The sequence below is a fragment of the Streptomyces sp. TG1A-60 genome (assembly GCF_037201975.1).
GTDB lineage: Bacteria > Actinomycetota > Actinomycetes > Streptomycetales > Streptomycetaceae > Streptomyces.
Window position 1 is genome coordinate 3,506,626 of the sequence record NZ_CP147520.1, and the last position, 922,746, is coordinate 4,429,371.

Sequence of the window (922,746 nt, forward strand, 5' to 3'; positions counted from 1 at the left end):
GACCGCTTCGACGACATCTGTCTCGTGGTCTCGGAACTCGTCACCAACGCCCTGCGACACGGCCTGCCCGGCAGCGCCCTGTGCCCGGCCCAGGACCCGCCCGTACGACTGCACCTGATGCGCTGGACCGAGCGGCTGGTGTGCGCGGTGCGCGACCCCAGCCACGGCAGTCCGGTCGCGGGCGACTCGGACGACTTCTCGGCGGAGTCGGGGCGTGGGCTGTTCATGGTCGACTCGTTCGCGGACAGCTGGGGCTGGCATCCGCTGGGCGGCGCACTCAGTGGAAAGGTCGTGTGGGCACTGTTCCGGATGCCTCCGGAGCAGGGCGGCCCGCCCCCGTCCGCACCCCCGCCCCCGCCCTCGTACTGACGAACCGCGGCGCTTCTCGATGCCGCGGTTCTACGCGTGTCACGTCGGCGGGCTCCTCGACGGCCCGCCGACGAGCGGGCGTTATCCGACCAGATGGTCGAACTCGCCGTCCTTGACGCCCAGGAGCATCGCCTCGATCTCGGCGCGCGTGTAGACGAGCGCCGGGCCGTCGGGGAAGCGGGAGTTGCGCACCGCCACCGCACCGCCGGGCAGCCGGGCGAACTCCACGCAGTTGCCCTGCGAGTTGCTGTGCCGGCTCTTCTGCCAGGCCACCGCGTGGAGCTCGGCCAGCTCCGCCGCGGCCATGCCGTTGTACACGTCATCCACGCCGTACACGTCGTGGTCCACAGGTCGCTCCCGGGGTGGTGCAGTGGTGCGCTGATGCGCATTGGCACTGGAATGGCCAGTGATGCCAGTGATGCAGTGGTCAACTGCCCCGGATCATAGCTTTGTTCATGTGCTTATGCATGAGCGGATGCCCTTGTGGATGCACAAGCAGATGCACGTGCACGAGAAGTGGTCCTTCGGTTACAGCACCGGAGAGACGTATGACGGGGCATTCCTGTTCCATCCGCGCGCGTGCGCGTCGTCTCTCCGTACGGGGCTCGGGACCGCGGGGTTCACGGCGGCGGGGCGGCCGGGCGCGGGATGGCGGGAAACGAGTGGCCCCGGGGAGGTCGTGGATCCTCCCCGGGGCCGGGTGCGCGCGCTGGCCCGGTGGGCGCCGTCAGCGCGAGGAGTACGGCAGGAGTGCCATCTCGCGGGCGTTCTTGATGGCGCGGGCGAGCTGTCGCTGCTGCTGGGCGGTGACGCGGGTGACCCGGCGGCTGCGGATCTTGCCGCGGTCGGAGATGAACCGCCGCAGCAGGTCGGTGTCCTTGTAGTCGATGTACGTGATCTTGGCCTGGTCCAACGGGTTGGGGCGGGACTTGGCGGGCTTGCGCTCCGGCTTGCGGGCCATGGTGGTTCAGACCTCCAGGAAGGTGTCGAAGGGGCGCGGCAGCCGCTCCCAGGCGGCGCGTCCGGCGGCGTACTCGGCGTCGGTGAGCAGACAGGACTCCAGGAGCTGTTCGAGTCCGTCGCGGTCCAGGCCCGGCGAGGTGAAGACGAGGTGCTGGCAGCGGTCGCCGTGCTCCGGGTGCCAGTCCAGGGCGGCGGCGGCCCGGCGCACCGGCGGGACCATGTCCCAGGCGGCGTCCGGGAGCGAGGCGAGCCAGGGGCCGACCGACTCCACGCACAGGGCGCCGCCGGCCGCGTCCCAGTGCAACAGGGTGTCGGGGCGCTCGGCCAGCCAGAACCGGCCGCGGCTGCGGGCCGCCGCGCAGCAGAGGTCTTCGAGTGCGGCGTAGAGCCGTTCCGGGTGGAACGGGCGCGTCCGGTGCCAGACGAGGGTGGTGACGCCGTGCTCGTCGGCGTCGGTGGGCAGGAGGGCGGAGGCCGGGTGCTGGGCCGCGGCGGCTGCTTCCACGTCGAAGCCGGCGAACGCGGCGTCGACGAGGGCGGGCCGCAGGAGTCGCGGCGGGTTGTCGACCGCGGGCCGGGTATGGCCGGTCGCGCGGTTCCCCGCGCCCCCTTCAGGGGCGCGGACCTCGCTGCCGACGGGCACCCTTCGCGCCGTCGGGTGCAGTTGGGCCAGCAACGCCCGGTCCTCCTCGTCCGCCTCTTCCGAGTCGAGTACGGCCAGGACGGGCGCGTACTCCAGCTGGCGGGCGAACGTGTCGGCGACGGTGCGCTGGTCGGTGGTGGCGGCTGCGAGGCCCCGGTCGGCGAGGTCGTCGCCGTTGGCGAGGTAGGGCAGGAGGAGGGCGGGGTCGACGGCCGTCGTGACCGAGGTGAGGCGGAGACCGCTCGCCGCGACCACCTCGGCCATCGCCTTCGGCTCGACCGAGTCCCACAGCTCGACGACGGCGAGCCGGGTGAGGCCCGCGTCGGCGAGGCGTTCCAGCTCGGGGACAAGGTCCTCGCGCAGGGCGCAGCACGCGCAGTCGTTGACGAGCGGGGTCTCACCGGTGGAGATGAGGCCCGCCGCGTCCCGGACGGTCCGGACGACCCTGGCGTCGGGACCGTCCGTGGCGGTCGAGAGGTCGTGGTGCAGCGCGACGCTGCCCGGGACCGCGGCGAGCAGCTCCTCGACGGCGGCCCGCCGGGCGTCGGCGTGCAGCCCGCCGACGATCGCGACAGACAGCTGGGTCACGTCGGTCAGCCCCGCTTCTTCCCGAACCGCTTCTCGAACTTCTCCACGCGCCCCGCCGTGTCCAGCACGCGCGCGGTGCCCGTGTAGAAGGGATGGCTGACGTTCGAGATCTCGACGTCGACCACGGGGTAGGTGTTGCCGTCCTCCCACTCGATCGTCTTCTCGCTCGTCATCGTCGAGCGGGTGAGGAAGGTGTGGTTCGCGGCGCGGTCGCGGAAGACGACGGGCCCGTACGACGGGTGGATGTCCTTCTTCATCGTCGGTCAGCGCTCCTCTCGGAAGTCGACGTGGCGGCCGACCATCGGGTCGAACTTGCGCAGCGTCAGCCGGTCAGGGTCGTTCCGGCGGTTCTTGCGGGTGACGTAGGTGTAGCCGGTGCCGGCCGTGGACCGGAGTTTGACGACCGGCCGGAGTTCGTTGCGTGCCATGCTGGTACCTTACTGAAAATGAATTCCATTTACACAACTCCGCAGAGAGAGGTGCATCACCCTTGTCCGCCCACTGCATGCTGACCGGCGCCCAGCCCGGCTTCGGCAACCGCATCTCGCACTCCCACCGGCGCACGTCCCGCCGCTTCGACCCGAACATCCAGTCCAAGCGCTACTGGCTGCCCAGCGAGAACCGCCATGTGCGGCTCCGGCTGAGCACCAAGGGGATCAAGACCGTGGACGTCATCGGCGTCGAGGCCGCCGTCGCGCGGATCCGCGCGCGCGGCGTGAAGATCTGAGAGGGCGGGGCCGATGGCGAAGAAGAGCAAGATCGCGAAGAACGAGAAGCGGCAGGAGATCGTCGCCCGGTACGCCGCACGGCGGGCCGAGCTGAAGGAGATCATCCGCCGTCCGTCCTCGATGGAGACCGAACGCGCCGACGCCCAGCGGGAGTTGAACAGGCAGCCACGCGACGCCAGCGCCACCCGGGTACGCAACCGCGACCAGGTCGACGGGCGGCCCCGCGGCTACTTCCGGACGTTCGGACTGTCCCGGGTGAGCCTGAGGGAACAGGCACACGCCGGGTTCCTGCCGGGGGTGCGCAAGTCGTCCTGGTGAGGGGCGGGGGTGGCGTGGCGGAGCCGGTCCCCTGGCGGGGGGCGCACGTCGTCCTGTCGACAGCCGGGGGCGGTGGATGCCGGGTTCCGTGCCGGGGATGTACACGTCACCCCGGTAGTGGTCGGTCCCGAGCGTGGCCCGCCTCGCGGTCGTCGCCCTCGGAGTTCTCACAGTTTCCGGCCGTTTTCCGACAGGGCACTCCTGGTAGCTTGCCGCTGTCGCCGCGGCGACCGGAACCGGCCACACCTTTGGGAGATCTCCAGTGACTACGGCGATGACGGCAAGGCCTGTGACCAGGGCGACCTCCGCCCGTCGGCGCGTGCGCCTCGCGACCGCGGCGGCCGGGCTCGCGGCCGCACTCGTGCTGACCGGATGCAGCGGTGGCGACGGCGGCTCCGAGACCGAGCAGTCGGCCACCCCGACGGCCACGAAGAGCGCGGACGGCGGCGGCTCCGGGGACTCCTCCGGCGCCGAGACCGGGCTGCAGGGCAACTGGCTGGCCACGACCGGTGGCAAGGCGGTCGCCCTGTTCGTCAACGGCGACGAGGTCGGGCTCTTCGTGGACACCTCGGTGTGCGGCGGCAAGATCTCCGACGGGGCGGACACGCAGACGATCAGCCTCACGTGCCAGGACGGCGGCGACGACCGCACCGAGGGCACGGTCGACTCGGTCGGCGCCGAGTCCCTCACGATCACGTGGAAGGGCGGCGTCGGCGAGGAGACGTTCCAGAAGGCCGAGGGGTCACTGCCGTCGGGGCTGCCGTCGGGGCTGCCGACGGATCTGCCCACGGCGGGCCTCGGGTCGTAGATCATGTGGTGAACAGGCCGCGGAACCACCGGGTTTCGCGGCCCGTTCGCACGACACACCACCACCTGCTGTGACAGCCACGAACCTCACGGGAACCCCATGCGCACCGCTCCGACCACCCTCGCCGCCACCCTCCTCGCGGCCCTCGCGCTGACCGCGTGCAGCAGCAGTGAGGGCGGGGGTGAGGCGAGCGCGACGAACACCGCCGACAGCGCGAAGGGGACCGCCTGTACGGCCGCGCGGGCCGCCTTCGAGGTGGGCCCCAGCAGCGCCGCCCCGGCCACGGGCGACGAGGGCGCCGTGCCGGTCACCGTCACCAACGCCAGCGGCGCCGCCTGCACGCTGAAGGGCGTCGCCGCGGTCGACCTGTTCGCCGGCGACAGGTCCTGGGCCCTGGAGCCGCAGGAGGGCGCGTCCGAGGCGGCCGAACTGACGCTGGAGGACGGTCAGTCGGTGACGTTCACCATCTCGTACGTGCGCGGGGCCGCCGGTGACGCGGAGAAGGGCGCCGACGTGGACGAGCTGAAGGTCGCCCTGCCCGGAGACAGCGAGGTCAAGAGCTTCAAGTGGCCGGACCCCGAGGTCGCGGTCACGTCCGGGAACACGCTCGACGCGACCGTGGGCCCCTTCCTGCCCATCGGTGACTGAGAGCCCGTCGGGTGACCTCCGGTCGTCAGGCGAACGGGCCCTGGTGCGTGCGATCGCAAGGCACCGGAGCATCCTCAGAGCGGAGTCATGAGGGCGTTTCGGCAACGCGGCGAGCGTGCGTGCCAGGGTTCGGGCGCCAGACAGGAGAGGTCACCCGACGGGCTCTCCGTCACGACGGCAGCCGGGGCCGGGCCCTGACCTGCGCCCGGTCCGCCGCCTCGGACCCCTGCCGCCAGCCGGCGGCGTCGCTGACGCCCCGGACGCGGGTGGTGACGGTCTCCGGGAACATACGGGTGAACTGCTCGCGGACGGCGACGTCGCGGGCGGCGAGGACGGGCAGGAGGCCGGGCCCCGGGGCACCGGACCCGGGGCCACCCGCACCCGCGGCCTCCCCCTCCGCCTCGGCCTCCGCGACCTGCGCATCGGCGACCGCCGCGAGCCGGTCGCCGATGCGGTGGGCGTACGCGGCCAGGAAGGACTGCCGGAAGGTCTTCGTCCGCTTGCGTCCGCCCTTGCGCTGAGCCGCTTCCGCCCTGGCCATCGCGGTGGTGGCCTGGACGAGGAGCGAGGCGTGAAGCAGCTCGACCACCTCCAGGTCGGCCTCGAAACCGACGACCGTGGAGAAGCCGAGGGCCTCGTTCCAGACGGCCTCGCAGCGGTTGGCCCGGGCCACCGCGTCCAGAAGCACCGCCTTCGCCGTCTCGTACGGCGGCTCGACACCGATCCGGCAGGCACCGGGCGCGTCCTTGCTGTGGGCGCGGGCCGCGAGCAGCGCCTCGTCGATGCTGTGCCGTGCCATCAGCTCCTGCGCCTTGGCACTGAGCGCCTCCGCCTCCTCCGGGAACCCGGTGGCCTCCGCCTTGGCGAGGAGGGCTCGGACCCGGGCGAGCATGCGGGACTCGGGGTGGTGCGGCGTGCTCGCCGCCCGGGGGCGGTCCAGGGGTTCGAGAGTGGGCAGGCGCAGGAGCAGGCGGTACAGCTCCAGGGCGGCGGTGGCGTACGAGAAACGGTCCGTGCGGGCGGGCCGCGCGGCGAGGGCCCTGACGTCGTCGAGCTGGGCGGCCCAGCGGGGGCTCGGCGGCTGCGGCTTCGCGCTCGCCTGCCCCTCCTCGTGCTCCTCCACGACGAGCCGCGCGAGAAGGCGTACGTGCGCGTCCTCCAGCTCACGGCGCGTGAGCCGTACGACGTCCGCCGGCTGCCAGCCGCGACGCCAGGCACCGGCCACGAACTCCCGTCCGCGCCGCGCGACTTCCGCGTCCGCCGCCGGGTCGGCTGCGAGGAGGGAGGCGCCGGTGTCGAGGGCGGCTTCGGTGTCGGCGTAGAGGGCCGCCGCGAAGGCGCGGTCCACCGTGCTGGTCGTACTCACGTGTTCGATCGTGTCATGGCGCGGGGCGGTGGTAGGGCCGGCCATACCTCGGGGACACCCTCCAGAGGTCGTGTGCGGGCGGGCCACGGACACTTCGCTGGAGGCATGACCGCCGAGGCCGCCGGGAACGCCGAGGGCGTGCCCGCCCACCTCGTTCTCGGCCTCTTCGCCGAACCGGAGGGGCTCGGCGCAGGGCGATCGTCGCCCAGGGTGTCTCCCCCGAGACCGTACGCGACGCCACGACGGACCTCCCGCCCCCGGCCGGCCCCGAGGTAACCCTGACCAGGGAGGCCACGGAGGCGGACGTGGCAGAGGCGCCGCGGGCGATGGCGGAGGGGCAGGGAGAGAAGGAGGGGCAGGCCTAGCCAGACGGTCGAGTCCCTGTAGACAGTCGTGCGTACGCAGGAAGGCCAGGAGGACCAGTGCACGCCGGTGCGAGGGGTTGAGACTTCGTGCACTTCCCCCCGCCGGCACGGGAGCCTCGTGCGTCGTGCTCCCTCCCGCCGTCACCTGATCGGTTGGCCACGGTGAACGGGCTCAGTCGAGCACGAGGGCACGGTCGATGACGACACGGGTGCCGACGGAGCCGAAGCGCTCTCCGCTCTTGTCGCTCCACTCGGTGGGCTCGCCGAGCACGGTGACCTGCAGCAGGTAGTCACCTCGGGGAAGGACCGGGCTGACGTACCGGTACCCGTCGTCGGGGACCTTGCTGTAGAAGGTGACATAAATCGACGAGATCACCGTGCCGTCCGTGCTGGTCAGTTCCACCCGGGCGTAGGAGCCGTCGGGCCGGGACCGGCCGACGAGGACGATCCGGCTTCCCGTGAAGGGAATCCCGATGCCGTCGCCCGTGGTGCCGGACGAGAAGCGGACGTCGGCCTCCCTCCCGGTGAACTCGGCGGGCCGGCAGGTCAGCGGGTCCCAGGCGCCCCAGTACGTGTCGATCGCGAGAGTGTCGCCTCGGACGTGGAGCGGCAGCCACACGTAGGTGGCGGCGGACGCCTGGTGCGGGAAGGACCAGCGGTCGCCCATGTAGATCGGGACGTCACCGTCCGCCGTGGTGTGCGTGAAGGCGTAGGTGCACTGGGAGTTGCACGTCAGACTCCCCTCGGGCGCGAAGTACCCGCGGTGGGTCCACGGACCCTCGACCGCAGGAGCGGTCAGGTAGAAGTTGTCGTTGCTCTCCCAGCTGGTCTTCTGCGAGAACATCAGGAAGTAGGTGCCGTCGTGCTTGAGCATGGCCGGCGACTCGCCGCCACGGGCGATCCCGTCGGCGACGAGCTCCTGGGCGGTGAGGTAGTCCTGGCTCAGGCGGTAGACGTCACCCTCGTGAAGCAGCAGGTAGCCGGTCCCGTCGTCGTCCTGGAACGTGCCCACGTCCCACCTGCGGACGGGCTCGCCCCGGTGGGTCAGCTCGCCGAGGAAGGTGTACTCGCCGTCGATGGTGTCGCTGACGGCCACGCAGATGCGAGGGTCCGTGTAACCCGCGTTGTCGGAGTGCATGTACATCATGTAGCGGCCGGTGGAGGGGCACTTCATGACCTTGACGCGTTCCCCGACGCGGCCGGGGCCCATCAGTCCGTCGGGCTGCACGGGGAGGACGATCCTCTCGAACCGCCAGTTGACCAGGTCGGCGGAGGAGTAGCAGCTGAAGCCGGCGAACAGGTTGAGGTCGTCGGTCTTGTACTCGCCGAACAGGTAGGAGCGGCCATCCTGTCGCAGCAGGCAGGCACCGTGGGCGTTCACCGTCCGCCCCCGGTCGTCGAACCACGGGACCCCGCTCGTCACCGGCATGTCGCTCACAGCTTCCCCTTGCGTGTGGTGCGGAATGAGACCTCGCCCACTTGTCGAAAGTGAGCCGTCCTCCACCCGATTCTCCAAGCGCCTCGTGCTCTGCATCCCGCGTGGCCGGGAACAGCTCGACAACTGATGCGGGGCGGAACGACTACTCGGGCACAGCTGTGTCTTACCTGGCACCATCATCCCCCGATGTTCCAGTACCGCAACCGCATCTGGAGGGTGTGACCTCGGCGCTCGCAGGGGGACCGGCGGTCTCGGGCCTGGCTGCGCCGTCGGTGGCTCAGCGGGCGCTTCCACCGCGAAGCCCAACGCGGCGAGCGACGCCCTGCTGCCCGGCAGCTGTCGGGCTGAGCCGATGACCGATCGAGTCGGGGCGCCGTCCGGCAGGCCGAGATCCCCAGCACCCCCGACAGACCGCTGTGCGCGTGTCGTCGGGGTGCGCGGTCGCGTACACGAGGAACGGGTCGGCCACCGGCCCCGCCTGCCCAGCCACGACCACCGGAACCTGAGTATCGGCATCAATGTCAGACCCCCCTGCCACACTCCCACCCATGACCGACAGGTGGGCGCTCGCGGCGACCGAGGACGGTGGTGTGGAAGTCGCCCCCCTCGGCGTGGACGGGCTGCTCGCGGGGCCGGTGGTGTGGGAGGCCGACCTGGCGGAGGCCGTACGGCGGCGGCCGGAGGTGGGGCGGTGGGTGTGGCGGGCCACCGGGGAGGTGTATCCGCGGCTGCTCGCCGAGGGCATCCGTGTCGAGCGGTGTTATGACATCGAGGACGCCGAGACGCTGCTCCTCGGTCACGAGGGCCGCCTCGGCGAACCCCGCTCCGCTGCCGCCGCCCTCGCCCGGCTCCGCCGCGCCCCGGTCCCCGCCGACCCGCCCCTCCGGTCGGCCGACCCCGGCGCCCAGCCCTCCCTCTTCGAGCCCCGCCCCGTCCACGTCCCGCTCGCCGATCTCGTCGGGGTGTACGCGGACCAGCAGCGGCGGCACGACGCCACCACCCACCCGGAGCGGATGCGGCTGCTGACAGCCGCCGAGTCGGCCGGCATGCTCGTCGCCGCCGAGATGAACCGCGCCGGTCTGCCCTGGCGGGCCGATGTGCACCGGGAGGTGCTGCACGAGATGCTCGGCGAGCGGTACGCGGGCGGTGGTCAGCCGCGTCGGCTGGCCGAACTCGCCGAGGAGGTGTCCAGCGCCTTCGGGCGGCGTGTGCGGCCCGATCTGCCCGCCGATGTCGTGAAGGCCTTCGGCCAGGCCGGGGTGCGGATCCGCTCCACCCGTCGCTGGGAGATCGAGACCCTCGACCATCCGGCGGTGAAGCCGCTCCTCGCGTACAAGCGGCTGTATCGGATCTGGGTCGCCCACGGGTGGTCCTGGCTGCAGGACTGGGTGCGGGACGGGCGGTTCCGGCCGGAGTTCCTCGCGCACGGAACGGTCACCGGGCGGTGGGTCACCAACGGCGGGGGCGCGCTCCAGATCCCCAAGGTGATCCGCCGCGCCTGCGTCGCCGACCCGGGCTGGCGGCTCGTCGTCGCCGACGCCGACCAGATGGAACCCCGGGTGCTCGCGGCCGTCTCCCGCGACCCCGGGCTCATGGAGGTCGCGGGCCGCGCCACCGACCTCTACCAGTCCGTCTCCGACCGCGCCTTCTCCGGCGACCGCGCACAGGCCAAGCTCGCCGTGCTGGGCGCGGTGTACGGGCAGACCTCCGGGGACGGGCTGAAGAACCTCGCCGCGCTGCGCCGCCGGTTCCCCAGGGCCGTGCGGTACGTCGACGACGCCGCCCGCGCCGGCGAGGAGGGCCGGCTCGTGCGGACCTGGCTCGGGCGTACGTGTCCACCGGCGGCCGGTGCCTCCGACGCGGCCACCGAGGAGGCGGGCCTCCCCCAGGCCGACGACGCCCCCGGCCCCCGGGAACCGGGGCAGGGGCAGGGGCAGGAGTGGGTGCCCGGGTACGCCTCCACCAGCTCACGTGCCCGAGGCCGCTTCGCCCGTAACTTCGTCGTCCAGGGCAGTGCCGCCGACTGGACCCTGCTCCTCCTCGCCGCCCTGCGCCGCGCCCTCGTCGGCATGGCCGCCGAGCTGGTCTTCTTCCAGCACGACGAGGTGATCGTGCACTGCCCGGAAGAGGAGGCGGAGGCCGTCGTCGCGGCCATCCGCGAGGCGTCGGAGCTGTCCGGCCGGCTGACCTTCGGGGACACGCCGGTGCGGTTTCCGTTCACCACGGCGGTGGTGGAGTGCTATGCCGACGCGAAGTGATGACGGATGTTCGGCCGGTCCGACGGCCGGTCCGACAGCCGGCTCACTCCCGGGCCTTGAGCAGGTCCCGCAGTTCCCCCGCCACCGCCGAGTCCGTGCCGTCCAGGACCGCCAGCGCGCGCTCCCACTCCCGGTACGCCTCCTCGTCGCGGCCGCGTGCCCGCAGCAGCAGCCCCCGCTGGTGCCGGGCGAGGCCGACCGCGTACTGGTCGGCACGGCGTTCGGCGAGGTCGAGGAGGAGGGTGCACTCGTGGGAGGCGCGGTCCGCCTGCCCCAGCTCGCGCAGGGCCCGTACCAGGCCGAGCCGGGTCTTGGACTCGCCCTGCCAGTCCTCGTCGTCGCCGAGGATCCGCAGGCTCTGCTCGAAGTGGCGTACGGCGGCGGCCGGTTCGCCGAGTCTGAGGTGGGCGTAGCCGATGTTGCAGTGCGCGGTGTGCCGTACGACGAGGCTGTCGGCCTCCTCGCCGAGGGCCAGGCTCCGCTCGTGGTGGGCGATGGCGGCCCGTGCGTCGGTGTGCTTGTAGAGGTTGCCGAGGTGGCTGAAGGTCACCGCCTCGCCGTACTGGTCATCGAGCTGCCGGGACAGCTCCAGGCTCTGCCGCAGCGTCTCCTCGCTCTCCGCGTACCGGCCGAGGCTCTCCAGTACGAGCCCCCGGTTGTTCAGGCACCGCCGTACGCAGGACACGACCCCGAGCCGCCGCCACAGTGTCAGGCCCTCGTCGTTGAGCGTGAGCGCCTCCGTGGCCCGGCCGGACATGAAGTGCAGCCCCGCCCGGTCGGTCAGCGCGAACGCCTCGGCCGCGTCGTCCCCGAGCGACCGCGCCACGTCCAGGGCGGACCGCCCCAGCACGTCCAGCTCGGCGAGCCGGCCCCCTCGGTGCAGATACGGGAAGAGGTGGCGGACGAGGGCGGGCACGAGCGCTGCGGTTCCGTCGCCCGCGCCGTCTCCACCGCGGTCGCCGGTGCCGGGTTCCCGGGAGCAGCGTGCCACCAGGGCGACGATGTTGGGGAGTTCGCGGTCGCCCCAGGCGAAGGCCTCCTCGGCGGAGGCGAAGGGGGCTTCCACGGGCGGCGGCTCCACCGTGGTCGCCGTCGTACGGAGGCGTTCGTCGCGCTCGTAGCCCGGTGGGAGCAGCACGCGCAGGCTCTGCCGGGCGCGGCCGGCGTACCAGCGGAGGGCCTGCTCGACGGCGTGCGCGGCGTCGGCCGTGTCGGCGAGTTCGCGGGCGAAGTGGCGTACGAGGTCGTGGGGGACGTACCGGCCGTACGTCGTCTCCTCAAGGAGGGCCACGTCGACCAGGCGGTCGAGGGCGGCCTCGGCGCGGAACCCGTCGGTGCCGGTGAGCCGGGCGAGGAGGGGCGCGCCGTACGCGGGCAGGTCGAGGGCGCCGATGGCCCGGAGGGCGTGGGCGGCGTCGCGGTCGGCCGCGCGGTCGGAGGCGCGCAGGGCCTCGTGGGCGACGGCGAGGGAGCGGCGGACGCTCAGGTCGTCGTATTCGAGGTGGTGCAACCGCCCTTCTGTGGCGGTGAGTTGACCGGCGAGCGCGTCCGGGGTGAGCGCGCGGCGCGCGGCGAGGCGAGCCGCGACGACGCGGAGGGCGAGCGGGAGCCGGCCGGTGAGTGCGACGAGGGGGTGCGCGGCGTCCAGGCCGGCGGCACGGCCCGACGCGGCCCGCAGCAGGGCCGCGCTCTCGTCGTCCGACAGCGGGGTGAGCGGGAAGCGGTGGGCGCCGTCCAGCGCGGTGAGCGGTGAGCGGCTCGTCACGATGACCGCGCAGCCGGCGCCGGCCGGCAGCAGCGGGCGTACCTGGGCGGCGTGCGCGGCGTCGTCCAGCACCATCAGTGTGCGGGTCGGTGCGAGCGTCGAGCGGAGCAACGCGGCTGCGGCGTCCGGGTGTTCGGGGATACGGCGAGGGGCGGTGCCGAGGTCGCGCAGCAGCGAGGCCAGGGCCTGGGCAGGGGTGAGGGGGGTCATGCCCGGGGTCGCGCCGTGCAGGTTGACATAGAGCTGGCCGTCGGGGAAGTGCTCGGCCAGCTCGTGGGCCAGGTGGAGGGCGAGGGCGCTCTTGCCGACGCCGGCCATGCCGCTGAGGACGACGGTGGCCGTGCCCTTGGCGGGGGACGGGTGCCGATGGGCTCGGGGGGTGCTGTGGTGTGGCGGGTGCGGGTTCGGCGTGGCTTGTCGTGCCCACGCGGCGGCAGTCGCGGAGGCGGGGCCGCCCCGCGCCTCTGAAGGGGCGCCTGTGCCCGGGTCGAGTACCCGGCGCAGCTCTGCCAGGATCTCTCCCCTGCCCGTGAAATGCGCCGGTGCGGGCGGGAGTTGGGCCGGGCGTGGTGGCAGCTCGGTGGGTGGGGTGCCGGTCCGGGTCGCCGGGGGCTCGGGGTCCTGTTCCCGCAGGATCTCCAAGTGGGCGTCGCGTACGGCGGGGCCCGGTTCGACGCCGAGTTCGTCGAGGAGGCGGGCGCGCAGGTCCCGGTGGACGGCCAGCGCCTCGGCCTGGCGGCCGGTGCGGTGGAGGACGAACATGAGGAGCCGGTGGAAGGCCTCACGGAGGGGGTGTTCGGCGACGAGGGCGGCGAGTTCGGGGGCGAGTGCGCCGAGCGTGTGCGCTCCCGTGGCCGCCTCGTCCGGCGGGTCGGCCGCGAGGTGGAGTTCCGCGTCGTACCGTCGCTCCAGCAGCGAGAGCCGGGCCTCCTCCAGCCGCTGGACGAACGCCTGCGCGCGGAACTCCCCCACCGGCAGGCCGCCCAGCGGTGTGCCGCGCCACAGGGCGAGCGCGGCGGTGGACTCGCGGACGGTGCGGGTCCAGTCCCGTTCGGCGTGGGCGGTGCGGGCGGCGCGGGCGTGTGTCTCGAAGACGCGGACGTCCAGTTCGCCCTCGTCGACGCGCAGCAGATAGCCCGGCGGTACCGCGCGCAGCCGCTCGGGGTCGTCCAACAGCCTGCGCAGACGGGTCACATGGTTCTGCAGGGAGGCCTGCGCGGACGGCGGGGGCATCGCGTCCCACAGCACGTCCTTCAGGGTGTCGACCGAGACGATCCGCCCGGGTTCGAGCAGCAGCGCCACGAACAGGGCCCGCATCTTGCCGCCGCCGACGGACCGTACGCCACCGCTGAGGACACCACCGGAACCCACGGCTTCCGCGGCATCCCCGGTGTTCCCGGTGCCCCCGGCCTCGTAGAGAACCGGCGGACCAAGCAGTCCGAACCGCAGCCCGTCCCGCATAGAACCCGTCCGCTGCCTTCCCGCACCGTCGTTCCGGGCCCGCCCCCGCGGCGGCTCGGCGCCGCCTCCCGTACGGCTCCCGGTGGAACCGTTGGGCTCATGTTAGCGATCCGTTGGCGCGAGCTGATGTGATCACTTCATCGGATCCGGCGACGACGGCGCACGCGTGGTACGCGTAGCTCGGGGGAGTGCCGCCGCCGCTGCCGGATCCGTGAACCGCGCAAAGCGCTGTGCCCCGGTCGGTGGAGGTGAACGACCGGGGCACTCGTGTCGCGCCAGGTGGTCCCAACGGCCTGCTCGGCAGGGGTCGTTGGGCTACTACAGGACCGGTGGCCGTCCCAGGCGCGTGAGCCGCCACACCGTCCGCCATCGCATGGGCCGGCGCTCGCCGCCCGACTCGCGCCAGCCCTCGACGAAGCCGCTGAACCACGCCCGAAGACCGCCCACCGAGCGCATCCGCAGCAGGGTGATGAGGACCCACACGCCCAGGTGCACGGGGATGAGCGGGAGCGGGAGACGGCGGCGGGCGAGCCAGACACGGTTACGGGCGTTGACCCGGTGGTAGATGGCGTGCCGGGCGGGTGAGGTCTTCGGGTGCTGGAGGAGCAGTTCGGGGGCGTAGAGCACGGTCCAGCCGGCGTCGAGGGCCCGCCAGGCGAGGTCGGTCTCCTCGTGCGCGAAGAAGAACTCGGCGGCCCAGTCGCCCGTCTCGCCGAGCATGGCCATGGAGAGGGCGTGCCCGCCGCCGAGGAAGCCGGTGACCGGCCCACCGCGCATCGGGTCCTTGGCGCCGACTCTCGGCACGTGCCGCCGCTGGGTCTCGCCGTGCTCGTCGGCGATCCGGAACCCGACGATGCCGAGGCGGGGGTCCGCGGCGTACAACTCCTGGACGCGGCGCAGCACATCGGCGTCGACGAGCAGTCCGTCGTCGTCCAGTTCGACGACGACGTCGACGTCACCGGACTCCCGCAGCCGTTCCAGGGCCACGTTCCGGCCGCCGGGGCAGCCGAGGTTCTCGTCCACCTCGATGAGCGTGACCTCACCGGGCAGTCCGAGCCGATCGGCGAACTCGGGGAGGGGGCAGCCGTTCCCCACGACGACGATCCGCTCGGGCGCCACGTCCTGCTTGGCCACGGAGGCGAGCAACGCGTCCACCTCGGCGGGCCGATTGCCCATCGTCACCACGGCGACTGCGACCCGAGGCCCGGCCTCCACCACGACACCCACCCCATCCCGTCACGGACCACCGCGGACGACCGGCACAGCCGGCGACCGCCGGCCCGCTTCCCGTTCCCACCGACTGTTTACGGCCGGGATGCTAGCCGTTCACACCGCGGACTTCTCACGGGCTCCCCCCCGGTACGCCGGTTCTCCCCTCCCTCTCGCACGGCCTCTCGCACGTCGTCCGGCACGTCGTCTCGTACGACCTCTCGCACGCCCTTGCGTACGGACGCGTCGCTCGCCCACGCCGGTCGTTCCCGGGCTGCCCCGACCTCCGGGAGGCCGTGGGGCATGGATCCGGGCTCTGGTGGCGGTCAGACGCGCAGCGGGTTCGTTCGGGTCGCCGCCATCAGGTACCAGGCCGTCGCGCCCGTGTGCCGGTACGGGTAGTAGCCGAAGCCGAAGCCCGTGTCGAGGGGGCTGCTGGCCGAGACGACGCCGGAGCGGTGGGGGAGGGCGCGACCGCCGACGGTCTGGTCGGTGCCGAGGTGGTCCTGGGCGCGTTCGAGGGAGGCCAGGAGGCGGCGGGCGCGTGTCGCGTCACCCCGGGCGCCCCGGTCGCGCAGGGCGAGCGCGAGGTGGGCGGTGCCCTCGAACCAGACGCCGTTGCGGTTGGGCTCGGGCTGGAACTCGGCGATGGGCGCGTCCTCGTTCGCGAGGAGACTGGCGGAGCTGAAGGTGACGCCCTCGTACGACTGCCCGGCGGGCACCGTGCTGTTGCGCCGCCCGGCGTGGTCGAGGACGGCCAGTTCGGTGGCCGCCCAGTCGAGGGAGCGGGAGTGGCGGCGGGAGTCGAGGGCGAGGTGGGTCCAGGTCTGGGTGTCCTCGGGGATCGGCGACCTGTTGACGGTCACGCCGTCGTTGGTGCCGGTGTGGAAGAAGCCGCCGGAGGGCTCCCACATCCTCCGCACGAAGGCCTCGGCCCGTGCCCGCCGCTCCCACCACACCCGGTCGCCGGTGAGCCGGGCGAGCCGTCCGAACAGGCAGATCAGGTCGGTGTTGTGCTCGGTCGAGGTGAACGGCAGCTTCGCGTTCGCCCCGTCGACGCCGAACTTGTAGCCGCCGAGGGGCTCGTCGGTACGGCCGGTCCGCTCGATCCACTCACCGATCCGCACCGCCGCGGCGAGGAAGCGCCGCTTCCCGGTGCGCCGGGCCAGCGCGCTGAGGGCGATCCCGGCCCAGGCCATGTCCCCCACGGCCGTCCCCGTGAAGCCGAACTGGGTGCCGACGTTGGCCGTCCCGTCCGCGCGGACGAACCCGTCCGGCTGCGGCACCCCGTCGAAGAAGACGTAGGGCCCCACGTTGTACGCCTGGCGCAGCCGGCCGTCGTCGTACGCCGGGTCGTGCTCCTGCGCGTAGACCAGCGCGTCCCCGAGCGACGTCGCCCGGGCCCGCCCGTCCTCCGTGCGCACCGCGAGGTGGGCGAGGAGCGCGAGGGCGTTGTCGTACGTGAAGGCCGTACTGAACAGGCCCGCCTGGTCGGTGTAGCTCTGGGCCAGCCGGATGTCGCCGTGGTCGGGGTAGGCGTCCATGGCGGCGGCGAGGAAGGCCTGTCCGCGCCGCCGGGGCGAGGCCCCGCCCGCCCGGGGCCTCGCCCCGGCGGCGTGGGCCGGGCCGGAGCCGAGGACGGTGAGCGCCGTCGCGGCCCCGAGTCCGGCGCCGAGGAGCGCACGGCGACTCAACGCCGGGCCTTGTCTGCCGGTACGGCCGGTGTCGCCCGTGCTGCCGGTACGGCCAGTGCTGCCGGTCATGGGTCTCCCTTGGAAGTGCGGGGCCGGAGGGAGCGCCCGGAGTCCGAGGGCGCGCCCGGGGTCTGGAGCGCGCGGATTCTGAGAGCGCTCTCAGGCGCGTGCGCGCTCATTCTCGCCGTGCCTGTGGGGCGGGTCAACGCCCATGCCGGGCAAGTCGATCGACGGGGTCGGAGGGGCACGGCTGGGGCGGGAGCGCAAGCGTCCCGCACACCTCATGGGAGCGCGGGACGCCCTGCGGAATCCGGAACCCCCGGTACGCGGACCCCGGCCCCCGGAGATCCCCGAACCGCGAGGCCAGTCCTCCACGACGGTGGCTTCGCGGTCGTTCGGCGACCGCGGCGGCCGGTTGCTCTTCGGGAACAGCGATCCGGTCGAACAGCGCGGGGGCAGGGGAGGGACAGGGCAGAGCCGGCCAGGTAGGACCTCGTACGAATTTCGGTCCGCACCTCACCCACCTGGGGCGGGTCCGACTTGTCCGTTTCTGGCGCAGCGCGCAGGCTGAGGACTATGAGTGACACGTCCGGCGCGAATTGAGCGGGAATGGATACAGCCAGACCGGCTTCCGAGCAGGCATCCGGTCGCCACGCGGACGCGGCCGAACCCGCCACGGCCACCCTCAGCCCCCAGGGCCTCGTCACCGGCTGGAGCGAGGAGGCCCGACGCCTGCTGGGCCACCGTGCCGCGGATGTGGTGGGACGTGCGGCGGGCGACCTGCTGGACTCCTACGAGCCGTCCGGTGCCCCGTACGACACGTACCGGGCACCGGGCGGCCGGGCCGAGCTGGGCGGCCGGGCCGAGCTGGGCGGCAGCGGCTCGGCGGTACTCCGGCACCGGGACGGTCACCGGGTCCGGGTGACCCTGCGCTGGGCGCCCTCTCTGGGGGCCGATGGCACGACGCGGGGGTTCGTCGTCACGGCCACGACCGGTCCCGCCGCTGATACCGGTGCCGGTGCCGATACAGCCGCTGATGCCGATGCCGCCGGTGACGCTGACGTCGCTGGTGACAGCGGTGTCACCGGTCCCGCCGATGTCGCTGACGCGGCCTCGGCGGGTGGTGGCCGGCGGATGGTCGAGTGGTCGCACAGGCAGTCGCCGCTGGGCATGTCGACGTTCACCAAGGGGCCGGAGGGATGGCGGCTGGACGCGTCCCAGTCGGGAGATCCGCCGGGGGAGGCGGCCGAGGAGGGGTTCCTGCGGCTCGTCCAGCAGGTGGCGGACGAGGGGAGGCCCATGCGGTACGAGCGCACCGCACCGGGCCCTTTCTCCTCCCGTCAGCAGGCCTGGATCACCGAGATGTGGCCGGTCAGGGATCCGGCCACGGGCGAGGTACGCGCCGTCGGCACCGCGACGTTCGACAGCAGCGAGGAGCACTGGGCACGCCAGCGGCTGGCCCTCCTGAACGAGGCCGGCACCCGGATCGGCAGCACGCTGAACGTGACCCGCACGGCCCAGGAGCTGGCGGATCTGGCCGTCCCCCGGCTCGCGGACTTCGTCAGCGTGGACCTGCTCGACTCGGTGCTGCGCGGCCAGGAACCCGCTCCCGGGCCGCTCGACAGCACGGTCGCTCTGCGCCGGGCGGCGCACCAGTCGACCTACGAGGGCGTGCCCGAGGCCGCCGTCCCCCTCGGGGGTCTCGACTCCTACCCTCCGTTCTCCCCACCGGCCCGCGCGCTGGCCAGTGGGAAACCGCTGCTCAGCGGGGTCGGCGATCCGGACTACCTGCGATGGGTCTCCGAGGACGCGACACGGAAGGACCGGGTACGGAGGTTCGGGTTCCACTCGATCATGTCCACACCGCTGCGGGCGCGCGGGATCACGCTGGGGGTCGCGTTCTTCGCCCGCCGGAACGGTTCGAGACCCTTCGAGCCGGACGACCTGGTGCTCGCCGAGGAACTCGCGGGCCGGGCGGCGGTGGGCGTGGACAACGCGCGCCGGTACACCCGTGAACGCACCAACGCGCTCACCCTCCAGCGCAGCCTGCTCCCCCGCGATCTGCCCAGGCAGGCGGCGGTGGAGGTGGCGTACCGCTATCTGCCGGCCGGGTCGGGGGCGGGTGTCGGCGGCGACTGGTTCGACGTGGTGCCCCTGTCGGGCACCCGGGTCGCCCTGGTCGTCGGCGACGTCGTCGGTCACGGGCTGCACGCGTCCGCGACGATGGGCCGACTGCGCACGGCGGTCCGCACCCTCGCCGACGTGGACCTCCCGCCGGACGAACTCCTCACCCACCTCGACGACCTGGTCACCCACCTCACCTACGACGACGAGACGGTCCCCGAGGATCTGGAGATGCCGTCCGCCGCGGAGATCGGCGCGACCTGTCTGTACGCCGTCTACGACCCCGTCGCCCGCGTCTGCACCCTCGCCAGCGCCGGCCATCCACCGCCGGCGGTGCTCTACCCCGACGGCAAGGTCGGCGTGGTCCAGCTCTCGCCGGGACCGCTGCTGGGGGTCGGTGGTCTGCCCTTCGAGGCGACCGAGGTGGAACTGCCCGAGGGCAGCCTCCTCGCGTTCTTCACCGACGGTCTGATCGAGGCCCGCGACCGCGACATCGGCGCGGGCCTGGACCGGCTCTGCGAGGCCCTCGCCTCCCCCGTACCGTCCCTGGAGGTCACCTGCGACACCGTGCTCAAGGCGCTGCTCCCCGAGACCCCCGCGGACGACGTGGCCCTGCTGCTGGCCCGCACCCGGGCCCTGCACGCCGACCAGGTCGCCGCCTGGTCGGTGCCGTCCGATCCGGCGATCGTCGCGGACGCCCGCGCGCAGGCCTCGCGGCAGCTGGCGCTGTGGGGTCTGCAGGAGGCGGCGTTCGTCACGGAGCTGGTGGTGAGCGAACTGGTCACCAACGCCATCCGCTACGGCGCCGTCCCGATCGGCCTCCGCCTCATCCGCGACCGCACCCTCATCTGCGAGGTCTCCGACGCCAGCAGCACCGCCCCCCACCTCCGCCGCGCCCGCGCCTACGACGAGGGCGGCCGGGGCCTCCACATGGTCGCCCAGCTCACCCAGGGCTGGGGCACCCGCCAGACCGCCACCGGCAAGACCATCTGGGCCGAACAGCCCCTTCCCGTTCCCACCACCTGACGATGCGCCTCCACCCTCCGCCCGCGCCCCCCTCATCCGCCCGCGCGGCAGCCGCGGTGGAGGGGCCCGCCCAGGCCGCCGCCTCCACCGCGGCCCCCGCCCCCGCCCCCGCCCGCAGCACAACCGCGCCCCGCACCGGCACCCATACCCTCGGCCTCGTCTATCCCCCCGCCGGGCGGAACCGCGACTACACCGGCATGCAGTTGGCGTTCATCGGTGGGGTGGTCGAAGCGGCGACGGCGTACGACTACGACGTGCTGCTCTCGCCCGCCGACAGCGCGAGTGACCGTTCGTTCCGGCGGATGGTGGACGCGGGACGGGTCGACGGTGTGATCGTGATGGAGATCAAGCTGGAGGACGACCGGGTGGAGCACCTGGCGAGGACCGGCTTCCCGTTCGTCACGATCGGCCGGAACAGCAGGGCCGAGGAGACCGGCTGGGTCGACCTGGACTTCGCCGGTCTGGCCCGGGGCTGCGTCTACCACCTGGCCGACCTGGGCCACCGCAGGATCGCCTTCGTCAACCGTTCCGAACAGCTCTTCCGGAGCGGGTACGGCTTCGCCCACCTCGGCCTGGAGGGCTACACCAAGGCCATGGCGGAACAGGTGCTCACCCCGCACGCGTACCTCTGCGACGACGAGGTGACCGCCGGTGAGGCGACCCTGGAGCGCATCCTGCTCGACGACCCGGCGACGACCTCCCTCGTCACCATGAACGAGGCCGCCCTGGAAGGCCTCTACCGGGGTCTGCTCCGGCACGGCCGCAACGTCCCGCGTGACTTCTCGGTCGTCGGCGTGGCCGCCGGCCACTGGGCGGAGCAGGTGCACCCGCAGCTCACCGCCGCCGACATCCCCGCCAAGGAGATGAGCCGCGTGGCCGTCGACCTGATCGTGCGCCGCCTCACCGCCCCCGGCTCACCGCCCCGCCACGTCCTCCTCAAGCCGCTGATCTCCCTCCGGGACAGCACCGGCCCCTGCCGCCCCGTCCCGGGCTCGGAGCCCGAGGAGGAGTTCCCCGATCTCGACAAGTTCCCCGATCTCGACCGGTTCCCCGAGTTCCGGGACCCCGACCCCTGAGACCCACCTCTCCGGGACCCACCCCTTCCGACATCCACCGATTCCGGCAATCCACCCTTCCTCCGTCCCTCCACCCCCAGGGAGCAGAGCATGTCCTACCACCCCGTCGACCGCCGCGGTTTCCTGCGCGCCGCCGGTGCGGGAGCAGCCGCTCTCGGTCTCGGTTCCGCGGTGACCGCCTGCGGCTCGGACCAGCAGAGCGACACAGTCACGCTCACCTGGTGGGACTACTTCAGCCTGGCCGACTTCCAGCCCGCCTTCACCCGGCTGATCAAGGACATCGAGGCCCAGGTCCCCGGCGTACGCATCGAACGCCGCACCTTCCCCTTCGCCGACCTCGAACGGCAGATCACCCTGGGCGCCGTCTCCGGCGACCTCCCGGACATCGCCATCGTCGACAACGTCTCCATGAACTCCCTCGCCGGCAGCGGCCTGCTCGCCGATCTCACCGAGCGGGTCGAGGAGTGGGGCCAGGCCGACCAGTACTACAAAGGCCCCTGGGACGGCTGTCAGGTCGACGGCAAGAGCCTCGGCATCCCCAACAACAGCAACTGCCTCGCCCTCTACTACAACACCCGCGTGCTCGACTCCGCCGGGGTGGAGCCGCCGGCCACCTGGGACCAGCTCGCCGACACGGCCCAGCGGCTGACCAGCGGGGACCGGTTCGGGCTGGCGATGAGCGCGATCAGGACGGAGGAAGGCGTGTTCCAGTTCCTGCCGTTCCTGTGGCAGGCCGGCGGCGACCTGGACACCTTCGCGACATACGGCGCGACCGCGCTCGCCTTCCTCGACGACCTGGTCGCCAAGGGCTCGCTGTCCGAGCAGTGCGTGGGCTGGACACAGCAGGACGTCAACGCCCGGTTCGTCAGCGGGCGGGCCGCGATGCAGATCAACGGCCCGTGGCAGCTGCCGACCATCAAGGAGACCGACGTGGAGTACGGCGTCGTCGCGCTGCCCCGCGGCGAGGAGGCGGCGACCTGTCTGGGCGGAGAGAACTGGGTGGTGATGGCGAACAGTGATCACCAGGACAGGGCCTGGCAGGTCCTGGAGTACACCCAACGCCCCTCGGTCCTGGTGCCGTTCCTCGTGGCGCTCGGCAACCTCCCCGCCCGCAAGGACCTCGCGGACACCGGCACCTGGGCCTCCGACCCGGCACTCCGGCTCTTCCTCAGCCAGCTGCCCCTCGCCCGCCCACGCCAGTACGGTCCGGGCTACGCCGACGCCTCCCAGGCCATCGCCGAGGCCGAGCAGTCCGTCCTCACCGGCACGGCCTCCCCCGCCGCCGTCGCGAGAACCACCGCCACGAAGATCGACAACGCACTGGAGGAGCGGTGAGAGGAGGCCGCCCCGGCCCCCGCCGAGCGGCCCGACCCCGTCCCCGCCGTGAGGACCGCCCCGGTCCCCGCCGTACGACCTCCCTCGCCGCCGGTCGTACGACCTCCCGTACGGCCTCCCGTACGCCCTCCCGTATGCCTTCCCTCGCCACCCGCCGTCGGCGTGCCGGATACCTCTTCTCCCTCCCCGGCCTGGTCTTCCTGGCCCTCGTCCTGGCGTACCCGCTGCTCTACAACGTCTGGACCTCCGTACACGCCGTACGCCTGTCCGAACTCCTCAGCGGTTCCCGGCCCTTCGTGGGCCTCGACAACTACCGGACCACCGTCACCGACCCGGACTTCTGGCACGCCGTACGCCTCTCCCTGATCTTCACGGCCGGCTCGCTGCTGTTCCAGTTCACGATCGGCTTCGCCCTGGCCCTGCTCTTCGCGCGCCCGTTCCCCTTCAACGGTCTGCTCCGCTCGCTCCTGCTGGTGGCGTGGCTGCTGCCCCCGGTGGTCAGCGGCACCCTCTTCCGCTGGATGCTCGACCAGGAGGCCGGCGCCTACAACGAGTTGCTCCGCGCGGTCGGCCTGGACGCGTTCGCCCACGGCTGGCTCACCGATCCCGGCACCTCCCTGGCCGGCGTGATCTTCGCCAACGTCTGGGTGGGCGTGCCCTTCAACATGCTGCTGCTCCTGGTGGGCCTGCACACCATCGACCCGGAGCTCCACGAGGCCGCCGCCCTCGACGGCGCGAACGCCTGGCAGCGGTTCCGCCGGATCACCGTCCCGCTGATGCGGCCGGTCTCGGTGACCGTCCTCCTGCTCGGCCTCGTCTACACGTTCAAGGTCTTCGACCTCGTCTTCGTGATGACGGGCGGCGGCCCGGTCGACGCCACCAGTGTCCTGTCCGTCTACGTCTACGAGGTCTTCTTCGAGTTCTTCCGCTTCGGCGAGGGCGCGGCGGCGAGCCTGCTCCTGCTGCTCGTACCGCTGCTGGCGGGCGCGCTGTACGTACGGCGTCTGCGTGGGGAGGGGGAGGCCGCGTGAGCGCCGGCGGGCGGCTCCGTGGGCGGCGCGGGCCGTGGCTGCTCACCACGATCGCCGCGCTGATCACCGCCGTCTTCCTCCTCCCGGTGTACTGGATGGTCGACACCAGCCTCACCGCACCCGACCGCATCCTCGCCGAGACCCTCCGCTGGTTCCCCGCCCCGGCCACCACGCGGAACTACGCCACCGCCCTCTCCGACGACGCCCTCCCCCGCGCCCTGTTCAACAGCGTGGTCATCTCCTGCGGAGTGGTCGCCCTGACCCTCCTCCTGGGCGTCCCCCTCGCCTACGCCCTCGCCCGCGTCCCCATGCGCGGCTCCGGCACCATGGTGCTCGCCCTGCTGATCGCCCAGCTCCCGCCCAGCATCGTGCTGGCGGCCCCCTTGTTCATCCTGGAGCGCCGGGCCGGCCTCGACGACACGTACGCCGGTCTGATCGTCGCCGACACCACCCTCACACTCCCCCTCACGGTGATCGTGCTGCGGCCCGTACTGCGGAGTGTGCCGAGGGAGTTGGAGGAGGCGGCCCTCGTCGACGGCTGCGGCCCGGTGGGCGTACTGCTGCGGGTGGTCCTCCCGATCATGGCCCCGGGCCTGGTCGCCGTCTCCGCCCTGTCCTTCCTCATCGCCTGGGGCGAGTTCGTCTTCGGCCTCACCCTCGCCTCCGAACCCGACGTCCAGCCCGTCACCGTCCTCCTCAACGCCTTCGTCGGCACCCACGGCACCGAATGGGGCGCCCTCATGGCCACCGCCACCCTCATCAGCCTCCCGGTGGTCTGCGTCTTCGCCGTCCTCCAGCGCTTCGTCGTGGGCGGCCTGACGGCGGGGACGACCAAGGGCTGAGGCCGCCCGCCCTACCGCCCCAGCCCACTCAGCGGGTTCCCCCGCTCCGGCCGCACACCACCTTTGAGAGGTGCGCCCATCGGGCCGCCGAAGACATCGCCGACGCGCCGCGGACGTACCGGCCTTATTCGACGTCATCCCGCTGTCCGGGCTGCGGGGTCCGGGCACACCGCCGCCGACGCCGCGTTCGCGCACCCCGGCGATGCCGCGGGCCGCCGGCGGACCGAGGTCCACGCCCTGCTCGGTCTCGCGCCACCCGCCCACGGCGTCACCCCCCGGCTGCTGCCCCCACCCGCGCCCGCGCCCGCCGTGCGGGTCCCCACGGCGTTCGACGTCCATGTGGAGACCACCACGGCCGGCGTCCGGATCACCCGGCACCCTTGCCGGCACCGGACTGCCCGGCCACCACCTGGCCGTGGAGCACGGTGCCGTCGGCGAACAACTCTCCCGTTCCGCAGGCCTGTTGTACCCTCGTCCGCTCCCGGCGTCCGCCGCCCCCGATCGGACGTGGCCTGGACCGCCGACGGGTGTTCCCCGGCGGACAGGTCGAGCAGGCCACCGGACTCGCCGGGTCAGGTGCGGGTGAGGTCGGACAGGAGCGCGGGCAGGAGGCGTTCCTCCATGACCGCGCTGCCCGACTCCTCCATGGCACGGGCCAGTTCGGGGTCCCAGGGGCTGGCCGCGGACGGTCCCGCGAGCGGTGTGGACTCGCCCTTGCCCAGTGCCGCCGTGTAGTCGGCGGCGGTCATCCGCCAGGGGCGGGCACCGTGGCGGGTCACGGCGTCCGCGGTGATGCGCAGCCCGGCCCAGTCGAAGTCGGCGCGCCAGTGCAGCCGGGCTCCCGCGCGCACGGCGTCACCGAGCAGTTTGTGGCAGGCGGCGGACGGGACGCCCTCGGTGCAGACGAGGGCGGCGCCGGTGTCCTGGAGTTCGCCGGCCGCGGCGCGCAGTACGGCCGGGTTCTCGCAGACGAAGAGGGTGCGGGCGGCGGGGACGACGGGGTCGGTGGCGAGCTGGTGGAGGGTGAGCCGGAAGGGGATGCCGAAGTCGGCGGCGTCGCGCAGCCAGTCGCAGACCACGGTGTCGCCCTCGGCCCCGATGTTGAGGACGAGTACCTGGCTGGCGAGGTCGTCGGCGATGGCTCCGGCGCTCTCCCACAGGGCGCGCCGCCCGGCCCGCTCGCGCGGTACGACCGAACTGCCGCCGGTGCGCCGGGCGAGGGCGCGCAGGACGAGCTGTTCGAGCGGGGTGCCGGGAACGAGGGCCTTGGTGTCGCCGGTGGCCCACTCCGCGAGGACCGGAAGCGGCAGGACGCCGGTCGGGTGCGCGGGGAGCCGGTCCCGGTCACCGGGGAAGCGGTCCGGGGAGCCGGGGAAGCCGTCCCGGTCACCGGGGAGCCTTTCCAGGACGCGCACCGCCGCGTCGAGGAGGGGCGCGTCCCCTCGGCGTACGAGACGGGTGAGGGTGCCGTCGGCGGCGATCCGCTCCAGCCAGGCGGCGAACCATCCCTGTCCGGCGAGTCGGCTGGAGTGGGCGGATCTCAGGGCCTGTTCGCGGCGCGCTTCCTCGTCGGCCCGTTCGGCCGGCCGGTCACGCAGCGGGCCGTGGAGCCGGCCGAGGGTCTGGAGGAGACCGGTGCCGTAGCGGTCGTGGAGATATCCGTCCAGGTCGCGCAGGGGTACGGCGAGGCGCTTGGCGGTCTCGGGCCGGTAGCGGCCGGTGATGCCGATGACGGTGCGGCGTTCGGCCTCGCTGGGGTCGGCGAGGCCGATGTCACCGTCGAGCACGCCGCCGGTGCGCTCCAGCCTGCGGCGGGCGGCGGCGAGCAGCCGGGGCCATCCCTCACCCCCCAACTCGTCGTACTCACGGTGCTCACCCCGCTCAGCCGGCAACCGCGGCCTCCTCGGGTGTCGGGACCCGCCGGGTGCCGGGCGAGCCGAGGGCGGCGGTGAGATCGCCGGTGTCGTCGGCGAGGAGCCGGTCGCCGTCCCAGACGAGCAGCAGCGCGGAGACGGTGTGATCGACGGCGGTGTGCGCGAGGTCGTAGTGGGCGGCGGCGGACACGGAGGCGTGGGCGGCCCACAGGTCGTAGCCGGTCATGAACAGGTCGAGGTCGAACTGGGCGGCCAGCGACATGAGTTCGCCGCGCCCGGTGTCGTCCACGCCCGCGAAGGCCTCGTCGAGGGCGAGCAGGCGCGGGGCGTGCGGGTCGGCGGAGTTGAGCATGGCGTGCGCGGCGGCGAACAGCGGCAGGTGCAGCGAGACGGACTGCTCACCGCCCGACAGCCGGCTGTGCCGGGCGCGGGTGAGCCTCTCCTCGGTCTTGCCGGACTCGCCGGGCCGTACCAGCTGGAACGCGAACTGCCGCCAGCGCCGGTAGTCGAGGACCTCGGCGAGCAACTCCCGGTAGGGCTGGTCGCGGTGGCGGGCGCGGGCGGTCTTGATCTGCGCGGCGAAGTGGGTGCGCACCCGGGCGAGACCGTCGGGGCCGAGGCGGGCGGCGTCGGCGTCCAGGAGGGCGCAGACGGCGCGCTGCTCGTCGTCGAGATGGTCGGCGAGCAGCCAGCTCACACCGACCGTCGTCCCCGATGACATCGCGCGCCTGCGCATGTCGGTGTTCATCCGCCTGATCAGGTCACGGGCGTCGACGGTGCGGTCGTGGATCTGCTGGGCGAGCCGGGTGAGCAGGGCGTCCTCCAGGATGCGCTGCTCGGAATCGGAGAGCAGTTCGGCCTGGTCGTGGCGGTGTGCCGCGATCTTCTGAGCGAAGGCGGCGACGGGCAGCGGGCCCTCCTCGTCGGCCACGCGGACGAGGATGACCCCCTCTGAGCCGTCCCATTCGGGCCGGTAGTCCTGTCCGGCGGCGGCGAGCTGCGCCTGCAGGTCGTCCAGGGCCTTGGTGAGACGGGTGACGGACTGCTTGAGGCTGGATTCGGTGGGGGTGAGGTCGCGGGTCGCGGCGAGGATCGCCTCGTGTACGGCGACCACGGCCGGCGGGAGTGCCTCACCGGCCCAGTCGGCCTCCTGGGCGGGCCAGGCGAGGCCGGGCGGACAGCGCAGGAGGTCGAGGAGTTCGCGGGCCGCGTACGGGCGCAGGCCCCGGGCCGTGTCCTTCTCCTCCGTGGCGGCGACAGACCCGGCCTCGGCCGCGGCCGTACGGCGCGCCTCGGCGGCCGCGGTGGTCGCGATCGCGGTGTGCTGGGCCGTGCGGGCCGCCTCGGCCTCCCGGACCAGGGCGTCGGTCCCGTCCTCGGCCTCCTGCACCTGGCGCATCACCTCCTGCGCCTCGGAACCCACGGCCTCCTGGAGTGCCTGAAGTCCCGCGGCCTCCTCGGTGTGCCGACGGCGCGCCGCGCGCTCGATGTCGAGTGCCGCCTCCTCGTCCTCGGCGGCTGCGGTGAGCCGGTCGGCGCCCGCCTGGGCGGCCTCGGTCTGGCGGGCGTGTTCGCGGCGGCGGGCGGTGAGTTCGCGTACCGCCGTCTCGAAGGCCCGGGTGGCGGTCTCGACGGCGTCGACGCGTTCGACCTCGATGGCGTGCTCGGCCGCGGTGCGGCGCAGGGCGCGCTCGGCGACCGAACAGGCGGCCACCGACTCGTCGTACGAGGCCTGGGAGGCGTCGGCGGCGTCGCGGGTGGCGCGCAGCCTCGCCGCGGCCCTGTCGAGTTCGCGCAGGGCCTGCGCGATGCCGGTGGTGCGGGGCAGCGCGGCGCGGGCGGCGGCGTACGCGTCGAGGGTGGCGCCCGCACGGGCCTGTGCGCGCGCCGACTCGTCGAGTCGGTCGGAGAGTTCGGCCAGCAGCGTCTCGCAGGCGGCGATCCGGGCGGCGCGCCGGCGCGCGCGGGCGGTGGCGCCGACGTACTCGGCGTGCTCCTTGGTGTGGGCACCGACCAGGACACCGGCCGCGTACCGGCCGTCGGGGCTGATCTGCGGGATCCCGGTGTCGAGTTCGCCGGTGACGGCGACGGAGCGCAGTACGGCGGTGATCCGCGCGGCCGGGATCGCGGCGTTGGCCCCGGGGCCCCCGGGGTCGTCGGCGGCGCCGGGGTTGTCGGGCCTCAGGAGATCGGCGAGGCTCGGGCCGCTCACCGGGGCGCCGGCACGGAGGTAGCCCTCGCTGTGCCCGGCCGGCACGGGGGTGTCCTCGGCGGTGAGGAGGGCGTCGAGGAGGCCCGATGCCTCCAGGGCCGCTTCCAGGCCCGCCCGCTCACGATCCGTCAACTTGTCGTCGAAGTCGACGAGTTGCCACAGCGGCACGCCGCCGTCGGGTGCCCGGTCGGCGGTGCGGCCGCGCGCGGGGGGCGGGGCGTCGTCGTGTTCGGCGGCGATCCGGGCGCGTTCGGCTTCCGCCTCGGCGCGGCGGCGCTCGATGTCGGTGCGCCGGGCGCGCAGGGAGGCGAGGGTGTCGCGCAGTTCCTGCACGGCTGGAGCGGTGGCCTCGGTGAAGGCGTCGGCGAGCGTGACCGCCTCGGCCTCGCCGGTGAGTTCGAGGGCTTCGGCGAGCCGCTCGGCGCCCTCCCCCGGCCTTCCGCCGGGGGGACCCTCCTCCCGCTCCGTTTCGGCCAGGAGCGCGCCGTGGGCCTCCGTCCACCGGCCGAGCGCCGTACGGGCCTGTTCACGGGCGGACTCGAGGACTGACTCGGCATCCGTTTCGGCGGTTTCGGCCGCCGCGACGGCCTCCTGCGCGCGGTCGAGCGAGACCCGGGCGAGGTCACGGGTCTGCTCGGCACCGCGTGCCGCCTGCTGGGCGCCGCGCACGGCCCGTACGCCCTCGTGACGGGCGGCGGCCAGCGCGGTGGAGCGTTCGGCGAGGCGGGCGGGCTCGGCGTCCGCCGGTGTCCAGGGCAGGCCGGCGGTGTGGGCGTGGTCGGCGACGGTGGTGGCGTCCCGCGAGACGGCGGCGTCGAGTTCGGCGGCGAGCCGGGCGGCGTGTTCGGCCTCGGCGCGGGCGCGCCCGGTGGCGGCCGTGCGGCGTTCGCGTTCGGCGCTCGCCTGCCGGGCGGTCTGCTCGCAGGTGCGCACCAGGCGTTCCAGGTCGGCCAGTTGTTCGATGGCCTGGTAGGCGGCGGAGGAGCGCAGCTGGTCCAGGCGGGCACGCTGGGCGGCCAGCGAGGCGTCGGCCGACTCTGCGCGCGTCTCGGCGGCGGCCTGCTGTTCGCGGGCCGCCGCCAGGTCCGCGGCGGCGGTGCGCAGTGCGGCGGCGCGCTCGGCGGTTTCGGCGCGGCGGGCGGTGAGCCGGTCCGCGGCGGTGCGGGCGTGGACCCGCAGATAGGTGGAGTAGCTCGCGAGGAAGGCACGGGTGGCGTCGTCGGCGGCGGCCAGCCCCTCCAGGGTGCGCTGCACGGACTCCATGTCGTCGAAGGAGCGGGCCGCCTCGGCGATCAGGTCGTCGTCGAGCGGGCGCAGGCCCGCGGTGAGGGTGTCGGAGAGCTTGGCCGGGTCGAGGTTCTTGGCGAGCTGCGGGCGGCGCAGCGTGAGGATCAGGGTGAGCAGCTGCTCGTACCGCTCCCGGCCGAGGCCGAACAGGCGCTGGTCGACGGCGGCGCGGTAGTCGGCCGTGGAGGCGATCAGCTCGCGTCCGAGCTCGGCGGCGAGCTGCTTCTTCGTCATCGGCCGGTCGTCGTCGGTCAGCAGCGAGAAGTCCTCGCCGACACGGCCTTCGGCGACGAAGTGCCAACGAGCCGGCGTGTCGCGGTGCCGCTGGGCGTGCAGCCCGATGCCACAGGTGACGGCCTCGCCCGTCTCCCGGTGGGTGAACTCGATCCAGACGTAGCCGAGCGCGCTGTCCTGCCCGCGGAAGAGCAGGTTGGACTTCATCGTGCGGTCCTCGGCGGCGAACGGGTTGAGCCGCTTGGGGTCGATGCGGCCGTCGAGGACGAACGGGAAGAGGACTTCCAGGGCCTTGGTCTTGCCGGATCCGTTGGGGCCGCGCAGCACCAGCCAGCCGCCGGCGAAGGAGAACTCCTCGTCCCGGTAGTCCCACAGGTTGATGATCCCGGCACGGGTGGGGACATAGCGGGCGGCCGAGGCGGAGGCGGGAGCGGGGGCGGGAGCAGGCGTGCTCACGGAGTCGGTTCCTTGGCGGTCTCGTCGGCGAACAGGGCGGTCTGGGCGGCGAACAGGGCGGTCTGGGCGGGCGGTCGGGCCGCGGTACGGGTCTTCACCCGGGCGGTGACCCCGCGGTAGCGGGCGAGCAGGGGAAGGGCGAGGGCTCCGCCCTCGACCCGGGCGATCAGCGACATGGCGGCCAGCAGGTCGAGAGCCTGGTCGAGCAGCCGGTCCGGGTCGCCGCGCAGGTCGGCCGCGAAGCCCGCACCGTACTCGGCGGTGATCTCCTTGAGCCTGCCTCGGAGCCAGGAGTCCGTGACGAAGGGATACCGGGTCTCCGCTTGTCCCTCTCCCTCCTCGTCGCGCGTCTCATGCGGCTCGTACCCCTCGTACGCGGCTGCCCCGTCGGGTGCGGCGAACTCGGTGATGACCGAGCGTGTCGGGAGGGCGCCGTCGATACGCCGGGCGCGGGCCGTGAGGCGTTCGGCGGCGGTGGGCGCGGGCAGCAGTTCGAGGGCGTGCCGTCCGGTGCGCTGCACGGCGGCGCTGATCCGGGCGGCGAGGAGCAGCGCGGCCTGCGCGACCGTGCCGCCGCCGGGGAAGCGGATGTCGGACAGCCTGCCGGAGGTGTCGATGAGTGCCACGCCCTCGGCCCGCCGCTCCACCGCCAGCCCGGTCAGGCGCTCCAGGTCCTCGGCGAGGGCGGGTGCCCGCAGCTGTCCCAGAAGTCCGCTGTCGGCGTCGGCGTAGTACGCGACCGGGTTCTCCAGCACCAGGCGGCGGGCGCGGCGGGCCTGGTCACGGCGCTGGGCGGCGCGGCCGGCGGACATGCCCAGCGCGCCGGCGGAGTCGAGGAGCGCGGTGACGGAGGTCAGGTGCTGCAGCACGCGGGTCGGGTGGTGGACGGCGAGGAGGATCTCGCGGTCGATGTCGTACAGGGCCTCGGCGCGCTCGGGATCGCCGGCCCAGGCGGTGGCGGAGCCGTCGGCGAGGGTGAGCGCGCCGCGCTCGGTGAGCCAGGTGACGGCGTCGACGAAGGCGTCCCGGTCGGGCTTGCGCGCGGTGTCGAGCCCGAGCCCGTCGACGCGTACGGCGTCGGCGGCGACCGCGTCGGCCAGCTCGCCCAGCGCCACCTGCGCGCCGTGGCGGCCCAGGGCCGCGAGGGTGAGGACGAGGTAGGCGTAGCGGCGGCGGTCGAAGGGGCGTCCCGCGCGGGTGAGGGCCGGACGGGTGGCGTCGAGGCCGTCCTGGGCGCGCTGCAGCCGGGCGGTGTCGGCGGTGGTGACGAGCCGGTAGCCGAACACCTCCATCAGATCGGTGCGCAGCTGCGCGGCCCAGCGGCGCACGGTCGCCAGCGCCGTCCTGTCCGGGTACCCGGGCGTGACCAGCGGATGCCGCAGTACGAGCCGTACCGCCTTCTGGTAGTCGGCGAGTTCGAGCGGGGAGACGCCCTCCGCGACGCGGCTCATACGGTCCTGCCCTGCTCGTGGGGCGGCCCCAGGACGTCGGAGCGGGCGGGTAGGACCTTCATGCGGTTCATGTGGTTCATGTGGTTCGTCGGGTTCGTGGGGTTCATGCGGTGACCTCCAGGCGCAGACCGTCGAGGTGGAGGCGACCGCGTACGGTGTCGACGGTGGTGGAGCCCTCGGCGGGGGTGAGGGTGAGCCGTACCCCGTGGGCGGCTCCGGAGGAGGCGGTGACCAGGCGGCTGGCGGGGACACGGGCGGCGAGCGCCACGTCCAGCAGGGCGAGCAGGGCCCGCGTCTCGGGCTCGTCGAGCGTCCGGCCGTACACGCCGTCCGACGCCAGGGCGTTCGCGGCGCTGCGCCGCTCGGCCTGCTCCTTCACCTGCTCCGCGCGGAGCAGGGCCCGCCGGTCGTCGTTGCGTTCGATCCGGCCGGGGCCGTGCAGCGCGGGGGTGCGGCCGGACTGGACCAGGGTGCGGGCGAGTTCGACCGGCTCGGCCTCCCACCAGGACGTACGCCCGGGGATCTGCTCGGGATCGGCGTACGGGACGGCGATGTGGCGGGGCGCGCCGAGCCCGAAGACCGCCTGGAACAGGGCGTGCGCGTCCTCGTCGCTCTCGCAGGAGGTGAACCACTGTGCGAGGTGGCGCAGTTGGCTCTCCCGGCTCACCCCGCCCCGGCGCGCCTCGGTGACCCGGCGCAGCAGGGCGAGGACGGAGCGGATCGCGGTGACGGTGGCGTCCTGCAGCCGCTCGGTCTCGCTGTGCTCGCGCTCCGCGAACCAGTGGACGATGCCGTCCCACCGGTGCCGCCAGTCCGCCAGGCGCTCGGCGGGGCTGCGGAAGAGCCGCTCGTCGGCCTCGGCCGCGTACTCGATCATGCGGTCCACACCGGTGGCCGCCGCCTTCTCGACGGCCTCCGCGAGCAGCGGGGCGTAGCGCCCGAGTTCGGCGGTGAACTCCCGCATGTGGGCGAGCAGCGTGTCCTTGTGGGCGAGGAACACCTCGGGCCGGGTGTCGTTGGTGCGCGCCAGGTCGCCCAGCATGAGGTAGAAGCGGGCGGCGCGCTGCGCCATCTCGTTCAGCACGGAGTCGAGACGGCCGAGCTTGCGGTAGACCTCCTCGGCGTCCCCCGCGGCGTTGGCCTCGGCCAGCGCGTGCAGGTCGCCGAGGATGTCGGGGAAGACGAGACGGGAGAGCTGGGCGTCCTCCAGGCGCGCGCCGAGTACGTCCTCCACGGCCCGGTACGCCCGGTATCCGGCCTGCGTGAACTGGTACACGTAGTGGCGGTTGCGGTACTCGGCGAGGTTCGCGGCGCGCGTCCCGTCGTACGACCGGTCCAGGACCTGCCAGTCCGCGAGCGCGTCGAGCAGCGGCTGAACGCCGGCCACTCCGCCGACGGCGCCCGCGGCGGGATGGTCGGCGGTGAGCCGCTCGAGCAGTCCCACCGCGTCCGAAACGTGCAGCAGCACCTGGTAGTTGGCGCGTCCGCGGTCGAAGGCACGCAGCAGCCACAGGTATTCGTGGCGCTTCTCGGCGGCGGCGAAGTGGAACAGCCGCAGCCGGTCGTCGAGGGAGAACGCGTCGATACCGAACGCGCCCTCGTCGACGGGCTCCGGGACATCCGGCTCCGGGACATCCGGCTCCGGGGCGTCGGGCTCGTCACTCACGGGTCTGGCGGCTTCCTCACTGCGGCTGGTACACGGTGCGTACTGCGGCTGGCACACGTTCTCACCCCGGCCGGACAGCCGGGATTCCGCACCAGTCTGCCGCACTCGCACCAGTGCGGGTAACCCGCTCTCCAGCCCACACCCCCTGTGCTACCTTGCGCCCTCCTCACGCCCCGTAGGGCGCGGGAGACGGGTCTCCCGCGCCCTGGTGCCCCGGTTGCGGATCCTGGACGAGGGAGCGACTGGGACGGCTGACCGTTCCCACCGCGGGCTGCCCCGGCGCCGAGTGTGCGCGCCGGACATCAGGTGTCGAAGTGCGCGTGCGGAGAGAGGGTTCCACCGAGGGCGGCGACTGAACGTAACGTCGGGGCGCCGCCCCGACGCATGGTCCGCCTGTGTCGATCACCTGCGCCAACTCGGTCTGACCGGGGCCGACGAGAGACACGAAAGGGAGCGGACTGCCCTCACACCGGCATGACCCGAACGTCATGCTGAGGGGTCCACTTGTCCCGCGTCACCAGGGTCATCCCTTCGATCTGCGCCTGGGCGACCGGTATCCGGTCGAAGGGGTCCCGGTGATGCGCCGGAAGCCGGCCTGACCCACCCCATGCCCGGCGGTGACGGGCAGGCCGGTGAACGGGCTGTCGCGTACCCGCTAAGGCCAGGCCTTCCGGGCCTTCTTCCGTGCGGGCCGCCACACGGATGGGGAGGCCACGCGCCGTCCCCGTCCCGGGGTCGTCCGGGTCGACGGAGGCGCGGGCGAGGTGCGGACGACGAGCTCGACCGGTGGGTCGCTCGCCAGTAGGGCTTCTGCGTGCGGCTCCTCGACGGCGTGCACGAGGAGACCGAGCCCCGACCGCGCCACGGCGTCAAAGGGCTGACGCAACCGTGGCCAGCCCGAGGTGGACGGACCCCGCCGTCACAGGGGCACGTGGGCCGGGTTTGTGTAACCGTTTGGGGCGACTGTGACGTAAGTGTTGACGGGCAGGGGACGGGACCTTACTTTCTGGCCGAAGTTCCGAACCTGGTTCGATAACTCGAACAACGGAGACCTTCGGATCGACTGACGAAGGGACGACGACAGTGATCCGCACCCGCGCGGGAGTCCGCACACGCAGAGGGGGATGGACGGCGATGGTCATCGCCGCACTCACCCTGCTGCTGGGCGCCACCATCCAGCCCGCCTCCGCCGCCGACGGGCGGCCGTTCACCAACCCGGTCAAGTCGCAGAAGGGCGCCGATCCCTGGATCGAGTTCCACAACGGCAACTACTACTTGATCAGCACGTCCTGGTCCGACGTGCTGACCATGCGCAAGTCGCCCACCCTCGCCGGGCTCGCCACGGCGCCCAGCGTGCAGGTGTGGAAGGACACCGACACCTCTCGGGGCTGCAACTTCTGGGCTCCCGAGATGCACTTCTTCAACAACAAGTGGTACGTGTACTACGTCGGTGGCGCCTGCGTCAGCGACTACCTCGGCACCCAGCGCTCCCACGTGCTGGAAAGCGTGGGCTCCGACCCCATGGGGCCGTACATCTACAAGAACAAGATCAAGCCCACCGGCTCGGACCCCTGGCTCATCGACGCCAGCGTGCTGGAGGTCGGCAGCAACCTGTACATGGTGGGCAGCGCCAACACCACCAACGGCACCCAGAACCTCGTCATCGCCCCGATGAGCAACCCCTACACCGTCAGCGGCACGCTGCGCACCATCTCGCAGCCCACCCTGAGCTGGGAGCGCCAGGGCGGCACGGTGAACGAGGGCCCGGAGGCGCTGCAACGGAACGGCAAGACGTTCCTGGTCTACTCCGCCAGCGGCTGCTGGACCCCCGACTACAAGCTGGGCCAACTGGAACTGACCGGCAGTGACCCGCTGCAGGCCTCCTCCTGGACGAAGAAGCAGACCCCCGTATTCCAGCGGAACAGCGCGACCAACGTCCACGGCCCCGGCCACAACGGCTTCTTCACCTCGCCGGACGGCACGGAGAACTGGATCGTCTACCACGCCCGCAACGACACCTCGACGGACGGCTGCGACAACAACCGCACCACCCGCGCGCAGAAGTTCACCTGGAACGCGGACGGCACACCGAACTTCGGCACCCCGGTCGCCCTCGGCACGACACTGCCCGGCCCCTCCGGCGAGACGGCGGCCACCCCGACCGCGTACACCCTGGTCAACCGCAACAGCGGCAAGTGCCTGGACGTCGAGGGCGGCAACACCGCCAACGGCACCAACATCTTCCAGTGGACCTGTAACGGCAGCAGCGACAACCAGAAGTGGCGGATCGAGGACCTCGCCGACGACACCAGCCGACTGGTGAACGTCAGGACCGGCAAGGCCATGGACACCACCAACTGCGCGACCGACAACGGCACCGACATCCGCCAGTGGTCCTGGCTGGACAACGACTGCCAGCGGTTCCGCCTCGTCCACACCGCCACCGGTGACTACGTGCGGATCGTGAACGAGAACAGCGGCAAGGTCGCCGACGTGGCCGACTGCGGCACCGGCAACGGCACCGACGTACGCCTCTGGTCCTGGCTGAACAACGACTGCCAGCAGTGGCAGCTCAGGCCCGTCAGTTGACGGACCGGATGAGCGGACCACGGTCCCGGTACCCGCTGCGGGTCCCGGGACCGTGGTGTGTCGCGCGTACGGCGGGAGTGCCCGGACACTCCCATGGCGGCCGACCGGCCGTTCCACCGGGTCAGCCGGCCGTACGGTGACACTCAGCCGACCGCCGAAAGGCTCTTGGCCGCAGGGGCCCACCCGCCCCGTCCCCACCCACGCCGCCGTCCCCGTACCGTCCGGGGGTCCTGCGCGGACGCCCCGGGCCAACAGCCCCGGGCCACCATCTCGTGGGCGTCCGGGCTCTGGGGAGCGCGGGCTGCTGGACTACGAGATCACCTCGGCCGCCTTCGGGCTGGCCCGCGGCCGGCGAGGGGGCAAGCCGAAGATCGCGGAAAGGAGGCCCTGAAGGCGATCACCGACTACCAGACCCTCGCTCTCGACCCGCACCCCACGCTGGTCCTATGGCAGCGCGTACGCGAACTGTCGAACAACCTCTCCGTCTACGACGCGCATTACGTGGCCCTCGCCGAGAGCTTCGGCGTTCCGCTGATCACCAGCGACGCGAGGATCGAGCGCAGTGGAGCAGCACGCTGCACGATCGAGACCTTCGAGGCTCCAGCACCTGACCCCAGCACCAGGGCGGTTTCAGAGTCTTTGGGCCCGACACGGCGGTCGGCGGCGCCGGTTCCGGCCACTTCGTACGGCATCGTGGCCGGTCAGCGATGGTGCACCGGCTCGGCAGGAAGATCTCTGGGTATAGTGCAGGCGTTTCGGAGAACCGGCGGCGGCCCGGAGTGGTCGACCTTACGCGCAACCTCGCGCTCATCGACGCCCGCGACCCTGGCGGACCCCCGATGACCACATCACTGAGGAGGCCGGCATGGAACCCGTCACGCTGATCACCGGTGGCTCGACCGGAATCGGCGCCGCCACCGCCCGCGCCCTGCTCAAGCAGGGCCAGCGCGTGGCCGTCACCGGACGTGACGCGGACAAGCTGGCCTCCTTCGCCGCTTCGGCCGGAGCGGACGGACGGCTGCTGACGATCACCGGCGACACCAGCGACGAGCACGACGTCGCCTCCGCCGTGCGCCACGTGGTGGACGCGTGGGGCCGGCTGGACAACGTCATCGCCAACGCCGGTTTCTCGCTGCCCGGCAACCTGGAGAGCCACGCCCCCGAGGACATGCGCGCCATGGTCCTCACCAACGTCCTGGGCCCGGCCCTGCTCGTGCGGGAGGCCCTGCCGCACCTCAGGGAGTCCAAGGGCCGGATCGTGATCATCGGTTCGGTCGCCGGGGTTCGCAACACGCCCGGCAACCTGTACTCGGTCACCAAGTGGGCCGCGCACGCGCTGGCCGAGAACACCCGGCTGCTGGTCGGCAAGGACGGGGTCGGCGTGACCGTCGTCGCCCCCGGGGTGGTGGACACCCCGTTCTGGGACCAGCGCGGCGGCACCCCCGAGGCGACGCCGTCGATGACCGCCGAGCAGATCGCGGACACGATCGTCTTCGCCGTCAACCAGCCCGCGGGCGTGGACATCAACCACATCACCATGCGGCCGGCCGGGCAGCTCGGCTGACGCCGCGCTCCCGACAACCATACGAAAAGGCGCCCTCGGCCCCCGCCGCGTACCACGCGGTGCGGGCCGAGGGCGCCTTCGGGCGTCCGGGTGGACGCGCGGCGTCAGGCGGAGAGGTGGGCACACCCACACCCGGGAAGGACCACCCCGGACCGCTCGAAGCCGGCCACGGTTGGCGCCCCCATCAAGGCCATGACCTCCTCAAACTCGCCCATGAGCAGCCGCAGGACGTCCGCGACGCCCTCCGCGCCGGAGTGGGCGAGCCCCCACAGGGCCGGGCGTCCGACCATCACCGCGTCCGCGCCCAGGCACAGGGCCTTGGCGATGTCGGCGCCGTGCCGGACCCCGCCGTCGAGGACGACCGCGCACCGCCCGGCGACGGCGTCCACGATCTCGGCGAGGGCATCGGGGGCGCTGCGGGAGAAGTCCAGCTGGCGCCCGCCGTGGTTGGAGACGACCAGCCCAGAGACGCCGTGCTTGACGGCCAGTTCGGCGTCCTCACCGGTGAGCACGCCCTTCAGCACCACGGGCAGGGAGGTCACCTCGCGCAGCCAGGCGAGGTCCTCCCAGGTGATCGAGGCGTCGAACTGCTCCTTGGAGTGCCGGGCGATGGCCGACTCCCCGTCCCGGCCGCCGTGCGAGGCGGCCATCACGTCGTGCGCCACATTGACCGCCCGGATGCCCGGGGGCACCGCGAACCCGTTGGCGGCGTCCCGGGGACGGAACGCCACCCTGGGCGCGTCGATGGTGAGGACCAGCGCGCGGAAACCGGCGGCCCCGGCCCGGCGGATCAGGTCCACCAGGAGGTCGCGGCGCTTGAGCCAATACAGCTGCAGCCACAGCGGGCCGGTGGCCGCGGCGGCGATGTCCTCCAGCGTCCGGCTCGCGAACATGCTGACCGTGAACAGGGCGCCGGCCTCACCCGCCGCCCGCGCCGTCGCCACCTCACCCTCCGGGTGGGCGAGTTGGTGGTACGCCATGGGGGCGATGCCCAGGGGGGCGGCGAGGTCCGCCCCGAGCAGCTCGGTGCGGGGGTCGCAGTGGGAGACGTCGACGAGACAGCGAGGCCGCAGCCGGATCCGGTCCAGGGCCTCCCGTCCCGCCGCCAGCATCGACTCGGTGCCGCTGCCACCCGCGAAGAAGTCCCACACCGGTCGCGGCAGCCGCTCCTTGGCCGCTGCCTCGTACGCGCGCAGCGCCAGCACCACATTTTCTCCGTTCGCCGTACTCGACAAGGGGTTCGGGACACCGGCCGTCAGGCGGCGGTGCCGGTGCTCTGCGCGGTGATGAAGGCGGCCAGCCTGGCCATGCCCTCGGTGATGGCCTCCGGGCTCTGCGCGCTGCACGACAGGCGCAGTTGGTGGGTGCCGCCGCCGTCCAGGTGGAAGTCGCTCATCGGCGTCCACAGCACGCCGTAGGCGCGCGCGGACAGCTCCAGGGCCTTGTGGTCGGCGGCGAAGGGCACCGTGACGACGGCGAAGAAGCCGCCGTCCGGACGGTTCCAGGAGATGCCGAGCTCGGCCCGGCGCTCCGCGGGGAAGTGCCGCTCCAGCTCGTCGAGGAGCGTGTCCATGTTCGTGCGGTAGTACGCGATGGCTCCGGCGTTCGCCTCGCGCAGCCGGCAGTCGCTCTCGATGAGCAGTCCGCCGATGACGGCCTGGCTGACGGCCGAGGTGTTGACGGTCGTCATGCTCTTGATCTTGGACAGCTCGTCGGCGAGCAGCGAGCGCCGGCCGCCCGGGCCGATGACCTCCTGGTCGGCGATGACGTAGCCCACCCGGGCCCCGGGCAGCGCCGTCTTGGCGAAGGAGCCCAGGTGCACCACGCGGCGGCCCGTGTCGAGGGCCTTGAGCGTGGGGCGGGCGGAGCCGGTCCGTACGAAGAAGCCGTAGGGGTCGTCCTCCAGGACGAGCAGGTCCTCCTCCTCGGCCACCCGCAGCAAGCGCTCGCGGTCCGGGAGGCTCATGCTGGTGCCGGACGGGTTGCCGAAGTCCGGGACGACGTAGAAGGCCCGGACACGTTCGCCGGCTTCCCTGGCGGCCCGCACGGCCGCCGACACGGCCTCCGGGCCAGGACCGGCGGGGCCCTCGGGCACGGGCCGCAACCGGATGCCCAGGAGCCGGGCCACGCCGGTGATGCCCACGTAGCACGGCGAGCTGACCAGCAGCGTGTCCTCGGGAGCGGCGAAGAGCGCCCGCAGGATGAGGAGCATGGCCTCCTGGCAGCCGGTCGTCACCACGACGGCTTCCGGGGAAACCTCGATCCCCTCGTCGTTGGCGACCGTCCGGGCGATCAGCTCGTGGATGATCCCGTTGGTGCGGCCGTACTGGAACAGCTGGGTGCGCACCTGGTCGCGCGACCAGCCCAGGGTCTCTTCCAGGTGGCTGGTGTACGTGTGCAGGTGGCGCGCGAGGTCCTCGGGCTCGAAGTCGCCCTCGGTGGGCCGACCGGGCGCGAAGGAGATGGCCTGCGGGAACCGGCCGACGACCTCGTTGAGGAAGTTCATGGCGTCGAGGACCGGGTCGCTGAGCGACCCGTGCAGCTCGTCGAGCGCCAGGGCGTGCGGGGACGGCAGGGCGGCTTGTGTCACCGCTCAGACTCCTCTCGGCGCGGCCGCGTAGGCCGTGCTCAGGGTGGGGGCCGCGGTGGGTGCGGGGATCCGGGCCCGGCCCTGTACGCCGCGGACCAGGGCCGTGGTGAGCCGGTCCGTGTGGACACGCTGCTGCTCCGGCTCGTGGGCGGTGCCCAGGCCCCGCAGGGCGTCGACCACCTGGTACAGGTCCTGGGCGAAACCGGCGAGGACGTCGGCGACGGCCACGGCGTTGGAGCCGAGGATGTCGGTCCACAGGTCGGCGCTGCCCGCGGCGAGGCGGGTGATGTCCTGCAGTCCCTGTCCGGCGAGCCCCAGCTGGGACGGGTCGCCGTGCAGTAACTGCCCCGCGAGCAGGCTCGACACCAGGTGCGGGGCGTGCGAGGTGAGCGCCACCGCGCGGTCGTGCTCGGCATGGGCCATCACGACCGGCCGGGCGCGACACAACTCGGCCAGGCGCCTGGCGCGTTCGACGGTCTGCGCCCGGGTGTGCGCGGAGGGGGTGAGCACCCAGGGCCGACCGTGGAACAGGTCGTCCCGGGCGGCGAGCGGGCCGGACTGCTCCCGGCCGCCCATGGGGTGCCCGCCGACGAAGCGGGTCAGGTCGCAGCCGGCCTGGTCCGCTTCCCGCTGGGGCAGTTCCTTGATGCTCGCGGCGTCCGTGAAGTCGTGGGCGAGTCGCCGCAGTTGGTGTTCCTTCAGCGCCGCCGCGACGTGCCGCGGTGGTACCGCGATGACGGCCAGGTCGACCGGGCTACGAGGTGTTCCTGCGATTCCGGCGCCGAGGTCCGCGGCGGTGCGCGCCGCTTCCGGGTTCGCGTCGATCAGGTAGGTGGTCACGCCCCGGCCCCGAAGGGCCAGGGCGATCGAGGTACCGATCAGGCCGGTTCCGACCACTGCGGCACTTCGCATCAGTGGTGGCTCCACAGGAGCGGGAGATACTCGGGGTCGCTGTAGTCGGGGGTGCCCTCGGCGGTGCGCCGCACGAGCACGTCGTGGTTGTAGTTGACCTGGGTGCCGTCCGAGCGGAAGAAGTCGCGGTAGCGGTTCTCGCCGTCCTGCAGGTGGAAGGAGATGGCGCGGCGCGGGCGGTCGCTGACGTTGGCACCGCTGCCGTGGTAGGTGCGGCAGTGGTGGAAGTTGACGTGGCCCTTGGGGATGAAGACCGGGATCTTGTTGACCTCGACCCCGTTGAAGGCCGCGTTGTCCTCCAGCATTTGATCCAGCTCGGAGGAGTCGCGCTCGGCGAAGTGCAGGGAGGTGGCGTCGTTGTCGGCCGTCTCCTTCCACAGGTGGCTGCCGTCGACCATCGTGATGGTGCCCATCTCCTCACCGCAGTCGTGGAAGGGGATGAACGCGGTCAGCATCCGCTCGGAGGTGGAGGTGGACCAGTAGTGGCGGTCGAAGTGCCAGGGCACGATGTTCGACTGCTCCTGCGCCACCGGGGGCTTGTAGATGAGCGTCGACTGGAACACCCGGATCTGCTCGGCCTCGGCCAGGCGCGCGGCGACGGCGCCCAGCAGCGGCTTGCGCAGGATGCGGCCTATGGTGTCGTCCTCGTAGTGGATGTAGTCGTTGTGCCGCTGGACGTCGCCCTTCTCCGGCTCCCAGTAGGCCAGCTTGGGCGGGCGTACCGGCAGGGTGCGGTCGCGGTGGCCGGCGTAGAAGCGCTCGCTGGCGGCCTCCAGCTGCTCGACCTCGTCGTCGGTGAACAGCTTCTTCGACAGGTACCAGCCGTGCTCGGCGTAGAAGACGACGTCCTCGTCGGTCGGGAGCAGCGCGCGCTCCTCGTCGGTGAGGGTGAAGCTCTGGGCGTCCTGGATGGTCATGGTCTTCCTTACAGGTGCGTGGATCGGTGCAGGGACGGCGCGCGGAGCCGGGTCAGGAGACGGCCTTCTCGCGGGCGACCGCCTCGTAGAGCGCCTTGATGTTGCCGCTGCCGAAGGTGCGGGCGCCGTGCCGGTCGATGACCTCCCAGAAGTACGTCTTCCGTACGTGCTGGGACTGGGTGAAGATCTGGAACACCTGGCCCCAGTGGTCCTCGTCGATCAGGACGTTGGTCCGGCGCAGGTCCTCGACCTGGAGGTTCGGGCGCTCGAAGCGCTCCTGGAGCTGTTCGTAGTACGAGCCCGGTGTCTGCAGGAAGCTGACGCCCCGCTTCTCCAGGGTCTGCACGGTGCCCACGATGTCGTCGCAGAGCAGTGCCAGGTGCTGCACACCGGCGCCGCCGTGGCGGGCCAGGAAGGTGTCGATCTGGCCGGGCTCACGGTCGGTGACCGGCTCGATCAGAGTGAAGGTCACCTTGCCGGACGGGCTCTGGACGACCTTGGAGTCCATGGCCTGGGTGCCGACCTCGATGAACTCCTCGAAGATCTGCGAGAAGCCGAAGACCTTCTCGTAGAACGCGACCGTGGGGCGCAGCCGGCCGGCGGGCAGGCAGATCGCCGCGTGGTCCACGGTGCTGAGCAGCTCCTCGCCCGCCTCGGGATCGGCGGCGATGATGTCCATCACGCCGGGCAGGAAGTGCTCGCGGTCGCCGGTGCGCTGGACGAACCGGTGGGCGACGTCGCCGAAGCCCAGGACCGTGGCGGTGACCACCTCGGTGCCGTCCTTGCTGTGGACGGTGGGCTGCTCGACGGCGGTGGCGCCCCGCTCGACGGCCACCTCGAAGGCCTTGGCGGCGTCGCTGACCTCGAAGGCGATGTTGGCGACACCGTCACCGTGCTGCATCACGTAGGACGCGGCCGGGTGGGTGGGGTTGAGGGCGGAGGTGAGGACGACCTCGATGCCGCCCTGGCGCAGCAGCAGCGAGCGGTAGTCGGTCTGCCCGGTCTCGGGACCGGCCTGGCCGCAAATACGGAAGCCGAAAGCGGTGCAGAGGTAGAACGCGGACTGCTGGGCATCTCCGACGTAGAACTCGACGTGGTCTACGGCCCCGATATCCATGCAAAACCCTTCTGTTTTCATGTTCGAGCAGGAGAAAGTCGAGATGTTTTCAGGGAGTGGCGAGCGGGCGAATCGAGAGATTCGGCCCCGAACATCGCTCTAGAGAGTGGAGAACTCGTTCAGCGGCGACCAGACACCGTAGTCGCCCCGACGGTAGAGAAGTGGCTCACGCGGGAAGACTGCGGCGCCTTCCACCCGGCCTATGACAAGCCAATGATCGCTCGCCTCGATCGCATTTTCAACCCTGCATTCCGCAAAGCCGAGCGAGACTTCGATAAGCAGCGGCGCGCCTTCGGCAATATCCGAGGGGCGCCATTCGACATGTGCGAACTTATCCGTGGCCTTGCTCGCGAACACCTGAGAGGCGTCGCGCCCGGACGAGGAGAGGAAGTTCACCGCGAACGCCTGCGACGAAATGATCGCCGGCAGTGTGCGGGACTCCTTGCCGACGGAGACCAGCAGCGTCGACGTCGTCGCCGACACCGCGCAGACGGCGTTGCTGGTGAAACCGTACGGCTCACCCTTTCCGTCCGTTGCCGTCACGATGGCGATCGGGGTCGGGAACGAGCCAAAGAGTTCGCTGAAGCGTACAGAACCGACGTCCATCAAGTTCCTCCGCGGAACAGCTCGTGAATCTTTTTCGGGCAGGCCGAAGAAACCAACGGCCAGTGATGGTGTTTTTGTAACCGTCGCCGCCTCTTCGCGGCGGCGGTTATTCCGCGGTCGCGCCCGCGAGAGTCGCCTCACGTGCGGCGATCGCGCGGCCGAAAGCCCGGATCGTCAGCGGCAGCATGAACGCACTGAACGCGGTGAGCGCCACGGCCAGTATCAGGACGAGTTGTTGCGGTCCCAGATTGGATCCGGAGGCGGCCACCAGAAGTCCCGCGATGGGCATGGCCAACATATTGAGCAGGTAGAACGGCCCCATCACCTTTCCGAGGTGTTCTTGGGGAAGGACCTTGATGCGCTGCGTCCGGTTGAAGACGTTGAAGTACGTCACTCCGACCATGGCCGCCACGAACGCCGGGGCGTACAGCAGCATGGAGGAGGCGAAGCCGATGAGCAGCAGACAGGAGCAGAGCAGGGCGAGGCCGAAGATCCCGAGCATCCGCACGTTGACGTACCGGAGCAGGAACGGGATGACCAGGAGGTTGACGATCCCCAGCACGCCGATACAGATGTTCAGCAGGGCGAACGCCGACTCCGGGGCGCGGAACACACCCGTGACCAGTGCGACGTTGGCGGCGAGCACCACGGCGAAGACCAGGTTGATCGAGAAGTTGAGCGAGGCCAGCAGGACCAGCGGCCTGCTGCGGACCAGCAGGGACCAGCCCAGCCGGAGTTCGGCGACGATCTCCGCGGCTCCGCCGCCGCTGCTGGGGATGCGCAGCCCGCGCGGCAGGGGCAGCCAGCAGGCGGCGGCGACGGCGAAGACCGCCGCGGCGGCGCCGAGCAGCCAGACCTTGTCGATGAACGCCACGCCCAGCATCGCCAGGGCGGGACCGACGGCCATCGCCGAGACCTCCATGCTCTGCACCACGCCCTGGATCTTGGCCAGTTCGGTGCCCTTGGCCAGCTGGGGCACGACCTTCTCCACGGACATGCGCACCGGCGCCATCAGCAGCGAGAGCAGTGGCGCGGCTGTCATCAGGATGGGCGTCAGCAGTGAGGGCGCGGCCAGACAGCCGACGAGGGCGCCGCCGAGGACGACGGCCCGGCCGGCCGTGACGACGGAGAACAGCCGCGGCCCGCCGTCACGGTCGGCGAGGAGACCGGCGAAGGGGTACGCGAGGAGGGCCGGGAGCCACTCGATCGCGTAGGCGAGGCCGAGGGCCGACACATCCTTGGTGTCCTGGAAGATGAGCAGCGGGATGGCGAACATCACCATCTGCTCGGCAACGACCCCGAGAAGGACACCGCAGGCGAAGAGCCGTCGGTGCAGCACGGATCGCGTGGTCATAAGATCGATCGCTCCCTTGTGCTCGGCCGGGAGCGGCCCGGCCCGAGACTCCTCACTGCGACACCGGAACGGTTTCGATGTGGAAATCGGCGATGATCTTCCGGATGTCCTCCTCGACGGCCGGCTCGTCGCCGGTGAAGATGAACCGCCCGCTGTGCACCGCGTCATAGCTGCCGCCGGGCTCCATCACCTCGCCCGGGGCCGGCACCAACTCCCGCCAGATCGTGGCGAAGCGGTCCCGCATGGAGGTCGCCGAGACGACCTCGGCCGGCAGTCCGGCGGGCTTCGGGATGATCAGCCAGCCGCCGGACGGGTCGCCCGTCTGCGGCGGGACCGTCGCCCGACCCTCGCACAGGGCGTCCAGCCAGAGCTCGAAGAGGTTGACCCCGAAGAGCTTGTCCGTGAGGTACGGCACCTCGGCCCCGCCGATGCGGCCCGCGATCTCCAGGAACACCAGGTCCCCGTCGGGCGTGACGAAGAGTTCCAGGTGGAACGGCATGGAGGTCATGCCCAGACCCGACACGCAGCGCCGGGCGAACTCGTGCACACGGGCGCGCAGCGGGGAGTCCTGGACGACGACCGAGCCGAGCGGCTGCCCGCCGGCCTCGAAGGCCAGGCAGTCGTTGATGTAGCGGGACACCGCCATGAACGGGATCCCGGCGTCCTCGTCCGCGAACCCGTCGACGTGGTAGATCGCGCCTTCGACGAACTCCTCGAGCTCGTAGTCGCCGAGGTCGACCTCCGACAGCAGCGCGGTGAGCGCGGCCTCGTCCTCGACCCGGTGCACACCCATGCTCGCGGCCCCGGACACCGGCTTGAGGATCAGCGGGAACCCGGTTGCCCGGGCGAACTCCAGCGCGGACTCGGCGCTTCCGCAGGCGTCGAAGCGGGGCACTCGGACGCCCGCCTCGGCGACGAGCTCCTTCATCCGCAGCTTGTCGCGGTAGACCGCGACGTCCTCCGGGCGGGGCCCGGGGATGCCGAGCGCCACGCGGACCTCGGCCGCGATGCCGAGGGTGAACTCGGAGACGGCGATCAGCCGGTCGACCGGGCCGGCCTCGTCCGCGACCCGGCGGACCGCGTCGCGCAGCGCCTCGAAGTCGTTGACGTCCTCGATCTGGACGGTGCTCGCGATCCGCTCGGGATCGGCAAGGATCCCGGTGGCGCCGACCGCGTCGACGACGTAGCTGACGCGGTGCCGCTCATGGTCGATGAGCTCCTCGAAGCGGCCCATCGAGAAGTCCCAGCGCGGCCCTTTCGTGAACCGCGGCCAGCGGTTGACGACGACAATGTGCATGGCTCACTCCTCCGTCGCCACGGAAACCGTCTTGATCGACAGGGTTCGCCGGACGAACTCGATGGCTTCTTCCAGCTCCTCGCGCGAGTCCGCGACGAGCACCGCGTACCCGGTGCGCTGCAGGGAGGAGGAGGTCCGCTGGACGGTGTCGCCGGCCTTCACCTTGGCGGCGGCGTCCACGACGGCGGGGTGCGCGCGGACCTCGTCGAGGCCGTCGACGGCGATCACCTCGCCGGGGTCGGAGACCACGAAGAGACTGGCCGTGAACTTCACCGGCCCCTCGGGCGGCGGCGGCAGCTCGTCACCGACGACGAGCCGCAGCACCAGCTCGAACCAGTCCATCCCGTACGCCAGGGAGCACAGCTCCATGATGTAGTCGCCTGGCGTGCGGACCGCGACCTCCATCACCGAGGGGCCAGAGCTCGTCATCCGGAATTCCAGGTGCACGATGCCGGTGCGCATCCCGATGGCGGCGATGACGGACCGACCCAGTTCGGCGACCTGCTCGGCCTCGGCGGGCGGCAGGGACACCGCGGCCCGGTGCTCCAGTTCGACGAAGTTGGGCGCGCCCGTGGTGGTCTTGGCGGTCAGGCTCGCGAACCAGACCTCGCCGTCGCGGACCAGGGCCTCCCAGCTGTACTCGGGGCCCTCGACCGCGGTCTCCACCAGCAGCGGCCGCTCCGAGGCGCGTCGTGCCGCCGCGGCGTCGAAGGCGGCGGCGTCGGTGACGAGTTCGACGCCGTCGCTGCCGGCCGACGACAGCGGCTTGATCACCACGGGGAGGCGGGCCTTGGCCCACTCGGCCGCCCCGGCCAAGTCGTTGGTGAGGAGGTAGTCGGGCTGGCCGATCCCGTGGGCGCGGAACCGCCCGCGCTGCAGTGCCTTGTTCCGCGAGACCACGGCCGCCCTCAGGGACGGTCCGGGCAGCCCGTGGGTCTCCTGGGCCAGGGCGGCGCCCAGGACGTGGCACTCGGTGAACCCGAGGATCCCGGCCGGGCGGCTGCGCAGGGCGGCGTCGTGGGCGGTCTCCGCCCACAGCTCGTCCAGCGAGCCGTACTGGCCCTGGCTCGGCTCGACGGTGTCGACCAGGCCCTCGATGCCGACGGCCCAGTCCTGCGACTCGATACCGCGGACCCGCAGGCCGAGCCGGCGGGCGGCTGCCACGTACGGGCGGCCCATGATCCCGACGCCGACGAGCAGCACTTCGCGCTCTTCCCGCCCGCTCATGAGCCCTGCTCTTCGAGACGACGGATCAGGGGGGCGACGTGGGTGAAGAAGTTCCGCATCTCGTCGCGGGTCGGCCAGCCGGAGAAGATGAACTCGCTGATGCCCGCGGCCTTGTAGCTGTGGATGTAGCGGGCGACTTCCTCGTGGCTGCCGACGATGCACAGCGCCGGGCCGCCGCGGTAGGCCACGGCACCGGTCCAGATGTAGGGCGAGAGCCACTCGTCCTTGGCGCTTTCCGCCAGCTGGTACGAGGACTTGACCGCCTCGGAGTCGGTGGTGTTCACCCACTGGCGGATCCACGCCGTGTGGTCCTCGTCCGGGTTTCGCATGAGGTTGGCGAGCTCCGCCACCGCCTCCTCGCGCGTGTCGCGGGACAGCACGTGCATACGGGTGCCCACGCGGCGGCCGGCGTCCAGGAGCGGCTTGCTCGCCTTGGCCATGCCCTCGGGGGTGTCGCCGTAGCGCAGCCAGCAGTCGCCGGAGGCGATCGCCGTCTGCTGGGCGACGGCGGAGGCGCCGCTGATGTAGATCTCCGGGCGGCCTCCGTCCTTGTGGCCGAGGCCGAGTGAGGCGTCCTTGAGGGTGTAGTGCTGGCCGTCGTAGCTCATGGGCGACTCGCCCTCCCAGAGGCCGCGGATGACCTCAAGGAACTCGTTGCACCGGGCGTAGCGCTCGTCGTGGCTGAGGAAGTCGCCGTAACCGGCCTGCTCCGCCGGGGAGATGCCGGAGACGATGTTGAGGGACATGCGCCCGTCGGTCATCCAGGACAGGGTGTTGACGACCTGCGCGAACAGGGTCGGCGACATCAGGCCCGGGCGGTAGGCCAGCATGAACTTGACGCGGTCCGTCACCTGCGAGAGGGCGCCGAGCACCGGCAGCGGGTCGGGCAGATAGTTGGAGATACCGAACAGCAGGCTGTCGACGCCGAGCTCTTCGGCTTCCTGGACGAAGTCCCTGACCTCGCCCATGTCCAACTTGCCGATCTTGTACGTGTCCGTGGGCGTCGCCTGTCCCGTGTCGGGCGGCGAGCACCAGTGGAGACGGAGGGGTTCCATCGTGCTTCTTTCTTCCGTTGCGGGCACCGGGCACGCGTTGACGTTTTTTCAGGCGCCGAGCACGCGGACGCGGTCGCCGATCTCGGACCAGCGCTCGTGGGCCTCTTCGGGGGAGTCGGCGGTGAAGACGACGGCGGCGATCCGGCAGCTGTAGTCGGCCTCGTCCGTCTTGATCCCTGCGCCGGGCTCGACGAGGACGTGGCTCCCCACCACCCAGGGCTCGGCGGCGAGTTCGCCCCAGCCTTCGAGCCGCGCGTACGAACCCGTGCCGCCGGCCGTCAGGAAGCGGATTCCGGCCGCCTTGGCGACGGGCTCGCGGTACGCACCCGAGCGCTCCGGGTCGGCGCCGGTGATGCTCGCGAGGACCTTGCCCGGCAGCATGAGGCCGGTGGCCATTTCCATCAGCTCGGTGATCTTGTCGCCGGGCAGTCGCGCGGCCACCTCCATGAGGACCGGGCGGCCCTCGCTGAGGCGCAGTTCGCAGTGGAACGGGCCGGTCGTGATGCCCACGGCCTCGACGACACGCGTGGCGTACGACGCCAGTTCGTGGCGCGTGGCCTCATCCAGCGGGGCGGGCGTGAGGTGTCCGAGTTCCAGGAACCGGGGCTCGGGACCGAGCAGCTTCCGGGTCACCGCGACGACGACCACTTCTCCGTCGCGCACATATCCGTCGGCGCTGTACTCCGTACCGGGCACGTATTGTTCGAGGATCGCGTCGCGGGTGAGCGTGCGGTCGAATTCGAGCCCTTCCTCGGCGTGCATCGCGGCCAGTGCCGCGCGCGCCTCCTCGATACTGTCGACGCGCGAGACGTGCACGCTGCCGCCGGAATCGACGGGCTTGATGACCGCGGGGAGCCCGACGTGCGCACAGGCCTCTTCGAGGTCCGCCGGGTCGCTCACGACCATGAACTTCGGCACTTCCAGGCCGGCCTCGGCCACTGCTTGGCGCATTTTCCCCTTGTGCCGGACCTGGTCGACGGCGGTGGGGGTCAGGGCAGGCAGTCCGAGACGCGCTGACAATTGCGCGGAACCGGGTACGTAGTATTCACCTCCGGCCACCACGGCATGAATCGCGTTACGCTCATGGGATTCCACGACAGCGGCCTCAAGGGCAGCGCTGTCATTGGTGTCCACCGTGATTATCTCGGTGGTAAGCGAGCGTACCGCGTCGGCGATTACACGGCCCCCTTTCTCATAGGAGGCCACGACAACATCCCAGCCGATGGAACGGGCGTGCACGATATAGGCGTTCGCCGAGAACGCCGGCTGCACCACTAGGACACGATAAGACACAGAAGATCCTCGAAATCTCGCCCTGAGGTCGGCGATGGTTCATTTGGAGAGCACTCGGAATCGCGTCACGGCATGGCGAAGTCAGCCACCGGGCCAGGGCATGAGTGATGCCAAAAGCCGCGAAACGTCGTGGACGCCGCAGCGATCAGTAGGAGTTGACGGATGAACTTCCGCACGGGATCCGTGGGTCAGTCAGCCGTGGATATTCACCTCGAGCAGGGCCCACCAGGCGCAGCAAATCCCAAGGTAGAAAGAAGAACACAAGCAGTCGCCCCCCACATCACTGCCAGTCAAAACATTTCCCCGCGTAATGATCAAGATCCTAGGTGATAGCACGGTTCGAGGTCAACCATTCCTTGGGTCAAATTCATCTGCGGTGACTGGCACCCCTATGTCCGTTTTGGTGAAACATGGTCATGATTTACACGCCCGGCGCGATCCGCGCCATTCCCGCCTTTATCAGGAGGGGGTGAGCGGCACGTGCACCCGGCCGGTCCTCAGCCGGTCGGAAAGCGAAAATGGCGCACAGTGTGACGCACGTTACGAGGCGCCCACGCCCCTCCTCTATGCCCAAGGGCCGTCGGCGATCAGCCGGTTGACCATCGAGAACGTCGAGGCCGGCGCCCACGAAATACGTCTCCACCTCGGCGATACACCCGTCCAGTTGCCCGAGCCCGTCGCCGCCCTGGCCCGCGTGGTCGCCGCGAACCGCAAGGGCCACGCGACCATCGGGACCCTGGCCCCGTCGCCATGGCTCTTCCCCGGCGGCCAGCCCGGACGGCCGATCAGCACCACGCAGCTGACCCAGCGGCTGACCCACCTCGGGATCCGGCCCAACCAGGCCCGCAGCACCGGGCTCTTCCAGCTCGCCACCGAGGTCCCCGCCGCGATCCTCGCCCGCACCCTGGGCATTCACACTGACGTCGCCGTCGCCTGGCAACGTCTGTCCGGCGGCGACTGGGCCACCTACACCGCCGACGTCAGTGGCCGCAGTCGGCCGTGACGTCTCCTGCATCGAGCAACTTCCCATCCCGTCGGACGCCGGTCCGCCTGGTCAATCCAGGTGCACCAATTGATCGAGTTCGGGCACACTGCGCCGATGAAGCCAGACGCAGCCCGTTCACCGCAGGAACAGGCCCTACGTCACGTCGCGTCGCTGTCATCCGGGCCCCCCGTCGACCCCGCACTGCGAGTGACCCTGAACTTTCACCCGGACCGCATGGTGCGCGATCGGCCAATCCTGCTCGCGCTGGCAGAGGACGGCGTTTACCACTCGCAGTTCGTCACCGGAGCGAGCAACGGGGGTCTGACGGCCCACCCGGGCGGCGACCGATGGCGCTGGGAGAACCGGATCTTCAACGGTGCGTATGACCTCGCACCTACACACGAGCGACCTGTCTACGGCGCACTGAACTTCCGGCGCAAGCCCCTCGGGGCCGCACCACGATTCGGCTCCGCGCACTTTCGGCTGACTGCCGAAACTCTCCCACGAGCTACGTTCTGCTACCCGGACAGTTTCCTCCAGCCATCAGCTTTCGGGGTCGCCACCAGCATGTCTCTCATCGACCTGGCCGAGGCCGACGACCAAGACGCGCTTGACGACTACATCGAGGCACAAATCCACGGACCACTCGTGCTGGAGCACCATGCGGAAGCCCTGGTCCTGGATCCGTCTTACAGGGAAACGCCGGTGGAAGCGGCAGCCCGCCGCCTGCCATGTCCGATCGAATGGCATCCAGGACTCCAACTCACCGTCGAAGAACTGCGTCGCCACCCGGAGTTCCGCGGGCAGGAGTACGTCGACCTGGGAGCCGAGATCGCCGTTGACGGGGTCCTCAATCCCCGGGTCATCGGAGACGCTGCCCGCACCGGACACTACGACCAGCAGTCCCTCAAGAAGGTGTGGCACTGTCTGGCACGGTTCGGCACCGCCGGGATCAGCCGCCACACCGCCTGCCACACCCCGGCAAGGCTGAGGGACACGTGATCCACGGCGAGCAGCTGACACCTCGGGGTCCTACTGCGGGGACTCGACGACCCAGACCACACTCAACAGCCAGGCACTCGGACAGTTCACATACCCGACGTCACCGTTAGCGCCCGTCACCCACCTGCAGTTGGAGTCGATCCTGGCTGCCGCGGAGACCACCGACGACGGCAAGGACATCGAGAACCTGGACAATGTCTTCGCGCGGCTTGCGAAGCAATCCGAAGGCATCCAGGACATCGACTCGCTTCTGGAGACGACCGGATGAGCCGACGGGGACGACGGGCGGTCCTTCCGCCGCCCGATCACCACAGTGAGCCGCCCTTGGCGCGGGATGGGCTGGTGGTGACGGTGACCAACAAGGCCGGATATCCGAAGGGGGTTCGACTTTGGCTGGATTCACAACCAGCGCGGAACGCCCGGGAGTTCACCCGTGACAAGCAGCTCGTCGATGCCGCCCCGGCCGGTGAGCCAGGCGGCGAGGGCGTACGGCGGTCCGGTGACCGTGACACCGGTGGGGGGCGTGCCGAGCACGACGGTGCCGTGGCCCTCCGCCGTCAGCTCGGCGCCCGTGTCCGGTTCGACGCGGGCCGACATCCATCCGGCCACATCGCGGACGAGGGCCCACGCCAGGTCGGGCGGCAGGACGTCCATGCCGACACCGACGTCCAGGTCGACCAGGTGGATCCAGACCTCGCGGACCCGGAGCCAGGGCACTTCCGAGGCCGGGATCTCGCGCCCCTGACCGCTGACGACCGTGGCCGACCAGGCGTCGCCGGACAGGGCCTCAGCGGCTTTCCGGAACCGGGCGGCGGACTCCCGTACGTCCGCCCGCTGTTCGGCCGACGGCCGTCCGGCGCCCGCCTCGATGTCCGTGGCGCGCTGGTCCGGCGAGGCGTACATGGGCGTACGGATCCCCGTCCGGGCCCAGGTCAGCAGGTTGACCAGGGCGTCGGCGTTGCGGGCGAGGTGGGTGAGCAGGTGGCCGCGGGTCCAGCCGGGCAGGGCGGACGGCTCGGTCACCGCGTCGGCGGTCAGCGCGTCGACCGCCCGCTGCAGCGCGAGCTGCCCGTCCTCGACCCAGTCCAGCAGTGTGGCGACGGGGACCTTCACGGCTTGTCCTCGACGATCGTGTTCACGCACTCCCCGACGCCCTCGACCACGGTCCGTACGACCTGGCCGGGCTTCAGGAACACCTTGGGATCGCGGGCCGCGCCGACCCCGCCCGGGGTGCCGGTGAGGACGAGGTCGCCCGGCTCCAGGGTCGTGAACGTGCTGAGGTAAGCGGCGATGTGGGCAGGGGTGAAGAGCAGGTCGGACGTGCGCGAGCACTGCATGACCTCGCCGTCCACCTCAAGGCGGATCTCCAGGTCGGCCGCGTCGCCGACCTCGTCGCCGGTCACCAGCCAGGGCCCGGCCGGGGTACTGGCCTCCCACGCCTTGCCCTGGAGCCACTGCGGGGTACGCCACTGCCAGTCCCGCATGGAGATGTCGTTGACGACGGTGTAGCCCGCGATCGCGGCCGCCGCCTCGTCCTCGGTGGCCCGGCGGCGCAGCCGGGAGCCGATGACGAAGCCCAGTTCGGCCTCCCAGTCCAGCTCCTGCGTCTCGCCGGGATGGACGATGTCGTCGCGCGCGCCGAGCAGGACGTTGGCGAATTTGCCGAAGAGGGCGGGATACGACGGCATCTCGCGGCCCATCTCCGCGATGTGGGTGCGGTAGTTGTGGCCCACACAGAAGATCTTGGCCGGGGTCGTGACGACCGGGGCGAGGTCGAGTGTGGCCGTGTCGTGCGCCGGCCCGTCGGCGGCGGCAGCGTACGTACGCCAGTCGGGGCGGCGCAGCAGGGCGGCGACGTCGGGGGCTCCGGTCTCCACGGCCCGGTCGCCGTCGAGGCGGACGGCCGCCGTCCCGTCGGCAGTGCGGATGGTGGCGAGCTTCATGCGCGGGTGCTCCCGGTCGTCTCGGTGCGGGCGAGGTTGAGCGCCTCGTAGAGGGGCGCGTCGTTGAAGGTGAACAGGTCGAGCCGGGTGTGCGCGGCGATGGTCAGCGCGCACCAGGAGGGGACGGCGATCAGGTCGCCGGCGGACACCTCGATCACGCGATCGTCGAGGGTGACGGTCCCGCTTCCGCGGAAGACCTGCCAGACGGAGGAGCCGACGGTTCGGCGGGTGGCTGTCGTAGCGCCCGCGCGCAGGCGGTGCATCTCGGTGCGCAGGCTGGCCAGGGCGTCACGGCCGGTGCCGGGGTTGGTGAAGCGGATGCCCGCGTGGCCGGGCTCGATGACCCCCGCGTACCCCTCGTCCTCCAGCTCCAGCTGGGCGGTGAGGGCGTCGTCGGTGTCGGCCCGACGGTAGGCCATGAGCGGGGAGTCGGGGTTGTCCCCGGCCGCGATCGGGCGCAGCCCGGGGTGGCCCCACAGCCGCTCGTTGCGCGACCGGGTCGGGGTCGACCGGTCCGACACGCCGTCCTCGCCGAACTCGAAGAACCCGGCGTCGAGGCGGTGCACGAGCGGGATGTCGAGGCCGTCCAGCCACACCATCGGCGCGTCACCGACGTGGTGGTGGCCGTGCCAGTGCATCGACGGGGTGAGGAGCAGGTCGCCGGGGCGCATCTCGACCGCGTCGCCGTTGACGACCGTCCAGACGCCCTCGCCCTCCAGGATGAACCGGAAGGCGCCCTGCGAGTGGCGGTGCGCGGGGGCGACCTCGCGGGGGCCGAGGTACTGAACGGCCGCCCAGAGGTTGGGAGTCGCGTACGGCCGTCCGGGCAGGCCGGGGTTGGCGAGCGCGATCGCGCGGCGTTCACCGCCGCGTCCCACCGGGACCAGGTCGCCGGACCGGCGGGCGAGCGGCAGCAGGGTGTCCCACTGCCAGACGTGCGGGACGGCCTCGGGCTGCGGGGTGAGCGGCATGAGGTTGCCGATCTCGGTCCACAGGGGGATGAGTCCGGCCGCCTGGAATCCGTCGTACAGCTCGCGGAGTCCGGGGTCCGTCTCCTCCGGGGCTATGACGGTGTCACTGGTCATCGGGGGTTCCTTCGGCGTCGAGCCGGCGCGTGATGTCGGCGCGCAGCGCTTTCTTGTCGATCTTTCCGACCTTGGTGGCGGCGAGTTCGGGGACCGTCACCAGCCGGTCCGGGAACTTGAAACGCGCGATACCGGCGCGCTCCATGACGTGGTGGACGTCGTCGAGGGTCACCGTGCGGTCCGGTTCCGGTACGACGTAGAGGCAGACTCGTTCGCCGAGTTCGGCGTCGGGCATCGCCACGGCGGCGGCGCGGGCGACGCCGGGGGTCTGGTAGGCGAAGTTCTCGATCTCCTCGGCGGAGATGTTCTCCCCGCCCCGAATGATCATGTCCTTGTCGCGGCCCTCGACGACGAGGTTGCCGTCGGGCAGCAGCCGCACGATGTCACCGGTGCGGTACCAGCCGTCCTCGGTGAAGGCGCGGGCGTTCTGCTCCTCTGCGCGGTAGTAGCCGCGCGGGGTGTACGGGCCGCGGGTGAGCAGCACGCCGGGGGCCCCGTCGGGGACGGGGCCGCCCAGCTCGTCGACGACGAGGAGTTCGTCGTCCGGGCACATGGGGCGCCCCTGCGTCGTGCAGATGACGTCCTCGGGATCGTCGAGCCGCGTGTAGTTGAGCAGCCCCTCGGCCATCCCGAACACCTGCTGGAGCGTGCAGCCGAGTTCGGGGCGGACGCGGCGGGCGACGTGGTCGGCGAGCCGGGAGCCGCCGACCTGGAGCACGCGCAGCGAGCTCAGGTCGGCCTCCGCGTGGTCGCGGTGGTGGTCCAGCCAGCGCTGGGCGATGGCCGGGACCAGGGCCGAAGCGGTGGCGCCCTCCTGCTCGATCAGCGCGAACGCCTTCTGCGGGTTGGGGGAACCCAGCACCACCCGGCCGCCGTGCAGCAGCGTGCCGAGCAGTCCCGGGCAGGCGAGCGGGAAGTTGTGGCCGAGGGGCAGTGCGGCGAAGTACACCGTGTCCGCCCCGAATTCACAGACCTCGGCGCTGCGACGGGCGTTGTAGACGTAGTCGTCGTGCGTGCGGGCGATGAGTTTGGGCAGCCCGGTCGTCCCGCCGGAGAGCAGGAAGACGGCGATCGAGCGGCTGTCGGGACGGTACGCGTCCACGACGGCCCGGTCCGCCGACGTGCCGGGCGCGGCGCACAACTCGCGCAGGTCCACGGCGTCGTCGCCGGCCTTGTCGCCGAGCACCAGGACATGCCGGAGGGTTGACGACTCCTCGGCGATCTCGAACGCCATCGCCCGGTGGTCGTGGTCCTTGAGGGAGTCGGGGACGGCGACGGCGACCGCCTCGCTGTGCTCGACCAGGTAGCCGACCTCGTGCTTGCGGTGCCCCGGCAGCGCCATCACCGGGATGACCCCGAGGCGCAGACAGGCGTACGTGAGGATCACGAACTCGGCGGTGTTGGGCAGCTGCACCACGAGCCGGTCGTCGGGGCGGAGCCCGAGCGCTGCCAGGCGCAGTGCGGCGGCGTCCGCGCGCTCGGCGAGCCCGCGGTACGTCAGGCGGCGGTCGCCGTCCACGAGCGCGACCGCCTCGGGGGTCGCGTCGGCGGCGGCGTGCAGCCGGTCGCCGATGGCGTGGCCCTCCCAGTAACCCTTCGCGGTGTAGCGCTCGGCGTACTCCGCGGGCCAGGGGACAGCGCCGTTGCTGCTCGGCCTTGGCATGGTCGTTCTCCTCAGGTGCGGTCGGCCGTGCGTACGATCACGGCGTCCAGGGCGATCAGTCCGTCGGCAGTGAGCCGCAGCGGGTTGATCTCGATCTCGGCGGTGCCGGGGCTCGCGGCCAGGGCGGCGGCGAGGGCGGACGCGACCCGCCCGAACTCGGCACGGTCGAGCACCGGCCCGCCGCGCCAGCCGTCGAGCAGGGTGCGGGCGGCCAGGTCGTCGGGCATCGAGGCGGCCTCGGCCACCGGGAGCGGAGCGAGCCGGATCGCCACGTCGGCGAGCGCCTCGGCGGCCGTACCGCCCAGTCCCGCCAGCACGACCGGCCCGAACACGGGGTCCCGTCGCACGCCGAGCACGAGGTCGACACCGGCCGGGGCCATGGCCTCGACCAGACAGCGCCGGTCGCGTCCGATGGCGTCCAGCGCCGCGTCGAGTTCGTCGGGGGTGCGCACGCCCAGGTGGACCCCGCCGACCTCCGTCTTGTGCAGGATCGCGGCGTCGAGCACCTTGACCGCGACGGGCCCGCCCAGCAGGCGCAGGGCGTGGTGGGCGTCGGCGGGGGTGTCGCAGGCGACCCGGCGCGGGGTGCGGATGCCGAGGCCGGCGAGGAAGGTCTTGGCGGCGTCCTCGTCCAGGGGGCCGGGGGAACGGTGGCGATCGGCGGCGGCGAGGCCCCGTCCGTCGGGAGGGCCCGCTGTCGGGCATGGGTCACCAGCGCCCGTACGGCGTTGGCGGCGGACGCCGGTCCGGTCAGTGCCGGAATCCCCGCCTTGTGCAGCCGCGCCCGCTGCTCGGCCACGTCCTCGGGGAGGCCGCCGACGACCACCACGGCCGGGGAATCGGCACCGAGGCCGGCGTCCTGGGCGGCCGAGGCGAGGTCGACGCTGTCCGGCTCGGTCAGGGCGTAGACGGACAGCAGGTCCACCTCCGGGTCGGCGGCGGTGGTGTCGAGCACGCGGGCGAAGGTCTCGCCGGGCCGGCCGGTGTCGACCGGGTTGCGCTGGTAGGTGAGCGGGGGCAGCAGCCTGCCCAGCGTGCGCTGCGTGGCCTCGGACAGCTCCGGTGTCCGGATGCCGTCCGTGCCTGCCCGGTCCGCCAGCAGCAGCCCCGGCCCGGCCTGAGCGGTCACGATGCCGAGCCCCGGGTCCGGGTGCGGACGCAGCCGGATCCGGGAGAGCGCGGTGAGCGCGTCCACCAGCTCCCGCTCGTCGTCCACGACCACCGCCCCGGCCTGCCGCAGCGCGGCCCGTGTCGTACGCCAGCTCGTGGCGAGCGCCCCGGTGTGCGACCGGGCGAAGTCACCGACGTCGCTGCGGCCGACGACCAGCGCCACGACCGGCTTGACGGCGGCCACCAGCCGTACGGCGGCCACCAGCCGTGGCCCGTCCGGAACCGTCTCCAGGTGCAGGGCCACGGCCGTCGTGCGGCCGTCCCCGGCGAGGTGCTCCAGTACGTCCGCCGCCGTCACGTCGAGGCCCGCCCCGATGCCGACACCGAGGCTGATGCCGTTCCCGGCGGTCACCAGGTCGAAGGCGAGCGCGTGGTTGACGCCGCCGCTGGCCGCGACGACCGCGACGTCCCCGGCGGGAAGCTGCCCGGCGGCGGGCACGAAGCTGGCCGTCAGACCGAGATGAGGCGCGAAGAAGCCGGAGGTGTTGGGGCCGAGCAGCCGGATGCCGGTCTCGTCGGCGACGCGGCGCACCGCCTCCGCGTACTCCTCGCCCTCCGGGCCCGCCTCGCCGAAGCCGCCCGCGCAGATCAGCGCGGCACGGCAGCCCGCTGCGGCCGCCTCGGCGAGGGCGTCCGCGCAGCCGGCCGCCGGCACGCACAGCACCGCCAGGTCGAGCCGTCCGCCGACGTGCTCGGCCGCTTCGGCGACCGAGGCGTACACACCCTCACCGGGGTCCGGGCGGCGCGCGTTGACGAGGGCGCGGGCCCCGGGGAAGGCGGCCAGGGAACGGGCCATGGCGGCGCCGAGCTTGCCGCTCTGTCGCGAGGCGCCGATCACGACCACGCCCTCGGGGGCGAAGAGCGGCGTCAGGTTCGTGGTCATGGCTACGCCCGCCCCTCTTCCGTGGAACCGACCAGATCGGCTTCCGTGGAGCCGACCAGATCGGCGCGCCCGGACAGCAGCAGCGTCTCGGCGCGGTCGTCGTCCATCCCGTCCTCCACGATCAGCGCGGGCACCCCGTGCACCAGCCGGGCCTGCTCCGCGAGCAGTTGCCGGGTGAGGGCGGTCCCGGCGTGGACGGCGACCAGTTGCGGCGGGGTCGTACCGCTCACGGCACCGGCCAGCTCCTCGTACACCGCGGGCAGTCGCGCCTCGTCCTCCGGCGCGGTCAGCGACAGGCACGCCACCCCCGCGAGGTCGGCGCCGGTCACCCGCCGCCCCGCGAACTCCTGCCCGCCCACCCGCAACGGCGTCTCCAAGGGGTCCCGCCCCTCGTGCGCCGCCCGCCAGTCCCCCACGACCTGCTCGACGAACTCCGGGTCGCGGCGCGCGATCCGGTCCTTGCCGATGCTGCGGGAGAGGAAGTGGAAGACGAACCGGGTCGGCTCGAACGCGTCGTGGTAGCGCCCGAAGTGCTCCCACCAGGACAGGCTCGGCCGGGCGGAGGCCTGTATCTTCTCCACCGAGGGCCGCGCCGCCGCCTCGTACGCCTCCAGGGCGGCCGGCAGGTCGTCGCGGTGGGCGAGCAGGCTGCCGGCGAGGGCGATGGCGTCCTCCATGGCCATCTTGGTGCCGGAGCCGACGGAGAAGTGGGCGGTGTGCGCGGCGTCGCCGAGCAGGACGACGTCGCCGCTGTGCCAGCGGCGGGTGCGGCGGGTGCGGAAGTTGCCCCAGCGCGAGTTGTTGACCAGCAGTTCGTGCCCGTCGATCTGCTCGGCGAAGAGCTTCTCCAGGTACGCCTTGGTCTTCCCGTCGCTCGGGCCGGGCGGCTGCGAGGTGTCGAACTCGTCGAGCCCCGCCCTGCGCCAGGACTCCTCGTCCGTCTCCACGATGAAGGTGCCGACGCCGTCGCTGATCGGGTAGCCGTGCACGGCGAACGTGCCGTGCGGCCCGTGCTCGTGCACGAAGGTCAGGCCGTCGAAGGGATACGTCGTGCCGAACCAGATGAACTTGGCGGTCGCGACCTCCGCCTCCGGCACGAGCACGTCGGCGAGGCGGTCGCGGAAGCGCGAGTTCGCCCCGTCGGCGGCCACGATCAGGTCGTAGTCGGCCAGCTGCGCCGGATCGGCGGGGACCTCGTGGCTGAACCTCAGATCGACACCGACCTCCGCCGCCCGCCGGTGCAGCAACTGGAGCAGCGTCCTGCGGGTGATCGCCGCCATGCCGTTGCCGCCACAGCGGATCCGCTGCCCCTTGAGCCGTACCTCGATGTCGTCCCAGTGACGCCCGTGCTCCGCGAGAGCGGTGCGCAGGACGGGGTCGGCGGCGTGGATGCCGGCCAGGGTCGCGTCGGAGAAGACCACGCCGAAACCGAAGGTGTCGTCCTGGCGGTTCCGCTCGAAGACCGTCACCTCGACCGACGGATCGGCCTGCTTGAGGAGCGTTGCGAAGAACAGCCCGCCGGGGCCCCCTCCCACGCACGCGATCCGAGAAACCATGGCTTGTGCCTCCATGTCCAGTATCGGAGCGAGCCGCCCCGCACACCAACATTGTGTGTCACTCACTACACGGACGTCAATCATTTGTTACCCAAATAGAGGGCCGTGCCGCCTGACGTTGCAGCTGATGCGATGCACCTCCGCAACGGCCGTCCGTATGACATAGTCGGTTTCCGTGAAACCTCGATCGATCGTCTTCGACCTGTTCGGCGACTACGTCCGCTACCGCGGAGGCGCCGCCCGGCTGCGCACCCTCAGCACACTGATGGGCTGCTTCGGCGTCGGCGACAGCACGGTGCGCGTGGTGCTCGCACGCCTGCGCAAGGAGGGCTGGTTCGACGTCCGGCGCGAGGGCAGGGAGACGCTCTACACGCTCAACACGCGCAGTCTCCAGCTGCTCGACGAGGGCCGCTCACGCATCTTCGACCCGGCCCCGTCCGACTGGGACCGCCACTGGTACATGGTCATCTACTCGGTCCCCGAGACCGAGCGGGGCGTACGCGACCGCATCCGCAAGGAGCTGGCCTGGCTGGGCTTCGGCCCCCTGGCCCCCTCCACGTACGTCTCCCCGCACGACCGCATACGGCAGGTGAGGGAGAAGTTCGCCGACGAGCCCGCCGTACGCCTGGACACCCTGCGCTGCCAGTCGTCGGGCCTCCCCGTCGACCGCGAGATGGCCGCCCGGTGCTGGGACCTGGCCGCCCTCAACGAGGACTACCGGGAGCTGCTGCGCACCTACCGCGGCCGGATGCCGTCCTACCGGGCCGGGCATCTCAGCCCCGAGGAGGCGATGGTCGAGCGCATGCAACTGACGTACGACTACCGCAAGTTCCCCTTCCGCGACCCCGACCTGCCGACCGAACTCCTCCCGGCGGGCTGGGTGGGCCACGAGGCGCACGGGATGTTCCTGGAGGCCCACGAACTGCTGGGTCCGGCGGCCGAGTCCTTCTACGACGAGGTGGCCGGGTCCCGCCCGCTGCCACAGAAGTAGGGCCGGGCCCGTACGTTGTACGGGCCCGGCCTCTCGCCTTACGGCCTTACGGCCTTACGGAAGCAGGGACCCCAGCAGGGAGCCGACGGCGGTCGTCCCCCGCCGAACGTCCGCGAGCCGCAGCCCGCGAGCGTCACCTTGACCGGCACCTCGACCTGGCGCCGCTCCTTGTCGACGGTCACCGGGGCGCTGCCCAGCTCCCGCCCGTCGGCGGCGCCCACGACGTCGGCTGTCGTGCCGTGCACGGTCACGAAGACCTGGGCCGGCATCACGGTGTTCGCGCCGTGCGGGGCGGGCAGCGGCTGGTCCGAGTCGCCGAGGGCGATGGTGGTGGCCACCAGGCCCGGGTCGGTCATCGTGTCGTACGTGATGCGGAAGGCGGTCGCGTCGGCAAGGGGCCTGGCCCGCAGCTCGACAGGTCGGCGGCGTTGGAGCGGTAGGCCGGGTCGGTCGGGTAGGTGCAGGTCCTCAGCAGGGTGTTGACCGGCCACTCGTGGTCGGGACCGGCGCCGTGGTCGTCCCAGAGGCAGCCCTGGTAGAGGAACTCGCCCTCGCGGTACACGCTGGACAGGCAGACGCGGGTCGGATCGGCCTTCCAGACCCCGGTGTTCTCCAGCTGGGGCGCCTTCGCCTCGGGCTCGTTGAGAATCCGAGGGCCGGGCCAGGCCCGCGCCTGCGACGTGTCCTCCGCGGCCGTTGCGGCCGGTGCTCCGGCCATCCCGGCCATCGCCGTGGCGAGGGCCACGGCGGCGACGGTCAGCGACCTCGCGTGCTCACGCGGTACGGGCCTCCACCGGGGCCGCCTGTTCGGAGGCCTGCGTGGCCTTGCCCGGCAGCAGGAGTACGACGGCCGTGGCGAGCGCGGCGGGGATGGCGAAGGCGTAGAAGTTCCACTCGATGCCGACCCCGGAGTCCAGCAGCAGACCACCGAACAGCGGTCCCGTGATGGCACCGAAGCGCCCGATGCCGAGGGTCCAGCCGAGCGCGGTGGCCCGGACCTCCACCGGGAAGTGCTGAGCGACGTAGCCGAGGACCAGGATCTGGGCGCCGATGGTGCCGAAACCCGCGATGGCGACGAGGAGATACATCAGCGGCGCCGCGGTGGCGATGCTGAGCAGGGACATCGAGGCGGCGGCCGCCAGGAAGGACAGCAGGGTGATCGGCTTCATGCCGAACCGGTCACCCAGCGGCGAGAACAGCACCGAGCCGATGACCGCGCCGAGGTTCATCACCAGCAGGAACAGCAGGGAGCTGGACAGGGGATAGCCGGCGGACCGCATGATCTGCGGGAGCCAGGTGTTCAGGCCGTACACCAGCAGCAGGCCGAAGAAGCTCACCACCGCGAACAGCACGGCGGGCAGCGCGTGGCGCCGGGTGAACAGGGCGGCCGGGCCCCGCTTGGGCTGCGGCTCGGCCGTGGCGGGAGGGGCCTCCGGCACGGGAACGCCCAGGCGCGCCGCGGTCCGCTCGGCCTCCTCAAGACGCCCCTTCGCGACCAGGAACACCAGCGACTCCGGCACGTAGCGCACCAGCAGCGGCAGGATCAGCAGCGGAACGGCACCGAGCGCGAACAGGAAACGGAAGCCCCACACCGGCAGCAGCGCCATGGCCAGCACCGCGGCGAGGATGCCGCCCACGGAGTAGCCGGAGAACATCAGCGCGTTGTTGAAGCTGCGGCGGCTCGGGGCGGAGTACTCGGCCGTGAGCGCCACGGCGGTCGGCATCACGCCGCCGAGCCCGAGCCCGGCGAGCAGCCGGAAGATGCCGAACCAGGTCGCGTCGGGCGCGAGCGCACACCCCATCATCGCGGCCGAGAACCAGCCGACGCCGGTCAGCATGACCCGGCGGCGGCCGACCACATCGGTCAGGGCGCCGGCGAGCAGCGCGCCGACCAGCATGCCCACGAGGGCGTAGCTTCCGATGACACCGGCCATCGCCGGGGTCAGCCCCCAGGGCTCGTACTGCAGCAGCGCCGGCACGCTGGCGCCGTAGACGATCAGGTCGTATCCGTCGAACACGATCACCGCGAAGCACAGGCCGGTCACCAAGAGCTCCGGGCGCCGGGGGTTGCGGGTGGGTTGGGGTCTCATCGCTGGCTCCTTTACGTCCGCCATGAATCGGCTGAGACGCCGAGAAGTGTGTGTCATATTCGACACGGACGTCAATGAGTCGAAACATAAAGAATCGGATTCGGCGCGTACTCTGGACAACAAGCCGAGATCCCAAGATGCAATCTGGTGACGACCAAAGTCCAAGTGACCCTCATGTCGGCGGCGGGGTCGGTGACCGCGACAGCCGGAACACCTGAGAGCCCCGGCCGTCCGACCGGACTCCCGATGCAGGGCGGCCCACGCTGGGCCTCCGAGAAGGGACAGCGGCCGGTTCTCCGGCCCGGGTGAGAACCGGCCGGCCGCGAGTTGGCCGCACCACCGGTGGCACGGCGGGTACGGCGCGCCAGCCGTATGCCGACGAGGCCGGGAGCGGGGTCAGGCCGGACCAGCGGGACCGGGCACGGAGCCTGGTCGACGACGAAGCGGCCGGCCGAGCCCGGGGTCTTCGGACCAAGGCGGGGTGCGGTCGCCGTCGCGGTCCAGGATGAGCGACTCCGCACCCTGGGCCGCGGCGACGACCTCCCGTTCAACCGCGGTGTGTTCCCCCTCTGCCAAGTTCCTGCACCGTCGCTCGATTGACGCCTGCCTGGAGCCATGCCGCAGGAATGAAGACCTGGGCCCTTCAGCCATGTGCCTGCAAAAATGACGACGCCCGCAGAGCCCCGGCAGTTCGCCGACGGGGACGACAAACCAGTCCCCCGAGTTAAAGATCAGCAGTCACTCTCCGTGGTAGAGACGGTAGAGACGGGGCAGGTCGATCCTGCCCGCCCGCAGCGCCGAACCCTACTCCGCGGAAGACGCCTTGACCTGCTGGACCAGGAACGGGCATCTGCTGCTCGACTTCGTCTACTCAGCCGAGGACGGCGGCGAGTGGGACTTCGAGACCTCCTTCACCCTCGCCCCGTTCACCACACTGCGTACCGAACTCGCCGCGGGCGACCGGCGCCCCCTCTATCTGGCCTGGCTTTCCGCGCTCACCCGCTGGGAGTTGGAGGAGGACGTCGACGAGGACGAGTACACCTCCACCCTCGAGCCGCCCGTACCCGCCGGCCTTGCCCACCTCACCGGACCGCAGCAGGCGCTGGCGGACTTCCTGCGCATCGACCCGTACCTGCTCACCGCGGCTGCCCGCGCCAGCGGCGCCGCCCCTTCCCAGGCAATCGGCAAGGACGCACTCGCCGCCTGGATCCGCGCCCTGCCGCAACACGAGAAGGATGCCCTGCTGCTGGACGCCGCCCTGGGCGTCGCCCCACAGCCGGGCCCCGCACTCCTGGCTCGCCACCGCGCCGGGTCCCACAGCGCAGCCGAACCGTCCACCGCCACCCGGCGGCGCTCAGCCGCAGAGCTCCTCGACGCCGCCCACGAGGTGCGCACCGAGCACACCCGGCAGCAGGAACAGGCCCGCGCTCAGGCCCGCCGGGCCCAGCAGCTGGCCCGCGAGAGCCACCTGGACCGCCTGGCCGAGAACGCCGAGCAAGCCTGGCAGGACGTCGCCAACCTGATCGGGAAGAAGCAGCCCGGCCCCTATGACACCGCTGTCGCCCTCCTGAAGGATCTCCGCGAGATCCACGACCGAGCGGGCACCCCCGGTGAGTTCGCCCGGCGCCTCCATGACCTGCGCGAGCAGCACCGTGGCAAGTCCTCACTGATGCGCCGCCTCACCGACGCCGGCCTGACGTCCCGCTGAGATGATTGATTCCGAGGGGTCAGTGATCATAGGCGGCCAGTGAGCGCAGGACTGGCTGTCCGGTGTGGTCGTCGTGCCAGATCGCGACGGTCAGCGCGAGGATGCGCTGCATGACGCAGACGGGCAATAGCCCTCCTCCACCAGCCAGGCGCGGGCCCGGCCGCGCTGTCGCTCATCGCTGAGCCGGTGGTACCGGCGCCAGGCGCGCTCGTCCCGGGCGAGGACGTCCTTGAAGCGTCGGAAGGCGCCCCGCCCGGTGATGGCGATCCGCAGCCGGTCGGCGAGGGCGACGTCGCCGAGCCCGTCGATGAACAGCTCCATGTCCCGGTAGCCGGCCCGGGAACCCAGAGCCGGCACGTACAGCCATCGCTCGGGATCATCCGCCTCCTCGACCCCGGCCCCAGTCTCCAACTCGTCGGTCAACCTCGGCCAGCACTCCCCGGTGGACAGATCGATCCGGCCACCCGTCTCAGCCAGGTCGCCCTCCAGCAGCATGGCCAGCATCTCCAGATCGACCGCGAGCGGGCGGAGGAGGGGGATCGCCGCATCTCCCATGGCCGTTCGCAACTGGTGTGCCAGTTCCTCGTCGCCCCGGAAGCCGCGTTCTTGGAGTTCGCCGATAAACGAGGCCGCCATCTCCGCAGCCCCCGGCAGGCCCCGCGCCGCGGCCCCGGCCACACAATCGCCGGCCAGCTGCAGCACCTCACGTACGGTTCCACGCTGCAACGCGGCAAGCAGCGCCACCCAGTCCTGAATGTGGAGCGCGCCTCGCACGGCTCGCAGCCCGTCCTCGTCCCATCCCTCGGCCACGGCTCCGACCGTAGCGCGCGCCACCGGGGACGTACGACGCCGGTCCGGTTTCCCCCGCCCGACGCCGTGGCCGGTGCCGGTCTCACTTGGCGTCTTCATGAGCAGGCGGTCATGCCCTGGTCAGCGGTGCCGCTTGCGGCCACTCTTGCCGGCGGTGCGCCGACGCTTCCGGGCGCGGCCGACCCGGGCGGCGGGAGTACGCAGTGCCCGGGCCGCGAGCTGCCCGAGCTCTTCGAGTCCGGCCCGGTCCGGGTGGGCCGATTGGCCAGGATTCCAAGGTCAACGAATGCAAGAAACCCCAGGTCAAAGGCCTGACCTGGAGGCGTTGCCCAGACGCAGAACCGTGCACGGATACCGACCGCGCTTGACAAGGTCGTACCCCGTAGTCCGGCTGAGGGACAACGCGCGGTTCGCCGTCTCCAGGTCCACGGCCGCAGGCAGCGCGAGCAGTTCCTCCCGCGTCAGCCCACGGGACGCATCGTCACGCCTGGTGATCACGGGGGATCTGAACCCCGTGAGGCAATCCGTCACTGCCTCCAGACAAGCCGCAACGCCGCAGAATCACCCCACTCAATAACAAGAGTTTTGTTAAAATGGCTCCATGGCCACCACCCTCGACTCCGCTCCCGGCGAAGGTCCCGTCCGCCCGGTCTCCGTCTCCCTCCACGAAGGCACCATCGCGGCGCTCAAGGCACGCACCGGCAAGCGCGGCATGTCCGCCTACGTCGAAGCCCTCATCCAGCGCCAACTGGAGCGCGACCAGCTGCGCGAACTCATCGAGGACGCCGAAGCCGAGCACGGCCCGGTCGACCAGGCTGCGGTCGATGCCAAGCGAGCGCTCCTGCGCGGCGACGCGGCCGGCTCGGCGGACGCCGCGTGAGCGGCACCCTCGTCCTGGACTGCGAAGGCCTGTCCAAGCTCGTACGACGCACACCCGAACTCACCGAGTGGCTCGCCGCCGCAGAAGCCGAGGACATCCGCGTCATCACCAGCTCCGTCACCCTCGTCGAAGCCCGCGACCCCAAGACCGACCAGGCCCGCTTCGACTACGCCGTCTCCCGCGTGAACATCATCCCGCCAACCGAAGCCATCGCCCGCCACGCCAGCAAGCTCCTCGCCGCAGCTGGCCTGCACGGCCACAAATACGCCCTCGACGCCATCGTCGCCGCCACCGCACTCACCTCACCTGCCCCGGTAACCGTCCTGACGTCAGACCCCGAGGATCTCCTGATGCTGTGCGGCCCCAGCGCCCGCGTGGTGAAAATCTGAACTGAGGTTTGCCTCGTAGCGTGGAGCCGTGACAGCAGGGGAAGTTGAGTGTCATGGCGGAGAAGCGTCGGAAGTTCACGGCGGAGTTTCGTGAGGGGTCGGTACGCATCGTGACGGAGACCGGGAAGCCGGCCCCCGAGACCGCGAAGGACCTGGGGATCAACGAGACGACCCTGGCGAGCTGGGTCTCGCGGGCGAAACGGGCCGAGAGGGCCAGGCCGGAGGTGAAGCTTCCCCTTGATCGTGGACACCTGGAGACTGGGACCTGAGGTTCCAGAGGAAGTAGCACCAGGTGGGAAGCAAGTACACGAAGCGGTACACCGAGGAGTTCAAGCGGGACGCGATCGCGCTCGTCGACTCCTCGGGCAAGACGGTCACTGCGGTGGCCCGGGAACTCGGCATCAGCTCGGAGTCCCTGCGTGGCTGGTACCGCCGGGCCAAGGCGGACCGGGGCGAGGGCGAGCCCGGTGAGCTGACCAGCGCCGAGCGCGAGGAACTCAAGCGGCTGCGCAAGGAGGTCCGCGAACAGCAGCAGACGATCGAGATCCTGAAAAAAAGCGACCGCCTTCTTCGTGAAGGAGAACGACCGGTGAGCGAGCTGTACCGGTTCATCCACGCGGAGAAGGCGAACTACCCGGTCGTTCTGCTGTGCCGGGTGCTGAAGGTCGCCCGCTCGTCGTACTACGCGTGGTGTGATGGCGAGGCGGCCCGCCGCGCCCGGGAGGCCGCGGACGACGCGCTCGGGCATGAGATCACGGTGCTGCACATCGCCTCCCGCCATACCTACGGTGTCCCGCGCATTCACGCTGAACTGCGACGCCTGGGGCAGCGGGTGAACCGCAAGCGTGTCGCCCGCGTGATGCGCGAGCGCGACATACCCGGCGTCACACGGCGCAAGCGCCGCTCGCTGACCCGGCCGGATGCGAAGGCGAAGCCGGCCCCGGACCTGATCGGCCGTGACTTCCACGCCGAGCGTCCCGGGATCAAGCTGGTCGGCGACATCACCTACCTGCCCACCGCCGAGGGCTGGCTCTACCTCGCCTGCTGGCTGGACCTGGCCACCCGCGAGGTCGTCGGCTATGCCATGGCCGATCACCACCGAGCCGACCTCGTCGTCGACGCCCTGGACATGGCCCATGGCCGGGGGAACCTGGAGCCGGGATGTGTGATCCACAGCGATCGCGGCAGCGAGTACACCTCGTCCCAATTCCGTGACCGAATAGAGGAGTTGAGACTCCGGCAGAGTTGCGGGCGGACTGGGTCATGTTTCGACAATGCCGCCGCGGAGGGCTTCTGGGCCCTCCTGAAGGAGGAGATCGGCACCCGGACCTGGCCCGACCGGGCGACCGCCCGCGCCGAGGTCTTCACCTTCATCGAGACCTTCTACAACCGCCGCCGCCTGCGCAAGCACAAAATCTTCGGCTACCTCACCCCGGCCGAGACCAGGCAACGACACCAGCACGCCCTTGCGGCGTAACGATCACGTGTCCGAGATCACGGGGAAACTTCAATTCAGTAGTTCTCGCCGAACGCGGCCCGCTGCCGCTTCTCCAGCCAGCCCCGGAACAATGCCGCCACCGGCGGCGCGGGCACCCCGCCCCGCTCGTAGGGGCCAGCCACGGAGGACAGCCAGGCCGGCATGAACTTCAGGGTCCAGCTCGGGGCCGTCTTGCGCATGTGCGTCGCGAACCCCTTCCAGATCTGTTTGCCGAGCACCGGAGCCAGTCGTCCGGTCAGCTCACGCTCCTCGTCCCCGGCGTGTTTGGCGAGCTGTTCGCGTACCCCCTCCGTCAGCTTCGCCAGCTCGGCCTCCACGCCGGGGGCCGTGCCCAGCCTGCGGCTGACGTCGTGCCAGCTGTGCAGCACCTTCGACAGTTCGTCGTGCTCGGTAGTCATCAGGGTGAGCGCCTCCTCGTCGGCGCCCAGCTGCCGCAGCCGCGGCCAGAGGAACTCGTCCTCACCCTCGTGGTGGTGTTCGATCAGCTGGAACAGCTTGTCGACGTACTCCCTGAGCGCAATGGCCTGTTCGGGGTTCGGCGACTTCGCCAGCTGTTCGGCGGTGCGGGCGACCCGGTCCAGGTCGCGCACCATCGCGCGATGGGCAAGCAGCATCGTCTGATGGGCAGAGTGCAGGGTGGCGAAGGACTGGGCCATGGCGCTCCTCGGAGAGTGGGCTTCGCGTTCGGTGAGCGGAAGTGCTCACCAAGCGTCTTCGGGGACGGACATGAGGATGGTGTCCAGCCGGTCCGCGATGGAACGTTCGGCAGTCACCAGCGGAAGCACCTCCTGGGCGAAGAATCTGGCAGTGGCAATCTTGCCCAGACAGAAAGCCTGTCGCGCTCGGATTGCGCCATCGCCGTCGGAGGGCAGCTGCGCCAGGACCGCCTCGGCGACCAGCGCCTGCCGCAGCAGCAGCCAGCCGATCAGCACGTCACCGGTGGCCATCAGCAGCCGGGTGGTGTTGCGGCCCACCTGGTACACGGTGGCCGGGTCCGTGAAGGACTCCAGCAGGTGCCCGACCATCGATTCCGCCATGCCCCGCAGGTCCTCCAGAGCCCGGCCGAGCAGCGCGCGTGCTTCGACGAGCGGGCCGTTCGAGCCGCCCTGCGCGGTATTCTCCACTTCGCTGAGCAGCGCGGCGAACGCCTTCCCTCCGTCGCGGGCCAGCTTGCGGAAGAAGAAGTCGAGGCCCTGGATCGCGGTGGTGCCCTCGTACAGGGTGTCGATCTTGGTGTCCCGGATGTACTGCTCCAGAGGAAGGTCCCGGATGTATCCGGCGCCGCCGAAGATCTGCAGGGCGTGGTTGAGTTGCTCGCAGGCGCGCTCGGAGCCATACCCCTTGACGACTGGGAGAAGCAGGTCGTTGAGGGCCTTCGCCGCGTCGTCGGCGGTGCCGGCGGCCTCCGCGGCGGCGATGCGGTCCTGGATGGTGGCGGTGTAGAGCACCAGGGCGCGCAGCCCCTCCGCGTAAGCCTTCTGCAGCAGGAGGACGCGGCGCACGTCGGGGTGGCGGATGATCGGCACGCGGGGGGCCTCACGGTCCGCCGCCAGGGCCAGGTCCGCGCCTTGGACGCGCTCGCGGGCATAGGCGACGGCGCCGAGGTGCGCCGTCGACAGGGTGGCCGCGGACTTGACACCGATGATCATCCGGGCCTGCTCGATGACCTGGAACATCTGCCTGATGCCGTTGTGGACGTCGCCCAGCAGCAGGCCGACCGCCGGCTGTTCGGCGCCGAAGGTCAGCTCGCATGTCGCCGACGCTTTCAGTCCCATCTTGTCCTCGAGGGCGGTGGCGTGAACACCATTGCGGGCGCCGAGCCGGCCGGTCTCATAGTCCTCCACATGGAACTTGGGCACCAGGAACAGCGAGAGTCCCTTCGTGCCGGGGCCGTGGCCCTCGGGGCGGGCGAGCACGAAGTGGACGATGTTCTCGGACAGGTCGTGCTCACCGGAGGTGATGAACCGTTTGACGCCCTCGATGTGCCAGGTGCCGTCGGGCTGCGGGACGGCCCGGGTGCGGCAGGCCCCGACGTCGCTGCCGGCCTCCGGTTCGGTGAGGACCATCGTCCCGCCCCATTCCTTCTCCACCATGAGCCGGGCGAGCCGCCGCTGCTGGGGGGTGCCGAGTCGGTCGAGGATCTGTGCGAAGCCCGCCAGCCCCTGGTGGAGGTAGACGGCCGGATTAGCGCCGAGCGCCAGTTCGGCGACGGCCCAGCGCAGGGACGGCGGCACCGCGGCTCCGCCCAGTGAGGCGGACAGGTCGAGGAGGTGCCAACCGCCGTCCATCCAGGCGCGGTACGCCCGCTTCAGGGATGCGGGGAGGGTGACGACCTTGGCCACCGGGTCGTAGACGGGCGGGTTGCGGTCCGCGTCGGTGAACGCGTCGGCCAGTTCACCGACGGCGAGCCGGGCCACCTCAGCCAGTACGGTCCGCGCGGTGCTCACGTCGGTGTCGGCGAAGGCGCCCTGGCCGTAGGTTTCGGCGCAACCCAGCACCTCGAAGAGGGTGAACTCCAGGTCCACCGGATTCGGCTGGTAATGGCCCATGGTCGGTGATCTCGCTCCCTGTCTGTGTAGGCGGCGCCGACTCTCAGCCAGCGGTGGCCGCGGGGCCGTCAAGCATGGTTCGCAGGGCGGTGGCGAGGCGTTCCACGTCGGGCTCCGTGCCCACGGTGATGCGGAGCCGGCCGGGCATGTCGAGCGCGTCGAGCGCGCGGACGAAGATGCGGTGCTCGGCGGCGAGGCGTGCGGCGAAGGCGGTGCTGTCGCACGGCGGCGGTACCTCCACCATCACGAAGTTGCTCGCGGACGGCGCGTGCGTGAGCCCCAGCGCGTCCAGCGACTTGCAGAGCAACTCGCGCACCCTGGCGTTCTCGGCGCGCACGCGCTCGAGGTGCTCCGGCTGCTCCAGCGCCCGCAAGACGGCCCGCTGGGCCTGCCGGTTGACGTTGAACGGCAGCGCGCCGGCGGTGGCGGACACCCGGGCGACGAGGTCGGCGGGGCCGATGACGACGCCCATGCGTACGGAGGCGAGGCCCCACGCCTTGGAGAACGTCCGCATCACCAGCGCCCGTCGGCCCTCGCGCACCGCCTGGAGGGCGAACTCATGGGCGGGTCCGGCGAAGTCGATGTAGGCCTCGTCGAAGACGACGACGACGCCGGCGTGTTCGGCGCGGTCGATGAGGTGCCGGACGGACGCACGGTCGAGGAGCGCGCCGGTCGGGTTGAGAGGGTTACAGACGAAGGTGAGGTCGGCGCCCGCGCCGATCCGGTCACCGAGTTCCCCGACGGGGAGATCGGCGCCGTCCAACGGGACGGTTACAGGGGTGCGGCCCACGGACGCGGCGGACACCACGTATCCAGGGAAGGTGGTCGCGGTGGTCACGACGGACGTGCCAGGTTCGCGCAGGAAGGTCAGTGAGGTGAGCAGCACCAGTTCGTCGGTGCCGTTGCCGACGGCGACCATGTCGGGGGCGACCCCGAAGTGGGCGGCCAGTGCCTCGCGAAGCTTCAGGCAGTCGGCGTCCGGGTAGCGGTTGAGGTGGCATGCGGACTCGTCGTGCACCGCGTCGACGGTGCCGGGCGGCGGGCCGTAGGGGTTTTCGTTGAGATGGAGCCGGAGGTGGTCTCCGCCGTCGACGATCCCGGTGTCGGCGAAGAAGCCCGGTGGCAGGACCTGCCCCTGGGACATGGAAATCCTTCCTCTCACGGGCCGGCCGGGCGGTGTGCGGTCCGGCCGACCGTCCGGCTCAGTCGAGCCAGACGCGGGCGATGGTCTTCAGCCGGTTCTCGTCCCGGCCGAGCAGGTTCCGGCAGCGAAACCGCTGGATCTTGCCGCTGGGTGTCCGGGGCAGGTGTCCGCGCTCCACGAAGACGCACTCGGAGAGCGCGATGCCGGCCTTCTCCAGGGCGACCCTGGCGGCGCGGTCGGCGATCGAGTGGAAGTCGTCGCTGCGGCGCGCCGGTTCGAGGAGCAGGACGAGCCGGGAGACGGGTGTGCCGGGCACCTCGACCAGCGCCGAGCAGCCCTTGCGGACCGGGCCGGTGTCCTCGATCGCCGACTCGATCTCACCGGTGTAGATGTTGCGGCCGCCGACCGAGATGAGGTCGTCGGCGCGGCCCACGAAGAACACCTCGCCGTCGTGGACGAACCCCACGTCGCCGGTGCGCAGTTCGCCGTCGCGGAAGCGTTCGGCGGTGCGCTGCGGATCCCCGTGGTAGCCGGTGGCCAGGCTGGGCGTGGCGACCAGCAGTTCGGAGACCTGGCCGGGCCGGTCGGTGCGGACCAGGACGCCGGGCAGGGGCGGGCCGTTGGACACCAGCCGGGTGGCGCCCGGGGCGTCCTCGGGGACCTCCACGACCCTGCCGTCGAGCAGGGCCGCCTCGTCGAAGCCGCGTACCGACGGCCGCTCGCCCAGCGGTGTGCTGGCGATGGCGAGCGTCGCCTCGGCCATGCCGTAGGCGGGCATGAACGCCTCCGGGGTCAGCCCGGAGGACCGGAACGTCTCGGCGGCGGCGTTCAGGGTGCCCCAGTCGACCCGTTCGGCGCCCACCACGAACACCTTCAGCCTGAGCGGCTTGGGCAGGACGCCCCGGCCCTGGGCCCGGGTGGCCAGGTGGAGGGCGGTGTTGGTGCCGGCCGTCATGGTCGCGCCGAACTCGGACATGTCACGGAACCATGTGCGTGGCGCCATGCCGAACCGCTCGGGCGTCGACAGTACGAAGTCGTGGTCGAACGCCCAGGCATGCAGCATCGTGCCGAACACGCCCATGTCATGCGAGAGCGGTAGCCAGGAGGCGATCGTCTCCTGGCCCGGGCGGCCGTCCGACATCTGTCTCAGCATGTGCAGTTGGGTGCTGATGGCGCGGACGCTGAGCTCGCAGCCCTTGGGCAGACTGGTGCTGCCGGATGAGTACTGGATGAACGCGGTGTCTTCGGTGCCGGGCGGCTCCGGGTCGATGCGCCCGTCGCGGTACAAGGACGTCCAGGTGAGCACCGGAAGTTGCGCGGCCAGCCCCTCCGGGACGAGGGGGCGCAGCCGCTCGTCGACGAGCAGGGCGGCCGGGTCGAGCCGCTCGCTGAGCACGCTCAGCTGGTGCCCGTACTCCTCGGGGGCCTGCCCGCGGGCCGGCAGCGGGAAGGAGGCGACGGCGCCGCCCGCCAGCCAGATGGCGAGCAGCCCGCGGACGGTGTGCGCGGAGTTGGTGAGCACGGTCGCGACCCGGGTACCGGGCCGCACCCCGGCGGCGCGCAGGGCGAGCGCCATGCCGTGCGCGTCCGCGACCACCTCGCTCCACGGCAGGTGCCCGAAGCCGTTCTCCTCCCAGTGGTGGAGGGTGCCATGCGACTCCCTCCTGAGCAGCAGGTCCCAGAGTCCGTCGTTCCTGGCCGCCACGGTCACTCCACGTCCACGAGCGAGATGTCGGAGCCGTCGCGGGAGCGCTCCGCCATCGGGACGATCTTCTGCTGGCCGTCCAAGAGTTCCTGCTTGCTGAGCGTGCTGCCGCTGACCCGGCTGATGCCGGCCTCGCGCATGGTCATGCGCTCGGGGTCGATGCGGATGACCTTCCAGGCCAGCCGGGTCTTCTCCAGCGTCCAGATGAAGATCGCAGAGATGTCCACCTCGTACCACTTCATCCCGTGCCGGGCGGAGCGAGGGAACGCGTGGTGGTTGTTGTGCCAGGCCTCACCGAAGGACGGAATGGCCAACCAGGCGACGTTGCGGGACTCGTCCGTGGTGGTGAAGCGGCGCCGGCCGAAGTAGTGGCCGATCGAGTTGACCGCGTACGTCATGTGGTTGATCAGGAAGATCCTGACCAGTCCGCCCCACAGGACGCCGGTGAGCATGGCCTGTACGGAGCCGCCGGTCACCGCGAAGGCGATCAGGCCGGGCAGCAGGACACCGGCGGCGGCGACGAGCAGGAAGTTCTCGCTCAGCCAGCGCATGGACTTCTCCCGGACCAGGTCCGGGCAGTAGCGAATCGGGTCCGAGCTGAGCTTCACGTTGAACAGCCAGCCGAGGTGGGCGTGCCACATGCCGGCGAGCGCGCCCTTGAAACCGGGCTCGAAGCCCAGGTGCGGGCTGTGCGGGTCGCCCTCCTTGTCGGCGACCCGGTGGTGCTTGCGGTGGTGGGCCGCCCAGATGATCGGCGGGCCCTGGCCCGCCGTCACACCGGCCGCGGCGAGCGCCACCCGTATCGGCTTGTAGGTCTCGAACGCGCGGTGCGTCAGCAGCCGGTGGTAGCCGGTCGAGATGCCGATGCCCGAGATCACGTACATGATCGCCGTGACCAGGACGTCGGTCCAGCCGAAGATGTGGTTCCACGCGAGCACCATGGCGGCGCCGAGCGCGAGCAGCGGTACCACGGAGACCACGAGCATGTACCAGCGATGTTCCCTGCCGTCCATATCCCCCTCTATCCCTCATTCTCTTGGTCCTGTGTGGTGCACTCGGCGCCGCCGGGGTGGGTCAGGCGCCCGAGGTCGTCTCCGGGTCGAACTCGGTGCGCAGCGCGGGCAGCACCAGTGCCAGCGCGGCGGCGCAGGCGCTGAGCACCGTGCCGACGAGGAAGGCCGAGTGGAAGCTCGCCAGCAGGGCGTCGGGCATCGCCGTGCCCGAGGCCACCTCGTCGTCGAGGGTGCTGCTGGCGAGTGCCGCCAGCACCGCGAGGCCGGTGGCGCCGCCGATCTGCTGGCCGGTGTTGAGGACGCCGGAGGCCGCTCCGGAGTCCGCCTTCGCCACGCCGCTCACCGCGGCAACCACCAGGGGCACCATCGCCAGGCCGTATCCGGCGGCGCACAGCAGCAGCGTGGGCAGGACGTCGGACACGTACGAGGCCTTGACGGGGGCGCCTGTCAGCAGTCCGAGGCCGACGGTGGCGGTGCCGAGCCCGACCAGGCACAGGATGCGGCTGCCGAGCCTCGGCATCAGTTGGATGGCGATGCCGGAGAACACCGCCATGGTCACGCCGAACGGCGCCCAGGACAGGCCGGCGCGCAGGGGCGACCACTCCTGGAGCACCTGCATGTACTGGGTCAGGAAGAAGAAGATCCCGTACAGGCCGGAGGCCGCGAGCAGCATCATCACGTTCGCCGCGGCGATCTGCCGACTGGCGAAGATGCCGAGCCGGATCAGCGGCTGGGAGGCGCGCAGTTCCCTGATGACGAAGCCGGCCAGCAGCAGGCCGGCGCCGATGAGTCCGGCCACGGTGGCGGTGGAGCCCCACGGCCGGTGGCTGGTGCTGATCACGGTGTAGACGAGAAGCAGCAGCGCGGAGGTGATGAGCAGGGCGCCGGTGGTGTCCGTCGACGTGCCCTTGGCCGGCGGCTCACGGTCGGCGAGCGCGGGCCGCAGGGCGAGTGCGAACAGCAGGATGCCGACCGGGATGTTGACAAAGAACACCCAGCGCCAGTCGATGATGTCGGTGATGACACCTCCGAGGAGCACGCCGGAGACCCCGGATATACCGGTGAGTCCGCCCCACACCCCGAGGGCCTTGCGGCGCTCCTTCGCCTCGGTGAAGAACGTGATCAGGATGGACAGGGCGGCCGGGCTGAGCAGTGCCGCGCCGAAACCCTGGGCGCCGCGCGACACGATCAGCATCTCGGGCGTGGTGGCAAGACCGCAGGCGAGCGAGGCCGCGGTGAAGACACCGAGACCGGCGAGAAACACCTTGCGCCGGCCGAAGAGGTCCGCGCACCGGCCGCCGAGCACGAGGAAGCCGCCGAACAGCAGCATGTACGCGTCGATGACCCAGGCCAGCGAGGCCTGTTCGAAGTCCAGCGCGGTGCGAATCGTCGGCAGCGCCATCGCGACGACGGTGTCGTCGATGATGACCATGAACTGCGCACCGCAGGTCACCGCGAGGACGAGGCCTGCCGCCTTGCCCGCCGATCCGGCCGTCGCGTTGTCCTTGGCCGTGGACGGGGCCGTTCCCCTGCCCATGCTTTCTCCCATTCGACGATCTCCCAGTGGGTGGTGGTTGGTGCTTGTGGGGGGATGCCACGCGGCCCACCGGACCGCGTGGGTCAGGAGGGGGTCGTCCGTGCCACGACCCGGTTGAGCCGGTCCATGCGGGTGGCGAGGCTCATCCGGCCCTCCAGTCGGAAGGCGGGCAGCCGTCGGCCGTCGACGTCGGTGAAGCCGTACTCGCCAGCGAGGTCGCCGACGGCGAGAACCTGGCCCGACCGCTCCCCCACGGCGGGGTCGGCTGCCAGGTGGGCGATGGCGCGGCCCACGTACTCCGGGGAGTGCACGACCGCGGCCGGGCCGTCGCCCAGCGCCTCCCAGGCCGCCTCCACCCGCTCGGTGCGCACGAACCCGGGGTGCAGGGAGAGTGCGGTGACGCGCTTCTTGCGCAGGTCGGCGGCGAAGGCCCTGCCGAGCCGGTCGTTGGCGGCCTTGAACACGTCGTACGCCGCCTGCCCGAGGTAGGTGTCGCCGTCGGTGAAGCCGATGCCGACGATCAGGCCGTTCAGGCGTTCGAACATCAGCGGGGTCAGCAGCCGGGTGATGTCGTACTGGGCGCGGAGCGACCCCTCGCACAGTTCGTACCGCCACATGGGCTGGTCCCAGTACGGGGCGTCGAAGCGGACGTCGGCGGAGCGCTCGTAGCCCGCCCAGGCGTTGTTCACCAGCAGGTCGAGGCCGCCGTGTTCGGCGCGGACACGGTCGGCGAGGGCCTGGTTGTCGTCGGTCGAGCGGTGATCGCAGCGCACCGCGACGCCGGTGCCGCCGCGGGCGGTGATTTCCTCGGCGGTATCGTCCACCGTGCCCGGCAGACCCTCGGTGCGGCCCTCTCCGCGGGTGCTGCGCCCGGTGACGTACACCGTGGCTCCCGCGTCGCCGAGGGCCAGGGCGATGCCGCGCCCCACGCCGCGGCTGGCGCCCGTGACCACCGCGACGGCGCCGGCCAGCCTGGGCGGCTTCCAATCCTCGTTCACGTGTGCGTCCTCTCTGGCTGAGCGGCCGGCTAACTGAGGTGGGCGGAGGCGTACTCGAGCGTCCGCAGGTAGGCGTCGGTGTCCTGGACGTGCGGAATGCCGTACCGCTCGCGCAGTTCGCGCAGGGACGTCGGCAGGATGCCTCCGCTGCACCGGGTCACCTCGCTGACGTCCCGCAGCACCGACAGGTAGGAGCGGGCTGGCGGCGGCAGTCGGCGCAGTTCCTCGGGGTCGAGGCGGTCGGGGTCGGTGACCGGGATCGGGCCAAGGGTGCGGCCGAGGCCGGCCGCGTGTTTGGCGCACACCTCGATGGCACGTTCCATGGTCATGGCCTCGTCGCCGTAGGTGACCCAGAACGCTCCCTCGTCGTCACCCAGTTCGACCGCGCGCAGCACGGCCTTGGCGAGCAGGTCCTGCGGCACGATGTCGATCCGGTTGCCCTGGTGGACCGGGATGAACGGAGCCCGGCCGCGGCAGATCCAATCGGACATCAGCTGCACGATCTGGCCGCGCGACGTCCAGCCGGTGGCCGAGTCGCCGATCAGATTGGTGGGGCGGAACACGGTGTGCTGGATGCCGCTGTCGCGCAGCAGCTGTTCGGAGCGCAGCTTGGAACGAACGTAGTTGGTGGTGACGTTGGTGTCGCTGAGCCGGTGCGGGGCGTCTTTGAAGAGCGCGGCCACGAAGGCGGTGCTCATGAAGTGGACGGTGGCGCCTGCGCGTTCGGCGAATTCGATCACTCGGCGGGTGCCGTCGATGTTGACTGGTTTGTACCGCTCGTCGGCCAGTCCCCACTCGGTCAGCCCGGCCGAGTGGATGACGGTGTCGACGTCGCGGGCCAGAGCCCGATAACTGTCCTCGTCGAGTCCGAAGCGCTCCTGTGCCAGATCAGCGCCGAGGATCTCGTCGGTGCCGGGCGGCAGGGCCGCGCCGCCGGGCCGGGCCATGGAGATGACCCGCAGCGGGCGGCCTGGCACCTCGCGCAGAACGGCCTGGCCGACGACGCCTGAGGCGCCGGTCAGCAGCACGGTGCGGCGCTGTCCGGTCATGGCCGGGACTCCTTCCACTCCATCAGGCGTGTAGTAGCGCGAGCGCCGATGTAGAGGAGCGGCTCCGGCGGAAAGCTGCGCTGCTTGCGGTGCTGGTCGTCGACGTACAGCAGCCGTGAGTACTCCGAGTCCTTGCCGAGGACAAGGTCGCGGAGCACTTTTCCGCCAGTGTGGGTGGCGGCGATGCCGTTGCCGTTGAAGCCGTAGCCGTAGAAGACGTTGGTGCCGGGGAGCCGGCCGAAGTGCGGGGCGTAGTCCCGGGTGACGTCGATCGTGCCGCCGTAGGCGTAGGTGAACTCCACGTCGCCCCACATGGGGAAGAACCGCTGGAACTCCTCGTGCAGCGCCCGGTAGGCACGCTGGTCGTTCATCCGCCGCCGGCGCATGTCGCGGCCCATGAAGTACAGGGCGGGCCCCCCCGCGAACATCAGCCGGTTGTCGGCGGTGAAACGCGCGCAGGTCAGGAACGTCTTGGCCTCTACCATGCCCTCGCGGCCGGCCCACTCGACCCGCCCGAGCTGCGCGTCGGTGAGGGGTTCGCTCACCATCGCGTAGCTCCAGATCGGCACGGTCCTGTTGCGGAACGGCGCGAACGTGAACTGGTGCGCGTTGGCCGCGATGATCACCTTGTCGGCCGTGATGCGGCCGCCGGGTGCGACGACGGTGGGTCGCGCCCCGGGCAGCACCTGCAGGACGGGCGTGTTCTCGTAGACGGTGACGCCGCGTTCCTTGACGACCCGCGCCAGACCCCGGACCAGCTTGAAGGGGTTGACCAGCGCGCCGCCGGTCCGCATGGCGCCCAGCACGGCGGGCGAGCTGATGACGGACTGGGCCTGCGCAGCGGAGAGGATGTCGGGCTGTTCCCGGCCGGCGATCCGAGAGGCCAGCTCCCGGTCTTCGCGCAGCCGGCGCAGCTGTGCCGCGTCGGTGGCGACCATCAGGTAGTCGTTGGCCTCGTACTCGGCGTCGATCTTGTTGCGGCGCAGGAACCTGCCGATCTCGAGGATGGACCGGCCGACGGCCTGCGAGGCCTCCAGGGCGCGGCGGGTGCCGAACTCCTGGACCAGGGCCTGGATGTCCTTTCCGATGGTCGGTGTGACGAACCCGTCGGCGCGGCCGGACGCCCCGTACCCGGAGTACTGGGACTCGACGACCCGGATGTCGAGCGCGGGCGCGGCCTCCTTGAGGAAGTGGGCGGCCCACAGTCCGGTGTATCCGCCGCCGACGACGGCGACATCGCAGTCCACGTTGGAGCGCAGCGCCGGTTCGGGGGTGACACCCTCGGTGTCGTGCCAGTAGACGACGTGCTTGCGTGTACCCACTAGCGCCCCTTTTCGAGCATGATCCTCGACAAGCCCAGGTGCCGGTTCTCGAAGTGCCGCACGCTCGCACCCAGGTACTTCTCGTAGTTGAGGACGTTCTGCTCGCCCGCGACCCGCACGGCGGACTCGCGGTTCTCGCGCAGCCGGCGCAACCACTCGGCGCAGGTGCGCGCGTAGTGGTCCGGGTCGTTGCGCAGCGACACCACGTCGAAGAGCTTCTCGGACGACTCGACGACCTCGGAGAGCGCAGGGATCTCCGACTCGGGGAAGATCGTCTCGATGATGAACATCAGCTCACGCACGGTGGCCTTGTCCATCACGGTGTTGTTGCCCTTGACGTTGGTCTGCATGGCGATCCGGCCGCGCGGCGGGAGCCAGGCGTAGCAGCGCTCGAAGAACTCCCGGTACGCGGCGATCCGTTCGGAGCGGGACAGCCCCGGGGCGGCGAAGTGCTCGAAGGCGCCGATGGAGATGACGGCGTCGTACCCCTCGTCGGGCTGGTGGTCCCGCCAGTTCTCGACCCGGATCTCGGTACCCGGCAGCGCCGCCGCGCACACCAGCTCGGCCTGGCTGTCGCTGAGGGTGAGGCCGACGGCGCGTTCGACGCCGTAGATCCCGGTCAGTCGCTTCAGCAGGCTTCCCCAGCCGCATCCGACGTCCAGCACCCGTCGGGCACCGGCCGCCCTGGCCCCCTCGATGAGGTAGTCCAGCTTGCGGGCCTGGGCGCTCTCCAGGGTCTCCGGGACGCCGGGCAGGGCGGCCGCGGAGTCGTCCCACAGGGCGCAGGTGTAGGTGAGGGAGGCGTCCAGCCACAGGGCGTAGAAGTCGTTGGACACGTCGTAGTGGTGTCTGATCGCCTCGGCGGTGGCCCCTCGGTAGGAGGTGGCGGTCATGCTGGGGTACCGGCGGACTTGGTGGTCCCCACGAGCTTGACCAGGTCCCCGACGGTCTTGACGTTGGCCGCCTGGCTCGGGTCGAGCTCGATCTCCGCGTCGTCCTCGATGGTGTAGACGATGTCGGCGATCTGGAGGCTCGACAGGCCGACGGAGTCGAAGGCCGTGTTCTCGTCCAGGGTCAGGCCCGCGGCCTTGCTGCCGAGCTTCTTCTCGATGAGGGAGCAGACAGTGGCAACGGTGATCACGGCGTTTCCTTTCGTTCGTCCATATGCCGGGAACCTAAGGTCGCGACCCGGCCGAACACATGGCAGCCGGACATGACAGATCCCTGCCATGCCGGCCGTGGGGGCCCTGGCAGATCCACGTCACTTGTCCCGGGCGGGCGCTCCTTTTTGAATGACGGCACCACCGTCTGACGAAGGGCGGCCTCATGAGAAATTCACCGCGCCTAGTAGATTTCATCGTTGACTTTCTGCACCGGCAGGGAGTCAGCCATGTGTTCGGAGTCGGCGGCGCGAATATCGAGGACCTGTATGACGCGCTGCACCATGCGCAGGTCGGCCCGCTCGGTGTGGTGGCCAAACACGAGTACTCCGCCGCCACCATGGCGGACGGATATCACCGGGCCTCGCAGCGCGTACCGGTGATCGCCTCCACCTCGGGCGCCGGCGCGATGAATCTGGTGCCCGGGATCGCCGAACTCAGGGCGTCCTACGTACCGGCCCTCGTCCTGATCGGGCAGCCGCCGGCCAGGCTGGACGGCCACGGTTCGTTCCAGGAGACCAGCGGTCTGGCCGGATCGATCGACGCCACACGGATGTTCACCGAGCTGGCCGTGCACTGCGTACGCGTGCGGGAACCGGAGCGGATCGTCCACGAGTTGCCGAGGGCCCTCGCGGCGGCGACGGACCCGGCGGCACCCGGACCGGCAGTGCTCCTGCTGCCCAAGGACGTGCAGCAGGCCGTGCTCTCGTCCGGTGCGTCGCCGAGCGTGGCCCGGGAGCCGGTCGGGCTGCCGCTCTCCGAGACCGCCGACCGTGCCCGGGCGGCGGGGCTGCTGCGGGCGGCGCGCGGAAAGGGCGGTGTGGTGGTGATCGCCGGTGAGGCGGTCGCCCGGTCCGACGCCAGGCCCCAACTGGCCCGGCTGGTCCGGGCGCTGGACGCGCGGGTCGCCGTCGCCCCGGACGCCAAAGACGTCTTCGACCCGCGCGACCCGCGTCACCTGGGCGTGACCGGGGTGATGGGCATGGACGAGGTGGAGGAGGAGCTGGAGCGGGCGTCCGCCGTGCTGCTGGCGGGGACGCGGCTGCCCCAGATGGCCGGGGTCGGCCTGCACGAGCACCTCAAGGGCGTACCAGTGGTCTGCGTCGACCCCCGGGAGCCGTTCCTCGACACGCGGGAGGAGCTCGTCAGGCTCACCGGCCCCGTGGCCGCCGAACTGGACCTGCTGCGCCGCGCCCTGTCCGGTGCGGAACCCGGCCCCGGCCCCGGCCTGGGGCGGGCAGCAACCGCCGACCCCCTACCGTCGGCGTCCACCCCGCTGGACATGCGGACATCCGTCCTGACCGTCGCGGCGGCGCTCCCCGAGGGGGCGAACGTCGCGGCCGACGCGGGCAACGCGGGCGCCAGCGCCATCCACCACGTCGACGTGCCCGTCGACGGCCGGTTCATCGCCGCCCTCGGCATGGGCGGCATGGGGCACAGCTTCGGGGCGGGGATCGGCGCGGCGTTCGCGACCGGCCGGCGCACTTGTGTCATCGCCGGCGACGGGGCGTTCTTCATGCACGGCATGGAGCTGCACACCGCCGTCGAGCACGGGCTGCCCGTCACCTTCGTCGTGCTCAACAACAACGCGCACGCGATGTGCGCCACCCGGGAGCAGTTGTTCTTCTCCGGGGACTACACGTTCAACGTCTTCCGCCCGGCCCGGATCGGCGACGGTGTTGCCGCCATGTTCCCCGGCCTGGCCGCGACGACGGTCCGCACCGTCGGAGAGCTGACAGCGGCCCTGGACCGCGCCCACGCCACCACGTCGCCCGCGCTGATCTGCGTGGACCTCGACCCCACCGAAATGCCGCCGTTCCGGCCCTTCCACCAGCAGGCGCTGGCCACCGGCCGCGGACGGCCCGTCTCAGAAGGAGCAGTACCAGGATGACCACCTCCATCAGCCAGCCGACCCCCCTGCCCGGCTATGTCGCCCCCGACCCCATCCCGGCCGGCGTCAAAGACGTCCCCGGCCTGTTGCGCTGGGAGACCACGCCGCGCGAGGAGGCCATGGCCCTCGCCGGACAGCTGACGAGGGAGAGCTTCACTTACGACGAGGTGTACGGGCAGTTCGTCACCGTCCACCAGTACATCGACGCGCCGCCGCAGGCGGTCTACGAGTACCTCACCGACGTCCGCAACCTGAACGAGTACACGTACAGCACCCGGGACTTCGCGCCGACCGACGTTCCCGGCGTCTACCAGGGCCGGGACGTCCTCCTCGACGACCAGACCAAGATATTCATGCGGATCGACGGCGACCCGAACGCCCTGACCGTGGACATGCGGTGCGCCTGGGACCAGGGCCAGGAACTGTGGATGAACTACCTCCACCGGATCGTCCCGGCAGAGATCGTCCTCAACAAGCCCGGCTCGGTCGTCATCTGGACCAACTGCCGCCACCCCTACTACGACAAGAACCCGCACCCGGAGCTGGCGTCCACCCCCGAGCGCCCCTGGGTCGGCGACATGTGGCCGCTGTTCTACGCGGGCCACCAGGTGGAAATCGACAACCTGAAGAAGATCCTCGAGCACCGGCACGGAAGCCCCTCCGCATGAGGCCGGTCAGCCTGCTCGAACTCGCCTCCTACCTGCCGGGCGAGCCCGTCGGCACCGAGTACTTCCTGCGGTACCAGGAGCAGGACGCCGCGCTCACCGACCACACCATGTTCAAGGCGCCGAACTCCCGCCATCAGGTCTCCCGAGACGAGACGCCCACCGACATGATGGAGAAGGCGGCGCACACCCTGGCCGAGCGCATCGGCCAGGACGCGCTGCGCGGCGTGGACGTGGTGATCACCAACTCGCTGCTGCCGGAGGTGCCGTTCACCGGCGCCGGCGCCGAGGTCGCCCACCGGCTCGGCATCCGGGCCGACTGGGTTCTCGACGCGCACAACGGCGGCTGTGCCTCCTTCGTTCACCTGCTGCGGCTGGCACGGGTCCTCATCGGCACCGGCCAGGCAACGTCCGCCCTGCTGTTCAACGTGCAGAACTGCGCGGGCCCCGTGATGACCCAGCCCGACGTGCGCCGACTCCCCGAGGCGGTGATCCCCGGGGACGGCTGCGCAGCCGCGTTCGTGGCCGCGTCCGACGAGTCGCCGGTGCTGGGCGTGCAGGTCGCCAACCGCGGCGAGTACACCCGGGACTGCGGTCTCACCCTCAGCGACGGCCGCAAGTACTGGGAGGCGGGCACCAGCCAGATGCACGTCGGGTTCACCCCCGGCAAGGTCAAGGACATCGTCGAGCGCGGCAACCAGCTGGTGCCCGAGGTGGTCCTGGGCCTGTGCGAACAACTGGGCCTCAAGACCGACGACCTCGACGCGCTGATCACCAACCAGCCCAACCGGATGTTCCTGGAGCAGTGGCGGCAGCGCCTGTCCATCGGTCCCGACCGGCACCTGGACACCTTCGACCGCTTCGGGAACCTCTTCGGCGCGGCCGTCCCCATCACCCTGGACCACGGCATCCGCGAGGGCCGGATCAAGGACGGCAACCTGCTGATGCTGGCGGGCTTCGCCCACGCGGGCGACTTCGCGGGGGCGGCGGCGGTGCGCTGGCGGGCCGGGAGTGCCCGGGCGTGACGGCCCGCCCCGGCGGCCTGCCGCGGGCACCTGCGGACCACGGCGGCGGGACCGGGCCCCCGGCCGGTGCCGTCGTCGAAGCACGCAACTCACCTGCGAGAGAGGAGAGTTCATGCCCCACCCCCGAGCTGTCGTGATCGGTGCGGGAATCGGTGGTCTGACGGCCGCGCTGGGACTGCACAGACGCGGCTGGCACGTCACGGTCCTGGAGCGCGCCCCCGCCCTCGCCCCCGTCGGCGCCGCGCTCACCCTGGCACCCAACGCACAGCGCGCGCTGGCGGCGCTCGCGCTCGGCGAGGAGATCAGCCGGCTCTCCGCCTGGGAGGGCGACGGTCTGCTACGCGATCCCCAGGGCCGGCCACTGGCCAGGACGACCAGTGCGTCCGTCGTCGCCCGGTTCGGCGGACCGCTGGTCGTCCTGCGCCGCAGCGACCTGGTCGGCCTCATCGTCGGCCGCCTGCCCCACGGCAGCGTCCGTACCGGCGAGGCCGCGACCCTCACCGGCGCCGGAGGCAGCGGGCACCCGGCCACCGTGTCCACGGCGGAGCAGCAGTACGAGGCGGACCTTGTCGTCTGTGCCGACGGCGTCAACTCGGCGTGCCGTCGCTTCCTCTTCCCCAGCACCCGGGCCCGACGTACGGCGGCTGGACGGTATGGCGGTTCCTCGCCCCTACGCCGCCCCGCTTCGTCCCGCACGAGACCTGGGGCCCCGGCCAGGTGTGGGGCACCCTGATCCGCGACCCGGAGAGCGTCTTCATCTACGCCTGCGCCTTCACCGAGCGCGGCGGACGCTCACCGGACGGGGAGAAGAACGAGCTGCGGCGCCGGTTCGGCCAATGGCACCACCCCGTGCCCGCCGTGCTCGACTCGATCGAGGCGAAGGACGTCCTGCGCCACGACGTGTTCCATATGGCCCAGCCCCTGGAGCACTTCCAGCGCGGCCGGGCCGTCCTCCTCGGCGACGCGGCGCACGCCATGGTGCCGACCCTCGGCCAGGGCGCCAACATGGCGATCGAGGACAGCGTCGTCCTCGCCCACCACGCGGCGCCGAGCACCGACCCGACGGCCGCGCTCGCCCGCTACGACGAGCAGCGCCGCCCCCGTACGACGGCCCTCATCCGCCGTGCGGAGCGCGCCTCCCGGCTGATGGCCCTGCGTTCCCCGGCCGCGCTGGCCCTGCGTGACGGCGCGATCCAGGCCATGTCGAAGATCGTCCCCGCGCTGCTGCTGCGCGGCTTCGACGGCGTCGCGGACTGGCATCCCCCGGCCGTTCCCCAAGGCTCCCCGGCCGCGTGACACCCACGCCGCCGGGTGACACCGGGCGGCGCATCCGCCGCCCGGCTGTTCCCCCCACCGACCTTCGAGGGAAGAAACCTTTGTCCATGCGTCAGAACTTCACGACCATCGCCGCCACCGCCTGTCTCCTGCTGGGCGGCGTGGCGGCCGCCACGGCGCCGGCCGCCGCTGTGGAAGCGGCCGCCGCGCAGACGGTCACGGCCACCTACGACTGCGGAGCGTTCGGCGTCACCGACCTGACGATCGAGGCGGAAGCCGACAACGGTGTCGGCTCGGTCCGGATCTCCACCAGCGGCGGCCTCGCCCCTGTAGACCTCCCCGCCGACTCCATCACGGCCACGCTCAGCCTCGAGCGCGCGACCGGCGGCACCGTCGCCTTCAGCGGCACCGCCAACGAGGCCGCCGGGGCGGGCGAGCCGGTCGTCATCGGCCCGCTGACCGGTGCCGTGTCGGCGGGCGAAAGCTTCGACTCGTACATCCCGGCCGCCGGGTCGGGCGAGGTCTCCCTCAGTCTGAACGTGCTCGGCATGTCCAACACCTGCAACGCCGTGACGAAGCAGAACCCGGGCCCGATCGTCTTCTGACCCCGGACCGCTTGTCATCCACGGGCCCGGCCGCCGTGCCGGGCGGCCGGGCCCGTGGAGCCATGGACCGTGACCGGCAGGGCGCACGCGGCCGGCCGGGCCAGCGCCGCCAGGCACGCCGCACCCGCGGCGACGTCCGACACCTCCCAGGGCTCGGGCCCCCGCAGGGTACGGCGCACCACGACCGCGCGCTCCAGGCCGGGCCGAACCTCGACCTCCGCCAGGTCGGTGCCGAGCCCCACGCCCCAGCCCTTGACCACGGCCTCCTTGCGCACCCAGCAGCGCGTCAGCCTGTCGTCCCGCTCCCCGCCCTCCGGAGCGGCGGCCACCTCGGCGCGCTCCGCGGGGCTCAGACAGCGCCGCACCACCGCCGGCACCTCGTGCGGGCCGCGCACCTCGATGTCGACGCCCACCGGCACACCGGGCGAGAGCGCGAGCATCCACCACCGGCCCGACCGGGACACCCCGACCCGCCACTCGGTGGCGGGACGCCGCACGCGCGGCGGCCCGTGCCCGGCGTCACCGCAGCCCGGGCACGCCTCGTTGCCCCAGACGACGTCGCTCGGCACCACCTTCAGCCACGCCGCGACGGTCCGCCGGATCGCGGCCCGCGCGCCCGCGTAGCGTGCGCCCACGACCGGGTCCCGGAACGCCGCCAGGCGCCGCAGCTCCCCCTCGTCCAGCACGGCGAGGTCCGGGGCCGCCGCAATGTCCGGCACCTCGCCGGTCCAGACGTGGATGCCCCGCCGACGCCCGCTCACGGGGTGTTCCTCTGCACGGCGCGGACGACGTGCACCCGCGAGGCGCAGTCGAGCTTCTGCATCACGACACGCAGGTGGTTGGTCACTGTCCACTCCGAGATACCCAGACGCCGGGCGATCTGCCGGTTGGTGAGCCCCTCGGCCACCAGCAAGGCGATCTCGTACTGCCGCGGTGTCAACTCGTACGGCAGGGCCTGTGCACCCGTGCGGGCCGGTGGCTCCGCGGCGGGCGGCGGCGCGAGGAGGGCGGCTGCCAACGCGTCGCACAGCGAGATCTGCTCGGCGTCGCTGCGCAGCCGGCGTAGCAGGGCGGCATCTACGTTCCGCACGAGCCGCTCGGTGAGTACGTCCACGGTGGCCCTGTCGTCCGTGACGGTGCCGTACCGCAGCCGGATCGCCTCCGCGTAGGCCAGTAACCGCACCGCCGTGTAGCGCCGCTCCTCGTCGCCGCCCCCGCCGAGGGAGGTGACGGCCATGCTCTCCAGTGCCTCGGCCACCTGCTCCGGGTCCCCTGTTCCCATGAGCAGCCGCACCGCCTCCCGGGCGCTCTCGTACGCGTCCTGGTGCCGCCCGAGCACCCGCCGCACCCGGGCGAGCGCGGTGAGGAGGGAGGCCCGGAGGGCGGCGGGGGCCCCTCCGTTGGGGACATGCGCGTTGTCGGCCAGGTCCTGCAGGGCCTTCAACAGCGGCTGCTCGGCGTCCGGGTCGCCGTGGTCGGCCGCGAGGAGGGACTGGGCACGGCGGGCCACCGCGGCGGAATGACGGTCCACCCAGGTGCCGGGGCGCCGGACGGCCGAGTCGAGCAGGACGGCCGCGGCAGCCGACTCGCCGCGGCGGCGCAACAGTTCCCCGGTGAAGGCCGCTACCCGGACCTGCGCCGCGGAGGACTCTCCCGCGGCGGCGGCCGCCAGGTCGAGCACCCGCTCCGCCCGCCGGTGGTCCCCGTGCCCGAGCGCCCACCGCACCACTGCGACCAGTGCCTCGACGGCGACCGGACGCTGCGCCTCGACGGCGTCGGCGGCATCCGCCGCGGCCCCCGTTCCGGCGTCGTCGGCCGTCCAGGCGAGGGCGGTCCGCTCGATCGTGTCCGCGGCCTCCGGGGCGAGCCGGTGTCGCAGAAGGGGCCCCTCCAGCGCGGTCAGCAGCCGCAGTACGCCGATGTGGTCTTCGCGCGTGGACAGGTGGCGGGTGGCCTTGAGGATGTCGGGCAGGCGGGGCGCGACGAGTTGGAGCACCTGGTCGACGGGGCGGCCCGCGTGCAGGGCGGTCGCCATGGTGTCGGCGAACGCGGCCCAGTGGGCGGCGTGCCGGTCCAGGACACCGCCCAGCTCCCGGGTGTCCCGGGCCAGTTCCGCGCGGTAGTGGCAGCGAGCCATGTGCGTGAGCCGGAACTCGGGGCCGCCGACTCTGCCGGGCGTGCTCAGCAGCAGGCTCTTGTGCACCAGTGACTCGATCCCGGCGACCGCGTCGGCGTGGTCGCGGCCGGTCATCCCCCGCACCGCCGCCAGGTCGACGTACGTCTCGAACACGGACAGGTCCCGCAGGAGCGCCCGGTCGCTGTCGCTCAGCACGTCGGCGGCCCACGTCAGCGCGCTGGAGAGGCTCCGGTGCCGCTCGGGTGTGTCGCGCGGCCGGTTCCTTCCGGGCAACTCGCCGCGGGTCAGGCGCTCCAGCAGGGCGCGGGGGCCCTCCATGCCGACGGCCTCCGCGACCATCTCGATGGCGAGGGGAATCCCGTCCAGCATCCGGCAGATGTCCGCCACGGCGAGGCCCGTCAGCCGGTTCTCGGCCGGGGCACCGTAGTACGGGCGCACACTGTCGGCGTAGATCGCTTCGGCGGGTGAGCCCTCGCCGGTCGGCAGGGGGCCGACGGGCAGGATCCGCTCGGCCCGGATGTCCAGCGGGACACGGCTGGTCAGCAGTATCCGTAACAGCGGGCAGGCTCGGAGCAGCTCGGAGACGTCCAGGGCGATGTCCGTAACCGCCCGGTCGCCGTTGTCCAGGACCAGCAACAGCCGCGTCACCCCCACGCGTTCGGCGGCCTCGCGCGCGGTACGGACGCCGAGCTGGGCCCAGACCGCCCCGCCGTCCTCCGCGTCGGCGAGGTCCGCCCACACCAGGGCCAGGTCGTGGGTGCGGGCCCGAGTACTCACGGCGGCGTGCGCCAAGTGGCTCTTGCCCACGCCCGCTGGTCCGGTGAGGGTGAGTTCGCGGGCCTGCCCGTGGTCCAGCCACCTCTGAATCAGGACCAGTTCGCGCTCACGGCCGCGCAGCTCACCGAAGCCGAGGTCTTCGGGCTCGTGCGTACGGGGCAGGGCGGCGAGGGCCTGCCGTTCAGTGACAAGCATGCGGGTATGCCTCCCTGATCACGATCCGGCTTCTTCTCTGGCATTTTCGTGAGGCCGTGCCACCACTAGGACGGTACGGCGATGACGTACCGGGCCACGACCGCAGCCAACTGGCGCAGCAGCTCATCCGCGTGGGAGCGGATGAAGAAGTGCCCGCCGGGCATCGTCCGCAGCTCGCTGCCTCTGCCGCCGTGGGCCCGCCACGCGGCCATCTTGGGTAAGGGCACGAGATCGTCGTCCACACCGGTGAACAGGTGGAGCGGCACTCTCAGCGGCTCGACGTCCGCCGGGTCGGTCCAGCCCGAGCAGAGCCGGAGATCGTCACGTACGAGCGGCATGTAGGCCGCGCGGAACCGGGGCCGCCGGGCCAATTCCCAGGAGATGCCGCCCAGTTCGGCCAGACGGGTGGCGAGCGTCTCGTCGTCGGCGTCCGGGTCCATGATCCGGTTCGGCGGGACGTGCGGCGCGCGGTGCGAGCTCAGCACGAGCGCGCGCGGCAGCGGAGCGCCCCGCCGTTGCCGGGCCAGTGTGAGGGCGTGCGCGATGAACGCGCCCATGCTGTGCCCGTAGAGGACGTACGGCTGGCAGAACGCGTCGTCCAGTTGCTCGTCCAGGTCGGCGACGAGGGCGTCGAGGTCAGTGAACCTCGGTTCGTGGGCCCGCTCCTCACGGCCGGGCAACCGGATCGGCAGGACCCGCACCCCGGCGTCGAGGGTGTCGAGCCGCTCCTGCCAGGAGGCGTAGAGGGAGGCCCCGCCGCCGGCACAGGGCAGACAGAAGAGGTCCAGCCCTGCTCCCGCGCGGGGTTCCGGTGACGTGGGCAGCGATTCCGGCGGCTGCGTCCGGTGCGGCGTGCTCGGCAGATACAGCGTCATCACTGACGTGACCCGCGCGCCTCAGACCAACTGCCGGGCGGCGGCCGCGAGGTCGTAGTACAGCGTCGCGCCGACCAGCAACTCGCCGTCGAACTGCGAGAGCACCGCCACGGGCAGTTCCATCCGCTTGCCCTGGTTGGGGATGTCCTGCCAGTCGGCGGCCTGGGTACCGCTGAAGCGGCCCTCCACGATGACCGCGTCGGCCGTGTGGTGGATCGACCTCAGCTCGTGCGCCAGGTCAGGGAAGGCGGCGAGCATGCCGTCGAAGTGACGGCGGATCACGTCGTCGCCGACCAGGGGCTGTCCCTCGAAGGGGACGATGCGACTCACACTCGTGCCGGGCCCGCCCCCCGACACCATACCGACGGCGTACCTGATGACCACGTCCTCGCGCCGCTTCCGCAGGCCGACGCAGGTCCCCCGCTGATCGATTTTCATCCCCGTGTGTCTCCCCCGTCGAGGCTGGAATGGAACCCAGCCGTGCACGCAACAATCCAAACCGTCCTCAGGTAGGGGCGTCCCTCCAGGGGGACGGCCGAATGTGCTGCCCCAGCGCCATCTGAAGCTGTCCCCCGGGAGCGCCGTGGACCGGAGCCCACCGTCTCGCCGTTCTGCGCACGATTGAACGCGGGGGCCTCCATTCAAGCAACAGCATTCTTGACCTTGGCTTGAAATACTCAATGCCCGCGAGGCTCGAAATGTCTGCCGGACGGCCACGGCCGGGATTCCGGATGCCCTCACAGTACGTACCATTGGACCTTTGTCTGCGGACACAACGCGTCTCAGCATGCGTTCCGCTTGTATCGATCTACCAGCGGGCCCGTACACGACTACACCTCACCCCGCCGCCTTTTTGACCAGATCCGAACAGACATGAACAGTAAGGACCACCAGGGACTACACCCTCCGCCCAAAACGGTCGTGTCCCAGGACGTGGTGTATGGGATCAAGCACTACGCGTTCCGGTTCGAGGCCCGTGCCGAACTGTGCGGAGGGCGGCAGCCCACGAAGCGTGCCGGTAGGGCGCGTTGGACACCCGATCGGGCGGGGCTACCGTCCCTGGCCTGCGGATTCCGTGACTTGATCCCCTACACCACCTGGCGGGACGCCATCCCCAAAACCGACCGACCAGCTCACCGATCCCCGCTGCGACATGCGGCGGGAGATGGCGTCCTGCCAGGTGCGGTAGGTGAGGTTCCCCCGTCATGCGGGAGGTGCTGATCAGCTGGTCAGCAGGGGTTGATGGGTGTTCAGATTCGTTGGTTCGGCCGTCCTGCTGGGTGTGTCAGTTTTAACGGCTGATCTTGGTTGTTGAGTGGTCAGTTGTTGCTCGGGGTCAGTCGGCCCTCGAAGGCGATTGAATAGGCGTTCAGGGGTGCCTTCCAGCGCATGGTCCACCGCTTGCGGCCCTTCCCCGTCGGGTCCAGGCTCATCAGCGCCATGTAGACGCACTTGAGGGCGGCCCAAACCCGACCTACGCATTACGATGCACAGGCGGACAGTGCCCGATTTGCCGAGATTCCAAGGTCAACGAAAACAAGAAACCCCAGGTCAAAGGCTTGACCTGGAGGTTCACCATGGAGCCGCCTTCGGGATTCGAACCCGAGACCTACGCATTACCAGACCGTGAGCGTTCGTGTTGCGTGGTGCCTGGCCGTGCTGCTGAGTGACGTTCTACCTGATCAGAACATCTACGGCTGGCTGGCCTGTGTTGCCTCGTATGACGTCGTCCAAAGGCGTCCGGCCACCGGCTGGCCACCGAAGCAGGCGCCGCTGGCGACCAAGAACTGAACCACCGGGGTTGTTGGATTCCCACAGGTAGGAGCAGCGGGCGGCCTTTTCGAGGGCGTTGGTGGGCGGTTGCTGCGTGCTGCGGTCTTCACAGTGATCAGCGCGGTACTGGCGACGGTCGGCCACCACGGCGTCCGAGGACCCGGTGCCGTGGTTGCGGCTGGCCGCGAACGACGGCAGCCGTATTCCTGATCGCAGTCCCAGCGGCAGGGCGCGTGCGACGGCCGCCTTGCCGTGCTGATACAGCGCGCCGAGACAGTCTGCTTCTCACGAAGGCCCTCGCCAGACTGCCCGCGGTCGCGCCGGCGGAGCGACAAAGCTGATCACTGCCGCTCCCGCACCACCTCAGGCTGTCGTACGCCTGTGACAAAGTGGCTCGGCGCGAACCGCGGACGGCGTCGGCCCCGTGGCACCATGCGCCTCATGAAGGCAGCGTACATAGAGGGGTTCGGGCCGGCGGACGCCATTCGGTTCGGTGAACTCCCCCCGCCCTTAGAGGGCCCGACGGACGTGCTGGTCGACGTCATCGCCACAACGGTCAATCCGGTGGACACATTCGTCCGCTCCGGTGCATGGCGGACCCCGGTGACCTTCCCGTTCGTCATCGGCCGTGACGTGGTCGGCACGGTCTCCGCCACCGGCGCGGGCGTGGCCGGCTTCGCCGTGGGGGACGTCGTGTGGTGCAACAGCCTCGGCCACGGCGGACGGCAGGGGGCGGCGGCGGAGCGGGTGGTGGTGCCGGTCGACCGGCTCTACCACCTGCCGGGCCCGGTCTCCCCGACGGACGCTGCGGCCGTGCTGCACCCGGCGGCCACGGCGTATCTCGGACTGTTCACCCACGGCGCGCTGCGCACTGGGGAGACCGTCCTGGTCGTCGGGGCCGCCGGGAACGTGGGCAGTGCGGCGGTCGTGCTCGCCGCCGAAGCCGGCGCGCGGGTGATGGCCACCGCCCGCTCCCACGACGAGGAGCACTGCCGCGGCCTCGGGGCGGAAGGGTTCGCCGACTATCGCGAGCCCGAACTCATCGACCGCTGCCGGGAATTCGCCCCCCACGGGTTCGACCTCGTCGTCGACGCGGCTGGCTGGAACGACCTGGACACCGCGGTCGGCCTCCTCGCATTCCGCGGCCGTGTCATGGTACTCGCCGGCCTCCGGTCACGCCCCGTTCTTCCCGTGGGCCCGCTCTACCTCAAGGACGGATCCGTCACCGGTTTCGTCATCTCTCGCGCCACGACCTCCGAACTCGCGGAAGCCGCGCACGCCCTGAACCGGCTTCTGGCGCAGGGGCGTCTGCGGTCCCGTGCGGTCGAGGAAGCACCGCTGAGTGCCGCGGCCGAGGTCCACGCCCGTCTGGAGCGGGGTCAACTGCACGGAAAGCGTGTCCTCCTGCGCCCGGACTTCGACGCCTGAATCGATCGTCACGGCACGACAGGTGCTCAGCCCCGGCCAGCCCTGCCGCGCCCGAACCCACCCAGCCGCGCACCCACCGCAGCGGCGCTTCGACGCACCCGCGCACCGGCCGACGCGTCGACTCAACCCAGACGGCACCGACTTGACGGACCCGCAAGGCGTCCGTTGACCGCGTTACACGCCACTGGCGACGCTTCGGGCCATGACTGACAGCGAACTCAGGAACACCCCGCCGGAGAACACCCCGCTCGACACCCCCCTCTTCCAGGTCAGCGCCGAAGCGCACGTCACCGTATCGCCGGACGAGGTGTACGTCACGGTCAGCGACCTGCCACGCAGCGGCGAGTGGAGTGTGGAGTGCAGTGGCGGGCAGTGGATCTCCGGCACTCCCGCAACCGTGGGCGCGGTCTTCCGCGGCGAGAACCACCGACCCGAGGATGTGGTCGCCTGGGCGCCCGTCGTACGCGGTGAGTGGACCACCGAGTCCGAGGTCGTCGAGGCCGAGCCGGGCCGCATCTTCCGCTGGGCGATCCGTGACCGCGCCGGACGGCGGCAGGAGAGCGTCTGGTCGTTCGAGATGCGCGCCGCGGACCACGGCTGTGTCCTGGTGCACCACTTCTGGATGGGCAGGCCCACCGAAGGCATCCGCGGCATCACCGCCCACATGGACGCGGCGGAGAAGCGGACGTTCTTCAGCGACTGGTCGGCCAAGCTCACGGCGGACATGACGGCGACCGTCCAGCGGATCAAGCAGGTCATCGAGAAGAACTGACCTGCCCCCTGACCCGGTCCCCTCGTAGGCCCGTGCCTCCGCGCGTACCCGTACGCACTCCGAAACGAACTGCGAACCGAACCCTGACTCTCCGCAGCAACCGGCGGGAAGGCGGACAGATGCTGTTGCAGCGCATAGGAAACCGTGGAATCCGGCTGGGGACGCTATTCGAGCGCGCCGCGTCCCGGCATCCAGCGAACGTGCTGATCCTGGACCACGGCCTGGACCTGGCGCCGGACCTCGGCCGCCGGGCCACCGTGGCGGAGCTGGCGGAGCTGGTGGCCGAACAGGCCTCGCGGCTCTGGGCGGCGAAGGTCCGGCCCGGCGAACGGGTCGTGGTCCACAAGTCCAACAGCTTCGACATCACCCTGCTCGCCTGTGCGATCAGCCGCATCGGCGCGGTGCCCGTGCTGCTCTCGCCCCAGCTCGACGGCGACACAGTGGCCGAACTGATACGCCGCGCGGACCGGCCCCACCTCATCACCGACCAGGCCACACTGGACGAATCGCTGCCCGAGACGGTCTTCGACCTGGCCGAGGACGTTCTGCTCACCTCCGGCCACCATGGCCGTGCCGTGGAACTGGAGGACTTCGCCGGCGTCCGGCGGGTCGCTCCGGTGACCATGCCCGCCGACCAACCGACCCTGATCACCCACACGTCCGGCACCACCGGCATCCCCAAGCTGGCGGTGCACACGGGGCTGACCCTGCAGGCCCGTTACCGCCCGCAGCGGCTGGCGATCGAACCGGTCGTCCGGAGGCGGGAAACCATCGCGATGCACGTCTCGTTCGTCCACTCGCGGCTGTTCACCGCCTTGGCCATCTCGCTGCTGAAGGGCTTCCCGATCGTCGTGCTGTCCGACTCGGACCCGGTGCGGGTGGCCGACCTCTTCGCCCGGGTCCGCCCGGGAATCCTTGAGGCGCATCCCAACACCTTCATGCGCTGGGAGAGCCTGGCGGACGACCCGCGCGGGCCACTGGCGGGCGTCAAGCTGTTCAGCAGCACGTTCGACGCCATCCATCCGCGTACCGTGCACCGGCTGCTGCACGCCTCGCGCCGCAGGGCACCGCTGTTCGGGCAGCTCTACGGGCAGAGCGAGGTGGGTCCCACGGTGGTGCGCGCCTTCACCCGGCGGCGCGCTCCGGAGGCGGACGGACGCTGCGTGGGCAGGCCCTTCCCCGGCATGACCGACGTCCGGGTGGTCAGCCGCGACGGGCGGCCCCCCTCGGAATCCAACCCTGGCTACATCGAGGTGCGCAGCGACGGACGGATCAAGACCTATCTGGGCGAGCCGGAGCGCTACGCCCAGCAGCTCAGCGACGGGTGGTGGCGGATGGGGGACGTCGGCTACCGGAGCAAGTGGGGGTGTCTGCACCTGCTCGACCGCGAAGTCGACCTGATCCCCGGGTTCGGCAGCACGCTCGCCGTGGAGGACGCCCTGTTCGCGCGGCTGGACGAACTCGCCGAAGTGATCATCATCCCCGGCGCGGACGGCGCCGCCGTTCCCGTGGTGTGCACCAAGGACGACAAGCCCCTCGACCGGGACGCGTGGTCCAGGGCGGTCGCCGGGCTGCCCGCGATGGCGGAGCCGGTGCAGCGGCGCCTGACGGAGCTGCCGCAGACCGCCACCACGAAGATCAAACGACTCGAACTCGCGAAGCGGCTGACCGCCGCCGGTTCGGGCGAGTAGGGGGCGGCATGGCGAAGTTGGTCATTGTCGGTGGCGGTATCGGCGGCCTGGCGGCGGCCCTCGCCCTCGCCCGGCGCGGGCATCGCGCCGTGGTGCTGGAGCGAGCCGACGAGTTCTCGGAGATCGGCGCGGGCATCCAGCTGGCGCCGAACGGGCTCCACGCCCTCGACCGTCTCGGTCTCGGTGGCGCCGTATGCGTCCGCGCGGTGCACATCGACGAACTGAGGTTCATGGACGGCGTGACCGGTGCGCACGTGGCGAGCATGCCGCTCACCGGTGCCTACCGACGCCGGTTCGGCAATCCGTACGTCGTGGTCCACCGCGGCGAGCTGCACCGGCTGCTCCTGGAAGCCTGCCGCCACCGGTCGGAGGCGATCGACCTGCGCGCCGGCAGCCGGGCCACCGGCTACCGCCAGGACGGCTTTGGCGCGACCGTGCTCCTGGACGGCGGAGAGCGGGTCACGGGGGACGCGGTGATCGGCGCCGACGGCATCCACTCGGCGATCCGGCGGCAGCTCGTCGGTGACGGCGCACCGCGCGTCGCGGGCATCACCGTGTACCGCACGGTCATCCCGATGGAGCGCGTCCCCGAGGAGCTGCGGTGGAACGCCGTGACCTGGTGGGCCGGACCGGGCCGCCATTTCGTGCACTACGCCATCGCCGGTGGCCGGTACCTCAATCTCGCCCCGAGCGTCGAGAACGGAGTCACCGAGCCGTTCGCCGCGGTCCCCGTGGACCGGGAGCGGGTGCGCGACACGTTCGCCTCCCTGGCCCCGGTGGCACAGCGGCTCCTGGCCCTGGGCGAGGACTGGAAGTCCTGGGCGCTGGTCGACCGGGACCCGGTGGACCGCTGGACCGACGGGCGGGTGACGCTGCTCGGCGACGCGGCACACCCGATGCTGCACTACGCCGCCCAAGGGGCCTGCCAGGCCCTGGAGGACGCGGTCGTCCTCGGCGACCTGCTCGACGACGAGGCGGAGACGGTCCCTGACCGGTTGGAGAAGTACAACGCCGAACGGCGCGACCGCACCGCCCGGATCACCCACGCCGCCCGGGCGAGCACCCGGCTGTGGCATCCGGCCGGAGCAGAAGCGAAAGCGAGGAACGAGATGTTGTCGGCCCTGTCCGGCACGGACCTGCACGACCACGTGGCCTGGATGCACGGAACGCGTGCGTTCGGCGCCGCCGGAGCCCGGCGATGAGCGGCGGACACCTGGCCGTGTGCCTCGTGGGCGCCGGCCCGCGCGGGCTGTGCCTCCTGGAACGGCTGTGCGCGGTCGAGCGGAAGGCGCCGTCCCACGAGTCCGTCACCGTGCACGTCGTCGACCCGGCCCCGCCAGGCGCGGGTGCCGTCTGGCGCACCGACCAGTCCCGCCACCTGCTCACCAACACCGTGGCGTCCCAGATCACCGTGTTCACCGACGCGGACACACGGATCGAGGGACCGATCGAACCCGGTCCCAGCCTCCACGAGTGGGCGGCCCGGCTGGCCCGCACCGGGGATCCGGCAGGGTACGACGAGGCCGTACTCGACGAGGCCCGGGCCCTGGGACCGGACTCCTATCCCACGCGCGCCCTCTACGGCCACTATCTGCGGGACTGTTTCCGCCAGGTGGTCGCGCGGGCTCCGGCGCACCTCACCGTCACCGTGCACCGTTCACGCGCCGTCGCGATGGCGGACACCCACGGAGTCCCCGGCGGGCCACAGGGCGTCCGGCTGGCGGACGGGACCAGGATCCACGGCCTGGACGCCGTGGTCCTGGCCCAGGGCCACCTCCCCGCACAGCTGACGTCACGTCAGGAACGGACGGCCAGCCTGGCCCGCATCCACCACCTCACCTACGTCCCGCCCGCCAATCCCGCCGATGTGGACACGGGCCGCGTCGAGCCGGGCGAGCCGGTGCTGCTGCGCGGTCTGGGCCTGAACTTCTTCGACTACATGGCGCTGTTCACGGCCGGGCGGGGCGGCGTCTTCGACAGCATCGGGGACCGGCTGGTCTACCGGCCCTCCGGCCGCGAGCCGCGGCTCTACGCCAGCTCCCGTCGTGGCGTGCCCTACCACGCGCGCGGGGAGAACGAGAAGGGCGCCTTCGGCAGACACACCCCGCGCCTGCTCACCCCCGAGGTGATCGCCGCCCTGCGCGACCGGTCCCGGCACGGCGAGCGGGTGCGCTTCCAGGCCGATGTGTGGCCGCTGATCGCCGCGGAGGTGGAAGGCGTCTACTACGGCACACTGCTGGCCTCGCGTGGAGCCGAGTCCGAAGAGTTCGTACGCCGCTGTCTGTCCGCGTCGCCGGGTCAGCGGGCGGCACTCCTGGACGGCCACGGCATCGCCCCCGCCGACCGCTGGGACTGGGAGCGCCTGTCCCGGCCCTGCCACGGGCGCACCTTCACCGACCGGAAGGACTTCCGCGACTGGCTGCTCGCGTACCTGGCGCGCGACGTGCGGGAGGCGCGGGCGGGAAACGTCAGCGGCCCGCTCAAGGCGGCGCTGGACGTCCTGCGGGACCTGCGCAACGAGATCCGCCTCCTGGTCGAGCACGGTGGCCTCGATGGCGGCTCGCACCTCGACGAGTTGGAGGGCTGGTACACCCCGCTCAACGCGTTCCTCTCCATCGGCCCCCCGGTCTCCCGGACCGAGGAGATGATCGCGCTGATCGAGGCGGGGATCCTGGAACTCACGGGCCCCGGCACACAGATCCGCGTCGACACCGAGCGACCCGCCTTCGTCGCCTGGTCGGCCGTCGTGCCCGGCCCGCCCGTACGGTCCCGGTATCTGATCGAGGCCCGCCTGCCTCTGCCCGACATACGGCGCACCGCCGACCCGCTGCTGCGCCATCTGCTCCTCACCGAGCAGTGCCGCCCCTATCGCGTCGAGGGTGAGTGCGGCATCCGTCACGAGACGGGCGGTCTGGCCGTCACCGAGCGGCCGTGCCGGGTCGTCGACGGGCAGGGCCGGCCGCACCCGCGCCGGTTCGCCTACGGCGTGCCGACCGAGTCGGTGCACTGGGTCACCGCGGCCGGGGTCCGTCCGGGCGTGGACTCGGTGACGCTGGGCGACGCCGACGCGATCGCCCGTGCCGTCCTCGCCCTGGGCCCTGCCCGGCAGGCGTCCACGCTCCCGGCCATGACCGGGAGCGGCCGGTTCACGGGGGTGATCGTGTGAGCGGCATCCTTGTCGACGCGGGACTCCTCTCACCGGTGCGCGCGGGAACCCCCGTGGAGGCGGCCGTGTGCGACACGGCTTGGCTGCAGGCCATGCTGGACGCGGAGGCCGCGCTGGCCCGGGCGCAGGCCCGGCTCGGGGTGGTCCCGCCCCCCGCGGCCGAGGCGATCACCCGGGCGGCCCGTGCCGAGCGGCTCGACGTGCGGGCGCTCGCCCTCGCGGCGCGGGAGACCGCCAACCCCGTGGTGGGACTGGTGGCGGCACTCAAAGAGGCGGTGCGGTCCCTGGACCTGGAGGCCGCCGAGTACGTGCACCGGGGCTCCACCAGCCAGGACGTCTTCGACACGGGGGCCATGCTGGTCGCGCGACGCGCGCTGGGGCCGATCCGGGCGGATCTGCACACCACCGCCGACGCGCTGGCCCGCCTGGCGGCCGAGTACCGGGACACCCCGATGGCGGGCCGCACGCTGGCGCTGCACGCGACACCCACGACCTTCGGCCTGAAGGCGGCGGGCTGGCGCCTGCTCGTGCTGGACGCCGCCCAACGACTCGGCACGGTGGACGCGGCTCTGCCCGTGTCGCTCGGCGGAGCGGCGGGCACCCTGGCCGGCTATCTCGCCGCCGCCGCCCTCACCGGGACGGCGGCCGCCGCGTATCCGGACCGGCTGATCGCGGCCTTCGCCGAGGAGACCGGGCTGGCCCGGCCGGTACTGCCCTGGCATGCGCTGCGCTCCCCGGTGGCCGATCTCGCCTCGGCCCTGGCGTTCACCGCCGGGGCGCTGGGCAAGATGGCCGTCGATGTGCAGTCGCTGGTCCGCACCGAGGTCGGCGAGGTCGCCGAACCCACCGCGCCCGGCCGGGGCAGGTCCTCGGCCATGCCCCACAAGCGCAATCCGGTGCTGGCCACGCTGCTGCGCAGCGCGGCGATCCAGGTCCCGCCGATCGCCTCGATCCTGACGCAGTGTCTGGTGTCCGAGGACGAGCGGTCGGCGGGCGGCTGGCACGCGGAATGGCAGCCGCTCCGGGAGTGCCTGCGTCTGACCGGGGGCGCTGCCCACACCGCCGTACAGCTCGCGGAGGGGCTGCGGGTACGGCCCGAGCGGATGCGGGAGAACCTGGCGCTGACCGGGTCCCGGGTCAGCGCCGAGCGGATTGTCTCCGTGCTCGCGCCCCGCTGGGGCGGCGAGGCCGCCAGGAAGCTGCTCGACGATGCGTCGCAGGAGGCCGAGGAGACGGGGCGCTCACTGGCTGAGGTGTTGCGGGACGTACCCGACCTCGGCCTGGACACGGCCGAGCTGGCGGATCTCTGTGATCCGGCCGGCTACACCGGTGCCGCCGGCCCACTCGTCGACCGCGCGCTGCGCGCCCGCCCCTGACCCGCGGCCCCACGGCCGTACACACCGAGGCGGCTGTGCGGTGGGCCAAGAGCCCACGGCACAGCCGCCTCGACGCCGCTCGCCCCGGACGTCACCCGCTGACGAGGCCGGTCAGCAGTTCGGCGAGGATGCGCACGCCGTCCCGGGTGAGGACCGACTCGGCGTGGAACTGCATGGACGCGAAGTGCGGTCCGCGCAGGGCGTGCACCTCGCCGGTGTCCCGGTCCCTGCTCAGCTCCACGAGGCCCACGCCCTCGCATTCGACCTTGTCCTCGGACGACCGCGCGGCGAACGTGTTGTAGAAGCCGACCTTCTCGCGTGCCCCGAAGAAATCGATCTCCCGCTGGGTCCCCTGGTTGGGCACCTCCCGGCGCGCCAACTCGAACCCCAGCCGGGTGCAGAGCACCTGATGGCTGAGGCACACGGCGAGGAAGGGGCGGCACTCGGCCAGCAGCGTGTCGACGACCGCCGCCAGCCGCGCGATCTTCGGATGCCCGGTGTCCCGGGGATCCCCGGGCCCGGGACCGAGCACCACGAGGTCGTGGTCGCGCAGCGCGTGGTCCTCGTCGAACCGGCGCACCATCACCGACAGCCCCAGCGCTCGCAGTTGGTGGTCGAGCATCGCGGTGAAGGTGTCCTCGGCGTCGATGACCAGCACCCTGGTCCCGGTCAGCGCCGGCACCACGGGGGTACGCGTCCGACGCCCGCCGAGCCAGAAGTCGGCGACGGTGGCGTTGCGTTCGGCCAGCGCGGCGCGCACGTGCGGATGATCACCGAAGCGTGCCGTCCGCGTTCCTTCCAGGGCCGCGAGCAGCCCGGCCGCCTTCGCCCTCGTCTCCGCGGCCTCGGAGACCGGGTCGGAGTGGCGCACGAGGGTGGCACCGACCCCGATCTCGACGCGCCCGGCGCCGTCGATCTCCGCGGTGCGGATGAGGATGCAGGAATCCAGGGTGCGGGCGCCCTGCCCGTCCCTGCCGATCAGGGCGGCGACGCCGCTGTAGTAGCCGCGGCCCTCGGGCTCGTACCGCGCGATCACCCGGCAGGCGCTCTCCAGCGGGCTCCCCGTGACCGTGGGCGCGAGCAGCGTCTCCCGCAGGATCTCCCGCGGATCGCGCGTGCTGCGCCCCTCGATGAGGTACTCGGTGTGCGCGAGCTTGGCCATCTCCTTGAGGTACGGCCCGAGCACCCTGCCCCCGGCGTCGCAGATGCGGGCCATCATCTTCAGTTCCTCGTCGAGGACCATGTACAGCTCGTCGGTCTCCTTGGGATCGGCGAGGAATCCCAGCACCTGGGAGAGTTCGGGGCCGGAGGCCGGGTAGCGGTAGGTGCCGCTGACCGGGTTCATCACCGCCGTGCCGCCGGACAGGCTCACATGCCGCTCCGGTGAGGCGCCGACGAAGGTACGGCCGCCGGTGTGCACCACATGGGTCCAGTGGGCGCCGGACTCGGTCTCCAGCAGATTGCGGAAGAAGGACAGCGCGCTGCCCAGGGTGTAGTCGCCGATCCGCGCCCGGTACGAGCGCTTGATGACGAAGTTCGCGCCCTCGCCCATGCCGATCTCGTTCACGATCACCTTCCGCACCGTGGCGGCGTACGTGTCGTCGTCGGGTGTGAAGTGCCCGTCCACCAGCCGGGTCGGCGTACGGACGAGCCGTGGCAGGGCCTCGGCCAGGGGCACCGTCTCCTGGGCGGTCACGTGCAGGGCCAGCAGGGGCGCACCGTCGTCGACGCCGACGTAGCCGCGCTCGCCGATCTGCCGGTACGGCACCAGTGCCAGGACGTCGTGGTGAGCCCTGCCGTCGGCGGTCGGCGACTCCGGCAGCGGAATCGAGCCGAGCGTGGGCCAGCCGCGCACCTCGCCGACGAGCACCTCCAGCTGCCCACCGCCGTCCGCCGTGGGCCGGTGCAGCAGCGCGAAGGGCGGCGGGTGCGGTGCCAGCACCCTGCCGAGCAGATCGGATGTCACGCGACGACCTCCTTGGCCGTGGAGACGACGGCGCAGCGGCGCGCCGCGTAGTCGAGCGCCAGCCGGTGGTCGGCGGCGGAGAAATCGGCGACCGCGTCGGCCACCAGGAATGTCTCTATGTCGTGGGTGAACGCGTCGACCGCTGTCATCAGCACGCCCACATGCGCGTACACCCCACAGATGATCAGCTGGTCGCGGCCGTGCGCACGCATGCGCTCGAGCAGGCCGGAGCGGAAGAAGGCGCTGTAGCGCCATTTGGTGAGCAGCCAGTCGTCGCGCGTCGGCGCCAGTTCCGCCGTGATCTCGCGGTCTGCCGGGGAGCGCCGCATACCCGGCCCCCAGAAGTCCTTCAGCAGACCGCGCTCCGCGTCGTCCATGGCGCCGGGCTGCGCCGTGTAGGCGACGGGGATGCCGAGTTCGGCGCAGCGTGTGCGGAGCAGCGCGGCGTGGGACAGCAGCTGTTCCAACAGGGGCTTGGGCAAGGGCCGGAGGAAGTAGCGCTGCATGTCGTGCACCAGCAGCACCGCGCGTCTCGGATCGACCGTCCACGACGGGACGGGGGCGGGCAGCTCGCCCGCACGGGGCAGTTCGTAGGGTTCGATGGGAGGTATCCCGCTCATGTCGTCTCTCCGCTCGTCTCTCCGCCTCGTCCGATCGCGCGGTGCCTACACTCCGAGGGTGGCGCCGCCGTCCACCGTGAGGCTGTGCAGAGTGATGTGTCCGGCCTGGTCGGACAGCAGGAATGCCACGGCGTCGGCTATGTCCGACGGCATGGCCAGCTTGCCGAGCGGGATGCCGACGCGGTACTCGTCGGGCCGGCCTGCGATCGTGGTCCGGCGACCGCTCGCGTCGTGCCACATGGAGCTGAGCATCGGGGTGTCGGTGGAGCCGGGAGCCACCAGATTGCACCGGATGCCGTGCCGCGCCACTTCCAGGCCCAGGCACTTGGTGAACATGGCGGCGGCGGCCTTCGAGGCGGCGTACGCGGCCATCTGCGTGCGTGCGGTGCCGGCCGCGTTCGAGGCCACGGTGACGATGGCGCCGCGCCCGCGCGGCACCATCCGGTTGACGACCGCGCGCGACATCACGAACACCCCCGTGGCGTTCACCGCCAGGGTGGCGTCCCAGTCCTGGTCGGTCAGATACCGCGCCTCGGCCAGGTTCAGCACCCCTGCCGCGTTGACCAGGAAGTCCACCGGTCCCAGACGCTGTTCCACCGAGTCGACCAGGTCGCCGACCTCGGCACGGTCGGTGATGTCGGTCGGGAAACCCTCGGCGCTCACGCCGTCGGCGGTCAGCTTCTGCACGGTGCGCAGGAGCCCGTCCGCCTCGCGGTCCACGGCGGCCACCGTGGCGCCGCGCTCCCCGAGCGCGCGGGCCACCGCGGCGCCGATCCCCCTGCTGCCCCCGTGATCAGGGCGACCTTGCCCTCCATGTGCGGTCCTCCTTCGTACGAGTTCGAGCGGACGCTCCTGTCGGACACGGCCTAGGCCCCCCAGGCCGTAACCACGGACACGGCCTGGTCCGGGCGGAGCCGGGGGTCGCACAGGCTGGTGTAGTGGTCGCCGATGCGCTCGGTGGCGGAGGGGCTCGGGGCGCACTCGGTCACGTCGTCCGGAGTGGTCTCCAGATGCAGTCCGCCGGCGACCCCGCGGGCCGACAGCACGGCGGACCGGAAGCCACGTACCTCCCGCGCGATCCAGTCGAGGTAGCGGGTCTTGCGCCCGTCCGGTGTGGTGACCGTGTTGGCGTGCATCGGATCGGAGAGCCAGATGACCGGATGCCCCGCCTCCCGCACCGCCGTCACGAGCGGCGGCAGCCGGTGGGCGACGAGCTGCGCCCCCATGCGGGCGATCAGCGTGAGGCGACCCGGCTCGCGCGCCGGGTCGAGGCGTTCGCACAGGGCGATCAGCTCTTCCTCGGTCATGCCGGGACCCACCTTGCAGGCGACCGGATTGGTCACCGCGGAGAGCAGCGCGACATGAGCACCGTCCAACTGGCGGGTGCGATCGCCGATCCACGGCCAGTGCGTGCTGGTGAGGATCCGCGCACCGGTGGGATCCTCGCGCACCAGCGGGACCTCGTAGTCGAGTACGAGGGCCTCGTGGCTGGTCCACACCGGTGGATCGATGCCCGCCTCCCCCGGCCCGCGGTGCCAGCCCAGATGGCGCATCACCGTGCCGGCGGCGCGGTAGCAGGCCAGCATGCGCTGAGGATCCGGCCGCCTGCCCGCGGGATCGGGTTCGGGGCTGTTGACCATGTGGCCGCGGTAGACGGGGAGTTCGAGGTCGCCGACCCACTCCGTCGGCTTCGAGCGCGGCTTGCCGAACTGGCCCGCCATCCTCCCCACGCGGACCACCGGACGGTGGGTGATTCCCTTCAGCCGGCCCGCGAGAACGTCCAACAGCCCGGCCTTACGGGCGGTTTGGGACTCGGTGCACTCCGCGGGGTCCTCCGCGCAGTCGCCCGCCTGCACGACATGGGCGCCTCCGGCGGCGACGACGGCCAGCACCGAGCGCAACGTACGCACGTCTCCGGGGTCGACGAGCCCCGGAGAGGCCAGGAGCTGCCGCCGCACGCGCCGAACACTCTCCGCGTCGCCCCACCCCGGCTGCTGCCGGGCCGGTTTCGAACCGATGTCGAGCACAGGGTTGTCCACTGAAGTCTCTCCCCTTGCGGATGAATCGGTCCGCGGGTACGTCCCACGGTTGCCGTGCGGCACGGATCGCGCGCGATGCCGTGCGCGCCTGTACGGGAGCCGGACACCCACCTCACCGACGGGTCGGCGAACACGCCGCTCCCGGGCGATCAGCAGCCAGTCCGATCCTGTAACGGGAGGCCGACCGCGACAACACGCCACGGTTCACTTCGTCAGGTGCCGGGTGCCGCTCGGTCCGACCGCCCGTTCCACACCTGGCCGGGGCAGGCCAGCACGGCGATGGCGTGGGCGGCCGAGGCCAGGGTCATGTGGCGGTGCCATCCGTCGAACGAACGGCCCACGTAGTCCTCGATGCCCACGTTCTTGGCGACTTCGCCGTAGTCGCCGCGCACCCGCTCCAGGAGGGTGAACAGCGTGAGCAGCGACATCGGATGGCGTGACGTCAGGTTGGTGAGCCACAGCTGCGGCGCGTTCTGGTGTCCGGTCTCGGCCAGTCCGACCATGGCCAGTCGCTGGCCGCCTCCCGCCCGCGGTCTCCCTGTCCTCCCCTGGGGAAGTCGCACGGTCACGCTCCCGATCAGGCCCGACCGCACCCCGCCGCCCCTGCCGAACTCGCGCCACTGAGCCGGCTGTCTGGTGCCGCTGGCCGCGCGCATGACATCGCCGGCCGGCATGCCCGCCAAGCCTCGGTGGCCGGTCAGCGCCGGGTCCGAGACGAGCAGGGGAACCGACTGGTCCACCCGTGCCAGCAGGGGGATGCCCTTGCGGCCCAGACGGTCGAAGAGCATGGCGAGGTTCAGTGAACTGGCATCCAGGACCACCGGCCGCACCGGCATCCCCCACTCCGACACCATGCCGACGCAGAGCCTGACGGCCTGGTCCGACAGGGTTTCCGCCTCGATGCTGTCCGGAATCGTCGCCCGGTCGCCCGGCGACCGGGCGTCGATCCACGTCGGGGACAGATGGAGCCCCCAGTCGACAGGGCTGCTCCGGCAGCCGGAAGCCGCCCAGACCCCGATCGTCTGCTGTGCGTTCAGCACCCGTCCCTCGGCCGGGACGAACCTGCGGTCCACGCCGACCGAGTGCTGCCCCGCCTTACGGATCACCGTGTCCTGCACCACCCAGGCCTCGACCGGCAGGCGGGGTACCAGGTAACGGGCCAGAGCCTCGCGCACCGGCGCCCATTCCCATGTCGACTCGCTGATGAAGTGGTGCAGGCTCTGGTCGGCCGCCCGCCCTCCGATCAGGCTCGCGATATTCCTGATCGACTTTCGCCCGGGAACCTCCAGGAGTCCCCTGACGTACTCGACGCCCTTCTTGCGCTGATCAGCACGAGGCAACGACGCGAAGAGCGACGTCGATATCTCTCGTAGTAAATCATCCGGCGAAAGATTCTCACCGAATAATCGATCCGTGTTCTCTTTTTGTTTGCCAATCTTAGCCAGCGGAAACCCGGCTGCACTCAAGAGTGACCCCCGAATAGCTGTACCGCCAGGCTGGAAATCATGCCTGCGGACGTTGGAGAACGCTGAACACCCCGCGACTTACACGTGCACGGGGTAAGCACTCCGGACCAAACGGGGAATCACTTTACCGACAGTCGATCTTTGGACCACCACACCGGAGTCGAATCTGTCACCTACCCCCCTGATGAGCGGCAACACACCGATCGCCCCTCGCACGGACACCGCCGATCCACCCGGAAACGACAGAAGAGTGGACAGGCCATCAAAGGGGCGCTTTCCTGATCTTTACCCGGTCGTTTAGGATGGGCGATGAATTGATGGCACTCTCCCAGCACGGCACGTGGCCACATGGACGGCCTCTCCCACGTGGTCGCGGTGCGTGACCTCGCGGACGAGGGCGTGGGCGAGGTCGAGCCGGGAGGTGAGCGCGCACGGCGCCGGGTCCGCGGTGATCCGGTAGTCCGTCACATCGCTCCGGGTGACGAGGCGTCCCGGCCGGAACAGGGTCCAGTCGAGGCCGGTCTCACGGACGATGTTCTCCATGCGCCGTACGTCCTGCTGGACGGCGCGACCGCAGGCGAGGACCACCGGGCGGATCATCCGCTGGCAGAGGAGGCCGGCCGGGGACAGATCGGCCGCGTCGAGGCCGACGGAACCGACACAGAGCAAGCGCCGCACACCGTGGTTCATCATCGCCTTGACGACGTTGTAGGCGGCCTGGGAACAGACGGTGACGGGCTTCGGGGAGAGTGGCGCACCGATCGCCGAGAGGACCGCGTCGTGATCGCGCACGACCCAGTCCACCGCATCGGCGTCCATCACGTCCGCGTCGGCGACCTGCACTCGGCGGTCACTGATGGGGAATTCGGCAGGCCGCCGGGTGATCGCGGTGACCGTGTGCCCCGCGTTCATGGCCATGGCGGTGACCAGACGGCCGGTTGAGCTGTTGGCGCCGAACACGATCAGCCTCATGCGATCCTCCCTGGCAGATGGGCTGCGGGGCCGGGCTTGCGCGCGGCGGGGGACGCAAGAGTCGAACAATGGTCGGGTACCCGCACAACGATCGGGTACCCGATCAATGTACTACGCTGGACTCCCCCGCGTACGATGAGCACGAAAGGTTGGTGGGTGTCAGCGTGGGCAAGTCACGGGGGGACGGTCGTACGGGCTCGGGTTCCGGGCAGAGCGTCTGGCTTCGCCGACCGCCTGCGCCGCGCCACGAGCCGCCGCTGTCCAGGGAGCGCATCACCGAAGCGGCCATCGCCCTGCTCGACGAGGAGGGCATGGAGCGGCTGACCATGCGCCATCTCGCGGAGCGTCTGGGCGTCGGGGCCACGACGCTGTACTGGCACATCGACACCAAGGACGACGTCGTCGACCTGGCGACCGACGCCATCTTCGCCGAGGCCCCGCTCCCCGACGAGCAGGACGGAAACTGGCAGGAGAACGTCGTGGCCCTCCTCTCCGGATGTCGGGCCATGCTCCTGCGGCACCCATGGTCCGCGGCGCTGCCGCTGCGTCAGCGGCCGTCGATCGGGCCGAACTTCCTGGCGTGGCTGGAATTCCTCCAGGCAACACTGTCGCGCGCCGGATTCAAGGCACAGCAAACACAGGCCGTCTGCTGGCTACTGTACAACCACGTCCTGGGCTCCGCCGCGAGCCAGTCCAACCTCCAGTGGTCGAAGGCCGAACGCATGGCGGCCCAGGAGCAGTTGAGCCGGCAGCAGGACAAGTTCCCGACGCTCGTGGAGTACGAGTACATGCTCGACGAGGACTGGGAGGAGAACTTCCACCTGGGCGTGAAGTTCGTCCTCGACGGCCTGGAGGCCCAGCTCCCCGCCACCGACTGACCGCTGTTCCCGGCCCGGAAGGTGGCCGGAGTCGATCGACCGGCGGCAGCTCATCTGACAGATCCGCACAGGCCTGCTGGACCTGGGATCGAAAGCCAACTGTCCTGATCACATGCGGATTTGCCGTACCCGGCACGCTGACCCCCACACAGCGCCAGAGCCGCAGTGGGCCGAGCCGCGGTGAGCGGCGGCGGAACAGCACACGGACGGCGGGATCCGCCGGCCCCGTTCCCCGTCGCGCCGACGCGGGCGTGTGGCCGGTACCAGTCAGGACGACATTGGGAGCAGACCATGATCACATGCGGTGCCGCCCAGGACGCGCGGGGCGTGCTCGGAACGGGTTCCTACGTACCCAGTCGCGTGATGAGCAACAAGGACATGAGTGCCCTGGCCGGCGTTTCCGAAGTGGCCATCCTGCGCAAGACCGCGATCCGCGAGCGGCGCTGGGCGAAACCCGAGGAGGCGACCTCGGACCTCGCCGTCGCCGCCGCCCGGGCGGCCCTGGAGCAGGCCGGGGTCAGTGCCGCCGAGCTCGGTCTCATCGTCGTGGCGACCTCCACCCCGGACTCCCCGCAGCCGGCGACGGCCTGTGTCGTCGCCGACGAGCTGGGCGCCGGACAGGGCACCGCCGCCTTCGACGTCAACTCGGTGTGCAGCGGCTTCACGTTCGCCCTGTCGATCGCCGAGCGGATGCTCGCCGACGCGTCGACCGACTACGCCCTGGTCATCGGCGCCGATGTGTACTCACGCATCCTCTCGCCCGAGGATCGCCGCACGATCGTGCTGTTCGGGGACGGTGCCGGTGCCATCGTGCTGGGCCCGAGCGGCCGCCAGCGGCTGATCTCCACCAGGCTGGCCAGCTTCGCCTCCGCGCGTGAGCTGATCGGCGTACCCGGCGGCGGCAGCCGTCTGCCGACGACGGAGGAGACGCTCCGCGACGGGATGCAGTACTTCTCGATGAACGGCCGGGGCGTCACCGAGTTCGTCGAGGACCAAGTGGTCCCCGGCATCCAGGAGTTCCTCAAGGACAACGGGGTGAGCCAGGACGACATCGCGCACTTCGTGCCGCACCAGGCCAACGGACGGCTTCTGGAAAGCATGTCCGAACGGCTGGGCATTCCCTCCGACCGGATGGCCACCACGGTGACGCGGTACGGCAACACCGGCGCGGCCTCGGTCCCCATAACCCTGGACCACCTGGCCCGTTCGGGCGCCGTGGCCCCTGGTGACCTGACACTGCTGGCGGCGTTCGGCGGCGGCATGTCCATGGGGCTGACGCTGATGCGCGCCTCCTGATCCCTCGGTCGTCGGGGTACGTCCGGCTCCGGGCGCCCATGAGGAAGGCCCGGTCCCGTCGTTGCCTGCCGGGGCCGGGCCTTGCTCGTGCGGCTCGCTACTTGCCGATGTGCAGCGCCTCCTTCTTGAAGACCTCGAAGTAGCTGGGAACGCCCTGGGTGGTGATGACCTCGACGCGGGCGCCGACGTTGCGGTTGTCGACCGCCTCACGCACCAGCGCGTCCGCGAGGTCCCGTCGCGAGGTGAACCAGCCTGGGTGACGGGACGGGCTGACGATGTAGTCGGAGGTGGCCGTGGCGTCGAAGAGACCGGCGGGGCGGACGACCGTCCAGTCCAGGCCGCTGGCGCCCACGATGTCCTCCATACGGCTCGTGTCCTCGTAGAGCGGGCGGCCCATCTTGAGCAGGATCGGCACGATCACCTTGCGGAAGACGAACTTCTCGCCGGGTGCGTCCTCGTAGTTGGCCCCGATCGAGCTGACGCAGACCAGGCGCCGGATGCCGTGGGCGTGCATGGCCTTGATGACGTTCTCGGTGCCCTCCGAATAGACGGTCACCGGCTCCTTGGTGTACGGGATGCCGACGGTCGAGATGACCGCGTCATGGCCAGCCACCACGCGGTGCACCTGCTCGGCGTTCAGGATGTCCGCCTCGACCACGCTTAACCGGGCGCCGCTCAGCGGGAACGCGTCGGGCCTACGGGTCACGGCGGTGACCTCGTGGCCTTCGGCGAGTGCCTGTTCTGTGGCCAGCCGGCCCGTCGGGCCGTTCGCGCCGAAGATGACCAGTTTCACGAGTTCCTCCTGTGCGGGACGACATGGTGCTGCAGGCGTGTGCCCGCGCGAATGTCCACCGGGACACGGGAAGGTGTGCGGCGCGGTGGCTCGCGTCCGTGACACACGGGGCACCCGGCCGCGCATGGGCCGTCCCGGCACCCTCGGCGGGCGTCCCGCCGACCTCCCGGCCCCCGTCGGTCCCCGTCTGGCGTCTCGGAAGACGGCTCCGCGTCGGACATCGATCGAGCACTCGAACATTGATCTATAGCCAGATCAAGGTACCACGGCCGGATGGACGAACGAGCGGCGGGACCTGCTCGCTGACGTGCGGCGCACCCGCGGCTCCGAGGAGCCGCGGGTGCGCTGTGTTCCTGCTCGGCGACTCGCCGTCGGTCCACCGCCGTCAGTCCACGGACAGGCGGGGGAACTTCTTCATGAGGAAGTCGAAGTCGAGGAAATCGATGGCGGATTCCTGCTGCTGGAGCCCGGTCCGATAGGCGGTGGCGACCTCCACCAGCCGCAGGGCCTGGTACTCGATCGCCTTGCGGTTGTCCTCGTGCACGTTGTTCGGCGCGTGCCGCGAGATGCTGCACGTACCGTACGGGGATCCGTTGTGCTCGGACGCCAGGATCTCGACGCTGGAGCCGTTGGGGACGATGAGGCAGCCCCAGTGGCACAGCACGTTGTGGAGGGCGAGAATCGCCGTCTGCTGGCCGGCGTGCGCGGCGGACCCGGAGGCGAACACGGTCGCGACCTTGTTCGCCAGCTTCCCCGGAATGGCGACCGGACCCGAGCTGTCGACGAAGTTCAGGATCTGCGGGGCCGGCATGCCGAAGTGGACAGGCGTGCCGATCATGATCGCGTCCGCCGCCACCAGGTCGTTCATCGTGGCCACCGGGATGTCACGGGTGGCGGTCTCCAGTTCGGCGTAGGCCTCCTTGTCCAGCACCATCGGGTCCGGGAGCTCCGGGACCTTGAACAGCTGCGCCTCCGCACCCGCCTTCTCCGCCGCGGCGGCCGCCGCGGTCGCCAACTGATGGATGTTGCCGCTCCGGGAATGGAAGATGATGGCTACCTTGACCATGGAAAACTCCTCGCCATTCGTCGCTGCGGGGAATGCGGCATCCCCGGCTACGAGGCGTCATCCTCACGGCCGCGTGCGCACCCTGCCCAGGACTGCGCCGGATAGTTCGTCAGGTCCGCGCACAGCTCGTCCCGTCCCGGATATCGGTAGTACCGGACCTGACAAACTGGCCCGTGGCGGGTTGAGTGCCCTGCGGCCGTGCCCTGTGCTGTTTCCATGGCGAATTCCACAGACGTGCAGATCACCCTTCCCACCGAACCCGGTCAGCTTTCGGCGGCATTCGAGCAGGCTTTCAACGCGGGCAGTCTCGAGGCCATACAGCGGCTTTTCGATCCGAACGCCATGCGTGTTCTCGCTCCGGGCCAGTATCTGACGGGTGAGGAGATGTGGAAGTCGGCCGAACAGACGCTGCCCGACCGCCTCCCGGTCAAGCTGTCGGTGCGGCACATCTACACGGTCGGCGACACGGCGCTGATGATCTGCGACTACGTGCACGAGGGCACCGGGCCGGACGGGACGCACCAGCGCGTCGAGGGCACGGCCGCCGACATCCTCCGCCGCGGCGCCGACGGCGTCTGGAGGTGTCTGATCAGCAACCCGCCCGGCACCACCCGGGCCTGACCGGCGTCCCCACCCGACCCCACCCGACCCCACCCGAGGACGATCGATGCCGGACAGCACACACAAGCCCACCGGAAGGCCGTGGTCGCGGGCCATCGACGTGCATCACCACATCCTGCCGGACTTCTATCTCGACGAGCTGGCGCGGATGGGCGTCGCGACCATCCTTCCCGGAGTCGACAGGCCGACCTGGAGCGCACACGGCAGCCTCGCCATGATGGACCGGCATGGCATCCGTGCGGCCGTGGTGAGCGTCTGGCCGGGGGTGCCAGCGACCCTGGAACCGAAGCCGGCCGCACGGTTCGCGCGCCGGGTGAACGATTACCTCGCCGAGCTGGTCGCCGCGCACCCCGACCGTTTCGGCGCGTTCGCCACCCTTCCCTTCCCCCACATGGACCTTGTGCTGGAGGAGTTCGAGTACGCCGTCGACACACTCGGGCTGGACGGCGTGGGACTCGTCAGCAACTACGGCGGCCTGTACGTGGGCGACCGCTCGATGGACCCGCTGTTCGCGGCGGCGGCCCGCCGACGCACTCCGCTGTTCGTGCATCCGACGGTTCCCCCGTCGACCGGTCAGCCGGACTTCGGCCTGCCGGCCTCGCTGTACGAGTTCCCCTTCGAATCGGTACGGGTGGCCGCCCAACTCCTCTACAACCAGACCCTGGACAGGTTCCCGGACCTGCCGGTGATCCTGCCGCACGGCGGTGGCGGCGTCCCCTTCTACGCCGGACGCCTCGCCTGCGGCGGACTCATCAGCGCGCCCCTCGCGGAGCGGCTCCCCGAGGACCCCGTCGGTTCACTGCGGCGGCTCTACGTCGACATCGCCATGGCGGGTGACCCGCACGCCCTGGCTGCTCTGCGGTCCTTCGCCCCGGCGGACCGGATCCTGGTCGGCTCGGACTTCCCCCTGATGCCCGAGCACTACACGCTCGACACCGCCCACCGCGTCATCGACCACGGAGGGTTCCACGCCGAGGAGCGGACCCGGCTGGAACACGCCAACGCCGAGGCCCTCTTCCCGCGATTCGACGGAAAGGACGGATGAGACGCCGTGCTGGACAAGAAGACGGTCTCCGCCTACCTGGACCGCATCTCGGCCGACCGCCCGAAGCGCCTCGACGCCGACGCCCTGCGGCACCTGCACGAGCGGCATGTGCTGTCGGTGCCCTTCGACAACCTCGACTACCACCGCGGTGCCGACATCCAGATGGACGAACGAGCCGTCGACAAGATCGTCCACCAGCACCGCGGAGGCCTGTGCGGTGAGATCAACACCGCGTTCTACCTCCTGCTCAAGGCCATGGGATTCGACGTGACCCTGCACCAGGGCCGCGTCCACATCCCGGGAGGCGGAACCACAGCGCCGTACCACCACGTGGTGATGACGGTGGCCGTCGACGGCACCCGGTGGATCGCCGACATCGGATTCGGCAAGAGCAGCCGCCGCCCGCTCCGGCTGGACTGCGACGGACCCCAGACGGATCCGCACGGCGAGTTCACCACGCGGCGTCTGGACCGGCGGTCCGTCGAGGTGCTCCGCAACGGGACACCGCAGTACATCCTCTACGAGGAGCCGGTGGAACCGACCGAATTCGACCAGACGATGTGGTGGTACCGGACCAGCCCGGACTCCCCGTTCCTGCAGACCCTCGTCTGCTCGCTCCCCCTCGAGAACGGCTGGGTCATCCTGCGGGACGACCTGCTGACGGTCGTCTCCGGCGACCGGAAGCGGACCGAGAGACTCGCCGACGACGCCGCGGTGCTGGACGCGTACGAGAAGTGGTTCGGGATGAGGCTGGAGAAACGTCCCGTCCCGACCCCGTACACGAACGACTCGCTGCGTTTCTCATTCGACAGCAACTGACATCCCACACCCACAGGGGAACGGCATGCTGGATGAAGTGACGACGGCCGCCTATCTGAAACGCATCGCGGGCGAACCACCGGACCGGCCCGACCTCGCCGCGCTGCGCCACCTCCACGAGCGGCACGTGATGACGGTGCCCTTCGAAAGCCTCGATTACCACCTCGGCAAGGAGATCCACTACAAGGACGAACGGATCGTCGAGAAGATCGTGCACGCTCGCCGAGGCGGGGCCTGCGGCGAGCTCAACAGCGCCTTCCTCTTCCTGCTGCGGGCCCTGGGCTTCACCGTGCACCTCCGGCACGGGCGCGTCTGGATCGGCGGCCGGCTACGGGATCCGTACAACCACATGCTGCTCATGGTGGAGATCGAGGGGCGGCGCTGGCTCGTCGACGTCGGCTTCGGAAAGGGCAGCAGGTACCCGATCTCCCTGGACACGACGGAGGCGCAGGACGATCCGCACGGCGCCTTCTCCGTCCGGAAGGTCGACGAACGCGCCACCGACGTCCTCCGGGACGGAAAGCCTCAGTACCGCGTCTACGACGATCCGACGTCCCTGTCGGACTTCGACCAGGCGATCCACTGGTACCGGACCAGCCCGGACTCGATGCTCCTGCAGAACATGTTCTGCTCCCTTCCGCTGGAGGACGGCTGGGTGGTGCTCAAGGACGACGTGCTGGCCGTCACCCGTGGAAAGGAGACGACGACCGAGAAACTCGCCGACGACGCCGCGGTGCTGGACGCGTACGAGAAGTGGTTCGGCATCACGCTGGACAAGCGCCCCACGCCGAGCCCGTATCTGAGGGCCTCCGTACGCATGGCGTTCGAGGAGAAGTGAGCGCCGCACCCCGAACACGACCGATCCGGCACCAAGAAGGACTTCGTCATGCCCAAATGGGAACTCGCACCGGTCAGTCCACGCAGCGTCGCACTGGCGTTACCCGAGAGGATCGTCACGAACGCGGAGCTGTGCGAAACGCTGGACACCACGCCGGAGTGGATCGAGGAGAAGACCGGAATTCTGGAACGCCGGTTTCTCGAATCGCACGAGACCGTTCTCGACCTCGCGGTCGAGGCGGCCGAGAAGGCCATGGCGGCGGCCGACGTCGGGGCCCGCGGCATCGACGTCCTGGTCGTCGCGTGCACGAGCCCGGACTGGATCATGCCGTCCCTGGGAGTGAGCCTCGCCGAGCGCCTCGGCATCGAAACCCCGCGGATACTCGACCTGACCCAACACGCGTGCGCCTCGTCCGCGTACGGGATCCACACGGCCTCCTGCCTGCTGCAGGAACCGGGCCTGGACACCGCGCTGGTCGTCTGCGCCGAGCGGGGCTCCGGCATCACCGATCCGCAGGACCGCCTCACGCGGATCTTCTTCGGAGACGCCGCGGGGGCCGTGGTGCTCCGCAGGACGGACGGCGCGGACGGCCTGCTCAGTTACGACCTCGGCAACGTCTACTCGGACGGCGTCCGGATGGCGACAGCCTGGCGGGTGGACCAGGAGGTGCCGACGTCGACGACGGAGACCCCCCGGTCGCCGTACATCTTCATGGACGGCAACGTGGTGCTGCGGGAGGCGATGACCAGGGTGCCGAAGTCCCTGAGCGAGGCGCTCTCGCTGGCCGGCGTCACGGCGGACGAGGTGAGCGGCTTCGCGGTCCACCAGGCGAACGCCAAGCTGGTGCGGCACATCGGGCGCATCGCCGGCGCCGTACCCGAACGGGTCCCCGTCACCGCCGACATCCTCGGCAACACCGCCGCGGCCTCACCGCTGACGGCACTGTGGCGGCTGGCCAGTGAGGGCCGGGCCCGGCGCGGCGACGTCATCGTGCTCGGCGCGATCGGGGCAGGCTTCCTCTTCGGCTCGCTCGTCTTCCGGCTCCCGGAAGACCTCGTCGCGGCGGAGGTCCCCGGAATGGGCCGTTCCGGAGGGAACTGAGGTCCCGGCACGGTGCGACCGCCGGGACCGCCGGCCGGCGGCGGCCCCCTGTCCGGATCGGCTCGCCCGCCCCGGCCCGCCTCATACTCTGGCACCGGAGCGCGGAAGCGCGACGCCGCCGAGAAGGTTGTCCAGCTCGTCCCGCGCTCACGCCCCCACCTCAGCGCAGTCCCAGACGCGCAGGCCCCCGAGTCCTCCCGCACCCTGCCGAGGATGCAGCCCCCCAAGCGCCCTTCAGACAAGGAAGCGAAGGACACCGCCTGAGCCCCGATCCACCGGTCGGTGATCGCGGGTGGTTGGGGGCCGGAACGCAGAAGTGCCTTGTGACCTGCGACGATGGGAGTTCTTCAGGCTTCCAGCACGCACGATCAGCAAGGCACTTCCAAGATGCAATCTTCCCATGCCGCCGGGGCGGTCTCTGCACGATTCGATGATCCGAATCTGGTCGCGTACGGCGGGCTGGAACCGGTGGTCCGTCTCGCGGAGCGGTGCGGGCTGGGCGCTCTGGCGGCCGAGCTGGTGCGGTTGCCGAAGTCGAGCAACGGCACCGGCGCGTTCGTGGCGGCGAAACTGATGACGCTGGTCGCGGGGGGGATGGTGGCCGGGGCGGACAGCATCGATGACATGGACCGGCTGCGGCACGGGGCGATGGCCAGGCTGTACGGCGGGATACGCGCGCCCTCGACGCTGGGCAGCTTCCTGCGGTCCTTCACGCACGGCCATGTCAAGCAACTGCACGCGGTGGCCCGCCGGTTCCTGCCCCGCCTGGCCGCCCATACCCCGCTGCTGCCCGGCGCCGGGCAGCTGGCATACGTCGACCTGGACGACACCATCAAACCCGTCCACGGATACTGCAAACAAGGGGTGGGCTACGGATACAACAAGATCAAGGGGCTCAACGCGCTGATCGCCATCGTCTCCACCCCCCTGGCCGCCCCGGTCATCGCGGCGACCAGGCTGCGCAGGGGCGCGGTCAACTCGGTGCGCGGAGCCGCCTCGTTCGCCGCCGAAGCCATCCGCACCGCCCACGCGTGCGGAGCGGGCGGGCTGCTCGTTGTGCGTGGGGACTCGGCCTACTACGCGGCAGACGTGATCGCCGCCTGCCGGTCCCTGGGCGCCCGCTTCTCCATCACCGTGCGCATGAACGCCTCCGTCAAGCAGGCGATCGCGAGCATCGACGAGGATGCCTGGCAGGCGATCAAGTACCCCGGGCCGTGTTCGACGAGGAGGAGCAACGCTGGATCTCGGACGCCGAGATCACTGAGATCGAGTACACGGCCTTCACCTCGAAGCCGAAGAAGCAGCAGGTCACCGCCCGGTTGATCGTGCGGCGCGTCAGGCGCCTCAACCCGAAGGCCGCCCCGCAGGGCCAGGGCGAGCTGTTCACCTGCTACCGCTACCACGCCGCGTTCACCGACTCCACGCTCGCCCTCGTCGAAGCCGAAGCCGACCACCGCCGGCACGCCGTCGTGGAACAGGTGATCTCCGAATTGAAGAACGGGCCCTTCGCCCACGCCCCCTCCGGGAACTTCCAGGCCAACGCCGCCTGGCTGGCACTGGCCGCGTTCGCCTTCAACCTCACCCGCGCCGCCGGGACCCTGGCCGGCGCCTTGCACGCGAAGGCCACCTGCGCCACCATCCGCGACCGCCTCATCAACGTGCCCGCCCGGCTGGCCCCCGTTCAGCCCGGCGGCTCACCCTGCACCTGCCCGAACACTGGCCCTGGCAGGACGCCTTCGACAACCTCTTCGCCACCGTGCACGCCCCGCCGCAAGCAGCCTGACGCCCCATCCGACCCGCCCACGAGGGCCCGACACCTGTGGATTTGTGGAAAAGCTGGGCAGACCAGCGGGTACCCCATGCCACCCAGCCGGTCCACCGACCTCAACGATCCGAAACTCCCGAAACGATCACTCGGAATCGGGGCAGGGCGGCTTCAAGTTCCCGGTAGGAGCGGGCTGTCGGTGATGACCCAGATCCAGATGGCGTGTTCGGGTGCGTCCCGGATCGCTCGGGTGGTCTTGGCGATGTTGTCCGCTCCCAGCAGCCGCAGCCTGCCGATGGCCAGGTTCCGCAGAGCGGCCATCGCCCGCGGCGCGCTGCCGGTGTGGACGGTGGAGGCGTCCTCGGCGAACACCACATCTCTGACATGGTGGCTGGAATTTTCGATTCCCCAGTGGCCGCGCACGTATCCGCCCAGGTCAGCAGGGCTGGCCTGGTGGGTATCGAGGCTGGTGACGGCGTAGACCGTCTCCCGGGTCTGCCGCTTGCCGCTCTCCTGGCGGCGCCGGTGGATGCGCAGAGCCAGCCGTGCTTCCGGGAAGGCGATCCCGCCCAGGTTCGCCGCGATGGCCATGGTCTTGACCGAGCGGGACTCCCGCCGCCCGTGCCCGGTCCCCGAGACGGTGTGAGCTACGGGCACCTGCTCCCATGGCAGGGCCTTGAGCTGGGCAGACGCGGTCGGCTGGTTTCCCTTGATCACCGCGATGTAGTGGGCTTTCTTCTCCCGCACCAGCCAGCGCACCTGGTCCTTGACGCTGTGCAGGGCGTCGAAGGTGACCACGGTGCCGGTCAGGTCGAGTGGTTCCAGCAGCGGACGGAAGGCGGCCGTCTCGTTGGTCTTGGCACCCACTTCCCGCTGGGCCAGGGTGACGGTGGGGGCGTGAGTGACGGCGGACAGCAGGTGCCGGTGGCGCTGCTGCCGGTGCGCGGAGCCGGACAGTGCCTTGCCGTCCACCGCGATCGCCGGCCGTGGCGCAGAGCCGGTGCCGCGGCCGGCGTTCGCGGTTTGGTCGCGTTCGGCCAGGTAGGCGCCGATCGCGCTGTCCAGGGCATCGCCGTCGAGGGCGGCAAGGAGCCGGGTGAGGGTGGCATGGGACGGGGCACGGCGACGTCCGGGCAAGTGCCTGCGGATTCCGAGTCGTTCCAGCACCGTGGTGGTGGCACGCTGTCCCCACTCGGTGATCTCGGTGACGGTCCGGGCGCCGGAGACGACTGCGCAGGCGCAGATCAGCAGCAAGCCGACCAGGGGATACCACCGCCCGCGACGCGAACGCGGGTCGGGTACGCGCTGGAGGTGGGCACGCAGGCAGCCGGTGCCGTGCTGGTGCAGGGGGCCCAGTTTCGCCAGGGCGGCAGGGATCGGGGAGGATGGAGCGGCAGGCACGGGACCTCGATGTGATCAGCTGGCGTAGACACCCTGATGATCACCGGTCTCGTGCCTGTGCTGTTGCCACGTCAACTCCCACTGGCCGCGCACGATCTACGCGATCCCGGAACTTGCAACCGCCCTGCCCGGGACGTGGCCGGGACGTTCGAGCCGGCCATCGTCAAGAAGCGGCAGCGGCGCCTGTCCGGGGTGGACGAAATGGTGCTGTCGCTGTCCGCGAAGGGCCTGACGCACGGGGAAATCTCCGCACATCTGGCCGAGGTCTACGGCGCGAGCGTGTCCAAGGCGACCATCTCCACGATCACCGACAAGGTGATGGACGGGATGGCGGAATGGTCCAACCGCCCCCTGGACCGCGTCTATCCGGTGTTGTTCGTCGATGCGATCAACGTGAAGATCCGGGTTCTGTCGACGATCTTGTGATCCGGACGGTTGAACGGGTCGTGCCGACTGTTCGCGATCATGCATCGCGTGCTCTCGTGATGTGCTCTTGGAGCTGTTTCCGCACCTGTCCGCGCTGCTGATCGAGGAGGTCGAACGACGGCCGGAAAAGGTGGTGTTGAGGACGCGGGTGCGGGCCACGACTGGGGCCTGCCGGTGCGGCCAGAGGTCGTCTCGGGTGCACGGTCGGTACGTACGGAGGTTGCGCGATGTCGCCGTTGGCGGGCTCGGCGTGGTGATCGAGTTGTGCGTGCGCCGATTCCGCTGCGAGAACCCTGACTGCACAGCGGTGACGTTCGCCGAACAGATCGCGGGGCTGACCACCCCGCACAGTCGCTATGGCCCGCTGCTGCGTGGGGTGTTAACGCGGGTCGGGCTGGCGCTGGCCGGCAGGGCAGGAGTCCGACTCGCGGCCGCGGCCGGTATCACCGTGGGCAAGGACACGCTGCTGCGGCTGGTCAGAGCCCTGCCCGACCCGGAGATCGGCCAGGTGGAGGTACTCGGTGTCGACGACTTCGCCTTCCGTAAAGGCCGCCACTACGGCACTGTGCTCATCGACATGGCCACCCACCGTCCACTGCACCTCTACGACGGACGTGAGGGAGAGGACCTGGCTGCCTGGCTCCGCGGTCACCCTGAGGTGAAGGTCATCTGCCGTGACCGTTCCGGCGGATACGCGGAAGGTGCACGGGCCGGGGCACCGCAGGCCGAGCAGGTCGCTGATCGCTATCACCTGTGGGCCAACCTCGGACAGGCGGTCGAGAAGTCGGTGAACGCCCATCGTTCCCGCCTGACCGAACCAGTTCCCGCAACTGACGGTAACTCCGATGCCCTGGAGGCGGAGCCCGAGAAGGTCCAGCCATCGACGGAGCTGAAGATCGTGACTCGATTGCGTGAGCAGCATGCCGCCGCCCACGAACTGTGGGAGAAGGGCATGTCCAAGGCGGCGATCGGCCGGAAACTCGGGCTGCACCAAGCCACCGTCCGCAAGCTGGTCAACGCCCGCTCCGCGGACGAAGTCGTCGCCAAGAGCCTGCAACGGGCGCATATCGTCGATCCGTACGTCGGCCACCTGCACCGGCGCTGGAACGAAGGTGTCAGAAACGCCGCCCAGCTCTACCGCGAGATCCAACAACTGGGCTATCCAGGTGGCGAGTTGGCCGTCCAGCGTCATCTGCGGCGCTACCGAACCGGGCGCGGACATGCACCCGTCCCCGGCCCCAAGCCGCCATCGGTCCGCGAGGTCACCTCCTGGATCATGACCCACCCCGAGCACCTGCGGGACGAGGACGCCGACAAGCTCCACCGCCTACGCAAACGGGATCCCGAGCTCGACCGGCTCACCCTCCACGTCAGGAAGTTCGCCGCGATGATGACCGGACGCCACGGCGACCGCCTCGAAGACTGGATCACCAACGCTGAGCAAGACACGCTGACCCCGCTCGCGGGCTTCGCCCGCAACCTCCGCCGCGACTTCGACGCCGTCCGCAACGGACTGTCCCTGCCACACAGTTCCGGCACCGTCGAAGGCAACATCAACCGGCTGAAGATGCTGAAACGCCAGATGTTCGGCAGGGCCAGCCTCGATCTCCTACGCAAACGCGTCCTACTCGCACGGTGAGTCTGAACCGTCCGGATCACAAGATCGTCGACAGAACCAAGATCCGGGACGGGCAGGTGGCGAACCGTCCGATCTACGTCGTCATGGCCGTGACCGCCGAGGGCCACCGCGACATCCTGGGGATCTGGGCAGGCGACGGGGGCGAGGGCGCGAAGTACTGGCTGAGCGTGTTCACGGACCTGAAGAACAGGGGCGTCGACGATGTCCTGATGCTGGTCTGCGACGGACTGAAGGGCCTGCCCGAGGCGGTGGAGGCCGTCTGGCCTCGAACGATTGTGCAGACCTGCGTCGTTCACCTGCTGCGGAACTCCTTCCGGCACGCGGCCCGCCAGGACTGGGACAAGATCGCCAAGGCGTTGAAGCCCGTCTACACGGCACCGAACGAGAACGCCGCGACCGAGCGGTTCAGCGAGTTCCAGGAAGCCTGGGGCAAGAAGTACCCGGCGGTCATCCGGCTCTGGGAGAACGCCTGGGCCGAGTTCGTGCCCTTCCTCTCCTTCGACGTCGAGATCCGCAAGGTCATCTGCTCGACGAATGCGATCGAGTCCGTCAACGCCCGCATCCGCAAGGCCGTTCGCGCCCGCGGCCACTTTCCCAACGAGGCCGCGGCCATGAAGTGCGTCTACATGGCGCTGATGAGCCCGGACCCGACCGGCAAGGGCCGCAAGCGATGGACCATGCGCTGGAAGGCGCCCCTGAACGCCTTCCAGATCGCCTTCGAAGGCCGGCTCACCCCGGCCGCCAACTGAGTGCGTTGTGGCAAAGGGAGTCCCTGTTCGATGAGCAGGGGCTTCTTCGTGTGCGGGGCATGATCGCCTTGGGGTAGGGGCAGGCAGCGGACGGCTTGTTGTGGATCGAGGAGGGTGCGATGCCGTCGGTGCTGGGGTTGATGGAACAGCGTGAGGCGCGGGCGAGGCAGGATCTGGAGTCCTGGACGGAGGTCCTGGAGCAGGCTCAGGCGGAGGTGGATGCCGCGCGGGAGCGGGTCGAGCGGGCCCGGGTGGGGCGTGAGGAGCTTGTGTCGGTGCTGGCCGTGGAGAGCCCGGTAAATACGCCGGTTCTGGTGCCGTCCGGTGGTGAGATGGCTGTCGCCGTGGGATCGGGCGGCCCGGGCGCGGGGCATGGCGAGCGGCCGCCGGTGTGGCGGTCGGGCATGGGCGAGGAGGTGCTCGGCGGCTTGTATCGGGAGGTGTTCGCCGCGGTGGTGGCCGCTTCGGGGCCGGTGAACGGGGTGGAGCTGACGCGGGCGGTGGGCCGGGAAGCGGAGATCAAGAACGAGGTGGAGAAGATCCGGCACCGTGCCTATGTGCTGGAGAAGCGGGGCTGGCTGGTGCGGGCGAAGGACGGACGGTTCATGCCCGCGCCCGGAGCAGTCGGCCGGGACGCTTCTCCGGCCAGCGCGGAGCGTCTGCGGCCAGGCGCCGGGAAAGTCTGATCACGGCGGCCCACCACACCATCTGGGCATGGTGGTCGGGGCGGCGTTCGTGGTCGCGGTTGAGGCGGCGTGAGCGGGCCAGCCAGCTCAGCGTCCGCTCCACGACCCACCTGCGGGCCAGTACGACAAATCCGCGTTGTCCGTCGGAGCGGCGCACGACCTCGGTCCGGACTCCGTGACGGGCGAACGCCTTCGCCAGCGCCGGACCCTGGTAGGCGCTGTCGACCCACACCAGTTGCAGCAGCCGGCCCGGCTGCTGCATGAACGTCTCCAGCAGTGCGGGGGCGGCCTTGGAGTCGTGCACATCGGCCGTGGTCACGGTCACTTCCAGGAGCAGGCCCTCGGTGTCGGTCAGGATGTGACGCTTGCGGCCGTCACGTGACTTGCCGCCGTCGTATCCGCGGCTGTCCTCGCCGACGGTCTCGGAGGCGTCCACCGACTGACTGTCGATGATGCCCGCACTGGGCTCGGCGTTGCGGCCGGCGCGCTCCCTCGCCGAACATCGCAGGCGTTCGTACAGTTCACGCGCATAGTCGTAGGCCCGCCAGCGGCGGAAGAAGTCGTAGACCGCCCGCCAGTACGGGAAATCGACCGGCAGAGCCGTCCACTTCACGCCGTTGTCGACCAGGTAGCGCACCGCGTCGAGCATTGTCCGGTGGCAGTACGCCTCCGGACGCCCGCCCCGCTTCAGGAGCCAGGCCGGCACCGGCATCGCGGCGCGGACCTCGGCCCACTCCGCATCCGTCATGTCACTCGGATAGCAGCCTGCCCGCCGTCCCGGAGCGAGCGAACCGAACCGGTGCACGTAGCAGTCACACCCAGGGGTGACCGCGGTGGACGCATGCACAGAGATACTGCTCAACTGATCAGGCAACGGGCTTCCTTGGTCGTGCTGGTGTCGTAACCGCGTCACTACCAAGGGGCCCGTTCTCTCATGCCCGCGACCGCACCCGAACCTCCGTCCAGATCATCACCCGCTGCCGCTCGAACAAGATCCGGTTTGCCACAACGCACTGACCCCTACAAAAACTGGATCAGCCGTCTACTGGACACACCCGCCCTAGCCGCCGCCGGCGACGCGTGGGAGGAACACGGCGCCGTCTTCACCCGGCCCGACGGCCGACCGCTCGACCCCCGCGCCGACTGGGAAGAGTTCAAAGATCTCCTCACTGAAGCGGGGATCGACGACCGCCGCCTGTACGACGGAAGCCGTCACACCGCCGGCACGATCCTGAACGAGCTGGGCGTCGACATCGTGACCATCATGGAGATCCTCCGGCACACCCAGATCAGCCAGACCCGCCGATACGTCAAGGGCCGCTCACATCTCTCCAAGGACGCCATGCGCCGGATGGGAGACACCTTCATGCCAGGCCCGCCACCTGCGCCGGAACCCGCGTCTGAGACCACAACTGAGACCGCCGACAGCCGCGCGGCCCGCGCCCGGCGCCGCCGCCGCGTCCGCTAAAAGCAAAAGCCCCAGGTCACGGCGAGTGAGTCCTGAGGCTTCGGCAGAGCCGCCTTCGGGATTCGAACCCGAGACCTACGCATTACGAGACCGCGAGTGATCATGTCGCCTCGTACCGGCTGATATTGTTTGATGCTGTTCTGCCTGATCAGAGCGGGTGCAACATCCTGACCGGTAATGCCTCGTGCCGCACCGTCCAAAGGCGTCCGGCCACCGGGGGCGTCATTGAGCAACGAAGCGAGGTGTTGGGGCCGAGTTGTAGGTGCCCTCCAACAAGCGATTTACCGGCCTCCACCAACCCGCCCGTGCGTCCTGAGTCAGCGGCCCCACGGCCGCGCCGCTGTCAGTTCGAGCCGAGGACCTCGATGCCGCATTTCGCGGCACCGCTCCGTTCGATCCTGGCATCACTGGTGATCAGCGTTGCGGCGAGAGCCTCGGCCAGGGCGACGTACTGGGCATCGTAGGCGCTCAGGTTTCCGTGGAGAGCCTGAACGCGATCCCAGAGGAAGAGCGTCTCGTGTCGGACGAGTGGGAGCTGCCGGTAGGCATCGACAGCCTGGTCCACTTCACGGGCCGTGAGCTTGCCCCCTCTCCTCATACCGAGGAGTGCGGACTGGATCTCGTAGTCGATGAGCGTGGGCACGGCGACGACATCGGCGGCACCCACCCGGGTGCGGACCGCAAGGCCGAGCGGGTCGCGGTTGGTGAGGAAGTGCACAAGGGCGGAGCAGTCCATGACGACCGTCTCGCTCACCTCCCGGTCCTGGCCTCGTCGATCGCGGCCAGCACGTCCTCCGTGCTGACGCTGGCCGTAGTCTCCCGGTTCAAGCGCGCCACCATCTCCGCCATGGTGGGCTTGGACGCCTCGCGCGCGATGAGATCGAGGAAGTAAGCCTGGAGGGACTTGCCCGCCTGGGCAGCACGAACCTTCAAGGTCTGGATCTGGTCATCCGGGACGTCCCGAATCGTCAGAGCAGTCATGCTTGCAGTATAGCGTCAACGCATGCAAAATGCAGGGCAGGCGCTGCCATTGCGCACCCTGGCTACGGGAGGCCCTGCGGACGATCTGGAGCCGTGGGGCAAGGCGCTGCGCGACGTACGGATCGTGGGCTTGGGGGAATCCACCCACGGCACCCGGGAGCTGTTCCCGCTCAAGCGCCGACTGCTCGAATTCCTCGTCCGTGAGCGGGGCTTTCGCACCTCGCCATGGAGGCGCCGTCCGCGGCGACCCACCCGGTCAATTCCCATGTGCTGCACGGCGATGGGGACGCCCTCGGCGCGGTCGCCCGCCTGGGACTCCGGGCCTGGAAGACGGAGGAGGTGCTGGCGGTGATCGCGTGGATGCGGGCCTACAACGCGGACGCGCACGAGGACCGATGGGTGCGGTTCGCCGACATCGATCCCCAGCGGCCTGCAGCCGCCGTGGACCGCCCCGCCACCTGCGCCGAACCACACCCGAGCGGGTGGTTCCTCTGCACGGCCCAACCGGGCGGCCTGCCGGAGCACAGGACGCCACTCCACGGTGACGTGGGCAGCCCGCGAGGTCTTCGTCGACAAACTCGACGAGTGGGACCGCTCGGCCGAGGACCTCCAGGCGGCCCAGAAGTGGCTCCATGAGTGCGCGACCACGAGTCACATCAACTATGCGGCAGCGCACCAGGCCGTGCTGCGCGGCTGGGGCGCCGGCTGATGGGGACACCACCGCAGGGCCAGAACGGCACCATCGACGTCAAGCCGACCGACCTCCACCGCGTCTCCGGCGGTGTGGCGAGCCAGCAGACCGTGATGGACAGGGGCGCCAAGAGCCTGCTCGACGAGCTGCACAAGTACCCGGACGCCGGCGGTTACGGAACCTCGCCCCAGGCGTTCGCGACGTCGTACGTCAAGGTGGGCAATCGTTTCCTTGAGGTGTGGGCCAGGAGTGTGGTCAGCATCGGGGGTGCGGCCGTCGGCTTCACCGCGACCGCCAATGCCTATGCGAAGGCCGAGGCGGCCAACGACCCCAAGGGGAAGGCGAAGCCGGTCGTCCAGCCGTTGCCGAAGGTCATCGAGAAGCCGCCCGCCTATGGCTCCGTACCCAATCTGAAGTGGGGCGACGACGACGGCGGCGACGACTTCGTCCGCAGGCTCCTCGAATGGGTGCCCGAGCCGGTCCGGGACATACTGAGGCCGGTGGTAAAGCACGCCTACCGGATGGGAAAGGTCGCCGATGTCTACCCGTATCCGCAGCAGCACTACCTGAACTCGCTGTCCAAGGCGTGGATGACGACGACCACCTCGCTCTCCACGGCGGAGAGCGGACTGACCGGGAACGTCAGCAGTATCACGCAGCAGACCAACAGCGAGTGGTACGACGCGATGCGCCAGTTCTGCAGTTCACTCTGGGGTACGACGGCATGGGGAAAGAGCCGCGAGAACTACGAGTGGAAACACGACAGTTCCTCCTCACAGACCGCCACTCACCCCGTGATGACCGTGCTGTTCGATACGGCTCAGAAAGTCAGCGATCTCCTCTACCAATTCGCCGAGGCAGCGGTCTACCTCAATCAGGAGGTGTGGGAGGTCTATATCGAAGCCGTACACGACGCGATCCCCAAGGTCGAGGTCAACCTCAAGGACGGCATCGGCATGGACGACGTCACGGGCCTGGTCAAAGGCGTGGTCAAGGGGGTAGCCAAGGGCGCGAGCCAGTTGGGCCAGGGCATCGTCCTGAACATGGACACCGCCAAGTTGAACTCGATCGTCACCACATACAACCGACGGGTGGACGCGCTCGTACCGCAACTCGACGCACTCATGGCCCCTTTGGACGAAGCGCACCGGAGCGCTCCGACGTTCGAAGCCCAAGAGGCGCGTGCGCAGGGCTTCGGCATGCGGGCCCTGGAGGAGTTCAAGGGCTCGCAGGTCTGGCTGAAGATCGACTCGACCGGCAAGTACGACCTCAACCTTGCCGCCAACGAGTACATGGAGAACGGCCACAGCCTGGACAAGCACGTCGGAAAGACGGACGAGCAGCTCACGCAGCGCCTGCGTGACCAGCAGACGAACGGACCGACCCAGGCATGGCCGTACGGCAAGCCGTACCCGAGCAGTTCTTCGGCCTTTCCCAACTACCAGCGGGCGGAGGACCTGACCGAGTACAACCTCAACAAGAACCAGGCCGCCATCGAGGCGTGGATCAAGAGCCCGCCACCACCGGCGGACGGAGACGTCAAGGGCTTCCATGCGACCGCGCCGAACGGCGAGACCAGCGGCCGCAGCGTGAGCAAGCAGCCGGTGGACCCGAACGACCCGCTCTCCGGGTACAAGCAGGGCGGCATGGACGCCAAGGCGTACGACGTCACCGGCATCGACACGCGGATCCGGTACGACAGCGGCCGAACCCCGCCGTTCACCGTCATGACGTCGATGCCCTCCAAGTCCTAGCGCCCACCGAACGAAGGCCAGCACCACATGTCCGTCGACCAGACCACCTGGAAAGCCGCGGTACGCCACCTGTACAGGGACGCGTTCGCATACATCGCCACCGGCCCGCGCCGCCACGAGGACTGGACGCTCGATGTCCTCGCGCTGATGGCCCGGGCCGTGCCGGATCCCCGGGGTTGGGCCCGCGTCGACGACGCGGAGGAGGCCACCGAGCGCCTGGAGAACCCCCTGTGGCCCTTCGCCGTCCACTCCCCGGAGTACGTCGCGTCCCGCCTCAAGGAGATCGACCGGGACAGTGCCGAGGACCTCCTTCTGGCCCTCTCCGAGGGCGGCTGCACCCTGTCCAACCTCCAGTACTTCGACGAGTCCGAGGACGAGCTGAGGGCGTTGGCTCGCACCGTCCTGGCTCGTTTCGGGAACGAGGCCACAACCACCTGTCACACCAACGTCAGCAGGACCGGCAGCGCGCCCGGCACCCTCGACTTCACTCTGGAGAGCCTGGCGTACAGCCCGATGAGCGTCTTCACGGAGGATTGCGGCCTCGTCGTCGTCTCGGACACCGAGGTCGGCCTGTTCTGGAACTTCAACGACCTGTGACCCGGCTGTAGATCCTTGTCCCCTACGAGCACAACTCCTGAACTGGTCATTTGAGAGGATGCCCCCGTGCTGACCCGTTCCGCCTCCTATCCCGACCGGGAGACCGCCCAATGAGGCTCCGCCAAGCTCGTTTCCGCAGTTCAGTGGGGCTGGTGTGATGGGTCGGTGAGGTCCTCACGCTGGCAGGTGGGGTGATCGTTAGCACGAGATCGTCTGGCGCAGGTGTTCTCGTGGGTTCTGGAGTGAGGTTCGGGGGTCGCCGCGTAGGTTCTGCGCTGGGAGGGATGTTCATGACGGACGTGCTGGCGTGGACGATCGAGCGGCGGCTTGAGCTGGCGAAACGTGCCGAGCTGCTGCGCAAGGAGCTGGGTGAACTCGAAACGGAGGTCGCCCGGTTGGAGGCCGCCGAGGTGGTGTTCGGGCAGTGGGCCGAGGCCACTGATGGTGGACGGCGACCGCCGGGCATCGTGTCGCCGGAGCCGGAGCCGGAGCCGGAGCCGGAGCCGGAGCCGGAGCCGGAGCCGGAGCCGGAGCCGGAGCCGGCCGTTGTGACGGTGGGTCCGGGTGCGGGCGGGATGCGAGTGGTGCCGGACCGCGTCGAGGGGATGGGACTGGAGGTCCTGACCTCAGAATATCGACGGATCATGGAGATCGTGGCCGGGGCGGACGGTCCGGTGATGGCCAAGGACGTCGCCCTCGGGCTGGGCCGGGAGGCGAGTCCGGCGAAGATCGAGCCGGTCCGGGGCCAGCTGCGCAAACTTGCCGACCGGGGCTGGCTCTCACGTACCGCGTCCGGGCGTTACCTTCCCCGCTGACCAGTAACGCCGCTGGCCGGACGGGCCGATTCCTGCCATAACGCGAGTGCCCCCGGCGGGAGTTGGTAAGTGTGTGACCAAAAACCAGCCCGCCGAGGGCCCTCGGGATGTTGTCTACCAGGTCCGCCTCCCGCTGTCGAAGCGGACCATCGATCTCGTCGCCGACCTGATACGCCAACGCCGCAACCGGATGCGCTCTGTCTGGCGCAAGGCCGAACCCGGTAAGCAGGCCGTCATCGTGCTCGCCGTACTCCGTCACGACCAGCGCCTGGCCGACATGGCCGGCGGCAACCAGGTCGGCGAATCCACCGTCCGCCGCTGGGTGAAGGAAGTCGTCAAGCTGCTGGCCGCCCGCGCCCCGCGCCTGGACCGCGCATGCAAGAAGATCGCCCGCAGCGGCGGGGTCGTGGTCCTCCTCGACGGCACCCTGATCCGCACCCACCGCCGCACCGGGAGGGACGACCGGAAGAACTACTCCGGCAAACATAAGGCCCATGGCCTGCTGTTTCTCGCTGTCACCGACGAGAAGGGCAACCTGATCTGGATCTCCGCGGCCAAGCCCGGCCGGTCCAGCGAGATCACCACCGCCCGCCACAACAAGATCACCGGACACCTGAGGGAAGCCGGCCTCGGCGCCCTGGCCGACCTCGGCTTCGTCGGCCTCGACGACAAGCCCGAAGACGACCCGGTGATCATCACCGGCCGCAAGGCCACCCGCAACCACAAGCTGACCGTCGCCGAGAGGGAAGCGAACCGCCTGGTCAGCCGCGAACGCGCCGCCAACGAACATGGCTTCGCGAACCTCAAGTCATGGCGGATCCTGACCAAACTCCGCACGGACACCCGGCAGGCGACCACGCTCCTGCGGGCCCTGCTCGTTCTGGCGAACAGCGAAGTACAGCGCTGACGGAGCGGGCGGATGATCTCGCCCCGACGATCACGCCACCTGCCAGCGTGAGGACCTCACCAACGCATCACACCAGCCCCACTGAACTGCGGAAACGAGCTTGGCGGAGCCTCAATGGGCCACCCAACAGGTGGTGACCGTCAACGAGCAGGTCATCCACCGCTGGCTTGCCCAGGGCACCCGGGCCCGCCTCACCATCGAGGCCGCCTGGCCCTCCCGCGAGGAGCCCGTGGGCCGAGTCCAGCTGGAGGGCGACCTGTTGGCGGGGCAGGGACCCGTCGACGTCCGCGCGGCGCGCGTGGTGCTGCGCCGCGCACCGTCGAGTCCGCACGGCTTCGCCGTCCGCGCGACCTTCCCGTTCTACCTGTAGGGGCCGCACGCACATGTCCATGAAGCCCCTCGAACACGACCGCCGGTACGGCGAGCTGGACCAGGTGATGCGCGCGTACCTGGGACAACCGGCCGACGATACCCCGGAGCGGCGCAGCCGCGCGCTGAACGCATACCTCCGTCACACCTGGCAGACCCGCCCCTGGGCCATCGCGGAGGCGGAGCGCCAGCTGCGCGAGTACAGCCGTAACCCGCCAGGTCGCATCCGGCACAGGCTGGGCGAGTTCTACGCGATCCCCAGCACCGGGATGGCCGAGCCGGAGATCGGCGACTGGCTGATGATGCTGGCTGACCACCTCAAAAGGAGCGTCGAGGAAGGCGACGTCCCGGAACCGTCGTCCCCGCAGACTCACTGGGAGTGGCACGCGCGCTTCCCCGAAGCCGCGCAGCTGCTTGGCGGCTGGTTCTCGCAGGACATCGTCGACGAGTTCCCCGACCACGACGCCGCCGTCGCCGACTACGCAGCCACCACCGAGCCCCAACTGGTCGCACGCCTTGTGGGCGAACTCCACGAGTTGCTCGCCCTCTCCATGGACGAGGGGGACTACGCCTTGGCAGCCGCCGAACTCGGCATGGAGGTCGGCCCGCCCGAGCCGTTCTCCTACGGCGCCTGGTTTCGGTCTGTGGCGGCGACGCTGGCCGACGGCTGATCCGAGCTTCGGACCACCCCGGGCAGGAAACTCGTCTCCAGGTAGCCATTGGCCCTCTCGACCAGCCCTTTCGCTTCTGGATCACGCGGACGGCAGAGGTGGATCTTCGTGGCGAGCAGGCCCGCGAACGCCGCGAACTCCGCCATCAGCCTGCCGCGGCCGACCCCGGCCTCGTTGTCCCAGACGAGCATCTTGGGCACCGCACCCCAGGCGGACAGCAGCCGCCAGTGCCCGTCGATCAGGTCGCCGGTCGTGCGGGAGGCCGGATCGACGGGAACGTAGGAGGGCCGCAGTTCCCGCACCCGCTCCCTGAGGACCGTCATCCCGCGCTCTCATCCGATCCGCTCGGCGATCACCGTGGCCGGCATCGTCGGCGTCTACCGCAGCAGCTCGCGGATCTGCCCCTCGACGGCGTCGACCACCGAACCCTTGGCCGGACGCTCGCACTTCGGCGGCCGGTCGCTGGCCAGCGCCCGCTTGACCGTGTTCTTCGAGATACCCAGATGCCTCGCGATCGCCCGGATCGGCATCTGCTCGGCCCGGTGCAGCTTGCGATTCTCTGCCCAGTCCTCCACACGGATCACCCTCTCCTCCTGACCTCAGATCAAGATCAGGTTCAGGCGAGGATCACCAAATGGGTCACCCTTTCCCAGCCCACCAGGGCCGAAGACCAGGGTGTCCACGACCCGGGGGCAGGTCCCGGGAGCCCCATCGCGGGGCCACGAACGACAACGGGGGACCGTGACGGGTCAAACAACAACGATGTCGCACGGGTGGGGCCGAACCATCCTTGAGGCCCTCTCCACTGTGCAGACCGCACAAAGAAAGGGCCGCCTGGGACAGCACCTGCAGGACGGCGATCGGAGGCTCCCTGCACGCACGCTGCGCAAATGGCCACCGGGTGGCCACCGAGACTGCCCCAAAACGCGATACAGAAGCCTTCAGAACCATGAACTCGCAGCTCACAGCCGCGCACCGGAAATCTGACCCAGGCCGTGAACCGGCGACCTACGCATTGCGATGCACAGACCACGCATGCCCGATTAGCCCGAATCCCAAGGTCACTCAGAACAAGAAACCCCAGGTCAAAGGCTTGACCTGGGGTTCACCATGGAGCCGCCTTCGGGATTCGAACCCGAGACCTACGCATTACGAGACCGTGAGCGTTCGTGCCGGGTGGTGCCGCGCGGTGCTGCATAATGGCGTTTTCCCTGATCAGACCATGTGCGGCAGTCTGCCTCGCGTGGTCTCGTGTTGGCTCGTCCAAAGGCGTCTGTCCACCGGCTGTCCACCGGAGCGCCCCCATGCCGCTATCCGTGATCACCCACTCACACTCGCGGAACGACCGAGGCCGACTTCGTTGCCCTGTTCGGCGCGCTTGTCAGCGTCTCACAACCGCCGCACGCGCTGGCCACCTTCGGACGAGCGGGCCGGCGGGGCGGCATCCGCGAGCTGCCGACAGGTAAGTACCAATCGGTCTGGTGCCGCAGGAGGTCGTCGAGGCGCATCTGCGGGCCGTAGTGACCGGTACCGCCGGCGGCGACCGCTCAGCCCGGTGGGTCGCCGCCCACCTTTTGGAGCTCTTGGACGACCTGCGAGCCGGAAGCCTCAACCAGCTCCTGCCACCCGGCGCCCCGCCTGCCCTCGCCCAGGCCTTTACGCCGTCTGACCCGCCAGTCATGACGCTGTGGCCGCCCCAGCGCGAGCTACTCAAGAATGCCCGCGCTCTGGACCCGTCCACCTCCAGGCTGCTGATTAGCGTGCCCACAAGCGCCGGCAAGACCCTCATGGCGCAGCTGGTGATTCTGCGCGCACCTGGCAGCCGACACCAGACGTGGTCGGGTTCTGTACGTCTCCCCACGGCTCAGCTTGTGCCGCGAGATGCGCCAGGCTCTGCGGGCTCGGTTGCGGATTCCGGGCCGCAAGCTCGGCGAAGACCTACCGGAGTTCCCCGCCACCGGTGTCCCCGACGCAACGGCTGGCGCCGATGTCGAGGTGCTCAACCCTGAACGGCTGATGCACGCATTGCGGCAGGACGCGCACGCCGCCCTGGAGGACGTAGGCCTGATCGTCGTCGACGAGGCGCACCACATGGCTCATCGCGAGCGCGGCTTCGTCCTGGAGGGACTGCTGGCCTTCTGCCAGGCCCTGCCGGACCCGCCGCGGCTAATCCTGCTCTCGGCGGCCGTCGGCAACCACAGGGCGCTGGCGGCGTGGCTCGACCCCGACCAGCCTCCCGAAAGCGTGGTCTTCACCCGCCAATGGCGCGGCCCGCGCCGACTCCACGGCCTCCTCACTCCCCACGAACTGCCCGGCCTGGTCCGCACCCAGCGACCACCGCGCACGAACCAGGTCCGCAAGAGCGAAGCCGCCGTCCCCATGGCTCTGCAGATGTGGCTCCCCTGGCTCGGCGCCCTCAAGGCCGCGGGAGCCGCCGGGCTCCTCCTTGGGCTCCTCGGGGTGCCGGTCATCGGTATGGCCGCCGCGACGGGCCTCGTCCTGTTCTTCATAGGCGCCGTCGCGGCACACATCCGTACGCGCGTCTATCGCAATATCGCCTTCCCCGGCGGCTCTCTGGCGCTGGCCGGAGCGTCTCTCGCCCTGGCCGTCACCGTCGCGCCGTAGGACGACCTACTGTGGGGAACGCAGCGCTCGTCCACCATGCCGAACGAGGGTGAATGCCGCCGCGACGAGCGCCAGGATCCACAGCGACGCCAATGACCACGCCATCCCGTCCGTGCCCCACAGGTCCATGGCGGCGCCCGCGTAGGGCGGGCCGACTACACCGCCCACTCCCCACACGACCGCGAAGGCCGTATTGGCCAGGAGCAGGTTCTGGCCGCCGAGGTCGGCGCCGAGGATGCTCAGCACCAAGGGGTAGCCGGAGAAGGCGATGCCGCCCCAGATGGCCACCAACGGCCACATCCACCCCCCGGAATCCATGATGAGGGGAAGCAGCAGCGAACCCACCGTGCCCGCCGCGAGGGAGAGCAGGAGCGCGGAGCGGCCGCCGATCCGGTCCGCGAGCCAGCCCAGCGGGAACTGCAGGGCCATCTGGCCGACGAGTAGCACGGTTAGCGCCAACTCCCCCTGCCCGGTGGGCAGTCCGGACCGCTCTCCGTAGAGGGGGAGGAACTGCAACGTGACCGCGTCGAAGACGGACACCGCGAGCACGGCGGCCAGCAGGGCCGACATCTGCCGGACCAGCGCCGTGACGGGCGCCTTCCCGGAGCTCTCCATACGCGGCACCGCGGACCGCTCGGTGAACAGCGGCACCAGAGCGATGACGGGGCTGAGCACGGCGAAGGCCAGTGCCGTCCGGACCGAGTTGCCAGTAAGGCTGAGGACGGCGGGGCCGACGCAGAAGCCGAGGGCGAGCACCGAGGTGTACGCGGTCAGCAGTCGGCCGCGGTAGGCCTCACCGGCGTTCTCGCTGATCCAGGTCTCGCTGAGGATGAACATGGCGACGGCGCAGGCGCCCAGGACCGCCCGGAGGACGAACCAGACCGGAAGGCTGTCCGTAAGGCCGAACATCACCATGACCGCGGACGTGCCGGCGGACGCCCCAACCATCAGTCGCCACGCGCCCGTTCTCCGTACCAGCGCGGGGATCACGAATGCGGTGACGATCATGCCGAGCGGCGTCATCGCTCCGTTGAGCCCGATCACGGTGGAAGAGGCGCCGTTGCTCTCCAGCATGCGCGCGAGCAACGGGTAGGTCATCCCCAGGGTCATTCCGAAGACGCCGATGACGGCGATGGGTCCGATGGCGATACGGACCATGCCGGCCGGGGGCGGCTCACGACGTTCAGTAAGGGCGTCCGTCATGTCAGCGGCTCACGTGGTTCCACACCCGGCTGGGCAGGCCGAACAGGTCGATGAAGCCTTCGGCGCTGCTCTGGTCGAAGGTGCAGCCGTCCCCGTAGGTGACCAGTTCGTGCCGGTACATGGCGCGGGCCGAGGAGCGGGCCGCCACGGACATGCCTCCCTTGTACAGCTTGAGCGTGATCTCGCCGGTGACGTTCCGCTGCGTCGGGCGGACGAACCCGTCAAGGGCTTCACGCAGCGGGCCGTGCCACAGGCCGTCGTAGACGGTCTTGCTCCAGACCGCCTCCAACTGCCGCTTCTGGTGGAGCACATCGGCGGGCAGGGTGAGGTTCTCCAGCTCCTGGTGCGCGCGGATGAGGAGCAGCATCCCCGGCACCTCGTACAGTTCACGGGACTTGACGCCCACCACACGGTTCTCAAGCATGTCGACCCGGCCGACGCCGTGGCTCCCGGCAAGGGAGTTGAGGCGGCCGAGCAGGTCGAGCGGGGCGAGTTCCTCGCCGTCCACGCTGACGGGGACGCCGTGGGCGAAGCCGACGGTGACGTGGGCGGGTGTGTCGGGGGCGGCCTCGGGGGCGGTCGTCAGGCTCCACACCTCCTCGGTGGGTTCCCAGGTGAGGTCCTCGATGAGTCCCGCCTCGACGTTGCGGCCGAGAATGTTGAGGTCGATGGCCCAGGGCTTCTCCTGGGTGACGTGCGGGGCTATCCCGTGCTTCTCGGAGTAGGCGATCGTCTCGGCGCGGCTGAAGCCCCACTCGCGGGCGGGCGCCATGATCTCCAGGTCGGAGTTGAGCAGCCCGACGGTCAGGTCGAGGCGGACCTGGTCGTTGCCCTTGCCGGTGCAGCCGTGGGACACGGCGTTGCAGCCGTGCAACCGGGCGGTCTCGACGAGGAGTTCACCGATCAGGGGGCGGCCCAGGGCCGAGCTGAGCGGGTAGTGGCCGTCGTAGAGGGCATTGGCCTGGATGGCGGGGATGCCGAACTCGCGGACGAAGCGGTCCTTGACGTCCACCACCACCGCGTCGTCCGCTCCCGCCTCCAGGGCCTTGCGGCGCAGGGGCTCCAGCTCGTCGCCCTGTCCCAGGTCGGCGGCCATGGCGACGACGTGGTCGGCGCCCATTTCGTGCCTCAGGTAGGGGATGCAGGCCGTGGTGTCGACCCCACCCGAATAGGCCAGCACGACACGCTTGGTCATCGGTTCTCCTTGGTGAGAGCGGAGTTGAGGCGGCGCAGCTCGGCGGCCGCCTCCCGTACGCGGGCGGGCGAGGTGCCGCCGGGTGAGTCGCGGCGGGTGACGGCGTGCTCCACCGTCAGGACGTGCGGGGGGAGTTCGGCGAAGCGCGGGTCGAACTCGCCCAGCTCGACCGGCCGGGCGCCGTCGAGCTCCCGGCCCTGGACGGCGAGCCACTTGACGAGCCCGCCGACGACGCTGTGGGCCTCGCGGAAGGGCACTCCCCGGTCCGCGACCAGCCAGTCCGCGAGGTCGGTGGCCACCGTGTTGCCGAGCGCCGCGTCGGCCTTGGTCTTGTCGGTACGGAAGGTGATGCCGCGGAGCATCGCCGCGGCGGCGCGCACGCTGATCTCCAGGTGGTCAGCGGCGTCGAAGAGGGCTTCCTTGTCCTCCTGCATGTCGCGGCTGTAGGCGAGGGGAAGCCCCTTCATCACCGTCAGCAGGGACATCAGGTCGCCGAAGATCCGGCCGGACTTGGCCCGCATGAGTTCGGGAAGGTCGGGGTTGCGCTTCTGCGGCATGATCGACGAGCCGGCGCAGAGGTCCTCCGGCAGCGTGATGAACCCGAACTGAGGAGTGCTCCAGACGACGAGTTCCTCGCCGAGGCGGGAGATGTGGACCGCGAGGGTGGCGCCCGCCGACAGGTAGTCGAGCATGAAGTCCCGGTCGGACACGGCGTCGATGGAGTTACGGGTGATGCCCGTGAACCCGAGGCTGCGGGCGCTCTCCCGGGGGTCGATCGGGTAGCCGGTGCCGGCCAGGGCGGCCGCGCCGAGGGGGCTCTCGTCGAGGCGGCGCCGGGCGCACCGCAGGCGGTCCCGGTCGCGCAGGAACATCTCCCCGTAGGCGAGGAGGTGGTGCCCGATCGTCACGGGCTGCGCGCACTGGAGGTGGGTGAAGCCCGGCATGACGTCGGCGAGATGGGCCTCCGCCCGCTCCGAGACGACCTCGATGACCTCGGCGAGCAGGGCGTCGAGACGGTCGATGGCGTCCCTGACCCACATGCGGGCGTCGACGGCGACCTGGTCGTTGCGGGAGCGGGCCGTGTGCAGCCGGCCCGCCACCGGGCCGATGAGCTCGCGCAGCCGGGCCTCCACGTTCATGTGGACGTCCTCGAGCGCGGGGTCGAAGACGAACTCGCCCGCGTCGACCTCCCCGCGGATGCGTTCCAGCCCGTCCACGATCTCGGTGGCCTCCTCGGCGGAGAGCACCTTGCACGTGGCGAGCATGCGGGCATGGGCGATCGACCCGTCGATGTCCTGCTGCACGAGCCGGTGGTCGAAGCGGACGGAGGCGTTGATCTCCTCAAGGAGCGAACTGCCGCCGGTGAGCCAGCCCTTCCACATCCGGTCGTCGCCCGGCTGCTTCTTCTCGTTGCCCGGTTGGTTGTCCTCGTTGCCCGGTTGGTTGTCCGTGGTGCTCATCGGGTGCCCTCCCCCATCAGTACGGCCACCTGGAAGTCGAACGAAGCCTGGTAGGTGCGGCGCTTCCTGCGGATCTCGCGCAGCCGGTACAGGCTGGCGAGCCACTGCGCCTTGTACAGGACGCCGAGGAACAGGCCCCGGCTGAGGGAGCCGCGCGTGAGGTCGGCCTCGCTGTCGTGGAGGTCGAAGCCCGAGCCGGCGGCGATGTGTCCCATCCTGGCCGAGGAGAAGAAGAGCAGGAGCTTGCGGCCGGACGTCCGTATCGCGCCGACGGCGTCTTCGAGCAGCAGGCGCCCCAGGCCGTGGCCGCGGTGCTCCTCGAAGACGTACACCACGGCTATCTCGCTCCAGCCGCCCAGGAGATGGTGGACGAGGAGCGCCCCCGCGACCCGGCCCGAGGCCGTGTCGCGGAGCAGGAAGGTGTCCCTCTTTCCCGTCCACTCCCGGAGGCTGTAGCCGGTGATGTGCGGCGAGGTCCTGATGCGCTCCATCACCTCGGCGGCCTCGGCGGCGGTGAGCGGCCTCCTCACCACCTCGAATCGGTCCCGGCTGTCCGATTCCTGCTCGACGACGGATGGCGATACGTGGGTGCCCAAGGGCCCCGTTGGCTTCGTGAGGGAGACTGCAGTACTGCGCCCGATCTTTACCGTGCCGTGTGCGGCAGAACGCGGGGACCTCATAGTGCTGTACTCCAAACAAGAAAGGTACGTGCTTCGCCCTCTGCGGGCCGCGGTGTCATGTCCGGGTGCGGGTCAGTACACGCCCTCCACGCGCCGGCCCTCGGTGAACTCCGGGCTGAAGGGGTCGCCGATCCAAGCCCACGGGAAGAGTTCGGCGGCGGCGCCGTACGGCTGCACCCGGCGGGCCCGGTCGCGTTCGAGGAAGCCCGGCAGCAGCTGGTCGTGGGTGAGCCGCCAGACCCGCACCCGGCCCTCTTCGCCGAAGGCGACCGGGACGTTGTCCTCGCCCACAACGTCGATGCTCACCGAGGGCGAGCTGGGGATGTAGACGAGCTTGTGCTCGTCCTCCGGTTCGAACGGCTTCTGCCAGCTGATGCTGGTCGTCGACGAGCCGTACATGCCGAGGACCGGCACGCCCGGGAAGACGTCTTCGCGCAGCAGCTTGTGCGACTGCACGGGCAGCGTGGTTCCCGCGTGCACGACTCCCCGAACGTCCTTGAGGAGCCTGGCGTCCACGTACTCGGGCAGCATCTCAAGGAGCCTGGCGGTCCCGTAGATGACGCCGATGCGCTGCGACTGCAGGACGGCCGTCACCTGGTCCCAGATGTGCTGGACGTAGCGGTTGTACGCGTCGGTCATGCCCTCCTCGCCGAAGATCTTCACGATCCGCGGGTCGAGGTCGATCGAGAAGCACATGCCGCCCCGGCTCTCCGCCCAGTCGACCACGAGCCGACCGATCGTGTGCGGGCCCATCGGCGAGATGTACAGCCAGTTGCAGTCCCGGGGAATGCCATGGGTGTCCATGGCGTAGTGGGAGAACTCGCTTACGTGCTTCCAGTACGCGCCGCCCCAGGTGGCGTGCTTGGGCAGGCCGGTCGTGCCGCCGGTCTGGGCCGCCCAGAGGAAGTCGGCGTCGCGCACCACATCGGCCGGGATGAAGTCCTCGACGGGGCGACGGCGGCTCGCCTCCTCGTACGCCTCCTGGTCGGACTCGTCCCGGAACGCGAGGAGTTCCTGGGCGGACTCCCATCCGTCCACCCGAGCGTAGGCGTCCGTGCCGAGCCTGCGGTCCCGCTCCAGCCAGAACGGCGACCCCGTCTCGGGGTGCAGATGGCGCCGCACGACCGCGCGCGCATGTTCGTCGGACACCGCGTGCAGCGGCAATGAGTTCACCATGAACGTCTCCAGGTCAGTTGGGGAGTACGGGCTTCTTCTGGAAGAGGAAGTCGGCGAGGTAGCCCTCCTGCGGGTCGATCGGGTCGTAGCCCCGGTCGAACTGCTCGCCGTGGAACACCTTGGAAATGGACGGCTCGGCGACGAGCTGGTCGAGCAGTTCGTCGTCCTTGCCGGTGAGCGACACGATCAGTGACTGCCGGCAGGCGTGCGCCACCTCCTCGCGCGGCACCTCGGTCACCGTGACGAAGGGGAACGGGAGTTCCACCCGGACCAGCGGCGAGTCCGGCTGTACGCGCAGCACGGTGGGCCGCAGGAACCGGGTTCCGTCCAGTTCAACGCGCAGCGGCACGTCCGTGAGGCGGGCCGTGACGTCCTCGGCGCCCGCCGCGATCTCGCGTTCGACGAGCTTGGCGACGTAGGCCCAGTCGTCGGGGTCGGTGAACGCCGGGACGTTCGCGGCCGGGTCCGACAGCGGCAGCACCGGGAACTCCGCGAACTTCGCCGCGAGCCGCTCCGCCGCCTCCTGCGCCGACCACGGGACCGCGATGCTGCTGACGTTGGTGCACAGCCGGCCGCAGCCCTGGAACGCCAGACGCGCGAGCCGCGTCCACGCCTCGTCCCCGGGGTCCTCCGGCAGCACGGCCTTGCTGCGGCCGAAGTGGTACAGCTTCAGCCGGGTCGGGTCGAGGTCTGGCGGGTACTGCTCCCCCGGCCAGATGACCTGGTCGGCCAGGCGATGGAAGGTCTCGGCGCTGTCGTGGCAGACCGACACGGCGCCGTCGGGCAGTCCCGCCTCGTACAGCGCCTCCACGAAGATCGTCGCAACGAACGGGTCGTGCTTCGAGGTGCTGACCAGGGTCGGCCTGCGGCTGGAGAGGACCTGCAGCCACTCGATGGCGATGGTCGGGAAGTTGGCCGGCACCCTGACCATCGCGGTGCGCCCGGCGGGCAGCCACGACCACCCGCGTCCGGTCTCGCCCGTGCGGTAGGGGACGGTGGTGCCGTCCGGCGACTGCACGGCCATGATCTTGTCCAGGTACTGCATCTGGTCGACGACGGCCAGGATTCCGCGGGTGGCCCGGCGCACCGGCAGCGCGCAGGCCGAGGCGAGCGCGGCCAGGATGTCGGTGAGCGCCCCGCTCTCGATCCGCTGCCGGACGATGTCGGCGGCACGGCGGAAGAGCCCGAACCACTCGTCGTCGTCGATGGACTGCAAGGCCGGCACGGCTGCCTTGGCGCGGTTCACCATCCGTTGCTGCACCAGGCGGCTCGCGTGGTCCACGGTGGCGACCAACTCACTCCGGCAGCCGCGCAGTTCGACAGGACGGTCGGACCAGGTGGGCTCGGCGCCCACCCAGGAGGGCACGGCGGGTACCCGCTCCGCGGCGGCGGTTGACGGCTGTGACAAGACGATTCTCCCTATCGGTGGCTGCACACGGGCTAGCGATGGCTGCGCACGGGGCCGGCCATCCGGCGCCAGGTTCCGGCGCCCCGTGGATCTGCGGTGAAGTCGTAGGTGAGCCTGTCGTGGCCGACGCGGACGAGCGCGGCCGAGGTCGTGGCATAGGACCGGCCCGATTCGAGCCGGTCGACGAGCAGGGCCTCCTCGGCGGCCGGGAAGGGTTCGGGGCCTTCGAGCAGGGTCCGCCACACGTCGTCGGTCAGGCCAGGCAGTTGTGGCAGGAAGCGACGGACCCGCGCATGCCCCAGATCGTCGAGTCCGCCGTACGTCAGCATGTGGTCGCCCGGGTGCACGTCCTGCGCGCGCAGCCGGCGCCCGTCCCAACTGATCACCCGCGTCCGGCCGGGTTCGGCGTGCAGCAGATGGAAGCCCGGCAGATCGGTGACGTCGTGCCGGGTCGGCGCCCCGTCCGTGAGCATCCGCAGCGGCAGCACACCGCGGCTGCCGGGCTGCTCGGGCACCTCCCCCGGGCCGTTCACCAGGACCGCGACCGCCGGGCGGTCGGTCCGTACGGCGAGCCAGGTGCCGCCGGACACGAGGTCAAGGCCGCCGACGAGGTGCCGTTCGGGCCAGTGCCTGCCCGGCGCGGACCAAGGGCGATCCGTGAATTCGTCCCGAACGGCCGCCATCAGAACGCCCAACTCCGGGCGCGCGTGAACGCGAAGAAATACGGTGCACATCACTTCCCCCGTTGACCGGCACACCATCCCTCTGGGGCGCGAGCTTACATATTTATACAGTCCTTGCCCAGTGGCCCTAGGGCGGTCCGGCACACATCACACGACTGATGTGCCGTCAATTACCATGCCAATCTGGGATTTTTCTACCCTTTTCCGCGCCAGAGCTCCATCAGCAGACCAGGCAAAGTCTAGGTATCGTCATGTGGAGGCATGTATACTCTGTGAGTACGCAGGGTGCATACTCGGCGAGTACAAGGTGCTCGACGCGTCGACTGAAAGGGGTGATGACATGTCATCGCTGAGTCCACGTGGTTTCCGCAGCCGGACAGCGGCACTCGGGATCAAGGACGCTGCGGACGATTTCACCGTCGTCCTGTCGGAGGTTCCCGCCGCGGTGTCGGCGGTGTTCACGCGGTCCAGATTCGTCGGGCCCAGCGTGACGCTGAGCCGCGAGTCGACGGCGGCGGGCGAGGCCCGCGGCGTCGTGGTCATCGCCCGCAACGCCAACGTCGCCACCGGCGCCGAGGGCATGGCGAACGCCAAGGAGGTCCGGGCGACCGTCGCCGAGGCCGCCGGGCTCTCGCCGGAAGAGCTGCTGATCGCGTCCACGGGCGTCATCGGGCGCCAGTACCCGATGGACCGGGTCCGCAGCGGACTCTCCGAACTCCAGTGGCCCCTGCCGGAAGCGGACCTGCCGGCGGCCGCCAAGGCGATCATGACCACGGACACCGTCGCCAAGCACGTGGCGCTGCCGTGCGGTGACGCGACCATCGGCGCCATCGCCAAGGGCGTCGGCATGATCGAGCCAAACATGGCGACACTGCTGGTGTTCTTCTTCACCGACGCCCAGCTGGACCAGCCGGCCCTTGACCGCGTGTTCCGCCGGGTCGTCGACCGGACCTTCAACGCGCTGAGCATCGACACCGACACCTCCACGAGCGACAGCGCCGCGATCTTCGCCAACGGCCTGGCGGGCCCGGTCGACGAGGCCGAGTTCGAGTCCGTTCTGTACAAGGCCGCGCTGCAGCTCGTACGCAAGATCGCGTCCGACGGCGAGGGCGCCAGCAAGCTGATCGAGGTGCGGGTGGTCGGCGCCCGCGACGACGCGCAGGCCAAACAGGTCGGCAAGACCGTGGTCAACTCCCCGCTGGTGAAGACCGCCGTGCACGGCGCCGACCCCAACTGGGGCCGCGTCGCGATGGCGATCGGCAAGTGCGAGGACGACCTGGACATCGACCCGTCGCACGTGGTGATCCGCTTCGGGGAGACCGAGACCTACCCGGCGCCCGTGACCGACGAGGTCCTGGCCGCCGCCACCTCGCACCTGAAGGGCGACGAGGTCGTGATCACCATCGACCTCGGCATCGCGGCGGGCGAGTTCACCGTCTACGGCTGCGACCTCACCGACGGATACATCAGGATCAACGCCGACTACACGACCTGACGTTTCCCGACGGGAGAGGGACGCCAGGCGTCAGGGGGATCATGCAGAGCGGCGACAACGCGCTCCTGTCGTGGGAGCGCACCCCGGACATACCCGTGGACGACTGGGACCGCCTGGCGGGCCCGGACGATCTCTTCCTGTCCCACCGCTGGTTGAGGGTGGTGGAGGAGACCGCCCGGACCCCCATGCGGTACCTGAGCCTCAAGCGCGCAGGCGAGCCGGTCGCCGCGCTGGCCACGGCACTCGCGACGGCGGACGTGCCGTGGGTGGCCGGAAGGGTGGACCACCTTCTCGACCACTGCGTCACAGAGGGCTTCGACGGCGCGGCGGACTTCGCCCGCGGCCTGGACGGCGGTGCCGGCGCCCTGCTGCCCACCGTCCACTGCGGCGGCCGGCACGTCGGCCGCACCCGCCTGCTGCACACCGCCGGGCCGCGGCAGGCCCCGCGTGACGACGTGGAACTCCTCGTCGTGGAGGCGGAGAAGCTGGCCGCTGACACCGACTCCGCGTCGGTGTCCTTCCCGTACGTCGACGAGCGGGACACCACACTCACCGCGGTGCTGCGGGACCGGGGCTACTCCTCCTTCACCTCCGGCAACTACCACTGGCTGCCGGTCGACCCCGCCGGCTTTCCCGCCTACGCGGCGGCGCTGCCGCGCAAGCGCCGGCTCAGCGTGCTCAGCGAACGCGCCAAGGTCCGCGCGGCGGGCCTCGACATCACCCACGAGGCGGTCACACCGGAACTCAGCGGCAGGCTCGCCGAGTTGGAGGTGCAGCTCCTCGCCAAGTACGGCCTCGACTGGCCTGCCGAGCGGTCCGCCGCGGCCATCGCCACCGCCGCCGCCCGGTTCGAGGACGACGCCTCGGTGCTGCTCGGCCGGGCGGACGGCGACCTCCGCGGCTTCGCCCTGATGCTCCGCCGCGGCGACCAGTGGTACGCCCGCCAGTGCGGCTTCGACTACGGCTACCTCGGCAAGGTGCCGCTCTACTACGAACTCCTCTACTACTTCGCCGTGGAGCGCGCCGCCGAGCTGGGCGTCGCGACGATCCAGTACGGCATCGGCAGCGACACCGCGAAGCGCTCCCGCGGCTGCTCATCGACCCGGTTGAACTGCCACGTCCTGCCGTTGGGACAGCCCGGATGAGCCCGCAGGACACCTTCGTCGTGGTGGAGACCCAGCTCTCGCGCTTCGGACTGAGCCCCTTCGTCGCGGCGCGGGCCCTGGGCTTCCGTACCGTCTTCGTCGCCAGGGACCTTGGTCGCTACGCCGGGGCGACCGGGCCCGCCGACCTGGCCGACCACGTGGTTCAGGCCGACACCCATGACGCGGCGGCCCTCGTCGCCGCCGTCCGGTCCGCCGCGGGCACCGCCACCGTGCGCGGCATGTGCACCTTCACCGACTACAGCGTCCACGTGGTCGCCGAGGCAGCCAGAAAGCTCGGGCTGCCCGGCCTCTCACCGGAAGCGGCCCACCGGGCGCGCAACAAGCTGGAGACCCGCAGGGCGTGCACCAACGCCGGGGTGCCCGGGCCGCGCTTCGCCTGGACGGTCACCGAACAGGCCGCGGTCACCGCCGCCGACGACATCGGCTACCCCTGCGTGGTCAAGCCCGCCACCGAGGCGGGCAGCATCGGCGTACGGCTGTGCCGCAGCGCGGACGACGTACGAGCACACTTCCGCGCGCTGACGGCGCACGAGCGGGACTTCCGCGGCCAGGCCAAGCCCGTCGGAGCCCTGATCGAGGAGTACCTGATCGGCTACGAGCTGAGCGTGGAGTCCGTGCTCACGGGCGGGCGGCGCCGCACCATCGGCGTGGTCGACAAGGTCCTCGGGGGCCATCCGCACTTCGTCGAACTCGGGGAGAGCTTCCCGTCGATGCTCCCCGAAGCGGTGACCCGCGCGGCCTCCGAGACCGCGCACGCCGCGCTCGACGCCATCGGGCACGAATTCGGCGCGGCGCACGTCGAGCTGAAGGTGACCGCCACCGGCGTGAAGCTGGTGGAGATCAACGCACGTCCCGCCGGCGCGGAGATCACCCGGCTGATCCTCGAGGCCACCGGCACCGACCTGCCGCTCCAGGTCGTTAGGCTGCACGCGGGCCTGCCCGCCGACCTCGCCCCGCTGCGCAACAAGGCGGCGGCCTCGCGCTATGTCACGGCCGGCGCGACGGGCACCCTGCACGCCGTGCACGGCACCGAGCTGGCCCGCCGGGTCGCCGACCGTATCGACGTGGACCTAGAGGCCGAAGCAGGGGACGAAGTCCGCTCCCCCACCAGCAACATGGACGTCATCGGCCGGATCGTCGCGGTCGGCGACAGCGCCGCCGAGGCGGTGCGCCTGGCCGACGCCGCGCTCGGTCAGCTGCAGATCGAGGTGCGCCCGTGACCACGACGGACACCGCACCGCGCACGGGCCTGCGCGCGGTCCTTCCGCACGGCCGCGGGGTCGTCACGTTCGGACTGTCCAACCTGGTCAGCGCGTTGGGCACCGGCGTGTTCTACCCGTACACGCTGCTGTTCTTCCCCGCCCTGCTCGGCATCTCGCTCACGCAGGTCGGCACGGTCCTGAGCGTCACCGCCCTCGTCGCGCTGCCGGGGATGTTCTGGGTCGGGCGGCTCATCGACCGGCTCGGCCCGCGGACGGTGCTGATCGCGGCGGCGCTGCTGCGTGCCGCCGGGTTCATCGGCTACGTATCCATCCGCCACGTCGCGGCCTTCGCCCTGTTCAGCGTCCTCATCGCGCTGTGCAACCGGGCCGAGCAGGCAGCCTCGCCCGCCCTCGCCGTCGCCCTCGCGCCGGACGGCGAGCGCAACCGGTGGCTCGCGCTCACCCGCACCGCCTTCAACGCCGGTATCGGCGGCGGCGCCCTCCTGGGCAGCGCTCTGATCGTCGGCGGCGAGACGGCCCTGATGTGGCTCGGCCTTGCCAACGCGGCCGGCTTCCTCGTCGCCGGGCTCGTCCTGTGGCCGCTGCGGCCGCCGACGGTGCCGCCCGCCGATCGCGCGAAGCTCAGCCGCGGGCCGTGGCGCGACGGGGCGTTCCTCGTCGTCGTCGGGTTCAACTCCCTGCTGTGGCTGGTCGCGTTGGCGGTGGAGACCAGCATGTCCGCCTACCTGGTCGGCACGCTCGGCGCGCCCGCCTGGCTGGCGGGCACGCTGTTCGCCGTAAACACCGGCCTCCTCATGGTCTTCCAACTGCCGCTCGCCTCGCTCCTGGATCGCTGGGGGAACCTCACGGTGCTCCTCGCGGGGACGCTGCTCACCGCGGTCTTCCTCGTGGCCATGGCGCTGGGCGGCGCGCTCGGCGGCACCGCCCTCATCGTCCTGCTGCTCGTCGGCATGGTGATCTACACCGCGGGTGAACTGGCGGTCGCGCACGCGCGCTACGCCCTGCTCACCGATCTGCCGCCACCCTCCGAACTCGGCTCGTTCCTGGCGTTCAACCAGGTCGCCGTCGGGATCTCCGGTGCGCTGGTGCCGTTCGTCGTGGCCGCGTTGCTCGACTCGGCGCCCGCCGGGCTGTGGTGGCTCATGGCCGCACTCACCGTGGTGACCACGGTGGGGGTGCTGGCTGCGCGCCCGCTGCTGCTTGCGCGCGGCCAGAAACAATAAATGACCGTCCGAACCCGCGGCTCGTTCCCGCCTTTCGGCGCATAGATTCCAGAATTTCCGCTCACCCACAGGCGCTTTTGGTTCAGGCTGCCGTGATTCCGCCAGCAATCGAGCACACCCCTGGAGGCAGATTTCATGAGTGACCGCTACGACACCTTCGACTTCGGCGTCGCCGTGACGGACGGCGTCGCCCTGGTCGAGTTCGACGACACACATCGGCACAACCCGTGGTCGATGCCACGCATGGACGGGCTCACCCGGCTGCTCAAGGAGTTCTCCCAGGACGAACAGGTCCGCTCGGTCGTGCTGTTCAGCGGAGTCGGCCGGTCGTTCGGTGTCGGTGGCAGCTTCCACGAAACGGCGAAGTTCACCGGCGGCGAGGAGGTCGACGCATGGATAGACCAGGTCACCGACCTCTACGTCGCGGCCCTCCAGCTCGACCGGCCGCTGATCGCGGCGATCGACGGCTATGCCATCGGAATCGGCCTGCAGATAGCACTCTGCGCGGACTACCGGATCGGCAGCAGCCGCTGTGTCCTCAAGATGCCCGAATTCGAGCTCGGTATCGCGTGTACCTTCGGCGGTTTCATGCTGGAAACCGTCGCCAGCCGGGCCGTGGCACAGAAGATGCTGATGACGTGCGACGAATGGGACGCGCTGCAGTCGGAGCAGGACAACCTCCTGCACGAGGTCGTTCCGGCGGAGGCCCTGCGGGACGCGGCACTGCGCCGCGCCCGACAGGCCGCCGCGTTCACCCCGGCCGGCTTCCGTAAGACAAAGCCCTATCTCAACTCGAATTACATCGAAGGCCTTGAGCGGACCAGGGTGGCCGGAAAGCTGGCCCACCGGGCGGCGTTCGCCGCCGGCGAGGCGCAGCAGAAGATGAACCGCGTCATCGGCACGAACGCCCCGGCCGGAGCGGTCCGATGACCGGCGCGCCGTGGCTGGTCGTCTCGAACTGGCAGATACCCGGCTTCGACGAGGTCCTCTCCCCCACCGTCCTGGGCGAGGTGCGGGCGTACGCCTCAGGGCGCGCCCCCGTCACCGAGGGTTCCGGGATGACCTTCGCCGTCGAAGCGGCGGGCACGTCCCTGAACGTCGCGGCGGACCGGGTCCGGGTGACGACGTCGGCGTCCAACACCACCCCGGTGTACTTCGCGGAGGACGCAGCGACCGGACGGTTCATCGTCGGCACCGACCTGCCGACGACCGCCGCCGCCTACGCCTCGCTGACCGGGACGCCCGCGGCGCTGCGGGACGAGATCGGCGTACAGGAAGGGCCCCTGTCCGCCGTCGTCGGCGTCGAACGCCTGGAGCACCTCGTCGAACTGGAACTGCGCCGGGAGTCCGGGGCATGGCAGTGCACGCGCACCCGGCAGGCCGAACTCCCGGAACCCCCCGTCAAGTTCCGCGAGGCGCTCCTCGCCGGCCAGGCGCAGGTTCAGGCGCTGCGCGACGCCATCGCCGAGGCCCTGTCCACCGCGCCGGACGTCGGTGTCCTGGTGTCCGGCGGCGTCGACTCCGGGCTCGTGGCGGCACTGGTCGCGGAGACCGGCGCACCCACCACCGCCTACACCATCGGCACCGAGTGGGGCGACGAGTTCGACCACGCCGCCGAGGCGGCGCAGGCGGTGGGGCTCGACCTACGCGCGACCACGCTCGGGGCGGACGACGTCGTCGAGGCACTGCCGGCCACCGTGCGCGCGTTCGGCCACGGTGAGCCGCAGACGATCGCGATCGGCGTCGCCCTCGCTGCGTTCTGCCGGGGCGGGTACGCGGTGGAGCGGCTGCTGCTCACCGGCTACGGCTCGGACCTGCTGAACTCGGGGATGGCGACGACCGACGAGATCGGCGGGGACATCGGGGCCAAGGTCAGGGAGGCGGTGCACCGCACCCGCTACTCCTCGGAGTTCACCGCGGCGCTCGGCGACCAGGGCGGGCACCGGCTCACGCACCCGTACTGGCACGCCGGCGTCCTGGAGACCGCGCTTGCGACCGACCCGGCCGTGAAGACGTACCGCGGCAGGGAGAAGGGGCATCTGCGGTTCGCGGCCCGGGAGTTGCTGCCCGAGGACGTGGCCTGGCGCCCGAAGACGGCGATCCACCACGGCAACGGCCTCGGCGCCAATCTCGACCGGCTGGTCGACCAGCACACCGGCACGCCCGGCGGTACGGGCCTGGTCTACCGCGCCCTGCTCGCGTCGCAGATCGCCACCGCGTCTCAGAACCCCCTGGCCCTCATGACAGGCCGTGAGGCCTACGACCGCGCGGTCGCCCAGGTGGCCCGCGCTTCCTCCCAGCACATCACCCAGTGAAAAGTGAAAGGCGAAACACGATGACACAGTCCGGTTATGCGGCACTCACACCGTCCGGCTTCGGGGCCCTGTGGAACGAGGGCACCCAGGCCGACCCCGGGACCGTGCGGGAACTCGCGCTGGAGTCCGGCGTCGCGGTCGTCAAGGACCAGAAGTTCACCAAGGAGGAGTTCCGCGCGTTCGTCTCGGGCCTCGGCGACAAGGTGTCGTACGACGACGATGACGACAGCGTCGGCTACGGCTTCACGGACATCCTGCACCTGGACGGGACGCGCGAGGAAGGCAAGGTCATCACCGGCCGCGGCGGCCTCCCTCTGCACACCGACGGGGTGCTGCTCGGCACGCAGGTCGACCTGATCGTTCTGTACGCCGCCGAGGCGCGCGTGCAGCAGGACGGCGCGACCCTGGTGTGCGACCAGATCACGGCGTGGAAGGAACTCCCCGACCACCTGCGGGAGGTGCTCGACCGCGGCCACCTGGAGTACATGGCGACCGAGCGCGGCTACTTCACGAACGTCCCCGAGGGCTGGTACCGCATTCCCACGTTCCGTGACTACGGCCGGGTGACCTCGCTCAACCTCGCTCTGCCATTCCAGGCCGACGAGGCCCTTGCCAGCTGGAACGTCCGCGTGCCGGACGTGTCCGCGGAGGAGTCGGAGCGGTTCTTCGCCGACCTGCGCGCGCACCTCCTGTCGGACCGCTACCTGCACGAACACCGCTGGTCCGAGGGCGATCTCGTGGTCATCGACAACCAGCGCACCCTGCACGGCAGGCGCGGCCTCGCCGACTCCGCGAGCCGCAAGCTGCTGCGCGGCCAGGTGACGCTGGCCAAGGTGGAGGGCGCGCCCGGAGCCATCTCCAGCGGGAGCGCCGTACAGGAGACGCCGGCGCGGTAGGCCCGGGTGACGCCGGGCAGCTCACGTCGAGAGGCCGAACTCCCCGCTGGATTCGATGGCTATCAGTCACTTTCGCGACGATTGATGGTGACCTCGCGCCTCGCGGGACGACATTTCGCTCCGGAAACAGGGGCTGCCTCGTAGCGGTCCCGGACAACACCACACGCTCCTGTCCCGGCTGCCGCACGCGTACGGCAGCCGGGGTCGGCGCTGTCCACGAGTGGAGATCGAGGAGGAGCACGGCGGCTGGTTCATCCACCACGAGCCCGCCGACGACTACGGCACCCCCGACAAGATCCGTAAGTGAACCGCCCCGGGTTCGGTAGAGATCTCAGATCGTGGTGATGCCGAGTAGCCGAGGGGGATCTCACCCCTCGGCTACTCGGCAAAGGCCTGACCTGGGGTTCACCATAGAGCCGCCTTCGGGATTCGAACCCGAGACCTACGCATTACGAGTGCGTTGCTCTGGCCATCTGAGCTAAGGCGGCGGGCTGTCCGCACTATGGTGCGATCAGCAACGTCGGCAAGTCTACACAGTTTCCGGGGTGCTCCTGACCAAAGGGTCGGAGCGCCCCGGGGACAGGCCGGGGCGTCGGGCACCTCAGTCGGCAGTCAGGGGGCTGAGTAGCGCTGCTAGGAGGCTGAGCAGCGCTTTCCGTCGGTTGGGGGTGTACCGCGGAGGAGGTAGGTGTTGACCGTGGAGTCGACGCAGGTGCTGCCGCGGCCGTAGGCGGTGTGGCCGTCGCCGTCGTAGGTGAGGAGGTGGGCGGAGGCGAGCTGGGAGGCGAGTGCCCGGGCCCAGCGGTAGGGAGTGGCGGGGTCTCGGGTGGTGCCGACGACGACGATCGGGGCGGCGCCCTTCGCCTCGATGCGGTGCGGCACGCCCGTCGGCCTGACCGGCCAGTACGCGCAGTTCAGGGAGGCCCATGCGAGGGCCCGGCCGAAGACCGGGGAGGCCTTCTCGAACTCGGGAACGGCCCGTTCGACCTCTTCGGGGGTGCTGTAGGCGGCGGGGAGGTCGAGGCAGTTCACGGCGGCGTTGGCGTACATCAGGTTGGAGTAGGTGCCGTCGGGGTCGCGTTCGAAGTACCTGTCCGAGAGAGCGAGCAGGCCGGCGCCGTCATCCTCCTCGACCGCCTCGGTGAGGGCCTGGCGGAGTTGGGGCCAGGACCCCTCGTCGTACATCGCCGCGATCACGCCCGTCGTGGCCAGGGACTCGCCGAGCTGTCGGCCGTCGGCGTCACCGGTCGGGATGGGCCGCGCGTCGAGCCGCGCGAAGAGGGCGCTCAGGTTCTCGCCAACCTGCGCGGGCTTGCGCCCCAGCACGCAGTCCTTGCGGCGTACGCAGTCCTTCGCGAAGGACTGGAAGGCCGTCTCGAAGCCCGCCGTCTGCTCCTGGTTGAGCCGAGCGGCAGGCAACGACGGGTCCATCGCGCCGTCCAGGACCAGCCGCCCGACGCGCTCCGGGAACAGCCCGGCGTACGTCGCCCCGAGGAACGTTCCGTACGAGGCGCCGACGTACGTCAGTTTCTCGTCGCCCAGCACGGCCCGCAGGATGTCCATGTCGCGGGCCGCCTCGACCGTGGAGACGTGCCGCAGCAGCTTCGGCGACCGCGCCCCGCACCCCTCCGCGAACCGCTTGTACGCGGCGACCACCGCTGCCGTCTCCCCTGTGTCGTCCGGGGTGAGATCCGTCCGCGTGTACGCGTCCATCTGGCGGCCGGTGAGGCATTCGACCGGCTCGCTGCCGGCCACGCCACGGGGGTCGACGGCCACCATGTCGTACCGGGCGCGCACCTTGGCCGGGTAGCCGATGCCCGCGTATCTCTGCACATAGCCGACCGCCGACCCGCCCGGCCCGCCCGGGTTGACCAGGAGCGAGCCGAGCCGCTCGCCCGGGCCGGTCGCCTTCTTCCGTGAGACCGCCAGCTTGACGTGGCCCTCGCTCGGCTCGGCGTAGTCGAGGGGCGCCTTCAGCGTGGCGCACTGGAAGCCGGGGACCTCGCAGCTGCGCCAACTCAGCTTCTGCTCGTGGTACGGGGCCAGCGCCGACGGTGTCGAACGGGGAAGTGCGCCGAGGACGGGCCCCGCCTCCGCCGCCGTGTCCGCCGTGCGGGAACCGCCGGAGGAGCAGGCCGAGACGAGCAGCGCGGCGGCGGCGAGCAACGCGCCGCCGGTCCGCAGGGGCCGGTTCGGCCGGGGAGTACGCCAGGTGTGCATCTCGCGAGCGTAACCAGAAGCAACACTTCGGTCACGAACAGCGACGAAACCTCCTCGTACGAGTGACGCAGTCAACGCACGCACCACCGCTCCACGCCCAGCACCGCCCCGCCCCGCCCCGCCTCCGAGGACGGAACCTCCACTCCCGTCAGCCCGGGCCCGTCCCGCCCCACACGTCACCCGGCCCGCAACCCCATCGTCATCGCCTCCACGGCAAGCAAGGGCGCCACATTCCGGTCCAGCGCCTCCCGGCATGCCGCGATCGCGTCGATCCGCCGCAAGGTCGACTCCGGCGTACCACCCCGCGCCATCCGCTCCAAGGTGTCCTGGACCTCGACATTGGCGAGCGCGACCCGTGACCCCAACTGCAGGGCGAGCACATCCCGATAGAAACCGGTGAGCTCGCTCAGAGCGAGATCCAGACTGTCCCGCTGCGCCCTCGTCCGCCGTCGCTTCTGCTTGTCCTCCAGGTCCTTCATGACCCCCGCCGTACCGCGCGGCATCCGCCCGCCCTGCACCGCGCCCAGCGCCGCCTTCAGCTCTTCGGTCTCCTTGGTGTCGACCTCTTCGGCGAGCTGCTTCGACTCCTCCGAGGCCGCTTCCACCAGTTCCTGCGCGGCCTTGAGGCACCCACCGATCTCCTCGACCCGCAACGGCAGTCTCAGCACAGCCGCCCGCCGCGCCCGCGCCCGCGGATCGGTGGCCAGCCGCCGGGCCCGCTCGATGTGCCCCTGCGTGGCCCGCGCCGCCACGGCCGCGGCCTGCGGCTCGATCCCTTCCCGCCTTATGAGCATGTCCGCCACGGCGTCCACGGAGGGGGTGAGCAGCCCGACATGCCGGCACCGTGAGCGAATGGTCGGCAGCACGTCCTCCAGCGAGGGCGCGCACAGCAGCCACACCGTCCGCGGGGCGGGCTCTTCCACCGCCTTCAGCACCGCGTTGGCCGACTTCTCGTTCAACCGCTCGGCATCCTCGACGAGGATCACCTGCCAGCGCCCGTTCGCCGGCGACGTGAACGACTTGCGCACCGTGTCCCGCATGTCCTCGGCCAGGATCTGCGTGCCCACCGCGGCCACCGTCGTCACATCCGCGTGGGTCCCCACCAACGCCGTATGACACCCGTCACAGAATCCGCACCCCGGGCTCCCCCGAGCGCCCGGTCCGGGCTGACGCACTGCAACGCCGCCGCGAACGCCCGCGCCGCCGTCGTCCGCCCCGATCCCGGCGGGCCCGAGAACAGCCACGCGTGCGTCATCTTCGACGCCTCCGGAGGCGCGATGCGCTTCTCGGCCGCCGTGACGATCGCGTCCGCGTCCCGAGCAGCCGCGTCGAGCTGCGCGCTCAGCCGCTCCTGCCCCACCAGGTCGTCCCACACGGCCATGACCCACCACCCTCCCTCTCCCACGCCACCTCTCCGAGCCCCATTGTGCGCGAGCCCACCGACAATCCCGCCCGGCGTACGACCACCGCCCCGCTCCTGCGCTCTCGGCACGCGGCACGCGGCACGCGGCACCGGGGTTGCGCGGCGGCCGGGGGGACGAGGTGGGCGCAGGAGTGAAGTGAGCCGGGGCCGGGCGGGGGCGGGTTCCGCCCACCGGCACTCGCAGGGTTCCGCCGCGCCCACCCAGGACGTGGCCGTGCCGGTGCGTTGAGCCCGTCGCACCAGCGGCCCGGAGAACGGCTCGCTTCATCCCCCTAGCCAGCAGTAGGGCACGAGCGACGAGCGAGCGCACCGGCACGGCCCCGCCCCCTACCCACCGGGCCCCAGATGACCAGCCGCCGCCAGCGCACCGGCGAGTCAGCGGCGCCGCCGCCCCCAGCCGCGTCCCTCGTCCCGGTCGTCATCGGCATGCGGCCCCAACAGCTCGTCCGCCAGGGTCGGCAGATCGTCGAGCGGCGTCTCCTCGGCCCAGTCCGAGCGAGGTCGCCGCCGCGGGGTCCCGTCCTCGTCCACCTGCGGCAGCTCACGAGTCCGGTCCTCCGCTCCGTCGGGCCCAGGCCGCTCGTCCCGGAAGTATCCGGGCGGCATCCGGTCCCCCCGCACCGGCGGCAGCCCAGCCGTCTCGTCCGCCGCCCCCGGAGGCACCTGCGGCAAGATCGTGGTCTCATCCTCAGAGGCCGGAGCCGAAACCGCACCCGAGGCCCCCGAAGGCGGCACCGACGGTTTCGGCAACTTCGCCGTGGTCTCCGAATCCGCCCTACCAGCCGCACCAGCCGCACCGACCGCGCCAGCCCCACGAGCCGCGCCGGAGGCATCCGGCGCACCCGAACCCGGCCCGTCCCCCCGCACCGGCGGCAACACAGCCGTCTCGTCCACCGGTCCGCCCGACGCGTTCGTCGGCGTCACAACCGGCGTAAGCACAGTCGGTTCGTCATTCCCTCGCGAAGCCCCGCCGGAGCGCCCGCCCCCAGCAGCCCGCTCCGCCACAGCAGCCCGCTCTGCCTCAGCAACAGCCTCCGCCTCAACAGCCCGATCGGCCGCAGCCCGATCGGCCGCGGCTCGCTCCGCCGCAACCCGCTCCGCCTCGACCGCAGCCGCCCGCTCAGCAGCGACCCTCCGGGCCTCCTCGGCCCGAAGCAGCGCCTCCTCGGCCTTCCGCTGCTTCTCCAGGCGGCGCGCCTCCGCCTCCGCCCGGAGCCGCTGCTCCTCCGCGGCCTGCTGACGACGTCGTTCCTCCTCGGCTCGCCGCCGTTCCTCCTCCTCGACTCGGGCCTTCTCCTCCGCGAGGAGCCGCGCCTGCTCCTCCTCGGCGCGACGGCGCGCCTCCTCGGCCCGCTGCCGGGCCTCCGCGGCCTGCCGCTCCGCCTCGCGCCGCTGGGCCTCCGCCAGCTCGCGCCGCTTGCGCTCCTCCTCCTCGGCGCGCAGCCGGGCGAGCTCCTCCTGGCGCTCGCGCTCCAGCCGCTCCTCCTCGGCCTTGCGCGCGGCCTCCTCCTCGGCCTTGCGCCGCGCTTCCTCCTCGGCCTTGCGCCGCGCTTCCTCCTGCGCCTTCACCTCGGCCTCGGACAGCGGCAGCAGCACATCGAGCCGGTGCCGGACAACGGTCGTGACCGCCTCCGGGTCCTGCCCGGCGTCGACCACCAGGTACCGCCCGGCGTCTGCGGCGGCCAGCGTCAGGAACCCCGCCCGCACTCGCTCATGGAACTCGGCCGGCTCCGATTCCAGCCGGTCCGGCGCCTCGGTGAACCGCTCTCGCGCCGTCTCGGGCGACACGTCCAGCAGCACCGTCAGATGGGGCACGAGCCCATCCGTCGCCCACCGCGAGATCCGGGCGATCTCCGTCGGTGAGAGATCCCGCCCGGCCCCCTGATAGGCCACGGACGAATCGATGTACCGATCCGAGACGACCACCGCGCCCCTCTCCAACGCGGGCCGCACCACCGTGTCCACATGCTCCGCGCGATCCGCCGCGTACAGCAGCGCCTCGGCCCGGTGCGACAACCCGGCGCTCGACACGTCCAAGAGAATCGACCGCAGCCGCTTCCCCACCGGAGTCGCCCCCGGTTCCCGCGTCACCACGACCTCGTGCCCCTTGGCCCTGATCCACTCGGCGAGCGCCTCGACCTGGGTGGACTTCCCCGCACCGTCACCGCCCTCCAGGGCGATGAAGAACCCGGACGCGGCAGGCGCCTGTTCCGGATCGTCGCCCCCCAGCAACGCGTCCCGCAGATCCTGCCGAAGCGGTACCCCGGACCGGTCGTCGACCTTGGCGAGCAGCAGCGCGGCCACCGGCAGCAGCAGCGCCCCCACCAGCATCAACGTGAACGCCGCACCGCCGTGCGCGAACACGAACTTGCCGCTCTCCAGCCGGTGCGGCCCGATCACGGCGGCGACCAGCGGAGCGATCAGCACCGCCAGCGCCACGAGCACCCGTACGACGGCGTGCAGATGCTCGGTGGTCCGCGCGCGCCGGAAGTCCTCGGCCTCCTGGTCGAGCAGCGTGTGCCCGGTGTTCGCGGCGATTCCCGCGGCGACGCCCGCGAGGCCCAGGATCAGCACGACACTCGTGACATCCGGCGTCAGGCCCGCGGCGAGCAGCGCGACGCCCGTGAAGGCGATCGCGAGAGCGAGCAGCCGACGCCGGGACAGTGAGGGCAACACGGACGGCGCCCGCCGCACCCCGACGACCACACCACCCGTCAACGCGGCGACCAGCAGCCCGTACGACACCGGCCCGCCGCCCAGGTCCTTGGCGTGCAGCACGGCGACGGCGACAGCGGCGGCAACGGCACCGGCGACCGCCGCGCACGCGGGCACCAGGATCGGGACCGCGCCCGTACGGCCCTTGTCGACACCGCTGCCGGTCTTGGGCCGGCGCAGCCCCTCCAGCGGCGACCGCGCGCGAGGGGTGCGCGTCTTGGGGAGTTCGAGGAAGGTCACCACGGACAGCGACGCGGCGAAGAGCCCGGCGGCGACGTACGAGGCCAGCGCGGCCTGGTGCTCTCCGAACCAGTCGATGCCCGCACCCAGCAGGTTGTTGAGCAGCGCGGCGACGACGAGGACGGCGGCCGCGAGGGGCACCGCCACGAATGCCGTACGCAGTCCCAGGCGTCGTAGCGCGTCCATGTGGTCCGGCAGCGGGCGTACGGTCGCGCCCTCCGGCGGCGGCGCTGGCAGCAGCGCGGGCGCCGCGCTCTCCCGGCAGACCGTCCAGAACCGCTCGGCGACTCCGGCGACGAACGCGGTGACCAGCAGCACCGCCAGCGCGTTGTCCGGCATCCAGACGATCCACAGGGGCGCCACGATCAGCAGTAGGACCCGCAGCCCGTCCGCGCCGACCATGGTCCAGCGGCGTTCGAGCGGGCCGTCCTGGGAGGTCAGTGAGGTGAGCGGCCCGAGAAGTACGGCGCCGAAGAGCAGCGTCGCGAGGGCGCGGGTACCGAAGACGGCCGCGACCGTCAGGGCGACGCCTCGGTATCCGCCGCCGAAGGAAGCCTCGGCGATCGCCGCCTGGAAGGCGAGGAGGACCAGCACGAACAGCGCGAGGACATCACCCACGCCGCTCACGAGTTGGGCGCTCCACAGCCGTTTGAGCTGTGGCTGGCGCAGCAGTGCCCGCACGGCGCGCTCCCTGGAATCGACTGCCAGGGCGTCGTCGGGGGCCGGGTTGTGGGCCGTCGGCTGCTCGGCTCGCATCATGCTTTCAGCCTATCGGCCCCCACCGACACCCGAAGCGGCGCCCGAACGCGCACACACCGCGCCATCAAGTCGCGCAGAAGTCGCACATTCGTCGCAGAAAAGGCGCACATTCAGCGAAGCCAAGGTGAAGATTCAGCCACCGCCCAGCGCCCGCGCCCCTCAGGAGCGCGGGGCTCTGCCGATGTGCGGCTCCGCCGCGTGGGCGCGAACAGCCACACCCCACCCGCAGCCGCGAAAACCACCCGCGCCCCACGCCACCAGGCGACCAACGACGAGCGGCGAGCGGCGAGCGGCGAGCGGCGAGCGCCAGGCCAACAGCCCGTTCTCGTGCCTGTCCGCTTCCCGGACGCCTCAGCCCTCCGAAGGCGCCGCCTTCTTCGCGGCCCCCTTCTTCGCCGGCGCGGCCTTCTTCGCGGCAGCCGTCTTGGACGTCGTCGTCTTCTTGGCGGCAGCCTTCTTCGCCGGCGTCGCCTTCTTCGCGGCGGCCTTGGTGGCCGTCTTCTTCGCGGGCGCCTTCTTCGTCGTCTTCTTGGCCGGCGTCTTCGCCCGCTTCTCCGCGAGCAGTTCGAAGCCGCGCTCGGGCGTGATCGTCTCCACGCTGTCGCCGGACCGCAGAGTCGCATTGGTCTCGCCGTCGGTGACGTACGGGCCGAAGCGGCCGTCCTTCACCACGACGGGCTTCCCGCTGACCGGGTCATCGCCCAGTTCCTTCAGCGGCGGCTTGGCAGCGGCGCGCCCGCGCTGCTTGGGCTGGGAGTAGATCTGCAGCGCCTCTTCGAGAGTGATCGTGAAGAGCTGCTCCTCGGCCTGCAGCGAACGCGAGTCCGTGCCCTTCTTCAGATACGGCCCGTACCGCCCGTTCTGCGCGGTGATCTCCTGGCCGTCGGCGTCGGCGCCGACGACCCGCGGCAGCGACATCAGCTTCAGCGCGTCGTCCAGGGTGACGGTGTCCAGGGACATCGACTTGAACAGCGAGGCCGTACGCGGCTTGACCGCGTTCTTGCCCGTCTTCGGGGTGCCCTCGGGGAGGATCTCCGTGACGTACGGGCCGTAGCGGCCGTCCTTGGCGACGATCTGGTGGCCGGTCGCCGGGTCCGTGCCCAGCTCGAAGTCGCCGCTCGGCTTGGCGAGCAGTTCCTCCGCCAGTTCGATGGTCAGCTCGTCCGGCGCCAGGTCCTCGGGGATGTCGGCGCGCTGGTGGCCCTCGGAGTCCTTCTCGCCGCGCTCGACGTAGGGGCCGTAGCGCCCGACGCGCAGCACGATGCCGTCGCCGACGGGGAACGACGAGACCTCGCGCGCGTCGATCGCGCCCAGGTCTGTGACGAGTTCCTTCAGGCCGCCGAGGTGGTCCCCGTCGCCGTTGCCGGCCTCGGCCGCGGTGCCGTGAGCACCGCCCGCGGCGATGCCGCCGCCGGACACGGCCTCGCCGAAGTAGAACCTCTTCAGCCACGGCACCGCCTGGGCCTCGCCGCGCGCGATGCGGTCGAGGTCGTCCTCCATCTTGGCGGTGAAGCCGTAGTCGACGAGCCGCCCGAAGTGCTTCTCCAGGAGGTTGACCACGGCGAAGCTCAGGAACGACGGCACGAGAGCCGTGCCCTTCTTGAACACATATCCCCGGTCGAGGATGGTGCCGATGATCGACGCGTACGTCGACGGGCGGCCGATCTCCCGCTCTTCGAGTTCCTTGACCAGCGACGCCTCGGTGTAGCGGGCCGGAGGCTTGGTGGCGTGCCCGTCGACGGTGATCTCCTCGGCGGAGAGCGCGTCACCCTCGTCGACCTGCGGCAGTCGGCGCTCGCGGTCGTCCAGCTCGGCGTTCGGGTCGTCGGCGCCCTCGACGTAGGCCTTGAGGAAGCCGTGGAAGGTGATCGTCTTGCCCGAGGCGCTGAACTCGGCGTCGCGGCCGTCGGCGGCGGCGCCGCCGATCTTCACGGTGACACTGTCGCCCGTGGCGTCCCTCATCTGGGAGGCGACCGTCCGCTTCCAGATCAGCTCGTACAGCCTGAACTGGTCGCCGGTCAGACCGGTCTCGGCGGGTGTGCGGAAACGGTCACCCGAGGGGCGGATCGCCTCGTGGGCCTCCTGCGCGTTCTTGACCTTCCCGGCGTACGTACGCGGCTGCGCCGGCAGGTAGTCGGCGCCGTACAGCTGCGTGACCTGGGCGCGGGCGGCGGCCACGGCGGTGTCGCTCAGCGTCGTGGAGTCCGTACGCATGTAGGTGATGAAGCCGTTCTCGTACAGCTTCTGCGCGACCTGCATCGTCGCCTTGGCCCCGAAGCCCAGCTTCCGCGAGGCCTCCTGCTGGAGCGTCGTCGTACGGAACGGGGCGTACGGCGAGCGGCGGTACGGCTTGGACTCGACCGACCGGACCGAGAACCGGGTGTTCTCCAGTGCGGCGGCCAACGCGCGGGCGTTCGCCTCGTCCAGGTGCAGGACGTTGGCGCCCTTGAGCTGCCCGACCGAGCCGAAGTCACGGCCCTGGGCGACCCGCCGGCCGTCGACGGACTGCAGGCGGGCGACCAGCGAGGACGGGTCGGAGGCGTCGCCGGCGCGGCCGGTGGCGAAGGTGCCGGTGAGATCCCAGTACTCGGCCGAGCGGAAGGCGATGCGCTCCCGCTCCCGCTCCACCACGAGCCGGGTCGCGACGGACTGGACGCGGCCCGCCGACAGGCGCGGCATGACCTTCTTCCACAGAACCGGCGAGACCTCGTAGCCGTAGAGACGGTCGAGGATGCGGCGGGTCTCCTGGGCGTCGACCAACCGCTGGTTCAGCTCACGCGGGTTGGCTACGGCGGCCTGGATCGCGGCCTTGGTGATCTCGTGGAAGACCATCCGCTTGACCGGGACCTTGGGTTTGAGCACCTCCTGGAGGTGCCAGGCGATGGCCTCGCCCTCGCGGTCCTCATCGGTGGCGAGGAAGAGCTCGTCGGAGTCCTTCAGCAGGTCCTTGAGCTTCTTGACCTGCGCCTTCTTGTCCGCGTTGACCACATAGATGGGCGCGAAGTCGTGTTCGACGTCCACGCCGAGGCGGCGCACCTCGCCGGTGTACTTCTCCGGCACCTCCGCGGCGCCGTTGGGAAGGTCGCGGATGTGCCCCACGCTCGCCTCGACGATGTAGCCGGGGCCGAGATAGCCCTTGATCGTCTTCGCCTTGGCAGGCGACTCGACGATCACGAGTCGGCGGCCGCCCTTCGCGGTCTCGCTGGTCGGGGACAACTTCGCTCTTCTCTCCGGTCGACGCTGGGTCTCCCCAGGCTTGCGTCCCGGGGCGGGCACCCCCGAAGGCTTGGTGCCTCGCACGGGGCTCGGCGGTGGGCCCGGGGGTCGGGTCATGCTGACGCTGCGGAGTGTGACGGTACATCCCGCCCCCGTGTCAAACGGGAAAAGCCCGCAACGGCCACTCGAACGGTAACCCGACTACCGCCATTCCTGCCGCCCGGCGTGTTCATCGATCCATTCGGGTGGATGCGGAGCGTCACTTCTCGGTTACGCGCACGCTCCCCGGCCGCGGCTCCGGGAGCCCGCTCATATCCGTGTGAAGCACCACGCGCCAAGCACGAGGGCGGTCACCGCGACGACGCTCGCGACCGTCACCGACATCACCGGGGGCACCCCTTGGGCAACCGGTGCGCCCTGGCGCAGCCGGACCGTGGTCCACAGTGACAGTCCGCCCCCGAACAGGGCGAACACCACCCCCACGAAGATCGCCGGTCCGCTCTCCATGTCCCGTCCTCCCAGCCGTCGACGCTCCGGGACGGGAGGCTGGCACGTACGGGATGCGAGCGCGCGAACCCGAGGTGAACGCGAGGCGTCCGGGTCCTCAGACGGAGCCGGGCGTGGGTATCTTCCCGGTCGTCTTCGTCACGTCGGCGTTGCGCACCGTGCACACCACCTTGTTGAAGCCCTTCTTCCACTCGGTCTCGTCGGACACCCAGCGCGACACGATCAGGTCAGCGCCGGGCGCCCAAGTCGACTCGAACCTGTTGGTGCACAGCTTGCCGCCCTCGTCGAGGGCGCCCTGGAAGGTCATGCCGCCGGGCGCCTGGACCGATCCGACCACCTGATCGGTGTGCGCTTCGGCACAGTCGGTCAGCGGGGCGTCGTATCCCTCACTCTCTCGTGGTGTAGTCCCAGCAGTCGCCGACGGCCATCTGTGTGGGCCACAGGTTCACGCCCGCGTCCCGGAGCCGACCCACCTCGCCGCCGATCGGGACGTGCTTGCTCAGGACGAGACATGCCGTACCGCCCTTGGCCGCGGTGAAGCCTCCTTCGTCGGAACGAGCGCGTAGACCCCCGCGTCGGGCAGGGCCTCGGCCATCGGGTCGGCCTGGCCCGCGCAGCGCTGGGCGCCGTCGGCGCGGGCGGGTGAGCGCGTCGAGGACGGCGAGCCCGATCCGGGCGACCTGTTCGGGTGCGAGCGGCCATCGCTGCCGTACGACCGCCTGGAGGTCGATCGCGTCCGGCGCGTACTCCATGACGATCCATGGCAGGCCCTCGTGCGGCACCACGTCGTGGACCGTCGCCACATGCGGATGTCCGCGCAGGCGGGCGGCGTGCCGCGCCTCGCTCCGGGCGCGGGCGGTGCTCCCCCACTCTCGGCTTCGCTCGAGCGGGGGGAACCCCATCGCCGGCTCGGTCGCGTCTCCCGGGACGTCGGGCAGGGAGATCTCCTTCAGGAAGACCTCGCAGGCCAACACCTCGTCGTACGCGAGCCAGACCCGGCCCATGCCTCCCGCGCCGAGTGTGCGCAGCAGGCGGTACCGGTTGTTGATGATCCTTCCCTGGTCCTGGTCCTGATCCTGCGTGTCCCCCGCCATCGCGATCCCCCGATCCCCCGAAACAGCGCGCGCCCCCGAGGACACGTCGAATCCGTCTCTTGAAAATAGCTTCGCACGTACCACCGACAGGAGCCCTTTTATGGACCAATGCAGCTAAATGGGGACACATGTGCCTCAGGCGCGTGAACAGGACCCGTTCACCACGGGGACGAGGCCGGGCGGGGCACCGGTACCGTCCGCTCACGAAGCCGGTTCGAGGAACCCCTGTTCGACGAGGAACCGAATCTGGACCGGTGTGCGGTCGCGCAGCGCCACCGGATCCTCGCCGACCAGTTGGGCGATGGCGTCCAGAATCCGCCCGGCGCTGAGCGTGCCGTCGCACACACCGGCAAATCCCGCGCCGACCGTGTCCACCTTGGTGGCCCGGCGCATGCCCCGGTTCTGACGCAGCACCAGATGTTCGGGGTCCTCGGCTCCGGGCAGCCCGACCTGCTCCTGGACGACTTCGGCGGCGAGCCGGAAGTGTGCGGCGAGGAGCGCCGCGTCGTCGTTCCTCCTCAGGTAGTCGACGCGTGCGAAGTGCTCCCGCACGGTCTCGCCAAGCGGTTGCTCAACCGGATGCGGCCACTCCTCGACGGTGATCGAGGGCTCGGCGTCCGCGGCGGCCGACTTCCGCAAGGTGATCCAGCCGAAGCCGACGCCCTTCACCTTCCGCGCCTCGAACTCGTCGAGCCACGCGTCGTAGCGAGCCTGGTACTCAGCCACGTCACCGTGGTGGTCGCCCGCGTCCCGCAGCCACAACTCCGCGTACTGCGTGACGTCCTGGACCTCCCGCTGCACGATCCACGCGTCGCACCCACGCGGCACCCACGACCTGAGCCGTTCCTGCCAGTCCTCGCCCTCCACGTGCTGCCAGTTGGCGAGGATCTGCGCGAACCCGCCCTCGTTCAGCCGCTCCCCCGCCTGTTGAACAAGCGTTTGGCAGAGTTCGTCCCCGCCCATCCCGCCGTCGCGGTACGTGAGCCGGGCGCCGGGCGAGATCACGAACGGCGGATTCGACACGATGAGGTCATACGTCTCGTCTTCCCCGACCGGCTCGAAGAGCGAGCCCTGGCGAAGATCGGCCGCCGGCGCGCCGGAGAGCGCCAGCGTGAGGGCCGTGATGTGCAGCGCGCGCGGGTTGACATCGGTGGCCGTCACGCGCGTGGCGTGCTGGGCGGCGTGCAGCGCCTGGATTCCCGAGCCGACTCCCAGGTCGAGGGCGGCGCCCACGGGCGTCCGCACGGTGATCCCGGCGAGCGTCGTGGACGCCCCGCCCACCCCGAGCACGACCCCCTCGCCCCGGCGCCCGATCCCCCCGGCACCGCCGACCGCGCACCCCAGGTCCGACACGATGAACCAGTCCTCACCGCCGGGCCCGCCGTACGGCCGCACATCGACGGCGGCGGCGACCTCCTCGGCCTCGTCACCGAGGGGGACCAGCCACCCGCTCTCCACACACGCCTCGACCGGGAGCACGCCCTCCACCCGCGCCCGCGCCACCGGCTGCTGCAACAGGAACAGCCGTACCAGCGCCTCCAGCGCCGTCTCCCCCCGCGTGGCCCTGAGGGCCGGCACGACCTCACTCCGCGCCAACGCCGCGTACGCGGACGCGCCAAGCAGCTCAAGCAGCCCATCAGCGGTGAATTCGGCCCCCAGCAACGCCTCCCGAAGCCGCACAGCGACATCGGTCCGGTCAGCGGACGGCAGAGGGATCAACTCAGAGTCACTCACACCCTCAGCGTAGCCGCGGGCGACCTCCCGCACGGTCATGCGCGGCCCCGGACGATGACACCGCCGCACTCGTACGACGCCGCCGGCGGTCGTGCCGCCGGGGCGGCACGGGTGGGCGCAGCGGCACCTCGTGGCTCCGAGCTGCGGGCTCCGCGCCCCCGCCCGGCACCACCCGCCGGGCGCCCAGCAGCGGCCCCGGCCCAGTCGTCCTCGTCAGCCCTCGCTCAGCACCCGCTCAGCCTTCGCTCAGCTCTTCGTCGACACCGCCGACGCCGACCCGGAGGTGGTCGCGGACTTGCAGCTCGGCTGCTCGGCCATCGCCTGCCCGACCTCCCCCTTCTCCAACTCCTTCAGCGCGTCACTCCCGGTCTTGCTCAGCTTCTCCAGCTCCGTCGCGACCCCTTCGAGCCCGTCCGCGAACTTCGCCTGGTCCTTCGTGTTCAGCGCGTCCGACTTCTTCTTCAGGTCGGCATAGGCGGCCGACAACTGGTTCAGCTCCGCGACCGCCGCCTTCTGCTTCTTCGCGCCGTCCTCGACATCGGGCGCCCCGGCCTTCCGGATGGCCGTCGCCATCGCCTCGTAGGCGTCGGAGATGTCCTGGAAGCCCTGGGAGTCGGCCTTCTGCACGTCCTCCGGTGCGCTGTCGTCCGAGGTCTCCTTCTGGATCGAGGCGTTGGCCGCCGCGATCTTCTTGATCTGCGGCTGCACGGAGTCGCAGACCTCCTTGGCCCAGGAGTTCAGCTTGTCGTTCGTCTCGTCACCGCCGCAGCCGGACAGCGCCAGTACCAGTACCGCACCGCCGGACAGTGCGGCCGCGAGCTTCTTGTTCACCGGATTGGTCCCTTCCGTGGCTCTCGGCCCCGGAACATACACGCCAGATGGGCGACACCTGTGTGCCGAGCACCCCTCACGCACCTTTTGTAACCATTTGCACCAGGCGAGAGAAGGCTCACGGAGACCATCGGCATACGCGGAGGCGGGCGGCCGGAGCGCGTTGACGCGCTCCGGCCGCCCGCCCCTTGAGCTGGGCCCTCGTACGGCCTTCCGTATGGCCGCCTAGGAAACCACCGCTGGATCCGCCGACTTGGCCGCCCGCTCGGAGTTGTCTTCGTCACCCATGGCGATCCCGCGCCGCTTGGACACGTACACCGCAGCGACGATCACGGCGATCGCGGCCACGGCGATGGTGACGCGCAGTCCGACGCTCTTGTCCTCGCCGTAGCTGAACTGGACGATCGCGGGCGCGATGAGCAGCGCGACCAGGTTCATCACCTTCAGCAGCGGGTTGATGGCGGGTCCCGCGGTGTCCTTGAACGGGTCGCCCACCGTGTCGCCGATGACGGTCGCGGCATGGGCCTCGCTCCCCTTGCCTCCATGATGGCCGTCCTCGACGAGCTTCTTGGCGTTGTCCCAGGCACCGCCGGAGTTGGCGAGGAACACCGCCATCAGCAACCCGGTGCCGATCGCACCCGCGAGATACGCGCCCAGCGCGCCGACCCCGAGCGTGAACCCGATCGCGATCGGCGCCATGACAGCGAGCAGACCTGGCGTGGCCAGCTCCCGCAGGGCGTCCTTCGTGCAGATGTCGACGACCCGCCCGTACTCCGGCTGCTCGGTGTAGTCCATGATTCCGGGCCGCTCGCGGAACTGCCGCCGCACCTCGTAGACCACCGAACCGGCCGACCGTGAGACCGCGTTGATCGCCAGCCCCGAGAAGAGGAAGACGACCGCTGCGCCCGCGATGAGGCCGACGAGGTTGTTGGGCTGCGAGATGTCCATCATCAGGTTCATCGGCGCGCCTTCGCCGGAGACCCTCTCGCCGACGTCGTTCGCGGCCGTGAGGATCGCGTCGCGGTACGAGCCGAAGAGCGCGGCGGCGGCGAGGACGGCCGTGGCGATGGCGATGCCCTTGGTGATGGCCTTGGTGGTGTTGCCGACGGCGTCCAGGTCGGTGAGCACCTGCGCGCCCGCGCCCTCGACGTCGCCGGACATCTCGGCGATGCCCTGCGCGTTGTCCGAGACCGGTCCGAAGGTGTCCATGGCGACGATGACGCCGACCGTGGTGAGCAGGCCGGTGCCGGCCAGCGCCACCGCGAACAGCGCCAGCATGATCGACGTACCGCCGAGCAGGAACGCCCCGTACACGCCGAGGCCGATCAACAGGGCGGTGTAGACGGCCGATTCGAGACCGATGGAGATACCGGCCAGGACGACGGTGGCCGCGCCGGTCAGCGAACTCTTGCCGATGTCCTTCACCGGACGGCGGCTGGTCTCGGTGAAGTAGCCGGTCAGTTGCTGGATCAGTGCGGCCAGCAGGATGCCGATGGCCACCGCGACGACCGCGAGGACCCGGGGATCGCCGGCGTGGCCCGCGATCGCCGGGTCCGTGACCCCTTCGAGGTCGGCGTACGACGACGGCAGGTAGGCGTAGACGGCGATGGCGACCAGCACCAGTGAGATGCCCGCGGAGATGAAGAAGCCGCGGTTGATCGCGGACATACCGCTGCGGTCGCTGCGGCGTGGCGCTACCGCGAAGATGCCGATCATGGCGGTGATCACGCCGATCGCGGGCACGATCAGCGGGAACGCCAGTCCGGAGTCACCGAACGCCGCTCTGCCGAGGATCAACGCGGCGACGAGTGTCACGGCGTACGACTCGAAGAGATCGGCCGCCATCCCCGCGCAGTCGCCGACGTTGTCGCCCACGTTGTCGGCGATGGTCGCGGCATTGCGCGGGTCGTCCTCCGGAATGCCCTGCTCGACCTTGCCGACCAGGTCGGCGCCGACGTCGGCGGCCTTGGTGAAGATGCCGCCGCCGACCCGCATGAACATGGCGATGAGCGCGGCCCCGAGACCGAAGCCCTCCAGCACCTTCGGCGCGTCGGCCGCGTACACGAGGACCACGCAGGACGCGCCGAGGAGGCCGAGCCCCACCGTGAACATGCCGACGACGCCACCCGTGCGAAATGCGATCTTCATTGCCTTGTGCGAGACGGTGGTGAGATCTTTTTCCGGCTCGCCTTCCGCCGGTGTCGCTTCCCGGGCCGCCGCGGCGACGCGCACATTACTGCGCACGGCGAGCCACATACCGATATAACCGGTGGCCGCCGAGAACGCCGCGCCGATCAAGAAGAACACTGATCGCCCGGCGCGCTGATTCCAGTCGTCCGCGGGCAGCAGCATGAGCAGGAAGAACACGACGACGGCGAATACGCCGAGCGTGCGCATCTGCCGGGCCAGATAGGCGTTCGCGCCTTCCTGGATCGCCACTGCGATCTTCTTCATGCTGTCGGTGCCCTCGCCCGCCGCGAGCACCTGGCGGACCAGGACACCGGCGACGGCGAGCGCGGCCAGCGCCACGACTCCGATCACCATGACGATGATCCGGTTGTCGTCGGTCAGTACTGCGGCCGTGAAGTTCGTGGTGTGGTCAAACCTTTGAGGGGTAGAAAGCCCCGCCATTCGTCCTCCTTGACGCTTGGGCTGAGCTCAAGATGTGGACGGATTGTAGGGAGCGGAACCTGATCAAAACAGTGCGCCGCAAACGGAATTGACCCTCACATGCCCTTCAGCAAATGATCCGGGCTCCGCCACACTACTCGAAAGAGGTAACGCCTCAAAGGCATTGACGCTTGATCAAATTATCGCGCGATTGATCGTGAATTTCTTCACGAATTCCGGCGTTCCGATGAACGGAGGTCGGAAGAAATGCAAAGGGCCCTGCTCAGCAGGGCCCTCGCGGTACTACATGAAGCTTTGAGGATCAGGGCAGCGCCGCGACCGGTGGCGTCGTCGGCCAGGTCATGCGGATCTGCCCTCCGTGCTCCCCGGCCATGACCTCCACATCGTCGACGAGGCCGCTGATGACCGCGAGGCCCATGTCGTCCTCCTCGCTGTCCACGTCCGCGTCGCCGCCGGCGCCCGATGACCTGTCACCGGGGACGGCGTGCGGCGCTTCGTCGCCCACCTCGATGGAGAACTGTTTCTCCTCCTCGATCAGCACCACCCGCACCGGCGCGGAGATACCCCCGCTCTGATGCAGTCCGACGGCACGGCTGCACGCCTCGCCGACGGCCAACCTGACCTCGTCGAGGACGGCCTCGTCCACTCCGGCCCTGCGCGCCACCGCTGCCGCCACCAGTCGGGCGGTCCGGACGTGCTCGGGCAGCGCGCTGAAACGGAGTTCAACGGTGGCCATGCATCCCCCTCGGAACTACGGGCGTGCTGTCAGAGGGCCGGGCCCTCGGGCCCGGTCCCCCTCATGCGTCTCCGGCCGTTCCGGGCGCGGGGCCCGGGCGGGCGTGATCAGTCGGTGGCCGCCACCGCTTCGTCGACCGAGGTGTGAATCGGGAACACCTTGGTCAGACCGGTGATACGGAAGATCTTCAAAATCCGCTCCTGGTTGCACACCAGGCGCAGCGAGCCCTCATGGGCCCGTACTCGCTTCAGGCCGCCCACCAGTACGCCGAGCCCGGTGGAGTCGAGGAAGTCGACGCCCTCCATGTCGACGACGAGGTGGAAACTCCCGTCGTTGACCAGCTCGACCAGCTGCTCACGCAGCTTGGGCGCGGTATAAACGTCGATTTCGCCACCGACCTCGACGACCGTACGATCGCCGACGGTACGGGTCGACAGGGACAGGTCCACGGATCCTCCAGCACCTTGCTATCGAGCGTTCGCCCCTCGGGACACCTCGGCTTGAAAGCCCCCGGGACGGTTCGCCAGCCGCGATGGCATTCAATCACTTACCGGCAGGCGTGCACGACGCCTTGGCTCCATTGTCCGTCACGCCGGTGACACACTCGATGCCGATGGCCAAGAATCACCGATCCGATCGATCCTCGACGGACACCGCCCCCAGCCCCTCGCCGGGCACGGTCCTGGACCGGCTCGCCTCGGGTCCGAGCCGGGCTTCGCGCATCACTCATACGGAGCATGTGCCCCCGCGCGCGGGCCGCCATGCCGTCTGGCCGGACCGGATCCGCTCGGAAGTCGTCGCCGCCGTACAGGCCGCCGGAATCGAACACCCTTGGGCCCACCAGGCACACGTCGCCGGGCACGCCCTGGACGGCGACTCGGTCGTCGTCGCCACCGGAACCGCCTCGGGTAAATCCCTCGCCTATCTCGTACCGGTGCTCTCGCGCCTTCTGGACGGCTCCGAGGCCCCCAACGGCCGCGGGGCGACCACGCTCTACCTGGCCCCGACGAAGGCCCTCGCGGCGGATCAGTGCCGATCCGTGAAGGAATTTTCACAACCTCTGGGAAACGCCGTACGGCCGGCCGTGTACGACGGCGACACTCCCGTCGAGGAACGTGAGTGGGTGCGCCAGTACGCCAACTACGTCCTCACCAACCCCGACATGCTCCACCGGGGCATCCTTCCCTCGCACGCCCGCTGGTCCTCCTTCCTGCGCGCCCTCAAGTACGTCGTCATCGACGAGTGCCACACCTACCGCGGCGTCTTCGGCTCCCATGTCGCCCAGGTGCTCCGGCGCCTGCGCCGCCTGTGCGCCCGCTACGGCGCCGAACCCGTCTTCCTCCTCGCCTCCGCGACCGCCGCCGAGCCCTCGGTCGCCGCCGGCCGCCTCACCGGCGTCCCGGTCACCGAGGTCGCGGACGACGCCTCACCCCGTGGTGAACTGGTGTTCGCCCTCTGGGAGCCTCCGCTCACCGAGCTCCAGGGCGAGAAGGGGGCGCCGGTACGGCGTACGGCGACCGCAGAGACGGCCGATCTCCTGACCGACCTGGTCGTACAGGGCGTCCGCTCGGTCGCCTTCGTACGCTCCCGGCGCGGCGCCGAGCTGATCTCGGTGATCGCCCAGGAACGCCTCGCCACGGTGACCTCAGCGGCTGACGCCACGGGCGACCGCTCCCTGGCCAGCCGCGTGGCCGCCTACCGCGGCGGCTACCTCCCCGAGGAACGCCGCGCCCTCGAACGCGCCCTCCACTCCGGCGAACTCCTCGGCCTCGCCGCCACCACCGCCCTCGAACTGGGCGTCGACATCTCCGGCCTGGACGCCGTCCTCATCGCCGGCTACCCGGGGACCCGCGCCTCCCTGTGGCAGCAGGCCGGCCGCGCCGGACGCTCCGGCCAGGGCGCCCTCGCCGTCCTCGTGGCCCGCGACGACCCGCTGGACACCTTCCTGGTCCACCACCCCGAGGCACTGTTCGACCAGCCGGTGGAGTCGACCGTCCTCGACCCCGACAACCCGTACGTCCTCGCCCCGCACCTGTGCGCCGCCGCCGCGGAACTGCCCCTGACCGACGAGGACCTCGCCCTGTTCGGCCCCGCGTGCGAGGAGCTGCTGCCGCAGCTGGAGGCCGCGAAGCTGCTCCGCCGCCGGGCCAAGGCCTGGCACTGGACGCGCCGCGAGCGGGCCGCCGACCTGACCGACATCCGGGGCCAGGTCGGCCGCCCGGTCCAGGTCGTCGAGACCGGCACGGGCCGGCTCCTCGGCACGGTCGACGCGGGCGCCGCCCACACCACCGTCCACGAGGGCGCGGTCCATCTGCACCAGGGCCGTACGTACCTGGTGCGCGCACTGGACCTGGAGGACTCCGTCGCCCTCGTCGAACAGGCCGACCCGCCCTATGCGACGGTCGCCCGCGACACCACCTCCATCTCCGTCCTGGAGACCGACACCGAAGTCCCCTGGGGCGACGGCCGGTTGTGCTACGGCTCCGTCGAAGTCACCAACCAGGTCGTCTCCTTCCTCCGTCGACGCCTCATCACCGGCGAAGTGCTCGGTGAGACCAAACTCGACCTCCCTCCTCGTACGCTGCGCACCCGCGCCGTGTGGTGGACCGTCACCGAGGACCAGCTCGACGCGGCCCGCATCAGCCCCGAGATCCTCGGCGGCGCCCTGCACGCCGCAGAACACGCCTCGATCGGCATGCTGCCCCTCTTCGCGACCTGCGACCGCTGGGACATCGGCGGTGTCTCCGTCCCGCTCCACCCCGACACGCTCCTGCCGACCGTCTTCGTCTACGACGGCCACCCGGGCGGCGCGGGGTTCGCCGAGCGCGCCTTCCACACCGCCCGCGACTGGCTCACCGCCACCCGCCAGGCCATCGCCTCCTGCGAGTGCGACGCCGGCTGCCCGTCCTGCGTCCAGTCCCCCAAGTGCGGCAACGGCAACGATCCGTTGCACAAGCGAGGGGCCGTACGTCTGCTGACCGAGCTGCTGAAAGCCGCGCCCGGCGCGCAGCGAGATGACCGAGTGCCCTAGGACTCGGGGCACCTTGGAGCTGGGAGCTTCGGACGCCTTGCAGCTCGTGGACTACGGGTGCCTTGCAGCTTGGCGGGCTACGGGGCATTGGAGCTCGGGAGGTGGTGTGGTCCGGCGGGCTGCGGGTCGTGGGTGGTGAGTGGCAGGTGGTAGATGGTTGTGCGCACAGCTTCCCGCGCCCCCTCGGGGCGCTCAGCGGTGGCCTCCTCAGCGGGATGTCGGGGCTGGCGGAATCGGTGGGCCGGGTGGGCCCGCCCGTGCCCTGGCCTCGGCGGTGAGCGGGACCGTGCCGGATGCCGCCGTGACGTCCGAGATCTCTCCCTCGACCTCGCAGAGGACGACTCTCCCACCCTGGGCCCGTGCCACCCGTTGGGCCGTCGCGCAGGCGCCCTCACTGCCCTTCATCCAGTGATCGGCGGCGGCGAGGGCCGCGAGGTCGGCCGTCGCGGCTGCCTGGTGCCGGACCACAAGGGCCTGCCCCAGGGCGAGTACGACCCCGAAGACGGCGCACAGCACGGCGATCGCACCGACGGCCCAGACAGTCGCCGAGCCTCTCTCCGAGTGGGCCGAGCGGGCCAAGCAGGAGGGCCACGACGGCCGGCTGGAACCCTGAAGCCTGATCATCCGGCCCCCACCTCCGCCGTCGCGGCCGTCCCCACCGTGTCCTCCGCCAGCGCCACGGCCGTGTGGCTGAGGTCGAGGCCCAGTCCGTCCGGCCCCGGCGCCGGGGCCGAGACCACGACCTGTACGAAGTCGCCCTCCCTGCCCACGCTCACCACCGCCCCCTCCGGCGCGGTCTGCCGAGCCGCCGCCACGACCGCCGCCGACGGATCCTGCCGGGCTGCCGCCCGGGCCCCGGCCCGGGCGGCGTCCACGACCTGGATCTGCGCGCAGACGGCGAGCAGGGCCCACACGAGCGCCGTCACGAACAGCAGCAGCACAGGCAGGGCCATGGCCGCCTCCGCGGTCACGAACCCCCGGTCGCCGCCCAGGGCCATGCGACGCCGCCGTGACCCCCGTGGCTCACGCCCCGCCATTGAGAGCCCGCGCAACGATCTGCTGCAGTTCCGCCTGGACCTGCCCGCTGGTCACCACCTTGTAGAGCACCGCGGCGAAGGCCACCGCCGCGATGATCCCGACCGCGTACTCGGACGTCACCATTCCCGCGTCCCTCCGCGCCGCCCGCACCCGGCGCATCACGGCACGCACCACCCGAACCCGCACCGCTTCCCGCACTGCCTTGTACATATCAACTCCCGTGAGGCTCTGTTCCGTTAATTGCTGATGACCGGTCACCACTGCTGACTTGTCGACTACTGATGGTTGATCACTGCTGACGGCTGGTCGCTACTGATCACTGGCCGCCGCTGGTCATCCCCCACCCCCTTCCAACAGCCCGTCCGCCAACCCGATCACCACCGGCAGCACGCCCACCGCGATGAAGGCGGGCAGGAAGCACAGACCCACCGGTGCGGTGACCATCACGGCGGCTCGGCGGGCGCGTTCCGTCATCGAGCGGCCCCACTCGGCGCGGGCCTCGGCGGCGAGCCGGGCGACCGGGGCCGCGGCCGGTACGCCGGACTCGTCGGCACGTTCCAGGAGCCGTGCCAGGGGCCCGGCGCCGGGGAGGGCGCCCAACGCGTGCCACGCTGCGGCCGGTTCGCCCCCGAGCCGGGCCTCGGCCGCGCCCCTGGCGAGCCGCTCGCCCACAGGCCCGCCCAGGGCCTCGCCGACGGCCTGTGCGGCCGTCACGGGGCTCGCCCCGGCCGCGATGCAGGCGGCCAGCAGGTCGGCGGCGAGGGGTAGTTGGCGTGCGGCTCGTGCGGCGTCGTACTCCTCCGCCGGGTCGCCGCCCGCGCGCCGCGCTCTCCTCAGCCACCGCCAGGCCCCGCCGCCGGCAGCCAGCCCCAGCAGCAGCCCGAGGAGGCCGCCGACGAGCACCCACCCGGCGCAGACCACCCCGGCCACCGGCAGCCAGCGCCGCACGGCACCCGGTGGCACGAGGCTGCGCCGGGGAGGTTCGGCGGCGAGGGCGAGCACCGTGGCCAGCCGGGCGCGCAGCCTGCGTTGGCGTCGGGCGGTGCCGAGCGACCGGGCCGGCCACCACAGTCCCACGACCACGCAGACGACCACCCCCAGCCTGTGGACGACTTCTCCGCTCACGTCACCTCAGCTCCCCGCACGATGCGCAGCGCCCACCACAGGCCGGCGCCCTCCAGCACCGCGCCGACGAACAGACAGCCCAGCCCGGCCGCGCTGTGCAACACCACGTGCAGCGGGTCCGCGCCGAGTGCGGTGCCCAGGAGGAGGCCCAAAACCGGGAGCCCGGCGAGCATCACCGCCGTCGACCGGGCGCCTGCCAACTGGGCGTGCAGGTCAGCCCGTTGGTCCCGCTCGGCGCGCAGGGCGCCCTCCAGACGGTCGAGCCCGGCGGCGAGGCCCGCGCCCCGGTCCACGGCCACCCGCCAGCACGCGGCGAGCCCCAGCAGCCCGTCGGCGCCCGGCTGCCGTGCCGCGTCGGCGAGCGCACCCGGCACGTCCCCGCCGAACCGCGCCGCCGCCAGCACCACGGCCCGGGTCTCGCCGAGCCCGGCCGAGTTCCGCGCGGCCCGCGACAGCGCCTCACCCGGCTGCCGCCCGGCCCGTACCTCCCCGGCGAGCGCGGCACACAGCGCGACCACGGCATCGCCTCGCCGCTCCCGGGCCCGGCGATCCTCCGCCGCCCGCCGCACCCGCCTCAGCAACGGCACCCCGGCCGCTCCCGCGAGGACCGGCAGCACCGAAGCACCCAGCACCGCGATCACCAACCCGGCCACCGGTGCCCACCACTCGCTCCCCAGCCGCCGTACCCGGCCGACCACCCGCTCCCACGGCGGCGGTCCCACCGCCCCGACGCCCGTCAACAGCAACCGCGCCCGCCGCGCCCCGGCGCACCGCCCGTCAGCCACCATCCATGCCGCCGCCCCGGCACACACCACGGCCACCACCCCGACCGACATCACCGCAACTCCCGTCACTGGTTCTCACTCCCTTCCGTCCGACCCGGGCGGAACCCGCCCGTGGGCCCGTCCCCCCGGCCGTGCAGTCCGTCCCGAAGCAGCCCTCGCAGCCGCTCCCAGCCCCGCTCGTACACGAACGCCTCCGCACCCCAGCGCAGTGCCGGTACGGTCACCACGAGTCCCGACTCGGACCGCTCCAGCACATGCACCTCGGCGATCCGCCGCCGCCCGTCCCGGTCCCGTACGAGATGCAGGACCACTGACAGGGCTGCCGCCAACTGGCTGTGCAGCGCGGCCCGGTCGAGCCCGGCGGCCGTGCCGAGGGCCTCCAGCCGGGCCGGTACCTGCCCCGCGGCGTTGGCGTGGAGAGTGCCGCAGCCGCCCTCGTGTCCGGTGTTCAGAGCGGCGAGCAGGGACACGACCTCCGGGCCCCGCACCTCGCCGACCACCAAGCGGTCCGGGCGCATCCGGAGCGCCTGGCGCACCAGGTCCCGCAGTTCGACGAGGCCCACGCCTTCCTGGTTGGCCGCTCTGCCCTCCAGCCGGACCACGTGAGGATGGTCGGGTCGCAGCTCGGCCGAGTCCTCGGCGAGCACGATCCGCTCGCCGGGGTCGACCAGGCCGAGCAGCGCGCTCAGCAGCGTGGTCTTGCCGGTCCCGGTGCCGCCGCTGATCACGTACGACAACCGGGAGCGGATCAGCGCCCGCAGGATCCGGTCGCCGCCGGGTGGCACCGTGCCCGCCGCCGCCAACTCGGCGAGGGTGAAGGCCCGGGGCCGTACGACCCGCAGGGACAGGCAGGTGGAGCCGACGGCCACCGGGGGGAGCACCGCGTGCAGCCGGGTGCCGTCCGGAAGCCTGGCGTCCACCCACGGCCGGGCGTCGTCCAGCCGTCGTCCGGCGACCGCCGCCAGGCGCTGCGCGAGCCGTCGTACGGCCGCCGCGTCCGGGAAGGAGACACCGGTCAGCTCCAGGCCACCGCCCCGGTCCACCCACACCCGGTCGGGGGCCGACACGAGCACATCGGTGACCGACGGATCGGCGAGCAACGGCTCCAACGGCCCACTCCCCACCAGCTCCGACCGCAACCGCTCGGCCGCCCCGAGCACCTCGGCGTCCCCGAGCACCCGCCCTCGCTCCCGCAAGGCCTGCGCCACCCGAGCCGCCGTCGGCTCCGCGCCACTCTCGACAAGCCACCGCCGCACACCGTCCAGCAACCCGTCGTCAGCCGTCCCGTTCATCCGCCGTCCCCTCCGGCCGGCACCCGCTTGCGGGTGAGCAGCCCACGCGTCATGCCTCCCGCTTCCGGGCGGCCGTTCGACGATCCGCAGTCCGGCACCGCGCTCATCCGCCCTCACCCCCTACTGCCACCCGCTCCCAGAAGCCCTCGCAGAAGCGGGCCAGCGGGCCACGCGGGATGGCTCCCGGGGGTTTGCCGCCGTCCGGTCGGCCGGTCTCGTCGGGGACTTCGCCGACGAGGGGGAGGCCGAGCAGCCGGGACACTTCCTGGTCGTCGAGGCCGGGTGCGTACGGCCCCCGGACCGCCACGCGGAGGTCGCGGAGGACCATTCCGAACGCCGAGGCGACTCGGGAGGCGGCGGCGACGGCGCGCAGTTCGGCGGGGACGACCAGGAGGCCGAGGTCGATCTGTGCGAGGGCCTCCGCGATGCCTTCGTCGATACGGCGCGGCAGGTCGACGACGACCGCGCCGCCGCGCCGCCGGCCTGCGGCGAGGACCGCGCGGACGGCCTGGGGCGGGACTGCGACGGCGTCGCCGCGGTCCCAGCTGAGGACGCGCAGGGAGTGCAGCTCGGGCAGCGACTCCTCCAGGGCGCCGCCGCCGACCCGGCCGCGCGAGGCGGCGAAGGCCGGCCAGCGCAGTCCCTCGGCGCTCTCGCCGCCGAGGAGGACGTCGAGGCCGCCGCCCAGTGGATCGGCGTCCACGAGGAGTGTGCGCCGGCCCTGTCGTGCGGAGGTGACGGCGAGGGCGCAGGCCAGCGTGGACGCGCCGGCGCCACCACGGCCACCGATCACGCCGACGGTGAGCGCGGGCCTGCCGACTCCTTCGGCCACGTCGGCGATGCGGTCGACGAGCCACTGCTCGCCGTCCGGCAGCATCAGGACGTGGTCCGCGCCGATCTCCACGGCCCGCTGCCAGACCCCGGAGTCGTCCTGGTCCTTGCCGACGAGCACCACTCCTCGTCGGCGCGCGGCCCCGCGCAGCCGCCGCGCCGCGTCGTCCCCGACGAGCACGAGCGGCGCCGTCTCCCACCTGCCCCGGCGCTCCGGCACCCCGTGGTGGACCTCCGGTCTGGCGCCCGCAGCCGCGCACAGGCGCAGCAGGTCGTCCAGCAGTTCCACGTCCTCTGTGACGATCAGTGGCCTGCCCTGCCGCCCCTCGGCGGCGGACGGCCGGTCATGAGTGATGACTCCCGCCACGATCTCCAGCCCCCTTCGCTGCGTACCGCGCGGGAGACGGCGGACCGCCCTCCGGCGCTCCACGGCTCCCGCCCGTGCCGACCGCCCGTGTCCCGGACGTCGGCCTTCCGAGCACCCGGCCTCCCGGACGCCCGTCTCAAGGCGCCCGGCCTTTCGGGCACTTGTGTTCAAGTCCTGTGTGCGGACCGGCGCTCGGCCGCCATTTGGGCGGCCGACAGAAACCGGCCATACGCGCCCGAGAAACCGAACCGGCCATGAACTCGCCGCCGTCGGGACGCGCTGGAATCACGGTGCAGCCATCCCGGAAATCGTGTGGATCTTGGTCGATAACTGTGGACGACCCGATGGTTGTGGATATCGCCGTCACCCGGACAGGCGACTCCCGCGCGACTTCCACAGCGCAGCCCGACAACTACGGAACGTGATGGATCCTGTGCAGGGGCAGAGGAAAGCCCACTAGGGCACACAAGCGCCTCGCGGGCTGGGGACAGAAGGGGAAAACGCACCCGGACATGCGACGACCCCCACCGGGGGGAGAGTGGGGGTCGTCTCCACGGCCGACTCGGGGGGAGGAGCCGGACCGGGTTAGCACGGTCGCGAACGATCCGTGACTTCCATGGTGTACCCGAGAGGCTTCTCAGGCAAACCCACACGCCCCACACTAGCCCGAATGGCGGGCGCCTATGCTCGGCCTCGTGGAAAACCACTCCTTGCCCCGCACAGCAGCCTTCTTTGACCTGGACAAGACGGTCATTGCGAAGTCGAGCACGCTCACGTTCAGCAAGTCGTTCTACCAAGGCGGCCTGATCAACCGTAGGGCCGCCCTGCGGACGGCGTACACCCAGTTCGTGTTCCTCGCGGGCGGCGCCGACCACGATCAGATGGAACGGATGCGGAAGTACCTGTCCGCGCTGTGCCGAGGCTGGAACGTCCAACAGGTGAAGGACATCGTCGCCGAGACCCTTCACGATCTGATCGACCCGATCATCTACGACGAGGCCGCCTCCCTCATCGAGGAGCACCACATCGCCGGCCGGGACGTGGTCATCGTCTCCACCTCCGGCGCCGAGGTGGTGGAGCCGATCGGTGAGCTCCTCGGCGCGGACCGGGTGGTGGCGACGCGGATGGTCGTCGGCGACGACGGCTGCTTCACCGGCGAGGTGGAGTACTACGCCTACGGCCCGACCAAGGCCGAGGCGATCCGGGAGCTGGCCGAGTCCGAGGAGTACGACCTCGCGCACTGCTACGCGTACAGCGACTCGGCGACGGACCTTCCGATGCTGGAGGCCGTGGGGCACCCGCACGCGGTGAACCCCGACCGGACGCTGCGCAAGGAGGCCCTAGCGCGGGGGTGGCCCATTCTCGACTTCCACCGCCCCGTGCGCCTCAAGCAGCGACTGGCCGTACGACCGCGGCCCGCTCTTCTGGCTGCCGCCGCCATAGGAGCCGCGGCGGCCACCGCGGGGCTCGTCTGGTACGCGAACCGGCGCCGGGTGGCGACCGCCTGACCCCAGGGCCGACCCATCGGTGGCCGATTCGGCCTGTTTGAACCCAAAAGTAAAGAAGCGCATCGAGGGGTTCCGCTTGCCCCGATGCTGGAGTAGAAAGGACGTAAGGCCCGCGAGACCAAAGGGCATCCGAGAGGATCACCTTTAGAGCTCATTTTGGCCCCACGGACCTAGCATGAACACTGGGCACCCACGCGACGTCGACCCGTCGATTACGGGCCAGCCGCACCAGGTGACGGGCCATAGCTCCCGGCCTGATGGGCACTATATCGAGGACGCCTGGTAACCCGGTGGACATGCCAGCGGCGGTACGAATTCTCGTACCGCCGCAACCCTTTTCCGGGGGTTCCGCGCCGCCCGGCCTCCCAGGGCCCTACGCAGCCCCGCGCTGCAGCGCCTCACACACCGCCGTCGACTCGCGCGCGCCCAGTTCGATCGCCCTGCCGCAGTGCGCGATCCAGGCGGCCATGCCTTCCGGAGTGCCGGAGACATAGCCGTCGAGGGCGGCGAGGTAGGCGGCGCGGCCCAGTTCCGCGTGGCCGACCTCCGCCGGGCAGACGGACTTGGGGTCGAGGCCGCTACCGATCAGGACGATCCGTTCGGCCGCGCGCGCGACGAGGCCGTTGTGGAAGGCGAAGGGCCGCAGGGCGAGCAGTTCGCCGTGGACGACGGCCGCGGTCACCAGGGCGGGGGCCGAACCGCCCTTGATGATCAGCTCCGAGAGGCCGTCGAGGCGGCCGGCGACCTCGGCGGCACCCGGCACGGGCAGCTCGACGAGGGGCTCGTCGACCGGCTCGCCGTCCTGTCGGGGCCGCCCCACGCGCGCGTCGTCGCGACCGGCCGCGACCAGGTGCAGCCGGGCCAGGACCCGAAGAGGCGACTGCCGCCAGATGGACAACAGTTGGCCCGCCTCGGCGGTCAGCCGCAGCGCGGCGCCCATGGCGCGGGCCCCGTCGTCGCCGTCCTGGCCGCTGAAGTCGGTGCGCCGGCGCACCTCTTCGAGGGCCCAGTCGGCGCCGGACAGCGCAGCCGAGCCGCGCGCGCCGCGCAGGGCCGCCTCGGAGGTGACCGCGTTGCTGCGGCGCCGCATGACGCGGTGGCCGTAGACCCGGTCCACGGCCTTGCGCACGGACTCCACGGAATCGGCCACACCGGGAAGCTCTCCCAGGACCGCGAGCGGGTCGGCGGCCGCACCTGTCGCACTCATGAGTACGACCCTACGCGCACCGGGCGCCGACCCCCTCGAAGGAGTGGTGTTCCACCGCCACGCGAACACTGTTGGCGATCATCCCACTACCGTTGGTGAACATGAAAATTGCTTTCGTCGGGAAGGGCGGGAGTGGCAAGACCACGCTGTCGTCCCTCTTCATCCGCCATCTCGCCGCCTCCGGAGCGCCGGTCGTCGCCATCGACGCCGACATCAACCAGCACCTGGGCGCCGCCCTCGGCCTCGACGAGTCGGAGGCCGCCGAGCTGCCCGCGATGGGCGACCGGTTGTCACTGATCAAGAACCACCTGCGCGGATCCAACCCGCGGATCGCCTCCGCCGAGACGATGATCAAGACGACCCCGCCCGGTGACGGCTCGCGCCTGGTGCGGATCTGCGAGCCCAACGCGATCTATGACGCCTGCGCCCGCCCGGTGGAACTCGACGGCGGGGCCGTCCGTTTGATGGTCACCGGCCCCTTCACCGACGCCGACCTGGGGGTCGCCTGTTACCACTCCAAGACGGGAGCGGTGGAGCTGTTCCTGAACCACCTGGTGGACGGCCGCGACGAATACGTGGTGGTCGACATGACGGCTGGTTCGGACTCCTTCGCGTCCGGCATGTTCACCCGTTTCGACATGACGTTCCTCGTCGCCGAGCCGACCCGCAGGGGGGTTTCCGTCTACCGCCAGTACAAGGAGTACGCCAGTGACTACGGCGTCGCCCTGAAGGTCGTCGGCAACAAGGTGCGGAGCGACGACAACGACGACGACCTCGACTTCCTCCGCGCCGAGGTGGGGGACGACCTGCTGGTCACCATCGGGCACTCGGACTGGGCGCGCGCCCTGGAGAAGGGCCGCCCGCCCCGCTTCGAGCACCTGGAGGAGCCCAACCGCCGTTCCCTGCGCACCCTTCACGAGGCCGCCGACGCCACGTACGAGCTGCGCGACTGGGAGCGCTACACCCGTCAGATGGCGCACTTCCACCTGAAGAACGCGACCGGTTGGGGCAACGAACGGACGGGGGCCGACCTGGCCGCGCAGATCGACCCCGAGTTCGTGCTCGGTGAAGACGTCGCCGCCGCTGTGTGAGCGCGGCTACGGCTTGGCCGCCGGTGCCCCGGGCACTCCCTTCGGCGCCGGTGCCGGACCGGAGGAGAGGAATGTCTTCCAGCCCTTCCGGGGGACTCTCCGACCGCCAGGGTGCGCAGCTTGTCCAGGACCTCCGGGTCCTGGGCGTCGAGCCAGTCGGCGAGCTGCCGGAAGGAGACGCAGCGCACCTCGGCCTTGCCGCAGACCGCCTCGATGGTCTCCTCGACGGCCCGCATGTAGACGCCGCCGTTCCAGGATTCGAAGTGGTTTCCGATGATCAGGGGCGCACGGTTGCCCTCATAGGCGCGCTCGAAGCCCGCGAGCAGACCGTCGCGGAACTGATCACCCCAGTACTCCCGCTTGGCCGGATCGCCCGCTCGGGCCCCGGACTGGTTCATGTAGAAGTTGTAGTCCATGGTCAGCGTCTCGAAGTCCCGTCCCGGGACGGGGACGAGCTGCATCGACAGGTCCCACAACCCCTCCTTCCTCTCGGGCCAGACCTGATTCCTGACGCCGCTGGTGTCGTAGCGGAAGTCCAGCTCGCGGGCGGCCCGCATGAAGTTCTTCTGGCCCTCCAGGCAGGGCGTGCGGGCGCCGATCAACTCCTTGTCGTAGTCGAAGGGCAGGGGCTCGGCGTCCTCCGTGCCGGTGTTGGTCTTCCAGGACTTCACGAACGACTTGGCCTGGGCGATCTCGCTCTTCCACTCCTCGACCGACCACTCGCCGACCCCGCCGCCGCGACCGCAGAAGTGGCCGTTGAAGTGCGTACCGATCTCGTTGCCCTCCAGCCACGCGCCGCGTAGCTGGTCCACGGTGTCCTTGATTCCGCGAACGTCGTTGAAGCCGATGTCGGAGCGGCCCGGTGAGTGCTGGGGCGGGCGGTACAGGTCCCGCCTCTCCTTCGGCAGCATGTACACGCCGCTCAGGAAGTACGTCATCGTCGCGTCGTTGGCGCGGGCCACCTTGCGGAAGTGCGAGAAGAGCCGCTGACCGTCCTCCCCCGCGCCGTCCCAGGAGAAGACCACGAACTGCGGGGGCTTCTGACCGGGCTTCATCCGTTCGGGCCTGGGCAGGTGCGGCTGCACACCGGTGTACGCGGTGGAGCCGTCCCCGATCAGCCGGACCGCGGCCTTGGGCGGCGCCGGGGCGCCCTTCTTCGCGGCGGGTACGCCTTGTGGGTCCCCTTTCTCCTTTCTTCCAGCGTCAGGTGAGCCGGCGGTTCCTGTCGGCTCACCGATCCCGCAGCCGGCGAGCGCCGCGGCGCAGATCGCGGCGAGCGTGACACCGACGGCGATCCTCTGGGTGGCGGCCATCTTCCGCCCACCTTCTTCCTTCGCTCAGGGGCAGAGCGATCAAGGTCACACAGAGTTCCGATCACCATGAGTACGACAAGTAAATGAAATGCTCTATTCATCCTCACGAGGGATCCAATAACCCATTTGCCGTCAATATCCTTGCGTGGCCTTTACTCTGCATTACGATTCGTTTACTGAGCGTTGAGAAATCCCGCCGCTGAACGCCGTGACCCACGGCCGCGAACCGACGCGACCGCGCAGCCCCGGAGGAGACGGGAGAACATGTCCGCCTGCGTCCCCACTCATGCCGCCGACCCGGACCCGAACCGGACGGAGCGTGATCACCAATCGCACAGTCCCCTGCGGGGCCCGCGCCGCCGGTTCCGCGTCGCGGCGGCCGATCTGTCCGCCTCCATCGCGGTCTTCCTGATCGCCCTCCCCCTGTCCCTGGGCATCGCCCTCGCCACCGACGCCCCGCTCCAGGCCGGCCTCGTCGCCGCTGCGGTCGGCGGTCTCGTCGCCGGGCGTCTGGGCGGCTCCCCCCTCCAGGTCAGCGGCCCTGCGGCCGGCCTGACCGTGGTCACCGCCGACCTCATCCACCAGTACGGCTGGCGCACGACCTGCGCCATCACCGTCCTCGCCGGCCTCTCCCAACTGGGCCTGGCCCACCTGCGCGTGGCTCGCTCGGCGCTCGCCGTCAGCCCCGCGATCGTGCACGGCATGCTGGCCGGCATCGGCGTCACCATCGCCGTCGCCCAGCTGCACATCGTGCTCGGCGGCACCCCGCAGAGCTCCGTCAGCGCCAACGTCGCCGCCCTCCCCACCCAGTTGGCGCATCTGCACCCCGCCGCCGTCTCCGTGAGCGTGCTCACCCTCGTCCTGCTACTCGCCTGGCCCCGGCTCCCCGGCCGCCTCGGCCGGACACTGCGCACCGTCCCGGCCGCACTCGTCGCCGTCGCGGGCGCCACGGCGACGGCCGTGTTCGCCGTGCTGAGCCTGCCCAAGGTCGACCTGCCGTCATGGCGGAGCCACGCTCTGGCCGGCCTCCCCGAAGGGCCGGCGCTCGGCCTCGCCGCGGCCGTCCTCACCACCACCCTGGTGTGCAGCGTCCAGTCGCTCCTCGGGGCCGTCGCCATGGACAAACTGGCGGCGGGGCGCACCGACGTACCGCGCTCCGACCTCGACCGCGAGCTGCGCGGTCAGGGCGCGGCCAACGTCGTCTCCGGCGTCCTCGGCGGCCTCCCGATCGCCGGCGTCGCCGTGCGCAGCACGGCCAATGTCCGAGCCGGCGCCACCAGCCGGAACTCCACGATGCTGCACGGCGTTTGGGTGGTAGCGGCCGCGCTGCTCCTGGTTCCTTTCCTGGAGCTGATCCCCCTCGCCTCACTCGCCGCCCTGGTGATGGCCGTCGGGGTCCAGATGGTGTCCCTGCACCACATCCGCACGGTCACCCGCCACCGTGAGGTGCTGGTCTACGCCGGCACCACGCTCGGCGTCGTCCTCCTGGGCGTCCTGGAGGGCGTCACGCTCGGCATCGCCGTGGCCGTCGGCGTCGCCCTGCACCGCCTCTCCCGCACGCGCATCACCCACGAGGAGAAGGAAGGAGTCCATCACGTCCACGTGAAAGGACAGTTGACGTTCCTGGCCGTGCCCCGCCTCAGCCGGGCCCTGCACCAGGTCCCCCAAGGGGCCGCCGCCGTCGTGGAGCTGGACGGGTCGTTCATGGACTACGCGGCGTACGAGTCGCTGCAGGACTGGCAGCACGCGCACCGGGCGCACAGTGGCTCCGTGGAGATCACCGGCCGCGGCGGCACCCGCATCGCCGAACCCGCCGACGCGTCGGCGGCCGGCTGCCGCTGCCGCCCTTGGACACCGTGGCGCAACCACCAGTGCGAGGCCCCGGCCCCCGTGGCCACCGGCAGGCTCCCGCAGGAGACGGCCGACGGCCCGAGCTGTCATCAACTGGCCCGCGGCGTCAGCGCGTTCCAGCGCAACACCGCTCCCCTGGTCCGCGATGAGCTGGCCCGGCTCGCGCGCGAAGGACAGCAGCCCTCGCAACTCTTCCTGACCTGCGCCGACTCCCGGCTCGTCACGTCAATGATCACCTCCAGCGGCCCCGGTGACCTCTTCGTCGTACGCAATGTCGGCAATCTCGTTCCGCCGCCCGGCGAGGAGAGCGGCGACGACTCCGTGGCGGCGGCGATCGAGTACGCGGTGGACGTGCTGCGCGTACGGTCCATCACCGTCTGCGGGCACTCCGGCTGTGGAGCGATGCAGGCCCTGCTCAAGACAGACCCGCACGGCGCCCAGACCCCGCTCAAGCGCTGGCTGCGGCACGGCCGGCCCAGCCTGGAGCGCGCCACCGACGAGAACCGCCCCTGGGCCCGCCTCGCCGACCGCGAACCGGCCGACGCCGTCGAGCAGCTCTGTCTGACCAACGTCATCCAGCAACTCGATCACCTACGTGCCCACGACTCCGTCGCCCGTGCCCTGCGCGAGGGCGCGCTCGAACTGCAGGGGATGTACTTCCACGTGGGCGAGGCACAGGTGTACCTGCTCACGGAGGGGTCACCCGAGAGCGGAGTCTTCGACCAGGTCGCCGGAACGGCCGTGACCGCCGACCCCCTGGGGACGGTCCTGCACGACACGCGCGCGTGAACCGATTGCCTTCCCGGTCCGTGGGAACGGGTGGTGCCCTGGCCGTGGGGCCGCCCGTCCACAGGTCTAAACCAATCCGAAGACGGCCCTTGTCACCGAGGGTCCGGGTCTGATGAGCTGTGGCCTGGGACACAACGGACACCCTGGGAATGGGAGATGTCGTGAGCAACGAAAGCCTGGCCAACCTTTTGAAGGAGGAGCGACGCTTCGCGCCGCCCGCTGACCTGGCCACCAACGCCAACGTCACGGCCGAGGCGTACGAGCAGGCCAGAGCTGACAGGCTCGGCTTCTGGGCGGCTCAGGCCCGGCGGCTGACCTGGGCCAAGGAGCCGACGGAGACGCTGGACTGGTCGAACCCGCCGTTCGCCAAGTGGTTCAAGGACGGCGAGCTCAACGTCGCGTACAACTGCGTCGACCGCCATGTCGAGGCCGGCCACGGCGACCGGGTCGCCATCCACTTCGAGGGCGAGCCCGGCGACAACCGCGCCCTCACCTACGCCGAGTTGAAGGACGAGGTGAGCAGGGCCGCGAACGCCCTGCTGGAGCTGGGAGTCCAGGCGGGCGACCGGGTCGCGGTCTACATGCCGATGATCCCGGAGACGGCTGTCGCGATGCTCGCCTGCGCCCGGATCGGCGCCGCGCACTCCGTCGTCTTCGGCGGGTTCTCCGCGGACGCGCTCGCGACCCGTATCCAGGACGCCGACGCCAAGGTGGTCATCACCTCCGACGGCGGCTACCGGCGCGGGAAGCCGTCCGCGCTCAAGCCCGCCGTCGACGACGCCGTCGAGCGCGCCGGCAACGTCGAGCACGTCCTCGTCGTCCGCCGCACCGGCCAGGAGGTCGCCTGGCACGACAGCCGTGACGTGTGGTGGCACGAGATCGTCGACCGGCAGAGCGCCGAGCACACACCCGAGGCGTTCGGAGCCGAGCACCCGCTGTTCATCCTGTACACGTCCGGCACGACGGGTAAGCCCAAGGGCATCCTGCACACCTCCGGCGGCTACCTGACCCAGACCTCGTACACCCACCATGCCGTCTTCGACCTCAAGCCGGAGACGGACGTGTACTGGTGCACGGCCGACGTCGGCTGGGTCACCGGCCACTCGTACATCGTGTACGGGCCGCTGGCGAACGGCGCGACGCAGGTCATGTACGAGGGCACGCCCGACACCCCGCACCAGGGGCGGTTCTGGGAGATCGTGCAGAAGTACGGGGTGACGATCCTCTACACGGCGCCCACGGCGATCCGTACGTTCATGAAGTGGGGCGACGACATCCCCGCGAAGTTCGATCTCAGCAGTCTGCGCGTCCTGGGGTCCGTCGGTGAGCCGATCAACCCCGAGGCGTGGATCTGGTACCGCAAGAACATCGGGGGCGACACGACGCCGATCGTGGACACCTGGTGGCAGACCGAGACCGGCGCGATGATGATCTCCCCGCTGCCGGGTGTGACGGCGACCAAGCCGGGGTCCGCGCAGACTCCGCTGCCGGGCATCTCCGCGACCGTCGTCGACGACGAGGCGAACGAGGTGCCGAACGGCGGCGGTGGCTATCTGGTCCTCACCGAGCCGTGGCCGTCGATGCTGCGCACCATCTGGGGCGACGACCAACGGTTCCTCGACACGTACTGGTCGCGGTTCGAGGGCAAGTACTTCGCCGGTGACGGGGCGAAGAAGGACGACGACGGGGACATCTGGCTCCTCGGGCGTGTCGACGACGTGATGCTCGTGTCGGGCCACAACATCTCGACGACCGAGGTGGAGTCCGCCCTCGTCTCGCACCCGTCCGTGGCCGAGGCGGCCGTGGTCGGCGCGACCGACGAGACCACCGGCCAGGCGATCGTGGCGTTCGTGATCCTGCGCGGCACGGCGGCCGAGTCCGAGAGCCTCGTCGGCGAGCTGCGCAACCACGTCGGCGTCACCCTCGGCCCGATCGCCAAGCCGAAGCGGATCCTGCCGGTGCAGGAGCTGCCGAAGACCCGCTCAGGGAAGATCATGCGGCGACTGCTGCGTGACGTGGCGGAGAACCGGCAGCTCGGCGACGTCACCACGCTGACCGACTCCACGGTGATGGACCTGATCCAGGCCAAGCTGCCGGCGGCGCCGAGCGAGGACTGAGGACCCTCTGAGATCACACACGTCACCGGCTGACGATTGCGTACGGCCGTACAGGGCGCCCGGTGATCAACGTACCGGGTGCCCTGAGACATGCGCCTAGGTAGACTGACGTGCACTTTAGGTAGACTAACGAATAGGTGTGCCGGGAAGTCTGGTCGGCGACTGTTCCATGCTGCCCACCGACCGGAGGTCCACCCCGTGGCCGCGTCCCCTACCCCTCCTAACCGCAAGGTTCTCGGACGGCTCTCCCTGCCCGAACGGACCTTCGTGGCAGACGCGCTGCGCACCGAGACCGTCGGCGGTGTGCTGCTGCTCCTCGCCGCGGTCACCGCGCTGGTCTGGGTCAACGTCCCCGCGCTGCACGACAGCTACGAGAGCCTCAGCCACTTCCACTTCGGCCCCTCAGCCCTCGGCCTCGACCTGTCCGTGGCGCACTGGGCCGCCGACGGGCTTCTCGCGATCTTCTTCTTCGTCGCCGGCATAGAACTCAAGCGCGAGCTGGTCGCCGGTGACCTCCGGGATCCCCGGACGGCCGCGCTGCCCGTCGTCGCCGCCCTGTGCGGCATGGCCGTACCGGCGCTCGTGTACGTGCTCACCAGCCTCAGCGGCGGCGGCTCCCTGACCGGCTGGGCGGTGCCCACGGCGACGGACATCGCCTTCGCGCTGGCCGTGCTCGCCGTCATCGGCACCTCCCTGCCGAGCGCGCTGCGGGCCTTCCTGCTCACCCTCGCCGTCGTCGACGACCTGTTCGCGATCCTGATCATCGCGGTGTTCTTCACCGACAGCCTCGACTTCGCCGCGCTCGGCGGCGCCTTCGTCGGCCTCGCCGTCTTCTGGCTGCTGCTGAGGAAGGGCGTGCGCGGGTGGTACATATATGTTCCGCTCGCCCTCCTCATCTGGGGGCTGATGTACAACAGCGGCATCCACGCCACCATCGCCGGTGTCGCGATGGGGCTCATGCTGCGCTGCACCCGGCGCGAAGGTGAGGAGCACTCCCCCGGCGAGCACATCGAGCACCTGGTGCGCCCCGTGTCCGCCGGGCTGGCGGTGCCACTGTTCGCCCTGTTCAGCGCGGGTGTCGCGGTGTCGGGCAGTGCGCTCGGAGAGGTGTTCACCCAGCCGGAGACGCTCGGGGTGGTGCTCGGCCTCGTCGTCGGCAAGACGATCGGCATCTTCGGTGGGACCTGGCTGGCCGCCCGCTTCACCCGCGCTTCGCTCTCCGACGACCTCTCCTGGCCGGACGTCTTCGCGGTCTCCTCCCTCGCCGGGATCGGCTTCACCGTGTCGCTGCTCATCGGCGAACTGGCCTTCGAGGGCGACCCGGTGCTCTCCGACAGCGTCAAGGCGGCCGTCCTCACCGGTTCCCTCATCGCGGCGGTCCTGGCGACCGTCCTGTTGAAGATGCGCAATGCCAAGTACCAGGCCCTGTGGGCCGCCGAGGAGCGCGACGAGGACCTCGACGGCATCCCCGACATCTACGAACAGGACGACCCGGCGTACCACCTGCGCATGGCCGAGCTCTACGAAAGCAAGGCCGCCGAACATCGCAGGCTTGCCGAAGTAGCGGGCGGGGCAGGCGACGGCGACGACGGTCCGGCATGATCTGACAGGACCGTACACACGCATATGAGGGAGACCCCGATGAGCGCACCCGACGGCAGCCCGGTCGGAGCCGAACGCAGTGTCGGTCAGCTGTTCGCCTCGGCGACGGCCGAGATGTCCGCGCTGGTGCACGACGAGATCGCGCTCGCCAAGGCCCAGCTCAGGCAGGACGTCAAGCGAGGCGTGGTCGGCGGCGGTGCGTTCACGGCGGCCGGCGCGGTGCTGATCTTCTCGCTGCCGATGCTGAGCTTCGCCCTGGCGTACGGCATCCGCACCTGGAGCGACTGGAACCTCGCCCTCTGCTTCCTGCTGTCGTTCCTGGCGAACGTGGTGGTCGCGCTCGTCCTGGCGCTCATCGGCGTCGTCTTCTCCAAGAAGGCCAAGAAGGGACAGGGCCCGCAGAAGGTCGCCGCCTCCATGAAGCAGACGGCGGGCGTACTGCAGAACGCCAAGCCGCACCCCCGCCGGCCCGCCCCGGCCGACGACGCCGTCGAGGCTGTGGCACGCTCAACCCCATGACGGACCCCGCGGCCACCCCGGCCGCCTCCTGGAACCAGCACGCGTCTCCCGTACGGCTCGACGTGCCCGGCGCGAAGGAGCTGGTCCACCGGGACGTTGCCGCCAACGGCGCGCGCTTCCACATCGCCGAGGTGGGCGACGGGCCGCTGGTGCTGCTGCTGCACGGCTTCCCGCAGTTCTGGTGGACGTGGCGGCACCAACTGGTCGCCCTCGCCGACGCGGGCTTCCGTGCCGTGGCCATGGACCTGCGCGGCGTCGGCGGCAGCGACCGCACGCCCCGGGGGTATGACCCCGCGAACCTCGCCCTCGACATCACCGGCGTCGTACGGTCACTCGGCGAGCCCGACGCCGCGCTGGTCGGCCACGACCTGGGCGGCTATCTGGCGTGGACCGCGGCCGTGATGCGCCCCAAACTGGTGCGGCGGCTCGCGGTGGCCTCGATGCCGCACCCGCGCCGCTGGCGCTCGGCGATGCTCTCGGACGTCAAGCAGACGGCCGCGGGCTCCTACGTCTGGGGGTTTCAGCGGCCCTGGATCCCCGAGCGGCAGCTCACCGCCGACGACGGTGCCCTGGTCGGCCGGCTGATCCGGGACTGGTCGGGGCCTCGGCTGCCCGACGACGAGGCCGTGGAGGCGTACCGGCGGGCGATGTGCGTCCCGTCGACGGCGCACTGCTCGATCGAGCCCTACCGGTGGATGGTGCGGTCGCTGGCCCGCCCGGACGGCATCCAGTTCAACCGGCGGATGAAGCGCCCGGTGCGGGTGCCCACCCTCCACCTGCACGGTTCGCTGGATCCGGTGATGCGTACACGCAGCGCGGCCGGGTCCGGGGAGTACGTCGAAGCGCCGTACCGCTGGCGGCTGTTCGACGGGCTGGGGCACTTCCCGCACGAGGAGGACCCGGTGGCGTTCTCGGCCGAACTCATCAACTGGCTCAAGGATCCGGAACCCGACCGGTGAACGGCGGCCGAGCCGGCTCCGACGGGGCCCCCGGGCCCCGTCGGAGCCACTGATGTCACAGCCCCCGGGAAGGCACAGCCCGGCATGAACACATGTTCCCCGAACAGCCACTTGCCCGGCGCATAGGCCAATTGGGGGGTGTGGGGGCGGTTATCGACCTTGGGGCGGGGGCACACGTCGGGGTATGGGCTGGACGCACGACTACAGTGACGCAGCACGCAACCGCCGCTCGGCCGCGGGCCTGAGCTCCCACCAGAGGGGCGCCCCGCAACTGCCGGGCACGGATCCCCGGCTGGGCATTCCGCGCATCCTGCGCCGCCGGGCCCGCTGGGTCTCGGCCCGGCTGCGCCACTCCCGTCCCTGACGCTTACGGGGCGGCCTTCACCACGTCTCGTCACACGGCCCCACCCGGTCTCAGAGGGCGCAGCTGTCGCTGTCCACCTGCTGGTTGGCCGTACGGCCCTTGGCGATGTCCTCCTCGATCTCGTCCGCGGTGAGCGCGTAGCCCGTGTCCGGGTCGTCGAGGGACTTCGCGAAGACCACGCCGTACACCTCGCCCTCGGGCGTGAGCAGCGGGCCGCCGGAATTGCCCTGGCGGACGGTCGCGTAGAGGGAGTAGACGTCGCGGTGGACGGTGCCGCGCTTGTAGATGTCGGCGCCGTCAGCCGTGATGCGACCACGCACGCGCGCGGGGCGGACGTCGTACGCGCCGTTCTCCGGGAAGCCCGCCACGATCGCGTCGTCGCCGCTGACGGCGTCCTTGGCGGTGAACTCCAGCACGGGCGCCCGCAGGCCCGGCACGTCCAGTACGGCGATGTCGCGCCCCCAGTCATAGAGGACGACCTTGGCGTCGTACTTGCGGCCCTCGCCGCCGATCTGGACGGTGGGTTCGTCGACTCCGCCGACCACGTGCGCGTTGGTCATCACACGGCGCTCGTCGAAGACGAAGCCGGTGCCTTCGAGGACCTTGCCGCAACTCTGGGCCGTACCCATCACCTTGACGATGGACCGCTGGGCGCGCTGGGCGACCGGGCTGCTCGCGAGCGCCGGGTCGGGGGGCTGGACCTCGGTGATCGGCTCGTTCGAGAACGGGCTGAAGACCTGCGGCAAGCCGTTCTGGGTGAGCACCGAGGAGAAGTCCGCGAACCAGGTGTCCGCCTGGTTCGGCAGGGCCCGGGCCACGCCCTGGAGCACCTTGGAGTTGCGGACCTCCTTGCCGAGCGTCGGCAGCGTCGTCCCGGCGAGTGCGGAACCGATCAGCCAGGCGACCAGGAGCATCGCCACGACGTTGACGAGGGCGCCGCCGGTGGCGTCCAGGGCGCGGGCCGGGGACCACGTGATGTACCGGCGCAGCTTGTTGCCCAGGTGGGTGGTGAGGGCCTGGCCGACGGAGGCGCAGACGATCACGATGACCACCGCGACGACGGCGGCAGCCGTGCTGACCTCAGAGTTGTCGGTCATCCAGTCCCAGATGACGGGCAGGGCGTAGACCGCGACGAGACCGCCGCCGAGGAAGCCGATCACCGACAGGATGCCGACGACGAAGCCCTGTCGATAGCCCACGATCGCGAACCACACGGCGGCGACCAGCAACAGGATGTCCAGCACGTTCACCGCTTCAAGCCTCGCCTCGTCGCTTCGCGATCACTACAGACCGACCGGGGTCCGGTCCGCCGCACGGCGACAGGAGGACACAACAGGCCCCGAAAGACGCAGCACGGCAGACACCCTGTCATGAGCGCCAGTCGAGCGGGACCTGCTTGTCACGGTCCCAGGGGCGCTCCCAGCCCGCGTAGTGCAGCAGACGGTCGATCACTCCGGCCGTGAAACCCCACACCAGGGCGGATTCGACCAGAAATGCCGGACCCGCGTGGCCACGGGGGTGAATGGCGGTGGTTCTGTTCGCCGGGTCCGTGAGATCCGCCACGGGAACGGTGAAGACGCGTGCCGTCTCGTCCGGGTCGACGACCCGGACCGGGGTCGGCTCCCGCCACCAGCCGAGCACCGGGGTCACGACGAAGCCGCTGACCGGGATGTACAGCTTGGGCAGCACGCCGAAGAGCTGCACGCCGGCGGCATCGAGTCCGGTCTCCTCCTCGGCCTCACGCAGGGCGGCGCGCAGCGGGCCGTCGGTCTGCGGGTCGCCGTCCTCGGGGTCGAGGGCACCGCCGGGGAAGGACGGCTGGCCCGCGTGCGATCTCAGCGAGCCGGCACGCTCCATGAGCAGCAGCTCCGGCCCGCGCGGGCCCTCGCCGAACAGGATCAGGACCGCCGACTGCCGCCCCGAGCCGTTCGCCGGCGGCAGGAAGCGGCTCAGCTGCGGTGGCTCGATGGTCTCGACGGCGCGCACCACCGGGTCCAGCCAGGCGGGCAGGCCGGTGGTGTCCAGCTCCGCTCCGTCCGAACCCGGCCTGTGCCCGTCCGACCCGGGCAGGCCGGGCCGGGCGTCCCGCGTGTGGTGCCCGCTGTCGGTGTCCGTACCGCCGCCCGTCCAGCTCGCGCGTGTCATTGCCACCCCCGTCGTTCTTCCGGTCCCAACGGCCGGAGACCCGCTGATCGTTCCGCTCGGGCCTCGCATCCCTCGTGTGGGTGGCGGGGCGAGGGTGCGGCGGGGCGCGTGCCGGAGGGGGCGTACGCGCTGGTGTGCTGTGTGCGGAACGTCATCCGGTGGCCCCCTGAGGCGGGGCCGGGATGCCGCCCGCGTCCAGGTACGACTGCGGGGGCTTGAGGCGTTGACCGGGGAAGCCGCCCTTCTCGTACTTCAGGAGCTTCCTGGCCTTCTCCGGGTCCGTCTCGCCCTCGCCGTACGCCGGGCAGAGCGGGGCGATGGGGCAGGCGCCGCAGGCCGGTTTCCGGGCGTGGCAGATACGGCGGCCGTGGAAGATCACGTGGTGCGACAGCATCGTCCACTCGCTCTTCGGGAAGAGAGCGCCGATGGCCGCCTCGATCTTGTCGGGATCGGTCGCCTCGGTCCACCTCCAGCGCCGTACGAGCCGCTGGAAGTGCGTGTCCACGGTGATCCCGGGCCGCCCGAAGGCGTTCCCCAACACGACGAAGGCGGTCTTGCGGCCGACGCCGGGCAGCTTGACGAGGTCTTGGAGACGGCCGGGGACCTCGCCCCTGTGGTTCTCCACCAGCGCCTTCGACAGCCCTATCACCGATTTCGTCTTGGCCCGGAAGAACCCGCAGGGCCGCAAAATCTCCTCGACCTGCTCCGGGTCGGCCGCGGCCAGGTCCTCGGGGGTCGGATACCTCGCGAAGAGCGCCGGCGTCGTCTGGTTGACCCGCAGGTCGGTCGTCTGGGCCGACAGGACCGTCGCGACGATCAGCTGGAACGGGTTCTCGAAATCCAGCTCCGGGTGCGCGTACGGGTACACCTCGGCGAGTTCGCGGTTGATACGGCGGGCGCGGCGGACGAGGGCGGTCCGCGACTCGGGGCGGGAAGGCCGGGGCATCTTCGACGGCGCTTTCCCCGCTGCTGGTGACCTCCGCGCCACGGGCGCGGGCTGCGCTTCTGCCGTCGTCCGCGCCGCCGGCGTCTTCGGGGACGTCGTGGACCTTCTCGTCGGTGCGGCCTTCGTCGCCGGGGCCGTGGTCTTCCGGGCGGGGTTCTCCGCCGCTGATGGATCGGACACCTTCGTCGCCTTTGCCGTTTTGTTCGCTCCCATGGAGTCCTGTTCGCCGACAGCGGAATCGCGACGCACAACCACCTGCCCAGCCCCCTTGGCCTGTGCTCTCACCGGCGTTTTGGACACCCGGCCAGCCTAAAGCCAGGCACCGACATCCGTCCCGGGCCCAGAAGATCGGCCCCCAATTGGACCCCTGACGCTTACCCCAGGACATGTGTGCGGCATCCTTGTGACAGATCACACTGTTTAGACCGTCCGGCAAAACGGGGAACACGGTCCCCTGGTACTACGGGGAAACAAGATCCCCTGAGCAGGTCGACAAGGAGAGAACTCGTGGACGACGTTCTGCGGCGCGCCCCGCTCTTCGCGGCGCTCGATGACGAGCAGGCCGCGGAGCTCCGCGCCTCCATGAGTGAGGTGACCCTCGCGCGCGGTGACGCTCTGTTCCACGAGGGCGACCCCGGCGACCGCCTCTATGTGGTCACCGAAGGCAAGGTCAAGCTGCACCGCGCGTCGCCCGACGGCCGCGAGAACATGCTGGCCGTGCTCGGCCCCGGTGAGCTGATCGGTGAGCTGTCGCTGTTCGACCCGGGTCCGCGGACGGCCACGGCCAGCGCGCTGACCGAGGTCAAGCTGCTCGGCCTCGGCCACGGCGATCTGCAGCCGTGGCTGAACGTGCGGCCCGAGGTGGCCGCGGCGCTGCTGCGTGCCGTCGCGCGGCGCCTGCGCAGGACCAACGACCAGATGTCCGACCTCGTGTTCTCGGACGTTCCCGGTCGTGTCGCCCGTGCGCTCCTCGACCTCTCCCGGCGCTTCGGGGTGCAGTCGGAGGAGGGCATCCACGTGGTGCACGACCTCACGCAGGAGGAGCTGGCCCAGCTGGTCGGCGCGTCTCGGGAGACCGTCAACAAGGCGCTGGCGGACTTCGCCCAGCGGGGATGGCTGCGGCTGGAGGCCCGTGCGGTGATTCTGCTGGACGTGGAGCGGCTGGCCAAGCGGTCGCGCTGACCCGGGCGCAGGCCCGGTAGCGGCGCAGGCCCGGTTTCAGGCATAGGTCCGGTTTCAGGCATAGGTCCGGTAGCACGTCGATGGGGGTTCGTCTCGTTCGCGGGACGGGCCCCATCACTTTTCGCCCCGCCGCGTTTCGCCCGCGCCGCCCTTACCCATTCCGTCCCCAGGGGCTGCCGCCCCTTCGGCCCCGCTCCTTGGACCCGGCCCGCTCGCGCCGCCCTCACGGCGCTCCGCCCCGGACCCGCCAGGGGCGCCGCGCCCCCGCACCCCGTAAACGACCTGCCCCCGCCCGCCCCTCGGGGCACAGTGGTTGTATGGCCGAAACAGGGCGTCGAAGAGGGCTGGACAGCCGGGGGTACATCGAGCGGGAGGGGTCGCTCGGACGGGTGCCCGGAGCGTTCCGGGCGGTGGTGGCGGTGGCTCGGGACCAGGTTCTCAGCATGCTCGCGGCGCGACTGCACAGTGCGTACCTGTACGGGTCGATTCCTCGGGGGACGGCTCGTCCCGGGCGAAGTGACCTCGATCTGCTGGTGGCGTTGCGCGAGGAGCCCACGGAGGCGGACCGGGCGGAGACGCGCGTGCTGGACGAGACGCTGGACAAGGAGTTCCCGCAGATCGACGGGGCCAGGACGCTGCTGGTCAGCCGGGCGCGGGTGCTCAGCGACCTGGAGCGGTACGACCTGGGCTGGTTCGTGGCCTGTCTGTGCACTCCGCTGCTCGGCGAGGACCTGGCGGAGGATCTGCCGCGCTACCGGCCCGACTCCCTCCTCGCCCGCGAGACCAACGGCGACCTCGCGCTGCACCTGCCTCGCTGGCGTGAGCGGATAGCGGAGGCCTCCACCGACGAGGCCCGGCGGTCACTGGTCCGGGGTTACTCCCGTCGGCTCGTCCGCACCGGGTTCACCCTCGTCATGCCTCGCTGGAACGGCTGGACCAGCGATCTGCGGGAGATGGCGGAGGCGTTCGGCGAGTACTACCCCGAGCGCGCCGCACAGATGCGTACGGCGGCGGTCGCCGCGTACGAGCCGGGTGCCGTGTCGGGCGGGCCCGTCGCCCACGCCGCCGTCCTGCGGTCGTACGTGGACGACCTCGGGCCCTGGCTGGCCGAGGAGTACGCACGCGTGCACGGCGTCAAAACGCCGCGCCCCGGAGATCGGTGAGGTCCCGAACGGGCCGCTGAGCGCAGGCTCAGGATCAGATCAGGCCGTGCTCCGACAGGTACTCCAGCTGTGCCCGTACGGACAGCTCCGCCGCCGGCCACAGGGAGCGGTCGACGTCCGCGTAGACGTGGGCGACGACGTCACCGGGGGCGCGGTGACCGTTCTCGACCGCTGTCTCGACCTGGGCGAGGCGGTGGGCGCGGTGGGCGAGGTAGAACTCGACGGCGCCCTGGGCGTCCTCCAGGACGGGGCCGTGACCCGGGAGGACGGTGTGGACGCCGTCGTCGACCGTGAGGGACCTGAGACGTCGGAGGGAGTCGAGATAGTCCCCGAGGCAGCCGTCGGGGTGGGCCACGACCGTCGTACCGCGCCCCAGGACGGTGTCGCCCGTCAGGACGGCCTGATCGGCCGGGAGATGGAAGCACAGCGAGTCGGCGGTGTGGCCGGGGGTGGGTACGACGCGGAGCTCCAGGCCGCCCACCGAGATGACGTCGCCCGCGCCCAGCCCTTCGTCGCCCAGCCGCAGCGCCGGATCGAGGGCCCGTACGTGCGTCCTGGTCAGCTCGGCGAAGCGCGCGGCGCCCTCCGCGTGGTCCGGGTGTCCGTGCGTGAGCAGGGTCAGCGCGACCCGTTTGCCGGCCTGCTCCGCGGTGTCGACGACGTGGCGCAGATGACGGTCGTCCAGCGGACCGGGGTCGATCACGACCGCCGACTCGGAGTCCGGCTCGGCCACGATCCAGGTGTTGGTCCCGTCCAGCGTCATCACGGACGCGTTCGGCGCGAGGACGTTGACCGCGCGCGCGGTGGCGGGCCCGGAGAGAACCCCACCCCTCGGCTGGCCCGGAAGGGCTGCTGCGTCGGTCATACGGGGTCTCCGGCGGAGGGGATGCGCTTGGTGAACTCGTCGTGGCCGGGCCAGGTGAGGACGACGTCGTCGGTGTCGTCGTCCAGGCGGGCCTGTGCCAGGACGGGGGTCAGGTCGCGGGCGGGCGCGGCGGCGAGGGCGGCGGCGGCCGTGTCGTACACCGTGAGCTGGCGCAGGGTCGCGATGGTGGGGGGCATCATCAACAGCTCCCCCTTGCCGTAGCCGTCGGCCGCGTCCCGGGGGCGGATCCACACCGTGCGGTCGGCCTCCGTGGAGGCGTTGCGGGTGCGCTGGCCCTGCGGAAGGGCCGCGACGAAGAACCACGTGTCATAGCGGCGGGACTCGAACTCGGGCGTGATCCAGCGGGTCCAGGCGCCGAGGAGGTCGGAGCGCAGGACCAGCCCCCGACGGTCCAGGAACTCCGCGAAGGACAGGTCGCGGGCGGCCACCGCCGCGCGGTCCGCCTCCCAGTCGTCAGCCGTGGTGTCGCCCACCACCGTGTCGGGGGTGGGGCCGGCGAGCAGGACGCCCGCCTCCTCGTACGTCTCGCGGACGGCCGCGCAGACGATCGCCTGGGCGTCCGCCCCGTCGACGCCGAGCCGGGACGCCCACCACGCGCGCGTGGGGCCCGCCCAGCGGATCTGGTGGTCGTCGTCGCGCGGGTCCACGCCGCCGCCCGGATACGCGTACGCGCCTCCGGCGAAGGCCATGGAGGCGCGTCTGCGCAGCATGTGCACGACCGGCGTGTCGGCCGTGTCCTTGAGCAGCATGACGGTGGCGGCCCGCCTGGGGGTCACCGGTGTCAACGTGCCGGCCGCGAGAGCGCGGATACGGTCCGGCCACTCGGGTGGGTACCACTGCCCGTTCGCCATGGGCGGAGGCTAACCCGTTACAGGCGGATGTTCGAGTGAGTCTCCGCGATCTTGTCGGTACGGCCCGTGGCTACGCGCTCGTGAGCTCCACCTGGATCTCCACCTCGACCGGCGCGTCCAACGGCAGCACCGCCACGCCGACCGCACTGCGCGCGTGGACGCCCTTGTCGCCGAAAACGGCGCCCAGGAGCTCGCTCGCGCCGTTCAGCACAGCGGGCTGGCCCGTGAAGTCCGCCGCCGAGGCCACGAAGCCCACGACCTTCACCACGCGCGCGACCCGGTCCAGGTCACCCGCCACGGACTTGACGGCGGCGAGGGCGTTCAGCGCGCAGGTGCGGGCGAGCTCCTTGGCCTCCTCGGGGGTGACTTCGGCACCGACCTTGCCGGTGACGGGCAGCTTGCCGTCCACCATGGGCAGCTGCCCGGCGGTGTACACGTACACCCCGGTCCGTACGGCCGGCTGGTACGCGGCGAGCGGCGGGACCACCTCGGGCAGGCTCAGCCCGAGTTCCGCGAGCCTGGCCTCGACGGCGCTCACGGCTTCGGCCGCTTCAGGTAGGCCACCAGCTGCTCGGGGTTGTTCGGCCCGGGTACGACCTGGACGAGCTCCCAGCCGTCCTCGCCCCAGGTGTCCAGAATCTGCTTCGTGGCGTGGACGAGCAGCGGCACAGTTGCGTATTCCCACTTGGTCATGCGGCCGACCCTATCCGCTGCCCGGCCCCTGTCCGCCACGGGTTCCGCCGCTCCCCGGGGCGGGTGGGACGGCCGGGATGGCCCGCGGCCGGCAGTCCGAGAGGAGACAGGTTGTCCACAGCCCCCCGCGTATGCCGCGCGCGAACTGGTTAGGCTCGAATACGTGAGCAGGCTCCAGGTCGTCAGCGGCAAGGGCGGGACCGGAAAGACCACGGTCGCCGCCGCACTCGCGCTCGCCCTCGCGACCGAGGGGAAACGCACCCTCCTGGTCGAGGTCGAGGGCAGACAGGGCATCGCGCAACTCTTCGAGGCGGAGGCACTGCCGTACGAGGAGCGGAAGATCGCGGTGGGTCCCGGGGGCGGGGAGGTGTACGCGCTGGCCATCGACCCCGAACTGGCCCTGTTGGACTACCTCCAGATGTTCTACAAGCTCGGCGGTGCCGGGCGGGCCCTGAAGAAGCTCGGCGCCATCGACTTCGCCACCACCATCGCGCCCGGCCTCCGGGACGTGCTGCTGACCGGCAAGGCCTGCGAGGCGGTGCGCCGCAAGGAGAAGAGCGGACGGTTCACGTACGACCACGTGGTGATGGACGCCCCGCCCACCGGGCGCATCACCCGCTTCCTGAACGTGAACGACGAGGTGGCGGGGCTCGCCAAGATCGGCCCCATACACAATCAGGCTCAGGCCGTCATGCGGGTCCTGAAGTCTCCCGAGACGGCCGTGCACCTGGTGACGCTCCTTGAGGAGATGCCCGTCCAGGAGACGGCGGACGGCATCGCCGAGCTGCGTGCCGCGAAGCTGCCGGTGGGACGGATCATCGTCAACATGGTGCGGCCCGAGGTGCTGGACGCCGACGAGGTGGAGTTCGCGCGCGCGGTGCCGCGTACGGACGTCGCCAGGTCGCTGTCCACGGCCGGCCTGGGCGGCGCGCGGCGCGGCGGCAAGGCCGAGCGTCTGGTGGAGCCGCTGCTCGCGCAGGCCGAGGAGTACGCCGAGCGGTACACCCTGGAGCACGAACAGCGGGGCGTACTGGGCGAGCTGGGCCTGCCGCGCCATGAACTGCCGCTGCTCGCCGAGGGAATGGACCTGGCGGGCCTGTACGAACTGGCCACGGAACTGCGTCAGCAAGGGATCTCATGACTCCGGACCCGGCCGCCACGCCCGACTCGGCCCACGCGCACGACGCCCACCGTGCGATCAGCGCTCCCCGGCTCCTCGCGGTCGACCCGCTGCTCGACGACCCCGAGACCCGCATCGTCGTGTGCTGCGGCGCGGGCGGTGTGGGCAAGACGACCACGGCGGCGGCCCTCGGGCTGCGGGCCGCCGAGCGCGGGCGCAAGGTGGTCGTGCTCACCATCGACCCGGCCCGGCGGCTCGCCCAGTCCATGGGCATCGACTCGCTGGACAACACCCCGCGGCGCGTGAAGGGCGTCGACGGGGACGGCGAACTGCACGCCATGATGCTCGACATGAAGCGCACCTTCGACGAGATCGTCGAGGCGCACGCGGACCCCGACCGGGCCTCCGCGATCCTGAACAACCCCTTCTACCAGTCCCTCTCGGCGGGCTTCGCGGGCACGCAGGAGTACATGGCGATGGAGAAGCTGGGCCAGCTGCGGGCCCGGGACGAGTGGGACCTGATCGTCGTCGACACCCCTCCGTCCCGCTCGGCGCTGGACTTCCTGGACGCCCCCAAGCGGCTCGGCTCGTTCCTGGACGGCAAGCTGATCCGTGTTCTGCTGGCGCCCGCGAAGGTCGGCGGGCGGGCCGGCATGAAGTTCCTGAACGTCGGCATGTCGATGATGACGGGCGCACTGGGCAAGCTGCTCGGCGGTCAACTGCTGAAGGACGTACAGACGTTCGTGGCCGCCATGGACTCCATGTTCGGCGGCTTCCGTACGCGCGCGGACGCCACGTACAAGCTGCTCCAGGCGCCTGGCACGGCCTTTCTGGTGGTGGCCGCGCCGGAGCGGGACGCGCTGCGGGAGGCGGCGTACTTCGTGGAGCGGCTGGCGGCGGAGGGCATGCCGCTGGCCGGGCTGGTGCTCAACCGGGTCCACGACAGCGGCGCGGCCCACCTGTCCGCCGAGCGCGCGCTCGCCGCCGCGGAAAATCTTGACGAGCCCCGCATTGTGGATCATATGGACGGGAAAGCAGTTCGTAACTCTCCCGACGCGTACGACAGTTCAGAATCTCCTGCAACGACCGGCGCCCAGGACGGCTCCCCGGACCCGGGCCAAGCCCCGGACCAGACCGTGGAACAACTCACGTCAGGCCTGTTGAGGCTGCACGCCGAGCGGATGCGGCTGCTCTCCCGCGAGCAGCGCACACGCGACCGCTTCACCGCGCTTCATCCCGAGGTGGCCGTGGCCGAAGTGGCCGCGCTGCCCGGTGACGTCCACGACCTGGCGGGTCTGCGGGACATCGGGGACCGGCTCGCGACCCCGAGCCCGGAGCAGCTGCCCACCTCCGAGGAATGACCACTCCGAGAAATGACCGATGGCCGAGGACTCCGACTGGCGACGACTGACTGAGGATCGGTCGATCGATCCGTGGCCCGACGACCGATCCCACGCCCCGGGGCACCCGAAGAGCCGGCACACCTGCCCGACGCGCCGACACCTCAAGGGCGCCCTCGACGAACGTGGCCCGGTAGGGGCCTCGTCCTCAGCTCACCGCCGCGTAGTTCTCGTACATCTCGTCATCGTCGAGCGGCAGGATGCCCGCGCCACGCTCGTACTCCGTGCGCGCGGTCTCCAGCAGCCTGCGCCACGACGTGACGGTCGGACGCCTGCGCAGCAGCGCGCGGCGCTCACGCTCCGTCATTCCTCCCCACACGCCGAACTCAACACGGTTGTCCAACGCGTCCGCCAGGCACTCCGTGCGCACCGGGCACCCGGTGCACACCGCCTTAGCCCTGTTCTGCGCTGCTCCTTGAACGAACAGTTCATCCGGATCGGTAGTGCGACAGGCAGCCTGCGCACTCCAGTCGGTTACCCAGCCCATACCGGCGCCGTCCTCTCCCGAATCGAGGCTCCCCCACGGCGGCAGCGGCATATTCACCGCCGCCAGTTGAGGACGTTACGGAAGGTGGGCACAGCGCAACACCCCCTTCGGGCCCAATCTTGAATGGCCCGAACGGACTATGCGTAAGCGACAGATCACCCGTGGGAGTGACCTGAGGACATAGGTGACTATCCCGCCAGAACGGGACAGTTGACATGCGTCACAACGGACACCGAATGACACACGAGGCAGATTCGGACACGGATCCGGAAAAAAATCGAAAGAACGTCAGAACGTTTCGGGCTCGCCGGACGTACTTGATACAAGGGCCTATGGCTGTGACAGTTGAGAGCAGCTTAGGCCAAGGCCTGCGCGCGTGTCCGGCGATTGAGAACGTAGACAGTCGTTCACGTTCCTTCTTTCTCGCGCCCTCGTGCCGGTGTTCCCGCCCGCCTCCATGCGACGCGTCCGCCGAGGGCCGGGGCAGCACGAAGTCGGCGGCCGGCCCCATAGCGGCGCGGATGTCACGATCCGGCACCCAAACCCTTCAGACCCACCTGCTCCTTCGGAACGCCCAGCACTACGGATTAGGCTGCCTCCATGGCAAACAAGCGCTCGGGTGGTGGTCTGTCCCCCACACAGCAGGCCGCCAAGTTCCTCGGTGTCAGCGTGCTCGCGGGAGCCGTCATGGCGGGCATCGCGCTGCCCGCGATCGGCGCTCTGGGTCTGGCTGCCAAGGGTTCGGCCGAGGGATTCGACGAGCTCCCGGCCAACCTCAAGCAGCCGCCGCTGAGTCAGCGCACCACCATCCTGGACAGCAAGGGCGACTCGATCGCCACGGTGTACAGCCGCGACCGTACGGTGGTCGACCTCAAGGCCATCTCGCCGTACATGCAGAAGGCGATCATCGCCATCGAGGACGCCCGGTTCTACCAGCACGGCGCGGTCGACCTGAAGGGCGTGCTGCGCGCGCTCAACCGGAACGCCCAGGACGGCGGCGTCACCGAGGGCGCTTCCACACTGACGCAGCAGCTGGTGAAGAACGTCGCGGTGGAGGAGGCCGGTGACGACCCGACGCTGGTCGCCCAAGCCACCCAGCAGACCATCGGCCGCAAGATCCGCGAGCTGAAGTACGCGATCCAGCTCGAAGAGGAACTCAGCAAGAAGCAGATCCTTGAGAACTACCTGAACATCACGTTCTTCGGCCAGCAGGCCTACGGCGTCGAGGCCGCCTCCCAGCGGTACTTCTCCAAGTCCGCGAAGGACCTGGACGTCGAGGAGGCCGCACTCCTCGCCGGCATCGTGCAGTCGCCCAGCCGGTACGACCCGGTCAACGACCCGCAGGAGGCCACGGAGCGGCGCAACATCGTGCTGCAGCGCATGGCCGAGGTCGGCGACATCTCGCGGGCGGAGGCCGACAAGGCCAGGAAGAAGCCGCTCGGCCTGGACATCAGCAAGCCGAAGAACGGCTGCATCACGGCCGTGAAGGGCGCGGGCTTCTTCTGCGACTACGTGCGAGAGGTGTTCCTGAACGACCCGGTCTTCGGCAAGACCAAGGAGGACCGGGCCAAGATCTGGAACCAGGGCGGTCTGACGATCCGGACGACGATGGACCCGCAGGCCCAGAAGTCGGTCCAGACCTCCGTGAAGCGGCACGTCAACCAGACGGACGACGTGGCCACCGCCGCCACCATCGTGGAACCCGGCACGGGCGAGATCCTCGCCATGGGCCAGTCGAGGCCGTACGGGCTCGACACCAAGAAGAACGAGACGTCGATCAACCTCTCGGTCGACGAGTCCATGGGCGGGGGCGCGGGCTACCAGCCCGGTTCGACGTTCAAACCGTTCGTCGCCGCGGCCGCACTCGAGGACGGCATGTCCCCGACAAAGTCGTACTCCGCGCCGTACGAGATGGAGTACCCGAGCCCGATCTCGGTCTGCGGCGGCAAGAACTGGGTGAACACCGACGGTACGAAGCTCACCAACGAGAACGAGTCCGAGGTCGGCCCGTACTCGATGAAGAAGGCGACCGCGCTGTCGGTCAACACCTACTTCGTGCAGATGATCGCGGACATCGGCATCTGCCCCGTGACGAAGATGGCCGGGAAGATGGGCGTCGAGCGGGCCGACGGCGGCAAGATCGGCCAGAACCCGTCGATCGCGCTGGGCACCCAGGAGATGTCCCCGCTGACCATGGCGAACGCGTACGCGACCTTCGCCTCGCGCGGGATGTACTGCACGCCGGTCGCCATCGAGTCCATCACCCAGCGGGTCGGCGGGAAGTCGAAGTCGCTGGAAGTGCCGAAGTCGACGTGCTCGCGCGCGATGTCCGAGAACACCGCCGACACCATCAACACCCTGCTCAGGGGCGTGGTCGAGGACGGTACGGGTACGGAGGCCGGCCTCGGCAGCCGCGCCAGCGCCGGTAAGACGGGTACGACGGACTTCCGTTACGCGGCCTGGTTCGTCGGCTACACCCCGAACATGGCCGGCGCCGTCTGGGTCGGTGACCCCGCGCACAAGCGCCGCATGGTGAACATCACCATCGGCGGCGAGTGGCACAGCAAGGTCTTCGGCGGCCAGGTCCCGGGCCCGATCTGGCGCGACATGATGTCCGGCGCGCTGGAGGGCAAGCCCGGCCCCGACTTCAACTACGTCCGCATCCCCGACGACCGTCCGGCGGACCCCGGCCGTGGGAACGACGACAACGGCAACGGGGGGAACGAAGACGACAACGGCAACGGCGATGACGGGTTCTTCGGCGGCACCGTCGGCGGCACCTTCCCGACCCCGGAGTTCTCGATCCCGGAGGGCTGGATCCGCGGCCAGTCGAACGGCGGGAACAACGGGAACGGCAACGGTGGCGGCTTCGGGTGACACTCGCCGGAGGCACTGAAGTGCTGAAGTGCTGAGGTGCTACGGGTGCTGAGTTCCTGCTGAGGCACTGAGGGTGCTGAAGATGCTGACGTCTGCACGGATACGGCGGTGGCGGCGCTCCCCCGAAAGAGGGGCGCCGCCACCGCCGTATCGCTGGGAGGTGCCCGTACCGCCGTGGCCTGCCGGGGAGGGGCGATCAGCCCCCCGCGAGCTGCTGCTTGACGACGGCGGCGACGCGGCCCCCCTCGGCCAGACCGGCCACCTTCGGGTTGACGATCTTCATGACCTGGCCCATCGCTCGCGGACCCTCGGCGCCGGCTGCCCGCGCCTCCTCGACGGCCTGGACGACGATCTGCTTCAGCTCCTCGTCGGACAACTGCTTGGGCAGGTACTCGGCGAGGATCTCTCCCTCCGCCTTCTCCCGCTCCGCCGACTCGGGACGACCGCCCTGGGCGAAGGCGTCCGCGGCCTCGCGGCGCTTCTTCGCCTCCTTGGTGATCACCTTGAGCACCTCGTCGTCGGAGAGCTCGCGCTTCTCCTTGCCCGCGACCTCCTCCTTGGTGATCGCGGTGAGCGTCAGCCGGAGCGTCGAGGAGCGGAGCCCATCGCGCTCCTTGATCGCGGCGTTGAGGTCTTCCTGCAGCTTCGACTTGAGCGTGGTCATGACGTCGATTGTCGCAGGTGTGGCGCGGGAAGCGCGCCTTGATTTCGCCGGTGTGCGCGGAGCGGGGCGGGACTGAGGGGTGGAGCCGGAGTCGGTTGTCCACAGGGTGAGTTGACGTTCGCCGGTGGTGGCCGGTGGTTCTCCACAGGCCTTCGCCCGGGCTCGGCGTGGTCTGACACGATGGAGACATGCGAGCGCGATACGGAGTACCTCTGGGGATGGCGGCGGCCGGTGCCGCCGGTGTGTTGTACGCGGCGGGTTTCGAGGCCCGCTCCTTCCGGCTGCGGCGGTTGACGGTGCCGGTGCTGCCACCGGGCGTGCGCCCTCTGCGCATACTCCAGGTCTCCGACATCCACATGGTGAGCGGACAGCGCAAGAAGCAGCGCTGGCTGCGTTCTCTGGCCGGGCTGCGCCCCGACTTCGTGATCAACACCGGGGACAACCTCTCCGACCCCGAGGGTGTCCCGGAGGTGCTGGACGCACTGGGCCCGCTGATGGAGTTCCCGGGGGCGTACGTCTTCGGCTCGAACGACTACTACGGCCCGAGGCTGCGCAACCCCGCCCGGTATCTCCTGGAGAAGGCCCATGGCCGCCACGGTCTGAACGGCAACAGGCCGGTGGTCGGCGCCATCCACAACCCGTGGGAGGACCTGAGGGACGGCTTCGACGGGGCGGGCTGGCTCAACCTCACCAACACCCGCGGCACGCTGAAGATCGAGGGCATGTCGATCGAGCTCACCGGCGTCGACGACCCACACATCAAGCGCGACCGCTACGCCCACGTGGCCGGCGGCCCGTCCGACTCCGCCGACCTCTCCCTGGGCGTCGTCCACGCCCCCTACCTGCGCTCCCTCGACGCGTTCACCGCAGACGGCTACCCCCTCATCCTCGCCGGCCACACCCACGGCGGCCAGCTCTGTATCCCGTTCTACGGCGCCCTCGTCACCAACTGCGACCTCGACACGGACCGCGTGAAGGGCCTCTCCACGCATACGGCCGACGGCCACACGGCGTACCTGCACGTCTCAGCCGGCTGCGGGACGAACCGCTACACACCGGTGAGGTTCGCTTGCCCGCCGGAGGCTTCGCTGCTGACGTTGGTGGGGCGGGAGGGGTAGGGCTCTCGCCGGGGGCGGGGGACGTTCGTGCGGGGGCGGGGCGGGTGCGGGGCCGCCCTGCCAGGGGTGCTGAGGGGTGGAGCGGCCCGACGGGGGTGTGGGTCGCACCCGAGGAACTTCCTCTCGACACCCTCCGTGCGGATCATCCCGGATAGCCCGTTTCGGCGGGTCGTCTTAGCGTGAGCGCATGACCTCACCGATACCCAGGGACATCCCCGATCTGCCCGCGCTCTCGGGCATCCCCGCGCCGGTGACGTCCGCCGTGCCCACTGCGGCGGTGGTGGCACCGGCACGACGCCCATTGACAGCGGCATACCGCGCCCTGGTCGCGCTGGCGGCGGCAGCGGCCGTGGTGATCGAGATGGAGCTGGGCAGCCCCCTGCGCGCCTTCAGCCATTTCTCGGTCCAGAGCACGGCCCTGGTGGCACTGGTCTTCGCCGTCACCTCCCGCCGCGCATGGTCGGCTCGCCGCCCCCTGCCGCCCCTGGTGACGAGCGGCACGGTCCTGTACGCCATGATCACGGTCCTGGTGTACCACGTGCTTCTGACAAAGGACCCGGCAGCCTTCTCCATGACGCTGGCGCCGTCGGGTGCCGCAGCCGACCCCACCGGCTGGCAAGCGACAACGAACCTGGCCTTCCACACGGCGCTCCCCCTCGCGGTGGTCGCGGACTGGCTTCTCCTGACCCGCCCGTCCCCGCCACGCCTGGGCCACGCGGCGGCCTGGCTGCTGTACCCGATGGCGTTCCTGGCGTTCACGCTGGGCCGGGCCGCCCTGCTGGCCCCCGACTGGCCCACGCCGTACCTCTACCCGTTCCTGGACGTCGACCGTCACGGCTACAAGAGCGTCCTCGGCAACGCCCTCCTCCTGGGCCTCGCCTTCTACGCCCTCGCCCTCCTCCTCGTCGCCGTCGACCACCTGCGCCCCGACCCCGTACACCCTCGCCGGGGCCGCCTCGACCGCCTCGACCGCCTCGACCGCCGCCGGAAAACCGGATTTCGTCTCCAGCCACCCGTGGGCTAAAGTAAGCGACGTCGCCGCGACAGGCAGCGACAATCGGGGTGTAGCGCAGCTTGGCAGCGCGCTTCGTTCGGGACGAAGAGGTCGTGGGTTCAAATCCCGCCACCCCGACAGAGAAACATCAGGGCAAGGGCATGATCCTCGTTGAGGATCATGCCCTTCCTGCTTGCCTGGAGATCGTTTGGGAGAAAACCAGGAGAAGATCTTGGTCGGCTTCTCCCAGAGGGTCAGTGCCTGAGCCGACCGAGGCACGTCGGCTCAAGTGGCTCGGGCCTGCGCGTTCGCGAATCCGACCGGCCATAAGGACCGCCTGGGCCAGGTCGCGTCGCAGGTACACGTGTGCTGTTCTGGAAGCAGCCACAGGAGGCAACACCGATGCGTCGCAGCCGGACTTCCGCCTTCGTACCCACCCGGTCGCCCGCCCCCACCGGAGCGGGCGGGGGGTTGCTGCCCACGCGAGATCTTGCGGCCGCCTGGTTCCTCGTCGTCCTGATCGCGGTGCCCGCCTGGGCGCTGACGATCGGACAGGCCCAGGACATGGGGGTCGAGCCCGGCACCATGGGGATGGCGCTGCCCCTGTTCCTGCTGCTCTGGGTGACGATGATGGCGGCCATGATGCTGCCGTCCATGGCGCCGGTGGCCATCACCTGGGTGCGAGGCATCGGACGGCAGTCCTCGGGCTGGACCCGGGCCGCCCGCTCCATCGAGTTCGTGGGCGGATATCTGTTGGTGTGGACGGCCTTCGGACTGCTCGCCTACGCGGCCCTGGCCTTTACCGGCGGCTTGGTGGACGACCATCCGACCGCCGGACGCTGGATCGGCTCGATCGCCTTCCTGCTGGCTGGCCTCTACCAACTCGGTCCCCTCAAGCACGTCTGCCTACGGCACTGCCGCGACCCTCTGAGCCATCTGGTGCGCTATGCCGGCTTCCGGCGACCGGCCCGCGACCTGCGGGTGGGTGTCCACCACGGCGCCTACTGTGTCGGCTGCTGCGCCGGACTGATGGTCGTCCTCATCCCGCTCGGCGTGATGAACGTGGCGGCGATGGCCGGACTGGCCTTGGTGATCTTCATGGAGAAGCTGTGGTCCCGGGGCTTGCTTCTCACCAGCGTCGTGGGCGTCGCCTTCCTCGTCCTGGCCCTGCTCGCCCCGTTTCAGGACTGGCTGCTGCCGGGGCTGCAGGGCTCGATGCCGTCAATGGACGGCATGTGATCACCCCTATACGTGCCAGGTCAGTTCCCTGGCGCTCCCGCCGACTCGTCAGAGGTGGGTCCGCTCGATGAGCGGCTCGGCGCCGCTGCCCACCACAGAAGCGATTGCCGACGCGGACCGGTTTCCAGACCGGGACGTGAGGTGCAAGCTGGAGGGGAGGCCACTCTCCCGATCCCGGGAGCGGGCTCGGGATACGCGGTCTCGCCATTCCGAGTGAGCTCTTTCGGGCCCGGCAGGAGAGAAGCGAGATGACAGAACAGACCACCACCGTTACGCGCTGGCACCTGGCCGGCGACTGGTTCGACGTGTGCAAGTGCGCCATACCCTGCCCCTGCACGTTCGCGCAGCCCCCGACCTACGGTGACTGCGAAGGCGTACTGGTCTGGCACATCCGGGAAGGCAACTTCGGCGACGTACAGCTCGACGATCTCAACGTCCTGATGCTCGGCTCCTTCGAGGGCAACCCGTGGGCCGGCACGCATACCGATCCGTATGCCGCGGTCTTCCTCGACGAACGCGCCGACGACCAGCAGCGGGCTGCACTCGGGGCCGTCTTCGGCGGTGAGGCGGGCGGATGGCCAGCACAGTTCGGGGAGATGTTCCACCCCGAGATGCGTGGCATGGACATCGCCCCCATCCACGTGGAGATCGACGAGGACCTTGCCACCTGGCGAGCCGAGATCCCAGGCCGTGTCACGGCGACCGCCGAGGCTCTCACCGGCCCGACCACCCCGAACAGCGCACGCGTCCAGGTCCACAACGCCCCGGGCGCCGAAGTGGGGCCGGGCCAGATCGCCACGTGGGGCCGGGCCACCGTCGACCGCGCCGACGCATTCGGCTTCTCCTGGGAACGCTCCGGCAAATCGAGCAAGTACTTCCCATTCGACTGGAGCGGCCCTGGCTGAAGAGCCGGCTGCCCGGCCTGGTTGCGTACGACGGACAGCCTGTGACTCACTTGGCCCCTCTGGGCTGAGCTGCACCGCAGTCCGAGCCCATCGCAGGACGCCAGTACTGCCCCGCGCTGGGAGAGATCTGAGAGAAGATCTTGGTCGGGTTCTCCCACGGGGTGGGGGTGAGGTCGTCTGAAGTGCGGCGGCTGAGGGCACTCGGACCTGCGCGTTCGCGAATCCAGCCCTGTAGTCGGCCGGGAACACCATGCCCGCCCGCCTCAACCGCCCTTAGTGGTCGACGCTCGAAGTCCTTCGGGGGTTGATGACGCAGCGGAACGGGCGGAGGATTCTTCCTGCCGACGGATTGCGTGTCGGTCGAGCCGGACCAGCAGTTCGTCCAGGTCGGAGGTGGTGAACCTCCACTGGAACGGCTGTGCCGTGGCGTTGTAGCGGTCTTCGAATGCTCGGAGCCGATCCCGGACCTCGCTGAGGTCGGTGAAGTCATTGGGCGAGACGACCTTGCGTTGGACGATCGAGAAGAAGATCTCGATCTGGTTCGTCCAGGAGGCGTGCACGGGGGTGTGGACCATGGCAGCGTTCGGAAATGCCCTGGTGAGGCGGTCTATGGCCTTCTTCCCCGGTGGGAGGAGCCGTTGTCGACGATCCAGAAGACGCGTCTGGCACTGGCGTAGGGTTCGGTGGTCATGACCTGGCTGACCAGCTTCATGAACGGCACGATGCCGGTCTTGGGTTCGCAGCGGCCGAAGGCACGGGCGCGGTGGACGTCGTAGGCGGCCAGGTAGGCCAACGCGCCGCCGCGGTCGTATTCGTGGTTGACGCGCATCGCCCGGGCCTGCCCGGGTGCCAGGGTCGGGTGGCAGCGGCAGCGCGCCTGGATGGAAGTCTTCTCGTCCGCGGAGATCACGTACTCGTCCGCGCCCAGTGGGGTGCCGTCGAAGGTGCGGGCGTACAGGTCCAGCACGCGCGCCGCCTTGGGCCGGAAGGCGGGGTCGCGCACGAAGATCCAGGACTGGTACTGCCACGGCTTGAGCGCATCCTGCTTGAGCCAGCGCCGCACGGTGGAAGTGGAGATCGACCCGGCGATGGACCGGTCGACCACCTCCCGGGCCAGCTCCGGACACGACCAGCGCGACAGCGGGGTCCCGGTCTCGGCGGGTAACTGACAGGCCAGCGCCTTGACCTCCGCGACCTGTAACGCGGTGAACGAGGCCGGCCGACCGGACCGCTTGCGGTCGGCGAGGGCGGGCAGGCCACCGGTGGCGAACCTGCCCCGCCAGGTGCGCACCGTGTCCACATGCAGCCGCGTCTGCTCGGATATCCGCGCATTGGAACCCTCACGGGCAGCCAGCAGCACGATTGTTGCGCGCTGCCGGGCTTGATGCGGGGTCTTGTGACCGTAGGCCATCTTCTTGAGCCGTGGCGCTCGGAGGCGGTCAAGGTGAGCGACACGGCTCGGGCGGGTGTGTCCAGTAGACGGCTGATCCAGTTTTTGTAGGGGTCAGTTGGCGGCCGGGGTGAGCCGGCCTTCGAAGGCGATCTGGAAGGCGTTCAGGGGCGCCTTCCAGCGCATGGTCCATCGCTTGCGGCCCTTGCCGGTCGGGTCCAGGCTCATCAGCGCCATGTAGACGCACTTCATGGCCGCGGCCTCGTTGGGAAAGTGGCCGCGGGCGCGAACGGCCTTGCGGATGCGGGCGTTGACGGACTCGATCGCATTCGTCGAGCAGATGACCTTGCGGATCTCGACGTCGAAGGAGAGGAAGGGCACGAACTCGGCCCAGGCGTTCTCCCAGAGCCGGATGACCGCCGGGTACTTCTTGCCCCAGGCTTCCTGGAACTCGCTGAACCGCTCGGTCGCGGCGTTCTCGTTCGGTGCCGTGTAGACGGGCTTCAACGCCTTGGCGATCTTGTCCCAGTCCTGGCGGGCCGCGTGCCGGAAGGAGTTCCGCAGCAGGTGAACGACGCAGGTCTGCACAATCGTTCGAGGCCAGACGGCCTCCACCGCCTCGGGCAGGCCCTTCAGTCCGTCGCAGACCAGCATCAGGACATCGTCGACGCCCCTGTTCTTCAGGTCCGTGAACACGCTCAGCCAGTACTTCGCGCCCTCGCCCCCGTCGCCTGCCCAGATCCCCAGGATGTCGCGGTGGCCCTCGGCGGTCACGGCCATGACGACGTAGATCGGACGGTTCGCCACCTGCCCGTCCCGGATCTTGGTTCTGTCGACGATCTTGTGATCCGGACGGTTCAGACTCACCGTGCGAGTAGGACGCGTTTGCGTAGGAGATCGAGGCTGGCCCTGCCGAACATCTGGCGTTTCAGCATCTTCAGCCGGTTGATGTTGCCTTCGACGGTGCCGGAACTGTGTGGCAGGGACAGTCCGTTGCGGACGGCGTCGAAGTCGCGGCGGAGGTTGCGGGCGAAGCCCGCGAGCGGGGTCAGCGTGTCTTGCTCAGCGTTGGTGATCCAGTCTTCGAGGCGGTCGCCGTGGCGTCCGGTCATCATCGCGGCGAACTTCCTGACGTGGAGGGTGAGCCGGTCGAGCTCGGGATCCCGTTTGCGTAGGCGGTGGAGCTTGTCGGCGTCCTCGTCCCGCAGGTGCTCGGGGTGGGTCATGATCCAGGAGGTGACCTCGCGGACCGATGGCGGCTTGGGGCCGGGGACGGGTGCATGTCCGCGCCCGGTTCGGTAGCGCCGCAGATGACGCTGGACGGCCAACTCGCCACCTGGATAGCCCAGTTGTTGGATCTCGCGGTAGAGCTGGGCGGCGTTTCTGACACCTTCGTTCCAGCGCCGGTGCAGGTGGCCGACGTACGGATCGACGATATGCGCCCGTTGCAGGCTCTTGGCGACGACTTCGTCCGCGGAGCGGGCGTTGACCAGCTTGCGGACGGTGGCTTGGTGCAGCCCGAGTTTCCGGCCGATCGCCGCCTTGGACATGCCCTTCTCCCACAGTTCGTGGGCGGCGGCATGCTGCTCACGCAATCGAGTCACGATCTTCAGCTCCGTCGATGGCTGGACCTTCTCGGGCTCCGCCTCCAGGGCATCGGAGTTACCGTCAGTTGCGGGAACTGGTTCGGTCAGGCGGGAACGATGGGCGTTCACCGACTTCTCGACCGCCTGTCCGAGGTTGGCCCACAGGTGATAGCGATCAGCGACCTGCTCGGCCTGCGGTGCCCCGGCCCGTGCACCTTCCGCGTATCCGCCGGAACGGTCACGGCAGATGACCTTCACCTCAGGGTGACCGCGGAGCCAGGCAGCCAGGTCCTCTCCCTCACGTCCGTCGTAGAGGTGCAGTGGACGGTGGGTGGCCATGTCGATGAGCACAGTGCCGTAGTGGCGGCCTTTACGGAAGGCGAAGTCGTCGACACCGAGTACCTCCACCTGGCCGATCTCCGGGTCGGGCAGGGCTCTGACCAGCCGCAGCAGCGTGTCCTTGCCCACGGTGATACCGGCCGCGGCCGCGAGTCGGACTCCTGCCCTGCCGGCCAGCGCCAGCCCGACCCGCGTTAACACCCCACGCAGCAGCGGGCCATAGCGACTGTGCGGGGTGGTCAGCCCCGCGATCTGTTCGGCGAACGTCACCGCTGTGCAGTCAGGGTTCTCGCAGCGGAATCGGCGCACGCACAACTCGATCACCACGCCGAGCCCGCCAACGGCGACATCGCGCAACCTCCGTACGTACCGACCGTGCACCCGAGACGACCTCTGGCCGCACCGGCAGGCCCCAGTCGTGGCCCGCACCCGCGTCCTCAACACCACCTTTTCCGGCCGTCGTTCGACCTCCTCGATCAGCAGCGCGGACAGGTGCGGAAACAGCTCCAAGAGCACATCACGAGAGCACGCGATGCATGATCGCGAACAGTCGGCACGACCCGTTCAACCGTCCGGATCACAAGATCGTCGACAGAACCCGGATCTTCACGTTGATCGCATCGACGAACAACACCGGATAGACGCGGTCCAGGGGGCGGTTGGACCATTCCGCCATCCCGTCCATCACCTTGTCGGTGATCGTGGAGATGGTCGCCTTGGACACGCTCGCGCCGTAGACCTCGGCCAGATGTGCGGAGATTTCCCCGTGCGTCAGGCCCTTCGCGGACAGCGACAGCACCATTTCGTCCACCCCGGACAGGCGCCGCTGCCGCTTCTTGACGATGGCCGGCTCGAACGTCCCGGCCACGTCCCGGGGGACCTTGACCTCGACCGGGCCGACATCGGTCAGCACCGTCTTCGCCCGGGTCCCGTTGCGGCTGTTGCCGCTGCCCCGGCCCTCGGCGTCGTGCTTCTCGTATCCGAGGTGATCGGTGATCTCGCCCCCCCAGGGCGGACTCCAGCACCCGCTTGGTCAGCTGCTGGAGCAGCCCGCCCTCCCCCGTCAGCTGCAGGCCCTCCGACCGGGCCCGATCCACGAGCATCGCAACCAACTGCTCGTCACTCACCGCCGCGGGCTCGCCGCCCGGTATCTGCTCGATGGCCGTGTCGCTCATCTGGCGTCTCCTTGATCATCGGATCCGCCGATCATTGAACACTCCCGCCGTCGTCGACAGGGCAAACATTGCCTGATCCGGCACTAGAAGACCAAGCCCCGTCGAGGCCCGCTTAGACGGCCGGAGGGATCCCTGCTGGGGCTCTCAGTTCATCCGCTTCAGGTCCCGGGCGCTCATTCCGAACAGCACATTCGGCTGCGCGTACTTGAAGGTGTAGCCAGCGACGAGAGCGGCGGCAATGAACTCGCCATTGGTGACGTACCTGCCGGTTGCCCGCTCCATCACGTGTTTCACGCTGTAGCTGCTGGCGGCAGGGGTCTTGATCGGCGTGACGTTCTCGCGCAGCCACTCGGCCGTCTCCATCACCATGGCCACGCTTCCGCCCAACTCCTCGCGGCCGGCGGCGAGGTCGGTCCGGCGCTGCTCGGCCGTCTTGCGAAGGGGATCGAAAACGCCGATGCCGAAGGAGTTGAGCCGCGGATGCTGCTGCATCACCTCAGCCAAGGCAGCGATCTGTCGGCGGGCCACCAGATACGCCACTCCTGTGGCTGCCTGGTGGGCGTGAACCTCAGCCTTGCTGCGACGGTTCCTGGTCATCGTGTGCTCCATCGGACGGGACGCCCCACGTCCACCCCGCCGCAGATACTTGGATGACCTGGCGGAACGCTGCTGCGCGATTCGGGGAACCTTGTCTTCGCCGCCACGATGGACGTGGGCCACCATGACTCGGAGCGGGCAGGCGCGATCTGCCATGCACAGCATATGGCCCAGCCCAGCCCCGTCCCGGCAATTCGGGGAGATCCGCCGACGGAGCCATTCCGACGACCGGCTCAACCACCGGTTCATTCGGCCCGGAGTCCTCTGATACCGCCTGACAGCTGTCGACGACCGCTGTCAGCGTGCTGTCCGCGGACTGTCAGCCGGGCCCGGCACCGTCATGGTCATCGAGAACGACGAGGACCTGACAAGGAGTTGTTGAACATGGCGTACGCGATCCGGGCCGAGGGACTGGTCAAGAAGTACGGCGACTTCACCGCCCTGGACGGCGTCGACCTGGAGGTGCCGGCCGGCAAGGTCGTCGGAGTCCTGGGCCCCAACGGCGCCGGCAAGACCACCACCGTGCGCATCCTGGCCACGCTGATGCGCCCCGACGGCGGGCACGCCACCGTCGGCGGCCACGACATCGTCAAGGCCCCGGTCAGGGTCCGGCAGCTGATCGGGCTGACCGGTCAGTACGCCTCCGTGGACGAGACCCTGTCCGGCGCCGAGAACCTGGTGCTCATCGGGCGGCTGCTCGGCCTCTCCCGACGCGATGCGAAGGCGCGGGCAGCCGAGCTCCTGGAGAACTTCTCCCTCGCCGAGGCGGCCCGCAAGCCGATCGCCACCTTCTCCGGCGGTATGCGCCGGCGTCTGGACCTGGCCGCCTCCTTGGTCGGCCGGCCCCAGGTGCTCTTCCTGGACGAGCCCACCACCGGCCTGGACCCGCATGCCCGGCAGGAGGTCTGGGATGTTGTGCGGCAGCTGGTCGCCGACGGCTCCACGGTGCTGCTCACCACCCAGTATTTGGAGGAGGCCGACCAACTCGCCGACTCCATCACCGTCTTCGACAAGGGCCGCAAGGTCGCCGAAGGCCGACCCGGTGAGCTCAAGCGCCGCGTCGGCGGCCAGATCCTCCAGGTCCGGCCCACCGTGGCCGCCGACGTGCCGCAGGTCGCCGGGATGCTCACCGAGCTGACCGGACACGCCCCCGCCCAGGAGGACTCCGGCGTACTCACCGTGCCGGCCGATGACCCGCTGATCGTCGCCGCGGTCGCCCGCCGCCTGGACGGCGCCGGCATCACCGCCGACGAACTCGGCCTGCGGCTGCCGAGCCTGGACGAGGTCTTCCTCGCCCTGACCGGACACGCGCCCGCCGTCACCGACGACCTGCCCGTCGCCGTCTGAGCCCCCAGATCCCGTTCCACGCAGACTTTCCCGAGAGGACCTTGTCATGAGTATCCAGTCCCTCAGCGCCCACGCCGAACTCCCCAGCCGTATCGGCCTCGCGCAGACCGCCCAGCACAGCCTCGCCCTTGCCGGCCGCGGCGTCACCAAGTTCATGAAGTCGCCGATCCAGCTGGTCGACGTAATCCTCACCCCGATCATCAGCCTGCTGATGTTCGTCTACCTCTTCGGGGAGGCCATGTCCGGCGGCGACACCGACCGCTACCTGCAGCTCGTCACCCCCGGCGTCATGGTCATGGCCGTCTTCCAGGCCAGCGTCGGCATCGGCGCCTCGCTCTGCGCGGACGCAAGTACCGGAATCTTCGACCGGTTCCGCAGCATGCCGATCGCCCGCTCCAGCCCCCTGATAGGCGCCGTCCTTGCCGACATCGTCCGCTATGTCGTCTGTCTGGGCACCCTGGTCGTCCTCGCCCTGGTCATGGGCTACCGCGTCGAGACCGGCCCGGTCGCCTCGCTCGCCGCGCTCGCCCTGCTCGTCGGCTTCGCCCTCAGCTTCTCCTGGATCTCGGTGTACCTCGGCATGCTGATCAAGAACCCCGCCTCTGTTCAGGGCCTGATGACCATCCTTATCCTGCCACTCACCTTCGCCAGCAACGTCTTCGTCCCGAGGGACGACATGGCCGGCTGGCTCCAGGCCTGGTCCGACGTCAACCCCGTCTCCCTGGTGGCCGACGCGGTCCGCGGCCTGCTCAACGGCGGCCCGGTCGCCGGTTCCTTGGCCGGCACCTTCGCCTGGATGGCCGGCGTGATTGTGGTCTTCTTCCCGCTGGCCATGCGCGCCTACCGCAAGAACGCCGGATGATCCTCCGGTGACAAGTCCGGCCGGGCGGGGTCCGCACCCACAGTGCGGACCCCGCCCGGCTGTCCGCTGACCGCGCGCATTGTCAGATCCGCGGCACCGCCCGCAAGGTCTCTGCCTCCAGCCACCGCAGCGCGTCCTCACGGGAGTACGCAGCCCCCTCCTCGAACGCCTTCTTGAAGCCCTCCTCGCCCAGTGTCGCCACGATGCGGTCGACCAGCTCGCACCACTCTGGCTCACCCCAGTCGAAGGCACCGCGCATCACCTGGCTCATGCCGAGCGACCTGGCGCCCTCTTCGGGAGCGCCCTCCAATGTCCTCAGACCGCCGAGCAGTTCGGCCACCCAGGCGAGCGCGGCGCCCGCTCCCTGGCCGAACAGGGCGCCGGCCGCCTCGGGCAGCAGGGCCCTGGCCTGCACGGCATCCCCCTCGGCGAGACGATTCTCGATGCGGGTGCTGACGATCAGATCGCGGGCCAGCTCTCTGAGGGAGGGGCGCCGGGCGCTCAGCTCCTCAAGACGGTCGAGGGTCGCGTCGGACTGCGCCAGGTCACCGGCCCTGCGGTGCACATTGGCCAGGCCCACGAGGATGTTGGCCTCCAGGCGCAGCTGTCCGCGTTCGCGGGCCTGCCGGTGTGCGGCGTGCAGATCGCGGAAGGCGCCTGGCAGGTCGCCGCTGCGCCGGCGTTCGCGGGCGAGCCTGGCCTTGCTGAGGTAGAGGTAGTCCTCGGTGCCGAGTTCGGAGCTGAGTGCCACGGTCCGTTCGAAGGTGGCGATGGCCCGGGGGTACTCGCCGCGCAGGGAGTGGTCGCGGCCGATCGGGAGCAGGCTCATCACGAGCCCCCAGCGGTCGCCCACCTCCTCGAAGCCGCGCAGGGCCTCGATCCGGGACTCGGCGCCGGTCACCAGGTCGCCCTGTTCGGTGAGAGCGAAGTCCCGTGCGAGGTGGGCGCTGGCCCGCACCCAGGGGTCGGACGAGTCGAGGGGGTCCTGGTCCGAGGTTCCGCCCGATCCTGATGCGCGTGCGGATAAGGAGACTTCGGACATGCGCAGGAGCAGTACGGCCGGGTGGAACTCACGCGCCGTCGCCGACGCGGCCTCGGCGGCGGGACGTTCGCCGTCCCCTGCCCGTACGGATTCCCGTGCCTGTACGGAATGCCGCCCGCCGACCTCCGCGAGATATGTGTCGAGCTGGGTGCTCATCCCCCGATCCCCCAATACCAGAACATCGCCTTGGCGAAGCGTGCGGCCAGCTTCCCGTCCCGGGCGTCGACGGCCGAGCGCAGCGCGAGGACGAGGTTGTCGTGTTCGGCGTCGAAGACCTCGATCGCACGCAGCTGTTCGCTGGTACGGAGGCGGGGTTCGTATTCTTCCGCGAGGGCCAGGAAGTACGCGGCATAGCGCTTGGTGACGGCGTCCCCGGACTCGGCGTCGGCGAACTGCCTCGCCGCGTACGCGCGTACCGTCTCAAGCATCCGGTAGCGCGGCCGGCCCGCCCCTTCGTCGACGGGGTCGACCAGCGATTTCTCGACCAGGGCGTCCAGGAGGTACGGGATGTCGGCGGCCGGAAGCGATCGGTCCGCGCAGACCGCTTCAAGTGCGGAGACGGTCGCGCCGCCCGGGAACACCGACAGTCTGCGGGCGAGGATCCGCTCGGGTTCGTCGATCAGGTCCCAGCTCCACTCGACGAGCGCGAGCAGGGTGCGCTGGCGGGGCAGGGCGGTGCGGCTGCCCGAGGCGAGGAGGCGGAAGCGGTCGTCGAGGCGACGCGCGATCTGCTCGACGCTCATCGAGCGGAGCTTCGCCGCGGCCAGTTCGAGGGCGAGCGGCATCCCGTCGAGCCGTCGGCAGACCTCGACCACGGCATCGAGGTTCATGTCATCGAGCGTGAAGTCCGGCCGGACTCGGACGGCCCGGTCGACGAAGAGGCGGACGGCGGGCGACTGCGCGGCCTCGGCGGGCTCCGGTGATCCCATCGGTACGTCGAGGGGGCCGAGGTGACACAGGGACTCGCCGGTGATGGCGAGGGCCTCGCGGCTTGTGGCGAGGATCCGTAACTCCGGCAGCTGCTCGAGGAGTTCGGCGGCAAGGTCCGCGGCCTCCTCGACGAGGTGCTCGCAGTTGTCGAGCAGGAGCAGGGCATCCCCGCTGCCGAAGAGCCCGGCCATGCGCTCGACCGGGGTGGCCCGCTGCCCCTGGCCGGCGTCGTAGAGGCGGCCGTCGGTGGAGCCGAGGGCGCCGAGTACCGCGTCGGCCAGCTGGTCGGGGGCGCTCAAACCGGCGAGCGGCACGAACCAGACCCGGCCGCGCGCGTGCGCGCGGTCCCGGGTGGCCGCTTCGAAGGAGAGTCGGGTCTTGCCCGCGCCACCGGGGCCGACGATGGTGACGAGCCTGCTGTGAACCAACTGCCCCCCGAGCCTCCTCAGTTCATCGTCACGACCGACGAAGCTGGTCAGTCTGGCCGGGAGGCGGCTCGCGGCGGCCTCGGCCCGCTCGACTGGCGTCTCCAACTCACCTCGCAGCAGGGCCAGATGGATATCCTGCAGCTCGGCCGATGGAACGACGCCGAGTTCGTCGTCGAGCCGCTCCCGTATCGCCTCGTACACCGCGAGGGCGTCGGACTGCCGTCCGGCCGCGGACAGCGCCCGCATCCGCAGCCCGGCGACCCGCTCGCTCAACGGCCTCTCGGAACCGGCTGCTTCGAGGTCGGCCAGCACCTCTCCGTACCGTCCGAGCCGCAGCTCGGCATCGCAGCGGTCCTCGGCCGCCGCGGTCCGCAGATCGTCGAACCGGGTCGCGACGGGCCCGGCGAACGGGGCGTCGAGGACATCAGCGAGCGCCGCGCCGCGCCACAGCCCGAGCGCCGTTCCGAGCAGCGAGGCCGCCTCGCCGGCCCGCCCGGCTGCAAGTTCCCGCCTGCCCCGAGCGGTCAGATCCTCGAAGCGGTGAACGTCCACGTCTTCGGGCCGCACCGAGAGCCGGTAGCCGCCGGAGGCGGACTCCACCGCCGCGGACCCGCGCAGCGCCCTGCGCAGCCGAGACACCAGCGCCTGCAGCGCGTTGACCGCGTCGGCGGGCGGATCCTCTCCCCACAGGCCGTCGACGAGCGAGGCGACGGACACCGTCCGGCCCTCTTCGAGGGCCAGCCTGGCGAGGAGCATCCGCAGCCGGACGCCACCCACCTCGACCGGCGTCACATCGTCGGCGTACACCTGAATCGGTCCAAGCAGTTCTATGCGCACCACGGCGGCCTCCCCCTCCCAACCGACCGGCCCCTACCGTGTCGATCAACCCTCCGACGCCGGGTCAGCATCGCCCACCTGACGCCCCTCGGTAAAGGGCCTTCGGCACCGGACGGCACCTCGGTGTGCGGTGCGTATGCGTCGGCGTCCCGCTGCTGGAGATCGATCCGCAGCCTGGCACCGGAACCGTTCGCACGGCGGACGCGAGCACGACCGACATCCCATGCTCGGCCGAGTGCACCTCGCCCCTGCTGGCCGTGCAGAAGCTGTGCCCCGAGGTCACCACGACGCTCGTCCCCGGCAAGGTCACTGCGACCTCGACCGTTGCGCAGGCAGGCATCGGGCTGCCTGGTGTGCCGCTCATCGAGGTGTCCGGGCTCACCGCGACATCCAGCAGCGAGTGCGGCAAGGGCACGGGCAGCACCACACTGCCCCTGAAGATCGCGGGAGTTCCGGTTACCGTGTCGGGTGATCCGAACACGGAGGTCCCGCTCGTCGGAAGTGGCCGGCTCATCGTGAACGAAGAACTGCCCTCGGCCAGCGCCGACGCCGGCCTCAAGGTCAACGGCATCCACCTCGTCCTTCCCACCGACGGCGGTGAGGTCATCCTGGCCTCAGCGGACAGCTCGATACACAACCGCGGTGACTGACGACTCCGCCCGCCGGGCTGTCCAGGATCTTTGCGAACGACGCGGCAGCGAACTGGAGTCACTCACCTGCGAAGTCGTACCCGGCGCTACGGGCGACGTGGTCGCCGCCACGACCGTGGTGCTCTTCCGCGGTCGCCGCTGCGTCTTCCGCCGCGGGATCTGGCCGCCGAGCCACCCCGCCGCCACCCGAGCCGCCATCTACGCGTCCGTCCTGGAAGAGCGTCTGATGACACGCGTGGTCCCACAGCTCGGCGACGACGCGTCGCCTGTACGCGGTGGAGCCGGCGAGCTTGCCGTTCTCAGGACAGCGCCGGCTCCCGGCCCGCCTTGTCCATCCGCACCAGCGGTACGTCGGTGCCGCCGCCGGAGAACTCCAGTCCGACGGTGGTCACCTTCGGGGCGACGGTGCCCTCACGGGTCCGCGCGAGGTCGGTGTTGATGTGCTTCCACTCACCGCCGACCCGGACCCGGACGGGACGCAGATACTTCCGCGCCTCCAACTCCCCCGCCGGTGTCACGAAGACCTCGCGGCGCTCACCGCGCAGCGAGGTGATCTCCACTCCGCCCGGTCTTCTCGGCCCGCGCCCGCGCTTCCTCCCCGGCGAGCGAAACCCCCTCCGGGCCGGCTGAACCGGGCTGTGTCTTCGGTGCGTTCGGTGCGCCGTGGGATTCGGTCGTCCCCCGTCAGACGCTGCCGCGGTGCCGGGCGGCAGCCCGACCGCGAGCATGGAACTCAAAGCGATCGCGATGGTTCCCCCGACGCCGCGCATACGCGCACGCGCCCTCATCTCCACTCCCCCGCATCGTGAGAATATGATGAAATTTCCATAGTCGGGCGGGAACTTTACTCACCAGTACATGCTCGGTCCAGCACAATTCGAGGTCGGCGGGGCCGTCAGCGGCTCTGCGGGGGATCTTCACAAGCCACGGCGGAACGGCATCGATACGCCCCGGCGACAAGCACTGCTCACACGATGAGCGGCAGGGAGGTCAGGCCGCGCGTCAAACGGGTGTGGCGCCAGGGGAGTTGCTCGGGAGGGACGGCCAGACGGGCGTCGGGGAAGCGTAAGAGGACCGATCGGAGGGCGAGTTCGGCTTCGGCTCGGGCCAAGGGGGCTCCCAGGCAGCGGTGGATGCCGTGGCCGAAGGCCAGGTGGCCGGCGGCGGCGCGGTCGAGGTCGAGGCGGTCGGGGGCGGGGAAGCGGGCGGGGTCGCGGTTGGCGGCGCCGGGGGCGATGAGGACCGGGACGCCCTCGGGGATCACGGTGCCGCCGAGGGTGAACGCTTCGGTGCTGTAGCGGAACGTGGCGATTCCGACGGGCGGGTCGAAGCGCAGCAACTCGTCCAGCGCGCTCCCGAGGCACTGTGGCTCGGCCCTCAACCTTGCGAGCGCCTCCGGGTGCCGCAGGAGGGCCAGGGCTGCGTTGCCGATGAAGTTGGTGGTGGTCTCGTGGCCGGCCACGAGCAGGAGCACGGCGAGCGAGACGAGTTCGTCCTCGGTCAGCCGGTCCTGGCCGTCGCGTACGGCGATGAGGTCGTCGAGCAGACTCTCGCCGGGCGATGCGCGTCTGGCGGCGACGAGGTCGGTCAGGTAACCGGCGATGGCATGCGAGGCCGCGTCGATGCGCCGGGGGTCTCCGGCGGCGAACAGATCGCTCGACCACGTACGCACCAGCCGGCGGTCGGATTCCGGCACCCCCAGCATCTCGCAGATGACGGTGACCGGCAGCGGTACCGCGAGGCTCTCGACGAGGTCCACCGGTCCGTGGTCCGGCCAGGCGTCGAGCAGTTCGTCGACCAGGCCGGCGACGTAGGGGCGCATGCGCTCGACGGCCCCGGTGGTGAACGCCTTCGTCACCAGAGCCCGCAGCCGTGCGTGCTGCGGGGGGTCGGTGGCCAGCATGTTCCGGGAGACGGCCGGATGGAGGTCGCGCTGCGACGGGCGGCCGGCGAAGAACCGCCCGGTGTCCTTCGACAGCCGGGGGTCGGTGAACGCCTCCCTGGCCTCCGCGTAGCCCGTGACGAGGTAGCTGTGGCGCCCTCCCGAACCGGTGGGCACCTTCCGCACCGGCGCCGCGTCGCGCAGCCGGGCGTAGGTCGGGTAGGGGTCGGCGAAGAAACTCGGGTCCTGCAACGGGTCGGTCACGCTTGCGGGTCCGTTCCGGAGGGTGAGGGTGCCGGTTCGTCGGTGACGGGGTGCGCGTCCTCGCCCTGTGCGTAGGCGTGGGCGACGAGGAGCAGCCACTCGGTCTCGGCGCGGAGGTCGCCCGCCCGGGAGGCGGTCCCGGGGGCCGGTGGCGCGGCCTCCGCCTGCGGTGCGCTTCCGGCCTTCTTCGCGTTCACGGCGGCTCGCAGGATCGCGGCCTCCACGATCGCGTCTCCGTCCGGGGTGCCGGTCAGGCCACGAGCGGCGACGGCCCGCTCGGCGTTCTCCCGCACGCGCGGGGAACGGTGGGGGTGAAGGGCGAGCCCGCCGTCGTTGATCTCGATGACACGGCGGTGGAGGAAGAAGTCGGAGTCGTCCCCGTGCTGCTCCTCGTGGAACTCGGCCGAGGCCAGGACGACTTCGGGTGCCGCGTCGGCGATGTCCTTCCACAGGGGGGCCAGCGCGGCGAACGACCGCGCCTCCCATCGACGGCGCAGGAACTGGCTGAACGGCCACACGACCGCCGGGAGCGTGAGCCCGAGCGTGATGAGGAGTACGGCCAGGGCCGGCGCTGTCACGCTGAACACGCAGCGGACGGGACTGACGGGCGTCGAGCACCGGACGCCGTGCGGGAGGAGGTTCAGTTCGAGCCCGATGGACACCAGGCCGAAGACCTTGTACGCGGCATACAACAGTGCGAAGAGGCAGCCGACGGCGGTGACGCGCAGTCCGACACGCTGGCTCCTGCGCCGTGAGTGGTGGGACTGTCTCCAGGTCTGCTTGCAGAAGTCCTTCGCGGTGACACCCAGATACGTGATGTAGATCAGCACGTAGAGCGCGTACAGCTGGGGCGACTGGTCGTTCAGCTGTCCGGCGGCGAACAGGACCGTCATGCCGGCGACGGAGATACCGAGGAAGAGCACACGCAGACGGATGCTCCGGCGGGCCTCGTCGGGCTCCAGGTTGAGCTGGAGCATGAACGCCAGGACGGCGGTCGCGGCGGCCAGCGTGAACGAGTTGCTGAGCAGCCGACCGACATGGGGGACGACGCTTTCGACGGCACTCTCCACGTACGACACGTACGAACCGAAGGCGAGCGCGAACGACACCAGCAGCGCGGCCACGGCCCAGGTGCCGGTCGGCCGGTGACCGCCTCGCCCGCGAACCCAGTAGCCGGCGGCCAGGAGAAGCACGACGGCCACGCCGGAGAACAACAGGTCGATCATCGGTGCCGACGGCCCTTCCTCGTGGGTTCGGCGAACAGGGCCTCCCAGCGCTCGGCGCCCTTCTCCGGCTCGCTGGGGGGTAGTTCACGTCCGCGGTAGATGTGCTGCCGGATGACGGTGGCCATCGTCTCGGCCTCGCGTTCGTCGTCCGTGGAGTAGCTCGTGCGTCCGTTCATGCGCTGGACGAGGGTGGGGTTGAAGCCGATGGCGTGGAAGGCGTCGGCGTCCAGCTCCAGGGTGCCGGGGTGGTCGCAGATGATGTGGCTGACCTCGTGCGCGAGTATGTGGTTCTGGTGCAGAGGGGACGCGCCCTCCTCGTAGAAGAGGAGGTCGGCGTCGGGCGTCTCCAGGCGGATTCCGCACGGCGCGTCGATCGCGCCGAGTGTGTTCAGGGGCCTGAGGATGATCGGACGGCCGCGCTTCTCCGCCACGGCGTCACAGAGGTCCCGGGTGTTGAAGCGGTGGGGGAGACGAAGCGCGGCCACGCGCTTCTCGCACTCGCGGCGAAGCCGCTCAAGGTCCATGTCCGGTCCTGACGTTGTCGGGTCTGGCCCCCCAATGGCGTGACCCCGTCTGATGGCGTGGCCTCGTCCGAAGGCGTGACCCCGTACGGCCGGAGTGCGATCCGGAATCCCCGGTACCGAATCACTCGAAAGCTTAGGCGAACGGCCGGACCCCTCCAAGAAGATCTCTGCCCTCTGGCCTGTCCTCCGACTGAATGGCCGGATACCAACCGGATACCGACCGGGTTGCCAACCGGGATGCCGGCCGACGACAACCGGATGGAGAGTGCCGCTGACCGGATACCGAGTCCGCTAGTCGTCCAGTTTGAGGGTGTTCGGAGCGGTTTCGCCCGGGAGGCCTTCCAGGATCCGGGCCTGTTCGATCACCGCCGTCACCATCTGAAGGGTCTCCGTGCTCAGGCCGTTGGCACGCAGGGCGACGGTGCGGACGTTCCGGTCCCGCATGGCGGCGAGGACGGCGATCTCCGCTCGGGTGCGGTGGGCGGCCTCCTCGTCGACGAAGTAGCCGGCGGGTACGCCGAAGAAGTCGGCGAGAGCCTTGATGGTGTGCCTTGTGGGGTTCTTCTTGGCGCCGGTGCGCAGTTGCTGGATCGCGCTCGCGGTGAGCCCCTTGCCCTCGCCTCCCGAAGCCTCCCTGATGCCCTCGGCGACCTCGGCGTACGTGTATGGCCCGCGCCCCTCCGGGTGGACCTCTTTGAACAGGTAGTCCAGCAACTGAGCGAAGGTGCGCGGCTCGTCGTCTGTCACGTCCGGTACGTCCTTGTCATGATCGCCACTGCATCCACTCTGGTGTGTGGTGAGCGCGGAACCCGGTACTTGGAGCCCACTCTAGTTGACGATCGCCCGCAACCACGGTGTACGGTCTGAAGACACCTGCTCACACCAGAGTGTTCCTCTGCTCCGATCAGGTGTCTTCGACGCCCTGGGGCCATGTCGCATCCCCGGGCGGGTGGCCGGGTTCCACGGGGGTGGGCCCGGCCACCTTGTAGAGGCTGATGCCGTGAGTGCCGGGGGCGGTGGTCAACCGGCAGTCGTATGCGCGGTCGACGGCCTTCTGCTCGGTGGCGATGATCGCGCTTGGTGGTGTCGGGCTCACGTACGCCCCCTCCTGACAGCGCCGCTCCGGTGCCGCGGGCCAGTGCCCGCCTCCCCTGTCACAGAACTAGCAGAAAGCGCCCCGGCCGACCTGGCAGAAGGCACCGGCCGACCGCGATTGCCGTAGGCGGAGTCGGCTTCCGCCGCCACGGCCGTCTGCGCGGGTACGGCCACACCGGCGAAGAGTGCGGTCAGGGCGACCGGGAACACCGATCTTCGGATGAGTCCTGAGAGTCTGCTCTTTGCTCCCGATGGGGTATCACGGCCGCGGGCGGCTGGGCTACGGGCCGCCGGGACGGGTGAGAGGCCGGACGGGGGCGCGCCACCCGCCCGGCAGGCTCCGACGCGACCGGGCGCACGCGCGTCGTCCGCTGAAAGGGCGGGGCAGTCGTGCTCGGCGAGGATCGGCCCGAGCGCACTGGCCGGGGCGGCGGGGTCGTGTGTCGAGCGGGACCACCGGGACGTGTTCGGCGGGTGGGATGCCGACACCTTCCCCGCCAGGGGGCGGGTGGCGGCATCCCGTCCGGTCAGCTCGTCGCGCGGAAGGTGGCGTCAGCACGCCCCGTCGCGTTGGTGATCGGTTCGAGCTTCAACCGGTAGGCGTAGTGGCGGATGTAGCGGTCGGGGTAGTTGTACGACTGGAACGACGACCAGGACGAGTCGGCGAGCCCGGCGACCTGCCGGAACGTGGCGTCCGCGGCGAACCCGCCGGTGCCGTCGTTGTAGGCCAGCTGGAAGTCGAAGCCGGAGTGCCGCAGGAAGTAGCCGGGGAAGTTCACCGACTCGAAGGAGACGGTGCCGGAGCCGGCCAGGCCGGGCCGCTGGCGGAACTGGGCGTCGGGACCGGTGATGTTCTGGTCGATACGCACGTCGAAGTTGGTGTGCCGGACGTAGCGGTCCTGGAAGTTGAACGACTGCAGCCGCTTGGGGGCGGTGCTGGGCCAGCGCGCCTGCACGCGGGCTTCCTCGGTGGCCGTCAGGTTCAGGATCGAGCCGTGGCGCTTCTTGGTGCCGCCCAGGTTGTAGCTTCCCGACGCCGGAAGCCGGTAGGTGGAGGTGGCGGACGGGTTGGTCGTCAGGACGGGCATGTAACCGCGGCCGGAGGCGTACTGGTCGAGGTAGAGGGTCCACTCGTTGCGGTCCCTGAACTTCAGCCACATCGGGCCCTCGACCTGCGCACCGGTCAGGCCGATACCGGAGAGGTTGCCCAGGTTGGTCCAGGTGCCGAGGATGGAGTTGCTGCCCTCGATCGTGATCTGGCCGTCACCGGAGGACCGCACATAGCGGAAGTTCCCCACACCGGCAGGCACTTCGACGATCTGGGTGTCGATGATGCCCTGCGTGCCGGGGCGGTCGATGTAGAGCTGCGGGGTGGTGATGGTGCGGAAGTCGGTGGTGCGGGCGTAGTAGATGCGGTGCTTCAGCACGCCGTTGAGGGTCGCGTTCGTCGCCCAGTACAGGACGTAGTCGTTGGTCTCCGGGTTCCAGATCGCCTCCGGTGCCCACGCGTTGCGCCCGTCGGGGATCGCGCCCGCCACGTTCAGCAGCCGCGGTGCGGACCAGGTCACCAGGTCGGTCGACTCCCACACCACGAAGTTGCGGCTGCCGTTGGACTGGGAGTCCCCCCACGACTGCCCGCAGCCTATGCACAGGTCGGTGGCGATGATCCAGTACCGGCTGCCGTCGGGTGAGCGGACCAGTGCGGGGTCGCGCACCCCGCGCGTGCCCACGGTGGAACGCAGGGTCATCCCGCCGCCGTTGAGATCGGTCCAGTTCAGGCCGTCCGCGCTGTGCGAGAAGTAGATCTGCTGATTGGTCGACCCCTCCCCGATGAAGTGCGCCATCAGGTAACCCGGGTCGGCGGCGGCTGCCCGCTGAGGTGCGGCGAGCACTTGCGCCGTGAAGAGGAGGCAGGCGGCGACCAACATCGCCGCCAGCCGGGAGAGAACCGCGGGCATGTACATCTCCTGTCTTTCTGGGTGCCACGATCGGGTGAAAGTGGATTCGAGGGGGGGAGGCTCGCGGTGCCGGTGGGACAGGACCTGTCGGCGTGCGACGCCGAACGCCGCGTCGCACCGGTCAACGGCCGAGAAGCCGGAGCTTTCGCCGGACCGTGGCAGCGACCGGAGACCCCGCGGTGGCGGGCTGCGTGAGGAGCAGAGCGAGCAGCGTCGCAAGAACTGGCCCCAGCGTGAACCAGTCACGGGTTCGGTACACGGGCTGTCCCCTCTGGCGGCCACCGGCTTCCGAAATCTGGTTCGGAATTTCGAACATCGTGCGGCGCTTCGACCAGAAGATAGGTTTTCAGTCAGAGCACGTCAACGGAACCAGCCAGTATCGTGCCGAACAGTTTCCTTGCCGGAGCACAAGGCGCCCCGACGGCCGGCTCAGGGGCGCCACTCCTCGTAGAACTTCTCCAGCTCCCTCTACGTGGCAGCGGAGCACCCCATCGCCATCCAAGTGCTGCCCATTGGGCGCCGCCGCGAACGGCGCCCGGCGGCCCGTACGGCCCCGCTGCTGCTGTCACTGCGGCCGATCCGGCTGGCCCGGCTGGCCCGGCTGGCCCGGCTGGGCGAGGGCACACAGGTCACGCGCCGACGGGGGCCCGAGAGCCACCTGCTCGGGGTGCCCGGCGGCGCGGACACCGTACGGCTGTGGAATCTGGACGTGGACGACGCCGTACGGCACATCTGCGCGACGACACGCGGTGCGCTCACCCGGGAGACGTGGGACCAGTACCTGCCCCGGCCGCCGTATGAGCCGCCGCGCGAGGGCGCCTGACAAACGTTTGAGCAGGCCAGGAGCCACCTGACAAGCGTGGGCGACCGATGACATGCGCGTGATCCCGATCACAACTCGTCAAAGCAGTGGAGCAGTCGGCTCCCGTCCCACCGGCAGCCTTGTTAGCCTTGGCCATAGCCCGGTCGCTGGTGCATCCCCCGTCGCCAGCGACCGGGCGTTTTCATGCCTCCGACGAACGCGACCGGCGCTCACCCCCGGTGGCTGACACCTCGTCAGCTGCCCGGGGCTGTGCACCGCACACGGTGCGAGAAGGGCCCGCACTCCGTCCTCGGAGTGCGGGCCCTTCTCGCGGTGGATGCCGGGTACGGGCCTTACGCCTGGGCGCCGGCCTTCTTGCGGCGCACGACGAACATCGCCGCCGCACCGGCGGCGGCACCGCCGCCGCTCACCCGCTCCATGCCTCGTCGTACGGGTCCTGGGGTGCCTTGACCGGCTTGGTCGCGGCGACGCGGAGGTACGGGACGGCGGTGCCGTTGACCGGGTCCTCGGCCCGCTTCGGGGTGTAGGTGCCGGTGACCTCGATCCAGGTGTCGGGCTGGAGGACCGCCGGGAGTTCGCCGGTGAGGGCGATCTTGACGGGCTGGGCGTCGGCGGCGCAGCAGTTGAGGGCCATGCGGACGAGGTACGGGGTGCCGGACCCGTCGAGCGCGAGGAAACCGGCGACCTTGAGTTCGCGGCCGGCGAGGGCGCGGCCCTTGTCGAAGACCGCACGGCCCGCGTAGTCGGCGACGCTCAGGCGGAGGGGGCCGTCGGCGGGGAGGGTGGGGTAACCCCAGGGCTGCTGCTGGAGGGCGGTGCCGGTGCGCATGGCGGTGTAGGAGCCGGCGGCGGGCGGGGCGACCAGGACGAGGGCGAGGAGGGGGAGGACCAGGAGCCAGGAGACGCGGGGCTCGTGGTGGGCGTGTTCCTCGTCCCGGCGGGACTCGTGGCCGGTGTGCTCCTCGTCCCGCCGGCGCGCCCGGCGTCCGTACCAGAGGGTCGCCGCCGCGGCGGCTATGAGCACGAGCCCCGCGCCGACGAGGAGGGGGCGCAGACCGGCCTTGACGTAGCGGAGGTAGAGGTCGGTGAATCCGGCGTGCAGGAGGGCGCCGCCGGTGAGGAAGAGGACGACGGTCTGGGCCTGGCGGTTCACAGGAACACCGCCCCGACGAGGGCCGACACCAGGACCGCGAGGGCGAAGGTGGCGGGGGCGAAGCGGAGCGCGAAGGCGCGGCCGAAGGTGGCGGTCTGCATGGCGAAGAGTTTCAGGTCGATCATCGGGCCGACGACCAGGAAGGCCAGCCGGGAGGTCAGGGAGAACTGCGTCAGGGAGGCCGCGACGAAGGCGTCCGCCTCGGAGCAGATCGACAGCAGCACGGCCAGGACCGCGAGGGCGAGGATGGCGATGACGGGGTTGTCGGCGGCGGCGTTCAGCCAGCTCGCCGGGACGACCGCCTTGAGAGTGGCCGCCGCCATCGCGCCGACGACCAGGAACCCGCCCGCGTGCATCACGTCGTGCCGCACCGAGCCCCAGAACGCCGCGCCCTTGCTCTGGCCCTCGTAGGAGGGCCGCTCCGGCGGGCGCATCCACTCGCCCCGGCCCAGCCGCTGCCACAACCAGCCCATCGCGCACGCCACCACCAGACTCGCCACGAACCTGGCGAGCACCATCTCCGGGTTTCCCGGGAAGGCCACGGCGGTCGCCGTCAGCACGATCGGGTTGATCGCCGGCGCGGACAGGAGGAAGGCGAGCGCCGCCGCGGGCGTCACGCCCCGGCGTACGAGGGCGCCCGCCACCGGCACGGAAGCGCACTCGCACCCCGGCAGCACCACACCGGCCACGCCCGCCGCCGGTACCGCCAGCGCGGGCCGCTTCGGCAGGGCGCGGGCGAAGAACGACGCCGGCACGAACACCGCGATGGCCGCCGACAGCAGCACCCCGATGACCAGGAACGGCAGGGCCTGCACGACCACCGCCACGAACACCGTCATCCAGCTCTGCGTCACGGGCGCGGACAGCAGCCCGCGCAGCGGGCCCTGTGCCACCACCGCCAGGACGAGCAGCATGGTCAGGAGGAGGGGTGGGTCGAGGTGCCGACCGCGGTGGGGGGCTTCTGCCTTGGTTGTGGCCACGGGGGACGGTACCTCCGTAGGTAACGGCTGTGCTGTGCGGGCCGGGCGGGCCGGGCGGGCCGGTTCGGCCTCCCCTCTCATACGGCGTCCGGGGCGAGGTTGCTCACGGCCACCGGACCCCATTTCCAGTAATGGGATCCATTTTCATGTACAGTTCCGGTCCAGCATCTGTGGAGGAGGACCCCATGGCCGTACCCAAGCGGAAGATGTCCCGCAGCAACACCCGGCACCGTCGCGCCCAGTGGAAGGCGAGCACGCCCCAGCTGGTGCCGTTCACGGTCGACGGCGTCACACACCTCGTACCGCAGCGACTGCTGAAGGCGTACGAGCGCGGGCTGATCCATCCCCAGGGCTGAGACCACGGCCATGGCGTACGAACAGCTGCCCGTCACCGTCCTCTCCGGGTTCCTCGGCGCGGGCAAGACCACCCTGCTCAACCATGTCCTCGCCAACCGCGAGGGGCTGCGCGTGGCGGTCATCGTCAACGACATGAGTGAGATCAACATCGACGCCGCCCTCGTGCGCGGGGGCGAGGCGGCGCTGTCGCGTACGGAGGAGCGGCTGGTCGAGATGACCAACGGGTGCATCTGCTGCACCCTGCGCGACGACCTGCTGGAGGAGGTGGACCGGCTGGCACGGGAGGGGCGCTTCGACTATCTGCTGATCGAGAGCTCCGGCATCTCGGAGCCCATGCCCGTCGCCGCGACCTTCGCCTTCGCCCGCGACGACGGGGCCACCCTCGGCGACCTCGCCCGGCTCGACACCATGGTCACAATCGTCGACGCGGTGAACTTCCTGCCCGAGCTGGCCGCCGGTGACGAGCTCGCGGCGCGGGGGCTCGACCAGTACGAGGAGGACGAGCGCACCGTCAGCGACCTGCTGATGGACCAGGTCGAGTTCGCCGACGTGATCGTGCTGAACAAACTGGACCTCGTCGACGCGGCGACCGCCGAGCGACTCGCGGCTGCGCTGGCGCGACTCAACCCGGCCGCCCGGATCGTGCCGGTCAGCCATGGCCGGGTGCGGGTCGCGGAGGTGCTCGGCACCGGGGCGTTCGACCTCGAACGGGCCCAGCAGGCGCCGGGGTGGGTGCGGGAGCTCAACGGGGACCATGTGCCGGAGACCGAGGAGTACGGCATCTCCTCGACCGTCTTCCGCTCCGAGCTGCCCTTCCATCCGGGGCGGTTGTGGACCTTCGTGACCGAGGCGCTCGACAGCGGCACCTTCGGGCAGGTTCTGCGTTCCAAGGGGTTCTTCGCCCTGGCCAGCCGGCCGCACGTGGCCGGCCTGTGGTCCCAGGCCGGGTCCGTGGCCCGCTTCGAACCGTCCGCCGCGCGGGACGACGAGGCCCCGTACGCGCAGGAGTTGGTCTTCATCGGAACGGGGTTGCGGGCGGACGCGCTGCGCTCGGCGCTGGCGGGGTGCCTGATGGGTGCGGACGAGGTCCTGTCTCCGTCGGCCGCCGCCGACGATCCGTTCCCCGCGTGGGACACGTACGGGATCGACGACAGCTGCGAGCACGAGCACGAGCCTGCCGGGGTGGGGTGACCTCGACTTCCCCGGCCTCTGCGCCTCCCCGGCCTGCCCTGCCTCTCCGCCCCGGCCTCCCCGGCCTCCCCGGCCTCCCCGGCCTCCCCGGCCTCCAGGGCCGGCTCCCACGTGATCCGGATCACAGTCCACGGTGTGAGTGCGACGGCGGGTGGACATCCGTACTCAAGCGGGACGGCAGACGACCGGTGTCCGGGTGCGAGGAGGGGCGCCATGACCGCAGGGTGGGGTTCGCGCACGATACGCGCCGCGATGTTCGCGGCAGTCTGTGTGATGCTCGCCGCCCTGGGACACGTGATGATGTCCGGCAGCCGGGTGCCCTGGTGGACGATGGCCGCCGGGGCCGCCGCGACCGGCGCCGTCGGCTGGTGCCTCGCCGGACGTGAGCGTGGGCTTCCCCTGATCACCTCCGTCGTGGTCGCCGCCCAGACCGCCCTCCACTCGGCCTTCGAACTGGCGGAGCCGACGGGCCCGAGCACCGCCGTGGACGCCATACGTCCGCCGGACCCCGCGCACTCCACGCACCCCGTGGATCCCGTGCACCCCATGGACACGGGCTCCGCCCACATGGCTCACACGGGCCACACGGGTGCGGCCGGGCACACGGACCATGTGGACCACACCTGGTTCCTGCTGGACGGCTCGGCCCCGTTCTCCTCTTCGTTCGGCATGTTCGCCGCGCATCTGCTGGCCGCGCTGCTGTGCGGTCTGTGGCTGGCGTACGGCGAACGCGCGGTCTTCGGTCTGCTGCGGGCCGTGGCCGGCTGGCTGGCCGCACCGCTGCGGCTGTCCCTCGCGCTGCCCGTCGCGCCGTGGCCGCCGCGCCCCCGGGTGCGCCGGGGTCGTTCGAACCGTTCGCCACGACGGCTCGTTCTCGTCCATGCGATCACCTCCCGGGGTCCGCCGGCCGGGACCGCTGTCATCTGACGACAGCGGTGGCCCGAGGCGGCAGTGCGCCCCTATCCAGGCACGCACGCGCTTCGGGCTTCGGCCGTACGCCGCCCGTGCGCGGGCCGCACGGCCGGTTTCCCTTCCTCACCGGACCGCCGGACCGACAGGCCGCCGAACGCGCTTCCACGTGCCCGCACCCGCACAGGGCGAGCCGTGCGCGCACTCGCGTGCCCGCGTGCCCGCGTCGGTGGTCCGGATCCCGGATGACCCGAGAAGGACACCAGGTGATCACCCTTACTCCCCTGCCCCCCTCGATCCCGGAGGCCAGGTCCGCGACCGACGAGTCCATTACCGCCTGGGCCCTCGCCGCCCGTGGCGGTGACCCCGAGGCCGTCGAGCGGTTCGTCGGTGCGCTGCACCGCGACGTCCAGCGGTTCGTCGCCCACCTCTGCGCGGACCCCCAGGCCGTGGACGACCTGGCCCAGGACACGTTCCTGCGGGCCCTCGGCAGCCTGCACCGGTTCGAGGGGCACTGCTCGGCCCGCACGTGGCTGCTGTCCATCGCCCGGCGGGCGGTGAGCGACAGCTTCCGGTACGCGGCGGCCCGGCCCCGGCTGTCCGACGTACCGGACTGGCGGCTGGCCGTCGAGCGCGCCCAGCCGCGGGGGCTGCCCGGGTTCGACGACGGCGTCGCGCTCGTCGATCTGCTGGAGGCGTTGCCTCAGGAGCGGAAGGAGGCGTTCGTGCTCACACAGGTGCTGGGCTTGTCGTACGAGGACATGGCGGAGCTGGCCGCGTGTCCCGTCGGGACGGTGCGGTCCCGGGTGGCTCGGGCTCGGGCCACGCTGGTGCGGTCGCTGGCGGCGGAGGAGGAGCCGGTGGCCGCCTGAACCGAGGGTGAGTCGTTCGTCCGCGGGTGAGTGAGAGCTGGTCGCGTGGGTCCCCGCGCCCCTGGACCAGGAGGGGCGCGGGGGAACGTCAGGCGTCGGCCCCCAGGTGGCGGGCCGCGAAGTCCAGTTCCAGGCGGAGCTGTCTGATGCGTTCGTCCACCACCAGGGAACCGTGACCCGCGTCGTAGCGGTAGACCTCGTGGACGGCTCCCCGGCTGACCAGACGGGCGACGTAGTTGTCGACCTGGCGGATGGGGCAGCGGGGGTCGTTGACGCCGGCGGAGATGTAGACGGGGGACTTCACGGCGTCGACGTAGGTCAGGGGGAGGACGCCTCGAAACGCTCGGGCACCTCCTCCGGTGTACCGCCCAGCAGTGTGCGGTCCAGGGCTTTCAGGGCCTCCATCTCGTCGTGGTACGCGGTGACATAGTCCGCGACGGGAACGGCGGCGATGCCGAGGCTCCAGGCGTCCGGCTCGGTGCCGAGGCCGAGGAGGGTCAGGTACCCGCCCCAGGAGCCGCCCGTGAGGACGAGGCGGTCGGGGTCGGCGAAGCCGGAGGTCACCGCCCACTCCCGGACCGCCGCGATGTCCTCCAACTCGATCAGGCCGACCCGGTGCTTGAGGGCGTCGGTCCAGGCGCGGCCGTAGCCGGTGGAGCCTCGGTAGTTGATGCGGATCACGGCGTACCCGTGGTCCAGCCAGGCGGCCGGGCCGGCGGCGAAGGCGTCGCTGTCGTGCCAGGTCGGGCCGCCGTGGATGTCGAAGACCGTGGGGCAGGGGCCGTCGGACGCGCCCGCCGGGCGCTGGACGAGGGCGTGGACACGGCCGCCGGGTCCGTCCACCCAGACGTCCTCCACCGGCACCGAGCCGGGCGACTTCAGGCCCGGCGGATCCAGCACGACCTCACCGGTCGTGGAGCGGACGACCGGCGGTTCGGCGGCCGACGACCACAGGTACTCGACGCTGTCGTCGGGACGGGCCGTGGCGCCGGAGACGGTGCCTCTCGGGGTGTCCAGGCGGTCCAGGGCGCGCGACGTCAGGTCGTAGCGGAACAGCTCGCTGCGGGCCTCGAAGCTGTGGGCGACGAGCAGGGCGGAGCCGTCCGGGTACCACTCGGCGGTCAGGTCGCCCTCCAGCCGGTCGGCGAGCCCGAGGTCCGTCTCCTCACCGGAGGCCACGTCCCAGAGCAGCGGCTCCCAACGGCCGCCCCGCTGGTGGCCGATGAGCAGTCGGGTGTCACCGTCCACGGGGGCGAAGCCCAGCACTTCCAGGCCCAGCTCGATCGTGCCGCCCTTGGTGTCGTCGAGCTCGGCCACCGTCGTACCGTCGGGCCGGACCACACGCAGTGCCGAGTGCATCGCGTCGCCGTGCTCGGTGTGCTCGATCGCGATCAGCGAGCCGTCGCGCGAGAGGTCGCCGACCCCGGCCGACTCCCGGTGGCGGTAGATCTCGACGGGCGCCGCGCCCTGCCGGGACAGATGGATCGTGGAGCCGTCCTCGTCCGTGGAACGGCCGACGACCGCCGTACGGCCGTCGCGGCCGATGGCCAGGCCCGCCGGGTACGACGGGTCCAGGCCCGGCGCCGCCTCGTCGTCCGGGCCGCCGTGGAACGGCTGGCGGCGCCAGACGCCGAACTCGTCGCCGTCCTTGTCGTCGAACCACCAGATCCACTCGCCGTCCGGCGAGAGCACGCCGTCCGTCGTGCCGTTGGCCCGGTCCGTGACCTGGCGCTGCTCGCCGGTCGCGCGGTCCCAGGCGTAAAGCTCGTACGTGCCCGTGGCGTTGGAGACGAACAGCGCGCGGTGCGGCGCGTCCTCCGCCCAGTCCGGCAGGGACACTTTGGGCGCCCGGAACCTCTTCTCCCAGTCGGGCATCGACCCGCTCTGCTGCTGCGGGATGGACCCGTTGCTCTCAGTCATGGCCCCATATTGCCCCGCCGGCAGGCCACGGTGCCGCCGAGGCCCCCAGCCTGTGGACAACTTCGGCTCCCGGGGGTTGCGTCCGGACCGGTTGTCAGTGGCCGGGTGCAGACTCGCCCCATGACCTCAACGACCGATCTGCGCAAGACCGTCGAGAGTTTCTGGACCGCCGCCGAGGGCCGGGACTGGGCCGCGTTCGCCGGGACGCTGGCGGCGGACGTCGTGTACGAGCTGCCGCAGACGCGGGAGCGGATACGCGGCAGGGAGCGCTATGTGGAGTTCAACCGGGAGTATCCGGGCGACTGGCACGCCCGGATCGAGCGGATCGTCACCGAGCCGGGGCTGCCGGGCCGGCCGAGGGTGCCGGGACAGGCCGTCAGCCGGGTGCACGTCACGGTGGGGCTGGAGGAGATGTACGCGATCTCCTTCTTCACTGGGGACGAGGAGGGCCGGATCACCGGGATCACCGACTTCTGGCCCGAGCCGTACGAGCCACCTGCCGGCCGTGAGCACCTCGTCGAGCGGTACTGAGCGACGGGCCGACGGGGGCCGTGGGGGCTGCGGGGGCCGCCCCCGCAGCCCGGCTCCCGGCTCGGGCACCGTACGGTGGAGGGCGTGTACCGGTTTCTGCTGACGCCCCGATGGTGGGGGATCAACGTCTTCGTGCTGCTCGCCATCCCGTTCTGCGTGTTCATGGGGTCGTGGCAGCTGAGCCGGTTCGAGGACCGGATGCAGGACCATCGCGCGGCGACCGAGCGGATCGACCCGGCGGACCGGGCCGCGGCACGGCCGCTGGACGAGCTGCTGCCGGTGGACAAGGAGACCTCGGGCGAGGCGGCCACCGCGACCGGACGGTACGGCGAGCAACTCATCGTGCCGAACCGCGAGTTGGACGGCAGGAACGGGTTCTACGTACTGACGCTGCTGCACACCGACGGGGGCAGGTCCCTGCCCGTCGTGCGGGGCTGGCTGCCCGGCACCGCGGACCCGGACCGGGCCCCGGCCGCGCCCACCGGGGAGGTCACCGTCACCGGTTGGCTGCAGGCCTCCGAGACCCCTGGGTCGAACGGCGTGCCGGCCCAGGGCGGGCTCCCGGCCGACCAGACCTCGGCGATCAGTGCGGCGGCGCTGGTGAACCTGGTGCCGGACGACCTGTACGACGCCTGGGTCACCCTCGACAAGGGCGACTCGGGCATGAAGGCCGTCCCCGCGACCGCCCCGCAGGGCACCGGGCTCGACCTCAAGGCCTTCCAGAACCTCGGCTACACCGGCGAGTGGTTCGTCTTCGCCGGTTTCGTCGTCTTCATGTGGTTCCGTCTGCTCCGCCGCGAGGTCGAGTTCGTCCGCGACACGGAACTGGGCCTGCTCCCGGACGGGGACACCCCGGACGGCCTCACCCCGGACGAAGGCCGCCCGGACGGAAGCCGCTCCCGGGAGGCCGAGCCTGCCCAGTAGGACCCACGCTGCCCAGTAGGACCCACGGGTCCGTCCGGCAGTCCGTCCGGCGGGAATGCGGACGGACGGACCGCGAGGGCCGAGCAGGCGGTCCGACGGCCGGGAAGCCGCGCGGACCGATGGGCGGCGTGGGAGCCCCGGTCCTTGACAGGCGACGCGAGAACCCTGGTCGTCGGCGGACCGGCGCGCCGCGAGGGGGTGATACGAACCGGCGAGCCGGCGCGCGCCGGCTCGCCGGAGCCGGTGGTCCTCCCCCGGCCGACGGCTCCCGCTCAGGCTCCCGTCAGGAGGCCCGTTCGGTAGACCACACCCGCGCAGGCGTTGCCGACGGATGTGGTGAAGGCGGCGACGCCGCCCTCGGCGGTGTGGGAGATCAGGACGCTGCCGTCGGCGACGCCGCCGTCCTCGGTGAGGAGCTGGGTGGTCGCGGAGTTGCCGCCGTCGGTGGTGGTGCCGCCGGTCTCCTGCTCCGTGGGCGTCGGCTCCGGTGACGGGTCCGGGCCGCCGGTGCCGCCGCCGGGCGTACCCCCCGTGGTGGGGCAGGGCTCGGACGGCACCCAGGCGAAGCGCACCTCGTACGCGGCCCCCGGCTCCAGCACCAGCTGGGCGAGGGACAGCGACGGATCGGGGAGTCCGGCCGCCGCGTCGCCGGCGACATGGTTCGCCACCGTGATCTTCGACCCGTCCGCCGCGCCCTGCGGGGTGGTGCTCACACCGCCCGCGCCGGTGACCGTACAGCTGGTGCCGGAGATGTTGGAGACGCGGAACGTGCCGTAGACGGCGCCGCCGGAGTCCGGTACCCCCACGCTCCCGCCGCCGCCGAGCTGGGCCGCCGTGCACAAGGTCGCGACCGCCGGCGTGGGCGTCGCCTCGGCGCCGCCCGTGGAGCCGTTGCTCTGGCCCTTGCCCGTGGCGCCCTGGTCCTTGTTCTTGCCGGACTCCTTCGAACCGTCCGGCGAGCCGCCCGACGTGGTGTCCCCGCCGCTCTGCCCCTTGGACTGGCCCTCCGTCCCCTGCGTCTGGGAGCCTTTGCCCATGATGGAGGGGTTGACGGCGGAGCCGTCGGCGCTGGAGACGTGGACGAGGGCCGGGATCGCCGTGCCGATGAAGAGCGCCGCCGCCGCCATCCCGACGAGGGCCTGCCGCTTGCGCGCCCGCCGGGCCGGTACCGCCCGCCGCAGGTGCTCCAGCGTGCCGTCCCGGGGCTCGATCTCCGACACCGCCTGCTGCAGCAGATCGCGCAGCACCAGCCCGTCCGGCTCGAAGCCGCCGAGCCGCGCCGGATCCGAGCGGTCCGGCCCCGAGCCGACCGAACGCGGCCCGACCGAGCGCAGGGCGCCCGCACGCGAGCCGTCCGCTCCCAGGTCGTCCGCATTCACCTCGTCCGCACGCGAGTCATCCGAGCGCAGGTCGTCCGAAGGCCGGACGCCCGCACGCGAGTCATCCGCGCCCGGGTCGTCCGAACGCGGCTCGTCCCCACCCGGCCCGTCCTCACCCGGGTCGTCCGAACCCGAGTCGTCCGGAGCGCGGCCTTCGAGATCCTGGCCCTTTGGGTCGGAGCCTTGTTCTTCGGGGCCGTGATTCACAGTTGCGTTCCCAGCGTGCGAGTGCGTTTCTTCGTGCTCATCGTCCCGGCGCCCCCAGGAGGCACGCCTGCGGGCGCCGAGCCCGTCGTGCCCGTCGCGCCCCTCGTCCCTGCCGTGCGTGCTCATGCCGACGCCTCCATGGCGACGCGCAGGGCCGCGATGCCCCGGGAGCCGTACGCCTTGACGGAACCCAGCGATATGCCGAGGCTCTCGGCGACCTGGGCCTCGGTCATGTCGGCGAAGTAGCGCAGCACCAGAACCTCGCGTTGCCGACGCTGAAGCCCCTTCATCGCCTTGATGAGGGAGTCGCGCTCCAGCTGGTCGTACGCGCCCTCCTCCGCGCTCGCCATGTCGGGCATCGGCTTCGACAGCAGCTTCAGACCGAGGATGCGGCGGCGCAGGGCGGAGCGCGAGAGGTTCACGACCGTCTGGCGCAGATAGGCGAGCGTCTTCTCCGGGTCCCGGACGCGCTTGCGCGCCGAGTGCACGCGGATGAATGCCTCCTGGACGACGTCCTCACAGGAGGCGGTGTCGTCGAGGAGGAGCGCCGCGAGGCCGAGCAGCGAGCGGTAGTGGGCGCGATATGTCTCGGTGAGATGGTCGACCGTCGTACCGGAGGCCGACACCGTGGACGTGCCGTCCGCGCCGTCGCGCTGATTCGGTACGCGGGTCGGCCGCGCCGCGGGCATCGGCGCGATCACCGGCATGCCGCCGGCCGGACCGGGCAAGCGGGGACGGCGGGGTGGACGAAGGGCGGTGCCCCTCGTCTGTACCGCGGTGAAATCGAGTACCTCTGCCACGCCTGTTGGACCCGTATCCCCCCGTCGGGGTTGTACGCGACAGGCATCTGTTTTACGTCAGACCGCACACCCGTCCGTATGGCACGTCCATCCGTCGGTACGGCACTCGCCCCCGGCCGTACGGGGGACGTGCGCGCCGGCACGCCACGCACACCCGCTTGCACGACCCACCGAACAACGGACAGCGCGTCGAACACCCTCATGCGTACCAGCTCTTCCCCTGTGCCCCGAGTATGGGCGCCCAGCCCCGCCGAAGGGCGCCCGCTAAAGACGCTCCCCGCCCTCCGCGCGGTTGCAAAGGGCGGGGAGGAATCCCCGATCACCGGGAGGCCTGAATCAACCCGGAAACCTCACGGCTGTCCGGCCGGATATCATTCGTCCGCCGAACCGCCGACTCGAAGAACTTACACGCCACCACCGACAACGACCCAGGCCAGTGGACCGTGACCGACACGCGGTGCCCGCCGGTCCACTCACGGCCGCGGGCCGCGCGCGGCGGAATCGGCGGGCAGCCCACGCAAAGGCAAGGGGCAGCGCACCCAGGGTCAACGCACAGCGCGCCGAGAGGGCGGCGACACCAGAAGCCCCGGGGCGGGCGACCGACACCCAGAAACCCGGACCGGGCGGTCGGCCCCTACCTCGCCGCCCGCTCCCGCGCCACCAGCTCCGCGATCTGGGCCGTGTTGAGGGCGGAGCCCTTGCGGAGGTTGTCGCCGCAGACGAAGAGTTCGAGGGCGGTCGGGTCGTCGAGGGCCCGGCGTACGCGGCCCACCCAGGTCGGGTCGGTGCCCACGACGTCGGCCGGGGTGGGGAACTCCCCCGCGCCCGGGTCGTCGAAGAGCACGACCCCCGGGGCGGTGGCGAGGATCTCGCGCGCCTTGGCGACCGTGACCTCGTTCTCGAAGCGGGCGTGGACGGTGAGGGAGTGGGTGGTGACCACCGGGACCCGAACGCAGGTCACGGCGACCGGCAGCTTCGGCAGCCCGAGGATCTTGCGGGACTCGTCCCGCACCTTCATCTCCTCCGACGACCAGCCGTCCGCGCGGAGCGACCCCGCCCACGGCACCACGTTCAGCGCCACCGGCTCCGGGAACGGCCCGGTGTTGTCGCCCACGGCCCGCCGTACGTCACCCGGGGCGGTCCCCAGCTCCGTACCGGCGACGAGGGCGATCTGCTGCCGCAGGGTCCGCACGCCGGCCCGCCCCGCGCCGCTGACGGCCTGGTACGAGGAGGCCACCAGCTCGCGCAGCCCGAACTCGGCGTGCAGCGCGCCGAGCGCCACGATCATGGAGAGGGTGGTGCAGTTGGGGTTGGCGATGATCCCGCGCGGGCGGAACCGGGCGGCGTGCGGATTGACCTCGGGGACCACGAGAGGCACCTCCGGGTCCATCCGGAAGGCGCCCGAGTTGTCGACCACGACCGCGCCCTTGGCCGCGGCGATCGGCGCCCAGTGCTCCGCCACCTCGTCCGGTACGTCGAACATGGCGATGTCGACCCCGTCGAAGGCCTCCTCCGACAGGGCCGTCACCTCGACCTGCTCCCCGCGCACGGCCAGCTTGCGGCCGGCCGAGCGGGGGGAGGCGATCAGCCGGATCTCGCCCCAGATGTCCGCCCGGTGGGACAGGATCTGGAGCATGACCGTGCCGACGGCACCGGTGGCGCCCACGACCGCGAGCGTCGGCCTGCCGGTGCGCCCGGCGTCAACGGCCATCAGCGACCGGTACCCCCGTAGACCACGGCCTCGTCGCTGTCGGAGTCGAGCCCGAAGGCGGTGTGCACGGCGCGCACGGCCTCGGGGACGTCGTCGGCACGGGTGACGACCGAGATACGGATCTCGGAGGTCGAGATCAGCTCGATGTTCACGCCCGCGTCGCTCAGCGCCTCGAAGAAGGAGGCGGTGACGCCCGGGTTGGTCTTCATGCCCGCGCCGACCAGGGAGATCTTGCCGATCTGGTCGTCGTAGCGCAGGGAGTCGAAGCCGATGCCGGCCTTGTTCTTCTCCAGCGCGTCGATCGCCTTGCGGCCCTCGGTCTTGGGGAGGGTGAAGGAGATGTCCGTCAGGCCGGTCGTCACGGCGGAGACGTTCTGCACCACCATGTCGATGTTGACCTCGGAGTCGGCGATGGCGCGGAAGATCGCGGCGGCCTCGCCCGGCTTGTCCGGGACGCCGACGACCGTGACCTTGGCCTCGGAGACGTCGTGGGCGACTCCGGAGATGATGGCGTGCTCCACCTTGTGGTCCCCTTGCGACTCTGGCTTCTCGTTGCTGACCCAGGTGCCCGGCAGTCCGGAGAAGGACGAACGGACGTGGATCGGGATGTTGTAACGGCGGGCGTACTCGACACAACGGTGGAGCAGCACCTTCGAACCGGACGCCGCCAGTTCGAGCATGTCCTCGGAAGAGATCCAGTCGATCTTCTTCGCCTTCTTGACGACCCGCGGGTCGGCGGTGAAGACGCCGTCGACGTCGGTGTAGATCTCACAGACCTCGGCGTCCAGCGCGGCGGCCAGCGCGACGGCGGTCGTGTCCGACCCGCCGCGGCCGAGGGTGGTGATGTCCTTCTTGTCCTGGCTGACGCCCTGGAATCCGGCGACGATGGCGATGTTGCCCTCGTCCAGCGCCGTACGGATACGGCCGGGCGTGACGTCGATGATCCGGGCTTTGTTGTGGACCGAGTCGGTGATGACGCCTGCCTGGCTGCCGGTGAACGACTGGGCTTCGTGGCCCAGGTTTTTGATCGCCATGGCCAGCAGGGCCATGGAGATACGCTCCCCGGCGGTCAGCAGCATGTCGAACTCACGCCCGGCAGGCATCGGTGACACCTGCTCGGCGAGATCGATCAGCTCGTCCGTCGTGTCGCCCATCGCGGAAACGACGACGACCACCTGGTGGCCGTTCTTCTTCGCTTCCACGATCCGCTTGGCGACGCGCTTGATGCCCTCGGCATCGGCTACGGAGGAGCCTCCGTACTTCTGCACGACAAGGCCCACGTGCGCTCCTCGCTCGGTTCAGTCTCTTTTCCGCACATACACACGTACTGCGGTCGGCTCAGTTTAACGAGCGGCCGACATTCCCTTCCCCGGTACCGCATGGTGAGATGTCCCGCTCACCCCTTGATCATCCGGGCTTTCTCCGGACGTTCCCCCGGTTTCCTCCCGGCTTCCCGTCCAGACCTCCGACCGCTCCGGGAACGTCCCTGCCCAGGTCGGGCCCGAACAGTCGGCGAGGACGGGGAAAAGTGCCTGGAGTCACACCTGGGACCCCCGCGACGGAAAAAGCGCAACTTTCGCGCACTAAGGTCTCTGGCGTGCGCGTACTTCTGGTGGAAGACGACGAGCCGGTCGCCGAGTCGCTCCGGCGCGGGCTCCTGCGATACGGCTTCGAGGTGGAGTGGGTCACCACGGGCGGGGCGGCGTTGTCGTACGAAGGTCCGTACGACGTCGTCCTCCTCGACCTGGGTCTGCCCGACACCGACGGCCTCGACGTCTGCAAGGCCCTCCGGGACCGCAGCGATGTGCCGATCATCGTGATCAGCGCCCGCAGCGACGAGACGGACCGGGTGGTCGGCCTGGAGCTGGGCGCCGACGACTACGTCTCCAAGCCGTTCGGCGTGCGCGAGGTGATCGCCCGAATAAGGGCCGTCATGCGCCGTGTGCAGCCCCGCTCCGCCGACGCCCCCGCGGTCGGCCCCGACCGCTACGGCGCCCGCCTCACCATCGACCGCAAGGCCGCGCGCGTCCATCTCGACGGTACGGAGGTGGGGCTCGCGCCGAAGGAGTACGACCTGCTGGCCTTCCTCACCGAGGAGCCGGGCGCGCTGATGTCGCGTGAGCAGATCATGGAGGCGGTCTGGGACGCGAACTGGTTCGGCCCGACGAAGACGCTCGACGTCCATGTGGCGGCACTGCGGCGGAAGCTCGCCGGGGCGATCACGATCGAGGCGGTACGGGGAGTGGGGTTCCGGCTGATCGTGGCCGAGGAGACCCGGACGGACAAGGCCGGGACGGACAAGGCCGGGACGGACAAGGCCGGGACGGCGTCATGATCCGTCAGCTCGTCCGCAGCTACGTCCTCCTCGTGGCGGTGGCCATCGCCCTGTTCACCGTGCCGGTGGCCTACACGCTCACGGACCAGTTGCGGGACGACACCAGGGAGTCCGTGATGCGCGAGGCCGAAACCATGGCCCGGCTCCTGGGCACCGGTGACGTCGCCTCCTGCGAGGCGCTGACGCAGATGGCCAGGGCCTATCCGAAGCGGGAGAAGGTCGAGGTCACCGCCGTCAACGGGTGCGCGCTGGACGGTCTGCGGGAACCCGCCCGGGACGCGGCTCTGACCGAGGCTCTCGAAAACGGCGAGGCCACCGTCGACTGGGGCTCCGACTTCATCTGGGGCGAGAACCTGGTGATCACCGTCCCCGCCCATGAGCGCGCGGCGGACGTGACGACCGACCCGGACCAGGTGGTCGGCGCCGTGCGGATCAAGTTCTCGACCGATCACCTCACCTACCGCCTGTGGACCATCTGGGGCTTCCGGGCGGCGCTGGCCGTCCTCGTCCTGCTGGCAGCCGCGATCATCGGCGTCTTCGCCGCCCGGCGCCTGACCGCTCCCCTCCGCCAGCTCAACGAGATGGCGAGCAAGATGAGCGACGGCGACCTGACGGCCCGCTCCCCCGTCACGGGCCCTCAGGAGACGCAGACCCTGGCGCGCACGCTCAACCAGGCGGGCGAACGCCTGGACACGCTGATCGCCTCGCAGCGCATCTTCGTCGCCGACGCCTCGCACCAACTGCGTACCCCTCTCACGGCGTTGCGCCTGTCCCTGGACAACATCGCGGACGGGACGGACGACGAGTTCGTACGGGAGGACGTGGAGCAGGCGACCGCCGAGGTGGTCCGGATGAGCCGCCTGGTCAACGGCCTGCTGGTGCTGGCGCGGGCCGAGGCGAAGGTGACGGCGGCGGAACCGCTGCCCCTCAGGGAGGTCATCGGGGAACGTCTCGACGTGTGGAGGCCGGCCGCCGACGAGCGCGGAGTCACCATCACGCTCAGGGGGAGTACCGACGGCCGGCTGCTTGTGCTGGCCAGCCACGGTCATCTGGACCAGGTCCTGGACAACGTGCTGTCCAACGCCCTGGAGGTCTCACCGGACGGCGCGACGATCACCGTGCGGGTGGAGCCCCGGGGCGACGAGGTGGTGCTCTCGGTGCTGGACGAGGGGCCCGGTATGTCGGACGCCGAGAAGTCCCGCGCCTTCGACCGCTTCTGGCGCGGTCAGGGCCTCACCGGGAAGTCCGGTTCCGGCCTCGGCCTCGCCGTCGTCAAGCAACTCGTCACCGACGACGGCGGAACCGTGACCCTCAAGGACGCGCCCGGGGGCGGCCTGTGCGTCACGCTCACGTTGCGGGCGGCGCGGCACGGGGGTGGCTGAGCGGGGGGCCGCTCAGCCGGAGGGGCTGAGCCGGAGGGGGGTCGGCTCAGCCCTTGCTGCCGCCGCCGGTGGCTGGTGATCAGCCCTCGGGCATCGCCGACGAGTGGTGGTTCACGATCTTCCACACGCCGTTCCGCTTCTCGTACTCGTACGTGTAGCGGGCCTCGACGACGCTCTTCTTGCCGGTCTCCTTGTCCGTGAGCGTGAAGGCGTACGTACCGGCGTCGAGCGCGGAGTTGCTGTCGAGGACGTTGATGTGCGACTTGATCTTCTTGCCGACCGGCTTGTTCTCCAGGAAGTGGTCGAAGTAGTCCACGATCCCGGCGCGGTCGGTGCGGACCCTGTTGGAGACGGTCGGCAGGAGCACCGCGTCCTTCGCGTAGCGGTCCGCCACCTTCTTCGAGTCACCGGTCCGCAGCGACTTGTTCCAGCCGTCGAAGAGCGCCGCGATCTCCTTCTTGGAGGGCTTCTTCGGCGCGGCCTCGGCGCCGGCCATGCTGACACCGGCGGTGACGGTGCCGACGGTGACGACGGCGGTGGCGGTGACGATGGCGGCGCGTATGCGGTTCTTGCGGGTCATCGCGATCTCCCGTGCGAAGTTGGGGTGTTACTGCCTCCGCTTCAGTGCGGTGGAAGTGACTCAAGATTCGCGTGACGCCGGTTAGGGGCCGTGCAGTGGACGTACAGGCCCGGGGCAAGGTTCGTACAAGGTGTTCTGGAGGGGGTCGGGGCTGATCCAACGCAGATGGCCAGCATGTACGAGGCGCCCCGACGACGTACGCACGGCTTGCTGGCCGTAGCGGGGGTGTGCCGACGTCGGAAACGCCCTACGTGGACCCGGAGTCTCTGCTCTCCGCAGCAGCAGCGGCCCTTCCGAACCGGCCGACGGGCTAGAGCGTTCCCAGCGCCGGCGCGAACGCGATGAGGAGGGGAAGGAGGGCCAGCAGCGCGGCGGCCGTCGTCGTCGCCGCCCGGTGGGTCCGGTGCAGGCGGGGCGGGGGTTCCAGCAGGCGCTCCACCCGGTCACCCAGCAACCGGCGGGTGTTGGCGCAGCTCAACACGCCACGGTGCCGGTTGAGTTCGATGAGGGCGAGGGCGGTGGTGAGGTGGCCGCAGCGGCGGGAGGCGGTGTCGTCGGCGGCCAGTTCGACCAGGCGGTGGGTCTGGTCGGCGAAGTGGGCGAAGAGGGGGACGCGCGGGAAGCCCGTGGCGAGGGCGGTGGAGAGGTGGAGCAGCCAGTCGTGGCGGGCGCGGGCGTGGCCGAGTTCGTGGGCGAGCACGGCATCCAGCTGACGGTCGCTGAGCTTTCGCAACGCGCCGGTGGTGACGACCAGTTGGGGCGGGGCGCCCGGCATGAGCCAGGCGTCCGGGTACTCGTCCTCCAGGACCAGCAACGGCCCCTTCGACTGCGGCAGGCCCGCCGGGAGGTCGGGGGCGCGTTCGCGCAGGTGCGCGCGGCGGAGGTGACGGCGGCGCCGGGCCTCGACGAGTTCGCGGGCGATCATCGCGCCGCTCCACGCGGCCCCGCAGGCCAGCAGCAGGGTCAGTACGGCCGTCCAGGGCGGCGCGGCCGTGAGGTCGTACGCGGCGGTCACGGCCGGGGGCGCGGGGGCGAAGGCGTGGGTGCGGACGGTCTCGAACACCGCCGCCGCGCCCAGTACGAGCGCCGCGAGGCAGCTGAGCAGCGCCGCCGCCACCAGGCACTGCCACGCCCACAGCGCGACCACGGGTTCCCGCTCGGGCCACGCCGCCCTCAGCAGGGCACGGGGGCCCAGCACTGCGGCGGTGAGGGCCACGGCGGTGAGAAGGAGCAGGAGAACGGTCACGTCACTGGGTCCGGTTCCTGTCGGGGGCGCGCGAGGGGGGTACGGGGTGCGTACGACGAGGTGCCTACGCTACCGCCGGCACTCGCACTTCAGGAGCCCTTCCGCCGCCCGGCCCCGTCCGGCGGCGGACGGGGCCCGATCCTCTGAGCAGACGAAGCGGACTGTGCGGACGAAGCTGACGCCGAGCCGGCGGTGCTACTTCACCTTCCGCAGCCCCAGCGGCGCCGCGATCTCCTCCGCCATGACCTTGCCCGCCTCGAACTCCAGGGTCTCGTCGCCCATCAACTCCTGGTCGGTGTCGAGGCCGTCGAGCTCGGCGAGGGGTTGGTTCAGGCGTACGTGCGCGACCAGGGACTGGAGGGCGCGAAGGGTGGCGGAGGCGGTGGAGCCCCAGTTGGAGAAGTAGGAGAACTGCCACCACCAGAGGGCCTCGGTGGTGCGGCCCGCGCGGTAGTGGGCCATGCCGTGGCGGAGGTCGGCGATGACGTCGGCGAGGTCGTCGGAGATACGGGCCGCAACGGGCGCCTTGCGGGGCTCGTACGGGTCGAAGACCTCGGAGTACACGTCGACCGGGTCGAGCATGACGGCGAGGCGCTCGCGCAGCTCGTCGACGTCCGGCTCGGGGCCCGGGTCGGGCTCGTAGCGCTCGTCCGGCACGATGTCCTCGTGCGCGCCGAGGCGTCCGCCGGCCAGGAGGAGCTGGGAGACCTCCAGGAGGAGGAAGGGGACGGCCGAGTCCGGCTCGTCGCCCTTGGCCACCTCGGTGACGGCGACCAGGAAGCTCTCGACCTGGTCCGCGATCTGGACCGCGAAGTCGTCCGGGTTCAGGTCCTTCGCGTGCAGCGTGGCGTCAGACATCCAGCAATCGTCTCCCCTCGAAGGCGCGGCCGAGGGTCACCTCGTCCGCGTATTCCAGGTCGCCGCCCACCGGGAGGCCGCTGGCCAGGCGGGTGACCTTGAGGCCCATGGGCTTGATCATGCGGGCGAGGTACGTGGCCGTGGCCTCGCCTTCGAGATTCGGGTCCGTGGCCAGGATCAGTTCGGTGACCGTACCGTCCGCCAGGCGGGCCAGCAGCTCTCGTATGCGCAGGTCGTCGGGGCCGACGCCCTCGATCGGGCTGATCGCGCCGCCGAGGACGTGGTACCGGCCGCGGAACTCACGGGTCCGTTCGATCGCGACGACGTCCTTCGGCTCCTCCACGACACAGACGACCGAGGGGTCCCGGCGCGTGTCGCGGCAGATGTTGCACAGCTCCTCCTGCGCGACGTTGCCGCAGGTCGCGCAGAAGCGGACCTTCGCCTTCACTTCGAGGAGGGCCTGCGCGAGGCGCCGTACGTCCGTCGGCTCCGTCTGCAGGATGTGGAAGGCGATCCGCTGCGCGCTCTTGGGACCGACGCCGGGCAGCCGCCCCAGCTCGTCGATGAGGTCCTGGACCACGCCTTCGTACACGGACTGCCGTCCTTCCTGGTGTCATTCAGTACGTACCGTAGTCGGCCGCCGCCGGTCCGAGGAAGGCGGTACGGGGCACGGTTGGGGCTCGCGGGTGGGCGGGGAGCGCTCAGAAGGGCAGGCCGGGGATGCCCGCGCCTCCGCCGCCGAGGCCCTGGGCGAGGGGACCCAGCTTCTGCTGCTGGAGGGTCTGGGCGTTCTCGTTGGCCGCCTGGACGGCCGCGACGACCAGGTCGGCGAGGGTCTCGGTGTCCTCCGGGTCCACCGCCTTGGGGTCGATCTTCAAAGCGCGCAGTTCGCCGGAGCCGGTGACGGTGGCCCTCACCAGACCGCCGCCCGCCTGACCGTCGACCTCCGTCTGCGCGAGTTCCTCCTGCGCCCTCGCCAGGTCCTCCTGCATCTTCTGGGCCTGCTGGAGCAGCTGCTGCATGTTGGGCTGGCCACCACCGGGGATCACGTTCAGCTCCCTCGTACGAGTCTCGGGTCGTTCGTGCGGTTGTACTCGACCGTCGCCCTGGGGGCGTTCCTGCGGTCGTCACGAGCCTACGTGGTCGACACGGCCTCCGCTCCGCCACTCTTTCGAGTGAGTCGGCGCAGATTCGTATACCTGATCAAGGACTCCTTCAAGGTGGAAAAACGGTGAAAACGGGTCTATCGCCACCCATTGGGAGGTAGGAAGGGTCCGGCCGCGTCAGGGAGCAGGTAGGTGCCCGTACGTGTGTCTCGCACTGTCGTCAGCAGAAGCGCCAGTAGGGAGTGCCGGGTGAGCCAGCCGGAGATGCAGCCCGAGGGGGGACCCCAGGACGGGCGGGGTGAGGGTTCCGGGCTGTGGGCGCAGCCGTGGCCGTCGGCGGCCGGGCCGTGGGTGGGGGAGCCGGCCGGGCGGCCGTTCCCGCAGGGCGACTGGGGCGCTCCGGCGGAACGGCTGGAGGAGCTGTACCAGTGGGTCGAGCGGGCGGCTCTGGAGACCGCAGCGTGGTATCTCGCGGACCGGGTGTGGAAACGGCTGGCGGCGCGTGTGCTGCGGATCGGGGCGGCGACGGGGGCGCTCGCCGGGGCCGCGCTGCCGCTGCTCGACCTCGCCGGGGTGGTGGGCGGGGCGGCTCCGTGGGGGTATCTCGCGATCCTGGCGTGCGTGGCGTGTGTCGCGGTGGACCGGTTCTTCGGGGTCACCTCCGGGTGGATGAGGGACGTGGCCACGGCGCAGGCGGTGCAGCGGCGGCTCCAGGTGCTGCGGTTCGACTGGGCGTCCGAGAGCGCGCGGGAGGTGCTGGGGCCGGCGGAGGGGACGGCAGGGGAGGCCGCCGAGCGGTGTCTCGGGGTGCTGCGGCGGTTCTCCGAGGACATCACGGAGCTGGTGCGGGTGGAGACCGCCGACTGGATGGTCGCGTTCCGGACGGGGGCTGCGCCGCTGGAGATCCAGACGGGGGGATCCCCCTCGCGGCCGATGGGAGGTTCCACCGGGCGGGCGCCGATGCCGCCGGGGGCTCGGCCGAACATGCCCCGGCAGAGGCCGCCGGAGGCGCGGTGACCCCCGGGGCGCGTGACCTGCGGGGCGCCGGTTGCCTTTTCGCTCCCGCCGCCCCTGCCCGTGCCTTCGCCAGAGGGCTCCGCCCCTTCCACCCCGAGGGGACCTGGACAGGTTGATCGGCCGCAGGTGAGCGGGGGCTTGTCGCGCAGTTCCCCGCGCCCCTGAAAACCACCAAGGGCTCCGGGCCCCTCGTCCGGTCGGCGGCTCAGTCGGCCTTCGTGTACGTCAACGACTTCCCCGCCGTGTCGACGCGCCGCAGCTGTCCGTCGGGCAGGAGGGTGACCGTGGTGGCGGCGCCGGGGGAGCAGGAGGTGGCCGGTTCGCCGGCGGCGACGGTGGAGGGGCCCATCCGCAGGGGGCCGTCGCCGGCCGGTTCCTCCGTCAGCTCCGCCTCGAACACACAGTGGTACGTGCCGCCGCCTTCGAGCGGGCCGTCCGCCGTGAGGGAGAGCACGGTGTCGCCCACCTCTCCCTGCTGGATGACGAGTTCGCGGGTGTCCTGACCTCCGGAACCGCCGAGGGTGGCGTTCCAGGTGCCGAGGAACTCCTCCGGGACCGGGCCCGCGTCGGGTGACCCGGTCGTCGGGTTCGGGGAGGCCTCCGGGCCCGACGCCCCGGGTGTCGTGGGCCCGGGTGTCTCGGGCGCGGCCGTCGTCGTCCCGTTCTTGGCGTCGTCCGCCGTGCCGCCGTCGTCGCGCTTCTTCATCAGCACGTACACCGAGCCGCCGGCACCGAGCGCCACGACCAACGCGACGATGACGAGGAGGACCGAGGAACGACGGTTCCCGCGCGCGGGTTCGGGCTGACCGCCGCCTCCTGGCCCCGGGCCGTAGTGGAGGTTCGGTCCGTACGGCGAGGTCGAGCCGGGGCCCGGTCCGGCGGCGGCTCCGACGCCCTGGCCGCCGTACGGCCCCTGCGCGTACGAGCCGTACGGCGCCTGCGGCGCGCCCTGCGGATAGCCGCCGTATCCGGGGGCCATGCCGGGCTGCTGCCCGTACCCGCCGGCGGGCTGCCGGGTGTGCTGCTGCGGGTGGCCGTATCCGGCGGGCATGGCCCCGGGCCCGCACCCGGGCATGGACCCGGGTCCATGCCCGGACGGAGCGGTCGGCGGAGGCGGTTGCGAGCCCGCCCCCGCGGTCTGCGTCGGCAGCCGGTCCACGGAAGCGGCACCCGGCGCACCCGGCGGAGGCGGTACGGCACCGCCCTCGGGCGGGGTCGCGGGGGCGCCGGGAGGCGTCGCCGGACCGCCGCCGTACGGAAACACGGGAGAGCCGGGCGGGTACGCGGGCGAAGCCGAGGCCGGGCCCACGGGAGCGGGCACGGGAGCGGACGGGGTCGCGCCGGCGGACGCGGGAGGAGCCGAGGACTGACCCGCGGTGCCGGACGGCGGCACACCAGCCGACGCCGACGGAGCCGAGGAAGCCGCGGCGGGCGGCTGCCGGGCGAGGTCGGAGGCGCCTGAGCGACCGCCGTCCACCGGACCTCCCGGCGCGCCCCCGCCTCCCGCAGCCGCCGAACCGCCTGGAACCGCCGAACCTCCCGCAGCCGCCGGACCCCCCGGAGCCGCCAGGCCGCCCGCAGCCGCCGTACTGCCCGAAACCGCCCCAGCCCGCGACGCCCCTGGCGCCCCCGACGACCCCGCCGACTCCTCCGGATCCTCCGCCTCCAGCAACCGCACCGCGTGCCGCCCCAGTTGCGCCACCAGGGCGCTCGGCAGCCAGGGGTCCCTCGACCGGCCCGCGACGACCGTGTCCTCGGCCCGCGTGCGCTGGAGGATCTGGGGGAGGGTGGGGCGGGCGGCGGGGTCCTTTCTCAGACAGTCGCGGACGATGTCGCAGAGGCCTTCGGGCAGGCCCTCCAGATCGGGTTCCTCCTGGGCGATGCGGAACATGAGGGCGTGGACGCCGGAGTTGGCGGCACCGAAGGGGAGGTTGCCGGTGGCGGCGTAGGCGAGGACGGAGCCGAGGCAGAAGACGTCGCAGGCAGGGGTGATGCGGTCGCCGCGCACCTGCTCGGGAGCCATGAAGCCGGGCGAACCGACCAGCGCGCCGGTGCGCGTCAGCCCGCCGTCCGTGACGGTCTCCAACGCCCGCGCGATACCGAAGTCGATGACGCGCGGCCCGTCGATGGTCACCAGCACGTTGGACGGCTTGAGGTCCCGGTGGATGAGCCCGGCCGCGTGGATGTCCTGAAGCGCGTGCGCGAGCCCCGCCGCGAGGATCCGTACGGTCCGCTCGGGCAGCGCCCCGTGATCCCGTCCGACGACGGCCTGGAGGGACGGTCCGGCCACGTACCCGGTGGCGACCCACGGAATGCCGGCCTCGGTGTCCGCGTCCAGCACCGGCGCGGTCCAGTACCCGCCCACCTGCCGCGCGGCCCGCACCTCCTGCCGGAAGCGGGCCCGGAACTCCTCCTGCTCGGCCAGCTCCTGCCGCACGAGCTTGACGGCGACGGTACGGCCCCGGTCGGACCGGGCCAGGTACACGTTCCCCATCCCGCCCGCGCCCAGTCGCGCGAGCAGCCGGTACGCCCCGATCCTCTGCGGATCCCCCGGCCCGAGCTTCTCCATGGCCACCGCCCCCGTTTCCCCGTGCCGTCCCCGACGCATTCCGTACGCGTACGTACGGGTACGTCGTGAACGTCGTGCACGTGCGCAGCGGACCGATCGTAGTGCGGCCGTACGGGGAGGCGGACGGAGCGGTGTCTACGGTTCCGTAACAGCGGCCGGTGCCGCCTCGGCCTCCGTTCCGCCGCGAGGTGGTCCAAGGCACCCGACAGCCGTTCCAGCACGCGTACGGTCTCCGCGAAGCCCTCCCCCGGTGCCTCCGCGAGGCGGGCGGCGAGGGCCGCGTGGCCGGGGTCGATCCCGGCGGTCTCGGCGCGGCCCCCGAGGGTGGGAGTGGGGAGCTTGGCGCGGCGGTGGGCAGAAGGGGCCCCGAAAGGGCACCGCTCCTCACCGGGAGGCGACACACTGTCGTGATCGGGCTCCCGGCCGCAGACAGGTCGCCGATGTCCCCTCCCCCCAGCGGCCCCCTAACCTCGACTCCATGACTCCCCAGCCAAACCCTCAGGCCGGCGTCGCGGTGAAGGCGGCGGACCGTGCGCACGTCTTTCACTCCTGGTCCGCGCAGGAACTCATCGACCCGCTCGCCGTCGCCGGCGCCCAGGGGTCGTACTTCTGGGACTACGACGGCGAGCGGTACCTCGACTTCACCAGCGGCCTGGTCTACACGAACATCGGCTACCAGCACCCGAAGGTCGTCGCGGCGATCCAGGAGCAGGCGGCGACGATGACGACGTTCGCGCCGGCGTTCGCGGTCGAGGCGCGGTCGGAGGCGGCGCGGCTGATCGCCGGGCGGACGCCGGGCGACCTGGACAAGATCTTCTTCACCAACGGCGGCGCCGACGCGGTCGAGCACGCCGTGCGGATGGCCCGGCTGCACACCGGCCGCCCCAAGGTGCTCGCCGCGTACCGCTCGTACCACGGCGGCACCCAGCAGGCCGTGAACCTCACGGGCGACCCCCGCCGCTGGGCCTCCGACACCGGCGCGGCCGGCGTCGTGCGCTTCTGGGCTCCCTTCCTCTACCGGTCCCGCTTCCACGCGGAGACGGAGGAGCAGGAGTGCGCGCGGGCCCTGGAGCACCTGGAGACGACGATCACCTTCGAGGGGCCGTCGACCATCGCCGCGATCATCCTGGAGACCGTCCCGGGCACGGCCGGGATCATGGTCCCGCCGCCGGGTTATCTGGCCGGGGTCCGGGAGATCTGCGACAGGTACGGGATCGTCTTCGTCCTGGACGAGGTCATGGCGGGCTTCGGGCGGACGGGCACGTGGTTCGCGGCCGATCTCTTCGGCATCGTGCCCGACCTGATGACCTTCGCCAAGGGCGTGAACTCCGGTTACGTCCCCCTCGGCGGCGTCGCCATCTCGTCCGCCGTCGCCGAGACCTTCGCCCGGCGCCCGTACCCCGGCGGTCTGACGTACTCCGGGCACCCGCTGGCCTGTGCCGCCGCCGTCGCGACGATCAACGTCATGGCGGAGGAAGGCGTCGTCGAGAACGCGGCCTCCCTCGGCACGTCGGTCGTCGAACCGGCCCTGCGCGAGCTCGCCGCGCGGCACCCCTGCGTCGGCGAGGTGCGCGGCGTCGGCATGTTCTGGGCCCTGGAACTGGTGAAGAACAAGGAGACCCGCGAACCCCTCGTCCCCTACAACGCCACCGGCGAGGCCAGCGCCCCCATGCTCGCCTTCGGCGCCGCCGCGAAGGCGGCCGGCCTCTGGCCCTTCATCAACATGAACCGCACCCACGTCGTCCCCCCGTGCAACATCACGGAGGCCGAGGCCAAGGAGGGCCTCGCCGCCCTCGACGCGGCCCTGTCGGTGGCGGACGAGCACACGGTGTGAGGCCGTGGTCTCCCCTCGGTGCCCCGGAGTGTGCGGCCGGGGCACCGAGCCGGGTTCCCCGGCCCGACGCGTGCGATCCGCGAAAACTCCTCCCCGGAATCCGAACGCGTAAGGTGACCTGCTCGTAAGAGAACTCGGAGAGCACGCACGGAATGCGTACCCGTACGCGGATGGGGGAGCCAGACCACGATGCCCGGCACCGGCGGCGGCAATGGCGCCGTGACCCGCAGCACCCTGCGGCAGCAGCTCGCGGACGCGCTCCGTGACGAGGTGCTGGCCGGCAGACTCAAGCCGGGGCAGGAATTCACGGTGAAGGAGATCGCCGAGCAGTACGGGGTGTCGGCGACGCCCGTACGCGAGGCGTTGGTGGACCTGTCCGCGCAGGGGCTGCTGCACGCCGTGCAGCACCGGGGTTTCGAGGTCCGCGAGTACTCGGTGGACGACTACCGGAACATGGTCGAGGCCCGCGTCCTGGTCACCGACGGCATGTTCCGGCGGCTGGACGACCGACGGGTCGACCCCCGTACGGCCGCCGCCCTCGCCGGGGTCCGGCGGCGCGGCGAGGAGGCGCGGCGGGCCGCGACCGCCGGGGACCTGGACATCCTCATCGGCTACGACCTGCGGTTCTGGCGCGAGTTGAGCGCCCTGTTCGGCAACCCGTACCTCACCGACTTCCTGCACCGGCTGCGTGTGCAGTGCTGGGTGTGCGCGGTCCGGCGGCTGCGGCAGGCGGACGATCTCCGGGGCCGGCTGTGGGCCGACCACACCGAACTCGTCGACGCCCTCACCCGGCGCGAGGCGCAGACCGCCCAGGAGATCATCGCCGGGTACGACGCGTACTCCCTGACACTGGTGGAACGCCTGGCGGACGGATGAGCGAGCCCCGGAAGACCGGCGCCCGGCAGGTGAGCGTCGACCTCTCCGTCGTCGTCCCCGCGTACGACGAGGAGGACCGCCTCGCCCCCACCCTCGAAGCGATCATCACCCACCTCGCCGCGACCGAGGCCGCCGCCACCTGGGAGATCATCGTCGTCGACGACGGGTCGACGGACGGGACGGCCGACGTCGTGGCCGCCGTCACCGCGCGCGACGCACGGGTCCAGCTGGTCGCCGACGGGCCCCGCAACCGGGGCAAGGGCCACGCCTTACGCCTCGGCGTGCTCGCCTCGCACGGCCGCCGCGTCCTGCTCACCGACGCCGATCTCGCCGCGCCCATCGACGAGTTGGAGCGGCTGGACAAGGCGCTCTCCGACGGGCACACGGCCGCGATCGGCTCACGCGAGGCGCCCGGTGCGAACATCGAGCGCCATCAGCACCGGCTGCGCGCGGCACTCGGGCGGGCCGGGAACTTCCTGATACGCCAGGTCGCGGTGCCCGGTATCCGCGACACCCAGTGCGGTTTCAAGCTGTTCGACGGCGACCGCGCCCGTGAGGCCTTCGCCGCCTCCCGCCTCGACGGGTTCGGGATCGACGTGGAGATACTGCGGCACTTCCGCCGCAGCGGCTGGCCGGTCGCCGAGGTCCCCGTCCGCTGGTCCCACCAGCCCGGCTCGAAGATCCGGCCCCGCCACTACGCCCGCGTCCTCGGTGAACTCGCCACCCTGCGGGCCCGTTCGGTCCGCCCCGCCGACGCCCTCGCGGTCACCTGCTTCCTCCTGATGTCCGTGGCCCTCCACATCGGCCGCTGGCTCGGCCCGGACGACCGTTATCTGCCCGACTCCCTCCAGGACCAGAACCAGTGGGAGTGGTTCTTCGCGGTCACGGCCGACAACCTCGTCCACTTCCGCAATCCCCTCTTCACCACCTTCCAGGGCTTCCCCGACGGCGTGAACCTGATGGCCAACACGGTCATGCTGGGCCTGTCGGTCCCCTTCGCGCCCGTGACCCTCGCCCTGGGCCCGGCCGTCTCCCTCGCCCTGGTGATGACCCTCGGCCTCGCCGCCACGGCCGCCGCCTGGTACTGGCTGCTCGTCAAACGGGTCGTACGGCACCGGGGCGCGGCCTTCACCGGAGCGGCCCTCGCCGCCTTCGCGCCGCCGATGGTCAGCCACGCCAACGCGCACCCGAACTTCGTCGTCCTGTTCATGATGCCGCTGATCATCGACCGGTCGCTGCGGCTGTGCACGGGCGCCCGGACGGAACGGGACGGCGTGGTTCTCGGCCTGATGGCGGCCTACCAGATCTTCCTCGGCGAGGAACCCCTCCTCCTCGCCGCGATGGGCATGCTGCTGTTCGCCGCCACGTACGGGGCCGTCCGCCGGGACGTGGCACGGAAGTCCTGGCGCCCGCTCCTGAAGGGGCTCGGCATCGCGGTCCTCGTGGCGGTCCCGATCGCCGCCGTCCCGCTGTCCTGGCAGTTCTTCGGCCCGCAGAGCTACGGGAACATCGTGCACGGCGACAACTCCGGCAACAGCCCGCTCGCCCTGCTCTCCTTCGCCGAACGCTCGCTCCTCGCGGGCGACCGCGAACGGGCGGACGCGCTCTCCCTCAACATCACCGAGCAGAACGCCTTCTACGGCTGGCCGCTGGTCCTGCTGGCCCTCGGCATCGTCGTACGCCTGTGGGAGCGCCCCCTGGTCAAGGCGCTCGCCGTCACCGCGGTCGGCGCCGCCCTGCTCTCCCTCGGCCCGAGGATCCGCCTCCCGCAGACGGATCTCGTGCTGCCCGGCCCGTGGGCGCCGCTCGCCGAGAGGCCGCTGCTGGAGTCGGTCATCGAGAGCCGGGTGGCCATGATCTGCGCGCCCGTCCTCGGCATGCTGCTGGCCCTCGCCTGCGAACGCCTCGCGGCGACGCCGGGCCCCGGCACGCGCCGCGCCGGCTTCCTGGCCGTCACCCTCGCCCTGCTGCCGCTCGTCCCGACCCCGCTGAGGTCCGTGGAGCGCGCCGAGGTCCCGTCCTTCATCGCGGACGGCACCTGGAGGTCGTACGTCGACACCGGGGCCGGCGAGACCCTGGTGCCGGTGCCGCTGCCGGGTCCCGCCGACGCGGAGGCGCTGCGCTGGCAGATCACGGCGGACTTCGGCTTCCGTATGCCCGGCGGCTACTTCAACGGCCCCTTCGGCGAGGACCGCGTCGGCATCTACGGCGCCGTCCCCCGCCACACCTCGAACCTGCTGCGTGACGTCCGCTCCAGCGGCCGGGTGCCGGCGATCGGCGAGAGCCGGCAGGCGCAGGCCCGGCGGGACTTCGCGTACTGGCACGCGGGCGCACTGGTCCTGCCGCCGCAGCGGCACGACGAGCAGGTGCGGGAGACGGTGGAGCGGCTGGTCGGGCGACCCGGTACGTGGGTGGGCGGTGTGTGGGTATGGGACCTGCACGCGGGGGACTGAAGACGCGTTGAGCGACTACGCTTCCCTGACCACTGTGTGCCGTACGCGAACGTATCCGTACCGTGCGTGTGCGTGCCGGATGACCGAGGAGTTCTCTTTTGGCCTGTGACCTCTGGCTGGTCCCCCTCGTCGACGTGTTGTGCCACACGCCCGACAACCCCTTCGCCGAGGAACTCGCGCTCTACAACACGCTGCTGGGCGAGGCCGGGCTGCCGCCGGTGCCGGTGTTCCCGTACATGCCGGGGCTGACCGGGGAGGTCGCCCCGGTCGCGGGCTTCGACTACGACGCGCTGCACTTCCTGCGCCGGGCCTATCTGCTGCAGGTGTGCGGGCTCGCGGTGACGCCGGTGGACGCGCTGGGCGGTGACTACGAGCAGCTGCTGGAGATGTTCGAGACGACGGCCCAGCAGTCGCATCTGGTCTGGCACTACGACCACGCGGGCGCCTATGTCCCGGTCGACTTCCCGCATCCCCTGGCCAACGACGAACTGCTCGCCGGTGGAGGCCCGTTGGGCTCCTCCCAGGGCCTGCTGCGGGAACTGGAGTTCGTCGCCCCGGCCATCGGCATCGACCCGGCGAACCCGCCGGCGCCGCCCGAAGCGCCGCTCGCGCCCACGGAGTTGGAGGAGCCGGCCGTCCCCGCGCCGTACGATCCCAGCCCCTTCGCCCGCGAGCGGCACGTCTGGCTGGGCCTGCACGCGGCGGCGACGCGGAGCCTGGCGCAGGGGTCGATGATCGTGTTCAGCTGAGGGCGCCTCCGGCCGTCAGCGCAGCTTGGCCAGGCCCTTCTGCAGGTCGTCGAGGTTCATGACTTCGCTTACTCCTCGCTCGGTTGTAGTCCCACTTCCAGTCGGTCACAACCCTGCCTCGGCCTCGGCATCCGCGTGGATCTTCCTGATTCGGCGACGGCGGCCGTGGGGTCCGTCTCAGCCCCATCGGGTTCGAGGAGCGGCACTCCGCCGACCAGGCAACCGCCGACCGGTGAACCTGAAACCCCGCCAGCCCGCCCTGACCAGCTAGTGCCGTATCAAACGACGTTCGCCCTGTTGTTGTCCCGTGCCACCGAACCGCAGCGGGAAACGAGATCACTGCTGTGCGGCTGTTAGAGTCCTGGACCGATGAAGGGGGTCGCTCGTGGCCAAGGTCAACATCAGTCTCGATGCCGAACTGGTGGTGGAAGTGATGGTCCTGGCCGGGGTCGGCTCGCCCCAGGACGCCGTCGAAGCGGTCGTGCGTGACTACATCGCCCGGGGACACCGCACCGAGGCACGCACCGAGCTCAAAGACCAGAGCCTGCGCGAGGTCGAGGTCAAACCGCAGGAGCCTCAAGGCTGACCACCGTGGGGGCGACGAACGACGTTCCCGCTCGTCACGCAGCAACCTGACATTCGCCACCCGGAATCTCAGCGGCATCCCGTCTCCTTCATGGCGGTCAGACTGGTCAGACCGTCCGGCCGCCGTCGCGTGTACGCGACGGCGGCCGACCCCGTTACGGGTCGACCGCCTCGCCGGCAGTGCGACGGACTAGATGAACGAGTTGATCTCGATCGTCTCGTCGCGGCCCGGTCCCACGCCGATCGCGGAGATCGGGGCGCCGGACATGTCCTCCAGCGCCTTGACGTAGTTCTGGGCGTTCTTCGGGAGGTCGGAGAACGACTTCGCCTTGGTGATGTCCTCCGACCAGCCCGGCAGGGTCTCGTAGACCGGCTTCGCGTGGTGGAAGTCGGACTGCGAGTACGGGAGTTCCTCGACCCGCCTGCCGTCGATCTCGTACGCGACGCAGACCGGGATCTGCTCCCAGCCGGTGAGCACGTCGAGCTTGGTGAGGAAGAAGTCCGTCAGGCCGTTCACACGGGTCGCGTAGCGGGCGATGACCGCGTCGAACCAGCCGCAGCGGCGGTCGCGGCCCGTGGTCACACCCCGCTCGCCGCCGATGCGGCGCAGCGCCTCGCCGTCCTCGTCGAAGAGCTCGGTCGGGAACGGGCCCGCGCCCACCCGGGTCGTGTACGCCTTGAGGATGCCGATGACACGGCTGATCTTCGTCGGCCCGACGCCGGCACCCGTGCAGGCACCGCCCGCGGTCGGGTTCGAGGACGTCACGAAGGGATAGGTCCCGTGGTCGATGTCGAGGAGCGTGCCCTGCCCGCCCTCGAAGAGGACGACCTTGTCGTCGTCGAGCGCCTGGTTGAGGACCAGGACGGTGTCGGCGACGTACGGCGCGAGCTTGTCGGCGTAGACGAGCAGTTCCTCGACCACCTGGTCCGTGGAGATGGCCCGGCGGTTGAAGAGCTTGGTGAGGACCTGGTTCTTGACGTCGAGGGCCGCCTCGACCTTCTGCGTCAGGATCGACTCGTCGTACAGGTCCTGCACGCGGATGCCCACACGGTTGATCTTGTCCGCGTAGGTCGGGCCGATGCCCCGCCCCGTCGTGCCGATCTTGCGCTTGCCGAGGAAGCGCTCTGTGACCTTGTCGAGGGTCACGTTGTACGGCGTGATGATGTGAGCGTTGCCGCTGATCAGGAGCTTGGACGTGTCGACGCCACGCTCGTTCAGACCGCTCAGCTCGGAGAGCAGGACCGACGGGTCGACGACGACTCCGTTGCCGATGACCGGAGTGCACTCCGGAGTGAGGATCCCGGAAGGGAGGAGGTGAAGGGCGTACTTCTGGTCACCCACGACTACCGTGTGGCCGGCGTTGTTGCCGCCCTGGTAGCGCACCACATAGTCAACGGATCCGCCTAGCAGGTCCGTCGCCTTTCCCTTGCCTTCGTCACCCCACTGAGCACCGAGCAGCACAAGTGCGGGCACGCGCGTACACCCCTTCCGGGCGGGGCATGTCCAAGGTCAGGGGCGCACGCGGTGGCTCATATCCGCCGCGCGCGCCGGCGACCGCCGGCGACCGCCGTTGGTCGCAGACTGTCGGACCCGGGTGCCCCGGAATAGACGAAGCCCCTGGCGCAACAGCGCAAGGGGCTCTTGCACAAAGATGCTACCCGAGGAAGCGAGGCAGGACCGAGGTGGTGACTCCCGACCAGCTCCTCGTGGTCATCGACCCCCTCGCCCGTCACACGGACGGTGAGGCGGTACGGATCGCGAAAGACGTGCTCAGCGCCGGTGCGGCGAGTACGAAAGTATGCCTTCCCGAAGGGCCCGAGGAATTCGCGCGAGCGCTCTCGCGGCGCGGTTCGCGGCGGCCGGTGGTGGTCGGCGACGACCGCGCGCTGCTGCGGGCCGTGGCGCATCTGCATCGGCAGCGGGAGCTCACCGCGTGCCCCCTCGCCCTTGTCCCCGTGGGTCCGTCCCTGGGACTCGCCCGCTCCCTCGGGGTGCCGACCGGCCCGGTCGCCGCGGCCCGAGCGGCCCTCGACGGCGTCGAACGACGGCTGGATCTGCTCGTCGACGACAGTGACGGGGTGGTGCTCGGCACGCTCCGGATCCCGGCGCTGCCGGGATCCGCGCCGTGGGAGACGGAGGGCGAGGCGGGCACCGGGCCGGGTGCGGACGCGGATGCGTCCGACGCGTATACGGAACCGGGCGGGGAGACGGGTGCAGGAACGGGAGCGGGAGCCGCCGGGGACGACGGTTCCCCGGCCGGGGGCGGTCACCACCACTCCTGGCTGCGCGCCTGGCCGCAGTCCCTCGTCCGTACGTTGTCGACGCGTCCTTCGCTGCCCGCCCGGATGTCCCGCCCCCTGCGGCCGTCGCGCACACGGGTCGTGGCGGGCGGCGGGGGCGGGACCGGGCCCTGGCGGCTGCGGGTGGAGGTGGACGGAGTGACCCTGGTCGACCTCGACCAGCCCGTGGACGCCGTGTCCGTCACCCCCGGCACGGACGGCGGTGCCGACGTCGAGGTCCGGCCGGTCTCGGTGGGCGCCGAGGCGACCCCCCTGCACGCGGTCGGCCACCGGGTGACCGTGTCCGGCGCGGACTTCCGCTACCGCGCGGACTCCCTGGTGGCGGGACCGGTACGGACCCGGACGTGGACGGTACGGGAGCGGGCGTGGGGGCTGACGCTGCCGGGGCCGGGCCACTCGTCATCAGCGACTCGCTGACAACGTACGGGCTCGCGGGGCGCCGGGACGTCGGCATGAGCTTCCTGCCGACCCGGCCCGGACCCGCGACCGGCCGACTGGGTACGGCCGGCGCGCTGGCCTGGCGGCTCCAGCGCGGCAGCGTCCTGGGCTGGAGCATCGGCTTCTTCCTCGCCGGGCTCGTCTACGGCGGGCTGACCGAGGGCACGACCGACTTCATCGGCGACAACGAGCGCGCCCGCGAGATCATCGAACGCATGGGCGGCCAGTCCGGCCTGACGAACGCGTTCCTCGCCTCGATGATCGGCATGCTCGGCCTGATCGCCGCGCTGTACATCGTCAGCGCCGTGCTGCGCCTGCACGGCGAGGAGACGTCCGGGCGGGCGGAACCGCTGCTCGCGAACTCGCTGGGCCGGCTCCGGTGGGCGGCCGGGCACCTCTGCGTCGCCTTCGGCGGAGCTGTGTGGATCATGGTCCTCGCCGGTCTCGGCTTCGCTCTCGGCTACGGAGAGGAGGTCGGCCCCGTCCTGGGCGCGTGCCTCGTCCAGGTCCCCGGGGTGTGGGTCATCGGCGCAACCGCCGTCCTGCTCCACGGGCTCGCCCCCCAGCGGCGCCGGCGGCCTGGGGCCTCGCCGGACTCGTCCTCCTGATCGGCTGGATCGGCCCCGCGCTCGACGCTCCCCGGGCGCTCCTCGACCTCTCCCCCTTCGGCCACCTCCCGAAGCTGCCGGGCGGGCAGATGGAGTGGACTCCGGTGCTGGTGCTGACCGGGATCGCCGTGGTGCTGGTGGCGGGCGGGCTGGCCGCGCTGCGGCGGCGGGACCTGAGCGGCTGAGGGCGTGTTGCGGTCGCGCCCCGCCCCGAAGAACCACGGCACTAAGAAGGAGCGTCCCTTCCTGCATGGGTCGAACGAAGCAGCCGGAGGACGAGGGGACGGGTTTGGTGGGAGGGATGAAGGAGCCGGGCGGGGCGGGGCGGAAAGGGGACCGGCGTCCGGACCGGCAGAGCGCGTGGGGCTGCGCTGGCTGTGCGTTGTCGGCGGTGGGCGCGACACTCGCGACGCTCGTCTGGAGCACCTCGTCCCGCACCCGGCGCCACCTCGGCGGCGGCTTCGAGGGCGAGGACATGGACTACACCGTCCTCGCCACCGAACTCCCCTTCGTCGCCCTGGCCGGAGCCGCCCTCCCGGCCGTCGTCTGCCTGCTGATCGCCCTGTTGGTGGCCCGGCGACGGAAGACGCCAGGCCCAGGCCCAGGCCCTGCCCCGTAGTCGGACCCGGACTTGAACTCGTGCGCGGGTTCGGGCGCGGGCTCGCAGTCGGGCGCGGACTCGCTGTCGCAGTCGGGCTCGGGCGCGGGCTCGCAGTCGGGCTCGGGCTCGTAGTAGCGCTCGGGCTCGCGAAAGGGTTCGGGTCCAGGTGGCGTGGGGTCGTCAGACCTCGACGGGCAGGCCGTCCAGACCCCGGATCACGAAGTTCGGCTTCCGTGTCGGCTCGGCGGCGAGGGCGAGGGTCGGCGCCTTCTGCAGGAGGGCCGTCATGGAGGCGGCCAGCTCGATACGGGCGAGGGGGGCGCCGATGCAGTAGTGGATACCGGCGCTGAAGGAGATGTGCGGGTTCTCCTTGCGGCCCAGGTCCAGTGTCTCGGGGGCGGCGAACACGGACGGGTCGTGGTTCGCGGAGCCGAACAGCATCGCGATCTCCGCACCCCGGGGAACCGTCGTACCGTCGATCTCGATGTCGTCCAGCACCCAGCGCTCGAACAGCTGCAGCGGTGTGTCGTACCGCATCAGCTCCTCCACCGCCGACGGCACCAACGAGTGGTCCGCGCGCAGGGCCGCCAGCTGCTCCGGGTGCCGGAACAGCACCCACCAGCCGTTCACCGTGGCGTTCACCGTCGCCTCGTGGCCCGCGTTCAGCAGCAGCACGCAGGTCGAGATCATCTCCTGCTCGGTCAGCCGGTCGTCCTCGTCGTGCGCCGCGATCAGCCCCGAGATCAGGTCCTCGCCCGGCTCCGCCCGACGGTGCGCGATCAGGTCCCGCAGGTACTCCGAGAACTCCACCGACGCCCGCACCGCCCGCTTCGCCGTCTCCTGCGACGGGCTCAGCTCGTACATCCCGCAGATGTCCGCCGACCAGGGCCGCAGCTGCGCCCGGTCCGACTCCGGGACACCGAGCATCTCGGCGATCACCGCCACCGGAAGCGGCTCCGCGACATCCGTCAGCAGATCACCCCCGCCGGCCTCCACCAGCCCGGCCACCAGCTCACCGGCCAGCTCCTCCACATACGGCTTCAGCCGCTCCACCGTGCGCGGTGTGAACGCCTTCGACACCAGCCGCCGGATCCGCGTGTGGTCCGGAGGCTCCAGGTCGAGCATCCCGTGGTCGTTCAGCGTGTGGAAGGGCTCGTGCTCCGCCGGCGGGGCGCCGCGACCGAAGTCCTCGTGTGTGAACCTGTGCTGGTACGTCCGCCCGAGCCGCCGGTCCCGCAGCAACGCCGCGACGTCGGCGTGGTGCGGAACGAGCCACTGGTTCGTGGGCTCGAAGTACTCCACCCGGGCCCTGGCCCGCAGCTCCGCGTACGCCGGGTACGGGTCGGCCACGAAGTCGGGGTCCCACGGGTCGAACGCGAGATCGGAAGCAGCTGCCATGAACGGACGCTAACCCGCGAGCGGCCCGGATGACCAGGGGGAACCGGTGCGTGACCTCGACAAAGCCGCTTTTCCGGTGCCCTGTCAACCGGGTGAGACCAGCCGGGCCTCGTAGGCGAACACCGCCGCCTGGGTGCGGTCGCGGAGCCCCAGTTTGACCAGGACCCGGCTCACATGGGTCTTGATCGTGGACTCGGCGACCACCAGGCTCTCGGCTATCTCCGAGTTGGACAGGCCCCGGGCGATGAGGACCAGGACCTCCGTCTCCCGGTCGGTGAGCTCCCCGTACGCCAGCCGGGCGGCCGACGAGGGGCGGGAGGTCTGGGCCAGCTTGGAGAACTCCGTGATGAGGCGCCTGGTGACGGACGGCGCGAGGAGGGCCTCGCCGGCGGCCACCACCCGGACCCCGTCGGCCAGCTGGCGGGCCGAGGCGTCCTTGAGGAGGAAGCCGGAGGCTCCCGCGCGCAGCGCCTGGTACACGTACTCGTCGAGGTCGAACGTGGTCAGCACCAGCACCTTCGCCCCGCTGTTCGCCGCCATGATCTCCCGGGTGGCCTCGATGCCGTTCAGTTCGGGCATCCGGATGTCCATCAGGACGACGTCCGGCGACAGCTCCCGGACCCGGTCGACCGCCTCCCGGCCGTTGACCGCCTCCCCGGCCACCTCGATGTCCGGCATGGCGCCGAGCAGCACGGAGAATCCCTCGCGGACCATCATCTGGTCGTCGGCGATCAGCACGCGGATCGTCATGCGCCGGCCTCGCTCCCGGTGGACACGGGCAGGAACACCGTCACCTCGTACCCTCCGTCCTCCGTCTCGCCCGTCGCCATCTCGCCGTTCAGCATCGTGACGCGCTCGCGCATGCCGGTGAGGCCGTGGCCCGCTCCGTGGGTGGACTTCACCAGGGTCACCTCCGGGGACGGGCCGTTGACTACGCGCAGGCCGAGGCCGCCCAGGACGTAGCCGATCTCCACGCGGGCCGTCGCGCCGGGTGCGTGCCGCAGGGTGTTACTGAGAGCCTCCTGGACGATCCGGTACGCCGACAGCTCCACACCCTGCGGAAGCTCGCGGACCGCTCCGGTGACCGCCTTGGCGACCGGGAGACCGGCCTCCCGGACGTTGGTGAGCAGGCCGTCGAGGTCGGCGAGGGTGGGCTGGGGGGCGTCCGGGGCCTCGTAGTCCTCGGCGCGGACGACCCCGAGGACGCGGCGCAGCTCGGTGAGGGCGGCCACCGCGTTCTCCCGGATCGTGGCGAAGGCCTGCTCCAGCTCCGGCGGCGGGTTCTCCACGCGGTAGGGGGCGGCCTCGGCCTGGATGGCGACCACCGACATGTGGTGGGCGACCACGTCGTGCAGCTCGCGGGCGATCGTGGTGCGCTCCTCCAGGAGGGTGCGCTTGGAGCGCTCGTGCGCGGTCACCGTCTGCTGGGCGGTCACCTCCTGCCGGGCCGTGCGGCGTATGGTCAGGGCGGCGGCGGCCAGCAGGGTCATGGCGGAGACGATGAGCATCGGGCCCGTGTTCGACGCGTAGTGGCCCCCGCCGAGGGCGCCTCCGACGAACAGCCCGTACGCCGCGGTCAGGCCCCACATCCAGGCGGCCGTGCGCGGCCGGGTGCGCAGTGCCACGACCGTCATCACCACGAGGTGGGCCGCGAAGTTGCCCCTTGCCCACGGCCAGTCATCCCACATGTCGCTGAACATCACGGCCAGGGGGTTCGCGGCCATGGACGCCCAGAAGGCCGCCACGGGCCGGACCAGCGTCAGCAGGACCGGGCACAGGGCGAGGAAGGCAGCCACCGTCGCAGGGAACCCGCCACCGCCGCCGGCGGTAGCGGCGGTGGCCATCGAGAACAGGCCGGCCGCCACCACGGCCGCGTGCGGGACCCAGGCCGCGTACTCGCGGAGGCGGCCGGACAACCGGCCGGTGAACGGGCCGTCCGTCTTCATCGCGGGCAGCGGTCGGTAGGCGAACGCGTCGTGGAACAGGTCCTGCCGGAGCCTGCGCCACACGTCCACCGCCATGCGGAACTCCGGGCTTGTCGGCTTCCCCCCGCCGCGCGAGGGCATCGTCTGCGTCTGGGTCGTCTCGGTCACGTACAGAACGGTATGCGCACCCCGAGGTCGCGGTCGTCCCCAGCGAGAGGGTTCCCGGGCGTCCCTCTCAGGTACTACGGGGCCCCGGGGTCCGCCTCAATACCCCGACGGCCGCACCAGTCCCGACTCGTACGCGAACACCGCCGCCTGCGTCCGGTCCCTCAGGCCCAGCTCCACCAGGATCCGGCCCACATGGGTCTTCACCGTCTGCTCGGCGACGAACAGGTGCCTGGAGATCTCCGCGTTCGACAGGCCCTGCGCGATCAGAGCGAGCACCTCCGTCTCCCGCTCGGTCAGGTCACCCATCCGTTCCTTGAGCGGGGCGCGGGGCCGGTCGTCCAGCCGGGAGAACTCGGCGATCAGCTTGCGGGTGACGACCGGGGCGAGCAGCGCGTCGCCGGCCGCGATCACCCGGACCGCCTCGGCGAGGTAGGGCCGGGGGTCGCTCCTGCGGGTATGACCCGGGGATCTCTCCTACGGGCACCCAGGAAAGCCGCTCACCACGCCAGTTGCGCGATCTCCTCCACCACCACCGCGCACGCGTCCGCCGCCGGGTCGATGAGCGGGAAGTGCCCCACGTCCTCCAGCAGCGTCACCCCCACCATCTCCCCGGCCTTCGCCGCCGCGTCCGCGTACGACTCGGCCACCGCCTGCGGCACGTCGACGTCCGTGCGTCCCTGGACGAGGGTGGTGGCGATGCCGGTGGGCAGCAGCAGCGCCGGGTCCGCGTACGGCTGCCGTTCGGCGAAGTGCTCGTCTCCACCCAGGAGTTGCCGTACGGCGCCGCCGCACACACCCAGTTTGTCGGCGACCGCGAAGTCCGCGATCGGGGCGAGGGCGACCACACCGCGCAGGGCCGCCGGGCCGCCGGCGCGCCAGGGCGAGTCGGCGGGCAGGACGTGCCGGGCCGCGGCCCACAGGGCGAGGTGCCCGCCCGCCGAGTGGCCGGTGAGGACCGTACGGCGCGGGTCGGCCTGCGGCAGCAGTTCCCGGACGAGCGCCGGTAGGGCGTCCAGCGCGGCCGCGACGTCGTCGAAGGTGTCGGGCCAGCGGCCCGCGCCGGAGTCGTCGTCACCGCCGCGCCGGTACTCGGCACTGGCCACGGCGAACCCGCGCCGGGCGAGAAACTCCGCGAACGGGCTGATGTGGCGCCGGTCGTACGGCGCCAGCCAGGCACCGCCGTGCAGCACGAGGACGACCGGGGCGGGCCCGCCCGGGCCGGCCGCCCCGCGCGGGGCATAGAAGTCGATCACCTGGTCGGGGTGGTCGCCGTAGGCGGCGGTGGCGTCGGGGGCGACGGGCGCGTGGGAGAACGCCGACTTCTCCTCGGCAGCGGCCCGTGCCGCTGCGACGTCGTCCGTCATGCTCCAACCTCTCAGCGTTCAAACGTATGTGGCGGACCAGGTGGGGATTGGCCGTTGGCCGGGACGGTATCAGGCGCGTGACATGCGCGGACACGGGGATGTCACGCTCGGTGAAGCTCAAACTGTTCTGTCGTTTCCTTGCGGCGGTGGGGAGTTGGGGCTTCCGGCCGCCCGCCCGGTGCGAACGGCCCCCGCGGCGGCGGGGGCCGTTCACCGTTCGTCACCGGGAACTCACGCCAGCGTCTCCGCCAGAACCCGCGCCGCCCGCTCCACGTCGGCGAAGCCCACGTACAGCGGCGTGAAGCCGAAGCGCAGCACGTCCGGCGTCCGGAAGTCGCCGACCACACCCCGCTCGATGAGCCGTTTCATCACGTCACCGGCCCCGTCGCAGCGCAGGGCGATCTGGCTGCCCCGCTCCGCGTGCGGCACCGGCGTCAGGTACTCGACCCTGCCCTCGGGCACGTACTCGGCCACGCAGTCCAGGAAGAAGTCCGTCAGCGCGAGCGACTTGGCCCGCACCGCCTCGACCGGCACCCCGTCCCACACCTCCAGAGCCGCCTCCAGGGCGAGCATGGAGAGGATGTCCGGCGTGCCGACCCGGCCGCGCAGGGCGCCGGGGGCCGGCTCGTACCCGCTCCGCATCCCGAACGGCTCGGCATGGGAGTTCCAGCCGGGCAGCGGGGAGTCGAAGCGGTCCTGAAGCTCCCGGCGCACGTACAGGTACGCCGGTGAACCCGGCCCGCCGTTCAGGTACTTGTAGGTGCAGCCGACCGCCAGATCCACGCCGTGCTCGTCCAGCCCCACCGGCAGTGCGCCCGCGCTGTGGCACAGGTCCCAGACGACGTACGCGCCCGCCCCGTGCACGGCGGCCGTCAGCGCCGGCAGGTCGTGCAGCCGGCCGGTGCGGTAGTCGACGTGGTTGAGGAGGACGGCGGCGGTACGGTCGCCCAGCGCGCCCGGCACCTCCGCCGGTGCCACCGGCCGCAGCGTGCAGCCGGTCATCCGGGCGGCGGACTCCGCGATGTACCCGTCGGTGGGGAAGGTCGTGGCGTCGACGAGGATCTCGTCGCGGCCCTGCCCGGCGAGCCGCACCGCCCCCACAAGTGCCTTGAAGACATTGACACTTGTCGAGTCGCCCACCACGATCTGCCCGGGCGCCGCTCCGACCAGCGGCGCGATCCGGTCCCCGATCCGCTCGGGCGCGGTCCACCAGCCGCTCTCCTCCCAGGACCGGATGCGCAGCTCACCCCACTGGCGGCGTACGACGTCCTCGACCCGCGCGGGAACGACGGCCGGCAGCGCGCCGAGCGAGTTGCCGTCGAGATAGACCCCCGCGGCGTCAGCCGCATGATCAGACGCAGTGTCGAGGACGAAGGCGTCCCGCTTGCCGCGCAGGTCGTCGGCGGCGTCCAGCTTCTCCGCACGCATCGCGAGTTCAGACATGGGAGCGCGCCGTCCACAGCTCGGGGAACACGTGCTTCTGCGCCCGCTTCTCCAGCCAGGCCACTCCGGCGGAACCGCCCGTGCCGGTCTTGGCGCCCATCGCGCGGCGGGTGGCGACGAGGTGGTCGTTGCGCCAGCGCCACACCAGCTCGGCGACATCGCTCAACGCCTCGCCGAGCCGGGCGAGTTCGTCGCCCTCGTCGCCCGAGTAGACGGCCGTCCAGGCGGCCTCCACCTCCGGGGACGGCTCGTAGCGCAGCGACACGTCGCGCCCCAGCACGGCCTGAGGGATGTCGTACCCGCGCCGCGCGAGCAGTCGCACCACCTCGTCGTACAGGCTCGGCTCGTGCAGCGCCTTCTCCAGCTCGGCGTGCAGGCGGGGCGCGCCCCGGTGCGGGACCAGCATGGACGCGGACTTGTCGCCGAGCAGGAACTCCATGCGCCGGTACATCGCCGACTGGAAGCCGGAGCCCTCGCCGAGGGCGGACCGGTACGAGTTGAACTGGGCCGGCGTGAGCTGGCCGAGCGGCTTCCAGGAGGCGTTGAGCGCCTCCAGCTCGCGTACGGACCTCTTCAGCGCGGCGGTGGCGGTCGGTACGTCCTCACCCCGCAGCGCTCGCGCCGCCGTCTCCCACTCGTGGACGAGGACGGTGAACCACAGCTCCATCACCTGGGTCGTGACCAGGAAGACCATCTCTCCGGGGTCGTCGGAGAGGGGGTGCTGGAGGTGGGTGAGCACGTCCGCCCTGACGTAGTCCTCGTACGGGGTCGTGCCGTGGAAATCGAGATGCGGGGTCTCGGGCTCCGAAGCCTCGTGGGGCTGAGCCTGGTGGGACATCGCTGTCTCCTGCTGTGTACTCCGGGTAGCGGTCCGCCCCTGCCGATTCCGACACGGGGGCCCCGGTCCCCACCGGCATGGTCGGGGATCCGGCCACACGATCGCAAGGTCCGCCTGGTCACCCCGGGCGGACCTGCGACAAAGCCCCGGTCAGCTCAGGGTCTGCGCCGCCGTCGGGGAGGAGTCCTTCAGGAACTGCGAGCAGCGATCGTACTCCTCCTGCTCGCGTGAACGAACGAAGCCGGGCCCCAGTCGCAATGGGGCCCGGCTTCCGTCTGTCACCTGAGCACCGGCTCGATGTCCGCCGGGTCGAAGATCGGCCCGTTCGACGCGGGCTTGATGCCGACCGCGCGGAAGACCTTGAGGACGGCGGCGCGCTGCTGCTCGATCGTCAGTTTCTCCCACCGCGCCCGTATGTCGATGGGGCCGGCCGAAAAGGTCGCGACCTCCGCACGGTGCAGGGCTCGCTCCCGGTGCAGTTCCGCGATCGGCTTCTCCAGGTCCTCGGTGAGCGCGATGTAGCGGGCGGCCGACATGCGCTCTTCCTGCCACGCCTGCTTGAAGTCGGCCATGTTCCGTTCCAGAGAGGCAAGTTGCTCCTCCTTGGTCCATTCCGGCGCGTGCTCACGGACGCTCGCGAGCGCCTTGTCCGAGCTGAGGAACACCGCGTTCCTGACGAGGCGGTCGACCGGTTCACCGGCCCTGGCCACTCCCCCGCATCCCCCGTCGTTCTTACCGGGGCACGCGTACCTGAACTGCGATGACGTCTTCGACTTCCGGTACGACGGGAAGGCCCGCATCTTGGCACCGCACCTTCCGCACCGAGCGATGCCGGAGAGAAGGTACTTGGTGGCGTAGTCCCGTACGTCCCGCCCCTCCCCCTCTCGCCGAACCTTCTCCGTGAGCAGGTACCAGTCGTCGGGGGTGACGATCGGCTCCCAGTCGCCGACGACGGGCTCACCACTCTCGTCCAGGAACAACTCACCCTGGTGCATCCGGTATCCGCAGATCCGCGGGTTCATCAGCATCCGCTTGATCTTGGAGTCGTCGAAGAGACCGCCGCTGTGCGACCTCACCCCTAGCCCCGCCACTCACGCGCGATCGACGCCCAGCGGATGCCGCCCAGGAAGTCCTTCACCGCCTTGCGGAGGTTCTCGGCCTCTTCCGGCACCAGCGTCCTGCGGTCCTCGCGGTTCCATCCGTACGGCGCCCGGCCACCGGGGAGCTTGCCCTGCGCCGCCAGTTCCAGATGCTTGCGCTTCCTACGCCGCGAGGTGTCCGCCGAGGACTTGTTGGCGATGGTGACCCTGATGCGCATCCCGAAGGCCCATCCCCAAGTGGCAGACTGCTTCTATGACGACGCACAAGAACCTGCTCGGCGGCCCGGACCCGACCTACCTGCCGGAGAACGAAGAGGCGTACCGCCTGCTGGGCGAGGAGTCCCAACCGCCGGTCGAGGTCGCGGCGAAGCACCCTACGTTCTCGCTCGCCTGGGCCATGCTCGCCGACGACGCCTTCGAGGCGGGGCGAGTGGTCGAGTCGTACGCGTACGCCCGGACCGGCTATCACCGCGGCCTGGACTCCCTGCGCCGAGCCGGGTGGAAGGGGCATGGCCCCATCCCTTGGGACCACCGGGCCAATCGCGGATTCCTGCGTTGCCTCGCCGCCCTTGCCCGTGCCGCGGGCGAGATCAACGAGAAGGACGAGACGGAACGTTGCTGGCAGTTCCTCAAGGACAGCAGCGCCGAGGCGTACACGGAGCTGAAGCGGTAGTCGCCGCAGCTGAAACGTCTGTGCCGCCGTCACTCAGGCAGCGGCGGCGGCACGGGATGCGGAAACTGCACGATCACACCTCGCCCCCGCCGTGGGCTGCCGCCCCTGCCCCGCTACTTGTCCGTGGCCTCGTCCGGCTGCGGGCCCTCCAGGGGTGGTGACGTCACGCAGGCGTGGGTGTGGCATTCGGGGTGGTGGCAGTCCGGAGCGGGGCGGCGGACGGTGGTGTAGGCGAGGGCTGACGCGGTGACCAGGGTGGCCGCGCAGGCGATCATCGCCGTGGCGAAGGCGGTGTCGAACCGGGCGGGTGAGCGGTAGGCCTCGGGGCCCATGCCGGCGATCAGGGGGAGGGCGGCCACGGCGAGGAGGCCGGCGGCGCGGGCGGCGGCGTTGTTGATGCCGCTGGCGAGGCCGGCGTGGTCGGTGGTGACGGAGGCGAGGACGGTGGCGGTCAGCGGCGCGACAAGGGTGACCATGCCGAGGCCCATGACCAGCAGAGCGGGGAGGACGTCCGCCGCGTACGAGGCTTCGGGGCCCACCCGGAGCATCAGCAGGACGCCCGCCGCACACAGCAGAGGGCCGACGGTGAGGGGGATGCGCGGGCCGACGCGTTCGCCGAGGGCACCCGCGCGGGCGGAGAGGACGAGCATCAGGACGGTGATGGGGAGCAGGGCCGCACCGGCTCCGAGGGCCGAGTAGCCGGAGACCACCTGGAGCTGGAGGGCGGTGAGGAAGAAGAAGCCGCTGAAGGCCGCGTACACGAACAGGGTGACGATGTTGACCGCCGTGAACTGGCGGGACCCGAATATCTCCGGCGGCATCATCGGGTCGGCACGGTGGCGTTCCACGTGGACGAAGGCCACGGCAGCCGCCACGCCGGCGAGTGCGGTGGCCACGACCGTCACCGAGCCCGCTCGGGCCTCGATCAGCGAGTAGGTGAGGAACGCGAGGGACGCGGCACCGAGCGTGGCGCCCAGGACGTCGAAGCCTCCGGCGTGACCGCGGCCGTCCGCCGACTCCGGTACGTGGCGGGCGGCGACCGGGACGCAGAGGAGTGCCAGGGGGACGTTCAGCAGGAAGATCCAGCGCCAGCCGGGACCGTCCACCAGCCAGCCGCCGAGGAACGGACCGACGGCCGCGCCGATGCCGCCGAAGCCGGACCACAGGCCCACCGCCCTGGCCCTGTCGTCGGGGTGGAAGGAGGCTTGGATGAGGGCGAGGGAGCCGGGGGTGAGGAGTGCGCCGCCCACGCCCTGGAGGGCTCGGGCGGCGATCAGCACGCCGGCGTTCGGGGCGATGCCGCAGAGGAGTGAGGCCACGGCGAACCACACCACGCCCACGACGAAGATCTTGCGGCGGCCGAAACGGTCGCCCAACGCGCCGCCGAGGAGGATCAGGCCGGCGAGGGTGAGCATGTACGCGTTGACGGTCCACTGGAGGGCGGCGAGGTCGGCTTCCAGGTCCAGGCCGATGCGGGGGAGGGCGACGTTGACGACCGTCGAGTCCAGCATGGCCATGCTGGAGCCGAGCACCGTGGTCAGCAGAATCCACTTGCCCCGGGGGAGGCCAGGCGTACGTCGGCCATGGTCGGAATCATCTCCCTTACGGGGGCGATCGGGCCAGGTGTGCGGGTGCGCGAGGTGAGCGGGTGCGGGAGCTGAACGTGCCCGGAGCCGTGGGACGGGCGGTGAGGGTGCGGGCCGGGCGGGATCGCGCGGCCCGCACCCTCATGGGGTGCCGCCGCGCCCACCCTCCCCGCTCTCGACTTCGCTCGACCGGGAGGGACCCCCATCGCCCAAGCGACACGGCGGCCCGTCAGCCAGGGCGGTCGGGACAGCCGGGGCTGGCCCCCGACGCGGCTGCTGCCCGCGGTCGCTCGTGCGGCTGCGGGCAGGGATGGCGGCGAGGCCGCCATCCCTACGACTTACTTGATCTTCGTGCCCGCCGAGCGGAGGTTCCCGCAGGCCTCGACGACGCGCGCGGCCATGGACGCCTCGGCGAGCTTGCCCCAGGTGCGCGGGTCGTAGGTCTTCTTGGAGCCGACCTCGCCGTCGACCTTCAGGACGCCGTCGTAGTTCTTGAACATGTGGTCGGCGACGGGGCGGGTGAAGGCGTACTGGGTGTCGGTGTCGATGTTCATCTTGACGACGCCGTTCTCCAGGGCGGTGCGGATCTCCTCCTCCGTGGAGCCGGAGCCGCCGTGGAAGACGAAGTCGAAGGGGGACTCCTTGCCGAAGCGGGCGGCGACGCCCTCGTTCAGCTCCTTGAGGAGGTCGGGGCGCAGGACGACGTTGCCCGGCTTGTACACGCCGTGGACGTTGCCGAAGGACGCGGCCAGCAGGTAGCGGCCCTTCTCGCCCAGGCCCAGCGCCTCGGCCGTACGGATCACGTCGTCGACCGTCGTGTAGAGGGAGTCGTTGATCTCGTGGGAGACGCCGTCCTCCTCACCACCGGTCGGGGTGATCTCGACCTCAAGGATGATCTTCGCGGCGGCGGCGCGGGCGAGGAGTTCCTGGGCGATGGAGAGGTTGTCGGCGAGGGTCTCCGCCGAGCCGTCCCACATGTGGGACTGGAAGAGGGGGTTCTCGCCGCGCGCGACCCGCTCCTCCGAGACCGCCAGCAGCGGCCGTACGTAGCCGTCCAGCTTGTCCTTCGGGCAGTGGTCCGTGTGCAGGGCCACCGTCACGGGGTACTTCTCGGCCACGATGTGCGCGAACTCGGCCAAGGCGACCGAGCCGGTCACCATGTCCTTGCTGTACTGACCGCCCAGGAACTCGGCGCCGCCGGTCGAGATCTGGACGATGCCGTCGCTCTCCGCCTCCGCGAAGCCGCGCAGCGCGGCGTGCAGCGTCTGGGTCGAGGTCACGTTGATGGCCGGGTAGGCGAACTTGCCTGCCTTCGCCCGGTCGAGCATCTCGTTGTAGACCTCGGGGGTTGCGATGGGCATGGTCCGCTCCTTGTATGTGCGGGTGGCGTTGTGCTTACGAGCCCTGACCTAGGGTTGCGACATCATCGTCGGCCCCATCCTTCCAGACATGACCGGATGCTCCGGCCAGGGCGTCCCGAACTGCTCGGTGAACCCTGGCCTCGGCGCTCCCCCGGTCGGGGCGAGCTCAGTCGAGGCCCAGCTCGTCCTTCGAGAACGCGAAGCGGTACGGGACGCCCGCGCCCTGCTCGATCTTCTCGGCGGCGCCGGTCGCCCGGTCGACGATGGTGGCGACGGCGACGACCTCCGCGCCGGCCGCACGCACGGCCTCGACGGCGGTCAGCGGGGAGCCGCCGGTGGTGGACGTGTCCTCCACGACGAGGACCCGGCGGCCCGCGATGTCGGGCCCCTCGACCCGTCGCTGCATGCCGTGCGCCTTGGCCGCCTTGCGGACGACGAACGCGTCGAGCCTGCGGCCCCGCGCGGCAGCCGCGTGCAGCATCGCGCCGGCGACGGGGTCGGCGCCCATGGTGAGCCCGCCGACCGCGTCGAAGTCGAGGTCGGCGGTCAGGTCGAGCAGTACCTGCCCGACCAGCGGGGCGGCCTCGCCGTCGAGCGTGACGCGGCGCAGGTCGACGTAGTAGTCCGCCTCCAGGCCCGACGACAGGGTCACCTTGCCGCGCACCACGGCCTTGTCCTTGATCTGCTGCAGCAGCGATCCGCGTACGTCCACGTCAGTCATGGCAGCCAGCTTAAGGGGGCCCTTATGTCCCCTTACAGCCGCCGCCAGGTCCAGGTGGTCGTGGCTTCGAGGGGGTCGATGGGGGTGACCAGACGGGGGTGGGTGTTGAGGCCGTCGGGCGGGCCGGTCTGCGGCTCGACGCACACGGCCTCCGCCTGCTCGTCGTAGACGACGACCCACTCCTCCCGGGAGGCGACCTTCAGCTCCAGCCGGCCCGGCCAGGTGAGGGTGACGTCGACGCCGCCGGGCATGCCGAAGCAGTCGTCCCAGGGGCCGGGCTTCGGGTCGAGGCGGTTGCCGGTCGGGAGGTGGTCCGCGCCGCGCTCCTCCTGCCAGGCGGGTGTGAAGTCGATCCGTACGTCCTCCCCGCCGCCCGCCAGGTTCCGGTTGAACCAGGGGTGCCAGCCGATCTGGGCCGGGAAGGAGGAGTCGTACGTCTCCACGGAGATGGTGAGGGTGAGGGCGTCCGGGGTGAGGGCCGCCACCTGGGTGACGCGTCCGGGGTAGGGCCAGGGCTCGACGAGGTCGTAGGTGAGGACGGCCTGGGTGTCGCCGTGGCTCGCGACGCGCCACGCTCCGTCGCGCGCCGTGCCGTGGATGGCGTGGGGCGGGGCGTTCAGGGGCATCTGCCGCACGCTGCCGCCGCTGAGGAACCGGCCGTCCCGGATGCGCCCGCACCACGGCACCATCGGAAAGCACCCGAACCGCTCGCCCTGACGCAGCAGTTCGACCCCACCGACGCGCAGCCCCGCCACCCGGCCACCGTTCCCCGGCGCCAGCACGACCTCCGCGTCACCCGCGGCCAACGTGATCTCTTCGCTACTCACCCCTTCGACCCTACTGGGCCCGCCGGCCCAGCAAGTTCAGGGCGCTCGACAGGGTTCAACGGAGTGCGACGCGGTTAGGTGGGAGCCCGGTGGGGGCAGTCCCACGAGTTGAAGAGCACTCCGCCCAGCGTGCCGGTTCCGTGGTAGCGCGCCTGGCTCCACTGGGCCGCGGACATGGCCGAGGCGTCCACTCGGCGAAGGGGCGCGCCGAGCTGCTCGCGGCCGAGGACCACGAACCCCGCCGCGCCGAACGCGTCCGCCCACGACGGCGGTACGAGGAACTCGTCGTCGTAGGGTCCAGGCGCTCCCGGACGAACGCGATCCAGGGGTGGTGGATGTGGCAGAGAACGACGCTCTCGGCCGTTTCATGGATCACCGAGGCGGTGTGGAAGGTCCTGGGACAGCTCCGTTCCTCCATCTGTCCCACCCGCCCTCCGGTAGCGCGGGCGACCGTGTAGAGGGCGGTGCGGAACGCCCGTCCGTCCGTCTTCGGCGGCGGCCTCTCGTCGAGCCCGAAGAGGCCCGAGGCTCCCGGCGGCGTCGGCATCAGCGGCGTCTGCGGAGGGCGCGGCTCACGATGACGGCGGTGGCGACGGCCAGGGCAGCCGCCGGGGCCGCCCAGCGGAGAGCCGCGCTCGCGGAGACGGTCTCGGGCGCCGGGACCGGGGCGTACCGGCCTCGTGGCGGCGCGTGGTCCACCTCCTCCGCGCTGCGGCCGATCATCGTCCGGCGCGCGTGCGCGGCCTCGGCCGGCGGCTCGTTCCCGGCGACGAAGTCGCCCTCGGCGAAGGGGTCGAGGGGCGACGGGGGGACATCGCTCTCGAAGGCGGAGGCCGGGGGCTCGTCCTCGCCCGAGGCTCCGGTGTCACCTGTGGGTCCGGCGGCTTCGGTGTCAGCGGTTCCGGCGGCTTCGGCGTCCGTGGTGTCGGCGGACTCTGGGGCTTCGGCGGATTCGGCGGATTCGGCGTCAACGGTCGGGGCGTCCTCGCCCTCGTCCTCGCCCTCGCCCTCGTCCTCGGCTGGACCTCCAGCGGCCTCGGGAGCCTTGGTCTCGGGGGCAGGGGTTCCTTCTTCCTCCTGCTGCCCCTGCCTCGTCCCCTCTTCCTTCTCTCGCTCTTCGTCGGCCACGGCCCCCAGGTTCTCCGCGAACCTCCCCAGCAGCCGTGTCACCGCCGAGGACACCCCCTCGGGCGGGAGTTCGGTCACACGGCCGTCGGCGGTGGCCGTGCCGACGTAGGTGAGGGTGGTGCCGCCGAGGGCCGGGACGAGGCCGAGGGTGAGGGTGAGCTGGACGGAGCCGGTTCCGCGGGATTCGGTCGCGTCGCCCTCGACGGCGTAGGAGCCGTCGTCCTGGGGGGTGACACGGAGGGCGCCGCGGTAGGTGATGGTGTGGCCGGCGACGCGTACCCTCAGGCGGCCGGCCACGGGTGGGGTCCCCGCGTCCTGCTGGAGCCCGGGGACCGCTCGGGCCACCCGCTCGGGGTCGGACAGCGCCTCCCGGAGGCGGCCGACGGGAACCGGAACGAACACCTCATGCTCCATGGCAGTCGAGCCTACCCAGCAGGCGCCGCACCGCACCCGTACATACGCGTTATCGCTCGCGTTCCGCCCCGAGCGGCCCCACCCGGCCCACCCAACCCAACGGCCCACCCAACCCACCCGGCCCATGCGGTCGCACGAGGCTCAGCCGGCGTACCTCGGATGCACCAGCGTCGACGGCGGCAGCCCCTCCACGCGGTCGTCCGCGTCTAGTCGTACCGCCCCTGCGCCGAGGTCCGGCGGCGGGAGGCGGGCATCCGACGGCATCGGCGTCGGCGTCGCCAGGACGAAGCCCCAGTCGTGGGGCACGCGGGAGGTGTGGGCCGTGCGGTCGGGGCCGGTGACGAAGCCGGGGTCGGGTGCGGTGACACGGTAGGGGGTGGTGTGCAGCCCGGCGGCGCGGACGGTCGCGTCGACCGTCCAGAAGACGTGCCGACGGGACGACACCGGGCCCGCGTGCACCACGATCCGGCCGTCGTGGGCCAGGACCTGGCGGGCCAGGCCGTAGAACTCCTGCGAGTACAGCTTGGTGCTGGCGGTGATGCCGGGGTCGGGGAGGTCCGAGATCACGACGTCGTACGTCGCCGTCGAGCGGGCGTCCCGCAGCCAGGCGAAGGAGTCCTCCGTGAAGACGCGGACGCGGTCGTCGTCGTAGGCGTGGCCGTTCAGGGCGGCGAGCGCGGGGTCCGCGCGGGCCAGGCGCACCACGCCCGGGTCGAGTTCCACGACGTCGACCTGGCGTACGTCCTCGTGGCGGAGCACCTCGCGGGCGGCGAGCCCGTCACCGCCGCCGAGGACGAGGACGCGCGTGTGGGGGCCGGCGTTCATGGCGGGGTGGACGAGGGCCCGGTGGTAGCGGTGTTCGTCCCGGCCGCTGATGCGCGGTCGGCCGTCGAGGAAGAGGGAGAGCGGGCGGCCGTCCCGGCCGCCGGTGATGACGACCTCCTGGATGCCGGTCCGCAGCGCCACCCGTACGTCCGTTCCGTACACCGCGCGCCTGGCCGCGCGTTCGAAGTCGTCGACGTGTACGGCGGCGGTGGCGAGGAGGCCGAGGACGGCGAGGTTGGTGACCAGCAGCAGCCAGCGGGCGCGGCGGCTGAGGTCGTGGCGGAACAGGCCCAGGACGAGGGCGCCGCCGACGAGGGCGTTGACCGTGCCGGTGAGCAGGGCGCCGGTCAACTGGCCGAGCCAGGGCAGCAGGAGGAAGGGGAAGGCGAGGCCGCCGACCAGCGCGCCCACGTAGTCGGCCGCGAACAGGTCGGCGACGGCGCCGACCGCGTCCTGCCGGCGGATGCGCTGGATCAGCTCCATCAGCAGCGGGACCTCGGCGCCGATGAGCAGGCCGATGGCGAGGGAGAAGGCAACGAGGAGGTAGCGCGAGCCGCTCGCCCAGATGCCGCCCCAGTCACCCGTCCAGGCGAACGCCGCGTACAGCGCGAGGGCGCTGCAGCCGCCGACGAGGGCGAGGGCGGCCTCGATGACGCCGAAGCCGAGGGCCGCGCGGGGGCGGAGGGGTTTGGCGGCGAGGGAGCCGATGCCCATGGCGAAGACCATGACCGAGAGGACGACGGAGGCCTGGGTGACGGAGTCGCCGATCAAGTACGAGGCGAGGGCGACGAGTTCGAGCTCGTACACGAGTCCGCAGGCTGCGCAGACGAAGACGCCGGCGAGGACGAGGAAGCGGCCGAGTCCTGGGCGGACCGGTAGCCATGCCTGGGCGCCGGGGCCCCCGTGGCCGCGCCAGGGGGAGGGGCGCCGGGGGGTGCGGGGGCGTGCGGCTCGATCACTCCTGGCACGCTACCGTCACGCGTGCGCTGCACTGGGTCACCCACACGGGTGGTCTGCGACGCTTTGACGGGTGCCTGACGGCCCGTGGGTTCGGGTCGTTCGGCGGCTGCGGGTGAGTCGTGGCTGCTCGCGCCCACGCTGCGAAGCCGCGTAGGTGACACCACCCGCGCCCCGAGAAGCCGGGGCTGCGCCCCGTACTTCTCCTCAGAGCGCCGCAGGGATTTGCACCCCGACCCTGGTTCTCGTGGCGACCAGTTGGCCGTCCTGTGGATACGCGTGCCACGTACGCCAGTGCACTTGGCCCTCGTGGTGCTGGGCGAGCATCGCGGTGAAGGCGTGGGGGCTGCCGGGGAAGACTCCCGCGAGGCCGTGCGGGTGGTCGGAGACGAGGGCCAGCAACTCCTGGGCGCGGCCTGCGAAGGAGCCCGGGGAGAGGACCTCGACGCGGGCGGCGAACTCGTACTCCCAGTCGCCCATACGGGTGGCCACGCCGAGCGGGAGGGGCGTGCTGGAACCCGGGATGCAGGCGACCGTCTCCGAACAGTTGCCGCCCTGCTCCTCCTCAAGAAGTACCTGGTGGGACGCGCCGAGCAGCCGCAACTGCAGTTTGACGTTCGCGAGTTCGAGGTCGAGGGCGGCGAGCGCGGGCAGCGGCTCGCGGCCCAGGGCCCAGGCGAGGTCGGTCGCGCGCGTGTCGGTGTAGGCGGTGTTCAGGGTCGTGAGCATGGGTCGGCTCCGCAGCGACGCAAAGATGAAGAGGAGTGGGTCCGGCGCACCCCGGCCGGCACCGGGAGATACAACCCGGTCAGCCAGGTCAGGTGAGGACGACGTCCCAGTCGGTCCGGTCAGGCCTGCCGGGAGGGACATCCGGGGGCTGCGTCGGCGATTTATAGGGAATCATGAACTGTGGCGCCACCACAGCGTTTTTACCCAACTTGATGTGCTTTCCATCCCCTCGAGGGCTGCCCAGCTCAACTGTTCAACCGGGCGCACGCCCCACCCGCCGATGTGCTCCTCGCACGCCCACCGAGCAGGTGCGCGAACTCCGGGGAGCGCCCGCCGGACAACCCGGTTCACCCGGCGTACTCAGGCGTGCACCGGAGTCCCATCCGAGCGCCGCCCTCACCGGCCGGACGGGACCGGGCAGACGCACGCGAGCGCGGCTCCGACGTGCCCGTCCACGCGCCTGCCCCCCGACGAGCGCGTGTACACACACGAGCGCCTACCGGGAGACGAATCCCGGCAGGCGCTCGTGCCGTGGAGCCCAGCTGCCCCGTGTCAGCTGCCTCCACCGCATCCGCCACCGCCACCGCCACCGCCGCAGGAGGAGGACCCGCCACCGCAGGACGAACCGCTGCTGCCGGCGCACGACGAGGAGCTGCCGCAGGACGCTCCGCCTCCGGACGACGATCCCCTGTCGTCGTTCGAGGCGGCAGGGAACGACCCGGGGTCGCCGACGCCGGTGGCGCCGAGCACCCACCAGCTGTTGTCGCCGCCGCCGGAGTCGTTGCCGCTGCGGCTGCCCCGGTGGGCGTTGCCGCCCCGGCGGGCGGGCGGGCGGCGGCGTGCCGCGTCCGCCCTGCTCAGGCTGACGGCCACGCCGACCACCACCACGACACAGACCACCGCCAGGATGATGCCGAGCACCGCGATCGCGTTCATGGCGTCACCTTCCCCTCTTCCCGAGTCCCCCGAAGCCGCCCCCCGTGGGCGCCTCGCTCACCTGCGTGTCGCGGGGATGCCCCCGCGCCCCGTTGCTCGAAGCCGAGCCGAGCGAGTCCAGAGCTCCGCCGTACGGACCCGGCACCACACAATCGGCTCTCGGCGCCACGCGGTCAGTTGCCGCCGCCGCAGCCGCCTCCACCGCAGGAGGAGGACCCCCCGCCACAGGACGGGCCTCCCCCGCACGACACTCCGCCCCCCTGCTGCGACGAACCGCCGTCCGCCCACCAGCCGTGCGAGCGGCGTCGACCACGCCGGGAGCCACCGCCGAGCCGCAACAGCAGAGCGGTCACCGCGACCGCCGCGAAGACGATGTAGAAGACCTCCATCTCGGTCACCTGCCTTTCGTTCCCCCTCGCAGACCCCCCGTGGATCCTGCGTGACGTGGGGATGCCCTCGCGCCTCACCGGCCAAAGCAGAGTTGAGGAAGTCCAGAGGTTCGGCGCAGGATGACGGCCATGACCTCCAGCGCAAGCCCCCTGGATCCCCCGGGCACCTCGGACCCGGCCGATTCCGCCCCCCGTCCCGCGCTCAACCGGCGGCTCGCCGAGTTCGGGACGACGATCTTCGCCGAGATGTCGGCGCTCGCCCTGCGGACCGGGGCGATCAACCTGGGCCAGGGTTTCCCGGACACCGACGGCCCCGAGGAGATCCGCGAGGCCGCCGTACGGGCGCTGCGCGACGGGCGCGGCAACCAGTACCCGCCGGGGCCGGGCGTCCCCGAGCTGCGCACCGCGATCTCCGCGCACCAGCGGCGGCGGTACGGGCTGGAGTTCGACCCGGACACGGAGGTGCTGGTCACGGCCGGTGCCACGGAGGCCATCGCGGCGGCCATGCTCGGCCTGCTCGAACCCGGCGACGAGGTGATCGCCCTGGAGCCGTACTACGACTCGTACGCGGCCTGCATCGCGATGGCGGGCGGGACGCGCGTACCGGTGACGCTACGGCCGTCCGAGGGACGATTCCGGCTGGACCTCGACGAGCTGCGGGACGCCGTCACCGACCGGACGCGGCTGCTGCTGATCAACACCCCGCACAACCCGACCGGCACGGTCCTCACCCGTGAGGAGCTGACCGCGATCGCCGAGCTGGCCGTGGAGCGGGATCTGCTGGTGGTGACGGACGAGGTGTACGAGCACCTCGTCTTCGACGACGCCGAGCATCTGCCGCTGGCGACCTTCCCCGGTATGCGGGAGCGGACCGTCACCATCGGGTCCGCCGGCAAGACCTACTCCTTCACGGGGTGGAAGGTCGGCTGGGTGACGGCCGCGCCCGCGCTCGTCTCGGCCGTGCGCTCGGCGAAGCAGTACCTGACGTACGTGGCGTCCGGACCGTTCCAGTACGCCGTCGCCGAGGCCCTCGCGCTGCCCGACAGCTACTTCGAGGCGTTCCGCGCGGACATGCTGGCCAAACGCGACGTGCTGGCGGCGGGGCTCTCGGACGCCGGGTTCGAGGTGTTCCGGACGGCGGGCACGTACTTCATCACCACCGACATCCGGCCCCTCGGCGAGACCGACGGCTTCGCCTTCTGCCGCGCGCTGCCGGAGCGCTGCGGGGTGGTCGCGATCCCCAACGCGGTCTTCTACGACCACCGCGAGGCCGGCGCGCCCTTCGTACGGTTCGCGTTCTGCAAGCGAGCCGAGGTACTGACAGAGGCGGCGGAACGGCTCCGCAAGGCATTCGCGGGCTGACCGGCGTCCTGCGGGACTGGTCGACGCGTCCCCCGCCGCCTGCCACGCCTCGCCCGTCCGGCGCTTTCGCGCCGGAGGCCGTCATTTCGACGCTTGCCGCACCGACAGGGACGGACGTACAATTTTCTGTACGTGGAAGGAGGGTCGATTGTGAAGACCATGACGTATTCCGAGTCGCGCGCGCGGTACGCCGAGGTGCTCAACTCCGTCACCGACGACCGCGAAGAGGTCGTCATCACCCGGGCCGGCCATGAGCCGGTGGTCATCGTCTCCCTTGAGGACTACGAGTCCCTGAAGGAGACGGCGTACCTGCTGCGCAGTCCGGCCAACGCCCGGCGCCTGCTCGCCTCCATCGACGAGCTGGAAAACGGCGGCGGCACCGTGCGCGAGCTGGCGACCGACGAGTAAGGGCCGCGCGTTGAAGATCACCTTCTCCTCCCGCGCCTGGGAGGACTACCTGTGGTGGCAGCTTCAGGACCGGAAGATCCTGAAGCGCATCAACACACTCATCACGGACATCACCCGGAACGGCAACGAGGGCATCGGCAAACCGGAACCGCTCAAGCACGGCTTCCAGGGCTACTGGTCGCGCCGCATCAACGACGAGCACCGGTTGATCTACAAAGCCACCGAGGACGGCGTCCTGATCGCACAGTGCCGCTACCACTACGAAAGCTGACGGGACTCGAAGGTCGGGCACAGCACCCTTCTCGCAACCGACCCGCGCCGCACACGAATAGGTGTGCGAGCACGGAGTGGGCTGGGTGACGGCGGCCCCGGAGCCGGTGACGGCGGTGCGCTCGGCGAAGCAGTACCTGACGTACGTCTCGGCGGGCCCGTTCCAGTACGCGATCGCCGAGGCACTGGCGCTGCCCGAGTCGTACTTCACCGCCTTCCGCGCCGACATGCTCGCCAAGCGGAACCTGCTGTCGGCGGGCCTGGAGGAGGCCGGCTTCCGGGTCTTCCGCCCCTCGGGCACGTACTTCGTCACCACCGACGTCCGCCTCCTCGGCGAGACGGACGGCTTCGCCTTCTGCCGCGCCCTGCCGGAACGCGCCGGTGTCGTCGCCATCCCCAACGCGGTCTTCTACGACCACCGCGAGCAGGGCGCCCCGTTCGTACGGTTCGCGTTCTGCAAGCGGACGGGCGTGCTGGAGGAGGCCGTGAAGCGGCTCAGGGCGGCGCTCTAGACGCACCGGGCGGTGCGCCGGGGTTCTCCCGTGAGTTCGTCCCCTCCGTCAGCGGGCGTCCGCCTCGGGCTCCGGGCGCGGGAGTTCGTCGAGGTCGAGGGTGAAGGTGCGACCGTCGGCCAGGGGGATGGGGAGCTTGCCCGTGCCGTACTTGTGCGTGTGTGCCGCGATGTACCCCGTGCCGGTCGGCTGGGTGTGGAGGACGACTTCCTGGGCGTACGGGTCCACGACCAGGTAGATCGGGATTCCGTAGCGGCCGTACTTGGCGGTGCAGTCGTCGTAGTCCTTGCGCGCGGAGGAGGTCGAGACGACCTCGGAGATCAGCAGGACGTCCTCGAAGCTGTAGCGCTTGCCCTCCCGGCGGGCGTCCTCCCGAAAGATCGCCAGGTCGGGCGCGGAGTTCTCGTCAGCGGGGAAGTCGATGTAGACGTCAGAGGCGGTCTTCGCATGGCGTCCGAGGGACACGACCGTGTCGTACTGCATCGACTTGATCGTGCTGGAGTGCTCGAAGCTCTGCGGGGTCATGATCACCTTTCCGTCGGCCCCGAACAGGACCGTGTATCCCTTGGGGAACTCGGTGTGCACGATCGCGTCGACGCTCATGGACGGCTCCTTCCCGTGTGTGGTCAGGATACGGCGGACGGTGCCGCGTCACCGAGCCCGTCGGTACGGCCGCCAGACCGGTTCGGACAGGTCGTGCGGCCCGCTCACCGCCGGTGCCGGAGCTCCGCAGCGGTGTCTGTCGCACGACATAGGAATAGGAATAGGTAGGCCAGTGAGGTGTCGGCTGGGTTACCGGTACCGCGGAACTCGTGACCGCCGTCCGTTCCGCCAAGCAGTTCCTGACGTATGTGTCGTCCGGGCCGTTCCAGTACGCCGTCGCCGAGGCGCTCGCGCTGCCGGACAGCTACTTCGAGGCGTTCCGCGCGGACATGCTGGCCAAGCGGCACCTCCTGGCGACGGGGCTGGCGGACGCCGGTTTCGAGGTGTTCCGGACGGCCGGCACGTACTTCATCACCATCGACATCACCCCCCTCGGTGAGAAGGACGCCCACGCTTCCTGCCGCGCCCTCCCCGAACGCTGCGGTGTCGTCGCCATCCCCAACTCCGTCTTCTACGACCACCCCGACGCCGACCGCAGCCAGGTCCGCTTCACCTTCTGCAAGAAGGACGACGCCCTCGCCGAGGCCGCCAGCCGCCTGCAGCGCCTCGCGTCCTGAGTGAGGTCGGGCCGGCCACCTACCTGTTGGTATTGCCATGTGCGGTTGGTCTTGGGCGGTCTCTCGCGTGAATCTCGCCGCCGCCGCGAGGCCGTCCGAGGTCAGCTGGACGCTGCGCCGGGACGAGGCGGACGACCGGAGACTCTGGAGCAACCCCGCCTCCAGCGACCGCACCCACCGTCACGTACTTGACGTACTTGACGTACTTGACGGACGAGTGCACGCTGGAGAGGTCGGGACGAACAAGGAGGCAGGTCATGGCCGCGGTCCACTACGAGAGCTACACCCAGGCGCGCACACACCTGAAGGACCTCCTCGACGCGGCCGACGAGGGACGGGTGGCGACCGTACGCCGTGACTCCGGGCGCTCGGCAGTCGTGGACGTGGAGCGGCTGCGCCGGTATCTGTCGCTGGTGTGCCCCTCGAAGGCGGAGGTGGTCGCCGAGGCGGGCGGCTGGTCCGTCTTTCTGTCCGGCCTGCCGCTGGCCGCCGACGGGGCTACCTTCGACGAAGCCATAGGGGAGATGGTCCAGGTCCTTCGCGAGTATGCCGAGGACTGGCAGGACAGGCTACGGACCGCACCCAACCACGCGGACAACTGGGGCCTGGTGCAATTGATCGCTCTCAGCGACGACGGACAGCTGCGCGACTGGCTGGTGGGTGCTCCACGGTGACCTGGCCCCAGCCCGACCGTGAGAACCATGACCGCTTCTGCCGTGCCGAGAAGTGGGAACGCGTCCGGGACGCACGCGGGCGCACCGGTACCCATCACGTGACCTACGAACTCACCCTGCACGACGGCCGGATCCTGCGCACCGGAATCTCGCACCCGGTGGACCGCACCGCGTACGGCGCCGCGATGTGGCGACATATCCTGCGGGACCAACTGGACGTCAGCGAGGACGAGTTCTGGGCCTGCGTACAGCAGGGCGAGTTGCCTGACCGAGGTGCCCCCGAGCCGCCGAGCGAGGCCCTTCCCGCTGACCTGGTGCATCTGCTCATCCACCGTGTGGGCGTTGGCGAGGACACCGTGGCGGGGATGACCAAGGACGAGGCGGTCGCGAGACTCCAGAAGTACTGGACGGACGGGAGCTGAGACCCCACCCTCGGCGCGAAGGGCGGGCCTCAACACCTGGGACGCACAGGGAAGGGCGGGTTCCCTGGGGCGGCCGACGACTGCGCCGGCCCCAGGATCACGCGAACGCACTCCTCCACACCTCGCATCTCGTTCGGATGCAGCAGGCCGAGACGCCGCCAGAGCCTTGGTTTGTCCACGGTACGCAGGTCGGTGCAGTTCACGTATGACTCGTTGTACGTGGTCACCCCGCAGTCGGGGCCGACCGGGACATGGGTGGAGGCTGGCCCAGGTGTCCCGGTGATCACGGCAACAGTCACCGCCGGCAGTGGTTCGGCAATGCGATTGACAGACCGCTGAAGCGACGCCCCGGGACCAGCCGCAGAAACCGGCCGTGAGATGCCTTTGGACCGTGCATCACGGGACACGAACGGCAGCCGGCTCACCGACGGTGCTGGAGATGCCCCTGATGGGCTTGTTGCGCGACACGCGAATGAGTGTATGAACGAGGCGTCGGCTGGGTGACGACGTCTCCCGGGCTCGTCACGGCGGTGCGCTCGGCGAAGCAGTTCATGACGTACGTCGCCTCCGGGCCCTTCCAGTACGCGATCGCCGAGGCCCTAAGCCTCCCCGACACGTACTTCGACGAGTTCCGCGCCGACATGCGGGCCAAGCGGGACCTGCTCGCGAGCGGCCTGGAGCAGGCGGGCTTCAAGGTCTTCCGCCCGGCCGGCACGTACTTCATCACCACCGACATCCGCCCCCTCGGCGAGAGCGACGGCTTCGCCTTCTGCCGTGCGCTGCCGGAGCGCTGCGGGGTGGTGGCGATCCCCAACGCGGTCTTCTACGACCACAGTGAACAGGGCGCGCCCTTCGTACGGTTCGCCTTCTGCAAGCGGACCGATGTGATGGAAGAAGCAATCAGAAGGTTGTCTGAGCTGCGGAAATGAGCCCGCCCAGCACCCGGAGCGGGTTACGGCGGACGGGGCCCGTGCGGGACCAGAAGTGGCCCCTCCAGCTCCCCGGGAACCGGGCCGGGGTCAGCTCCGCCGCGTGGTCGGGGCAGGCGTGAAGAGTCGTTCCCAGGCCGCTCGTGCTCTGTATCCAGCGAACGGGCACGGGGGGCCTTCGTCACCGTGCGGCACTTCACGCACAGGGCGACGTTGCCGAAGGCGGGGCGGAAGGTGAGCCCTCGGGCTGGACACTGTCCCGGGCAACCCCGTCCTCGCCCATTTCCACCGTAATCAGAAGGGCGGTGTGGGCAATCGTGGTCACGAGCTTCCCGCCCGGCCGAAGAGCGCAGTTCCGCCGCCAGACGTGACAGCAGCCAGGGGAGCAGATCATCCGTACCCGGCTCGCCGGCTCCTCCCGCCCCGGCGCCTCCGAAGAGGGAACGAGGTTTGTTGTGCGAGCAAGGGCCGCAGAGTCGGTCAGTCAGCCCAATTCGACAGCCCGCAGGTCTCCCACCTGTGCGGTTGCCAGGTGGTTTGGGGACGAGCGCGGTGTCGGGTCGGCAGTGCGGGCACGCGTCGACGCCGCGGCGAGGGCCTGGAGGCGGGCTGCCGGAGCGGAACTCGCGTGGACAGGCCTCCGGGTGTGTGACCCGCTCGATCGCGCCGTGCGGTCGATGCGCTTTCCCGGCCGGCCGGACGGGCGGATCAGCGCAGTCCGGCGAAGAGATCGTTCTCGGGTACGGCCGCGCCGGTGGCGTCCTGGACACGTACGAAGGTCTCCATGCCCATCAACTCGCCGAACCTCTCCTTGCCCATCCTGAGGAAGAAGATGTTCTCACCCTGACTGGCGTGCGCGGCCAGCGCGTCGAACTTCTGACCGCTGAACGCGGTGGTGTCCACCCACGTGGTGATCTCATCGTCGGGGAGGCCGATCTCGGCCATCGCGGCGGCCTCGGCAGGATCCGGCTCCGGCATGTCCGGATGAAACTCCCGCATGATCTCGCCGAACCGCTGCATCATCGAGCGGGGCATCGTGGTCCAGTACACCTTCGGTGCCAGCGCGGTCATCTCCAGCGCCGCCATCGTGATGCGGTGGGCCTGGATGTGGTCGGGGTGGCCGTAGAAGCCGTTCTCGTCATAGGTGACGACCACATCAGGTCGGTAGTGCCGCATGAGTTCCGCGAGCCGGGCCGCGCCTTCCTGCACGCGGGTCTGCCAGAAGGATCCGGGGGCGTCGTTACTCGGCCAGCCCGTCATCCCGGAGTCGGCATAGTCCAGCATCTCCAGATCGCCGACCTTCAGGACGTCACAGCTCGCCTTGAGTTCCTGACGGCGCATCAAGGCGACCGCCGCCGGATCGTGCCCGGGATCGCCCGGCTTGACACCCCCCGGTCCGTCACCGCAACCGCCGTCGGTACACGTCACGAGAACCGTGCGGATGCCTTCCGCCGCGTACCGCGCGAGGACCCCTCCGGTTCCGGTGGCCTCGTCGTCGGGGTGGGCGTGTACTGCCATGAGCGTCAAGGGCCGGTCAGTCATGAAACAGTCCTCCTGCGGAAATGCGTCTTGGGCCGAGTGCGCGGCGGGCGTACCGCGATCCTGGGGCCCGGATCCTGGTGGGGCGGACGACCTTGTGGTCTCCGTGTTCCCCGCCCGTGCGGCGCCGGTCCCCCGGTCGATGCAACCGTGCAGACCGGGCCGGCTGTTCCCGGCCCGGCCGCTTGGCCTTCCAGGCGTCGGCGTTTCAACGCGAACGAGGTACAGGCGCGACCTGCATGTCTCAGCGCCGCGTCGGATCCGACTTCCATCCGGCACCAGCCGTGAGATTCCGACACGAGATTTGAGGCCCTACAACGTGCGGGATCCGCGACTTTGCCGCGCCCGTCGGGCGAGTCGACCGCAGACGTAGCCGACCACGACGATGAGTGCCAACGCGCCGAGCACGGGCCCGTCATCTACATGCATCCCACGCAGGTGATCCGTACTTCTCGGTCGGCGCCATGAGGGAGTGTCTAATCAACGGCTCTGGCCCGTAGTCGGTGGTGACGCCGGGTGTCCGTCAGGGCAGGAGGACGCGGTGGCGGAGGAGGTCGAATCCGGCGCGTCCGTGCATCTGCTTCATGATCCTCTTGGTGCGAGTGTTGACGCCTTCGGTGCGGCCGTTGTGGTAAGGCAGGGTGAGGCCGGCGTCCACGGCGGACCGGTCGATTTCGAGGCCGTTGGTGAAGCTGCGCAGGTGGGGCAGGTCGACGGCACGGGCGGCCGTGATCCACTCGGTGAGTTTCACGTCGTTGCCCTCGCCCGGTTTCAGCAGGGTGGCGAAGCCGCCTACGAGATCGGCGAGTGCGGTCATCTCCGGGCAGGCCGCGGCGATCTTCTCCAACAGGGCCGTTTCCTTCGGACGCAGGTTTTCGGGGTCGGTGAGCAGGAGGCGGCTGGCGTGACGTGGGGTGGTGACGGGGCGGTCGCCTTCGGCGCGGCCCTGGTTGAGGTAGCGGACCAGGAGGTTCGCGCTGCCGGTGTAGCCCAACTCCCGTATCTCTGCGAGGAGGTGGGTGACAGCAACTGCCGGTTCGGCCGTGCGGCGGGCGCGCAGATGGTCGCGGTAGGGGTCGACGAGGGTGGGTCGGTAGGCGGGGGCGATGCGCAGGGCTTGGGGTTCGGGCATGCGGGCGTAGCGTTTGACGGTGTTCAGGGACAGGCCCAGGCGGCGGGAGCAGTCAAGCAGGCCGACGCCCTGGCCGAGGAGGTCGTGGATCTTGTTCCAGCGTTCGCGGGTGGTCTGCTCGCGTACTCCACCGGGGCGGGGCGGGTTGATGGTGGCCCAGCAGCCGGTGTGCGCGCGGACCTCGAGCTGGGCTTTGTCGCAGAGGTTTCTCCACAGGTGAGGGTCGCCGAGCGGCTCGCTGGAGAGCGGACGCCCCCTGCCCGACCGGGTGCGGCAGGCCGAGATCCACGGCCTGCTCCCGACCAGGAACGACTACGTCCGACGACGGCGGTGCCGACGGCACGGCCGCACCAGGAGTCCTTCGTCAGCGGTCGTCCGCCTCGGGCTCCGGGCGCGGGAGTTCGTCGAGGTCGAGGGTGAAGGTGCGGCCGTCGGCCAGGGGGACTGGGAGCTTGCCCGTGCCGTTTCGGTGATCGGTTCGCCACGCTCACCCTTGCCGACAGGCACCTCAACCCGGAGTCGGCGGGTCGCGGCGTAGTTCGCGCTTCCTGCTGCCCGCCTTACCGCTGCTCCTGTCGGTGGCGGTGGCGCCGGCGCGGACGGCGAGAGCCCGGCCGTGGCACGCCGCCGTGGTGGTGGGCGCACCGGCCGGGCTCTCGTACGTCTACGGGGCGTTCCTGGTCGTCGTGAACCGGGCCCCCTGTAGCCACCGGGCCGGCCGATGGCTACGCGCCGCTTCCGGGCACCTACTCGCCGTCTTCGTCACCCTTGGGCTTGTCGGCCTCGTCGACGTCCTCGGCCAGGCCGAGCTGCTCGACGAGCCACTTGTCGAACTCGATGGCGGCCCGCACCCAGCTGACCGTCGACGAGACGAAGTGCTCCAGGCTGACGCCGGTGCCGATCAGCAGCTGGGCCTCGCCGATGAGGCGGACCGTGCCGTCGTCGTGGGTGTGGCTGTAGACCTTGGGCCACAGGGTGCGGCGGTTCCAGTCGTCGATGGTCTCCAGCAGCGCCGGCTTCGCGTCGATCTGGTGCGGGCGGTCGTAGAACGTACGCACCGAGAAGACCTGCTGGTCTCCCTCGCCGCGGAACATGAAGTACGTACGGAATTCCTCCCACGGCGCCGCGAGGTCACCCTCGTCGTCGACGACGTACTTCAGCTCCATCTGGTCCAGGAGCTGCTTCACGAGGTCCTGATCCGGGACGACGGGGCCCGCCGGCCCTTGGGGCTGCGGCTCGGGCTGGCCCCCGAAGTTCGGAATCGAGGACGGGTCGATGCTCACCGTGATTTTCCCTTCGTACGGATTCCGCCATCCTCTCCCATGCGGGGCGGGGGGTGGCAACCCCCGCCCCGCGTGGTTCGTCGCCCTTGGCCGGTTCCGGGAGGGGATTCAGCTCAGAGCGTGGCCGGGAACCATTCGGGTGGTCCGGTCGGCTGGCCGGACGGCGGTTTCCGCGTACCCCGATCAGAGCGTCTTGCCCGTCCCTTCCCGGGAAATCGGGCCCACGATCAGGCCCTCGCCCTCCCCGAACGTGTCCACCCGGACCGTGTCGCCGTCCTTGACCTCGCCGGCCAGGATCTCCCTGGCCAGCCGGTCGCCGATGGCGGTCTGCACGAGGCGGCGCAGCGGGCGGGCTCCGTAGGCCGGGTCGTTGCCCTCGTCGGCGAGCCAGGCCAGGGCCTCGGGGGTGATCTCCAGGGCCAGCCGGCGCTCGGCGAGACGCTTGGCGAGACGCTCGATCTGGAGCTTCGCGATCCGCTCCAGCTCCGCCTTGTCCAGCGCGGAGAAGACCACGAGGTCGTCGAGGCGGTTGAGGAACTCCGGCTTGAAGGAGGACCGGACCACCTCAAGGACCTGCTGCTTCTTCTCCGCCTCGCTGGTGACCGGGTCGACCAGGTACTGGCTGCCCAGGTTCGAGGTGAGGATCAGGATCGTGTTGCGGAAGTCCACCGTACGGCCCTGGCCGTCCGTCAGCCGGCCGTCGTCCAGCACCTGCAGAAGGATGTCGAAGACCTCGGGATGGGCCTTCTCCACCTCGTCGAGCAGCACGACGGAGTACGGGCGGCGGCGGACGGACTCGGTGAGCTGGCCGCCCTCCTCGTAGCCGACGTAGCCGGGCGGGGCGCCGACGAGGCGGGCCACGCTGTGCTTCTCGCCGTACTCCGACATGTCGATGCGGATCATGGCCCGCTCGTCGTCGAAGAGGAAGTCGGCGAGGGCCTTGGCCAGCTCCGTCTTGCCGACGCCGGTCGGGCCGAGGAAGAGGAAGGAGCCGGTGGGGCGGTCGGGGTCCGCGATGCCGGCGCGGGAGCGCCGCACGGCGTCGCTCACGGCCCGCACGGCCTCGGTCTGGCCGATGAGGCGGCGGCCCAGCTCGTCCTCCATGCGGAGCAGCTTCCGGGTCTCGCCCTCCAGCAGGCGGCCCGCCGGGATGCCGGTCCAGGCGGCGACGACGTCCGCGATGTCGTCGGCGCCGACCTCGTCCTTGACCATGGTGTTCTTGGACGCCGCAGCCTCCTCCTCGGCCTCGGAGGCCTCCTCCAGCACCCTCTCCAGCGTGGGGATCTCGCCGTAGAGCAGCTTGGAGGCGGTGTCGAAGTCGCCGTCGCGCTGGGCGCGTTCGGCCTGGCCGCGCAGCTCGTCGAGCTTCTCCTTCAGTTCACCGACACGGTTGAGGGACTGCTTCTCCTTCTCCCAGCGGGCGGTGAGGCCCCGCAGCTCCTCCTCCTTGTCTGCGAGGTCGCGGCGCAGCCGCTCCAGGCGCTCGCGGGAGGCGGCGTCGGTCTCCTTGTCGAGGGCCATCTCCTCCATGCGGAGCCGGTCCACGGACCGCTGGAGCTCGTCGATCTCGACGGGCGAGGAGTCGATCTCCATCCGGAGCCGGGAGGCCGACTCGTCGACGAGGTCGATGGCCTTGTCGGGCAGGAACCGGGAGGTGATGTACCGGTCGGAGAGGGTGGCTGCGGCGACCAGCGCCGCGTCCGCGATCTGCACCTTGTGGTGGGCCTCGTAGCGGCCCTTGAGCCCGCGCAGGATGGCGATGGTGTCCTCGACGGTCGGCTCGGCGACCAGCACCTGCTGGAAGCGGCGCTCCAGCGCCGGGTCCTTCTCGATGCGCTCGCGGTACTCGTCGAGGGTGGTGGCGCCGACCATGCGCAGCTCGCCGCGGGCGAGCATCGGCTTCAGCATGTTGCCGGCGTCCATGGCGGAGTCGCCGCCGGCGCCCGCGCCGACGACGGTGTGCAGTTCGTCGATGAAGGTGACGATCTGGCCGTCGGAGTCCTTGATCTCGGCGAGGACCGTCTTCAGCCGCTCCTCGAACTCGCCCCGGTACTTCGCCCCGGCGACCATGGCGCCGAGGTCGAGCGAGACCAGCCGCTTGTCCTTCAGCGACTCGGGCACGTCGCCCTTGACCATCCGCTGGGCGAGCCCTTCGACGACGGCGGTCTTGCCGACGCCCGGCTCACCGATGAGGACCGGGTTGTTCTTGGTGCGGCGGGACAGCACCTGCACGACGCGCCGGATCTCCTGGTCCCGGCCGATGACGGGATCGAGCTTGCCCTCCCGCGCGGCGGCGGTGAAGTCCGTCCCGAACTTCTCCAGGGCCTTGTACTGCCCCTCCGGATCGGCTGTGGTCACCCGGCGTCCTCCCTGGCCTTCCGGAACGCCTCCAGCAGTTTGCCGGCGGTCGCTCCCTGCCCGGAGAGTACGTCCCCGGTCTGGCCGCCCTTCGCGGCGATCCCGATCAGGAGGTGCTCGGTGGAGACGTACTCGTCCCCGAGTTCCCTGGCCTTGGCCTGGGCCTCGGCGACCACGCTCAGCAGTTCGCGGTTGGGCTGGGGCGGCGACACGGTGGAGCCGGTCACGCTGGGCAGCCCGGCCAGGATCTTCTCGGCGCCGGCGCGGACGGCGGCCTGGTCGGCCTCGACCGCGGCGAGCAGGTCGGTGATGTTCTCGTTCTCCTGGCCCTGGAGCAGAGCCAGGAGCAGGTGGGCGGGGGTGAAGTCGGGGTGCCCCTCGGACACGGCCCGGTTGCTGGCCGCGTTGATCGCGTCCCGGCTCCTGTTGGTCAGCTCGGCGTCCACGTTCGCGTTTCCCTCCTTGCGTCAGCCGTTGCGTCAGCCGTCGGTCCAGTGACTTGGGCAACGTACATAAAGTTGAGTCTATTCCACTCAAGGTGATGGATGGGGGCCCCTTGGACGGGTTCGAGGCTGGTGCCGCACTAGATTCCAGAACCGTGAGCATCTATCGAGTGGATCCCGGGGATCCGGACGCCGCGTACCTCGCCTTCTGGCGGGAGCGCCACGTCTCCACACTGACCACCCTCCGCGCCGACGGCAGCCCCCATGTGGTGCCGGTCGGGGTCACCTACGATCCCGGGGAGCGGCTCGCCCGGGTGATCACCAGCGGGACGAGCGCGAAGGCACGGCACGTCCGGGCGGCCGGGGCCGAGGGCGCCCGGGTCGCCGTGTGCCAGATGGAGGGCCGGCGCTGGGCCACACTGGAGGGGCGCGCCCGGATCCACGAGGACCCGGAGCGGGTCGCGGAGGCCGAGCGGCGGTACGCGGAGCGGTACGGTCGGCAGCCGCGGCCGAACCCGCGGCGCGTGGTGATGGAGATCGAGCTGACGGCGGCGCTGGGCCGTGGCTGACGGGCACCCGAACGGAGGCCTGGCGGAGGGTGACGGACGGCTTCCGGTTGGCCTTTTTTCGGACAGATGAGCGATCGAGCGAGCGGGCTCCGACGCCGGGACCGGTCCTGAAATGTCCCCGCAAACCTGCAGCGGCGTCACCGTGTTCAGGTCACGGTGACGCCGCTGCCGGGGGAAGTGCCTGAGCGACGTGGAACGACGGGGGATCGCTTCAGGCACTGCGGGGGGTGGCTGAGACGGCCCTGGAGGCCGGGGTCTCCGGTTCGGCGAGCCGCTGGTCACGCTGGTCGAGATTGACGAAGATCATCCCGTACCGGACGGCACACCGCACTGGCTGCGGCGCGCCGCGCGGTCGCCGCAGACACCGGTACGCCCGGATGTCCTCGTCCTCGTCCCTCGTCACCACCACCGGCTCGCCGAACACGGTCACCATCAACGAGTCACCGCTGTGGGGGATGGCGGTGGCCAGGTCGATGAAGTGCCAACCGGAGCGGTAGGCGGTGGCCATTTCTCGGCGGAAGGAGCGGTCGTCGGGTGGAGTGGTCACATCAGCTCCCCGCACCGTCGTCAACCGGAGACACCGGCCAACTGGTGTCCAAGGCCTGCGCCAGTGTCGTCGACTCCGCCACCGCCGGCCAACTGGTGTCCGCGCGGATATCGCCCTTCGCATCGGAGAGACCACCCAGCGCTCCGAAGACGATAACGGTGGAGAAGGCGGCGACAAGCACCGAGCGAAGCATTCTCTTGCGCATAGTCGGCTTCGTCCTCACTTGAAGGTCCCCTCTTCCCCGTCGAGTACGACGATGGCTCATTCGGGCACGTCATGGCCACATAATCAATGCATCATGTTCCTGCATGTTCAGGACCCTGGGGGGTGGAGATTTAATGGAAAATCGAGCCAAAGGCACACATCCCCACACGGTGGCTGATCTGTGTGACGACGGCGCACGTCTCTACGCACACGCACTGCGGACGGGACGCATCGCACGTGAGGACGTGGAGCCCGCCCCATGCCTCATGGAGTTCACCCTCCTCCATCCCGACCCCGATGACGCGAACTGGCTCCGTCCCGTTCCCCCTTCGGTCGCTCTGGCCCAGCGACTCAACCCGATAGAGCGCGAGATCACCGAGCAGCGGCGGCGGTCGATCGAGCTCGCCGACGCCTTCGAACCCTTCATGGCCCTCAGCGCCCAGGTGTCGGCCCCGGCGCACGCGATCAGGGTGCTGGAAGGCGGCGAGCGAATCCAGATGGCACTGAACCTGGCCACCGCCGAATGCCAGATCGAGGTGCTCACGGTCCAGCCGAGCAACCGCATATCGGAGCGGAACCTGCTCCAGGGCCTGGAGCGTGACAGACCATTGATCGAACGTGGTGTGCGGATCCGTACCCTGTATCAACACACGGCCCGGCACAACCCGGAGAAGCTGGCCTACGTGGCGCGGCTGTCCGACGGCAAGGTCGAGTACCGCACCATCGACGAGCTGGTCGAGCGTCTCATCATCTGCGACGAGACCGTCGCCTTCATCCCCACCCGCGACGACCAGCAGGTCGCCCTGGAACTCAGACATCCGGGCCTCGTGCGCTACCTGGTCAAGGTCTTCGAGTTCATGTGGGGCCGAGCGGTCCCACTGACCGCCGGCGCCCCCTACGAGACCGCCTCCGACGGAATCAGCGAGATCCAGCACTCCATAGCCAAGCTGCTCGTCGAGGGCTATGTCGACGAGGCCATAGCCCGCCGCCTCGGCATGAACGTCCGCACCTGCCGCGCCCACATCGCCAAACTGGCGACCGCGCTGGGCAGCGGCAGCAGAGCCCAACTCGGCTTCCTGATAGCGCAGTCGGGAATTCTGGCGCAGGAGAGCTGACTGACGTGGGAGACGGGCCACACATGATCGCCGAGAGGCACGAGCACGGGCCGGCGGAGTTGTGCGAGGCGGGGCTGAGCCTGTACGAGCGGGCGCTGCGCGAAGGCCGGATCCCGGCGGAGGACTCCGAGCACTTCCCCTGTCTGCTCGACTTCGGGCTCCTGCGCCCGGACGGCGAGGACCCACGATGGCTGCGCCCGCTGGCCCCCGCCCTGGCCCTGCCTCGGCTGCTGAGCGAGAGCGCCCGGGACATCGCCCTCCGGCGGCACCACGAGGCCCGGCTGACGGAGGCGTTCGAACCGCTGCTGGCTCTCGACGGGCTTTCCGAGTCGGTTGCGGAGGCCCCGGGCACCGGCCTGCTGGCCGGATTCGACCGGATCAACGAGGCCATCGGCCGGGCCATGGAGGAGGCCCGCGAGGAGCTGCTCACCATCGTGCCCGGGGGCAGACGCTCCGCCGTGCGTCTGCGTGATGTGGGCCTCGCCCGAGAACAGCGGATGCTGTCCCGGGGCTGCCGCATACGCACGCTCTACCAGGACACCACGCGTTACGACCTCGGAGTCGTCGCCCACTACGAGCGCTTGGCGGGTGACGTCCAGGTCCGCACCCTCGACGAGGTCACCAAGCGCCTCCTGATCGTGGACCGGTCGGTGGCCTTCCTCCCCGCCAGCGAGAACCGCTCGCTCGCCCTGGAGATCCGTCAGCCCGCCCTGGTCTCCTTCCTCGCCACGGTCTTCGACCGCCTCTGGAGACTGGCCACCCCCATGTACCCCGAAGCCGTCCGGGCCCCCTCGGCCGACGGCGTCACCCCGCGCCAGCGCACCATCGCCCAGCTACTCGTCGAGGGCCACACCGACACCACCATCGCCGACCGCCTCGGCATGAACGTCCGCACCGCCCGCGTCCACATCGCCAAACTCGCCTCGCATCTGGGCAGCGAGAGCAGGGCCCAACTCGGCTATCTCATCGGGCGGTCGGGGATTCTGGAGAGGGAAGCGGAGCTGCCGTAGGGGAAGGGACCGTGGGCAGGCCGTCCGGGACGGTGGAGCGGGGCGGGCCGCCGAGGCCGGCCTGGGCGATACGGACGCCGAGCTGCGTGCGGCTGGCGGCGCCGAGCCGCTCGGAGAGGCGGGCGATGTGGGCCCGGCAGGTGCGGACGCTGATACCGAGCCGCTCGGCGACCACCGCGTCCTGGTGGCCCTCCGCCAGCAGCTCGGCGATGGAACGCTCCCGGTGGGTGATGCCCGCGACACCGGTCGACGGCAGGGGCGCGGCCAGCGGGATGCCCAGCCGCCAGAGCCGTTCGAAGACGGTGACCAGGTACTCGACCAGCGCCGGGTGGCGGATCTCCAGGGCCACGGTCCGGTCGGTGTTGGCGGGGACGAAGGCCACGGTGCGGTCGAAGACGATGAGGCGTTCCACAACCTCGTCCAGGGTGCGGGCCTCCGCCGACTCCCCCATCATCTCCATGTAGTTGTGCAGGCCCTGCCCGTGCCGTGCCACATGCGTGTACAGGTCCCGCATGCGCACGCCCCGGCGGCACATCGCCAGCGCCCGGTGCAGCCCCTCACGCAGCTCGTCCTCACGCCGGATGCCGCCCGGCTGCACGGTGAGCACCTCGGTGGTGCAGCGGTCGGTCGCCTCGTCGATCGCCGCCCGGATCCGGGCCAGCCCGTCGAGTACCCGGATCGCCGTCTTCTCCGTCGGCCTCGGCGCCCGGGAGGCGCCGAGGCCCGCGTACCACTCCACGGCGTCGACCGCCGCCCCCATGCGTGCCTGACTGGCGCTCACCTCCGCGTGGACGCCGCGCAGCAGCCGGGTCATGACCTCCTGCGGGGAGGTGGGCACCAGCCAGCCCATGTCGTCCGGGTCGGGGTGCAGCAGGGCGAGTTCCACCAGACAGGGCACGGCGTCGGCGTCAGCGCGCGGCACACGGCCCCGCCGTACGGCCCGGGAGTACACGCGGTCCCCGGCCGCGCAGAGCCGGTCGGCCCCGTGCGGATGCTCCTCGGTCGCGTGCCCGGCCATCACCCAATCACCCCCGGTTCCAGCCCCTTCGCAGCGCAACTATGCGCGGCGAGCATCGGCTCCGCAACACGGCTCCACCATCCACCTGCCCGGCTACGACCGATTACGGCCGCTTTTCTCCACCCCTCAGGCAGTCCGCCCTGCAACAAGCTGAAGTCGGGGCCAGGAGGAGCGGCGAGGGAAAGGCTCCCCGAACAGACCGCGACCGTCCGCTCCCCCGCTCTGCCGTACCTCAAATCCTCCGTCTCCACAGGTCACAGCCATCCCCGCGAGCCGGTGGAAAGGTTGTGTCTCCGGCTGCCTCCACCCCGAAACGCGGGGGCGGGGTGAACGGGGCCGGGGTGAGCGGGGGCGGGGCCGCGGCGGATCCGACACACGGGGGCGCGTCGCTCTCGCGGTGCCGCCCCGAAAAGGTGCGCCCGGCAGGGGCACCGTCGGTGTCCCTGCCGGGCGGAGAGCCAAGGGGCGGCCGAACCGGTCCGGCTAGTCCAGGTCGATCGCCGCGCAGTCGGCCTTGAACTTGGCCGTGCAGATCTGCTTGACGGTGTAGATGCCGTCGGCGACGACCGTGTCCTCGATGTTGTCCTTGGTCAGCGCCACCGGGGGCACGAGCTGGGAGGGGACGTTCTCGGTCGTCGGGGAGTCGACGCTGTCCTTGGCGAGGGCGTCGAACTCGATGGAGCGGCCCTGCACCTTGGCGACGGCCATCTCGGCGGCGGCGTTCGCCTGCAGCGGGAACGACTTGTACACGGTCATGTACTGGTCGCCCGAGACGATCCGCTGCACCGCCTCCAGCTCGGCGTCCTGCCCGGTGACCGGCGGCACCTTGGAGACGCCGGCGGTCTTCAGCACGTCGATGACGGCACCGGCGATGCCGTCGTTCGCGGCGTAGACGGCGTCGATGTTGTCGATGCCGAGCTTGGCGACGGTCTTCTCCATGTTGACCTTGGCGACGGCCGGGTCCCAGCCCTTGGTGTCGTACGTCTCGGAGATCGTCACCTTGTCCTGGAGTTCGGACACGGCGCCCTGCTTGAACAGGGCGGCGTTCGGGTCGGTGGTCGACCCGTGCATCATGACGATCTTGTTGGCGGCGCTGTCACCCAGCTCCTCCAGCAGTGAGCGGCCCTGCACCTGCCCGACGAGTTCGTTGTCGAAGGAGACGTAGCCGTCGATCGGACCCTCGGCCAGGCGGTCGTAGGCGATGACGGGGATGCCCGCGTCGTCCGCCTTCTGCACGGCCGGCGCGACGGCCTTGGAGTCCACGGCGTCGACGATGAGGATGTCGACCTTCTCCTCAACCATCTGTTCGATCTGGCTGTTCTGGGTCTCCTGGTCCTTCTCCGCGTTGGCGTACTTGGTCACGCCCTTGTTGTCGGTCAGCTCGGCGATCTTCTGCTTGATGATCGGGTAGTCGAACTGCTCGTAACGCTTCGTGTCCTTGTCGGGGAACAGCACACCCACCGTGATGTCGTCCCCCTTGGTGGGGCTCGCCTCCGCGCTGCCGCCGACGTCCGAGACCCCACAGGAGGCGAGGGAGACGGCCGCGGCCGAGGCGGCGAGGGCGGTGGCGGTGCGGCGCAGTGCGGTGCGCCGGCGTATACGGGTGCCGGGGGTGGTGCTGGTGGTACGGGCGTTCACATCAAGGGCCTTCCGGGCGTGGGTGCAGCAATGCGACCCAGGTGGCTGAAAGCCAACGCGGTGATCACCTCAGCGTCAAGGAGTAACCACTTAACGAGATGACAACAGCCTTGTGTGGGCTCGGTGTGAAGAGGGTAAAGCAAGGAGCCCCGGCCTCGCCGCGTGACCTTCACCTGACCCGAGGCCCACGGCCGCCACCGGGTCCCCGCGAAGCCCAATGACCACCGCACGGCCGGGCGTTGGAAACGAAGGGGGTGTGCGCCGCCGGCGGGCGAGGGGTTCGGACAGGACGGCCGGTCAGCACGGTGCCGGGTCGCGGAGCGGGTGGGCCGGCGCCGGGCCGAGGGCGCCCGGCGCGATCACCGTCCCCGGGCGGCTCGGTGCCCCTCGCCGACCGGGGGACCGGGTGCCGGTGGGTGGTGGACCTCACTCCGCGCCGCCTCCGGCCATCGGCCATCCCCGGTCATCAGCCGTGCCCGCCGTCGCGCCCGTCAGCCCTCGGCCCACTTCCGCAGCAGGGCCTCGCGCTCCTCGCGGTGCGGGGTGCACTCGCCCGCGTGGGCGCGTCCCCACTCCGCGAGGGTGTCCACGTCGGCGGTACCGGCCACGAACCGCTCCAGCAGGGCGACGGAGAGGTCGTACTCGGACGGCACATAGCCCCCGAGGGCCGGTGCCGCCCACGTGGTCAGCTCGACGGTCCCCTCGGCGGTCCCCACGTGCACCTCGAACGCGGCCGGGGACTCGCCACCGCCCGTGACGGCACTGCCGACGAGGTCGACGGCCGCGCCGGCGAGCAGCCGGGCGGCGGACCGGATCCGCACGTCCCGCACAGCGACCGACCGGACCTCCGCCCAGCCCCAGCTGCCGCCCTGACCGGTGCCGAGCCCCACGACACCGTCCCGCGTCAGCCGCACCCCACGCCCGTACCCCTCCGGCTCCGCCCCGACGTACACGCCACCGTCCGCGGCGATCCAGAACAGTCCGACCATGGCCATGCGTGCCTCCCCGACAACGACCCCCGCGTTTCCCCTGCTGAGACGTCACCCCGCACCGGAAGGTTCAGCGGCCCACCGAGCAGGAAGAAGTGCCAGAGCAATTGCCGTTCGGCCGCCGGCGACCGGAGCCGGCGCTCGGCGTGGGCGCCTGGCTGGGGCCGCCCGCGATCGCCTCAGCCCCGCTTCGGTCCCCTGACCGCCTCTCCGACCACAAAGCCCTTGGCAGGCCCCTCGGGAAAGACGATGTCCGTGCCGTTAGGGAGCGCGGTGGATGTCGTCCCAGTCGGCCTTGTCGAGGCGAGGGCCGGTAAAGAGACAGAGCGTCGTTCGCCGTGCCGTCCCCCGTCGTGTCAGAACCGAGCTAACGGGGTTCCAGCTTGCCTATGAGGCTGAGCCAGGCCTCGGCCCTCACCCGGTGCAGCGGGGACTTGTCGGCGCGGAAGCCGCTCCAGGCGACCCCGCGTACCGGAACCGCCCCGACGCCGACTCCGTCACCGCGGAGGGGGCCGAGCACCTCGGCCTCGATCATCTCGCGATGAGAGCGCGTCTTGCGGCCCTGCAGCGGTGGGACGTGGATGTCGCGTTCCATGAAGACGCGCACCTCCGGAGCCAGCGTCTCCGCCTGCCGCCACACGGCCTCACTCCACGGCCCCGTCCCAACTGTCGCGTCCAGCACCCGACGCATCCACTGCCCGGATGCCGTGTTGATCGCGCCGGCGAAGGTGGCCCACTGCTCCTCTCTCCGGCGTGCCTGCCCGCGATGCGGGTTCTGACCGATGGCCACGGGGATCCGCACGGTCGGCGCCCCGGCGAGGCACACGTCGAACTGTCGCCTCTCTCCCTCACCGCCCAGCCAGACGAGCTCCGCGCCCAGCACGTGCGAGATCAAGTGCGTGGCTCGGGGCCGCCACGGCAGGCCGGGCGCGAGACGGCGGTGAACAGTGACGGTCCTGCCGTCGAAGCTCACCCGGGCACGGGACGTCGCTACGGTCGTGACCTGCCGGTCGATCGCTGCGGACATCTCTCCTCCTGCGCAGTGGTGGCACCTACGCCGACGTCGGCGTGGCTTGGCCCATTCTCTCGACAGGCAGCTGCTTCCGCTGAAGGCCGTAGCGTTGACTGAACGCGGCGGACGGTGGGCGTTCCGCTCCAGATCAGGCGGTTCCGCCAGATTCTCAAGCCAGACGGACTTGCGACAACATGTGCTCTACACCCTCCAGGGAGGCCCCGTGGCCGAGCTCGACTGGCAGAAGTCGAGCTTCAGCGCGGGCCCCGAGGGCGAGTGCCTCTACCTGGCCACCGCCCCCGACGGCACCCTCCGCCTCCGCGAGAGCGACGAACCCCACGTCATCCTCGCCACCGCCCCGGAGGGCCTCGCCGCCCTCGTGCTCCACATCAAAGGCGACGGCGCCTGATCACCGACGTCACCCGCACCACCCAGGCCGTCACTCACCCGCACACGGGCAGGGGCCCGGAAGCTCACCTGAACCCCCGGGCCCGGCCCGTACTTGACCGACCCTCAGTCGGACGGCTGCCGACCCTTGGGCCGCCACACCACCAACGCGCTGCTCTGCTGCATCTCCTGGTACGGCACCAGGTCGCGGCGGTAGGACGCGTGGACCGCGGCCTCGCGCTGCCTCATGGTCGCGGCGGCGCCGTCGAGCGCGGCCTCCGTCTCGGCCACCCTCGCCTGGAGGGCGGCGACCTGGTTCTCCAGCTCGATGATGCGCTTGATGCCGGCCAGGTTGATGCCCTCGTCCTGCGACAACTGCTGGACGGTGCGCAGCAGTTCGATGTCGCGGGCCGAGTAGCGGCGGCCTCGCCCGGCGGTGCGGTCGGGGGAGACCAGGCCGAGACGGTCGTACTGGCGCAAAGTCTGCGGGTGCAGGCCGGAGAGCTGGGCGGCCACCGAGATGACGTACACCGGTGTCTCTTCCGTCAGCTCATAAGCCCTGTTACCGAATGAGTTCTGCCGTCGGCGGCCGTCCATCACATTCATGCTCCCTTCGCGGCCTGGAACAGCTCCGCCCGCGGGTCCTCGCCCGCGGTCGCCTCGCGATACGCCTCCAGGGCGTCACGAGCCTTCCCCGACAGGTCCTTCGGGACACTCACCTCGACGGTGATCAGCAGGTCCCCCCGGGTGCCGTCCTTACGGAAGGCGCCCTTGCCGCGGGCCCGCATCGTACGGCCGTTGGGGGTGCCCGGAGGCAGTTTCAGGGTGACCGGCAGTCCGCCCAGGGTCGGGACCCTGACCTCCCCGCCGAGCGCCGCCTCCGGATACGTCACCGGCACGGTCACCGTGAGGTTGTCGTCCCTGCGGCCGAACACCGGGTGCGCGTCGACGTGCACGACCACGTACAGGTCGCCCGCCGGGCCGCCGCGCTCGCCGGGCGCGCCCTTGCCGCGCAGCCGGATCCGCTGGCCGTCGGAGACGCCCGCCGGGATGCGGACCTGCATGGTGCGGGACGACTTGGCGCGGCCCGAGCCCTTGCAGATGTCGCAGGGGTGCTCGGCGATCAGGCCCCGGCCCTTGCAGTCCGGGCAGGGGTCGGTCAGGGAGAAGCCGCCGCCGGAGCCCCGCGCGACCTGGCCGGTGCCGACGCACGTCGGGCACACGCGGGGTGTGCCGTTGGCGTCGCCGGTGCCCGAACACACCTTGCAGGGCGACTGCGAGGACATCCGCAGCGGTACGGTCGCGCCCTCGATCGCCTCGGTGAAGCTCAGCGTGACCTCGGACTCGATGTCCTGGCCGCGCCGGGGCTGCACCCGCGTGGTGCCGGAGCTGCCGCGGTTGAACAGGCCGCCGAAGACATCGCCGATGCCCCCGCCGAAGTTGCCCGCTCCCTGGCCGCCCTGGGTGCCGCCTCCGAAGAGGTCGCCCAGGTCGAAGTTGAACGAGCCGTTGCCGGCGGGCCCCGGACGGTACCCGCCGTTGCCGAAGAGGGCGCGGGCCTCGTCGTACTCCTTGCGCTTCTTGGGGTCACCGAGGATGTCGTTCGCCTCGGAGATCTCCTTGAAGCGCTCCTCGGCCCTGACGTTCCCCTTGTTGGCGTCCGGGTGGTACTCGCGGGCGAGCTTGCGGTACGCCTTCTTGATCTCGGCCTCGGTGGCGTCCTTGGGGATGCCGAGGACCTTGTAGTAGTCCTTCTCGATGAAGTCCTTGGTGCTCATCCTCGACGTCCCTCCTTCCACTCCGTGTGCACGCCGTCGGCGTCAGCCCTCGTCCGGGCCACCGCTCTCCTTGTCGTCGGCGGCGGGGTCGGCCTCCGCGGTCTCCGACGAGTCCGCCTTGACCGTCTGCGCCCCCGGCTGGGGTTCGGCCACGGCCACCCGCGCGGGGCGGATGGTGCGCTCGCCGATGCGATACCCCGGCTGGAGGATCGCCACGCACGTCGTCTCGGTGACGTCGGGCGCGTAACTGTGCATCAGGGCCTCGTGGATCGTCGGGTCGAAGGGCTCGCCCTCCTTGCCGAACTGCTGCAGGCCCATCTTCGCCGCGACGGTCTCCAGCGATTCCGCGACGGACTTGAAACCGCCGAGGAGTTCGCCGTGTTCCCGCGCGCGGCCGATGTCGTCGAGCACGGGCAGGAGCTCGGTCAGGAGGTTCGCGATGGCGATCTCCTTGACCGTGATCCGGTCGCGCTCTACCCGGCGTCGGTAGTTCTGGTACTCGGCCTGGAGCCGCTGGAGGTCCGCCGTGCGCTCACCGAGCGCCGTGCGCACCTGGTCCAGCTGTGCCGTCAGACCGGCCACCTGGGCCGCTGCTGCCGCGTCCCCGGCCGGGGCCGCCCCTTCCTCGGGGGCGGCCTTCGGCTCGGCGTCCTCGGAGCCGGAGGGGACGTCGGGCTGCTGCGGCTGAGCCGACTGCGGCTGCTGCTCGTCGAAGCCCGGGGTCTCCTCCGTCACGCGGCACCGTCCTTCCGGTCACGCGGCTCGTCGACGATCTCGGCGTCGACGACGTCGTCGTCGGCCTTGGCCTCACCGGTGCCGGCGCCGGCCTCGCCGCCGGCGGCCTGCGCGGCCTGGGCGTCCGCGTACAGGGCCTGGCCGAGCTTCTGCGAGACGGCCGCGACCTTCTCGGTGGCCGTGCGGATCTCGGCGGTGTCCTCGCCCTTGAGCGCTTCCTTCAGCTCGCCGACGGCGGCCTCGACCTCGGTCTTGATCTCGCCCGGGACCTTGTCCTCGTTGTCCTTGAGGAACTTCTCGGTCTGGTAGACGAGCTGCTCGCCCTGGTTGCGGCTCTCGGCGGCCTCGCGGCGGGCGTGGTCCTCCTCCGCGTACTTCTCGGCCTCCTGGCGCATCCGGTCGACCTCGTCCTTCGGCAGCGAGGAGCCGCCGGTGACGGTCATCTTCTGCTCCTTGCCCGTGCCGAGGTCCTTGGCGGTCACGTGCATGATGCCGTTGGCGTCGATGTCGAAGGCGACCTCGATCTGCGGGACGCCGCGCGGGGCCGGCGGCAGACCGGTCAGCTCGAACATCCCGAGCTTCTTGTTGTACGCCGCGATCTCGCGCTCGCCCTGGTAGACCTGGATCTGGACGGAGGGCTGGTTGTCCTCGGCGGTGGTGAAGATCTCGGACCGCTTGGTCGGGATCGTCGTGTTCCGCTCGATGAGCTTGGTCATGATGCCGCCCTTGGTCTCGATACCGAGGGACAGCGGGGTCACGTCGAGGAGCAGGACGTCCTTGACCTCGCCCTTGAGGACACCGGCCTGCAGGACGGCGCCGATGGCGACGACCTCGTCCGGGTTGACGCCCTTGTTGGCGTCCTTGCCGCCGGTCAGCTCCCTGACGAGCTCGGCGACGGCCGGCATACGGGTCGAGCCGCCGACGAGAACGACGTGGTCGATCTCGGAGAGGGCGATCCCGGCGTCCTTGATCACGTTGTGGAACGGCGTCTTGCAGCGCTCCAGCAGGTCCGCGGTCAGCTGCTGGAACTGGGCGCGGGTGAGCTTCTCGTCGAGGTGCAGGGGGCCCTCGGCGGAGGCTGTGATGTAGGGCAGGTTGATCGAGGTCTCGGTGGAGGAGGACAGCTCGATCTTGGCCTTCTCGGCGGCCTCGCGGAGCCGCTGCAGCGCCATCTTGTCCTTGGCGAGGTCCACGCCGTGCCCGGAGCGGAACTGCTGCACCAGGTAGTCGACGACGCGCTGGTCCCAGTCGTCACCGCCGAGGTGGTTGTCGCCGTTGGTGGCCTTCACCTCGACGACGCCGTCGCCGATCTCCAGGAGGGACACGTCGAAGGTGCCGCCACCGAGGTCGAAGACGAGGATCGTCTGGTCGTCCTTGTCGAGGCCGTAGGCGAGGGCGGCGGCGGTGGGCTCGTTGACGATGCGAAGGACGTTGAGACCGGCGATCTCACCGGCTTCCTTCGTGGCCTGCCGCTCGGAGTCGTTGAAGTAGGCCGGGACGGTGATGACCGCGTCCGTGACCTTCTCGCCCAGGTACGACTCGGCGTCCCGCTTCAGCTTCTGCAGGATGAACGCGGAGATCTGCTGCGGGTTGAACGGCTTCCCGTCCAGCTCGATCTTCCAGTCCGTACCCATGTGACGCTTCACGGACCTGATCGTCCGGTCCACGTTCGTGACCGCCTGGCGCTTCGCGACCTCGCCGACGAGCACCTCACCGTTCTTGGCGAAGGCGACGACGGACGGCGTGGTCCTGGCGCCCTCGGCGTTGGTGATGACGGTGGGCTCGCCGCCCTCCAGAACGCTGACGACGGAGTTAGTCGTGCCCAGGTCGATGCCGACCGCACGTGCCATTTCGATTCCTCCAGCTGACTTGAGTGGAACGGACTCAAGTGTGCACGACACCCACCTCCGGGTCAACAGAGCTGAGTCGAGGGGGCTCAGGTCTTATGTTTTCCTTATGCGCAAGGGCCCTCATGACCTGCGCATACGTGAGGGGAGGAAGGACGGCGAGCCCCTACGAGAAGGGTTCTCTTCCGACCGGCCCGACGGCCACGCCGACAGGTACCCGCGCAGTCACGCACTCATGTAGTCACGCACTCACGCACTCCTGGTGCCCGGGCCGGGCGACGTTCGACCGTCAGGGAGCGCCGTCCGATGCGCGCTCTCGGCGCTCCGGCCGGAGCTCCTCGTACTCCGCCGGCCCCAAGCCCGGTGACCCGCCCACCCTCTCCTGCCGCCCCGCCGCCCGCGGGCGGGGCCGTGGCGGGCGCGGAGGTGGGCCGGGAGCGCGCCGCCCGGGAATGGGGCGGGGACGGGCGGCGGCGCCGGGGGCGGGGACGGGGTGAACGCCGGTCGGGATGGAGTGAACTCCGGTCGGGACGGGGCGGACGCCGGTCGGAGCGGGGCGGGCCGCGCCGGCCGGCACGAAGAGCGACCCGAGGACGACCACGCCGGCGACCCCCGCCACCCACAGCGCGGTACGCGGCTCCGTCCACAGCATGTGGATGGCGAACCCGACACCGGACGCGCCGGCGGCGGCGACGCCCAGTACGACCACCACCCCAGGCGGCGTGAGCCCGACCCGCCGCAGCCGGTGCGCGAGATGGTCGGGCCCCCCGCGCCACAGCTCCCGCCCCGCCCGCTTCCGCGACACGAGGACGAGCACGGCGTCGGCGGTCGCCACGGCCGTGAGGGCGAAGGGCGCCCCGACACCGGCCTCGTAGCCGACGGCGTACACGTGGAGCACGCCGCCCGCGAGCAGGAACCCCACGAAGAGGGCCCCGCAGGTGCCGAGCACGACCCGCGCGGGCGGCCAGTTGTGCATCAGGAACCCGGTGAGCGCCGCCGCCAACACGCTGAACAGCGCCGCCAGACCGTCCATGACCTCGGCCGCCGCGCACCCGCCCAGCGCGAACGCGGTGACGGCGCCGACCACCCCGAGCACCCCGTCGGAACGCCCCATCCCCTTGAACCCGTGCACCACAAACGCGATCCAGGCAACCCCCAACAGCCCACCGGGCACACCCAGTTCGCCGTACGGCACGACCAGCGCGGCGGCGACCACGACCCCGGCCGTCCGTACCGTGAAGGGCAGCCGCCACACATCACCGACCAGGCCGAGCACCCCCAGCCCGGCTCCGACGACGACCAGCCGCCCGGCCTCACCGCCCAGCGGGGCGACCCCGCTCCACTCCCCCACCCACGCCACGCCGCCCACCCCGGCCATGACCGCGACGCCCCCGAGCAGCGGCACCCCGCGGCCCCGCCGCCGCTCCACGATCCCGAACCGCGCCGCGGGCACGCGTACGGCCGCCGAGAGCACGGCGGTCAGCAACAGGGCGGAGGCGGCGGCGAAGATTCCATACAGCACGGATCCAAGTTAGGCGTGAATGTCATAATTCCTCATGAATAACACGATCGTTTTGAAAGAGCATGATGTCCGGGGCTCGACGGGGCCACACTCAGGCAACCCTCAGCGACGCAGATCACCGCCCCCCTGGCTACAGTGCGGCAGAAGAACTGGGTAGTCTCAGACGGACTGCATAAGTTACCGCTTAGTAATGAGCTCCGAGGCGCCCGAGGCACCTCGGAGGAAACCCCTCGCAGGCCCGAGGAGCCCCGAAATGCAACTCGCCGCGATCATCGTGTCGCTGGTCCTGACCGTGGTCGGCGTGGCGCTCATCGCCCGAGCCGTGGCGCAGATCTACCGGTTCGTGAAGCTCGGTCAGCCAGTGCCGGCGGGCAGCCGTACCGATGCCCCGAAGGCGCGCACGATCACCCTGGTCAAGGAGTTCCTCGGCCACACCCGGATGAACCGGTGGGGGATCGTCGGCTTCGCGCACTGGTTCGTCGCGATCGGCTTCCTGACGCTGCCGCCGACCCTCGCGCAGGCGTACGGCCAGCTCTTCCAGGCCGACTGGACGCTGCCGGTGATCGGCGGCTTCCTGCCGTTCGAGATGTACATCGAGTTCATCGGTGTGATGACGGTCCTCGGCATCCTCGTCCTGATGGCCATCCGGCTGCTCAACCTGCCCTCCCGGGCCGGCCGCAAGTCGCGTTTCGCGGGTTCCAAGGCCTGGCAGGCGTACTTCGTCGAGTACGTCATCCTCACCATCGGTCTGGCCATCTACGTGCTGCGCGGCCTTGAGGGCGCCCTCCACCACGTGGACCACTACGAGGCCGCGTACTTCGCCTCGTACCCGCTGGTCCTCGCCTTCGAGGACCTCGGCCCGAGCACCCTCCAGAACCTGGTGTACCTCGTCGCGATGATCAAGATCGGCACCTCGCTGATCTGGATGATCACGGTCTCGCTGAACACCAACATGGGTGTCGCCTGGCACCGCTTCCTCGGCTTCCCCAACATCTGGTTCAAGCGGAACGCGACCGGTGAGACCGCGCTGGGTGCGCTGCAGCCGATGACGAGCGGCGGCGAGCCGATCGACTTCACCGACCCCGGTGACGACGACGTCTTCGGTGTCAGCCAGGTCGAGCAGTTCTCCTGGAAGGGCATCCTCGACTTCTCCACCTGCACCGAGTGCGGTCGCTGCCAGTCGCAGTGCCCGGCCTGGAACACGGGCAAGCCCCTCTCCCCCAAGCTCCTCATCATGTCGCTGCGCGACCACGCGCACGCCAAGGCCCCGTACCTGCTCGCCGGTGGCGGCAAGACCATGGAGGGCGAGGAGAAGGCGTCCGAGGAGCAGCTGGCCGGGGTGCCCGCGGCGGCGCTGGCCGAGGCCGAACGGCCACTGATCGGCACCGTCGAGGAGAACGGCGTCATCGACCCCGACGTCCTGTGGTCCTGCACCACCTGCGGTGCCTGCGTCGAACAGTGCCCCGTCGACATCGAGCACGTCGACCACATCGTCGACATGCGCCGCTACCAGGTGATGATCGAGTCCGCGTTCCCGTCCGAGGCGGGCACGATGCTCAAGAACCTGGAGAAGAAGGGCAACCCCTGGGGCCTGGCCAAGAAGCAGCGCCTGGAGTGGCTGAAGGAAGTCGACTTCGAGGTGCCGGTCGTCGGCAAGGACATCGAGGACCTGTCCGAGGTCGAGTACCTGTACTGGGTCGGCTGCGCGGGCGCGCTGGAAGACCGCGCGAAGAAGACGACGAAGGCCTTCGCCGAACTGCTGCACATGGCGGGCGTGAAGTTCGCGATCATGGGCGGCGACGAGAAGTGCACCGGTGACTCCGCCCGCCGCCTCGGCAACGAGCCCCTGTTCCAGGAGCTCGGCATGGAGAACGTCATGGCCCTGAACATGGCGTTCGGCGAGGAGACGGACGACGACGGCAAGGTGACCCCCGAGTCGCGGAAGCCCAAGTCGGCCAAGAAGATCGTCGCCACCTGCCCGCACTGCCTCAACACGCTCGGCAACGAGTACCCGCAGCTCGGCGGCGACTACGAGGTCATCCACCACACCCAGCTGCTCCAGCACCTCGTCGACGAGGGCAAGCTGGTCCCGGTGACTCCCGTCGAGGGCCTCATCACCTACCACGACCCCTGCTACCTGGGCCGTCACAACAAGATCTACACGCCCCCGCGCGAGATCATGACCGCCGTCCCGGGCCTGCGTCAGCAGGAGATGCACCGCCACAAGGAGCGCGGCTTCTGCTGCGGTGCCGGTGGCGCGCGGATGTGGATGGAGGAGCGGATCGGCAAGCGCATCAACAACGAGCGCGTCGACGAGGCCCTGTCCCTGAACCCGGACATCGTCTCCACCGCCTGCCCGTTCTGCCTCGTCATGCTGACCGACTCGGTCAACGGCAAGAAGGCTGCAGCCGAAAGCGGCTCCGCCGCGGGCGGCAAGGCCAAGGAGTCCATCCAGGTCGTCGACGTCGCCCAGCTCCTCCTGGAGTCCGTCAAGACCCCGGCCCCGGACGACGGCGAGCCCCCCGCGGGCACGGCGGAGACGGAGACCGAGCCGGAGCCCCAGCCGGTGAAGTGACCCCGGACCGGCAGGCCCGGCTGTACGACGGATGCCCCCGCGCTCGGGTCGAGCGCGGGGGCATCCCTCCTTCACCGGGGGCGCCGTATCGGGTGTCCCGGACGCCGTAACCGTTCATCGTCGTGTCCTCCCCGTCCACGCGGCCGACCACCGGCCACCCGCACTCCGGACTCACGACCACCGCCGGACGTTCGGTTCACCGGATGTGGCCGGGGCGTATGACACCTGGGCGGACAGGAGCGAGCAGGAGCCGTACGGGCAAGAGGGCACCGGCGCCCCGCCCGTTCCACAGGCCAAGGAAATTCTCCGAATTTCTCGAACTCCCGTACAACCCTCCCTCACCCCCATCGGTCTCTTGTTCGCCGACTTCCCCGTGAACCCTCGGCCAACTCCGGGCGAACACGGACAGGAAGGGCACCCCATTTGACTGCGGATGTCTGCCAGGCTCCGCATGCAGCAGGAGATTCCCGCATGCACAAGCATCTGCGACTCGCCCTCGCGACGGCCTCCGCGGCCGCGCTGACCGGCGGTCTGCTCACCTTCACGGCCGCGACGGCGACGGCGGCCGACTCGGTCCACCACCCCGTGGCGGACTTCAACAACGACGGGTACGGCGATGTCGCGTACGCGGCCGGCGCGGCCACCGTCGGAGGCAAGAGGGGCGCCGGTCAGATCGTCGCCCTGTACGGCTCGGCGAGCGGTGTGACCTCGTCGAAGCGCGCCACGATCAGCCAGAACACCACCGGAGTGCCCGGCACGGCCGAGACGGACGACGGGTTCGGCTGGGTGAGCGCGTACGGCGACTTCAACGGCGACGGCTTCGACGACCTCGCCGTCTCCGCGTTGCTGGAGGACGTCAGCGGCGACAAGGACGGCGGCACGGTCGCGATCCTCTGGGGCTCGTCGAAGGGCCTGTCCGGCGCCACGACGATCAAGGACCCGGCGCCCTCCTCCCACGACGAGTGGGGCAAGACCCTGGCCGCCGGTGACTTCGACGGCGACGGCACGGAGGACCTCGCGGTCGGGGCCACGTCGAGCACGATCCGCGTCTTCAAGGACGGCATCACCAAGTCCGGCACGGCGGGCGGCCTCTACACGATCAAGCCGCCCATCATGTCCGGCAGCGGCACGGGCCCGCTCAACCTCACCGCGGGCGACGTCAACGGCGACAAGCGGACCGACCTGATCGTCGACGGCTTCGAGACCGACAGCGAGTACGGCTGGAACGCCAACTACTACGTGCCCGGCACCGCCTCCGGCCTGAACGCCTCGTCCGCGCAGAAGCTGAAGCCCGGCGTCATCACCGGCATCGGCGACGTCGACGGCGACGGCTTCGGCGACATCGTGACCGGCGAGGAGTGGGACCCGTCCAAGGACGGCAGCGAGCCGTCCGTGCCCGAGTCCGCCACCGGCGGCAAGGTCCACATCATCCACGGCTCCGCCGACGGCCCGGCCGGCGCCACCTCCATCACCCAGAACACCGGCAACGTCCCGGGCGCCTCCGAGCGCGGTGACTGGTTCGGCAACGAGCTGTCGCTCGGCGACATCAACGGCGACGGCTTCCAGGACCTGGCGGTGGGCGCCGCCGGCGAGAACCTCGGCGGCGTCGTCAACACGGGCGCGGTGACGGTCCTCTACGGCTCGGCCTCCGGTCTGAACACCTCCTCCGGCACCCAGTTCCTCGCCCAGTCCACGGCCGGCGTCCCCGGCTCGGACGAGAGGGACGACTTCTTCGGCTCCGAGGTGAAGCTCACCGACGTCACGGGCGACGGCAAGGCGGACCTGACGGTCGGCGCGTACGGCGAGAACGGCGGCAACGGCATGGTCGTCTACCTGCCGTCCAACGGCACGAAGATCACCACGACCGGCTCGCGGTCCCTGTCGACGACCGCGGTCGGCGTCTCGACGGACGCGTCCCCGCTGTTCGGCGGCAACGCGGCCAACTGAGCGGCGACCGACGTACACCGCCTTCGAGTGGGGCCCGCATCCGGCAAGGGTGCGGGCCCCACTCGCGACAGGGGCGGACCACGGCCTCAGGGGTTCACGAGGGTGCCCCACGGGAGGCTGTCACACCACGCACGCGCTCACGTGCAGGACGTGATGACCCGGCTGGCGGCCACGCGGAGGTGCACCCCACCGCCCGCGCCCCCACACGCGAGCGCCATCCGCGCTCGCGCTCGCGAAGACCCGCGCCCGCGAAGATAATTGCCTGTAAAGGTCGAAAACATCACGAACACGAACAGTGGAAAGCCGGCGATCCCCATGGCTGAACACCCGAACGCAGCGCTCGTCCGCAAGGGCTACGAGGCCTTCACACGCGGCGACATGGACGCCCTCCGCGGCCTGATGGCGGCGGACTGCACCCACCACGTCCCCGGCAGTCACTTCCTCTCGGGCGACTACAAGGGCCAGGACTCGATCATCGACCTGTACCAGCGGCTCTTCGAGGAGACCGGCGGGACGTTCAACGTCGAGCTGAGCCATGTCCTCGTCGACGGACGGGGCCACGCGGTCTCCGTACACCGCTACACCGCCGAGCGGGGCGACAAGCGCCTCGAACAGAACGGCTGCCTCGTCTTCCGGATCGTCGGAGACAGGTTCACCGACATCGACGAGTGCCAGGAGGACCTGGACAAGGAGAGCGAATTCTGGGGCTGACGCGCCCAGCGACTTCGCACACCCCCCACACACCTTCTCGGACGACCACACGCACAACCCCGCACGGCCTCCAGGTGTCACACAGGTGAACCAGCCACCACCCCCGACATCCGGCCACCTACCTGGAGCCCCCGTGCACAGACGGACGTACGCCCTGGCGGTCGCCACCATGGCGACCGCCACCGCCGCAACGGCGACCCTCGCCCTCCCCCTCGCCCCGCACGCCACCGCCGTTCCGTCCGCCCGCCCCACCCCCGTGACCAGCGACTTCAACGCCGACGGCTACGCGGACCTCGCCGTCGGCGTCCCCGACGCGACCGTGAACGGCAAGGCGAAGGCCGGCTATGTGCACGTCGTATGGGGCGGCGCGAAAGGCCTCGGCAGGCACGGCGGCATCCGGATCAGCCAGGCCGCCTCCGAGGTCCCCGGCACCCCGGAGGCGGGCGACCGCTTCGGCACGGCCGTGGCGCTGGACGACCTGAGCGGCGACGGCGTCGCGGAACTGATCGTCGGCGCACCCGGCGAGGACGTCACCGGCCGTGGCGCGGACGCGGGCTCGGTCACCGTCGTCGGCGGCGCGAAGGGCGGGCCCGGACCGGGCTCCACCGCCCTCACCGGCCCGTCGGCGAAGTCGGCGTACGGCTGGTCGGTCGCGGCGGCGGACCTGACCGGCGACGGCGGCCGGGACCTCGTGATCGGCGGCCGGGACAGGGTCGTCCTCACCGCTGTCGTCGACGGCGGTGAGGACGTCGTCGTCACCACCGTCCTCGCCACCCCCATGGGCGGTCGCGCCCCGCTCCTCGCCACCGGCGACTTCACCGCCGACGGCACGGACGACCTGGCCGTCGCCTTCCACACCGTCAACGCCCCCCACACCCGGTCGCACGTACGGCTGTGGGCGTGGGACGCGGCCGAGCGGCGCATGGTCAACACCTGGAACGCCGACAACGGTGCCGCCTCCGCGCTCGCCGTCGGCGACTACGACGGCGACGGCCTGGACGACCTGGCCCTCGGCGAGTGCCGCGAGATCGCCGACGAGAACATCGACGACCCGTGCGGCCCGGAGTCGTACGCCAAGGGCGGCGGCATCCACATCCTCTACGGCGGCGAGAACTCCTTCGGCCACCGCTCCCAGACCCTCAACCAGGACACGGTCGGCGTCTACGGCGCCGCCGAGGACGGCGACGGCTTCGGCGCCTCCCTCGCCGTACTGGACTGGAACGGCGACGGCCGCGACGACCTGATCGCGGGCGCCCCCGGCGAGGCCATCGGCACCCGTGAGGCCGCCGGCGCGGCCACGCTGCTGCTCGGCCACGTCGGCGGCATCGTGGACCGGTTCGGCGAGGCGTCGTCCGTCCCGTACCACCAGGGTCGCCCCGGCGTCCCCGGCGCAGCCGAGGCCTCCGACGCCTTCGGCACAGCCGTGGCCACCGGCGACTACGACAAGGACGGCACCCCGGACGCGGCCGTCGGCACCCCGGGCGAGAACACGGCCTCCGGCGGCGTCTGGATCTTCCCGAAGACCTCCGTGACCAACTCCTACGCCCTCACCCCGAAGAAGCTGGGGCTCCCGTCCCCGACGTCTGCGTTGTCGTACGGCAGGTACCTGAGCAGCCACTGACGTCGTCGGTCGTACGGCCGGTGCCCGAGCAGCCACTGAGACGGGTGACCGGGCGGTTCCACGACGCGCCCCTGAAAACACCCCTGCTTGTGTCCCCGATCCCCTCCCCGATCCCCTCCCCGATCCCCTCCCCGATCCCCTCCCTGATCCCGTCCCTGAAAGCACCCCCGAAGGCATCCCCGACCGAACCCCTTTCCACGCCCTGACGATCCCTTAGGGGATGTCACAGCTCGGCAGCAAAGGGGGGCCCGTCGGTCCCGCCCGGCGCACCGCCGCCCGGGACCAGGTACGTTCGATGACGTGGCTGGATTCAGGATCGGACGCGGCCGGGACAACGGCGCTCCTCAAGCGCGACAGCAACACCCTCCGTACGGACAGCAGGCCCCGCAGGCCGGCGGCCCGTCGTACGGCTACCCCCAGACGCCCCCGCAACCGCCGTACGCCGGCGGCCGGGGCGGCGGTCAGGGCTGGCCCCAGACGCACGGCGGGCACCCCGGAAACCACGGCAACCATGGGCACCGCGGCGAACCGGAGTACTTCGGCGACGACGGCGCGCACCCTCAGGGCGGCGCGGACCCGTACGCGGCCAACAACCCGGGGCACACACAGATGTTCGCCGTCGGCGACCCGTACCACCAGAGCGACACCTACCGCGCGGGCCAGGCCCCACCGCCCCCGCTCGGCCCGCGGCTGTCCTGGAAGGCGCTCCTCAAAGGCATCATCACCAGCCCGAACCAGACCTTCCTGGTGATGCGGGACTACGCGGTGTGGGTGCCCGCCCTCATCGTGATGTTCCTGTACGGCATGCTGGCCGTCTTCGGCTTCGACACGGCCCGCGAGGACGCGATCAACGCCACGCTGTCGAACGCCGTACCGATCGTGCTCGTCACGGCCGTGACGATGGTGGTGAGCACGTTCGTCCTGGGCGTGGTCACCCACACCCTGGCCCGCCAGCTCGGCGGCGACGGCGCCTGGCAGCCCACGGTCGGCCTCTCCATGCTGATCATGGCCCTGACGGACGCGCCCCGTCTGCTCGTCGCGATGTTCGCGGGCGGCGACGCCTCGTTCGTCCAGATCCTCGGCTGGATCACCTGGGTCGCCGCCGGCGCCCTGCTGACCCTGATGGTCTCCAAGTCCCACGACCTGCCCTGGCCGAAGGCCCTCGGCGCCTCCGCGATCCAGCTGATCGCGATCCTGTCGCTGATCAAGCTGGGCACGTTCTAGGCCAGGGCTCGATGTGCGGTGACGAGTGAGGGGCTCCCGGCGACAAGCCGGGAGCCCCTCACTCGTGTGCCCCACTGCCCCACTGCCCCGCTGCCCCGCTGCCCCGCTGCCCCACTGGTCCGCTACCCCACTGGTCCGCTGTCCGTCTGATCCAGTGAGCCGGTGCTCAGGCGTCGAGAACCTGCCCGTCCCGCCTGACGACCGGCGGCTCGACGCTCCAGGGATCGTTGACCTTATGAGGGTCGTCACCCACGTGAAATACCGCAGGTCAGCCCGATGGCAGGTCGGCGCCTTCCTCTCGCGTCGCCGGGTGAACAGCGAGAAGGCCCGGCGCTGAGGCCGGGCCTTTGATTCGGACAGCACGGTGAGGATCAGCGCCACACGGGTTCGATCAAACTCGGATCGAACTTGCGCCTCCCCCGCCCGGCAGGATGGATCAAGACGGCCGACAGGCTGTGCAAGATCAACGTCTGCTGACGCTCGATGGGCAGGGACCGGAAGTCCTCCCCGATGTCGGCGCTCAGGGATTCGGCCTGATGCCGTGCCTTGTTGAACCGGCCGCGCTCCAGCTTCAGCTCATCGCGACGCCGCTCAAGATCCGGCAAGAGCAGAAGCAGAGTCGAAACGTGTCCACGGACAGCGGGCCGTCCGGGTGAGCGGACTTTTCAGGTCCTTGCAGGCGGACAGTCGATCTCCCTGTCCGGTATGACTATTGGTCCCTCGGATGAGGGTGTGTGAGGGTTGGGGATGGGCCGTTGCGCCGGCGATGTCAGTGGTGGCTGCGACGCTGCTGGCATGATTCCTTGGAACCTGCCCGATCTCGACAAAGCCTTGCGAGCCAGTTGGGCTGCCGACACCTGCTCACCAAGCGATTTGAGTGGCATTGCCTGGACGGCCGACAACCCTGCCTGGGGCCACTGTGACATCACCGCCTTGATCGTCCATGACATTTTCGGCGGTGATCTCGTGGTCGGCGAAGTGCATCTTGATCTGGACCAGCACGGCTTCCACTGGTGGAACCGGTTGCCCAGCGGTGTCGAACTCGACTTGACGCGCGAGCAGTTCCAGCGGGACGAGACCGTCACCGAGGCCCGTGTCGTCGAGCGCCCGCCGGGCCCCCTGCGTCGCTGGGACGAGTACCTTCTCCTGCGCAAGCGCGTCATCGAGCACCTCCGCCATCTGCCGGAGCCGGCCGTCTGAGCAGGCCAGGGTCAGCCCGGCTGGTTCAGTGGGACGACGCCCTGGCCGGTGGTGGCCTGGGTCAGCCGCAGGCTGGAGCCTTCGGTGAGAACGATGTGGGCATGGTGCAGGAGCCGGTCGACGGCGGCGGTGGCCAGCGTCTCGGGCATGATCGAGTCGAAGCCTGAGGGGTGCAGGTTCGAGGTGACGATCACGGACCGGCGTTCGTATGCGGCGTCGATGACGCGGTAGAACGCCTCGGCGGCGGCCTGTCCGGAGGGCAGCATGCCGATGTCGTCGATGACGATGAGGTCGCATCGGGTGATCTTCGCGACGGCCTTGGAGACGGTGTTGTCGACGGTCGCCCGCCCGAGGTGTGCGGTGAGTGATTCGAGGGTGAACCAGGAGCCCTTCATTCCTTCGTCGATCGCCTTGTTCGCCAAGGCCTCGGCGAGGTGGCTTTGTCCGGCGACGGCCAGATTCTCTGCGCGGCCGATCCATTCCAGCGTCATCAGGGCCTGCTGTGTCGGGGCCGGGATGGAGGAGTCGGCCTCGCGCCAGGAATCGAAGGTCTTCCCGGATGGGAGCTGGGCCTGCTGGCGATGGTTGCGGCGGGTCGCCTCGTCCCGTCCCTTGATCTCTTCTTCCACCAGGATGCGGACCACTTCGGCTGGGTCCCAGCGTTGCGATCGGGCCGTCGCGAGGACCTCGGGGGCCGCCCGGCGCAAGTACGGAAACGAGCTGCTGTGGTCCACGGGTGCGTGTCAGCCGGTCGCGCCCTCTTGCCATAGCTTCGTGAACGCACGGGTCCACAGGTCGTACGTCTCTCCCCGGCGGTACTTGTAGACGGTTGTGTTCCAGCCGTGCTGGTCCGCCCTGTAGCGCGTCACATACACCGCCCGCTCGGTCAGGACGACTCGGGCCAAGTGTGGGAAGTTGTAGCCCCGCACCTCGACTCCGCCAGTCGCCAGCGGCGCCAGGTAGTCGTAAGTGGTGGTGATCTGACGGCGCAACAGCCCAGTGCCAAAGGCGGTGTCGAAGGCCTGCAGCTCCTCTTCCCGGTCATTGATCCAGTCCCGCTCGCCAGTCGGCACGTCTAGACGTGGCAGGAGCACGCGGCACCGGCAACTGCCTGCCTGGCACCGCCTCCACAACTCCTGGAACGGGCCACGTTGCAAGTCCATGCCCCGGCTCGTCAGGATTGCCACCTCCCGAGCCTTGCTCAACTCCCTCGTGAGATCCGCGGCCGCGTCCGGGCCACCCGCAAAGACCTCTTCCACATCCAGACGCAGCAGATGGGCTGCCATGCCGCGCAGGACCCGGCGTGCGGTTTTCGACAACGTCCAGGCCAGGGCGACGAACATGGCGCTGGCCACCAGTGACACCAGAATGTCCTGCACGAATGCCATACTCGCCCGCCCCCACTTGGCAAGGACCCCGACACAACACGTCCGCCAGGTTTGTCCCCACACTCGCGACCATGCAGTCATCCCGCGCCAGGTGAGAACACTTGAACCGCTGCCGAGCCCTGGGAAGCCCACTGGCAGAACGCGGTTCGGGCCGTCCCTGGGCCGTCCGAGGTCGCTCGACAGTGGCCAAGGGCCACCAACGACGACCACCAGGCGCACAGGCCGACCACTCCTGAACAGGGAAAACGCAGGTCACCAAGATCCCCGGCAAGACCCAGGGCAAGAAGACGTAGCGCACCGAGCGGATAGAGCCTGTCGTTTGAATCAGGCCGTGTGACGGCGGCGAACCCAATGGACACCCTTCACGGCGTAGACGGCGGCCATGAGCGCGAAGCCAGCGAAGGTGAGCCAGAACCAGAATTCCGCCACTGCGAGACTCAGCAGCAGGCCGCCGAAGAGCAGCAGGGAGGCGACGACGTCCAGCAGGTCAAGGCGCGCCTCGAAACGCACCGACGAGTCGGATCCGCGCAGTCGGCGGATGATGGGAACCAGGCCGAGGGCCTGCAAGACGGCCAGACCGAGAGCGATCCAGACGAACCAGCCGGGTATGTCCACGGCGCGCACCCTATCGCGCCCCCGGAACCCTTGAGTGTCTAGCTGCGTGACAACGCCGACAAACAACAGCGAACGCCCGCGAACGTCGGCGGACCATCAGCGCAGCTCAGAGCCACACCAGACCAAGGCAGCGCCCCCGCCCAAGTTGCTTCGGGGGGAAGAGGTCTGCCAGTCAGCAGCCCTCGGCAGGCGAGTCTGGGCACGCAAATGGCCCCTCGGTGATCATTCGAGGGGCCATCGTCCTGCCTCGCAGGTCAGAACGCTTCCGTCGACGGAGTGATCGGCTCCCCAGACCTACGTACTGGAGGCAACACACTCCAGGGGAAGTTGATCCAGTCGTCCGTACGCTTCCACACATACTCGCACTTCACGAGGGAGTGGGACTTCTCATAGATCACGGCGGACCGTACCTCCGCCACGGCGTCGAGGCAGAAGTCGCGGACCAGCTTGAGCGTCTTGCCCGTGTCGGCCACGTCATCCGTGATCAGCACCTTCTTGTCGGAGAAGTCGATCGTGTTCGGGACGGGCGCGAGCATGACGGGCATGTCGAGCGTCGTGCCCACGCCGGTGTAGAACTCCACGTTCACCAGGTGGATGTTCTTGCAGTCGAGGGCGTAGGCGAGGCCGCCGGCCGCGAAAACCCCGCCCCGGGCGATGGACAGCACGATGTCGGGCTCGTACCCGTCGTCGGCGATGGCCTGCGCGAGTTCACGGACGGCGACGCCGAAGGCTTCGTAGGTCAGGTTCTCCCGGACGCCACTCACACCTGGGTCCGGTGGAAGTTGAGGAAGGACCGGGAGGCGGTCGGCCCCCGCTGCCCCTGGTAGCGCGACCCGTACCGCTCGCTGCCGTACGGGAACTCGGCCGGCGAACTGAGCCGGAACATGCACAGCTGCCCGATCTTCATGCCGGGCCAGAGCTTGATCGGCAGCGTCGCGAGATTCGACAGCTCCAGCGTCACGTGCCCGGAGAACCCGGGATCGATGAACCCGGCGGTGGAGTGGGTGACGAGCCCGAGCCGCCCCAGCGAACTCTTCCCTTCGAGCCTCGAGGCGAGATCATCGGGCAGCGTGACGACCTCATACGTACTGGCGAGCACGAACTCCCCCGGATGCAAAATGAACGGCTCATCCCCCTCCGGCTCCACGAGCCGCGTGAGATCCGCCTGCTCGACGGACGGGTCGATGTGCGGATAGCGGTGATTCTCGAACACCCGGAAGAAGCGGTCGAGACGCACGTCGACACTCGACGGCTGCACCATGGATTCGTCGTACGGTTCGATCCGCACCCGGCCGACGTCGATCTCGGCCCGGATGTCCTTGTCTGAGAGAAGCACGCCCCGAGGATACGCAAGACGCGCGGACCGCCCACAACCAGGACGGACCCGCGCGCCTGTACGACTACTTCCTGTCTACCGCCTTGCCGGTTCTACCGCTTCTGCCACGCCACCGGCACGACACTGCGCAGCCGGGCACAGCGTGGGCAGCGCATGAGCCGACCGGGGCCGAGGCGTTCGGCCTGCTGCATCGGGAACGAAGCGGTGCTGAACACGTGCCCATCGGCACAACGGACGACGGTGCGCTCCATCAAGTCCAAGAGTCCCTTCCCCAAGAGCCGCGTCTGGCTGTCGACCTGACGTCGACCTGACGACGAAAGCCACATTACGGGATGATTGGGACGGCCCTCCAGGCGGCACCCCGGCCCCGCCGAAGCCCGCTCAGACCCTCTTCCGCCCCTCCACCGTACGCCCCAACTCCCGTCCCCCGCAGCCCCGTCCCCACCCCCGAAACGCATCCGGGCCCCACGCCTTCAGCGCGTGGGGCCCGACATGAGGTAAAGTGACGACGCGTTCCGACACCGGCACCGACCGGCGTCTTACGCGGGTGTAGTTTAATGGTAGAACATCAGCTTCCCAAGCTGAGAGCGCGAGTTCGATTCTCGTCACCCGCTCCATGATGAAGCCCCAGGTCAGTGGCCTGGGGTTTAATTGTTGTCTAGTCCAATTTGAGGGCTTCGTGCCCTCCGCACGCCCTAAGTCGCGCCGATGTGTCACCAGGCGGGGCAGATGGCCCAGGCCGGGGAGCATCGTCGTGCCTCGGCGGTGGATCTCGTCACCGCCGCCACCGCGGCCCACCACGGCCTGGCTGTCCTCCACGACGACGCCGACTACCGGGCCATTGCCCGGCACGCTGTCGGCGTACGAGCTGAAGTGCATAGCCGCGTACGGATGAACGTGCAGAGGTCTCAGGCGACTTCGGTCTCGCGCTCGATGGCCTTGAGGCGGTTCTTCAGCCGGTAGCTGGGGCCGTTGATGGGCACGACTTCGCAGTGGTGGAGGAGGCGGTCGAGAATGGCGGTGGCGAGGACTTCGTCGCCGAAGACCTGGCCCCATTCGCTGAAGGTCTTGTTCGAGGTCAGGATGATCGAGCCCTTCTCGTAACGCTTGGAGATGACCTGGAAGACCAGGTTCGCTTCGGCGCGTTCGAGGGGCTGGTAGCCGACTTCGTCGACCACGAGGACGCTCGGCCGCAGGTAGGTGCCGAGTTTGTTGCTCAGTCGTCCGGCGGCCTCGGCGGTTTTGAGGTTGCGGACCATGTCGTCGAGGCTGGTGAAGTAGATCGAGTAGCCGGCCCGGCAGGCCGCGACGGCCAGGGCGATGGCGATGTGGGTCTTGCCGACTCCGGGCGGCCCGAGCAGCGCCACGTTCGCCTTGGCTTCCACGAAGGAGAGGGTGGCGAGGTCCTTGACCTTGCGCGGGTCGAGTTCGGGCTGGAACGAAAAGTCGTACTCGTCCAGCGTCTTGTGGTGCGGGAGCCTGGAGAGCCGCAGTCCCTGGCGGAAGCGGCGGTCATCACGCACGGCCAGTTCCTCGGACAGCACCAGGTCGAGGAAGTCGAGGTAGCCCATCTTTCCCTCGTCGGCCCGCCGGGTGTACTCGCTGATGGCTTCGGCCAGGTGGGGCAGGCCGAGCTTGCCGGCGGTGGTGCGGATGCGGGTGGAAACCAACTCGCTCAAGACGTTTCCCTCGTACTCGGGTGGGTGGTGAACGGGCGGGTGCCGGTCAGCTCGTCATAGACCGACAGCGGTCGGCGTCCGACCTCGATCCGGGTGGCCGCGGCCCGGTTCAGCAGGGCCTGCAACGGGCCGGCTTCCTCGCCCGGAGGACGCTCATGACGGGTCCGGGCCGGGACGTCACCGGTGGTGACCCGGCGTCCCTGGCCGGTGGGCAGGCCGTTGCAGTGCTTCTCCTCCACCACGCGGACGCCGCGACCGACCGCCCGCTGGTGCATGGCCAACAACGTCTCGCCGTCGGCTCCGGGGGCGGTGGAATGCAGCATGACCTGGGATTTCGTGGCCCTGATCTCCACCAGTTGGCGCGGGCGGACCTTGCGGGCCGGCACCGAGTAGAGGTTGCCGCCGAAGGCGACCAGGCAGTCCTTGCCGACCGGCCGCAGATGCCGTTCGGCCACCAGATACGGGGTCGGCGGCAGCGGTTTGAGGGCCGCGTGGTCGCGGGCGGCCCGATGCCCGATCACCTCGCGATGTGTCTTGTGGATCTGGGCCCGTCGCTGCGGCACCCAGGCGGCGAACGCCGCGTCCATCTCCTCGATGGAGGAGAAGGCCCGTCCGGACAGGACGTGGTCGCGGACGATCAGTACTTGCCGCTCGACCCGGCCCTTGCCCTGCGGCCGGTAGGCAGCCAGCACGTCGATGTCAAAGTCGTAGTGGCCGGCGAAGCCGACGGCTTCCGGATGCAGCGGGACCGCTTCGCCCGGAGCGACATGGCGGCGGACAACGGTCTTGGTCCGGTCGTAGACGATCGTCATCGGCACCCCGCCGAAGTGCGCGAATGCCCGCCGGTGGCAGTCGAAGAACGTCTGCAGATCCAGGCTGGTGGTGAAACAGCAGAAGGGGTCGCGCGAGTACGACAGCACCATGTGGAAGGAGTAGACCTTGGGAATGCCCAGGTGAGCGAGGGCCTTGCCCTCATCACCCCAGTCGACTTGGGCCTGAGCTCCGGGGATCACCTCGAACCGGCGGTGCATACCCGCCAGTTCCCTCGGCGTGATGCCCAGTTCCCCGGCGATCCTCGGGCGGGCTTCCTGAACGTAGAGCTTGACCCGCTGGTAGTTGCCGGTGAACCCGTACTCGTTGGCCAGGCGTTCATGGATCACTGCGGCCTTCATCAGGACCTCGGCCCGCAGCATCGCGTCGACCAGTGGCGCGACCTCGTCGACCACCCGCTTGCGCACCGGCCCGTTCGCCGTCCGGCGCGGCGGCGCCGACGATCCGTCGGCGGACAGGTACTTGCTGACCGTCCGCCAGTTCAGCCCGGTCTCCTTGGCGACCTCCGACAGACTCATCGCCCCGGACTCGACCAGACCGCGAAAACGCCGGAGTTCCAACCAGCGCTGCGGGTCCAAGACCATGGCCCACACCTTCTCTGCAACCTTGGGCAACAGGCAGCAGCGCGCCGGGGACCGGCTCTCAGCACAGGTATGCCGCCGGCCCAGCCCCGCGAGCACCGGCACCGAATGCAGCCGCCCCGACCGTGGCAGGGTGTCCGCCGGGCCGACAGCTTCGCACCGGCGCCCGCGCAGGGCGCGTCTTCCCTGATGTCGGAGGCGAGCCGGAAGTCCTCCTTCCCCACCTGATACGCCGCATTGTGTGCACGACGAACGGCATCGAGAGCGTCAACGCCCGCATCCGCAGGGCCGTCCGTTCTCGCGGGCACTTCCCCACGGAACAGGCCGCCCTCAAGTGCGTCTACATGGCCGTCATGAGCCTCGACCCGACAGGCGCCAGCCGCAAACGCTGGACCATGCGCTGGAAGGGCGCCATGAACGCCTTCGACCTGGCCTTCGACGACCGCCTCACCGCAGGCCAGCTCTAGCCACACCGAACTCAGTTACACCGCTCGCTCGCTTTACAGACCCGTCTCTCTGCTTCATGCGTCCGGCTGGTTCACGACCGGCGGTGACGGTGTCACGCCCACTCCATGCCCAGCCCCCGTAGTGCGTCGAGCCTGTTTCTGGGTGAGCCTGTCCCCTCTCGCGCAAGTTCGGTTTCCGTACGCCCAGCGTGTGCCCAGCCAAGTTGACAGCGTCGGTCAGACCCACCCAAGCAACGAGACGACACACGAGTTCAGTCTCGGTGACGCGGCGCCGGGCCGGCCGTGGTGCGCGTCTTGCACGTTTGCCCGGGGAGCGCGGTGGAAGAGTGGACTCCGGCGACCGGCCGGACGAGTCGCCGGCGGGGCGGCCGATTCTCCTCGACCGCCTGAACCGAACAGGAGCCCGCTGTTGCGCCTCTACGCCCAGACTCCCGCGCGCCGGAACCGCCAGGTGCTCGTGGACCTGACCGCCGTGGCCCTGATCGCCATCGCGGTGTGGGCGGCCTTCTTCGTCCGCGACACGATCATGCTGCTGGCCGAGCCGGGGCAAAAGGTTGAGAGCTCCGGAGACGGCCTCGCCGAGGAACTCGGTAAGGCCGGGGACGCGGCGTCGAACGTACCGTTCGTCGGCGATGTCCTGAAGAGACCGCTCCGGTCCGCGGCCGACGCCAGTACCGGCTTTGCGGATGCCGGCGCATCGCTTCAGGAGACCGTCACCCAGGTCGCCGATGTGACCACCACGGCTCTCATCGTCGTCCTTGTGCTTCTCATCTTGGTGCTGTGGCTTACCCCGCGCCTGCTCTGGGTTCGTCGCAGCATGATCGTCCGTCGTCTCGCCGACGCGCCGGGCGGTGCCGACCTGCTCGCCCTGCGTGCTCTCACCGGCCCGTCGGCCGCCCTCGTCAAGCTGCCGACCCCGCCCGGTGGTTTCGCCGACGCCTGGCGCCGGGGTGACCAGGAGGCCATCGCCGCCCTCAGCGCAGTCGCCCTCGCGCACACGGGCCTGCGTCCCTGACGGACGCCTCCGTGGAGGTCCTCGGTGGGCAGCCGCCGGCCGGTGCCGGCACGCCGAGACCGGTCGTCGGCGCCCCGGACAGACAGCCGTTCCCCGGGCGGGATGCCCGACGGGGCTGGACGGGGGGGGTGGGTGCCAGGTGTCGTCTCAGGCGCAGGTCCGCGGCCGAGAAGCGGGGGGTGAGCGCTCCGACGCCGCATGCCCCGCCCGGGCGGACAGCGTCCACCCGTTCACCCGGCCCAGCCCCGCCAACAGGCCATCAACCAGGTCCGCGAGCGCCTACCGCGGCTCGGGCCGCGCGAACAGATCACCCAACCCCTCCGTCAACGCCGCCAGTTCCTCGACCACACAGCGAAGTGCTCTTCCGCCACATCCACCAGCATGACCACTCAACGACAGCACCGATCAACCGTCACAAGATCCGCTGCTGTAGTACCGGGGTGGGTGCAAACTCCGCACCGCGACGATCAAGATCTGCCCACGGCCGCGACAACCCGAGTCCAAGTCGGCAAACCGGATTTATTCAACGAATCATTGCTCTCGCGGCCCCCAGGGCATTCTCCGCGAGCGTGACACTCGGGAATCTTCGACATCCGAAACAACCGCAAACAACGCAAATCGCACTCCCCCTGCGAATTTTTCAACAGGGAAATTCAACTCTGCTGAATTCCGGCCGCTGGAATACCCTTGAAGCAGCCCGAAGGAATACGCCAGAGCCTGGGGCCTGGATTCGGGAGATTCGGTGGATCAGGACAACCCCCTCTCACTCGAAGGACTTGCCTCCGGTGCCCCGCCGTCAGCGGACGCCACCTTCGCCGCGGTGTTCCAGAAAGCCGTCAAAAGACGTGGCCTGCCCCTGGAAGGAATGCGCGACCGACTCGCCGATCAGGGCATCCAGGTCAGCCTCGCCACCCTCAGCTACTGGCAGCGGGGACGGAGCGAGCCCGAACGAGCCGATTCCCTGAGGGCCGTGGACGCGCTGGAGACCATCCTCGATCTGCCGTCCGGCACGCTCCGTTCGCTGCTCGGCCCCTACCGGCCCCGGGGCCGTACCGCTCCGCAGGGTCACAACCTCCGCTCCTCCCATCGTCTCCTCGGCGAGAACTCCCTTGCGGAACAGATCCTCGGCGCCGACTTCGCACGCCTGAACGAGTCGATTAGCACCCCGAGTATCTGGGAAACCGTCACCATCGACGAGAATCGACGCATTAGCTCCATAGCCATCCAGCAGGTGCTGCGCGCCACGCGGGACGGCGCCGACCGCCTTACCGCCGTCCACACCTTCGACAGCGGAGCCCGCGCGGTCCGCACCACCGTTCGCTGCGGAATATCGGGAGATGCCCGCCTACTGTCCGATTTAGATATGTCCGTGATCGACATAGAATTCGGCAAGAAACTTGTAAAAAATGAGACTGCGGTCGTCGACTACACGGTTTCCGTCGATCCGGGGGACGGGACGGACCATCATTACGAGCGTTAAACTCGCGTCCAACTGCGCAATTATCTGCTGCACGTCTATTTCCATCCGGCGGCGCTGCCGACGGTGAGCCACCGCTATTACCGTGAGCGCTCCGGAGCGGACAAGAGCTATAACCACCGTCTTGTCCTGGACGCCTCGCACACGGTCCACGCGGCGCCGGGCCGGTGCCCGGCCGGCATCCAGGGCATCGCCTGGGAGTGGCCCTGAAACCCCAGGTCAGCGACCTGGGGTCCCCGGCCGCGGGGACACACCCCGCGGTCGGGCCGATGCCCGCCGTGGCCGACGCCTGGGAGGCGTCGGCCACGGCGGCGTTCGCCGCCTGCCCACCGCCCGCGCCCAACTCGCCACGGAACCGCCAGACCGCGCCTCCGCGCGGTGGCCCACCAGCGCGGAGGCGCCCGGGGTGAAGGCGCGGTACCACCGAGTCCGCCCCGCTCACCTGCCGATCGGCGGCCGCGCGATGTGATCGTCCGTCATGGCCGAAGCGCCGGGTGGGTCCACCGTCAGCACGGCGGGCCCACCCGGTAGGTGCCGTAGGAGCGTGGGTTCGTCAGTCCGCGGTCTGCGTCGGGTCGGCCGTCACCCTGCGCAGCAGCGGCTTGCTGCCGCCGATCGCGGCGAATACCGCCAGCACGCCGACGGCCAGGCAGACGGCGAGCTGGAGCGCGCCCGTGCTGTTGACGGTGGCGCCGGCCGCCTGGTTGAACTGGTAGGCGCCGAAGACGCCCATCGCGGTGGTGCCGCCGGCCAGGGCGAGAAGGGGCAGGACCGTTTCACGGACCCGGGCCGCGTCCAGCACCTTCAGCGGCGTACCGGACAGCCGCATCAGGTTGTAGACGCGGCGTCGGTCGAGGACGTTGGCGGAGGCGGTCAGGCCGGCGGAGGCGGTGGCGACGAGGAAGCTCAGGATCAGCGTGGTGGTGGCTGCTGCGGCGATGCGGTCGGTGACCGTGGCTTCCTCGGCGGAGACGTAGTCCTGGGAGATCGGGGACCGGCCCTGTCCGGCGGGCGTCAGGGCGGTGAGGGTGGCGTCGACCTGCTCGGGGCCGCCGGAGACGCGGGCGGTCACGCCGGTGCTGCCGAGCGTCACCGAGGAGGCCCAGTCGTCCATGCCTACGGTGCTGACGGATGCCCTGATGCCCGCTTGGTCGAGCAGAGTACGGACCTCGGTGGCCGTGTGCCGGGCGTCGGCGGCGTCGTCGGTGAGCACCGCGACCTGGTCGGGGTGCTCGGGCAGGCCACTGCCGAGCTGACTGACGGAGAAGAACCCGGCCACGAAGCCCGCCAGGACCAGACTGCTGACGGTGCGCCAGGCGCCGCGCGGGTCGTCGCTGAGCCTGCGGGCGGCCAGCAGGGTCGCCGGGCGCCGGGCGAAGCGGCCCGCGATCCGGCCCAGCCGGTCCACGACCCACGGGCCGACCAGCCAGAACGTGCCGTAGAAGAGGGCCAGCAGCCCCACCATCAGCCCGTTCGTCATGTCACCGTGCGCACTGAGGAAGATAAAGCCGAGAGCGGCCGCGAACAGCACGAGCCGGATCGTGCGGGTGCGCCGCGGATTGGCCTGCCGGGCCACGCCCAGCGGCGAGGTCGCCACCTGGCGCAGCATCGTCACCGCGCTGACGGTGATCAGGGCGGTGACCGCCGGCACCACCAGCGCGAGCCACGACAGACCGACCCACAGGTCGCCCGTGTACCAGGTGCCGACGCCGTAGGGGATCTCCGCGAGGGCGGGCAGCAGTGCCACGTAGGCGAGCGCGCCTGTGAGGGCGCCGGCGGCGCCCACGGCCGCCGCCTCCGCCGCCGTCATCGCGACGATCTGGCGCGGGGTGGCACCGGCCAGGCGCAGCGCGGCGAGCCGCTGTTCGCGCCGGGCCGCGCCCAGCCGTCCGGCCGCGGCGGCCAGCACGATCACGGGCATCACCAGCAGTACCGCGCTGAGCAGTGCCATCATCTCGTCGGCGCCCGCGAACATGCTCGCCTGAGTGCCGGAGAAATCGGCGATCGGGGCGCGGGTGGTCTGGCCGTAGTCGTAGTCGTTGCCGCCTTCGGCGGCCTTGGACACCGCCGGGTCGGTGGAGGTCCGGCCGATCACGGCGACCAGTTCGTCGGGGGAGGCGAGTCCGGCCGTGCCGATCGTGCCGTAGGACTGCGGCTTCGGGAAGCGGTCGGCCAGCTGGTTCGCGGGGAGGCGATGGATCAGCTCGGCCAGGGCAGGGGAGATGTACACCTCGCCCTTCTCGGGGAAGCCCCTCAGTCCGGGCGGCGCGGGTGTGGGCTCGCGGCCGGGGAGCTGGGCGAGGTTCACCACGGTGACGGGCTGGTGGCGGACGTACGTCGTGGTCATGGCCTGGACGGCGGTCGCCGCCTTGGTCGGCACGGCGTCGGGGGTGCGCCAGGTGGTGCGGTCGGCGCGGGTGCCGGAGCCGAGGGAGGCGGCGATCACGACCAGCAGCACGAAGGCGCTGACGGCGGCGGCTCCGGCGGCGAGCAGGTGGCTCTGCAGGCTGCGGCGGCCGGAGGACCGGGCGAGGTGCCAGGTCAGGGGCAGGACGGGGGAACGCATCGAGGTCTCCTGGAGCGTGCGGGTCGGGGTCAGGCGGCCGTGTACTGGTGGTGGCTGCTGATCCGGCCGTCGCGGACCTGGAGGATCCGGTCGCAGTGGGCGGCGACGTCGGCGTCGTGGGTGACCATGACCAGGGCCGCGCCCGAGGCCCGGGGGACGGAGGTCAGCAGCGCTATGACCTCCTCGCTGGTGCGCTGGTCGAGAGCGCCGGTGGGTTCGTCGGCGAAGACGACGTCGGGCTCGGTCACGAGGGCGCGGGCGATGGCGACGCGCTGGGCCTGACCGCCGGAGAGCTGGCCCGGGCGGCGGTGTTCCAGGCCGTCCAGGCCGAGCGGGGCGAACCAGCGGCGGGCGCGTTCGACGGCCTGCTTGCGGGGGACGCCCTCCAGCATCAGGGGCAGGGCGATGTTCTCCTCGGCGGGCAGCTCCGGCAGCAACTGGCCGAACTGGAAGACGAACCCGAACCGCTTGCGGCGCAGTGCGCTGAGCCGGTTCTCGCCGAACTTGTCGATGCGTTCGCCGCGCAGCAGGACCTCACCGTCGTCGGGGCGGTTGACCCCGGCCAGGGTGTGCAACAGGGTGGACTTGCCGGAGCCGGACGGCCCCATGATGGCCAGCGAGTCGCGCTCGCCGACCTCGACGTCCACGCCGGCCAGCGCGGGGGTGGAGCCGTACTTCTTGATCAGGCCGTAGCCGGCCAGGACGGTGCTCATGACCGAGGTGCTCCCGGGCGTGGTGTCAGCGCTCCGCGTGAGTGTCACGCCGGTGCTCGACGGGTGGAGGAAGTGGCTCCACTGTCGCCCGGAAGCACGGGCGTGCGCCTCGGCCATATGGCCAGAGCCCCTGGCCGACCACGCGGCGCGGATCGGCCGATCGGCCGATCCGCGCCGCGCACCGCCGTGCCCGCTGTCGTCTTCTTCCCCTGCACTACGTCGGCGCAGGCCACCGGATGGATCGCCGGAGCGCTCGCGCATCCGGGAGTCGGGTTGACACACCGTTTCGATGAATCCGCTGCCGAGGTCGGACCGGGCTCCGCCGCCACCTGGGTTCAGGGCACCGAGAGGGCCGCTCACCACGGCTTCGGCTTGGCTACGTCGATCGTCTGGAGACGAACAGGTTGTTGGTCAGCGTGGCCCGGCCGGAGACGCCTCCGGTCACCATGTTCGGCGCGTCGGCGCTGGAGAAGACGTTGTTGCACACGCACGCCACCGTGCCGGTCTGCTGCGACATGTGGAGGTTCCACCGCTCGTCGGCGGTCACGACGCTGCAGCGGATCACCGCACTGCCGAACCGGGCGGAGCCGCACCCGCGGAGCGGGATGCCGTCGCCGTTGTCGTGGAGGTGGTTGTACTGGAACAGCTGGTCGGTGGTGGCGATGTCGGGGTCGAGGCCGTTCGCGTCGGAACTGCCCTGGGCAGGGCGGGTGCCCGTGATCTCGTTGTGCTGGACGGTGCACTTCGGCTGGATGCCCGGCCTCGTCCAGCGCCGCTCCGCCGCTGCCGTCGGGGCGGTGGCAGCGGCGGGGCGCCTGGCGTCGTACCGTCGTCACGTGTCCGGCAGCCAGGGTGCGTGTGCGGTGTCGACCGCGCGGACGACCGTTCGTCGTCGAGTCGCGCGCCGAGCGTGAAACGCCGGAACGGCACGGGGGCCGAGAGGGCCGGGAGACACCGGTCCGGACCGCTGGTGGTCGACCAGGGTCGGGTTCGGTCATCAGCGTTACGCGCTGCGCCTCCGCCTCGGTCCGCTGCTCCGGCTGCCGCGTGGTCGCGCGGCGTTGCGGGGTGTCTGGTCGGGGTTCACGATTCGGTGGAGTCGGACGGCGGGCGCGGGCCGCCGAAGCCGTGTTCCGAGAGGTCGAACCAGTTGCCCTCCGGATCCATGGCCCGGTACTCGGCGAAGGGGCGGTTGGTGAAGCGTTCGGCCGGTTTCGGAGTGCCGGCCGCCACCAGGGCCTCGGTGGTGGCCGCCGTGTCCTCGATGTGGAATCCGAAGTGGTTGAAGCCGACCGGGGTCTCACCGTCGAGCTGATGCTTGATCAGGGCAAGGGAGAGATAACCGTCGGAGAGGAAGCAACTGCCGTCCGGATCACGGTGGAAGAGTTCCATAGCGAAGACCGACGAGTAGAACTCGGCCAGCTTCTCCGGGTCACGGGCCACGATGGCCAGGTGGCGGAGCTTGGGTCGGGCGGCGGTGGGTTCGTCCACGGTGGACTCCTTCGGGTCGGGGGCCTGCTGCACCGGGCGGGGCGCGGGGATCATGTTGTGGAACGCGCTGATCAACCAGTGGCGCTCCGCCGTCCGTTCCACGACGGCCAGGGCGTGCGTGGTGGTCAGCGGCTGCCCGTCCGGGGCGGTGACGGTCGACTCCGCCTCCACCGTGGCCAGGTCGGGACGGAGGAACCGCACGGCAACGACGCGTGCGTCGAGGACGGTTCCGGCGTACGGCCCGTGGAAGAGGGCGTCGTGACCGGCCGCGATGCCGGCCCGGCCGAGTGGCTTGTCGCCTCGCACGGTCGTGAAGTCGCAGTCCTCCGCGAAGCCCGCGGCGAAGAGCGCGGCGTCACCTGCCGCCCAGCCACGGGCCATCTCGGCCCACAGGGCTCGGATCGCCCGAGCGTCGTCTGGGGTGCCTTCCTCGGTGCCGTCCTGGGCGGGGGCGTTCGTTCCTTCGGGCTGCTGCATCGCTCTCACACCTTCATCAGTGAACTCGTACGGATACGCAGGTCGACCTCGGGGCACTCGGCGCCCTCGGAACCCTCGGAACCCTCGGCGGGATACTGGGCAGGCGGAGCCCAGGCGCCCAGGGCGTGGTAGAACTCGCCGTCCCGGCGCTCCAGGTAACAGATGATGTTGAGGGGCCACCCGGCCCGGCTGAAGAGATGACGGTCCATGGGAGTCGGGCGCTCGCTGAGCGTCTGGCCGCGTTCCGACGGCGGGCCCAGGCGGTGCCAGTCCGGGTGCATGTGGATGGAGCCGAGCAGGTCCATCCCCAGGGCCTCGGCCTCGCGGGACGCCCGGAGGAGGTCGCGGGAGTCCATCCACCAGCCGCGGTGCTCGTTTTCGTAGGCCGGCCCGAACGTCGGCACGATCGCCTCGCGGAACTCCCCCAGAGCCGCCGGATCACTGGTGCGGGCGTTGCGGCCGAAAGCGACACGCCGCACGTGGTACGTCGTCCCGTCCGCGCTGCCGAGTAACAGCGCGAAACAGGGCAACGGTGCTTCGGGCGTGATGAGTCGGTACGCGCCGGCAGCCACGTCGAGGAAGTCCGCGAGTGCCTGGTCGTCCATCAGGACGGTGGGAGGAGCGGCGGTGGTACCACCGGTCGCGGAACAGTCGACCGAGCTGCATCGGGCGTCCGGCGAACCGGACCCGGACACGTTCGTCACAGCGGACATGGGGAGTGGTCTCCGTCGAAGTGGGGGGTGTGGGGAGGCCGTTGCAGCGGAGCGTCCGGAGACGTTACTTGAGGGTTCACACTCGCAGGTCGACTGCCGTGAACTGTGGGGATTTCCCTACGGCTTGATAGGAACTTGCCGCCGGACGGTTTGCCACGTCGAGGGGGACGAGCCGCAAACGCGCGACGGGGTGCCGTGGGCAGCAGGCGATTCACCTCGGCCTCGCTCGCGTCGCCTCGGCACCGCCGGTCAGCCTGGCGTCGACAGACATGGGCGGCTCGGACGGGGGCGTCATGGCTAACTGGTCCCCGGAGGGTGCGCTTGCGCATGATCGGGCTCCACATCTGTGGGGGGCGCACAGAGAAAAGTATCTGCCGACGCAGACAATATCTCTGTAGCTACAGATATTGCAACAGCAGCTTCTTCCGTTGGCGACCTTCTGTCATCCTCGTGGGGTGGACGAGCAACTGCTGAACGACGACGACGTGACGCTCTACGGCCTGTTCGTGGACGCGTTCGCTCGCCTCAAGCCCGTCGTACCACGCGTCCTGGGAGTCCCGGACACCTGGTTCGAGGTGCTGCTGCGGCTGGGCCGCACGCCCGGGCACCGGCTGCGCATGACGGACCTGGCGGAGGCCGTGTCCTTCAGCTCGGGAGGCTTCACCCGGCTCGCCGACCGCATGGCGAAGGAGGGGCTGATCCGCCGCGACCCCGACCCCGCCGACCGGCGAGCCGCACTCGCCGCACGACCGTTGACCCGGTCGTCGGGCTGAACGCGATCGCCTCCGTCCTGAGCGCCGACGGGCACGCGCGAGCTCGTCACACGACTGACGGCGTCGTGTCGGAAGGTCCGGGCGACGAGGTGCGCGTCCGGTCCAGGGGCTTGGTCGTCGTGGCCGGCGGCACCGTCATCAGCGCCGCCGGCGCGGACGAACTGCGGCGTACCGACGACGGCTGACGCATTACCAAGCGCGCCATACGCGTCAAGTGATGCTTCAGGTCCCCGTGGCCGGCCTTCGCGACTTCCCGTCCACAACCTGCGGAGGAACTCTGCTCAGGCGATGTCGTGGACATCGTGTTCGAGCAGGTCGGATGCGTGCCGCGCAATGGCACGGTAGTCGGCATCGTCGTGAAGGACAGCCAGGCCGTGGTGGGCGGCGGTCGCGGCGATGACGAGGTCCACCGCCGAGGCGCTGCGATGCTCTCCAGCCTGGGCCATACGGTGTTGCACCGCGCTGATCCAACGCCCCGCGTTCTTCGGTACCGCCGCATCGGGATAGAGGTCGCTGAACATCTCCGCGATCTCGTCGTACTCGCGTCCGTTCCGGGCGCTGTACAGGAACTCGGTTCGCTGCACGTAGCAGGATGCGATCGCCCCGGCGTCGATCGCGTCGTACCAGGCCACTTGCAGTTCTGGATCCCGGAGCAGCCGGACCAGGCCGGACGTGTCGAGCAAGTAGATCACCGGCCGTGCTTCTCCGCCCGGTGCAGGCGCTCGGCGTCCTCGACCGCACCCCACTCACGCGCACGCTCGAAGTGACGGCTGATACGCGCCGCACGCTCCTGCTGCTCGGCGTAGAAGTGCAGAGCGAGATTGACCGCTTCCTTCTTGGTCCTGACCTTGGCCAGAGCCATGGCCCGTTCCAGGGCATCGTCATCGATGTCGATCTGCGTCACGGACATGTGGCACCTCCCTCACGATGTTGGTGATGTACATAGAAGAGTATGTCACCAACATCAACGTGCCACGGCGAGTGCCGGCCCTCGTCATTGACGAGTACGAAGTACGACGCCTCGTCGTTCTCGAACGGATTGGCCACGATGACACCTCACAAGTACGTCTCGAACTGGTCCGCACGATGCTCGGGCGCTGCTCCATACGTTTTCTGCGGCACGACGCGCCGTGTGCTGCGGCACGGACCACGGTCCGGGTCGCAGTCGCGCGCTACCGGCTCACGGTCGCGATGAGCCGACGCACGATGGCGTGTCTGCCGGCATCGTGGGTGCGCAGGAACGCCCGGAGCCGCTCGGCGTGCCGACACTGCTGCACTGCAGGGGATGGACGACCGCGAAGTGGTCCTCCTCCTGGACGAAGGACAGTTCGCGGAGCATGAGGGTGGCCGGGTCGGTGACGGACTTCTCCATGCCGGCCAGGGCCTCGTCGGTGGTCATACCCTTCGGCATGACCAGTTCACCGGAGGCGGCCTTCGCGCTGCAGAAGCGGAACAGCAGCCACACGGCCGCTGCGGCCAGCACGCCGAACTGCCAGCCGTGCCGCAGCACGAGGGCGCGTCGGCACGGCCGCGACGCCGAGCACGGAGCCGGTGGTCATCACGGCGCGTGGGCCGCGTTCGTCGAAGATGCGGCCGACGGGGATGCCGACGAGGGCGGAGACCAGGAGGGCTGCGGAGAAGGCGGTGGTCGTGGCGGTCGTGGACCAGCCGGTGGCGGCGGTGATCTGCGAGTTGAGGACGGGGAAGGCGTAGTAGACGATTCCCCAGCTGGTGACCTGGGTGGCGCACAGGGCGGGCAGCGCGGCGCGAGGCCGTGACCGGTCCCCCGCCCCGGTCACGGCCTCGCTGGTGTTGAGGTCGGTCATCGGCGGATCAGCAGCAGCCGCCCGCGGCGACCGGTTCCTTCGTGCCGGTGTCGGACTCTGCCGCACCGGTGCAGCAGGCGCTGCCCTGCTGCTTGGCCAGGGAGTCGGCGTCGGCCTTGACGACGTACACCTCCCAGGGTTCCTGGCCGGGGCCGTGGACCCAGACCTTGTTCTGGAGGGCGTAGCAACAGGTCGTGTCGTTCTCCACGTCGGTGGCCAGGCCTGCCTCGCCCAGGCGGGCGGTGGCGGCGTGGACGGCCTCGGTGCTGTCGACCTCGACGCCGAGGTGGTCCATGCGGGTCGCCTCGCCCGCAGCGCCCTCGATCAGGACGAGCTTGAGCGGGGGCTCGGCGATGGCGAAGTTGGCGTAACCGTCGCGGAGCTTGGCGGGCTCGGTACCGAAGAGCTTCGAGTAGAAGGCCACGGATGCTTCGAGGTCGGGGACGCGGAGGGCGAGCTGTACACGGGATGTCATGGCGAACCTCCTTGATGGGATGGGGAGTTCAGCAGCCGCCGGAGGCGGTGGCCGGGGCGCCGACGCCGATCTGGAGAGTGGAGGGTTCGGCGCAGCAACCGCCGCCGGACTGCTCGGCGTTCTCCGGCTCGTCGAAGAGGCCCGCTCCGCCGCACACACCCGTCTCCGGGAGGGTGAGTTCGACGCGCTCGGCGGCCTCCCGGTCGCCCGCGAGCGCGGCGGCGATGGAGCGGACCTGCTCGTAGCCGGTCATCGCGAGGAACGTGGGCGCGCGGCCGTAGGACTTCATGCCGGCCAGGTAGACGCCCTGCTCCGGGTGGGAGAGCTCGTTCACGCCGTGCGGGTAGACCGTGCCGCAGGAGTGGACGTTGGGGTCGATCAGCGGGGCGAGGGCGACCGGGGCCTGGAGGCGTTCGTCGAGGCCGAGGCGGAGTTCGGAGAGGAAGGACAGGTCGGGGCGGAAGCCGGTGAGGACGATGACCTCGTCGACCGGGTCGAGGCGGCGGCCGTCCTCGGCGACCAGGACGAGCCGGCCGCCGTCGCGTTCCACAGCCTGTGTACGGAAGCCCGTGGCGGCGCTTGCGTGGCCGGCTTCGACGGCGGCCCTGGCGCGCAGGCCCAGCGCGCCCCGGGCGGGAAGTTCGTCGGCCTCGCCGCCTCCGTACGTGGTCGCGCCGATGCCACGTCGCAGGATCCACACCGCATGGGTCCCGTCCTCCTCCCTGGCCAGTTCGGCGAGGTGGGCGAGGACGGTGAAGGCGGAGGCACCGGAGCCGATGACGGCGGTGCGCCTGCCCGCGTACCGGGCGCGTACGGCCGGGTCGCCCAGGTCGGGGACGCGGTGGGAGATGCGCTCGGCGGCGGTCTTCTCGCCGAGGGCGGGCAGGCCGTCGGCGCCCATCGGGCTGGGGGTCGACCAGGTGCCGGAGGCGTCGATGACCGCGCGGGCGGTGATCCGCTCCTCGCGGCCGTCGGCGGACTCGGTGTGCACGGTGAAGGGCTGCTCGTCGCGGCCGGAGTCGACGACCCGGTCCCGGCCGGCGCGGGCGACACCGGTCACCGTGGTGCCACAGCGGACCTTGTCGCCGAGGAGATCGGCGAGGGGCTGGAGGTAGCGCTCGGCCCAGTCGCCGCCGGTCGGGTAGGTGGTGGCGTCGGGGCGGACCCAGCCGGTCGGGGCGAGCAGCTTCTCGGCCGCCGGGTCGATGACCTCGCCCCAGGTCGAGAACAACCGGACGTGCGACCACTCGCGTACGGCGCTGCCCGCGGCCGGGCCGGCCTCCAGGACCAGGGGCTCCAGACCACGCTCGACGAGACGGGCGGCGGCGGCCAGACCGATGGGGCCGGCACCGATGACCACGACGGGCAGCTGGTCGGTGGTAGGCACGCTGTTGAGGGACGCAGCCACGAGATCTCCCCTTTACTTCGACATTCGTCGATCTCTTACGTGTCCAGCATGGCACCTGATTCGATAAACGTCAACATAGACATCCATCGAAACCAAGGAGTCCGAGTCTTATGGCGCACGCGGACGTCACAGTGGGCGGCGGCGGTCAGGCCGGACTGGCGGTGGCGCGCACCCTGCGCGAGCGGGGGCTTCAGCCCGTGCTCCTGGAGGCTTCCGAACGAGCGGCCGGCTCATGGCCGCGCTACTACGACAGCCTCACCCTCCTCTCCCGTGCCGGATACAGCTCGCTCCCGTCGAACTCCCTGCGCGGAGTCGGCCGGGACGCCGCTCGCGCGGCCCGGCATCTCGCCGCGCACCTACGCCGGCACTGATCACTGCCCTTCGAAGCTCTGGGCCATCAGTTCGACATGTGTCAACATAGATGCATGTCGAACATCAAGGCACTGCCGCTGCTGGAGCCCGACGCCCCGGAGTCCGTGGTGCCCTGCTGCCCGCCGCTGACCGAGCGTCCCTTCACCGCCGAGGAGGCCGAGCGGACCGCCCGGATGTTCAAGGCGCTCGGCGACCCGGTCCGCCTGCGCCTCTTCTCGCTGGTCGCCTCGCACGAGGGTGGCGAGGCGTGCGTCTGCGACATCTCCGACGTGGGCGTCTCCCAGCCGACGGTGAGCCATCACCTGAAGAAGCTGAAGGAGGCCGGGCTGCTGACCTCCGAGCGGCGCGGCACCTGGGTGTACTACAAGGTCGAACCCTCTGTGGTGGCCGGACTCGGCGGGATCCTCGGCAGCAAGGGCTGAGGATCCCGTACCACCGAGGCCGTCACCGGCAGTGCGGCGGCGCATCCACCGAAGTTCGCCCGGATGTCACCCGCCCCCCGAGGTATCGGCAAGCATCCATGTCTTGTCCGGGGCGGGCGAGGCGAAGGGACTGCGGTGCAGCAGCGACGACGCGGCAGGCGTACAGGCAGGACCGGCATGAGCCGTCCCGGAAGGGACGAGTACGCGGCCGGGGAGAACAGGCGCAGCGAGTCCCAGGCGTGCTGCCAGGCGCCGCCCGGCGTGGACTCGGCGTCCAGGTGGACGAAGTCCACGCCCAGGCGGCGCAGGTGGTAGCCGTTCGGCGAGCCCGGACTGGCCGCCGCCGATCACCACGACGTCCGTCTGCTCGCTCATCGCGCCCGAGCCACCGAGTCGGCCGCACACGTGAAGCAGCGCACGGTACGGGCCGGGGGCTCGTACGGGGCACTCAGCATCGATCCTCCCCGGAGACTGCGGACGTGACGCGGGCGTGGTTCTCGCAGACGCCGGCACCACACTCACGGCAGACACCCACGGCTTCGCTGCTCGCTTCCCGTGCACGGCGATCCAGGCAGTGCGTCAGCGAGCGGCTCCCTCGGTCACCAGCTCGGACGAGCCGAACTTCTTGCGCCAGGCCAGCGACACGTACACCAGCGCGACCAGGACCGGGACCTCGATCAGCGGGCCGACCACACCGGAGAGGGCCTGGCCGGAGGTGACGCCGAAGGTGGCGATGGCGACCGCGATGGCCAGTTCGAAGTTGTTGCCGGCGGCCGTGAAGGCGAGGGTCGCGGTGCGGTCGTAGGCGAGGCCGATGACCTTGCCGAGGGCGAAGGTGCCGAACCACATGACCGCGAAGTACACGAGCAGCGGCAGCGCGATGCGGGCCACGTCCAGCGGCTGCGAGGTGATCGTCTTGCCCTGCAGGGCGAAGAGGATGACGATCGTGAAGAGCAGGCCGTACAGGGCCCACGGGCCGACCTTGGGAAGGAAGTCGGACTCGTACGTCTCGCGCCCCAGCTTCCTCTCGCCGATGCGGCGGGTCAGGAAGCCCGCCAACAGCGGGACGCCGAGGAAGATGACGACGTTGAGGGCGATCTTCCACATGGAGATGTCGAGGTGTTCACCGTCGCCGAGGCCCAGCCAGCCGGGCAGCAGGTCGAGGTAGAGCCAGCCGAGCAGGCCGAACGCCAGTACCTGGAAGACCGAGTTGAGGGCCACCAGGACGGCTGCCGCCTCGCGGTCGCCGCAGGCCAGGTCGTTCCAGATGATGACCATGGCGATACAGCGAGCGAGACCGACGATGATCAGGCCGGTGCGGTACTCGGGCAGGTCCGGCAGGAAGATCCAGGCCAGCGCGAACATGATGGCCGGGCCGACGATCCAGTTGATGACCAGCGAGGAGATCATGAGCGGCTTGTCGCCGGTGACGGCGTCGAGCTTGTCGTAGCGGACCTTGGCCAGGACCGGATACATCATGATCAGCAGGCCGACGGCGATCGGCAGGGAGATGCCGCCGATCTCGACCTTGGCCAGGGCGTCGTTCAGGCCGGGGATGGCGCGGCCGAGGCCGAGGCCGAGGGCCATGGCGATCAGGATCCACACCGCGAGGAAGCGGTCCAGCGTGGAGAGCTTCGCGACGACCGAGGACTCCTCCACGGTCGCGGGTGTTTCGGTGCGGGTCACGGGCAGGCCCTCTTGTTCTCGTTCGCGGTACGGGCGGACTCGGCCAGGTCGGCGAACTGGCCGGCGAGCTGGGCGATGACGTCCGGGAGCAGCTTGTAGTACGTGTACCGGCCGCAGGGCTCGGTCTCGACGACCCCGGCCTCGCGCAGCACTCTCAGGTGGTTGGAGAGGTTGGTCTGCTTGGCACCGGTCTCCTCCACCAGGTGGCTGGTGCACAGCGTCTCGCGGGCGAGCAGGGTCACGATTCGAAGCCTGAGCGGGTCGGCCAGAACCCGGATCAGATCAGTGTCGACTGACGTCATCATGGACTGATACTCTCACATCAGTGGTAGCTGACACCACCGGGTACTGAAGTCATTCACACCTGATGCCGTCGCGAGACAAGAGAGACCCTCCTGATGTCCGACAAGCCCTCCGTGCTCTTCGTCTGCGTCCACAACGCCGGCCGTTCCCAGATGGCCGCCGCGTGGCTGACCCACCTGGCCGGGGACCGTGTCGAGGTCCGCTCCGCCGGCTCCAACCCCGGCGCAGGCGTCAACCCGGCCGCCGTCGAGGCCATGGCCGAGGTCGGCATCGACATCTCCGCCGAGGTCCCCAAGATGCTCACCGTCGACGCCGTAAAGGAGTCCGACGTCTGCGTCACCATGGGCTGCGGCGACACCTGCCCGGTCTTCCCCGGCAAGCGGTACCTGGACTGGCAGCTGGAGGACCCGGCGGGCCAGGGCGTCGAGGCCGTCCGCCCGATCCGCGACGAGATCAAGGTCCTGATCGAGGGTCTGATCAAGGAGATCGCGCCGGAGCCGCAGGCATGCACACAGCGCGCCAGCAAGGGCGGACAATCACGGTCGACAGCGGTGGGATCCGACCCGCACGACCACCCCGGGGGAAGTTGTCCGCCCAGGTCAGAGCGGTAGTGCCCACCCAAGCGCCGTCGCTTCCCAAGTCGAGAGCGCGAGTTCGATCCTCGTCACCCGCTCTTCTTGAAGCCCCAGGTCAGCGGCCTGGGGCTTCTGGTACTCGGCGGCCTTCGCGAACGACAGCCGGGCGTAATCGCGGGACGCCCTCTCGGAGACCGGCCGCAGGGACAGGCTCGCCCCCCGTGGCGGAGAGGAGGCAGCGCCGTCGCAGGATCACGGCGACGGAACCGCAACGGAATCACAGGGCCTGAAAACTGGCGTGATCAGGCCGTCACAGGACGTGCACCTGACGGCACGATAAGTGTCGCTGCGGCACACGGCCCTCATCAGGCCCTCCGGCAACGGAGAGAGCGGATGGGGCGGATGGGCTGGAGAGCCACAGCAGTTCACATGCGAGCCCTATGCCCTCGACCGGGAGGAAACCTTATGAACATTGCGAGACAGACGATTGTCGTGGCCATGCTAACTGGCGCCATGGCCTTCACCCTGCCGACGGCAGCGCACGCCGCGCCACCGGCGACATGCAACGACATGCCCGCCGACATCGTCGGCACGGACGGCGACGACCGGATCGTGCTCAGCTCCGACACCCGCCTGGTGGTCTCCACCGGAGCCGGTAACGACACCATCATCCTCAGTGGCGCCGGCAACCACGTCATCTGCGCCGGAGCCGGTGCGGACACAGTCATCGGGGGCAGCGGCGACGACTGGATCACCGGCGAGCAAGGCCGGGACCACATCGAAGGCCGCAATGGCGATGACACCCTCCTCGGCGGAGCCGCCGCCGACACCCTGCTCGGCGGCACGGGCAACGACCGCCTCACCGGGGACGCCGGCGCCGACACCCTGGACGGCGATGCCGGCGCCGACTGGATCGACGGCCTGGCAGGGGCCGACCGGATCTCCGGCGGCGCGGGCGGCGACACGCTCTACGGCCGTGCCGGAGCCGACCGGATCTCCGGCGACGCGGGCCCGGACACCGTCTACGGCGGGGCCGGCCCCGACACCCTGAACGGCGACGCCGGAGCAGACACCCTCCGTGGCCAGGCAGGCGCCGACGACCTCGACGGCGGCATGGGCAACGACCTGCTCTACGGCGGCGGCGGCAACGACCTGCTGGCCGATCCCGCCGGCGCAGACGACTCCGGCGACGGCGGCGCGGGCGCAGCGGACCAGTGCGACATCCGGATCGAGACGCGGGTGAACTGCGAGACGCTCTTCTGAGTCGCCTTCTCCTCTCCCGCCCCCTCTCATGCCGGCGGCGCGATGTCATCCGGCGTCTTCGGTTCGTCTTCGTCTTCGTCTTCGTCTTCGTCTTCGTCGCGCGCGTCGTCGCTGTCGCTCATCGCCTCGTAGAAGGCCTCATCAGGTCTCTGGCCGGCGAGGGCGTGTCGGTTCCATGCCGAGGATGCCGAGGATGTTGAGGAGATCGAGGAGATGGAGTCGCACGCCCCGGCCGATGGCGATGGTGGGCGGGCCGGTGGCACGAGCACGGTGTGTCCTCCGGCGAGTTGGTGGCGGGCGGTGCTGCGCCCCGACGTCGGGCGGCCCGTCGGGCGGCGCGTGCTTCGGCGACCTCCTCGCGGGCTGGCGGAAAAGGACGGACTCGATGCGCGTCCGTACGGCAACGGCCCCCGCCGCCCTCCTCGCGGCGGCGGCACCGTACGGCCTCCGAAGGGCTGATGGCGCAGGGGACGCTTCAACAGCAGTCGCGCAGGTCGTGTGACAGGGCGGCGAGCCCGGTACCGGTTTCGACCAGGTGCCGGCCTCGTCGTTCTCGGCTTCGTGGCCGACGGCGACTCCCGCGCCGACCGGGCCTTCCCACAATTCCCTCGCCAACTTGTTCGATGAACTGGCAGATTCGTCCCACACTTCGTCACCCATCCGAACCAGGAGACACACACGCATGGCGTTTCCCCTACGCGCCTCCCTGGCCACGGCGACGGCGGCAGCCCTGACCGGCGGCCTGCTGACCCTGACCACCGCCGGTACGGCGAGCGCGGCTGCGGCCGAGTACGCGGACGACTTCAACGGCGACGGCTACCGTGACCTCGTGACGGCCGCGCCCATGGCCACCGTGGGCGACGTCACGTACGCCGGTGCCGTGGTCGTGAACTACGGCTCGGCGTCCGGCATCAGCGCCGCCCGGCGCACCGTCATCACGCAGAGAACCAGCGGGATACCCGGTACGCCCGAGGAGCGGGACGAGTTCGGCTCGGCCCTCGCGTCGGGCGACCTCGACAACGACGGGTACGCCGACCTCGTGGTCGGATCCGAGCAGGAAGGCGTCGGCTCCGACGCCGACAGCGGAACGGTCGTGGTCATCTGGGGAAGCGCGAGCGGCCTCTTGGGCGGTCTGACCGTCGCCGACCCCGCCGCCTCCGCCGGCGCCGAGTGGGGAAAGTCCCTCGCTGTCGGTGACTTCAGCGGCGACGGCAAGGCCGACCTCGCCGTCGGCGGCACGGGCAAGGACATCTGGATCCACCAGGGCGGCTTCACCAAGGCGTCCGGCGCCGCGTCCAGGTACGAACTCGCCACGGACCTCTACGCCCCCGGCAGCAGCAACCACGGCGCCCAGAACCTCGCCGCCGGCGACATCGACGGCGACGGCGCCGACGACCTGGTCGTCAGCGGCCAGTACCACCCCGAGACGTCCGGGACGTGGGACGACGGCACGCTGGTCTACCTGGGCTCCGCGTCCGGGCTCGCCTTCCAGACCTTCCTCAAGAGCGACGCCTGGGAGCGGGCGGCCGTCGGCGACCTCAACGCCGACGGTTACGCCGACGTGGTCACGAGCGCCGCCCCGGGCTCGGCACGGGCGGGCGACGGCGGCTCCGTCAGCGCCTACCTCGGCAGCACGTCCGGCGTCCGCACCCAGCGACAGACCGTCGACCAGGACACCCCCGGGGTCCCGGGAGTGTCCGAGGACGAGGACTGGTTCGGGCACGCGTTCTCCGTCGGCGACGTCGACGGCGACGGGTACGCGGACGTGGCCGTCGGCGCGATCTACGAAAAGGTCGGGGACGCCCACCAGACCGGCAGCGTCACGGTACTGCGCGGCGCGGCCACCGGTCTGACCGGCACGGGCGCCCAGGCGATCCACCAGGCCACCGCGGGCGTCCCCGGAGCCGCCGAGGCCAACGACTTCTTCGGTTCCGCGGTACGTCTGGCCGACCTCGACGGCGACGGCAGGGCGGACCTCTCCGTCGGCGCCGCCGGGGAGAACGACGCGAACGGCGCACTGTGGAGCCTGCGTGGCTCCTCCTCGGGAGTAACCACGACGGGCGCCCTCAGCTTCGGCCCGTCGGCGGTGGGCGTCTCAACGTCCGGATATCCGAGGCTGGGCTTCAACATGCTGCGCTAGCTGTTCTGTCCCGGGAGGTTGTGGACGGGTGAGGCAGGTCTCGGCTGCCCCGCCGTGCTCGCGCGCCTGCCGGTCGCGTGGCCCTTTCCCCTCCGCACCTCACAGCCGTGCGGCACGGAGCACGCGCCGCCATCGCACAGCAGACAGCGGACCATGAGCCCTGATGCCCTCTGCCCCAGGCGGCGCCGCTGACGAGAGGGCTCTTCGTGGTCGTCTCCGCCGGTCTGTCGTCAGGGACTGCCGGCGCTGCGGATAGGGGTCCCGACGCGGTGCAGTTCGCGCAGTGCCTCGCGGTACGAGCGCAGCAGCCCCGTCTCGTGGTAGTCGATCCCCAGCTGCGCGCAGTTCGCGCGATGCACGAGGAGCCGGGCCTGAGAGAACGCAAGAAGCAGCGCACTCGACTACGGCGCAGCATCGACCGGGGCACCCGTATGGCGATCGACGGGCTGAGGGCACTCGACCCCTGATCGCCGCCGAGGAGCAGCAGGCCGAACGAGTCAGGCCGCCGTAGCGGGGCCGGCGCTGAGTGACGAGGTCACCTCTGCCCCGGCCACCCCGGTCGAGGTCGGCTGACCTCCGCCCGGACGATGGCGGGATGATGGCCGCTATGCGCATCCGCATCGAAGCAGTCGACCTGCCCGGCCTCACCTCCCCCACCCCTGTCGACAGTGAGGTCCCCGCATACGCCAACATCCACGTCGCCGTGCAACGCCGCGACCGTCCGGCCGAACTCCTCGATCCGCAGCCCGGCGACGCACCGTCCGCGACATGGACCCTGGAGTGCACCACGAGCGCCTCGCCGACCGGCACCGAGGTCAAAGGCCCCTACGTGCAGGACCGTTTGGGCCGACGGTTCATCTACCTGTCGTGGGGCACGGTCGACGAGTCGGGTACCTTCACGATGTTCCGCCGCGCCAAGCTCATGCTCGACGTCATCCCCGCCGACGTACTCGCCGCCGCCGCACGTGACGGGCTGCTGGTCGGACGCCTCGGTCTGACCGACGCGCAGGGCGGGCCCCTGTGCGCACGAGTCCAGCCCCCGCACATCACCTGGACCGCCGCACGCGCCGGTTAGGAGAGGTTGCCTACCGTCCTCGCCCGCATCGTTTGCGCACCACACCCGTGCCCCTCATGGCCCAGGCCTCGGACGTGAGTGCTGAGCACCTCTCAGGGTGCGGGAGTCCGCCGACATCACGTAAAGCGCAGGAGATGTTGCGATCAGTGATAACCGGGGCGAACCTGAGCGAGATGCACCGGATCCCAGCGAGCGCGGACGGAACCGCGCAGGTCGCGGTGCGCGAGGAGAACGCGCGATGCGGATGATGATGAAGGCCCGCATGGACACCCAGCTGTCGAATCAGGCGACGAAGGGCGGAACGATGCCCAAGTCTCTGAAGTCAGCCATCGAGCGGCTGAAGCCCGAAGCCGCGTACTTCACTCCTGAGGGCGGACGCACCATGTTTCTCGTGTTCGACATGAAGGACAGCTCGCAGCTGCCCTCCATCACCGATCCGCTCTTCCAGGAGATGGGAGCGGAGGTCACCTTTGAGCCGGTCATGAATCTCGACGATCTGCAGAAGGGCCTTGCAACCCTGCAGTAGCGGAGTTGCTTCGGCGACCGCGCGCTGATCAGCCTGAGGGACCTCGGCCACGGACACCGCCGACAGCTCAGCTGCAGGCCGGCGAAACCTTTCCCTCAGGCGCGCGAACGCCCCCGGCCGACAACCAGAGCCCGTTCCACGTGTCCGCGTCGGAGCCAGGTGGGACTGACGCGCTGTTGCCCCTGGGCCCCGCCTCTGCATCACCCCGGTGCACAAGCCCTGCTCCGGGGGCACCCGGAGGGTCCACCAGACCGGTTCCACCACGACACATCGGACGCCGTGTTCGCGTACCCGATCCCACCCGCACTCGGGTCGTGGTCCGGGCAACGAGCGACGTCCCAGCGCGCCGGCGATGCCGCTCACCGCGTCCTCGTCCGTGGCGCGGGTGAACCGCTCCCCGATGCCGACGGTCGAGGCCACCTGGACGGTCGCGTCTCGTCGGCGGTCGCGCCGGCCGGGGCGACGACGTTTCCAGGGTGCTTCGCCGCCCGGCTCACCGTGTGGGAGAGACGGGATGCCGACTCCGCTGATCACGGCGGGCCGGTGACAGCGACGGGGCGCCTGGCGTCGTACCGTCGTCACACGTCCGGCATACGGGGGAGCCCGGGGATCCGGGAGGCACCGGAATCGTCAACCAGGGTCGGGGCGATCACCGGCGGCACGCGCTGCGCTCCGCCTCGGTGAACGGTGGGGATTTCCCTACGGCTTGACAGGAACTTGCGGCCGGACGGTTTTCCACGTCGAGGGGGACGAGCCGCAAACGCGCGACGGGGTGCCGTGTGCGCAGGCGGCTCACAACGGCCGTGCTCGCGTCACCTTGGCACTGCCGGTCAGCCTGGGCGTCGAGCCTGTCCGGCGTGGGTCGGGCAGGCGCTGTCGTGTCTGATCGGCGATTCCGACACCGGCAGGGCCTCGGGCCCTCGCAGAATCCCCCGAGTGGGACATCCGAACCAGCCGGCCAGGCGCAGAGCCCGTTCACACGCGCTTCTGCCCACCGTGCTGCGAAGCCGTGCCCACAGCGTGCCCGGGGGAGCGGACAACCACGGTCAACAGCGGTGCGAACAGGCCCTCGCGCCGATACCGACGCCGGGAATCCATGCAGGTCGGCAATCGCCCGGAAGTCGCGGGCCTTCACGTCCACGGGCCGGCTTTCCGACGAGCGGGGTCACGCTCCCGCGTGTTCACTGCGGGTGAGCTCTCTGCTCCAGTGGGCCAGAGCACGTTCCGCTCCGGGGATGGCCCGGTGGCTGGACGACTTCACACGGAGGGCGTCGACCAGGTCGGACAGCAGGACCGCGGCCTGCTCGGGGGATCCGGCGGCACCGGTCATGACGGCGTGGTTGCGGCGGACGTCGATGCTGAAGTCGTCGAGCGGGCCCAGGAGCTCGGTCGCGTCCCGGGCCAAGTCGGTCAGCACGTGCACCAGTTGCGCCAACCTCGCCGGGTCGGGCACGGGGATGGCGGGTGACGGCTCGGTGAGTTTCTTGAGCCGCTGGGCGAAGGCGCCTCGGGCACGCAGTCCCGCCGGTGTCCGCTGGGTGTCGTAAGCCGGGTTGGCTGCCAGCGCGATGTGGCCCGAGCCGTCGACAGTCTGCTGGTGGGGCGCGGGGTACCCGGTGGGGATGATTCCTGCCCGCGGTGCCGGGGTGGTCGGCAGGACCACCGACAGCCGGTCGTAGAGGGCGGAGAGGCCGAGATGGCGGGGCTCGTCGGGTATGCCCTCGTCGAGGATCCTGAGCAGTTCCCCGGTGAAGCCGGTCAGGGTTCCCTCGGGCGGGAACAGGGCCTTCAGGGTGGGGCCGCACGCGGTGAGCAGGTGGATGCCGTGGCCGTCCGGGCCGAGGGCGCGGCCGGAGAAGCAGCAGTCGAGAATCGTGACCTTGTGTCTCGCCGACGACTCCCTCATCAGGCTGGCGACTTCGGTGAACGGCAGGGCCGGGCTCGGGTCGCCCCCGCCGCCGTCCTGGCTGGAGGGGGTGAGGGCCAGGCAGAGACGGTCGTTCCGGCCGAGCAGTCCGTGGCCGCAGTAGGAGAAGAGCAGCAGGTCGACGTCCGGTTCCCGGACCATACGGCGCAGGGGGTCCAGCACCTGACGTGCGTCGGCAGGATCCAGGACCACCGTGGTTCGGCGCGCGTCGAACACCCCCTGGTCGCCGCTGAGGGCGGCCCCGAGGGCTCGGGCCGCGGTCACGGCCTGGGGTATGCAGGACAGGGAGCTGGGGCGGACGTGCCGACCGGTGCCGACGAACAGCGCGCACGCGGCGGCGGAGGCGGGGCGCCACACGGCCCAGGTCATCCATCCGCTCCGGGCGGGGCGACGGCGAAGGCGGACAGTTGGGCCATGACCGCGGGCAGTTGGTCCTCGTGGTCGACCGCGCCACTGACCCGGGTGCCGTCGGGCCGCACCACCTCGAACTCGATCCGCCGGTGGGTCGGCCGCCGTTGCTGCAGCCAGAGGAAGAAGGCGTTGGTGACCGCGGCGATCACCGCCGCGGAGGCGTTGATGATGTCCACGGCGACGGCGACGTCGCCCTGCTCGCCGGGGGCGGGCGGCTGGGTGCGCAGGCTCGCCCTGCCGCCCAGCTGGTCCGTGGCGTTGATCCACTCCGCCAGGTCCCGGTTCAGGGCGTCGACTTGGGCCTGCGTTCCGGGGAAGGCGAAGGTCAGTGCGTTCCCCGGCGGCTGGGACGCGGGTGCTTCGGTCATGTCCAGTGGCTCCTGTTCGTCGGTCGGATCGTTGCGGGACCGGGGTTCGGCGGTCAGACGCCGGAGCCGAAGTCGGTCCAGCCGGCTTCGGTGTTGCCGGCGGGTGCTCCGTGGCTGGGCATGTGCGTCATGCCTGGCCGCAGCGCGAAGAGTTCGGGCTCGCCGGGCTCCTCGTGGGGCAGGCGGAAGACGGTGGCCGCCTCGTCGGCGTCCACGAGGTCGGCGAGGGCCGTCACCGTTCCCGGATCGCTCAGCCACAGTTGCCCCACGGACGAAGTCCGCAGGAACGGGGGGACCTCCTGCCAGTAGGCCTCCGGCTGCCAGTCCCGGTTGACGCCCAGCAGGTTGCCGCAGGCCACTCGGTGTTCCTCCCAGCCCTGCGGGCGGACGACGACCGCCCCGGAGCTCGTCGGCGCGACGGTGTGGCTGATGAGACCGGTCAGGACGTCGGACACCGGGGCCTCGCCCTCGACGGCGACCGAGACCCGCGCCCGGTGCAGCCGCCCGGTGTAACGTCGCGAGGCCGCGTCGTACAGACCGTGTGCCTCCCGGGCGAAGGGGTCGCCCGGCACGGGACTCCCGTACAAGGGGTCGGGTGGTCCCGGCGCCGCGAGGGTCCCGAACACCTGCGCTCTCATCGTCAGGCCCTCGGTGAGTCCGGGCGGAGCGGAGCACGGTTCGAGGCACACGCTGACCACCGTCCGCCGCGGCTCCGCGGCCAGCTGGGTCCATATCCGGTTCCAGGAAGGCTCACGGGCGTCGAATCGGGAGATCGCGGTCGCGACGCGTTCCGCTCCCCAGAGGCGGGTCAATGTCCGGCAGGTGATGCGTTTGCGGATCTCGGCGATCGCGCCCCACCCCGGTACGAACGGGGCGAGCAGACGCGCGATCTCCGCGGTGTCGTCGATCCGGGTTCCCGTCACGTGCGCCGGGAACCGCGCCAGGGTGGGAAGCGCGTCCCGCGCGGCCCGCACCGCGGCTGCCGGGTCGGCGCCGTACACCTGGGCGATGACGACGGTTTCGATCCGTCCGCTCACCGGATCGCTGATGAACCGCAGATCCCAGCGGGCCGTGGTGCGATCCGTCCAGAGAGCCGCGAGCCAGGTCCGCTCGGCGGCGACCCGGTCGGCTCTGCGCCGGGCTTCGGAGAACTCCGGGTAGAGGCCCCCGGGCAGCGGGACGGGACTCAGCGAGAAGGCGACGTAGGCCCAGCTCTCCCCGCTGGGGGCACCGCGCAGCAGAATGCCCTGCGCGTCCTCCGGAGCGGCTTCGGCCATCTGCTCTTCCCTTCCCGGTCCCACCAGGCCCGTCGGCCCTCCCGGGCCCTCCCGTTCCCTCCATGACCGGCCGCCGGCTCGCACCGCGTGTGGCGGTGCGAGCCGGCGAACCGGGGCGCATCACGTCCCGGGGTGCACACCGCCCGCCTGGGGGCCGCCCGTCGGCGGACCCGCCGACGGGATGCCCGTGGGCGGACCCCAGGCGGGCGGCGTGGGGTTGAGGCCCGGCGTCGGCGCGGACCTCGCGTGGTCGGCCCGCACCGGCGGCAGTCCTTGTGGGAAGCCGTAGGTGACGGGCACCACGACCTGGTCCACCGCCGTGGCCAGTCCCTCCCGGCACGCCGCGTGCACCGCCTCCCGCATGGCCCTCACGCCCTCGGTCCGCATCATGATCCGCTCGGGGCTCAGGCGGCCCATGACTGACGCGATCAGGTCGGACACGAACCCGCCGATCAGGGCGTACCCGCGGCGCGAGCGCCACATCTGCCACCCCAGGTAGAGGCTCGTACCGTACGAGAAGACCGAGACGTAGACCTGGCACCGGCCCTCCGAGAGCACCAGGCGACTGCGGACCTGATCCCGGCCCAGTCCGGTGGCGATGACCCGTTCAGCGCGGTCGACGGGGATATGGCGACGCGCGAGCGTACCCCTGATGGAGACGTACGCCGAGTCGAGAGATCCGCTCCGGTCCGCCAGCAGGACCCGCCATTCGGCGATCGGTTCGACCAGGCGCATCCCGAGCAGAGTCACCCAGAAGGCGATGCCCGAGGCGATGTACGCCAGCCCGGCCATGACGGCGAATCCCTCGGCACTGCCTCCGGCAAGGAGGATGAGCCCGAAGAAGAAGAGCGGCAGGAACGCCAGGAACGAGGCGAGGAGGGCGTAGACGAACAGCTGGAGCAGCTGCCGCCAGCTGACCGAGTCGTCGAGATGGGTCTCCACCGGCATGTGCAGCAGATTCTTGTCGAGGTACGCGGCGTTGGCGTCACCTCCTCTCCATCCCGGCAGGCTCGTGTATCCGTTGTCGTTCACATGTCCCCCTGGGCGGTCCCGGATCCGAGGTAACAAGAGTTACCCACCGTAGAGGGATGGTCACACGCCTCCAAAGGTCTCGAACCCGCGACAACCCAACTCCACGGAACGAGTGCGGTCTTGGGCGGGAAGCGTCTAAAGTGGCTTGCTGACGGCCCGGCTCAGCAGGCCCGCGGCCCGCCACCAGCGGGCGGTCCCGTATCGAGCAGTGGGTAGCGAGTTGCCGGCTGTGCCGCGCGAGACGCACGGGCGCCGCTCAGGCCTTCTTCGCCGGTGCAACGCGGTCTCGCGTACGGCCCACGGCCCTGCATCCCATACGTCTCTCGACCGGCACGACGGTGCCACCAGTATCGCGGACCCGAAGACGGACATGGCCGAGCTCACACGGCTGCCGGCCTGAGACAGCCACGAAGGCCAGTCCCCCCGGATCCTCCACCTGGGCGCCCGCCCGGACGGCGCGGCCGGCGCGTGCCTGTCGTCCCTGTCGGGCAGCTTCAACCCCTCGACTTGAGCCCCTCGACGACGCGGCTGGGTCCTCGCATTCCGGACGCGGATCAGCCGAATCGCCGAGCTGCGCACCCACGACAGCAGCGGCTTGAGCCCGGCCTCAAGTCGGCCGTCAACGGCGACCGGGCGCCCGTCCAGTGGTCAGTTCTCCAGTCGCACAGGCATCAGCATCGAAAAGGTGTCCTCGGTGTCGGGCCGGCGGATCGCCAGGGGCGCCGTAGGGGTGCCGAACTCCAGGATCAGCTGGTCCCGGGCTCCGGCGGCGAGGGCATGCAACAGGAACTCGCGGTTGACGGCCACGTGGTCCTGGTCGTCGTCACCGTCTTCGCAGACGGTCACCACGCCGTCGGCCGCCACCTTGAGCACGCTGAGGTCACAGGAAACGCCATCCTGCTCGCGCACCTCGCCTGCACGGACGGGGCCGGTTTCCACCGCCTCCCGGAATGCCGTGACATCGATGAGGGCGCGGTGCCCTGCCGGCAGGCGGACGAGGCGACGGTAATCGGGGAAGTCGTGATCGAGGCACTGGCCCGCCGCCTGACGGTCCCCCGTCTCCAAGGCCACGCGGTCACCGTCCACAGTGAGCTGGACGGATGCGTCGTCGCTCAACAGCGCCCGCATCGCGTCGGCGAGCGGGGACGGAACGATGACCTGCACACGGGGTCCGCCGTGCCCGGTGGTACCGGCTTGTGCGACAGCCATCCGGTACCGGTCGGTGGCCACGACATGGAGCGCCTCACCCTCGATGTCGAACAGGACACCGCCGAGCATCGGCAGCGCCGGGTCGGCACTGGCGGCGAAGCGGACCGCGTCCAACGCGGCGGCCAGCTCAGGCGCGGAGACAGCCAGCCGGACGGTGGCGGTGCGGAGCATGGTCATGGGATTCTCCCTGCGTTCGAGTAGCGCTCGGAGCGTGGAGAACTCACCGCGGGCATCGGACAGCCCCAGTTCAAGACGGCGCAGATGTGCCTGAAGCAGCTTCCGCACCAGGTCGGTGTCCGCACTGGACCAGCCGGCCAGTACCAGCCGGATGTCCGCCAACGGCATACCCGCCCGGCGCAGCCGGGCCAACAACCGGGACTCTTCAAGCTGCTCGGGGCCGTACCAGCGATAGCCACTCACCGGATCCACCCAGGCCGGGACCAGCACGCCGGCACGGTCGTAGAACCGCAGGGCGCTCACGCTCAGGCCACTGTCCCCGGCCATCTCACCAATACTGCGCATCTCGCTCTCCACATCCGGAACTCTGAGCCCTCCACCAAGTCGAGGGTCAACAGCCGACCGACTCGAACGCCGAACACCGTGCGGGCGCAGAAGCAAGACCGGCCGACGGAGGTCGAACGGGACAAACGGTTCGTGCCGAGCACGGCACCCGGTTCGTGCGCGCCCCGCTGCTTCAGAAGGAGGCCACCAGACCCATCACGCCAGGAGCATGCGCCAGCGGTCGGCCGACTCCATCATGTCCTCGATGACTCGCTCCAGGAACGTCCCCACCCTGGCCGGCCGCTGCCCCACGGGTGTGTCCAGCCCGAGCGTCTCGGCCGCCGCCATCGCGGCCTGCGCCGACTCGGGCGTCTGCCGCGAGCTGATCACTGAAGTTCGCTGAAGCGTTCGGTTGCCCGGGTGCGTCCGGCGACGATGATGGTGTCGTCCGCTTCCACGACGGTTTCGGCGGTGGCGTAGGTGAAGCCTTCGCCGGGGCGTTTGATGGCGACGACGGTGATGCCGTGGCGGGAGCGGACGGCGCTGCTGGACAGGGGGAGGCCGATGATGTCGGCGGGCGGGTTGGTTTTGACCATGGCGAAGTCGTCCTCGAATTCGATGTAGTCGAGCATGCGGCCCCGTACGAGGTGGGCGACGCGCTGGCCCATGTCGTGCTCGGGGTAGACGACGTGGGGGACGCCCAGCTGGGTGAGGATGCGGCCGTGGGCTTCGCTGATGGCCTTGGCCCAGACGTTCTCGATGCCGAAGGAGATCAGCAGCGAGGCGGTGAGGATGCTGGCTTCGAGGTCGGTCCCGATGGCGACGACGGCGCGGTCGAACTCGTGGACACCCAGCTGGCGCAGGGCGTCCTCCTTGGTGGAGTCGGCCCGCACGGCGTGGGTGAGGGAGCCGGAGAGGGCCTGGACGACTTCGGCGTTCTCGTCGATGCCGAGCACTTCGGTGTCCTCGTCGACGAGTTCCAGGGCCAGGGCGCGGCCGAAGCGGCCCAGGCCGATGACGACGACGGAGCCCTGCGGGGCCGTGCGCCGTTTCCTGGGGGTGGTCTTCCTAGCCAATGACGGGTCGCTCCTCGGGAAGGTCGTACAGGCGGACGCGGGCGCGCAGGGCGAGCGCGGAGGCGACGGTGATGGGGCCGAGCCGGCCGATGAACATCAACGCGATCAGCAGCAGCTGCAGACCGGGGTGCAGGTCGGCGGTGATGCCGGTGGACAGGCCGACGGTGGCGAAGGCGGACGTGACCTCGAACAGCGACTGGTCCAGGCTGTGGTCGGAGAAGACCATGAAGGCCACGGTGGTGATGGCGACGGCGGCCACGGACAGCAGCACCACGGTCAGGGCCTGACGCTGGAGGTCGCCGTGCAGACGGCGGTGGAAGATGTTGACCGCGCCCTCACCGCGGATCTCGGCGTATATGACGAAGAACAGCACGGCGAAGGTGGTGACCTTGATACCGCCGGCGGTGCCGGCGCTGGCCCCGCCGACGAACATCAGCACGTCCGTGCCCAGCCAGCTCGCGGGGTTCATCTGGGATGTGTCGATGCTGTTGAACCCGGCGGTGCGCGGCATGACGCCCTGGAAGAACCCGGCCAGCAGTTTCCCCGGTGTGTCCAGGGGGCCCAGGGTGGCGGGGTTGGACCATTCGATCGCGGTGATGAAGGCGCTGCCTCCGAGAAGGAAGATCCCGGTGGCCCACAGCACGATCTTGGTGTGCAGGGACCAGCCGCGCGGCTTGCGGAACCGGCGGCGCAGCTCGAACAGCACGGGGAAGCCCAGTCCGCCCGCGATGACCGCCAGCGCGACGGGCAGGCAGATCCACGGATCGGTGACGAAGCCCATCAGGCTGTCCGAGTAGAGGGCGAATCCGGCGTTGTTGAACGCGGAGATGGCGTGGAAGACGCCCAGCCACAGCGCGCGCGGCCAGGACTCGTCGTAGGCGGTGGCGAACCGCACGGCCAGCACCAGCGCGGTGACCGCCTCCAGCAGCAGGCTGACCTTGACCACACCGGTCACGACCGCGCGGACATCGCCCAGCCCCAGGGTCTTGGTCTCCGCGGCGGCCGTCATGCGCGCCTTCAGGCCGATGCGGTGGGAGACCAGCAGGACCAGCAGGGAGGCGAAGGTCATGATGCCGAAGCCGCCGACCTGGATGAGCGCCAGGATCACCGCCTGCCCGAAGCCGCTCCAGTAGCCGGGGGTGTCCACCACGACCAGACCGGTCACACACACCGCGGAGGTGGAAGTGAACAGCGCCTCCAGCACGCCGGCACCGCCCGGTCCCGTCTTGGCCACCGGCAGCATCAGCAGACCGGTCCCGATCGCGATCGCCGTGGCGAAACCCGCCACGACCACCTGCGCCGGATGCCGAAGACGCGGCCACCGCCGCGTCACCACAACAAGCCCTCCGCCCAGCGGACAGGCACCACGATTGTTCGCACCCGGAGACGATAGACGCCTTTCACACCGTTCTCGGCGTCAGGCCCTGCCCCCCATGCGCGCGCAGCTCCAGAGCTGCGGCAAACGCCGTCGACACCATGGCACCCAGGCGAGTTCGGGGCTCATCCGGACCGGGCTTCCGCAGAGTTGGACTGTGCGGCTCCGTCATGCGGGCCACCGCCTCGGGCGGCGCGGGGAGTGCTGCGCACGGGCGGCCGTCGGCCATCGTGCCGCACGTCCGAGTACCGCGCAGTGCCTCGGATACGGGCGCGTACCGTACTCGGAACGTCCACATCCTGAGATCGACAGCTCCGAACCACCCACATCGGGCTACGCGAGGACTAAACTGCCTACAGACGTCCCAGACCCCGGCGGCACGCTGTTGCTGAACGCAGATGGCTGCGGGGTGCGGACGCTTCGTCTGCCACCCGGCGCCTCCCTGGAGGGAACCGGGTGGGTCCTCTGTCCTGCTGCGCAGGCTGTCGGACCGGCCGTGGCTCTGCCTCCGCCGAACATACGCCCCTGCCGGGAGCGCGCCCCGGGGAGCCGGGACTCCGACACCACGGCGCCCGCTGCCGGAAGGTCTTCCGAACCGAGGCATCATGCCCCTGCCACAGCTCACCGTCTACCGCCACGACCGCGGGACACGGGCTCTGATCACCCTGGCCGGTGAGATCGACGTCGAATCCGCGCCGTTGGTGCGCGTGTCCCTGGCGCGGTGCCTGCGGGACGGTATCCGCGCCATCGACGTCGACCTCACCCCCGTCGCCTTCTGCGACTGCAGCGGACTCAACGCGTTCCTCCACGCCGCACAACAGACCATCGAGATCGGCGGGACCCTGCGCCTGCACCACCCGCCGGCGACGCTGGCTCGGATTCTCGACATCGCCGGCTGCGGGTTCCTCCTCCTCGGCCTTCCGTACGACCTGCCACCTCCTGTCGAAGACACCCCGGCCACACCCGCTCCAGCCCCGCCGCACGGGTCGGTCCAGTGGGTGCCCGTTCTCTCGGGTGATGTGCGATGACGGCCGAAGCCGGACGGGGACAGTCACGGAAGCCGGGGGACGGCGCGCCCTCCGCCATGGCTCCGGTGCGGTTGCGTCGGCTGAACCGCTGGCTGGTGGAGGGCATGCGTGAGGACCTGGCGGATCTGTATGTGGAGTCCCGCGTAACGGCGCCGGGTGACGGGTACCGCCGTCCCGACCGCCGGCACTTCCTGGACCGTCTCACCACGGACATGCGCCGGCCGGGATTCGGCGTGGTGATCGCCGAGAGGGACGGACTGGTGGGATGCGCCTTCGGATTCCCGGTACGCGGCGACGGTTCCTGGTGGTTCGGCTTCGACGGAGCGTTGCCGCGCGGCGTCGGGCAACTCACGGTGTCCGGCGGCGTCTTCGCGTTCGGTGACATCCTGATCCGGCCGCACCCGCAGGACCGGGGCCTCGCCCGTCGTCTGCAGAAGCGGCTGCTGACCGACCACCAGGCATCACTCGGCGCCACGTTGGTGGACCGGGCCGATCGTGCGACCTCCGCCGAGCTCCGCTCCTGGGGGTGGCTGGACATCGGAGCTCTTCGCAGGTTACTGGGCACCACCACGTTCCGCGCGCTGGTTCTTCCCGTCGGGGAACGCACCACGGCGAGACTGGAGGGCATTAACGCGATGCCTGGAGGCGGTGGCCCGGGTGGGCCCTGACAGCCGGTCGACCCGCATTCGGATGCTGGTGGCCGAGCAGGCGGCCCGACGAGGTGCCCGGGTCGGTGTGGTGGACGTGTGCACCGCGGCCGTGGCCGCGCTGCCGGTCTGCGGGGCCGGGCTGTCGGCCATGTCCAAGGGCGCGCCGAGCCACCCGCTGTGCAGCACCGACGACGTCAGCGAGCAGTTGGAAGAGCTCCAGCTCACGCTGGGCGAGGGGCCCTGTGTGGACGCCTTCCTGCATGGCTCGGCCGTCCTGGTACCCGATCTGCTCGCCCGTGACGAGCAGGACCGTTGGATGGTGTTCGCCGAGGCGGCCCTGGAAGCCGGGGCGCGCGCGGTGTTCGCGCTCCCTCTGCAGATGGGGGCGATCAGCGCGGGAGTTCTGGACCTGTACGCCCACGTTCCGGTCCGGTTGAACGCGGCTGAACTGGCAGACGCGTTGGCGTTCGCCGATCTCGCGACTCTGGTGCTGCTCGACGCGCGCATCGACGAGACGGGCGGGCCGCGCGGTGAGCCCGTCGAGGACCTGGGCGCGTACCGGGCGGAGATCGACCAGGCCGGCGGCATCCTGACCGTCCAGCTCGGCGTCGGCATCGAAGAAGCCACCGTCCGGCTTCGTGCCTACGCCTATGCGCAGGGACGCCGACTCGCCGACGTGGCCGCGGACGTGGTGGCCCGTCGGCTCCGTTTCCCAACGGACGCGGAGACGGACCAGCCCGATGAGGAAACCTGACCGATCGGTGCCGACCGCGCAGCGTCCCGTACTTCCCGCCCCTTCGGGCAGGGACTAGTCTCAATCGAGGGTGCCCACGATGGATCAACAGCTTCTGGCCAAGACCTTCGTCGAGCTGGCCGACAACCTGGTCGCCGACTTCGACCTCATCGACTTCCTGCGCCTGCTGACCGACCGCTGCGTCGGCATGCTCGACGCGAGCGCCGCCGGGGTGCTGCTCGCCGACCGGGACGGCAGACTCCGCGTCATGGCCGCCTCCGACGAACAGGTGCGCCTGCTGGAGCTCTTCCAGCTCCAGAACGACGAAGGCCCCTGCCTCGACTGCTTCCGCACCGGCGCACCGGTGATCATCCACGACCTGACCCGGGAGGTCGATCGCTGGCCACGCTTCGTCACCGCGGCACACCGCAGCGGATTCGGGGCCGTCCAGGCCCTGCCCATGCGCCTGCGGGACGAGACCGTGGGCGCCCTGAACCTCTTCCGCGCCGCGCCCGGCCCCTTCGACCCGCCCGCCACGCTCATCGCTCAGGCGCTGGCCGACGTCGCCACCATCAGCCTGCTGCAACAACGCACCGCCCACCGCGGCACGGTGCTCAACGAACAGCTGCAGACGGCGCTGAACAGCCGGGTGCTGATCGAACAGGCCAAGGGGAAGCTCGCCGAGCGCCAGGGCATCGACATGGAGCAGGCGTTCAGCGCGCTGCGCGGCTACGCCCGCGCCCACAACCGGCGCCTGGCCGACGTGGCCCGCGCCTTCATCGACGACTCCGAACCCCTCGCCGGCCTGGGGTCTTGACCCACGCCCCGACTCTGCTGCGCAATTCTGAGGCGGCTCCGATGCGCGGACCGCGACCTGCGACTACGCGGTGGCCGTCGCGGCTCTTCCTGCCGGTCCCTGCCGCCCGGCCGAATTACGCAGCAGAGTCCGCCTGGGCGAAAGACCGCTACCGCTCTGCGCCGTCCTCGATCAGACGGCGGTCGCAAGGCCGCCTGCCCGATTCCGGCCGATCATGACGAACGTAGAGACAACGTGGAGGCGAAGATCGCCTCCAGGGACACGACGTGCGTCAACGTGGGCCAGGAGCCGGCCTCGACGAACAGTGTCCGGAGCACGACGCCCGACCCGGCCGGCTCCCGGACCGTCCCGCTCGGCGTCGCGGTGCCGCGACACCGCCACCCGCGCGGGCGCAGCGGTGGCCGCCGCGGGTGCAGCCGCGGCGGCAGGTGATCCACTCCACGTCGCCCGGCCTTCACCGGCTCGCCGGTACAGCCTGTGGCGGCACGAGAGCCGGTTCCCCCTGAGGTGGCGCCTCAGCCTCCCTGGCGTGTGTCCAACGTCCGGTGCGCCGCCACAGCTGCCCCAGCGACCGGTAGAAGCGGTCCGGCACGAACACGGCGTCCGCGATGATCATCGCACCGGAGAAGAGGGGCAGCCCCATGAGGACGGCGATGCCCAGGTGCATGCCCAGCAGCATGGTCAGGACCGGGTACTTGAGCCGTCCGAACAGGACGAACGGGAAGGCGACCTGCAGGAGCACGGTCAGGTAGCAGGCGATGGCGGTCAGTACCTCGTGCTCGGCCGCCGCGAGGGAGAGTGCGGGCCAGGGCCGGAACAGGTCGAGGTTCAGGACGTAGTGCAGGGCGGTGCCGTTGCCCCAGGTGGCGCCCTGCACCTTGTAGAGGCCCGCGGCCCCGTAGAGGAAGCAGACCTGGGCCGCGATGACGAACATGCCGCAGTTGTGGAGTACGGCCGTCAAGGTCCGGCGAGAGGTGCCTGGTTGACGCCGGAGCTCGCCTGCTACCGAGCCTGCCCAGGTACTTTCCCCCTTTTCCACGGAGGCTTGGCGACGGGCTCTGCGCGCATCCAGGGACCAGCGCCGGCCGCACGCGGTGAGGACGAGGTAGACGGCCATCAGGAGGATGAGGTTGTCCCCTCCGTCGGTCATGAAGATCGCCCTGGCGTGGAACGACGCCACCACGACCGCGAACAGGACGGACACCACTCGGGTCCGCCAGCCCAGCATGAACAACGCGGACGTGACGAGAGCTGCCGCGTAACAGACCTCGAAGTACACCCGGCTGTCGGACAGGGTGAGGATGCTGACCCAGCCCGTCTGGCCGAACAGCTGCCTCGCCAGCTCGGGCGTCCACGGTGAACCAGGACCCCAGATCTCGTCGCGGTGCGGAAACTCGCGCAGCAGGAAGACGAGATAGAGCAGCCCGTACCCGATCCGCAGGACGGCCGCGGCGTACAGCGAGACCGGCCGCTCGGTCAGGACGGTGAGCAGCGCGCCGATCTGCTCCGTCACACGGCGCGACGTGCCTGCGTCCGCCGGCTCGGGAGCACCCCGGTACCGTGTCCGTGCCTGCTCAGTTTCCATGGGAGGCCACCTTCCACCAGGGCAGATACCGCGTTTGGGCAGCCTTCCGCACCGCGGCGGACGCGTCGGGGCCACTCGCCGCGGCAGGGCGGGCGATGGGCACGGTGATCACCCGCAGCTGGACGGACTCGAAGGTGCCGCCGCGGTGGTCGGCGATGCGATCCGCCGCGATGTTGGTCAGGTACCGCTGCGCCATCAGCGCCCGCTCCGAGTGAGGCTGGTCGTCGCCGCCATGGGTTTCGAGGTAGGAGCTCCATGCCCGCCGCAGCATGTTCTGCGCCGTATGGCTCGGGAAGGCGTTGTGCTTCACCGCCGAGTCGTCGACGGCCGTCAGATCGAACCAGCCGCTCACCTGCTCGGTGCCGTCCGGGGCGGTGTGCAGGGTCCTCGCCGAGATCTGCCGGTTGACCGACTCCGGATCCGGTGCGAAGAGTCTCCAGTTCTGCTCGAACAAGGGGAAGATCCACGCACTGACCTGCCGGCTGTACTGCTGGGAGAGAGGGTTGGGGGGCGCCACGTGCAGGAACACGAGGAGGACGTGGACCAGGGCCGTCGCCAGACACAGGACCACGGCGGCGCTCGTCCCCGCCCTCAGGATCAGGAGGACGGGCCGAGGCTGCGAAGGGTCTTGGAGCGCGGGGGTCTCCCCTCCCGGGTCCCTCTCCCTTGTCGGCTCGGGCCCAACGAGCCCTTCCCTCCTGGCTTGTCTCACTGCTTCTCCTGTGATGTCGACGGTGGCGCGCGACGGAGTTGCCCCGATCCGGCGCGCGCCACTGGTCCCGGTTGCTCACGTGGAGCTAGTACTTCTCGTGGTGATCCTCGTGACCGCTGCCGTAGCCCTCGGGCTTCCCACCGTGGCCGTGACCACCGGGCTTCCCACCGTGGCCGTGACCACCGGGCTTCCCACCGTGGCCGTGACCACCGGGCTTCCCACCGTGATCGTGGCCGTTTCCACCGATCGCGCCACCGGTCACGCCACCGGTCGTGCCACCGGTCGTGCCACCGGTCGTGCCGCCTGTGGTTCCACCGGTCGTCAGGACGCCACCGAGAAGGCCGCCCAGGAGACCACCGGTACCACCACCCGTCGGCACGCCGCCGATGACGCCGACCGTGGTGCCCCCTGTGGTCTCACCGGTCGTAGCACCGGCGACCACACCGCCCGTGACCAGACCACCGGTCGTGCCATTGGTCGTGCCACCCGTGGTGTCGGCGGCACACGTACCCCGGTTGATCGTGTTGGTGTCAAGCGTCACGGCGCCGGTGCGGGCCAGCGCGCGGCCGTCGATGGTCGCTTCCGTGGTGACACTGATCGAGGTCATGGCCATGATGGTGCCCACGAAGGTGGAGTCGGTACCGAGCGTGGCCGAACTGCCGACCTGCCAGTACACGTTGCACGGCGAGGCACCGTTGATGAGGCTCACCTCGCTGCCGGTCGCCGTCGTCAGACCCGAACCGACCTGGAACACCCAGACGGCGTTGGGGTCGCCCTGGGCGTCCAGGGTGAGGGTGCCGGTGAGACCGAGAGTGGAGGACGCGGTGTAGACGCCCGGTACCAGCGTCAGGCCACCGGCGTCCGGGGGAAGCGCGGCATCGGTGGCCTGCCCGGCCGCGTTGTCGTACGCCGCGGCCAAATCGGTCTTGGCCTGCTCCGCGACCGAGTCCGCGGAGTGCTGGGTGCCGAGCACCAGGCCCGGCGGGAAGCCGGAGATGGCCGTCCCCGGGTGCACTCCGAGATCCCCGGTGATCACCGAGGGACCGGTGTTGGTGACCGCGGAACCGGCCAGTACCGCGAAGCTGGCCGCCGTGCCCAGGGGCACGGGTGTGGCAATGGCGTTTGCCCGTGTCGGCGTCATCGCGAGGACGACAGCGGCGATCACGACGGCGGTTACCGCCGAGATCCAGACCGACATGGTTCGTCGTAGAGGTGCGTCAGGGATATTCAGCGTCATAGAGGGGCCAACTCCTTGGTACGGGTGGTCTTGGCGGTTCCCGGTCGTGCAGAATCATCTGTTTCTGGCGTTGGCATATTACTGAGGAGTGTGCCGGTCGACGTTTTCCGCGCACCGCTTCCCTGGAATCGACGAATGGACCGCGAAATACATAGGGATAATTAATAGGCCAGGTGGTCCTGAAATCAGAAGTATCGCCGGAGACGACATTCCGACACGGTCGGCGGAACGGAGGACCACCGCCGGAAGATCGCACGCTCCCATGGAGGGCGGCCACTCCTCCCAGTGACACCCGAGGCGGGGTGACTTCATGATCTTGATATTCGCGACGAGGATCCGGCCCACCGCCTGGGCTTATCCGATGGGCGAGGACCTGATCACCGCTATCCGGCCACGGGCGACACACCCAGCACGGGCCAACCGGCACACCATGGCATCCGGTGCGTGGCAGGCCGCGGGAAGAGCGTTTTCGAGGCGTCGCCCGGGACATGTCCGAGATACGCCGTCCGCAGTACCATTGACCGTGGGTTGGTTCACTCTCACGTGCAACCGCCCGAAAGGGCGACTCCGGCGTGTTTGCGCCGGAGTCGTTGTCGCCGCCGTCGGCGATACAGGGAAATGATCGCCTGCCTCCTGTTCACCTGGCCTCCTCGCGCCGCACCACAAACGCACCTCATCGAGGCGGGAACAGCGGGAATCACGGGTGAAAGCAGCCGCGCCGGACGAGGGCTCCGGCCCAGCCGTTCGCCCGGGCATGCGCCAGGGCCGGCCCCACATGACCGCGGCTTCCTGAGCTGAGAGCGCGAGTTCGATTCTCGTCACCCGCTCCAGTGGAGAGAGCCCCGGACCGTGGTCCGGGGCTCCTTTGTCGTCAGCGAGTCTGCGCCCACAGCGCCAGGAGACCCACTACGGCCGTGCCCGCTCCGTAGCACGCGCCCCGGAGGAACTGGTCGGCCGCGATGCGCCGGCGCCGTGAGATCCACCGCGCGACATCGCGCGTCGCCCGGCCGCAGCGCACCCCCGTGGCGGACAGCCGTCGTCCGATGGCCCCCCATCGGCCCGGGGGTGTCGCTTTCTCCGTGGAGCACCCTGACCGGGCGCACCGTACTTTCATGGCGGTTGCACCTGCCTTCCTCGGCGTTGTGGTTTTCTCCGGACAGCCGGGTGTGCTCGCTCGGGCCGCGCCGGCCCGAGTGGCTGCGATCGGCGTTCCACGGGGCCGCGCGGGAGAGCGCGGATCACCGTCCGGCAAGGGCCGGGAGCGGGTGGACAGCCTGCGCGGGGCGGAGCAGACGGAAGGTGACCCGGCCGTCGGCGTCGACGCGGGCGCCGTGCACGGCGGGTTCGGGCAGGCTGTTGTAGTGGAAGGGCGTGGAGAAGTAGTAGGCGCCGGTGTCCGGGACGACGACGAGGTCGCCGGCGTCGAGGAGGGGCAGCGCACGGTCGCGTGCCAGCAGGTCACCGGCGAAACAGCACGGGCCCGCGATGTCCTGCGGCACGGGTCGGCCGTGCTTGGCCCGGCCGCGGGGGTCGTGTGCCTCGATCCGCAGGGGCCATGTGTCGGGGGCGAACACGGTCCGCGTGGCGACCTGCGCGCCGGCGTGGGTGATCGCGATGGGACGCCCGCCGACGGTCTTGGTGTACTCGACGTACGCGGCGGTGAACCCGTTCTTGGCCAGCACGGAGCGGCCGAACTCGGTGACGATCTCGTACTCGCCCGAGAACAGGGCCGGCGTGTGCTCGCGCAGGTGGTCCACGTAGGCGTCGAAGCCGGGCGTCGGCTACCACTCATCGTGCACCCTCCCTGAGCCGGGGTCTCGCCGCCCACGGCTGCCGTGGGGCGGGCCATCAGACTCCCGCCGGAGCGCTGCGGGTGTCTTCGTCGGGCGTCCCGGTGTTCGGCCGCGCGGTTCTCACCCTGGAGCGAAACCGCGGACGGGACACGGCCGCCCTTGTGCCCGGGCACGAAGGAGCCGCCCCTTCTTCGTGGCGCCGCCCGAGGGCTCACGTCTCCCGGCCGCCGTCGAGAAGGCGCAGTTGCAGCTGGGCGAGGAGCCGGGCGTCCGTACTGCCGAGGTCGAGCCCGGACACCTCGGTGAGTCGGCTGATCCGGTGCCGCAGGCTGTTCGCGTGCACACCCAGCGCGCGTGCGGTGTCCGGCACGTGGCCGAAGTGGTCGAGGTACGCCCGCAGGGTCTGCACCATGGTGCCCCCGCCCTGCCGGGCGTCGAACGCCACCAGGCGTGCCACCGGTGTCTCCGGTGCCAGGGCCGACCCCGTCAGCGTGTCCAGCATCTGGTTCAGGGCGATCGTCTCGGCCACCTCGCTCGCGAAGGCGACGGTGCGGTGTTCTCCCGTCGAGAGCAGGGCCCTCAGTGCCAGGTCCGCCGACCGGCGGGACCCGGGCAGGTCCGCCAGGGTCTCGACCACCGTGCCCAGACCGATTCTCGCTTCCGGCCCGAACACGTCGGCCACCTGCCGGACCAGTGACTTCCCCAGACGTGCGACCGGCGCGCCGCGTCACGCTGAGTGTACGAGGAGTAACGGAAATGCCGCGAGAGCGAGCACGGAGGTCGGTCTGCCGCCCCCTGCGCCGAGGCCGTCGACATCGCGTCCTCCCGTCCCCGGAGGGGCTTCGCCGGGCAGCCGCCCACGGGACCGTGCGTCGGTGTGGCGCGACGGCCCGATCGACGACGCACACGCCTCTCCACCGAGCAAGCGGTGCACAACCCTGTACGACGGTGCGATACAGCGCGTCGGCCCGGCGCCGGACGCGGTCGCCTCAGACCTGGAGACGACAGAGAAGGCGCCGTTGAACGCAGTGTGGGAACCGGGCGCCGAGAGAGGTCGGCCGAGCCGTGGTGGGCCGCTGTGGCGGCGATGACGGATGAACGGCTAACCCGCCGCAGCGGGTCGCACTCCCCTCCGGCCCCGGCGCCACCCGACCGGCCGTTCCGCCGGGCACCTCGCCCCACACGAGGACCAACTACACGGTCACGCCTTCCGCGGCATCCGAGCGGGCCGCTCCCCCGACCCCCGGACGATGAGGCGGGTGGGGACCGTGATGGTGCGGGCGCGCGAGCGGTCCCCGTCCAGGCGGGCCAGAGCGGTGTTCGCCGCGGTTGTGCCGATCTCCTCGGGGTTCTGGGCGACGACGGTCAGGGCGGGTTCGAGGGCTTCCGCGAGGGCCACGTCGTCGAAGGCGACGACCGCCACGTCCTTGCGGCCGGTGCGGGCGAGTTCGGTGACGATGCCCAGCGCGACGATGTTGTTGCCGGCGAACAGGGCGGTGGGGGGATCGGCCAGGCCCAGGAGTTGGGAGGTGGCGGTGGAGGCACCGTGCTGGTCGTGGGCGTTGGTGATCAGGGAGCGGTCGGCGGGGAGGCCTGCTTCCTGGAGGGCGGAGCGGTAGCCGGCCAGGCGCTCGCGGCGAGTGTAGAGCTTGGTGGGGAGGTCGCCGATGAAGCCGATGCGCCGGTGGCCGTGGGCGATCAGATGGGCCACTCCGTCGTGGGCGCCCGTGCGGTTGGTGCTGACGACGTTGTCCGTGGCCAAACCCGATCCCGGGCGGTCGAGGAAGACGACGGGCAGGCCGGCGGCGCGGGGGGACTTGAGGTGGGAGTGGTCGGCGCCGACGGACGGCACGACCATCAGGACGCTGATGCGGCGGGCGAGGAACTTGTCCGTCAGTGCGCGTTCGCGGTCGGGGTCATCGGCGGAGGAGCCCATGAGCAGGGTCAGGCCGCGGTCGCGGACGGTGTCCTCGATGCTGCTGGCCACGGCTCCGAAGAAGGGGTTGCCGAGGTCGGGGATGACCAGTCCGACGGTGGTGTCGGGTCCGCCGACGCGGATGTTGCGGGCCATGAGGTTCGGCTGGAAGCCGAGCTTGGCCACGGCGGCCAGGACCTGTTGCCGGGTCCGGGCCGAGGCGGGTCCGTCCTCGTTGAGGACGCGGGAGACGGTTTTGGCGCTGACGCCCACTTCTCGGGCGACGTCGGCCAGGGTGGGGCGGCGGTTCGCTGCCATGGGGGAAACGGTCTCCTGTGCTCGTCACTCACGGGTTCCGGCCACGGCCTGGGCCGGAACCCGTGAGTGCTTCAGTCGTACGTCAGTTGGCCTGAACTCCCGCGGCCTTCGCTGCCTCGGAATCCGCCACGACGGTACCTCCGGCCTCGTCCACGGTGAGCGCACCGGTCATGATGGCGACGACCTCCGCCATGGAGTGGTCGGCGGGCTTGATCACGGCGGCGCGCCTGCCCAGCCGGTGGACGTGGATCCGGTCGGCGATCTCGAAGACGTGCGGCATGTTGTGGCTGATCAGGACGACCGGCATGCCCTTGTCCCGGACGCGGCGGATGAGGTCGAGGACCTGACCGGACTCCTTGACGCCGAGGGCGGCGGTGGGCTCGTCCATGACGACGACGCTGCGCGCCCAGGCGACGGAACGGGCGACGGCGACGGCCTGCCGCTGACCGCCGGAGAGGGTCTCGACCGCCTGGGTCAGCGAGCGCAGGCCGATCTTCAGGTCGGCCATGTGCTCGGCGGCCTCCTCGCGCATGCGCTTCTTGTCGAGCATGCGGAAGACACTGCCGAGGACTCCGGGGCGGCGCAGCTCGCGTCCGAGGAACATGTTCGAGGCGATGTCCATGGAGGCGGCCACGGCGAGGTCCTGATAGACCGTCTCGATGCCGTGGGCGCGGGCGCTCTGCGGCCCGGAGAAGGTGATGGGCTCGCCGTTGAGGCGTATCTCGCCCGCGTCGGGGGTCACCGCGCCGGTGAGGGCCTTGATCAGGCTGGTCTTGCCGGCGCCGTTGTCGCCGATGACGGCGAGGACCTCGCCGGGCAGCAGGTCGAAGTCGGCGCCGTCGATGGCGGTGACATGGCCGTAGCGCTTGACCAGACCGCGGGCCTGCAGCACGGGGGTGGGGGAGGTGGCGGTCATCGGGCCTTCTTCCGGGAGAGCTGGTCGACGGTCACCGCGAGGATCACCAGGACGCCGGTGATCAGGGTCTGGTAGATGGAGGCGACGCCCATCAGCTGCAAGCCGTTGCGGAAGACGCCGACGATGAGAACGCCGATGAAGGTGCCCAGGACCGAACCGCGTCCGCCGAAGAGGCTGGTGCCGCCGAGGACCACGGCCGTGATGCTGTCGAGGTTGTCGGTCTGGCCCGCCTGGGGGTCGCCGACTCCGGTGCGGGAGATGAGCAGCAGCGCGGCGATGCCGTAGATGACGCCGGCCACGGTGTAGACGCCGATGGTCAGGCGGGAGGTGCGGATGCCGTTCAGCCGGGCCGCTTCCGGGCTGTTGCCCAGTGCGTAGACGTGCCGGCCCCAGCCGGTGTTGCTCAGCGCGTAGGCGAGGAGGAGGAACAGGGCGATGGTGACCAGGGAACCGTAGGTGATGTCGGTGCCGCCGAGCGGGAAGGTCTGCCCGAGGGCCGTCAGCGGGCCCGGCAGGTTGGTGACCGTCTGCTCCTCGGAGTAGATGTGGGTCAGCGCGAACGCCACGTTGAGCATGCCGAGGGTGACGATGAACGGCGGCAGCGGGATCTTCTGCACCAGCAGCCCGTTGAGCAGCGCGAAGCCGCCGCAGACGACCAGCCCCAGGGCGATGGCGGCAAGCGGGGGCAGGGTGCCCTCGGCGGCCATCTTGGCGATCACGATGCTGCCGAACGCCATCACGGCACCGCACGACAGGTCGATGCCCGCCGTGAGGATGATCAGGGTCTGCCCGATGGCGAGGGTGCCGACGACCATCACCTGCTGCACGATCAGCGAGAAGTTGCCGCCCGTGAGGAACTGGTCGGTCGAGAGGGAGAAGAAGGCACAGGCCAGGAGGAGTGCGACCAGCGGGCCGGTGGTCGGTGCCGTGAGCAGTCGGCGGGCCGTGGTCGGTGCCTTGAGTTCGGCGTACGGCGAGGACGTGCCCGGGGGCGTGGTCGTGGCTGTCATCGGGGCCTTCCTTCGTGGATACCCCGGCCTTCAGGCCGGGGAGGAAGCGAAGCTCCTGAGGAGCAGGGCAGGAAGAGCCGGTTCGCCGTCAGGGCGGACCGGCGTCCACCGGCAAGCGTCGTTGCCCGCCCCGGTCGTGGGCCGTGGGCGGACAACAGGACAGGCGGGCGGCCGTCCCCCGGTCAGGGAGGAAGGGACGGCCGCCCCGCTGAAGGGGGAGGCGAAGCCGTATGAGGGGAGAGGCGGAGTCGTACGGGCCTCGGGGGCGGCCGAGGGCGGCCCCTTCGGACCTGGCCGGGGTCGCGGGGTCCGGCCCTCACTCCCCCACCGCCTTGACGGCGCCCCGAAGCCGTGGGGCTCCAGCGGAGCTGTCGTCGGTCGCCGGCACTTCGCGTCGACTCCCCTCCCCCGCCCTGCGGCTGCACGCTCCCGCACTCCCGGCTTCGCCGGAGCGGGGCCCTCATCGCCCCGCTCGGTCAGGCGGCAGGGCGCCGTCGATCGGTCCCGCCCGGTCCGAAGGGCAGGCCCTAGCCCCAGCAGTTCTCCAGGCCGTAGACGGTGTCCTTGGAGGTGATGCCGTCCTGGGCCTTGTCGGTGATCAGGGTGACGCCGGTGTCGGTGTAACCGGACGCCTTCTCGCCGTCCTTGGCGTACGTCACCACGGCCTTGACGCCCTCGGCGGCCATCTTCAGCGGGTACTGCTGCGAGGTGGCGGCGATCTTGCCGTCCTTGACCGCCTCGGTCCCGGTGCAGCCGCCGTCGACGGAGACGATCAGCACGTCCTTCTCCCGGCCCTTGGCCTTGAGCGCGGTGTACGCGCCCAGCGCGGCCGGCTCGTTGATGGTGTAGACGACGTTGATGTCCGGCTCCTTCTGGAGGCAGTTCTCCATCGCCGTCTGGCCCTTGGCCTGGTCGCCGCCGGTGTCCTGGGAGCAGACGACGGAGGGGTCGCCCTCCTCGATGCCGAAGCCCTTGAGGAAGCCGTTGTGCCGCTGGACGCCGACGGACACTCCCGGCGCGAGGTCGAGGGTGGCTATCTTGGCGGCCTTGCCGCCCATGGCGGCCTTGGCGTACTCGCCGATCAGTTCGCCGGCCTTGAGGTTGTCGGTGGCGAAGAGGGCGTCGACCGCGCTCTCCGGGTCGGTCGGGGTGTCCAGGGCGATGACCAGGACGCCCTTGGCCTTGGCCTTCTCGATCGCGGGCACGATGGCCTTGGAGTCGCTCGGGGTGATCAGGATGCCCTTCGCGCCGGAGGCGACCATGTTCTCGATGGCCGTGACCTGACCGGCGTTGTCGCCGTCGAACTTGCCGGCCGCCGTCATCAGTTTGACGCCCTCGGCCTCCGCGGCCTTCTCGGCGCCCTCCTTCATCTTCACGAAGAACGGGTTGGTGTCGGTCTTGGTGATCAGACCGACCTTGACCTCGCCCGAATCGGAGCCGGCGGAAGTCGATCCGGAGCCGGATCCGCAGGCCGTCAGGGTGAGGCCCGCGACGCCCGCGACAGCGGCGGCTCTGAGGAGGGAAGAGGACAGGCGAGTGGTACGAGACATGATCGACTCCTGTGGGTAGGCGGGCGGCACGGGGGCGGGTTCAGAGCATGCCGCCCGGGGTGTCATCGTTGACTTATGTCATCGTTGACACCGCCTGGCGAGGATGATGGACTCCGTCTCCCGGAAACGTCAATGCCCTGTACTTGTCACAAATCGGCAACGTCGGCGGTCCTCGGCCACTCGCAGCCGTCCGGCAGCTGTGCCGCGACGCGTCCGGTTCGCCCGTACCGTTCGCGAGAGAAGAGCAGCCCATGAGCCCGCGTCAGATCACCGTCCTGGGGGAGTGCGTCGCGGACGCCTTCGCCGAACCCGCCGGCACCTCGACCGAACTCGCCCTGCGTGTCCTGCCGGGCGGCGGACCCGCGAACACGGCTGTGGCCCTGGCCAGGCTCGGCACCCCCGCCCGCTTCCTCGCGCGGTTGTCCGGTGACGTGTTCGGCCGCCTCTTCCGCGCCCACCTGGAGGCGTCCGGGGTGGATCTGTCGAGTGCCGTCCAGGCCGCTGAGCCCAGCACACTGGCCGTGGCGGAACTGGACGACCGGGGGCAGGCCGCGTTCTCCTTCCACGCGCAGAACACGGCCGACTGGCAGTGGACGGCCGAGGAACTGGCGCGGGTGGACCTGTCCGGCACCGCCTGCGTCCACACCGGATCCCTGGCCCTCGTGCGGGAACCCGGCGCGGCGGTGGTGGAGGACTTCCTGGCGAGGGCCGCCCCTGACACGACCCTCAGCATCGACCCCAATGTCCGGCCACTGCTGGTGCACCCCGACGTCTACCGCGCCCGGCTGACGCACTGGTGCGCCCTCGCCGATGTCCTCCGGCTGAGCGAGGACGACCTGGAACTCCTGCTGCCGGGCACCCCGCCCGAGCAGGCGTGCGACATCTGGCATGCGGCCGGGGCGCGGCTCGTCGTGATCACGCGCGGTGCCGACGGCGTACTGGCCTCGCTCGACGGGGAACGGATCCAGGTTCCCGCCGTGCCGACTCGGGTCGCCGACACGGTCGGGGCGGGCGACTCCTTCACCGCCGGGCTGCTGCACCACCTCGGCGGCCGTGGTCTCCTCGGCGGCCGGCTCACCGGACTCCGCCTGGACGACGTGGCGGAGGCCTGCCGGTTCGCGGTCCGGGTGGCATCCCTGACCTGCTCGGTCGCCGGTCCCAATCCGCCGTGGCAGAGCCGGCTGGCGCAGCTCGCCGCAGCCGACCACGTGTGACGGGCGAGCGAGCGGCCCGAGCGTGCGTCGCGGCCGAGCTGTTGACGCGTCGGCCGGATTGCCCCCATCATCGGGCCACTCGATTCATCGCGCCACTCGATGTCATCGATGACACAAGTCAACGATGACACCCTTTGGCAGGCGCCGTGGACGTCGGTGCCGACAAGACGTCACTTTCGGCCGGTCCGCGCGGCGCAGGCCCCGCCGCGCGGACGGCGACAGCACAGGAGACCTCATGAGCTCTGGACGTGTATCCCGGCATGCCCGCACACGGATGATGGCGGCGGTGGCGACCGTCTGCGCCCTGTCCGCAGCGCCGCTGGCTCCTTCAGCCGTCGCTGCCGACACCCCGCCGTACACCGAGACCTACAGACCCCAGTTCCACTTCACGCCGGAGAAGAACTGGATGAACGACCCCAACGGGCTCGTGTACTACAAGGGCGAGTACCACCTCTTCTACCAGTACAACCCGAACGGCAACTCCTGGGGCGACATGTCCTGGGGGCACGCGGTGAGCAAGGACCTCGTGCACTGGAGGGAGCTGCCGCTCGCCCTGTCGCACGACGACGAGGAGATGGTGTTCTCCGGCAGCGCGGTCGTCGACTGGAACAACACCACCGGTTTCGGCACGAAGAAGAACCCGCCCATGGTGGCGGTCTACACCAGTGCCTACAAGAACGGCGGCAAGCAGGCCCAGTCGCTCGCCTACAGCACCGACCGGGGCCGGACCTGGACCAAGTACCAGGGCAATCCCGTCATCGACATCGGCTCCAAGGAGTTCCGCGACCCCAAGGTCCAGTGGTACGCGCCGACCGGGAGCTGGCTGATGACGGTGTCGCTGTCCGCCGAGCACAAGGTGAGGTTCTACTCGTCGAAGAACCTCAAGGACTGGGAACTGCAGAGCGAGTTCGGGCCGGCCGGCGCGACGGGCGGCGTGTGGGAGTGCCCGGACCTGTTCCCCCTCGCGGTCGACGGGGACAGGAAGAACATCAAGTGGGTCCTGGTCGTCAACATCAACCCCGGTGGCATCGCCGGTGGTTCGGCCGCCCAGTACTTCATCGGCGACTTCGACGGCAAGAAGTTCACCGCCGACGACAAGGGCACCTACACCCCGCCCACCGGCACGGTGGTGCAGGACTTCGAGGGCACCGACTTCGGTACGTGGACGACCACCGGCACCGCCTTCGGCGAGGGACCGGCGGCCGGGGCCGTGGACGGGCAGGGCACCGTCGACGGCTTCGACGGCAAGGGCCTCGCCAACAGCTTCCACGGCGGTGACGGCGCCACCGGCACACTCACCTCACCCGAATTCACCGTGGACAGCCCCTACCTGAACTTCAAGGTCGGTGGCGGGCGGCATCCGCACGAGGCCGGAACCGGCATGGACAGAACTCCGCCCGAGGGCACGGTCCTCGCCGACTTCGAAGGCGGCACCTACGGCGACTGGACGACCACCGGAGACGCCTTCGGCACCGCGCCTGCCCCCGGCACCCTCCCCAACCAGCAGGAGGTCTCCGGATTCCTGGGAGACGGCCTGGTCAACACCTTCCTGAACGGCGACACCACCACCGGCACCCTCACCTCGCCGGAGTTCACCCTCGACAAGAACCACATCAACTTCCTCATCGGCGGCGGCAACCACCCCGCCGGCTCCGCCGACCCCACCGCCCTCGAACTCCTCGTCGACGGCGAAGTGGTGCGCAGCGCCACCGGAAAGGACGGCGAGGCGCTCAACTGGGCCTCCTGGGACGTCGGCGAACTCGCCGGCAAGAAGGCGCGGATCAGGATCGTCGACGACAACACCGGCGGCTGGGGCCACATCAACGTCGACCACATCATGCTGTCCGACACCAAGGCCCAGCCCGTCTCCCAGGAGACGTCCGTCAACCTGCTCGTCGACGGGCAGGTCGTCCGCAGCGCCACCGGCGCCGACAGCGAGACGCTGGACTGGGCCTCGTTCGACCTGCGTCCCTACACGGGCAAGAAGGCGAAGATCCAGATCGTCGACATGAACAACGCCGGCTGGGGCCACGTCCTGGCCGACCGGTTCACCGAAGCCGACACCGCCGCCAAGTCCGTCGTGCAGCGCGCCGACTGGGCCGACTACGGCAAGGACTACTACGCGGCCGTGTCCTGGGAGAACGCCCCGGGCGGCAAGCGGTACATGGTCGGCTGGATGAGCAACTGGGACTACAGCGGCGCCGTCCCCACCTCCCCCTGGCGCGGCGCGCAGAGCGTTCCCCGGGAGATGGCCCTGCGCACGATCAACGGCCAGACCCGGCTGACCAGCGAGCCGGTGGGCAGCCTGGAGTCCCTCCGGAAGCAGCGCCCGGCGACGGCGTCAGGCGTCACCGTCAAGAGCACGTCCAAGCCGCTGATCAGCCGCGGGGCCAAGGGCAAGGCACTCGACATCGAGGCCACCTTCTCCCTCAAGGACGCCGACCGCTTCGGACTGAAGGTGCGCACCGGCGCCGGCGGCGAGGAGACCGTCATCGGCTACGACGCCACGACCGAGGAGCTGTACGTCGACCGCACCCGCTCCGGCGCCGTGGACTTCCACAGCACCTTCCCCGGCGTCCAGACAGCGCCGCTGAAGGCCGAGAACGGCAAGGTCAAGCTGCGGATCCTCGTCGACTGGTCGTCCGTCGAGGTCTTCGGCGGCAGCGGCGAAGCCGTGATCACCGACCAGATCTTCCCCGACCCCGCCAGCCAGGGAGTGGAGGTCTTCGCCGAGAACGGCTCGGTGAAGCTGGACAAGGCGGTCGTCTGGCACCTCGACTCCGCCCACGGCTGATCCCGGCCCCGACCACGGAGGACACCACACCGTGAACAAGACCCTGCTCGCCGAGTTCACCGCCCGCGAGGGCTCACGGGACGAGGTCGCCCGCCTGATCCTGGAGTACGCCGAGAAGGTGCGCGAGGAGGACGGCAACCTCGCCTTCGACGTCTACACCAAGGCGTCCCGCCCCCGCGCCTTCTGGATCTTCGAGGTGTACCGGGACGAGGACGCCTTCCAGGCCCACCTGAAGGCCCCGTACGGCGGCCCGTTCAACGCCGCCCTCGCCCCACTGATCGAGGAGGACGCGTCGGTGCTGACCTTCCTCGATCGGGTGACCTGACGGTCCCCTGATCCGGTCACCTGACGTCGGCCGGGCCCGCCTCGCGGGCCCGGCGCCTCCTACACACGTGAACACGCTCATGGACAAGGTCAACGTGGTGCTCGCCGGGCTCCTCCTCTGCCCGACGCACTGCGAACGAATCCCGGTAGCGCGGCGAATGCGTGCGGGTCAGAGGCTTTCGACACGGGCGCGGACTCGCCGTCATGGACGGTCAACGGCATTGGTACGTGAGGTGGGCGGCGGCCGTGCGGGCGGTGGGAGAGAGGATGCGCAGTTCGACCCGGGCCGGGTAACGGCCCGTGCCCTGGAAGGTCCACAGCAGGTGCAGGCGTGCCTGTGTCTGGCCCTGTACCACCACTTCGCGCAGGACGCCCGAGGCGGTGCCGTCGCTTCGGATCCAGCGGTAGGAGAGCGTTCCCGGTCGGCCGTTCGTGGTGACGAGGCCGACGACGTCCGCTGTGTCACCGCATCCCAGGACCGTCGGCCGGGCCGTGACCTCCGCCGTGTTCACCGCGACGGACGGCCCGAGGCGCTGCCAGGCGAGGAGGGCCATGACGCAGATCAGCACCGCCGCGGGCAGCGCGTGCCGGCGCAGACGCCGGCGTGGGGGGACGGCGGGCGGCGGCACCGCGGGCAGCGTCCTGTGGGTGCGCTGCGCGACGGCGGCTGTGACCCCCGGGCCGAAGCGCAGCACGGTGCCCTCGGCACGTTCCGACGGCGTCGGCAGGATCTCCGCGGCGAACGGCCCGACGAGGGTGGCGTCCGGCTCGGGTCTCTGGATCCAGTGGCTGGCCAGCACGGTGGCGCTGTACTCGGGGTCGGCGTCGGCGACGCCGGGTTCGGCGCCCGGGGTGTGTGCGTCGGCGAGGTCGAGCACCTGCGTGGGTTCCTCGTCCTCGGCGGACGCTGACGCGGACGCGGACGTGCGGTCGTCCTGCGCGGTCATCGGAGGTCACACCGTCTGGTCAGCAGCTGCTGAGAAGCGCCGCCGTCGGCGGAGTCCGGAGTGGTCGTGGCCCGCACCGCCCAGTAGCAGCCGTTGCTCCGGAAGGTCTGGTCGACGGTGAGCGTGTACCGGGTGGCGCCGCTGCGCTCCCACGTCTGGACCGCACCGTCCGGGGTGCCGAGCTGTCCGCCGATGGGGCCCGTGAACCACGAGACGGTGAGGGAGAGCGGCCCGGTGCCGTCCGTGGTGATGTCGATCGTCGCCGTGGCGGTCGTGGGACCCGTCTGCGAGAAGCCCGACACCGCGACGTCCTTGACGGCGGGAGCGGCCGGCGAGCCGGGGGAACGGTCGTCGGCGTCGCCTGGGGGGTCGTCCCGCCGGGCGTCGTGGTCTCCGGGGCCGGAGGCGTGGTGACGGAGGCCGGGGGCGCGCCGGTGCCGGCGGTCCCCGGGTCCGAGGCCGACGGGCCGGACGACCCGGTGGGCGTCGGGGGCGGCGGGGAGGATTCGGTCGTCGGGGTCGCAGCGGTGGGCCCTGGAGGCGCCCCACCGGGCTGGGCAGCGGTGGTGGCCAGGGCTTGCGCCGCCTGCTGCGGAGCCGCTCCGGGCGTGTGCTGGAGACCGTGGGTCAGCAGGACGCCCAGGAGCACGGCCGCACCGGACACCAGCATCCCCGGCCGGCCGGGCCGCCACGACCGCGCCCAGCCGTGGCCCGGTTCCCGGCTCAGCACGGTGCGTGCGGTGTCCGTGGTGGTGTGCGGGGCGCTGCGGGCGGAGGGCAGCAGCAGCGGCAGCAGGGCGACCAGCGCGGCGAGCCGGCCGCGGCCTCGTTCCTCCCAGTCGGGCCCGTAGGCGGCGCCGGCCGCCGTCTCCAGTTCCGTGACGAACGCCTCGGCGTGTGCGGGCCGTTCCCGCGGGTCCTTGGCCAGACCGCGCCGCACCAGCTCCCGCACCGCCTCGGGGGCCTGCTCCGCGGGGACGGGCGCGTCGAGGTGCCGCAGCGCGAGCTCGGCGAGATTGTCACCCGCGTACGGCTTGTGGCCCGTCAGGCACTCGAAGAACGTGGCCGTGGCCGCGTACACGTCGGCGGCGGGGGAGGCGGGCGCGCCGGTCCACTGCTCCGGAGCCATGTAGGAGGGGGTTCCCGCCGCTCCGGCGCTGGTGCCGACGTCCGCCGCGATCCCGAAGTCGACGAGCTTGGAGGCTCCGTCCGGTGCGACCAGGACGTTCTCCGGCTTGTAGTCGCGGTGGACGACGCCGACGCGGTGCGCGTCGGCCAGCCCGAGCAACGAGCCCTTGAGGACCACGAGGGCGGCCTCGGGAACGAGCGGTCCCTGGCTGGTCAGCAGGGCCCGCAGCGAGACACCGTCCACCAGCTCCATCACGATGGCGGCGCCGTCCGGGCTCTCGACGTACTCGTACAACCCGGCGACGTACGGGCTCTCCAGGCCGCCGAGCAGCCGCGCCTCCGCCCTGAAGTCGCGTACGAAGCCGGGGCGGGTGCGCAGCGACTCGCTGAGGTACTTCATCGCGACCGGAACGCCGGTCTCCTGGTGCACGGCAAGGACCACCCGCCCGCTCGCCCCTGAGCCGAGCTCCAGTGACTCGGTGTATCCGGGCACCGCCCATGTGTTCATTCCAGCCCCCAAGGCTGCAGTGCTGCCGGAACCTCAGTCGTCCCGGAGCTTCGGACCACGCACCCAGAGACACATTTTCAGCCACTGCGGTTGCGGTACGACACCCGCCGAACCGCGCTGCGGGCACCGCTGCCGGGATGTGCGGAGGGAGCGCACACCGATGGTGCTGCGGAACCTGCTTCCCGCCCGGCCGGCACCGGGCGGGAAAGGAGGCCCCCCGTCAGCGGGCGGCGACGGCGGCGATGAGGCGCTGTTCGGCGTCCTCGCCCGCCGCCACCTTGGGCAGGCGCCACATGAAGAACGCGCCGGCCAGCCACCACGCGCCGACGATCAGCCACTCCGAGGGCCAGACGAGGGCCGCGGGCATGCCGGGCAGGTAGAGGACGCCGAGCCCCAGGCTGAGCACCAGCGCGGCGACCCCGACAGCCGGTCCGGCCGGAGTGCGGAAGGGGCGCTCCATGCCCGGCTCCCGGCGGCGCAGCACCAGGAAGGACAGCACGACGACGACGTAGGCGACGACGATGTTGATGCCGCCCGCGTCGACCAGCCAGACCAGCATCGGCCGTCCGAAGAACGGAGCCAGTACCGAGAGGCCGCCGATGAAGAGCACGGCGTTGGCCGGGGTGCGGTACTTCGGGTGCATCGTGCCGAACCAGGCGGGGATCATGCGGGACTCGGCCATGGCGTACAGCAGTCGGCTGCCGCCGATGAGGAAGGCGTTCCAGCTCGTCAGGATGCCCGCGATGCCACCGATGACGAGGACGTTGCCCATGACCTGGCTGTTCCACAGGGCGGTCATGGCGTCGGCGGCGGCGAGGTTGGACTCGGCGAGGGCGGAGGCGCTGAGACCGGAGCCCACGGTCAGCATGATCATCACGTACCACGCGGTCGCACAGAGCACGGAGATCACCAGGAGCCTGCCCACCTGGCGGTACGGGAGCTTGATCTCACCGGCGGACTGCGGGATCACGTCGAAGCCCACGAAGAGGAAGGGCACGGCGACCAGCACCGTGAAGATCCCGTCCATGCCCCCGCTGACCATCGGCTCCATGTTGTCGGCGGACCCGCCCTTGAGGGCTCCGAGAAGCAGCGCGGCGCCCGCGCAGAGCAGGAACAGCACCGCGATGGTCTGGAAAACCGCCGCCGGACGTATGCCGATGTAGTTCACGGCCGTGATGGCGATCGCGGCGATCACCCCGACGGCGACCCAGCTCGCGTAGACGTCGTAGTCGGCGATCGTCCACATGTGGCCCACGAGCATGTCGGGGAAGAGGTTGACCATGCTGTGGGGCAGCGCGACGGCCTCGAACGCGGCGACCGACACATAGCCGAGGACCATGGCCCAGGAGGCCAGGAAGGCGCCCCGGCCGCCGAGCGCCCGCAGCGCGTAGTGGTGCTCGCCGCCCGCGTGCGGCATGGCGGAGACCAGCTCCGCGTACGTGAGCCCGACGAGCGTGACGATCACGCCGCCGGCGGTGATGGCGATCGCCGCGCCCACCGGGCCGGCGTCGCTGATGAAACCGGAGGTGAGAACGATCCACCCGAAACCGATCATGGCCCCGAAGGCCAGTGCCAGAACGTCTCCTCTGCCGAGCACTCTGAGGAATCCGCCGTTGTTGTCCGTCATTCGCCGAGCCTGCCTCTCTTGGGGGGTTTCGCGCGTCGCGAGAGACAGCAGTGGAACGGATGACAGGACAAGAGAGCCAGCCCCAGGATGTATAACTTTTGTCGTATACCTATCCACAATGGTGAAATCCCTGGTCGGCCGCGTGCGATCGGCCGATGAGACACATCCCGGCGGCCCCGGGGACCCGCTTCTTCACACGTGCGGCACACCTTCCGCGCGGACGCCCGCACCGCGTCTCCCCGACGGGCCGCACCGGCGGCTGCTCGGTGAACCCGGCCGACGGCCGACCGGGACCGGGCCGGAGGCGAGTGCGCCGGTGAGGGACGGGTGGCCGACCCGCGAGCCGTGCGGGGGCGCGCTGCCCCGCTTCGAGGGCCCAGAACTGCCTCGTCCACCTCATGCCCGAGTGCCCGGGTGGCGACAGGCGACAGGCGACAGGCGACAGGCGACAGGCGACAGGCGACGGGTACGAGCCTCCGACGGCGGCCGAGCAGGACGAGCTGCGCCTGCTCGTGCGTGAGTACGTGGCCGAGTTCGCGAAGGACCCGGTACGGCGCGGGAACTGCGGCGCGAGGTGGCGCCGAGCCGTCAGCCCATCCCGGATCCTGCGTCGGCATACCTGTCGATCGCTCATGTGTACGCCGGGGAACCGGAGTTGTACGCTGCAAAGGTGGAGGCGGACACATATCGCTTCGGGGAGTACGAGCTGGACACGGCTCGGCGCCAGCTCCACCGGACCGGCGAACCGGTCCACGTCGAGCCCCGGGCCCTGGACCTGTTGTGCCTCCTCGTCGAGCACCGGGACCGGGTGGTGCCGAAGAGCGAGCTGCTCGACGAGGTGTGGGGTGACCGCTTCGTCAGCGAGGCCGCCCTCACCACAGCGCTCCGGACCGCGCGCCTGGCCGTGGGTGACACCGGCAGCCGGCAGCACCTGATCCGCACCGCGCACCGCCGGGGCTACCAGTTCGTGGCCCCGACGACCACCGTCGGGGACTCCCCTTCCCCCGGGCCCGAGTCGGCAGCAGCCCACGGACCGATCGGCCCCGACCGGCAGACCATCCGGTTCTGCCGGGCCGGCGACGGCACCCGTATCGCCTACGCCACCGTCGGCTCGGGCCCGCCCCTGCTCAAGGCCGCCAACTGGATGAGCCACCTGGACCTTGAATGGACGACCCCGGTGTGGTCGCACTGGCTGAGCGGCCTCGCCCGCAACCGCCACCTGATCCGCTACGACGAGCGGGGGTGCGGCCTCTCGGACTGGGCGGTGCCCGGCTTCACGTTCGACGACTGGGTCGACGACCTCGACAGCGTGGTCGACGCCGCCGGCCTCGACCGCTTCCCCCTGCTCGGAGTGTCGCAGGGCGGCGCCGTGGCGGTGGCCTACGCCGTACGCCGCCCCGAGCGGGTCAGCCGACTGATACTCGCCGGGGCATACGCCCGAGGACGGCAGGTCCGGGCCCGGAGCGAGGCCGAGCTCGACGAGGCGTCCCTCGACCTGGATCTGGCGCGGGTGGGGTGGATCCACCAGGACCCCAAGTTCCTGAGGGTCTTCGCCTCCCAGTTCCTGCCCGAGGGAACGCCGGAGGACTGGGCCGAGTTCACCACGTTCCAGCGGCAGACGACCTCGCCGGCCAACGGGGTCCGTTTCCTGGAGGAGTTCGCCCGCATCGACGTGTCCGGCATCGCCCATCTGGTGGAGTGCCCGACGCTGATCCTCCACTCGCGCGACGACGAGCGGGTGCCGGTCGCGCAGGCCGGTGAGTTCGCCGCCCTCATTCCGGACAGCCGACTGGTCCTGCTCAAGAGCCGCAATCACCTGCTCACCGCGTTCGAACCGGCCTGGGACGAGTTCCTGGCCCACATCGACGCCTTCCTGGCGGAGGGATCCGCACGCCGGCGTCACCGGGGAACGGGCCCACGGCGACTGACCGGCTGACCGGCCTCCACCGGCACCGTCGTGTGCCCGCGGTGGCCGCGGGCCGCCGGCTCACCGCCTTCGTACTCGCCTTCGTACTCGTCTCCGTGCACGGCCGGAGGGGGCTCGTTCCGCACGAGCCTCGCGGGCCTGGGGGCGGCGCCCTCAGGCCCTCCTCAGGAAAGCCTCAGACCTCCGTCAAGCCTTGGCCCGGTGGCGGACCCGATGCTGGAGCGGTGCCGGGCCGAGGAGCGGTCGAGCGGGCCCCCTCCGACCCGGCGCTCACCCCGAACGCGAGACACGACAGAGAAGGACAGAGCATGCGACTCGACAACACCAGGACGTCCGGCCGGATCCGGACTCGGCGGGGGCTGGCGCTGCTGATCGCCTCGGGGGCCGGGGTGGGCTCCCTGCTGCTGGGAGCGGTTCCCGCGCAGGCCAACGACACCACCAAGCAGGTCGCCGCGGACGGCCGTTCGGTCACGTTCGCCACGGGCGACAGCAGCCGTGGCGTCAGAGGAAACGTCACGTTCGTGGTGAAGGCGGACGGCAACTGGTCGGTCGAGGGAAACGGGCGCAACTCGAACCTCCTCGTCCGCAAGTTCCACTGGACCTGTGACCTGACGTGGGACGCCGCGTCCGTCTCGCACCGGACGGGGAAGAAGGCCGTGCCCGGCAAGAAGACCCGCAGCGTCAGCTCGGCGGCGTACGACCCCAGCATCCAGGCGGACTTCGCCGACATCGCCGCCCGCGGCAGGGCCGACTGCGACATCGTCATCGGCTAGTGCCGTAGCAGGGAACGTTTGCCCTGTTGTGATGTGACGCGTCGTCCGGGTGCTGTGTCGGGCGGCGCGTGTCCGTCACTCTGTCCGGGTGGCAGAACGAGTACGCGTGCGTGAGATCGATGACGACGAGGGCAGACGGCTGCTGCGGATCATCCGCAGGGGGACTGGGTCGGTGGTGACCTGGCGGCGGGCCCAGATGGTGCTGCTGTCCGCGCAGGGCATGCCGGTGGCGAAGATTGCCGAGGTGTCGTTCACCAGCGACGACCGGGTCCGCGATGTGATCCACAACTTCAACACCGACGGCTTCGAGTCGCTGTATCCGAAGTACAAGGGCGGCCGGCCCAAGACGTTCACATTGCCCGAGCGTCGCGAGATCAAGAAGATCGCCAAGTCCAAGCCCGCCGAGCACGACCTGCCGTTCTCGACCTGGAGTCTGACCAAGCTGGCGGACTTCCTGGTCGCCGAGGGGGTGGTCGACGACATCAGCCACGAGGGCCTTCGCATCCTGCTCCGCGAGGAAGGCGTCTCCTTTCAACGCCTGAAGACCTGGAAGACCTCCCGCGACCCGGACTACGCGGCCAAGAAGGCACGCGTCGAGCACCTGTATGCCATCGCCGACGGCGAGGTCATACCCGAGGAGGGCGAGCCCGAAGTCGTCTTCTGTCTGGACGAGTTCGGGCCGCTCAACCTGATGCCCCACCCTGGCCGGCAGTGGGCCGAACGCGGCGGCAAGTACAAGGACCCCGACCGTGAACCACGTCGTCGTCGGCGGGCGACCTACAACCGCTACGGCGGGGTGCGGCACCTGTTCGCCGCTCTGGACCTGGCCAAGGACAAGCTCTACGGCCACATCAAGCCCATCAAGCGACGCACTCAGTTCCTGGAGTTCTGCCGCTACCTGCGCACCCTCTACCCGGCCGGTGTCCGCATCGCGATCGTCTGCGACAACTTTTCCCCGCATCTGACCACGAAGAAGTGCCAGCGGGTCGGCACCTGGGCGGCGGCGAACAACGTCGAGATCGCCTACACCCCGACGAACTCCTCGTGGCTCAACCGCGTCGAGGCCCAGTTCACCGCTTTGCGCTACTTCACCCTCGACGGCACCGACCATGCCGACCACAAGGAACAGGGCAGCATGATCCGCCGCTACATCATCTGGCGAAACCGCCATGCCGACGACCGACGCCTACGCGCCGTCGTCGACAGGGCAAACATTGCCTGATCCGGCACTAGTGTGCTGCGCCAGAAATTCTGAGGGTTGGTTCTCCTCTGTTTTCTGGTTGCCGGTTCCGATCTTGGTGAGGTAGTCGGCGAGGGAGTTGAGGATCTCGTCGGCGGTCTTGGTCCAGGTGAAGGGCCGCGGGTTCTCGTTCCAGGTGTCGATCCACGCCGCGATGTCGTCCTCCAGGGCCTTCACGGAGATGTGGACGCCCCGGCGAATGAGTTTGTCGGTCCTTTGCCCGTGAAGGAGCGGCGTCCGGTACGTGCTATCGGTGTGCCGGCCGGAAGGCGTCATCCGCCCGAAGGGCCTGGACGTACTCGGGCTTTCGGCCGGTGCGGCGAGAGGGCGTGCCTGGCGCCGCGACGGGGCGAACGTCGCCTGCCGCGGCACTAGCGGGGACGGGTTCCGGCACCGGCCCGGAACCGCGTCCACGCTCTTGCCGGAGGGCCGTCCGGCCGCAGGCCGGGCGGCCTTTCGCGCATTCCGTGGGGCCGGGCCGGCGCGGGTGACTCTGCTGCGCGATTCTGAGGCGGCTCCGATGCGCGGACCGCGACCTGCGACAACGCGGTAGCCGTCGCGGCTTCTCCTGCCGGTGTCTGCCGCCCGGCCGAATTGCGCAGCAGAGTCGCGGGGGGTCTCAAAGCCCACCGGTCCGGGCGCGTGCGCGGCGTCCCGTCCTCGGACGTGCCCGCCCGGGCTACTCGGCGAGGAAGTTGTCGAGGTGGGAGAGGAAGGTGGGCCAGGCGGGGTCGGCGGCGGTGAACAGGTGGTTACGGCTTTCGAGCAGGATGAGTCGGCTGTCGGGGATGAGAGTGGCCAGTTCCAGCGCCTGTGCGACGGGGACGCGCGCGTCGTCGCGGGAGTGGATGATCAGCGTGGGACAGGTCACCCGGTGGGCGATGTGGGAGACGTCGATGCGGGCGAACTCCTCCAGGAAGCGGAGACCGTTGGCGGGCGAGGTCGTCTGCCGTGAGTAGGCGGCGAACGCGTCCCATTCCGCGGGTGTGGCGTCGGCGAGGAACTGGGAGGCGAAGAAGCGCAGGAAGCTGGTGTCCTGGGAGCGCCATCCGGCGCGGGCGATGTTCAGGTCGACCTGAGCGGCATAGCGCTCCGCGTCGTTGCCGGCCCGGATCTGCTGTCCCCGGGCGTAGGCCGCGGTGAGGACCAGCCTGCTGACCCGCTCGGGGTGGCGCGCGGCATAGGCGACCGCCACCGCGCCGCCCTGTGACACCCCCAGCAGGGGAAAGCGGTCGAGGCCGACGGCATCGACCACGGAGTCGAGGTCGTCGACCAGGTCGTCGAGGGTGAAGCTGGGCACCGTCCGTGCGGAGAGGCCGCAGCCCCGTTCGTCGTAGCGGACGAGCTGCCGGTCGCGGGTGAGGCCGTCGAACCAGTGTGCCCACATCGGGGTGGTCCGATCGAGATCGAGGTGGGACAGCCAGTTGGCGGTCTTCACCAGGGGTGGACCGTCGCCGGTGGTGGCGTAGGCGATGCGGGTGCCGTCGACGGACCGGCAGAACCTGATGACCTCGTGGTCCGCCTGCCCCGCCGCCGCGACGGCGGGGACGGTGGGCGTGGCGGGCGGAGCGGGCGCATCGGCGGAGGTCACGGTCGCGCGCGCGACGAAGTGACAGCCGTGCCCGCGCACGGTGCGGATGAACTGCTGTCGTGTGCCGCTGTCACCGATCGCGAGGCGGGCCGTGCGCAACCAGGTGGCGAGTGCGGCCTCGGTGACCGTGTGTCCGTGCCCCAGCGTGGCGAGAAGTTCCTCTTTCGGTACGACGCGATCGCGGTGCTCGACGAGGTGGCAGAGCAGATCCAGAGCCTGAGGTTCGACGTGGACACGCTGTCCGTCGCGGCTGAGCCGACGGCGTTCCGTGTCCAACTCGTACTGCCCGAAGTGGTATACCGCGCCGCCCACAGCCGTGACTGTACAGCCTTGTCCGGCCCCGGGCGCCCGGGTTGCCGACGTCAGGCGTCGGCGGTCCGGCCGGCACCGACGCCGGCCGCGTACACCGCTCCGGGGCGCCAGGTACAACCAGCCCAGGGTCGGGGTGAGCGCGAAAACGGAGGGCAGTCCCTCGGGGATCGCGGCGACGGCCAGGGCCACCGCCCGCAGCGCGAGATCGGCTGGGTACTCGCGGCGCGGGAGGGCCACGAGCGTGCAGGCGGCCACGGCGATTCCGCTCACAGGGCCAGGCGACGGCTCGGGCCGTCCCTTCGTGGGCGCCCCGGGCGGCGGTCCGCGCCCGGGCGTCCGCCGTGGTCAGGCCCGTGGCCGGGGCCACGCCGAGCAGGTCCGCACCTCGGCGGCATCGCTCCGGTGGGTGTCGGCCGCGCGGGCGGTGCCGACACGGTGTGGTTTCCGGGCCGTGGTTCCGCCGGGACACGGTCACTCAGCCGTGGTCCGCCGGGACACGGTCACTCCTTGCCACGCACGACGGCGACGGGGCAGTCGGCGTGGTGCAGCAGGGCCTGGCTGACCGAGCCGAGCAGCAGACCGGAGAAGCCGCCGCGTCCCCGGGCACCGACCACCATCAGCTGGGCGTCGCGACTGGCCTCGATCAGGGCCGGGCGGATCCGGGAACGCACCAGGCGCCGCTCCACCTCGACCTGGGGATACAGCGTCCGCCAGGAGGCCACCGTCTCGTCCAGCAGGCGCTGCTCGGCCTCGTGGAGACGGTCGGCGCCCACCACCACGGCGGTCAGGGGGTCTCCGGGACCTTCGTAGGCGCGCTCGCTCCACGTGTTCCACACGTGTACGGCCACCAGCGGCGCCTCGCGCAGTGCCGCCTCGGCGAACGCGAACCCCACCGCCGCCGCACCGGCCTCGGAGCCGTCCACGGCCAGGACCACCGGGCCGGCCGGATCGGGGCGGCCCCGCACCACCATCAGCGGGCAGGCGCCGTGGGCGGCCAGATGCACCGCCGTCGAGCCCAGCAACAGCCCGGCGAAGCCGCTCAGGCCCCGGGACCCGACCACCGCCAGCGAGGCCGACCGCGACTCGATCTCCAGCACTTCGAGCGCCTCCCCGGCCACCACCGACCGGGTGATCCGGATGTCCGGAGCGACCTCGTGCGCCCGTTCCTCGGCGCGGGCCAGTGCCCCCCGCGCCATCGCCTCCAGGCCGTGGTCGGCGGGGTGCCACGGTGGCGCGCCGACCGACAGGTGTCCGGACGCACGGCCGAAGGCGTGCACGATCCGCAGTCCCGCCCCGCGCAGGTGCGCCTCACGGGCCGCGGCCTCGACGGCGTCGATGCCGGAGGCGGAGCCGTCCACACCCACGATCACCGGATCACTCATTGGATACTCCCGTCCCGGACCGTCGCCGACGCGCGGCCCTTCGGCTTCAAGCCTCGGTGCGGTCGCCCCGTTGCGCCCAGGGGCCGTCGGGCCGTCCCCGGGGGCCATTCGGCCCTGTCGGGTACCCCCGGGTACTCAGAACTGGCCCCGTCCTCACCCGTTTCGCGCCCACCCGGACGACGGCCCCCGCCCGACCGCACGGCGGGACAAGGGCGGCGGGCCTCGTAGCGGACGCGGTCAGTGACGCTCGGCCGTTTGCCACACCACCGCCGACCGGGCAGTGGGCGTAGCGCGGCAAAACCCGACTGACCGACCCGAGCATCACCTGGCCGATGTGACCTTCATCGCGATGGGGGGATCTCGGCGGGTTCGCCGCTGTCCCGTCCGTCGACGCCGACGGCGGCGGCGCGTGGCTCATCGACGGAGGTCATGGCGCTGTGGCCGGAAGCAGCCGACGGGAACACCGTGTCCGCGCTGATCAATATCTGTGTCCGCGAGGTGAGAAATAGGTGCGGCACACGGCGAGTATTCCTCGGCCGCCGAGCGGAGCGGAATTATCCACCGCGCAGGGCCGATCACACCGTGCTAATGTCGATCTCAGTTGCAGGTGTGGTTGCCAGAAGGTTCATTTTCCGACGGGTTAATCAGCACGGCGACGCGGAATCCGCACAGGGCGAATTCCAGACTTCGTCTCCGAAGGAGAAATGACATGGCTACTGGCACCGTGAAGTGGTTCAACGCGGAAAAGGGCTTCGGCTTCATCGAGCAGGACGGCGGCGGCGCCGACGTCTTCGCCCACTACTCGAACATCGCCGCCCAGGGCTTCCGCGAGCTGCTGGAGGGTCAGAAGGTGTCCTTCGACATCGCGCAGGGCCAGAAGGGCCCGACGGCCGAGAACATCGTTCCCGCCTGACACCTGCAGTAACGCATACTTCGCAGCTGGGGCCCGCACCTTGGGGTGCGGGCCCCAGCTCGCTGCATTTCAGGGCGCGTGACGGGAAGACCCACCGCATCACCGGATGGTGACGCATTCCCCGTCGATCCGACTCGGCGCCCATCATCTCAGGCCCGTTCTCGCGATTCTCTGCGCCGTTCATCTTGCTGCGGAAATTCCTTGCTACGTGCCTACGTACTCACATCGAGGAAGGTTCCGCTTGAACCGCGCACGCACCGCCCGCTCGACCCGCTCGACCCGCACCTACGACCGCTCCGGGGGCTCCGCCGCCCAGCGTTCGGGGGCTCCGCGGCGCTCCAAGGGCTACGAACGCCGACCGGCCGCACCCCAGGGCGAGTTCGCGCTGCCGGTGACGGTCACGCCCGCGCTGCCCGCCGTCGAGTCGTTCGCCGACCTCGCCCTGCCGGCGCCGTTGCTGGCCGCGCTCGGGCACGAGGGCGTGACCGTACCGTTCCCCATCCAGGGGGCTACCCTGCCGAACTCCCTCGCCGGACGTGACGTGCTCGGCCGCGGCCGTACCGGGTCGGGCAAGACCCTCGCCTTCGGCCTCGCGTTGCTGGCCCGTACAGCGGGCCGACGCGCCGAGCCGCGGCAGCCGCTCGCCCTGGTCCTCGTCCCCACCCGCGAGCTGGCCCAGCAGGTCACCGACGCGCTCACCCCGTACGCCCGCGCCGTGCGGCTGCGGCTGGCCACCGTGGTCGGCGGCATGTCGATCGGCAGGCAGGCGGGTGCGCTGCGGGCCGGGGCGGAGGTCGTCGTCGCGACGCCGGGGCGGCTCAAGGACCTGATCGACCGTGGCGACTGCCGACTGGACGGCGTCACCATCACCGTCCTGGACGAGGCCGACCAGATGGCCGACATGGGCTTCATGCCCCAGGTCACCGCCCTGCTCGACCAGGTGCGCCCCGAAGGGCAGCGGATGCTCTTCTCCGCCACTCTGGACCGCAACGTCGACCTGCTCGTCCGCCGCTACCTGACCGACCCGGTGGTTCACTCCGTCGACCCGTCGGCGGGTGCCGTCACCACGATGGAGCACCACGTGCTCCACGTGCGCGAGGCGGACAAGTACCAGACGACCACCGAGATCGCGGCGCGAGACGGCCGGGTGATCATGTTCCTGGACACCAAGCACGCCGTGGACCGGCTGACCAAGCACCTGCTGAACAGCGGCGTCCGCGCCGCGGCTCTGCACGGCGGCAAGTCCCAGCCCCAGCGCACCCGGACCCTCGCCCAGTTCAAGACCGGTCATGTGACGGTCCTGGTGGCGACGAACGTCGCGGCCCGCGGCATCCACGTCGACAACCTCGACCTGGTCGTCAACGTGGATCCGCCGGGCGACCACAAGGACTACCTGCACCGCGGCGGCCGTACCGCCCGCGCCGGCGAGTCCGGCAGCGTCGTCACCCTCGTGACACCGGACCAGCGCCGCGGCATGAGCCGGCTGATGGCCTCGGCCGCGATCACCCCCCGGATCACCTCGGTGCGTTCGGGTGAGGCGGAACTGAGCCGCATCACAGGCGCCCAGGCCCCTTCCGGTGTCCCCGTCGTCATCGCCGCACCGGCCCCGGCATCCCCCCGCCGCGCCACGTCCTCCGCGGCTCCCTCGTCCCGGGGCCGCCGCGACCGCCCCGCCCAGGGGCGCGCCACCGGACGTCCGGGGCGGCGCAGGGCGCAGCAGCCCGCCTTCGGCTCGGCGGCCTAGTGCCGCGGTACTAGAAACACCGACCACAAGCCCACCAACTCCGCGGAGGCAGCTTTGACACCGGTTCGGACACAGCGACGCCAGGCGGGTCCCTCCCCCATGACCGTGGTCGACGACGACGCGCCCGGCCCCCGGGTAGGGGACGACATGACCGTCGAGGTCGCGCTGTCCGTCATGGCCGGTGCCCGTGTCGAGTACCTCCTCCTGTGCGACGCGGACGACCGGTGCACGGGTTCGGTCACCCGGGCACAACTCGCCGTTCACCGAGGCAGTTCCACGTACACGGACCGGATCCGTCTCCGGGACGTCCTCCACGGACCCCTCACCTCGCCCGCCCCTCGGCACGTCGCCGTGGGGGAGCACGGCCGGGCCCCGGGCGTCCTCGCCCTCTCCCTCTGATCCGCTCCCGCCGATCAGCCCGTTCTCCTTCTCCCTGTGGGGCATCATGCGCTGTGTCATCGCCCGGTACCCGTTCGACCTGACCAAGAGCGGAGTGCTCGCCTCGATGAAGGGCGTCACTCCCGAGCTCGTCACGGGTGAGTCCGTGACCATCGGCCGCCGCCGCTACCCCGTCAAGCAGGTGGGCCAGGTCATCACCCGACAGGACCGCCGCGACTTCACCAGCGGCGAGGTCGTCCGGGCCCTGGACCGACTCGGCTTCACCTGCCACGACCACCTCAGGGCCACGCCCGCGCGTGTTCCCACTCCGCTCCAGACCGCGTCGGCACTGCTCGGCGCATCCTCCCTGGAGGTATGAGGACGGGCGGGAAACCGCCATCAGGATCCCGGTGAGGGCCCTGCCGACGCGCGTCGGCAGGGCCCTCACCGCTGCCGTCTCACCGCTGCCGTCTCACCGCTGCCGTCTCACCGCTGTCTCGCCGTCCGCTCGCCTCCGGCACGGCGTCGCTGCGGCCCACAGGCTATCTGCGCCCCCAGAGACTCGAAATCTACTTTCGACAGAGTAGACATTGAGCTTGGTCGCGGTTAGTCTTTTTCTCGTTGACACGGTCAAGCGAGACCCGGCAGACACGAACTGGCGGGTTGCAGTACATCAAGTTCGCAGGTCAGTGCGGCTCTGGAGTCCCGAAGCCAAGGTGTTGTCAGTACGGCGACGGGGCTGAGAGCCGCACTGGGTGGCCCGCAGGTCGAGGGGCCGCCGGCAGCACCACACAGCAGTACCGCAGTAGCAGTTCACCAACAGTTGGTTCAGAGGAAGAACGGAGGAGCAGACGCCATCAGGATCGCCCGGCCCGGGAACACTCGGCCGGGTACCGCAAGACCCCGGATTGGAAGGTGGTCCCCGGTCACGCAGCCGCGATCCCCGCACCCCCCTTTCTGCAGGGCTGGTAGCGGAAACAGAAGGTCGGCACAGCATTAGGGCCGACAGATGGTGTTGAATTTCCTTCGGGGCCCTGGTGCCGTACGGCACCAGGGCCCCTCGACGCGTTGCACGACGAGGTGACATGACAGCAGATACCCCCCTCAGTGGTCGTCTGGATGACGACGACTACCCCGCATACACGATGGGGCGGGCCGCCGAGATGCTCGGCACCACCCCGGCCTTCCTCCGAGCCATCGGTGAGGCCCGGCTGATCACTCCGCTGCGCTCGGAGGGCGGACACCGCCGGTACTCCCGCTACCAACTGCGGATCGCCGCGCGTGCCCGCGAGCTCGTCGACAGGGGCACCCCGATCGACGCCGCTTGCCGCATCGTCATCCTTGAGGACCAGCTTGAGGAAGCCCAGCGCATCAACGCCGAGTACCGCCGTCGTGCCGGGCACGAGGTATCCGGCAGTTCCGCTCCCGGTTCCGGCTGACTGCCCGCGCCGCTCCCCGGAGACCGGCCCAGGGCGTGGTCAGTCGCGGGGGATGCGGCCCTTGCTGCGCATGGCGGTGCGGACCCGGTGTTCGGCCAGGGCGCGGCCGGCGGCGTGGGGGGTGACGTCTCGGCGGTGGGCCTCGTCGAGGACGGTGACCGTGTTGGCGCGCAGCCTGGTCGAGATCGTCTCGAAGATGGCGGGGGTGTCGGGGCGGAAGCCGGAGTGGCGGGCGTCCATCGCGAAGGCGGCGGCGACGACGCCTCCGGCGTTGGCGATGAAGTCGGGGAGCACCGTGATGCCGCGCTCGGCGAGGATGCCCTGGGCCTCGGCGGAAGTGGGCAGGTTGGCGCCTTCGACGACGAGCTTGGCCTTGATCTCCTGCGCGGTGGTGCGGTCGATGACGTCCTGCAGGGCGGCGGGCACCAGGATGTCGCAGTCCACGGTGAGTTCCGCGCCGGAGGCGAGCGCGGTGCCCTGGGCGGGGAGGGTGACGAAGTGGTCGCCGTGCTCCTCGCGGGCCGTCAGGAGGTCGTCGACATCGAGTCCGCCGGGGTCGTGCAGCGCCCCGTGGGCGGTGGAGACCGCCACGACGGTGGCGCCCAGCTCGGCGCATCGCCTGGCAACCGCGCTGCCGACGGCGCCGAAACCCTGGATCGCGACGCGGGCTCCGGCCAGGGGCAGGCCCAGGTGGCGGGCCGCGGCGTCCGTGGCCTCGGCGACTCCGTATCCGGTGACGCCGAGCTTGTCGTACGCGACACCGCCGAGGTGTTCGGGGGTACCGACGGCGGCCCCCCGGTCGCCGAGTTCGTCCTGGATGATGGCGGCGTCACTCTCGGTCAGCCCCATGTCGAGCCCCATCACGTACTCGCGGGGCACCTCGTTGGACAGGGCGCGGGCGAACGCGCGCAGGACGGCCTCCTTGTCGCGGGCGGCCGGGTCGGCGGCTATGCCGGCCTTGGCGCCGCCGTAGAAGAGGTCGACACCGGCCCACTTCCACGTCATGACCCGGGCGAGGCGGGCCACCTCGCCGACCGTCACCCGCGGGCTCATGCGGGTTCCGCCCTTGCCCATGCCCCGGGCCGTGTTGTCGATGACCAGGACGCCCTTCATGCCGGTGCGCCGGTGCGAGACGACGACGATCTTCTCGGGGCCCCAGTCGTCGACGAGGGAGAGTGCGTCAGTCACGGGTGGGTTCCTTGTCGGTATCGGTGGCGGGCAGCGCGCGGGCGATGAGCTGTGCGAGGTGGGTGCCGGTCCGGTCGGTCCGCTGGGCGATCTGGGTACGGCAGCTGAATCCGTCGGCGAGGATGTGCGTGTCCGGGGCGGCGGAGCGTACGGCGGGGAGCAGGACCTGTTCGCCCGCCGCCACGGAGAGGTCGTAGTGGCCGCGTTCGAAGCCGAAGTTGCCGGCCAGGCCGCAGCACCCGGAGGCGAGCGTGGTGTTGTCGACGCCCATCCGGTGCAGCAGGGCGCTGTCGGCGCCGAAGCCGGAGGTCGCGTGCTGGTGGCAGTGTGTCTGGCTGATCGAGTGGGCGTCGACGCGCGGGGGCTGCCAGTCGGGGGCTCGCTGGACGAGGAGTTCGGCCAGGGTGACGGTGGCGTCGGCGAGGGCGCGGGCACGGGCGCGCACCTGGTCGAGGTCGTCACCGTCGCCGTCGAGGAGTTCGGGGAGGTCGGTCCTGAGCGTCGCCGTGCAGCTGGGTTCCAGGCCGACGACCGGCAGGCCGGCCTCGATCGCGGGGGTCAGGGCGGTGAGGGTGCGCCGCGCGACGCGGCGGGCGACGCCGAGTTGACCGGTGGTGACCCAGGTCAGTCCGCAGCACTGGGTACCGTCCGGGACCCGGACGCGGAAGCCGGCGTTCTCCAGCACGGCGACCCCGGCCCGGAGGACCTCGGGCGTGAGGTGGTTGTTGAAGGAGTCGACCCAGAGCATCACCGGGCCGCGTCCGCCGTCTCCCCGGGGAGTGCGCCGGCGGAACCAGCTCAGGAAGGTCTCGTCCGCGAAGCGCGGGATCTCACGCCGGCCGTCGATGCCGCCGAGCCGCTTGACGGCGGGCGCCAGCCGGGAGCCGGTGAGGGAGTTGACCAGTCGCGGCATCCTCGCGGCCAGGCGGGACAGCAGCGGCAGCCAGCCCATCGTGTAGTGGGAGGCGGGCCGGACGCGGCCCTTGTAGTGGTGGTGCAGGAACTCCGACTTGTACGTGGCCATGTCCACCCCGACCGGGCAGTCCACGCTGCACCCCTTGCAGGACAGGCACAGGTCGAGGACGTCGCGGACCTCGGTCGACCGCCAGCCGTCGGTGATCACCTCGCCCTGGGTCATCTCGTACAGCAGGCGGGCGCGGCCCCGGGTGGAGTCCTTCTCGTCGAGGGTGACCCGGTAGCTGGGGCACATGACGTCACCGCCAGGGGCGGCCGTACGGCACTTGCCGACGCCGACGCAGCGGCGGGTGGCCTTGGCGAAGTCGCCGTCGTCGGCGTGGAAGGCGAAGCCCTTCCTCACCGAGGTCAGGGGCAGCGGGGTCCGGTGCGGGCTGACCCGCAGGTTGCCGTCCAGGGGCAGCGGTCGCACGATCATGCCGGGGTTGAGGCCGTTGTCGGGGTCCCAGACGTTCTTGAACTCCTCGAACAGGGCGATGACCTCCGGCCCGTACATGAGCGGCAGCAGTTCGGAGCGGGCCTGGCCGTCGCCGTGTTCGCCGGAGAGCGAGCCGCCGTGTGCGGCGATCAGCTTCGCGGCGTCGGTGACGAAGGCGCGGAACACGGCGGTGCCCCGTCCGGTGGTGAAGTCGAAGTCGATACGGACGTGCAGACAGCCCTCGCCGAAGTGCCCGTAGACCGCGCCCCGGAGGTCGTACCGCTGGAGCAGTTGGGTGAACTGGCGCAGGTAGGGGCCCAGTCGGCCGGGAGGGACGGCCGCGTCCTCCCAGCCGGGCCAGGCTTCGGCGCCGTCGGGCGTGCGCGTGGCCAGGCCCGCTCCGTCCTCACGGATCCGCCACAGCCGTCGGGCACGGTCGGGATCGGTGACGACCTCGCTGCCGGTGAAGCCCGTGGACTGCCGGGCGGTCTCGGCGAGTTCGGTGGCACGGAGGGGCAACTCGTCTGCCGTACCGCCGAGTTCGGCGAAGAGCCAGGCCCGTGCGGCGGGCAGGGTGTCGATCGTGGCCCGGGTCTCGGGGCGGGTGACGATGTCGGTCAGTGCCTGGTCGAGTCCTTCCAGCGCGAGCGGCCGGTGCTCCAGCAGGGCGGGTACGGCGTCGGCCGCGGCGCCGGCGTCCTGGAAGCCGAGGACCACCAGAGCACGGGCGGGGGGCGGGGAGATCAGGCGGACGGTCGCCGAGAGGACGACGGCGAGCGTGCCCTCGCTGCCGACCAGGGCCCGGGCGAGGTTGAAGCGGCGCTCGGGCAGCAGGTGTTCCAGCGCGTAGCCCGACACCTGTCGGGGGAACCGCCCCAGTTTCGTACGCAGCGCGGCCAGGTTGTCCTGGGCGAGCCGGTGCAGGGACGCGATCAGTCGCCCCCGGTCGTCGCCGACGGCGATCGCCTCGTCGATCTCCCGCCGGGTCATCTCGCCGAGCCGCACCACCGTGCCCCGGTAGGTGACCACGTCGAGTTCCAGGACGTTGTCGGCGGTGCGTCCCCAGGCCAGGGAGTGCGATCCGCAGGCGTTGTTGCCGATCATGCCGCCGAGCGTGCAGCGGCTGTGGGTGGAGGGGTCGGCGCCGAAGAGGAGGCCGTGGCCGGAGGCCGCCCGCTGCAGATCGTCCAGGACGATGCCCGGCTCCACCGTGGCCGTCCGTGCTCCCGGGTCCAGCGCGAGCAGCCGGTTGAAGCAGCGGGAGAAATCGAGGATCACGCCCGGCCCCACCGCCTGGCCGGAGGTACTGGTGCCGGCTCCGCGCGAGGTGACCGGCACCCCCAGACGGCGGCACACGGCGAGGGTGTTGAGCACGTGCCGCCGGTGCCGGGGGAACACCACCGCCAGCGGGACCTGACGGTAGTTGGAGGCGTCGGCCGAGTACTGCGCCCGGCGGCCGGCGTCACCGGCGACCTCGCCACAGTCCCCGCGGGCGAGGGCCGCGGCCACAGCCGCCGCGTCGACGCCGCCGCGCTCCCGCGCTGTCATGGTCACCGGGCTCGCTCCTTCGCGCTCACAGGCCCTCGGCCCTCCCTGCTCGGCCGGCCCTGGTTCTCCCCACGGGTGGGTCCGTCCTCCCCACGATGTAGGTCCGGCAGGTCGCCCACAAGAGCCAGAGGAGCGACAGAATCGACGCTCCAGGGCAAAGAACGCTTACGCTCGCTCCCCGGCCCCGCCCGCCCCGCCCGCTCTCTGCCAGGAGTCCGCGTTGCTGAAACCCCTGCACCTGCTCACGCTGAGGGCGGTGCTCCGCGGCGGCTCGTTCGCGATCGCCGCCCGCGATCTCGGCTACACCGCGTCGGCGGTCTCCCAGCAGATCTCCGCCCTGGAGAGGGAGACCGGGCTCGTGCTGTTCGAGCGGGAGGCGCACGGGGTCCGTCCGACGGCCGCGGCGCACCGCCTCGTCGACCTCAGCGATCACGCACTGGCCGCCCTCGACGACCTGGACCGGCACGTGCGGGAGCTGGCCACCGGTGTCACCGGCCGGCTGCGGCTGGGCAGCTTTCCCACGGCCGGCGTCAGGCTCGTACCGTCCGCCCTGTCGGCGTTCACCGAAAGCCGCCCCCGCGCCCAGATCCAGCTGGAGGAGGGCGAGCCCGAGGAACTGGTCGCCGCACTCGGCAGCGGTGACCTGGACATCGCCCTGGTGTACGAGTACGGACTCAGCCCCCGCCGGTGGCCCGGCTCTCTGGTCCGCCACCGGCTGCTGCGGGAAGACCTCGCCCTGCTCCGCGCCCGCGACAGCGGCCTGAGCGCACAACTTCCCCGCCTCTCCCGGGCCCGCTGGATCACCAGCCGCGAGGACACCGCGGGCGCGGAGTCACTCGTCCGGCTGTGCGCGGCGGCCGGGTTCGAGGCCACGATCGCCTTCCGCAGCAACAACTACGACGTCGTACGGGAGCTGGTGTCCGCCGGACTGGGAGTGGCGGTGGTACCGGCGCTCGGACACGCCCCGAGCGACACCGTCGAGGCCACCCGGCTCACCCAGCGCTCCGCGCACCGCACCGTGCTGGCCCTGCACCGCCGCGAGAACAGCAATCCGCTGCTGGCCACCATGCTGGACTCGCTGCGGCGGGCCATACCCGTGGACGAGCCGTTTCTGCACCCGGCCGAACCGACGTGACGGATCCGCGCGACCCTGCCTGCGGAGTCCTCGGGCGCGGCTGTGCCCGCAGGGTCCTCCGGCGCGCCCCTCCCCCCGGCGCGCCCCCCGGCGCGCCCCCTGTCTCCGGCGCGCCCCTGTCGGCGCAGCCTCCTCGGTACCCGGCTCCGCGTCCGCCTCGCGGCATCGCGCCCTCGCGGCCTCACGCCGAGGTGTCGCGCCGGGCTCCGGCCACCGTGCGCAGGACGTCGACCAGTGCCGCCACCGTGGGCCGGCGCCGGGCGGAGGAACGGAACACCACGACGATGTGCCGCTCGACCGTCTCGCGCAGCCGCACCACGTCGACGTGCGAGGCGCGCAGTCTGAGCATCAGATCCGTCACCGTGCTCACCCCGATACCCGCCTCGACCAGCGCCAGGGTGGCCGCGGTGTCCGTCACCTGGTGCCGTACATCCGGCTCGACGCCCGCCCGGCGGCACGCGGTGCGCACGGCGCGGCCGTAGTAGCTGTCAACCGACGGCAGGATCCACCTCAGGTCCCGGGTGTCGGCCAGGGCGATCTCCTCCCGGCCGTCCATCGCCCCGGCGGGCACCGCGAGGGAGAACCGCTCCCGGTACAGCCGCGTCACCCGCAGGGCCGGATCGCGCGGGATGGGCACGTCCGGGTAGTCCAGACCGAGCGCCAGATCCACACCGCCGGAGGCGACGGCGTCGTACACCTCGTCCACGTCCATGTCGCGGCTGCGCACCTCCAGCCCGGGATGCGCCTCGTGCACCTGGCGCAGGGCCAGCGGCAGGATCTCGGCGGCGGCCGTGGTGAACAGGCCGACCCGCAGCATCCCGGAGACCTCGCCCCGGCTGCGCTCCAGCGCCTCCACGGCCTCGGCCTCCGTGGACAGGATCCGCTCGGCGTGCCGGGCCAGCGTCAGCCCCGCGTCGGTCAGCTCCACCCGCCGCCCCACCCGCCGCAGCAGCTCCATACCGGTGGCCTTCTCCAGCGCCGCGATCTGCTGGGAGACCCCACCGGGGGTGTATCCGAGTGCCTGGGCCACCGCGGTGATGGTTCCGCGCCGGGTCAGCTCCACCAGGGAGCGCAGCTGGGAGCTCGTCCAGTCCATATGGAGAAGCTAATAGATCAGCGGCACCAACTGTTCATGGACGTCAACGGTCGGACTGCGTCACGATGACGGACAGCTAGCTGATCAGCGTCCCCCCTCCCCCGACAGACTCCCTGACGGACTCACGCACGGACTCACTGACGGCCCAGCCGCGTCCCCGAACGATGTCCCTTCGGCTCAGGCGTCGGCCTCTGGAAGGACACTCTCTTGTCCCTCTCCTCCACCTTCCGCACCGTTCCGCCCGCCGCCGACGTCGTGATCATCGGCGGCGGGGTGATGGGCACCAGCATCGCGTTCCACCTCGCCGAGGCGGGGGTGACCGACATCGTCGTGGTCGAGCGCGGCGAGCTGTGCGGCGGCAGCTCGGGCAAACCGATCGGCGGCGTGCGCGCCCAGTTCTCCGACCCGCTCAACATCGAACTGGGCAGCCGGAGCCTGCGCGCCTTCCAGGACTTCCCGCACCGCCCCGGCGCCGACATCCGCCTCGACAGCGTCGGCTACCTCTTCCTGCTCACCACCGACCGGCAGGCCGCGGACTTCGAGACGTGCGTCGAGGTCCAGAACGGTCTGGACGTGCCCAGCCGCGTGATCACCCCCGGTGAGGCCCTCCGGCTGTGCCCGTACATCAGTACCGAGGGACTCGTCGCCGCGGTCTACTCACCCACCGACGGCCACGCCCGCCCCGCCCTGGTCGTCCAGGGGTACGCGGACGCGGCGGCCCGCGCCGGCGTCACCTTCGCCACCCACACGAGCGTGACCGGCATCGACACCGCCGGCGACCGCGTCACCACCGTGCACACCGACCACGGCCCCGTCTCCTGCTCCACGGTGATCTGCGCGGCGGGCGCCTGGTCGGGACGGATCGGCGCCATGGCCGGGATCGACCTGCCCGTGCGGCCGGTACGCCGCCAGCTCGCCTTCACCGAGCCGCTCACGCCCCCGGCACCCCGTATCCCCTTCACCATCGACTTCGCGTCGTCGGCCTACTTCCACAACAGCGACGACGGGCTGCTGTTCGGCCTCGCCGACCCCGGCCAGCCGGACGGCTTCGACACCACCTGGACCCCGGAGTGGCTGGAGCTCTTCCGGAACGTCGCACGGCACCGCGCCCCCGCGTTGGCCGACATGGCGACGACCGGCGGCTGGGCCGGGCTGTACGAGATCACCCCCGACCACAACGCGCTGATCGGACGCTCCGCCGAGCTGCCCGACTTCCTGTACGCCACCGGGTTCTCGGGCCACGGCTTCCTGCAGGCCCCGGCCGTCGGCGAGATCCTGCGCGACCTGCACCTGGACCGTACGCCCTTCGTCGACATCTCCCCCCTCAGCGCGGACCGCTTCCGGACCGGGGCCGAGATCCGTCCCGAGGCCCACGTGGTGTGAGCCCGTCCCCGTTCGAAAGGCAGACCCTTCCATGATCAGCCAGTGGCGGCTGCGCGCCGCCTTCGCCGCCCGGCTCTCGGACATGTACGGGCGGGAGGTCCCCGCCTACACCACGCTCGTGGACGTCTCGCGCGAGGTCAACGAGGAGGTGCTGCGCGCGCGAGGCGCCGACGCCGAACGCCTCGGCTCCATCAGCCGGGTGACCGCCGAACGGCACGGCGCCATCCGCGTGGGCACCCCGGCCGAACTACGGCAGGTCGCCCGTGTCTTCGGCGCCCTCGGCATGCACCCGGTCGGCTTCTACGACCTGCGCGAAGCCGCCTCCAGCGCGGTACCCGTCGTATCGACCGCGTTCCGTCCCGTCGACGGCGACGAGCTGGCCCGCAATCCCTTCCGCGTCTTCACCTCCATGCTCACCCCCGCCGACCCCCGCTTCTTCGACACCGATCTGCGGGACCGCCTGGAGACGTTCCTCGCCGCCCGCGAGCTGTTCCCGCCGACGCTGCTCGACCTGGCGGACCGGGCGGAGGCGGAGGGCGGACTGTCCGAGCAGGACGCCGAACCATTCCTCCGACTAGCCGTCGCCGCCTTCGAGTTGTCACCCGAACCCATCGACAGGGCCTGGTACGAGACGCTGGAGAAGGTCTCGGCCGTCGCCGCGGACATCGGCGGCGTACGCAGCACCCACATCAACCACCTCACCCCGCGCGTCCTCGACATCGACGAGCTCTACCGGCGCATGACCGAGCGCGGCATCGAGATGATCGACACGATCCAGGGTCCCCCCGCGTGTCAGGGCCCCGACCTGCTGCTGCGCCAGACGTCCTTCCGGGCCCTGGCCGAGCCCCGCGCCCTGCGCGCCCCGGACGGCGGCGTGACCAGCGGTGCCCTGCGCGTGCGGTTCGGCGAGGTCGAAGCCCGCGGCATCGCCGTCACCCGCGAGGGCCGGGCCCTCTACGACCGCCTGCTCACCCTCGTCGACGAGCAGGCGGCCCAGCACCCCGGCGCGGAGCGGACCGAACTCGCGCGCGCCCTGTGGACCGAGCACGTCCCCGGCACCGAACGCGACCTGGCCGCCCAGGGGTTGGGATACTTCACCTACCGCGTCACCCCTGGCCGGCCGGGGGACGGCAGCCGCCCGCCCCAGGCCCTCGGCGACCTGCTGGACCAGGGCTGGGTACGCGCCGAGCCCATCGTCTACGAGGACTTCCTGCCCCGCTCGGCGGCCGGCATCTTCCAGTCCAACCTCAGCGGTGAGGGCTCCAGGGACAACGAGCGGCAGGGCGCCGCCTACGACAGCGCGTGGCTCTCCGGCGCCCTCGACCGTGAAGTCCTCGACCCCTACGCCCTGTACGAGCGGCAGCGAGACCACTCCCTCGCCCAGGTCGCCCGGGAGCTGGAACTCGACGGCCCGCCCGGCTGACCCCGCCTGCCGGACCTCCTCACCCCCTCACCACTCTCAAGGGAGCACCATGACCACCAGCACCACCCTGCCCACCACCGAGGACCTGCGCGCCCGCGCCCGCGGGAGCCTGGAGCGCGTCGGCGCGACCGTCCCCGAGGGCACCGACTTCCCCGCCCGCACACCCATCACCGGCGAGGACCTCTTCGGCCTTGCCGCCACGAGCGACGCGGACGCCGAGGAGGCCGTCGGCGCCGCCCACGAGGCGTTCCTCACCTGGCGTGCCACGCCGGCTCCCCGGCGCGGCGAACTCGTCCGCCGTCTGGGCGAGTTGCTGCGCGACCACAAGAGCGACCTGGCCGACCTCATCACCGTCGAAGCGGGCAAGATCCGCTCGGAGGCGCTCGGCGAGGTCCAGGAGATGATCGACATCTGTGACTTCGCGGTCGGTCTGTCCCGGCAGCTCTACGGCCGCACCATCGCCTCCGAGCGCCCCGGCCACCGCCTCGCCGAGACCTGGCACCCGCTCGGCGTGGTCGGCGTCATCTCCGCCTTCAACTTCCCCGCCGCCGTGTGGTCGTGGAACACCGCAGTGGCCCTGGCCTGCGGTGACACGGTGGTCTGGAAGCCCTCCGAACTCACCCCGCTGATCTCACTGGCCTGCGACCGGCTGCTCGACCGGGCGGCCGAGGAGGTCGGCGCCCCCCGCGACGTGCACCGTCTGCTGCTCGGCGACCGCGCCGTCGGCGAGCGGCTCGTGGACGAACCGCGCGTCGCGCTCGTCAGCGCCACCGGCTCCACCCGCATGGGGCGCGAGGTCGGCCCCCGGGTCGCGGCCCGGTTCGGGCGCAGCCTGCTGGAACTCGGCGGCAACAACGCCGCCGTCGTCGCCCCCTCCGCCGACCTCGACCTCGCCGTCCAGGGCATCGTCTTCGCCGCCGCCGGCACGGCGGGACAGCGCTGCACCACCCTGCGCCGCCTCATCGTCCACCGCGACATCGCGGACACGCTCGTCGCCCGCCTGACGTCGGCATACGCCAAGCTCCCCATCGGCGACCCGTTCGACGAGAACACCCTCGTCGGGCCGCTCATCACCACCGGCGCCCTCGACGGCATGCGGGACGCCGTCGCCCGCGCGCAGGCGCGGGGCGGCAAGGTCCTCGCGGGCGGCGGCCGTCGTCTGGCCGGCATCGCGCCCCGGGCGGCCTACGCCGAGCCGGTCATCATCCGCGTCGACGAACAGACCGACGTCGTACGGGAGGAGACGTTCGCCCCCATCCTCTACGTCCTCACCTACGACACGTTCGAGGAAGCCGTCGCGCTGCACAACGACGTCCCGCAGGGCCTGTCCTCCAGCATCTTCACCCGCGACCAGCAGGAGGCCGAGCGCTTCCTCTCCTGCGAGGGCTCCGACTGCGGCATCGCCAACGTCAACATCGGCACCTCCGGAGCGGAGATCGGTGGTGCCTTCGGCGGGGAGAAGGAGACGGGCGGCGGCCGGGAGTCCGGCTCCGACGCCTGGCGCGCGTACATGCGCCCGGCGACCAACACCATCAACTACTCCAGCCGCCTCGCCCTCGCACAGAACGTCAGCTTCCTGTAGTTCCCCTTTTCCCGTGGCTCGTTGCCGGTTGCCGGTTCCCCGCTCCCGGTTCTGCCCCGCCCCCGCCCCGTCCGGGTGTGCGGCTACTTGAGCTCGGCTTCGGTGTAGTAGCCGCTGGCGACCAGGAGGTACTCGTAGTTGGTCTTGTCGACGCTCATGGGCTGGAGCAGGTAGGCGGGTACAGCCTTGACGCCGTTGTTGTAGGACCTTCTGTTGTTCAGCTCCGGCGTCTTGTCGTTGAGTATGTCGTCGGCCATGTCCGCGGCGACCCCGGCGAGCTGGCGGAGGTCCTTGTAGACGGTCTGGGACTGCTCGCCCGCGATGATCGACTTCACCGAGGCCAGTTCGGCGTCCTGGCCGGTGATGACCGGGAGGGGTTCGCCGGCGGTGCCGTAGCCGTGCGACTTGAGCGCGGACAGGATGCCGATGGAGATGCCGTCGTACGGCGACAGGACCGCGTCGACCGTCTCGGTCCGGTACGTCTCGTCGAGGAGGCCGTTCATCCGCTTCTGCGCGGTGGGCCCGTCCCAGCGCAGGGTGGTGATCTCGTCGAGCTCGGTCTGGCCGGACCGGACGACCAACTGCTCGCTGTCCAGGTAGGGCTGCAGGAGGTGCATCGCGCCGTCGAAGAAGTACTTGGTGTTGTTGTCGTCGGGGGAGCCGGCGAACAACTCGATGTTGAACGGGCCCTTGCCGTCCTCCAGGCCGAGCTCGTCGATGATGTGGAGGGCCTGGAGCCGGCCGACCTGCTCGTTGTCGAAGGAGACGTAGTAGTCGACGTTCTTGGTGCCGAGGATGAGCCGGTCGTAGGAGATCACCGGGATGCCGGCTTCGGCCGCCTGTCGGAGCGCGCCGTTCAGCGACTTGTTGTCGATGGCCGCGATGATCAGTGCGTCGACGCCCTGCTTGATCAGTTTCTCGACCTGTGAGACCTGGGCTTTCGGGTCGTCGTCGCCATAGACCAGCTCGGTCTTGTACCCCTTGTCCCGCAGGTCCTCGACGACGCTCTTGCCGTCGGTGAGCCAGCGCTCCGAGGCCCGGGTCGGCAGGGCGACTCCGATGGTGCCGCCCTCGGAGCCGGCCTCGCTGGTCTCGCCGCCGCAGGCGGACACGGTGAGGGCGAGGGAGGCGGCTCCGGCGATGGCGGCGAGGACGGCTCTTCGGTTGCGCATGGGTGAATGTTCCCTGTTCTTCTCGTCGTTGAGAGGATGACGGCGTACCAGATGCCGGTGGGGGTGGAGCGGGCCGGGCAGGACCAGAACACATCGGACGCGGCCCACCCGCTCACGGGCGCTCCGGGATCGGGTCCCGCAGGGGGGCGCCGTACGGCTGGATCCCGGGCGCCCCGGACGGACCGGACGTCAGGCAGAGCGGTGTGCGCCACGGAGGGTCCGCTCGGCGGCCCCGTGGATCGCGCCGGGCCCCCCGAGGTCGTCGGGGGGCACGGTGCACAGGTCTCAACATAATGAACCGCCGTCGGGTCCCGCTGAAGTCATCGCGAATCAGAGCACCCGGGGCTCGCCGACTCTCGCGATCCCTTCGCCGGTGCGCACCGGTGCGCGGGTCTGGCTGCGCCACGGCGTTCCGGGCACGTGTGTGCTGATTCCGGTGCTACGCAGGGCACTTGCCTCTCAATCGTTCGAAATCTCGTCTCATGGTCGGAATGCTGGCGTGACATTAGGAGAGGGCGTGTGGAGTGTCAACGGGACGAACACGGACAGCTCCCGGAAAGATGCCGAAGATCGCCATCGGTCCTCGGAGCCACGTCCGCCCCGAGGCTCATCGGCCAGGTCCAGGCGTCGGCGGGCCTCAGCGTCGGCCTGGTGAACCGCGAGAACCCGTCTTGTTTGTGCGGAGCCCGCGGCCGGGGCCCGGGCCGCGGGCTGTGCTGTCGGTTCGACTGGTTCGGCGCCGTCGGTAACGGGCCCGGAGAGCCTGCCGGAACGGGGACGCTCACCGGGCTCCTTCACGGGTGCGGCGCCGGGGTCGGAGCCAGGGGCGGAGCCGCCGGCGTCCGCCGTGGCGATGGTCGCGACGGGCGGTGCCGCTCGTCCCCGCCCCGTCGCGGGCCTTCGGCGGAGCCGACGGCGCCGGTCCCGCGACAGGCAGCCCGGAGCGGCCGTAGTGGAAGTCGGCGATGCGTTCGTCGTGCTGCGAGTTGAGCCGGTGGATGAGGAGCACCCCGAGAGCGATGACTCCCAGGATCACCGCCACGGTCACGAACGTCTCCACGGTCCTCACCTTCCCCTCGGCCGCTGGCGCATCGTGGCCGTCGCGGCCGGGCTCCCAGGACGTGCGACCGGGTCGCGGGCCCCGTGTCCTCCTTCGGAGTCCCAGACCCCTTCGACGGCCCGGTCGGCCTCGTCGACCGTCCGCAGGCGCGCCGCCTCCTCCGTCAACCGGCTCGCGGTCGACGTGCCGCGTGGATCACTCGCGGCGGCCATCAGCCAGGCGGCCGACACGGGAGTCGTCTCCGGGGGGACCACCAGGAGGTTCCAGCGGCCCGTGCGGTACGAGAGCAACAGCAGTTCGTGCGGGTCCTGCTCCGGCAGGAACCAGCCCACCTTCATCACATGCCCGGTGACCGGCACCTTGCGCGGAACGACCCGCCAGCGGGTGGGATTCACCGAGACCCGGGTGATCCGCCCCCACAGCGGATCCAACACGGCTGCCAGTGAGGGGAGTTCCGCCCCGAGATCGCGGGAGCGAGGCCACCAGGCGCCGTCCAGCAAAGGCGGTGCGGGACCGACGGGAGCCAGTGCCAGACGCAGAGAAGAGGACGAGGAGAACCGGTGATCGGCTTCGACTGTCGGCTTGCGGGAAATGGTCGCAGTCATGACGCGGACCCTGCCCCGGGCCGACCGCGACCGGCCCGGCATATTCCATCGCCGAGGACGACACGAGCCTGGAAGCCGGTGCGCGAAATGTCCTCGGTGATTTCAGCGTACTCCTCGGACAGCTCCAACGACTTCGGCACCAAGGCCGCCCCGACCACGGCCATCCCGATCACGGCCATCCCGGCGCCGACGACGGTCCGGCCCGACGACCGCCGCGGCTGGCCGAGACGTTTCCGGGCTATCCGCCGCCGGCCTGCGGGCCTTGGCCGGCGCTCGGGTCCGCCCGCCCGGTGCCGGTGTCGATGAGGATCTGTTCGGCCTGCGTCACGCTGCCGGTACGGACGGCCTCAGCCATGGCGGCCCGCGCGGCGTCGGGCGCCGCGTGCGGCGGGACCACGAGGAGGGAGAAGAGATCCTGCTCGCCACGGGTGATCAGGACGGTGTCGTCGCCGACCGGGAAGGATTCGATGTGGACGACACGGTCGTCGATGGTCATCCGCGTCGGCAACTCCTCCCAGGCGCCGGTGTCCAGGCCGACACGCGTGATGGGCCCCAGGTGCTCCGTCAGTGCGGTGATCAGGCTGGGGAGTTCGGCGGCGATGTCGCGGGAACGAGGCCACCACGCCCCGTCGAGCACGCCCTGCCGGTAACGGTTCGTCTCCAGCCGTACGACAGCCGTCCCGGGCCGCACGGCCTCGTGAACGGCGTCGGGGAGGAGCCTGGTCACACGCGGGGAGTCGGAGTCGGCCATCGCTCTCGCCTGCCTGCCTGCCTGGAATGAGGACACCGAGGGGCTTCCTCGTTTCACGGTACTCCCCGGCCGACGGCGGCCCGGGAAGCCCGCCGGTCACCCCCGGGGCCACCGGGCACACCGGAGTAAGGTGAGAGATCCGGCCCGTCTCCTACCGGGACACAGCACGTCGAGGTCGCCATGCAGTCCACGGGAACACCCTCGGACGAGCACGCCGAGGTCCGCATCGTCGCCGCGTCGCCCGAGGTCGCCCGCCGGGTCGCGGAGGTGCTCCGCCGTTGCTTCGCCGCCACCGAGCAGCGCAGCTACCCGGCGGGCGCCGACGGAGGAACACGCCTCGACCTCACCGTGGACACCACACGCGCGGCGGAACCGGCACAGTCGTGGCTGGAGAGCAGCCGCTCCGCGGAGGACGGCGGCTGACGGGTGTGAGCCGCCGCCCGGGAAGCGTCCGCCCGGCCCCTTCGGGGAGTAGCGTGAACTCAACGGGAGCACTTCGTACACCGGCTCCGATGCCGGTGTCGTTCCCGGTGAACGAAGACACCGGGCGGTCGCGCGAGCGCAGCGGTCCGGAGACGGGTTTGCGCGATGTCCCCGACCACCTCCCATCCCCCGCTACGGTCCGTTCCCTTCAGGACCCCGACCGCGCGCCTCGCGCTGAGATCCAGGAGCCCGTCCGCGGGGAGCGCCGAGCTGGACGGCGCCTGGTGGCCTCGTTCACGTGACCTGGCGGGCGAACTCTCCGACTTGGCGGACGTGCTGGATCCGCTGTGGGGGCGGATCACCCGTATCGCGGTCAACCCCCGCTACTGGCCGATCCTTCCGCCGAGGGTCTTCGTCAACGGCCATGTGGTGAAGGTCGGTTGGTTCACCTCGGAGCTGGACCCGCACAAGATCCTTCTACTGTCCTACACCGCGGGCCGCTGGGATCTCCTGGTGATCCCCCCGGAGACCGGCGCCCCCTCCGCCGCCCGGCTGATGGTCGCCGCGAGCGCGGACACCGGCCCGCCGATGACCGCGACCGCGCTCATGACGGCGGAACGGACCCGCCACAGGAGCCCGGAAGCCTGGAAGGACGTGAGCGGCGGCGCCCTGTCGTCACCCGGCCCGGATCAGCTGCGCGCCGTGGGGATGTGACCGCCGCCCTGGTCACCGCCACGGCCGTCAGCGGCTGCCGACCCGCCCGTGCGGTTCCTTGTCGGCAGTCGTCCCTCGATGAGGGAACGGACCTCGACCCGCAGGACGTGGGGGGACGCGGGTTGGGGCGCCGCGGTGGCCTCCGCGGCGGCGTCGGCGGCCCTCCCGCGGCCCACGCTCCAGGCCCTCGATAACAGCAGGTAATAAATCTTCTGAATTTCATCACCTATGCACTGCGATCCGATACTCAAGATAATCCCCGCCGTTTGCCCTTCCCTCGAATGCCCGATACCTGAGCCGCGCGAGGCTCGTTGGGTGAACGTGACACAGATCTCCTCCCCAGCTGACCAGACCGCCCCCAGAAGGCGGCATCGCTTCGTTCGAGTCGGTCGAAAGAAGAATGGGCCTCACGTGCTACTCGGACCTTCTTGCAGATTTCCTTGAAATCATAACAAGCTGGAAAGAGAATACCGGCGCGCTGCGAGCAGGAGCGTGCAGGAGTCGACGAGGGGCAGGATTCGGGATGAGAACCGACTATGACGCGGTGGGCCAGGACCCTGATGACACTCAGCCGTTCGCCACGCAGAGCCTCTACTACATTCCCGACCCGAGAAGCCCGTCGGAGGGCTGGGATCCGGACGAAGAGCTGGCTCAGATCCTGTATACGACGCAGAGCGCGGACCTCGCGCCTCCCTCACACGACAGTCCCAGGCGCCCACGCCGCCCGGCCAGCCGACGACGGCCTCGTCCAGGCGCGCACATCGTCTCCGGGAACTCGCGCGTCATCACCATCGCATTCCTGATCGCCATAATCGTCCTGTGCGCCTTGGCGATGCTGTGCTGGTCGCTCTCCTATTCGTATCGTCAACTGCACGACATCGCGCTTCTGGTCGTGTCGGACAAGTTGGCGCAATGGTGGCCGTTGACGGTGTACGGGCCATGGCTGGTGGCTGGTCTATCCATTCTGCGGGCGTCGGTTCAGCACCGGACCGCTCGGCGCTCGTGGACGGTGATGCTGATTTCCTCCGGAACCGCGGCGGCTCTCTGCGTCGGTCAGGCGCCGAGTTCCCTGCTCGCGATGGTGATCGTCGGGATTCCGCCGATCACCGCCCTGGTCTGTTTCCGAGAACTCGTCGGTCAGTTCTCGTCTCGGTCCGGCGCCCGGCATGCCGCCGACACCGTGAGAAGACCGGTGAAAGAAAGACCGTAGTGATTTCGTCGGTTTTTCGGATAAGAGAAGACTTCGGCCGAACGCGGAGTTCCGCGTACATGAGGCCGCGCGGGTGACCGGGTGACCGGAGCTCAACGTCGTCGGCCCGCCGGGCGGCCGATCGCCGTGCCGGAGACGGCGAGCACCGAGAGGAGAACGAGGGCGAGGGCGGGGCCGAGGACGGTCCAGGGGGCCAGTTCGACGTAGGGCTGGTTCTCGGAGAGCAGGCGGCCCCACTCCGGGGTGGGGGGCTGTTCGCCCAGGCCGAGGAAGCCGAGGGAGGCCAGGACGAGGACTGTCGTGGGCAGCCGTAGCAGGGCGTTGCGCACCAGTGCGGGCAGGACCGCCGGCAGCAGGTGGTGGCGCAGGAGGTAGGAGCGGCCCGCGCCGAAGGAGATCGACGCGAGCATGTGGCCGCTGGCCCGTTCCTGTTCGAGGAGGGCGGCGGTCTGTGCGGCGTAGGGGGTCCAGGCCACCAGGCACACCGCGCACGCGGCGCCCCAGACCGACGGCCCGGTCACCGCGGTCGTGAGCAGTCCGGCGAGGACGGCCGGCAGGGTGGAGACCACCTCGGTCAGGCCCGCGCCGACCTGTGTCGCCGTGCCGATGAGAAGGCCGGCGAGGGCGCTGACCACGGTCACCGTGAGGGCCACCCCGGCCGTGCGGAGGGCTCCGTGGCCGAGCCGGGCCAGCAGGTCGCGGCCGAGTGAGTCGGTGCCGAGCGGGTGCGCGGCGGACGGTGGGAGCAGCCGCGCCGTGGTGTCCACGAGCAGGGGGTCACGCAGGAGGCCGGCGACGACCAGGGTGAGCAGGGCGAGGGCGCAGAAGCCGACGATCCAGGGCAGTGAACGGGGCCGGGGGAGTGTGGGCGGGTGCAGGGCGGGCAGGGCACCGTCCCGCAGGGCGGGGCCGAGCAGAGCACGGCGTACGGCCTGGATGACGAGGCCGGCGCAGACTCCGAGCAGGACCAGGGCCAGGGTCGCGGTCTGCAGCGGCGGGAGGTCCTGGGCGATGGCGGCCTCCAGCGCGAGGCGGCCGAGGCCCGGGATGTTGAAGATCTTCTCCACCGCGACCGCGCCGCCGACGAGGGCGACGACGGTCGGCAGGAGCTGCGGAAGCACCCCGGACAGCGCGCGGCGCAGCGCGGTGCGCGCGATACGGCCGGACGGGAGGCCGTTCGCACGCCAGGTCCGTGCCCAGGGCTCGTGGAAGGCGGCGGGCAGGGACTGGTCGAGCAGTCCGCCGATCATCGCCCCGGAGGGCACCCCGAGGGCGAGCGCGGGTAGGACCATCGACCGCGGTCCCGCCCAGCCCTGGGAGGGGAACCAGCCCAGCCACACCCCGCACACCGTCGCGAGCAGCGAGGCGAGCAGGAACTTGGGCAGCGCGGCGAGGACGGCCGCCCCGGTGCCCGCCCGCCCCTGCCGCAGCCGCCGCCGGGACCCGAGATGGAGGGTGCGGGCACAGACCAGCGCGGCGACCGCGACGGTCACCGTCAGCGCCCCGAGCATCAGCGTGACGGAGACCGCGAAGGCATTCGTCACCTCCGGCAGGACCGGTTCGCCCGACACCCAGGAGGTGCCCGCGTCGCCGTGCGCCAGCCCGTCCAGCCACGCCGCGAGGTGCGCCAACGGCCCCTCGTCCAGGCCCAGTCGCTCGCGTAGGGCGGACAACTGCGCCGGGGTCGGGTCCTGTTCGGCGGAGCGGGCGCGCAGGACGGTCAGCGCGGGGTCGGTGCCGGACAGCCAGGGCAGGAACGCGACGGCCGTCAGCAGCGTGCCCCCGGCGACGACCCGGCCGACCCCGGCGCGCCACCGGGTCGGCCGGCCGTGGGCGGCGGCCGGTGCGACGCTCATCGGCGGTTACTTCAGGTGGGTGTCGACGTCGACCAGGGACCGCTCGCGTGGGTCGAGGAGTACGCCCTCGACGTCGTCGGCGATGCCCTGTACGACCTTCTCGTGGACCAGCGGCACGACGGCGTCGGTGCGCAGGATCTCGGCCTCGGCCCGCATGATCTTCTGCTGCCGCTTCGCCGTGTCGCCTTCCTCGGCGGCGGACTTGATGGCCTGGTCGACCTTCGTGTCCTTCAGGCCCGCGATGTTGTAGACGCCGTCGCTGGTGTAGTCGCTGGCGAGGTAGGCGACCGCGTCGCCGGTGTCGAGGAGTGTGACGCGGGAGAAGATGAGCGCGTCGTACCTGCCCGCGAGGAGGTCGGCCTCCATCTGCGTGTACTCGCGTACGTCCTGCTTCACGGTGAACCCGGCCTTCTCCAGTTGCTGCTGGAGGACGCTCGCGGCCTCGGGGAGTTCGGCGCGGTTGGTGTAGGTGGCCAGGCGCAGGGTCTTGCCCTTCGTCTCCGTCCCCACCTGGGCGGCGGTCGCGGCCTTCGCCCGGCCGGTCACCTCCACGCGCTGGTCGGCGGCCCAGGGGACGGCCGGCCCGAACAGGCCCTGCGCGGGGTCGGCGTAGCCACCGAAGACGGAGTCGACGAGGACGCCGCCGTCTACGGCCTCGCGGGCGGCGGCCCGCAGCGCGGCGTCGGTGAGGAGACCACTGCCGGTGTTGAGGACCAGGCTGTCGGTGCGCACGGAGGGCACCTCGTGGCGGGTCTTCTCGTCGAGGAGCTTCGCCTGCGCGGTGGGGATCCACTCGGCGATGTCGACGTCGCCGCCGCGCAGGGCGTTGGCGCGGGCGGTGCCGTCGGCTATCCAGCTGACGTCGATGCCGGGCGCCTTGGCCTTGCCGCCCCAGTAGCCGTCGAAGCGGTCGAGCCTGGCCTTGCTCTTGCCGGTGAGCTTGGTGATCTCGAAGGGCCCGGTGCCGGTGCCGACGGGGCTGACGGTGCCGTCCTCCGCGTACGCCTTCGGGGAGAGGATGCCGAGGGCGGGGCTGGCGAGCCGCAGCGGGAGCACCGGGTCGGCGTTCTTGGTGGTGATCGTGACCGTGTCTGCGTCGTCGGCCTTGGCGGTGAGCGTCACGTCGCTGAGGACGCGGGGCTTGGTCTCGGCCTCGTTCGCGTGGTCGAGTGCGCTCACGACCGACTCGGCGGTGACGTCGCCGCCGTCCTGGAACGTGGCCTTGCGCAGCTCGAAGACCCAGGTCGTGGCGTTCTTCCGCGTCCAGGACTTCGCCAGCGCGGGGGCGGCGGCCCCCTCCTCGTCCAGCGCGGTGAGGCCCTCCGCCACGGAGAGCTTGCTGAGCACGGTGGCGTCGTTGCTGTACGGCGACAGCGCCTGCACCGGCGGCACGGCGAGCGCGACCCGCAGCCGGCCGCCCGTCTCGGCGCCCCCCGCAGGGTCCGAGCCGTCCTCACCGGACACGAAACAGCCGGCCAGCAACGGGCCGAGAGCGAGCGCCGCGAGGACGCTGCGGGAGGTGGTGCGCATGGTGGGTCCTGTCGTGCGAGGAGACGGTCACGCCCCCGTGCGCGACATGCGACTGCGGGGGCGACGGGCAGCATATAAGGCAAGCCTTACCAAAATTGCTCCCCGGGTGGGTGAATTCCCAACCAATGAGATAGCTCACCCTCCGCGCCCCGCCCGGCAACGGGCCGGGCGGGGCCGGGAACGGACCGGCGGGGCCGACGAGCGCGCCCACCAGGCTGCCCCGCCGACCGGACGACAGCGCGCCCCCGGTTGCTAACGATCTGTCGCTCCACACGTTCCATTCCCTTGCCAGGCCCGCGAGTTGGGGCCAGCATGAGGCAGCTCGTTTGAGCCCGAAACAAATTCCTTCTCTTCCGCCCGACAGGTGAGGCATGGGCACAACTGCGTCCAGAATGCGGCACGCGGCCGGCGACGGTTACACGTCCACCGGCTCCCTCAGACAGAACGCGCTCGGCGTCCTGGGCATTCTCTTCCTCGTTCTCTCCGCGCAGGCGCCGCTCACCGGTGTGGCGGGGGCGGCGCTGGTCGCGATAGCCATCGGCAACGGCCCGGGTGTCCCCGCGATGTACGTGGTGGCCGGGGTCGTCGTCCTGCTCTTCTCCGTCGGCTACGTCGCGATGGGCCGCCATGTGGTCGACGCGGGCGCCTTCTACTCGTACGTCGGCAAGGGCCTCGGCGGTACGGCCGCCGCGGGCAGCGCGGGCGTGGCGCTGCTGGCGTACCACGCCATCCAGGCGGCGGTGTACGGGCTGTTCGGGGCCGTCATGAACAGACTGGCGCTGCAGTACCTGGAGCGGGACGTGCCCTGGTGGCTGTTCGCGCTCGGCACCATGGTGATCGTTCAGGTGCTCGGCGCGACCGGCGTCGACGTGTGCCGCCAGGCTTTTGCCTGGCCGTTCATGGCGCGTGCGGGAGCGGGCGGGGACGGGCGTCCGGCCGAGGGGCACCCGCGCGTACGCCTCGGCCGCCCCTGCGAAAGCTTGCCCCCACGGACCCTTCCGCGCTCGCGAGGCAAGGGGAGCGCGAACCCATCGAACCCAACGAACAGGTCGAACAGGTCGAACAGGCCGAACAGGCCGAACAGGTCGCGAGAACGTATTCACGCTTCCGGTCGGCCGCGCGCACGCCGGAGCCTTCGGCATCGAGCGACGTCGGCGGGCGGCGGGCGGCGGCAACACACCGCCTGAGCAGCAATAACCCGTACGACCACCCCAGGCAGCCAAGGCTGTGCTATCTTTGCATGAAGTGGCAGTTTTGGTTACCAGAGGCTTTTGAGTGCTCTTCGACCTTCCGTCGACGAGCACTCTTTTTGTTTCCGGGGCTTTCCGGGACGTTGATCTTCTGATCTTCCCGTCGGGTCAAATCGATGCTGCGACACCGGGTCCGTAAAGTGCGGACTCCGGGCACTTGCATCAAGGGAGTTTCAGCATGGCATCCGGCACCGTGAAGTGGTTCAACGCGGAAAAGGGCTTCGGCTTCATCGAGCAGGAGGGTGGCGGCCCGGACGTGTTCGCCCACTACTCGAACATCGCCACCTCCGGCTTCCGTGAGCTTCAGGAGGGCCAGAAGGTGACCTTCGACGTCACGCAGGGCCAGAAGGGCCCCCAGGCCGAGAACATCGTTCCCGCCTGACGCTGACGCGTACGCATGAGCCGGGGTCCGCGCCCGAAGGGCGCGGGCCCCGGCTCGTGTGCGAACAGGTGCCGCATCCAGGAAGGTCCCCATGAACCGCCCGGCTCGTACGAACGACAAGTCCTCCCGCACCCGCGCGGGCGAGGGCTCCGCCCGCTCCGTCCGGAGCGATCGCACCAACTCGGGCACGGGTACGGGCGGCGGGAGCCAGAGCGCCCCCGCCGGTCCGGCGAAGGGCGGTACGGCTGGGGGGCGTTCGGCTGGGGGACGCTCGGCTCAGGACCGTTCGGCCGCTTCCGGTACGGCGGGCAGGGCCGGTTCGGGCCAGTCCCGTACGGCCAGGGGCGACCGCCGGGGAGCGGCGGCCGGTCCGGACAAGTCCGGTGCGGCCAAGTCCGGTTCCGCTGAGGCGCGTGCGCCCAAGGGCGGTCGCCGGGGTGCCGCCGGCTCGGACAGGACCGGTGCGGCCACTGCCGGTCCTGCCGCCAGGTCCGGTGCGGGAAAGGCCGGTTCGTCGGCCAAGAGCGGTGCCGCCAAGGGCGGCCGGAACCGTCGTGCGGGACGGCCCGCCGCGGTCGGCGGTGAGTTCGCGGTGCCGGTCACGGTCACACCCGCGTTGCCGCCGGTCGACGTGTTCGATGAACTTGATCTGCCGGAGCGGCTGCTGACGACCCTCCGCGCGGAAGGGGTGACCGCCCCGTTCCCCATCCAGGCCGCGACGCTGCCGAACTCGCTGGCCGGCCGGGACGTCCTGGGCCGGGGCCGCACCGGGTCGGGCAAGACGCTCGCCTTCGGCCTCGCGCTGCTGGCGCGTACGGCGGAGCAGCGGGCCGAGCCCCGGCAGCCGCTGGCCCTCGTTCTCGTCCCCACCCGCGAACTGGCCCAGCAGGTCACCGACGCCCTCACCCCGTACGCCCGCGCACTGCGTCTGCGGCTCGCCACCGTGGTCGGCGGCCTGTCCATCGGTCGGCAGGTGAGCGCGCTGCGCGGCGGCGCCGAGGTGGTCGTGGCGACGCCCGGCCGGCTCAAGGACCTCATAGACCGGGACGACTGCCGTCTGGACCGGGTCGCGATCACCGTCCTGGACGAGGCCGACCAGATGGCCGACATGGGCTTCATGCCCCAGGTCACCGCCCTGCTCGACCAGGTCCACCCCGAAGGGCAGCGCATGCTGTTCTCGGCCACCCTGGACCGCAACGTCGACCGCCTGGTCCGCGACTACCTCCACGACCCCGTCGTCCACTCCGTCGACCCGTCGGCGGGCGCCGTCACGACGATGGAGCACCACGTGCTGCACGTGGAGGACGACGACAAGCACGCCACGACGACCGAGATCGCCGCCCGCGACGGACGGGTGATCATGTTCCTGGACAGCAAGCACGCGGCGGACCGGCTGGCGAAGAAGCTGCTGGCCGTCGGGGTGCGCGCCGCCGCCCTGCACGGCGGCAAGTCGCAGTCCCAGCGCAACCGTGCCCTGACGCAGTTCAAGGACGGGGCGGTCACGGCCCTGGTCGCGACCAACGTCGCCGCGCGCGGTATCCACGTCGACGACCTCGACCTCGTCGTCAACGTCGACCCGCCCGGCGACCACAAGGACTATCTGCACCGGGGCGGCCGTACCGCCCGCGCGGGCGAGTCCGGCACCGTCGTCACCCTGGTCCTGCCGCACCAGCGCCGGGACATGACGCAGCTGATGGCCGTCGCCGGCATCAGCCCGACGACCACGAGGGTCCGCTCGGGCGGCACCGAACTGAACCGCATCACCGGCGCCCAGGCCCCCTCGGGGGTGCCCGTCGTCCTCACACCACCGCCGGTCACGCAGGAACGCCCCGCCCGTGCGGCGTCCGCCTCACGCTCCCGCCGAGGCGGCTCGGCAGGGGGCCGCCGCCGCACCCCGGGGAGGGGCAACGGCCGCTGACGGCGGCCGGGGCGCGCTGGAGTCGGACGAGCCCACGAACCACCTCGACCTGCCGGCCATCGAGCAGTTGGAGGCACACTGCTCCCGGTCACCCACGACCGGCGGATACCCGACGCGGTCCACGTCACCCGCCGCCCGGAGGTCGCCGGCGACAAGGTGACCGAACGTCAGGGAGAGGCCCGCGTCAGCGCTTGTGGCGCAGCAGCGCGCAGACGAAGTCCTCCTGTACGGCGCGCAGTTTCCGCAGCAGGGCGGGCTTCAGGGCCTGGTTGATCTGGGTGGTGGCGGAGAAGGTCAGCGACCGGCGTCCGTCCGGTGTGGCGGCGATCAGCTGCGTGTAGCCGAGGGTGTTGCCGGTGTGCCCCAGCACCACGCCGCACCGGGTCGTGTACCGGAAGACGGCGAGCCCGGCATCGTTGCGTCCCGGCCCGGCGGGCTCGGAGGCCGCCCCGGGGATCCAGCGCCGCTGCTCCCGCACCACGTGGTGCCCGTACAGCCGGCCTCCGGCATAGCCGCGGATGAACCGTGTCATGTCGGCGGGTGTGGAGACGATGCCGCCCGAAGCCCACACCCCGGACATGCCGACGACCTCGCTGACGTCCTCCGGCGGCTCGGGCGGGCTCACGTCGTAGCCGTGCAGATAGGGCCTCGGCATCCGGTAGCCCTGCGGCAGGCTGGTGTCGCGCAGGCCCAGCGGCCGGTACACCAGCTCGCGCAGCAGACGCTCGTACCGGGTGCCGGTCGCGGCCTCCGCCATCAGCGCGACGGCGATGTTGTCGGAGTTGGAGTACTGGTACCGGGAGCCGGGCCGGAACAGCAGAGGCCGGTCGGCGACGTAGTCGAGCAGCCGGCGGGAGTCGAAGCGGTGCCGGGGGTCGGCCTGAAGGGTCCGTACGAAAGCCGGGGCCTGCGAGAAGTCGGGCAGCCCACTGGTGTGGTTCAGCAGCTGGCGCAGCGTCACGGAACCCCAGGCCCGCGGCAGCCGCGGCAGCCGCTCGCGCAAGGTGTCGTCGAGGCGCAGTTCGCGGCGGTGGACGAGGGAGAGCGCCACCGCGCCGCTGAACGCCTTGGCCGCGCTGGCGATGCGCATGTGGTCGTCGGCCTCGGGTCCGCGGCCCGTGGTCAGGTCCGCGACGCCGGCCCGGACGACCCGGGTGTCCCTGCCGTCGCGCAGGACGGCGATGACGCCGGGCGGGCCGCCCGGGGAGCGGACCAGCTCCTCCAGCTGGTGCCGGAGCGGATCGTGGGGGCGCGGGCCGGGCGGCGTGGCGGCGCCGGCGGCCGGCGACAGCAGGGTCAGACAGGCGGCGACGAGGGCCGCCGTTCCCAGACGGGGCCCGAGCGGGGAACGGCGGCGGGGTGACGTGGGCATCGGCCCTCCTGAGCGGTGGCGGACACACGAGCGGCGCGTCCAGCTTCGCCCGCCCCCGTGCGGGCGGCCCGCTCGTGCTGCTCCACATGGCCGAGCGGGCCATACCAGTCCCAAGCCCAGCGTCTCGCCGTCCGCGTCGGCGCGGCGCCGGCCACGGCCGCCGCGGCCCTCGGCTGCGTCGCCTTCACGTTCACCGGCGGCGCCAGCGGCACGCAGGCCGCCGAGCCGTGGGCGTGCGACCGCGACGGCAGTGTCCGTCACGACTACTGACCTGCCCTTTTTGACGATCACTTTGCCGGCCGTGGAACTTCGTGGGGCCCGGCGGGCGTTCACAGGAAGACGCGGGGCACCCGCAGTCGACCGGAACGACACGGGCTGAAGCCGAGGGGCACGCATGGCGATGTGGGATCGGATCAAGGACCAGGCCAAGGGTCTGCAGCAGCAGGCGCAGGGCGCACGGGGCGCCGGCGGACACGGACGGCCGGGCACACCGGGGACGGGTCCCATGGGATCCACCGGGTCCACGGGGTCCGGGCGGTCCGCCGGCGGCTCCAAGGCCCAGCTGGTGAGCGCGCTCAAGTCCCAGCTCACCTCCCTCAAGACGGAGCTGAAGAGCGGGGCGTACCGGGACGCCAGCATGGCCATGTGCGCCCTGGTCGCCGCCGCCGACGGCAGTGTCGACCCCGCCGAGCGCCAGCACGTGGAGTCGCTGATCCTGAACAACGACGTCCTGCAGAACTTCCCGGCCGACCAGCTGCGCCAGCGCTTCGGCAAGCACGTCGACCAGTTGTCGTTCAACTTCCAGCAGGGCAAGGCCGAGGCCATGCGGGAGATCGCCAAGGCGGCGAAGAAGCCGACGGAGGCCCGAGCGGTCGTCCAGACCGGCTTCGTCGTGGCGGGCGCCGACGGTTTCATCGCCCCGGCCGAGGAGCAGGTCCTGCGCGAGGCCTGCTCGGCACTCGGGCTGTCCCCCAGGAGTTCGGCCTCTGACGCGGACGGCTCGGGCACCGCTGAGGCCGTCGACCGGATCCCGTCTCGCGGCGGCAGTCTCTCGACCCACCCCGCCCCACCCCGCCCGGGACGGCGAACACCGACACGGGCGGGGCGCAGGTCTCTCAGTCGCTCGATCTCATCCGAAGGTGACGTCGATGACATGGATGACGTCGAGGCCGCCGTCGCCGCCGAAGGACCAGCCCAGGGCGCCGGAGTACGGGGAGCAGCGGGCCCCGATGGCCCCGGTGTCCGTCTTGGTGTACAGGTCCCATCGGCATCCGGCATCGAACGCGAGGCGTCCGGCGTCCGGCATCCGGCAAAAGCAAAGGCAAGGAGGTAACTCACTCCTTGCCACTTTCAACTTATAGCGCACCGGGGGGCTTGCGGCAAGGCCCCCGTCGTACCGCAGAATCTCCGGCCTAGGCGATATTCCACGCGCCAAGCCAGCCGAAGCCATGCGAAGCCAGTCGGAGCCATGCGAAGCCATCCGGAGCCATTGACGTGAACCCCCTCCCCGCCCCCACCAGCGCGTTCGCACTCCCCGACCGTCTCTCCGCCAAAGCCGACCCCGCCCTGATCACCGCCGACGAGCAGCACTTCGCCGCCCTCGCCGAGTGCCTGGCGCAGTCGATCGCCGAGGTGTCCGCCCAGCTCGACGCCGAACGCAGGGCACCCGGCGGCCTGGGCCGGCAGGCGATGGACCGGGACACCGAGATCCACCGCCTGACCGCCCGCCTGCGCACCCTGCGCCGCTTCGGCCTGGACCTGTGCCTCGGCCACATGGTGAGCGCGGACGACCCCGAGCCCGTCTACGTCGGCCGGCTCGGCCTCACGGACAGCACAACGGGCCGCCGCCTGCTGATCGACTGGCGCTCCCCCGCCGCCGAACCGTTCTTCGGCGCCACCCACGCCAACCCGATGGGCCTGACGAGCCGCCGCAGGTACCGCTGGACCAACGGCCGGATCAGCGACTACTGGGACGAGGTGTTCACCCCGGACGGCTTCGCCGACCACGCCGCGCTCGACGACCAGTCCGCCTTCATCGCCAGCCTGGGCAGCAACAGGTCGGAGCGGATGCGGGACGTGCTCGGCACCATCCAGGCCGACCAGGACGCCATCATCCGCGCGAGTTCCCGAGGCGCCCTGGTCGTCGACGGCGGCCCCGGCACCGGCAAGACCGTCGTCGCCCTGCACCGCTCCGCCTACCTCCTCCACGCCGACCCCCGCCTGGGCCACCGCCGGGGCGGCGTCCTCTTCGTCGGCCCCCACCGCCCCTACCTGTCCTACGTCGCCGACGTACTCCCCAGCCTCGGCGAGGAGGGCGTACAGACCTGCATCCTGCGGGACCTGGTCACGGAGGGGGCGGCTGCCGGTGTCGAGCCCGACCCGGAGGTGGCGCGCCTCAAGTCGTCGGCGGCCCTGGTGGAGTCGATCGAGAAGGCCGTCAGGTTCTACGAGGAACCGCCCACGAAGGGCATGACGGTCACGACCCACTGGTCCGACATCCGGCTGAGCCCCGACGACTGGACCGCGGCCTTCGAGGCGGCGGAACCCGGCACGCCGCACAACGAGGCCCGCCACCAGGTCTGGGAGGAACTCCTCACGATCCTGGCCGACAAGCACGACACCGACGACGACACCGACGTCCCCCCCGAGCTGCTCCGCAAGTCCCTGCTGACGAACAGGGAGTTGCGCACGACCTTCGACCGCGCCTGGCCCCTCATCGAAGCGGCCGACCTGGTCGGAGACCTGTGGACCGTACCGGCCTACCTCCGCATGTGCGCACCCTGGCTCAGCCGCGACGAGGTACGGCGACTGCAGCGCGCGGAGGCGCAGGCCTGGACGGTCTCCGACCTCCCCCTCCTGGACGCGGCCCGCCAACGCCTCGGCGACCCGGAGACGGCCCGGCGCCAGCGCCGGCACGCGGCCGTCATCGCCGCCCAGCGCGAGCGCATGACACAGGTCGTGGACAACCTGATCGAGGCCGTGGCCAACTCCGGAGCCGACGGTGACGACGGCGAGGGCCTGGTGACGATGTTGCGCGGCGAGGACGCCCAGGTCAGCCTGGTCGACGACTCCGAACTCCCCATCGCCGACCCGGACCTGCTCGCCGGCCCGTTCGCCCACATCGTCGTCGACGAGGCGCAGGAACTGGCCGACGCGGAATGGCAGATGCTGTTGCTGCGCTGCCCGTCCCGCAGCTTCACCATCGTCGGCGACCGCGCCCAGGCCAGACACGGCTTCACGGAGTCCTGGCAGGAACGCCTGGAGCGGATCGGCCTCGACCGCACCACCCTGACCTCCCTGAGCATCAACTACCGCACGCCGGAAGAGATCATGACGGAGGCCGAGCCGGTCATCCGCGCCGCACTCCCGGACGCCAACGTCCCCACCTCCATCCGCAGCGGCGGCGTCCCCGTCGTCCACGGCCCGGTCTCCGACCTGGCCCCGACCCTCGACACCTGGCTCGCCACCCACCCCGACGGAACCGCCTGCGTCATCGCCGCCCCCGGTTCCCGTACGACGTCCACGACGCCCCTCCCCACGACCCCCCGCGTCCGCTGCCTCACCCCGGAACTCTCGAAGGGCCTCGAATTCGACCTGGTCGTCCTCATCGACCCGGAGAACTTCGGCGAGGGCGTCGAAGGAGCGGTGGACCACTACGTCGCGATGACCCGAGCCACGCGGCAACTGGTCATCCTGACGACCAACTGAGACCGGTCGTACTTCCAGACGCTTGCTCACACGACGCACCGGATACATGCCACCGACTCTGCGGTGACCGGCGAGCATGGCCGGGCCGCCTGTTCCGTCCCACCGCGTACCCCAGCCTCGTGAGCGGCCCGGCCGCACCTGCACGCCGCGCTGTGCCGCGCACTCGACGGCGAGCCGACACCGCCGACCGCGCCGGACTGCCGCCAGTCCTTCCAGGCCTCGCCCGGTACCGCGCGCATCGTGGGTCACGCATAGCGCCTACGCGCGAAGCCGAGAGGATTCGGCCCTGTACAGATCGGCCGGAGCTGCGTGCGGTAGCCCCAGAGGTAGGTGGACCAGCGCGACCGGGAGTCGGTCGGTGAACACGAGGCGCTGTCTGGGGCCCGCTCCGACGGCTCGCCGCCGGTGGCCGCAGGGGCGCTTGTGGAATGCCGACTCCACGGGCCGCTTCCCCTTCGGGGCGAGTTCTTCGGGCAACTCACCGAAGTGTGCGCGAGAGATGCCGGCAGGATGGGAACAGGCCGCGCGGACCCCAGGCTTGCGTCACAACTTGCCCAATTCGTGCGGCTCTTCTCGTGTCATGGCCCGGGACGGGGCACGATACTCGACCGGTGGACTCGATCTATCGCAGTACGACGGGCAAGGAGCTCATCCGACGCTGGTGCCTCGACCAGCTTGCCGCCTGGCCGGTGCCGCACGCACGGAGGACGGTGACCGCCAAGGGCGCACCAACCCACGTGGTCCTCGCCGGCTCCGGCGCGACGACCGTCGTGTTCGTCCCGGGCACCAACTTCAACGCCGCCGCGTCCCTGCCGCTGGCCACGGCCCTGGTCGCCACAGGCCACCGGATCCTGCTGGTAGACGTCCCGGGCCAGCCCGGTCTCAGTTCTGGCCGACGTGGTCTCTCCGGCGGCCGGCTGTCCTGGTACGGAGCGTGGCTGAGCGAAGTGATCGAGAAGATGTCGTCCGAACCGGTAGCCGTTATCGGCCACTCCTTCGGCGCCGCCGTTGCCCTGTCCAGCGGCTCCCCCCGGATCGGCCGGCTCATCCTGGTTTCCCCTGGCGGACTGACCAGGCTGAGGTTGACCCCCACGGTGCTGGCCGCCTCGGCCGCCTGGTTCCTGCGGCCCACACCGACGCACAGCACCCGGCTCCTGCGCGCCATGCTCGCGCCTGGCCATCCACCCCGCACGGAATTGGTGGACTGGATGACACTGGTCGCCCGGCATGTGCGTTCCAGCGGGGCGCCCGGCGCCGCCACCCTGCCCACGCGGTCGATTCCCCGCCTGGTCGTCACGGGGGAGCACGACGTCTTCCTCCCTCCGAGGCGGCTCGGCCCAGCAGTGCGCGCCGCACTCGGCACTGAGCTGGGTGTGATCTCCGAGGCCGGACACCTCGTGGTCGAGGAGCACCCCGAGTACCTGTCCACCTTGCTGGAGATTCCGGGACAGCCCACCTCCGACGCCTCGGTGGGGTAGCAACCTCCGAATGCCGTGTCTACCGACCGCTCAGGACGGGGCCCAAACACAGCGGGCACTCCTATCCCTCCCCAAATCGTTACTCCCGGATCCCCGAGGAGGTTTTCTATCGCACTGGTTTGGGAAGCTGATCCATGCTGAGCACCTAACACAAAGTGAGTACGACATCTGAGGTTCATGGTGGATCTCCAGACTTCAAGATCCATAAAGGCCGACCCTGCCGTTGTCTCATTCGAGGGATCAAAACTGCCCCGAAGCCCTGCGGCGATGGGAACACCCGATTCTCGCGCTCCCCCCGCCATTGGATGCCCATCACATGTTCGGAGCTCAGTTAAATCGTTCACCCGAGACAGGGCAAGTGAATTTCGAGGGGGAGACGGATGGCGGAGCCAGACTCTGAAAATTCTTCGAATCGAGCAGCTAGAATCGCCGTGGTCGCTGCGCTAATTACGGCTGCGGGAGCGGTCTCAGCGGCAGCCGTAACCGGAGCGTTCGGCCTGTTGGACAGCGGCGATTCTACCGATGGAAAGAATAGGCCGCCAAGTGTCTCGGAAATTCCGAGTGGCACTCAGCCGGCTGTCCAGTCAGCACCCCCGAGCGCCCCTGACGCAGTTGGCGAGTTCGTGATGGCGGGAACCTGGGAAGGCACCTACCGATGCGGCGACCTAAAGGGAGTGCGGCTGGTCATCGTGAGCGACCCCGAGGTGGGTGAGGGTGGATTGCGAGCGACCGTGATCTTCTATCCCAAGGACGGAAACGCGGGCAGCCCTCTAGGGAAATACGCCTCAAAAGGCAGCTTCACCAGCAACACCTTCGTACTCAACGGGGACTACTGGATCGATGACCCCGGTGGCTACGTCATGACGGATCTTACGGCAAGCGCCCCCGAGGGAGATCCGCTCGTCCTGAAAGGCAACGTAGACGGAGCGGGTTGTAAACAGTTCGAGGTGACGAAGGTCTCCAAGGAGGCGACTCCACCTCCACTGTGATAACAGAGGGGGAGCACCTCACCTAGCTGTAATTCATCACCCTCTCGCCCGTCAGTATCAAGGAACCGGTCGCGGTGAATTCCGATCCAGCGCGAGCGACAGTAATCCGGGACCATGTACGGGGTGGTTTGAGTGCAGTACACCGTGAAGGGAATTCCTCGCCAGCGAAGTTCAGCGACCCGGACAAGGCCTATCGAAAGTTCCCCAAATTCCGAAATCTGGAGTGGAAGAACCGACATACGCCGCGCTGCGGCAGACGATAGTGCCAAGCCGACTCACGGAACCTGTCCAGCCTGCGGTGGAACCCGTCACCGATGGGACTCAGCCTGCGAATGTCGGACCACAACGCCGCACCAGATCGAGTGGAGAACAGCGGGGAACCACGGTGGAAGGGGCCGACCCGACAGACCACGGCCCAGCCGTTCGCTCAGGTCAGCGCCCCACCCGACTCCGCTGATCGAATTGGCCGTCAGCGGCCGGGGCTCTACGAATGCGGGGGCCAACGGCACCGGACCCGGACCGGCACCGGCCAGTCCGACCGCGCCCGCCTGTTCGCCAGCCAGTTTCCCACCCCCGCCCCGAGGTCGCTCCACGACCAGGCCCCCCAGCCCGGGGCGAGGGCACAGCCCCGCCCCGGATCCTCCCTCTCAGCCCCCGGTCCTCGGCAGCAGGGAGACCATCTCGCTGCCGTTCCTGGCGATCAGTACGTCCTCGTAGAGGAGGAGTTGGGGGGTGTCGCCCTGGCCGGGGCCCCACTTGCCGCCCACGGCTATCCCTCCGCGGGCGGAATTCCGTGTGCACGCCGGGTCCCGTGTCGCGTACGCGACGCGACCGGGTTCCCCGGCGAACGAGAAAGCCCCAGGTCGGTGACCTGGGGCTGCTCGTGGGCCATGGGCCCTGACTCTTCTGTCGTGCAGGGCTGACAGCCCTGCACGACCGCTCACCCTACGAATCTTCAAAAACTTCAGGACCATGACGAACCTTCAGCGACGTCATGAACCTTCAGGACCTCACGAACCTCCGGCGACCCTCCCGGTCGCCGCCGGTGTCACGTCCGTCAGCTTCCACCGCTGGTTCGAACCGGAGTTGGGCGTCCAGACGCCGATCCCGGCGCCGTCGTTCGTGGACTGGCCGTGCACGTCCGGGAGTTGGCCGGTGGCCGCGTTCACCAGGGTCCACGTGCCGTCGCCGGTCGTCGACAGGATCCACCGGGCGGCGTCGTCGCGGCGGCCCGAGTCGGCCTCCGCCACCAGCGAGCCGTCGCGGATCGCCAGGCGCTTGTCCGAGGCGGCCTCCGTCAGGGCGTACCGCGTGAGGTTGTCCGCCGTGCCCCGGCCGATGCGGTCCAGGTTCCACCGCTGGCCGGCCGGGTCGGTGGCGTTCGGGGTCCTGATGACCAGGCTCCTGCCGTCAGCGGCGACGGAGAGGTTCTTGCCGCTCTGGACGCCCGTCAGGGTGTACGTGTGCTCGTCCTGGAGTTCGGCCTGCGACTTCGCCACGCCCGAGACGCCCTTGACCAGGAACGACGTCACCGACTGGGCCGGGACGGCGATCGTGGCCCGCTTGTCCGTCACCCGGACCGCCTTGTGGCGGATCAGCTTGCCCGCGGCGTCCGTCACGACGGGGGTGACGGTCGCGCCCTTCCTGACCTTGCCGAACTTCGACAGGTCGATCGTCACGGCACGGGACTCCGTCGTGCTGTTGACGTGGACGACCGTCGCCTTGCCGCCCCTCTTGGCGACCGCCGCCGTGCTCGACGTGTCGTTGGTCTTGATCAGGCGGTCGCCCGGCTTGATGTAGTGGGTGAAGTTACGGGCGGTGTCGAACTTGGTGTTGGTGTAGATGGGGCACGACTTGAGGGTGTCCCTGGACGTGCAGGCGAAGGAGAGCTGGATGGAACCCCAGTTGCCGCCCTTGGCGGACTCGCCGCCCGGCTTCATGTTGTCGTAGTCCTCGACCGGCTGCCAGAACACCCAGGCCTGGGGCTCCAGTTCGCGGAGGTCGTCGACCATGCGCTGGGCGAGCCCGAGGCCGGGGCGCATGTCGGTGAAGCTCTGGCCGTCCCCCAGTCGCCCTCGACCTCGCTCATCCACAGGGGCTTGTCGGCGGCCTTGGCGAGGTCGCGGACGGTGGTGCGCTGGCCGGTGCCGTAGGTGTGGACGTTCATCTGCCCCACGAGGTCGCGCACGTCCTGGGGGTAGGAGTTCCAGTTGGTGGCGAAGGTGCCGGGGTTGGTCTCGTCCATCGCGGAGATCTCCGCGTCCGTACGGGACTTCCTCAGGGTCGGGGCGAGCGCCTTGATGACCTTCTGCTGGAGCTCGGGGCCCATGTGGGCGCCCTCCTGACGGCCGCCGGTGGGTTCGCCGTCCGCGCCGAGTCTGGTGCCCCAGTAGTTGGTGTTGGGCTCGTTGAACGGGTCGAGGGTGTCGACCTCGATGCCGTGCGCCCTCTCCAGGCGCTCGGTGGCGCCGACCAGGTACTTGGCGAAGTCGTCGACCGACTCCTCCTTGAGCTGGTCCTTGGAGGCGTCGAAGCCGCCGGAGACGTAGCCGCTCTCCGTCATGAACCACGGCGGGGAGTTGCTGAAGGTCTCCCAGTGGTCGATGTCGTTCTTGATGCGGTCGACCCACCAGCGCTGGGTGGCGTCGGCGTTCTTGTTCCAGTCCTTCCTGTCGTCGGCGCTCCACCAGTCGACGTCCTCGCGGGTGGTGCCCGCCGGGGCCTTCCACCAGCCCTCGACCGCGCCGCCGGCCCGGAGGTAGTCCTTGACGTCCGGGGCGTTGCCGCCGCCGATGTTGTAGCGGGCGATGTTGAGGTTCAGGCCGTCCTTGCCGAAGAGGAGGTCGGCGAGTTCCTCGCGTATCTCCCTGGGGTAGTCGCCGGTGGCGTTGGCGAACCAGACCAGGCTGGTGCCCCAGCCCTGGAAGCTCTGCCCCTTGTAGGAGGGGTCGGGCCGGACCGTCACCGGAGCGGCGGCTGCCGCAGTGTCGGCGTACGCCGCCGGCAGGGACGTGGCCGCCATGACCGTCCCGGTCGCGAGGGCCGTGATGCCGATGGCCCCGAGAAGCCGTCTCGTACGGGTGCGGTGTGCCATTCGAGTACTCCAACTCTTCGGTGTGCCGCGTCCCGGCGAGACACAGAGATCGGGGCCCGCGTGGTGCGGTTTCGGTGCGGTGCCGTCTGTTGCGGTGCCGTCTACTGCGGTGCTTCTGTTGCTGTTTGACGCACTCTCATATGGTTTGTCTCGGCGAATGTTTACGTAAACATCCACTGAGCCGGATGTCTACACTGTGCGAATCTCGGCGGTCAAGGAGTCGTCAAGAGTCGTTTCGGAGAGTCGGGGAAACAACGTGGACACAACCGACGGTCGTACGACGAGACGTGCCGTCCGGCCCCGGCAGGGGCCCTCCATGGGAGATGTCGCCCGGCTCGCCGGGGTCTCCTCCCAGACGGTCTCCCGGGTCTCGAACGGGTTCCCGGGGGTCACCGAGGACACCCGGCGGCAGGTGCTGGACGCGATGCGGGAGCTGGGGTACCGGCCCAACAGCGCCGCTCGGGCGCTCAGGCGCGGGGAGTTCCGGACGCTCGGCGTGATCACCTTCTCCCTCTCCACACTGGGGAACATCCGCACGCTCGACGCGATCGCCACGTCCGCCGCGCGGGAGGGGTACGCCGTCACGCTGCTGCCCGTCGCCGTGCCGACGCAGGACGAGGTGAACGGGGCGTTCTCGCGGCTGGGGGAACTCGCCGTGGACGCCGTGATCGTGATCATGGAGGTCCATCTGCTGGACGCGGCGACCGTGTCGCTGCCGCCGGGCGTGCAGGTCGTGGTGGCCGACTCCGACGCCGGCGACCGCTACACCGTCGTCGACACCGACCAGGCGGGCGGCGCGCGGGACGCCGTACGGCATCTGCTGGAGCTCGGGCACGGGACGGTGTGGCACCTGGCCGGGCCCGAGGACTCCTTCGCGGCGCAGCGGCGGGCGAACGCGTGGCGCGCCACGCTCGACGAGGCGGGGCGGGAGGCGCCGCCGCTGGTGCGCGGCGACTGGTCGGCGGAGTCCGGCTACCGGGCCGGGCTCCGGGTCGCCGACCAGCCCGGGTGCACGGCCGTGTTCGTCGCCAACGACCAGATGGCCCTCGGGCTGCTGCGCGCCCTGGACGAACGCGGACGGAGGGTCCCCGAGGACGTGAGTGTCGTCGGCTTCGACGACATCCCCGAGGCCGCGTCCTTCCTCCCGCCCCTCACCACCGTCCACCAGGACTTCGCCGAGGTGGGCCGCCTGTGTGTGGAGGGGGTGCTCGGCAAGATGCGGGAGGGCGGGGATGAGCACGGCACGACACTCGTCCCCACGCGGCTCGTACGGCGGCGGAGTACGGCACCGCCGCCGACGCCGTCTGCACGGCCGTCGCCTCCACCATGAACAAGGTGGCCGTGAACATCATGGTGGCGACGTACGGCCTGCCGGGGTGGCCGACGGTTCGCGGCTGGGCTGCCAGTTCGCCGCGCTGGGCCAATCGCCCTACCTGGTCAGCCAGTTGAGGGCGGGAGATCCACTGCGGCCGTTAGCATCAGCCGCATGCGAATTCGTCGGCGCCATGCCAAGACCCGCCTGGTGGAGCCGCCCCCGTGATCCGCGCGCCGACGAGTATCCGATGCCGACCGTGCCCTACGGGTGGTACGCGGTGCTGCGGAGCGGGGAGTTGCGGCAGGGGAAGGTCGTCGGCCTGCACTGCTTCGGGCGGGCGCTGATCGCGTTCCGGGGGACGGACGGGCGGGCGACCGTGCGGGACGCGCACTGCCCGCACTACGGCGCACATCTGGGTGTCGGCGGGAGGGTCGTGGACGGGACGGTGGAGTGCCCGTTCCACGGGTGGCGGTTCGGGGCGGACGGGCGGCCGGTTCAGCCGGTTCAGCTGACCGACCCGGTCAGTCGGCCACCTCTGTGAGCCGGCCGACCTGACACGAACGCCGGGCGCCGCCCCTCCACGGCCGGAGCCCGGGGTTCCGTATGCCCGTGCCCCGCCCGGCCCCGGTACCGGCGCTACCGGTCGTCCTCCCCGCCCAGGTCGATGTCCAGGTCGCCGAAGGAGAGCGTGTCCAGGTCGCCGTCGAAGTCCGCCGGGGTCAGGACCATCAGTTCCGGCGGGCCCGCCGGAGGATCGCGGCGGGGGTCCGGGCCGGTGAGGGGCTGTTCGGTCCAGATGCATTTGCCGGTGGTGGTGTAGCGGGTGCCCCAGCGCTGGGAGAGCGCGGTGACGAGCTTCAGGCCCCGGCCACCCTCGTCGGTGTCGGTGGCGCGACGGATGCGGGGCATGGTGAGGCTGCCGTCGAAGACCTCGCAGACCAGCGCGGGGCCGTGCAGCAGGCGCAGGCGGACGGGGCCCTTGGCATGGCGTACGACGTTGCCGACGAGTTCGCTGGCGAGGAGTTCGGTGGTGGGGGCGAGGTCGTCCAGGCCCCAGGCTGCGAGCTGGTCGCGGACATGGCGGCGGGCCTGGCCGGCGGCCCTCGGGGAGTCGAGGAGGGACCAGGAGGCCATCCGGTCCCCGGTCAGGGCGTGCAGCCGGGCGACGAGGAACGCGGCGTCGTCCGCCGCCGGCTGCTCGGCGGGCAGCAGGCCGTGGGTGAGGGTGTCGCAGAGGCGCTCCAGGTCCGCGCCGGTGCCGTCGTCGTGGGCGGTACGCAGCAGCCGGGCCAGGTCGGCCAGGCCCTCGTCGATGCCCCGCTTCGCCGACTCGACCAGCCCGTCGGTGTAGAGCACCAGCAGGCTGCCGTCGGGCACTGTCAGCTCCACCGTCTCGAACGGCGGCTCGGCAGCGCCGAGCGGCGGGTCGGCGGTCAGGTCGGGGAAGTGCACGGTCCCGTCGGGATGGACCAGGGCCGGGGGCGGGTGTCCGGCGCGGGCCAGCGAGCAGACCCGGGTGGTGGAGTCGTAGAGGGCGTACAGGCAGGTGGCGTAGAACTCCTCGCCCATGTTGCCGACGATGTCGTTGAGGCGGCTCATGATCTCGTCGGGCGGCAGTTCGAGGTCGGCGAGGGTGTGGACGGCCGTGCGGAGCCGGCCCATGGTGGCGGCCTGCGGCAGGCCGTGGCCCATGACGTCGCCGACGACGAGGGCGACCTGTCCGCTGGAGAGCGGGATGACGTCGTACCAGTCGCCGCCGACGTCCATGCCCTGGCCCGCGGGGAGGTAGCGGGCGGCGGCCTCGCAGGCGGCGAGCTCGGGCAGGCCCTGCGGGAGCAGGGCGCGCTGGAGTTCGCGGGACCGGGTGTGTTCGAGGTCGTAGAGCCGGGCGCGTTCCAGGGCCTGGGCGAGGAGCGCGCTGATCGCGGTGAGGAGGGTGCGTTCCTCGTCGGTGAGGCGGCGCGGCCGGTCGAAGGAGACGACGCACACCCCGAAGGTGTGGCCGGACGCCGTCAGCGGCAGGAACGCCCAGGCCTGTTTGCCGGCGCGGGCGGGCAGGCCGGCGTGCCGGGGCGCGTAGGCGGAGTACTCCTGCGGTGAGGAGATGAAGACCGGGGTGCCGGAGTTGATCGCGTCCCAGGCGGGGCCGTGCGGCGTCCGGGGCAGGTGGTTGACGAGCTCGATGAACTCGGGCGGGTAGCCGACGGCGCCGACGTTGTGGAGCCGGCCGCCCTCGACGGCCTGGACGAGCAGGCCGGTGGCGGCGAACGGCGGCAGCACCCGGCGGGCGACCGCGTCGACGACGTCCCGGGAGGTGGTCGCCTTGGCGAGCGCGGCGGTCAACTCGGCGATGCGGTGGGACCGTTCGGAGGCCGCGCGCTCGGTGTCGCGGCGCTCCTCCTCGTGCCGCCGCTTGTCGGTGACGTCGGTGAGGTAGAGGGTGCGGCCGTCGGCCCCGGGGACCAGCCGCAGGTGGTAGAGGCGGTCGCGGTCCGGCACACGGACGTCGAACCCGGCGGGCTTCTCCTCGGCGGCGGCCTCCCGGCAGCGGCTCTCCAGACCGGGGACCCCGCGCACGGCGGGCAGGTCCCACAGCGGGCGCCCGAGCAGTTCCGCCTCGGACAGACCGAGGGTGCGTTCCGCCTCCAGGTTGGCGAAGGTGATCCGCCAGTCGTCGTCGACGGCGAGAAAGCCGTCGCTCATGTGCCGCAGGGCCCGGCCGAGCGCGTCGCGGGCCGACCGCGACTCGGCGCTCTCCCACCCCACGCCGATCATCCGCAGGGGTTCGCCCCGCTCGTCGTAGGTCGCCCGGCCGCGGGCCCGGGTCCAGCCCCAGCCGCCGTCCAGCCGTCGTACGCGGTACTCCGCCTCGTATACGGTGTGGTCGCGGATCGCCCGCTGGGCCGCCGCCAGGGTGGGCGCGAGGTCGTCGGGGTGGACGATCCGCATCCAGTCCTCGACCCTGCCGGTGAACTCACCCGGCCTCGTGCCGTACAGCGCCGGCGCGGCCTCGTCCCAGATCAGCCGGCCGGTGCGGATGTCCCAGTCCCAGGAGCCGACGCTGGCCTCGCGCAGCGCCCGCCGCAGCCGCTCGCCGTGCGACTCGCTCCGCGCGGGCCCGGCCGGTGGCACCGCCCGCGCCATGCGGTCCTCGGTCCAGTCGACGACGGCCCGCAGGAACTCCCATTCCTTCCGGGTGGGTTCGCCCCGGTCGCCGGTGAGGACGGTGAGCGCGCCGACCGTGCGGCCCCCGCCGGACACGGGTAACGCGGCGAGACCGGTGCCGGGCCAGGCGATGGCCAGGGGCCCCAGCGGCGACCACCGGCCGCTGCCCTGGTGCAGGACGCGGGCCGGGGCAGCTGGCCCTCCTGGTCGATGATCTCCCAGGGGCGGGTGAGGGCGGGCGGAAGACCGGTGACGGACACCAGCCGCAGCGCGGACAGGGGGCCCCGAAGATGGATCATCCCCCGAGTGCGCCCAACTCCCCCACCGCGTGCTGGAGTGCCAGCCGGAAGACCTCGCTCTCCGCGACACCCGGATCCACCGTGCCGAGCAGGGCCAGCCGTGCGTTCATACGGCTGACCCTAATGTTCTACCCACCCGTAAGGCAGTCCGCCACAGGAACTCCACACCGGCTCCCCAGTGTCGTCTTCCCGTCGGACCCACCCCTCAACGGCGCATGTTCCAGGCGGCCTTGACGCACCGAGCGAGCCCCGTGACCAAGATCTGCCGACCGCCACCACCTGGAGCGAAGCGGCTCGCCGGTGCGGTGACCCCGCCCATGCCCCCGCCCGGTCCCGGGCACAGGAACGGGGACGGAGACGGGGAGGGGGAGGGAGACCGGGACGGGGACGGGCTGCGTCGCGAGCACGCCCGCCACCGCGCCGAGGAGTCACCGCACAGGGATCCGGATCATTCCCGGGACATTCCGCGGCCCCCGGCGGTACAACCATCCGCCATACCCGGTCGTCTCACCCGATACCAGCGCTACGGCAGCGCTACGTCACCAAGGGGGACGACATGAGACGAATCGGAGCCGCGTTGGCGGCACTCGCACTCGCGGGGACCGCGATCGGGACGGCGGCGGCCACCGCGAGCGCCGCGCCGGGAGGCGCCGCGCGGGCCGCCGCGGCCTGCCCGACGGGCTGGGGCAGCCTCGCCAAGGGCAGCCCCGACGTCGGCGCCGTACCGCTGGCGGACGTCAGGACCGGCCGGCACGACTGCTTCGACCGCATCGTGTTCGACGTCCCCGGCGGCGGCGACCACATCGGCCACTACGTCCGGTACGTCGACCGGCTCCACCAGGTCGGCTCGGGCGACCACATCCCCGTCGGCGGGGGCGCCATCCTCGAGGTCCGGGTCGCCGCGCCGAGCTACGACCCGGAGACCGGCGGCGTCGCCTACCCGGCGGTCGTGGCCGAGCCCCTGCCCGGCGTGAACCTCACCGGCTACCGCACCTTCCGGGACACCCGCTTCGCCGGCAGCTTCGAGGGCCAGACCCAGACAGGCGTCGGCGTCCGCGCCCGCCTCCCCTTCCGCGTCCTCCAGCTCCCCGACCGCCTCGTGGTCGACGTGGCGCACAGCTGGACCTGACGCACGGTGACGCGACCGGGGCCCGGCCGGGAGGCCGGGCCCCTCGCAGGGGGGCCGAAAAAATCCCCGTGCGGGGATGTCGAGAACCCGTGGCCGGCTCCGTCCCCGCTGTGCACGCGGCCACGGCGCAACCGCGCGGTGGCCGTCGGCGAGGCCGACGGGCCGCGCGCCGGCCTGGCGGCGCTCGCGGCACTGGACGACTCGCTGCCCCGCCACACGGCGGTGGCGGCGTACCTCCACGAGCGCGACGGAGCCCCGACGACGGCGGCACGGCTGTACGCCGAGGCGGCCCGAAAGGCCGCCGACCTCGCCGAACGGGACCACCTGACCCGCCAGGCCGCCCGGCTCAACGCCCGCCGGTCCCACTGAGCGGGTCGCGCTCCGACGGGCCCCCAGGTCCATGACCCGGGGGCCTTACGCCGTGCCGGGGCCCGCGCCCGGTCCGTTACGGCGCGTCGATCAGCTCGTGCGGCGGTACCTGGACCGTGCGGGCACCCGGCTCGCCGCCCAGGATCACCTTGCGGAGGGCCACGTTGTTCTTGTGGTTGGTCTCCTGCAGACGGTTCTCGGGGTTGGCGATGACCTGGATGTGGTACGTGCCGTTCGGCAGGTCGGTGATGTCGAAGGACTGGCCGGGACGGTACTGGGTGTACGTGTCGCCGGAGCCGACGTCGAGGACCTCACGTACGGAGATGGAGCTCTCCTCGCCGCAGGCGGTGGACAGGTCGGTGTTCTCCGGGTGCCAGTTGGCGTTCTTCACCGTGTAGTCGATGGCGTCGGTGTTGGCCAGGCAGAACGCCTCCTTGCCGGAGCGCACCTCCTTGGTCTGGTCCTCGCTGAGCAGGCGGTAGCTGGCGAAGTCCGTGAAGTGCCAGTGCTCGTGGCCGATGCGCGGGTCCCACTCCATGGTGCCGGTGGGCGCGTAGCCGACCTGCTTGCCGCGTGCGTCGTAGAAGTACTGGTACGCGTCCATCAGGTCCGCGCCGGGCTTGCGGAAGCCGTCGACGACGAGGGGCGCGGGGCCCGCGTTCCAGACGTTCGCGCTGAAGGCGAGGTAGTCCTTGCCGGGGACGTCGCCGTCCTCGCCGTCGGTGATGGAGATGTCCCAGGCGGGCAGCGACCGCAGGTCCGGCTTGGGCACGCCCGCGGGGGCGCCAGCCTTGCCGGTGGGCCGCTTGGCGGCGGGCTTCAGCGCGGGCGCGATACGGGAGCCGTCGGTGTGGCCGGGGCCGTCGCCCAGGTGGTCGGCGAGGCCCCGGTCCGCGAGGGCGTGGGAGAGGGCGGGCGGTGTCGGGGCGTCGGCGCCGCGCGGGCCGTAGTGGTGCCCGTCGTGCGCCGCCCGGCCGGACGCCGGATCCGGCTGCGCGGTGTGGCCGCCGTGGCCGCCGCCGTGGTGCGCGGAGGACGACGACCTGGAGGCGGTCAGGCCCTCGCCGCCGCCCTCCTCCACGGGCTCGTCCCGCACGGTCACCTTGATGGTGGGCCGGTCGTCGGGCATGCCGAACAGGTCGCGGTACTTCTTCGCCACGCCCACCCGGGCGGTGTACTCGCCGACCGGCAGGTCCACCGACCTGTCGTAGTCCCACGAGGTGGTGTTGGTCGCCCAGCCCTTCGGAATGCCCCACACCGAGCCCAGCGTCCACGGGTTGGTGGAGCAGCTCTGCGGATAGTGGTTGGTCGCCGGGGCGTCCGGGCGGATCCGGCCCGAGGCGTTGTTCGGGCAGAAGGTCCCCTCGCTCGTGGCCACCTCGTCGCCGGCCGTGTTCCTGACCGAGACCTCCAGAAAGCCGGGCAGCCCGGAGAAGTCGTCGACCAGCCCCTTGGGCAGCGTCCTCGTCTTCGTGGTCCTGCCGTCGCGGAGGATCTGCTTGGCGACGATCGGGTCCTTGTACGACTTCCGCTTCACCTGGAACTCCAGGGGCGCGTTGTCGACCGAGATGTACGTCCCGAGGTCCAGTTGGACGCCCTCGGACCACTCGTAGCGGGTGAGCGTCACGGAGTTCGTGGCCGCGATCAACTTGAGCTGCGGCTTCCCGGGCGTCGCGGCGGGCGCGGCACCGGCGCCGGGTGCGGCACCGGCCATGGCGGCCACGACGGTGAGCGACGCCAGGGCGGCGAGGCCGGGGCGCTTCAGACGTCTGCGCAGGCCCTGACCGGTCGCCCGGTCGGTCGTCCCGTCGGCCGTCCCGTCGGCCGTCCTCCCCGCCGTCCCCTCGGTCCCCGGATCGTTGCTCGGGCTGGTCGTGTTGCTGGTCATCGGTTCCTCGTCTGCGAGTGCCATGGTCAGTGGCAGCGGACTGGACAGCCCACGGACGACGACCGAACGGCCGACCGAACAGGCGCACCCCACACGCCTCGGGCCGGGCCGGACTCTCTCCGCCCTCCCTGTGAGCAACCTATGAGACTGGTAATCGTTTGGCCGGGTTGCCTCCTGACGGGGAATTCGACCCAACGGGCTACGAGCACGGCCCAAACACATGCCCGCACATCCCTGCGGAACCGGCCCCAAGTCCCCGGGGAATCCGCGCAGGAGCGTCACACAGCCTGCACGCGGCCCTGAGAATGGCTCGTTAGCGTTGCTGAGCGCTCGATCCGCTCGATCCCACGTGCGAACGTGACGAGACCGGGCCGCGGCCCGGCGGGTCGACGGCATGCCGACACAGGAAAGACCTCGATGGACTACTGCTCCTCATGTCGCCGACATCTCAACGGCGCCCTCGTGTGCCCCGGCTGCGGCGCCTACGCCCCCGACATAGCCCCGGCCACGGTCGACGGCCACGCCGTCGCGGCCACCGGGTCGGCGATGTTCCCGATGCCGTCGGCACCCTCGGAGACACCGACGCTGCCGGTCGTGCCGACGGTGCCTGCGGCGACGTGGGAGTACGGTGCCGCCGTCACGGGCGGTGGTTGGTACGACGGCTCACTGGCGGGTGGCTCACCGGCCGGTGGATCGATGGCCGGTCGGCCACTGTTCGACGGGCGGGGTTTCGACGGACCGGACCTTGACGGACCGGGCTTCGACGAGTTCGCGGTCGACGGGCCCACGGCCGGGTTCGACGGGGACGAGATCGCGCGGACCGAGCGGCTGCTAGTCGACGGGCCGCACGCCACGGCGATGGAGGCCGCCGGGCCGGGGGACCAGGGCCTGCGGGCCCGCACCGGGGAGGCGCCCGGCGTCGAGGACATGGACGCGGACGTGGGCCTGGACGTGGAGGGCTCTCCGGCGCTGTCGCAGGGGCGGGCCGCTCGGCGCCGTCAGCTGGCGCGGTGGAAGAAGAACCAGCGCCGGGCCGTGGTCGCGACCGCCGTCGCGCTGGTCGGCGGCGGCCTGACCGTCATGGGGATGGACCGGCAGTCCACCGACCGGACCCAGGCGGCCATGGCGCCGGACGCCGAGACCCTGGGCGCCGTCAAGGAACAGGGCTCGCAGCGCGGCCGTGCCTCGGCGACGGAGACCGACGACGCCCGCAGCACGTCGAACACGCCCGGCACGCGGTCACCGGCCGGCAACACCTCGCGCGACCGCTCCGCCGCCGATCTCCCGAACTACCGCGCGGACAACCCCGGCTCCGCTGGTACCGACTCCTCGACGCCGTCCGCCCAGCGGGCGCAGACCGGCTCCTCGGGCGCCGGCAAGTCGCTCACCGACACCGTCGCCGGCATACCGGCGGACGAGACGACCACACCTCCGGCCACCGGCAACGCGGGCTCCTCGACGGACCCGAGCACGGGCTCGGACGCTGCGGGGACGGACACGGGGACGGACACGAGCACCGGCTCCGATTCCGGCTCGGGATCGGGATCGGGATCGGGCAGCGGCACGGGCTCCGGATCGGACACGGGCACGGGCACGGGCACGGGCACGGGCACGTCGGACGGTTCGAGCTCCGACACGGCGACGACCTCACCGTCGGGCCTGTGCCTCCTCGGCGTCGTGTGCGTGAGCTGACGACCGAACGCCCGCACGCGCACCGACCGCCGACCGGTCAACCGACGGACCTGATCAACGTCGCTGGAGGAGCACCGCTCTGCCGAACCGGCGCGGTCAGTGCTGCCGCACATTGCCCGGGATTCCCCGGTCGTACGCCGCGGCCACTGCGGTCGCGCGGTCGTTGACACCCAACTTGGCGTACTGGTGCGTGAGGTGGGTCTTGACCGTGGCCTCGCTGATGAACAGGGTGCGGGCGAGCTCACGGTTCACGGCGCCCTTGGCGACCCAGGAAGTCGGCCGACTCTGCGATGCGGCGCAGCTCTCTCAGGTGGGCCGCCAGTGCCTCGCGGCCTGCATGTGTCAGTGCGAGCCAGGTCCTGACACGGGAGCCGAGGGTCTCCTTGCGCAGCGTCAGATAGCCGGCTTTCTGAAGGGCCTTCAGCTGCTTGCTCAGTACAGAGTCGCTGACTCCGGGCGCGTCGCGCACCTCGGAGAAGCCGAGTGATTCGACGGAGCTGAGCATCGCGCAGATCCGGAGGCGGTTGTACGGGTGGATCACCGCATCAGAGGCTGCCTCGGTCATCCTCGCTGCCAGGTCCAGTCCAACTCCCGTGCTGCCACGTTCGATCGCTCCCAGCGGCCAGGCCGGGTGTGCCTTCGGTGTGCCGGGGCGCGGCATGCCGACGGGAGCCGTTGAGGGGCCGGGCCGGACGTGAAGGGGCCGGCCCGACACCCACCGTGTCGAGCCGGCCCCTTCTGCTCCTGGCCGGCGGTCAGTCCGTGCCGAACTCCATCGCCGCGCGGTCGAGGAGCTTGTCGGCGTCGGAGCCGGTGGTCTCGCCGCGGGAGGCGATGGCCTCTGCGCCGCCCTCGGGGAGGCTGCCGATGAGGCCGGTCGCGGCGGCCTGGGCGGCGCCGATCGCGGGGCTGCCGGTGCCGATGAGGCCGAGGACGGCATACTGCTCCAGCTTGGCGCGGGAGTCGGCGATGTCGAGGTTGCGCATGGTCAGCTGGCCGATGCGGTCGACGGGGCCGAAGGCGGCGTCCTCGGTGCGCTCCATGGACAGCTTGTCGGGGTGGTAGCTGAAGGCGGGGCCGGTGGTGTCGAGGATCGAGTAGTCCTCGCCGCGCCGCAGCCGCAGGGCGACCTCGCCGGTGACGGCGGAGCCGACCCAGCGCTGCAGGGACTCGCGGATCATCAGGGCCTGCGGGTCGAGCCAGCGGCCCTCGTACATCAGCCGGCCGAGGCGACGGCCCTCGGAGTGGTACTGGGCGAGGGTGTCCTCGTTGTGGACGGCGTTGACGAGACGCTCGTACGCGATGTGCAGGAGGGCCATGCCGGGGGCCTCGTAGATGCCGCGGCTCTTGGCCTCGATGATGCGGTTCTCGATCTGGTCGGACATGCCGAGGCCGTGCCGGCCGCCGATGGCGTTGGTCTCCATCACCAGGTCGACGGGGCTGGCGAACTCCTTGCCGTTGACCGTCACCGGCCGGCCCTGGTCGAAGCCGATGGTGACGTCCTCGGTGGCGATGTCCACCTCGGGGTCCCAGAAGCGGACGCCCATGATCGGCTCGACGGTCTCGACGCCGGTGTCCAGGTGCTCCAGGGTCTTGGCCTCATGGGTGGCGCCCCAGATGTTGGCGTCCGTGGAGTACGCCTTCTCCGTGCTGTCCCGGTAGGGCAGCCGGTGGGCGACCAGCCACTCCGACATCTCCTTGCGCCCGCCGAGCTCGGTGACGAAGTCGGCGTCCAGCCAGGGCTTGTAGATCCTCAGGTGCGGGTTGGCGAGCAGGCCGTAGCGGTAGAACCGCTCGATGTCGTTGCCCTTGAAGGTCGAGCCGTCGCCCCAGATCTGGACGTCGTCCTCCAGCATCGCCCGGACCAGCAGCGTGCCGGTGACCGCACGGCCGAGGGGGGTGGTGTTGAAGTACGCCCGCCCGCCCGAGCGGATGTGGAACGCGCCGCACGTCAGTGCGGCCAGGCCCTCCTCGACCAGCGCGGCGCGGCAGTCGACCAGGCGGGCCACCTCGGCACCGTAGGTCTTCGCGCGGCCGGGCACCGAGGCGATGTCGGGCTCGTCGTACTGGCCGATGTCGGCGGTGTAGGTGCACGGAACGGCACCCTTGTCGCGCATCCACGCGACCGCGACCGAGGTGTCGAGCCCGCCCGAGAAGGCGATGCCGACGCGCTCGCCGGCCGGAAGAGAGGTGAGGACCTTGGACATAGGAAGAGTATGCATGCTAATGCATGATCATGCAAAAGTGACGTGCGTCCCACGGGGTCCTGCGGGCTGTAGGGTCGTCGGCCATGGCGGCTGGGGAGTGGCGGGCCGATCGGGTCGGGAGCGCGCTGCGGGGCGGGAATCCGACCGTGCTGCGGAGACTGACGGCCGGGTTCGCGGTGATCGGGGACACGCAGTTCCTGCCGGGGTACTCGGTGCTGCTCGTGGACGACCCTGCGGTGGGGCGGCTGTCGGAGCTGCCGACGGACAGGCGGACGGCGTTCCTCGCGGACATGGACCGGCTGGCAGAGGCCGTCGAGCGGGCCTGCGGGCGGCTGGATCCGGCGTTCCGGCGGGTCAATCTGGAGATCCTGGGGAACACCGACCCGTTTCTGCACGCGCATGTGTGGCCCCGGTACGCGTGGGAGCCGCCGGAACGGGTCGGCCGGCCGGTGTGGCTGTATCCGCCTACGCGGTGGCGCGACGAGCGGTACGCGCTCGGGCCGCGCCACGACGGGCTGCGCGAGGCGATCGGCCGGGAGCTGGACCGCCTCGCGCCGTGACCACCGCCGTCCCCGGCTTCCGCCGGACGACGGACTGCACAAGCCCCTCGGGGGGGATGCCCCCGTCCCTCCTTCTCTATCCACCGGCCGGCGGTGGGTCAGCGCGGGACCGTCGTCCCCGTCGGGAGTCCTCGGCCGTCAGCGCGGGGCCACCGCGTGGGGCCCGGTGGACAGGTCCGCGCCCGCCAGGCCGCCGGGGAGGATCCGCCCGGCGTCGGCCTCGGCGATCCGGGACTTCAGCCCCGCCCCCGAACCCGTACCCGGCACCGAGCCCGCACCCGACGCCAAGCCCGCCTCCGTCCCCGGGTCCGGGCAGAGCGCCTCGACGATGTGGACGTTGATCGCCGCGTCGATCGGGCTCGGTTCCAGGGCCGTGCCGTCCGCGTTGGGGCGCTGGTACTTCATCAGGTTCCAGCCCATGGAGAGCTGCCGGTCGCCGTCCGCGCCGGTGAGGCTGATGGTGCCGGCGCCGAAGACCGCTCCGTCGTGGCCCCAGAAACGCCCGCAGCCGGGGAGGTCGAGGGTGTAGATCCCGAGGCCGTAGTCGATGAAGGCGCCCGGCGCCACCTGCACCGGAACCGTGCGCTGCATCTCGGCGAGGGAGTCCCGGCCGACGAGGTCACCGGCGAGCAGCTTGCGGTAGAAGCGGTTCAGGTCGTCGGTGGTGGAGACGATCGCGCCCGCCGTGTAGCCCCAGGACATGTCGTAGACGCTGTAGTCGCGCGGCGGGTCGATGAGACCGTGGAAGGACTCGTACATCCTGGGGTGCGGGCCCTTGATGTAGGGGGTGCGCGGGAACGAGGTGTGACGCAGGCCGGCGCGGTTGATGACGTGGCGCGTGAGGTACGTCGACGCCTTCTGGCCCGTGACCTTCTCCAGGATGAGGCCGGCTATGACGTAGTTGGTGTTGGCGTACGTGCCGTGCGGCCCGCCGGGGGCGCCGGTGGGCGTGGCCGCCAGGCCCAGCCGCACCAGTTCCTCGGGTGCTATGGACCGGAAGCGCTCCTCGTCGAGGCTGGCGGTGGAGTTCTGGGTGAGGGAGGGGAAGGCGCCGAGGATGTAGTCGCCGATGCCGCTGGTGTGGTTGAGGAGCATGCGCACGGTGATCGCGTCGCCGCGCTCCCGCTCGGTGTCGGACGTGTCGAACAGCTCGGGGACGTAGTCCGTGACCGGGGCGTCGAGGCGGACGCGGCCCCGCTCCACCTGTTGCAGGATCGCCACCGCCGTGAACGTCTTGCTGATGCTGCCGACGCGGTGCCGCATGTTCGGGGTGACCTCGCGGCCCGTGTCCACGTCGGCCAGACCCGACGCACCGGTCCAGCGCTCCCTGCCCTCCCGGACCGACGAGTACGTGCCGTACATGCCGGCCTCGTGGATCGCGTCGAGCGTGCCGCGCAGCGCTGCCCGGTCCAGGGCGGCGGGGGCCGGGGTCGTGCCCGCGGCTCTCGGCGCGGCCGACACCGCCGGCGCCGCCGTGACGAGCAGCAGGGTGGTGCCCAGGGCAGTTCCGACGACACGCTTGATACGCAAGGCGAGTTACCTTCCCGATGGTCCTGACGTTCCGGATGGTTTTGACTTTCCCGGTGTTCTGACGGCCCGCGGGTCAACTCCCGGGCCTCGTCAGGTAATTGTCACGAGCATCGGTGCGCCATACATCGTTCCCGCGGACGATCAGGTTCACAGTGGCGCCATGACATCTGTCATGGACATCGGTCGTGTACGTCAGTCGTGTACGTCAGTCGTGTACGTCAGTCGTGTACGTCAGTCGTGTACGTCAGCCATGGCGAAGCCGCGGCCGACCTGCTGTGTGGTCAGCCGCGGCCGTCAGCCGGGGAGGGTCGTCAGAGGCCGTACCGGTACTTCAGGTGACGCCAGAAGTCGCGGAACATCCACTTGTCGAACTCGGTGATCCGGGCCGCGCTGCCCGCCTTCATCAGGAGGCAGCACTGGCCGGTCGGGGACCAGTCGTAGAAGTCGTCGAGGCCGAAGGTGTGGCCGACCTCGTGGAGATAGATGTGGATGTTCTCCTGGTTGAGGGCGCCGGTGAAGTAGGCGCGGCCCATGCGCTGGCCCAGTCGCCGCCGACGCCGCCGCCGAAGTTCTCATCCCGGGCCTGGACCGCTCGTTCGGTGGCCGGCTGCGCCAGCGACGGACTCGTCAGGCCGGGCGCCAGGAGCACGGCGACGACGGCGACAAGCACCGTGAGCAGTCTCGCGATACGGGTGCGCATGGTGAACTCCCTTGGTGGGGGCGGGATTTCACGTGTCTTCATGTCACCGTGCAGTTGCCGCCGACCCCTGCGGAGGTTGCCGCCGGATCCGGGTGTACATGCGCCCGCGTGGACATATCCGAATGGCACCCCCTTCCCCCACTCAGGACTGCACAAACTCCGACAGATTCATTGCTCACCTCTGTTCGAAGTCCTAGGGTAGGCGCGGCTTTTCAACAACATCGGACATCATCCGACGCTCCTCCGTACGTGCACCCGATTGTCGTCGAGGAAGGCCCGGTCATGCCCCACCCGCACCCGCAGCCGCAGTCCCCCGCAGGCACCCCCGCCCGCCCCTTCGTGAGCCGCCGCCGTCTCCTGGAGGGCGGCGCCGCCCTCCTCGGTGCCATGGCCGTCCCCTCCGGTTCCGCGTTCGCCGCCGCCCGCACCGAGGCGACAGCGGCCTCGGCGGCCGACGGCACCCCCGAGTGGTCCGGCGACATCGCGCTCTACCAGGTCGGCGCGGAACCGCCCCACACCACCCTCATGCCGTACGCGAACGTCAGACAGGCGCTCGCGGGCGACCGCACCCGCTCCCCGTACCGGCTGAGCCTCGACGGCAAGTGGAGGTTCGCCTACGTCGACCGGCCGGACGACCGCGACGAGGACTTCTACCGGACGGACGTCGACGACAGCTCCTGGGACACCATCCCGGTGCCGTCCAACTGGCAGCTGCACGGCTACGACTTCCCCGTCTACGTCAACATCACCTACCCGTGGTGGGGCCCGAACGGGCTCGGCGAGGAGGCCCAGCCGCCGGCCGCGCCCACGCGCTACAACCCGGTCGGCCAGTACCGGCGTACCTTCCGCCTCCCCAAGGACTGGACGGCCGGCGACCGCCGCACCTTCCTGCACTTCGAGGGCGTCAAGTCCGCCCACTACGTGTGGATCAACGGCGAACTCGTCGGCTATCACGAGAGCTCGTTCGACCCGGCCGAGTACGACATCACCCAGCACCTCAAGCCGGGGACGAACCAGATCGCGGTCGAGGTGTACCGGTACTCCGACGGCGACTGGCTGGAGGACCAGGACATGATCCGGCTGAGCGGCATCTTCCGCTCGGTATACCTCTACTCCACGCCGGCCGTGCACCTGCGCGACTTCAAGCTGGACACCCCGCTCAGCGACGGCTACACGGCCGCGAAGCTGTCCGTCACCGCGAGCGTCCGCGCGTACGCGGCCGGACACGAGGGCTCGTACTCCGTCGAGACGCAGCTCTACGACGACCGGGGGCACGCCGTCTGGTCGCGCCCCCTCGTCCGGTCCGTCGACGTCGGCGCGTCGGCCACCGGCGAGGACGTGACCGTACAGGCCGCCAAGTCCGTCCCCTCACCCGAGCTCTGGTCCGCCGAGCACCCGACCCTCTACACGGCCGTACTCCGCCTGCGCGACCCGCGCGGCAGGGTCGTCGAGACGCTCTCCCACCGCGTCGGCCTGCGCGAGTTCGCCATCAAGGACGGGCTGATGCGCATCAACGGGCAGCCGGTCTCCTTCCGGGGCACCAACCGGCACGAGATGCACCCGGACCGGGGCATGGCGCTCACCCGCGCCGACATGGTCGAGGACATCGGGATCATCAAGCGGCTCAACATGAACTCCGTCCGCACCTCCCACTACCCCAACAACCCGCTCTGGTACGAGCTGGCGGACGAGTACGGGCTCTATCTGGTCGACGAGACGAACCTCGAAACGCACGGCATCCGCGACAGGTACCCCGGCGACCACGCCGACTGGACGACGGCGTGCGTGGCCCGCGCGCGGAGCATGGTGCACCGCGACAAGAACCACGCCTCCGTCGTCATGTGGTCGCTCGGCAACGAGGCGGGCGGCGGCTCCACCTTCGTCGCCATGCGCGACTGGATCGAGTCGTACGACCCGACACGTGTCGTCCAGTACGAGGGCGACGACCGGCCGGCGATCAGCCAGATCCGCTCGGAGATGTACGACAGTCCGCAGCGGGTCGAGCAGCGGGCCAGGGACACCTCGGACACGCGGCCGTACGTGATGATCGAGTACTCGCACGCGATGGGCAACTCCAACGGCAACTTCAAGAAGTACTGGGACGTCATCCGGCGTTATCCCGTCCTGCAGGGCGGCTGGATCTGGGACTTCGCCGACCAGTCGCTGACCACGCCGGTCCCGAGGCTGAAGGTGTTCACCGACGCCGGCCCGAGCGGGCTGCGCGGCCGACTCCTCACCGGGGCGGGGACGTTCAGCCGCGACAAGGGCCTGACCGGCGCCACCGGCTTCACCCGCGACGCGGCCCTCGACATCACCGGCTCCCTGACGCTGGAGGCATGGGTCACCCCGCACGTCACCGGCGGCCACCAACCGATCATCGCCAAGGGCGACACGCAGTACGCGCTGAAGCAGTCGAACCGGAGCATCGAGTTCTTCATCCACGGCGGCGGCCAGTGGGTCAGCGTGAGCTGGGCACTGCCGGCCGACGGCTGGACCGGCCGCGAGCACCACGTCGCCGGTGTCTTCGACGCCGAGGCCGGGACCGTCACCCTCCACGTCGACGGTGAGGCGAAGGCGACCCGCACCACCACCCGGCGCCCCGGCGTCAACACCGCGCCGCTCGCCCTCGGCACCGACACGGACAACCCGACGCGGGAGTTCAGCGGCACGATCCGGCGGGCCCGGGTGTACGCGCGGGCGCTGACCGCCTCGGAACTGGCGTCCGGCAGCCGTGGACCCGGCGACGACGGGGTGCGGTTCTGGTTCGACGCGGCGACGGTGAAGGTGAGCGAGCGCCGAGCGAAGGAGCGTTGGTTCTTCGCGTACGGCGGTGACTGGGGCGACAACCCCAACGACGGGGTCTTCGTCGCGGACGGCATCGTCAAGGCGGACCGGGGCCACACCGGCAAGGCGGCCGAGGTCAAGCGGATCTACCAGGCCATCCTCGCGGCACCGGCCGACACCGACGCCGACGCGAACGCGGACGCGGACGGCGCCACCCTGACGTCGCGGTCGGTCACCCTCACCAACGAGTACCTCTTCAGCAACCTCCGTGCCTTCAACGCCCGTTGGTCCCTGATCGCCGACGGCGAGGTGATCCAGCGCGGTCGCCTCTCCTCCGCCCAGCTGAACGTCCCGCCCCTCTCCGCCAAGGACGTCACCGTCCCCTTCCGCCTCCCGTCCCGCCCGGCACCCGGCACCGAGTACTTCCTCCAGCTCTCCTTCACCACCAAGGAGCGCACCCCGTGGGCCAGGGCCGGCTTCGAGGTGGCCAGGCGGCAACTGGCCGTCGACGCGGGCAGCCCGGCGGTGGCCCCCGTACCACTGGCGAGGGTCCCGAAGCTGAGGTACGAGGACGGGCCGGACGAGATCACGGTCACCGGCCGGGGTCGCGACGGCTTCTCGGTCACCGTCGACAAGAAGACCGGCACGATCACGTCCTACCGGGCGGCCGGCACCCGGCTGATCAGCTCGGGCCCCGTGCCGAACTTCTGGCGGGCGCCCACCGACAACGACCACGGCAACGGCCAGCACATCCGCAACCAGACCTGGCGCGACGCGGGCACGAACCGCGAGGTGACGGACGTGACCGCGCGCGCCCTGGGCGACCGGGCGGTCGAGATCACCGTCAAGGGCACCCTCCCGACGACCGTCGAGTCGACGTACACCACCACCTACACGGTCTTCGGCAACGCCGAGATCAAGGTCGACAACACCCTGCACCCGGGCGCCGCGTCACTCCCGTACATCCCCGAGGTGGGCAGCCTGCTCCACCTCCCCCGCCGCCTCGACCGCCTGCACTACTACGGCCGTGGCCCCGAGGAGAACCACTGGGACCGCAACAACGGCACCGACGTGGGCCTCCACTCCGGCACCGTCGCCGACCAGTGGTCCGGCTACATCCGCCCCCAGGAGAACGGCAACAAGACCGACATCCGCTGGGCCGCCCTGACCGACCGCGACGGTGTGGGCCTGCTGGTCTCCGGTGAGCCGTTGATCGAGGTCAACGCCTCCTTCTTCACCCCGGAGGACCTGTCGACCGGCCTGCGCCACGACTACCACCTCACCCCCCGCGACACCGTCGTCCTGCGCGTCAACCACCGCCAGATGGGCGTCGGCGGCGACAACAGCTGGGGAGCCCACACCCACGACGAGTACAAGCTCTTCGCCGACCGCGACCACACGTACACGTACCGGCTGCGCCCGCTGAGGGACGTGGACGAGGCGATGACGAAGTCGAGGAGGCCGACCGCGACGGAGTAGCCGGCATGACAGAGCCGGCGTGACGGCATACGACCACGACAGACGCTCGGCCGGGGTCTCCCGGTCGAGCGACTTGCCGGCCCTCCCCCTATCACCGGTACAACGTCAACTCCGCTTCTCACCAAGTGCTGTGCGCAGCCAGTCCAGAGAACCGGTCGCCAGTACCGCCTCGGCGAGTTCGTTGGCCGACTTCGTGGTGAGCCGCCCGCGGCTGTTGTCGATCCAGCGCTGGGCGTTCTCTTGAGACACGCTGCCAAGAATCCCCTGTGCCACCAGCGTTGACTTCCACCCCTCCCGGCTCTACTTTCGCCCAGCCGATACGTTCGGTGAGCCGATCTTTGTTCGACATATCGGACCCGGATTCCTGCAACGGTCAGAACAACCAGAAGTGGAGCCGGACATGAACGACTCGCAAAGACAGGGCCCCTCCCGTCGCCTCTTCCTCGGCATGGCGGCCACCGTCCCCCTGGCGGCCACCGGAGCGCTGACCCTCGGCGCCGGCACCGCCCACGCCGCCGACTCGGCGTACGCGATGGTCTACTTCACCGAGTCCAACACGATGCTGGAGGCCGACTACGGCCTCCACCTGGCCGTCAGCCGGGACGGCCTGAACTGGACGCCGCTGAACCAGAACGCCCCCGTGGTCACCCCGACCCTCGGCGCCGGCGGCATGCGCGACCCCTTCGTGATGCGCAAGCAGGACGGCACCTTCGTCGTCCTGGCGACGGACCTGAAGGGCACCGACTGGAACCGCGACAGCGTGCACATCCACGTCTGGGACTCGACCGACCTGCGCACCTTCACCGGCTACCGGCTGCTCAAGCTCCACGACATGACCACCACCCACAGCTGGGCCCCGGAGGCCTACTGGGACGCCTCGCGCGGCCAGTACGGCGTCCTCTACTCGTCGGTGAACAGCAGCGGCCACAACGTGATCATGGTCAGCTACACGACCGACTTCCGCACCACCCTCAGCACCCAGGTCTTCTTCGACCCCGGCTACGACGTCATCGACGGCAACCTCACCGTCGGCGTGAACGGTGTCAACTACCTCTACTACAAGAGAAACCAGCAGCTCGTGGGGGCGCGGTCGACGTCCCTCGCCCCGGGCGGCTTCACCCCGTTCAGCACCCCGGTCGCACACGGCGGCACGGAGGCACCGACGGTGGTGAAGTCCCTGACGTCCAACGCCTGGCACCTCTGGGGCGACACCTACGCCCCCAACGGCGTCTTCTACGTCTGGCAGTCCAACGACCTGGCCTCCGGCACCTGGACGGCCCTCGACCAGAAGCTCTACACCCAGCCGCTCAACTCCAAGCACTGCGGCATCCACCCGATCACCTCGACCGAGTACGACAACCTGCTCGCCAAGTGGGGCGCCCCGGCCTGGAACCGGCTCAAGTCGTACAACTACCCGGCCCGTTACGTCCGCCACAGCGACTTCGTGGGCCGCATCGAGGAATACCCCTTCGATCCGTTCCCGGACTCCCAGTGGAAGCTGGTACCGGGTCTCGCCGACTCCTCCGCCGTCTCCTTCCAGTCGGTCAACTACCCCGACCGCTACCTCCGCCACTACAACTACGCCCTGCGGCTCGACCAGAACGACGGCACCTCGACGTTCGCCGCCGACGCCACGTTCGTCCGCACGGCCGGCCTCGCGGACTCCTCCTGGTCGTCCTTCCGCTCGTACAACTTCCCGTCCCGCTACCTCCGCCACAGCGACTACCTGCTCCGCGTCGACCCCGTCTCGACGGCGACGGAACGGGCGGACGCGACGTTCCGCGTGGGCTACTGAGGCGCTGCCCCGGTGACCTGCCGAGGCCGCACGCTGCCCCACCCGCCGGGGCGTGGGCAGCGTGCCGGGCGCGAGGCGGGCCGGGATGCCGTGCCGCCGGAGACCGGCTATAGTTGATCACGAGCCGCTCACCGGAACTCCGGGAAGCACTCGCTGCGTTGGTGGTCCAAGGAAAGACGCCCCGCTTCCTGCGGGGAAATGCAGGTGCAAGGCCTGCCCAGCGCTCCATCCCATGAGCCCCGCTTCGCTCCGTGCGAAGCGGGGCTCATGCGTTGTACACGAAGGCGTACGCCGGCGGCGGCTACGAAGCGCCCCTCTGACCCAGGTCCCTGATCGTGCCGCCGACCTTGGCCTTCAGCGGATCCAGCACGGCGGGCTTGGCGGAGATCGCCCAGCGGGGGCCGACCAGGTACTTGCCGCCGTAGATGGTGGCGGACTCCAGCCAGACCTCCTTCAACTCCTCCTTGGGAAAGGTGGTGATGACGAAGTCACCGTCGGCCGTGTGGCAGACGCCCTCGCGGAGTTCCTCGGCCTCGGTCCGGATCTTCACCTCGCAACCCGTGAGCTGGGCGATCACCTCCACCTTGGCCGGCGCCACGACCGCGGCCACGGGGCTGGACCCGTCCGCCGCCCTGCCCGCCGCCTTGTCCTCGTCACCACCGCCGCACGCCGCCACCAGCGGCAGGACGGCCAGGCTCGCAGCCAGCGCGGCACCCCGCGTCAGCTTCCTCACCACGTCCTGTTCTCCGTTCGCCTTCTCCGTACCGGGGTCTTCGTACTGAGTGCACTCGGCCAGGGGTACGTATCGCGCCCGTCGGATGCTCAGTCGTTGAGTGCTTTATCAGCCGCGTCGACCACGTTCTGTGCTCAGCCACGCTTCCGTGCACCGTTCGGTAATGTGTTCGTCCGGGGAGGGCCCGAACGGCTGCTGCCAGCGGCAACGGCAGCCACAGCCGTAGAACGTCTCCTGACCACGGACGTCGGCGCGGCCTTCGGCTCCTGACCCCGGAGAACGGACCACCGAACGGACGGGGGAACACCGATGACGACCGCTCACGCCCTGCCCGGGGTGGGGGCAGCCCACCACCGGAGAGCGACACGGTCATCGACGTACGGGATCTGCGGATGCGTTACCGCAGCCAGGACGTACTGAAGGGGGTCGGTTTCACGGCCCGGCGAGGCGAAGTCGTCGTGCTGCTCGGCCCGAACGGCGCGGGCAAGACGACCACGATCGAGGTCCTGGAAGGCTTCCGGATGCGCTCGGCCGGTGACGTGACCGTCCTCGGCACCGATCCGGCTCGCGGGGACGAGCGGTGGCGTGCGCGCCTGGGCATCGTGTTGCAGTCCTGGCGCGACCACGGCAAGTGGCGGGTGCGGGAACTCCTGGCCCATCTCGGCTCGTACTACGCGCCGTACTCCACCGCCCTCGTACGGCGGCCGTGGGACGTCGACGAGCTCATCGCCGCGGTGGGGCTGACCGAACAGGCGGACAAACGGGTCGGAACCCTGTCGGGCGGGCAGCGCAGGCGCTTCGACGTGGCCGTCGGCATCGTGGGCAGACCCGAGCTGCTGTTCCTGGACGAGCCGACGGCAGGTCTGGACCCGGAGGCCAGGAACGAGTTCCACGGTCTGGTACGCGGGCTCGCCGACGAGAACACCACCGTTCTGCTGACCACGCACGACCTCGCCGAGGCGGAGAAGCTCGCCGACCGGATCCTCATTCTGGCCGGTGGCCGGATCGTGGCCGACGGCGCGGCCGAGGAACTGTCCCGGCAGGCATCGGCCGAGGCCACCGTGCGCTGGACGCGGGACGGGCGGCCCTTCGAGGAGGCGACGGCCGAGCCCACCGGGTTCGTCCGTCGGCTGTTCGAGGAGCACGGCGAGGCGATCGGCGGGCTGGAGGTGCGCCGGGCGAGCCTGGAGGACACCTACCTGACGATGGTGCGGGAGCTGGAGGCGGGGAGCGTTCCCGATGAGCGGGCGGCACACGCCTTCGAGGAGGGAACGCGATGAGTCCGGTGTGGTACGCGGCGGGAATAGGGGTGCGGCGCGGCTGGACGGAACTCCGGCAGACCTTCACCACCGGCCAGGACGTGTTCGGTTACGCGCTCTGGACGGTTCTGCTCATGTTGCCGCTGTTCCTGGTCGGGGACGAGCCGCTGAAGGGCGCCGACATCTCGCTCGGCGCCTTCATGCTGCCGAGCATGGTGGGGATGACGCTCGCGTTCACCGGATTGATGACCACGGCGCAGTTGCTCGCGACCGAGCGCGAGGACGGCACCCTGCTGCGGGCCAAGGCCGTGCCTCACGGCATGGTCGGCCACCTGGTCGGCAAGATCGTCATGGTGTCGGGGACGGCTCTCGTCTCCATGGCACTCCCCTTCGCCGCGGGCCTGTTCCTGGTGGACGGGGTTGCCCGGCAGGGCGGCGGAGCGTTGCTGACGCTGGTGTGGGTGGTACCACTGGGTCTCCTGGCGACCCTGCCGATGGGCGCCGTCATCGGCTCACTCGTCACCAGTCCCCGCACCATCGGTTTGCTGATGCTTCCGGTGATGGGACTCGTCGTGATCTCCGGGATCTACTTTCCCCTGTCGAAGCTGCCCGAGTGGCTGCAGACCATCGGGCAGATCTTCCCCGTGTACTGGCTCGGCCTCGGTCTCCGGGCCGCGTTGCTGCCGGCCGAAGCGGTCGCCGCCGAGATCGGCGCGTCCTGGCGGCACCTGGAGACAGCGGGCGTGCTGGGTGCCTGGACGGTCGCCGGGCTGCTCCTCGCACCGTCCGTCCTGCGCAGGATGGCCCGCCGCGAGTCCGGGGCCGCGATGGCGGAACGGCACCGGAAGGCGATGCAGCGCGTCGGTTAGCGATGTGCCGGGGATGTCGGCCCGGCCCGTGAGTACGGCACGGGGCCTCGCGGGCCGATGCGGTCGGCCCGTGGGAACGTCGCCCGCGGTGGTGGGGTTCTCGGCGACGAAGGAGCCCACGCCGAGGCGGGTACAGGCCCATTCGCACGAAGGCGGGGCCCCTGGAGTGTGCGTACTCCAGAGGCCCCGCCGCGCGTACGAAGAGGGTCAGGCGCTCGTGCCGCCCGCGCTCCGGCGTCGGGTCACCACGAAGATCGCGCCACCTGCGGCGACGAGGGCCGCCGCACCGATGGCGACCGGGATGGCGTTGCCGCCGCCCGTTTCGGCCAGGTCGCCGCCGCCGTTGGGGGAGGGGGCGACGGGGGTGGACTCGGAAGGCGAGGGCGACTCGCTCTCCGGAGTGTCGTCGGCCGGGGGGTTCTCCTCGGCCGGCGGCTGCTCCTCGGCGGGAGGCTGCTCCTCGGCCGGCGGGTTCTCCTCGGCGGGAGGCTGCTCCTCGGCCGGCGGGTTCTCCTCGGCCGGGGGCTGCTCCTCCGCCGGCGGCTGCTCCTGTGTCGTGCAGTCCTTCGTGCCGCCGTTCCAGGCCGCGATGAGCTTGTCCTTGATGACGGGGCGGTCGGGGCCCTTGGGGACGTCGCCGTGTTCGAAGCCGTCCTTCGCGTCGAGCTTGCCGTCGAACTTCACGGCACCCCGGTAGAGGTCGATCTGGGCGTAGCAGCCCTCGTCCGGGACCGCGATGTCCAGGGAGTCCGTCGCGCCGCGCTTCACCTTGACGGTGTCGAAGTCGATGAAGATCTGCTCGCCGGAGGTGGCGAAGGTCGGGCCGTGGGCCAGGTACGACGCCAGGGAGACCGTACAGGTCGTGGCGTCGGGGGCGGTGCGGACCTTGATGTGGACCTTGCCGTCCTCGGTGGGCTTGAGGCTCTGCTCGTCGAGCTTGACCCAGTCGGCGAACTTCACGCCGTCCAGGGAGAACTCGCAGCGGTCGGTCTCGGTGGGTGTGCCCGCACCCTGGCCGGGGGCGTAGGTCTTCTTGCCCCAACCGTCGCCGCCGGGCGTTCCGGTGGCCCAGGCGGAGCCTGAGGCGGCTGCGGACAGGGCCAGTGCGGCCACACCCGTCCCCAGCAGGCGGCTCACGATGACACGTCTCGCTATGGACAAAGCAGATCCCATTCTCGAACTCGGAACGTACGAGGCCCGGGGCGCGGCGGCGGGGCAGCACGAAGCCGCCGGGGCCGCGCCGGGGTGTGAGCAGTCGTAGAAAAGCGGGCTCAGGGGTCACTTGAGCCACAGGGGGACCATCGTTTCCCAAGGGGTTTGGGCTGTCAACCTCGGGGGAAAGCCCGTCGGCACCCGACTCCGCGGCCACGCCGACACATGAGCACCACACCTGGCACACACACCTGCCACATACGACCCACAAAAGGAATCTTCTGGTCCGGAGGCCTTATGGGCGCGCCACCTGAATCCCGACACCGGGTGGCCGATCGGTAAAAGGTGCCCGACTCCTGTCTGACCCCAAGGAAGTTGCTTCGGGGCCGATTTGACAAGCCGTCCGGCACTCCCGAAGTCTAAGCTCATGACATCCATTTTCATTATCGGCGTCAAGGGTGCCGCCGGCATCGAACGGGGTGACGGCCCATGCGCGTGGCCTTCGTAGGCAAGGGCGGCAGTGGCAAAACGACGCTCTCCGCGCTCTTCGCCCGGCATCTCGCCCGGTCGGGCGCACCGCTGGTGGCGATCGACGGCGACATCAACCAGCACCTCGCGCACGCGCTCGGCCTCGACGAGGACGACGACTTCGGGGCGCCGCCGCTGAGTTCGCGCACCGGCGAGATCAAGGACCATCTGCGGGGCACGAACCCGCGCGTCGTCTCCCGCGAGACCATGGTCAAGACGACCCCGCCGGGCCGGGGTTCACGGCTGCTGCGGCTGCTCGGCGACGACGACATCCACGGCCGGCACGTCGAGCGCGTCGCCGGTGTGCCGCTCATGGTCACCGGCGCCTTCGACGAGAGCGACCTCGGGGTCGCCTGCTACCACTCCAAGCTCGGCGCGGTGGAGCTGTACCTCAACCATCTCGTCGACGGGCCCGGCGAGTACGTCGTCGTCGACATGACCGCCGGTGCGGACGCCTTCGCGTCCGGGCTCTTCACCCGGTTCGACATGACCTTCCTGGTGGTCGAGCCGACACGGAAGAGCGTGTCCGTGTACCGGCAGTACCGGGAACACGCCGCCGAGTTCGGCATCCCGATCGCCGTCGTCGGCAACAAGGTCACCGGCGAGGACGACCTGCTCTTCCTCAAGGAACACGTCGGTGACGACCTGCTGACCCACTGCGTGCAGTCGTCGTACGTCCGCGCGCAGGAACAGGGTCGCGAACAGGGCGAGCTGGAGGCGCACAACCTGCATGCGCTGACCCGGCTGAAGGCTGCCGTCGACGCCCGTACGAAGGACTGGGCCACCTTCCAGCGCCACGCCGTCGAATTCCACCTCCGTAACGCCGCCGCCTGGGCCAACGACGCCACCGGGCACGATCTCGCCGCCCAGGTCGACCCCGAGTTCCGTCACGGGCCGGAGGCGTTCGCGGCCACCGAGTACGCCGCCGAGTCGGCCGCCGCCGAGTCCGCTTCCCCCTCCGCACTCTCCTTCTGATCAGAACAGGAACATCCATGTCGCTCGACGTCTCCCCGCAGTTGCTCGCCGATGCCGAGAACGGCGAGGTGCGGGAGGAGGAGTTCGTGCAAACGGTCCGTACGTCGCTGCCGTACGCGTACGACCTGATCTCCTCCCTCGTCGGTGAACTGCGCGCGGGCACCGCCGAGTTCGCGGACAACCAGACCCCGCCGCCGTCCGAGAAGGAGCGCGGGCAGCTGCTGCGGGCACTGTCCAGCGACGCGATCCGGGGGAGCCTGGAGCGGCACTTCGGGGTGGCGCTCGCCTTCCAGAACTGCCACCGGGTGGCGGTCTTCCCGACGGAGGCGCGCGGCGGTGACACGTATACCCGGTTCACGTCGCCGCGGTCGCAGATCCTCAACCAGTCGCCGGAGTTCCGCGACTGCTGACAGCCGAGCAGCCGAGCACCCGACCGCCCCTCCGCACCCCCTCCCGCGGAGGGGCGGTCGCGTCGACACGCCGAGCGCGGGGGCGTACGGGGGCGTCTTACCGGCGTACGACGGCGTGGGCGGGCCAGGGGAGGCCCGGGGCGGGGGCGGTCGTGTGCGCGACTTCGCGCCGGTTCGTGCGGTCCGCTTCGTCCCGATCCCGCCCGATCCCGGCCGTTCGCGATCCCGTACGTGTGCCGGCTCCGTGTCCGACGTGTGTCTGTTCCGTGCCCGATGCGTGCCGGTTCGGTGTGCGAGTGGGCCGGTGCGCGCGCTGCGGCGTGCGGTCGTGTGATGCACGCCGTCACGAGTGGGGCTGTTTGCGGTCACACAAGGTGAATAATGTGGCCAGAGGGCGTCTCAGCGACAGAGAGGGTCGCCGTGGGGACCGACAGGGACAGGGCCGTCACCCGTCAACGCTTCGACGTGGCCGACACCGCGCCGCTGCTGATCGACGCGGACGGGTGCGTGACGAGTTGGACCCGGGACGCCGAGCGGCTCTTCGGGTACCCGGCGGCCGAGATCCTGGGCCGCAGCGTCCGTACGCTCCTGGTCGACGAGGACGACGAGCGCATCGGCCGGCTGGCCGAGTCCCACCGCGCCTTCGGCGGCTGGTCCGGCATCCTCACCGCCCGCCACCGCGACGGCCACACCATCAAGGTGATGGTCCGGGTCGTCCCGACCCGCGAGACCACCCCGGCGGCCCCCGAGGCCCCGCCGGCCCCCACGACCACCGCCCCCCGCCCCGCCCACTGGCCCACCCCGCACCCCGGCTACCCGGACCCGTCCCGGCCGACGGCTCCACCCTGGGCAGGGAGCAGAGCGGGGACCGGGGAAGAGGCGGAGGCGGAGGCAAGCGCAGGGGGCTCGCCCGAGGCCGGGCGCTCAGCGGCCCGCGAGGTCGGCACCTGGCCGGCCACCGGAAACACCGGCGGCCCAGCGCCCCGGCACAGCCCTCCCGCGCCGGCACCGGCACCGGCACCGGCACCGGCACCGGCACCACAGGACATCGCACCAGACCAGCCGCCCGCCCCCGCCCCCACCCACTGGGTGGCTCTCGTCTCCGATGCCACCGAAGCGGCCGGGTGGGACATGAGTCGTGCGGTGCTGGAGCGGATGACGGCGCGGTCGCCCGTGGGGATCGCGATGGTCGACACGGAGCTGCGGTTCGTGTGGTCGAACGCGGCGTTGGAACGGTTCGGGGGCGGGCGGGCGCACGAGCGGGTGGGGCTCAGACTCGCGGAGGTGCAGCCTGGGCTCGACGCGGAGCGCATCGAGGCGCAGATGCGGAAGGTGCTGGAGACCGGTGTGCCGGTGCTCGACTACGAGCACGTGGGGCGGGTGCGGTCGTCGCCGTACCGCGAGACCGCGCACGCGATGTCGTTCACGCGGCTGGAGGACGATCACGGCCGGCCCATCGGCGTGTACTACACGGTGGTGGACGTGTCGGAGCGGCACCGCGCCCGCACCCGGCTGGCCCTGCTGGACCGGGCCGGCGAGCACATCGGCCGGACCCTCGACGTACGGCGGACCGCGCAGGAGCTCGCGGACGTGGTGGTGCCGGCGCTCGCCGACTTCGTGACCGTGGACCTGCTGGACTCGGTGCTGCGCGGCGCCGAGCCGGGGCCCCTCGGCGACGGTTCCGTGCCACTGCGGCGGACCGCCCAGCAGTCCGTGCACGCCGGGGTGCCGGAGGCCGTCGTGGAGGTCGGCGCGATCGCCTCGTACGCGGTCGGCTCGCCCCCGGTGCGGGCGCTGGTCGGCGGGCGGTCGTGGGCGGAGCCGCACCTGGACCCGATGTCGGCGGAGTGGGCCAGGGCGTTTTCGGGCGGCCGGGCGGTTCCCGTCGAGGCGCTCCGGCTGCACAGCGTGATGATCGTGCCGGTGCGGGCGCGCGGCATCACGCTCGGCATCACCACGTTCTTCCGGCGCGACCGGCAGGACCCCTTCGACGCGGAGGACCTGGGCCTCGCCGAGGAGCTGGTCGGCCGGGCCGCCGTCTGCGTCGACAACGCCCGCCGGTACACGCGCGAGCGCGACGCCGCCCTCGTCCTCCAGCGCAGCCTCCTGCCGCGCCGGCTGCCCGATCAGGACGCGGCCGAGGTCGCCGTCCGCTACCGGCCCGCCGACGAACTGACCGGCCTCGGCGGCGACTGGTACGACGTCATCCCGCTCTCCGGCGCCCGCGTCGCCCTCGTCGTCGGCGAGGTCGCGGGCCACGGCATCGACGGCGCCGCCGCCATGGGCCGCCTCCGTACGGCCGTACGGACCCTCGCGGACCTCGATCTGCCACCGGACGAGGTGCTCGCCCACCTCGACGACATGGTCGCCAAGTCGGCGCGTCAGGAGGGCCCCGAGCCGGGCGGCGGCAGCGTCCAGACGGTCGGGGCACGCTGTCTGTACGCCGTCCACGACCCGGTGTCCGGGACGTGCGCCATGGCCACCGCCGGGCCGTTCGCCCCGGCCCTGGTCGCCCCCGACGGTACGGTCACCTTCCCCGCGCTGCCCGAGGGGCCGTCCCTCGGTGTCGACGGGCAGCCCTTCGAGGCGCTGGAGGTGGAACTGCCCGAGGGCACGGTGATCGCCCTGCACACCGACGGGCTGCTCGCCGATGCCTCCCGGGAGGCGCTGTGCCGCGCCCTCGCCCGGCCCGAGCCCTCCCTGGAACGGCACGCCCAGCGCGTCCTCGACTCCCTCGCATCGGACCGCCCCACCGACGACGTCGCCCTCCTCCTGGCCCGCACCCGGCGCCTGCCCGCGCGCCGGGTCGCCTCCTGGGAGCTGCCCGCCGACCCGGCGCTGGTCTCCGAGGCCCGTAAGACGACCGCCCGGCAGCTCGGCCTCTGGGGGCTGGACGAGCTGGCGTTCACCACCGAGCTGGTCGTCAGCGAGCTGGTCACCAACGCGATCCGGCACGCCGCCGGGCCCATCCGGCTCCGGCTCATCCTGGAACGCACCCTGATCTGCGAGGTCTTCGACGGCGGCGCCACCGCGCCCCACCTGCGCCACCCGCGCACGACGGACGAGGGCGGCCGGGGCCTCTTCCTCATCTCCCAGTTCACCCAGCGCTGGGGCACCCGCTTCCTGCCCGACGGCAAGGTGATCTGGGCGGAACAGTCACTGACGGATCCACCCGCCTGAGCGCTGGTCCGCATTCCGGCTGAGGACCGGTCCGCACAGTGACCTGAACCGCCGTCAGTTCCCGTCCCCCGACCGGCTCGGGCGGGCGCCCGGCGGGACGTACACCACCACCGCAGCGGCCGGGGCCGAGGCGGTCGCCGGGAAGGCGGGGAGCACCCCGAGAGGGGTGGATGTGGGCGCGGCGGCGGTCGCCGGGGTGCTCGTGGCCCGGGAGGTGTCCTCCCCGCTCTCGGCGTCCGGCCGGCCGCGCGGGCCGGGGACCCGGCGTGCACCCGGATCGCCGACCGCTACCCCGTGCGGATCGTCGGCGAGTCGCGCGACCCGCGCCGACGCCGCCCGGCAGAACGCCCTCGCCTTCCAGCAGGACCTCGGCCTCTCCTACCCGAGCCTGCACGACCCCGGCGGACGGGAGTTCCACAAGCTGCCGGACGGGCTGGTGAATTCGCAGATCCTGCCCTTCACGCTGTTCGTCGACCGCGAGGGCCGCATCGCCGGGGCCGTGCAGAGCAGGGTGTCGGAGGGGGATGTGCGGAGCGTCGTCACACGGTTGTCGGAGGAGAGGCAGAGGTGCTGGCAGGCTGCCACCGGGCCGCGGAGGAGTCGCCGTCGACCTCGCCGTCACCGGAGGAGTCCCCTTCGTCCGAGGAATCCTCCTCCTCTGAGGCCTCGCCTTCGTCGGCGGACGGCCCCTCTGCGGTCTCCTCCCCGGAGGGCACCCGCAGCTCCCGCTCCCCCTCCCGCTCCTTCGGCTCCTCCTTCAGGAGGCTCTGGAGGCGTCGGGTGCCCGCCTGGGCCGCGTCTCGCGTGGCGGCCTCGTCGATGCCGTGGAGGCCACCGTGGGTGAGGAGGACGGCGGTGTCGCCGACGCGTACGGCGGCGAGGTCGAGGGTGAGGGCGGCGCCGTCACCGCCGACGGCGAGCCGCAGCCCCTGCCGGGCGTCGCCGATGGTGCCGGGGAGGTCGACGGGGGTCACCTCGGCGCCGTACTCCCGCCCCCGGGGACCGGTGATGGTGAACTCCCGGCACTTGCCGATGAGTCGGCGGACGCGGTCGAGGCGGGCGTCGACGTCGGCCATGTCGTACGCGCCGACGCGGTAGTGCAACTGGGCGCCGTACTCGTCGTCGAAGCCCGTGACGGCCGTGCCGCCCCGGGGCTCACCGAGCAGGTCCTCGGCGTACACCGCGTCGAGGAGTTCCTGGCACTCGGGGAGGTCGGTGCGGCCCTTGAGGAGGCCGTCCCGCCAGGTCGCCGCGCCCTCGGTGCCGGACCACGCGCCGCCGAGGTCCCCCTGGCGCAGTAGTGCGCTCCGGGCGCGGGCGTCGGTGAGGGCCGGTTCGGTCGGGGCGGTGGGGGTGGCGGGGGCCGTCTCGACGACGGCGGCCTCGGGGAAGCCGCGCGGGTGCCCCGGCTTGTCCACCGCGCAGGCCGCCGCCGCTCCCGCGAGCAACCCGACGCCCACGACGCGGGTGAGAACACGGTACGGACGACGCATGGCGGAGCCTCCCGAGAGCCTGACGTTTCCGCTTCTACGCCAGCACCACCGGGGCCCGCCCACCAGTGCACAGAGGCGTACGGGTGACCGGCTCCCTCGTACGGCGCCGCCTGCGTCACGCGGACGCGCGCCCACTGGAAGCCCGGCACGGAGGTCACCGTCCGGGTCGGCGCGGGCCGCACCCGGCACTTCACGATCGCCGCTCGCTGATCGCCGCGGTCGACGTGCGCCGCCGCACCATGACCGTGGAGAAGGACGGCTCCACCCAGCGCGTCCCGGTCACTGCCGGGCGCGCCCGGCACGGAGACCTGGAACGGCACGATGGTCGTCTCCGACAAGCGGCCCCGGGTGTTCATGGACTCCCGCACGGTCGGCCACGGAGACCGGAACCCGAGCCGGGAACGCTGGACGGCGGGCAGTGCCCTGAGGCGACCGCCGGAAAAAACCGGCCGCGGGTGTCATCCGTCCCGTACGTACGCCGCGTTTTCAGAGGTGTCAGACCAAGGCACCCGACCAACAGACCTAGGGGGGTCGTCCGTTCATGCCCATGGCACGGATGCACAAGTACGTCGCCGTCGCAGCACTGACCACGCTGCTGGCGGGGGCACCGACGATGTCGTACGCCGTCTCACAGGGGGAGGCGGCGCACGGCACCGACGACAGGACGGTGGCGGCGGCCTCCGAGGCGGCCAGGAAGGCGCCGACCCCGCGCATCGTCCAGCCCGGTGAGCACGTCGTCGCCGCGCCCGGCTTCGAGCTGTGGATGACGGCGGAGGGCAAGCACTGGCTGGAGCCGTCCCTGCCCGACTACCCGCAGTTCCGCAGCGTCGTCGACGGCAACATCGACCTCACCCAGCCGGGGGTGTCGATCCAGGCGGGCGGCCACGAGGGGCGCTACTACCTCTCCGGCCTCTACTACGGCGGCAAGGGCACCGCCTCCCGCGTCGTGGTCGACACCAGCACGGGCAAGGTCCACGGCAAGCTGATCGAACTGCCCGGGAAGCCCGGCTGGGGCGTCTGGTACGCCATCGCGGACCTGCCCGCGGGGGACACCGGGGAGGACTTCCTCCGCAGTGTCACCGTCTACGACACCAAGGGCTGCGTCTACTCCGAGCTGCGGCTGATCTGACCCGGCCGGACCGCCCCGGCACAACGTGCCGAAGTGACCGTGCGGGAGCGGGAGTCGACCACCCCGCTCCCGCACGGCACGCTCCTCCCTCATACCCGTACCCGATCCCGAGGACCGTCGTCCGTGCCGCACGAGAAACCCGGATCACCCGAGGGTGCCGACTTCGCCGCGTACGCCGCCACGGCCTGGCCCCGCCTGGTGCGGACCGCGCACATGCTGACCGGCGACTTCCACGAGGCCGAGGATCTCGTCCAGACCACCCTGGTGAAGGTGTACGCCCGCTGGTGGCGCATACCCCGTGACGACGTCGACTTCTACGTACGGCGCTCGCTCGTCAACAACAACATCAGCCGCGTGCGGAAGAGACGTGTGGCCCATCTGCTGACGCCGTTCCTGCCGGAGCGGGTGCACGAGCGGCAGGCCGGACACGCCGATTCCGTCGCCCAGCGGGCCGCCGTGAGGCAGGCGTTGGCCGCGCTGTCAGCCCGCCAGCGGTCCGTGCTGGTGCTGCGCTTCTGGGAGGACCTGACCGAGAACGAGATCGCCCAACTGCTCGGCTGCTCGCCCGGCACGGTCAAGACCCATGTACGACGCGGCCTCCAGACCCTGCGCGGCCACCCCGTGTTCGCCCCCGTCCCGCACACCGACGACGCCCACGGCGCCACCGCCTCCCCCTCCCGCCGTTTCGCCCCGGCGCCCCCCTCGCCCGTCCCCGGAGCCCGCACATGAACCACCCGACCTCCGGGACCGACCCGACCGGCACCGGCGCGGACTCAGGAACAGGAACAGGAACAGGAACAGGAACGAACGCGGGGATGGCCGCGGGAACGGACGCATTCGTCGGCTCCGGCTTCGGCCCCGGCTTCGGCCCCGGCCCCGGCTTCTGCCTCAGTTCAAGCGGCCAATACGCCCCCGACACCGCGCAGTTGCTGCGGGCGGCCTTCGCCGAGGCCGCCTCCGACGTCACGCCGCCGCCCGTCCCGCTGGAAGCGATCGAACGGGACGGCCGCAGGCGCCGGCGGCGGCGCCGGGCCACCGCACTGAGCGCGGGCTGCGGGCTGCTGCTGATCCCGCTCGCCGCGCTGGCCCTGCGCCCCGACGGCCCCTCCACCGGCGTCCGGCCCATGGCCCCGACGGCCCCGGGCGCCAGCGCGTCGCCCTCGCCCACGCGGCCCCCGGCGCCGATCGCCGGGAAGGCGCGGGTCGTCGCACCGGGTGAGCGGGTGCACGTCGGTGACGGCACCCGGATCTGGCTGACGGAGGAGGGCAAGCACTGGGACGAGCCCAAGGTCTCCGACATACCCGAGTTCCGCAGCGTGGTCGACGGGAACCTCGACACCAGCCGGCCGGGCGCCTCCGTGCAGGAGACGTCATGGGGCTCCGACTACGCGTTCCTCTCCGGCGTCTACTACGGCGGCCGGACCGTGGCGGCGGGCGCCGAGATCGAGCTCCACGACGGCAGGAAGCTTCACGGCACGGTCCTGCGGCTGGCCGGGAACGAGGAGTGGGGCGCCTGGTACGTGCGGACGGACATCGGGGAAGGCGTCTCGCACGCCGACCACATGCGGGGCCTGACCCGCAAGGTCACGGTGTACGACGTGAAGGGCGCCGTGGTCGCGTCGAGTCGGTTCGGCGACTGACGGGCCCGCGACGCACGCCGGTCACCGCTTCTCGTACGGGTTTCCCGTGTTGCTCCGCGGTCTCCACGTGCGGAGGCGAGCGAGCGGCGCTGCGCACGGCACCGGAATCGTCAAAGAGGCGGCTGTGCCGGCGCCGGGCCGAGAGTGGTGGTACCGGGGGCGGTGCGGTGGCCGAGGCCGGTGGGCGTCGAGGGCGGCCTCCACCCGGCCGCCCCGGCGGTACAGGTCCCCCAGCAGCCGGCACAGGTCGGCCAGGTCACCGGCGGCGCCCGCCCGTTCCAGCAGGCTCGGCGCGCGCACGTAGTGCTCCTCGGCGGCGTCCGCGTCACGGGTGTCCTCGGCGATGATGCCGAGGAGGCGGTGGGCGGCGGCGGAGTGCAGGGCGCCGCGTTCGGAGCGATGTACGCCGGGGTGTACGCCGGTTCCGCCAACTGCCGCTGCGTGAGGCCCAGTTCCGTCCGCAGCTGCTGCACTCTGCGCCCGATGATCTCGGGGGCGTCCCGGAGGGTGGCACCCCGAATGGTGGGGAAAGGACTCTCCCTTACCTGCCGGTACGTGTGACGATACGGCTCCGACGGAACTTGAGACCTCAACCTGAGGTCACGGTCGCAAAGGAACAGGAATGACCACCCCTGTGCCCTCCGCTCCCTCAGCCGCATCGGCCGGGTCCACCGCGTCCGCCGGGCGGCTGCTCGTCGTGGACGACGAGGAAGGCATCCGCTCCATGCTCACCATGGCGCTGGAGTTCCTCGGCTACCGGGTGACCGCCGCGGCCACCGGCCGCCAGGCGCTGCAGGCCGTCACCCGGTACGACCCCGATCTGATCCTCCTCGACGTCAACCTCCCCGACGTGGGCGGCTTCGAGGTCTGCCGGACCCTGCGCGAGCGCGGCAACGACGTCCCCGTGCTCTTCCTCACCGGCCTCAGCGGCGTCGACGACCGGGTGCGCGGCCTCGACATGGGCGGTGACGACTTCGTCACCAAGCCCTTCGAGTTGAAAGAGGTCGCCGCCCGTGTCCGCGCCCTGCTGCGCCGGGCCGGCAGCCGCCAACCCACCCCCGACCGCAACCGCCTGCGCGCCGGCCAGATCCAACTCGACGCCGACGCCCACCAGGTCTGGGCCGCCGACCGCCCCGTCGACCTCACCACCACCGAGTTCGCCCTCCTGCGCTACCTCATGGAGAACCCCGGCCGCGTCCTGTCCCGGGGCCAGATCCAGGAACGCGTCTGGAACCACCGCGACGAGGGGTCCGGCGTCGTCGACACGTACATCTACTATCTGCGCCGCAAACTCGGCGTGCCGGGCCAGTCGCTCATACGGACGGTCAGGGGAGTGGGCTACCAACTGTGCGCGAACTGACCGAGTGGCACGGCGGGCCGGCGGCCGGTGGGTGGCCGGTGCGTCGCCCCCGGGTACGTCTCCTCGCCCCCGGCGCGGACGGGCCCGGCGGACGAGCGGGTTCACCGGGCGCCGGGGGTGCGTGGTTCAGGGTACGGACCCCGGCCCCGTCGTAGCCCATGGCTGGCGACAGAAGGTAGTTTTTACCTACCGCTGACGAGATTCTGATCATTCTCCGATCGAACCCGGAGCCGTTCCGGAACCACGACCACTTAAGTGATCAACGTGCGGTGTCCACTCCATGCATGACGGTGTGGCTCCGTACGACTCCCCCTCCGAGGTCGGCCCGGCGCTCGCCCTGATCGACGGCTCATCGATCTACGACGAACGGAACGACGGCTCATCGACCGGCTCGGCTAACCGGGCACGTGCTGGGCCGACCTCGACTCCCCGAACCGCTGCCGCAGTTCGGCCAGCCGCTGCCGCACATGCTCCGCCGCTCCGGCCCGCCGCCCCGGCACCCGCCCCCGCAACTCCGCCAGCTCCAGGCCCAGTTCACAGGCCCGCTCGGCGTCCGCCACCAGCCCCCACTGATGGTGCGCCCGGTCGACCGCCGCCTCGACCACCGGGTCCCGCGCGGGCAGCCCCGCCGCGAGCCGGGCCCGCGCCACCCCCATCCAGGCCGCGCAGCTCCCCGCCGCGTCCCCCGCGAACATCGCCAGATCCGCCCGCACCTCCCGCCAGTGCAGCACCTCCTCCGCTCCCTCCCCGAACTCCCGCAACGCCCCCTCCTCGCACCGCACGGCGATCCCCGCCGCCTCACCGTGACGTCCGGACTCGACGGCCGCGGTGATGGCGGTATGGGGATCGGTGACGGCCGCCTCCCGGTCGTCCTCGGTGTCCTCGGCCCGCCCGGCGTTCGAGGACGGGCCCGTGGGGCGATGGCGGGGGGCCGGCGGCACAGCCTCCGGGGGGCGGGGGTGGGCGGGCGCGGCGGGGGCGAGGCCTCGGAGGGGGCCGGCCGGGGCGGGGGCGGTGGCGTCCCAGGCCAGGACCAGGTCGTCGTAGCCGCCCGTCCGCGCGAGCACCTGCTCGTGGAGGGCCGCCGGCTCGGGCCGCTGCCCACTGCGCAGTATCGTCGCCAGGGTCTTCATGTAACCCGGCACGGCCGCCCCCGCCGGCCCCCCGCCGCCGGCGGCGCGATCCGCCCGTACACACTCACCCCCGGCCCGGCCCCCAGCGGCCGGCCGGCCAACTGCCGCCACACCTCCGCGTCGGCGTGCAGATCGAGGAACAACGTCGTGGACCCCGGCGTACGCAGCCGCAGTTCCTCCACGAGCCACTGCCAGGGAAACGCCGTGTAGCGCACGGTCGCCGGCGTCGTACGCGCCAGCGCCAGATGTACCAGCCGCTGCTTGCGGTCGAGTTGGAGCTGCCCCGTGAGGAACACGGTCAGCGGCCCCGGCGCCGTGGCGGCGGCGCGCAGCCGGGTGAGGACGGCCTGCGGCTCCAGCGGATCGGCCAGCTCGACCACGTTCGCCGTCCCCGTGCCGGACAGCACCTCGGGCGTGACGGCCGCCAGTACGGGAAGCACGGAGGCCGCGTCCACCAGGCACCCCTTGCCCATGGGCGAGGCCGCGAGCAGCAGCACTGTTCCGGGCATCGTTCCCTCCCCATCGATCACGTACGCCAGCCAGCACGGTAACCGCTGCGCGTGCGAACGGGGTAAGGACCACTCACTTCGGGTTCCTCGCCCGGCGTACCGCGAAGATCGTCGTGTCGTCGTCGAGATGCCCGCCGGTGTGGTCCAGGACGCCGTCGCGGACGAGGCGGACGAGGGTCGCGGGATCGGTGACGGACGGCCCGGCGGCGAGGGCGCGGACGAGGTACTCGCGCAGCGGGAAGAAGACCCCACCGCCGTCACGCGCCTCCGTCACCCCGTCGGTGACCAGGAGCAGCGTCTCGTCGGCAGCGAGTCGGACCGCGGTCGTCCGGGACACGTGCGGCGCCAACTCGCTGAGCCCCAGCGGCAGTCCGTCCCACAGCGGCAGGGGCCGCACGCCGTCGGGGGAGACCAGGAACGGGGGTTCGTGACCGAAGTTGACGACGCCCACGGTGACCTCGTCGAGCCCGGTGGTGTCCGGCCCCCGGTCGGTCCGTGCGCTGCGCAGCTGCGGGAAGTCGAGCAGCACGGCGGTCGCGAAGCGCTCGGCGTCGTCGCGGCCGACGTGCGCGCAGTACCGCACGTGCCGCACCATCCGCGTCTCCAGCCGCTCGGCCACGGTGCCCGGATCGGGCTCGTGGTACGCGGCCTCACGGAACGTGCCGAGCAGCACGGACGCCGCCTCCACCGCCGCGAGCCCCTTGCCCTGGACGTCGCCGATGAGGACGCGGGTGCCGTGCGGACTCGGCTGGATGTCGTAGAAGTCGCCGCCCACGCGGGCCTCGCTGTCGGCGGCGAGGTAGATCTCCGCGTGGTCGAGACCGCCGACGTCCGGCGGCAACTGGCGCAGCAGGATGCGGCGGGTGGTGTCGACGACGGCCCGCATGTGCAGCATCCGCTCCTGCCCGCGCAGCCGTACCGCGCACGCCAGCACCGACAGCACCCCGCCCACTGCGACGAGCACGAAGTCCGGCAGCCCGGTGCGGTCCTGGTTCCCCCAGGAGTGGTCGCCGACGACGTACAGGAGCATGGCGAGCAGCGCGAACAGCGCCGTCGTCCACACCCGGCAGACCGCGGCGGCCGTGCCCGGCACGAGCACCAGCCACGACAGGACCCGGAAGTCACCGTCGGTGCTCCAGTCGACCACCGGTACGGCGAGCAGCACCACCAGCGGGGGAAGCCAGGCGATGCCGTGCCCGCGGATCCGCAGCGGCTGCTGCCGCTCGACGGGGTCCGGCTCCCGGCGCACACGCGGCCTCGGCATCCGCATGACCCACAGCGAAACACGACCGCCACCACCCCGCATCCCGACTTGCCCGCGGCCCGTGTCGGGTGTGCCCTGGTAGTCGGGACGCAGAGGTGCGGGGGAGGGAAGAGAGGAGTGCTCCCATGGCTCAAGCGGCACCCACTCCGGGCGGGCGGTCGACGCCGGGCGGACCGGCGCCCACGGGCGGACCCACGACTCCGGGCACACGTCCCGACCCGGCCACCCGTGACGCCACACCCGGCACCACACCCGATGTCTTCAGCGAGCGCGCGCACACGCTCACGAACCGGATCCTGCCCGTGGTCCTCGGCCTCGTCTACGGCTACTGGGCGGCGGCCGTCAGCCGCGACGCCGGCCCCATCACCGGCTGGAACCTCCTCTTCGGCTTCACGGCCGCGTTCGTGTTCGCGGCACTCCACCTCGCCGTGCAGGCCGTCGCGCCCCGCCTGCGCCGCGAACCGCACGCCCTCCTCTGGGCCGCCTTCGCCGGCTGCGCCTTCGGTTTCCTCTACAGCCAGGCCCCCCAGCACAGCGTGCTGCGCTCCGCGGCCATCTCCCTCGCTGTCGCCGCGGCGGTGTTCGCGGTGGCGTTCTACCGCTACTACACGCACGAGGACGCGGAGGGCCACCGGCTGAAGTGAGGCAGGGACGGACCCGCGGGCGGCCCGCCCTCCCCGTTCGGCTTGTCCTGTGGGGCCATTCGCAGGCACGGGTGGCGGGAGCGTTCGCGTACGGGCGGGCGGCGGGCTTGCCTGGAGGGGTGTCCCACCGCGCTCGCGGCGCCCTGTCGGCCGCGCTGACCGTGTTCGCCTGCCTGCTCACGCCGGTGGGCGCACTGGCCACGTGGGCGACGTACGAGATCGCGGACCGGACGCGGTACGAGGCGATCACGGCACCCCTGGCCGCCGACCCCGACGTACGGGACACCCTCGCGGACGCGGTCGCCGCCGGGATCCTGCGCGAGGTCCGGGTGGGGCCGCCGCTGCGGGAGCCGGTAGGCGACTTCACGCACGAGGCGGCGCGCTCCTTCACCCGGACGGAGGCGTTCCGCACGGCGTGGCGCATGACGAACCGGGCGGCGCACGACGCGGTCCTGAAGGCGGTACGGGAGGAGGGCACGGACGGCGGGGGACGGACGGCGGGCGCGCTGCGGGCGGGCGGGGCGGGGCCGGGCGGGGCGAGGGGCGGCCGGTGACGCTCGACCTCGCGCCCATCGGCGAACGCGTCAAGCGGCAACTCGTGCGCGACCACGTGCCGTTCGCCCATCGCATCCCGGTCGCGCACACCGAGGTCGAGATCCTGTCGGCCGCGGAACTGGTACAGCTCAGGAAGGGGTATCGCGTGCTCGAAGTCGCCGCGTTCTGGCTCCCGGTCGGCGCTCTCGCACTGGCCGCCGGTGGCATCCTCGTCGCCACGCAGCGCCGCCGGGCCGTCTGCGCGACGGGCCTCGGCACGGCTCTGGGCGGCGCCCTCCTCGGCGTCGCCGTCGCGCTGGGCCGCCACCTCACCCTCGCCGACCTGCCCCCGGGCGTCCCCCCGAGGCCGCCGGCGCCGTCTACGACGCCCTCACCGCCACCCTCCGCACCGTGACCTGGGGCCTGCTGGGCCTGGGCACCACCATCGCCTGCGCCGCCTGGCTCACCGGCCACCTCGTACAACGTCGCCGAGCACCCGCAACGCCCCCGCCAGCTCCGACAGACCGACCGAACCGAGCCCGAGCCTGACGCAACGCCCCGCGGGAGCCGCCCCCGAGGACCCGCCGACCACGGACCCGCCCGACTCCCGCGGCCCCTCCCCCGGCCCGAGGAGGCACCGGGCCCGGGGGACCCCGCCCGCGACCGGTCGTCCCGCCGGGCCGCCGCCGCGCCCCACCCGGACCGCTCCGGCTCCGTCGGCCGTCCCGGCGTCTCGGGCTCCGTCGTCGGCGCCGACGACGCGTACACCCCCGTCAGCGACGCCGAGGCCCTGCACGCCGCCCTCCCCGACGCCACCCTGCACGTCGTCGACGGCGCCGCCCACCTGCCGAACCTGGAGCGGCCGGCGGAGTTCGACAAGGCGCTGGAGGACTTCCTGACCCGGCTGGACTGAGCCCGGCCCGCCGGTCACGCCCGAGGGCCGCCTCACCCGTTCGGCCTCCACCGGGTGCGGCGCTCCCGCTACGGCGCGAGCATGCGGATGAGCTGTCCATCCGTCGGAGGAGGCCCTCATGGCCCAGCACAGCACCACCCCGCGCCCGGACCCCGCCTCGCGGGAGACGCCGACGTCCGGGAAGGAGCCCGGCTCGTCGTGGGCCCTCGGCGGAATGGTCTTCGCCGGTGTCCTCATGATGGTCATCGGCGTCATGGGCATCCTCAACGGCATCGCGGGGATCGCCACGGACGACGTGTACACGAACATCGGCGACTACGTGTTCGAGTTCAGCCTCACCGCCTGGGGCTGGATCCACCTGGTCATCGGGCTCGCCGTCCTGACCGTCGGCTGGGGCGTCCTGCAGGGCCGCGACTGGGCCCGCGCGATGGGCATCGCTCTGGCGTCCCTCTTCGCCATCGCGTACTTCATGTTCCTCCCCTACGCCCCCGTCTGGTCCACGATCTGCATCGCCATCGCGGTCTTCGTGATGTGGTCCCTGGCGACGGCCCCGGACCCGGCGCGGTAGCGAGCGACGCGGACGAACGCGGAAGAGCCCGGAGGTACCCGTGCGAGGGCGAGTGCGGACCGTGCGCGTCCCGCTCCCCTCGCAACCTTCGCCCCGCCCACTCCGTCCTAGAGGAAGAACCCGGCGGCGAAGGGAAGGCATCGGCCCGTGGAGAGCACGACCATCGAGCGGCCGGAGCCGGCGCCGTCACCGGAACCACCGGCACGGCGCCCCCGGCACCGAGGCAGGGCACGGCTCGCCGCCCTGCTCCTCCTCGGCGTCACCGCCGTCGTCGCCTGCCGGGCGCTCGACACCGACGCCTTCACCCCGGTCACCCAGCTCCTCGCGTTCCTGCCCTGGCTCCTCGCGCCCACCGGCCTCGCCCTCCTCCTCGCCCTCCTCGCCCGCTGGTGGACCGGGCTGCTCTGGGGCGTCGTCGTGCTCGGCGCGCTCGCGTGGTTCATCGAGCCGTACGGCAGGGCGAGCGAGCCCGGCGGGACCGTGCTGGCCGAGGTGCGGGTGATGACGTCCAACGTGCAGCTCGGCCGGGGCACGGACGCCCTCATCGACGCCGTACGCCGTGACCGCCCCGACATCGTCTTCGTCGAGGAGTGCGAGTACACCTGCTCGGCCGCCCTCCGCGACGCCTTCGGTTACCTCGACGACAACCGGGGCGGCGGCCCGGAGGACGCTCCCGACTACCCCCACCGCCAGGCCGTCGAGGGCTACGGCTCCACCGGCTCCGTCATCCTCAGCCGCTACCCGCTCAAGGCCGCCGACCCGATCCCCGGCACCATGGGCATGCCCGGTGCCGTGGCGGACATCGAGGGCCACCCCGTACGGCTGCGGCTGGCGCACCCCATGCCGCCGCTGCCGGGCCAGTTGGACACCTGGCGGCGGGAGCTGGGCGCGCTGCGGGCGTACGCGGCGGCGGACACCCGGACCCCGACCATCATGGCCGGGGACTTCAACGCCTCCCAGGACCACGCCGCCTTCCGCGGCATCCTCGACACGGGTCTGAGCGACACCGCCCGCCTGGTCGGCGAGGACCGGAGGCCGACCTGGCCCGCCCGGACGACCCCGAGGATCGGCGCCCAGATCGATCACGTCCTCGTCTCGGCGAAGGACTTCTCCGCACGCGGGGTCCGCTTCCGGGAACTGCCCGGCACCGACCACAACGCCGTCACCGCCGACCTCACCCTCCACCGACGCGGATGAACCAGGGCGCCGCCCTCCACCGACACGCCAGCGGAACCGGTGCGGGCCGTCCTGCCCGACAGGAGGACGGCCCGCGTTCGCGTGTGCGCGATCAGACGCCGATGTCGCAGCCGTCCGCGCGCCACACCGCGACGACCGCGGGGCGGACGTACTCGCCGGGGCCGTCGGGCCAGGTGCTCTTGGGGTTCTCGACGGAGGCACCGTCGACCTCGCCCGGGTGCTGGACCGCGACCAGGACACGGCGGTCCTCGATGATCGGGCCACAGGTCTCGGCGCCGCTCGGCACGGTCAGGAACTGCTTCAGCTCACCGCGCCGCCCACCGCGCGTGGCGACACCGAAGAGCCCGTCGTGCGAGCCGAGCCGGGCGCCGTCGGTGGAGATCCACAGGTTGCCGTACGGGTCGAAGGCGACGTTGTCCGGGCAGGAGATCGGGCTGACGTCGTCCTTCGGGAAACCCGCGAAGTAGGTCGCCGGGTCCTCGGGGTCGCCCGCGACGAGGAACAGCAGCCAGCCGAACCTCGTGCTCTCGGGCCGGTTGCGGTGCTCGGTGAGTTCGAGGACCTGGCCGTGCTTGTTGGCGTTGCGCGGGTTGGCCTCGTCCGCCCCGGGGTGGGAGCCGACACCCCGGTTGGTGTTGTTGGTGAGGGCGACGTAGACCTTGCCGGTGACCGGGTTGGGCTCGATGTCCTCCGGCCGGTCCATCTTGGTCGCGCCGACCTTGTCGCCCGCGATCCGGGTGAAGACGAAGACCTCGTCGGCCGTCATCCCGTCCACGTGCGAGACGGCACCCCGGGCGGTCGCGGTGGCCAGCGGGATCCACTCACCGGCGCCGTCGAACTCGCCGTCGTCCGGCAGCCTGCCCGTGCCGTCGACCTCGATCGCCGGGGAGTCACCGGTGAGCTTGGCGACGTAGAGCGTGCCCTCGTCGAGCAGCGAGAGGTTGTGCTCGCGCACGGCCCGCGAGCCGCCCCGCTTCATCCGCTTGCTGCTGACGAACTTGTAGAAGTAGTCGAAGCGCTCGTCGTCACCCGAGTAGACGACCGGCCGCCCGTCCGAGGTCAGCCGGATGGTCGCGGCCTCGTGCTTGAAACGCCCGAGCGCGGTGTGCTTGCGCGGCGTGGAGGACGGGTCGTACGGGTCGAGCTCGACGACGTACCCGAAGCGGTGCGGCTCGTTCGGCTCCCGGGCGACGTCGAACCGCTCGTCGAACCGCTCCCACTTGCGCTCCGAGGCGCCGGTGCCGAGGCCGTACCGCTTGTCCGTCGCACGGCTGCCGTTGGCGAAGTACTGGTTGAAGTTCTCCTCGCCGTGGAGGGTCGTGCCCCAGGGGGTCGTACCACCCGAGCAGTTGTTGAGCGTGCCGAGCACCTTCCTGCCGGTCGGGTCGGCGGAGGTCCTGAGGAGGTCGGACCCGGCGGCGGGCCCGGTCAGCCGGAACTCGGTGGTGGCGGTGACGCGCCGGTTGAGGTGGTGCCGGGGCACGGCGGTGAGCCTGCCGGTGCGCCGGTCCTCCTCCACGACCACGGCGGACAGCCCGTGCGCCGCCCAGGCGACCTCGACCTGGTCACGGGTCGGGTTGGCGGCGTCGTACCCCCGGAACATGAGCATCTCGTCGGTGTACTCGTGGCTGGCGACCAGGAGCTTTCGGCCGCGCTCGCCGGGGAGCGGGAGCAGCGCCAGGAAGTCGTTGTTGTAGCCGAACTGGCCGGCCTGGGCCGCGCCCGTCTGGTTCTCCGGGTCGAAGGCGGGCGCACCGCGCAGGATGGGCTCCCCCCACCGGATGACGACGTTCTGCCGGTACCCCTCGGGGATGGTCACCGTGTCGGCGGTGTTGGGCTCGACGGCGGTGAACCGGAGCCCCCGGGCGGCCCTGCCTCTGCCCTTGCTGACGGCGGCTGCCGCGGGGGCCGCGGTGGCGGGCGGGGCGGTGCCGAGGGTGGTCGCCGTCCCGGCCGCGCCGGCCACGGTGACGACGGCGGCGGCCCTCATCACCGAGCGGCGGCTCAGCGCGGTCGCGATGACGTCGCCCACGTACTCGTTGGTGCTGGTGTTCGGCACCTCGTGGAAGCAGGCGTCACCACAGCGGAAACGACAGGTCAGGGCGGAACGGCCGCCGGGGTGCGAGCCGATCATGGGCAGCAGCTTGCGCACAGCGCGCTCCTTGTTCCTCTTATGTGCCTTTTTGTTGTGAGCGCGACACTAGGGGTGCGCGCGTTCGAGAACGCGGACGGAAGGTGAACAGAGGGTGAAACTGCGGCAGTCGAGGCGGTGTTGACAGCGCCGGGTGACGGAGATAATGAAAGTCCCCGCCCCAGCCGAAGATCACCAAACCCGGCCGCTAACCTTACGTGTCCGTCCTGGCCAGGGATTGACGGGCTACAACTCACGCGAAGGGTTGCGCACATGGGCATTCTCTCTCTCCTGCGGAACGCGTTCGGCCGCTCACGCAAGGGGCGCGACTCGGTTCCTTCGCAGGAGGCGGAGCGGGTTTCCTTGAAGGAGACCGAACCGGTTTCCTCGCCGAAGGCCGAACCGAAGGCCGAACCGAAGGTTCCGGCCCCCTCGGCCGAGCCCGAGGCGACGGCCACCACCGCCGACCCCACCCCGGCCCCCTCCGTCGTCGATCTCGTCTCCGCGGCCTTCGACAACGTGACGGTGCCGAAGCCGCGAGTCGATGAACCTGCCGGGAGCAGGGCGGAGACGGAGGTAGAGCCGAAGGCCAAGGCTGAGGCTGAGGCTGAGCTGCCGGCAAAGGCGGAGGCGGAGACGCCGGTCGTCGAGCCTGAGCCCAAGGCGTCCGCCGAGTCCGAGGAGTCCGCTGCCGAGGTCAAGCCCGCGGCGCCGGCGGTCGAGGCTGAGCCGGAGCCTGCGGTCGAGGCGAAGGCCGAGGTAGAACCCGCGTCGTCGAAGACCGAGGTGGAGGCTGAGCCGGAGCCTGCGGACGAGTCTGTGGCACCGGTGGCCGAAGCGGAGCCGGAAGCGGAAGCGGACGCTGCGGCCGTAGCACCGGCCACCGAGCCGGAGCCGGTCGTGACGGCCGAGCCGGAGCCCGAGGCGGCTGCGAAAGCTGAGCCTGAGCCGGTGGCCGCGAAGGAGGCCGAGGCGGAGCCCGCGCCCGAGGTCGAGCCTGTGGCAGGGGCGGAGCCGGAGCCCGAGGCCGAGGCGGTTCCTGCCTCCCAGCCCGAGGCCGTCGTCAAGCCGGAGCCCGCGCCCGAGCCGGAAGCCGCGAAGGAACCGGAAGCCGCCCCGGAGCCCGAGCCGGTGGCCGCCTCCGAGCCCGAGGACGCCCCTGAGCCGGTGGCCGTTCCCGGACCCGTGGCGGCGGCCGTGGAAGCCACCCCCGAGCCCGCGGTCGCCGACGGCGACGGCACCCCGCGGGAGTCACCCGCACCCGACGACGAAAGCGGCACGGGTGGTGCGGTCGGACAAACGGACGTGACCGAAGGCGGAGCCGAGGTCGCGGTGCCCGCGAGCCTGCGTTCCGCGTACGGCGCCGCACGGGCCGTACTCGACAAGCGGGACCTCGCAGCCGCCCGCGCCAAGGTGTACCTCGTGCTGGACAGGTCCGCGTCGATGCGGGCGTACTACAAGGACGGCTCGGCCCAGGCGCTCGGAGAGCAGACGCTGGCGCTCGCCGCCCACCTCGACCCCGAGGCCACCAGCGTCCCCGTCGTCTTCTTCTCGACCGAACTCGACGGCACCGGCGAGCTCACCCTCGACGCGTACGAGAACAAGGTGGACGACCTGCACGCCGGACTCGGGCGCATGGGGCGTACCAGCTACCACGTCGCCGTCGAGGAGGTGCTCGCCCAGCACCGCAAGGCGGCGAAAGCCGGCACCCCCGCACTGGTCGTCTTCCAGACCGACGGCGCCCCCGACGCCAAGACCCCGGCGAACCAGGCGCTCGCGGACGCCGCGAAGAACCACCCGGACGTCCACTTCGCGTTCGTGGCGTTCGGTGACCCGGAGAACAGGGCCTTCGACTACCTCCGCAAGCTGAGGACGGACAACACGTCCCACTTCCTCGCCGGCGAGACCCCGCGGGAGCTGACGGACGCCGAGGTCTACGAGGGCCTGTTGGCGAACTGGCGCCCGTAGCCCGCTCGGAGAGCACGGAGAACCTTCCGCACATCGACCGACAGGGCCCGGCACTACCCCGGGCCCTGTCCACGTAATCCTCCCGCCCGCAATCGGCGTGAGGGCGTTCCCCCGGGCCAGTAGGATTTCGCCCATGGCGGCCACTGGATCCGAGAAGCAGGGCAGGAAGGCGTACTACGTCTCCACCCCCATTTATTACGTCAACGACGCTCCTCACCTGGGCCACGCCTATACGACCGTCGCAGGCGACGTGCTCACCCGCTGGCACCGTCAGCGCGGCGAGCGGGTGTGGTATCTCACCGGCACGGACGAGCACGGTCAGAAGATCATGCGCACCGCGGAGGCGAACGGCGTCAGCCCGCAGGAGTGGGCGGACAAGCTCGTCGACGAAGCCTGGAAGCCCCTCTGGGAACACCTGGAGATCGCGAACGACGACTTCATCCGTACGACGGAGAAGCGTCACACGGACCGCGTCCAGGAGTTCGTCCAGGACCTCCACGACAAGGGCGAGATCTACAAGGGCGGCTACGAGGGCCCGTACTGCGTGGGCTGTGAGGAGTACAAGCTTCCCGGCGACCTCATCGAGGCCGAGGACGGCACGAGGCTGTGTGCCATCCACAGGAAGCCGGTGGAGATCCTCAAGGAGGAGAACTACTTCTTCAAGCTCAGTGAGTACGGCGAGAAGCTGCTCGCCCACTACGAGGCGAACCCGGACTTCATCCAGCCCGAGTCGGCGCGCAACGAGGTCGTGAACTTCGTCCGCCAGGGCCTCCAGGACCTCTCCATCTCCCGTTCCACCTTCGACTGGGGTGTCCCGGTCCCGTGGGACGACAAGCACGTGATCTACGTGTGGATCGACGCGCTGCTGAACTACGCGACGGCGGTCGGCTACAACGAGAACCCGGAGAAGTTCGAGAACACCTTCCCCGCCGACGTGCACCTGGTCGGCAAGGACATCCTCCGCTTCCACGCGATCATCTGGCCCGCGATGCTGATGGCGCAGAACCTCCCGCTACCGGGCAAGGTCGCGGCCAACGGCTGGCTGATGGTCGGCGGTGAGAAGATGTCGAAGTCGAATCTGACGGGCATCAAGCCGCAGGACCTGACGTCGCACTTCGGTGTGGACGCGTACCGCTGGTACTTCCTGCGCGCCATCGCGTTCGGCCAGGACGGCTCGTTCTCCTGGGAGGACTTCTCCGCCCGTTACACGAGCGAGCTGGCGAACGACTACGGCAACCTCGCGTCGCGCGTGGCCGCGATGGTCGGCAAGTACTTCGGCGGCACACTGCCGGAGGCGACGGCCGCAGGCGAGGCCGAGAAGGCGATCCAGGGCGGCCTGGCCGAGGCGGTGGCCGAGGCCGACCGCCGTATCGGCGACGACCTGGACTTCCAGGGCGGCATCCTGGCGATCTTCGACTTCGTGAAGCAGGTCAACGGCTACATCACGGAACAGGAGCCGTGGAAGGTGGCCAAGGACGATTCACCGGAGGGCCGGGCCCGCCTGGCGACGATCCTCTACACGGCCGCGGAGTCGCTCCGCGCGGTGGCGGTCCTGCTCAACCCGGTCATGCCGGACACCTCGCAGAAGCTCTGGGACTCCCTCGGCGCGGACGCCGTTCTCGGCGCGCTCTCCGACCAGAGGGTCGCAGACGCCGCCGCCTGGGGCCGGCTCCCGGCGGGCGCGACGGTCACCAAGGGCGCGGTGCTCTTCCCGCGTCTGGAGGAGAAGCCGAGCGCGTAGTCACGAACGTGAGCGTGAGGGAGGTGACCGGGGCTCGGTCCCCCTCGCGTTCTCACAGCGCGGTGTTGACGGTGTCCTTCTTGGTCTTCGTGCCGAGCAGTTCCTGGGCTTCCGCCAGAGCCTCGTCGTCGACCTCGATGAGCAGCTTCGACATACAGACCTCCCCGATACAGACGTGCAGCACTCACGGTATATACCAGTGCGCGAGCGTCCACTCGCGACCCCGGACGGACGATCATTCCCGCCCGCCCCCGTCGACTACGATTCCAAGGTTCGTACGACGGCCCCGGCGGCACGGCACAGCCGAAATCGACACCCGTCACCCCACGCAACGACCTGGGAGCAGCCCGCGATGGCTCGACACCTCATCACCAGCGCCCTTCCGTACATCAACGGGATCAAGCACCTGGGCAACATGGTGGGGTCCATGCTCCCGGCGGACGTGTACGCCCGGTACCTCCGCCAGCGCGGCCACGACGTCCTGTACATCTGCGCGACGGACGAGCACGGCACGCCGGCCGAGCTGGCCGCGAAGGAGCGGGGGCTCCCCGTCGCCGAGTTCTGCGCGCAGGCGCACGACGCGCAGAAGGCCGTCTACGACGGTTTCGCGCTCGCGTTCGACTACTTCGGCCGCAGCTCCAGCCCGCAGAACGTCGAGATCACCCAGCACTTCGCGCGCCGCCTGAAGGAGAACGGGTTCATCGAGGAGCGGGCCATCCGCCAGGTGTACTCGCCCGCCGACGGCCGCTTCCTCCCGGACCGCTACGTCGAGGGCACCTGCCCGCACTGCGGCTACGACAAGGCCCGCGGCGACCAGTGCGAGAACTGCACCCGCGTCCTCGACCCCACCGACCTCGTCGACCCGCGCTCGGCGATCTCCGGCTCCACCGACCTGGAGGTCCGCGAGACCAAGCACCTCTTCCTCCTCCAGTCCAAGCTCCAGCACGAGGTGGAGGCCTGGGTCGCCGCGCACGAGGAGGAGTGGCCACAGCTGTCGTCCTCCATCGCCCGCAAGTGGCTGAACGAGGGCCTGCACGACCGCGCCATCACCCGTGACCTGGACTGGGGCGTACCGGTCCCGGCCGACACCTGGCCGGAACTGGCGGCCGAGGGCAAGGTCTTCTACGTCTGGTTCGACGCCCCGATCGAGTACATCGGCGCGACGAAGGAGTGGTCGGACGCCGCCCCGGACGACGAGACCCGGGGCTGGAAGTCCTGGTGGTACGAGGCGGACTCCGGCGACAACCCCGTCCGCTACACGCAGTTCATGGCGAAGGACAACGTCCCCTTCCACACGGTGATGTTCCCGGCCACCGAGCTGGGCATCCGTGAGCCGTGGAAGAAGGTCGACTACGTCAAGGCCTTCAACTGGCTGACGTACTACGGCGGGAAGTTCTCCACCTCGCAGAAGCGGGGCGTCTTCACCGACCAGGCCCTGGAGATCCTTCCGGCGGACTACTGGCGCTACTTCCTGATCGCCAACGCGCCCGAGTCGGACGACTCGTCCTTCACCTGGGAGCACTTCACCGCCACGGTCAACAAGGACCTCGCCGACACCCTCGGCAACTTCGTCAACCGCGTCCTGTCCTTCTCCCGCAAGCGCTTCGGCGACGAGGTGCCGGCCGGCGCGGCGCCCGGCGAGCCGGAGGCGCGGCTCGGCGAGGAGATCACCCGCCTTCTCACCGAGTACGAGTCGCAGATGGAGGCCCTCCAGTTCCGCAAGGCCGCCACGGCCCTGCGCGCCCTGTGGTCGGCGGGCAACTCCTACCTGGAGGAGAAGGCCCCCTGGCTGCAGATCAAGACCGACCAGGACGGCGCGGCCCTCACCCTCCGCACCGCCATGAACCTCATCCACCTCTACGCGGTGGTCTCCGCGCCGTTCATCCCGGTCTCCTCGGCCGCCATGCGCACCGCCTTCGCCCTCAGGGACGACACGGCCACCTGGGTCACGCCGGAGGAGGCCAGGGCCCTCGACTCCGTCCCGGCCGGCACCCCCTTCACCGTCCCCCCGGTCCTCTTCGCCAAGCTGACGGAGGACGACCTGGAGGCGTACAAGGACCGCTTCGGCGGCGAGCCCGCCGCGTAAGGCCCCGGCATCAGAAAAGAGGCCCGGTGACGTCGTACGACGTCACCGGGCCCCTGGTTGTCTGCTTTTCGGATGCGTGCTCGCGGCGCTCGCGGCGGCGGTCGCCTTCCGTCGTCTGCAGGAGATCAGTCACTTCGCGGTGCACGGCGTGCTGGCGCGCGCCAACCGGCTCAACACCCTGCTCGCCGAGGTGGCCGTGCACATCGGCGCACGCTGCCGCGACTGCCGCGAGCGCCAGCCACCCGCCGTCACGACCTTCTGACAGAACACCGCAGGCTCACCCCTGCGGGTGAATATCGCCAACTGAGCTCATTCCAGGCCGCGTTGCCGCCCTAAGCTTTCGCAAGCATCTGCCATAGGCATGTGCCAAAGGCAGCATCACCCACGCTTTCCCGTACCTCCTCCCACAGGAAACCCTCATGGTCAGCTCGCCCCACGAGGCGATGCACCGCATCTTCCAGGAGTACCCGGACCTCTTCTCCCGGCTCTCCGAGGTGCTCGGCGTCGACTTCGCCCCACCCACGTCGGTCGCCATCCTGCCGACCGACGTGACTGAGACCCGCCCGCTCGAACGCCGGCTCGACACGCTGCTGCGGCTGGAGACGGAGGACGACGAGCCTCTTCTCCTCGCCGTGGAGGCCCAGGGCAAGAAGGACCCGGCCAAGCCCGCGAGCTGGGCGTACTACGCCTCGTACCTGCTCACGAAGTACCGGCTGCAGCCGATACTGCTGGTCGTCTGCCAGGACCGCGCGACCGCCGAATGGGCGGCACGAGAGGTCCGCTTCGGCCCTCGCCAGTGGCCTCTGCTCACCCTGCGCCCGCTCGTCGCGGGTCCACACAACATGCCGGTGATCACCGACCCCGCCGAAGTCCGCAAGGACCTCGCCGTCGCCACACTGTCCACGATCACCCACGGCAAGAACCCGGACATCGGGGCCATACTAAAAGCAATGACGACCGTTCTGCAGGACACTCCTGACTCGGTCAAGAACCCCATCATCGAATTCATCTCACAGGGCCTGGGCAAGCTGCCCGCCGCAGCACTATGGAGGAAACTGGTGGCCGTGGACCTCTCTTTCTACAAGTCGCCCCTCTTCGAAGAAGTCCGCGACGAAGCCCAGGCCAAGGGCCGCGCCAAGGGCCGCGCCGAGGGCCGCGCCGAGGGCCGCGCCGAGGACATCCTGTTCATCTTGGAGCGGCGCGGCCTCGACATCCCCGACGAGGCACGGGAACGCATCGCCGCCTGCGACGACCTCGACGTTCTGCGCCAATGGCTCGACCGGGCCCTCACCGCCTCCTCCGCCGACGCGGTCTTCGCGGATGAGTAGTCCCGGCACACCGAGGCACAGGCCCGGTGAAGAGGCGCTTCTTCGCCCGGCGCCGACGCACCGACAAGAGTGCTGCGTGATCCTCACACGGTGGAGCCCCTCGCAGACCATTTCCGCTGGCTCCTGGCTCCTGGCTCCTGGCTCCTGGCTCCTGGCTCCTGGCTCCTGGCTCCTGGCTCCTGGCTCCTGGCTCCTGAGAACGACGTCATGCGCCTCGCGTGATGCGTGATGCGGGTGGTCTGGTCGGCGTGGGCGTCGACGGCGGCCCGCAGAAGGCGCTGGGCCGTCACGCTGCTCCCGTACCCGTTGGTGGCCAGGACCATTGCCACAGTGACGCCGCCCGGCCACCGGAGAAGGGGTGGCCGGGCGGCGTCACGTCCTCGGTGGACCGGGTCGGCTACGAGAGGGTGCCCGCGCCCGTCGTGCTCGTCAGGTCGGTCAGCAGGTTCCTGACCGAGGCCTGGAGGCCGGACGTGAGGGTCGGCTTCCAGTTGGCGGTGGTCTTCAGCTTCTTCGAGGAGTTCGCGGCGTTGTACGCGGCGACGATGTCGGTGGCCTTGCCGTTGACGAGGTTGCCCGTGCCGGCGACCGAGCCCGTGCCGTCGCCGCTCAGCAGCCTGGCGGCCTTCGCGCCGGCGGGGATCTTCCAGACGTTGCGCTCGGCGACGACCTGGGCCTTCGCCCGGCTGTCGATGCTGTACCTGGAGGCGTAGCCGTTGACCGTGGTGGTGTCGTAGACGTTGTTGTAGAGGTGGATCCGGCCGATGCGGGCCAGCGGGGCGCGCTGGCCGATGCCCTTCCACACGTTGTGGTGGATGGTGACGCGCAGCTTGCCCTTGGAGTCGGTGTCGCTGGAGCCGATCAGCATCGTCTTGTCGTGGTTGAGGAACCGGTTGCGCTCGACGGTCACCAGGTCGGAGCCGTTGGTGATGTCGAGGGCGCCGTCGTGGACCTGGTACTTGCGGCCGAAGTGCGTCGCCTGGGTCTTGTCGAAGGTCGGCGCGTCGGTGAACGTGTTGTGGTCGGCCCAGACGTTGGTCGCGCCGCGCAACGAGACGGAGTCGTAGTTGGAGTTCCACTCGCCGGACGAGCCGTCGGTCGGGTCCCACTGCGGGAAGCAGTCCCGGGTGTCGGCGAAGGTGAGGTTGCGCATGATGACGTTCTTGACGTTCTGGACCAGGACACTGCCGCCGAGGATGCCGGCCTTGGTGCCGGGGACGCCGACGATGGTGGTGTTGGACGGCACCCTGAAGACGATGTTCTTCTTCTGCTTGACCGCGGCGGCCTTGCGTGCGGTCTCCTGGGGGCCCTTCGGCGCCTTCTTGCCGTAGGTCGCCGGATGGAACGCCTTGAGGTAGGCGGAGAGCGAGTAGCCGGTGCCGGAGGCGTAGTCCGCGCAGGTCAGCTTCTTGCCGGAGGCGTTGCTGTTGGCGTTGATCATGCCCTTGATCTTGATGATCCGGGGGGCGGTGTCCGTGGCGGAGCCCAGCGCCTTCACCAGCTGCGCCCGGGTGGACACCGTGAAGGTGTGCGCGGCGTCGGCCTTCGTACCGCCGGTCGTGCCGGAGCCGGCCGCCGCCCAGCCGTCCTTCGCGGGCAGCACCTGGTGGTAGAGGTCCACGGGCCCGGCGTTGGCGTTCACCACGAGGACGCCAACGCCGACAGCGGCGGCCACGGCGGCGGCGGAGACCACGAGGGTACGGCGCCTGCGGAGGGACCGGCGGTGGGACGGGCGCGAGTAGGCAGAGGCCACGGATGAGTCCTTACGTAACGTACGTGGTTCGGGAGAACACGTGGTTCGTGCGGAGCCCCCGCGAAGGGGGCTCCGACTCATGTGTGGTCGCCGTGCCGGGAAAGGTTGCCTCCGGCTTCCCTGCCCGTCGGGGAATCTGAGCCGCGGTCAGCCGAGGTTCGACTTCACGTGGCTGATGACCTGCTCGAAGTCCTTCTTGGGCGAGAAGTCCACGTACTCACAGTCCTCAAGCGCTTCCGGTGCGTGACCCGGCGCCCAGTAGAAGGCCTCGCCCTCCTCGTAGGCCCTGTCGCCCTCCTTGGTGTGCATCACGAGCCGGCCCTTGAACATGTAGCCCCAGTGGGGGACCTGGCACAGGCCGTCGGGCTCGTCCTTGAGGGCCGGCCGCATGTCCGTTCCCTTGGGGAACCGGACGAAGGCGACCTCCGTGTCGCCGCCGATGTCCCGCATGCGCAGTTCGACGCCGCTGCCCTCGATCTCGACGGGTGCATCCGTCCGCGTGACTGCCGTCATGATTCCTCCACGACCGATCCGCCGCGGGGCCTCGGGAACCTCCCTGCCGGGGTCCGCTCTCTCGGGGACCCCGCGCTTTCCAGTCTGCGCCTGTCCTGCGCACACCTCGAATCTGGGTGACATGCGTCACGACCGAAATGCGCCCGATGGAATCGATCGACCCGCTTTTCCGTGGCGACAAATGACTTCTTTCAAATCCCAATGGGGGCACTTGCCGCCACAGATGGCGAATTCAACTGATCATCTGGATCGGCAATGCCCTTGCCCTCCGTCCCGGCAGGGCGGCCTTGTGCCTGGTCCCGGCTGCGCGGGAGGGGCCCGAGCGGGTGCACCGACAGCTGGGGGCGTACGTCCTCCCGCCCCGCGGAACGCCACCGGCACCGCCCCGGCAGTAGCACGGACGTTCGTTGCCCGGTGCGCTCGGCGGTCCCCATAATGACCTGGCTCGCCAGGGCAGCGGCCAACGAGGGGGGCATTCAGGGGCGAAGTCGAACCGAAGCCGGACCACTCAGTGAGGCCACTTATGTCACGTATGAACAGTCATCGCCGGAAGACAAAACGCTCGGAGAAGCAACGCTCGGGGACGAGGCGTCCGAAAACGAAGCGCCGGAAGATAGCCGTCGCCACCGCCATCGTGGTGGCCGTCGGTGCCGTGGGCCTCCCCGCGGCCGCGTGGGCCGGCGGCATCGGGCTGGGAGGCTGGAGCAGTGTGGCGTCCTCCTGGTGGGGAGGGCACAAGCCGGATCCGGCTCCCCCGACACCATCGCGAACGCCCTCCGCGTCCGCGGCAGCCCCCTCCGCGAACACCTCTGCCACTCCGGCCCGCACGCAGCGCCCCTCCCGCTCCACCAGCCCGAGCGCGTCTCCCTCGAAGTCCGCCAGCCCGACCGCCAAGCCCACCCCCGACACCCCCGACAAGACCACTTCGCCTCCGAGCGCCCCCAAGGCCACGAAGGCCACGAAGGCCACGAGAGCCGACAACACTCCCGGCACCTCTGCCGGCAACGCGGATTCCGGCCCCACGGATCGTGTACTGGTTCTGGTCAACGCCGAACGCGACAAGGCGGGTTGCTCGCCGGTGACCGAGAACGCCAAGCTCACCAAGGCCGCTCAGGACCACAGCCAGGACATGGCCGATCACAAGAACATGTCCCACACCGGTTCCGACGGCTCGTCCATGAGCGACCGGCTCGCCCGTGTCGGGTACAGGTTGAGTACGGCGGGCGAGAACGTCGCGGCCGGGTACGGCACCCCCGAGAGCGTCATGGACGGCTGGATGAACAGCCCCGGACACAAGGCCAACATCCTCAACTGCGCCTTCAAGGAGGTCGGCATCGGCCTGGCCGGGCCGGGCAACTACTGGACGCAGAACTTCGGGTCGCCCGCGTAGCCGTCGGCGCGCTCGCCCGCACGGAGATGGCAGCCAGATCGGCGACCACGAGAAGGGGCTGATCCATGTCAAAAGACGATCGGGGGTGAACCTTTGAGCGCGCTTTGCCTTCCCTTAACTGAACTTGAGAAGTTCCGCGGGCCAACGCCGGGTGCACCCGATCCGCTTCGGTCGCTTCTTGTGAAACGACTGTGGAGACCTGCCAATATTTGAGCTTTCAAGATTGTTACTGACGAGTCGCCTGCGACATTGGGGTCCTCGGGGGATCGAGATCTTTCACATCGATCGACATGGACCACAGTTGACGAACCATCACATAAGCCCGAGGGCGGCCGTCACCCTGCTGGCGCCGCTGCTCGGCGGAGCCCTGACCGTCACGGCGGTCATCGCTCCCACCTTCGCCGCCGACGCCGACTCCACGGGGAGCGACGGAAGTCACGGCGCCGACACCTACATCGTCAAGCTGGCCGACGCGCCCGTCGCCGCGTACGAGGGCGGGCTGCCCCGCCTGAAGCGGACGGCGCCCGCGACGGGCAGGCGGCTCGACGCCGACTCCGCCAAGGTCGAGAAGTACGTGGCACACCTGGACGACCGCCGGGAGCGCGTCCTCGACGCCGTGCCCGGGGTCGAGACGCTCCACGACTACTCCTACACGTTCAACGGATTCGCCGCCGAGCTGACCGGCCGACAGGCCGCGAAGCTGACCACGACGCCGGGGGTCGTCTCGGTGACCCGCAACACGGTCGCCCAGCTGACGTCGGCGGGGCCGGACCACGGGCCGGGGGCGGATGCCGCCGGCCGGGCCGGAGTGGACGTCCGGGCCGAGGCCGACACCCCGGCCCCCGAGGCCCAGCAGCCGCCCTCCGACGGCAAGGCCACCGGCAACGGCAGGACCGGCGGCAGGAAGGCCGCGTCTGAGGGCTCGGCCCGGTTCCCCGACACCCCCCGTCTCCTCGGCCTCTCCGGCAAGAAGGGCCTCTGGGCGAAGGCCGGCGGCCCCGACCACGCCGGAGAAGGCGTCATCGTCGGGATCGTGGACACCGGGGTCGACCCGTCGAACCCGATGCTCGCCGCCCTGCCGGAGCCGCGCCCGGACGCCGAGGCCATCGCGAAGAAGTGGCACGGCGACTGCGTCCCGGGCGACGACCCCGCGCACAAGGTGACCTGCAACAACAAGGTGATCGGCGCGCAGTGGTTCGGCGCGGACAGGCCCGACCCTGACGGCGAGGACATCCCCTCGGCGATGGACACCGACAGCCACGGCACGCACACCGGCACCACGGCCGCCGGGAACCACGGCGTCGCCGCGTCGGTCCCCGGCAGCAACGCCGAGGGCACCCTCAGCGGTGTCGCCCCGGCCGCCCGCCTCGCCTACTACAAGGCGTGCTGGAGCGCCGGCTGCCCGGTCGTGGACACCACGGCCGCGATCGACAAGGCGGTGGCGGACGGCGTCGACGTCCTCAACTACTCCATCGGCGGTGCGCTCCCCGACCCGGTCTCCATGGAGGCCATGTTCAACGCGGCCAAGGCGGGCGTCTTCATCGCCGCGTCGGCCAACAACGGCGGCCCGGACACGGTGGAGCACACCGGCCCGTGGGTCACGACGGTCGCCGCGGCGACGCACGACACCGAGTACACCGCCTCCCTGGTCCTCGGCGACGGCCGCCGCTACACCAACCCCAGCCTGAACCCGGGCGTCGCCTCGGCCCCGCTGGTCGAGGCCACCGCCGTACGGAAGGACGGCGCGGACGCCGGCCCGGCCGCGCTGTGCACGCCGGGCACGCTCGATCCGGAGCGGGCGAAGGGGAAGATCATCGTCTGCGACCGCGGCGGTGAGGGCCTCTTCGTCGTGGACAAGGCGGAGGAGGTCAGGGCGGCGGGTGGCAAGGCAATCGTCCTCGCCAACTCCCCGACCAGTGCCCAGGACTACTTCGCCTACGTCTTCAGCGTGCCCGTCGTCCAGGTGAGCGCGGAGGACGCGCCGGCGGTCCACGCGTACGCCTCCGGTGCCGGCGCGACCGCCGAGTTCACCCCCACGAAGAGCGCCCACCGGGCCACCCGGGAGATCACCTCCTTCTCCTCCAGCGGCCCGGACCACTACAGCGACGGCGACCTGCTCAAGCCCGACATCGCCTCCTTCGGCGCGAGCGTCCCGGCGGGCGTGGTGCCCGGCGGCGGGTACACCGGTCAGTTCGGCTTCGCCGACGGCACGTCGATGTCGTCCCCGCACGTCGCCGGCCTCGCCGCCCTGCTGCGGCAACTGCGTCCCGACTGGTCGCCGATGGAGATCAAGTCGGCGCTGATGACGACGGCCACGACCACCGACGAGAACGGCGACCCCATCGGCCGCGCCCAGGCCGACTCCGCCTCGCCGCTCGACTACGGCGCGGGCCTGCCCCGGGTCACCCGGGCGGCCGACCCCGGTCTGGTCTACGACTCCACCTCCGCCGACTGGACCGCTTACCTCTGCGCGATCGGCCAGAAGCCGGTCACGGAGAGCGGCGGCGACGCCTGCCCCACGGCCGCGAAGACCGACCCCAGCGACCTCAATCACCCGTCCATCTCGGTCGGCGACCTGCTGGGCGTCCAGACGGTGACCCGCACGGTCACCAACGTCTCGGCGGAGACCGCCACGTACAAGGCGAAGCTCCGGACCCCGCAGGGCTTCCGTGCCGAGGTCACCCCGAAGCGGCTGACGGTCGCGCCGGGCGGGTCGGCGTCGTACAAGGTGACCGTCGAGCACACGAGCGCCGCCTACGACAACTGGTCCTTCGGCTCCCTGACACTCAGCGACGCGCACAGCCGCCACGAGGTCACCAGCCCGATCGCCCTGCGCGCCGTGCTGTTCGCGGCCCCGAACGAGGTCACGGTCACCGGCGGTGACACGGCGACGCTGACGCCGGGCGTCGGCTGGGACGGCGAACTGACCGCGAAGGCGTCCCTCTACACCGGCGAGAAGACCACCGGCACCCTCACCGGCACCGACCAGTCCGCCTTCTGGGAGAGCCAGCACACCAACGACGCCGTCGTGAAGCACCGCGTCCACGTCCCCGAGGGCGCCCTCTTCACCCGGTTCGCCATCTCCTCCGCCGACTACCTCCCCGGCAGCGACATCGACCTGTACGCCTTCGACACCGACGGCAACCACGTCGGCGATTGGGCCGACGTCGGCTCCGACGAACACGTGGACCTGCCGCCCGGCGACTACGACGTCTACGTCCTCCAGTACGAGCTGCCGGCCGGCACCACCAGCCAGCAGTACACCCTGTGGAGCTGGAAGGTCGGCCAGGGCACCCCTGCGGTGACCCCCACGGCCACCCCGGCCGAGCAGAGCGTCTCGGCGGGCGACCACCCGGACGTCAAGGTGTCCTGGCCGGAGGCCACACGCGGCGAACGGTACGTCGGCGTCGTCGAGTTCGGCGACGGCTCGGCGGTCGTGGGACACACGCCGCTGACGGTGAGGCCGTAGACGGCACCTAATCGTCCCTGAGACCGAGCCGCCCGCGCACTCCCCGAGTGCGCGGGCGGCTCGCGCCGGCCCGGAACCTGGAACTGCTCCGACGCACGCGCAGCCTTACCGGATGACTGTCCGGGGTTCAGGGTGGAGGTTCGCGTGCCTCCACCCTGAACCGCAGATGCGTTCTTGAGGATCGATGACTGACTCCCCTCGCCTTCCGGCCGAAGGATGCGCCGCGGCGGCGGAGGTCCCTGCCTCCGAGCGGCTCATGCTCGAAGTGCAGAGGCTTCGTGTGGAAGTGTCGGGGCGATTACTGCTCGACGACGCGGAACTGACAGTGCGCAGCGGAGGGTCCCACCGCCACGGCGTCGCCGTCACGTCACCGTCGTGATCACCACCACCGTCGTCGCCATCGTCGCCGCCGTGAGGGCCGCCGCGGCGGCAGCCGCCGTCTCGGCCATGCGGCGGAGCGCCGGGTCGGCCCAGTGGCGTTCGGCGATCTCGGTCATGCGCCGTTTGACCGGGGACTCGTCGGAGTCGGCGTCCGGGAAGGCGAGGGTGTGGAGGTCGCCGTGGTGGAGGAGGCTGATCAGGGCGGCGGTGCGGGGGTCCGGTTCGGCGCCCGTCAGCACCACCTCCGCCAGACGCCCGCGCAGCGCGGACTCCACCGTGGCGTCGGCCTCCGGGTAGCGGGTGGTACGGAAGACGAGGAGGACCCGGCGTTGCTCCTTCCGGATCAACCCCTTGTCCAGCACTCCCCGCAGGGCTTTCTCGTACTCCTTCGTGCTGTTCCCGTAGATCCACTTCGCGGCGTCGTCCGGCAGCACCGCGTCGTCCGTCTCCCCGGACAGGGACCGCTCCAGCAGCGCCGCCGCCGCGATCGCGTGAGGCGTCCGCAGGGGAAGCCGCGCCTCACCCGTGGTGTCGTCGAGGGAGAGGAGGAGAATCTCCTCGCCGAGGGTCGCGGGGATCGGCGTGGGGGTGGAAGCGGCGGTCGACGTGGTCATGATCAGTAGGACGCGGCCGGGAAGCCGGCGGTTGCGAAGCCGTCCCGCGCGCGGAAGCGCCACCTCCCGCTCCCGGGCCGCACTTCCCGCTCCCGGCCCGGACCATCACGAGGCCGCGGTGACCGACCTGCTCCCGGTTCTGGAGGGCTCGGACCTCCGTACGACCCGGACGGCGTGGTCGAGCGGCCCACTGACCGCCGTACGGTCCGTCGCCTGAGCGCCCGGGTCCACGCCCAGCGCCGTACGAGCCGCGTGCACATGGCGCAGCCCCTCCACCGCCGTCCGCGTGACCTGGGTGTACTGGTCGGAGGTGCGGGCCTCGGCCAGCTGGGCCCGAGCGGTGCGGAGGTGTTCGGCGGCCTCGGTCAGGGACTGGGCCGCGCTGCCGCCCGCTCCGGCCTGCGCCCGTACGTCGGTGCCGGCCAGACTGCCGCCCAGCCGTACCACCCAGCGGTTGGCGTCGGCCTCCGCGTCCAGGCCGGACGCCGGGCCGGGCCTGTCGACGGACCGCCGCCGGGCGACGACCGCGACCACCGCTCCCGCGATCAGCAACACTGCCACCAACACGGCCAGCTTCATGGCCTCCTCCAGCATTCCGACGTTTCGTCCCGCACGAGAGGTGCGTCCCGTACGGGTTCCTCACCCCGTACGCCCATCACACCCTTTGCCGCTGTGCGCCTCCGTCGAGAAGCCCGTGCGCCTGATGATGGTTTCCCCAGCGGCCTTCCCCGCAGAGAGAACTCCGGTACGAGGAAGAGGGCACGGCAAAGGCCCGGAACCCAGGGGAAGGGATGCTGTTGCATCCCAGGGGAAGGGTTCCGGGCCTCGCGCCGAGCGGCCTCGAAATCGATGTCCGTTTCGGGAAGGGTCCTGAAATCGACGGTCGACTTCAGGACCCTTTCCCGTTCAAGCCCCGATAAGGCTTGCCTTACTGAATCCCCTACTTCGGCTGCGACTTCCGCACCGACAGGTGCAGCTCCCTCAGCCGCGCCTCCTCCAGCTCCGTCGGCGCGCCCATCATCAGGTCCTGGGCGTTGCCGTTGAGCGGGAAGGCGATGGTCTCGCGGATGTTGGGCTCGTCCGCGAGGAGCATGACGATGCGGTCGACGCCCGGCGCGATACCGCCGTGCGGCGGGGCGCCGAAGCGGAACGCGCGCAGCATGCCCGCGAACTGCTCCTCGACGGTGTCACGGTCGTAGCCCGCGATCTCGAAGGCCTTGAGCATGATGTCGGGCTCGTGGTTCCGGATGGCGCCGGAGGACAGCTCGACACCGTTGCAGACGATGTCGTACTGCCAGCCGAGGATGTCCAGCGGGTCCTGGGTCTCCAGGGCCTCAAGGCCGCCCTGCGGCATGGAGAACGGGTTGTGCGAGAAGTCGGTCTTGCCGGTCTCCTCGTCCTTCTCGTACATCGGGAAGTCGACGATCCAGCAGAACCGGAAGACGCCCTCCTCGAAGTGGCCGGCCCGCTTGGCGGCTTCCACCCGCACCGCGCCCATGATCTTCGAGACCTCGTCGAACCCGCCCGCGCCGAAGAACACCGCGTGGCCCGCGGCCAGCGACAGACGCTTGGTCAGCTCGGCGACGTTCTCCTCGGTGAGGAACTTGGCGATCGGGCCGGACAGCGAACCGTCCTCGGCGACCCGCACCCAGGCCAGGCCCTTCGCCCCCTGCTCGATGGCGTACTCACCGAGCTGGTCGAAGAACTTGCGCGGCTGGGACGAGACGTCCGGCACGGCGAGCGCGCGCACGTGCTTGCCGGCGAACGCCTTGAACTCCGAGCCCTCGAAGACATCGGTGATGTCCACCAGCTCCAGTTGGGCGCGCAGGTCCGGCTTGTCGGAGCCGTACTTGAGCATCGCCTCGCGGAACGGGATGCGCGGGAAGGGGGAGGTGACGTGACGGCCGCCCCCGAACTCCTCGAACAGCTCGGTCATGAGCTTCTCGATGGGCTGGAACACGTCCTCCTGCTCGACGAAGGACATCTCCACGTCGAGCTGGTAGAACTCGCCCGGCGAACGGTCCGCGCGCGCGTCCTCGTCACGGAAGCAGGGCGCGATCTGGAAGTACCGGTCGAAGCCGGAGATCATCAGCAGCTGCTTGAACTGCTGCGGGGCCTGGGGGAGGGCGTAGAACCTGCCCGGGTTCAGGCGCGACGGGACGACGAAGTCCCGGGCGCCCTCGGGGGAGGTCGCCGACAGGATCGGGGTCGCCATCTCGTTGAAGCCCAGCGCCGTCATCTTGTGACGGATCGCGGAGATCACGGCCGTACGCAGCATGATGTTGCGGTGCATGCGCTCGCGGCGCAGGTCCAGGAAGCGGTACTCCAGGCGCCGCTCCTCGTTGACCCCGTCCTCGGTGTTGATCGTGAAGGGGAGCGGGGCGGCAGCACCGAGCAGCTCCACCTCGCCGACCTCGACCTCGATCTCACCGGTCGGCAGGTCCGGGTTGACGTTCTCGGTGCCTCGCGAGACGACCTTGCCGTCGACGCGGACGGTCGACTCCTTGGAGGTCTTGTCCAGCGCCTCGTACGCCGGGGTGCCCGGCCGGGCGACGAGCTGCGTGATGCCGTAGTGGTCGCGCAGATCGATGAAGAGGATGCCGCCCAGGTCGCGCCGATTGTGCAGCCAGCCGCTCAGCCGGACGTCGGTGCCGACGTCAGAGGCGCGGAGCTCGCCGCAGGTGTGGGACCTGTACCGATGCATCGTCGTTCATCCAGCCTTCGCTGATCGGGGATCTGAGCGGGTGTCCCACGGTGTCCGGTCCGCGGTCATGGCCCATGGTCGGGGCCCGTAGGCAGGGCCCGTGGTCAGGGTCGGCGGTCACGGCCGGTGTTTCACGTGAAACAACCCCCAGGGTACCGGCCACCCCGAGATCGCCTCCCCACCTTTTGCCGTCGGCCCGCTGGCCCCGATACACGACTGCCGCCGCGCTGTCCGGATACACACCGTCATGGCCATGGGCAGGACCGCAAGCGGTTACTGTCGCTAGCGTCGATAGCCGTCACCTCCGTCGCCGCCGGTCGTGGTTACTTGTCATGGCTTCCGGGACCGCTCGGTGCCCGGCGCAGCTTCGGTGGCACGGTCCGATCAGCTGTTCATAGAGTGGGTCAATGCGCACTGGTGAGCCCCCGCCCACCGTGGGGGACGTCCTGTCCGCCCTCGCGACGGGACTGTGGACCTGGGACAGCGCTGCCGGAACCGTCACGATGGACGCCGAAGCAGCCCGGCTCATGGGGCTGCCCGCGGAGCCGACGACACTCACCCAGGCCGGGGCGCGGGCACGCCTGCACCCCGTCGACTGGAACGAGATCGTCTCGGTCGTGCAGCTCGCCGTCGCCGAGGACACCCTCGCCGAGGTCCGGATCCGGGTCATGGACGACCGGAGCCGGGTGATCCGTACGGTCCGCAGCCGCTCCAAACCGGCCTTCGACCCGGTGCGGAAGTCCTTCGAGCTGATGGGGACCCTCCAGGAGGTCACCGAGCCCTCACCGGAGACCGCCGCCCGCGCCCCGGCCGTCACCGGCGACTGGCGGCGCTCACGCGAGGCGTTCCTGCTGGACGCGGGACGGGCGCTGGCCGAGGCGCGGTCCACCGAGGAAGTGCTGCGGGTCGCGGCGGGCCTGGCCATGCCCGGCTTCTCACCGGACGGGCTCGCCGTGTTCGGGGTGGAGGCCGACCGCCTCACCGTCATCGGGCACCACGGGCACAGCCAGGGCGACGAGGGCCCCTTCACCCATATGCCGCTGGCGACGGACTACCCGGCCGCCGAGGTGGTCCGCACCGGCCGCGCCGTCTATCTCTCCTCCCCCGAGGACTACAAGGCCCGCTACCCCACGGCCTGGCCGCTCGCCGAACAGTTCGGCCGCCAGTCCTGGGCGTTCCTGCCGCTGACCGTCGCCGGCAGCACCATGGGCGCGTGGATGGCCGGCTTCGCCTACCCGGTCACCTTCACCCCCGACGAACGCTCGGTCCTGACCACCGTCGCCCGCATGCTCGCCCAGGCCCTCTCCCGCGCCGGCGCCGCCGAGACCGAACGCGAACTGACCGACGGCCTCCAGCGCACGATGCTCCCCACGCTCGGCCCCGAGATACCCGGCATGAGTGTCGCCGCACGCTATGTCCCCACCGGTGGCGGCCTCCAGGTCGGCGGCGACTGGTACGACATGATCGCCCTGCCGAGCGGCCGTTTCGCCCTCGTCATCGGCGACGTCCAGGGCCACGACGTCCGCGCGGCGGGCCTCATGGGCCAGCTCCGCATAGCCCTGCGCGCCTACGCCTCCGAGGGCCACCGCCCCGACGCCGTCCTCTCCCGCGCCTCCCGCTTCCTGCACGGGATCACCCACGCCTCCGCCGACGCCTTCTCCGACCTGCGCTTCGCGACCTGCCTCTACGTCGAGGTCGACCCGGTGACCGGCGTCCTCGACATCGCCCGCGCCGGGCACCCCGACCCGGCGATCCGGATGGCCGACGGCACGGTCCTGGTCCGGCCGACCTCGGGCGGTCTCCCCCTCGGCATCGACCCCGACGCCGACTACCCGACCACCCGCCTCGTCCTGGAGCCCGGCGAGACCATGCTCCTGTGCACCGACGGCCTGATCGAGACGGGCGGCCACGACCTCGACACGGGCTGGCGCCGCATCCGCACGATCCTGGAGTCCTTCGACGCGAGACCTCATGAGGGCGGAGGGGCGGGTGGGGCGGATGCCGAGGGGCTGGGCCCCGACGAGGTGGGTGCGGACGTGCCGCACGCCCCGGAGGTGGACGGCGGCCGTGCGGCGGGCGGCCGTGACGGACTCGGCCCCGAAACCGGCCGCGTCCAAACGACCCGCCCGCAACCGAACGGCCTCGCGCCGGGCCGGCTGGAGGCACTGGCCGACGCGCTGGTCCAGGGTGTGCACGGACCGTCGTCGCACCACACCCCCGGCCCGCTCGCCGACCGGCGCGAGGACGACATCGCGATGCTGCTGCTGTGCCGGGAGAGCGAGGACTGCGGCTGCGGGGAGACCACGGCCGAACGACCGCACGTGCGCCGCACCGCGTTGACCGTCGCCCAGGCGGAGCCGGAGCGCATCGCCGGAGCCCGCCAGCAGGTGCGCGAACTGCTCCACGACTGGAGCTGCGGCGACCAGGTCGACTCCGCCGTCCTCCTCGTCTCCGAGACGCTCACCAACGTCCTCGTCCACACGGACGCCGACGCGCTCCTCGTCGCCGAGATGACCGGCGACGGCGGCAAGCGCCGGATGCGCGTCGAGGTCACCGACGCCAGCGACGACCTCCCCCACAAGCGCCACCCCGGCGAACTCGCCTCCTCCGGCCGCGGCCTTGTCCTCATGGACATGCTCGCGGACGCCTGGGGCGTCGACCCGCGAGGCGACGGCAAGAGCATCTGGTTCGAACTCTACGAACCGGCACCACCGGACGGGCAGGACGGGGGGCCGGCAGGTCCCCCATAAGCGGCCACCGGTACGGGAAAGCCCCGCCCACCGGAACTCACGTACCGGCGGCGGGGCTTTCCCGTGACCGAAGGAACCGCGCAGACCCTACAGCCCGTCGGCGGACATGCCGTGCACGGCCGGGATCGTCCCCAGCCGGCCCTTCTGGAAGTCCTCGAATGCCTGCTGCAGCTCCTCGCGGGTGTTCATGACGAACGGACCGTAGTGGGCCATGGGCTCACGGATCGGCCGGCCGCCGAGGAGGACGATCTCCAGGTCCGGCGCGTTCGCGTCCTGCTGCTCGTCCGCGCGGAAGGTGATCGAGGAGCCGGCGCCGAAGACGGCGGTCTGGCCGAGGCGGATCGGGCGCCGGTCCACCCCGACGCCGCCACGCCCGGCGAGGACGTACGCGAGCGCGTTGAAGTCCTCGCGCCACGGCAGGGTGATCTCCGCGCCCGGCGCGACGGTCGCGTGGAGCAGGGTGATCGGGGTGTGGGTGATGCCCGGACCCTCGTGGCCGTCCAGGTCACCGGCGATGACGCGGAGCAGCGCGCCGCCGTCGGGAGTGGTGAGGAGCTGGACCTGGCCGCCGCGGATGTCCTGGTACTTGGGGGCCATCATCTTGTCCTTGGCCGGGAGGTTCACCCACAGCTGTATGCCGTGGAAGAGACCGCCGGACATGACGAGGGCCTCCGGCGGCGCCTCGATGTGGAGAAGGCCCGAGCCGGCCGTCATCCACTGGGTGTCACCGTTGGTGATGGTGCCGCCACCGCCGTGGCTGTCCTGGTGGTCGAAGATCCCGTCGATGATGTAGGTGACGGTCTCGAAGCCGCGGTGCGGGTGCCAAGGCGTTCCCTTCGGCTCACCGGGCTTGTAGTCCACCTCGCCCATCTGGTCCATCATGATGAACGGATCCAGATGCCTGTAATCGATCCCGGCGAACGCGCGGCGGACCGGGAAGCCCTCCCCCTCGAAGCCACTGGGCGCGGTCGTCACGGCGAGCACCGGACGGGCCACCGCGTCGGCGGGCGCGACGACACGGGGCAGGGTCAGCGGGTTCTCGACAGTCACTGCGGGCATGTCGGTACCTCCTTGTGCGCTCAGTTTAGTTGATCGTTGAACTTCCTGCCAGTCCTCAACCACGAACGCCCGGAGAGCATTCCCTCCGGGCGTTCGGTGCGCCCCGCCAGGCGAGCGCGCCACGAAGACGCGCCCCGCCAAGGGGCGCGAGGAACGGCACGAGGAACCACATGCGACCCGCGGGCCGCGACGGCCGCACCCGGCCACCCCGGCACACGGCGCGAAGCCCGCCGGCCGCGGAGCCGTCCGCGCTATCCGTACATACGCCGCATCGCGAACTCCACCATCTGCTCCACGGCCTTCGCGTCGAACACCATCCGGTGCTCCCCCTCCATGTCGAGGACGAAGCCGTAGCCGGTCGGCAGCAGATCGATGACCTCCGCGCCGGTGATGACGAAGTACTTGGACTCCTTGCCGGCGTACCGGCGCAACTCCTTGAGCGAGGTGAACATCGGGATCACCGGCTGCTGGGTGTTGTGCAGCGCCAGGAACCCGGGATTGTCGCCGCGCGGGCAGTACACCTTGGACGTCGCGAAGGCCTGCTGGAAGTCCTCGGCGGCCATCTGTCCGGTGGTGAAGGCGCGCACCGCGTCCGCGAGCGAGGGCGGGGACGGCTCGGGGTACAGCGGAGGCTGCTGGCCGTAGCCGCCGCCCATCGGGCCGCCGGGCATCTGCCCCGACATCGGCTGCTGCGGCGGGGCGTACTGCTGCTGAGTGCCAGCGCTGTGGTCGTAGCCGTACATGCGGCACAGCGTAACGAGTCACAGATGACCCGATCGGGGTTGCTTCTTATTACCGACGGGTAGCATCATCGGATAGAAGCTACTTGCTGGTATGTGAACTAGTGCGAGGATCCAGCGCCTCGCCGACCTCTTCTCTCTACGGAGCCGTCGCCATGGGGCACTACAAGTCGAATCTCCGCGACATCGAGTTCAACCTCTTCGAGGTCCTCGGGCGCGACAAGCTGTACGGCACCGGCCCGTTCGCGGAGATGGACACGGACACCGCCAAGAGCATCCTGGAGGAGCTGGCCCGTCTCGCCGAGAACGAGCTGGCGGAGTCCTTCACGGACGCCGACCGCAACCCGCCGGTCTTCGACCCGGAGACGAACACCGCTCCCGTACCGGCCTCCTTCAAGAAGAGCTACAAGGCCTTCATGGACTCCGAGTACTGGCGCCTCGGCCTGCCCGAGGAGATCGGCGGCACCACCTCCCCGCGCTCCCTGATCTGGGCGTACGCGGAGCTGCTGCTCGGCTCGAACCCGGCCGTGTGGATGTACGCCTCCGGCCCGGCGTTCGCCGGCGTCCTCCACGACGAGGGCAACGACGTACAGAAGAAGATCGCCCGGATCGCGGTCGAGAGGACCTGGGGCTCCACCATGGTGCTCACCGAGCCGGACGCCGGCTCGGACGTCGGCGCCGGACGCACCAGGGCGATCCAGCAGGAGGACGGTTCCTGGCACATCGAGGGCGTCAAGCGCTTCATCACGTCCGGTGAGCACGACATGGAGGAGAACATCCTCCACTACGTCCTCGCCCGCCCCGAGGGCCACGGCCCCGGCACCAAGGGCCTGTCCCTCTTCCTCGTCCCGAAGTACCTCTTCGACTTCGAGACCGGCGAGCTGGGCGAGCGCAACGGCGTCTACGCCACGAACGTCGAGCACAAGATGGGCCTCAAGGCCTCCAACACCTGCGAGATGACCTTCGGCGACCGCCACCCGGCCAAGGGCTGGCTGATCGGCGACAGGCACGACGGCATCCGCCAGATGTTCCGCATCATCGAGTTCGCCCGCATGATGGTCGGCACCAAGGCGATCTCCACGCTCTCGACGGGCTACCTGAACGCCCTGGAGTACGCCAAGGAGCGCGTCCAGGGCCCGGACCTCGCGAACTTCATGGACAAGACCGCGCCCAAGGTCACCATCACGCACCACCCCGACGTCCGCCGCTCGCTGATGACGCAGAAGGCGTACGCGGAGGGCATGCGCGCGCTGGTCCTGTACACGGCCTCTCTCCAGGACGAGATCCAGGTCAAGGAGGCGGCCGGCGAGGACGCCTCCGCCCTGGAGGCCCTGAACGACCTGCTCCTGCCCATCGTCAAGGGCTACGGCTCCGAGAAGGGCTACGAGCAGCTTGCCCAGTCGCTGCAGACCTTCGGCGGCTCCGGCTTCCTGCAGGAGTACCCGATCGAGCAGTACATCCGCGACGCCAAGATCGACACCCTGTACGAGGGCACCACCGCGATCCAGGGCCAGGACTTCTTCTTCCGGAAGATCGTCCGCAACCAGGGCGCCGCGCTGAACACCCTCGCCGAGGAGATCAAGAAGTTCCTGGCGGTCGGCGAGGGCGGCGAGCGGCTGGCCGGTGCCCGCGAGCACCTCGCCAAGGCCGCCGTCGAACTGGAGGCCATGGTCGGTCTGCTGCTCACCGACCTCGCGGCCACCGAGCAGGACGTCAAGAACATCTACAAGGTGGGCCTCAACACCACCCGCCTGCTGATGGCCTCCGGCGACGTGGTCGTCGGTTACCTCCTCCTCAGGGGCGCCGCCGTCGCCGCCGAGAAGCTGGCGACCGCCCCCGCCAAGGCTGTGTCCTCCAAGGACGTGGCCTTCTACACCGGCAAGATCGCGGCGGCGAGCTTCTTCGCGGCCGAGGTCCTGCCGGGCGTCACCCTCGCCCGCAAGGTCTCCGAGGGCGTCGACCTGGACCTGATGGAGCTGGACGAGGCGGCGTTCTAGAAGGGCGCTGGAAGGGCGCCCCTCGGCCGCACCCCGGCCGTGGCGCCGGACGGACCCTGCCCGACCGTCCGGCGCCCCTTCCTCGACACCGCTCACCACGAGGCCCGCTCCCAACCCCAGGGAGCGGGCCCTCGTACGTCGTTAAGGTGAACCCCATGCGCACACCCCCACGCTTCGATCGCGGCCACACCGACGACCTCATGACCTTCCTGTCGAGCAGCCCGTCCCCGTACCACGCGGTGGCGAGCGCCGCGGAGCGGCTGGAGAAGGCCGGCTTCCGACAGGTCGCGGAGACGGACGCGTGGGACGGCACGCTGGGCGGCAGGTACGTACTGCGCGGCGGCGCGATCATCGCCTGGTACGTGCCTGAGGGGGCCACACCGCACACCCCCTTCCGCATCGTCGGCGCGCACACCGACTCCCCCAACCTGCGCGTGAAGCCGCGCCCCGACAGCGGTGCGCACGGCTGGCGCCAGGTCGCCGTCGAGGTCTACGGCGGCCCGCTGCTCAACTCCTGGCTCGACCGCGACCTCGGCCTCTCCGGCCGCCTGTCCCTGCGCGACGGCACCAGCCGCCTCGTCAACGTCGACAGACCCCTCCTCCGTGTCCCCCAACTCGCCATCCACCTCGACCGCTCGGTCGCCTCCGACGGCCTCAAGCTCGACAAGCAGCGTCATCTCCAGCCCGTCTGGGGCCTGGGCGACGACGTCCGCGACGGCGACCTGATCGCCTTCCTGGAGGAGGAGTCGGGCCTCCCCTCGGGCGAGGTCACCGGCTGGGACCTGATGACCCACTCCGTCGAGGCCCCCGCGTACCTGGGCCGCGACAAGGAACTGCTCGCCGGTCCCCGCATGGACAACCTCCTCTCCGTGCACGCCGGTACGGCGGCACTCGCCGCGGTCGCCACCACCGGTGACGGCCTCCCCCGCATTCCCGTCCTCGCGGCCTTCGACCACGAGGAGAACGGCTCCCAGTCGGACACCGGCGCGGACGGCCCGCTGCTCGGCTCCGTGCTGGAGCGCTCGGTCTTCGCCCGCGGCGGCTCGTACGAGGACCGGGCCCGCGCCTTCGCCGGCACGGTCTGCCTCTCCTCCGACACCGGTCACGCCGTCCACCCCAACTACGCCGAGCGGCACGACCCCACGCACCACCCGCGCGCGGACGCCGGCCCGATCCTGAAGGTGAACGTCAACAACCGCTACGCCACGGACGGTTCGGGCCGCGCCGTCTTCACCGCCGCCTGTGAGAAGGCCGGTGTGCCCTTCCAGACGTTCGTCTCCAACAACTCCATGCCCTGCGGCACCACCATCGGCCCGATCACCGCCGCCCGCCACGGCATCCGCACCGTCGACATCGGCGTCGCCATCCTCTCCATGCACAGCGCCCGCGAACTGTGCGGCGCGAAGGACCCCTACCTCCTGGCGAACGCTCTGACGGCGTTCCTGGAGGGCTGACCCCGGCCCCCGCCCGCGAGGGCCGGTGCCGCGGCAGGCGAGGTTCGCCCGACGGGGCGAACGCTGCCTGTCGCGGCACCAGTTGACGGGGCGAACGCTGCCTGTCGCGGCACTGGTTACTGACAGGCCTGTTCGGGTACCCGATCCCGACCGGTAGGACCGAACGACCGGAACGACCGGCCGACCCAACCGGACACAGGGAGGAACACTCATGGGCCTGGGCGGGTGCATCATTCTGATCGCCGTGGGGGCCATCCTCACGTTCGCCACCGACTGGGACATGCAAGGGGTCAACCTCGACCTGGTCGGCATCATCTTCATGATCGTCGGTCTGATCGGCGTCGCCACCTTCAGCAGCATCGCCAAGCGGAGGCGGGTCCTGGTGCCGCCCTCGACTCCGGTCGTCGACGACCGGCACCACCGCGACGGGTACGGCGGCATGTGACCACACCGTCCCGGCGGGCAGCGAGGAGGGCGGTCTCGGACGAGTCCGTCAGCGCCCGGGGACGACCCCGCCGGCCTGGCTGACCGGAGAGCGGGTGACCCTGGCGTGCCGCTGATCGAGCGGGGCGAGGAACGGCTGGACGTGGTCGCCGCGCGGAGCGGCCCGGGGACCGCCGCCAACCTCCGGAACCGGCTGCGCCGCGAGACCGGCCTGAGCCCTTCGGCCTACAAGCGACGTTTCGGACCGGGTCCCGGGGAACGCCTGAAGGCATGAGATTCCTCGTACGCGACCGGCTCCTCGGCATCGGTGACGACTACTGGATCGAGGACGAGCACGGCCGGAAGGCCTTCCTCGTCGACGGCAAGGCCATGCGGCTGCGGGACACCTTCGAGCTGAAGGACACCCAGGGGCGCGTCCTGATCGACATCAGGCAGAAGATGTTCGCGCTGCGCGACACCATGGTGGTCGAACGGGACGGCGAGCCCCTGGCCACCGTCCGTCGTAAGCACCTGTCCCTGCTCCGCAACCACTACCGGGTGTCGCTGGTGGACGGCACCGAGCTCGACGTGAGCGGCAAGATCCTCGACCGTGAGTTCGTCGTCGAGCACGACGGAGAACTCCTCGCGCACATCTCCCGCCGTTGGCTGCGGGTCCGCGAGACCTACGGCCTCGACGTCGTACGCGACGACGCGGACCCGGCCCTGCTGATCGCCGTGGCGGTGTGCGTGATCCACCTGGCGGAGAAGGAGAGGGACGACGACTGACGGAAGCGACGAACGGGGACGGCCGGCAGGGATCAGCGGCGCGGCGGCTCCAGCCCCAGCAGTCGGTCCTTGAGCGCGGGGAACAGCTCCCGGGTCGTGGCCACCTTCGCCGGGTCGAGGTCGACCGTGAGGACCTCCTCGTCGGAGCCCGCCTCCGCGAGCACCTCGCCCCAGGGATCGACCACGATCGAGTGACCGGCCTGGGGAACCCCCGCGTGTGTACCGGCCGTTCCGCAGGCGAGGACGTACGCCTGGTTCTCGATCGCCCGGGCCTGCGACAGCAGTGTCCAGTGCGACCGCCGCCGCTCCGGCCATCCCGCCGACAGCACGAACATCTCGGCGCCCGTGTCGACGAGCCCCCGGAACAGCTCGGGGAAGCGGAGGTCGTAGCAGGTGGCGATGCCGATGGTCGTCTCGGGAAGACGGAGCGTCACCAGTTCCGAGCCGGCGCCCATCAGCACCGCCTCACCCTTGTCGAAGCCGAAGCGGTGGATCTTGCGGTAGGCGGCGGCGAGGTCACCGGAAGGTGAGAAGACGAGGGAGGTGTTGTAAAGGGGGCCGTCCGGGTCACGCTCCGGGATCGAGCCCGCGTGCAGCCAGACGCCCGCGTCGCTCGCCGCCTTGGCCATCGCCTCGTAGGTCGGACCTTCCAGCGGCTCGGCCTCGGCCGTGAAGGACTCGAACGCGAACGCGCCGGTGGTCCACAGCTCCGGGAGGACCACGAGATCGGCACCGGCCTGCTCCCGCACCAGCGAGGCCACACGCCGACGGCGCGAATCAACCGATTCGTCCTCTTCTATACCGATCTGAATGAGCGAGGCGCGCACACTACCACCGTCCTGGCATTCGAGCCGTCGACACGGGCACCTACGATCGTCACACCAAAGCACTGCCGGGGTGCCCCTCAGCAGCGTAACTTAACGTTCCACAGCGCCCACTGACAGCCGCCGACGCCCGCTCACCGCCGTCAACGCCGACACCCCCACTGAAGACCACCCGCCACGTAGCCGACACGTACCGACCGTACTGACACGTACCGACCGCCCGAGGGGTCCCGTTCCGTGAGTCTGCATCCCACACTTCAGCCCTACGCCGACGCCTGGACCCACTCCGTGGACGCGATATCCGAGCTGGTGACGCCGCTCGTGGAGGGCGAGTGGAACCGGCGGACGCCATGCCCCGGCTGGTCGGTTCGCGATGTGGTCTCCCATGTCATCGGCCTGGACTGCGAGATGCTCGGCGACCCGCGTCCGATCCACACCCTCCCGCGCGACCTGTACCACGTACGGACCGAGCACCAGCGGTACATGGAGATGCAGGTCGACGCCCGCCGGCACCACACCGCGCCGGAGATGACCTCCGAGCTGGAGTACACGATCATCCGGCGCAACCGCCAGCTGCGGAACGAGTCACGGCAGCCGGACCACAAGGTGCGTGGCCCGCTCGGCACGGAGCTGACCCTCGAACAAGCCATGCGCAACCGCGCGTTCGACGTGTGGGTCCACGAGCAGGATCTGCGCGCCGCGCTGGGGCAGCCGGGCAACCTGGACTCGCCGGGCGCGTACGTCGTCCGCGACGAGCTGCTCTCCGTCCTGCCGAAGGTCATCGCCGAGGACGCGCAGGCACCGCGCAGTTCGGCCGTCGTCCTCGACGTGCACGGCCCCGTGGAGTTCATCCGCACCGTCCGCGTCGACATCCAGGGCCGCGGCACCCTGGAGACCTCCCCCGCCCTCGGCCCCGCCGCCACCCTCACCCTCGACTGGGAGACCTACGTCCGCCTCGCCTGCGGCCGTGTGACCGCCGACCTGGTCGCCGACCGCATCAAGGGCGAGGGCGACCCACAGCTGATCGCGGCGATCCTGCACGTGTTCGCGGTCACCGTGTGACCGGCCCGCCTCGAAGGCCCGCCCCTACACCGGTGGGCCCACGGAAGCCCGCCCCTACACCGGTACGTGCACGGTCTCCACCCGGCTCGCCACCAGCCGTTCCAGCTCGCGGCGGGCCGCGCGGCCCCGTAGGCGGAGGATCTGGCTGAGGCCCAGCGCCTGAAGGACGAAGACGGCGGAGAAGGCGATGCGGTAGTCGTCGCCGGTCATGTCCAGGAGGACGCCGACCGCGAGCAGAGTCGTCATGGAGGCGACGAAACCACCCATGTTGGTGATTCCGGAGGCGGTGCCCTGACGCTCCGGCGGGTTCGCCGGGCGGGCGAAGTCGAAGCCGAGCATCGAGGCCGGGCCGCAGGCGCCGAGGACCGCGCACAGGACGACCAGGAGCCACATCGGCGCGTGGTCGCCGGGGTACAGGAGCGTGGCCGCCCAGACCGTCGCCGTCCCCAGGACCGTGCCGAGCGCCAGCGGAAGCCGCGCCGCGTGGTGCCGGGCGACGATCTGGCCGTACACCAGTCCGAAGACCATGTTGGAGAGGACGACGAGGGTGAGCAGTTCACCCGCGGTGCCCCGGCTCAGCCCCTGCGCCTGGACCAGGAACGGCAGCCCCCACAGCAGCAGGAACACCATCGCCGGGAACTGGGTGGTGAAGTGCACCCACAGCCCGAGCCGGGTGCCGGGCTCCCGCCAGGACGCCGCGATCTGGCGCCGGACGTACGCGGCCCCCCGGTGCGGGAACGGCTGCGGCTCGTGCCCCTCGGGGTGGTCCTTCAGGAACAGCAGGGTGAGGACCAGGACGACGAGCCCGGCGACCGAGCTGCCCGCGAACGCCGCCGTCCAGCCCACGCCGTGCAGCAGCCGGGCCAGCAGCAGCGTCGAGACCAGGTTGCCCGCCATGCCGGCGAGCCCCGCGAACTGCGCGATCATCGGCCCGCGCCGGGCCGGGAACCAGCGGCTCCCCAGCCGCAGCACACTGATGAACGTCATCGCGTCACCGCAGCCCAGCAGCGCCCGCGAGGCCAGCGCCGTGCCGTACGACGGCGACAGCGCGAACCCGATCTGGCCGGCCGTGAACAGCAGGATGCCCAGGGTCAGCACCTTCTTGGTGCCGAGCCGGTCGACCAGCAGACCGACGGGTATCTGCATGCCCGCGTAGACCAGCAGCTGGAGTATCGAGAAGGTCGACAGGGCGGAGGCACCCACGTGGAAGCGGTCGGCGGCGTCGAGACCGGCCACGCCCAGCGACGTACGGAAGATGACGGCGACGAAGTAGACGCAGACGCCCACACCCCAGACGGCGAGGGCGCGGCGGCCACCGGGCGGGTCACCGGGCAGACCGGCGGACGAGGACGGGGCGGGGCGGCTCACCGGACCTCCCCCCGCGCCAGGTTGGAGAACCAGCTGACGTGCCGGTGCACCAGGTTCACCGCCGCCTCCGCATCGCCCGCGCGCAGCGCCCGGAGGATCTCCTCGTGCTCGGTGAGCGTCTTGGTGATGCGGTCGGGGTGGGCGTGCATCACGGCCACGCCCATGCGCAGCTGGCGGTCGCGGAGCTGGTCGTAGAGGCGGGAGAGGATGTCGTTGCCACCGCTGCGGACGATCTCGGCGTGGAAGCAGCGGTCGGTCACGGCTGCTGCGGCCAGGTCCCCGGCGGCGGCCTGCGCCTTCTGCTGTTCGAGCAGTTCCTCCAGCCGGGCGATGAGCCGCGGCGAGGCCGGGACCGTCTTACGGACCGCGTGCTCCTCGACCAGTTGCCGGGTCTCGACGACGTCCGCGATCTCCTGCGCGGAGACGGGCAGGACCAGGGCGCCCTTCTTCGGATAGAGCTTGATCAGCCCCTCGACCTCAAGGCGCAGCAGCGCCTCGCGCACCGGCGTCCGGGACACCCCGACCGCCTCGGCCAGCTCCCCCTCGGTAAGCAGCGTGCCGCCCTCGTAACGGCGCTCCAGGACGCCCTGTTTGACGTGGGCGTAGACACGGTCGGCGGCGGGTGGCCGCTTCACGGCCAGGGCTGGGTCGGAGGACATGGCCACAGCTTAGATACAACACGCACGCATGGCGCCCCTCGTCCACGATCCGGGATGAACCGCGCCCGAATCACCATGGAACCTTCAAGAGAGTGTGAGATGGACTTGAATCGACCCCCGCCTCGCCCGCCGCACAACCTTTTGTGCTACTCACTTGTCGTACGAGAAGCGGCCCCGGGTTGCGCCTGTCCCTCCGGTGTCGAACTGGCCGCACTCCTCAGACATTTGACGCAATCGGGGTACTGAACTTGATTACCGCCATAAAGGGTGTGCGAGTACGCAGAGCCGCCGCTGTCGTCGTGACCTCCGGTGCGATGATCGCGACCGGAGTCGTCGGCTCCGCTCCCGCGCACGCCGCCGTCGCGAAGCCCACGATCAATGCCAAGGGCGCGTTCGTGATGAACAGCGCCAACGGCAAGGCCCTCTTCACCAAGGCCGCTGACACCAAGAGACTCACCGCCTCCACCACGAAGATCATGACTGCCAGGGTCGTGCTCTCGCAGTCGAATCTGAACCTGAACTCCAAGGTGACGATCCAGAAGGCGTACAGCGACTACATCGTCGACAACAACTGGGCCTCCAACGCGGGCCTGATCGTGGGCGACAAGGTCACCGTGCGGCAGCTGCTGTACGGGCTGATGCTGCCGTCCGGCTGCGACGCCGCCTACGCGCTGGCCGACAAGTTCGGCACCGGCTCCACCCGCACGGCCCGCGTGAAGTCGTTCATCGGCAAGATGAACAAGATGGCCAAGAGCCTCGGCATGAAGAACACGAAATTCGACTCGTTCGACGGCATCAGCAAGGGCGCGAACCGCTCGACACCCCGGGACCTCACGATCCTCGCCCGCAGCGCGATGAAGAGCTCCACGTTCAAGACGGTCGTGAAGACCACCAAGTACACGGCGAAGACCACCACGAAGAGCGGCGGCACGCGCACCATGACGCCGTGGAAGAACACCAACACCCTTCTCGGCTGGAAGGGCACCATCGGCGTGAAGACCGGCTCCGGCACCCAGGCCAAGTACTGCCTCGTCTTCTCCGCCACCCGCAACGGCAAGACCATCGTGGGCACCGTCCTCACGTCGTCCTCCGCGGCCAACCGCACGGCGGACGTGAAGAAGCTCATGAACTACGGCTTCGCCACGCTGTAGCCTCCAGCGTCTTCGTACAGACGAGAAGGGCCGGCCGCACACCAGCGGCCGGCCCTTCCAGCGCTGGAACGGGATCCACGACAGGGAGCCGGCGCGGACACCGCGGCGCCTGGAAGCGGCTCCACCGCAGCGCGCAGCCCTCGGACGTAGGGCAGCTTCTGGTGGACTTGCACAACGCGGAGGAGAGTTGGACCGCACGGACGGCGGCCCGTGAGCGGTGACAGAGTTCCTCTGCGACGACGAGAGCGTGCTGCCCGGTCATCTGGTGGGGCGCCGCGGTATCGAGGATGTCGAGGTCCGCAGGCTCACAGCACCCGGGGTTCGATGAAGGCTGTCCGGCGACTGGGGTCAGGTGCGCTGTCGGCCCGGCCGTTGCTGAACAACACCCCGCGCCAAGGCACTCCGACCGGATGCAAGCCGAACAGCCGGTCTTCCCTCGCAATGGTGAACATCGTTGCGCTGGCTGGCATATTCGCCTTTCTCCGACCTAGGTTCCGGGGCGGAGGTGGTTCAAGTGATCGAACCCAGCAAGCACCGGCCCCATCCTCGCACCCAGCGCGATGCTCTCGACGTCGGCGACTTCGTCTACGCCGCTACCGGAGCCAGGGTCCGCCGACTGACCATGCCGGACGGGACGCACTGGTTTCCGGCGGTGGATGTCTGCAAGCGATTGGGCTACACAACGCCTCGCAAAGCTCTCATCGACCATGTCCCGGAGAAGCATCGAGACATTCTTGAGACACTGACTGGAGGTCACGGTCTCAGCATTCCCGCAGGTAGAGAGTGGCGTCGAGACCTGAATCTCATCGATCTCCAGGGGCTGATCCTTCTCGTCGGCGCCTGCACCAAACCCGAATGCGCACCCTTCAAACAGTGGGTCGCCGAGGTCGTCGAGACGATTCAGAGGGAGGGTTCCTACACCCTCGTGGAGGCCGAGGTACAACCCGCCGGACCCGGTGGGCCCATCGCGTACGCCATGCCCGAGCAGGTCGCCGAGGCCCTCGTCCGGCTCGAAGAGCGCAACCTTCGGGCGGACGAGCAGCTCGCGGTCGCACAGCACAAATCGCTCGCTCTGCAACAGGAGTTGCTGGAGACACAGCAGGCCATGGTGAAAACGCAGCAGACCATGCTGGAGACGCAGCACGAAACGCTCACCGCCGGCAAGCCACGGCTCAGGCCATGGAGCGCATCGCGAACCGGCTCGACGTCCTGGCCGTCGACCGGCCGGCACCCACCGCCACCGCGTTCTCAGCGCATCCGACCACCGAGGCCGTGCTGGCCGACTGGCGGGGGCGGCTGTCCGTGACCGCGGACGTATGGACCGTGGCCGTGGTGATCGCCCCGGTACTTGTCGAGGACGGTGAGCTGCGTCAGCCGTTGGAGGCGATCGCCGCCCGTACCGGGCTGTCGGTGCACCGCGTCAACGAATGTCTCCGGCTGCTGCGCAAGCACGCCTGCATCCGTCCTCAGGGGGCGACGGAGGACGGGGCGCCGGTGTATGTGCTCAGCCCACGCTGACGCATCTGAGGGACAGAGGCGGAAGGGGCCGACCGCAAGTCGAAGTTGCGGCCGACCCCTTCGCGCCGAGCCTATCCAGTCACGCCCTTACGCCCAAGTGATCAGCCGCTTCGGCTGTTCCAGGATCGCCGCCACGTCGGCCAGGACCTTGGAGCCCAACTCCCCGTCCACCAGCCGGTGGTCGAAGCTCAGGGCCAGTGTCGTGACCTGTCGGGGCTTCACCTTGCCCTTGTGGACCCACGGCTGGAGCCTGATCGCGCCGACGGCGAGGATGGCGGACTCTCCGGGGTTGAGGATGGGCGTGCCGGTGTCGATGCCGAAGACGCCGACGTTGGTGATGGTGACCGTGCCGCCCTGCATCGCGGCGGGGGAGGTCCTGCCTTCCTTCGCCGTCGAGACCAGCTCGCCCAGGGACTCGGCCAGCTGGGGCAGCGTCTTGGCGTGGGCGTCCTTGATGTTCGGGACGATCAGGCCGCGCGGGGTGGCGGCGGCGATGCCCAGGTTCACGTAGTGCTTGACCACGATCTCCTGGGCGGCCTCGTCCCAGGAGGCGTTGATGTCCGGGTTGCGCTTGATGGCGACCAGCAGGGCCTTGGCGATCAGGAGCAGCGGGTTCACCCGCGCCCCCCGCATCTCCTTGTCCTGCTTCAGCTCCTCGACCAGCTTCATCGTGCGCGTCACGTCGACGGTCACGAACTCCGTGACGTGCGGCGCGGTGAACGCCGAGCCGACCATCGCCGCCGCCGTCGCCTTCCGGACACCCTTGACCGGGACACGGGTCTCGCGCGCGTCGTCGTACGACGCCACCGGCGCCGGGGCGACGGCAGGGGCCGCGGGTGCGGCGGGGGCCTCCACAACGGGCTCCGGGGCCGTCGGCGGGGCCGCGGCGGCGTGGACGTCCTCGCGGGTGATGACGCCGTCCGGGCCGGACGGGGTGATCGTCGCCAGGTCCACGCCGAGGTCCTTGGCCAGCTTGCGCACCGGCGGCTTCGCCAGCGGACGCGGTGCGGGGGCCCCGTGCTGTCCGTGGCCGTTCAGCTCGCCCTGGATGCTCTGGAGGGCGGCGGCGCCGTACAAGGTGTCCTCGGCGGGAACCGCGGCGGGCGGGACGCCCTTGCGGGGACGGCGCTTCGTGGAGGACTCGGCGACCCCGTAGCCGACGAGGACCGGCTTGCGGCCCTCGGGCTTCCTGGCCGCCGGCGCCGCGGGCTCGGGCTTCGCCGCCGGCTCGGCGGGCGCGGCCTCCTCGGCGGGGGCCGAGGCCGGTGCCGGGGCCGCGCCGCCCGCCACGGCCACCGCGATGATCGACGTGCCCACGTCGACCGTGGTGCCCTCGGGGAAGTGCAGCTCGCGCACGACACCGTCGTAGGGGATGGGCAGTTCGACGGCGGCCTTGGCCGTCTCGACCTCGCAGACGACCTGGCCGTCGGTGACGGTGTCGCCGGGCTGGACGTACCACTTGAGGATCTCGGCCTCGGTGAGTCCCTCGCCCACGTCGGGCATCTTGAACTCGCGCAGAGACGTGTCTGTCATCGTCGTCACGGACCTCTCCCTCAGTACGCCAGCGAGCGGTCGACGGCGTCGAGCACCCGGTCCAGGCCCGGCAGGTACTCCTCCTCCAGGCGGGCCGGCGGATACGGGGCGTGGTACCCACCGACGCGGAGGACGGGGGCCTCCAGGTGGTAGAAGCACCGCTCGGTGACACGGGCGGCGATCTCGGCGCCCGAGCCGAAGAAGACCGGGGCCTCATGGACCACCACGAGGCGGCGCGTCTTCTCCACGGACGCCTGGATCGAGTCGAAGTCCAGGGGAGACACCGAGCGGAGGTCCAGGACCTCCAGGGCACGGCCCTCCTCGGCGGCGGCGTCGGCGACCTCCTGGCAGAGCTTCACCATCGGGCCGTACGCGACGAGCGTGAGGTCGGTGCCCTCGCGGACCACGCGGGCCTTGTGCAGGGGGCCGGGGATGGCCTCGGGGTTGACCTCCGCCTTGTCCCAGTAGCGCCGCTTGGGCTCGAAGAAGATCACCGGGTCGTCGCTCTGGATGGCCTGCTGCATCATCCAGTAGGCGTCCGAGGCGTTCGACGGCGAGACCACCTTCAGGCCCGCCACGTGGGCGAACAGCGCCTCCGGAGACTCGGAGTGGTGCTCGACGGCGCCGATGCCGCCGCCGTACGGGATACGGACGACGACCGGGAGCTTGACCTTGCCCAGCGAGCGCGCGTGCATCTTGGCGAGCTGGGTGACGATCTGGTCGTACGCGGGGAAGACGAACCCGTCGAACTGGATCTCGACCACCGGGCGGTATCCCCGCAGGGCGAGGCCGATGGCGGTACCGACGATGCCGGACTCGGCGAGCGGGGTGTCGATCACCCGGTCCTCGCCGAAGTCCTTCTGGAGGCCGTCGGTCACCCGGAACACACCGCCGAGCTTGCCGACGTCCTCGCCCATGACGAGGACCTTGGGGTCGGCTTCGAGGGCCTTGCGCAGCGATTCGTTGATCGCCTTGGCGAGCGCCAGGTTCTTCGACACCGGGGCCGACGCCGAAGCGGATGTCGCGGTCTGCGTGGTCATCGCTACTTGCCCTCCTCTACGTCCACGTCGGCGAACGACGACTGGTACGCGGCGAACTGGGCGCGCTCCTCGTCCACGAGGGCGTGCCCGTCCGCGTACACGTTCTCGAAGACGGCGAGGTGGTCCGGGTCCGGCATGGCACGCACCACTTCGCGCACTCGCTTTCCCAACGCCTCGCTCTCCGCTTCGAGTTCCGCGAAGAATCCCTCGTTCGTGTCCGTGTCGGACTCCAGGTAGCCGCGCAGCCGCGCGATCGGGTCCTTCGCCTCCCAGGCCGCCCGCTCGTCGTCATGGCGGTAGCGGGTCGGGTCGTCGGAGGTGGTGTGGGCGCCCATGCGGTACGTGAACGCCTCCACCAGGGTGGGGCCCTCGCCCCGGCGGGCGCGCTCCAGCGCCCACTTGGTGACCGCGAGGCAGGCCAGGACGTCGTTGCCGTCGACGCGGACGCCGGGGAAGCCGAAGCCCTGGGCGCGCTGGTAGAGCGGCACGCGGGTCTGCTTCTCCGTGGGCTCCGAGATGGCCCACTGGTTGTTCTGGCAGAAGAACACGACCGGCGCGTTGTAGACCGCGGAGAAGGTGAACGCCTCGGCGACGTCGCCCTGGCTGGACGCGCCGTCGCCGAAGTAGGCGATGACCGCCGAGTCGGCGCCGTCCTTGGCGATGCCCATGGCGTAGCCCGTGGCGTGCAGCGCCTGGGAGCCGATGACGATCGTGTAGAGGTGGAAGTTGTTGCTGTTCGGGTCCCAGCCGCCGTTGTTCACACCCCGGAACATGCCGAGCAGATTGGTCGGGTCGACGCCCCGGCACCAGGCGACACCGTGCTCGCGGTAGGTCGGGAAGACGTAGTCGTCCTCGCGGGTGGCCCGCCCGGAGCCGATCTGGGCGGCCTCCTGGCCGAGCAGCGAGGCCCACAGGCCCAGCTCGCCCTGGCGCTGCAGGGAGGTGGCCTCGGCGTCGAAGCGGCGGGTCAGCACCATGTCGCGGTACAGGCCACGCAGTTCGTCGGGGGTGATGTCGGCGACGAACGGGTCGTACTCGGCGTTCTTGACCCGTTCGCCCTCGGGCGTCAGCAACTGGACGAGTTCGGGCCCGGCGCCGGCCTGCTTCTTCGCAGTGGCGCGCCTGGTACCGGTGGCGCCGGCCGCCTTGCCGCCGGTGGTACCGGTCTTGCCTGCGGCGCTGCGTCGCGGCTTGCGCGCGGCAGTGCTCTCCACGGTCACGTGTGCTCCTCCGTCGGTCCGGCCCCCGGGATTGCCGGATGGCTGGGGATCCCCCCAGCTCCTTGAGAGCTTGGGGGAGCGGCTCGCCTGATCCCGGAACCCGTGCACGGGGTGGGTGCCCTCGGCCGGGAACAGACGTGACAGGTGCCCCGGCGAGCGCCCTGCACAAGGCACGTTACCCAGTGCTCCACATTCCTGTGAAACCCCTACTGACCTGCGATTTTCCTTGGATTTCCAAGTAATTCGATACTAGGGGGTCCAAGTAGTTCGGGTCCGTCGGGAACAACTGCTGGTCACAGCACTGGCCACAAGCCCGGCAGGGGGCCGGAACACCGGCACGTTATCCCGGCCACCCCGACCACGGGAAGAGTTCGCCGTACGCGGGCCCCGAGATCGCCGGTGAGAGTTGCTCTCTTCGGAGGACGGCATCGAAGCGAACGGCGGACCCGTAGGTAGGCGCGTCAAGCCGCAGTCCGGTTCCGCGCCCTCTGTGACCGGAAATGACTGTCTGCGACAAGCGCGAGGTCAGCAGCTCGGCGCGCGCCCCAACATCTGGCGCGTGCCGCGCTCGCCTGTACCACCCCTCGTGCTCCACGCGCCCCCTCTGAGCCCCCTGCTGGAGCAGCGGCCGACTCGCCGCCGGGCGTACACCCCGTGTGGTGGGAACGGCTCACCGACTTCTGGATGCTGCGCCGGCACTACGAGCGCGGCGACACCCGCGCCGATCCGCGGTTCCCCGCGGCCCCGGCGCCGGTGGTGTGCTGGACGCGGCAGTACGACGCGGTGCGCGAGGTGTCCGTGGAGTGACCCCGAGCGGCCCCGGGTGCTCCCGAGTGCCCTCGGGAGAGCCGCTCCCCGGGTCACTCCTCGCTGCCGCCGCCGTCGCCGCCGCCGACCGTCAGACCCGCGGCGTCACCGCCACCGCCACCGCCGTCGTCGGGCGGCGGGCTCTCCGCAGTCCCCGACGCCTCCCCCGAGGGCGTCGGATCCGGCGTCGTCGGATCCTCCGTCGGCTGGCTCTGCGTCGGCTGGCTCTGCGTCGGCGACTGGCTGTAGCTCGGCGACTGCGAGTACGACGGCGTGTAGTTGGAGCCGCCGCCCGAGCTGGTGTTCTGGTCCGTGCTCTCCTCGGTCGCCTCGTCGCTCGGCGTCTCGCTGGTGTCCTTGTCCTTGCTGGACGTCGAGGCCGTCGGCGAGTTCGTGACCTCGGTGCCGCCGCCGCTGGTGCCGTTGTTCTTCAGCGCCAGTGCGACGCCCGCCGCGATGGCGATCACCGCGAGCACCGCGAGGATCCACAGCTTGCCGCGGCCACTGCCCCGGTTGCCGCCCCCCTCGAAGCCGCCGTCGTCCCGGCCACCGCCGTACCCCGGCAGGATCGGCTGCGGGATCTGCGACGTCCCCTGTTCCCCGGGGTGCGGCATGACCGCCGTCCCGGCCATGCCGCCGGGCGGCGTGTGCCTGCCCTCGTGCATGGCGACGGGCCCGGTGTTCCAGGTACCGGTGTGGCCGCCCTGGTCGTACAGCATCTGCAGGCCGTACTGGACGAGGCCGCGCATCTCCTCTGCCGTCTGGAAGCGGTCGTCCGGGTCCTTGGCGAGGGAGCGCATGGCGAGGCCGTCGAGCTCCGGCGGCGCCGTCCCCTCCGACACCTCGGAGGGCGGCACCGGGATGTCCTGCACATGCTGGTAGACCACCGACAGCGGCGTCTCGCCGACGAACGGCGGCCTGAGCGCGAGGAGTTCGTAGAGCAGACAGCCGGTGGCGTACAGGTCGGAGCGGTGGTCGACGGCCTTGCCGAGCGCCTGCTCCGGGGAGAGGTACTGCGGCGTGCCCATGACCATGCCGGTCTGCGTCATCGTCGTGGACGCCCCGTGCAGCGCGCGGGCGATGCCGAAGTCCATCACCTTCACCGCGCCGTTGGTGGTGATGATGACGTTCGCCGGCTTGATGTCGCGGTGCACGATGCCGTGCTGATGCGAGTACGCCAGCGCTTCGAGGACACCGGAGACGATGATCAGCGCCTGCTCGGGGCCGGGCGCCTCCGCGTTGATCAGCAGGTCGCGGATGGTGCGGCCCTCGACCAACTCCATGATGATGTACGGAACGGGGGTGCCGTTCACGACGTCTTCACCGGAGTCGTAGACCGCCACGATCGAGTGGTGGTTGAGGCCCGCCACGGACTGGGCCTCGCGCGTGAAACGGGCCTTGGACACGGGGTCCTCGGCGAGATCGGAGCGCAGCAGCTTGACCGCGACCGTACGACCGAGACGCACGTCCTCGGCGGCGAACACCTCGGCCATGCCGCCCCGGCCCAGTCTGTGGGTCAACCGGTAACGACCGTCCCCGACAAGCCCGCCGTTGCCCCACAACTCCGGCGCGTCAGACATGCCGCCGCCAGTCGCCTCGGGGTCGGACGGGCCCTGAGAGCGCTGCTGCTGTGCCATCAGTCCTCGCCGTCGTTTCTGCCCGCGGTCCGCGCGGTTCTTGTCACGGTCTCCGTCGGCCCACGCTACAGCCTTCACGCAAGGGCTCGGTCCGGGCGGGATGCGGGACCGGTCGCCAGGGGCCCGCGACGGATTCAAGACGGGTTCAAAGGTTGACCGGCCATGAAACCCACAGCGCGCACACTCGTGCAAGTTGTGTGTACCGGGCGTACGCCCCCGGTAACGCTTCCGCGACTCTTCTTTCGCGTACGGTCACGGAACGGGCACCACGCTTGACGTGTCAGTGCCCTGGGGCAGACTTGGCCGGGAATAGCACAAAGGATCACCAGGATCACCGATCGCGGGAGCCATTTCACCAGCTTTCGCGCGCGCCGATGGGGGACGCAGGAAGATGAGCCAGGACGCCGCAGAGGGCCGGTACGCGGGGCGGTCGCTGGCCGGTGGCCGCTATCAGCTGCGTGACCTGCTCGGCGAGGGCGGCATGGCCTCCGTCCACCTCGCGTACGACTCGGTGCTCGACCGACAGGTCGCGATCAAGACACTCCATACGGAGCTGGGACGCGAACAGGCCTTCCGTGAACGCTTCCGCCGCGAGGCCCAGGCCGTGGCGAAGCTCACGCACACGAACATCGTCTCGGTCTTCGACACCGGCGAGGACGACCTCGACGGCATGACGACGCCGTACATCGTCATGGAGTACATCGAGGGCAAGCCGCTCGGCTCGGTGCTCGACGCGGACGTCGCCCAGCTCGGCGCGATGCCCGCCGACAAGGCGCTGAAGATCACAGCGGACGTGCTGGCGGCCCTGGAGATCAGCCATGAGATGGGCCTGGTGCACCGGGACATCAAGCCGGGCAACGTGATGATGACCAAGCGCAACGTCGTGAAGGTCATGGACTTCGGCATCGCCCGCGCCATGCAGTCCGGCGTCACCTCGATGACGCAGACCGGCATGGTCGTCGGCACTCCGCAGTACCTCTCGCCCGAGCAGGCCCTCGGCCGTGGCGTGGACGCGCGCTCCGATCTGTACTCGGTCGGCATCATGCTGTTCCAACTGACCACGGGACGGCTGCCGTTCGAGGCGGACTCGCCGCTGGCCGTGGCGTATGCGCACGTCCAGGAGGAGCCGGTCGCCCCCTCCTCGATCAATCGTTCCCTGCCGCCGGCCGTGGACGCCGTCATCGCCCGCGCGCTGAAGAAGAACCCGAACGAGCGGTTCCCCAGCGCCGAGACGATGCGCGACGAGTGCCTGCGGGTCGCGGCGTCCCTCCAGCCCGCCGCGCCGAGCATCGTGCCGGGCGCGCAGACGTCCAGCGGTGCCGGCGTCTCCTCCGCGGTCTTCCCGCCGATCGACCACACGGGCGTACCGCAGTCGGGCAGCGTCCAGACGCCGTACCAGCCGCCGGCGCAGACGGGAGGCGGATACGGCCCGCCGACGCCCGCGCCCGGCCCGACACCCGCCCCGTCCTACGGCTACCCGCAGCAGGGCGGCTACCGGCCCCCGCCGCAGACGGCCGCGTACTCGCCCCGGCCGGGGCCCTCCACTCCGCCGCCGTACACCATGTCGCCCCAGCAGTCGTCGCTCTCGGCGGGGCATTCCGGGGGCGGCAAGAGCAACAAGGGCGTCATCGTCGGCTCGGTCGTCGTCGCGGTCGTCGCGATCGGCGGGCTGATCACGGCGCTCGCCCTGGGCAACGGCAGCGATGCCGAGGCCGGCGACGGCAACGCGACCGCGTCGGCGTCGCCGACCGTGGTCGAGGGACACAAGGGCCCGGACACGTCGAAGGTCCTGGAGTCCACCGAGTGCACGGAACCCACGGAGTCGTACAACGACCCCGACAAGATCATGCTGCCGGACTTCACCTTCAAGAACATCGACTCGGTGAAGAAGTGCCTCCAGGCGGCGGGCTGGGAGTACGACACCCGGGACGTCGACGAGAACACGTACGGCCAGGACACGGTCATGGAGCAGTACCCCACGGGCGACGAGGACGTCGACCCCAAGGACATGCCCACGATCATCCTCAAGGTGTCGACGGGCAACCCGGCCTGAGCCCTGCGGGGCGGCGCTCCGTCGCCGCCCTTGTCGCCGGCGAGTCACGCCTGCAGGTCGTCCGTCATCCCGGCAGATCATGAGTAAGAACGGCCCGGCACTTCGAGTGCCGGGCCGTTTGCGTGCGTACGGTTTCGCGTGCGTACGGTGGAGGCGGTCGGCCGGAGGCTAGAGGTACGGCCCGCCCGAGCGGGGGACCGTGCGCGGGTCGTCGTCGCCGTCCTGGCCGCCGACGCCGGGCGGCAGGGCGCGGCGCATCTGCTCCAGCTGGGCCCGGGCGGCCATCTGCTGGGCGAACAGCGTGGTCTGGATCCCGTGGAAGAGGCCTTCGAGCCAGCCGACCAACTGGGCCTGCGCGATCCGCAACTCCGCGTCGCTCGGGATCGCCTCGTCCGTGAAGGGCAGGGAGAGCCGCTCCAACTCCTCGACCAGCTCCGGAGCCAGACCGTCCTCCAGTTCCTTGACGGAGCTGGCGTGGATCTCCTTCAGCCGGGCCCTGCTGGCCTCGTCGAGAGGGGCGACCCGCACCTCTTCGAGCAGCTGCTTGATCATGCTGCCGATGCGCATCACCTTGGCCGGCTGTTCCACCATCTCCGTCACCGGGACCTCGCGGGAGTCCTCGTCTCCTCCGCCGCCCACTGCCATGCCGTCCTGACCCACGACCAGGATCTGGGGCTGTTCCGGCGACCGTTCGTTCCTCGGCATCTCCATGCCGCCATTCTCTCGCACCCGCACACCTCCCCATCTCGGTGCCCCCGCCACAGCGTGATCCACCGCTTACGGACAAGCTGTTCGCGCCCCTGGCGGCCGGGCGGCTGCCGGGGGTGGGGTGGGTGGGATGGTCGGTGGGCCAGGGGGCGGCTGCGGAGGTCGGCACGGGGCTGCGGAGGGCTCGGGACCAGCCGGGCCCCCGGGGTGGGATTCTGCCGGCTCCGGGCGGGCATCGGCGGGCTTGGTCGTGTCATCGGCGACCGGCTGCGGTGGCTGCCCGAACGTTCACGGCGGACCCGGGGGCGGGCGCGGCGGATGAGCCCCGGCCGGGTTGCGGCGGGCCGGCGACTCGGGGCGGGGCGTGAGCGGTCGGTGGTGGGCCGTGGGCTTGTGGCCGGGCGCCGGGCTCCGGGCGCCGGGCGGGCTTTCGGTGGGCGGGTTCCGAGATGCCGGGGCGGCGGTGGCGTGTGAGGCTGAGCGCGTGACTCCTTGGATTCGCTCGGTGCGGGTGACGGGACTGGTTCTCGTCGCCGGGCTTTTTGTGGTCCTGGGGGTGGGGGCCGTACCGACGCACGCCGCCGAGCCCGACCCCGCCACCTCCTGGGCCGGCAGTCGGGCGGGCGAGGGGCGGGAGCGGCCGGGGCGCCAGGACGCCGGTCCCGTGGAACCGGAGGACGACGCGAACGCGCCCCCGGAAGAGCCCGCCCCGGAGCCGGACGGCCCGGACGCCGACGTCGCCCCCTTGCCGTCGCAGAACGCCGCCCCGCCCGTACCGGCCGCCCCGCCCGGAACCGGCACCGCCGAGGAGCCCGTCCTGCAGGTTCTCCCCCTCGGCACCGGACTCATGCTGATGGGCCTTGGCCTCGGGCTGGCCTTCGTGGGGCTGCGGATACGGCGGGACTGAGCAGGGCCGAGCCCGTGCCGTGGCAGGCGACGTCTGCGCGACGGGGCCGAACGCCGTCGGCCGCGCCACCAGGCGTGCACGAGGTGGCGCAGCCGCTGTGCACCCAGGCCGCCGCCTCCGCCGGAAACACGGCCCCGTGGGTGTCGACCAGGTTGCCTCCCCTGCGGCACCCCCACACTGCTGCTCCGGCCTTCCGGCGGCGCTCCCGCGGCCTTCCCGCGGGAAGGCCGGGCAGCCTACGGCGCGACCAGGAGCACCTTGCCGACGTGGCTGCTCTCCTCCAGGACCCGATGGGCCGTGGCCGCGTCGTTCATGGGGATCTCGCGGTCGACGACCGGGCGTACGTGGCCGTCGACGATGAGCGGCCACACGTGTTCACGCACGGCGGCCACGATGGCGGTCTTCTCCTCCAGGGGCCGGGCGCGCAACGAGGTCGCGCTGATGGCGGCGCGCTTGGCGAGGAGGGCGCCGATGTTCAGCTCGCCCTTGATGCCGCCCTGCATACCGATGATCGCGAGGCGGCCGTTGACGGCGAGGACACGGACGTTGCGGTCGAGATACTTGGCGCCCATGTTGTCGAGGATGACGTCCGCGCCCTTGCGGTCCGTGGCCTTCCGGACCTCCTCGACGAAGTCCTGTTCGCGGTAGTTGATCAGGATGTCCGCGCCCAGGGCGGCGCACTGTTCGAGCTTCTCCTTGGTACCCGCGGTGACGGCGACCTTCGCGCCGACGGCCTTGGCGAGCTGGATGGCCATCGTGCCGATGCCGCTGGAGCCGCCGTGCACGAGGAGGGTCTCGCCGGGGCGCAGGTGGGCGATCATGAAGACGTTCGACCAGACGGTGCAGGTCACCTCGGGCAGCGCGGCGGCCCGGTTGAGATCGAGGCCCGTCGGCACGGGCAGCAGTTGGCCGGCCGGGGCGACGGCCTTCTCGGCGTAGCCACCGCCCGAGAGCAGCGCGCACACCTCGTCGCCGACGCTCCACCCGGCCACGCCGGGCCCGATCTCCGCGATGCGCCCGGAGCACTCCAGGCCGGGGGAGGGGGAGGCGCCGGGCGGTGGGTCGTAGAACCCCTGCCGCTGGAGCAGGTCGGCGCGGTTCACAGCGCTCGCCGCCACCTCGACGAGCACTTCGCCCTCGCCGGGCACCGGATCGGGGACCTCGTCCCAGACCAGCGCCTCGGGTCCACCGGGTTCGGGAATCGTGATCGCATACATGAGGGGGACGCTACCCCCGCCCTCCACGCTCAGACCCCAGCCCCGCCCCAGCACTTCCGCCCAGCCCCAGCCCCGGCCGACCTGCGCCCTCGGCCCTCGTAGGCCCGTGTCGCCGACTCCCACCAGCCGCGCCCCCGGCTCCTGTGACCCGCGCCCCGGCACCCACCGGCCTGCGTCCCCGGTCCGATCCTCCTGCCCTCTTGGCCTGATCACGCCCTTGGTCCCGACTAATTGAGGTGCGATCAGTCATCATCGGCGAGACCGTGGAGACCCTACGGCCGCTCGGGTACTCGCGGACGCTCTTCGCCCCGACGCGGAAGCAGGCGAGGCAGTCGTGATTGCCCGCGCGGCCACCGATGAGTTTCGGCGGTCCCGGTGGTCTCCCCTCACGTAGCCCCGGACACGGGCCCCGTACGTGGAAGGACCTCAACATGAGCGCACAGACGTCCGGCCTCGCGATCGAGACCGCGGGTCTGGTGAAGACGTTCGGCGAGACCCGGGCCGTCGACGGAGTCGACCTGGCCGTGCCGGCCGGCACGGTCTACGGCGTCCTCGGCCCGAACGGCGCCGGCAAGACCACCACGGTGAAGATGCTCGCCACCCTGCTGCGACCCGACGGCGGCGAGGCGCACGTCTTCGGTCACGACGTCGTCCGGGAGGCCGACGAGGTGCGCGGCCGGGTGAGCCTGACCGGGCAGTACGCCTCCGTGGACGAGGACCTCACGGGCGCCGAGAACCTGGTGCTGCTCGCCCGGCTCCTCGGCCACGGCAAGCGCTCGGCGCGGCTCCGCGCCGAGCAACTGCTGGAGGCCTTCGGGCTGAGCGAGGCGGCCGGCAAACAGGTCAAGCACTACTCGGGCGGCATGCGGCGCCGTATCGACATCGCCGCGTCCATCCTGAACACGCCCGACCTGCTCTTCCTGGACGAGCCGACGACCGGCCTCGACCCGCGCAGCCGCAACCAGGTGTGGGACATCGTGCGTGCGGTGGTCGCCCAGGGCACGACGGTGCTGCTGACCACGCAGTATCTGGACGAGGCCGACCAGCTGGCGTCCCGGATCGCCGTCATCGACCAGGGCAAGGTGATCGCGGAAGGCACGAAGGGGGAGCTGAAAGCGTCCGTCGGCGCCGGTTCCGTCCATCTGCGGCTGCGCGACGCGGCCCAGCGGCCGCAGGCCGAGGAGGTACTGCGGCTCGCTCTCGACGCCGATGTGCAGCGCGAACCGGACCCGGTGGCGCTGACTGCCCGCGTCGGCACGGGGTCCGCCACCGGGCAGGGCGCGGCCGAGGCAGCCGCCCGCGCACTCGCCGAGCTGGCCCGCACGGGCATCACCGTCGACAACTTCTCGCTGGGACAGCCCAGCCTGGACGAGGTGTTCCTCGCCCTCACCGGACACGACACCAAGGCATCGGCCGCGCCGGTCGACGACACCCACGAGACGAAGGACGAGGCGGCGGCATGAGCACCGCGACCACCACCGAGAGCAGGGAACTCGCCCCCGTCAGCGCCGAGTCGCTCGCCGCGCTGCTCGTCACCAAGGAGCGACCGCCGAGGCCCAGCGCCCTGTCGGCGTCGCTGACCTTCGGCTGGCGGGCCATGCTCAAGATCAAGCATGTGCCGGAACAGCTCTTCGACGTCACCGCCTTCCCGATCATGATGGTGCTGATGTACACGTACCTCTTCGGCGGTGCCCTGGCCGGCTCCCCGGAGGAGTACATCCAGTTCCTGCTGCCGGGCATCCTGGTGATGTCGGTCGTGATGATCACGATGTACACGGGCATCTCGGTCAACACGGATATCGAGAAGGGCGTCTTCGACCGGTTCCGCTCCCTGCCGATCTGGCGGCCATCGGTGATGGTCGGCTATCTGCTGGGCGATGCCCTGCGCTACGCCATCGCGTCCGTGGTGATGCTCACCGTCGGCATGATCCTCGGCTACCGCCCGGACGGCGGGGTGCCGGGCGTGGCCGCCGGAGTCGCGCTGCTCATCGTCTTCTCGTTCGCGTTCTCGTGGATCTGGACGATGTTCGGCCTCATGCTGCGCACCGAGAAGTCCGTGATGGGCGTCAGCATGATGGTGATCTTCCCGCTGACCTTCCTGTCCAACGTCTTCGTCGACCCGGGCACCATGCCGGGCTGGCTCCAGGCGTTCGTCAACAACAGCCCTGTCACCCACCTCGCCTCGGCGGTCCGCGAGCTGATGGCGGGCGAGTGGCCCACCGCGGAGATCGCCTGGACGCTGGGCTGGTCCGCCCTGTTCGTGCTGGTCTTCGGACCGATCACGATGCGCCTGTACAACCGCAAGTAAGGCCCGTCCGAACCAGGCGCACCCCATACCGTGAGGGCGCCCCAGGGAGTGCATCCCCGGGGCGCCCTCTTGTTTCGAGGCGGTCGCCGTCGGCGGCACCGCGTCGGACCGTCCCGCTCCCCGCTCCCGCTTCCGCTGGTCCGCTACGGCAGGTGCTTCGTGTGGGGGGTGACCTTGGTGCTCGGGGTCGCGCGCACGATGGTGATGAGGCGGTCCGTCAACTGGAGTTCCCCGACGGCCGGGTCGTCGTAGCCGAGCACACGATGGCCGCGCAGGACGCTGACCACCAGGTCCGCCGTCTCCCGGGCGCTGCGCCCCACCTCGGCCTTTATGACCGGCCGCTCGATGATGTCGAGCCCGCTGCCCTGCTGGATGAGGTCCTCCATGACCATGCCGGCGGTGGGGCTGAGCACGGAGAGTCCGAGGAGCCGCCCGGCCGCGCTGGCGCTGGTGATGACGACATCGGCTCCGGACTGCTTCAGCAGCGGAGCGTTCTCCTCCTCCCGGACGGCGGCCACGATCTTCGCCCCTCGGTTGAGCTGACGGGCGGTCAGCGCGACCAGTACGGCGGTGTCGTCCCGCGCGGTCGAGATGATGATCTGCCGCGCCTTCTGCGTCTCGGCCCGCAACAGCACATCGCTGCGGGTCGCGTCCCCGACGACTCCCGTATACCCCTCGGCCGTCGCCGCCTCGATGACCTTGGAGCTGGGGTCCACGACGACGACCTGCTCCTTCTTCAGCCCCGACGCACAGACGGTCTGGATCGCCGACCGTCCCTTGGTGCCCCAGCCGACGACAACGGTGTGCTCCCTCAAGGTCGCCCTCCAGCGGTTCAGTCGCCATTCCTCGCGCGTACGCTCCGTGAGGACCTCCAGTGTGGTCCCGACCAGGATGATCAGGAACAGCACGCGCAGTGGCGTGATCACGAAGATGTTGGTGAGCCGGGCCGCGTCGCTGACCGGAGCGACGTCTCCGTACCCGGTGGTGGAGAGGGTGACGGTGGCGTAGTAGAACGCGTCGAGCAGGTCTACGGTGCCGTCGGAACTGTCGGTGTAGCCGTCACGGTCGGCATAGACGATGAACGCGGTCGCGATCAGCACGAACAGCGCCATCGCCAGCCGCCTGCCGACCTGCCGGATCGGGCGCTCGACCTCTCTTCTCGGCAGCCTCACCTGGTGGGTCACGAGACGCTCGTCCGCGTGGCGGGCGATCACGTCATGGCCCGGCAGTTTCACGTGAAACACTCCCCGTTTCGCCGTATGTCCCCTGGCTGTACTTCGTCCCCACCCGCCCTGTGTTTCACGTGAACACCTGGATCCCCGCTGTCGCCCAGGGCAGGTCGAGCAGTTCCAGCTCCTGCCCGGGGCGGGCGCCGCCGGGCGGCACGACGGCAAGGGCGTCGGCGGTGGCGATGCCGCGGAGCATAGCCGGACCGCTGTAGTGCAGCGGTACGGCGTCGTCGCCGCGCAGAGCGACAGGAATGAGCCGGGTGTCATACGGGTGCCCGTGCACCGCCTCCCGCAGGGGCATCGCGTACGGCTCCGGGGCGGCGCGTCCGGCAAGGGTCCGCAGCAGGGGCTCGCCGAGCGTGAACAGCCCGGAAACAGCGGCCAGCGGGTTACCGGGCAGGCCCACGAGGTGCCGGCCCTGCTGGACGCGGGCCAGCAGCATGGGGTGCCCCGGGCGCACCTCCACGCCGTTGACCAGGAGTTCCGCGCCGAAGCGGCGGAGGGTGGGATGGACATGGTCGACGGGCCCGGCGGCCGTGCCGCCCGTGGTGACGATGAGGTCGGCGGAGGAGTCCTTCACCGCCCGGTAAAGGGCGTCCGCGTCGTCGCCGAGGCGGCGTACGGCGGTGACCTCGGCGCCGAGCGCCCGGAGCCAGGACGGCAGCATCGGACCGAGGGCGTCCCGGATCAGGCCCCCACGGGGCAGCCCTTCGGTGAGCAGTTCGTCGCCCAGGACGAGCAGTTCGACGCGTGGACGGGGGAGCACCGTCAGCGTGTCGTACCCGGCCGCCGCCGCGAGCCCGAGCGCGGCCGGGGTGAGCTGTGTGCCGGGTGGCAGCAGTTGGTCGCCGTCGCGGCACTCCTGGCCGCGTGGGCGGATGTCCTGCCCGTGAGCCAGGTCACGACTCGCGTACAGCCTTCCCTTGCCGTCGGTGCGGCCGTGCTCGCTGCGCAGGACGGCGGTCGTGTCGGGCGGGATGCGCGCGCCGGTGGCGATACGCACCGCCTCCCCGTCCGTGAGCCGCCCGGGTTCGGCGTGCCCTGCCAGCACACCGTCCTCCCGTACGTCCCAAGGGCCGGGGCCCGCGACCGCCCAGCCGTCCATCGCGGAGGTGTCGAAGGAGGGGAGATCGGTGAGGGCGGTGAGGGGGGCGGCGAGGACGAGGCCGAGGGCGTCGTCGACGGTGACGGACACGGGGGCACGGCCCCCGGCGGAGCGGGCGGCGCGTTCGGCGACGGCGCGGGCCTCGGGCCAGGCGGTGGCCCGGTGGTGGGAGTCGTCCTCGGCCCGGTGGGCGCCGGCCCGACCGGCCGTGGGCGTTTTCCGGGAGGAGCGGGGCTCGCCGGGCCCCCGGGCGCCCCTGTCGTTGGCCACGGCCAGCGCCTCCTCCACGTCGAGTTCCTCGGCGTCCTGGGCGGTCATCCGGCGTCCGGGGCGGTGTCCGGGCTGGTCTCGGGGCCCGGGGCGGTGTCCGGGCTGGTCTCAGGGCCCGGGGCGGTGTGCGGGCCGGACCCGCCGTCCGGCTTGACGTCGGGGGCGTCTTCGTCGGCCCAGCTGAGGGCCAGGGCGGCGGCCTTGCGGGCGGCCTCGGTCACCGCCTCGGGTCCTCCCCCGGCCTTGGCGGCGGCGTAGCCGACGAGGAACGTGGTCAGCGGGGCGGCGGGCCGGGCCACGTTGTGGGCGGCATCACGGGCGAGGTCGAGCAACTCGGTGATGTCGACGTCGAGGTCGATCCCCAACTCGTCCTTGACTGCGGAAATCCATTCATCCAACACGTGGCCATGCTCCCTGATCCGTGCGCGGGCGGCGGCGATGTCGTCCCAGGTGTCGCAGTCGAAGGACGCGACCGGGTCGGTGATACGGGTGAGGTGCAGCGCGGCGGTCAGCCGCCGCAGGGGAAGTCCGGTCAGGCCGTCGTGGCGGGCGGCGAGCCGCGCGAGCTCGCGGCGCAGGGCGTCGGCCCGGTAGGCGGCCACGAGGGGCTGATCACGGCCGTCGGGGTCAGTGACCAGGACTCCGTCGACGGGGCCCGCGCTGCTCCGGAGGGCGTCGAGCAGCCTTCGTACCGTCTCCTCGTCGAGGAACGGCAGGTCGGCGGAGAGGACGACGAGCTGCGGCGCGCCGGTGTGCCGGAGTCCGGCGTCCAGCGCGGCGAGGGGGCCGCCGCCGAGGGGTTCCTCGCGGGCCCACCGCACGGGCCGCGCGGTGGGGCGGGGGCCGGCGACGACGACGGTCGTCCCGGCCCCGGCGCAGGCGGCCAGCACCCGGTCGAGCAGGGCCCGTCCGCCCACGCGTACGGCGGGCTTGTCGGCGCCGCCGAGCCGCCGGGCGGCGCCTCCGGCGAGCACGACGGCGTCGAACGCCTCGGTACCGGGGCCGCCCGGGGGCTCGTACGCGGTCATTCCCCGAGTATGCGTGCCGCCCCGAGCACAGGGAACGCGGGGAAGGTCACGCCGTCACGGCAGACCCTGCCCCGAGGGCGGAGAGCCGGCGGGCCCTGGGCGGCGCAGCCGGTGGTCACAGCGTGCGCAGCAGCACCGCCGGCTGTTCGACGCAGTCCGCCACGTACCGCAGGAAGCCGCCCGCCGTGCCGCCGTCGCACACCCGGTGGTCGAAGGTGAGCGAGAGCTGTACGACCTGCCGCACCGCCAGCCCGCCCTCGTGCACCCAGGGCTTGGGGACGATGCGGCCGACGCCGAGCATGGCGGCCTCGGGGTGGTTGATGATCGGTGTGGAACCGTCGACGCCGAAGACGCCGTAGTTGTTCAGCGTGAAGGTCCCGCCGGTCAGCTGGCCGGGCGTCAGTCTCCCGGTCCGCGCCGCCTCGGTCAGCCGGGCGAACTCGGCGCTCAGCGACTCCGCGTTCCTGCTGTGCGCGTCCCGTACGACGGGCACGACCAGCCCCCGGTCCGTCTGCGCGGCGAACCCGAGGTCCACCCGGTCCAGCCGTACGACCTCGCGGGCGTCCGTGTCGACCGTCGAGTTGAGCTCCGGGAAGCGGGCCAGCGCGGCGGTGCAGATCCGGGCGAGCAGTGCGAGGAGGGAGATCTTCGGGCCGCCGGACGCATTCATCGCCCTGCGGGCTTCCATGAGTTCCGTGGCGTCGGCGTCCACCCAGCAGGTCGCGTCCGGGATCTCGCGCCGGCTGCGGGAGAGCTTGTCGGCGACGGCGCCACGGACCCCGCGCAGGGGGATGCGGGTGCCGAGGCCATCGGCCGGCGGGGAGGCGACGGGGGCGGGCAGAGCCGCCTGGGGCGCCGTGACCGAGGAGGCGTGCGGCGCCGGGACGCCGACGGCCGGGGCCGTCCCCTGCGGAGCCTCCCGCAGCGCGCGCTCGACGTCCGCCCGGAGGATCAGGCCCTCGGGGCCCGAGCCGTGCAGCGTCCGCAGATCCAGGCCGTTGTCGCGGGCGAGGCGGCGGACGAGCGGGGAGATGACCGGCACGGGGCCGTCCGGCCGCTCGGGGGCGGCAAGAGCGGGTGCTGTCCGGGCAGCGGCGGGCCGCGCCGTGCCCGCCGTGGCTCCGGCGGGTTCCGCCGCCCGGACGGGCGCCTCCGGCCGCACCCGCCTGCGCCGTGCCGCAGGCGCACCGGTGCCGTATCCCACCAGGACGTTGCCGGAGCCCTCCTCGGCGGTGTCGCCGGAGGCAGAAGCCCCGACCGCCACCGTCAACAGCGGTGCTCCCACGGGCAGTTCCGTGCCCTCCTCACCGAAGCGGGCGGTGACGACGCCGCCATAGGGGCAGGGGACCTCGACCATGGCCTTGGCGGTCTCGACCTCGACGACGGGCTGGTCGACGGCGACGACGTCGCCGACCTGCACCAGCCAGCGCACGATCTCGGCCTCGGTGAGCCCCTCACCGAGGTCGGGCAGCTTGAACTCCAGCACCTGGGCCATCAGCTCTCCGCCTCCCACTGCAGGCGCCCCACGGCATCGAGGATCCTGTCGACGCCGGGCAGATGGTGGCGCTCCAGCATCGGCGGCGGATAGGGGATGTCGAACCCGGCGACGCGCAGCACGGGCGCCTCCAGGTGGTGGAAGCAGCGCTCGGTGACGCGGGCCGCGATCTCGCCGCCCGGACCGCCGTACCCACCGGACTCGTGGACGACGACGGCGCGTCCGGTCCGCCGCACCGACGCGGCGACCGTCTCGTCGTCGAAGGGCACGAGCGAGCGCAGGTCGACGACTTCGAGGTCCCAGCCCTCGCCCGTGGCCGCCTCGGCGGCCTCCAGGCAGACGGGCACGGACGGGCCGTAGGTGATGAGGGTGGCGCTGCGACCGGTGCGGCGCACGGCCGCGCGGCCGATCGGCTCGACGGCCTGCGGTTCCTCGGGGTTCCAGGAGTCCTTCGACCAGTACAGGCGCTTGGGCTCCAGGAACACGACCGGGTCGTCGGAGGCGATGGCGGCGCGCAGCAGCCCGTAGGCGTCGGCGACTGTGGCGGGTGTGACGACATGGAGCCCCGGAGTCGCCATGTAGTACGCCTCGGAGGAGTCGCTGTGGTGTTCGACGCCGCCGATGCCACCGCCGTAGGGAACGCGGATGGTGACGGGCAGCGGCATCGCCCCGCGCGTGCGGTTGCGCATGCGGGCGACATGGCTGATCAGCTGCTCGAACGCCGGGTAGGCGAACGCGTCGAACTGCATCTCCACGACCGGCCGGAGCCCGTACATGGCCATGCCGACGGCCGTGCCGAGGATGCCCGCCTCGGCGAGCGGGGTGTCGGTGACCCGGTCCTCGCCGAACTCCTCGGCGAGGCCGTCGGTGACCCGGAAGACTCCGCCGAGGGTGCCGACGTCCTCGCCCATGACGTGCACGGTCGGGTCGGCGGTCATGGCGTCGCGGAGGGCGCGGGTGAGCGCCTGCGCCATGGTGGCGGGCTTGAGAGCGACGGTGGTCATCGGTGCGCCCCTTCTTCCTCCGCCGCCAGCTCGGCCCGCAACAGCGCCTCCTGGTCCCGCAGATGCGGGGTGGGCTCGGCGTACACGTGGGCGAAGAGGTCCATGGGGTCGAGCACCGGGTCCTGGTTCATGCGCTCGCGCAGATCGGCGGCCATCGTCTCGGCGGCGTCCCGCGCGGCCCGGATGCCCGCCTCGTCGAGGAGTTCGCGCTCGGTCAGCTCGTGTTCCAGGAGCGCGATCGGGTCGTGGGCGCGCCAGGTGTCGACCTCGGCGTCACCGCGGTAGCGGGTCGCGTCGTCGGCGTTGGTGTGGGCGTCGATGCGGTACGTCACCGCCTCGACCAGCGTGGGGCCACCACCCGCGCGCGCGTGGGCCACGGCTTCGGCGAGCACCTGGTGCACGGCCGCCGCGTCGTTGCCGTCGACCAGGCGGCCCGGCATCCCGTAGCCGACGGCCTTGTGTGCCAGTGACGGGGCGGCGGTCTGCTTGGCGAGCGGGACGGAGATCGCGAAGCCGTTGTTCTGGACAAGGAAGACGACCGGGGCCTGCCAGACTGCGGCGAAGTTCAGCGCCTCGTGGAAGTCGCCCTCGCTGGTGCCGCCGTCACCCACCAGGGCGAGCGCGACCACGTCGTCGCCCCGGAGGCGTGCGGCGTGCGCGAGGCCCACGGCGTGCGGAAGCTGGGTGGCGAGGGGCGTGCACAGGGGCGCGACCCGGTGCTCGTGCGGGTCGTAGCCGGTGTGCCAGTCGCCGCGCAGCAGCGTGAGCGCCTGCACGGGGTCGAGGCCGCGGGCGACGGCGGCGAGCGTGTCGCGGTAGCTCGGGAAGAGCCAGTCGCGCTCTTCGAGGACGAGCGCGGCGGCGACCTCGCAGGCCTCCTGGCCCGTGCTGGAGGGGTAGACGGCGAGCCTGCCCTGCTTGGTCAGGGCCGTGGCCTGCGTGTTGTAGCGACGGCCGCGCACCAGCTCCGCGTAGAGCCGGCGCAGCAGCGCGGGGTCCGCGTCGGCCACCGCTTCGGTGCCGAGCACGCGGTACGGCCGCGCGTCGGGCAGCAGCGGCGCCGGATCCGTGCGGGGCTGCCAGGCGGGCGGTGGTGTCGGGCGGTACGCGCCCCGCTGCTCCATGACCGTCATACGGCACCTCCTCGTGGGAGTGGCTCGGGGACACGGCACGGCTGTGACGCGTCTCACCTACCGATTGTTCGGTCGTTGGCGCATTTTGGCTACAGGCACCCTCAGGCTGTGGACAAACGGTTCTGCGCAGCCTGGAATGAACGCAGTACGTCCACGGCAGGGAGGCGGGGGCACATGGCGTCTGAACAAATGGCCGAACCGCCGGAGCACGGCCCGGCCCTGCCGCCCCCTCGACCGCTGGACGCCATAGATCAGGACATCCTGCGCATGCTGCAGGCCGACGGCCGCGCCTCGATACGGTCCGTCGCCGAACGCGTCCACGTCTCCCGCGCCAACGCCTACGCCCGCATCAACCGCCTCATCGAGGACGGCGTGATCCGCGGCTTCGGGGCGCGCGTGAACCACGAGCGCGCCGGAAAGGGCACCTCCGCCTACATCACCCTCAAGATCGTGCAGAACTCCTGGCGCACGGTCCGTGAACAACTTCGCCAGCTGTCCGGCGCCGCCCACATCGCGCTGGTGGGCGGCGACTACGACGTCCTGCTCCTGGTGCACACCTCGGACAACCGGGCCCTGCGCGAGGTCGTCCTCACCAAGCTCCAGGCCATCCCGGAGGTGCTCAGCACCCGGACCCTGCTGGTCTTCGAGGAGGAGGACGTGGAACCGGAGGAGTGACCGGCGAGGAGACCACAGCCCCCGATAATCGATCAGTCCTGGGCGCGCAGACCCGCGAAGACCAGCTGCGCCACCGCGTCGGACACTTCGCGCTCGCCCATGCCCCGTCCGTCCGGCCGGTACCACTCCACGATCGAGTTGATCATCCCGAAGACCAGCCGGGTCGCGAGCCGCACCTCCACGTCCCCCCGTACGTCCCCGTCGGCCGCCGCGGCCTTCAGCAGCTCGGCGACCTGATGGTCGAAGTCCCGGCGCCGCTCCAGGGCCCAGCGCTCTGTGCCGGTGTTGCCCCGCACCCGCAGCAGCAGCGTCACATACGGCAGTTCGGCGATGAGGACCTCCACCATGCGCCGGACGACGTGCTCCAGCCGCTCCACCGCACGTCCCGCGCGCGCGGGTTCCTCGTCGAGGATCCCGAAGAGCCCGTCCAGCGCCCGGCTGACGGCCCGCCGCAGCAGCTCCTCCTTGCCCGTGACGTGGTGGTATATCGACGACTTCGAGATACCGGCCGCCTTGGAGAGGTGCTCCATGGACGTGCCGTCGTAGCCGCGCTCGTTGAAGACCCGGACGGCGACGGAGAGCAGTGTCTGCGGGGTGTACGTGTCCCGTTTGGCGGTGGTCATGAGGAGGTGCCCTCCCGCTTGTCGGAGGCGTAGGCGTGGCGGTACAGCGCGAGGGACGGCGCGTAGCGCCCGGAGGGGTCGCGTAGGTGCAGGTCGTCCAGGAGGGCGTACGCCCAGTTGCGGCCGAGCCTGCGGCTCCATTCGAAGGGCCCGAGCGGGTAGTTGACCCCCAGGCGCATCGCCGTGTCGATGTCCTCCTCGGTGGCCACGCCCTTGGCGACGGCGTCGTGCGCGAGGTCGACGATCCGGGCCACCGTACGGGCGACGATCATTCCGGGGGCGTCCCCGATGACGCTGACGTCCTTGCCGAGCGCCTGGAACAGCCCGGTGGCCTCGGCGAGGGTCTGCGGGGAGGTGTCCTGGGAGGCGGACAGGGCCACGCGGGTGGCCTGGCGGTAGTCGAACGCCAGGTCGAAGTAGACGACGTCCCGGAACTCCACGGAGGTCTGCCCGTCGGCGAGGGCCAGCTGCCCGCCGCTCGGCAGGACGAGCCGGGTGCCGTGGTCCTCGTCGTCCTCGCGGACCGGGATGCCCGCCTCGCGGATCAGGGTGAGCAGTTCGGAGGCGGGGCCCAGGTCGCCCTCGGTGACGACGTACGCGGGCGCCTGGGCCCGTTCGGCGGTGTGCGGTTCGGGACGCTCGGCGTCGTCGCCGTAGCCGTACCAGCCCCGCCCCGCCTTGCGACCGAGCCGGCCGGACTCGACGAGCCGCCGCTGGGCCAGCGAGGGCGTGAACCGCACGTCCTGGAAGAAGGCCTGCCACACGGAGTGGGTGACGGACTCGTTGACGTCCTGCCCGATGAGGTCGGTCAGCTCGAACGCGCCCATCCTGAAGCCACCGCACTCCCGCAGGATCGCGTCGAGGGTGGCCGGGTCGGCGGCCTGCGCCTCGTGCACCGCGAAGGCCTCGGCGTAGAACGGCCGTGCGATGCGGTTGACGATGAAGCCGGGGGTGTCGGCGCACGCGACCGGTGTCTTGCCCCAGGCGCGGGCCGTCTCGTACGCGCGTGTGGCCGACGTGACGTCGGTGGCGAACCCGGAGACGACCTCGACGAGGGGCAGCAGCGGCGCGGGGTTGAAGAAGTGCAGGCCCACGAAGCGGCCCGGGTGGCGCAGGGCGCCCCCGATGGCCGTGACCGACAGGGAGGAGGTGTTGGTCGCGAGCAGGCAGTGCTCGCCGACGACGTCCTCCAGCGCGCGGAACAGCTCCTGTTTGACGTCCAGCCGCTCCAGGACCGCCTCGACGACGAGGGCGCAGTCCGCGAGGTCGGACAGGCTCTCCGCGGCGTGCAGCCGGGCGCGCGCGGCGTCCCGGTCGGCGCCGGCCAGACGGTCCTTCGCAACGAGCCGGTCGAGCCGGGCCCCGATCGCCTCCGCCGCTTCCCGGGCGCGGCCCGGGGCGACGTCGAACAACCGTACGGGGTGGCCCGCGACCAGCGCGACCTGGGCGATGCCCTGGCCCATGGTGCCGGTGCCGACGACGGCCACGGGGCTGCTGAGGTCGAGTGCTGTCATGTGCGCGATCCTCCCGCACGGGGTTGTCCACAGATGCGGCGGACCCCCTTGTCCCGACCGATCGTTCGGTTACTCTAACTCTGTCCGGCCACCCGTCGCCCACCACCGCCCTGAACGAGGCGCTTCGCGCCACACCCCCTGATTCTGTCCTGCCCAGGTCAGGGCCCACAAACGAGTCCTGACGTGAGGAGTTGGTCACGCATGGCCGCCGAACTGTCCGCGCACACCCTGCTCGCCAAGCACCGGTCCACTCTCGACCAGGCGCTGGAAGCGATCCGCACGCGCGCGTACTGGTCGCCCCACCCCGAGCACCCCAAGGCGTACGGCGAGAACGGCAGCCTGGGCATGGCCGAGGGCAAGGCCGCCTTCGACGCCCTCCTCTGCACCCGCCTCGACCTCGGCCAGCCCGGCACCGACGACTGGGTGGGCGGCGAGATCTCGCCGTACGGCCTCGAACTGGGCATCACCTACCCGCACGCCGACATCGACACGCTGCTGCCCGCCATGAGAGCCGGGCAGCGCGCGTGGCGCGACGCGGGCGCTCAGGCGCGCGCGGCGGTGTGCCTGGAGATCCTCAGGCGGATCAGTGACCGCACCCACGAGTTCGCCCACGCGGTCATGCACACCTCCGGCCAGGCCTTCATGATGGCCTTCCAGGCCGGCGGCCCGCACGCCCAGGACCGAGGCCTGGAGGCGGTCGCGTACGCGTACGCCGAGCAGATCCGCACCCCCGACAACGCCGAATGGACCAAGCCCCAGGGCAAGCGCGACCCACTCGCCCTCACGAAGCGGTTCAAGCCGGTCCCGCGCGGCATCGCCCTCGTCATCGGCTGCAACACCTTCCCGACATGGAACGGCTACCCGGGCCTGTTCGCCTCCCTCGCCACCGGCAACGCGGTCCTCGTCAAGCCCCACCCGCGCGCGGTGCTGCCCCTCGCCCTCACCGTCCAGGTCGCCCGCGAGGTCCTCACCGAGACCGGCTTCGACCCCGACCTGGTCGCGCTGGCCGCCGAACGCCCCGGCGAGGGCATCGCCAAGGACCTGGCCACCCGCCCCGAGATCCGCATCATCGACTACACCGGGTCGACGTCCTTCGGCGACTGGCTGGAGGCCAACGCCCGCCAGGCGGCGGTCTACACGGAGAAGGCCGGCGTCAACACGGTCCTCGTCGACTCCACCGACGACTACAAGGGCATGCTCGCCAACCTGGCCTTCTCCCTGTCCCTGTACAGCGGCCAGATGTGCACCACCCCGCAGAACCTCCTCATCCCCCGCGGCGGCATCACCACCGACGAGGGCCCCAAATCCTACGACGAGGTCGTCGCCGACCTCGCCAAGTCGGTCGACGGCCTGCTGGGCGACGACGTGCGCGCGAACGCCCTGCTCGGTGCGATCGTGAACCCCGACGTCAAGGCCCGCCTCGAAACCGCCGCGTCACTCGGCGAGGTCGCCCTCCCCTCAAGGGAGGTCAGCAACCCCGAGTTCCCGGACGCGGTCGTCCGTACGCCGGTGATCGTGAAGCTCGACGGCGCGCGGAAGCACTGGGAGCGCGGCGACGAGGAGGCCGCGTACATGAGCGAGTGCTTCGGACCGGTGTCGTTCGCCGTCGCCGTCGACTCGACCACGGACGCGGTGGAGTTGCTGCGCCGGACCATCCGCGACAAGGGAGCGATGACCGTCGGCGCGTACACGACCGCCGGCGAGGTGGCGGACGCGGTCGAGGAGGCCTGCCTGGAGGAGTGCGCGCAGTTGTCGCTGAACCTCACGGGTGGGGTGTATGTGAACCAGACCGCGGCGTTCTCGGACTTCCACGGGTCCGGTGGGAATCCGGCGGCGAACGCGGCTCTGTGCGACGGGGCGTTCGTGGCCAACCGGTTCCGGGTGGTGGAGGTTCGGCACGAAGCGCACCGCTAGAAGACCAGGCGACCGCTGCGGTCGGCGGCTGCGGCGGCTGCGGGCCTTCCCTGGCTGGTCGCCGGTGCCCCGCGCCCTCACGAGGGGCGCTCCGGCCAGGCCGTCTCAGAAGGAGCCGACGCTCCAGTGGTACAGCGTCATCGCCACGCTTGTCGCCAGGTTGTAGCTGGACACCTGGGGGCGCATCGGCAGGGACAGCAAGTGGTCGGCGCGGGAGCGCAGTTCGGCGGAGAGGCCGCTGCGTTCCGAGCCGAAGGCTAGGACGGCGTCGTCCGGCAGCCTCAGTCCCCGGATGTCGTCGCCCTCGGGGTCGAGCGCGAAGAGCGGGCCCGGCGGCAGCTCCGCCACCTCCAGGCGCTCCACGGCGGTCGCGAAGTGCAGGCCCGCCCCGCCGCGTACGACGGTGGGGTGCCAGGGGTCCAGGGTGCCGGTGGTGACCACCCCGGTAGCGCCGAAACCGGCGGCCAGCCGGATCACGGCCCCCGCGTTGCCCAGATTGCGCGGGTTGTCGAGGACCACGACGGGCGCGGTGCGCGGGGTGCGGGCGAGGGCCGCCAGATTGGCCGTGCGCGAGGGGCGTACGGCCAGGGCGGCCACGGCGGTGGGGTGCGGGCGCGGCACGAGGGCGCGGTACGTCTCCTCCGGGACCTCCTGGAGGAGACGCCCGAGCCGGTCGCGTACGTCCGGGGCCAGGTCGTCGGCGAGGACGAGCGCCGCCGGGCGATCCGCGGTGACGGCCACCGGGACCTCGGCGCCGAAGCGCACGGCGTGCTTGAGGGCGTGGAAACCGTCGAGCAGGACGGAGGCGTCGGCGAGGCGACGCCAGGTCCGGAGGGGATCGTCCACCGGGCGGTCGTCCGGTCCGATCGGCGGGCGGTCCGGTCCGGTCAGCCGGAGGCCCGCCGGTCCATCCACTGGTGCGGTCACCGGATCGTTCATGCAGTGAAGCCTACGTGCGCCTGCTCGCTCGCCTCCGGCTCCTTCGGCAGCGGTGGCCGCCGCTGTTCACGCGGCCCCGGCAGCGTACGGCCACGCCCCGGCGGTACGCGCCGCACAACACGGTCACGCGCGCGTGCCACGAGGCCGCCCAGATGCTTCAGGAAGGTCGTCGGAAGGAAGACGGCGTCGGCGGCGATCATCGCGAGCGAGAAGAACGGCAGGCCCAGCACGACGGCGATCACGGCGTGCTCGGTCATCATGACCGCCAGCAGAACGTTCTTGACGCGCCGGTTGAAGAGCGTGAACGGGAAGGCGACCTGCACGATCACCGTCCCGTACGTCATCAGCATCACCATCGTGCCGCTCGACGACATGAGATCGGAGAGTGCGGCCCAGGGCGAGAAGTAGTCCAGGTGGAGCGGGTAGTACGCGGCGGTGCCGTCCTGCCAGCGCGACCCCTGGATCTTGTACCAGCCGGCGGCGGCGTAGATCAGACACGCCTCGGCCATGATCACGACCAGTGCGGCGTTGTGCGCGAGATTGCCGACGATGTCGAGCAGCACGCGGGGCTTGACGTTCGACTCGATGCGGCCCGCGGCCCACCACAGGGCGTGCACCACCCACAGGCCCCAGAAAAAGGTCAGCCAGCCGCCCGGAACCAGCTCACCGCCCGGAATCAGACCGCCGAAGGTCGCCACCAGCAGCGCGAACCCGAGCACGCACCACAGCAGGGGACCGCTCCGGTCCTCCGGTGCGCTGCCGTCCCGCGCACGGCGCTCGCGCGTGCGCCCTGCGCGCCGCGCGTCCAGCGACCAGACCTGGGCGCAGCGGACGAACACGAGATAGATCGCCATGAGGTGGATGACGTTGTCGCCGCCGTCGCCCATGAAGACGCTGCGGTTCTGCAGGGAGAGGACGCCCACCATGAAGAGCACGCTCATGGCGCGGGTGCGCCAGCCGATGAGCAGCAGCAGGCTCGACAGCACGGCGACGGCATAGACGATCTCGAACCACACCACGCTGTCGGACCACATCAGCACCGTGAAGGCGTCGTTGGCGGCGATCAGCTGCTGGGCCAACTCCCAGCTCCAGGGCCCGTCGGGACCGTACAACTCACGCCGGTGCGGGAACTCGCGCAACAGGAACAACAGCCAGGTCGCGGAGAAACCGATACGGATGACCGCACTCTGGTACGGGCCCAGCGCGCGATCGGTGACACGGGTGATCCCGCTGCCTATCGCGGCGGCGAGACGCGCCATCGGCGTGACCGGCTTGACCGGGCCGACCGGGTGGTTGGCCGGGCCAACAGGGTTGCTCGGGCTCATGGCGCTCATTCGGCGCTCGCCTCCGTCCGACCGGTGGCGGTCCGGCCGGCGCCACCCGCGTTGACGGCGGCGTCCGTCCGGTCCTTGTCGGTCACCGACCACCAGGCCAGCTCACGGACGACAGGCTTGTCGGACACCTTTTCCTCGCTCCAGTCGGGCGGCGGCACGTTGGTGGTACGGGACCGCAGCTGGATCCGCTTGATCACACCGCCGGAACCAGCGGCCCGCTCGCGGTCGAGCCGCATCACCACGATGCGGCGCACGTAGCGCTCGGCCAGGTCACCGCGCGAGGTCGTGGCGCGGCTCTCGTCGTCATGCGTGGCGAGATAGAAGTCCCAGGCCCGGCGCAGCTCGTTCTGCTGGGCGTGGCTCGGCACCGGATTGCGGTCGATCGCGGCGCCGTCCAGCGCCGACAGGTCGTACCAGCCGGTCTCGCGCACCTCACCGCCCGCCGTGCGGACCTCGGCGCGCGCCTGTACGGAGATGTTCTGCTGCAAGGGGTTCGGGGCGAACAGCTTCCAGTTCTGTTCGAACTCCGGGTACACCCACTCGTCCACCGCCCGGCCATGCTGTTTCGTCAGCGTGTTCGAGGGCGCGATATGCAGAAACACCAGCCCGAGATGCGTACAGGCCGCCACCGCCACGAACGCGAGCACCAACGCCACGGCGATCTGGTAGGGGAGGGTGAGCGCGGCGATACCCGAGGCAGGCCCCCGCTCACCGGGGGCCTGGCTGACGGAACCCGCGTCGGCGGGAGTCCGGCCGACAGCAGCCTGGCTTCTGGAAGCCTCGCCGACACGGCCTGCGGAGGCGGAGTCCTCGGGTCCGTCCGGTCCACGCCGGGCGTTCGAGACCTCGTCGTTCGCGTCCATTCCGCCCCGCTCCCCGATTCCCACTGTCCGGTCGCAATCCCCACCGGAACTTAGTCAGCCGCGTCCCTCCGGCACAGCCCCGGCGGCCCGCAGCAGTCACATCGTCACACCGCACACACGGCACCCACGAGGTTATCCACAGCGGGGGACACCTTACGGCGCCGTGGTCCACCATTGAGTCGGGCCGATCGACCACACCGATCGATCGGTCCACCGATGGGCGCGGCCAGGGCACGGGCGAAGGGCTGGGGCTGGAAGTGGGGGGCTCGGGGCCGGGGGGGTGGGGGCTGGGGGGTGGGGGGGCGGGCCCAGTCAGCGCCATTCCCTTCTTCTAGAACCTGTTCTATCTTGACGCCCCGTCACCGGCGACACAGAAGGGCAGGCACCGTGGACTTCACCTTCACCGAAGAGCAGCAGGCGGCGGCCGAGGCGGCGAGGGCGGTGTTCGCCGGGGTCGTGCCGGACGGGGTGCCGAGCCCGTCGCTCGTGCCGGGGGCCGTGGCCGACGACTTCGACCGCGTGCTGTGGGCGAAGCTCGCCGACGCGGACCTGCTCAGCCTGCCGCTGGACCCCGTGTACGGCGGTTCGGGGCTCGATGCGATCGCCCTGTGCCTGGTCCTGCGCGAGTCGGCGAGGGTGCTGGCCAGGGTGCCGTTGCTGGAGAGCAGTGCGGCGGCGGTGACCGTACAGGCGCACGGGAGCGAGGAGGTGAAGGCGGACCTGCTCGCTCGGGTCGGCCGGGGCGAGGTCGTCCTGACCGTCGCCGCGCACGGCCGCACCGGGCACGATCCGGCCGAACTCGCCGTGACCGCACGGCGGGAGGCTGACGGCGGCTGGGTACTGGACGGTGTGCAGACGGCGGTGCCGTGGGCCTACAACGCGGACTTCGTCGTCGTCCCCGCGACGGTCGCACCGGAGTCGGTCGCCCCCGGTGGGTCCGCCGGCGGATCCGAGCACGGCGCGGCCCCGGTCGCCGAGGGCCGGGTCGTGCTCGCGCTCGTTGCCCGCGTGCATGAGGCAGTGGCGCTCGCCGAGCAGATCTCCACCGCCGGTGAACGGCTGGCCGAACTGCGGCTGGAGTCGGCGCGGATCGCCGGGCGGGACGTCATCGACGCGGAGGGGGCGTGGGAGCGGCTGAGGGAGTTGCTGGCCACCGGGACGTGCGCGCTGGCGCTCGGGCTGGGGGAGCGTGTACTCGGCATGACCGGCGAGTACGCCGGCAAGCGGGAACAGTTCGGGTTTCCGATCGCCTCCTTCCAGGCCGTCGCCGTGCAGGCCGCCGACCGCTTTATCGACCTGCGCGCGATGGAGGCGACGCTGTGGCAGGCAGCCTGGCGGATCACCTCGGGGGCGGGGGGCGCGCTGCCCGCGGCCGGGGATGTCGCCGTGGCCAAGATCTGGGCGTCGGAGGGTGTGCGACGGGTCGTGCAGACGGCGCAGCATCTGCACGGGGGCTTCGGCGCCGACGTCGACTACCCCCTGCACCGCTATCACGCCTGGGCCAAGCACCTCGAACTGTCACTCGGCCCCGCAGCGGCGCATGAGGAGGCGCTGGGCGACCTGTTGGCGGCCCACCCCCTGGGCTGAGCGCCGCGCACGCCGACAACAGGGGCGCGCCAGGCCCACCTACGCGCCCCGCTCCGCTGCCCTGCCCGTACCCGTCGGGCCGTTCTAGAGAACGACCCCCGTCCCGCCCTTGTCGTCGACCACCGGGCGGCCGGAGGCTGCCCAGACCTGCATGCCGCCGTGCACGTTCACGGCGTCGATGCCCTGCTGGACGAGATACATGGCGACCTGCGCCGAACGTCCGCCCGAGCGGCAGATCACATGGACCCTGCCGTCCTGCGGGGCCGCCTCGGTGAACTCGCCGTAGCGCGCGACGAACTCACTGATGGGGATGTGCAGCGCCCCTTCGGCGTGACCCGCCCGCCACTCGTCGTCCTCGCGGACGTCCAGCAGGAAGTCGTCGTCCTTGAGGCCTGTGACCTCGACCGTGGGCACACCAGCTCCGAAATGCATGCGTACGACGCTACCGGACCGGTCGGCCGACGGGCCGAGCCCAGCGCCCGGCGGGCGAGGGCAGGCCAGGGCTACCCGTCCTGGCCGAGAAGCCCGGCCAGCTCCGCCTCCCGCTGGGAGACCTCCGCCAGCAGCTGATCGGCGATCTCGTCAAGAAGACGGTCGGGGTCGTCCGGGGCGAGACGGAGCATGGAGCCGATGGCACCCTCCTCCAGTTCACGGGCGACGAGGGCGAGGAGTTCCTTGCGCTGAGCGAGCCATTCGAGGCGGGCGTACAACTCCTCGGCGCGGCTCGGCCTGCGCTCCTCCGGTACGGGCCCCGCGGCCCACTCCTCGGACAGCTCGCGCAGCAGCACCTCGTCACCGCGGCCGTACGCGGAGTTCACCCGCGAGATGAACTCGTCCCGCCGCTCCCGCTCCTTGTCGTCACGCGCCAGGTCGGGGTGGGCCTTGCGGACCAGCTCGCGGTACAGCCTGCGGGCCTCGTCGCTCGGACGCACCCGCTCCGGGGGCCGTACGGGTTGGTCGGTGAGCATGGCGGCGGCCTCGGGGAACAGGCCTTCCGAGTCCATCCAGCCGTGGAACAGCTCCTCCACCCCCGGCATGGGCATGACCCGGGCCCGCGCCTCCTGGGCCTTGCGCACATCCTCGGGGTCGCCGGTGCGCGCGGCCTTCGCCTCGGCGATCTGGGCGTCCAGCTCGTCGAGCCGCGCGTACATGGGGCCGAGCTTCTGGTGGTGCAGCCGGGAGAAGTTCTCCACCTCGACCCGGAAGGTCTCCACGGCGATCTCGTACTCGATCAGCGCCTGCTCGGCCGCCCCCACGGCCCGCTCCAGCCGCTCCTCGGGCCGCCCCGGGCCCGTGCCTTCAGCGGACGCCTCGTTCCCGGCAGCCGCCTGCCCCTCAGCATCTGCTTCACGCTTGGCGGACGCCATGCCTTCGGCGGGCTCCGCGCCCCCACGGGGCGCTGCGGGCTCCACGGGCTCGGCGGGGCGCTCGGACGGTGTCTGCTCGGCTTCCGGGGTCGTCACCCGGCCCAGCCTAGGCCACGGCTCCGAGCCCTACCGAAGACCACCGGGGACCTGGGACGTGGGGATCACCGCGTCCCGTCCGGCCGCACCGTCGACGCATCCGAACCCACCTCGTCCGTATCCGGGGCCCCTGGTCCCTCCAGACCCCACCGACCTGGGCACCCCCGTCGGTCCCGCCCTCGAACCGCGATCCCGCTCCCTGAGAGCGCCGCTCTCCTCGGCGCCCGATCTCCGCCGGCCTCAGCATTCCTCACCGCTCCTCAAACCCCCATCTCCGCCACGATCCGCCCCGCTCGTAGAGCCGTCACCAGATCCGCGTGGTCCGCTTCCGTGCGGTCCGCGTAGGTCGCGGCGAACGTGGCTATCGCCTCGTCGAGTTCGTCGTTCTTGCCGCAGTAGCCGGAGATGAGACGGGGGTCGGCGCTGTGGGCGTGGGCGCGGGCGAGCAGGGCGCCGGTCATGCGGCCGTAGTCGTCGATCTGGTCGGCGGCCAGGGCCGCCGGGTCGACGCTGCCCTTGCGGTTGCGGAACTGCCGTACCTGGAAGGGGAATCCGTCGACCGTGGTCCACCCCAGCAAGATGTCGCTGACGACCTGCATGCGCTTTTGCCCGAGGACCACGCGGCGGCCCTCGTGTTCCACCTCCGGCACCTCGAAACCGGCGGTCGCGAGATGCGGTACGAGCGCCGAGGGACGGGCCTCCTTCACCTGGAGGACGAGCGGTTCGCCGCGGTGGTCCAGGAGCAGGACGACGTACGAGCGGGTGCCCACGCTGCCGGTGCCGACCACGCGGAACGCCACGTCGTGCACGGCGTACCGGGCGAGCAGCGGGTGGCGGTCCTCGGAGAGCGTCGTGAGGTACTGCGCGAGGGAGGTGGCCACCGCCGCGGCCTCCTCGTCGTCCACCCGGCGCAGCACGGGCGGAGCGTCCACGAAACGACGGCCGCCGCCCTCCACCGGCTCGGTCGCCTTGGCCGCGAAACGGCCGCTCGTGTTGGCGCGTGCCTTCTCCGCGACCCGTTCCAGCGTGCCGAGCAGGTCGTGGGCGTCGGTGTGGGAGACCAGTTCCTCGTCCGCGATGGCGTTCCACGCGTCGTTTGCCGGGAGCTTGGCGAGAAGCCGCATCGTGCGGCGGTAGGCGCCCGTCGCGTCGTAGGCCGCCTTGCGGCAGGTGTCCTCGTCCGCGCCCGCCTCGCGGCCGGCGAGGATCAGTGAGGCGGCGAGGCGCTTGAGGTCCCACTCCCAGGGGCCGTGGACGGTCTCGTCGAAGTCGTTGAGGTCGATGACGAGGCCGCCGCGCGCGTCCCCGTACAGGCCGAAGTTGGCCGCGTGGGCGTCGCCGCAGATCTGGGTGCCGATACCGGTCATGGGTGTGCGCGCGAGGTCGTGGGCCATCAGGCCGGCCGACCCCCGCAGGAACGCGAAGGGAGTGGCCGCCATCCTGCCGACCCGTATCGGCGTGAGTCCGGGGATCCGGCCGCGGTTGGACTCCTGCACCGCCGACACCGCGTCCGGCCGGTCGGTGGTGAGCACCAGGTCCGCGTGCGCGCCGCGGGGCACTCGCGCGCGCAGTGCCTTGCCCTCGTCCTTGGGCGACCCCTGCGAGGGCCACCGGGCGAAGCCCCGCACCCCCGGCATGCGCGCGCCGGCGGGCCGTTGCCCCGGCGACCGCGCCCCGGCCTCCCGGGATTCAACCGACTCCGCTTCGGCCAGCGGCTCCGTCGTCGTACCGGCCTCGGTCACTGCGACCGCCTCCCCCGTACCCGTCCTCGCACGAACATCAACTCGTGACGACGGTACAGCCGGTGGCCGAAACGCGTCAGACCCTGTGGAAAACTCGGCGCCGACCCGGTCCACGCCTGTGGATAACGGCCCGCACGCGGCCGAGCCGCCCCCTCGGCCGGGCTACTCGGGTGCCGTGCCCCCACAGGGCCGGCTCCGCGGCGGCAGATGGACCTCGGCCCAGTCCTTGAGTCCGTCGGAAACGCGCAGCCGCGTAGTCCCTCCAGAACGCGCGGGGCGGCTGCCCCCACCGAGGGAGCAGCCGCCCGTGACGTGGCGACCGTCAGGCCGCGTACGTCGCGTTCTGCGCGGTGGTCACCACCTTCTGCCCGTCGGCCTGGCTCAGCAGCCCGGCCGAGACCCAGGAGCCGACGGTCGACTGCACGCGCGTCACCAGCGCGCCCTTGTCGGCGAACGGCGCCCCGGCCCAGATCTCGTCGAGCAGGGTCGTGCCGTCGGACTTCGCCGGATTGGCGACGCCCGAGTCGGTGCCGCCGAAGACGACCTTCGGTTCGGAGCGCCTGACGTAGGCGTGGGTCGGGTCCTCGCTCCCTTCGTAGAAGGGAGCGAATTCGGTGCCGTTCAGCGTGTAGTGCAGCGGCTTCCCGCTCACCGGGGTGAGGGAGGGCAGCAGGTCGCCGGAGAGCCCGGCGTTGCGGTACAGCCCCACCGACAGGTAGCTGGTACTGCTGTTCCTGCCGACCAGGTTGACCGGCCCGTAGAACAGGGTCTGGAGCGAGGGGTCGTCGAGAGCCTTCTCCACCCGCATCCGGAACGGGATCGTCACGCGGACGACGTCCCCGCTGCGCCAGGTGCGGGAGGGGATCGTGAAGTAGCTCCCCGCGGCCGGAGTACCGCTCACCGCACTGCCGTTGACGGTCACCCGGAAGCCCGAGGTCGCCCAGGACGGCACCCGCAGCCGCAGCTCGAAGGCCGCGCTGCCGCCCCCGACGGTGATCGTGGAACCCTGTTCACGGGGGTAGTCGGTGCGCTGGGTGACCGTCACCCCCTTCGCGGACCAGTTCAGCGTGGCGGCGCTGTACAGGTTCACGTACAGCGCGCTGCCGTCCGCCTTGGTGAAGTACACCGAGTCCTGGTACTTGGTGGCGCTCTCCATGCCGGTGCCTTCGCAGCAGGTGGTGCCCTGCTTGGGGGTGTAGTCACGCACGTGACCGGGCTTCAGCCCGATGAAGTATGTGACTAGTGGCTTCTCCGCGTCGGCCTTGTCCTGCTTGGAGCCGAGGACCTGGTTGAGCAGGGCCCGCTCGTAGTACTCCATGTACTTGGGGTCCTGGTCGTGGAAGAACAGCATGCGGCTCAGCTTGAGCATGTTGTACGCGCAGCAGGTCTCGGCGTTGGTGTCGCTGATGGTGCCCGCGATGACGCCACGGGCCCTCCAGAACTCGACCGTGCTCGTGCCGCCGATGCCGTACATGCGGTTCGGTACGACCATGCCCCAGAAGTTCTTCGCGGCGGTGAGGTAGCGGGTCTCGCCGGTCGCGTCGTACAGCCTGACGTAGCCGGTCATGATCGGGATGTGCTGGTTGGCGTGGAGGCCGTCCAGGATGTCGGTGTTGGCGGCGCAGGCGTCGATGAGCCGGTCGAGGTCGAACAGCTTCGCCAGCGCGAGGTGGTCGGCCTTACGGGTGATTGAGTGCAGGTCGACGATCGTCTCCACGATGCCGCCGAACTCGCCGCTGGAGAAGATGCCCCACATCCGCTGCAGCGTGGAGTCGGGCAGCTTGGACAGCCGGGAGTACATCCAGTCGCACATGCCGGACGCGAGGTCGAGCGCCCGGGCGTCGTCGGTGGCGAGATACGCGTCCAGCAGGCCCTTGAGGATCTTGTGCGCGGTGTAGTAGGGCGCCCAGACCTTGGTGTAGTCGGCGCTGGTTCTCGACTCCAGGTCGATGAACTGCGTCTCCGGGTACGCCGCCAGGAAGCCGGGGTGGCTGGGCCCGCCCCAGGTGCGGCGCAGGGTGGCGGTCAGGCCGCGCCCGGAGGCGTCGGCGAACGTGCCGCCGGTGGTGGCGAAGAAGTAGTACGACGCGAGGTCGCCGAGCCCCGCGGCGGACCTCTTGGCCTCGTTGGTCTGCAGCGAGGTGATCTCGGCCGCGGTCAGGGCCCGCGACCAGACGTTGAACTCGTCGAAGGCGCCCGCGAACACCGGGTCGCCGGAGAAGTTCGAGCGGCCCAGCCAGTTGTTCGTCAGGGTGCCCAGAACGGACGGGTTGAGCGTCATCGAGGTGTTCCGGGCGACGGCGGTGCCGTTGACGTAGAGGGTGCCGGTGGTGCCGCTGATCGTGACCGCCAGGTGGCTCCACTGGTTCAGCGGCAGCGCGGCGGTGCCGTTGAGGCCCTGCTCCCCGCCCGGACCGCCGGTGGTGATGGCGAAGCGCGGTACGCCGCTCCCGTTGCGGGAGGCCAGGTACATGTACCGGCTGGTGTTGTTGCCGAAGTCGAAGACCCGCTGCCAGTTGGCGTTGTGGGTGGGCTTCACCCAGACCGACAGAGTGATCGCCGGGGCACCGCCGAGCACGGCGGCCGGCAGGTCGATGTACTGGTACGAGCCCCGGACGTTCTCGTGCGCGCCGCCCCACTTCCCGGTGACGGCGAGCATACGCGGATCGTCGCGCAGCGCCTCACGCACCTCAAAGAGCGCATCCACCATGGTCCGGATCTTGTCTGCGTACACCTGGTCCCCGGTGCTCGCGTACGCCTGCGACAGCATGGTCAGGAAGTGGCCGGTGTAGTGGCCGCGCAGGTTGCCGTTGGCCTCGCCGTCCAGCCCCTCCCAGCCGCCGGGCGCGACGGCGCCGCGGGTGGAGAGCCCGGCGTTGGCGCGGAAGACCTGGAGCAGCCGGTTCACGTCGTAGCCGCGGCCGTGGTCGAGCATCAGTTGCCGTTTGTCGGCGAAGAGACCCTGGCCGAGGGTCACGTCCTTGAGCTCGAACGGCCGCACGGGCCAGGTGGACGGCGTCGGAACGGTGGCGGCGGCCGCACGGCCGCCGCCGACCGCGAAGGAGACTCCAGGTACGGCCGCGGCGAGTATCGCGGACTGGAGAATGAAGCGTCGGGAGAGGGGCGGTGCCATGGGGCGCCTCGTCTCTGGCAGGTGAGAGGGGACGGAAGGTCACAGAGCAAGAGCTTCGTTCGAAATTGCGAACGTTGTGCGAATTCCCGACCAGAAGATAAATACGAGGCAGGCGAGCGTCAACGGTACTGACAGGTTTCATGAGGCCAACGGTGAGACGGGCCACCGCATCACTCCACGAAAACCCCACCACCGGGCATGATCAACTACACCACCGTTTCACGTGAAACATCGCATATACCCGCATCTGCCATATGTCGCGCCCGGAGCGTGCACCACACTGACGCCGCCCCACCCCACAGACCGCGCACACGGGACGGAGCGCGCCCCCACGCCACCGGAAGCCTTGCTGAATCTCCTGAGAGACTCCTCACACTCCGCTTCCCGGCAGTCGGCCCGCCACCCCGTCGGCTGAGCCACCAACCCCCGCCAGCTGGACACACCAATCCCCTAGGCGGCCCAACGTGCAACAAAAAGAAGCGGTCTCATCGTGATCACGATGAGACCGCTTCGCTGTGTGCTTGTGCGCGAGGGGGGAGTTGAACCCCCACGCCCTTGCGGGCACTGGAACCTGAATCCAGCGCGTCTGCCTATTCCGCCACCCGCGCATTGGGTGCGCCCTCGGCCCTCGCTCCTAGCAGTGCTGGGGCCTTCCGACATCGAGAAGATTAGCACGCTGGAGAGGGTGTCTTCACATCCCTTATCGGTGGCCGACCCCACTCCGTGTCACCGCGCCGATCCGGCAGGCACGGACCGATCACACCCCCTCCCCCGACCACGTATCAGTGAGTGCTGGTTCACGTATCAACCTCGTACCGGTCCCGGCCATCTCTCCTGGAGAGGGCCAGGACGCACAGTCGGGTGCGGGACACTGGTCTCGCGCCGCCTCTACCATCCTTGGCAGGAGTTCGGACGGGATAGTTCGAAGAGCACCTCCGGCGGGAATCCGGGAGGGGACTTCAGCGGGCGTCGATACCGGGTGACACCGGTCGACCTGGCCGACGAGGGGAACCAGCCGATTTCCCGGCGCGTGGATACGATCAGTAAGCAGTACCGACGCGGTACGCAGAGCGGTGACGACGGAGGAGGTGCCCCATGGGAGTCCTGAAGAAGTTCGAGCAGCGTCTCGAAGGTCTGGTCAACGGCACCTTCGCCAAGGTGTTCAAGTCCGAGGTCCAGCCCGTGGAGATCGCGGGAGCGCTCCAGCGCGAGTGTGACAACAACGCGACCATCTGGAACCGCGACCGGACGGTAGTCCCCAACGACTTCATCGTGGAGCTGAGCACGCCCGACTTCGAGCGCCTCAGCCCCTACTCCGGCCAGCTCGGCGACGAGCTCGCCGGCATGGTGCGCGACTACGCCAAGCAGCAGCGCTACACCTTCATGGGCGCCATCAAGGTCCATCTGGAGAAGGCCGACGACCTCGACACCGGCCTCTACCGGGTGCGCAGCCGTACGCTCGCCTCCTCCACCGACCAGCAAGCCTCCGCCGGCGCCCCCGCGAGCCCCGCCGCGGGCCGTCCCGGTGGCTACGGCTACCCGCCCACCGCCGCACCCGCGGGCGCCCCGCCCATGCCGGCCACACCGCCGCCCGGTGGGGGCCGCCCCGGCGCCGCCCCGCTCGGCCAGCGCCCGCCCGGCGCTCCGGCGGCCGGCGGACGCACGCGCTACTGGATCGAGATCAACGGCACCCGCCATCAGATCTCCCGCCCCACGCTGGTGCTGGGCCGCAGCACCGAAGCCGACGTGCGGATCGACGACCCCGGCGTCTCCCGCCGGCACTGCGAGATCCGGACCGGAACGCCCTCGACGATCCAGGATCTCGGGTCCACCAACGGCATCGTGGTGGACGGGCAGCACACCACCCGCGCTACGCTCCGCGACGGCTCGCGGATCGTCGTGGGCAGCAGCACCATCATTTACCGGCAAGCCGAAGGGTGAAGCGGGGGCAATGTCAGAGCTGACCCTCACGGTCATGCGGCTGGGTTTCCTGGCCGTACTGTGGCTGTTCGTGATCGTGGCCGTGCAGGTCATCCGCAGCGACCTGTTCGGTACGCGCGTCACCCAGCGGGGGTCGCGCCGGGAGAGCGCGCGGCCTCAGCAACAGGCCGCCCGGCAGGCCGCGCCCCCGCAGCAGCGCGGCCAACAGCCCGCCGCCGGCGGTGGCGGTCGCCGCGGGCGCAACGCCCCGACCAAGCTCGTCGTCAGCGAGGGCACGCTGACGGGTACGACCGTGACGCTGCAGGGGCAGACCATCACGCTGGGCCGCGCGCACGACTCCACGATCGTGCTGGACGACGACTACGCCTCCAGCCGGCACGCCCGGATCTACCCGGACCGCGACGGCCAGTGGATCGTCGAGGACCTGGGGTCCACCAACGGCACGTATCTCGACCGGAACCGACTGACGACTCCCACGCCGATTCCGCTGGGCGCGCCGATCCGCATCGGCAAGACCGTCATCGAGCTGCGGAAGTAGTGCTACATCATGAATGAGCGCGAGCGGAGCGAGCACGCAGCGGCGGCCCCCAGCAAGGGCCCCGGCGCGCTCCCGACCGGAGGGTGGGCACCGTGCGGATGTACCCGGAGCCGACGGGCGAGGTGCGCATGAGTCTGTCACTGCGCTTCGCCGCCGGATCGCACAAAGGAATGATCCGCGAGGGAAACGAGGACTCGGGCTACGCCGGTCCGCGGCTCCTCGCGATCGCCGACGGCATGGGCGGTCAGGCGGCCGGCGAGGTCGCCTCCTCCGAGGTGATCTCCACCCTCGTCACGCTCGACGACGATGTCCCCGGCTCCGACATCCTCACCTCCCTCGGCACCGCCGTGCAGCGCGCCAACGACCAGCTGCGCGCGATGGTCGAGGAGGACCCCCAGCTGGAGGGCATGGGTACCACGCTCACCGCCCTGCTGTGGACCGGCCAGCGGCTCGGCCTCGTGCACGTCGGCGACTCCCGCGCGTACCTCCTCAGGGACGGCGTCCTCACCCAGATCACCCAGGACCACACCTGGGTGCAACGTCTGGTCGACGAGGGCCGCATCACCGAGGAGGAGGCCACCACCCACCCGCAGCGCTCCCTGCTGATGCGCGCGCTGGGCAGCGGCGACCATGTCGAGCCCGACCTCTCCATCCGCGAGGTCCGCGTCGGCGACCGGTACCTGATCTGCTCCGACGGCCTGTCCGGCGTCGTCTCCCACCAGACGATGGAGGAGACCCTCGCCAGCTACCAGGGCCCGCAGGAGACCGTGCAGGAGCTGATCCGGCTCGCGCTGCGCGGCGGGGGGCCGGACAACATCACGGTCATCGTCGCCGACGTCCTCGACCTCGACACCGGAGACACTCTCGCCGGGCAGCTCTCCGACACCCCGGTCGTGGTCGGCGCGGTCGCCGAGAACCAGCTCCACCTGCAGGACAACGGCATCATGCAGACCCCGGCCGGCCGCGCCTCCGGTCTCGGCCGGCGCGGGCAGGGCGGCGGCGAGTTCGGCCCGCCCGGCTCCGGCGAAACCACCGGGTACATGCCGGCGGGCAGCTTCGGTGACTACTCCGACGGCGACTTCGTCAAGCCGCGCAAGAAGCACAGGTGGCTGAAGAGATCCTTCTTCGGCATCCTCGCCCTCGCCGTGATCGGCGGGGGCCTGTACGGCGGTCACCGCTGGACGCAGACGCAGTACTACGTCGGTGCCAACGACGACCACGTGGCGCTGTACCGGGGGATCAGCCAGGACCTGGCCTGGATCTCGCTCTCGAAGGTGGAGAAGGACCACCCCGAGATCGAACTCAAGTACCTGCCCCCGTACCAGCAGAAGCTGGTCGAGGCCACGATCGCCGAAGGCGGTCTGAACGACGCCCGGAAGAAGATCCAGGAGCTGTCCACCCAGGCGTCGGCGTGCAAGAAGAACGCCGAGCGCCGTCAGGCGGAGAGCGACAACTCCCAGACCGGCGCGGGCGAGGCCGGGGGCGTCACGGGAACCACGAGGACCTCCCTCACGTCCAAGGCCACACCGACCCCGACGTCGACACCGTCGACGTCCCCGACCCCGAACCAGACCGCACCCACACCGTCGGCCGGCCCCAGCCTCTCGGAGGAGGAGCAGGAGCTCGTCTCACGGTGCGGTGAGCAGTAGGCAAGCCGCGAGGGGCCCACTCACACGATGAGCAGTACAACCAACACGTCGACGCAGCACACGTCCACGATCGGCGCGATCGGAGCACCGAGCCGTCGCAACACCGAGCTGGGACTGCTGCTTTTCGCCGTCGCGATCCCGGTGTTCGCCTACGTCAACGTGGGACTGGCCATCAGCGACCAGGTACCGGCCGGGCTGCTGAGCTACGGCCTCGGTCTCGGTCTCGTCGCCACCATCGGCCACCTCGTCGTGCGCAAGTTCGCCCCGTACGCGGACCCGCTGATGCTGCCGTTGGCCACCCTGCTGAACGGGCTGGGGCTGGTGGCCATCTGGCGGCTCGACCAGTCGGAGCGGCTTCAGCTGCGTGACGAGTTCTTCCTGGCATCCCCCCGGCAGCTGCTGTACTCGGCGCTGGGCATGGCGCTGTTCGTCGCCGTGCTCGTCTTCCTGAAGGACCACCGCGTCCTGCAGCGCTACACGTACATCTCCATGGCGGCGGCCCTGGTCCTCCTGCTGCTGCCGCTCGTTCCCGGCCTCGGCCTCAATGTCTTCGGCGCGCGGATCTGGATCTCCATCGCCGGGTTCACCATCCAGCCCGGTGAGTTCGCGAAAATCGTGCTCGCCATCTTCTTCGCCGGCTATCTGATGGTGAAGAGAGACGCCCTTGCCCTCGCCAGCCGCCGCTTCATGGGCCTCTACCTGCCGCGTGGCCGCGATCTCGGGCCCATCCTGGTCGTCTGGGTGCTGTCCATCCTCATCCTCGTCTTCGAGACCGACCTCGGTACGTCGCTGCTGTTCTTCGGCATGTTCGTGATCATGCTGTACGTCGCCACCGAGCGGACCAGCTGGATCGTCTTCGGTCTGCTGATGTCCGCCGCCGGCGCCGTCGGAGTGGCCTCGTTCGAGATCCACGTCCAGCAACGCGTCCAGGCCTGGCTCGACCCGATGCGCGAGTACGAGTTGAGCCAGCAGGGCATCGCCGGCCACTCCCAACAGTCCATGGAGGCCCTGTGGGCCTTCGGCTCCGGCGGCACCCTCGGCACCGGCCTCGGTCAGGGCAACTCCGACCTCATCGGCTTCGCCGCCAACTCCGACTTCATCCTCGCCACCTTCGGCGAGGAGCTCGGCCTGGCCGGCGTCATGGCGATCCTGCTGCTCTACGGGCTGATCGTGGAGCGCGGCATCCGCACCGCCCTCGCCGCCCGCGACCCGTTCGGCAAACTGCTGGCGGTCGGCCTGTCCGGCGCCTTCGGCCTCCAGGTCTTCGTCGTCGCCGGCGGCGTCATGGGCCTGATCCCGTTGACCGGTATGACTCTGCCGTTCATGGCATACGGCGGTTCCTCCGTCATCGCCAACTGGGCGCTGATCGGCATCCTCTTGCGCATCAGCGACACCGCACGCCGCCCGGCACCGTCCCCCGCCCCGAACCCCGACGCCGAGATGACTCAGGTGGTCCGACCGTGAACAAGCCCCTGCGCCGGATCGCGATCTTCTGCGGGCTCCTCGTCCTCGCCCTGCTCATCCGCGACAACTGGATCCAGTACGTCCAGGCCGACTCCCTGAAGAGTGACACCAAGAACCGTCGCGTCTCTATCGAGCGCTACGCCACTCCGCGCGGCGACATCATCGTCGACGGCAAGGCCATCACCGGGTCGGTCGCCACGAAGGGCACGGACTACAAGTACAAGCGCACGTGGAAGAACGGCGAGATGTGGGCGCCGGTCACCGGCTACTCCTCCCAGATCGTCGGCGCCTCCCAGCTGGAGAACCTTGAGGACGGCATCCTCACCGGCAACGACGACCGGCTGTTCTTCCGGAACACGCTGGACATGATCACCGGGAAGAAGAAGGAGGGCGGCAACGTCGTCACCACCCTCAACGCCGCCGCGCAGAAGGCGGCCTTCGAGGGTCTCGGCGACAAGAAGGGCGCCGTCGCCGCGATCGACCCGAAGACCGGCGCGATCCTGGCGCTGGCCTCCACACCGTCGTACGACCCATCCACTTTCGCAGGTATCAGCAGCAAGGACAGCGAGACCTTCCAGAAGCTGGACAAGGACTCCGACAAGCCGATGCTGAACCGCGCGCTGCGCGAGACCTACCCCCCGGGCTCCACGTTCAAGGTGGTCACGGCCGCCGCGGCGCTGGAGAACGACGCCGTCACGGACATCGACGCCAAGACGGACAGCCCGGACCCGTACCAGCTGCCCGAGTCGACCACCGACCTCACCAACGAGCACGGCGTGTGCAAGAACGCCACGCTCCGCTATGCGCTCGAACAGTCCTGCAACACGGTCTTCGCCAAGCTCTCCGACACCGTCGGCAACGACAAGATGCGTGAGCAGTCCGCGAAGTTCGGCTTCAACGAGGACGAGCTGGACACCCCGGTCCGCGCCGCGGAGAGCGTCTACCCCGAGGACAACCGTCCGCAGAACGCCATGGGCGGCATCGGTCAGGCCTCCAACCGCGCCACCCCCCTGCAGATGGCCATGGTCGCCTCGGCCGTCGCCAACGACGGCGAGCTGATGAAGCCGTACATGGTCGACCAGCTGCGCGCCTCCAGCCTCGACGTCATCGAGACGCACGACCCCGAGCCGCTGTCCCAGGCGGTCTCTCCGGAGAACGCACAGAAGCTGCAGGACATGATGGAGACCGTCGTCAAGACGGGCACCGGCACCAGGGCGCAGATCGACGGCGTCGCCGTCGGCGGCAAGACGGGTACCGCCCAGCACGGCGTGGACAACAGTGAGAAGCCGTACGCCTGGTTCATCTCGTACGCCAAGCTCAGCGACGGCAGCTCGCCGGTTGCCGTGGCCGTGGTCGTCGAGGACGGTGCGGCCGAGCGCGGTGACATCTCCGGTGGTGGTCTCGCCGCCCCGATCGCGAAGAGCGTGATGCAGGCAGTGATCGACAGCAAGAAGTGACACCGCTCACGTCACCTCCACATCGGTGCACGTTGCGATACCGGTCCTGTATCGGGTGACGCGGTTGGCCAGGTCACAGAAGGCGAGCCGGGTACCGTATGCCCGGAGCACAGCCGCCGGACCACACATGGGTGCGGTCGGGACCGACGGAGAGGGCTGGTAGGAAGCTATGGAAGAGCCGCGTCGCCTCGGCGGCCGGTACGAGCTGGGCCAGGTGCTCGGCCGTGGTGGCATGGCGGAGGTCTACCTCGCGATGGACACCCGCCTCGGCCGCACCGTGGCGGTGAAGACGCTGCGAGCGGACCTCGCGCGCGACCCCACCTTCCAGGCCCGGTTCCGCCGGGAGGCCCAGTCTGCCGCCTCGCTCAACCACCCCGCGATCGTTGCGGTCTACGACACGGGCGAGGACTACATCGACGGGGTCTCGATCCCGTACATCGTCATGGAGTACGTCGAGGGCTCGACCCTCCGTGAGCTTCTTCACAGCGGCCGCAAGCTGCTGCCGGAGCGGGCCATGGAGATGACCATCGGCATCCTCCAGGGCCTGGAGTACGCCCACCGGAACCAGATCGTCCACCGCGACATCAAGCCGGCCAACGTCATGCTGACGCGCAACGGCCAGGTCAAGGTGATGGACTTCGGCATCGCCCGCGCCATGGGCGACTCCGGGATGACCATGACGCAGACGTCCGCGGTCATCGGCACCGCCCAGTACCTCTCACCGGAACAGGCCAAGGGCGAGCAGGTGGACGCCCGTTCCGACCTGTACTCGACGGGCTGTCTGCTCTACGAGCTGCTGACGGTCCGCCCGCCGTTCATCGGCGACTCCCCCGTGGCGGTCGCCTACCAGCACGTGCGGGAGGAACCGCAGTCGCCGAGTGTCTTCGACCCGGAGATCACGCCGGAGATGGACGCCATCGTCCTGCGTGCCCTGGTCAAGGACCCGGACTACCGCTATCAGTCCGCCGACGAGATGCGCGCGGACATCGAGGCCTGCCTCGACGGCCAGCCCGTCGCGGCCACGGCGGCCATGGGCTCGGTCGGCTACGGCGGCTACCCCGACGACCAGCCCACCACCGCCCTGCACTCCTCGGACGCCCAGGCCACCACCATGCTGCCCCCGATGAACGGGGACGACGGGTACGGCTACGACGACCGCCAGGGCCGCCGCCGCCAGCCGAAGAAGAACAACACCTCGACTATCCTGCTGGTCGTCGCGGGTGTGCTCGTGCTGATCGGCGCGATCCTCATCGGGCGGTGGATGTTCCCGGGCACGGACGTCAGCAACGACACCCTCAAGACACCGAACTTCGTCGGCCAGACCGAGGAGGACGCCAAGCAAGCGGCTTCCAACGTCGATCTCAGGGTGACAACCACCAAGGACGAGTGCGAGGACCAGAAGACCGGCAACGTCTGCCAGCAGACCCCGGACGCCGACACCGACATCAAGAAGGGCGAGACCGTCGCCCTGGTGATCTCGACGGGTGCTCCCAAGATCACGGTCCCCGATGTCCAGGGCATTCAGTTCGACGAGGCCCAGTCCCAGCTCGAGGACAAGGGCTTCCAGGTCGAGAAGAAGACCGAGGAGTCCGATCGGACACCGGGCATCGTGACTGATCAGGATCCTGTCGGCACCAAGGTCGAAAAGGGCTCCACGGTCACGCTGACGGTCGCCAAGGCGCCGGAGAAGGCAACCGTCCCGGACGTCTCTCGGCAGAGCTGTGACGATGCCAAGGCCCAGATGGAGGCCAACAACCTCGTCGGCACCTGCACCGAGGTCGAGACCGACGACGGCAACCTCGTCGGCAAGGTCGTCGCGACCAGCCCCGAGGCGGGCTCCGAACTCAACAAGGGCGACACGGTCACCATCCAGATCGGCAAGAAGGCCGAGGAGGAGGAGCAGGAGGCCGAGGTCCCGAACGTCGTGGGACGGACCGTGGGTCAGGCGAAGCAGATCCTGCAGGCCTCCGGCTTCACCAACATCCAGTTCGCCCAGGGCAGCGACCAGAGCGACACCGCGCTGGTCACCGATCAGGACCCGGACGGCGGCAACGACGCCGACCCGGCCCAGACGACGATCACCCTCGCTTCGGTGAACTTCGGCAACGGCAACAACGGCGGCAACAACGGCGGAGGCTTCTTCGGATAGCGCCCCCGGTTTCCGCGACGAGGACTGATCCACCACCTCGTCCCGTACGGCGAAGGAGCCCGGTCCCCCCTCAGGGGGACCGGGGCTCCTTCGTTCTCCTGAACGTTTCACGTTGAAACCGACTGTTTCACGTGAAACACCTACATGAACCGAGCAACGACTCTGTTCCCGCTACCGCAGTTCCCTCGGCAGCGTGCGCTCCGCGTTCACCCGCTCCACCCGCTCCAGCTCGCCCCACACGATGTACCGGTACCGGGAGGTGTAGACGGGCGTGCAGGTGGTGAGGGTGATGTACTTGCCGGCCTTCTTCTTGCCGGACTCCTTGGGGACGTTCGAAAGGACCTTGACGTTGTACTTCGAGGTCTCAGCGAGGGTGTCGTAGACCTTGTAGACGTACCAGTTGTCGCGGGTCTCGAAAACGATCGAGTCACCCTTCTCGAGCTTGTCGATGTTGTGGAACTTCGCGCCGTGGCCGTCGCGGTGGGCGGCGAGGGTGAAGTTGCCGTCCTTGTCGGAGGTGGGGAGGGTCGCCTTGACCGGGTTGGTGTAGTAGCCGGCGACACCACTGTTGAGGATCTTGGTGGAGGTGCCCTTCTTCACCAGGACCTCGCCGTTCCTCATGGCGGGGACGTGCAGGAAGCCGATGCCGTCCTTGGTGTCCAGGGCGCCCGGGTTGTCATCGGCAGACGCCCAGTTGTCGCGGACCTTGCTGCCTTCCTTGTCCGCCTCGCGGTCGGCCAGGACGTTCGTCCACCACAGGGAGTAGACGACGAACAGGCCGAGCACCAGGCCCGCGGTGATGAGGAGTTCACCCAAGACACTGACCGCCATGGCGATCCGGCCCATGCCGCGGCGTCGCGGCACGGGCTCGGGCGTGCCTGTCTTCTCTTCGGTGTCGTCGGTGGTCACTGCCACAGTTCTTCCGCCCTTGGTCGAGCCCCTACTGGACGAGCGCGTCGGGCTTCCCCTCGCTGCGCGGCCGTTCCTCCACCATCTTGCCCCACACGATCATGCGGTACTTGCTCGTGAACTCCGGCGTGCACGTGGTCAGCGTGATGTAGCGGCCCGGCTCGGTGAACCCCGACCCCGGTGGCACCGGATCGAGCACGCTGACGTTCGACGGCGGTGTCACCGGAAGGATCGAGGCCATGTCGTAGACGTAGTAGTTGTCCTGCGTCTCCACGACGATCGGGTCGCCGGGCTTGAGCCGGTTGATGTAGCGGAACGGTTCGCCATGGGTGTTGCGGTGACCCGCGATGCCGAAGTTGCCGGTCTTGTCCTCGGGCATCGCCGTCTTGATGCTGTTCTCGTCGTAGTGCCCGACCATGCCACGGTCCAGGACCTTCGACTTGTTGATGCCCTCGGCGATCGGCACGACGACGTCCAGCTTCGGAATGTGCAGGATGGCGAAGCCCTGCCCCGGCTCGAAGGCGCCCGGCGCGCGCTTGCCGCTCTTCCACTCCTCCTGGAGACTCGTCGCCTCCCTGCCCGCCTGCTGGTGGGCCCGGATGTTCGACCACCAGAGCTGATACGTGACGAACAGCAGCATCACCACACCCGTGGTGATGAACACCTCGCCGATGACCCGGCTCGCGATCACTGCCACGCTGGGCTTCTGCGCCCGCGCCGCCCGCCGCGCCTCGATCCGGGAGCAAGGCGCGGCCTGTCCGGCCGCACTTAAGGCCTCCTCAGGCCCCTGAGGGGCTCCAGAGCCCCCGCGGGCACCCGGGGAGCCTCCATGCCTACCGTGCCGTCTCGCGGCCTTACGGCGGGCCGCACGGCCTCCGGGAGCGGGGGGAGTGAGTATCGGATCGGCAGCCGCCGCCGCGCGCCGCGCCTCCTCCACCCGGAGCGCCACGGTCTCCTCATCGATCTGCGGGTGCTCCCGTGCGGTGTCGGCCGAGGCGTGATCTTGGACGCTCGTCGATTCGTACACCTCGAGCTGACCGTCATAGGGGGCTCGACCGGTGTACGTGGCCTGGGGAGAGGGCTCATAGCCGGCGTACGCCTCGTAGGAGGACCCCTCATACGGTTGTTGCTGCCCGAACCAGTCAGCCTGGACGTACTGCGAGGCCTGCTGGGCGGCCCATTGCCGGGGCTCGGCCGTGTCGGTGAACGGCGCCCCGGGCGGGAAAGCCTCCGCCTCGAACGACTCGGCGACCCCGTACGCGGCCTCGCCGGCGTAGGGGGCACTCTCGCGCTCGGGGCGCAGTGCTGTCACGCCGTGGCCCTGCCCACCACGGGGGCGAGCCCCGTCGACCTCGCCACGGCCCCTGGGTCACCGCATTCCACCAGCCAGTTGGCGAGCATGCGGTGCCCGTGCTCGGTGAGCACCGACTCAGGGTGGAACTGCACACCCTCGACAGGCAGTTCACGATGCCTGAGGCCCATGATGATCCCGTCGTGGGTGCGCGCCGTGACTTCCAGCTCGGCGGGCACGGTCGCCGGCTCCGCGGCCAGGGAGTGGTAGCGGGTCGCGGTGAAGGGGGTGGGCAGGCCCGCGAAGACGCCCTTGCCCTCGTGCTCGACCAGCGACGTCTTGCCGTGCAGCAGCTCGGGCGCGCGGTCCACGACACCGCCGTACGCGACCTGCATCGACTGCAAGCCGAGGCAGACACCGAAGACGGGGACGCCGGTCGCGGCGCAGTGGCGGACCATGTCGACGCAGACTCCGGCCTCCTCCGGGGTGCCGGGGCCGGGGGACAGGAGCACGCCGTCGAAGCCGTCCTGGGCGTGCGCGGTCTCCACCTCGTCGTTGCGCAGCACCTCGCACTCGGCGCCCAGCTGGTACAGGTACTGGACCAGGTTGAAGACGAAGCTGTCGTAGTTGTCGACGACGAGGACCCGGGCGGGTCGGGCGGCACTCACTGGTCGTTCACCGTCACATCGTTGAAGGGCAGCAGGGGCTCCGCCCAGGGAAAGACGTACTGGAAGAGGGCATAGACGACGGCCAGAGTCAGCACGATGGACATCAGCGCCTTCACCCATACGTTGCCCGGCAGATGTCGCCAGATCCAGCCGTACATGCCGTCCCTTTCTTCACACCACGGCACCGGACTCACGCCGTACCGCCAACAGACTAACGGCGTAGTGCCTCCGGTTTCCCTTCCTCCACAGGCTGTGTGGAATCCAGATGACCCCAGACGATGAGCCGATGGCTGTGTCCCCACTCCGGGTCACATGTCGTCAGCGTCAGATAACGCCCCGCGCTCGTGTACCCCGACTTCCTCGGCACGGGGTCGATGACCTGGACGTCCGTGGGCAATGTCCGATAGGGCCCCTTGTCGATGACGTACGTGAACCAGTTCGCGCCGTCGGTCAGGACCACCGCGTCGCCGGGGCGCAGCTCGGGAAAATCTTTGAAGGGATCTCCGTACGTGCGGCGATGGCCGGCGACCGAGAAGTTCCCTTTCTGTCCCAGCTGCGCGGTGTTCGCGTAGTGCCCGAGCCCTTTCTTGAGAGTGTCCGTCTTCGTGCCCTCCAGGACGGGCTTGTTCCACGTGAAACCAAGACGCGGGATGTACATGAGAGCGAAGGGCTTGGCGTCCGTGTACGGACCCGGCGGCTCTGGGGCCGCCGAGGAGCCCGGACCGGACGTCGGTTTCACCGGCTGCCTCGCCCACTGGTCCTGGAGCAGGTCGACCTGATGGTCCATCTCGGTGTGGGCCTTCACGCCGGTCCAGAACAGCACGTAGACGACGAAGAGGACGATCAGGGTGCCGACGGTGATGCAGAGTTCGCTGACGGTCCTGACGATCACGCGCACCGACACGGGCCCCCCGGCTGCCGTTACTCCACGGGCTTCGCGTACTTCAGATCCACTGTGCCCGAGTAGCCGGGAAGAGTCACCGGCCCGTCCTCGGTGACTTTCCAGCCCAGGCCGTAGACGTTGACGTACACCATGTAGTTCTGGATCGCCTCGCCCGCGGAGAGCGCCTTCCGCAGCTTCTCCGGGTCACCGACCGCCTGGATCTTGTACGGCGGTGAGTAGACGCGACCCTGGAGGATCAGGGTGTTGCCGACGCAGCGCACGGCGCTGGTGGAGATCAGCCGCTGGTCCATGACCTTGATGCCCTGGGCGCCGCCCAGCCACAGGGCGTTCACCACGGCCTGCAGGTCCTGCTGGTGGATGACCAGGTAGTCGGGCTGCGGCTCGGGGTAGCCAGGGAGCTTGGCGGTGGCGTCCGGCGGGGCGTCGTTGAGGGTGACGGTGATGGCCTCGCCCGTGAGTTTCTGCGTGCCGGCGTTTTTCTCCAGCGCCTTGAGCCGGGCGTCCTCGGCCTTGGTACTGCCGTCGTCCCGCTCGGCGAGGGCCTCGACGTCCTCCCTGAGCACCGCGTTGGACTCGTCGAGCTGCCCGTTCTTGTGACTGCGCTCCTGGATCAGATCGGAAAGCTTCAGCAGCGAGGCGTCCGTACGGATGTTGGTGCCCTTGGCCGTGTCGAAGCTCGTGAAGAAGATCAGCCCGGCGAGGGCGAAGACACCGACGGTGAGCACGCGGACGGGCCGCAAGCCTCCCGGGAGGAAGGGTCGCCGTTCCGGACGGCGGCCTCGGGACCCGCCCCGGAGGAGTCGCCGGAACCGGGCTCCGGGGAGGCGCCGGAACCGGGCTCGGGGGAGTCGGCTGAATTGCTCAACGTACCCTTATCTCCTTAGGCGCCGCGGAAGCACTACGCTAACGGATGCCCGGGGGAGCATTCAGTGTCCCCTTGTACGCTGCCCCGGAGCCCGCCACAGTTCCCTGCGCGGCCACGCAGCGCATCGACAGGAGAGACCCTCGTGCCGAAGTCACGTATCCGCAAGAAGGCCGACTACACACCGCCGCCGTCCAAGCAGGCCACGAATATCAAGCTGACCAACCGCAGCTGGGTGGCGCCCGTCATGCTGGCGATGTTCCTCATCGGCCTGGCCTGGATCGTCGTCTTCTATGTGACGGACGGCTCGCTGCCGATCGACTCGCTCGGCAACTGGAACATCGTGGTCGGCTTCGGCTTCATCGCCGCGGGATTCGGCGTCTCGACCCAGTGGAAGTAGTGGTCTCTGCGCGGTGGAAGTAGCTCTCCCCAGAGCTATCCACCGAGTTATCCACAGGCGTTTTCCACAGTGGGGAAAAGAACGACGATCTGTGGATAACTCACTGGGTGTTGACACCGATATGACTGCCCTACCGGCATCCGCAAGCACGTTCGCCCTCACCTTGACCTGCGGAAACGCGGTCGAGCGACAGAGGGTACACCTGTTCCCGCACCCTATGCACAAGATCCGCCACGGTCTGTGGACAACAGTGCTGTATCGGTGCCGCCCGCGTGCCGGACCGGTAACGGCCCGGCATCGCCTCAGGTCAGCTGCGCGGTCCTGACCAGCGCCATGACCACCGCGGCCACCAGTACCAGGACACATACGCCGTACTGGATCAGCGCCCGCCGCTCACGCGGCGCGTGCACCATCGCGTAGCCGATCAGGACACCACCGACGAGACCGCCGACGTGGGCCTGCCAGGAGATGTTGAACATCGGGCTGAAGGTGAAGATCAGGTTGATCACCAGCAGGATGATCAGCGGGCGCATGTCGTAGTTGAGGCGGCGCATGAGGACACCGGTCGCACCGAAAAGGCCGAAGATGGCGCCGGAAGCACCGAGCGACGGCTGGGTGGGCGCGGCGAGCAGGTAGGTGAGGGCGCTGCCTGCGAGGCCGGAGACGAAATACAGCGCCAGGTAGCGGGCTCGGCCGAGGGCCGCCTCCAGAGGGCCTCCGATCCACCACAGGCCGAGCATGTTGAACAGGATGTGCGTGACGCCGCCGTGCAGGAACATCGACGTCACGAGCCGGTACCACTGGCCTTCGGCGACGCCCTGGAGTTCATTGCCCAGTTCCGGGACCCATGCCCGCCCGACGAGGAAGAGCCGGTCGGTGAAGCCGTCGCCCACGGCCATCTGTACCAGGAAGACCAGCAGATTCACGACGAGCAGGATCTTGGTGAGCAGCCGGGGGTCGGCGGTCACCGTGCCGCCCGCGAGGGTGCGTGGGGCGGAGGCGGAGGGCGCGTGGCCCGTGCCGGAGCCGCTGCGGACACATTCTGGGCACTGGAAGCCGACGGAGGCGCTCACCATGCACTCGGGGCAGATGGGGCGCTCGCAGCGGGTGCATCGGATGCCCGTCTCACGGTCCGGGTGCCGGTAGCAGGTGGGCAGGCTCTGCGCGTCCTGCGAGCTGCTCGGCACCTGGTCCATTGGTCCCCTCCTCCGCCTCGTGTGTGGAACGCGTCGCCCCGCTCATCCTTACGGATGAGCGGGGCGATTGGTTCCCTTCGGGACCTTGTGAACCTTTCGGATCCGGTCCTGACGGTGAACCCGGCATGCTCGGCCCTGACAGTGAACCCGGGTGGGGTCAGCCCTGGCGGGTCTCGACGACGACCGACTCGATGACGACGTCGTTGACCGGGCGGTCGGTGCGCGGGTTGGTCTGGGCGCCGGCGATGGCGTCCACGATCTTCTGGCTGGCCGCGTCGACGACCTCACCGAAGATGGTGTGCTTGCGGTTCAGCCATGCCGTCGGCGAGACGGTGATGAAGAACTGCGAGCCGTTGGTGCCCGGGCCGGCGTTGGCCATGGCCAACAGGTAGGGCTTGTCGAAGGCGAGGTCCGGGTGGAACTCGTCCTCGAACTGGTAGCCGGGGCCACCGGTGCCGTTGCCCAGCGGGTCACCGCCCTGGATCATGAATCCGCTGATGACCCGGTGGAAGACCGTGCCGTCGTAGAGCTTGTCCGTGGACTTCTGGCCGGTGGCCGGGTGGGTCCACTCACGCTCGCCCTGGGCGAGCTCGACGAAGTTACGGACCGTCTTGGGCGCGTGGTTCGGCAGCAGCCTCACCTCGATGTCGCCGTGGTTGGTCTTCAGGGTGGCGTACAGCTGCTCTGCCACGATCTGCCTTCCGTTGTCCTCTGTGACTCTCCCGATCCTCGCACGGACCACGCCGTCCGTCCCCCGACGCCCTCGCTCTTGCACGGCGGGTGCGCGGAAAACCGGACGAGTACCCCTGGTACCGACGCGCTTCGCGGCGATCCGTGGCATTGTCGGCACTGTCATGGACAAGTTCCCGTTGTCCCTTATTCATCCTCTATTGCACAGGACCGGTCCGTGAGCGGCTCCTGCTCGATGTCCACCGGAGCCGGTGCCATGACCCGGATGCCCGCCCGCACATGCCCCGGAGCGCTCCGGGAGGCATGATCCCCAAAAGGGTGGAAAGTCGAATTACCGTACGCCACCGAGGAGGAGGATCCCGTGACCCGCATCGACAGCGTGCGCGCCGCGACCGGCTCGGCAAAGGACAGCGTGCTGCACGCCGCGGAAGTGGTGGCGCCCTACGCCGACACGGCCAAGGACAAGGCCTCACACTACGCGCAAGAGGCACGCGTACGACTCGCGCCGAAGGTGTCGCAGGCCGCGGAACAGGCACGCGTCCAGTACGGCGCCCATGTCGTCCCGCGTCTGGAGCAGGCCCGCACGCATGTGCCGCCGAAGGTCGACCACGCGGCCCACGAAGCCGCAGTCCGCACCCGTAAGGCGGCCCGCCAGGCCGCCGACTACTCCCGTCCGCGCCTCGAACAGGCCGTGTCCGCCGCCGGCCCCGTCCGCGGGGAGGCCACCGCCCGCAGCATCGCGGCGCTGGCCGCACTGCGCGGGCAGGTCTCGCCCCAGCAGATCCAGAAGCTGGTCCGCAGGCAGCAGCGCCGTGCGAGGCTCGGCCGCGCCTTCAAGGGCATGGCCGTACTGGGTGTCCTGGCAGGCGGCGCCTTCGCCGCCTGGAAGTGGTGGGACGCGCAGGCCAACCCTGACTGGCTGGTCGAACCCCCCGCCGCCACCGAGGTCTCCGACCCTGGTCGCCTGTCGTCCGTCGACGGCAGCGACCAGGCCGCCCTGGACCCCGAGGTCCAGGCCAAGCAGGCCGAGGAGGAGGCCGCCGACCGCGACAACCAACGCTGACAGTCGGCAGCTACGTACCTTCCGTGATCAGCCTTGACTTGAGGGGTGTTCCTGCCGAGGCGCGCCTGCCCGAGGGTGGGTTCGCCGGGACAGCTTTTAACAGCCCTGTGGGGCAGAAGACTTGAAGGTCTTCGGCCCCACAGGGCTGTTTCACGTGAAACGTCCGCCTTCCAGAGCTACGAAAAAAGCGCATCCGGAATGCGTTGGCCCGATTACGGAGGGCGATACCCACAACCCGTCACGTACCCCTGTGACCCAGACCACTGATTTCGCATATGCGCACGTCGACACGTGCCACCGCCCGCCCTCCCGTTCCAGCACCCCTCTCCTCCGGGAGTGCACAGATAGCGATCGCGATGAGCCGCATCCGAAACACCACCGAACACCCGGGCGCCGACACGCAAGAAAGAGACCGGGCCGGATGTCCTACGACATCCGGCCCGGTCAATCCGCTGTGGAGCCTAGGGGAGTCGAACCCCTGACATCTGCCATGCAAAGACAGCGCTCTACCAACTGAGCTAAGGCCCCGGAAGGGAAGCATCCACCCGGACAACCGACCACCGGAGGGCTTCGCAGACCAGAGTACCGGGTCACCGCCCGGATCTCGCAAGAAGATGGGGGGTCCCCGTGAACGACCACTCTCCGTAGGATGCTCGTCGTGGTTCGCTACAGCGAACCACGGTATTTGGGGAAGCGATGGGGAGACGCAATGGACGCCGCACAGCAGGAAGCGACCGCAAGAGCCCGGGAGCTGCAGCGGAACTGGTACGGAGAGCCACTGGGGGCGCTCTTCCGTAGGCTCATCGAGGACCTGGGTCTCAACCAGGCCCGCTTGGCGGGAGTGCTGGGCCTGTCCGCACCGATGCTGTCGCAGCTGATGAGCGGTCAGCGTGCCAAGATCGGCAATCCGGCGGTGGTACAGCGAGTGCAGTTGCTGCAGGATCTGGCGGGTCAGGTCGCGGACGGCAGCGTGAGCGCCGCCGAGGCGACCGAGCGCATGGACGAGATCAAGAAGTCACAGGGGGATCGGTGCTCAGCAACACCTCACAGTCGACGACGAGTTCGGGGGCGCCCACAGTCAAGCGGGTCGTCCGTGAGATCCAGTCGCTGCTGCGCTCGGTGTCGGCTGCGGGCGACATCATCGAGGCGGCGGACACCCTCGCCCCGACCCACCCGGAACTGGCAGAGTTTCTCCGGGTGTACGGCGCGGGCCGCACCTCGGACGCGGTGGCGCACTACCAGTCCCACCAGAACTGAGCTCAAGGCCCGGTCCCCGGAAGGGGGTTCGGCGACCGGGCTGAGGCGGACACGGGGGACGAGGGGCTCGTGAGCCCCTCGTGAGTCACGGAGACGTGGACGTAGGCTCCAGAAGAGCCGAGAAGAACAGCGGAACAGAGGCAGGGAGACAAGAGCGAAAGCAAGTTCCGAGGGGAGCCGGGCAAGTGCAGGCCGGCTCCGGGGAGGGCGGCGCGAGCACCGTGCCCTCCGCCGACGGGCAGCCAGGGGGGAGCCGAAGGGGGAACGACGCACAGCCATGGGTGAGGTCTTCGCCGGCCGGTACGAACTGGTCGACCCGATCGGGCGCGGGGGAGTCGGCGCGGTCTGGCGCACCTGGGACCACCGCCGCCGCCGCTATGTGGCCGCCAAGGTCCTGCAACAGCGTGACGCGCACGCCCTGCTGCGCTTCGTCCGCGAGCAGGCCGTGCGGATCGACCATCCCCATGTGCTCGCACCCGCCAGCTGGGCCGCCGACGACGACAAGGTCCTGTTCACCATGGACCTGGTCGCCGGAGGCTCCCTGGTCAATCTCGTCAACGACTACGGTCCTCTCCCGCCCGCCTACGTCTGCGGTCTGCTCGACCAATTGCTGTCCGGCCTCGCCGCCGTGCACGCGGAAGGCGTCATCCACCGTGACATCAAGCCGGCCAACGTACTGCTGGAGGCCACCGGCACGGCCCCGCCCCGCCTGCGTCTGTCCGACTTCGGTATCGCCATGCGCCTGGGCGAACCCCGGCTGACCGAGACCAACTACGTGGTGGGAACCCCGGGTTACTTCGCACCCGAGCAGATGCTGGGCGCCGACCCCGACTTCCCGGCCGACCTCTTCGCGGTGGGCCTCGTCGCCCTGTACCTGTTGGAGGGCGCCAAACCCGACGCCAAGGCCCTCATCGAGCACTTCGCCGCCCATGGCACACCGAAGGCCCCGCAAGGCATCCCCGATCCTGTGTGGCAGGTCATCGCCACGCTGCTCCAGCCGGACCCCGACTCCCGCTTCCGCACCGCCACAGGCGCCCGCAAGGCCCTCGCCGCGGCCACCGAACTCCTTCCCGAGCCAGGACCCGACGACGAGTTGGTGGAGGTCTTCGACCAACTCGGCCCGCTTCCCATGGGGTTCGGCTCCGAAGGTCCGCTGCACAGGGCGTCCGGGCTGGACAAGACCGGCACGAGCACAGGCGGCACGTCCTCGCCGACACCCGGCACGGGTACGGACACTCCTTCCAGCTCGCCCGGTGGGCCCACTCCTTTGCCCCCTTCGGTTCCGGCCGCTCCGGCGGCTCCCGCTTCATCGCCCTCCGCCGCCTCACCGCCCGCTTCATTCTGGCCCTCGTCCTCTTCCTCGCCTTCGGTCTCGCGGCCGGTCGTGGGAGGCGCCCCATCGTCCGGCACGGACGTGACACCACCGCCGCCCCACCATCCGCCGTCATACAGCCCGCCGCCCCTGGGCCCGGCGTCGCAGCACGGCGCAGGTACAGCGCTGCCCACACCGCCCACGGGCTCCGTGGCTCCGCCCCCGTACACGGGCTCCATATCGCCACCGCCCATGCCCACCAACGCACCGCCACAGACCGGCTCTTCCGTCTCTGGACCGGGCGGCGACCCAGCCACCGGTGCCGGCACCCGGCAGTGGCCCCAAGAACCCGGCTCCCTGTCTTCGACGTCCTCGGCGCCCAGCGTCCACGTAGCGCCCGAGCCTCCCCCGGCCGCCGTACCACCACGGCCGGAAGGCACCCCCGTAGAGCCGCGGCCGTCCACGATGTCGGACACCGGCAGCTTTCATCTGCCGCCACCCCACGTACCCGCCGCCCACGCACCGTCGCGGCAGGCCGAGCAGCCGCACACCGCCGGTCTCGGCCACCCACCGCGTCAGCCCGAGCAGCAGGCCGCTCATCCCGCCACGCCACCTGTCCAAGCCGCACCAGCTCCACGTCCCGAGCCCGCGCATGTGCCCTCCTCCCAGCAACACCCGCCGCTGGGCCTCTCTCAGGCCGCGGCGATGCAGCAGCACGCGTACGCCTCTACTGGTTCATACACCGCTCGGCCCTCGCAGGTTCCACGTCGATCGAGGGCGCTTCCACGGCGCCGTCCCGGCCCGCCTGCCAAGGTGGTCGTTCCGGTCCTGCTGCTCGCGCTGGTCTGCTTCGCGGTGGGGTTCTGGGCGCTGGGTCAGCTCTGACCCGTCTCGACACCCGACTGCCGGCTCCGCCCTGCCGCCGAGTCCTGCCGCCGGTTCGCCCTCGGCCACCCACGCGGCCCGCGTCCAGCAAGAACACATCTCACCGGCTCAGCCGCTGCCTGCCCCGACCTCGGCGTCTCCTTACCACCCCCGGACAGCCCCTACCGCCCCCGGGGAGCCCCGTGCCGCCCTCGTGGAGCGGTGCCCACCCGCAGTTGCTCCGGCTCGCCGCCTGCGTAGGCACGCCTGCGCGCCACGAGCGTCCACAGCACGAGGCCAAGGACCAGCAGGCTCCCCGTACCGATCCCGCCCGCCGCGACGACCGTCATGGCCAGACGCTGGTCGCCGGAGCCCGAGGAGCCCTCGCCACCGCCGGAAGCGTCCGCTCCCCCTCCACCGCCGCGGCTGTCCCCCGCACCGTCCAGCGTGTCCCCCGTCGCCCCGCTCTCCGCAACCTCCTGGTCGTCCTCGGTGACCTCGAGGACCCCGCGTGGCTCGGCGATGCCGAGATACCCTGGGCCTGCCTCGGCCTCCCCCTCCACCCGCAGCCGCAAAGTCAGCCCCAGAGATTGGTCACCGAACCGGTCGGCGACCGAGGTCCCGAGGTGCACCGCCAGGTAGTACCAGCCGGCGAACCTCATCCCGCTCACTTCGTCGTCGAGGGAGAAACGGTTCTCGTACGCGACCGGCGGGAGCGGGTCCAGGACGGCGGAGCGCTGTTCGCCGCCGTAGTTGGCGGTCTTGTCGTCCACGAAGCCGCGCACGGGGTTGTAGAGCGACACGACGAACGCGTTCCCCACATACCCGGCATCGCCACCGGTCGTGCTCCCCAGCTCGGCGGTGGCGTGGAGCTGTTGCCCCCAGCCGACGGGCACCTTGTAGAAGAGTGTCTCCCCGGCCCTGATCCCGGACTCGTCCTGCCAAACCCCCTGCGCCACGGGGCTCGCCGTGGCGAAGCCGCTCCCGCCACGACGACGCTCGGGGGCGCCCGACATGGCTTCGGGCGACGCGGAGTTCCAGCTCTCGGGGGCATGCGTCGAGCCCCCCTTCTTCACGGCGGGCTCCGACACGAAGCCGAGCTCCACCCCCCACTGCTGCGACGAGCCTTCCGAGGCTGAGCCCGACACCGAACCAGAAGCCGCCCCCGTACCGCCACCGGCCCCGGAACCCACGCGTTCGACGACGACGTAGTACACCCCGGCCCCCTGGCACATGTACTCGTCACTGCCGATCTCACGCGAGGCCCAAGCGGCGACGGGGTGCGCGCTGCGGGTCGGGCCGAAACGTGCGGTCTCGCGGGAGCAGCGGTGCGCGTCGGCGTCCTGCAGGGACACCCTGACGCCGTCCGCGGAGCCGACCGTCGATCCGGCCGCGGGCACGGCCGTGGCCGAGACGTACGCGTTGGAGACGGCGTCGAGATCGAGGCGGTAGTAGAGCTTGCCGCCCGGGCCGATGGAGCTCCGGTAGGTCTTGCCGGCCGCCAGCCGCGCGGCCCCCGTGCTACTCGTCGCGCCATCGACCGTCTGCGCGTCCTCGGCGTAGGAGAACGGCGTAGGAGCGTCGGTCGCCGCAGCGGGTCCGGGCAGCGCCGTCGTCACACACACAGCCGCTCCCACGAGTGCCGCAGCTCGCCACCGGACCGTGCGCCGCCCCATCACGCGCCACCCCTCGTCATAGCCCCGAAGCCGCGGCTCCCGCCACTCCGTACGGCCCCATCCTGCCGGGCTGTACGCGCCGATGCCCGTCTTCCTGGGGACGAGCGGCCGAAAACAGCCGCTACGTAGACCAACCTTCCGTTGTCGCACGCGCGTCGTTCGCCAAGGCGAAGGCAAGACCTACGGAAAGGGCCCGAATGTTTGGGGCGGGGTGCCCGAGCGACACAAAACCCCGGCCACGAGTGCGGCCGGGGTCTGCTCTGAGACTGATGTCGATGTTCACGAACCCGTGGGCACGGAGTCAGTCGCCTCCGTCCACAGATCCTGCTCGGCGCGATCCGCCTGGATCTGGCGGTACACGAGGAGCCCGCCGATGGCGGCCAGTGCGACCAGGAGAAGCTTCTTCACCGCGCGACCTCGTCTTTCCTTGACGTAGGGGACCTCTGGCGCCCGACTATACACACCGACCGATACCGATCGGTGACCTGCGTCGGCCCCTCAACTGCCGCCGGGAAGGCAGCAGTAGAACCGGACGCCACTGTTCCGATCGCAGGTTCATCACACAGGTCCGCCACATCTCGCACACCTCGACGGATCTGGCGGCCCCGGCGGCTCCGACCCACTCGCCTCCTCCTTTCCTGCTAGGTCCCGGGACTTTCCGCGCCCCTCGCACCCATCCGAGTGGTGTTCATCCGAAGATCGACGCGCCATGGGCGTCGGTCCACGACTTCGGAGCCCACATACACATCATGAGGAAAGTACGCAAATCGCCCAACCTGAAAGTGAGGGGCCATGGCCCAGAACAAGGTCATGAAGCTGTGGACCGCCATCGTCGCCGCCTTCCTCGCGCTGTGCACGGCGCTCGGAGTCGTCACGACCACGGCCTCCGCCGCGGTACCGCGGACCGAGACCACCCGCAACTGCGCGGCCCCCGCCACGACGCCGGCCCTGCCCCTCCCGGCCCGCTCCCAGGACCGGGCCCTGCCTCCCACGATGAAGCAGCGCATCCGCGCCGAGGCCCACGGCTCCTCACCCTCCTGCCGCCACCTCGCGGCCTTGGCCACGAACGTCACCGGCCCGGCCGTCGTCCCGGACGCCCCTCCCCGACGAGCCGATCAGCCGGCCGTACCCCTCCAGCGCTGATCCCGGCCAGAAGGACTCCCGGACAGGCGATCTTGCGTACGCCGCCCCGTAGAGCAGCGAGAAACCCCCGGCCGACCCGGCCGGGGGTTTCTCGCACCCGCACGCATCAACCGAACATCCACAGTGAACGACGAAGACCCCCAACCGATACCGGCCGAGGGTCTTCACGCAAGCGGGGCTAACAGGATCTGAACCTGTGGCCTCATCCTTATCAGGTCGGTCATCCTGTACCGCTGGTCCAGGTGACCCAACCGTTCCGGCTGGCTGGCATGCTCAGGCGCAACCGCTCTCGTTCGCCCATGTCGGTGTCAGCTGTGGATGTCAGATCGCTAGAGCTGATCTCGCCACCACGAGGTATCGGGGGAGTCTGCGCGGACAACCTTCGCTCGGGACAGAATCTTGTTGTCAAGAGCCCGCACGAGCGCGCGGAGCTCCCGGCCCGACTTCTTCGGCAGCGCGTGCAGCACCTCTTCGAGGTGATCCCGGAAGAACCCCGGATCGCACCCGCACTCAGGGATGCCACACCGGGTCGCGGTGTATGGGTCCGCGATACGCCTCGACGGACCGTGCGCCAAGCCGGCCCAGTGCCAGAACGCTTCGGCTGTTGCGCCTGGCCAGTAGCGGGTGCGCTCAAGCCTGCGGATGTGGGCCTCGCACCCTCCCGGCAGACGGCCGATACCCGGGTAGTACTGACGACGGCTACTGATTCGTACGGGAATATCGCCCCGCACTGCGGACGGGCGCCTACGCGGCATTGCCCTTTCGGTTGTGGGTCATGGGGACACCGTACCGCCAGCTAACATTGCCGATCTACTGCCCGCACTTCCCCACGCGGTCGTGGAGCGGCTTTGGGCGGGAGCTGCCATGGGGCGGAGATCATGGCCCCGTAAGCTGATGGCGCGTCGGGCAGTCCGTGGCCCTGCCCGTAAGCCTCAAGCACGTCATCCGGTACAGGCTGACTGATCATGAACCCGTGCTCCGGGTAGATCAGCAGCCGCTGAAGCGCACCCACGAACATGTCGATGACCAAGCGAGCGAGCGTCCTGGATGGAATCCACGTAACAGGAACGCAACGGTGTCCTGGTGCCGTCCCGCTCCTGGTCGCTCGGCGAGCGGCTGGTCTCTGGCTGGAGCACATCGTCGAGCCGGAGCGCGAGCACAACACGGACGTCAAGTACGAGTCCAAGGTCAGGTTGTACCTGCTGCCGCACCTCGGTAAGAAGCCGCTGGTCAAGCTCACGCCGGCTCAGATCCGCACATTCATGGCCACGCTGAAGCGCGAGAAGGTCGGCGCGGCTGCTCGGTTCAAGGTGCTCCGTGTCCTCCGGAACGCGCTCAACCGGCCGATCCGCGAAGAGATCCTGACGCGCAACGTCGCGCTCCTGGTCGACATGCCCGAGGTCAGCAAGGACAAAGAAAGGCAGGGCGTTGAACGCACCTGAGGCGATCACGTTCCTCCGCGCGGCCCGCTCCCACCGTCTCTACGCGGCCTGCGTCCTCGTCCTCGTGCTCGTGCTCGGCCTCCGTCGCAGTGAACTTCCTGGGCCTGCGCTGGCAGGACGTCGACTTCGAGGCGCGGCACTTCACCCCGGTCAAGCAAGTGCAGCGCGGCAAGGGCAAGGGCCTGGTTCTCAAGATCTCAAGACCGAGTCGTCACAGGCGGTGCTCCCACTGCCGGAGTTCTGCGCCCGCGCCCTGGAGGAGCGCCGGGAGCTTCAAGAGCTGGAGCGGAAGATCGCCGGTGACCACTGCTCGTAGGAGCCTGACCATGACCTGGTCCTCTCCTCGGAGCATGGCGGCATGATCGACCCGGTGGGCTTCTCGTGGACGTTCGATCGTCTCGTGAAGCGGGCCGGCGTGCGTCGCATCACAGTCCGCCTCGCCCGGCACACCTGCGGCACCCCGCTCGCCTTCCTGAAGGTGCATCCCAAGGCCGCACAGGCGATCTCCGGCACAGTCAGATCAGCATGACCATGGATGTCTACACGCACGTGGTCGGCGACAGCCAGCGGGAAGCGGTCACGTTGCCCGCCGAGCTACTGGAAGATCCACTCATCGGCTGATGTCAGCCATGGATGTCAAAGACCCCCAACCATGACTGGTTGGGGGTCTTCTCGCTGGTGGGGCTAACAGGATTTGAACCTGTGGCCTCATCCTTATCAGGGATGCGCTCTAACCAACTGAGCTATAGCCCCGCCGCGCTCTGCGGTGTGTCCCGCGCGCTGACTCCTGAAGATTAGCGCACGACGTGGGCAGTCCCAAAATCGATACCCGGAGGGGAACCGTGACGCTGCGGGACACCCGTAGGGGGCAGCGATTCACGCCGTCCCCGTAGGTCATCACGCAAATCGTCCGCCTGCTCACTCGTCCTCGGCGAGCGTCAGTTCGACGCCGCCCACGAAGCCCGCGGAGAGGTTGTAGATAAAGGCGCCCAGGGTGGCGAGGGCGGTGGCGAGGACGACGTCGATGACCGCGATGACCGTGGTGAAGATCAGCACGTTGGGCAGCGACAGGAACGACTGCAGGTCGAATCCGTTGGACTCGTTCGAGCCGGTGGCCTCGGAGATGGTGGTGCCGACCGTGGAGAAGACACCCATCGCGTTCATGACCATCCACAGCACCGCGGCCGCGACGATCGTGCAGATGCCGAGGGCGATGGAGAGCAGGAAGCTGACCTTCATCACGGACCACGGGTCGGCCTTGGCCACCCGCAGCCGCGCCTTGCGCGTGCGAGGCGTCGTACGCGCCCCTGTACGCGGCTTGCGGGACGAGCCGTCCGGAGCCGCGGGGTAGGCCTGCGGCGGGTGGTACGGGCCCGTCGGCTGCGGCGACTGCCGCTCGCCGGGTAGTGCGGAGCCGGCGGGCCGCGCCTGCGCCGGAGCGGGTCCGGACCCGCCCGGACCCGCGGCCGGGCCACCGGGCGCGGGCTGCTGGGTCTGCGGACCTCGGGTGTCCGTCACGGTTCCCCCCTGGGATCCACGCTTCTCGGGCGAGGGTGCGGCCGAATCGGTCGTGTTCGACTTGATCGCTTTCAGTTGGGTCGTGTGCGTGTCCGTCGCACGCGCGGCGGAGCCACGGCCGCCGCCGTCCGCCTCCGATCCGGTAGAAGTGCCGGCCGAAGTACCGGACGATCCGGCGCCCGTGGCTCCGCTCACGCTGACTCACTCCTCGTGCTACTCGGACGAGGGCGCCTCACCCTCGTCCGTGCCGGTCGTCGCGGCCCCCTCGGCGGTCTCGTCCACGGCATCGTCGCCGTCGACCTCCTCCGCCTCCCGCCCCGCCTCGGCGTTACGGGCGATGCCGACCACGGCATCGCGTTTGCCCAGGTTGATCAGTTGGACGCCCATGGTGTCACGGCCGGTTTCCCTGATCTCGTTGACTCGCGTACGAATCACACCGCCCGACAGCGAGATGGCGAGGATCTCATCGGTCTCCTCGACCACCAGCGCGCCGACGAGCGAACCGCGGTCCTCAACGATCTTGGCGGCCTTGATACCGAGGCCACCGCGACCCTGAACGCGATACTCGTCGACGGCGGTCCGCTTCGCGTACCCGCCGTCTGTGGCAGTGAACACGAACGTACCGGGTCGAACAACATTCATCGAGAGCAGCTCATCCCCCTCACGGAAGCTCATGCCCTTGACACCCGAGGTGGCACGGCCCATGGGCCGCAGCGCCTCGTCCGTCGCCGTGAAGCGGATCGACTGTGCTTTCTTGCTGATCAGAAGGATGTCATCCTCTGCCGATACGAGTTCGGCTCCGATCAGTTCGTCGTCGGAACCGTCCTCCTTCTCACGGAGGTTGATCGCGATGACGCCGCCGGAACGGGGCGAATCGTAATCCTTCAGAGGCGTCTTCTTCACAAGACCACCCTTGGTGGCGAGCACCAGATAGGGCGTGGCCTCGTAGTCGCGGATCGCGAGGATCTCGGCGATCGCCTCGTCCGGCTGGAACGCCAGCAGGTTGGCGACGTGCTGTCCACGCGCGTCACGTCCGGCGTCCGGCAGCTCGTAGGCCTTGGCCCGGTAGACGCGGCCCTTGTTGGTGAAGAACAGCAGCCAGTGGTGGGTCGTGGACACGAAGAAGTGGTCGACGATGTCGTCTTCCTTGAGCTTCGTGCCGCGCACGCCCTTGCCGCCGCGCTTCTGCGCCCGGTAGTCGACCGTCTTGGTGCGCTTGACGTAGCCGCCGCGCGAGACGGTGACGACGATGTCCTCCTCGGCGATGAGGTCCTCGATGGACATATCGCCGTCGTAGGGCACCAGCATCGTCTTGCGGTCGTCGCCGTACTTCTCGACGATCGCGGCGAGTTCCGCGCTGACGATCCCGCGCTGGCGGACGGGAGAGGCGAGGATCTCGTTGTACTCGCGGATCTTGGCCTGGAGTTCGTCGTGCTCCTGGATGATCTTCTGGCGCTCCAGGGCGGCCAGGCGGCGCAGCTGCATCTCGAGGATGGCGTTGGCCTGGATCTCGTCGATCTCCAGGAGGCCCATCAGGCCCGTGCGCGCGATGTCGACGGTGTCGCTGCGCCGGATCAGCGCGATGACCTCGTCGATGGCGTCCAGGGCCTTCAGCAGGCCGCGCAGGATGTGCGCCCTCTCCTCCGCCTTGCGCAGCCGGAAGCGCGTACGGCGGACGACGACCTCGATCTGGTGCGTCACCCAGTGGCGGATGAACGCGTCCAGGGAGAGGGTGCGGGGCACGCCGTCGACCAGCGCCAGCATGTTGGCGCCGAAGTTCGTCTGCAGGTCGGTGTGCTTGTACAGGTTGTTCAGCACGACCTTGGCGACCGCGTCGCGCTTCAGGACGATGACCAGGCGCTGGCCCGTACGGGAACTGGTCTCGTCGCGGACGTCCGCGATGCCGCCGATCTTGCCGTCCTTCACGAGGTCGGCGATCTTCTGCGCGAGGTTGTCCGGGTTGACCTGGTACGGCAGTTCCGTGACCACAAGGCACTGGCGGTTCTGGATCTCCTCGACCTCGACGACCGCGCGCATCGTGATGGAGCCGCGCCCCGTGCGGTACGCCTCCTCGATGCCCTTGCGGCCGACCACCAGGGCGCCGGTCGGGAAGTCGGGGCCCTTGATGCGCTCGATCAGCGCATCCAGGAGGTCCTCGTGGGAGGCCTCGGGGTTCTCCAGGTACCACTGGGCGCCGGCCGCGACCTCGCGGAGGTTGTGCGGCGGAATGTTGGTGGCCATGCCGACCGCGATACCGGCCGAGCCGTTGATCAGCAGGTTCGGGAAGCGGGCCGGCAGGACGGTCGGTTCCTGGGAGCGGCCGTCGTAGTTGTCCGTGAAGTCGACGGTCTCCTCGTCGATGTCACGGACCATCTCCATCGACAGCGGCGCCATCTTGCACTCGGTGTAGCGCATGGCCGCCGCCGGGTCGTTGCCCGGCGAGCCGAAGTTGCCGTTGGAGTCCACCAGCGGCATCCGCATCGACCACGGCTGCGCGAGGCGGACCAGCGCGTCGTAGATCGAGGAGTCGCCGTGCGGGTGGTAGTTGCCCATGACGTCGCCGACGACGCGGGCGCACTTGTAGAAGCCCTTCTCGGGCCGGTATCCGCCGTCGTACATGGCGTACAGGACACGGCGGTGGACGGGCTTGAGGCCGTCGCGTACGTCGGGCAGCGCTCGGGACACGATGACGGACATCGCGTAGTCCAGGTACGAACGCTGCATCTCCGTCTCGAGCCCGACGGGCTCGACACGCATGACGATCTCGCCGCCGTCTTCGGGCGACACTGGAGTGTTCTGGTCGGCCATTGCTGGTGAAAATCCTTCCTGATGCGGTCAGCTGAGACCGACTCAGATGTCGAGGAAGCGGACGTCCTTGGCGTTGCGCTGGATGAACGCGCGGCGGGCCTCGACGTCCTCGCCCATCAGGACCGAGAAGAGGTCGTCGGCCTGGGCGGCGTCGTCGAGCGTGACCTGGCCGAGGACGCGGTGCTCCTGGTCCATCGTCGTGATGCGCAGTTCCTCGGCGTTCATCTCGCCGAGACCCTTGAAGCGCTGGATCGAGTCCTCCCGGATGCGCTTGCCGCGCTGGCGGCCCATCTCGATCAGCGCGTCGCGCTCGCGGTCGGAGTACGCGTACTCGACGTCCTCCCGACCCCACTTGATCTTGTAGAGCGGCGGGCGGGACAGGAACACGTGCCCTGCCTCGACCAGCGGCCGCATGAAGCGGAACAGGAAGGTCAGGAGCAGGGTGTTGATGTGCTGGCCGTCGACGTCGGCGTCCGCCATCAGGATGATCTTGTGATAACGCAGCTTCTCGATGTCGAAGTCCTCGTGGACTCCGGTACCGAAGGCCGAGATCAGCGCCTGGATCTCCTGGTTCTGCAGGATCTTGTCGATCCTGGCCTTCTCCACGTTGAGGATCTTGCCGCGGATCGGGAGGATCGCCTGGTACTCGGGGTTCCGGCCGGACTTGGCCGAGCCACCGGCGGAGTCACCCTCGACGATGAAGATCTCGCACTTGATGGGGTCGTTCGACTGGCAGTCGGAGAGCTTGCCCGGCAGTGACGCCGTCTCGAGGAGGCCCTTGCGCCGAGTGAGGTCACGGGCCTTGCGGGCCGCCACGCGCGCGGTGGCCGCCTGGATGCCCTTGCGGACGATGTCCGCCGCCTCGACCGGGTTGCGGTCCAGCCAGTCGTTCAGGTGCTCGTAGACGACCTTCTGGACGAAGGTCTTCACCTCGGTGTTGCCCAGCTTGGTCTTGGTCTGGCCCTCGAACTGCGGCTCGCTCAGCTTCACCGAGATGATCGCCGTCAGACCTTCGCGGATGTCGTCGCCCGTGAGGTTGTCGTCCTTCTCACGCAGTAGCTTCTTCTCGCGCGCGTACTTGTTGACCAGGTTCGTCAGCGCCGCGCGGAAGCCCTCTTCGTGCGTACCGCCCTCGTGCGTGTGGATGATGTTCGCGAAGGAGTAGACGCCCTCGGTGTAACCGCCGTTCCACTGCATCGCGAGTTCGAGGGACAGGCTCTTGTCCTTGTCCTCGGCCTCGAGGTCGATCACTGTGGGGTGCACCACATCTCCCTTGCGGGAGTTGAGGTACTTCACGAAATCGACGATGCCGCCTTCGTAGTGGTACGAGACGCTCTTGACCTCGTGCTTCTCGTCCTCGCCCGCCTCGTCCGCCCCGGCCGTGGCCTTCGCCGACTCGCGCTCGTCGGCGAGGTTGATCCTCAGACCCTTGTTGAGGAACGCCATCTCCTGGAAGCGCCGCGAGAGCGTCTCGAAGGAGTACTCGGTGGTCTCGAAGATGTCTGGGTCGGCCCAGAAGGTGACCGTGGTGCCGTGCTCGTCCGTGGCCTCGTGCTTGGCAAGCGGGGCCGTCGGGACGCCCAACTTGTAGTCCTGCGTCCAGCGGTGGCCATCGGTCTTGATCTCGACGGACACCTTGGTCGACAGGGCGTTCACGACGGAGACACCCACGCCGTGCAGACCGCCGGAGACCGCGTAGCCGCCGCCGCCGAACTTGCCGCCCGCGTGCAGGACCGTCAGCACGACCTCGACGGCCGGCTTGCCCTCGGACGGGACGATGCCCACCGGGATGCCACGGCCGTTGTCGACGACCCGCACGCCGCCGTCGGCGAGGACCGTCACGTCGATGGTGTCCGCGTGGCCCGCCAGGGCCTCGTCGACCGAGTTGTCGACGACCTCTTGCACAAGGTGGTGAAGTCCGCGCTCACCGGTCGAGCCGATGTACATACCGGGTCGCTTGCGGACCGCGTCCAGGCCCTCGAGGACGGTGATGGCACTGGCGTCGTACGCCGAGGGTGAGGCCTCGGCCTTTCCGGCCAGGGCCTCGATGGACGGGATGTTCTCGTTGGGGTTGCCGGAATCGGCCACGAAGCGCCCTTTCTGGCACAGCACAAGCCAGGCTCCCGGCGGGTTTGCCGGAGCGGCTGCGGCATGTTGCGGTGGAAGCCTTTGTCAGCGTTGCACAGTGTTTCCGAAGCGGTCCCCACGAATGGGGCGGGATTAGCTTCCAGTCTACCGGTAGCGCCGACAGCGATGGGGGTTTGCCGGTACCTGAGTCCGCATGTGCCGCCCTGAACCGGTCTCTCCCGACTCCCCATATGCGGAGCGGGGCTCCAAGAGGCTCACAGCGGCACTCAGCGCTTCCGGATGTCAACCCTTTGCTACTCCCGGGTCACGTGGACGTTCGCAACCGCATGCGAACGTGCGCGCGGCTTCACGGGGCCGTGCCGCCGGGCGACCGGAGGCTCCCGGTCGAGCCGTCGATTGTGACTACGGTCACTCGTAGAAGCCGCTGGACCTGGTACTTCCGGGGGCCCGCAGCGGGCCGTAGCGGCGGGGCGCACCACCGGGCGTCTGCACCTTGATCTGCCGCACCGTGCCATGCCCCAGCTCTTCGTTCAGGCGGGCCACCAGGTTGGGTGCGAGCCGACGCACCTCCGTCGCCCAGACCGGCGACTCGCACTGCACGGTCAGGACGCGCTCGTCCTCGTCGTACTTCTGGGGAACGCAGTGAGCGGCAAGCTTCTCGCCGACGATCTGCGGCCAACGCCCCATCACACCGCCCACCGCCGCCGGCGTCTCCCAGCCGCGCTCGGTGATCAGGCGGTTGATGGCGGGGCCGAGGGGCATCGGATCGCGGCCGTCGGCGCGCGCGCCGGAGCGGAGCCCGCCACCGCGCCGCGCCTGCTTCCGCTGCTGCGCGGCGTCCCCCCGCGCGCGCGCGGCCTCCTTCGCGGCGCGCAGCGCCACGCGCGCGAGGTCCACACCGGACGGCTCGGGAGGCTTCGGGGCCTGCTCGGATCCGCTGCTCATACGCGCTCCACCGTCCCGCCGGACACGGCGTACCGAGCCCCCGCCAGTACGTCCGGTACGTCGTCGTCGACCGCGGCGGTCACCAGGACCTGCTCGCCGGGCGCGACCAGCTCGGCCAGGCGTTCCCTCCGGCGGGCGTCCAACTCGGCGAAGACGTCGTCGAGGATCAGCACCGGTTCGTTGCCCTCGGCCCGCAGCAGGTCGTAGGAGGCGAGCCGCAGCGCCAGGGCGTACGACCAGCACTCGCCGTGGGAGGCGTACCCCTTGGCGGGCAGCTGACCGAGTTTGAGAACCAAATCATCTCGATGAGGGCCTACGAGGGTGACCCCTCGCTCGATCTCCTGCTTGCGGGTCTCGGTGAGAGCGGTCGTCAACTGCTCGTACAACTCCTCGCGCGCGTGGCCGACGATGCCGGGCGAAGATGGTTTGTACTCCAGACTGACAGGGCCGCCGCCGGGCGCCAGCTGCTCGTACGCCTTGTCGGCCAGCGGCTGGACCGCGGCGACCAGGTCCAGGCGCTGGGACAGCAGTTCGGCGCCCACGCGCGCGAGGTGCTGGTCCCACACGTCGAGCGTGGACAGGTCCATGCTGCGACCGCCGTGCCGGCGGGCCAGCGCGGCCGTCTTGAGGAGCGTGTTGCGCTGCTTGAGGACCCGCTCGTAGTCCGAGCGCACGCCCGCCATGCGCGGGGCCCGCGCGGTGATCAGCTCGTCGAGGAAGCGCCGCCGCTCCCCGGGGTCGCCCTTGACCAGGGCCAGGTCCTCCGGCGCGAACAGCACCGTCCGCACGATGCCGAGCACGTCACGCGGCCTGACCTGCGGCGACCTGTTGATCCGGGCGCGGTTGGCCTTGCCGGGGTTCAGCTCCAGCTCGACGAGCTGCTGCCGCTCGCCCCGGCGCACCTGTGCCCGGATCACCGCGCGGTCGGCGCCCATGCGGACCAGGGGCGCGTCCGAGGACACCCGATGGCTGCCGAGGGTGGCGAGATAGCCGACCGCCTCGACCAGATTCGTCTTGCCCTGTCCGTTGGGGCCCACGAACGCGGTGACACCCGGGTCGAGCGGGACCTCGACCTGGGCGTACGAGCGGAAGTCGGCCAGCGACAGGTGCGTGACGTGCATGGTCGGGTGCCGACCTCCCCAGGGTTGTGGACCGCCGTGCGGCCCTGTGGATGACTTCTCGTCGACCGTTCTTGCGTTCGCTTGCGTGTGCTGAGCCGTGGGCTACTTCTTCTCCACCGCGTGGCCGCCGAACTGGTTCCGCAGCGCCGCGACCATCTTCATCTGCGGAGAGTCCTCCTGGCGCGACGCGAACCGCGCGAAGAGGGAGGCCGTGATCGCGGGCAGCGGCACGGCGTGGTCGATGGCGGCCTCCACCGTCCACCGGCCCTCGCCGGAGTCCTGTGCGAACCCCTTGAGGCGGTCGAGATGCTCGTCCTCGTCAAGGGCGTTCACGGCGAGGTCGAGCAGCCAGGAGCGGATGACCGTGCCCTCCTGCCAGGAGCGGAAGACCTCACGGACATCCGTCACCGAGTCGACCTTCTCCAGGAGCTCCCAGCCCTCGGCGTAGGCCTGCATCATCGCGTACTCGATGCCGTTGTGGACCATCTTCGCGAAGTGCCCTGCGCCGACCTTCCCAGCATGCACCGCGCCGAGGTTGCCCTCGGGCTTGAGCGCGTCGAAGACCGGCTGCACCTTGGCAACGTTCTCCGCGTCACCGCCGTACATCAGCGCGTAGCCGTTCTCCAGGCCCCAGACGCCGCCGGAGACACCGCAGTCGACGAAGCCGATGCCCTTGGCGGCCAGCTCCTCGGCGTGCTTCTCGTCGTCCGTCCAGCGGGAGTTACCGCCGTCCACGACAACGTCACCAGGCTGGAGCAGCTCGGCCAACTCGTCGACGGTCGACTGGGTGGCGGCGCCGGCCGGCACCATCACCCACACGACCCGCGGGCCCTTGAGCCTGCCCACAAGCTCTTCGAGGCTGTGGACATCCGCGCGATCAGGGTTCCGGTCGTATCCGAAGACGGTGTGGCCCGCGCGGCGTATCCGCTCGCGCATGTTGCCGCCCATCTTGCCGAGGCCGACGAGACCGAGCTCCATCAGTTGTTCCTTAGGTTGTGACGTGGCATGAGGCACCTGCGTACCCACGCACGAGCCTAGACCCGGAACGCTCACGCACACCTGTGGGCATACCCGCTCATACGTACACCCCGACCTGCGGCTTGGCGCGGAGCCCGGTGTGATCCACCAGGCCCCACAGCGCTGTGGACCACCGCGGCTGACCGGCCGCGGCGGAGTCCGGCCGGTCAGCCGCTGAGCCGCACCGGCATGATCAGGTATTTGTAGGCCTCGTCCGCCTCGGCGTCCACAGCGGGCTTGCCACTGAGCAGCGCGGGCTTCGTGGACGTCGTGAACGACAGCTGGGCGACCGGGGAGTCGATGGCACTCAGGCCGTCCAGCAGGAACGTCGGGTTGAAGGCGATCGAGATGTCGTCGCCCTCCAGCTGGGCGTCGACCCTTTCCACAGCCTGTGCGTCGTCGCTGGAGCCGGCCTCCAGGATCAGTACGCCCTGCTCGAAGCTCAGCCGCACCGGGGTGTTCCGCTCGGCGACCAGGGCCACGCGCTTGACGGCCTCGACGAAGGGCGCGGTCTCGATGACGGCCACGCTGTTGAACTCCGTCGGAAACAGCGTGCGGTACTTCGGGAGGTCACCCTCCAGTAGCCGGGTGGTCGTACGACGGCCCGCGCCCTCGAAACCGATCAGCCCTTCGCCGGAGCCCGAGCCGGAGAGCGCCAGGATGACGCTGTCGCCGCTCGTGAGGGCCTTGGCGGTGTCCAGGAGCGTCTTGGCTGGCACCAGGGCGACGGCGGACGCCTCGGGGTTCTCCGGCTTCCACAGGAACTCCCGGACCGCGAAGCGGTAGCGGTCGGTGGAGGCCAGGGTGACCGTGTCGCCCTCGATCTCGATGCGCACACCGGTGAGGACGGGCAGCGTGTCGTCGCGCCCGGCGGCGATGGCCACCTGGGCGGCGGCGGAGGCGAAGACCTCACCGGGGACGGTGCCCGTGGCATTAGGCATCTGCGGCAGGGACGGGTACTCCTCCACCGGCAGCGTGTGGAGGGTGAACCGGGAGGAGCCGCAGACCACGGTCGCCCGTACACCGTCTGTGGAAATCTCCACCGGGCGGTTGGGGAGGGCGCGGCAGATGTCCGCGAGGAGCCGGCCGGAGACGAGCACTGTGCCCTCCTCGTCGACCTCCGCCTCCAGGGAGACCCGCGCCGAGACCTCGTAGTCGAAGCTGGACAGGCTCAGCTGGCCTTCCTCGGCCTTCAGAAGGAGGCCGGCGAGGACAGGCGCCGGCGGACGGGCCGGGAGGCTGCGCGCCGCCCAGGCCACTGCCTCCGCGAGTACGTCGCGTTCCACCCGGATCTTCACCGTTGCCGCCTCCTGCTGTTGCCGGCGCTTCTCGCCCTGCCTGGCTTCGTCGTCTGTCTCGGTGTCGCTGATTCCTGTGAGGGGAAGGACACCGGGGACCAGTCTGACGCACACCACTGACACTCGGAGCCTCTCGGGGTCAAGTCGTGTCGAGGCGCGGTCAGGCAGCCCGGAGCGAGTTGTGCACAGGCCCCACTTCGATACGGATTCCCAGCTCTCTCTAGTTGGGAGTAGTAGTAGGGGCTGTGGAAACCGTGGATAACCCTGTTTTCGCAGCTCAGCCGCCAGATTTTGTCCACGGGCCCTGTGGGTGGGGGCGGTGGACAACTCGGGGTGTCTGTGGAGAACAGAAAGTTCTGCACACCCCGTGCACAGCCCGGGGGCACTTCTCCCCAACGGCGTCCCCAGGTTTGCCCACCTTTCCCACAGCCCAACCAGGCAACTTCATGTGACGCCTTTCACTCGGCGCGGTGAGAAGGCGCGTTGGCTTGCCGAACAGTGGACAGACATGTGGAGAAGCCGACCATCAGTGGGGACAAGGGGCCACAGCCTGTGGGTTGTCGGTGGACAACTCCGTCCACAGTCTGTGGATCCCGCCTTCGTCCACAGCCTGTGGAGATCTTTTGTCCACGGATCCACAGGTAGCTGACCTGGACCGATGATCTCTCAGCAGCGCGCCCTGTGGACACGATCTGCATAACTTCCCGGTCCCCAGGGTGTGGACGGCAGAAAGTCCCCGAATCTGTGGAGGAAGGCCGTAACTCGGCAGGTATTCGAACACCTGATGACAGCCCGGCGACGGAGAAAGCTGCCACGGAACGCCGAAGGCGCCCTCGGGAACTCGTCCCGGGGCGCCCTCAGCGCGACGTACGACGGCCTTCTGTCAGCCGTTCTTGATGCGGTTCGTCAGCTCCGTCACCTGGTTGTAGATGGAGCGCCGCTCGGCCATCAGCGCACGGATCTTGCGGTCGGCGTGCATGACGGTGGTGTGGTCGCGGTTGCCGAACTGCGCGCCGATCTTGGGCAGCGACAGGTCGGTCAGCTCACGGCAGAGATACATGGCGATCTGGCGGGCGGTCACCAGGGCACGGCCCCGAGACGTGCCGCACAGATCCTCGACCGTGAGCCCGAAGTAGTCCGCCGTGGCGGCCATGATCGCGGTCGCGGTGATCTCGGGGGACGCGTTCTCGCCGCCCGGGATCAGGTCCTTCAGGACGATCTCGGTGAGCCCCAGGTCCACCGGCTGCCTGTTGAGCGATGCGAACGCCGTCACGCGGATCAGCGCACCCTCCAGCTCGCGGATGTTGCGCGAGATCCGGGACGCGATGAACTCCAGCACCTCCGGCGGAGCGTTGAGCTGTTCCTGCACCGCCTTCTTGCGGAGGATGGCGATACGCGTCTCCAGCTCGGGCGGCTGGACGTCGGTGATCAGACCCCACTCGAAACGGTTCCGCAGCCGGTCCTCCAAGGTCACCAGCTGTTTCGGCGGCCGGTCGCTGGAGAGCACGATCTGCTTGTTCGCGTTGTGGAGCGTGTTGAAGGTGTGGAAGAACTCCTCCTGCGTCGACTCCTTGTCCGCCAGGAACTGGATGTCGTCGACGAGCAGGATGTCCATCTCCCGGTACCGCTTGCGGAAGCTGTCCCCCTTGCCGTCGCGGATGGAGTTGATGAACTCGTTGGTGAACTCCTCCGAGCTCACGTACCGCACCCGCGTGCCCGGGTAGAGGCTCCGCGCGTAGTGCCCGATCGCGTGCAGCAGGTGCGTCTTGCCGAGCCCCGACTCCCCATAGATGAAGAGGGGGTTGTACGCCTTCGCCGGTGCCTCGGCGACGGCCACCGCGGCCGCGTGTGCGAAGCGGTTCGAGGCGCCGATGACGAAGGTGTCGAAAAGGTACTTCGGGTTCAGGCGGGCCGTCGGTTCACCCGGGCCGGGCGCCGGCGCGGGCTGCGCCGCCAGCGGGCCTGGCGCGCTGCTCGCCGGGCCGCCCCGGTGCACATGCCCGGAACCCGGCGGCGGGTCGGGGAGCTCGCGTCGGCGGTCGGCCCGCGCGTAGTCGGAATCGGTACCCGGCCGGTCGTAGTCGCCGCGGGGCTGGTCGTAGTCGGCCCGCCCGGAGTCGTACTCGGCGCGCTGCTGCTCGTACGGCGGGCGCTCCATCGACTGCGGACGGTAGTCCTGCGACGGCGAGGCGTACGGATCGCGCTCGGGGAAGCCGAGTCGCTGCTGCTGCCAGCCGTAGTCGTCCTGCGACGACCGCGGCCAGGCGCCCGGTCCGGGCCGCTGGTAGTCGGACGGATACGCGGGGCGCCCTGTCGGCAACTGGTCGGCACGGCCGGTGGGCGCCGGGTCCGTGCGCGGATGCGGCAGCTGGTCGCCGGCCCCGCCGGTCAGTTGCTCGCCGCGCCCGGGTCCTCGGTCGTCGGCCCGGTGGCGGCCGTACCCGTCATAGGAGGCGCGGTCCTGGCCGTCGTACGGGTTCTGACTCTCGTACGCGTTCTGGTTGTCGTAGGCACCACGCGCGTCACGTCCCTGGCCGTCGTACGCGTCCCTGTCGTAGGCATCGTGGTTCTGTCTCGGGACGGTGGGGAGCTCGGGCTCTTCGAAGCGGGGCTGGACCGGCGGGGACTCGCCCACCGACCTGTCGACGGTGATGGCGATACGGATCGGCCGACCGCACTCCCGGCTCAGGGTCTCGCTGACGATCGGTGCGAGCCGCCCTTCGAGTACGCCCTTGGCGAACTCGTTCGGGACCGCGAGAAGGGCGGTGTCCGCGACCAGCGCGAGCGGCTGGCAGCGCTTGATCCAGCGCTCGTCCTTCACCTCGACGCCCTGCCCGCGGCCCTCACCGAGGAGCTTTTCCAGTACTCGTGGCCACACTGCGGCAAGATCGGCAGGTACGTCAGCCACAGGGCACGCTCTCTCACAGGTCCCACGAACGTGTGGTTCTGGGACGGGTCGGGTTGAACTCGGGTGGGGCGCTCGGAACGAGGTGCTGGTGGCCGGGTCGAGGGCCCAGCAGCCAAGAAAAGGGAGTGAATCGGAGTTCGGTCACGGTAGTCACGGCGGCCGGTGCGGTTCAAGTTGTTGTCCCCAGCCTGTGGATAGTGTCTCCCTGGGGCCGCTGGTTTGACCGGATGGCGTAGCCGCGCGTACCGTAACCAGGTCGAGTTGTCGATGGCTGCTGCCGCCTGCCTCCGATGGGCACAGATCACGTCAGGTGATCGAAAAGCGGTGCACTCGGGCGTGAATACGAGCTACTCGTGGGCGCACGGTGACAGCCAGGACGGCACCCGCAAACACCGATTTCTTTCTGGAGCCCCCGAGTGAGCAAGCGCACCTTCCAGCCGAACAACCGTCGCCGCGCGAAGACCCACGGCTTCCGCCTGCGGATGCGCACCCGTGCCGGCCGCGCGATTCTCGCGAACCGCCGCACCAAGGGTCGCGCCAGCCTGTCCGCCTGATCCTGATCAGGTCATGACGTCGTGCTGCCTTCCGAGCATCGGCTGAGGCGGCGCGAGGACTTCGCGACCGCGGTACGACGAGGACGCCGGGCCGCCCGCCCGCTCCTTGTCGTTCACCTACGTAGCGGTGCCATGGACCCGCACGCGCCTGGGGAGAGCGCTCCCTCGACGCGTGCGGGTTTCGTCGTGAGCAAGGCCGTCGGTGGCGCGGTCGTACGCAACAAGGTGAAGCGCAGGCTTCGCCATCTGATGCGCGATCGAGTCGCCCTGGTGCCCCCCGGTAGCCTGGTAGTCGTACGAGCGCTGCCCGGAGCGGGTGACGCCGACCACGTACAACTGGCCCAAGACCTGGATGCCGCCCTGGGGCGGCTGCTGGGAGGGGGCGCACGATGAAGTATCCGCTGCTGGCGCTGATCAAGCTGTACCAGTGGACGATCAGTCCGCTGCTCGGGCCGGTGTGCAAGTACTACCCGTCGTGCTCCCACTACGGATACACGGCCATCGACCGGCACGGTGCGATCAAAGGAACGGCACTCACCGCCTGGCGCATCCTGCGATGCAATCCGTGGTCGCTCGGTGGTGTGGACCACGTCCCGCCGCGCAAGCGGCCACGGTGGCACGAGATGTTGCGTGGCGCCTGGCGTGTACGCAAGGGCGGGACCTCCGCCGCCGAACCGGCCACCGAGGGGCATGTTTCCTCCAGCCCGGCCGCTGAGACCCAGTCCCATGCCCAAGGAGCATGATTAGTGGACACGATTGCCAGCCTCTTCAGCTTCATCACGACACCTGTCTCCTGGGTCATCGTCCAGTTCCACAAGGTGTACGGCGCCCTCTTCGGCGATGACACCGGGTGGGCCTGGGGCCTGTCCATCGTGTCCTTGGTGATCCTGATCCGTATCTGCCTGATCCCGCTCTTCGTGAAGCAGATCAAGGCGACCCGGGCCATGCAGACGCTGCAGCCCGAGATGAAGAAGATCCAGGAGCGCTACAAGAACGACAAGCAGCGTCAGTCCGAAGAGATGATGAAGCTGTACAAGGAGACGGGTACCAACCCGCTCTCCTCGTGCCTTCCCATCCTGGCGCAGTCGCCGTTCTTCTTCGCCCTGTACCACGTGCTCAACAGCATCGCGAACAACGACACCGTCGGCGTCATCAACGAGAGCCTGCTGCAGAGCGCGCAGAAGGCGCACATCTTCGGTGCTCCGCTGGCCGCGAAGTTCACCGACAGCTCTGGGGACGTCGCGGCGCTCGATGCCTCGCTGACCACGGTCCGCGTCGTCACCGCGGTCATGATCATCCTGATGTCCGCGTCGCAGTTCTACACGCAGCGTCAGCTGATGACGAAGAACGTCGACACCACGGTGAAGACGCCGTTCATGCAGCAGCAGAAGATGCTGATGTACATCTTCCCGATCATGTTCGCCGTCTTCGGCATCAACTTCCCGGTCGGTGTCCTCGTCTACTGGCTGACCACCAACGTGTGGACCATGGGCCAGCAGATGTACGTCATCCACAACAACCCGACCCCGGGTTCCAAGGCCCAGGCCGCTTACCTGGACCGCCTCTTCAAGCACGTGACGCGGCACGGCAAGACCCGCAACCGTCGTGAGCGCGCCATCGTCAAGGCGATCGTCGTGAAGGGCCGGGACCGCAACGAGTACGAGCGGAAGTTCATCACCGGCCTGAACAAGGAGGGCCTCGCGGCCCAGACCGACGGCACCGTGGTCCAGAGCGAGGCCTCGGCCATCGCCACAGCCGAGGACGGTACGCCGACGACCGTTGCTCCCAAGCGCCAGCAGCCCAAGCGCCAGACCAAGGCCCAGCGGCAGTCCGGCGGCGCGAAGACCGCCGACGAAGCCGAGCCGAACACTGAGCCCACCTCGCTGAGTAAGACCGACGAGCCGGAGGACGCCAAGCCGGCGGCCGCCGCAGAGAAAGCCGGGCCCAAGTCCGGCGCCGGCGGTCGCAGCAAGGCCCAGTCCGGTCAGCGCAAGGGCCAGCAGCGCCCCAAGTCCCCGTCCAAGAAGTAAGAAGGAGCCCATCCCGTGACGGAAGGCACCACCCCCGCCTCCTCCTCCGAGGGTGGCGACACCCTCACCCGCCTGGAGCAGGAGGGTGAGATCGCGGCGGACTACCTGGAAGGTCTGCTGGACATCGCCGATCTCGACGGCGACATCGACATGGACGTCGAGGCCGACCGTGCCGCTGTCTCGATCATCAGCGATTCCGGCAGCCGCGACCTGAGCAAGCTCGTGGGCCGGGAGGGCGAGGTGCTTGAAGCGCTCCAGGAGCTCACGCGCCTGGCCGTGCACCGCGAGACCGGCGACCGCAGCCGTCTGATGCTGGACATCGCGGGCTACCGTGCCAAGAAGCGCGCCGAGCTCTCGGAGCTCGGCGCCAAGGCCGCGGCCGAGGCCAAGAGCACCGGCGAGCCCGTGAAACTGAAGCCGATGACGCCCTTCGAGCGCAAGGTCGTGCACGACGCGGTCAAGACCGCGGGCCTGCGCAGTGAGTCCGAGGGCGAGGAACCGCAGCGCTTCGTCGTCGTGCTTCCCGCCTGATTCGGTACGTACGTTTCTCCGGCCCCGTCTGTCCGCAGGCGGGGCCGAACTTTGTCAGCCTGTTGTTCTGGTGTCAGCGCCCAGTGCGCTTTTGCGGTACGGAAGGACGGTCCCCGTGACGGAGGCAGCGGAGCTCCCCCTGCGCCCGAGCAGGCGCGCGATGTATTCGGTGATCGCTATGGGGATGCGGTTCGGTACGCCCAGCTCCTGGCTGAGGCGGGAGTGCAGCGAGGGCTCATCGGCCCGCGGGAGGTACCTCGCCTGTGGGAGAGGCACCTGCTGAACTGTGCGGTGCTCTCCGAGGTCGTGCCCGAGGGGGTGACGGTGTGCGATGTCGGTTCCGGTGCCGGACTGCCCGGCATTCCACTGGCCCTTGTCCGGGACGACCTGAAGATCACGCTGCTGGAGCCACTGCTGCGGCGTACGAACTTCCTCACCGAGGTCGTCGAACTCCTGGGCCTCGACCATGTGACCGTCGTCCGTGGCCGAGCCGAAGAGGTCCTCGGGACGCTGCAACCGGTCCATGTGGTGACGGCCCGGGCCGTGGCTCCGCTGGACCGACTGGCCACCTGGGGCATTCCGCTGCTGAGGCCGTACGGAGAGATGCTGGCTCTCAAGGGCGACACCGCCGAGGAGGAGTTGAAGAGTGCCGCAGCGGCCCTGAGTAAGCTCGGTGCGGTGGAGACCTCCATCCACCATGTCGGCGAGGGTGTGGTCGACCCTCTGTCCACGGTCGTGCGGGTGGAGGTCGGGGAGAGCCCGGGTGGCGTGCGCTTCGCGGCAAAGCGGGCGAAGGCGGCCCGGACCGGCCGAGCACGTCGGCGTCGTTGATCTGGGCGTTCGCTGACCCGCCCTGACGGCGAGTCGTACTCCACACAAGCTGCCAAACGTACGCATCTCGGAGTGTCGCGCGGGCGTGGCTCGTGCGGCTGGGCATCGTGTTTCACGTGAAACGTCGCTCACTGCTGCACGGCATCATCAGCCGTGGCCGCGCCGCGGCCGAACCGCGTGACCGGAAGCCTCTCGGGTCACTCGGAGAGGTATCGGAGTTTTCCACAGAGGTGGAATTCTCCACAGAAGCCCAGGCCTCACTGGTTCACGACCCCGAAGACATGGGAGGCTCTGTTCATTGCGAGCCTGAAGTCGAGGAGAGTGAATCCTTGCGGTCCGACGCCAACATCGCGGGACCGATGACCGATCCGGTCCCCGGTCCCCGTACCGAATCGATGGGGGAGGATGTTTCACGTGAAACACCGCCCCCGATGGACGACACTCCCATCGGTCGTGCTGCCCAACTGGCGGTAGAGGCTCTGGGCCGCGCTGGCGAGGGCTTGCCCCGGCCCGAGCAGACCAGAGTCATGGTCGTCGCCAACCAGAAGGGCGGCGTCGGCAAGACCACGACAACGGTCAACCTTGCCGCTTCGCTGGCTCTGCACGGCGCCCGTGTCCTCGTGGTCGACCTCGACCCTCAGGGCAACGCGTCCACCGCGCTGGGTATCGATCACCACGCCGAGGTGCCCTCCATCTACGACGTGCTGATCGAGAGCAAGCCCCTGGCGGAAGTCGTCCAGCCCGTTCCTGATGTCGAGGGGCTCTTCTGTGCCCCCGCCACGATCGATCTCGCCGGTGCGGAGATCGAGCTGGTATCCCTGGTGGCACGAGAGAGCCGGCTGCAGCGAGCGATTCAGGCGTACGAGCAGCCTTTGGACTACATCCTCATCGATTGCCCGCCCTCGCTCGGCTTGCTGACGGTCAACGCGCTGGTCGCCGGCCAGGAAGTCCTCATCCCGATCCAGTGTGAGTACTACGCGTTGGAGGGCCTCGGACAGCTGCTTCGCAATGTCGACCTGGTACGAGGGCACCTCAACCCCGTCCTGCATGTGTCGACCATCCTGCTCACCATGTACGACGGCCGGACGCGCCTGGCGTCCCAGGTTGCAGACGAGGTGCGCACCCACTTCGGTGGCGAGGTGCTGCGGACGAGCATTCCCCGCTCGGTCCGTATCTCCGAGGCGCCGAGCTATGGGCAGACGGTGCTGACCTACGATCCTGGATCGAGTGGTGCCCTCTCCTACCTTGAGGCGGCACGAGAAATCGCGCTGAAGGGCGTGGGCGTGGGGTACGACCCGACGCACGCCCATATCGGTACTCAGAATAATCCGAGCGTGGCGGAGGGGATCCAGTGAGCGATCGACGGAGGGGGTTGGGCCGTGGTCTCGCCGCACTGATCCCAGCGGCCTCGACAGGAGAGAAGGAATCGGCAGCGGGAGCACCCGCATCCACAGCGCCGGCGGCAACATCCGTCTTCATGCCCGAGCGTGGGGTGGCGGCGTCGACGATGGCTACTCTCCCGCCTGTTTCACGTGAAACAGAGGAGCCGTCGTCCAACGGTTCAGAGCTGCCGACAGCACCGATCGGTGCGTACTTCGCCGAGCTGCCCCTCGACTCCATCACCCCGAACCCGCGCCAACCGCGTGAGGTGTTCGACGAGGACCTTCTGCAGGAACTCGTCACCTCCATCAAGGAGGTCGGTCTCCTCCAGCCCGTCGTCGTACGGCAGCTGGGCCCGGCTCGCTACGAGCTCATCATGGGCGAGCGGCGCTGGCGCGCTTGCCGTGAGGCCGGCCTGGAGGCGATCCCGGCGATCGTGCGGGCCACGGACGACGAGAAGCTTCTCCTGGACGCGCTCCTTGAGAACCTGCACCGGGCCCAGCTGAACCCACTGGAAGAGGCGTTCGCCTACGACCAGTTGCTCAAGGACTTCAACTGCACGCACGATCGGCTGGCGGACCGTATCGGTCGGTCCCGCCCGCAGGTCTCCAACACCCTGCGTCTGCTGAAGCTCTCGGCCGCGGTCCAGCGCCGGGTGGCTGCCGGTGTCCTCTCCGCGGGGCACGCCCGGGCGCTGCTCTCCGTCGAGGACTCGGAGGAGCAGGACAAGCTGGCTCATCGGATCGTGGCCGAGGGACTCTCGGTCCGAGCCGTGGAAGAGATCGTCACCCTCATGGGGTCGCGGCCGAAGACCGCTGCGCGGTCCAAGGGACCACGAGCCGGCTCCGTGCCTTCTCCGGCGCTGGGTGAACTCGCGACCCGGCTCTCGGATCGCTTCGAAACGCGGGTGAAGATCGATCTGGGCCAGAAGAAGGGCAAGATCACCGTTGAGTTCGCCTCCACCGAGGACCTGGAACGGATCCTGAGCACCCTCGCTCCGGGCGAAAAGCTGGCTCTCCAGAAGAGTCTCCTGGACGATGACTCGGAGGAGACGGAGGCCTGAGCCTTCGCCTGCAGGACGGCTTTCGGCTGGTCGACTGCACGAGCGGGCTGCGTCCGATGTATACCGGACACAGCCCGCTCTTTGCTTGCAGGCGGTACCTAGGCAATCACATCGTGGATACGATGCGTTCGAGTATGGCGCATCGACCTGGCGGATCTTCATTGGAGAGGCGGGGCCATGCGAACCGTGAGCCGTTCCGGACTGTTGACCGCAAGTCTGGGACTGGGGGCGGTCGGCGGGTTCGTCGGCAGTCTGCTCCGGGAGCGGAATGCTCTGACAGCTGCCCGTGACGCTGCGGGCGAAGGAAGCGAGGAGCAGCCTTCATGGGGCGTCGACTTGTACCGCTCACGCTGGACAACCTTCAGGACCTGCCCAAGCGCTGTCGCTCGTGTGTCTTCTGGGAATTGGACCCAGTCAGCGGCGAGGCCGCGGTAAAGGCGGGCGCTCCGGCCCTGGAGAAGGAGGCGTGGATCTCCGCTGTCCTGCTGGACTGGGGGTCCTGTGGTCGTGTCGTCTACGTGGACGACATCCCGGTGGGCTTCGTGCTCTATGCGCCTCCGGCCTACGTGCCTCGCTCCACGGCGTTCCCCACGAGCCCGGTGTCTCCTGACGCGGTTCAGTTGCTGACTGCCTTCATCATGGAGGGCTACCAGGGTCAGGGGCTTGGCCGTGTGATGGTTCAGACGGTTGCCAAGGATCTGCTGCGGCGGGGCTTCAAAGCGATCGAAGCCTTCGGCGACGCACGCTGGAAGGAGCCGGCCTGTGTACTTCCAGCCGACCATCTGACGGCCGTGGGCTTCAAGACGGTCCGCCCTCACCCGGCGTATCCTCGGTTGCGGTTGGAACTGCGGACGACGCTCTCCTGGAAGGAGGACGTCGAGTTGGCACTGGATCGGCTTCTGGGAGCCGTTCAGAAGGAGCCGGCGCTGCGCCCCCTCTAAAGCGAACGGGCCGACCTCAGCGGGTCGACCCATTCTTGTTTCACGTGAAACATCACTCGGCGATGAAGTCCTCAAGGTCACGCACGATCGCGGCCTTCGGCTTGGCGCCGACAATGGTCTTGGCGACCTCGCCCCGCTGGTAGACGTTCAGGGTGGGGATGGACATCACACCGTACTTGGCAGCCGTGGCCGGGTTCTCGTCGATGTTCAGCTTGACGATCTCGATCTTGTCGCCGTACTCCTGAGCGATGGCTTCGAGGGACGGCGCGATCTGGCGGCACGGACCGCACCAGGCGGCCCAGAAGTCCACCAGGACGGGCTTGTCGCTCTTGAGGACGTCCTGCTCGAAGGAGTCGTCGGTCACGTTCTTCAGAGTGCCGGCCACAGAGGGCTCCTAACTGGTTCGGTGCGGTGAGGCGGACGGGATCAGACGGTGGTCTTCTCGGGCTCGGCGGTCTGGTCGCCGTCGGCGAGTGCGGCGAGGTAGCGCTCGGCATCGAGGGCGGCGGAGCAGCCGGTGCCGGCTGCGGTGATCGCCTGGCGGTACGTGTGGTCGACGACGTCACCCGCGCCGAAGACACCCGTCAGGTTCGTCCGGGTCGACGGGGTAGCGACCTTCAGGTACCCCTCGTCGTCCAGGTCGAGCTGACTCTTGAAGAGTTCCGTGCGCGGGTCGTGGCCGATCGCGATGAACAGACCCGTTACCGGCAGCTCGGAGGTCTCGCCTGTCTTGAGGTTGCGCAGCTTCAGCCCGGCGAGCTTCTGGTCGCCCTGGATCTCGGCGACCTCGCTGTCCCACACGAACGAGATCTTCGGGTCGGCGAACGCACGCTCCTGCATCGCCTTGGAGGCGCGCAGCGTGTCCCGGCGGTGGACGACCGTCACGGACTTGGCGAACCGGGAGAGGAAGGTGGCCTCCTCCATGGCGGTGTCACCGCCGCCGATCACGGCGATGTCCTGCTCCTTGAAGAAGAACCCGTCACAGGTGGCGCACCAGGAGACGCCGCGACCGGAAAGCGCGTCCTCATTGGGCAGCCCGAGCTTGCGGTGCTGCGATCCCGTGGTGACGATGACGGCTTTGGCGCGGTGGACGGTGCCTGCGGTGTCCGTGACGGTCTTGATCTCGCCGCCCAGGTCGACGGTGACGATGTCGTCCGGGACGAGCTCGGCACCGAAGCGCTCGGCTTGGGCGCGCATGTTGTCCATGAGGTCGGGGCCCATGATGCCGTCCCGGAAGCCGGGGAAGTTCTCCACATCGGTGGTGTTCATCAGCGCGCCGCCTGCGGTGACGGCGCCCTCGAACACCAGCGGCTTCAGCGACGCGCGCGCGGTGTAGAGCGCCGCCGTGTAGCCGGCGGGCCCGGAGCCGATGATGATCACATTACGGACGTCGCTCACGGCTTGATTCCTCGTCTCTGGAGACTGCTGCGTACTGCCGGTGGGAGCTGCTCTCGAAACTCTCACCCCACCCAACGGATCCTAAGGGGCGTGCATTCCCGGTGTGTCCGGGTACACGGAGACCGGGCACTGTACAGGGATGCCAGATGCGGCGCAGCGCGAGCGCGACCGTGCTCAGGGACGAGGGTAGGTCTGCTTCAGCAGGACCTCACCGGTGGGCTCCGGAGTCTTCTCCATGCAGGAGGCGTCGACCACGTAGGCCGTGACGCGTGCGGTGTCGGCGCTGTCGGGCAGCACGACGAGATACGCGTCCGCTCCCTCATAGGTACCCTGCTTGGAAGCGATGGCCCCCGAAGCGTCGCCGATGCCCTTCGCGATACAGACGGGCACGTCCGTCTTGAAGACCGTGGTCGTGTTCTTCGTGGGGGATTCCGGTGCGCTGGGTTCGGTTTCGATACCGAGTGAATCCCTGTCGGGCGAACTCGGGCTCTGGGCACCGTCCAGGAGATCCGTCACCTGCTTCTCCAGCTTGACGCCGGAAAAAGTGGCCGAGGCCTCGCTCTGAGGGGGGGTGCCTCCCGAGCCGGTGTCGCTCATCGACTGGACCAGCAGGGTACCGAGACCCAGAGCTGCGACTGTGAAGACGCCGGCGAGAACCGTCGTCCGGCGAGTTCGGCGCTTGGCACTCTGGCGGCCCGGCCGGGTGGATCCTCGGGAGTGGCCTGCGGGGCGATCCACCGCGGGCGGTGTTTCACGTGAAACACGCACGGCGTCGTGGTCGTCCGAGACGGTGCCGCGGCTGCCGGGCGGAACCTCTGCCGAGTCGAGATCGTGAGCTGTGGCATCAAGGAGGGCCTCGGCGGCCAGGGCCGCGTCGATGCGCCCCGCCACGTCGTCGGGCATGCGCGGCGGCCTCGGCAGAGTGCCGAGCATGCCGCGGATCTCCTCCAGGGAGGCGCGCACGTCGGCACAGAGCGGGCACTCGTCCAGGTGTTGGCGGACATCCGCGGTACGGGACGGCGGCAGCAGCCCCTCGGTGAGGTCGGAGATCTCCGCGACCTCCGGGTGCCCGGCCGTGTCGGTCGTGGAAGTCACGCTCGCCCACCTCCGCCCTTCACAGCAGCTGAATCGCTTGGCCCTGCATCCTGTGGTACCGCTGCGGGTGGGACGGATGCCCCCTGCGCCCGGTTCCGTCCGTGCCCCCCCTTTTCTCCGCCGTCACCCTCACCATCTCTGCGGAGATGGGTCAGGAGCGGCAGAAGTCTGGCTCTGCCACGGGCACAGCGGCTCTTCACGGTGCCGGTCGGCACGTCGAGGATCCGCGCGGCCTCCGACACCGGGTAGCCCTGCATGTCCACCAGGACGAGCGCTGCCCGCTGGTCCTGCGGCAGGGTGCCCAGGGCTTCCATCAGCTGGCGGTGCAGATCGTTGCGCTCGGCCGGGGCGGACGCCGACTCGTGCGGCTCCAGGAGTTGCTCCAGGCGCTCGGCGTCGTCGACGGGGGACGTCTTGCGGGAGGCCGCCTTGCGGGCACGGTCCAGGCAGGCGTTCACGGTGATGCGGTGCAGCCAGGTCGTGACGGCCGACTGACCACGGAAGGTGTGGGCCGCCCGATAGGCGGACACCAACGCGTCCTGAACCGCGTCCGCGGCCTCTTCACGGTCCCCCAGAGTCCGCAGCGCCACAGCCCACAACCGATCGCGGTGACGGCGTACGAGCTCACCGAAGGCGTCGGGTTCGCCCTCCACGTGGCGGGCGAGAAGGTGCTTGTCGCTTGCTTCGCCGTACTCGGCGCGGTCTGGCATCCGCCCCTCCCTCGGAGCTACCTTACGGCCCTCTCTCCAAGAGCGCGACAGGCGGGCCGGAGATAGGGGCGAGAAGGTTGCGTTGCAGGCGAGCGCGCAACGTGAAGAACATGTGATGCAAGTCATGCGCCCCAAAGAAGGGAACGATCAATGATGACCCATTTATTCTGTTGATCAACTGGGCTTCCAGGAATTAAGTCGAATTCTTCCTTTGTGACCGCTTAAGGGAGAATGGTGAAGCTCTTCAAGAGGGCCGTGGCCGTCGGCGCCGCGACTGCTCTGGTCTCGCTCGCTGCCATTTCGCAGGCAGCAGCAACGACTTACACGGGGAAAGACTGTAGCGGGCCTACCCGTGTTTCGTGTTCTACTATAACTCGAATTTCAAGGGATCTGCCGCCAACTTCGTGGGTTACGGAGGAATCAGTAATCTCGCGGGGTACACGTTCGCGACGAACGGTAACGGTAACGGTAACGGATTGTCCGTCAAGAGTAATTCAACCTCGGCGTTCTTCATCGCAAAGGCCCTTAACGAGAGTGCCACGGTCTACTTCAACAGAAACTCCGGCGGAGCCTGCGACTGGCTCTGGGCCCAGGGCTCCAAGCAGTCACAGGCTAACCAGCTGAATCGCACGTACAACAACAACGCATCTCTGAAGGTAGTCGACGGGGAGATGGCTGAGGGCTGGAACTGCTACCAGTTCTAAGAAGATTCCAGGCGATTGGGTGCCGGACGCATTCAGGACGCGTCCGGCACTCATTCTCTTTGAACTCCAGAGGTGATCGAATGGCAGGTTACGGCAGAAGGGGAGTACAGGCTGTCGAAGTCGCGTGCGCCGCCCTCATATGTGCTTCCGGCTGCGGTGGCAGGGGGACGAGGTTCAGCAGTCGCCTCCTTCCTCCGTCGGCCCTGGGGTGAGCGCTGTGGAAAGGTCCGCTCTGGAGGGTTATCTGGAACTTCCCATAGGCGCATACGCGCTCACTCCGAAGCAGCTCTTCGAGATCTCCAAGGCGGAGGAGGAGCTCGCGGATTCCTGTATGCAGAAGTACGGCCTCAGGTACCGGGCGCAGAGAAGGGAGTCACCCGCCGAGTACGCTCCGGGCACAAACCATGGTCACGGTGCATGAAGGAGAAGGGATTCGACTACAGCACTCCACTGCAGGCGCTCGGAACCCCGGAGAACTCAGGTGAAGAGATCACAAAGCCGGAAATTCGAGCCGCGAAATCCGACGTCGACTGCAAGACGCGGACTGACCTGGTGAAGATCTGGAACGGTCAGGAGGCCGAGATTCAGGAGTCCATGATCAAGAAGAACCGAAAGGACCTCGCCCTCCTGTCCGATGCCCACCGAAAGCTTCTGGCAGCGGCACGCTCGGTAGCCCCTTGAGGGATCGAATAGGTCAGCTGGTCACCTTGATGTCCATGACCCGGCCGCGGTAGTTGCCTGCGTTCGTCAGCGGCAGTTCGGTCAACCAGACCAGCAGGTACCGGGCCTTGAGGGTTTCGCCGGGCTTGAGCGTCACCGTCGTGCCCGAACCCTCGGTGACCTTGGCGTAGCTGTCGAAGGACGCCGGTTCCGTACGGCTGTCACCGGACGCGGCGCGGAGCTCGACCGACGTGTCTCCCACGAAGGAGACGGTCACCTTCCCGACCTCCTGGACCTTGCCGAGATCGAGGACGACCCCCACGCCCGGCTTCAGTCGACCGAAGTCGGTGCTCGCGTAGTGGTCCGTCTGCCAGTACGTGCGCGGCGTGCTGTCGTGGACCTTGTACACGTCGGCGGGCTTTTCGGAGCGATCGGGGCCGAACGGGTCGAAGTCCTTGGCTCCTTGGATGGCGATCGGCTTGCTTGGCTTCTTCGTCGGGGCCTTGTCGTTGTCGTTTTCATCCGGCGTCTGCGTCTGGTCGGTGTCGCCGGACTTGCCGCCCTGTTCCAAGAGGGTGTCGGCCAGCTGCCAGCTGCCCAGGCCCAGGGCAGCGATCAGCAGGGCCGAGACGGCCCACTTCAGTGCCTTGCCGGCGCGACTCTGCAACGGAGGTGGTGGTGTCGGCAGATGCTGGGGGGTCCCGGGGCGCTGGGCCTGGCGGCCGTACGTGCCCTGCTGGTACGTCGTGCGCTGGTAGTCGGGCGGGGCGGTGAAAACCGGCTCCGGCGGGCGGATGCGGGGCATCTCGCCGATTGCCCTCACGAGCTCCTCCGGCGTCGTGCACGGAGACTCGTGCCGTGAGGCGGTGGCGCCGTCGTTGGCGAGCGCACGCATGGCGAGCTCCGACAGACCCCGGTGGACGCCCGCCCGGACCTGGTCGGGTGCGATGAGCCCGACGCCCTTGGGAAGCCCGGAGAGGCCGTGCGCGTCGTTCTCGTAGGGCCAGCGCTGGGTGAGCGCCGAGTACAGCAGCGCGCCGATTGCCTCTGTGTCCTTGCGCTGCGGGGTGTCCGAGCTGATGCCGCGCAATGCGGCGTTCACCGCGAGTCCGCGGATGCGCCACTGCCCGGCGGCGGACCGCAGCACAGCGCTCGGGTTGAGCCTCAGATGGGAGAGGCCCTCGCGGTGCGCGGCGGCCATGGCGTGGGAAACCTGATTGACCATCTGGTACGCGTCGTGCGGTTCCAGCGGGCCGGAAGCCAGCAGTGCCGTCAGTTCCGTGGCGTCGGGAAGCCACTCGTGCACCACGTACACGAGGTCGTTCTCCTCGACCGCGTCCAACACCTGGACGAAGCGGGGATCACCCAGCAGCGCCGAGGAGCGGGCCGCCGCCAGCACGGAGCGGGCGCGCGCGTGGTCGGCGGGCAGCACGTGTACCCCGACCGCGCGACGCAGTTTCTCGTCCACGGCACGCCAACTGCTGAAACCGTCCAGACGGGTGACGCATTCTTCGAGGCGGTAGCGTCTGGCGAGCTTGTGGCCGCTGTGCAGTTCGGGCGGTTTCGCCTTCGAGGAGCTTTCGGTACCGCCGTTCCCCTGTGCCTCTTCGCTCGCCGAGCTTTCCGTGTCCCGCTCCCGGTTCTGGGCCTCCCCGTCGGCCGTGGACTGATCCGCTTGTGCGGTCAGCGGCTCGTCGCCGCTGTTGTCTGCCACGTCGACGGCAGCCGTGCTCCGTTCCGCCACCGCCGTTCCTGCCTCCCCATCCGTTGAGCGCTCTGCGACGCCAAAGTCAATTGTGCCCACAGTCCGCCGCTATGAGCGACACGCGGCGGCGGACGATGGTTGTGCGCGTGCCCCGGACTCAGCGCCCCAGCCGCCCGCGGACCATGCCGACCATCGAGTTGAGCTCTTCGATGCGCATGCGCCGCGCGGCGACGTAGAAGACACCGAGCAGAACGATTCCTCCTCCGACGAGTGCGAGCATCGAGCCGCCGACGCCCTGCCCCAGGGCCCGGCTGACGCCGTAGCAGGCCGCGCCGCTGAGCAGTGCCGCGGGCAGCGAGGCGATGGACAGCCGCGCGTACGTCCGCATGACCCTGGCTCCGTCCAGGTCCCCGCCCAGCCGCTTGCGCAGCCGTCGCCAGGCGACACCGACGCCGATCATGTACGCCAGACCGTACGCGGCGGCCATGCCCACCACGGCCCACCGGGCCGGGATCACGAAGAAACAGATCGCGGAGGCACTCGCGTTGACGGCGGCCACGAGGACCGTGTTGTAGAACGGGGTCCGGGTGTCCTCGTACGCGTAGAACGCGCGGAGGACGACGTACTGCACGGAGTAGGGGATGAGGCCGAGCCCGAAGGCCATCAGCATGAAGCCCATGTTCGTGGCCGCGCCGATGCCGGACGAGCCGAAGATCAGTGTGCACATCGGGATGCCGAGCGCGAGGAAACCGAAGGCGATCGGCACGATGGCGACCGCCGTGGTGCGTAGCCCCTGGGAGATGTCGTCGCGCACGGCGCCGGCGTCGTGCTCGGCGGCCGAGCGCGAGATGCGCGGCAGAAGCGCGGCCATCAGCGAGACGGTGATGATGGCCTGTGGCAGGCCCCAGATGAGCTGGGCGTTGGCGTACGAGGCGAAACCAACGCCCTCGACGTCGGAGTCGATGGCAGCGGCGGTGGCCAACTGGGTGACCACGAGCGCGCCCGCCTGGTTGGCGAGGACGAAGAGGATCGTCCATTTGGCGAGCATGGCGGCCTTGCCGAGACCGTGGCCCTTCCAGTCGAAGCGGGGCCGTAGCCGGAATCCGGTCTCCCGCAGGTACGGGATCATCGCGAGGGCCTGGACCACGAGGCCGAGGAGGATACCGAGGCCGAGCAGCCGCACGCCCTCCGGCGGGATGTTCTCGACCGTCATGTGGGAGTCGGCTGCGGTGCCATAGACCCAGAGGAACGCGCCGAGGGTGACGATGATGACGATGTTGTTCAGGACCGGGGTCCACATCATGGCGCCGAACCGACCGCGGGCGTTGAGGATCTGGCCCATCACCACGTGGACGCCCATGAAGAAGATGGAGGGCAGGAAATAGCGGGTGAAGGTGACGGCGGTCTCATTGGCGGCGGGGTTGTCGGCGATTCCCACCGACAGCGCGCGGACCAGGAGGGGGGCGGCGAACATCGCGAGGGCGGTGAGAAGGCCGAGAACCACCATGACGAGGGTCAGCAGGCGGTTGGCGTAGGCCTCGCCGCCATCGTCGTCGTCCTTCATGGCGCGAACGAGCTGCGGCACGAACACCGAGTTGAGGCCGCCACCGACGGTCAGAATGTAGATCATCGTCGGCAGTTGGTAGGCCACCTGGAAGGAGTCGCCCAGCAGGTAGAGGCCCAGCGCCGAGACGATCATCGCCGAGCGGATGAAACCGGTGAGGCGCGAGACCATGGTGCCCGCCGCCATCACGGCACTCGACTTCAGCAGTCCCGAGGCCCGCCCGCCCTTCTTCGCCGGAGGAGCGGGCGCGGGAGCGGGTGCGAGCTCCTCGTACGCCGGGCGCCCCGGACCGGGTACCGGAGCGGGCGCCGGTCCGGGAACGGACGGCTGGGCCGTGGGCGCGTGGCCACTTTGTTGCTGGTCGCGGAAGAGATGAGCGAACGCGTCGGGCTCGTGGTGCTTTTCCCCTGCCTGCGTCACCAGGTCGTCCACGCCGACGAACTGGGTCGTACGGGCGTCGTCGCCGTACGGCAGATGCCGCGCCGGACCTTCCGGCTCGGGCGCCGGCGTCTGCGCCCACACACGCGGGTCGGGGCGTACGGCGGTGCCGACGGCTGCGCGTAGAGCGGGTGCTGCGGCTGGTGGGTTTCCGGTGCCTGCGGCGGGTGGGCGGCACGGTCGTAGAGCGCCTCGGCCACCGGGTCCTGGGCTGCCAGATCCCGCGCGCGGTAAGGGTCCTGGTCGTAGGCGTCCTGGAGGTACATGTCCGCGGGAGGCTGCGGCGGCACCTGTCCCGGCCCGGGCGCCGGGCCGTCGGGATACCCCGAATCGGCCGCGCCCTGGCCGCGGTCACCGTCGTACGGCGCGTTCATGGTTATGCCACCTCATCGTCCCCGGGCCAACCGGCCACGACAATCGCTCAACGGTCCACTCTCTCACCCGTGCCGGAGGGGTCGGCGCTTTCCGGTGCGGTGTCCGGTGCCGGGTCACTCGCGTGCTCCGGCGGGTCCGCCCCGGGCTTCACCGGGGACTCCTTCTCGGGAGTGTGTACGAGCGAGGCCGCCTCGGTGTTCGGGTCTTCGTCCGGTGATACGCCTTCCGCGGAGTTGTCGGCCGGCGCGGTGCCCTCGGACTCCAGCAGGGCGGCGGCGCGCTTGCGCTGCGTGTACATCCGGAATCCGGCGAGGACGAGGAGCAGGACACCACCGGCGATGACCAGCATCACCGTGGGTGTGATCTCGGTTACGTTCACCGTGAAGGTGACCGGGGCACCGTACTTCTCGCCGTCCGCCGTGTAGAGCTGGGCGACGACGTTGACCCGTCCGTTGACCGCGGCGTTGGTGGTGAACTTCACCGACTCGCTGTGCCCGCCGGAGATGTCGACGGGCTGCTCGGCGAATGCCTTGTCACCGATCTCCAGACGCTTCGGGGCGTCGGACGTCAGACGCAGCCTCAGGTCCTCGACGCCCTGCACGAGGTTGTTCTGCACGGTCACAGGGATCGTCGCGCTACGGCCCGAGAGTTTCGTCTCGGACTTCTCGATCAGCCGGACCTGGCCGGTGAGCGTGTCGAGGTACGACTTCACGTTGTTGCGGTAAACCGCCGCCTCCACGGAGCGGCCTCGCCAGGAGGTGGACATCTCCCGGTCCATGGTCCGGCCGAAGGGCGTGACCACGCGGGACCGGTCGGAGAGAATCACCTTGAAGCGGTCGAGGCCGACCTGCGTGGACTGGATCTCCTCGAACGCCGACTTCGGCTGTGCCTGCTTGCGCAGCGACGAGGGGTATGCCGAGGCGGACGGGATCCTGGTGTTCGCTGCCGGGTCGGGCTTCGCGGCGGCGGCGGCCGACAGTTCCTGGGACTGCGACCAGGCCCCCTCCTGCAGTGCCGTCAGAGCCTGCGCCATCGTCTGTGCCTGGCTCGCCGACGGCATGCGCTGCGGGGCGATCACGACGCTGCGCTGCTTGTTGGTCTGGTGGTTCGTCATCAGACTCTGGGCGAGGAACTTCTGCACCGCCAGTGTGGAGTTCTCGGCCTTCGTCAGGTCGCCCCGGAAGGCCGTCGACAGCCGGGCGTCCGCGACCACGGCCGTGGTGCCGCCGCCGACGGGCCGGGCCGCGTTGGGGGTGTAGGACAGGCTGCGGCTCTCCTGCAGGCTGTCGCTGCGGGCGATCACCTTGTCGGCGCCCGCGGAAATGGCGACCTTGACGATCGACGGGTCGACGGCGCCGTTCACCGGCCAGGCGAAGTCGCCGTCCGGCTCCACCCGGAGGATGTTCTCGACGGTGTCCGAGGCCACATCGGTGGCGTCCTTGAGACGGCTGAGCGAGCCGGTGACGGTCTTGCCGTTGTGCGCCAGCGACGCCAGATCGGGGTCGGCGAAAGGGAGAGCGATCACCTCCTCCCCTTGGACCGCCGTCTCCAGCTCCGCCAGCCACTCCTTGGCGACGGCCTGGTTCCGGCCCGCGACGGTCGTGTCCGCGCTCCGGACCCGGTAGCTGTCCGTCATCGCGATCACGGACGCCAGCAGGTCCGGATCGATCACCCAGGTGATGTCGAGATCTTTGCCCAGCGTCAGCATCTGCTCCAGGCGCCCGCCCGCGGAGATCTCCTTGGCCAGGTCGTCGTCGAGGAAGACGGGCGTCTGCCGTTCGCCGGGTCCGGTCTCGGCCGTCAGATGGGTGGTGGAGATCAGCGGCCAGAGATAGGTCGTCTTCGTCTTCGTTCCCGCCTCGTCGGGCTGCCACGGCAGGAACGTGCGCTGGATACCGAGAACATGCTTGTACGGAGTGGCGGTGGTCTGGCCCGAGAGCGAGACGCCCAGCTGATACACACCGTCCGAGCCGAGGTCCAGCTCCTTGACGGGCACCGAGATGGTGAAGGGCTGGGCCACACCGGGGGTGAGCTTGGAGAATTGCTCCACGTACTTCCCGCCGACCTCCGTGCCGTCGGCGAACTGGTCGAAGCCTGTGCGCTTGACTGCGTCGTCGATGGCCGAGCGGCTCGTCAGGGCCGCCGACGCCACGCGCAGGCCCACATGGGCGTTCGTGACCGTCTGCTTGCCCTTGTTCGTGACCGTACCGGAGACGGTGACCGTGTCGCCGTCGGTGGGCACGCTGGGGCTGAGCGAATCCAGGGAGACCTCGACGGTGCTCGATCCCGTGGCGTCCGCCCGGGCGGCCGTCGGAGCAGCCTCCGCGTGCGGGGCCGCGGGCAACTGCAGCAGACCGGCCAGCAGGGGCGCCCCGGCGAAGAGCGCTCCGGTGCGCAGCAGCCACCGGCGGGCAGGTGAGGGACTCATCCCCTGGAAGTCTGCCGCCTCGGCCACGCGCTCGCCCGTCCCTCGTCGTCGTCAGTGGTCGTCGGAATGTGCGTCCACGCATGGTAACGATGCGCGCTGAGGGGAAGTGCCGCGGTCCGCTCCACAAGACCGGGGATGTGGCCGGGCTGTCCCTGTATGTGCACGTATCAAAGGGACCGGTGAATGGGGTCACCTGCGCGAAGCCCTCGTGCACGTTCAATGGAGGCGACCGCTGCCACCGGCGCCACGTACCCTTTTCTGTTGTGCCGAACGCCAACGAAGACATCAGCGCCCTCAGTCAGGTACAGCGCCGCGCGGTGAGTGAACTGCTGCGAGTGTCCCCTGTCGCCGACGACCTCGCCCGCCGATTCCAGGAGGCCGGGTTCTCCCTCGCCCTGGTCGGCGGTTCGGTCAGGGACGCGCTGCTGGGCCGACTCGGCAACGACCTGGACTTCACCACGGACGCACGTCCCGAGGACGTGCTGAAGATCGTCCGACCCTGGGCGGACGCCGTCTGGGAGGTCGGGATCGCTTTCGGCACGGTGGGGGCACAGAAGGACGGCTACCAGATCGAGGTCACGACCTACCGCTCCGAGGCATACGACAGGACCTCGCGCAAGCCCGAGGTGTCGTACGGCGACTCGATCGAGGAAGACCTCGTACGTCGTGACTTCACCGTGAACGCGATGGCGGTGGCGCTCCCCGAGAAGGAGTTCATCGACCCGCACGGCGGGCTCGAGGATCTCTCTGCGCGTGCGCTGCGCACCCCCGGCACTCCTGAGGAGTCATTCTCCGACGACCCGCTGCGCATGATGCGGGCCGCGCGTTTCGCCGCGCAGCTGGACTTCGAGGTGGCCCCCGAGGTCGTCTCCGCGATGACCGACATGGCCGGCCGCCTCGAGATCGTCTCGGCGGAGCGGGTGCGGGACGAGCTCAACAAGCTGATCCTCTCCGCCCACCCACGCAAGGGCCTGACCCTGCTCGTCGACGCCGGCCTCGCCGCGTATGTCCTGCCCGAGCTGCCGGCTCTGCGGCTGGAGCGTGACGAGCACCACCGGCACAAGGACGTCTACGACCACACGCTGATCGTCCTGGAGCAGGCGATCGCGTGGGAGGGGAGCGGACCGGACCTCACGCTCCGGCTCGCCGCGCTGCTGCATGACATCGGCAAGCCCCGCACGCGCCGCTTCGAGAAGGACGGCCGGGTCTCCTTCCACCACCACGAGGTGGTGGGCGCCAAGATGACCAAGAAACGCATGGCCGCCCTCAAGTACTCCAACGAGCTCATCAAGGATGTCTCGCGTCTGGTCGAACTCCACCTGCGCTTCCACGGGTACGGCACCGGCGAGTGGACGGACTCCGCCGTCCGCCGCTACGTGCGCGACGCGGGCCCTCTCCTCGACCGGCTCCACAAGCTCACCCGCTCCGACTGCACCACGCGGAACAAGCGCAAGGCGAATGCCCTGTCCCGCGCGTACGACGGTCTGGAGGAGCGCATCGCTCAGCTCCAGCAGCAGGAGGAACTGGATGCCATCCGCCCGGACCTCGACGGCAACCAGATCATGGAGATTCTGGGCGTCGGACCCGGCCCGGTGATCGGGCAGGCGTACAAGTTCCTGTTGGAGCTACGGCTGGAGAACGGGCCGATGGAGCACGACGAAGCGGTGGCGGCACTCAAGGAGTGGTGGAGCCAGGCGGCGCAGGTCTGACGGCAGGTCCTCCGCCGCCTTCGGAGGGCAGTAGCACGGCGCGGTGTTTCACGTGAAACACCGCGCCGCGCTGTCCTGCCGCCGAGCAGCGAGGGAGGCGCAGGCCCTGAGGGGCGCTGTTTCACGTGAAACACCGCCCGCTCACGGTCACTGCCGTTTCGGCACTCCGAAGCGGGCCATGGTCACGGCGATCACTGCATAGATCACGGCCACGGTGATCACCAGAGCGGCGGAGCGGCCGTCGGCAGGGAGCATCAGGGCGGCCACGCCGGCGGCGCCGACGAAGGCCACGTTGAACAGAACGTCGTAGAGGGAGAAGATCCGGCCCCGATAGCCGTCGTCGACCGAGGACTGGACGATGGTGTCCGTGGCGATCTTCGCTCCTTGTGTGACGAGGCCCAGGACGAACGCCGCGGTCAGCATGGGCGCTTCCGTGAAGGGCAGGCCGAGTGCCGGCTCCAGCACGGCGGCGGCCGCTGCGCAGGTGACGATCCAGAGACCCGGACCCAACCGCCCGGCCGTCCAGGGTGTCACGACCGCCGCGGTGAAGAACCCCGCCCCGGAGACTCCCACGGCGAGGCCGAGAAGAGCCAGCCCCTCTTCCGAGTCGGACGCGCCGGGACTGTCGGACGACCAGGCGTACCGGCAGAGCATGAGCACCATGACCGTCAGGGCGCCGTAGCAGAACCGCATCAGTGTCATCGAGGCCAGTGCCCAGGCCGCCACCCTCCGCCGTGGCTCGATGAGATGCCGCAGGCCCCCGACCAGACCCCGAGCGGTACCGACCAGGGCCGCGCCCAGCCGAGGCTGTACCAACTCGCGGTTCGGCCCGAGTAGTTCCCGGGTGATACGCAGTGAGGCGAGGGCCGCGCACAGGTACAGGGCGGAGCCGAGGAGGACCACCGCGGCGTCGGAGTCCGAGGCGGCCAACCGTACGACGAAGGCGAGTCCGCCGCCCGCGGTCGCGGCGAGCGTTCCGGCCGTCGGGGAGAGCGAGTTGGCGATCACCAGGCGGTCGGGGTCCACAACGCGGGGCAGCGCGGCGGAGAGTCCCGCCAGGACGAACCGGTTGACCGCCGTGACGCACAGCGCGGAGACGTAGAACAACCAGTCGGGTGCATGGCTCAGGATCAGGACGGCTGTCACGGATGCCAGCAGGGTGCGCAGCAGGTTTCCGTACAACAGCATCTGGCGCCGCCGCCAGCGGTCCAGAAGGACGCCTGCGAAGGGGCCGACGAGAGAGTACGGAAGGAGCAGGACCGCCATCGCGGAGGCGATCGCGGCTGCCGAGGTCTGCTTCTCGGGCGAGAAGACCACGTACGTGGCGAGCGCGACCTGATAGACGCCGTCGGCTCCCTGGGAGAGCAGGCGCACGGCGAGCAGACGCCGGAAGTCCTGGAAGCGGAGCAGGACCCGCAGGTCACGCGCGACGGACATGGGGCACAGCCTCACATACGGGGAGGGTCCCCGGTCGCACGACCCGGGGACCCATCAACAGCCCAGAAGGCGAGCCTGTCTAGCGCTCGACCTCGCCCCTGATGAACTTCTCGACGCTCTCGCGGGCCTCGTCGTCGAAGTACTGCACCGGCGGGGACTTCATGAAGTACGAGGACGCCGACAGGATCGGGCCGCCGACGCCGCGGTCCTTGGCGATCTTCGCGGCGCGCAGTGCGTCGATGATGACACCGGCGGAGTTCGGGGAGTCCCAGACCTCGAGCTTGTACTCGAGGTTCAGCGGGACGTCACCGAAGGCACGGCCCTCGAGGCGGACGTACGCCCACTTGCGGTCGTCGAGCCAGGCGACGTAGTCGGACGGGCCGATGTGGACGTTCTTCTCACCGAGCTCCCGGTCGGGGATCTGCGAGGTGACGGCCTGAGTCTTGGAGATCTTCTTGGACTCCAGGCGGTCGCGCTCCAGCATGTTCTTGAAGTCCATGTTGCCGCCGACGTTCAGCTGCATCGTGCGGTCCAGGACCACGCCCCGGTCCTCGAACAGCTTCGCCATGACGCGGTGCGTGATGGTGGCACCGACCTGCGACTTGATGTCGTCCCCGACGATCGGGACGCCCGCCTCGGTGAACTTGTCAGCCCACTCCTTGGTGCCGGCGATGAAGACCGGAAGGGCGTTGACAAAGGCGACCTTGGCGTCGATGGCGCACTGGGCGTAGAACTTCGCCGCGTCCTCGGAACCGACGGGCAGGTAGCAGACGAGGACGTCGACCTGCCTGTCCTTGAGGACCTGGACCACGTCGACCGGGGTCTCGGCGGACTCCTCGATGGTCTCGCGGTAGTACTTGCCGAGGCCGTCGAGGGTGTGGCCGCGCTGCACAGTCACACCGGTGCCCGGCACGTCACAGATCTTGATGGTGTTGTTCTCGGAGGCGCCGATGGCGTCCGCGAGGTCGAGCCCGACTTTCTTGGCGTCGACATCGAAGGCGGCGACGAACTCCACGTCACGGACGTGGTAGTCACCGAACTGCACGTGCATGAGGCCGGGGACCCTGGACGCCGGGTCGGCGTCCTTGTAGTACTCGACTCCCTGCACCAGCGACGCAGCGCAGTTGCCCACGCCGACGACGGCTACGCGAACCGAACCCATTCCGGTTGCTCCCTGTGTGTACGAGTGAGGTCCTGGCAGGGACCTCACATGGTGGTGTCGCCGGGCGCATCCGGCCCGGGGGTGTCCCCGGGCCGGGGCAGGGCGCCCGGCGCTCCCTCTGTGGTGTCGTGAGCGGGTTCTCCATGGCCGGGACCTTTCAGGTCCCGGCCCGCCCGCTCGCTCTCGATGAGCTCGTTAAGCCAGCGCACTTCGCGCTCCACGGACTCCATCCCGTGGCGCTGGAGCTCAAGCGTGTAGTCGTCGAGGCGCTCGCGGGTGCGCGCCAGGGAGGCGCGCATCTTCTCCAGCCGCTCCTCCAAGCGGCTGCGACGGCCCTCCAGGACGCGCATGCGCACATCACGGGAGGTCTGCCCGAAGAACGCGAAGCGAGCGGCGAAGTGCTCGTCCTCGTAGGCGTCGGGACCCGTCTGCGAGAGCAGCTCCTCGAAGTGCTCCTTACCTTCTGCCGTCAACCGGTAGACGATCTTGGCGCGGCGGCCTGTGAGCGCGGCGGCTGGAGCATCGTCCGGGGTGCTCCCCGGTTCCTCGATCAACCAGCCGTTGGCGACCAGCGTCTTGAGGCAGGGGTAGAGCGTCCCGTAACTGAACGCACGGAACACGCCCAGCGACGTGTTGAGTCGTTTGCGCAGCTCATAGCCGTGCATCGGGGCTTCGCGGAGCAGGCCGAGGACGGCGAACTCGAGCATCCCGGAGCGTCGGCTCATCGTCGCCTCCCCTCTCCCCCTGGCCCTGTCGACACGCTTTATGCCGAGCTGATGTATCGACTCGATACATCCAGACGATAGAACGCCCCTACGGATGCGACAAGTGGGGGCGTGGTGAACGGGATCACATCACCGATCAGTAGGATGCAAGTTGCCTGATTTGGGGTGAAGTTCGGTGCTCGGTGGGTTTTGGCGGTGCGTAGTCTGTGCGGCATGCACACCACTGGGAACCGAGTGACGTTTGAGCACGTCGTCGTCCTGGATGCGGTACGGATGAATGCCTGCACGACCGCATCCGTACTTCGGGGGGACCGGAAGCCAGCCGCCGTTTCCAGGCGCGCACGGGTGCGCCTGCCCGAGGAGTAATCGTTCGATGAGCGAGCACCGTCGCAAACCGCCGCAGCCGCAGGGAGGCGGACGTGCCGCGGCCCGACGCGGCCAGTCGGCGTCCTCCGGCCGCCGCGCGGCACCGCGGGGCGCCACCGGGTCACTTTCCGACACCTACGGCTCGGGGGGTGAGGAGACCCAGTACGAGGGTCGTGCTGCGGCTCGACGGGCGGCGCAGAGAAGTACCGGCGCCGGTACCGGTGGTGGCCGTCGCGGAACGGCCGAACCTGCCGGGCGCGGCCCGGGCCGTGGCCGTGGACACCCCGCCCCGCCCGGTAAGAAGCGTTTTATCGACTATCCGCGCGTAGGGAAGTACGGGGCGATGCGCTGGGTCCCCTCATGGCGCCAGGTGACGGGGCTGTTCATCGGGTTCTTCGGATGCCTGGTGGCGGCGGCCGGCATCGGATACGCGGTCGTGGCCGTACCCGACCCGGCCCAGGCCGCGACGGCCCAGAACAACGTCTACTACTGGTCGGACGGCTCCCAGATGGTCGCGACCGGTGGTGAGGTCAACCGCCAGATCATCGCGTACGAGAAGATCCCCAAAGAGATGCGGTACGCCGTCATGTCGGCGGAGAACAAGACGTTCGAGACCGACAGCGGCGTCGACCCCATGGGTATCGCCCGTGCCGTCGTCAACATGGCCAAGGGTGGTCAGACGCAGGGTGGTTCGACCATCACTCAGCAGTATGTGAAGAACGCCATGCTCGACGACCAGTCGCAGACCCTGTCGCGGAAGGTCAAGGAACTCTTCATCTCGGTCAAGGTGGGCACCTCGGTCGAGAAAGAAGAGATCATGCGAGGCTACCTGAACACCGCGTACTACGGACGTGGTGCCTATGGGATCCAGGCGGCCGCCCGCACGTACTTCGGCAAGGACGCGGACGAACTCAACGCGAGCCAGTGCTCCTTCCTCGCCGCGGTCCTCAAGGGGGCCACCTACTTCGACCCGGCCGGCGCGACGTCGATCGACCCGGCGGCCTCGGCGCAGGCCAACCTCAAGCGGGCCAGGGAGCGCTGGAGCTGGATCCTCGACGAGATGGTCAAGGACAAGCACCTGCCGGCGACCGAGCGGGCGAAGTACACCGAGTTCCCCAAGATCCAGAGTCCTCGGTCCAACGCCCAGCTGGGCGGCCAGATCGGCTACCTCGTCGACACGGCCAAGGGATACATTCTCAACAACACCGATATCACGCAGAAGAAGCTCGAGCAGGGCGGCTACGAGATCCACACGACCTTCGACAAGAACAAGGTCAAGGAACTCGAGAAGGCCGTGGCGAAGGTCCGCAAGGAGAACATCAAGCCCGACCTGCGCCCGGACACCGATACCCATGTGCAGTTCGGTGGCGCGTCGGTGAACCCGGAGTCGGGCGCCATCGAGGCGATCTACGGCGGTGTGGATGCCACCAAGCACTTCACCAACAACGCCGACGTCACCGGCGCACAGGTCGGTTCGACATTCAAGCCCTTCGTCCTGGCGGCAGCCATGACGTGGGGCAAGCGCGACCCCGATCTCGGGGAGACGCAGGCGCAGGACGAGCGCACCATCGTCTCACCGAGGAGCCTCTACAGCGGCAAGAACAACCTCAAGATCAAGGACTACAAGGGCGACATCTGGACCAACGAGGAGAACAAGGAGTGGCTGCAGGCCAACGACGACGACGCGTCGTACGGCAGCCCGCCGAAGTACCAGATCGACCTGCGTGAGGCGATGCGGGTCTCGGCGAACTCCGCCTTCGTGCAGCTGGGAATGGACGTCGGTCTGGACCGGGTGAAGGAAGCAGCCCTGGAAGCTGGTCTCAAGGAAGGCAGCCTCACCGGCACCAGCTACCCGTCCTTCTCGATCGGTATCTCCGATCCCAGTGCGATCCGTATGGCGGGCTCGTACGCGACCTTCGCCGCCAGCGGAAAGCAGAACGAGCCGTTCTCCGTCAAGACGGTCGAGTACGAGGGTCTGACCATGTTCGACCACGACGACATCGCCGATCCCAAGCGGGCCTTCACCACGGAGGTCGCTGACAACGTCACCGACGTCCTCAAGACCGTCGTCGACGAGGGGACCGGCTCCTCGGCCCAGCTGCCCGGCCGTGAGGTGGCGGGCAAGACCGGTACCACCGACGGCAACAAGTCGGCCTGGTTCGTCGGGTACACCCCGCAGTTGTCGACCGCGATCAGCATGTACCGCATGGACGACGACGAGGCCAACAAGAACCGGACGTTCTTGGAGATGTACGGCACCGGTGGCCAGGCGACGATCCACGGTGCCTCGTTCCCGGCCGAGATCTGGCACGACTACATGGAGGACGCGCTCAAGGGCGTGCCGCCGAAGGCCTTCCCGGAGCCTGAGCCGATCGGTGAGATCGTCAACGAAGAGCCGGACCCGACGCCAAACCCGACGGTGACCGAGTCCGAGAAGGAGAGCCCCGAGCCGAGCCCGTCGCCGACCGAGAGTGAGATCCTGCCCTCACCGTCGCCCAGCGAGACCTGCACCAACCCGTTCGATCCCACCTGTCAGGCAACCGGTGGTACGGACCCGGGCGGGACGGCCACTGGTGGCGTCGATGGTGGAGTGACACCGGCACCGACGGAGTCGGAGGAGGATACGAGGGGCAACCAGAACGGGGGTTTCCTCGGAGGCCCCAGTGGGTGACTCCTTGCCCGGCAGAACGTGTTTCACGTGAAACAGCGGCCATCGCACCGATCAGGTGCGGTGGCCGCTGCCATGTCCGGAGAGAGACATGGACGGAACGAATGTCGGCATGTTTCACGTGAAACATGAGAGGCGCACTCGACGGGGTGCAGTGGTGGTCGGCGTATTCCCAGGCGCGTACGGCAGGATGTGCGGCATGCCCAGTGCAGAGACGACGCGAGTGAGCGTGGACGAGCCGGAGCCGGTGCGGCCGACCAAAGAGGACGAGGTCGCTTCGACCGGCAGTGAGCTGATCGGCGGCCCGATCGGGCGGCGTGCGCTGCTCGGTGCGTCCTGGTGGACGCCCGTACGGGTCGTCGCACTCGTGGCAATCGGCATGTTCGCGCTGGGCATGGTGCAGAAGCTGCCGTGCTACGACGGAGCCTGGTTCTTCGGAGCCAGCTCCCAGTACACGCACGCGTGCTACTCGGACATCCCGCACCTCTATCAGGGGCGAGGGTTCGCCGACGGGCTCGTGCCGTACTTCGACAAGATCCCTGGCGACATGGAGTACCTCGAGTACCCCGTGCTGACCGGCGTGTTCATGGAGGTCGCCGCCTGGCTCACCCCGGGCCGCGGGTCCATCCAGGAACAAGAACAGTGGTACTGGATGGTCAACGCCGGGATGCTGATGGCGTGTGCGGCGGTCATCGCCGTCTGCTCCGCGCGCATCCATCGCCGGCGCCCCTGGGACGGCCTTCTGGTGGCCCTGGCGCCCGCTTTCGCGCTGACCGCCACCATCAACTGGGACCTCCTCGCTGTGGCCCTGCTGGCCGCCGCGATGCTGATGTGGTCGCGCGGCCGTCCCCTCGCCTTCGGTGTGCTCATCGGTCTTGCCACGGCCGCCAAGTTCTATCCGTTCCTGGTGCTCGGACCGCTTTTCGTACTGTGCTGGCGAGCGGGCAAGTGGCGGGCGTACGGGACCGCGCTGCTCGGTGCCGTCGGGGCCTGGCTCGCGGTGAATCTCCCGGTGATGCTTCTGGCCCCCGACGGATGGGCGAAGTTCTACCGCTTCAGCCAGGAGCGCGGCGTCGACTTCGGTTCCCTCTTCCTCGTGATCTCCCAGCGGACGAACATCCAGATCACCCCCGAGACGGCGAACGCGTACGCGATGGTCTCGATGGTGCTCGTCTGCGCGGGCATCGCCGCGCTCACACTGACCGCCCCGCGCCGCCCGCGCTTCGCGCAGCTCGCTTTCCTGATCGTCGCGGCCTTCATCCTCACCAACAAGGTCTACTCGCCGCAGTACGTGCTCTGGCTGGTGCCCCTCGCCGCGCTGGCTCGGCCCCGCTGGCGGGACTTCCTGATCTGGCAGGCCTGCGAGGTCGCGTACTTCCTGGGGATCTGGATGTACCTCGCGTACACGACCAGCGGCGAAGCCCACAAGGGCCTGCCCGCCGAGGGCTACCAACTTGCCATCTTGGCACACCTGTTGGGGACGCTTTATCTGTGTGTCGTGGTCGTCCGGGACATCTTCATGCCGGAACGGGACGTGGTACGCCGAGCCGGTGACGACGATCCGTCCGGCGGGGTGCTCGACGGTGCGGAGGATGTGCACGTGTACGGCGCGGCGGCTCCTCCCTCGCGGCACGCGACGCGCTTCGACGGACCACAGGTGGAATGGGGCAGCCGTGACCCGGGAGGCGGTTCGCTCTGAGCGAACAGAACTCGGTCATGCGAAGCAGAGGGCCGTACACGGGTTTCCGTGTACGGCCCTCTGCTTCGCACGGCGGTCGCTCCCGCCCGACGGCCAGCTCGGCCGCTCCCTGGAGAAGCAGAGTTCAGCGGTCGACGATCCGGTCGAACTGCGTGGTGGTGTGCCGCAGGTGGGCCACCAGTTCCTCCCCGACCTTGGGCTCCGGCGCGTCCGACGGCACGAAGAGGATCGACACCTGCATGTGCGGCGGCTCGGCGAACCAGCGCTGCTTGCCGCCCCAGACGAACGGAGAAAGGTTCCGGTTGACCGTCGCGAGGCCTGCCCGGGCGACGCCCTTGGCGCGCGGCATGACGCCGTGCAGCGCCTTCGGGGCCTCCAGACCCACCCCGTGCGACGTGCCGCCGGCCACGACCACCAGGAAGCCGTCGGAGGCCGCCTTCTGCTGCCGGTAACCGAAGCGGTCGCCCTTGGCGACGCGGGTGACGTCCAGCACGGCCCCGCGGTACCCGGTGGCCTCATGGTCGCCCAGCCACAGCCGGGTGCCGATACGGGCGCGGAAGCGGGTCTGCGGGAACTGCTGCTGGAGACGGCTGAGATCCTCGGCCTTGAGGTGGCTGACGAACATGGTGTGCAGCGGGAGGCGGGCCGCGCGCAGACGGTCCATCCAGCCGATGACCTCCTCGACGGCGTCCGAGCCGTCGGTACGGTCCAGCGGCAGGTGGATGGCGAAGCCCTCCAGGCGCACGTTCTCTATGGCCGCGTGGAGCTGGGGCAGTTCCTGCTCGCTCACGCCGTGCCGCTTCATCGAGGACATGACCTCGATGACGACGCGGGCGCCCACGAGGCCGTACACGCCGTCGACCGACGACACGGAACGGATGACGCGGTCGGGCAGGGGTACGGGCTCCTCAGCCCGCCGGTAGGGCGTCAGCACCAGCAGGTCGCCACTGAACCAGTCCTTGATCCGGGCCGCCTCGTACGTGGTGCCGACGGCGAGGACATCCGACCCGAGGCGCGTGGCCTCTTCCGCCAGCTTCTCGTGCCCGAAGCCGTAGCCGTTGCCCTTGCAGACGGGGACGAGTCCCGGGAACTGCTCCTGAACGTGCTTGTGGTGTGCCCGCCAGCGCGCGGTGTCGACGTAGAGCGTGAGCGCCATGGCCGGTCCCGGAACCTTTCTCGTGGCTGCGGTGTATCAGAGGTATGGAAGCAAAAACGGGGGCGTCAGCGACGCGACATGTAGATGTCGAGCGCCTTGTGGAGCAGCTTGTTCAGCGGGAAGTCCCACTCACCGAGGTATTCGGCAGCCTGCCCGCCGGTGCCCACCTTGAACTGGATCAGGCCGAAGAGATGGTCCGTCTCGTCCAGCGAGTCGGAGATACCGCGCAGATCGTAGACGGTCGCGCCGAGTGCGTAGGCGTCGCGCAGCATGCGCCACTGCATCGCGTTCGAGGGCCGGACCTCACGGCCGATGTTGTCCGAGGCGCCGTAGGAGTACCAGACGTGTCCACCGACGACCAGCATCGTCGCGGCAGACAGGTTCACGCCGTTGTGCTGGGCGAAATAGAGGCGCATGCGGTTGGGGTCCTCGGTGTTGAGGGCCGTCCACATGCGCTGGAAGTACGACAGCGGGCGGGGCCGGAATCGGTCGCGCACAGCAGTGATCTCGTACAGCCGCTGCCACTCCTCAAGGTCGTGGTAACCGCCCTGGACGACCTCGACGCCCGCCTTCTCGGCCTTCTTGATGTTGCGGCGCCACAGCTGGTTGAAGTTCTTGTGGACCTCTTCCAGGGAGCGGTTAGCCAGCGGAACCTGGTAGACGTAGCGGGGCTGTACGTCACCGAAGCCGGCCCCGCCGTCCTCGCCCTGCTGCCAGCCCATGCGGCGCAGCTTGTCAGCGACCTCGAAGGCACGCGGTTCGATGAAGTCCGCCTCGATGTCGCGCAGCCGCTTCACATCCGGGTCCTGGATGCCCTTCTTGATGGACGTGGCCTCCCACCGCCGGATGATCACCGGCGGGCCCATCTTCACCGAGAAGGCGCCCTGGTGCTTCAGATGCGCGAGCATCGGCTCCAGCCAGTCGGTGAGGTTCGGCGCGAACCAGTTGATGACCGGGCCCTCGGGCAGATAGGCGAGATAACGCTTGATCTTGGGCAGCTGGCGGTACAGCACCAGGCCGACGCCGACCATCTCGCCGTTCTTCTCGTCGAACCACCCGAGGCTTTCGGAGCGCCACTCGGCCTTGACGTCGGCCCAGGCCGGGACCTGCATGTGGCTAGCCGAGGGCAGGCTCTGGATGTACGCCAGATGCTGCTCTCGGCTGATCGTCCTCAGGGTCAGGCTCATTCGCGGCGCTCCTCGGGCTGGTGTGTCCCCATGGGTACAGGGGCTCCGGCTCTCGCGCCGAAGCCTACTGCGCCCTGCGGGCACCCCGAATGGCTGTATGGGACCTGGGGCCCGGTCGGCACGCGGCCAGGATGTCAGGTGATGTCATCGGCCGCTTGGTCCGATGTGGGGTGGCGAACAGCGAGGGGCACACCCCGCCGAGCGCGCGGCCGTTGATGTGGCGTCAGCCGAAGACCCCGCCGAAAAGGCCTCCCTGGGCCATGCCGAGGAAGAAGCCGACGGCCGAGGCACCGAGACCCACAACCAGCCCAAAGCGCTCACGGGTCGTCTCCGAGATGAACTGCCCGTACGCGCCGGTGAGGATTCCCACCAGCCCCGTCCAGGAACTGAGCAGGTGCAGATGGGGGAACATCGCAGTGATGAAGGAGACCGCTCCGAGCACGAGCGTCACGGCGAGCAGGGTGTCCTGGACGGGGTGGGGCTTGTCGTCGGTGGCGAGCAGGGAACCGGCGATGTTGGGTCGCGTTGTCTGTGCCATGGGGCACCTCCTGCGGAAGACGGCGCATCGTAGCGCCATACACACCCGATGTGTACAGATTGACGGTCACCGCCACCTGATTTCAACCGGAAGCGGGTGTGCGGGTAGTCTGTAGCGTCTGCACCGGTGTCTGCCCAGGCCATGACAGGGATCCCTAGCGGGAGCCCTGATTGTCAGTGGCTGCCGATACCGTTGCGTACGCATCACGACCCTCCTGCCACGGAACGACCGTGGCCGCTGAGTCCAAAGGAGGTGGGTTCCACATGCGTCACTACGAGGTGATGGTCATCCTCGACCCCGATCTGGAGGAGCGCGCTGTCTCCCCCCTGATCGAGAACTTCCTCTCCGTCGTCCGTGAGGGCAACGGAAAGGTCGAGAAGGTCGACACCTGGGGCCGTCGTCGTCTCTCGTACGAGATCAAGAAGAAGCCTGAGGGCATCTACTCGGTCATCGACCTGCAGGCCGAGCCTGCGGTCGTCAAGGAGCTCGATCGCCAGATGAACCTGAACGAGTCGGTCCTCCGGACCAAGGTCCTCCGTCCCGAGACTCACTGAGCTCTTCCGCTCAGCTGATCCCGGGATCCGAGTAGCAGCACCAAGCAGCCAGCAGCAAACCCGCCGAGAGGTTCCCCCATGGCAGGCGAGACCGTCATCACGGTCGTCGGCAATCTTGTCGACGACCCCGAGCTGCGCTTCACCCCTTCCGGTGCGGCGGTCGCGAAGTTCCGTGTCGCGTCCACCCCCCGCACCTTCGACCGTCAGACCAATGAGTGGAAGGACGGCGAGAGCCTGTTCCTGACCTGCTCGGTCTGGCGTCAGGCGGCGGAGAACGTCGCCGAGTCGCTCCAGCGAGGCATGCGCGTCATCGTGCAGGGCCGGCTGAAGCAGCGGTCCTACGAGGACCGTGAGGGCGTCAAGCGCACGGTCTACGAGTTGGACGTCGATGAAGTCGGCGCCAGCCTGCGCAGTGCCACGGCCAAGGTCACCAAGACCGCCGGGCGTAGTGGCCAGGGCGGTTACGGCGGCGGTGGCGGTGGCGGCCAGGGTGGCGGCGGCTGGGGCGGAGGCCCCGGCGGTGGCGGCCAGCAGGGCGGCGGCACTCCCGCCGACGACCCGTGGGCCAGCGGCGCTCCCGCCGGTGGCAACCAGGGCGGTGGCGGCGGCTGGGGCGGAAGCTCCGGCGGCGGTGGCGGCTACTCGGACGAGCCCCCCTTCTAAGACCCCTGGGAAGCCGGATCACCGGTCTCCGAGGTCGAGGACGGGGCTCGTACCCCACACTTCTTGATCACACAGGAGAAACACCATGGCGAAGCCGCCTGTGCGCAAGCCTAAGAAGAAGGTCTGCGCTTTCTGCAAGGACAAGGTCACGTACGTGGACTACAAGGACACGAACATGCTGCGGAAGTTCATTTCCGACCGTGGCAAGATCCGTGCCCGCCGCGTGACCGGCAATTGCACGCAGCACCAGCGTGACGTCGCCACGGCCGTCAAGAACAGCCGTGAGATGGCGCTGCTGCCCTACACGTCCACCGCGCGCTAAGGGAAGGGTGACCGACCAATGAAGATCATCCTTACCCACGAGGTCTCCGGTCTCGGCGCTGCCGGTGACGTCGTCGACGTCAAGGACGGCTACGCTCGCAACTACCTGATCCCGCGGAAGTTCGCGATCCGTTGGACCAAGGGCGGCGAGAAGGACGTCGAGCAGATCCGTCGCGCTCGTAAGATCCACGAAATCCAGACCATCGAGCAGGCCAACCAGGTCAAGGGCCAGCTCGAGGCCGTCAAGGTCCGTCTGGCTGTCCGCTCCGGTGACGCCGGTCGTCTCTTCGGTTCCGTCACTCCGGCCGACATCGCTTCCGCGATCAAGGCTTCCGGTGGCCCCGAGGTCGACAAGCGCCGCATCGAGCTGTCTGCTCCGATCAAGACGCTGGGCGCCCATGAGACGTCCGTGCGTCTGCACCCCGAGGTTGCCGCCAAGGTCAGCATCGAGGTCATCGCGGCCTAAGCGCTGTGCTCGCTGAGGCGGTGTGTGGGGCCGCACCCTGTGAGGGTGCGGCCCCACACGCATATCGGTGCTCCGGTGATCGGCGGGGGCACATCTGCGAAGTGACTGTTTCACGTGAAACGGAGTCAGGTTTCGGCGACGCGTTTCAGCGCGCTGCGCCGGTGACGATCCAGAGGCCGGAGCGGGAGCGCAGCCACAGGGTCAGCATGCGCGTTGCCATCATCAGAGTCATCGCCCCCCAGAGGGCAGTAAGACCTCCGCTGAAGGAGGGGACGAGCAGAGCGGCTGGGGTGAAGACTGCCAGGGTCAGCACCATGGCCCGGGCAAGGTAGGGGCCGTCTCCCGCACCCATCAATACGCCGTCGAGCACGAAGACGATCCCGCAGATCGGCTGAGCGAGCGCCACCACCACCAGCGCGGGCAGCGCGGCTGCCTCGACTGCCGGGTCGCCCGTGAAGAGCGGGATGAACAAGGGGCGGGCAGCGATTACCAGGAGCCCGAGCACAGCACCCGTGGCGATCCCCCACTGCACCATCCGCCGGCAGGCCTCCCGGGCTCCTTGGGCGTCTCCCGCGCCGAGATAGCGGCCGATGATGGCCTGCCCGGCGACGGCGATTGCATCCAGGGCGAAGGCGAGCAGGCTCCAGAGCGAAAGGACGATCTGGTGCGCGGCGATGTCCTGGTCCCCCAGGCGGGCGGCCACCGCGGTGGCGATCAGCAAGATCCCACGCAGTGAGAGGGTACGGACCAGCAGGGGCACTCCGGCCCGAGCCGAGGCACCTATGCCGGCGGTGTCGGGGCGCAGAGAGGCGCCGTGCCTACGAGCTCCCCGGATCACGACCCAGAGGTAGGCGGCTGCCATGCCGATCTGGGCGATGACCGTGCCCCAGGCGGATCCGGCGATGCCCAGGCCGGCGCCGTAGACAAGGACCGCGTTCAAGGCGCCGTTGGCAACGAAGCCCGCGCCGGCGACGTAGAGCGGTGTCTTTGTGTTTTGGAGGCCGCGCAGGACACCGGTGGCGGCGAGCACGACGAGCATGGCAGGGATACCGAGTGCCGAGATCCGTAGATAGGTGGTGGCATAAGGTGCCGCGGTGTCCGAAGAGCCGAAGAGGGCTACGAGATCGGGTGCGGTGGGAAGGACGACGGTGACGACGGCGGCACCGAGCAGTAGGGCGAGCCAGATGCCGTCCATGCCCTGGCGGATGGCGGCCCGCAGATCGCCGGCCCCGACTCGTCGAGCGACGGCGGCCGTCGTGGCGTAGGCGAGGAAGACGAAGACACTCACGGCTGTGACGAGGAGTGCCGAGGCGACGCCGAGACCGGCCAGTTGTGCGGTGCCGAGGTGGCCGACGATCGCAGTGTCGACCATCAGAAAGAGCGGCTCGGCGACGAGTGCGCCGAAGGCCGGAACGGCCAGCGTGACGATGTCACGATCGTGCTGACGCCGGGTGGCCCTGGAGGTCGCGGAAGCCTGTGTCATGACCACCAATCTAATCTTCCACAGGTAAGAGATGTAATGCGGTAGCGGCTATTACATCACGCCTGGTCGGGTGCGCCGTCACATGCCGACCTGGATGATCTCGATCCAGTCGGGGAAGTTTTTCTTCTGCACAGCCGGTGGACGGTGAAATCGCAGGTCAGAGTCGGTTATCCGGAAGAGGCGAGGTCTTGTTCACAGGGCTGTCCACTGAGTCGTGCACAGGTTTTGCGGAGTTCTCCACAGCATCTGGGGCGTCGTCCACATGGCCTGTGGATAACCAGATTGGCTGACGGTGCCGACGGGCCTACGGTAGTGCGGCGCCCACTCCTTGGCAGATCACGGAAACCTCGCAAAACCGACACGCCAGAACCGGAGTTGGGCCTCTTATTTGTCAGTGTCGTGCCGTAGAAAAGAAGCACGGCGAGGTCCGCTCGGCGGACGGGAGGAGGCTGCTCGGTGAGCATTTCCGAGCCCTTGGACGACCCGTGGGCCGACAGCGGGCCCAGTGATCGTCTGCCTTCTTCCCGCCGGAGTCACAACGGCGGTCGGAACAGGGACGAGCAGCACGACCGAGGCCGGGACAACGGGGAGTGGGACGGCGGGGGTTCTGCTTTCGAACGCGTACCGCCGCAGGACCTCGACGCCGAGCAGTCCGTTCTCGGCGGCATGCTGCTGTCCAAGGACGCCATCGCCGACGTGGTCGAGATCCTCAAGGGCCCCGATTTCTACAAGCCGGCGCATGAGACCATCTACCAGGCGATCCTCGACGTCTATGCCAAGGGCGAGCCGGCCGATCCCATCACGATCGCCGCCGAGCTCACCAAGCGCGGCGAGATCACCAAGGTCGGTGGCGCCTCGTATCTGCACACCCTCGTCCAGACGGTGCCGACGGCCGCGAACGCGGAGTACTACGCGGAGATCGTCCACGAGCGTGCCGTCCTGCGCCGCCTGGTGGAGGCGGGCACCCGCATCACTCAGATGGGATACGCGGCCGACGACGACGTGGACGAGATCGTCAACAGAGCCCAGGCCGAGATCTTCGCGGTCACCGAGCAGCGCACCACCGAGGACTATCTCCCCCTCGGCGACATCATGGAGGGAGCGCTCGACGAGATCGAGGCGATCGGTTCGCGGTCGGGGGAGATGACCGGTGTGCCGACCGGATTCACCGACCTCGACCAGCTCACCAACGGGCTGCATCCGGGACAGATGATCATCATCGCGGCCCGTCCCGCCATGGGTAAGTCCACGTTGGCCCTCGACTTCGCGCGCGCCTGCTCGATCAAGCACAACATGCCGAGCGTGATCTTCTCGCTCGAGATGGGCCGCAACGAGATCGCGATGCGTCTGCTGTCGGCCGAGGCGCGCGTGGCCCTGCACCACATGCGGTCCGGCACGATGACCGACGAGGACTGGACGCGGCTCGCCCGCCGGATGCCGGACGTCTCCGCCGCCCCGCTCTACATCGACGACTCCCCAAACCTGTCGATGATGGAGATCCGCGCCAAGTGCCGCCGCCTGAAGCAGCGCAACGACCTGAAGCTCGTCATCATCGACTATCTGCAGCTGATGCAGTCCGGCGGCAAGCGGTCCGAGAGCCGCCAGCAGGAAGTCTCGGACATGTCGCGAAACCTGAAGCTGCTGGCCAAGGAGCTGGAGCTGCCGGTGATCGCGCTGTCGCAGCTCAACCGTGGTCCCGAGCAACGTACGGACAAGAAGCCCATGGTCTCCGACCTGCGTGAGTCGGGATCGATCGAGCAGGACGCGGACATGGTGATCCTGCTGCACCGCGAGGACGCATACGAGAAGGAGTCGCCGCGCGCGGGCGAAGCGGACATCATCGTGGGCAAGCACCGTAACGGTCCGACGGCCACGATCACAGTCGCCTTCCAGGGCCACTACTCGCGGTTCGTGGACATGGCGCAGACCTGATCTGGATGAAATGCGCTCGACTCGTGGTCCCGAGCCCGATGGACTTGGCGCATGACAACACCTCAGGAAGAGCTGTCTCCCGCCACACGCCGGGCTCTGCTGCATCGCATCGCCGTCGCTCAGGCCGAGGGGCGGGCACCGTCGCTGGTCGCGGCGGTGGTCCGGGACGGGGAGGCGGTGTGGAACGGGTCGCGGACCTCGGTGCAGGGGCACGCTCCGGACGAGAACGTGCAGTATCGGATCGGCTCGATCACCAAGACGTTCACCGCCGTTCTGGTGCTGCGATTGCGTGACGAGGGTGTGCTGGACCTCGGCGATCCGCTGGAGAAGCATCTGCCGGGCACCGGCGCGGGGGACGCTACTGTCGCCGAACTGCTCGCGCACACAGGCGGCCTGGCGGCCGAGTCGCCGTCGCCCTGGTGGGAGCGCACACCTGGCTCTCTGCGTCCGGAACTCGCCGATGTGCTCGGCGAACAGCCCCATCGACATCCCGTCGGCCGACGCTTCCACTATTCCAACCCCGGCTTCACCCTTCTCGGCGCACTCGTCGAACAACTGCGGGGCGCTCCCTGGGAGGACGTCCTACGACGCGAGGTGCTCGAACCGCTGGGCCTGCGCCGCACGACGTGGCACCCGGAGGCACCACACGCCGGCGGCTGGGCCGTGCACCCGTGGGCGGACGCGATGCTCCAGGAGCAGGTCGAGGACCTGGGCCGCATGGGCCCCGCAGGCCAACTCTGGTCCACAACAGCGGACTTGGCGCGCTTCGCGGTGTTCCTGACTAAAGGGGACGACCGGGTGCTGAGCGTGGACTCCGTCCTGGAGATGCGGGCGCCGGCCGCGCCAGGGGAGGCCGGCGACGTGTCTGCCGGTTCGTCGTATGGGCTCGGGATGCAGCTTCAGTACCGTGACGGCCGGTTCCTCGTCGGCCACAGCGGTTCGGTACCCGGTTTCCTCGCGAACCTCACGATCAGTGTCGAGGACGATGTGGCGGCCGTGGTGTTGGCCAACTGCACCTCCGGGCCAGTGGTGTCGGACGTGGCCGCCGACCTCGTACGCATCGTGGCGGAGGCCGAGCCACGGATTCCCGAGCCGTGGCAGCCGCTGGCCGCAGTGGACCGCGCCGTCCTGGAGTTGACCGGCCCTTGGTACTGGGGGACGCACAGCTTCGTATTGCGACTTGGTGCTGACGGGGGCGTCTCGCTGGATCCACTGTCCGCCACCCTGCGCGGTGCCCGGTTCCGGCGCAACGACGATGGGAGCTGGACCGGACTCAACGGCTACTTCGCCGGAGAGCTCCTACAGGCCGTACGAAGGCCTGACGGAACGGTGGGCCACCTGGACCTCGGGTCGTTCGTGTTCACGCGTCAGCCGTACGACGAGGGTGCTCCGGTGCCGGGCGGAGTGGACCCTGAGGGATGGCGCGGGATCCCGTAGGCGCCGTCCTGGCCGTGGTGGGGTTCTGGCGCGCGTTGTTTCACGTGAAACTGAGCTCCACAGGCGTCACCGGGCCACTCCTCGGAGCGGCAGCTTGAAGCCCAGGTGGGTGGCCTCGAAGCCGAGCCGCTCGTAGAAGCGGTGCGCGTCGGTGCGTGTGACGTCGGATGTCAGCTGCACCAACTGGCAGCCCTGGTGCCGTGATGTGTCGATCGCCCACTGGATGAGCTGCGTACCAAGACCGCTGCCGCGTTCATCGGCGTGGACGCGTACCCCTTCGACAATCGAGCGGGTGGAGCCACGCCTGGAGAGCCCGGGAATGATCGTCAGCTGGAGCGTGCCGACGACACGGCCCTCGCGGACGGCGACCACCAGGTGCTGGTTCGGATCGTCGCTGAGGCGCTCCAGCGCGGTGAAGTAGGGAACCAGGTCGTCCGGCGACTCGCGCTTTGCCCCTAAGGGGTCGTCGGCCAGCATCGCGACGATCTCAGGGACGTCGTCCTTGGTCGCGGGGCGAATTGCAAGATCTCCCATGCCCGCACCCTACGCGCGGACACACTCAGGGACTCCACGACGCGGACCAGGGGGCCAGTTCGATGTTCTTCGCCCTTCGTCGAGGGCGAACGTAGTCGGCGTCCCGCTGGGCACCCTGCTCGGGCAGTCCGTGGGCCGGCGGGTATCGTTCGCCGGCGTCGCGGCGCTGGGCGTCGTCGGACTGCTGGGCATCGCCCGGCTGGTCCCGGAGATGCCCAAGCCCCAAGGCGTGCGCCTGCGCCATGAACTGGCCGGCTTCAAGAATCCCCACGTCCTGCTCGCCATGGCGATGACCGTGCTGGGCTTCGGCGGCGTCTTCGTGGCCAGCACCTACATCGCGCCGATGATGACGCACGTCGCCGGCTTCGCCGACTCCTCCGCCCCCTGCCTCGGCGGCCTCGTCGTCGACGCGGGCCGCGGTTGCACGGCACCCAACTGGGTCGGAGCCGCCCTAGCGACGAGCGCTCTCGCGCTGGCACTCGTCTCGGCGAGGCTGGACCGCAAGGGCAGCGTCGCCAGTACGGTCGTTGCGGGAGCGGGAGCGGCTGAACAGCGAACAGCCATCCCTTACTGATGCACCGTAGATGCCCCGCACTCCTGAGCCCGTGCCTCAGCCCGCCGCCACGGTCAGCGGGGCGTACCGCCGGGTCCAGTCACCCGGCAGCTGGGCAATCCCGTATGTCATCACCGAGTTGAAGGCGATCGAGGCCAGGCCGCGTTCCTTCACCCACGCCAGCAGTTCCTCATGGCGTACGTCGATGTCGGTGCGCAGTGGTCGGTCGGTGCGGGCGGCCAGGGAGTTGATGAGGGCCTTCGCCGTCTGTGTGTCGCGGGCGATCAGCGGGCCGACGACATGGTCGTCCATGTTGGGCCAGGCAGCCGCGTAGCCGATGATCCGGCCGCTCTCCTCGGCGACGCGCAGTTGATCGGCGAAAGCGGGGAGCCGGGTGAGGATGTGGGTGCGGTCCGTGCCGAAGATCTCCTCGTCGAGGCGGACGATCGTGGTGAGGTCTTCGGCCGTGGCCCGGCGTGTCGAGACCGCGAGGCCGGGGCCGTCCGGCGTGAAGTGCCCGCGGACCATCTCGGCCCGTCCGGTGGCCTTGAAGCCCAGCTCCTCATAGAGCGGCCGTCCGTACGGAGTCGCATGCAGGGTCAGCGGGGTCGTGCCCATTTCCGAGACGACATGGCGGATCAGACGGCGGCCGATGCCCTGGCGCGCGTGCCGCTCGGCGACCAGCATCATGCCGATGGCCCCCAGATCCGGGCGGCCCGCCGGGCCGTACTCGGTCACCACGCAGGCGGTGACGAGACCGCCATCAGGGTCATCGATGCCGTACCCGGCCCCGGCCGTGAGAAGCAGCCCCCACTTGTGTTCCTCGCGGGGCCAGCCCCGGTCCTCGGACAGATCGGCACAGGCGGTGAGATCACGAGGCGTCAGACGGCGGATGGGCAGAGCGGCGGGGGAAGGTGTCGGCACGCAGGTCAGGCTGGCCGATACGAGCACGTGGCGTCCAGCGGTTTGCCGTCAGGCATACGCCATTTTGGCCATCTCGTGCACAACCGCGCAACGTGCGGACAGATGTTTCACGTGAAACGGCCCCATCCAGGCACACGCGTGCAGTCATCGTTAGCCTCGGCTCCGTGATTCGACTGCACCTGTTCGACCTGGACGGGGCCCTGCCGCACCGCACAGCGGCCCCGGTGGAGACCTTCGAGAGGACGCGGTGGCTGCGACGCGTCCGGGACACCTGAGCCGAGACCGTACGGTGACTCTCTCCGACACGGAACTCTTCGGCACTCTTCGAGACGGTGCCGATCTCGGTCGCTGTGAATACCGACCGGCATCTGATGAAGCGCGTCGGTCGCTCGTACGCGGGGGCCGGATCTGTGGGATGCACATGAATGGGTGCGACGCGCCAGGTAATTGAAGGAATTACTGATTCGCCCCGTTGAATTCCCAGGTGGGCGAGGGGGGACTTGTGTGTGGCGCGCCTGCCGGTAGGGTCGAGTCCGGTTCGTGTCCGAAGTGAGATGCAGTCGTCTCATGGCGGGGGTGCGAACGCAGCCCAATGCGGCCCAACCGGACGAGGGGATCGTGGATCTGCGTTTACCGTTACGAGACGGAAGTGTTCGTGCGGTGTGGAACGCTGCGCTGAGGGCTGCGGCTCACGTCACACTCTCACCTACTGGTCCGTACGGAACGGCAGCCCGGGTTGAATGTGGCCGCATTGTCCGATGGGGAACGAACGGGTAAGAGCAAGGCCGTCCGCGGGGGAAAGCAGCGACGTCCGACTGGGGAAGTCGCAGATCGACCGAAAGATGCTCGAGGCGAGGCAGACCATGGACGCTCCGACCACCACGTCGGCCGGCAACGGCACTTCGGGGGACAGTGACGGAGGCGGCTGGTTCACACCGCGCACGTCTCCGCCGCCCCCCGGCGGAGACCAGGAGCCCGAAGGCAACCGCCTTGCCGCCCTGCGGCCCGTGCGCCGTTCCCAGGAGTCGTCGACCGGCCCGCAGCAGGACCGGGACGACGCCGGGCGAGAGCGGCTAGAGGCCTCCGTGAACCTTCCTCCCGATGCCCCGGACATCCAGGTCGAGGGCAGTAGCGCGCCTCCTCCTCAGCCCGGCCCGGCCGCCGTGGAGTACGGCTCCGAGCGCTCCGTCATCGATGGCCGGGTGCCCGTACAGCGCGCCACCGGTATCGACGCTGCCTCTCCCGACGCCGTTCTCATCCAACGGACCATGGCCGAGATCGAGCCCGTCGCCGACAAGGTCACCTCGTACTTCTACGCTCTGCTCTTCGTCCAGCACCCGGAGCTGCGCTCGCTGTTTCCCCCGGCGATGGACGCCCAGCGCGACCGCCTGCTCAAGGCGCTGCTGACCGCGGCCGAGCACATCGACAACACCCCGGTCCTCGTGGACTATCTGCAGAACCTCGGGCGTGGCCACCGCAAGTACGGCACTCAGCCCGACCACTACCCGGCCGTCGGCGAGTGCCTCATCGGCGCGCTGAGCCGGTACGCCAAGGAGAGCTGGAACGATGCGACGGAGGCGGCCTGGGTCCGGGCGTACACGACGATCTCCCAGGTGATGATCGACGCCGCGGCGGCCGACGAGCTGCGTTCCCCGCCCTGGTGGCTCGCCGAGGTCGTCTCGCACGAGCTGAGAACCGCGGACACAGCGGTCCTCACCGTCCGTCCGAACCAGCCGTACCCCTTTCTCGCCGGGCAGTACACGAGCCTGGAGACCCCCTGGTGGCCGCGGATCTGGCGGCACTACTCGTTCGCCTCGGCGCCCCGCTCGGACGGACTGCTGTCGTTCCATGTGAAGGCGATCGCCGCGGGCTGGGTGTCCAACGCGCTCGTGCACCGTGCCCGGCCCGGTGACGTCCTGAGACTGGGCCCGCCGGCCGGCGCGATGACCGTCGACCACACCACTCACAGCGGACTGCTCTGTTTGGGCGGCGGCACCGGAATCGCACCCATCAAGGCGATCGTCGAGGACGTCGCCGAACACGGGCGGCCCCGCCCGGTCGAGGTCTTCTACGGAGCCCGCACCGGCCAGGATCTCTACGACCTCGACACACTGCTACGGCTGCAGCAGACCAACTCGTGGCTGGAGGTCCGCCCGGTCGTGGACCGACACGGGCTGCTCCAGCTGCCTGACGCCATACGTGACCACGGGCCGTGGAACGAGTACGACGCGTACCTCGCGGGCCCGCCCGGCATGATCCGCAGCGGTGTGGACGCGTTGAAGGCAGTCGGCATTCCGTGGGAGCGCATACGTCATGACTCGGTGGAGGAACTGGTGGCCGCCGGAGACTGACCGCTGAAATCCTCACGGCCGTCCCGTGCAGGGTCAGCCCAGGTCGGGCGCGTGCATCGCCCGAACGCCCTCGATGTTCCCGTCCAGGTAGTGCCGCAGGGACAGCGGGACGAGGTGCACGGAGGCGATGCCGACCCGGGTGAAGGGGATGCGCACGATCTCGTACTCGCCCCGTGGCTCGTCGACCTCGGGCCCGTGCCGCTTGGCGGGATCCATGGATTCCAGACGGCAGACGAAGAAGTGCTGGACCTTCACACCGGTGGCACCGCCGTCTTCGCCGATGTGCTCGACGGTGTCCACGAAACAAGGCACCACGTCGGTGATCTTGGCGCCGAGTTCCTCGTGCACTTCGCGGTGGAGCGCGTCGACGACAGTCATGTCCCCCGGCTCGACCCCGCCGCCCGGCGTGAGCCAGTAGGGATCGACGCCGGGCTTGGTCCGCTTGATCAGGATCAGGTCGTCTCCGTCGAGCAGGACGGCACGGGCGGTGCGCTTGACCACGGGTCGTACGGTCATGGGAGAAATGTGGCCCTGCATGTTCCACGTGAAACATCGCCGGAGCGAGGAAGAGGAGCGCCCCGGCGTTTACGAGTGGCTCGCCGTCAGTACCGTCCTCCGCCCAGGGGCTCCTGGGGCGTCTCAGGACCAGTCCACCGCGGCCCGCAGCAGCCATTCGTGCCCGCTCGATGTGCGGCATGGCCAGGGTGCCGGTACGGGCCACCAGGAAGTATGTCCGCAGCGGGGGGACCGCCGGGTCGAGGAGGGCGACGACGTCACCGCGTTCCAGGGCGGATGCGCACAGGTACCGGGGCAGCACGGCCAGCCCGGTGCCCGAGACCGCACAGGCGAGGACCGCGCGCAGGTCCGGGACGACGACGGTGCCGGAGACGGCGGGCTGGGAGTCGAAGACCGAGGCCCAGTAGCGTGCGATGAACGGCAGTGACTCGTGTACCTCCACGACGGGGAGGCCCTCCAGAGGGTGCGCCCCCTTACGGCGCAGCGTGCCGGGACTGATCTCGTTCGCCCAGCGCGGGGCGGCCACCAGGACGTGCTCCTCGTCGCAGAGGGGAGCCGCGGTGAGCAGAGCGCCACGCGGCCGGGCGGTGGTGATGGCCAGGTCGTGGTGCCCGGCGGCGAGTCCCTCCATCGTCTCGTCGGCGTTCCCGAAGGAGACCCGCAGCGCAAAGCCCTGGCCGTCGTCTCCGGTCAGCTCGGTGAGGGCGGGCAGGGCCCGCTCGGCGGTGAACTCCGGCGGACCGGCGAAGTGGAGGGTACGTAAGGAGAAGTCGTCGTCGAGGCCGGCCTCGGCGATCTCCACCAGCGCGTCGAGATGCGGCGCCGCCTTGTGGGCGAGCTCGTCGCCGATGGCCGTCGGTGTCACTCCCCGGGCCTGGCGGAGGAAGAGGGGGCGTCCCAGCTGGCGTTCGAGGGTGCGCATCTGTGAGGTGACGGCCGGTTGCGAGAGGCCGAGCAGGGCGGCGGCGCGGGTGAAGGAACCGGCTCTGTGCACGGTCACGAACGTTCGCAGCAAGGCCAGATCCATGGTTGTCCCTCCTTTCGCCGCTCTCGGAGCGCCTAACTATAAATAAGTCGATAGGCCGGTGTCGCTGCTGTGATTGGACACTGACATAGAGTCAATTAGCCTTGTTCGCGCGGTTCTTCGCGCGCGGAACCGAGGACGGTCCGAGCCACGAGGGGGAGGCTCGGACCGTCCGCTGTGTGAGCGGAGTACTAGTCGTCGGCCACAGCGAGCGCCCGCAGCACATCCGCCACCAGGTCGTCGGTGTCCTCCGCGCCGGCCGAGAAGCGGATGAAGCCTTCCGGGACCGCGTCGCCCCCCACCGGCCGCGCCGCTCGGCGGTGGAGCGCACTCCGCCGAAGCTCGTGGCGTCGTCCACGAGGTGGAGCGCGCCGAGGAAGCTGTCGGCACGCGCGCGGGTGGGCAACGTGAACGACACCACGCACCCATAGCGGCGCATCTGCTGCGAGGCGACCTTGTGCGAGGAGTCGTCGGGCAGCCCCGGGTAGCGCAGGCCGGACACTTCGGGCCGTTCCTTGAGGGCCTCGGCCACGGCCAGGGCGTTGGCGTTCTGCCGGTCGGCTCGCAGCTGGAGCGTGGCCAGGGAGCGGTGTGCGAGCCAGGCCTCCATCGGACCCGGGATCGCCCCGACGATCTTGCGCCAGCGGCGCACACCGGCCATCAATGAGGCGTCGCGCCCGACGACGTAACCGAGCAGGACGTCCCCATGTCCGGTCAGCTGCTTGGTGCCGCTGGCCACGGTGAAGTCGGCGCCTAGGTCCAGTGGCCGCTGCCCGAGCGGGGTCGCCAGGGTGTTGTCGACCGCGACGAGACAGCCACGCGCGCGCGCCGCCTCACTGAGCCTCCGCACGTCACACACGTCCAGCCCCGGGTTCGACGGCGTCTCCAGCCACAACAGCTTGGCGCCGTCGAGAGCGTCGAGCTGGGCGTCGCCGCCTGTCGGGGCGCTGCGCACCTCGATGCCGTACGACCGCAGCTGCTCGCCCGCCAGGGGCAGCACGTTGTAACCGTCGCTCGGCAGAACGAGGACATCGCCGGCGCGCAGCTGTGAGAAGAGGACGGCCGAGATGGCGGCCATGCCGGAGGCGAAGGCGACCGTTTCGGCGTCGTCCTGCCCGGGCGCCTCCAGCTCGCCGATGGCGCGTTCCAGGAGGGTCCAGCTGGGGTTCTGGTCCCGCCCGTAGGCGTACGGGCCGGTGGGCTCGCCCGGCAGGTGGTAGTGGGCGGCGAAGACCGGCCCCGGGAGGGTCGGCTCGTGCTTGACGGGCTCGGGCAGCCCGGCCCTTACCGCGCGGGTGCCGTCACCGAGGCCCGAAGCGGGGTTCTCCGCGCTCATGCGGCCCGTTCCTCCACCTTCTCGCGTACGGCGGCCAGCAGCCCCGGACTTGCCGCCTCCACGAGGTTCAGGCACTCCTCGAAGCCTTCCCTGCCCCCGTAGTAGGGGTCGGGAACGTCGAGGTCGTCGCCCGCGGCGGGGTCGTAGGAGCGCAGGAGTCGGATCTTGGCCGCGTCCGCCGAGGTGGGTGCGAGGCGGCGCAGCGCCTTGAGGTGGCCTTCGTCGAGGGCGATGACCAGATCCAGGCGGGAGAACCAGGAGGCCTGGAACTGGCGGGCCGCGTGGACGGTGGCGTAGCCGTTCGCCTCCAGGACGGAGACGGTGCGCGGATCGGCGGCGTCACCCTCGTGCCATCCGCCGGTGCCCGCGCTGTCGACCTCGACCAGGCCGTCGAGCCCGGCCTCCGCGACGCGCGCGCGGAAAACCGACTCGGCCATCGGGGAGCGGCAGATGTTGCCGGTGCAGACGAAGCAGACTCGGTAGGTCATGCCGGGCCTCAGTCCGCGTCGGGCAGGACGAGGTGGAGTGCCCAGGAGACGATCGAGATGATCAGGCCGCCGAGGACGGCGGTCCAGAAGCCCTCCACATGGAAGCTCAGGTCGACCTTGTCGGCGAGCCAGGAGGTCAGCAGCAGCATCAGGGCGTTAACGACCAGCGTGAACAGGCCGAGCGTCAGGATGAACAGTGGGAGGGTGAGCAGCTTCACCAGCGGCTTGACCACCGCGTTCACCAGGCCGAAGACGAGCGCGACCAGCAGCAGTGTGCCAACCTTCTTGCCCGTGCTGTCCCCGGTGAGCGTGATCTTGTCGAGCAGCCATACGGCGACCGCCAGGGCGCCCGCGTTGGCGATCGTCTTGACTAGGAAATTCATCATGTGTCTGATCGTGGCAGAAGCGATCGTTACGAGCACCGGGCAGGGGCGACTAAGTCGATGAAGGCATTCCGGCTGGACGAACTGGAGGCGGAGCGCGCTGCCAATGACGGTGCCTACCTGCAGTTCCTGCGTGAGCGGAACATGTCGGTCGGCCTGTACGCGCTGGACGCCGGTGATCTCGACCCGCAGAACCCGCACGGCCAGGACGAGGTGTACCTCGTCGTGAGCGGCCGTGCCTCGATCACGGTCGGCCTGGAGACCACGCAGGTGGCGCGTGGCAGTGTCGTGTACGTGCCCGCCGGTGTCGCCCACAAGTTCCACCACATCACCGAGGACCTGAGGGTCGTGGTGGTGTTCTCTCCGCCGGAGGGCTGACGTCCGCCTGCGCGTTCCCTAGGGGGACGATCAGGGACGGACAAGGGCTGTGAAGCCCCCGAACGACCCCTTCGCGGCCCTAGCATCGATGGCAGGACAGCAGGAGGCCCGGAAGCAGTGCCCCGGTGGAGGGGCGACGGGTGGAGACACAAGGAGCAAGGGCGATGCGGGAGATCTTCGCGGGGTTGCCGTGGTGGGTGAAGTGGATCGCGGTGCCGGTCATCGCCCTGCTGGTGTTCGGAGGGCTGATAGTCAGCGTCGTCCAGGTCGTGGTCGGCCTGCTCTTCAAGGCGCTGGTCTTCGTGGCGCTGGTCGGCGGACTGATCTACGTCGTCAAGAAGTTCACGGCGGGTTCCTCGTCGCGCGGCGACTGGTGAGGCGTCAGCGCCGCGCGACAGCTGTGGCGTGAGTGGGTGAGGACCGGTCAGGGTGCGCCGGTAACAGGAACGTGAGGTTCCCTCGCCAGAGGGAAGTTTCCCGTTGGGGCCGTCTGCGGGCGGCGACGGGCAGCTAGAGTCCGGGGACTCGTCGCGGGCTCGACCCCGCGGGCGGCGCATCCCCCTCCCGTGTCCCCCGCACGGGCGGCCCTCCTCGCGCTTCGGGAGTGACCCTTGGCCACGGCTGACACCGCACCCGCAGAACCGCTCTCCCCACCCGCCCGGCCGCGTTCCCGGTCGACACAGAGCGCCGTTCCTCCCACGCAGCCGAGCCTGAGACCGACACCGGCAGCCGCCTCCGAGCAGCCGCGTGTCCGGGCCGCGGAGAAGCACGCACCGCCGCCCCCGCCGCGTACGACGATCTCGAAGGCGCCGTCTCCCCCCGTGCAGCCACGCACCTCGCCGGGCGAGGAGAACGTGCGCCGCAGCGAGCCGCCCGCGAGACAGGCGCGGGCGCATGGGTTGGCGCGCGGGGCGCGCATCCCGTCCTCGGCGGCTGCGCCGGCCGGGGCGGAGGCGAGCTCCGGGACCCTGATCGGCTCCGTGCAGCGGGCGATGCGGCTACTGGAGGCCGTCGCCGAGCGGGAGCACGGGGCCCCCGCCAAGCAGTTGGCGCGGGATGCGGGAGTCGCGCTGCCGACGGCGTACCACTTGCTGCGCACACTGGTCCATGAGGGCTATCTGTGCCGGGAGAAGGGGCTGTTCTTCCTCGGTGAGGCGGCCGAGCGGCTGAGCAGCAGTGGAGCGCGGCAGAAACGTCGCAGCACGGTGGGCGAGGCCCTGGCGCACTGGCGGGACACTCTCGGCGCAGCCGTCTACTTCGCGATCTACCGGGACGGCGAGATCGAGGTCCTGTGCGTCGCCGACAGCCCGAGCAACCCGGCGGTCGAGGAATGGGCCGATTTCCGCGAGACCGGCCACGCCCACGCCATCGGGCAGTGCCTGCTGTCCCAGCTGAGCGACGAGGCCCGCCGTGACCATCTGGACCGCCATCCGGTGCAGTCGATCACCCCGTACACGGTCCGTGACAAAGAGACGCTTCTACGGCGCTTGGACCGGATCGGGCGGATGCAGCCGGTCGTCGAGCGGCAGGAGTACGCGCTCGGGACGGTGTGCGCCGCGATCCCCATCACCGCGGGGACGACCGCCGGGGCCCTCGCCATCTCGCTGCCCTCGCACCAGGCTGACCGGTTGCTGCCCGCAGCTCATCGATTGCAGGCCGAGATCGGAAAGCTGCTAGGGACACTCGCTATCTCTATCAGTATCTGAAAAATCACTCCTTGTGATCTCTTGTGTACTTTCAGCAAACTTCCAGGGGTGTCAGGCGGATGATTCCTGGCCAGTCGACGAACACGGCGGTAGGCGATGCGCGAGTCGGTACAGGCAGAGGTCATGATGAGCTTCCTCGTCTCTGAGGAGCTCTCCTTCCGCATCCCGGTGGAGCTGCGCTACGAGACCTGTGATCCCTACGCCGTGCGGCTGACCTTCCACCTGCCTGGTGATGCTCCCGTGACCTGGGCCTTCGGGCGGGAGCTGCTCATCGACGGCGTGGGGCGGCCGTGCGGGGACGGGGACGTCCACATCGCGCCCGCCGATCCGGAGACGTTCGGCGAAGTGCTGATCCGGCTACAAGTGGGCACCGACCAGGCGGTGTTCCGGGTCGGCACGGCGCCGCTCGTGGCCTTCCTGGACCGTACGGACAAGCTCGTGCCGCTGGGGCAGGAGCGTTCCCTCGCGGACTTCGACACACTGCTCGACGAGGCCCTGGACCGCATCTTGGCGGAGGAACAGAGCGCGGGCTGAACGGCTGCGGCATCGGGGTGCCGTAACGCTTCAGCGCTTGCGGCGGCGGCCCTTTCCACCGCGTGCCGGAGCGGGCACCGCCGTCGCTTCCGGGGTCCCGGGGCGGTCGGCCGAGACGACCAGGGCGGCCAGCGCGGTGGTCACCGGAACCGACGCCACCAGGCCGATCGAGCCGACGAGCGTACGCACGATCTCCTCGGCGACCAGCTCGCTGTTGGCGACCGTGCCGACACTGCTCTGCGCGATCGAGAAGAGCAGCAGCAGCGGCAGCGCGGCACCGGCGTAGGCGAGGACGAGGGTGTTGACCACCGAGGCGATGTGGTCCCGGCCGATCCGGATGCCCGCGCGGTACAGTCCGCGCCAGCCCATCGACGGATTGGCCTCGTGCAGCTCCCAGACCGCCGACGTCTGGGTGACCGTCACGTCGTCGAGCACACCGAGTGAACCGATGATGACGCCCGCGAGCAACAGACCGCTCATGTCGATCGTCGGGTACAGCCCGTGGATCAGACCGGTGTTGTCGTCCGTGTTGCCGGTCAGATGGGCCCAGCCGATGAACATCGAGCCCAGCACACCGATCAGCACCAGGGAGATCAACGTGCCGAGCACCGCCACCGATGTGCGGGCCGAGAGGCCATGGCACAGGTAGAGCGCGATCAGCATGATGGCGCTCGCCCCGACCACCGCGACGACCAGTGGATTCGAGCCCTGCAGGATGGCCGGCAGGATGAAGAGGGTCAGCAGCAGGAAGCTGGCGGCCAACGAGACGAGGGCCATGACACCGCGCAGCCGGCCCACCGCCACGACGGCGAGCGCGAAGATGCCGGCGAGCAGCGCCAGCGGAACCTTCCGGTTCACGTCGGTGACCGAGTACTGCAGGTCCCTGGGCGCGGCGGGTTCGTACGCGACCACGACCTCCTGGCCCTGCTCCAACTGCCGTGACTGGTCCGGCTGAACGATCTCCGTGAACGTACGGCCCTTGTCCTGGCCGGTGTCGACCCGGACCGTGGCCTTCTTACAGGTGCCGCTCGCCTGCTGCTGGGCGGACGAGCCCTCGGCCGTGGAGGTGTCACCGGTCGGGGTGCCGCCCGAGGCGTTCACCGACGAGCAGTCGACCTCGTCGACCTTGGTGACGGTGGCCTGCTGCGTTTGCCGGTCGAAGCCAACCCCGGTGCGCTCGTGCGCCGGGGCGCCGCTGGGCCAGAGCGCGACGAGGCCCACGACGACCGCTGTCGCGAAGGGGATCAGCACCGCCGCGATCACCTTGCGCAGGTGCTGCGAGACGGGCGCGGCGGGACCGTGGCTGTGGGAATGGCCGTGCCCGCCGCCGGGGACCGGGCCTTGGCCATGTCCGTCACCGTGGCCATGCCCGCCTCCGGAGCCGTGGCCACCACCCCCGGAACCGTGTCCATGGCCGCCGTCGGAACCATGCCCATGGCCGTTTCCGGGACCATGGCCATGGGGCGGCTCGGGGGGCGGAGGCGGGGGCTGCTGCGTCGTGGTCACCGACCGATCATCGCAAGAACGAGCGATGCCCACTGTTCACCGCGCCACATCTGCCGCTAGCGTTGAGGCACCTTTGCACACGCGGGAGCTCGGAGCACCGGGCTGAGAGGGCGCTGACCTCCGCAGACGCGATGTTTCACGTGGAACATCGCGTGGCGGAAATCGCTGCGTCGACCGCTGAACCTGTTACCGGGTAATGCCGGCGTAGGGAGTAGGTCCCATATGACCATCGAGGACACAAGCACGTCTGCCTCCAGCCAGACGGACGGGGCATCTGCCTCGCCCGAGGGCGAAAAGAACCAGGGCGGACAGGCTCTGGAGGCCGGGAAGTCCATCGGCTGGCACAAGGCGTACATCGAGGGCTCACGCCCCGATCTACGGGTGCCGGTCCGCCAGGTGCACCTCACCAACGGGCAGTCCGTCACCCTGTACGACACCTCCGGCCCGTACACCGATCCGACAGCGGAGACCGATGTCCGGAGGGGACTCCTCCCTCTCCGCGAGAGCTGGATCATCGCCCGTGGCGACACCGCGGAGTACGCGGGCCGCCCCGTCCGCCCCGAGGACGATGGGATCAAGCACACGTCGCCGCGCGGTGGACTGCGCAATCTCGACGCGGTGTTCCCGGGGCGACCGCGCCAGCCGCGCCGGAGCCGTGACGGCCAGGCGGTGACCCAGTTGGCCTATGCGCGACGCGGGGAGATCACCCCCGAGATGGAGTTCGTCGCCGTACGGGAGAACGTCTCACCGGAGGTCGTCCGCGAGGAGATCGCCGCAGGCAGGGCCGTACTGCCCGCGAATGTGAACCATCCGGAGATCGAGCCGATGATCATCGGTAAGCGGTTCCTGGTGAAGGTGAACGCCAACATCGGAAACTCCGCGGTCACCTCCTCCATCGAGGAGGAGGTCGAGAAAATGACCTGGGCGACCCGCTGGGGCGCCGACACGGTCATGGACCTGTCCACTGGGCGGAACATCCACACCACTCGTGAATGGGTGCTGCGCAACTCCCCCGTCCCTATCGGAACAGTGCCGCTCTACCAGGCACTGGAGAAGGTCGACGGCAAGGCCGAGGAACTGACCTGGGAGATCTACAAGGACACGGTCATCGAGCAGGCCGAACAGGGCGTGGACTACATAACGGTCCACGCGGGCGTGCGCCTGGCGTACGTCCCCCTGACCGCGAACCGCAAGACCGGCATAGTCTCGCGCGGCGGCTCGATCATGGCGGCCTGGTGCCTGGCCCACCACAAGGAGTCGTTCCTCTACGAGAACTTCGAGGAACTGTGCGAGATCCTCGCCGCCTACGACGTCACGTACTCGCTGGGTGACGGCCTGCGGCCGGGCTCTATCGCGGACGCCAACGACGAGGCGCAGTTCGCGGAGTTGCGCACACTCGGGGAGCTCAACCGGATCGCGAAGCGTTTCCACGTACAGACCATGATCGAGGGCCCGGGCCATGTCCCGATGCACAAGATCAAGGAGAACATCGACCTGCAGCAGGAGATCTGCGATGAGGCTCCGTTCTATACGCTCGGCCCGCTGACCACGGACGTCGCGCCGGCGTACGACCACATCACCTCAGGCATAGGTGCCGCGATGATCGCGTGGTGGGGCACTGCGATGCTCTGCTACGTCACGCCCAAGGAACACCTGGGACTGCCCGATCGTGACGACGTGAAGACCGGCGTCATCACCTACAAGATCGCGGCCCACGCGGCGGACATCGCCAAGGGTCACCCGGGTGCACAGGAGTGGGACGACGCGTTGTCGGATGCCCGCTTCGAGTTCCGCTGGGAGGACCAGTTCAACCTGGCCCTCGACCCTGACACGGCTCGTGAGTTCCACGACGAGACGCTCCCGGCCGAGCCGGCCAAGACGGCCCACTTCTGCTCCATGTGCGGCCCGAAGTTCTGTTCGATGAAGATCTCCCATGACATCCGCCGTGAACACGGCGGTTCCCGGGCCGAGATCGAAGCGGGCATGGCCCAGAAGTCCAAGGAGTTCGCGGAGGCGGGGAACCGCGTCTATCTGCCGATGGCGGACTAAGCCCGCCGGACAGGCCCTTGGCGCGCCGACGCGTAGGACCGGGTCCCTGAGCGCGCCGACGCGCAGGGTGGCGCGTGGCCGCCGTGCTCGATCTCGGCAGCCGAGTGCCCGTACGACGAGCGGCGCTCTTCCGGCCGGTTGCCGGGAGAGCCTGCCGTCGCGGGTCGGCGGCGCCATGAGTCCGGGCCTGCCGCCGGCCGACGGCGCACCGGGTGGCCGCCGAAGTCCGGTGGTCGCAGGGCCGCGGCCGGAGCCCGGGGCGTCACTCGGGCTGGTGCTCCGGGCTGCCGAAGTCGGGGCTCGTGAAATCCGGGCTGGAGAAGCTGGGGCGGGAGCCGGAGCTGCCGCTTTCCGGGCTGCTGCTGAAGTTCGGGCGGTCGTAGCCGAGGTGCGGCATGCGGCTGGGCGGGGACTGCCGGCCCGGTTCGTCGAGCACCGACGGGCCCGGGTTCGCGAGGGCATCACGGAGGAACGGCAGGATGCCGCGCTCCAGGAGGGCCTCGCGCCAGGCTTCCCGGGCGCGGGCCACCTCGTCGCTCAACTCGCTGCGCGCTCCGTGGTCCAGGAGGGCCGTGGCGTTGTTGCGCAGGGCGGTGAGCAGGAGGGCGACCGCGGCCACCAGGATCGCCGCCGCCGTGATCGCGCCGAAGACCCACCCGGTGGTGAGGAGGGTGTCGGCGATAGCTTGCTGGGGGTCGAGCACCTTCATGACGCACCCCACGAGCAGGAAGAGCACCGCGGCCGTTCCGGCGAGGACGGGCGCGAGCACCGCGGCGATGGCACCGGCGCCCGCGCCGGCGGCCTCGGTGACCTCACCCATGGTTGCCGCGAGTCCCACCGCGGTGCCGTCCGGCTCGGTCGAGCCGGACGCCGTCCCCTCACGGGCGGGCGTGGTGCCTGTCGACGGGCTGCGGAACTCGTAGCGGACCTTGACGTAGTACTGGTATTCGGTCGCCGCGGCGGCCGTGATGAGCGCCGTGGCGTTGAGGGCCATGGTGCGCAGCTGCTCGGGGTTGAGCCGCCGGAGACCGGCGGCGAGTTCCGGGCGGTGTGGTGCGGAGCGCAGCACCTCGCCGAGGATCCGCTCGTACTCCTGGCGGTCCTCACTGAGCAGGTGCTGCGGAACGCTGTTCATGTGCATCCCCCGATGCTCCGTAGGGCTTGTGGCTCGGCATGCTGACGAGCCGTCGGGCAGAAACGGAGGGGAGCCTGCTACGGATAAGCCGATGGTAGAGCGGTGATGGCGGGCGGTGACAGGGGGTTTGAAGAAATTGGCCCCTGGCCAGCGAACTCTTCCGACGGAGGACGCCTGCCCGTGAAGGCTCAGCTGCTCAACGGAAGTTGCTGGACCAGCAGCTTTCCGGCCATGGTCACGCCGCCGTCCATGGCGACGGCCAGGCCGTCCGCATAGATGTACGGACCTTCGACCGAAGGGCCCGTGTCGTCCTCGCCGTCCTCAGAGCCGACCTCGCCCAGGAGGTACGGAATGGGGCTGTGACCATGCACGATGCGCGTGCCGCCGTAGGTGTCCAGCAGGGAGCGCACGGCGTCGGCGCCGCCCTCGTCGCGGAAGGAGAAGCGCCGGGTGAACTTGCGGAAGAGGTCCCAGACCTCGTCCGGGTCGTTGCGCGTGATCGTCTCGCGGATGGTGTCGTTGACCGCCTCGATGGAGTCGCCGTAGTCGCGGTAGGTGGTGGTGTCGGAGTGCACCAGAAGGTGGCCGTCGACCTCCTCCATGGCGTCGAGGCGGGCCATCCACTGGAGGTGGTGGTCCTGGAGGCGGTCCATGTCGGTCTTCTGGCCGCCGTTGAGGAGCCAGGCGGCCTGGAAGGTGGCGGTGCCCGCGCCGGAGTTGACGGGGGTGTCGCCGAATCGCTTGGCGCCGAGCAGCAGCAGCTCGTGGTTGCCCATGAGGGCCTTGCAGTAGCCGCCGGCCGCCGCGGCCTCGGCGGACAGGCGCATCACGAGGTCGATGACGCCGATGCCGTCGGGGCCGCGGTCGGTGAAGTCGCCGAGGAACCAGAGCCGGGCGGTTCCCGCTGACCAGTTGCCCGCGGCGTCGACGAGGCCCTTCTCGCGGAGCGCGGCGAGAAGTTCGTCGAGGTAGCCGTGGACGTCCCCGACGACGAAGAGCGGACTCGGCGGGGTGGCGGGCTGTTCGGCCGCCGCGGCCTCCGGGTCGATCACGACCTGAAGTGTGTCACCCCGGTTGATCACCGGTAGGTCTCGCTGGGTCGGGGTGTACCCCTCGGGGTAGCCCTCCGGCTCCTCGGAAGGCATGGAGGTCTCGCCGGCCTGCGCGGTGTGTCCGTACGGACCGGCCTCGTGGACGTACGCGGGCACGCGGAAATCGCGCACCGTCGGCGTCCGCACCTCGGGTCCTTGACCGGCCCCCTGAGTCATCGACCCCTCCACCACCATCGCCCGCGTCTGCACCGCATCGGACTGCCTGGTCGCAGCGGCCCGCGGTGTCGTGCGCCCATCATAGGAATGCGGATCGCGCCATGTGATGACCCAGGGGTGGTGAAATGGCGCAGGACCACAGTTCACCGCGGTTTTCTCCCGAATTGGGCGGGGCTTTCCCCGCCCGATTCCCGTCCGGATCCTCAGCTCGGGCATCAACCCGCTTCAGGTGATCGTGGCGGGCTGACCGTCGTACGGGGTGGACGCCGCTCGGACGAGGTCCGCACGATCAGCTCCGTCGGTATCACCTGCTCGACCGGCTGGTCAGAATCGCCCCCCTCGATGGCGTCGATGAGGAGCTGTACCACCGCCGTGCCGATCCGACGCGGCTTCAGCGAGAGCGTGGTGATCGGCGGCTCGGTGGTGGCGTACACGGCGGACTCGCTGCAGCAGACGAGCAGCAGGTCGTCGGGGACGCGCAGGCCGTACCGCCGGGCCGCGGCCAGCAGATCGGTGCCGTTCGGGTCGAAGAGGCCGTAGACCGCGTCCGGGCGGTCCGGCCGGGCCAGCAGCCGATCGGCTGCGACGGCTCCCGCGCACGGATCGTGCGCCGGATAGGCCTCATACACCGGATCCTGGCCCACGCGCTCGCACCAGCGCAGGTATGCGGTGGTGGAGAGATGAGTGTACGTGTCCGTCGTCGTGCCCGTGAGGAGTCCGATCCGGCGGGCGCCCGCGTCGGCCAGGTGGTCGAGGATGCCGAGGACGGCGGCATCGTGGTCGTTGTCGACCCACGCGGTGACCGGGAGCGAGCCGGCCGGCCGGCCGTCGGAGACCACCGGTAATCCCTGGCGGACCAGCTCGCTGACGACCGGGTCATGGTCGGAGGGGTCGATGACCACGGTGCCGTCCAGGGCGACGTTCGACCACACGTCGTGCCGCGAGGTCGCGGGGAGGATGACCAGGGCGTAGCCCCGGGCGAGCGCGGCCGAGGTGGCGGCCCGCGCCATTTCCGCGAAGTACGCGAACTCGGTGAAGGTGAAAGGTTCATTCCCGTACGTGGTCACGGTCAGGCCGATGAGCCCGGACTTGCCGGTTCTGAGGGTTCGGGCCGCCGCCGAGGGGCGGTAGCCAAGTCGGTCGGCGACCTCGCGTACATGGCGTCGGGTGGCGTCCGGGAGCCGGCCCTTGCCGTTGAGGGCGTCGGAAACGGTCGTGATGGAGACTCCGGCGGCGGCGGCCACGTCTCGGATGCCCGCCCGGCCCGACCGGCTGCCTCGGCGGGGAGTTTCCGCGCGGCTCACCTGGTGCTTCCCTGCTGCTGTCATGGCGAGCCGATAGTAGGGCTCATGCGGTGGGGTAGTGCGGACGCATATGCACTCGTTGACAGGCACGTTTCTGCAAGGTCAATGAGGGAAACTTCCTTACAATGCAAGGGAGTTGGGCGATCCAATGTCAGTACGTGACTTGTCGACGCGTATGGGCCTGCCAAGTCGCTCATGTTTCGAAGAGGTCTCAACTCACCTGTACGGGTGATGCGCGCCACGGCGCGAGCCACCGGCGCGTGCACTCGTGAGTGGCGCGCTCCCTGATTCATGCACCTTCGTGCACTGATGCCGGTGGGCGGGTGTGGCGCAGAGTGGGTACGCGGGGTGTATGTGGTTGTCCACAGGCCGTTCGCAGGGGCGCCGAATCCTCATAAGGTGAGAAGCATTACGTCGACGAGGAGGACTGCGGTGAGCGAGACGAGCCCCAAGCTGCGAGCCGAGCTGGCGGGTATCCCCACCTACAAGCCCGGCAAGCCGGCCGCGGCGGGCGGTCCGGTGGCGTACAAGCTGTCCTCCAACGAGAACCCCTACCCGCCATTGCCCGGAGTGCTGGAGAGCGTGACCGGGTCGGCCGCGTCCTTCAACCGGTACCCGGACATGGCGTGCACGGGGCTGATGAACGAGCTGTCGGACCGCTTCGCGGTGCCGCTCACGGATCTGGCCACGGGCACCGGCTCGGTCGGTGTCGCCCAGCAACTGCTGCAGGCGACCTCGGGGCCCGGCGACGAGGTGATCTACGCCTGGCGGTCGTTCGAGGCGTACCCGATCATCACGCAGATCAGTGGAGCCACGTCCGTGCAGGTGCCGTTGACGCCGGGCGATGTACACGACCTGGACGCGATGGCGGACGCGATCACCGACCGGACCCGGATGATTTTCGTTTGCAACCCGAATAACCCGACGGGGACGGTGGTCCGCCGGGCCGAGCTGGAGAGGTTCCTCGACCGGGTGCCGGGCGATGTGCTGGTGGTGCTGGACGAGGCGTATCGGGAGTTCGTGCGGGACACGGAGGTGCCGGACGGTGTCGAGTACTACCGCGAGCGGTCGAACGTCTGTGTGCTGCGTACCTTCTCCAAGGCGTACGGTCTGGCGGGGCTCCGGGTGGGATTCGCGATCGCTCACGAACCGGTGGCTGCCGCCCTGCGTAAGACCGCAGTGCCGTTCGGTGTGAGCCAGCTTGCCCAGGACGCCGCTGTCGCCTCGTTGCGAGCCGAGGACGAGCTTCTGGGCCGGGTCGGCTCGCTGGTCTGCGAGCGGGACCGGGTCGTCGAGGCGCTGCGCGGCCAGGGCTGGACGGTACCGGAGACACAGGCGAACTTCGTGTGGCTGCGGCTGGGGGAGCGCACGGTGGACTTCGCCGGTGTGTGCGAGCGGGCCGGCGTCGTCGTGCGGCCGTTCCCCGGGGAGGGCGTCCGCGCGACGATCGGCGAGACCGAGGCGAACGACCTTTTCCTGAAGGTGACCGAAGGGTTCCGTAAGGAGCTCTAGGTGCCGCGGCACTGGGTTTCGGCGGCTAGGGGCCCGGGGTTTTCCGGGCCCCTTCTTCATGCCGAGACAGCGTTGACGTGCCTGTTTGAGCCATGGGTCCATCGGCCCCGACTTAAGGACCCCCCGCCTTTCGAGGCTCGAACGACTATGCGCCATAATTGCTTGTGAATGTGAACGCGTTCACAAGCGCGTCCCGGTTGCCCTGTGATGTACGTGACAAACGGGGCAAATCGCCGCAGTGCCACGGCATGTAAAAAGGAGAAGACGTGGACCTCGCTCTGGCGCCGGAGACTCTGGCCCGATGGCAGTTCGGCATCACCACCGTCTACCACTTCCTCTTCGTCCCCCTCACGATCTCGCTCGCCGCGCTCACCGCCGGCCTGCAGACCGCCTGGGTGCGCACGGGGAAGGAGAAGTACCTCAAGGCCACCAAGTTCTGGGGCAAGCTCTTCCTGATCAACATCGCGATGGGCGTCGTCACCGGCATCGTGCAGGAGTTCCAGTTCGGCATGAACTGGTCCGACTACTCGCGCTTCGTCGGCGATGTCTTCGGAGCTCCGCTCGCCTTCGAGGCGCTGATCGCCTTCTTCTTCGAGTCCACCTTCATCGGCCTGTGGATCTTCGGCTGGGACAAGCTGCCGCAGAAGATCCACCTTGCCTGCATCTGGATGGTCTCCATCGGCACGATCCTGTCGGCGTACTTCATCCTCGCGGCCAACTCCTGGATGCAACACCCCGTCGGCTACCGGATCAACGAGGCGAAGGGCCGTGCCGAGCTCACGGACTTCTGGCTCGTCCTGACGCAGAACACCGCGCTCACCCAGGTCTTCCACACCCTCGCGGCGGCCTTCCTCACCGGTGGCGCCTTCATGGTCGGCATAGCCGCCTTCCATCTGGCCCGCAAGAGGCACATCCCGGTGATGAAGACCTCACTGCGGCTCGGTCTGGTCACCGTGGTGATCGGTGGCATGCTCACCGCCATCAGTGGTGACCTGCTCGGCAAGGTCATGTACGAGCAGCAGCCGATGAAGATGGCAGCCGCCGAGGCGTTGTGGGACGGCGAGGCCCCCGCACCCTTCTCGGTCTTCGCCGTCGGTGACGTCGACGAGGGCCACAACAAGGTCGCCATCGAGATCCCGGGCTTGCTGTCCTTCCTCGCCAAGGACGACTTCAGCTCGTACGTCCCCGGCATCAACGACGTCAACAAGGCCGAGCAGGAGAAATACGGGCCCGGGGACTACCGCCCCAACATCCCCGTCGCCTACTGGGGTTTCCGCTGGATGATCGGCTTCGGTATGACGTCCTTCGCCCTCGGCCTTGCCGGACTCTGGCTCACCCGCAAGAAGTTCCTGCTGCCGCAGCACCTGAGAGTCGGAGACAATGAGGTGCCGCCTCTCGTGCTGCTGCCGACGAAGGCCCTCGGCCCGACCCTCACCAAGTGGTACTGGCGCATCGCGGTCCTGACCCTGGGGTTCCCGCTGATCGCCAGTTCCTGGGGCTGGATCTTCACCGAGATGGGTCGTCAGCCATGGGTCGTCTACGGCGTGCTGCGTACCGAGGCCGCGGTCTCTCCCGGTGTCTCCCAGGGCGAGATCCTCACCTCGATGATCGTCTTCACCACTCTGTACGCCATCCTCGCCGTCGTCGAGGTGAAGCTGCTCACGAAGTACGTCAAGGCGGGACCGCCCGAGCTGACGGAGGCTGACCTCAACCCGCCCACGAAGATCGGTGGCGACTCCCGTGACGCCGACAAGCCGATGGCCTTCTCGTACTAGGCCGCACCAGGCCAAGGGAGCACAGTCATGGAACTTCACGACGTCTGGTTCGTTCTCATCGCCGTCCTGTGGATCGGCTACTTCTTCCTGGAGGGCTTCGACTTCGGGGTCGGTGTCCTCACCAAGCTGCTGGCCCGGAACCGTTCCGAGAAGCGGGTTCTCATCAACACCATCGGACCCGTCTGGGACGGCAACGAGGTGTGGCTCCTCACGGCGGGCGGCGCGACCTTCGCCGCCTTCCCCGAGTGGTACGCCACCCTCTTCTCCGGCTTCTACCTGCCGCTGCTGCTCATCCTGGTCTGCCTGATCGTCCGGGGTGTGGCCTTCGAGTACCGGGTGAAGCGGCCCGAGGAGAACTGGCAGCGCAACTGGGAGACGGCGATCTTCTGGACCTCGCTGCTCCCCGCGTTCCTGTGGGGGGTGGCCTTCGCCAACATCGTGCGCGGTGTGAAGATCGACCGCGACTTCGAGTACGTGGGCGGTCTCACGGATCTGCTCAACCCGTACGCCCTCCTGGGCGGCCTGGTCACGCTGACGCTGTTCACCTTCCACGGGACGGTGTTCGTCGGCCTCAAGACCGTCGGAAACATCCGCGAGCGGGCGCGGAGGCTGGCGCTGAGCGTCGGTGCCGTGACGGCCGGACTGGTGCTTCTCTTCCTGCTCTGGACGCAGATCGAGAAGGGCGACGGCGTCTCTCTGGTCGCGGCGGTCGCGGCGGTGGCCGCGCTCCTGACGGCACTGACGGCGGTTCGAGCGGGTCGTGAGGGCTGGGCGTTCGCGCTGTCCGGGGTCACCATCGTGGCTGCCGTCGCGATGCTCTTCCTGACGCTCTTCCCGAACGTCATGCCGTCCTCGCTGAACGAGGACTGGAGCCTCACTGTCACCAACGCCTCGTCCAGTCCGTACACCCTGAAGATCATGACTTGGTGCGCAGCGATCGCCACGCCGGTCGTGATGGTCTACCAGGGGTGGACGTACTGGGTGTTCCGCAAGCGGATCGGCACGCAGCACATCGCCGAGTCGGCGCACTGAGTCTCGACGGGGAGGCGTGTTTGACGATGTTTCACGTGAAACACGCCTCCCCGGACCGAAGAGGCATGTTTCACGTGAAACATGCTTGCCGAGAAAAGGGTGTTTCACGTGAAACCGATCGACCCGCGACTGCTGAGGTACGCCCGCGTCACCCGGCTCTTCCTGATGGCGGTCGTCGGCCTGGGTGTCCTCGGGGCCGGGCTCGTCATCGCGCAGGCGATGCTCATCGCCGAAGTGGTGGTCGGCGCCTTTCAGCACCGAATACCGGCCTCGGAACTCCGTACTCCCCTGCTGCTGTTGGCGGCCGTCGCGCTGGGCCGTGCCCTTGTCTCCTGGCTCACCGAGCTGGCCGCTCACCGGGCGAGTGCGGCGGTGAAGTCGGAGTTGCGGCGACGGTTGCTGGAGCGGGCCGCCGCGCTGGGGCCCGGCTGGTTGAGCGGGCAGCGCACGGGCTCGCTCATCGCCCTCGCCACTCGTGGGGTCGACGCGCTCGACGACTACTTCTCGCGCTATCTCCCGCAACTGGGCCTTGCCGTCGTCGTACCCGCCGCGGTGCTTGCGCGGATCGTCACCGAGGACTGGGTCTCGGCGGCGATCATTGTCGGGACGCTGCCGCTGATCCCGGTCTTCATGGTCCTCATCGGCTGGGCCACGCGTTCGCAGATGGACCGTCAGTGGCGGTCGCTGTCCCGGTTGTCGGGGCACTTCCTGGATGTCGTCGCCGGGCTGCCGACGCTCAAGGTGTTCGGCCGGGCCAAGGCGCAGGCCGAGTCGATCAAACGGATCACCGGGGAATACCGGCAGGCGACGATGCGGACGTTGCGGATCGCGTTCCTGTCGTCCTTCGCGCTGGAACTGCTCGCGACGATCTCGGTCGCGCTGGTCGCGGTCACCATCGGCATGCGGCTCGTGCACGGTGAGATGGACCTGTACATCGGGCTGGTCATCCTCGTCCTGGCCCCGGAGGCGTACCTGCCGGTCCGGCAGGTGGGTGCCCAGTTCCACGCCGCCGCCGAGGGGCTCGCGGCGGCCGAGGAGATCTTCGACGTCCTGGAGACGCCGGTGCCGGTGTCCGGAACCGGGGCCGTGCCGGCTGTCTGCGGCATCCGTTTCGAGGGGGTGACCGTCCGGCACCCCGGGCGGTCCTACGACGCTGTCTCGGACGTGTCCTTCGAGGTCGCCCCCGGGGAGACGGCGGCCCTCGTCGGGCCGAGCGGGGTGGGCAAGTCGACACTGCTGAACGTTTTGTTGGGGTTCACGGAGGCCACGGCAGGCGCGGTGCGGGTCGGGGGAGCCGATCTCGCCTCGCTCGACCTGGCCGAGTGGCGTTCGCATGTCGCCTGGGTGCCGCAGCGACCGCACCTGTACGCCGGATCGATCGCCGGGAACGTACGGCTGGCCCGTCCGGACGCGGACGACGCGGCGGTACGGCGGGCGCTGGCCGACGCGGGGGCGCTTGAGTTCGTTGACGCGCTGCCCGCCGGAACCGAGACCGTCCTCGGTGAGGACGGCGCCGGTCTCTCCGCCGGACAACGGCAACGGCTCGCCCTCGCCCGTGCGTTCCTCGCCGACCGGCCCGTGCTGCTCCTCGACGAGCCGACGGCCTCGCTGGACGGGGAGACCGAGGCGGAGGTCGTGCAGGCGGTACGACGTCTGGCGGTGGGCCGGACCGTACTGCTGGTGGTGCACCGGCCGGCGTTGCTGGAGGTCGCGGACCGGGTGGTGAGGCTGGGGGGGCGTACCGCCGAAGGTCTGCCCGTCCACGCGCCCCTTGCCAGTGAAACCACCGCTTCGCTCAGCCCCTCCCAGGGCCAGGAAGGGGAAGCGCGGGGAGAGTCCGGCATGCGGGGCGCGGCGGTCGGGCGGGCCGTCGGTGCGGAGGCCGCGAAGAGGGTCGCCGGTCGAGCGGGCGCGGCTGAGGAGACCGCCGGTGGCGCTCACTCCGACGCGTCGCCCCTCACTCTGCGGTGCGGTGTACTCAGTCGTGTCCGACGCATGGCGGGACCCCGCCGGGGTCGGTTCGCGCTCGCCCTGGTGCTCGGCAGCCTCGCGCTCGGCAGTGCCGTCGGACTGATGGCGACCTCCGGATGGCTGATCTCGCGGGCCTCGCAGCAGCCTCCGGTGCTGTATCTGATGGTCGCGGTGACGGCGACGCGGGCGTTCGGGATCGGGCGGGCGGTGTTCCGGTACGCGGAGCGGCTGGTGTCGCACGACACCGTGCTGCGGATGCTGGCCGACACGAGGGTGGCCGTCTACCGGCGGCTGGAACGGCTGGCGCCCGCCGGCCTGCGGACGACCCGTCGGGGCGATCTGCTCTCGCGGCTGGTCGCCGACGTGGACACTCTGCAGGACTACTGGGTGCGGTGGCTGCTGCCCGCCGGGGCCGCGATGGCCGTGTCCGCCGCCTCCGTCGGGTTCACAGCCTGGCTGCTGCCCGAGGCCGGCGCCGCCCTCGCCGTCGGGCTGCTCGCCGCCGGGGCCGGAGTGCCCCTCGTGTCCGGGGCCGTGGCCCGCAGGGCCGAGCACCGGCTCGCACCGGCTCGCGGGGTGCTCGCCACCCGGGTGGCCGATCTGCTCACCGGCACCGCCGAGTTGACGGTCGCGGGCGCCCTGCCGGCGCGTACCGCCGAGGCGAGGCAGGCCGACCGGGTGCTCACCCGCCTAGCCTCCCGCGCCGCGACCGCCACCGCGCTCGGCGGCGGACTCACCGCGCTCGTCTCCGGGCTCACCGTGACGGCCACCACGCTCCTCGGTGCACAGGCGGTCGTCGACGGGCGGCTGAGCGGGGTGGCCATGGCCGTCGTCGTGCTCACCCCGCTGGCCGCGTTCGAGGCGGTGCTGGGCATGCCGCTCGCCGTCCAGTTCCGCCAGCGGGTGAGCAGGAGCGCGGAGCGCGTGTACGAGGTGCTGGACGCCCCCGACCCAGTACGGGAGCCGGAGGAGCCGGCCGAGGCGCCGGTGTCGCCGTTCCCGCTGCGGCTCGACCGGCTCGGCGCGCGGTACGACGGGCAGGACCGGGACGCGCTCGCCGGGCTGGACCTGACCTTGGAACAGGGGCGCAGAATCGCCGTGGTGGGGGTCTCGGGGGCGGGCAAGACGACGCTCGCGCAGGTGCTGCTGCGGTTCCTGGACGCGCGTGAGGGGACATACACGCTGGGTGGTGTGGACGCGTACGCGCTCGACGGTGACGCCGTACGGCGGCTGGTGGGGCTGTGTGCCCAGGACGCGCACCTCTTCGACAGCTCGGTGCGGGAGAACCTGCTGCTCGCCCGGAAGGATGCCGACGAGACGGAGTTGCGGGACGCCCTGGCGCGGGCGCGGCTGCTCGACTGGGCCGACGAACTTCCCGACGGGCTGGACACCCTGATCGGCGAGCACGGGGCACGTCTGTCGGGCGGACAGCGCCAACGGCTCGCCCTGGCTCGTGCCTTGCTGGCCGACTTCCCGGTGCTCGTCCTCGACGAGCCCGCGGAACATCTGGACCTGCCGACCGCCGACGCGCTCACGGCGGACCTGCTGGCCGCGACCGAGGGCCGTACGACCCTGCTCATCACCCATCGGCTGGCCGGGCTGGAAGCCGTGGACGAGGTGGTCGTGCTGGCGGACGGACACGTCGCGCAGCGCGGGACCTACGCGGAACTGGCCGTGAAGGACGGGCCCTTGCGGGCGATGGTGGAGCGGGAGGCCGCTGGAGAGGTGCTCGCGGGGGTCTGAGCGGGGGCATCCAGGGAGTCGACGAGGAGACGGCTCGGCGGATCGGCTAGCGGTGGCTCCGGCCCGCAAGCGTCCCTACCGAACGTCCTGCGGTCGGGCCCCTGTTCGGCCCAGCCCCTTGGCCCGTCCGGGGCATCCCTGTCCCCCGGCCGTACGACCGGACAGGACCGTGGCGCCGATGCGCGCCACGATCGCTGATATGCGCTTCTTCCGCCGACACCCGCTGTTCGTCGTCGTCCTGCTGTGTGCCGCGGCGGTTCTCGTGGCGCGGCCCACGGCGGCCGGAAGCGACGGCGGTGGGGTGCCGGGGGCGCCCGGTGTCGCCGGGGCCAGCGCCCAGGTGGCGCGGCTGTTCGAGGAAGCGGCGGTGGCGACGCAGCAGTACGAGGCGGGGCGGCGGGCCGCGGAGACGCAGAAGGCCGAGGCGGAGCGGCTGGAGACGCTGCTCGCGCGGGAACGGAAGCAGATCGCGGTGCTGAACGCCGACCTCGGCCGGATCGCCCGCGCCCAGTACCGCGAGGGCGGCGGGGTGCCGTACACCGCGCAGATGCTCCTCGCGGAGGACCCCGGGGAGCTGATGCGGGGCCGGCGGGCTGCCTGGCAGGCCGATCTGGCGGTCAACAACGCCGTGACCAAGAGCCGCCGAGCGGAGGCGAGGCTCGCTGCGGACGAGGCGAAGGCCGCGACGGCGTGGCAGGCGCTGGAACAGCGGAACACCGAACTCTCCGGGATCAAGCAGGCGATCCAGAAGAAGCTCGAAGAGGCGCAGTGGACGCTCCAGGGGCAGGCCGACGCGGCGGTCGCGGCCGGTGCCTGCCGGGGAGCTGTCCGGCTGGACCAGCCGGACAGCCGCTCCACGAGCGCGTGGGTGGCACCGGTGGAGACGTACGAGCTCTCCGCGGGCTACGGCAGCGGCGGTGAGCGCTGGGCGCGCCGCCACACCGGGCAGGACTTCGCGGTGCCGATCGGCACGCCGGTGCGGGCGGTCGGGGAGGGCCGTGTGGTGAAGGTGTCGTGCGGGGGCGCGTTCGGCATGGAGATCGTCGTCCACCACGCGGACGGCTACTACACGCAGTACGCGCACCTCGCCGCCGTCACCGTCGACCAGGGCGAACGGGTGGCCCCGGGCCAGTGGATCGGCCAGTCGGGCACGACCGGCAACTCCACCGGGCCGCACCTGCACTTCGAGGTGCGCGTCACACCGGAGATGGGGTCGGGCGTGGACCCCGTGCCGTGGCTGCTGCAGCACGGGGTGGAGTTGTAGCGCGGGACCCAGGCGCAGGGTGGGGTCGCGGTCTCGGTCGTACGGCGGTCGCGGCTGGTGCCGCGACGGGGCGAACGTCGCCTGTGGCGGCACTAGAGCCGTTCCGTCAGCAGTCGCTCGATCACGATCGCCACCCCGTCCTCGTTGTTGGCGACGGTCCGGCCGGAGGCCGCCGCGAGGACGTCCGGGTGCGCGTTGCCCATGGCGTACGACTGGCCCGCCCAGGTCAGCATCTCGACGTCGTTCGGCATGTCGCCGAAGGCGACGACCTCCTCGTGGGAGATGCCGCGCTCGGCGCAGCACAGGGCGAGGGTGCTGGCCTTGGAGACGCCCGGGCCGCTCATCTCCAGCAGGGCGCTGGGGCTGGAGCGGGTGATGGTGGCGCGGTCGCCGACGGCGATGCGGGCGGTGGCGAGAAAGGCGTCGGGGTCGATCGTCGGGTGGTACGCGAGGATCTTCAGCACCGGCTCGTCGTCGGCGACACCGCCCGGAGCCAGCAGTTTCTCGGCGGGCGCGAGGGTGTCGGGGATCTCCATGTGCAGCTTGGGGTACTCGGGCTCCTGGTTGAAGCCGAAGGTCTGCTCGACCGCGTACACCGTGCCGGGGGCGGCCTCGCGCAGCAGCTGTACGGCGTCCAGCGCGTTCTCCCGCGCCAGCTCGCGGATCTTGACGAAGCGGTGGGTTCCCGGACGGCCGTGCAGGTCGACCACGGCGGCGCCGTTTCCACAGATCGCGAGGCCGTGGCCGTGGACGTGTTCGCTGACGACGTCCATCCAGCGGGCCGGGCGGCCGGTCACGAAGAAGACCTCGATGCCGGCCTCTTCGGCCGCCGCGAGGGCTGCGACGGTACGGGGGGAGACCGATTTGTCGTCGCGCAGCAGGGTGCCGTCGAGATCCGTGGCTATCAGCCGGGGCGGGGCGGTCGGGGCCGGGGTCTCGGGCTGTCGCGTCGCTGAGGTCACGGATCCCATTGTCGCGCATATGCGCGCACGGTCGTGCGGGTACCTGCGCAGGTGAGTGATTACCGACCCTGCCCGTCCTCGCCTGCGACATCGCCGCCCGTGTTCCGGGGCGCTCTCACTCCAGCTGCGTCGGCGCCTCCATGGCGATCCGCTCGAAGACCTTCTGGTCCGCGGCGAAGTCCGAGTCAGGGATCGGCCAGTGGATCACGATGTCGGTGAAGCCCAGCTCGGCGTGGCGGCCCGCGAAGTCCACGAACGCGTCCAGCGACTCCAGCGGCCGGCCGCGGTCCGGGGTGAATCCGGTGAGCAGCATCTTGTCCATCCGGGCCGCGTCCCGGCCGAGCGCGGCGGCCGTGTCGGCCAGCCTCTCGACCTGCCCGCGAATGGCTTGAACCGACTGCTCGGGTGTGCCCGTCTCGGACAGTTTGGGGTCCCCGGTGGTCACCCACGCCTGCCCGTACCGTGCGGCGAGCCGCATCCCGCGCGGCCCGGTGGCGGCCACCGCGAAGGGCAGCCGAGGCCGCTGTAGGCAGCCGGGGATGTTGCGCGCCTCGTGGGCCGAGTAGTGGTCGCCCGTGTACGAGACGGAGTCCTCGGTGAGCAGCCGGTCGAGCAGGGCGACGAACTCGGCGAACCGGTCGGCGCGCTCGCGCGGGGTCCACGGCTCCTGGCCCAGCGCGGTGGCGTCGAAGCCGGTGCCACCCCCGCCGATGCCGAGGGTGATCCGGCCGCCGGAGATGTCGTCGAGGGAGATCAGCTCCTTGGCGAGGGTCACCGGGTGCCGGAAGTTCGGCGAGGTCACGAGAGTACCCAGTCGCAGACTCCGCGTAGCTGTCGCTGCTGCGGTCAACGTGGGTACCGCCCCGAACCACGGCCCGTCCCGGAAGGTGCGCCAGGAGAGGTGGTCGTAGGTGTAGGCGGTGTGAAATCCGAGGTCTTCGGCGCGCTGCCAGACCTTCTGTCCCTCGCCCCACCTGTGGATGGGAAGGATCACGGTGCTCAGTCGCATGCCTACGACCCTATGCTCCGGTGACTGCGAGCAACGACAGCGCCGGACGTCCCCGGCTCGGGCTGCCTTCAGCCCTCGCGGTAGCGCGCGAAGACGCGGGCGCGCTCCTGCGGCCAGGTCCAGTCCGCGGCCGTTCGGTGAAAGGGGCCCCGTTCGTCGGCTCGAAGAACTGGCCTGCGGGCCGGCCGGTCGCCTTGAGGACCACGATGGCGGAGAGCATGGGCTCGGTCCCCTCGCTGTCACGGCGGCAGGCGTCACCGAGCAGGTGGCTGATGATCGGGCCGCGGTAGTGGACGTTGTGCCCCTTCGCCCTCAGCTCTTCGCCGAGGGACTTGTACCAGCCGTCGGTGCGGCCTTCCCGCGCCCGACGCCGAAGGATCTCCATCGTCTCGTCCAGTGCTGCCGCATACTCGGCGGCGCCCTGTCGCATCCGAACCTCCCCCGCTCGATGGCTCCTCACCGTATCCGGTGACGGCCGGCGCCAAGTTCACAGCGCTGTCGTCACGTCCCGCTCCGCTGCCAGACCGTCGTGAGCGCGGCGACCGGGTCGGTGTCGGCCGGTGCGGCGGGCCGCCATGCGCCGTCGTCCTCCTGGAGGCAGGGGTACCAGCGGGTGTCGGGGCCCAGGCGGAGCTGGATGTCGTGGTCGGTGAGGGTGGGACGGTTGCGCCAGGCCCGGAGGGGGCAGGGGCGGTGGTCATCTCGGCGAGCGCTGTGGTCAGGGCGGTGCGGGCGGCCTTCATCGTCGCCGGGCCGGGGTGTGGGGGTGCTCGGCGACGGCGAGGCCGGTGGGGCCGCCGTGGCGCCAGGCGCGGGTGAGGCGGGCGAATGCGGTGGGTTCGGCGCCGGTGTTCTCGATGAGGCGGTGGAAGCAGCACTCCGGTCCGGGGCCGCTCGCGGCGATCCTTACCGCGTTCTGGTGCCGGGTCAGGCGCAGGCCGGTGGTGTCGCCTGCGAGGATCCGCGCAGCGCGCGTGGCGGCGTTGGTCGTGAGGCGCTCCAGGCCCGTGGTGGCCGGGCGGCTGCCGGGAGGCGGGGTGACGGGGAGCGACGCGGTGTGGGCGGCTGGTTCAGGGGTTTCGGGCAGCTTGTGCATGTGCTCCGCCCAGCGGGCGTACGTGGCGGCGGCCGGGGCGCCGGTCGGGGCCGGTGGGCTCGCGGTCTCCCGCGCTGCCGTGCGGCGGGCCCGCAGACCACGTGGTCGAGCTTCGCCCTGGTGAAGGGGAAGCCATGGGCGGTGGCCGCCTCGATGAACGTGTCGATCCCGGCCAAGCCGCGCTCGTCGAGTGTGAGCCCGATCCGCTCCGGCTGGTGTCGCAGGTGTTTCGAGAGGTACTTCGACACCCTCACGGCGTCGTTCGTCCATCCCGCACCAGCGTTCCCGGCGAGACCCGGGTCACGGACTTGATCGTGATCCGGATGTTTGATCCACAGCCAAGTGCACTTATCCACAGGAGAAGAGGGGATTCTGTGGATAACCATCCAGCCCGTTTGGGGCGATTGCTCCATTATGGTGCTTTCATGCCATTTGCGGTCATCGCGTCCAGGGTGCGTGACTGTACCTCCCGTTCGGCCGCCGCCGTGATGAACGCCGAGGCCTGCTCCGGGCCGACCAACTGCTCCACGGCTCGCATGGTGGAGGCGGCTATCCGTACGGAACACACCTCGTCCGCAGGCTCGGCGGCAGCGTCCGAGTCGAGGTGCCGACGCAGCTGTCCGGTGGCGAACAGACGCATCGCGCGGGCGAGTTCGGCATCGACGGTCTGCTGGGCGAGCGGCCTCAGCCGTCGTGCGAGCGACGCCGCCTCGACCGCGTCGGACTCGGTCGGTGGCTGGTGCTGTCCGAGATAGTGAGCGAACACATGCTCGGTGGCGAAGTCCAGGAAACGGGTGGCGATGTGCTCGACCTGCCCCCTCAACTCCCTCAGATGGCCCGCGGTCGCCGACAGCGGGACCCCCGCCTCGTGCAACTCGGCCGCCACCGCCAGCTCCTGGGGGCTCGGCACGAGGAAGCGGTTCTCCTCGCCGGGCACCGGCTCCAGTACGCCCAGCTCGACCGCGTCGGCCACCGCCGCATCGTCCGGGGCGCCTCCGAACCGCTCGATCAGCTCGGCCCGCGAGATCCGTACGGCCTTCTCGGCGGTCCACGGCCCGTCGACCTCCGCGACCAGGCCGAGCACCCCGCCGAGGCCCCGGCCCGTGTCCCAGGCCTCCAGGAGTTCCTTGATGGAGGCCAGGGTGTAGCCCCGGTCGAGGAGCTCGGCGATCTGGCGCAGGCGGGTCAGATGCGCGTCCGCGTACACGTTGGCCCGGCCGCGCCGCTCGGGGCGGGGCAGCAGGCCGCGGTCCTGGTAGGCGCGGATCGTCCGGACCGTGGTACCGCTGCGGTGCGCCAGATCCTCGATGCGGTACGCGGCCCCGGCCGTTTCGTCGTTCACGGTTCCTCGTGTCTCCTTCTGCCGCCCGGTGCCGTCCGTCGGCGGCTACGCCGACGCCGCCCGCCCGCCCGCCCGCGCGCTCGCGCCCGCCACCGAGTGGGCCGCTGACGACTTCGCCGGATACTCGACCGCCCTGCGCGGGGAAGCCTCCCTCGACGGGTGGTAGGAACGGCGCAGATAACGGGGGACGGCCGCACCGAGCTCCTTCCACGTGGGCAACAGGCCCTTGGTTACGGTCCTGTTGTGCGCGGCGAGTGAGTAACGCGGGCGTCCGGCGAGATTGGGGTCGTGGCGTACGAGGTAAGTGGCGCCCCACGCCCACATGGAAAGCTTCACCGCGCCGTGACCGCCATGCCCACGACCCGGCGGGCGTAGCGGGGCCGGTGCCGGCCGCCGCAGTGCCGGAACATGTCGAAGGAGACCCGGCGCGGGGCGATCGTGTGCCCACTGTCGACCTGCTCGTCCTGGGGGCTCACAACGGCGGCTCCAGTCGGGCGAGCGCACGCAGCGCTCTCGGGGCGATCCGGGAGATGAGGCGACCGCCGTGGGCCTCCGGGGTGACGGGAACGACGGCCTGGTTACGGACGACCGCACGCAGGACCGCGTCGGCCACCTTCTCCGGCGGGTAGTTGCGCAGCCCGTAGAGCCGCGCGGTCTTCCGCTGCAGGCGCCTCTCCTCCTCGGCGTCGACGCCGGCGAAGCGCGCGGTCGAGGTGATGCCCGTGTTCACGATGCCGGGGCAGATCGCCGACACTCCGATGCCCTGCCCGGCCAGCTCGGCGCGCAGGCACTCGCTGAGCATCAGGACGGCCGCCTTGGAGGTGCTGTACGCGGGCAGCGACCTGGACGGCAGAAAGGCCGCCAGCGAAGCCGTGTTGACGATGTGGCCGCCCTGCCCGCGCTCCGCCATCTGCCTCCCGAAGAGCCGGCAGCCGTGGATCACGCCCCACAGATTGACGTCGAGGACCTTCCGCCATTCCTCGGGGGTGGTGTCGAGGAAGGACCCCGAGAGTCCGATCCCGGCGTTGTTCACCAGCACGTCGACCACGCCGTACTCGGTGGCGACCTTCTCGGCGAGCTTCTCCATGGCCTGCTCGTCCGAGACGTCAACCACTTCGGCCCAGGCCTCGGGTGAGCCGATCAGGCGGGACAACTCCGCGGTGCGGGCCGCTCCTTCGGCGTCCCGGTCCACGGCGATCACGTGCGCGCCGGCCTCCGCGAACGCGAAGGCGGTGGCGCGGCCGATGCCGCCGGCCGCGCCGGTGACCAGCACCAACTGCCCGCCGAACCGGTCCGTGTGCTTGCCGGTGGCAACCGGTGCGGGCCGTCCGCCCTCGGTGGCCGTGACGAACTCGGTGATCCAGCCCGCCAGTCGGTCGGGCCGCGTGCGCGGGATCCAGTGCCTGGCGGGCAGGGTGCGGCGGGTCAGCTGCGGAGCCCACGACTCCAGGTCGTCATGGAGCTGCTCGGAGAGGAACTGGTCTGCCAGGGGCGTGATGAGCTGCACGGGCGCGTGCGCGTACGCGTCGTCCCGGGGGCGGGCCAGTCGGGCTCGCATGTTGTCCCGGTACAGCCAGGCGCCGTGGGCGGCGTCCGTGGGCAGCGTCGGGCCGGGGTAGTCGCCCCGGGGCAGCTTCTCGGCGCGCCGGACGATGCCGGGCCACCGCTTGCCGAGAGGGCCGCGCCAGGCGAGCTCGGGCAGCAGGGGTGTGTGCAGCAGGTAGACGTACCAGGCCTTGGCGCCCTGGCCGAGGAGCTGGCCGATCCGGCGCGGGGTCGGGCGCTTCACCCGCCGCTTGATCCAGTGCCCCATGTGGTCGAGGGAGGGTCCGGACATCGAGGTGAACGACGCGATGCGCCCCTCGGTGCGTTCGACCGTCACGAACTCCCAGCCCTGCACCGAACCCCAGTCGTGCCCCACCAGATGCACAGGCCGGTCGGGGCTGACCGCGTCCACGACGGCCAGGAAGTCGTCCGTCAGCTTCTCCAGCGTGAATCCGCCGCGCAACGGCTTCGGCGCCGTCGACCCGCCGTGGCCGCGCACGTCGTACAGCACCACGTGGAAGCGCTCCGCGAGCCGTACGGCGACCTCGGACCAGACCTCCTTGGAATCGGGATAGCCGTGCACGAGCAACACGGTCGGCTGCGCGGGGTCACCCAGCTCGGCGACGCACAACTCGACCCCGTCCGCCCGCACCCGGCGCTCCCGCGCGTCTTCGAGCGCCACCGCACCCGTCATGTCTCCCCCTTGGCTCATCGGCACGTGTCCTCCGCCCACCGCCGGACGTGCGGCAGGTCGTCGTCCAGCCAGAACGCGCTCTCCTCGGGGTCCTTGGAATCGGTGACAACCAGGATTTCCTCGAACTTCGCGCCCGTGCCCCGGAAACCGAGGTGGGGCTCCACCGCCCACAGCCCCGGCTGCGGCGGGTGGTCGGAGAACCGGTACGGCGACCACAGCGGTGACCAGCCGTCGCGGTGCCCGCGCAGCGCGTCGGCCGCCAGGCCCTTCAGCGACTGGGTGCCGAACCCGAACACATGCGGTGACCACCGGCGCTCCTTCACCCGGCCCACCTTGTGCGCGATGACACCGAAGGGATATGCGCGATGTCGGTTGGCGTACCCCTGGCGGACCATGAGCCGGTCCACGTCCTCGTAGATCTCGCGCAGCGAGCGGCGTTCGCGTACCTCGCGCAGGATCAGCTCGCGGTGCGCCCGGAGGTCCGCCATCAGCTTCTCGTGCAGAGGGCTCGGCCCGAGACAGCCCGAGTAGCCGATGTCCGCCGTGCAGCCCTTGTACAGGGGGGCCATGTCGAGGATGAACGGCATGCCCGCTTCGAGGCGGCGGTCGGTGGGGAAGAACTGCAGCGGTATGCGGAAGTTCACGAACGCCGTGCGGTCGCCGAACCAGGCGAAGGGCAGGTGGAACCAGTCCCGCACGCCGCGCTCGCGCAGCCAGTGGCGCTGCATCCGCGCCGCCTCGCGCTCGGTCACGCCAGGCTTCAGCTGGGCCGCGACCGCTTCCGCGCACTCGTACGCGAGGGCCTGCACCTGCCTGAAACCCCGCAGGTCCGCGGTGAGGCCGCCTGTCAGTGCCGAGGTCATGTCACTGCCCCACCTGTCTTCATCGACTACGGTCCGTGTTCATGATGTGACATTGGTGAATGTGACAGTGATGGGCGGCTGCGTCAAGAGTGGTGTACGCGGGCTGTGGAAAACCGGCGGACACGGAGACGGGCACGAAACTGCGGCGCAGGCCGTTCTCTCTCACGGCGGCCGTTGACGTGCGGCTCGGGCCCGTCGGCTGTTCGACCTCAGGGCGACCCCCTAGGGGGACCAGCGGCTGACGCCCCCTACGGGCCCGTACGACTCGAGAGTGAGACGGAGACAGCTCTGCGGGGTGACGACCACGGCGGCCCGCGCCCCTAATGTCTAAGTCGTGACTGTGATCGCGACCGAAAGCCTGAGCAAGCGGTTCCCGAGGGTGACCGCTCTTGACCGGCTCTCCATGGACATCGGACCCGGTGTGACGGGACTCGTCGGTGCCAATGGCGCCGGCAAGTCCACCCTGATCAAGATCCTGCTGGGTCTGTCCCCCGCATCGGAGGGCCGTGCCGCGGTGCTCGGCCTCGACGTCGCCACCGAGGGCGGCGCCATCCGCGAGCGCGTGGGGTACATGCCGGAGCACGACTGCCTGCCGCCCGACGTCTCGGCCACCGAGTTCGTCGTGCACATGGCCCGCATGTCCGGCCTCCCGCCGACCGCCGCGCGCGAACGCACCGCGGACACCCTGCGCCACGTTGGCCTGTACGAGGAGCGGTACCGCCCCATCGGCGGCTACTCCACGGGCATGAAGCAACGGGTGAAGCTCGCCCAGGCCCTGGTGCACGACCCGCAGCTGGTCTTCCTGGACGAGCCGACCAACGGCCTGGACCCGGTCGGGCGGGACGAGATGCTCGGCCTGATCCGCCGCATCCACACCGACTTCGGTATCTCGGTCCTGGTCACCTCCCACCTGCTCGGCGAGTTGGAGCGCACCTGCGACCATGTCGTCGTGGTCGACGGCGGCAAGCTCCTGCGGTCCAGCTCGACCGGCGACTTCACCCAGAGCACGGCGATCCTCGCGATCGAGGTCACCGACACCGACGAACACCCCGACGGCACCGGCGCGCTGCGCGAGGCGCTCCACGCGCACGGGGTGACCGTCTCCGACGGCAGCGGTCTCCCGGGCGCAGGGCACATCCTGCTGCTCACCGCCCAGGGCGAGGAGACCTACGACCTGGTCCGCGACGTGGTCGCCGACCTCGGTCTCGGCCTGGTCCGCATGGAGCAGCGCAGGCACCACATCGCCGAGGTCTTCAAGGACAACGACGAGCAGACGGACACCCGGAGCCCCCAGGACGCAGGGAAGGAGGCGGTCGGCCATGGCGGTTGAGCAGCCCGGTGCGCAGGCATCGGCCCTCGCCGGTGGGCAGCCCGCGCGCGCGGGCGAACAGAGTCGCATCCACAACATCGGATACCGCTCCTACGACGGCCCCCGCCTGGGCCGCGCCTACGCCCGCCGCGCGCTGTACTCGCAGTCCCTGCGCGGCGCGTACGGACTGGGCCGCTCGGCCAAGTCCAAGGTACTGCCCATGCTGCTCTTCGCGGTGATGTGCGTACCGGCGGCCATCATGGTGGCGGTCTCGGTCGCCACCCAGGCCAACGACCTGCCCATCAAGTACACCGACTACGCGGTCATCATGCAGGCCGTCATCGGTCTGTACGTCGCCTCCCAGGCACCGCAGTCCGTCTCGCGCGACCTGCGCTTCAAGACCGTTCCGCTGTACTTCTCGCGCCCGATCGAGACCGCCGACTACGTCCGCGCGAAGTTCGCGGCGCTGACCTCGGCGCTCTTCATCCTCACCGCGGTGCCCCTGCTCGTGCTCTATGCGGGCGCGCTGTTGGCCGAGCTCGACTTCACGGACCAGACCGAGGGACTCGCGCAGGGACTGGTGTCCGTGGCACTGCTGTCGCTCCTCTTCGCCGGCATCGGCCTGGTGATCTCTGCGGTCACCCCGCGCCGCGGCTTCGGTATCGCGGCCGTCATCGCCGTCCTGACGATCTCCTACGGAGCCGTGTCCGTCGTCCAGGCCATCGCCGACGTGCAGTCCAGCTCCGGCGCGGTGCCCTGGCTCGGCCTCTTCTCGCCCATCACGCTGATAGACGGTGTGCAGACCGCCTTCCTGGGCGCCACCTCCGCCTTCCCCGGCGGGCACGGGCCCTCCAGCGGGCAGGGAGTCGTCTACCTCCTCGTCGTCCTGGGTCTCATCGCCGGCTGCTACGGCCTGCTGATGCGCCGCTACCGAAAGGTCGGGCTGTGACCACCCTCAACATCGACCACGTCTCGCGTTGGTTCGGCAACGTGGTGGCGGTCAACGACGTCACGATGACGATCGGCCCCGGTGTCACCGGCCTGCTCGGCCCGAACGGCGCCGGCAAGTCCACCCTCATCAACATGATGGGCGGCTTCCTCGCTCCCTCCACCGGCTCCGTCACCCTCGACGGCAAACCGGTGTGGCGCAACGAACAGATCTACAAGCACATCGGCATCGTCCCCGAACGCGAGGCGATGTACGACTTCCTCACGGGCCGCGAATTCGTCGTCGCCAACGCCGAGTTGCACGGCCTCGGGGCGAAGGCCGCCCAGCGGGCGCTCGCCACGGTGGAGATGGAGTACGCGCAGGACCGCCAGATCTCGACGTACTCCAAGGGCATGCGCCAGCGCGTGAAGATGGCGTCCGCGCTGGTCCACGAACCGTCCCTGCTCCTGCTGGACGAACCGTTCAACGGCATGGACCCGCGCCAGCGCATGCAGCTCATGGACCTGCTGCGGCGCATGGGCGACGAGGGCCGCACGGTGCTGTTCTCCTCCCACATCCTCGAAGAGGTCGAGCAGTTGGCCGCCCACATCGAGGTGATCGTCGCCGGACGGCATGCGGCGAGCGGTGACTTCCGGCGCATCCGCCGCCTGATGACCGACCGCCCGCACCGCTACCTGGTGCGCTCCAGCGACGACCGGGCCCTGGCCGCCGCGCTGATCGCCGACCCGTCGACCGCCGGGATCGAAGTGGATCTGGCCGAGGGCGCGTTGCGCGTCCAGGCCGTCGACTTCGGCCGCTTCACGGCCCTGTTGCCGAGGGTGGCCCGGGACCACGGCGTCCGTCTGCTCACGGTCTCGCCGTCGGACGAGTCCCTCGAGTCCGTCTTCTCGTATCTCGTCGCGGCGTAGGAGGCCGAAGATGTATGACCCCACAGTCGCCCGGCTCACCTACCGGGCCCTGCTCGGCCGCCGCAGGGCCCTCATCCTCAGCGCGCTGCCCGCTCTGCTGATCGTGCTCTCCGTGGCCGTGCGCGTCCTGAGCGGCGCCGACGACCAGGTGGCCGCGGACCTTCTCGGCGGGTTCGCGCTCGCCACGATGGTGCCGATCATCGGCGTCATCGCGGGAACGGGCGCGATCGGGCCGGAGATCGACGACGGCTCGGTGGTGTATCTGCTGGCCAAGCCGATCAAGCGACCGACGATCATCTGCACGAAGCTGATCGTGGCGATCGCGGTCACGATGGCGTTCTCCGCCATACCGACACTGATCGCGGGCCTGATCCTGAACGGCAACGGACAGCAGATCGCGGTCGCCTACACGGTGGCGGCGCTGGTCGCCTCGATCGCGTACGCGGCGATGTTCCTGCTCCTCGGGACGGTCACCCGGCACGCGGTCGTCTTCGGGCTCGTGTACGCGCTTGTCTGGGAGACGCTCTTCGGGTCCCTGGTGGAGGGCGCGCGCACGCTCAGCGTCCAGCAGTGGGCACTCGCCGTGGCCCAGAAGGTCACGGACGGGGGCCTTGTGACCTCCGACGTGGGGTTGCCCACCGCGGTGGTTCTGCTGACGGCTGTCACGGCGGGCACGACGTGGTACGCGGGGCAGAAGCTGCGGACGCTGAAGCTGGCCGGCGAGGAGTGACGGAACCCTCCGGGGCGCTCGGCCCCGGAGGACCACCGCCCTCTTGACCTTGACAGGGGCTTCACGGGGGTCCGGGCACACTGGGCGAGGCGAAACGACGGGGCGAACGGAATGTACGCGGCCAGGAGGGGCGGCCAGGAGGCAGGAGGGACGGGAATGGCAGCGAACGTGTCGCCCGACGGCGGCGAGACGCAGGGTGCGGTGACCGACGGCACGGCAGGGGCCGGAACGGGGCCCGGGGCGGGTGCCGGGGCCGGAGCCGGACCGGGCGCCGGAGGTGGGCCGAGCGCCACGGGCGGCTCCGGATCCTTTCCGGGGCCGGGAGCCGGGCCCGAGACCGGTGTCGGGAGCGGGGCTGAGGATGTCTGGGACGAGGTCGTCCTGGACGAGGACTTCATACGGTCCGCCGAGACGGCCGAGCCGTCGGCGCGGGCCCGGATGCTCACGGCGCGCTGGCGGCGGAAGGCACCCGACCCCCAGCCCTGGCGGTCGGACGAGCCGCCCGCCGGATGGTTCTTCAGCAAGGCGCGACGACGCAGGTGGCGCCGCCGGTGACCGACCCGTGCGGCGGTGGCCGGTGCGGTGGATATTCGGTGGCGGGCGGCTCGGCCTCCGGGCACAGTGGTTGATGTCCAGGTCGCCGGGTCGCGCCGGTGTCGTGTTCTGGGAGAGGAGCCCGACGATGCTGTCCTTCAGGCGCAGTACGTCGAGTTCCCGGCAGGGCAGCCGACGACGGACTCCGGAGTAGTCACCCCTCCGTCGAGTCCGTCCCCCGCAGCGGGGAGTTGCCCGGGGCGGCCGCTTCGAGCACGCGAATCGCTTCGCGTGGGCCGCCCACCCGGAGGATTGGCCGAGTGGTAAGGCACCGGCTTGCTGAGCCGTGGTCGGGTTGTGCCCGCGCACGTTCGAATCGTGCATCCTCTGCCGTTTCGCTGTCGCTGTGACTTGGCCGGATTCTGGGCCCGAGGGTGCGTGCGGGGAGGTACTGGGGCTGTGCATGAGCCCCGACGCATCCTGGTTGCTCGGCGGCTGATGCCGGGAGGGGTGGGTTTCGCTCACCGGCGCTCGCAGGGTGCCGCCCGCGCTCACCCGGGCCGCCCCAGCGGCACGACTGCCCGCAGTTGGGGCCAGCGGTGCAGGTGGTTGGGGCCGGCGGGAAGCGGCAGGGGCTAGCCGGGCAGTGGTCGTGTGTGTGGGCGGGGGGCCGGCTGGGGCAGGTCGGGCGGTGCCAGGGCCGAGCAGTGCGGTGGCTGTGGCGAGCGGAGCAGTGACTGGGCCGACCCGATGGCGTCCCGCCGGGTGGCGTAGCCGATCAGGGCGCCGGAAACCGCAGGTCAGGGACGGTGGCTCCGTCGGACCAGGGGTTCAACTCGCCTCAGCAGGACGCCTCGTGGGCTGCCGCCTCTGCGGAGATCGTCAGAGGCCTCGTACCGGAACGTATAACGCTTGATCCCCTACACCACGACGCGGGACGCGACCGCCGGCCCGGCAGTGACTGCGGCGGCCGGGGCCGTGGAGGGGGTCAGCCCGGCGGTGAGTGGGGCGAGTGGAGGGGGCCGTGGTGTTGCCGTACTGCGTGGCTCACTGGTTCGCGGGTCGGCTCAGCAATCGCTCCAGCACCCTCGCGATGCCGTCGTCGTCGTTGGAGGAGGTCACTTCGTCGGCGATCGCCTTGAGGTCTGCATGGGCGTTGGCCATGGCTACGCCATGGGTGGACCAGGTGAACATGGGGATGTCGTTGGGCATGTCGCCGAAGGCGATGGTGTCGGTGCGCTTCGCACCGAGGCGGCGGGCGGCGAGGGAGAGACCGGTGGCCTTGGTGAGACCGAGAGGGAGGAGTTCGACGATGCCCTCGCCGGCCATGGCGACCGTGACGAAACCGCCGGCGGCCTGACGGGAGGCTTCGGCGAGTTCGTCGGAGGTCAGGGTGGGGTGCTGTACGTACAGCTTGTTCAGCGGGGCGGCCCACAGGTCGGACACGTCCGTGAACGGGGTGGTCGGCAGGGGGCCGTTCAGGGCGTAGCCGGGGCCGACCAGTACCTCGCCGTCCAGGCCGGCGCGGCTGGCGGCCAGGTACAGCGCACCGACCTCCGCCTCGATTTTGGCGAGGGCCACGGCTGCGAGCTGCCGGTCCAGGGTGACGGCCGTGAGCAGGCGGTGCTCTCCGGCGTCGTAGACCTGGGCGCCCTGGCCGCAGACGGCCAGTCCCCGGTAGCCGAGGTCGTCGAGGACGTGGCGGGTCCAGGGGACGGCCCGGCCGGTGACGACGATGTGGGCGGCGCCCGCCGCGGTGGCCGCGGCGAGCGCCTCACGGGTGCGTCGGGAGACCGAGTGGTCGGAGCGCAGGAGCGTTCCGTCGAGGTCGGTCGCGATCAGCTTGTACGGGAAGCCCGAGAGTTCCGCGGGCCCCGAGGACTCCTTGGACCGCATGGGCCCCGCGGACCGCACGGGTTCCGTGGACTGCGAGGACTCCTTGGATCCCATTGGTTTCCTGGGGCCCTCGGCGGCAGCCGCTTCACTCACTTGGCTACCGGCTCCAGGACCTCACGGCCGCCCAGGTACGGGCGGAGGATCTCGGGGACGCGGACGGAGCCGTCGGCCTGCTGGTGGTTCTCCAGGATCGCGACGATCGTGCGCGGGACGGCGCACAGTGTGCCGTTGAGCGTGGCGAGGGGCTTGACCTGCTTGCCGTCACGGACGCGGATCTGCAGGCGGCGCGACTGGAACTCCGTGCAGTCGGAGGTCGAGGTCAGCTCGCGGTACTTGCCCTGGGTCGGGATCCACGCCTCGCAGTCGAACTTGCGCGAGGCCGAGGAGCCGAGGTCGGCGGAGGCGACGTCGATGACCCTGAACGGCAGTTCGAGCGACGTCAGCCACTGCTTTTCCCAGTCCAGCAGGCGTTGGTGCTCGGCCTGCGAGTCCTCCGGCGCGACGTACGAGAACATCTCGACCTTGTCGAACTGGTGGACGCGGAAGATACCCCGGGTGTCCTTGCCGTGCGAACCGGCTTCGCGGCGGAAACAGGGGGAGAAGCCCGCGTACCGCAGGGGCAGGCGGTCGGCGTCGATGATCTCGTCCATGTGGTACGCCGCCAGGGCCACCTCGGAGGTGCCGACCAGGTACAGGTCGTCCTTGTCGAGGTGGTAGACGTCCTGGGAGGCCTGGCCGAGGAAGCCGGTGCCGGCCATCGACTGCGGGCGGACCAGCGCCGGGGTCAGCATCGGGGTGAAGCCGGCCGCGGTGGCCTGGGCCATCGCCGCGTTGACCAGGGCGAGTTCGAGGAGGGCGCCGACACCCGTCAGGAAGTAGAAACGCGAGCCGGAGACCTTGGCGCCGCGCTCGGTGTCGATGGCGCCGAGGATCGTGCCGAGCTCCAGATGGTCCTTCGGCTCGAAGCCCTCCGCCGTGAAGTCACGGATCTCGCCGTGCGTCTCCAGCGTGACGAAGTCCTCCTCGCCGCCGACGGGAACGTCCGGGTGCACGAGGTTGCCGAGCTGGAGGAGGAGCTCCTGGGTCTCGGTGTCGGCCGCGTCGCGCTCGGCGTCGGCGGCCTTGACGTCGGCCTTGAGCTGTTCCGCGCGCTTGAGCAGTTCGGCCTTCTCGGCGGGGGAGGACTTGGGGATCAGCTTGCCGAGCGACTTCTGCTCGGCGCGGAGTTCGTCGAAGCGGACGCCGGAGGACCTGCGCCGCTCGTCGGCGGACAGGAGGGCGTCGACGAGCGTGACGTTCTCTCCACGGGCGCGCTGGGAGGCGCGCGCACGGTCGGGGTCCTCACGGAGCAGGCGAAGGTCAATCACCCCACAAGGCTACCGGTGCGTGGTTCCGGCCCACGACATGAATTCGCGCTGCGCCGCTTCTGTGACGTCTTGCCCTGAATGTTGATCACGGTGACGGGCGATGGTGGGCGGGAACGAGCGTCGGTGAAAGTCAATGAATGGGGACCCGTCCCCCTGAAAGGGGGCATGGATGTGGCACCTGGTTGACTCGACTCCCTTGTGTCGTACGGGACTTGGAGATCAACAGTCCACAGAGGTCCACGGCGCCGCAAAGTTATCCACAGGCTGTGCGAAAGATCTGTGGACTTCGGGGAAGATCGCTGGGGAAGACGGGCGCAGAGTTGAGGATTCCCGACTCGAACCACCTTCACGCCCGCTTCAGGTGGATTCGTGTTGAAATGGTCCGCTCCAAAGGGTTACCCAGAGGGAACGCGTGGACGAAGGGTGACCTACGGGGTTGTGGACATGGCGGGGCCTTCGAAGGAGATTTGTCGACCGAGTGGCGTTGTGTTGTCGACTTGTCCCCAGGTCGAGAAGCCCACCTGTGGATAACTTCTGTGGATAAAGAAAATAGGCAGGTAGGACCGGTGGCGATGCCGCCGAGCAGCCTGGAAGCGGCTGAGAGTGACCTGGAACTGGGCTGGGAGTGAGCTGGAAGGGGCCTGACAACGGCCTGGGGACGGCTTAGAAGCGGCCGTCCTGGCAGCGTGCCACCCAGTCCGCCGCGGCCACGAACTCGGTGTCGGACGTTCCCGGCAGAGTGGGCCGGACCTTCGCGGTGGCGGCGTCGGCACGCGGATAGGAACCGAGGAAGCGCACCTGGAGGCAGATCCGCTTCAGACCCATCAGGGCCTCGGCCACGCGGCGGTCGGAGATGTGGCCCTCGGCGTCGATGGCGAAGCAGTAGTTGCCGATGCCCTCGCCGGTCGGGCGGGACTGCAGCAGCATGAGGTTGACGCCGCGGACGGCGAACTCGCCGAGCAGGTCGCGCAGTCCGCCGGGGTGGTCGTCGCGCTGCCAGATGACGACGGAGGTCTTGTCGGCGCCGGTCGGGGCGGCGGGGCGGGCGGGGCGGCCGACCAGGACGAACCGGGTCTGGGCGTTCTCCGCGTCGTGGATCTCGGTCTCCAGTGCCTCCAGGCCGTACCGCGAGGCCGCGAACTCGCCGGCGAAGGCGGCGTCGTAGCGACCCTCCTGGACGAGGCGGGCGCCGTCGGCGTTCGAGGCGGCGGATTCCCAGACGACGTCGGGCGGGAGGTTGGCCTTCATCCAATTGCGGACCTGCGGCTGGGCGGCCGGGTGCGCGGTGACCGTCTTGATCTCGGAGAGCTTGGTGCCGGGGCGGACCAGCAGCGCGAAGGTGATCGAGAGGAGCACCTCGCGGTAGATCATCAGTGGGGCGCCGACGACCAGCTCGTCGAGCGTGGTGGTGATGCCGCCCTCCACGGAGTTCTCGATCGGGACGAACGCGGCCTCGGCCTCACCGTTGCGGACGGCGTCGAGGGCGGCGGGCACGGAGACCATCGGGACGAGCTCGCGGGTCGCGGACTCCGGCAGCGTGCGTAGGGCGACCTCGGTGAAGGTGCCCTCGGGGCCGAGGTACACGTAGCTGGCTGGCATGGGCTCACCCTAATGGGCCGCGCGCGCGTGCGGCGCACGTGTTTCGCCGCACCACCCGTGAGAGCGACGTGCCTCCGTGGGGGCGCCTCACGCCTTCCTCGGCACCCGGCGGCTGGGCGGGCGGGTGGGCTTGGCCCACCGGCGCTCGCCGGGTGCGCCCACCCGTGCCGCCCCCCAGCGGCACGGGTGCCCAAAGCAAGGGCGGCGGGCAGCGGGGGTGGGCAAGCCCGGCGAGGCCGCGACGCGGCGGGGGCAGCGGGGCGGGTAGGACGGAGAAGCAGTGAAGACGGCGGATGGCGGCGAGGAGCGACTGCTGTGGCAAGGGCACCGAAGCGCGGCGAGTACGGCGGTGGCCGTCGGGGCGGTGAGGCCCGCGACGGTGGTGGGAACGGCGTCGGGGCGGTGGAAGGGGGCGAGGGCCGGGGAGGGGGCGGCCGTAGCCGGGGCGGGGGTTGTTGGTTCGCCGGTTTGCCCAGGGTCAGCCCTCCAGCAACGCCTCCCCCACGTACCCGCCCTCCGTCGCGCCCCCCGGCACCGCGAAGAGGGCGCTCGACTCGTGGCGGATGTACTGGGAGAGGGCGTCGCCTCGGTCGAGTTTGCGCTGGACGGTGACGAAGCCGCGGAGGGGGTCGGCCTGCCAGCAGACGAAGAGGAGGCCCGCGTCGGGGACGCCCTTCGCGTCGATGCCGTCGTGGAAGGAGAAGGGGCGGCGGAGCATGGCCGCGCCGCCGTTCTGATCGGGCCGGGTGATACGGGCGTGCGCGTTGATCGGGACGAGGAGATTGCCCTGGGCGTCGGTCTTCTCCAGGTCCATCGCGGTCGTCTCGGTCGCCTTCGTCCCCCCGCTCAGCGGCGCCCCGTCGGACTTCCGGCGCCCGATGACGTCCTGCTGCTCCTTGACCGAGAGCCGCTCCCAGTCGTCGAGGAGCATGCGGATGCGGCGTACGACGGCATAGGAGCCGTTCGCCATCCACGCGGGGTCGCCGGAGGTGTCGGGTGAGGCGGACGCGGGCACGAAGATCCGCTCGTCGAAGTCGGGCTCGGCCGGTTTGGGGTTGCGCGTGCCGTCGATCTGCCCCATCAGGTTCCGTGCCGTCATGGGGTGGGCGGTGGCGCCCGGCGAACGGTTGAACCCGTTCATCTGCCAGCGCACCCGGGCCGCGCTGCCCGCGTCCTTCTGGATCGCGCGCAGGGCGTGGAAGGCGACGAGCGCGTCGTCGGCCCCGATCTGCACCCACAGGTCGCCGTTGCTGCGCGCCCTGTCGAGCTGGTCGGAGGAGAAGTCGGGCAGCGGGTCCAGGGAGTCCGGGCGCTGCTTCTCCAGTTGGGTACGGGTGAAGAAGCTGTGCCCGAAGCCGAAGGTGACCGTCAGGGACGACGGTCCCGCGTCCCGGGCGATATCCGTGTCGTCCTGGGCCGCGGCCTCGCCCGCCATCAGCCGCCGGGCCGTCTCCGACCAGCGGCGCAGCAGGGCCGTCGCCTCCTTGCGCCCCGCCCCGGCCGCCAGGTCGAACGCGAGAAGGTGGCCGCGGGCCTGGAGGGGGGTGGTGATCCCCGGTTGATGTTTCCCGTGAAACATCACCTCCCCCGCGCCGAGGGAGGACAGCGGCGCGGCCCGCCCCGCCGAGGAGGACGGGGAAGAGGACGCCGCCGCGTATCCGGCGGCGCCGCCTGCCGCGCCCAGCGCGAGGCCGGTCGCGCCGGCGGTGCCGAGCAGACGGCGCCGGGAGATCGTTCCGTTCGCCAGGTTCCCGGGTGAGGGGTCGCTCTCCCGCCCTGGCTCCGCACTGCCGGACGGCGGCGACGAGTCGTTCGTGGTCGCTCGCGCGGTTCCCCGTGCCCCACGGAGGGTGGAGCCTGTGTCGACAGCACTGTCCCCCGTGGTGTCGTTCCCGTCGGAAGGGACAGTCGTGGACTGGTCAGCCATGGTGTGTTTCAGCCGATCTTCGCGTTCTTGCTGACGGTCACCTGATCGATGTCGGATGTCCGTACGGTGATCTCGGTCTTCCAGTCGCCCGCCATGGGGATCTGCACGCCGTCCGCCGTCCAGTGGCCGGCGGTGATGCGGTCGGGGATCACGGGCAGGGGGCCGATCTTCTTGGCCTCCAGGGTGAAGGCGACCTTCACCTCGGGGATGTCGAAGGGCTTGCCGTCGGGCCGCTGGACGTAGAGGTGCAACTCGTTGCCGCCCACACGCGCGGGGTCGATCTCCAACCGGGCCACCCCCTTGCCGTCCTCGCCTCCCGTGTCGAACGAGATGTCGAGCGCCAGCGCCCCGCTCTGCTCGGCCTCCTGCGCCAGGGCCGCGTTGGCCGCCTTGGCCTCCTCCACCGTGCGCCCCGGTTCGGTGGCCGTCAGCGCCGTCGTGACGGCGAGGAGTACGACGGCGACGCCCGCCTCCGCCAGCACCGACCGACGCAGACCCGTACGTCCCGGATCGGCGTTCCGCATCCGCTTCTCACGCGCGTTCGCCATCGCCGCCCGCTGCCGCGCGAGCTGGGCGACCCGCTCGGCACCACCAACGGACTCCCGGTCCGCCGTGCGTTCGGAACCGCTGCCGGACTCCCCACCGGCTGTGCCTTCGGCACCACCACCGGACTCCCCGTCCGCCGTGCGTTCGGAACCACCGCCACCGGCGCGCACGGCCGCCGGCTCCTTCTCCGGCACGGCTTCCGTCTTCACCGCGGCTTCCGTCTTCACCGCGGCTTCCGTCTTCACCGCGGCTTCCGTCTTCACCGCGGCTTCCGTCTTCACCGCGGCTTCCGCCTCCGCCGCCGTCGGCGCCTCCGCCAGCCGCGCGGTCCACCGGCGCGAGATCCACGCGATCCCGACGAGTACGGCGATCAGGCCGATCTTCACGAGCAGCAGTTGCCCGTACGACGTGCCGGTCAGCGCCGACCAGGTGCCGACCTGACGCCACGACTGGTAGATCCCGGTCCCGGTCAGCACGAGGACGCTGCCGAAGGCGACCCGCGAGAACCGACGTACGGCCTCGGTCTCGATCTGCGCCTCGACGGGCGCCCGGAACAGGGCCACGAGCAGGGTCGCCAGGCCCCCCAGCCAGGCGGCGACCGCCAGCAGGTGCAGGACGTCCAGGGGCATCGAGATGCCTGTCTGGATGCCGGTCGAGGCGTGCTCGGCCATTGCCCAGCTCGCGGCGAGACCGGCGGAGACCACGCTCCCGCCGACGGCGAGCCCGAAGGTGAGGTCCCGCCGGAGGGACTCGTCGTCGGCGGCGTCCTCAGACCCCTCGGCGTCCTCAGGCCCCTCATCATCCGCCGAGGCCGCCGAGGCCGCCGAATCCTCAGCGCACCCCGGCCCCTCGGCGATGCCGGTGCCGGCACCGGTCTTGCCGGCCTCGCTCGACACGCCGGTCTTGGCGAGCGGCCCGTCGGCCTCCCGGGCCTCCTCGCCCTCGATCTCCTCGTCCCGCCGGGCGAACGCCCCGAACAGCACCGCGATGAACAGGGCCGCCGCGGCGAGCAGCAGGAGCCGGGAGACCAGGGCCGCGCCCGTCTTCGTCTGGAGGACCTGGCTGAGGAGGTCCAGGTCGAAGACGTCGCCGAGCTCGCCGGAGCCGGCGTAGGAGCCCCGTATGAGCAGCATCGAGAGGGTGGCGGTGGTCAGCGTGAGCCAGCCGGAGACCACGAGCCGCTGCACGGGCCGTACCCCGGCACCGCGCTGCCAGCAGGCCAGCACGAAGGCCGCGCCGCCGACCAGCAGGATGAAACCGGCGTACGAGAGATAGCGTGCGAACCCGTAGAGGCCGCCGACGATCCCGCCACCGGCCTCCTGCTCGGGTACGACCGTCGTCTTGGAGGGCGCCCCCACGGAGAAGGTGAAGGCGCCGGAGACGGGGTGGCTGTCGGCCGAGACGACCTGGTAGGTGACGGTGAACGTGCCGTCGGGCAGGCCCGAGTGCAGCTCCACCCCGTAGCTGTTGCCGCCCAGATCGGTGACGTCGCCGGTGTCCGCCTGCTTGCCCTTGGGGTCGTACACCCGCACCGAGTGGTCGGACAGCGCGACCTTCTCGGAGAAGGTGAGCGACACCTGGGCCGGTGCCTCCTGGACCACCGACCCCTGCTGCGGGTCGCTGCCCGTCAGCGCGGCGTGCGCGGAGACGGGCACGGCACCGGCGAGCAGCGCTCCGACGGTGGCGAACAACAGCAACAGCAAGGGCCTCAACCGGCTCAACGGAGCTACCTCCCTCAGTGCCCGCTGGTCGGCTGGTACGTCGCCGACCTCACGGGCATCTCGACCGTGATGGCCCCGGACTTGGTGAAGTTCAACCGCAGGGACACCGTCTCGCCTTCCTTCGGCTTGCGCTTCAGGTTCTCGAACATCAGGTGGTCTCCGCCGCTCTTGAGCACGAGTTCGCCGCCGGCCGGGATCTTCAGGGCCGCGACCTCCTGCATGGACTGCCCGGTCGTCTCGTGGACGGTGACGTCCTGGGCGATGTCGCTGGTGACGGAGGTCAGTTCGTCCGCCGTAGTGCCGTCGTTGGCGAGGACGAGGAAACCGGCGGCCATGGAGTCCGAGACGGGCTGCGGCATATAGGCGGCCCTCACGGACAGCTTGGCGTCGGAGGCGGAAGAGGAACCAGAGGAGTCAGAGGAACCCGACGAACCGCACCCGGTGACGACGAGGGCGGTGGCGGTGGCGGTGACCAGGGCAGGTCCGGCGAGTCGGCGCCTCACGGCTTCTCGCCCTTGAGCAGCTTCGGCAGGTCCTTCTCGTAGTCCTGCACGGTCGCGCCCTCGCCGTACAGCACATAGCCCCCGTCGGTCTTCGGTGAGAACGCGATGACCTGGGTGCCGTGCTCGGAGACGGTCTTGCCGTTCTTGTCCTTGGTCGGCGGGCTGATGGAGATGCCGAGGGTACGGGCGCCGGACTGGATCTCGTCGAAGTCGCCGGTCAGGCCGACGATCTCGGAGTCGATGCCCTTGAGCCACTTGCCGAGCTCCGCCGGGGTGTCCCGCTCCGGGTCGGTGGTGACGAAGACCAGGCGCAGGTTCGCCATCTCCGCCTTCGGCAGCTTCTTCGACACCTCCTTCTTCGCGACCGCGAGGTTGTTCATGGTCAGCGGGCAGACGTCGGGGCAGTTGGTGTAGCCGAAGTAGATCAATGTCGGCTTGCCGTCGGTCTCCTTGCGGAGGTCGTACGACGTGCCGTTCGTGTCGGTGAGGACCAGGTCCGGTTTGGTGAACGGCCGGTCGAGGACCGTGGCGGCCTTCCGCGGACCGGTGTCGGAGACCTCGGCGACCGACGTCGTGGAGCCGTCGCCCGTGCCGCAGGCGGAGAGGGTGAGAGCGGCGGCGGCGAGGAGGGCGCCGGCCGCGAACGTCTTCTTCTTCGTGTTCGTGCGCATAGAGAAATGTCCCAGATGTTCGGACCCCGGCGCGCACGGGGCGTACGCCGTCGCAGACAGCGGTGTACGTACGGGGACTGCCGTCCGTACGGCCCGTGCGCGCCGAGAGGAGGGAGGCGGGAAGCCGGAGGCCGGGGCCTCAGGCGTTCGTGCGCTGACGGCCTGCGAGGACGCCGTACGCCACGCCCGCGACGCCGATGACGATGCCGGCGACGCCGAGCACGCGGGCGGTGGTGTCACTGGAGTCGGCGGGGGCGGCGGTCTCGTTCGACGCGGCCTCGGCGTCCTCGGCGTCCGCCGGTTCCTCGGCGGAGGCCGTGTCGGACGACGAGCCGTGGTGGTCGTCGGACGCGGCGGACAGCGCGAGCACGGGCGCCGGGTGGTCGGGGTCCTCCTCGCCCTCCTTCGGGACCTCGATCCAGCGGACGACCTCCTTGTTGGAGTACGTCTGGAGGGCCTTGAAGACCAGTTCGTCGGTGTTCTCGGGGAGCTGGCCGATGGAGACCGGGAACTTCTGGAAGAAGCCCGTCGCGACGCCGTCGCCGGTGGCGGTCCAGGTGATCTTGGAGACGGCCTCGTCGATCTGCTCGCCGTGCAGGTCGACCGGCTTGTCGAGCTTGGACCTGGTCACCTGGATCTTCCAACCGGGCACGGCCTCCGGCTGCGCCGAGGCGAGCGGGTGGTCGGTCGGGAAGTTCACTTCGAGCTTGGTGGTCGTGGCGTCGTCGCGCTCGTTGGGCACCTTGAAGTTGACGGTCGCGTACCCGCCCTTGGCCGCCGTACCCTCGGCCGCCACGCTGACGTGCGCGAAAGCGGGGCCGGACAGGATGAAGACGGCCGAACCGGCGAGGGCGCCGACGGCGGCGACACGAGAAACCTTCATGACTGGTGACACTCCACGGTGAGTGAGGTGGATGACAGGAGGAGGGACGGCGCCTTACGACGGCGTCCCTCCTCCGGATGTGCGTGGAGTGGGTGCGCGCGTCGTGTCAGGCGGCGAGGGCGAAGGCGGGCGTGGCGGGCGGGGGGCCGCGCCGGATGAGCGTGTGCTGGAGCGCGGCCGTCCGCAGGGTCGCGGGCGCCGCGTACACGGCGCGCACGGCGCCCGGCACGGGCTGCGGCGCACTCGGGAGGCCGGACCGCAGGACCCGCGCCAGCGCGAGCGCCCCGCGCAGGGAGCGTACGACCGGTTCCTGGGCGGACAGCCGGACGAGGCGCAGCAGCGCCAGGTCGCCGTGGCGGAGTGCCCACCCGGTGGCGACGGCCGCGAGTACGTGGCCGAGCAGCATGGGCAGCGACGGCAGGAGTGCGGCGGAGGAGTCCGCCGCGGTCGTCATGGCGTCCGCCGGGTGGTGCGTGGTGGGCAGGCCGACCCCGGAGTCCATGAGGATCCGCCGGGCCTGCGCGGGGCTCAGGGCCGCCGCGCTCGTACCGCACACGAACCGGGCGGCCTGTGCGACGAGGGTCGCGTCCAGGGCCTCGGTGGTGCGTGACGCGGCCGTCGTCCCGTGCTGGCCCAGCCCGAAGAGGGTGTGCAGCACGGTCTGGCCCACCGCCAGCGTGGCCGCGATGCCCGGCAGCGAGTGCTCCCGTCCGGCCAGGGCGACCGCGACGGCGAAGACACCGGCGAACCCGGCGCCCAGGCTCCACAGCGGGATGGTCGCGCACGAGGCGACCGCGTGCCCGGCCCCGGCCAGCACGACGCAGACCGCGGCGAACACCGCGGCCCGCAGAACCCGGAGATCAGCTCCGGCGCGCGACCGGCGCGGGTGGGGGGCTTTCATGGCGGGCTCATCATCCCACCGGGGCGCTCCGCTGGGTTGGGCGGGTTCATGTCGGGAGGTACGGCGGGACGAGGGCCGGTGTTCAGATGGGGGTTGGGCGCGAAGGGGGTGGGGGGTGAGATGCGTGGGGCGGGTGCGGGTCGTGGGGGCTTGTCGCGCACTTCCCCGCGCCCCTCAAAGACGCGGCTTCCCGCGCCCCCCGGGGGGCGCAGCCCCCGTGCCCCGAAGAACGCAGCCCCTCGCACCCCGGAAGGTCGCCGTTCCCCGGGTCCGCAAAAGATGTGGACCGGAGATGGTGGAGTTGTGGGTGATTCTAGAGGGTTTGGTTCGCATACACGGATTGCGGGGTGGGCGCATCCGCCGTATGGGCGGAGAGACGGCTTCCGGGCGATTGCGTACGGCACTCGGCGGCAATACGTAACGGTATGTCGAGCCGCGGCCTGGAGGCTGGAGCATGAGCATCTGGTGGTCACTCCATCTGCGGCGCGAGGCTGCGAGCGTGCCGCTCGCCCGGCGACTGCTGATGGGCACGATGGAGACGGCGGGTGTCGACCCGGACATCTCCTACGATCTCTCGGTCGCTCTCAGCGAGGCCTGTGCCAACGCGGTCGAGCACGGAGGCGCCGTCTCGGCGGGCGGCTCCTCGGAGGCGTACCGGGTCACCGCCTACCTCGACGGCGAGAAGTGCCGCATCGAGGTCGCCGACTCCGGCCCCGGCTTCCCGCACCGCCAGCCGGTCCGCCCGGCGCACTCCGACTCCGAGGACGGCCGCGGCCTCTGCCTCATCCGTGAACTCGCCGACCACGTCCACATCGGCAACAATCCGGGCCGCGGCGGCGCGATCGTCAGCTTCGACAAGATCCTCAAGTGGCGCGAGGGCGCGCCGCTGGTGGCGGTGTAGCCGCCCCGCTTCCTCGGATTCCGCACGGGATCCCCTGGGTCCGGATCCCTCAGGTCCGGATCCCTCAGGGCCTCCGGTCTGGCGCCCGAACCCTGGCACGCACGCTCGCCGCGTTGCCGGAGCAGGACGCCTGGCGGGACTGCCACGGCCATCCGGCGCACCCCCGGCTCACCGAGGGCGAGGCCGACGCGTGGCAGGCCTCGCTGACCGCCGCGTGGGCCTGGATCCGCCGCGACCGGAGGTCACCCGACAGGCTCTGAGCTGAGAACTCGGAGGTCGGGGTGTGTGTCGGCGGGTGCGCGTTCGTTGCGGTTGATCGCGCGGTTCCCCGCGCGGCCGGCCACGGACTTCCCGCGGCCGAACGACTTCCTCAGGCCCGCGGCCCCCTGAGGGACGCCATCCACAGCTCGACCTCGTCGGACCGGCGCGGCAGCCCGGCGCTGAGGTTCCGGTTGCCGTCCTCCGTCACCAGGATGTCGTCCTCGATACGGATGCCGATGCCCCGGTACTCCTCGGGCACGGTGAGGTCGTCCGACTGGAAGTAGAGGCCGGGCTCGACCGTCAGAACCATCCCCGGCTCCAGCGTCCCGGCCACATACGACTCCACGCGTGCCGCAGCGCAGTCGTGGACGTCCATGCCGAGCATGTGCCCGGTGCCGTGCAGCGTCCACCGGCGCTGAAGGCCCAACTCCAGGACCCGCTCCACCGGCCCCTCCACCAGCCCCCACTCCACCAGCCGCTCGGCCAGCACGCGCTGCGCGGCGTCGTGGAAGTCCCGGTACTTGCCGCCCGGCCGCACGGCGTCGATACCGGCCTCCTGGGCGTCGTACACGGCGTCGTAGATCTTCCTCTGGATCTCGCTGTACGTGCCGCTGACCGGCAACGTGCGCGTGACGTCGGCGGTGTAGTACGTGTGCGTCTCGACGCCCGCGTCCAGCAGGAGGAGGTCACCGGCGCGGACCGGGCCGTCGTTGCGGACCCAGTGCAGGGTGCAGGCGTGCGGGCCGGCGGCGCAGATGGAGCCGTAGCCGACATCGTTGCCCTCCACGCGCGCGCGGAGGAAGAACGTGCCCTCGATGTAGCGCTCGGAGGTCGCCTCGGCCTTGTCCAGCACGCGGACGACGTCCTCGAAGCCGCGCACGGTCGAGTCGACCGCCTTCTGCAGTTCGCCGATCTCGAACCCGTCCTTGACCAGCCGCGCCTCGGAGAGGAAGACCCGCAGCTCCTCGTCGCGCTCGGCGGTGACCTTGTCGGTGAGCGCCGCCTCGATGCCGGCGTCGTACCCGCGGACGACCCGGACCGGGCCGGTGGCCTCGCGCAGGAAGTCGGCGAGTTCGCGCACGTCGGCGGCGGGGATCCCGTACAGCTGCGCCGACTCCGTCAGCGAGTGCCGGCGCCCGACCCACAGCTCGCCGTGGCCGGACAGCCAGAACTCGCCGTTCTCCCGGTCGGAGCGCGGCAGGAGGTAGATCGTCGCCTCGTGCCCCTCACCGCCCGTGGGCTCCAGGACCAGTACGCCGTCCTCGGTCTGGTTGCCGGTGAGGTACGCGTACTCGACCGACGCCCGGAAGGGGTACTCGGTGTCGTTCGAGCGGGTTTTCAGGTTGCCCGAGGGGATGACCAGGCGCTCGCCCGGGAAGCGTGCGGAGAGCGCGGCGCGGCGGGTGGCGGTCTCGGCGGCCTGGGCGATCGGCTCCAGGCCGTGCAGCTCGGTGTCGGCCCAGCCCGACTTCATGTTCTCGGCCAGCTCGTCGGACACGTCCGGATACAGCCCGTTCTTCCGCTGCTTGATCGGTTCCTCGGCTTCGGTGGTCTCGGTCTCCGGGGTCGCCGGTTCGAGCTCGTCCGCCACGGTCATCCTCCTAGGTACGGCACTGGACCCCCTCCATCGTACGGTCGCACCGCGGAGCGCCCAGGGCACGAACGGCTCCTCACCACCGGTCACCACACCCTCACGGCAAGCAAGCCGCGAAGCAGCTGAGAAGCAGTTATGGAGCAGCCGTAGAGCAACCAGGAAGCAGCCGTGGAGAACTCCCTGCGAGCACGCGGGAGCCGTGCGGGCCGGGACGGGAGCAGGCCGGCCGCGTCCGCCGTGGGCGGCCTACTCGAACCGCGCCGCCAGCAGCACCACGTCCTCGGTGCCACCGGCCTCGTCAAGCCCGTCGGGCAGGACGGTGCGCAGGACGTGGTCGGCGATGGCGCCGGGGTCGGTACGCAGGGCCCGGGGGACGCCGGCCGCTGCCGCGTGGAGGCGGGCGAAGGAGCGGTCGACGCTCTCGCCGGTGCGCTGGAGGAGGCCGTCGGTGTACAGCAAAACGGTTTCTCCTGGCAGGGCGGCCAGCTCCACGCCGGGCGCCTCCCAGCAGGCGAGCATGCCGAGCGGCGCCGACAGGGACGTCTCCACGTACTCGATGCGCCGATCGCCGATCACCAGAGGCGGGCTGTGCCCGGCCCCGGCCAGCGTGATCCTGCGCAGCGCGGGTTCCACGTAGGCGAAGAGAGCGGTGGCGGAGCGGGCGGGTTCGGTGAGGCGCATCAGCAGTTCCAGGTCGGAGAGGACGGCGACGGGGTCCTCGCCCTCCATCACGGCGTACGCGCGCAGCGAGGCCCGCAGCCGGCCCATCGCGGCGATCGCGCTGGGCCCGGACCCGGTCACCGACCCGACCGCGAGGCCGAGCGCGGCGTCCGGCAGCGGCAGCGCGTCGTACCAGTCGCCGCCGCCTCGCGGTCCGGTGCGGTGCCGGGCGGCGAGCTGGACGCCGGCGACCCGGGGCAGCCGGGAGGGGAGCAGTTCCTCGGCGATCGTCGCCATGCACGTGCGCGTGCGCTCGACCTCGACGAGTCGCGCGAGGTGCTCGGCGGCGTACCGCGTGTACAGCCCGACGAGATGCCGCTGCCGCTCGACCGGTTCCGCGGGTTCGTCGTACAGCCATACGGCGGCGCCGAGCCGGCCGGCGGCCTCCGTGGACAGCGGGAGCGCGTAACTCGCCGCGTAGCCCAGCCGGGCGGCCACCTCGCGGTGGCGGGGGTCGAGTCCGTCCTCGGCGAACAGGTCGGGCTGGGCGAGCTCGCCGTCACCGCCCGGCAGCCCGTCGAGGATGCGGCCGTACGGCAGGGAACTGCGCGGCACCGTCTCGATGTGCCCCAGGTCGGCGCGGCCGAGGCCGAGGCCGACGGTGGTTTCCGGGCCGAGGCCGTCGCCCGGTTCCAGGACGACGAGTCCGCGGCGGGCGCCGACGAGGGCGGCTCCGGCGTGCACGGCTTCCTTCAGGGCGCTGTCGAGCGAGCCCGTGCGGGCCAGACGTTCGGTGAGTTCGTGCAGCGTCGTGAGGTCCGAGACCCAGCCCGCGAGTCTGTCCTGCAGAACGGCCCCGGGGGCGGTGCGCGGTTCTGTGACGGGCGTGGCGGAAGTGGCCGATGGGGTGCCGGAGGTGGCAGGCGCGGGCGCGACAGTGTGTGCGGGGGAGGGAACCGTGGAATCGATTCCGGCCACTTTCGGAGGGTGAGGGGCGTTCATGGTGTCCGGCTTTCCGACCGGTGCGTATTGCTCAAAAGCATCGCAAACCCCCATGTCATTCTGCGCCGCTAGCAGTGTCTCCACATGTACACGCACTCGTGAGGAGATGTCCAGCATTGTCCTGCCGGGATATCTGGTGTCCGTGAGGTGCCGGTGGGCGTTCGTGGTCTTCTTGTCCACTCCTCGGGAAAAGGTAAAATTGGCTTAAAAATGTTGTGGTGAACGGTGTATTGAGGTCGACTGGCCTTGTTCAACAGAGCGTCACAGCGGTCGTGATGGGTACGTACCCGGTGAAGACCAGGGGCGGCGGGAGCCGCCCGGAACCTGGCGACCGAACCGGGCGTCCTATCCACCGACGACCGAGCCCCATCCTCCCGTGGCGGAGGCGGCGAGCACATGCGAGACGGCAAAACGCCAGGCGCCGCCACCCTTACGCCATGCCCATGCTTTTGGCAGACGCAAGTCGACGCAAGCGATGGACGCGGACGTAACCGAGCTCTGCCCACCGGGGTTCCCCTTGTCCGCGACAGGGGTGTGATGCGCCATCAGGTACGCACAGTGAAGTGAACGACACATGTTGTGATGTGACCCACGGTGTTGCCATGCGTGCAACGGAAAGGACGAGCGCTCATGCGCGAGATTCCCGGAAGGCGACGCAGGCTCCTGTCCAAGCGCAACGGCGGGAGGCCGGAGCTGCTCGACCAGGCCCTGACGTTCGCGACGCAATGGCAGTGGCCCGTACTCCCGGGCGTGGCGCCGGACCCGCAGGGGTGTGCCCGCTGCGGCTGCCCGGACCCGGAGTGCGTGGTGCCCGGCGCTCACCCCTTCGACCCCGGTCTGCTCGCCGCCACCACGGACGAGCGCATGGTCCGCTGGTGGTGGACCAACCGGCCGACCGCGCCGATCGTGCTGGCCACCGGAGGCGGCGCCCCCTGCGCGGTGAGCCTGCCGGCCCTGGCGGCCTCCCGGGCCCTCGCCGCGCTCGACCGCACCGGCATGCGCCTCGGCCCCGTCGTGGCCGCCCCGCACCGCTGGGCGATCCTCGTCGCGCCGTACTCCATGGAGCAGTTGGGCGAGCTGCTCTACGCCAAGGATTTCGTGCCCGGCTCCCTGCGCTTCCACGGCGAGGGCGGCTATCTGGCACTGCCCCCCTCCGAGACCGGACACGGCGCGATCCGCTGGGAGCGGGCGCCGCTTCCCGGTTCGGCCGCGCCCTGGGTGCCCGGCGTCGAGGCGGTCGTGGACGCGGTCGTCGACGCCCTCACTCGTACGGGTGTGAGCGCGCCCGAGTTCTGAGCCCGCCCGGCGCGCGTGGGGCCGGGCGGGCCCGGTCGGTCGTTACCTTTCGGACATGCGTCTTCCCGGGGACGGCACACCGTCGCCGGGTGGCCGCCACAGCGCTCCCCCGTCCCGGAGCCATCGAGCACCCGGGCCGGAGCGCGGCGGGCCGGATCAGCGTCGGCTCCGGCTGGCGGGACTGGCGCAGCGGTGGCCGTCGCGCCGGGCCTGCCGCTCGCCGCCTCCACCGACCCGCTCGGCGACGTCCGTCCGTCCGAACGCGCCCTCACCTCCGAACGCGACCGTGCCGCCGGGCGGCGCCGGTGAGGTCGCCGGGCTCGGCGGCGGGCAGGTCGGGCGCGCGGGCAGGGCCGACGAGGCCGGCGAGGACGCCGAGAAGGCTTCCGGGCGCGTCGACCCGAAGGCGGGCGGGGCGGACGCGCAGACAGCGGACGGTGCCGACGCGGCGGACGACGCCGCGCGTTCGTCGCGCCCCGGGCCCGGCCTCGGACCCGCCACCGCCACCCGCTGCGGCCCCGAGCTCGCCTCCCCCGACGGCATCGAGGCGCAGACGTGTGTCCTCACGCAGGGTGAGGAGACCTGGGCGCGCACGTACTACCGCAACACCGCCGGGCGGGAGCTCGGTTCGGTCCTCGGCATGATGGCGCCCGGCGGACGCACCGTACGCACGCACTGCGCCTCGGGCCCGCGGGGCGAGCCGGGGTGTGCGAGACGCCCAGGGGGCGTACGCGGGGCGGGACGGGGGCGTACACGGCGGTGGCGGAGTTCGCGGCGCCTGACGGCACCGGGCCGCTGCTTCTGCGCTCGTGGAGCAACTCCGCCCGGCCGTAAGGGCGTTGACGGAGAGGAGGGTTCCGTCCAGCGAAGGGGACCGGAACCCGGGCATGAGAAGACCCGGTTGCTGGCGACGGGGGATGCACCAGCAACCGGGCTGATGGAACCGTAACAAGAGATCGGCGCTTCGCAAATTCGATCTCGGCTATTCGGACACGAATTCGCCTGTCACGTAGGGGAGTTGTGACAGGAGTCACCATACGTCGAACGCACTCGATCAGCTGGCCGCCCGGTCAGCCCGCGACCGCGGGTCAGCTCAGCGTGACCTGCCGGTTGGTGAGTCCGCCGCGTGCCCGGCGCTCGTCCGCGGTGAGCGGGGACTCGTCGGCCAGGGCGGCGGCGAGCCGCTCGGCGAACTCGGTCGCCGGCTTCTCGACATCGTCCGCGCCGACCCCGCCGGGGAGATCCCAGACCGGCACCGCGAGGCCGTGAGCACGGAAGGAGCCCACCAGCCGGGTGCCCTCGCCGAGGCTGGAGCGCCCCGCCGCGTGCAGCCGCGCGAGAGCGTCCAGAAGCCGCTCCTCGGCGTGCGGCATGACCCAGCGCAGGTGGTTCTTCTCCGGGGTCTCGCACCAGTACGCCGCGTCGACGCCCGCGAGCTTCACCGTCGGGATGGCCGCGGAGTTGGCCCGCTCCAGGGAGGCGGTCACCTCCGGAGTCACGTTCTCCGTGTCCGGGACCCAGAACTCGAAGCCCGAGTGCACAACTGGCTCGAACTCACCTTCGGGGTCGAGCAGATCCTGCAGCCGGGGGACGTCGGCCGGGGCGCGCCGGCCCTGAACCGGAGTGCCCGGGTCGGCGACGAGGGCGCGCTGGAGGGTGTCGGCGAGGTCGCGGCTGATGTCGCCCGACGCCGTGTCGTTCTGCAGGCCGATCAGCACTGAGCCGTCGTCGCGGCGCAGTGCGGGCCAGGCCATCGGCAGGACGGTGGCGAGCGTGACCGACGGGACGCCCTCGGGGAGCGCGTCCTTCAGCTTGAGCTCGACGGTTGCGGCGGGGACCAGCTCGCGCAGCGCGATCCAGTCGCACTCGCCCGGCAGTCCCTCGAAGGGGCGCTGCACCAGCTCGGTCACCGCCTGGGCGGCGGCCCGGCCGTGACAGGCCTTGTAGCGGCGCCCGCTGCCGCAGGGGCATTGCTCGCGCGCGCCGACAACCGGAACCTGCCCATCAGCGCCTGCGGCGCCGCCTCCGCCGGTGCCCTGCGGGCGCTTGGCCTTCGTGTGGGGTCGCTTCTTGGCCATCGTGGGTGTCTCCCGATCACGGCTCGTCTCGTACTGGCGCGAGCCTAGCCGCTCGTACGACGCCCGACGGGACCCTGTGGACAACGCACCGAGTCGTCCCGGAACCGGTGGTTCAGGCCAGGTTGTTCACGCCTGGCCGCCTGGCCGCCTGGCCGCCTGGCCGCCTGGCCGCCTGGCCGCTGGGCTGCCGGTCGGTGAGCCATGGTGCCGGTGTGCCGGTGAGCCCTTGTGCCGCCGGGCTCGGGTGCCGACCGGTCAGTCCATGTCCTCGAAGGCGTCCGTGAAGTCCAGATCGGGGAGGGTGGGGACCGACGGGGCGACGACGCGGGTCGCGAAGTCGTCCCGTCGGTGGGCACGGTAGACGTCGTCCTGGACGACGACCCACACCGTGACCTCGCCGCGGGCGTCGTCGCGCACGCCCCAGTCGTCGGCCAGTGCCGTGACGATGCTCAGCCCGCGGCCACCGTGTGCGGTGACCGAGGGCGTGGACGGCGCAGGGCGGGTCGGACCACCGCCGTCCGTCACCTCGACCGTGAGCCGCCCCGAGAGGTCCACGCGCCAGGCACAGCGCACATCACCGTCACCGGCCAGCGCGTCGCCAAGCGGCCTGCCGTGTTTGCAGGCATTGCTGAGCAGTTCGGAAAGGATCAGTAGGGCGTCGTCGATGACCGATTCCGACACACCACCGTCGCGCAACTGATCGCGCATCCGGTGCCTCGCTTCCCCCACGCCCGCAGGGCCATGGGGTACGGCCATGCTCGACGACGTGGGCACCTCCTGTGCCACCACCAACGCCACCCCCGAGACCTCCTTCGCCCCACGCCACGGTGTGAATGCCCCTTTGGGCTGGACTGGAAACCGGCCCACACATGTGCTCTGGCGCACTCCCTGCGATCGAACACGTACCGAACGCGCCGGTGCACTAACCGTGATCGATCGGCTGAATTTCGCCCTTGATATATTGATTTGCCCTCAGGCGTAGATCGGCCGACTTGGCGGAATTCTTACCTCGTCAAGGGCCGCTCCGGGTGCGGCGACCGGGCGTGGCGGTGTGGTCGCAGGTGTGAACAGCGGCGTGTTCGGAGCTGCCGCGGCACAGTCGTGTGCGGAGTTGTCGGGGTCGGTGTGTTCGAAGTTGTCGAAGCCGGTGCGATCGCTGTCGCGATCGCCGTCGCCGTCGGCTCGCTCTCGGTCTCGGTGTGTCCCTTTGGTGCGGTCAGGGGCCGAGGGGTGTCCGGTGGTGCCGTCAGCGGCCGAGTTGGTGGAGAACCGCGCGGGGGCGGTTGGTGATGATGGCGTCGACGCCCAGGCCGACGCAGAGGTCGACGTCCTGCGGCTCGTTCACGGTCCACACGTGCACCTGGTGCCCGGCCTTCTTCAGGCGCTCGACGTACGCCGGGTGGTTGCGCACGATCCGGATCGAGGGGCCCGCGATCCGGACGCCGGTCGGCAGCCGTCCGTCGCGCAGCCGGGGCGAGACGAACTGCATCAGATAGACGGATGGCAGGGTCGGGGACGCGGCCCGGACGCGGTGCAGTGAGCGCGCCGAGAAGCTCATGATCCGTACCGGCGACTCGGTGGCCGACTCCGGCGCGTCCAGGCCGAACCGCTTCAGCAGAGCCAGCAGCCGTTCCTCGACCTGCCCGGCCCAGCGCGTGGGGTGCTTGGTCTCGATGGCCAGCTCCACCCGGCGCTCCGCATCGGCGACGAGTTCGAGCAGGCGTTCGAGGGTGAGGACGGAGGTGTCCGCCCGGTCCTCAGGGGTGACCTCCCAGTCCGGGGCCTCGTCGCCGTGCTTCCAGGAACCGAAGTCCAGGGCGGCCAGATCGGCGAGCTCCAGGGCGGAGACCGCGCCCCGGCCGTTCGACGTACGGTTGACGCGCCGGTCGTGGACACAGACGAGGTGGCCGTCCGCGGTCAGCCGGACATCGCATTCGAGGGCGTCCGCACCGTCCTCGATCGCCTTCTTGTATGCGGCCAGGGTGTGCTCGGGGGCTTCGTCGGAGGCCCCGCGGTGGGCGACCACCTGAATCGGGAGCTGTCGTGCGTGGGTCACCGCGTCATGGTGCCACCCTGGCGGGGTACGCGTGGGGGTGGTGACCGTGGACGCCTGGCTTTACACGGACAGTACGCGCCAATAGCCCGATAATTGCCATATAAAGAATCAAGCCGGACCCACAGTCACCGCTTATGGTGCCCTGACGGCTCGTGGGAAAAGCTGACCGCATACAAACTCACGCACAGCCTGATGTGCGACAAAGAACAGCCGACCGCCGACAAGGTGAAGCCGTGGATCGAGGAGAAAAGCTGTGAGCACCGAGAACGAGGGCACCGTACCCCCGGCCCCGTCCGCACCTCCCGTGCCGGTGGAAACTCCCGCTGCCTCCGCGCCGGCCCCGGCGCACGAGCCGAGCGCGGCACCGGCGGAGAGCCCCGCCCCGGCGGCCCCGACCGCGCCCCCCGCTCAGGCGGCCCCGGCCGGAACCACCGCGGAGAACGCGCAGACGGCCCAGCTTCCACCGGTCCCGCCGACGGCACCGCGGTCTGCCGAGACCGCGACCCCGGCACAGTCGCAGCCGTCGCAGCCACTGCATTCGCCGGATTCACCGTATTCACAGCAGGCGGAGCAGCCGACGGCACAGCAGCCGCATCCGGAGCTGGTGTCGACGGGTGCGCCTGGTTACGCGGCGGCGGGCCAGGGGCATGGGCAGGTCCCGGGGGTCGGCGGTGACCATGGACAGGCACCAGGCGGGGGCGGTGGGGTCGGTGGATCCTCCGCGCCCGACGCCGCCTGGCCTCCCCCGGCGCCGTCGGCCGTCCCGTCGTACGCGGACAACGGCAACGCGGGCGGGTACGCGGACGGCACTGGCGCCTACGGACCGGCCGGGGGAACCGGCGCGGCCGGAGGCGCCGCCGGCACCGGTGGCCCCGGCGGTCCTGGCGGTCCTGGCGACGGAGGCTGGGGCTCCTCGTGGCAGCAGACCCAGCAGCCGGCCCCCAAGCCGACGGGCAACAAGCGCGGCGGCCTCATCGCGGCGGTCCTCGTGGCCGCGCTGGCCGCGGGCGGAGTCGGCGGCGGCATCGGCTACACCCTGGCCGACCGCAACGACACCTCCACCGGCTCCACGACCATCTCGGCCAACCAGAACGGCGGCGACGTCAAGCGCGCGGCCGGTACGGTCGCCGCGGTGGCCTCCGCGGCGCTGCCGAGCACGGTCACCATCGAGGCGTCGGGCAGCGGCGGCGAGGGAGGCACGGGCACCGGCTTCGTGTTCGACAGGGAAGGCCACATCGTCACCAACAACCACGTGGTGGCGGAAGCCGTCGACGGCGGCAAGGTGACGGCCACCTTCCCGAACGGCAAGAAGTACGACGCCGAGGTCGTCGGCCACGCGCAGGGCTACGACGTCGCGGTCATCAAGCTGAAGAACGCCCCGTCGGACCTCAAGCCGCTGACTCTGGGCGACTCGGACAAGGTGGCCGTGGGCGACTCGACGATCGCGATCGGCGCGCCCTTCGGCCTCTCCAACACGGTCACCACGGGCATCATCAGTGCCAAGAACCGCCCGGTGGCCTCCAGCGACGGCTCCTCCGGCAGCAAGGCCTCCTACATGAGCGCGTTGCAGACGGACGCGTCGATCAACCCGGGCAACTCCGGCGGCCCCCTCCTCGACGCCCGGGGCAACGTCATCGGCATCAACTCGGCCATCCAGTCCGCCAGCAACGGCAGCTTCGGCTCCGGCCAGGCGGGCTCCATCGGCCTCGGCTTCGCCATCCCGATCAACCAGGCCAAGAACGTGGCCCAGCAGCTGATCAAGACAGGCGAGCCGGTGTACCCGGTGATCGGCGCCTCCGTCTCCCTCGAAGAGGGCACAGGCGGCGCCAAGATCACGGAGTCGGGCGAGGGTGGCGCGAACTCCGTCACTCCCAACGGCCCCGCCGACAGGGCCGGCCTCAAGCCCGGCGACGTCATCACCAAGCTCGACGACCACGTCATCGACAGCGGCCCCGCCCTCATCGGCCAGATCTGGACCCACCTCCCCGGCGACAAGGTCACCCTCACCTACATCCGCGACGGCAAGACCCACACGGCGGAAGTAAGCCTGGGCGAACGCGAGGGCGACAGCTGACAGGGGACGCCGACAGCGTCTCTTGCCCCTGTGCCGGAGCACCCCTGAACCGCAGGTGCTCCGGCACAGGGCTGCAGGCAGTAGGACGTCTCGACAGCCGCCGCAGTGGAACACTGAGTGGGGCCAGGCCTGGACCAGGGGCCGGTGAGACAGGAACCGCGTACTGCCGGTCAGCGGCTCTCCGTGGCCCGGAGCGTGGCTGAGTGTCCTACGCCGAGAGTTCGTTGGGGAGAACCAAGCGACGCACTCCTACAGCATGCGAAAGCATGAAGCATGTGACCGGACGACTGGCACCTCACCGAAGACATCGACGACTTCCTCACCCGGGCCGGAGATTTCCTGCGCTCGCGCCCCGCCCTGCACACCACGCCGCTGTCAGTGACCGAGAAACTACGCACACTCGGGACGGCCGCACACGACGGTCAGTTCCCCGTCTTCGGCCGACTGGAGCGAGCGGGCGAGGTCCACGCCGTCTTCTACCGCTTCCCGTCCCGCGGGCTGACCGTCACCTCTCTCACTCCCGAGCAGGCCGACACGCTCGCCGCCCACCTGGTTGCCCTCGGTTACTCCCTTCCCTACTTCACCGCGGACGACAGCACCGCCGCTGCTTTCGCCGAGGCATGGCAGCGGCCCACAGGCGCAACGGCGACACTCCGCGTTCGGCTCTGCCTGTACCGCCTCGGCACGCTCTCCCCGCCGGAGTCGGCCCCAGCGGGCCGGGGCCGACTCGTGGGCGATCGGGATCATGAGCACCTCATGCGCTGGTGCCGTGAGTTCGCCGCGGACGTCGGGGAAGTCGTCTCCATCGACGCCGGCTCCTGGGCGGGCACACGCTTCGTCGAGAAGCGCTATACCTACTGGGAGACCCTGGACGACACGTCCGTCTCCATGGCGGGCGTCAACCCGATGGTCGCCGGCCAGGTCCGGGTGGACCCCGTCTACACCCCGGCCCACCTGCGCGGTCGCGGCTACGCGGGCGCCGTGACGGTCGAGGTCACCCGCACCGCACTCGCCGCAGGCGCCAAGGAGGTCGTGCTGTACACGAACGCGGCCAACCCCACCAGCAACGCCCTCTACCAGCGCATCGGGTACACCCCGCTCACCGACTTCGCCGTGTACGACTTCGCGTATGCCGCACCGCAAGCCAGTTAGGAACCCTGCAGTCGCCTCGGTCTCCGTCAGCACGGGGAGTCGGGAGCCTTCCCCGCCTGCTCATGTTCCTTGGCCAGGATGTGGCCGCCCCGGGCCGCACGAAACAGTTCGACCGTCCTCGGCCGTTGCCGCACACTGGCCGGAGCGGCGATCTGACGCAGCGGACCGGAGCCAGTGGACCCGTGTGGACCGTGTACCCAGCGCGAATCAGGGGCCGGTACGCTGTACCCGCTCCGCCCCAGGTGGGATGGGGCCAAGGTGGGTTGCCCGAGCGGCCTAAGGGAACGGTCTTGAAAACCGTCGTGGCGCGAGTCACCGTGGGTTCAAATCCCACACCCACCGCCAGGTGAAACGGCCTCTGACCAGGCATCTAGGTCAGGGGCCGTGCTGTTGTTCGGTCCCCGCCAACGACCGCCGTTCCCGTGGTTTACCGCTCGATCGGGCACGGATGGGGCACGGCCGACTGACCCGTAGCGTGGGCAGAACGGCCCGCAGCGGAAGACCAGCCGGCTGGACCGACTCCATACCAGGATGAGGGCATGCAGCCCGTAGACGTGCACAGCAATCTGCGCTTCCTACTTAACGAGTGGGATCCGATCGGCGTCGCTGATGACGTCCAGGATGAGTACGACTGTCTCATCGCTCCCCTCCTCACCCGTCTGCACGCTGGAGCCGGGCGGGCAGCGATTGGCGAGTTCCTGGGGTCTGAGCTGGAAGATCACTTTGGCCTCGACCCTCAGCCCCAAGAAGTTGACCAGCTGGCGGACAAGCTTGTGGCCTGGTGGTCCACCGTCGGCACTGCTTGAAGTCAGGTCGGCCAGTCTCAATGGCGAGGCAAGACATGTCTTCTTGCCCTGGGTCTTGTCGGGGCATCTTGGTGAGCTGGGTTTTTGCTGGTCAGGGGTGGTGGGACCGTGCTCCTGGTGGTCGTCCTTGGTCGTCGTTGGCCACTGGTGAGCGGCCTCGGACGGCCCAGGCACGGCCCGGCTTTGCCCGGTGGGGGGCGTTCGGTTCGTGAGCGTGCTGCTGGTGGCCTGCTCCGCGGTCATGTGCCGGGGCCCGGTCCTTCGCAGCGATCGGACAGTGGGTGCAACCGTCGACGGCCTGGACTTCCCGCACGCCGCCCAGGTCGCCCGGGTCGTACGCCATCGCACCTGTCTGACGACCGGCAGGCGCAGCCGCGAGACGGTCTATGTCATCACCGGCCTGAACAGCCAGGAAGGCTCCCCGCAGCGACTGGCGAAGATCATTAGCCTCGGGCTTTCACGTGGTGGGCTGTCCGAAGCGTGATCGAAAATGCGAGAAGTGCTTCTGACCTGCAACGATAGGACTTGTCGAGGGTCCAGATCGTGCCGTGGAAGGAAGCACTTCTCAGGTGAAGAAGCGTATCGGGTCGTACCCGCGTGTCCGCATCGAGGGCGGTGGCCGGGCGGTGGTCTCCCAGGCAGGGGGCGTGCTGCTGGTCGAGACCGTCCGCAAGTCCGGCTTGGGCTCCGCGATATCAGCGGCACTGGCGCCGTGGCGGAAGGCTCGGGCGGTGCACGATCCGGGCGAGACAGTGCTGGATGTGGCCCTCGCGGGCCGTCCCGGCGCAGCCGGCCCGCCGGGTACCGGCCAGGGCGAAGCATCCGGCAGGGGGTGCGCCGCCATCGGCGTCGGCCCGGAAGCTGGCCGGGAGGCTGGCGGCGAAGCAGCGGCGGACGTACGCGCCCCGCCGAAGCGGACGGCCCCCCGGAAGCCGGCCCCGCGTTGGACTGCCCCGCAGCGCAAGGCAGTTGAGGGCCCGCGGTACTCGGTCCCGGCGAAGCAGCAGATTGACCCGGGGTTCATGTGCGACCTGGCGAGGGGGTCCGTGGACAAGAAGTTGCAAGCGGCCTGTGACAAGAGTTGGAAGTGATTTTGCGCCGCCCGTGACGCCCTGGCGAGGAGCGGCGAAGCGCTGCCGCTCCTCGCCCTGTTCGCCCCAGTTACGCATGTAAAGTTCGGACTGGCAGCAGCAATTTTCGCGTCCCACGTCGGCGAACCGGCTGTCGAGCTTTCCGACTATGCCTGATCGGTTGGGATGCACCGCGACTGTCTCGGTCGAATCGAACAAGGCGGGTCAGGATCCGGCGTAGTGGCTGCCGCCGTCGGCGCAGGCGCTCTGCCGATACGGCGCGGAGGGGACCGTCAGGAAGCTCCGGCGGGTCGGTCTGGCGGAGAGCTGGAACGAGATCGGATGGGGAGCCGAGGTCGAACGGTCCTCCCGCACGGCCGCTCCTGCCAGGGTTTTCCGTCCGCGCGGCCATCCGCCGGGCGTTCCGGGCCGACATGGAGGACGAGCTGCCGTTTTGTGCTCCGGCGCACGACACCAGGCCGGTACGCGCCAATTGTGGGTGGTATGCGCCTTCGCTGACTTGGTCGGCCTGGGCGACTCTGGAACGTCTTGTCGCTGCGACGGGTGGGGACGCCGTGCTGGGAAGAGTGGGGCAGCCGCGCTCAGCCCGGGTTCCACCAGCTTCCAGTCGCCGGCTCCAGTGCGCTGAACGGAGAGTTATTGTGCATGCCGAATCCGCCCCTCCCCGTGCTGTCGCTCCGCTGCCGCGTTCCCGCCGGGCGGGTTCGGGTGTGGGAATGGAGGCCGCCCGGGTCTGCCGGGACCTGGTGAGCCGGCTCGCGGCGCAGGTGACGCCGGACGGCTGTGCGCCGGGGCCGTGCGCGAGCCGGGTTCTGGAGTCGGCGCTGCTGCTGGCGCTGCTGCGCCGGGAGGGACAGCACCCTGGTGTGCAGAAGGGGCTCGAGGGCTTCTTGTCACGGGATACCGGTGGTGGCGGGAGTCGCTTCGACTCGGCACTGAGCGACGCGGTACTCACGGGCCGGCAGGCCGACGCGGACTGGGTGCATGCGGAGCTTCTCGCCGGCTTCGACCACTTCACCTTCGCCCGCAAGCGGTTGTTCTTCGATGTGTGTCTCGCGGCCGTCGGAGCGATCGACTTCCACCCGGGGATGCGGCCGGAGCGCATCGACAGCGGGAACCGGGCACCCTGGGTTCAGATGATCATGCTGGCGCTCAAGGTGACGATCGCCCACGGACTGCGGCGGCCTGAGGCTGTCACCGCCGTCGAGCACGAACGGCTGGTGACGCTCCTGCGTGAAGGCCAGCGCCGCGGCGTGTGGGAGAACCACGTCACAGCGCACCTGCTGGCGCTCCTGGCCGTCAGCGCGGTCGCACCCCGCAGTGCCGACGTCGCCAAGGGCCTGCGTCTGCTGGTGGAGTGCGTGAACCCCGACGGCGGCCTACCCAGTATCGCGAACCTGTCCGTGTTCTGCACCGGCGTCGCGGGTCTTGCCCTGGCCAGGGCGGGAGCTGATCGCCAGGTGACCGAGCGCATGGGCGACTACCTTGCGGCCAGGCAGGGCCCGGACGGCGGCTGGCCGTTCGGCGAGCACATGATGCAAAGCGACGTGGACACCACCTCCTACGCCCTCGCCTTCCTCGCCTTCCTCGATACCGGGCGCTACGCCAAACCCCTCCAGCGGGCCGGGATCTACCTGTCTGCGATCGCGGGCCAGGACGGGGGCTTTCCCACCTACGTCGCGGGGGACCCGTCCGAGGTGGGAATGACCGGCGGGGCCGCCAGCGCCTTGGGCTGGGCCGGGGAGACACATGCCGGTCTGCTGGAGAACGCCGCGCGCTACCTGCTCGGGGCGCAGAAGCCTGATGGCACGTTCGAGCGCAGCTGGACGTTGAGCGAGGCGAACACCATCTGGCGGGCCATGTGGGCCCTGCACTCGCTGCCCCCTTCCCGCCTGCCGCAGCTACGTGCCGCTCGCGAACAGGCGGTGGCTCGCTCACACCGTTTCCTCGACCTGGCGCAGAACGGCGACGGAGGCTGGGGATACCGCCTCGGGGATGCGAGCGACACCACCAGTACCGCCTACTCGCTGCTTGCCCTGTCCGCGATGGGGCGGCCCGCCGGCACAGACGTCACCGCACGCCGCGGCGTCCTCCACCTCCTGGCCCGCCAGGAGGCCGATGGAGGATTCACCGCCCTACCCGACCAGGTCGCCCCCCGGCCGCTGCTCTTTGACGCCCCCGTCTTCGCCGACATCTGGGCACTGCTCGCGCTCGGCGCCTGTGACGAGAGCCGGCGCTGGTGACCAAGGCCGGCGACTGCCACACCGGGCACCGTAGGCATGCCACGCATCGGACGACCAGCCGTGGGGCACCGCAGGGTGCTCTTCCCTTCCCGCCGCCGGGACGGCCACCAGCCACGCCTAGGGTCGGGCAGGAGATGAGCCGCTGTGAGGCTCGCATGGGCTGCTCCCCGACCCGCCGAGTGTGCGCGGCCGGTCAGGATGCGCCTGGAAACCCGCGCGGGATACGTCCACCCGCTCGGTACCGCAAGCCTGCGCCGAATCAGACCGGCTCCCGACCCCGGGCGCAGGGCTTGGCCCACGCGATGCTCCACAGCCCCCTGCGCCACTCCCACGCCGCCGCACGCCTGAGCCCGCCAGCGTCAGCGGCGCCCCGCACCTCGCCGTCAGCGAAAGGGAACCGATGACCGAGCCGACCGGGGCCCCAGGACTGCTCACGTACGACTTCGGCATCCTTGTTCCCCACCGGATCCACCCGCGAGCCGAACACGTCGGCAACCGCCTGGCCGCGTGGGCGATGCGGATGGGCCTGACGGCCAGCACCGCTGAGGACACACGCCTGCGCCGTTCCGCATTCCACCTGGTGGCCGCCCGCTTCCTGCCCGACGAAGCCGAGACGGACGTCGAACTCTTCGCCCAATGGGTCGCCTGGCTCTTCCACCTCGACGACGAGCAGGACGAAGGCGCGATGGGCCGCTCACCCCAGAGAGTGCACGCCACCTACACAGCTGTCACTGCCGTCATCCAAGGCCGCCCCACACCCGCCGCAGGTCCGCCCGCGGTCAGGGCACTGGCCGACCTGTGGCCCCGCACCGCCGCGCGGATGTCCCCGGCGTGGCACGAGCGGATCCTGGGCCACGTCCACCGCCACCGCGACGCCTTCCTCACCCAGGCCACCCACCGGCAGGCCGGCACCTTCCCCACCCCGCAGGAGTATCCGAGCCTGCGCCGGGACGCCAACGGCATGTTCATGTACGACCTCGTCGAAGTCGCCTGCCGCACCGAAATCCCCCCGCACCTGGCCGCCAGCGCGGACTGGAACGAACTGTGCGCGGCTTCCAGCGACATCACCGCCTGGTGCAACGACGTCGTCTCCCTGCCCCGCGAACGGGCCAACAACGAACCCACCAACTACGTCACCGTCCTGCGCCACGCCCAAGGCTGCACCGAGCAGGAAGCCGTCGAGCAGGTCCGCGCACACATCACCCGACGGCTGCAGGACCTCCGCGAAACCGAGCGCGCTGTCCTCACCGCGGCATACCAGGAAGAGCACGCCTCAGACCGGTTCCATCGCGTCGTGCGCATCATCGGTGACATGCCAGGCACCCACCTCGGCTGGATGCTCGCTTCCGGTCGCTACCTCTAGCTGCCGACTCCCCCCCCGTGTGGCGGCAGTCGGGAAACCGGCTGTCGCCACCGCACAAACCAGGTGAGCGGACCGGAGGACGGCACAGATGAAAGATGAGACCCGCACCGCACCGATCACGGCACTGCCCAGCAGACGCCGCTGCCCCATGGACCCACCGGACGAATACGCCCGCCTGCGGACCGAACACCCCGTGGCACGCCTGGCCTTCCCCGACGGCCCCCCAGGCTGGTTGGTCACCCGCTACGACGACGTCCGCGCCGGCCTGGCCGACCTGCGGCTCAGCTCCCGCCGACCCCACCTCAACTCCCAGGTCAGACCCAGTCTCATCACCGAAGCGGAGATGGCGCAGTTCCGGACATCGGACCTGCTGACCACCGACCCGCCCGAACACACACGGCTGCGGCATCCGCTCATCGGACAGTTCTCCATGCGCCGCATCCGCACGCTGCGCCCGCGCATCGAGCAGTACGTGGACGAACGCCTGAACGCCATCGCGGCAACGCCCGCCCGGCCGGTCGACCTTGTTGCCGCCCTCGCCCTGCCCGTGCCCTCCCTGGTGATCTGCGAACTGCTGGGCATCCCCTACGCCGACCACGACCACTTCCAGCGCCTCACCGGAGAGCTACTGGATCTGAACCGGACCCGACAGCAACTGCTGGCCAGCAAGAAGGCCATGCACACCTACCTGCGCAGCCTGGTGGAGGCCAAGCGGCAAGACCCGGCCGACGACCTCCTCAGCGTGCTGACCCAGCACCGTCCGCCCAGCGGCCCGCCACTGGCCATCGACGAGATCGTCTCCCTCGGCCAACTGATGCTCATCGCCGGTCACGAGACCTCGGCGAACATGATCTCCCTCGGCATCTTGACCCTGCTGCGCTCACCCGCCCTCTGGCAGGGCCTGCGAGCAGACCCGTCGCTCATCGAGAACGCCATCGAGGAACTGCTGCGCTACCACACCATCCTGCAGTTCGGACTGCTCAGGGTCGCCCGTGCAGCACTCGTTATCGGGGGACAGCGGATCGAACCCGGAGAACGCGTTGTCCTCCACATGCCTGCCGCGAACCGTGATCCGCTGAAGTTCCCCGATCCCGACCGCCTCGACCTCCACCGCCCCAACAGCCGCCAGCACCTCAGCTTCGGCCACGGACCCCACCAGTGCATCGGCCAGCAACTAGGACGCCTCGAGATCGAAATCATCCTGACCAAGCTGCTGCACCGCTTCCCCACCCTCCAACTGCACGATGCAAGCACCCCACCTGCCACCCACGACCATGCGGTCGTCTACGGACTCCGAGCCCTGCCGGTCACCTGGTGATCGACCAAGGAGCGGGGAGGAAGTGTCGGCCGACTCCCGGTGGGTGCTCACGCGTGACGGTGAGGGTGATTACAGCGAAAGCGGCAGGAACGGCACTGGCCACGGCGCAACCAGCGTCAGCGGGAGGGATCGGCGACTTTCTGTCACCGGACTTCGGCGTGGCTGCTGTGACCATCACAGCCCCGCCCGCGCCATGATCGGCCAGACGATGATCAACGCGAAGGTCGGCGCGTTCCTGATGGTGCTGTGCATCGTGGCCCCGTCTCCGACATCCCCATGGCCGCCCTCGTCGCCGTCATGATCATGGTGTCCTTTGCGACCTTCGACTGGCACTCCATCGCACCCAAGACACTCAAGCGGATGCCCACCGGGGAGATCGCCGTCATGGTGATCACCGTCGCCTGGGTGGTCGCCAGCCACAACCTCGCCATCGGCGTCATCCTCGGCTCGGTCACCGCCATGGTCATCTTCGCCAGGCGCGTCGCCCACCTTGCCGAGGTCACCGCAGTGGTCGACCCCGACGGCAAGACAGTGGTCTACCGGGTGAACGGCGAGCTGTTCTTTGCCTCATCCAACGATCTCGTCGGCCAGTTCAACTACGCCACCGACCCGAAGAAGGTCGTCATCGACCTCTCCGTCGCCCACGTCTGGGACGCTTCCTCCGTCGCCGCCCTCGACGCCATCGAGACGAAGTACGCCCAGCGATGCAAGACCGCCGAGATCACCGGCCTGAACGACCCCAGTGCCGACCTCCACGGCAAACTCACCGGCGAACTCGTCGGCAGCCACTGTCACGGCACCCGAACTGCGAGAGGACCCCGGCCAGGCGCCGGGGTCCTCTCGCAGTGCTCCGGTGCAGGTCAGCAGTTCTGCCCCGGCGGCGAGCCGTTGGGTCGCGTTCGGCGACATGCCGGGCGACCGCGTCGAGGCCGGGGCGGGCGTACCGCTCCAGGGAGCGGACGGAGGAGTGTGGATCGAGTCCGCGAAGGCGCGCATTACCCACAATGGGCGCGTAACGCGACGGGCGTAGTGCGCCGGAGCTGCCGCAACCCTGCTGCTGCACCCCGGTCGCGCAGGCCGCAAAGTGCCCCGGACCTGCCGCGCCGCTGCGCATGGGGGCAACCGTCGCATGTCATCATTAACTCCGTCACTACATGTCACGATTACATCGCGGAGAGTGAAATGGGCAACGGGTTTCCGACCGAGAAATTCTTCCGCATCATCAACGAGGACACGGGGCTGTGTCTGGCTGCCGCAGACGGGGGACGTCCTACGGCATGCAGGAGGCGCATGACCGCTGGACTGGCGAGAAGGGCTTCATCCCCTACAGCCACACCAAAGACCAGGTCCTGGTCGTGAGCCGTCCCAGGAACGCGAGGCGCGAGATCTGGTTCTTCGACGACAGGGCGAACACCTACGGCGACGAATTCTGGCACCTGGTCAACATCAACAAGGACATCCGCAGTGCGTACGCCCTCCATGTCGGGGTGGTCGGCTTCGGAGGCCCGGTTGAGGTGGGCCTGTTTGGCTGGGGCAGGCAGGACCAGACCCAGTGGAAGGCCGACGGCGGAATGTTCTGGCCGGGGTCACATGAGGACAAGGTCGTCACCGTCCTCTCGGACGGCGACGGTAACCACCGGGCCGTCGTGGCGGATCGCGGTGCCCCGAACCAGCAGTGGCGCTTCGAAGAAGTAGAGGTACCAGGCGAATCCGTCCCCACCCGCAGGAACGACACGTGAGCGGCGGACCGTCACGGAGGGCACAAGCGCCGACTTACACCCAGATACTCCTCAACCTCCGCTAACTGGGTAGCCGGGGTGGGCGGTGGCGCGGTTCACTCCGCGCCGCCCCCGCAGGTGGCCAGCGTCAAACTCGCGCTTTCATGAGACGGGCTGTCCGACGGGTGGTCAGGGAAGCGAAAAGTGCCTCTGACCAGCAAGAATGAGGATTGTCGAGGTCCTTGTTCCTGCCACCGTCGGAGGCACTTCCCAGGTGAAGAAGCGTATCGGGTCCTATCCCCGGGTCCGTATTGAGGGCGGTGGCCATGCGGTGGTGTCCCAGGCTGGGGCCGTGCTGCTGGTCGAGACCGCCCGCAAGGCCGGGCTGGACCGGGCGGTATCGACGGCGCTGACGCCGTGGCGACGCCCGAGGGCGGTGCACGATCCGGGCAAGATCCTGCTGGACGTGGCCCTCGCGGTCGCGCTGGGCGGGGACTGCCTCGCGGATGTCGAGATGCTGCGGGCCGAACCGGCCGTGTTCGGGCCGGTGGCCTCCGACCCGACGGTCTCCCGCCTCATCGACACACTCGCCGCCGCTGGGCCGAAGGCCCTCCACGCGATACGGGCCGCGCGGGCCGAAGCGCGCGAGCGCGTCTGGAACGTGGCCAAGAACGCGGCCCCGAACGCCGCAGGGCAGGTGATCGTGGACCTGGACGGGGTGCTCGTGCTGGCCCACTCCGAGAAGCAGGACGCCACCGCGACCTGGAAGAAGACCTTCGGACACCATCCTCTGATGGGGTTCGTCGATCACGGAAGCGGTGGCAGCGGGGAGCCGGTGGCCGGCCTGCTCAGGCCCGGCAACGCTGGCAGCAACACCGCCGCCGACCACATCGCCACGGCCCAACTCGCCCTGGCCCAGCTGCCGAAGAAGTACCGGCGTGGACGCCAGACGCTGATCCGTACCGACTCCGGAGGCGGAACACATGAGTTCGTCGCCTGGCTGGCCCAGCGGGGAAGGTGGCTGTCGTACTCGGTCGGCATGACCATCACCGACGCCATCCACGAGGCCGTCCTCAAGGTCCCGCCCGCCGCGTGGACGGTGGCCGTCGAGCCGGGCGGCGAGATCCGCCACGGTGCCTGGGTCGCCGAACTCGACGGCGATGTACTCAAGGGCTGGCCGAAGGGGATGCGGCTGATCGTCCGCAAGGAACGGCCGCATCCGGGCGCGCAGTTGCGCTTCACCGATGCCGAAGGGCTGCGGCTCACCGGGTTCGCGACCAACACCACCGGCGTCCCGATCGCCGCACTCGAACTGCGGCACCGCCAGCGGGCACGCGCCGAGGACCGCATCCGAAACGCCCGCGCCACCGGCCTGCGCAACCTGCCCCTGCACGACACCGCGCAGAACCAGATCTGGCTGGAGATCGTCCAGATCGCCCTCGACCTGCTGGCCTGGATGCCCATGCTCGCCCTGACCGGCAAATCCCGCAGATGGGAGCCCCGCCGTCTCCGGCTCCGCCTCTTCTCCGCCGCCGCCCAGATCGTCACGACCGCCCGCCGCCGGCACCTGAGATTCGCGCGCCACTGGCCATGGACCGACGTCATCACCGACGCCCTGGCACAGCTCGAAGCTCTCCCGAACCCCGGCTGACCAGCACGTTCCCGTCCCTACGAGCAGCATCGCCCCGACCGGAGCTGTGGAACCCGGCGCCCACCCGACGCGACAGCCGGGCTATCAGCCTGGCCACCACCAGCCCGAACAACCGAAACGGCCCGCCGAAGAAACCGACGGACCGTCACGAAAGATCGAGGTTAGTTCGCAGTGGTTGATCGAAAGCAGACTCCACTTTGTCCGTGACACCGCCTTTCGCGAGGACGCATCCAAGGTCCGCACCCAGCACTGCCCGGAAAACATGGCCACCTTGCGCAGCTTCGCGATCAACCGCCTCCGCGCCGCCGGCCACCACAACATCGCCGCCGGACTCCGCGACCTGTCCTACAAGCCGTTCACTCGTCCTCTGGCTCTCCTCGGACTCCGCTGACCAGCACGAACGCATGAACAGTCAGACTTTGGAACCGCCCTGGCGCCCCAAGCCACATGAGGCCGAGGTTAGTTGACCGGCGAACGAGCGGGACCAGATGTGGGGCGAACGACCGGCACACCCCGTGACCGGGCCGGGCTAATGTGCCCGTCGAGAACCACACTCAAAGACGGGGAAACGGGGAACTTTCATGCAGAGAATTCAGAGGCGGTTCACGCTGCTTCTCGCCGCAGCGCTGGCGGCTGTCCTCACCCTTTTCACAGTCGCACCGGCCAGCGCAGTGGGCAAGCCGCCCCGGTCGAACGGGAGCAGCAACCGGGTCATCTTCGTTCACGGGTACTCCCCATTCGCCAAGCATGACTGCACCAAATACTTCGACGCCGCCCGCAAGCATTTCGCAAGCAATGAATGGAAGGGAAACCTGCTCACCTTCGGCTACTACTCGAAGAACAAGAACTGCTCGTACAGTGCCGGCGGCAACCGTGACACGTCCATCAAGGATGTGGCCAAGAAATTCGCGAACTATGTCTCCAAGCACTACACGAAGAATAACAAGAAGGTCGACGTCGTAGCCCACTCCATGGGCGGTCTCGTCGTCCGCGCCGCTCTGCACTACACCCATAAGGGCGCCGCGGGCTTCCCGAAGAAGCTCTACATCGAGGACGTCGTCACGCTCGGCACCCCGCACGCCGGAATCACAAAGAGCAGGGTGACCCTCTGCGGAAAGGCCCAGCAGTGCAAGGACATGACGCCGGGTAGCAGCTTCCTCAGGAATCTCCCGAGCAAGATGCCGAGTACCACCAAAAACGGCAACATGAGCACCGACTGGACCACCGTCTCCTCGTTTGACGACGGAACCGTATCCGAATCATCCGGCATCGCCGGCACTGCGAACCACGAAGTCCAGTACAACGCCGGAATCAACCACGGCGAACTCAATACCACCAGCTCCGGAAAGCACAACGGCAGGATCAAGTACTCCACGACGTGGACCAATTGGCACAAGCGCATCTCGCCTGTGGGACAGGCGCGCCTGGCGGTGTACTGGCACTCCACGACCTGATCTCCGCTGAGACGCAGAGTAACGGAAGATGCCAGGGCGGTTTCAAAGTCCCGATGATCACGTGACTGTGCAGGTCGCGACGGTATGACGATGCGTGGTCAGCCCGGTCCGTACGCAACGAAGCTCCGGTTGATGCCGGTGACCGATCAAGTCGCCTGCACCGCCCGGAGCTTCGATGTGCCGTCACCGCCGGAGCCGCGGATGTCGATGCCGGGGGCGAGGCGGCTCGCGGAGTTGGGGACGGCGACGTCGGGCGGGCCGGTGAGCCAGAGGTGACGCCCGCCGCTCGGGGTCAGGACGACGACCGTTTCGGGGACCGTGAACAGGTGGCGCAGGGCCAGTTCGCGCAGGGCCGCCGAGGAGTCCGTACCGGACCTCGTGTCGAGGTCGACGCCGATGAGGTGGTGGGGGCGGAGGCCGCAGGCGATGCCGTAGCCGGTGGCCCAGGGGGCGGCTGCGAAGAGTTCGCGGATGCGGCAGGGGTCGGTGGAGGCGTCGTAGACGCCGTGGCCGACCCGGCCGCACTCGCCATGGCAAGGAGGAGGTGAGGGGGCGTTCCGGTGAGGGGAGCGCAGGGCCGGAGGTTTGGAGCGGGACAGGGGGGATTACCGCCAGGCCGCGTTCGGCGGCGGAGAGGGCGTGCGCCAGGGCCAGGGTGCTGGCCTGCCGGTCCGTGGTGGCCATGCTTCTATATCCGTACGGGCGTTCGATAAGGGGAAGGGGGGGCGGAGTGCCCCTTCGGTCGTCGGGGGCCTGTTCGCAGGCTGGCCGGACATGTGTCGAAACGGTTCGCGCGGCTTCATGGGTGTTCGGGTGATCTCATCCGCGCCTCGGCGGCTTCACGGGTCTTCGCGTGGGCGTCCCGTCGACGACCTTGACAGGTGGCGCGACAGTTCCTTCAATCTGACGGACAGTCAGAAGGCTTTCGCAGGGGGGACGGTGGCGGTGACCGAGGACCTGTCGGTACGGCTCAAGGCCTACGAGGGGCGCACGGCCGTCCTCGGTGGCCGTGGCAAGGATCCCGTCAACTCGCCCATGATCCGGCACTGGTGCGAGGCCATGGGGGACACCAACCGCGCGTACACCGGCCCGGACGCCATCGCCCCGCCCACCATGCTCCAGGTCTGGACGATGGGCGGGCTGAGCGGCCACGAGACCCGTTCACCGGCGTACGACGAACTGCTCACGCTGCTCGACGACGCCGGGTACACCTCCGTCGTCGCCACCGACTGCGAGCAGGAGTATCCGCGGGCGCTGAGGCCGGGCGACGAGGTCATGTTCGGCTCGGTCATCGAGGCGGTGTCGGAGAGGAAGACCACGAGGCTCGGCACCGGGTACTTCGTGACGACCCGCATGGATGTGCGAGTCGGCGACGAGCTCGTCGGCACCCACCGCTTCCGGATCCTCAAGTACGCGCCGGCCGCCGCACCACCGGAGAACCCCCGGCCGCAGCCGAAGGAACAACGGCCCCGGCGCCCCCGCCCCGTCGTCAACCGCGACAACGCCGGGTTCTGGGAAGGCGTCGCACGGCACCGCCTCCTCATCCAGCGCTGCGCCGGCTGCGCCACGCTCCGCCTCCCCTGGCTGCCGGGCTGCAACGCCTGCGGCTCGCCCGAGTGGGACACGGTCGAGGCGAGCGGCGAGGGGGTCGTGTACTCGTACGTCGTCATGCATCACCCGCCCTTCCCCGCCTTCGATCCGCCGTACGCCGTCGGGCTGATCGAGCTGGCTGAGGGTGTCCGGATGGTCAGCGGCGTCGTCGGGGTGCCGTACGACAAGGTGCGGATCGGGATGCCCGTACGGCTCGGGTTCGCGCGGTACGACGAGGAGTTGGAGCTGCCGGTGTTCCGCGCGGAGGAAGGGGTGCGGGCATGAGGGCGGGGGACGCGCTGCCGTCGCTGGAGATCGAGATCACCCGTACGCTCGTCGTCGCGGGGGCGATAGCCTCGCGCGACTACCAGGACGTGCACCACGACCCGGAGCTGGCGCGGCGACGCGGGTCGCCGGACGTCTTCATGAACATCCTGACGACGAACGGGCTGGTGGGGCGGTACGTCACCGACCACTTCGGGCCGGACGCCGTCCTCCGCAAGGTGGCCGTCCGGCTCGGCGCGCCCAACTACCCGGGCGACACGATGGTGTTGACCGGCACGGTCGAAGCGGTCGACGGGCGGACGGCCACGGTCAAGGTCATCGGCGACAACGGCGTCGGCAGACACGTCACCGGCACGGTCACGGTCACGCTTCCTGCGGAGGGCGTCGCATGAGCGCACGGACCAAGGACCGGCTCGGCGGCCGGGCGGCGATCGTCGGGATCGGGGCGACAGACTTCTCCAAGGACTCGGGGCGCAGCGAGCTGCGGCTGGCCGTGGAGGCGGTGCGGGCGGCACTCGACGACGCGGGGCTGGGGCCCGGGGACGTGGACGGGATGGTGACGTTCACGATGGACACGAGCCCGGAGATCACGGTCGCGCAGGCGGCCGGCATCGGTGAGCTGTCCTTCTTCTCCCGTGTCCACTACGGCGGCGGCGCCGCGTGCGCGACCGTGCAGCAGGCGGCGCTCGCCGTGGCGACGGGCGTGGCGGAGGTCGTGGTCTGCTACCGGGCGTTCAACGAGCGGTCGGGGCGGCGGTTCGGGGCGGGCGTACGGCATCGGGAGCCGTCGGCGGAAGGTGTGGCGCTCGGCTGGACGCTGCCGTTCGGGCTGCTCACACCCGCGTCGTGGGTGGCGATGGCGGCTCAGCGGTACCTGTACGCGTACGGGCTGACCCCCGAGGCGTTCGGGCACGTGGCCGTGGTCGACCGCAAGCACGCGGCGACGAACCCGGCGGCGTACTTCCACGGCCGTCCCCTCACCCTCGCCGAGCACGCGGCCTCGCGCTGGATCGTCGAGCCGCTGCGGCTGCTGGACTGCTGCCAGGAGACGGACGGCGGGCAGGCGCTCGTGGTGACGTCCGTGGAGCGGGCGCGGGATCTGCCCCGGGCGCCCGCCGTGGTCGTGGCGGCGGCCCAGGGCGCGGGCCGGGCGCAGCAGCAGATGACCGGCTTCTACGACGGCGATCTCACCGGGCTGCCGGAGATGGGCGTCGTCGCCCGGCAGCTCCGGCGGACCTCGGGGCTCGGCCCGGACGACATCGACGTGGGGATCCTGTACGACCACTTCACGCCGTTCGTGCTGATGCAGCTGGAGGAGTTCGGGTTCTGCGGGCCGGGGGAGGGGGCCGACTTCGTCGCGGAGGGGCGGTTGCCGCTCAACACCCATGGCGGGCAGCTCGGGGAGGCGTACCTGCACGGGATGAACGGCATCGCGGAGGCGGTACGGCAGCTGCGCGGCACCGCGGTGAACCAGGTCCCCGGGGCGGAGCGGGTGCTGGTCACGGCGGGGACGGGGGTGCCGACCTCGGGGTTGGTGCTGGGGACGGAGGGGTGAGTGTGCCGGGCGGGCGGTTCCTGTGTGGCTGCCGGGGCCGCCCTTCAGGCATCCTGGGCAACCCTCGGCCTCGGGGCCGTACCACCACGGCAGGTGTTTCTCAGGGGCACACCCTCAGTACCCGGGGGCTGTTCATCCACCTCCAGTAGGTGGGGTCTGCCCCACGCCTACAACCTGAGGGGGATTCGTCTTCGGGACCTGCGGCCGATCCGCCGGGCGGGGCCCGCTCCTAGCGTGGAGTCATGACCACACCCGTCTGCACCAGCGCTTCGAAGGTCGCTGCCCCAGGGACGCGGACCCTGCCGACCTCGACCCTGTCGACCTTGTCGAGTCTGACGAACCTTCCGTACCCGTCGTTCTCGGCGTACGTGAAGGCCCGCCAGCCGGTGCTGCTGCGGACCGCCCGGTCCCTGACCGCGAACCCGTGCGACGCCGAGGACCTGCTGCAGACCGCGCTCGCCAAGACGTACGTGGCCTGGGAGCGCATCGAGGACCACCGGGCGCTCGACGGCTATGTGCGCCGGGCGCTGCTGAACACACGGACGTCCCAGTGGCGCAAGCGCAAGGTGGACGAGTTCGCCTGCGACGAGCTGCCGGAGCCGCAGGGGGGCCAGGCCACCGACCCGGCCGAGCAGCAGGCGCTGCACGACGCGATGTGGCGGGCGATCATGAAACTGCCGGCCCGGCAGCGTGCGATGGTCGTCCTCAGGTACTACGAGGATCTGAGCGAGGTCCAGACGGCCGAGATCCTCGGAGTCTCGGTCGGCACGGTGAAGTCGGCGGTGTCCCGCGCGCTGGGCAAGTTGCGCGAGGATCCGGAGCTGGAACCCGTGCGGTAGCTTCCTTCGTTCGTTGCCCTGCGTGAGGGTCTTCTCCCTGTCCTAAGGATCTTCGCCCTGCCGTGGGGCTCTTGGCCTTGCCCTGAGGCTCCTCGGACCCGGTTCGCCGGACGGTTCTCTGATCGATCATTTCGGGATCCAGTGACATACCAATGGGTATGTGAGCAGAATCAGCACAACCGTTACCACCGCGCAGGCAGAGCCGCCCCGGGAGGACGCCGTGCTGAGCACCATGCAGGACGTACCGCTGTTGATCTCCAGAATCCTGACCCACGGGCAGGTCATCCACGGGACGTCGCAGGTGATCACCTGGACCGGCGAGAGCGAGCCCCACCGCCGCTCCTACGCCGAGATCGGCGCCCGCGCCGCGCAGCTGGCACACGCCCTGCGCGAGGACCTCGGGGTCGACGGCGACGAACGGGTCGCCACGCTCATGTGGAACAACTCGGAACATGTGGAGGCGTACTTCGCGATCCCCTCCATGGGCGCCGTCCTCCACACCCTCAACCTGCGCCTGCCTCCCGAGCAGCTCGCCTGGATCGTCAACCACGCCGCCGACCGGGTGATCATCGCCAACGGTTCGCTGCTCCCCCTCCTCGCGCCGCTCCTCCCGCACCTCAAGCCGGTGGAACACGTCGTCGTCTCCGGGCCCGGCGACCGGTCGCTGCTCGCCGGAGCGAGCGTCCAGGTGCACGAGTACGAGGACCTGATCGCCGGCAAGCCGACCACGTACGACTGGCCCGAGCTGGACGAGCGCGCCGCCGCGGCCATGTGCTACACCTCCGGCACCACCGGTGACCCCAAGGGCGTCGTCTACTCCCACCGCTCGGTCTACCTGCACTCCATGCAGGTCAACATGGCCCAGTCCATGGGGTTGACGGACTCCGACCTGTCGCTCGTCGTCGTCCCGCAGTTCCACGTCAACGCCTGGGGCCTGCCGCACGCGACCTTCATGACCGGCGTCAACATGCTGATGCCGGACCGGTTCCTGCAGCCCGGCCCGCTCGCCGAGATGATCGAGACGCAGAAGCCGTCGCACGCCGCCGCCGTCCCCACCATCTGGCAGGGCCTGCTCGCGGAGCTGTCCGCCCGCCCGCGCGAGGTCGGCTCGCTCACCCAGGTCACCATCGGCGGCTCGGCCTGCCCGCCCGCCCTGATGGAGGCCTTCGACAAGCTCGGCATGCGCGTCTGCCACGCCTGGGGCATGACGGAGACCTCCCCGCTCGGCACGATCGCCAGGCCGCCGGCCCATGTCGAGGCCGACACGGAGGAGGAGCTCGCCTACCGGCTCACCCAGGGCCGCTTTCCCGCCTCCGTCGAGGCCCGCCTCACCGGCCCCGGTGGCGAACGCCTCCCCTGGGACGGCGAGTCCGCCGGTGAGCTGGAGGTCCGCGGCCCCTGGATCGCGGGCGCGTACTTCGGCGGTCAGGGCGCCGAACCCATCCGCCCCGACGACAAGTTCAGCGAGGACGGCTGGCTGAAGACGGGCGACGTCGGCACGATCAGCCCGGACGGCTTCCTCACGCTCACCGACCGCGCCAAGGACGTCATCAAGTCGGGAGGCGAGTGGATCTCCTCCGTCGAGCTGGAGAACGCCCTCATGGCCCACCCGGACGTCGCCGAGGCCGCCGTCGTCGCCGTACCGGACGAGAAGTGGGGTGAACGCCCCCTCGCCACCGTCGTGCTGAAGGAAGGCGCGACCACCGACTTCGCCGCCCTCCGCTCCTTCCTCGCCGACGAGGGCCACATCGCCAGGTGGCAGCTGCCCGAGCGCTGGACGATCATCGAGGCGGTGCCGAAGACGAGCGTGGGCAAGTTCGACAAGAAGGTGCTGCGGAGGCAGTACGCGGAGGGCGCGTTGGACGTCACGCAGATCTAGACCTCGTACGCATGGCAGTGGGGCGGTGTTTCACGTGAAACACCGCCCCACTGCCATGGTCGGCGGGTTCAGTTCGTGCCGATGCGTGCCAACAGGTCCACGATCCGGGTCTGGACGTCGGGGCTCGTCGAGCGTTCCGCGAGGAAGAGGACCGTCTCCCCCGAGGCCAGGCGCGGGAGTTCGGACGGGTCGACGGCGGCGGTGTAGACCACGAGCGGGGTCCGGTTCAACTGGCCGTTCGTCCGCAGCCAGTCGATGATGCCGGCCTGGCGGCGGTGTACCTGGAGCAGATCCATCACCACGAGGTTCGGCCGCATCTGCGCGGCCAGTGTGACGGCGTCGGTGTCGGACGCGGCCCGCGCGACCTGCATGCCACGCCGCTCCAGCGTCGCGGTCAGCGCGAGCGCGATCTCCGCGTGCTCCTCGACGAGCAGGACGCGCGGCGGGTGCTGCTCGGAATCGCGCGGTGCCAGCGCCTTCAGCAGGATCGCAGGGTCGGCGCCGTACGCCGCCTCCCGTGTCGCCTGCCCGAGCCCCGCCGTCACGAGAACGGGGACCTCGGCGGCCACAGCGGCCTGGCGCAGTGACTGGAGTGCCGTGCGGGTGATGGGACCGGTCAGCGGGTCGACGAACAGCGCGGCCGGGTAGGCGGCGATCTGGGCGTCCACGTCCTCGCGGGAGTTCACGATGACGGGCCGGTAGCCCCGGTCGCTCAGCGCCTGGTGGGTCGTCATGTCCGGCGCGGGCCACACCAGCAGCCGGCGCGGGTTGTCCAGCGGTTCCGGCGGCAACTCGTCGTCCATCGGCTGCGGATGCGGCCGGTCGGGCACCTCCACCGCGCCACCGGGCCCGTCAAGCGGCTCGGGACCTTCGTCCGCGTTCTTGTCGGGCGCCCCTATGGCGTACGACCGCCCGGCCCCCTCCGTACGGCCCGCCAGCCGGGACTGCCCGGCGAGGGACGGCTGTGGGGGGAGCGGAACCTGTCCCGCGAGGGAGGGCTGTGGCGGCAGCGGGACCTGTCCGGCGAGGGAGGGCGACACCTGGGTGGGCGCCTGCGCGGTCTGCTGGGCCTGGACCGCCTGGGCCGGGGGCGTCGTCTGGGCGGGGCCGACGCCGGTGCCGTTGCTCGGAGTGCCGTTGTGCGGGGTGCCGTTGCTCGGGGTGGACTGCGGGTGTGGGCGCGCGGCCGTGTCGGAGCGGCCGGCGGCCGGCTGGGGTGGCGTCCCCAGCTTGCGGCGCCTACCGGAGCCACCGGGCTGGTTCGGTGCGGGAGTGGATCCTGTCTGGGGCTGCGCCTGCGGCTGCTGTTGCGTTTGGGCCTGGGCCCGGGACTGGACCTGAGGTCCGCCCTGGCGGGCGAAGGGGACGCCCTGGCCGAGCGTCCGCACGCTGATCGCCCGTCCCTGGGTCGAGTTGGGGTCGACGGGGGCGGAGGGAGCAGTGGGCGCGGCCGGGGCCGCGGCTTCGGCGGGCAACGGCTGCGCGGCGCGCGGCTGCTGTACGGCGACCTCCGGCGGCAGGGGGGTGCCCGAGGAAGGGGTGGACTGTGGTGGCAGCGCAGCCTGCGGCACCGGGGCGGCTGCGGGGATGCCGGAGCCGGAGGCCTCCTGGCGGGGGTCCGGCCAGGACTGGGGTTGCTGAGGGGCCGTGCCGGGGGCAGCGACCGCGCCCTGAGCGGGGGCGGGCTGCGGGGCACCGGGCACACCCTGGGCGGGCACGGGCTGGGCGGCACCTTGGACCGCCTGCCCGGCCTGCCCGGCCTGCACACTCTGCCCGCCCTGAACTCCCGGTACGGCGACGGGCTGGGCGGGGGTCACGGCTTGCGCGGGCACGGGCTGGGGGCCACCGGGGGCTGCCTGGGGCGGTACGGCGCCATGCGCGGTGACCTGCGGTGCGGTCACATGTGGTGCGGCGGAGCCCGGCGCGGCGGAGGCTTGACCGGCGGCAGCTTGCGCGCCGGTCCCCGGAGCACCCTGCGGAGCGACGGGTTGCGCGGCAGCGACCGTAACGGAGGCGGGCCGACCGGGATTCGTTGCGGCAGCGGCCTGCGCGGGCCCCGACTGCGGGTCACCCGCAACGCCCTGCGCGGGCACCGACTGAGCGGCGGCCATCGGTGCGCCCTGCGCGGGCACCGGCTGCCCCGGCCCTACCTGTGGAGGGATCTGCTGAACGGGAGCGCCCTGGGCCCCCTGGGCGGGAGCCACCGTGACGGCGCCGCCCCCCTGTTGCGGACCGGGCTGTCGTACGGCCCGGCGGCCCGTCGGCGTGGGCACCGGGTGGGGCAGCGGCGGTGTGTGGTCGTCGGACGGGTTGTGCCGCGCGGCGTCATGGCGACCGTCGTCCACGCCGACGGCGGGCGCATCCGGCGCACCCGGCGCCTGGCCCGCAGCGGCCACTTGCCCCGCACCAGGGGCTTGACCCGCGCCCGCTGCCGGGGCCGCACCGTTGACCGGATCCGCGCCGACCACGTGCCCCGGCTGCCCGGCCCCTCCGGCGGGCACCGGCCCTCCGGCGGGCACGGCTCCCTCGGGAGCGGGAGGAGGCATGGGCGACCCGGCGGCGGGAGCCGTCCCCGGCCGCGGCGGCATCCCGGCCGCCCTCACTCTCGTACCCCGCCTCGCCCTGCGTGGGCGCGGTGGGAACGGCGGGTACCGGCATGGGCATGGGCAGGGGTGCGCCCGGCGTCCCCGGCCCCGCGGGCACCGGTACCGGCCCGAGCCCGGCCGCCTGCGCGTACTCGGGCCCCCGGTCGGCCTCGGCCGGCGGCAGTGCGAAGACGGCTCTCGCTCCCGGTTCGGGCCCGGGCCGCTCCTCCGCGCCGGCGAGCGCGCGCCGACGGCGTCCGGTGGGCTGCTGGGCGTCGGCCGCCTCGCCGGAAGCGGCGTCGGCGGCGGTCGCCTCGGTGCCCGGGCTGGGCCCCGCGGGCAGCGCCGGCGGCAACGCGTTCTGTGCGGGCTCCCGGCGCGCGCGCCGACCGCTGGGCGCGGGCACGCCCTGCGGTGGTACCGTCCCGCCCAGCCCGTTGGCGGCGGCAGCGGCACCCGCCGCGTACTCGGCCGCCGTGACGACCGCGCCCTCGGCGGCCACGAACTCCCCGGCGCCCTCGGCCGAGGCCGCCCGACCACGCCGCCGTCCGGTGCCTCCGGAGCCCTCGGGGTCAGCGACTTCCCCGGCACCGGGCGAAGCCCCAGCCGCCGGGCCCGCGACACCCGCCGCGTCCTCCGCCCGCCGCCTGCGCCGCCCGGTGGGGGCGACGGCGACCTCGGCCGCACGGCGCTCGGGGGCGTCCTCGCTCTCCAGGAACGCGTCCACCGACGCCCGCCGCGCCCGCCGCCGCCCGCCACCACCGGCGGCGGCCTGTTCGGGCAGGGCGATCTCGGCACCGGTGGCCACGGCCTCCGGCCCTGACCCGGACTCGGCGTCGACAGCCACGGCCACAACCGCCTCCGCGGGCAGCGCCTCGGCGGGCACCGCCCCGGCGCCGCCCCCCAGCGGCACCTCCAGCACATACGCGCTACCGCTCATCCCCGGCACCTCGTGCGTCTGGAGCACACCGCCGTGCGCCCGCACGATGCCCTGGACGATCGGCTGGTGCACCGGGTCCCCCCGGCGTACGGCCCGCGCACCTCGATCCGTACGACCTCGCCGCGCTGCGCGGCGGCCACGACGACGGTGTTGTCCATGTAGCCGCCGACGGACATGGGGCTGTTGCCCGTCGCGTCGACACCGGCCACGTCCGCGACGAGGTGCGCGAGCGCGGTCGCGAGCCGCGTCTGGTCCACCTCGGCCTCGATGGGCGGCGCGTGCACGGCGAACTGCACCCGCCCCGGCCCGACCAGCTCCACCGCCCCGTCGACACCGGCGGCGACGACCGCGTCGAGCATGACGGCCGTCCGGACGAGATCGTCCTCGCCGGAGTCGATCCGCTGGTAACCCAGCACGTTGTCGATGAGCGTCGTGATCCGCGAATACCCGGCCGTGAGGTGATGCAGCACCTGGTTCGCCTCGGGCCACAGCTGCCCGGCGTCGTCGGCGGCGAGCGTGCCCAGCTCACCGCGGAGTTGGTCGAGCGGGCCGCGCAGCGAGGTGCCCAGCACGGCGAGCAACTGCTCGTGCCGCCCGGACAGCGCCTCGTACCGGTCCTTCTCCCGCTCCCCGAGCGCCGCGTACCGCTCGTCCCCGGCGGCGAGTTCCTCGGCGTGCTTCTCGCTCAGCTCGGCCAGCGCGGCGGCGTGCTCCTCATGGACCTTCGCCAGCTGCTCCGCGTGCTCCTCGGCGAGCCGCGCCAGCTCCTCCGCGTGCGCCTCGGCCCCGGCGTCCTTCTCCTCGGCGAGCTTGTCGTACGGCCGCCGGTCGGTGAAGGTCATCACGGCCCCGACGAGCTGCTCCCCGTCGCGCACCGGCGCGGTCGTCAGGTCGACCGACACCTTTTCGCCGTTCTTCGACCAGAGCACCTGCCCGCGCACCCGGTGCTTGCGCCCGGACCGCAGTGTGTCCGCGAGCGGAGACTCGGTGTACGGGAAGGGGGAGCCGTCCTCGCGGGAGTGCAGCACGAGCGTGTGCAGCTCGCGTCCACCGAGGTCACTGGCCCGGTACCCCAGTATCTGGGCGGCGGCCGGATTGACGAGGACGATCCGCCCGTCCGTGTCGGTCCCGACCACACCCTCGGACGCGGCCCGCAGGATCATCTCGGTCTGCCGTTGCGAACGCGCGAGTTCGGCCTCGGTGTCGACGGTCCCCGACAGGTCCCGGACGACCAGCATGAGCAGCTCGTCATTGGCGTAGCCGTAACCGTCGTACGCCTGCTGTCCGTTCTCCAGATTCGCGCTTGTGACCTCGACCGGGAACTCGCTGCCGTCGGTCCTGCGGGCGGTCATACGGGTCGGCTTGGTCCGCCCGGTCGGGTCCATGGTGTCGGGCCGCCGCATGGATCCCGGGATGAGCCGCGAGTCGAACTCGGGCAGCAGATCGAGCAGTCCACGCCCGACCAGAGCGGTCCCCGGCGTCTCGAAGGCCTCCAGCGCGATCGTGTTGGCGTTGACGACGGTCCCATTGGCGTTGACCAGCACCAACGCGTCGGGCAGCGCGTCCAGTATGGCTGCGAGGCGAGCAGCGCCTCGGGATGGCCTGCTGCTCACGAGACGCTTCCTCCCTGTCACCGCACCTTGCCGACCGCGGGGGCCATCTTGCCAACCGGTCCGCCACGTGTCACGCGAGGGAGTCTACGGGCAGAGGTTGCGCTCGCGACGCCGGATGAGAGGGAGGTCGCACACCGAACACACGGAGATGCCGTGACCGCGCGGACGGTGATGCCGTGACCGTGTGTTTTGCCGAACGGCACGGTCGGCGGCACATATGTACGGGCTGCGCACGGGCGCCGCGAGCCTCTGCCGCGCCACTCGTCGTATGGCTCGTTTCCCTTGTACGTATCGCCCGTTTCTGTTCACGTGCCGTCGCCTCACCGATACCTCACCGGCGTGCGCCGAGCGCGACTACAACCGGGCAGGTCGTGACGGTCGAGGACGGCGCGGCGTCTGGGCGTACCGGGACACCCGGGCCCGGCGAGCCGCCCGTTCGGTGCCCTTGTCGCGCTCGACCATGACGCCCACAGGCCCGGCACGGTGCGGTGCGTGCCGGGGGCGCCGCCGGTGATGGAGACGGCGGGCCGGGAGGTGCGGGAGGACGAGCAGGCCGAGCACCGACGCGGCCCCCCTACTCCTGCCCGTCTGCTTCCACCCTCCGCTAAGCGCGGAGGTCGGGCAGTACGGGCACCAGCGCGTCCCAGCGGGCGATCTCGCAGCCGTTCCCGCGGTCGTAGCGGGCGTCGACGGGGCGCCCCGCCCAGGTCCCGGTGACATGCGCGGTGGCCTGCCCGCCGTACTGCATCGTGCACACGGTGCCGGGCCGGACCGGAGCGAACGGGTCCGTGCCCCAGGTGGTCCGCCGGTCGAGCCGCCCACACGCGTCGCGCACGTCCGGGTGACTGCCGCCCTGAGGATGGCAACGCAGCTCGAACGTCCCGTCCGCCCCGCCGCCCGCCTCCCGCACCGTGACGGTGAGCCGGTCGCCGGGGCCGGAGGCGGGCACGGGCAGCGCGGCAGGAGGCAGGGCCTCGGCGGCGTACGCGCCGGGCGCGAGCGGCGTGATCATGCCGGCGGTGGCCGCGGCGAGCGAGGCGGCGGCGCCGAGGAGCAGCCGGCTCGGGGCGCCCGGGCCGGAGGGCTTCTGCGCGAGGACGGGAGGGCTCTGCAACATGGCCTGACTAACGCCACGTCCGCCTCGCGGTTGCGCCACGGAAGAGGAGCGCCCGAACCGCCTCCGACCCGCCCCGACGTGCCATACGGCTTTGCCCTGCGGCCTCTCCGCCTAGTAGCGTGGGAGGCGATTGGTGACAGCCCACCCGGCTGTGTCATCATCTGCACGCACCACTCGCGCTCGCGCGGGCGGTTGTGCTGGAGGCGTCGCCTAGTCCGGTCTATGGCGCCGCACTGCTAATGCGGTTTGGGTCTTAAAGCCCATCGAGGGTTCAAATCCCTCCGCCTCCGCCATCTGACCAGGGAGCTCGGCCGAAACAGGCTGGGCTCCCTGAGGCGCTTTCAGGGGTGCTTTCATTGCCCGAAGGCGGCCTCTGTGCCGAGGTCGAGGAGCCTTGGCAGGTGGCGCGCGGCACTTCGCGCATGACGCCGCCTGGCCGTCGGGGATGAGGCCGAACCGCTGCGCGTCCTGGTGGGCGGTGAAGCGTCCGGGCCTGATGGTGAGTGACTCCATGGGGCCATGGTGAGGCTGGGGCGAATCCGCTTCTGGCGGTCGGGGTGACAGGCCCGGAGATCACAATTCCGTTTGAGTGACTTGTCCGTGTTTGGGCACTTCGTTGGAGTACGACTATAGAACGGAGCGCAAGCATGATCATCAAGAGACTGCACGACATGGGCCTCCGCAGCGAACACGCCTACACCGCCGCCATAGCGTCCGTCGGCCTGTCCGTCGCGACCTGGGCCACGAGCCTCAAAGTCGAGCCCGGCATCGGCCTCGACCGCGCCGACCGGTGGGGCATCTTCGTCGGCGAATGGGCGCCCACCCTCTTCGGCCTCGGTGTCGCTCTCTCCCACTACGAACAGCAAGAAGGCACCCTGACCGCCAGCGTCCACGAACTCCGGGAGCAGAAGCAGCAGGCAGGGTGACCCACCCGGAGCGCCCGTCTCGGGCGTCGAGCTCCGGTTGAACGTGGGCATCTTCGTGCCCGGGGGGTCATCTTGAGGACCTCGCGGGTCACGCAGGAAAGGGGAGCCCGGAAGCCCGTATGCCGGCCTCCGGACTCCCCTGACGGCGCGCGCTCCCCGGTCCACTCTCGACTGGTCCGCAGTCGTCGAGGATGTCGGCGAGGTGGTCGACCGGCTCGAAGGCGGGCCCCGGAGGGGCGCGGTGCCCCTCGTGCAACGTCACCGCCCGCTCGACGACGCCCCTGTCCTTGGGGTCTTGCCGTTCCCCCTTGCCGACAGGGGGCCACAGGTCGTTTCCCCAGGTCGCAAGGGGTGTGGCAAACGGATTTCACATGGCGACGGCAGTCATGTAATGTTCTTCCTGTCGCCGCGAGCGGGCCAAAATGCCCGGGACCGGCCCAAAACAAAACAAGCACTCGTAGCTTAACGGATAGAGCATCTGACTACGGATCAGAAGGTTGCAGGTTCGAATCCTGCCGAGTGCACAGCCCGTCAGAGGCCCTATGGAGTGATCCACAGGGCCTCTGCTTTATGCCTTGACGGCAGTGTTTGACGGCAACCGGATTCGGGGGCCGATCAGACGGCTACCGGGACACCGGCCGCGCCGTCATCGTCGTCCGGATCGTTGCCGTCACCCCTCAGCGCGTCGCCGACGCGGTCGAAAGCGGAGCGCTGGGAGTCGAGCCGTACGAAGGTGTGGCACAGGATGGCTCGGTAGCCCGATCAGGCGAAGCGCGGGCCACGTTGGTGGCCACCAACGTGAGATCGATCAAGGAATCGCACAACGGGCGAGGGTGTCGCCGCGTGCCCGTCAGGCGTCGAAACGGCCGCGTGCACTCTCGATGTGACCGAGGTGCTGGTGGGTCCAGCCGCATATGGCGTCGACCGCGGTGCGCAGGGCCCGGCCCGGCTCGGTGAGGGTGTACTCGACCCGCGGCGGCACGGTGGGATGCACCTTCCGGTCGACCAGGCCATTGCGCTCCAGCATGCGCAGGTTCTGGGTGAGCATCTTGTGGCTGACGCCCTCGACCTCGTTTCGCAGCTCGCTGAAGCGTAGGGTGCGCTCGCCGAGCGCCTCGATGATCAGGAGCGCCCACTTGTTGGCGACGTCCGAGAAGATCTCCCGCGCCAGGGAGTCTGCGCGCCGCAGGTCAGCGTCCTCGGGCAGGCCCTTGAGCAGTTGCTTGGTCACCATCAGGTTCCTCAGTCACCGAAAAGTGCGTTCTTCCAGGTCAACCGTCACTCTCCTATAGTTTCCGAGTAACTACAAGAGAGCAGACCGGAAGGGTGAGCACCGTGGACACCATTGATGTCTTCAATTACAACGTGCCGGCCGAGAGCGACTTCGGCTACTCACAGGCGATCAGGTCCGGCGAGCTGATCCACGTCTCTGGACAGCTCTCGTTCGATGAGGCAGGCGAGTTCCTCTACGCGGGCGACTTCGCCGCCCAGCTCAAGCAGACCTACGCCAACATGGACAAGGTCCTGGACCACTACGGCGCCACCCGGAACCAGGTCGTCTCGCAGACCCTGTACGTGGTGAACCTGCGGCAGAATGCCGCGGCGACGGCGGAGGGCAACCTGAGGTACTTCGGCGACCACCGCCCGGCCAGCACGGTCTTGGGCATCACTGAACTGACCTTGCCCGGCCAGGTCATCGAAATCAGCTTCGTCATCGACACGAAACTGCCCGCTTGATGTCCCGTCTCATTTGATCTTGCCCACGGCCGACGCTGTGACCAGGGGTGATACAAAGAGGGGTGAGACGGATCTTTGGCGGAGTCTCAGCCCGGATCCACCGGCTGACGTCTGTGGACAACTTCTCCGGGAACAAGGAAGAGCCTTGTGACCTGCGATGATGGGAGTTCTTGAGGCTTCCAGCACGCACGATGACAAGGCTCTTCCGAGATGCAATCTTCCCATGCCGCCGTCCATGTCTGCGCACTCTTCGACGAGCCGAATCTGATCGCGGATGCGGGACTGCTTCCGCTGGTCGCGCTCGCCGAGCGGGTCGGCCTGCCCGGTCTGGCCGCCCAGGTCCGCATCGAGGCTGCCGACAACAGCGGCGGTGCGTATCCGGCGGCCAAGGTGATGTCGCTGCTGGGCGCGATGTGCTCGGGGGCCGACTCCATCGATGATGCCGACCGGCTGCGGCACGGCGCGATGGACCGGGTCTTCGCCGGGATACGCGCCCCGTCCACGCTGGGCACCTTCCTGCGCTCCTTCACCCACGGCCACAACCGGCAACTCCACCGGGTGCACCGGGAGTTCCTGGCCCGCCTCGCGACCCACACCCCGCTGCTTCCCGGCGCCGGGCAGCTGATGTTCATCGATATCGACCCCACCCACCGCCGGGTCTACGGCCGGGCCAAGCAAGGCGCCGAGCACGGGCGCCTGAAGGGGCAGCGCACCCTGCACCCGATCGTGGCCACCCTGTCCACCCCGCTCGCCCGGCCGGTGATCGGTGCGGTCCGCCTGCGCCGCGGCAAGGCGGCCGATGTCCGCGGCGCGAAAAGCTTCGTCGCCCAGGCCCTGGCCATCGCGAAGGACGCGGGCGGAACCGGAATCCGGATGGTGCGGGCGGACAGCAAGTTCTACACCGCCGATGTGGCCGCCGCCTGCCACAGGGCCGGTGCCCACTTCTCCCTGACCACGGGCATGAACCCCTCCGTCGCCGCCGCGATCGGCCGCATCGCCGAGGACGCCTGGGTCCCGATCCGCTACCCCGAGGCGTTCGTGGATCCCGACACCGGCGAGATGGTCTCCGACGCCGAGGTCACCGAGACCGAGTACACCGCGTTCACCGGACGCAAGAAGGCCGAGCAGGTCACCGCCCGTCTGATCGTGCGCCGGGTGCGACGCCTGAACCCGCAAGCAGCCACCGGGCAGGGCGAGCTGTTCGACTCCTGGCGCTACCACCCCGTCTTCACCAATAGCCCCTTCGGCATGCTTCAGGCCGAACTGCACCACCGGCAACACGCCGTCGTGGAACAGGCGATCGCGGACGGGAAGTCCTCCGCGCTCGCCCACCTGCCCTCGGGAAACTTCCAGGCGAACGCCGCCTGGCTGACCCTGTGGGCCATGTCGCACAACCTGCTGCGGGCCGCCGGCGCCCTGGCCTCGGCCTTCCACGCCAAGGCCACCACCTCCACCCTGCGCGCCCACCTGATCCACGTCCCCGCCCGACTCGCCCGCACCGCGAGGACCAAGCTGACCGCCCACCTGCCCGCCAACTGGCCCTGGCAGGGCGCCTACCAGGACTTGTTCGAAGCCGTCCACCACTCGCCATCGACACCCTGACGGCCTCCATCGACACCGCACACTGACGGCCGCACCGGCCACCGGCGACACCACCACCGCCCCAGCCCCGACTCGAAAGACACCTCGGACAGGCCGCGACCCGAGCGCGGCGGGCGCTGCACGCCCTCGAACCCGTGCCCCACACCACCATCAGCCCTCGGCGAGAAATCGGACCTCGGAAACATCAGCCGGTGGATCCGGGCTCAGCTGGTGTTGTCTCCCAGTAGCACTTCCACAGGGTTGTCTCACTTGACGTTGTCGGTCATTCGTCTTCGATCGCCGTGCGTCGGCGGAAGGCGGCCTGGCGGCAGCGCCCGAGCAGTAGCGAGCGTCATGACGTCGATCCGTGCCGGTCGTCCAGGTGACCCCGCAGACTGGGCACTCCCTCTTCTCCATGCGGGAGGCCGCGTCACGCAGCGTGCGTTGGTGCTGCTGTCGCCTCCAGCCGCGTGATCTGCATGCGGTTGAGCAGAACCGCATCCTCGGGTTGGCATCCTTCAATCGGGTGCCGCAGCTGGCGCAATGACCCAGCTCGTCGGATTCGGGAGCGAGGATGGCGTTGAGTCTGCGGGTGAGATCTTCCACGGTGTCCGGGTTGTGTGTCCGGGGCTCGTTCGGCATCGGGAATGGGTGGTTGGGGAGGGTGCGGTAGTAGCGCTCTTCCTCGATCCAGCGGACGAGCGGATCGGTGACGCCGGCGCCTTCGTATCGGTAGCCGGGGGCGGCACGTCCGCGGACCTCGCTGATGAACAGGCGGAAGTCCTGGTCCCGGCCGGTGAAGGGCAGGTTCCGGAGCTTGGGCGAGGCCAGGAGGCCGGTGAGGGCGATGACGTCGGGGTAGCTGCTGGCGATGAGCCGGGGGTCCTCGCGATAAGTGCCGCCCCCGGGAGGAATGAGGAGTTTCAGTCTGCGGTCCCGTTGCTGACGGAACCTCCGGCTGTCCCACCAGCGCCAGCACCATCCGGCGGCCTGGCGCATGGCGAGCTCGACGGTCTGCCAGCCGTGCTCCCGGACGAGGTGGTGGTGGTCGCGTTGTGCCTGGATGATCTCGGGCAGCAGGCGGACGTCGAACTGCGCGTGGTAGGTATCAGTCCAGCGGCCGTGTCGGAGACAGAGCCGGGTGCTTTTGGGGACCCAGTGGCGGGCCTGGGAAAAGACGCCTTTGGCGGCCAGACAGAGCGTGCAGACGGCTTGGACGTGCCAGCCGTCATCCAGCAACTGGCAGGCGGCGGGAAGCCCTCGGGCGAGATCGGAAGTCCGTAGGTCGGGCAGGGCTTTGAGGAGCCGGTCGCGCGGGTGGCCGGACAGGTGGCTGATGGCATCGAGCAATGGCAGCGGAGCGGGGTGGATCCGATGCCGGTCGTTGATGTACTCGTGGAGTTCGAGGTGGGAGATCCGATTCGCCGTCGCGAGCCGGCTGACGTAGGAGTCCCAACTTTCACGGTGGAGCGGGACGAGCGTGTGCGGGAGCTGTCGCAGCCGGGGCAGCGGCAGATGGCGGATCATGCTGCGTCTCCGACCTCGCCGTCCTCAGCGTCGGCCGTGCCGGAGCTGCCGGACTGGGTGTTGTGATCGACAGGGATGGACCCGAGTAGCGGGCGGGTGACGCGTTCGCTTCCATCGGCGATGGCGCTGATCGCCGCCGCGCGGACGAGGTGCGACAGACTGCTGATGCTGCCGCCGGTGCGGGTGTGCAGATACTTCGCCAGCCGGACCAGCGTGCCGGGCTCATGGTGGTGCAGCCGTAGGGAATCCTCCATCAGCGCGATCATCGAGCGCCATTCGGCCTGGTAGGGGAAGTTCCCGGTGTACTTCATCACGCAGCGGGCGGCGATCTGCTTGCCTCGGACCCCGGTGAACAGGCCCTCGCGCTGGACGTTGATGCCGGCGTAGACGAACGTGGCGGGGATGTGCTCTGCGAAATACTTCAGGTGGTCGGACAGGTCTTTGCCGGTGGATGTGGCCATGTTGATGTTGTGGATCTCGTCGACCAACACCAGGTCGCAACGGGCGTCAGTGAGGATTTCGCAGGCCGCGTCGGCGATGTCCATCTCGTTGTGCCGGGCTTTCATGGGCAGGCCCAGGAAGTGCGCGAAGCGGGTGGCGAGCTTGCGGGGGGAGCCGTTGGGAGGGGCGGATACGTAGACGATCGGAATGCGGTCGTGGTCTGGGAAGCGCTGACGCACTCGCAGTTCGTGGGCCCGCCCGAGCTGCTTGAGGGCGGTGGACTTGCCCGTTGCCCAGGGCCCGGAGACGATCAGGCCGCGGCGGGCGCTGATCTCCCGCCGATTGACCAGAGTCAGCAGCCGACCCTGGTGGAGGACGTCGCGAACCGTCGGAGTTTCCACGATGATCAGCTCGGAGTGGTAGTTGACCCGGCCCTCGTCGTACTCGTCCCGGGCCTTGGGATTGAGGTCCTTCCACTCGTCCTCGGTCAGAAGGTCGAAGGCAATCGGGTCTTCGTCGACGAACCGGCGCCAGCCCTCCAGCGTGGTTGTGGGCATCCGCCGGTCCTCGGGCAGACCGAACTCGGGCGTGTTCACCACCATTTCCGTGCCTCCTTGCGTGCGTCGAAGACTTTCAGCGGGACGACCTCGGCGACCGCGTCTTCGTCCTCGGCCTCCCCGCCGTCCTCGGCCCGGGAGGCCGGCGCAGGCGGCGGGGGTTCGGGCCGGGGCCATGCGGGCTGGCTGGTGGCCCGGGTGCGGGCGGCGACCTTCGGGCCGCGGCCCCGACTGCCCCGGCTGCGGGCGGGTTTGGCCGGGGCCGCCTCTTCCTCGGGGCCACTGGCGGCCCGGTCGAGCAGGTCACCGACTGCCTCGGCGATGGCGTCCTCGGTGACCTGCTCGCCCTGTTCACGCAAGTCTCGGGCGGTGTGGCCCCAGGCCAGCTCACCGAAGGGGGTGGCGGTGGTGGAGAGCAGCCGCCAGGGGACAGTGATCCACTTCCCGCAGTCCCGGTGGTTGCGCAGCCAGACGAGCCGGATGTCGTAGGGGTCGTGGCGGACCTCCCAGCGGTTCTTCCGCTGGGTGATCCCGGACTTCTCCCGCCGCAGGTCGTTGAGTTCGTCGCAGTTGTAGATTCGATGATTGATCTTGATGCCGTAGGAGTTGACGGCCTGCCAGCGGGTCGGCAGCAGTTCCAGGTAGTCCTCCGCGGATAGCGCAAGCGGTAGGAATCCAGCCATCTCCACGAGCGCGGCGTACTTCTCGTTCGGGGAGAACGTCCGCCCCGGGGCGAGCGGGTCACGTAGTGAGTCGTGGGCCCTGTTTTGCCACCTGGCACTGATCCATTGCTCCAGCAGTTCCTGGAGCTGGTGCAGGGAGAACAGCGGCTCGTCCTCGACCTTGCGGCCGCGGTATTCCGTCGACCGTCCGGTGTAGCCGGGGAGGAACTGGGCGAAGAGTGAGGCTGCTGAGCCGAGTGTTCTTTCGATGTGGGGCTTGTGCGTCGGGGTGCGGGGTGGGGCGTGGATCACCTCGGTGCCGAACGCATTGCAGGCGGCATGGAAGTTCTTCGACAAGAAGGCCTTGCCGCCGTCGACCACAACCGTTTCCGGGATGATCAGCGGGACCGCAGCAGCGTGCCGTAGCCTCTCGTCCACCGAAAGCAGCCGCTCGTAGGGCAGTACCGAGTGTTCCATCCGCAGGGCCTCCGGCCAGCCCGGCCGCATCGGTGCCGGGGTCACCGACCGGGCCAGCAGCAAAGCGGCGTCCACCGACTTCGTGGTAGGCCGCAGCACGGCGGCAGTGATGGATCGCGTGGCGACGTCGACCATGCCGACCAGTTCGACGCGGTCGACGACGCCGTTCTCCAGTCTCACCAGCACATCGAACGGAGTGGAGTCGATCTCCATCAGCTCGCCCGGTCGGCAGACGGTGACCTGGTCGAAGACTCCTTCGGGCTGGTTGGCCAGTGAGCGGCGGGTGCGGGCTGAGCCGGTCGTGTGACGCCCGGCCTCCAGCCGGTTGAACAGGCGGTAGAAGGTTGCCCGCGAGGGCATCTCGACGGTTGGTTCCTCCAGCTTCTTCACCGCTTGGCCGACGCGTTCGAAGTAGTAGCTGACGGTGCGTGTCGAGCCGTCAGCGGCTTGGTCCATGAGCCGCCGCAGAACTTCCACGACCTGCGGGTCGACTTGGCCGAGGGCCGGGCGGCGCGGGGCCTGGCGTCCGTCGACCATGCCCATCACCCCGCGCTTTTGGTAGCGACGGCGGCGCCAGCGGATAGTGTGCGGGCTGACCGGATGCCCGGTCTCGTGCGCGAGCTCGGCGGCCTTGGCCGCCTCCCGCTCGGCCAGGCTCCTGGTCGACGGGTCGTATTCGGGTCGCGGCGTTGCCCCCGCCGAGGCGTCCGGTGGCAGGCCGGTGAGTACTTCGCTCATATGCCGGTGCCACCACAGAGCCCGTTCTGCTTCGCCTGTCGGCAGCCCGTCCAGCAAGCCGGAAGGGAGCCGGCGGGCTCCGTGCGAGCCGATCACCTCGAAGCCCGGCGAGGTCATCAGCGTCGGCAGATGCATCGCGCTGGACTGTCCGTGTTCGTCAGCCAGTCGCACCAGGACGCCGGAGAGGCCGACCACGGTGTGCACCGTGTTGTCGAACCTCACCCGGTCACCGGGCCTGACCACCAGGGAAGCCCTCACCAGGTCGTCCCCGCCCGGCGGACCATGCTTCGCGCCCCCAACAGGCCGGATTCCAGGTCAACTTCCAGAATCCGGCGCCAGAGCAAATGGTAGAGGACCGGCAGCACGGCCAGGCGGTCACCGACCCGCTCGGCCACGGCCAGCAGGGCCCCCGGCTCGGCAAAGCCTGCCGTCAGCTCCGAGGCGACGGGTTCCCGGTGGTTGCGCGGGTGCCGGTAGCCCGCCAGCCACTTGACGTTCGCCAGCAGCACCGGATTGATCGCCCCCACCCGTCGAAAGGCCCATCCGGCGAGTTCGCAGGCCCGCGCGGTGGCTGCGAACGCCTCCGCGTCGTCCAGCTCGATCCGATCGTCCGGACGGACGTCCACCACCAGGCCGCCGCCGTCATGGAGCCGGGCAAAGAAGTCCGGAACGTGCCCGCGACGGCCTCGTCGGCCGGGCCAGAACAGCCGGAACGGCTGGCCAACCAGAGCCGTGACCTTCGGATCGAAGTCCAGCAGCATCGCGTGGTGCCGTTCCAGGTGCGACTCGCAGGACAGCTGCCCGGCCGTCGTGGCCGCCCAGTAGTCACGGGTCACGGACTTCTGCCCCTGGTAGGACCTGACCGTACGCACCGGCGATAGCCGTTCGAACCTCAGCGTCCAGCAGGCCGACAGCGGCTCGCGGCTGCGTACGCAGTCCTCATCGACGTACCCCACCTCGAACGCAGCCTGCCCCAGCCTCCCCACATCCACCGCCGAGCTACCTGCAAGATTCCGGACCAATCGCATAGATCCGAGCAAAGTCCCAGGCAGGCACAGCCACCAGCGATACGGCTTCAAACCACCCCAGAGGGGGAAGCTCATGTGATGCGGGCAGAGGGGGCGACTCAGCCAGCGCGCCGGTCGTCGACCTCGACGGATAGGTGTCGCCAAGACGTGGCGCACCGTAGAAGCTCACCCCTCGTTAGCGCGCTCGCCGCATGCACAGGCTCGGCCGGGCGGAAATGGACGATCGTCCCAGTCGTGCCGTCGTCAGTGATCGGTGCCAGATCAGTCACGGGAACGCCGTATTCGTACCGCTGAGTCCATGCTCCGCTTCGTCGGCGGTTGGTATGGACGAGCCACTCGCTGAGCGCCGCGACAACGGACATGCCCCGGCGTGGATGATCATCGGGAAGCAACTGTGCGTCGGGATGGTCGAAGAACCGGAGGTCCTTCGACGCCATGATCGGTTTCTTCACGACCTGGCCATGCTCGTCGAGGCGGGTGTCAGTGCCCCGCCCGTCATCAGCTACGGACACTGAACCATCGGGGTGGAGTGTGACAGTACAGCGTCCGCCGTCGTTGGACTCCGCCTCGTCGGCCGCATAGGCGACGACTTCAAGGATGAGGTGCCGAACACCACCAGGAGCGAATGCCGCCGGGTACTGACGGATACTCGCGAGGTGGTTGAAGTCCACCTCGCCCGCCCAGTCGTGCGTCGTGTTGCGCCAGGAGGCCCTTGATGTGTCCATCGGCCAAGTATGCCAACCAGCTTGTGGGCGAGTTCCGCGACGGGACATCGCTCTCATGAGCAAACTCAGCGACAACACAACCTGAGACATACCCATACGACAGACAACATCGCATGAGACCGATGGCGTACCCCGCGGTGGTATTGACAACGTCACCCGAGACCAGCCGGGAATCCAGCAAGGTCACGTGAGACAGCGAGAACATAGCGCGAGACGGGACACTTGAGGTCTCCTCCTCGCACGTCCCACAGCCCTCTGGGAGCCCCGTTCGTGGAACAGTCACAGTGACCGTTCCACGAACGCTGCCGTAACCCTCGTCGGCGCCATGTTCCTCGATCAGCCGGTGGAAGATCCGGGTGACCGTGTGCCGCTGCTTGCACGGCGCGTCCAGGCCCGCCCGCAGGATCCCGTCGATCACCGCCTTGTACGGATCCAGCGCCGACGGCAGCGACGGCAGCGGCTTGCGTGGCTCCGGCCAGGCCGAGTCCAGGGCCTTTCACCGGGAACACCCCGATGCTGTTCTGGCAAGCCCCCCACTGCCTTCAAATGCCGTGACCTGGCTCCCACAGGACTACTGCGCGCATCCATCAACCTCGGCAACCCGGTCCTTGCACAGGGAACCCCAGACACGCCGTCCGGGATAACCGTCGAGCTGGCCCGCGAAGTCGCCGCACGCCTGAACCTGCCGGTCGAGTTCCTCTGCTTGATGCGGCCCGTAAGTCCTACGCCGCGATGACCGGGGGCCGGGCCGACCTGTGCTTCCTTGCTGTAGATCCGGTGCGTGAGGAAGAGGTCGCGTTCAGTAAGCCGTACGTGCACATCGAGGGGGTCTATGCAGCGCCACTGAACTCGGCGTTCAACTCCTCCGAGGACGTCGACCGGGACGGGGTTCGCATTGGCGTCAAGAAGGGCTCTGCGTACGACCGCGCACGTCGCGCAGCAGCCCGAACTGCATCTTCTCGAACCTGCGTTCATGACTATCAGGCAGGCCATAGGCACAGCGAACGACCGACGTCCGGAGACCACACGGTTCCTCAGCGAGACCGTGACCGAGCTCGTCACGTCCGGATTCGTCGCTGAGGCCCTACGCCGCTCCGGCCAGGACCCGGCCCTGGCTGCCCCGGTCACGACCTGATGCCCGGCCGACCCTTGCGGGACGCGCCCTGACGGCAACATACGACGGCACGACGGCGAACGGAGATCGGTGATCACGAGCCTCAGCGATCAGTCCGGGGCCCTCGGCGGTGGCCGCGGGGGGCGGTCCGTGGCGGGCGGAGCGGTCACGGAGTGATACCAGGCTGGGAGCGCGGGGAACCGGTGGATGCGGGTAGGCGCATACTGGACGCAATGACAAAGCCAAGTGCACCGAAGCGCTATTTGCCCACCAGCCCCTTCAAGGTCCCGGTCGCTCCGCCCCCCAAGCAGTTCGCCGTGGGCGACCAGGTCACGCACGACATGTACGGCCTCGGCCGGGTGATCGGCATCGAGGACGGGATCGCCGCGCTCGTCGATTTCGGTTCGGCGCGGGAGCGGATCCTGAGCCCGTACGCGAAGATGAGCAAGCTGTAGGACCGCTGTGCCCGGTCATGGCACGCCAGGTGCCATGACGGCCCTGTACCCGAATGGGAGACCTCTCATCGAACTGACTTCGCTGTTCTCCGCTCCGGAAGGAGCGCCCCGCCATGCCGTCGCGGCGCCGCCGCCTCCGGCGATGCAGCCCTTCCAGGCCCCGGACTTCGGGGAGGACGAGACCTTCCTGAGCGAGGATGCGCAGGCATCCGACTCGGGCAGGGGAGCGGCATAACGCAGGGTGAGCCGGCCCTGACCAGTGGCAGTCCAGCCGCCTGATCACGGAGACGAACGGATCCACCCGGAGAGGGTGCCGCGTTTGCGCTGGTCAATGGCGTTGTCAGTGGTGCCCGCTAGTGTCGTGATCGATGGCACGCGTGTGGAGATGTTCGGGGCTGTGGTGGAGTGACGATGGACCGCTGTTGGGTTGGGAGGGTGGGCACAGCAGTGCTTTGCCTCGGGGGCGGGTGGTCGCCTTCGGGGTGGTGAGCGAGGGGCGGCGGACCTGCGTCGGGGCGCGGGGGAACGCGTGCCCGGTGCGGGTCGGGGTGTCGGGGCGGAGTACCGGGGCCCGGTGTGAGGAGTGCGCGCGACTTGATCGGGCGCATTCCGTGGCCGCCGATACGATCGCCGATGATCCGCGGCCGTATCACGTGTACCTGGCTTGGTTCGGGCCCGGGATGGTCAAGGTGGGGATCACGGCCGTCGAGCGGGGGACGGCTCGGTTGCTGGAGCAGGGGGCCGTCTGTTTCGCCTGGCTCGGGCGGGGGCCGCTGATGGCTGCGCGGCGGGCCGAGGAGGTCTTGCGAGCCGCGCTCAAGGTGCCGGACCGGATTCCCTATGCCGAGAAGAGGGTGGTCCGGGCCGATCTGCCCGAGCTTGAGGTGCGGGCCGGGGAGTTGGCGGGGCTGCACGCGCGGGCTCACAGGCTCCACGGGTGGCCCGAGTCGTTGGAGCCTGTGGCGTTTCAGGCCGTCGATCACTTCGGGGTGTTCGGGCTGGAGGGGTTGCCGGCCGTCGACGGTGTGGTGAGTGAGCTGGTCGCGGGTGGGGTCGTGGGAGGCGAGGTGCTTGCCGTCGCCGGGCCCGATCTGCATATGGCCACCACGCGGGGAGTCGTCGTTCTTGATGCGCGGCTCATGACCGGGTGGGAGTTGACCGCTCCGGTCGGCGGGGGCGCGGGTGGCGTACTCACCGTTCCTGTACGGGAGTTGAGGGGCAGAGGCACGGGTGGGGGCGGGGGTGTGCAGGACGGGTTGTTCTGATGGGCTTTCAGGTGGGCGTGCAGGTGACGAGTCGTGTGGTGGACGGTGGCCGAGGCCCGGTCCGACGGTGGTGCCATGAGTGATCAGTGGACAGAGCCTGTCGTCGCGCCCGTCCCCGCGCATGAACCTCCCTACTACGTCGTCGTCTTCACCTCCACGCGGACCGGGGACCAGAGCGGGTACGGGGAGACCGCCGAGCGGATGGAGGAGCTGGTGAAGGGGGTGCCGGGGTTCCTCGGGATGGATCACGCCCGTACACCCGGTGGCCTGGCCATCACCGTCGGGTACTTCCGGGACGCCGACGCCATCGAGGAGTGGCGGGCCGACGTCGAGCACCGGGCGGCGCAGGAGCGGGGGCGGAGTGAGTGGTACGAGAGGTACTCCGTGCGCATCGCCAAGGTCGAGCGGAGTCACAGCTTCGCGGGAGGGGGCCACGAAGCATGACGGCGCTTGCGTAAAAGGTGGGTCAGGGGTAGGGGCCGCCGTGCGACCGGCCGGAAAGGTGCTGGTCGGCGGGGGTGCTGTCCCGGACGTCGAGGGCTTCCCAGCGGTTGCCTGAGAGGCACCTGTGCGGTTCTCAGGAAAATCACAGTTTCCGGAAAGGGCGTTCTCAGGGGGCCCCGACAGGGTGTCCGGCATGACCACGATCTCGCCCCAGGGGCGCAACGAACTGCTGAGGCCGGACGGGAGCCCCGTCCGCGTGCTGGTGGTGGACGACGAGCTGTCGATCACCGAGTTGCTGTCCATGGCCCTGCGCTATGAGGGATGGCAGATCCGGAGCGCGGGGGACGGCACCGGTGCCGTCCAGACCGCGCGGGACTTCCGGCCCGACGCCGTCGTGCTCGACATGATGCTGCCCGACATGGACGGGCTGACCGTCCTAGGGCGGCTGCGGCGCGAGCTGCCCGACGTGCCCGTCCTCTTCCTGACCGCGAAGGACGCCGTCGAGGACCGGATCGCCGGGCTCACCGCCGGCGGCGACGACTACGTCACCAAGCCGTTCAGCCTCGAAGAGGTCGTTGCCCGGCTGCGCGGGCTCATCCGGCGGACCGGTGCCGCCGACCGCCGTTCCGAGTCGGTGCTCGTCGTCGGTGACCTCATGCTGGACGAGGACAGCCACGAGGTGTCGCGCGGCGGGGAGAACATCCACCTCACCGCCACCGAGTTCGAGCTGCTGCGGTTCCTCATGCGCAACCCGCGGCGCGTGCTCAGCAAGGCGCAGATACTCGACCGGGTGTGGTCGTACGACTTCGGCGGTCAGGCCAACGTGGTCGAGCTCTACATCTCGTATCTGCGGCGGAAGATCGACGCCGGGCGTGAGCCGATGATCCACACTCGGCGTGGCGCCGGTTACCTGCTCAAGCCCGCCGTGTCATGAGGGGGCGGCGACGGACGCGTACGCAGAGGCAGCCGAAGCCGGGGCGAGGACGACGGCCGCGCACGCTGCGTACACGGCTCGTCGTCTCCGCGACGGCGTTGATCGCGGTGGTGTGCGCGGTCATCGGAACGGTCACCACGGTTGCGCTGCGCTCGCATCTGTACGAGGAGCTCGACAAGTCGGTCAGCGAAGTGCTGGGGCGGGCCGCGGGCAAGGGGCCCGAAGGCGCGCCTCCCGACGCCACACAGCCCCGACCCCAGGGGCAGCAGGGTGCGGGCGATCCCAACAGGGGGCTGAGCGGGCCGCCGGATCTTGAGGAGTTCGTCACCAAGGGCCCGCAGCAGATGATCGGCACCATCGCGGCGAAGGTCGAGGGCGGGGTCGCCGTCGAGGGCATGTACAGCAAGCCCTCGACGTCCGACAACGGCGTCACGGATGCCACGGCTGATTCGCTGAGCGAGACACAGCTCGACGAGCTGAGCGACGTCCCCAAGGACAATGAGGCGCACACCGTGACCATCACGGGGCTCGGCGACTACCGCGTGGAGTACCGAAGCGGTGACAACGGCGACTACTACGTCGCCCTGCCGACCACCGAGGTCACCGACACCCTCAACACCCTCATCGTCGTCGAACTCAGCGTCACCGGCGCCGGTCTCGTGGCCGCGTGTGTCGCCGGCTCCGTACTCGTCGGTGTGGCCCTGCGCCCCCTGCGCAAGGTGGCCGCCACCGCGACCCGGGTCTCCGAACTGCCGCTGCACACCGGTGAGGTCACCCTCAACGAGCGTGTCCCGGCCTCCGAGACCGACCACCGCACCGAAGTCGGCCAGGTCGGCGCCGCGCTCAACAGAATGCTCGACCACATCCACAGCGCCCTGCACTCGCGGCAGGAGAGCGAGACGCGCGTACGGCAGTTCGTCGCGGACGCCGGTCATGAGCTGCGGACACCGCTCGCGTCGATCCGTGGCTACGCCGAGCTGACCCGGCGGGGCAGAGAGGAGATCGGGCCCGACACCCGGCACGCGCTGGGGCGGATCGAGTCCGAGTCCGGGCGTATGACCGTGCTCGTCGAGGATCTGCTGCTGCTCGCGCGGCTCGACGCCGGGCGGCCTCTGCAGTTCGAGCAGACCGACCTCGTTCCCCTCGTCGTGGACACCGTCAGCGACGCGCGGGTCGCCGGGCGGAGTCACCGCTGGCGGCTCGACCTGCCGGATGCCCCCGCGCCCGTGTCGGCCGACGCGGCGCGGCTCCAGCAGGTGCTCGTCAATCTGCTGGCGAACGCTCGGACGCACACCCCGCCGGGTACGACCGTCACCGCGCGCGTGCAGCGGCGTGGGCCGTGGATGTGCGTCGACGTCGAGGACGACGGGCAGGGCATTGCCGAGGACCTGTTGCCGCATGTGTTCGAGCGGTTCGCGCGAGGGGACTCCTCACGCTCCCGGGCGTCCGGGTCGACCGGGCTCGGGCTCGCCATCGTGCAGGCCGTGGCGGACGGTCACGGCGGTGCCGTGACCGTCGACAGCGTGCCCGGCAGGACCGTGTTCACGGTGCATCTGCCGGTCCTCGGGCGGGACGTGCCGCCGCTGGACGACGCGGCGAACCGGCAGCCCGACGACGTGCGGTACGACGGCGAGTCCGAGGTCACCGACGCGACAGACCGGCAACCGGACTCACAGGCACACCACAGTGTGAGCACACGGGCGTGACAGAGCGGCTCGCGAATGTGGTTGCCATGCGAACCGACTCTTCTCCCGGCACTCTGCCGGCGCGGGAGCACCTCCCGGCCGGAGACGCCGGTACGCCTGTCCTGGACGTAGTGATCCCCGTCTACAACGAGGAGAAGGACCTCCGGCCGTGCGTCCTACGACCTGACGCAGCCGGCGAGCGACAGCTGACGGTCGGCCGGCGAGTGACGGCTGACGGTCGGCCGAGGAGCGGGGCGGTGGCCCGGGGTGAGGTTGAACTCCGGGCCACCGCCCTTGCCGTACGCCACCGCATGTCGTTGTACGCCGTACAGGAACTGTTCTACGGTGTACAGCGTGTCGACCTCCGCTGCCCCCACTGCCCCCGCCACCTCCGCCGACCTCACCGCCCAGGGCCACCCCCGACGCTGGCTGATCCTCGGCGTCATCTGTCTCGCGCAGCTCACCGTGCTGCTGGACAACACCGTGCTGAACGTGGCGATCCCCTCCCTCACCGAGGAGTTGGGGGCGGCCACCTCGGACATCCAGTGGATGATCAACGCGTACTCGCTGGTGCAGTCGGGTCTGCTGCTCACCGCCGGCAGCGCGGCCGACCGCTACGGTCGCAAGAAGATGCTGATCGCGGGCCTGGTGCTGTTCGGCATCGGCTCGCTGGCGGCCGGACTCGCCCAGTCCACCGGCCAGTTGATCGCCGCGCGGGCGGGGATGGGTGTCGGGGGCGCGCTGCTGCTCACCACGACCCTCGCGGTCGCCATGCAGATCTTCCCGCCCGCGGAGCGGCCGAGGGCGATCGGCATCTGGAGCGCGGTCAACGCCCTCGGCTTCGCGGCCGGCCCTCTCATCGGCGGCTTCATGCTGGGCCACTTCTGGTGGGGCGCGATCTTCCTGATCAACCTGCCGGTCGCCGCGCTGGGGCTGGTGGCCGTGATCGCCCTGGTCCCCGAGTCGAAGAACCCGCGGGGAGACCGGCCCGACCTGCCGGGCGCGCTCCTGTCGACCACCGGCATGACCGCCCTCGTCTACGCGATCATCTCCGGCCCCGAGCACGGATGGACCTCCGGCCGGGTGACGGGCACGGCCGCCGTCGCCGTCGTCGTTCTCGCGGCGTTCGCGTACTGGGAGAGCCGTATCCCGAACCCGATGCTCGACCTGTACTTCTTCCGCGACCGGCGGTTCACCGGTGCCGTCGCGGGCGCGGTCCTCATCACCTTCGGCATGGGTGGCGCGCTGTTCCTGCTCACCCAGCATCTGCAGTTCGTGCTCGGATACGACGCGCTGGAGGCGGGGCTGCGGATCGCGCCCCTCGCCCTGGTCGTCGTCGTGCTCAACTTCTCCGGACTGTCGGCGAAGTGGACGGCCAAGCTCGGGATGCCGGTGTCGATCGCGCTGGGCATGCTGCTGATGTCCGGCGGCCTGGTCTCGATCGCGACGATGGCCTCCGGCGGTTACACCGGCACCCTGCTCGGGCTGGTGCTCATCGGCGTGGGCTGCGCGATCGCCAACCCGGCGATGGCACACGCGATCATGAGCGCGATTCCGCCGGCCAAGGCGGGGGTCGGGGCCGGGATCAACGGAACGCTCGCGGAGTTCGGGACCGGGCTGGGGGTGGCGGTGCTGGGCGCGGTGCTCACCTCCCGGTTCGCCGCGCTGATTCCGGTGGCCGCCGCGTCGTTGCCCGCGGCGCTGGCGGTGGCGGACACGGGGGCGGAGAAGGCGGAGGTGATGGCGGCGTTCTCCTCCGGGTTGGAGACGAGTCTGCTGGTGGGGGCCCTGGCCGTGTTGCTCGGGGGGTTGGTGGCGGCGGGGCTGCTGCACAGGGCGGAGAAGGGTGGTGGGGAGTTGGTGGTCGCCTCATAGCGCGCGGGGTTCCGGTGTCGGGCGGATGAGTGGTGTTCGTGCCTGGTCGCGCGGTTCCCCGTGCCCCTGAAAGCGCGCCGTGCGCGCCCGAAGACGGCGTGCGCGGCGCGCCTTCCGCGCTCCGGCACACCTAGCATCGTCACCGGTGGAGAACGCGGAAGCCACGTCAACGTAGAAGCCACGTCTCGGAAGGTGCTTCATGGTGAGGGCTGTCGGTCGAGCCGAAGGTCCCGCTCGGGCCAGTGTCTGGCTGGAAGGGAAAGGGCGGGCACGGCGGGGAGGGCAGCCGTCCGGGCTGGACCGGGAGCGGATCACAGCGGCGGCCGTACGGCTGCTGGACGCGGAGGGGCTGGCCAGGTTCTCGATGCGCCGGCTGGCGGCCGAGCTGGACGTGACGGCGATGTCGGTCTACTGGTACGTGGACACCAAGGACGACCTGCTGGAACTGGCGCTCGACCAGGCGTTCGACGAGGTGCGGCTGCCCCCGGCGGACAGTGACGAGGACTGGCGGGCCCAACTGCGCACGCTGGCCGGGGAGTACCGGGCGGTGCTGGTCCGCCACCCCTGGGTGTCGCCCCTCGCCGGCACCTTCCTCAACATCGGCCCGCACTCGCTGGACTTCTCCCTCGCAGTGCAGCGCGTGATCCGTCGCACCGGACTGCCCGCGCACGGCCAGGCCGGCGCCATCTCGGCGGTCCTCCAGTTCGTGTACGGCTTCGGCACCATCGAGGGCCACTTCGTCCAGCGCTGCGCCGCCGCCGGGATGACACAGGAGGACTACTTCCGCCACGCCATGAGCGCGGTGTCCGACACCCTCGAACCCCACGAGGTCATCCGGCAGTCCGCGGACCTCATGGAGGCCCGCGGCGGCGACACCGTCGAGGAGATGCGCGAACGCGACTTCGCCTACGCCCTGGAGACCCTGATCGCCGGCATCGAGGTGATGGCGGAACGGGGCCGATGACGACCCCACTGGCTCCCGCTCCTCCTCGCGCACCAGCCGCGCGGGTTCCCCGCGCGGTGACCACCGGGCCCCACTTCACCGGTGTACCCGGAGGATGGGCTTGTCGGTGGGTCAGTCGTTCTGTGCCAGGTGTGGGGGGAAGCCACCGGTGGCGACCGGGCCCCACTTCACCGGTGTGATCCGGATGATGGTCTTGCCCTGCCTGAGCATCGCCGCCCGGTACTCGTCCCAGTCCGGGTGCTCGCCGGAGATGTTGCGGAAGTACTCCACCAGCGGTTCGACCGACTCCGGCGAGTCGATGACCTGCGCCGTTCCGTCGATCTGCACCCAGGGACCGTCCCAGTCGTCGCTCAGCACGACGACGCTCACCCGCTCGTCACGCCTGGCGTTCCGTGTCTTGGCCCGTTCGGGATACGTGGAGACGACGATCCGCCCGGAGTCGTCGACCCCGCAGGTCAGCGGTGACGCCTGGGGGCCGCCGTCGGCCCGCCGGGTGAGCAGCAGCGCCCGGTGCCGGGGTCGGACGAAGTCGAGCAGCTCTTCGAGGGAGACCGTGGTGTTGGTCGCGATGTTCCGTGCCATGCGCCGAGCCTAGGTGTGATCCGACTCGCGAGCCTGACCCTGTCGTGCGTACCCACGCCGCTACGCCTGGGGCAGCGTCCCGCCCTCGACGGCCTGGATGTCCAGCTTGCCCCCAGCGTCGTACCGATCGCCGCGATGCCCGCCTGCGGCACCTGGTTGTCGTGCATCGCGAAGTCATCGCGGCGGAGTTCGGCGGTGGCCCGGAGAACGGCTCGCGTGCCGCCCCACGGGTCCGCGCCGGTGCCGGGGTACGCCAGGTCGAGGTCGACCGGCCGCAGGGCCCCGTGCGTGCCCAGCTCACCGTGGATCGTCCAGCGGTCGGGGCCGGCGGGCGTGAGGCCCGTAGAGACGTACGTGATCTCCGGGTGCCGCTCGACGTCCAGGACGTCCGGGGACCACAGATGCTGGTCGCGTGTCGCGTTCCCCATGTCGATCGAGGCGGCCCGGATCACCGCCGCCACACGGGACCTGGTCCCCTCGTCCGGGACCGGCGTCGCCTCGGCCACGCCCTGAGTCGTAGCCGCGCCGGAGCCTCGGTCACGGTGGCCGGAGCCGGCACGTCCGCCTCCCCGTCGGTCAGCGGCGCCTCGGCTTCCGCCGCCTGGGCGAGCGCCCCGGTGGTCCGGAGCGGAACTTCCCTGATGAAGACGGAGCAGACGAGCGCGAGGACGGCGAAGGGGGCGGCGTAGAGGAAGACGTCTGCGATGCCGTGGCCGTAGGCGCTCTCGATGACCGTGCGGACCGGCGCGGGCAGCGCGTCCAGGTCGGGGATCTCGCCGTGGCCCGTGGCGGAGCCGGACACGCCGAGCCCCGCGAGGCCCGCCTCCGCGTAGTGCGTGATCCGGTGGCTCAGGACCGCGCCCAGCGCGGAGACGCCGATCGCGCCGCCGAGGGAGCGGAAGAAGGTGACGACCGAGCTGGCTGCGCCCAGGTCGCCGGGGGCCACCTGGTTCTGCGTGCACAGCACCAGGTTCTGCATCATCATGCCGACGCCGAGGCCGAGCAGCGCCATGAAGACGGCCACGTGCCAGTACTCGGTGTCGTACCGGATCGTGCCCAGCAGACCGAGGCCCGCCGTCACCAGCACCGCGCCGGCGAGCAGCCATGCCTTCCAACGGCCGGTACGGGTGATGACCTGTCCGGAGACGGTCGACGAGACGAACAGGCCGGCGATCATCGGAATGGTCAGGACACCGGACATGGTCGGCGACTTGTCGCGGGCCAGCTGGAAGTACTGGCTGAAGAAGATCGTGCCCGCGAACATCGCGACACCGACGAAGAGCGAGGCCAGCGAGGCCAGCGCGATCGTCCGGTTGCGGAACAGCCGCAGCGGGATGATCGGCTCGCTTGCCCGCGTCTCGACCAGCAGGAAGACCGCGAGCAGCGCGAGCGTGCCGCCGACCATCGTGTACGTCTGCCAGGACACCCAGTCGTACTTGTCACCGGCGAAGGTCACCCAGACCAGCAGCAGACAGACCGCGGCGGTGACGAGGAACGCACCCGCCCAGTCGACCTTGGCCTTGCGCCGGACGACCGGCAGGTGCAGGGTCCGCTGGAGCACGATGAGGGCGATGACCGCGAAGGGCACGCCGACGTAGAAGCACCAGCGCCAGCCGAGCCAGTCGGTGTCGGTGATGACACCGCCGACCAGCGGGCCGCCGACCATGGCGGTGGCGAAGGTGGCGCCGAGGTAGCCGTTGTACCGGCCGCGTTCGCGCGGGGAGATCATCGCCGCGAGGATGATCTGGGCCAGCGAGGAGAGCCCTCCCATGCCGATGCCCTGGACCGCGCGGAACGCGATGAGCGTCCCGGCGTTCTGGGACAGGCCGGCCGCGGCCGACCCGAGCACGAAGATCACGAGTGCCAGCTGGATCAGCAGCTTCTTGGAGAACAGGTCGGCGAGCTTGCCCCACAGCGGGGTGGACGCGGTCATCGCGAGCAGCGACGCGGTCACCACCCAGGTGTACGCGCTCTGGCCGCCGCCCAGGTCCTTGATGATGTCGGGCAGTGCGTTCGACACGATCGTCGACGACAGGATCGCCACGAACATCCCGAGCAGCAGCCCGGTCAGCGCTTTCATGATCTGCCGGTGCGGCATCGGGGCGTGGGCGCCACCGCTGTGGGCGGCACCTTCGGCGGTGCCTCCTCCGTGCTTGGCGTGAGCCCGCACACCGGCTGGTGTGGTCGTTGCCATGGGCTTCCTTTTCCTGTGTGGTCTTCGCGGTGTACGGGTTGTGGTGGCCTCTACGCGGGCGTACGGGTCGGCGCGGCGGAGCCGAAGCTCTCGCGCAGCCGGCCCAGGAGCCGGGTGAGCTGTCCGACCTCGTCGTCGGACCAGTCGCTCAGCCGGTCGGACATCAACCGGCTGCTGCGCCGGTCCAGCTCGGCGACCACGGCCCGGCCCTGGTGGGTCAGGCGCAGGATGCGCGAGCGTTTGTCCGCCGGGTCGGGGAGGCGTTCGATCCAGCCCCGCTCGGCGACATGGGCGACATGACGGCTGGTCACCGAGATGTCCACCGAGAGCAGTTCGGCGAGCCGGCTCATCCGCATCTCACCGTGCCGGCCGAGCAGCGCCAGGACACCCGCCGATCCGCCGGGGCAGTCGTACGGCAGCATCCGGGCCATCTCCCTCTTGACGACCCCGATGGCGCTGAGCTGACGGGCCAGCTCCTCGTAGTGCGCTTGCCCGGCCATGAAGCTCTCCCGCTTTCGTTGCTTGGGGCAACCATAGAATTTGATGGTTGCTGCAGGCAAATGAAATAGGGGTCAGCGCGGACCAAGTCTTGGCAAAGGAGGACGGTCGCGCCGGGCGCGGGCCCAGTGCCCGGCTTGGGTGCCCGATCCCTTATTCGCTAAGGTCTCGGGCCATGGCTGACAACCAGGGCCCTCAGGGCACCCACGACCCCGCGGGCAACACCCAGATGTTCCGCGCCTTCGTCGACGAGACCCCTCCGGGGGGCCGACAGGCCGCGGCGGCGCCTTCGGGACCGCGTGTCGGTGTGATCGTCGGTGTGGTCGCCGCGCTGGCCGTGGTGGCGGCTGTCGTGTGGCTCGCGCTGGTGTGAGTACCCGCTTCTGATCCCCGGTCTTGAGTAGCCGTGGGTTCTACGTCGGCGTGATGTCCGGGAGCGCCGGGCGGGCCGGGGAGGGGAACTGTCGGGGCTTGTGGTGAACGGCTGGGGCCCCGGGGCACGGCCTGACGCCTGTTCTGTTCCTCAGCGTGTCGTGCCAGGCGGTGGCGTACGGACCGGCGGTCGCGCAAGCGCCTGGCGGCCGTTCAGGGCGAGGTCGGCGAAGCCGAGTGTCCCGTCACGGTGGCCCCTGAGCGGACGGTGCGGACTGACCCGGCCCTGTGTGAATTCCTCACCTGCGAGCACCGAGCGCGCTTCGCCCGGCTGCGCGTGTGGTCGTGGCTGGTCCGCGGTTCCCCGCAGGTCTGAAGGCAATGGGGCACCCTGTGCTCGCAGGGGCGCGGGGAACCGCGCGAGCACCCCGTACAACCCGCGCTCGTCCACCCCCTGTACGTACGTCCACGCACGACTTCCGCCGGGCTGCCCGCAAGAGGGCACCCCGGCGGAAGTCATGTCAACGCGTCTGGCGGGGCTCAGTCGGAGATGAGACCCTCGCGCAGCTGGGCCAGCGTGCGGGTGAGGAGGCGGGAGACGTGCATCTGGGAGATGCCGACCTCCTCGCCGATCTGGGACTGCGTCATGTTCGCGAAGAAGCGGAGCATGATGATCCGGCGCTCGCGGGGCGGCAGCTTGGCCAGCAGCGGCTTGAGGGACTCGCGGTACTCCACGCCCTCCAGCGCCGTGTCCTCGTAGCCGAGGCGGTCCGCGAGGGAGCCCTCGCCGCCGTCGTCCTCGGGGGCCGGGGAGTCCAGTGACGACGCCGTGTACGCGTTGCCGACGGCCAGGCCGTCGACGACGTCCTCCTCGGACACGCCCAGTACGGCGGCGAGTTCGGTGACCGTCGGGGAGCGGTCGAGCTTCTGGGAGAGCTCGTCGCTGGCCTTGGTGAGGGCCAGGCGCAGCTCCTGGAGGCGGCGCGGGACCCGGACCGACCACGAGGTGTCGCGGAAGAACCGCTTGATCTCGCCCACGACCGTCGGCATCGCGAACGTCGGGAACTCCACGCCCCGTTCACAGTCGAAGCGGTCGATCGCCTTGATCAGGCCGATCGTTCCGACCTGGACGATGTCCTCCATCGGTTCGTTGCGCGACCGGAAGCGGGCGGCGGCGTACCGCACCAGCGGGAGGTTGAGCTCGATCAGGGTGTCCCGGACGTAGGCGCGCTCGGGGCTGTTCTCGTCGAGTGCGGCCAGCCGCAGGAACAGGGAGCGGGACAGGGTGCGGGTGTCGATGTTCGCCGAGGCCGACAAGGCCGGGAAGTCAGTCGCCGGCGGAACCTGGGGACCGGGAAGGTCCTCAAGTGCCTGAAGGTCCTGAGGGGCCTGGATAGCGTCGGGCGCGGTCTCGCTCTTCGCGAGTGTGAGCACCTTCGAGCTGCCCTGGTCTGCGGACATGCCACCCCCTTTGGGTCGCGGACGGTCGCGGCGGACGCTCCGTCGTAGGGAACGCAGCCTCCACCTGAATACCGGCGGCGAGGCCACGGCAAACGCGCTGGGGGAAGAATGTCACACGTCGGCAACACGATGTAGTGACATGTCGACATGGAGAGGGTGAATAAATCCTGGAAGCAGACGTTCTGACTCGGTTTCATATTGAATCTGTCGGTAAGGGCACTGATAGTCGATTCGCTCTCGCCGGTGATATCTCGACAGCGCATTCGGTTACGCCCATGGCCTGGGCGCGTGTCCTGCTGGCCGATTCTGTGCGCCCCGTCTGCCTTCGTGCGCCCCGTGTGCCCCACGGTCCATCCGCGATGGCACGGCGGCTTCCGGTTACCGGCGGTCACGCCTCTCGGGCGGCGATCGGGGATCTCCTGGCGGCGGGGCGGACGGCCAGGACCGGATCGGAGTGGTGGGCGGGACAGGCCCTACGGCTCGATCCGGTTCGCCGAGCGCAGGCGGGCGAAGCTGCGGGCGAGGAGCCGGGAGACATGCATCTGGGAGACGCCGAGTTCGGCGCTGATCTGCGACTGGGTGAGATTGCTGTAGTAGCGCAGGAGCAGGATCCGCTGTTCGCGTTCGGGGAGCTGGACGAGGAGATGCCGTACGAGGTCGCGGTGTTCGACACCGTCGAGCTCGGGGTCCTCGTAGCCGAGCCGGTCGAGGAGCCCCGGCAGCCCGTCGCCCTCCTGGGCGGCCTCCAGTGAGGTCGCGTGGTACGACCGTCCCGCCTCGATGCAGGACAGGACCTCCTCCTCGGTGATGCGCAGCCGCTCGGCGATCTCGGCGGTGGAGGGGGTGCGCCCGAAGGCGGTGGTGAGGTCCTCGGTCGCGCTGTTCACCTGGACCCACAGTTCGTGCAGCCGGCGCGGGACGTGGACCGTGCGGACGTTGTCGCGGAAGTAGCGCTTGATCTCGCCGACGACGGTCGGCATGGCGAAGGTCGGGAACTGCACGCCCCGGTCCGGATCGAACCGGTCGATGGCGTTGATCAGCCCGATGGTCCCGACCTGGACCACGTCTTCCATGGGCTCGTTGCGGGAGCGGAAGCGGGCGGCTGCGTAGCGCACGAGCGGGAGGTTCGCCTCGATGAGCGCCCCGCGCACGCGGTTGTGTTCCGGGGTGCCCGGCACCAGGTGCTTCAGCTCACCGAAGAGCACCTGAGTGAGGGCCCGGGTGTCGGCGCCGCGGCGCTTCTCCGGGACGGGGGCGGTGACCTGGGCCGTGACCTGGGTCGACGTGAGGTCGGGAGCCGGGGCTTCTTCCTGGGGAGGCGCAGTACTGGCCGACACGGTCAACGCCACCTCTTCATCCATCAACTCAACCGTCAAAAGCGGTCATAGCATCACAAGACATGTGCACTGTGATCAAGCACCGCATAGCGCCGTGTTGAGCGAGAGTTGACGGTGCGAGGGGCAATCGGGTGTAGATCGGGTGTAAAAGGCACGCACTGTTCGCGTGCGGGGCGGGAGGCGCGACATATTCGAGTGCGGGGCGGGGGTGCGACGTAGGAGGCGGCCCGGGGCCGCGCTGGATGTGGTCGACCTGGAAACTCGTGGTCGTCCTTCGAATGCGGAGTCGTCCTCCGAAACGGGGGTCGTCCTCCGAACCGGGAGTCGTCCTCCGAACCGGGAGTCGGCTTCAGAACTCGTAGTCGGCGATCACCCACGTGGCGAACTCGCGCCACAGGGCGACGCCCGCCTGGTGCTCGGGGTGCTCGACGTACGCCCGCAGCGCGTCCGCGTCGTCGAAGGCGGAGTTGATCGCGAAGTCGTACGCGACGGGGCGGTCGCTGAGGTTCCAGCCCAGCTCCCAGGAGCGGATCTCCTCGATCTTGCCGTCGAGCGCGCGGAAGGCCTCCACGCCCCGCACGACGCGCGGGTCGTCGCGCTCGACGCCCTCGCTGAGCTTGAAGAGGACCAGGTGGCGGATCATGGGCGCTCCGGGGAGGTCGTACGGTGTGGTGGTGCTCGGCGCTGCCGCTACTCGCCGCCGTTGGCCATCCAGGTCATGAAGTCGCCGACGGACCGGGCGGCGTTCGAGACGCCCTCGAACCCTATCTGGACGTAGTCGGCGGCCTTCTCGGGGTCGGTGATGATCACGTACAGCACGAAGACCACGAGCACGTACACCGCGATCTTCTTCCCCTGCACCGCCATCGCAGCCTCCCCCGCCTCTTGTGCCCCGTGGGCCCCATGGGTCCTCTTTGTCGGCGGCGAGTGTAACCCGATCATCCGTTCGCAGGAGAGACCACGATCACGCACAGGAGAGGCCGCGAAGGCACACGGACGAGACCTCGAAGGCGCACGGCAGGGACTGGCAACGCGCGAAAAGGGCGGCCCCGTCTGACGACGGGGCCCTTCTTCGGCGGTAGCGGAGGGATTTGAACCCGCTTACGTCACCTGTCTCACCTGCGGTTTCCCGGGAGTGGGACATACCACCGTGTTTCTGTCGAGGGCGACTCTGACGAGGCGTGCAGCAGCAGATCGCGCAGTGCCGAGGCGGCGTCCGACGGCTCGGTGGGGGTGAGGACGACCTGGTCGGCACTGGTCGGAAGGGCCGGTGAGGGGGATGATGCGCAGGCCGGGTGGCTGGGGGGTGAGTGCGGATTCGGCAGTGAGGCCGATGCCCGTTCCCGCGGCGACATGAGCGGCGATGGCGTGCACGCTGTCGGCGGGGTTCTGATGATGCGCCGGTCGGCTCCGCCGATACGGAAGGCGGACAGGAGGCGGTCGCAGAGACCGCTGTTGATCTGGTGGGGCCAGGTGAACAGCGGTGGTGGACAGTTCGGACGCCCTCAGCTCGACGTGCCCGGCAGGGGGTGGGTCGCGGGTACGAGCGCCATGAACCTCTCGGTGGACAGCACCCTCGCGCGTACGCCGGTGACGTCGCCGGTCGCCCAGCCGATGCCCAGCCCGATCGTCTCCGCCCTCAGGGCGTGAGCCGGGCTGTGGTCGGCATGGCCTCCGGCACGATCATCACGTCCGGTGCGGCGGACTTCGGCGATGCTGACCGTGGAGATCGCGGCGGCGTACCCCTCGGCTTCGGCGACCTTGAGCATCAAGGTCATTCTGCGGTCCTGGTCGGCCAGGAGAGACAGTGGCTGTGCATCAAGGACGAGGAGGGCGCGGGGGAAGCCGGGGCTACTCGCCGTGCCATGTCCGGCGGGCCCCCTCGATCTCCTCGGGAGTGAAGGAGCCGTGCTCGTCCTCGAACACCTCGACGATCTCCCTGGTTTCGGTCAGGGCGAGGGCGTGTTCGACGGCGTCGGAGACGAAGCGCGAGAAACCCCGGGCGCCTCTGCGGCTTCGACCTCGTGGGCAAGCGATCTGGGGATGGTGACGGACTTCTTGACGGTGGTCTCGTCCGGAGGCGCGTGCTCCATAGCCAACCCGCATTATCCCACCACCAAGAGTGGGACTTCTGTCCAGTCGGGTTCCTCGTGGGTGGCGCAGTCGCGTCTGAGCGGGCTCATCGTGATGGCGGACTTGATCGCCGGCGACGAGGCCGACTGTGGGGCATCCCCTCGGAGGGACCGTAGGGGCAGATCCCTCCGAGGGGAGGTGCAACGCGGCTGGCGCGCGGGCCAGTTGTGCTCCTGCCGTCTTCCGGTGCAGCACGGTCGTGCAGTACGGGCCGCACGCAAAACACCCTCCTGGTCGCGTTTCCGCTGGTCAGGAGGGTGTGAGAGCGGTAGCGGAGGGATTTGAACCCTCGGTGACTTGCGCCACACTCGCTTTCGAGGCGAGCTCCTTCGGCCGCTCGGACACGCTACCGAGGGAGACTTTACAGCAAGGAGAGGCCTGCTTTGAAATCGGTATCGGCGGGCCCGGGGGACGGCGCCGACGAGCCGCCGACAAGCTGCCGACGGGGTGTCAGCGCAACGGTGGAGCGGTGTGCCGGGCGTCAGCGGGAGCGGAAGAAGTCGGTGAGGAGACGGGCGCATTCGTCGGCGAGTACGCCCTCGATCACCTCGGGGCGGTGGTTGAGCCGACGGTCGCGTACGACGTCCCAGAGGGAGCCGGTGGCGCCGGCCTTCTCGTCGCGGGCGCCGTAGACGACCCGGTCGACTCTGGACTGCACGAGGGCGCCCGCGCACATCGTGCACGGTTCGAGGGTGACGAGCAGGGTGCAGCCGGTCAGCCGCCATGCGCCGAGTGCGGCGGCGGCCCGGCGGACGGCCAGCACCTCCGCGTGGGCGGTCGGGTCGCCGGTCGCCTCGCGTTCGTTGTGTCCGGTGGCCAGTACGGTCGTGCCGTCCGGGGACAGGACGACCGCACCGACCGGGACGTCACCGCCCTCGGCGGCCCGCCCGGCCTCGGCCAGGGCGAGCCGCATCGCGGCCTGCCAGCGGTCGCGTACCGGATCGGGACCCGGTGCCTCTGCGTCGGTTGCTTCGGTCACCCGGGGAACGTAGCGGATGGAAGTGGCGGCTGGTGCGGACGGACGGGTTCCGGTTGCAGGCGGGGCCCGTCGGCGGATGGGTTCCGTCGGCGGATGGTTCCCGTGAGCGGGCGGGCCCTTGCGTCAGGCGGGTTCCGTCGTCGGACGGGTTCCGACGGGCGGGTCCCGTGGTCGGGTGGGTTCTATCGGACCGTTTCCAGGACCTCCGACGCTCCGAGGGCATCGGCGATCGAGTTGAGCGCGTCGTCGGCGTCGAGGGCGCGCAACTCCTTCTCGCTCACACCCAGGTCGTCGAGGATCTCCCTGTCGCCGACCGGGCTGTGCGGCACGGCCTCGGCGGACGTGTCGTCATCGTCGTCGGAGTCGGACTCACCGTCCTCGGTGCCGTCGAGGTCGAGGGAGTCCAGGTCGGCTTCGTCCTCGCCGGGTTCCCTTCCGAGGAGTTCGTCGGTGAGTAGGATCTCGCCGTAGCTGCTGCGGGCAGCGGCGGCGGCGTCCGACACGTAGATACGAGGGTCTTCCTCGCCATCGATGCGGACGACGCCGAACCATGCGTCCTCCTGCTCGATGAGCACCAGCACCGTGTCGTCGTCGGGCGAGGCCTCACGGGCCAGGTCGGCCAGATCCGACAGGGTTTCCACATCGTCGAGCTCTGTGTCGCTCGCTTCCCACCCGTCTTCGGTGCGCGCGAGCAGTGCGGCGAAGTACACCGTGACTCTCCCACTGTCATAGGTGTGCCGGTTGGGGGTCCCCCCGGCGGAGGCTGCGGGTGGAGAGGCTTGCGGTCCGCACCCACCCACTCGGAATCGTGGCAGAAACAGAGCGCCCAGGGGATGTCTTCGGCTCCCTGTGTCCGGCTGTTCTGATCGCCGGCAGGTCCACCCTTCACCTGCGCACCCGTTGCCGCCACCAGCGGATCGTACGCGGACTTCCTCTCCGCAGACGCGCGACCACCCCGTGGAGCCCCCGCTTGCCTCGCGAGCACGGCACAAGCCTCTTGAAGGCAGGGGGCGAGAAGGGCTGGGGAGGGGCTGGGTGGGCCGAGAGGACGGCGGGGGCCGGCTCGTCCGGGGTCACCAGCGGAAGGTGCGCATGCGCATGGCGTGGCGGAGTCGCACGGCCTTGGCGCGGCGCGGCTGGACCCGGTCGCGCAACTCCCGCGCCTCCGTCAGCTCCCGCAGAAACTGCGCCCGCCGCCGACGACGCGCCGCGTCGTTCTCCCGCCGGGCGCTCGCCGCCCCGTCGGCCGTCTGCGTCTCCCCACCGGCCGTCCGCGTCTCCCCGCTGGTGGCCTGCGCCCCGGCCACCGCCCCTGTCTCCCCGTCGGCCGCCTGTGTCTGCTCACCGGCGGTCCGCGCCGTCCGGCCCGCTGTTCGCGGTGTGCCACCGGTGGTCTGCGCCGTTTCGCGAGGGGACCACCTGGTCTCCCGGGTCGGCTGTGTTGTCCCGCGAGGCGTCCGGGGTCCTTCGTCTTCGGCTGTCATGGGGGCACCACCGTCCGGCGTCGGCTCACCGCTTCGGCTATGTGTCTCCCGCTTTCCCTCTGGCGGGGGGTTGATGCCATCGGAAGGGTGGACGGGGACGCGGCGCCGCGGTTGTGGGCCCGGTTACTGTTGTGGACATGCGTCTCCATGTCGTCGACCACCCCCTGGTCGCTCACAAGCTCACCACGCTGCGCGACCGGCGCACCGACTCCCCGACCTTCCGCCGTCTCGCCGACGAGCTGGTCACCCTGCTCGCCTACGAGGCCACCCGGGACGTGCGTACCGAGCAGGTCGACATCACGACGCCGGTCGCCTCGACCACGGGCGTCAAGCTCTCCCACCCGCGCCCCCTCGTCGTGCCGATCCTGCGGGCGGGCCTCGGCATGCTCGACGGCATGGTCCGGCTGCTGCCGACCGCCGAGGTGGGCTTCCTGGGCATGATCCGCAACGAGGAGACGCTCCAGGCGTCCACGTACGCCACCCGCATGCCCGAGGATCTGTCCGGGCGCCAGGTGTACGTCCTCGACCCCATGCTCGCCACCGGCGGCACCCTTGTCGCCGCGATCCGTGAGCTGATCGCCCGCGGTGCCGACGATGTGACCGCCGTGGTGCTCCTCGCCGCTCCCGAAGGCGTCGAGATCATGGAGCGCGAGCTGGCGGGCGCCCCGGTGACGGTCGTGACCGCCGCCGTCGACGAGCGGCTCAATGAACTCGGCTACATCGTGCCGGGGCTGGGAGACGCGGGGGACCGGCTGTACGGGGCTGCCGAGTAGCCCGTACGAGGGTACGAGGGCAGGTCCCTTACGGGGCTCGGTTCAGCAGGTCTTCCCGGTTGTGGGCGTCGGCTGGGGCCTGGCCAGTTCGGCCAGGGCCCGGTCGGCGTCCTTCTGTTTGCTGAGGGACTTGAAGCCGGTGCCGATGACGAGGTCGACCTCGGTGGCCTTCTCGCGGCCGTCGGTCTTCAGCTGCGCGCCGGTGAGCTGGGTGCCGAGGACGGGCAGGGCCGTGTCCTGGGCGGCCTTCGCGCCGAGCAGTATCGCGGCGGTTTTGACCTTCTTGTCGTACTCCTTGGTCGCGTTGCCCACGTTCCCGATACGGAAGCCGCGCTTCTTCAGCTCGTCCGCGGTCTCCTTGGCGAGACCGGCGCGGGGCGTGGCGTTGAGCACGTTCACGGTGATCTTGCCGGGGGAGGGAAGCCCTTCCCGGAAGTCCCGGAACCTTCGGGCGTTCCGGACTTCCCGGCCCGGCCGCCCGCCGTTGGGGAGGGGCTCACGCGGGTCGCGCAGTCCGCCTTGGGACCTGCTGCGGCTGCCTGGTTCTCGTCGCCGGTGAAGACGTCGATGAGCTGCAGCGTTCCCCAGCCGACGAGGCCCAGCGCGGTCACCGCCGCGATGGCCGCGAGCGCCAGCCTGCGGCGCCTCTTGGGCCGGCGCAGTCTCGGGTACTTGTCCCCCGTGATCCGGTACTGGCCGCCCATGCCAGGAGGAGTCAGCATGCTCATGGGCGCAGCGTAGTGCCGTCGGGCGGTGATGCCTACTAGATGATCATTCACCGCGCTGCAGTCCGACCCGAAAGGGCCAACCAGGGCGGCCTGGTGTCAGTCCAGTTCGAGGACGCGGGCGTGCAGGACCTGGCGTTGCTGGAGGGCGGCTCGTACGGCGCGGTGGAGGCCGTCCTCCAGATACAGATCGCCCTGCCACTTCACCACGTGCGCGAAGAGGTCGCCGTAGAACGTGGAGTCCTCGGCGAGGAGGGTCTCCAGGTCCAGCTGCCCCTTGGTCGTCACGAGCTGATCGAGGCGGACCGGGCGCGGCGCGACGTCCGCCCACTGCCGGGTGCTTTCCCGGCCGTGGTCGGGGTACGGCCGGCCGTTTCCGATGCGCTTGAAGATCACACGGAAAGCCTACCGGTCGAGACGTTCCGGGCGCAGCCATGGCGACGGAGTGCGACTACGGAAAGGTGCCGCCAAGTAGGGCGAAACGGGTAGTTTCTGCGGGGGCGATGGCGGTCGTGCGAGCTTGATGGGGGCGGTGGGCTCGCGTCGGGTGTGGGGCATCTCGTGGAGTGGGAGATCCGCTCGCTCGGCGTAGGCGTAGGCGTGTGGGTGTGGGTGTGGGGGCGTTGTGGCTGGTCGCGCAGTAACCCGCCCCGCCCCTGAGAGGGTCGGGGCGGGTTACTTGCCGGAGGGCTTCGTGGCCTGGGCGGCCTTGGCGGCTGCCTTCATTTCCTGCTTGTGGGCGCGGACCTTGGCCAGGGAGCCGGGGCCCTTGATGTCGGCCACGGAGCGGAAGGAGTCGGGGTCGCCGTAGGAGCCGGCGGCTTCGCGCCAGCCGGTGGGGTGGACGCCGAGCTGTTTGCCCAGGAGGGCCAGGAAGATCTGGGCCTTCTGGCGGCCGAAGCCGGGGAGGGATTCGAGGCGGGAGAGGAGTTCCTGGCCGGTCGTCGCGTCCTGCCAGACCGCGCTCGCGTCGCCGTCGTAGTGGTCGACGAGGTACTGGCACAGCTGCTGGATCCGCTTCGCCATGGAGCCGGGGTAGCGGTGTACCGCCGGTTTGGTGGACAGCAGCGCGGCGAAGGCATCCGGGGCCATCGTGGCGATCTCGTGGGCGTCCAGGTCGTCCGCGTCGAGCCGTTGGGCGATGGTCCAGGGGCCCTTGAACGCCCACTCCATCGGCACTTGCTGGTCCAGCAGCATGCCGACCAGCGCGGCGAGCGGACTGCGCCCGAGCAGCGCGTCCGCCTCGGGGTCCTGGGCGAGGTGAAGGGTGACGTCCATGCCCTGATGATCGCGCGCCCCACCGCCCACCGCAGCCCGGCTCGGGCTGGCGGACGGGTGGGCGGTCGGGTTCCGGGCCTCCCTTGCCGGGTTGCCCCTGCCCAGCTGCGCCGTGGCTCGGGATCGGAACGCTTCCGGTGGCCGCGCGGTCACCAGCTCCGATGTCGGCCGCGGGGCGAGCTGCTGGCGGGCTCCGGTGCAGCCCGCAGCGACACGCCGTGCCGCCGGCTGTGCCGCATGGTCCGGGCACCGGCGTGTCTTCGGCCACGCCGCATGATGCGGGCACCGGCCGGTCTTCGGCCCCCGGCCCGGCGGTTCCCCGTTCCCCTTTCTTGCCGCCCCGGTGGTGCTACGGGCGCCAGTAGCCCAGCGCGTGCATCCGCTGCTTCGGTACGCCCAGTTCCTTACGGAAGTAGGCCGTGAGGGAGCGGGTTGTGGCGGTGTCGCAGGCGATCCAGATGTACGGGGCGGAGGTGTCGTTCAGGAGGACGGGGGCGTCGGTCTTCACTTGGGTGAGGAGGCGGGCACCGGCGTCCTGGCGGGGGACCGGGCGGAAGTCGTGGCGAGTGGGATCGAGGCGGAGGGGGAGACCTCCCGTCCCCTCGGCTTGGCGCTGAGCGGGGGTCTGAGCTGAGGCCTGGGGTCCGCCCTCGCCCTCGGCCTCCGCCGTAGCTTGGGGTTCCGCCCCCGCTGCCGCCTCGGTCTCCGCCCCCGCTGTCTCCTCCGACGGCGTCTCGAACCAGATGGTTGCCGGTGCTGAGGGGAGTGCGCTCAGGAGGGAGTTGAGGGCGGGCAGGGAGGCGGGGTCGCCGACGGCGAGGATGCGGGTGGGGGCCGGGTCCGGGTCGGTGAAGGCGGTGCCGTGGACCGTGGCCTCGATGGTGTCACCGGGTTTGGCGGAGCGGGCCCAGTCGCTGGCGTGGCCTTCGTGGAGGGCGAACTCCAGACTGAACGTACCGGCCGCCGGATCGGGGTCGACGAGCGTGTACGCCCGCTGGTGCGGCTTGCCCGCGGCCTCGAACCAGAGGCGTACCCACATCGTCGGGTGGACGCCGGTCACCGCGAGCATGCCGCCGTCGGTGAGGTGGAGCCGACGGTAGTTCTCGGTGACTTGTTCCGCACCGGTCACAGTGAAGACGAAGTCCTTCGCGCGGAGCAGTTTGAGGACCGCTCCCTCCCAACCGTGTCCCTGCCCCATGGCCTCTGCACCCTTCACGTACGCTTTGATCACAGATTACTTAGGCGAGGCTAACCTAAATCACAGGTGGGGTGCGGGAATGCGGGAAAGCGGCAGCGCGCGGGGGCGCGCGCAGGGGAACATTTCGCTCCACGGGACATATCGTGACGCCTGGGGTATTCCCCACCTCCGCGCCGCCGATGCCCGCGCCCTCGCCCGCGCCCAGGGCCGGGTCACCGCCCTCGACCGCGCCTGGCAGCTCGAAGTCGAACGCCACCGCCTCCAGGGCACCTCGGCCGCCTTCCTCGGCGTCGACGCCCTCGCCTGGGACCGGTTCGCGAGACGGACCCGCCTCGACGACACGGCCCGAAGATGCTTCGCCCGGCTGGAGAGAACGGACCCGGAGACCGCCGACTGGGTCCGCGCCTACGTCAAGGGTGTCAATGACGGGCTTGCCGAAGGGGCGCGGCGCGCGCCCGAGTTCGCGCGGGTCGGGCTCGTCCCCGGGCGTTGGGAGGCCTGGCATCCGCTCGGTGTCTGGCTCGCCACGCACATCCTGTTCGCCGGGTTCCCCGCGAAGCTCTGGCGCGAGGAGGTCGTACGGCATCTCGGTGCCGACGCGGTCGGGCTCTTCGCCACCGACGGGCCCGCCACCTCCGGCAGCAACGGGTGGCTGGTGGACGGTGCCCGTACGGCGACCGGGCACGCCGTCATCGCCGGTGATCCGCACCGGTTCATCGAGGAACCGGGCGTCTATCAGCAGATCCGCCTCTCCTGCCCCGAGTTCGACGTCGTCGGCCTCGCCGTACCGGGCATGCCCGGCATCGCCCACTTCGGTCACACGGGCGACGCCGCCTGGGCGATCACCAACGCCATGGCCGACTACCAGGATCTGTATAGGGAGCGCCTCCGTCGCCGCCGGACAGGTGACGGGCAGGGAGAAGAGCACGGGGACGGGAACGAGGAAGGGAACGAGGAAGGGAACGGGGAAGGGAACGGGGAAGGGGACGGGGAAGGGGACGGGGAAGGGGACGGGAACGGCGGCGTTGTCGAGGCGCTCGATCCGGACGGGGAGTGGCGGGTCGTGCATCGGCACGTGGAGGTCATCGAGGTCGCGGGCGGGAATCCGGTCGAGGTGGAGGTGATCGAGACCCCGCGCGGGCCCGTCGTCATCGGCGGCTTGGCTCCCCACGCCGGTTCCGGCTCCGATTCCGGGCCCGACGCCCACGCCCATGCCCATGCCCACGACGATGCCGATGCCGATGCCTATGCCGAATCAGGCTCCGGCATAGGCTCCGATTCCGGCTCCGTCGGTTCCATCAGTCTTCGTTTTCCGCCCCGCGTCACCGAGGACCTTGGGCTCAGTGCGCTTCTCCCCCTCCTCCGCGCCCGCGAAGTCGCCGATGTGGACCGGGCGTTCGATCGGTGGGCCGAGCCCGTGAACGTCGTGCAGGCCGCGGACACGCGGGGCGGAGCGCTGCATCGGGTGGCGGGGCGGGTTCCGGTACGGAGTCGGGACAACCGGACGCGGATCGTCGCCGCCTGGGAGCCGGGGCACGAGTGGGAGGGGTGGCACCAGACGCCGTACGGCACGTTCGAGGACGGCGTCGCCGTGATGGCCAACCAGTGTGGCCCGGCCGCCCCGTTGGGCGTGGAGTTCGCCCCGCCGCACCGGGCCGAGCGTATCCGCGAACTGCTGAACGAGAAGCAGGTGTGGTCCGCCTCGGACATGCCCGCCATCCACATGGACACCCATCTCGCCTCCGCCGCGCCCTTGTTGGACCACCTGGCCGCCCTCACCGAGGCCCACGACGCCGACACCGACGCCGCCGAAGAACCGGTGCCCCTCAGCCCCGCCGCAGCCGGGCTCTGCCGGCGGCTGCTGCGCTGGGACCGGCGGATGGCGGCCGACAGCGTGGACGCGGCGGCGTACGCGGCGCTGCGCGGAGCGGTCGTACGTCGGCTCGCGGCGCAGCCCGCCTTCGCGGCGCTGGCCGTACCGCCGACGTATCCCGAGGTCTTCCGGCCGTGGCTCTCGGTGACCGTTCGGATCGGGTTCGCGCTCGAACATCTGCTGAGAGCGGAGGAGTTGTACGGGATCGACCGGGCGGCGCTCGTGCGGGAGGCGCTGGAGGAGGTCGCCGGCGCCGAGTTCCGGCGCTGGGGCGACAGCCACCGGCTCGCGCCGTGGCGGGCCCTTCCGGACGAAGGCCAGCACGCCCCCGACGAGCCGGGGCTGGCCGGTGATCACGACTGTGTGCTCTGCACCTCCGCCGTCCCCGGTGTGACCGACCTCAGCGCTCGCGGGCCCGCCGCCCGGTACGTCTGGGACCTGGCCCGGCGTGAGGACAGCCTCTGGGCGGTGCCGTTCGGGGCGTCAGGCGTGGCTGGGTCGGCCCACCACCGCGACCAACTCCCCCTGTGGCTCAGGGGAGACCTCGTACCGGTCGTCACAGACTGGGACCAGCTCACCAGGGACATCGAGCCCGTCCAGGACATTGAGACCGCCCAGGACATCCAGTGCGTCGAGGACGCGGAGGACAATGAGGAGGACTGCCATGACCGTTGAGTCGTACGGCGGCCGGGTGGCCGTCCACGAGCAGGTGGTCGGCGGGTTCGGGACCGTGCGGATCCTGCCGTTGGACGCGAGGGCCGACGCCGGTGTGGTCCATGGCTGGGTGAGCGAACCGCGCGCCGAGTTCTGGGGCATGAACGGGCTCACGCCGGACCAGGTGCGGGACATATACGAGCACCTGGACACCCTCGACACCCACGACGCCTACCTCGCGGTGCACGACGGCCGACCGGTCGGGCTGCTGCAGACGTACGAGCCGGAGGCCGACCGGGTCGGCGAGTGCTACGAGGCCGAACCCGGCGACATCGGGGTCCATGTCCTGCTGGCCCCCGCCGGGGAGGGCGGAGAGCGGCCGGGGTGGTCGTCCTCGCTGCTGGAGGCCTTCTCGTCGTACGTCATGGTCGGACTGGACCGGCGGCGGGTCGTCGTCGACCCGGACGAGCGGAACGAGAAGGCGATAGCGCGGTTCCTCCGGCAGGGGTTCGAGCGCGGACCGGTCGTCGTTCTGCCGGAGATCGATCTGCCGGATGTGTATCTGCCCGAGAAGCGGGCGCAACTGGCGTTTCTGCGGAGGGAGACGGTCTTCGGGCATCGGTCGGCGGGCCGGCGGGCCGGTGGGCCGGAGGCCGGTAGGCCGGCAGACGGGTAGGCCGGTGGGCTGGGGAGTCGGCCGGTGTTCGAGTGGCGGCGTAGCCTCGGGAGCGTGACTCCCGACGATCTCATCGCCCACTACGCGCTGGAGCCCATCCCACGGGAGGGCGGTCGCTTCCGTCAGACGTGGGCCGGGGCCGATCGGGGTGACGGGCGCCCCGAGGGAACCGCGATCGTCGCGCTGCTCACCGCCGAGCCGGGGGACTACTCCGCGCTGCACCGGCTGCCCGCCGACGAGGTCTGGCACTTCTACCTCGGTGACCCGCTCCAGATGCTGCTCCTCGCCCCGGGCGGGCCCTCGCGGCTGGTCGCCCTCGGGCCGGATGTGCTCGGCGGGCAGTACGTGCAGTACGTCGTGCCCGCCGGGACCTGGATGGGGGCGCGGGTCCTGGGGGGTGGCGGTGACGGCGAGGGCTGGACGTTGTTCGGGTGCACGATGGCACCGGGGTTCACGTACGAGGGGTACGAGCACGGGGACACCGGGGAGTTGGCGCGGCTGTATCCGGACCGGGCCGACCTGATCGCGGGGCTGGGGCGGGCGTAGGCCCGGGGGCGGACCGGAGCGCCGGTCGAGGCGGTCGAGGTGGTTGAGGTGGGGGAGGTGGTTGAGGTGGGTGAGGCCGGTCGGGGCTGTCCAGGTCCCGCCCAGATCAGGTCCATCCAGGTCTCGCCCAGGTCGGGACAGGGCGGGTTGAACGCGGCGTTCGCGACGTGCGTACGTATGCGAGGAGTCCGAGGGCCGGCGACAGTGGATCCGGAGCAAGACGTGGGCCGAGGCAGGGAAAGGGACCTGGTCAGGAGCAGGGCCGAGGCCGGAGGCAGGGCCGAGGACCGGGACAGGGGCGAGAGGCGACATGACGGCGGCGCTGGTGTGACCAGTGTGACTACTGCCACCGGCGGGCCGGGCGGGACCGGCGGAGCCCTCGGCAGGTGCCGGCACCGCGCCGGCGGCCGGGTACGAGGGGTTCAGCGCCTGGCGCTGCTGGGCACCGTGCTGGTCCTGTTCCTCCTCGGCGGGGCGGGTACCGCGTCCGCGCACGCCGCGCTCAAAGGGAGTGACCCCGTCGACGGAAGCGTCGTCGAGTCCGCTCCCCGGGACGTCACCCTCCGCTTCACCGAGTCGGTAAGCCTCCTGGAGGACTCGATCCGGGTCGTCGACCCGCAGAACCGGGCGGTCGACACCGGCAAGCCGGGGCGCGCGGGCGGCCGTTCCGACACGGCGCGCGTCACCCTCCCCGCAGACCTCGACGACGGCACGTACACGATCGCCTGGCGGGTGGTCTCGGCCGACAGCCACCCCATCGCGGGTGCCCTGCTCTTCTCGGTCGGCGAACGCTCCGCGACCTCCGCCCCCCTCCCCGCCGACCTCGCCGAGGACCCGCTCACCTCCTCCTTCTACGACATCACCCGCTACTTCGCGTACGGCGCCCTCGCCCTGCTCATCGGCGTGACCTTCTTCCTGGCGGTCGTGCTCGGGGGTGCGAGCGAGGTCCTGCGCCGGCTGCTCCTGGCGGGCTGGCTGGTACTGCTGGTCGCCTCGCTGGTCCTGCTGCTGCTGCGCGGACCGTACGAGCGGGGCAGTGGCATCGGCGCCGCCTTCGACCCGTCCGTTCTGCGCGACACGATGGTGAGCCGGCCGGGACTCGCGCTGCTGGCACGGCTGGCGCTGCTCGCGGTGGCCGCCCTCTTCCTCGTACGCGTCGGTCGTCAGGAGAAGTGGGGGCGGGGCGCGCTCGTCGGCGGGGCCCTGCTCTCCGTCGGCCTCGCCGGGACCTGGGCCGCCGCGGAGCACGCCTCCGCAGGTATCCAGGTGCCGGTGGCGATGACCTCCGCCGTGCTGCACCTGCTCGCCATGGCCGTCTGGCTGGGCGGGCTGACCGCACTGCTCACCGTGCTGCTCCGGGCACCGAGGACCCTGTCCCCCGCCGTGGTCAACCGTTTCTCCCGCCTCGCCTTCGCCTCGGTGATCGTCCTCGTCGTCACCGGCGTCTACCAGTCCTGGCGAGGCCTCGGTTCCTGGTCCGCCTTCACTTCCACGGCGTACGGGGAGATCCTCGTCGCCAAGCTGGTCGCGGTGCTGCTCCTGCTGGTGGCGGCGGGGGTTTCGCGGCGGTGGACGGGGTGGTTGGGGGCGGTTTCGGCGAAGGCCGCCGAGCGGACCGACGTCGCTGAGCCGGACGGGATCGCTGAGCCCGATGCGGCCACTGAGCGGACGGCCACGGCTGCTGCGACTGCGACTGCGGCTGTCGCGGCGGCGCGGGTGCCTGAGCGGGTGGGCGCCGCAGGACGAGTCGGCGACGCCGACGACGTACGCGCCGGTGACAGGGGCGGTGAGCGAGACGGCGGACAGGCTGGCGGCCGGAGCGCGGACACGGCCGTGGCCAAGGGCGAGGCCAAGGGCGGCGACAGGGGCGGTGATCAGCTGCACGACGCCGACTCGCCCGCCGACCGGCAGCGTCATGGCCTTCGGCGTTCCGTCCTCGCGGAGTTCAGCGTCGCGGTCGTGGTGCTGGTGATCACCACCGTGCTGACGGGGACCCTGCCGGGCCGGGCGGCGGCGGAGATCGCGAAGGAGGGCGGGGGCGGGGCGGCCGGGGAGAACACGGCCTCCTCGACGTCGATCCCCTTCGACGTCGGCACCCCGAACGGTCACGGCAAGGTCCAGATCGACCTCGGACCGGGACGTGTGGGCGAGAACTCCGTGCAGGCCGTGGTCTTCGGCCCCGACGGCGGCATCGCGACCGTCCCCGAACTGCGGCTCACCTTCACCCTGCGGGCCCAGAAGATCGGCCCGATCGACGCGAAGCTCACCGACCGCGGCGGCTACTGGGCCACCGACACCCTCCAACTCCCCCTGCCCGGCAAGTGGACGATGAAGCTCACGGTCCGTACGTCGGAGATCGACCAGGTCACGGTGGAGAAGCCGGTACGGGTGAGTTAGCCGGACAGCAGGGCACCAGAGTCAGGACGCCACCAGAGTCAGGGCGGCACCAGAGTCAGGACGCCGGAGGCAGGCGGCTGGGGCCAGGACGCCGGAGCCAGGCGCCCGCCGCGCGGATACCAGCCGCTGGCCAGCAGCGCGCGGTCGGTCCAGGAGCAGGCTCCGACGAGTGCGTCACCCATGCGGTGCCGGCTACCCGGAATCGGCGGCCTGTCCACGCGCTCCCCGGAACCCGGCTACGCGCTCCGGAGAGCCCGGTCAAGCGCTCCGGGCGGCCCGGCTACGCGCTGCGGTCGTGCAGAGGCGCCCCGGCGAGGGCCTTCGACGGGGTGCCGTCCACGCCCACGGGCGGGTCCCCGGCGACCATGACACGGTGCATGATGCGCGGGAAGTCCAGGTGGGCGGTGTCGTTGGGGGCGAGGTGGATGGTGGCGCGGTTGTCCCAGAGGGCCACGGAACCCGGCTCCCAGCGGAAGCGGACCGTGTACTCGGGCCGGGTGATCTGCTCGACGAACATCTCCATCAGGAGCCGGCTCTCGGCCCGGGTGACGTCGACGATGTTCTCGACGTAGTACGGGTTGACGTACAGGACGCGTTCGCCGGTCTCGGGGTGGACGCGGACGACCGGGTGGACGGACGCGACCTGGTGGTCCTGGAGATGGCGGAGGTAGGGGTCGGCGCCGGAGCGGGCGAGGTAGCCGACGCCGAGCCGGTGCTCGGCGCGCAGCCCGTCGGCGAACCGGCGGACCGGCTCGGACAGGCCCGCGTAGGCGGTGGCGAGGTTGGCCCAGGTGGTGTCGCCGCCGTACGGGGGCACGCGTTCGGCGCGGAGCAGGGTCAGGGCGGGCGGGTCGATACGGGCGGTGTGGTCGGCGTGCCAGCCGCGGAGGGTGGAGTGGCGGCGGCGTTCCAGCCATTCGGCCTGGTCCATGCCGTGTTTGCGGCCCAGCTCCTGGCGGTCGGCCGTGGTCTCGATCTCGGGGTGCTCGGCAGGCGAGACCGAGCCCCTCGAACGCAGCCGGACCGGCTCCCCGAAGCGGCGCGCGAACGCGGTCTGCCCGGCGTGGTCCAGCCGCTGCCCCCGGAAGAAAACGACCTTCCAGCGGAGCAGCGCCGCGCGGATACCGGCGACGGCCTCGTCGTCCAGCGGGCCCGCGAGGTCGACGCCGTCGACGTCGGCGCCGATGTGCCCGGAGGCCGGGCGCACGTCGAGGCCGCCGGAGGGTTCCCCCGCGTCGATGGTCGTCATCGCTCACCCTTCACCGTGTCGGTCGCGCCTGTCATGCGTGTCGCACTGGTTGCTTCGCCCCTCGCCGTCCTTCCCCTTCCCCTCCCACTTCTTCCCATCCCCACGGGCCGCGCCCCCGCAACCCCGCCTGTGCCGTGTGGATCGGCGCGGACGGCGGTTCGGTCAAGGTCAGCGACATCGAGAGGTTCGGGAGGGTGTCCCTGGCCCTGGAGGACGGCCGGCTCCCCGTCGTGGCGGAGGGGGCGGCGGAGGCCCGCCGCGGTCCGTTCCCGCCGGACGGTCACGGAGGCATTCGCCACGAAGTACGGGTCGTCACCGCTCCGCACCGGCCGGGCGGAACGCGCGTACTGCTCGAAGTCCCCGTGCGACGCGGGCTGTTGGCCGGCACGGCTCAGTGACCGTCGCGGACGGCGACAGGGGCCGGACCGCTCCCGGCCTGGCCCGGCCGCTCCACCCGTCCGCGCTCGATCAGCCGCGTCCCGCGTGATCAGCCGCGTCCCGCGTGTCCAACGCCTCATGTGCCCCGGCCGAAGCCGTGGTCGGCCGGTCACGTTCGTCCCGTTCGAGTGTGACCGGCCGCCACAGTCGCGCCGTCACCCACGTCCCCACCGGCTCGGTCCAGCGCGCGGTCAGCGGGCCAACGATCACCAGGATCAGTACGTACGCCGTGGCCAGCGGCCCGAGGGACGGCTCGATACCGGCGGTGACGGCGAGGCCGGCGATGACGATGGAGAACTCGCCGCGGGCGACGAGCGCGCCGCCCGCGCGCCAGCGGCCCTTGGCCGAGATGCCGGCCCGGCGCGCCGCCCAGTACCCGGTGGCGATCTTCGTCAGGGCGGTGACGAGGGCCAGGACGAGGGCGGGCAGGAGGACCGGGGGGATGCTGGCGGGGTCGGTGTGGAGGCCGAAGAAGACGAAGAAGACGGCGGCGAACAGGTCGCGCAGTGGGGCGAGCAGACCGTGCGCGCCCTCGGCGACCTCACCGGACAGTGCTATGCCGACGAGGAAGGCCCCGACCGCCGCCGACACCTGGAGTTGCTGGGCGATCCCGGCGACGAGCAGGGTCAGTCCGAGGACGGCGAGGAGCAGTTTCTCGGGGTCGTCGCTGGAGACGAACCGGGAGATGTGCCGCCCGTACCGCAACGCCAGCAGCAGCACGAGGGCGGCCGTACCGAGGGCGATGGCCAGCGTCGCGCTGCCCGCCGCCAGACCGACGCCGGCCAGCAGGGCGGTGATGATCGGCAGGTAGACGGCCATGGAAAGGTCTTCGAGGACGAGGATACTGAGGACGACGGGCGTCTCGCGGTTGCCGAGGCGGCCGAGGTCGCCGAGGACCTTGGCGATGACGCCGGAGGAGGAGATCCAGGTGACGCCGGCGAGGACGACGGCGGCGACGGGCCCCCAGCCGAGGAGCAGGGCCATGGCGGCGCCGGGCAGGGCGTTGAGGGTGGCGTCGACGAGCCCGGCGGGGTACTGGGTCTTGAGGTTGGTGACGAGATCGCTGGCGGTGTACTCCAGGCCGAGCATGAGCAGCAGCAGGATCACGCCGATCTCGGCGCCGATCGCCACGAACTCCTCACTCGCGCCCAGCGGCAGCAGCCCTCCCTCTCCGAAGGCGAGCCCGGCCAGGAGGTACAGCGGTATCGGCGACAGCCGGAACCGTCCGGCGAACCGTCCCAGCAGGCCGAGGCCGAGGATGATCGCCCCGAACTCGATCAGGAAGACGGCGGAGGAGTGCCCGGAGGACTGAGCGAGGAACTGGCCGGAGAACTGCGCGGAGGGGTACATGATCCGTTCACTTCCGCCCGAGTATCGAGGCGGCCGTATCGACACCCTCCCGGGTGCCGATCACGATGAGCGTGTCACCGCCGGCCAGCCGGAAGTCGGGCCCCGGCGACGGAATCGCCTCGGCCCGGCGAAGTACGGCCACGATGGACACCCCCGTCTCGGTCCGCATCCGTGTGTCGCCCAGCACGCGCCCGTTCCAGTGCGACGTCGACGCCAGCTCGATTCGCTCCGCCACCAGTCCCAGCTCCGTGGTGGACAGCAGGTTCGGGCTGTGGTGGTCCGGCGCCAACGCGTCGATGAGGGCGGTCGCCTCCCCGGTCGTCAGTCGTACCGACAGCGCACACTCGTCCGGATCGTCCCGCCGGTACGCGCTCACCGTCCGTGAACCGTCCCGAGCAGCGACCACCGAGAGCCGCCGCTGCTCCTTGGTCGTGAGGTCGTAACGAACCCCGATCCCCGGCAACGGCGTACTACTGAGGCGCGGAGTTCCCACGGCTGGCCCCCTGTCTGATTCGGATATGTCGTCGGACAACCGACAACCGACAACCGCCGGTGCCACTTTAACGAGACCTCGAGGACCGGCCCCGGAGAGGAGGCCGGCCCCCCGAAGGAACAATCCACCATCTGCATCCAGACCACCACCACCTGGCCTCAAGGGCCAACCGAAAGGAACCGCGCCCGACATGATCCCAACGGGCGCCCTCACAACGTGCGAAACGGGAGCCTCGACGTGGTGTGGTGGGGACGCCGTCGCGTCTTGTGTGTGGGGGGCGCGGTCCGTGGCACGGCGTCCCTGAGCAGTGTGGGGCGGGTGCCGTCGCGGTCCGTCACAGGATTCGAACTCGTGAGGGGTTGCCCCCGCCACGCTTTGGCCCGCTTCTTCACGCGGCCTCTCCGGCGCCGTGGTTTCCGGTGGTGCGGCGCCGTTCGTGCGAACCGCTGTGAGACGAGGATGTGGTGGCCGTGTCGGTACCGAGGACGCCCCTGGCGCACTGGTGCGTGCGCTGCTCAGCGCGAACGGGCACCTGCCGGTCGGCGTCCCGCAGCAACTGATCGATGGTTTCCCGGGATGTGACCGTTAAGAACAAAACGGGGACAGATCCTGCGGTACGTGTCAGATTCCCGAGCGCCCCGGTACAGCGAAGTGGCGGAAATGTTCGGAGGGACACTCATGGAAGTTGACACTCAGCGCGTCGAGGGCCAAGCGCGGGCTTCGGCCGGTCCGCGGCCAGGGGCGGACGAGTCGCACCTGTCGCAGAAGCGGGTCTGGTTCGGCCGAATCCTGGGACCCGTGCTCGCGTTCGCGACGTACTTTCTGCTTCCCCAGGACGATGCCCTGTCCACCCCGGCACGGACCACGGCCGCGGTGGTCGTGATGACCGCCGTGTGGTGGATGACCGAGGCGCTGCCGCTGGCGGTGACCTCGCTGGTGCCCATCGTCGCGTTCCCGCTGCTGGGCGTGTTGGAGATAGCCGAGGCGACCGCGCCGTACGCGCACCCCACGGTCTTCCTCTTCCTGGGCGGCTTCGTGATCGCGCTGGCCATGCAGAAGTGGAATCTGCACAAGCGGATCGCACTGCTGACCATGCGGGCCATCGGTACCAAGCCACGGCAGTTGATACTCGGCGTCATGGTCGCCACGGCGTTCCTCAGCATGTGGGTGTCCAACACCGCCACCACCCTGATGATGCTGCCGATCGGTACCAGTGTGCTGGCGCTGGTCATCGCCAAGCGGACCGGCACCGCCCCGGCCGACGCGAAGGAGACCAGCGGTCCTGTCTCCGAACTGGCCGAGGACAAGGACACCAAGAACTTCGCCACCGGGCTGATGCTGGCCATCGCCTACGCCGCCACCATCGGCGGTCTGGCCACCCTCATCGGCAGCCCGCCGAACCTGATCCTGTCCGGGTTCGTCGAGCAGAACTACGGCATCACCATCGCCTTCGCGGACTGGATGAAGGTGGGCGTCCCGCTCTCCGCCGTCTTCCTCGTTGTCGCCTGGCTCTTCCTCACCCGCGTCGCCTACCCCACCAAGCTCACCGATGTGGTCGGCGGCAAGGAGGTCATCCAGGAGGAAATCGACAAGCTGGGCAAGATGTCACGGGGCGAGTGGAACGTCTTCGGGGTCTTCGCCGGTGCCGCCCTGCTGTGGGTGTTCAAGGACCCGATCACCGACTGGTCCGCGCTGACCTCCGTGCTGCCGTTCATGGCGAACCTGACCGACGAGGCGGTCGCGATCGCCGCCGTGCTGCTCCTCTTCCTGCTTCCCGTCGCTCTGAAGAAGGGGCAGCAGACCATGGACTGGCGTACTGTCCAGTCCGGTATCCCCTGGGGAGTACTGCTGCTCTTCGGCGGCGGTCTGAGCCTGGCCAAAGCCGTTCAGGAGACCAAGCTCAGTGACTGGATCGGCACCCGGATGAGCGGGCTCGGCACCCTGCCCACCGTGCTGCTGGTCGCCGTGGTCTGCCTGATCATCCTGATGCTGACCGAGTTGACCAGCAACACCGCCACCGCCTCCACCTTCCTTCCGGTGCTTGGCGGAGTGGCCGTCGGCATCGGACTCGACCCGCTGCTGCTGCTGGCTCCGGCGGCGCTTGCGGCCACCTGCAGCTTCATGCTCCCGGTCGGTACCCCGCCGAACGCCATCGTCTTCGGCTCCGGCCATGTGACGATCCCCCAGATGGTCCGGGCGGGCCTGTGGCTGAACCTGTTCGGAGTGGTGCTGATCACCGGCATGGTGATGCTGCTCGGCGGCTGGGCGCTTGGTATCAGTTTCTGATTCCTGCCCCGCCGGCGGGGCTGCGGCTCCTCGACCCCGGATCCGACCTCTGGCTGGGCGTTTGATGTTGACGCGCCGACTGTTTCACCACGGTTTGCCGCATTCATCGCTCATGCACACGGCCGGAAACGCCTGGAAGCGCCTCGCCCTGGCATGCCAGAGCGTCGGACCGCGAGCTGCGGTCTGACGCTCTGTTTTGCCTGATCAGGCGCCTGCGGAAGATATACGTGGTGCGGCTGCCCGCAGGAGGCGTGCGGCGCGGCTGAAGGCGCTGGCGGTCGGCGGTGGTGTGGTGCTGGTCCTGCTGGTGGTGTTCTGGTCGGCCGTGTGGCCGTACATCACGGGTGCATTGGTCCTCGGTGGCGTCGGTGCGGTGGGCTGGTGGCTGTGGCGTACGGACCGGCTCGTGCGCGGCCGGGACCGTCTCTGGCGGCAGGAAGAGGTGGTGAAGGCAGGGCACCGGACTCTCGCCGAGGTGGACGCGATGACCGGCACTGAGTTCGAGGATCTGGTCGCAAGCCTGTGCCGACGGGACGGCTGCACGCAGGTGCGGCGGGTGGGCGGTGCGAACGGCAACGGCGCCGACGTCGTTGGCTGCCTCCCGGACGGGCGGACCATGGTGATCCAGTGCAAGCGCTATGCGCCGAGCAGACACGATCGCGAGCCGGGAGTTGCGCGATCTGCTGGGTGCCAAGGTGCACTTCGGGGCCGACCTGGCCTGTTCGTCACGACCACGCGGTTCAGCCGCCCCTCCGAGAAGTTCGCTCTGCAGCACGGCATCCTCGCCGTGCACCGGGATCACCTCGGGCTGTGGAACAACGGGGCTTCCCTGCTGTCACACGTGGTGGAAAGCCAGGCCAGCACGTCGGCGACGGTGCGGCCCTCGACCTGCCCGAGCAGTCCGCCGGATCCGAGGGCGTCGACGAACCCGGTGTGCCAGCGGTCCCTGGTCATCTTCCACTTCCCGGTGTCCGGGTCTTGCTCCCAGCGGGGCTTGCCGCGCCGGGTCTCATCGATGCCCAGCACCTCGACCTCGGGCAGCGGATCCTGGACGACCTCGCGGGCGGCGGCGCGGAAGGCGTTCATCACGGTCGGCCAGGACAGGTGCAGATCACGGGCTGCCTGGATGACCGTGGAGCCGGCATCCCTCACGCGCCGCCCGGATGCGGCCCGCAGCCGCCCGGTGATCCGGGCCCCGGCCGGTATCTGCCCGATCTGCTCGGTGAACGACCGCCGTGGACAGGCGGTTTCGCGGCACCACCAGCGGCGCTTGTGCCAGACGAACTCCAGCCCGCGCTCCCCGTAGGGCAGATCACGTGGCCGGGCGGTCGCCCAGCCCTTCACCCGGGAGGCGAAGACCCGACAGACCGGGCAGGCCCGGGCCGAGGCATCCGCCGTGGCCAGATGGACCCGGCGCCCACCGCACTGAAGCCGCTCGACCCGCATGACGGACACTCCGTCGAGGTCCAGCAGCAACGTCGTATCGTTGACCAAGCCCGTGGCTCCCAGACGATCATTCCTGGCCCCGCCGACGACACCCGACCCCCGACCGTGAACGAGATCCGCCGCCTGTACGACCGGATCGTCCTCGCTCCCGTCCGCACCGCCCGGACCTGGCTGGCGATGCACTGGCACCGCTGGCACACCCGCCACCAAGTCCGGGCCCGTATCAGCCACTACCGCGCCCGAGCCGCACGTGCTCACTCACCGTGAAACAACCGGCTGTAGTACTAGGCGCATGAATTCCTTGAGTATCGCCAGGGGGAGTCTAGGACGAGTGTTTCCTCTTGGGAGGCGACGACCTCGAAGCTACAGCCCGGAACTTCCTGGGGCTTACTCCGGGATCGGTTGTGGCCTCCTGAGGTGCGTGGTGCCAGCCCTCACCGACACTTCGGCTGTTTCCGCTGGTCGATGCTCCAGTCGGCACTGCGACTCGCGAGGGCCCTGAGTGTGTCCGCCCAGGTCCGCGCCGATCCGATGATGGCAACTGAGACCAAAACTGAGACCACAGCACGACGAGGGCCCCGACCAGAATCTGTTCGAGGCCCTCGTTTCCGCTGGTCAGTGGCTGCGGAGGATACGAGATTCGAACTCGTGAGGGGTTGCCCCCCCAACACGCTTTCCAAATGTTCGTCTGGGGGTTCTGGGGCGTACGGCAACGTCCTGACCTGTGGTGCATCTGGTCCGGGCGGGGGTTCTGAACGGTGCTGTACGCCGGTGAATGCAACCAGAACTGCAACCACGGAGGTGGGAGCAGCGCGAGTGTGTCCAGCTTCTGCTGGTGGTTCCTGGTCAGCGGGGAATCGTCTCCTTACTCCCCGTTCTGCGACCAGGCCGCGGTGAGCGCGGTGACCGGGTCAGTGTCGGCTGGTGCCGCGGGCCACCATTCGCCGTCGTCGTCCTGGAGGTAGGGGTACCAGCGGGCGTCGGGGCCCAGACGCAGCTGGATGCCGTGGTGGGTGAGGGTGAGGCGGTTGCGCCAGGTTCTGAGGTGTGTGGGGGAGTCGGTCATCTCGGCGAGGGCCGCGTCCAGGGCGGTGCGGGTGGCCTTCATCACCGTCGGGTCGGGGGCGTAGGGCTGTTCGGCGACGGTGATGCCCGTGGGGCCGCCGTGGCGCCAGGCGCGGGTGAGGCGTGCGAAGGCAGTGGGTTTGGTGCCGGTGTTCTGGATCAGGTGGTGGAACCACTCGGGCCCGGGGTTGCTTGCGGCGATGCGGACGGCGTCCTGCTGCTGGGTCAGGTGCAGGTCGGCGGTGTCGCCCGCGAGGAGCCGGGCGGCGCGCGCGGTGGCGTCGGCCATGAGACGTTCCAGGTCCGCGGCGGCCAGGCCGGTGCCGGACGGCGGGGCGACGGGCAGTGCTGTGGTGTGGGCGGCGGGTTCCGGGAGTTCGGGCAGTTCGGGGGCTCTTCGGCCCAGTGGGCGTACGCGGCGGCGGCCGGGATGCCGGCCGGTGCCGGTGGGGCGGCGGTCTCCTGTGCTGCCGTACGGAGTGCGCGCAGCTGGGCGAAGACCTCCTCGCGACCGCGGCCGCGCAGCGCGAAGAGCACGAATGGGTCGGTGTCGATGGTGGCGGCGATGGCGTAGCAGAGCGCGGCGGCGTGCTTGCAGGGGTATCCCCAGTCGGGGCAGGAGCACTCCGGATCGAGCTCGGTGGGCAGTGGGAGCAGTGGGACGCCTGCGTGCCGGGCGTCGTCTACGAGTTCGGCGGGCATCTCGTCGTCGAGAAGTGCTGCGAGATGTCCGGCGCGGGCCGCGATCGTGTCGAGCAGGGTGTCCCACTGAGGGTCGGTGAGGACGGGCAGGTGGACTGAGGAGCGGTACGGGCGCGGGCGGCTGCCCTGGACAGCGGCATTGACCTTGCCCGGAGCGACGGTGACCGGGCCGACCATGCCTTTGCGGGCGTAGGTGCGTCCGCGCGAGAGCCGTCCGGCGTCCAGGGTGGAGTCCTCCAGGGCGGCCACCCATGCCTGGCCCCACCAGGTCGCGGCGAAGGCTCGCTTGCCGCGGGCGGGCGCACGGCGCGGGCCGGGGACAGCGGGATTCATGAATGCCTTCCCAGGGCGACGAGTTCGGCGAGGTCGGCGTCGGACAGTTCGGTCAGGGCTGCCTCGCCGGAGCCGACGACGGCGTCGGCGAGGGCGCGCTTGGCTTCGAGCAGCTTCGCTACCTTGTCCTCGACGGTTCCCTCCGCGAGGAGCTTGTGTACCTGGACGGGTTTGTCCTGGCCGATGCGGTAGGCGCGGTCGGTGGCCTGGTCCTCGACGGCCGGGTTCCACCAGCGGTCGTAGTGCACGACGTGAGTGGCGCGGGTGAGATTGAGTCCGGTGCCCGCCGCCTTCAACGACAGGAGGAACACCGGCACTTCACCGCGCTCGAAGCGGTCCACCATCTCCTCGCGCCGCGCGACGGGGGTGGCACCGTGCAGGAAGAGAGCGGGGACGCCGCGCTCGGCGAGATGCTTCTCCAGCAGAGCCGCCATCTGTTTGTACTGCGTGAAGACCAGCACGGATTCGCCTTCGGCGGTGATGGTGTCGAGAAGTTCGTCGAGCAGGTCGAGCTTGCCGGAGCGGCCCCGCAGGGGAGTGGACTGGCGCAGGCTGTGCTCTTTCAAATACTGGGCGGGGTGGTTGCAGATCTGCTTCAGCGCGGTGAGCAGCTTGAGTACCAGACCGCGTCGGGCGATGCCCTCCGACTCCGCGATCTTCGCCATGGTCTCGCGGACCTGTGCCTCGTACAGGCCGGTCTGCTCGGCCGTCAGCGGGACGACGTGGTCGGTCTCGGTCTTGGGCGGCAGTTCGGGCGCGATGCCGGGGTCGGACTTCTTGCGGCGCAACAGGAAGGGACGTACGAGACGGGACAGGCGCTCGGCTGCCTCGGGATCCTCGCCCGCCTCGATGGCGCGGGCATGCCGGTCACGGAAGGCGGTGAGTGAGCCGAGGAGCCCGGGGGTGGTCCAGTCGAGCAGTGCCCACAGCTCGGAGAGGTTGTTCTCCACGGGGGTGCCGGTGAGAGCGACGCGGGCGCGGGCGGGCAGGGCACGCAGTTCGCGGGCGGTGACGGCGTAGGGGTTCTTGACGTGCTGGGCCTCGTCGGCGGCCACCAGCGACCAGGCTGTCTCGGCAAGCACTTCGCGGTCGCGGCGCAGCACCCCGTAGGTCACCAGGACGATCTCGTCGCCGGCCAGGTCCTTGAGGTGGCGGTCGCCGCCGTGGTAACGGCGTACGGGGGTGAGCGGTGCGAATCTGGCGGCCTCGCGCTGCCAGTTGCCGAGCAGGGAGGCCGGGCAGACGACAAGGGTGGGGCCCGCGGTGGTGGGGTCGCTCTGGCGGTGCAGGTGCAGAGCGAGCAAGGTGATGGTCTTGCCCAGGCCCATGTCGTCGGCGAGACAGCCGCCGAGGCCGAGTGCGCACATCTCGGCCAGCCAGGCCAGGCCCCGCTTCTGATACTCGCGCAACGTGGCCTTGAGGGCGGCGGGCTGGGGCACGGGGGTGCGGGACTCGGGGTCGCGGATACGAGCGACCAAGTCGCCGAGCGCACCGACCGCCGCACAGGGGACCCGGTCACCGTCCCGCTCGGCCTCGCCGGTCAGCGCGACGCTCAACGCCTCCATGGGGGTGAGCGGTTCCATCCGGCGGCGCTTGGCGCGGGCCACCAGCTTCGGGTCGGCGACCACCCACTGGTCGCGAAGCCGGACGAGGGGACGGCGTGACTCTGCGAGAGCATCCATCTCGGCCTCGGTGAGCGGCTCGCCGCCAAGGGAGACCTGCCAGCGGAAGTCGAGGAGAGCCCCGGTGTCCAGCAGGCCGCCCGCGGTGGAACCGGGGGCGGTGCGCTGCCCGATCTCCGCGGTCGCGGTGAGCGCCTTGACCATCTCGCGCGGCCAGTGCACGTCGACACCGGCCGCGCGCAGCGCGTTCGTGGCGTCCCCAAGGAGATCGAAGGCTTCGTCGTCGGTCAACCGGAGCTGATCGGGAGCGGCGTCGTTGAGCAGCCTCCGCAGCGGGGGCCAGGCGCGGGCGCCGCGGCGCAGGGCGAGAAGGGTCTCGGTCTCGGCGCGTGGGCCGAGCAGCCGCTCCACTTCGGTCGGCTCGCTCCAGAGTCGTGCGGCCTCGATGACGAGCGCCGGGTCCGCCGCGGTGTGCAGTTGCAGGACGGCCCGGAACTGCCGTCGGCGTCCTGCGGGTACGTCGACGCGCAGGGAGACACCGACCTCGGCGGTGAGCGCCGCCTGGGTTTCCTCGGCCCATTCACGCAAGGTGGGTACGGCGCGGGCCTCGCGCCAGGCGTACGGCAGCGCTCCCATGGCGAGCGGCGCGGCTGGCGTACGGACCAGATCATCGGCGACCGCGTCGCAGAACTGGCGTACCAGCGCAGCCGGTTCGGCGATCCGTACCGGAGCAGGGCCAGGCTCGGGCAGGCAGTGGGCGTGTGGCGGGAAGGCGGCGGCCAGGGCGTCCAGCGTCTGGCGCTGGGCGGCGGTGCAAGGACCCACCTGCCAGGTGTCGTAGCCGGCGGGGGTGAGGGCCGGGTGGAGGCGGCCGTCGGCGAGCAGCCGCAGTGCGAAGCGAGTGGCGGCCTGCCAGGCGGCGCCGGAGGGATGCGTCGGCTCCGCATGGGCCAGGGCGGAGACAGCGACAGCGACAGGCAGCGCGTAACCCTCGACCCTGCGCCGCCTGACCGAGCGGCCGTGCGGCAGGACCAGCTCCACCGCCTCGGTCTCAAGGCCGGTGGGCGCCATACTGTCCCCGGTTGCTGCCCCGGCCGGCTTCCACAGCAGCAGCCGCCCGAGGCGGGCGGGCTCACCGGGCAGGAACACCGCCGCCCAGCCGGCGCCGAGCAGCTCCCTCACGAAGGCGGATGCTTCCTGCCGGGCCAGCGGCGGTGCGCTCCTCGCGCCCGTACTCGGCTCTCGTACGACGACTCGTGCCATTCTCTTCCGCCCTGTCGGCTTGCCGGGCCCTCCCCCGGGCCGCTCACTACCGAACCCCACCAGGCAACGTCACACGCCGGCAACCGCGAGCCTTGGCTTGACTGCCGGCGACGGCGCACGACGGATACGCCGCTGCTGAACACACCGGTCCTGAACCGTACGGTGCAGCACTACGGTGACGCCATGAGCACCTGGGCCCCAGCCGCGCTGGAGGCGTTGATCGAAGAGGCCAACGTCGACGCCTACGGCGAGGATGAGCCCAGCTCACCGGATTCTGGGCCTGCCGCTGCCGGAACCCGCCCCCGAGGGCTCGCAATGGATCGAGGCATACCGCTACTGGGCCCGTTGAACTGGGGCGTCGTACAACCGCCCAGCTGAGCCCCTGCTCGACCGGACAGTCGCCCCGACTGCCGCTGACCGGACCGACTGCGGGGAACAGACAGCACGTAGCGTGCATACCGCAGTATGCTTGAGGCTATGGCTGACACCACACGCATCACGGTGACACTCCCCACCGAGCAGGTGGCGGAGCTGAAGAAGATCACGGACAACATCTCCGGCTACGTGGCCGAAGCGGTCGCCAGGCAGATCCGGCACCAGCTCCTGGGGGCCGACCTGCGCAGCCACACAGACGAGCACGGAGCCTTCAGTGAGGAAGAGCTGGCCGAGGCGCGGGCGCGGATCTTCGGTACGACGTCGGCCGTCGGCGGCGCGAGCGCCGCGTGAGCGGGCACATTGAGACCGTCGTCCTGGACAGCGAGGGGCTGTCGGCCTGGGTGGCGCAGGACCGGAAGGTTCTGGCGATGTTCCAGGTGTTCCATGACATGGGAGCGGACCTTGTCGTCAGCGCCAACACCATCGTGGAGGTGAGCCACGCCAGGGTGAACCTGCCCCGACTGCAATGGGCGCTCTCCCGGGTCAAGGTGGAGCCGGTCACGGAGGCAGCGGCCAGGGCGGCGGCCCAACTGCTCAAGGGCGCCGGTCTGCACGGACACAAGTACGCGATCGACGCCATCGTTGCTGAAGCGGCCTTGCGTCAGCCTGGCCCGGTCGTCATCCTCACGTCGGATGTCGATGACATGACCCGGCTGTGCGGCAGCAAGGCCCGGATGATCGGGCTATGACCGCCACATCATCCCGGGACCATGGACAGCTCCGCGTGGATGCGCCGAGACCAGAGCCGCCGCAGGCCAACCCGTGATGGGTGAATGTCGCCGCAGGCGCCGCGCCTGGTATGGGCCGAGGTCTCCGGCGCCGATGAGTCCTCGCCCGAGGAGGTCCTTCTCGGAGCCTGGGAAGCCGTACGTGTCGGACAGGACAGGTCCGTTGCCGATGCGGGAGGCGAGGACCACGGGGATGAGCGGCGCGATCTTGGTGAGTCCTTCGACGAGGCGCTCCGAGGCGTGGCCGACGCCGAAGGCCGCGACCACGATCCAACGCCGTGACCGTCGTCAGCGCCGCCGCCGCGTGGTGGGTGGGCTTCTTCGCGGTCATCCGCCACCGCGGGGTGCGACGAGTTCCCGCTCCTCGGCGACGTGGTCCGTCTGGACGCCCGTCGGCCCCGGTCCGAGGTGCTGCTCGCCGCCTGGGACGTACTGCGCGAACGGCAGCTGGTGCCGTCGCTCGCCGCCCACGCGGAAGGAAAAGAGACCCATGGCTGACGGCACGAAGGCGACACGTCTGAGCGAGGCCCTCGACGACGGCCAGCGGAAGCACCCGCTCCTGGCGATCGGTGCGGTGAACGCGCTCGCCGCCCACGTCGCGGTGGAGGCGGGCTTCGACGCCCTGTGGGTGAGCGGTTTGGAGGTGTAGGCCGCTTCCGGGCTGCCTGACGCCAACCTCCTCGCCTCGCCGGTCGGCGGGCCGCTGAGTCCGAACACCGACTTTCACGTCTGGAAGCGGCTTCTCCGGGATGCTGGCGTACGGAACGGCCGTCTCCATGAGGCTCGCCACATCGCCGCGACCGTCCTCCTGATTTTTGGCGTCCCTGATGTTGTGATCGACTCGATCATGGGTTGGGAGCCCGGGGGAGCGGCCCGGATGCGCGCCCGGTACATGAATGTGACGGGGACCATGCTCCGCAAGGTCGCGCAGCAGATTGGCGACGCTCTCTGGGAGCTGCCGGGAGGCGGCGGGACTTCCGAACCCGACGGGAAGCCGGACGGAAAACCCAACTGAGACGGAGCACGACGAAGGGCCCCACCGCGAACGGTGGGGCCTTCGACATCGTGCCCGGTGAGGCACTGGCGGAGGATACGAGATTCGAACTCGTGAGGGGTTGCCCCCAACACGCTTTCCAAATGTTCGTCTGGGGGTTCGGGGATGCTCGGGGACGTCCTGACCTGCGGCGAGGCGTGGGGCTGGATGGTGTGCGGACGGCCCTGGACGGAGGTGAATGCAACCAGAACTGCAACCAGCGGACAGCGGGTTCCCGCTGGTCAGAGGGCTTGTGGCGTCGTCAGCACGATCGCGATCCGGGAGCCACGCGACCTGCTGGGCGCCGAGGTGCGCTTCGGCGCCGACCTGGCCGTGTTCGTCACGACCACGCGCTTCAGCGGCCGCTCAGCTTGAGATTTAACCCATCGGATTCGAACGCCTCTGACCGGCGCTTTCGGATGCGATCAACGCGCCTGCGGCAGCCCTGAATCGGGCGAAAACGCCCAGCTCGTACGGCGGAGGGTCGTGTTCGAACGGCGAGGATAAATCTCAAGCTCAGAGAGGTTGCGCCGCAGAACGGAATCCTCACCGGGCACCGGGATCACCTCGGACTGTGGAACAACGGGGCCGCCCTGCCGTCCCTCAGAGAGGTGAACGGCCGTGGACAAAGCGACTTCCGTCATCGAGCAGGCTGGAAGCGGGCACATGGGAAGACCGATGGCTCGTTGCGTCCGGCCCGTACGATTGGCGGTACCTCGTGATGGGCGTGGAGGCGCGATGAGCACGATGTATCCGGAGTACGCGCAGTGGTTGAGCCAGGTGCGGCGTTCGATGAAGTTGCCCAAGGCGGTCAAGCTGCTGTTTGATCAGGGGCGCCTGTACATGTCGCCGGTGACGGAGGCGCACAGTGAGGCGGACGATTCGATCCGCTCCCAGCTGGCGGAGCAGCTGGGCGGGGAGTCCGGTCTGCACGTCACGCGTGACAAGGGAGTACTGCCAGAGCTGGACGGGTACACGCCCGAGCCCGATGTGCTCGTGGTGGACGCGGGCGTGCTCGGCCCGGCAGACGCGTTCGTTGAGCAGAAGCATGTGCATTTCGTCGCGGAGAGCGTGTCCCGTTCGACGGTCGGGCAGGACTACGGGCGCAAGCTCAACCAGTACGCGGCTCGCGGGATTTCGACGTATCTGATCGTGGACGTGCTGACTGGGGAGTGCGTGCTCTACCAAGTGCCGAAGGGCGACGAATACACCTCGGCCGTGCCTTACCGCTTCGGTGAGGAGATCGGGTTCAGCCTGGCCGGGGTCGAGGTCACGGTGCGCACTGACTTCAAGAAGATCCGCTGAGGCTGCTCCCCCGGCCATGGCGGCACGGCTCCGTGGCCCTGCCCGTGGTTTCGTATGCCCACGGGACTGGCTACATCGGGGCGCACACCCATAAGTACGGCACGGGCAGGCACCCGATCGCGCCGGCCGACGGGCGCACCTTCACCTCTGACCTGGATGAGCTTCCTCGGCCTGAACCCGGGGAGCACCGACTGTGCCGGTCCGTGTTCGGTGCCCAAGAGGGCGGATGTCAGCCGACGGGGTAGCCCTGGGCGAGGGCGGCTTTGCGGGCGTAGGTGACTCCGTTGCCCAATTCCGAGCGGTCGCCGGTCAGGCTGTGAGCATGTAGGCAAGGCGTTCGAGTCTGCTGGTCCGGGGTCTGCTGAGCGGGGTGGTGCTCCAGTAGGCGTCGAGGCGGATGACGTTCAGGGCGGTGGCGGAGAAGAGGTGCTGGAGGCGGACCTTGGCCAGTCCTCGGTAGCGGGCGCGGCGGATTCCGGTCATGTCCAGGGCCTGGTTGACCGTGCCCTCGACCCCGGCGCGCAGTTTGTACTTGTCCCGCCAGGTCTGGGTCTTCTGCTCGGCGCGGGAGGCAGTCTGGATCTCGTGCAGCTCTTTCGGCCGCAGGGTGAGTATCCGACTGACCTTCCGGGAGGAGGTGCACTGCGTCCTTGACGGGCAGGCCCGGCAGTCGGTGGAGGCGAACTGGGCGACGGTGGCGGGCCTGCCGTGCTGGGTGACCGGATACCACCCGGCGCTGGTGCGGCCGGCCGGGCAGGTGGCCTGACGGGCCTTCCAGTCGACGCGGAAAGCACTCTTGTCGAACCCCGCGGCGGCCTTGGACTGCGGCGAGTTGTCGGCCGGCAGCGGGGTGACCATCGCGGTCCCGTCCCTGCCGGCGGCGGCCAGCAGGTCCACACTCGGGTAGCCGGAGTCCAGATAGTGCTCGCCCGGGCGCAGGCCGCGTTCATCCAGGCGCTGCTGGATGCCGGCGGTGGCCTTCACGTCCGGCACCGTCGCTTTCGTGGTGTGCACGTCGGTGATCAGGTTCGGCGGCGCCGCGACGCGCTTCCCGTTCCCGTTCCCGTTCCCGGCTTCGGCTTCGGCTTCGGCTTCGGCGGGAGTGTTGCAGGTTTCGGTCAGATGAATCTTGTAGCCCAGCCAGAACAGCTCCTCGCCCTTGGCCGCCCACCGCGCATCCGCGGATATGACCGGGCGGGACGCCGTCTGTCTCGGCCTCCCGCTTCCTGATCACCTCCCGTCCCCGCGCGCCGGTCTCGATGCAGTAGGTCTGCACCAGCACCTGCCGCAGAAGCTCCACCGCGGGAAGCTCCGCCAGCCACGGTGGGGTGCCGGGCACGCGCACCGCCCGGCACAGCATCAGCGCGTCCTGCCCGAACACCACCGCGAGCCGGTCCCGCTCGGTCTTCGAGGCCGGTAGCTTCCACCCGTCCACGCGCGGGCCGTAGCGGTGCGCCAGTTCGGCGACATCCACCGCGCCGGCCAGCCACTCGGGCGCGGCTGCGGCCAGCACCTCCAGCGCGGCGCGCACGCTCTCGCCCGCCAACTCCAGCCGGTTCAAGTCACGCACCGCGCTGATGACATGGGTGGAGTCGCTGCGCTGCTTGCCACCGGCCGCAACGAGTCCCTCGGCGCGGCAGTGCTCCAGGAGCCGGTCGAAGACCAGGCGTTCCATGCCGTGCTCGATCAGGCGGGCGCGGAACTTGGCCAGCACGCTGAAGTCGAAGCCGGGATCGGTCAGCTCGGCGCCGATCGCGTACTTCCAGTCGATCGCGCGTACCGCCATCGCAGCGGCCTGCCGATCGGTCAGGTCCTCGGTGAACTGCAGGACAGTGACCAGCGAGAGCACCGCCGGGGAAAGCCCCGGGGCGCCGCGCACCCCGAACGCGTCGGTGTACGGCTCATCGTCGAAGACCGCTTCCAGCCGGTCACGCAGGCGTATCGGCAGGCTCCCGGCCGGGAAAGCGGCTCCGGCCACCCTCGCTGTCTCCTCCGGAACCACAGGCAGCCCCTCCGGCCGCATCGACATCCGCACCATCCCAGGGCTCGCACCACTCATGACGACACGGCAGATCATCTCCCACTGGGCATCGCAGCCACGGCGAATTGGGCAACGGAGTCGGCTACGGCTTCGACGTTCGGCAGTGGTCCGGGTACACCGTGCTCCGGAGCGTCCGCGAACTGCTGATGGTCACCTGGCTCACGCAGAACGCCGGCGCGAATCCGCGCGCCGCTGAAGAAGTCGAGAAGCGTGTCGAGACGCTGCGGTCGGGTGGCTCACGGCGGGATTGGGCGCCGTTCTAAGAGGCCGCGCAGATAGGGGGCGTGGGAAGTCCCTGGCGACAAGGCGGGCACAGATCCTGGTGATCACGGAGTTGCAACGCTCTGTGATCACTGGGCAGACCTGCGCATGCGTTGCAGTCATGCTCAGGTCTGAGCCGGGTGGTGGGGGTCGATGTCAGCTGAGTGTTTCGCCGCCATCGATGGTGATGATCTGGCCGGTGACGTAGCTGTTGGCCATCAGGAAGAGGGCCGAGGCGGCGGCTTCCTCGGCGGTGCCGAAGCGGCCGAGGGGAGCGGTCGATCCGGGGCGGCGATCGCGCGACCTCTCAGCAGAGCCGCACGCGCGAGGTCGCCGAGGTCAGTGGTGTGATCGGCGTAGCCCTGCGACGAGGAGTTCGGCCATGCGGCGTGCGTCGTAGCGGGGATCGCTCTCCGCGCCGATGCAGAGGTTACCGACGCCGCGCATGAGCTGGTACGCGTCGATGTCGGGGCGGATCTCGCCGGCGACGGCTGCGGCTTCGAGCAGTTCGGTGCAGACGGGTAGGAGGCGGTCGAGGAAGTAGGCATGCAGCGCCTCGAAGTCGGCGTTGTCGGCCTGCAGCACGGCGGCGAGTCCGTGTTTGGTCACCAGGAAATCGACGAAGAGGTTGATCCACTGCCCTAGGGCTGTGCGCGGAGAGCTAGTCGCCAGCAGGGCCGGACCGGCATCGGCGCAGGCGTCGACCTGGTGCCGGTAGACGCCGATGATGAGGTCTGCTCGCGTCGGGAAGTGGCGGTAGATCGTGCCCAGCCCGACGCCGGCCTTGGCCGCGATGTCGCGTACCGGCGCGTCCACGCCTGACGTGACGAAGACCGTGGCGGCCGCATCGAGCAGGGTTTCCTTGTTACGTCGGGCGTCCTTCCGCCCGGATGGGGCCACCTGTCTTGCGCCCTCGTCGCTGTCGCTCACCGCACGCTCCTTCCACTCGCCGCTTGCAAAAGCGGAACGATGTTCCATATCGTTCCGGAACAGGGTTCCGTTTTGCTCATGATGTCAGAGCAGGGCCCGGTAACCAAGCCATGTAATGCACCGCGCTTCACCCCTCATGAGGAGACACGGTCATGCAGTACCGCATCTTGGGCCGCACCGGTGTGCAGGTCAGTACCCTCGCGCTCGGCGCGATGAACTTCGGAAAGATCGGGCGCACCACCCAGGACGAGGTCACAGCCATCGTCGACGCCGCGCTGGAAGCGGGGATCAACCTGATCGACACTGCCGACGTGTACAGCGGCGGCGAGTCGGAGGAGATGGTCGGCAAGGCCATCGCCGGGCGCCGCGACGACATCGTGCTGGCCACGAAGGCGACCATGCCGATGGGCGACGAGCGCAATCGCCAGGGCAGTTCGCGCCGCTGGCTGGTCACCGCGCTGGAGGACAGCCTGCGTCGGCTCGGCGTCGACCACGTCGACCTCTACCAGATCCACCGGTGGGACTCGAACACCAGCGACGAGGAGACCCTGTCGGCGTTGACCGACCTGCAGCGCGCGGGAGAGATCCGCTACTTCGGCTCCTCGACCTTTCCGGCCTACCGCATCGTGCAAGCCCAGTGGGCCGCCCGCGAACATCGCTTGAGCCGTTACGTCACCGAACAGCCCAGCTACTCGATCCTGCAGCGCGGCATCGAGACCCACGTCCTGCCCGTGACCGAGCAGTACGGGCTCGGAGTGATGGTGTGGAGCCCGTTGGCCTCGGGCTGGCTGTCGGGCGCGATCCGCGAGGGCAGTGAGATCACCACCAGCCGCTCAACCTTCATGCCGCAGCGCTTCGACACCACCATCCCCTCCAACCGGGCCAGGCTCGACGCCGTCGAGCAACTGGCCAAGGTCGCCGACGAGGCCGGCCTGACGATGATCCAGCTCGCACTCGGCTTCGTGACCGCGCACCCCGGCGTGACCAGCGCCCTCGTCGGCCCTCGCACGCTGGACCACCTGTACTCGCAGCTCGCCGCCGCAGACATCACGCTCTCCGCCGACGTACTCGACGCGATCGACGGCATCGTCGCCCCCGGCACCGATCTCGCCGCACACGAGAAGAACGACACTCCGCCCGCGCTGCTCGACTCGTCACTGCGGCGACGCTGATCGTCCCAGCGACAGCCTCCACATCCTCGTGTGCGACATCCCGAAGCTGCAGCAGTGGATGGCGGTAGCAAATTCCGCTTCATGGTCGGCTTATGGGACTTCCATCACCTGGCAGCCCATCAGTAATCCGCCGCACTCGCGCAGATAGGCGGCGTGGGAAGTCCCCGGCGACAAGTCGGGCCCAGGTCCCGGTGATCATGGAGTTGCGACGCTCTGTGATCACTGGGGGGACCTGTGCCCGTGCTTCCATCATGGCTGACTGACCCGCTCTGGGACCAATTCGCGGCGTTCTTGCCCGAGCGCCCTACGGTCGATCCGTCCCACCCGCTGGGGTGCCACCGCCGCCGTATCAGCGACCGGATCGTGTTCGACAAGCTGTTGCAGCTTCTGCGGTTCGGCTGCTCCTACCAGGCGATCTCCGACACGACCTGCTCGGCGACCACCATCCGCAATCGCCACGATGAGTGGATCCGGCTCGGCGTCTTCGCCCGGCTCAAGCAGATCGTGCTGGAGTCCTACGACCGGATCGTCGGGCTCGTGCTCGACCAGATCGCCGTCGACGGCTCCATCACCAGGGCTCCCGGCGGCGGGGAGGTCGCCGGGCCCTCACCGGTCGATCGCGGCAAGCAGGGCTTGAAACGCTCGGGCATGACGGATGGTTACGGGATCCCGCTCTGCCGGGTCCTGGCCGGGGCGAACCGCCACGACTCACCGCTTCTCGCGCCGACGCTGGACCTGCTGGACGACCTCGGGCCGCTGCCCGACGACATCACAGTCCATCTGGACGCCGGCTACGACTCGGACAAGACCCGCACCGAACTCGCCGCCCGCGATTTGCACGGCCGCATCGCGCACAAGGGGGAGAAGGCGCCGATCCAGGCGAGCCAGCGGTGGCATGTCGAGCGCACGCACGCCTGGCAGAACGCCTTTCATCGCCTTGCCCGCTGCTACGAGCGCCGTGCGACCGTCGTCAACGCCTTCTTCCCTCTCTGTCAGCCTTGGGTGAGACGTCCCGCTCTGCGGGGTTAGCCTGAGAGGGCACGACAGGAGAACCGCCCCATATGCCCAGCACTGAGTCCGTCGGGTCCGACCCGGCACCGAGGCCGAAGCGCCGTACCTTCACCTCCGAGTACAAACTGCGGATCGTCGCCGAGTACGACGCCGCGCCCAGGAATGAAAAGGGTGCGGTCCTGCGCCGGGAACGGCTCTACCACTCGCACGTCAAGGAGTGGCGGGCCGCCCGGGATGCCGGGGCCCTGAAAAGCCTGGTCGACCGCCGGACCAGCCCGGCCCGTGCGAAGAAGTCCGCCGCGGAGGTGGAGAACGAGAAGCTGCGCCAGCAGGTGGAGCGCCTGCAGAAGGACTTGGCCCGGAACAAGGCCGCACTCGAGGTGATGGGAAAAGCTTCCGCGCTCTTGGAAATGATCTCCGAGAGCGCGGACTGAAGCACGCGGCCGATCCCGTCGTGGACACCGCGTTCACCGGCGTCGAAGGGATGTAGCGGCTACGGCGCTACGCGGGCGAGGCGCCGGGAGCGGGTGAGCCAGGCGAAGGTCCGCTCGACGATCCACCGTTTGGGCAGCACGACGAAGTGAGCTGCCCCGAGTTTCGTAGAGTCCGGTGATCTTGTTTCAGGCGGACTGCGGGGTGGCTTCCTGTTGTCGCCACCAGTCGTGTTCGTACTCGGCGGGCGGTAGGTAGTCGAGGGCGGAGTGGAGCCGTTCCTCGTTGTACCACGTGACCCACTGGAAGATCGCCCGTTCGACCTGGTCGACATCCTTCCAGGGGCCCTGCATCTCGATCAGCTCGGCCTTGAAAGTGCCGTTCAGAGCCTCGGCCATCGCATTGTCATAGCTGTCCGCGACGGACCCGACCGACGCCGAGGCGCCGATCTCGGCAAGCCGGTCGGTATACCGAATGGATACGTATTGCGACCCGCGGTCGCTGTGATGAATGAGGCCGGAGTCCTTCTTGATCCTCCGTCTCCACAGCGCCATCTCCAGGGCTTCCAGGGGCAGTTCGGTCCGCATATGGTTCGCGATCTGCCAGCCGACGATCATCCGCGAGTACACGTCGAGGACGAACGCCACGTATGCCCAGCCCGACCAGGTGCGGACATACGTCATGTCCGCCACCCACAGCTGATCGGGCCGTGAGGCGGTGAAGTCGCGGTCGACCAGGTCCGGCGGGCGCGGCGCCGACGGCTCCGCCACGGTGGTCCGCCGGCGTTGACCACGGATCACGCCTCCAGACCCAGCTCGGCCATCAGCCGCTCGATGGTGCAACGGGCCACGTCGACCCCCTTGCGGCGCAGGGCCCGGGTGATCCGGCGGGCACCATAGGTGCCGCCCGACTCGCCATGGACCTGCTCGATCAGCGGCATGAGCTGTTCGTCGCGGAGCCGGCGGGCCGACTTCGGCCGCTTCTTGCGGGCGAAGTACGTCGACGGCGACAGCTCAAGAACCCGGCAGACGGGATCGACCCCGAGGCCCTTGTCACGCAGGTGGTCGATCACCTGCTCGGCCTCGTCCGGGGACGGTCGATCTCCTGGGCAAAAAAAACACGCTGGCGGCTTTCAGGATCTCGTTGGCCCGCTTCAACTCGGCGTTCTCCCTGCGGAGTTGCTTGAGTTCCTCGCGCTCGGCGGTGGTGAGCCGGTCGTCACGCTCGCCGCCATCGGCCTCGGCCTGGCGGACCCAGCCGCGCAGGGCCTCCTTGTGGATGCCGAGGTCTTTCGCGACGTGGGCAATCGGTCGGCCGGTGCTGCGGACCTCACGGACCGCGCGCTCGCGGAGCTCGTCCGGGTACTTACGGGGTGCTGCCATGGTGCTCGTGGTTCTCCTTCGCCAGGACCGTAACCCTGGCATCAGGGACTCCACAAATCTCAGTACAGCTCACCTCCGTGGGCTTCGGGGGTAGGTGCTCTGGCAGGGCGTTGTACGTTGACATGGTCTGCGGGCGGGCACCAGTCCTTTCCGGGGCTTTCCTGTCTGCCCCGAGCGAACTGGAAAGAAGCGGACACATTTACCCTCGTACGCGGGGGTGGATCACCCCCGCTCTGCCTGTTGCACAGGAGGGTCAGACGGCATGACGACGAGCGAACAAACCGCGTTCGACTCCGCAGCGGCAGAGAGCATTCTGCGTAGAGCTTGCGTCCTGGCGGGGCTAGACCCCGACGGCGTAGAAATGCTGCGACTCGGTGACCATGCGGTGTTCCGCATCGATGGCGGACGGGTCGTCTCTCGCGTCGGCCGCCACGCGGATCGTCTACCGTCCGTGCGCCGCGAGGTCGCTGTTGCGCAATGGCTCGCGGCGGAGGGCTACCCGTCGGCGCGACTCGTCACGGAGGCCGAACAGCCTGTCGTCGTCGAGGGCCACCCCGTGACCTTCTGGGAGGGGCTGGCCGACGGCGAGGATTACGCCAGCACGCGTGAGATGGGCGAACTCCTGCGGCGGCTCCACGGACTGGAGCCGCCGCACTTCTCCCTGCCCGCCCTCCGTCCCTTCAACAAGGTCGAGCAGCGACTGCGGCGTGCTGTGATCCGTGCCGAGACCCGCGCGTATCTAGCCGGTCTGGCCGAGAAGCTGGCAGCCGAGTACGAGCAGCTGGAGTTCGCCCTTCCGCCGGGGCATCTGCACGGTGATTTCAACGTCGGCAATGTCCTTCATGACGCCGAAGGACACCCGAAGGTCATCGACCTGGACGGCTTCGCGACCGGCCCTCGTGAGTGGGACCTCATGCAGACGGCCATGTACTACGACAGCTTCGGCTGGCACACGGAGGCCGAGTACGCCGATTTTACGGAGGGCTACGGCTTCGACGTCCGGCAGTGGTCCGGGTACACCGTGCTCCGGAGCGTCCGCGAACTGCTGATGGTCACCTGGCTCACGCAGAACGCCGGCGCGAATCCGCGCGCCGCTGAAGAAGTCGAGAAGCGTGTCGGGACGCTGCGGTCGGGTGGCTCACGGCGGGATTGGGCGCCGTTCTAAGCGGCTTCGGCTTGTTGCCAGAGACGGAAGGCCCGGGCCTGTTCCGCGAAGTCGCGGAACTCCGCGGCCCGTCTCATGTGGTTCGTGACGCGCCCTTGGAACTCCCGCACGTACTGCACGCAACGCGCCGACTTCAGCCCCTCGCCGAGGCTCAGAGCACCCACGGCGATCTCGAAACCGCGACCGATCTCACCTTGGTTGAGGTACGCCTCGGCCTGCACCATCGTCGCGAAGAAGTCGCTTCGATTGTTCAGGCCGTCACCGAAGATCGAGACCCCACCCCGCTGCGCAGCTTCGACGGAACGGCCCAGGTCGCGGAAGCAGTGGCCGATCTCTGCCGCCAGTTCCACCTCGTCGAAGTACGCGATGTAGGGCGGGTCGCTGTCGGCTGTCCTCTGACCGAGCTTGCGCTCCGCCTCCGCTAGGGCCAGGTCACAGCCTTGCTCGTCGCCAAGGCGAGCCAGCCCCCGCGCCTCCATCGCACGGAACTGCGCGGCCATCGTCGGCCCCAGGCTCGCGGCCGGCCCCATGTACGCGGCACGGGCGAGAGTCACAGCGTCCTGGTACCGCCCCATGAACGTGGCCTGATGGCTCATCGCCGACAGGACGCTTCCGCCCAGGAGCCTGTCACCAGCCGTCTGCGTCATGCGCAGGGCCTGGATGAAGTACCGCTGGGCGATGCCGTGCAGGCCGTTGTCGTACGACATCCAGCCGGCGAGCAAGAGCGCTTCGGCCACAGCCGAGTGCAGTTGCTTGCCCACGGCATCGGAGTACTGCCCGTCGAGCATGGGCCGGACGTCCGTGTGCAGGTACTGGATGAGCGCGCGTCGGGCGTGGCCGCCGCCGAACTTCCCGTCAAGTGTGCTGAACACGTCTGCGGTTGAGCGCACCATTTCCACGTCCACGGCGCCGATCGCCTGGCCACCGGTCCGCGTCGGTGCTGCGTCCGGCGGGGCGACGAGCCAGCGCAGAGTGGCGGTGTTCCAGGCTGCGGAGTCCGGCTGCGCTCGGACCAGTGGCTCGGCCTCGGCAAGATCGGCACGCCACAGGTCTGCCACGGTCTTGGCCGTAGCCTCGGGACGGTCCGCGAAGTCGAGCCCGAGGTCAGGCTGTAAGGCGGATACCGCCGCGTCGCCCATCCCGATGTCATCGATGGTGAGGCGGCGTCCCAGCTTGGCCCCGATGGCGTCGGCGATGAACTGCGGCATGTTCCCACGCGGTATCGAGCCCTTGAGCCACCGGGTGACGTACGTGTGATCGCAGGTGACGTCTTCCCCTGATCGAGCCGCTGCGACGACTACCGCGCGGGCGAGCGACTTGTGCGAGAAGTCCGCTTCCTGCATGAGCGCGGCCAGCCTGGCGTTCCGGTCTGCCATCGGACCCCCAGAGAACGGCCGTAGTGCCAGCTTGACGCACGGTCACTCTACGCAGGTCAGCCCCAGGGTGCAGGAGGTTCGCACGCAGGAGTGCACGAGTGCACCCCCGAGTGCACGCTCCCGAAGTCGCCTTCGCACGACGACAGTTGAATTTACCGCCGCAGGGCAGGTCGGCGGTTCCGAGTCGAATTCCATGAGTTGACGGCACGGAAAGTATTCACGCATTGCCTCCATTGCCATACGGGCCTTTGGCGGCGTGCGCCCAAAACCAGCCCATCAGCCATGCCTTCTGGGCTCCTTGGAAAGGTGGTCCCGTGATATCAGCTCACCACCTCATCGTGATCGGTTTCGATGAGATCGTCGCCAACAAGTACCTTCCGTGCATTCGCGATGCCATCAAGTCCGGCCACATCGACTCCTATTCCATCATCGATCTGGAGTCGCAGCGGACGGAAATCGACCGACGCATACACGCAGCGAGCGTGAAGCCGCGAGGAGTCGTTTACCTGCCGGATTCCGGCGACCGAGTGCGGGAGACGCCGCAGGAAGTGATCGCAACCGCCGTGCAACGCCTGCGAGTACCCGGCGTACCGACCAAGGTGTACATCGCCACGGAGGTGCGAGCTCACGAGGCATACCTGCGGTTCTGCGTGGAGAACCACATCGACTCACTGGTCGAGAAGCCCGTGCTGGCTCCCATCGTCGACGGTTGGTTCAAGCCGTCGTACATCACGAAGACCATGCAGGAACTCATCGGTGTTGCTGCCGACTCCCCTGCGGAGCATTCGGTGATGACGCTGAGCCGGTACCACCAGATCTACAACCAGAAGGTAGTTGCCTCGCTGAGGGATCGGATGGAGAGGTGGGAGGCGCCCCTGACTTCATTCCATCTCCGGGCCGCCGGCCAGGGCGGTTGCAAGTTCCGGGATCGCGTAGATCGTGCGCGGCCAGTGGGAGTTGACGTGGCAACAGCACAGGCACGAGACCGGTGATCATCAGGGTGTCTACGCCAGCTGATCACATCGAGGTCCCGTGCCTGCCGCTCCATCCTCCCCGATCCCTGCCGCCCTGGCGAAACTGGGCCCCCTGCACCAGCACGGCACCGGCTGCCTGCGTGCCCACCTCCAGCGCGTACCCGACCCGCGTTCGCGTCGCGGGCGGTGGTATCCCCTGGTCGGCTTGCTGCTGATCTGCGCCTGCGCAGTCGTCTCCGGCGCCCGGACCGTCACCGAGATCACCGAGTGGGGACAGCGTGCCACCACCACGGTGCTGGAACGACTCGGAATCCGCAGGCACTTGCCCGGACGTCGCCGTGCCCCGTCCCATGCCACCCTCACCCGGCTCCTTGCCGCCCTCGACGGCGATGCCCTGGACAGCGCGATCGGCGCCTACCTGGCCGAACGCGACCACACCGCGAACGCCGGCCGCGGCACCGGCTCTGCGCCACGGCCGGCGATCGCGGTGGACGGCAAGGCACTGTCCGGCTCCGCGCACCGGCAGCAGCGCCACCGGCACCTGCTGTCCGCCGTCACTCACGCCCCCACCGTCACCCTGGCCCAGCGGGAAGTGGGTGCCAAGACCAACGAGACGGCCGCCTTCCGTCCGCTGCTGGAACCACTCGACCTGACCGGCACCGTGGTCACCTTCGACGCCCTGCACAGCGTCAAGGACCAGGTGCGCTGGCTGGTGCGGGAGAAGAAAGCCCACTACATCGCGGTGATCAAGGGAAACCAGCCGACCGCGTCTGCCCAGCTCAAGGCCCTGCCATGGGAGCAGGTGCCCGTAGCTCACACCGTCTCGGGGACCGGGCACGGGCGGCGGGAGTCCCGCTCGGTCAAGACCATGGCCATCGCGGCGAACCTGGGCGGGATCGCCTTCCCGGAAGCACGGCTGGCTCTGCGCATCCACCGGCGCCGCCAGGAGAGCGGCAAGCGGCAGACCCGGGAGACGGTCTACGCCGTCACCAGCCTCGATACCCACCAGGCCAGCCCTGCTGACCTGGGCGGATACGTGCGCGGCCACTGGGGAATCGAAAATTCCAGCCACCATGTCAGAGATGTGGTGTTCGCCGAGGACGCCTCCACCGTCCACACCGGCAGCGCGCCGCGGGCGATGGCCGCTCTGCGGAACCTGGCCATCGGCAGGCTGCGGCTGCTGGGAGCGGACAACATCGCCAAGACCACCCGAGCGATCCGGGACGCACCCGAACACGCCATCTGGATCTGGGGCATCACCGACAGCCCGCTCCTACCGGGAACTTGAAGCCGCCCTGGCCGCCGGCGGCGTGTGGAATCTCCAGCGGGAGTTCGAGAGCCGCGATGATCACCCGTACAAGTACGGCTACGGGATGATGATGCACGGCGCGTACCACTACGTGGATCTCGCGACCCAGATCCTGTCACTCAACGCGGAGCTCTTCCCCGAGCGCCAACTTCGGTTGGAAGTAAGCGCCTTCGGTGCCTTCCCCATCGACCAGCACCAGCGCTTCTCCCAGCCGATCGCCCGCAGCTTCCAGGACGCCGGCGCGCGGTGGTCGGCGGACTCGGATGAGGGCTTCCGTTTCGGCGAGACCGATGTGACCTCCACGTTCCGCCTCATAGACGCCGCCGCGGGAAGGACCGTCTCGCTCGGGACCTTGTCCTTCGAGCAGACCACCCCCTCCATCCGCGACTGGGCGGAGCTCCCGGACGGCCTCTACAACGTCAACGGCCGCACGTCGAGCGTCGATCTGGAGGCCCAGCTGTCGACGCTGTTCTCCACCCACGTCCACTGCTACGACATCCCCCGCGGCATCAGCGCGGATGGGATCGACGCGTTCGCCCGGGTGATCACACGCGCCAACGCCGCGCTGCTGCCCGACGAGCAGTACGTGTCGGAGGAGTCGTTTGACGGGCTGTTCCACAGCGACAGCAACCGTCAGCTCATGGAGCACTGGCTGCGCGGCTCCGAGCACCGCAGCACCCTCGCGAGCCATCTGCGCCCCATGCAGGTCACCGAGGCACTCGCCTCGTCCGTGCTCGCTCCTGGGCGCCTGGTCACGGTGCCCTTCTAGGCACCAGCTGCTCCAAACCGTCCAGGACACAACAGAGGAGTCACCCATGAACGAGCTGGTTTCGAAGGCGTCCGTGCATGCCTTCTACGACGAGGCGATCCAGCAGGGCCGGAACACTGCGGAGAACCTCCAGGCGGCCACGTCGGAGCGGTTCAACACCCTCGTGGAATCCCTCGGAGTCGAGACCCCACGTACCGCCCTGGATCTGGGGTACGGGGCTGGCGCTTACACCATTGCGTTAGCGCGCGCCGGATTCCGCGTGACAGCCGTCGATCAGATCCCCACCGACGTTCTGCTTCACCGTATCGACGGCGCGGGCGAGTGGGCCCGCCGGATCGACCCGCGCGAATGCCTCGCCGAGAACTACGCCATCGACGAGGACTTCGGGGTCGTCGTCGCCAGGGACGTCCTGCATTACCTCGCGAGACACGACGTCGAGTCCCTGCTCACGAACGCGGTCGTTCACGCACTCGGGGGCAACCGCCACTACCTCGAAGTCTTCACAGGGATCACGCGCAGAGCCGCTAACGGTCAGCTGCGCCGCATCGAGGGGGAGGCAGACTACTCCCCGGACTCTTTCCGGCAGGTCATCGAGCGGATCTACGACGGCTGGGACCTCACGCTGCTCTGGTCCGAGCACGCGGAACAGGACCGCCGAACCGGGCGCAACTGCTTCGAGGCGACCCGGGCCACCGTCATCGCCGCCAACCGGTCAGCCTGATCAGAGACATGGAGAACGCCGTGAAGTCGAGCACGCCCGAGGGGATCAGCTTCGTCATCCCCTGCTTCAACTCGGGGGGCTACCTCGTGGAAGCCGTCGAGTCTCTGATCCAGCAGCCCCACATGTTCCCGTACGAAGTCGTGATCGTGGATGACGGCTCCGACGACCAGCCCACGCTTCGCGCCATCGCGCTGTGCGCGGAACGCGCCGAGGTCCGCATCGTCCGCCAGGAGCACAGCGGACACCACGCCGCCAGGAACGCCGGCATCGACGCCGCATCCTTCGAGTACGTGATGCAGCTCGACGCCGACGACCGGCTCGCCACGGATCCTGAGCTGCTGAAGGCCGGCAGCTACCCGGACCGAGCCGTCAAGCTCCTCAAGACGCACCAGCACGTGGCCTTCGTCCACACCATGTCGCAGATGATGGGCGACTTCGACGGGCTCACCATCTCCTCCTACCCGTGCCGCGAGGAACTGGTCCTGCGCAAGCACCACGTGCCCACCTCGATCGTCTACCGCCGAGACGACGCCATCCACGGCGGCCTCTACGACCCCCACGTACGGAAATGGGGAGACTGGGCATTCGCCGTGAACCTCCTCGCCGGACGCTTCCGCAGAGGAGAGGCCAACCACATCGTGTGCATCGCCGGCCCGCTGCACGAATACCGGGTCCACTCGCGCACACGACGGGTCTCCAACGCCGAGATCTCCGAGTTCGACATGACCCTGCTGGTCGTGGAAAAGAACCTCGACCTGTTCCGGCACCACTTCGACCGCGACGACTCGGCCGAGGACATCGCGCGCCTCGTCCTCGCCTCGAAGCCGTCCCGGCTCGTCGACCTGATCCGGATGGCCGAGTTCGACCTCGAACAGGCCCTCGCGGTCGCCCGCCAGCGGCAGTTCTCCCTGTCGAGCCCCTTCGAGGCCCTCGGCATCCCGTAGCCGCGCCCGCTCCATGAAGGAAGCCCCGGACGATGCGTCCGGGGCTTCCTCGCTGGTCTGGCTATTAGGCAGGCGGCAGGTTGTCGATCTGGTTCTGCAGCCGCACGAGGTCCCCTTCGGCCTTCGCGAGACGGGTACGGATCTTCTCGACCACGCTGTCCGGCGCCTTCGCCAGGAACGCCTCGTTGCCGAGCTTGGCCTCCGCCTGGGCCTTCTCCTTCTCGGCCGCAGCGAGGTCCTTGGCCAGCCGCTTGCGCTCGGCCGCGACGTCGATCGTGCCGGACAGGTCGAGCGCGACCGTCGCGCCGGCAACCGGGAGGGGCGCCGTGGCACTGAAGCCGTCGCCCTCGGGCTGGAGCCTGAGCAGCTGACGGATGGCGGCCTCGTGGGCAGCGAGCTGCGTACCCGACAGGTCCAGGCGGGCGGGGACCTTCTGGCCGGGCTGCAGGCCCTGGTCCGAGCGGAAGCGGCGAACCTCGGTGATCACCTGCTGGAGGCTCTCGATCTCCGCCTCGGCCGCAGCGTCACGGAATCCGCTGTCCGCCGGCCAGTCGGCGATCACGACGGACTCGCGGCCGGTGAGCGTGGTCCACAGCGTCTCTGTCACGAACGGAACGATGGGATGCAGCAGCCGCAGCGTCACGTCCAGGACCTCGCCCAGGACGCGTGCTGAGACCTTGGCCGCGTCGCCGCCGGCCATGAACGTCGTCTTGGAAAGCTCGACGTACCAGTCGAAGACCTTGTCCCACGCGAAGTGGTACAGGGCATCGGCGAGCTTCGCGAACTGGTAGTCGTCGTAGTACGCGTCCGCCTCGGCCACGACGGTGTTCAGCCGGGACAGGATCCAGCGGTCCGTGGCCGAGAGCTGCTCGGCCGGGGCAGCTCGCCCTCGATCGTGGCGCCGTTCATCATCGCGAACCGCGTCGCGTTCCAGATCTTGTTGGCGAAGTTCCGGGACGCCTGGACCCAGTCCTCGCCGATCGGCACGTCGGTACCGGGGTTGGCGCCCCGCGCGAGCGTGAACCGCAGAGCGTCGGAGCCGTACTTGTCCATCCAGTCCAGCGGATTGACCGTGTTGCCGAACGACTTCGACATCTTCTTGCCGTGCTCGTCACGGACCATGCCGTGGAACGCGATGGTGCGGAAGGGGATCTCGCCGTCCATCGCGTACAGGCCGAACATCATCATCCGCGCGACCCAGAAGAACATCAGGTCGTACCCGGTGACCATGGCCGAGTTCGGATAGAACTTGGCCAGGTCCGCGGTCTTCTCGGGCCAGCCGAGTGTCGAGAAGGGCCACAGGCCGGACGAGAACCAGGTGTCGAGGACGTCGGTGTCCTGCACCCAGCCCTCCCCGGTCGGCGGCTGCTCGTCGGGACCGACGCACACGGTCTCGCCGTCCGGGCCGTGCCAGACGGGGATGCGGTGGCCCCACCACAACTGCCGTGAGATGCACCAGTCGTTGAGGTTGTCGACCCAGTCGAAGTACCGCTGCGACAGGTCTGCGGGATGGATGTCCACCCGGCCGTCGCGGACCGCGTCGCCAGCGGCCTTGGCGAGCGTCTCGACCTTGACCCACCACTGCAGAGACAGTCGCGGCTCAAGGGTCGTCTTGCATCGCGAGCAGTGGCCCACCGAGTGGACGTACGGCCGCTTCTCCGCGACGATCCGGCCGTCGGCGCGCAGCGCGGCGACGATCGCGGAACGTGCCTCGAAGCGGTCAAGCCCCTCGAAAGGCCCGTGGACCGTGATCACGCCGCGCTCGTCCATGACGGTCAGTGACTCCAGGTCATGCCGCTGACCGATGGCGAAGTCGTTCGGGTCGTGGGCGGGCGTGACCTTGACGGCACCGGTGCCGAACTCCGGGTCGACGTGCGTGTCGGCGACGACGGGAATCGTGCGCCCCGTCAGCGGCAACTTGATGCGCTTGCCGACCAGGTGCTTGTAGCGCTCGTCGTCGGGGTGAACGGCCACGGCGGTGTCACCGAGCATGGTCTCCGCACGCGTGGTGGCGACGACGACCGTGTCGTCCCCCTCGCCGTACTTGATGGAGACGAGCTCGCCGTCGTCATCCTGGTAGTCGACCTCGATATCCGAGATCGCCGTCAGACAGCGCGGACACCAGTTGATGATGCGCTCGGCGCGGTAGATCAGGCCGTCGTCGAACATCTTCTTGAAGACGGTCTGGACGGCACGGGACAGCCCCTCGTCCATGGTGAAGCGGTCACGGCTCCACGCGACGCCGTTACCCAGACGCCGCATCTGGCCTGCGATCTGACCACCGGACTCGGCCTTCCACTGCCAGACCCGCTCGACGAACGCCTCACGACCCAGGTCGTGCCGGGACTTGCCCTCCTTGGCGAGCTCCCGCTCGACGACGTTCTGCGTCGCGATACCGGCGTGGTCCATGCCGGGCTGCCACAGCGTCTCGTAGCCCTGCATGCGCTTACGGCGGGTGAGGGCATCGATCAGCGTGTGCTCGAAGGCGTGGCCCAGGTGCAGGGAGCCGGTGACGTTGGGCGGCGGGATGACGATGGTGTACGCGGGCTTGTCGCTCTTCGCGTCGGCCTCGAAGTAACCGCGCTCTACCCAGCGCTCGTACAGCGGCCCCTCTACCTCGGCCGGCGCATATTGGGTCGGCAGTTCGGGGGCGCTGTTCGGCCCGCTGTCGGGGCGCTGAGTGTTGTCGGTCACGACGGCCATTCTAGGGCCGGGGCACTCCTGGGCTCGCCTGACTATTGCGGGCACGCCGGGACGTGGTCAGGACAGAAAAGTGGTCGCACGGAGGTAATTCAAGTGTGACCAAGAACACTCCCGTGCGACCGGTTCCTAGCCTACCCCTCCGCTCCGGCGGAACCGCAATTCCCCAGGCAGCTCCGGGGACCCGGCAGCGTCGCCCTCCCAGGTGACTCGAAGAAATAGGTCGTGGGAGGTGCCGTGCTGTCGGCACTCTGGCCCGATGTTGTTGAAGCTCACCGGGTCCAGTTGCTCGGGCAAGACGACCCTGGCATACGCGGCGGCTGCCCGGATCGGGAAAATCGCCGTGCATGACTTCGACGAGCTCGGTGTGCCAGAGGGCGCCGACCGGCACTGGCGCCACCGCATGACCGAGATGTGGGTGCGACGGGCGTTGGAGTACCAGGACCGCGGCATCGATCTTTTGCTCTCCGGGCAGTCCCCCTTGGGAGAAGTACTGGCCGCGCCCTCCGCCCCGCTGCTGGATGGCATCGCCGTATGCCTGGTCGATGTCGCTGATCCGGTCCGTCGCGCTCGCCTCGCCGAGCGTGACGTCGGACGTTGGGATTCCCAGGCGATCGACGCCTTCCTTGGCTGGGCTGAATGGCACCGCAAGCACGCCGTCGACCCGTCTCACCGGCCCGACGTCATCATCGACGACAGCTGGCCCGAGATGGTCTGGAGCCGCTGGGCTGGCTGGAATACCGGTGATCTCCGATGGCACACTCACCTGCTCGACACCACGGACCGACCAATCACGGATTCCGTGGACCAGGTCGAGCAGTGGATCAACGAGCAGCGCGGCGTGCACCGGGTCGGCCAGCTCCCCCTGAGCCGCGGTTGGGCTTCGTGATCCACAGCGCCTCGTCAGGCGAAATGTTCCCGGCTGGTGAGCCCGAATCCACCACCCACACGTCCGCCACTCGCCTCTGCCCTCCAAGCGCAGAGGCGAGTGGCGCCGCGGCGGCCGGGGAGCATGATCCGGCCTCGCCCATCGGGACCAGTTACTTGCCGTACGCCTGCTTCCAACGCGTCCGGTGGCGGGAGTCGCCCTGTCCTCGGCCGTTCACCTCGCTCAGTGACAACAGGGAAGCCCCGTTGTTCCACAGCCCGAGGTGATCCCGGTGCACGGCGAGGATGCCGTGCTGCAGAGCGAACTTCTCGGAAGGACGGCTGAACCGCGTGGTCGTGACGAACACGGCCAGGTCGGCCCCGAAGTGCACCTTGGCACCCAGCAGATCGCGCAACTCCCGGCTCGCGATCGTGCTGCTCGGCGCATAGCGCTTGCACTGGATCACCATGGTCCGCCCGTCCGGGAGACAGCCAACGACGTCGGCGCCGTTGTCGTTCGCACCGCCCACCCGCCGCACCTGCATGCAGCCGTCCCGTCGGCACAGGCTTGCGACCAGATCCTCGAACTCAGTGCCGGTCATCGCGTCCACCTCGGCGAGGGTCCGGTGCCCTGCCTTCACCGCCTCTTCCTGCCGCCAGAGACGGTCCCGGCCGCGCACGAGCCGGTCCGTACGCCACAGCCACCAGCCCACCGCACCGACGCCACCGAGAACCGATGCACCTGTGATGTACGGCCACACGGCTGACCAGAACACCACCAGCAGGACCAGCACCAAACCACCGCCGGCCGCCAGCGCCTTCAGCCGCGCCGCCCGCCTCCTGCGGGCAGCCGCACCACGTTTACGCCCAGCCACGATCGAAGCCCCTCCCCCACAGGTCCGTGTACGGCAGTCTGAGCAACCTGAGGCAGCGACAGAAGGGCGCGAGTCGGCCATGGCCGGATTGGACTGCCAGGCGGGGCGGTGTAGCCGCGGTAGCGGTGAACGACGCGACCGCCTCGACATCAACGGCAGCGGTCTCTTCCGCTCTTTCCAGTGGTTACAGGGTTGATCGACTCCGTAGAGGCCGGGTGTGCCACGACACTCGCGGCGTGGCCGACACAACATCGCAGGAACCGGACGGCGCCGCCCCGTCCCCGGAGAATGAGCCCGGGTCAGCGGGAAAGGCGGCTGGCACCGGCCGGGTGCAGTTCTCCCTCGTGCGCTGGGTGCTCGCGCCTCGAACGATATTGCAGGCCCGCCGCCTGGTGGCCGAGTTCAGGCCGGGGATGGACGCCCAGACCGCCTGGATGATGGCGCGGCTGGCTCAGCACCCGGACGAGCTCCCGTACGCGATGGGGCACCTGAACGGTGAGGAGCAAACCGGCTGATTGCTCAGGCAACTAAGCAGGGTCCAGCGCCCCACAGGCGCTCGCTCCGCCTCTGAAGTAAAGGCTTCTCGGCTATCGGCCGTTGAGCTCGGCGCGGCACACCGCGCAGTACATGGCCGCAAAACGTCCGTGCCGACGCATCAACTGACCGCATCCTGCGCACAGCCCTAACTCCCACGGAGGGCATCCCAGCGCGGCCGAGGCGGCAGCCCGCTCGACGGACGTGATCAGCGTCGGCTTCACAGACCGCTGCAGCGGCATCCGCGGCAGGGTGACACCACCGGTCGGTTGCCCGAGATCGCGGATGGGCCGCGCATCGCTGACGAACCAGCCCTCTTCCCCAGAGCGGCACGTTCGGTCGATCTCCTGGTCGGCGAAGGTGATCTGGTCGTCCTCCTCCAGTTCCGGCGCGACGGGAAGCGGCGCCTTCTCCCCGACCAACTCCCGCCACAGCTCGCAGTCGTCCGCCGGCACCCACATGTGCCGGCCGGCCCGGCCGCTGCCGCGATTGGGCACGTAGACGGGAACACTCTCCCCTGTCGCGCTGGAGAGAACGAGATCCTCGATATGGACTGGCTTCTTCTCCGGCTGGCACAGCGCGGGCAGAAACCACTCGGCATGAATCTCGTCGCAATGGCCTGCTCCCTCGGACAGAGGGCAGTGGCGATCGCTGCTGGGCAGGCACTTCCAGACCTGGAGGTAGCGATATCCACCGCGGATCACCATCTCCTTGCCGTTGGTTATGTCCTTCCATGGCATGTCGTCCACACGGGCCCACGGCGCCCGGTCGATCAACGAAGCTGTACGGTCCTTCGCCACCCACAGGGGCGTGATCTCGTGCTGCACGGCGTTGCGAGACCTGCGGTGGACGCTGCTGGGACTGATGTGGTGGTACTGGATCTCCCAACCAATACGGATGCCCGCGGGGCCTGTAACGAGGGCATCGGAGACGGTCCGCCTGTTCCCCGCGGGGACTTCGGCTTTGGCGTTCAGACCGCATCGCGAAGCAGTCTCGACGATCCGCTCCTTCGTTGCCTTGTGCTGCGCGCTCTCCGCCGGCGTCGCCTTGTGGGTGATCGGCAGGTGCGCGGCCACCAGAGGGAAGCGCCCGCCGACGCGAGCACGCCGGATGAACATCCACGGCGACTTTCCGCCTGCTTCTGAGGCGCATTTCTTTCCCTGGTGGTGTGCAAGGCACTCCAGCAGTTGGGGGTTTCGATCAGAGACGCTGGTCATGATCTCTTGGAGCAGACCGGGGTAGCCGTCGACTCCGAGGTCGGGTTTCGTCAGGATGATCTCAATGCCGTACTCGGTGTGCCACACGCCATTGGCCATCCGTCCAGCATAGAAACGCCCACTGACACTCCGACAGACCGCATCACGGACCGATGAGTCCATCATCAATGGCGAACACAGGCGACCAACGGCAGGCGGAAGCAGACCGGTTGCTCACCAGAGTGCCCCCGAAGGCGGCTTTGACTGATCGCATCGCTGTCAACAGCATCTCGCCTTACGCACCGCCACTCGAACGAAAGTTCCCGTCTAGAGTCCCCTTCGGCGTCCATCGCGAACGGCGAAAACCCGCCCATGTGCAGCGCGAGTACGTCACCATCCCGACATGAACCGGGGAGGAACGTGTGGGTAAGCGCGAACGCCGTCGCAAGCGGGAACGAGCCAAGAAGCACCAACCGCAACAGCAGCCGGCCGCTCCGCAGCCAATCATTCAGGAATACCCAGAAGGCGCCCCCCGCATCCGCGTCGTGATCAATCATGATGCTCCCGAAGATGCCCAGCGGATCAGTGCCCTCTACTGGGAGATCAAGGACGACGGCACATGGGCCCGAACCGTCAGCAGCATCGGAGTGGCCAGCAACATCGGAGCGGTGGCAACGGCGCACTCTCACGCCATCCTGCTGAGCTCCCTATGCGCGAACTGCTCCGAACCGATCAACGTCGCCAACCGGTCCTGGGCCAACAAGGTCGGCGGCAAGTACCTCGACGTCGAAGCCCCCACCTACCTCTGCGGCGACTGCTCGGCAATCCAGAAGCGTGAGAAGGCCGAACGGCAGCAGCTCGCCGCTGAGCAGAAGCGTGCCGAGCAGGCGCGCGAGAAGCAGAAGGCCGAAGAATTCAAACACCTGGTTGGCGAGGCAATCGAGGACGAGGAGGCGAAGACCGAGGCCATCAGCCGCCTCCCAGATGACAACCCTCGAGCCATGGCCCTCTATGTGGCGTTGGTCAGCTACGCCACCCGAAACCCCGGCAAGCAGCTCCCGAGCATCACGGGTATCGGCCCGATGGGTTGGACCGGCGACACCGCACAGGACAGGGAACTCCTGCTGGCGCTCTACTACTCGAACCTGCTCGCCATCTCCCGGGAAGCCCCGTCCCGAGCATTCGGCCTCTCCAAGGACGGTGGCGACATCACGTTCGGCGCCAATGACGTCGTGTGGAGGCTCATCGGCGACCGATCAGCCGCTCAGGAGCGCGTCAAGGAGATCGCGAACAGGTTCAAGACTCAGCCTGGCCCACAGGGTGCCGCAGCGCGCGAAGCCTTCACCTCGTTGACGGACGAGATGGAAATCGCCAACGTCGCCTCGTATCTCAACGGCCTACTCACCAAGAAGTACGACTACCCCGAAGTCCCGGAGGCACGGCGGGAAGAACTCACGGACGTCATCCGCAAGGGTTTCGGACATGGATATACCTCTGGACAGATGATCTGTTTCGCGTGGCGGGCCGCCGACTCCGCCGCGGCCTGGAAGGAGCGCAACCAGCGGATGGGACCGCCGGAAGCCGCTTCTGCCTCGGTGACTTCCCTGAACGGGAAGATCGACAAAGCTATCGAACTCCACCACGCCATTCCTGAGTACGAGGTCCCCCGCTGGCACGAGGCGCCCCTCGCGCTCAGCAGCTTCCGACGGCTGTCCGCAGATATTCGTTGGGTGTACAACCGCGAAGTCATCGAGGCGTGTCCCCACTGCGACCACCATGGTCTGCAGGAAACCATTCATCCCGAGACCGGGGCAACGGCCATGCGTCGCTGCGTCCATCCCGCTGAGATCCCGGACCAACTTCAGGACGAAGAGCCGAACTGGTGGGACGACGCGCCCGATCCGGCCGACGTCTGAGCCCGACACTCGCTGGCTGCCCCACAGGCCGCGCTCGCGTGGGGCTGCGCAAAGGCTGTGCCCCCTGGTATCTCTGGACGCTCGTGATCGAGATCCGGGGGCGTGGCGTGCGGGGCGATGAACTTCTCTCCGTGCGTTTCCTGATGCACATTGATCGCTACGGTAGTTCGCACGGAGTCCTCGTTGATCCCCGGAGCAAGCGCCGCGCCGACTTCTTCGGGCAACGGCACAGTGGCGGCTGAGTCGTCGCAGAGGCCAAGGGCCGATCCAACCCCATCGACTACAAGCTGAAGCGCGGCATGCAGTCCCGAAGCGAACGGTGCGCTCCATCGGTGGGGTAGCTCCCGTGATCGCATACGGCTGCGCTGCTTGTTTCGAGGATCGACTGTGGCCAAGTGGGCTCCGGACTGGTCACGGAGTCCACTTGGTCGCGTACGGCCGTTTCACGCTCGTCGGACGTCAACTCTGCTCAGGGCGGCACCACGGCCGATCGGGAGCGAACTCTGCCTGAGCCTTCCACTGGCCAGGGCTACGGTTTCGGCCATGCGTGAGGTGGAGTACGAGAGCTACGGCTGTCCGCTGGAGGACTACCAGCTCACCCGAGCCGATCACCGACAGCAAAAGCAGTGGGAGGACATCAGACATTGGGTGGAGAAGCACGCCGCTGAGGAGGAGGCCGAAGAGCGGGCAGACCCTGTGCTCGCGGCAGATCGCCGTGCTGTCGTAGAAAAGGTGCTGAACATGCTGCATAGCTGCAAGACGCCTGAGCACGACATCATGCGGTGGCGTGTACGGCTGTATTGCGGCCACATCGTCGAGACTCGGCGGCATCGTGAGAATGGTAAGCCCACGCTGCACGGCTCGTCGTCAGAGCAGTGCTCGGAGTGCGGGAAGGACCCATCAGGGATCGTGGCCTTCGAGCCCATCGGGCTGGCCGGTAAACCGCCCTCTCCTCCGAAGCCAGCGGCTTCTCCGCCTCCAAAGAAGCCGACCCGTGCGGAGCTTGAGCAACGTGTAGCCGTGCTGGAGAGGGAGAACGAGCGTCTCCGCTCGCGGGGGAGCGAGGGGTAGCTTCCCAGCCAGACCTGGGTCGGTGAGTCACATCAGCGTGGCGTCGAGATGCTGCTGCACCGGCTCGAAGAGCCCGTACGGCACGTAGGTGGGGATTTCGGCGAGGGCCACCCACGCGAGCTCGGCCAGCTCCTCGGTGTCCGCGACGTACGCCGTACCACCCACGACCTTGCAGACCGTGTACGACATCAGCCGACCCGTCTTCGGGTGGATCCGCTCGCCAATGAGCTTGACAGCGGCCACGTCCAAGCCGATCTCTTCCTTCGTTTCGCGCACGGCGGCGTCTTCACGTGCCTCGCCTGGCTCGACCTCGCCTGCGGGGAACTGCCAAGAGAGCTGGCCCTCGCTGACCCGGCGCCGCACCATGAGCACGCGGTTGTTGTGGATGACGATGGCCGCAGCGATGCCCGGCCGCTCGTCTGCATTCTGCTGCGTCATGTCCGCTCCTCCAGCACGGCGAGTACGGGCGGAAAGATCGTATCGACGGGGATGAAGCGGGTCACCGCGCTTCAACGGGAGGTACGCAAGCGCCGGTCGCCGCTGCCCGAGAGCCGACGGCTGAAGGGCCACCCATGGTGTCGGGTGACGGGATCGGTGATCGCCACTACGCGATCACCGACCTTCTCGACGACCTTGCGGGGAGCATCTGCCGCATCGGCACGTTCGTCAGGTCTGACCGCCTCGGGTAGCCATCGCAGCCGAAGCCTCGGCCAGCACCACCCAGGCCGCCTTGGTTCCGCAGTTCGTGACCTGGAACCCCCACTGTCCCTGGGTCAGCTCGTTCACGATGTGCAGGCCCCGTCCGCGCTCAGTGAGCAGCCCGCTCACTACCTCGGACGCGGTGGCTTCCGGCGAGGGCACGGCAGCCAGGTAGAGGTCCGTAGGAAGAAGAGGATTCCCGTCGTGGATCTCGCAGATGTATCTTCCCGCAGCAGATCGAAGGTGTACCTCGTACGGGCCGCGCGCGTGCTCGTGCGCGTTCGCCACGAGCTCCGAGACGGCCAGGACCCCGTCGCTGATGACGTCTCCTGACAGGCCCAGACCCTTGAGGACACGTCGCAGAACCGCGCGGGCTTCTCCGGTCGGGTTGATGGTGTGGTCGGTCCAGTGGTACACGAGGCCGAGAGCGGCGGACGGCGCGCTGATCATCGGGCGGCGGACCTCCTGTGGGTGACGTCGGTGGCCGTCTCCCGGAGCTGCGACGTGGTCGCGGAAGCGCGTCAGGTACGCCGCTGAGAGGCGTACGGCCGCAGGAAGCACCCCGGCTTCGGGCGCGCGGCCCCGGGAGGATCGTGGCTCAGGCACCAGTCACGAGGCCGGTCGCGAGTCACGCACTCAACGATGGCCGCCGGTGCCCCTGATGCTCATGGGCGTTTATGAGCGCGAGGGGTCAACGAGCGACAAGGCACTCCAGCGCGACCGCCGACCCGCCGTCGGCCTGTGCTTCCGCTCGGCTGGTCACTGGGAGTATGGGCGGGTGATTGCTGACGTGTTGGGACGCTGGGTGCCGGATCGCCCCGAGGATGTGGCCACGGTCTTCGCCAAGGCGGACTTCCCGTGGTGGATCGCCGGTGGCTACGCGATCGAACTCGCGGTCGGCCGCGAGCTGCGCGCGCACGGCGATCTCGACGTCCTCGTCCTCCGGCGTGACCAGGGCCTCGTACATGAACTGCTGGCCGACTGGGACCTGCACGTGGCGGATCCGCCCGGCCAGGGGGAGTTGAGACCGTGGCGTCCTGGAGAGGTCCTTCGGCCGCCGCTCCACGACATCTGGTGCCGCCGCACATCCAAGGCGCCCTGGTCGGTGCAGCTCATGTTGGACGAGGTCGAGGGCACCCAGTGGGTCTCGCGGCGTACCCAGGAGATCCGGCTCCCGATCGACCAGCTCGGGCGAACGAGCGAGGCGGGCATCCCGTATCTCGCGCCCGAGGTACAGCTCTTCTACAAGGCAAAGGCGACCCGGGACAAGGACGAGACCGACTTCGAAGCGGTACTGCCACTGCTCGACGCTCCGGCACGCGCCTGGCTGGCGGACGCGATCAAGGTGATCGCGCCCAACCACCCCTGGCTTCGCCTGCTCCTTCCGGTCAGCCGAACGTGAGCAGCGGAACGTCGTAGAGGTCGGGGTTTCGGGGCCGGGTCATCGTGGGCGACGTGACCTCCACGATCAGCAGCTCGCTGAGGAACTGGACCTTGGCGCTGAGGAGATGGCTAGTCCTGCCGTCGGCCGACTGGGCCTTCAAGCCGGCGGAGACGTGGATGTGCGGAAGTATCCCGCTGGTGGCCGGGTCATGGGCGAGCGTGCCCGCGCCGAACGCCTCGACGTTGGTGACGTACGTCTTCGCCCAGACCGGTGCGTCCGGGTCCGCGAGCTTCTCGCAGGCACCCACGATTTCGGCCTCCGCGAAGGCCCCGATGAACGAGGGGATGTAGCCCTGCCGTACGTCGTTGTCCCGGCAGAAGGTGGACAGCGCCTCGAAGAAGTCCTCCCCGTGGTCGAAGGTGACGCCGAAGGTACGGCCGACGGTCAGCTCGTGAGCGCGCATGTGCGGGTGTCTCCTGACGGGATGGGATCAGCGGGCGGAGGCGGTGGTGAAGGTCTCGCGGACCGTTGCCCCGTCGGCGCCCTGGGCAAGCAGGGCGTGGAGGAGGAGCCGCGCATGGTACGGGCTGAGGTCTCCGGCGCCGATGAGTCCTCGCCCGAGGAGGTCCTTCTCGGAGCCGGGGAAGCCGTACGTGTCGGACAGGACGGGTCCGTTGCCGATGCGGGAGGCGAGGACCACGGGGATGCGGGACGCGAGCTTGGTGAGCCCTTCGACGAGGCGCTCCGGGACGTGGCCGACGCCGAAGGCCGCGACCACGAGTCCGTCGCAGTTGCCGTCCCACAGGTCGAGCAGGGTGCCGTCGTCGCCGAGGGTGACGGTGTAGAGCCCGACGCGCGCCTCACGGTCGGGCGCGCTGACGAGCGGTCCGCGGGACGGCAGGCCACCCATCATCCGCACCCGGTTCTCCGCGACCCGCGCGATCGGGCCGCTTGCTGGTGAGGTGAAAGCGGCGGGGCTGGTGGTGTGGGACTTGCGGACGGTCCGGGCCGAGTGGATCTCTTCGCCGAGTACGACGAGGCAGCCGGCGCCCCGCAGGCCGGGGGCGGCGGCAGCCAGGACGGCGGCATGGATGTTGGCCGGGCCGTCTGCGCCGGGCAGTGTGGGGTTACGCATCGCGCCGGTGACGACGACTGGCTGCTCGTGGCCGTGGTAAAGCTCGAGGAGGAAGGCAGTCTCCTCGATGGTGTCGGTGCCCTGGGTGATGACGACGCCGTCGACGTCCCCGGCCTCAAGCTCCGCCGTGATCGCGGCCGATAGTGCGGTGAGGTCCTCGAAGGTCAGGGAGGCGCCGGGCAGACGTCGGAAGTCTCGGACTTTGAGTTCGATGCCGCTCGTGGCCAGGGCGGGTACCGCGGCGAGGAGTTCGTGGGCCGAGAGCGCGGGTACGACGCCTCCGGTGGTGGGATCGGTGGTCATGGCGATCGTGCCGCCGAGGGAGAAGACCGCCACGTTCCTGACCGACTTCGTCATATCCCCTGCTCCCCTGTCCGGACGCCGCCGAGCGCGGCCTCACGAGTGGTTCACGCAGGCTATCGGGTCGGCTCCGTACGGGTACGCGGGATGATCACAGCTGCTCGGCCACGAACCGGCAGGCGGTTTCCAGCCCTTCGAGGCCGAGCAGCCGGCTGCGCGGCCGGGCGAGCCGCTCCGTGCCGACGGCCGACAACTGGGCGCACCTGCGACCGAGCCAGGAGGCGTCGAGGCCGAGATACTGCGCCGTCGCCGCGAGGCGCTGCCCGGCCTGCTCAGCCGCTGTGGTCGAGTGGTGGCTGACGTGGTCCGTCACATCCGCGAACGTCCGCAGGGCTCCCGGCCGCGCGGTGACCGCGAGGTGGGACGCTCCCTCGGTCCGTACCCAAGAGGCGATGACAGCCCGGCGCCCGGGGGAGAGGGCGAAACCGTCAGTCTGTGCGAAGCCTCCGTCGTCGGTCACCCAGGTGCGGATGCCGAAGGACTCCATGAGCGCGATGGCGAGGAACAGCAGAACGCGCTCGTAGGCCGGCGAGGAGGCGACTGCCGTCTCGGGAACGCAGAATCCCCGGCCGCTGGTGCCGCCCGGACGTCGGGGGGCCGTTCGTTCGAGGTAGCGATACTTGTGCCGGAAGAACAGCCATGTGGCGGCCTCTTCGCCACGCTGTTCCCTGGTCCAGAAGACGGGTGCGTCACCCAGGTGGTCACGGTTGCCCAGGATGTACCGGGCCGCGGTCTCCGAGCCGATGAGCATCCGGGAGACTTCGGTCAGTCCCTGGTCGGCGGCGATCGGCGCGCCTGGGGAAACGGTGAGCGACGCCAACGAGGTGTGCAGGGGCTGGTCGTCGCCGAGTAGTGCCGCCTCGAATCCCGACACGGCCCACAGGATGCCGTAGGTCAGGTCGTCCAGTTCGTACGCGGCGGGTATGTCGACCGGTTCGGAGGCCGTGGCGCGTACGCCGCTCGGTCGGGCGTCGGTGACGAACTGCCTTGCCGCTCCGTCCACCGTGCGGTTCGCGACGACGAGCACGCGCATCGGCATGGTGCGCCAGGCATCCAGCTCCGGGCGGGAGTCGAGTCGCAAACTGTCACCGAGGAAGGAGGCTGCGGGAAGCGTCAGCACGGGAAGCGCCGTCGTCGAGACGGACCGGCCAGCGGGTAAGAGAAGCTGGCCCGGCCCTTCCGGCAGCGCCGCGTACCCACGGGCTCCGGTGTCCACCGTTCCCGGGCGGCCCGTGGCGTCCGGGGTGTGCGGATCGGCCGTGGGCAGGAGCCCGAGCAGCTCCTCCGGAACTCCCAACGCATCGGTCCACTGGACGAACTGCCGTCGGTCGCGGATCTGTTTGAGACCGCGTTCCAGTCTGCTGACCTCGGCCTGGTCGATGCTGACCATCCGCGCCACGCCGGCCTGGGAGAGGCCCGTGTGCTTCCTGAACAGCTTGACGACGGTACCGAGTTCCCACGCGGCCACGGCTCGCCGGACCGTCGGATCCCGCCAGAAGGCCGGGTCGGCTCGTCGGGCGGCCGACCCGGCCTGGCACGAGGCACATCGAGTGCCGGCGTTGAAGCGGCTGAGTAGGGCACCGCAGCGCGTGCACCGCCGCTGTCCGCTGTCGACCATGGTCGGCATTCTCCCCCGCTCTGCGACCGCTGGGACATGTTCCGCTGGCAGGGCTCATAAACGCTCATAGGCGTGGGCCTTCGTGGCGGCCATCGTGGTGGAGCACCACCGACCGGAGCCGCGTGCCGCGACTCCCCGGACGTGAGGATCCGACTTGTGACCTCCTTGACCCTGCCGCCCCGGCCTCCCGGTTCGCCGCCGCTGGCCCTTGCCTGGCAGACGCTGGCGGACGGGCTGCTGACCCAGCGGCTCCATCTCCATCTGGACGAATGGCGGGCTGCCGTCGCCGAGGAGAACGCGCTGCCGGACGTGCCGGGCGCCGATGTCTCCGTGCTGGCCCAGCGCCCGTCTCCGCTGCCGGCAGGCGACGAGTCCGCTATGGCGCTGATGGAGGACATCGGGCTCGGCTTCTGGTGGGAGCTGCCCCAGCGACACGGAACGGAGTCGCGGAACCGGCGCGGGGCACTTCACCGCGCCGCCGACACCGCTGCCCAGAACATCCTCGCGGAGCAGTCCAGGGCTGCCTGGTCCGACGCAGTGACCGCCGTCAGCGCCGCCGCCGCGTGGTGGGTGGGCTTCTTCGCGGTCATCCGCCACCGCGGGGTGCACCACATCACGCTGGAACCGCACCCTGCCCCGCTCCACGAGCAGGCCCTGGACACCGCGGTGAGCGTGGTGGCCAACGGCATGGCCACGCGGGTGCTGGAGGCAGAGCTACGCGGCTCCGACGACGACCCGGCCCTCCGCGCCGCGTACTGCCGGGCCATCGAGGCCGGCATCTGCGCCGAGCCCGAGCTTCCCCGCCTCATCAACGAGTTGGCGGAGCTGCGGCTGGTGGACCTGGTGTCCACCACGGCCCGCTGGCGGAGCCGCTTCACCAAGTACGCGGGCGGCACGGGGGCGGGGCAGGTCGAATGAACCACCGCTATCCGTTCATCGTCATCGAGGGGCTCGACGGCACCGGCAAGACGACGCTGCGCAAGGGGCTGTTCCGGCTCTGGGAGGGGCTCTACGGCGTCACCCCGCTGTGCGTACTCACCACCAACTTCCTCGCGGTCGACCAAGCCGCCGCCATCGTCACCGGCAAATACCAGCCGAACGCCGGGAACCGTGACGCCTACCTGTCCGCGATCGCGGCGGACAAGCGGGCCACGCTGGATCGCCTCGTGCTCCTCCAGCGACCGGCCCGGCCCGTGATCGCGGATCGCTGGCTTCTCAGCGAGCTGGCCTTCTTCGCCGTGAAGCACGGCATGAGGGCGTCGGAGACGTACGAGGCGCTGGCCGCGCACCTCACCGTCGCCCCCGATCTCACGCTCGTCTTGGACCTGGAGACCGACGCCTCGATGAGCCGGGCGCAGGCCCGCCAGGGCGACGCCGTCCGGGCCGACTGGGACGTGCACGACGTCCAGAGCCGGGTTCGCGAGACCTACGAGGCCGTGGTCACGAAGCCCGACGAGTTCCCGCTCCTCGGCGATGTGGTCCGCCTGGACGCCCGCCGACCCCGGTCCGAGGTGCTGCTCGCAGCCTGGGACGTACTGCGCGAACGGCAACTGGTGCCGTCGCTCGCCGCCCACGCGGAAGGAGGAGAGACCCATGGCTGACGGCACGAAGGGGACGCGTCTGCGTGAGGCCCTCGCCGACAGCGAGCGGAAGCACCCGCTCCTGGCGATCGGTGCGGTGAACGCGCTCGCCGCGCACGTCGCGGTGGAGGCGGGCTTCGACGCCCTTTGGGTGAGCGGTCTGGAGGTGTCGGCGGCCTCCGGGCTGCCTGACGCCAACGTCCTGGGCCCCCGGGACCTGTCCGACGTGGTCGCCTCGCTAGGCCGTGTCACCGAACTACCCATCATCGTGGACATTGACAACGCGGGCGGCTCGGGGCGCACGGCGGAGCGGTTCGCGTACGACCTGATGCGCGCCGGAGCCGCTGCGGTGTGTGTCGAGGACAGCGCGTACCCGAAGTGCAACAGCTTCGCTGCCCACCGGGCGCAGACCCTCGCCGACCGGGACCTTCTGTGCGAGCAGGTGGGGCGTATACGGAAGGTCGCCGGTGACGGCCTCGTGGTCGTGGCCCGCACCGAGGCCCTGATCGCCGGCGAGGACATGGCCACGGCGATGGCCCGCGCCGAGGCATACGCCGAGGCCGGAGCGGATGCGGTGCTCATCCATTCCAAGGACGCGACCGGTGATCAGGCGCGGACCATCGGGCGTGCGTGGAGTCACGGCGTGCCGCTGGTCAGCGTGCCCACGGCGTTCCCCGACCTGAGCGCCGCCGAACTCGGCGAGGCTGGCTTCCGCCTCTGCATCTACGCGAACCAGCTCAGCCGTGCCGCCCTCGCGGGTATGCGCACCGCCGCTCGTCAGTTCCAGCGCGGAGGGAGCTTCCGCTCCACCGTCGCGGGGTCTCTGGCGGAGGTCGGCGACCTGATGCGCGTCGGCGAGCCGGAGGCGCTGTCGTGTCTCTGACGCCCGAGCTGCCTCGGATCAGCGTCTCCGTGAAGGCGGCGATCGTGCGCGACGGCACCGTCCTGCTGCTGTCGTACGACGACGAAGCCGGGTTCCACTACAACCTCCCGGGAGGCAAGGCCCAGGTCGGCGAAGACCTGCGCCAGGCCGTGAACCGCAAGGTCGCACAGGAGACCGGCCTCCAGGTCGTGGCCCGGCGTCTGCTGTGCGTCGTCGAGTACGTCCCCGAGTCGTGGCAGGGCGAGTTCGGGGACGTACAGAAGGTCCAGTTCAACTTCCTCGCCGAGCAGGTGGACGACGCCGAGCCGCGCATGCCGGAACCTCCGGACCCGATCCAGGTGGGCTTCGAGTGGGTTCCGCTGAAACGCCTGAATGACGTGTACCTGCTGCCCAGGATCAACCGCCCGCTGTCGGCGGCGTTGAGCGGGGAGCTCGCCGACCCCTTCGTGGACAGGTGGTGACCTTCATGGATCCGACTCTGAAGGATTTGCAGGAGTGGCTACTGCGGGAGCACTCAGGGACGGTCTGTGCCGACCGGCTCGACGTGATCGCCGACGAGCTCGCCGACCTGACCGCCCGCAGTCTGCCGGGGGCCGTGGTCGAACTCGGCTGCTACAGGGGCGCGATGGCCCTCTGGATCCGCAGCGTGCTCGACTCGCTGGGCGACCGCGACCGCGAGATCCACGTCTACGACTCCTTCCAGGGCATGCCCGCGCCCGGCGCCGAGGACTCGGACCACCTGGCGGCGGGCGAGCTCCGGTCGTCCCCGGACGACGTGCGCGCCACGCATGCGGCCTGGGGCAGGCCGGCGCCGGTCATCCATCCGGGGTGGTTTGACGAGACCCTTCCCAAGGAGCTGCCCGACGAGATCGCGTTCGCCTATCTCGACGGCGACTTCTACGACTCGATCCTCACGGGCCTCACGCACTGCGTCACCCGCCTGGTACCGACGGGTGTGTTGCTCGTCGACGACTACGCGGACACGGCGGTCAATCCGCGGGCCTGGGACGGGCTCCCCGGGGTGAAGCGTGCCTGCGACGCGTACTTCGGTGGGCCTTCGCCCGTGACCGTCGTCGTCGGTGAGGGTGATCTCGCCTTCGGCCGTTATGAGAAGCCGGAGTTCCGCGGATGAGCGCTGTCCTGGTGCTACGCGGTGCGGCGGACGCGAGCGCGATCCGCCGCGCCCTGCCCGATGTCCTCGTACACGAGTTGCCGGATCTGGACTCGCCTCCGCCCGCCGACACGGCCGTGCTCGTCCTGCGTTCAGGCGTCCGTCTTGGCGAGAGGGAGCTCGACGCGCTCCCTCGTCTGCGGCACGTCGTACGGACCGGCTCCGGCATCGACCACATCGACGTGAGCGCCCTCCGGCAGCGTGGAATCACTCTGCACCGCAACGCCGAGGCCGGCGCGGGTGCCGTGGGCGAGTGGGTCCTCGCCGCTGCCCTCGCACTGGCCCGGCGGATCCCCTTCGGGCAGCACGCACTGCTCCTCGGCCGACACGAGAAGCAGGCATGCATGGGCGCGTCACTCAGCACCCTGGCCACCGGGATCTGGGGCGCTGGCCCGGTGGGGTTGGCCGTCGACTGGGCCCTCGCCCCCCACGTGGGCCGCACGGCCTTCGCCGCGTGGTCGTCGAACCCTCCCGGTCTGCGAGCGCGGCCGCCGACAGCCCTCATGGAGCAGTCGCAGGTACACGTGATCGCTCTGCCGTTGCGCCCCACGACCGAAAATCTCTTCGGCGAGGACTTCCTCGAACGCGTCGCTCCGCAGCGGCCTCTGCTCATCTGCGTAGGGCGGCTGGAGACCCTCGACGTCGCGGCCTGCCTGCGGGCACTGGCGGACGGGAGGCTCTCGGGCCTCGCACTCGACCCGGTCGAGCGGCAGCACCTGCCGCTCCTCACCGGCTCCACGACGCCGCTCAACTTCCTGGCCTCGCCCCACATCGGCGCACAGCGCTCCGACGTGCGCGGCGCACTCGACCGATGGGCCATCGATCTCCTCAGGGAGATCACCGCCGACGACAAGATCCTGATCGAAGGAGGCCACCGGTGAACCCATCGGCACGACGGCGCCGGGAGATCGCCGACAGAGTCGCCCAGGCCCTGCTCGCATCCGGTGAGGCCCGCGAGGTCTGGCTGGAGGGGGCCCTCGCCTGCGGCTTTGCCCACGCGGCGAGCGACATCGACCTGCGTGGCATCGTGGACGACCCCCTTCCGGCATGGGAGTCACGCATCGTGGACGGCGTCCGTGTCGACCTCCAGGCGACAGCGCCGCAACAAGCCGAGAAACTCCGTCACCTGCTCCACTCCTTCGACGTCCACCGCGACGATCTCGGATCGTTCCGCCGGGTACGGGCCTCGATGCACGACCTCATGTGTCTGCGCACGGCTCTCTCGTACGGCTCCGGACGCTGGAATCCGGTGCTCGACCCCAGGGAGCGCCAGGGCTACCGACGCTGGGCGGTCGCCGACCAGGCGGAGGTCGCGGCGAGCCTCGCCGAAGACCTGACCGGCCTCGTCGAGGACGGCCTGGCCGAATCGGCCGGCGTCGTGTGCCGGAAGCTGGAGACCTGCCTCGCCGCGCTCGGCTGCGCGGCTGCCGGCCACCCGGTCCTGGGCGACAAGTGGCTGCCGCTGCTTGCCAGCGCTCCGTTCCATCCGCCGATCGCCCCGCCCCGCCCCGAAACGTGGGAGTGGTTCCGTCCGGTTCAGCGACGCGTGACCAGAGCGCTCCTGGACTGCTGGCCCGTCGACGACCCGCTGCAGAAGCCTCCCGACCTGGGAGGTGCCCCTGACGTCGGTTGGCTGCCCCAGCGGTACGCCGACGGATGGTTCCTTCGCTGCGGCGACGTCCACATCCCCATCACCGGCGGACAGCTCCTCGGGTGGCTGTCCACGGTCTCCACCGATGGCGCGTAGACCGCGCCTCTCCTCCTCGGGAGGTCTCTGATGCCCGTCACCCGCACCACCCCCACGCACCTGGAGAGTCTCTACGCCCCAATGTCGAGCACCGGGCCGGACACGGCGGTCTCCGTCATCCTCAAGCTGCGGGGAGAGACCTGCGACATCGACTGCCTGTACTGCTTCGAGAAGCGCAAGGAGTCACCGGGCGGCGCCCGTATCAGCGCGGAACAGGTCCACCGCCTCGGTTCGATCTTCTCCGGGCGTCCGCTCAGCGTCGAACTCCACGGCGGGGAGCCCCTGACCGCCGGCCGGGAACGGATTGCGGAGATCCTTGACGCGCTCGCCACACAGCCGAACGTCATCCGCGTGAGCCTCCAGACCAACGGCCTCCAACTCGACGACGCCTGGCTGGACCTGTTCGAGCAGCACTACCCGGAGCTGAAGATCGGCATCTCCCTCGACGGGGACGCGCTGGGGAACTCGTGGCGAGTGGGCTACGACGGCCGCCCCACGTACCCGCGAGTGGTCGAAGCCCTGAAGCTCCTCGGCCGTCGGGAACGCCGCGTCGGCGTCATCTGCGCCGTCACCCCGTACGTCCTCGACCGGGCCTCCGAGGTCATGGAGCACCTCGCCTCCTTTCCCGCCGTGACGACGGTCAGCCTTGTGCCGTGCTTCGACGCGGCGGTCACCCGCTCGACCACGGTGGTCGGATCCCGTGCGCCGACCAGTCGGGCACTCCAGCGACGGGCCATCGGCCCCACCGGCCCGGCCTGGGCCGTCACGCCTCGTCAGTACGCCGACTTCGTGTTGGAGGCCGCCCACCACTGGGTCGCCGATGGCGTGTTCCGCCGCGTCAAGCTGGAGCCCGTCGTCTCCGTCATCCGCCGTCTGAAGGGTCTGGGGACCCGTTCCTGTCACTTCTCCGATTTGAAGTGCGACCACGTCCTCACCCTCTATCCCGATGACCGCCTGGGAAGCTGTGACGAGCTGCCCTGGCCGCAGGCCGGCCTCGCCTCCCTCGGCGACGTCCACACCGAGGCGGACGTGGCCAGCGCCCAGGGCGGCTCTCCCTTGCTTCAGCAGGCACGCTCCCTGGTCACGAGGTGCACGACCTGCCACTACCGCGACACCTGCGGCGCAGGCTGCCTGGCGGTCCGCCTCCGTTTCGCCGCCGCGGGCGACGAAGACGCGTACTGCGACCACCGCATGCGCCTGATCGACGGCGTCGCCGCCCTCCTCGCCCAGCCAGACCTCCCGCCCGGTGCCTCATGCTCCCGGTTGCGCTGGCGTCCCGTCCGCCCCAACAACATGCACCACGTCTCCGCCTTCCTGGCCCGCTGGGACGACCCCACTGTTCCCCGCCCGCCCGCGCGTCTCCAGGTCAGCGCCAACGGGAACATCAACACGGTCGGCCTCCCTGGCGTGCACGAGGCAGACGATCTCGACCCCTACCATCCCCAGTGGTATGACGGCATCGAATCCGGCATCCGCCCGGTCGTCGACGCGCTCACCTCAGGCTGGAACGCCGTCACCTACGACAGCTGCCAGGGTCACGCCTACGCAGACCTCCCCGGAGCCGAGCCCCGGTTCCTCTCGGTCGGCATCCTGCCGCGCGACCGCGCCGAATACGCGCGCACAGCTGCACGCCTATGCCGTGCCGCCAGCCGAGCCGAGTCCTCCCTGCCGGGCGCGTGTTCGCTGGCCCTCGGTCGTGGCGAACTCGCCTGCCGCACCACCGGCCGGGTGCATCCGACCCTCGACCTCTCTCTCGTGCCCGCTGCCGGCACCACGTCGGCCGAGTACTTCGAGGACCTCGCCCAGGCGGTGCGCGTACTCACGGTGGCCCTGGCCGAAGCCGCCTCCGCCCCGCCGTCCACCCCCTGCGCGTGCGGAGGCGACCAGTGATCCACATCGCCGAGACTCTGTCCATCCGTACTGTGGAGGGCTTCCTCAAGCCGGAGGAGATCGAGCAACTCAACCTCGTCATGGACGACACACTCGGCTCCCTCGGGCGCGACCGTACGGCACAGCCCGCCGTACCACCATCCATGAGATCCCCGGTCACTCAGCCGCCGAGGCGCAGGACGTCTACGAGCCGGTCGGCCGGATCGAGGTGACCGACATCCCGTCCGAGGCGACCACCCTCCTCGACCAGGCCCTGAAGCTGCACATGGCCGTCATCACGCGCACCCTGCCGTCGGTCACCGGCCACCGGCCGTGGATCTACCTCGAATACGGCCCCGGCCAGTACGTCACCCCGCATGCCGATGGCATCGCTCCCGATCCCCTCACTCGTCCCCGCCAGATCGCCGCCGCGACGGTCACGCTCACGGACGTTGACGACACCGGCGGCGCGTTCTACGTGGAGACCACGGGCAGCGACGCCGTCTGGACCACCGACGAGGCGCCGGCCGGGTCGGGTTACGCCCAGGGAATGCGCTTCGCGCACGAAGGGACGGACATGTCCTCCCCCTGGTTCCGCACCATGCCACGCACCCGATGGAGCGTCGCACCCGCTCCCGGCACGCTCGTGGTCTTCGGCAGTCAGCTCGTCCACGGCACCGAACCTGTCCTCGCCAGCCGCGTTCGCAAGTTCCTCACGCTCTTCGTCTCCGAGTAGGAGGCTTCCCCGCCATGACTGGCCCCCGCGGCCCGCCCCGCAGCCGCACCCCCAACCCACGGCCCCGACCAGAGGAGAGAGCGAGCAGTGGCAGAAGACAAGACATTCGACGAGTTCCTGGAGGCAGTCGCGTCCCTGCGCGACAGCGATCCCGTGCGCACCACCGCGCACACCTCCAACGCGGCCACCGAGACCTGGCTGGCGACGGTGCAGCCCGCCACCGCTGAGCCCACCACCGAGTCCTGACCCGCCACGGGGCCGGGCCCGACCCGGTCCGGCCCCGTTCCACCCCTGGAGCCCCAGATGAGCGCTCTCTCCCCGGAAGCCCTGGTCGCCCTCGGTGGCATCGCTGACCATCAGCGCCTACGGACCAGCCGTATCACCTCCGTGCTCGCCAACTGCCTCGGCTCTTCCGCCCTCGACTACGCCGTGGCCCACCATCTACTTGAAGGCGCCGAACACGCGGCGCGCGCCCGGGACGCGAACCGCCTCGCCTGGTACCGCTGTACGACGGTGGGAGACCTGACCCACCTGTCGGCCGGCCCGCACATCGTGCTCAACCCGCGCACCGCGGACCTGCTCCGCTCGGAGATCTCCGAAACCGCGTACTACCTCGTCGGCCCTGACACCAGCCCCGCCCCACCCGAGGCCCTTGGCCTCGTTCGTGCCGCCATCGCCTCCGCGACCGAGCACGGATTCGGGATCCTGCTCACCCAGCAGGCCGCCGTCATCTGCCTGCTCAACCGTCGCCGACTCGACGAGACCCTCCACAGCTGGGCCCTCACCCGCCTCCCGGGCACCGTCTTCACCGACTACACCGCCCACCCCGAGGTCCTGGCCCGCGACCTGATCCACGAGGCCGCCCACAACTGGCTCAACGACGCCCTCGCAGCACACGACGTGCGCCTCCCTACGGACGTCACCTTCTTCTCGCCCTGGCGAGGCACTGACCGTCCCGTCTTCGGATTCCTCCACGCGTGTTGGGCGTTCGCCCTCACCGTGCTCTACGCACGAGAGGCGCGGCGCAGCGCCACGGGCGCCGTCGCACGCTTCCTCGACACCCACCTGCGCCACCAAGCGGTTCAGTTCGCTGCCGCCACCGAGCAGATGGAACAGGCCCTCTCGTACGTAACCGCACACGAGATCCGTGAACGGATCGGTCACGCCGTCGGCAAGGTCGTGGGTCCAGCGGGATCAGAAGCATCACCATGTTGCTTGTAGGCGTTCGGCAGGAGGCGAGCCCCCTCGGTTCGTCCGCGACTACCTGTCACTCCGATCGTGAGTAAGTACCAGGCTGAGGACCCTGGACGTCACCCGCCGCTGGTGTCCTCCCCCTGATCCTGATGGACCTGGCGGATCATGGACTACTCGCTGCGCTGCCAGGAAGGGCGCTGCTGGTGACCCTTCACTTCGGCGATCCGGAGGGCCGCCGTCACGAGGAACTGGCGGCAGAACTCAAACTCCTCTTGATCGGCAAACCGGCCGTGTTCCTCATCGCGCCGCGCGATGACTGCATCCCGGTCCTCGTCGTTAGGCCAGACGTCCGGCAGTAGCTCGCGGAAGCGCAGGTACTGGGGAAGTCGAGGCCCACCGACATGATGCGCATTGCTTCTTGGATCTCCACGACGGCTTCACTGACATCGCCGAGGCGAGCGCCGAGGCGGGGGGCCTGGTTGTTGCCCATCTTTCGGAAGGCGCTCTCCAGGCTCCCAGTAAAGAAAGCGTCGTGGCGCAAAGTCCTGCCGAATCCACGCATGGCCCGGCTGTTGCCGATCAGCAACGCGAACGCCCGCGCCACCAGGACCATGGCTAGGGCCCGTGATCCATCGGCAGCATGCTGGCTCGCCTGCTTCGCCTTGACACGCACTTCGTCCTGCGGGATTACGTCCGCCATATCGATGGAATCGAAGGACACCTGGCTGAAGACCCGCGGCACGTTCTCATCGAAGAATGCCGTGACGTCCACCCGAGCTTGGTCGAGGGCCTCAGGGGTCGGCATGTTCCCTGCATGCTTCAGTCCGTTGCGGTGGTCGTTGAGGCGCCGCATGCCGGCCGACTGGCTGAGGAGAACCCCATTGGGCGTCTTTTTCAAACGGTCCCAGTAGTCGAGGAAGTTGGTCTTCCTGTCCAACTGCGCTCCGAGGTGGTCCCCCGCGAGCACAAGGAACAGTTCTACCGAATCGTGGAACGTGAGTAGCGCGGTCACGTTCAGGGGCGCAGGCAGTCGGAACTGCTGCATGGCCTGGTCGTACACCAGCCGCACGAAAGCCAGCCGCTTAGCTGTCTGCGGATCAAGCGCCGTCGTCATCGGTACCCCCTGCCAGGTGAGGTGGATCAACGCTACCCGGTCCCGGTCCTCTTTCAGCCCCCCAACGGTGCAAGGTGACCTCGTTCTGCCCTGGAGCGATCTCGCGCGCGGAGCGCCACGGGGGAGAACGTCCCGGTCTACGCGCCCATCCGCGGCAACGGCCGGTCTGGTGGGCACATGTGGGTGTCGGCGGACGACCGCACGCTGTGGGAGGAGATCGTCGGGGGAACGGACCTCTCTTCCCCGGCCTCGGTCGAAGAGGACGACGACGTGATCACTTTCACCGAGCAGGAGATCGACCGAACCTGCCGGGCGGGAGAGGAAGGGCGGTTCGGCAGCGACGCCCGGCCCCTCCGCGACTTCGGTCAGCCGACCGGTGGCATCACCCTTCCCCGCATGCCTGTGCAGGGCTCTCGTGATCCGATGCGGATCACCCCGGTCGAGCGGGCCGCCGCCTCCGCCGCGCTGGGATGCCCGACGTGGGAGCTGGGGCCCTGCGCCGGGTGCGGCCAGCTGATGCGCAGGTACGGGCGGTACGCGGCGATGTACTGCCGCGTGTGCCGGGCCGTCCTCAACGGGCGGTAGCCGGGAACTGCAACCAAAACTGCAACCACGCACGACGAAGGGCCCCGCCGCGAACGGTGGGGCCCTTCGACATCGTGCCCGGTGAGGCACTGGCGGAGGATACGAGATTCGAACTCGTGAGGGGTTGCCCCCAACACGCTTTCCAAGCGTGCGCCCTAGGCCTCTAGGCGAATCCTCCGCCGGGAACATTACATGACGGCGGAGGGTGTTTGCGAACTCGTTCGAGGTCGGGCGATCGTCGGGCGATCAAGGTGCCGGTGAGATGCGGGCGAGGTGGGGGAGGCGGGTCGGCGGACCCCGGGGATCGGGTAGGCTGAGGGCAGCCCCTCACGCGGCGCTATCTGACTGAACTCCCCCAGGGCCGGAAGGCAGCAAGGGTAGGTTGGCTCTGGCGGGTGCGTGAGGGGTCTTCCGCATTCTGGTGTCCTGGGACCAGTCTTCGGGGCTGTGCGGCCGGGGGCCGGTGGCTGTTCGGCGGCTGTGACAGCCGGGGCATGACTGTCCGGGGCCGTGGCTCTTCGGGGCTTGGTGGACCGAGGCCGTGGCCGGACCCTGACGGGGCCGTTCTCGTTCGGTGGCGGGTCGGGTTGTCAGTGGGCGCCTATAACCTCGTATGCGTGTCGTCTCTCGCGCTGTACCGCCGCTATCGCCCGGAGTCGTTCGCCGAGGTCATCGGGCAGGAGCATGTCACCGGCCCGTTGCAGCAGGCGCTGCGGAACAACCGGGTCAATCACGCGTACCTGTTCAGCGGGCCGCGCGGGTGTGGCAAGACGACCAGCGCACGCATCCTGGCGCGGTGTCTGAACTGCGAGCAGGGGCCCACGCCGACGCCGTGCGGGGAATGCCAGTCCTGCCAGGACCTGGCGCGGAACGGCCCGGGGTCGATCGACGTCATCGAGATCGACGCGGCCTCCCACGGTGGTGTGGACGACGCCCGTGAGCTGCGCGAGAAGGCCTTCTTCGGCCCCGCGAGCAGCCGGTACAAGATCTACATCATCGACGAGGCCCACATGGTCACCTCGGCCGGTTTCAACGCGCTGCTGAAGGTCGTCGAGGAGCCGCCGGCGCACCTCAAGTTCATCTTCGCGACCACCGAGCCCGAGAAGGTCATCGGGACGATCCGGTCGCGTACGCATCACTATCCGTTCCGCCTCGTGCCGCCCGGCACGCTCCGCGAGTATCTCGGCGAGGTCTGCGGCAAGGAGAGGATCCCGGTCGAGGAGGGTGTCCTCCCCCTGGTCGTGCGCGCCGGGGCCGGCTCCGTACGTGACTCGATGTCCGTCATGGATCAGCTGCTGGCGGCGGCGACGGACGATGGTGTGACGTATGCCATGGCCACCTCTCTGCTCGGTTATACGGACGGGTCGTTGCTCGACTCGGTCGTCGAGGCCTTCGCCGCCGGGGACGGGGCCGCGGCCTTCGAGGTCGTGGACCACGTCATCGAGGGCGGCAACGACCCGCGGCGGTTCGTCGCCGACCTGCTGGAGCGGCTGCGGGACCTGGTGATCCTGGCCGCCGTGCCCGACGCCATCGACAAGGGCCTCATCGATGCGCCCGCCGAGATCCTGGAGCGGATGCGGGCCCAGGCCGGCGTCTTCGGCGCCGCCGAGCTCAGCCGCGCCGCCGACCTCGTCAACGAGGGACTCACCGAGATGCGCGGCGCCAACTCGCCCCGCCTCCAGCTCGAACTGATCTGCGCCCGCGTACTCCTCCCCGCGACCTACGGCGACGAACGGTCCGTCATGGCCCGCCTGGACCGCCTGGAGCGCGGGGTCAACTTCTCCGGGCCCGGAGCCGGACCCGCCATGGGGTACATCCCCGGGCCCGACGCGCATGGGGGAGCGGGTGCTCCCATGGGCGGGGGCATGGCTTCGCAGGCCCCACAGGCCCCACAGGCTCCGCCGGGTGGCGGACCTGCGGCGGCTCGGGCCGCCGTTCGGGGTGCCGGGGCGCCGGGAGCGCCGGGTGCCGCTGGTGCCGCCGCGCCGGGTCAGGATGCGTACGGTTCCGGGGACACCGGCGGCGGCCAGGCGGGCCCGGGTGGGGCTGCCCCCGCCCGAGTGGCACCGGCCGCCCCTCAAGAGGCTTCGCCGATCGCCCCGGCTGCCGCGCCTGGAGCTCCGACCGCGCCCGCGAACCAGGGCGCCAACCCCAACCCCAGCCCCAAGCCGCACTCCAACGCGCCCGCCTCCCAGGCGACCGGCGTCCCCGCCGGCTCCTGGCCCACCCCGGCCACCGCGGGCAGCGGCCGGCGGCCCGGCGGTTGGCCGACGGCCGCGCCCGCCGCCGGCGGCGGTGGATCGGCGCCCGCGACCCCGGCCGCCTCCGCACCCGCCCCGTCGGGGCCGCCCGCCACGTACGCCCAGTCCGGCCCCCCGGTGGGCTCGGCCCCGCAGGCCCCCGCCGCCTACAACGCCGCCCCGGGCGGACCCGACCCCCGCACCCTCTGGCCGAACATCCTGGAGACGGTGAAGAACCGCCGCCGGTTCACCTGGATCCTGCTCAGCCAGAACGCGCATGTGGCCGGGTTCGACGGCACGACCCTGCAGATCGGCTTCGTCAACGCGGGCGCGCGGGACAACTTCGCCAGCAGCGGCAGCGAGGACGTCCTGCGGACGGCGCTGGCCGAGCAGTTCAACGTGCACTGGAAGATCGAGGCGGTCATCGACACCTCGGGCGGCTCGGCCCCTCCGCCGGGCGCCGCCGGCGGCTACGCGGCCTCCTCTCCGGTTTCCGGTGGCTACGGCGGCGGATACGACGGTGGCGGCGGCTCCCCGGCCCCGGCTTCACGTCCCGCCGCGCCCCAGCCTTCGGCCCCGGCCCCCCGCCCGGCTTCCCCGGGCCCGGCCGCGCAGCCCGCCCCGGCCGCCGTACCACCTCCGGCCCCCGAGCCCCCGCCTGTCTCCCCCGAGGACGACGTCCCCGAGGACGACGACCCCGACCTCGACGAGTCGGTCCTCTCCGGACGCGAACTCATCGTCCGGGAACTGGGGGCGACGGTGGTGGAGGAGATCGCGCACGAGTACTGAGCGAGTGACCGTCGAGTGCCGAGCGGGCAGTGAGCGAGTGGCCAGGAGCGACACGGGAGTGGCGAGGGAACGACGCGCGGGCAGTGAAGTGAGTGGTGCCTGCCGTGCTCGCGCGGCAGGCACCAGTCGGCGCCCTGCCCCTGCCTTCCTCCCCAGCCGGCCTCCTCCAGCTCCCTTCACCGCACCCCACTCGGCCCCGTCTCCCCACAGCCCCCGGCCCCCTCGCCGTGCCTCCCCAGCCCCTTCACCCAACTCCTCGCGCTCCCCAACCCCTCCAGTCCACTTACCCAGCCCCGGTCAGCCTCCGTCCCCCACCCGCCCTCGTACGATCCACCCATCCCCCGCGATTGCACACTTCGGAAGCCCGCACAAAGCCACCCGCCCCCTCCGGTTAGGCTGAGCCCCGTGAAGGTCCTCGTCATTGGTAGCGGTGCTCGTGAGCACGCGCTGTGCCGTTCGCTGTCCCTCGACCTCGATGTCACCGCACTCCACTGCGCGCCCGGCAACGCGGGCATCGCGGAGGTGGCCGAGTTGCACTCGGTCGACGCGCTGGACGGCGCCGCCGTGGCCGCGCTGGCCACGCGACTGGAGGCCGGTCTGGTGGTCGTGGGCCCAGAAGCCCCACTGGTCGCCGGTGTCGCCGACGCCGTGCGCGAGGCGGGCATTCCGGTGTTCGGGCCCTCCGGGGAGGCCGCGCAGCTGGAGGGCTCCAAGGCCTTCGCCAAGGAGGTCATGGCCGGAGCCGGCGTGCCCACCGCGCGCTCGTACGTCTGCATGACCCCCGACGAGATCGACGAGGCGCTGGACGCGTTCGGCGCGCCGTACGTCGTGAAGGACGACGGGCTGGCGGCCGGCAAGGGAGTCGTGGTGACGCCGGACCTCGCCCAGGCACGTGAGCACGCGCTCGCCTGCGGCCGGGTGGTCATCGAGGAGTTTTTGGACGGCCCAGAGGTCTCGCTCTTCGCGATCACCGACGGCGTGACCGTCCTCCCGCTCCAGCCCGCGCAGGACTTCAAGCGCGCGTTGGACGGCGACGAGGGCCCCAACACCGGCGGCATGGGCGCGTACTCGCCGCTCCCGTGGGCCGACCCGAAGCTGGTCGAAGAGGTCCTGCAGACCGTGCTGCAGCCGACCGTCGACGAGATGCGCCGCCGGGGCACCCCGTTCTCCGGCCTGCTCTACGCGGGCCTGGCGATCACCGGCCGAGGCGTACGGGTGATCGAGTTCAACGCCCGGTTCGGCGACCCGGAGACCCAGGTCGTCCTCGCCCGCCTCAGGACCCCGCTGGCCGGAGTCCTGCTCGCCGCAGCCAAGGGGACCCTCGCCGACCTCGAACCCCTCCGCTGGAGCGACGACGCGGCCGTCACCGTGGTCGTGGCCTCGCACAACTACCCCGGCACCCCCCGCACCGGCGACCCGATCACCGGCCTCGACGAGATCGCCTCCGTGGACGCCCCGCACGCGTACGTCCTGCACGCCGGGACCAAGCGCGCCGGTGACGACGTCGTCAGCGCCGGCGGACGCGTCCTCTCCGTCACGGCCACCGGCAAGGACCTCACCCAGGCCCGCGACCGCGCGTACACCGCCGTCGCCCGCATCGGCCTCGACGGCTCCCAGCACCGCTCGGACATCGCGGCGAAGGCGGCAACGGAGGCGTGACCAGCCGACGGCCGTCCAAGGGGACCTGACCGGCCGACGGCCGCCAACCGAGGGGTGTGACCGGTCGGCGGGCGTCGGCCAACGCGTGACCTCCGACGGTTTTCACACGTGGCGTCGTCACCTGCCGACTGTCGTCAAGCGGGGCGTCACCGACTGACAGCTGTCAAGAGAGTGCGATCGGCATGCGGATCGCCCCGCGGCGCAACCACGACCCTCCGCGCGCCCGTACGTCCTCCTACACCCATCCGCCCCTCCGCGGCATCAGCTTGAGAACCACCACCAACGGGGTACGAACGCCAGGCCCCGGAATCCCTCGGAGACCGCCAGGAATCCCTGGAAAACCCGTCGGAATCCGGGGCCCGATCCTTGCCCGGCGTCATCCACCTTTCCCCAAAGCCATTCCATCGAGTGAGCGATGGTCCATCCGGCTGACGGCGGCCGGGGCCCCAACTAGGGTGCGGCGCAAGTGTTCCGGCACTTGGCCCACCGGCATTGCGATGTCAGTGGCGGGTGCCACAGTGGGGGAGTGAGCAACGTCAGGGCATGCGGCGGCGACCACGGTGACGAGCAGTCGTCGTCGTACGCGCCGCACGGGACGAGCAGGGGGTGACGTCGGGTCGTGACCGGTATGGCAGGTGGTGAGGAGGCGGGCGCGCGGGCCGCGCGCTCCCGGGCCCTCGCCGTGCTGCGCGTCCGCAGCAGGGCGCTGGCCGTGGCGTTGCTGCCCGCGGCCGTCGCCGTCGTCCTGCTGGCCGGTGGGGCCACGGGCCATCTGACCGGTCCTGGCTGGTCCAGGGCGGGCTGGGGCGTGTCCGGCCTCGCCGCCGTCGCGCTGCTCGCCGCCGCCGGTATCGCGCTCGTCGTCGCCCGCGCCAGGCCCGCCATGAGCCCCACGGTCTCGATCACCGAGGAGGCCGCCCCCGATCTCTACCGACTGGTCCGGGACCTGGCCGACCGTCTCGACGTGCCTCCCCCTTCCGCGATAGCGCTCACCCCGGACTGCGACAGCTGGCTGGAGGACCGCACCCACCCGTCCCACAGCCCGCCCGCTCCCTCCTCGACGGTCGGCGCCACCGGCGGGAGGGCCGACGAGATGGCGGACGCGCGCGGGCTGTCCCCCGGCCTGCCATCCGGGTTGTCCTCACCGAGACGGCACCGCGCGCCCACCGCTCCCGTGCTGGTGATCGGCTCACCGTTCCTGTGGTGGATGCGGGTCGGTGAGCTACGGGCGGTGCTGGCACCGGTCGTCGCGGGTACGGGACCGTCGGCGCAGCCGGACATAGCCGCGGCCCGCCGTTTCGTACGAGGGCTGGACGCCGCCGTGGCCGTCACCTCGGCGCCGACGCACGGCCCGCCCGTGCGGACCGTGCTGGCCGGGGTCGGCTGGGTGACCCGGCTGCTCCTGCGCAGCTGTCGGGGGCACGCGGCCGAGATGGAGCGAGGGGTCGCCGCGGCGGCGGCCGAGCGTGCACAGGCTGTGGACTACGGCCTGCGGATCGTCGCCCAGGAGCAGATCGGTCTGGCCTACGCGGGCTGGGACCGCCTCCTCACCCGGGTCGCGCTGCCCGCCTGGCGGATGGGCCGCTGGCCGTCCCGCCTGGACGCGGGTGTCGTCGCCGCGCTCACGGAGCTGTCCCGCCGCGACCGCCTTGCCGAGGGCTTCGCCTCCCGGCTCGGCGAGCGTCCCGCCTGCGACCTCCTCGAAGAGCCCGGCACGGTCGACGAGGCCGCGTCCCTCCTCGCCGCCCGCCTCTTCCACGGCGGCCCCGCCGAGACCGGCCCGGACTGGGCCCCGGTCGACTGGCACGAGTACCCGGACGAGGTCGTCGACCGCAAATGGCGCACGGACGCGGCCCGCCTCCACCGAGTCCTGGACACGCTGGGCATCCGCCACACCACAAACCCCCTAGCCCCGGACCCAACCGGCCCAGCCCCCGGCGGCCCCACCCTGTCCCGAGTACTGAACCACCTGACCGCCCCACCCGCGGTTCACGCCCGGGACGCCGAAGCGCCCGCCGCCCACAGCCGCGTCCCCGAAGCGCCCGCCGCCCATGCCCGGGACGCCGAAGCGTCCAGCCAGCGGGAGCCGGCCCCCGAAGCCCTTCACGACCGTGAGCAGGAGCACGACCCCGCCCTGGAACCAGACCGCCACCCCATATCGGGCCGCACCGAAACGGACACAGCCGTCACGGACACTGCCGCCGATGCCGATGCCGATGCCGATGCCGATGCCGATGCCGATGCCGATGCCGATGCCGATGCCGATGCCGATGCCGATGCCGATGCCGATGCCGATGCCGATGCCGCATACGCCGACGCCGCCTACGCCGATGTCGACGCCGAGGACGAGGACGAACCCGGCCTCACCACCCCCCAGTCCTCCGCCCTCGCCCTCGCGCTGACCGCCGAGTTGGCGCGGGAGGAGGCCGCGGCCCCGGCCGCCGCACCCAGCGGAGCCGAGGCACAGGGTCCGGACCGGGCCCTGTGGGACGACGGGCTGCTGCCGCTGTTCCCGATGCAACCGCCCCGGACGGGCCGCGAGCTGCTGGCCGAGCACGTCACCGCGATGGTCTGCTGTGCGGCGATGGATACGGCGGGCGCGATCCCGGGTCTCGACTGGCTGGACGGTCCCTCGCTCCTCGTCAACGGCGAACGGGCGGCCGACCTCACCCCCCGGGTTCTCACCCTCGTGGAGGACGGCGACCCCGCCCCCCTCCGCGACTGGCTCCGCCACCTCGGCGTCCGCCCGGAGAAACCGGTCCGCCTGGTCTGACCGGATCGACCGCAAGCCCCCCGGTCCGCCAACTCCCTATCCGGAGCACCTTGTTCCACTCTCACCAATTCGCGACGAACGGTGACGGGACACGTGCGTAATGTGATGTGCTGGGATCGGTCGCGTACGTAGCAAGGGCTTGCGACAGCTCACGGGGGACGAGGGAGGGGACAACTCATGGGCTCGGAGGATCACATCCGCCGCTGGGAATCGGGCGCGCTCGCCCACGCCGTGACGGACCCCTTCGGCCAGGGCCCGGTCCCCTGGCTACGGGGCAATGTGACCTACTTCGACGACACCGGCCAAGTGGTCCCCTGGTACGTGGACCCGGGCCCGCCCGAGTCCGGCGCCCCGGCCAAAGGCGCCCGCGTGCCCGCCCCGCGCACCCCGGCGGGCCCGCGCTCCGCCGACGACGTGCACCGGCAGATCAAGGGCTTCACGGCAACCGGTGCCGCCGCACCCGGCGAGTCCATCGACTTCCACATCACCGTGGACCCGCCCCAGGAATTCGGCGTCGACATCTATCGCATCGGCCACTACGGCGGCGACGGCGCGGCGAAGATCACCACCAGCCCCCGCCTCTCCGGCATCGTCCAGCCGCCGCCCCTCACCGCCGACCGCACGGTCTCCTGCCACCACTGGTGGCTCTCCTGGCGGCTGCAGATCCCGACCTACTGGAACGTCGGGGCGTACGTGGCGGTCCTGACCACCGCCGACGGCTACCGCTCGCACGTGCCGTTCACCATCCGCGACGACCGCCAGGCCGACCTGCTGCTCCTGCTCCCCGACATCACCTGGCAGGCGTACAACCTGTATCCGGAGGACGGCCGTACCGGCGCCAGCCTCTACCACGCCTGGGACGAGGACGGCCGGCTGCTCGGCGAGTCCGAGGCGGCGACGACCGTCTCCTTCGACCGCCCGTACGCCGGCGCCGGCCTCCCCCTCCACGTAGGCCACGCCTACGACTTCATCCGCTGGGCCGAGCGCTACGGCTACGACCTCGCCTATGCCGACGCCCGCGACCTGCACTCCGGCCGTGTCGACCCGACCCGCTACCGGGGGCTGGTCTTCCCGGGGCACGACGAGTACTGGTCGCCGCGGATGCGCCGCACCGCCGAGATCGCCCGCGAGACCGGCACGTCGCTGGTCTTTCTCTCCTCCAACACCATGTACTGGCAGGTGGAGTTGAGTCCGTCCCCGTCCGGTGTCCCCGACCGCCTGCTCACCTGCCGAAAACGCCGGGGCCCCGGAAAACCTGCCCTCTGGCGCGAGATCGACCGCCCTGAACAGCAGTTGATCGGCATCCAGTACGTGGGCCGGGTCCCAGAACCCCACCCCCTGGTCGTACGCAACGCCGACCACTGGCTCTGGGACGTGACCGGCGCCCACGAGGGCGACGAACTGGACGGCATGGTCGCCGGCGAGGCCGACCGCTACTTCCCGCGCACCCCGCTCCCCGAGCACCAGGGCCGTATCCTCCTCGCCCACTCCCCGTACCGGGACAGCGACGGGATCGTCCGCCACCAGGAGACCTCCCTCTACCGAGCCCCCTCCGGTGCCTGGGTCTTCGCGTCCGGCACGTTCGCCTGGTCCCCGGCCCTGGACCGTCCGGGCCATGTCGACACCCGTGTCCAGCGAGCCACCGCGAACCTCCTGGACCGCATCTGCAAGCGTGACTGACGACCACCGCCCGGCCGCAGACGACGACCACCCGCCAACCGCCGACGCCAACCGCCGACGCCTGCCGACGACCGCCGAAGAATGCCGACGCGTGCCCATGGCGCCGCCGACCCGCGAGCCCGACCCTCGGTCCTGATCGATCCCGGTGTACGGGACAATCAAGCCATTGGACATCACCACGGGGAGGAACCGTGTCCGGATTCGTAGAAAAGCCCGAGCCGATCCAGGTTCCGGGCCTGGTGCATCTGCACACCGGCAAGGTGCGCGAGCTGTACCAGAACGAGGCGGGCGACCTCGTGATGGTCGCCAGCGACCGAACGTCCGCGTTCGACTGGGTCCTGCCGACGGAGATCCCCGACAAGGGGCGCGTCCTCACGCAGCTGTCCCTCTGGTGGTTCGACCAGCTCGCCGACCTGGTCCCGAACCACGTTCTGAGCACCGAACTCCCGCCGGACGCCCCCGCCGACTGGGCGGGCCGCACCCTCGTCTGCAAGTCGTTGCTGATGGTCCCGGTGGAGGCGGTCGCCCGCGGCTATCTCACGGGTTCGGGCCTCGCCGAGTACCGGGAGACCCGTACGGTCTGCGGCCTCGCTCTTCCCGAGGGCCTGGTCGACGGTTCGGAGCTGCCGGCGCCGATCTTCACCCCGGCCACGAAGGCCGCCGTCGGCGAGCACGACGAGAACGTGTCGTACGAGGAGGTCGCCCGCCAGGTCGGCGCGGAGGCCGCCGCCCAGCTGCGCCAGGTGACCCTCGCCGTGTACAGCCGCGCCCGGGAGATCGCACGCGACCGGGGCATCATCCTCGCCGACACCAAGTTCGAGTTCGGCTACGAGGACGACACCCTGGTCCTGGCCGACGAGGTCCTCACCCCGGACTCCTCCCGCTTCTGGCCGGCCGACCTGTGGGAGCCGGGTCACGCCCAGCCGTCCTTCGACAAGCAGTTCGTCCGGGACTGGCTGACCTCCGCCGAGTCCGGGTGGGACCGCAGGAGCGAGCAGCCCCCGCCGCCGCTGCCCGAGGAGATCGTCGCCGCGACCCGGGCGAAGTACGTGGAGGCGTACGAACGTCTGACGGGCATGAGCTGGAGCTAGCTCCAGGGGAACGCAGAAGACCCCGGTCGTGACGACCGGGGTCTTCTGCGTTCAAGAGCGGACGACCAGGTTCGAACTGGCGACCTCAACCTTGGCAAGGTTGCGCTCTACCAACTGAGCTACGTCCGCGCTGCGCCGTGGCGCGAGGCCTACTATACCCAACCTCGCTCCCGTGCGAGCCGCACTGCGGCATGCCGGTTTTCCACCCCGAGCTTGGACACGGCCGAGGACAGGTAGTTCCGGACGGTGCCCTGGGACAGCGCGGCCCGCTCGGCGATCTCCGTGACGGGCGCGCCGTCGGCGGCCAATTCGAGTACCTCGGCCTCCCGCGCGGTCAGCGGCGAGTCCCCGGAGGAGATGGCGTCGGCCGCCAACTCCGGGTCCACATAACGGTTCCCGGAGTGCACGGTCCGGATGATCTCCGCGAGGCGCTGCGCGCTGACGGTCTTGGGGACGAACCCCCGCACACCCGCCTCAAGAGCCCGCTTCAGATGCCCGGGCCGCCCGTGCCCGGTGACGATCAGTACCCGGCAGCCGGGCAGTTCCGCCCGCAGCGATGTGGCGACCCTCACACCGTCCGCCCCCGGCATCTGCAGGTCCAGCACCGCCACATCCGGCTCGTGCGCCCGTGCCATCGCCAGCGCCTCAGGCCCGCTCGCCGCCTCCGCGACCACCAGCAGGTCATCCTCCAACGCCAGCAACGCGGCCAGCGCCCCCCGGATCAGGTGCTCGTCATCGGCGAGCAGCAGCCGCACGGGCCGCCCCGCCCCCGTCGGCTCCGCTGCGCCCGTCATGACGCGATCCCCCGTACGACCGTCGAGCCGGCCGCGGCCGACGCACCCGTCGAAGCCGAAGCCGAAGCCGAGCCCGAGGTGGAAGCCGAGCCCGCGGCGGACGCCGACTCCGCCGAGGTCAGCGGTACCCGGGCCACCACCCGGAACACCTCCCCGCCCACCGGCCCCGCCTCCAGCGTCCCGTCCACCACCGCCAGCCGCTCCCGCAGGCCGGTGAGCCCGGACCCGGCGCCGACGGAACGCCCGGTGTCCCCTGCCTCCTCGCCGGGGGCCCGTATCCCGTCGTTCTCCACGGTCAGCACCACCTGCCCCTTCGTCACCTGCAACACCACCGTGCACTGATCGGCGTTCCCGTGCCGCAGCACGTTCGTCGTCCCCTCCCGCACCACCCAGGCGAGCGCGGACTGCACCTCGCCGGGCAGCCCGGCGGCGTCCGCGCGGTCGACCGAGCAGTCGATGCCTGCCGCCTCCAACACGCCCTGCGCACCGGCGAGTTCGGCCCCGAGGTCGGCCTCCCGGTACCCCCGTACGACCTCGCGCACCTCGCGCTGCGACTCCTGCGCGATCCGCTGGACCTCGATCATCTGCTCGACGGCCTCGGGCCGTTCCCGGCGGGCCAGCTGGACGGCCAGCTCGCTCTTCAGGGCGATGACCGCGAGGTTGCGGCCGACCACGTCGTGCAGGTCCCGCCCGAAACGGAGCCGTTCCTCGGCGACGGCGAGCCGGGCACGGGTCTCGCGGGCGGCGTCGAGTTCGTAGACGGCCCTGAGGAGCCAGACGGAGAAGACGGAGGTGAAGGCGAAGAACGACGCGCTGACCAGCACCGCCACGGACGTGGCCAGAGCATCGGTCGCGGGGGCGCCCAGGGCGAGCCCCAGGGCGCCGGAGCCGCCCGTGAAACCCGCGAGCAGGTACAGCACGCGACGCCGACTGCGGATGCCGAGCGTGATGAGGCCGAGGCTGAAGATCATCACCCCGCCGAACATCCCGCCCAGCGCGGTGGCGGTGTCGTCGGCGTTCTCGCGGCCGGCGAGGGTGAACGCGACGACGCCGAGCAGCACGCCGGCGACGCCGAGCGCCCACATCAGCCGCAGGGGCTGCGCGCGGGTGCCTCGTACCCAGTCGAGTGCCCGCGCCCCGGTCGTCGCGCCGAGCGCCCCGTGCCCGCACACCAGAGCGAACAGCCAGCCCGAGTGCGGCAGCGGCACCTGGCTGAGGAGCGGCAGCCCGAACGCGGCGACCTCGATCACCGCGAACGAGTGGAACGACCACCGCGTGTACGTCTCCACCTTCGCGGGCGTGCTCTTTCCCCGCCACCATGCCCTCGGCCCCCGCATGGCCCAACTCCCCTCATCGGCGCGGTTCCCAGCGGAACCACCGCCGTACAGCAAACACCGCGAGCACGGTCCAGGCCAGCGCGGTGGCGACGGCGCCCAAGGCGTCGTAGGCGGACAGGTCGCCCGTCCAGCCGCCCCGTACCAGCGTGATGACGGGGGACAGGGGCAGCAGCTCGAGGAAGGACGCCACGCGGTCGGGCAGCACTTCGAGCGGCACGGTGATGCCCGACCCGAGCAGCGAGACGAACATCAGCGGCAGGCAGGTGACCTGCGCGCTCTCGGCGGTACGGCTGAGGCCCGCCGTGACCGCCGCCAGCGCCACGCACATGGCGACGCCCAGCAGCACACCCAGCACGGCCAGATGCGGCGCGGGCGGCGCCCCGAGGTCCAGCAGGACCGTGCAGCCGACCGCGAGGAGCACGCACTGCGCGAGCCCGATGCCGGCGGCGGGCAGCGCGGCCCCGGCCAGGATCTCCGGGTCGCGCAGCTCACCGGTCCGCAGCCGCTTCAGGACGAGTTCCTCACGGCGTACGACGTAGATGTTGGTCAGTGCCGTGTAGATCGCGAAGAGCAGGGAGAAGCCGATGGCGGCGGGGAGCATGACGGTCCCGACGCTCAGCCCCGCCTCGCCCAGGTCCATCTCGTCCGTCGCCGACCGCACAGTGAGCGGCAGCAACAGCGGCACGAACAACGCCGTGAACAGCGTGGCCCGGCTGCGCCCCAGCAGTGTCAGCTCGGCGCGGGCGAGCGCGGTCATCCGGCTCTTGAGGGTCGTCGTCCCGGCCGCGACGACCGGCGCCGGGTCCGTCCCCTTCGCCGTACCCGTGGTCGTGCTCATGCCGCCACCCCGTCCTTGCGCGATCCCGTGCCCGTACGGGATTCCGTACCCGTACGCGCTGCCTCCGCCGACTCCCGGGCGATCCGCAGGAACGCCTCCTCCAGCGAGGCCGACCGCACCTCAAGGCGCCGCAGTTCGACGCGCGCCCGTTCGGCCCACAGCAGCAGTCCGGTGGCCGCCCGCTGGAGTTCGTTCGTGCGCAGGACCACCACGCGGCCGTCCTCCTCGTGCACGGTGACGCCCAGTTCACCGAGCGGCGGCAGATCGCCCAGGAAGTACCCGGTCGGCAGCTCGAAGGAGATGCGGGATGGCTGGGAGGCGGTCACCTCGGCCGGGGTGCCGGTCGCGGCGACGCCGCCCTCGTGGAGGATGGCGAGCCGGTCGGCCAGGCCCTCCGCCTCCTCCAGGTAGTGCGTGGTGAGCAGCACGGTCGTCCCCCCGTCGCGCAACTCCCGTACCAGTTCCCACGTGTCCTGGCGGCCCTCCGCGTCGAGCCCGGTGGTCGGCTCGTCGAGGAAGAGCACCTCGGGGCGCCCGAGGAGCGCGAGCGCCAGGTCCAGGCGCCGCTTCTCACCCCCGGACAACTGCTTGACCCGCACGGCGGCCCGCCGCGCGAGCCCGACCATCTCCAGCGCCTCCCCGACGGGCCGCGCTCCGCTGGTGCAGCCCGCCCACATCCGTACCGTCTCCGCGACGGTCAGTTCGGAAGGGAAGCCGCCCTCCTGCAGCATCACGCCGATCCGGGGGCGTACGGCCGCGCGCTCCCCGTAGGGGTCGTGCCCGAGGACCCGCACCCGCCCGCCGGACGGCGGCGCGAGTCCCTCCAGCAGTTCGACCGTGGAGGTCTTGCCCGCGCCGTTGGTGCCCAGCAGTGCGAAGAGTTCTCCCCGGCCCACGGAGAACGAGATCCCCCGCACGGCCTCGAAACCGCCCCCGTACACGCGCCGTAGGCCGGTGACCTCGATCACGTTCTCATGATCGAGGGTGTTCACGCCCTTGCGCCCGTTCGTTTTCATGCCTTCAGCGTCTCGGCGGTACGGGCCGGACGGCAGTGCGCGGTGTCATCACCCTGCATGACAAATGTCAGACGCAGCCCGCCGGGCAGGACCGGACACGCGAAGAAGACCAACGAAGGAGACCAAACGAAGAAGACCCCGGTCGTGATGACCGGGGTCTTCGTTCAAGAGCGGACGACGAGGCTCGAACTCGCGACCTCAACCTTGGCAAGGTTGCGCTCTACCAACTGAGCTACGTCCGCATTGCCTCCGACCGGCTCCCACCGATCGGCGCGGTGACTACTTTACCTGATCCACAGGAGTGGTCGGTGAGTGGTCAGAGCGGGTGACAGGAATTGCACACTGCGCCTTCCCCCTGGAAGGGGGATGTTCTACTACTGAACTACACCCGCGTGACTCCGGCGAGCCGGGCCTTTCGGCCTTGCCCCTCGGCGTGCTCCAGACTCTAGCCGATCTGCCGGGGGGCAACGCAAGTCGGTTGTCCCCGTGGAACAAGTCGGTCGTTCCCGGGGGCCAAGTCGGCCGTCCCCGGGGCCCGCTGACGGACCCTGAGGACGGCCGGCGCGGGCGCCTACTGCGCCTCGGCGAAGGCCTCGTAGACCCTCTTGGGGATCCGGCCGCGCGCGGGGACCTCCAGCTTGTTGGCCTGGGCCCAGGCGCGGACTGCCGCCGGGTCCGGGGCGACCTGGGTCTGTTTGTAGGCCTTGCCCGACCTCGACCGCTTGCGGCCTGCCTCCACGTAGGGCGCGAGCGCCTTACGCAGTTTCCTGGCATTGGCTTCGTTCAGGTCGATCTCGTACGACTTGCCGTCGAGTCCGAAGGCGATCGTCTCCGCCGCTTCCGAGCCGTCGATGTCGTCGGAGATGGTGACCACGACACGCTGCGCCACGAATATCGGTCCCTTCGTGCGACATCTCTCCGTCGACGTGCCCTCACGTCGGGAAGATGTCGGCTGTCCGGCTGTTATATGGGCAAAGTATCGGCTATTGCCAATTCATTTGTACAGTGCCCGTCATTACATTGTGAGCACAGACTTAATCCGTCCGCGTGTCTCTCGCGCAATAGGTATCAGGGATCTTTCCCGGAAGTTTTCACGAGGGTGAGCACCCGATACCGGATCGTGACCGCCGTCACCGGCATTCCCTGTAGATTCCTACGAATCTACTCGCGTAGAAATTTCGTGCGGGTAGTCTGAAGGAACCTGCTCAGCACCACACACCGGGAGTGCCAGTGGCACGCGTCGTAGTCGACGTCATGCTCAAGCCGGAGATCCTCGACCCCCAGGGCCAGGCGGTGCAGCGCGCGCTGCCGCGCCTCGGTTTCGAGGGCGTCTCCGACGTACGTCAGGGAAAGCGATTCGAACTGGAAGTTGACGGACCGGTGGACGGCGCCGCGCTCGCCCGCATCCACGAACTGGCGGAATCCTTCCTGGCCAACACCGTGATCGAGGACTTCACCGTCAAGGTGGAGGAAGTCGCGGAGGCCGGAAAGTGACCGCTCGTATTGGCGTCGTCACCTTTCCCGGGAGCCTGGACGACCGGGACACGCAGCGCGCGATCCGCCTCGCGGGCGCCGAACCGGTTCCCCTCTGGCACAAGGACAAGGACCTCCACCAGGTCGACGCCGTGGTGCTGTGCGGCGGTTTCTCCTACGGTGACTATCTGCGCGCCGGAGCCATCGCGCGCTTCTCGCCGGTGATGGAGCCCCTCATCGAGCAGGCGAAGGCCGGACTGCCGCTCCTCGGCATCTGCAACGGCTTCCAGATCCTCACCGAGGCCCACCTCCTCCCCGGCGCGATGCTCGGCAACGACCACCTCCACTTCATCTGCCGCGACCAGAAGCTGCGGGTGGAGAACGCGGACACCTCCTGGACCACCGACTACGAGTCCGGGCAGGAGATCCACATCCCGCTGAAGAACATGGACGGCCGGTACGTCGCCGACGCGTACACGCTCGACAAGCTGGAGGCGGAGGGCCGGGTCGCGTTCCGCTACCTGGACTTCAACCCCAACGGCTCGCTCCGGGACATCGCCGGCATCTCCAACGAGGCCGGCAACGTCGTGGGCCTCATGCCCCACCCGGAGCACGCCGTCGAGCCCCTCATCGGGTCCGGCCGCACCGACGGCCTCCCCTTCTTCACCTCGATTCTCAAGAAGCTGGTCAACGCATGAGCCGGACGCCTCTGGACACGGTCGAGCACGCGGCCGCGACCCCCGACGTCGAGCTGCCCTGGGCCGAACTGGGCCTGAAGAAGGACGAGTACGAGCGGGTCGTGGAGATCCTCGGCCGCCGGCCCACCGGTGCCGAGCTCGCCATGTACTCCGTCATGTGGTCCGAGCACTGCTCCTACAAGTCCTCGAAGGTCCACCTCCGCCAGTTCGGAGAGAAGGCCCCGCAGTCCGACGCCCTGCTCGTCGGCATCGGCGAGAACGCCGGTGTCGTGGACGTCGGCCAGGGCTACGCGGTCACCTTCAAGGTCGAGTCGCACAACCACCCCTCGTACGTCGAGCCCTACCAGGGCGCGGCCACGGGCGTCGGCGGCATCGTCCGCGACATCATCGCGATGGGCGCCCGCCCGGTCGCCGTGGTCGACCCGCTGCGCTTCGGCGCCGCCGACCACCCCGACACCAAGCGCGTCCTCCCGGGCGTCGTCGCCGGCATCGGCGGCTACGGCAACTGCCTCGGCCTGCCGAACATCGGCGGCGAGGTCGTCTTCGACGCCTGCTACCAGGGAAACCCGCTGGTCAACGCCGGGGCCATCGGCGTCATGCGGCACGAGGACATCCACCTCGCCAAGGCCTCCGGCGCGGGCAACAAGGTCATCCTCTACGGGGCCCGCACGGGCGGCGACGGCATCGGTGGCGCCTCGATCCTGGCGAGCGAGACCTTCGACGACGCGAAGCCCTCCAAGCGTCCCGCCGTCCAGGTCGGCGACCCCTTCCAGGAGAAGCTCCTCATCGAGTGCACCCTGGAGGCCTTCCAGGAGAAGCTGGTCGTCGGCATCCAGGACCTCGGCGCGGCCGGCCTGTCCTGCGCCACCTCCGAGCTGGCCTCCAACGGCTCCGGCGGCATGCGCGTGACCCTGGACGACGTACCCCTGCGCGACTCCACACTCTCGCCCGAGGAAATCCTCATGAGCGAGTCGCAGGAACGCATGTGCGCGGTCGTCGAGCCGGAAAAGGTCGACCGCTTCCTCGCGATCTGTGACAAGTGGGACGTCATCGCCACCGTCATCGGCGAGGTCACCGACGGCGACCGCCTGGAGATCTACTGGCACGGCGGCAAGATCGTCGACGTCGACCCGCGCACGGTCGCGCACGACGGCCCCGTCTACGAGCGCCCGTACGCCCGCCCCGAGTGGCAGGACGCGCTCCAGGCGGACGACGCGAACAAGCTGCCGCGCCCCGCGACCGGCGAGGAACTGAAGGACCAGGTCCTGAAGCTGGTGGCCTCCCCGAACCAGGCCTCCAAGTCCTGGATCACCAGCCAGTACGACCACTTCGTGCAGGGCAACACGGTCCTCGCCCAGCCCGAGGACTCCGGCATGATCCGTGTCGACGAGGAGAGCGGCCTGGGCGTCGCCATCGCGACGGACGGCAACGGCCGGTACGCGAAACTGGACCCGTACCACGGCGCCCAGCTGGCCCTGGCGGAGGCGTACCGCAATGTCGCCACCACCGGCGCCAAGCCCCTCGCGGTCTCCGACTGCCTGAACTTCGGCTCGCCCGAGGACCCGGCGGTCATGTGGCAGTTCGCCGAGGCCGTACGCGGTCTCGCGGACGCCTGCCAACAGCTGGGCACCCCGGTGACCGGCGGCAACGTCTCCCTCTACAACCAGACGGGCGAGGTGGCCATCCACCCCACCCCGGTCGTCGCGGTCCTGGGCGTCATCGACGACGTCGCCCGGCGCACGCCGGTCGCCTTCCAGGAGGAGGGCCAACTGCTCTACCTCCTCGGCGACACCCGTGAGGAGTTCGGCGGCTCGGCCTGGTCCCAGGTCGTCCACGACCACCTCGGCGGTCTGCCCCCGCGGGTCGACCTGGAGCGCGAGCGACTGCTGGCCGAGATCCTGATCTCCGCCTCCCGCGACGGCATGATCGACTCCGCGCACGACCTGTCCGACGGCGGTCTGATCCAGGCCGTGGTCGAGTCGGCCCTGCTCGGCGGCAAGGGCGCCCGCCTGATCGTCCCGGACGGCCTGGACGCGTTCACCTTCCTGCTGTCGGAGTCGGCCGGCCGCGCCGTCGTGGCGGTCCCCCGCTCCGAGGAGGTCCGCTTCAACGACATGTGCGGCGCGAGGGGCCTGCCGACCACACGCATCGGCGTGGTCGACGGTGGCTCGGTCGACGTCCAGGGCGAGTTCGTGCTGACGCTGGACGAGCTGCGGACCGCTCACGAGGGCACTGTCCCGGCGCTGCTGGCGTAGTTCCTCGTACGAAGGAGCCCCTCCCGGACGGAGATTTCCGGGCGGGGCTTCTCCGGGTCTTGGGTCAGCGGACGTAGTTCTCGAGGATCTCCGTGTCCAGCTCGATGCCGATCGGACCGGGGACGAGCACCTTCTCGCCGAACCTGGCGGTGTGCACGTCGCGGTAGCCGCCGACCAGCCGGTCCGGGCTGCTGTGCACGCTGACAGTGCACGAGTCCCGGTCGATCAGAAGGTAATAGGCTCCCCACCATGCCCCCGGCCAGGAACCGCCCCCGCAGCCACGACCCCGCCAGGACACGCAATGCCGTGCTGGCCCAGTTCGGGAACGTAGGGGAGGCGGTGGGCACCCTCACCGCCGAGCAGTTCGCCCTGCCGACCCGGCTCGGGGCGTGGACCGTGCGGGACCTGGCCGCGCACCTCACCAGGGCCGTCGAGAGCGTCAGCCGCGCCCTGGAGCGGCCCGAGCCCGCGAAGGCGGAGCTGAACCCGCTCGACCACGCCTCCGCGACCGCCGCGTACGCCGAGGCCATCGCCGAGGACAGCCACACCCTCGCCGAGGCCGACCCCGACATCACCGCCCTTTACACCCGGGTCGGGCAGCGGATCACGGCCGCGCTGGCCACCGTCGGAGCGGGCCGGGTCATCGACACCCGCGCCGGCGGCATGATGCTCGACGACTACCTGCTCACCCGCACCATCGAACTCGTCGTCCACACCGACGACCTGAACACCGCCGTCCCCGGCCTTGACATCCCGTACGACCGGCACGCCCTCGCCACCTGCGTCCGGCTGCTCGCCGACACCCTCGCCGCGCGGGCGCCCGGTGGTGCGACGGAGGTGCGGATCCCGCCGTACGCCGTCGTGCAGTGCGTGGAGGGGCCGAGGCACACCCGGGGCACCCCGCCGAACGTCGTCGAGACGGACCCGATGACCTGGATCCGCCTCGCCACCGGCCGCCTGGAGTGGGCGGTCGCCCTGGACGAGGCGAAGGTCAGCGCGAGCGGCGAACGGGCCGACCTGAGCAGGCTGCTTCCCCTGATGGGCTGAGAGCCTGTCGGGTGACCTCCGGTCTGCCGCCCGAACCCTGGCACGCGCGCTCGCCGCGTTGCCGAAACGTTCTCATGGCTCCGCTATGAGGACGCTCCGGCGCCTTGCATCGCACGCACCAGGGCTCGTTCGCCTGACAACCGGAGGTCACCCGACAGGCTCTGAGGGGTCCGCGCACCGTGCCCGGCGGGAAAACGAGGGGGAACCGCCCAGGCACCCCACCCGTCCCACCGGCATGGACACCCAGCGACTGACCCGCACCGCCCTGCCCCTGACGGCCCTGGCCCTGCTGCCACTGCTCGCGGCCTGCGGCACCGAGTCCGCCGGCGACGGCCCCGGCAGCCGGTCGGTGGGATCCGGCTCCCGGGCCGAGGTCACCGGCGTCCACTGGAAGGTCGACAGCCTCACCGTGGGCGGCAGGACCGAGCAGGCCCCCGACGACGCGTATCTGAGGATCAGCGACGACGGCGAGGTCCACGGCAACTACGGCTGCAACACCTTCGGCTCGACCGCCACCTTCAAAAAGGACGGCATCGACTTCGCGACCGCCCGATCCACCGAGATGGCCTGCGGCGACGCCTCCATGAAGTTCGAGGAGACCCTGGCCCGCATGCTCGACGCCGGGACTTTCACGCCCGGGACCGCCGACGGCGAGCTCACCCTCACCACCGCCGACGGCGACACCGTCAGGCTCAGCGAGGAGAAGCCCGCCGAGCTGTACGGCACCAGGTGGCGGATCGACTCCCTCCTCGACCACGAGGTCGCCACCTCGCTCCCCGAGGCGGCCGAGGGCAAGGCCTGGTTCACCCTCGACAAGAAGGCGGGCACCCTCAGCGGCAGCCTCGGCTGCAACGAGGTGGCGGCGCAGGCGACGGTGAGCGAGGGCGAGATCACCCTCGGCAACCCGCGCACCACCCGCAAGATGTGCTCCGACTCACTCATGGCCGCCGAGCGGACCCTCCTGGAGCTCTTCAAGGGCACGGTGGAATACCGGATCGATCACCGCACTATCACGCTGACCAGCGAAAACAACGTAGGGGTCGGTGCTGTTGCCGACAAGTGACGTCCGGGGGCCCGCGGTCGCGGCCCGGGGCGGGCGAGATCACCGGATTCGGACCGGTGCGCGATCTCGCCTACACTCGGTGGCGTGCCACGTGGTGACGGACGACTCAACCACGACCTTCTCCCCGGCGAGAAAGGCCCTCAGGACGCCTGTGGCGTCTTCGGTGTCTGGGCTCCGGGTGAAGAGGTCGCCAAGCTCACGTACTTCGGGCTGTACGCCCTCCAGCATCGGGGCCAGGAATCCGCGGGTATCGCGGTCAGCAACGGCTCCCAGATCCTCGTCTTCAAGGACATGGGCCTCGTTTCCCAGGTCTTCGACGAGACCTCGCTCGGCTCCCTCCAAGGTCACATCGCGGTCGGTCACGCCCGCTACTCGACCACCGGCGCCTCCGTGTGGGAGAACGCCCAGCCGACCTTCCGTGCCACCGCGCACGGCTCCATCGCGCTCGGCCACAACGGCAACCTGGTCAACACGGCCCAGCTCGCCGAGATGGTCGCCGACCTGCCCAAGCAGGAGGGCCGTACGCCGCGTGTGGCGGCCACCAACGACACCGACCTGCTCACCGCGCTCCTCGCGGCCCAGGTCGACCCCGACGGCAAGCCGCTGACCATCGAGGAGGCCGCCCACGCGGTCCTCCCGAAGGTGCGCGGCGCCTTCTCCCTCGTCTTCATGGACGAGCACACCCTCTACGCGGCCCGCGACCCGCAGGGCATCCGTCCGCTGGTCCTCGGCCGCCTGGAGCGCGGCTGGGTCGTCGCCTCCGAGTCCGCCGCCCTCGACATCTGCGGCGCCTCCTACGTCCGCGAGATCGAGCCGGGCGAGTTCATCGCCATCGACGAGAACGGTCTGCGCAGCTCACGATTCGCGGACGCGAAGCCCAAGGGCTGTGTCTTCGAGTACGTGTACCTGGCCCGCCCGGACACCGACATCGCCGGCCGGAACGTGTACCTCTCCCGCGTGGAGATGGGCCGCAAGCTCGCCAAGGAAGCCCCCGTCGACGCCGATCTGGTCATAGCGACCCCGGAGTCCGGAACCCCGGCCGCCATCGGCTACGCGGAGGCCTCGGGCATCCCGTTCGGTGCGGGTCTGGTGAAGAACGCGTACGTCGGACGTACGTTCATCCAGCCCTCCCAGACGATCCGCCAGCTCGGCATCCGGCTGAAGCTGAACCCGCTGAAGGAAGTCATCAAGGGCAAGCGCCTGGTCGTGGTCGACGACTCGATCGTCCGCGGCAACACCCAGCGCGCACTGGTCCGGATGCTGCGAGAGGCGGGTGCCGCGGAAGTCCACATCCGGATCTCCTCTCCCCCCGTGAAGTGGCCCTGCTTCTTCGGCATCGACTTCGCCACCCGCGCCGAGCTCATCGCCAACGGCATGACGATCGACGAGATCGGCACCTCGCTCGGCGCCGACTCCCTGGCGTACATCTCCATCGACGGCATGATCGAGGCGACCACCATCGCCAAGCCGAACCTCTGCCGGGCCTGCTTCGACGGCGAGTACCCGATGGAGCTGCCGGACCCCGAGCTGCTCGGCAAGCAGCTCCTGGAGACCGAGCTGGCGGCCGGACCCGCCGCCACGGCCGCGGCCGACGCGATCCGACGCCCGTAAGACTTGCCGTAGACAGCCGGTAACACCTGCTTATCTGCCGCAGTACGACACGAAAGTTCTCACCGTCATGTCTGAGACAACTGGTGCCAGCTACGCAGCTGCGGGCGTCGACATCGAGGCGGGCGACCGCGCCGTAGAGCTGATGAAGGAGTGGGTGAAGAAGACGCGGCGCCCCGAGGTCCTCGGCGGCCTCGGCGGTTTCGCCGGCCTCTTCGACGCCTCCGCCCTCAAGCGCTACGAGCGCCCGCTGCTGGCCTCCGCCACGGACGGCGTCGGCACGAAGGTCGACATCGCGCGCCAACTCGGCGTGTACGACACCATCGGCCACGACCTGGTCGCGATGGTGATGGACGACATCGTGGTGTGCGGCGCCGAACCGCTGTTCATGACCGACTACATCTGCGTCGGCAAGGTCCACCCCGAGCGCGTCGCCGCCATCGTCAAGGGCATCGCCGAGGGCTGTGTCCTCGCAGGCTGTGCCCTCGTCGGCGGCGAGACCGCCGAACACCCCGGCCTCCTCGGCCCGGACGACTTCGACGTCGCGGGCGCCGGCACGGGCGTGGTCGAGGCGGAGCGGCTGCTCGGCCCGGATCGTATCCGTACGGGCGACGCGGTGATCGCCATGGCGGCCTCCGGCCTTCACTCGAACGGGTACTCGCTCGTCCGCCACGTCCTGCTGAACCAGGCCGGTCTCTCCCTGGACGCCGAGATCGCCGACCTCGGCCGCACCCTCGGCGCGGAACTCCTGGAGCCCACCAAGATCTACTCGCTGGACTGCCTGGCCCTCACCCGCACCACCGAGGTCCACGCCTTCAGCCATGTCACCGGCGGCGGCCTGGCCGCCAACCTGGCCCGTGTCATACCCGACACCCTGCACGCCACTGTCGACCGCTCCACCTGGACTCCGGCCCCGATCTTCGACCTCGTGGGCAAGACCGGTCAGGTCGAACGCCTGGAGCTGGAGAAGACCCTGAACATGGGCGTGGGCATGATCGCGATCGTCCCGCAGGACTCGGCAGACGTGGCCCTCACGACCTTGACGGACCGCGGCGTCGAGGCCTGGGTGGCAGGCGGGATCACGGACCGTGCCGACCACACCACGGGCGCGGAACTGGTGGGCGACTACGCACGAAGCTGAACAGCAGTACGCCCCTGATGGAGGCCGAAGGCCCATCCACCAGGGGCGCGGGGAACTGCGCGAGCAACCACACACAACCCGCAGTCGCCAAACACAGTGGTCCCCGAGCTATGAGGCGCTCCCGCCCCAAGCGGAGCGCAACCGCACAAAACCCGGTCCGGCGGTGGCAACCCGCTCGGACCGGGTGAAGCGCGGCTAGAGCGTCAAGCTCCGCGACGATGCGACGCGGGACCGGACTGATCGTCCTCGTCCTCATCGTCGCTGTTATAGAGATCCGCGTACTGCGCGTACGGGTCGTCGTCTTCGTCATCCTCGAACGGCTCGCCATTCGGCGGCTGGCTCGAAGTCGAAGCGCCCAGCTCATTGGCCAGACGCGACAGGTCAGTCCCGCCGCTGCTGTACTTCAGCTGGCGGGCGACCTTCGTCTGCTTGGCCTTTGCCCGGCCGCGCCCCATGGCTCGACCCCCTCGAATACGGGGCTCGGTGGCCCCAGAGTCTTGACACGCGTTCATGATCTGGAACGGGCTCTCCGTGGAAAGACCCGTCCGTAGGGCTTCCACGGTACCTGAGCCCGCGCCCATACGGTACGTCGCCCGCAGCACGTGCCGGTACCCAGGACCTGCGAGGAGCCCTTTCCCCGCTGGTCAACGGCGATTTTAACCGTTTCTCGGCAAGCGACCCGCCGACGGACGTGAGAGTTCTCTCTCAAGCCGCCGACGGGTACCGGCCGGCGCCGTGCCCCGCCGTACGGCCGCCGCGGGGTGCCCGCGCGGAGGATCAGCGACCGCGCGCCGAGGCCGCCTCGTGCATCCGCTGCTCGGCGATCCGGTCGGCGGCGGCGACCGGCGGAATACCATCCGTCTTCGCACATGCGAAGATTGCCAGCGTGGTGTCGTAGATCTTCGCGGCCTTCGCCCTGCACCGCTCGAAGTCGAACCCGTGGAGTTCGTCGGCGACCTGGATGACCCCGCCGGCGTTCACCACGTAGTCCGGCGCGTAGAGGATCCCGCGGTCGGCGAGGTCCTTCTCGACACCGGGGTGAGCGAGCTGGTTGTTGGCCGCGCCGCACACCACCTTGGCGGTGAGGACGGGCACGGAGTCCTCGTCGAGCGCTCCGCCGAGCGCGCAGGGGGCGTAGATGTCGAGACCGCCGGCACCGTCGCCCCGGACGAGCGCGTCGGTGTGGGCGACGGCGGTGACCCCTTCCGGGTGCCGGTCGAGGATCCGCCGTACGGCGTCCGCCCTCACGTCCGTGACGACGACCTCGGCGCCCTCGGCCCGCAGATGCTCCACGAGGTGGTGGCCGACCTTGCCGACGCCCGCGACGCCGACTCTGCGGCCCCGCAGCGTCGGGTCGCCCCACAGGTGCTGGGCGGAGGCCCGCATGCCCTGGTAGACCCCGAAGGCCGTCAGGACGGACGAGTCGCCTGCGCCGCCGTTCTCGGGCGACCGGCCGGTCGTCCAGCGGCACTCGCGCGCCACGACGTCCATGTCGGCGACATAGGTGCCGACGTCGCACGCGGTGACGTACCGGCCGCCCAGGGAGGCCACGAACCTCCCGTAGGCGCGCAGCAGCTCCTCGGTCTTGATCCGGTCGGGATCGCCGATGATCACGGCCTTGCCGCCGCCGTGCTCGAGACCGGCCATGGCGTTCTTGTAGGACATCCCGCGCGCGAGGTTCAGCGCGTCGGAGACGGCCTCCGCCTCGGTCGCGTACGGGTGGAAGCGCGTGCCGCCGAGAGCGGGGCCCAGCGCGGTGGAGTGGAGGGCGATGACGGCCTTGAGGCCGCTGGCCCGGTCCTGGCAGAGCACGACTTGCTCATGACCGCCCTGGTCCGAGTGGAACAGGGTGTGCAGGACGCCGTCAGATACGTAGGTCACTGTGGTGACTCCTGGGTAAGAAGCGGCGGTCGGTGACAGGCTCCCGTACGGGTGGCGGGGCCTGTGAGCATGAGATTAGAGCCTGCGTCCGCCCTACAGCGGCGCAGCTTCGGGATCACCCCCTCCCGGAGTACGACCGTGGTGTGATCCGCGCAGTTTTCCGGCCCGCCCCTGTGTGGGCTCCGCAGGTTTCCCCGGTGGCTGCCGGGGGATGGAGCATGGGTGCCCAAGGTGTCCTCGGTGATCGTCCCGTACGCGTCCTACCTCCGCGTGTACGAGCCGCTGGCGGCCTTCCCCGAGCCCGAGCGCGGCCACTGGGCCCGCTACGCCCGGCGCCCCGACCGGCCCTCGTGCCAGGACGAGCTGCGCCGTTCGCTGGCCGACCTGGTGCCCGTCCCGCCGATCCCGGTGCCGGTGCACGAGAGCGACGACGCCTTCGTGCTGGAGGTCGACGGCGTGGTCTGTGTCTGCCCCTGGCGCACCAGGCTGCGCGGCTGGCAGGCTCTCGGCGACCTCGCCGAGGAGCTGCCCGCCCCGGTCCTGGACGCGGTGCTGCCGCCTCTGGTGCGCCGGCAGGCGAGTCAGGACTACGAGCGGTGGATGGCCGGCAATCCCGACGCCCGGCCGTGGATTCGCACCTCGACCTGGCAGGTGCCGCTCAACTGGTTCGTCCTCGTCTCGGACGAGGAGCGGACGTACGAGAAGGGGTCGGGCGAGACCTCGCCCGTGCTTCGCTATCGCACGCCCATGGTGCAGGCCCGGCGGCGCGTGGCGCGCGGGCTGCGGGCCCTGCGGGACACCATCGACGAGGGGCCGCTCATCGACGGCCTGATCGACGTGGGCCGCTGGCTGGAGGAGTTCCACCCGCGTTCCCTCGTCGAGCTGGACTACGGCGGCCTGGTGCACGTGCTGCCCGCCGACGAGCTGGACGGCGACCACTCCGCCGCCGACGTCGCCGAGGGCATCGAGGCCCTGCGCAGCGGGGACGGCCTGGCGGCCGGCGAGGCGTACGGGCGGCTGGTCGAGCGGTGGCGGGCGGTACGGGAGCGGCGCTCGGCGAACTGAACCGGGCGAACCGGTTGAACCAGCTCGATCTCTCAGCCGTACCTGTGACGTGTGAGGCCGGTGGGAAAAGGCTTTCCACGAGGGCTGAAGCGTGGTGAACTGTCCACCCTTGGCCCTGGCTTGACACGGTGAAGTTCCAGGTGGGCGCCATCGTGGGACGTAGGCCCCGATCCGGGCTTTTCCGTCAAGCAGGCGTCAAGCGTGACGGATTGCACTTACACGGGCCTTGCCTCTTACGCACCTCCTCGTGTCAAAATAGGACAAGGAGTCTGGGGGAGGCTCTTTCTGCCCACGTGTGGGTGGAATCTCAGCATTGCACGCTATTGGGGGGTCTCGTGACTCCCGCACGCCACTGTGACTGATCGTCACAGTGGCGTGACTGTCCGCTATGGCATGGTCCATCGGCATCCGTCGCTGATGAACACCTGGGAGGGCAATTCCATCGGTTTGGCCGACGCGGCTGGACGGATGGTGTAGTTGTAGTGCCGAGGACAAGCCGTTCGTCCTATAACCGACTCGACTCGCGTCCGCCATTTCGGGCAACGCGGGTCAAGGTGCAGAATTTAGAGGAAAGAACCGAGAAGGTTCGGTTCTCCCGAGGAGGCCGCTCATGACCGCTCGCACCCCTGATGCCGAGCCGCTGCTGACCCCGGCTGAGGTCGCCACCATGTTCCGTGTCGACCCCAAGACGGTCACGCGGTGGGCGAAGGCCGGCAAGCTCACGTCCATCCGCACGCTCGGCGGGCACCGCCGTTACCGCGAGGCTGAGGTCCGCGCACTGCTCGCGGGCATTCCGCAGCAGCGCAGCGAGGCCTGAACCATCGCATAATCGGGCATTTCGGCTGGTCCCCCATCGGCCGGGAGCTCGAGAGCACCGCTCGAACAGTTCCAAGCGACGCGGGTTCTGCCCCAACAGATCCCACGCCCCAGCGCGCAGAGCAGGCAACAAGGGTGCGTCGTAGATCGCGCTGGACTCCGCCGGGTCCAGCGCGATTTTTTTGTGCCCGGGGTGTGGCCGGCGTGTGTGGGGCGCGCGGGCGGGGGCGGGTCCGGAAGCGGCGCGTTGTGAGCGCGCTTGTCGGACTCTGGGGAGGGTTGTCGGATCTCCTGTGCAGTACCTCCGGGGCTGGTGCAATTGCACATATTAAATTGACCAGTTGTAGAAGGTCTGTGAGAGCCGATGTTCCGGAAACCTGCACGGTGACACCCATCACACGCCGGGAACCTTGTTACTGGCTGGTATCTACGGTAGAGGGCGGGGGAGTTGAGTGCGGTGTGTCCCTCGCCCGGTGTGTTCCCCGCGGGAGGCGTCTCACGCTCTGGAAGGGGACTCGTCCTCCGTCGGCTCCTTCAGGAATCCGTCTGCGCCGTTCTCGCCGCCCGTCGTGGGCTCCGTCGCCAGCCGCAGCAGGCGGTGGCAGATCGGGCAGTGGCGGGTGAGGTGGCGGTACGCGGAGGCGGCCGACAGGTGAGCACGGAGTAACGCGCGGGTCTCATGTCGAACGGACGCCGCCATTCGCCACCTCCTGGGGTCTCGGGGCCCTGAGACTGAGGTACCGGCGGAATGTGACGCCGTCAACCCCCGCGGCATCGAAGCCACTCGAAGGAGGCCTCGGCCCCCGCCCCCGTGACGGGCCCGGCATCGTCGTGGTCGTGGTCGCGGTCGTGTGGCGGCAACGCGAGAGGCCCACATCCTCAGCGGATGCGGGCCTCTCGTCATCAACGCGGTCCTGACGGGATTTGAACCCGCGGCCTCCACCTTGACAGGGTGGCGAGCACTCCAAACTGCTCCACAGGACCAGGTTTCGCAGTCCGCGCCCTGTTGCCGCGCTGGCCTGCGAGAAGAGACTGTACAGGAGCCGGAGGGCCGCGGTCGAACTCACCGACCGTGCAGGGGCCGTTACGGGACCGCCGCGTCGATCGCCTTCACGATCCGCTTGTCGGAGACGGGGTAGGCCGTGCCGAGGGCGTGGGCGAAGTAGCTGACCCGCAACTCCTCGATCATCCAGCGGATCTCCAGGACGGAGGAGGGGACGGGCCGGCCCGGGGGAGCTGCTCCAGGAGCCAGGCGTACTCGTCGCGCATCTCGTGGACCTTCTCCATACGGGACGTGTCCCGATGGACGCCGGTCGGCATCTGCTGGAGGCGTCGGTCGGCCGCCACCAGATAGCGCATCAGGTCCGGGAGGCGGCGAAGTCCCGCCTCCGTCACGAAACCGGGCTTCACAAGGGCGTCCAGCTGCCCCCGTACGTCCGTGAGGTTGGCGAGGAGGGTTGGGCTCCGCGTGGACTTCAGACGGCGCTCACAGGCCTGCCAGGCGGCCAGCACCTGCTGCACCTGACCGACCGTGCGGACCGTCGTGTCGACGATCTCGGCTCGCACCTTGTCGTACAGCTTGCGGTACGACGACTCGTCCCACGCCGGCCCGCCGAAGTCGGCGATCAGCTTGTCGGCCGCCGCCATCGCGCAGTCGTCGAACAGGGCCTGGATCGAACCGTGCGGATTCGCGGACAGCGCCAACTTCTGCGCGTTGGTCAGCTTTTCGGAAGCGAACTTCGCGGGGTTGACCGGGATGTTCCGCAGGATCAGCCGGCGGGTGCCCTTCCACATCGCCTCCGCCTGCTCCGCCTCCGTGTCGAAGAGGCGTACGGAGACGGTGTTCGCCGTCGGTCCGTCGTCGACGAGGGCCGGGTACGCCTTCACCGGCTGCCCGGCGCGGCGCGTCTCGAAGACGCGGGTGAGCGAGCCGATCGTCCAGTCCGTCAGGCCCGTGCGCTCCAGGGACTCGCCGCCCTCGCGCTCGGCCGTGGCCGCCGCGGCCTGGGAGAGGGCCTTGCGCGCCCTCGGCTTCAACCGCAGTCGCAGCGACTCCAGGTCCTTGTCCTCGGCCAGCTTCCGGCGCCGCTCGTCGACGATCCGGAAAGTGATCTTCAGGTGGTCGGGGACGCGGGACCAGTCGAAGTCCTCGGGCGTCACCGGCACGCCCACCATGCGCTTCAGCTCGCGCGCCATCGTCACCGGCAGTGGCTCCCGCAACGGCACGGCCTGCTCCAGGAAGCGCTGCGCGAAGTTCGGCGCCGGTACGTAGTTCCTGCGGATCGGCTTCGGCAGCGATCGGATCAGTTCCGTCACCAGCTCCTCCCGCAGGCCCGGGATCTGCCAGTCGAAGCCCTCGTCCGTGACCTGGTTGAGAACCTGGAGGGGGATGTGGACGGTCACGCCGTCCGCGTCGGCGCCCGGCTCGAACTGGTACGTGACCCGGAACTTGAGCTGTCCCTGGCGCCAGGAGTCCGGGTAGTCGGCCTTGGTGACCGCTTCCGCCGACTCCCGGATGAGCATCTCCCGCTCGAAGTCCAGGAAGTCGGGCTGCTCGTGCCGCTCGCGCTTCCACCAGGAGTCGAAGTGCGCGCCGGAGACGACGTGTTCGGGGACCCGCTGGTCGTAGAAGTCGAAGAGCGTGTCGTCGTCGACCACGATGTCCCGGCGCCGGGCACGGTGCTCCAGCTCCTCGACCTCGCTGAGGAGTCTGCGGTTGTCGGCGAAGAACTTGTGGTGCGTACGCCAGTCGCCCTCGACGAGCGCGTTGCGGATGAACAACTCGCGGCTGGCCTCCGGGTCGATCCGGCCGTAGTTGATTTTCCGCTGGGCAACGATCGGTACGCCGTACAGCGTGACCTTCTCGTACGCCATCACGGCCGCCTGGTCCTTCTCCCAGTGCGGCTCGCTGTACGTGCGCTTGAGGAGGTGCTCGGCGAGCGGTTCGACCCATTCCGGCTCGATCCTGGCGTTGACGCGGGCCCAGAGGCGGCTCGTCTCCACCAGCTCCGCCGACATCACGAACCGCGGGGGCTTCTTGAAGAGGGCCGAGCCCGGGAAGATCGCGAACTTGGCGTTCCGCGCGCCCAGGTACTCGTTCTTCGCCGTGCCTCTCCCGCTCTCCCCGCCGGCGTCCTTCACGTCCTTCATACCGATGTGGGAGAGCAGGCCGGCGAGGAGGGAGAGATGGACGTGCTGCTCGGGGGCGTCGTCCTCGTTGAGGTGGATGCCCATCTGCTTGGCCACGGTCCGCAGCTGGCTGTAGATGTCCTGCCACTCGCGGATGCGCAGGAAGTTGAGGTACTCCTGCTTGCACATCCGGCGGAAGGACGACGAGCCGCGCTCCTTCTGCTGCTCGCGGACGTACCGCCAGAGGTTGAGGAACGCGAGGAAGTCACTCGTCTCGTCCTTGAACCGGGCGTGCTGCTGGTCCGCCTGGGCCTGCTTGTCGGCGGGGCGTTCCCGCGGGTCCTGGATGGAGAGCGCGGCGGCGATCACCATGACCTCACGGGCGCAGCCGTTCTTGTCGGCCTCGACGACCATCCGGGCCAGGCGCGGGTCGACGGGCAGCTGGGAGAGCTTGCGGCCCATCTCGGTGAGGCGCTTGCGTGCGTCCTTCTGCGCCGGGTCAAGTGCGCCGAGTTCCTGGAGCAGCTGGACGCCGTCGCGGATGTTGCGGTGGTCCGGCGGGTCGATGAAGGGGAACTTCTCGATGTCGCCGAGGCCGGCCGCGGTCATCTGGAGGATGACGGAAGCGAGGTTCGTCCGGAGGATCTCCGCGTCCGTGAACTCGGGCCGCGCGTCGAAGTCGTCCTCGCTGTACAGGCGGACGCAGATGCCGTCGGACGTACGGCCGCAGCGGCCCTTGCGCTGGTTGGCGCTGGCCTGGGAGATCGGCTCGATCGGGAGGCGCTGGACCTTCGTACGGTGGCTGTAGCGGGAGATGCGGGCGAAGCCCGGGTCGATGACGTACTTGATGCCGGGGACCGTGAGGGAGGTCTCGGCGACGTTCGTGGCCAGAACGATCCTGCGGACTGTTCCCGCGTCGGGCCGCTGGAAGACGCGGTGCTGCTCGGCGTGCGAGAGCCGGGCGTAGAGGGGCAGGACCTCCGTGAAGCGGTACTGCTTCTTGATCAGCGCGTCGGCGGTGTCGCGGATCTCCCGCTCTCCCGAGAGGAAGACCAGGATGTCGCCCCTGCCCTCTCCCTGGAGTTCCTCGACGGCGTCGCAGATCGCGGTGATCTGGTCCCGGTCGGCATCGTCGCCGTCCTCTTCGAGGAGGGGGCGGTAGCGCACCTCGACCGGATACGTACGGCCGCTGACCTCGACGATCGGGGCGTCGCCGAAGTGGTGGGAGAAGCGCTCGGGGTCGATGGTCGCGGAGGTGATGACGACCTTGAGGTCGGGGCGCTTGGGCAGCAGCTGCGCCAGATACCCGAGCAGGAAGTCGATGTTGAGGGACCGCTCGTGGGCCTCGTCGATGATGATGGTGTCGTAGGCGCGCAACTCGCGGTCCGTCTGGATCTCGGCGAGCAGGATGCCGTCGGTCATCAGCTTCACGAAGGTCGCGTCCGGGTTCACCTGGTCGGTGAAGCGGACCTTCCAGCCGACGGCCTCCCCCAGGGGTGTCCGCAGCTCCTCCGCGACACGCTCGGCGACCGTACGGGCGGCGATACGACGGGGCTGGGTGTGCCCGATCATGCCGCGCACGCCACGCCCCAGCTCCATACAGATCTTCGGGATCTGGGTCGTCTTGCCGGAGCCGGTCTCGCCCGCGACGATGACGACCTGGTGATCGCGGATGGCCGCCGCGATCTCGTCCTTCTTCTGGCTGACCGGCAGCTGCTCGGGGTACGAGATCGCCGGCACGCGTGCGGCGCGCTCGGCCATACGGGCCTCGCCCTTGGCGACCTCCGTCTCGATCTCGGCGAGGACGGCGGCCCGGGCCTCGGGCTTACGGATCTTGCGCGCGCCTTCGAGCCTGCGCCCGAGCCGGTGCGCGTCGCGCAGGGACAGCTCGGCCAGGCGGGGGGCGAGGGCGCCGAAGGCGGGGGCGGGGTGAGTGGACATACGCGACCCAGGATCTCACCTCCGGGAAACGAGGGGCGAACGCTTTTGTGTCCGGTCGAGGAGAGGAGGGGCGGACGCCGTTTCCAGTGAACGACGAAGTCCCCCTCCGGTAGCCGGAGGGGGACTTCGTTCAATGTGGCTGGGGCCGGGGTCGAACCGGCGACCTATCGCTTTTCAGGCGATCGCTCGTACCAACTGAGCTACCCAGCCGCGATGTTTCACGTGAAACACCAGCGGTCCTGACGGGATTTGAACCCGCGGCCTCCACCTTGACAGGGTGGCGAGCACTCCAAACTGCTCCACAGGACCAAGGATGCGTACGACAGTCTCGCACACGTTCTTGCGTGCCCCCAACGGGATTCGAACCCGTGCTACCGCCTTGAAAGGGCGGCGTCCTAGGCCGCTAGACGATGAGGGCTATCGGCCCGCCTGGGCGCTTCGCAGCGCGTCGGGGACGTGAGAAGCATATGGGATGGCGGGAGGTATCGCCAAAACGGTTTACGGGACCGCTCGCGCGGCGGGTCACGGGCCGCTCGGTGACCCGGCGCCCGACCCTTCGGGCGATACGCCGGGTGAGGTGTCCGGTGATGCGCCGCGCGAGGTGCTGGGGGAGGTGCCGGGTGCTGTACCGGGTGAGGTCTCGGGTGACGTGCTTCCCGAGGGGGGCGGGGGCTGGTTGGCTCCGGGCTGGTTCTCCTTCGGGAGGTGGCGGCTGACCTCGGCCGTGGTGAGGCCCAGGCCGCCCAGTTTGATCTGGTCCCAGGCCTGGAGGCGGTGGCTGTCGCGGTCGAGGTAGAGGACCGAGGCCTCGATGGGGGCGGGATACTCCCCCTCCAGAGCGCGCAGCCCGCTGCCGCCGGTGGAGCCCTCGATCCGGAGGCGGGTGCCCTCGTCCAGCACCTCCATCTTGGGGCGGTGCACATGCCCGGCGAGGACGAGCGGCACGTCGCCGTCCGTCTCCCGGGCGGCGTCCGGGTTGTGGGCGACGGCGATGTCCACAGGGGTGCCCGCCGCCTTCTGGGCGCGCAGGGCGGCTGCCAGACGCCGCCCCGCCGCCTCCTCCGAGGGGAGGTCCGCCTTGTCGGACGAGCGGTCCGGGGTGAACTGCGGGTCGCCGATCCCCGCGAACCGCAGCCCGCCCACGGTCACCGCCTTCCCGTCGTCGAGGACGTGCGCGTTGTCGATGCCCTCCAGATAGCGCTGGGTCGAACGCGAGTCGTGGTTGCCGCGGACCCAGACGTACGGCGCCCCGAGGTCGGCGATCGGGTCGAGGAAGGCGTTCTCGGCGGCGGTGCCGTGGTCCATGGTGTCGCCGGAGTCGACGATGACGTTGATCTCGTACTGCGCCACCAGCGACGCGATGATCCTCCAGCTCGCGGGGTTCAGATGGATGTCCGAGACGTGCAGGACACGGATCGTGGTCGGGTCGGACTGGTACGCGGGGAGCGTGGACGTGACGTCGTACAGCTTGGTCACGTTCGTCACCAGACGCGCCAACTCCTTCTGGTAGACGTCGAACTCGGTGACGATGTTGCGCGCGTTGCCGACGATCGACGGTGCGGAGGAGAGCAGCCCCGAGAACTTCGGCTCCAGGACCGAGTTGGCGTTCCAGGTGGCGGCGGCCGTCCCGCCGGCGCCCGCCAGCAGTACGAAGGCGAGACCGCCGGCGGCGAGGGCCCGGCGGGGGCGCCGGTACACGGCGAGGCCGAGCGCGGTGGCCCCGGACACGACGGCGACGCCCGACCGCAGGGCCAGGTCGAGGGTGCCGTGCTGGACGTCGGAGGCGATCTCCTCCTGCAGCCCGGAGATCCGCTCGGGGTGGTCGACCAGCGCCTGGGCGCGCTCCGGGTCGAGCTGGTCGACGTTCACGTCCAGGCGAACGGGAGCGTTGTGGCTGCTCAGCTCCAGGGCGCCGAGCGGGGAGACGTTGATCTTCGTGCCGCCGGTGAGGGACGGGCGCAGGGCCATCGTCGTGTTCATGGGGCCGACGGGGGTGCGTACGTTCCCCACGATCAGCAGGCCCAGCCAGGCACCCAGCAGGACGACCGCGACCAGGCCGAGGACACGCCCCCAGGGGTGGGGGTGGTGGACCAGTTCGAGGGTCGGGTGCAGGCGGCGCGAGCGGTAGTGCCGCGCCAGTGCGCGGGGGGCGTGCGGCAGGGCTCGGGGGATGCGGCGCAGGGCCGTACGCAGGGCGTTGACGACGGTGGCGGGGGCGGCGGGGACGCGGGCCATTGGGGCCGTATGCCCAGGGGTGGGGGCGGATATGCGGTGGCTGGGTCGGGGGCCTGGTCTGTGTGCCTGGGTGGGGCGGGGGTGCAGCGGGGGAGCTGGTGGCCTGGACGCCCTTCTGGGCTCGCGTCTCTGGCGTGGCGGGCGTAGCGCTGGTGTCTGTGGCGTGGCTGGTGTCCGTGGCGTCCCTCGTGTCTCCGGCATCGCTTGTACCGCGTGTATCGCGCCGTATCGTCGGTGTCCCTGGTATCGCTTTGTGTCCCTGGTGTCTGCTCGTACGAGCGGGTCGTGCATGACAATGGCCGTGTGCTGGAGATGACGCGCGAGGAGTTCGAGGAACTGGTCGCCGAGGCGCTGGACCGGATCCCGCCGGAACTGACGCGGCTGATGGACAACGTGGCGGTGTTCGTCGAGGACGAGCCGCCCGCCGACGACCCCGAGCTGCTCGGGCTCTACGAGGGGACTCCGCTCACCGACCGCGGGGAGTGGTACGCGGGGGTGCTGCCGGACCGGATCACGATCTACCGGGGGCCGACCCTGCGGATGTGCGACACACGGGAGGACGTGGTCGCGGAAACCGAGGTGACCGTGGTGCATGAGATCGCGCACCACTTCGGCATCGACGACGCGCGGCTGCACGCGTTGGGCTACGGATAGACGGTCGCCGACTCTGGCCGGGCGGGCTGGGGCCCGGTGGCCGTCGCGGCCGATGGCTGAGCCCGGGTCGCGGGCGCGGCCGATGGCTGGGTCCCGGTCGCGCGTGAGGGCTGAGTTACCGGTCTCGCGCGAGGACTGAGTATCCGTCAGGGCCGGGGGACGAGTCCACGTCGCGGGCGAGTCCGACGCGTGTCTTCTTGTGGGCGGCGGGAGTTGGGCAGGGGGACTCCTCTTCCCGCCCCCCTCGGAGGTGGCCGCCGTGCGCGCCTTGAACGTATCCGTCCGTCTGGCCGCCACGGTCATGGCCGTCGCGGCAGCCGCCGGCTGTATGAGCGTGGGGGACGACGGGCGGAAGCCCGGGCCGTCGCCCTCCGCGGGACAGCGGGGCGGGGTGAAACCGGACGGGGGCTCCGCCGTGACGGGCGGAGGCGGTACGGGATACCAGGCCGGGCAGGGGAAGCGGCATGGCTCCGCCTCGCCCGACCCTTCCGCGTCCGAGTCGGCTTCCCCGGCCGCGAAGCCGTCCGGGGCCGCGAAGCCGTCCGGGAAGACGACGCCGCCGAAGGACGGCACGGGCGACGGGAAGGGGAAGCGGCCTGAGGAACCCGAGCCGACGAAGGGGGTGCCGTCGCCTGCGCCCACGCCGCCGGAGCCCGAGCCCGAGCCTGAACCGGAGCCGACGAAGCCGGTGGAGTCGCCCTCGCCGGAGCCCTCCGCCGAGCCGTCGTCGTCCGCGCATGCGCAGGGGGCGCAGCTGGCGGAGCGGGAGCCGGCGCCTCGGGCGGGGGACGCGGTGTAGGACTTCGGTGGTCGGGCGGGGTGTCCGTTCGGGTGGGGCGCCCTGGTTGTTTGTCCGTTCGGAGTCCGCGCGGGGCTCCGCCCGCGCACGTCTTCCGCGCATCGGCACCCGGCGCCGCCCCTCCCCCTCCCCCTTCCTCTCCGCAGGCCTGGTCGCACGTGACCGCGACTGGCTAGCGCCTGCCGCTGACCTGCGGGTATGGGACCGGTTTGCCTTGGGGGGCGGTGGGTGCGTATGGTGGTAGATCGTTTGATCCCATTTGCCCGGCGCCACCGCAGAGCGCGCCGTGTGGCGCGTACTCTCCTTTGCCGTGGCGGACCGCATAGAGGCGGTCGTGTGCGAATCACGGAGTTGACGGGCGCGTGCCGACGAGACTCCGGAAGGTTTCGCATACGCATGTCCATTTCCAGTACTGATCACGTCGTCGTGCCCGAGAACGGCGAGGACGTCGAGGGCGCCCAGAGCGCCTCCGTCGAGGCGGCCCCCGAGGGCACCTTCGCGGACCTCGGCCTCCCCGAGGGCATCGTGCGCAAGCTCGCGCAGAACGGCGTGACCACCCCCTTCCCGATCCAGACCGCGACCATCCCGGACGCCCTGGCCGGCAAGGACATCCTCGGCCGTGGCCGCACCGGCTCCGGCAAGACCCTGTCGTTCGGCCTGCCGGCCCTGGCGACGCTGGCCGGCGGCCGGACCGAGAAGCACAAGCCGCGCGCCGTCATCCTCACGCCGACCCGTGAACTCGCGATGCAGGTCGCGGACGCGCTGCAGCCGTACGGGGACGTCCTCGGGCTGAAGATGAAGGTCGTCTGCGGCGGTACGTCCATGGGCAACCAGATCTACGCCCTGGAGCGCGGCGTCGACGTCCTCGTCGCCACCCCGGGCCGTCTCCGCGACATCATCAACCGTGGTGCCTGCTCCCTGGCGAACGTCCAGATCGCCGTGCTCGACGAGGCCGACCAGATGTCGGACCTGGGCTTCCTGCCCGAGGTCACCGAGCTGCTCGACCAGATCCCCGGCGGCGGCCAGCGCATGCTGTTCTCCGCCACGATGGAGAACGAGATCTCCACCCTGGTCAAGCGCTACCTCAACGACCCGGTCACGCACGAGGTCGACGCCGCGCAGGGTGCCGTGACGACCATGTCGCACCACATCCTCATCGTGAAGCCGAAGGACAAGGCGCCGGTCACGGCCGCCATCGCCTCCCGTAAGGGCCGCACGATCATCTTCGTCCGCACCCAGCTCGGCGCCGACCGCGTCGCCGAGCAGCTGCGCGACTCCGGCGTGAAGGCCGACGCGCTGCACGGCGGTATGACGCAGGGGGCGCGCACGCGGACCCTGGCCGACTTCAAGGACGGGTACGTCAACGTCCTCGTCGCGACCGATGTCGCCGCGCGCGGCATCCACGTCGACGGCATCGACCTCGTGCTCAACGTCGACCCCGCCGGTGACCACAAGGACTACCTGCACCGCGCCGGCCGTACGGCGCGTGCCGGGCGTACGGGCACGGTCGTGTCCCTCTCCCTGCCGCACCAGCGCCGCCAGATCTTCCGGCTGATGGAGGACGCGGGCGTGGACGCCGGGCGTCACATCATCCAGGGCGGTACGACGTTCGACTCCGAGGTCGCCGAGATCACCGGCGCCCGGTCGATGACCGAGGTCCAGGCCGAGTCCGCCGGCAACGCCGCGCAGCAGGCCGAGCGCGAAGTCTCCCACCTCACCAAGCAGCTGGAGCGGGCCACGCGCCGCGCCGCCGAGTTCCGCGAGGAGGCGGACCGGCTGACCGCGCGTGCCGCGCGTGAGCGGGGCGAGGACCCGGAGGCGGCCGTCGCCGCCACCGCCGCGGAGGCCGCCACCGCCGTCGAGACGGACGGCGCGCCGGTCGAGGCCCCGGCCACGGTCGTCGAGCAGTCGACCGAACGCCCGGCGACGTACGAGCGCCCCTCGTACGACCAGCCGCGCCAGCGTCGCGAGGAGCGGGGCAGTGGGGCCGGCGGCGAGCGTCGTGACAGCGACCGTGGTGACCGCAACGACCGTGGGTTCCGCCGGGACGACCGCCGTGATGGTGACCGTGGTGGACGTTCGTTCGAGCGTCGGGACGGTGACCGTGGTGGGTTCCGCCGGGACGACCGCCGTGACGGTGACCGTGGTGGACGTTCGTTCGAGCGTCGGGACGGTGACCGTGGTGGGTTCCGCCGCGACGACCGCCGCGACGACCGCCGGGACGACCGCCGTGACGGTGACCGTGGCGGACGTTCGTTCGAGCGTCGGGACGGTGACCGTGGTGGGTTCCGTCGCGACGACCGCCGTGACGGTGACCGTGGCGGACGTACCTTCGAGCGCCGTGACGGTGACCGTGGCGGACGTGCCTTCGAGCGTCGCGACAACGACCGTGGCGGGTTCCGCCGGGACAGCGACCGTGGCGGGCGTTCGTTCGAGCGTCGCGACGAGCGCGGTGGGCACCGGGGCAGCGACCGTCCGTTCAACCGTGACCGTCAGGGCGACCGTCCGGGCTTGCGCTCCGGAGGCCACGAGCGTCCGTACGGCCGTCGTGACGACCACCGCGGCACCGGCGGCTCCTCCTTCGGCCGCCGCGAGGACAAGCCGCGCTGGAAGCGCAACGGCTGACGTCTGACAGACACACGAGGGCCCGCCCGACTTCGGTCGTGCGGGCCCTTCCGGTTTCCGTCGGCGGGTGCGACGTGTGCGGCCGGCGGGGCGCGGCGACACGAGGGGTGCCGGAGCCGATCGGTCCAGGGAACCGACCGCCGCCTGGCAGAGGCGGGTGTCACACGGCCCGCACGCCGGCCAACTCGCTCGACTTCCGCCGATCTTCCGCCCGTTCTGTTCTGCGGCGGACCTTTTTGCGGCCTTCCGACGCGGCCGGGTCACCGATACTCGATCGGACTCCGGGCCGCATCCGGCTATGCTCGGGGAGGCAACATCGCCTGGGCCCTTAGCTCAATTGGCAGAGCAGTGGACTTTTAATCCATTGGTTGTGGGTTCGAGTCCCACAGGGCCTACGGTTCGCGGGTGGGGGTTACCTCCTCTGACCTGCGGTGCGGCGCCCGGGTCGGCTTCGGCTGGCTCGGGCGCTGCTTCGTTTTCCGGCTCGTGCGTGAGCGATGCGTGAGCGGATGTTCGATCAGGGCCGCACGTTTGGTGGTGCTGACAAGATCCCTCGCGGGCTCGTCTGCGAGGCTTCGCAGCGACGAGGCGCCTCTCGCCCCCCGTGCCGCGGTAGCCGACGGATCGGCCGCAGCCGAAGGGATTACTGCGTGCGGGGACAGCGTGATCCCACGCAGCTTTAGGCTTGGGCACGCGAACAACGCGTAGGCACGAGAGGGCTCCTGCTGATGGCCAAAGAGATCACCGATGCTGTGACACGCTGGGATATCTCAGCGGCAGACCTGCCCGAGACGGTGCTGACTGCCCCCACGGGTGGCCGCGTGTTGCTGCTGCCGGACTCAAGCATCGACGGGATGGCCGTCTATCGGGACGACGTGGCGGGCTTGATCAAGACGCTGCGACACCGTGGCGTTGACATTGACTTCGCGTGCGCGCGAGAAGACCGCCGCTATCTCAGTGAGTACGGGGCCATTGAGGTGGTGGCCACCGTCGGTATCGCTGTGGCCACCACGCTCACCACCGATCTGGTCAAGAGCATCGTCCTGACTGCCTGGCAGCGGGCACGCTCCTCACTGGGGCCCAGCTGTCCTGATGAGGAGGTCGATGAGGCGCGTGTGACGGTCAAGATCGCTGAGATCGTACGGACCGAGAACGAAACAGTCATCCGGGGTCTGGAGATCACCAGCCGGCTGGCAGACATCGAGAACCTTATCCAAGCGGCCGTGACCGACCCGGCCCGTGCCGAGCTTCCCCCAGCAGACCCGGACGATGCCACTCCGGAGGACACCACTGGATGAGAGTTTCCGGCCTCGTCATTCGCACCGGGGTACCTTTGCCCCCGGCATCAGGCCCTGTGCGCCTGGCCATGATGCACCAGGACGGCGTAACAGCTCTGCGAGAATCCATCCGCCTGTACGGGCAGTGCTCTCGCAGCATCTCCCTCGCCTGGGGCCTGTCCCTGGCCCGCCTTCCCTCCTGGACATCTACGACACAGGAGATCCACCGCCGCGGACTGTGGACGATGAGCGCCCAACGGGACTTCCTGATCCACGTGTGGTCGCAAGCCCGGCGCCAACTGCGAGCCAACATCGCGGCGCGCGCCCTGTCCTCTCCATGGCCCATCGGTAAGCCCATCTCCGATGGGCGGGGCCACCGCCAGTACCTGGCGATGGCGCGTTCTCTGCACCTGCCGCACGACACGTCCCAGCTCACCGATCCGTGGAGTGGCCTGGAAGCGGCGGCACGCACCTCGCTCGCCCGTGCAGTGGACGCCTACAACTTCCTTGAGGACAGCGAGCTTTCCGAACTCGCTCACCGACACGCTCACCACGTCGCAGCCCTCGTAGGCGGACTCTTCGGCTGCAACATCGAGTACTCCGACGACACTTACTGGGACGTATGCCGAGTCTCGCTCATGCACAGCAGATGGGGCATGTCTGCTGGCTTCACTGCGACTCGCAATTGTTCCTTGTGCGAGCAAGACATCGATTCCTGTCCGCACCTGCTCGATACCCGATACGACATAACCGTGCGGCGTGACGCTGAAGGTGCGTGCAACGTTTGCGGCAGGCTCAGCTGTCCACACACCGCTGGTGAGACCGTCTCCGCCTTTCCGCGGCCCGTCATGTCCCAGTTGCAGCTCCATGAAGTGAGTTTGGTGTCCCGGCCCAGAGATCCCCTGGCCCGCTTCACCAAGATTGAGCTGAGCCGAGAGGTCCTCCGCCGCAGCTTGGGAGAAGACCCGACGGGGAGAGACGTTTCTTGCTACCGATGCCTACACCCCTGCAGCGGATTTAGTCAGCTGCCGAACCTGGACTAGGACCTGCCCTGCGCGGCGCCCACAGCACAGTTAGGCGCCACCTCAGCGGCCGCCCTGGTGGCCGAAGCGCCCTCGTCAGTGCGTGCGGAGTGATGAAGATCCGTGTGTGTTTGAGGGCGCCCAGCGGCTCCACTCGGTTGCAGCTTCCTGGACGCGGCGGTCGACGTGTGTCCGTCCCACACTAGAACCGCGTAAGCCACCCATCGGCGCAGGTCGGGGAGATAGGATCCGCCAGCGCTACTGCGCAGGGCCCACAGGGGAGGGGGGCGCTTCCAGAAGCTCCTCGATGGCCGCTACAGCGTCGGTAAGCCGACGGTAGACCTGTGCCGAGCGTCCCATGCGCTTCAAGCCGCGCTGCAATGGGTCGCGCATATGCTTTTCGCAGACAACGAAGTCCGCGTACCCGGCTGCACAGGACAGGTAGACCATGTCTGTCAGATCATTCCGTCGCCACGTTGTGCCCTTGTTGAGGTGTCGGCTCTGCAGCATTTCCCGGAAGAGGCCGACGGCCGGAGCCCCTCCGATAGCGCGCACCCATCCCTTGACGCCCCACTCGCGGAACAACTCCTGCGGAACGTCTGCCGCAGCCGCCTCTTCAGCCAATTCCTGCTGCAGGTCCTTGACGAGATGGAGGTCGATGGCCCTGCGCTTCTGCTGTGAGTCCTGATCCAGTTCGTCTAGCCAGTCACTGAAGCGTTGGCTCGTCGCCATCCATCCGGTGTCCGGTCCCTCCTCGACCCGCTGGGTGTCGAGCATGGCATCAATGGAAACGGAGGCAGTGAGCAGCGCCTTGGTTTGGAAAGCCAAGCGATTCTGTGGCGTTGGCGTTTGGGCAATACCAGCCCACCGGGTGGGGGCGTATAGGGCGTCCGGGGCGAGAGTGAAGACCGGGGCGGAGCGTACTCTGCCGGGCCGGTCCATTCGGTGGCAGAAGGCATCATGAAGCTCGTTCCGCCGGACCTGCAACGGATCACGCATCTGCCAGCCGCGGCTGTACTGCAAGATCGTTAGTCCGAGGTCGTAGCGCTTGTCCGTGCTGAACCGCTTGCCGGTCTCGAAGTAGTGGCCGGCGGAGGCAGGTAGGACGATTCGACGTTGGGCCACCCACTTCTTGAGCTTTCGGGCAGCGACCCGGTCCACCTCGCTGCTCTTCTCTGCGCCGCGATCGGCGTTGCTCAGCAGGCTCCACTGGTTCTGGTCGAGGTACACGACGAGCCGTCTTGCCAGCTGATCGCCGGTCCCTTCCAGCGGCATCTCAAAGAGGACCTGATCGCCGCTCAGAGTGGTGGCGAGGAGCGCTCCGTAAGCCGGGGTGAAGTCGAGCCGGGCTAGGACGCTCGTGTCATCGAACGGGGACGGGTCCAACGGAAGCCGGGCCTCCTTCCCGTCCGAACGGGTGAAAATGGTGCACGCCGCCGCGCGGTCCATCGTGATCAGGGTGATGGACAGGTTGCTCTCGTTTTCCATGACAGCAATGCTGCGCGGTTTTTCTCATGATGTGGCCTGATTTATTTCTGCGGCCTTGCCAGGGCGGGCGCGTGGCACTAGTCGGACGGCTGCTTCAGCTGCTGCCTGGTCGACCTCGGGGAGCAAGCTCGTGTACGTGTCCGAGGTCAGCGTGATCGTGGAGTGGCGAAGCATTTCCTTGATCGTGTGGAGGTCGCCGCCACCGCCATGGGTGAGGGTTGCCGACACATGACGTAGATCACGAAGGGTAATCGGCGGTAGGTCAGTGCGGGCCAGGATCTGCCGGAAGGTCTCTGACGCGGTCTCGGGGTGGAGCCAGGCGCCGTTCTCCCGGGTGAACACCTTGCCAGTGTCCTGCCAGGCGTCACCCCACTTCTCCCGCTCCTTCAGCTGGCGGGCGCGGTGCTCGCGCAGGGCTGCGATGTTCAAGCTGTCCAGGGCGATCGTGCTGGCGCTGCCGTCCGTCTTCGGCTCGGACTCGTACGTGTCCCAGCCGTCCACCACGATTTCCTTGGCGGGCGTGATGAGGCCGTTGTCGAGGTCGATCTCGTGCCAGTCCTGGCCGACTGCCTCGCCACGACGGAGGCCACGGGTGCCCATCAGGTGGAAGATTGCGTACAGGCGGTCGCCTTCGGCGGCGTCGAGGAAAGCGCCGAACTGCTGCGGGGTCCACACCATGACCGCGCTAGGGATCTCGCCCGTCGCGCGCCACCGCCGGACCCGCTCTTCCGTCCACAGGAGGGGCTTCGGGCGCCTGCCTGACTCCAACTCGACATGGGACGCCGGGTTGAAGGTGATCAGCTGCTGGGCGATCGCGGAGTTGAGGGCCGCGCGGAGCGTGCGGCGGATCGCCTGACGACTGGCCGGGCCGGTTATCTTCCGGAACGGCTTCATCTCCGCCAGCTTGGCCCGTTCGGCTGCGAGCAGCTTCCGCTCGGCTCCTACCGGGCGTCCGGGCTTGCTCGGCTTGCAGCGGGCGATCTGCTCACGCCGGGCTTCGTTCTCAGCCGCGGTCACCTCGTTCTCGTCGGCGATCGCGTCGAACATCTCCACCAGGTGGCCGACGTTGAGGCGGTCGAGGCGTACCTGCCCGATGCGGGGCTTCAGGTGGACGCGGATGTGGGACGCGTAGCCGTTGAGCGTGGTCTTGCGGCGCTTCTTCGCGGCGAACCACTGGTCGAGCCACTCGCCGACGGTGAGGCTGCCACGGAGGGCCAGACCGGCCCGCAGGCGGCGGCGGGTCTCCTCGATGGCTGGCAGTGGGGCCTTCTCGGCTGCTACCTCCTCCAGCATGACGACGAGGCGCTGGAGGCTGTCAGGATCGTCCTTGTCCGCCAGGGCGAGCAGGGAACGGAGGTGGTCGAGGTCCGCCTGAGCGTCCTTGAGGGCCTCATAGCCGGCGCGGGAGAAGGAGCGGCGGGTGCCGTCCTCGTGGGGCGGGAGCTCCTGGCGTATGGAGTATGAGCCGTGCTTGCGGCTGGAGAGCTGGGGGCACTTCTTGCCGAGCGGTTTGCCGGTCTTGGGGTCGCGGCAGTAGCAGCGGCGGTGGGTGGAGCCTTTCAAACGCGTTCCTCCGGGGTGGTGTCGGGTTCTTCATCGGGTGGGTCGACGTCGCCCAGCGCGGGTGGCAGATGGGGTGGGGTGGCGCCGTCCTCGCGGAGTTCGCGGCGAAGCTGGCGGAGGGTGTACTTGGCGGAGATGGCCTGGTCGGCGTACTTGGTCCGCTTGCGCTCGGCTTCTTCCTGCTGGGCACGGCTGGTGGCTGTCTTGGCTGCGAACCGTGCCCGCTCTTCCTCGTCGAGTGCGGCGAGGGCGGTCTGTACGAGGCTGGCGTGATGCTCGAAGTCGGGGACCAGACCCGCGTCGTACATGGGCATTTCCTGCTCGCCGGTGAAGCGACGTAGTGCGTCCCAGGTAGGGATGAGGTCTTGGAAGGGGAGTTCCTGAGTCTGCTCGACGTAGCCCACCGGGAAGATCAGGCAGACCGGGTACGTCTCCAGGGCGGCGGCCAGGGCCATGACGTCCACAAGGGGGAGGTTGGCCCGGCGTCCGGACTCCATGTTGGCGATCACGTTGCGCGGGATGGGATGCCCGAGTTCCTCGCAACGGTCCGCCAGGTCCTGCGCGCTCCATCCCATCTCCTTCCTTCTCCGCCGGACTTCGCCGGCCACGTTGGCCTTGATCCGATCCGCCCACTCCGGGAAGTCGTCCTCATCAGCATCCACACCGTGTTGTGTCATGAAGACACATTAACTTGGTCATGATGGTTGCTGCACGCCTGGAGCCGGACGTGATGGGCACGTTCGCCGAGGGCTGTACCGAAAGGGGTGCACTGCATGCGCGAAGACGCGACGACTGGACAGCTGAAGGGCTCGAAGGGGATGAGTCGGGAGGAGCTTCTGGCTCTCCCCGTGGCTGTTGATCTGGAGACCGGCAACCGGGCACTGGGGCTCGGTCGGAGCAAGGGCTATGAGCTGGCGAAGCGAGGTGAGTACCCGTGCAAGGTGCTGCGGCTGGGCAACGCCTACCGGGTGGTGACCGCGGATCTGCTGGAGCTGCTCGGACTGGCGGCGTGAAAGCGGGGCAGCGTAGCAATCGGTTCTGCGCTGAGCTGACACAGAAACGCTGGACTGTCGCCGGGCGTGGACGTACTGTCCGTGGTCCCTCGGGGAACGAAGCGAGCGTCCCGTCTCGGGACACGGCGAGCGTTCAGTCTCTGAACACAGCGAGCCTCCGGCGCGGGAACGCCGGAGGCTCGGGAAACCCCGTCGCCCACATCCAACGAACGATCCGCGCCCGCCGGGCCTGCATGCCCGGCGCCGCAGAAGAGGAGCTGCCCCGTGCAACCTACGACACCGGACTCCTATTCCGCTTCCGCCGAAGCCGAGTGGCCTGCCGTCGCCGTGCCCGGCCAGCTGAGCCACGGCTCAGTCGATGAGGCTCCAGCGGCCGACGGCAATGCGTCCAGCCTGGCCTCAGCGGATCAACCGGCCGAGGAGGCGGCGCCGGACCCGGAGCCGACGTACGGCTCCGAGCTGCTGAACGAACTGCGTGCCCAGATAGCCCAGTTCGTGATCCTGCCCTCGCCGGAGGCGCTGGACGCGGTCACGCTGTGGGTCGCGGCGACGCATCTCCAGCCCGCTTGGCAGCACGCACCGCGCCTGGCGGTCGTCGGACCGGCGAAGCGGTGCGGCAAGTCACGGCTCCTGGACGTGCTGACCGAGACGGTCCACGAGCCGATGCTCACCATCAACACCACACCCGCCGCGGTCTTCCGGTCCATCACCGACGAGCCGCCCACGCTCCTGGTGGACGAGGCGGACACCATCTTCGGCACGCCGAAGCAGGCGGAGAAGAACGAGGAGATGCGCGGTCTGCTCAACGCAGGCCATCAGCGCAACCGCTACGTCACGCGGGTCGTCGGCAACGACCACACCCCGCACCGGTTCGCCACCTTCGCCATGGCCGCCCTGGCCGGGATCGGTGACCTGCCTGACACGATCATGGACCGGTCCGTGGTGATCCGGATGCGCCGTCGTGCGGAGGGCGAGAGCGTCAAGCCCTTCCGCTCCCGCCGCGATATCCCCGCACTCCATGATCTGCGCGACCGCATCGCCGCCTGGGCCAGGCCGCTGCTGGACGAGGCGGCGGATCTGGAGCCGGACATGCCGGTGGAGGACCGGGCCGCCGACACCTGGGAGCCCTTGGTCATCGTCGCCGACCTGGCCGCCGGGTCCTGGCCTCGCCGTGCCCGCGAGGCGTGTGCGGGGATGGTGGCTGCGGAGGTCGAGGCGGAGGAGGACCAGCCTGGCGAGGCCCGGATCCTGGCCGACATCCGCAGGGTCTTCGTCGCCCAGCGCGAGGTCGACAGCCTCTCCACGGACGAGCTGCTGCACCACCTGCGGCAGAACCCCGAGAGCCCGTGGGCGGAATGGGGCCGCAGCGGGCTGACCGCCCGGGAACTGGCGGCGATGCTGCGCCGGTACGACATCAAGCCCGGCAACGTCCGCCTCGCCGACGGAACCCAGCGCAAGGGCTACATGCGCAACAAGTTCCTCGACGCATGGCGGCGCTACTGCCCCACCGTTCACTCAGTGAACGCCGAACCTGCCGCCCCAGCCTCGGGCTGAACCCACGCCCGCTGGTGTGACTGTCCCTGCCGTCCCTGCCGTGATCCCGCAGGTCAAACGGCATACGGCCGGGACGGGAACCGGGGGCAAGACGGCAACGCGATCATGAAGACCACGCTGCTCCGCCAGGACGCTGCCCGGATCCGTCTTGTGCCGTCCCGGGCGTCCTCGCCGTATCGCCGCACGTCACGACGCTGTCGGCTGGGACGGCAAGACGGATCCGATCCGTAGCCTCTGCCGCCCGTGCGTGCCCCCAAGACGTGCCGACGCCGCGAGGACGGAACACCAGCCCTCCTGCCGTACCGGCCCTGACCTGCGCTTGCAACGGCCAAGACGGCAAAGACGGACCACGCCACCACCCCAGGAGAACCCCGCTTGACCACCCTCTCCACACCCATCCACCGGGACCATCGCCCTGACGAAGGGCGGCCGATGACGACCAAGCGGGCGGCTGAGCGGTACGCGCTCATCGCGGCTGGAACGGTCATCGTGGCCCTCACCGCCGGCGGGTTCTGGCTGTCCTACGCGCACCTCGCGGAGGTCGCCGGACAGCACGGCCTCAAGAGCTCCCCTGTCCGCCAGTGGGCCTGGCCGGCGACCCTGGACGCGTTCATCGTCGCGGGCGAACTGCTCATGCTCCGCGCGGGCCTGCGCCGGGTGACCGACGGCTGGGCCATCGCCCTCACCGCCACCGGATCGGTCGGCTCCATCGCACTCAACGTGGCCGGGGTCAGCGGCACAGGCACAGCAGGCACCGTGCCCCTCCTCGACTACGTGGTCGCCGCGGTTCCCCCGACCGCCGCGCTGCTGGCCTTCGGCGTCCTGATGCGGCAGATCCACCAGCTCGTCGACCAACCCGCCGACCGCGCGGAGCCCGCTTCCGTCCAGGCACCGGTACGACCGGTCATCGCGCCCGCCAAGCCCACGGAGCCACCAGCCGAGCCGGTCCGGCCCGCTGAGCCTCCGGCTGCCGGTTCCGTCCAGCCGACGGAACCACCGCCCGAGGTTTCGGCGAGCAAGCCGCGCGGTGGTCGTCCGCCCAAGGCCACGCTCGCAGAGCTCGTGGAGATCGGCCGGGTGGCCATCGCTGAGCACGGCACACTCAGCCGCTCGCTTCTCCGGAAGGCCGTCAAGGACAGCGACTTGACGATCGGCAGTCAGCGGCAGACCGAGGTGATGGAGATCCTCCGGCCCGAAATCGAAGCCGCCGCCAAGACCGGTTCGAGCAGCGGCTGACCGGAATCCCTACGGGGTGACCGGAACCCCTTCCGGTCACCTCGGCCAGCCGACCACCGCACCGCCGGTCGCCCGCTTATCCACACCTGTGGACGGCGTGCTGGCCACCAGCAACTCCGCCAATTCTTCTTCGCCGACCCGGCTGCCCTCACCCTTCCGGAGAACCGCCCGTGACGCACGACCCACACCGCTCCGACCGCACTCCCGACGAGCCGCTGCCGCTGACGAAGTCTTCTACGCTGCTGGGGCGTTTGCGGCAGGCGTTCGGACGGGCTGCCCCGGCGGAGCCAGTAGTACCCCGAGTCCGACTCACGGCCGGACATCGGGGGTCTCCGCCCCGGGGGTGGCGGAGGAGGCCCAGCGCCAGGGGGCGCCAGGCCAGGACGTCGGGGCCGAGGGCGGCCCCGACGAGGACACGCTCCACACCGTCCAACGCGAGACCCTGCGCCCTGTACGCGCCACCGGCACCGCCGAGAGCGTCGGCGGTGAGCCCGTCGTGAAGAGCGTCCAGCCCACGATCCGCCGCTTCACCGGCACCAAGCGCGTCGTCCGCGTCGGCCCCTTGCGCTTCACTGGCGACGAGCACACCCAGCTCCAAGAGACAGCCGCCGAGCACGGCTACAAGGGCGACTCCGGCTTCGCCGCCGACATCGTCCTCGCCTTCATCACCGGCCGGTTCACCGCCAACCTGCCCCTGTCCGAGGACCGACGCCGCACGCACATCTTCCGCACCCAGGTCCTGCGCCAGCTCAACCGTATCGGCGTCAACGTAAACCAGATCGCCCGCGCCCTCAACAGCGACCGCACCCCACCCGACATCCGCCAGCGCCTGACCGAACTCCACCACCTGCTGGAGCTGATCGCCGAGGCCCTGCGCCAGCCCGCCGATCCAGAGACGGAGGCATCCGCGTGATCGCCGCCATCAAACCGGCCGGGTCCAACACCCGCGGCCTGCTCGCCTACCTCTACGGCCGCGGAACCCACGACGAGCACTTCGACCCGCACATCGTGGCCGGCTTCGCGATGCTCGGCATGCCCGACCCCGGCCGCGACGAGAACGCCACCCTCACCGAACTCGCCCGCCACCTCGACGAACCCGTCCGACTGCGCAACAGCGAGTTCGGCAAGAAGGTCACCGACCACGTCTGGCACTGCCCCGTCCGCGCCGCACCCGAGGACCGCTACCTCTCCGACACCGAGTGGGCCGAGATCGCCCAGCGCATTGTCCAGGCCGCCGGCATCGCCCCCGCCGGTGACGACCTGGCCTGCCGCTGGATCGCCGTACGCCACGCCGACGACCACATCCACATCCTCGCCACCACCGTCCGCGAAGACGGACGCCGCCCCAAGCTCCACGACAGCGGCATCCGCGTCGGCGACGCCTGCCGCGAGATCGAGAAGGACTACGGGCTGCGCCGCCTGAAGAAAGGCGACCGCACCGGCGCCCGCCGCCCCACCCAGGCGGAGATGCACAAGGCCGAACGCCTCGGCTGGGAACAGCCCAGCCCCGAGTGGCTCCAGGACCGCATCCGTGCCGCCATCCCGCACGTGACAGGCGCCGAGGAATTCATCGCCTACCTCGAAGCCAGCGGCGTCGAAGTCCAGGTCCGGCGCGGCCCGTCAGGCGACCTCCTCGGCTACGCCGTTGGCCGACCCGGCGACGTCAACGAGGCCGGCGAGCAGATCTACCACCCCGGAAGCAAGATCTCCCCCGACCTCTCCCTGCCCAAAATCAAGGCCCGCCTCGAATCCGGCTGGCCCGAAGAACACCCCACCGCCCGCCGCAACCACCCCAGCACCCCCTGGCACCAGGCTGCCGACGCCCTCGACACCCTCCACACCGACCTCGCCGACGACACCCACGCCCAGGCCCACATCACCGCCCTCGGCGAACTGATCGAAGCCACCGCCCAGAAGGCACCCGCCAACCTGGGCGCCGAACTCCGAGCCGCCTCCAAGGCGTTCGCACGAGCCCAGCGTTCCCAGATCCGGGCCGAAGACCGCGCCGCCCACGCCCTGCGCAGCGCGGCCCGCGACATCGTCCACACCGCCACCGGCCCCGACGGCAGCGCGCTTGCTGCCCTGCTCGCAGCACTCGTCTGGGCTGCGATCGTCGCCAAGCGCTGGCACGAAGCGAAGAACCACGCCCACCAGGCCGACGCCGCCCACCAAGCGGTCCAGCACCTCCAGACAGCCGCCGCCTGCGCTCTCGCGCCGACACTCGCCAACCTCACAGCCCGGCCACCCAAGGAGGAAGCACGCCGTGTTCTGGCCAGCGACGTACGGGCAGCAGTCCCCGACCACGCCGAGCGCATCTTCGCCGACGCGGCCTGGCCCGCGCTCGCCACCGTCCTCGCCGACGCCGAAGCCCGCGGCCACCAACCCCACCAACTCCTCAAGGAAGCCGCCGCCCAACGCGAGCTGACCACCGCCCGCCAACCCGCCCGCGTGCTCATCACCCGCATCCAACACACCGGCCGAAACCCAGCACCCAACCGCCGCGCCGAAGCCGCCCGCCTGCAGTCGACCATGGCAGGCTCGATCCCCGCCCAGCAGACCGGAAACGGGCGGCTCCCGGCGGTGACTTCATCACCTACCGAACAGCAGCACCGACAGCGCCGTTAGGCACCGTCAGAGCCGCAGGGGTTGCGTTCCTCCGGGATCGGAGGAACATGCGAGGCTTTCTCGGATCACGCGGTTGCTGGCGCGCAGAGCCGCCGTCAGTTCTCCTCGCAGCTTGTCCGGGAGGATCCTGGAGCTGAGAGCGCAGGCGCGCACCAGCGCGCGACAGTCCTGCACTTGCCGGTCCGTGGCGATCTCGGTGAACAGGGGGTGAGCCAAGTTCTCGCGGGCCGCATAACCGTCTTCGGCGTCCGTCGTCCTGCGGTGGAGGTCCTCGACGATGCGGTGCGCGGCGAGCGCATCGGCGGAACCGATCGCGTCGAGGACCGTAAGTCCGAGCCGGGTGTCGAAGACGGTCATTCCGGGTTCGGTCTTCCGTCCGAGGTAGGCCGTCACCAGGTCCGCCAGGTGGCCGTCGGTCGGCTGCCCGGCGTCGCGGCGGCATAGAACGGTCAGGCATGCCGTGACGGCTTGCTCCCACGCATCGCCGGGCACCGTGTCGGCAAGGAGGACAGCGGCCCCCGCGGTGTCACCCGCAACGAGGGCGGCGAGCACAGCGACCTGTCGGCCGTCGAGCATCCGCTTCCCGATGCCGTGGTGGGCTCCGATGTGCGCCAGCGCCTCGGCCCATTGCCCCTTGGCGGTGAGGGTGCGCGTGCCGTCCGCGAGGAGGACGCGCCACAGCCACGCGCGAACCTCCTGGCGGTCTTCGCCGGTCGCAGTGAGGTTCGCAGGTACGTTGACGCCTTCGAACCGGGCGGCTGTGCCCGTCTCGACGGCCTTGTACAGGTTGAGGAGCCGCTGACGGCCCTCGTCGGGGTGGCCGGCGCGGATCTGGAGGCGAGCGAGGTTGACGACCGGTTCCAGTCCGCGGATGGCGCTCATGCCGGGCAGGGGGCAGGCGTGCAGGTAGGTGGCGGCGTGCTGGTGGCACATCTCGCGGGCGAGCTCGGGGAGGTCGAGGTCGGAGGCGATGAGCGCGGCCTGGTTGTAGACGGCCGAGGCGAGCCCCTGGTCGGTCTCTTTCACCGCGTTGTCGGCCAGGTCGACGAGTGCGCGTACGCGTTCAGGCAGGGGCAGGCAGGCGGGGCGGAAGCGGGCGACGAGCGGGAAACGCTGGGCTATGGGGCCGTATGGGTCCATGGATCCCCCAGGTCGAGAGCGAGGACTGCTGAGGCGCCGGTGCCCGCCAGCCGTACGCCGACGGGCACCGTCCGCTACGCGTGGGGCGTCATCGCCAGTCGACGACGATGCGGTTCAGCGGTGTGTCGAGGGCAAAGAGACCGGGGCCCTGCTCGATGGCGGGGGTGTCGAGGGGCTGGATCTCGAACGTGGCCTCACGACCTCGGTACTCCCTGTCCCAGGTACGGATGGTGTCGGCGACCTTCGCGGCCAGCTCGTCGCTGCCGGGGCCGTGGCCGATGACGCCGAACTCCCACAGCCTGTCGCCCTCGGGGGTCTTCTCCTTCGACACGCGCCGGGCGAGGTAGGTGACAGCACCCTTGTCGACAACCGCAGTCGACGAGGGGTAGGGGTCCTCCGTGAGTAGCGTGCCCTTGGCGCTCTGGGGGAACAGCATCCGGATCAGACCAGAAGGGAGGGAGCAGGTGACGAATAGTTCCATCCACTCGGGCGACTCCATGGCGCGAACCGTCATGCCGGTCCACTCCTCAGCGCGCGGCTGGTCGACTACGCCCGCGAGGGCATCGGCGTCGATGCTGAGTCCGGCGGGGGCCTGAAGTCGTACGGCGCCGTCGGTGCTGAGCGGGATCACTCGGCGGTCGTCGTCGGCGATGCCCCGCCGAAGCGGCATGAAGGTGTTCATCTCGCTGCCGAGGGACACCCACCGCCCTTCACGCTGCTCGTAGGCGATGGAGCGGGACACCGTGCCCTTGAGGCGCTGGGGGACGAGGAGTCGGCCGCCGGGGGCGAGTTGTTGCAGCCAGGCATGCGGTACGCCGTGTGCGCCGACGGTGGCGATGATCCGGTCGTACGGCGCTGCTTCGGCGTAGCCGAGGGCCCCGTCGCGGGTCACGGCCTCTACGTTGGTGATCCCGGCGGCGGAGAGGTGCGTGCGGGCGCCCTCCACGAGGTCGTCGTCGACGTCGAGGGTGGTCACGTGTCCGCCCTCGCCGACCAGGTGGGCGAGCAGACCGGCGTTGTAGCCGGTGCCGGCGCCGAGTTCGAGGATGCGCTCGCCGGGCTGGGCGTCGAGTTGGTCCAGCATGAGGGCGACGACGCCCGGCTGGGAGGCGCAGGAGATGGACGTGCCGTCGGTGTCGTACTTGATGTGCACCGGTGCGTTGGCGTAGGCGTCTTCGAGTGACGCGTCGGGCACGAACACGTGGCGGGGTACGGTCCGCAACGCGGTCTCGACGGCGGGCGTGCGGGCGTGTCCGTCCGCGCGGAGCTGGTCGACCAGGGCGTTGCGGAGGCGCTCGGCGTCCGCCGTGGGGGTGGTGATCGTGTCGGTGTTCACCGCGCTGACGCTATCGGCGTCGGCCGTTGCCTCGGTGGGCGACTCGGTGTGGTCACTCGTTCCCATGACTACCTCTCGTGCGATGTGGGACAGGGCGCTTTGGTCGTCCCGGAGGAGACCGGCGCGGTTGGCGTGGAAGATCACGTGGTGGGCGATGACGGCTCGCAGGCCGCGGGTGAGGGCGCCGCGGGCTGCGAGGTCGGCGAGCGTGGCACCGGCCCGTTCGAAGGCGGTCGCCCATTCCTCGTGCGCGTGGAGCGGGCCACCCAGGCGGCAGAGGCTGTAGGCGTCGGCGGTCATGAGCTGGCGCATGGCCGGAGCCAGTTCGGCGGCTCGTTCGGGCCGTTGTGGAGCGATGGCCGGTCGAAGGACCGCGACCTTCGCCCATACGTCGCCCTGTTCGAACCAGTCGAGTCCCGCGCCGCGCATCATGACGCTCGCCAGCAGGACGGCGGTCTCCCGGCGTCCCAGGTGCATCGGGCTCGGCTGGTAGGTGAGCAGGTGGCGGGAGTCGCTGTGGAACAGTTCGTGGGCTGCGTCCATGGCCTCCGGGCCTCCGAACGTGTCGGTCTCGGGCTCGTAGACGCAGGGCAGGCACGACACGGCCACGCCGTCGCCGACGAGATCGCTCAGGAGCGACTCGACGGCGGGTGAGGGCTTGTCCGCGAGGTAACGCAGCGGCCAGGGCTGCTTGTTCATGAACCACCAGCCGGTGAGCTGCCCGTCGGCCTTCGCCTCGATCAGGGTAGGGCCGAGGCGTTCGGCGATGGTGCGCCGGGCAATCTCGCGGTCGACGAAGGTGATGTTGTGCTGCTGCCAGCGGTCGGGAGGCATTGAGGTCCTTCGGTCGGTGGATCAAGCGATGAGGAGGCAGGCGTCCCAGGCGGACCGGGATGGTGCGGCGGTGCTGGGTGCGAGGAGGGCCAGGGCTATGCCGGCGGCGCCGTCGAGTAGGCCGGGGCCGCCTTTCTCGTCCTGGATGAGCGTCGTGGCCATGAGTTCGGGGTCGGTGCCCGGTGGGATGACCGCAGCCAGGAGGGCCGGGATCGCGGCGTGGAGTTTCTCCGCAGTCGAGGGGTGGGCGTCTGCGGCCGTGCGCGCGGCAGCATGGGCGATGCCGGAGAAGCCGTGGCAGAAGCCGTTGTCCGTCGTGGCCTTCAGCTGCTCGGGATCGGTGAGGGCGGCCACGAGTGCGTTCTCCGCGTCGATCTGGCGGCGGGTGTCGCCGAGGGCCAGCGCGGCAAGTTGCTGGGCGCGGGCGAGGCCGGCGGTGCCGTAGCACCAGGACGGCCGCCGGGGCACGGACGGGGCGAGACGCCCGCTTCGCAGCTCGCCCTGAGTGACCCAGTACGGCCAGACCGGTTCGCCGTCGGCCTCCTCCTCCCAGCGGTCCAGCCAGGCCAGGATGGTGCGCAGAGCTGCATGGTGCCCATCGGTGACGGAGCCGTTCCGAGCGGCAAGGGCCAGGAACGCGAGCACGCCGCCGATGCCGTGCGCCATACCGGTGTTGGCGTGCCCGCCGTGGAAACGGTCGTCCGGGCTGCCCGAGGGCCCGGTCTCCGCCCACCAGCCCGGCAGGCTCTCGCCGTGGTGGGTGATCGGTTCGGTGAGACGCACGCAGTAGTCGAGAACGGCGTGCGTCGTGGAGCTGTCGGGGTTTCGGCGTAGTAGGTAGGCGCCGTATCCGGTGAGGCCCCGGATGGTGTCGAACTCGGCGAGCTGCGGCAGGCGTCCGGCGTCGATGCGGCGGTGTGCCGCGTCGAGACGGCGTCCGACGTCGACTGCGATCTGGGCGTCCATCGCGTCGAGGGCGCGCTGGTAGGAGCCGGGCAGGTGGTCGGCGGCACAGGACAGGGCGTGGGCGAAGGCAGGCACTCCGTAGAAGGGGTGACTGTCCGGGCCGCTGGTGAGCGGCTGCCGGGAGGCGGCGGCGAGCCAGTCGTGGGCGCGGTGCCACGGGCCGAGGCCGTTCGCGGCCAGCTCGATGTGCAGGAGCGCGATTCCGGGAGGGCCGTAGGCAAGGTGCTGCCGGTCCGAGGACAGCATCCTCGGACCGAGGAGCGCCGTGTCGGGGTCGGCGAGCCGGACGGCGATGGCGTCGACCAGGGCGAGCGCGTGGTGGGTGGTCACGAGGCCCTCCCCTTGGTGCGGGCGGTCCAGGCCAGGGCGGCGGCACGCGCCAGGTAGAGGCACACCTCTTCCTCCGGGAAATTCACGGCGACGTGGCGTACGAAGTGGACGTGCAGCAGGGAGGTCAGGACGTCGTCGACGGCGATGCCCTGGGTGTCTGGGCCGGGCAGGTGCGGCCGGTACGCGGCGAGTGCCGCTTCCCGGTCAGTCCATCCGGACACGATGGCGTTTCCGCCCGGGACGCTGCGCAGGGCCGACCATTCGTCGCTCGGGTCAGCGAGCCGTACGGCGTCGGTGAACTGCGGGCGTGGAACGGGCACGGGGGCAGTCGGCGGGATGTGGTCGATCAGCCACTGCATCCCGGCCTCGGTGGTGCCGAGGAAGGCGGAGGTGATGGCGACCGTGTGGGCTGCCACCAGCGTGCGCTGGCCCGGACGCTGTGGCTGCGCGAGCTGGGCCAGGATGGCGCGCGAGTCCGCCCGGAACACCTCCTCGGCCGCCACCCATGCGGTGCCGGAGCCCCAGCGGCCCATCTCGCGGTAGGAGGTGGGATAGCGAAGGTCGGCCAGCAGGCCGACGCTTCGTAGCTGGTCGGCCCAGGCGCTCACCGTTCGGGCCGTGTCGGCGAAGCCTTGCGGGTCGGGGAGGGCGATGCGTACGCGGAGGTGTTGATCCGGGTCGCGGAAGCGGATGAACCACCACGGCGGGTTGCCGAGCTGTTCGAGGAGGCCGGGCAAGTGCCGGGAGACCAAGACGTCTTGGCGGCGGGGATCGCCGTACAGGGCGGCCAGAAGAACCGAGGAAGCGGCAGGCGTCTGCCTCTGGGCCGCAGACAGAGCACGGGCCCGGCTGGGGGCCGGCAGTGGCGGCCATGCCGACGGTCCGGTTGCTTTGAGGGGCACCACGACCTCGTGGGCTCGCCCACCGCACCAGCCACATGCCTCCGGTTCCGGGGCCTCGACGAGCACGGCCAGGCGCGAATGGTCGAGGTGCCGACGCAGGAGTGCACGGTGGCTGGCCTCGCCGAGGTCGAAGTAGAGGCGCCGGTCGTCCTCTACGAGGTAGATGCGGCGCGGCAGCCTCCGGCGGGCACGCCAGTCGCTGAGCGCGGCGTCCCACTCGGCCCGAGGGCGGGCATGGCCGGGCAGTTCGGACGCTTCCAGTCGCCAGCGCGCCGGGGCCAGCACGGTCCGGCCGTACCGCAGACGTGGGAGGAACGGCATGGCCGCTGCGGCGCCCCAGTCGAAGACGGTGACCTGCGCGCACTGAGCGCGGGACAGTTCGGTGAGGAACCGCACCAGTGGCGGGGTGTGGGTGCGCAGGTTGAGCGCATGCATCCCGACGGCCTCAACACGGTGGCCTCGCTCGGGGACGGCGAGGTACATGCGGCGGCCGTCGCACCCCACAGCCAAGTCCTCCGGGGTGAGGACGGTGTCCTGCGGGGCGCGGTGCTCCTGGAGGCTGATCACTGTGGGTAAGACCTGTGGGGAGCGGGTGATGTGGATGCTCTCGGGGAGCAGGGGCGGGAAAGAGAGCTGCGCGGGCATGGTGTTGCCGTCGGCGGCCGGGAGGTCGGCAAGCTCTGCGGTCAGGGCCTCCCGGTCGGCGGGGGCCAGCACGCTGAGGAATCTGCCCATGGAAACGCCGGCACCACGGGACACGCTCACGACCTCCAGCTGGAACCGCCCGCGCTGCAACTCCTCCAGACTGGACGCGTGCACCCGCACCCCGATCTCCAAGTGCGGCGGCAGCCGAGGCTCGTCGGGACCCACGTCCAGGGCCTCAATCTGTTCGTCCGTGAGGATCACTTCGTCACGGCCGTCGAGCGCGGCGGCCTGAGCCAGTCGTACGAGGGCGTCATCGCGAGCGGAGACACGGGGCCTGCGTGCGCTGGCCGGAGCGCCTGGGTAGCCGCCGGGATAGCCGGTGCCGCTGTCCGCCACGACCTCTGTGACCGGCACCATCGTGCCGATGCCGTACCGCTCGTAGAACCGCTGGTGGTACTTGTTCCAGGCGGCGGTCCCGTACGGACGGCTGCTTAAGCGGGTCAGGATGAGAGCGGCGCGCTCGATCTCTCGGGCGACCGCTTCCGGCAGAACGATCTGTGCGTCCAGGCGGAGGTCGAGCGCGACGGGGTGGCGGTGCAGGCCAGGGACGAGGTCTCGCATCCGCGCCGCGACGCTGTCCCGGCCGCCGTGCGTGGCACATTCCTTCATGCCCGCCCGGACCGCGTGGAGTTCGCGCACGGTCTCCGCGACCGAGGCGAGGCTTCCGGCGTCGATGACGTCGAGCTGGCCCACCAGATACCCGAGGGCATCGGTCTCGGTGCTCGGAGCGTGCAGGCACGTGATCAGCACCCGCCGCCGGATCAGTTCCGTCAGCAGTTGACGCGCCTTCTTGGGACCGGCCTCGGGGAACTCCGCCTGGAGCTTGTCCACGAGGGTGGCGAACCGGATCGGCAGTCGGGTCGCGGCAAGGACCGCACGCACCGGTCGGGTCAGGGCCAGAGATGCCTCGACCGCGCGAGTCCGGTCGTCGTAGACGTCGGGCTGGAACGGCACGATGAGGCGGTCTCCGCGGAACGTCACGGTGTTGTTCATGACGACGGGCAGTCGTTCGAGGAGGTCCGGGGACGACTCCAACCGCTCGACCACGGCAGCCAGCCACTGTGCGCCGGCGCGGCCGACGGCCACGTGCTCCTCGCCCCAGTCGGACCGCACCTGCGGGCCGAACTCCGCGGTGGCCACGCCGGCGAACAGGCCGAAGGGTGTCGCCCGGTGTTGGGCCCGCAGCAGGTAGCGGGCCACGGACAGCGCCGCGCGCTGCACATCACGGAGGGCGGGGTGCTCGACCGTACACAGGGCCCGTACCTGCATGGCCAGGACGGGGCTGGAGTGCTGGAGTGCCTCGGCAGTGTCCTTGTTCGCCCAGACCGCGCGTAGCCACGCCACGCGGGCAGACGCACCACTGGGCGAGCGGTCATCGAGGTCAGGGCATGGAGGGAACGGGAGCGAGGGCCGGGCCACGGCGCGCACGAGAGCGGTGGAACCGGTGCGGAACGCTGCGGGCGGAGCAACCACCGAGTACCTCCGTAAGGCGAGGGGACGGGCGGCTGGTGCCGCCGCGCGGAGACGCGGCGGCACCAGACAGGTGTGATCTGGGGTCCGGTCAGGCGACGTTGGTGGTGCAGGCGCCGCAGGTGGATCCGCAGTTGTCGTCGGTGAGGTTGACCAGGCCCGCCGGGTCGGCGATCTCGACGAGGGAGACGTCCAGGTCGAAGCCGTCCGATGCCCCAGGGATGTGCGGGCGTACTTCGGTGCGGCCGGGAACTACGGTGCTGCGTGTCATGCTTCAACTCCTCTTAATCGTTGTGGTGTTACTGGGCTAGAGCGCCCACCAGGTGCCGCTGCGGGAGCGTTGCCAGACGGCTGCTCACCGGACGGCGCCTGGCTGCCCGGCAGGAGGGGACGTACTCCGCGTAGGAAGTCCTCGCGGGGTGCCTGCCTCACGCCGGGAAGTCATGTGCCGGAATTCTGATCAAGCGGATGCTGGTCGTCGCTCCATGAAGTAGGCGCGTGCCTGGGCCTTGAGGCGATCGAGGCACGGTTCGCACGCGTAGAAGGGGGCGTGCTGCCCGTCCCACTGCACCGGGCCGAGCCAGATCACCAGGACGTCGGTACGCCCGCAGCCGAGCCAGCAGTCACCGGTGATCCACGGCCACTCCATGGAAGGACGTCCCCTTTCTCAGCTGGTCGGGATAGTCGATCTGGCGGCCTGGCAGTTGGGAGCGCAGGCCCAGAGCTGGAACGGCAGTCCCCGGTGGCGTATCTCGCCCAGTGGTCGACCGCTCGCTCCCAGTGGCCGGGCGCAGAGGGCGCAGTCCATGGCCATCTGCTGGCGGGGCCGGAGTCGGGCGAGATCCGGAAGGGGCGAGGGTGCCGTGGCCGGGATGCTCACTTGCTGGCCTCGGTACGGAGTTCCGCCCAGACCTCTTTGCCCCAAGGGCGTCTGTCCGAGCCGTGCAGGTCGTAGCCCCAGCGGTCGGCGACAGCATCGACGAGGAGCAGCCCGCGCCCCGACTCGTCGTCGTCAGCCGCCTGGCTGAGTATGGGAAGACGTGACGGTTCCCGGTCCACGACCCCGACACGCAGTCGAGTCGCGCTCGGCCGCCCAACCGTGAGGCGAATCTCGGGGCACGGCGTGTGCCTGGAGGCGTTCGCGATGAGTTCCGTGATGATCAGCGCGGCACGGTCGGCGAGACCGTCGAGGTGCCACACGCCGAGGACATCTCGGACGAGTTCGCGGCCGAGCTCGGCCGTGGACGGCTCGCACGGGAAGGTCTGGCTGTACGTGGGGCGGCCGGCGGAGAGGGCCTCAACTGGTGTTCTCAGACTCGTCATTGGGGTGGAGCCTTCGTGTCGTCTCGGCGCCCGGCCCACCCCCGCGGGGGAACCTCAGGGGCGGGCCGGGCCGTCAACAGCCGCCCGCACGGTGGGGCGCGGCGGGCGACCATCACCCAGACAACTCCCTTTCCCAACAGGTTGGTTAGGACGTTCAGACACTCAGCCGACGGACTCGCCTAGGACGTTTTGACCTCTCCTTTACCTGGCGAGCGGGGATTGCGCGGGCTACCGTGCCCGCATGGACACCACCCGCAACACCGTTCTTGAGGCGTGGATGACCGAACACGGCTACAGCTCCAACAGCCTCGCCGAGGCCGTGAACAGGGCCATTGAACGGTTGACCGGGCGCCCTGGAGGACTCGACGGCTCATCGGTCCGGGCATGGAAAGCGGGCCGGGTCACGTGGCCAAAGTCAGCCGCCCGCAAGGCACTTGAGGACGTCACCGGACTACCCGCCGTCGCTTTAGGGTTCGTGCCACGGGGCCGGCCGTCGTCCACCCCGGCCCCACCACAGCAGGAGGACCCCGACATGAAGCGCCGTACTCTCGTCGGTGGCATCGCTGCGGCGGCCGCCGCAGCAGCAGCCGCACCGGGCACCGCATCGCCGCGCCGTATCGGCATAAGCGACGTCAACCGCCTGAACAAGCGCTTCGCCGAGATCATCGCCAGCGACCACCGCCACGGCGGACAACTCGGCATCGAGCAGCGGGCCGCCGCCCTCGCCGACGAGGCCCTCAACCTCCAGAACGCCGGCAGCGCCACCCAGCGGGTACGCAGCAACCTCTACGCCTCAGCAGCCGCCTTCCGCTCCTCCGCGATGTGGGCGGCCATCGACGGCCGGCGCTACGACGTCGCCAAGGCGCACATGCGCGAGGCCCAGGCCCTCGCCGAGATGTCCGGCGACCAGGCGATCAAGTTCCGCATCTGGAGCCACGCAGGCACCATGTACCGCCACATGGGCCGCCCCGCCGACGCGCTCGCCGCCAACGACGTCGCCCGCAACCTGCACCTCACCCGCCGTGACCCCCTGTTCGCCTCCCTCGGCCTGGCCCGCCAGGGCGCCATCCACGGCACGGCACAGGACCGCACCGGCGCCCGCCGGGCCTTCGAGCAGGCGCAAGACGCCATGCTGCGCGCCGACCCCACCGATTACCGGCCGGTGTGGATGCTCGCCTTCTACGACCAAGCCGAGCTGGACTCCCTGGCCCTGTCAGCGCACTTGGCGCTCGGCGACTACTCGACCGCCGAGTACCACGCCCACCGCTGCCTGTCCGCCCTCCGGCCCCATATGATCCGGTCCCGCGCCATCGCCACCACCCGGCTCGCACACGCCCAGCTCGCCCAGGGCGCCCCCGACGCCGCCACTGCCACCGCGATGAAGGTCCCCGCCGAAGCCGCCACCCAGCACGCCCGGGTCACGCGCATGCTGCAGGAGTTCGGGGCCGCACTGCGCGCCACCGCGGCGGGCAGCTCTACCGTGCAGACCTGGACTGAGCACACCGCCAACTGGAGGATGGCCGCATGACCACGGCGCCCGCCATCGAACTGCGCACCTTCACCACCCTCGACACCGCCCGCGGCGACCTCCTCGACGTGTACGCCGACGTACGCGCCCCGCTGCTCCACCTGCCGAACTACGCAGTCACCGCGTTCGGCGAGCGCCTGGACCGGCACAGCACCGAGCCGGGATTCACGGCCGTCCTCGCGTACGCAGACGGATATCCGGTCGGCTACGCCTACGGCAACACCATCGAGCACGGCGACCGGTACTGGCAGCGCACCAGCCCGACGCCGGCGGAGAAGTACACCGAGCGTCCGGCGGTGGCCTTGAAAGAGATCGGCGTCCGGCCTACCTGGCGGAAGACCGGCACCGCCCGCCGCATCCACGATGCCCTCCTCGCCACACGCGACGAACCGTTCGTCACGCTCATGGTCAACCCGGCCGCTGGCGACGGAAAGGTCCACGCACTCTACAAGTCGTGGGGGTACGAGGACATCGGGCAAAGCCAGCCGTCACCGGCTTCACCGGTCCTCATCGTGATGATCCGCGCCATCCGCTGACCCACAGGCGCGCGCAGCACGGGAGTTGGTGCTCGGAGTCCATTCGCGGGCCTGTCCGGCGGGCAGCGACCTCCGCGGCCGCGGTAGAAAGCGGCAGACTGAGCATTCGGCTACACCCGCATGGTCACCGAACCACCCGTCCGCGCCGGTCCGAGGCGCCGGACGCCAGGCGACCAGCCCGCTCTTCGTTGGCGAAGGGAAGCTCTGTCGCCCAGCTGAAACCGGACGACCACCCCGAGTCCTCAAGCCCGCCATCGAGTCGATGCCCCTGCTGGTTGCCGCGGATGGCATTGAATAGTGGATAGGTCTCATCCTCAATCCCCAACCGGGGACGGGGCAACCGACTCTGACCCCGGTTGATTTGGGATCTTACTAACCAGTTCCGAGGACATCACCCCGAAGAATGACTCGAAAACCAAGTCGAATTCACATTGATCTGCATCCTTGAATGCGGGCAAACCCCTAATGTCTTCCGCAGTCACATGGCGTTCGCAGAATGTGCGAGCGCGGTCGTTCTTGTTTGCGGACTCGTTTTTTCCCAGCGGCGGGTAGTAATCTTCAATTGCGCCGCGCTCCCAAACGTAGATGTCCTCCTTGCGCAGCGCCTGCAGTAGTTCTAGTTTCATTTTTCTGAGTTCAGGCTGTGCAGCCTCTTCCAAGATTCTTCGCATTGTTCCTGAAGTGGAGCGCGCAAAGAATTCGTTGACGGCATCGTCGAGTTCATCCCATTCGCACAGTCCTTGCGCGTACAACTCTCGCTTGCTTCGGGCCTGTTTCCAGAGCTGCTGCACTTCGCCGCTGGAGCGCATGCTTTTCAAGGTCCTTCCGGATACTTCAGAGCCCAGGTCTTCGGCCTCGGCCATCTCCTTCACCTTGGCAACTAGGAGGTCTCGCATGCCGTGACAGTCTTTGCTGGCGCCCAGCTTATCGAAACCACTGATTAGAGCGTCCAAGTCGGCTAGTACGGCGACCCGCATTTCGAATCGTGAGAAGAAATTTCGGTAGCGTGCGATGCTACCTTTCCCCTCCACCTTGGCGATTGCTGCTGCATGCTTCTCGAAATCCCACTCCGCGTTGAGAGTCCGAGCGATATGTGGGATAAGTACGTGGTCGCTAGGGCCTTCTACGAGCAGCACAGAATTAGCGAAGAACGCCGCCTCGTTATTTTCATGCTTGATGATCTCGAATTGGTCGCGAGCCTCCATATTTGATAGGTCGATTACGCAGGTTCGGCTCGCTGGCGGGTTCAATGAATGATCCTTAATGACCTTTACGAAGGTCCCAGTTGCTCCAGGTGCATAGAACGAAGAGGAGTGGGTGCTAACTAGTACATCGTTGAACTCGGAGAAATAGGTTAGGGCTTCGAAGAGTTTGCGCTGGGCCCGTGGGTGCAGGAATACCTCAGGTTCCTCGAAGAGGAGCAGGCAAGGTTGCTGAGTGCGGTCCGTCGTGACTGGACGGGAAGTCTTCATGTCTACATATGCGCGAAGGATGGCGAAGGCGACTGACCTTCGAAGGCCATCTCCCTTAGTCTTAAAATGGCCGCTGATCCCATCGTTGATAGAGATCTGAGCCTCTTCTAGCAGGCTGCGCAAACGAGGCGGAGGAATTTCCAGCCGAACGTTCGCCCGAGGGAAAGATTCCTGGAGATTGCTTTGAATTAGCGATTCAATTTGTCGCACTTCGGCCAGGCGATCGTCTGACTCCTGACCATTCTCATGCGTGATTACATTGAGCTGACCTCGAAGGGCTTCGAAGGATGACTCCAATTCGGGAAGTTGATGCTCGATTTGCCCGAATAGAAGTGCAAGAAGTCGTCCAAAAGTGGCAGTCGAAGTTGTCTTCACCTCTTCATTGAGCTCCTTCACGGCTGGAATATAGATCGGTTCTGGAAGGAGAGGAGAAATGGATTTATCTAGACCAGTCGGAAGCGTCTCGTCCCCGGTGGTGTAGTCGGCGTCACCGAATGCTTCAGTGATTGCAGAGATTTCTCTCCTCACTGCCGCACGATTAATCTTCCCCTGGAGTTTTTCGGCGACCTCCGGGTATACCGCAGTAACGTTCGCGGCGATAATTTCAGGTGAGAGGCCAGATTTCAGAGTGTCATCAATTACGAGCTTTGTGTAACGATGGTCTTTAGGGACCTTCGTGACGACACGGAATGTTCCTTTTCCAGAGCCCTCGTAGACCCGAGCCAGCGTGATTTTTCCGTCTCGAATCTCCCGCTCGATTCGAGTCTTATGCCCCTCTTCGAGTCGCGTCAAATCGGCTTCAGTGATGCCGCCGAAAGTGAGTTGGATTCTGATTGCTCGCCTTCTGTCGAGAAAATCTGTATCGACGGCGATTCCTGATCGCAGGAACATGTTCAGCGCCTGGAACACGGATGACTTTCCTGCATTGTTCTCGCCAATGAGGCAGCCGAACCGAGAGAAAGGGACATCCACATGCGTGAGTCCGCGGAAATTCTCGATCTTGATGTTTTCGAGGCGCATGGTGCTCCAAGGGACGCTTGAGCCGCAGAGCGATCATCGTAGTTGCCAGTTGCGTGAGTCGGATGTGCTTCCGGAACACGCGTGCAACTGCTGGGGGTTGGTGTAGGGCTGTGGCGATCGCGGCCCAGGTGCGCTGGCGATCGCCGAGACAGACGACACGCCTGCCCCGGTCCTCACGCCGACGATGAATATCGCGACTGCCCCAGCGAGGCTGTTGGCACGGGCCCAAAGCCACTCGTTCGACTGCCAAGGGAGCGTTGCCTGCTGACGAGATCTGGCACGGCACATCCAAGCCGAGTTCCACTTTCAAGCTCTCCGGAGTCCTGGTGACCCGGTGTAGCCGTCGCAGGACGATGACATTGGTGCTTCTGTGCGCCCCTGCATGCACCCTCCAGGCGCCCCGCGCTCCCCTCCTACGGTCATGGAACAGCGAGGGCCGGAAAAGTCCGGCCCTGACGGGGAGCACGGTGCGGCAGGTGGCCGCACTGACCTGACGTCGGCCGGATCTGCCCGCCTTGGGGATGGGGGCGGTATGGGGTCCCGTCGCAGGATCGACGACAGCTTCGAGCAGGCAGTGCAGGCCGCCGTGTCGACGTTTGGGGCGGAGGTCACGCCAAAGCTGAGAGGCAGTGGGTGGCAGGAAGACCAGCTCCGGGGACCGCTGGAGAACATGATCCGGTCCATATGTCGTGGCCTGGGTCTGGAAGTCACTCTCATCGGCGAAGTCCCACTTGTCGACATGGGAGCCCGCCCGGACTATGCCGTTGAGGTCGGAGGCGCCCTCGTCGGTTACATCGAGCTCAAGAAGCCGGGCACGCAGGCCGACCCGTCCGTCTACACAGGCCGCAACGCCGAACAGTGGGCAAAACTACGGCTGCTCAACAACGTTCTGCTCTGTGACGGGAACGAATTCTCCGTCCACCAAGAGGGCCAACGGGTTGGTGAAGTGGCCCACATGAAGGGCTCGGTTCTCACCTCTGGATCCCGGCTTACCCCCGCCGACGGGACACTCGCGCGGGTGCTACGCGCATTCCTGACCTGGGAGCCGCAGACACCTCGCACCACGAGTCAGCTCATCAGAGCAGTCGCCGGACTCTGCCAACTTCTGTCGGAAGAGGTCGGAGAAGCGATCGCACAGGAGAAGAGCCGTCGACGTCCACCGGCATTCACGACACTCGCCAAGGACTGGCGACACCTGCTGTTTCCGGAAGCAACCGACGCCCAGTTCGTCGAGCAATACGGTCAGGCAGTGGTGTTCGCACTGCTGCTCGCCAGGGTTGAGGAGATCAATTTCGAAGGCGAGACTGTGCATGAGATCGCCACGAAGCTCGGCAAGAAGCACTCGTTGATGGGGCAGGCCCTGGATGTCTTGGCCGGCGACTCTGTTGCTGGCCTGTCCACCACGCTGAACACATTGCTTCGTGTCATCGGCGCGGTCAGGTGGGATGTGCTGGACGATGGCACCGGGGACGCCTACTTCCTGCTGTACGAACACTTTCTCCAGATCTACGACCCGGACCTGCGGATACGCACAGGCTCGTACTACACACCGCGCGGCGTCGTCTCGGCCATGGCGCGGCTCGTCGAGGACGTCCTGAAGCGGGAGGGTTTCCGTATCCCATCCGGCTTCGCTTCTCCCGATGTGGTCCTTGTCGACCCAGCCATGGGCACCGGCACCTTCCTCCTGTCGGCGCTGGAGCTGGCCGCCGAGACCATCACCGAGGCAGAGGGCCCAGGCGCGGTGGGCCCACGTTTGCGAGAGATGGTGGGGCGTCGACTGGTCGGTTTCGAGATGCAGGTTGGTCCGTTCGCTGTCGCGGAACTACGCATGCACGCCATGCTCAAGCAGTACGGGTCCGCGGCCCCCGCCCAGGGACTCAGGCTGTTGGTGGCTGATGCCCTGGACAGCCCGACAGCCGAGTTCAACTGGATCCCCCACACCTACCGGGCGCTCGCGGAATCCCGCCGCCAGGCCAACCAGGTCAAGCGGGACGAGCGTGTCATGGTCGTCATGGGCAACCCGCCTCACGACGCCGTGAAACGGGGCGCTGGCAAGTGGGTGGAACGAGGGGAGCCCGAGGCGGACATCCCGGCCCCGCTGGGGGCCTTCCGGCAACCTGGCAACGGCAGGTACGAGTCGAAGATCGCCAACCTCTACGTCTACTTCTGGCGCTGGGCCACCTGGAAGGTCTTCGACGCACACGACGACGTGCCATTCGGTGTGGTCGCGCTGATCACTCCGAAGGCATGGCTCAAGGGGCGGGCGTTCGCCGGAATGCGGCGTTATCTACGCGAAACCGCCGACGAAGGCTGGATCGTCGACCTGTCCCCGCAGGGCCACCGCGCGGATGTCGCGACCCGGATCTTCCCTGAGGTCGCCCAGGAATTGTGCATCGCGATCTTTGTGCGGTGGCGGGACAGCCCCAGGCCACGGACGGACCAGCAGACTGCCAAGGTAAGACACCTCAAAGTCGGCGGGCGCCGAGACGAGAAGATCGAACGCCTGACGACACTCAGGCTCGACGACCCCGAGTGGCGCGAGTGCGCCACGGGTGAGACGGATGCCTTTCTGCCACCCGGCAGCGACCTGTGGGAGTCCTGCCCGCAGCTGAGAGATCTGATGCCGTGGTCGTCTCGTGGCGTCACGCCTGGGCGCATGTGGGTCTACGCGCCGGACGAGGACACACTTCATAAACGGTGGCAGCGCTTACTCGCCGCGGATACCGAGAGACGCGCCGAGATGCTCGGACGCTCTGGTGAGCGAGCGCCTTCAGACAATGTCCCGCCCCTGCCAGGAGTTGAGTCTCACGGGCGGATACCGCTCGCCGCCGAGCACAGGACAAACCCTCAAACGGTGCGCATTGGGTTCCGCTCGTTCGACCGGCAATACGTGTTGCCGGACAGCCGATTGATGGAGCGAGGCAGAGCGGACCTTTGGCGAGTTCGCAGCGACCGCCAGATCTACACCGTTGAGCAGAACGCCCACCCGGTGGTCAACGGTCCGGCACTGGTCTTCAGCGCCCTCATTACCGACATGGATTATTTCAACAACCGCAGCGGTTGCGCCCGTCCCCTCTACCGCAACGCCGCCGGCACGCTGCCCAACGTCATGCCCGGTCTGCTCCCCCTGCTCGCCGGGCGGCTCGGCATACCGATCGTCGCTGAAGACCTGCTGGCCTACATCGCCGCGATCGCGTCCCACCCGGAGTACACGGCTCGATTCCAAGAGGACCTCGAAGTCCCCGGCGCGCGGATACCCCTCACAGTTGACCTTTGCTTGTGGGAGCAGGCAGTTGCCATCGGCCAGCGAGTCCTCTGGCTACACACCTACGGCGAGCGGTACGTCGACGAGACGGCCGGGAGGCCGTACGGCAGGGTGCTGCTACCACGCGACCGCCCTCGATGCGTCGAGGAGATCCCGGACGATGCGGAAGCCATGCCGGAGAAGCTGGCGTACGACCCCGTGACACAGGATCTGTGGGTCGGCAGTGGACGGATCAGTCCGGTGCCTCGCGCGGTCCGGGAGTACGAAGTGTCCGGGATGAACGTTCTCGACAAGTGGTTCGGCTACCGACGGAGGAACCCCGCCGGCAAGCGACGCCTCGAACTGGACCACGAGGTAGCTCCGCGCTGGCTTCCCTCATGGACAACGGAGCTGCTGGAGTTGCTGAATGTCCTCGGCCTGCTCGTGCGAGAGGAGCCAGCACAGGCCGATCTCTTAAATGATGTGTGCGCGGGCCCACTGATCACGGTGACGGACCTGACCACAGCGGGGATCCTCCCTGTTCCCACAGAGGCAACCAAGGCGCTGAAGGCAACATCGGACGCGGGCGACGCACTATTCGACCTGTAAGCGAAGGAGCGGCCGCCGAACCACGTGCAACTGGTCCAAGTCGTTGCGAACCTGCGACTCGACTCGACCCGATCGGGCACGAGTCCGCTCCCACCCCGGAGCATGCTGGGACTGCGAGCGCCAGAAGCAGTAGCGCCGCACCTACATTGCTGCTGAACGTGCTGCTCAGCCGACCTCTTCTGCGTGAGCGATGCGTGAGCGGACGGAACCGCACAGGCCATCACCGAGAAGACCGCGTCACGAGTCACATCAGTCCTGACCAGGGGGTTCCGGACACCGAAGAACCGTCCGGAACCCCCTAGCAAGCTTTGGCCAGGACTTTTAATCCATTGGTTGTGGGTTCGAGTCCCACAGGGCCTACGCAAGAGCCCCAGTTCAGACCACACCTGGACTGGGGCTCACGCCGTTTTCGGGGGCTGAGTGATCGATTGCTCGCCCATTGCTCGCCCGGAGTGCAGGCGATCAAGATATGGAGCGGCCCCGGCCGGGATTCGCGTACCGGCCGGGGCCTGTCCCGCCCGCCCCCAGGAACTCACGCGGTGCAGGGACGGGCGGGGGTCTCTACCGACTGGTCTGGCTGTACGTGTGCCAGTGCGGGCCGTCGTGCCCGATCGGATCGGTGCAGTGGACCCATGTGTGACGGTGCTCCGCCCAGCACATCCCGCCCAGCCCCTGAGGCCTGGCCGGGTCGGCTACGGAGGTCTTGACCGGCTTGGCGGTCTTCGTCGTCTGCTGCTTGCTCACTGGCTGCCTCCTGGCTGGTCGGATTCCGGGATGAGGGTGCCGGGCCGGGCGCAGGCCGAGCAGGCATAGACCTCGGCGCTGAGGTCGTGGGCGCCCATGTGTCCCTGGGCTCTGCCGATGCTGACGGCGTCGGCCCGTATGGCCTCGCCGCAGAAGCAGCACGCCCACCCGGCGGTCTGCGCCCACGTCAGGCCCATGACGGGTGGCGGCTCGGGCAGGAGTTTCGAGTCGGCTTCCGTCAGGGGTGTGAGGTTGTTCGCCTGGCGGCATCGCTCGCACGCGAACACCCTTCCGTCGAGGCTGATGCGTACGGGGCGGGCGGTGTCGCTCAGCCCGCTGTGCCAGCTGCACCAGGCGATCGTGCGCGGGGGCTCGTGCTGTTCCGTCAGGCCCTTGAATGGCTTTTGACACGTATGACCGGACTCGGGCATAGCTGTCCCCCGGATTCGCGGTTTCCAGGATACGGATAGTGCTTATCTGTATCCAGATTGTCGGGGTGATTGTTGATGGTCAAGCGGAACGGGAGAGTATGTGTATCCGGATTGACGTGATCGCTCGAAGTGGGGGTGCCGTGGTGGCGCAGCCTGAGTACCTACGGATCGCCGCCGACCTGCGACGCCGCATCTCTCCAGGCGGGCAGTTCGGGCCGGGCGACCAGATCCCGACGATCCCCGAGCTGTGCACCGAGTACGGCGTATCCGAGGCCCCGGTCCGCAACGCGCTGCGCCTGCTCGCCAGCGAGGGCCTTACCGAGAGCCGGGCCCGCGCAGGTACCCGCGTGCGGATTCGGCCGCCGGTCCACCGCATGGCGGCCGACCGCTACCGGTCCGCACCCGGGGGCAGGTCGACTCCGTTCACCCAGGACCAGGGGATCGGCTGGTCGGAGTACCGGCTCGACAAGCGGTTCGAGAGGGCGCAGGCGGACACGGAGTTGGCGGCGCTGTTCGAGTGCGAGGTGGGCGAACCTCTCCTCGCACGCCACTTCGTGTTCTACGACAACGATCAGCCCACCCAGATGTCGACGTCCTACGTGCGGTGGTCGGACGTCGCCGGCACGCCGGTCTCGGATCCGATCAACGAGCCGTGGCCGGGCGGGACTCGGGCGCAGATGGCGAGCATCGGCCTGCGGGTCACCAGGATCACGGAGTCGTTCACCACGGGCATGCCGACCGAACTGGAGGCGGCGACGCTACGGATCGGCTCAGGGGTGCCAGTGCTGCGGTACACGCGTCGGCACATCGCTGACACGGGCCGGGTCGTTGAGGTGGCCCACCCGATCGTGTGGCGCGGCGACACCACCGTCGTGGACTTCGTCATCGACCTCGACGACTGACCCCGGGTATGACGAAAGCGGCCCCGCTCTCCCGGAGGAGCGGGGCCGCGGTGGCTACGTCAGGCCGCGATCTGGCGGTTGGCCATCGCGAGTTCGACCTCGACGAGGTGCCGCCACTGGACGAGCGACAGGTGCATCCCGTCGTCGGCGATGTCCTCGGCGCGCAGACACAGCCGGCCAACAAGCCGGTTCAGCTCGGTGAGGTAGTTCTTCGCGACCTTACGGACCGCTTTCCTGACGCTCGGCTCGGGCTTGCCCTCGTCGATACCCGGCCAGGTCACGAGAGTCCGGGCCTGCTTGATCTCCTCGGCGGTCATGCCGACGACCTGGAGGTAGAGCTTGTTCTGGGTAGCCGCGAAGAAGAGCCGAGTGGCCTTGCTGCTCGGCTCGTAGTCGGGCGCATTCTCGGCCATCATGTCGCGGAAGAGCCGGTAGTCGATCATCTCTCGTGCTCGGGCAAGCGCGGTACGGCGGGTCTCGATCTCGGTGAGCGCGCCGAGTTCGGCCTCACGGGTGCGTACCGCGAAGTAGACCCTGGCCTGGGCCACAGCCTCCTTCGTGTCGTCGCCGGCCATGGCCGTCAGGTAGGCGCCGAAGCGTGTCAGTCGGTAGTCGTCGAGCTTCTGGTTTCCCCAGCGCCCGCCATCACTTCGGGATGCGGCGAAGTGATGCGCCGCCTGGTCGTCGCCGTGCACCAACGCGAGTGACGCCTTGGCCTTCTCGACCACGGTGGCGAAGTCTTCCCAACGGGAGTACGTCATGAGCGGCTGCATTTCGCGGCCGGTCCAATACTCGCGGCCGTATGCGTCCGTCCGGCGGATAAGTACGCCACCCGCGGTCGAACCGCTGCGGCGTCCTCGGCCAACGCGTCGTAGAGCGCCTCGACCAGCGCGCGGCCCGTCTCCCGCTTCTTGTTCAGCCACACGCTCTTCGTCGTTCCGCCGGCCGACGCCCACCACAGCTGGGCCATGGGCCGGGTCAGCATGGCCGGGCTGAACGCGCCTTCCAAGCGGTCGTCCTCGTGCGCGAACGCCTCGTCGATGAACCCCAGGTCAAGCGTCAGGCCATGAGCCGCCTTCTCCGTGTTCGCCGTGATGCCCATCTTGGAACGGGTGCGGCCCCACAGAATCGCCTCGTTGCCGTTGCTCTTCCGGATGCGCGCCATCCGGGCCAGGTCCGAGCCGGAGATCTTCTCCCGGAACTCGTCCTCCCAACGCTGCCGGGCCATGCCCCGGGTCTGCGCCGCATACACGGTGGTCTGCCGCTGCCACGCCAGCGACCGATGCACCTGGGCGGCGAGGCACAGCTCCGTCTTGCCCTGCTGCCGGGGAACGCTGACGCCCACCTCGCGGTGCGCGAACAGCCCGGTCACCGGGTCGATCTCCAGCGCGACGTCGGACACGTACTTCTGCCACGGCATCGGCGGGGCGCCGAGCCGGGTCATGACCTTCCACAGCTTCGGCCCGAGCGAGGGACGGTCCGGGTTTCGAGGCGTCCCCCACAGCGGCGGGCACTCCAGCCCGTACCTGCACTTGTGGAGGCAGACGGGGCAGCCCTTGACGCCGTGGATGGGTGCGAGGATGTCGGGGTCGAGGCGTGCTCCGCCCTTGCTGACGGGGTGGATGTGGTCGGCGGTGTCGCTGGCGCCGTGGCCGCAGACGATGCACACGTCGGATGCGGCGAGGATGCGGGCGCGGAGTTGCCGGTACTCGTAGCTGGTGAGTTCGTCGCGGTCGGTGGCCACGTTCACCCCCTGGCATGCCGCGGCCCGGCCTGCGTGGTGCGGGCCGGGACGGAGTTGGCGTGGTCAGGTCTTGGGGCAGAGCGTCTTGCGCAGCCCGATGTTGAGGTGCGCACCGTCGTCGTCGGTGAGCGTGATCCCGTTGTAGGAGAACCGCTCAGCGGCGAGGTGGTCCGGGTTCTTGGCGCCGCCGTTGAGTCCCGAGCACTGGTTGCGCGCGGCGTCGATGGCCTTGTCCTCGTCGGCGGTGAGCTTGGCGTTGACGTCGTGGATGGCGGCGAGGAGGGCGTCACGCTTGGCGCCGGTGGGCTCGGCGGGGATGCCGGCGGCCTTCTCAGCGGCACTGTTGTCGGTGCTGGGTTGGCTGCTGCTCTCGATGGTCTTGGGCTCGCTGTCGTTGTTGTCGCTGCTGCAGCCGACGAGCGCGATGGCGAGCGCGGCCGTGGCTACGACGATGGTCGTACGGATGCGCATGATTCCCCCTGGTAGTGCTGGTGCGTCACGGGTGTGACGTGTGGGGGATGGCGATGGTTGTGCTGTGACACGACGAAGCCCCGACTGTGAGCGGCAGCCGGGGCTTCGTCGTGTGTCTGTGGTGCCGGTTGAGGGCACGCTTGTACAACCGGATCGTGACACGCGGCTGACCTGCGGTCAAGCGGCGTTGCGGGTGCGCCTCTCGATGGCGAGTGCCGCGACGTCCCGCCAGGCGTACCAGGGTTGCCGCTCGGTGCCGCCGGAGCGGGGGAGTCGGCCGCGTTGGACGAGTTTGCGGACGCCGCCGAGGGTGATGCCGAGCTGTCGGGCGGTCTGGTGGGCGGTGGGGTGGCCGGGCCGGATGTTGAGCGACTCCATGACGCCAGTGTGCAACGTGCAGGCGGCTCGGGGGCGTGGTGCACTGATGGTCGGTGGCTGTTCGACACGGCGGTGGTGGTGGCTATGGCTGGCACTGGTGGGCGGCGGGGGCCCGTGTGGCGCATTCGGCGGCGCTGGGCGGCTGCGGGATGGCCCGGCAGGATCCTCATGGCTGCGCTGGGCGCGGTAGCCGGATTCGTGGTGGTCCTCGTTGTCCTGGGGGCGATCCTCGGCCCCCTGGGGTACGTCGATGAGACGCCGGACTCGCCGTCTACGCCGAGTGTTTCTCCGACGACCACGGAGCCTGGGGTGCCAACGCCGTCCAGGCCTCCGGTGACGGAGACGGCTACCGTGACGGCCCCTCCTGTGCCTGTCCCGGAGTCGACCGTCACCGAGACTGTGGAGCCTGAGCCCACGCAGTCGCCGGCCGAGCCGGAGCCGACGGCTGTGTTCTACGAGAACTGTGACGAGGCGCGGGCCGCTGGGGCAGCGCCACTTATCGTCGGGGAGCCGGGCTACCGCCCAGAGCTTGATCGTGACGGCGATGGCGTGGTGGCTTGCGAGATCTGAGGGCGGCTCGGAGCCGTACGTTCGACGCACTCAGCGACTCTGGTGTTCGGTGCGGGAGCGGTCATCGGTGTTCTGGGCGGGGCGGAGTTCCGGCTGCCGCTGCTGATCGGCCTGTTCGGGTTCGCCGCGCTCTCAGCGGTGATCCTGAACAAGGCGATGAGCCTGGTCGTGGTCCTGGTCGCGCTGCCCGCCCGCCTGGCAGCGGTCCCGGCCTCCGAGGTGGCCGCACACTGGCCTGTCGCCACGAACCTCCTGGTGGGGAGCCTGCTGGGCGCCTGGGCCGGGGCGGCCTGGGCGGTACGTATGCGCGGCTCCACCCTCTACAAGGTGTTGGCGGCGCTGATGGTGCTCATGGCCGCAGCCCTGCTGGTCACTCACACCGTCACCCCGGGGACGCTCACGCTGTCGTTGTGGGCCCAGGTGCCTTGCGGAGTCGTGGCCGGGTTCGGCATCGGGGTGGTCGCGGCGATCATGGGTGTGGCCGGGGGCGAGCTGCTGATCCCGACGATCGTGCTGTTGTTCGCGGTGGACGTCAAGATTGCGGGAATCCTCTCCCTGCTGGTGTCGTTGCCGACCATGCTGGTGGCCTTCGCCCGCTACAGCCGTGACGGCAGCTTCGCTGTGCTCGGTACCAACCTCCGCTTCACCATGGTCATGGTTGCAGGCCCGATCGCCGGTGCAGCGCTCGGCGGACTGCTCCTCGGCGTGCTCTCGGACCTGGTGCTCATCCCCGCGCTGGTCGTGATCCTGCTCGTATCCGCGGTCAAGCTCGCCCGCCACGACTGAGCTTGTGGAGTCGATGTCCGTGGCGTCAGCGGTTGCGCCAAGTGTGGTGGCCGTGTGTTCCGTTGGGTGCCAGACGTGGATGGGTGGTGAGCTCTGCCGCCTGCTTCCGGAGCGGGGGGACCGTGGGGGCTCTTTCGTTGTGCTCGCCGTTCTTGGACGGGCTGTCCGTCGTGCGTTACCGGGGCGCCGATCGCGCACACCACGGGTCAGGTCCCCACGCTCGCCATCACGACCCCGAGCATGAGGCCGACCAGGCTCCTGTCGTGCCGCGCGCAACCCCAGCTGTCCTGTGGAAGCGGACTCTGATTGTGTGTCATCGGGTTGCTCCCGGTCCCTTGGCGCGCACGTGTTGAAGCTGGTCTCGCGGTTGGGATGCCTGTCGTGTCGGTGGGAAGGAGAGTTCGCAACCAAGGGAGGCTGATGTGGCGCGTGATCGGATCGGACTGGCTGAGGTGCTGGCAGCGGCGGAGAATGCCGCGCCGGTGGGCTCCCTCGACGTCGTGGCGTGTAATCTGCGCGACCGGTTCGGCGCGCGGTACGTGTCGTTCCTGTTCGTCGACGTCGTCGGGCGACGCCTGCTGCGGGTCAGCGAGAAGGCGGCTACGCAACAGGAGCGCCGCACCGATCAGATCCCCCTCGACGGCAGCGACTACGACGAGGTTCTGCGCACCCAGAAGCTGGTGCGGGCACCGGAGGGCGAGCAGGGGCAGCGGGTGCTCGCCCCCGTCTCCAACCGCGGTGACACCATCGGGGTCCTGGAGGTGTTCCTCACCCAGGTCACGCCGGGCGTGCTGGAGCAGGTGGAAGAGGCCGCGCACGCGCTGGCGTACATCATCGTCACCGACCGTCGGTTCACCGACCTCTACCACTGGGGCAACCGCACCACCTCGGTCAGCCTGGCCGCGGAGATCCAGCGCCAGCTCCTGCCCTCGGCCCCTTCCTGCGAGGCCGCCGAGTTCGCCCTCGCCGGTGCCCTGGTCCCGGCCTCCGACATCGCCGGCGACACCTACGACTACTCCCTCGACCACGACACCCTGCACCTGTCCATCACCGATGCCATGGGCCACGACGTCGACGCCTCCCTCATGGCCACCCTCCTGGTCAACGCCTCCCGCGGCGCCCGCCGCGCCGGGACCGACCTTGCCGAACAGGCCCGCGAGACCCACCGGGCCCTCCTCGACCACGGCCGACGGACCTTCGCCACCGGCCAGTTGGTGCGCATCGCCCTGGACGGGACCAGCGCCCAGCTCGTCAACGCCGGTCACCTCTGGCCGCTACGGCTGCGCGACGGCACGGTCGACGAAATCCAGCTGCAGATCAACCTGCCCTTCGGCGTCGCCGCGCAGGGCCCGTACCAGGTGCAGGACATCGACCTGCGCCCCGGCGACCGCCTCGTGCTCTACACCGACGGCATGCAAGAACGCCAAGCGGAAGCAGTCGACCTGCCCGGCCTCATCCGTGCTACCGCCACCGAGCATCCCCGCGAGGCCGTGCGCGCCATGGTCGCCGCGGTCACCGCCGCCTGCAACGGCCGTGTGAGAGACGACGCCACCGTCCTGTGCCTGGACTGGTACGGCCCTCAGCCCGGAGGCCGCCGCGCGAACACCGGAGCCGACGCCTGACCCAGCCACACAACCCCGACGCGCTCGACTTCGATCGGCGGTGGCGCGCTATGGCGCGTTGCGGACGCGTGAGGTCCTCACCGGGCCGGATGAAGAGGGAGAGGGCGATGTCGCGGGCGGGCAGGGCGATCCGTACAGCGTGCCGTTGTCGCGGCGCGGACGCGCTGGAGTTGCCGGCGCTCGGTGAGGTGAACGCTCGAAAAGCGGCCTACGGGCGACAGGTGTCCGTTCGCTCCGCTCGGCGGGCCGGGGCGTCGTGGCCCCAGGGCGGCGCGGCGCTGGGTGCGACCAAGCAGGCGGCCTGGGAGGCGCACAAGCGCCGGATCGACGGGCAGGCCGCGCGGGAGGGGGGCCCGGGCCACTGGGGCTGGGACGAGAACGACGTCGCAGCCGCCCGTACGCTCGTCGGCGACCTCGACGAGAACAAGGAGGGCCAGGAGGGCCAGGAGGGCCAGGAGGGCCAGGAGGGCCAGGAGAGTCACGTGGGGAGTGGGAAGGCGTTGAGTGAGCCCGCACAGGCGGCGACCGAACCGGCCCGCCCGGCCCGATCACGGTCCGGGGCCCACCACCTGACCCCCCACCGCGCCATCCGCCTCTTCCGGCTCCACATTCCCCAGGCGGTCCTGGACGACGTGGCCCAGCGGCTCGACGCCACCCGGTGGCCGGACGCCCACCGCTCCCGGCTGGGCACAGGGAGTGCCGCTCACGTATCTCAAGGAGTTGGCGGCGTGGCTGCCGTCGCGCTGGGGGGCGGTCCGGGCGGCGGACAGTGCGCATGCCCTGAAACCCAAACGGAGGCAAGGGGGACACGTGGACGAGGTGGGCACGCGCGGGAACGTGGAAAACACCCTGGGCCCGGAATCCTCATCGGATTTCGGGCCCAGGGCCTTCAGTAGCGGGGACAGGATTTGAACCTGCGACCTCTGGGTTATGAGCCCAGCGAGCTACCGAGCTGCTCCACCCCGCGTCGTTGAAACCAGTGTACGCCATGCGCGGGGCCCTCAGCACACCGTTCACGACGGCGGCCGATCATCGCCGGTTCGCTCAGCCGACGACATGCCTGTTGGGTGCCTTGGCACGCTCCTCGTACTCGGGCAGGACGACCACCTCGGCCCCCTCCGCCGAGAGCACCGCGTTGCCGACGGCCGCGTCCTCGACGAACGTGTCCGGCTCGCGCCAGGCCGTGACGACGCGTCGTACGCCCGCGTCGAGGACGAGCCGGGCGCAGGGCGCGGGGCGGGAGGCGCGGTGGGCGCACGGTTCCAGGCTGCTGTAGACGGTGGCGGAGGCGAGGCGCGGGTCGGCGGGGTCGAGCTTGGCGAGGGCGGCCTCCTCGGCGTGGACCACGGGGTCGCCGTCCTCGCGGGAGTGGCCGCGCGCCAGTTCCGTACCGTCCTCGGCGACCACGACCGCGCCCACGCTGAACGCGGTCCGGGAGGGCGGGCACTCGGCGGCCAGTTCGCAGGCCAGTGCCAGCCAGTGCCGGTCGGCGGCGGAGACGGCCCGGCCGGTACCGGGGACGGTGGGGGCGTACCGGATGAGGACGACGTCGCCGACCGGCCGGGTCTCCAGCAGGCGGAGGCGGCTGCGCGGGCCGCCGGGGTACGCGCCCGTCCCGAGCATGCGCGGCGCGTCCGCCTCGCCCACGAACACCGGTGCGACGGCCAGGAGCAGCTCGTCCGCGAGCCCCTGCTGGAGCAGCTGGGTGTGCACGAGGCCGCCGCCCTCCACCATGAGGCGCCGGATGCCGCGTACGTCTCCGAGATGGTCGAGGAGGGCGGGCCACTCCGGGGCGGGGCCGAGGGACACGACGGCCACGCCCGTCGGCCCGGTCGGCAGGCCCGCTCCGCGGAGCCGCTCCGCGCCCCTGTCCGTCGTGTACACGACCTTCTCGCCGCCGGTGTGCCAGAACTGGGCCGCCGGGTCGAGATCGCCGGACGCGCTGACCGTCACCTTCAGCGGGTACTCCGGGAGCCCGGCGGCGACGCGGGTCGCGCGCCGCTCGGGGGAGTTGACCAGCAGCCGGGGGTTGTCGGTGCGTAGAGTGCCGGCGCCGACCAGGATCGCGTCGCTGGCCGCGCGCACCTCGTCGACCCGGTCGAAGTCGGCCGGGTTCGACAGCAGCAGCCGTTCGGGCCCGGTGTCGTCCAGGTAGCCGTCGAGGGAGACGGCGGCGGACAACAGGACGTAGGGCTGGGGCATGGGCGCGCTCCCTGACGGTGACGGTGGTGATCACTGCGAAGGTGGTGATGACTGTGCCGGGGGCGGTCACCGTGACGGTGACGATGACTGCGACGGCACGACTTGGTTCAAGTTTTAAACAGTAACTACACTGTACGTATGACGACCCGCTGGCTCACCCCCGAGGAACAGCGTGCCTGGCGTTCCTACGTGGCCGCGAGCTCCCTCCTGGAGGACGCGCTCGACCGGCAGCTCCAGCAGGAGGCCGGCCTGCCGCACCTCTACTACTCCGTGCTGGCCGCCCTCTCCGAGGTGCCCGAACGCCGGATGCGGATGACCGATCTCGCCGAGTCCCTGAAGATCACACGCAGCCGGCTCACGTACGCCGTGACCCGGCTGGAGAAGGACGGTGTGGTGCGGCGCGAGGAATGCCAGTGGGACAAGCGAGGCAGTGTCGCCGTGCTCACCGACGAGGGCATGGCCCTGCTGGAGCGCGCGGCGCCGGGCCATGTCGAGATGGTCCGCAAGGCCGTCTTCGACCACCTCGGCCCCGAGCAGATCGGGCAGCTGGAGGAGATCTGCGCGGCCATCGCGACGGCGATCCAGGGCGAGGGCCGGCGGACGTCCGCCCCCGGCGACCTGCCGTGGCGCCGCCGCGCCTGCCCGCCGAGGCGGTAGCGGTCCCCCGCGCGGTCGCTGTGGCGGCGGGAATGTGACGCATCCCCAATGCGGCCTCGGGCTATTGCTTGAACTTTGAAGCATGGGTTAGAGTCACCGCGAGCGCTGTGCTTCAAATCTGAAGCACAGCGGCACCTCGCACCAGGACCGGAGAGCCCGCATGCCCGACTTTCCCGCTGCCACCGCGCGTGCCCGCGTCCGGGTACCGCTGCGTTTCCACGACGGCTACGGCGCCGACGCCGAACTGGTCACCTTCCACGGCCTCGTCGACGGCCAGGAGCACGTGGCGGTCGTCCTCGGCGATCCCGCCCCCGGCCCGGCCCCGCTGGTCCGGTTGCACTCCGAGTGCCTGACCGGCGACGTCTTCGGCTCGGCCCGCTGCGACTGCGGTCCGCAGCTGCGCGAGGCGGTGGAGCGGATCGCCGACCGAGGGGGCGTCCTCCTCTACCTCCGTCAGGAGGGCCGGGGCATCGGCCTCTACAACAAGCTCGACGCGTACGCCCTCCAGGACCAGGGCCTCGACACCTACGAGGCGAACGCGGCGCTCGGACTGCCGGAGGACGCCCGCGACTACACGGCGGCGGCCCAGATGCTGGCCGCCCTCGGCTTCGACGAGCTGGACCTGCTCTCCAACAACCCCGACAAGGCGCAGCAACTCCGCGACCTCGGCGTCGGCGTCCGGCACCGTGTCCCCACGGGTGTCTTCACCACCGCCCACAACGTCCGCTACCTCCGCGCGAAGGTCCTCCAGACCCAGCACACGCTCCCCCTCCCGGAGCTGACGCACCTGCCGGAACTGACGGCCGGCTGAGCCCCGGGGGACGGGGCCGGGGCGCAGGCGGGTACCGGGTGGGGGCGAGGGCGAACCGGCGGTGCGCCCACTAGCCCACTCGGCCCCACCGACTAGCCCGGCGCCCCGACCACGGAAACCCTGTATCCGTGGGGCAGTCAGAGGATGCGGAGGGCGCGAGGGAGCCGGCCGGCAGGCGGTTCTCCCGCACCCGTACCCTCGTCCTGGTCCTCCCCGTCCTGCTGATCACGACGGGCCTCTTCTACGACCACTTCACGCCGAGCGAGTTCACGGCCGTCCCCTTCTTCACCGCCGCGCCCCTCGTGGCTGCCCCTCTCTACTCGCTCCACGGCACGGTGACCACCGGCGTCGCCTCGGTGGCCGGCATCACGGTACGGATCCTCTATGACGACACGAGCCATGAGGACGCGGTCACCGAGGTCGTGACCGTGGCCACCGTCGCCGTACTGGCCGTGCTCATCAACCGTCTCGCCCGGCGCAGCGACGCCCGGCTCGCCACCGCCCACGAGATCGCCGAGGCCGCGCAGCGGGCCGTACTGCCGGTGCCGCAGGAGCGGATCGGCGGGCTGGAGATCGCCGCGCGGTACGAGGCGGCGCAGACCGGGGCGTCGATCGGGGGCGATCTGTACGCCGTGCAGGACTCGCCCCACGGCCTGCGGCTGATCGTGGGCGATGTGCGCGGCAAGGGGTTGGGGGCGGTGTCGGAGGTGGCGGTGCTGATCGGGGCGTTCCGGGAGGCGGCCGAGCAGGAGTCGACGCTCGAAGCGGTCGTCCAGCGGCTGGAGCGGGCGCTGGCCCGGGAGTCGACGCGGCGGGAGGCCACACGGCGCGACGCGACGGAGCGGTACGAGGGGTTCGTCACGGCCGTACTGGCGGAGTTCCCGCACGGTGCCGGCCGCGCCCGGACCGTGAACCGCGGCCACCCGTCCCCCCTGCTGCTGCACGCCGACGGCACCGTGCGCATCCTGGACGCGCCGCACCCCGCGCTGCCGCTCGGCATGGACGACCTGGGGGCCTGGCCGGACCGCGCCGACGACACCGTGTTCCCGCCCGGCGCCACGCTGCTCTTCTACACCGACGGCCTGTCCGAGGCGCGGGACGCCCGGGGCGTCTTCTACGACCCGGCCGAGCGGCTCTCCGGCCGTACCTTCTCCGCCCCGCGCGCCCTGCTCGCGACCCTCTCCGAGGAGGTACGCCGGCACACGGGCGGTCGTACGACGGACGACATGGCGCTCCTGGCGGTCCGCCGCACCTGACGCCCCCCTCGCACACCGCTCCTCGTGCGGCGGCCCACACGTCTCTCTCACATCTCCCGTGATCGACATCACGAGGCGTGTTCGTTTGGTCTTCCTCCGTATACCGACTGACGCGTGCTCAGGGAGTCTGCTACTCCTGATTGATCCTGAGGCAAGGTCAACTCGCCCGCTTTCCGCCCCTCGTGACCCGTAAGTCCAGCGTGAAAGCCGGAACGATCATCCAGAACAGCTTGGAATGGAGTACTCGCGTCTATTAACGTTCGATAACGCAGCGCGGTCGTCCCAGCCGTCACAAGAGACGGCTCCGTGCTCACGCGCCGAATCCCGCAAGGGAACCGGGGAACCACCACTCTGGGGTGAATCGCACGGAAGCCGTCGTGGCAGCACGCACGACCGGTTTACGCGCGTAGGAGACCTTCCTGCTCCGAACCCGTCAGCTAACCCGGTAGGCGAGGAGGAAGGAAGGAGTACGCCCACGTGGCGTCAAACCGGTCCGCGACCGAAGCCCCGTTCGAACCGAGCCAACGCGACGGCGAAAGCCAGACGTTCGGCTACGGCAGCTACAACAGTGACAACGAGGGCCCTTGGCAGGAGTGGAATCCCAGTGAGGAATCCATTCGCCCCCTTCGCGGCCGACACCGCGTGGCCAAGCCGCGCGGCGGACTCGCCCGTGGCGGACTGGCCCGGAGCTCCACGGTTCTCGGCGTCGGTGTCATAGCCGCCGTCGGCGGCGCCGGCATGGCCAGCGCGCAGTCCGGCAAGCCTCCGGTGTCCATATCGTTGCCCGACGTGCCGAACGTCGGCTCGGTCTTCGAGGACGACACCGAGACGCCGGAGCCGCAGGCCTCCACCACCCCGCTCAGCAGCGCCGGCCTGATCGCCGCCGACACCGAGCAGGGCGCCGCGAACGCCGGCGAGGCACTCCGCGCCCGCATCATCGCGCAGGCCGAGTCCCAGCAGGACGCGTTCGACAAGGCCACCGCCGAGGCGGCCCAGACCGCCGCCGCGGAGAAGGCGGCCGAGGAGGCCGCCGAGGAGAAGAAGGCGGCCGAGGCCAAGGAAGCCGCCGCGAAGCAGAAGGCGGCCGAGGAGGCCGAGAGGAAGAAGGAAGCCGAGCGCCTCGCCGCCCTGGCCAAGCAGTTCACGCTTCCCACCTCCTCCTACACCCTCACCTCCGCCTTCGGCCAGGCCGGGCCCTACTGGTCCTCCGGCTACCACACCGGCCTCGACTTCGCCGCCCCCACCGGCACCCTCATCAAGGCCGTCCACAGCGGCACCATCACGCAGGCCGGCTACGAGGGTTCGTACGGTTACAAGACCGTCCTCACCCTCGATGACGGCACTGAGATCTGGTACGCCCACCAGTCCTCCATCGGCGTCAGCGTCGGCCAGAAGGTCGCCACCGGCGATGTCATCGGCCGCGTCGGCGCCACCGGCAACGTCACCGGAGCCCACCTCCACCTGGAGGTCCACGCGGCCGGCGGGGGCGGCATCGACCCGGCGGCCTGGCTGCGCAGCAAGGGCCTGAACCCGTAGAACGAGCGAGCTCCGCAAGGCTGCCGACCGGTGAGGCCCGGTGGTCCTTGCGGCTGTACGCCGCGTGAGCCCTTGAGGCCTACGCGGCGTTCGTCATCCTGCCGCGTCTGCCGCGTCTGCCGCGTCTGCCGCGTCTGCCGCGTCTGCCGCGCCTGTCGCATCGGCCGCATCGGCTGCGTCCGTCGCGTCCGGCCCGATGGGCGCTCGCCGTACCTGTCGGCCCCGGCCCGCCCGTCGGTCCGCGAACGGTCTAGCTAGTAGCGATACGGGTTGTACGTGGGATACGGCGTCAGCCCGTACGGCACCGGGCGCCCGTACCCCGGGTACCCGTACCCGCCACCGGCCTCTTGCCCCGCATACCCCAGGGCGGGCCGCGCCAGTTCCCGGCGTCGCCACAGTTCGAAGAGCAGCTCACGTTCGCGGAGCACGAAGTCGCGCCCGGCGCTCCCCCGGAGCCCCCGGTACCGCAGGAACGCCAGCTTCGTCGCGTATGTCTCGTACTCCGCGACCACCCGGCCCCCCGCCTTGCCGAAGTGATGCGCCGCGTACTCCCGCGCCACCCGCCGGGCCCGCATCGACCCCAGCGCGTACGGCTCCGTCGGCGTCAGCCACCCCGCCGCCGCGTACGCCGGCAGCGCCTGCCGGACGATCCGCAACTCCCGCTGCCGCGTCCAGATCACCCACCACGTCAGCAGCCCGAACGCCGGCACCATGAACGCCGCGTACACCGCGAAGAAGCCGTACTCCCCGAACGCCGACGACCCGTTCCAGATCGCGTGCATCCCCACGGCGAGCAACAGTCCGCCCACCGGCACGAGCATCCGCCGGGTCCGCTGCCACTCCGGGGCGAATGCCGCGACCCCGAACCCGATGCCCGTCAGCACGGTGAACAGCGGGTGCGCGAACGGCGACATGATGACCCGCACGAAGAACGTGGCCGCCGTGACCGATGCCAGCCCGCTTCCCCCGCTGAGCTGATCCGTCCCGAACGCGGTCCCGAGATACAGGATGTTCTCGGTGAACGCGAACCCGGTGGCGGTGAACCCCGCGATCACCACCCCGTCCACGACGCCGGTGAAGTCCCGCCTCCGGAAGAGGAACACCAGGAGGACGGCCGCGGCCTTGGCGGTCTCCTCCACGACGGGCGCTATGACGGTGGCACCCAGAGTGTCGGCATGCGTCGGATCGGCGGTGGCGGTCGCGATCCACCGGGTCGCGAAGCTGTTGGCCACGATGGCTATCAGCGCCGCCGCGCACGCCCCCCAGGAGAACGCGAAGACCAGGTTCTTCCAGGGCCCCGGTTCCACCCGGTCCAGCCACCGGAACGCCGCCATGAGCAACGGCACGGGCAGCACCGCGAGTCCGAGCCCGACCAGGAACCCCTCGGTGCCGGTCTGTTCACGGACGAGGGCGAGGATGACGAGCCCGGAGACCCCGAGCAGCCCGATGAGCGCGCCGTACAGGACGTTCGTCCGCTGCCACCAGCGCGTGGGCCTGAACGCATACCCACCGGCAGGGCCGCTGGGATGCGTCGGGTAAGGGGGACTGGTGGCCATTGCATTGACCCTAACGAGGGATGGGAGCCGCCCGCGACGGTGCGTGGTGCCGCGCTCGCGCGGCTGTGACGGAAGGCCGTCAGGCGTCTGTGGGGGGTTGTCCGGACTCCTGCTCTCGCTGCTGTACGCGGCGGAAGAGCAGATCGTTCACGACATGACCCTTGTCCAGCCCCTGTCCCTCGAAACGGGTCAGCGGCCGGAAGCCGGGACGTGGCGCGAACCCACCGTCGGGCCGGGTGTTCTCGAACTCCGGATGAGCGGTCAGCACGGCCAGCATCTGCTCGGCGTACGGTTCCCAGTCCGTCGCACAGTGCACGATCGCTCCCGGCCTGAGCCGTGACGCGGCGAGCGTGAGGAATTCCGGTTGGATCAGCCGCCGCTTGTGGTGCCGCTTCTTCGGCCAGGGATCGGGGAAGTAGACCCGCAGCCCGTCCAGCGAGCCGGGCGGGAGCATCTCCCGCAGCAGAATGATCGCGTCCCCGTTGGCGACCCGCACATGGGACAGTCCGTCCCGGTCCACGAGACTCAGCAGGTTCCCCTGGCCAGGCGTGTGCACGTCCACGGCCAGCACATTGGTCTCCGGATCGGCGGCGGCCATCTGCGCCGTCGCCTCTCCCATCCCGAACCCGATCTCCAGTACGACGGGCTTCTCGTTCCCGAACAACTCGACGAGGTCCAGCGCCCGACCGTCGATGTCCAGCCCCCACTTGGGCCACAGCCGCTGCAACGCGTCCGCCTGCCCGGCCGTCACCCGACTCCGCCGAGGCTGGAAACTCCTGATCCGCCGCTCGAAATGCGACCCGGCGGGATCCGCCTTCGGCCCGTCGGGGAAGCGGGGCTCACCCTTGACCCGGGTACGCCGAAGGGAGGCACCGGAGGTGCGGGGCTCGGGAGTATTGGCGGAGTCAGACACAGTGCCCCGATTTTACGACTCCCCCAAGACGCCCGTCGCAGGCGCCGCCATGCACAGCTGCCGACATGCATAGCCGCCGCCATGCCCACGGCTGCCGACATGCGCATGCCGCTGCGCGCGGCTGCGGGCAGCCGTGCCGCTGGGCGATGGAGGTCCGTCCCGCTCAAGCGAAGTCGAGAGGGGGAGGGCGGGCGCAGCTGCATCCGGCGAGCGCCGGTGAGCGGAACCCGCCCCGCCCGGCCCCAGTCGCCGGGTGCCACGAAGACCAAGGGGCTTGCCGCCCGTCACACCCCGGCGAGCGCCCCCAACGCCCGCCGGCCGACCTCCCTGCCGATCGGCAGGGAGGCGGTCGCCGCGGGCGAAGGCGCGTTCAGCACGTGCACCGCCCGCGCCCCCTCCCTGATCAGGAAGTCGTCCACGAGTGTCCCGTCCCGAAGCACGGCCTGAGCCCGCACCCCGGCCGCCGCAGGCACGAGGTCGCCTTCCGAGACCCCCGGCAGCAACCGCCGCACCGCCCGGGTGAACGCCTTCTTCGACACCGACCGCCGAAGCTCCCCCGCCCCGTACCGCCAGTGCCGTCGGGCTATGCGCCAGGAGCCGGGCCACGCCAGGGTCGCCGCCAGCTCCCGCGCCCGCACGGTCCCCCACCCGTACCCCTCGCGGGCCAGCGCGGGCACGGCGTTGGGTCCGATGTGCACGCCTCCGTCGATGCCCCGGGACAGATGCACCCCGAGGAAGGGGAACGCCGGATCGGGCACCGGATACACCAGCCCCCGGACCATGTCGGGCCGCGCCAGCTCGTAGTACTCCCCCCGGAAGGGCACGATCCGCATCCCGGGATCGTCGCCGGTCAGCCGGGCCACCTCGTCGCAGTGCAGCCCGGCGCAGTTCACCAGCACCCGGCCCCGCACGACATCGCCGCCCCGGACCCGTACGGCGACCCCCAGCGAGGCCCGCCGGTCGATGCGCTCGACCTCGGCGCCGTACCGGATCTCGGCGCCGGAGGCCCGTGCGAGCTGCCGGGCGACCCCCACGAAGTCACAGATCCCGGTGGTGCCGACCTGTATGGCGGCGAGCCCGCGCACCTCCGGCTCGTACTCGGTGATCTGGGCGGGTCCCAGCTCCCGCACCGGAATCCCGTTCTCCCGGCCACGCTGCACCAGGGCGTGCAGCCGGGGCAGCTCCGATCGCTCGGTGGCCACGATCAGCTTCCCGGTGACGGCGTGGTCGATGCCGTACTCGGCGCAGAACTTGACCATCTCGGCGGCGCCCTTGACCGCGTACCGCGCCTTCAGCGACCCGGGGCGGTAGTAGATCCCGCTGTGGATGACCCCGCTGTTGCGACCCGTCTGGTGCCGGGCCGGTCCGGGCTCCTTCTCCAGCACGGTCACGCGCGTGCCCGGCGCCGCCCGTGTGATCGCATACGCCGTCGACAGCCCGACGATCCCGCCGCCGATCACGAGCACATCACAGTCGTACGCGCCCTGCCTCCGCACGCGCCCCACCTCCCGACTCCGATAGTGCACTGCACCACTGACAATGCCCTCAAACCCGGGAGACGTCTTCATGACGCCGGTCACGCGCCCCTCCAGGCGCGCGGGGAAACTGCGCGGTCAACCACGACGCACCCGGGGCGGCAGACGCCTCACCAACCCGGCGGACGCGTGGGCACCCGAAAACCTACGCCGGCGTCATCAACAGAGGCCGCGCCCTCTCCCGCAGCTCGATCACCTGCGGCTCATCCCCGTACGGCTCCAGCCGGTGCAGCAGATCCTTCACATACTCGGTGGTGCGGGCCGAGGAAATGCGCCCCGCGACCTCCACCGCCCGTACCCCCTGCTCGCACGCCGCATCGAGGTTGCCGGACTCCAGCTCGGCGACCGCGGACACGACGAGCCGCAGCCCGTGCGAGCGTACGAACTCCTCCGTCGGCCGCGACAGCGCCTGCTCGGTGAAGCGGCGCACCTGACGTGGAGCCTTGAGGTCGCGGTAGCACTCCGCCGCGTCGGCGGCGAACCGGTCGTAGCCGTAGAACCCGAGCCAGGACGGGTCGTTGTCGCCGTCGCGGGCCCGCTCCAGCCAGCCCTCGGCCGCCTTGAGGGCCGCCCCGGCCGCCACGGCGTCTCCCGCGCGCGCGTGGGCACGCGCCTCGACGAGCCGGAAGAAGCTCATCGTGCGGGCGGTGGCCAGCCCCCGGTTGCGTTCGAGCGCGGCCTGCGCGAGGTCGACGCCCTCGTCGCCGAAGCCGCGGTAGGTCGCCTGCAGGGACATCGTGGCCAGCACGTACCCGCCCAGCGGCACGTCGGCCGCCGCGCGCGCGAGCCGTAACGCCTGGATGTAGTACCGCTGCGCGGCTTCCTGCTGACCCGTGTCAAAAGCCATCCAGCCGGCGAGGCGGGTGAGCTCCGCGGACGCTCCGAACAGCGCGCGGCCCACCTCGTCGGAGTACGACCCGAGCAGCAGGGGCGCGGCCTCCACCCGCAGACACTCCGGCACCATCGACGAACGCCAGTCGCCGCCTCCGTACTTGGAGTCCCAGCGCCTGGCGTCCTCGGCGGCCTCCCGCAACTTCCGCACGTCGCTGTGGCCGACTTTCAGCGGCGACCCGGAGCCCTCGGCGGAGCCCGCCTCGCGCGCCACCGAGCTGTCGGCCGGGGTTATCAGCCATCGTGAGGCGGGTGTCGCGTAAGCGCTCACCGCGAACGATCCGGCGAGGGACTGCCAGATGCCGCCGGTGCCGCCGCGGCGGCCGGCGAGGTCGAGGCGGTACAGCTCCGTCGCGGCGCGCACCGCCTGTCCGACGTCACGGGGGAAGGCGAGGCCCACTTCGGGGGCGGGATCCGCGTCCGCCAGGCCGATCTCGTGGAGCGGTACCGGGCGGCCGAGTTTCTGGCCGATGGCGGCCGCGATGAGATGGGGCGCGGCGCCCTGGGGGACCATGCCCTTGGAGACCCACCGCGCCACCGAGGTCTTGTCGTAGCGAAGGGTCAACCCGCGTTGGGCGCCAAGGTCGTTGACGCGACGCGCGAGCCCTGCGTTGCTGATTCCCGCGAGGGCGAGAACGGTGCCGAGTTTTTCGTTCGGCCCGCGTTGCTCCCTGGACATTGAGCCACCCCTCGAACAGACGGCTGCCGCGGCGGCATAGGCACGCGGCATTCGTAAACCCAGCGTAGTTCGCCGCATCCCAAGCGTTAAGGGGCCCAAATCCGGATGGCGGGATTGTGGTCCGTGCGAAAGTGCGGCCACAGTACGGAGTGTTGCCACGTGCTCCCGCTGTGTGGCTGTGCGCCTGCCCGTGCGCTCTTCTCCGGCCACCGGGAGAGCGCTTCCATGAAGGTGCGTGGGTCGGCCCGCTGTACTGGATCCAGTGGGCTGGGGGACACCGCCGCCTTCGTCCCCGCGGGCGGCGGACCGGTCCGGGGGGCGAACTCCGCCTCCCGGACTGTGCGTTGACACTCCGTCGTCATCGGGGGTGATGCTGAGGGTGTGCGCCCTCCGCCCTTCGAGGACGATTTGGCCGAAAATCGACGGTGGTTGTCGAGGGTGAATACCGCTCCGACCACGTCTGTTGAGGGCGCGTCAGGTGTTCTGGGGGAGCGTAGCGGGGGCGCATTCACGTCGTAGACCCGGGGTCGCCCTTGGCCGACCGCCCGACTTCAAGGGCCACTTGAGGGCCTGAGGGGGGAGCACTGAAGGCTCCCCGGGGGCGCATTTACCGGTGTGCAAGCCGTCCCGCACGCCCTCCTGGGGGCCTCCTTCGTGGCAGCATGGGAGCCGTTCGTGCGGTGCACTGGTTGTCCACAGCCTGTGGAGGCGTCGATGCGGTGGTTGGTGGGATGGAGCAGTACCGCCGCTGGCGCTCCCGTCATCGGCTCCGCCGGCGCCACCGGGCACGACGGCGAGAGCGTGCACCCGGTCGGCTCCCACCTCCTGTGGGGTGACCCCGACCCGCTGTGGGCCGTCGGCGACTGGCGCCCCGACGAGGTGCGCGTCGTGACGGCCGACGCCCGGACGAGGATCGCCGTCCTCGGCATCTGCGGCGCCTCCGACGAGCAGCTGCGCGTGGGCCTGTTCGCCGCCCGCGGCGGCGCCCTGCGCCACCTGACCGCCTGGCCCGGCAGCTACACCGCCGTCGTCCAGGTCGGCCGCCGCCTGACGGTCTGCGGCGACCTCGCGGGCGCGCGCCCGGTCTTCCACACCCCCTGGGCGGGCGGCACCGCGTACGCGACGGCCGCCCTCCCCCTCGCCGACCTCGTCGAGGCCGACCTCGACTTCGGGCACCTGGCCGCCCTGCTCGCGGCCCCCGACGTACCGGACGCCCTCCATGACTCCACCCCGTACGACGGCGTGCGCCGCATTCCTCCGGGGCACGCACTGATCCTGCGCGCCGGTTCACGGGAGATCGCCGGCTACGAGCCGGTCGCGTCCCTCGCCGTCGCCGCCCCCTCCGCCGACCCGGCCAGCGCGGTGGACGCCGTCCGCGACGCCCTGGTGGAAGCCGTACGGGCCCGTCTGTCCGCACCCCGCCATGTCCCCGACGTCGACCCCGGCCCGGTCCCCGGCATGGGCCCGGCCGAGCGCCGTGCCGCCCGCGGCATGCCGGTCCCCGGCATCGGCGCCGACCTCTCCGGCGGCCCCGCCTCCGGCACCCTGGCCCTGCTGGCCGCGGGTCTGCCCGGCGCCCCCGGCACGGTCCTCGGCCACGGCACGGGCGGCGGCGAGCGCCTTCTGGCGGTCACCTTCAACGACCTCGCCACCTCCGGCCGCGAAGCCGAACTGGAACGCGCGGGCACCCTGGCCGCCAACCCCCGCCTCCACCACGTCGTCGTGACCGGCGGCGAGGACGTACTCCCGTACGCGGACCTGGAGGGCCCCCTGACCGACGAGCCGGCTCCCTCCCTCGTCATGGCGGCCCGCCACCGAGCCCGCCTCGTCTCCGGCAGCGCCGACCACTTCACCGGCTACGGCGCCCGCCAGGTCCTGGACGCCCACCCCGCCCGCCTGGCCGACCTCCTCATGGACCGCAAGCGCCGCCACCTGGTCCGCCCGGTCGCCGCCCTCGCCAAGGCCGACGGCTCCGTCATGGTCCCGGCGCGCGTGTACGGCGCCGCCCGGAAACTGGCCCGAACCCCCTACCGAGCCGGCGTCGAAGTCCTCGCCGACCGCCTCATGCAACGCCGCTTCGAAGAGCCCCAAGGCGCGGTCGGAGCCTCGCTCGCGGCCCTCACCTGGGCCAGACCGGGCCCCGCCGCCCGCTGGCTGACTGGCGAGGCCCTGGCGGAGGTATCGATTCGCCTGGGAGCACTGACCGGCCGCCCGACCGTCGGCCCCGGCCAGCGCCCCGGCGACTTCCGCGCGCGGGCGGCCCTGGCCCGCCACGCCACCGACATCCGCGTCCTCGAACAGGCGGCGGAAGTCCGTTCCCAACGCCTCCACACCCCGTTCCTCGACAACCAGGTCGTCCGCGCCTGCCGCGCCCTCCCCGAAGCCCTCCGCGTCCAGCCGGGCGCCCGTGCCGCCGTCCTCCGCACGGTCCTGGAGGGCGCCGGCGTCACCGGCCTCCCACCCGGGTGGGGAGCCCCCTCCCACGCCTCCGCCACCGCAGCCGCCCGCACCGGCCTCCGGGTGGCCGCCGACACCCTGATCACCCTCTTCGACACGCCCCTGCTGGCCCAGGCCGGCCTGGTGGAAGCCCGCGTCGTCCGCAAGGCCCTCCGCGCGGCGGCCGAGGGAGAGCCCCTGCCGCTCGACGGCCTGGCCGACCTCGTCTCCCTCGAACTCTGGCTACGCCGCCTGCTCTCCCGCCGAGGCACCTGCTGGACAGGCACCCCCGCGAGGCAGCGGGCGGTACCGGCGGGCATCACCCCCCAGAGGGGTGCGCTGGGAGCGGGCGCGACGGCGAGAAGGGCGTAAAAGGGACGCGGGGCTGTGTCGGCATGCGGCGGCGCCGCCCCAGAGTCGGTCCCGGGGGCGAAGGGGTGGCGCCCCATGGGAACGGGAAGGGGCGGTGCGGGGTGAGAAACACCCCACGCCGCCCCTGGCGAAACTCACCCGGCCACGGCCGTCAGGCCGGCCGGGACCGCAAGCCCTCCAACAGGATGTGCAACAACCGAGCCGACGCGGCAGCCTGCTGCGCCGCGTCCGGCAACGAGGGCGCGCTCGTGGCGATCACCAGCAACACGTCGGCCACGGTCACGTCCTCCCGCAGCTCACCCGCCGCCCGAGCCCGTTCGACCAACTGCCCCACGACTTCCAGCAGCGCCGAAGCCCCGGCGTCGTCCACCGGCCCGCCACCGCCGACATGGCCGCCGCCGACATCGCCACCGACCCCGTCCGCCGGCACCAGCCGCAACTCCTCCGCCGGCCGGGCCCGCTGCTGCGGCACCCGTGCCTCGTCCGCGTCGACCTGGCCGGCCGCTCCGGATCCGTCGGCCCCGTCCTCGGCGACCCCGACACGGAGCACCTGCGGCGGCAGCAACCGCCCGGCACCCGAGGCCACCGACGTCCGCAGGAAGCGCGACAACGCCGACCAGGCGTCCTCCTCCTGCCCGAGCGCCACCCTGGCCTGTTCGGTGAGCCGAGAGGTCTCCTCCTCGGCTATCCGCCGGACCAGGACGTCCTTGCTCGGGAATCGCCGGTACACCGTGCCCACGCCGACCCGCGCGCGGCGGGCGACATCCTCCATCGGCGCGCCGTACCCCAGCTCGCCGAAGACCTCGCGTGCCGCGCGCAGCACATGCTCGAGGTTGCGCTGTGCGTCCACGCGGAGCGGAGTGGACCGCCCTCCGTCACCGCGTCCGTGGCCGCCCGCCGAGACCATCTCACCGCCGGGTGAGATGGTGGACGCGGGCGACCAGTGAGAATCCTGAATATGCATACGTGTTCCCCCGGTAATGACGTCTCCCCCCGGAGACTCTCCCCGTCATCGGAAGCCGGAGCGGCGGAACGAGCGTCCAAGGTCCTCGGTGGTCCCCGATTCCCTTTCGTCGGAGAGCCGGCCCCGAGTCGCCCCGCCCGTCGCGGACGCCACCCGGAACCCAACCCGGGATCCCACCGGACCCCGGAACCCACCGAACCTCTTGAACGCATCCCCCTACACCCCGTCGACTCACGAACATAGTTGAGAGGGAGTCAATTCAGAAGGGGCGCGTTCCGGGCGGAGCGCCCCTCGATCGGAGTACGGGCGGCTTACGTCCGGTTTATGCCTCCTCCTGTCACCCGGCTCACGCCGTCTGACCTGCGCACCTGCCGCGCACACCGATAAATCTGCCAAGCCCGCGCCCCCAGGGCGACCGGTCACACAAATTGCCGGGCCTGTGGACAAACCAACGAGCAAGGTGCGTCATGGGATGGTGAAGGAACCGATGCGCATTCTCATCGTCGGCGGCGGCTACGTCGGGCTGTACACAGCGCTGCGTCTGCAGCGACAGCTGAAACCGGAACTCGGGCGCGGTGACGTCGAGATCGTCGTCGTGTCCCCCGACCCTTATATGACGTATCAACCCTTCCTTCCGGAGGCCGCCGCGGGCTCCATCTCACCCCGCCATGTCGTCGTGCCGCTGCGCCGGGTGCTGGACAGGTGCAAGGTCGTCATCGGCGAGGCCACCGCGATCAACCACGCCAAGCGCGTCGCGACGCTCGACACCCTCGCCACCGAGGAGGGCACGGGCTCCGAGCAGCTGGCGTACGACGAACTGGTCCTCGCCCCCGGCTCGATCTCGCGCACCCTGCCCGTCCCCGGGCTCGCGGACCACGGGATCGGCTTCAAGACCGTCGAAGAGGCCATCGGCCTGCGCAACCACGTCATCGAACAGATGGACATCGCCTCCTCCACCCGTGACCCCGCGATCCGTGACGCCGCCCTGACCTTCGTCTTCGTGGGCGGCGGCTACGCGGGCGTGGAGGCGCTCGGCGAGCTGGAGGACATGGCCCGCTACACCGCGCGGTACTACCACAACGTCACGCCCGAGGACATGAAGTGGATCCTCGTGGAGGCATCCGACCGCATCCTCCCGGAAGTCGGCGAGGAGATGGGCCGCTACACGGTCACCGAACTGCGCCGCCGCAACATCGACGTACGCCTACACACCCGCCTCGAATCGTGCGCCGACCGCGTCGCCGTCCTCAGCGACGGCGCCCGCTTCCCGACCCGTACGGTCGTCTGGACGGCCGGGGTGAAACCGCACCCCGTCCTCGCCGCCACCGACCTCCCGCTGAACGAGCGCGGGCGCCTGAAGTGCACCGCCGAGCTGTCCGTGGAGGGCGTGGCACACGCGTGGGGCGCCGGAGACGCCGCCGCCGTTCCCGACGTCACCGCCGAACCCGGCAAGGAGACCGCCCCGAACGCCCAGCACGCCGTACGGCAGGCCCGCACCCTCGGCGACAACATCGCCCGCTCCCTGCGCGGCCAACCCCTGCAGACGTACGCGCACAAGTACGCCGGCTCGGTCGCCTCCCTGGGTCTCCACAAGGGCGTCGCCCATGTCTACGGGCGGAAGCTGAAGGGCTACCCCGCCTGGTTCATGCACCGCGTCTACCACCTGAGCAGGGTGCCGACCTTCAACCGCAAGGCCCGCGTCCTCGCCGAATGGATCCTCTCCGGGCTCTTCAAACGGGAGATCGTCTCGCTCGGTTCACTCGAACATCCCCGTGCGGAATTCGAACTCGCGGCCGGTGGAAAGCCTCCTCAGGACCCGAAGGGGTCGTCCTGACCGGATCCAGGAACTCCACCGTTCAGGCCGACGTCTGACGGATGTCGGTCCGGTCGGTCAAACTGGTCCGCGACGTTGGTCCATGATCTCGGGCGGGGTCACCGCCTTGCCCACGCACCACCAGGACCAGGCGTCCCCACCGCCGTACCCCGGGCCGACCGCCCGGGGCCACCGGCCGGATCCGGAGCCGGCCGCAGACGACGACACGAGGCACGAGGCAGGGATTCGGTGAACTTCACGCGCTGGAGCGCCCGGCTCCCCGGTACGCAGCGCCGCGCCGCAGCGCGGAGCGAACAGACGGTCACCGCGGACCGTCGGGGGAAGGCTCCGTGCCCCCGGCCCGCGCCGAACGGCAGGCCGACTACCCCCCGGACGACACACCGCCCGTGCCCGTCGTCGACGACCTCCCCACCCGCGAGATCCTCGACCGCATCCCGGCCCTCGTCGCCCTCGTGCACGGCCCCGACCACCGCACGGCCTACGTCAACGACGCCTACGTCGCGGCCTTCGGCGTCCGTCCCCTCGGCGCACCCGCCCGCGAGGCCCTGCCCGAGCTGGACGCCCTCGGCCTCCTCCCGCTCCTCGACCAGGTCCTGCGCAGCTCCAGACCCCGCACGGTCAAGTCCCGCAAGGCCCCCGGGGGCCGCAGCTACACGATCACCTGCACCCCCGTCGACGTGCCGAGCGGCACCGAGCAGAGCGACGGCGGCGTACTGATCTTCGCCGCCGACGTCACCGACCACGCCGAGGCCGGCGAACGCCTCCGCACCAGCGAACGCCGCCAGCGCGAGACCGCCGTCACCCTCCAGCGCTCCCTCCTCCCGCAGGAGCTGGAAGAGCCCGACGACCTCCGCATCGCCGCCGTCTACCACCCCGGCGGCACCGAGACCGCCGTCGGCGGCGACTGGTACGACGTCATCACCCTCGGCGGCGGCCGGACGGCTCTCGTCATCGGCGACGTCATGGGCCGGGGCGTACGAGCGGCAGCCGTGATGGGCCAGCTGCGTACGGCGGTCCGCGCCTACGCCCGACTGGACCTCCCCCCGCACGAGGTCCTGCAACTCCTCGACGGTCTCGCCATGGAGATCGACCCCAACCAGATCGCCACCTGCGTCTACGCCGTCCACGACCCGAACGAGGGCCGACTGGTCTACGCCTCCGCCGGCCACCTGCCCATCCTGGTCCGCGACGAGAGCGGCACCGTCCTGCGCGCCGACGAACCGACCGGCCCCCCACTCGGGACCGGCGGCTGGACCCATGCCTCCGGCTCGATTCCCCTCGGCCCCGGCTCCACGGCCGTCTTCTACACGGACGGCCTGGTGGAACGCCGCGACGAGGACCTGGACGAGGGCATCGCCGCCCTGGAGCGGGCCCTGGCCGGCGCCACGGGCACCCCCCAGGTGATCTGCGACCGTCTGGTCCGCTCCACGGGCGTCACCGCCGACCACGACGACGACGTGGCCGTCCTCGTCCTCCAGCACCCCGCCCGCACCGGCGCCGACAGCGAACTCTTCCGCAACGCGGCCCTGGAGCTCCTCGGCGGCGTGGAAGCGGCCCCCCGGGCGCGGGCCTTCGCCTCGGGGGTCCTGAGCAGCTGGCGCTTCACCCCGGAGCTGCACGACCTGGGTGTCCTGGCGGCCAGCGAACTCGTGGCCAACTCCCTCCAGCACGGCACCCCGCCCATGCGGCTGCGTCTGCGCCGCACCGACCGCCGCCTCATCGTCGAGGTCACCGACGGCAACGACCACCTTCCCCGCCGCCGCCGTGCCGACCCCGCCGACGAGTCGGGCCGCGGCATCGCCATCATCGCGACCATCGCCTCCGACTGGGGCAGCCGCCGGGCCCCCGGCGGCGGCAAGGCGGTGTGGTGCGAGTTCGCCCTGCCCCGGGGGGCGACCTGACGGGCTGGACCGCACCGACACCGGCCGTCACACGGACTCGGCACCTGCCGGTCCGGCCGATGGGTGGTGCCGATCGCCGCGTGCCGGGCGACGCGGGCCGCGTGCAGCCGGGGCTCGACGCCGAGCTTGGTGTAGATGCGGCGCAGGTGGTCCTTGACGGTGTCCGGGCTCAGACTGAGGGCGTCGGCGATCTCCCGCTTGGGCAGCCCGTCGCCGACCGAGCGCGAGGATCCCTCGCTCGCGCGGGGTGAGCGCGGACACCAGGGCTTCGGTCGGGGCGCGATCCTGGTCCGGTGGGGAGGGCCTGACGTAGGCGCTGGTCACGGCCTGTGTCAGACAGGGATCCAGCGCCAGGCTGCCCCGGGCGACGGTGTTCACCGCCCACGGCAGAGTGAGCATCCTGCTCGGCCTGGTGATCGCCGTGATCCCGAGCGTGGTCCTCGCCGCCCAGGTCTCCGGCTCCGTCCCGAGCGTCCCCTGGTGGCAGCTCGCCGTCCTCGCCGCCGTCCTCTCCGCCCGCAAGCTCCGCGTCACCGAAGCCCGAGCGGCCTGACGGCCATCGCCCTGTCCGACATCCCTGAGGCCGGCCTCAGGCCCGCGCCGCCGCCGGCTCCGTGGAGGCTCCACCCCGGGCGACCACCCGGATGTTCGCCCGCGTGGGATGGTCCTGGCCGTCCGTGAGAAGCCGCCCGAGCCGCACCGCCAGCACGCTGATGCCCAGCGAACACAGCAGGAACGCCACGACGTACGGCCCGTGCAGCGAGGCACCCATCGGCCCGCCCACCGCCGGACCGACAGCCAGCGCGAGCTGCTTCACCAAGGCGAAGGCGGAGTTGTACTGCCCCGCCATCCCGGCCGGCGCGAGATCCGCGACCAACGGAGCGACGGTTGGCGACAGCATCGCCTCACCCAGCCCGAACAGCGCGTACGTCGAGACGAACGCGGCCGCGGCCATCTCCCGGCTGCCGTGCCCGAGCCCCGCGAAGCCAGCCAGGCCCCAGGCCACGGCCCAGATCAGCCCCACCGCGGCGATCACCCGCGACCGCCTCCGCCGCACGACGAACCTCAGCACGGCGAACTGCGCGACCACGATCACCGCGGTGTTGGCGGCCAACGCCGTCCCGAGCGCGGACGTGGACATCCCGGCCGCCTCGACGCCGTACGCACTGAGCCCCGACTCGAACTGCCCGTAGCACGCGAAGAACAGGACGAACCCGAGTACACACAGCCGGACCATGGCCCGGTTGCCGAGCAGCTGCTTCCAGCTCCCCTTCGCCGTCCCCGCCGACACTCCGTCGACCTTCGGCGCCCGAGACATCCGGACGGTCGCCATCACACCGACGAGCAACAGGAACATCGCCGCCTGTATGGAGAACAACAAGGTGAAGGACCCCGCGCGCGTGGCATCCACGAGGTGCCCGCCTATCAGTCCACCGACACCGAGCCCGAGGTTCTGGAGAAAGAACTGCGTGGCGAAGGCCCGCGACCGGCTCTCCGTACCCGAACAGTCCACGATCATCGTCGCGAGCGCCGGCTGCATCACGGCCTGCCCGGCCCCGAGCGCCGCCGCGGACGACAGCACGGTCGTCGCACCTGCGGCCAACCCCAGACTCAGCGATCCGACGGCGGCTATGACCAGGGCGGCGAGCAGCACCGGAAGCGGCCCGCGCCGGACGATGGCCCGCCCGGCGAACGGCAGCACCACCAGCGCGGCCACGGCGAAGACGGCGAGCACGAGCCCCGCCGTCACAGCACCGAGCCCCCGTACCTGCGCCACATAGACATACAGATAGGGGACGGTGAAGCCGAGCCCGAACGCGCTGAGCGCGTTGCCCACGTGGATCCGGCGCATCGCTGCGCCCATCGCCCTGGTCAAGTTCACCTGCCTAGGTAAGGGAAGCCCTCAGCCTGAACCACTCACACATTAGATCCGAAGACTTCGAAGCTAAAACCTCGAAGCTAAACAGTACACATCGAAGGGCTTCGATGCCAAGCGGCGGCGTGCCATACTGCGCCCATGGGCGACACCCCAAGCACCGCCGACGGCGCCGAGCCGACCCTCGAAGAGCAGATCGCCGCCTACCAGCGCGAGTTCCTGGACCTCGACCCCCAGGTCGAGAAGATCGTCTCGGCCCTCTCCCGCCTCAACCGCCGTATGAACGTCGCCTACGGCCGCCAGACGTCGGCGCTCGGCATCAGCAACGCCGAGTGGGAGGTCCTCAAGGCCCTCGTCCTCTCCGGCGCTCCGTACCGCATGGGCCCGAGCGAGTTGGCGAAGCGGCTCGGCCTCACCCCGGCCGCCATGACCCACCGCATCGACCGCATGGTCGCCGAGGGCCTGGTGACGAGGGAGCGCGACGAGACCAACCGGGTCCGCGTCATCGTCGAACTCACCACCGAGGGTCGCCAGAAGTGGCTGGAGGCCATGCGCCTCGCCTCGGTCTTCGAGGAGGACCTCCTCCAGGACCTCTCTCCCCTGGAACGCACGGTCCTCGGTGAGGTCCTGACCCGACTCCTCCGCCGCGTCGAGGACGCCCAGCCGGACGCCGGCGGCCGGCTCGCCGACCTGGACTGACGCAGTACGCTTGGGCGGTGCCCAAGGTTTGACCGCGGGGCACCTTGGGGAGACTTGACAGTCCACCCCGCGATCTGTAGAGTTCTTCGGGTTGCCACGGAGCCGTAACGGTTCTGCGGCAGCACCTCCGCCGCTCAAGCGGCACCCCCACAACCAGCTCGATCTCCCAACCGGGGTGAATTCGGCGCGCCCGAATTCAATTCGATTTGGGTTCGACAGCCCCCGATTGGGAACTGCCGAGCAGATCCGCTAAGGTTTGGGACGTCGGAGCGGCTCAACAGTCGCGAAGGCGACTCCCGCTGACTGGGAATCAGGCCCGAAGGGATCTGATAGAGTCGGAGCCGCCGGAAAGGGAAACGCGGAAGCGGGAACCTGGAAAGCGCCGAGGAAATCGGATCGGAAAAGGATCTGATAGAGTCGGAAAGGTAAGACCGAAGGGAAGCGCCCGGAGGAAAGCCTGAGCCGGTTGGTTTGGGTGAGTACAAAGGAAGCGTCCGTTCCTTGAGAACTCAACAGCGTGCCAAAAATCAACGCCAGATATGTTGATACCCCGTTCCTGGCCGGTTTCGGTCGGGGCGAGGTTCCTTTGAAACAAACACAGCGAGGACGCTGTGAACGGTCGGGCTTATTCCGCCTGACTGTTCCGCTCTCGTGGTGTTGCACCCGATTACGGGTACACATTCACGGAGAGTTTGATCCTGGCTCAGGACGAACGCTGGCGGCGTGCTTAACACATGCAAGTCGAACGATGAACCACTTCGGTGGGGATTAGTGGCGAACGGGTGAGTAACACGTGGGCAATCTGCCCTTCACTCTGGGACAAGCCCTGGAAACGGGGTCTAATACCGGATACGACACCGGGAGGCATCTCCTCGGTGTGGAAAGCTCCGGCGGTGAAGGATGAGCCCGCGGCCTATCAGCTTGTTGGTGAGGTAATGGCTCACCAAGGCGACGACGGGTAGCCGGCCTGAGAGGGCGACCGGCCACACTGGGACTGAGACACGGCCCAGACTCCTACGGGAGGCAGCAGTGGGGAATATTGCACAATGGGCGAAAGCCTGATGCAGCGACGCCGCGTGAGGGATGACGGCCTTCGGGTTGTAAACCTCTTTCAGCAGGGAAGAAGCGCAAGTGACGGTACCTGCAGAAGAAGCGCCGGCTAACTACGTGCCAGCAGCCGCGGTAATACGTAGGGCGCGAGCGTTGTCCGGAATTATTGGGCGTAAAGAGCTCGTAGGCGGTCTGTCGCGTCGGATGTGAAAGCCCGGGGCTTAACCCCGGGTCTGCATTCGATACGGGCAGACTAGAGTGTGGTAGGGGAGATCGGAATTCCTGGTGTAGCGGTGAAATGCGCAGATATCAGGAGGAACACCGGTGGCGAAGGCGGATCTCTGGGCCATTACTGACGCTGAGGAGCGAAAGCGTGGGGAGCGAACAGGATTAGATACCCTGGTAGTCCACGCCGTAAACGGTGGGAACTAGGTGTTGGCGACATTCCACGTCGTCGGTGCCGCAGCTAACGCATTAAGTTCCCCGCCTGGGGAGTACGGCCGCAAGGCTAAAACTCAAAGGAATTGACGGGGGCCCGCACAAGCAGCGGAGCATGTGGCTTAATTCGACGCAACGCGAAGAACCTTACCAAGGCTTGACATACACCGGAAACGGCCAGAGATGGTCGCCCCCTTGTGGTCGGTGTACAGGTGGTGCATGGCTGTCGTCAGCTCGTGTCGTGAGATGTTGGGTTAAGTCCCGCAACGAGCGCAACCCTTGTTCTGTGTTGCCAGCATGCCTTTCGGGGTGATGGGGACTCACAGGAGACTGCCGGGGTCAACTCGGAGGAAGGTGGGGACGACGTCAAGTCATCATGCCCCTTATGTCTTGGGCTGCACACGTGCTACAATGGCAGGTACAATGAGCTGCGAGGCCGTAAGGCGGAGCGAATCTCAAAAAGCCTGTCTCAGTTCGGATTGGGGTCTGCAACTCGACCCCATGAAGTCGGAGTTGCTAGTAATCGCAGATCAGCAGTGCTGCGGTGAATACGTTCCCGGGCCTTGTACACACCGCCCGTCACGTCACGAAAGTCGGTAACACCCGAAGCCGGTGGCCCAACCCCCTTGTGGGGAGGGAGCTGTCGAAGGTGGGACTGGCGATTGGGACGAAGTCGTAACAAGGTAGCCGTACCGGAAGGTGCGGCTGGATCACCTCCTTTCTAAGGAGCACTTCTTACCGGCTTCGGCTGGTCAGAGGCCAGGACATCAGCGAACGTCTGATGCTGGTTGCTCATGGGTGGAACGTTGATTATTCGGCACGGTTCAGTATGGGTGAGAGCGTTAGTACTGCTTCGGCGTGGAACGCGAAGCTCATCGACTGATCGTGTCGGGCACGCTGTTGGGTGTCTGAGGGTATGGCCGTATGGCTGCCTTCAGTGCCGGCCCCAGTGCACTCGGACCGCTCTGGTTCGGGGTGATGGGTGGTTGGTCGTTGTTTGAGAACTGCACAGTGGACGCGAGCATCTGTGGCCAAGTTTTTAAGGGCGCACGGTGGATGCCTTGGCACCAGGAACCGATGAAGGACGTGGGAGGCCACGATAGGCCCCGGGGAGTCGTCAACCAGGCTTTGATCCGGGGGTGTCCGAATGGGGAAACCCGGCAGTCGTCATGGGCTGTCACCCTTGCCTGAACACATAGGGCAAGTGGAGGGAACGCGGGGAAGTGAAACATCTCAGTACCCGCAGGAAGAGAAAACAACCGTGATTCCGGGAGTAGTGGCGAGCGAAACTGGATGAGGCCAAACCGTATGCGTGTGAGACCCGGCAGGGGTTGCGTATACGGGGTTGTGGGATCTCTCTTTCACAGTCTGCCGGCTGTGAGACGAGTGAGAAACCGTTGATGTAGGCGAAGGACATGCGAAAGGTCCGGCGTAGAGGGTAAGACCCCCGTAGCTGAAACATGAACGGCTCGTTTGAGAGACACCCAAGTAGCACGGGGCCCGAGAAATCCCGTGTGAATCTGGCGGGACCACCCGTTAAGCCTAAATATTCCCTGGTGACCGATAGCGGATAGTACCGTGAGGGAATGGTGAAAAGTACCGCGGGAGCGGAGTGAAATAGTACCTGAAACCGTGTGCCTACAAGCCGTGGGAGCGTCGGACAAGCACGTGTGCTTGTCTCGTGACTGCGTGCCTTTTGAAGAATGAGCCTGCGAGTTTGCGGTGTGTTGCGAGGTTAACCCGAGTGGGGTAGCCGTAGCGAAAGCGAGTCCGAACAGGGCGTTTCAGTAGCACGCTCAAGACCCGAAGCGGAGTGATCTAGCCATGGGCAGGTTGAAGCGGCTGTAAGAGGTCGTGGAGGACCGAACCCACCAGGGTTGAAAACCTGGGGGATGACCTGTGGTTAGGGGTGAAAGGCCAATCAAACTCCGTGATAGCTGGTTCTCCCCGAAATGCATTTAGGTGCAGCGTCGTGTGTTTCTTGCCGGAGGTAGAGCACTGGATAGGCGATGGGCCCTACCGGGTTACTGACCTTAGCCAAACTCCGAATGCCGGTAAGTGAGAGCGCGGCAGTGAGACTGTGGGGGATAAGCTCCATGGTCGAGAGGGAAACAGCCCAGAGCATCGACTAAGGCCCCTAAGCGTACGCTAAGTGGGAAAGGATGTGGAGTCGCAGAGACAACCAGGAGGTTGGCTTAGAAGCAGCCACCCTTGAAAGAGTGCGTAATAGCTCACTGGTCTAGTGATTCCGCGCCGACAATGTAGCGGGGCTCAAGCGTACCGCCGAAGTCGTGTCATTCATACAACAGGGCCAACGCCTGTATGGATGGGTAGGGGAGCGTCGTGTGCCGGGTGAAGCAGCCGCGGAAGCGAGTTGTGGACGGTTCACGAGTGAGAATGCAGGCATGAGTAGCGATACAAACGTGAGAAACGTTTGCGCCGATTGACTAAGGGTTCCTGGGTCAAGCTGATCTGCCCAGGGTAAGTCGGGACCTAAGGCGAGGCCGACAGGCGTAGTCGATGGATAACCGGTTGATATTCCGGTACCCGCTGTGAAGCGTCAAACATTGAACCAGGCGATGCTAAGTCCGTGAAGCCGTCCCGGAGCCTTCGGGCAAAGGGGAGTGGTGGAGCCGACGGACCAGACCTGCAGTAGGTGAGTGATGGGGTGACGCAGGAAGGTAGTCCATCCCGGGCGGTGGTTGTCCCGGGGTAAGGGTGTAGGCCGTGCGACAGGTAAATCCGTCGTACATGTGGCTGAGACCTGATGCCGAGCCGATTGTGGTGAAGTGGATGATCCTATGCTGTCGAGAAAAGCCTCTAGCGAGTTTCATGGCGGCCCGTACCCTAAACCGACTCAGGTGGTCAGGTAGAGAATACCGAGGCGTTCGGGTGAACTATGGTTAAGGAACTCGGCAAAATGCCCCCGTAACTTCGGGAGAAGGGGGGCCATCACTGGTGAGAGGACTTGCTCCTCGAGCTGGGGGTGGCCGCAGAGACCAGCGAGAAGCGACTGTTTACTAAAAACACAGGTCCGTGCGAAGCCGTAAGGCGATGTATACGGACTGACGCCTGCCCGGTGCTGGAACGTTAAGGGGACCGGTTAGCTCACTTTCGGGTGGGCGAAGCTGAGAACTTAAGCGCCAGTAAACGGCGGTGGTAACTATAACCATCCTAAGGTAGCGAAATTCCTTGTCGGGTAAGTTCCGACCTGCACGAATGGCGTAACGACTTCTCGACTGTCTCAACCATAGGCCCGGTGAAATTGCACTACGAGTAAAGATGCTCGTTTCGCGCAGCAGGACGGAAAGACCCCGGGACCTTTACTACAGTTTGATATTGGTGTTCGGTTCGGCTTGTGTAGGATAGCTGGGAGACTTTGAAGCAGCCACGCCAGTGGTTGTGGAGTCGTCGTTGAAATACCAGTCTGGTCGTGCTGGATGTCTAACCCGGGTCCGTGATCCGGATCGGGGACAGTGTCTGATGGGTAGTTTAACTGGGGCGGTTGCCTCCCAAAGAGTAACGGAGGCGCCCAAAGGTTCCCTCAGCCTGGTTGGTAATCAGGTGGTGAGTGTAAGTGCACAAGGGAGCTTGACTGTGAGACCGACGGGTCGAGCAGGGACGAAAGTCGGGACTAGTGATCCGGCGGTGGCTTGTGGAAGCGCCGTCGCTCAACGGATAAAAGGTACCCCGGGGATAACAGGCTGATCTTCCCCAAGAGTCCATATCGACGGGATGGTTTGGCACCTCGATGTCGGCTCGTCGCATCCTGGGGCTGGAGTCGGTCCCAAGGGTTGGGCTGTTCGCCCATTAAAGCGGTACGCGAGCTGGGTTTAGAACGTCGTGAGACAGTTCGGTCCCTATCCGCTGTGCGCGTAGGAGTCTTGAGAAGGGCTGTCCCTAGTACGAGAGGACCGGGACGGACGAACCTCTGGTGTGCCAGTTGTCCTGCCAAGGGCATGGCTGGTTGGCTACGTTCGGGAGGGATAACCGCTGAAAGCATCTAAGCGGGAAGCCTGCTTCGAGATGAGGACTCCCACCCCCTCTGAGGGGTTAAGGCTCCCAGTAGACGACTGGGTTGATAGGCCGGATGTGGAAGCCCAGTAATGGGTGAAGCTGACCGGTACTAATAGGCCGAGGGCTTGTCCTCAGTTGCTCGCGTCCACTGTGTTGGTTCTGAAACCACGAACAACCCCGCCATGGTCACGGCGGTGCGGTTGACTGTTTCATAGTGTTTCGGTGGTCATAGCGTGAGGGAAACGCCCGGTTACATTCCGAACCCGGAAGCTAAGCCTTACAGCGCCGATGGTACTGCAGGGGGGACCCTGTGGGAGAGTAGGACGCCGCCGAACAAACAGTGAGAAAACCCCCGCCGGGTGACCGGCGGGGGTTTTCTGTTTTCCGGATATATCCCCGGGTGTATCTCCCCTCCCTTTCAGGACGGCTCCACCAGTCCCGCGTCGTACGCCAGGATCACCGTCTGGACGCGGTCGCGTGAGTCTGTTTTCGCGAGGATGCGGCCTACGTGAGTTTTCACCGTCGATTCCGCCAGGTGCAGCCGGATGGCTGTCTCGCTGTTCGTCCAGCCCTTGCCGATGACCGTGACGATTTCCCGTTCACGGTCCGTGAGAGACGCGAGGCGTCGGTCCGGGGGTGCGGGGTCGGTGGGCTTTCCGGGGCGGGGAGGTGGTTAGTAAGGCTGGGGGCCACGACGCGTCTCCGGATGTGACGGGGAGTGGGGTGTTGATGTCATGGTCGGGCGGGGTGGGGCTCGGGGCGTTCGGCTGGGGTGGGAAAGGACGCGAAGGGTGTAGTACCCCGGCATTACGGTGGGCGGCATGGACGAGGTGACGAGCTGTGGGGGTGCCGTGCCTGAGGGGTATGCCGTGCGGTCTGTTCGGGCTGATGAGTGGCGGGCCGCGCGGGAGCTGCGACTGGCCGCGCTGCGGGATCCGTTGGCGCATCTGGCGTTTCTGGAGACGTACGAGGATGCCGTGGAGCGCCCGGACGCGTATTGGAAGGAGCGGACGGAAGGGGCCGCTGAGGGGGTTCGCGGGAGGCAGCAGATCATCGCGGAGACCGAGGCCGGCGGATGGGCCGGGACGGTGACCGTGCTCGTGGAGGAGCCCGGGGTGCGGGACTACTTCGGGGAGATCATCGAGCGGCGGCAGGGGCATCTGGTGGGGGTGTTCCTGCGGGAAGGGCATCGGGGGAGGGGCGTGGGCGAGGCGTTGTTCGCCGCCGCGTCGGAGTGGGCACGGGGTGCCGGGATCGAGCGGGTGCGGTTGTTCGTGCATGAGGGGAACGGGCGGGCCGCGGCGTTCTATCGGAGGGCCGGGTTCGTGGCGAGCGGCGTGACCGTCGAGGGAGACGCCGGGCGGGAGCTGGAGTACGTGCGGGAACCGGTGTAAGGGGTGCCGGGCGGCCTGGTGTTAGCGTTCGGCGGCATGGACGACAGCGTGTATGTGGGCAATGCGGGCAAGGACGCGGCGCTGGACCGTGGCTGGCTGCTCGGGCACTTCAAGCCGGACGGCGATCCTCGTCAGAGCGACGAGGTGGAGATCAAGTGGGGCGTCCATCCGCAGGGCGACACGCGGGCGCGGTGGGTCCGGGGCGAGGAACGTACCGCACTGCAGGTGCTCATCAGCGGTCGCTTCCGTGTCGACTTCCCCAGCCGCAGTGTCGTGCTGGAACGGCAGGGCGACTACGTCGTCTGGGGCCATGGCGTGGACCACTCCTGGGTCGCGGAGGAGGAGTCGGTGGTGCTGACCGTGCGGTGGCCGTCCGTGCCCGGATACGCCGTGCCACAGGAGGACGGCTGGCGGGACGACGACGAGTAGGGCGTAGCCGAGCAGGCAGATCAGTGGGACGCCGACTAGCAGGGCGCCTCGGGCGGGGGCGGACGCGGGTGCCGGACTGCTGTCACCGGAGCGGGAGTTCGTGGTGCGGCCAGCGGGACCTGGCCTGCTCGCGGGAGCGGAGGAGGGCCAGAGTGGGGAGGCCCTGGTCGGCTCCGGCGGTGAGGAGGGCGGGGAGCTGGGGGAGGGGGGCCACGGCTGCCACGTCGTCCAGGACCAGGGTGAGTGGTGGGTCGAGGCGGCCGGAGGATGACCGTTCGGCCATGCGCCGGCCGCACTCGACCACGCTTGAGGCGAGGGCCGTCAGGAGAGGCATCGCGGAAGGATTCGCCTTGGGGTCCTCGATGGGGTCGCCGACCACATAAAGTGTTCCCCCCTCGTGGACAAAGGAATCCAAGGCCAGGGAGTCAGTTCGGTTCGGGGTGCAGGATTCCCGGACATTGACTGTGGAGAGGGAGGAGAGGGCTCGGGCCGTCAACTCCTGTGCGATGTCCCGGCGCTCGGGGTGCGAGGTGAGGGCCGACTCCAGTTCGCCCGCCGCCCCGGGGGCCGCCTTCGGGTTCGTACGCAGGGTGCGTACCGCTTCCTGGACGTTGCTGCCCTGGGACCAGCGGTGCAGGTGGCGGATGGTGCGGGTGTCTATGGCGGCGGCGTGCAGATAGCTGCGCAGGAGGGTCTCGGCCGTGTCCGCCATCGCCTGGTCGATCTTGGCGGTGGGGCGGAGGGGGGCGAGCAGGGCGGTCGCCCTGGCCGCCGCCGTCGGCTTGTCCTCGCAGCCGGCGATGGGCGACCAGTGGAGGCGGGCCGGGGTGTCGCAGCGGTGCGCGGGGTCGTAGAGGAGGACCGGGCCCAGCTTCGCGCGGGCGTCCTTCGTGTCCGACCAGAGGGTGGCATCGGAGGTGACCACCAGGGCCGGGCCCTCGGCGTCGCGTACGGCTTGGGCGGCGGCGGGGCGACGGGTCTCGGCGGAGCCGAGGACGACCGGGGGCAGTGTGTGCGCCCATTTGCCCGTCCGTGCCCATCCGGCCGTCCGGTTGTCGCCGGTGGTGAGCGGGGCGGCGGCGTGTTCTGTGGGGTCGGCGCCGGGCGCGGGCGCGGTTCCCGGGGCGGCGCCCGCCCCGCCCACGGCCCCGCCCGCAGGCCCGCTCGCCGCCGTGACAGGGGCTGAGGCGAAGCCGTTGTGAGCGGACGGGGCGATGCCCGGCTGTGGGGCCGCAGGGGTGCCGTGCCGGGGCTCAGGGAAGGGGGTGGTGGGCGTGGCGGGGAACTCGACGGCCGTTCCGGAAGGCTGCGGTGCGGGGCCGGCGCTGTGGCCTACGGCGGCCGGTGGGGCCGGGGCGGCCGGCTCGCCAGGGGCGTCGGCGGTGTGCGGGGCGTCGTGCCGACCGTAACCGCCGGTGTGCGGCTGGACATGGCCGGCCGGCTCGGCCGGCGTTCCGGCGGTCCGGCCCGCGGCGCCGGTGTGACCCCCGCCGTGCGGTGCGGCAGTGCCGGACGGGTCAACGGATGTCCCCGCCTGGCCCGTCCTCAGGGTCCGTGCCGCCTTCTCCCTCTCTCGTACGGCACGCCAGCGGGCCAGTGTGCCCATCACGAAGACGGTCAGGACGAGGAGGACCATGAGCTGGCTGATGAGGAGGCCCCAGACGAGGCCGTAGCCGGAGAGCTGGGTGGCGGGGGTGTCCGGCCAGGCGGCGGGGATGTCCTGGGGGTCGGCGGCCAGGCTGCGTACGGCCAGGGGTGTACGGGTGAAGGTGACGCCGTCGGGCCAGGAGCCGTGGGCGAGGAGGCCGGCCAGGCCGGTGGCCGACCAGATCAGCAGGGTCACGCCCACCAGCAAACCGAGGAGGGCGATCAGCAGCCCGTCGGGGATGCCGCCTCCGCCCTGCCCGGGGCGTCGGTCGTCCGGTCTCATCGCACGCCGCCGTTCACGCCGTTCATGCCGTTCCTTCGCCTGCTCCTGCCGACCACCGACCGACCCCGCTCGTCCTGCCGGTCCCGTTCATCCCGCTCGTCCTGTCCGTCGCGTCCACTCAGGCCACCGTGGACTCGGAGGAGCCGTAGCCGTCGACCTCGCTCAGTTGCTGTTCCACGAACGCGGCGGCCCGTTCCTCCGCCTCCAGTTCGGCGGCGCGCAGGGCGTCGTCGTCGAGAAGGTGGTCGTTGGACGACTCGGTCATGGCGCGGTCGGTGAAGACGAGGGGGCGTTCGGTCTCGGTGATCAGGTGTTTGACCACCTGCACGTTGCCGTTGACGTCCCAGACGGCGATGCCGGGGGTGAGGGTGGGGATGATCTCCACCGCCCAGCGCGGCAGCCCCAGCACCCGGCCGGTCGCTCGTGCCTCGTCCGCCTTCTGGGCGTAGATCGTCCGTGTGGACGCCATCTTGAGGATCGCGGCGGCCTCCTTCGCCGCCGCGCCGTCGATGACGTCCGACAGGTGGTGGACGACCGCGACGAAGGACAGACCGAGCCGGCGGCCGAACTTCAGCAGGCGCTGGAAGAGCTGGGCCACGAAGGGGCTGTTGATGATGTGCCAGGCCTCCTCGACCAGAAAGATGCGCTTCTTCCGGTCGGGGCGGATCCATGTGTGCTCCAGCCACACGCCGACGATCGCCATGAGGATGGGCATGGCGATGGAGTTGCGGTCGATGTGGGACAGGTCGAAGACGATGAGGGGGGCGTCCAGGTCGATGCCGACCGTGGTCGGGCCGTCGAACATGCCCCTGAGGTCACCGTCGACCAGGCGGTCCAGGACCAGGGCCACGTCCAGGCCCCAGGCGCGTACGTCGTCCAGGGCGACGTTCATCGCCTCCGCGGACTCCGGCTCGGGGTGGCGGAGTTGCTCGACGATGTCGGTGAGGACCGGCTGGCGTTCGACGATCGTCTCGTTGACGTAGGCGTGGGCGACCTTCAGGGCGAATCCGGAACGTTCGTCCAGGCCGTGGCCCATCGCGACCTCGATGATGGTCCGGAGGAGCGCGAGCTGGCCCGTGGTCGTGATCGACGGGTCGAGGGGGTTGAGGCGGATGCCGTGGTCGAGGGCGGCCGTCGGGTCCAGGCGAATGGGAGTTATTCCGAGCTCCTGCGCGATGAGGTTCCATTCGCCGGCGCCGTCCTCCCCCTGGGCGTCGAGGACGACGACCTGTCGGTCACGGAAGCGCAGCTGCCGTAGGACGTACGTTTTCTCCAGGGCCGACTTGCCGTTGCCGGACTCACCGAGGACGAGCCAGTGCGGGGCGGGGAGCTGCTGGCCGTAGAGCTGGAAGGGGTCGTAGATGTAGCCCTTGCCGGAGTAGACCTCGCGGCCGATGATCACGCCGGAGTCGCCGAGGCCGGGGGCGGCGGTCGGGAGGTAGACCGCCTGGGCCTGGCCCGTGGACGTGCGCACCGGGAGGCGGGTCGTCTCGACCTTGCCGAAGAGGAAGGAGGTGAAGGCCTCCGTGACGGCGGACAGGGGGTCTCGCATCAGCGACGCACCTCCTGTCCGTGAGCCGGTCGTGGACCTGGCCCTGAGCCTGGCGCTGGACCTGGTGGTGACTCCTGCTGGTGTCGGCCCGAGTGATCCCGCATCGCGGTGGCCCTACCTTCGGATTCCGGTGGCGAACGGGAGCGTGTTGACGAAGGCCCGGTGGTGCTCGCGGTCGCACCACTCCAGCTTGAGATACGACTTGCCGGCCGAGGCCCTGATCGTCCGCTTGTCGCGTGCCAGGGCCTCCGGGGAGCGGGAGGAGACGGTGATGTAGCCGACCAGGTTGACGCCGGCGGCGCCGCTCGCGAGGTCCTCGCCGCGCTGGTCGAGGCGGGAGTGGGAGGCGACGTCACGGGGGTCGACGGTGCGGTTCATCTTGGCGGCGCGGGACGCCTCCGCCTCGTCGTTCGTCTTCTCGGTCAGCATGCGTTCGATGGCGACCTCGGTGGGTTCGAGGTCCATCGTGACGGCGACGGTGCGGATGACGTCCGGGGTGTGGACCAGGAGCGGTGCCAGGAAGTTGACGCCGACCGGGGTCATCGGCCACTCCTTCACCCAGGCCGTGGCGTGGCACCAGGGAGCGCGCGTGGAGGACTCGCGGGTCTTGGCCTGGAGGTAGTCCGGCTCCATCGCGTCCAGCTCGGCCGGCCAGGCGTTGCGCTTGGTCATGGCCTGGATGTGGTCGATGGGGTGGTCCGGGTCGTACATGGAGTGGATGAGGGAGGCGAGGCGGCCCTGGCCCAGCGGCTGCCGTACGCGGATGTCGGCCTCCTGGAGGCGCGAGCAGATGTCCGTCAGCTCGCGGGCCATGACGACCGCGAGGCCCGCGTCCTTGTCCATCCTCCGGCCCTGCGGGCGGGCCGCGCGGGCCATCGCGTGCGCCTCGGCGGCCAGTTCGCGGTTGTAGTGCATACAGGCGACGAGGTACGCGCGGTGCTGCTCGCTGCTCGTCGACACCATGGACTGCAGCTGGTCGTAGGACTGCCGCACCCAGCCCGGGGCGCGGTCGTCGCCGCGCTGGGCGACGTCCTTGGCGTGGGCGTCCGGGTCGGCCGGGAGGGTGCGGGCGAGCATCTGGAGGCGGGTGACGAAGCCGTCGCCGTTGGCGACGTGCTTGAGGAGGGTGCCGAAGCGGTCGACGAGGGCCTCCTGGTCCTCGGAGTCGCGCAGACCGACGCCCGGCCCCTCGATCTCGATGGCCGCGGTGACGGTCTTGCGATCCGCGTGCAGCAGGACGGCGATCTCGTCCGGGCCGAAGGGCGCGGCCAGCCAGGTGATGCGGCCGATGCCCGGCGGGGGGCCGACCTCGACCTCACGGCCGTCGAGGTGCGTGCCGGCCTCTATGACCGGGGAGCGGTACGTCGTGCCGCTGCGCAGGCTGCGCTTGTAACTGCGGTTGATCTCGAACCACTTGTAGAACGTGCGCCGCTTGTACGGCACGTACACGGCGGCCAGCGCCAGCAGGGGGAAGCCCGTCAGCAGGGCGATGCGCGGTACGAGCACCGGGACGAGGAGGCCGCACATCATGCCGAGGAACGCGCCCACGATGATCAACGCGATCTCGCCGGACTCGCGGTTCCGGCCGATGATCGCGTTCGGCCGGGCGCGGCCGATCAGATATGTACGGCGGGGCGTGACCGGATGGGAGAGGTGGGACTCGGTCGTCAACGCCCTTCACCTCCCGTGCGATTGCTGTTGCGGGTGTTACTGGCGTGGGGGGTGTTGACCGGGCTCGTGCGGGGCGGGGGCGCGGCGGAGCGGACGGTTGTTCCGCCGCTTCCGCCCGCGGTGCGCGAGCTGTGGGCGGCCACGCCGCCGGACGCGGGGTTCGCGGGGCGTGACGGGGTGTTCGCCCCGCCGCCGTTGTTGTCGGCTCGGGTGCTGTGGGTCTTGATGCCCTGGGCGACGAGGGTGGCGGGGGAGCTGATCACGGCCGCGGCCTTGCCTTCCGCGCCGCGCATGATGCGGTTGTTGCGGGAGCCCGCGATCTCGTCGCCGAAGCCGGGGACGAAGCGGTAGATCATCGCCGAGGCGAAGATGGCGAGGAGGATGATGGCGAGGCCGGAGACGACGGCGGAGAAGGCGTCCGGGCCGTCGTCCGCGGAGAGGGCCCCGGCGAGACCGAGGACTATCACGATCACCGGCTTGATGAGGATGACCGCGATCATGATGCCCGCCCAGCGGCGGACGTGCCCCCACAGGTTCTTGTCGACCAGACCGGCGTAGACGACCGTGCCGAGCAGCGCGCCGACGTAGAGGAGCGCGGCGCGGATCACCAGTTCCAGCCAGAGGACGCCTGCGGCGAGGATCGACACGAGGGAGACGACGATCAGCATGATCGGGCCGCCGCCGATGTCATCACCCTTCTTCAGGGCGCCGGAGAAGTTGCCGAAGAAGGTGTCCGTCTGGTCGCCGGTGGCTCTGGCGAGGACCTCGGTCACACCGTCGGTCGCCGATACGACGGTGTAGAGGATCAGGGGGGTGAAGGCGGAGGCCAGGACCGTCAGCCAGAGGAAGCCGACCGCCTCCGACAGGGCGGTGGTGAGGGGGACACCGCGCACGGCCCGCTTGGCCACCGCGAGCAGCCACAGGATGAGGGTGAGGATCGTCGACGCGGCGAAGACCACGGCGTACTGCTGCAGGAACTTCGGGTTGGTGAAGTCGACGTTCGCCGTTTCGTTGACGGCTTCCGAGAGCTTGTCGATGGTCCAGGAGGCGGCGTCGGCGCAGCCTTGCGCGAGGGAGGAGAGGGGGTCGAGGGTGGAGGTTACGCCGTTGGGGAGGGTGCTGGTGTCGCCTCTCTCGCGGGAACCTCGTTCGCAGTAGTCCTTGGCGGGGCCCGAGATCAGTGAGCAGGGGTCGTCGCTGTTCGTGGGGGTGGGTGTCGGGGTGGGTGCGGCGAAGGCGCGGGTCGCCAGCAGTACGGCGCTGACCTGAACGGCCGCCACAGCACCGGTGAGAGTGAGTGTGCGACGCGGGCTACCGGGCATAGGTGAACCCTCCGAACTCCTCGACCGCCTTGCCGATCTCCTCGGCTCCGGAGACCGGGTCGTCTGCGTTGACGGGGGTTGGGCCGGTCTTCTGGCTGGTTTCGATGACCTTCCAGTCGCCATCGGTCCACTTCAGCTTCAAGGTCACGGTGAACCAACCGCTGGTCACCGGGTTGGTGGTGCTCTCTCCGGTGAGCCCGAAGAGGCTGTTGCACCAGACCTCGACGGTGGCCGCGTTGGAGCTGTAGGACGTGGCCTTGGTTCCGACCGGCAGTGTCCGGTTGACGAATGTACTGTCCGAGGGGGCGCTGCCGTCCTCGCTGAGGCCGAGTGCATTCAGGAATTCTGCGGAGTAGTCCGCGTCGAAGCCGGCTTTGAGGCGGTCCATCGTGCTGGGATCGGCGATGGTCTCGACGATCTGGTGCCGCTTGGCGGTGTTGAACATGCCGTCTGAACCCAGGGCGGCTGTGTAGTTGGCCGCCGCGCTCTCCGCCCCCTGCTCGCTCTGCGCGTACCCCGTGGGAACCCCCACCGTCGTCGACTCCACCGGCCGCTCCCCCGAAGCCGCCGTAGGCGCTGATTCTGCCTTGTTGCCGTCGGTGGCGCCGTCGTCGGTGGTGTCTCCTCCCCGGTTCGCGAAAGCGATCGCTGCGATGAGGAGGACGACGACGCCGACGATGGTGACGAGGCTTCTGGAGGAGGAGCGGGGCCGGCGGGGGTCGCCGGGGGCATCGGGGAGGCGGGTTCGGGTCTGGCCGGTGCCGGCGTAGCCGCCGTACCCCCCGTCGTCACCGGAGCGCGAGGACTCGCCGTACCCCTGATCGTCGCCGAGACTCATGCCGCAGTCGCCCCTTCAACTTCGACGCCGTACCGAAAGGCGTAGCAGTACGACGGTAGCCGCGCTGGTTCCCGCGCGGGCGCGGTGTGGTGACTCGACATCAGGGAAACGCAACCTCAGCCGGTGGGCACGACGGACGGGTGGGGTAGGGGGAACCGGACGAACCGGGAGTGCCCGGCCGGGACGAAGGGGGAAGGGGGTCGGCCGTCGCCTACACGGCCATGCCGTACACGATGGTGAAGAGCGTGCCCAGTGAGCCGATGATGAAGACGCCGGTGAGGCCGGCGATGATGAGGCCCTTGCCCTGTTCGGCGCTGAAGGTGTCGCGCAGGGCGGTCGCGCCGATGCGCTGTTTGGCGGCACCCCAGATCGCGATGCCCAGGCAGAGGAGGATGGCGACCGCCATCACGACCTCGATCATCACGCGCGCCTCGTTGCCCAGGTTGCCGAAAGGCCCCCAGTCCGGGGCGATTCCGCCGATGATGGTGGTGATGTCGCCCTTTTCGGCCGCAACGAACATATAAGTCACCGCCCCTAGTGGGTAGTTCTGTTGTCTCCGCTGTCTCTGCACCGCGTTCGCGTGAGCGTCCGCGATGCGTCCCTCGGCGCGGGTGCGCAGAGGTCGGCCTTATTGTCGCCGACAATGACGCTCTCGCATGTCGACTTGGCGTCATTGATTGGCGGGTTTCGTACGGATCCCTTGCCGTCGGCCCGCGTGGGACCCTAACGGGGGACGCGGACCGGTACGTAAAGAGTCGTATCGTCACTCTGTGTATCACGGCAGGTTACGCCGGGCAACAAGGATGAACCGGAACCTGCGGTGTGGTTCCGTCGTTGTTCCCTCTCTGGTCCCCCTCTTTCCCTTTCGCGGCTTCTGGGGGCCGGCCCGGTCCCGCTTCTGACGGGGCGTCGGTCCTGGTCTGTCGATCCGGTGTTCTCCGGGGTTCGAGTGTGCCTGATGTGGACGCAAGGGTCGCGTGTGGGTGGCGAGAGGCCGTGAGGGTCGAGCTTTGGCCAGAACTGTATGGGATAGCGATCGCAACCTTGGTGCAAATGGTCGACTGGGTGCTCGTACTGTCTCCGTGTCAGGTGTGGGCGGTGAGCGCCGGGTTGAGGGTACGAATCTGCGAGGGCGTCCACGGGGGTAGGCGTGAGCGAGGAGAGAACCGCTGTCTCGGCCGAGATGCCGGAGTTCACGGGGAATCTGGAGCAGCTGGAGACAAACGCCGGGGACATCGCGTTCGACGGGATGTCGCTCGGGGCCGCGGGCCTGCTGATCGACGCCCAGCTTCAACCTCCTGGAACCCTTCTACAAGGCTCCCGAGGCCGACCAGCTCTTCGCGACGACCGCGCCGGTCGCGGCGGCCGGTGACGATCTGCGGACCGAGTTGGGCACGGTCTCCAGGGCGCTGCTGGACTACGCGGCCGAGGTCCGGCCCCTGGTGGACAGGCTCAACACCCTGCGTGCGGAGGCGGCGGCCTTCGAGCGGCGCGTCGCGGACGACGACGAGTGGGTCGCGGACGGCGACCTCATCGACGAGAACACGGCCCGCCGCAACGCGGTGAACGCCGCATGGTCCGCCTTCCAGGCCGCCGAGCTGGCCTGCCACAACAAGATCGTCGCGCTGGTCGGCGGCGAGCCGCTCGTCGTCAACGACGGTTCGAGCAAAGAGAACATGTACGGCTACCGTGCCGAGGACCTTGACGTCGCCTCCGGGCTGCCGTGGGGCGACGCCGTCGAGGAGTCCAACCCCTGGTACTACTTCCACGAGCACGCCTGGGACTTCACCGCCTGGTTCTTCGTCGACGGTGTGTGGGGGACCGTCCGGGGGCTCGGCACGCTGGTGGGTGTGGACGGCTGGGACGCGGCCGGCCAGGCGTGGACGGGGCTGGGGAAGCTGCTGGCCGGCATCGTGATCACGGGAACGCCGCTCGGTGCCGCGTACTGGCTGACTCCGGCCGACAAGCTCCCTTCCTGGCTGCGCGACTCCCGTACGGCGGTGGTGGAGACCGGGAAGGCGCTGATCGCGTACGACGAGTGGGGCAAGAAACCCGTCCCGCGCGGCCGGGGCCGTCACCTTCAACGTCCTGACGACCGTCTTCACGGGCGGTGCGGGCGGGGCGGTGGCGGCGACCGGCAATGCGGGTGCCGTCGCGAAGGCGATCTCGTTCGCGGGCAGGGCGGGGCGGATCGTCGACCCGATGACGTACATCACGAAGGGTGTCGGCGCGACGGCGGTGAAGATCAGCGACGTCGTGGCGAGCCTGCGGGGGATCACCAACGGGACCCACATCAAGCTCGGCGATGGCACGTACCGGATCGCCGACTTGCCGAACGCCGCAGACGACCTCCCGGCCGGGCCCACCCCCGAGAGCTCCGTCCGCATGCAGACCCCCGAGGGCGAGGTCGTCTACCTCGACACCACGACGCTGGTCGTGCACAACGCGGACGGACCGACGGCGCCGTCGCCCTCGGGCCCCTCGCCGTCGCCTGCCTCGCCTACGACGTGGGCATGCAGGTCGAGGTCGAGTCCGAGTACCTGCCGAGGCATCTGCTGGAGCGGGCCTGGGTCGGCGAGTTCGAGATGTGAGTCCTGCCCGGCCGCCCGCACGTCCACGTGTACGCCCGCACACGGTCGCATCACTTCTCGAAGTCCTCGACCCCCTCCACGAAGTGGTCGAACTCCCCCGCCTGTACGCCCAGTACGAGGGCGTCCCACTTTCGGCGGTTCGTCGTCACTACGTTGTCCGGGTCGCTCGTCTCGCGGATGTAGACGGGGGCTTCGGGGTCGTCCTCGCCGTTGCCTTCGCCGAAGGCCAGTTCGATCCAGGGGCCGGGGCCGGGGCCGGGGCCGGTCGCGTCGTCGGGGGCGGCTCGGATCCAGTCGAGGTCCGGGGGGAGGTCAGACACGGGGGACTGCTCCTCTTTGGGGGTGTGGATGCGCCGCCTCGGATGACCGCCTGGTACGGCGCGGGGTTGTCCTCTCGGTAGAGGATCGCTTGTCGCTTGTCGCTTGTCGCTTGATGCGGAATGAGAGCCGATGCCCGATGCGGGACGGTCGAGTGATCATTCCTAAGAAGGGTGGCCGCCTCTACACTGACCGTAGGCGGACTGGCGCGCGGTGAGGGGCGGTTGACGGTGCGTAAGGCATGGATCGTGGTGATCTCCGCTGTCGGCGCCGGGCTCAGCTTCGTGATGCTGCTGGTCGTGGGTGTGTACATGGTCGCCGGGAACCTGGCCAACGGGATCGGCGGGAAGTCGGTCGGGCTGGCGAAGGGGGCCGTGCCCGCCGCTTATCAGGAGCTCGTGCAGAAGTGGGGCAATCTGTGCGACGCCATCAATCCGGCGCTGCTGGCAGCGCAGCTGTATCAGGAGAGCGGGTTCAATCCGAAGGCGCAGAGCCATGCCGCAGCGCAGGGGATCGCGCAGTTCATCCCGGGAACGTGGGCCACGCACGGGCTCGACGGGGACGGGGACGGCGACAGGGACGTCTGGGACCCGAATGACGCGATTCCGTCGGCCGCTTCGTACGACTGCAAGCTCGCGTCGTACGTGAAGGACGTGCCCGGTGATCCGACGGCGAACATGCTCGCTTCCTACAACGCGGGGGCGTACGCCGTCATCAAGTACGGGGGTGTCCCGCCGTACAAGGAGACCCAGAACTACGTCAAGACGATCACCACGCTGCAGGAGAGTTTCGCCGCGCCGACGACCCGGATCGACCCGAGCGAGCAGGCGGCCGGGGCCATCTCGTACGCGCAGAAGAAGCTCGGGACGCTGTACCTCTGGGGTGGCAACGGCACCGCTGACCAGGGCGGACGCTTCGACTGCTCCGGGCTGACGAAGGCGGCGTACGAGAGTGTGGGGATCACGCTGCCGCGGGTCGCCAACGACCAGTACAACGCCGGGCCGCATCCGTCGCGGGACGAGTTGCTGCCGGGGGATCTGGTGTTCTTCTCCGACGATCTCACCAACTCCCGGGCCATTCGGCACGTCGGGATCTATGTGGGAGGCGGATACATGATCAACGCACCGCGGCCGGGGGCCGTCATCCGGTTCGACCCGATTGACACCCCCGACTACTTCGGCGCCACCCGGGTCACCGAAGATGGCGCGAAAGCGTTGCCCACGACGGTCTGAGCGGGCCGTAATGCTCTGTGAACCACTGCCCTGAGCTGCGGAGACGTGTCTCTCTTCGATAACGTCTGGGTGATCATTCAGTGGAGGGTGGAACGCATGGAAGAGGAGTGTGCGTTCCTTGGGTGACGTAGCGCGTCGACGCCTACGGACAACCACGGGGGTGGCAAAGCGCGGCGCACGTACCGGTGCGGTCGCGAGAACGATGACGAAAGGGCCGCAGCACGATGGCTGGACTCGCCGCGCATGCCGCACTTGCCGCTGAATCCGGATCCAACCCCGACGTCGAGCTGCTGTACGACATCAACGGCCTCGCCAGGGACGCGCCGACCTGGCTCGACCGGATCATGGAGTTCGTCGGCGAGTACGGACTCCTCTTCGCCATGGTGCTGCTGATCCTGTGGTGCTGGTGGGGCGTGCGGAAGCGGGGCGGGGAGGACGCCGCCTCGTCCGTGGCCGCGCTGGCGTGGGCGCCGCTGGCCGCCGGCATCGCCGTGCTGGTCAATGTGCCGATACGCGGGTTCGTCGAGCGGCCCCGGCCCTTCAACGACCACGAGGGGCTGGAGGTGCTCGTCTCCGGCAAGACCGACTACTCCTTCGTGAGCGATCACGCGACGCTGATCATGGCGATGGCGGTCGGACTGTTCGTCGCCAACCGGAAGTTCGGGCTCGTCGGACTCGTCATCGGGCTGCTCGGAGGCTTCATCCGGGTCTACATGGGGGTGCACTACCCCACCGACGTCATCGGCGGGTTCGCGCTCGGGACGGCTGTCGTGCTGCTGCTCTCGCCGCTCGCCATGTCGCTTCTCACGCCGCTGACGAAGGCGATCGAGCGGTCGCCGCGGGTCGGATGGCTGGTCCGGGCGCGTGACGGGCGGAGTGCGCTGGTTCCGGGGGCGCGGGTGGAGACGGCTTCGGCGGAGGAGCGGGATCTGGCGGCCTGACGGCCCGCCCGGGAGTGCGCTCCCGCGGCCCCTGCCTGTGCCAAGACGCTGTCGGTTGATTCGGGGCCGAGTAAGCCGCCCCCGAATCAACCGACAGCGTCGTCCCGTCACCGGGGGCACTGTCCTTCGACCCCGGGCCGATCCTGGGAGCTGCCGCCCCCTTCCCCGCCGGGGACGACGGGTACCCGGGGTCAGCGGGAGCATTCAAGTGCGTCGTGGCTCGTCGCGTCCACGCGGCGGAGCCGCCTGGACGCCCACGAGGCGGAGCCGCATGGAGAAACAGCCCCGCGCGGCCCTTCCAGGGGTCGGCATCGCGATACTCGCGTGTTCTCTCCGTGAGCGTTTCGTGACCTCACCGCACTTTCGGCAGGGGTTCACCCGCCGTTCACTTCGGCCCATTGGCGGCTTCACCTGATCTGCCTAATTTCGGCCTTACCCGGTGCGGGGTGCGGGCCGAAATGCGGCCGCGCGGCCCGTGACGACAGCAGTCTGAGGGACCAGAGGCATCAGCTGGACGGGTCCGAAGGCTGATACGACGACTTCGCACGCCGCCATGTGGACGGCGGCTCCTGGAAGGAACTCCCGAAAGTGAAGCTTCAGCGCAAGAACCGGCTGCGCGCCCTGTCGCTCGGTGCTGTCGCCGTCACCGGCGCCCTGACCCTCAGTGCGTGCGGGTCCGACGCCGCCGGCACGGGCAGCACCGGCGACAGCACCGCGTCCGCGAACAGCAACATCGACTGCGGCGACGCCAAGGGGCAGCTGCTGGCCGACGGCTCCTCCGCGCAGAAGAACGCGATCGACGCGTGGGTGAAGCAGTACCAGAGCGCCTGCAGGGACGTCGTGATCAACTACAAGGGTGGTGGTTCGGGCGCCGGCATCACGGCGTTCACCCAGGGCCAGGTCGCCTTCGCGGGCTCCGACTCGGCGCTCAAGCCCGAAGAGATCGAGGCCTCCAAGAAGATCTGCTCCGGCGGGCAGGGCATCGACCTGCCGATGGTCGCCGGCCCGATCGCGGTCGGTTTCAACGTCCCGGGTGTCGACGACCTGGCCCTGGACGCCAAGACCCTCGCCCTGATCTTCGACAGCAAGATCACCAACTGGAACGACAAGGCCATCGCGGAGCTGAACCCCGACGCGAAGCTGCCCGACCTCAGGATCCAGGCCTTCCACCGCTCGGACGAGTCCGGCACCACGGACAACTTCACCAAGTACCTGAGCGCCGCCGCCCCCGACCAGTGGAAGTACGAAGGCGGCAAGGCCTGGCAGGCCAAGGGCGGCCAGTCCGCGCAGGGCTCTTCCGGTCTCGCCCAGGGCGTGAAGTCGACCGAGGGCGCGATCGCCTACTTCGAGCTCTCGTACGCCAAGGACGGCATGAACACGGTCGACATCAAGACCGGTGCCGCCGACCCGGTCGAGGCGACCGTCGAGAACGCCACCAAGGCCATCTCCGAGGCCAAGGTCGTCGGCACCGGCAAGGACCTCGCGCTGGAGCTGAACTACACGCCGCAGGCCGAGGGCGCCTACCCGATCACCCTGGTCACCTACGAGATCGTCTGTGACAAGGGCAACAAGGCGGAGACCCTCCCCGCCACCAAGTCCTTCCTCGCCTACATCGCCTCCGAGGACGGCCAGGCGCTGCTCTCCGAGGCCGGGTACGCCCCGATGCCCGAGGAGATCCTCACCAAGGTCCGCAAGACCGTCTCGGAACTGAGCTGACCCGAGTGCGGCCCGGTCCCACCGGGACCGGGCCGCACCGTCCGGTGCACCGCCGCCAGGAGTTCGCCCGCCACCGCGGGAGGCTCCGCCCCGAGCCGCCGCCCGCACGACGACGGCTCCGCAGACCGGAGAACCTGATGGACATATCCACGACCAAAGACACTCCAGCTCCGCCCACACCACCGACTCCCGTCGCCGCCGGGCCGAAGGGCGCCGCGCGGGGTGCCACCCGCCCCGGCGACCGGATCTTCCTCGGCCTCTCGCGCGGATCCGGCATCTTCCTGCTGGCGCTCATGGCTGCCATCGCCGTGTTCCTCAGCTACCGGGCCGCGCTCGCGATCAGCAAGGACGAGGGCAACTTCTTCACCACCTTCGAGTGGAACCCCACCGGGAACCCGCCTGTCTTCGGTATCGCGGTCCTGGCCTTCGGCACCATCGTCTCGTCGGTCATCGCGATGGCCGTCGCGGTCCCGGTCGCGGTCGGTATCGCCCTGTTCATCACGCACTACGCCCCGCGCAGGATGGGCGGCCCGATCGCCTACGTGATCGACCTGCTCGCCGCCGTGCCGTCCATCGTCTACGGCCTCTGGGGCGCCCTCGTCCTCGTACCGCAGCTCGACGGGCTCTTCGGCTGGCTGAACGACTACCTCGGCTGGACCGGCATCTTCGAGTGGCAGGGCGGTGCCCCCCGGTCGATGCTCACCGTCGGTATCCTGCTCGCGATCATGATCCTGCCGATCATCACCAACGTGAGCCGCGAGGTCTTCCGTCAGGTCCCGCGGATGCACGAGGAGGCCGCGCTGGCCCTCGGCGCCACCCGGTGGGAAGTCATCCGCATGGCGGTGCTCCCCTTCGGGCGCTCCGGTGTCATCTCCGCCTCGATGCTGGGCCTCGGCCGCGCGCTCGGCGAGACCATGGCCGTGGCGATGGTCCTGTCGTCCAGCTTCGAGATCAACGTCAGCCTGCTCGACCCGGGCGGCGGCACCTTCGCCCAGAACATCGCCAGCAAGTTCAGCGAGGCCACCGAGATGGGCCGGGACGCACTCATCGCCTCCGGCCTGGTCCTGTTCGTCATCACCCTGCTGGTCAACGGCGCGGCCCGGCTGATCATCGCCCGCCGCAAGGATTTCTCGGGGGCCAACGCATGAGCAACGCAAGCCTCACCGACAAGCCCGCCAAGAGCCCCAGCACACTGCGCGCCGCGTCGCTGCCCAAGTGGTTCCCGTGGGCGGTCGCCGCCGGCTCGGTCGCCCTGGGCCTCGGCATCAGCGCCGTGACGGGCCTGGAGAGCTCCATCCAGTGGGCCCTGATCGCGGGCGTCCTCTTCGTCCTCGGCTCGTACGCCGTCGCCGCGCGCGTCGAGGGCAAGCGGCAGGCCAGGGACCGGGTGGCGACCAGCCTCGTCTGGGTCGCGTTCCTCCTCGCCGTCCTCCCGCTGGCCTCCCTCGTCTGGGAGACCGTCAGCCGCGGTGTGAAGGTCCTCGACGGCTACTTCCTCACCCACTCGATGGGCGTGGTCTCCGACACCGAGCCCGGCGGCGGCATCTACCACGCCATCCTCGGCACCCTGGAACAGGTCGGTCTCGCCACCGCGATCTCCGTGCCGATCGGCGTGCTGACCGCGATCTACCTGGTCGAGTACGGCCGCGGCAACCTCGCCAGGGCCGTCACCTTCTTCGTCGACGTCATGACGGGCATCCCGTCGATCGTCGCGGGCCTGTTCATCCTCAGTACCTGGATACTGCTCCTGGAGATGGGCCCCTCCGGCTTCGCCGGCGCGATGGCGCTGACCATCCTGATGCTGCCGGTCGTCGTCCGCTCCACCGAGGAGATGCTCAAGCTCGTCCCGAACGAGCTGCGCGAGGCCTCGCTGGCCCTCGGCGTACCGAAGTGGCGCACCATCCTGAAGGTCGTACTGCCGACCGCCGTCGGCGGTATCACCACCGGTGTGATGCTGGCGGTCGCCCGTATCGCCGGTGAGACCGCCCCCGTCCTGCTGCTGGTGTGGGGTTCGAACTTCATCAACGCGAACCCCTTCTCCGACCCGCAGGCGTCGCTGCCGATGTACATCTACCTGCAGTACGCCAACAGCGGCGGCTCCGGCGCGGCCTACGACCGTGCCTGGGCGGCGGCCCTGACACTCATCGCCTTCATCATGATCCTGAACCTGGCGGCCCGCGGCATCGCCCGCTGGAAGGCCCCGCGCTGACCATGTGCGGCTCCGCCGCGCGGCCGGCCGTCGACGCGGCCATACAGCGACCAGATCCCCGCGAACCGCGAAAGAAGCAGTGATTCCCATGGCCAAGCGAATCGACGTCAGCGGCCTCAACGCCTACTACGGCTCGTTCCGGGCCATCGAGGACATCTCGATGACCGTCGAGCCCCGCACCGTGACGGCCTTCATCGGCCCCTCCGGCTGCGGCAAGTCCACGTTCCTGCGCACCCTGAACCGGATGCACGAGGTCACCCCGGGCGGCCGTGTCGAGGGCAAGGTCATGCTCGACGACGAGGACCTGTACGGCGCCGGGGTCGACCCGGTGTCCGTGCGGCGTGAGGTCGGCATGGTCTTCCAGCGCCCGAACCCGTTCCCCACGATGTCGATCTACGACAACGTGGCGGCGGGCCTGAAGCTGGTCGGCACCAAGAAGAAGTCCGAACTGGACGACATCGTCGAGAAGTCCCTCAAGGGCGCGAACCTCTGGAAGGAGGTCAAGGACCGCCTCGGCAAGCCGGGCTCCGGGCTCTCCGGCGGCCAGCAGCAGCGGCTGTGCATCGCCCGCGCGATCGCGGTCGAGCCGAAGGTGCTGCTGATGGACGAGCCGTGCTCCGCGCTCGACCCGATCTCGACGCTCGCCATCGAGGACCTCATCAGTGAGCTGAAGGAGCGCTTCACGATCGTCATCGTGACGCACAACATGCAGCAGGCGGCGCGGGTCTCCGACCGTACGGCGTTCTTCAACCTCGCCGCCGTCGGGCAGCCCGGCAAGCTCATCGAGATCGACGACACGGAGCGGATCTTCTCCAACCCGTCCGTCCAGGCCACGGAGGACTACATCTCCGGCCGCTTCGGCTAGGCCCTCCCCTCAAGTCCCCTCACGGTGCTGCATGGCGGTGCCACCGCGAGGTGGGTAAGGGCCCGCCCCCGGCTTCCGGGGGCGGGCCCTTACGTCGATTCGCCGGGCGCTCCCGGGGCCTACAGGAACGCCAGGTTCACGATCCAGAAGCTCGTCGCGGCGACCAGGGCGGCGGCCGGCATGGTGATGAACCAGCCGAGGACGATGTTCTTGGCCACGCCCCAGCGGACGGCGTTGACGCGCTTGGTGGCGCCCACGCCCATGATCGCCGAGGTGATGATGTGGGTCGTGGAGATGGGGGCCTTGAAGATGAAGGCCGTGATGAACATGATCGACGCGCCGGTGGTCTCGGCGGCGAAGCCCTGCGGCGGGTCGAGTTCGATGATCTTCCGGCCCAGGGTGCGCATGATGCGCCAGCCGCCCGCGTAGGTGCCGAGGGACAGCATGACCGCGCAGGCGATCTTCACCCACATAGGGATGGGGTCGCCGTAGTCCTCGACGTCCGCGATGACCAGGGCCATCACGACGATGCCCATCGTCTTCTGGGCGTCCTGGAGACCGTGCCCGAGGGCCATGCCCGCCGCCGACACGGTCTGCGCTATGCGGAAACCGCGCTTGGCCTTGTGCGGGTTGGCGCGGCGGAAGATCCACATGATCCCCGCCATCACCAGATAGCCGACGACCAGGCCGACCACCGGTGACACGAACATCGGGATGACGACCTTTTCGAGGACGCCGGACCAGTAGACCGTCGTACCGCCCGCGAGTGCCGCGCCGACCATGCCGCCGAACAGCGCGTGCGAGGAGGAGGACGGCAGGCCGAAGTACCAGGTGATGAGGTTCCAGGTGATCGCGCCTATCAGTGCCGCGAAGAGGATGCCCATCCCCTTCGAGCCCTCGGGCGTGGAGATCAGGCCCTCGCTGACCGTCTTGGCGACCCCGCTGCCGAGGAAGGCGCCGACGAGGTTCATCACCGCGGCCATCGCCAGCGCGGCGCGGGGTGTCAGCGCGCGCGTCGACACCGACGTCGCGATCGCGTTCGCCGAGTCGTGGAAGCCGTTGGTGTACGTGAAGAAGAGCGCGACCCCGATGGTCACGACCAGAGCGAACGTCTCCATGAAGGGGTCAGGACTCCTTGACGGCGATGGTCTCCACCGTGTTCGCCACGTGCTCGAAGGCGTCTGCCGCCTCCTCCAGCACATCCACGATCTGCTTGAGCTTGAGAACCTCGATGGCGTCGTACTTGCCGTTGAAGAGGTGGGCCAGGAGCCTGCGGTGGATCTGGTCCGCCTGGTTCTCCAGCCGGTTCACCTCGATCCAGTACTCCGTGAGGTTGTCCATGGTGCGAAGGTGGGGCATCGCCTCGGCCGTCAGTTCGGCGGCCCGTGCGAGCACCTCGATCTGCTGCTCGACGCCCTTGGGCAGCTCCTCGACGTTGTAGAGGACGACCAGGTCGACGGCCTCCTCCATGAAGTCCATGATGTCGTCGAGGGAGGACGCGAGCTTGTAGATGTCCTCGCGGTCGAAGGGCGTGATGAACGAGGAGTTCAGCTGGTGGAAGATCGCGTGCGTGGCGTCGTCACCGGCGTGTTCCGCTGCCCGCATGCGCTCCGCGATCTCGGCCCGGCCGGAGGCGTCCGCCCCGAGCAGTTCCATCAGGAGCTTCGAGCCCGTGACGATGTTGTCCGCGGAAGCGGCGAACATGTCGTAGAAGCTCGTCTCCCTGGGGGTCAGACGAAAGCGCACGTGGGGTCCTCGGTATGCATTGGTTTCGGTCAGGCTGATGCTAGGCGCATCATCCGGCCACGCCTATGGGGCCGTCCCCCAGTGTCGCCCATCGGGCAGACCGGCCGGCACGGGGGCCGTTTCGCAGGCCGTGTACCCGCAAAGTTCGTTACGATATACCCTGTAGGGGTATATGTCTGGAGGACGCGATGACGACCACAGGGGCCGGCGCGGAAGCGCCCTCCGCCGCAGACGGAGTGGAGCCGGGGGTCGTGACCGACCACGACCGTGGGGTCCACGGCTACCACCAGCAGAAAGACGAACACGTCAAGCGCCTGCGGCGCATCGAGGGCCAGATCCGCGGGCTCCAGCGGATGGTCGACGAGGACGTCTACTGCATCGACATACTCACCCAGGTCTCCGCCTCCACCAAGGCGTTGCAGTCCTTCGCGCTGCAACTCCTGGAGGAGCACCTGCGGCACTGCGTCGCCGACGCGGCCCTCAAGGGCGGTGCCGAGATCGATGCCAAGGTGGAGGAGGCCACCAAGGCGATCGGGCGGTTGCTGCGGACCTGAGGGGCGGGGTCGCCGGGCCGCGCTGCCGCCCGGGTCGCTTTTCGGCCACCGGCTACGGCGTCCTGGGCGGCCGGCCCTGCCGACGCGGCCGTCCGTCTACCGGGGCGGTTCGTCGTCCTGGGCGCGTT

General features: G+C 70.1%; 752 protein-coding genes, 21 tRNA genes, 3 rRNA genes, 1 other RNA gene, 77 pseudogenes and 2 riboswitches (2 of these 856 cut by a window edge). Of the genes and pseudogenes, 397 read left to right on the forward strand and 457 right to left on the reverse strand.

Features of this window, described 5'->3' with window-relative positions:
• A protein-coding gene (locus WBG99_RS14835; RefSeq protein ID WP_338896761.1) for an ATP-binding protein crosses the window boundary here: on the forward strand, window positions 1–369 show its 3' portion. Its footprint begins 168 nt before the window's first position; 369 of the gene's 537 nt are visible here — the last part of the coding sequence; the start codon falls outside the window, past its left edge; its stop codon occupies window positions 367–369.
• Between the two features lie 81 nt (window positions 370–450).
• Here WBG99_RS14835 and WBG99_RS14840 read toward each other — a convergent pair whose 3' ends face one another.
• The 5 genes from WBG99_RS14840 to rpmG all read right to left on the reverse strand — a co-directional run bounded on the left by WBG99_RS14840 (window position 451) and on the right by rpmG (window position 2,991).
• Window positions 451–717, reverse strand: a complete 267-nt coding sequence (locus tag WBG99_RS14840) for a DUF397 domain-containing protein (protein ID WP_338896762.1) — start codon at window positions 715–717, stop codon at window positions 451–453.
• 379 nt (window positions 718–1,096) lie between these two features.
• Window positions 1,097–1,330: a 30S ribosomal protein S18 gene (gene rpsR / locus WBG99_RS14845; protein WP_338896763.1), complete on the reverse strand. Its 234-nt coding sequence runs from the start codon at window positions 1,328–1,330 to the stop codon at window positions 1,097–1,099.
• 6 nt (window positions 1,331–1,336) lie between these two features.
• Complete coding sequence (locus tag WBG99_RS14850; protein ID WP_338896764.1) at window positions 1,337–2,563, reverse strand: GTP-binding protein; 1,227 nt, start codon at window positions 2,561–2,563, stop codon at window positions 1,337–1,339.
• 5 nt (window positions 2,564–2,568) lie between these two features.
• Window positions 2,569–2,820 (reverse strand): type B 50S ribosomal protein L31, encoded by a 252-nt coding sequence (locus tag WBG99_RS14855; protein WP_338896765.1) that lies wholly within the window; start codon window positions 2,818–2,820, stop codon window positions 2,569–2,571.
• Window positions 2,821–2,826: 6 nt separating this feature from the next.
• The gene (gene rpmG / locus WBG99_RS14860; RefSeq protein ID WP_338896766.1) at window positions 2,827–2,991 is read right to left on the reverse strand and encodes a 50S ribosomal protein L33; all 165 of its coding nucleotides are present in this window, start codon (window positions 2,989–2,991) and stop codon (window positions 2,827–2,829) included.
• Between the two features lie 62 nt (window positions 2,992–3,053).
• Here rpmG and rpmB point away from each other — a divergent pair, with 62 nt between their 5' ends.
• From rpmB to WBG99_RS14880, 4 genes are all read left to right on the forward strand, one after another.
• Window positions 3,054–3,290, forward strand: coding sequence for a 50S ribosomal protein L28 (gene rpmB, locus WBG99_RS14865; protein ID WP_184905144.1), 237 nt, complete (start codon window positions 3,054–3,056; stop codon window positions 3,288–3,290).
• A 13-nt stretch (window positions 3,291–3,303) separates the two neighbouring features.
• Window positions 3,304–3,609: a 30S ribosomal protein S14 gene (rpsN, locus tag WBG99_RS14870; protein WP_338896767.1), complete on the forward strand. Its 306-nt coding sequence runs from the start codon at window positions 3,304–3,306 to the stop codon at window positions 3,607–3,609.
• A gap of 274 nt (window positions 3,610–3,883) precedes the next feature.
• Window positions 3,884–4,417 (forward strand): hypothetical protein, encoded by a 534-nt coding sequence (locus WBG99_RS14875; protein WP_338896768.1) that lies wholly within the window; start codon window positions 3,884–3,886, stop codon window positions 4,415–4,417.
• Window positions 4,418–4,516: 99 nt separating this feature from the next.
• On the forward strand, window positions 4,517–5,065 hold the full coding sequence (locus WBG99_RS14880; protein WP_338896769.1) for a DUF4232 domain-containing protein: 549 nt from the start codon (window positions 4,517–4,519) through the stop codon (window positions 5,063–5,065).
• A gap of 169 nt (window positions 5,066–5,234) precedes the next feature.
• Here the strand turns inward: WBG99_RS14880 and WBG99_RS14885 are convergent, their stop codons facing one another.
• Window positions 5,235–6,431: a DUF2786 domain-containing protein gene (locus WBG99_RS14885; RefSeq protein ID WP_338896770.1), complete on the reverse strand. Its 1,197-nt coding sequence runs from the start codon at window positions 6,429–6,431 to the stop codon at window positions 5,235–5,237.
• A 537-nt stretch (window positions 6,432–6,968) separates the two neighbouring features.
• Window positions 6,969–8,225 carry a family 43 glycosylhydrolase gene (locus WBG99_RS14890; RefSeq protein ID WP_338900356.1) on the reverse strand — a complete coding sequence of 419 codons (1,257 nt, stop codon included), beginning with the start codon at window positions 8,223–8,225 and terminating at the stop codon, window positions 6,969–6,971.
• A gap of 557 nt (window positions 8,226–8,782) precedes the next feature.
• Between WBG99_RS14890 and WBG99_RS14895 the strand changes: the two genes are divergently transcribed.
• Window positions 8,783–10,492, forward strand: a complete 1,710-nt coding sequence (locus tag WBG99_RS14895; RefSeq protein WP_338896771.1) for a bifunctional 3'-5' exonuclease/DNA polymerase — start codon at window positions 8,783–8,785, stop codon at window positions 10,490–10,492.
• Window positions 10,493–10,535: 43 nt separating this feature from the next.
• Here the strand turns inward: WBG99_RS14895 and WBG99_RS14900 are convergent, their stop codons facing one another.
• The 3 genes from WBG99_RS14900 to WBG99_RS14910 all read right to left on the reverse strand — a co-directional run bounded on the left by WBG99_RS14900 (window position 10,536) and on the right by WBG99_RS14910 (window position 16,690).
• The gene (locus WBG99_RS14900) at window positions 10,536–13,718 is read right to left on the reverse strand and encodes a BTAD domain-containing putative transcriptional regulator (RefSeq protein ID WP_338896772.1); all 3,183 of its coding nucleotides are present in this window, start codon (window positions 13,716–13,718) and stop codon (window positions 10,536–10,538) included.
• Window positions 13,719–14,036: 318 nt separating this feature from the next.
• Window positions 14,037–14,936, reverse strand: coding sequence for a glycosyltransferase (locus WBG99_RS14905; protein ID WP_338896773.1), 900 nt, complete (start codon window positions 14,934–14,936; stop codon window positions 14,037–14,039).
• A gap of 317 nt (window positions 14,937–15,253) precedes the next feature.
• A complete protein-coding gene (locus WBG99_RS14910) occupies window positions 15,254–16,690 on the reverse strand; it encodes a Tat pathway signal sequence domain protein (RefSeq protein WP_338896774.1) in 1,437 nt (478 codons plus the stop codon).
• 540 nt (window positions 16,691–17,230) lie between these two features.
• On the opposite strand from WBG99_RS14910, the gene WBG99_RS14915 reads away from it, so the two are divergent.
• The 5 genes from WBG99_RS14915 (at window position 17,231) to WBG99_RS14935 (ending at window position 24,055) form a co-directional block, all read left to right on the forward strand.
• On the forward strand, window positions 17,231–19,771 hold the full coding sequence (locus WBG99_RS14915; protein ID WP_338896775.1) for a SpoIIE family protein phosphatase: 2,541 nt from the start codon (window positions 17,231–17,233) through the stop codon (window positions 19,769–19,771).
• A 2-nt stretch (window positions 19,772–19,773) separates the two neighbouring features.
• Window positions 19,774–20,847: a substrate-binding domain-containing protein gene (locus WBG99_RS14920; protein ID WP_338896776.1), complete on the forward strand. Its 1,074-nt coding sequence runs from the start codon at window positions 19,774–19,776 to the stop codon at window positions 20,845–20,847.
• 90 nt (window positions 20,848–20,937) lie between these two features.
• On the forward strand, window positions 20,938–22,182 hold the full coding sequence (locus WBG99_RS14925) for a sugar ABC transporter substrate-binding protein (protein WP_338896777.1): 1,245 nt from the start codon (window positions 20,938–20,940) through the stop codon (window positions 22,180–22,182).
• A gap of 134 nt (window positions 22,183–22,316) precedes the next feature.
• The gene (locus WBG99_RS14930; protein ID WP_338896778.1) at window positions 22,317–23,213 is read left to right on the forward strand and encodes a sugar ABC transporter permease; all 897 of its coding nucleotides are present in this window, start codon (window positions 22,317–22,319) and stop codon (window positions 23,211–23,213) included.
• Window positions 23,210–24,055, forward strand: a complete 846-nt coding sequence (locus tag WBG99_RS14935) for a carbohydrate ABC transporter permease (RefSeq protein WP_338896779.1) — start codon at window positions 23,210–23,212, stop codon at window positions 24,053–24,055. Before WBG99_RS14930 ends, WBG99_RS14935 begins: the two co-directional genes overlap by 4 nt.
• 572 nt (window positions 24,056–24,627) lie before the next feature.
• Here the strand turns inward: WBG99_RS14935 and WBG99_RS14940 are convergent.
• The 4 genes from WBG99_RS14940 to WBG99_RS14955 form a co-directional block, all read right to left on the reverse strand.
• On the reverse strand, window positions 24,628–25,947 hold the full coding sequence (locus WBG99_RS14940; protein WP_338896780.1) for a TIGR02679 domain-containing protein: 1,320 nt from the start codon (window positions 25,945–25,947) through the stop codon (window positions 24,628–24,630).
• On the reverse strand, window positions 25,937–30,118 hold the full coding sequence (locus WBG99_RS14945; protein ID WP_338896781.1) for a TIGR02680 family protein: 4,182 nt from the start codon (window positions 30,116–30,118) through the stop codon (window positions 25,937–25,939). Before WBG99_RS14945 ends, WBG99_RS14940 begins: the two co-directional genes overlap by 11 nt.
• Window positions 30,115–31,569: a TIGR02678 family protein gene (locus WBG99_RS14950; protein ID WP_338896782.1), complete on the reverse strand. Its 1,455-nt coding sequence runs from the start codon at window positions 31,567–31,569 to the stop codon at window positions 30,115–30,117. Before WBG99_RS14950 ends, WBG99_RS14945 begins: the two co-directional genes overlap by 4 nt.
• Before the next feature lie 103 nt (window positions 31,570–31,672).
• The gene (locus WBG99_RS14955; RefSeq protein WP_338896783.1) at window positions 31,673–33,235 is read right to left on the reverse strand and encodes a TIGR02677 family protein; all 1,563 of its coding nucleotides are present in this window, start codon (window positions 33,233–33,235) and stop codon (window positions 31,673–31,675) included.
• 1,134 nt (window positions 33,236–34,369) lie between these two features.
• On the opposite strand from WBG99_RS14955, the gene WBG99_RS14960 reads away from it, so the two are divergent.
• From WBG99_RS14960 to WBG99_RS14970, 3 genes are all read left to right on the forward strand, one after another.
• Window positions 34,370–35,824, forward strand: coding sequence for a family 43 glycosylhydrolase (locus tag WBG99_RS14960; protein ID WP_338896784.1), 1,455 nt, complete (start codon window positions 34,370–34,372; stop codon window positions 35,822–35,824).
• A gap of 93 nt (window positions 35,825–35,917) precedes the next feature.
• Window positions 35,918–36,667: a type II toxin-antitoxin system VapC family toxin gene (locus WBG99_RS14965; RefSeq protein WP_338896785.1), complete on the forward strand. Its 750-nt coding sequence runs from the start codon at window positions 35,918–35,920 to the stop codon at window positions 36,665–36,667.
• A 22-nt stretch (window positions 36,668–36,689) separates the two neighbouring features.
• Entirely contained in the window at window positions 36,690–37,388 is a 699-nt protein-coding gene (locus WBG99_RS14970) for an SDR family oxidoreductase (protein ID WP_338896786.1), read from the forward strand.
• Window positions 37,389–37,492: 104 nt separating this feature from the next.
• Here WBG99_RS14970 and WBG99_RS14975 read toward each other — a convergent pair whose 3' ends face one another.
• The 11 genes from WBG99_RS14975 to WBG99_RS15025 form a co-directional block, all read right to left on the reverse strand.
• A complete protein-coding gene (locus WBG99_RS14975) occupies window positions 37,493–38,596 on the reverse strand; it encodes an alpha-hydroxy acid oxidase (protein WP_338896787.1) in 1,104 nt (367 codons plus the stop codon).
• Window positions 38,597–38,643: 47 nt separating this feature from the next.
• A complete protein-coding gene (locus WBG99_RS14980) occupies window positions 38,644–39,978 on the reverse strand; it encodes a PLP-dependent aminotransferase family protein (RefSeq protein ID WP_338896788.1) in 1,335 nt (444 codons plus the stop codon).
• Between the two features lie 3 nt (window positions 39,979–39,981).
• A complete protein-coding gene (locus WBG99_RS14985; protein ID WP_338896789.1) occupies window positions 39,982–40,890 on the reverse strand; it encodes a prephenate dehydrogenase in 909 nt (302 codons plus the stop codon).
• Complete coding sequence (locus tag WBG99_RS14990; protein WP_338896790.1) at window positions 40,890–41,807, reverse strand: phytanoyl-CoA dioxygenase family protein; 918 nt, start codon at window positions 41,805–41,807, stop codon at window positions 40,890–40,892. Before WBG99_RS14990 ends, WBG99_RS14985 begins: the two co-directional genes overlap by 1 nt.
• Window positions 41,808–41,859: 52 nt before the next feature.
• The gene (gene hppD / locus WBG99_RS14995; RefSeq protein WP_338896791.1) at window positions 41,860–42,924 is read right to left on the reverse strand and encodes a 4-hydroxyphenylpyruvate dioxygenase; all 1,065 of its coding nucleotides are present in this window, start codon (window positions 42,922–42,924) and stop codon (window positions 41,860–41,862) included.
• A gap of 99 nt (window positions 42,925–43,023) precedes the next feature.
• Entirely contained in the window at window positions 43,024–43,530 is a 507-nt protein-coding gene (locus tag WBG99_RS15000; protein ID WP_338896792.1) for a flavin reductase family protein, read from the reverse strand.
• Window positions 43,531–43,636: 106 nt separating this feature from the next.
• Complete coding sequence (locus tag WBG99_RS15005) at window positions 43,637–44,884, reverse strand: MFS transporter (RefSeq protein ID WP_338896793.1); 1,248 nt, start codon at window positions 44,882–44,884, stop codon at window positions 43,637–43,639.
• Between the two features lie 52 nt (window positions 44,885–44,936).
• The gene (locus WBG99_RS15010; RefSeq protein ID WP_338896794.1) at window positions 44,937–46,181 is read right to left on the reverse strand and encodes an ATP-grasp domain-containing protein; all 1,245 of its coding nucleotides are present in this window, start codon (window positions 46,179–46,181) and stop codon (window positions 44,937–44,939) included.
• A gap of 3 nt (window positions 46,182–46,184) precedes the next feature.
• Window positions 46,185–47,408 carry an ATP-grasp domain-containing protein gene (locus WBG99_RS15015; protein ID WP_338896795.1) on the reverse strand — a complete coding sequence of 408 codons (1,224 nt, stop codon included), beginning with the start codon at window positions 47,406–47,408 and terminating at the stop codon, window positions 46,185–46,187.
• The gene (locus WBG99_RS15020; RefSeq protein WP_338896796.1) at window positions 47,405–48,463 is read right to left on the reverse strand and encodes an LLM class flavin-dependent oxidoreductase; all 1,059 of its coding nucleotides are present in this window, start codon (window positions 48,461–48,463) and stop codon (window positions 47,405–47,407) included. Before WBG99_RS15020 ends, WBG99_RS15015 begins: the two co-directional genes overlap by 4 nt.
• Window positions 48,464–48,511: 48 nt before the next feature.
• Entirely contained in the window at window positions 48,512–49,738 is a 1,227-nt protein-coding gene (locus tag WBG99_RS15025) for an ATP-grasp domain-containing protein (RefSeq protein WP_338896797.1), read from the reverse strand.
• A 613-nt stretch (window positions 49,739–50,351) separates the two neighbouring features.
• On the opposite strand from WBG99_RS15025, the gene WBG99_RS15030 reads away from it, so the two are divergent.
• The 3 genes from WBG99_RS15030 to WBG99_RS15040 all read left to right on the forward strand — a co-directional run bounded on the left by WBG99_RS15030 (window position 50,352) and on the right by WBG99_RS15040 (window position 52,011).
• On the forward strand, window positions 50,352–50,759 hold the full coding sequence (locus tag WBG99_RS15030; protein WP_338896798.1) for a hypothetical protein: 408 nt from the start codon (window positions 50,352–50,354) through the stop codon (window positions 50,757–50,759).
• A gap of 96 nt (window positions 50,760–50,855) precedes the next feature.
• Window positions 50,856–51,743 (forward strand): DUF3626 domain-containing protein, encoded by an 888-nt coding sequence (locus WBG99_RS15035; RefSeq protein WP_338896799.1) that lies wholly within the window; start codon window positions 50,856–50,858, stop codon window positions 51,741–51,743.
• 130 nt (window positions 51,744–51,873) lie between these two features.
• Window positions 51,874–52,011, forward strand: coding sequence for a hypothetical protein (locus tag WBG99_RS15040; RefSeq protein ID WP_338896800.1), 138 nt, complete (start codon window positions 51,874–51,876; stop codon window positions 52,009–52,011).
• A gap of 131 nt (window positions 52,012–52,142) precedes the next feature.
• On the opposite strand, the gene WBG99_RS15045 is transcribed toward WBG99_RS15040, so the two are convergent.
• From WBG99_RS15045 to WBG99_RS15075, 7 genes and pseudogenes are all read right to left on the reverse strand, one after another.
• Window positions 52,143–52,856 carry a maleylpyruvate isomerase family mycothiol-dependent enzyme gene (locus WBG99_RS15045; RefSeq protein WP_338896801.1) on the reverse strand — a complete coding sequence of 238 codons (714 nt, stop codon included), beginning with the start codon at window positions 52,854–52,856 and terminating at the stop codon, window positions 52,143–52,145.
• Window positions 52,853–53,686 (reverse strand): fumarylacetoacetate hydrolase family protein, encoded by an 834-nt coding sequence (locus WBG99_RS15050; protein ID WP_338896802.1) that lies wholly within the window; start codon window positions 53,684–53,686, stop codon window positions 52,853–52,855. Before WBG99_RS15050 ends, WBG99_RS15045 begins: the two co-directional genes overlap by 4 nt.
• Entirely contained in the window at window positions 53,683–54,771 is a 1,089-nt protein-coding gene (locus WBG99_RS15055; protein WP_338896803.1) for a cupin domain-containing protein, read from the reverse strand. The genes WBG99_RS15050 and WBG99_RS15055 overlap by 4 nt, the downstream gene beginning before the upstream one ends.
• Complete coding sequence (locus WBG99_RS15060; RefSeq protein ID WP_338896804.1) at window positions 54,761–56,434, reverse strand: AMP-binding protein; 1,674 nt, start codon at window positions 56,432–56,434, stop codon at window positions 54,761–54,763. Before WBG99_RS15060 ends, WBG99_RS15055 begins: the two co-directional genes overlap by 11 nt.
• Window positions 56,435–56,445: 11 nt before the next feature.
• Window positions 56,446–57,696 (reverse strand): acetate--CoA ligase family protein, encoded by a 1,251-nt coding sequence (locus WBG99_RS15065; protein ID WP_338900357.1) that lies wholly within the window; start codon window positions 57,694–57,696, stop codon window positions 56,446–56,448.
• Window positions 57,669–58,487, reverse strand: a pseudogene (locus tag WBG99_RS15070) (CoA-binding protein); the annotation flags it as partial. The pseudogene WBG99_RS15070 and the gene WBG99_RS15065, both read right to left, overlap by 28 nt.
• Before the next feature lie 2 nt (window positions 58,488–58,489).
• A complete protein-coding gene (locus WBG99_RS15075; protein WP_338896805.1) occupies window positions 58,490–60,043 on the reverse strand; it encodes an FAD-dependent monooxygenase in 1,554 nt (517 codons plus the stop codon).
• A 175-nt stretch (window positions 60,044–60,218) separates the two neighbouring features.
• On the opposite strand from WBG99_RS15075, the gene WBG99_RS15080 reads away from it, so the two are divergent.
• Window positions 60,219–61,034, forward strand: a complete 816-nt coding sequence (locus WBG99_RS15080) for a PaaX family transcriptional regulator C-terminal domain-containing protein (RefSeq protein ID WP_338896806.1) — start codon at window positions 60,219–60,221, stop codon at window positions 61,032–61,034.
• Window positions 61,035–61,072: 38 nt separating this feature from the next.
• Here WBG99_RS15080 and WBG99_RS15085 read toward each other — a convergent pair whose 3' ends face one another.
• The 4 genes and pseudogenes from WBG99_RS15085 to WBG99_RS15100 all read right to left on the reverse strand — a co-directional run.
• Complete coding sequence (locus tag WBG99_RS15085) at window positions 61,073–61,390, reverse strand: hypothetical protein (RefSeq protein WP_338896807.1); 318 nt, start codon at window positions 61,388–61,390, stop codon at window positions 61,073–61,075.
• Window positions 61,387–61,779: a hypothetical protein gene (locus tag WBG99_RS15090; protein WP_338896808.1), complete on the reverse strand. Its 393-nt coding sequence runs from the start codon at window positions 61,777–61,779 to the stop codon at window positions 61,387–61,389. The genes WBG99_RS15085 and WBG99_RS15090 overlap by 4 nt, the downstream gene beginning before the upstream one ends.
• A gap of 28 nt (window positions 61,780–61,807) precedes the next feature.
• Window positions 61,808–63,124, reverse strand: a complete 1,317-nt coding sequence (locus WBG99_RS15095) for an aromatic acid/H+ symport family MFS transporter (protein WP_338896809.1) — start codon at window positions 63,122–63,124, stop codon at window positions 61,808–61,810.
• 380 nt (window positions 63,125–63,504) lie between these two features.
• A pseudogene (locus WBG99_RS15100) lies at window positions 63,505–63,676 on the reverse strand (universal stress protein); the annotation flags it as partial.
• Window positions 63,677–63,947: 271 nt separating this feature from the next.
• Between WBG99_RS15100 and WBG99_RS15105 the strand changes: the two are divergent.
• Window positions 63,948–64,832 carry a hypothetical protein gene (locus WBG99_RS15105; protein WP_338896810.1) on the forward strand — a complete coding sequence of 295 codons (885 nt, stop codon included), beginning with the start codon at window positions 63,948–63,950 and terminating at the stop codon, window positions 64,830–64,832.
• Between the two features lie 19 nt (window positions 64,833–64,851).
• On the opposite strand, the pseudogene WBG99_RS15110 reads toward WBG99_RS15105, so the two are convergent.
• From WBG99_RS15110 to WBG99_RS15120, 3 genes and pseudogenes are all read right to left on the reverse strand, one after another.
• Window positions 64,852–64,953 (reverse strand): annotated as a pseudogene (locus WBG99_RS15110) (IS982 family transposase); the annotation flags it as partial.
• The gene (locus tag WBG99_RS15115) at window positions 64,923–65,642 is read right to left on the reverse strand and encodes a UPF0158 family protein (RefSeq protein WP_338896811.1); all 720 of its coding nucleotides are present in this window, start codon (window positions 65,640–65,642) and stop codon (window positions 64,923–64,925) included. The pseudogene WBG99_RS15110 and the gene WBG99_RS15115, both read right to left, overlap by 31 nt.
• 303 nt (window positions 65,643–65,945) lie before the next feature.
• Entirely contained in the window at window positions 65,946–66,137 is a 192-nt protein-coding gene (locus tag WBG99_RS15120; protein ID WP_338900358.1) for a hypothetical protein, read from the reverse strand.
• Window positions 66,138–66,243: 106 nt separating this feature from the next.
• Between WBG99_RS15120 and WBG99_RS15125 the strand changes: the two genes are divergently transcribed.
• From WBG99_RS15125 to WBG99_RS15140, 4 genes are read left to right on the forward strand one after another with little or no spacing between them, the layout of a single operon-like run.
• Window positions 66,244–66,522 carry a hypothetical protein gene (locus WBG99_RS15125; protein ID WP_338896812.1) on the forward strand — a complete coding sequence of 93 codons (279 nt, stop codon included), beginning with the start codon at window positions 66,244–66,246 and terminating at the stop codon, window positions 66,520–66,522.
• Window positions 66,519–66,911, forward strand: coding sequence for a PIN domain-containing protein (locus WBG99_RS15130; protein WP_338896813.1), 393 nt, complete (start codon window positions 66,519–66,521; stop codon window positions 66,909–66,911). Before WBG99_RS15125 ends, WBG99_RS15130 begins: the two co-directional genes overlap by 4 nt.
• A 53-nt stretch (window positions 66,912–66,964) precedes the next feature.
• Window positions 66,965–67,180, forward strand: coding sequence for a transposase (locus WBG99_RS15135; protein ID WP_338896814.1), 216 nt, complete (start codon window positions 66,965–66,967; stop codon window positions 67,178–67,180).
• A 23-nt stretch (window positions 67,181–67,203) separates the two neighbouring features.
• Window positions 67,204–68,388: an IS3 family transposase gene (locus WBG99_RS15140; RefSeq protein WP_338896815.1), complete on the forward strand. Its 1,185-nt coding sequence runs from the start codon at window positions 67,204–67,206 to the stop codon at window positions 68,386–68,388.
• 35 nt (window positions 68,389–68,423) lie between these two features.
• Here WBG99_RS15140 and WBG99_RS15145 read toward each other — a convergent pair whose 3' ends face one another.
• From WBG99_RS15145 to WBG99_RS15195, 11 genes are all read right to left on the reverse strand, one after another.
• Complete coding sequence (locus tag WBG99_RS15145) at window positions 68,424–69,065, reverse strand: hemerythrin domain-containing protein (protein WP_338896816.1); 642 nt, start codon at window positions 69,063–69,065, stop codon at window positions 68,424–68,426.
• Window positions 69,066–69,110: 45 nt separating this feature from the next.
• On the reverse strand, window positions 69,111–70,958 hold the full coding sequence (locus WBG99_RS15150; protein ID WP_338896817.1) for an acyl-CoA dehydrogenase: 1,848 nt from the start codon (window positions 70,956–70,958) through the stop codon (window positions 69,111–69,113).
• Between the two features lie 43 nt (window positions 70,959–71,001).
• Entirely contained in the window at window positions 71,002–72,102 is a 1,101-nt protein-coding gene (locus WBG99_RS15155; RefSeq protein ID WP_338896818.1) for a histidinol-phosphate transaminase, read from the reverse strand.
• 58 nt (window positions 72,103–72,160) lie between these two features.
• A complete protein-coding gene (locus tag WBG99_RS15160) occupies window positions 72,161–73,807 on the reverse strand; it encodes an AMP-binding protein (protein ID WP_338896819.1) in 1,647 nt (548 codons plus the stop codon).
• Window positions 73,808–73,809: 2 nt separating this feature from the next.
• On the reverse strand, window positions 73,810–74,820 hold the full coding sequence (locus tag WBG99_RS15165) for an acyl-CoA desaturase (protein ID WP_338896820.1): 1,011 nt from the start codon (window positions 74,818–74,820) through the stop codon (window positions 73,810–73,812).
• Between the two features lie 61 nt (window positions 74,821–74,881).
• Entirely contained in the window at window positions 74,882–76,357 is a 1,476-nt protein-coding gene (locus WBG99_RS15170) for an MFS transporter (protein WP_338896821.1), read from the reverse strand.
• Window positions 76,358–76,440: 83 nt separating this feature from the next.
• Window positions 76,441–77,355: an SDR family NAD(P)-dependent oxidoreductase gene (locus WBG99_RS15175; protein WP_338896822.1), complete on the reverse strand. Its 915-nt coding sequence runs from the start codon at window positions 77,353–77,355 to the stop codon at window positions 76,441–76,443.
• 29 nt (window positions 77,356–77,384) lie between these two features.
• Complete coding sequence (locus WBG99_RS15180) at window positions 77,385–78,404, reverse strand: SDR family oxidoreductase (protein ID WP_338896823.1); 1,020 nt, start codon at window positions 78,402–78,404, stop codon at window positions 77,385–77,387.
• Window positions 78,401–79,726: an FAD-binding oxidoreductase gene (locus WBG99_RS15185; RefSeq protein ID WP_338896824.1), complete on the reverse strand. Its 1,326-nt coding sequence runs from the start codon at window positions 79,724–79,726 to the stop codon at window positions 78,401–78,403. Before WBG99_RS15185 ends, WBG99_RS15180 begins: the two co-directional genes overlap by 4 nt.
• Window positions 79,726–80,619, reverse strand: a complete 894-nt coding sequence (locus WBG99_RS15190; protein ID WP_338896825.1) for a cyclopropane-fatty-acyl-phospholipid synthase family protein — start codon at window positions 80,617–80,619, stop codon at window positions 79,726–79,728. Before WBG99_RS15190 ends, WBG99_RS15185 begins: the two co-directional genes overlap by 1 nt.
• Window positions 80,616–80,867, reverse strand: a complete 252-nt coding sequence (locus tag WBG99_RS15195) for an acyl carrier protein (protein WP_338896826.1) — start codon at window positions 80,865–80,867, stop codon at window positions 80,616–80,618. Before WBG99_RS15195 ends, WBG99_RS15190 begins: the two co-directional genes overlap by 4 nt.
• A 185-nt stretch (window positions 80,868–81,052) precedes the next feature.
• Here WBG99_RS15195 and WBG99_RS15200 point away from each other — a divergent pair, with 185 nt between their 5' ends.
• From WBG99_RS15200 to WBG99_RS15225, 6 genes are all read left to right on the forward strand, one after another.
• Window positions 81,053–82,777 carry a thiamine pyrophosphate-binding protein gene (locus tag WBG99_RS15200; protein ID WP_338896827.1) on the forward strand — a complete coding sequence of 575 codons (1,725 nt, stop codon included), beginning with the start codon at window positions 81,053–81,055 and terminating at the stop codon, window positions 82,775–82,777.
• Window positions 82,774–83,445 (forward strand): SRPBCC family protein, encoded by a 672-nt coding sequence (locus WBG99_RS15205; protein WP_338896828.1) that lies wholly within the window; start codon window positions 82,774–82,776, stop codon window positions 83,443–83,445. Before WBG99_RS15200 ends, WBG99_RS15205 begins: the two co-directional genes overlap by 4 nt.
• Entirely contained in the window at window positions 83,442–84,467 is a 1,026-nt protein-coding gene (locus WBG99_RS15210) for a 3-oxoacyl-[acyl-carrier-protein] synthase III C-terminal domain-containing protein (protein ID WP_338896829.1), read from the forward strand. Before WBG99_RS15205 ends, WBG99_RS15210 begins: the two co-directional genes overlap by 4 nt.
• A 112-nt stretch (window positions 84,468–84,579) precedes the next feature.
• The gene (locus tag WBG99_RS15215; RefSeq protein ID WP_338896830.1) at window positions 84,580–85,200 is read left to right on the forward strand and encodes an FAD-dependent oxidoreductase; all 621 of its coding nucleotides are present in this window, start codon (window positions 84,580–84,582) and stop codon (window positions 85,198–85,200) included.
• Window positions 85,185–85,763 (forward strand): FAD-dependent monooxygenase, encoded by a 579-nt coding sequence (locus WBG99_RS15220; protein ID WP_338896831.1) that lies wholly within the window; start codon window positions 85,185–85,187, stop codon window positions 85,761–85,763. Before WBG99_RS15215 ends, WBG99_RS15220 begins: the two co-directional genes overlap by 16 nt.
• 86 nt (window positions 85,764–85,849) lie before the next feature.
• On the forward strand, window positions 85,850–86,347 hold the full coding sequence (locus WBG99_RS15225) for a hypothetical protein (protein WP_338896832.1): 498 nt from the start codon (window positions 85,850–85,852) through the stop codon (window positions 86,345–86,347).
• A gap of 14 nt (window positions 86,348–86,361) precedes the next feature.
• Here WBG99_RS15225 and WBG99_RS15230 read toward each other — a convergent pair whose 3' ends face one another.
• The 5 genes and pseudogenes from WBG99_RS15230 to WBG99_RS15250 form a co-directional block, all read right to left on the reverse strand.
• Window positions 86,362–87,108 (reverse strand): 4'-phosphopantetheinyl transferase superfamily protein, encoded by a 747-nt coding sequence (locus WBG99_RS15230; RefSeq protein WP_338896833.1) that lies wholly within the window; start codon window positions 87,106–87,108, stop codon window positions 86,362–86,364.
• Window positions 87,105–89,456 (reverse strand): LuxR C-terminal-related transcriptional regulator, encoded by a 2,352-nt coding sequence (locus WBG99_RS15235; protein WP_338896834.1) that lies wholly within the window; start codon window positions 89,454–89,456, stop codon window positions 87,105–87,107. The genes WBG99_RS15230 and WBG99_RS15235 overlap by 4 nt, the downstream gene beginning before the upstream one ends.
• A gap of 65 nt (window positions 89,457–89,521) precedes the next feature.
• The gene (locus tag WBG99_RS15240; RefSeq protein WP_338896835.1) at window positions 89,522–90,331 is read right to left on the reverse strand and encodes an alpha/beta fold hydrolase; all 810 of its coding nucleotides are present in this window, start codon (window positions 90,329–90,331) and stop codon (window positions 89,522–89,524) included.
• A gap of 21 nt (window positions 90,332–90,352) precedes the next feature.
• Entirely contained in the window at window positions 90,353–90,769 is a 417-nt protein-coding gene (locus tag WBG99_RS15245; RefSeq protein WP_338896836.1) for an ester cyclase, read from the reverse strand.
• 881 nt (window positions 90,770–91,650) lie between these two features.
• Window positions 91,651–91,794 (reverse strand): annotated as a pseudogene (locus WBG99_RS15250) (IS256 family transposase); the annotation flags it as partial.
• A 751-nt stretch (window positions 91,795–92,545) separates the two neighbouring features.
• On the opposite strand from WBG99_RS15250, the gene WBG99_RS15255 reads away from it, so the two are divergent.
• The 6 genes from WBG99_RS15255 to pcaB all read left to right on the forward strand — a co-directional run bounded on the left by WBG99_RS15255 (window position 92,546) and on the right by pcaB (window position 100,537).
• The gene (locus WBG99_RS15255) at window positions 92,546–93,532 is read left to right on the forward strand and encodes an NADPH:quinone reductase (protein ID WP_338896837.1); all 987 of its coding nucleotides are present in this window, start codon (window positions 92,546–92,548) and stop codon (window positions 93,530–93,532) included.
• Window positions 93,533–93,734: 202 nt separating this feature from the next.
• Window positions 93,735–94,304: an SRPBCC family protein gene (locus WBG99_RS15260; RefSeq protein WP_338896838.1), complete on the forward strand. Its 570-nt coding sequence runs from the start codon at window positions 93,735–93,737 to the stop codon at window positions 94,302–94,304.
• A gap of 119 nt (window positions 94,305–94,423) precedes the next feature.
• Window positions 94,424–95,995: an AMP-binding protein gene (locus WBG99_RS15265; RefSeq protein ID WP_338896839.1), complete on the forward strand. Its 1,572-nt coding sequence runs from the start codon at window positions 94,424–94,426 to the stop codon at window positions 95,993–95,995.
• Between the two features lie 8 nt (window positions 95,996–96,003).
• Window positions 96,004–97,197, forward strand: coding sequence for an FAD-dependent oxidoreductase (locus WBG99_RS15270; RefSeq protein ID WP_338896840.1), 1,194 nt, complete (start codon window positions 96,004–96,006; stop codon window positions 97,195–97,197).
• On the forward strand, window positions 97,194–99,161 hold the full coding sequence (locus WBG99_RS15275) for an FAD/NAD(P)-binding protein (protein WP_338896841.1): 1,968 nt from the start codon (window positions 97,194–97,196) through the stop codon (window positions 99,159–99,161). Before WBG99_RS15270 ends, WBG99_RS15275 begins: the two co-directional genes overlap by 4 nt.
• The gene (pcaB, locus tag WBG99_RS15280) at window positions 99,158–100,537 is read left to right on the forward strand and encodes a 3-carboxy-cis,cis-muconate cycloisomerase (protein ID WP_338896842.1); all 1,380 of its coding nucleotides are present in this window, start codon (window positions 99,158–99,160) and stop codon (window positions 100,535–100,537) included. The genes WBG99_RS15275 and pcaB overlap by 4 nt, the downstream gene beginning before the upstream one ends.
• 91 nt (window positions 100,538–100,628) lie before the next feature.
• On the opposite strand, the gene WBG99_RS15285 is transcribed toward pcaB, so the two are convergent.
• From WBG99_RS15285 to WBG99_RS15310, 6 genes and pseudogenes are all read right to left on the reverse strand, one after another.
• A complete protein-coding gene (locus WBG99_RS15285) occupies window positions 100,629–102,503 on the reverse strand; it encodes an anthranilate synthase family protein (protein ID WP_338896844.1) in 1,875 nt (624 codons plus the stop codon).
• Complete coding sequence (locus WBG99_RS15290) at window positions 102,500–103,123, reverse strand: isochorismatase family protein (RefSeq protein WP_338896845.1); 624 nt, start codon at window positions 103,121–103,123, stop codon at window positions 102,500–102,502. The genes WBG99_RS15285 and WBG99_RS15290 overlap by 4 nt, the downstream gene beginning before the upstream one ends.
• 45 nt (window positions 103,124–103,168) lie before the next feature.
• Window positions 103,169–103,938: pseudogene (locus WBG99_RS15295) on the reverse strand (2,3-dihydro-2,3-dihydroxybenzoate dehydrogenase).
• Between the two features lie 51 nt (window positions 103,939–103,989).
• Complete coding sequence (locus WBG99_RS15300) at window positions 103,990–105,162, reverse strand: 3-deoxy-7-phosphoheptulonate synthase (protein ID WP_338896846.1); 1,173 nt, start codon at window positions 105,160–105,162, stop codon at window positions 103,990–103,992.
• 212 nt (window positions 105,163–105,374) lie between these two features.
• Entirely contained in the window at window positions 105,375–106,628 is a 1,254-nt protein-coding gene (locus WBG99_RS15305) for a transposase (protein WP_338896847.1), read from the reverse strand.
• Between the two features lie 297 nt (window positions 106,629–106,925).
• Window positions 106,926–107,600: an NAD(P)H-binding protein gene (locus tag WBG99_RS15310; RefSeq protein ID WP_338896848.1), complete on the reverse strand. Its 675-nt coding sequence runs from the start codon at window positions 107,598–107,600 to the stop codon at window positions 106,926–106,928.
• 152 nt (window positions 107,601–107,752) lie between these two features.
• Between WBG99_RS15310 and WBG99_RS15315 the strand changes: the two genes are divergently transcribed.
• On the forward strand, window positions 107,753–108,478 hold the full coding sequence (locus tag WBG99_RS15315) for a TetR/AcrR family transcriptional regulator C-terminal domain-containing protein (protein ID WP_338896849.1): 726 nt from the start codon (window positions 107,753–107,755) through the stop codon (window positions 108,476–108,478).
• A 291-nt stretch (window positions 108,479–108,769) separates the two neighbouring features.
• Window positions 108,770–109,774 (forward strand): ketoacyl-ACP synthase III, encoded by a 1,005-nt coding sequence (locus WBG99_RS15320; protein ID WP_338896850.1) that lies wholly within the window; start codon window positions 108,770–108,772, stop codon window positions 109,772–109,774.
• Window positions 109,775–109,871: 97 nt separating this feature from the next.
• Here the strand turns inward: WBG99_RS15320 and WBG99_RS15325 are convergent, their stop codons facing one another.
• Together WBG99_RS15325 and WBG99_RS15330 are read right to left on the reverse strand one after the other, a co-directional pair.
• Complete coding sequence (locus WBG99_RS15325) at window positions 109,872–110,567, reverse strand: SDR family oxidoreductase (RefSeq protein WP_338896851.1); 696 nt, start codon at window positions 110,565–110,567, stop codon at window positions 109,872–109,874.
• Between the two features lie 385 nt (window positions 110,568–110,952).
• Window positions 110,953–111,633, reverse strand: a complete 681-nt coding sequence (locus tag WBG99_RS15330) for an NAD(P)H-dependent oxidoreductase (RefSeq protein WP_338896852.1) — start codon at window positions 111,631–111,633, stop codon at window positions 110,953–110,955.
• Between the two features lie 216 nt (window positions 111,634–111,849).
• Between WBG99_RS15330 and WBG99_RS15335 the strand changes: the two genes are divergently transcribed.
• The 6 genes and pseudogenes from WBG99_RS15335 to WBG99_RS15360 all read left to right on the forward strand — a co-directional run bounded on the left by WBG99_RS15335 (window position 111,850) and on the right by WBG99_RS15360 (window position 117,840).
• Complete coding sequence (locus WBG99_RS15335) at window positions 111,850–112,254, forward strand: nuclear transport factor 2 family protein (protein WP_338896853.1); 405 nt, start codon at window positions 111,850–111,852, stop codon at window positions 112,252–112,254.
• 46 nt (window positions 112,255–112,300) lie between these two features.
• Complete coding sequence (locus WBG99_RS15340; protein ID WP_338896854.1) at window positions 112,301–113,299, forward strand: amidohydrolase family protein; 999 nt, start codon at window positions 112,301–112,303, stop codon at window positions 113,297–113,299.
• Window positions 113,300–113,305: 6 nt separating this feature from the next.
• Window positions 113,306–114,118: an arylamine N-acetyltransferase gene (locus WBG99_RS15345; RefSeq protein ID WP_338896855.1), complete on the forward strand. Its 813-nt coding sequence runs from the start codon at window positions 113,306–113,308 to the stop codon at window positions 114,116–114,118.
• Window positions 114,119–114,143: 25 nt separating this feature from the next.
• On the forward strand, window positions 114,144–114,956 hold the full coding sequence (locus WBG99_RS15350) for an arylamine N-acetyltransferase (RefSeq protein ID WP_338896856.1): 813 nt from the start codon (window positions 114,144–114,146) through the stop codon (window positions 114,954–114,956).
• 48 nt (window positions 114,957–115,004) lie between these two features.
• Window positions 115,005–116,057, forward strand: a complete 1,053-nt coding sequence (locus tag WBG99_RS15355) for a ketoacyl-ACP synthase III (RefSeq protein WP_338896857.1) — start codon at window positions 115,005–115,007, stop codon at window positions 116,055–116,057.
• 387 nt (window positions 116,058–116,444) lie between these two features.
• Window positions 116,445–117,840: pseudogene (locus WBG99_RS15360) on the forward strand (IS1380 family transposase).
• Window positions 117,841–117,993: 153 nt separating this feature from the next.
• Here WBG99_RS15360 and WBG99_RS15365 read toward each other — a convergent pair.
• A complete protein-coding gene (locus tag WBG99_RS15365; RefSeq protein WP_338896858.1) occupies window positions 117,994–119,223 on the reverse strand; it encodes an ISAs1 family transposase in 1,230 nt (409 codons plus the stop codon).
• 129 nt (window positions 119,224–119,352) lie between these two features.
• Here WBG99_RS15365 and WBG99_RS15370 point away from each other — a divergent pair.
• The 4 genes and pseudogenes from WBG99_RS15370 to WBG99_RS15385 form a co-directional block, all read left to right on the forward strand.
• Window positions 119,353–119,628 (forward strand): annotated as a pseudogene (locus WBG99_RS15370) (transposase); the annotation flags it as partial.
• Between the two features lie 169 nt (window positions 119,629–119,797).
• Window positions 119,798–121,288 carry an ISL3 family transposase gene (locus tag WBG99_RS15375; protein ID WP_338900359.1) on the forward strand — a complete coding sequence of 497 codons (1,491 nt, stop codon included), beginning with the start codon at window positions 119,798–119,800 and terminating at the stop codon, window positions 121,286–121,288.
• Between the two features lie 38 nt (window positions 121,289–121,326).
• Window positions 121,327–122,037: pseudogene (locus WBG99_RS15380) on the forward strand (IS256 family transposase); the annotation flags it as partial.
• 119 nt (window positions 122,038–122,156) lie between these two features.
• Window positions 122,157–122,723 carry a hypothetical protein gene (locus tag WBG99_RS15385; RefSeq protein ID WP_338894347.1) on the forward strand — a complete coding sequence of 189 codons (567 nt, stop codon included), beginning with the start codon at window positions 122,157–122,159 and terminating at the stop codon, window positions 122,721–122,723.
• On the opposite strand, the gene WBG99_RS15390 is transcribed toward WBG99_RS15385, so the two are convergent.
• Complete coding sequence (locus WBG99_RS15390) at window positions 122,641–123,471, reverse strand: IS5 family transposase (RefSeq protein WP_338894346.1); 831 nt, start codon at window positions 123,469–123,471, stop codon at window positions 122,641–122,643. The genes WBG99_RS15385 and WBG99_RS15390 overlap by 83 nt on opposite strands.
• A gap of 318 nt (window positions 123,472–123,789) precedes the next feature.
• Here WBG99_RS15390 and WBG99_RS15395 point away from each other — a divergent pair.
• Window positions 123,790–124,191: pseudogene (locus WBG99_RS15395) on the forward strand (tyrosine-type recombinase/integrase); the annotation flags it as partial.
• 343 nt (window positions 124,192–124,534) lie between these two features.
• Here the strand turns inward: WBG99_RS15395 and WBG99_RS15400 are convergent.
• A complete protein-coding gene (locus WBG99_RS15400; protein ID WP_338896859.1) occupies window positions 124,535–124,945 on the reverse strand; it encodes a type II toxin-antitoxin system VapC family toxin in 411 nt (136 codons plus the stop codon).
• Entirely contained in the window at window positions 124,942–125,172 is a 231-nt protein-coding gene (locus WBG99_RS15405; RefSeq protein WP_200309387.1) for an antitoxin, read from the reverse strand. Before WBG99_RS15405 ends, WBG99_RS15400 begins: the two co-directional genes overlap by 4 nt.
• A gap of 541 nt (window positions 125,173–125,713) precedes the next feature.
• Between WBG99_RS15405 and WBG99_RS15410 the strand changes: the two genes are divergently transcribed.
• From WBG99_RS15410 to WBG99_RS15440, 7 genes are all read left to right on the forward strand, one after another.
• Window positions 125,714–125,881: a hypothetical protein gene (locus WBG99_RS15410; RefSeq protein ID WP_338900595.1), complete on the forward strand. Its 168-nt coding sequence runs from the start codon at window positions 125,714–125,716 to the stop codon at window positions 125,879–125,881.
• Window positions 125,881–127,617, forward strand: a complete 1,737-nt coding sequence (locus WBG99_RS15415) for an RNase A-like domain-containing protein (protein WP_338896860.1) — start codon at window positions 125,881–125,883, stop codon at window positions 127,615–127,617. The genes WBG99_RS15410 and WBG99_RS15415 overlap by 1 nt, the downstream gene beginning before the upstream one ends.
• 27 nt (window positions 127,618–127,644) lie before the next feature.
• On the forward strand, window positions 127,645–128,214 hold the full coding sequence (locus WBG99_RS15420; protein ID WP_338896861.1) for a hypothetical protein: 570 nt from the start codon (window positions 127,645–127,647) through the stop codon (window positions 128,212–128,214).
• 290 nt (window positions 128,215–128,504) lie between these two features.
• Entirely contained in the window at window positions 128,505–129,029 is a 525-nt protein-coding gene (locus tag WBG99_RS15425) for a hypothetical protein (RefSeq protein ID WP_338895218.1), read from the forward strand.
• A gap of 73 nt (window positions 129,030–129,102) precedes the next feature.
• A complete protein-coding gene (locus tag WBG99_RS15430; protein ID WP_338895175.1) occupies window positions 129,103–129,936 on the forward strand; it encodes a transposase family protein in 834 nt (277 codons plus the stop codon).
• A gap of 100 nt (window positions 129,937–130,036) precedes the next feature.
• The gene (locus WBG99_RS15435; RefSeq protein ID WP_338896862.1) at window positions 130,037–130,306 is read left to right on the forward strand and encodes an RNase A-like domain-containing protein; all 270 of its coding nucleotides are present in this window, start codon (window positions 130,037–130,039) and stop codon (window positions 130,304–130,306) included.
• A 13-nt stretch (window positions 130,307–130,319) separates the two neighbouring features.
• Entirely contained in the window at window positions 130,320–130,976 is a 657-nt protein-coding gene (locus tag WBG99_RS15440) for a contact-dependent growth inhibition system immunity protein (protein WP_338896863.1), read from the forward strand.
• A gap of 17 nt (window positions 130,977–130,993) precedes the next feature.
• Here the strand turns inward: WBG99_RS15440 and WBG99_RS15445 are convergent.
• Window positions 130,994–131,560: pseudogene (locus tag WBG99_RS15445) on the reverse strand (helix-turn-helix domain-containing protein); the annotation flags it as partial.
• A 1,297-nt stretch (window positions 131,561–132,857) separates the two neighbouring features.
• Between WBG99_RS15445 and WBG99_RS15450 the strand changes: the two are divergent.
• Window positions 132,858–133,109: pseudogene (locus WBG99_RS15450) on the forward strand (DEAD/DEAH box helicase); the annotation flags it as partial.
• A gap of 261 nt (window positions 133,110–133,370) precedes the next feature.
• Window positions 133,371–133,601, forward strand: a pseudogene (locus WBG99_RS15455) (DoxX family protein); the annotation flags it as partial.
• 6 nt (window positions 133,602–133,607) lie between these two features.
• Here the strand turns inward: WBG99_RS15455 and WBG99_RS15460 are convergent.
• The 7 genes from WBG99_RS15460 to WBG99_RS15490 form a co-directional block, all read right to left on the reverse strand.
• On the reverse strand, window positions 133,608–134,804 hold the full coding sequence (locus WBG99_RS15460) for an MFS transporter (RefSeq protein WP_338896864.1): 1,197 nt from the start codon (window positions 134,802–134,804) through the stop codon (window positions 133,608–133,610).
• 1 nt (window position 134,805) lies between these two features.
• Entirely contained in the window at window positions 134,806–135,999 is a 1,194-nt protein-coding gene (locus WBG99_RS15465; protein ID WP_338896865.1) for an argininosuccinate synthase, read from the reverse strand.
• The gene (argH, locus tag WBG99_RS15470) at window positions 135,996–137,459 is read right to left on the reverse strand and encodes an argininosuccinate lyase (RefSeq protein WP_338896866.1); all 1,464 of its coding nucleotides are present in this window, start codon (window positions 137,457–137,459) and stop codon (window positions 135,996–135,998) included. The genes WBG99_RS15465 and argH overlap by 4 nt, the downstream gene beginning before the upstream one ends.
• Entirely contained in the window at window positions 137,456–138,055 is a 600-nt protein-coding gene (locus WBG99_RS15475) for a GNAT family N-acetyltransferase (RefSeq protein ID WP_338896867.1), read from the reverse strand. Before WBG99_RS15475 ends, argH begins: the two co-directional genes overlap by 4 nt.
• Window positions 138,056–138,211: 156 nt before the next feature.
• Window positions 138,212–139,315, reverse strand: a complete 1,104-nt coding sequence (locus WBG99_RS15480; protein WP_210962599.1) for an AMP-dependent synthetase — start codon at window positions 139,313–139,315, stop codon at window positions 138,212–138,214.
• Window positions 139,316–139,328: 13 nt separating this feature from the next.
• A complete protein-coding gene (locus WBG99_RS15485) occupies window positions 139,329–140,723 on the reverse strand; it encodes an aldehyde dehydrogenase family protein (RefSeq protein ID WP_338896868.1) in 1,395 nt (464 codons plus the stop codon).
• Between the two features lie 32 nt (window positions 140,724–140,755).
• Window positions 140,756–141,484, reverse strand: a complete 729-nt coding sequence (locus WBG99_RS15490) for an NRDE family protein (RefSeq protein WP_338896869.1) — start codon at window positions 141,482–141,484, stop codon at window positions 140,756–140,758.
• A 262-nt stretch (window positions 141,485–141,746) separates the two neighbouring features.
• Between WBG99_RS15490 and argJ the strand changes: the two genes are divergently transcribed.
• The 7 genes from argJ (at window position 141,747) to WBG99_RS15525 (ending at window position 149,724) form a co-directional block, all read left to right on the forward strand.
• Window positions 141,747–142,901: a bifunctional glutamate N-acetyltransferase/amino-acid acetyltransferase ArgJ gene (gene argJ / locus WBG99_RS15495; protein WP_338896870.1), complete on the forward strand. Its 1,155-nt coding sequence runs from the start codon at window positions 141,747–141,749 to the stop codon at window positions 142,899–142,901.
• Window positions 142,902–142,942: 41 nt separating this feature from the next.
• Window positions 142,943–144,046, forward strand: coding sequence for a GNAT family N-acetyltransferase (locus tag WBG99_RS15500; RefSeq protein WP_338896871.1), 1,104 nt, complete (start codon window positions 142,943–142,945; stop codon window positions 144,044–144,046).
• The gene (locus tag WBG99_RS15505; protein ID WP_338896872.1) at window positions 144,043–145,287 is read left to right on the forward strand and encodes an ATP-grasp domain-containing protein; all 1,245 of its coding nucleotides are present in this window, start codon (window positions 144,043–144,045) and stop codon (window positions 145,285–145,287) included. The genes WBG99_RS15500 and WBG99_RS15505 overlap by 4 nt, the downstream gene beginning before the upstream one ends.
• Window positions 145,284–146,513: an MFS transporter gene (locus WBG99_RS15510; protein ID WP_338896873.1), complete on the forward strand. Its 1,230-nt coding sequence runs from the start codon at window positions 145,284–145,286 to the stop codon at window positions 146,511–146,513. The genes WBG99_RS15505 and WBG99_RS15510 overlap by 4 nt, the downstream gene beginning before the upstream one ends.
• Window positions 146,514–146,648: 135 nt before the next feature.
• Window positions 146,649–147,443 (forward strand): enoyl-CoA hydratase/isomerase family protein, encoded by a 795-nt coding sequence (locus tag WBG99_RS15515; RefSeq protein ID WP_338896874.1) that lies wholly within the window; start codon window positions 146,649–146,651, stop codon window positions 147,441–147,443.
• On the forward strand, window positions 147,440–148,828 hold the full coding sequence (locus tag WBG99_RS15520) for an asparagine synthase-related protein (RefSeq protein WP_338896875.1): 1,389 nt from the start codon (window positions 147,440–147,442) through the stop codon (window positions 148,826–148,828). Before WBG99_RS15515 ends, WBG99_RS15520 begins: the two co-directional genes overlap by 4 nt.
• Before the next feature lie 20 nt (window positions 148,829–148,848).
• A complete protein-coding gene (locus WBG99_RS15525) occupies window positions 148,849–149,724 on the forward strand; it encodes a TauD/TfdA family dioxygenase (protein WP_338896876.1) in 876 nt (291 codons plus the stop codon).
• Between the two features lie 414 nt (window positions 149,725–150,138).
• Here WBG99_RS15525 and WBG99_RS15530 read toward each other — a convergent pair.
• The 13 genes and pseudogenes from WBG99_RS15530 to bldG all read right to left on the reverse strand — a co-directional run bounded on the left by WBG99_RS15530 (window position 150,139) and on the right by bldG (window position 168,279).
• Window positions 150,139–150,212 (reverse strand) — tRNA-Thr (locus WBG99_RS15530).
• Window positions 150,213–150,357: 145 nt separating this feature from the next.
• Window positions 150,358–151,944, reverse strand: coding sequence for an alpha/beta hydrolase (locus WBG99_RS15535; protein ID WP_338896877.1), 1,587 nt, complete (start codon window positions 151,942–151,944; stop codon window positions 150,358–150,360).
• A gap of 176 nt (window positions 151,945–152,120) precedes the next feature.
• Window positions 152,121–153,325: pseudogene (locus WBG99_RS15540) on the reverse strand (DNA polymerase III subunit delta').
• A 417-nt stretch (window positions 153,326–153,742) separates the two neighbouring features.
• Window positions 153,743–157,081, reverse strand: coding sequence for a dTMP kinase (gene tmk, locus WBG99_RS15545; protein ID WP_338896878.1), 3,339 nt, complete (start codon window positions 157,079–157,081; stop codon window positions 153,743–153,745).
• Between the two features lie 351 nt (window positions 157,082–157,432).
• Entirely contained in the window at window positions 157,433–160,297 is a 2,865-nt protein-coding gene (topA, locus tag WBG99_RS15550; RefSeq protein ID WP_338896879.1) for a type I DNA topoisomerase, read from the reverse strand.
• A gap of 309 nt (window positions 160,298–160,606) precedes the next feature.
• Window positions 160,607–160,804, reverse strand: a complete 198-nt coding sequence (locus WBG99_RS15555; RefSeq protein WP_338896880.1) for a hypothetical protein — start codon at window positions 160,802–160,804, stop codon at window positions 160,607–160,609.
• A gap of 97 nt (window positions 160,805–160,901) precedes the next feature.
• Window positions 160,902–161,141: a hypothetical protein gene (locus WBG99_RS15560; protein ID WP_338896881.1), complete on the reverse strand. Its 240-nt coding sequence runs from the start codon at window positions 161,139–161,141 to the stop codon at window positions 160,902–160,904.
• A gap of 49 nt (window positions 161,142–161,190) precedes the next feature.
• Entirely contained in the window at window positions 161,191–161,898 is a 708-nt protein-coding gene (locus tag WBG99_RS15565) for a hypothetical protein (protein WP_338896882.1), read from the reverse strand.
• A gap of 201 nt (window positions 161,899–162,099) precedes the next feature.
• Window positions 162,100–163,632, reverse strand: coding sequence for a methyltransferase (locus WBG99_RS15570; protein ID WP_338896883.1), 1,533 nt, complete (start codon window positions 163,630–163,632; stop codon window positions 162,100–162,102).
• Between the two features lie 246 nt (window positions 163,633–163,878).
• The gene (locus WBG99_RS15575; protein ID WP_338896884.1) at window positions 163,879–164,463 is read right to left on the reverse strand and encodes a small secreted protein; all 585 of its coding nucleotides are present in this window, start codon (window positions 164,461–164,463) and stop codon (window positions 163,879–163,881) included.
• A 225-nt stretch (window positions 164,464–164,688) separates the two neighbouring features.
• Window positions 164,689–167,094, reverse strand: coding sequence for a sodium-translocating pyrophosphatase (locus tag WBG99_RS15580; protein WP_338896885.1), 2,406 nt, complete (start codon window positions 167,092–167,094; stop codon window positions 164,689–164,691).
• Window positions 167,095–167,395: 301 nt separating this feature from the next.
• Complete coding sequence (locus WBG99_RS15585) at window positions 167,396–167,830, reverse strand: ATP-binding protein (protein WP_338896886.1); 435 nt, start codon at window positions 167,828–167,830, stop codon at window positions 167,396–167,398.
• 107 nt (window positions 167,831–167,937) lie between these two features.
• Window positions 167,938–168,279, reverse strand: a complete 342-nt coding sequence (bldG, locus tag WBG99_RS15590) for an anti-sigma factor antagonist BldG (RefSeq protein WP_005475923.1) — start codon at window positions 168,277–168,279, stop codon at window positions 167,938–167,940.
• An 83-nt stretch (window positions 168,280–168,362) separates the two neighbouring features.
• On the opposite strand from bldG, the gene WBG99_RS15595 reads away from it, so the two are divergent.
• Complete coding sequence (locus tag WBG99_RS15595; protein WP_338896887.1) at window positions 168,363–170,861, forward strand: DEAD/DEAH box helicase; 2,499 nt, start codon at window positions 168,363–168,365, stop codon at window positions 170,859–170,861.
• Between the two features lie 207 nt (window positions 170,862–171,068).
• On the opposite strand, the gene WBG99_RS15600 is transcribed toward WBG99_RS15595, so the two are convergent.
• The 7 genes from WBG99_RS15600 to ssd all read right to left on the reverse strand — a co-directional run bounded on the left by WBG99_RS15600 (window position 171,069) and on the right by ssd (window position 176,299).
• Complete coding sequence (locus tag WBG99_RS15600) at window positions 171,069–171,485, reverse strand: Rv3654c family TadE-like protein (RefSeq protein WP_338896888.1); 417 nt, start codon at window positions 171,483–171,485, stop codon at window positions 171,069–171,071.
• Window positions 171,482–171,898: a TadE family type IV pilus minor pilin gene (locus WBG99_RS15605; protein WP_338896889.1), complete on the reverse strand. Its 417-nt coding sequence runs from the start codon at window positions 171,896–171,898 to the stop codon at window positions 171,482–171,484. Before WBG99_RS15605 ends, WBG99_RS15600 begins: the two co-directional genes overlap by 4 nt.
• The gene (locus WBG99_RS15610; RefSeq protein ID WP_338896890.1) at window positions 171,885–172,109 is read right to left on the reverse strand and encodes a DUF4244 domain-containing protein; all 225 of its coding nucleotides are present in this window, start codon (window positions 172,107–172,109) and stop codon (window positions 171,885–171,887) included. The genes WBG99_RS15605 and WBG99_RS15610 overlap by 14 nt, the downstream gene beginning before the upstream one ends.
• A 123-nt stretch (window positions 172,110–172,232) precedes the next feature.
• A complete protein-coding gene (locus WBG99_RS15615) occupies window positions 172,233–173,024 on the reverse strand; it encodes a type II secretion system F family protein (protein WP_338896891.1) in 792 nt (263 codons plus the stop codon).
• Complete coding sequence (locus WBG99_RS15620) at window positions 173,021–173,860, reverse strand: type II secretion system F family protein (RefSeq protein WP_338900360.1); 840 nt, start codon at window positions 173,858–173,860, stop codon at window positions 173,021–173,023. The genes WBG99_RS15615 and WBG99_RS15620 overlap by 4 nt, the downstream gene beginning before the upstream one ends.
• Window positions 173,861–173,874: 14 nt before the next feature.
• Window positions 173,875–175,101 (reverse strand): TadA family conjugal transfer-associated ATPase, encoded by a 1,227-nt coding sequence (locus WBG99_RS15625; protein ID WP_338896892.1) that lies wholly within the window; start codon window positions 175,099–175,101, stop codon window positions 173,875–173,877.
• A 103-nt stretch (window positions 175,102–175,204) separates the two neighbouring features.
• Complete coding sequence (gene ssd, locus WBG99_RS15630) at window positions 175,205–176,299, reverse strand: septum site-determining protein Ssd (RefSeq protein WP_338896893.1); 1,095 nt, start codon at window positions 176,297–176,299, stop codon at window positions 175,205–175,207.
• A gap of 683 nt (window positions 176,300–176,982) precedes the next feature.
• On the opposite strand from ssd, the gene WBG99_RS15635 reads away from it, so the two are divergent.
• Window positions 176,983–177,807: an HAD-IB family hydrolase gene (locus WBG99_RS15635; RefSeq protein WP_338896894.1), complete on the forward strand. Its 825-nt coding sequence runs from the start codon at window positions 176,983–176,985 to the stop codon at window positions 177,805–177,807.
• A 373-nt stretch (window positions 177,808–178,180) separates the two neighbouring features.
• On the opposite strand, the gene WBG99_RS15640 is transcribed toward WBG99_RS15635, so the two are convergent.
• A complete protein-coding gene (locus WBG99_RS15640; RefSeq protein ID WP_338896895.1) occupies window positions 178,181–179,014 on the reverse strand; it encodes an oxidoreductase in 834 nt (277 codons plus the stop codon).
• Between the two features lie 101 nt (window positions 179,015–179,115).
• Between WBG99_RS15640 and WBG99_RS15645 the strand changes: the two genes are divergently transcribed.
• The gene (locus tag WBG99_RS15645) at window positions 179,116–180,105 is read left to right on the forward strand and encodes an ATP-binding protein (protein ID WP_338896896.1); all 990 of its coding nucleotides are present in this window, start codon (window positions 179,116–179,118) and stop codon (window positions 180,103–180,105) included.
• 6 nt (window positions 180,106–180,111) lie between these two features.
• Here the strand turns inward: WBG99_RS15645 and WBG99_RS15650 are convergent.
• Window positions 180,112–181,418: pseudogene (locus WBG99_RS15650) on the reverse strand (hypothetical protein).
• 264 nt (window positions 181,419–181,682) lie between these two features.
• Here WBG99_RS15650 and WBG99_RS15655 point away from each other — a divergent pair.
• From WBG99_RS15655 to WBG99_RS15680, 6 genes are all read left to right on the forward strand, one after another.
• Window positions 181,683–184,058, forward strand: a complete 2,376-nt coding sequence (locus tag WBG99_RS15655; RefSeq protein WP_338896897.1) for a SulP family inorganic anion transporter — start codon at window positions 181,683–181,685, stop codon at window positions 184,056–184,058.
• 161 nt (window positions 184,059–184,219) lie between these two features.
• The gene (gene acs, locus WBG99_RS15660; RefSeq protein ID WP_338896898.1) at window positions 184,220–186,175 is read left to right on the forward strand and encodes an acetate--CoA ligase; all 1,956 of its coding nucleotides are present in this window, start codon (window positions 184,220–184,222) and stop codon (window positions 186,173–186,175) included.
• 198 nt (window positions 186,176–186,373) lie between these two features.
• Entirely contained in the window at window positions 186,374–187,777 is a 1,404-nt protein-coding gene (nhaA, locus tag WBG99_RS15665) for a Na+/H+ antiporter NhaA (protein WP_338896899.1), read from the forward strand.
• A gap of 39 nt (window positions 187,778–187,816) precedes the next feature.
• On the forward strand, window positions 187,817–188,296 hold the full coding sequence (locus WBG99_RS15670) for a phage holin family protein (RefSeq protein WP_338896900.1): 480 nt from the start codon (window positions 187,817–187,819) through the stop codon (window positions 188,294–188,296).
• Window positions 188,293–189,255: an alpha/beta hydrolase gene (locus tag WBG99_RS15675; RefSeq protein ID WP_338896901.1), complete on the forward strand. Its 963-nt coding sequence runs from the start codon at window positions 188,293–188,295 to the stop codon at window positions 189,253–189,255. Before WBG99_RS15670 ends, WBG99_RS15675 begins: the two co-directional genes overlap by 4 nt.
• Before the next feature lie 184 nt (window positions 189,256–189,439).
• Window positions 189,440–189,619: a hypothetical protein gene (locus tag WBG99_RS15680; protein ID WP_338896902.1), complete on the forward strand. Its 180-nt coding sequence runs from the start codon at window positions 189,440–189,442 to the stop codon at window positions 189,617–189,619.
• A 50-nt stretch (window positions 189,620–189,669) separates the two neighbouring features.
• Here the strand turns inward: WBG99_RS15680 and WBG99_RS15685 are convergent, their stop codons facing one another.
• From WBG99_RS15685 to nth, 3 genes are all read right to left on the reverse strand, one after another.
• Window positions 189,670–190,869, reverse strand: coding sequence for a MarP family serine protease (locus tag WBG99_RS15685; protein ID WP_338896903.1), 1,200 nt, complete (start codon window positions 190,867–190,869; stop codon window positions 189,670–189,672).
• A 118-nt stretch (window positions 190,870–190,987) separates the two neighbouring features.
• Complete coding sequence (locus WBG99_RS15690) at window positions 190,988–191,764, reverse strand: CoA pyrophosphatase (protein ID WP_338900361.1); 777 nt, start codon at window positions 191,762–191,764, stop codon at window positions 190,988–190,990.
• Between the two features lie 151 nt (window positions 191,765–191,915).
• The gene (gene nth / locus WBG99_RS15695; protein WP_338896904.1) at window positions 191,916–192,710 is read right to left on the reverse strand and encodes an endonuclease III; all 795 of its coding nucleotides are present in this window, start codon (window positions 192,708–192,710) and stop codon (window positions 191,916–191,918) included.
• 507 nt (window positions 192,711–193,217) lie between these two features.
• Between nth and WBG99_RS15700 the strand changes: the two genes are divergently transcribed.
• Together WBG99_RS15700 and WBG99_RS15705 are read left to right on the forward strand one after the other, a co-directional pair.
• On the forward strand, window positions 193,218–193,892 hold the full coding sequence (locus WBG99_RS15700; RefSeq protein ID WP_338896905.1) for a Crp/Fnr family transcriptional regulator: 675 nt from the start codon (window positions 193,218–193,220) through the stop codon (window positions 193,890–193,892).
• Window positions 193,893–194,209: 317 nt separating this feature from the next.
• Window positions 194,210–195,055, forward strand: a complete 846-nt coding sequence (locus WBG99_RS15705) for a nucleotidyltransferase domain-containing protein (protein WP_338896906.1) — start codon at window positions 194,210–194,212, stop codon at window positions 195,053–195,055.
• 34 nt (window positions 195,056–195,089) lie between these two features.
• Here WBG99_RS15705 and WBG99_RS15710 read toward each other — a convergent pair whose 3' ends face one another.
• The 4 genes from WBG99_RS15710 to WBG99_RS15725 form a co-directional block, all read right to left on the reverse strand.
• On the reverse strand, window positions 195,090–195,920 hold the full coding sequence (locus tag WBG99_RS15710) for an MBL fold metallo-hydrolase (protein WP_338896907.1): 831 nt from the start codon (window positions 195,918–195,920) through the stop codon (window positions 195,090–195,092).
• The gene (locus WBG99_RS15715; RefSeq protein ID WP_338896908.1) at window positions 195,917–196,792 is read right to left on the reverse strand and encodes an NUDIX hydrolase; all 876 of its coding nucleotides are present in this window, start codon (window positions 196,790–196,792) and stop codon (window positions 195,917–195,919) included. The genes WBG99_RS15710 and WBG99_RS15715 overlap by 4 nt, the downstream gene beginning before the upstream one ends.
• A 70-nt stretch (window positions 196,793–196,862) precedes the next feature.
• The gene (locus tag WBG99_RS15720; RefSeq protein ID WP_338896909.1) at window positions 196,863–197,330 is read right to left on the reverse strand and encodes a RidA family protein; all 468 of its coding nucleotides are present in this window, start codon (window positions 197,328–197,330) and stop codon (window positions 196,863–196,865) included.
• A complete protein-coding gene (locus WBG99_RS15725; protein ID WP_086785308.1) occupies window positions 197,327–197,485 on the reverse strand; it encodes a DUF4177 domain-containing protein in 159 nt (52 codons plus the stop codon). Before WBG99_RS15725 ends, WBG99_RS15720 begins: the two co-directional genes overlap by 4 nt.
• A 163-nt stretch (window positions 197,486–197,648) precedes the next feature.
• Here WBG99_RS15725 and WBG99_RS15730 point away from each other — a divergent pair, with 163 nt between their 5' ends.
• A complete protein-coding gene (locus WBG99_RS15730; RefSeq protein ID WP_338896910.1) occupies window positions 197,649–198,626 on the forward strand; it encodes an ArsA-related P-loop ATPase in 978 nt (325 codons plus the stop codon).
• Window positions 198,623–199,966, forward strand: a complete 1,344-nt coding sequence (locus WBG99_RS15735) for an ArsA family ATPase (protein ID WP_338896911.1) — start codon at window positions 198,623–198,625, stop codon at window positions 199,964–199,966. Before WBG99_RS15730 ends, WBG99_RS15735 begins: the two co-directional genes overlap by 4 nt.
• 187 nt (window positions 199,967–200,153) lie before the next feature.
• On the opposite strand, the gene wblA is transcribed toward WBG99_RS15735, so the two are convergent.
• Window positions 200,154–200,492, reverse strand: a complete 339-nt coding sequence (gene wblA, locus WBG99_RS15740) for a transcriptional regulator WblA (RefSeq protein WP_033524587.1) — start codon at window positions 200,490–200,492, stop codon at window positions 200,154–200,156.
• Between the two features lie 600 nt (window positions 200,493–201,092).
• Here wblA and WBG99_RS15745 point away from each other — a divergent pair.
• Entirely contained in the window at window positions 201,093–203,369 is a 2,277-nt protein-coding gene (locus WBG99_RS15745; protein ID WP_338896912.1) for a transglycosylase domain-containing protein, read from the forward strand.
• 196 nt (window positions 203,370–203,565) lie between these two features.
• Here the strand turns inward: WBG99_RS15745 and WBG99_RS15750 are convergent, their stop codons facing one another.
• Window positions 203,566–204,033 carry a GatB/YqeY domain-containing protein gene (locus tag WBG99_RS15750; protein WP_338896913.1) on the reverse strand — a complete coding sequence of 156 codons (468 nt, stop codon included), beginning with the start codon at window positions 204,031–204,033 and terminating at the stop codon, window positions 203,566–203,568.
• A 188-nt stretch (window positions 204,034–204,221) separates the two neighbouring features.
• On the opposite strand from WBG99_RS15750, the gene WBG99_RS15755 reads away from it, so the two are divergent.
• From WBG99_RS15755 to WBG99_RS15775, 5 genes are all read left to right on the forward strand, one after another.
• Complete coding sequence (locus WBG99_RS15755; RefSeq protein WP_338896914.1) at window positions 204,222–205,151, forward strand: metallophosphoesterase; 930 nt, start codon at window positions 204,222–204,224, stop codon at window positions 205,149–205,151.
• 187 nt (window positions 205,152–205,338) lie between these two features.
• Entirely contained in the window at window positions 205,339–206,175 is an 837-nt protein-coding gene (locus tag WBG99_RS15760; protein WP_338896915.1) for a Pr6Pr family membrane protein, read from the forward strand.
• 34 nt (window positions 206,176–206,209) lie between these two features.
• A tRNA-Pro gene (locus WBG99_RS15765) sits at window positions 206,210–206,283 on the forward strand.
• 264 nt (window positions 206,284–206,547) lie between these two features.
• Window positions 206,548–207,384, forward strand: coding sequence for a DUF2182 domain-containing protein (locus WBG99_RS15770; protein WP_338896916.1), 837 nt, complete (start codon window positions 206,548–206,550; stop codon window positions 207,382–207,384).
• Window positions 207,385–207,632: 248 nt separating this feature from the next.
• Entirely contained in the window at window positions 207,633–208,289 is a 657-nt protein-coding gene (locus WBG99_RS15775; RefSeq protein WP_338896917.1) for a DUF1326 domain-containing protein, read from the forward strand.
• Between the two features lie 263 nt (window positions 208,290–208,552).
• Here WBG99_RS15775 and WBG99_RS15780 read toward each other — a convergent pair whose 3' ends face one another.
• From WBG99_RS15780 to WBG99_RS15805, 6 genes and pseudogenes are all read right to left on the reverse strand, one after another.
• Window positions 208,553–208,864, reverse strand: coding sequence for a hypothetical protein (locus WBG99_RS15780; RefSeq protein WP_338896918.1), 312 nt, complete (start codon window positions 208,862–208,864; stop codon window positions 208,553–208,555).
• Window positions 208,865–208,896: 32 nt separating this feature from the next.
• Window positions 208,897–209,700 carry an IS630 family transposase gene (locus WBG99_RS15785; protein WP_338896919.1) on the reverse strand — a complete coding sequence of 268 codons (804 nt, stop codon included), beginning with the start codon at window positions 209,698–209,700 and terminating at the stop codon, window positions 208,897–208,899.
• 93 nt (window positions 209,701–209,793) lie between these two features.
• A pseudogene (locus tag WBG99_RS15790) lies at window positions 209,794–210,504 on the reverse strand (IS256 family transposase); the annotation flags it as partial.
• 38 nt (window positions 210,505–210,542) lie between these two features.
• The gene (locus WBG99_RS15795) at window positions 210,543–212,120 is read right to left on the reverse strand and encodes an ISL3 family transposase (RefSeq protein WP_338896070.1); all 1,578 of its coding nucleotides are present in this window, start codon (window positions 212,118–212,120) and stop codon (window positions 210,543–210,545) included.
• Window positions 212,121–212,202: 82 nt separating this feature from the next.
• Window positions 212,203–212,707: pseudogene (locus WBG99_RS15800) on the reverse strand (transposase); the annotation flags it as partial.
• A gap of 216 nt (window positions 212,708–212,923) precedes the next feature.
• Window positions 212,924–213,376 carry a hypothetical protein gene (locus WBG99_RS15805; protein ID WP_338896920.1) on the reverse strand — a complete coding sequence of 151 codons (453 nt, stop codon included), beginning with the start codon at window positions 213,374–213,376 and terminating at the stop codon, window positions 212,924–212,926.
• Window positions 213,377–213,760: 384 nt separating this feature from the next.
• Here WBG99_RS15805 and WBG99_RS15810 point away from each other — a divergent pair, with 384 nt between their 5' ends.
• On the forward strand, window positions 213,761–214,723 hold the full coding sequence (locus WBG99_RS15810; RefSeq protein WP_338896921.1) for an ATP-binding cassette domain-containing protein: 963 nt from the start codon (window positions 213,761–213,763) through the stop codon (window positions 214,721–214,723).
• A 46-nt stretch (window positions 214,724–214,769) separates the two neighbouring features.
• Window positions 214,770–215,585 (forward strand): ABC transporter permease, encoded by an 816-nt coding sequence (locus tag WBG99_RS15815; RefSeq protein ID WP_338896922.1) that lies wholly within the window; start codon window positions 214,770–214,772, stop codon window positions 215,583–215,585.
• An 82-nt stretch (window positions 215,586–215,667) separates the two neighbouring features.
• Here WBG99_RS15815 and WBG99_RS15820 read toward each other — a convergent pair whose 3' ends face one another.
• Window positions 215,668–216,783: a hypothetical protein gene (locus WBG99_RS15820; RefSeq protein ID WP_338896923.1), complete on the reverse strand. Its 1,116-nt coding sequence runs from the start codon at window positions 216,781–216,783 to the stop codon at window positions 215,668–215,670.
• On the reverse strand, window positions 216,780–218,825 hold the full coding sequence (locus WBG99_RS15825) for a BTAD domain-containing putative transcriptional regulator (protein WP_338896924.1): 2,046 nt from the start codon (window positions 218,823–218,825) through the stop codon (window positions 216,780–216,782). The genes WBG99_RS15820 and WBG99_RS15825 overlap by 4 nt, the downstream gene beginning before the upstream one ends.
• 122 nt (window positions 218,826–218,947) lie before the next feature.
• Between WBG99_RS15825 and WBG99_RS15830 the strand changes: the two genes are divergently transcribed.
• Complete coding sequence (locus WBG99_RS15830; RefSeq protein ID WP_338896925.1) at window positions 218,948–219,472, forward strand: choice-of-anchor P family protein; 525 nt, start codon at window positions 218,948–218,950, stop codon at window positions 219,470–219,472.
• 299 nt (window positions 219,473–219,771) lie between these two features.
• Here the strand turns inward: WBG99_RS15830 and WBG99_RS15835 are convergent, their stop codons facing one another.
• From WBG99_RS15835 to WBG99_RS15865, 7 genes are all read right to left on the reverse strand, one after another.
• On the reverse strand, window positions 219,772–220,032 hold the full coding sequence (locus tag WBG99_RS15835; RefSeq protein ID WP_338896926.1) for a hypothetical protein: 261 nt from the start codon (window positions 220,030–220,032) through the stop codon (window positions 219,772–219,774).
• A gap of 407 nt (window positions 220,033–220,439) precedes the next feature.
• The gene (locus tag WBG99_RS15840; RefSeq protein WP_338896927.1) at window positions 220,440–221,618 is read right to left on the reverse strand and encodes a cytochrome P450; all 1,179 of its coding nucleotides are present in this window, start codon (window positions 221,616–221,618) and stop codon (window positions 220,440–220,442) included.
• Window positions 221,615–222,844, reverse strand: coding sequence for an MAB_1171c family putative transporter (locus tag WBG99_RS15845; RefSeq protein WP_338896928.1), 1,230 nt, complete (start codon window positions 222,842–222,844; stop codon window positions 221,615–221,617). Before WBG99_RS15845 ends, WBG99_RS15840 begins: the two co-directional genes overlap by 4 nt.
• Entirely contained in the window at window positions 222,841–223,368 is a 528-nt protein-coding gene (locus WBG99_RS15850) for a regulator component (protein ID WP_338896929.1), read from the reverse strand. The genes WBG99_RS15845 and WBG99_RS15850 overlap by 4 nt, the downstream gene beginning before the upstream one ends.
• Before the next feature lie 291 nt (window positions 223,369–223,659).
• Entirely contained in the window at window positions 223,660–224,115 is a 456-nt protein-coding gene (locus tag WBG99_RS15855; RefSeq protein WP_338896930.1) for a helix-turn-helix transcriptional regulator, read from the reverse strand.
• 157 nt (window positions 224,116–224,272) lie between these two features.
• The gene (locus WBG99_RS15860; RefSeq protein ID WP_338896931.1) at window positions 224,273–224,464 is read right to left on the reverse strand and encodes a hypothetical protein; all 192 of its coding nucleotides are present in this window, start codon (window positions 224,462–224,464) and stop codon (window positions 224,273–224,275) included.
• Window positions 224,465–224,990: 526 nt separating this feature from the next.
• On the reverse strand, window positions 224,991–226,421 hold the full coding sequence (locus WBG99_RS15865) for a glycoside hydrolase family 43 protein (RefSeq protein ID WP_338896932.1): 1,431 nt from the start codon (window positions 226,419–226,421) through the stop codon (window positions 224,991–224,993).
• A 472-nt stretch (window positions 226,422–226,893) separates the two neighbouring features.
• On the opposite strand from WBG99_RS15865, the gene WBG99_RS15870 reads away from it, so the two are divergent.
• Window positions 226,894–227,244: a hypothetical protein gene (locus WBG99_RS15870; protein ID WP_338896933.1), complete on the forward strand. Its 351-nt coding sequence runs from the start codon at window positions 226,894–226,896 to the stop codon at window positions 227,242–227,244.
• Window positions 227,245–227,650: 406 nt separating this feature from the next.
• On the opposite strand, the gene WBG99_RS15875 is transcribed toward WBG99_RS15870, so the two are convergent.
• Both WBG99_RS15875 and WBG99_RS15880 read right to left on the reverse strand, forming a co-directional pair.
• A complete protein-coding gene (locus WBG99_RS15875; protein WP_338896934.1) occupies window positions 227,651–228,397 on the reverse strand; it encodes a TIGR03943 family protein in 747 nt (248 codons plus the stop codon).
• Window positions 228,394–229,377: a permease gene (locus tag WBG99_RS15880; RefSeq protein WP_338896935.1), complete on the reverse strand. Its 984-nt coding sequence runs from the start codon at window positions 229,375–229,377 to the stop codon at window positions 228,394–228,396. Before WBG99_RS15880 ends, WBG99_RS15875 begins: the two co-directional genes overlap by 4 nt.
• Before the next feature lie 185 nt (window positions 229,378–229,562).
• Here WBG99_RS15880 and rpmF point away from each other — a divergent pair, with 185 nt between their 5' ends.
• From rpmF to WBG99_RS15900, 4 genes are all read left to right on the forward strand, one after another.
• Window positions 229,563–229,733: a 50S ribosomal protein L32 gene (gene rpmF / locus WBG99_RS15885; protein ID WP_338896936.1), complete on the forward strand. Its 171-nt coding sequence runs from the start codon at window positions 229,563–229,565 to the stop codon at window positions 229,731–229,733.
• 10 nt (window positions 229,734–229,743) lie between these two features.
• Complete coding sequence (locus tag WBG99_RS15890) at window positions 229,744–230,925, forward strand: GTP-binding protein (RefSeq protein ID WP_338896937.1); 1,182 nt, start codon at window positions 229,744–229,746, stop codon at window positions 230,923–230,925.
• Between the two features lie 213 nt (window positions 230,926–231,138).
• Window positions 231,139–231,852, forward strand: coding sequence for a hypothetical protein (locus WBG99_RS15895; protein ID WP_338896938.1), 714 nt, complete (start codon window positions 231,139–231,141; stop codon window positions 231,850–231,852).
• Between the two features lie 227 nt (window positions 231,853–232,079).
• Entirely contained in the window at window positions 232,080–232,706 is a 627-nt protein-coding gene (locus WBG99_RS15900; RefSeq protein WP_338896939.1) for a sigma-70 family RNA polymerase sigma factor, read from the forward strand.
• Window positions 232,707–232,794: 88 nt separating this feature from the next.
• Here the strand turns inward: WBG99_RS15900 and WBG99_RS15905 are convergent.
• Window positions 232,795–234,626: pseudogene (locus WBG99_RS15905) on the reverse strand (prolyl oligopeptidase family serine peptidase).
• A 120-nt stretch (window positions 234,627–234,746) separates the two neighbouring features.
• On the opposite strand from WBG99_RS15905, the gene WBG99_RS15910 reads away from it, so the two are divergent.
• On the forward strand, window positions 234,747–235,157 hold the full coding sequence (locus WBG99_RS15910; protein ID WP_338896940.1) for a nuclear transport factor 2 family protein: 411 nt from the start codon (window positions 234,747–234,749) through the stop codon (window positions 235,155–235,157).
• Between the two features lie 84 nt (window positions 235,158–235,241).
• Complete coding sequence (locus WBG99_RS15915; protein ID WP_338896941.1) at window positions 235,242–236,081, forward strand: SURF1 family protein; 840 nt, start codon at window positions 235,242–235,244, stop codon at window positions 236,079–236,081.
• Between the two features lie 272 nt (window positions 236,082–236,353).
• Here the strand turns inward: WBG99_RS15915 and WBG99_RS15920 are convergent, their stop codons facing one another.
• The 4 genes from WBG99_RS15920 to WBG99_RS15935 all read right to left on the reverse strand — a co-directional run bounded on the left by WBG99_RS15920 (window position 236,354) and on the right by WBG99_RS15935 (window position 241,458).
• On the reverse strand, window positions 236,354–237,793 hold the full coding sequence (locus tag WBG99_RS15920) for a hypothetical protein (protein ID WP_338896942.1): 1,440 nt from the start codon (window positions 237,791–237,793) through the stop codon (window positions 236,354–236,356).
• Window positions 237,790–238,374, reverse strand: coding sequence for a SigE family RNA polymerase sigma factor (locus tag WBG99_RS15925; protein WP_338900362.1), 585 nt, complete (start codon window positions 238,372–238,374; stop codon window positions 237,790–237,792). Before WBG99_RS15925 ends, WBG99_RS15920 begins: the two co-directional genes overlap by 4 nt.
• Before the next feature lie 727 nt (window positions 238,375–239,101).
• Window positions 239,102–240,178, reverse strand: coding sequence for an aspartate-semialdehyde dehydrogenase (locus WBG99_RS15930; protein ID WP_338896943.1), 1,077 nt, complete (start codon window positions 240,176–240,178; stop codon window positions 239,102–239,104).
• On the reverse strand, window positions 240,178–241,458 hold the full coding sequence (locus tag WBG99_RS15935; RefSeq protein ID WP_338896944.1) for an aspartate kinase: 1,281 nt from the start codon (window positions 241,456–241,458) through the stop codon (window positions 240,178–240,180). The genes WBG99_RS15930 and WBG99_RS15935 overlap by 1 nt, the downstream gene beginning before the upstream one ends.
• A 317-nt stretch (window positions 241,459–241,775) precedes the next feature.
• On the opposite strand from WBG99_RS15935, the gene WBG99_RS15940 reads away from it, so the two are divergent.
• A complete protein-coding gene (locus tag WBG99_RS15940; RefSeq protein ID WP_338896945.1) occupies window positions 241,776–242,513 on the forward strand; it encodes a response regulator transcription factor in 738 nt (245 codons plus the stop codon).
• The gene (locus WBG99_RS15945; protein WP_338896946.1) at window positions 242,510–243,895 is read left to right on the forward strand and encodes a HAMP domain-containing sensor histidine kinase; all 1,386 of its coding nucleotides are present in this window, start codon (window positions 242,510–242,512) and stop codon (window positions 243,893–243,895) included. The genes WBG99_RS15940 and WBG99_RS15945 overlap by 4 nt, the downstream gene beginning before the upstream one ends.
• A 79-nt stretch (window positions 243,896–243,974) precedes the next feature.
• Here WBG99_RS15945 and WBG99_RS15950 read toward each other — a convergent pair whose 3' ends face one another.
• The 5 genes from WBG99_RS15950 to WBG99_RS15970 all read right to left on the reverse strand — a co-directional run bounded on the left by WBG99_RS15950 (window position 243,975) and on the right by WBG99_RS15970 (window position 247,628).
• Complete coding sequence (locus WBG99_RS15950; RefSeq protein WP_338896947.1) at window positions 243,975–244,475, reverse strand: SgcJ/EcaC family oxidoreductase; 501 nt, start codon at window positions 244,473–244,475, stop codon at window positions 243,975–243,977.
• 310 nt (window positions 244,476–244,785) lie between these two features.
• Window positions 244,786–245,721, reverse strand: coding sequence for a M56 family metallopeptidase (locus WBG99_RS15955; RefSeq protein ID WP_338896948.1), 936 nt, complete (start codon window positions 245,719–245,721; stop codon window positions 244,786–244,788).
• A gap of 195 nt (window positions 245,722–245,916) precedes the next feature.
• The gene (locus tag WBG99_RS15960) at window positions 245,917–246,579 is read right to left on the reverse strand and encodes a DUF5063 domain-containing protein (RefSeq protein WP_338896949.1); all 663 of its coding nucleotides are present in this window, start codon (window positions 246,577–246,579) and stop codon (window positions 245,917–245,919) included.
• On the reverse strand, window positions 246,572–247,171 hold the full coding sequence (recR, locus tag WBG99_RS15965) for a recombination mediator RecR (RefSeq protein ID WP_338896950.1): 600 nt from the start codon (window positions 247,169–247,171) through the stop codon (window positions 246,572–246,574). Before recR ends, WBG99_RS15960 begins: the two co-directional genes overlap by 8 nt.
• Window positions 247,172–247,280: 109 nt before the next feature.
• Window positions 247,281–247,628, reverse strand: coding sequence for a YbaB/EbfC family nucleoid-associated protein (locus WBG99_RS15970; protein WP_338896951.1), 348 nt, complete (start codon window positions 247,626–247,628; stop codon window positions 247,281–247,283).
• A gap of 306 nt (window positions 247,629–247,934) precedes the next feature.
• Between WBG99_RS15970 and WBG99_RS15975 the strand changes: the two genes are divergently transcribed.
• Window positions 247,935–248,702: an SLATT domain-containing protein gene (locus WBG99_RS15975; RefSeq protein WP_338896952.1), complete on the forward strand. Its 768-nt coding sequence runs from the start codon at window positions 247,935–247,937 to the stop codon at window positions 248,700–248,702.
• A 205-nt stretch (window positions 248,703–248,907) separates the two neighbouring features.
• Here WBG99_RS15975 and WBG99_RS15980 read toward each other — a convergent pair whose 3' ends face one another.
• Window positions 248,908–251,271: a protein kinase gene (locus tag WBG99_RS15980; RefSeq protein ID WP_338900363.1), complete on the reverse strand. Its 2,364-nt coding sequence runs from the start codon at window positions 251,269–251,271 to the stop codon at window positions 248,908–248,910.
• A 135-nt stretch (window positions 251,272–251,406) separates the two neighbouring features.
• Window positions 251,407–251,627, reverse strand: a pseudogene (locus tag WBG99_RS15985) (MarR family transcriptional regulator); the annotation flags it as partial.
• A 122-nt stretch (window positions 251,628–251,749) separates the two neighbouring features.
• Between WBG99_RS15985 and WBG99_RS15990 the strand changes: the two are divergent.
• From WBG99_RS15990 to WBG99_RS16010, 5 genes are all read left to right on the forward strand, one after another.
• Entirely contained in the window at window positions 251,750–253,105 is a 1,356-nt protein-coding gene (locus WBG99_RS15990) for an aspartate aminotransferase family protein (protein WP_338896953.1), read from the forward strand.
• Between the two features lie 189 nt (window positions 253,106–253,294).
• The gene (locus WBG99_RS15995) at window positions 253,295–253,981 is read left to right on the forward strand and encodes a GntR family transcriptional regulator (protein ID WP_338896954.1); all 687 of its coding nucleotides are present in this window, start codon (window positions 253,295–253,297) and stop codon (window positions 253,979–253,981) included.
• Entirely contained in the window at window positions 253,978–256,434 is a 2,457-nt protein-coding gene (locus WBG99_RS16000; protein WP_338896955.1) for a dolichyl-phosphate beta-glucosyltransferase, read from the forward strand. Before WBG99_RS15995 ends, WBG99_RS16000 begins: the two co-directional genes overlap by 4 nt.
• A 98-nt stretch (window positions 256,435–256,532) precedes the next feature.
• Entirely contained in the window at window positions 256,533–257,183 is a 651-nt protein-coding gene (locus tag WBG99_RS16005; protein ID WP_338896956.1) for a hypothetical protein, read from the forward strand.
• A 385-nt stretch (window positions 257,184–257,568) separates the two neighbouring features.
• A complete protein-coding gene (locus WBG99_RS16010) occupies window positions 257,569–257,769 on the forward strand; it encodes a type II toxin-antitoxin system VapB family antitoxin (RefSeq protein WP_086800714.1) in 201 nt (66 codons plus the stop codon).
• Window positions 257,770–257,958: 189 nt separating this feature from the next.
• On the opposite strand, the gene WBG99_RS16015 is transcribed toward WBG99_RS16010, so the two are convergent.
• Window positions 257,959–259,242 (reverse strand): adenylosuccinate synthase, encoded by a 1,284-nt coding sequence (locus WBG99_RS16015; protein ID WP_338896957.1) that lies wholly within the window; start codon window positions 259,240–259,242, stop codon window positions 257,959–257,961.
• A gap of 209 nt (window positions 259,243–259,451) precedes the next feature.
• Between WBG99_RS16015 and WBG99_RS16020 the strand changes: the two genes are divergently transcribed.
• The 3 genes and pseudogenes from WBG99_RS16020 to WBG99_RS16030 all read left to right on the forward strand — a co-directional run bounded on the left by WBG99_RS16020 (window position 259,452) and on the right by WBG99_RS16030 (window position 261,734).
• Entirely contained in the window at window positions 259,452–260,486 is a 1,035-nt protein-coding gene (locus tag WBG99_RS16020; protein WP_338896958.1) for a diacylglycerol kinase family protein, read from the forward strand.
• A gap of 11 nt (window positions 260,487–260,497) precedes the next feature.
• A pseudogene (locus WBG99_RS16025) lies at window positions 260,498–261,300 on the forward strand (ABC transporter permease); the annotation flags it as partial.
• A 206-nt stretch (window positions 261,301–261,506) separates the two neighbouring features.
• Window positions 261,507–261,734, forward strand: coding sequence for a hypothetical protein (locus tag WBG99_RS16030; RefSeq protein WP_338896959.1), 228 nt, complete (start codon window positions 261,507–261,509; stop codon window positions 261,732–261,734).
• A gap of 162 nt (window positions 261,735–261,896) precedes the next feature.
• Here WBG99_RS16030 and WBG99_RS16035 read toward each other — a convergent pair whose 3' ends face one another.
• The 10 genes and pseudogenes from WBG99_RS16035 to WBG99_RS16080 form a co-directional block, all read right to left on the reverse strand.
• Window positions 261,897–263,114: a cytochrome P450 gene (locus WBG99_RS16035; RefSeq protein ID WP_338896960.1), complete on the reverse strand. Its 1,218-nt coding sequence runs from the start codon at window positions 263,112–263,114 to the stop codon at window positions 261,897–261,899.
• Between the two features lie 84 nt (window positions 263,115–263,198).
• A complete protein-coding gene (locus tag WBG99_RS16040; RefSeq protein ID WP_338896961.1) occupies window positions 263,199–263,864 on the reverse strand; it encodes a response regulator transcription factor in 666 nt (221 codons plus the stop codon).
• Complete coding sequence (locus WBG99_RS16045) at window positions 263,861–265,207, reverse strand: histidine kinase (RefSeq protein WP_338896962.1); 1,347 nt, start codon at window positions 265,205–265,207, stop codon at window positions 263,861–263,863. Before WBG99_RS16045 ends, WBG99_RS16040 begins: the two co-directional genes overlap by 4 nt.
• Before the next feature lie 96 nt (window positions 265,208–265,303).
• Window positions 265,304–265,636 (reverse strand): annotated as a pseudogene (locus WBG99_RS16050) (response regulator transcription factor); the annotation flags it as partial.
• Window positions 265,637–265,704: 68 nt separating this feature from the next.
• On the reverse strand, window positions 265,705–266,571 hold the full coding sequence (locus tag WBG99_RS16055; RefSeq protein ID WP_338896963.1) for an alpha/beta hydrolase: 867 nt from the start codon (window positions 266,569–266,571) through the stop codon (window positions 265,705–265,707).
• 231 nt (window positions 266,572–266,802) lie between these two features.
• Window positions 266,803–268,014 (reverse strand): kynureninase, encoded by a 1,212-nt coding sequence (kynU, locus tag WBG99_RS16060; protein WP_338896964.1) that lies wholly within the window; start codon window positions 268,012–268,014, stop codon window positions 266,803–266,805.
• Complete coding sequence (locus WBG99_RS16065; protein WP_338896965.1) at window positions 268,007–268,852, reverse strand: tryptophan 2,3-dioxygenase family protein; 846 nt, start codon at window positions 268,850–268,852, stop codon at window positions 268,007–268,009. Before WBG99_RS16065 ends, kynU begins: the two co-directional genes overlap by 8 nt.
• 150 nt (window positions 268,853–269,002) lie before the next feature.
• Window positions 269,003–269,077: pseudogene (locus WBG99_RS16070) on the reverse strand (DUF3151 domain-containing protein); the annotation flags it as partial.
• A 53-nt stretch (window positions 269,078–269,130) separates the two neighbouring features.
• Window positions 269,131–269,928 carry a recombinase zinc beta ribbon domain-containing protein gene (locus WBG99_RS16075; RefSeq protein ID WP_338896966.1) on the reverse strand — a complete coding sequence of 266 codons (798 nt, stop codon included), beginning with the start codon at window positions 269,926–269,928 and terminating at the stop codon, window positions 269,131–269,133.
• Window positions 269,929–269,930: 2 nt separating this feature from the next.
• Window positions 269,931–270,170, reverse strand: a complete 240-nt coding sequence (locus tag WBG99_RS16080; RefSeq protein ID WP_338896967.1) for a hypothetical protein — start codon at window positions 270,168–270,170, stop codon at window positions 269,931–269,933.
• Window positions 270,171–270,205: 35 nt separating this feature from the next.
• Here WBG99_RS16080 and WBG99_RS16085 point away from each other — a divergent pair, with 35 nt between their 5' ends.
• The gene (locus WBG99_RS16085; RefSeq protein WP_338896968.1) at window positions 270,206–270,625 is read left to right on the forward strand and encodes a DUF3151 domain-containing protein; all 420 of its coding nucleotides are present in this window, start codon (window positions 270,206–270,208) and stop codon (window positions 270,623–270,625) included.
• Window positions 270,626–270,738: 113 nt separating this feature from the next.
• Here the strand turns inward: WBG99_RS16085 and WBG99_RS16090 are convergent.
• The 9 genes and pseudogenes from WBG99_RS16090 to WBG99_RS16130 all read right to left on the reverse strand — a co-directional run bounded on the left by WBG99_RS16090 (window position 270,739) and on the right by WBG99_RS16130 (window position 280,507).
• Window positions 270,739–272,210: pseudogene (locus WBG99_RS16090) on the reverse strand (MFS transporter).
• 339 nt (window positions 272,211–272,549) lie between these two features.
• Window positions 272,550–273,572, reverse strand: coding sequence for a class II fructose-bisphosphate aldolase (fbaA, locus tag WBG99_RS16095; RefSeq protein ID WP_338896969.1), 1,023 nt, complete (start codon window positions 273,570–273,572; stop codon window positions 272,550–272,552).
• Between the two features lie 166 nt (window positions 273,573–273,738).
• Entirely contained in the window at window positions 273,739–274,293 is a 555-nt protein-coding gene (gene pyrE, locus WBG99_RS16100) for an orotate phosphoribosyltransferase (RefSeq protein ID WP_338896970.1), read from the reverse strand.
• A gap of 32 nt (window positions 274,294–274,325) precedes the next feature.
• Window positions 274,326–275,120: an aldose 1-epimerase gene (locus WBG99_RS16105; protein ID WP_338896971.1), complete on the reverse strand. Its 795-nt coding sequence runs from the start codon at window positions 275,118–275,120 to the stop codon at window positions 274,326–274,328.
• A 546-nt stretch (window positions 275,121–275,666) separates the two neighbouring features.
• Window positions 275,667–276,662, reverse strand: coding sequence for an SRPBCC family protein (locus WBG99_RS16110; RefSeq protein WP_338896972.1), 996 nt, complete (start codon window positions 276,660–276,662; stop codon window positions 275,667–275,669).
• A gap of 141 nt (window positions 276,663–276,803) precedes the next feature.
• Window positions 276,804–278,446, reverse strand: a pseudogene (locus WBG99_RS16115) (polyamine aminopropyltransferase).
• 205 nt (window positions 278,447–278,651) lie between these two features.
• A complete protein-coding gene (locus tag WBG99_RS16120; protein WP_338896973.1) occupies window positions 278,652–279,173 on the reverse strand; it encodes a DUF2617 family protein in 522 nt (173 codons plus the stop codon).
• 552 nt (window positions 279,174–279,725) lie between these two features.
• On the reverse strand, window positions 279,726–280,109 hold the full coding sequence (locus WBG99_RS16125) for a hypothetical protein (RefSeq protein ID WP_338896974.1): 384 nt from the start codon (window positions 280,107–280,109) through the stop codon (window positions 279,726–279,728).
• Between the two features lie 173 nt (window positions 280,110–280,282).
• Entirely contained in the window at window positions 280,283–280,507 is a 225-nt protein-coding gene (locus tag WBG99_RS16130; protein WP_338896975.1) for a hypothetical protein, read from the reverse strand.
• 120 nt (window positions 280,508–280,627) lie between these two features.
• Here WBG99_RS16130 and WBG99_RS16135 point away from each other — a divergent pair, with 120 nt between their 5' ends.
• The 4 genes and pseudogenes from WBG99_RS16135 to WBG99_RS16150 all read left to right on the forward strand — a co-directional run.
• Window positions 280,628–281,860, forward strand: a complete 1,233-nt coding sequence (locus tag WBG99_RS16135; RefSeq protein ID WP_338896976.1) for a pyridoxal phosphate-dependent aminotransferase — start codon at window positions 280,628–280,630, stop codon at window positions 281,858–281,860.
• A gap of 150 nt (window positions 281,861–282,010) precedes the next feature.
• Window positions 282,011–282,268: a type II toxin-antitoxin system prevent-host-death family antitoxin gene (locus tag WBG99_RS16140; protein ID WP_037676836.1), complete on the forward strand. Its 258-nt coding sequence runs from the start codon at window positions 282,011–282,013 to the stop codon at window positions 282,266–282,268.
• 10 nt (window positions 282,269–282,278) lie between these two features.
• A complete protein-coding gene (locus tag WBG99_RS16145) occupies window positions 282,279–282,539 on the forward strand; it encodes a Txe/YoeB family addiction module toxin (protein WP_338896977.1) in 261 nt (86 codons plus the stop codon).
• A gap of 76 nt (window positions 282,540–282,615) precedes the next feature.
• Window positions 282,616–283,050 (forward strand): annotated as a pseudogene (locus tag WBG99_RS16150) (aminotransferase class I/II-fold pyridoxal phosphate-dependent enzyme); the annotation flags it as partial.
• Window positions 283,051–283,098: 48 nt separating this feature from the next.
• Here the strand turns inward: WBG99_RS16150 and WBG99_RS16155 are convergent.
• Window positions 283,099–283,653 carry a Uma2 family endonuclease gene (locus tag WBG99_RS16155; protein ID WP_338896978.1) on the reverse strand — a complete coding sequence of 185 codons (555 nt, stop codon included), beginning with the start codon at window positions 283,651–283,653 and terminating at the stop codon, window positions 283,099–283,101.
• A gap of 179 nt (window positions 283,654–283,832) precedes the next feature.
• Between WBG99_RS16155 and WBG99_RS16160 the strand changes: the two are divergent.
• The 3 genes and pseudogenes from WBG99_RS16160 to WBG99_RS16170 form a co-directional block, all read left to right on the forward strand.
• Window positions 283,833–284,270: pseudogene (locus WBG99_RS16160) on the forward strand (aminotransferase class I/II-fold pyridoxal phosphate-dependent enzyme); the annotation flags it as partial.
• Window positions 284,271–284,527: 257 nt separating this feature from the next.
• Complete coding sequence (locus WBG99_RS16165) at window positions 284,528–284,944, forward strand: prevent-host-death protein (protein WP_338896979.1); 417 nt, start codon at window positions 284,528–284,530, stop codon at window positions 284,942–284,944.
• On the forward strand, window positions 284,941–285,366 hold the full coding sequence (locus WBG99_RS16170) for a cytotoxic translational repressor of toxin-antitoxin stability system (protein ID WP_338896980.1): 426 nt from the start codon (window positions 284,941–284,943) through the stop codon (window positions 285,364–285,366). The genes WBG99_RS16165 and WBG99_RS16170 overlap by 4 nt, the downstream gene beginning before the upstream one ends.
• Window positions 285,367–285,395: 29 nt before the next feature.
• Here the strand turns inward: WBG99_RS16170 and WBG99_RS16175 are convergent, their stop codons facing one another.
• Window positions 285,396–285,791, reverse strand: a complete 396-nt coding sequence (locus WBG99_RS16175; protein ID WP_338896981.1) for a type II toxin-antitoxin system PemK/MazF family toxin — start codon at window positions 285,789–285,791, stop codon at window positions 285,396–285,398.
• A gap of 66 nt (window positions 285,792–285,857) precedes the next feature.
• Here WBG99_RS16175 and WBG99_RS16180 point away from each other — a divergent pair.
• Window positions 285,858–286,295 (forward strand): annotated as a pseudogene (locus WBG99_RS16180) (aminotransferase class I/II-fold pyridoxal phosphate-dependent enzyme); the annotation flags it as partial.
• A gap of 708 nt (window positions 286,296–287,003) precedes the next feature.
• Here the strand turns inward: WBG99_RS16180 and WBG99_RS16185 are convergent.
• The 4 genes and pseudogenes from WBG99_RS16185 to clpB all read right to left on the reverse strand — a co-directional run bounded on the left by WBG99_RS16185 (window position 287,004) and on the right by clpB (window position 293,053).
• Window positions 287,004–287,837 carry a PIG-L family deacetylase gene (locus WBG99_RS16185; protein ID WP_338896982.1) on the reverse strand — a complete coding sequence of 278 codons (834 nt, stop codon included), beginning with the start codon at window positions 287,835–287,837 and terminating at the stop codon, window positions 287,004–287,006.
• 520 nt (window positions 287,838–288,357) lie between these two features.
• Window positions 288,358–289,185: pseudogene (locus WBG99_RS16190) on the reverse strand (transposase); the annotation flags it as partial.
• Between the two features lie 527 nt (window positions 289,186–289,712).
• On the reverse strand, window positions 289,713–290,249 hold the full coding sequence (locus tag WBG99_RS16195) for a YbjN domain-containing protein (protein ID WP_338896983.1): 537 nt from the start codon (window positions 290,247–290,249) through the stop codon (window positions 289,713–289,715).
• 183 nt (window positions 290,250–290,432) lie between these two features.
• Window positions 290,433–293,053 (reverse strand): annotated as a pseudogene (gene clpB / locus WBG99_RS16200) (ATP-dependent chaperone ClpB).
• Window positions 293,054–293,205: 152 nt separating this feature from the next.
• On the opposite strand from clpB, the gene WBG99_RS16205 reads away from it, so the two are divergent.
• Complete coding sequence (locus tag WBG99_RS16205) at window positions 293,206–293,619, forward strand: TIGR03618 family F420-dependent PPOX class oxidoreductase (RefSeq protein WP_338896984.1); 414 nt, start codon at window positions 293,206–293,208, stop codon at window positions 293,617–293,619.
• Window positions 293,620–293,830: 211 nt separating this feature from the next.
• Here WBG99_RS16205 and WBG99_RS16210 read toward each other — a convergent pair whose 3' ends face one another.
• Window positions 293,831–294,166 (reverse strand): hypothetical protein, encoded by a 336-nt coding sequence (locus WBG99_RS16210; protein WP_338896985.1) that lies wholly within the window; start codon window positions 294,164–294,166, stop codon window positions 293,831–293,833.
• Window position 294,167: 1 nt separating this feature from the next.
• On the reverse strand, window positions 294,168–294,371 hold the full coding sequence (locus WBG99_RS16215; protein ID WP_338896986.1) for a hypothetical protein: 204 nt from the start codon (window positions 294,369–294,371) through the stop codon (window positions 294,168–294,170).
• Window positions 294,372–294,504: 133 nt separating this feature from the next.
• On the opposite strand from WBG99_RS16215, the gene WBG99_RS16220 reads away from it, so the two are divergent.
• Both WBG99_RS16220 and WBG99_RS16225 read left to right on the forward strand, forming a co-directional pair.
• The gene (locus WBG99_RS16220) at window positions 294,505–295,485 is read left to right on the forward strand and encodes a helix-turn-helix transcriptional regulator (RefSeq protein WP_338896987.1); all 981 of its coding nucleotides are present in this window, start codon (window positions 294,505–294,507) and stop codon (window positions 295,483–295,485) included.
• Between the two features lie 23 nt (window positions 295,486–295,508).
• Window positions 295,509–296,495, forward strand: a complete 987-nt coding sequence (locus WBG99_RS16225; protein ID WP_338896988.1) for a helix-turn-helix transcriptional regulator — start codon at window positions 295,509–295,511, stop codon at window positions 296,493–296,495.
• Here WBG99_RS16225 and WBG99_RS16230 read toward each other — a convergent pair.
• The 4 genes from WBG99_RS16230 to WBG99_RS16245 form a co-directional block, all read right to left on the reverse strand.
• Window positions 296,449–297,513 (reverse strand): LuxR C-terminal-related transcriptional regulator, encoded by a 1,065-nt coding sequence (locus tag WBG99_RS16230; protein WP_338896989.1) that lies wholly within the window; start codon window positions 297,511–297,513, stop codon window positions 296,449–296,451. The two genes, WBG99_RS16225 and WBG99_RS16230, sit on opposite strands and share 47 nt — an antisense overlap.
• A gap of 483 nt (window positions 297,514–297,996) precedes the next feature.
• Entirely contained in the window at window positions 297,997–299,151 is a 1,155-nt protein-coding gene (locus tag WBG99_RS16235; protein WP_338896991.1) for a substrate-binding domain-containing protein, read from the reverse strand.
• A 491-nt stretch (window positions 299,152–299,642) separates the two neighbouring features.
• Window positions 299,643–300,146, reverse strand: coding sequence for a hypothetical protein (locus WBG99_RS16240; RefSeq protein WP_338896992.1), 504 nt, complete (start codon window positions 300,144–300,146; stop codon window positions 299,643–299,645).
• A 361-nt stretch (window positions 300,147–300,507) separates the two neighbouring features.
• Window positions 300,508–301,167, reverse strand: a complete 660-nt coding sequence (locus WBG99_RS16245; protein WP_338896993.1) for a hypothetical protein — start codon at window positions 301,165–301,167, stop codon at window positions 300,508–300,510.
• A gap of 208 nt (window positions 301,168–301,375) precedes the next feature.
• Here WBG99_RS16245 and WBG99_RS16250 point away from each other — a divergent pair, with 208 nt between their 5' ends.
• Complete coding sequence (locus WBG99_RS16250) at window positions 301,376–301,561, forward strand: DUF397 domain-containing protein (RefSeq protein ID WP_338896994.1); 186 nt, start codon at window positions 301,376–301,378, stop codon at window positions 301,559–301,561.
• A 104-nt stretch (window positions 301,562–301,665) separates the two neighbouring features.
• Here the strand turns inward: WBG99_RS16250 and WBG99_RS16255 are convergent, their stop codons facing one another.
• The 5 genes from WBG99_RS16255 to WBG99_RS16275 form a co-directional block, all read right to left on the reverse strand.
• Window positions 301,666–302,136, reverse strand: a complete 471-nt coding sequence (locus WBG99_RS16255; protein WP_338896995.1) for a helix-turn-helix domain-containing protein — start codon at window positions 302,134–302,136, stop codon at window positions 301,666–301,668.
• Window positions 302,137–302,141: 5 nt separating this feature from the next.
• The gene (dnaJ, locus tag WBG99_RS16260; protein ID WP_338896996.1) at window positions 302,142–303,317 is read right to left on the reverse strand and encodes a molecular chaperone DnaJ; all 1,176 of its coding nucleotides are present in this window, start codon (window positions 303,315–303,317) and stop codon (window positions 302,142–302,144) included.
• Between the two features lie 42 nt (window positions 303,318–303,359).
• On the reverse strand, window positions 303,360–304,052 hold the full coding sequence (gene grpE / locus WBG99_RS16265; protein ID WP_338896997.1) for a nucleotide exchange factor GrpE: 693 nt from the start codon (window positions 304,050–304,052) through the stop codon (window positions 303,360–303,362).
• The gene (gene dnaK, locus WBG99_RS16270) at window positions 304,049–305,902 is read right to left on the reverse strand and encodes a molecular chaperone DnaK (RefSeq protein WP_338896998.1); all 1,854 of its coding nucleotides are present in this window, start codon (window positions 305,900–305,902) and stop codon (window positions 304,049–304,051) included. Before dnaK ends, grpE begins: the two co-directional genes overlap by 4 nt.
• A 286-nt stretch (window positions 305,903–306,188) precedes the next feature.
• Window positions 306,189–307,421, reverse strand: coding sequence for an MraY family glycosyltransferase (locus WBG99_RS16275; RefSeq protein ID WP_338896999.1), 1,233 nt, complete (start codon window positions 307,419–307,421; stop codon window positions 306,189–306,191).
• Window positions 307,422–307,674: 253 nt separating this feature from the next.
• On the opposite strand from WBG99_RS16275, the gene WBG99_RS16280 reads away from it, so the two are divergent.
• The 5 genes from WBG99_RS16280 to WBG99_RS16300 all read left to right on the forward strand — a co-directional run bounded on the left by WBG99_RS16280 (window position 307,675) and on the right by WBG99_RS16300 (window position 315,499).
• On the forward strand, window positions 307,675–309,996 hold the full coding sequence (locus WBG99_RS16280) for a (Fe-S)-binding protein (protein WP_338897001.1): 2,322 nt from the start codon (window positions 307,675–307,677) through the stop codon (window positions 309,994–309,996).
• Between the two features lie 471 nt (window positions 309,997–310,467).
• The gene (locus WBG99_RS16285) at window positions 310,468–311,943 is read left to right on the forward strand and encodes an FG-GAP-like repeat-containing protein (RefSeq protein WP_338897002.1); all 1,476 of its coding nucleotides are present in this window, start codon (window positions 310,468–310,470) and stop codon (window positions 311,941–311,943) included.
• Between the two features lie 315 nt (window positions 311,944–312,258).
• On the forward strand, window positions 312,259–312,654 hold the full coding sequence (locus tag WBG99_RS16290; protein WP_338897003.1) for a nuclear transport factor 2 family protein: 396 nt from the start codon (window positions 312,259–312,261) through the stop codon (window positions 312,652–312,654).
• Between the two features lie 133 nt (window positions 312,655–312,787).
• Complete coding sequence (locus WBG99_RS16295) at window positions 312,788–314,275, forward strand: FG-GAP repeat protein (protein WP_338897004.1); 1,488 nt, start codon at window positions 312,788–312,790, stop codon at window positions 314,273–314,275.
• Between the two features lie 300 nt (window positions 314,276–314,575).
• A complete protein-coding gene (locus WBG99_RS16300; protein WP_338897005.1) occupies window positions 314,576–315,499 on the forward strand; it encodes a Yip1 family protein in 924 nt (307 codons plus the stop codon).
• Window positions 315,500–315,870: 371 nt separating this feature from the next.
• Here the strand turns inward: WBG99_RS16300 and WBG99_RS16305 are convergent, their stop codons facing one another.
• Complete coding sequence (locus WBG99_RS16305; RefSeq protein WP_338897006.1) at window positions 315,871–316,104, reverse strand: hypothetical protein; 234 nt, start codon at window positions 316,102–316,104, stop codon at window positions 315,871–315,873.
• 190 nt (window positions 316,105–316,294) lie between these two features.
• Here WBG99_RS16305 and WBG99_RS16310 point away from each other — a divergent pair, with 190 nt between their 5' ends.
• Window positions 316,295–316,699 (forward strand): hypothetical protein, encoded by a 405-nt coding sequence (locus WBG99_RS16310; RefSeq protein WP_338897007.1) that lies wholly within the window; start codon window positions 316,295–316,297, stop codon window positions 316,697–316,699.
• Window positions 316,700–316,710: 11 nt separating this feature from the next.
• Here WBG99_RS16310 and WBG99_RS16315 read toward each other — a convergent pair whose 3' ends face one another.
• The 5 genes from WBG99_RS16315 to dcd all read right to left on the reverse strand — a co-directional run bounded on the left by WBG99_RS16315 (window position 316,711) and on the right by dcd (window position 320,038).
• Window positions 316,711–317,433: an ATP-binding protein gene (locus tag WBG99_RS16315; RefSeq protein WP_338897008.1), complete on the reverse strand. Its 723-nt coding sequence runs from the start codon at window positions 317,431–317,433 to the stop codon at window positions 316,711–316,713.
• Between the two features lie 9 nt (window positions 317,434–317,442).
• Window positions 317,443–318,087 (reverse strand): hypothetical protein, encoded by a 645-nt coding sequence (locus tag WBG99_RS16320; RefSeq protein ID WP_338897009.1) that lies wholly within the window; start codon window positions 318,085–318,087, stop codon window positions 317,443–317,445.
• Between the two features lie 324 nt (window positions 318,088–318,411).
• Window positions 318,412–318,702: a hypothetical protein gene (locus WBG99_RS16325; protein ID WP_338897010.1), complete on the reverse strand. Its 291-nt coding sequence runs from the start codon at window positions 318,700–318,702 to the stop codon at window positions 318,412–318,414.
• A 254-nt stretch (window positions 318,703–318,956) separates the two neighbouring features.
• Window positions 318,957–319,466 (reverse strand): phosphoribosyltransferase, encoded by a 510-nt coding sequence (locus tag WBG99_RS16330; protein ID WP_338897011.1) that lies wholly within the window; start codon window positions 319,464–319,466, stop codon window positions 318,957–318,959.
• Window positions 319,463–320,038, reverse strand: coding sequence for a dCTP deaminase (dcd, locus tag WBG99_RS16335; protein WP_338897012.1), 576 nt, complete (start codon window positions 320,036–320,038; stop codon window positions 319,463–319,465). The genes WBG99_RS16330 and dcd overlap by 4 nt, the downstream gene beginning before the upstream one ends.
• 543 nt (window positions 320,039–320,581) lie before the next feature.
• On the opposite strand from dcd, the gene WBG99_RS16340 reads away from it, so the two are divergent.
• Window positions 320,582–320,655, forward strand: a tRNA-Gly gene (locus WBG99_RS16340).
• A 109-nt stretch (window positions 320,656–320,764) separates the two neighbouring features.
• A pseudogene (locus WBG99_RS16345) lies at window positions 320,765–320,893 on the forward strand (VapC toxin family PIN domain ribonuclease); the annotation flags it as partial.
• 53 nt (window positions 320,894–320,946) lie between these two features.
• Here the strand turns inward: WBG99_RS16345 and istB are convergent.
• Complete coding sequence (gene istB / locus WBG99_RS16350; RefSeq protein ID WP_338897013.1) at window positions 320,947–321,717, reverse strand: IS21-like element helper ATPase IstB; 771 nt, start codon at window positions 321,715–321,717, stop codon at window positions 320,947–320,949.
• Window positions 321,714–323,132, reverse strand: coding sequence for an IS21 family transposase (gene istA, locus WBG99_RS16355; protein ID WP_338897015.1), 1,419 nt, complete (start codon window positions 323,130–323,132; stop codon window positions 321,714–321,716). Before istA ends, istB begins: the two co-directional genes overlap by 4 nt.
• A gap of 224 nt (window positions 323,133–323,356) precedes the next feature.
• Between istA and WBG99_RS16360 the strand changes: the two are divergent.
• The 4 genes and pseudogenes from WBG99_RS16360 to WBG99_RS16375 all read left to right on the forward strand — a co-directional run.
• Window positions 323,357–323,596, forward strand: a pseudogene (locus tag WBG99_RS16360) (transposase); the annotation flags it as partial.
• A gap of 409 nt (window positions 323,597–324,005) precedes the next feature.
• A complete protein-coding gene (locus WBG99_RS16365) occupies window positions 324,006–324,611 on the forward strand; it encodes a hypothetical protein (protein ID WP_338897016.1) in 606 nt (201 codons plus the stop codon).
• A 742-nt stretch (window positions 324,612–325,353) separates the two neighbouring features.
• Entirely contained in the window at window positions 325,354–326,091 is a 738-nt protein-coding gene (locus WBG99_RS16370; protein ID WP_338897017.1) for an XRE family transcriptional regulator, read from the forward strand.
• Window positions 326,092–326,154: 63 nt separating this feature from the next.
• Window positions 326,155–326,298, forward strand: coding sequence for a hypothetical protein (locus tag WBG99_RS16375; RefSeq protein WP_338897018.1), 144 nt, complete (start codon window positions 326,155–326,157; stop codon window positions 326,296–326,298).
• 343 nt (window positions 326,299–326,641) lie between these two features.
• Here the strand turns inward: WBG99_RS16375 and WBG99_RS16380 are convergent, their stop codons facing one another.
• The 5 genes from WBG99_RS16380 to WBG99_RS16400 all read right to left on the reverse strand — a co-directional run bounded on the left by WBG99_RS16380 (window position 326,642) and on the right by WBG99_RS16400 (window position 332,048).
• Complete coding sequence (locus WBG99_RS16380) at window positions 326,642–328,654, reverse strand: FtsX-like permease family protein (RefSeq protein ID WP_338897019.1); 2,013 nt, start codon at window positions 328,652–328,654, stop codon at window positions 326,642–326,644.
• Between the two features lie 29 nt (window positions 328,655–328,683).
• A complete protein-coding gene (locus tag WBG99_RS16385) occupies window positions 328,684–329,367 on the reverse strand; it encodes an ABC transporter ATP-binding protein (protein WP_338897020.1) in 684 nt (227 codons plus the stop codon).
• A gap of 376 nt (window positions 329,368–329,743) precedes the next feature.
• Window positions 329,744–329,932, reverse strand: a complete 189-nt coding sequence (locus WBG99_RS16390; protein ID WP_338897021.1) for a hypothetical protein — start codon at window positions 329,930–329,932, stop codon at window positions 329,744–329,746.
• Between the two features lie 518 nt (window positions 329,933–330,450).
• On the reverse strand, window positions 330,451–331,335 hold the full coding sequence (locus WBG99_RS16395; protein WP_338897022.1) for an SgcJ/EcaC family oxidoreductase: 885 nt from the start codon (window positions 331,333–331,335) through the stop codon (window positions 330,451–330,453).
• A 5-nt stretch (window positions 331,336–331,340) separates the two neighbouring features.
• The gene (locus WBG99_RS16400) at window positions 331,341–332,048 is read right to left on the reverse strand and encodes a hypothetical protein (RefSeq protein ID WP_338897023.1); all 708 of its coding nucleotides are present in this window, start codon (window positions 332,046–332,048) and stop codon (window positions 331,341–331,343) included.
• A 455-nt stretch (window positions 332,049–332,503) separates the two neighbouring features.
• Between WBG99_RS16400 and WBG99_RS16405 the strand changes: the two genes are divergently transcribed.
• Window positions 332,504–332,821, forward strand: a complete 318-nt coding sequence (locus WBG99_RS16405) for a MarR family transcriptional regulator (RefSeq protein ID WP_338897024.1) — start codon at window positions 332,504–332,506, stop codon at window positions 332,819–332,821.
• A 281-nt stretch (window positions 332,822–333,102) separates the two neighbouring features.
• Here WBG99_RS16405 and WBG99_RS16410 read toward each other — a convergent pair whose 3' ends face one another.
• From WBG99_RS16410 to WBG99_RS16440, 7 genes and pseudogenes are all read right to left on the reverse strand, one after another.
• Window positions 333,103–333,513: a PIN domain-containing protein gene (locus tag WBG99_RS16410; RefSeq protein ID WP_338897025.1), complete on the reverse strand. Its 411-nt coding sequence runs from the start codon at window positions 333,511–333,513 to the stop codon at window positions 333,103–333,105.
• Window positions 333,510–333,731 (reverse strand): type II toxin-antitoxin system VapB family antitoxin, encoded by a 222-nt coding sequence (locus WBG99_RS16415; RefSeq protein ID WP_039933234.1) that lies wholly within the window; start codon window positions 333,729–333,731, stop codon window positions 333,510–333,512. The genes WBG99_RS16410 and WBG99_RS16415 overlap by 4 nt, the downstream gene beginning before the upstream one ends.
• Window positions 333,722–333,868, reverse strand: a complete 147-nt coding sequence (locus tag WBG99_RS16420; protein ID WP_338897026.1) for an MbtH family NRPS accessory protein — start codon at window positions 333,866–333,868, stop codon at window positions 333,722–333,724. Before WBG99_RS16420 ends, WBG99_RS16415 begins: the two co-directional genes overlap by 10 nt.
• 133 nt (window positions 333,869–334,001) lie before the next feature.
• Window positions 334,002–334,220, reverse strand: coding sequence for a hypothetical protein (locus tag WBG99_RS16425; RefSeq protein ID WP_338897027.1), 219 nt, complete (start codon window positions 334,218–334,220; stop codon window positions 334,002–334,004).
• Between the two features lie 136 nt (window positions 334,221–334,356).
• Window positions 334,357–334,647 (reverse strand): annotated as a pseudogene (locus tag WBG99_RS16430) (MFS transporter); the annotation flags it as partial.
• Window positions 334,648–334,654: 7 nt separating this feature from the next.
• Complete coding sequence (locus tag WBG99_RS16435; RefSeq protein ID WP_338897028.1) at window positions 334,655–335,122, reverse strand: ArsI/CadI family heavy metal resistance metalloenzyme; 468 nt, start codon at window positions 335,120–335,122, stop codon at window positions 334,655–334,657.
• A gap of 28 nt (window positions 335,123–335,150) precedes the next feature.
• Window positions 335,151–336,530, reverse strand: a complete 1,380-nt coding sequence (locus WBG99_RS16440; RefSeq protein ID WP_338897029.1) for an NAD(P)-binding domain-containing protein — start codon at window positions 336,528–336,530, stop codon at window positions 335,151–335,153.
• Window positions 336,531–336,640: 110 nt separating this feature from the next.
• Here WBG99_RS16440 and WBG99_RS16445 point away from each other — a divergent pair, with 110 nt between their 5' ends.
• Window positions 336,641–336,901, forward strand: coding sequence for an NAD(P)-binding protein (locus tag WBG99_RS16445; protein ID WP_338897030.1), 261 nt, complete (start codon window positions 336,641–336,643; stop codon window positions 336,899–336,901).
• 54 nt (window positions 336,902–336,955) lie between these two features.
• Window positions 336,956–337,324, forward strand: coding sequence for a metalloregulator ArsR/SmtB family transcription factor (locus WBG99_RS16450; RefSeq protein ID WP_338897031.1), 369 nt, complete (start codon window positions 336,956–336,958; stop codon window positions 337,322–337,324).
• A gap of 173 nt (window positions 337,325–337,497) precedes the next feature.
• On the opposite strand, the pseudogene WBG99_RS16455 reads toward WBG99_RS16450, so the two are convergent.
• From WBG99_RS16455 to WBG99_RS16465, 3 genes and pseudogenes are all read right to left on the reverse strand, one after another.
• Window positions 337,498–337,699: pseudogene (locus WBG99_RS16455) on the reverse strand (NAD(P)-binding protein); the annotation flags it as partial.
• A gap of 204 nt (window positions 337,700–337,903) precedes the next feature.
• Window positions 337,904–339,010, reverse strand: coding sequence for an ACR3 family arsenite efflux transporter (arsB, locus tag WBG99_RS16460; protein WP_338897032.1), 1,107 nt, complete (start codon window positions 339,008–339,010; stop codon window positions 337,904–337,906).
• Window positions 339,007–339,315 carry a metalloregulator ArsR/SmtB family transcription factor gene (locus WBG99_RS16465; RefSeq protein WP_067033176.1) on the reverse strand — a complete coding sequence of 103 codons (309 nt, stop codon included), beginning with the start codon at window positions 339,313–339,315 and terminating at the stop codon, window positions 339,007–339,009. Before WBG99_RS16465 ends, arsB begins: the two co-directional genes overlap by 4 nt.
• 93 nt (window positions 339,316–339,408) lie before the next feature.
• Between WBG99_RS16465 and WBG99_RS16470 the strand changes: the two are divergent.
• The 3 genes and pseudogenes from WBG99_RS16470 to WBG99_RS16480 form a co-directional block, all read left to right on the forward strand.
• Window positions 339,409–339,819: pseudogene (locus WBG99_RS16470) on the forward strand (arsenate reductase ArsC); the annotation flags it as partial.
• A 567-nt stretch (window positions 339,820–340,386) separates the two neighbouring features.
• Window positions 340,387–341,151, forward strand: coding sequence for a calcium-binding protein (locus tag WBG99_RS16475; RefSeq protein ID WP_338897033.1), 765 nt, complete (start codon window positions 340,387–340,389; stop codon window positions 341,149–341,151).
• Window positions 341,152–341,833: 682 nt separating this feature from the next.
• Window positions 341,834–343,291: an FG-GAP and VCBS repeat-containing protein gene (locus tag WBG99_RS16480; RefSeq protein WP_338897034.1), complete on the forward strand. Its 1,458-nt coding sequence runs from the start codon at window positions 341,834–341,836 to the stop codon at window positions 343,289–343,291.
• A gap of 230 nt (window positions 343,292–343,521) precedes the next feature.
• Here the strand turns inward: WBG99_RS16480 and WBG99_RS16485 are convergent.
• Window positions 343,522–343,665: pseudogene (locus tag WBG99_RS16485) on the reverse strand (acyl-CoA desaturase); the annotation flags it as partial.
• 233 nt (window positions 343,666–343,898) lie between these two features.
• Here WBG99_RS16485 and WBG99_RS16490 point away from each other — a divergent pair.
• Entirely contained in the window at window positions 343,899–344,366 is a 468-nt protein-coding gene (locus WBG99_RS16490; protein ID WP_338897035.1) for a DUF5990 family protein, read from the forward strand.
• A 238-nt stretch (window positions 344,367–344,604) separates the two neighbouring features.
• Window positions 344,605–344,892, forward strand: coding sequence for a hypothetical protein (locus WBG99_RS16495; protein ID WP_338897036.1), 288 nt, complete (start codon window positions 344,605–344,607; stop codon window positions 344,890–344,892).
• Between the two features lie 1,165 nt (window positions 344,893–346,057).
• Here the strand turns inward: WBG99_RS16495 and WBG99_RS16500 are convergent.
• From WBG99_RS16500 to WBG99_RS16535, 8 genes are all read right to left on the reverse strand, one after another.
• A complete protein-coding gene (locus WBG99_RS16500) occupies window positions 346,058–347,188 on the reverse strand; it encodes a hypothetical protein (protein WP_338897037.1) in 1,131 nt (376 codons plus the stop codon).
• On the reverse strand, window positions 347,185–347,598 hold the full coding sequence (locus WBG99_RS16505) for a hypothetical protein (RefSeq protein WP_338897038.1): 414 nt from the start codon (window positions 347,596–347,598) through the stop codon (window positions 347,185–347,187). Before WBG99_RS16505 ends, WBG99_RS16500 begins: the two co-directional genes overlap by 4 nt.
• Before the next feature lie 53 nt (window positions 347,599–347,651).
• Complete coding sequence (locus WBG99_RS16510) at window positions 347,652–348,875, reverse strand: hypothetical protein (RefSeq protein WP_338897039.1); 1,224 nt, start codon at window positions 348,873–348,875, stop codon at window positions 347,652–347,654.
• Between the two features lie 120 nt (window positions 348,876–348,995).
• Complete coding sequence (locus tag WBG99_RS16515; RefSeq protein ID WP_338897040.1) at window positions 348,996–349,907, reverse strand: hypothetical protein; 912 nt, start codon at window positions 349,905–349,907, stop codon at window positions 348,996–348,998.
• Between the two features lie 648 nt (window positions 349,908–350,555).
• A complete protein-coding gene (locus WBG99_RS16520; protein WP_338897041.1) occupies window positions 350,556–351,638 on the reverse strand; it encodes a MerR family transcriptional regulator in 1,083 nt (360 codons plus the stop codon).
• A 195-nt stretch (window positions 351,639–351,833) separates the two neighbouring features.
• Window positions 351,834–352,007, reverse strand: coding sequence for a hypothetical protein (locus tag WBG99_RS16525; RefSeq protein WP_338897042.1), 174 nt, complete (start codon window positions 352,005–352,007; stop codon window positions 351,834–351,836).
• A complete protein-coding gene (locus tag WBG99_RS16530) occupies window positions 352,004–352,693 on the reverse strand; it encodes a TrkA family potassium uptake protein (RefSeq protein ID WP_338897043.1) in 690 nt (229 codons plus the stop codon). Before WBG99_RS16530 ends, WBG99_RS16525 begins: the two co-directional genes overlap by 4 nt.
• Complete coding sequence (locus WBG99_RS16535) at window positions 352,686–354,026, reverse strand: potassium transporter TrkG (RefSeq protein ID WP_338900364.1); 1,341 nt, start codon at window positions 354,024–354,026, stop codon at window positions 352,686–352,688. Before WBG99_RS16535 ends, WBG99_RS16530 begins: the two co-directional genes overlap by 8 nt.
• Before the next feature lie 647 nt (window positions 354,027–354,673).
• Here WBG99_RS16535 and WBG99_RS16540 point away from each other — a divergent pair.
• The 4 genes from WBG99_RS16540 (at window position 354,674) to WBG99_RS16555 (ending at window position 357,296) form a co-directional block, all read left to right on the forward strand.
• Window positions 354,674–355,096 (forward strand): STAS domain-containing protein, encoded by a 423-nt coding sequence (locus WBG99_RS16540; protein WP_338897044.1) that lies wholly within the window; start codon window positions 354,674–354,676, stop codon window positions 355,094–355,096.
• Window positions 355,093–355,764, forward strand: coding sequence for a hypothetical protein (locus tag WBG99_RS16545; protein ID WP_338897045.1), 672 nt, complete (start codon window positions 355,093–355,095; stop codon window positions 355,762–355,764). The genes WBG99_RS16540 and WBG99_RS16545 overlap by 4 nt, the downstream gene beginning before the upstream one ends.
• Window positions 355,754–356,500 (forward strand): GAF and ANTAR domain-containing protein, encoded by a 747-nt coding sequence (locus WBG99_RS16550; protein WP_338897046.1) that lies wholly within the window; start codon window positions 355,754–355,756, stop codon window positions 356,498–356,500. The genes WBG99_RS16545 and WBG99_RS16550 overlap by 11 nt, the downstream gene beginning before the upstream one ends.
• A 79-nt stretch (window positions 356,501–356,579) precedes the next feature.
• Window positions 356,580–357,296 (forward strand): GAF and ANTAR domain-containing protein, encoded by a 717-nt coding sequence (locus tag WBG99_RS16555; RefSeq protein WP_338897047.1) that lies wholly within the window; start codon window positions 356,580–356,582, stop codon window positions 357,294–357,296.
• A gap of 454 nt (window positions 357,297–357,750) precedes the next feature.
• On the opposite strand, the gene WBG99_RS16560 is transcribed toward WBG99_RS16555, so the two are convergent.
• From WBG99_RS16560 to WBG99_RS16600, 9 genes and pseudogenes are all read right to left on the reverse strand, one after another.
• A complete protein-coding gene (locus tag WBG99_RS16560) occupies window positions 357,751–358,881 on the reverse strand; it encodes an HTTM domain-containing protein (protein ID WP_338897048.1) in 1,131 nt (376 codons plus the stop codon).
• Complete coding sequence (locus WBG99_RS16565; protein WP_338897049.1) at window positions 358,871–359,452, reverse strand: DUF5819 family protein; 582 nt, start codon at window positions 359,450–359,452, stop codon at window positions 358,871–358,873. The genes WBG99_RS16560 and WBG99_RS16565 overlap by 11 nt, the downstream gene beginning before the upstream one ends.
• A 226-nt stretch (window positions 359,453–359,678) precedes the next feature.
• Window positions 359,679–360,830: an ice-binding family protein gene (locus tag WBG99_RS16570; protein ID WP_338897050.1), complete on the reverse strand. Its 1,152-nt coding sequence runs from the start codon at window positions 360,828–360,830 to the stop codon at window positions 359,679–359,681.
• 1,238 nt (window positions 360,831–362,068) lie between these two features.
• Window positions 362,069–362,563: pseudogene (locus WBG99_RS16575) on the reverse strand (diaminopimelate decarboxylase); the annotation flags it as partial.
• 271 nt (window positions 362,564–362,834) lie between these two features.
• A complete protein-coding gene (locus WBG99_RS16580; RefSeq protein ID WP_338900365.1) occupies window positions 362,835–363,329 on the reverse strand; it encodes a helix-turn-helix domain-containing protein in 495 nt (164 codons plus the stop codon).
• A 495-nt stretch (window positions 363,330–363,824) separates the two neighbouring features.
• Window positions 363,825–364,856, reverse strand: coding sequence for a LacI family DNA-binding transcriptional regulator (locus tag WBG99_RS16585; RefSeq protein WP_338897051.1), 1,032 nt, complete (start codon window positions 364,854–364,856; stop codon window positions 363,825–363,827).
• A gap of 82 nt (window positions 364,857–364,938) precedes the next feature.
• Window positions 364,939–365,772 (reverse strand): ATP-binding cassette domain-containing protein, encoded by an 834-nt coding sequence (locus tag WBG99_RS16590; protein WP_338897052.1) that lies wholly within the window; start codon window positions 365,770–365,772, stop codon window positions 364,939–364,941.
• Window positions 365,769–366,782, reverse strand: a complete 1,014-nt coding sequence (locus WBG99_RS16595) for an ABC transporter permease (protein WP_338897053.1) — start codon at window positions 366,780–366,782, stop codon at window positions 365,769–365,771. Before WBG99_RS16595 ends, WBG99_RS16590 begins: the two co-directional genes overlap by 4 nt.
• Before the next feature lie 527 nt (window positions 366,783–367,309).
• Window positions 367,310–368,332 (reverse strand): sugar ABC transporter substrate-binding protein, encoded by a 1,023-nt coding sequence (locus WBG99_RS16600; RefSeq protein WP_338897054.1) that lies wholly within the window; start codon window positions 368,330–368,332, stop codon window positions 367,310–367,312.
• Between the two features lie 251 nt (window positions 368,333–368,583).
• On the opposite strand from WBG99_RS16600, the gene WBG99_RS16605 reads away from it, so the two are divergent.
• The 3 genes from WBG99_RS16605 (at window position 368,584) to WBG99_RS16615 (ending at window position 372,665) form a co-directional block, all read left to right on the forward strand.
• The gene (locus WBG99_RS16605) at window positions 368,584–369,546 is read left to right on the forward strand and encodes a carbohydrate kinase (RefSeq protein ID WP_338897055.1); all 963 of its coding nucleotides are present in this window, start codon (window positions 368,584–368,586) and stop codon (window positions 369,544–369,546) included.
• Between the two features lie 235 nt (window positions 369,547–369,781).
• Window positions 369,782–372,340 (forward strand): GH32 C-terminal domain-containing protein, encoded by a 2,559-nt coding sequence (locus tag WBG99_RS16610; RefSeq protein ID WP_338897056.1) that lies wholly within the window; start codon window positions 369,782–369,784, stop codon window positions 372,338–372,340.
• 31 nt (window positions 372,341–372,371) lie between these two features.
• Window positions 372,372–372,665 (forward strand): putative quinol monooxygenase, encoded by a 294-nt coding sequence (locus WBG99_RS16615; RefSeq protein ID WP_338897057.1) that lies wholly within the window; start codon window positions 372,372–372,374, stop codon window positions 372,663–372,665.
• Between the two features lie 211 nt (window positions 372,666–372,876).
• Here WBG99_RS16615 and WBG99_RS16620 read toward each other — a convergent pair whose 3' ends face one another.
• From WBG99_RS16620 to WBG99_RS16630, 3 genes are all read right to left on the reverse strand, one after another.
• Window positions 372,877–373,611, reverse strand: coding sequence for a hypothetical protein (locus WBG99_RS16620; RefSeq protein WP_338897058.1), 735 nt, complete (start codon window positions 373,609–373,611; stop codon window positions 372,877–372,879).
• Between the two features lie 19 nt (window positions 373,612–373,630).
• Window positions 373,631–375,232, reverse strand: a complete 1,602-nt coding sequence (locus tag WBG99_RS16625; RefSeq protein ID WP_338897059.1) for a protein kinase — start codon at window positions 375,230–375,232, stop codon at window positions 373,631–373,633.
• Window positions 375,233–375,467: 235 nt separating this feature from the next.
• Window positions 375,468–376,874: an APC family permease gene (locus WBG99_RS16630; RefSeq protein ID WP_338897060.1), complete on the reverse strand. Its 1,407-nt coding sequence runs from the start codon at window positions 376,872–376,874 to the stop codon at window positions 375,468–375,470.
• A 670-nt stretch (window positions 376,875–377,544) separates the two neighbouring features.
• Between WBG99_RS16630 and WBG99_RS16635 the strand changes: the two genes are divergently transcribed.
• From WBG99_RS16635 to WBG99_RS16645, 3 genes are all read left to right on the forward strand, one after another.
• The gene (locus WBG99_RS16635) at window positions 377,545–378,810 is read left to right on the forward strand and encodes an alpha/beta fold hydrolase (RefSeq protein WP_338897061.1); all 1,266 of its coding nucleotides are present in this window, start codon (window positions 377,545–377,547) and stop codon (window positions 378,808–378,810) included.
• 299 nt (window positions 378,811–379,109) lie between these two features.
• Window positions 379,110–379,574 carry a hypothetical protein gene (locus WBG99_RS16640; RefSeq protein ID WP_338897062.1) on the forward strand — a complete coding sequence of 155 codons (465 nt, stop codon included), beginning with the start codon at window positions 379,110–379,112 and terminating at the stop codon, window positions 379,572–379,574.
• An 88-nt stretch (window positions 379,575–379,662) separates the two neighbouring features.
• Window positions 379,663–380,796: an IS630 family transposase gene (locus WBG99_RS16645; protein ID WP_338896412.1), complete on the forward strand. Its 1,134-nt coding sequence runs from the start codon at window positions 379,663–379,665 to the stop codon at window positions 380,794–380,796.
• Window positions 380,797–380,865: 69 nt separating this feature from the next.
• On the opposite strand, the pseudogene WBG99_RS16650 reads toward WBG99_RS16645, so the two are convergent.
• The 3 genes and pseudogenes from WBG99_RS16650 to WBG99_RS16660 all read right to left on the reverse strand — a co-directional run.
• Window positions 380,866–381,027 (reverse strand): annotated as a pseudogene (locus WBG99_RS16650) (IS630 family transposase); the annotation flags it as partial.
• A 466-nt stretch (window positions 381,028–381,493) separates the two neighbouring features.
• Complete coding sequence (locus WBG99_RS16655) at window positions 381,494–382,717, reverse strand: alpha/beta fold hydrolase (RefSeq protein WP_338897063.1); 1,224 nt, start codon at window positions 382,715–382,717, stop codon at window positions 381,494–381,496.
• A 500-nt stretch (window positions 382,718–383,217) separates the two neighbouring features.
• The gene (locus WBG99_RS16660) at window positions 383,218–384,099 is read right to left on the reverse strand and encodes a universal stress protein (protein ID WP_338897064.1); all 882 of its coding nucleotides are present in this window, start codon (window positions 384,097–384,099) and stop codon (window positions 383,218–383,220) included.
• Between the two features lie 709 nt (window positions 384,100–384,808).
• Here WBG99_RS16660 and WBG99_RS16665 point away from each other — a divergent pair.
• The 5 genes from WBG99_RS16665 (at window position 384,809) to WBG99_RS16685 (ending at window position 388,573) form a co-directional block, all read left to right on the forward strand.
• Window positions 384,809–385,012, forward strand: a complete 204-nt coding sequence (locus WBG99_RS16665; RefSeq protein WP_004986771.1) for a cold-shock protein — start codon at window positions 384,809–384,811, stop codon at window positions 385,010–385,012.
• 241 nt (window positions 385,013–385,253) lie between these two features.
• Window positions 385,254–386,756: a DEAD/DEAH box helicase gene (locus tag WBG99_RS16670; protein ID WP_338897066.1), complete on the forward strand. Its 1,503-nt coding sequence runs from the start codon at window positions 385,254–385,256 to the stop codon at window positions 386,754–386,756.
• A gap of 99 nt (window positions 386,757–386,855) precedes the next feature.
• Window positions 386,856–387,155, forward strand: coding sequence for a hypothetical protein (locus WBG99_RS16675; protein WP_338897067.1), 300 nt, complete (start codon window positions 386,856–386,858; stop codon window positions 387,153–387,155).
• Window positions 387,156–387,201: 46 nt separating this feature from the next.
• The gene (locus WBG99_RS16680) at window positions 387,202–387,513 is read left to right on the forward strand and encodes an SCO5918 family protein (protein ID WP_338897068.1); all 312 of its coding nucleotides are present in this window, start codon (window positions 387,202–387,204) and stop codon (window positions 387,511–387,513) included.
• Between the two features lie 706 nt (window positions 387,514–388,219).
• Window positions 388,220–388,573: a MerR family transcriptional regulator gene (locus tag WBG99_RS16685; RefSeq protein WP_338897069.1), complete on the forward strand. Its 354-nt coding sequence runs from the start codon at window positions 388,220–388,222 to the stop codon at window positions 388,571–388,573.
• A gap of 39 nt (window positions 388,574–388,612) precedes the next feature.
• Here WBG99_RS16685 and WBG99_RS16690 read toward each other — a convergent pair whose 3' ends face one another.
• Together WBG99_RS16690 and WBG99_RS16695 are read right to left on the reverse strand one after the other, a co-directional pair.
• On the reverse strand, window positions 388,613–389,761 hold the full coding sequence (locus WBG99_RS16690) for a Glu/Leu/Phe/Val dehydrogenase dimerization domain-containing protein (RefSeq protein WP_338897070.1): 1,149 nt from the start codon (window positions 389,759–389,761) through the stop codon (window positions 388,613–388,615).
• On the reverse strand, window positions 389,754–392,708 hold the full coding sequence (locus tag WBG99_RS16695; RefSeq protein WP_338897071.1) for an FAD-linked oxidase C-terminal domain-containing protein: 2,955 nt from the start codon (window positions 392,706–392,708) through the stop codon (window positions 389,754–389,756). The genes WBG99_RS16690 and WBG99_RS16695 overlap by 8 nt, the downstream gene beginning before the upstream one ends.
• Window positions 392,709–392,922: 214 nt before the next feature.
• On the opposite strand from WBG99_RS16695, the gene WBG99_RS16700 reads away from it, so the two are divergent.
• On the forward strand, window positions 392,923–393,837 hold the full coding sequence (locus WBG99_RS16700) for a LysR substrate-binding domain-containing protein (RefSeq protein WP_338897072.1): 915 nt from the start codon (window positions 392,923–392,925) through the stop codon (window positions 393,835–393,837).
• Window positions 393,838–394,018: 181 nt separating this feature from the next.
• Here the strand turns inward: WBG99_RS16700 and WBG99_RS16705 are convergent, their stop codons facing one another.
• The gene (locus WBG99_RS16705) at window positions 394,019–394,933 is read right to left on the reverse strand and encodes a LysR substrate-binding domain-containing protein (protein WP_338897073.1); all 915 of its coding nucleotides are present in this window, start codon (window positions 394,931–394,933) and stop codon (window positions 394,019–394,021) included.
• 207 nt (window positions 394,934–395,140) lie between these two features.
• On the opposite strand from WBG99_RS16705, the gene WBG99_RS16710 reads away from it, so the two are divergent.
• The 3 genes from WBG99_RS16710 to WBG99_RS16720 are packed head-to-tail and all read left to right on the forward strand — an operon-like array spanning window position 395,141 to window position 399,321.
• The gene (locus WBG99_RS16710; RefSeq protein ID WP_338897074.1) at window positions 395,141–396,316 is read left to right on the forward strand and encodes an FAD-binding oxidoreductase; all 1,176 of its coding nucleotides are present in this window, start codon (window positions 395,141–395,143) and stop codon (window positions 396,314–396,316) included.
• Between the two features lie 31 nt (window positions 396,317–396,347).
• Window positions 396,348–397,739 (forward strand): VOC family protein, encoded by a 1,392-nt coding sequence (locus WBG99_RS16715; protein WP_338897075.1) that lies wholly within the window; start codon window positions 396,348–396,350, stop codon window positions 397,737–397,739.
• A gap of 49 nt (window positions 397,740–397,788) precedes the next feature.
• Complete coding sequence (locus WBG99_RS16720) at window positions 397,789–399,321, forward strand: aldehyde dehydrogenase family protein (protein ID WP_338897076.1); 1,533 nt, start codon at window positions 397,789–397,791, stop codon at window positions 399,319–399,321.
• A gap of 83 nt (window positions 399,322–399,404) precedes the next feature.
• Here the strand turns inward: WBG99_RS16720 and chvE are convergent, their stop codons facing one another.
• From chvE to WBG99_RS16740, 4 genes are all read right to left on the reverse strand, one after another.
• Window positions 399,405–400,493 carry a multiple monosaccharide ABC transporter substrate-binding protein gene (gene chvE / locus WBG99_RS16725; RefSeq protein ID WP_338897077.1) on the reverse strand — a complete coding sequence of 363 codons (1,089 nt, stop codon included), beginning with the start codon at window positions 400,491–400,493 and terminating at the stop codon, window positions 399,405–399,407.
• A gap of 781 nt (window positions 400,494–401,274) precedes the next feature.
• Complete coding sequence (locus tag WBG99_RS16730) at window positions 401,275–401,553, reverse strand: hypothetical protein (RefSeq protein ID WP_338897078.1); 279 nt, start codon at window positions 401,551–401,553, stop codon at window positions 401,275–401,277.
• 5 nt (window positions 401,554–401,558) lie between these two features.
• Complete coding sequence (locus tag WBG99_RS16735) at window positions 401,559–402,158, reverse strand: DUF5994 family protein (RefSeq protein ID WP_338897079.1); 600 nt, start codon at window positions 402,156–402,158, stop codon at window positions 401,559–401,561.
• A 238-nt stretch (window positions 402,159–402,396) separates the two neighbouring features.
• A complete protein-coding gene (locus WBG99_RS16740) occupies window positions 402,397–402,909 on the reverse strand; it encodes a DUF5994 family protein (RefSeq protein WP_338897080.1) in 513 nt (170 codons plus the stop codon).
• A gap of 180 nt (window positions 402,910–403,089) precedes the next feature.
• Here WBG99_RS16740 and WBG99_RS16745 point away from each other — a divergent pair, with 180 nt between their 5' ends.
• The 3 genes from WBG99_RS16745 to WBG99_RS16755 all read left to right on the forward strand — a co-directional run bounded on the left by WBG99_RS16745 (window position 403,090) and on the right by WBG99_RS16755 (window position 405,256).
• Window positions 403,090–403,332 carry a hypothetical protein gene (locus WBG99_RS16745; RefSeq protein ID WP_338897081.1) on the forward strand — a complete coding sequence of 81 codons (243 nt, stop codon included), beginning with the start codon at window positions 403,090–403,092 and terminating at the stop codon, window positions 403,330–403,332.
• A 270-nt stretch (window positions 403,333–403,602) separates the two neighbouring features.
• Window positions 403,603–404,046, forward strand: coding sequence for a DUF5994 family protein (locus WBG99_RS16750; RefSeq protein WP_338900366.1), 444 nt, complete (start codon window positions 403,603–403,605; stop codon window positions 404,044–404,046).
• Between the two features lie 523 nt (window positions 404,047–404,569).
• Complete coding sequence (locus tag WBG99_RS16755) at window positions 404,570–405,256, forward strand: DUF2637 domain-containing protein (protein WP_338897082.1); 687 nt, start codon at window positions 404,570–404,572, stop codon at window positions 405,254–405,256.
• 92 nt (window positions 405,257–405,348) lie between these two features.
• On the opposite strand, the gene WBG99_RS16760 is transcribed toward WBG99_RS16755, so the two are convergent.
• Together WBG99_RS16760 and WBG99_RS16765 are read right to left on the reverse strand one after the other, a co-directional pair.
• Window positions 405,349–407,112, reverse strand: a complete 1,764-nt coding sequence (locus WBG99_RS16760; RefSeq protein ID WP_338897083.1) for an ABC transporter permease subunit — start codon at window positions 407,110–407,112, stop codon at window positions 405,349–405,351.
• Window positions 407,113–407,118: 6 nt separating this feature from the next.
• Complete coding sequence (locus WBG99_RS16765) at window positions 407,119–408,642, reverse strand: ABC transporter substrate-binding protein (RefSeq protein ID WP_338897084.1); 1,524 nt, start codon at window positions 408,640–408,642, stop codon at window positions 407,119–407,121.
• Window positions 408,643–409,034: 392 nt separating this feature from the next.
• On the opposite strand from WBG99_RS16765, the pseudogene WBG99_RS16770 reads away from it, so the two are divergent.
• From WBG99_RS16770 to WBG99_RS16780, 3 genes and pseudogenes are all read left to right on the forward strand, one after another.
• Window positions 409,035–409,514: pseudogene (locus WBG99_RS16770) on the forward strand (amino acid permease); the annotation flags it as partial.
• 556 nt (window positions 409,515–410,070) lie between these two features.
• A complete protein-coding gene (locus tag WBG99_RS16775; protein WP_010032345.1) occupies window positions 410,071–410,274 on the forward strand; it encodes a cold-shock protein in 204 nt (67 codons plus the stop codon).
• Between the two features lie 91 nt (window positions 410,275–410,365).
• Window positions 410,366–412,192, forward strand: coding sequence for a DEAD/DEAH box helicase (locus tag WBG99_RS16780; protein WP_338897085.1), 1,827 nt, complete (start codon window positions 410,366–410,368; stop codon window positions 412,190–412,192).
• Window positions 412,193–412,376: 184 nt separating this feature from the next.
• Here WBG99_RS16780 and WBG99_RS16785 read toward each other — a convergent pair whose 3' ends face one another.
• Window positions 412,377–413,564 carry a serine hydrolase domain-containing protein gene (locus tag WBG99_RS16785; RefSeq protein ID WP_338897086.1) on the reverse strand — a complete coding sequence of 396 codons (1,188 nt, stop codon included), beginning with the start codon at window positions 413,562–413,564 and terminating at the stop codon, window positions 412,377–412,379.
• Between the two features lie 15 nt (window positions 413,565–413,579).
• On the opposite strand from WBG99_RS16785, the gene WBG99_RS16790 reads away from it, so the two are divergent.
• From WBG99_RS16790 to WBG99_RS16810, 5 genes and pseudogenes are all read left to right on the forward strand, one after another.
• On the forward strand, window positions 413,580–413,834 hold the full coding sequence (locus WBG99_RS16790; RefSeq protein WP_338897087.1) for a hypothetical protein: 255 nt from the start codon (window positions 413,580–413,582) through the stop codon (window positions 413,832–413,834).
• A gap of 124 nt (window positions 413,835–413,958) precedes the next feature.
• A pseudogene (locus WBG99_RS16795) lies at window positions 413,959–414,540 on the forward strand (tellurite resistance TerB family protein); the annotation flags it as partial.
• A 518-nt stretch (window positions 414,541–415,058) separates the two neighbouring features.
• Window positions 415,059–417,272 (forward strand): RNA polymerase recycling motor ATPase HelR, encoded by a 2,214-nt coding sequence (helR, locus tag WBG99_RS16800; protein ID WP_338897088.1) that lies wholly within the window; start codon window positions 415,059–415,061, stop codon window positions 417,270–417,272.
• Between the two features lie 611 nt (window positions 417,273–417,883).
• Window positions 417,884–418,750, forward strand: coding sequence for an alpha/beta hydrolase (locus WBG99_RS16805; RefSeq protein ID WP_338897089.1), 867 nt, complete (start codon window positions 417,884–417,886; stop codon window positions 418,748–418,750).
• 689 nt (window positions 418,751–419,439) lie between these two features.
• Complete coding sequence (locus WBG99_RS16810) at window positions 419,440–419,739, forward strand: hypothetical protein (protein ID WP_338897090.1); 300 nt, start codon at window positions 419,440–419,442, stop codon at window positions 419,737–419,739.
• A gap of 1,010 nt (window positions 419,740–420,749) precedes the next feature.
• Here the strand turns inward: WBG99_RS16810 and WBG99_RS16815 are convergent.
• Window positions 420,750–422,833: pseudogene (locus WBG99_RS16815) on the reverse strand (RICIN domain-containing protein).
• 316 nt (window positions 422,834–423,149) lie between these two features.
• Between WBG99_RS16815 and WBG99_RS16820 the strand changes: the two are divergent.
• Together WBG99_RS16820 and WBG99_RS16825 are read left to right on the forward strand one after the other, a co-directional pair.
• Window positions 423,150–424,163, forward strand: coding sequence for a LacI family DNA-binding transcriptional regulator (locus WBG99_RS16820; protein WP_338897091.1), 1,014 nt, complete (start codon window positions 423,150–423,152; stop codon window positions 424,161–424,163).
• A gap of 232 nt (window positions 424,164–424,395) precedes the next feature.
• Window positions 424,396–424,689: a Rieske 2Fe-2S domain-containing protein gene (locus WBG99_RS16825; RefSeq protein WP_338897092.1), complete on the forward strand. Its 294-nt coding sequence runs from the start codon at window positions 424,396–424,398 to the stop codon at window positions 424,687–424,689.
• 95 nt (window positions 424,690–424,784) lie between these two features.
• Here WBG99_RS16825 and WBG99_RS16830 read toward each other — a convergent pair.
• Window positions 424,785–427,722, reverse strand: a pseudogene (locus WBG99_RS16830) (SpoIIE family protein phosphatase).
• 446 nt (window positions 427,723–428,168) lie between these two features.
• On the opposite strand from WBG99_RS16830, the gene WBG99_RS16835 reads away from it, so the two are divergent.
• Window positions 428,169–428,741 (forward strand): hypothetical protein, encoded by a 573-nt coding sequence (locus WBG99_RS16835; protein WP_338897093.1) that lies wholly within the window; start codon window positions 428,169–428,171, stop codon window positions 428,739–428,741.
• 129 nt (window positions 428,742–428,870) lie between these two features.
• Window positions 428,871–429,110: pseudogene (locus WBG99_RS16840) on the forward strand (RNA polymerase subunit sigma-24); the annotation flags it as partial.
• Between the two features lie 76 nt (window positions 429,111–429,186).
• On the opposite strand, the gene WBG99_RS16845 reads toward WBG99_RS16840, so the two are convergent.
• Window positions 429,187–430,998 (reverse strand): lysyl oxidase family protein, encoded by a 1,812-nt coding sequence (locus tag WBG99_RS16845; RefSeq protein ID WP_338897094.1) that lies wholly within the window; start codon window positions 430,996–430,998, stop codon window positions 429,187–429,189.
• A gap of 417 nt (window positions 430,999–431,415) precedes the next feature.
• On the opposite strand from WBG99_RS16845, the gene WBG99_RS16850 reads away from it, so the two are divergent.
• Window positions 431,416–432,690: a hypothetical protein gene (locus tag WBG99_RS16850; RefSeq protein ID WP_338897095.1), complete on the forward strand. Its 1,275-nt coding sequence runs from the start codon at window positions 431,416–431,418 to the stop codon at window positions 432,688–432,690.
• Between the two features lie 96 nt (window positions 432,691–432,786).
• Here WBG99_RS16850 and WBG99_RS16855 read toward each other — a convergent pair.
• The 3 genes and pseudogenes from WBG99_RS16855 to argG all read right to left on the reverse strand — a co-directional run.
• Window positions 432,787–432,963 (reverse strand): annotated as a pseudogene (locus WBG99_RS16855) (helix-turn-helix transcriptional regulator); the annotation flags it as partial.
• Complete coding sequence (locus tag WBG99_RS16860; protein ID WP_338897097.1) at window positions 432,932–433,255, reverse strand: transcriptional regulator; 324 nt, start codon at window positions 433,253–433,255, stop codon at window positions 432,932–432,934. The pseudogene WBG99_RS16855 and the gene WBG99_RS16860, both read right to left, overlap by 32 nt.
• 190 nt (window positions 433,256–433,445) lie before the next feature.
• Window positions 433,446–434,897: an argininosuccinate synthase gene (argG, locus tag WBG99_RS16865; protein WP_338900367.1), complete on the reverse strand. Its 1,452-nt coding sequence runs from the start codon at window positions 434,895–434,897 to the stop codon at window positions 433,446–433,448.
• An 83-nt stretch (window positions 434,898–434,980) separates the two neighbouring features.
• Here argG and WBG99_RS16870 point away from each other — a divergent pair, with 83 nt between their 5' ends.
• A complete protein-coding gene (locus WBG99_RS16870; RefSeq protein ID WP_338897098.1) occupies window positions 434,981–435,457 on the forward strand; it encodes a diadenosine tetraphosphate hydrolase in 477 nt (158 codons plus the stop codon).
• Window positions 435,458–435,595: 138 nt separating this feature from the next.
• On the opposite strand, the gene WBG99_RS16875 is transcribed toward WBG99_RS16870, so the two are convergent.
• Both WBG99_RS16875 and WBG99_RS16880 read right to left on the reverse strand, forming a co-directional pair.
• Complete coding sequence (locus tag WBG99_RS16875) at window positions 435,596–436,987, reverse strand: serine hydrolase domain-containing protein (protein ID WP_338897099.1); 1,392 nt, start codon at window positions 436,985–436,987, stop codon at window positions 435,596–435,598.
• A 311-nt stretch (window positions 436,988–437,298) separates the two neighbouring features.
• Window positions 437,299–437,555 (reverse strand): annotated as a pseudogene (locus WBG99_RS16880) (hypothetical protein); the annotation flags it as partial.
• A gap of 414 nt (window positions 437,556–437,969) precedes the next feature.
• Here WBG99_RS16880 and WBG99_RS16885 point away from each other — a divergent pair.
• Window positions 437,970–441,950, forward strand: coding sequence for a glycoside hydrolase family 2 TIM barrel-domain containing protein (locus WBG99_RS16885; protein ID WP_338897100.1), 3,981 nt, complete (start codon window positions 437,970–437,972; stop codon window positions 441,948–441,950).
• 105 nt (window positions 441,951–442,055) lie between these two features.
• Here WBG99_RS16885 and WBG99_RS16890 read toward each other — a convergent pair.
• Window positions 442,056–442,190, reverse strand: a pseudogene (locus WBG99_RS16890) (HAD family hydrolase); the annotation flags it as partial.
• A gap of 160 nt (window positions 442,191–442,350) precedes the next feature.
• On the opposite strand from WBG99_RS16890, the gene WBG99_RS16895 reads away from it, so the two are divergent.
• Window positions 442,351–443,745: a glycoside hydrolase family 43 protein gene (locus WBG99_RS16895; RefSeq protein WP_338897101.1), complete on the forward strand. Its 1,395-nt coding sequence runs from the start codon at window positions 442,351–442,353 to the stop codon at window positions 443,743–443,745.
• Between the two features lie 301 nt (window positions 443,746–444,046).
• On the opposite strand, the gene WBG99_RS16900 is transcribed toward WBG99_RS16895, so the two are convergent.
• Window positions 444,047–444,481: a hypothetical protein gene (locus WBG99_RS16900; RefSeq protein WP_338897102.1), complete on the reverse strand. Its 435-nt coding sequence runs from the start codon at window positions 444,479–444,481 to the stop codon at window positions 444,047–444,049.
• A gap of 389 nt (window positions 444,482–444,870) precedes the next feature.
• On the opposite strand from WBG99_RS16900, the gene WBG99_RS16905 reads away from it, so the two are divergent.
• Entirely contained in the window at window positions 444,871–445,758 is an 888-nt protein-coding gene (locus tag WBG99_RS16905; RefSeq protein WP_338897103.1) for an ABC transporter ATP-binding protein, read from the forward strand.
• Window positions 445,755–446,606 (forward strand): ABC transporter permease, encoded by an 852-nt coding sequence (locus WBG99_RS16910; RefSeq protein ID WP_338897104.1) that lies wholly within the window; start codon window positions 445,755–445,757, stop codon window positions 446,604–446,606. The genes WBG99_RS16905 and WBG99_RS16910 overlap by 4 nt, the downstream gene beginning before the upstream one ends.
• Before the next feature lie 207 nt (window positions 446,607–446,813).
• On the opposite strand, the gene WBG99_RS16915 is transcribed toward WBG99_RS16910, so the two are convergent.
• Window positions 446,814–447,767, reverse strand: a complete 954-nt coding sequence (locus WBG99_RS16915) for an LAETG motif-containing sortase-dependent surface protein (protein ID WP_338897105.1) — start codon at window positions 447,765–447,767, stop codon at window positions 446,814–446,816.
• A 480-nt stretch (window positions 447,768–448,247) separates the two neighbouring features.
• On the opposite strand from WBG99_RS16915, the gene WBG99_RS16920 reads away from it, so the two are divergent.
• From WBG99_RS16920 to WBG99_RS16930, 3 genes are all read left to right on the forward strand, one after another.
• Window positions 448,248–449,261 (forward strand): ATP-binding protein, encoded by a 1,014-nt coding sequence (locus WBG99_RS16920; protein ID WP_338897106.1) that lies wholly within the window; start codon window positions 448,248–448,250, stop codon window positions 449,259–449,261.
• Between the two features lie 17 nt (window positions 449,262–449,278).
• Window positions 449,279–449,671 (forward strand): SCO5389 family protein, encoded by a 393-nt coding sequence (locus WBG99_RS16925; protein ID WP_338897107.1) that lies wholly within the window; start codon window positions 449,279–449,281, stop codon window positions 449,669–449,671.
• Between the two features lie 420 nt (window positions 449,672–450,091).
• The gene (locus WBG99_RS16930) at window positions 450,092–452,851 is read left to right on the forward strand and encodes a SpoIIE family protein phosphatase (RefSeq protein ID WP_338897108.1); all 2,760 of its coding nucleotides are present in this window, start codon (window positions 450,092–450,094) and stop codon (window positions 452,849–452,851) included.
• Between the two features lie 539 nt (window positions 452,852–453,390).
• Here the strand turns inward: WBG99_RS16930 and WBG99_RS16935 are convergent.
• Window positions 453,391–454,344: a hypothetical protein gene (locus WBG99_RS16935; RefSeq protein WP_338897109.1), complete on the reverse strand. Its 954-nt coding sequence runs from the start codon at window positions 454,342–454,344 to the stop codon at window positions 453,391–453,393.
• Between the two features lie 541 nt (window positions 454,345–454,885).
• Between WBG99_RS16935 and WBG99_RS16940 the strand changes: the two genes are divergently transcribed.
• The 3 genes from WBG99_RS16940 to WBG99_RS16950 all read left to right on the forward strand — a co-directional run bounded on the left by WBG99_RS16940 (window position 454,886) and on the right by WBG99_RS16950 (window position 457,113).
• A complete protein-coding gene (locus tag WBG99_RS16940) occupies window positions 454,886–455,473 on the forward strand; it encodes a hypothetical protein (RefSeq protein ID WP_338897110.1) in 588 nt (195 codons plus the stop codon).
• 123 nt (window positions 455,474–455,596) lie between these two features.
• Window positions 455,597–456,202, forward strand: coding sequence for a SigE family RNA polymerase sigma factor (locus tag WBG99_RS16945; RefSeq protein WP_338897111.1), 606 nt, complete (start codon window positions 455,597–455,599; stop codon window positions 456,200–456,202).
• An 86-nt stretch (window positions 456,203–456,288) separates the two neighbouring features.
• Window positions 456,289–457,113, forward strand: a complete 825-nt coding sequence (locus WBG99_RS16950) for a hypothetical protein (RefSeq protein ID WP_338897112.1) — start codon at window positions 456,289–456,291, stop codon at window positions 457,111–457,113.
• 110 nt (window positions 457,114–457,223) lie between these two features.
• On the opposite strand, the pseudogene WBG99_RS16955 reads toward WBG99_RS16950, so the two are convergent.
• Window positions 457,224–457,509: pseudogene (locus WBG99_RS16955) on the reverse strand (transcriptional regulator); the annotation flags it as partial.
• Window positions 457,510–457,810: 301 nt separating this feature from the next.
• Here WBG99_RS16955 and WBG99_RS16960 point away from each other — a divergent pair.
• Window positions 457,811–458,473 carry a response regulator transcription factor gene (locus tag WBG99_RS16960; protein WP_338900368.1) on the forward strand — a complete coding sequence of 221 codons (663 nt, stop codon included), beginning with the start codon at window positions 457,811–457,813 and terminating at the stop codon, window positions 458,471–458,473.
• A 395-nt stretch (window positions 458,474–458,868) separates the two neighbouring features.
• Here WBG99_RS16960 and WBG99_RS16965 read toward each other — a convergent pair.
• Window positions 458,869–460,115: pseudogene (locus WBG99_RS16965) on the reverse strand (hypothetical protein).
• A 73-nt stretch (window positions 460,116–460,188) separates the two neighbouring features.
• Complete coding sequence (locus WBG99_RS16970) at window positions 460,189–461,385, reverse strand: PP2C family protein-serine/threonine phosphatase (RefSeq protein WP_338897113.1); 1,197 nt, start codon at window positions 461,383–461,385, stop codon at window positions 460,189–460,191.
• 119 nt (window positions 461,386–461,504) lie between these two features.
• Here WBG99_RS16970 and WBG99_RS16975 point away from each other — a divergent pair, with 119 nt between their 5' ends.
• The 5 genes and pseudogenes from WBG99_RS16975 to WBG99_RS16995 all read left to right on the forward strand — a co-directional run bounded on the left by WBG99_RS16975 (window position 461,505) and on the right by WBG99_RS16995 (window position 465,235).
• Window positions 461,505–462,023 carry a hypothetical protein gene (locus WBG99_RS16975; protein WP_338897114.1) on the forward strand — a complete coding sequence of 173 codons (519 nt, stop codon included), beginning with the start codon at window positions 461,505–461,507 and terminating at the stop codon, window positions 462,021–462,023.
• 119 nt (window positions 462,024–462,142) lie between these two features.
• Window positions 462,143–463,106: pseudogene (locus WBG99_RS16980) on the forward strand (hypothetical protein).
• Window positions 463,107–463,299: 193 nt separating this feature from the next.
• Window positions 463,300–463,470, forward strand: a pseudogene (locus tag WBG99_RS16985) (alpha/beta hydrolase); the annotation flags it as partial.
• 118 nt (window positions 463,471–463,588) lie between these two features.
• Complete coding sequence (locus tag WBG99_RS16990; protein ID WP_338897115.1) at window positions 463,589–464,038, forward strand: hypothetical protein; 450 nt, start codon at window positions 463,589–463,591, stop codon at window positions 464,036–464,038.
• Window positions 464,039–464,185: 147 nt separating this feature from the next.
• Window positions 464,186–465,235, forward strand: a complete 1,050-nt coding sequence (locus WBG99_RS16995; protein ID WP_338897116.1) for an endonuclease/exonuclease/phosphatase family protein — start codon at window positions 464,186–464,188, stop codon at window positions 465,233–465,235.
• 91 nt (window positions 465,236–465,326) lie between these two features.
• On the opposite strand, the gene WBG99_RS17000 is transcribed toward WBG99_RS16995, so the two are convergent.
• Window positions 465,327–467,387 carry a PhoX family protein gene (locus tag WBG99_RS17000; RefSeq protein WP_338897117.1) on the reverse strand — a complete coding sequence of 687 codons (2,061 nt, stop codon included), beginning with the start codon at window positions 467,385–467,387 and terminating at the stop codon, window positions 465,327–465,329.
• Window positions 467,388–467,639: 252 nt separating this feature from the next.
• Between WBG99_RS17000 and WBG99_RS17005 the strand changes: the two genes are divergently transcribed.
• Together WBG99_RS17005 and metG (WBG99_RS17010) are read left to right on the forward strand one after the other, a co-directional pair.
• A complete protein-coding gene (locus WBG99_RS17005) occupies window positions 467,640–469,334 on the forward strand; it encodes a VWA domain-containing protein (protein ID WP_338897118.1) in 1,695 nt (564 codons plus the stop codon).
• Window positions 469,335–469,467: 133 nt separating this feature from the next.
• Window positions 469,468–471,075: a methionine--tRNA ligase gene (metG, locus tag WBG99_RS17010; protein WP_338897120.1), complete on the forward strand. Its 1,608-nt coding sequence runs from the start codon at window positions 469,468–469,470 to the stop codon at window positions 471,073–471,075.
• Between the two features lie 55 nt (window positions 471,076–471,130).
• Here metG (WBG99_RS17010) and WBG99_RS17015 read toward each other — a convergent pair.
• Window positions 471,131–471,229, reverse strand: a pseudogene (locus WBG99_RS17015) (type II toxin-antitoxin system VapB family antitoxin); the annotation flags it as partial.
• A gap of 198 nt (window positions 471,230–471,427) precedes the next feature.
• Between WBG99_RS17015 and metG (WBG99_RS17020) the strand changes: the two are divergent.
• The 3 genes from metG (WBG99_RS17020) to WBG99_RS17030 all read left to right on the forward strand — a co-directional run bounded on the left by metG (WBG99_RS17020) (window position 471,428) and on the right by WBG99_RS17030 (window position 474,489).
• A complete protein-coding gene (metG, locus tag WBG99_RS17020) occupies window positions 471,428–473,161 on the forward strand; it encodes a methionine--tRNA ligase (RefSeq protein WP_338897121.1) in 1,734 nt (577 codons plus the stop codon).
• Window positions 473,162–473,237: 76 nt separating this feature from the next.
• Window positions 473,238–473,423: a hypothetical protein gene (locus WBG99_RS17025; protein WP_338897122.1), complete on the forward strand. Its 186-nt coding sequence runs from the start codon at window positions 473,238–473,240 to the stop codon at window positions 473,421–473,423.
• A gap of 157 nt (window positions 473,424–473,580) precedes the next feature.
• On the forward strand, window positions 473,581–474,489 hold the full coding sequence (locus WBG99_RS17030; RefSeq protein WP_338897123.1) for a hypothetical protein: 909 nt from the start codon (window positions 473,581–473,583) through the stop codon (window positions 474,487–474,489).
• A gap of 397 nt (window positions 474,490–474,886) precedes the next feature.
• On the opposite strand, the gene WBG99_RS17035 is transcribed toward WBG99_RS17030, so the two are convergent.
• The 3 genes from WBG99_RS17035 to WBG99_RS17045 form a co-directional block, all read right to left on the reverse strand.
• Window positions 474,887–476,242: a polysaccharide lyase family 1 protein gene (locus WBG99_RS17035; protein ID WP_338897124.1), complete on the reverse strand. Its 1,356-nt coding sequence runs from the start codon at window positions 476,240–476,242 to the stop codon at window positions 474,887–474,889.
• A gap of 147 nt (window positions 476,243–476,389) precedes the next feature.
• Entirely contained in the window at window positions 476,390–476,755 is a 366-nt protein-coding gene (locus WBG99_RS17040) for a hypothetical protein (protein ID WP_338897125.1), read from the reverse strand.
• A 540-nt stretch (window positions 476,756–477,295) separates the two neighbouring features.
• On the reverse strand, window positions 477,296–477,778 hold the full coding sequence (locus WBG99_RS17045) for a hypothetical protein (RefSeq protein WP_338897126.1): 483 nt from the start codon (window positions 477,776–477,778) through the stop codon (window positions 477,296–477,298).
• 55 nt (window positions 477,779–477,833) lie between these two features.
• Between WBG99_RS17045 and WBG99_RS17050 the strand changes: the two genes are divergently transcribed.
• Entirely contained in the window at window positions 477,834–478,145 is a 312-nt protein-coding gene (locus WBG99_RS17050) for a CAP domain-containing protein (RefSeq protein ID WP_338897127.1), read from the forward strand.
• Window positions 478,146–478,446: 301 nt separating this feature from the next.
• Window positions 478,447–481,614: a S8 family serine peptidase gene (locus tag WBG99_RS17055; protein WP_338897128.1), complete on the forward strand. Its 3,168-nt coding sequence runs from the start codon at window positions 478,447–478,449 to the stop codon at window positions 481,612–481,614.
• Window positions 481,615–481,976: 362 nt separating this feature from the next.
• Here the strand turns inward: WBG99_RS17055 and WBG99_RS17060 are convergent, their stop codons facing one another.
• From WBG99_RS17060 to aspS, 3 genes are all read right to left on the reverse strand, one after another.
• Window positions 481,977–482,609 carry a GPP34 family phosphoprotein gene (locus WBG99_RS17060; RefSeq protein WP_338897129.1) on the reverse strand — a complete coding sequence of 211 codons (633 nt, stop codon included), beginning with the start codon at window positions 482,607–482,609 and terminating at the stop codon, window positions 481,977–481,979.
• Between the two features lie 105 nt (window positions 482,610–482,714).
• The gene (locus WBG99_RS17065; protein ID WP_338897130.1) at window positions 482,715–483,188 is read right to left on the reverse strand and encodes a hypothetical protein; all 474 of its coding nucleotides are present in this window, start codon (window positions 483,186–483,188) and stop codon (window positions 482,715–482,717) included.
• 361 nt (window positions 483,189–483,549) lie between these two features.
• Complete coding sequence (aspS, locus tag WBG99_RS17070) at window positions 483,550–485,313, reverse strand: aspartate--tRNA ligase (RefSeq protein ID WP_338897131.1); 1,764 nt, start codon at window positions 485,311–485,313, stop codon at window positions 483,550–483,552.
• Between the two features lie 407 nt (window positions 485,314–485,720).
• Between aspS and WBG99_RS17075 the strand changes: the two genes are divergently transcribed.
• On the forward strand, window positions 485,721–488,063 hold the full coding sequence (locus tag WBG99_RS17075) for a SpoIIE family protein phosphatase (RefSeq protein WP_338897132.1): 2,343 nt from the start codon (window positions 485,721–485,723) through the stop codon (window positions 488,061–488,063).
• Between the two features lie 87 nt (window positions 488,064–488,150).
• On the opposite strand, the gene WBG99_RS17080 is transcribed toward WBG99_RS17075, so the two are convergent.
• Together WBG99_RS17080 and WBG99_RS17085 are read right to left on the reverse strand one after the other, a co-directional pair.
• Window positions 488,151–489,122 carry a pirin family protein gene (locus WBG99_RS17080; protein WP_338897133.1) on the reverse strand — a complete coding sequence of 324 codons (972 nt, stop codon included), beginning with the start codon at window positions 489,120–489,122 and terminating at the stop codon, window positions 488,151–488,153.
• A 251-nt stretch (window positions 489,123–489,373) separates the two neighbouring features.
• Window positions 489,374–489,865: an SseB family protein gene (locus tag WBG99_RS17085; protein WP_338897134.1), complete on the reverse strand. Its 492-nt coding sequence runs from the start codon at window positions 489,863–489,865 to the stop codon at window positions 489,374–489,376.
• Between the two features lie 152 nt (window positions 489,866–490,017).
• On the opposite strand from WBG99_RS17085, the gene WBG99_RS17090 reads away from it, so the two are divergent.
• The 5 genes and pseudogenes from WBG99_RS17090 to WBG99_RS17110 all read left to right on the forward strand — a co-directional run bounded on the left by WBG99_RS17090 (window position 490,018) and on the right by WBG99_RS17110 (window position 494,522).
• A complete protein-coding gene (locus WBG99_RS17090; RefSeq protein WP_338897135.1) occupies window positions 490,018–491,859 on the forward strand; it encodes an acyl-CoA dehydrogenase in 1,842 nt (613 codons plus the stop codon).
• Between the two features lie 155 nt (window positions 491,860–492,014).
• Entirely contained in the window at window positions 492,015–493,313 is a 1,299-nt protein-coding gene (locus tag WBG99_RS17095; RefSeq protein WP_338897136.1) for a M18 family aminopeptidase, read from the forward strand.
• A gap of 211 nt (window positions 493,314–493,524) precedes the next feature.
• Window positions 493,525–493,758 (forward strand): DUF6458 family protein, encoded by a 234-nt coding sequence (locus WBG99_RS17100; RefSeq protein ID WP_338897137.1) that lies wholly within the window; start codon window positions 493,525–493,527, stop codon window positions 493,756–493,758.
• Window positions 493,759–493,798: 40 nt separating this feature from the next.
• Window positions 493,799–494,031: pseudogene (locus tag WBG99_RS17105) on the forward strand (helix-turn-helix domain-containing protein); the annotation flags it as partial.
• Window positions 494,028–494,522, forward strand: coding sequence for an LURP-one-related family protein (locus tag WBG99_RS17110; protein ID WP_338897138.1), 495 nt, complete (start codon window positions 494,028–494,030; stop codon window positions 494,520–494,522). The pseudogene WBG99_RS17105 and the gene WBG99_RS17110, both read left to right, overlap by 4 nt.
• A 32-nt stretch (window positions 494,523–494,554) precedes the next feature.
• Here the strand turns inward: WBG99_RS17110 and WBG99_RS17115 are convergent, their stop codons facing one another.
• Window positions 494,555–495,349: a carbon-nitrogen family hydrolase gene (locus WBG99_RS17115; protein WP_338897139.1), complete on the reverse strand. Its 795-nt coding sequence runs from the start codon at window positions 495,347–495,349 to the stop codon at window positions 494,555–494,557.
• 234 nt (window positions 495,350–495,583) lie between these two features.
• On the opposite strand from WBG99_RS17115, the gene WBG99_RS17120 reads away from it, so the two are divergent.
• Window positions 495,584–496,408 carry a maleylpyruvate isomerase family mycothiol-dependent enzyme gene (locus tag WBG99_RS17120; RefSeq protein ID WP_338897140.1) on the forward strand — a complete coding sequence of 275 codons (825 nt, stop codon included), beginning with the start codon at window positions 495,584–495,586 and terminating at the stop codon, window positions 496,406–496,408.
• Between the two features lie 54 nt (window positions 496,409–496,462).
• Here WBG99_RS17120 and WBG99_RS17125 read toward each other — a convergent pair whose 3' ends face one another.
• Together WBG99_RS17125 and WBG99_RS17130 are read right to left on the reverse strand one after the other, a co-directional pair.
• The gene (locus tag WBG99_RS17125) at window positions 496,463–497,776 is read right to left on the reverse strand and encodes an MFS transporter (RefSeq protein WP_338897142.1); all 1,314 of its coding nucleotides are present in this window, start codon (window positions 497,774–497,776) and stop codon (window positions 496,463–496,465) included.
• Window positions 497,773–498,435 (reverse strand): GntR family transcriptional regulator, encoded by a 663-nt coding sequence (locus WBG99_RS17130; protein WP_338897143.1) that lies wholly within the window; start codon window positions 498,433–498,435, stop codon window positions 497,773–497,775. Before WBG99_RS17130 ends, WBG99_RS17125 begins: the two co-directional genes overlap by 4 nt.
• A 248-nt stretch (window positions 498,436–498,683) precedes the next feature.
• Here WBG99_RS17130 and WBG99_RS17135 point away from each other — a divergent pair, with 248 nt between their 5' ends.
• Window positions 498,684–499,586 carry a D-alanyl-D-alanine carboxypeptidase gene (locus tag WBG99_RS17135; protein ID WP_338897144.1) on the forward strand — a complete coding sequence of 301 codons (903 nt, stop codon included), beginning with the start codon at window positions 498,684–498,686 and terminating at the stop codon, window positions 499,584–499,586.
• A 514-nt stretch (window positions 499,587–500,100) separates the two neighbouring features.
• Window positions 500,101–501,104: pseudogene (locus WBG99_RS17140) on the forward strand (Bro-N domain-containing protein).
• Window positions 501,105–501,191: 87 nt separating this feature from the next.
• Here WBG99_RS17140 and WBG99_RS17145 read toward each other — a convergent pair.
• The 3 genes from WBG99_RS17145 to pdhA (WBG99_RS17155) are packed head-to-tail and all read right to left on the reverse strand — an operon-like array spanning window position 501,192 to window position 504,897.
• On the reverse strand, window positions 501,192–502,646 hold the full coding sequence (locus tag WBG99_RS17145) for a dihydrolipoamide acetyltransferase family protein (protein ID WP_338897145.1): 1,455 nt from the start codon (window positions 502,644–502,646) through the stop codon (window positions 501,192–501,194).
• A gap of 11 nt (window positions 502,647–502,657) precedes the next feature.
• Window positions 502,658–503,635, reverse strand: a complete 978-nt coding sequence (locus WBG99_RS17150) for an alpha-ketoacid dehydrogenase subunit beta (RefSeq protein ID WP_338900369.1) — start codon at window positions 503,633–503,635, stop codon at window positions 502,658–502,660.
• A gap of 44 nt (window positions 503,636–503,679) precedes the next feature.
• The gene (gene pdhA / locus WBG99_RS17155; protein WP_338897146.1) at window positions 503,680–504,897 is read right to left on the reverse strand and encodes a pyruvate dehydrogenase (acetyl-transferring) E1 component subunit alpha; all 1,218 of its coding nucleotides are present in this window, start codon (window positions 504,895–504,897) and stop codon (window positions 503,680–503,682) included.
• Between the two features lie 645 nt (window positions 504,898–505,542).
• Between pdhA (WBG99_RS17155) and WBG99_RS17160 the strand changes: the two are divergent.
• Window positions 505,543–505,704 (forward strand): annotated as a pseudogene (locus tag WBG99_RS17160) (aminoglycoside phosphotransferase); the annotation flags it as partial.
• Window positions 505,705–505,757: 53 nt separating this feature from the next.
• Here the strand turns inward: WBG99_RS17160 and WBG99_RS17165 are convergent.
• Window positions 505,758–507,341, reverse strand: a complete 1,584-nt coding sequence (locus tag WBG99_RS17165; protein WP_338897147.1) for a protein kinase — start codon at window positions 507,339–507,341, stop codon at window positions 505,758–505,760.
• A gap of 391 nt (window positions 507,342–507,732) precedes the next feature.
• Here WBG99_RS17165 and WBG99_RS17170 point away from each other — a divergent pair, with 391 nt between their 5' ends.
• Complete coding sequence (locus tag WBG99_RS17170) at window positions 507,733–509,394, forward strand: protein kinase (protein WP_338897148.1); 1,662 nt, start codon at window positions 507,733–507,735, stop codon at window positions 509,392–509,394.
• Window positions 509,395–509,562: 168 nt separating this feature from the next.
• Here the strand turns inward: WBG99_RS17170 and WBG99_RS17175 are convergent, their stop codons facing one another.
• The gene (locus WBG99_RS17175; protein WP_338897149.1) at window positions 509,563–510,105 is read right to left on the reverse strand and encodes a bacterial proteasome activator family protein; all 543 of its coding nucleotides are present in this window, start codon (window positions 510,103–510,105) and stop codon (window positions 509,563–509,565) included.
• 481 nt (window positions 510,106–510,586) lie between these two features.
• On the opposite strand from WBG99_RS17175, the gene WBG99_RS17180 reads away from it, so the two are divergent.
• Window positions 510,587–511,009 carry a hypothetical protein gene (locus WBG99_RS17180; protein WP_338897150.1) on the forward strand — a complete coding sequence of 141 codons (423 nt, stop codon included), beginning with the start codon at window positions 510,587–510,589 and terminating at the stop codon, window positions 511,007–511,009.
• 236 nt (window positions 511,010–511,245) lie between these two features.
• Here WBG99_RS17180 and WBG99_RS17185 read toward each other — a convergent pair whose 3' ends face one another.
• On the reverse strand, window positions 511,246–512,226 hold the full coding sequence (locus tag WBG99_RS17185) for an NAD(P)H-quinone oxidoreductase (RefSeq protein ID WP_338897151.1): 981 nt from the start codon (window positions 512,224–512,226) through the stop codon (window positions 511,246–511,248).
• A 431-nt stretch (window positions 512,227–512,657) separates the two neighbouring features.
• Between WBG99_RS17185 and WBG99_RS17190 the strand changes: the two genes are divergently transcribed.
• Together WBG99_RS17190 and WBG99_RS17195 are read left to right on the forward strand one after the other, a co-directional pair.
• Complete coding sequence (locus tag WBG99_RS17190; protein WP_338897152.1) at window positions 512,658–513,689, forward strand: ATP-binding cassette domain-containing protein; 1,032 nt, start codon at window positions 512,658–512,660, stop codon at window positions 513,687–513,689.
• The gene (locus WBG99_RS17195) at window positions 513,686–514,534 is read left to right on the forward strand and encodes an ABC transporter permease (protein WP_338897153.1); all 849 of its coding nucleotides are present in this window, start codon (window positions 513,686–513,688) and stop codon (window positions 514,532–514,534) included. The genes WBG99_RS17190 and WBG99_RS17195 overlap by 4 nt, the downstream gene beginning before the upstream one ends.
• A 143-nt stretch (window positions 514,535–514,677) precedes the next feature.
• Here the strand turns inward: WBG99_RS17195 and WBG99_RS17200 are convergent, their stop codons facing one another.
• From WBG99_RS17200 to pdhA (WBG99_RS17225), 6 genes are all read right to left on the reverse strand, one after another.
• Complete coding sequence (locus tag WBG99_RS17200; RefSeq protein WP_338897154.1) at window positions 514,678–515,769, reverse strand: potassium channel family protein; 1,092 nt, start codon at window positions 515,767–515,769, stop codon at window positions 514,678–514,680.
• Window positions 515,770–515,833: 64 nt separating this feature from the next.
• Window positions 515,834–517,186 (reverse strand): molybdopterin molybdotransferase MoeA, encoded by a 1,353-nt coding sequence (locus WBG99_RS17205; protein ID WP_338897155.1) that lies wholly within the window; start codon window positions 517,184–517,186, stop codon window positions 515,834–515,836.
• The gene (locus tag WBG99_RS17210; RefSeq protein WP_338897156.1) at window positions 517,183–518,166 is read right to left on the reverse strand and encodes an NTP transferase domain-containing protein; all 984 of its coding nucleotides are present in this window, start codon (window positions 518,164–518,166) and stop codon (window positions 517,183–517,185) included. Before WBG99_RS17210 ends, WBG99_RS17205 begins: the two co-directional genes overlap by 4 nt.
• Before the next feature lie 115 nt (window positions 518,167–518,281).
• The gene (locus tag WBG99_RS17215; RefSeq protein ID WP_338897157.1) at window positions 518,282–519,661 is read right to left on the reverse strand and encodes a dihydrolipoamide acetyltransferase family protein; all 1,380 of its coding nucleotides are present in this window, start codon (window positions 519,659–519,661) and stop codon (window positions 518,282–518,284) included.
• Window positions 519,661–520,665, reverse strand: coding sequence for an alpha-ketoacid dehydrogenase subunit beta (locus WBG99_RS17220; protein ID WP_338897158.1), 1,005 nt, complete (start codon window positions 520,663–520,665; stop codon window positions 519,661–519,663). Before WBG99_RS17220 ends, WBG99_RS17215 begins: the two co-directional genes overlap by 1 nt.
• Window positions 520,662–521,798, reverse strand: a complete 1,137-nt coding sequence (pdhA, locus tag WBG99_RS17225; protein ID WP_338897159.1) for a pyruvate dehydrogenase (acetyl-transferring) E1 component subunit alpha — start codon at window positions 521,796–521,798, stop codon at window positions 520,662–520,664. The genes WBG99_RS17220 and pdhA (WBG99_RS17225) overlap by 4 nt, the downstream gene beginning before the upstream one ends.
• A 189-nt stretch (window positions 521,799–521,987) precedes the next feature.
• On the opposite strand from pdhA (WBG99_RS17225), the gene WBG99_RS17230 reads away from it, so the two are divergent.
• A complete protein-coding gene (locus WBG99_RS17230; RefSeq protein ID WP_338900370.1) occupies window positions 521,988–522,473 on the forward strand; it encodes an Lrp/AsnC family transcriptional regulator in 486 nt (161 codons plus the stop codon).
• A 32-nt stretch (window positions 522,474–522,505) separates the two neighbouring features.
• On the opposite strand, the gene WBG99_RS17235 is transcribed toward WBG99_RS17230, so the two are convergent.
• Window positions 522,506–523,096, reverse strand: a complete 591-nt coding sequence (locus WBG99_RS17235) for a TetR/AcrR family transcriptional regulator (protein ID WP_338897160.1) — start codon at window positions 523,094–523,096, stop codon at window positions 522,506–522,508.
• Window positions 523,093–524,610, reverse strand: coding sequence for a 3-hydroxyacyl-CoA dehydrogenase (locus WBG99_RS17240; RefSeq protein WP_338897161.1), 1,518 nt, complete (start codon window positions 524,608–524,610; stop codon window positions 523,093–523,095). Before WBG99_RS17240 ends, WBG99_RS17235 begins: the two co-directional genes overlap by 4 nt.
• A gap of 201 nt (window positions 524,611–524,811) precedes the next feature.
• Between WBG99_RS17240 and paaN the strand changes: the two genes are divergently transcribed.
• Entirely contained in the window at window positions 524,812–526,524 is a 1,713-nt protein-coding gene (paaN, locus tag WBG99_RS17245; protein WP_338897162.1) for a phenylacetic acid degradation protein PaaN, read from the forward strand.
• A gap of 105 nt (window positions 526,525–526,629) precedes the next feature.
• Here paaN and WBG99_RS17250 read toward each other — a convergent pair whose 3' ends face one another.
• From WBG99_RS17250 to WBG99_RS17260, 3 genes are all read right to left on the reverse strand, one after another.
• The gene (locus WBG99_RS17250) at window positions 526,630–527,370 is read right to left on the reverse strand and encodes a TrmH family RNA methyltransferase (protein WP_338900371.1); all 741 of its coding nucleotides are present in this window, start codon (window positions 527,368–527,370) and stop codon (window positions 526,630–526,632) included.
• Window positions 527,371–527,459: 89 nt separating this feature from the next.
• Complete coding sequence (locus WBG99_RS17255) at window positions 527,460–528,722, reverse strand: HTTM domain-containing protein (RefSeq protein WP_338900372.1); 1,263 nt, start codon at window positions 528,720–528,722, stop codon at window positions 527,460–527,462.
• A 71-nt stretch (window positions 528,723–528,793) separates the two neighbouring features.
• Window positions 528,794–529,660 carry a DUF5819 family protein gene (locus WBG99_RS17260; RefSeq protein ID WP_338897163.1) on the reverse strand — a complete coding sequence of 289 codons (867 nt, stop codon included), beginning with the start codon at window positions 529,658–529,660 and terminating at the stop codon, window positions 528,794–528,796.
• A gap of 387 nt (window positions 529,661–530,047) precedes the next feature.
• Here WBG99_RS17260 and WBG99_RS17265 point away from each other — a divergent pair, with 387 nt between their 5' ends.
• Window positions 530,048–531,247 (forward strand): acyl-CoA dehydrogenase family protein, encoded by a 1,200-nt coding sequence (locus tag WBG99_RS17265; RefSeq protein ID WP_338897164.1) that lies wholly within the window; start codon window positions 530,048–530,050, stop codon window positions 531,245–531,247.
• Between the two features lie 84 nt (window positions 531,248–531,331).
• On the opposite strand, the gene WBG99_RS17270 is transcribed toward WBG99_RS17265, so the two are convergent.
• The 5 genes from WBG99_RS17270 to WBG99_RS17290 form a co-directional block, all read right to left on the reverse strand.
• Entirely contained in the window at window positions 531,332–531,661 is a 330-nt protein-coding gene (locus WBG99_RS17270; RefSeq protein WP_338900373.1) for a rhodanese-like domain-containing protein, read from the reverse strand.
• Between the two features lie 89 nt (window positions 531,662–531,750).
• The gene (locus tag WBG99_RS17275; protein WP_338897165.1) at window positions 531,751–532,710 is read right to left on the reverse strand and encodes a hypothetical protein; all 960 of its coding nucleotides are present in this window, start codon (window positions 532,708–532,710) and stop codon (window positions 531,751–531,753) included.
• A gap of 260 nt (window positions 532,711–532,970) precedes the next feature.
• Window positions 532,971–534,347 carry a DUF2252 domain-containing protein gene (locus WBG99_RS17280; RefSeq protein ID WP_338900374.1) on the reverse strand — a complete coding sequence of 459 codons (1,377 nt, stop codon included), beginning with the start codon at window positions 534,345–534,347 and terminating at the stop codon, window positions 532,971–532,973.
• A gap of 427 nt (window positions 534,348–534,774) precedes the next feature.
• Entirely contained in the window at window positions 534,775–537,585 is a 2,811-nt protein-coding gene (locus tag WBG99_RS17285) for a beta-L-arabinofuranosidase domain-containing protein (protein WP_338897166.1), read from the reverse strand.
• Between the two features lie 524 nt (window positions 537,586–538,109).
• A tRNA-Leu gene (locus WBG99_RS17290) sits at window positions 538,110–538,193 on the reverse strand.
• Window positions 538,194–538,680: 487 nt separating this feature from the next.
• Here WBG99_RS17290 and WBG99_RS17295 point away from each other — a divergent pair.
• The 6 genes from WBG99_RS17295 (at window position 538,681) to pknB (ending at window position 546,783) form a co-directional block, all read left to right on the forward strand.
• Window positions 538,681–539,526 carry a DUF3662 and FHA domain-containing protein gene (locus tag WBG99_RS17295; RefSeq protein ID WP_338897167.1) on the forward strand — a complete coding sequence of 282 codons (846 nt, stop codon included), beginning with the start codon at window positions 538,681–538,683 and terminating at the stop codon, window positions 539,524–539,526.
• Between the two features lie 10 nt (window positions 539,527–539,536).
• Entirely contained in the window at window positions 539,537–540,064 is a 528-nt protein-coding gene (locus WBG99_RS17300) for an FHA domain-containing protein (protein ID WP_338897168.1), read from the forward strand.
• 98 nt (window positions 540,065–540,162) lie between these two features.
• On the forward strand, window positions 540,163–541,713 hold the full coding sequence (locus WBG99_RS17305) for a Stp1/IreP family PP2C-type Ser/Thr phosphatase (RefSeq protein ID WP_338900376.1): 1,551 nt from the start codon (window positions 540,163–540,165) through the stop codon (window positions 541,711–541,713).
• 27 nt (window positions 541,714–541,740) lie between these two features.
• Complete coding sequence (locus tag WBG99_RS17310) at window positions 541,741–543,177, forward strand: FtsW/RodA/SpoVE family cell cycle protein (RefSeq protein WP_338897169.1); 1,437 nt, start codon at window positions 541,741–541,743, stop codon at window positions 543,175–543,177.
• Window positions 543,174–544,634: a penicillin-binding protein 2 gene (locus tag WBG99_RS17315; RefSeq protein ID WP_338897170.1), complete on the forward strand. Its 1,461-nt coding sequence runs from the start codon at window positions 543,174–543,176 to the stop codon at window positions 544,632–544,634. Before WBG99_RS17310 ends, WBG99_RS17315 begins: the two co-directional genes overlap by 4 nt.
• A gap of 169 nt (window positions 544,635–544,803) precedes the next feature.
• Window positions 544,804–546,783: a Stk1 family PASTA domain-containing Ser/Thr kinase gene (gene pknB / locus WBG99_RS17320; protein WP_338897171.1), complete on the forward strand. Its 1,980-nt coding sequence runs from the start codon at window positions 544,804–544,806 to the stop codon at window positions 546,781–546,783.
• Between the two features lie 171 nt (window positions 546,784–546,954).
• Here the strand turns inward: pknB and WBG99_RS17325 are convergent, their stop codons facing one another.
• Genes WBG99_RS17325 through WBG99_RS17350 form a run of 6 tightly spaced genes read right to left on the reverse strand, consistent with a single transcriptional unit; the run spans window position 546,955 to window position 551,295 of the window.
• A complete protein-coding gene (locus WBG99_RS17325; protein ID WP_338897172.1) occupies window positions 546,955–547,698 on the reverse strand; it encodes a class E sortase in 744 nt (247 codons plus the stop codon).
• Window positions 547,699–547,723: 25 nt separating this feature from the next.
• The gene (locus WBG99_RS17330) at window positions 547,724–549,004 is read right to left on the reverse strand and encodes a class E sortase (protein ID WP_338897173.1); all 1,281 of its coding nucleotides are present in this window, start codon (window positions 549,002–549,004) and stop codon (window positions 547,724–547,726) included.
• Window positions 549,001–549,651 (reverse strand): aminodeoxychorismate/anthranilate synthase component II, encoded by a 651-nt coding sequence (locus tag WBG99_RS17335; RefSeq protein ID WP_338897174.1) that lies wholly within the window; start codon window positions 549,649–549,651, stop codon window positions 549,001–549,003. The genes WBG99_RS17330 and WBG99_RS17335 overlap by 4 nt, the downstream gene beginning before the upstream one ends.
• Complete coding sequence (locus WBG99_RS17340; protein WP_338897175.1) at window positions 549,648–549,809, reverse strand: hypothetical protein; 162 nt, start codon at window positions 549,807–549,809, stop codon at window positions 549,648–549,650. Before WBG99_RS17340 ends, WBG99_RS17335 begins: the two co-directional genes overlap by 4 nt.
• 53 nt (window positions 549,810–549,862) lie before the next feature.
• Window positions 549,863–550,555: a class E sortase gene (locus WBG99_RS17345; RefSeq protein ID WP_338897176.1), complete on the reverse strand. Its 693-nt coding sequence runs from the start codon at window positions 550,553–550,555 to the stop codon at window positions 549,863–549,865.
• Window positions 550,556–550,572: 17 nt separating this feature from the next.
• Entirely contained in the window at window positions 550,573–551,295 is a 723-nt protein-coding gene (locus tag WBG99_RS17350) for a DUF881 domain-containing protein (RefSeq protein ID WP_338897177.1), read from the reverse strand.
• A gap of 267 nt (window positions 551,296–551,562) precedes the next feature.
• On the opposite strand from WBG99_RS17350, the gene crgA reads away from it, so the two are divergent.
• A complete protein-coding gene (gene crgA / locus WBG99_RS17355) occupies window positions 551,563–551,817 on the forward strand; it encodes a cell division protein CrgA (protein WP_338897178.1) in 255 nt (84 codons plus the stop codon).
• A 302-nt stretch (window positions 551,818–552,119) separates the two neighbouring features.
• On the opposite strand, the gene WBG99_RS17360 is transcribed toward crgA, so the two are convergent.
• Both WBG99_RS17360 and WBG99_RS17365 read right to left on the reverse strand, forming a co-directional pair.
• Window positions 552,120–553,013 (reverse strand): rhomboid family intramembrane serine protease, encoded by an 894-nt coding sequence (locus tag WBG99_RS17360; RefSeq protein WP_338897179.1) that lies wholly within the window; start codon window positions 553,011–553,013, stop codon window positions 552,120–552,122.
• A gap of 157 nt (window positions 553,014–553,170) precedes the next feature.
• Entirely contained in the window at window positions 553,171–553,704 is a 534-nt protein-coding gene (locus WBG99_RS17365; RefSeq protein ID WP_338897180.1) for a peptidylprolyl isomerase, read from the reverse strand.
• A 360-nt stretch (window positions 553,705–554,064) separates the two neighbouring features.
• Between WBG99_RS17365 and WBG99_RS17370 the strand changes: the two genes are divergently transcribed.
• Window positions 554,065–554,766, forward strand: a complete 702-nt coding sequence (locus tag WBG99_RS17370; protein ID WP_338897181.1) for a DUF5324 family protein — start codon at window positions 554,065–554,067, stop codon at window positions 554,764–554,766.
• Between the two features lie 455 nt (window positions 554,767–555,221).
• Here the strand turns inward: WBG99_RS17370 and WBG99_RS17375 are convergent.
• Window positions 555,222–555,294, reverse strand: a tRNA-Ala gene (locus tag WBG99_RS17375).
• A gap of 181 nt (window positions 555,295–555,475) precedes the next feature.
• On the opposite strand from WBG99_RS17375, the pseudogene WBG99_RS17380 reads away from it, so the two are divergent.
• Window positions 555,476–556,023: pseudogene (locus WBG99_RS17380) on the forward strand (DNA-binding protein).
• A gap of 277 nt (window positions 556,024–556,300) precedes the next feature.
• On the forward strand, window positions 556,301–558,220 hold the full coding sequence (locus WBG99_RS17385; protein WP_338897182.1) for a serine/threonine-protein kinase: 1,920 nt from the start codon (window positions 556,301–556,303) through the stop codon (window positions 558,218–558,220).
• Between the two features lie 161 nt (window positions 558,221–558,381).
• Here the strand turns inward: WBG99_RS17385 and WBG99_RS17390 are convergent, their stop codons facing one another.
• Entirely contained in the window at window positions 558,382–559,818 is a 1,437-nt protein-coding gene (locus WBG99_RS17390; RefSeq protein ID WP_338897183.1) for a hypothetical protein, read from the reverse strand.
• A gap of 336 nt (window positions 559,819–560,154) precedes the next feature.
• Entirely contained in the window at window positions 560,155–560,283 is a 129-nt protein-coding gene (locus WBG99_RS17395; RefSeq protein ID WP_003999697.1) for a DLW-39 family protein, read from the reverse strand.
• Window positions 560,284–560,667: 384 nt separating this feature from the next.
• Between WBG99_RS17395 and WBG99_RS17400 the strand changes: the two genes are divergently transcribed.
• Complete coding sequence (locus tag WBG99_RS17400; protein ID WP_338897184.1) at window positions 560,668–561,018, forward strand: DUF6344 domain-containing protein; 351 nt, start codon at window positions 560,668–560,670, stop codon at window positions 561,016–561,018.
• A gap of 796 nt (window positions 561,019–561,814) precedes the next feature.
• On the opposite strand, the pseudogene WBG99_RS17405 reads toward WBG99_RS17400, so the two are convergent.
• A pseudogene (locus WBG99_RS17405) lies at window positions 561,815–562,054 on the reverse strand (hypothetical protein); the annotation flags it as partial.
• Here WBG99_RS17405 and WBG99_RS17410 point away from each other — a divergent pair.
• The gene (locus tag WBG99_RS17410; protein WP_338897185.1) at window positions 562,041–562,460 is read left to right on the forward strand and encodes a hypothetical protein; all 420 of its coding nucleotides are present in this window, start codon (window positions 562,041–562,043) and stop codon (window positions 562,458–562,460) included. The pseudogene WBG99_RS17405 and the gene WBG99_RS17410 sit on opposite strands and share 14 nt — an antisense overlap.
• 211 nt (window positions 562,461–562,671) lie before the next feature.
• On the opposite strand, the gene WBG99_RS17415 is transcribed toward WBG99_RS17410, so the two are convergent.
• Entirely contained in the window at window positions 562,672–562,812 is a 141-nt protein-coding gene (locus tag WBG99_RS17415; RefSeq protein ID WP_338897186.1) for a hypothetical protein, read from the reverse strand.
• Window positions 562,813–562,818: 6 nt separating this feature from the next.
• Here WBG99_RS17415 and WBG99_RS17420 point away from each other — a divergent pair, with 6 nt between their 5' ends.
• Window positions 562,819–562,989, forward strand: a complete 171-nt coding sequence (locus WBG99_RS17420) for a hypothetical protein (RefSeq protein WP_338897187.1) — start codon at window positions 562,819–562,821, stop codon at window positions 562,987–562,989.
• Window positions 562,990–563,136: 147 nt separating this feature from the next.
• Here the strand turns inward: WBG99_RS17420 and WBG99_RS17425 are convergent.
• From WBG99_RS17425 to dnaA, 9 genes are all read right to left on the reverse strand, one after another.
• Window positions 563,137–563,213, reverse strand: a tRNA-Ile gene (locus tag WBG99_RS17425).
• Between the two features lie 165 nt (window positions 563,214–563,378).
• Window positions 563,379–564,173 (reverse strand): DUF3566 domain-containing protein, encoded by a 795-nt coding sequence (locus WBG99_RS17430; protein ID WP_338897188.1) that lies wholly within the window; start codon window positions 564,171–564,173, stop codon window positions 563,379–563,381.
• An 18-nt stretch (window positions 564,174–564,191) separates the two neighbouring features.
• Complete coding sequence (gene gyrA, locus WBG99_RS17435) at window positions 564,192–566,786, reverse strand: DNA gyrase subunit A (RefSeq protein ID WP_338897189.1); 2,595 nt, start codon at window positions 566,784–566,786, stop codon at window positions 564,192–564,194.
• A gap of 42 nt (window positions 566,787–566,828) precedes the next feature.
• Window positions 566,829–568,874: a DNA topoisomerase (ATP-hydrolyzing) subunit B gene (gyrB, locus tag WBG99_RS17440; RefSeq protein WP_338897190.1), complete on the reverse strand. Its 2,046-nt coding sequence runs from the start codon at window positions 568,872–568,874 to the stop codon at window positions 566,829–566,831.
• 408 nt (window positions 568,875–569,282) lie between these two features.
• A complete protein-coding gene (locus WBG99_RS17445) occupies window positions 569,283–569,819 on the reverse strand; it encodes a DciA family protein (RefSeq protein WP_338897191.1) in 537 nt (178 codons plus the stop codon).
• Window positions 569,816–570,940 carry a DNA replication/repair protein RecF gene (gene recF, locus WBG99_RS17450; protein WP_338897192.1) on the reverse strand — a complete coding sequence of 375 codons (1,125 nt, stop codon included), beginning with the start codon at window positions 570,938–570,940 and terminating at the stop codon, window positions 569,816–569,818. The genes WBG99_RS17445 and recF overlap by 4 nt, the downstream gene beginning before the upstream one ends.
• A 102-nt stretch (window positions 570,941–571,042) precedes the next feature.
• A complete protein-coding gene (gnd, locus tag WBG99_RS17455) occupies window positions 571,043–571,918 on the reverse strand; it encodes a phosphogluconate dehydrogenase (NAD(+)-dependent, decarboxylating) (RefSeq protein WP_338897193.1) in 876 nt (291 codons plus the stop codon).
• Between the two features lie 206 nt (window positions 571,919–572,124).
• Window positions 572,125–573,255 (reverse strand): DNA polymerase III subunit beta, encoded by a 1,131-nt coding sequence (gene dnaN / locus WBG99_RS17460; RefSeq protein WP_338897194.1) that lies wholly within the window; start codon window positions 573,253–573,255, stop codon window positions 572,125–572,127.
• An 883-nt stretch (window positions 573,256–574,138) separates the two neighbouring features.
• A complete protein-coding gene (gene dnaA / locus WBG99_RS17465; protein WP_338897195.1) occupies window positions 574,139–576,163 on the reverse strand; it encodes a chromosomal replication initiator protein DnaA in 2,025 nt (674 codons plus the stop codon).
• A 416-nt stretch (window positions 576,164–576,579) separates the two neighbouring features.
• Between dnaA and rpmH the strand changes: the two genes are divergently transcribed.
• The 9 genes from rpmH to WBG99_RS17510 all read left to right on the forward strand — a co-directional run bounded on the left by rpmH (window position 576,580) and on the right by WBG99_RS17510 (window position 583,493).
• Window positions 576,580–576,717, forward strand: coding sequence for a 50S ribosomal protein L34 (gene rpmH, locus WBG99_RS17470; protein WP_338897196.1), 138 nt, complete (start codon window positions 576,580–576,582; stop codon window positions 576,715–576,717).
• Between the two features lie 21 nt (window positions 576,718–576,738).
• On the forward strand, window positions 576,739–577,110 hold the full coding sequence (gene rnpA / locus WBG99_RS17475) for a ribonuclease P protein component (RefSeq protein ID WP_338897197.1): 372 nt from the start codon (window positions 576,739–576,741) through the stop codon (window positions 577,108–577,110).
• Entirely contained in the window at window positions 577,107–577,460 is a 354-nt protein-coding gene (gene yidD, locus WBG99_RS17480; protein ID WP_338897198.1) for a membrane protein insertion efficiency factor YidD, read from the forward strand. Before rnpA ends, yidD begins: the two co-directional genes overlap by 4 nt.
• 3 nt (window positions 577,461–577,463) lie before the next feature.
• Entirely contained in the window at window positions 577,464–578,747 is a 1,284-nt protein-coding gene (yidC, locus tag WBG99_RS17485) for a membrane protein insertase YidC (RefSeq protein WP_338897199.1), read from the forward strand.
• Between the two features lie 15 nt (window positions 578,748–578,762).
• On the forward strand, window positions 578,763–579,278 hold the full coding sequence (locus tag WBG99_RS17490) for a R3H domain-containing nucleic acid-binding protein (protein ID WP_338897200.1): 516 nt from the start codon (window positions 578,763–578,765) through the stop codon (window positions 579,276–579,278).
• A gap of 222 nt (window positions 579,279–579,500) precedes the next feature.
• Window positions 579,501–580,109: a 16S rRNA (guanine(527)-N(7))-methyltransferase RsmG gene (gene rsmG / locus WBG99_RS17495; protein ID WP_338897201.1), complete on the forward strand. Its 609-nt coding sequence runs from the start codon at window positions 579,501–579,503 to the stop codon at window positions 580,107–580,109.
• Between the two features lie 281 nt (window positions 580,110–580,390).
• Window positions 580,391–581,464 (forward strand): ParA family protein, encoded by a 1,074-nt coding sequence (locus WBG99_RS17500; RefSeq protein ID WP_338900377.1) that lies wholly within the window; start codon window positions 580,391–580,393, stop codon window positions 581,462–581,464.
• A complete protein-coding gene (locus WBG99_RS17505) occupies window positions 581,461–582,552 on the forward strand; it encodes a ParB/RepB/Spo0J family partition protein (RefSeq protein WP_338897202.1) in 1,092 nt (363 codons plus the stop codon). Before WBG99_RS17500 ends, WBG99_RS17505 begins: the two co-directional genes overlap by 4 nt.
• A gap of 323 nt (window positions 582,553–582,875) precedes the next feature.
• The gene (locus WBG99_RS17510; protein ID WP_338897203.1) at window positions 582,876–583,493 is read left to right on the forward strand and encodes a GNAT family N-acetyltransferase; all 618 of its coding nucleotides are present in this window, start codon (window positions 582,876–582,878) and stop codon (window positions 583,491–583,493) included.
• 52 nt (window positions 583,494–583,545) lie between these two features.
• Here WBG99_RS17510 and trxA read toward each other — a convergent pair whose 3' ends face one another.
• From trxA to sigM, 4 genes are all read right to left on the reverse strand, one after another.
• Window positions 583,546–583,878, reverse strand: a complete 333-nt coding sequence (gene trxA, locus WBG99_RS17515; RefSeq protein WP_338897204.1) for a thioredoxin — start codon at window positions 583,876–583,878, stop codon at window positions 583,546–583,548.
• Between the two features lie 41 nt (window positions 583,879–583,919).
• Window positions 583,920–584,891, reverse strand: a complete 972-nt coding sequence (trxB, locus tag WBG99_RS17520) for a thioredoxin-disulfide reductase (RefSeq protein ID WP_338897205.1) — start codon at window positions 584,889–584,891, stop codon at window positions 583,920–583,922.
• A gap of 174 nt (window positions 584,892–585,065) precedes the next feature.
• Window positions 585,066–585,986 carry an anti-sigma factor gene (locus tag WBG99_RS17525; protein WP_338897206.1) on the reverse strand — a complete coding sequence of 307 codons (921 nt, stop codon included), beginning with the start codon at window positions 585,984–585,986 and terminating at the stop codon, window positions 585,066–585,068.
• On the reverse strand, window positions 585,983–586,696 hold the full coding sequence (gene sigM, locus WBG99_RS17530) for an RNA polymerase sigma factor SigM (protein ID WP_338897207.1): 714 nt from the start codon (window positions 586,694–586,696) through the stop codon (window positions 585,983–585,985). Before sigM ends, WBG99_RS17525 begins: the two co-directional genes overlap by 4 nt.
• A gap of 359 nt (window positions 586,697–587,055) precedes the next feature.
• Between sigM and WBG99_RS17535 the strand changes: the two genes are divergently transcribed.
• Both WBG99_RS17535 and WBG99_RS17540 read left to right on the forward strand, forming a co-directional pair.
• The gene (locus tag WBG99_RS17535) at window positions 587,056–587,400 is read left to right on the forward strand and encodes a hypothetical protein (protein ID WP_338897208.1); all 345 of its coding nucleotides are present in this window, start codon (window positions 587,056–587,058) and stop codon (window positions 587,398–587,400) included.
• 417 nt (window positions 587,401–587,817) lie between these two features.
• The gene (locus WBG99_RS17540) at window positions 587,818–588,081 is read left to right on the forward strand and encodes a hypothetical protein (protein ID WP_338897209.1); all 264 of its coding nucleotides are present in this window, start codon (window positions 587,818–587,820) and stop codon (window positions 588,079–588,081) included.
• A gap of 13 nt (window positions 588,082–588,094) precedes the next feature.
• Here the strand turns inward: WBG99_RS17540 and WBG99_RS17545 are convergent, their stop codons facing one another.
• The 3 genes and pseudogenes from WBG99_RS17545 to WBG99_RS17555 all read right to left on the reverse strand — a co-directional run bounded on the left by WBG99_RS17545 (window position 588,095) and on the right by WBG99_RS17555 (window position 594,597).
• Window positions 588,095–589,804, reverse strand: a complete 1,710-nt coding sequence (locus WBG99_RS17545; protein ID WP_338897210.1) for a protein kinase family protein — start codon at window positions 589,802–589,804, stop codon at window positions 588,095–588,097.
• A gap of 118 nt (window positions 589,805–589,922) precedes the next feature.
• Window positions 589,923–592,141, reverse strand: a pseudogene (murJ, locus tag WBG99_RS17550) (murein biosynthesis integral membrane protein MurJ).
• A 47-nt stretch (window positions 592,142–592,188) separates the two neighbouring features.
• Window positions 592,189–594,597, reverse strand: coding sequence for a DUF6049 family protein (locus tag WBG99_RS17555; RefSeq protein WP_338897212.1), 2,409 nt, complete (start codon window positions 594,595–594,597; stop codon window positions 592,189–592,191).
• 236 nt (window positions 594,598–594,833) lie between these two features.
• Here WBG99_RS17555 and WBG99_RS17560 point away from each other — a divergent pair, with 236 nt between their 5' ends.
• Complete coding sequence (locus tag WBG99_RS17560) at window positions 594,834–596,279, forward strand: CCA tRNA nucleotidyltransferase (RefSeq protein WP_338897213.1); 1,446 nt, start codon at window positions 594,834–594,836, stop codon at window positions 596,277–596,279.
• A 147-nt stretch (window positions 596,280–596,426) separates the two neighbouring features.
• Here the strand turns inward: WBG99_RS17560 and WBG99_RS17565 are convergent, their stop codons facing one another.
• From WBG99_RS17565 to WBG99_RS17575, 3 genes are all read right to left on the reverse strand, one after another.
• Complete coding sequence (locus WBG99_RS17565; RefSeq protein WP_338897214.1) at window positions 596,427–597,716, reverse strand: MFS transporter; 1,290 nt, start codon at window positions 597,714–597,716, stop codon at window positions 596,427–596,429.
• 79 nt (window positions 597,717–597,795) lie between these two features.
• Window positions 597,796–598,878 carry an inositol-3-phosphate synthase gene (locus WBG99_RS17570; RefSeq protein ID WP_338897215.1) on the reverse strand — a complete coding sequence of 361 codons (1,083 nt, stop codon included), beginning with the start codon at window positions 598,876–598,878 and terminating at the stop codon, window positions 597,796–597,798.
• Window positions 598,879–598,922: 44 nt separating this feature from the next.
• Window positions 598,923–599,603 (reverse strand): PadR family transcriptional regulator, encoded by a 681-nt coding sequence (locus WBG99_RS17575; RefSeq protein ID WP_338897216.1) that lies wholly within the window; start codon window positions 599,601–599,603, stop codon window positions 598,923–598,925.
• A 373-nt stretch (window positions 599,604–599,976) separates the two neighbouring features.
• Here WBG99_RS17575 and WBG99_RS17580 point away from each other — a divergent pair, with 373 nt between their 5' ends.
• Window positions 599,977–602,640, forward strand: a complete 2,664-nt coding sequence (locus WBG99_RS17580) for a transglycosylase domain-containing protein (protein WP_338897217.1) — start codon at window positions 599,977–599,979, stop codon at window positions 602,638–602,640.
• 196 nt (window positions 602,641–602,836) lie between these two features.
• Entirely contained in the window at window positions 602,837–604,336 is a 1,500-nt protein-coding gene (locus WBG99_RS17585; RefSeq protein ID WP_338897218.1) for a glycosyltransferase 87 family protein, read from the forward strand.
• Window positions 604,337–604,460: 124 nt separating this feature from the next.
• Here the strand turns inward: WBG99_RS17585 and WBG99_RS17590 are convergent, their stop codons facing one another.
• The 3 genes from WBG99_RS17590 to WBG99_RS17600 all read right to left on the reverse strand — a co-directional run bounded on the left by WBG99_RS17590 (window position 604,461) and on the right by WBG99_RS17600 (window position 607,217).
• Window positions 604,461–605,492 (reverse strand): alanine racemase, encoded by a 1,032-nt coding sequence (locus tag WBG99_RS17590; RefSeq protein ID WP_338897219.1) that lies wholly within the window; start codon window positions 605,490–605,492, stop codon window positions 604,461–604,463.
• A gap of 65 nt (window positions 605,493–605,557) precedes the next feature.
• On the reverse strand, window positions 605,558–606,679 hold the full coding sequence (gene femX / locus WBG99_RS17595) for a peptidoglycan bridge formation glycyltransferase FemX (protein ID WP_338897220.1): 1,122 nt from the start codon (window positions 606,677–606,679) through the stop codon (window positions 605,558–605,560).
• A gap of 223 nt (window positions 606,680–606,902) precedes the next feature.
• On the reverse strand, window positions 606,903–607,217 hold the full coding sequence (locus WBG99_RS17600) for a hypothetical protein (protein WP_338897221.1): 315 nt from the start codon (window positions 607,215–607,217) through the stop codon (window positions 606,903–606,905).
• Between the two features lie 263 nt (window positions 607,218–607,480).
• Here WBG99_RS17600 and rpsF point away from each other — a divergent pair, with 263 nt between their 5' ends.
• The 4 genes from rpsF to rplI all read left to right on the forward strand — a co-directional run bounded on the left by rpsF (window position 607,481) and on the right by rplI (window position 609,221).
• A complete protein-coding gene (rpsF, locus tag WBG99_RS17605) occupies window positions 607,481–607,771 on the forward strand; it encodes a 30S ribosomal protein S6 (RefSeq protein WP_006604399.1) in 291 nt (96 codons plus the stop codon).
• A 78-nt stretch (window positions 607,772–607,849) separates the two neighbouring features.
• The gene (locus tag WBG99_RS17610) at window positions 607,850–608,434 is read left to right on the forward strand and encodes a single-stranded DNA-binding protein (protein ID WP_338897222.1); all 585 of its coding nucleotides are present in this window, start codon (window positions 607,850–607,852) and stop codon (window positions 608,432–608,434) included.
• 85 nt (window positions 608,435–608,519) lie between these two features.
• Window positions 608,520–608,756 (forward strand): 30S ribosomal protein S18, encoded by a 237-nt coding sequence (gene rpsR / locus WBG99_RS17615; protein ID WP_003949403.1) that lies wholly within the window; start codon window positions 608,520–608,522, stop codon window positions 608,754–608,756.
• An 18-nt stretch (window positions 608,757–608,774) separates the two neighbouring features.
• Entirely contained in the window at window positions 608,775–609,221 is a 447-nt protein-coding gene (gene rplI, locus WBG99_RS17620) for a 50S ribosomal protein L9 (protein WP_338897223.1), read from the forward strand.
• Window positions 609,222–609,366: 145 nt separating this feature from the next.
• On the opposite strand, the gene WBG99_RS17625 is transcribed toward rplI, so the two are convergent.
• A complete protein-coding gene (locus WBG99_RS17625; protein WP_338897224.1) occupies window positions 609,367–610,704 on the reverse strand; it encodes an MATE family efflux transporter in 1,338 nt (445 codons plus the stop codon).
• Between the two features lie 456 nt (window positions 610,705–611,160).
• Between WBG99_RS17625 and dnaB the strand changes: the two genes are divergently transcribed.
• Window positions 611,161–612,636, forward strand: a complete 1,476-nt coding sequence (gene dnaB, locus WBG99_RS17630; protein ID WP_338897225.1) for a replicative DNA helicase — start codon at window positions 611,161–611,163, stop codon at window positions 612,634–612,636.
• Between the two features lie 51 nt (window positions 612,637–612,687).
• Window positions 612,688–614,073 carry a serine hydrolase domain-containing protein gene (locus WBG99_RS17635; RefSeq protein ID WP_338897226.1) on the forward strand — a complete coding sequence of 462 codons (1,386 nt, stop codon included), beginning with the start codon at window positions 612,688–612,690 and terminating at the stop codon, window positions 614,071–614,073.
• A 66-nt stretch (window positions 614,074–614,139) separates the two neighbouring features.
• Here the strand turns inward: WBG99_RS17635 and WBG99_RS17640 are convergent, their stop codons facing one another.
• Window positions 614,140–614,607, reverse strand: a complete 468-nt coding sequence (locus WBG99_RS17640; RefSeq protein WP_338897228.1) for a GNAT family N-acetyltransferase — start codon at window positions 614,605–614,607, stop codon at window positions 614,140–614,142.
• An 85-nt stretch (window positions 614,608–614,692) separates the two neighbouring features.
• Between WBG99_RS17640 and WBG99_RS17645 the strand changes: the two are divergent.
• Window positions 614,693–615,181: pseudogene (locus WBG99_RS17645) on the forward strand (MFS transporter); the annotation flags it as partial.
• A 36-nt stretch (window positions 615,182–615,217) separates the two neighbouring features.
• Here WBG99_RS17645 and WBG99_RS17650 read toward each other — a convergent pair.
• Entirely contained in the window at window positions 615,218–616,084 is an 867-nt protein-coding gene (locus WBG99_RS17650) for a GNAT family N-acetyltransferase (protein WP_338897229.1), read from the reverse strand.
• Between the two features lie 863 nt (window positions 616,085–616,947).
• Here WBG99_RS17650 and WBG99_RS17655 point away from each other — a divergent pair.
• Window positions 616,948–618,435: a globin domain-containing protein gene (locus WBG99_RS17655; RefSeq protein ID WP_338897230.1), complete on the forward strand. Its 1,488-nt coding sequence runs from the start codon at window positions 616,948–616,950 to the stop codon at window positions 618,433–618,435.
• Between the two features lie 33 nt (window positions 618,436–618,468).
• On the opposite strand, the gene WBG99_RS17660 is transcribed toward WBG99_RS17655, so the two are convergent.
• From WBG99_RS17660 to WBG99_RS17680, 5 genes and pseudogenes are all read right to left on the reverse strand, one after another.
• Window positions 618,469–618,951 (reverse strand): NUDIX hydrolase, encoded by a 483-nt coding sequence (locus WBG99_RS17660; protein WP_338897231.1) that lies wholly within the window; start codon window positions 618,949–618,951, stop codon window positions 618,469–618,471.
• Between the two features lie 123 nt (window positions 618,952–619,074).
• Window positions 619,075–619,978: pseudogene (locus tag WBG99_RS17665) on the reverse strand (LysR family transcriptional regulator).
• A 188-nt stretch (window positions 619,979–620,166) separates the two neighbouring features.
• Window positions 620,167–621,311 (reverse strand): annotated as a pseudogene (locus tag WBG99_RS17670) (cystathionine gamma-lyase).
• The gene (locus WBG99_RS17675; protein WP_338897232.1) at window positions 621,308–621,799 is read right to left on the reverse strand and encodes a low molecular weight protein-tyrosine-phosphatase; all 492 of its coding nucleotides are present in this window, start codon (window positions 621,797–621,799) and stop codon (window positions 621,308–621,310) included. Before WBG99_RS17675 ends, WBG99_RS17670 begins: the two are co-directional and overlap by 4 nt.
• 8 nt (window positions 621,800–621,807) lie before the next feature.
• Complete coding sequence (locus tag WBG99_RS17680) at window positions 621,808–622,185, reverse strand: phage holin family protein (RefSeq protein WP_338897233.1); 378 nt, start codon at window positions 622,183–622,185, stop codon at window positions 621,808–621,810.
• Window positions 622,186–622,242: 57 nt separating this feature from the next.
• On the opposite strand from WBG99_RS17680, the gene WBG99_RS17685 reads away from it, so the two are divergent.
• The 4 genes from WBG99_RS17685 (at window position 622,243) to WBG99_RS17700 (ending at window position 624,800) form a co-directional block, all read left to right on the forward strand.
• Window positions 622,243–622,560: a cupin domain-containing protein gene (locus WBG99_RS17685; RefSeq protein ID WP_338897234.1), complete on the forward strand. Its 318-nt coding sequence runs from the start codon at window positions 622,243–622,245 to the stop codon at window positions 622,558–622,560.
• A 164-nt stretch (window positions 622,561–622,724) separates the two neighbouring features.
• A complete protein-coding gene (locus WBG99_RS17690; protein WP_338897235.1) occupies window positions 622,725–622,937 on the forward strand; it encodes a DUF5326 family protein in 213 nt (70 codons plus the stop codon).
• A 540-nt stretch (window positions 622,938–623,477) separates the two neighbouring features.
• Complete coding sequence (locus tag WBG99_RS17695) at window positions 623,478–624,266, forward strand: IclR family transcriptional regulator C-terminal domain-containing protein (RefSeq protein WP_338900378.1); 789 nt, start codon at window positions 623,478–623,480, stop codon at window positions 624,264–624,266.
• Between the two features lie 96 nt (window positions 624,267–624,362).
• The gene (locus WBG99_RS17700; RefSeq protein ID WP_318811385.1) at window positions 624,363–624,800 is read left to right on the forward strand and encodes an SsgA family sporulation/cell division regulator; all 438 of its coding nucleotides are present in this window, start codon (window positions 624,363–624,365) and stop codon (window positions 624,798–624,800) included.
• A gap of 30 nt (window positions 624,801–624,830) precedes the next feature.
• Here WBG99_RS17700 and WBG99_RS17705 read toward each other — a convergent pair whose 3' ends face one another.
• Window positions 624,831–626,306, reverse strand: coding sequence for a YibE/F family protein (locus WBG99_RS17705; protein WP_338897236.1), 1,476 nt, complete (start codon window positions 626,304–626,306; stop codon window positions 624,831–624,833).
• A 71-nt stretch (window positions 626,307–626,377) separates the two neighbouring features.
• Window positions 626,378–626,534, forward strand: a riboswitch (TPP riboswitch).
• Between WBG99_RS17705 and thiC the strand changes: the two genes are divergently transcribed.
• Entirely contained in the window at window positions 626,529–628,355 is a 1,827-nt protein-coding gene (gene thiC / locus WBG99_RS17710; protein ID WP_338897237.1) for a phosphomethylpyrimidine synthase ThiC, read from the forward strand. (Overlaps the previous riboswitch by 6 nt.)
• Before the next feature lie 262 nt (window positions 628,356–628,617).
• Here thiC and WBG99_RS17715 read toward each other — a convergent pair whose 3' ends face one another.
• The 3 genes from WBG99_RS17715 to WBG99_RS17725 form a co-directional block, all read right to left on the reverse strand.
• Window positions 628,618–629,496: a hypothetical protein gene (locus WBG99_RS17715; RefSeq protein WP_338897238.1), complete on the reverse strand. Its 879-nt coding sequence runs from the start codon at window positions 629,494–629,496 to the stop codon at window positions 628,618–628,620.
• A 182-nt stretch (window positions 629,497–629,678) separates the two neighbouring features.
• Window positions 629,679–630,773 (reverse strand): metallophosphoesterase, encoded by a 1,095-nt coding sequence (locus tag WBG99_RS17720; protein WP_338900379.1) that lies wholly within the window; start codon window positions 630,771–630,773, stop codon window positions 629,679–629,681.
• A gap of 200 nt (window positions 630,774–630,973) precedes the next feature.
• The gene (locus WBG99_RS17725; RefSeq protein ID WP_338897239.1) at window positions 630,974–632,086 is read right to left on the reverse strand and encodes a LacI family DNA-binding transcriptional regulator; all 1,113 of its coding nucleotides are present in this window, start codon (window positions 632,084–632,086) and stop codon (window positions 630,974–630,976) included.
• Between the two features lie 408 nt (window positions 632,087–632,494).
• Between WBG99_RS17725 and hisC the strand changes: the two genes are divergently transcribed.
• The 5 genes from hisC (at window position 632,495) to WBG99_RS17750 (ending at window position 641,359) form a co-directional block, all read left to right on the forward strand.
• Window positions 632,495–633,574: a histidinol-phosphate transaminase gene (hisC, locus tag WBG99_RS17730; RefSeq protein ID WP_338897240.1), complete on the forward strand. Its 1,080-nt coding sequence runs from the start codon at window positions 632,495–632,497 to the stop codon at window positions 633,572–633,574.
• Between the two features lie 266 nt (window positions 633,575–633,840).
• Window positions 633,841–635,349 carry a cytochrome ubiquinol oxidase subunit I gene (locus tag WBG99_RS17735; protein WP_338897241.1) on the forward strand — a complete coding sequence of 503 codons (1,509 nt, stop codon included), beginning with the start codon at window positions 633,841–633,843 and terminating at the stop codon, window positions 635,347–635,349.
• A gap of 27 nt (window positions 635,350–635,376) precedes the next feature.
• Complete coding sequence (gene cydB, locus WBG99_RS17740; RefSeq protein WP_338897242.1) at window positions 635,377–636,381, forward strand: cytochrome d ubiquinol oxidase subunit II; 1,005 nt, start codon at window positions 635,377–635,379, stop codon at window positions 636,379–636,381.
• Window positions 636,382–636,480: 99 nt separating this feature from the next.
• Window positions 636,481–640,095 (forward strand): thiol reductant ABC exporter subunit CydD, encoded by a 3,615-nt coding sequence (gene cydD, locus WBG99_RS17745; RefSeq protein ID WP_338900380.1) that lies wholly within the window; start codon window positions 636,481–636,483, stop codon window positions 640,093–640,095.
• A 199-nt stretch (window positions 640,096–640,294) separates the two neighbouring features.
• Entirely contained in the window at window positions 640,295–641,359 is a 1,065-nt protein-coding gene (locus tag WBG99_RS17750) for a M23 family metallopeptidase (RefSeq protein WP_338900381.1), read from the forward strand.
• A gap of 92 nt (window positions 641,360–641,451) precedes the next feature.
• Here the strand turns inward: WBG99_RS17750 and WBG99_RS17755 are convergent, their stop codons facing one another.
• The 9 genes and pseudogenes from WBG99_RS17755 to WBG99_RS17795 all read right to left on the reverse strand — a co-directional run bounded on the left by WBG99_RS17755 (window position 641,452) and on the right by WBG99_RS17795 (window position 648,870).
• On the reverse strand, window positions 641,452–642,321 hold the full coding sequence (locus WBG99_RS17755; RefSeq protein WP_338897243.1) for an HAD family hydrolase: 870 nt from the start codon (window positions 642,319–642,321) through the stop codon (window positions 641,452–641,454).
• A gap of 115 nt (window positions 642,322–642,436) precedes the next feature.
• A complete protein-coding gene (locus WBG99_RS17760) occupies window positions 642,437–643,330 on the reverse strand; it encodes an LLM class flavin-dependent oxidoreductase (protein WP_338897244.1) in 894 nt (297 codons plus the stop codon).
• Window positions 643,331–643,340: 10 nt separating this feature from the next.
• Complete coding sequence (locus WBG99_RS17765; protein WP_338897245.1) at window positions 643,341–643,760, reverse strand: hypothetical protein; 420 nt, start codon at window positions 643,758–643,760, stop codon at window positions 643,341–643,343.
• Window positions 643,761–644,069: 309 nt separating this feature from the next.
• Entirely contained in the window at window positions 644,070–644,426 is a 357-nt protein-coding gene (locus tag WBG99_RS17770) for a hypothetical protein (protein ID WP_338900597.1), read from the reverse strand.
• 95 nt (window positions 644,427–644,521) lie between these two features.
• Window positions 644,522–644,680: pseudogene (locus WBG99_RS17775) on the reverse strand (RNA 2'-phosphotransferase); the annotation flags it as partial.
• Window positions 644,681–644,838: 158 nt separating this feature from the next.
• Entirely contained in the window at window positions 644,839–645,768 is a 930-nt protein-coding gene (locus tag WBG99_RS17780; RefSeq protein ID WP_338897246.1) for a MerR family transcriptional regulator, read from the reverse strand.
• 45 nt (window positions 645,769–645,813) lie between these two features.
• Window positions 645,814–646,196, reverse strand: a pseudogene (locus tag WBG99_RS17785) (metal-dependent hydrolase); the annotation flags it as partial.
• A 44-nt stretch (window positions 646,197–646,240) separates the two neighbouring features.
• Window positions 646,241–648,025 carry an SDR family oxidoreductase gene (locus WBG99_RS17790; RefSeq protein ID WP_338897247.1) on the reverse strand — a complete coding sequence of 595 codons (1,785 nt, stop codon included), beginning with the start codon at window positions 648,023–648,025 and terminating at the stop codon, window positions 646,241–646,243.
• Window positions 648,022–648,870 carry a M24 family metallopeptidase gene (locus WBG99_RS17795; RefSeq protein ID WP_338897248.1) on the reverse strand — a complete coding sequence of 283 codons (849 nt, stop codon included), beginning with the start codon at window positions 648,868–648,870 and terminating at the stop codon, window positions 648,022–648,024. The genes WBG99_RS17790 and WBG99_RS17795 overlap by 4 nt, the downstream gene beginning before the upstream one ends.
• 340 nt (window positions 648,871–649,210) lie before the next feature.
• On the opposite strand from WBG99_RS17795, the gene WBG99_RS17800 reads away from it, so the two are divergent.
• From WBG99_RS17800 to WBG99_RS17825, 6 genes are all read left to right on the forward strand, one after another.
• Window positions 649,211–650,200: an ABC transporter ATP-binding protein gene (locus WBG99_RS17800; RefSeq protein ID WP_338900382.1), complete on the forward strand. Its 990-nt coding sequence runs from the start codon at window positions 649,211–649,213 to the stop codon at window positions 650,198–650,200.
• A complete protein-coding gene (locus WBG99_RS17805; protein ID WP_338897249.1) occupies window positions 650,190–651,128 on the forward strand; it encodes an ABC transporter permease subunit in 939 nt (312 codons plus the stop codon). The genes WBG99_RS17800 and WBG99_RS17805 overlap by 11 nt, the downstream gene beginning before the upstream one ends.
• Window positions 651,125–652,036, forward strand: coding sequence for an ABC transporter ATP-binding protein (locus tag WBG99_RS17810; RefSeq protein WP_338897250.1), 912 nt, complete (start codon window positions 651,125–651,127; stop codon window positions 652,034–652,036). Before WBG99_RS17805 ends, WBG99_RS17810 begins: the two co-directional genes overlap by 4 nt.
• Before the next feature lie 10 nt (window positions 652,037–652,046).
• The gene (locus tag WBG99_RS17815) at window positions 652,047–652,766 is read left to right on the forward strand and encodes an ABC transporter permease (RefSeq protein ID WP_338897251.1); all 720 of its coding nucleotides are present in this window, start codon (window positions 652,047–652,049) and stop codon (window positions 652,764–652,766) included.
• A gap of 156 nt (window positions 652,767–652,922) precedes the next feature.
• Window positions 652,923–653,321: a hypothetical protein gene (locus WBG99_RS17820; protein ID WP_338900599.1), complete on the forward strand. Its 399-nt coding sequence runs from the start codon at window positions 652,923–652,925 to the stop codon at window positions 653,319–653,321.
• Between the two features lie 285 nt (window positions 653,322–653,606).
• Window positions 653,607–653,690, forward strand: a tRNA-Ser gene (locus WBG99_RS17825).
• 657 nt (window positions 653,691–654,347) lie between these two features.
• Here the strand turns inward: WBG99_RS17825 and WBG99_RS17830 are convergent.
• The 9 genes from WBG99_RS17830 to WBG99_RS17870 form a co-directional block, all read right to left on the reverse strand.
• Window positions 654,348–655,196, reverse strand: coding sequence for an HAD family hydrolase (locus WBG99_RS17830; protein WP_338900383.1), 849 nt, complete (start codon window positions 655,194–655,196; stop codon window positions 654,348–654,350).
• 89 nt (window positions 655,197–655,285) lie between these two features.
• Entirely contained in the window at window positions 655,286–656,563 is a 1,278-nt protein-coding gene (gene serS, locus WBG99_RS17835; RefSeq protein WP_338897252.1) for a serine--tRNA ligase, read from the reverse strand.
• 663 nt (window positions 656,564–657,226) lie between these two features.
• The gene (pheA, locus tag WBG99_RS17840) at window positions 657,227–658,162 is read right to left on the reverse strand and encodes a prephenate dehydratase (RefSeq protein ID WP_338897253.1); all 936 of its coding nucleotides are present in this window, start codon (window positions 658,160–658,162) and stop codon (window positions 657,227–657,229) included.
• Window positions 658,163–658,640: 478 nt separating this feature from the next.
• Window positions 658,641–660,089, reverse strand: coding sequence for an iron uptake transporter deferrochelatase/peroxidase subunit (gene efeB / locus WBG99_RS17845; RefSeq protein WP_338897254.1), 1,449 nt, complete (start codon window positions 660,087–660,089; stop codon window positions 658,641–658,643).
• Window positions 660,090–660,097: 8 nt separating this feature from the next.
• Window positions 660,098–662,356 (reverse strand): copper resistance protein CopC, encoded by a 2,259-nt coding sequence (locus tag WBG99_RS17850; RefSeq protein ID WP_338897255.1) that lies wholly within the window; start codon window positions 662,354–662,356, stop codon window positions 660,098–660,100.
• A 14-nt stretch (window positions 662,357–662,370) separates the two neighbouring features.
• On the reverse strand, window positions 662,371–662,859 hold the full coding sequence (locus WBG99_RS17855; protein WP_338897256.1) for a copper chaperone PCu(A)C: 489 nt from the start codon (window positions 662,857–662,859) through the stop codon (window positions 662,371–662,373).
• Window positions 662,856–663,530: an SCO family protein gene (locus tag WBG99_RS17860; protein ID WP_338897257.1), complete on the reverse strand. Its 675-nt coding sequence runs from the start codon at window positions 663,528–663,530 to the stop codon at window positions 662,856–662,858. The genes WBG99_RS17855 and WBG99_RS17860 overlap by 4 nt, the downstream gene beginning before the upstream one ends.
• 139 nt (window positions 663,531–663,669) lie before the next feature.
• The gene (locus WBG99_RS17865; protein WP_338897258.1) at window positions 663,670–664,413 is read right to left on the reverse strand and encodes a YcnI family protein; all 744 of its coding nucleotides are present in this window, start codon (window positions 664,411–664,413) and stop codon (window positions 663,670–663,672) included.
• Between the two features lie 106 nt (window positions 664,414–664,519).
• Window positions 664,520–665,314, reverse strand: a complete 795-nt coding sequence (locus WBG99_RS17870) for a hypothetical protein (RefSeq protein ID WP_338897259.1) — start codon at window positions 665,312–665,314, stop codon at window positions 664,520–664,522.
• A 454-nt stretch (window positions 665,315–665,768) separates the two neighbouring features.
• On the opposite strand from WBG99_RS17870, the gene WBG99_RS17875 reads away from it, so the two are divergent.
• Both WBG99_RS17875 and WBG99_RS17880 read left to right on the forward strand, forming a co-directional pair.
• Window positions 665,769–666,215, forward strand: a complete 447-nt coding sequence (locus WBG99_RS17875; RefSeq protein ID WP_338897260.1) for an ATP-binding protein — start codon at window positions 665,769–665,771, stop codon at window positions 666,213–666,215.
• Window positions 666,216–666,328: 113 nt separating this feature from the next.
• Window positions 666,329–666,475, forward strand: a complete 147-nt coding sequence (locus tag WBG99_RS17880; RefSeq protein ID WP_338897261.1) for a hypothetical protein — start codon at window positions 666,329–666,331, stop codon at window positions 666,473–666,475.
• A gap of 110 nt (window positions 666,476–666,585) precedes the next feature.
• Here the strand turns inward: WBG99_RS17880 and WBG99_RS17885 are convergent, their stop codons facing one another.
• The gene (locus WBG99_RS17885; RefSeq protein ID WP_338897262.1) at window positions 666,586–668,067 is read right to left on the reverse strand and encodes an aminopeptidase P family protein; all 1,482 of its coding nucleotides are present in this window, start codon (window positions 668,065–668,067) and stop codon (window positions 666,586–666,588) included.
• Between the two features lie 249 nt (window positions 668,068–668,316).
• Window positions 668,317–669,849, reverse strand: coding sequence for a PP2C family protein-serine/threonine phosphatase (locus WBG99_RS17890; RefSeq protein WP_338900384.1), 1,533 nt, complete (start codon window positions 669,847–669,849; stop codon window positions 668,317–668,319).
• 513 nt (window positions 669,850–670,362) lie between these two features.
• On the opposite strand from WBG99_RS17890, the gene WBG99_RS17895 reads away from it, so the two are divergent.
• Window positions 670,363–671,028 (forward strand): bifunctional DNA primase/polymerase, encoded by a 666-nt coding sequence (locus tag WBG99_RS17895; protein ID WP_338897263.1) that lies wholly within the window; start codon window positions 670,363–670,365, stop codon window positions 671,026–671,028.
• Between the two features lie 484 nt (window positions 671,029–671,512).
• Window positions 671,513–671,862, forward strand: a pseudogene (locus WBG99_RS17900) (hypothetical protein); the annotation flags it as partial.
• A 254-nt stretch (window positions 671,863–672,116) separates the two neighbouring features.
• Here WBG99_RS17900 and WBG99_RS17905 read toward each other — a convergent pair.
• The 3 genes from WBG99_RS17905 to WBG99_RS17915 all read right to left on the reverse strand — a co-directional run bounded on the left by WBG99_RS17905 (window position 672,117) and on the right by WBG99_RS17915 (window position 675,162).
• Window positions 672,117–673,106 (reverse strand): DUF5926 family protein, encoded by a 990-nt coding sequence (locus tag WBG99_RS17905; protein WP_338897264.1) that lies wholly within the window; start codon window positions 673,104–673,106, stop codon window positions 672,117–672,119.
• 255 nt (window positions 673,107–673,361) lie between these two features.
• On the reverse strand, window positions 673,362–673,991 hold the full coding sequence (locus WBG99_RS17910) for an ATP-binding protein (protein WP_338897265.1): 630 nt from the start codon (window positions 673,989–673,991) through the stop codon (window positions 673,362–673,364).
• Window positions 673,992–674,352: 361 nt separating this feature from the next.
• On the reverse strand, window positions 674,353–675,162 hold the full coding sequence (locus WBG99_RS17915; RefSeq protein ID WP_338897266.1) for a glycerophosphodiester phosphodiesterase: 810 nt from the start codon (window positions 675,160–675,162) through the stop codon (window positions 674,353–674,355).
• A gap of 253 nt (window positions 675,163–675,415) precedes the next feature.
• On the opposite strand from WBG99_RS17915, the gene WBG99_RS17920 reads away from it, so the two are divergent.
• From WBG99_RS17920 to WBG99_RS17980, 13 genes and pseudogenes are all read left to right on the forward strand, one after another.
• Window positions 675,416–677,236 (forward strand): trypsin-like peptidase domain-containing protein, encoded by a 1,821-nt coding sequence (locus tag WBG99_RS17920; protein WP_338897267.1) that lies wholly within the window; start codon window positions 675,416–675,418, stop codon window positions 677,234–677,236.
• 306 nt (window positions 677,237–677,542) lie between these two features.
• Window positions 677,543–678,388 (forward strand): GNAT family N-acetyltransferase, encoded by an 846-nt coding sequence (locus WBG99_RS17925; protein WP_338900386.1) that lies wholly within the window; start codon window positions 677,543–677,545, stop codon window positions 678,386–678,388.
• 257 nt (window positions 678,389–678,645) lie between these two features.
• Window positions 678,646–678,733, forward strand: a tRNA-Ser gene (locus tag WBG99_RS17930).
• Between the two features lie 194 nt (window positions 678,734–678,927).
• Window positions 678,928–679,194 carry a hypothetical protein gene (locus WBG99_RS17935; protein WP_338897268.1) on the forward strand — a complete coding sequence of 89 codons (267 nt, stop codon included), beginning with the start codon at window positions 678,928–678,930 and terminating at the stop codon, window positions 679,192–679,194.
• A 277-nt stretch (window positions 679,195–679,471) separates the two neighbouring features.
• Window positions 679,472–679,678: a hypothetical protein gene (locus WBG99_RS17940; RefSeq protein ID WP_338897269.1), complete on the forward strand. Its 207-nt coding sequence runs from the start codon at window positions 679,472–679,474 to the stop codon at window positions 679,676–679,678.
• 85 nt (window positions 679,679–679,763) lie between these two features.
• A pseudogene (locus WBG99_RS17945) lies at window positions 679,764–679,967 on the forward strand (IS1380 family transposase); the annotation flags it as partial.
• Between the two features lie 1,034 nt (window positions 679,968–681,001).
• Window positions 681,002–682,528 carry a prenyltransferase/squalene oxidase repeat-containing protein gene (locus tag WBG99_RS17950; RefSeq protein WP_338897270.1) on the forward strand — a complete coding sequence of 509 codons (1,527 nt, stop codon included), beginning with the start codon at window positions 681,002–681,004 and terminating at the stop codon, window positions 682,526–682,528.
• 400 nt (window positions 682,529–682,928) lie between these two features.
• Window positions 682,929–683,891 (forward strand): terpene synthase family protein, encoded by a 963-nt coding sequence (locus tag WBG99_RS17955; RefSeq protein WP_338897271.1) that lies wholly within the window; start codon window positions 682,929–682,931, stop codon window positions 683,889–683,891.
• An 88-nt stretch (window positions 683,892–683,979) separates the two neighbouring features.
• Complete coding sequence (locus WBG99_RS17960; protein WP_338897272.1) at window positions 683,980–685,209, forward strand: cytochrome P450; 1,230 nt, start codon at window positions 683,980–683,982, stop codon at window positions 685,207–685,209.
• A gap of 226 nt (window positions 685,210–685,435) precedes the next feature.
• Window positions 685,436–685,998: pseudogene (locus WBG99_RS17965) on the forward strand (STAS domain-containing protein); the annotation flags it as partial.
• A 566-nt stretch (window positions 685,999–686,564) separates the two neighbouring features.
• Complete coding sequence (locus tag WBG99_RS17970; protein ID WP_338897273.1) at window positions 686,565–686,948, forward strand: hypothetical protein; 384 nt, start codon at window positions 686,565–686,567, stop codon at window positions 686,946–686,948.
• Between the two features lie 253 nt (window positions 686,949–687,201).
• The gene (locus WBG99_RS17975) at window positions 687,202–688,578 is read left to right on the forward strand and encodes an IS1380 family transposase (RefSeq protein WP_338897274.1); all 1,377 of its coding nucleotides are present in this window, start codon (window positions 687,202–687,204) and stop codon (window positions 688,576–688,578) included.
• Window positions 688,579–689,159: 581 nt separating this feature from the next.
• On the forward strand, window positions 689,160–690,032 hold the full coding sequence (locus tag WBG99_RS17980) for an alpha/beta hydrolase (protein WP_338897275.1): 873 nt from the start codon (window positions 689,160–689,162) through the stop codon (window positions 690,030–690,032).
• A gap of 188 nt (window positions 690,033–690,220) precedes the next feature.
• On the opposite strand, the pseudogene WBG99_RS17985 reads toward WBG99_RS17980, so the two are convergent.
• A pseudogene (locus WBG99_RS17985) lies at window positions 690,221–690,716 on the reverse strand (bifunctional DNA primase/polymerase); the annotation flags it as partial.
• A gap of 255 nt (window positions 690,717–690,971) precedes the next feature.
• On the opposite strand from WBG99_RS17985, the gene WBG99_RS17990 reads away from it, so the two are divergent.
• The 5 genes from WBG99_RS17990 (at window position 690,972) to WBG99_RS18010 (ending at window position 696,180) form a co-directional block, all read left to right on the forward strand.
• The gene (locus WBG99_RS17990) at window positions 690,972–691,907 is read left to right on the forward strand and encodes an OB-fold domain-containing protein (protein WP_338897277.1); all 936 of its coding nucleotides are present in this window, start codon (window positions 690,972–690,974) and stop codon (window positions 691,905–691,907) included.
• Window positions 691,904–692,299 (forward strand): MaoC family dehydratase, encoded by a 396-nt coding sequence (locus tag WBG99_RS17995; protein ID WP_338897278.1) that lies wholly within the window; start codon window positions 691,904–691,906, stop codon window positions 692,297–692,299. The genes WBG99_RS17990 and WBG99_RS17995 overlap by 4 nt, the downstream gene beginning before the upstream one ends.
• A complete protein-coding gene (locus tag WBG99_RS18000; protein WP_338897279.1) occupies window positions 692,296–693,462 on the forward strand; it encodes a lipid-transfer protein in 1,167 nt (388 codons plus the stop codon). The genes WBG99_RS17995 and WBG99_RS18000 overlap by 4 nt, the downstream gene beginning before the upstream one ends.
• 242 nt (window positions 693,463–693,704) lie before the next feature.
• On the forward strand, window positions 693,705–694,301 hold the full coding sequence (locus WBG99_RS18005) for a SigE family RNA polymerase sigma factor (protein WP_338897280.1): 597 nt from the start codon (window positions 693,705–693,707) through the stop codon (window positions 694,299–694,301).
• A gap of 220 nt (window positions 694,302–694,521) precedes the next feature.
• A complete protein-coding gene (locus tag WBG99_RS18010; protein WP_338897281.1) occupies window positions 694,522–696,180 on the forward strand; it encodes a long-chain fatty acid--CoA ligase in 1,659 nt (552 codons plus the stop codon).
• A 68-nt stretch (window positions 696,181–696,248) separates the two neighbouring features.
• On the opposite strand, the pseudogene WBG99_RS18015 reads toward WBG99_RS18010, so the two are convergent.
• A pseudogene (locus tag WBG99_RS18015) lies at window positions 696,249–701,249 on the reverse strand (PAS domain-containing protein).
• Window positions 701,250–701,922: 673 nt separating this feature from the next.
• On the reverse strand, window positions 701,923–702,435 hold the full coding sequence (locus WBG99_RS18020) for an SSI family serine proteinase inhibitor (RefSeq protein ID WP_338897282.1): 513 nt from the start codon (window positions 702,433–702,435) through the stop codon (window positions 701,923–701,925).
• A 199-nt stretch (window positions 702,436–702,634) separates the two neighbouring features.
• On the opposite strand from WBG99_RS18020, the gene WBG99_RS18025 reads away from it, so the two are divergent.
• From WBG99_RS18025 to WBG99_RS18035, 3 genes are all read left to right on the forward strand, one after another.
• A tRNA-Ser gene (locus WBG99_RS18025) sits at window positions 702,635–702,728 on the forward strand.
• Between the two features lie 354 nt (window positions 702,729–703,082).
• Complete coding sequence (locus tag WBG99_RS18030) at window positions 703,083–703,361, forward strand: hypothetical protein (protein WP_338897283.1); 279 nt, start codon at window positions 703,083–703,085, stop codon at window positions 703,359–703,361.
• Window positions 703,362–703,812: 451 nt separating this feature from the next.
• Window positions 703,813–703,885 (forward strand) — tRNA-Arg (locus WBG99_RS18035).
• A 326-nt stretch (window positions 703,886–704,211) separates the two neighbouring features.
• Here the strand turns inward: WBG99_RS18035 and WBG99_RS18040 are convergent.
• Window positions 704,212–704,595 carry a helix-turn-helix domain-containing protein gene (locus tag WBG99_RS18040; protein WP_121745156.1) on the reverse strand — a complete coding sequence of 128 codons (384 nt, stop codon included), beginning with the start codon at window positions 704,593–704,595 and terminating at the stop codon, window positions 704,212–704,214.
• A gap of 101 nt (window positions 704,596–704,696) precedes the next feature.
• Between WBG99_RS18040 and WBG99_RS18045 the strand changes: the two genes are divergently transcribed.
• Together WBG99_RS18045 and WBG99_RS18050 are read left to right on the forward strand one after the other, a co-directional pair.
• Window positions 704,697–705,098 carry a RidA family protein gene (locus tag WBG99_RS18045; protein WP_338900387.1) on the forward strand — a complete coding sequence of 134 codons (402 nt, stop codon included), beginning with the start codon at window positions 704,697–704,699 and terminating at the stop codon, window positions 705,096–705,098.
• Window positions 705,099–705,308: 210 nt separating this feature from the next.
• Complete coding sequence (locus WBG99_RS18050; RefSeq protein WP_338897284.1) at window positions 705,309–706,700, forward strand: IS1380 family transposase; 1,392 nt, start codon at window positions 705,309–705,311, stop codon at window positions 706,698–706,700.
• Between the two features lie 150 nt (window positions 706,701–706,850).
• Here the strand turns inward: WBG99_RS18050 and WBG99_RS18055 are convergent, their stop codons facing one another.
• Genes WBG99_RS18055 through WBG99_RS18075 form a run of 5 tightly spaced genes read right to left on the reverse strand, consistent with a single transcriptional unit; the run spans window position 706,851 to window position 712,834 of the window.
• Entirely contained in the window at window positions 706,851–708,206 is a 1,356-nt protein-coding gene (locus WBG99_RS18055; RefSeq protein WP_338897285.1) for a TniQ family protein, read from the reverse strand.
• Window positions 708,203–709,249 carry an ATP-binding protein gene (locus WBG99_RS18060; protein WP_338897286.1) on the reverse strand — a complete coding sequence of 349 codons (1,047 nt, stop codon included), beginning with the start codon at window positions 709,247–709,249 and terminating at the stop codon, window positions 708,203–708,205. Before WBG99_RS18060 ends, WBG99_RS18055 begins: the two co-directional genes overlap by 4 nt.
• Window positions 709,240–711,339 (reverse strand): Mu transposase C-terminal domain-containing protein, encoded by a 2,100-nt coding sequence (locus WBG99_RS18065; protein WP_338897287.1) that lies wholly within the window; start codon window positions 711,337–711,339, stop codon window positions 709,240–709,242. The genes WBG99_RS18060 and WBG99_RS18065 overlap by 10 nt, the downstream gene beginning before the upstream one ends.
• Window positions 711,336–712,184: a TnsA-like heteromeric transposase endonuclease subunit gene (locus tag WBG99_RS18070; RefSeq protein WP_338897288.1), complete on the reverse strand. Its 849-nt coding sequence runs from the start codon at window positions 712,182–712,184 to the stop codon at window positions 711,336–711,338. Before WBG99_RS18070 ends, WBG99_RS18065 begins: the two co-directional genes overlap by 4 nt.
• Window positions 712,185–712,207: 23 nt before the next feature.
• Window positions 712,208–712,834 (reverse strand): ATP-binding protein, encoded by a 627-nt coding sequence (locus tag WBG99_RS18075; protein ID WP_338897289.1) that lies wholly within the window; start codon window positions 712,832–712,834, stop codon window positions 712,208–712,210.
• 973 nt (window positions 712,835–713,807) lie between these two features.
• Here WBG99_RS18075 and WBG99_RS18080 point away from each other — a divergent pair.
• The 6 genes from WBG99_RS18080 to WBG99_RS18105 all read left to right on the forward strand — a co-directional run bounded on the left by WBG99_RS18080 (window position 713,808) and on the right by WBG99_RS18105 (window position 718,752).
• Window positions 713,808–713,969 (forward strand): hypothetical protein, encoded by a 162-nt coding sequence (locus WBG99_RS18080; protein WP_338897290.1) that lies wholly within the window; start codon window positions 713,808–713,810, stop codon window positions 713,967–713,969.
• Between the two features lie 212 nt (window positions 713,970–714,181).
• A complete protein-coding gene (locus tag WBG99_RS18085) occupies window positions 714,182–714,403 on the forward strand; it encodes a hypothetical protein (protein ID WP_338897291.1) in 222 nt (73 codons plus the stop codon).
• A gap of 368 nt (window positions 714,404–714,771) precedes the next feature.
• Window positions 714,772–715,668 (forward strand): DUF2797 domain-containing protein, encoded by an 897-nt coding sequence (locus WBG99_RS18090; protein WP_338897292.1) that lies wholly within the window; start codon window positions 714,772–714,774, stop codon window positions 715,666–715,668.
• A 75-nt stretch (window positions 715,669–715,743) separates the two neighbouring features.
• The gene (locus tag WBG99_RS18095) at window positions 715,744–716,112 is read left to right on the forward strand and encodes an antibiotic biosynthesis monooxygenase (RefSeq protein ID WP_338897293.1); all 369 of its coding nucleotides are present in this window, start codon (window positions 715,744–715,746) and stop codon (window positions 716,110–716,112) included.
• A 193-nt stretch (window positions 716,113–716,305) separates the two neighbouring features.
• Entirely contained in the window at window positions 716,306–717,046 is a 741-nt protein-coding gene (locus WBG99_RS18100; RefSeq protein WP_338897294.1) for a response regulator transcription factor, read from the forward strand.
• A complete protein-coding gene (locus WBG99_RS18105; RefSeq protein ID WP_338897295.1) occupies window positions 717,043–718,752 on the forward strand; it encodes a HAMP domain-containing sensor histidine kinase in 1,710 nt (569 codons plus the stop codon). Before WBG99_RS18100 ends, WBG99_RS18105 begins: the two co-directional genes overlap by 4 nt.
• 155 nt (window positions 718,753–718,907) lie before the next feature.
• On the opposite strand, the gene WBG99_RS18110 is transcribed toward WBG99_RS18105, so the two are convergent.
• Complete coding sequence (locus WBG99_RS18110) at window positions 718,908–719,108, reverse strand: hypothetical protein (protein WP_338897296.1); 201 nt, start codon at window positions 719,106–719,108, stop codon at window positions 718,908–718,910.
• Between WBG99_RS18110 and WBG99_RS18115 the strand changes: the two genes are divergently transcribed.
• Window positions 719,086–720,606 carry an MFS transporter gene (locus WBG99_RS18115; protein WP_338897297.1) on the forward strand — a complete coding sequence of 507 codons (1,521 nt, stop codon included), beginning with the start codon at window positions 719,086–719,088 and terminating at the stop codon, window positions 720,604–720,606. The two genes, WBG99_RS18110 and WBG99_RS18115, sit on opposite strands and share 23 nt — an antisense overlap.
• A gap of 199 nt (window positions 720,607–720,805) precedes the next feature.
• Window positions 720,806–721,570: a TetR/AcrR family transcriptional regulator gene (locus WBG99_RS18120; RefSeq protein ID WP_338897298.1), complete on the forward strand. Its 765-nt coding sequence runs from the start codon at window positions 720,806–720,808 to the stop codon at window positions 721,568–721,570.
• A gap of 111 nt (window positions 721,571–721,681) precedes the next feature.
• Here WBG99_RS18120 and WBG99_RS18125 read toward each other — a convergent pair whose 3' ends face one another.
• The 4 genes and pseudogenes from WBG99_RS18125 to WBG99_RS18140 all read right to left on the reverse strand — a co-directional run bounded on the left by WBG99_RS18125 (window position 721,682) and on the right by WBG99_RS18140 (window position 724,846).
• On the reverse strand, window positions 721,682–722,152 hold the full coding sequence (locus WBG99_RS18125) for a PPOX class F420-dependent oxidoreductase (RefSeq protein ID WP_338897299.1): 471 nt from the start codon (window positions 722,150–722,152) through the stop codon (window positions 721,682–721,684).
• A 60-nt stretch (window positions 722,153–722,212) separates the two neighbouring features.
• Window positions 722,213–722,637, reverse strand: a pseudogene (locus WBG99_RS18130) (YceI family protein); the annotation flags it as partial.
• Window positions 722,601–724,346, reverse strand: coding sequence for an MDR family MFS transporter (locus WBG99_RS18135; RefSeq protein WP_338897300.1), 1,746 nt, complete (start codon window positions 724,344–724,346; stop codon window positions 722,601–722,603). The gene WBG99_RS18135 and the pseudogene WBG99_RS18130, both read right to left, overlap by 37 nt.
• A gap of 50 nt (window positions 724,347–724,396) precedes the next feature.
• Complete coding sequence (locus WBG99_RS18140; protein ID WP_338897301.1) at window positions 724,397–724,846, reverse strand: MarR family transcriptional regulator; 450 nt, start codon at window positions 724,844–724,846, stop codon at window positions 724,397–724,399.
• 173 nt (window positions 724,847–725,019) lie between these two features.
• On the opposite strand from WBG99_RS18140, the gene WBG99_RS18145 reads away from it, so the two are divergent.
• Complete coding sequence (locus tag WBG99_RS18145; RefSeq protein ID WP_338897302.1) at window positions 725,020–725,217, forward strand: hypothetical protein; 198 nt, start codon at window positions 725,020–725,022, stop codon at window positions 725,215–725,217.
• Window positions 725,218–725,756: 539 nt separating this feature from the next.
• Here the strand turns inward: WBG99_RS18145 and WBG99_RS18150 are convergent.
• The 10 genes from WBG99_RS18150 to WBG99_RS18195 form a co-directional block, all read right to left on the reverse strand.
• Entirely contained in the window at window positions 725,757–726,677 is a 921-nt protein-coding gene (locus tag WBG99_RS18150; protein ID WP_338897303.1) for an RNA polymerase sigma factor SigF, read from the reverse strand.
• Window positions 726,678–727,150: 473 nt separating this feature from the next.
• Window positions 727,151–728,038, reverse strand: a complete 888-nt coding sequence (locus WBG99_RS18155) for an RNA polymerase sigma factor SigF (protein ID WP_338897304.1) — start codon at window positions 728,036–728,038, stop codon at window positions 727,151–727,153.
• A gap of 325 nt (window positions 728,039–728,363) precedes the next feature.
• A complete protein-coding gene (locus WBG99_RS18160; protein WP_338897305.1) occupies window positions 728,364–728,657 on the reverse strand; it encodes a Dabb family protein in 294 nt (97 codons plus the stop codon).
• A 47-nt stretch (window positions 728,658–728,704) separates the two neighbouring features.
• Complete coding sequence (locus WBG99_RS18165) at window positions 728,705–728,881, reverse strand: hypothetical protein (RefSeq protein WP_338897307.1); 177 nt, start codon at window positions 728,879–728,881, stop codon at window positions 728,705–728,707.
• A 638-nt stretch (window positions 728,882–729,519) separates the two neighbouring features.
• On the reverse strand, window positions 729,520–729,792 hold the full coding sequence (locus tag WBG99_RS18170; protein WP_338897308.1) for a hypothetical protein: 273 nt from the start codon (window positions 729,790–729,792) through the stop codon (window positions 729,520–729,522).
• 73 nt (window positions 729,793–729,865) lie between these two features.
• A complete protein-coding gene (locus tag WBG99_RS18175) occupies window positions 729,866–730,120 on the reverse strand; it encodes a hypothetical protein (RefSeq protein WP_338897309.1) in 255 nt (84 codons plus the stop codon).
• Window positions 730,121–730,413: 293 nt separating this feature from the next.
• A tRNA-Ser gene (locus WBG99_RS18180) sits at window positions 730,414–730,498 on the reverse strand.
• Window positions 730,499–730,628: 130 nt separating this feature from the next.
• Window positions 730,629–731,060 carry a tRNA adenosine(34) deaminase TadA gene (tadA, locus tag WBG99_RS18185; RefSeq protein WP_338900388.1) on the reverse strand — a complete coding sequence of 144 codons (432 nt, stop codon included), beginning with the start codon at window positions 731,058–731,060 and terminating at the stop codon, window positions 730,629–730,631.
• Window positions 731,061–731,308: 248 nt separating this feature from the next.
• Complete coding sequence (locus WBG99_RS18190; RefSeq protein ID WP_338897310.1) at window positions 731,309–731,836, reverse strand: hypothetical protein; 528 nt, start codon at window positions 731,834–731,836, stop codon at window positions 731,309–731,311.
• Between the two features lie 363 nt (window positions 731,837–732,199).
• Window positions 732,200–732,433: a hypothetical protein gene (locus WBG99_RS18195; protein WP_338897311.1), complete on the reverse strand. Its 234-nt coding sequence runs from the start codon at window positions 732,431–732,433 to the stop codon at window positions 732,200–732,202.
• A gap of 314 nt (window positions 732,434–732,747) precedes the next feature.
• On the opposite strand from WBG99_RS18195, the gene upp reads away from it, so the two are divergent.
• Entirely contained in the window at window positions 732,748–733,383 is a 636-nt protein-coding gene (upp, locus tag WBG99_RS18200) for a uracil phosphoribosyltransferase (protein WP_338897312.1), read from the forward strand.
• 42 nt (window positions 733,384–733,425) lie between these two features.
• On the opposite strand, the pseudogene WBG99_RS18205 reads toward upp, so the two are convergent.
• The 4 genes and pseudogenes from WBG99_RS18205 to WBG99_RS18220 form a co-directional block, all read right to left on the reverse strand.
• A pseudogene (locus WBG99_RS18205) lies at window positions 733,426–734,087 on the reverse strand (LytR C-terminal domain-containing protein).
• 120 nt (window positions 734,088–734,207) lie between these two features.
• A complete protein-coding gene (locus tag WBG99_RS18210) occupies window positions 734,208–734,504 on the reverse strand; it encodes a type II toxin-antitoxin system VapB family antitoxin (protein ID WP_003999914.1) in 297 nt (98 codons plus the stop codon).
• Window positions 734,505–734,783: 279 nt separating this feature from the next.
• Window positions 734,784–735,386: an HhH-GPD-type base excision DNA repair protein gene (locus tag WBG99_RS18215; protein ID WP_338897313.1), complete on the reverse strand. Its 603-nt coding sequence runs from the start codon at window positions 735,384–735,386 to the stop codon at window positions 734,784–734,786.
• A gap of 349 nt (window positions 735,387–735,735) precedes the next feature.
• Window positions 735,736–736,584: a siderophore-interacting protein gene (locus WBG99_RS18220; protein ID WP_338897314.1), complete on the reverse strand. Its 849-nt coding sequence runs from the start codon at window positions 736,582–736,584 to the stop codon at window positions 735,736–735,738.
• Between the two features lie 79 nt (window positions 736,585–736,663).
• On the opposite strand from WBG99_RS18220, the gene WBG99_RS18225 reads away from it, so the two are divergent.
• The 4 genes from WBG99_RS18225 (at window position 736,664) to WBG99_RS18240 (ending at window position 742,730) form a co-directional block, all read left to right on the forward strand.
• A complete protein-coding gene (locus WBG99_RS18225) occupies window positions 736,664–739,132 on the forward strand; it encodes a penicillin acylase family protein (protein ID WP_338897315.1) in 2,469 nt (822 codons plus the stop codon).
• Window positions 739,122–739,787 carry a GNAT family N-acetyltransferase gene (locus tag WBG99_RS18230; RefSeq protein WP_338897316.1) on the forward strand — a complete coding sequence of 222 codons (666 nt, stop codon included), beginning with the start codon at window positions 739,122–739,124 and terminating at the stop codon, window positions 739,785–739,787. Before WBG99_RS18225 ends, WBG99_RS18230 begins: the two co-directional genes overlap by 11 nt.
• Window positions 739,788–739,841: 54 nt before the next feature.
• Complete coding sequence (locus WBG99_RS18235) at window positions 739,842–740,333, forward strand: cupin domain-containing protein (protein ID WP_338897317.1); 492 nt, start codon at window positions 739,842–739,844, stop codon at window positions 740,331–740,333.
• Between the two features lie 177 nt (window positions 740,334–740,510).
• A complete protein-coding gene (locus WBG99_RS18240) occupies window positions 740,511–742,730 on the forward strand; it encodes a copper resistance protein CopC (protein ID WP_338897318.1) in 2,220 nt (739 codons plus the stop codon).
• A 38-nt stretch (window positions 742,731–742,768) separates the two neighbouring features.
• Here the strand turns inward: WBG99_RS18240 and WBG99_RS18245 are convergent, their stop codons facing one another.
• Both WBG99_RS18245 and WBG99_RS18250 read right to left on the reverse strand, forming a co-directional pair.
• Complete coding sequence (locus tag WBG99_RS18245; RefSeq protein ID WP_338900601.1) at window positions 742,769–742,912, reverse strand: hypothetical protein; 144 nt, start codon at window positions 742,910–742,912, stop codon at window positions 742,769–742,771.
• A gap of 98 nt (window positions 742,913–743,010) precedes the next feature.
• Window positions 743,011–743,979: a TauD/TfdA family dioxygenase gene (locus WBG99_RS18250; RefSeq protein ID WP_338897319.1), complete on the reverse strand. Its 969-nt coding sequence runs from the start codon at window positions 743,977–743,979 to the stop codon at window positions 743,011–743,013.
• A gap of 134 nt (window positions 743,980–744,113) precedes the next feature.
• Here WBG99_RS18250 and WBG99_RS18255 point away from each other — a divergent pair, with 134 nt between their 5' ends.
• A complete protein-coding gene (locus WBG99_RS18255; protein ID WP_338897320.1) occupies window positions 744,114–744,377 on the forward strand; it encodes a pyridoxamine 5'-phosphate oxidase in 264 nt (87 codons plus the stop codon).
• Between the two features lie 70 nt (window positions 744,378–744,447).
• Here WBG99_RS18255 and WBG99_RS18260 read toward each other — a convergent pair whose 3' ends face one another.
• Window positions 744,448–745,767 (reverse strand): cation:proton antiporter, encoded by a 1,320-nt coding sequence (locus WBG99_RS18260; protein WP_338897321.1) that lies wholly within the window; start codon window positions 745,765–745,767, stop codon window positions 744,448–744,450.
• Between the two features lie 7 nt (window positions 745,768–745,774).
• Window positions 745,775–746,230, reverse strand: coding sequence for a TrkA C-terminal domain-containing protein (locus tag WBG99_RS18265; RefSeq protein ID WP_338900389.1), 456 nt, complete (start codon window positions 746,228–746,230; stop codon window positions 745,775–745,777).
• Window positions 746,231–747,058: 828 nt separating this feature from the next.
• Between WBG99_RS18265 and WBG99_RS18270 the strand changes: the two genes are divergently transcribed.
• Window positions 747,059–748,546 carry a DASS family sodium-coupled anion symporter gene (locus WBG99_RS18270; RefSeq protein ID WP_338897322.1) on the forward strand — a complete coding sequence of 496 codons (1,488 nt, stop codon included), beginning with the start codon at window positions 747,059–747,061 and terminating at the stop codon, window positions 748,544–748,546.
• A gap of 484 nt (window positions 748,547–749,030) precedes the next feature.
• Window positions 749,031–749,291: pseudogene (locus WBG99_RS18275) on the forward strand (restriction endonuclease); the annotation flags it as partial.
• A 53-nt stretch (window positions 749,292–749,344) separates the two neighbouring features.
• Here the strand turns inward: WBG99_RS18275 and WBG99_RS18280 are convergent.
• Window positions 749,345–750,040, reverse strand: a complete 696-nt coding sequence (locus WBG99_RS18280) for a transposase family protein (RefSeq protein ID WP_338897323.1) — start codon at window positions 750,038–750,040, stop codon at window positions 749,345–749,347.
• Window positions 750,041–750,097: 57 nt separating this feature from the next.
• On the opposite strand from WBG99_RS18280, the gene WBG99_RS18285 reads away from it, so the two are divergent.
• Window positions 750,098–750,259 carry a hypothetical protein gene (locus WBG99_RS18285; RefSeq protein WP_338897324.1) on the forward strand — a complete coding sequence of 54 codons (162 nt, stop codon included), beginning with the start codon at window positions 750,098–750,100 and terminating at the stop codon, window positions 750,257–750,259.
• Window positions 750,260–750,857: 598 nt separating this feature from the next.
• Here WBG99_RS18285 and WBG99_RS18290 read toward each other — a convergent pair.
• From WBG99_RS18290 to WBG99_RS18300, 3 genes are read right to left on the reverse strand one after another with little or no spacing between them, the layout of a single operon-like run.
• Window positions 750,858–751,346 carry a hypothetical protein gene (locus WBG99_RS18290; RefSeq protein ID WP_338897325.1) on the reverse strand — a complete coding sequence of 163 codons (489 nt, stop codon included), beginning with the start codon at window positions 751,344–751,346 and terminating at the stop codon, window positions 750,858–750,860.
• Complete coding sequence (locus WBG99_RS18295; protein ID WP_338897326.1) at window positions 751,283–752,092, reverse strand: SWIM zinc finger family protein; 810 nt, start codon at window positions 752,090–752,092, stop codon at window positions 751,283–751,285. The genes WBG99_RS18290 and WBG99_RS18295 overlap by 64 nt, the downstream gene beginning before the upstream one ends.
• Complete coding sequence (locus WBG99_RS18300; protein WP_338897327.1) at window positions 752,089–754,977, reverse strand: SNF2-related protein; 2,889 nt, start codon at window positions 754,975–754,977, stop codon at window positions 752,089–752,091. The genes WBG99_RS18295 and WBG99_RS18300 overlap by 4 nt, the downstream gene beginning before the upstream one ends.
• A gap of 477 nt (window positions 754,978–755,454) precedes the next feature.
• Between WBG99_RS18300 and WBG99_RS18305 the strand changes: the two genes are divergently transcribed.
• Complete coding sequence (locus WBG99_RS18305) at window positions 755,455–755,703, forward strand: hypothetical protein (protein ID WP_338897328.1); 249 nt, start codon at window positions 755,455–755,457, stop codon at window positions 755,701–755,703.
• The gene (locus tag WBG99_RS18310) at window positions 755,700–756,101 is read left to right on the forward strand and encodes a PIN domain-containing protein (RefSeq protein WP_338897329.1); all 402 of its coding nucleotides are present in this window, start codon (window positions 755,700–755,702) and stop codon (window positions 756,099–756,101) included. The genes WBG99_RS18305 and WBG99_RS18310 overlap by 4 nt, the downstream gene beginning before the upstream one ends.
• Here the strand turns inward: WBG99_RS18310 and WBG99_RS18315 are convergent.
• Both WBG99_RS18315 and WBG99_RS18320 read right to left on the reverse strand, forming a co-directional pair.
• Window positions 756,096–756,407 (reverse strand): hypothetical protein, encoded by a 312-nt coding sequence (locus WBG99_RS18315; RefSeq protein WP_338897330.1) that lies wholly within the window; start codon window positions 756,405–756,407, stop codon window positions 756,096–756,098. The two genes, WBG99_RS18310 and WBG99_RS18315, sit on opposite strands and share 6 nt — an antisense overlap.
• Before the next feature lie 60 nt (window positions 756,408–756,467).
• A complete protein-coding gene (locus WBG99_RS18320; protein ID WP_338897331.1) occupies window positions 756,468–756,632 on the reverse strand; it encodes a hypothetical protein in 165 nt (54 codons plus the stop codon).
• On the opposite strand from WBG99_RS18320, the gene WBG99_RS18325 reads away from it, so the two are divergent.
• From WBG99_RS18325 to WBG99_RS18335, 3 genes and pseudogenes are all read left to right on the forward strand, one after another.
• On the forward strand, window positions 756,631–756,789 hold the full coding sequence (locus WBG99_RS18325; protein WP_338897332.1) for a hypothetical protein: 159 nt from the start codon (window positions 756,631–756,633) through the stop codon (window positions 756,787–756,789). The genes WBG99_RS18320 and WBG99_RS18325 overlap by 2 nt on opposite strands.
• A 39-nt stretch (window positions 756,790–756,828) precedes the next feature.
• Window positions 756,829–757,155, forward strand: a pseudogene (locus tag WBG99_RS18330) (site-specific integrase); the annotation flags it as partial.
• Between the two features lie 765 nt (window positions 757,156–757,920).
• Window positions 757,921–758,478 carry a Uma2 family endonuclease gene (locus WBG99_RS18335; protein ID WP_338897333.1) on the forward strand — a complete coding sequence of 186 codons (558 nt, stop codon included), beginning with the start codon at window positions 757,921–757,923 and terminating at the stop codon, window positions 758,476–758,478.
• Between the two features lie 309 nt (window positions 758,479–758,787).
• Here the strand turns inward: WBG99_RS18335 and WBG99_RS18340 are convergent, their stop codons facing one another.
• Together WBG99_RS18340 and WBG99_RS18345 are read right to left on the reverse strand one after the other, a co-directional pair.
• Entirely contained in the window at window positions 758,788–759,462 is a 675-nt protein-coding gene (locus WBG99_RS18340) for a transposase (protein WP_338897334.1), read from the reverse strand.
• Window positions 759,425–760,456, reverse strand: a complete 1,032-nt coding sequence (locus WBG99_RS18345) for a transposase (RefSeq protein WP_338897335.1) — start codon at window positions 760,454–760,456, stop codon at window positions 759,425–759,427. Before WBG99_RS18345 ends, WBG99_RS18340 begins: the two co-directional genes overlap by 38 nt.
• 128 nt (window positions 760,457–760,584) lie before the next feature.
• Here WBG99_RS18345 and WBG99_RS18350 point away from each other — a divergent pair, with 128 nt between their 5' ends.
• Window positions 760,585–760,782 carry a hypothetical protein gene (locus WBG99_RS18350; RefSeq protein WP_338897336.1) on the forward strand — a complete coding sequence of 66 codons (198 nt, stop codon included), beginning with the start codon at window positions 760,585–760,587 and terminating at the stop codon, window positions 760,780–760,782.
• A gap of 154 nt (window positions 760,783–760,936) precedes the next feature.
• Here WBG99_RS18350 and WBG99_RS18355 read toward each other — a convergent pair.
• Window positions 760,937–761,053 (reverse strand): annotated as a pseudogene (locus WBG99_RS18355) (SDR family oxidoreductase); the annotation flags it as partial.
• 66 nt (window positions 761,054–761,119) lie between these two features.
• Complete coding sequence (locus WBG99_RS18360) at window positions 761,120–761,710, reverse strand: TetR/AcrR family transcriptional regulator (RefSeq protein WP_338897337.1); 591 nt, start codon at window positions 761,708–761,710, stop codon at window positions 761,120–761,122.
• A gap of 152 nt (window positions 761,711–761,862) precedes the next feature.
• Here WBG99_RS18360 and WBG99_RS18365 point away from each other — a divergent pair, with 152 nt between their 5' ends.
• From WBG99_RS18365 to WBG99_RS18375, 3 genes and pseudogenes are all read left to right on the forward strand, one after another.
• A complete protein-coding gene (locus tag WBG99_RS18365) occupies window positions 761,863–762,882 on the forward strand; it encodes an aldo/keto reductase (protein ID WP_338897338.1) in 1,020 nt (339 codons plus the stop codon).
• A gap of 234 nt (window positions 762,883–763,116) precedes the next feature.
• Window positions 763,117–763,863 (forward strand): annotated as a pseudogene (locus WBG99_RS18370) (IS5 family transposase); the annotation flags it as partial.
• An 80-nt stretch (window positions 763,864–763,943) separates the two neighbouring features.
• Window positions 763,944–764,327: a hypothetical protein gene (locus WBG99_RS18375; protein WP_338897339.1), complete on the forward strand. Its 384-nt coding sequence runs from the start codon at window positions 763,944–763,946 to the stop codon at window positions 764,325–764,327.
• Between the two features lie 186 nt (window positions 764,328–764,513).
• On the opposite strand, the pseudogene WBG99_RS18380 reads toward WBG99_RS18375, so the two are convergent.
• Window positions 764,514–765,707 (reverse strand): annotated as a pseudogene (locus WBG99_RS18380) (IS3 family transposase).
• 361 nt (window positions 765,708–766,068) lie between these two features.
• On the opposite strand from WBG99_RS18380, the gene WBG99_RS18385 reads away from it, so the two are divergent.
• Window positions 766,069–766,872, forward strand: a complete 804-nt coding sequence (locus WBG99_RS18385) for an aminoglycoside phosphotransferase family protein (protein ID WP_338900390.1) — start codon at window positions 766,069–766,071, stop codon at window positions 766,870–766,872.
• Here the strand turns inward: WBG99_RS18385 and WBG99_RS18390 are convergent.
• On the reverse strand, window positions 766,869–768,080 hold the full coding sequence (locus WBG99_RS18390; protein ID WP_338897340.1) for a hypothetical protein: 1,212 nt from the start codon (window positions 768,078–768,080) through the stop codon (window positions 766,869–766,871). The two genes, WBG99_RS18385 and WBG99_RS18390, sit on opposite strands and share 4 nt — an antisense overlap.
• Before the next feature lie 506 nt (window positions 768,081–768,586).
• On the opposite strand from WBG99_RS18390, the gene WBG99_RS18395 reads away from it, so the two are divergent.
• Genes WBG99_RS18395 through WBG99_RS18415 form a run of 5 tightly spaced genes read left to right on the forward strand, consistent with a single transcriptional unit; the run spans window position 768,587 to window position 772,965 of the window.
• Window positions 768,587–769,240 carry a hypothetical protein gene (locus tag WBG99_RS18395; protein ID WP_338897341.1) on the forward strand — a complete coding sequence of 218 codons (654 nt, stop codon included), beginning with the start codon at window positions 768,587–768,589 and terminating at the stop codon, window positions 769,238–769,240.
• Between the two features lie 40 nt (window positions 769,241–769,280).
• Complete coding sequence (locus WBG99_RS18400; protein ID WP_338895116.1) at window positions 769,281–770,510, forward strand: ISAs1 family transposase; 1,230 nt, start codon at window positions 769,281–769,283, stop codon at window positions 770,508–770,510.
• A gap of 22 nt (window positions 770,511–770,532) precedes the next feature.
• Window positions 770,533–771,300, forward strand: coding sequence for a hypothetical protein (locus tag WBG99_RS18405; RefSeq protein ID WP_338897342.1), 768 nt, complete (start codon window positions 770,533–770,535; stop codon window positions 771,298–771,300).
• Between the two features lie 46 nt (window positions 771,301–771,346).
• Window positions 771,347–772,021, forward strand: a complete 675-nt coding sequence (locus tag WBG99_RS18410) for a methyltransferase domain-containing protein (RefSeq protein ID WP_338897343.1) — start codon at window positions 771,347–771,349, stop codon at window positions 772,019–772,021.
• 20 nt (window positions 772,022–772,041) lie between these two features.
• Window positions 772,042–772,965 carry a glycosyltransferase family 2 protein gene (locus WBG99_RS18415; RefSeq protein WP_338897344.1) on the forward strand — a complete coding sequence of 308 codons (924 nt, stop codon included), beginning with the start codon at window positions 772,042–772,044 and terminating at the stop codon, window positions 772,963–772,965.
• Between the two features lie 64 nt (window positions 772,966–773,029).
• Here WBG99_RS18415 and WBG99_RS18420 read toward each other — a convergent pair.
• Window positions 773,030–775,659, reverse strand: a pseudogene (locus WBG99_RS18420) (valine--tRNA ligase).
• Window positions 775,660–775,924: 265 nt separating this feature from the next.
• Between WBG99_RS18420 and WBG99_RS18425 the strand changes: the two are divergent.
• On the forward strand, window positions 775,925–776,554 hold the full coding sequence (locus tag WBG99_RS18425; RefSeq protein ID WP_338897345.1) for a hypothetical protein: 630 nt from the start codon (window positions 775,925–775,927) through the stop codon (window positions 776,552–776,554).
• 151 nt (window positions 776,555–776,705) lie between these two features.
• On the opposite strand, the gene WBG99_RS18430 is transcribed toward WBG99_RS18425, so the two are convergent.
• A complete protein-coding gene (locus tag WBG99_RS18430) occupies window positions 776,706–777,407 on the reverse strand; it encodes a restriction endonuclease (protein ID WP_338897346.1) in 702 nt (233 codons plus the stop codon).
• A gap of 236 nt (window positions 777,408–777,643) precedes the next feature.
• On the opposite strand from WBG99_RS18430, the gene WBG99_RS18435 reads away from it, so the two are divergent.
• The gene (locus tag WBG99_RS18435) at window positions 777,644–777,922 is read left to right on the forward strand and encodes a hypothetical protein (protein ID WP_338897347.1); all 279 of its coding nucleotides are present in this window, start codon (window positions 777,644–777,646) and stop codon (window positions 777,920–777,922) included.
• Between the two features lie 72 nt (window positions 777,923–777,994).
• Here WBG99_RS18435 and WBG99_RS18440 read toward each other — a convergent pair whose 3' ends face one another.
• Window positions 777,995–779,257 (reverse strand): hypothetical protein, encoded by a 1,263-nt coding sequence (locus tag WBG99_RS18440; protein WP_338897348.1) that lies wholly within the window; start codon window positions 779,255–779,257, stop codon window positions 777,995–777,997.
• 302 nt (window positions 779,258–779,559) lie between these two features.
• Here WBG99_RS18440 and WBG99_RS18445 point away from each other — a divergent pair, with 302 nt between their 5' ends.
• A complete protein-coding gene (locus tag WBG99_RS18445; protein ID WP_338897349.1) occupies window positions 779,560–781,053 on the forward strand; it encodes a hypothetical protein in 1,494 nt (497 codons plus the stop codon).
• A 543-nt stretch (window positions 781,054–781,596) separates the two neighbouring features.
• Window positions 781,597–782,124, forward strand: coding sequence for a hypothetical protein (locus WBG99_RS18450; RefSeq protein ID WP_338897350.1), 528 nt, complete (start codon window positions 781,597–781,599; stop codon window positions 782,122–782,124).
• 27 nt (window positions 782,125–782,151) lie between these two features.
• Here the strand turns inward: WBG99_RS18450 and WBG99_RS18455 are convergent, their stop codons facing one another.
• Both WBG99_RS18455 and WBG99_RS18460 read right to left on the reverse strand, forming a co-directional pair.
• A complete protein-coding gene (locus WBG99_RS18455) occupies window positions 782,152–782,562 on the reverse strand; it encodes an NUDIX hydrolase (protein ID WP_338897351.1) in 411 nt (136 codons plus the stop codon).
• A gap of 228 nt (window positions 782,563–782,790) precedes the next feature.
• Window positions 782,791–783,273 (reverse strand): ATP-binding protein, encoded by a 483-nt coding sequence (locus WBG99_RS18460; protein WP_338897352.1) that lies wholly within the window; start codon window positions 783,271–783,273, stop codon window positions 782,791–782,793.
• Window positions 783,274–783,484: 211 nt separating this feature from the next.
• Between WBG99_RS18460 and WBG99_RS18465 the strand changes: the two genes are divergently transcribed.
• Window positions 783,485–784,225, forward strand: coding sequence for an amino acid transporter (locus tag WBG99_RS18465; protein ID WP_338900391.1), 741 nt, complete (start codon window positions 783,485–783,487; stop codon window positions 784,223–784,225).
• Here the strand turns inward: WBG99_RS18465 and WBG99_RS18470 are convergent.
• From WBG99_RS18470 to WBG99_RS18480, 3 genes are all read right to left on the reverse strand, one after another.
• Window positions 784,212–784,670: a DUF296 domain-containing protein gene (locus tag WBG99_RS18470; RefSeq protein WP_338897353.1), complete on the reverse strand. Its 459-nt coding sequence runs from the start codon at window positions 784,668–784,670 to the stop codon at window positions 784,212–784,214. The genes WBG99_RS18465 and WBG99_RS18470 overlap by 14 nt on opposite strands.
• 27 nt (window positions 784,671–784,697) lie before the next feature.
• Entirely contained in the window at window positions 784,698–785,699 is a 1,002-nt protein-coding gene (locus WBG99_RS18475; RefSeq protein ID WP_338897354.1) for an asparaginase, read from the reverse strand.
• A gap of 94 nt (window positions 785,700–785,793) precedes the next feature.
• Window positions 785,794–787,170 (reverse strand): helix-turn-helix transcriptional regulator, encoded by a 1,377-nt coding sequence (locus WBG99_RS18480; RefSeq protein ID WP_338897355.1) that lies wholly within the window; start codon window positions 787,168–787,170, stop codon window positions 785,794–785,796.
• A 306-nt stretch (window positions 787,171–787,476) separates the two neighbouring features.
• Between WBG99_RS18480 and WBG99_RS18485 the strand changes: the two genes are divergently transcribed.
• From WBG99_RS18485 to WBG99_RS18540, 12 genes are all read left to right on the forward strand, one after another.
• A complete protein-coding gene (locus tag WBG99_RS18485) occupies window positions 787,477–788,238 on the forward strand; it encodes a hypothetical protein (protein ID WP_338897357.1) in 762 nt (253 codons plus the stop codon).
• Window positions 788,235–788,921, forward strand: a complete 687-nt coding sequence (locus WBG99_RS18490) for a dTMP kinase (RefSeq protein WP_338897358.1) — start codon at window positions 788,235–788,237, stop codon at window positions 788,919–788,921. Before WBG99_RS18485 ends, WBG99_RS18490 begins: the two co-directional genes overlap by 4 nt.
• Window positions 788,914–789,783: an isocitrate lyase/phosphoenolpyruvate mutase family protein gene (locus tag WBG99_RS18495; protein ID WP_283974172.1), complete on the forward strand. Its 870-nt coding sequence runs from the start codon at window positions 788,914–788,916 to the stop codon at window positions 789,781–789,783. The genes WBG99_RS18490 and WBG99_RS18495 overlap by 8 nt, the downstream gene beginning before the upstream one ends.
• A complete protein-coding gene (locus tag WBG99_RS18500) occupies window positions 789,774–790,244 on the forward strand; it encodes an NUDIX domain-containing protein (RefSeq protein ID WP_338897360.1) in 471 nt (156 codons plus the stop codon). The genes WBG99_RS18495 and WBG99_RS18500 overlap by 10 nt, the downstream gene beginning before the upstream one ends.
• Window positions 790,245–790,249: 5 nt before the next feature.
• Window positions 790,250–790,915 (forward strand): TylF/MycF/NovP-related O-methyltransferase, encoded by a 666-nt coding sequence (locus WBG99_RS18505; protein WP_338897361.1) that lies wholly within the window; start codon window positions 790,250–790,252, stop codon window positions 790,913–790,915.
• Complete coding sequence (locus WBG99_RS18510) at window positions 790,912–791,835, forward strand: NAD(P)-dependent oxidoreductase (RefSeq protein ID WP_338897362.1); 924 nt, start codon at window positions 790,912–790,914, stop codon at window positions 791,833–791,835. The genes WBG99_RS18505 and WBG99_RS18510 overlap by 4 nt, the downstream gene beginning before the upstream one ends.
• Entirely contained in the window at window positions 791,832–792,701 is an 870-nt protein-coding gene (locus WBG99_RS18515; RefSeq protein WP_338897363.1) for a hypothetical protein, read from the forward strand. Before WBG99_RS18510 ends, WBG99_RS18515 begins: the two co-directional genes overlap by 4 nt.
• Window positions 792,702–792,731: 30 nt before the next feature.
• Entirely contained in the window at window positions 792,732–794,591 is a 1,860-nt protein-coding gene (locus WBG99_RS18520; RefSeq protein ID WP_338897364.1) for a radical SAM protein, read from the forward strand.
• Complete coding sequence (locus tag WBG99_RS18525) at window positions 794,588–794,803, forward strand: hypothetical protein (RefSeq protein ID WP_338897365.1); 216 nt, start codon at window positions 794,588–794,590, stop codon at window positions 794,801–794,803. The genes WBG99_RS18520 and WBG99_RS18525 overlap by 4 nt, the downstream gene beginning before the upstream one ends.
• Complete coding sequence (locus WBG99_RS18530) at window positions 794,800–795,306, forward strand: 2OG-Fe(II) oxygenase (RefSeq protein ID WP_338897366.1); 507 nt, start codon at window positions 794,800–794,802, stop codon at window positions 795,304–795,306. The genes WBG99_RS18525 and WBG99_RS18530 overlap by 4 nt, the downstream gene beginning before the upstream one ends.
• Window positions 795,307–795,393: 87 nt before the next feature.
• On the forward strand, window positions 795,394–795,552 hold the full coding sequence (locus WBG99_RS18535) for a hypothetical protein (RefSeq protein WP_338897367.1): 159 nt from the start codon (window positions 795,394–795,396) through the stop codon (window positions 795,550–795,552).
• Window positions 795,553–795,609: 57 nt separating this feature from the next.
• Window positions 795,610–796,527 carry an HEXXH motif-containing putative peptide modification protein gene (locus tag WBG99_RS18540; protein ID WP_338897368.1) on the forward strand — a complete coding sequence of 306 codons (918 nt, stop codon included), beginning with the start codon at window positions 795,610–795,612 and terminating at the stop codon, window positions 796,525–796,527.
• 211 nt (window positions 796,528–796,738) lie between these two features.
• Here the strand turns inward: WBG99_RS18540 and WBG99_RS18545 are convergent, their stop codons facing one another.
• On the reverse strand, window positions 796,739–797,614 hold the full coding sequence (locus WBG99_RS18545) for a hypothetical protein (protein ID WP_338897369.1): 876 nt from the start codon (window positions 797,612–797,614) through the stop codon (window positions 796,739–796,741).
• A 177-nt stretch (window positions 797,615–797,791) separates the two neighbouring features.
• On the opposite strand from WBG99_RS18545, the gene WBG99_RS18550 reads away from it, so the two are divergent.
• Complete coding sequence (locus WBG99_RS18550; RefSeq protein ID WP_338897370.1) at window positions 797,792–798,199, forward strand: hypothetical protein; 408 nt, start codon at window positions 797,792–797,794, stop codon at window positions 798,197–798,199.
• Between the two features lie 90 nt (window positions 798,200–798,289).
• On the opposite strand, the gene WBG99_RS18555 is transcribed toward WBG99_RS18550, so the two are convergent.
• Window positions 798,290–798,377: transfer RNA gene (locus tag WBG99_RS18555), tRNA-Ser, on the reverse strand.
• Window positions 798,378–798,520: 143 nt separating this feature from the next.
• Here WBG99_RS18555 and ffs point away from each other — a divergent pair.
• The 6 genes from ffs to WBG99_RS18585 all read left to right on the forward strand — a co-directional run bounded on the left by ffs (window position 798,521) and on the right by WBG99_RS18585 (window position 808,431).
• An RNA gene (gene ffs / locus WBG99_RS18560) (signal recognition particle sRNA small type) lies at window positions 798,521–798,611 on the forward strand.
• 205 nt (window positions 798,612–798,816) lie between these two features.
• Window positions 798,817–801,228 carry a DNA polymerase III subunit gamma and tau gene (locus WBG99_RS18565; protein WP_338897371.1) on the forward strand — a complete coding sequence of 804 codons (2,412 nt, stop codon included), beginning with the start codon at window positions 798,817–798,819 and terminating at the stop codon, window positions 801,226–801,228.
• A 405-nt stretch (window positions 801,229–801,633) separates the two neighbouring features.
• Complete coding sequence (purD, locus tag WBG99_RS18570; protein WP_338897372.1) at window positions 801,634–802,887, forward strand: phosphoribosylamine--glycine ligase; 1,254 nt, start codon at window positions 801,634–801,636, stop codon at window positions 802,885–802,887.
• A gap of 628 nt (window positions 802,888–803,515) precedes the next feature.
• Window positions 803,516–805,660 carry a hypothetical protein gene (locus WBG99_RS18575; protein ID WP_338900392.1) on the forward strand — a complete coding sequence of 715 codons (2,145 nt, stop codon included), beginning with the start codon at window positions 803,516–803,518 and terminating at the stop codon, window positions 805,658–805,660.
• 177 nt (window positions 805,661–805,837) lie between these two features.
• Window positions 805,838–807,340: a N,N-dimethylformamidase beta subunit family domain-containing protein gene (locus WBG99_RS18580; RefSeq protein WP_338897373.1), complete on the forward strand. Its 1,503-nt coding sequence runs from the start codon at window positions 805,838–805,840 to the stop codon at window positions 807,338–807,340.
• A gap of 191 nt (window positions 807,341–807,531) precedes the next feature.
• Window positions 807,532–808,431: a phosphoribosylaminoimidazolesuccinocarboxamide synthase gene (locus tag WBG99_RS18585; RefSeq protein WP_338897374.1), complete on the forward strand. Its 900-nt coding sequence runs from the start codon at window positions 807,532–807,534 to the stop codon at window positions 808,429–808,431.
• 56 nt (window positions 808,432–808,487) lie between these two features.
• Here WBG99_RS18585 and WBG99_RS18590 read toward each other — a convergent pair.
• The 8 genes from WBG99_RS18590 to WBG99_RS18625 all read right to left on the reverse strand — a co-directional run bounded on the left by WBG99_RS18590 (window position 808,488) and on the right by WBG99_RS18625 (window position 813,305).
• Window positions 808,488–808,560, reverse strand: a tRNA-Gly gene (locus WBG99_RS18590).
• Window positions 808,561–808,583: 23 nt separating this feature from the next.
• Complete coding sequence (locus WBG99_RS18595) at window positions 808,584–809,225, reverse strand: response regulator transcription factor (protein WP_338897375.1); 642 nt, start codon at window positions 809,223–809,225, stop codon at window positions 808,584–808,586.
• Entirely contained in the window at window positions 809,222–810,562 is a 1,341-nt protein-coding gene (locus WBG99_RS18600) for a histidine kinase (RefSeq protein WP_338897376.1), read from the reverse strand. The genes WBG99_RS18595 and WBG99_RS18600 overlap by 4 nt, the downstream gene beginning before the upstream one ends.
• Window positions 810,563–810,575: 13 nt before the next feature.
• Window positions 810,576–811,400: an ABC transporter permease gene (locus tag WBG99_RS18605; RefSeq protein ID WP_338897377.1), complete on the reverse strand. Its 825-nt coding sequence runs from the start codon at window positions 811,398–811,400 to the stop codon at window positions 810,576–810,578.
• Window positions 811,397–812,416, reverse strand: coding sequence for an ABC transporter ATP-binding protein (locus tag WBG99_RS18610; RefSeq protein WP_338897378.1), 1,020 nt, complete (start codon window positions 812,414–812,416; stop codon window positions 811,397–811,399). Before WBG99_RS18610 ends, WBG99_RS18605 begins: the two co-directional genes overlap by 4 nt.
• A gap of 169 nt (window positions 812,417–812,585) precedes the next feature.
• Window positions 812,586–812,658 (reverse strand) — tRNA-Gly (locus WBG99_RS18615).
• A 78-nt stretch (window positions 812,659–812,736) separates the two neighbouring features.
• A tRNA-Gly gene (locus WBG99_RS18620) sits at window positions 812,737–812,808 on the reverse strand.
• Window positions 812,809–812,987: 179 nt separating this feature from the next.
• A complete protein-coding gene (locus tag WBG99_RS18625) occupies window positions 812,988–813,305 on the reverse strand; it encodes an Lsr2 family protein (protein ID WP_338897379.1) in 318 nt (105 codons plus the stop codon).
• Between the two features lie 341 nt (window positions 813,306–813,646).
• On the opposite strand from WBG99_RS18625, the gene purS reads away from it, so the two are divergent.
• Genes purS through purL form a run of 3 tightly spaced genes read left to right on the forward strand, consistent with a single transcriptional unit; the run spans window position 813,647 to window position 816,842 of the window.
• Window positions 813,647–813,910 carry a phosphoribosylformylglycinamidine synthase subunit PurS gene (gene purS, locus WBG99_RS18630; protein WP_257543581.1) on the forward strand — a complete coding sequence of 88 codons (264 nt, stop codon included), beginning with the start codon at window positions 813,647–813,649 and terminating at the stop codon, window positions 813,908–813,910.
• Window positions 813,907–814,587 carry a phosphoribosylformylglycinamidine synthase subunit PurQ gene (purQ, locus tag WBG99_RS18635; RefSeq protein WP_338897382.1) on the forward strand — a complete coding sequence of 227 codons (681 nt, stop codon included), beginning with the start codon at window positions 813,907–813,909 and terminating at the stop codon, window positions 814,585–814,587. The genes purS and purQ overlap by 4 nt, the downstream gene beginning before the upstream one ends.
• Window positions 814,584–816,842, forward strand: a complete 2,259-nt coding sequence (gene purL, locus WBG99_RS18640) for a phosphoribosylformylglycinamidine synthase subunit PurL (protein WP_338897383.1) — start codon at window positions 814,584–814,586, stop codon at window positions 816,840–816,842. Before purQ ends, purL begins: the two co-directional genes overlap by 4 nt.
• A gap of 64 nt (window positions 816,843–816,906) precedes the next feature.
• On the opposite strand, the pseudogene WBG99_RS18645 reads toward purL, so the two are convergent.
• Window positions 816,907–817,077 (reverse strand): annotated as a pseudogene (locus WBG99_RS18645) (Uma2 family endonuclease); the annotation flags it as partial.
• A gap of 14 nt (window positions 817,078–817,091) precedes the next feature.
• On the opposite strand from WBG99_RS18645, the gene WBG99_RS18650 reads away from it, so the two are divergent.
• The 4 genes from WBG99_RS18650 to purM all read left to right on the forward strand — a co-directional run bounded on the left by WBG99_RS18650 (window position 817,092) and on the right by purM (window position 821,701).
• Entirely contained in the window at window positions 817,092–817,889 is a 798-nt protein-coding gene (locus WBG99_RS18650; protein ID WP_338897384.1) for a sterol carrier family protein, read from the forward strand.
• 235 nt (window positions 817,890–818,124) lie between these two features.
• The gene (locus WBG99_RS18655) at window positions 818,125–818,952 is read left to right on the forward strand and encodes an META domain-containing protein (protein WP_338897385.1); all 828 of its coding nucleotides are present in this window, start codon (window positions 818,125–818,127) and stop codon (window positions 818,950–818,952) included.
• Between the two features lie 84 nt (window positions 818,953–819,036).
• Window positions 819,037–820,563: an amidophosphoribosyltransferase gene (gene purF / locus WBG99_RS18660; RefSeq protein WP_338897386.1), complete on the forward strand. Its 1,527-nt coding sequence runs from the start codon at window positions 819,037–819,039 to the stop codon at window positions 820,561–820,563.
• Window positions 820,564–820,630: 67 nt separating this feature from the next.
• The gene (gene purM / locus WBG99_RS18665; RefSeq protein ID WP_338897387.1) at window positions 820,631–821,701 is read left to right on the forward strand and encodes a phosphoribosylformylglycinamidine cyclo-ligase; all 1,071 of its coding nucleotides are present in this window, start codon (window positions 820,631–820,633) and stop codon (window positions 821,699–821,701) included.
• A 203-nt stretch (window positions 821,702–821,904) separates the two neighbouring features.
• Here purM and WBG99_RS18670 read toward each other — a convergent pair whose 3' ends face one another.
• Together WBG99_RS18670 and WBG99_RS18675 are read right to left on the reverse strand one after the other, a co-directional pair.
• The gene (locus WBG99_RS18670; RefSeq protein WP_338897388.1) at window positions 821,905–822,156 is read right to left on the reverse strand and encodes a DUF3073 domain-containing protein; all 252 of its coding nucleotides are present in this window, start codon (window positions 822,154–822,156) and stop codon (window positions 821,905–821,907) included.
• Between the two features lie 322 nt (window positions 822,157–822,478).
• Window positions 822,479–823,582: a Glu/Leu/Phe/Val dehydrogenase dimerization domain-containing protein gene (locus WBG99_RS18675; RefSeq protein WP_338897389.1), complete on the reverse strand. Its 1,104-nt coding sequence runs from the start codon at window positions 823,580–823,582 to the stop codon at window positions 822,479–822,481.
• 222 nt (window positions 823,583–823,804) lie between these two features.
• On the opposite strand from WBG99_RS18675, the gene WBG99_RS18680 reads away from it, so the two are divergent.
• Complete coding sequence (locus tag WBG99_RS18680; RefSeq protein ID WP_338897390.1) at window positions 823,805–824,647, forward strand: hypothetical protein; 843 nt, start codon at window positions 823,805–823,807, stop codon at window positions 824,645–824,647.
• A 610-nt stretch (window positions 824,648–825,257) separates the two neighbouring features.
• Window positions 825,258–825,464 (forward strand): developmental transcriptional regulator BldC, encoded by a 207-nt coding sequence (gene bldC, locus WBG99_RS18685; RefSeq protein ID WP_003949541.1) that lies wholly within the window; start codon window positions 825,258–825,260, stop codon window positions 825,462–825,464.
• A gap of 495 nt (window positions 825,465–825,959) precedes the next feature.
• Here the strand turns inward: bldC and WBG99_RS18690 are convergent, their stop codons facing one another.
• The 7 genes and pseudogenes from WBG99_RS18690 to WBG99_RS18720 all read right to left on the reverse strand — a co-directional run bounded on the left by WBG99_RS18690 (window position 825,960) and on the right by WBG99_RS18720 (window position 832,768).
• A complete protein-coding gene (locus WBG99_RS18690; RefSeq protein WP_338897391.1) occupies window positions 825,960–826,163 on the reverse strand; it encodes a DUF6274 family protein in 204 nt (67 codons plus the stop codon).
• 209 nt (window positions 826,164–826,372) lie between these two features.
• Window positions 826,373–826,447: transfer RNA gene (locus WBG99_RS18695), tRNA-Asp, on the reverse strand.
• Between the two features lie 100 nt (window positions 826,448–826,547).
• Window positions 826,548–830,533, reverse strand: a pseudogene (gene hrpA / locus WBG99_RS18700) (ATP-dependent RNA helicase HrpA).
• A 136-nt stretch (window positions 830,534–830,669) separates the two neighbouring features.
• Window positions 830,670–830,743, reverse strand: a tRNA-Phe gene (locus WBG99_RS18705).
• Between the two features lie 24 nt (window positions 830,744–830,767).
• Window positions 830,768–830,842 (reverse strand) — tRNA-Asp (locus WBG99_RS18710).
• Between the two features lie 36 nt (window positions 830,843–830,878).
• A tRNA-Glu gene (locus WBG99_RS18715) sits at window positions 830,879–830,951 on the reverse strand.
• Between the two features lie 104 nt (window positions 830,952–831,055).
• Complete coding sequence (locus WBG99_RS18720) at window positions 831,056–832,768, reverse strand: metallophosphoesterase (RefSeq protein ID WP_338897392.1); 1,713 nt, start codon at window positions 832,766–832,768, stop codon at window positions 831,056–831,058.
• Between the two features lie 303 nt (window positions 832,769–833,071).
• Here WBG99_RS18720 and WBG99_RS18725 point away from each other — a divergent pair, with 303 nt between their 5' ends.
• From WBG99_RS18725 to WBG99_RS18745, 5 genes are all read left to right on the forward strand, one after another.
• Window positions 833,072–833,422, forward strand: coding sequence for a metallopeptidase family protein (locus WBG99_RS18725; RefSeq protein ID WP_099505412.1), 351 nt, complete (start codon window positions 833,072–833,074; stop codon window positions 833,420–833,422).
• 259 nt (window positions 833,423–833,681) lie between these two features.
• Complete coding sequence (locus tag WBG99_RS18730; protein ID WP_338897393.1) at window positions 833,682–834,221, forward strand: hypothetical protein; 540 nt, start codon at window positions 833,682–833,684, stop codon at window positions 834,219–834,221.
• Window positions 834,222–834,617: 396 nt separating this feature from the next.
• A complete protein-coding gene (locus tag WBG99_RS18735) occupies window positions 834,618–836,846 on the forward strand; it encodes a DEAD/DEAH box helicase (RefSeq protein WP_338897394.1) in 2,229 nt (742 codons plus the stop codon).
• A 322-nt stretch (window positions 836,847–837,168) separates the two neighbouring features.
• Window positions 837,169–837,241, forward strand: a tRNA-Lys gene (locus WBG99_RS18740).
• 333 nt (window positions 837,242–837,574) lie between these two features.
• Window positions 837,575–838,144, forward strand: coding sequence for a hypothetical protein (locus WBG99_RS18745; RefSeq protein ID WP_338897395.1), 570 nt, complete (start codon window positions 837,575–837,577; stop codon window positions 838,142–838,144).
• 1,259 nt (window positions 838,145–839,403) lie between these two features.
• Here WBG99_RS18745 and WBG99_RS18750 read toward each other — a convergent pair.
• Genes WBG99_RS18750 through WBG99_RS18760 form a run of 3 tightly spaced genes read right to left on the reverse strand, consistent with a single transcriptional unit; the run spans window position 839,404 to window position 842,858 of the window.
• Window positions 839,404–840,633: a hypothetical protein gene (locus tag WBG99_RS18750; protein WP_338897396.1), complete on the reverse strand. Its 1,230-nt coding sequence runs from the start codon at window positions 840,631–840,633 to the stop codon at window positions 839,404–839,406.
• 24 nt (window positions 840,634–840,657) lie between these two features.
• Window positions 840,658–842,196 (reverse strand): site-specific integrase, encoded by a 1,539-nt coding sequence (locus WBG99_RS18755; protein WP_338897397.1) that lies wholly within the window; start codon window positions 842,194–842,196, stop codon window positions 840,658–840,660.
• A complete protein-coding gene (locus WBG99_RS18760) occupies window positions 842,193–842,858 on the reverse strand; it encodes a helix-turn-helix transcriptional regulator (RefSeq protein ID WP_338900393.1) in 666 nt (221 codons plus the stop codon). Before WBG99_RS18760 ends, WBG99_RS18755 begins: the two co-directional genes overlap by 4 nt.
• A 111-nt stretch (window positions 842,859–842,969) precedes the next feature.
• Between WBG99_RS18760 and WBG99_RS18765 the strand changes: the two genes are divergently transcribed.
• From WBG99_RS18765 to WBG99_RS18785, 5 genes are all read left to right on the forward strand, one after another.
• Window positions 842,970–843,209 carry a hypothetical protein gene (locus WBG99_RS18765; protein WP_338897398.1) on the forward strand — a complete coding sequence of 80 codons (240 nt, stop codon included), beginning with the start codon at window positions 842,970–842,972 and terminating at the stop codon, window positions 843,207–843,209.
• Between the two features lie 264 nt (window positions 843,210–843,473).
• Window positions 843,474–844,763, forward strand: a complete 1,290-nt coding sequence (locus WBG99_RS18770; protein WP_338897399.1) for a DUF3631 domain-containing protein — start codon at window positions 843,474–843,476, stop codon at window positions 844,761–844,763.
• A 432-nt stretch (window positions 844,764–845,195) separates the two neighbouring features.
• Complete coding sequence (locus WBG99_RS18775) at window positions 845,196–845,999, forward strand: DUF2637 domain-containing protein (protein WP_338897400.1); 804 nt, start codon at window positions 845,196–845,198, stop codon at window positions 845,997–845,999.
• Between the two features lie 343 nt (window positions 846,000–846,342).
• Entirely contained in the window at window positions 846,343–846,912 is a 570-nt protein-coding gene (locus tag WBG99_RS18780) for a MobC family plasmid mobilization relaxosome protein (protein WP_338897401.1), read from the forward strand.
• Window positions 846,909–848,624, forward strand: coding sequence for a relaxase/mobilization nuclease domain-containing protein (locus WBG99_RS18785; protein ID WP_338897402.1), 1,716 nt, complete (start codon window positions 846,909–846,911; stop codon window positions 848,622–848,624). Before WBG99_RS18780 ends, WBG99_RS18785 begins: the two co-directional genes overlap by 4 nt.
• A gap of 6 nt (window positions 848,625–848,630) precedes the next feature.
• Here the strand turns inward: WBG99_RS18785 and WBG99_RS18790 are convergent, their stop codons facing one another.
• The 7 genes from WBG99_RS18790 to WBG99_RS18820 form a co-directional block, all read right to left on the reverse strand.
• Window positions 848,631–849,764 carry a hypothetical protein gene (locus tag WBG99_RS18790; RefSeq protein ID WP_338897403.1) on the reverse strand — a complete coding sequence of 378 codons (1,134 nt, stop codon included), beginning with the start codon at window positions 849,762–849,764 and terminating at the stop codon, window positions 848,631–848,633.
• A gap of 88 nt (window positions 849,765–849,852) precedes the next feature.
• A complete protein-coding gene (fxlM, locus tag WBG99_RS18795; protein WP_338897404.1) occupies window positions 849,853–851,934 on the reverse strand; it encodes a methyltransferase, FxLD system in 2,082 nt (693 codons plus the stop codon).
• 21 nt (window positions 851,935–851,955) lie between these two features.
• Window positions 851,956–853,230 carry a lanthionine synthetase C family protein gene (locus WBG99_RS18800; protein WP_338897405.1) on the reverse strand — a complete coding sequence of 425 codons (1,275 nt, stop codon included), beginning with the start codon at window positions 853,228–853,230 and terminating at the stop codon, window positions 851,956–851,958.
• On the reverse strand, window positions 853,227–856,181 hold the full coding sequence (locus tag WBG99_RS18805; protein ID WP_338897406.1) for a lantibiotic dehydratase: 2,955 nt from the start codon (window positions 856,179–856,181) through the stop codon (window positions 853,227–853,229). Before WBG99_RS18805 ends, WBG99_RS18800 begins: the two co-directional genes overlap by 4 nt.
• Window positions 856,182–856,398: 217 nt before the next feature.
• Window positions 856,399–856,578 carry an FxLD family lanthipeptide gene (locus tag WBG99_RS18810; protein ID WP_338897407.1) on the reverse strand — a complete coding sequence of 60 codons (180 nt, stop codon included), beginning with the start codon at window positions 856,576–856,578 and terminating at the stop codon, window positions 856,399–856,401.
• Window positions 856,579–856,767: 189 nt separating this feature from the next.
• On the reverse strand, window positions 856,768–856,956 hold the full coding sequence (locus WBG99_RS18815; protein WP_338897408.1) for a hypothetical protein: 189 nt from the start codon (window positions 856,954–856,956) through the stop codon (window positions 856,768–856,770).
• Window positions 856,957–857,183: 227 nt separating this feature from the next.
• A complete protein-coding gene (locus WBG99_RS18820; protein ID WP_338897409.1) occupies window positions 857,184–857,630 on the reverse strand; it encodes an ATP-binding protein in 447 nt (148 codons plus the stop codon).
• Between the two features lie 241 nt (window positions 857,631–857,871).
• Between WBG99_RS18820 and WBG99_RS18825 the strand changes: the two genes are divergently transcribed.
• Both WBG99_RS18825 and WBG99_RS18830 read left to right on the forward strand, forming a co-directional pair.
• Entirely contained in the window at window positions 857,872–859,158 is a 1,287-nt protein-coding gene (locus tag WBG99_RS18825) for an XRE family transcriptional regulator (protein ID WP_338897410.1), read from the forward strand.
• Entirely contained in the window at window positions 859,155–859,694 is a 540-nt protein-coding gene (locus WBG99_RS18830) for a GNAT family N-acetyltransferase (RefSeq protein WP_338897411.1), read from the forward strand. Before WBG99_RS18825 ends, WBG99_RS18830 begins: the two co-directional genes overlap by 4 nt.
• Before the next feature lie 314 nt (window positions 859,695–860,008).
• Here WBG99_RS18830 and WBG99_RS18835 read toward each other — a convergent pair whose 3' ends face one another.
• Window positions 860,009–862,186, reverse strand: coding sequence for an AAA family ATPase (locus WBG99_RS18835; protein ID WP_338897412.1), 2,178 nt, complete (start codon window positions 862,184–862,186; stop codon window positions 860,009–860,011).
• A gap of 532 nt (window positions 862,187–862,718) precedes the next feature.
• On the opposite strand from WBG99_RS18835, the gene WBG99_RS18840 reads away from it, so the two are divergent.
• On the forward strand, window positions 862,719–866,039 hold the full coding sequence (locus tag WBG99_RS18840; RefSeq protein ID WP_338897413.1) for a type ISP restriction/modification enzyme: 3,321 nt from the start codon (window positions 862,719–862,721) through the stop codon (window positions 866,037–866,039).
• A 561-nt stretch (window positions 866,040–866,600) separates the two neighbouring features.
• Here WBG99_RS18840 and WBG99_RS18845 read toward each other — a convergent pair.
• Window positions 866,601–866,783, reverse strand: a complete 183-nt coding sequence (locus tag WBG99_RS18845; protein WP_338897414.1) for a hypothetical protein — start codon at window positions 866,781–866,783, stop codon at window positions 866,601–866,603.
• The gene (locus WBG99_RS18850; RefSeq protein WP_338897415.1) at window positions 866,780–867,214 is read right to left on the reverse strand and encodes a hypothetical protein; all 435 of its coding nucleotides are present in this window, start codon (window positions 867,212–867,214) and stop codon (window positions 866,780–866,782) included. Before WBG99_RS18850 ends, WBG99_RS18845 begins: the two co-directional genes overlap by 4 nt.
• 143 nt (window positions 867,215–867,357) lie before the next feature.
• Between WBG99_RS18850 and WBG99_RS18855 the strand changes: the two genes are divergently transcribed.
• Entirely contained in the window at window positions 867,358–868,116 is a 759-nt protein-coding gene (locus WBG99_RS18855) for a GntR family transcriptional regulator (RefSeq protein WP_338897416.1), read from the forward strand.
• Between the two features lie 59 nt (window positions 868,117–868,175).
• Here the strand turns inward: WBG99_RS18855 and rhuM are convergent, their stop codons facing one another.
• From rhuM to WBG99_RS18875, 4 genes are all read right to left on the reverse strand, one after another.
• Complete coding sequence (gene rhuM / locus WBG99_RS18860; RefSeq protein WP_338897417.1) at window positions 868,176–868,877, reverse strand: RhuM family protein; 702 nt, start codon at window positions 868,875–868,877, stop codon at window positions 868,176–868,178.
• A complete protein-coding gene (locus tag WBG99_RS18865; RefSeq protein WP_338897418.1) occupies window positions 868,874–869,860 on the reverse strand; it encodes a hypothetical protein in 987 nt (328 codons plus the stop codon). Before WBG99_RS18865 ends, rhuM begins: the two co-directional genes overlap by 4 nt.
• A gap of 63 nt (window positions 869,861–869,923) precedes the next feature.
• Window positions 869,924–870,331 carry a hypothetical protein gene (locus WBG99_RS18870; RefSeq protein ID WP_338897419.1) on the reverse strand — a complete coding sequence of 136 codons (408 nt, stop codon included), beginning with the start codon at window positions 870,329–870,331 and terminating at the stop codon, window positions 869,924–869,926.
• Window positions 870,332–870,508: 177 nt separating this feature from the next.
• Complete coding sequence (locus WBG99_RS18875; RefSeq protein ID WP_338897420.1) at window positions 870,509–870,709, reverse strand: hypothetical protein; 201 nt, start codon at window positions 870,707–870,709, stop codon at window positions 870,509–870,511.
• Between the two features lie 168 nt (window positions 870,710–870,877).
• On the opposite strand from WBG99_RS18875, the gene WBG99_RS18880 reads away from it, so the two are divergent.
• The 3 genes from WBG99_RS18880 to WBG99_RS18890 all read left to right on the forward strand — a co-directional run bounded on the left by WBG99_RS18880 (window position 870,878) and on the right by WBG99_RS18890 (window position 873,687).
• The gene (locus WBG99_RS18880; RefSeq protein ID WP_338897421.1) at window positions 870,878–871,279 is read left to right on the forward strand and encodes an excalibur calcium-binding domain-containing protein; all 402 of its coding nucleotides are present in this window, start codon (window positions 870,878–870,880) and stop codon (window positions 871,277–871,279) included.
• Between the two features lie 42 nt (window positions 871,280–871,321).
• Window positions 871,322–872,065, forward strand: coding sequence for a TSUP family transporter (locus tag WBG99_RS18885; RefSeq protein ID WP_338897422.1), 744 nt, complete (start codon window positions 871,322–871,324; stop codon window positions 872,063–872,065).
• Window positions 872,066–872,487: 422 nt separating this feature from the next.
• Window positions 872,488–873,687, forward strand: coding sequence for a PP2C family protein-serine/threonine phosphatase (locus WBG99_RS18890; RefSeq protein WP_338897423.1), 1,200 nt, complete (start codon window positions 872,488–872,490; stop codon window positions 873,685–873,687).
• 893 nt (window positions 873,688–874,580) lie between these two features.
• Here the strand turns inward: WBG99_RS18890 and WBG99_RS18895 are convergent.
• Window positions 874,581–874,654: transfer RNA gene (locus tag WBG99_RS18895), tRNA-Met, on the reverse strand.
• Window positions 874,655–874,731: 77 nt separating this feature from the next.
• Window positions 874,732–875,889 carry a dihydrofolate reductase family protein gene (locus tag WBG99_RS18900; RefSeq protein WP_338897424.1) on the reverse strand — a complete coding sequence of 386 codons (1,158 nt, stop codon included), beginning with the start codon at window positions 875,887–875,889 and terminating at the stop codon, window positions 874,732–874,734.
• A 138-nt stretch (window positions 875,890–876,027) separates the two neighbouring features.
• Between WBG99_RS18900 and WBG99_RS18905 the strand changes: the two genes are divergently transcribed.
• The 4 genes from WBG99_RS18905 to WBG99_RS18920 all read left to right on the forward strand — a co-directional run bounded on the left by WBG99_RS18905 (window position 876,028) and on the right by WBG99_RS18920 (window position 880,149).
• Window positions 876,028–876,546 carry a MarR family transcriptional regulator gene (locus tag WBG99_RS18905; protein ID WP_338897425.1) on the forward strand — a complete coding sequence of 173 codons (519 nt, stop codon included), beginning with the start codon at window positions 876,028–876,030 and terminating at the stop codon, window positions 876,544–876,546.
• A gap of 160 nt (window positions 876,547–876,706) precedes the next feature.
• Window positions 876,707–877,357 carry a GTP cyclohydrolase II gene (gene ribA / locus WBG99_RS18910; protein WP_338897426.1) on the forward strand — a complete coding sequence of 217 codons (651 nt, stop codon included), beginning with the start codon at window positions 876,707–876,709 and terminating at the stop codon, window positions 877,355–877,357.
• Between the two features lie 203 nt (window positions 877,358–877,560).
• Window positions 877,561–878,613 (forward strand): PP2C family protein-serine/threonine phosphatase, encoded by a 1,053-nt coding sequence (locus tag WBG99_RS18915; protein ID WP_338900394.1) that lies wholly within the window; start codon window positions 877,561–877,563, stop codon window positions 878,611–878,613.
• A gap of 305 nt (window positions 878,614–878,918) precedes the next feature.
• A riboswitch (cyclic di-AMP (ydaO/yuaA leader) is annotated at window positions 878,919–879,080 on the forward strand.
• A gap of 10 nt (window positions 879,081–879,090) precedes the next feature.
• Window positions 879,091–880,149, forward strand: a complete 1,059-nt coding sequence (locus WBG99_RS18920) for a M23 family metallopeptidase (protein ID WP_338897427.1) — start codon at window positions 879,091–879,093, stop codon at window positions 880,147–880,149.
• A 254-nt stretch (window positions 880,150–880,403) separates the two neighbouring features.
• Here the strand turns inward: WBG99_RS18920 and WBG99_RS18925 are convergent, their stop codons facing one another.
• The 4 genes from WBG99_RS18925 to WBG99_RS18940 form a co-directional block, all read right to left on the reverse strand.
• Complete coding sequence (locus WBG99_RS18925) at window positions 880,404–881,705, reverse strand: PrsW family intramembrane metalloprotease (RefSeq protein ID WP_338897428.1); 1,302 nt, start codon at window positions 881,703–881,705, stop codon at window positions 880,404–880,406.
• Window positions 881,706–881,784: 79 nt separating this feature from the next.
• The gene (gene trmB, locus WBG99_RS18930) at window positions 881,785–882,618 is read right to left on the reverse strand and encodes a tRNA (guanosine(46)-N7)-methyltransferase TrmB (RefSeq protein WP_338897429.1); all 834 of its coding nucleotides are present in this window, start codon (window positions 882,616–882,618) and stop codon (window positions 881,785–881,787) included.
• A gap of 284 nt (window positions 882,619–882,902) precedes the next feature.
• The gene (gene lhgO / locus WBG99_RS18935; protein ID WP_338897430.1) at window positions 882,903–884,114 is read right to left on the reverse strand and encodes an L-2-hydroxyglutarate oxidase; all 1,212 of its coding nucleotides are present in this window, start codon (window positions 884,112–884,114) and stop codon (window positions 882,903–882,905) included.
• A gap of 184 nt (window positions 884,115–884,298) precedes the next feature.
• A complete protein-coding gene (locus WBG99_RS18940; RefSeq protein ID WP_338897432.1) occupies window positions 884,299–885,723 on the reverse strand; it encodes an MFS transporter in 1,425 nt (474 codons plus the stop codon).
• Window positions 885,724–886,437: 714 nt separating this feature from the next.
• Between WBG99_RS18940 and WBG99_RS18945 the strand changes: the two genes are divergently transcribed.
• Window positions 886,438–888,531 carry an asparagine synthase-related protein gene (locus tag WBG99_RS18945; protein ID WP_338897433.1) on the forward strand — a complete coding sequence of 698 codons (2,094 nt, stop codon included), beginning with the start codon at window positions 886,438–886,440 and terminating at the stop codon, window positions 888,529–888,531.
• A 151-nt stretch (window positions 888,532–888,682) separates the two neighbouring features.
• Here WBG99_RS18945 and WBG99_RS18950 read toward each other — a convergent pair whose 3' ends face one another.
• The gene (locus WBG99_RS18950; RefSeq protein WP_338897434.1) at window positions 888,683–889,495 is read right to left on the reverse strand and encodes a helix-turn-helix domain-containing protein; all 813 of its coding nucleotides are present in this window, start codon (window positions 889,493–889,495) and stop codon (window positions 888,683–888,685) included.
• A 472-nt stretch (window positions 889,496–889,967) separates the two neighbouring features.
• Here WBG99_RS18950 and WBG99_RS18955 point away from each other — a divergent pair, with 472 nt between their 5' ends.
• The 3 genes and pseudogenes from WBG99_RS18955 to WBG99_RS18965 all read left to right on the forward strand — a co-directional run bounded on the left by WBG99_RS18955 (window position 889,968) and on the right by WBG99_RS18965 (window position 893,783).
• Window positions 889,968–891,329, forward strand: coding sequence for an NAD(P)/FAD-dependent oxidoreductase (locus WBG99_RS18955; RefSeq protein ID WP_338897435.1), 1,362 nt, complete (start codon window positions 889,968–889,970; stop codon window positions 891,327–891,329).
• 228 nt (window positions 891,330–891,557) lie between these two features.
• Window positions 891,558–893,230: pseudogene (locus WBG99_RS18960) on the forward strand (SpoIIE family protein phosphatase).
• Between the two features lie 391 nt (window positions 893,231–893,621).
• The gene (locus tag WBG99_RS18965; protein WP_338897436.1) at window positions 893,622–893,783 is read left to right on the forward strand and encodes a hypothetical protein; all 162 of its coding nucleotides are present in this window, start codon (window positions 893,622–893,624) and stop codon (window positions 893,781–893,783) included.
• Window positions 893,784–893,819: 36 nt separating this feature from the next.
• Here WBG99_RS18965 and WBG99_RS18970 read toward each other — a convergent pair whose 3' ends face one another.
• Window positions 893,820–895,094: an MFS transporter gene (locus WBG99_RS18970; protein WP_338900395.1), complete on the reverse strand. Its 1,275-nt coding sequence runs from the start codon at window positions 895,092–895,094 to the stop codon at window positions 893,820–893,822.
• Between the two features lie 153 nt (window positions 895,095–895,247).
• On the opposite strand from WBG99_RS18970, the gene WBG99_RS18975 reads away from it, so the two are divergent.
• The 4 genes from WBG99_RS18975 to rrf all read left to right on the forward strand — a co-directional run bounded on the left by WBG99_RS18975 (window position 895,248) and on the right by rrf (window position 901,645).
• Window positions 895,248–895,805 carry a MarR family transcriptional regulator gene (locus tag WBG99_RS18975; protein ID WP_338897437.1) on the forward strand — a complete coding sequence of 186 codons (558 nt, stop codon included), beginning with the start codon at window positions 895,248–895,250 and terminating at the stop codon, window positions 895,803–895,805.
• 680 nt (window positions 895,806–896,485) lie between these two features.
• A 16S ribosomal RNA gene (locus WBG99_RS18980) occupies window positions 896,486–898,014 on the forward strand.
• A 308-nt stretch (window positions 898,015–898,322) separates the two neighbouring features.
• A 23S ribosomal RNA gene (locus WBG99_RS18985) occupies window positions 898,323–901,443 on the forward strand.
• An 85-nt stretch (window positions 901,444–901,528) separates the two neighbouring features.
• A 5S ribosomal RNA gene (gene rrf, locus WBG99_RS18990) occupies window positions 901,529–901,645 on the forward strand.
• Together the 16S, 23S and 5S rRNA genes form the textbook arrangement of a ribosomal RNA operon.
• An 83-nt stretch (window positions 901,646–901,728) precedes the next feature.
• Here rrf and WBG99_RS18995 read toward each other — a convergent pair.
• Window positions 901,729–901,935 (reverse strand): annotated as a pseudogene (locus WBG99_RS18995) (LuxR C-terminal-related transcriptional regulator); the annotation flags it as partial.
• A gap of 196 nt (window positions 901,936–902,131) precedes the next feature.
• On the opposite strand from WBG99_RS18995, the gene WBG99_RS19000 reads away from it, so the two are divergent.
• Together WBG99_RS19000 and WBG99_RS19005 are read left to right on the forward strand one after the other, a co-directional pair.
• Window positions 902,132–902,704, forward strand: a complete 573-nt coding sequence (locus WBG99_RS19000; RefSeq protein ID WP_338897438.1) for a GNAT family N-acetyltransferase — start codon at window positions 902,132–902,134, stop codon at window positions 902,702–902,704.
• 36 nt (window positions 902,705–902,740) lie between these two features.
• A complete protein-coding gene (locus tag WBG99_RS19005; protein WP_338897439.1) occupies window positions 902,741–903,133 on the forward strand; it encodes a signal peptidase I in 393 nt (130 codons plus the stop codon).
• An 82-nt stretch (window positions 903,134–903,215) separates the two neighbouring features.
• Here WBG99_RS19005 and WBG99_RS19010 read toward each other — a convergent pair whose 3' ends face one another.
• The 6 genes from WBG99_RS19010 to WBG99_RS19035 all read right to left on the reverse strand — a co-directional run bounded on the left by WBG99_RS19010 (window position 903,216) and on the right by WBG99_RS19035 (window position 910,966).
• Entirely contained in the window at window positions 903,216–905,063 is a 1,848-nt protein-coding gene (locus WBG99_RS19010; RefSeq protein WP_338897440.1) for a type IV secretory system conjugative DNA transfer family protein, read from the reverse strand.
• Window positions 905,064–905,181: 118 nt separating this feature from the next.
• A complete protein-coding gene (locus tag WBG99_RS19015; RefSeq protein WP_338897441.1) occupies window positions 905,182–906,615 on the reverse strand; it encodes an ATP-binding protein in 1,434 nt (477 codons plus the stop codon).
• A gap of 114 nt (window positions 906,616–906,729) precedes the next feature.
• Window positions 906,730–908,286: an SCO6880 family protein gene (locus WBG99_RS19020; protein ID WP_338897442.1), complete on the reverse strand. Its 1,557-nt coding sequence runs from the start codon at window positions 908,284–908,286 to the stop codon at window positions 906,730–906,732.
• Entirely contained in the window at window positions 908,283–909,608 is a 1,326-nt protein-coding gene (locus tag WBG99_RS19025; protein ID WP_338897443.1) for a hypothetical protein, read from the reverse strand. Before WBG99_RS19025 ends, WBG99_RS19020 begins: the two co-directional genes overlap by 4 nt.
• Window positions 909,598–910,446, reverse strand: a complete 849-nt coding sequence (locus WBG99_RS19030; RefSeq protein ID WP_338897444.1) for a hypothetical protein — start codon at window positions 910,444–910,446, stop codon at window positions 909,598–909,600. The genes WBG99_RS19025 and WBG99_RS19030 overlap by 11 nt, the downstream gene beginning before the upstream one ends.
• A gap of 211 nt (window positions 910,447–910,657) precedes the next feature.
• Window positions 910,658–910,966, reverse strand: a complete 309-nt coding sequence (locus tag WBG99_RS19035) for a hypothetical protein (RefSeq protein ID WP_119105211.1) — start codon at window positions 910,964–910,966, stop codon at window positions 910,658–910,660.
• 630 nt (window positions 910,967–911,596) lie between these two features.
• Between WBG99_RS19035 and WBG99_RS19040 the strand changes: the two genes are divergently transcribed.
• Both WBG99_RS19040 and WBG99_RS19045 read left to right on the forward strand, forming a co-directional pair.
• Window positions 911,597–911,818, forward strand: a complete 222-nt coding sequence (locus WBG99_RS19040; protein WP_338897445.1) for a hypothetical protein — start codon at window positions 911,597–911,599, stop codon at window positions 911,816–911,818.
• 16 nt (window positions 911,819–911,834) lie between these two features.
• On the forward strand, window positions 911,835–913,037 hold the full coding sequence (locus WBG99_RS19045; protein ID WP_338897446.1) for an Imm49 family immunity protein: 1,203 nt from the start codon (window positions 911,835–911,837) through the stop codon (window positions 913,035–913,037).
• A 50-nt stretch (window positions 913,038–913,087) separates the two neighbouring features.
• Here the strand turns inward: WBG99_RS19045 and WBG99_RS19050 are convergent, their stop codons facing one another.
• Window positions 913,088–913,357, reverse strand: coding sequence for a DUF397 domain-containing protein (locus WBG99_RS19050; RefSeq protein WP_338897447.1), 270 nt, complete (start codon window positions 913,355–913,357; stop codon window positions 913,088–913,090).
• Window positions 913,358–913,579: 222 nt separating this feature from the next.
• On the opposite strand from WBG99_RS19050, the gene WBG99_RS19055 reads away from it, so the two are divergent.
• The 6 genes from WBG99_RS19055 to pstB all read left to right on the forward strand — a co-directional run bounded on the left by WBG99_RS19055 (window position 913,580) and on the right by pstB (window position 920,318).
• Window positions 913,580–914,587, forward strand: coding sequence for a bifunctional lytic transglycosylase/C40 family peptidase (locus WBG99_RS19055; protein ID WP_338900396.1), 1,008 nt, complete (start codon window positions 913,580–913,582; stop codon window positions 914,585–914,587).
• A gap of 224 nt (window positions 914,588–914,811) precedes the next feature.
• Entirely contained in the window at window positions 914,812–915,528 is a 717-nt protein-coding gene (locus WBG99_RS19060; RefSeq protein WP_338897448.1) for a phosphatase PAP2 family protein, read from the forward strand.
• Between the two features lie 588 nt (window positions 915,529–916,116).
• Window positions 916,117–917,244, forward strand: a complete 1,128-nt coding sequence (pstS, locus tag WBG99_RS19065) for a phosphate ABC transporter substrate-binding protein PstS (RefSeq protein ID WP_338897449.1) — start codon at window positions 916,117–916,119, stop codon at window positions 917,242–917,244.
• Window positions 917,245–917,381: 137 nt separating this feature from the next.
• The gene (pstC, locus tag WBG99_RS19070; RefSeq protein WP_338897450.1) at window positions 917,382–918,392 is read left to right on the forward strand and encodes a phosphate ABC transporter permease subunit PstC; all 1,011 of its coding nucleotides are present in this window, start codon (window positions 917,382–917,384) and stop codon (window positions 918,390–918,392) included.
• Entirely contained in the window at window positions 918,389–919,453 is a 1,065-nt protein-coding gene (gene pstA / locus WBG99_RS19075) for a phosphate ABC transporter permease PstA (RefSeq protein WP_338897451.1), read from the forward strand. The genes pstC and pstA overlap by 4 nt, the downstream gene beginning before the upstream one ends.
• A gap of 88 nt (window positions 919,454–919,541) precedes the next feature.
• Complete coding sequence (gene pstB, locus WBG99_RS19080) at window positions 919,542–920,318, forward strand: phosphate ABC transporter ATP-binding protein PstB (RefSeq protein ID WP_338897452.1); 777 nt, start codon at window positions 919,542–919,544, stop codon at window positions 920,316–920,318.
• A 119-nt stretch (window positions 920,319–920,437) separates the two neighbouring features.
• Here the strand turns inward: pstB and WBG99_RS19085 are convergent, their stop codons facing one another.
• Together WBG99_RS19085 and WBG99_RS19090 are read right to left on the reverse strand one after the other, a co-directional pair.
• Window positions 920,438–921,436 carry an inorganic phosphate transporter gene (locus WBG99_RS19085; RefSeq protein ID WP_338897453.1) on the reverse strand — a complete coding sequence of 333 codons (999 nt, stop codon included), beginning with the start codon at window positions 921,434–921,436 and terminating at the stop codon, window positions 920,438–920,440.
• A 7-nt stretch (window positions 921,437–921,443) separates the two neighbouring features.
• The gene (locus WBG99_RS19090; protein WP_338897454.1) at window positions 921,444–922,064 is read right to left on the reverse strand and encodes a DUF47 family protein; all 621 of its coding nucleotides are present in this window, start codon (window positions 922,062–922,064) and stop codon (window positions 921,444–921,446) included.
• 188 nt (window positions 922,065–922,252) lie between these two features.
• Between WBG99_RS19090 and WBG99_RS19095 the strand changes: the two genes are divergently transcribed.
• Complete coding sequence (locus tag WBG99_RS19095) at window positions 922,253–922,618, forward strand: metal-sensitive transcriptional regulator (RefSeq protein ID WP_338897455.1); 366 nt, start codon at window positions 922,253–922,255, stop codon at window positions 922,616–922,618.
• A gap of 96 nt (window positions 922,619–922,714) precedes the next feature.
• On the opposite strand, the gene WBG99_RS19100 is transcribed toward WBG99_RS19095, so the two are convergent.
• Window positions 922,715–922,746: the end of a hypothetical protein gene (locus WBG99_RS19100; protein ID WP_338897456.1), read on the reverse strand. It continues 154 nt past the right edge of the window; the window shows 32 of its 186 coding nt (coding positions 155–186); its start codon lies off the right edge, out of view; the stop codon is at window positions 922,715–922,717.

Bases quoted from the DNA above. Each gene is read 5' to 3' on its own strand.
- WBG99_RS18875 (WP_338897420.1), bottom strand. From the start codon at position 870,709: ATGGAGTCGCTCAACATCCGGCCCGGCCACCCCACCGCCCACCAGACC.
- nth (WP_338896904.1), bottom strand. From the start codon at position 192,710: ATGCCCCGGCCTTCCCGCCCCGAGTCGCGGACCGCCCTCGTCCGCCGC.
- upp (WP_338897312.1), top strand. From the start codon at position 732,748: ATGCGTCTCCATGTCGTCGACCACCCCCTGGTCGCTCACAAGCTCACC.
- WBG99_RS15585 (WP_338896886.1), bottom strand. From the start codon at position 167,830: ATGGCCACCGTTGAACTCCGTTTCAGCGCGCTGCCCGAGCACGTCCGG.
- WBG99_RS16230 (WP_338896989.1), bottom strand. From the start codon at position 297,513: ATGGCCGGGCACGCGACCGAGGAGCATCCGCACGGGGCCGACCGGCTC.
- WBG99_RS15690 (WP_338900361.1), bottom strand. From the start codon at position 191,764: ATGACACGCGCGAGCTGGACGGGCGGCGGTACGGACACCGACAGCGGG.
- WBG99_RS16435 (WP_338897028.1), bottom strand. From the start codon at position 335,122: ATGACATCCCGTGTACAGCTCGCCCTCCGCGTCCCCGACCTCGAAGCA.
- WBG99_RS17060 (WP_338897129.1), bottom strand. From the start codon at position 482,609: ATGACCACGTCGACCGCCGCTTCCACCCCCACGCCGATCCCCGCGACC.
- WBG99_RS15420 (WP_338896861.1), top strand. From the start codon at position 127,645: ATGTCCGTCGACCAGACCACCTGGAAAGCCGCGGTACGCCACCTGTAC.
- WBG99_RS16505 (WP_338897038.1), bottom strand. From the start codon at position 347,598: ATGACCGAAGCACCCGCGTCCCAGCCGCCGGGGAACGCACTGACCTTC.
- WBG99_RS15910 (WP_338896940.1), top strand. From the start codon at position 234,747: ATGACCTCAACGACCGATCTGCGCAAGACCGTCGAGAGTTTCTGGACC.
- WBG99_RS16135 (WP_338896976.1), top strand. From the start codon at position 280,628: ATGACCTCCAGCGCAAGCCCCCTGGATCCCCCGGGCACCTCGGACCCG.
- WBG99_RS15270 (WP_338896840.1), top strand. From the start codon at position 96,004: ATGGCGAAGTTGGTCATTGTCGGTGGCGGTATCGGCGGCCTGGCGGCG.
- WBG99_RS17590 (WP_338897219.1), bottom strand. From the start codon at position 605,492: ATGGCGCTCACGCTCTACGTCGACACCGCGCGCTGGCGGGCACACCAC.
- WBG99_RS18460 (WP_338897352.1), bottom strand. From the start codon at position 783,273: ATGATCAGCGCGCCGTCCGCCGCTCTCGGCCTCGTGTACCACTGGACC.
- WBG99_RS17865 (WP_338897258.1), bottom strand. From the start codon at position 664,413: ATGAAGGTTTCTCGTGTCGCCGCCGTCGGCGCCCTCGCCGGTTCGGCC.
- WBG99_RS18905 (WP_338897425.1), top strand. From the start codon at position 876,028: ATGACGACCCGCTGGCTCACCCCCGAGGAACAGCGTGCCTGGCGTTCC.
- WBG99_RS16895 (WP_338897101.1), top strand. From the start codon at position 442,351: ATGAACGACTCGCAAAGACAGGGCCCCTCCCGTCGCCTCTTCCTCGGC.
- WBG99_RS17130 (WP_338897143.1), bottom strand. From the start codon at position 498,435: ATGTCCTCCGACCCAGCCCTGGCCGTGAAGCGGCCACCCGCCGCCGAC.
- WBG99_RS15895 (WP_338896938.1), top strand. From the start codon at position 231,139: ATGACCGCAGGGTGGGGTTCGCGCACGATACGCGCCGCGATGTTCGCG.
- WBG99_RS15990 (WP_338896953.1), top strand. From the start codon at position 251,750: ATGACTCCCCAGCCAAACCCTCAGGCCGGCGTCGCGGTGAAGGCGGCG.
- WBG99_RS15125 (WP_338896812.1), top strand. From the start codon at position 66,244: ATGGCCACCACCCTCGACTCCGCTCCCGGCGAAGGTCCCGTCCGCCCG.
- WBG99_RS18870 (WP_338897419.1), bottom strand. From the start codon at position 870,331: ATGCGCATCCGTACGACCATCGTCGTAGCCACGGCCGCGCTCGCCATC.
- WBG99_RS15095 (WP_338896809.1), bottom strand. From the start codon at position 63,124: ATGAGACCCCAACCCACCCGCAACCCCCGGCGCCCGGAGCTCTTGGTG.
- rpmG (WP_338896766.1), bottom strand. From the start codon at position 2,991: ATGGCACGCAACGAACTCCGGCCGGTCGTCAAACTCCGGTCCACGGCC.
- WBG99_RS18120 (WP_338897298.1), top strand. From the start codon at position 720,806: ATGGTGAGGGCTGTCGGTCGAGCCGAAGGTCCCGCTCGGGCCAGTGTC.
- WBG99_RS15635 (WP_338896894.1), top strand. From the start codon at position 176,983: ATGCTCGGCCTCGTGGAAAACCACTCCTTGCCCCGCACAGCAGCCTTC.
- rhuM (WP_338897417.1), bottom strand. From the start codon at position 868,877: ATGACGTACTCCCGTTGGGAAGACTTCGCCACCGTGGTCGAGAAGGCC.
- WBG99_RS17400 (WP_338897184.1), top strand. From the start codon at position 560,668: ATGGCCCAGAACAAGGTCATGAAGCTGTGGACCGCCATCGTCGCCGCC.
- WBG99_RS15150 (WP_338896817.1), bottom strand. From the start codon at position 70,958: ATGGGCCATTACCAGCCGAATCCGGTGGACCTGGAGTTCACCCTCTTC.
- WBG99_RS15725 (WP_086785308.1), bottom strand. From the start codon at position 197,485: ATGACCAAGTGGGAATACGCAACTGTGCCGCTGCTCGTCCACGCCACG.
- WBG99_RS16600 (WP_338897054.1), bottom strand. From the start codon at position 368,332: ATGTCTCGTACCACTCGCCTGTCCTCTTCCCTCCTCAGAGCCGCCGCT.
- WBG99_RS18055 (WP_338897285.1), bottom strand. From the start codon at position 708,206: ATGATCCGCCATCTGCCGCTGCCCCGGCTGCGACAGCTCCCGCACACG.
- WBG99_RS15225 (WP_338896832.1), top strand. From the start codon at position 85,850: ATGCGTCAGAACTTCACGACCATCGCCGCCACCGCCTGTCTCCTGCTG.
- WBG99_RS17100 (WP_338897137.1), top strand. From the start codon at position 493,525: ATGGGCCTGGGCGGGTGCATCATTCTGATCGCCGTGGGGGCCATCCTC.
- WBG99_RS18250 (WP_338897319.1), bottom strand. From the start codon at position 743,979: ATGACGACCATCGACGCGGGGGAACCCTCCGGCGGCCTCGACGTGCGC.
- WBG99_RS15925 (WP_338900362.1), bottom strand. From the start codon at position 238,374: ATGCCGGTGATCGCGCCGATGCCCGCGGCGCGGCCGACCCGCGTACCG.
- rplI (WP_338897223.1), top strand. From the start codon at position 608,775: ATGAAGATCATCCTTACCCACGAGGTCTCCGGTCTCGGCGCTGCCGGT.
- WBG99_RS16080 (WP_338896967.1), bottom strand. From the start codon at position 270,170: ATGCGCATCAGGGTCACCATCGCCAACAAGTCCTCGGCGGACACCTCG.
- WBG99_RS16920 (WP_338897106.1), top strand. From the start codon at position 448,248: ATGCGCGTGGCCTTCGTAGGCAAGGGCGGCAGTGGCAAAACGACGCTC.
- WBG99_RS16935 (WP_338897109.1), bottom strand. From the start codon at position 454,344: ATGCGTCGTCCGTACCGTGTTCTCACCCGCGTCGTGGGCGTCGGGTTG.
- rpsF (WP_006604399.1), top strand. From the start codon at position 607,481: ATGCGTCACTACGAGGTGATGGTCATCCTCGACCCCGATCTGGAGGAG.
- WBG99_RS17655 (WP_338897230.1), top strand. From the start codon at position 616,948: ATGGACGCTCCGACCACCACGTCGGCCGGCAACGGCACTTCGGGGGAC.
- WBG99_RS16185 (WP_338896982.1), bottom strand. From the start codon at position 287,837: ATGACTGACCGGCCCTTGACGCTCATGGCAGTACACGCCCACCCCGAC.
- WBG99_RS16610 (WP_338897056.1), top strand. From the start codon at position 369,782: ATGAGCTCTGGACGTGTATCCCGGCATGCCCGCACACGGATGATGGCG.
- WBG99_RS17215 (WP_338897157.1), bottom strand. From the start codon at position 519,661: ATGGCCCAGGTGCTGGAGTTCAAGCTGCCCGACCTCGGTGAGGGGCTC.
- WBG99_RS15330 (WP_338896852.1), bottom strand. From the start codon at position 111,633: ATGGTCAAGGTAGCCATCATCTTCCATTCCCGGAGCGGCAACATCCAT.
- WBG99_RS15810 (WP_338896921.1), top strand. From the start codon at position 213,761: ATGGCGTACGCGATCCGGGCCGAGGGACTGGTCAAGAAGTACGGCGAC.
- tmk (WP_338896878.1), bottom strand. From the start codon at position 157,081: ATGATGCGAGCCGAGCAGCCGACGGCCCACAACCCGGCCCCCGACGAC.
- WBG99_RS15350 (WP_338896856.1), top strand. From the start codon at position 114,144: ATGCTGGATGAAGTGACGACGGCCGCCTATCTGAAACGCATCGCGGGC.
- purM (WP_338897387.1), top strand. From the start codon at position 820,631: ATGTCTGAGACAACTGGTGCCAGCTACGCAGCTGCGGGCGTCGACATC.
- WBG99_RS16885 (WP_338897100.1), top strand. From the start codon at position 437,970: ATGCCCCACCCGCACCCGCAGCCGCAGTCCCCCGCAGGCACCCCCGCC.
- WBG99_RS14875 (WP_338896768.1), top strand. From the start codon at position 3,884: ATGACGGCAAGGCCTGTGACCAGGGCGACCTCCGCCCGTCGGCGCGTG.
- WBG99_RS15535 (WP_338896877.1), bottom strand. From the start codon at position 151,944: ATGCACACCTGGCGTACTCCCCGGCCGAACCGGCCCCTGCGGACCGGC.
- WBG99_RS15145 (WP_338896816.1), bottom strand. From the start codon at position 69,065: ATGGCCCAGTCCTTCGCCACCCTGCACTCTGCCCATCAGACGATGCTG.
- WBG99_RS17340 (WP_338897175.1), bottom strand. From the start codon at position 549,809: ATGTACGGCTGGATCTGGCGACATCTGCCGGGCAACGTATGGGTGAAG.
- WBG99_RS16240 (WP_338896992.1), bottom strand. From the start codon at position 300,146: ATGGCCATGGTCGGACTGTTCTGGATCGCCGCGGACGGTGGCGTGTAC.
- WBG99_RS14965 (WP_338896785.1), top strand. From the start codon at position 35,918: ATGGCGGCCGACCGGCCGTTCCACCGGGTCAGCCGGCCGTACGGTGAC.
- WBG99_RS15050 (WP_338896802.1), bottom strand. From the start codon at position 53,686: ATGAAGCTCGCCACCATCCGCACTGCCGACGGGACGGCGGCCGTCCGC.
- recF (WP_338897192.1), bottom strand. From the start codon at position 570,940: ATGCACGTCACGCACCTGTCGCTGGCCGACTTCCGCTCGTACGCCCAG.
- WBG99_RS16055 (WP_338896963.1), bottom strand. From the start codon at position 266,571: ATGACGGACGACGTCGCAGCGGCACGGGCCGCTGCCGAGGAGAAGTCG.
- WBG99_RS17675 (WP_338897232.1), bottom strand. From the start codon at position 621,799: ATGACCTACCGAGTCTGCTTCGTCTGCACCGGCAACATCTGCCGCTCC.
- yidD (WP_338897198.1), top strand. From the start codon at position 577,107: ATGAAGTATCCGCTGCTGGCGCTGATCAAGCTGTACCAGTGGACGATC.
- WBG99_RS15610 (WP_338896890.1), bottom strand. From the start codon at position 172,109: ATGTACAAGGCAGTGCGGGAAGCGGTGCGGGTTCGGGTGGTGCGTGCC.
- WBG99_RS16085 (WP_338896968.1), top strand. From the start codon at position 270,206: ATGACGACGCACAAGAACCTGCTCGGCGGCCCGGACCCGACCTACCTG.
- WBG99_RS18390 (WP_338897340.1), bottom strand. From the start codon at position 768,080: ATGCCGCAGTTCATCGCCGACGCCATCGGGGCCAAGCTGGGACGCCGC.
- WBG99_RS15190 (WP_338896825.1), bottom strand. From the start codon at position 80,619: ATGACCGCCACCTCCTACCGAGGGGCCACCGCCGAGGCGATCAGACAC.
- WBG99_RS18385 (WP_338900390.1), top strand. From the start codon at position 766,069: ATGCTGCGACTCGGTGACCATGCGGTGTTCCGCATCGATGGCGGACGG.
- WBG99_RS17065 (WP_338897130.1), bottom strand. From the start codon at position 483,188: ATGAAGCTGGCCGTGTTGGTGGCAGTGTTGCTGATCGCGGGAGCGGTG.
- WBG99_RS15060 (WP_338896804.1), bottom strand. From the start codon at position 56,434: ATGCCAAGGCCGAGCAGCAACGGCGCTGTCCCCTGGCCCGCGGAGTAC.
- WBG99_RS15580 (WP_338896885.1), bottom strand. From the start codon at position 167,094: ATGGCGGGGCTTTCTACCCCTCAAAGGTTTGACCACACCACGAACTTC.
- WBG99_RS15240 (WP_338896835.1), bottom strand. From the start codon at position 90,331: ATGACGCTGTATCTGCCGAGCACGCCGCACCGGACGCAGCCGCCGGAA.
- WBG99_RS15980 (WP_338900363.1), bottom strand. From the start codon at position 251,271: ATGGAGAAGCTCGGGCCGGGGGATCCGCAGAGGATCGGGGCGTACCGG.
- WBG99_RS17790 (WP_338897247.1), bottom strand. From the start codon at position 648,025: ATGAGCCAAGGGGGAGACATGACGGGTGCGGTGGCGCTCGAAGACGCG.
- WBG99_RS15465 (WP_338896865.1), bottom strand. From the start codon at position 135,999: ATGACCAAGCGTGTCGTGCTGGCCTATTCGGGTGGGGTCGACACCACG.
- WBG99_RS16640 (WP_338897062.1), top strand. From the start codon at position 379,110: ATGCGACTCGACAACACCAGGACGTCCGGCCGGATCCGGACTCGGCGG.
- WBG99_RS15850 (WP_338896929.1), bottom strand. From the start codon at position 223,368: ATGGACCTTGAGCGGCTTCGCCGCGAGTGCGAGAAGCGCGTGGCCGCG.
- WBG99_RS15710 (WP_338896907.1), bottom strand. From the start codon at position 195,920: ATGACCGACGCAGCAGCCCTTCCGGGCCAGCCGAGGGGTGGGGTTCTC.
- WBG99_RS18955 (WP_338897435.1), top strand. From the start codon at position 889,968: ATGGTGAAGGAACCGATGCGCATTCTCATCGTCGGCGGCGGCTACGTC.
- WBG99_RS16715 (WP_338897075.1), top strand. From the start codon at position 396,348: ATGATCAGCCAGTGGCGGCTGCGCGCCGCCTTCGCCGCCCGGCTCTCG.
- WBG99_RS19010 (WP_338897440.1), bottom strand. From the start codon at position 905,063: ATGAGACCGGACGACCGACGCCCCGGGCAGGGCGGAGGCGGCATCCCC.
- WBG99_RS18510 (WP_338897362.1), top strand. From the start codon at position 790,912: ATGAGCGCTGTCCTGGTGCTACGCGGTGCGGCGGACGCGAGCGCGATC.
- rpsR (WP_003949403.1), top strand. From the start codon at position 608,520: ATGGCGAAGCCGCCTGTGCGCAAGCCTAAGAAGAAGGTCTGCGCTTTC.
- WBG99_RS18060 (WP_338897286.1), bottom strand. From the start codon at position 709,249: ATGGTGGTGAACACGCCCGAGTTCGGTCTGCCCGAGGACCGGCGGATG.
- WBG99_RS16320 (WP_338897009.1), bottom strand. From the start codon at position 318,087: ATGGCATTCGTGCAGGACATTCTGGTGTCACTGGTGGCCAGCGCCATG.
- WBG99_RS15890 (WP_338896937.1), top strand. From the start codon at position 229,744: ATGGCGTACGAACAGCTGCCCGTCACCGTCCTCTCCGGGTTCCTCGGC.
- argG (WP_338900367.1), bottom strand. From the start codon at position 434,897: ATGTCCAAGGTCCTCACCTCTCTTCCGGCCGGCGAGCGCGTCGGCATC.
- WBG99_RS14900 (WP_338896772.1), bottom strand. From the start codon at position 13,718: ATGCGGGACGGGCTGCGGTTCGGACTGCTTGGTCCGCCGGTTCTCTAC.
- WBG99_RS18735 (WP_338897394.1), top strand. From the start codon at position 834,618: ATGTCCATTTCCAGTACTGATCACGTCGTCGTGCCCGAGAACGGCGAG.
- WBG99_RS16835 (WP_338897093.1), top strand. From the start codon at position 428,169: ATGAGACGAATCGGAGCCGCGTTGGCGGCACTCGCACTCGCGGGGACC.
- WBG99_RS16605 (WP_338897055.1), top strand. From the start codon at position 368,584: ATGAGCCCGCGTCAGATCACCGTCCTGGGGGAGTGCGTCGCGGACGCC.
- cydB (WP_338897242.1), top strand. From the start codon at position 635,377: ATGGAACTTCACGACGTCTGGTTCGTTCTCATCGCCGTCCTGTGGATC.
- WBG99_RS17635 (WP_338897226.1), top strand. From the start codon at position 612,688: ATGACAACACCTCAGGAAGAGCTGTCTCCCGCCACACGCCGGGCTCTG.
- WBG99_RS18070 (WP_338897288.1), bottom strand. From the start codon at position 712,184: ATGAGCTTCCCCCTCTGGGGTGGTTTGAAGCCGTATCGCTGGTGGCTG.
- WBG99_RS17285 (WP_338897166.1), bottom strand. From the start codon at position 537,585: ATGGCACCGCCCCTCTCCCGACGCTTCATTCTCCAGTCCGCGATACTC.
- WBG99_RS14930 (WP_338896778.1), top strand. From the start codon at position 22,317: ATGCCTTCCCTCGCCACCCGCCGTCGGCGTGCCGGATACCTCTTCTCC.
- WBG99_RS15405 (WP_200309387.1), bottom strand. From the start codon at position 125,172: ATGACTGCTCTGACGATTCGGGACGTCCCGGATGACCAGATCCAGACC.
- WBG99_RS17680 (WP_338897233.1), bottom strand. From the start codon at position 622,185: ATGATGAATTTCCTAGTCAAGACGATCGCCAACGCGGGCGCCCTGGCG.
- pstA (WP_338897451.1), top strand. From the start codon at position 918,389: ATGAGCAACGCAAGCCTCACCGACAAGCCCGCCAAGAGCCCCAGCACA.
- WBG99_RS16555 (WP_338897047.1), top strand. From the start codon at position 356,580: ATGGATCAACAGCTTCTGGCCAAGACCTTCGTCGAGCTGGCCGACAAC.
- WBG99_RS18575 (WP_338900392.1), top strand. From the start codon at position 803,516: ATGGCAGGTGGTGAGGAGGCGGGCGCGCGGGCCGCGCGCTCCCGGGCC.
- WBG99_RS17935 (WP_338897268.1), top strand. From the start codon at position 678,928: ATGCAGCCCGTAGACGTGCACAGCAATCTGCGCTTCCTACTTAACGAG.
- WBG99_RS18300 (WP_338897327.1), bottom strand. From the start codon at position 754,977: ATGGCACGAGTCGTCGTACGAGAGCCGAGTACGGGCGCGAGGAGCGCA.
- WBG99_RS18545 (WP_338897369.1), bottom strand. From the start codon at position 797,614: ATGACGACGGCGCTTGATCCGCAGACAGCTAAGCGGCTGGCTTTCGTG.
- WBG99_RS17445 (WP_338897191.1), bottom strand. From the start codon at position 569,819: ATGAGCAGCGGATCCGAGCAGGCCCCGAAGCCTCCCGAGCCGTCCGGT.
- WBG99_RS15770 (WP_338896916.1), top strand. From the start codon at position 206,548: ATGCGTCGCAGCCGGACTTCCGCCTTCGTACCCACCCGGTCGCCCGCC.
- WBG99_RS14925 (WP_338896777.1), top strand. From the start codon at position 20,938: ATGTCCTACCACCCCGTCGACCGCCGCGGTTTCCTGCGCGCCGCCGGT.
- WBG99_RS16400 (WP_338897023.1), bottom strand. From the start codon at position 332,048: ATGTCCGCTGTGACGAACGTGTCCGGGTCCGGTTCGCCGGACGCCCGA.
- WBG99_RS17165 (WP_338897147.1), bottom strand. From the start codon at position 507,341: ATGGCACAGCAGCAGCGCTCTCAGGGCCCGTCCGACCCCGAGGCGACT.
- WBG99_RS16990 (WP_338897115.1), top strand. From the start codon at position 463,589: ATGGCCCAGCACAGCACCACCCCGCGCCCGGACCCCGCCTCGCGGGAG.
- WBG99_RS15760 (WP_338896915.1), top strand. From the start codon at position 205,339: ATGACCTCACCGATACCCAGGGACATCCCCGATCTGCCCGCGCTCTCG.
- WBG99_RS16490 (WP_338897035.1), top strand. From the start codon at position 343,899: ATGCGCATCCGCATCGAAGCAGTCGACCTGCCCGGCCTCACCTCCCCC.
- WBG99_RS18690 (WP_338897391.1), bottom strand. From the start codon at position 826,163: ATGGCGGCGTCCGTTCGACATGAGACCCGCGCGTTACTCCGTGCTCAC.
- pdhA (WP_338897159.1), bottom strand. From the start codon at position 521,798: ATGACGGTCATGGAGCAGCGGGGCGCGTACCGCCCGACACCACCGCCC.
- WBG99_RS15995 (WP_338896954.1), top strand. From the start codon at position 253,295: ATGCCCGGCACCGGCGGCGGCAATGGCGCCGTGACCCGCAGCACCCTG.
- WBG99_RS16785 (WP_338897086.1), bottom strand. From the start codon at position 413,564: ATGCCCACGTCACCCCGCCGCCGTTCCCCGCTCGGGCCCCGTCTGGGA.
- WBG99_RS19030 (WP_338897444.1), bottom strand. From the start codon at position 910,446: ATGAGTCTCGGCGACGATCAGGGGTACGGCGAGTCCTCGCGCTCCGGT.
- WBG99_RS16040 (WP_338896961.1), bottom strand. From the start codon at position 263,864: ATGACGATCCGCGTGCTGATCGCCGACGACCAGATGATGGTCCGCGAG.
- WBG99_RS17500 (WP_338900377.1), top strand. From the start codon at position 580,391: ATGGGAGGCTCTGTTCATTGCGAGCCTGAAGTCGAGGAGAGTGAATCC.
- WBG99_RS16590 (WP_338897052.1), bottom strand. From the start codon at position 365,772: ATGACCGCCACCTCCCCCACCCCCGTGCTGCAGGCCCGCGGTCTGGTC.
- WBG99_RS17955 (WP_338897271.1), top strand. From the start codon at position 682,929: ATGACCGAGCCGACCGGGGCCCCAGGACTGCTCACGTACGACTTCGGC.
- WBG99_RS16630 (WP_338897060.1), bottom strand. From the start codon at position 376,874: ATGACGGACAACAACGGCGGATTCCTCAGAGTGCTCGGCAGAGGAGAC.
- WBG99_RS16500 (WP_338897037.1), bottom strand. From the start codon at position 347,188: ATGACCTGGGCCGTGTGGCGCCCCGCCTCCGCCGCCGCGTGCGCGCTG.
- WBG99_RS16545 (WP_338897045.1), top strand. From the start codon at position 355,093: ATGACGGCCGAAGCCGGACGGGGACAGTCACGGAAGCCGGGGGACGGC.
- WBG99_RS18080 (WP_338897290.1), top strand. From the start codon at position 713,808: ATGACTATCAGGCAGGCCATAGGCACAGCGAACGACCGACGTCCGGAG.
- WBG99_RS15290 (WP_338896845.1), bottom strand. From the start codon at position 103,123: ATGAGCGGGATACCTCCCATCGAACCCTACGAACTGCCCCGTGCGGGC.
- WBG99_RS16585 (WP_338897051.1), bottom strand. From the start codon at position 364,856: ATGGCAGCGAACCGCCGCCCCACCCTGGCCGACGTCGCCCGAGAAGTG.
- WBG99_RS15920 (WP_338896942.1), bottom strand. From the start codon at position 237,793: ATGAGCACGCACGGCAGGGACGAGGGGCGCGACGGGCACGACGGGCTC.
- WBG99_RS18580 (WP_338897373.1), top strand. From the start codon at position 805,838: ATGGGCTCGGAGGATCACATCCGCCGCTGGGAATCGGGCGCGCTCGCC.
- WBG99_RS15000 (WP_338896792.1), bottom strand. From the start codon at position 43,530: ATGGACGTCGGTTCTGTACGCTTCAGCGAACTCTTTGGCTCGTTCCCG.
- argH (WP_338896866.1), bottom strand. From the start codon at position 137,459: ATGAGCACCACGGACAACCAACCGGGCAACGAGGACAACCAACCGGGC.
- WBG99_RS17540 (WP_338897209.1), top strand. From the start codon at position 587,818: ATGAAGGAGAAGGGATTCGACTACAGCACTCCACTGCAGGCGCTCGGA.
- istA (WP_338897015.1), bottom strand. From the start codon at position 323,132: ATGGTCTTGGACCCGCAGCGCTGGTTGGAACTCCGGCGTTTTCGCGGT.
- WBG99_RS16820 (WP_338897091.1), top strand. From the start codon at position 423,150: ATGGGAGATGTCGCCCGGCTCGCCGGGGTCTCCTCCCAGACGGTCTCC.
- WBG99_RS15780 (WP_338896918.1), bottom strand. From the start codon at position 208,864: ATGGTCCACACCCCCGTGCACGCCTCCTGGACGAACCAGATCGAGATC.
- WBG99_RS16120 (WP_338896973.1), bottom strand. From the start codon at position 279,173: ATGCTCACGACCCTGAACACCGCCTACACCGACACGCGCGCGACCGAC.
- pyrE (WP_338896970.1), bottom strand. From the start codon at position 274,293: ATGACTGACGTGGACGTACGCGGATCGCTGCTGCAGCAGATCAAGGAC.
- WBG99_RS17030 (WP_338897123.1), top strand. From the start codon at position 473,581: ATGGTCAGCTCGCCCCACGAGGCGATGCACCGCATCTTCCAGGAGTAC.
- WBG99_RS18475 (WP_338897354.1), bottom strand. From the start codon at position 785,699: ATGACGAAGTCGGTCAGGAACGTGGCGGTCTTCTCCCTCGGCGGCACG.
- WBG99_RS19085 (WP_338897453.1), bottom strand. From the start codon at position 921,436: ATGGAGACGTTCGCTCTGGTCGTGACCATCGGGGTCGCGCTCTTCTTC.
- WBG99_RS15625 (WP_338896892.1), bottom strand. From the start codon at position 175,101: ATGAACGGGACGGCTGACGACGGGTTGCTGGACGGTGTGCGGCGGTGG.
- WBG99_RS17690 (WP_338897235.1), top strand. From the start codon at position 622,725: ATGCGGGAGATCTTCGCGGGGTTGCCGTGGTGGGTGAAGTGGATCGCG.
- WBG99_RS16380 (WP_338897019.1), bottom strand. From the start codon at position 328,654: ATGCGTTCCCCCGTCCTGCCCCTGACCTGGCACCTCGCCCGGTCCTCC.
- WBG99_RS18375 (WP_338897339.1), top strand. From the start codon at position 763,944: ATGCCCAGCACTGAGTCCGTCGGGTCCGACCCGGCACCGAGGCCGAAG.
- WBG99_RS17905 (WP_338897264.1), bottom strand. From the start codon at position 673,106: ATGGCCAAGAAGCGACCCCACACGAAGGCCAAGCGCCCGCAGGGCACC.
- dnaJ (WP_338896996.1), bottom strand. From the start codon at position 303,317: ATGAGCACCAAGGACTTCATCGAGAAGGACTACTACAAGGTCCTCGGC.
- WBG99_RS15335 (WP_338896853.1), top strand. From the start codon at position 111,850: ATGGCGAATTCCACAGACGTGCAGATCACCCTTCCCACCGAACCCGGT.
- WBG99_RS18520 (WP_338897364.1), top strand. From the start codon at position 792,732: ATGCCCGTCACCCGCACCACCCCCACGCACCTGGAGAGTCTCTACGCC.
- WBG99_RS18020 (WP_338897282.1), bottom strand. From the start codon at position 702,435: ATGTTGCAGAGCCCTCCCGTCCTCGCGCAGAAGCCCTCCGGCCCGGGC.
- WBG99_RS16215 (WP_338896986.1), bottom strand. From the start codon at position 294,371: ATGCGCAAGAGAATGCTTCGCTCGGTGCTTGTCGCCGCCTTCTCCACC.
- WBG99_RS15390 (WP_338894346.1), bottom strand. From the start codon at position 123,471: ATGACGGATGCGGAGTGGGCCGAGGTCCGCGCCGCGATGCCGGTGCCG.
- WBG99_RS15555 (WP_338896880.1), bottom strand. From the start codon at position 160,804: ATGGAGAGCGGACCGGCGATCTTCGTGGGGGTGGTGTTCGCCCTGTTC.
- WBG99_RS17175 (WP_338897149.1), bottom strand. From the start codon at position 510,105: ATGGAGATGCCGAGGAACGAACGGTCGCCGGAACAGCCCCAGATCCTG.
- WBG99_RS17190 (WP_338897152.1), top strand. From the start codon at position 512,658: ATGAGCGCACAGACGTCCGGCCTCGCGATCGAGACCGCGGGTCTGGTG.
- WBG99_RS16125 (WP_338896974.1), bottom strand. From the start codon at position 280,109: ATGAACGCGATCGCGGTGCTCGGCATCATCCTGGCGGTGGTCTGTGTC.
- WBG99_RS18655 (WP_338897385.1), top strand. From the start codon at position 818,125: ATGGACACCCAGCGACTGACCCGCACCGCCCTGCCCCTGACGGCCCTG.
- fbaA (WP_338896969.1), bottom strand. From the start codon at position 273,572: ATGCCCATCGCAACCCCCGAGGTCTACAACGAGATGCTCGACCGGGCG.
- WBG99_RS15355 (WP_338896857.1), top strand. From the start codon at position 115,005: ATGCCCAAATGGGAACTCGCACCGGTCAGTCCACGCAGCGTCGCACTG.
- WBG99_RS17110 (WP_338897138.1), top strand. From the start codon at position 494,028: ATGAGATTCCTCGTACGCGACCGGCTCCTCGGCATCGGTGACGACTAC.
- WBG99_RS15600 (WP_338896888.1), bottom strand. From the start codon at position 171,485: ATGATCAGGCTTCAGGGTTCCAGCCGGCCGTCGTGGCCCTCCTGCTTG.
- WBG99_RS15680 (WP_338896902.1), top strand. From the start codon at position 189,440: ATGGGCTGGACGCACGACTACAGTGACGCAGCACGCAACCGCCGCTCG.
- WBG99_RS18290 (WP_338897325.1), bottom strand. From the start codon at position 751,346: ATGGCCGACGCCACCGCGCGCGCCGCCCGGCTCCTCGCGGGCGACACC.
- WBG99_RS16255 (WP_338896995.1), bottom strand. From the start codon at position 302,136: ATGGACGGCCGCCGACGGCAGAACTCATTCGGTAACAGGGCTTATGAG.
- WBG99_RS15670 (WP_338896900.1), top strand. From the start codon at position 187,817: ATGAGCGCACCCGACGGCAGCCCGGTCGGAGCCGAACGCAGTGTCGGT.
- WBG99_RS17300 (WP_338897168.1), top strand. From the start codon at position 539,537: ATGTCAGAGCTGACCCTCACGGTCATGCGGCTGGGTTTCCTGGCCGTA.
- pstC (WP_338897450.1), top strand. From the start codon at position 917,382: ATGGACATATCCACGACCAAAGACACTCCAGCTCCGCCCACACCACCG.
- WBG99_RS17255 (WP_338900372.1), bottom strand. From the start codon at position 528,722: ATGGCGCGTCTCGCCGCCGCGATAGGCAGCGGGATCACCCGTGTCACC.
- WBG99_RS17870 (WP_338897259.1), bottom strand. From the start codon at position 665,314: ATGAAAGCCCCCCACCCGCGCCGGTCGCGCGCCGGAGCTGATCTCCGG.
- WBG99_RS17685 (WP_338897234.1), top strand. From the start codon at position 622,243: ATGAAGGCATTCCGGCTGGACGAACTGGAGGCGGAGCGCGCTGCCAAT.
- WBG99_RS15775 (WP_338896917.1), top strand. From the start codon at position 207,633: ATGACAGAACAGACCACCACCGTTACGCGCTGGCACCTGGCCGGCGAC.
- WBG99_RS16940 (WP_338897110.1), top strand. From the start codon at position 454,886: ATGCCCATGGCACGGATGCACAAGTACGTCGCCGTCGCAGCACTGACC.
- WBG99_RS17080 (WP_338897133.1), bottom strand. From the start codon at position 489,122: ATGCCCGCAGTGACTGTCGAGAACCCGCTGACCCTGCCCCGTGTCGTC.
- WBG99_RS18495 (WP_283974172.1), top strand. From the start codon at position 788,914: ATGGCTGACGGCACGAAGGGGACGCGTCTGCGTGAGGCCCTCGCCGAC.
- WBG99_RS16285 (WP_338897002.1), top strand. From the start codon at position 310,468: ATGCACAAGCATCTGCGACTCGCCCTCGCGACGGCCTCCGCGGCCGCG.
- WBG99_RS17075 (WP_338897132.1), top strand. From the start codon at position 485,721: ATGCGCACTGGTGAGCCCCCGCCCACCGTGGGGGACGTCCTGTCCGCC.
- WBG99_RS15010 (WP_338896794.1), bottom strand. From the start codon at position 46,181: ATGCACATTGTCGTCGTCAACCGCTGGCCGCGGTTCACGAAAGGGCCG.
- WBG99_RS15165 (WP_338896820.1), bottom strand. From the start codon at position 74,820: ATGGACGGCAGGGAACATCGCTGGTACATGCTCGTGGTCTCCGTGGTA.
- WBG99_RS18075 (WP_338897289.1), bottom strand. From the start codon at position 712,834: ATGGACACATCAAGGGCCTCCTGGCGCAACACGACGCACGACTGGGCG.
- WBG99_RS17210 (WP_338897156.1), bottom strand. From the start codon at position 518,166: ATGACCGCGTACGAGCCCCCGGGCGGCCCCGGTACCGAGGCGTTCGAC.
- WBG99_RS17385 (WP_338897182.1), top strand. From the start codon at position 556,301: ATGGGTGAGGTCTTCGCCGGCCGGTACGAACTGGTCGACCCGATCGGG.
- WBG99_RS15275 (WP_338896841.1), top strand. From the start codon at position 97,194: ATGAGCGGCGGACACCTGGCCGTGTGCCTCGTGGGCGCCGGCCCGCGC.
- WBG99_RS15930 (WP_338896943.1), bottom strand. From the start codon at position 240,178: ATGGCCGTTGACGCCGGGCGCACCGGCAGGCCGACGCTCGCGGTCGTG.
- WBG99_RS14890 (WP_338900356.1), bottom strand. From the start codon at position 8,225: ATGCCGGTGACGAGCGGGGTCCCGTGGTTCGACGACCGGGGGCGGACG.
- WBG99_RS18225 (WP_338897315.1), top strand. From the start codon at position 736,664: ATGCGGGAAAGCGGCAGCGCGCGGGGGCGCGCGCAGGGGAACATTTCG.
- tadA (WP_338900388.1), bottom strand. From the start codon at position 731,060: ATGCGGCTCGCCCTGGCCGAGGCCGGGCGGGCCGCCGAGGGCGGTGAC.
- WBG99_RS15415 (WP_338896860.1), top strand. From the start codon at position 125,881: ATGGGGACACCACCGCAGGGCCAGAACGGCACCATCGACGTCAAGCCG.
- WBG99_RS17575 (WP_338897216.1), bottom strand. From the start codon at position 599,603: ATGAGCCGACGCTCCGGGATGCTCGAGTTCGCCGTCCTCGGCCTGCTC.
- WBG99_RS15785 (WP_338896919.1), bottom strand. From the start codon at position 209,700: ATGGCCTACGGTCACAAGACCCCGCATCAAGCCCGGCAGCGCGCAACA.
- purL (WP_338897383.1), top strand. From the start codon at position 814,584: ATGAGCCGGACGCCTCTGGACACGGTCGAGCACGCGGCCGCGACCCCC.
- WBG99_RS15260 (WP_338896838.1), top strand. From the start codon at position 93,735: ATGACTGACAGCGAACTCAGGAACACCCCGCCGGAGAACACCCCGCTC.
- WBG99_RS17095 (WP_338897136.1), top strand. From the start codon at position 492,015: ATGCGCACACCCCCACGCTTCGATCGCGGCCACACCGACGACCTCATG.
- WBG99_RS16975 (WP_338897114.1), top strand. From the start codon at position 461,505: ATGGCTCAAGCGGCACCCACTCCGGGCGGGCGGTCGACGCCGGGCGGA.
- dnaK (WP_338896998.1), bottom strand. From the start codon at position 305,902: ATGGCACGTGCGGTCGGCATCGACCTGGGCACGACTAACTCCGTCGTC.
- wblA (WP_033524587.1), bottom strand. From the start codon at position 200,492: ATGGGCTGGGTAACCGACTGGAGTGCGCAGGCTGCCTGTCGCACTACC.
- WBG99_RS17410 (WP_338897185.1), top strand. From the start codon at position 562,041: ATGACCAAGCGAGCGAGCGTCCTGGATGGAATCCACGTAACAGGAACG.
- WBG99_RS14910 (WP_338896774.1), bottom strand. From the start codon at position 16,690: ATGACCGGCAGCACTGGCCGTACCGGCAGCACGGGCGACACCGGCCGT.
- WBG99_RS18440 (WP_338897348.1), bottom strand. From the start codon at position 779,257: ATGGCCAATGGCGTGTGGCACACCGAGTACGGCATTGAGATCATCCTG.
- WBG99_RS16000 (WP_338896955.1), top strand. From the start codon at position 253,978: ATGAGCGAGCCCCGGAAGACCGGCGCCCGGCAGGTGAGCGTCGACCTC.
- WBG99_RS18135 (WP_338897300.1), bottom strand. From the start codon at position 724,346: ATGGCAACGACCACACCAGCCGGTGTGCGGGCTCACGCCAAGCACGGA.
- WBG99_RS17310 (WP_338897169.1), top strand. From the start codon at position 541,741: ATGAGCAGTACAACCAACACGTCGACGCAGCACACGTCCACGATCGGC.
- WBG99_RS16495 (WP_338897036.1), top strand. From the start codon at position 344,605: ATGCGGATGATGATGAAGGCCCGCATGGACACCCAGCTGTCGAATCAG.
- WBG99_RS18085 (WP_338897291.1), top strand. From the start codon at position 714,182: ATGACAAAGCCAAGTGCACCGAAGCGCTATTTGCCCACCAGCCCCTTC.
- WBG99_RS17280 (WP_338900374.1), bottom strand. From the start codon at position 534,347: ATGCCGGGGGTGCGGGGCTTCGCCCGGTGGCCCTCGCAGGGGTCGCCC.
- WBG99_RS18140 (WP_338897301.1), bottom strand. From the start codon at position 724,846: ATGGCCGGGCAAGCGCACTACGAGGAGCTGGCCCGTCAGCTCAGCGCC.
- WBG99_RS16775 (WP_010032345.1), top strand. From the start codon at position 410,071: ATGGCATCCGGCACCGTGAAGTGGTTCAACGCGGAAAAGGGCTTCGGC.
- WBG99_RS16860 (WP_338897097.1), bottom strand. From the start codon at position 433,255: ATGACCGAGGCAGCCTCTGATGCGGTGATCCACCCGTACAACCGCCTC.
- WBG99_RS17565 (WP_338897214.1), bottom strand. From the start codon at position 597,716: ATGTCCGTCGCGCGTGACCTGCGGGTCCTGCTCCGCTTCCAGGACTTC.
- WBG99_RS16675 (WP_338897067.1), top strand. From the start codon at position 386,856: ATGACCGTGGTCGACGACGACGCGCCCGGCCCCCGGGTAGGGGACGAC.
- pstB (WP_338897452.1), top strand. From the start codon at position 919,542: ATGGCCAAGCGAATCGACGTCAGCGGCCTCAACGCCTACTACGGCTCG.
- WBG99_RS19015 (WP_338897441.1), bottom strand. From the start codon at position 906,615: ATGCGAGACCCCCTGTCCGCCGTCACGGAGGCCTTCACCTCCTTCCTC.
- WBG99_RS18365 (WP_338897338.1), top strand. From the start codon at position 761,863: ATGCAGTACCGCATCTTGGGCCGCACCGGTGTGCAGGTCAGTACCCTC.
- WBG99_RS15215 (WP_338896830.1), top strand. From the start codon at position 84,580: ATGCCCCACCCCCGAGCTGTCGTGATCGGTGCGGGAATCGGTGGTCTG.
- WBG99_RS16560 (WP_338897048.1), bottom strand. From the start codon at position 358,881: ATGGAAACTGAGCAGGCACGGACACGGTACCGGGGTGCTCCCGAGCCG.
- chvE (WP_338897077.1), bottom strand. From the start codon at position 400,493: ATGCGCAACCGAAGAGCCGTCCTCGCCGCCATCGCCGGAGCCGCCTCC.
- WBG99_RS18145 (WP_338897302.1), top strand. From the start codon at position 725,020: ATGGCTGACAACCAGGGCCCTCAGGGCACCCACGACCCCGCGGGCAAC.
- WBG99_RS16735 (WP_338897079.1), bottom strand. From the start codon at position 402,158: ATGACTGCGACCATTTCCCGCAAGCCGACAGTCGAAGCCGATCACCGG.
- WBG99_RS17895 (WP_338897263.1), top strand. From the start codon at position 670,363: ATGCGCGAGATTCCCGGAAGGCGACGCAGGCTCCTGTCCAAGCGCAAC.
- WBG99_RS15900 (WP_338896939.1), top strand. From the start codon at position 232,080: ATGACCCGAGAAGGACACCAGGTGATCACCCTTACTCCCCTGCCCCCC.
- WBG99_RS19035 (WP_119105211.1), bottom strand. From the start codon at position 910,966: ATGTTCGTTGCGGCCGAAAAGGGCGACATCACCACCATCATCGGCGGA.
- WBG99_RS16310 (WP_338897007.1), top strand. From the start codon at position 316,295: ATGATTCCTTGGAACCTGCCCGATCTCGACAAAGCCTTGCGAGCCAGT.
- WBG99_RS18650 (WP_338897384.1), top strand. From the start codon at position 817,092: ATGCCCCCGGCCAGGAACCGCCCCCGCAGCCACGACCCCGCCAGGACA.
- WBG99_RS18295 (WP_338897326.1), bottom strand. From the start codon at position 752,092: ATGAATCCCGCTGTCCCCGGCCCGCGCCGTGCGCCCGCCCGCGGCAAG.
- WBG99_RS18260 (WP_338897321.1), bottom strand. From the start codon at position 745,767: ATGTACCCCTCCGCGCAGTTCTCCGGCCAGTTCCTCGCTCAGTCCTCC.
- WBG99_RS18825 (WP_338897410.1), top strand. From the start codon at position 857,872: ATGGACACCACCCGCAACACCGTTCTTGAGGCGTGGATGACCGAACAC.
- WBG99_RS16475 (WP_338897033.1), top strand. From the start codon at position 340,387: ATGCTAACTGGCGCCATGGCCTTCACCCTGCCGACGGCAGCGCACGCC.
- WBG99_RS19095 (WP_338897455.1), top strand. From the start codon at position 922,253: ATGACGACCACAGGGGCCGGCGCGGAAGCGCCCTCCGCCGCAGACGGA.
- WBG99_RS16780 (WP_338897085.1), top strand. From the start codon at position 410,366: ATGAACCGCCCGGCTCGTACGAACGACAAGTCCTCCCGCACCCGCGCG.
- WBG99_RS15180 (WP_338896823.1), bottom strand. From the start codon at position 78,404: ATGACCGGACAGCGCCGCACCGTGCTGCTGACCGGCGCCTCAGGCGTC.
- WBG99_RS18125 (WP_338897299.1), bottom strand. From the start codon at position 722,152: ATGGCACGGAACATCGCGACCAACACCACGGTCTCCCTCGAAGAGCTG.
- WBG99_RS16925 (WP_338897107.1), top strand. From the start codon at position 449,279: ATGTCGCTCGACGTCTCCCCGCAGTTGCTCGCCGATGCCGAGAACGGC.
- gyrA (WP_338897189.1), bottom strand. From the start codon at position 566,786: ATGGCCGACCAGAACACTCCAGTGTCGCCCGAAGACGGCGGCGAGATC.
- WBG99_RS18820 (WP_338897409.1), bottom strand. From the start codon at position 857,630: ATGACGAGTCTGAGAACACCAGTTGAGGCCCTCTCCGCCGGCCGCCCC.
- WBG99_RS14880 (WP_338896769.1), top strand. From the start codon at position 4,517: ATGCGCACCGCTCCGACCACCCTCGCCGCCACCCTCCTCGCGGCCCTC.
- WBG99_RS18175 (WP_338897309.1), bottom strand. From the start codon at position 730,120: ATGCGGGTTGGCTATGGAGCACGCGCCTCCGGACGAGACCACCGTCAA.
- metG (WP_338897120.1), top strand. From the start codon at position 469,468: ATGGCGGCCACTGGATCCGAGAAGCAGGGCAGGAAGGCGTACTACGTC.
- WBG99_RS16225 (WP_338896988.1), top strand. From the start codon at position 295,509: ATGATCGCCGAGAGGCACGAGCACGGGCCGGCGGAGTTGTGCGAGGCG.
- WBG99_RS18925 (WP_338897428.1), bottom strand. From the start codon at position 881,705: ATGGCCACCAGTCCCCCTTACCCGACGCATCCCAGCGGCCCTGCCGGT.
- WBG99_RS17570 (WP_338897215.1), bottom strand. From the start codon at position 598,878: ATGGGTTCGGTTCGCGTAGCCGTCGTCGGCGTGGGCAACTGCGCTGCG.
- WBG99_RS16905 (WP_338897103.1), top strand. From the start codon at position 444,871: ATGCGTTACCGCAGCCAGGACGTACTGAAGGGGGTCGGTTTCACGGCC.
- WBG99_RS16465 (WP_067033176.1), bottom strand. From the start codon at position 339,315: ATGATGACGTCAGTCGACACTGATCTGATCCGGGTTCTGGCCGACCCG.
- WBG99_RS18595 (WP_338897375.1), bottom strand. From the start codon at position 809,225: ATGACGGGCGCAGCGGAGCCGACGGGGGCGGGGCGGCCCGTGCGGCTG.
- WBG99_RS15020 (WP_338896796.1), bottom strand. From the start codon at position 48,463: ATGGAACCCCTCCGTCTCCACTGGTGCTCGCCGCCCGACACGGGACAG.
- WBG99_RS17995 (WP_338897278.1), top strand. From the start codon at position 691,904: ATGAGGGCGGGGGACGCGCTGCCGTCGCTGGAGATCGAGATCACCCGT.
- WBG99_RS17820 (WP_338900599.1), top strand. From the start codon at position 652,923: ATGGCAGCGAACGTGTCGCCCGACGGCGGCGAGACGCAGGGTGCGGTG.
- WBG99_RS17085 (WP_338897134.1), bottom strand. From the start codon at position 489,865: ATGTACGGCTACGACCACAGCGCTGGCACTCAGCAGCAGTACGCCCCG.
- WBG99_RS18830 (WP_338897411.1), top strand. From the start codon at position 859,155: ATGACCACGGCGCCCGCCATCGAACTGCGCACCTTCACCACCCTCGAC.
- WBG99_RS17205 (WP_338897155.1), bottom strand. From the start codon at position 517,186: ATGACCGCCCAGGACGCCGAGGAACTCGACGTGGAGGAGGCGCTGGCC.
- WBG99_RS18090 (WP_338897292.1), top strand. From the start codon at position 714,772: ATGGCACGCGTGTGGAGATGTTCGGGGCTGTGGTGGAGTGACGATGGA.
- WBG99_RS16220 (WP_338896987.1), top strand. From the start codon at position 294,505: ATGGAAAATCGAGCCAAAGGCACACATCCCCACACGGTGGCTGATCTG.
- WBG99_RS16950 (WP_338897112.1), top strand. From the start codon at position 456,289: ATGGCCGCGGGAACGGACGCATTCGTCGGCTCCGGCTTCGGCCCCGGC.
- WBG99_RS18245 (WP_338900601.1), bottom strand. From the start codon at position 742,912: ATGGGTGACGCACTCGTCGGAGCCTGCTCCTGGACCGACCGCGCGCTG.
- WBG99_RS17170 (WP_338897148.1), top strand. From the start codon at position 507,733: ATGAGCCAGGACGCCGCAGAGGGCCGGTACGCGGGGCGGTCGCTGGCC.
- WBG99_RS18720 (WP_338897392.1), bottom strand. From the start codon at position 832,768: ATGGCCCGCGTCCCCGCCGCCCCCGCCACCGTCGTCAACGCCCTGCGT.
- WBG99_RS18490 (WP_338897358.1), top strand. From the start codon at position 788,235: ATGAACCACCGCTATCCGTTCATCGTCATCGAGGGGCTCGACGGCACC.
- WBG99_RS15460 (WP_338896864.1), bottom strand. From the start codon at position 134,804: ATGACGGACGCCCTTACTGAACGTCGTGAGCCGCCCCCGGCCGGCATG.
- WBG99_RS17625 (WP_338897224.1), bottom strand. From the start codon at position 610,704: ATGACACAGGCTTCCGCGACCTCCAGGGCCACCCGGCGTCAGCACGAT.
- WBG99_RS17770 (WP_338900597.1), bottom strand. From the start codon at position 644,426: ATGCACAAGCTGCCCGAAACCCCTGAACCAGCCGCCCACACCGCGTCG.
- WBG99_RS17830 (WP_338900383.1), bottom strand. From the start codon at position 655,196: ATGCGGTCCAAGGAGTCCTCGGGGCCCGCGGAACTCTCGGGCTTCCCG.
- WBG99_RS16850 (WP_338897095.1), top strand. From the start codon at position 431,416: ATGGACTACTGCTCCTCATGTCGCCGACATCTCAACGGCGCCCTCGTG.
- WBG99_RS18815 (WP_338897408.1), bottom strand. From the start codon at position 856,956: ATGGAGTGGCCGTGGATCACCGGTGACTGCTGGCTCGGCTGCGGGCGT.
- WBG99_RS16280 (WP_338897001.1), top strand. From the start codon at position 307,675: ATGCAACTCGCCGCGATCATCGTGTCGCTGGTCCTGACCGTGGTCGGC.
- paaN (WP_338897162.1), top strand. From the start codon at position 524,812: ATGGCCGCCGAACTGTCCGCGCACACCCTGCTCGCCAAGCACCGGTCC.
- WBG99_RS18170 (WP_338897308.1), bottom strand. From the start codon at position 729,792: ATGACCTTGATGCTCAAGGTCGCCGAAGCCGAGGGGTACGCCGCCGCG.
- WBG99_RS15620 (WP_338900360.1), bottom strand. From the start codon at position 173,860: ATGTCGGTCGGGGTGGTGGCCGTGGTGTGTGCCGGGGCGGCGGCATGG.
- WBG99_RS15960 (WP_338896949.1), bottom strand. From the start codon at position 246,579: ATGTCTGACGCCACGCTGCACGCGAAGGACCTGAACCCGGACGACTTC.
- WBG99_RS18335 (WP_338897333.1), top strand. From the start codon at position 757,921: ATGTATCCGGAGTACGCGCAGTGGTTGAGCCAGGTGCGGCGTTCGATG.
- WBG99_RS14985 (WP_338896789.1), bottom strand. From the start codon at position 40,890: ATGCGAAGTGCCGCAGTGGTCGGAACCGGCCTGATCGGTACCTCGATC.
- WBG99_RS16520 (WP_338897041.1), bottom strand. From the start codon at position 351,638: ATGCGCAGTATTGGTGAGATGGCCGGGGACAGTGGCCTGAGCGTGAGC.
- WBG99_RS18470 (WP_338897353.1), bottom strand. From the start codon at position 784,670: ATGCGCGCTCACGAGCTGACCGTCGGCCGTACCTTCGGCGTCACCTTC.
- WBG99_RS17420 (WP_338897187.1), top strand. From the start codon at position 562,819: ATGATCGACCCGGTGGGCTTCTCGTGGACGTTCGATCGTCTCGTGAAG.
- argJ (WP_338896870.1), top strand. From the start codon at position 141,747: ATGTCATCGCTGAGTCCACGTGGTTTCCGCAGCCGGACAGCGGCACTC.
- WBG99_RS18165 (WP_338897307.1), bottom strand. From the start codon at position 728,881: ATGGCGGTGCAGGGGAAGAAGATCGCGGTGTACGTGCTCGTGGTCTTC.
- WBG99_RS18610 (WP_338897378.1), bottom strand. From the start codon at position 812,416: ATGAAAACGAACGGGCGCAAGGGCGTGAACACCCTCGATCATGAGAAC.
- WBG99_RS16740 (WP_338897080.1), bottom strand. From the start codon at position 402,909: ATGGCCGACTCCGACTCCCCGCGTGTGACCAGGCTCCTCCCCGACGCC.
- WBG99_RS18900 (WP_338897424.1), bottom strand. From the start codon at position 875,889: ATGCCCCAGCCCTACGTCCTGTTGTCCGCCGCCGTCTCCCTCGACGGC.
- WBG99_RS16910 (WP_338897104.1), top strand. From the start codon at position 445,755: ATGAGTCCGGTGTGGTACGCGGCGGGAATAGGGGTGCGGCGCGGCTGG.
- WBG99_RS17890 (WP_338900384.1), bottom strand. From the start codon at position 669,849: ATGCTGGACATCTCCTCACGAGTGCGTGTACATGTGGAGACACTGCTA.
- efeB (WP_338897254.1), bottom strand. From the start codon at position 660,089: ATGGCTGACCAGTCCACGACTGTCCCTTCCGACGGGAACGACACCACG.
- WBG99_RS16660 (WP_338897064.1), bottom strand. From the start codon at position 384,099: ATGAGTGATCCGGTGATCGTGGGTGTGGACGGCTCCGCCTCCGGCATC.
- WBG99_RS18155 (WP_338897304.1), bottom strand. From the start codon at position 728,038: ATGGATGAAGAGGTGGCGTTGACCGTGTCGGCCAGTACTGCGCCTCCC.
- WBG99_RS16450 (WP_338897031.1), top strand. From the start codon at position 336,956: ATGTCGAACATCAAGGCACTGCCGCTGCTGGAGCCCGACGCCCCGGAG.
- WBG99_RS17240 (WP_338897161.1), bottom strand. From the start codon at position 524,610: ATGACAGCACTCGACCTCAGCAGCCCCGTGGCCGTCGTCGGCACCGGC.
- bldC (WP_003949541.1), top strand. From the start codon at position 825,258: ATGACCGCTCGCACCCCTGATGCCGAGCCGCTGCTGACCCCGGCTGAG.
- rpmF (WP_338896936.1), top strand. From the start codon at position 229,563: ATGGCCGTACCCAAGCGGAAGATGTCCCGCAGCAACACCCGGCACCGT.
- WBG99_RS16425 (WP_338897027.1), bottom strand. From the start codon at position 334,220: ATGACCACCGACGAGGCCCTGGCCGGCATGGAGAAGTCCGTCACCGAC.
- WBG99_RS17235 (WP_338897160.1), bottom strand. From the start codon at position 523,096: ATGACCACCGCCAAACGGGACACGTACACCCCGCAGACACTGCTCTCC.
- WBG99_RS18160 (WP_338897305.1), bottom strand. From the start codon at position 728,657: ATGATCCGCCACCTGGTCCTCTTCAAGCTCAGCGAGGGCGTCGAGCGC.
- WBG99_RS14970 (WP_338896786.1), top strand. From the start codon at position 36,690: ATGGAACCCGTCACGCTGATCACCGGTGGCTCGACCGGAATCGGCGCC.
- WBG99_RS18550 (WP_338897370.1), top strand. From the start codon at position 797,792: ATGTGGGTGTCGGCGGACGACCGCACGCTGTGGGAGGAGATCGTCGGG.
- WBG99_RS17305 (WP_338900376.1), top strand. From the start codon at position 540,163: ATGTACCCGGAGCCGACGGGCGAGGTGCGCATGAGTCTGTCACTGCGC.
- WBG99_RS15805 (WP_338896920.1), bottom strand. From the start codon at position 213,376: ATGACCAGGAACCGTCGCAGCAAGGCTGAGGTTCACGCCCACCAGGCA.
- WBG99_RS15480 (WP_210962599.1), bottom strand. From the start codon at position 139,315: ATGGTGAACTCATTGCCGCTGCACGCGGTGTCCGACGAACATGCGCGC.
- WBG99_RS15075 (WP_338896805.1), bottom strand. From the start codon at position 60,043: ATGGTTTCTCGGATCGCGTGCGTGGGAGGGGGCCCCGGCGGGCTGTTC.
- WBG99_RS17750 (WP_338900381.1), top strand. From the start codon at position 640,295: ATGCGCTTCTTCCGCCGACACCCGCTGTTCGTCGTCGTCCTGCTGTGT.
- WBG99_RS16825 (WP_338897092.1), top strand. From the start codon at position 424,396: ATGCCGACCGTGCCCTACGGGTGGTACGCGGTGCTGCGGAGCGGGGAG.
- WBG99_RS18325 (WP_338897332.1), top strand. From the start codon at position 756,631: ATGGCTGACGGCACGAAGGCGACACGTCTGAGCGAGGCCCTCGACGAC.
- WBG99_RS15235 (WP_338896834.1), bottom strand. From the start codon at position 89,456: ATGCTTGTCACTGAACGGCAGGCCCTCGCCGCCCTGCCCCGTACGCAC.
- WBG99_RS17700 (WP_318811385.1), top strand. From the start codon at position 624,363: ATGCGCGAGTCGGTACAGGCAGAGGTCATGATGAGCTTCCTCGTCTCT.
- WBG99_RS17795 (WP_338897248.1), bottom strand. From the start codon at position 648,870: ATGACCTCGGCACTGACAGGCGGCCTCACCGCGGACCTGCGGGGTTTC.
- WBG99_RS16870 (WP_338897098.1), top strand. From the start codon at position 434,981: ATGGCGGCTGGGGAGTGGCGGGCCGATCGGGTCGGGAGCGCGCTGCGG.
- WBG99_RS16480 (WP_338897034.1), top strand. From the start codon at position 341,834: ATGGCGTTTCCCCTACGCGCCTCCCTGGCCACGGCGACGGCGGCAGCC.
- WBG99_RS15675 (WP_338896901.1), top strand. From the start codon at position 188,293: ATGACGGACCCCGCGGCCACCCCGGCCGCCTCCTGGAACCAGCACGCG.
- WBG99_RS15595 (WP_338896887.1), top strand. From the start codon at position 168,363: ATGGCATTCAATCACTTACCGGCAGGCGTGCACGACGCCTTGGCTCCA.
- WBG99_RS18840 (WP_338897413.1), top strand. From the start codon at position 862,719: ATGGGGTCCCGTCGCAGGATCGACGACAGCTTCGAGCAGGCAGTGCAG.
- WBG99_RS18095 (WP_338897293.1), top strand. From the start codon at position 715,744: ATGAGTGATCAGTGGACAGAGCCTGTCGTCGCGCCCGTCCCCGCGCAT.
- WBG99_RS17185 (WP_338897151.1), bottom strand. From the start codon at position 512,226: ATGTATGCGATCACGATTCCCGAACCCGGTGGACCCGAGGCGCTGGTC.
- WBG99_RS17950 (WP_338897270.1), top strand. From the start codon at position 681,002: ATGGAGGCCGCCCGGGTCTGCCGGGACCTGGTGAGCCGGCTCGCGGCG.
- WBG99_RS16595 (WP_338897053.1), bottom strand. From the start codon at position 366,782: ATGACAGCCACGACCACGCCCCCGGGCACGTCCTCGCCGTACGCCGAA.
- WBG99_RS18750 (WP_338897396.1), bottom strand. From the start codon at position 840,633: ATGGAAAACGAGAGCAACCTGTCCATCACCCTGATCACGATGGACCGC.
- WBG99_RS18455 (WP_338897351.1), bottom strand. From the start codon at position 782,562: ATGACGCAGCAGAATGCAGACGAGCGGCCGGGCATCGCTGCGGCCATC.
- WBG99_RS16415 (WP_039933234.1), bottom strand. From the start codon at position 333,731: ATGTCCGTGACGCAGATCGACATCGATGACGATGCCCTGGAACGGGCC.
- WBG99_RS17195 (WP_338897153.1), top strand. From the start codon at position 513,686: ATGAGCACCGCGACCACCACCGAGAGCAGGGAACTCGCCCCCGTCAGC.
- WBG99_RS17510 (WP_338897203.1), top strand. From the start codon at position 582,876: ATGGGGCGTCGACTTGTACCGCTCACGCTGGACAACCTTCAGGACCTG.
- WBG99_RS15845 (WP_338896928.1), bottom strand. From the start codon at position 222,844: ATGATCGACCTGTTGTTCTCCGGCGTGGCCGTCGTGCTTCTCCTGGCC.
- WBG99_RS18810 (WP_338897407.1), bottom strand. From the start codon at position 856,578: ATGACACGCAGCACCGTAGTTCCCGGCCGCACCGAAGTACGCCCGCAC.
- WBG99_RS16970 (WP_338897113.1), bottom strand. From the start codon at position 461,385: ATGCGGATGCCGAGGCCGCGTGTGCGCCGGGAGCCGGACCCCGTCGAG.
- WBG99_RS17585 (WP_338897218.1), top strand. From the start codon at position 602,837: ATGCCCAGTGCAGAGACGACGCGAGTGAGCGTGGACGAGCCGGAGCCG.
- WBG99_RS16745 (WP_338897081.1), top strand. From the start codon at position 403,090: ATGCAGTCCACGGGAACACCCTCGGACGAGCACGCCGAGGTCCGCATC.
- WBG99_RS18000 (WP_338897279.1), top strand. From the start codon at position 692,296: ATGAGCGCACGGACCAAGGACCGGCTCGGCGGCCGGGCGGCGATCGTC.
- metG (WP_338897121.1), top strand. From the start codon at position 471,428: ATGGCTCGACACCTCATCACCAGCGCCCTTCCGTACATCAACGGGATC.
- WBG99_RS18745 (WP_338897395.1), top strand. From the start codon at position 837,575: ATGGCCAAAGAGATCACCGATGCTGTGACACGCTGGGATATCTCAGCG.
- WBG99_RS17860 (WP_338897257.1), bottom strand. From the start codon at position 663,530: ATGCGCACGAACACGAAGAAGAAGACGTTCGCGGCCGGCGCCCTCCTC.
- WBG99_RS15055 (WP_338896803.1), bottom strand. From the start codon at position 54,771: ATGACCAGTGACACCGTCATAGCCCCGGAGGAGACGGACCCCGGACTC.
- WBG99_RS15515 (WP_338896874.1), top strand. From the start codon at position 146,649: ATGAGTGACCGCTACGACACCTTCGACTTCGGCGTCGCCGTGACGGAC.
- WBG99_RS17715 (WP_338897238.1), bottom strand. From the start codon at position 629,496: ATGCACATGAACAGCGTTCCGCAGCACCTGCTCAGTGAGGACCGCCAG.
- WBG99_RS15755 (WP_338896914.1), top strand. From the start codon at position 204,222: ATGCGAGCGCGATACGGAGTACCTCTGGGGATGGCGGCGGCCGGTGCC.
- gnd (WP_338897193.1), bottom strand. From the start codon at position 571,918: ATGGAGCTCGGTCTCGTCGGCCTCGGCAAGATGGGCGGCAACATGCGC.
- WBG99_RS17090 (WP_338897135.1), top strand. From the start codon at position 490,018: ATGGGGCACTACAAGTCGAATCTCCGCGACATCGAGTTCAACCTCTTC.
- WBG99_RS18605 (WP_338897377.1), bottom strand. From the start codon at position 811,400: ATGAGCACGACCACGGGTACGGCGAAGGGGACGGACCCGGCGCCGGTC.
- WBG99_RS18410 (WP_338897343.1), top strand. From the start codon at position 771,347: ATGAACGAGCTGGTTTCGAAGGCGTCCGTGCATGCCTTCTACGACGAG.
- WBG99_RS15745 (WP_338896912.1), top strand. From the start codon at position 201,093: ATGGCAAACAAGCGCTCGGGTGGTGGTCTGTCCCCCACACAGCAGGCC.
- WBG99_RS15205 (WP_338896828.1), top strand. From the start codon at position 82,774: ATGACCACCTCCATCAGCCAGCCGACCCCCCTGCCCGGCTATGTCGCC.
- WBG99_RS16395 (WP_338897022.1), bottom strand. From the start codon at position 331,335: ATGCAGCAGCCCGAAGGAACGAACGCCCCCGCCCAGGACGGCACCGAG.
- WBG99_RS15015 (WP_338896795.1), bottom strand. From the start codon at position 47,408: ATGAGCGGGCGGGAAGAGCGCGAAGTGCTGCTCGTCGGCGTCGGGATC.
- WBG99_RS14960 (WP_338896784.1), top strand. From the start codon at position 34,370: ATGGTCATCGCCGCACTCACCCTGCTGCTGGGCGCCACCATCCAGCCC.
- WBG99_RS16570 (WP_338897050.1), bottom strand. From the start codon at position 360,830: ATGACGCTGAATATCCCTGACGCACCTCTACGACGAACCATGTCGGTC.
- WBG99_RS18970 (WP_338900395.1), bottom strand. From the start codon at position 895,094: ATGGGCGCAGCGATGCGCCGGATCCACGTGGGCAACGCGCTCAGCGCG.
- WBG99_RS17760 (WP_338897244.1), bottom strand. From the start codon at position 643,330: ATGCGACTGAGCACCGTGATCCTTCCCATCCACAGGTGGGGCGAGGGA.
- WBG99_RS15155 (WP_338896818.1), bottom strand. From the start codon at position 72,102: ATGTCCCAGGGGCAGGTCCTGCCACCGGGCTTCTTCGCCGACACCGGG.
- WBG99_RS15385 (WP_338894347.1), top strand. From the start codon at position 122,157: ATGCCGTCGGTGCTGGGGTTGATGGAACAGCGTGAGGCGCGGGCGAGG.
- WBG99_RS16620 (WP_338897058.1), bottom strand. From the start codon at position 373,611: ATGACCGCGCAGGACGACCGCACGTCCGCGTCCGCGTCAGCGTCCGCC.
- WBG99_RS16665 (WP_004986771.1), top strand. From the start codon at position 384,809: ATGGCTACTGGCACCGTGAAGTGGTTCAACGCGGAAAAGGGCTTCGGC.
- WBG99_RS18320 (WP_338897331.1), bottom strand. From the start codon at position 756,632: ATGGGTCTCTTTTCCTTCCGCGTGGGCGGCGAGCGACGGCACCAGCTG.
- sigM (WP_338897207.1), bottom strand. From the start codon at position 586,696: ATGCCAGACCGCGCCGAGTACGGCGAAGCAAGCGACAAGCACCTTCTC.
- WBG99_RS15735 (WP_338896911.1), top strand. From the start codon at position 198,623: ATGACTCCGGACCCGGCCGCCACGCCCGACTCGGCCCACGCGCACGAC.
- WBG99_RS14990 (WP_338896790.1), bottom strand. From the start codon at position 41,807: ATGACCATCCAGGACGCCCAGAGCTTCACCCTCACCGACGAGGAGCGC.
- rpsN (WP_338896767.1), top strand. From the start codon at position 3,304: ATGGCGAAGAAGAGCAAGATCGCGAAGAACGAGAAGCGGCAGGAGATC.
- WBG99_RS18030 (WP_338897283.1), top strand. From the start codon at position 703,083: ATGATCATCAAGAGACTGCACGACATGGGCCTCCGCAGCGAACACGCC.
- WBG99_RS15340 (WP_338896854.1), top strand. From the start codon at position 112,301: ATGCCGGACAGCACACACAAGCCCACCGGAAGGCCGTGGTCGCGGGCC.
- WBG99_RS18940 (WP_338897432.1), bottom strand. From the start codon at position 885,723: ATGTCCAGGGAGCAACGCGGGCCGAACGAAAAACTCGGCACCGTTCTC.
- WBG99_RS18950 (WP_338897434.1), bottom strand. From the start codon at position 889,495: ATGCATATTCAGGATTCTCACTGGTCGCCCGCGTCCACCATCTCACCC.
- WBG99_RS18040 (WP_121745156.1), bottom strand. From the start codon at position 704,595: ATGGTGACCAAGCAACTGCTCAAGGGCCTGCCCGAGGACGCTGACCTG.
- WBG99_RS17815 (WP_338897251.1), top strand. From the start codon at position 652,047: ATGTATGACCCCACAGTCGCCCGGCTCACCTACCGGGCCCTGCTCGGC.
- WBG99_RS17260 (WP_338897163.1), bottom strand. From the start codon at position 529,660: ATGGACGCGAACGACGAGGTCTCGAACGCCCGGCGTGGACCGGACGGA.
- WBG99_RS15200 (WP_338896827.1), top strand. From the start codon at position 81,053: ATGAGAAATTCACCGCGCCTAGTAGATTTCATCGTTGACTTTCTGCAC.
- WBG99_RS15500 (WP_338896871.1), top strand. From the start codon at position 142,943: ATGCAGAGCGGCGACAACGCGCTCCTGTCGTGGGAGCGCACCCCGGAC.
- WBG99_RS15245 (WP_338896836.1), bottom strand. From the start codon at position 90,769: ATGAAAATCGATCAGCGGGGGACCTGCGTCGGCCTGCGGAAGCGGCGC.
- WBG99_RS18105 (WP_338897295.1), top strand. From the start codon at position 717,043: ATGAGGGGGCGGCGACGGACGCGTACGCAGAGGCAGCCGAAGCCGGGG.
- WBG99_RS15490 (WP_338896869.1), bottom strand. From the start codon at position 141,484: ATGGTGTGCCGGTCAACGGGGGAAGTGATGTGCACCGTATTTCTTCGC.
- WBG99_RS17610 (WP_338897222.1), top strand. From the start codon at position 607,850: ATGGCAGGCGAGACCGTCATCACGGTCGTCGGCAATCTTGTCGACGAC.
- WBG99_RS17360 (WP_338897179.1), bottom strand. From the start codon at position 553,013: ATGGACCAGGTGCCGAGCAGCTCGCAGGACGCGCAGAGCCTGCCCACC.
- WBG99_RS17600 (WP_338897221.1), bottom strand. From the start codon at position 607,217: ATGGCACAGACAACGCGACCCAACATCGCCGGTTCCCTGCTCGCCACC.
- WBG99_RS15425 (WP_338895218.1), top strand. From the start codon at position 128,505: ATGACGGACGTGCTGGCGTGGACGATCGAGCGGCGGCTTGAGCTGGCG.
- WBG99_RS16755 (WP_338897082.1), top strand. From the start codon at position 404,570: ATGAGAACCGACTATGACGCGGTGGGCCAGGACCCTGATGACACTCAG.
- WBG99_RS15865 (WP_338896932.1), bottom strand. From the start codon at position 226,421: ATGCCCGCGGTTCTCTCCCGGCTGGCGGCGATGTTGGTCGCCGCCTGC.
- WBG99_RS15035 (WP_338896799.1), top strand. From the start codon at position 50,856: ATGAAGCCAGACGCAGCCCGTTCACCGCAGGAACAGGCCCTACGTCAC.
- WBG99_RS15210 (WP_338896829.1), top strand. From the start codon at position 83,442: ATGAGGCCGGTCAGCCTGCTCGAACTCGCCTCCTACCTGCCGGGCGAG.
- WBG99_RS16290 (WP_338897003.1), top strand. From the start codon at position 312,259: ATGGCTGAACACCCGAACGCAGCGCTCGTCCGCAAGGGCTACGAGGCC.
- WBG99_RS15505 (WP_338896872.1), top strand. From the start codon at position 144,043: ATGAGCCCGCAGGACACCTTCGTCGTGGTGGAGACCCAGCTCTCGCGC.
- WBG99_RS16155 (WP_338896978.1), bottom strand. From the start codon at position 283,653: ATGAGCGTCGACGCGATCGTGCACACCGAGTTCCCCAAGGGATACACG.
- WBG99_RS16445 (WP_338897030.1), top strand. From the start codon at position 336,641: ATGGCGCACGCGGACGTCACAGTGGGCGGCGGCGGTCAGGCCGGACTG.
- WBG99_RS18505 (WP_338897361.1), top strand. From the start codon at position 790,250: ATGGATCCGACTCTGAAGGATTTGCAGGAGTGGCTACTGCGGGAGCAC.
- WBG99_RS16035 (WP_338896960.1), bottom strand. From the start codon at position 263,114: ATGGCAGCTGCTTCCGATCTCGCGTTCGACCCGTGGGACCCCGACTTC.
- WBG99_RS15950 (WP_338896947.1), bottom strand. From the start codon at position 244,475: ATGACCCGCAAGAACCGCATACGCGCCGCCATCGTCACCGCCACCGCC.
- WBG99_RS16685 (WP_338897069.1), top strand. From the start codon at position 388,220: ATGACAGCAGATACCCCCCTCAGTGGTCGTCTGGATGACGACGACTAC.
- WBG99_RS16705 (WP_338897073.1), bottom strand. From the start codon at position 394,933: ATGGACTGGACGAGCTCCCAGCTGCGCTCCCTGGTGGAGCTGACCCGG.
- WBG99_RS18600 (WP_338897376.1), bottom strand. From the start codon at position 810,562: ATGCGGGGGCCGAGGGCATGGTGGCGGGGAAAGAGCACGCCCGCGAAG.
- WBG99_RS15645 (WP_338896896.1), top strand. From the start codon at position 179,116: ATGAAAATTGCTTTCGTCGGGAAGGGCGGGAGTGGCAAGACCACGCTG.
- WBG99_RS15255 (WP_338896837.1), top strand. From the start codon at position 92,546: ATGAAGGCAGCGTACATAGAGGGGTTCGGGCCGGCGGACGCCATTCGG.
- femX (WP_338897220.1), bottom strand. From the start codon at position 606,679: ATGAGCCTGACCCTGAGGACGATCAGCCGAGAGCAGCATCTGGCGTAC.
- WBG99_RS15605 (WP_338896889.1), bottom strand. From the start codon at position 171,898: ATGGCGGGGCGTGAGCCACGGGGGTCACGGCGGCGTCGCATGGCCCTG.
- WBG99_RS15750 (WP_338896913.1), bottom strand. From the start codon at position 204,033: ATGACCACGCTCAAGTCGAAGCTGCAGGAAGACCTCAACGCCGCGATC.
- WBG99_RS18100 (WP_338897294.1), top strand. From the start codon at position 716,306: ATGACCACGATCTCGCCCCAGGGGCGCAACGAACTGCTGAGGCCGGAC.
- WBG99_RS16385 (WP_338897020.1), bottom strand. From the start codon at position 329,367: ATGAGCACCGTCCTGGCCGGCTACGGCCTGATCAAGAAGTACGGCTCC.
- WBG99_RS15715 (WP_338896908.1), bottom strand. From the start codon at position 196,792: ATGGCGAACGGGCAGTGGTACCCACCCGAGTGGCCGGACCGTATCCGC.
- WBG99_RS17980 (WP_338897275.1), top strand. From the start codon at position 689,160: ATGCAGAGAATTCAGAGGCGGTTCACGCTGCTTCTCGCCGCAGCGCTG.
- WBG99_RS17005 (WP_338897118.1), top strand. From the start codon at position 467,640: ATGGGCATTCTCTCTCTCCTGCGGAACGCGTTCGGCCGCTCACGCAAG.
- WBG99_RS15525 (WP_338896876.1), top strand. From the start codon at position 148,849: ATGACACAGTCCGGTTATGCGGCACTCACACCGTCCGGCTTCGGGGCC.
- WBG99_RS16245 (WP_338896993.1), bottom strand. From the start codon at position 301,167: ATGTCCGCAGCGATCGACCGGCAGGTCACGACCGTAGCGACGTCCCGT.
- WBG99_RS18305 (WP_338897328.1), top strand. From the start codon at position 755,455: ATGGCTGACACCACACGCATCACGGTGACACTCCCCACCGAGCAGGTG.
- WBG99_RS15705 (WP_338896906.1), top strand. From the start codon at position 194,210: ATGGCCGAAACAGGGCGTCGAAGAGGGCTGGACAGCCGGGGGTACATC.
- kynU (WP_338896964.1), bottom strand. From the start codon at position 268,014: ATGTCTGAACTCGCGATGCGTGCGGAGAAGCTGGACGCCGCCGACGAC.
- WBG99_RS17640 (WP_338897228.1), bottom strand. From the start codon at position 614,607: ATGGGAGATCTTGCAATTCGCCCCGCGACCAAGGACGACGTCCCTGAG.
- WBG99_RS14895 (WP_338896771.1), top strand. From the start codon at position 8,783: ATGACCGACAGGTGGGCGCTCGCGGCGACCGAGGACGGTGGTGTGGAA.
- WBG99_RS17765 (WP_338897245.1), bottom strand. From the start codon at position 643,760: ATGCGACAGGGCGCCGCCGAGTATGCGGCAGCACTGGACGAGACGATG.
- WBG99_RS16720 (WP_338897076.1), top strand. From the start codon at position 397,789: ATGACCACCAGCACCACCCTGCCCACCACCGAGGACCTGCGCGCCCGC.
- WBG99_RS16540 (WP_338897044.1), top strand. From the start codon at position 354,674: ATGCCCCTGCCACAGCTCACCGTCTACCGCCACGACCGCGGGACACGG.
- WBG99_RS18975 (WP_338897437.1), top strand. From the start codon at position 895,248: ATGGGCGACACCCCAAGCACCGCCGACGGCGCCGAGCCGACCCTCGAA.
- WBG99_RS17230 (WP_338900370.1), top strand. From the start codon at position 521,988: ATGGCCGAACCGCCGGAGCACGGCCCGGCCCTGCCGCCCCCTCGACCG.
- WBG99_RS19000 (WP_338897438.1), top strand. From the start codon at position 902,132: ATGGACGAGGTGACGAGCTGTGGGGGTGCCGTGCCTGAGGGGTATGCC.
- WBG99_RS18240 (WP_338897318.1), top strand. From the start codon at position 740,511: ATGCGAGGAGTCCGAGGGCCGGCGACAGTGGATCCGGAGCAAGACGTG.
- WBG99_RS18465 (WP_338900391.1), top strand. From the start codon at position 783,485: ATGCTCATGGGCGTTTATGAGCGCGAGGGGTCAACGAGCGACAAGGCA.
- WBG99_RS18230 (WP_338897316.1), top strand. From the start codon at position 739,122: ATGACCGTTGAGTCGTACGGCGGCCGGGTGGCCGTCCACGAGCAGGTG.
- WBG99_RS15655 (WP_338896897.1), top strand. From the start codon at position 181,683: ATGTCCGCCTGCGTCCCCACTCATGCCGCCGACCCGGACCCGAACCGG.
- WBG99_RS18050 (WP_338897284.1), top strand. From the start codon at position 705,309: ATGCAATCTTCCCATGCCGCCGTCCATGTCTGCGCACTCTTCGACGAG.
- WBG99_RS15135 (WP_338896814.1), top strand. From the start codon at position 66,965: ATGGCGGAGAAGCGTCGGAAGTTCACGGCGGAGTTTCGTGAGGGGTCG.
- WBG99_RS16110 (WP_338896972.1), bottom strand. From the start codon at position 276,662: ATGGAGCATGAGGTGTTCGTTCCGGTTCCCGTCGGCCGCCTCCGGGAG.
- WBG99_RS16510 (WP_338897039.1), bottom strand. From the start codon at position 348,875: ATGGCCGAAGCCGCTCCGGAGGACGCGCAGGGCATTCTGCTGCGCGGT.
- ribA (WP_338897426.1), top strand. From the start codon at position 876,707: ATGCCCGACTTTCCCGCTGCCACCGCGCGTGCCCGCGTCCGGGTACCG.
- WBG99_RS18850 (WP_338897415.1), bottom strand. From the start codon at position 867,214: ATGCCCGAGTCCGGTCATACGTGTCAAAAGCCATTCAAGGGCCTGACG.
- WBG99_RS15085 (WP_338896807.1), bottom strand. From the start codon at position 61,390: ATGACCGACCCGGGCCTGGTGGCCACCACCATCGCCCTCGGCGACTCG.
- WBG99_RS15945 (WP_338896946.1), top strand. From the start codon at position 242,510: ATGATCCGTCAGCTCGTCCGCAGCTACGTCCTCCTCGTGGCGGTGGCC.
- WBG99_RS17580 (WP_338897217.1), top strand. From the start codon at position 599,977: ATGAGCGAGCACCGTCGCAAACCGCCGCAGCCGCAGGGAGGCGGACGT.
- WBG99_RS17875 (WP_338897260.1), top strand. From the start codon at position 665,769: ATGAGCATCTGGTGGTCACTCCATCTGCGGCGCGAGGCTGCGAGCGTG.
- WBG99_RS17220 (WP_338897158.1), bottom strand. From the start codon at position 520,665: ATGACCACCGTCGCTCTCAAGCCCGCCACCATGGCGCAGGCGCTCACC.
- WBG99_RS16165 (WP_338896979.1), top strand. From the start codon at position 284,528: ATGGCCGCGGTCCACTACGAGAGCTACACCCAGGCGCGCACACACCTG.
- WBG99_RS15565 (WP_338896882.1), bottom strand. From the start codon at position 161,898: ATGGCGGGGGACACGCAGGATCAGGACCAGGACCAGGGAAGGATCATC.
- WBG99_RS17295 (WP_338897167.1), top strand. From the start codon at position 538,681: ATGGGAGTCCTGAAGAAGTTCGAGCAGCGTCTCGAAGGTCTGGTCAAC.
- WBG99_RS18790 (WP_338897403.1), bottom strand. From the start codon at position 849,764: ATGGACCCATACGGCCCCATAGCCCAGCGTTTCCCGCTCGTCGCCCGC.
- WBG99_RS18005 (WP_338897280.1), top strand. From the start codon at position 693,705: ATGACCACACCCGTCTGCACCAGCGCTTCGAAGGTCGCTGCCCCAGGG.
- WBG99_RS14915 (WP_338896775.1), top strand. From the start codon at position 17,231: ATGGATACAGCCAGACCGGCTTCCGAGCAGGCATCCGGTCGCCACGCG.
- WBG99_RS15005 (WP_338896793.1), bottom strand. From the start codon at position 44,884: ATGACCACGCGATCCGTGCTGCACCGACGGCTCTTCGCCTGCGGTGTC.
- WBG99_RS19005 (WP_338897439.1), top strand. From the start codon at position 902,741: ATGGACGACAGCGTGTATGTGGGCAATGCGGGCAAGGACGCGGCGCTG.
- WBG99_RS15265 (WP_338896839.1), top strand. From the start codon at position 94,424: ATGCTGTTGCAGCGCATAGGAAACCGTGGAATCCGGCTGGGGACGCTA.
- WBG99_RS18775 (WP_338897400.1), top strand. From the start codon at position 845,196: ATGACGACCAAGCGGGCGGCTGAGCGGTACGCGCTCATCGCGGCTGGA.
- WBG99_RS16845 (WP_338897094.1), bottom strand. From the start codon at position 430,998: ATGACCAGCAACACGACCAGCCCGAGCAACGATCCGGGGACCGAGGGG.
- hppD (WP_338896791.1), bottom strand. From the start codon at position 42,924: ATGGATATCGGGGCCGTAGACCACGTCGAGTTCTACGTCGGAGATGCC.
- rpsR (WP_338896763.1), bottom strand. From the start codon at position 1,330: ATGGCCCGCAAGCCGGAGCGCAAGCCCGCCAAGTCCCGCCCCAACCCG.
- WBG99_RS16680 (WP_338897068.1), top strand. From the start codon at position 387,202: ATGCGCTGTGTCATCGCCCGGTACCCGTTCGACCTGACCAAGAGCGGA.
- aspS (WP_338897131.1), bottom strand. From the start codon at position 485,313: ATGCATCGGTACAGGTCCCACACCTGCGGCGAGCTCCGCGCCTCTGAC.
- WBG99_RS14920 (WP_338896776.1), top strand. From the start codon at position 19,774: ATGCGCCTCCACCCTCCGCCCGCGCCCCCCTCATCCGCCCGCGCGGCA.
- thiC (WP_338897237.1), top strand. From the start codon at position 626,529: ATGACCATCGAGGACACAAGCACGTCTGCCTCCAGCCAGACGGACGGG.
- WBG99_RS15440 (WP_338896863.1), top strand. From the start codon at position 130,320: ATGTCCATGAAGCCCCTCGAACACGACCGCCGGTACGGCGAGCTGGAC.
- WBG99_RS18670 (WP_338897388.1), bottom strand. From the start codon at position 822,156: ATGGGGCGCGGCCGGGCAAAGGCCAAGCAGACGAAGGTCGCCCGCCAG.
- WBG99_RS15310 (WP_338896848.1), bottom strand. From the start codon at position 107,600: ATGAGGCTGATCGTGTTCGGCGCCAACAGCTCAACCGGCCGTCTGGTC.
- WBG99_RS17805 (WP_338897249.1), top strand. From the start codon at position 650,190: ATGGCGGTTGAGCAGCCCGGTGCGCAGGCATCGGCCCTCGCCGGTGGG.
- WBG99_RS18765 (WP_338897398.1), top strand. From the start codon at position 842,970: ATGCGCGAAGACGCGACGACTGGACAGCTGAAGGGCTCGAAGGGGATG.
- WBG99_RS16760 (WP_338897083.1), bottom strand. From the start codon at position 407,112: ATGAGCGTCGCACCGGCCGCCGCCCACGGCCGGCCGACCCGGTGGCGC.
- WBG99_RS18880 (WP_338897421.1), top strand. From the start codon at position 870,878: ATGGCTGCGCTGGGCGCGGTAGCCGGATTCGTGGTGGTCCTCGTTGTC.
- WBG99_RS16765 (WP_338897084.1), bottom strand. From the start codon at position 408,642: ATGCGCACCACCTCCCGCAGCGTCCTCGCGGCGCTCGCTCTCGGCCCG.
- WBG99_RS15815 (WP_338896922.1), top strand. From the start codon at position 214,770: ATGAGTATCCAGTCCCTCAGCGCCCACGCCGAACTCCCCAGCCGTATC.
- WBG99_RS18945 (WP_338897433.1), top strand. From the start codon at position 886,438: ATGCGGTGGTTGGTGGGATGGAGCAGTACCGCCGCTGGCGCTCCCGTC.
- WBG99_RS15520 (WP_338896875.1), top strand. From the start codon at position 147,440: ATGACCGGCGCGCCGTGGCTGGTCGTCTCGAACTGGCAGATACCCGGC.
- WBG99_RS18215 (WP_338897313.1), bottom strand. From the start codon at position 735,386: ATGGACGTCACCCTTCACCTCGCCCAGGACCCCGAGGCGGACGCGCTG.
- WBG99_RS17725 (WP_338897239.1), bottom strand. From the start codon at position 632,086: ATGACAGCAGCAGGGAAGCACCAGGTGAGCCGCGCGGAAACTCCCCGC.
- WBG99_RS17415 (WP_338897186.1), bottom strand. From the start codon at position 562,812: ATGCTCCGAGGAGAGGACCAGGTCATGGTCAGGCTCCTACGAGCAGTG.
- WBG99_RS18425 (WP_338897345.1), top strand. From the start codon at position 775,925: ATGTTGTTGAAGCTCACCGGGTCCAGTTGCTCGGGCAAGACGACCCTG.
- WBG99_RS17660 (WP_338897231.1), bottom strand. From the start codon at position 618,951: ATGACCGTACGACCCGTGGTCAAGCGCACCGCCCGTGCCGTCCTGCTC.
- WBG99_RS16065 (WP_338896965.1), bottom strand. From the start codon at position 268,852: ATGTCCCACCAGGCTCAGCCCCACGAGGCTTCGGAGCCCGAGACCCCG.
- WBG99_RS14950 (WP_338896782.1), bottom strand. From the start codon at position 31,569: ATGAGCCGCGTCGCGGAGGGCGTCTCCCCGCTCGAACTCGCCGACTAC.
- WBG99_RS14855 (WP_338896765.1), bottom strand. From the start codon at position 2,820: ATGAAGAAGGACATCCACCCGTCGTACGGGCCCGTCGTCTTCCGCGAC.
- WBG99_RS15170 (WP_338896821.1), bottom strand. From the start codon at position 76,357: ATGGGCAGGGGAACGGCCCCGTCCACGGCCAAGGACAACGCGACGGCC.
- WBG99_RS15320 (WP_338896850.1), top strand. From the start codon at position 108,770: ATGATCACATGCGGTGCCGCCCAGGACGCGCGGGGCGTGCTCGGAACG.
- WBG99_RS18835 (WP_338897412.1), bottom strand. From the start codon at position 862,186: ATGCGCCTCGAAAACATCAAGATCGAGAATTTCCGCGGACTCACGCAT.
- pknB (WP_338897171.1), top strand. From the start codon at position 544,804: ATGGAAGAGCCGCGTCGCCTCGGCGGCCGGTACGAGCTGGGCCAGGTG.
- WBG99_RS18150 (WP_338897303.1), bottom strand. From the start codon at position 726,677: ATGTCCGCAGACCAGGGCAGCTCGAAGGTGCTCACACTCGCGAAGAGC.
- WBG99_RS19025 (WP_338897443.1), bottom strand. From the start codon at position 909,608: ATGCCCGGTAGCCCGCGTCGCACACTCACTCTCACCGGTGCTGTGGCG.
- WBG99_RS15640 (WP_338896895.1), bottom strand. From the start codon at position 179,014: ATGAGTGCGACAGGTGCGGCCGCCGACCCGCTCGCGGTCCTGGGAGAG.
- WBG99_RS18220 (WP_338897314.1), bottom strand. From the start codon at position 736,584: ATGGGGCAGGGACACGGTTGGGAGGGAGCGGTCCTCAAACTGCTCCGC.
- WBG99_RS17960 (WP_338897272.1), top strand. From the start codon at position 683,980: ATGAAAGATGAGACCCGCACCGCACCGATCACGGCACTGCCCAGCAGA.
- WBG99_RS18450 (WP_338897350.1), top strand. From the start codon at position 781,597: ATGCGTGAGGTGGAGTACGAGAGCTACGGCTGTCCGCTGGAGGACTAC.
- fxlM (WP_338897404.1), bottom strand. From the start codon at position 851,934: ATGCCTCCCGACCGCTGGCAGCAGCACAACATCACCTTCGTCGACCGC.
- WBG99_RS19060 (WP_338897448.1), top strand. From the start codon at position 914,812: ATGGCTGGACTCGCCGCGCATGCCGCACTTGCCGCTGAATCCGGATCC.
- pheA (WP_338897253.1), bottom strand. From the start codon at position 658,162: ATGCCAGCCAGCTACGTGTACCTCGGCCCCGAGGGCACCTTCACCGAG.
- WBG99_RS17040 (WP_338897125.1), bottom strand. From the start codon at position 476,755: ATGACGGCAGTCACGCGGACGGATGCACCCGTCGAGATCGAGGGCAGC.
- WBG99_RS15820 (WP_338896923.1), bottom strand. From the start codon at position 216,783: ATGAGCACCCAGCTCGACACATATCTCGCGGAGGTCGGCGGGCGGCAT.
- WBG99_RS18540 (WP_338897368.1), top strand. From the start codon at position 795,610: ATGAGCGCTCTCTCCCCGGAAGCCCTGGTCGCCCTCGGTGGCATCGCT.